The organism is Rhizobium sp. ERR 1071 (assembly GCF_007828675.1).
In the GTDB taxonomy this organism is placed as follows: Bacteria; Pseudomonadota; Alphaproteobacteria; order Rhizobiales; family Rhizobiaceae; genus Rhizobium; species Rhizobium dioscoreae.
On record NZ_VITM01000002.1, the window covers coordinates 279,100 to 975,805 of the forward strand.

At 59.5% G+C, this 696,706-nt stretch carries 666 protein-coding genes, 3 tRNA genes, 2 other RNA genes, 4 pseudogenes and 4 riboswitches (1 of these 679 cut by a window edge); of the genes and pseudogenes, 366 read left to right on the plus strand and 309 right to left on the minus strand.

Annotated features, from left to right (window positions below):
• Positions 1-490, plus strand: the final stretch of a protein-coding gene (locus tag FBZ99_RS06675; RefSeq protein ID WP_113330311.1) for an adenylate/guanylate cyclase domain-containing protein. 722 nt of this gene lie to the left of the window's left edge; only the last 490 of its 1,212 coding nucleotides appear in the window; its start codon lies off the left edge, out of view; its stop codon occupies positions 488-490.
• Between the two features lie 20 nt (positions 491-510).
• Here the strand turns inward: FBZ99_RS06675 and FBZ99_RS06680 are convergent, their stop codons facing one another.
• Genes FBZ99_RS06680 through FBZ99_RS06715 form a run of 8 tightly spaced genes read right to left on the minus strand, consistent with a single transcriptional unit; the run spans position 511 to position 9,651 of the window.
• Positions 511-2,478: a 3-hydroxyacyl-CoA dehydrogenase NAD-binding domain-containing protein gene (locus tag FBZ99_RS06680; RefSeq protein WP_145632064.1), complete on the minus strand. Its 1,968-nt coding sequence runs from the start codon at positions 2,476-2,478 to the stop codon at positions 511-513.
• A 17-nt stretch (positions 2,479-2,495) separates the two neighbouring features.
• Positions 2,496-2,891, minus strand: a complete 396-nt coding sequence (locus FBZ99_RS06685) for a RidA family protein (RefSeq protein WP_069611780.1) — start codon at positions 2,889-2,891, stop codon at positions 2,496-2,498.
• Positions 2,869-3,300 carry an acyl-CoA thioesterase gene (locus FBZ99_RS06690; protein WP_145632066.1) on the minus strand — a complete coding sequence of 144 codons (432 nt, stop codon included), beginning with the start codon at positions 3,298-3,300 and terminating at the stop codon, positions 2,869-2,871. The genes FBZ99_RS06685 and FBZ99_RS06690 overlap by 23 nt, the downstream gene beginning before the upstream one ends.
• Positions 3,301-3,308: 8 nt before the next feature.
• Positions 3,309-4,490 (minus strand): acyl-CoA dehydrogenase, encoded by a 1,182-nt coding sequence (locus FBZ99_RS06695; RefSeq protein WP_113351660.1) that lies wholly within the window; start codon positions 4,488-4,490, stop codon positions 3,309-3,311.
• Between the two features lie 14 nt (positions 4,491-4,504).
• A complete protein-coding gene (locus tag FBZ99_RS06700; protein ID WP_145632068.1) occupies positions 4,505-5,686 on the minus strand; it encodes an acyl-CoA dehydrogenase family protein in 1,182 nt (393 codons plus the stop codon).
• A gap of 4 nt (positions 5,687-5,690) precedes the next feature.
• Positions 5,691-6,542 carry an enoyl-CoA hydratase family protein gene (locus tag FBZ99_RS06705; RefSeq protein ID WP_145632070.1) on the minus strand — a complete coding sequence of 284 codons (852 nt, stop codon included), beginning with the start codon at positions 6,540-6,542 and terminating at the stop codon, positions 5,691-5,693.
• Between the two features lie 3 nt (positions 6,543-6,545).
• Entirely contained in the window at positions 6,546-7,325 is a 780-nt protein-coding gene (locus tag FBZ99_RS06710; protein WP_145632073.1) for an SDR family NAD(P)-dependent oxidoreductase, read from the minus strand.
• A gap of 7 nt (positions 7,326-7,332) precedes the next feature.
• Positions 7,333-9,651: a bifunctional salicylyl-CoA 5-hydroxylase/oxidoreductase gene (locus FBZ99_RS06715; protein WP_145632075.1), complete on the minus strand. Its 2,319-nt coding sequence runs from the start codon at positions 9,649-9,651 to the stop codon at positions 7,333-7,335.
• A 297-nt stretch (positions 9,652-9,948) separates the two neighbouring features.
• Between FBZ99_RS06715 and FBZ99_RS06720 the strand changes: the two genes are divergently transcribed.
• The gene (locus FBZ99_RS06720; protein ID WP_145632077.1) at positions 9,949-11,562 is read left to right on the plus strand and encodes an AMP-binding protein; all 1,614 of its coding nucleotides are present in this window, start codon (positions 9,949-9,951) and stop codon (positions 11,560-11,562) included.
• Between the two features lie 15 nt (positions 11,563-11,577).
• On the opposite strand, the gene FBZ99_RS06725 is transcribed toward FBZ99_RS06720, so the two are convergent.
• From FBZ99_RS06725 to FBZ99_RS06745, 5 genes are all read right to left on the minus strand, one after another.
• Positions 11,578-12,426: an ATP-binding cassette domain-containing protein gene (locus FBZ99_RS06725; protein ID WP_145316222.1), complete on the minus strand. Its 849-nt coding sequence runs from the start codon at positions 12,424-12,426 to the stop codon at positions 11,578-11,580.
• The gene (locus FBZ99_RS06730) at positions 12,423-13,295 is read right to left on the minus strand and encodes an ABC transporter ATP-binding protein (RefSeq protein WP_145316224.1); all 873 of its coding nucleotides are present in this window, start codon (positions 13,293-13,295) and stop codon (positions 12,423-12,425) included. Before FBZ99_RS06730 ends, FBZ99_RS06725 begins: the two co-directional genes overlap by 4 nt.
• Entirely contained in the window at positions 13,292-14,185 is an 894-nt protein-coding gene (locus FBZ99_RS06735; RefSeq protein ID WP_145632079.1) for an ABC transporter permease, read from the minus strand. Before FBZ99_RS06735 ends, FBZ99_RS06730 begins: the two co-directional genes overlap by 4 nt.
• Entirely contained in the window at positions 14,178-15,185 is a 1,008-nt protein-coding gene (locus FBZ99_RS06740) for an ABC transporter permease (RefSeq protein ID WP_145632081.1), read from the minus strand. Before FBZ99_RS06740 ends, FBZ99_RS06735 begins: the two co-directional genes overlap by 8 nt.
• Before the next feature lie 258 nt (positions 15,186-15,443).
• A complete protein-coding gene (locus FBZ99_RS06745) occupies positions 15,444-16,979 on the minus strand; it encodes an ABC transporter substrate-binding protein (RefSeq protein WP_113330299.1) in 1,536 nt (511 codons plus the stop codon).
• 378 nt (positions 16,980-17,357) lie between these two features.
• Between FBZ99_RS06745 and FBZ99_RS06750 the strand changes: the two genes are divergently transcribed.
• The 3 genes from FBZ99_RS06750 (at position 17,358) to FBZ99_RS06760 (ending at position 22,454) form a co-directional block, all read left to right on the plus strand.
• A complete protein-coding gene (locus FBZ99_RS06750; RefSeq protein WP_145632083.1) occupies positions 17,358-19,511 on the plus strand; it encodes a thiamine pyrophosphate-dependent enzyme in 2,154 nt (717 codons plus the stop codon).
• Positions 19,512-19,520: 9 nt separating this feature from the next.
• Positions 19,521-21,080, plus strand: a complete 1,560-nt coding sequence (locus FBZ99_RS06755; protein WP_145632087.1) for an indolepyruvate oxidoreductase subunit beta family protein — start codon at positions 19,521-19,523, stop codon at positions 21,078-21,080.
• A gap of 63 nt (positions 21,081-21,143) precedes the next feature.
• Positions 21,144-22,454 carry an MFS transporter gene (locus FBZ99_RS06760; RefSeq protein WP_145632089.1) on the plus strand — a complete coding sequence of 437 codons (1,311 nt, stop codon included), beginning with the start codon at positions 21,144-21,146 and terminating at the stop codon, positions 22,452-22,454.
• Positions 22,455-22,484: 30 nt separating this feature from the next.
• Here FBZ99_RS06760 and FBZ99_RS06765 read toward each other — a convergent pair whose 3' ends face one another.
• The 3 genes from FBZ99_RS06765 to FBZ99_RS06775 all read right to left on the minus strand — a co-directional run bounded on the left by FBZ99_RS06765 (position 22,485) and on the right by FBZ99_RS06775 (position 25,462).
• Positions 22,485-22,991: a MarR family winged helix-turn-helix transcriptional regulator gene (locus FBZ99_RS06765; protein WP_113231756.1), complete on the minus strand. Its 507-nt coding sequence runs from the start codon at positions 22,989-22,991 to the stop codon at positions 22,485-22,487.
• 27 nt (positions 22,992-23,018) lie between these two features.
• Positions 23,019-24,608 (minus strand): phytoene desaturase family protein, encoded by a 1,590-nt coding sequence (locus FBZ99_RS06770; protein ID WP_145632091.1) that lies wholly within the window; start codon positions 24,606-24,608, stop codon positions 23,019-23,021.
• Between the two features lie 71 nt (positions 24,609-24,679).
• Complete coding sequence (locus tag FBZ99_RS06775) at positions 24,680-25,462, minus strand: cyclase family protein (protein ID WP_113330294.1); 783 nt, start codon at positions 25,460-25,462, stop codon at positions 24,680-24,682.
• Positions 25,463-25,855: 393 nt separating this feature from the next.
• Between FBZ99_RS06775 and FBZ99_RS06780 the strand changes: the two genes are divergently transcribed.
• On the plus strand, positions 25,856-27,427 hold the full coding sequence (locus tag FBZ99_RS06780) for a phytoene desaturase family protein (protein WP_113330293.1): 1,572 nt from the start codon (positions 25,856-25,858) through the stop codon (positions 27,425-27,427).
• Positions 27,428-27,524: 97 nt separating this feature from the next.
• On the plus strand, positions 27,525-28,040 hold the full coding sequence (locus tag FBZ99_RS06785; protein WP_145632093.1) for a MarR family winged helix-turn-helix transcriptional regulator: 516 nt from the start codon (positions 27,525-27,527) through the stop codon (positions 28,038-28,040).
• 9 nt (positions 28,041-28,049) lie between these two features.
• Here FBZ99_RS06785 and FBZ99_RS06790 read toward each other — a convergent pair whose 3' ends face one another.
• The 7 genes from FBZ99_RS06790 to FBZ99_RS06820 all read right to left on the minus strand — a co-directional run bounded on the left by FBZ99_RS06790 (position 28,050) and on the right by FBZ99_RS06820 (position 35,169).
• Positions 28,050-28,724 carry an amino acid ABC transporter permease gene (locus FBZ99_RS06790; protein WP_113330292.1) on the minus strand — a complete coding sequence of 225 codons (675 nt, stop codon included), beginning with the start codon at positions 28,722-28,724 and terminating at the stop codon, positions 28,050-28,052.
• A gap of 93 nt (positions 28,725-28,817) precedes the next feature.
• A complete protein-coding gene (locus FBZ99_RS06795) occupies positions 28,818-29,615 on the minus strand; it encodes an ABC transporter substrate-binding protein (protein ID WP_145632095.1) in 798 nt (265 codons plus the stop codon).
• Positions 29,616-29,696: 81 nt separating this feature from the next.
• Complete coding sequence (locus tag FBZ99_RS06800; RefSeq protein WP_246661082.1) at positions 29,697-30,902, minus strand: pyridoxal phosphate-dependent aminotransferase; 1,206 nt, start codon at positions 30,900-30,902, stop codon at positions 29,697-29,699.
• A gap of 188 nt (positions 30,903-31,090) precedes the next feature.
• Positions 31,091-31,873 carry an HpcH/HpaI aldolase family protein gene (locus FBZ99_RS06805; RefSeq protein ID WP_145632791.1) on the minus strand — a complete coding sequence of 261 codons (783 nt, stop codon included), beginning with the start codon at positions 31,871-31,873 and terminating at the stop codon, positions 31,091-31,093.
• A gap of 168 nt (positions 31,874-32,041) precedes the next feature.
• Positions 32,042-33,322: a cysteine desulfurase-like protein gene (locus tag FBZ99_RS06810; RefSeq protein ID WP_145632097.1), complete on the minus strand. Its 1,281-nt coding sequence runs from the start codon at positions 33,320-33,322 to the stop codon at positions 32,042-32,044.
• 101 nt (positions 33,323-33,423) lie between these two features.
• On the minus strand, positions 33,424-34,140 hold the full coding sequence (locus FBZ99_RS06815; protein WP_145632100.1) for a GntR family transcriptional regulator: 717 nt from the start codon (positions 34,138-34,140) through the stop codon (positions 33,424-33,426).
• Positions 34,141-34,221: 81 nt separating this feature from the next.
• Positions 34,222-35,169 carry a DMT family transporter gene (locus tag FBZ99_RS06820; protein ID WP_145632102.1) on the minus strand — a complete coding sequence of 316 codons (948 nt, stop codon included), beginning with the start codon at positions 35,167-35,169 and terminating at the stop codon, positions 34,222-34,224.
• A gap of 137 nt (positions 35,170-35,306) precedes the next feature.
• On the opposite strand from FBZ99_RS06820, the gene FBZ99_RS06825 reads away from it, so the two are divergent.
• Entirely contained in the window at positions 35,307-36,068 is a 762-nt protein-coding gene (locus tag FBZ99_RS06825) for an AraC family transcriptional regulator (protein WP_145632104.1), read from the plus strand.
• Positions 36,069-36,070: 2 nt separating this feature from the next.
• On the opposite strand, the gene FBZ99_RS06830 is transcribed toward FBZ99_RS06825, so the two are convergent.
• On the minus strand, positions 36,071-36,955 hold the full coding sequence (locus FBZ99_RS06830; protein ID WP_145632106.1) for a sigma-70 family RNA polymerase sigma factor: 885 nt from the start codon (positions 36,953-36,955) through the stop codon (positions 36,071-36,073).
• 134 nt (positions 36,956-37,089) lie between these two features.
• Here FBZ99_RS06830 and FBZ99_RS06835 point away from each other — a divergent pair, with 134 nt between their 5' ends.
• Positions 37,090-37,548 carry a carboxymuconolactone decarboxylase family protein gene (locus FBZ99_RS06835; protein ID WP_113330284.1) on the plus strand — a complete coding sequence of 153 codons (459 nt, stop codon included), beginning with the start codon at positions 37,090-37,092 and terminating at the stop codon, positions 37,546-37,548.
• Positions 37,549-37,603: 55 nt separating this feature from the next.
• On the opposite strand, the gene FBZ99_RS06840 is transcribed toward FBZ99_RS06835, so the two are convergent.
• Entirely contained in the window at positions 37,604-38,515 is a 912-nt protein-coding gene (locus tag FBZ99_RS06840; protein ID WP_095435644.1) for a LysR family transcriptional regulator, read from the minus strand.
• Between the two features lie 234 nt (positions 38,516-38,749).
• Here FBZ99_RS06840 and FBZ99_RS06845 point away from each other — a divergent pair, with 234 nt between their 5' ends.
• From FBZ99_RS06845 to FBZ99_RS06870, 6 genes are all read left to right on the plus strand, one after another.
• Positions 38,750-39,562 carry an alpha/beta hydrolase fold domain-containing protein gene (locus FBZ99_RS06845; protein ID WP_069611753.1) on the plus strand — a complete coding sequence of 271 codons (813 nt, stop codon included), beginning with the start codon at positions 38,750-38,752 and terminating at the stop codon, positions 39,560-39,562.
• A gap of 170 nt (positions 39,563-39,732) precedes the next feature.
• Complete coding sequence (locus FBZ99_RS06850) at positions 39,733-40,923, plus strand: efflux RND transporter periplasmic adaptor subunit (RefSeq protein WP_113330283.1); 1,191 nt, start codon at positions 39,733-39,735, stop codon at positions 40,921-40,923.
• A gap of 120 nt (positions 40,924-41,043) precedes the next feature.
• A complete protein-coding gene (locus FBZ99_RS06855) occupies positions 41,044-44,241 on the plus strand; it encodes an efflux RND transporter permease subunit (protein WP_113330282.1) in 3,198 nt (1,065 codons plus the stop codon).
• Between the two features lie 275 nt (positions 44,242-44,516).
• Entirely contained in the window at positions 44,517-45,401 is an 885-nt protein-coding gene (locus FBZ99_RS06860; RefSeq protein ID WP_145632108.1) for an NAD(P)-dependent oxidoreductase, read from the plus strand.
• A 7-nt stretch (positions 45,402-45,408) separates the two neighbouring features.
• Positions 45,409-47,193: an IlvD/Edd family dehydratase gene (locus FBZ99_RS06865; RefSeq protein ID WP_145632794.1), complete on the plus strand. Its 1,785-nt coding sequence runs from the start codon at positions 45,409-45,411 to the stop codon at positions 47,191-47,193.
• A gap of 145 nt (positions 47,194-47,338) precedes the next feature.
• On the plus strand, positions 47,339-49,171 hold the full coding sequence (locus FBZ99_RS06870; protein ID WP_145632110.1) for a bifunctional diguanylate cyclase/phosphodiesterase: 1,833 nt from the start codon (positions 47,339-47,341) through the stop codon (positions 49,169-49,171).
• On the opposite strand, the gene FBZ99_RS06875 is transcribed toward FBZ99_RS06870, so the two are convergent.
• Positions 49,134-50,156, minus strand: coding sequence for a YeiH family protein (locus tag FBZ99_RS06875; protein ID WP_145632112.1), 1,023 nt, complete (start codon positions 50,154-50,156; stop codon positions 49,134-49,136). The genes FBZ99_RS06870 and FBZ99_RS06875 overlap by 38 nt on opposite strands.
• A 115-nt stretch (positions 50,157-50,271) precedes the next feature.
• Here FBZ99_RS06875 and FBZ99_RS06880 point away from each other — a divergent pair, with 115 nt between their 5' ends.
• Positions 50,272-51,153: a LysR family transcriptional regulator gene (locus tag FBZ99_RS06880; RefSeq protein WP_145632115.1), complete on the plus strand. Its 882-nt coding sequence runs from the start codon at positions 50,272-50,274 to the stop codon at positions 51,151-51,153.
• A 110-nt stretch (positions 51,154-51,263) separates the two neighbouring features.
• Positions 51,264-52,889 (plus strand): Hint domain-containing protein, encoded by a 1,626-nt coding sequence (locus FBZ99_RS06885; protein ID WP_145632117.1) that lies wholly within the window; start codon positions 51,264-51,266, stop codon positions 52,887-52,889.
• A gap of 103 nt (positions 52,890-52,992) precedes the next feature.
• Here the strand turns inward: FBZ99_RS06885 and FBZ99_RS06890 are convergent, their stop codons facing one another.
• Positions 52,993-53,802: a DeoR/GlpR family DNA-binding transcription regulator gene (locus tag FBZ99_RS06890; protein ID WP_145316257.1), complete on the minus strand. Its 810-nt coding sequence runs from the start codon at positions 53,800-53,802 to the stop codon at positions 52,993-52,995.
• 311 nt (positions 53,803-54,113) lie between these two features.
• Between FBZ99_RS06890 and FBZ99_RS06895 the strand changes: the two genes are divergently transcribed.
• Entirely contained in the window at positions 54,114-54,992 is an 879-nt protein-coding gene (locus FBZ99_RS06895; protein WP_145632119.1) for a phosphotransferase, read from the plus strand.
• A gap of 9 nt (positions 54,993-55,001) precedes the next feature.
• Positions 55,002-57,449 (plus strand): GcvT family protein, encoded by a 2,448-nt coding sequence (locus FBZ99_RS06900; protein WP_145632121.1) that lies wholly within the window; start codon positions 55,002-55,004, stop codon positions 57,447-57,449.
• 12 nt (positions 57,450-57,461) lie between these two features.
• On the opposite strand, the gene FBZ99_RS06905 is transcribed toward FBZ99_RS06900, so the two are convergent.
• Entirely contained in the window at positions 57,462-58,001 is a 540-nt protein-coding gene (locus FBZ99_RS06905) for an AAA family ATPase (protein ID WP_113351625.1), read from the minus strand.
• Positions 58,002-58,229: 228 nt separating this feature from the next.
• Between FBZ99_RS06905 and ung the strand changes: the two genes are divergently transcribed.
• Positions 58,230-58,931 carry a uracil-DNA glycosylase gene (gene ung / locus FBZ99_RS06910; protein ID WP_113351624.1) on the plus strand — a complete coding sequence of 234 codons (702 nt, stop codon included), beginning with the start codon at positions 58,230-58,232 and terminating at the stop codon, positions 58,929-58,931.
• Here ung and FBZ99_RS06915 read toward each other — a convergent pair.
• Positions 58,925-59,335: a type II toxin-antitoxin system VapC family toxin gene (locus FBZ99_RS06915; protein WP_113351623.1), complete on the minus strand. Its 411-nt coding sequence runs from the start codon at positions 59,333-59,335 to the stop codon at positions 58,925-58,927. The genes ung and FBZ99_RS06915 overlap by 7 nt on opposite strands.
• Entirely contained in the window at positions 59,335-59,589 is a 255-nt protein-coding gene (locus tag FBZ99_RS06920; RefSeq protein WP_113351622.1) for a type II toxin-antitoxin system Phd/YefM family antitoxin, read from the minus strand. Before FBZ99_RS06920 ends, FBZ99_RS06915 begins: the two co-directional genes overlap by 1 nt.
• Before the next feature lie 223 nt (positions 59,590-59,812).
• Between FBZ99_RS06920 and FBZ99_RS06925 the strand changes: the two genes are divergently transcribed.
• Positions 59,813-60,745, plus strand: coding sequence for a VOC family protein (locus tag FBZ99_RS06925; protein WP_145632123.1), 933 nt, complete (start codon positions 59,813-59,815; stop codon positions 60,743-60,745).
• Positions 60,746-60,760: 15 nt separating this feature from the next.
• Complete coding sequence (locus FBZ99_RS06930; protein WP_145632126.1) at positions 60,761-61,372, plus strand: alpha/beta hydrolase; 612 nt, start codon at positions 60,761-60,763, stop codon at positions 61,370-61,372.
• A 50-nt stretch (positions 61,373-61,422) separates the two neighbouring features.
• Here FBZ99_RS06930 and FBZ99_RS06935 read toward each other — a convergent pair whose 3' ends face one another.
• Positions 61,423-61,986 (minus strand): hypothetical protein, encoded by a 564-nt coding sequence (locus tag FBZ99_RS06935; protein ID WP_233788678.1) that lies wholly within the window; start codon positions 61,984-61,986, stop codon positions 61,423-61,425.
• Between the two features lie 106 nt (positions 61,987-62,092).
• On the opposite strand from FBZ99_RS06935, the gene FBZ99_RS06940 reads away from it, so the two are divergent.
• The 5 genes from FBZ99_RS06940 (at position 62,093) to rutF (ending at position 65,516) form a co-directional block, all read left to right on the plus strand.
• On the plus strand, positions 62,093-62,989 hold the full coding sequence (locus tag FBZ99_RS06940) for a DMT family transporter (protein ID WP_113330429.1): 897 nt from the start codon (positions 62,093-62,095) through the stop codon (positions 62,987-62,989).
• Positions 62,990-63,050: 61 nt separating this feature from the next.
• Positions 63,051-63,440 (plus strand): RidA family protein, encoded by a 390-nt coding sequence (locus FBZ99_RS06945; protein WP_113330270.1) that lies wholly within the window; start codon positions 63,051-63,053, stop codon positions 63,438-63,440.
• Entirely contained in the window at positions 63,440-63,946 is a 507-nt protein-coding gene (locus tag FBZ99_RS06950) for a VOC family protein (RefSeq protein ID WP_113330269.1), read from the plus strand. The genes FBZ99_RS06945 and FBZ99_RS06950 overlap by 1 nt, the downstream gene beginning before the upstream one ends.
• A 120-nt stretch (positions 63,947-64,066) precedes the next feature.
• Positions 64,067-64,795 (plus strand): class I SAM-dependent methyltransferase, encoded by a 729-nt coding sequence (locus FBZ99_RS06955; protein WP_113351619.1) that lies wholly within the window; start codon positions 64,067-64,069, stop codon positions 64,793-64,795.
• A 181-nt stretch (positions 64,796-64,976) separates the two neighbouring features.
• Positions 64,977-65,516, plus strand: coding sequence for an NADH-dependent FMN reductase RutF (gene rutF, locus FBZ99_RS06960; protein ID WP_113395480.1), 540 nt, complete (start codon positions 64,977-64,979; stop codon positions 65,514-65,516).
• Positions 65,517-65,590: 74 nt separating this feature from the next.
• On the opposite strand, the gene FBZ99_RS06965 is transcribed toward rutF, so the two are convergent.
• The 3 genes from FBZ99_RS06965 to FBZ99_RS06975 are packed head-to-tail and all read right to left on the minus strand — an operon-like array spanning position 65,591 to position 68,710.
• Positions 65,591-66,364, minus strand: coding sequence for an alpha/beta fold hydrolase (locus FBZ99_RS06965; RefSeq protein WP_145632128.1), 774 nt, complete (start codon positions 66,362-66,364; stop codon positions 65,591-65,593).
• Positions 66,365-66,368: 4 nt separating this feature from the next.
• Complete coding sequence (locus tag FBZ99_RS06970) at positions 66,369-67,373, minus strand: NAD-dependent epimerase (RefSeq protein WP_113395478.1); 1,005 nt, start codon at positions 67,371-67,373, stop codon at positions 66,369-66,371.
• 14 nt (positions 67,374-67,387) lie between these two features.
• Positions 67,388-68,710, minus strand: coding sequence for a UDP-glucose dehydrogenase family protein (locus FBZ99_RS06975; protein WP_113395477.1), 1,323 nt, complete (start codon positions 68,708-68,710; stop codon positions 67,388-67,390).
• Positions 68,711-69,037: 327 nt separating this feature from the next.
• Here FBZ99_RS06975 and FBZ99_RS06980 point away from each other — a divergent pair, with 327 nt between their 5' ends.
• The 4 genes from FBZ99_RS06980 to FBZ99_RS06995 all read left to right on the plus strand — a co-directional run bounded on the left by FBZ99_RS06980 (position 69,038) and on the right by FBZ99_RS06995 (position 74,808).
• Positions 69,038-69,895 carry a GNAT family N-acetyltransferase gene (locus FBZ99_RS06980; RefSeq protein ID WP_145632130.1) on the plus strand — a complete coding sequence of 286 codons (858 nt, stop codon included), beginning with the start codon at positions 69,038-69,040 and terminating at the stop codon, positions 69,893-69,895.
• A 151-nt stretch (positions 69,896-70,046) separates the two neighbouring features.
• Complete coding sequence (locus tag FBZ99_RS06985) at positions 70,047-70,883, plus strand: class I SAM-dependent methyltransferase (protein WP_246661083.1); 837 nt, start codon at positions 70,047-70,049, stop codon at positions 70,881-70,883.
• A gap of 204 nt (positions 70,884-71,087) precedes the next feature.
• Entirely contained in the window at positions 71,088-72,383 is a 1,296-nt protein-coding gene (locus tag FBZ99_RS06990; RefSeq protein ID WP_069611728.1) for an adenylosuccinate synthase, read from the plus strand.
• Positions 72,384-72,444: 61 nt separating this feature from the next.
• Positions 72,445-74,808, plus strand: a complete 2,364-nt coding sequence (locus tag FBZ99_RS06995) for a hypothetical protein (protein WP_145632132.1) — start codon at positions 72,445-72,447, stop codon at positions 74,806-74,808.
• 81 nt (positions 74,809-74,889) lie between these two features.
• Here the strand turns inward: FBZ99_RS06995 and rpoH are convergent, their stop codons facing one another.
• Together rpoH and FBZ99_RS07005 are read right to left on the minus strand one after the other, a co-directional pair.
• Positions 74,890-75,798: an RNA polymerase sigma factor RpoH gene (rpoH, locus tag FBZ99_RS07000; protein ID WP_069611726.1), complete on the minus strand. Its 909-nt coding sequence runs from the start codon at positions 75,796-75,798 to the stop codon at positions 74,890-74,892.
• A gap of 366 nt (positions 75,799-76,164) precedes the next feature.
• Entirely contained in the window at positions 76,165-77,190 is a 1,026-nt protein-coding gene (locus FBZ99_RS07005) for an RluA family pseudouridine synthase (RefSeq protein ID WP_145316287.1), read from the minus strand.
• Between the two features lie 49 nt (positions 77,191-77,239).
• Here FBZ99_RS07005 and FBZ99_RS07010 point away from each other — a divergent pair, with 49 nt between their 5' ends.
• Together FBZ99_RS07010 and FBZ99_RS07015 are read left to right on the plus strand one after the other, a co-directional pair.
• A complete protein-coding gene (locus tag FBZ99_RS07010; RefSeq protein ID WP_069611724.1) occupies positions 77,240-77,617 on the plus strand; it encodes a hypothetical protein in 378 nt (125 codons plus the stop codon).
• A gap of 10 nt (positions 77,618-77,627) precedes the next feature.
• Complete coding sequence (locus FBZ99_RS07015; protein WP_145632800.1) at positions 77,628-78,458, plus strand: TrmH family RNA methyltransferase; 831 nt, start codon at positions 77,628-77,630, stop codon at positions 78,456-78,458.
• A gap of 19 nt (positions 78,459-78,477) precedes the next feature.
• Here the strand turns inward: FBZ99_RS07015 and FBZ99_RS07020 are convergent, their stop codons facing one another.
• Together FBZ99_RS07020 and FBZ99_RS07025 are read right to left on the minus strand one after the other, a co-directional pair.
• Positions 78,478-79,689: a hypothetical protein gene (locus FBZ99_RS07020; protein ID WP_145632134.1), complete on the minus strand. Its 1,212-nt coding sequence runs from the start codon at positions 79,687-79,689 to the stop codon at positions 78,478-78,480.
• Positions 79,690-79,876: 187 nt separating this feature from the next.
• Positions 79,877-80,488, minus strand: coding sequence for a DUF1134 domain-containing protein (locus FBZ99_RS07025; protein ID WP_113330258.1), 612 nt, complete (start codon positions 80,486-80,488; stop codon positions 79,877-79,879).
• 303 nt (positions 80,489-80,791) lie between these two features.
• Between FBZ99_RS07025 and chpT the strand changes: the two genes are divergently transcribed.
• Both chpT and FBZ99_RS07035 read left to right on the plus strand, forming a co-directional pair.
• The gene (gene chpT / locus FBZ99_RS07030) at positions 80,792-81,448 is read left to right on the plus strand and encodes a histidine phosphotransferase ChpT (RefSeq protein WP_113351612.1); all 657 of its coding nucleotides are present in this window, start codon (positions 80,792-80,794) and stop codon (positions 81,446-81,448) included.
• Positions 81,449-81,648: 200 nt separating this feature from the next.
• On the plus strand, positions 81,649-82,011 hold the full coding sequence (locus FBZ99_RS07035; RefSeq protein ID WP_112334930.1) for a response regulator: 363 nt from the start codon (positions 81,649-81,651) through the stop codon (positions 82,009-82,011).
• Positions 82,012-82,147: 136 nt separating this feature from the next.
• Here FBZ99_RS07035 and ctrA read toward each other — a convergent pair whose 3' ends face one another.
• Positions 82,148-82,849, minus strand: coding sequence for a response regulator transcription factor CtrA (gene ctrA, locus FBZ99_RS07040; protein ID WP_069611718.1), 702 nt, complete (start codon positions 82,847-82,849; stop codon positions 82,148-82,150).
• A gap of 441 nt (positions 82,850-83,290) precedes the next feature.
• On the opposite strand from ctrA, the gene FBZ99_RS07045 reads away from it, so the two are divergent.
• A complete protein-coding gene (locus FBZ99_RS07045; protein ID WP_075851407.1) occupies positions 83,291-83,647 on the plus strand; it encodes a flagellar export protein FliJ in 357 nt (118 codons plus the stop codon).
• A gap of 242 nt (positions 83,648-83,889) precedes the next feature.
• Here FBZ99_RS07045 and FBZ99_RS07050 read toward each other — a convergent pair whose 3' ends face one another.
• The 3 genes from FBZ99_RS07050 to cysQ form a co-directional block, all read right to left on the minus strand.
• On the minus strand, positions 83,890-84,171 hold the full coding sequence (locus tag FBZ99_RS07050) for a GNAT family N-acetyltransferase (RefSeq protein WP_145632136.1): 282 nt from the start codon (positions 84,169-84,171) through the stop codon (positions 83,890-83,892).
• Between the two features lie 243 nt (positions 84,172-84,414).
• Positions 84,415-84,690: a CtrA inhibitor SciP gene (sciP, locus tag FBZ99_RS07055; protein ID WP_004107124.1), complete on the minus strand. Its 276-nt coding sequence runs from the start codon at positions 84,688-84,690 to the stop codon at positions 84,415-84,417.
• A 301-nt stretch (positions 84,691-84,991) separates the two neighbouring features.
• Complete coding sequence (gene cysQ / locus FBZ99_RS07060; RefSeq protein WP_145632138.1) at positions 84,992-85,786, minus strand: 3'(2'),5'-bisphosphate nucleotidase CysQ; 795 nt, start codon at positions 85,784-85,786, stop codon at positions 84,992-84,994.
• 326 nt (positions 85,787-86,112) lie between these two features.
• Here cysQ and FBZ99_RS07065 point away from each other — a divergent pair, with 326 nt between their 5' ends.
• The 23 genes from FBZ99_RS07065 (at position 86,113) to ureG (ending at position 108,763) form a co-directional block, all read left to right on the plus strand.
• Complete coding sequence (locus FBZ99_RS07065) at positions 86,113-87,366, plus strand: sarcosine oxidase subunit beta family protein (protein WP_113330426.1); 1,254 nt, start codon at positions 86,113-86,115, stop codon at positions 87,364-87,366.
• A gap of 13 nt (positions 87,367-87,379) precedes the next feature.
• Positions 87,380-87,658, plus strand: a complete 279-nt coding sequence (locus FBZ99_RS07070) for a sarcosine oxidase subunit delta (RefSeq protein WP_145632140.1) — start codon at positions 87,380-87,382, stop codon at positions 87,656-87,658.
• Positions 87,655-90,612 (plus strand): sarcosine oxidase subunit alpha family protein, encoded by a 2,958-nt coding sequence (locus FBZ99_RS07075; protein ID WP_145632142.1) that lies wholly within the window; start codon positions 87,655-87,657, stop codon positions 90,610-90,612. The genes FBZ99_RS07070 and FBZ99_RS07075 overlap by 4 nt, the downstream gene beginning before the upstream one ends.
• Positions 90,613-90,619: 7 nt before the next feature.
• Positions 90,620-91,174: a sarcosine oxidase subunit gamma gene (locus FBZ99_RS07080; protein ID WP_113330253.1), complete on the plus strand. Its 555-nt coding sequence runs from the start codon at positions 90,620-90,622 to the stop codon at positions 91,172-91,174.
• A 218-nt stretch (positions 91,175-91,392) separates the two neighbouring features.
• Complete coding sequence (locus tag FBZ99_RS07085; RefSeq protein ID WP_145632144.1) at positions 91,393-93,819, plus strand: GcvT family protein; 2,427 nt, start codon at positions 91,393-91,395, stop codon at positions 93,817-93,819.
• A 307-nt stretch (positions 93,820-94,126) separates the two neighbouring features.
• Entirely contained in the window at positions 94,127-95,029 is a 903-nt protein-coding gene (locus FBZ99_RS07090) for a branched-chain amino acid ABC transporter permease (RefSeq protein WP_069611711.1), read from the plus strand.
• Positions 95,030-95,033: 4 nt separating this feature from the next.
• The gene (gene livM / locus FBZ99_RS07095) at positions 95,034-96,458 is read left to right on the plus strand and encodes a high-affinity branched-chain amino acid ABC transporter permease LivM (RefSeq protein WP_145632146.1); all 1,425 of its coding nucleotides are present in this window, start codon (positions 95,034-95,036) and stop codon (positions 96,456-96,458) included.
• Complete coding sequence (locus tag FBZ99_RS07100) at positions 96,458-97,330, plus strand: ABC transporter ATP-binding protein (protein ID WP_069611709.1); 873 nt, start codon at positions 96,458-96,460, stop codon at positions 97,328-97,330. The genes livM and FBZ99_RS07100 overlap by 1 nt, the downstream gene beginning before the upstream one ends.
• Positions 97,330-98,058, plus strand: coding sequence for an ABC transporter ATP-binding protein (locus FBZ99_RS07105; RefSeq protein ID WP_069611708.1), 729 nt, complete (start codon positions 97,330-97,332; stop codon positions 98,056-98,058). The genes FBZ99_RS07100 and FBZ99_RS07105 overlap by 1 nt, the downstream gene beginning before the upstream one ends.
• Before the next feature lie 24 nt (positions 98,059-98,082).
• Complete coding sequence (locus FBZ99_RS07110) at positions 98,083-98,436, plus strand: DUF6867 family protein (RefSeq protein ID WP_095435603.1); 354 nt, start codon at positions 98,083-98,085, stop codon at positions 98,434-98,436.
• Positions 98,437-98,622: 186 nt separating this feature from the next.
• A complete protein-coding gene (locus FBZ99_RS07115; protein WP_095435602.1) occupies positions 98,623-99,744 on the plus strand; it encodes a branched-chain amino acid ABC transporter substrate-binding protein in 1,122 nt (373 codons plus the stop codon).
• Between the two features lie 146 nt (positions 99,745-99,890).
• On the plus strand, positions 99,891-100,859 hold the full coding sequence (locus FBZ99_RS07120) for a 2-hydroxyacid dehydrogenase (RefSeq protein WP_145632148.1): 969 nt from the start codon (positions 99,891-99,893) through the stop codon (positions 100,857-100,859).
• Positions 100,860-101,078: 219 nt separating this feature from the next.
• Positions 101,079-101,900, plus strand: a complete 822-nt coding sequence (locus FBZ99_RS07125) for an urease accessory protein UreD (protein WP_145632152.1) — start codon at positions 101,079-101,081, stop codon at positions 101,898-101,900.
• A 31-nt stretch (positions 101,901-101,931) separates the two neighbouring features.
• The gene (locus tag FBZ99_RS07130) at positions 101,932-102,234 is read left to right on the plus strand and encodes an urease subunit gamma (RefSeq protein ID WP_092712060.1); all 303 of its coding nucleotides are present in this window, start codon (positions 101,932-101,934) and stop codon (positions 102,232-102,234) included.
• Positions 102,235-102,241: 7 nt separating this feature from the next.
• Positions 102,242-102,496 (plus strand): DUF1272 domain-containing protein, encoded by a 255-nt coding sequence (locus FBZ99_RS07135; RefSeq protein WP_145632153.1) that lies wholly within the window; start codon positions 102,242-102,244, stop codon positions 102,494-102,496.
• A 10-nt stretch (positions 102,497-102,506) separates the two neighbouring features.
• The gene (locus tag FBZ99_RS07140) at positions 102,507-102,812 is read left to right on the plus strand and encodes an urease subunit beta (RefSeq protein WP_112503616.1); all 306 of its coding nucleotides are present in this window, start codon (positions 102,507-102,509) and stop codon (positions 102,810-102,812) included.
• Positions 102,813-102,830: 18 nt separating this feature from the next.
• A complete protein-coding gene (locus FBZ99_RS07145; RefSeq protein WP_173002431.1) occupies positions 102,831-103,268 on the plus strand; it encodes a lysozyme inhibitor LprI family protein in 438 nt (145 codons plus the stop codon).
• Positions 103,269-103,285: 17 nt separating this feature from the next.
• A complete protein-coding gene (locus tag FBZ99_RS07150; protein ID WP_113389056.1) occupies positions 103,286-103,909 on the plus strand; it encodes a Urease operon accessory protein in 624 nt (207 codons plus the stop codon).
• A gap of 3 nt (positions 103,910-103,912) precedes the next feature.
• Positions 103,913-105,625, plus strand: a complete 1,713-nt coding sequence (gene ureC, locus FBZ99_RS07155; protein WP_113389055.1) for an urease subunit alpha — start codon at positions 103,913-103,915, stop codon at positions 105,623-105,625.
• 272 nt (positions 105,626-105,897) lie between these two features.
• Entirely contained in the window at positions 105,898-106,758 is an 861-nt protein-coding gene (locus FBZ99_RS07160; RefSeq protein WP_113395461.1) for a GGDEF domain-containing protein, read from the plus strand.
• Positions 106,759-106,836: 78 nt separating this feature from the next.
• A complete protein-coding gene (ureE, locus tag FBZ99_RS07165; protein ID WP_113389054.1) occupies positions 106,837-107,352 on the plus strand; it encodes an urease accessory protein UreE in 516 nt (171 codons plus the stop codon).
• Between the two features lie 6 nt (positions 107,353-107,358).
• A complete protein-coding gene (locus FBZ99_RS07170) occupies positions 107,359-108,045 on the plus strand; it encodes an urease accessory protein UreF (protein WP_145632155.1) in 687 nt (228 codons plus the stop codon).
• Positions 108,046-108,151: 106 nt separating this feature from the next.
• On the plus strand, positions 108,152-108,763 hold the full coding sequence (ureG, locus tag FBZ99_RS07175; RefSeq protein ID WP_095435593.1) for an urease accessory protein UreG: 612 nt from the start codon (positions 108,152-108,154) through the stop codon (positions 108,761-108,763).
• A gap of 38 nt (positions 108,764-108,801) precedes the next feature.
• Here the strand turns inward: ureG and FBZ99_RS07180 are convergent, their stop codons facing one another.
• From FBZ99_RS07180 to FBZ99_RS07210, 7 genes are all read right to left on the minus strand, one after another.
• Positions 108,802-112,146, minus strand: coding sequence for an efflux RND transporter permease subunit (locus FBZ99_RS07180; RefSeq protein WP_145316313.1), 3,345 nt, complete (start codon positions 112,144-112,146; stop codon positions 108,802-108,804).
• A gap of 14 nt (positions 112,147-112,160) precedes the next feature.
• A complete protein-coding gene (locus tag FBZ99_RS07185) occupies positions 112,161-113,351 on the minus strand; it encodes an efflux RND transporter periplasmic adaptor subunit (RefSeq protein WP_145632157.1) in 1,191 nt (396 codons plus the stop codon).
• Between the two features lie 392 nt (positions 113,352-113,743).
• The gene (locus FBZ99_RS07190; protein ID WP_145632158.1) at positions 113,744-114,712 is read right to left on the minus strand and encodes an ABC transporter substrate-binding protein; all 969 of its coding nucleotides are present in this window, start codon (positions 114,710-114,712) and stop codon (positions 113,744-113,746) included.
• Between the two features lie 55 nt (positions 114,713-114,767).
• Entirely contained in the window at positions 114,768-115,901 is a 1,134-nt protein-coding gene (locus FBZ99_RS07195) for an ABC transporter permease (RefSeq protein ID WP_113389051.1), read from the minus strand.
• On the minus strand, positions 115,898-116,785 hold the full coding sequence (locus FBZ99_RS07200) for an ABC transporter permease (RefSeq protein WP_113330235.1): 888 nt from the start codon (positions 116,783-116,785) through the stop codon (positions 115,898-115,900). The genes FBZ99_RS07195 and FBZ99_RS07200 overlap by 4 nt, the downstream gene beginning before the upstream one ends.
• A 2-nt stretch (positions 116,786-116,787) precedes the next feature.
• On the minus strand, positions 116,788-117,123 hold the full coding sequence (locus FBZ99_RS07205; RefSeq protein WP_113330234.1) for a hypothetical protein: 336 nt from the start codon (positions 117,121-117,123) through the stop codon (positions 116,788-116,790).
• Between the two features lie 306 nt (positions 117,124-117,429).
• Complete coding sequence (locus FBZ99_RS07210; protein ID WP_113389050.1) at positions 117,430-118,221, minus strand: ABC transporter ATP-binding protein; 792 nt, start codon at positions 118,219-118,221, stop codon at positions 117,430-117,432.
• A 124-nt stretch (positions 118,222-118,345) separates the two neighbouring features.
• Here FBZ99_RS07210 and FBZ99_RS07215 point away from each other — a divergent pair, with 124 nt between their 5' ends.
• Positions 118,346-118,759, plus strand: a complete 414-nt coding sequence (locus FBZ99_RS07215; RefSeq protein ID WP_145632160.1) for a cupin domain-containing protein — start codon at positions 118,346-118,348, stop codon at positions 118,757-118,759.
• Between the two features lie 135 nt (positions 118,760-118,894).
• On the opposite strand, the gene hydA is transcribed toward FBZ99_RS07215, so the two are convergent.
• Both hydA and FBZ99_RS07225 read right to left on the minus strand, forming a co-directional pair.
• Positions 118,895-120,349, minus strand: a complete 1,455-nt coding sequence (hydA, locus tag FBZ99_RS07220; RefSeq protein ID WP_145632162.1) for a dihydropyrimidinase — start codon at positions 120,347-120,349, stop codon at positions 118,895-118,897.
• Positions 120,350-120,397: 48 nt separating this feature from the next.
• Positions 120,398-121,651, minus strand: a complete 1,254-nt coding sequence (locus FBZ99_RS07225; RefSeq protein WP_145632165.1) for a Zn-dependent hydrolase — start codon at positions 121,649-121,651, stop codon at positions 120,398-120,400.
• Between the two features lie 307 nt (positions 121,652-121,958).
• On the opposite strand from FBZ99_RS07225, the gene FBZ99_RS07230 reads away from it, so the two are divergent.
• Positions 121,959-122,603: a TetR family transcriptional regulator C-terminal domain-containing protein gene (locus FBZ99_RS07230; RefSeq protein ID WP_113330229.1), complete on the plus strand. Its 645-nt coding sequence runs from the start codon at positions 121,959-121,961 to the stop codon at positions 122,601-122,603.
• A 92-nt stretch (positions 122,604-122,695) separates the two neighbouring features.
• Here FBZ99_RS07230 and preA read toward each other — a convergent pair whose 3' ends face one another.
• The 4 genes from preA to FBZ99_RS07250 form a co-directional block, all read right to left on the minus strand.
• On the minus strand, positions 122,696-124,009 hold the full coding sequence (preA, locus tag FBZ99_RS07235) for an NAD-dependent dihydropyrimidine dehydrogenase subunit PreA (protein ID WP_113330228.1): 1,314 nt from the start codon (positions 124,007-124,009) through the stop codon (positions 122,696-122,698).
• 13 nt (positions 124,010-124,022) lie between these two features.
• On the minus strand, positions 124,023-125,381 hold the full coding sequence (locus FBZ99_RS07240) for an NAD(P)-dependent oxidoreductase (protein WP_145632167.1): 1,359 nt from the start codon (positions 125,379-125,381) through the stop codon (positions 124,023-124,025).
• A 478-nt stretch (positions 125,382-125,859) separates the two neighbouring features.
• Entirely contained in the window at positions 125,860-126,891 is a 1,032-nt protein-coding gene (locus FBZ99_RS07245) for a sensor histidine kinase (RefSeq protein WP_145632169.1), read from the minus strand.
• Between the two features lie 147 nt (positions 126,892-127,038).
• Entirely contained in the window at positions 127,039-127,833 is a 795-nt protein-coding gene (locus tag FBZ99_RS07250; RefSeq protein WP_069611680.1) for a response regulator, read from the minus strand.
• 261 nt (positions 127,834-128,094) lie between these two features.
• Between FBZ99_RS07250 and FBZ99_RS07255 the strand changes: the two genes are divergently transcribed.
• Positions 128,095-128,301, plus strand: a complete 207-nt coding sequence (locus FBZ99_RS07255; RefSeq protein ID WP_113395451.1) for a NepR family anti-sigma factor — start codon at positions 128,095-128,097, stop codon at positions 128,299-128,301.
• Positions 128,302-128,312: 11 nt separating this feature from the next.
• Positions 128,313-128,864, plus strand: coding sequence for an RNA polymerase sigma factor (locus FBZ99_RS07260; RefSeq protein ID WP_004107036.1), 552 nt, complete (start codon positions 128,313-128,315; stop codon positions 128,862-128,864).
• Between the two features lie 139 nt (positions 128,865-129,003).
• Here the strand turns inward: FBZ99_RS07260 and FBZ99_RS07265 are convergent, their stop codons facing one another.
• The 7 genes from FBZ99_RS07265 to hemP all read right to left on the minus strand — a co-directional run bounded on the left by FBZ99_RS07265 (position 129,004) and on the right by hemP (position 134,018).
• On the minus strand, positions 129,004-129,408 hold the full coding sequence (locus FBZ99_RS07265; RefSeq protein WP_145632171.1) for a hypothetical protein: 405 nt from the start codon (positions 129,406-129,408) through the stop codon (positions 129,004-129,006).
• A 9-nt stretch (positions 129,409-129,417) separates the two neighbouring features.
• Positions 129,418-129,768 carry a glycine zipper domain-containing protein gene (locus FBZ99_RS07270; protein ID WP_113330223.1) on the minus strand — a complete coding sequence of 117 codons (351 nt, stop codon included), beginning with the start codon at positions 129,766-129,768 and terminating at the stop codon, positions 129,418-129,420.
• A 157-nt stretch (positions 129,769-129,925) separates the two neighbouring features.
• Entirely contained in the window at positions 129,926-130,717 is a 792-nt protein-coding gene (locus FBZ99_RS07275; RefSeq protein ID WP_145632173.1) for a heme ABC transporter ATP-binding protein, read from the minus strand.
• A gap of 7 nt (positions 130,718-130,724) precedes the next feature.
• Positions 130,725-131,816 (minus strand): FecCD family ABC transporter permease, encoded by a 1,092-nt coding sequence (locus FBZ99_RS07280; protein WP_442966449.1) that lies wholly within the window; start codon positions 131,814-131,816, stop codon positions 130,725-130,727.
• 19 nt (positions 131,817-131,835) lie between these two features.
• Complete coding sequence (locus FBZ99_RS07285) at positions 131,836-132,771, minus strand: heme/hemin ABC transporter substrate-binding protein (protein WP_145632178.1); 936 nt, start codon at positions 132,769-132,771, stop codon at positions 131,836-131,838.
• A gap of 8 nt (positions 132,772-132,779) precedes the next feature.
• The gene (locus FBZ99_RS07290; RefSeq protein ID WP_145632180.1) at positions 132,780-133,835 is read right to left on the minus strand and encodes a hemin-degrading factor; all 1,056 of its coding nucleotides are present in this window, start codon (positions 133,833-133,835) and stop codon (positions 132,780-132,782) included.
• A 9-nt stretch (positions 133,836-133,844) separates the two neighbouring features.
• Entirely contained in the window at positions 133,845-134,018 is a 174-nt protein-coding gene (gene hemP / locus FBZ99_RS07295; protein WP_047629363.1) for a hemin uptake protein HemP, read from the minus strand.
• Between the two features lie 192 nt (positions 134,019-134,210).
• Between hemP and FBZ99_RS07300 the strand changes: the two genes are divergently transcribed.
• The 5 genes from FBZ99_RS07300 to FBZ99_RS07320 all read left to right on the plus strand — a co-directional run bounded on the left by FBZ99_RS07300 (position 134,211) and on the right by FBZ99_RS07320 (position 137,126).
• Positions 134,211-134,666: a hypothetical protein gene (locus tag FBZ99_RS07300; RefSeq protein WP_113420525.1), complete on the plus strand. Its 456-nt coding sequence runs from the start codon at positions 134,211-134,213 to the stop codon at positions 134,664-134,666.
• A 4-nt stretch (positions 134,667-134,670) separates the two neighbouring features.
• A complete protein-coding gene (locus FBZ99_RS07305) occupies positions 134,671-135,921 on the plus strand; it encodes a cell envelope integrity protein TolA (protein ID WP_145632182.1) in 1,251 nt (416 codons plus the stop codon).
• Positions 135,922-136,119: 198 nt separating this feature from the next.
• Positions 136,120-136,518, plus strand: a complete 399-nt coding sequence (locus tag FBZ99_RS07310) for a DUF2325 domain-containing protein (RefSeq protein WP_113330217.1) — start codon at positions 136,120-136,122, stop codon at positions 136,516-136,518.
• Complete coding sequence (locus tag FBZ99_RS07315) at positions 136,515-136,793, plus strand: hypothetical protein (protein WP_113420458.1); 279 nt, start codon at positions 136,515-136,517, stop codon at positions 136,791-136,793. Before FBZ99_RS07310 ends, FBZ99_RS07315 begins: the two co-directional genes overlap by 4 nt.
• Before the next feature lie 18 nt (positions 136,794-136,811).
• Positions 136,812-137,126 (plus strand): antibiotic biosynthesis monooxygenase family protein, encoded by a 315-nt coding sequence (locus FBZ99_RS07320; protein WP_113395443.1) that lies wholly within the window; start codon positions 136,812-136,814, stop codon positions 137,124-137,126.
• Between the two features lie 34 nt (positions 137,127-137,160).
• Here FBZ99_RS07320 and FBZ99_RS07325 read toward each other — a convergent pair whose 3' ends face one another.
• The 3 genes from FBZ99_RS07325 to FBZ99_RS07335 all read right to left on the minus strand — a co-directional run bounded on the left by FBZ99_RS07325 (position 137,161) and on the right by FBZ99_RS07335 (position 139,068).
• Positions 137,161-137,538, minus strand: a complete 378-nt coding sequence (locus tag FBZ99_RS07325; RefSeq protein WP_113351720.1) for a DUF423 domain-containing protein — start codon at positions 137,536-137,538, stop codon at positions 137,161-137,163.
• Between the two features lie 7 nt (positions 137,539-137,545).
• A complete protein-coding gene (locus FBZ99_RS07330; protein ID WP_145632184.1) occupies positions 137,546-137,935 on the minus strand; it encodes a group II truncated hemoglobin in 390 nt (129 codons plus the stop codon).
• A gap of 89 nt (positions 137,936-138,024) precedes the next feature.
• Complete coding sequence (locus FBZ99_RS07335) at positions 138,025-139,068, minus strand: substrate-binding domain-containing protein (RefSeq protein ID WP_145632186.1); 1,044 nt, start codon at positions 139,066-139,068, stop codon at positions 138,025-138,027.
• A 135-nt stretch (positions 139,069-139,203) separates the two neighbouring features.
• Between FBZ99_RS07335 and FBZ99_RS07340 the strand changes: the two genes are divergently transcribed.
• From FBZ99_RS07340 to FBZ99_RS07400, 13 genes are all read left to right on the plus strand, one after another.
• A complete protein-coding gene (locus FBZ99_RS07340; RefSeq protein ID WP_145632189.1) occupies positions 139,204-140,247 on the plus strand; it encodes a Gfo/Idh/MocA family protein in 1,044 nt (347 codons plus the stop codon).
• 4 nt (positions 140,248-140,251) lie between these two features.
• Positions 140,252-141,145: a sugar phosphate isomerase/epimerase family protein gene (locus FBZ99_RS07345; protein ID WP_145316328.1), complete on the plus strand. Its 894-nt coding sequence runs from the start codon at positions 140,252-140,254 to the stop codon at positions 141,143-141,145.
• A gap of 236 nt (positions 141,146-141,381) precedes the next feature.
• Positions 141,382-142,650, plus strand: coding sequence for an ABC transporter substrate-binding protein (locus FBZ99_RS07350; RefSeq protein WP_113420461.1), 1,269 nt, complete (start codon positions 141,382-141,384; stop codon positions 142,648-142,650).
• A 71-nt stretch (positions 142,651-142,721) separates the two neighbouring features.
• Positions 142,722-143,627 carry a carbohydrate ABC transporter permease gene (locus FBZ99_RS07355; RefSeq protein ID WP_113330209.1) on the plus strand — a complete coding sequence of 302 codons (906 nt, stop codon included), beginning with the start codon at positions 142,722-142,724 and terminating at the stop codon, positions 143,625-143,627.
• 1 nt (position 143,628) lies between these two features.
• Positions 143,629-144,504: a carbohydrate ABC transporter permease gene (locus FBZ99_RS07360; RefSeq protein WP_113330208.1), complete on the plus strand. Its 876-nt coding sequence runs from the start codon at positions 143,629-143,631 to the stop codon at positions 144,502-144,504.
• A gap of 90 nt (positions 144,505-144,594) precedes the next feature.
• Positions 144,595-145,683: an ABC transporter ATP-binding protein gene (locus tag FBZ99_RS07365; RefSeq protein WP_113330207.1), complete on the plus strand. Its 1,089-nt coding sequence runs from the start codon at positions 144,595-144,597 to the stop codon at positions 145,681-145,683.
• Between the two features lie 95 nt (positions 145,684-145,778).
• A complete protein-coding gene (locus FBZ99_RS07370) occupies positions 145,779-146,342 on the plus strand; it encodes a TetR/AcrR family transcriptional regulator (RefSeq protein ID WP_113330206.1) in 564 nt (187 codons plus the stop codon).
• Between the two features lie 19 nt (positions 146,343-146,361).
• Positions 146,362-146,703 (plus strand): DMT family transporter, encoded by a 342-nt coding sequence (locus FBZ99_RS07375; RefSeq protein ID WP_113330205.1) that lies wholly within the window; start codon positions 146,362-146,364, stop codon positions 146,701-146,703.
• Between the two features lie 164 nt (positions 146,704-146,867).
• Positions 146,868-147,653, plus strand: coding sequence for a ThuA domain-containing protein (locus FBZ99_RS07380; protein ID WP_113330204.1), 786 nt, complete (start codon positions 146,868-146,870; stop codon positions 147,651-147,653).
• A gap of 8 nt (positions 147,654-147,661) precedes the next feature.
• Complete coding sequence (locus FBZ99_RS07385) at positions 147,662-148,705, plus strand: Gfo/Idh/MocA family protein (RefSeq protein ID WP_113330203.1); 1,044 nt, start codon at positions 147,662-147,664, stop codon at positions 148,703-148,705.
• 41 nt (positions 148,706-148,746) lie between these two features.
• The gene (locus FBZ99_RS07390; RefSeq protein WP_113389032.1) at positions 148,747-149,574 is read left to right on the plus strand and encodes a class I SAM-dependent methyltransferase; all 828 of its coding nucleotides are present in this window, start codon (positions 148,747-148,749) and stop codon (positions 149,572-149,574) included.
• 43 nt (positions 149,575-149,617) lie between these two features.
• A riboswitch (Fluoride riboswitch) is annotated at positions 149,618-149,706 on the plus strand.
• A gap of 212 nt (positions 149,707-149,918) precedes the next feature.
• The gene (gene crcB / locus FBZ99_RS07395) at positions 149,919-150,308 is read left to right on the plus strand and encodes a fluoride efflux transporter CrcB (RefSeq protein ID WP_113389031.1); all 390 of its coding nucleotides are present in this window, start codon (positions 149,919-149,921) and stop codon (positions 150,306-150,308) included.
• A gap of 300 nt (positions 150,309-150,608) precedes the next feature.
• Complete coding sequence (locus FBZ99_RS07400) at positions 150,609-151,454, plus strand: aspartyl/asparaginyl beta-hydroxylase domain-containing protein (RefSeq protein ID WP_113330200.1); 846 nt, start codon at positions 150,609-150,611, stop codon at positions 151,452-151,454.
• A gap of 80 nt (positions 151,455-151,534) precedes the next feature.
• Here FBZ99_RS07400 and FBZ99_RS07405 read toward each other — a convergent pair whose 3' ends face one another.
• The 5 genes from FBZ99_RS07405 to FBZ99_RS07425 all read right to left on the minus strand — a co-directional run bounded on the left by FBZ99_RS07405 (position 151,535) and on the right by FBZ99_RS07425 (position 159,841).
• Positions 151,535-153,253, minus strand: a complete 1,719-nt coding sequence (locus tag FBZ99_RS07405) for a flotillin family protein (RefSeq protein WP_145632192.1) — start codon at positions 153,251-153,253, stop codon at positions 151,535-151,537.
• Positions 153,250-153,903, minus strand: a complete 654-nt coding sequence (locus tag FBZ99_RS07410; RefSeq protein WP_113330198.1) for an OB-fold-containig protein — start codon at positions 153,901-153,903, stop codon at positions 153,250-153,252. Before FBZ99_RS07410 ends, FBZ99_RS07405 begins: the two co-directional genes overlap by 4 nt.
• Before the next feature lie 3 nt (positions 153,904-153,906).
• On the minus strand, positions 153,907-155,052 hold the full coding sequence (locus tag FBZ99_RS07415; protein WP_113420464.1) for a PspA/IM30 family protein: 1,146 nt from the start codon (positions 155,050-155,052) through the stop codon (positions 153,907-153,909).
• Between the two features lie 248 nt (positions 155,053-155,300).
• A complete protein-coding gene (locus FBZ99_RS07420; protein WP_145632195.1) occupies positions 155,301-158,624 on the minus strand; it encodes a thiamine pyrophosphate-dependent enzyme in 3,324 nt (1,107 codons plus the stop codon).
• Positions 158,625-158,845: 221 nt separating this feature from the next.
• Positions 158,846-159,841 (minus strand): sterol desaturase family protein, encoded by a 996-nt coding sequence (locus FBZ99_RS07425; RefSeq protein WP_145316346.1) that lies wholly within the window; start codon positions 159,839-159,841, stop codon positions 158,846-158,848.
• 133 nt (positions 159,842-159,974) lie between these two features.
• Between FBZ99_RS07425 and aac(6') the strand changes: the two genes are divergently transcribed.
• Entirely contained in the window at positions 159,975-160,415 is a 441-nt protein-coding gene (gene aac(6') / locus FBZ99_RS07430; RefSeq protein ID WP_145632198.1) for an aminoglycoside 6'-N-acetyltransferase, read from the plus strand.
• Positions 160,416-160,436: 21 nt separating this feature from the next.
• On the opposite strand, the gene FBZ99_RS07435 is transcribed toward aac(6'), so the two are convergent.
• Together FBZ99_RS07435 and FBZ99_RS07440 are read right to left on the minus strand one after the other, a co-directional pair.
• Positions 160,437-161,099: a GNAT family N-acetyltransferase gene (locus FBZ99_RS07435; RefSeq protein WP_113330422.1), complete on the minus strand. Its 663-nt coding sequence runs from the start codon at positions 161,097-161,099 to the stop codon at positions 160,437-160,439.
• Positions 161,100-161,128: 29 nt separating this feature from the next.
• On the minus strand, positions 161,129-161,812 hold the full coding sequence (locus FBZ99_RS07440; RefSeq protein ID WP_145632201.1) for a pyridoxamine 5'-phosphate oxidase family protein: 684 nt from the start codon (positions 161,810-161,812) through the stop codon (positions 161,129-161,131).
• 94 nt (positions 161,813-161,906) lie between these two features.
• Between FBZ99_RS07440 and pdxR the strand changes: the two genes are divergently transcribed.
• A complete protein-coding gene (gene pdxR / locus FBZ99_RS07445) occupies positions 161,907-163,331 on the plus strand; it encodes a MocR-like pyridoxine biosynthesis transcription factor PdxR (protein ID WP_145632204.1) in 1,425 nt (474 codons plus the stop codon).
• Here the strand turns inward: pdxR and FBZ99_RS07450 are convergent.
• On the minus strand, positions 163,321-164,184 hold the full coding sequence (locus FBZ99_RS07450) for a helix-turn-helix domain-containing protein (RefSeq protein WP_145632207.1): 864 nt from the start codon (positions 164,182-164,184) through the stop codon (positions 163,321-163,323). The two genes, pdxR and FBZ99_RS07450, sit on opposite strands and share 11 nt — an antisense overlap.
• Before the next feature lie 134 nt (positions 164,185-164,318).
• Between FBZ99_RS07450 and FBZ99_RS07455 the strand changes: the two genes are divergently transcribed.
• Positions 164,319-165,254 (plus strand): phytanoyl-CoA dioxygenase family protein, encoded by a 936-nt coding sequence (locus FBZ99_RS07455; protein ID WP_145632210.1) that lies wholly within the window; start codon positions 164,319-164,321, stop codon positions 165,252-165,254.
• A gap of 87 nt (positions 165,255-165,341) precedes the next feature.
• On the opposite strand, the gene FBZ99_RS07460 is transcribed toward FBZ99_RS07455, so the two are convergent.
• The 5 genes from FBZ99_RS07460 to FBZ99_RS07480 all read right to left on the minus strand — a co-directional run bounded on the left by FBZ99_RS07460 (position 165,342) and on the right by FBZ99_RS07480 (position 169,208).
• The gene (locus FBZ99_RS07460) at positions 165,342-165,923 is read right to left on the minus strand and encodes a histidine phosphatase family protein (RefSeq protein ID WP_113351740.1); all 582 of its coding nucleotides are present in this window, start codon (positions 165,921-165,923) and stop codon (positions 165,342-165,344) included.
• A 131-nt stretch (positions 165,924-166,054) separates the two neighbouring features.
• On the minus strand, positions 166,055-166,261 hold the full coding sequence (locus tag FBZ99_RS07465; protein WP_113330188.1) for a hypothetical protein: 207 nt from the start codon (positions 166,259-166,261) through the stop codon (positions 166,055-166,057).
• Positions 166,258-167,004 carry a COG4280 domain-containing protein gene (locus tag FBZ99_RS07470; protein WP_145632214.1) on the minus strand — a complete coding sequence of 249 codons (747 nt, stop codon included), beginning with the start codon at positions 167,002-167,004 and terminating at the stop codon, positions 166,258-166,260. The genes FBZ99_RS07465 and FBZ99_RS07470 overlap by 4 nt, the downstream gene beginning before the upstream one ends.
• Before the next feature lie 121 nt (positions 167,005-167,125).
• Positions 167,126-168,025, minus strand: a complete 900-nt coding sequence (locus FBZ99_RS07475; RefSeq protein WP_145632217.1) for a MurR/RpiR family transcriptional regulator — start codon at positions 168,023-168,025, stop codon at positions 167,126-167,128.
• A gap of 145 nt (positions 168,026-168,170) precedes the next feature.
• Positions 168,171-169,208, minus strand: coding sequence for an LLM class flavin-dependent oxidoreductase (locus FBZ99_RS07480; protein ID WP_145632220.1), 1,038 nt, complete (start codon positions 169,206-169,208; stop codon positions 168,171-168,173).
• A gap of 214 nt (positions 169,209-169,422) precedes the next feature.
• On the opposite strand from FBZ99_RS07480, the gene FBZ99_RS07485 reads away from it, so the two are divergent.
• Positions 169,423-169,800, plus strand: coding sequence for a cupin domain-containing protein (locus FBZ99_RS07485; protein WP_113330184.1), 378 nt, complete (start codon positions 169,423-169,425; stop codon positions 169,798-169,800).
• Between the two features lie 57 nt (positions 169,801-169,857).
• Here the strand turns inward: FBZ99_RS07485 and FBZ99_RS07490 are convergent, their stop codons facing one another.
• Positions 169,858-171,519, minus strand: a complete 1,662-nt coding sequence (locus FBZ99_RS07490) for a phosphoethanolamine transferase (RefSeq protein WP_145632223.1) — start codon at positions 171,517-171,519, stop codon at positions 169,858-169,860.
• Between the two features lie 249 nt (positions 171,520-171,768).
• Between FBZ99_RS07490 and FBZ99_RS07495 the strand changes: the two genes are divergently transcribed.
• Positions 171,769-172,155 carry a response regulator gene (locus tag FBZ99_RS07495; RefSeq protein WP_113330421.1) on the plus strand — a complete coding sequence of 129 codons (387 nt, stop codon included), beginning with the start codon at positions 171,769-171,771 and terminating at the stop codon, positions 172,153-172,155.
• A gap of 11 nt (positions 172,156-172,166) precedes the next feature.
• Here FBZ99_RS07495 and FBZ99_RS07500 read toward each other — a convergent pair whose 3' ends face one another.
• Positions 172,167-172,874 (minus strand): phosphatase PAP2 family protein, encoded by a 708-nt coding sequence (locus FBZ99_RS07500; RefSeq protein ID WP_233788759.1) that lies wholly within the window; start codon positions 172,872-172,874, stop codon positions 172,167-172,169.
• 269 nt (positions 172,875-173,143) lie between these two features.
• Positions 173,144-173,521, minus strand: coding sequence for a VOC family protein (locus tag FBZ99_RS07505; protein ID WP_113330181.1), 378 nt, complete (start codon positions 173,519-173,521; stop codon positions 173,144-173,146).
• A 359-nt stretch (positions 173,522-173,880) separates the two neighbouring features.
• Here FBZ99_RS07505 and FBZ99_RS07510 point away from each other — a divergent pair, with 359 nt between their 5' ends.
• Positions 173,881-174,273 (plus strand): YciI family protein, encoded by a 393-nt coding sequence (locus tag FBZ99_RS07510; protein WP_145632229.1) that lies wholly within the window; start codon positions 173,881-173,883, stop codon positions 174,271-174,273.
• 31 nt (positions 174,274-174,304) lie between these two features.
• Positions 174,305-175,585: an RNA polymerase sigma factor gene (locus FBZ99_RS07515; RefSeq protein ID WP_145632232.1), complete on the plus strand. Its 1,281-nt coding sequence runs from the start codon at positions 174,305-174,307 to the stop codon at positions 175,583-175,585.
• 32 nt (positions 175,586-175,617) lie between these two features.
• Here FBZ99_RS07515 and FBZ99_RS07520 read toward each other — a convergent pair whose 3' ends face one another.
• The gene (locus FBZ99_RS07520; RefSeq protein WP_145632235.1) at positions 175,618-177,018 is read right to left on the minus strand and encodes an MFS transporter; all 1,401 of its coding nucleotides are present in this window, start codon (positions 177,016-177,018) and stop codon (positions 175,618-175,620) included.
• Between the two features lie 121 nt (positions 177,019-177,139).
• On the opposite strand from FBZ99_RS07520, the gene FBZ99_RS07525 reads away from it, so the two are divergent.
• Both FBZ99_RS07525 and FBZ99_RS07530 read left to right on the plus strand, forming a co-directional pair.
• On the plus strand, positions 177,140-178,135 hold the full coding sequence (locus tag FBZ99_RS07525; protein WP_113330178.1) for a LysR family transcriptional regulator: 996 nt from the start codon (positions 177,140-177,142) through the stop codon (positions 178,133-178,135).
• A 19-nt stretch (positions 178,136-178,154) separates the two neighbouring features.
• Complete coding sequence (locus FBZ99_RS07530) at positions 178,155-178,673, plus strand: GNAT family N-acetyltransferase (protein ID WP_145632237.1); 519 nt, start codon at positions 178,155-178,157, stop codon at positions 178,671-178,673.
• Here FBZ99_RS07530 and FBZ99_RS07535 read toward each other — a convergent pair.
• Complete coding sequence (locus FBZ99_RS07535; RefSeq protein ID WP_145316380.1) at positions 178,670-179,131, minus strand: cupin domain-containing protein; 462 nt, start codon at positions 179,129-179,131, stop codon at positions 178,670-178,672. The two genes, FBZ99_RS07530 and FBZ99_RS07535, sit on opposite strands and share 4 nt — an antisense overlap.
• Positions 179,132-179,507: 376 nt before the next feature.
• On the opposite strand from FBZ99_RS07535, the gene FBZ99_RS07540 reads away from it, so the two are divergent.
• The 3 genes from FBZ99_RS07540 to FBZ99_RS07550 all read left to right on the plus strand — a co-directional run bounded on the left by FBZ99_RS07540 (position 179,508) and on the right by FBZ99_RS07550 (position 182,659).
• On the plus strand, positions 179,508-180,608 hold the full coding sequence (locus FBZ99_RS07540; protein ID WP_145632239.1) for a porin: 1,101 nt from the start codon (positions 179,508-179,510) through the stop codon (positions 180,606-180,608).
• Between the two features lie 300 nt (positions 180,609-180,908).
• Positions 180,909-181,220: a hypothetical protein gene (locus FBZ99_RS07545; RefSeq protein WP_145632243.1), complete on the plus strand. Its 312-nt coding sequence runs from the start codon at positions 180,909-180,911 to the stop codon at positions 181,218-181,220.
• Between the two features lie 251 nt (positions 181,221-181,471).
• The gene (locus tag FBZ99_RS07550; RefSeq protein WP_145632246.1) at positions 181,472-182,659 is read left to right on the plus strand and encodes an IS481 family transposase; all 1,188 of its coding nucleotides are present in this window, start codon (positions 181,472-181,474) and stop codon (positions 182,657-182,659) included.
• Positions 182,660-182,702: 43 nt separating this feature from the next.
• Here the strand turns inward: FBZ99_RS07550 and FBZ99_RS07555 are convergent.
• The 4 genes from FBZ99_RS07555 to xylF form a co-directional block, all read right to left on the minus strand.
• Positions 182,703-182,779: transfer RNA gene (locus FBZ99_RS07555), tRNA-Arg, on the minus strand.
• Positions 182,780-182,940: 161 nt separating this feature from the next.
• Positions 182,941-183,723, minus strand: a complete 783-nt coding sequence (locus FBZ99_RS07560; protein ID WP_069612788.1) for an ATP-binding cassette domain-containing protein — start codon at positions 183,721-183,723, stop codon at positions 182,941-182,943.
• Positions 183,724-183,738: 15 nt separating this feature from the next.
• Positions 183,739-185,052, minus strand: a complete 1,314-nt coding sequence (locus FBZ99_RS07565; RefSeq protein ID WP_145632249.1) for a sugar ABC transporter permease — start codon at positions 185,050-185,052, stop codon at positions 183,739-183,741.
• 291 nt (positions 185,053-185,343) lie between these two features.
• Complete coding sequence (gene xylF / locus FBZ99_RS07570; protein WP_113332140.1) at positions 185,344-186,384, minus strand: D-xylose ABC transporter substrate-binding protein; 1,041 nt, start codon at positions 186,382-186,384, stop codon at positions 185,344-185,346.
• 223 nt (positions 186,385-186,607) lie between these two features.
• On the opposite strand from xylF, the gene FBZ99_RS07575 reads away from it, so the two are divergent.
• The gene (locus FBZ99_RS07575; RefSeq protein ID WP_113332141.1) at positions 186,608-187,849 is read left to right on the plus strand and encodes an ROK family transcriptional regulator; all 1,242 of its coding nucleotides are present in this window, start codon (positions 186,608-186,610) and stop codon (positions 187,847-187,849) included.
• 57 nt (positions 187,850-187,906) lie between these two features.
• Here FBZ99_RS07575 and FBZ99_RS07580 read toward each other — a convergent pair whose 3' ends face one another.
• The 4 genes from FBZ99_RS07580 to iolG form a co-directional block, all read right to left on the minus strand.
• Positions 187,907-188,530, minus strand: a complete 624-nt coding sequence (locus FBZ99_RS07580) for an ATP-dependent Clp protease proteolytic subunit (protein ID WP_145632252.1) — start codon at positions 188,528-188,530, stop codon at positions 187,907-187,909.
• Positions 188,531-188,574: 44 nt separating this feature from the next.
• Positions 188,575-188,934: an SRPBCC family protein gene (locus FBZ99_RS07585; protein ID WP_113351776.1), complete on the minus strand. Its 360-nt coding sequence runs from the start codon at positions 188,932-188,934 to the stop codon at positions 188,575-188,577.
• Positions 188,931-189,245 (minus strand): ArsR/SmtB family transcription factor, encoded by a 315-nt coding sequence (locus FBZ99_RS07590; protein ID WP_145632258.1) that lies wholly within the window; start codon positions 189,243-189,245, stop codon positions 188,931-188,933. Before FBZ99_RS07590 ends, FBZ99_RS07585 begins: the two co-directional genes overlap by 4 nt.
• A gap of 152 nt (positions 189,246-189,397) precedes the next feature.
• Positions 189,398-190,390, minus strand: a complete 993-nt coding sequence (gene iolG / locus FBZ99_RS07595) for an inositol 2-dehydrogenase (RefSeq protein WP_113389302.1) — start codon at positions 190,388-190,390, stop codon at positions 189,398-189,400.
• 231 nt (positions 190,391-190,621) lie between these two features.
• Here iolG and FBZ99_RS07600 point away from each other — a divergent pair, with 231 nt between their 5' ends.
• On the plus strand, positions 190,622-190,882 hold the full coding sequence (locus tag FBZ99_RS07600) for a hypothetical protein (protein ID WP_113332145.1): 261 nt from the start codon (positions 190,622-190,624) through the stop codon (positions 190,880-190,882).
• On the opposite strand, the gene FBZ99_RS07605 is transcribed toward FBZ99_RS07600, so the two are convergent.
• Together FBZ99_RS07605 and FBZ99_RS07610 are read right to left on the minus strand one after the other, a co-directional pair.
• Complete coding sequence (locus FBZ99_RS07605; RefSeq protein ID WP_113351777.1) at positions 190,883-191,356, minus strand: hypothetical protein; 474 nt, start codon at positions 191,354-191,356, stop codon at positions 190,883-190,885.
• Between the two features lie 61 nt (positions 191,357-191,417).
• Positions 191,418-192,425, minus strand: a complete 1,008-nt coding sequence (locus FBZ99_RS07610) for a LysR family transcriptional regulator (protein ID WP_113332147.1) — start codon at positions 192,423-192,425, stop codon at positions 191,418-191,420.
• Positions 192,426-192,699: 274 nt separating this feature from the next.
• Here FBZ99_RS07610 and chvE point away from each other — a divergent pair, with 274 nt between their 5' ends.
• The 8 genes from chvE (at position 192,700) to FBZ99_RS07650 (ending at position 201,826) form a co-directional block, all read left to right on the plus strand.
• The gene (gene chvE, locus FBZ99_RS07615; protein ID WP_069612777.1) at positions 192,700-193,764 is read left to right on the plus strand and encodes a multiple monosaccharide ABC transporter substrate-binding protein; all 1,065 of its coding nucleotides are present in this window, start codon (positions 192,700-192,702) and stop codon (positions 193,762-193,764) included.
• Between the two features lie 105 nt (positions 193,765-193,869).
• Positions 193,870-195,408: a multiple monosaccharide ABC transporter ATP-binding protein gene (mmsA, locus tag FBZ99_RS07620; protein ID WP_113332148.1), complete on the plus strand. Its 1,539-nt coding sequence runs from the start codon at positions 193,870-193,872 to the stop codon at positions 195,406-195,408.
• On the plus strand, positions 195,405-196,613 hold the full coding sequence (gene mmsB / locus FBZ99_RS07625) for a multiple monosaccharide ABC transporter permease (protein ID WP_113332149.1): 1,209 nt from the start codon (positions 195,405-195,407) through the stop codon (positions 196,611-196,613). Before mmsA ends, mmsB begins: the two co-directional genes overlap by 4 nt.
• Positions 196,614-196,729: 116 nt before the next feature.
• Complete coding sequence (gene araD1, locus FBZ99_RS07630; RefSeq protein WP_145632806.1) at positions 196,730-197,728, plus strand: AraD1 family protein; 999 nt, start codon at positions 196,730-196,732, stop codon at positions 197,726-197,728.
• Between the two features lie 66 nt (positions 197,729-197,794).
• Positions 197,795-199,228, plus strand: coding sequence for an aldehyde dehydrogenase family protein (locus tag FBZ99_RS07635; RefSeq protein ID WP_145632261.1), 1,434 nt, complete (start codon positions 197,795-197,797; stop codon positions 199,226-199,228).
• 62 nt (positions 199,229-199,290) lie between these two features.
• A complete protein-coding gene (araD, locus tag FBZ99_RS07640) occupies positions 199,291-201,036 on the plus strand; it encodes an L-arabinonate dehydratase (RefSeq protein WP_112340591.1) in 1,746 nt (581 codons plus the stop codon).
• Positions 201,037-201,173: 137 nt separating this feature from the next.
• Positions 201,174-201,419, plus strand: a complete 246-nt coding sequence (locus tag FBZ99_RS07645) for a type II toxin-antitoxin system Phd/YefM family antitoxin (RefSeq protein ID WP_113332151.1) — start codon at positions 201,174-201,176, stop codon at positions 201,417-201,419.
• Entirely contained in the window at positions 201,416-201,826 is a 411-nt protein-coding gene (locus tag FBZ99_RS07650) for a type II toxin-antitoxin system VapC family toxin (RefSeq protein WP_145632264.1), read from the plus strand. Before FBZ99_RS07645 ends, FBZ99_RS07650 begins: the two co-directional genes overlap by 4 nt.
• A gap of 9 nt (positions 201,827-201,835) precedes the next feature.
• Here the strand turns inward: FBZ99_RS07650 and FBZ99_RS07655 are convergent, their stop codons facing one another.
• From FBZ99_RS07655 to FBZ99_RS07665, 3 genes are read right to left on the minus strand one after another with little or no spacing between them, the layout of a single operon-like run.
• A complete protein-coding gene (locus tag FBZ99_RS07655) occupies positions 201,836-202,660 on the minus strand; it encodes a transglutaminase family protein (RefSeq protein ID WP_145632267.1) in 825 nt (274 codons plus the stop codon).
• A gap of 12 nt (positions 202,661-202,672) precedes the next feature.
• Positions 202,673-203,614 (minus strand): alpha-E domain-containing protein, encoded by a 942-nt coding sequence (locus FBZ99_RS07660; protein ID WP_113389007.1) that lies wholly within the window; start codon positions 203,612-203,614, stop codon positions 202,673-202,675.
• Positions 203,615-203,620: 6 nt separating this feature from the next.
• Positions 203,621-205,030: a circularly permuted type 2 ATP-grasp protein gene (locus FBZ99_RS07665; protein WP_113332154.1), complete on the minus strand. Its 1,410-nt coding sequence runs from the start codon at positions 205,028-205,030 to the stop codon at positions 203,621-203,623.
• A 397-nt stretch (positions 205,031-205,427) separates the two neighbouring features.
• Here FBZ99_RS07665 and FBZ99_RS07670 point away from each other — a divergent pair, with 397 nt between their 5' ends.
• Positions 205,428-206,321, plus strand: a complete 894-nt coding sequence (locus FBZ99_RS07670) for a DMT family transporter (RefSeq protein WP_145316402.1) — start codon at positions 205,428-205,430, stop codon at positions 206,319-206,321.
• 3 nt (positions 206,322-206,324) lie between these two features.
• Here FBZ99_RS07670 and FBZ99_RS07675 read toward each other — a convergent pair whose 3' ends face one another.
• Entirely contained in the window at positions 206,325-207,233 is a 909-nt protein-coding gene (locus FBZ99_RS07675; RefSeq protein WP_113351785.1) for a DMT family transporter, read from the minus strand.
• Between the two features lie 209 nt (positions 207,234-207,442).
• On the opposite strand from FBZ99_RS07675, the gene FBZ99_RS07680 reads away from it, so the two are divergent.
• Entirely contained in the window at positions 207,443-207,985 is a 543-nt protein-coding gene (locus FBZ99_RS07680) for a GNAT family N-acetyltransferase (RefSeq protein WP_233788761.1), read from the plus strand.
• A 37-nt stretch (positions 207,986-208,022) separates the two neighbouring features.
• Here the strand turns inward: FBZ99_RS07680 and FBZ99_RS07685 are convergent, their stop codons facing one another.
• From FBZ99_RS07685 to FBZ99_RS07695, 3 genes are all read right to left on the minus strand, one after another.
• Complete coding sequence (locus tag FBZ99_RS07685) at positions 208,023-209,684, minus strand: DEAD/DEAH box helicase (RefSeq protein WP_145632273.1); 1,662 nt, start codon at positions 209,682-209,684, stop codon at positions 208,023-208,025.
• Positions 209,685-210,059: 375 nt separating this feature from the next.
• On the minus strand, positions 210,060-210,374 hold the full coding sequence (locus FBZ99_RS07690; protein WP_113389003.1) for a hypothetical protein: 315 nt from the start codon (positions 210,372-210,374) through the stop codon (positions 210,060-210,062).
• Positions 210,375-210,521: 147 nt separating this feature from the next.
• Positions 210,522-212,108, minus strand: coding sequence for a trimethylamine methyltransferase family protein (locus FBZ99_RS07695; RefSeq protein ID WP_113389002.1), 1,587 nt, complete (start codon positions 212,106-212,108; stop codon positions 210,522-210,524).
• A gap of 216 nt (positions 212,109-212,324) precedes the next feature.
• Here FBZ99_RS07695 and FBZ99_RS07700 point away from each other — a divergent pair, with 216 nt between their 5' ends.
• Positions 212,325-215,138, plus strand: a complete 2,814-nt coding sequence (locus FBZ99_RS07700; protein WP_145632276.1) for a response regulator — start codon at positions 212,325-212,327, stop codon at positions 215,136-215,138.
• A 66-nt stretch (positions 215,139-215,204) separates the two neighbouring features.
• Here the strand turns inward: FBZ99_RS07700 and FBZ99_RS07705 are convergent, their stop codons facing one another.
• On the minus strand, positions 215,205-216,032 hold the full coding sequence (locus FBZ99_RS07705; RefSeq protein WP_145632279.1) for an oxidoreductase: 828 nt from the start codon (positions 216,030-216,032) through the stop codon (positions 215,205-215,207).
• 83 nt (positions 216,033-216,115) lie between these two features.
• Here FBZ99_RS07705 and FBZ99_RS07710 point away from each other — a divergent pair, with 83 nt between their 5' ends.
• Positions 216,116-217,045, plus strand: coding sequence for an AraC family transcriptional regulator (locus tag FBZ99_RS07710; protein WP_145632809.1), 930 nt, complete (start codon positions 216,116-216,118; stop codon positions 217,043-217,045).
• Positions 217,046-217,088: 43 nt separating this feature from the next.
• On the opposite strand, the gene mnmD is transcribed toward FBZ99_RS07710, so the two are convergent.
• A complete protein-coding gene (gene mnmD / locus FBZ99_RS07715; protein WP_145632282.1) occupies positions 217,089-217,823 on the minus strand; it encodes a tRNA (5-methylaminomethyl-2-thiouridine)(34)-methyltransferase MnmD in 735 nt (244 codons plus the stop codon).
• On the opposite strand from mnmD, the gene FBZ99_RS07720 reads away from it, so the two are divergent.
• From FBZ99_RS07720 to FBZ99_RS07755, 8 genes are all read left to right on the plus strand, one after another.
• Positions 217,822-219,006, plus strand: a complete 1,185-nt coding sequence (locus FBZ99_RS07720) for an NAD(P)/FAD-dependent oxidoreductase (protein ID WP_145632285.1) — start codon at positions 217,822-217,824, stop codon at positions 219,004-219,006. The genes mnmD and FBZ99_RS07720 overlap by 2 nt on opposite strands.
• 103 nt (positions 219,007-219,109) lie before the next feature.
• Positions 219,110-219,817 (plus strand): DUF1045 domain-containing protein, encoded by a 708-nt coding sequence (locus FBZ99_RS07725; protein ID WP_145632288.1) that lies wholly within the window; start codon positions 219,110-219,112, stop codon positions 219,815-219,817.
• Between the two features lie 116 nt (positions 219,818-219,933).
• Complete coding sequence (gene puuE, locus FBZ99_RS07730; RefSeq protein WP_113332165.1) at positions 219,934-220,857, plus strand: allantoinase PuuE; 924 nt, start codon at positions 219,934-219,936, stop codon at positions 220,855-220,857.
• A 1-nt stretch (position 220,858) separates the two neighbouring features.
• Positions 220,859-221,356: a 2-oxo-4-hydroxy-4-carboxy-5-ureidoimidazoline decarboxylase gene (uraD, locus tag FBZ99_RS07735; RefSeq protein ID WP_113388997.1), complete on the plus strand. Its 498-nt coding sequence runs from the start codon at positions 220,859-220,861 to the stop codon at positions 221,354-221,356.
• A 228-nt stretch (positions 221,357-221,584) separates the two neighbouring features.
• Complete coding sequence (locus FBZ99_RS07740; protein WP_113388996.1) at positions 221,585-221,947, plus strand: HepT-like ribonuclease domain-containing protein; 363 nt, start codon at positions 221,585-221,587, stop codon at positions 221,945-221,947.
• A gap of 7 nt (positions 221,948-221,954) precedes the next feature.
• Positions 221,955-222,455: an ureidoglycolate lyase gene (locus FBZ99_RS07745; protein ID WP_113332168.1), complete on the plus strand. Its 501-nt coding sequence runs from the start codon at positions 221,955-221,957 to the stop codon at positions 222,453-222,455.
• On the plus strand, positions 222,452-222,808 hold the full coding sequence (gene uraH, locus FBZ99_RS07750; protein WP_113332169.1) for a hydroxyisourate hydrolase: 357 nt from the start codon (positions 222,452-222,454) through the stop codon (positions 222,806-222,808). The genes FBZ99_RS07745 and uraH overlap by 4 nt, the downstream gene beginning before the upstream one ends.
• 3 nt (positions 222,809-222,811) lie before the next feature.
• Positions 222,812-223,552 (plus strand): metallophosphoesterase family protein, encoded by a 741-nt coding sequence (locus FBZ99_RS07755; protein WP_145632291.1) that lies wholly within the window; start codon positions 222,812-222,814, stop codon positions 223,550-223,552.
• Positions 223,553-223,602: 50 nt separating this feature from the next.
• On the opposite strand, the gene FBZ99_RS07760 is transcribed toward FBZ99_RS07755, so the two are convergent.
• The 3 genes from FBZ99_RS07760 to FBZ99_RS07770 are packed head-to-tail and all read right to left on the minus strand — an operon-like array spanning position 223,603 to position 227,332.
• Positions 223,603-224,742 (minus strand): alpha-hydroxy acid oxidase, encoded by a 1,140-nt coding sequence (locus FBZ99_RS07760; protein WP_113351800.1) that lies wholly within the window; start codon positions 224,740-224,742, stop codon positions 223,603-223,605.
• Between the two features lie 47 nt (positions 224,743-224,789).
• A complete protein-coding gene (gene guaD, locus FBZ99_RS07765) occupies positions 224,790-226,097 on the minus strand; it encodes a guanine deaminase (RefSeq protein ID WP_145632294.1) in 1,308 nt (435 codons plus the stop codon).
• Positions 226,094-227,332 (minus strand): urate hydroxylase PuuD, encoded by a 1,239-nt coding sequence (locus FBZ99_RS07770; RefSeq protein WP_145632297.1) that lies wholly within the window; start codon positions 227,330-227,332, stop codon positions 226,094-226,096. The genes guaD and FBZ99_RS07770 overlap by 4 nt, the downstream gene beginning before the upstream one ends.
• Positions 227,333-227,547: 215 nt before the next feature.
• On the opposite strand from FBZ99_RS07770, the gene FBZ99_RS07775 reads away from it, so the two are divergent.
• A complete protein-coding gene (locus tag FBZ99_RS07775) occupies positions 227,548-227,883 on the plus strand; it encodes a hypothetical protein (protein WP_113332307.1) in 336 nt (111 codons plus the stop codon).
• 3 nt (positions 227,884-227,886) lie between these two features.
• Here FBZ99_RS07775 and FBZ99_RS07780 read toward each other — a convergent pair whose 3' ends face one another.
• Positions 227,887-228,783: a LysR substrate-binding domain-containing protein gene (locus FBZ99_RS07780; RefSeq protein WP_113332174.1), complete on the minus strand. Its 897-nt coding sequence runs from the start codon at positions 228,781-228,783 to the stop codon at positions 227,887-227,889.
• Positions 228,784-228,885: 102 nt separating this feature from the next.
• Here FBZ99_RS07780 and FBZ99_RS07785 point away from each other — a divergent pair, with 102 nt between their 5' ends.
• Positions 228,886-229,089, plus strand: coding sequence for a hypothetical protein (locus tag FBZ99_RS07785; RefSeq protein ID WP_069612746.1), 204 nt, complete (start codon positions 228,886-228,888; stop codon positions 229,087-229,089).
• A 289-nt stretch (positions 229,090-229,378) separates the two neighbouring features.
• Here FBZ99_RS07785 and xdhB read toward each other — a convergent pair whose 3' ends face one another.
• From xdhB to FBZ99_RS07800, 3 genes are all read right to left on the minus strand, one after another.
• Complete coding sequence (xdhB, locus tag FBZ99_RS07790) at positions 229,379-231,718, minus strand: xanthine dehydrogenase molybdopterin binding subunit (protein WP_145632300.1); 2,340 nt, start codon at positions 231,716-231,718, stop codon at positions 229,379-229,381.
• 3 nt (positions 231,719-231,721) lie between these two features.
• On the minus strand, positions 231,722-233,191 hold the full coding sequence (xdhA, locus tag FBZ99_RS07795; protein WP_145632303.1) for a xanthine dehydrogenase small subunit: 1,470 nt from the start codon (positions 233,189-233,191) through the stop codon (positions 231,722-231,724).
• A 69-nt stretch (positions 233,192-233,260) separates the two neighbouring features.
• Positions 233,261-234,037, minus strand: a complete 777-nt coding sequence (locus FBZ99_RS07800; RefSeq protein ID WP_113351804.1) for a 3-hydroxybutyrate dehydrogenase — start codon at positions 234,035-234,037, stop codon at positions 233,261-233,263.
• A gap of 222 nt (positions 234,038-234,259) precedes the next feature.
• On the opposite strand from FBZ99_RS07800, the gene glpK reads away from it, so the two are divergent.
• The 9 genes from glpK (at position 234,260) to map (ending at position 241,949) form a co-directional block, all read left to right on the plus strand.
• The gene (gene glpK, locus FBZ99_RS07805; RefSeq protein ID WP_145632306.1) at positions 234,260-235,762 is read left to right on the plus strand and encodes a glycerol kinase GlpK; all 1,503 of its coding nucleotides are present in this window, start codon (positions 234,260-234,262) and stop codon (positions 235,760-235,762) included.
• Between the two features lie 178 nt (positions 235,763-235,940).
• Positions 235,941-236,744 carry a membrane-anchored protein gene (locus FBZ99_RS07810; RefSeq protein ID WP_145316440.1) on the plus strand — a complete coding sequence of 268 codons (804 nt, stop codon included), beginning with the start codon at positions 235,941-235,943 and terminating at the stop codon, positions 236,742-236,744.
• Between the two features lie 117 nt (positions 236,745-236,861).
• On the plus strand, positions 236,862-237,758 hold the full coding sequence (locus FBZ99_RS07815) for a S66 peptidase family protein (RefSeq protein WP_246661084.1): 897 nt from the start codon (positions 236,862-236,864) through the stop codon (positions 237,756-237,758).
• Between the two features lie 79 nt (positions 237,759-237,837).
• A complete protein-coding gene (locus FBZ99_RS07820; protein WP_145632310.1) occupies positions 237,838-238,212 on the plus strand; it encodes a YciI family protein in 375 nt (124 codons plus the stop codon).
• Entirely contained in the window at positions 238,209-239,465 is a 1,257-nt protein-coding gene (locus tag FBZ99_RS07825; protein ID WP_145632313.1) for an RNA polymerase sigma factor, read from the plus strand. The genes FBZ99_RS07820 and FBZ99_RS07825 overlap by 4 nt, the downstream gene beginning before the upstream one ends.
• 99 nt (positions 239,466-239,564) lie before the next feature.
• A complete protein-coding gene (locus FBZ99_RS07830) occupies positions 239,565-240,035 on the plus strand; it encodes an SRPBCC family protein (protein ID WP_145632316.1) in 471 nt (156 codons plus the stop codon).
• A 30-nt stretch (positions 240,036-240,065) separates the two neighbouring features.
• Positions 240,066-240,494 (plus strand): DoxX family protein, encoded by a 429-nt coding sequence (locus FBZ99_RS07835; protein ID WP_113332180.1) that lies wholly within the window; start codon positions 240,066-240,068, stop codon positions 240,492-240,494.
• A 51-nt stretch (positions 240,495-240,545) separates the two neighbouring features.
• Positions 240,546-241,058, plus strand: a complete 513-nt coding sequence (locus tag FBZ99_RS07840) for a GNAT family N-acetyltransferase (protein WP_113388984.1) — start codon at positions 240,546-240,548, stop codon at positions 241,056-241,058.
• Between the two features lie 138 nt (positions 241,059-241,196).
• Positions 241,197-241,949, plus strand: a complete 753-nt coding sequence (map, locus tag FBZ99_RS07845) for a type I methionyl aminopeptidase (RefSeq protein ID WP_112720880.1) — start codon at positions 241,197-241,199, stop codon at positions 241,947-241,949.
• A gap of 52 nt (positions 241,950-242,001) precedes the next feature.
• Here map and FBZ99_RS07850 read toward each other — a convergent pair whose 3' ends face one another.
• Complete coding sequence (locus FBZ99_RS07850; protein WP_113388982.1) at positions 242,002-242,586, minus strand: PadR family transcriptional regulator; 585 nt, start codon at positions 242,584-242,586, stop codon at positions 242,002-242,004.
• Between the two features lie 432 nt (positions 242,587-243,018).
• On the opposite strand from FBZ99_RS07850, the gene sbmA reads away from it, so the two are divergent.
• Positions 243,019-244,284: a peptide antibiotic transporter SbmA gene (gene sbmA / locus FBZ99_RS07855; RefSeq protein ID WP_113388981.1), complete on the plus strand. Its 1,266-nt coding sequence runs from the start codon at positions 243,019-243,021 to the stop codon at positions 244,282-244,284.
• A gap of 191 nt (positions 244,285-244,475) precedes the next feature.
• Here the strand turns inward: sbmA and FBZ99_RS07860 are convergent, their stop codons facing one another.
• The gene (locus FBZ99_RS07860) at positions 244,476-245,456 is read right to left on the minus strand and encodes a polysaccharide deacetylase family protein (RefSeq protein ID WP_145632319.1); all 981 of its coding nucleotides are present in this window, start codon (positions 245,454-245,456) and stop codon (positions 244,476-244,478) included.
• Positions 245,457-245,635: 179 nt separating this feature from the next.
• On the opposite strand from FBZ99_RS07860, the gene FBZ99_RS07865 reads away from it, so the two are divergent.
• From FBZ99_RS07865 to der, 3 genes are all read left to right on the plus strand, one after another.
• Positions 245,636-246,217 carry an NnrU family protein gene (locus FBZ99_RS07865; protein WP_113388980.1) on the plus strand — a complete coding sequence of 194 codons (582 nt, stop codon included), beginning with the start codon at positions 245,636-245,638 and terminating at the stop codon, positions 246,215-246,217.
• A gap of 97 nt (positions 246,218-246,314) precedes the next feature.
• Positions 246,315-246,998: a tetratricopeptide repeat protein gene (locus tag FBZ99_RS07870; protein WP_095435471.1), complete on the plus strand. Its 684-nt coding sequence runs from the start codon at positions 246,315-246,317 to the stop codon at positions 246,996-246,998.
• Positions 246,999-247,009: 11 nt separating this feature from the next.
• A complete protein-coding gene (der, locus tag FBZ99_RS07875) occupies positions 247,010-248,437 on the plus strand; it encodes a ribosome biogenesis GTPase Der (RefSeq protein WP_145632322.1) in 1,428 nt (475 codons plus the stop codon).
• A gap of 40 nt (positions 248,438-248,477) precedes the next feature.
• Here der and FBZ99_RS07880 read toward each other — a convergent pair whose 3' ends face one another.
• The 8 genes from FBZ99_RS07880 to FBZ99_RS07920 form a co-directional block, all read right to left on the minus strand.
• Positions 248,478-248,918: a MarR family winged helix-turn-helix transcriptional regulator gene (locus FBZ99_RS07880; RefSeq protein ID WP_145632325.1), complete on the minus strand. Its 441-nt coding sequence runs from the start codon at positions 248,916-248,918 to the stop codon at positions 248,478-248,480.
• Between the two features lie 359 nt (positions 248,919-249,277).
• Positions 249,278-250,387, minus strand: coding sequence for a glycosyltransferase family 4 protein (locus FBZ99_RS07890; protein ID WP_145316460.1), 1,110 nt, complete (start codon positions 250,385-250,387; stop codon positions 249,278-249,280).
• Between the two features lie 123 nt (positions 250,388-250,510).
• A complete protein-coding gene (locus tag FBZ99_RS07895) occupies positions 250,511-251,428 on the minus strand; it encodes a sugar kinase (RefSeq protein ID WP_145632328.1) in 918 nt (305 codons plus the stop codon).
• 99 nt (positions 251,429-251,527) lie between these two features.
• The gene (locus FBZ99_RS07900) at positions 251,528-252,514 is read right to left on the minus strand and encodes an ABC transporter ATP-binding protein (protein ID WP_113332187.1); all 987 of its coding nucleotides are present in this window, start codon (positions 252,512-252,514) and stop codon (positions 251,528-251,530) included.
• Positions 252,507-253,502: an ABC transporter ATP-binding protein gene (locus tag FBZ99_RS07905; protein ID WP_113332188.1), complete on the minus strand. Its 996-nt coding sequence runs from the start codon at positions 253,500-253,502 to the stop codon at positions 252,507-252,509. The genes FBZ99_RS07900 and FBZ99_RS07905 overlap by 8 nt, the downstream gene beginning before the upstream one ends.
• 1 nt (position 253,503) lies before the next feature.
• The gene (locus FBZ99_RS07910; RefSeq protein WP_112411575.1) at positions 253,504-254,421 is read right to left on the minus strand and encodes an ABC transporter permease subunit; all 918 of its coding nucleotides are present in this window, start codon (positions 254,419-254,421) and stop codon (positions 253,504-253,506) included.
• The gene (locus FBZ99_RS07915) at positions 254,418-255,341 is read right to left on the minus strand and encodes an ABC transporter permease subunit (protein WP_113332189.1); all 924 of its coding nucleotides are present in this window, start codon (positions 255,339-255,341) and stop codon (positions 254,418-254,420) included. Before FBZ99_RS07915 ends, FBZ99_RS07910 begins: the two co-directional genes overlap by 4 nt.
• Before the next feature lie 51 nt (positions 255,342-255,392).
• On the minus strand, positions 255,393-256,973 hold the full coding sequence (locus FBZ99_RS07920; RefSeq protein ID WP_113332190.1) for a peptide ABC transporter substrate-binding protein: 1,581 nt from the start codon (positions 256,971-256,973) through the stop codon (positions 255,393-255,395).
• Between the two features lie 293 nt (positions 256,974-257,266).
• Between FBZ99_RS07920 and bglA the strand changes: the two genes are divergently transcribed.
• The gene (gene bglA / locus FBZ99_RS07925; RefSeq protein ID WP_145632332.1) at positions 257,267-258,913 is read left to right on the plus strand and encodes a beta-galactosidase BglA; all 1,647 of its coding nucleotides are present in this window, start codon (positions 257,267-257,269) and stop codon (positions 258,911-258,913) included.
• Here bglA and ade read toward each other — a convergent pair whose 3' ends face one another.
• The 7 genes from ade to FBZ99_RS07960 form a co-directional block, all read right to left on the minus strand.
• Positions 258,914-260,611 (minus strand): adenine deaminase, encoded by a 1,698-nt coding sequence (gene ade, locus FBZ99_RS07930; protein ID WP_145632335.1) that lies wholly within the window; start codon positions 260,609-260,611, stop codon positions 258,914-258,916. It abuts the gene before it with no gap.
• A gap of 91 nt (positions 260,612-260,702) precedes the next feature.
• On the minus strand, positions 260,703-262,031 hold the full coding sequence (locus FBZ99_RS07935) for an aspartate aminotransferase family protein (protein WP_145632338.1): 1,329 nt from the start codon (positions 262,029-262,031) through the stop codon (positions 260,703-260,705).
• Between the two features lie 353 nt (positions 262,032-262,384).
• Positions 262,385-262,702: an ArsR/SmtB family transcription factor gene (locus FBZ99_RS07940; RefSeq protein WP_015340680.1), complete on the minus strand. Its 318-nt coding sequence runs from the start codon at positions 262,700-262,702 to the stop codon at positions 262,385-262,387.
• Positions 262,703-263,069: 367 nt separating this feature from the next.
• Positions 263,070-263,561, minus strand: coding sequence for a HugZ family pyridoxamine 5'-phosphate oxidase (locus tag FBZ99_RS07945; RefSeq protein WP_145632341.1), 492 nt, complete (start codon positions 263,559-263,561; stop codon positions 263,070-263,072).
• Positions 263,562-263,597: 36 nt separating this feature from the next.
• Positions 263,598-264,647: a choline ABC transporter ATP-binding protein gene (gene choV / locus FBZ99_RS07950; RefSeq protein ID WP_113332194.1), complete on the minus strand. Its 1,050-nt coding sequence runs from the start codon at positions 264,645-264,647 to the stop codon at positions 263,598-263,600.
• A complete protein-coding gene (gene choW / locus FBZ99_RS07955; RefSeq protein ID WP_069612714.1) occupies positions 264,644-265,501 on the minus strand; it encodes a choline ABC transporter permease subunit in 858 nt (285 codons plus the stop codon). Before choW ends, choV begins: the two co-directional genes overlap by 4 nt.
• A gap of 170 nt (positions 265,502-265,671) precedes the next feature.
• Positions 265,672-266,628, minus strand: coding sequence for a choline ABC transporter substrate-binding protein (locus tag FBZ99_RS07960; RefSeq protein ID WP_145316474.1), 957 nt, complete (start codon positions 266,626-266,628; stop codon positions 265,672-265,674).
• Positions 266,629-266,862: 234 nt separating this feature from the next.
• Here FBZ99_RS07960 and FBZ99_RS07965 point away from each other — a divergent pair, with 234 nt between their 5' ends.
• The 4 genes from FBZ99_RS07965 to FBZ99_RS07980 all read left to right on the plus strand — a co-directional run bounded on the left by FBZ99_RS07965 (position 266,863) and on the right by FBZ99_RS07980 (position 270,346).
• Positions 266,863-267,444 (plus strand): thymidine kinase, encoded by a 582-nt coding sequence (locus FBZ99_RS07965; protein ID WP_075851140.1) that lies wholly within the window; start codon positions 266,863-266,865, stop codon positions 267,442-267,444.
• Positions 267,445-267,529: 85 nt separating this feature from the next.
• A complete protein-coding gene (locus FBZ99_RS07970) occupies positions 267,530-267,916 on the plus strand; it encodes a c-type cytochrome (protein WP_145632816.1) in 387 nt (128 codons plus the stop codon).
• 69 nt (positions 267,917-267,985) lie between these two features.
• A complete protein-coding gene (locus tag FBZ99_RS07975; protein WP_145632344.1) occupies positions 267,986-269,008 on the plus strand; it encodes a hypothetical protein in 1,023 nt (340 codons plus the stop codon).
• A gap of 198 nt (positions 269,009-269,206) precedes the next feature.
• Positions 269,207-270,346, plus strand: coding sequence for a DUF2333 family protein (locus FBZ99_RS07980; protein WP_145632347.1), 1,140 nt, complete (start codon positions 269,207-269,209; stop codon positions 270,344-270,346).
• Positions 270,347-270,445: 99 nt separating this feature from the next.
• Here FBZ99_RS07980 and FBZ99_RS07985 read toward each other — a convergent pair whose 3' ends face one another.
• The gene (locus FBZ99_RS07985) at positions 270,446-271,177 is read right to left on the minus strand and encodes a helix-turn-helix transcriptional regulator (RefSeq protein ID WP_145632350.1); all 732 of its coding nucleotides are present in this window, start codon (positions 271,175-271,177) and stop codon (positions 270,446-270,448) included.
• Positions 271,178-271,742: 565 nt separating this feature from the next.
• On the opposite strand from FBZ99_RS07985, the gene FBZ99_RS07990 reads away from it, so the two are divergent.
• Complete coding sequence (locus tag FBZ99_RS07990) at positions 271,743-272,708, plus strand: hypothetical protein (protein ID WP_145632353.1); 966 nt, start codon at positions 271,743-271,745, stop codon at positions 272,706-272,708.
• A gap of 12 nt (positions 272,709-272,720) precedes the next feature.
• Here the strand turns inward: FBZ99_RS07990 and FBZ99_RS07995 are convergent, their stop codons facing one another.
• Positions 272,721-273,230, minus strand: a complete 510-nt coding sequence (locus FBZ99_RS07995; protein ID WP_083258168.1) for a TIGR00645 family protein — start codon at positions 273,228-273,230, stop codon at positions 272,721-272,723.
• 166 nt (positions 273,231-273,396) lie between these two features.
• On the opposite strand from FBZ99_RS07995, the gene FBZ99_RS08000 reads away from it, so the two are divergent.
• Together FBZ99_RS08000 and FBZ99_RS08005 are read left to right on the plus strand one after the other, a co-directional pair.
• Positions 273,397-275,079 (plus strand): formate--tetrahydrofolate ligase, encoded by a 1,683-nt coding sequence (locus FBZ99_RS08000; RefSeq protein WP_113332202.1) that lies wholly within the window; start codon positions 273,397-273,399, stop codon positions 275,077-275,079.
• A 177-nt stretch (positions 275,080-275,256) separates the two neighbouring features.
• Entirely contained in the window at positions 275,257-276,102 is an 846-nt protein-coding gene (locus FBZ99_RS08005; protein ID WP_145632357.1) for a protein-L-isoaspartate O-methyltransferase family protein, read from the plus strand.
• Between the two features lie 43 nt (positions 276,103-276,145).
• On the opposite strand, the gene FBZ99_RS08010 is transcribed toward FBZ99_RS08005, so the two are convergent.
• The gene (locus tag FBZ99_RS08010; protein WP_145632359.1) at positions 276,146-276,946 is read right to left on the minus strand and encodes an extensin-like domain-containing protein; all 801 of its coding nucleotides are present in this window, start codon (positions 276,944-276,946) and stop codon (positions 276,146-276,148) included.
• 319 nt (positions 276,947-277,265) lie between these two features.
• Between FBZ99_RS08010 and FBZ99_RS08015 the strand changes: the two genes are divergently transcribed.
• Positions 277,266-279,521, plus strand: a complete 2,256-nt coding sequence (locus FBZ99_RS08015) for a TonB-dependent hemoglobin/transferrin/lactoferrin family receptor (protein WP_145632362.1) — start codon at positions 277,266-277,268, stop codon at positions 279,519-279,521.
• 421 nt (positions 279,522-279,942) lie between these two features.
• A complete protein-coding gene (locus tag FBZ99_RS08020) occupies positions 279,943-281,466 on the plus strand; it encodes an ABC-F family ATP-binding cassette domain-containing protein (RefSeq protein ID WP_145632364.1) in 1,524 nt (507 codons plus the stop codon).
• A 14-nt stretch (positions 281,467-281,480) separates the two neighbouring features.
• On the opposite strand, the gene FBZ99_RS08025 is transcribed toward FBZ99_RS08020, so the two are convergent.
• Positions 281,481-282,380, minus strand: coding sequence for a LysR family transcriptional regulator (locus tag FBZ99_RS08025; RefSeq protein ID WP_145632367.1), 900 nt, complete (start codon positions 282,378-282,380; stop codon positions 281,481-281,483).
• A gap of 125 nt (positions 282,381-282,505) precedes the next feature.
• Between FBZ99_RS08025 and FBZ99_RS08030 the strand changes: the two genes are divergently transcribed.
• The 4 genes and pseudogenes from FBZ99_RS08030 (at position 282,506) to FBZ99_RS08045 (ending at position 286,921) form a co-directional block, all read left to right on the plus strand.
• On the plus strand, positions 282,506-282,871 hold the full coding sequence (locus tag FBZ99_RS08030; RefSeq protein ID WP_145316494.1) for an antibiotic biosynthesis monooxygenase: 366 nt from the start codon (positions 282,506-282,508) through the stop codon (positions 282,869-282,871).
• A gap of 267 nt (positions 282,872-283,138) precedes the next feature.
• On the plus strand, positions 283,139-285,328 hold the full coding sequence (locus FBZ99_RS08035; protein WP_113351827.1) for an anthranilate synthase: 2,190 nt from the start codon (positions 283,139-283,141) through the stop codon (positions 285,326-285,328).
• Between the two features lie 267 nt (positions 285,329-285,595).
• Positions 285,596-286,167 (plus strand): annotated as a pseudogene (locus FBZ99_RS08040) (TIGR02117 family protein).
• Between the two features lie 118 nt (positions 286,168-286,285).
• Positions 286,286-286,921 carry a glyoxalase superfamily protein gene (locus FBZ99_RS08045; protein ID WP_145632369.1) on the plus strand — a complete coding sequence of 212 codons (636 nt, stop codon included), beginning with the start codon at positions 286,286-286,288 and terminating at the stop codon, positions 286,919-286,921.
• Positions 286,922-286,959: 38 nt separating this feature from the next.
• Here FBZ99_RS08045 and bluB read toward each other — a convergent pair whose 3' ends face one another.
• Positions 286,960-287,700, minus strand: a complete 741-nt coding sequence (bluB, locus tag FBZ99_RS08050) for a 5,6-dimethylbenzimidazole synthase (protein WP_246661085.1) — start codon at positions 287,698-287,700, stop codon at positions 286,960-286,962.
• Between the two features lie 410 nt (positions 287,701-288,110).
• Here bluB and FBZ99_RS08055 point away from each other — a divergent pair, with 410 nt between their 5' ends.
• Entirely contained in the window at positions 288,111-289,025 is a 915-nt protein-coding gene (locus tag FBZ99_RS08055; RefSeq protein ID WP_145632372.1) for a cation diffusion facilitator family transporter, read from the plus strand.
• A 1-nt stretch (position 289,026) separates the two neighbouring features.
• Complete coding sequence (gene queF / locus FBZ99_RS08060) at positions 289,027-289,491, plus strand: preQ(1) synthase (RefSeq protein ID WP_015340658.1); 465 nt, start codon at positions 289,027-289,029, stop codon at positions 289,489-289,491.
• A 60-nt stretch (positions 289,492-289,551) separates the two neighbouring features.
• Here the strand turns inward: queF and FBZ99_RS08065 are convergent, their stop codons facing one another.
• Positions 289,552-290,364, minus strand: a complete 813-nt coding sequence (locus tag FBZ99_RS08065) for a DUF2076 domain-containing protein (RefSeq protein WP_145632375.1) — start codon at positions 290,362-290,364, stop codon at positions 289,552-289,554.
• A 232-nt stretch (positions 290,365-290,596) separates the two neighbouring features.
• Here FBZ99_RS08065 and FBZ99_RS08070 point away from each other — a divergent pair, with 232 nt between their 5' ends.
• A complete protein-coding gene (locus tag FBZ99_RS08070; RefSeq protein WP_047632158.1) occupies positions 290,597-291,184 on the plus strand; it encodes an ATP-dependent Clp protease proteolytic subunit in 588 nt (195 codons plus the stop codon).
• A gap of 196 nt (positions 291,185-291,380) precedes the next feature.
• Here FBZ99_RS08070 and FBZ99_RS08075 read toward each other — a convergent pair whose 3' ends face one another.
• Genes FBZ99_RS08075 through FBZ99_RS08085 form a run of 3 tightly spaced genes read right to left on the minus strand, consistent with a single transcriptional unit; the run spans position 291,381 to position 293,728 of the window.
• Positions 291,381-291,764, minus strand: a complete 384-nt coding sequence (locus FBZ99_RS08075; protein ID WP_113388961.1) for a VOC family protein — start codon at positions 291,762-291,764, stop codon at positions 291,381-291,383.
• Complete coding sequence (locus FBZ99_RS08080; RefSeq protein WP_145632822.1) at positions 291,730-292,920, minus strand: MFS transporter; 1,191 nt, start codon at positions 292,918-292,920, stop codon at positions 291,730-291,732. Before FBZ99_RS08080 ends, FBZ99_RS08075 begins: the two co-directional genes overlap by 35 nt.
• Positions 292,921-292,942: 22 nt before the next feature.
• Positions 292,943-293,728 (minus strand): DeoR/GlpR family DNA-binding transcription regulator, encoded by a 786-nt coding sequence (locus tag FBZ99_RS08085; RefSeq protein WP_145632377.1) that lies wholly within the window; start codon positions 293,726-293,728, stop codon positions 292,943-292,945.
• 198 nt (positions 293,729-293,926) lie between these two features.
• Between FBZ99_RS08085 and FBZ99_RS08090 the strand changes: the two genes are divergently transcribed.
• Both FBZ99_RS08090 and leuA read left to right on the plus strand, forming a co-directional pair.
• Positions 293,927-295,111: a benzoate/H(+) symporter BenE family transporter gene (locus FBZ99_RS08090; protein WP_113388959.1), complete on the plus strand. Its 1,185-nt coding sequence runs from the start codon at positions 293,927-293,929 to the stop codon at positions 295,109-295,111.
• 328 nt (positions 295,112-295,439) lie between these two features.
• Positions 295,440-297,146 (plus strand): 2-isopropylmalate synthase, encoded by a 1,707-nt coding sequence (leuA, locus tag FBZ99_RS08095; RefSeq protein WP_145632380.1) that lies wholly within the window; start codon positions 295,440-295,442, stop codon positions 297,144-297,146.
• A 70-nt stretch (positions 297,147-297,216) separates the two neighbouring features.
• Here the strand turns inward: leuA and FBZ99_RS08100 are convergent, their stop codons facing one another.
• The 5 genes from FBZ99_RS08100 to FBZ99_RS08120 form a co-directional block, all read right to left on the minus strand.
• Complete coding sequence (locus FBZ99_RS08100; protein ID WP_145632384.1) at positions 297,217-299,061, minus strand: ABC transporter ATP-binding protein; 1,845 nt, start codon at positions 299,059-299,061, stop codon at positions 297,217-297,219.
• 270 nt (positions 299,062-299,331) lie between these two features.
• Positions 299,332-299,535 (minus strand): hypothetical protein, encoded by a 204-nt coding sequence (locus tag FBZ99_RS08105; protein WP_113332216.1) that lies wholly within the window; start codon positions 299,533-299,535, stop codon positions 299,332-299,334.
• Positions 299,536-299,635: 100 nt separating this feature from the next.
• Positions 299,636-300,475, minus strand: a complete 840-nt coding sequence (locus FBZ99_RS08110; RefSeq protein ID WP_186450292.1) for an anti-sigma factor family protein — start codon at positions 300,473-300,475, stop codon at positions 299,636-299,638.
• A 3-nt stretch (positions 300,476-300,478) separates the two neighbouring features.
• Complete coding sequence (locus tag FBZ99_RS08115) at positions 300,479-300,991, minus strand: RNA polymerase sigma factor (protein WP_112720912.1); 513 nt, start codon at positions 300,989-300,991, stop codon at positions 300,479-300,481.
• 396 nt (positions 300,992-301,387) lie between these two features.
• Positions 301,388-302,329 (minus strand): metallophosphoesterase family protein, encoded by a 942-nt coding sequence (locus tag FBZ99_RS08120; protein ID WP_113332219.1) that lies wholly within the window; start codon positions 302,327-302,329, stop codon positions 301,388-301,390.
• Positions 302,330-302,379: 50 nt separating this feature from the next.
• On the opposite strand from FBZ99_RS08120, the gene FBZ99_RS08125 reads away from it, so the two are divergent.
• On the plus strand, positions 302,380-302,871 hold the full coding sequence (locus FBZ99_RS08125; RefSeq protein ID WP_113332220.1) for an NUDIX domain-containing protein: 492 nt from the start codon (positions 302,380-302,382) through the stop codon (positions 302,869-302,871).
• Positions 302,872-302,886: 15 nt separating this feature from the next.
• Here the strand turns inward: FBZ99_RS08125 and FBZ99_RS08130 are convergent, their stop codons facing one another.
• Positions 302,887-303,876, minus strand: coding sequence for a glutathione S-transferase family protein (locus FBZ99_RS08130; protein WP_145632390.1), 990 nt, complete (start codon positions 303,874-303,876; stop codon positions 302,887-302,889).
• Between the two features lie 348 nt (positions 303,877-304,224).
• Between FBZ99_RS08130 and FBZ99_RS08135 the strand changes: the two genes are divergently transcribed.
• A complete protein-coding gene (locus FBZ99_RS08135) occupies positions 304,225-304,794 on the plus strand; it encodes a GNAT family N-acetyltransferase (RefSeq protein ID WP_145632395.1) in 570 nt (189 codons plus the stop codon).
• 33 nt (positions 304,795-304,827) lie between these two features.
• On the opposite strand, the gene FBZ99_RS08140 is transcribed toward FBZ99_RS08135, so the two are convergent.
• The 5 genes from FBZ99_RS08140 to FBZ99_RS08160 are packed head-to-tail and all read right to left on the minus strand — an operon-like array spanning position 304,828 to position 312,109.
• Positions 304,828-305,250 carry a GNAT family N-acetyltransferase gene (locus FBZ99_RS08140; protein ID WP_145316515.1) on the minus strand — a complete coding sequence of 141 codons (423 nt, stop codon included), beginning with the start codon at positions 305,248-305,250 and terminating at the stop codon, positions 304,828-304,830.
• A gap of 2 nt (positions 305,251-305,252) precedes the next feature.
• Positions 305,253-307,325, minus strand: a complete 2,073-nt coding sequence (locus FBZ99_RS08145) for a hypothetical protein (protein ID WP_145632398.1) — start codon at positions 307,323-307,325, stop codon at positions 305,253-305,255.
• A 1-nt stretch (position 307,326) separates the two neighbouring features.
• Positions 307,327-310,152, minus strand: coding sequence for a DUF4159 domain-containing protein (locus FBZ99_RS08150; RefSeq protein ID WP_145632401.1), 2,826 nt, complete (start codon positions 310,150-310,152; stop codon positions 307,327-307,329).
• Positions 310,149-311,069, minus strand: coding sequence for a DUF58 domain-containing protein (locus tag FBZ99_RS08155; RefSeq protein ID WP_145632404.1), 921 nt, complete (start codon positions 311,067-311,069; stop codon positions 310,149-310,151). The genes FBZ99_RS08150 and FBZ99_RS08155 overlap by 4 nt, the downstream gene beginning before the upstream one ends.
• Before the next feature lie 26 nt (positions 311,070-311,095).
• Complete coding sequence (locus tag FBZ99_RS08160) at positions 311,096-312,109, minus strand: AAA family ATPase (protein ID WP_113420497.1); 1,014 nt, start codon at positions 312,107-312,109, stop codon at positions 311,096-311,098.
• A gap of 167 nt (positions 312,110-312,276) precedes the next feature.
• Here FBZ99_RS08160 and FBZ99_RS08165 point away from each other — a divergent pair, with 167 nt between their 5' ends.
• The 3 genes from FBZ99_RS08165 to FBZ99_RS08175 are packed head-to-tail and all read left to right on the plus strand — an operon-like array spanning position 312,277 to position 314,785.
• A complete protein-coding gene (locus FBZ99_RS08165) occupies positions 312,277-312,900 on the plus strand; it encodes a DUF1285 domain-containing protein (protein ID WP_113351841.1) in 624 nt (207 codons plus the stop codon).
• A complete protein-coding gene (locus FBZ99_RS08170) occupies positions 312,897-313,532 on the plus strand; it encodes a CoA pyrophosphatase (protein ID WP_113332228.1) in 636 nt (211 codons plus the stop codon). The genes FBZ99_RS08165 and FBZ99_RS08170 overlap by 4 nt, the downstream gene beginning before the upstream one ends.
• Complete coding sequence (locus FBZ99_RS08175) at positions 313,529-314,785, plus strand: CCA tRNA nucleotidyltransferase (RefSeq protein WP_145632406.1); 1,257 nt, start codon at positions 313,529-313,531, stop codon at positions 314,783-314,785. Before FBZ99_RS08170 ends, FBZ99_RS08175 begins: the two co-directional genes overlap by 4 nt.
• A 42-nt stretch (positions 314,786-314,827) precedes the next feature.
• Here the strand turns inward: FBZ99_RS08175 and FBZ99_RS08180 are convergent, their stop codons facing one another.
• The 3 genes from FBZ99_RS08180 to hemF form a co-directional block, all read right to left on the minus strand.
• The gene (locus tag FBZ99_RS08180; protein WP_075851104.1) at positions 314,828-315,013 is read right to left on the minus strand and encodes a DUF1059 domain-containing protein; all 186 of its coding nucleotides are present in this window, start codon (positions 315,011-315,013) and stop codon (positions 314,828-314,830) included.
• Between the two features lie 123 nt (positions 315,014-315,136).
• Positions 315,137-315,415: a hypothetical protein gene (locus FBZ99_RS08185; protein WP_113332230.1), complete on the minus strand. Its 279-nt coding sequence runs from the start codon at positions 315,413-315,415 to the stop codon at positions 315,137-315,139.
• A 194-nt stretch (positions 315,416-315,609) separates the two neighbouring features.
• Entirely contained in the window at positions 315,610-316,521 is a 912-nt protein-coding gene (hemF, locus tag FBZ99_RS08190; RefSeq protein ID WP_145632409.1) for an oxygen-dependent coproporphyrinogen oxidase, read from the minus strand.
• A 171-nt stretch (positions 316,522-316,692) separates the two neighbouring features.
• Here hemF and FBZ99_RS08195 point away from each other — a divergent pair, with 171 nt between their 5' ends.
• Positions 316,693-316,953: a hypothetical protein gene (locus tag FBZ99_RS08195; RefSeq protein WP_041677939.1), complete on the plus strand. Its 261-nt coding sequence runs from the start codon at positions 316,693-316,695 to the stop codon at positions 316,951-316,953.
• A gap of 89 nt (positions 316,954-317,042) precedes the next feature.
• Here the strand turns inward: FBZ99_RS08195 and FBZ99_RS08200 are convergent, their stop codons facing one another.
• Both FBZ99_RS08200 and FBZ99_RS08205 read right to left on the minus strand, forming a co-directional pair.
• Positions 317,043-318,194: a hypothetical protein gene (locus tag FBZ99_RS08200; protein ID WP_113395371.1), complete on the minus strand. Its 1,152-nt coding sequence runs from the start codon at positions 318,192-318,194 to the stop codon at positions 317,043-317,045.
• A 94-nt stretch (positions 318,195-318,288) separates the two neighbouring features.
• The gene (locus FBZ99_RS08205) at positions 318,289-318,780 is read right to left on the minus strand and encodes a tRNA (cytidine(34)-2'-O)-methyltransferase (RefSeq protein ID WP_113395370.1); all 492 of its coding nucleotides are present in this window, start codon (positions 318,778-318,780) and stop codon (positions 318,289-318,291) included.
• A 393-nt stretch (positions 318,781-319,173) separates the two neighbouring features.
• Here FBZ99_RS08205 and FBZ99_RS08210 point away from each other — a divergent pair, with 393 nt between their 5' ends.
• Positions 319,174-321,027, plus strand: a complete 1,854-nt coding sequence (locus tag FBZ99_RS08210) for an ABC transporter ATP-binding protein (RefSeq protein WP_145632412.1) — start codon at positions 319,174-319,176, stop codon at positions 321,025-321,027.
• Positions 321,028-321,067: 40 nt separating this feature from the next.
• Here the strand turns inward: FBZ99_RS08210 and FBZ99_RS08215 are convergent, their stop codons facing one another.
• Positions 321,068-321,343 (minus strand): type II toxin-antitoxin system RelE/ParE family toxin, encoded by a 276-nt coding sequence (locus FBZ99_RS08215; protein WP_112721478.1) that lies wholly within the window; start codon positions 321,341-321,343, stop codon positions 321,068-321,070.
• Entirely contained in the window at positions 321,343-321,618 is a 276-nt protein-coding gene (locus tag FBZ99_RS08220) for a CopG family ribbon-helix-helix protein (RefSeq protein WP_113332235.1), read from the minus strand. The genes FBZ99_RS08215 and FBZ99_RS08220 overlap by 1 nt, the downstream gene beginning before the upstream one ends.
• A gap of 206 nt (positions 321,619-321,824) precedes the next feature.
• Here FBZ99_RS08220 and FBZ99_RS08225 point away from each other — a divergent pair, with 206 nt between their 5' ends.
• On the plus strand, positions 321,825-323,687 hold the full coding sequence (locus tag FBZ99_RS08225; protein WP_113332236.1) for an ABC transporter ATP-binding protein: 1,863 nt from the start codon (positions 321,825-321,827) through the stop codon (positions 323,685-323,687).
• 21 nt (positions 323,688-323,708) lie between these two features.
• On the opposite strand, the gene FBZ99_RS08230 is transcribed toward FBZ99_RS08225, so the two are convergent.
• The gene (locus tag FBZ99_RS08230) at positions 323,709-324,656 is read right to left on the minus strand and encodes an endonuclease/exonuclease/phosphatase family protein (RefSeq protein ID WP_113332237.1); all 948 of its coding nucleotides are present in this window, start codon (positions 324,654-324,656) and stop codon (positions 323,709-323,711) included.
• A 467-nt stretch (positions 324,657-325,123) separates the two neighbouring features.
• Between FBZ99_RS08230 and petA the strand changes: the two genes are divergently transcribed.
• From petA to FBZ99_RS08250, 4 genes are all read left to right on the plus strand, one after another.
• On the plus strand, positions 325,124-325,702 hold the full coding sequence (petA, locus tag FBZ99_RS08235; protein WP_113351847.1) for a ubiquinol-cytochrome c reductase iron-sulfur subunit: 579 nt from the start codon (positions 325,124-325,126) through the stop codon (positions 325,700-325,702).
• Between the two features lie 14 nt (positions 325,703-325,716).
• A complete protein-coding gene (locus FBZ99_RS08240) occupies positions 325,717-326,991 on the plus strand; it encodes a cytochrome b (RefSeq protein WP_112413580.1) in 1,275 nt (424 codons plus the stop codon).
• A gap of 22 nt (positions 326,992-327,013) precedes the next feature.
• Positions 327,014-327,880 (plus strand): cytochrome c1, encoded by an 867-nt coding sequence (locus tag FBZ99_RS08245; protein ID WP_069612669.1) that lies wholly within the window; start codon positions 327,014-327,016, stop codon positions 327,878-327,880.
• Between the two features lie 117 nt (positions 327,881-327,997).
• Positions 327,998-328,540: an adenine phosphoribosyltransferase gene (locus tag FBZ99_RS08250; RefSeq protein ID WP_113351848.1), complete on the plus strand. Its 543-nt coding sequence runs from the start codon at positions 327,998-328,000 to the stop codon at positions 328,538-328,540.
• Positions 328,541-328,589: 49 nt separating this feature from the next.
• On the opposite strand, the gene FBZ99_RS08255 is transcribed toward FBZ99_RS08250, so the two are convergent.
• Positions 328,590-329,057, minus strand: a complete 468-nt coding sequence (locus FBZ99_RS08255) for a MaoC family dehydratase (RefSeq protein WP_113351849.1) — start codon at positions 329,055-329,057, stop codon at positions 328,590-328,592.
• A complete protein-coding gene (locus FBZ99_RS08260; RefSeq protein ID WP_113332239.1) occupies positions 329,054-329,518 on the minus strand; it encodes a MaoC family dehydratase in 465 nt (154 codons plus the stop codon). The genes FBZ99_RS08255 and FBZ99_RS08260 overlap by 4 nt, the downstream gene beginning before the upstream one ends.
• A gap of 184 nt (positions 329,519-329,702) precedes the next feature.
• Between FBZ99_RS08260 and FBZ99_RS08265 the strand changes: the two genes are divergently transcribed.
• On the plus strand, positions 329,703-330,827 hold the full coding sequence (locus FBZ99_RS08265; RefSeq protein ID WP_113351850.1) for a hypothetical protein: 1,125 nt from the start codon (positions 329,703-329,705) through the stop codon (positions 330,825-330,827).
• 235 nt (positions 330,828-331,062) lie between these two features.
• Here the strand turns inward: FBZ99_RS08265 and ychF are convergent, their stop codons facing one another.
• Positions 331,063-332,166 (minus strand): redox-regulated ATPase YchF, encoded by a 1,104-nt coding sequence (ychF, locus tag FBZ99_RS08270; RefSeq protein WP_113351851.1) that lies wholly within the window; start codon positions 332,164-332,166, stop codon positions 331,063-331,065.
• Positions 332,167-332,399: 233 nt separating this feature from the next.
• Here ychF and clpS point away from each other — a divergent pair, with 233 nt between their 5' ends.
• Positions 332,400-332,711, plus strand: coding sequence for an ATP-dependent Clp protease adapter ClpS (clpS, locus tag FBZ99_RS08275; protein WP_113332322.1), 312 nt, complete (start codon positions 332,400-332,402; stop codon positions 332,709-332,711).
• 12 nt (positions 332,712-332,723) lie between these two features.
• Here clpS and FBZ99_RS08280 read toward each other — a convergent pair whose 3' ends face one another.
• From FBZ99_RS08280 to FBZ99_RS08300, 5 genes are all read right to left on the minus strand, one after another.
• Positions 332,724-333,146: a GNAT family N-acetyltransferase gene (locus FBZ99_RS08280; protein WP_113352038.1), complete on the minus strand. Its 423-nt coding sequence runs from the start codon at positions 333,144-333,146 to the stop codon at positions 332,724-332,726.
• Positions 333,147-333,201: 55 nt separating this feature from the next.
• Positions 333,202-333,918: an aminoacyl-tRNA hydrolase gene (gene pth, locus FBZ99_RS08285; RefSeq protein ID WP_113352039.1), complete on the minus strand. Its 717-nt coding sequence runs from the start codon at positions 333,916-333,918 to the stop codon at positions 333,202-333,204.
• A gap of 73 nt (positions 333,919-333,991) precedes the next feature.
• A complete protein-coding gene (locus FBZ99_RS08290) occupies positions 333,992-334,723 on the minus strand; it encodes a substrate-binding periplasmic protein (RefSeq protein ID WP_145632416.1) in 732 nt (243 codons plus the stop codon).
• A 14-nt stretch (positions 334,724-334,737) separates the two neighbouring features.
• Positions 334,738-337,104 carry an EAL domain-containing protein gene (locus tag FBZ99_RS08295; protein WP_113332244.1) on the minus strand — a complete coding sequence of 789 codons (2,367 nt, stop codon included), beginning with the start codon at positions 337,102-337,104 and terminating at the stop codon, positions 334,738-334,740.
• A 245-nt stretch (positions 337,105-337,349) separates the two neighbouring features.
• Entirely contained in the window at positions 337,350-337,967 is a 618-nt protein-coding gene (locus FBZ99_RS08300) for a 50S ribosomal protein L25/general stress protein Ctc (protein ID WP_113332245.1), read from the minus strand.
• 301 nt (positions 337,968-338,268) lie between these two features.
• Here FBZ99_RS08300 and FBZ99_RS08305 point away from each other — a divergent pair, with 301 nt between their 5' ends.
• The 3 genes from FBZ99_RS08305 to FBZ99_RS08315 all read left to right on the plus strand — a co-directional run bounded on the left by FBZ99_RS08305 (position 338,269) and on the right by FBZ99_RS08315 (position 342,543).
• The gene (locus FBZ99_RS08305) at positions 338,269-339,711 is read left to right on the plus strand and encodes a hypothetical protein (protein ID WP_145632419.1); all 1,443 of its coding nucleotides are present in this window, start codon (positions 338,269-338,271) and stop codon (positions 339,709-339,711) included.
• A 110-nt stretch (positions 339,712-339,821) separates the two neighbouring features.
• The gene (locus FBZ99_RS08310; RefSeq protein WP_145632424.1) at positions 339,822-341,282 is read left to right on the plus strand and encodes a hypothetical protein; all 1,461 of its coding nucleotides are present in this window, start codon (positions 339,822-339,824) and stop codon (positions 341,280-341,282) included.
• 25 nt (positions 341,283-341,307) lie between these two features.
• Positions 341,308-342,543 (plus strand): MFS transporter, encoded by a 1,236-nt coding sequence (locus FBZ99_RS08315; RefSeq protein WP_113332248.1) that lies wholly within the window; start codon positions 341,308-341,310, stop codon positions 342,541-342,543.
• A 12-nt stretch (positions 342,544-342,555) separates the two neighbouring features.
• Here FBZ99_RS08315 and FBZ99_RS08320 read toward each other — a convergent pair whose 3' ends face one another.
• From FBZ99_RS08320 to lgt, 6 genes are all read right to left on the minus strand, one after another.
• Positions 342,556-343,488 carry a ribose-phosphate pyrophosphokinase gene (locus FBZ99_RS08320; RefSeq protein ID WP_069612657.1) on the minus strand — a complete coding sequence of 311 codons (933 nt, stop codon included), beginning with the start codon at positions 343,486-343,488 and terminating at the stop codon, positions 342,556-342,558.
• A 104-nt stretch (positions 343,489-343,592) separates the two neighbouring features.
• A complete protein-coding gene (locus tag FBZ99_RS08325) occupies positions 343,593-344,471 on the minus strand; it encodes a hypothetical protein (protein WP_113351857.1) in 879 nt (292 codons plus the stop codon).
• A gap of 55 nt (positions 344,472-344,526) precedes the next feature.
• Positions 344,527-345,678, minus strand: a complete 1,152-nt coding sequence (locus tag FBZ99_RS08330) for a M24 family metallopeptidase (RefSeq protein ID WP_113351858.1) — start codon at positions 345,676-345,678, stop codon at positions 344,527-344,529.
• A 1-nt stretch (position 345,679) separates the two neighbouring features.
• Entirely contained in the window at positions 345,680-346,462 is a 783-nt protein-coding gene (gene pgeF / locus FBZ99_RS08335) for a peptidoglycan editing factor PgeF (protein ID WP_113351859.1), read from the minus strand.
• A gap of 136 nt (positions 346,463-346,598) precedes the next feature.
• Positions 346,599-347,696 carry a class I SAM-dependent methyltransferase gene (locus FBZ99_RS08340; RefSeq protein ID WP_113332252.1) on the minus strand — a complete coding sequence of 366 codons (1,098 nt, stop codon included), beginning with the start codon at positions 347,694-347,696 and terminating at the stop codon, positions 346,599-346,601.
• 77 nt (positions 347,697-347,773) lie between these two features.
• Positions 347,774-348,661, minus strand: a complete 888-nt coding sequence (gene lgt, locus FBZ99_RS08345) for a prolipoprotein diacylglyceryl transferase (RefSeq protein ID WP_113352040.1) — start codon at positions 348,659-348,661, stop codon at positions 347,774-347,776.
• Positions 348,662-348,925: 264 nt separating this feature from the next.
• On the opposite strand from lgt, the gene FBZ99_RS08350 reads away from it, so the two are divergent.
• The 4 genes from FBZ99_RS08350 to FBZ99_RS08365 all read left to right on the plus strand — a co-directional run bounded on the left by FBZ99_RS08350 (position 348,926) and on the right by FBZ99_RS08365 (position 351,275).
• Entirely contained in the window at positions 348,926-349,186 is a 261-nt protein-coding gene (locus FBZ99_RS08350; RefSeq protein WP_069612652.1) for an accessory factor UbiK family protein, read from the plus strand.
• A 390-nt stretch (positions 349,187-349,576) separates the two neighbouring features.
• A complete protein-coding gene (locus tag FBZ99_RS08355; protein ID WP_145632428.1) occupies positions 349,577-350,077 on the plus strand; it encodes a YbjN domain-containing protein in 501 nt (166 codons plus the stop codon).
• 1 nt (position 350,078) lies between these two features.
• Positions 350,079-350,918 carry a pyrroline-5-carboxylate reductase gene (gene proC, locus FBZ99_RS08360; RefSeq protein ID WP_113351860.1) on the plus strand — a complete coding sequence of 280 codons (840 nt, stop codon included), beginning with the start codon at positions 350,079-350,081 and terminating at the stop codon, positions 350,916-350,918.
• A gap of 15 nt (positions 350,919-350,933) precedes the next feature.
• Positions 350,934-351,275 (plus strand): tRNA-binding protein, encoded by a 342-nt coding sequence (locus FBZ99_RS08365; RefSeq protein ID WP_069612649.1) that lies wholly within the window; start codon positions 350,934-350,936, stop codon positions 351,273-351,275.
• Between the two features lie 34 nt (positions 351,276-351,309).
• Here FBZ99_RS08365 and FBZ99_RS08370 read toward each other — a convergent pair whose 3' ends face one another.
• From FBZ99_RS08370 to FBZ99_RS08395, 6 genes are all read right to left on the minus strand, one after another.
• Entirely contained in the window at positions 351,310-351,891 is a 582-nt protein-coding gene (locus FBZ99_RS08370) for a DUF1349 domain-containing protein (RefSeq protein WP_113351861.1), read from the minus strand.
• A gap of 11 nt (positions 351,892-351,902) precedes the next feature.
• Complete coding sequence (locus tag FBZ99_RS08375) at positions 351,903-353,285, minus strand: ATP-binding protein (RefSeq protein ID WP_069612647.1); 1,383 nt, start codon at positions 353,283-353,285, stop codon at positions 351,903-351,905.
• Positions 353,286-353,308: 23 nt separating this feature from the next.
• Positions 353,309-354,010 carry a response regulator gene (locus FBZ99_RS08380; RefSeq protein WP_069612646.1) on the minus strand — a complete coding sequence of 234 codons (702 nt, stop codon included), beginning with the start codon at positions 354,008-354,010 and terminating at the stop codon, positions 353,309-353,311.
• A 76-nt stretch (positions 354,011-354,086) separates the two neighbouring features.
• Entirely contained in the window at positions 354,087-354,557 is a 471-nt protein-coding gene (locus FBZ99_RS08385) for a MarR family winged helix-turn-helix transcriptional regulator (protein ID WP_173004631.1), read from the minus strand.
• 457 nt (positions 354,558-355,014) lie between these two features.
• The gene (locus FBZ99_RS08390) at positions 355,015-355,278 is read right to left on the minus strand and encodes a hypothetical protein (protein ID WP_092711633.1); all 264 of its coding nucleotides are present in this window, start codon (positions 355,276-355,278) and stop codon (positions 355,015-355,017) included.
• A gap of 250 nt (positions 355,279-355,528) precedes the next feature.
• Positions 355,529-356,167, minus strand: coding sequence for a DUF1236 domain-containing protein (locus FBZ99_RS08395; RefSeq protein ID WP_145316556.1), 639 nt, complete (start codon positions 356,165-356,167; stop codon positions 355,529-355,531).
• 244 nt (positions 356,168-356,411) lie between these two features.
• Between FBZ99_RS08395 and FBZ99_RS08400 the strand changes: the two genes are divergently transcribed.
• Entirely contained in the window at positions 356,412-357,056 is a 645-nt protein-coding gene (locus tag FBZ99_RS08400; protein WP_145632431.1) for an MBL fold metallo-hydrolase, read from the plus strand.
• An 11-nt stretch (positions 357,057-357,067) separates the two neighbouring features.
• Here FBZ99_RS08400 and FBZ99_RS08405 read toward each other — a convergent pair whose 3' ends face one another.
• From FBZ99_RS08405 to FBZ99_RS08425, 5 genes are all read right to left on the minus strand, one after another.
• On the minus strand, positions 357,068-357,613 hold the full coding sequence (locus FBZ99_RS08405; protein ID WP_145632436.1) for a nucleoside kinase: 546 nt from the start codon (positions 357,611-357,613) through the stop codon (positions 357,068-357,070).
• Between the two features lie 320 nt (positions 357,614-357,933).
• On the minus strand, positions 357,934-358,371 hold the full coding sequence (locus tag FBZ99_RS08410) for a BA14K family protein (protein ID WP_145632439.1): 438 nt from the start codon (positions 358,369-358,371) through the stop codon (positions 357,934-357,936).
• 147 nt (positions 358,372-358,518) lie between these two features.
• Positions 358,519-358,734 carry a cold-shock protein gene (locus tag FBZ99_RS08415; protein WP_004116423.1) on the minus strand — a complete coding sequence of 72 codons (216 nt, stop codon included), beginning with the start codon at positions 358,732-358,734 and terminating at the stop codon, positions 358,519-358,521.
• 498 nt (positions 358,735-359,232) lie between these two features.
• On the minus strand, positions 359,233-360,123 hold the full coding sequence (locus FBZ99_RS08420) for a DMT family transporter (RefSeq protein WP_145632442.1): 891 nt from the start codon (positions 360,121-360,123) through the stop codon (positions 359,233-359,235).
• A gap of 99 nt (positions 360,124-360,222) precedes the next feature.
• Positions 360,223-361,383 carry a PQQ-dependent sugar dehydrogenase gene (locus FBZ99_RS08425; RefSeq protein WP_145632445.1) on the minus strand — a complete coding sequence of 387 codons (1,161 nt, stop codon included), beginning with the start codon at positions 361,381-361,383 and terminating at the stop codon, positions 360,223-360,225.
• Positions 361,384-361,900: 517 nt separating this feature from the next.
• Between FBZ99_RS08425 and FBZ99_RS08430 the strand changes: the two genes are divergently transcribed.
• The gene (locus FBZ99_RS08430) at positions 361,901-363,103 is read left to right on the plus strand and encodes a pyridoxal phosphate-dependent aminotransferase (protein WP_113351865.1); all 1,203 of its coding nucleotides are present in this window, start codon (positions 361,901-361,903) and stop codon (positions 363,101-363,103) included.
• 140 nt (positions 363,104-363,243) lie between these two features.
• Here FBZ99_RS08430 and FBZ99_RS08435 read toward each other — a convergent pair whose 3' ends face one another.
• A complete protein-coding gene (locus FBZ99_RS08435) occupies positions 363,244-364,305 on the minus strand; it encodes a calcium:proton antiporter (RefSeq protein WP_371864925.1) in 1,062 nt (353 codons plus the stop codon).
• Positions 364,306-364,576: 271 nt separating this feature from the next.
• On the opposite strand from FBZ99_RS08435, the gene FBZ99_RS08440 reads away from it, so the two are divergent.
• Complete coding sequence (locus tag FBZ99_RS08440) at positions 364,577-364,858, plus strand: DUF2188 domain-containing protein (protein WP_092711617.1); 282 nt, start codon at positions 364,577-364,579, stop codon at positions 364,856-364,858.
• Here the strand turns inward: FBZ99_RS08440 and FBZ99_RS08445 are convergent.
• Both FBZ99_RS08445 and FBZ99_RS08450 read right to left on the minus strand, forming a co-directional pair.
• The gene (locus tag FBZ99_RS08445) at positions 364,855-365,370 is read right to left on the minus strand and encodes a GrpB family protein (RefSeq protein ID WP_145632825.1); all 516 of its coding nucleotides are present in this window, start codon (positions 365,368-365,370) and stop codon (positions 364,855-364,857) included. The genes FBZ99_RS08440 and FBZ99_RS08445 overlap by 4 nt on opposite strands.
• 2 nt (positions 365,371-365,372) lie before the next feature.
• Positions 365,373-366,287, minus strand: a complete 915-nt coding sequence (locus FBZ99_RS08450; protein WP_145632449.1) for a LysR family transcriptional regulator — start codon at positions 366,285-366,287, stop codon at positions 365,373-365,375.
• A gap of 92 nt (positions 366,288-366,379) precedes the next feature.
• Here FBZ99_RS08450 and FBZ99_RS08455 point away from each other — a divergent pair, with 92 nt between their 5' ends.
• Entirely contained in the window at positions 366,380-367,357 is a 978-nt protein-coding gene (locus tag FBZ99_RS08455) for an SDR family oxidoreductase (protein WP_246661086.1), read from the plus strand.
• A 137-nt stretch (positions 367,358-367,494) separates the two neighbouring features.
• Here FBZ99_RS08455 and FBZ99_RS08460 read toward each other — a convergent pair whose 3' ends face one another.
• From FBZ99_RS08460 to trxB, 4 genes are all read right to left on the minus strand, one after another.
• Entirely contained in the window at positions 367,495-368,607 is a 1,113-nt protein-coding gene (locus FBZ99_RS08460) for an alkene reductase (protein WP_145632456.1), read from the minus strand.
• A gap of 150 nt (positions 368,608-368,757) precedes the next feature.
• Positions 368,758-369,051, minus strand: a complete 294-nt coding sequence (locus tag FBZ99_RS08465; RefSeq protein ID WP_069612851.1) for an ArsR/SmtB family transcription factor — start codon at positions 369,049-369,051, stop codon at positions 368,758-368,760.
• Positions 369,052-369,615: 564 nt separating this feature from the next.
• Entirely contained in the window at positions 369,616-370,512 is an 897-nt protein-coding gene (locus FBZ99_RS08470; RefSeq protein WP_092711607.1) for a LysR family transcriptional regulator VtlR, read from the minus strand.
• A gap of 23 nt (positions 370,513-370,535) precedes the next feature.
• A complete protein-coding gene (trxB, locus tag FBZ99_RS08475; protein WP_095435379.1) occupies positions 370,536-371,510 on the minus strand; it encodes a thioredoxin-disulfide reductase in 975 nt (324 codons plus the stop codon).
• Between the two features lie 238 nt (positions 371,511-371,748).
• On the opposite strand from trxB, the gene FBZ99_RS08480 reads away from it, so the two are divergent.
• The 3 genes from FBZ99_RS08480 to FBZ99_RS08490 are packed head-to-tail and all read left to right on the plus strand — an operon-like array spanning position 371,749 to position 374,099.
• Positions 371,749-372,216, plus strand: a complete 468-nt coding sequence (locus FBZ99_RS08480) for an Lrp/AsnC family transcriptional regulator (RefSeq protein ID WP_015340578.1) — start codon at positions 371,749-371,751, stop codon at positions 372,214-372,216.
• A 4-nt stretch (positions 372,217-372,220) separates the two neighbouring features.
• Positions 372,221-373,129, plus strand: coding sequence for a glycosyl transferase (locus tag FBZ99_RS08485; RefSeq protein WP_145632459.1), 909 nt, complete (start codon positions 372,221-372,223; stop codon positions 373,127-373,129).
• Positions 373,130-373,184: 55 nt separating this feature from the next.
• On the plus strand, positions 373,185-374,099 hold the full coding sequence (locus FBZ99_RS08490) for a glycosyltransferase family 92 protein (protein ID WP_145632828.1): 915 nt from the start codon (positions 373,185-373,187) through the stop codon (positions 374,097-374,099).
• Between the two features lie 9 nt (positions 374,100-374,108).
• On the opposite strand, the gene FBZ99_RS08495 is transcribed toward FBZ99_RS08490, so the two are convergent.
• From FBZ99_RS08495 to FBZ99_RS08520, 6 genes and pseudogenes are all read right to left on the minus strand, one after another.
• A complete protein-coding gene (locus tag FBZ99_RS08495; protein WP_113351871.1) occupies positions 374,109-375,188 on the minus strand; it encodes a glycosyltransferase family 4 protein in 1,080 nt (359 codons plus the stop codon).
• Positions 375,189-375,194: 6 nt separating this feature from the next.
• Positions 375,195-375,671, minus strand: a complete 477-nt coding sequence (greA, locus tag FBZ99_RS08500; RefSeq protein WP_069612629.1) for a transcription elongation factor GreA — start codon at positions 375,669-375,671, stop codon at positions 375,195-375,197.
• 254 nt (positions 375,672-375,925) lie between these two features.
• Positions 375,926-379,411: a carbamoyl-phosphate synthase large subunit gene (gene carB / locus FBZ99_RS08505; RefSeq protein WP_145632463.1), complete on the minus strand. Its 3,486-nt coding sequence runs from the start codon at positions 379,409-379,411 to the stop codon at positions 375,926-375,928.
• A gap of 221 nt (positions 379,412-379,632) precedes the next feature.
• Positions 379,633-380,789: pseudogene (locus tag FBZ99_RS08510) on the minus strand (glutathionylspermidine synthase family protein).
• An 11-nt stretch (positions 380,790-380,800) separates the two neighbouring features.
• The gene (locus FBZ99_RS08515) at positions 380,801-381,373 is read right to left on the minus strand and encodes a DUF1190 domain-containing protein (RefSeq protein ID WP_186450293.1); all 573 of its coding nucleotides are present in this window, start codon (positions 381,371-381,373) and stop codon (positions 380,801-380,803) included.
• Positions 381,374-381,738: 365 nt separating this feature from the next.
• Positions 381,739-382,560, minus strand: a complete 822-nt coding sequence (locus FBZ99_RS08520) for a LytTR family DNA-binding domain-containing protein (RefSeq protein WP_145632472.1) — start codon at positions 382,558-382,560, stop codon at positions 381,739-381,741.
• A gap of 86 nt (positions 382,561-382,646) precedes the next feature.
• On the opposite strand from FBZ99_RS08520, the gene FBZ99_RS08525 reads away from it, so the two are divergent.
• A complete protein-coding gene (locus FBZ99_RS08525) occupies positions 382,647-383,138 on the plus strand; it encodes a DUF2306 domain-containing protein (RefSeq protein ID WP_186450294.1) in 492 nt (163 codons plus the stop codon).
• Positions 383,139-383,232: 94 nt separating this feature from the next.
• Positions 383,233-384,156: a KPN_02809 family neutral zinc metallopeptidase gene (ypfJ, locus tag FBZ99_RS08530; RefSeq protein ID WP_113332271.1), complete on the plus strand. Its 924-nt coding sequence runs from the start codon at positions 383,233-383,235 to the stop codon at positions 384,154-384,156.
• 51 nt (positions 384,157-384,207) lie between these two features.
• Here the strand turns inward: ypfJ and FBZ99_RS08535 are convergent, their stop codons facing one another.
• The gene (locus tag FBZ99_RS08535) at positions 384,208-385,200 is read right to left on the minus strand and encodes an aldo/keto reductase (RefSeq protein WP_145632477.1); all 993 of its coding nucleotides are present in this window, start codon (positions 385,198-385,200) and stop codon (positions 384,208-384,210) included.
• Positions 385,201-385,321: 121 nt separating this feature from the next.
• Here FBZ99_RS08535 and FBZ99_RS08540 point away from each other — a divergent pair, with 121 nt between their 5' ends.
• The 4 genes from FBZ99_RS08540 (at position 385,322) to FBZ99_RS08555 (ending at position 389,860) form a co-directional block, all read left to right on the plus strand.
• Positions 385,322-386,233, plus strand: coding sequence for a LysR family transcriptional regulator (locus FBZ99_RS08540; RefSeq protein ID WP_145632480.1), 912 nt, complete (start codon positions 385,322-385,324; stop codon positions 386,231-386,233).
• A gap of 159 nt (positions 386,234-386,392) precedes the next feature.
• Positions 386,393-387,649 (plus strand): TCR/Tet family MFS transporter, encoded by a 1,257-nt coding sequence (locus FBZ99_RS08545; protein WP_113332327.1) that lies wholly within the window; start codon positions 386,393-386,395, stop codon positions 387,647-387,649.
• Positions 387,650-387,797: 148 nt separating this feature from the next.
• Positions 387,798-389,195 carry an MATE family efflux transporter gene (locus FBZ99_RS08550; protein WP_113332274.1) on the plus strand — a complete coding sequence of 466 codons (1,398 nt, stop codon included), beginning with the start codon at positions 387,798-387,800 and terminating at the stop codon, positions 389,193-389,195.
• A gap of 92 nt (positions 389,196-389,287) precedes the next feature.
• Entirely contained in the window at positions 389,288-389,860 is a 573-nt protein-coding gene (locus FBZ99_RS08555) for an EVE domain-containing protein (RefSeq protein ID WP_145632483.1), read from the plus strand.
• Between the two features lie 115 nt (positions 389,861-389,975).
• Here the strand turns inward: FBZ99_RS08555 and carA are convergent, their stop codons facing one another.
• Positions 389,976-391,184, minus strand: coding sequence for a glutamine-hydrolyzing carbamoyl-phosphate synthase small subunit (gene carA / locus FBZ99_RS08560; protein WP_145317573.1), 1,209 nt, complete (start codon positions 391,182-391,184; stop codon positions 389,976-389,978).
• Positions 391,185-391,483: 299 nt separating this feature from the next.
• Between carA and FBZ99_RS08565 the strand changes: the two genes are divergently transcribed.
• Positions 391,484-391,936, plus strand: coding sequence for a GatB/YqeY domain-containing protein (locus FBZ99_RS08565; protein ID WP_095435367.1), 453 nt, complete (start codon positions 391,484-391,486; stop codon positions 391,934-391,936).
• Here the strand turns inward: FBZ99_RS08565 and FBZ99_RS33420 are convergent.
• Positions 391,917-392,459, minus strand: a complete 543-nt coding sequence (locus FBZ99_RS33420; protein WP_233788718.1) for a hypothetical protein — start codon at positions 392,457-392,459, stop codon at positions 391,917-391,919. The two genes, FBZ99_RS08565 and FBZ99_RS33420, sit on opposite strands and share 20 nt — an antisense overlap.
• A gap of 126 nt (positions 392,460-392,585) precedes the next feature.
• Between FBZ99_RS33420 and FBZ99_RS33425 the strand changes: the two genes are divergently transcribed.
• Positions 392,586-392,813 (plus strand): hypothetical protein, encoded by a 228-nt coding sequence (locus tag FBZ99_RS33425; RefSeq protein WP_233788719.1) that lies wholly within the window; start codon positions 392,586-392,588, stop codon positions 392,811-392,813.
• 355 nt (positions 392,814-393,168) lie between these two features.
• On the opposite strand, the gene FBZ99_RS08575 is transcribed toward FBZ99_RS33425, so the two are convergent.
• Positions 393,169-393,402: a hypothetical protein gene (locus tag FBZ99_RS08575; RefSeq protein WP_092711581.1), complete on the minus strand. Its 234-nt coding sequence runs from the start codon at positions 393,400-393,402 to the stop codon at positions 393,169-393,171.
• A gap of 569 nt (positions 393,403-393,971) precedes the next feature.
• On the opposite strand from FBZ99_RS08575, the gene dnaG reads away from it, so the two are divergent.
• Together dnaG and recQ are read left to right on the plus strand one after the other, a co-directional pair.
• Positions 393,972-395,957 (plus strand): DNA primase, encoded by a 1,986-nt coding sequence (dnaG, locus tag FBZ99_RS08580; RefSeq protein ID WP_145632486.1) that lies wholly within the window; start codon positions 393,972-393,974, stop codon positions 395,955-395,957.
• Positions 395,958-395,964: 7 nt separating this feature from the next.
• Complete coding sequence (gene recQ, locus FBZ99_RS08585; protein WP_145632489.1) at positions 395,965-397,845, plus strand: DNA helicase RecQ; 1,881 nt, start codon at positions 395,965-395,967, stop codon at positions 397,843-397,845.
• 39 nt (positions 397,846-397,884) lie between these two features.
• Here the strand turns inward: recQ and FBZ99_RS08590 are convergent, their stop codons facing one another.
• A complete protein-coding gene (locus FBZ99_RS08590) occupies positions 397,885-398,655 on the minus strand; it encodes an SDR family oxidoreductase (RefSeq protein ID WP_145632492.1) in 771 nt (256 codons plus the stop codon).
• 262 nt (positions 398,656-398,917) lie between these two features.
• Between FBZ99_RS08590 and FBZ99_RS08595 the strand changes: the two genes are divergently transcribed.
• Both FBZ99_RS08595 and tdh read left to right on the plus strand, forming a co-directional pair.
• On the plus strand, positions 398,918-400,105 hold the full coding sequence (locus tag FBZ99_RS08595) for a glycine C-acetyltransferase (RefSeq protein ID WP_113332281.1): 1,188 nt from the start codon (positions 398,918-398,920) through the stop codon (positions 400,103-400,105).
• A gap of 21 nt (positions 400,106-400,126) precedes the next feature.
• Positions 400,127-401,164 carry an L-threonine 3-dehydrogenase gene (gene tdh / locus FBZ99_RS08600; RefSeq protein ID WP_113332282.1) on the plus strand — a complete coding sequence of 346 codons (1,038 nt, stop codon included), beginning with the start codon at positions 400,127-400,129 and terminating at the stop codon, positions 401,162-401,164.
• Between the two features lie 111 nt (positions 401,165-401,275).
• Here tdh and FBZ99_RS08605 read toward each other — a convergent pair whose 3' ends face one another.
• Positions 401,276-401,506: a hypothetical protein gene (locus FBZ99_RS08605; RefSeq protein WP_145316595.1), complete on the minus strand. Its 231-nt coding sequence runs from the start codon at positions 401,504-401,506 to the stop codon at positions 401,276-401,278.
• Positions 401,507-401,614: 108 nt separating this feature from the next.
• On the opposite strand from FBZ99_RS08605, the gene rpoD reads away from it, so the two are divergent.
• The 8 genes from rpoD (at position 401,615) to FBZ99_RS08645 (ending at position 411,637) form a co-directional block, all read left to right on the plus strand.
• A complete protein-coding gene (rpoD, locus tag FBZ99_RS08610; protein ID WP_113332283.1) occupies positions 401,615-403,675 on the plus strand; it encodes an RNA polymerase sigma factor RpoD in 2,061 nt (686 codons plus the stop codon).
• 101 nt (positions 403,676-403,776) lie between these two features.
• Positions 403,777-404,577 (plus strand): APH(3')-II family aminoglycoside O-phosphotransferase, encoded by an 801-nt coding sequence (locus FBZ99_RS08615; protein ID WP_186450295.1) that lies wholly within the window; start codon positions 403,777-403,779, stop codon positions 404,575-404,577.
• Positions 404,578-404,812: 235 nt separating this feature from the next.
• Positions 404,813-406,270: a DUF930 domain-containing protein gene (locus FBZ99_RS08620; RefSeq protein WP_145632495.1), complete on the plus strand. Its 1,458-nt coding sequence runs from the start codon at positions 404,813-404,815 to the stop codon at positions 406,268-406,270.
• A 138-nt stretch (positions 406,271-406,408) separates the two neighbouring features.
• On the plus strand, positions 406,409-407,386 hold the full coding sequence (locus FBZ99_RS08625) for a DMT family transporter (RefSeq protein WP_145632498.1): 978 nt from the start codon (positions 406,409-406,411) through the stop codon (positions 407,384-407,386).
• Positions 407,387-407,478: 92 nt separating this feature from the next.
• Complete coding sequence (locus FBZ99_RS08630; protein WP_145632501.1) at positions 407,479-408,285, plus strand: AraC family transcriptional regulator; 807 nt, start codon at positions 407,479-407,481, stop codon at positions 408,283-408,285.
• Between the two features lie 81 nt (positions 408,286-408,366).
• Entirely contained in the window at positions 408,367-409,098 is a 732-nt protein-coding gene (locus FBZ99_RS08635; RefSeq protein WP_145632504.1) for a B3/B4 domain-containing protein, read from the plus strand.
• Between the two features lie 94 nt (positions 409,099-409,192).
• Positions 409,193-410,422, plus strand: coding sequence for an MFS transporter (locus FBZ99_RS08640; protein ID WP_113351887.1), 1,230 nt, complete (start codon positions 409,193-409,195; stop codon positions 410,420-410,422).
• 288 nt (positions 410,423-410,710) lie between these two features.
• Positions 410,711-411,637 (plus strand): LysR substrate-binding domain-containing protein, encoded by a 927-nt coding sequence (locus FBZ99_RS08645; RefSeq protein WP_113351888.1) that lies wholly within the window; start codon positions 410,711-410,713, stop codon positions 411,635-411,637.
• A 14-nt stretch (positions 411,638-411,651) separates the two neighbouring features.
• Here FBZ99_RS08645 and FBZ99_RS08650 read toward each other — a convergent pair whose 3' ends face one another.
• Positions 411,652-412,044, minus strand: coding sequence for a GNAT family N-acetyltransferase (locus FBZ99_RS08650; protein WP_113352045.1), 393 nt, complete (start codon positions 412,042-412,044; stop codon positions 411,652-411,654).
• 144 nt (positions 412,045-412,188) lie between these two features.
• Here FBZ99_RS08650 and FBZ99_RS08655 point away from each other — a divergent pair, with 144 nt between their 5' ends.
• The 4 genes from FBZ99_RS08655 (at position 412,189) to FBZ99_RS08670 (ending at position 414,123) form a co-directional block, all read left to right on the plus strand.
• Positions 412,189-412,542 carry a DUF1428 domain-containing protein gene (locus FBZ99_RS08655; RefSeq protein ID WP_145632507.1) on the plus strand — a complete coding sequence of 118 codons (354 nt, stop codon included), beginning with the start codon at positions 412,189-412,191 and terminating at the stop codon, positions 412,540-412,542.
• Positions 412,543-412,624: 82 nt separating this feature from the next.
• Positions 412,625-413,050: a secondary thiamine-phosphate synthase enzyme YjbQ gene (locus FBZ99_RS08660; protein WP_113351890.1), complete on the plus strand. Its 426-nt coding sequence runs from the start codon at positions 412,625-412,627 to the stop codon at positions 413,048-413,050.
• 178 nt (positions 413,051-413,228) lie between these two features.
• On the plus strand, positions 413,229-413,534 hold the full coding sequence (locus FBZ99_RS08665; protein ID WP_069612602.1) for a hypothetical protein: 306 nt from the start codon (positions 413,229-413,231) through the stop codon (positions 413,532-413,534).
• A gap of 247 nt (positions 413,535-413,781) precedes the next feature.
• A complete protein-coding gene (locus tag FBZ99_RS08670; RefSeq protein WP_095435347.1) occupies positions 413,782-414,123 on the plus strand; it encodes a hypothetical protein in 342 nt (113 codons plus the stop codon).
• Between the two features lie 125 nt (positions 414,124-414,248).
• Here FBZ99_RS08670 and FBZ99_RS08675 read toward each other — a convergent pair whose 3' ends face one another.
• Positions 414,249-414,992: an SIMPL domain-containing protein gene (locus tag FBZ99_RS08675; RefSeq protein WP_113351891.1), complete on the minus strand. Its 744-nt coding sequence runs from the start codon at positions 414,990-414,992 to the stop codon at positions 414,249-414,251.
• A 163-nt stretch (positions 414,993-415,155) separates the two neighbouring features.
• Here FBZ99_RS08675 and FBZ99_RS08680 point away from each other — a divergent pair.
• Positions 415,156-415,231: transfer RNA gene (locus tag FBZ99_RS08680), tRNA-Ile, on the plus strand.
• A gap of 194 nt (positions 415,232-415,425) precedes the next feature.
• Here the strand turns inward: FBZ99_RS08680 and FBZ99_RS08685 are convergent.
• Complete coding sequence (locus FBZ99_RS08685) at positions 415,426-415,938, minus strand: GNAT family N-acetyltransferase (protein WP_145632510.1); 513 nt, start codon at positions 415,936-415,938, stop codon at positions 415,426-415,428.
• Entirely contained in the window at positions 415,939-416,901 is a 963-nt protein-coding gene (locus FBZ99_RS08690) for a hypothetical protein (protein ID WP_145632539.1), read from the minus strand.
• Positions 416,902-417,036: 135 nt separating this feature from the next.
• On the opposite strand from FBZ99_RS08690, the gene FBZ99_RS08695 reads away from it, so the two are divergent.
• The 7 genes from FBZ99_RS08695 (at position 417,037) to FBZ99_RS08725 (ending at position 423,991) form a co-directional block, all read left to right on the plus strand.
• Positions 417,037-417,372 (plus strand): hypothetical protein, encoded by a 336-nt coding sequence (locus FBZ99_RS08695; protein WP_145632542.1) that lies wholly within the window; start codon positions 417,037-417,039, stop codon positions 417,370-417,372.
• 709 nt (positions 417,373-418,081) lie between these two features.
• Positions 418,082-418,408 carry a hypothetical protein gene (locus tag FBZ99_RS08700; protein ID WP_145316617.1) on the plus strand — a complete coding sequence of 109 codons (327 nt, stop codon included), beginning with the start codon at positions 418,082-418,084 and terminating at the stop codon, positions 418,406-418,408.
• Position 418,409: 1 nt separating this feature from the next.
• Positions 418,410-420,170: an ABC transporter permease gene (locus FBZ99_RS08705; protein WP_145632545.1), complete on the plus strand. Its 1,761-nt coding sequence runs from the start codon at positions 418,410-418,412 to the stop codon at positions 420,168-420,170.
• A 21-nt stretch (positions 420,171-420,191) separates the two neighbouring features.
• Entirely contained in the window at positions 420,192-421,523 is a 1,332-nt protein-coding gene (locus tag FBZ99_RS08710; RefSeq protein WP_145316621.1) for an ABC transporter ATP-binding protein, read from the plus strand.
• Positions 421,524-421,698: 175 nt separating this feature from the next.
• Positions 421,699-422,064, plus strand: coding sequence for a hypothetical protein (locus tag FBZ99_RS08715; RefSeq protein WP_145632548.1), 366 nt, complete (start codon positions 421,699-421,701; stop codon positions 422,062-422,064).
• Positions 422,065-422,272: 208 nt separating this feature from the next.
• Positions 422,273-423,337 (plus strand): sensor histidine kinase, encoded by a 1,065-nt coding sequence (locus FBZ99_RS08720; protein WP_145632551.1) that lies wholly within the window; start codon positions 422,273-422,275, stop codon positions 423,335-423,337.
• A gap of 3 nt (positions 423,338-423,340) precedes the next feature.
• Positions 423,341-423,991: a response regulator transcription factor gene (locus FBZ99_RS08725; protein ID WP_145632557.1), complete on the plus strand. Its 651-nt coding sequence runs from the start codon at positions 423,341-423,343 to the stop codon at positions 423,989-423,991.
• 68 nt (positions 423,992-424,059) lie between these two features.
• Here the strand turns inward: FBZ99_RS08725 and FBZ99_RS08730 are convergent, their stop codons facing one another.
• The 3 genes from FBZ99_RS08730 to FBZ99_RS08740 form a co-directional block, all read right to left on the minus strand.
• Entirely contained in the window at positions 424,060-424,455 is a 396-nt protein-coding gene (locus tag FBZ99_RS08730; RefSeq protein ID WP_162748793.1) for a nuclear transport factor 2 family protein, read from the minus strand.
• Between the two features lie 47 nt (positions 424,456-424,502).
• Entirely contained in the window at positions 424,503-424,790 is a 288-nt protein-coding gene (locus FBZ99_RS08735; RefSeq protein WP_246661087.1) for a hypothetical protein, read from the minus strand.
• Between the two features lie 422 nt (positions 424,791-425,212).
• The gene (locus FBZ99_RS08740; RefSeq protein WP_145632560.1) at positions 425,213-426,001 is read right to left on the minus strand and encodes an XRE family transcriptional regulator; all 789 of its coding nucleotides are present in this window, start codon (positions 425,999-426,001) and stop codon (positions 425,213-425,215) included.
• 361 nt (positions 426,002-426,362) lie between these two features.
• Between FBZ99_RS08740 and FBZ99_RS08750 the strand changes: the two genes are divergently transcribed.
• From FBZ99_RS08750 to FBZ99_RS08765, 4 genes are all read left to right on the plus strand, one after another.
• Entirely contained in the window at positions 426,363-426,587 is a 225-nt protein-coding gene (locus tag FBZ99_RS08750; protein WP_145632564.1) for a hypothetical protein, read from the plus strand.
• A gap of 75 nt (positions 426,588-426,662) precedes the next feature.
• A complete protein-coding gene (locus FBZ99_RS08755; RefSeq protein WP_113351921.1) occupies positions 426,663-426,947 on the plus strand; it encodes a hypothetical protein in 285 nt (94 codons plus the stop codon).
• Positions 426,948-427,002: 55 nt separating this feature from the next.
• Positions 427,003-427,419: a hypothetical protein gene (locus tag FBZ99_RS08760; protein WP_069612591.1), complete on the plus strand. Its 417-nt coding sequence runs from the start codon at positions 427,003-427,005 to the stop codon at positions 427,417-427,419.
• Positions 427,394-428,059, plus strand: coding sequence for a DUF6362 family protein (locus FBZ99_RS08765; RefSeq protein WP_145632567.1), 666 nt, complete (start codon positions 427,394-427,396; stop codon positions 428,057-428,059). Before FBZ99_RS08760 ends, FBZ99_RS08765 begins: the two co-directional genes overlap by 26 nt.
• 70 nt (positions 428,060-428,129) lie before the next feature.
• Here FBZ99_RS08765 and FBZ99_RS08770 read toward each other — a convergent pair whose 3' ends face one another.
• Complete coding sequence (locus tag FBZ99_RS08770; RefSeq protein WP_145632570.1) at positions 428,130-428,768, minus strand: class I SAM-dependent methyltransferase; 639 nt, start codon at positions 428,766-428,768, stop codon at positions 428,130-428,132.
• Positions 428,769-429,122: 354 nt separating this feature from the next.
• On the opposite strand from FBZ99_RS08770, the gene FBZ99_RS08775 reads away from it, so the two are divergent.
• Genes FBZ99_RS08775 through FBZ99_RS33870 form a run of 4 tightly spaced genes read left to right on the plus strand, consistent with a single transcriptional unit; the run spans position 429,123 to position 432,283 of the window.
• Positions 429,123-429,470, plus strand: coding sequence for a hypothetical protein (locus FBZ99_RS08775; protein ID WP_145632572.1), 348 nt, complete (start codon positions 429,123-429,125; stop codon positions 429,468-429,470).
• Positions 429,427-430,911, plus strand: a complete 1,485-nt coding sequence (terL, locus tag FBZ99_RS08780; RefSeq protein ID WP_186450298.1) for a phage terminase large subunit — start codon at positions 429,427-429,429, stop codon at positions 430,909-430,911. The genes FBZ99_RS08775 and terL overlap by 44 nt, the downstream gene beginning before the upstream one ends.
• Before the next feature lie 47 nt (positions 430,912-430,958).
• Positions 430,959-432,071, plus strand: coding sequence for a DUF1073 domain-containing protein (locus tag FBZ99_RS08785; RefSeq protein ID WP_371865484.1), 1,113 nt, complete (start codon positions 430,959-430,961; stop codon positions 432,069-432,071).
• Complete coding sequence (locus FBZ99_RS33870; protein WP_371865485.1) at positions 432,068-432,283, plus strand: hypothetical protein; 216 nt, start codon at positions 432,068-432,070, stop codon at positions 432,281-432,283. Before FBZ99_RS08785 ends, FBZ99_RS33870 begins: the two co-directional genes overlap by 4 nt.
• Before the next feature lie 92 nt (positions 432,284-432,375).
• On the opposite strand, the gene FBZ99_RS08795 is transcribed toward FBZ99_RS33870, so the two are convergent.
• The 3 genes from FBZ99_RS08795 to FBZ99_RS08805 all read right to left on the minus strand — a co-directional run bounded on the left by FBZ99_RS08795 (position 432,376) and on the right by FBZ99_RS08805 (position 434,287).
• Complete coding sequence (locus FBZ99_RS08795; protein WP_145632577.1) at positions 432,376-432,582, minus strand: hypothetical protein; 207 nt, start codon at positions 432,580-432,582, stop codon at positions 432,376-432,378.
• Between the two features lie 308 nt (positions 432,583-432,890).
• A complete protein-coding gene (locus FBZ99_RS08800) occupies positions 432,891-433,187 on the minus strand; it encodes a hypothetical protein (RefSeq protein ID WP_069612587.1) in 297 nt (98 codons plus the stop codon).
• Between the two features lie 131 nt (positions 433,188-433,318).
• Entirely contained in the window at positions 433,319-434,287 is a 969-nt protein-coding gene (locus FBZ99_RS08805; RefSeq protein ID WP_113351925.1) for a polysaccharide lyase, read from the minus strand.
• A gap of 334 nt (positions 434,288-434,621) precedes the next feature.
• Here FBZ99_RS08805 and FBZ99_RS08810 point away from each other — a divergent pair, with 334 nt between their 5' ends.
• Positions 434,622-435,782 (plus strand): GumK N-terminal domain-containing glycosyltransferase, encoded by a 1,161-nt coding sequence (locus FBZ99_RS08810; protein WP_186450296.1) that lies wholly within the window; start codon positions 434,622-434,624, stop codon positions 435,780-435,782.
• 4 nt (positions 435,783-435,786) lie between these two features.
• Here FBZ99_RS08810 and FBZ99_RS08815 read toward each other — a convergent pair whose 3' ends face one another.
• Positions 435,787-437,295, minus strand: a complete 1,509-nt coding sequence (locus FBZ99_RS08815; protein ID WP_113332858.1) for an oligosaccharide flippase family protein — start codon at positions 437,293-437,295, stop codon at positions 435,787-435,789.
• 93 nt (positions 437,296-437,388) lie between these two features.
• On the opposite strand from FBZ99_RS08815, the gene FBZ99_RS08820 reads away from it, so the two are divergent.
• Positions 437,389-438,327 (plus strand): ATP-grasp fold amidoligase family protein, encoded by a 939-nt coding sequence (locus FBZ99_RS08820; RefSeq protein WP_145632582.1) that lies wholly within the window; start codon positions 437,389-437,391, stop codon positions 438,325-438,327.
• A gap of 59 nt (positions 438,328-438,386) precedes the next feature.
• Complete coding sequence (locus FBZ99_RS08825; protein WP_113332860.1) at positions 438,387-438,875, plus strand: heme-degrading domain-containing protein; 489 nt, start codon at positions 438,387-438,389, stop codon at positions 438,873-438,875.
• Positions 438,876-438,917: 42 nt separating this feature from the next.
• On the opposite strand, the gene FBZ99_RS08830 is transcribed toward FBZ99_RS08825, so the two are convergent.
• A complete protein-coding gene (locus FBZ99_RS08830) occupies positions 438,918-440,174 on the minus strand; it encodes an AGE family epimerase/isomerase (protein WP_145632585.1) in 1,257 nt (418 codons plus the stop codon).
• Between the two features lie 268 nt (positions 440,175-440,442).
• Between FBZ99_RS08830 and metH the strand changes: the two genes are divergently transcribed.
• Positions 440,443-444,219 (plus strand): methionine synthase, encoded by a 3,777-nt coding sequence (metH, locus tag FBZ99_RS08835; RefSeq protein WP_145632588.1) that lies wholly within the window; start codon positions 440,443-440,445, stop codon positions 444,217-444,219.
• A 130-nt stretch (positions 444,220-444,349) separates the two neighbouring features.
• On the opposite strand, the gene FBZ99_RS08840 is transcribed toward metH, so the two are convergent.
• Together FBZ99_RS08840 and FBZ99_RS08845 are read right to left on the minus strand one after the other, a co-directional pair.
• Entirely contained in the window at positions 444,350-445,114 is a 765-nt protein-coding gene (locus FBZ99_RS08840) for a GntR family transcriptional regulator (protein ID WP_145632591.1), read from the minus strand.
• The gene (locus FBZ99_RS08845) at positions 445,111-445,995 is read right to left on the minus strand and encodes a BadF/BadG/BcrA/BcrD ATPase family protein (protein ID WP_113351929.1); all 885 of its coding nucleotides are present in this window, start codon (positions 445,993-445,995) and stop codon (positions 445,111-445,113) included. The genes FBZ99_RS08840 and FBZ99_RS08845 overlap by 4 nt, the downstream gene beginning before the upstream one ends.
• Before the next feature lie 545 nt (positions 445,996-446,540).
• On the opposite strand from FBZ99_RS08845, the gene FBZ99_RS08850 reads away from it, so the two are divergent.
• From FBZ99_RS08850 to FBZ99_RS08870, 5 genes are all read left to right on the plus strand, one after another.
• Positions 446,541-447,800, plus strand: coding sequence for an ABC transporter substrate-binding protein (locus FBZ99_RS08850; RefSeq protein ID WP_145632593.1), 1,260 nt, complete (start codon positions 446,541-446,543; stop codon positions 447,798-447,800).
• Between the two features lie 196 nt (positions 447,801-447,996).
• Positions 447,997-448,950: a carbohydrate ABC transporter permease gene (locus FBZ99_RS08855; RefSeq protein WP_113351931.1), complete on the plus strand. Its 954-nt coding sequence runs from the start codon at positions 447,997-447,999 to the stop codon at positions 448,948-448,950.
• Between the two features lie 12 nt (positions 448,951-448,962).
• Positions 448,963-449,802 (plus strand): carbohydrate ABC transporter permease, encoded by an 840-nt coding sequence (locus FBZ99_RS08860; RefSeq protein WP_113332865.1) that lies wholly within the window; start codon positions 448,963-448,965, stop codon positions 449,800-449,802.
• The gene (locus FBZ99_RS08865; RefSeq protein WP_113351932.1) at positions 449,799-450,863 is read left to right on the plus strand and encodes a Gfo/Idh/MocA family protein; all 1,065 of its coding nucleotides are present in this window, start codon (positions 449,799-449,801) and stop codon (positions 450,861-450,863) included. The genes FBZ99_RS08860 and FBZ99_RS08865 overlap by 4 nt, the downstream gene beginning before the upstream one ends.
• Positions 450,864-450,875: 12 nt before the next feature.
• Positions 450,876-451,880 carry an ABC transporter ATP-binding protein gene (locus FBZ99_RS08870; RefSeq protein ID WP_145632596.1) on the plus strand — a complete coding sequence of 335 codons (1,005 nt, stop codon included), beginning with the start codon at positions 450,876-450,878 and terminating at the stop codon, positions 451,878-451,880.
• Positions 451,881-451,946: 66 nt separating this feature from the next.
• Here FBZ99_RS08870 and FBZ99_RS08875 read toward each other — a convergent pair whose 3' ends face one another.
• Positions 451,947-452,552 (minus strand): TetR/AcrR family transcriptional regulator, encoded by a 606-nt coding sequence (locus tag FBZ99_RS08875; RefSeq protein WP_145632598.1) that lies wholly within the window; start codon positions 452,550-452,552, stop codon positions 451,947-451,949.
• Between the two features lie 120 nt (positions 452,553-452,672).
• Between FBZ99_RS08875 and FBZ99_RS08880 the strand changes: the two genes are divergently transcribed.
• From FBZ99_RS08880 to phnF, 4 genes are all read left to right on the plus strand, one after another.
• The gene (locus FBZ99_RS08880; RefSeq protein ID WP_145632601.1) at positions 452,673-453,119 is read left to right on the plus strand and encodes a tautomerase family protein; all 447 of its coding nucleotides are present in this window, start codon (positions 452,673-452,675) and stop codon (positions 453,117-453,119) included.
• Between the two features lie 69 nt (positions 453,120-453,188).
• The gene (locus FBZ99_RS08885; RefSeq protein WP_113390575.1) at positions 453,189-453,584 is read left to right on the plus strand and encodes a VOC family protein; all 396 of its coding nucleotides are present in this window, start codon (positions 453,189-453,191) and stop codon (positions 453,582-453,584) included.
• A 119-nt stretch (positions 453,585-453,703) separates the two neighbouring features.
• Positions 453,704-454,390, plus strand: a complete 687-nt coding sequence (locus FBZ99_RS08890) for a class I SAM-dependent methyltransferase (protein WP_145632842.1) — start codon at positions 453,704-453,706, stop codon at positions 454,388-454,390.
• A 1-nt stretch (position 454,391) separates the two neighbouring features.
• Positions 454,392-455,120 (plus strand): phosphonate metabolism transcriptional regulator PhnF, encoded by a 729-nt coding sequence (gene phnF / locus FBZ99_RS08895; RefSeq protein ID WP_113351937.1) that lies wholly within the window; start codon positions 454,392-454,394, stop codon positions 455,118-455,120.
• A 39-nt stretch (positions 455,121-455,159) separates the two neighbouring features.
• On the opposite strand, the gene FBZ99_RS08900 is transcribed toward phnF, so the two are convergent.
• From FBZ99_RS08900 to FBZ99_RS08930, 7 genes are all read right to left on the minus strand, one after another.
• A complete protein-coding gene (locus FBZ99_RS08900) occupies positions 455,160-455,510 on the minus strand; it encodes a VOC family protein (protein ID WP_113332873.1) in 351 nt (116 codons plus the stop codon).
• Between the two features lie 58 nt (positions 455,511-455,568).
• Positions 455,569-456,045 (minus strand): 6,7-dimethyl-8-ribityllumazine synthase, encoded by a 477-nt coding sequence (locus FBZ99_RS08905; protein WP_145632603.1) that lies wholly within the window; start codon positions 456,043-456,045, stop codon positions 455,569-455,571.
• 89 nt (positions 456,046-456,134) lie between these two features.
• Positions 456,135-456,281, minus strand: a riboswitch (FMN riboswitch).
• A gap of 106 nt (positions 456,282-456,387) precedes the next feature.
• Complete coding sequence (locus FBZ99_RS08910; RefSeq protein WP_069612572.1) at positions 456,388-457,449, minus strand: ABC transporter ATP-binding protein; 1,062 nt, start codon at positions 457,447-457,449, stop codon at positions 456,388-456,390.
• Positions 457,450-457,460: 11 nt separating this feature from the next.
• Positions 457,461-458,249, minus strand: a complete 789-nt coding sequence (locus tag FBZ99_RS08915) for an ABC transporter permease (RefSeq protein ID WP_113351938.1) — start codon at positions 458,247-458,249, stop codon at positions 457,461-457,463.
• Entirely contained in the window at positions 458,246-459,139 is an 894-nt protein-coding gene (locus tag FBZ99_RS08920; RefSeq protein WP_113351939.1) for an ABC transporter permease, read from the minus strand. Before FBZ99_RS08920 ends, FBZ99_RS08915 begins: the two co-directional genes overlap by 4 nt.
• A 72-nt stretch (positions 459,140-459,211) precedes the next feature.
• Complete coding sequence (locus FBZ99_RS08925; protein WP_113332877.1) at positions 459,212-460,315, minus strand: ABC transporter substrate-binding protein; 1,104 nt, start codon at positions 460,313-460,315, stop codon at positions 459,212-459,214.
• A gap of 187 nt (positions 460,316-460,502) precedes the next feature.
• Complete coding sequence (locus FBZ99_RS08930) at positions 460,503-461,375, minus strand: MurR/RpiR family transcriptional regulator (RefSeq protein WP_095435308.1); 873 nt, start codon at positions 461,373-461,375, stop codon at positions 460,503-460,505.
• A 180-nt stretch (positions 461,376-461,555) separates the two neighbouring features.
• Between FBZ99_RS08930 and FBZ99_RS08935 the strand changes: the two genes are divergently transcribed.
• The 5 genes from FBZ99_RS08935 to FBZ99_RS08955 all read left to right on the plus strand — a co-directional run bounded on the left by FBZ99_RS08935 (position 461,556) and on the right by FBZ99_RS08955 (position 468,223).
• Complete coding sequence (locus FBZ99_RS08935; RefSeq protein ID WP_145632605.1) at positions 461,556-462,323, plus strand: N-formylglutamate amidohydrolase; 768 nt, start codon at positions 461,556-461,558, stop codon at positions 462,321-462,323.
• A gap of 126 nt (positions 462,324-462,449) precedes the next feature.
• The gene (locus FBZ99_RS08940; protein ID WP_113332878.1) at positions 462,450-464,021 is read left to right on the plus strand and encodes an amino acid permease; all 1,572 of its coding nucleotides are present in this window, start codon (positions 462,450-462,452) and stop codon (positions 464,019-464,021) included.
• 146 nt (positions 464,022-464,167) lie between these two features.
• Positions 464,168-465,538 (plus strand): glutamine synthetase family protein, encoded by a 1,371-nt coding sequence (locus FBZ99_RS08945; protein WP_145316668.1) that lies wholly within the window; start codon positions 464,168-464,170, stop codon positions 465,536-465,538.
• Positions 465,539-465,692: 154 nt separating this feature from the next.
• A complete protein-coding gene (locus FBZ99_RS08950; RefSeq protein WP_145632608.1) occupies positions 465,693-467,078 on the plus strand; it encodes an aldehyde dehydrogenase family protein in 1,386 nt (461 codons plus the stop codon).
• Positions 467,075-468,223 carry an iron-containing alcohol dehydrogenase gene (locus FBZ99_RS08955; RefSeq protein ID WP_145632611.1) on the plus strand — a complete coding sequence of 383 codons (1,149 nt, stop codon included), beginning with the start codon at positions 467,075-467,077 and terminating at the stop codon, positions 468,221-468,223. The genes FBZ99_RS08950 and FBZ99_RS08955 overlap by 4 nt, the downstream gene beginning before the upstream one ends.
• 118 nt (positions 468,224-468,341) lie before the next feature.
• Here FBZ99_RS08955 and FBZ99_RS08960 read toward each other — a convergent pair whose 3' ends face one another.
• Positions 468,342-469,802: a L,D-transpeptidase gene (locus FBZ99_RS08960; RefSeq protein WP_113351942.1), complete on the minus strand. Its 1,461-nt coding sequence runs from the start codon at positions 469,800-469,802 to the stop codon at positions 468,342-468,344.
• Positions 469,803-470,018: 216 nt separating this feature from the next.
• Here FBZ99_RS08960 and FBZ99_RS08965 point away from each other — a divergent pair, with 216 nt between their 5' ends.
• From FBZ99_RS08965 to FBZ99_RS08975, 3 genes are all read left to right on the plus strand, one after another.
• On the plus strand, positions 470,019-470,858 hold the full coding sequence (locus tag FBZ99_RS08965; protein ID WP_113351943.1) for a DUF4432 family protein: 840 nt from the start codon (positions 470,019-470,021) through the stop codon (positions 470,856-470,858).
• 72 nt (positions 470,859-470,930) lie between these two features.
• On the plus strand, positions 470,931-471,269 hold the full coding sequence (locus tag FBZ99_RS08970) for a TIGR01244 family sulfur transferase (protein WP_113351944.1): 339 nt from the start codon (positions 470,931-470,933) through the stop codon (positions 471,267-471,269).
• 84 nt (positions 471,270-471,353) lie between these two features.
• Positions 471,354-471,698, plus strand: coding sequence for a RidA family protein (locus FBZ99_RS08975; protein WP_113332882.1), 345 nt, complete (start codon positions 471,354-471,356; stop codon positions 471,696-471,698).
• Positions 471,699-471,738: 40 nt separating this feature from the next.
• On the opposite strand, the gene FBZ99_RS08980 is transcribed toward FBZ99_RS08975, so the two are convergent.
• From FBZ99_RS08980 to FBZ99_RS08995, 4 genes are read right to left on the minus strand one after another with little or no spacing between them, the layout of a single operon-like run.
• Entirely contained in the window at positions 471,739-473,397 is a 1,659-nt protein-coding gene (locus FBZ99_RS08980) for a thiamine pyrophosphate-binding protein (RefSeq protein ID WP_113351945.1), read from the minus strand.
• Entirely contained in the window at positions 473,394-474,596 is a 1,203-nt protein-coding gene (locus tag FBZ99_RS08985; RefSeq protein WP_113351946.1) for a CaiB/BaiF CoA transferase family protein, read from the minus strand. Before FBZ99_RS08985 ends, FBZ99_RS08980 begins: the two co-directional genes overlap by 4 nt.
• 18 nt (positions 474,597-474,614) lie before the next feature.
• Positions 474,615-475,574: a DMT family transporter gene (locus FBZ99_RS08990; protein ID WP_113351947.1), complete on the minus strand. Its 960-nt coding sequence runs from the start codon at positions 475,572-475,574 to the stop codon at positions 474,615-474,617.
• A 19-nt stretch (positions 475,575-475,593) separates the two neighbouring features.
• The gene (locus tag FBZ99_RS08995; protein ID WP_113351948.1) at positions 475,594-476,526 is read right to left on the minus strand and encodes an alpha/beta hydrolase; all 933 of its coding nucleotides are present in this window, start codon (positions 476,524-476,526) and stop codon (positions 475,594-475,596) included.
• Positions 476,527-476,691: 165 nt separating this feature from the next.
• On the opposite strand from FBZ99_RS08995, the gene FBZ99_RS09000 reads away from it, so the two are divergent.
• From FBZ99_RS09000 to metF, 4 genes are all read left to right on the plus strand, one after another.
• Entirely contained in the window at positions 476,692-477,438 is a 747-nt protein-coding gene (locus FBZ99_RS09000) for a ribonuclease T2 family protein (protein ID WP_113351949.1), read from the plus strand.
• Between the two features lie 125 nt (positions 477,439-477,563).
• Positions 477,564-479,213, plus strand: a complete 1,650-nt coding sequence (gene ettA / locus FBZ99_RS09005; RefSeq protein WP_069612556.1) for an energy-dependent translational throttle protein EttA — start codon at positions 477,564-477,566, stop codon at positions 479,211-479,213.
• Between the two features lie 193 nt (positions 479,214-479,406).
• Positions 479,407-480,432, plus strand: a complete 1,026-nt coding sequence (locus FBZ99_RS09010) for an ArsR/SmtB family transcription factor (protein WP_113351950.1) — start codon at positions 479,407-479,409, stop codon at positions 480,430-480,432.
• Between the two features lies 1 nt (position 480,433).
• Positions 480,434-481,336 carry a methylenetetrahydrofolate reductase [NAD(P)H] gene (metF, locus tag FBZ99_RS09015; RefSeq protein WP_113351951.1) on the plus strand — a complete coding sequence of 301 codons (903 nt, stop codon included), beginning with the start codon at positions 480,434-480,436 and terminating at the stop codon, positions 481,334-481,336.
• A 413-nt stretch (positions 481,337-481,749) separates the two neighbouring features.
• On the opposite strand, the gene FBZ99_RS09020 is transcribed toward metF, so the two are convergent.
• From FBZ99_RS09020 to FBZ99_RS09040, 5 genes are all read right to left on the minus strand, one after another.
• On the minus strand, positions 481,750-482,676 hold the full coding sequence (locus FBZ99_RS09020; RefSeq protein WP_113351952.1) for a DMT family transporter: 927 nt from the start codon (positions 482,674-482,676) through the stop codon (positions 481,750-481,752).
• 143 nt (positions 482,677-482,819) lie between these two features.
• Complete coding sequence (locus tag FBZ99_RS09025; RefSeq protein ID WP_069612552.1) at positions 482,820-484,064, minus strand: lytic murein transglycosylase; 1,245 nt, start codon at positions 484,062-484,064, stop codon at positions 482,820-482,822.
• Between the two features lie 79 nt (positions 484,065-484,143).
• Positions 484,144-484,935: a glycoside hydrolase family 25 protein gene (locus FBZ99_RS09030; RefSeq protein WP_113230490.1), complete on the minus strand. Its 792-nt coding sequence runs from the start codon at positions 484,933-484,935 to the stop codon at positions 484,144-484,146.
• A 214-nt stretch (positions 484,936-485,149) separates the two neighbouring features.
• Entirely contained in the window at positions 485,150-485,824 is a 675-nt protein-coding gene (locus tag FBZ99_RS09035; RefSeq protein WP_113351953.1) for a class I SAM-dependent methyltransferase, read from the minus strand.
• Positions 485,821-487,068, minus strand: a complete 1,248-nt coding sequence (locus FBZ99_RS09040; protein WP_113351954.1) for a DUF3419 family protein — start codon at positions 487,066-487,068, stop codon at positions 485,821-485,823. Before FBZ99_RS09040 ends, FBZ99_RS09035 begins: the two co-directional genes overlap by 4 nt.
• Before the next feature lie 194 nt (positions 487,069-487,262).
• On the opposite strand from FBZ99_RS09040, the gene FBZ99_RS09045 reads away from it, so the two are divergent.
• Complete coding sequence (locus FBZ99_RS09045) at positions 487,263-488,651, plus strand: serine hydrolase domain-containing protein (protein WP_113351955.1); 1,389 nt, start codon at positions 487,263-487,265, stop codon at positions 488,649-488,651.
• Between the two features lie 28 nt (positions 488,652-488,679).
• On the opposite strand, the gene FBZ99_RS09050 is transcribed toward FBZ99_RS09045, so the two are convergent.
• The 3 genes from FBZ99_RS09050 to FBZ99_RS09060 form a co-directional block, all read right to left on the minus strand.
• The gene (locus tag FBZ99_RS09050; protein ID WP_113351956.1) at positions 488,680-489,843 is read right to left on the minus strand and encodes a lytic transglycosylase domain-containing protein; all 1,164 of its coding nucleotides are present in this window, start codon (positions 489,841-489,843) and stop codon (positions 488,680-488,682) included.
• A 134-nt stretch (positions 489,844-489,977) separates the two neighbouring features.
• Positions 489,978-490,613, minus strand: coding sequence for a LysE family translocator (locus tag FBZ99_RS09055; protein ID WP_069612548.1), 636 nt, complete (start codon positions 490,611-490,613; stop codon positions 489,978-489,980).
• Between the two features lie 120 nt (positions 490,614-490,733).
• Positions 490,734-491,945 carry a pyrophosphate--fructose-6-phosphate 1-phosphotransferase gene (locus FBZ99_RS09060; RefSeq protein WP_113332897.1) on the minus strand — a complete coding sequence of 404 codons (1,212 nt, stop codon included), beginning with the start codon at positions 491,943-491,945 and terminating at the stop codon, positions 490,734-490,736.
• 273 nt (positions 491,946-492,218) lie between these two features.
• Between FBZ99_RS09060 and FBZ99_RS09065 the strand changes: the two genes are divergently transcribed.
• The 17 genes from FBZ99_RS09065 to murB all read left to right on the plus strand — a co-directional run bounded on the left by FBZ99_RS09065 (position 492,219) and on the right by murB (position 510,821).
• Positions 492,219-492,929 (plus strand): J domain-containing protein, encoded by a 711-nt coding sequence (locus tag FBZ99_RS09065; RefSeq protein WP_113332898.1) that lies wholly within the window; start codon positions 492,219-492,221, stop codon positions 492,927-492,929.
• The gene (locus FBZ99_RS09070) at positions 492,926-493,687 is read left to right on the plus strand and encodes an N-acetylmuramoyl-L-alanine amidase (protein WP_113351957.1); all 762 of its coding nucleotides are present in this window, start codon (positions 492,926-492,928) and stop codon (positions 493,685-493,687) included. The genes FBZ99_RS09065 and FBZ99_RS09070 overlap by 4 nt, the downstream gene beginning before the upstream one ends.
• Before the next feature lie 267 nt (positions 493,688-493,954).
• Positions 493,955-494,512, plus strand: a complete 558-nt coding sequence (locus tag FBZ99_RS09075; protein WP_069612544.1) for a lytic transglycosylase domain-containing protein — start codon at positions 493,955-493,957, stop codon at positions 494,510-494,512.
• Between the two features lie 78 nt (positions 494,513-494,590).
• Positions 494,591-495,784, plus strand: a complete 1,194-nt coding sequence (locus tag FBZ99_RS09080; protein WP_113352052.1) for an NAD(P)/FAD-dependent oxidoreductase — start codon at positions 494,591-494,593, stop codon at positions 495,782-495,784.
• Positions 495,785-495,851: 67 nt separating this feature from the next.
• Positions 495,852-496,251, plus strand: an RNA gene (gene rnpB, locus FBZ99_RS09085) — RNase P RNA component class A.
• A gap of 430 nt (positions 496,252-496,681) precedes the next feature.
• Positions 496,682-497,122 carry a division/cell wall cluster transcriptional repressor MraZ gene (mraZ, locus tag FBZ99_RS09090; RefSeq protein WP_233788704.1) on the plus strand — a complete coding sequence of 147 codons (441 nt, stop codon included), beginning with the start codon at positions 496,682-496,684 and terminating at the stop codon, positions 497,120-497,122.
• Positions 497,123-497,136: 14 nt separating this feature from the next.
• Positions 497,137-498,162, plus strand: coding sequence for a 16S rRNA (cytosine(1402)-N(4))-methyltransferase RsmH (gene rsmH, locus FBZ99_RS09095; protein ID WP_113351959.1), 1,026 nt, complete (start codon positions 497,137-497,139; stop codon positions 498,160-498,162).
• 1 nt (position 498,163) lies between these two features.
• Complete coding sequence (ftsL, locus tag FBZ99_RS09100; RefSeq protein ID WP_113332903.1) at positions 498,164-498,685, plus strand: cell division protein FtsL; 522 nt, start codon at positions 498,164-498,166, stop codon at positions 498,683-498,685.
• Entirely contained in the window at positions 498,685-500,439 is a 1,755-nt protein-coding gene (locus FBZ99_RS09105) for a peptidoglycan D,D-transpeptidase FtsI family protein (protein WP_113351960.1), read from the plus strand. The genes ftsL and FBZ99_RS09105 overlap by 1 nt, the downstream gene beginning before the upstream one ends.
• A gap of 66 nt (positions 500,440-500,505) precedes the next feature.
• Positions 500,506-501,969: a UDP-N-acetylmuramoyl-L-alanyl-D-glutamate--2,6-diaminopimelate ligase gene (locus FBZ99_RS09110; protein ID WP_113351961.1), complete on the plus strand. Its 1,464-nt coding sequence runs from the start codon at positions 500,506-500,508 to the stop codon at positions 501,967-501,969.
• Positions 501,966-503,426 carry a UDP-N-acetylmuramoylalanyl-D-glutamyl-2,6-diaminopimelate--D-alanyl-D-alanine ligase gene (locus tag FBZ99_RS09115; protein ID WP_113351962.1) on the plus strand — a complete coding sequence of 487 codons (1,461 nt, stop codon included), beginning with the start codon at positions 501,966-501,968 and terminating at the stop codon, positions 503,424-503,426. Before FBZ99_RS09110 ends, FBZ99_RS09115 begins: the two co-directional genes overlap by 4 nt.
• An 11-nt stretch (positions 503,427-503,437) precedes the next feature.
• The gene (gene mraY / locus FBZ99_RS09120; RefSeq protein ID WP_113351963.1) at positions 503,438-504,559 is read left to right on the plus strand and encodes a phospho-N-acetylmuramoyl-pentapeptide-transferase; all 1,122 of its coding nucleotides are present in this window, start codon (positions 503,438-503,440) and stop codon (positions 504,557-504,559) included.
• 7 nt (positions 504,560-504,566) lie between these two features.
• Positions 504,567-505,979: a UDP-N-acetylmuramoyl-L-alanine--D-glutamate ligase gene (gene murD, locus FBZ99_RS09125; RefSeq protein ID WP_113351964.1), complete on the plus strand. Its 1,413-nt coding sequence runs from the start codon at positions 504,567-504,569 to the stop codon at positions 505,977-505,979.
• A gap of 1 nt (position 505,980) precedes the next feature.
• A complete protein-coding gene (gene ftsW / locus FBZ99_RS09130; protein WP_069612536.1) occupies positions 505,981-507,135 on the plus strand; it encodes a putative lipid II flippase FtsW in 1,155 nt (384 codons plus the stop codon).
• A gap of 181 nt (positions 507,136-507,316) precedes the next feature.
• A complete protein-coding gene (murG, locus tag FBZ99_RS09135) occupies positions 507,317-508,438 on the plus strand; it encodes an undecaprenyldiphospho-muramoylpentapeptide beta-N-acetylglucosaminyltransferase (protein ID WP_113351965.1) in 1,122 nt (373 codons plus the stop codon).
• Positions 508,435-509,850, plus strand: a complete 1,416-nt coding sequence (murC, locus tag FBZ99_RS09140; protein WP_113351966.1) for a UDP-N-acetylmuramate--L-alanine ligase — start codon at positions 508,435-508,437, stop codon at positions 509,848-509,850. The genes murG and murC overlap by 4 nt, the downstream gene beginning before the upstream one ends.
• Positions 509,847-510,821 (plus strand): UDP-N-acetylmuramate dehydrogenase, encoded by a 975-nt coding sequence (gene murB, locus FBZ99_RS09145; protein ID WP_113332909.1) that lies wholly within the window; start codon positions 509,847-509,849, stop codon positions 510,819-510,821. The genes murC and murB overlap by 4 nt, the downstream gene beginning before the upstream one ends.
• Positions 510,822-510,913: 92 nt before the next feature.
• On the opposite strand, the gene FBZ99_RS09150 is transcribed toward murB, so the two are convergent.
• Positions 510,914-512,245 (minus strand): MFS transporter, encoded by a 1,332-nt coding sequence (locus tag FBZ99_RS09150; RefSeq protein ID WP_106998269.1) that lies wholly within the window; start codon positions 512,243-512,245, stop codon positions 510,914-510,916.
• A 255-nt stretch (positions 512,246-512,500) separates the two neighbouring features.
• On the opposite strand from FBZ99_RS09150, the gene aqpZ reads away from it, so the two are divergent.
• The 9 genes from aqpZ to FBZ99_RS09195 all read left to right on the plus strand — a co-directional run bounded on the left by aqpZ (position 512,501) and on the right by FBZ99_RS09195 (position 523,465).
• Entirely contained in the window at positions 512,501-513,187 is a 687-nt protein-coding gene (gene aqpZ / locus FBZ99_RS09155) for an aquaporin Z (protein ID WP_113332911.1), read from the plus strand.
• Positions 513,188-513,487: 300 nt separating this feature from the next.
• Positions 513,488-514,414, plus strand: a complete 927-nt coding sequence (locus FBZ99_RS09160; RefSeq protein ID WP_113351967.1) for a D-alanine--D-alanine ligase — start codon at positions 513,488-513,490, stop codon at positions 514,412-514,414.
• On the plus strand, positions 514,402-515,334 hold the full coding sequence (locus FBZ99_RS09165; RefSeq protein ID WP_069612529.1) for a cell division protein FtsQ/DivIB: 933 nt from the start codon (positions 514,402-514,404) through the stop codon (positions 515,332-515,334). The genes FBZ99_RS09160 and FBZ99_RS09165 overlap by 13 nt, the downstream gene beginning before the upstream one ends.
• Entirely contained in the window at positions 515,331-516,662 is a 1,332-nt protein-coding gene (gene ftsA, locus FBZ99_RS09170; RefSeq protein WP_069612528.1) for a cell division protein FtsA, read from the plus strand. The genes FBZ99_RS09165 and ftsA overlap by 4 nt, the downstream gene beginning before the upstream one ends.
• A gap of 102 nt (positions 516,663-516,764) precedes the next feature.
• Positions 516,765-518,501 (plus strand): cell division protein FtsZ, encoded by a 1,737-nt coding sequence (gene ftsZ, locus FBZ99_RS09175; RefSeq protein WP_113351968.1) that lies wholly within the window; start codon positions 516,765-516,767, stop codon positions 518,499-518,501.
• A gap of 329 nt (positions 518,502-518,830) precedes the next feature.
• On the plus strand, positions 518,831-519,787 hold the full coding sequence (gene lpxC, locus FBZ99_RS09180) for a UDP-3-O-acyl-N-acetylglucosamine deacetylase (RefSeq protein WP_069612526.1): 957 nt from the start codon (positions 518,831-518,833) through the stop codon (positions 519,785-519,787).
• Positions 519,788-520,075: 288 nt separating this feature from the next.
• Positions 520,076-520,945 (plus strand): outer membrane protein assembly factor BamD, encoded by an 870-nt coding sequence (locus tag FBZ99_RS09185; RefSeq protein ID WP_173002438.1) that lies wholly within the window; start codon positions 520,076-520,078, stop codon positions 520,943-520,945.
• Between the two features lie 12 nt (positions 520,946-520,957).
• Complete coding sequence (gene recN / locus FBZ99_RS09190) at positions 520,958-522,631, plus strand: DNA repair protein RecN (RefSeq protein ID WP_145632613.1); 1,674 nt, start codon at positions 520,958-520,960, stop codon at positions 522,629-522,631.
• A 201-nt stretch (positions 522,632-522,832) separates the two neighbouring features.
• The gene (locus tag FBZ99_RS09195) at positions 522,833-523,465 is read left to right on the plus strand and encodes a DapH/DapD/GlmU-related protein (protein ID WP_113351970.1); all 633 of its coding nucleotides are present in this window, start codon (positions 522,833-522,835) and stop codon (positions 523,463-523,465) included.
• A 108-nt stretch (positions 523,466-523,573) separates the two neighbouring features.
• Here FBZ99_RS09195 and FBZ99_RS09200 read toward each other — a convergent pair whose 3' ends face one another.
• Positions 523,574-524,233: a CDP-diacylglycerol diphosphatase gene (locus tag FBZ99_RS09200; RefSeq protein ID WP_246661088.1), complete on the minus strand. Its 660-nt coding sequence runs from the start codon at positions 524,231-524,233 to the stop codon at positions 523,574-523,576.
• A gap of 427 nt (positions 524,234-524,660) precedes the next feature.
• Between FBZ99_RS09200 and ligA the strand changes: the two genes are divergently transcribed.
• Positions 524,661-526,811 carry an NAD-dependent DNA ligase LigA gene (gene ligA, locus FBZ99_RS09205; protein ID WP_113351972.1) on the plus strand — a complete coding sequence of 717 codons (2,151 nt, stop codon included), beginning with the start codon at positions 524,661-524,663 and terminating at the stop codon, positions 526,809-526,811.
• Positions 526,812-526,853: 42 nt separating this feature from the next.
• On the opposite strand, the gene FBZ99_RS09210 is transcribed toward ligA, so the two are convergent.
• Positions 526,854-527,390: a GNAT family N-acetyltransferase gene (locus FBZ99_RS09210; protein ID WP_113332920.1), complete on the minus strand. Its 537-nt coding sequence runs from the start codon at positions 527,388-527,390 to the stop codon at positions 526,854-526,856.
• 332 nt (positions 527,391-527,722) lie between these two features.
• Between FBZ99_RS09210 and FBZ99_RS09215 the strand changes: the two genes are divergently transcribed.
• Positions 527,723-528,055, plus strand: a complete 333-nt coding sequence (locus FBZ99_RS09215) for an ArsR/SmtB family transcription factor (protein ID WP_113351974.1) — start codon at positions 527,723-527,725, stop codon at positions 528,053-528,055.
• A 38-nt stretch (positions 528,056-528,093) separates the two neighbouring features.
• Complete coding sequence (locus FBZ99_RS09220; RefSeq protein WP_113351975.1) at positions 528,094-528,537, plus strand: SRPBCC family protein; 444 nt, start codon at positions 528,094-528,096, stop codon at positions 528,535-528,537.
• Here FBZ99_RS09220 and FBZ99_RS33060 read toward each other — a convergent pair.
• Entirely contained in the window at positions 528,524-528,664 is a 141-nt protein-coding gene (locus FBZ99_RS33060) for a hypothetical protein (RefSeq protein ID WP_162748794.1), read from the minus strand. The two genes, FBZ99_RS09220 and FBZ99_RS33060, sit on opposite strands and share 14 nt — an antisense overlap.
• A 61-nt stretch (positions 528,665-528,725) precedes the next feature.
• On the opposite strand from FBZ99_RS33060, the gene FBZ99_RS09225 reads away from it, so the two are divergent.
• Positions 528,726-529,220 (plus strand): CreA family protein, encoded by a 495-nt coding sequence (locus FBZ99_RS09225; protein ID WP_113332922.1) that lies wholly within the window; start codon positions 528,726-528,728, stop codon positions 529,218-529,220.
• A gap of 269 nt (positions 529,221-529,489) precedes the next feature.
• On the opposite strand, the gene FBZ99_RS09230 is transcribed toward FBZ99_RS09225, so the two are convergent.
• A complete protein-coding gene (locus FBZ99_RS09230; protein WP_069612836.1) occupies positions 529,490-529,954 on the minus strand; it encodes a chemotaxis protein CheW in 465 nt (154 codons plus the stop codon).
• Positions 529,955-530,408: 454 nt separating this feature from the next.
• Here FBZ99_RS09230 and FBZ99_RS09235 point away from each other — a divergent pair, with 454 nt between their 5' ends.
• The 3 genes from FBZ99_RS09235 to FBZ99_RS09245 are packed head-to-tail and all read left to right on the plus strand — an operon-like array spanning position 530,409 to position 533,066.
• On the plus strand, positions 530,409-531,011 hold the full coding sequence (locus tag FBZ99_RS09235) for an SCO family protein (protein ID WP_113332923.1): 603 nt from the start codon (positions 530,409-530,411) through the stop codon (positions 531,009-531,011).
• 7 nt (positions 531,012-531,018) lie between these two features.
• Positions 531,019-532,167, plus strand: a complete 1,149-nt coding sequence (locus FBZ99_RS09240) for an FAD-dependent oxidoreductase (protein WP_113351976.1) — start codon at positions 531,019-531,021, stop codon at positions 532,165-532,167.
• Positions 532,168-532,187: 20 nt separating this feature from the next.
• The gene (locus FBZ99_RS09245; protein ID WP_113351977.1) at positions 532,188-533,066 is read left to right on the plus strand and encodes a 50S ribosomal protein L11 methyltransferase; all 879 of its coding nucleotides are present in this window, start codon (positions 532,188-532,190) and stop codon (positions 533,064-533,066) included.
• 200 nt (positions 533,067-533,266) lie between these two features.
• Here the strand turns inward: FBZ99_RS09245 and FBZ99_RS33065 are convergent, their stop codons facing one another.
• Complete coding sequence (locus tag FBZ99_RS33065) at positions 533,267-533,407, minus strand: hypothetical protein (RefSeq protein ID WP_162711788.1); 141 nt, start codon at positions 533,405-533,407, stop codon at positions 533,267-533,269.
• 343 nt (positions 533,408-533,750) lie between these two features.
• Between FBZ99_RS33065 and FBZ99_RS09250 the strand changes: the two genes are divergently transcribed.
• Positions 533,751-535,586 (plus strand): aminopeptidase P family protein, encoded by a 1,836-nt coding sequence (locus FBZ99_RS09250; protein WP_113351978.1) that lies wholly within the window; start codon positions 533,751-533,753, stop codon positions 535,584-535,586.
• Between the two features lie 43 nt (positions 535,587-535,629).
• Here FBZ99_RS09250 and FBZ99_RS09255 read toward each other — a convergent pair whose 3' ends face one another.
• Entirely contained in the window at positions 535,630-535,941 is a 312-nt protein-coding gene (locus FBZ99_RS09255) for an AzlD family protein (RefSeq protein WP_113351979.1), read from the minus strand.
• Positions 535,942-535,943: 2 nt separating this feature from the next.
• Positions 535,944-536,666, minus strand: a complete 723-nt coding sequence (locus FBZ99_RS09260) for an AzlC family ABC transporter permease (protein WP_113351980.1) — start codon at positions 536,664-536,666, stop codon at positions 535,944-535,946.
• Between the two features lie 234 nt (positions 536,667-536,900).
• On the opposite strand from FBZ99_RS09260, the gene FBZ99_RS09265 reads away from it, so the two are divergent.
• The gene (locus FBZ99_RS09265; RefSeq protein ID WP_113352053.1) at positions 536,901-537,152 is read left to right on the plus strand and encodes a DUF2164 domain-containing protein; all 252 of its coding nucleotides are present in this window, start codon (positions 536,901-536,903) and stop codon (positions 537,150-537,152) included.
• A gap of 7 nt (positions 537,153-537,159) precedes the next feature.
• On the opposite strand, the gene panB is transcribed toward FBZ99_RS09265, so the two are convergent.
• From panB to FBZ99_RS09280, 3 genes are all read right to left on the minus strand, one after another.
• Complete coding sequence (panB, locus tag FBZ99_RS09270) at positions 537,160-537,981, minus strand: 3-methyl-2-oxobutanoate hydroxymethyltransferase (protein WP_113351981.1); 822 nt, start codon at positions 537,979-537,981, stop codon at positions 537,160-537,162.
• A 1-nt stretch (position 537,982) separates the two neighbouring features.
• Positions 537,983-538,858 carry a pantoate--beta-alanine ligase gene (panC, locus tag FBZ99_RS09275; RefSeq protein WP_113351982.1) on the minus strand — a complete coding sequence of 292 codons (876 nt, stop codon included), beginning with the start codon at positions 538,856-538,858 and terminating at the stop codon, positions 537,983-537,985.
• 212 nt (positions 538,859-539,070) lie between these two features.
• Positions 539,071-539,775, minus strand: a complete 705-nt coding sequence (locus FBZ99_RS09280; RefSeq protein ID WP_113351983.1) for an SDR family oxidoreductase — start codon at positions 539,773-539,775, stop codon at positions 539,071-539,073.
• 124 nt (positions 539,776-539,899) lie between these two features.
• Between FBZ99_RS09280 and gcvA the strand changes: the two genes are divergently transcribed.
• Both gcvA and FBZ99_RS09290 read left to right on the plus strand, forming a co-directional pair.
• A complete protein-coding gene (gene gcvA / locus FBZ99_RS09285) occupies positions 539,900-540,787 on the plus strand; it encodes a transcriptional regulator GcvA (protein WP_145632619.1) in 888 nt (295 codons plus the stop codon).
• A 168-nt stretch (positions 540,788-540,955) separates the two neighbouring features.
• Positions 540,956-542,341 carry a hypothetical protein gene (locus tag FBZ99_RS09290; protein WP_246661089.1) on the plus strand — a complete coding sequence of 462 codons (1,386 nt, stop codon included), beginning with the start codon at positions 540,956-540,958 and terminating at the stop codon, positions 542,339-542,341.
• 6 nt (positions 542,342-542,347) lie between these two features.
• Here the strand turns inward: FBZ99_RS09290 and FBZ99_RS09295 are convergent, their stop codons facing one another.
• From FBZ99_RS09295 to FBZ99_RS09310, 4 genes are all read right to left on the minus strand, one after another.
• Positions 542,348-543,433 (minus strand): glycosyltransferase family 4 protein, encoded by a 1,086-nt coding sequence (locus FBZ99_RS09295; protein ID WP_145632625.1) that lies wholly within the window; start codon positions 543,431-543,433, stop codon positions 542,348-542,350.
• An 81-nt stretch (positions 543,434-543,514) separates the two neighbouring features.
• Positions 543,515-544,138, minus strand: a complete 624-nt coding sequence (pncA, locus tag FBZ99_RS09300) for a bifunctional nicotinamidase/pyrazinamidase (protein WP_145632628.1) — start codon at positions 544,136-544,138, stop codon at positions 543,515-543,517.
• 111 nt (positions 544,139-544,249) lie between these two features.
• Positions 544,250-545,533: a sugar MFS transporter gene (locus tag FBZ99_RS09305; RefSeq protein WP_113332935.1), complete on the minus strand. Its 1,284-nt coding sequence runs from the start codon at positions 545,531-545,533 to the stop codon at positions 544,250-544,252.
• Between the two features lie 234 nt (positions 545,534-545,767).
• Positions 545,768-546,298 carry a TetR/AcrR family transcriptional regulator gene (locus FBZ99_RS09310; RefSeq protein WP_233788703.1) on the minus strand — a complete coding sequence of 177 codons (531 nt, stop codon included), beginning with the start codon at positions 546,296-546,298 and terminating at the stop codon, positions 545,768-545,770.
• Between the two features lie 229 nt (positions 546,299-546,527).
• Between FBZ99_RS09310 and FBZ99_RS09315 the strand changes: the two genes are divergently transcribed.
• Together FBZ99_RS09315 and FBZ99_RS09320 are read left to right on the plus strand one after the other, a co-directional pair.
• Complete coding sequence (locus FBZ99_RS09315; protein ID WP_113351988.1) at positions 546,528-547,265, plus strand: SDR family oxidoreductase; 738 nt, start codon at positions 546,528-546,530, stop codon at positions 547,263-547,265.
• 179 nt (positions 547,266-547,444) lie between these two features.
• Positions 547,445-547,733: pseudogene (locus FBZ99_RS09320) on the plus strand (winged helix-turn-helix transcriptional regulator).
• Positions 547,734-547,746: 13 nt separating this feature from the next.
• On the opposite strand, the pseudogene FBZ99_RS33430 reads toward FBZ99_RS09320, so the two are convergent.
• The 4 genes and pseudogenes from FBZ99_RS33430 to FBZ99_RS09340 form a co-directional block, all read right to left on the minus strand.
• Positions 547,747-547,924: pseudogene (locus FBZ99_RS33430) on the minus strand (GIY-YIG nuclease family protein); the annotation flags it as partial.
• Positions 547,924-548,643: a type VI toxin-antitoxin system SocB family DNA replication inhibitor toxin gene (socB, locus tag FBZ99_RS09330; RefSeq protein ID WP_113351989.1), complete on the minus strand. Its 720-nt coding sequence runs from the start codon at positions 548,641-548,643 to the stop codon at positions 547,924-547,926. The pseudogene FBZ99_RS33430 and the gene socB, both read right to left, overlap by 1 nt.
• Complete coding sequence (socA, locus tag FBZ99_RS09335; protein ID WP_113351990.1) at positions 548,621-549,160, minus strand: type VI toxin-antitoxin system SocA family antitoxin; 540 nt, start codon at positions 549,158-549,160, stop codon at positions 548,621-548,623. Before socA ends, socB begins: the two co-directional genes overlap by 23 nt.
• 42 nt (positions 549,161-549,202) lie before the next feature.
• The gene (locus FBZ99_RS09340) at positions 549,203-551,668 is read right to left on the minus strand and encodes an ATP-dependent helicase (protein WP_113352055.1); all 2,466 of its coding nucleotides are present in this window, start codon (positions 551,666-551,668) and stop codon (positions 549,203-549,205) included.
• A gap of 363 nt (positions 551,669-552,031) precedes the next feature.
• Between FBZ99_RS09340 and FBZ99_RS09345 the strand changes: the two genes are divergently transcribed.
• The 4 genes from FBZ99_RS09345 (at position 552,032) to FBZ99_RS09360 (ending at position 558,468) form a co-directional block, all read left to right on the plus strand.
• Positions 552,032-553,198, plus strand: coding sequence for an efflux RND transporter periplasmic adaptor subunit (locus FBZ99_RS09345; RefSeq protein ID WP_113351991.1), 1,167 nt, complete (start codon positions 552,032-552,034; stop codon positions 553,196-553,198).
• Positions 553,195-556,350, plus strand: coding sequence for an efflux RND transporter permease subunit (locus tag FBZ99_RS09350; protein WP_442966446.1), 3,156 nt, complete (start codon positions 553,195-553,197; stop codon positions 556,348-556,350). The genes FBZ99_RS09345 and FBZ99_RS09350 overlap by 4 nt, the downstream gene beginning before the upstream one ends.
• 245 nt (positions 556,351-556,595) lie before the next feature.
• Positions 556,596-557,609 (plus strand): flagellin N-terminal helical domain-containing protein, encoded by a 1,014-nt coding sequence (locus FBZ99_RS09355; RefSeq protein ID WP_113351992.1) that lies wholly within the window; start codon positions 556,596-556,598, stop codon positions 557,607-557,609.
• Positions 557,610-557,799: 190 nt separating this feature from the next.
• Positions 557,800-558,468, plus strand: coding sequence for an OmpA family protein (locus FBZ99_RS09360; RefSeq protein WP_069612829.1), 669 nt, complete (start codon positions 557,800-557,802; stop codon positions 558,466-558,468).
• A 59-nt stretch (positions 558,469-558,527) separates the two neighbouring features.
• Here FBZ99_RS09360 and FBZ99_RS09365 read toward each other — a convergent pair whose 3' ends face one another.
• Positions 558,528-558,935: a DUF2000 family protein gene (locus tag FBZ99_RS09365; RefSeq protein WP_113351993.1), complete on the minus strand. Its 408-nt coding sequence runs from the start codon at positions 558,933-558,935 to the stop codon at positions 558,528-558,530.
• Positions 558,936-558,949: 14 nt separating this feature from the next.
• Here FBZ99_RS09365 and FBZ99_RS09370 point away from each other — a divergent pair, with 14 nt between their 5' ends.
• Entirely contained in the window at positions 558,950-559,837 is an 888-nt protein-coding gene (locus tag FBZ99_RS09370) for an AraC family transcriptional regulator (RefSeq protein WP_371864913.1), read from the plus strand.
• Positions 559,838-559,853: 16 nt separating this feature from the next.
• Here the strand turns inward: FBZ99_RS09370 and FBZ99_RS09375 are convergent, their stop codons facing one another.
• From FBZ99_RS09375 to FBZ99_RS09390, 4 genes are all read right to left on the minus strand, one after another.
• Positions 559,854-560,579, minus strand: coding sequence for an amino acid ABC transporter ATP-binding protein (locus FBZ99_RS09375; RefSeq protein ID WP_113230542.1), 726 nt, complete (start codon positions 560,577-560,579; stop codon positions 559,854-559,856).
• Entirely contained in the window at positions 560,557-561,216 is a 660-nt protein-coding gene (locus FBZ99_RS09380) for an amino acid ABC transporter permease (protein WP_113390627.1), read from the minus strand. Before FBZ99_RS09380 ends, FBZ99_RS09375 begins: the two co-directional genes overlap by 23 nt.
• A complete protein-coding gene (locus FBZ99_RS09385) occupies positions 561,213-561,884 on the minus strand; it encodes an amino acid ABC transporter permease (RefSeq protein ID WP_145632634.1) in 672 nt (223 codons plus the stop codon). The genes FBZ99_RS09380 and FBZ99_RS09385 overlap by 4 nt, the downstream gene beginning before the upstream one ends.
• A 63-nt stretch (positions 561,885-561,947) precedes the next feature.
• Complete coding sequence (locus tag FBZ99_RS09390; protein WP_246661092.1) at positions 561,948-562,727, minus strand: transporter substrate-binding domain-containing protein; 780 nt, start codon at positions 562,725-562,727, stop codon at positions 561,948-561,950.
• A gap of 345 nt (positions 562,728-563,072) precedes the next feature.
• On the opposite strand from FBZ99_RS09390, the gene FBZ99_RS09395 reads away from it, so the two are divergent.
• Positions 563,073-564,485 (plus strand): FAD-binding oxidoreductase, encoded by a 1,413-nt coding sequence (locus FBZ99_RS09395; protein ID WP_145632642.1) that lies wholly within the window; start codon positions 563,073-563,075, stop codon positions 564,483-564,485.
• Between the two features lie 226 nt (positions 564,486-564,711).
• Complete coding sequence (locus FBZ99_RS09400; RefSeq protein WP_145632645.1) at positions 564,712-568,422, plus strand: AsmA family protein; 3,711 nt, start codon at positions 564,712-564,714, stop codon at positions 568,420-568,422.
• A gap of 81 nt (positions 568,423-568,503) precedes the next feature.
• On the opposite strand, the gene FBZ99_RS09405 is transcribed toward FBZ99_RS09400, so the two are convergent.
• The 4 genes from FBZ99_RS09405 to ssrA all read right to left on the minus strand — a co-directional run bounded on the left by FBZ99_RS09405 (position 568,504) and on the right by ssrA (position 570,072).
• Complete coding sequence (locus tag FBZ99_RS09405; RefSeq protein ID WP_069612828.1) at positions 568,504-568,716, minus strand: ribbon-helix-helix domain-containing protein; 213 nt, start codon at positions 568,714-568,716, stop codon at positions 568,504-568,506.
• Positions 568,717-568,820: 104 nt separating this feature from the next.
• Positions 568,821-569,015, minus strand: coding sequence for a DUF4169 family protein (locus FBZ99_RS09410; RefSeq protein WP_113332950.1), 195 nt, complete (start codon positions 569,013-569,015; stop codon positions 568,821-568,823).
• A 55-nt stretch (positions 569,016-569,070) separates the two neighbouring features.
• Positions 569,071-569,583 (minus strand): SspB family protein, encoded by a 513-nt coding sequence (locus tag FBZ99_RS09415; RefSeq protein ID WP_113333137.1) that lies wholly within the window; start codon positions 569,581-569,583, stop codon positions 569,071-569,073.
• A 118-nt stretch (positions 569,584-569,701) separates the two neighbouring features.
• Positions 569,702-570,072, minus strand: a transfer-messenger RNA (tmRNA) gene (ssrA, locus tag FBZ99_RS09420).
• A 183-nt stretch (positions 570,073-570,255) separates the two neighbouring features.
• Here ssrA and FBZ99_RS09425 point away from each other — a divergent pair.
• The gene (locus FBZ99_RS09425; RefSeq protein ID WP_145632648.1) at positions 570,256-571,176 is read left to right on the plus strand and encodes a thymidylate synthase; all 921 of its coding nucleotides are present in this window, start codon (positions 570,256-570,258) and stop codon (positions 571,174-571,176) included.
• 71 nt (positions 571,177-571,247) lie between these two features.
• On the opposite strand, the gene FBZ99_RS09430 is transcribed toward FBZ99_RS09425, so the two are convergent.
• Entirely contained in the window at positions 571,248-571,769 is a 522-nt protein-coding gene (locus FBZ99_RS09430) for a GNAT family N-acetyltransferase (protein WP_113352058.1), read from the minus strand.
• A 277-nt stretch (positions 571,770-572,046) separates the two neighbouring features.
• On the opposite strand from FBZ99_RS09430, the gene FBZ99_RS09435 reads away from it, so the two are divergent.
• From FBZ99_RS09435 to FBZ99_RS09460, 6 genes are all read left to right on the plus strand, one after another.
• On the plus strand, positions 572,047-572,613 hold the full coding sequence (locus FBZ99_RS09435) for a helix-turn-helix domain-containing protein (RefSeq protein ID WP_113352001.1): 567 nt from the start codon (positions 572,047-572,049) through the stop codon (positions 572,611-572,613).
• 101 nt (positions 572,614-572,714) lie between these two features.
• A complete protein-coding gene (locus FBZ99_RS09440; protein WP_113352059.1) occupies positions 572,715-573,551 on the plus strand; it encodes an NAD(P)-dependent oxidoreductase in 837 nt (278 codons plus the stop codon).
• A gap of 105 nt (positions 573,552-573,656) precedes the next feature.
• Positions 573,657-574,175, plus strand: a complete 519-nt coding sequence (locus FBZ99_RS09445) for a dihydrofolate reductase (protein ID WP_113352002.1) — start codon at positions 573,657-573,659, stop codon at positions 574,173-574,175.
• Positions 574,176-574,338: 163 nt separating this feature from the next.
• The gene (gene hflK, locus FBZ99_RS09450) at positions 574,339-575,457 is read left to right on the plus strand and encodes an FtsH protease activity modulator HflK (protein WP_113352003.1); all 1,119 of its coding nucleotides are present in this window, start codon (positions 574,339-574,341) and stop codon (positions 575,455-575,457) included.
• Positions 575,457-576,395 (plus strand): protease modulator HflC, encoded by a 939-nt coding sequence (gene hflC, locus FBZ99_RS09455; protein ID WP_069612488.1) that lies wholly within the window; start codon positions 575,457-575,459, stop codon positions 576,393-576,395. Before hflK ends, hflC begins: the two co-directional genes overlap by 1 nt.
• Before the next feature lie 192 nt (positions 576,396-576,587).
• Positions 576,588-578,300 carry a DegQ family serine endoprotease gene (locus tag FBZ99_RS09460; protein ID WP_113352004.1) on the plus strand — a complete coding sequence of 571 codons (1,713 nt, stop codon included), beginning with the start codon at positions 576,588-576,590 and terminating at the stop codon, positions 578,298-578,300.
• Positions 578,301-578,303: 3 nt separating this feature from the next.
• Here FBZ99_RS09460 and FBZ99_RS09465 read toward each other — a convergent pair whose 3' ends face one another.
• From FBZ99_RS09465 to serB, 3 genes are read right to left on the minus strand one after another with little or no spacing between them, the layout of a single operon-like run.
• The gene (locus FBZ99_RS09465; protein ID WP_113352005.1) at positions 578,304-578,882 is read right to left on the minus strand and encodes a GNAT family N-acetyltransferase; all 579 of its coding nucleotides are present in this window, start codon (positions 578,880-578,882) and stop codon (positions 578,304-578,306) included.
• Positions 578,879-579,442, minus strand: coding sequence for a GNAT family N-acetyltransferase (locus FBZ99_RS09470; protein WP_113352006.1), 564 nt, complete (start codon positions 579,440-579,442; stop codon positions 578,879-578,881). Before FBZ99_RS09470 ends, FBZ99_RS09465 begins: the two co-directional genes overlap by 4 nt.
• A gap of 33 nt (positions 579,443-579,475) precedes the next feature.
• Positions 579,476-580,366 carry a phosphoserine phosphatase SerB gene (serB, locus tag FBZ99_RS09475; protein ID WP_113352007.1) on the minus strand — a complete coding sequence of 297 codons (891 nt, stop codon included), beginning with the start codon at positions 580,364-580,366 and terminating at the stop codon, positions 579,476-579,478.
• Between serB and miaA the strand changes: the two genes are divergently transcribed.
• Positions 580,365-581,261, plus strand: a complete 897-nt coding sequence (gene miaA / locus FBZ99_RS09480; protein WP_145632651.1) for a tRNA (adenosine(37)-N6)-dimethylallyltransferase MiaA — start codon at positions 580,365-580,367, stop codon at positions 581,259-581,261. The two genes, serB and miaA, sit on opposite strands and share 2 nt — an antisense overlap.
• 8 nt (positions 581,262-581,269) lie before the next feature.
• Here the strand turns inward: miaA and FBZ99_RS09485 are convergent, their stop codons facing one another.
• Positions 581,270-583,291, minus strand: a complete 2,022-nt coding sequence (locus FBZ99_RS09485) for an ATP-binding protein (protein ID WP_113352009.1) — start codon at positions 583,289-583,291, stop codon at positions 581,270-581,272.
• Between the two features lie 328 nt (positions 583,292-583,619).
• Here FBZ99_RS09485 and FBZ99_RS09490 point away from each other — a divergent pair, with 328 nt between their 5' ends.
• The 3 genes from FBZ99_RS09490 (at position 583,620) to FBZ99_RS09500 (ending at position 587,284) form a co-directional block, all read left to right on the plus strand.
• Positions 583,620-585,413 (plus strand): acetolactate synthase 3 large subunit, encoded by a 1,794-nt coding sequence (locus FBZ99_RS09490; protein ID WP_113352010.1) that lies wholly within the window; start codon positions 583,620-583,622, stop codon positions 585,411-585,413.
• Positions 585,414-585,498: 85 nt separating this feature from the next.
• A complete protein-coding gene (gene ilvN / locus FBZ99_RS09495; RefSeq protein ID WP_113332962.1) occupies positions 585,499-586,071 on the plus strand; it encodes an acetolactate synthase small subunit in 573 nt (190 codons plus the stop codon).
• 205 nt (positions 586,072-586,276) lie between these two features.
• A complete protein-coding gene (locus tag FBZ99_RS09500) occupies positions 586,277-587,284 on the plus strand; it encodes a capsular polysaccharide export protein, LipB/KpsS family (protein ID WP_233788702.1) in 1,008 nt (335 codons plus the stop codon).
• 2 nt (positions 587,285-587,286) lie between these two features.
• On the opposite strand, the gene FBZ99_RS09505 is transcribed toward FBZ99_RS09500, so the two are convergent.
• The gene (locus FBZ99_RS09505; RefSeq protein ID WP_113352011.1) at positions 587,287-588,132 is read right to left on the minus strand and encodes an aldo/keto reductase; all 846 of its coding nucleotides are present in this window, start codon (positions 588,130-588,132) and stop codon (positions 587,287-587,289) included.
• 205 nt (positions 588,133-588,337) lie between these two features.
• Between FBZ99_RS09505 and FBZ99_RS09510 the strand changes: the two genes are divergently transcribed.
• From FBZ99_RS09510 to FBZ99_RS09535, 6 genes are all read left to right on the plus strand, one after another.
• Positions 588,338-588,931 (plus strand): LysE family translocator, encoded by a 594-nt coding sequence (locus FBZ99_RS09510; RefSeq protein WP_113352061.1) that lies wholly within the window; start codon positions 588,338-588,340, stop codon positions 588,929-588,931.
• A gap of 23 nt (positions 588,932-588,954) precedes the next feature.
• The gene (nthA, locus tag FBZ99_RS09515) at positions 588,955-589,599 is read left to right on the plus strand and encodes a nitrile hydratase subunit alpha (protein WP_113352012.1); all 645 of its coding nucleotides are present in this window, start codon (positions 588,955-588,957) and stop codon (positions 589,597-589,599) included.
• Positions 589,596-590,255, plus strand: a complete 660-nt coding sequence (gene nthB, locus FBZ99_RS09520) for a nitrile hydratase subunit beta (RefSeq protein ID WP_113332967.1) — start codon at positions 589,596-589,598, stop codon at positions 590,253-590,255. The genes nthA and nthB overlap by 4 nt, the downstream gene beginning before the upstream one ends.
• Positions 590,242-590,619 carry a nitrile hydratase accessory protein gene (locus tag FBZ99_RS09525; protein ID WP_113332968.1) on the plus strand — a complete coding sequence of 126 codons (378 nt, stop codon included), beginning with the start codon at positions 590,242-590,244 and terminating at the stop codon, positions 590,617-590,619. Before nthB ends, FBZ99_RS09525 begins: the two co-directional genes overlap by 14 nt.
• A gap of 66 nt (positions 590,620-590,685) precedes the next feature.
• Positions 590,686-591,813 carry an ATP-dependent DNA helicase gene (locus FBZ99_RS09530; RefSeq protein WP_095435208.1) on the plus strand — a complete coding sequence of 376 codons (1,128 nt, stop codon included), beginning with the start codon at positions 590,686-590,688 and terminating at the stop codon, positions 591,811-591,813.
• A gap of 166 nt (positions 591,814-591,979) precedes the next feature.
• A complete protein-coding gene (locus FBZ99_RS09535) occupies positions 591,980-592,732 on the plus strand; it encodes a pyridoxine 5'-phosphate synthase (protein ID WP_113352013.1) in 753 nt (250 codons plus the stop codon).
• A 470-nt stretch (positions 592,733-593,202) separates the two neighbouring features.
• Here FBZ99_RS09535 and FBZ99_RS09540 read toward each other — a convergent pair whose 3' ends face one another.
• Positions 593,203-594,090, minus strand: a complete 888-nt coding sequence (locus tag FBZ99_RS09540; protein WP_113354505.1) for an SDR family oxidoreductase — start codon at positions 594,088-594,090, stop codon at positions 593,203-593,205.
• Positions 594,091-594,227: 137 nt separating this feature from the next.
• Here FBZ99_RS09540 and FBZ99_RS09545 point away from each other — a divergent pair, with 137 nt between their 5' ends.
• Together FBZ99_RS09545 and FBZ99_RS09550 are read left to right on the plus strand one after the other, a co-directional pair.
• Positions 594,228-594,644: a winged helix-turn-helix transcriptional regulator gene (locus FBZ99_RS09545; protein WP_113354506.1), complete on the plus strand. Its 417-nt coding sequence runs from the start codon at positions 594,228-594,230 to the stop codon at positions 594,642-594,644.
• A gap of 10 nt (positions 594,645-594,654) precedes the next feature.
• Positions 594,655-595,902 carry an FAD-dependent oxidoreductase gene (locus tag FBZ99_RS09550; protein ID WP_113354507.1) on the plus strand — a complete coding sequence of 416 codons (1,248 nt, stop codon included), beginning with the start codon at positions 594,655-594,657 and terminating at the stop codon, positions 595,900-595,902.
• Between the two features lie 90 nt (positions 595,903-595,992).
• Here FBZ99_RS09550 and FBZ99_RS09555 read toward each other — a convergent pair whose 3' ends face one another.
• From FBZ99_RS09555 to FBZ99_RS09575, 5 genes are all read right to left on the minus strand, one after another.
• On the minus strand, positions 595,993-597,219 hold the full coding sequence (locus FBZ99_RS09555) for an MFS transporter (protein ID WP_113354509.1): 1,227 nt from the start codon (positions 597,217-597,219) through the stop codon (positions 595,993-595,995).
• Positions 597,220-597,272: 53 nt separating this feature from the next.
• Complete coding sequence (locus tag FBZ99_RS09560) at positions 597,273-597,890, minus strand: TetR/AcrR family transcriptional regulator (RefSeq protein WP_113354510.1); 618 nt, start codon at positions 597,888-597,890, stop codon at positions 597,273-597,275.
• A gap of 88 nt (positions 597,891-597,978) precedes the next feature.
• Positions 597,979-598,485, minus strand: a complete 507-nt coding sequence (locus tag FBZ99_RS09565; protein WP_145632654.1) for a GNAT family N-acetyltransferase — start codon at positions 598,483-598,485, stop codon at positions 597,979-597,981.
• Between the two features lie 87 nt (positions 598,486-598,572).
• Positions 598,573-599,502: a bifunctional helix-turn-helix transcriptional regulator/GNAT family N-acetyltransferase gene (locus FBZ99_RS09570; protein ID WP_145632656.1), complete on the minus strand. Its 930-nt coding sequence runs from the start codon at positions 599,500-599,502 to the stop codon at positions 598,573-598,575.
• 71 nt (positions 599,503-599,573) lie between these two features.
• On the minus strand, positions 599,574-600,293 hold the full coding sequence (locus FBZ99_RS09575; protein WP_145632659.1) for an aspartate/glutamate racemase family protein: 720 nt from the start codon (positions 600,291-600,293) through the stop codon (positions 599,574-599,576).
• A gap of 162 nt (positions 600,294-600,455) precedes the next feature.
• Here FBZ99_RS09575 and FBZ99_RS09580 point away from each other — a divergent pair, with 162 nt between their 5' ends.
• Together FBZ99_RS09580 and FBZ99_RS09585 are read left to right on the plus strand one after the other, a co-directional pair.
• Positions 600,456-600,920, plus strand: a complete 465-nt coding sequence (locus FBZ99_RS09580; RefSeq protein WP_112721097.1) for an Lrp/AsnC family transcriptional regulator — start codon at positions 600,456-600,458, stop codon at positions 600,918-600,920.
• 109 nt (positions 600,921-601,029) lie between these two features.
• Positions 601,030-602,292, plus strand: a complete 1,263-nt coding sequence (locus tag FBZ99_RS09585; RefSeq protein WP_113354514.1) for an NAD(P)/FAD-dependent oxidoreductase — start codon at positions 601,030-601,032, stop codon at positions 602,290-602,292.
• Between the two features lie 39 nt (positions 602,293-602,331).
• Here the strand turns inward: FBZ99_RS09585 and FBZ99_RS09590 are convergent, their stop codons facing one another.
• Positions 602,332-603,375, minus strand: a complete 1,044-nt coding sequence (locus tag FBZ99_RS09590) for an NAD(P)-dependent alcohol dehydrogenase (protein ID WP_145632662.1) — start codon at positions 603,373-603,375, stop codon at positions 602,332-602,334.
• Positions 603,376-603,573: 198 nt separating this feature from the next.
• Between FBZ99_RS09590 and FBZ99_RS09595 the strand changes: the two genes are divergently transcribed.
• From FBZ99_RS09595 to ilvC, 3 genes are all read left to right on the plus strand, one after another.
• Complete coding sequence (locus FBZ99_RS09595) at positions 603,574-604,485, plus strand: AraC family transcriptional regulator (protein ID WP_145632666.1); 912 nt, start codon at positions 603,574-603,576, stop codon at positions 604,483-604,485.
• 199 nt (positions 604,486-604,684) lie between these two features.
• Positions 604,685-605,335, plus strand: a complete 651-nt coding sequence (locus FBZ99_RS09600) for a TetR/AcrR family transcriptional regulator C-terminal domain-containing protein (protein ID WP_069612824.1) — start codon at positions 604,685-604,687, stop codon at positions 605,333-605,335.
• A gap of 42 nt (positions 605,336-605,377) precedes the next feature.
• Complete coding sequence (ilvC, locus tag FBZ99_RS09605; protein ID WP_069612460.1) at positions 605,378-606,397, plus strand: ketol-acid reductoisomerase; 1,020 nt, start codon at positions 605,378-605,380, stop codon at positions 606,395-606,397.
• Positions 606,398-606,446: 49 nt separating this feature from the next.
• Here the strand turns inward: ilvC and FBZ99_RS09610 are convergent, their stop codons facing one another.
• From FBZ99_RS09610 to FBZ99_RS09620, 3 genes are read right to left on the minus strand one after another with little or no spacing between them, the layout of a single operon-like run.
• The gene (locus FBZ99_RS09610; protein WP_145632668.1) at positions 606,447-607,034 is read right to left on the minus strand and encodes a class I SAM-dependent methyltransferase; all 588 of its coding nucleotides are present in this window, start codon (positions 607,032-607,034) and stop codon (positions 606,447-606,449) included.
• A gap of 56 nt (positions 607,035-607,090) precedes the next feature.
• Complete coding sequence (locus FBZ99_RS09615; RefSeq protein ID WP_145632671.1) at positions 607,091-607,468, minus strand: type II toxin-antitoxin system VapC family toxin; 378 nt, start codon at positions 607,466-607,468, stop codon at positions 607,091-607,093.
• Positions 607,468-607,677: an AbrB/MazE/SpoVT family DNA-binding domain-containing protein gene (locus FBZ99_RS09620; protein WP_145632674.1), complete on the minus strand. Its 210-nt coding sequence runs from the start codon at positions 607,675-607,677 to the stop codon at positions 607,468-607,470. Before FBZ99_RS09620 ends, FBZ99_RS09615 begins: the two co-directional genes overlap by 1 nt.
• Positions 607,678-607,896: 219 nt before the next feature.
• Here FBZ99_RS09620 and FBZ99_RS09625 point away from each other — a divergent pair, with 219 nt between their 5' ends.
• The gene (locus tag FBZ99_RS09625) at positions 607,897-609,126 is read left to right on the plus strand and encodes an aminotransferase-like domain-containing protein (protein ID WP_145632677.1); all 1,230 of its coding nucleotides are present in this window, start codon (positions 607,897-607,899) and stop codon (positions 609,124-609,126) included.
• A gap of 16 nt (positions 609,127-609,142) precedes the next feature.
• Here FBZ99_RS09625 and FBZ99_RS09630 read toward each other — a convergent pair whose 3' ends face one another.
• Positions 609,143-610,201 (minus strand): aldo/keto reductase, encoded by a 1,059-nt coding sequence (locus FBZ99_RS09630; protein WP_145632680.1) that lies wholly within the window; start codon positions 610,199-610,201, stop codon positions 609,143-609,145.
• Positions 610,202-610,373: 172 nt separating this feature from the next.
• On the opposite strand from FBZ99_RS09630, the gene FBZ99_RS09635 reads away from it, so the two are divergent.
• The 8 genes from FBZ99_RS09635 to FBZ99_RS09670 all read left to right on the plus strand — a co-directional run bounded on the left by FBZ99_RS09635 (position 610,374) and on the right by FBZ99_RS09670 (position 618,241).
• Positions 610,374-611,354 carry an ABC transporter substrate-binding protein gene (locus FBZ99_RS09635; RefSeq protein WP_145632687.1) on the plus strand — a complete coding sequence of 327 codons (981 nt, stop codon included), beginning with the start codon at positions 610,374-610,376 and terminating at the stop codon, positions 611,352-611,354.
• A 17-nt stretch (positions 611,355-611,371) separates the two neighbouring features.
• Positions 611,372-613,066: an ABC transporter permease gene (locus FBZ99_RS09640; RefSeq protein ID WP_145632690.1), complete on the plus strand. Its 1,695-nt coding sequence runs from the start codon at positions 611,372-611,374 to the stop codon at positions 613,064-613,066.
• On the plus strand, positions 613,054-614,085 hold the full coding sequence (locus tag FBZ99_RS09645) for an ABC transporter ATP-binding protein (RefSeq protein WP_145632693.1): 1,032 nt from the start codon (positions 613,054-613,056) through the stop codon (positions 614,083-614,085). The genes FBZ99_RS09640 and FBZ99_RS09645 overlap by 13 nt, the downstream gene beginning before the upstream one ends.
• A 77-nt stretch (positions 614,086-614,162) precedes the next feature.
• Positions 614,163-615,158 carry an isopenicillin N synthase family dioxygenase gene (locus FBZ99_RS09650; RefSeq protein ID WP_113332990.1) on the plus strand — a complete coding sequence of 332 codons (996 nt, stop codon included), beginning with the start codon at positions 614,163-614,165 and terminating at the stop codon, positions 615,156-615,158.
• 48 nt (positions 615,159-615,206) lie between these two features.
• Complete coding sequence (locus FBZ99_RS09655) at positions 615,207-616,322, plus strand: endonuclease/exonuclease/phosphatase family protein (RefSeq protein ID WP_145632696.1); 1,116 nt, start codon at positions 615,207-615,209, stop codon at positions 616,320-616,322.
• Positions 616,319-617,056, plus strand: coding sequence for an NUDIX hydrolase (locus FBZ99_RS09660; RefSeq protein WP_145632699.1), 738 nt, complete (start codon positions 616,319-616,321; stop codon positions 617,054-617,056). The genes FBZ99_RS09655 and FBZ99_RS09660 overlap by 4 nt, the downstream gene beginning before the upstream one ends.
• 67 nt (positions 617,057-617,123) lie before the next feature.
• Complete coding sequence (locus FBZ99_RS09665; RefSeq protein ID WP_173004625.1) at positions 617,124-618,041, plus strand: PhzF family phenazine biosynthesis protein; 918 nt, start codon at positions 617,124-617,126, stop codon at positions 618,039-618,041.
• A gap of 124 nt (positions 618,042-618,165) precedes the next feature.
• Positions 618,166-618,241: transfer RNA gene (locus tag FBZ99_RS09670), tRNA-Lys, on the plus strand.
• A 65-nt stretch (positions 618,242-618,306) separates the two neighbouring features.
• Here the strand turns inward: FBZ99_RS09670 and FBZ99_RS09675 are convergent.
• On the minus strand, positions 618,307-618,603 hold the full coding sequence (locus FBZ99_RS09675) for a hypothetical protein (RefSeq protein ID WP_145632702.1): 297 nt from the start codon (positions 618,601-618,603) through the stop codon (positions 618,307-618,309).
• Positions 618,604-619,196: 593 nt separating this feature from the next.
• Between FBZ99_RS09675 and FBZ99_RS09680 the strand changes: the two genes are divergently transcribed.
• From FBZ99_RS09680 to FBZ99_RS09690, 3 genes are all read left to right on the plus strand, one after another.
• The gene (locus FBZ99_RS09680) at positions 619,197-619,979 is read left to right on the plus strand and encodes an aminoglycoside adenylyltransferase family protein (RefSeq protein ID WP_145632844.1); all 783 of its coding nucleotides are present in this window, start codon (positions 619,197-619,199) and stop codon (positions 619,977-619,979) included.
• Between the two features lie 532 nt (positions 619,980-620,511).
• Positions 620,512-621,972, plus strand: coding sequence for an FAD/NAD(P)-binding protein (locus FBZ99_RS09685; protein ID WP_113354528.1), 1,461 nt, complete (start codon positions 620,512-620,514; stop codon positions 621,970-621,972).
• 206 nt (positions 621,973-622,178) lie between these two features.
• Complete coding sequence (locus FBZ99_RS09690) at positions 622,179-622,646, plus strand: RrF2 family transcriptional regulator (RefSeq protein WP_069613185.1); 468 nt, start codon at positions 622,179-622,181, stop codon at positions 622,644-622,646.
• A gap of 23 nt (positions 622,647-622,669) precedes the next feature.
• Here FBZ99_RS09690 and FBZ99_RS09695 read toward each other — a convergent pair whose 3' ends face one another.
• Positions 622,670-623,881, minus strand: coding sequence for an SfnB family sulfur acquisition oxidoreductase (locus FBZ99_RS09695; RefSeq protein WP_145632705.1), 1,212 nt, complete (start codon positions 623,879-623,881; stop codon positions 622,670-622,672).
• Between the two features lie 375 nt (positions 623,882-624,256).
• A complete protein-coding gene (locus tag FBZ99_RS09700; protein ID WP_145632708.1) occupies positions 624,257-624,574 on the minus strand; it encodes a hypothetical protein in 318 nt (105 codons plus the stop codon).
• 20 nt (positions 624,575-624,594) lie between these two features.
• Here FBZ99_RS09700 and FBZ99_RS09705 point away from each other — a divergent pair, with 20 nt between their 5' ends.
• The 8 genes from FBZ99_RS09705 to FBZ99_RS09740 all read left to right on the plus strand — a co-directional run bounded on the left by FBZ99_RS09705 (position 624,595) and on the right by FBZ99_RS09740 (position 635,339).
• Positions 624,595-626,010 (plus strand): FAD/NAD(P)-binding protein, encoded by a 1,416-nt coding sequence (locus tag FBZ99_RS09705; protein ID WP_113332998.1) that lies wholly within the window; start codon positions 624,595-624,597, stop codon positions 626,008-626,010.
• 192 nt (positions 626,011-626,202) lie between these two features.
• Positions 626,203-626,419: riboswitch (cobalamin riboswitch) on the plus strand.
• 108 nt (positions 626,420-626,527) lie between these two features.
• Entirely contained in the window at positions 626,528-626,941 is a 414-nt protein-coding gene (locus FBZ99_RS09710; RefSeq protein ID WP_145632711.1) for a DUF1636 family protein, read from the plus strand.
• Between the two features lie 10 nt (positions 626,942-626,951).
• Positions 626,952-627,731 (plus strand): ABC transporter ATP-binding protein, encoded by a 780-nt coding sequence (locus tag FBZ99_RS09715; protein WP_113333000.1) that lies wholly within the window; start codon positions 626,952-626,954, stop codon positions 627,729-627,731.
• A gap of 20 nt (positions 627,732-627,751) precedes the next feature.
• A complete protein-coding gene (locus FBZ99_RS09720; RefSeq protein WP_145632716.1) occupies positions 627,752-628,711 on the plus strand; it encodes an ABC transporter substrate-binding protein in 960 nt (319 codons plus the stop codon).
• A 63-nt stretch (positions 628,712-628,774) separates the two neighbouring features.
• Entirely contained in the window at positions 628,775-629,791 is a 1,017-nt protein-coding gene (locus tag FBZ99_RS09725) for a FecCD family ABC transporter permease (RefSeq protein WP_145632719.1), read from the plus strand.
• A gap of 283 nt (positions 629,792-630,074) precedes the next feature.
• Entirely contained in the window at positions 630,075-632,666 is a 2,592-nt protein-coding gene (locus FBZ99_RS09730; protein ID WP_145632722.1) for a mechanosensitive ion channel family protein, read from the plus strand.
• A gap of 326 nt (positions 632,667-632,992) precedes the next feature.
• Entirely contained in the window at positions 632,993-633,832 is an 840-nt protein-coding gene (locus tag FBZ99_RS09735) for a response regulator (protein ID WP_113354536.1), read from the plus strand.
• A 175-nt stretch (positions 633,833-634,007) separates the two neighbouring features.
• Positions 634,008-635,339 (plus strand): diguanylate cyclase, encoded by a 1,332-nt coding sequence (locus FBZ99_RS09740; RefSeq protein WP_145632724.1) that lies wholly within the window; start codon positions 634,008-634,010, stop codon positions 635,337-635,339.
• 39 nt (positions 635,340-635,378) lie between these two features.
• Here FBZ99_RS09740 and FBZ99_RS09745 read toward each other — a convergent pair whose 3' ends face one another.
• The 3 genes from FBZ99_RS09745 to FBZ99_RS09755 all read right to left on the minus strand — a co-directional run bounded on the left by FBZ99_RS09745 (position 635,379) and on the right by FBZ99_RS09755 (position 637,147).
• Complete coding sequence (locus FBZ99_RS09745) at positions 635,379-636,398, minus strand: GlxA family transcriptional regulator (protein ID WP_442966447.1); 1,020 nt, start codon at positions 636,396-636,398, stop codon at positions 635,379-635,381.
• Positions 636,399-636,700: 302 nt separating this feature from the next.
• Positions 636,701-636,904 carry a DUF1127 domain-containing protein gene (locus FBZ99_RS09750; RefSeq protein WP_113333005.1) on the minus strand — a complete coding sequence of 68 codons (204 nt, stop codon included), beginning with the start codon at positions 636,902-636,904 and terminating at the stop codon, positions 636,701-636,703.
• A gap of 66 nt (positions 636,905-636,970) precedes the next feature.
• Positions 636,971-637,147, minus strand: coding sequence for a hypothetical protein (locus FBZ99_RS09755; protein ID WP_246661091.1), 177 nt, complete (start codon positions 637,145-637,147; stop codon positions 636,971-636,973).
• Positions 637,148-637,339: 192 nt separating this feature from the next.
• Here FBZ99_RS09755 and FBZ99_RS09760 point away from each other — a divergent pair, with 192 nt between their 5' ends.
• Positions 637,340-638,239: a LysR family transcriptional regulator gene (locus tag FBZ99_RS09760; protein WP_145632733.1), complete on the plus strand. Its 900-nt coding sequence runs from the start codon at positions 637,340-637,342 to the stop codon at positions 638,237-638,239.
• A gap of 35 nt (positions 638,240-638,274) precedes the next feature.
• On the opposite strand, the gene FBZ99_RS09765 is transcribed toward FBZ99_RS09760, so the two are convergent.
• The 7 genes from FBZ99_RS09765 to FBZ99_RS09795 form a co-directional block, all read right to left on the minus strand.
• Positions 638,275-640,275: an ASKHA domain-containing protein gene (locus FBZ99_RS09765; RefSeq protein WP_113354624.1), complete on the minus strand. Its 2,001-nt coding sequence runs from the start codon at positions 640,273-640,275 to the stop codon at positions 638,275-638,277.
• 54 nt (positions 640,276-640,329) lie between these two features.
• A complete protein-coding gene (locus FBZ99_RS09770; RefSeq protein ID WP_113354539.1) occupies positions 640,330-640,659 on the minus strand; it encodes a hypothetical protein in 330 nt (109 codons plus the stop codon).
• A 1-nt stretch (position 640,660) separates the two neighbouring features.
• Complete coding sequence (locus tag FBZ99_RS09775; protein WP_113354540.1) at positions 640,661-641,626, minus strand: methyltetrahydrofolate cobalamin methyltransferase; 966 nt, start codon at positions 641,624-641,626, stop codon at positions 640,661-640,663.
• Positions 641,627-641,729: 103 nt separating this feature from the next.
• The gene (locus FBZ99_RS09780) at positions 641,730-642,836 is read right to left on the minus strand and encodes a methylenetetrahydrofolate reductase (protein WP_113354541.1); all 1,107 of its coding nucleotides are present in this window, start codon (positions 642,834-642,836) and stop codon (positions 641,730-641,732) included.
• Positions 642,837-642,839: 3 nt separating this feature from the next.
• Positions 642,840-643,418 carry a methylenetetrahydrofolate reductase C-terminal domain-containing protein gene (locus FBZ99_RS09785; RefSeq protein WP_113354542.1) on the minus strand — a complete coding sequence of 193 codons (579 nt, stop codon included), beginning with the start codon at positions 643,416-643,418 and terminating at the stop codon, positions 642,840-642,842.
• Positions 643,411-643,713, minus strand: a complete 303-nt coding sequence (locus FBZ99_RS09790) for a virulence factor (RefSeq protein WP_113354543.1) — start codon at positions 643,711-643,713, stop codon at positions 643,411-643,413. The genes FBZ99_RS09785 and FBZ99_RS09790 overlap by 8 nt, the downstream gene beginning before the upstream one ends.
• Positions 643,714-643,950: 237 nt before the next feature.
• The gene (locus tag FBZ99_RS09795; protein ID WP_162748864.1) at positions 643,951-644,589 is read right to left on the minus strand and encodes a DUF1638 domain-containing protein; all 639 of its coding nucleotides are present in this window, start codon (positions 644,587-644,589) and stop codon (positions 643,951-643,953) included.
• A gap of 19 nt (positions 644,590-644,608) precedes the next feature.
• On the opposite strand from FBZ99_RS09795, the gene FBZ99_RS09800 reads away from it, so the two are divergent.
• Positions 644,609-644,767: an entericidin A/B family lipoprotein gene (locus FBZ99_RS09800; RefSeq protein ID WP_047632875.1), complete on the plus strand. Its 159-nt coding sequence runs from the start codon at positions 644,609-644,611 to the stop codon at positions 644,765-644,767.
• Between the two features lie 66 nt (positions 644,768-644,833).
• Here FBZ99_RS09800 and FBZ99_RS09805 read toward each other — a convergent pair whose 3' ends face one another.
• The gene (locus tag FBZ99_RS09805) at positions 644,834-645,535 is read right to left on the minus strand and encodes a corrinoid protein (RefSeq protein WP_069613213.1); all 702 of its coding nucleotides are present in this window, start codon (positions 645,533-645,535) and stop codon (positions 644,834-644,836) included.
• Between the two features lie 257 nt (positions 645,536-645,792).
• Here FBZ99_RS09805 and FBZ99_RS09810 point away from each other — a divergent pair, with 257 nt between their 5' ends.
• From FBZ99_RS09810 to FBZ99_RS09820, 3 genes are all read left to right on the plus strand, one after another.
• Positions 645,793-647,373 carry a trimethylamine methyltransferase family protein gene (locus FBZ99_RS09810; protein WP_069613167.1) on the plus strand — a complete coding sequence of 527 codons (1,581 nt, stop codon included), beginning with the start codon at positions 645,793-645,795 and terminating at the stop codon, positions 647,371-647,373.
• Positions 647,374-647,474: 101 nt separating this feature from the next.
• Positions 647,475-648,167, plus strand: coding sequence for a 4Fe-4S dicluster domain-containing protein (locus tag FBZ99_RS09815; RefSeq protein WP_113354544.1), 693 nt, complete (start codon positions 647,475-647,477; stop codon positions 648,165-648,167).
• 85 nt (positions 648,168-648,252) lie between these two features.
• Entirely contained in the window at positions 648,253-648,981 is a 729-nt protein-coding gene (locus tag FBZ99_RS09820; protein ID WP_173002454.1) for a phosphodiester glycosidase family protein, read from the plus strand.
• A gap of 65 nt (positions 648,982-649,046) precedes the next feature.
• Here the strand turns inward: FBZ99_RS09820 and FBZ99_RS09825 are convergent, their stop codons facing one another.
• A complete protein-coding gene (locus tag FBZ99_RS09825) occupies positions 649,047-650,261 on the minus strand; it encodes a glycosyltransferase family 2 protein (protein WP_145632735.1) in 1,215 nt (404 codons plus the stop codon).
• Between the two features lie 297 nt (positions 650,262-650,558).
• Here FBZ99_RS09825 and FBZ99_RS09830 point away from each other — a divergent pair, with 297 nt between their 5' ends.
• Entirely contained in the window at positions 650,559-651,548 is a 990-nt protein-coding gene (locus FBZ99_RS09830) for a glycosyltransferase family 2 protein (protein WP_162748865.1), read from the plus strand.
• Positions 651,549-651,641: 93 nt separating this feature from the next.
• Here FBZ99_RS09830 and FBZ99_RS09835 read toward each other — a convergent pair whose 3' ends face one another.
• Positions 651,642-653,528 (minus strand): glycosyltransferase, encoded by a 1,887-nt coding sequence (locus FBZ99_RS09835; protein ID WP_145632738.1) that lies wholly within the window; start codon positions 653,526-653,528, stop codon positions 651,642-651,644.
• Positions 653,529-653,903: 375 nt separating this feature from the next.
• On the opposite strand from FBZ99_RS09835, the gene FBZ99_RS09840 reads away from it, so the two are divergent.
• Entirely contained in the window at positions 653,904-655,043 is a 1,140-nt protein-coding gene (locus FBZ99_RS09840; protein WP_113390291.1) for a DUF707 domain-containing protein, read from the plus strand.
• Between the two features lie 126 nt (positions 655,044-655,169).
• A complete protein-coding gene (glf, locus tag FBZ99_RS09845; protein WP_145632742.1) occupies positions 655,170-656,345 on the plus strand; it encodes a UDP-galactopyranose mutase in 1,176 nt (391 codons plus the stop codon).
• Between the two features lie 115 nt (positions 656,346-656,460).
• Here the strand turns inward: glf and bmt are convergent, their stop codons facing one another.
• From bmt to FBZ99_RS33070, 5 genes are all read right to left on the minus strand, one after another.
• Complete coding sequence (bmt, locus tag FBZ99_RS09850; RefSeq protein ID WP_145632745.1) at positions 656,461-657,474, minus strand: betaine--homocysteine S-methyltransferase; 1,014 nt, start codon at positions 657,472-657,474, stop codon at positions 656,461-656,463.
• Between the two features lie 165 nt (positions 657,475-657,639).
• On the minus strand, positions 657,640-658,692 hold the full coding sequence (locus tag FBZ99_RS09855) for a quaternary amine ABC transporter ATP-binding protein (RefSeq protein WP_145632748.1): 1,053 nt from the start codon (positions 658,690-658,692) through the stop codon (positions 657,640-657,642).
• Complete coding sequence (locus tag FBZ99_RS09860) at positions 658,685-659,596, minus strand: ABC transporter permease (RefSeq protein ID WP_113333022.1); 912 nt, start codon at positions 659,594-659,596, stop codon at positions 658,685-658,687. Before FBZ99_RS09860 ends, FBZ99_RS09855 begins: the two co-directional genes overlap by 8 nt.
• A 247-nt stretch (positions 659,597-659,843) precedes the next feature.
• A complete protein-coding gene (locus FBZ99_RS09865) occupies positions 659,844-660,842 on the minus strand; it encodes an ABC transporter substrate-binding protein (RefSeq protein WP_069613157.1) in 999 nt (332 codons plus the stop codon).
• Between the two features lie 811 nt (positions 660,843-661,653).
• Positions 661,654-661,797 carry a hypothetical protein gene (locus tag FBZ99_RS33070; RefSeq protein ID WP_173002442.1) on the minus strand — a complete coding sequence of 48 codons (144 nt, stop codon included), beginning with the start codon at positions 661,795-661,797 and terminating at the stop codon, positions 661,654-661,656.
• A gap of 235 nt (positions 661,798-662,032) precedes the next feature.
• Between FBZ99_RS33070 and FBZ99_RS09870 the strand changes: the two genes are divergently transcribed.
• Positions 662,033-663,487, plus strand: a complete 1,455-nt coding sequence (locus FBZ99_RS09870; protein WP_113354550.1) for a cobyric acid synthase — start codon at positions 662,033-662,035, stop codon at positions 663,485-663,487.
• On the opposite strand, the gene FBZ99_RS09875 is transcribed toward FBZ99_RS09870, so the two are convergent.
• Positions 663,484-665,280 (minus strand): chloride channel protein, encoded by a 1,797-nt coding sequence (locus FBZ99_RS09875; protein ID WP_145632751.1) that lies wholly within the window; start codon positions 665,278-665,280, stop codon positions 663,484-663,486. The genes FBZ99_RS09870 and FBZ99_RS09875 overlap by 4 nt on opposite strands.
• 179 nt (positions 665,281-665,459) lie before the next feature.
• Positions 665,460-665,857, plus strand: a riboswitch (cobalamin riboswitch).
• 141 nt (positions 665,858-665,998) lie between these two features.
• Here FBZ99_RS09875 and cobU point away from each other — a divergent pair.
• From cobU to cobO, 5 genes are read left to right on the plus strand one after another with little or no spacing between them, the layout of a single operon-like run.
• Positions 665,999-666,523 carry a bifunctional adenosylcobinamide kinase/adenosylcobinamide-phosphate guanylyltransferase gene (cobU, locus tag FBZ99_RS09880; RefSeq protein WP_113354552.1) on the plus strand — a complete coding sequence of 175 codons (525 nt, stop codon included), beginning with the start codon at positions 665,999-666,001 and terminating at the stop codon, positions 666,521-666,523.
• Positions 666,524-666,528: 5 nt separating this feature from the next.
• Positions 666,529-667,578 carry a cobalamin biosynthesis protein CobW gene (gene cobW, locus FBZ99_RS09885; RefSeq protein ID WP_113354627.1) on the plus strand — a complete coding sequence of 350 codons (1,050 nt, stop codon included), beginning with the start codon at positions 666,529-666,531 and terminating at the stop codon, positions 667,576-667,578.
• Positions 667,579-667,587: 9 nt separating this feature from the next.
• The gene (cobN, locus tag FBZ99_RS09890) at positions 667,588-671,568 is read left to right on the plus strand and encodes a cobaltochelatase subunit CobN (RefSeq protein ID WP_113354553.1); all 3,981 of its coding nucleotides are present in this window, start codon (positions 667,588-667,590) and stop codon (positions 671,566-671,568) included.
• Entirely contained in the window at positions 671,565-672,164 is a 600-nt protein-coding gene (locus tag FBZ99_RS09895; RefSeq protein ID WP_113354554.1) for a dimethylsulfonioproprionate lyase family protein, read from the plus strand. Before cobN ends, FBZ99_RS09895 begins: the two co-directional genes overlap by 4 nt.
• Entirely contained in the window at positions 672,161-672,805 is a 645-nt protein-coding gene (gene cobO / locus FBZ99_RS09900) for a cob(I)yrinic acid a,c-diamide adenosyltransferase (RefSeq protein WP_113333029.1), read from the plus strand. The genes FBZ99_RS09895 and cobO overlap by 4 nt, the downstream gene beginning before the upstream one ends.
• A 13-nt stretch (positions 672,806-672,818) precedes the next feature.
• On the opposite strand, the gene FBZ99_RS09905 is transcribed toward cobO, so the two are convergent.
• From FBZ99_RS09905 to FBZ99_RS09915, 3 genes are all read right to left on the minus strand, one after another.
• Complete coding sequence (locus FBZ99_RS09905) at positions 672,819-673,622, minus strand: helix-turn-helix domain-containing protein (RefSeq protein WP_113354555.1); 804 nt, start codon at positions 673,620-673,622, stop codon at positions 672,819-672,821.
• The gene (locus tag FBZ99_RS09910; protein WP_113354556.1) at positions 673,619-673,984 is read right to left on the minus strand and encodes a nuclear transport factor 2 family protein; all 366 of its coding nucleotides are present in this window, start codon (positions 673,982-673,984) and stop codon (positions 673,619-673,621) included. Before FBZ99_RS09910 ends, FBZ99_RS09905 begins: the two co-directional genes overlap by 4 nt.
• Positions 673,985-674,085: 101 nt before the next feature.
• Entirely contained in the window at positions 674,086-674,871 is a 786-nt protein-coding gene (locus tag FBZ99_RS09915; RefSeq protein WP_113354557.1) for a TSUP family transporter, read from the minus strand.
• Between the two features lie 148 nt (positions 674,872-675,019).
• Between FBZ99_RS09915 and FBZ99_RS09920 the strand changes: the two genes are divergently transcribed.
• From FBZ99_RS09920 to FBZ99_RS09985, 14 genes are all read left to right on the plus strand, one after another.
• Positions 675,020-675,424 (plus strand): cobalamin biosynthesis protein, encoded by a 405-nt coding sequence (locus FBZ99_RS09920; RefSeq protein WP_113354558.1) that lies wholly within the window; start codon positions 675,020-675,022, stop codon positions 675,422-675,424.
• Positions 675,425-675,587: 163 nt separating this feature from the next.
• Complete coding sequence (locus FBZ99_RS09925) at positions 675,588-676,547, plus strand: nucleoside hydrolase (protein WP_113333034.1); 960 nt, start codon at positions 675,588-675,590, stop codon at positions 676,545-676,547.
• Positions 676,548-676,831: 284 nt separating this feature from the next.
• Complete coding sequence (cobA, locus tag FBZ99_RS09930; protein ID WP_113354559.1) at positions 676,832-677,680, plus strand: uroporphyrinogen-III C-methyltransferase; 849 nt, start codon at positions 676,832-676,834, stop codon at positions 677,678-677,680.
• Positions 677,677-678,984: a cobyrinate a,c-diamide synthase gene (locus FBZ99_RS09935; RefSeq protein ID WP_113354560.1), complete on the plus strand. Its 1,308-nt coding sequence runs from the start codon at positions 677,677-677,679 to the stop codon at positions 678,982-678,984. Before cobA ends, FBZ99_RS09935 begins: the two co-directional genes overlap by 4 nt.
• On the plus strand, positions 678,981-679,979 hold the full coding sequence (cobD, locus tag FBZ99_RS09940; protein ID WP_145632753.1) for a threonine-phosphate decarboxylase CobD: 999 nt from the start codon (positions 678,981-678,983) through the stop codon (positions 679,977-679,979). The genes FBZ99_RS09935 and cobD overlap by 4 nt, the downstream gene beginning before the upstream one ends.
• Positions 679,976-680,956, plus strand: a complete 981-nt coding sequence (gene cbiB / locus FBZ99_RS09945) for an adenosylcobinamide-phosphate synthase CbiB (RefSeq protein ID WP_113333038.1) — start codon at positions 679,976-679,978, stop codon at positions 680,954-680,956. The genes cobD and cbiB overlap by 4 nt, the downstream gene beginning before the upstream one ends.
• Positions 680,957-681,074: 118 nt before the next feature.
• Complete coding sequence (locus tag FBZ99_RS09950; protein WP_069613140.1) at positions 681,075-681,503, plus strand: L,D-transpeptidase; 429 nt, start codon at positions 681,075-681,077, stop codon at positions 681,501-681,503.
• A gap of 218 nt (positions 681,504-681,721) precedes the next feature.
• Positions 681,722-682,000, plus strand: coding sequence for an acyl carrier protein (locus tag FBZ99_RS09955; RefSeq protein WP_069613139.1), 279 nt, complete (start codon positions 681,722-681,724; stop codon positions 681,998-682,000).
• A gap of 122 nt (positions 682,001-682,122) precedes the next feature.
• Entirely contained in the window at positions 682,123-682,596 is a 474-nt protein-coding gene (locus tag FBZ99_RS09960; RefSeq protein WP_095435134.1) for a 3-hydroxyacyl-ACP dehydratase FabZ family protein, read from the plus strand.
• Positions 682,597-682,639: 43 nt separating this feature from the next.
• Positions 682,640-683,845, plus strand: a complete 1,206-nt coding sequence (locus tag FBZ99_RS09965; protein WP_113354562.1) for a beta-ketoacyl-ACP synthase — start codon at positions 682,640-682,642, stop codon at positions 683,843-683,845.
• A 10-nt stretch (positions 683,846-683,855) separates the two neighbouring features.
• Positions 683,856-685,136 carry a beta-ketoacyl-ACP synthase gene (locus tag FBZ99_RS09970; RefSeq protein WP_113333042.1) on the plus strand — a complete coding sequence of 427 codons (1,281 nt, stop codon included), beginning with the start codon at positions 683,856-683,858 and terminating at the stop codon, positions 685,134-685,136.
• Between the two features lie 54 nt (positions 685,137-685,190).
• On the plus strand, positions 685,191-686,219 hold the full coding sequence (locus FBZ99_RS09975) for a zinc-binding dehydrogenase (protein WP_113354563.1): 1,029 nt from the start codon (positions 685,191-685,193) through the stop codon (positions 686,217-686,219).
• Positions 686,220-686,224: 5 nt separating this feature from the next.
• Positions 686,225-687,157, plus strand: coding sequence for a lipid A biosynthesis lauroyl acyltransferase (locus FBZ99_RS09980; RefSeq protein WP_113354564.1), 933 nt, complete (start codon positions 686,225-686,227; stop codon positions 687,155-687,157).
• Positions 687,158-687,430: 273 nt separating this feature from the next.
• Positions 687,431-688,153, plus strand: coding sequence for a PAS domain-containing protein (locus tag FBZ99_RS09985; RefSeq protein WP_113333045.1), 723 nt, complete (start codon positions 687,431-687,433; stop codon positions 688,151-688,153).
• 187 nt (positions 688,154-688,340) lie between these two features.
• On the opposite strand, the gene zigA is transcribed toward FBZ99_RS09985, so the two are convergent.
• Together zigA and znuA are read right to left on the minus strand one after the other, a co-directional pair.
• Positions 688,341-689,546, minus strand: coding sequence for a zinc metallochaperone GTPase ZigA (gene zigA / locus FBZ99_RS09990; protein WP_113354566.1), 1,206 nt, complete (start codon positions 689,544-689,546; stop codon positions 688,341-688,343).
• An 82-nt stretch (positions 689,547-689,628) separates the two neighbouring features.
• Entirely contained in the window at positions 689,629-690,603 is a 975-nt protein-coding gene (znuA, locus tag FBZ99_RS09995) for a zinc ABC transporter substrate-binding protein ZnuA (protein ID WP_145632756.1), read from the minus strand.
• A 100-nt stretch (positions 690,604-690,703) separates the two neighbouring features.
• Between znuA and FBZ99_RS10000 the strand changes: the two genes are divergently transcribed.
• From FBZ99_RS10000 to FBZ99_RS10010, 3 genes are read left to right on the plus strand one after another with little or no spacing between them, the layout of a single operon-like run.
• Positions 690,704-691,573: an ATP-binding cassette domain-containing protein gene (locus tag FBZ99_RS10000; RefSeq protein ID WP_113354567.1), complete on the plus strand. Its 870-nt coding sequence runs from the start codon at positions 690,704-690,706 to the stop codon at positions 691,571-691,573.
• Positions 691,566-692,393, plus strand: a complete 828-nt coding sequence (gene znuB / locus FBZ99_RS10005; RefSeq protein ID WP_112721157.1) for a zinc ABC transporter permease subunit ZnuB — start codon at positions 691,566-691,568, stop codon at positions 692,391-692,393. Before FBZ99_RS10000 ends, znuB begins: the two co-directional genes overlap by 8 nt.
• Positions 692,390-692,788, plus strand: coding sequence for a Fur family transcriptional regulator (locus FBZ99_RS10010; protein WP_112334637.1), 399 nt, complete (start codon positions 692,390-692,392; stop codon positions 692,786-692,788). Before znuB ends, FBZ99_RS10010 begins: the two co-directional genes overlap by 4 nt.
• A gap of 51 nt (positions 692,789-692,839) precedes the next feature.
• Here FBZ99_RS10010 and FBZ99_RS10015 read toward each other — a convergent pair whose 3' ends face one another.
• Both FBZ99_RS10015 and FBZ99_RS10020 read right to left on the minus strand, forming a co-directional pair.
• Positions 692,840-693,370 (minus strand): gamma carbonic anhydrase family protein, encoded by a 531-nt coding sequence (locus FBZ99_RS10015; RefSeq protein WP_113354568.1) that lies wholly within the window; start codon positions 693,368-693,370, stop codon positions 692,840-692,842.
• Between the two features lie 16 nt (positions 693,371-693,386).
• Positions 693,387-694,082, minus strand: a complete 696-nt coding sequence (locus FBZ99_RS10020) for a fumarylacetoacetate hydrolase family protein (protein ID WP_113354569.1) — start codon at positions 694,080-694,082, stop codon at positions 693,387-693,389.
• A 139-nt stretch (positions 694,083-694,221) separates the two neighbouring features.
• Between FBZ99_RS10020 and dusA the strand changes: the two genes are divergently transcribed.
• Positions 694,222-695,235 carry a tRNA dihydrouridine(20/20a) synthase DusA gene (gene dusA, locus FBZ99_RS10025; protein WP_113354570.1) on the plus strand — a complete coding sequence of 338 codons (1,014 nt, stop codon included), beginning with the start codon at positions 694,222-694,224 and terminating at the stop codon, positions 695,233-695,235.
• A gap of 363 nt (positions 695,236-695,598) precedes the next feature.
• Here dusA and FBZ99_RS10030 read toward each other — a convergent pair whose 3' ends face one another.
• Positions 695,599-695,811 (minus strand): cold-shock protein, encoded by a 213-nt coding sequence (locus tag FBZ99_RS10030; RefSeq protein WP_069613123.1) that lies wholly within the window; start codon positions 695,809-695,811, stop codon positions 695,599-695,601.
• A 504-nt stretch (positions 695,812-696,315) separates the two neighbouring features.
• Between FBZ99_RS10030 and FBZ99_RS10035 the strand changes: the two genes are divergently transcribed.
• Positions 696,316-696,648 (plus strand): hypothetical protein, encoded by a 333-nt coding sequence (locus FBZ99_RS10035; protein WP_145632759.1) that lies wholly within the window; start codon positions 696,316-696,318, stop codon positions 696,646-696,648.
• The last annotated feature ends 58 nt before the right edge of the window (positions 696,649-696,706 follow it).

The window sequence follows — 696,706 nt, forward strand, 5'->3', positions numbered from 1 at the left end:
CCCGATGCTGAATGCCTATGCCGATGCGGTCATCTCCTCGATCCATGAGGCGGGCGGCAACGTGCTGAAGCTGATCGGCGACGGCACGCTGGCGATCTTCAAGGCTCGCAATTCCGCTGACGCCTGCACCGCCGCGCTGATGGCGGAATCGCTGCTGCGCCAGCGGCTGCGTGACCTCAATTCGCAGCGGCAGATCGAGGGCCGGCCGGTCACGGACGTCTATCTCGGCTTGCATATCGGGGACGTGTTCTATGGCAATATCGGCAGCATGGACCGGCTGGACTTCACGGTCATCGGGCCGGCCGTCAACGAAGTCAGCCGTATCGCTTCGATGTGCCGATCGGCTGACCGTAACATCCTGATGTCGTCGAATTTCGTCGAGGCGCTGGCAGGCCAGCAAAGCAACGATCTCGTTTCCGTCGGCCGTTATGCACTGCGCGGCGTCAAGCGGCCGCAGGAATTGTTCACGCTGCTCTCTTCGGCGGCCTGATCCCTCTGCCGTGACTGCTTTCAGCGGCGGTCGGCCGCAAACATCGGGCCGCCCTTGCTTGCAGGGAAGCCATAGCCGTTGATCATCACGAGATCGATATCGCTGGCGCGGGCGGCGATGCCTTCCGCAAGCAACACCTCGCCTTCGGTGGCCATGGCTTTCAGCAGGCGCCCGACGATCTCTTCAGCGGTGAAGCTCCTCGGTACAATGCCTTTTTCGGCGCGAGCGGCTTCGATCATGGCCGCTACCTCGGGATCAACAGTCCGTTTGCCGTTGGGATAGGCATACCAGCCGCGGCCGGTCTTCTGGCCGAAACGGCCGGCTTCGCAGAGCCGGTCGGCGATGACGACGTAGCGCTCCGAGGGATCGCGTGTTGCGGCCTGCCGCTTGCGGCGCGCCCAGGCGATTTCCAAACCTGCCATATCGAACACAGCAAAAGGCCCCATCGGAAAGCCGTAGGCCTCCAGTGCTGCGTCGATCTCCTGCGGCGACGCGCCATCCTCGATCATATATTCCGCTTCGCGGCGATAGGAGGAAAAGATGCGGTTGCCGATGAAGCCTTCGGTGACGCCCGATACGACAGGCAGTTTGCCGAGCCCCTTTGCCAGGGCAAGGGCTGTCGCCAGCACGTCAGGCGCCGTCTGCTTGCAGTGCACGACTTCGAGGAGCCGCATGATATTGGCGGGCGAGAAGAAGTGCAGGCCGACGACACGCTCTGGTCGTTGCGTTGCGGCGGCGATTACGTCTGGATTCAGATAGCTTGTATTGGTCGCAAGGATCGCATCGGCACGAACGATCGCATCGAGGCGCTGGAAGAGCTCGGTCTTGACGGTGAGATCATCGAAAACGGCTTCGATGACGATATCGGCTTTTGCGAGCTCTTGAATCTCCGCCGTCACGGTCAGCCGGCTGAGGCGATCTTCGCGGCCAGCTGTATCGAGGCGACCGGATTGCACGGCCTTGTCGAGTAGGCCGGCGATGCGCTCGCGCCCTTTGTCAGCCGCTTCGGCATTTTGCTCGACGCCGATGACGCGGTAGCCGCCGTTGAGAGCGGAGACCGCGATGCCCGAACCCATCAGGCCGGTGCCGACGATGCCGATGGTTTCGATCTTGCGAGCAGCGACGCCCTCCAGTCCCTCGACCTTGCCAGCGGCACGCTCCGCGAAGAAGACATGCCGCAACGCCGCGGCCTCTTCGCTGTCGCGGAGGGTAATAAAGGTGCGGCGTTCCTCGGCAAGCCCTTCCGATAAAGGCATCGTCGCCGCCAAACGCACGAGACGGACGGCTTCGGCCGGTGCACACTGGCCGCGCGCCTTGCGCAATGCGTCCGATGCCGCCTTGTCGATCGCATCTGCAGCTTCCGGGGGAACGGTCAGCGATCCCGAGCGGCGTAACGATGCGACGTTGGCCGCCTTGGCGTCGGCGACAGCTTCGGCGATTAATTCATCTTTGGCCACGCCGTCGACGATACCGAGCTTGAGTGCTTCGGCAGCCGATATAATGCGTGCATTGGCGATCATGTCGATGGCGGCAGCGATGCCGGTGAGGCGCGGCAGGCGCTGCGTGCCGCCGGCGCCGGGTATGATGCCGAGCTTGACTTCCGGCAGGCCGAGCTTCGCGGTCGGCGCGGCAAGGCGGTGATGGCAGGCGAGCGCCACTTCCAGCCCGCCGCCGAGGGCCACGCCATTGATCGCGGCGACAACGGGTTTGGCAAAGGCTTCGATGCGGGCGATGACATCAGGTAGATGCGGCTCGACCGGCGGCTTGCCGAATTCCTTGATATCGGCGCCGCCGATGAAGCTGTTGCCTGCACCGGTGAGCACGATGCCGGCAATATTGCCATCCTTCTCCGCATGGTCGAATGCAGCCATCAGGCCGACCCGGACATCGGCAGAGAGCGCGTTGACGGGCGCATTGTTGATGGTGACGACGAGAATCCCGTCGGTCAGCGCCGCTGAGATGGTGTCCGAAAAGCGCAATGCCGACATGATCTTGACCGCCTATATTATTCCGGAATGACTGCCGTTGCCTGGATCTCGATCTTGGCACGATCTTCGACGAGGGCGACGACCTGCACAGCGGCCATGGCCGGGAAATGCCGGCCGATGATCTCGCGATAGGCCTGTCCGATCCCCTTCAGATTGCCGAGATATTCCTGCTTGTCGGTGAAATACCAGGTCATCGAGGTGATGTGCTTCGGCTCGGCGCCGCCTTCTGCAAGAATTGCAACGACATTCTTCAGCGTTTGGCGCACCTGCTCGACGAAATCGTCGCTTTCGAATTCGCAGGCGGCATTCCAGCCGACTTGGCCGCCGACGAACACCATGCGGCCCGTGGCCGCCATGCCATTGGCATAGCCGATCGGCTTGGCCCAGCCCTCAGGTTGCAGGATGGTGTGCATCGGTCGTCTCCAGATGAGAGGTCAGTACGGCGCGGATATCCTCCGGCCATTCAAGGGATTTATGCGTATCGAGCGAAGTGGCGACGACGCGGTGCTTGGCCGTCCACAGCACATGGCCGTTTGCCGAAACCTGGTGTTCGAGATCGAGCGAGGAACGGCCGACACCACGGACTGCAAGGACGAATTCGAGATCGTCACCCTGCAGGCCCGGCTTGATGAAGGTCAGATCGAGCCGCACGGTGGGGACACCAATGCGGCGGTCGTCGATCAACTTTCGCCAGGAGAAGCCGATCGAGGCGAAATAGTCTTCCAGCACCCCGACAAGGATGTTCAGATAGGATGGGAAATAGGCGATCCCCGAGGGATCGCAATCTCCGAAGCGCAGAGGTCTGGTGGTCTTGAATGCCACGGCGGGCCTCAGTTCGAAAAGGCGGCGATGCCGGTGATGGCGCGGCCGAGAATGAGGGCGTGAATGTCGTGGGTGCCCTCATAGGTGTTGACCACTTCGAGGTTAACGAGGTGGCGCGCGATGCCGAATTCGTCCGAGATGCCGTTACCTCCCAGCATGTCGCGGGCGGCGCGGGCGATATCCAGCGCCTTTCCGCAGCTGTTGCGCTTGAGGATGGAGGTCAGCTCGACAGGCGGATGGCCTTCCTCCTTCATGCGGCCGAGGCGCAGGCAACCCTGTAGGCCGAGCGTGATTTCCGTCACCATGTCGGCAAGCTTCTTTTGGATCAGCTGGTTGGCGGCGAGGGGACGGCCGAACTGTTTGCGGTCGAGCACATATTGGCGTGCCCTGGCATAGCAATCCTCGGCGGCGCCGAGCGCACCCCAGGCGATGCCGAAGCGTGCGGAGTTGAGGCAGGTGAAGGGACCCTTGAGGCCGGATACATTCGGCATCAGGTTTTCCTCGGGCACGAAGACATTATCCATGACGACTTCACCCGTTATGGAGGCGCGCAGGCCCACCTTGCCGTGGATGGCAGGTGCGGAGAGGCCCTTCCAGCCCTTTTCAAGGATGAAGCCGCGGATAAGACCATCCTCGGTCTTCGCCCAGACGACGAAAACATCGGCGATCGGCGCGTTCGAAATCCAGGTCTTGGCGCCGGTCAGGCTATAGCCGCCATCGACCTTCTTTGCGCGTGTGACCATCGAGCCGGGATCGGAGCCATGGTTCGGTTCGGTGAGGCCGAAGCAGCCGATCCATTCGCCGGTCGCCAGCTTCGGCAGGTACTTCTGCTTCTGCGCTTCCGAACCAAAGGTCTCGATCGGCACCATGACGAGCGAGGACTGCACGCTCATCATCGAGCGGTAGCCGCTGTCGACGCGCTCGACCTCGCGAGCAATAAGGCCGTAGGCGACATAGCTGAGGCCGGCGCCGCCATATTCGGGAGAAATGGTCGGACCAAGCAGGCCGAGCTCGCCCATTTCGCGGAAGATCGCCGGATCGGTCTTTTCATGGCGGAAGGCTTCGAGGACGCGGGGCGCGAGCTTTTCCTGCGCGTAGGAATGCGCGGTATCCAGCACCATCCTTTCGTCGTCGCTCAGCTGCTCCGTCAGCCGGAACGGATCGGCCCAGTCGAAAATCTCGCGGCTCATGCTGGTATCTCCCATTAATTGGTCTTCAAAAGTTCGCGCGCGATGATGAGTTTCTGAACTTCTGTTGCACCTTCATAGATGCGAAGCGCGCGGATCTCCCGATAGAGTTTTTCCGTTATCTCGCCCGATTTCACGCCGCGCCCGCCAAAAAGCTGGACGGCGCGGTCGATGACATTTTGCGCGGTTTCCGTCGCAGTCATCTTGGCCATGGCGGCTTCGCGCGTCGTCGGTAAGCGCTGCACGTCGCGGCGCCAGGCCGCCCGGTAGGTGAGCAGTGCCGCCGCGTCGATGCCGGTCGCCATATCGCCGAGGGCGGCCTGCGTCAACTGAAGGTCGGCCAACGCCGCGCCGAACATCGGACGTGACCGCGCATGGGCAAGCGATTCATCGAGCGCGCGACGGGCAAAGCCGAGGCCGGCAGCGGCGACAGAGGCGCGGAAGATATCGAGCGTGCGCATGGCGATCTTGAAGCCTTCGCCTGACGCGCCGAGGCGGCGCGATGCGGGAATGCGGCAATTATGAAAACGGATCGTCGCCAGTGGATGCGGCGCGATCACTTCGATGCGCTCGGCAATCGAGAAGCCGGGATCGTCGGCAAAGACGACGAAGGCCGAGATGCCTCGGGTTCCCGGCGCTTCGCCGGTGCGCGCGAAGACGGTGTAAACGTCGGCAATGCCTCCATTGGAAATCCAGGTCTTCTCGCCGTCGAGGACATAGTGATCGCCATCGGGGCGGGCAGCGCAGCTCATCGCGGCCACATCGGAGCCGGCATCCTTTTCCGACAGCGCAAAGGCGGCGAGCCATTCGCCGGAGCGCACCTTGGGCAGGACGGTCGAGCGCAATTCGGGCGAGCCGGAAAGGCCGATGGCGCCGGTGCCGAGCCCCTGCATGGCAAAGGCGAAATCGGCAAGGCCGTCATGCCAGGCCAGGGTTTCGCGGGCGAGGCAGACCATGCGGGAATCGATCAGCGGTTCGCTATCGGACGCGCCTGTCGCGGCCGCTAGAAGCCCGGCTTCGCCCAGCACCTTGACCAGCGTGCGGCATGCGCCATCGACATCGGCGTGATCGATGGAAGCCATGATGCCCGACCTCGCGAAGGCGTCGACCTCGGCGGCAAAACGGTGATGGCGCTCCTCGAAGAAGGGCCAATCCAGATGATCGCGGGTCGGGCCGGGGAGGCTGCTTGCCGTGGACATCAGCTCAATCCCCCTGGAATTCAGGCCGGCGCTTGGCCGCGAAGGCTTCGAAAGCGCGGCGGAAATCTTGCGTCGCCATACAGATCGCCTGCGCCTGCGCTTCGGATTCGATCATTTCGTCAATGCCCATCGCCCATTCCTGGTTCAGCATGGTCTTGGTCATGCCGTGCGCGAACCATGGGCCGTCGGCCAGCGAGCGGGCGAGTTTGAGCGCTTCGTTTTCGAGCTCGGCGCTGGCGTGCAGGCTGTTATAGAAGCCCCAGGCCTGTCCTTCCGCAGATGTCATCGAGCGGCCGGTAAAGAGAAGCTCGGCGGCGCGGCTCTGGCCGATGATGCGGGGCAGGATGCCGCAGGCGCCCATGTCCGCGCCGGCAAGGCCGACGCGGGTGAAGAGGAAGGCAGTCTTGGCTTCGGGCGTTGCCAGCCTCAGGTCAGAGGCCATGGCAAGGATGGCGCCGGCGCCGGCGCAAATGCCGTCCACCGCCGAGATGATCGGTTGCGGGCATTTGCGCATCGCCTTGACGAGATCGCCGGTCATGCGTGTGAAGGCCAGAAGCTCGGGCATCGCCATGCGCGTCAGCGGCTCGATGATCTCGAAGACGTCGCCGCCGGAGGAGAAATTGCCACCCGCGCCCGTCAGCACGATGGCGCGGATATCCGAAGCGTAAACGAGGTCGCGGAACAGATCGCGCAGTTCGGCATAGCTATCGAAGGTCAGCGGGTTCTTACGTTCCGGACGGTTCAGGCGGATGGTGGCGACACGGCCATCTTCGCTGACATCCCAGAGGAAATGATCAGGCTTATAATCCTTGAAGGGCTTCAAATGTCCCTTCATCGTCATGTCCCGATCGCTCATCCCTCAAACCTCCCCACCGGCAACCGCGATTGCCTGTCCATTGATCGATGCCGCAGCCGGCGAGGCCAGCCACAGCACGGTATCGGCAACTTCTTCCGACGTGACGAGCCGTCCCTGCGGATTGGATTTCGTGAATTCGGCAAGCGCCTGTTCCGCTGTTCGACCGGTCTTGGCGACAATCGTCTCAATCGAGCGCTGGATGATCGGCGTGTCGGTAAAGCCGGGGCAGACGGCATTGACCGTGATGCCGGTCTTCGCCAGTTCCAGTGCGAGCGAGCGCGTCAGGCCGACGACGCCATGCTTGGCGGCGACGTAAGCCGAAACGTAACCGTATCCCTTCAAGCCGGCCGTCGAGGCTATGTTGATGATGCGCGCGCCGGGACCGTAAGCCTTTAGGTCGGTAAGGGCTGCCTGCGTCACCACGAAGACGCCTGTCAGGTCAACCGAGAGGACGTGGTTCCAGGCCTCGAGGCTCGTCTTCTCGAAGGCTGCGCTCGGTGCCTCACCGGCATTGTTGACGAGGATATCGACGGAGCCGAACTTCTGACGTGCCTTGGCAAGGCCCTGGGAGACGGCTTCAGGGCTGGTGACATCGAAGCCATCGACCACGAATGCCTGGGCGCCGATTTCGGCGGCAACTGCTTGCAGCGGCTCGCGGCGGCGACCCGCGAGGCTGACGTGCGCGCCCTCGGCGGCAAGCGCCTTGGCGATCGCGGCACCGATGCCGCTGCCGGCCCCGGTGACGAGGGCGTGATGGCCGGCGAGCTTGCCCGAAATCGTCATTTCATCCTCATTTCGCCGGGGCTGCCGTGGCCGCACGGGCAAGGTTGGTTTCATACTGCGTCTTGCCGGAAAGATATTGCTTCGGCCAGGGAATGGAAGTCAGCCCGATCTTGGCAGCTTCATGCAGTGCCCAGGCCGGATCGGCCAGATGCGGGCGGGCGATGGCGCAGAGATCGGCGCGGCCGGCGGCGATGATCGAATTGGCGTGGTCAGCTTCCGAGATCGCGCCGACGGCGATCGTCGGGATGCCGATCTCGTTACGGATCTTGTCGGAGAAGGGCGTCTGGAACAGGCGGCCATAGACGGGCTTTTCCTGCTTCGACACCTGGCCCGAAGAGCAGTCGATCAGGTCGGCACCGGCCTCCTTGAACATGCGGGCGAAGATCGCCGCATCTTCCGGCGTGTTGCCTCCGTCAGTCCAGTCGTGGCAGGAGAGACGAACGGAGATCGGCTTGTCCGCCGGCCAGATGGCGCGCATTGCCCTAAAGACCTCCAGGGGATAGCGAGCGCGATTCTCATGGCTGCCGCCATATTCGTCGTCGCGCAGATTGGTGAGCGGCGACAGGAAGCTCGAAAGCAGATAGCCGTGGGCGCAATGCAGTTCCAGCCAGTCCGCGCCGGTCTCAATGGCGAGCTCGGTCGAGCGGATGAAGTCGGCCTTGACGCGATCCATGTCGGCGCGGTCCATGGCCTTCGGCACTTGGCTGTTCTTGAGGTAGGGGATTGCTGATGCCGAGATTAGCGGCCAGTCGCCTTCGGAGAGCGGCTGGTCGATGCCCTCCCACGCGAGCTTCGTCGCGCCCTTGCGGCCGGCATGGCCGAGCTGGATGCCGACTTTGGCGGCGCTGTTCGTGTGCACGAAATCGGCGAGGCGCTTCCACTGCGCCACCTGCTCGTTATTCCAGAGACCGAGGCAGCCGGGGGTGATGCGGGCGTCTGGGGTAACGCAGGTCATTTCCGCGAAGATCAGCCCTGCACCTCCAAGCGCGCGAGAGCCGAGATGGACGATGTGGAAATCGTTCATCACGCCATTGTCAGCTGAGTACATCGCCATAGGCGACATGACGATACGGTTGATAAGTTGGACATCGCGCAGTCGGTAGGGCGTGAACATCGGCGGCAGGCAGCGATCATTGCCGACGTCGAGGCCGGATTTTTCGGCGAACCAGCGCTCATAGCCTTCGAGCCAGGTCTTGTCGCGCAGCCGGAGATTTTCGTGGCTGATGCGCTGCGAGCGAGTCAGCATCGAATACATGAACTGCGGCGGCTCGAGCGTATCGGCATAGCGGCGGCCGACGACTTCGAACCATTCCATCGCATTGCGCGCGGCGTTCTGAATGCGGGCGACATCGACGCGGCGGATTTCCTCGTAGGTTTCGAGGACGGCCGGTATCTTGTCTTTGCCGTGCCCATGAATCTGGAACTGCCGGGTTAGCTCGATGGCATCGTCGATGGCGAGCTTCGTGCCGGAGCCGATGGCGAAATGCGCGGTGTGGGCGGCATCCCCCATCAGAACGACGTGGGAATTGCCGTTGAAATGGCTCCACTTGCCGCAGATCAGGCGGTTGAAATTCAGCCAGGCCGAGCCGCGGATATGGCGGGCATTGGTCATCAGCGAAGCGCCTTCGAGCACTTCGGCGAACAGGTTTTCGCAGAAGGCGATGGAGCCGTCCTGATCCATCCTGTCGAGGCCATGGGCAAGATAGGCCTCTTCCGTCGTCTCAACGATGAAGGTCGAGGTCTTGTCGTCAAACTTGTAGATATGCGCCTGGAACCAGCCGTGATCGGTGCGGCGGAAATCGAAGGTGAAGGCGTCGAAAAGCTTGTTGGTGCCGAGCCAGATATAGCGGTTCGGCCGGGTGATCATGTCAGGCTGGAAGACTTCCGGATAATGATTGCGGATCTTGGAATTGAGGCCGTCCGAGCCGATGATCAGATCGGCATCGGGATAGTCGAGATCGGAGTTGACCTCCGTCTCGAAGATGAGCTCGACTCCGAGCACTTCGCAGCGGCGCTGCAGAATATTGAGCAGCTTCTTTCGCCCGATGCCGACAAAGCCGTGGCCGGACGTGCGCTGGCGGGTGCCCTTAAACAGGACCTCGATATCGTCCCAATGGTTGAAGGCATCCTCGATCTCGGCAGCACTTTCCGGATCCCATTCCCGCATCGAAACCATAGTCGCGTCGGAGAAGACGACGCCCCAGCCGAAGGTGTCATAGGGACGGTTGCGCTCGACGACGCGGATGGAGTGTTCAGGATGGAGCTTCTTCATTAGAAGCGCGAAGTAGAGCCCTGCGGGGCCGCCGCCGATACAGACGATGCGCATCGCTTTCCCTCCTTATTCGGCTGGAGCCGACCTCAAAATAATTTAAGTTTAAAATATCTTGTTGGAGCCACTCGTCAAGGCTTTTCCTGCTCCAATATGCAGCCTGTGGGCACTCATAATAGCAGGAAAATCGAAAATAGCCTTTTTGAATCAATCAGAAGCCAAAAATATTTTAGGCTTAAAATTTCTTGCTTGAACATTGCAGCCTTCGGTGCGATCTTTTTTTAGCAATGCCACATGCGCCGAGGGGAAACGGCTGTCGTGGCGATCGATCGATAAGAATGTGGGAGCAAGGCAATGCTGGGACCGACCGGTCATACCGATACATTCACGCGAGACAATCTGCCCCCTTTCGACCAATGGCCGGAACTGCGGATGGAGGGTTTCGATTATCCGGAATGGCTGAATGCCGGCTTCGAACTCAGTGACCGGATGGTCGAAAAGGGTTTCGCCGATCACGTGGCCCTGATCGGTAATGGCCGTCGTCGCACCTACAAGGAACTGGCGGACTGGACCAATCGCATCGCCCACGCGCTTGTCGAGGATTTCGGCGTCAAGCCGGGCAATCGCGTTCTCATCCGCTCCGGCAACAACCCAGCCATGATTGCTTGCTGGCTGGCGGTGACGAAGGTCGGTGCCGTCGCCGTCAATACCATGCCGATGCTGCGGGCCGGAGAGCTTTCGAAGATCATCGACAAGGCGGAGATCTCCTTTGCGCTTTGCGATACGAGGCTACTGGAGGAACTCGTCACAGCCGCCAAAGACAGTCGGTTCCTGAAGCAGGTCGTCGGTTTCGACGGCACCGCCAACCATGATGCCGAACTCGACCGGATCGCGCTCAACAAGCCCGTTCGCTTCGAGCCGGTCAAAACCGGGCGTGACGATGTGGCGCTGCTCGGCTTCACCTCGGGCTCGACGGGTGTGCCGAAGGCCACCATGCACTTTCATCGAGATATCCTGATCATTGCCGACGCCTATGCCAAGGAAGTCCTGCAGGTGACGCCGGATGACGTCTTCATCGGCTCGCCGCCGATCGCCTTTACCTTCGGTCTCGGCGGTCTGGTCGTCTTCCCCTTGCGCTTCGGCGCATCGACGGCGCTGCTCGAAAACGCCTCGCCGAAGAATATGGTCGAGATCATCCAGGAGTACGGCGCGACCATCAGCTTCACGGCGCCGACGGCCTATCGCGCCATGCTGGCGGCGATGGAAGAGGGGGCGGATCTGTCTTCACTTCGTATCGCCGTTTCGGCCGGCGAGACGCTGCCAGGCCCGATTTTCGAGGAATGGACGCGCAAGACCGGCAAGCCCATCCTCGATGGCATCGGCTCGACCGAGATGCTGCATATCTTCATTTCCAACCGCCTGTCCGACGCCAAGCCGAACTGCACGGGCAAGCCGCTGACGGGCTATGAGGCCCGCGTTGTCGATGACGATATGAACGAGGTTCCGCGTGGGGTTATCGGCAAACTCGTCGTTCGCGGGCCGATCGGCTGCCGTTATCTCGCCGACCACAGACAGGCCGACTACGTGCGAGATGGCTGGAATCTGACGGGCGACAGCTTCATTCAGGATGAGGACGGCTATTTCCATTTTGCCGCCCGTTCCGACGACATCATTCTTTCGGCCGGTTACAATATTGCCGGACCGGAAGTAGAAGCAGCCCTTCTTTCGCATGCCGATGTGCTGGAATGTGGCGTCGTCGGTAAGCCCGACGAAGAAAGGGGCCATATCGTGCAGGCGCATGTGGTGCTGGCACCCGGCATCGTTGCCTCGGATCTGCAGGTTCGCAAGCTGCAGGATCATGTGAAGGCGGTCATCGCGCCCTACAAATATCCGCGTTCCATTATCTTCGTCGAAGCTCTGCCGAAGACGGAATCGGGCAAGATACAGCGTTTCCGCCTGCGCAACTGAACGTCCGAGTGCTTATCAGGCAGCGTTTTCCTGGCCCGTCTCGCGACCGAGCCAATGCGGATCGATTTCCGGCAGGGGAATGGCGTCGAGCAGCATTCGCGTATAGGCGGAAGCCGGCGCCGTGAAGACGCGCTCGCAATCGCCTTCCTCCTCGACACGGCCATGGCGCAGGACATAGACGCGGTCGCAGACGGCGCGGATGACGGAGAGATCGTGGCTGATGAACGCCATTGAGAGGCCGAGATCGCGCGAAAGCTCCTTCAGTAGATTCAGAACCTGGGCCTGGGTCGACACGTCGAGGCCGGAGACGATCTCGTCGGCGAGTACGAAATCCGGCTTCAGCAGAGCGGCACGCGCGATGCCGATGCGCTGGCGCTGGCCACCAGAGAGTTCATGCGGATTGCGGTCGAGGCATGCCTGAGGCAGCGTCACGCGTTCGAGAATTGCGGCAACCTGCCGCTCAGCTTCTTTCCGGTCCGAAGCCAGCCGATGTAGCAGTAACGGCTCGACGAGGATGCGGCGGATCGTGTGGCGCGGATTGAGCGAGGCCATCGGATCTTGAAAGATCATCTGCATGCGGCGGCGTAGCGGCCGCATCTCTGAATCGGGCAGATGCGCGATGTCTCGGCCATCGAAATGAATGCTGCCTGCCGTCACATCGACCAGCCGCAGCAGAGCGCGGCCGAGCGTTGTTTTGCCCGAACCGCTTTCGCCGACGATGCCGACGGTTTCGCCACGGCGGATATCGACATCGACGCCGTGCAGCACCTTGATGCCAAGGCCTGGCGGTCCGAAAAGATGTTTCTTGGCACCATAGGTGACCTCGATACCTTTGGCCGACAGCAGATGCTCGGAAACACTCATCGACTTCCCTCCGGAATGCCGATCTCGCGGCGCAATTGTTCGAAAACGGCTTGCGGCACCGGCGTCAGCCCGGCATCCGGCCGGTCGTAGCGCGGCCCGGCCGATAGCAATGATTTCGTGTAGATATGCTTGGGATGCGTCAGCACGTCGCTCGTGCGTCCGTCTTCGATCACCTTGCCTGCGTAGAGCAGCGTCACGCTGTCGCAGATCTGGGCGACGACGCCGAGATCGTGGGTGACGAAGATGACGGCAGTGCCATGCGCTTCCTGCAGGCCGCGGATCAGCCGCAGGATCTGCTTCTGCACGGTGACGTCGAGCGCGGTGGTCGGCTCGTCGGCGACCACCAGTTTCGGCTCCAGCGCGAAGGCGGCGGCGATCAGGATGCGCTGCCGCATCCCTCCGGACAATTCGTGGGGATAGGCGCGCAGTACACGCTCGGGATCGCGGATATGCACTTCCTCCAACAGCTTTAGTGCCCGCAGTCGGGCGTCGCCCGATGATAGGCCCCGCTTCAACCGCAGGCCGTCGGTCAGTTGCGCCTCGATGCGCCGGCCGGGATTGAGGGCGGTTTGCGGGTCCTGCGGGATCAGCGAGATTTCGCTGCCCATGATATCTCGCAATTCCCTGGCGGAGAGCGTGAGCAGGTCGCGGTTCTCGAACAATATCGAGCCGTTTGTGATGCGGACGCTGCGCGGCAGTATGCCGAGCAGGGCCTTGGCGATGGTGGATTTTCCGGCGCCGCTTTCGCCCACAAGACCGCGCACTTCGCCGCGCGTGAGCGTCAGGGAAACATCACGCAGGATCAGTGCGCTGCCGTCGCGGTCGGATATGGCGCTGAGGCCCGTCATGGAGAGAAGCGGAGATGTCATCGGCGCATCACCGGATCGAGGGCGCGGCGCAGACCGTCACCGAGTTGATTGAAGGCAAGCACCGTCGCGAAGAGCGCGATCAGCGGTACGACCAGTACCCACCAGCCCTGATAGATCATCTGCCGCCCCTCGGCGATCATGCCGCCCCAGGTCGGCGTATCGGAAGCGACCGACAGGCCGACGAAGGACAGGATAGCTTCGACGATGACGGCAATGCCCATTTCCAGGCTGACGAGGGCGATCAGCACCGGCGTCACATTGGGCAGGATTTCGCTGAAGAGGATTCTGGCCCGCGAAAAGCCGATCGTGTGGGCGGCGGTCACATAATCCATCCGCGCCTGCGCCTGCGTTTCCGAGCGCACGACACGGCAGAAGCGCGTCCAGTCGATGATGACGATGGCCGCGATGACCGAGTGCACGCCGGAACCGAAGACCGCAACCAGCAGAATCGACAGCAGCACCGGCGGGAAGGCCATCCAGATATCGACGAGGCGGGAGATCGCCTTGTCGATCCAGCCGCCATACCAGCCGGCGAGAAGGCCGAGCAGCGTGCCGATCAGGGCCGCAAGCCCGGCCGCGACGAAGGCGACCGTGAGAGCGATGCGTGTGCCGAAGATGGCGCGCGACAGCACGTCGCGGCCGAGATCGTCGGTGCCGAATAGGAAGCCCGGATCGGAACCCTCGATCCATGCCGGCGGTAAGGTGCCGGACATCAGATCCTGCTCCAGCGGGTCCTTCGGTGCGATGTAAGGAGCAAAGATCGCAAGGATGATTAGGATGAGGATGAAGCCGCCGCCGAAGATTACTTTCGGCTCGGCGAGCAGCGCGCGAATGCGTTTCGTCATTCTGGAAGGCGAGCGCGATATGGCGGGCGAGGTGACGTCAGCCATGGGCGAGCCTCGGATTGAAGGCCGCGACCAGCAGATCGACCGCCAGATTGACGAGAATGAAAAGAGCGCCGAAGACCAGCACCAGCCCCTGGATCAGCGGCAGGTCGCGGTTGATGACGGCATCGATCGCCATGTTGCCGATGCCGGGATAGGCGAAGATGCGTTCGACGATAACGGTGCCGCCGATCAGGAAGGTAAATTGCACGCCGGTCAGCGCGATGGTCGGGCCGACGGCATTGCGCAGCGCCTCCTGCAGCACCAGCCGCAGCTCGGACATGCCCTTAAGTTTGGCAAGCAGAATATAGTCCTGCACCATGGCCTCGGAGAGAGCGGCCTTCAACACGCGGGCGATGATGGCCGCCAGCGGCAGGCCGAGCGCCAGGACCGGCATGACCATATGGGCGCAGATGTCCGTGAAGATACCGAAGCGAAACGTTACAAGGCTTTCAATGAGGTAGAAGGGGGTCGTGAACTGCGCGTCGATACTCGGATCGATGCGGCCGGAGAGTGGGAAAAGCGGAAAAAGAACGCCGAGGACAAGGACCAGCGCCAGCGCCCAGACAAAATCCGGAACAGCCAGCAAAAGGCCGTTCAGGCTGTCGATCACAGGTTCGAAAATCGTGCGGCGGGCGAGCGTGCCAACGACGGCAACCGTGCCACCGAGAAGAACCGCCAGGACCAGCGCAGCAAAGGCAAGCTCCAGCGTTGCGGGAAGGCGCTCGCCGAGCAGGGAGAGCACATCGCGCTTCAGGGAGATCGATGTCCCGAAATCGCCTATCAGGACCGATTTCAGCCAGAGCCAGAATTGCGTAGTCAGGCTCGCATCGAGCCCATAGTGGACGCGCAGCGCGGCGATGTCGGCAGGGCTTGCGCCCGGCGAGATCATCATCGCGATCGGATCGCCCGGTACGACGCGCAGCAGGACGAAGACGATCACCGCCACTCCGAAGAGGGTGATCGCGGCCATGATCAGCCGGTTGAGAATGGAGACTGCTATCATGCGTTATGAGTTCCGATGGCACGGCTGTGGCGCTGAAGAGTCCTAAGCCCCTCATCCGCCCTCCTGAGCCTGTCGAAGGGCGGGCCCCTTCTCCCCGTTTTGACGGGGAGAAGGGGAAAGAGGCACCTGCAGCCTACCCCTAACAACGTGCTCCGGCGAGGATACAAAGGTCGTCCCCTCTCCCCGCCTCTTCGACAAGCTCAGGACGGGGAGAGGGCTAGGGTGTGGGGCAAGGCTGCACGATCAAAGCTCGACGCATCAAGCCTTCGACACCAGCGTCGGCTGCAGGGCGCCGGAAACGTTCGGCGTAACCTTCAGGCTCGATTTATAAACGATCGGCTGGGCATATTGCAGCAACGGGATCACGTAGCCCTGCTCGGCGATATATTTGATCGCCGCTTTCCAGCCGGCGATGCGCTTGGACTCGTCCTTTTCCACCCAGAGCGGCCCCAGCATGTCGTCGACATCCTTGGTTTTCCAGGCTGAGTGCGGCGAGGGGCCGAACATGGCGAAGCCGGTCGAGGTCGTCGGATCGCCGATGGCGTTGCCCCAGTTGTAGAAGGCGGCTGGGCCGAGTTGATGGGCGGCGCGCAGCTCATAATGCTTGGCGATTTCGTAAACTTCGATCTCAGCCTCGATACCGACCTTGCGCCACATGCCGACGATCGCCTGGATCATCTCGTAATCCTTCGGCTTGAAGCCGCGGGTCGTCTTGATGGTGAATTTCACCGGCTTGTCCGGCGAATAGCCGCTGGCGGCCAGGAGCTTTTTGGCCTGTTCCGGATCGTAAGGGATTTTGACTGACGCGTCGTAGGCTTCGTACTCCGGCGCCTCCAGTGTCGATAGCGGCTTGCCGTAGCCGCGCAGCAGCCGCTTGATGATCGCTTCCTTGTCGATCGCCATATTCGCGGCGAGGCGGACATTCTTGTCGAGCATCGGATCGACATTGCTGATGAAGATCATGCCGATATCGGAGATTGGGGTGGCGACGCCCGCAAGACCGGATTTCTTCTTCAGCCGGTCGAAATCCTCATAGGGGATTTCCAGCGTCACGTCGGACGAACCGGACTCGATTTCGGCGACACGGCTCGTCGTGTCCGGCACGAACTTGAAGATGACGGTATCGAAGGCGGGCTTGCCGCCGAAATAGTTCGGGTTTGCCTTCAGGCGCAGATAGGAATTGCCCTCATAGGCATCGACCATATAGGGGCCCGTGCCGATCGGCTTCTTTTCGAAGCCCTGCGCGCCCGCCTTGGTGTAATAGTCCTTGGGCAGGACATAGCCGGTGAGAAAGGCCATCCATTTGAAATAGGTCGGCTCGAAACGGACGACATCGCCGGTGATGCGGTTGCCTTCCACCTTGTAATTGTTGGCGGTCGACCAGATGAACTGGATCGGGTTGCCGGTGTCCTGCTTGGCGGCGCGCTCCAGCGACCAGACGACGTCATCCGGTGTAAACTTGGAGCCGTCGTGCCAGGTCACACCTTCGCGAACGTCCATCCAGACTTTTGTCTTGTCATCGTTCCAGCCCCAGGCCGTCAAAAGGCCCGGCTGGAACTTCAGGTCCGGTCCCTGGCCGATATACTGGTCGAAGATCGAGCGATAGATCGCCTGGATCGTCGGATTAACGGCCGACGGGCCTGTCGTCGGATCGAAAGAGGGCAAATTGACGTTGAAAGCGATGGTCAGTGTGCCGGCTTCCGCTGCTTCCACAGGCGTTCTGCCGGCTAAAATCCCAGTCATGAATGCGGCTGCGCCGAGGCTCAGGGCCTCGCGCCGAGTAAGCGTTGTCATGGTCACTCCGTTCCCCTGTTAAGCGACAGAAAAGCATGACGCCCAACTGCCGCTGGCGATTTATTGTCGGAATGTTTTAATCTTAAAATACATATTTTGGAGCGGCAAGCGCTTTCTCTGGTGCTTCCGTAAAATCCCGGTCCGCAATTCTTACTCGGCTTCACATGTTCGCATAAATTTTATGCATACGCATACATTTGAGTGCAACGGAGATATCCGAGTCAACAATAACGGCTGGCGTCAGCATATTGCTGCCCAGCCGATATCGCAAAATGATGCGGCGATATCGCATAATTGTTCGTTGACAGTTCAAGGAAGTTCAAAATATGATTTTGCAAATGATTTAAAACAAGCCCGCAAGGGTAAAGGGGTAACGTCATGGCCGAGCGATCGTTTGCGCGCGAGGTCGAGGATCTGAAGCTCGGGGAAGGCGATATCTTCCGCGGCGAGGGTATTCTCGCGATCACCAAGGCACTTCTGCAATCCGGTGTCTCCTATGTCGGCGGCTATCAGGGCTCGCCGATCTCCCATCTCATGGACGTGCTGGCTGACGCCAAGGATGTGATGCAGGATCTGGGCGTCCATTTCGAGACCTCGGCCTCGGAGGCCGCCGCCGCCGCCATGCTCTCCGCCTCCGTCATGTATCCGGTGCGCGGCGCCGTCACCTGGAAATCAACGGCGGGCACCAATGTCGCCTCCGATGCGCTTTCCAATCTGTCTTCGGGCGGGGTGACTGGCGGCGCGCTCATCATTATCGGCGAGGATTACGGCGAGGGTTCCTCGATCATGCAGGAGCGCAGCCATGCCTATGCAATGAAATCGCAGATGTGGCTGCTCAATCCGCGCCCTAACCTGCCGTCGATCGTGCAGGCGGTGGAAGAGGGCTTCGAGCTTTCGGAAGTGTCGAACACGCCCGTCATGCTGCAGGTCGGGATCCGTAGCTGTCATGTCCATGGCCAGTTCGTCGCCAAGGACAACAAGCGGCCGGCCTATACGCTGAAGCAGGCGCTGGAAAATCCGGTTCGCGACGTCAACCGTATCGTCCTGCCGCCGGCCTCCTTCCTGCATGAGAAGGAAAAGCTGGAGAAGCGCTGGCCGGCTGCCGTTGACTTCATCAAGAAACGCCAGCTCAACGAGTATTTCGGCCCCTCGGAGGGCGATGTCGGCATCATCCTGCTTGGCGGCATGTATAATGGCGTGCTGCGCGCGCTGCAGCAGCTCGGCCTTGCCGATGTCTACGGCAACTCCGCCGTGCCGCTTTATGTCTTGAATGTCGCCTATCCGCTTGTGGATGACCAGATCGCTGAGTTCTGCGCCAGCAAGAAGGCGGTGCTGATGGTGGAGGAGGGGGCGCCCGAATATATCGAGCAATCCCTAAATACCATCCTGCGCCGCCGCGATATCCAGACCAAGGTCGCTGGCAAGGACGTGCTGCCGATGGGCGGCGAATATACCGCGCCGGTGCTGATGAAGGGCATCAAGAACTTTCTGGAAGTTCACCAGCGTGTGCTGCTCGGCAACCAGCCACCGCTGCCGGATCCGACGCTTGTTCTCAACGACCCGAAGATCAAGGCGCTAGCCGAAGTCGTGCCGCCGCGGCCGCCCGGTTTCTGCATCGGCTGTCCGGAGCGGCCGATCTTCGCTGCCATGAAGATGGTCGAGGGCGAACTCGGCCAGCATCATATCTCCGGCGACATCGGCTGCCACCTCTTCTCGATCCTGCCGCCCTTCAATATCGGCAGCACGACCATGGGTTACGGGCTGGGACCGGCCGCGGCCTCAGCCTTCAATGTCGAAGCCGACAAGCGCGTGATCTCCGTCATGGGCGACGGAGGCTTCTGGCACAACGGGCTTGCGACCTCGGTCGGCAATGCCGTCTTCAACAAGCAGGATGGCGTCATCCTCGTCGTCGACAACTATTACTCGGCGGCGACCGGCGGGCAGGACATACCCTCTTCGCGCGCTCTCAATCCGCGCCGCAAAACCAACAATTCCATCGTCAATGCCGTCAAGGGCATCGGCGCGACCTGGGTGCGTCAGATCGATCGGACCTATGATGTCGCGAAGATGCGCGATACGCTGCGCGAGGCTCTGACCTCGAAGGAGCCGGGGCCGAAGATCATCGTTGCCTCCTCGGAATGCATGCTCAACAAGCAGCGCCGCGTGAAGCCGCAATTCGCGAAGGCTGTCAAGGACGGCAAGCGCATGGTCAAGGAACGCTTCGGCGTGGACGAGGATGTCTGCACCGGCGATCACGCCTGCATCCGCCTTTCCGGCTGTCCTTCGCTGTCGGTCAAGCATACCGATGATCCGCTGAAGGACGATCCGGTGGCGGCGATCGACAATAATTGCGTGGGATGCGGCAATTGCGGCGAGGTCTCGGAGGCGGCGGTGCTCTGTCCCTCCTTCTACCGGGCCGACATCATTCACAACCCGACGGGTTGGGATCGGTTCGTCGCCCGCATGCGTTCCAGCATCATCGGCTGGCTGCAGGCGCGTCGCCGCGCTGGCCGCATCGTCTTTTCAGATTGAGAGGGCGAGATGAACGAACATGTGAGCATGAATGATCTCGGCGCTGCCAGGCTTTCTACGGATAAGCCGCTGTCGCTCGCCATTCTCGCCATGGGCGGGCAGGGTGGCGGTGTCCTGGCCGACTGGATCGTCGGCCTTGCCGAAGCCGAAGGCTGGATGGCGCAGACGACCTCTGTGCCCGGCGTTGCCCAGCGGACGGGCGCGACGATCTATTATATTGAAATGCTGCCGGCGAAGGATGGCCACGCGCCGATCTTCTCTCTGATGCCGACGCCGGGCGATGTCGATGTCGTCATGGCGGCCGAGTTGATGGAAGCCGGCCGCTCCGTGCTGCGCGGCTTAGTCACGCCGGACAAGACGCTACTGATCGCCTCGACGCATCGCTCCTTTGCGGTTGCCGAAAAGGAAAAGCCGGGCGATGGCATCGGCAATGCCGAGGTGGTGGTCGATGCCACGGATTTCGCCGCCAAGCGCACCATCGCCTTCGATATGGAAACGATGGCCGTCAGGAACGGCAGCGTGATTTCCGCTTCCATGTTCGGCGCTTTGGCTGCCTCCGGTGCGCTGCCCTTCGGCAAGCAGGCTTTCGAGGCGATGATCCGCGCCGGCGGCAAGGGTATCGAGCCCAGCCTCAAAGCGTTCAATGCCGCCTTCGACCGGGTCAAGGAGAAGCCGCGCGATGCGGTTTCCGCAACGCCGCCGAAGCATTTCGATGCGCTGCCTGAGACGGCGGGTCATCCGGCCCTGGATCGCCTCGTCAACCGCATCCGCTCCGAATTTCCGGAGGTTGCCTGGCCGCTATTGTTTGCAGGCGTCAAGAAGCTGACCGATTATCAGGATCCGGCCTATGCCGATGAGTATCTGAGCCGCGTCGCGGCACTTCATGCGCTGGATCGCAAGGGCGGCGGTGCGAACAAGGATTTCGCCTTCACCGTGCAGGCGGCGAAATATGTCGCAGTCGCCATGGCTTATGACGACGTCATACGCGTTGCCGATCTGAAGGTGCGTGGCTCGCGCTTCGAGCGCGTGCGCAAGGAAGTCGGCGCCAAGGACGACCAGATCGTCTACATGACCGAATACATGCATCCGCGCATGGATGAGGTCTGCGGCACGATGCCGAAGGGTATGGGACTCTGGATTGAAAGCCGGCCGCGCCTGTTTGCCCGGTTCGACCGCTTCATCAACAAGGGACGCCGGGTTCAGACCGCTACGCTGTTTTGGTTCCTCGGCCTCTACTTGGTCTCGGCGCTGCGGCGCTTCCGTCGCGGCACGCTGCGGCATGCGCGCGAGGTGGAGCATCGCGAGGCCTGGCTGGCAGCCGCATCCAATCTGCTGGCTGCGAATTACGATCTTGCCGTCGAGGTGCTCGGCAATCGCCGCCTCGTCAAAGGCTATTCCGATACGCATGCACGCGGTCTTTCCAAGTTCGATCGCGTCATGTCGGCGCTGCCGCTCCTGCGCGAGCGCGAGGATGGAGCCGCGTGGATGCGACGGCTGCGGCAGGCTGCACTTCTGGACGAAAAGGGTACGGCGCTCGACGGAGCGCTCAAAACGGTCGGGACGCTCTGACACGACCACGCCGGACGCAAATAATATCGGCCAAGACCGACAATTCCAAAAGGGAACAGTCGCATGGACACTCTTCGAAATGGCGCTGCGAAGGACCTTTCAAGTCCTCGCGGCGGTGAGATCTCGCATGCCAGAAGCCTCGTCGTCGTGCTCATCTGCTGGCTGGCGATCTTTGCGGAGGGCTACGATGTCGGCGTTCTCGGCGCCATTCTGCCGGCGCTGTCCACCGACAATGTCTGGCACCTCACGCCGCTCCAGCTCGGGGCCATGGGCAGCTACACCGTCTTCGGCATGCTTGTCGGTGGCATTGTCGTCGGTACGCTCAGCGATCTCTACGGCCGCAAGCCGATGTTTCTCGCCTGCCTTTCGCTTTTTGCCGTCTGCACGGCTGTCACCGCATGGTCACCGACGCCAACATGGTTCGGTGTCAGCCGTTTTGCCGCCGGTCTTGGCCTCGGCGGCATCATTCCGTTGGCGGCGGCGCTAACCATCGAATATTCGCCGACCGCGAAGAAGAATCTCAATTACGGCATCATGTATTCCGGCTATTCGCTGGGCCTGTTTGCCGCTGCGCTCGTCGGTAGATGGTTATTGCCGGATTATGGATGGCGGCCGGTCGTTCTTATCGGCGCGCTCCCGGTATTGTTCGTGCCTATTATGGCATGGTTGCTGCCCGAGTCGCTTGATTTCCTCGTTGCGAAGGGGCGAGGCGAGAATGCGAGGCGGCTTGCTGCCCGGCTTGGCGTTCCCGTCCCTGCGGGAAGCGCGCCCAGGGAAACTGGCCTCGGCTGGCGCGTAGTGTTGGGCGAGATCTTTTCGCCGAGAAACGCCTTCGCCACCGCCTGCTTCTGGATCGCACTGTTCATGGGGTTGCTCCTCGTCTACGGGCTGGCCCAGTGGCTGCCGCAGATCATGCGCAAGAGTGGTTATGATCTCGGCGACAGCCTGCTCTTCCTCGCCGTCTTCAGCTTCACCTCGGCGATCGGCGGCATCGTGCTTGGCCAATGGGCGGATCGTTTTGGCGTGCGGTTGACCGTGACGCTATCCTATCTGCTTGGCGCCGTCGGTATAGCGCTTCTCGCTTTCAAGGGATCCATCTGGCTGAACTACACGGTCGTCGCCATTGCCGGTTTCGGCACGGTTTCGGGATCGCTGATCCTCACCGGCTATCTTGCCGCTTATCTGCAGCCTTTCGTGCGGGCAGCCGGCACCGGCTGGGCGCTGAGCTTTTCGCGCATCGGCGCGCTTTCCGGCCCCTTGATGGGTGGATACATCGCCAGCCTGAATGTCGGCCCGGAATGGAATTTCTATATTTTCGCCATTGTTGCCGCCATCGCGGCATTGGCAACGGCGTTGATACCGAACAGGCGGTGATCCGAACCGGAGCGGAATCTATCAGGCCGCTCAGATCTCGTGCTTCCTGATATTGTGCAGCACCTTATGCAGGGTCGAGATGAAGGTGCGGTATTCTGCTTCATCGACGCCGTCGAACATCTGCAGGAAGAGGTCGTACATGGTCGGCCACACCTTTTCGAAGGCGGCGCGGCCCTCCTCGGTGATGGAGACATCGCGGATGCGCATGTCTTCGGCCCGCGGCTGGCGGCGGATGTAACCCTGCTGCTCCAGCGAATCCAGGGTGCGGCTCATCGTCGATTGCTCGGTCACGGCGAAGACGGAAAGCTCGTTGATGGTGACGCTGGACGAGACGCTGAGGACGGCGAGCGCCCGCATCTTGGCGGTCGTCATATCGTATTCGCGCAGCTCTTCCGAAAGATTGGCGTTCCAGCGCGCCATCAGCCTGTTCATGAGATAGGGCGCGAAGTGATTGAGGCCGATTTCGCCCATGGTCGGGCGCTTCGCGTTCTCATCCCGCTTGCGCCTCAAAATGGTGCCTGAAAACCGTTCCTCCATCGACGAAATTCCTCCTCCGGAAACGTGTTACTTCAGCGATGATGCGAGCAGGAAGCCGGAGCCCCCACCAAGGCCTGCACCGGGATGCGCCGAAGCGCCGATGTGGTAGAGGCCCGATATGTGGGTGCGGTGGTTAACAGATGACTTGAAAGGACGCCAGATGAAAAGCTGGTCGATGCCGCAATAGCCGCCGTAGGGATCGCCGCCGACAAGGTTCATGTTCATCGCCTCCAGATCGCCAGGAGAATAGGCGCGGCGCGCGAGTTTTATGCCGGAGAAGTTCTCGATATGGCTGGATAGAAGCGCCTCAATACGGTCGGCATAGCGCTCGCGCACCTCTTCCGTCCAGCGGCCGTCCCTTGGCGTTTCGATCTCGCCGGCGGCATCTCCTTTGATATGGCGCGGCGCTTCGGGAAGCTGCAGCCAGAGGATCGATTTTCCTTCTGGTGCGCGGCTGGGATCAAGCGCGACAGGCTGCCCGACGCAGACCGTCGGTTCGGCCGGCAGAAGCCCGCGCTCACATTCGTTGGCGGCGCGCGAGACGCCGTCGAGGCCGGGGGTGAGGTGCAGCAGTGCCACCTTGCCGAGTTCGGCATTGGCCTTCCAGCGCGGCGGCTCGGAAAGCGCATAGTGGATCTGCATATCGCCCTTGCCGTAGCGGTAACTGGCAACGCCTGATTTGACCTCCGGCGGCAGCGGATCCGGCCAATCCTTCATCAGCCGCTCGTAAAGCTGATTGGGTGTGACCGAGCAGATTACGCCGGCCTTTGCTCTCAAGGTTTCGCCGTTCGCAAGACGTATGCCATCGGCACTGCGATTGGCGTCCGGAATGATGGCCTCGACATCGGCACTCACGCGAATCTCGCCGCCATTGTCGGTGATCAACCGTTCGAAGGCCGTCAGCAGTTTTTCGGCGCCACCCTTGACGATCGGCGCGCCGCCCAATTCCAATGCGAAGCCGATCACCTTCAGCATTTCGGCGGAATAGGAGCTTTCGGGCCCAAGGCCGCAATGAAGCACCCACGGCGCCCAGAGCGCATGGATATCCTCGGACCTGTAGCTGGTTTCGAGATAGCCGCGTGCCGGCGTCAAAGCATCGCCAAACCAGGCAGCGAGCTTGCGCAGGCCACGGTTCCAGCCCTGCTTGCCGATGGTCTTGAGCATCGATCCCGACCACAATGCACCGCCGAGCAGCGAAAACAGGAATGGCGCATCTGCGGCCAGCGCATCCATTTCGCGCGCGAAGGTTTGCCCATCGCCGAGCGACAGTTCATCGAAGGTGGCGATATTGCGCCGCCGGTCCTTGGAAAAGATCACATGCGAACCGCCAGGTCTCAGCACGCCCGTGGGGAGGTCGGCATGGACGAATTCCAGGCCTCGTGCCTCGAGATCCTTGCCGATGGCGCCATAGGCCGGCGAAGTGAGGAAAAGCACCATGGTCGTTGCCATGACGTCGTGGATGAAGCCGGGCTCGGTGATCTCCTCGGTGCGCAGGCAGCCGCCGATGCGGTCGTTGCGCTCAAGGACAAGAACCTTGTGCCCCTTTTTGCCGAGCATGGCGGCTGCGACGAGCGCATTTATGCCGCTGCCGACGATGATGTAGTCATGATCGCCCATTGCTGCCGCCCCTCACTGGCAAGATGAACAGAAAGGAGGAGCCTGCCCCAGGCTCCTGCCTCTCCAGCCTATCATGCAATCAATGCCAGTGCGCGAACCGGCGAGCCGGTGCCCTTGACGAACTTCAACGGCGCAGCGATGAGAACAGCGCCCTTGGCCGGAAGCTGGTCGAGGTTCGAGAGGCTGGCGAGGCCATAGCGATTGGCCTTGTGCATGAGGTTGTGCGCCGGGAAAGGCGGGTTCATGCCGCCGGCGGAACCGGCATCGGTGCCGATGGTCTCCTGGCCCCAACCGATAATGCCCTTGGTGAGCAGATATTCGATCGCTTCGGCCGTCGGGCCGGGGGAATGCGGGCCGTTTTCATCGGCATTCAGGAAGGTCTCGGTCGAGCCGTTACGCTTGTACCAGTCGGTACGCAGCAGTACCCAGCTGCCGGCTTCGATCGCGCCGTTCTGGGCTTCCCATTCCTTGATGCTGTCGACCGTCAGCAAATAATCGGGGTTGGCGGCGGCTTCCTTGGAGCGGTCGATGACGTTGACCGGCGCCACAAAATTCTGCGGCGGAATGGTGTCCGTCGTGTTGTTCGGATGGTCCTTGCCGGTGATCCAGTGACAGGGCGCGTCGAAATGCGTGCCGGTATGCTCGCCGAGCTCCAGCCAGTTCCAGGCCCAGAAGGGGCCGTCCTGATTGTATTCCGAGATCGTATGGACCTTGACGTTCGGCGTGTTCTTGCCGAACTGTGGCGGCAGGTAGAGCACCGGAGTATCCGGACCGAGCGGCGCGGTGAGATCGACGACCTTGACGGAGCCCGAAAGAAGGGCCGAGGCGAGGCTGGCGAGTGTGGTGGCTGTCATATTTTGCGTTCCCCTTGTTGTTGCATGATCCATGCAAAGAGCCTTTTTGTGGGTCTTTTGTTCAGGATCAGGCATGAAGTTGGTATCGCCAGGCGTGGGGTGCCTTTCCTCCTGGCACCGGCTCCGCGCGGCGGCGGAATAAGGGGAGCCTATGTCACAATATATGATATTGCAAGCATTCCGCTGGGGTTCGCGGAGCCAATTTTGGCCTGAGATCAGCGGCCGTCATGAGTTTGTAAACTGCTGAAGTAAAACGGAATTCTTCTAGGTAATTCGGCAAAACACCATCATTGGTTGCTTTTGCCTCTTGTGACTCGCGCCAACAGATACTTGAAGCTTAAAACTCAAAATGTATGCATGTGATAATAATAATCACAAACCAAAAAGGGGCAGATGATGAGCTACGATGCGATCATAGTCGGGGCCGGCCACAATGGCCTGGCGGCGGCGGTGCATTTGGCCGCCAAGGGCTGGAAGGTTGCCGTCATCGAGGGAAATGCAGAGCCTGGCGGTGCCGTCAAGACTCGTGAGGTGACGCTGCCCGGCTTCCGGCATGATCTTTGTGCCATGAATCTCTCCATGTTTGCCGGCTCGGCCTTCTTTGCGCAATATAAGAACGAGCTTTCGGCCGAAGGGCTGGACTTCATACCTGCAGCGGATTGTTTCGCTAGCGTGTTTCGCGACAACACCTATCTCGGCGTCAGCACCGATCTGGAAAAGACCGCTGGCGCCATCGCCGATATCTCACCGCAGGATGCTGCAGCCTGGCGCAATATGCTCTCTACGTTCGGTGCGGATGCCCCGCATATTTTCGGCCTGCTCGGCTCGCCCATGCCATCCCTGGCCGCCGCCAGGGTTGTCTGGAAGGCTTGGCGCGAAAAGGGAATGGGCTGGATTTATGACACCGCGCGTATGCTCTTTGCCTCGCCGCGCGATTTTCTCGATGCCCGTTTCCAGAATACCAAGCTCAAGACGATGATGGCCGCCTGGGGGCTGCATCTCGACTTTGCGCCCGATGTCGCCGGCGGTGCGCTGTTTCCCTATCTCGAATCCATGGCCAATCAGGCCTTCGGCATGGTGATCGGCAAGGGCGGAGCCGATACGATCATCAAGGCAATGGCGGCCGTGCTGACGAGCAAGGGCGGTGAGCTGATGCTGGGTACGCGCGTCGACAAGATCGTCACGTCGGGCGGCAGGGCAACCGGTGTTGTTCTCGCCGACGGGCGCCGGTACGAGGCGAAGCGGGCCGTTATCGCCAATGTCCATCCGCAGATCCTGTTCGGTAAGCTTCTGGACCAGGACCCGTCACGCCGGGAGTTCGACGGCAAGGTGTCCCGCTTCCGGGCCGGACCCGGCACGATGATGATCCATCTGGCGCTGTCTGGCCTTCCGCATTGGACGGCAGGCCAGGCGCTGCAGAATTTCGCCTATGTGCATATCGCGCCGGATCTCGAAATGATGTCGCGCGTCTATGCCGAGGCGATGGGCGGGCTTCTGCCGGCGGAGCCTGCGCTCGTGATCGGGCAGCCGACGGCCATCGACCCGTCGCGCGCGCCGGCCGGACAGCATGTGCTCTGGATACAGGTGCGTGTCCTGCCGGCGGAATTCCGCGGCGATGCCGCCGGCGAGATCACCGGCACAAGCTGGGACGAGATCAAGGATGCCTATGCCGAGCGTGTCCTCGATATCATCGAGCGCTATGCCCCAGGCTTGCATGGCAAGATACTTGGCCGTTCAGTCTTTTCGCCCGTCGATCTCGAACGCGAGAACCCGAACCTCGTCGGCGGCGACAATCTCTCGGGCAGTCATCATCTCGACCAGAATTTCCTGTTCCGCCCCGTTGCCGGCTATTCGCGATACAGGACGCCCGTGGCATCGCTTTACATGTGCGGGGCTTCGACATGGCCGGGCGCCGGAACCGGCGCCGGCTCCGGCTTCATGCTGGGGAAAATGCTGGCAAAGTGACAGTTATGCGACTTGACGGCCAAACCTTTGACATTTCAAATATCGTCCCCTAGATCGCTTAGATTGATGATGCGGAATGATAGGCCGAGGCGACGTCATGACAGAGTCCGAGAGTGCAACCGTTGACCTGGAGATCATTGTTCAGGGAGCGCAGGAAGGCAAAAAACTGGAGCTGCGGCTCTGGCTGCGCATGCTTTCGACGACGAAGCTGATCTCGCAGGAAATTCGTCGCCGGCTGCGCAACGAGTTCGGCGCGACCTTGCCGCAATTCGACCTGATGGCGCAGCTTTATCGCGAGCGGGAGGGTCTGCGGCTCGGGGAGCTTTCGAAGCGCACCATGGTCACCAACGGCAATGTCACCGGACTGGTCGAACGGCTGGAAGCGGATGGCCTCGTGCAGCGCGTGACGCCCGATGGCGACCGGCGCGTGACGGTCGCCAAGCTCACGGCGAAGGGCGAGACCCAATTCAGCGCCATGGCTGCCGCTCATGAAGGCTGGCTGCGCGACATGATGGCAGATGTGGAGCCCGCAATCGTTAGCGAGCTGTGGCAGGATATCGGTGCGGTGAAATCATCCGTCAGCAATCATCTTTCAGGTGTCGATTTCGATTGATGCTGGCCCTTATCTGGCACGTTCGCTCTTGAACTTCTTTTCAAGCACGCTGACGAGGCGGACCATCGGCCAGAGCAGGATGATGTAGATCAGCGCGGCCATGATCAGCGGCGATGGGTTGGCGTAGAAGCCTTGGGCGTTCTGCCCTTCTTTCAGCAGTTCCGGCAAAGCCACGGTCGAAGCAAGCGACGTATCCTTGAACATCGATACGCAATTGCTCGTCGTCGGTGGGATGACGATGCGGACCGCTTGCGGCAGCACGACCTTGTAGAGCGTGATCAGGAAGGGAATGCCGAGAGCGGCGGCCGCCTCGAACTGGCCGCGCGGCACGCTTTCGATTCCTGAGCGGAAGACTTCGGCCGAGTAGGCGGCCAGCACGATCGAGAAGCCGAGGATCGCCGACCACCATGCGGAAAAGCTGATGCCGACGAAGGGTAGCGCGTAATAGATCAGGATCAGCACGACCAGCATCGGCATGGCGCGCATGATGTCGATATAGGCGATCATCAGGAGCTGCAGCGGCTTGGGGGCATAGAGGCGCACCAGGCTGACGACGAGGCCGCCGGTGACGCCGATCAGGATGCTGACCACGCCGAGGGCGATGGTCATCCAAAGCCCGCGTAGCAGCTGCGGGAAGGCCGAGATCATGACGTCGGAATTGAAGAAGGTATCGACGAAAGACATTGGCACTCCCGCGTGCGAAACGAAGACGAGGTTTCCTGCATCCACGCCGGTCGTCGCGACCGGCGCAGTCTCATTTCAATAATGATCTTTTGATCACGCTTTGGGGATCGGCAGTTCGGTCACGGTGGAGGAGCCCGCAGGCGCTTTGCTGCCGAACCACTTCTCGTGGATCTTATCCAGCGTGCCGTCCTTCTTCATCGCGGTGATCGCATCGTTGATCTTGGCGACGAGTGGCGAATCCTTGGTCATCATCAGGCCGTATTGTTCGCCGGTCTTGATGCGATCCTTGATGGCGAAGCCCTTGGTCTTGACGAAGAGATACTGCATGCCCGGGATGTCGCTGACGACGGCGTCGATGCGGCCTGCGCCGAGATCAAGGAACATGTCCTGCTGCGAGTTGTAGCCCTTGACGTCGGCAAAACCCTGCGCGGCCTTGTTGTCGTTGGCCCATTTTTCACCCGTGGAACCCGAAAGTACGCCGATAGTTTTGCCCTTGAGATCGGCAAGCGCCTTGATCGCGCTGCCATCCTTGGCGGCGACGCCCATATCGGAGTCGTAATAGGGCTGGGTGAAGGACTGCGACTTCAGGCGTTCCGGCGTAATCGTGATGGACGAGATCGCCACGTCGATGCGCTTGGAACTGGTTGCCGCAAACAGGGCCTGAAAGCCGTAGTCGGCGATATTAGTGGTCATGCCGGCGCGCTTGGCCGCTTCGTTGACGATGTCGACCTCGAAGCCTTCGAAGCTGCCATTCGCGGTCTTGTATTCGAAGGGCGGGTTGTTGGGATAGGAGCCGACGTTCAGCACATCGGCGGCATAGGCGAAGTGGCTTCCGCCGGCCAGGCCGACGGCGGTCGCGAGGACCAGCAGACTGCGACGAGTAATGGGCATTTTCTTGGTCTCCCTCTGGTTATGGCTGCGGGCTTTTCCTCTCACCCGCGGGGTATTCCGTCCGCCCGACCGGCGGCCGTATCATGTCATGGTGTTGACCATGCGATCGAGCGCGATGCGCATCTGTTCGGTGTCGCGGAATGTGCACATGCGCAGGAACGCGCGTGATGCCTCGCCAAAGTGATATCCAGGCGCCAGGCCGACGCGGGCCGTTTCAAGAATGCGCTCGCACAGCGCCGTTGCGTCGGGCTCGCCCTGCAGTGCGAAGAAGGCATACATGCCGCCGCGCGGCTTTTCCGGCAGGATAATGCCGGGTATTTTCGGCAGCTTCTCATAGGCTAGATCGAGGCCCGTCTTGATGCGCCCGCGGATTTCTGAAACCAGCGGCTCGCCTTCACGAAGGGCGGCGGCGGCACCGGCCTGAACCATGGCCGAGGTGCCGCTGTTGATATACTGCGTCATGGCGCCAAGCTGGTCGGCAACGGCAGATGGGTGTGTCAGCCAGCCGACGCGCCAGCCGGTCATCGCCCAGGCTTTCGAGAAGCTGTTGATCGCGATGACGCGATCGCCATCCTCGGCCACTTGCAGGATCGAAGGGGCAATGTCGCCATCGAAATAGAGGCGGGCATAGACCTCATCGGAAATGATCCAGATGCCGGTGCGGCGGCTGAAATCCAGCAGTGCCTGCATTTCCTCGCGCGACGCTGTCCAGCCCGTGGGGTTGGAGGGCGTCGACAGGAAGATGGCGCGGGTGCGGGCATCGCAACGGGCAAAAAGCTTGTCGAGATCGAGGCGCCAATCGGTATCGAAATCGAGTGACACAGCGCGGGGCTCGCCGCCGATCAGATGGATGGCGTTATGGATGTTCGGCCATTGCGGCGCGACATAGACGACATTGGTGCCGACATCGACGAGCAGTTCAAGCGCCATGTAGAGCGCCTGCATGCCGCCGGGGGCGACCGTCGTGCGTTCGATCGGGATGGGGCGGCCGTGCCAATGCGTCTGATAGTCGGATAAGGCTTCGTTCAGCGTCGCCAACCCGCGCATATTCGGAACGTAGAAAGTTGCGCCGTCGTCGAGCGCTTTCTTCGCAGCATCGCGGATGAACTCCGGCGTCACGATATCGCCTTCGCCGAACCAGAGCGGAATGACGCCGCCGAGTTCGCGGGCGCGCTTGGCGAGCACGGCGATATTGTCGGTGCGCATGTCGCGGATCTGGGCGCGAATGCCTTCAAGAGCATCGCGGCCCGTCATCGCGTTCGGCAGGTTATGCTGCGGTAGAGACAAGAAATTTCCCCTGGGAATTCTGTATTGGAGGGTTCAAACGGCTGCGGCAGCTTTCACTTGAGCAACCCCTCAATTTCGAATGGTTATCCAAAAGCCGTCGTATTTCAAGGACAAATTTTAAGCTTAAAAAGTCTGGCGTCTTGCTCGATTTTCTATTGCCCCTCGAAGTGGTAACACTCTGAAAGAGATCATCTTTCTTTCGTCTCCTTCATATGCTTGACCTGTTTCGCGGCATCGACACCGGCGGCCAGACTGGCGCCGAGAAACATCGTGTCGCTCGCGAGAATGAAGAAGCTGATACCGGCTTCGAACCATGCGCCGATATCATCGGGCGAGGGGCGGAAGATGCCGACTGCGCGGCCGGCGGCCAAAGTGGTTTCGGTGATGGTTCTGATCGCCGCATCGAGCCTGTCCTTGCCGGTTGGTCCCATGGCGTCGATCGAAACGGAGAGATCGCCGGGGCCGATGAAGATGAGGTCGACGCCGTCAACGGCGACGATCTCGGCTATATTGGCAAGCCCCTCGGCCGTCTCGACCTGGATCGCAAGCAGCAGTTCTTCATTGGCTTTCGCGAGATAGTCCGGAATGCGGTAGCCATAGGCGGCTGCACGACCCGGGCCGACGCCACGGGCACCGAGCGGGGGATAGCGGGTGGCCTTGACGGCGGCGCGCGCCTGTTCCGCCGTTGAAACGCGCGGCACGAGAACGCCTGCAGCGCCGGCATCCAGGACGGTTGCGATATCCTCAGCCGTATGGCCGGGCACGCGGACCATGGCGGGAACGCGATGGACATCGGCGGCGCGGATCAGATCCTCGATGCGTTCGCGGCTGATCTGCGAATGCTCCCAGTCGATGCAGAGGAAATCGATGCCGGAGGCTGCCGTGACTTCGATGGCGACCGGATGCGGAATAGCCGCAAACGTACCAATCAGCAGCTTCTGCTCGATACAGTTCCGGCGGAAATCGCTCATCGTCATCCTCATTTTAGCGGTCTCCCGACGAGGGATAGACCGAAAGATACAACTGCGAAACGGCAATCTGTTCTGCGTTCAGAACAGCTTTTCGTGCCATCAAGCAGCGGCACGGAAGCATTGCGGTGGCGGAGTTGTTCGGGCGCCGCCACCGCTCTGAGGCACGGCTTACTTGCGACGCGCCATGATCTCGGTCAGGACCGCGTCGAACCGCGCGATCTCTTCGACCTTGTTATAATGCACCAGCGACACGCGGATGGCACCCGTTTCCATGGACAAGCCAAGGCGCTTCATCAGGCGTGGTGCGAACATGTGGCCGTCACGCAGGCCGATGCGCTGCTTGCCCATCTCGTCTGCGAATTCCTGCGGCGTGATGCCCGGCATGTTGAAGCAGATCGTGGGAACGCGTTGCTCCAGGCGGTTCTCGTCGGAGATGCCGTAGATGGTGGCACCGTGGCGCTTCAACACGGCAATCATCTCGCGCGACAGCATCTGTTCGTATTGGCGGATTGCGCCCATGGCGGCGGCGAGCGCCTCGCGACGGCTGTGGTTGCCATCAGGCAGGAACCGACGGCCGAGCGCTTCGAGATATTTGACCGCCGCGTTCATGCCAGCGACGTTCTCATAGGTGAAGGTGCCGACCTCGATCTTATAGGGCGGGACGTCCGGAATGAAGTCTTCCTTGAATGTGGGAAGCTTGACCAGCGCGTCGTAGCGGCCCCAGAGGAAGCCCATATGCGGCGAGAAATTCTTGTAGCCGGAGCAGACGAGATAGTCGCAACCCCAGGCCTGCACGTCGATCAGGCCATGCGGGCCGTAATGGACGCAATCGAGGAAGGTTTCGGCGCCGGCTGCCTGTGCCAGTTTGCAGACGGCTGCGACATCGACGATCGTGCCGATGGAATGCGCGGTGACGGTACAGGCGACGAGGCGGGTCTTGTCGTTCAGCAGCGGCTTCAGATCTTCCACATGCAGTGTGCCGTCCTCGCGCATGCGCCACCAGACGATCTTGGCGCCATCGGCCTCCAGCGCCATCCAGGTTGCGATGTTGGCATCGTGATCCATGTCGGTGACGACGATCTCGTTGCGTTCGCCGAGCAGCTTGGCAATGCCGAGGCTGACAAGACGGATGAAGGAGGTGGCGTTCTGGCCGAAGGAGATTTCTTCCGGGCGATAGGCATTGACCAGCATGGCGACGCTTTCGCGGGCTTCTTCCAGATTGCGGTCGACACCCTGGCTGTGCTGGTATTTCGCCATGCGCTGGACGTTGAAATCGATGAGGTGATTGGCAACAGCATCGACGACAGACTGCGGCACCTGCGCGCCGCCCGCATTATCGAGAAAGACGAAATCGCCCGCCTTCCGGATGGCGGGGAACATGGCACGAACCTCGTCGACCGGGAAGCTGTTGTGAGCGGCGAATTGCGATGCGGAAGCGGCGGAGCTCATGGGATCTCGCTCTGGATGTTGGGATTGGAACCTCAATTTTGATCATTTGATCACAAAATACTTTAAGGTTCAACCAAATTTCTGATTCTCTTCTAGCAAGCTTAGCGGCGGCCGGAGCCTTTGCGCGGCTCGTCCTGCGTGGTCGGGCAATAATCCTGCAGGATTTCGTGGGTGCGTCTAATATCGGCGACGACGCCGTCGCGAGCTGCGGCGAAGTCTCCCGCCTTCAACGCCTTGACGATGGCAACATGCTCGCCGGCAGGGTCAAGCTCGCCGCTGCGCATCAAAGGTTCGACGGAGGCTGAGAGCATGCGCATATAGGGGCCGAAACGCAGCCATAAGGTCTCGATCAGCTGCAGCAGTACCTCGGAGCCAGAGGCGCGGTAGATGGTGAAGTGGAACTGCTGGTTCTTGGCCATCAGGTCGTAGATGTTGGCGCCGAGGCCGATCACATGCTGCTCGCCGGCGATGCGTTCCAGTGCGGCGATATCTGTAGGGGTCAGGTTCGGGATGCCGAGCTCGGCGGCGAGCCCTTCCACGGCGATGCGGGCGCGGCAGAGATCGTCCAGGCGGGCAAGCGTGACGATAGGGATGCGGGCCGAGCCATTGGCGGCAATCTCAAGCGCATTTTCGGCCGCCAGCCGGCGCAGGGCTTCGCGCACCGGCATATTGCTGGTGCCGAAGGTTTCGGCGAGCGAGGCGATGGTCAGCGTCTGGCCGGGATCGAAATTGCCTGCCATCAGCGCGTTTCGCAGCTGCTGATAGACGCTCTCCTGGATCGTCGTTCTGGAGGACACCGGTTCCAGGGCTATGCGCACGCTTGTTTCCTCTCCGTCTTTCGGGACTCGTTCATGGTAGAACGAAGGGTGGGCGGAAGGAAAGGGTTCTCTGAGCGGCGGTCAGGCTTCCTCGGTCTCCCAGCCTTCGTCATCGGCCGGGCCATTCTTCGTCCGAGGCTTGTGTAAGCCGAGCCCAACGCCGATGAGGGCGAGTGCCCCGCCGATAGCGTGATAGGAATACAGTTGTTCTCCAAGCAGCGCCCAGGCCAGCACTGCAACGACGATTGGCAGGAGATTGATCAGCAGCGACGTCCGGCCTGCTCCGAGCCTCTGAATGCCGATCATCCAGCAGAGGGGCGCGAGGAGAGAGGTCGGGATCGCGGCATAGAGGATCAGCGGCAGGTTGGCCGTGGTGATCGGCGAGATATCGCCCATCAGGAAGATCGGGATCAGCAACAGGGTTGAAAAGCCGATCTGCCAGAAAAGCTGCTGCCACATCGGAAACGGCATCGCCCACCGTCTCAGCATCACGCCATAAAGCGCATTCGAAAGGACGGCAACGATCATCAGGCCATCGCCGATATGGAATCCGCCATTCGCAAGACGCATCGGATCGCCCTGCGATGTCAAATAGACGAGTCCGATCAATGAAATGCTGCCGCCCATAAGGCTTGTCGCAGTCAGTTTTTCAGCGGCCAGCAGGCTTGCGAAAAACGTCGACAGCAACGGCATCAGAGCAACAATGACGCCCATGTTGACGGCGGAAGTCGTCTTAGCTGCCTCATAGGCAAGGCTCTGGTAGATCACCATGCCGAGTGCGCCGAGAACGGCAAGCTTTAGCCAGTACTCGCGTATCAGCGCGCGGTTGCGCCATGCCGCCCGGCCGACGAAGGGCAGGAGGACGATGAATGCGAGCAGCCAGCGGTAGAAAGAGATGGAACCTGGAGATATCACGCCGGCGGATGCCTTGGTGACAACGGTATTGCCGGACCAGATGAGCACCGTCAGCAGGGGCGCGAGCCCGGCGGTGCTTATTATGGATGCGGAAGCATTCTGCTCGGTGCTCATATGAATAGTCTCTGCGTCTTCTGGCTTCTGGCGAAACAAAGGAAGGCGGATAGGGCTCGCCGTCCCGAAGGTCTTGTACCGCTTGTCCGAATTCCGGTATATAACGAGATTAAGACAAGTGGTAGTGAAATGAGGACATGTCCAGCAGGCCTCCACGCATCGAGGGCGATCCGCCGAACCCGGTTTCCTTCCGAACCGAGAACTATCGGGCGGGTACGGTCTTTCCAAAAAAGAGCCAGCCCTGGGGCGAGCTCAATTATGCGCTTATCGGCGTCTGCGACTTCGATATTCAAGGCAGACGCTATTTGTCGCCGCCACATTATGCCATCTGGCTGCCGCCGGATACGATGCACGGTGCTTATAACCAGCACGATCTGCGCTATGTGACCGTCTATATCGAACGCGCCCTTTGCGCCGACCTGCCGGACAAACCTTCCACGCTCAGCATCAGCTCGCTGTTGAAGGCGATTCTGGCGGATTTCGCGGCCCGCGAGGTCACCATACCGGAAACGGCCGAAGATCTCAGGCTTGCACAGGTTCTGGTCGATCAGATTCGCCTGGCGCCGCGCTGCGAGAGCTATCTGCCGCTTTCCGACGATCCGCTGCTCGGTCCAGTCCTGAGCGCATTGCAGGCCGATCCCGGCGACCGGCATTCCCTGACGGAATGGGCGCGCCGGATGGGGACGACCGAGCGTACGCTGTCGCGCCGGTGCCAGGTGGATCTAGGCCTTTCCTTCAACGAGTGGCGGCAGCGATTGAAGCTCGTTGCCGCGCTGTCGATGATCGAGGCCGGTGAGCCCGTGTATCGGATTGCAGCGCAGTTGGGTTACGGCAATGCGTCGGCCTTCATCGCCATGTTTCGCAGACTGACTGGCACAAGCCCGACACAGATGCGCTAATTTCAGGTTTCAATCAAAACGATCTCCAGCTTGCGCAGTTCTTCCGGATCGGCCATCGCGTCGATGACGGTAATCATGCCATCTGCATTGAAGGTGCAACGAAGAGCGATGCGCAGCTGTCCGTCGATGACAACGATGGCACCCACCGCGCCGTTGATGACCGCCAGCCGCGCTCCCCGCGCACGGCCCTGGAAGGTCTTGGCGACATCCACGCGCCCGCGGATTTCGCCGGCCGCCCCCGTGCGGGCGGCAACCACATCCGGCCTGAAGATGGCTTGGGGATCGAGGACGGCGAGCAGCGCCTGCAGGTCGCCGTCACGCGAGGCTGTGAAGAAGGCATCGACGACGTGGCGCTGGCGGGTAAGGTCAGCCTCCGTTGTTGATGGCGTATTCTGCACACGGCGGCGGGCGCGGCTCGCAAGCTGGCGTGTCGCGACCGTCGTGCGCCCCAGAATCGGGGCAATGTCATCGAAAGGGACGTCGAACATATCGTGCAGGACGAAGGCGAGCCGCTCGGCCGGGTTCAGTTTTTCCAAGACGACCAGAAGAGCGAGGCCGACGGAGTCTGCCAGCAAGGCATCCTGTTCCGGGTCGATGCCGTTTCCTGCCTCAGGCGCCACCATCGGCTCGGGAGCATGGATCGTCAGCTGCTCCTCGCGGCGGGATTTGCGAGCTCGCAGCAGATCGAGGCAGATACGCGCCGTGACTGTTGTCAGCCAGCCGCTCAGATTTTCGACGTCAGACCTATCGCTCCTCATCAGGCGCAGCCATGCTTCCTGCACTGCATCTTCGGCCTCCGTGCGCGAGCCGAGCATGCGGTAAGCGACGGCGCGCAGATGCGGCCGGTTCGCTTCGAATTTTTCGGCCTGCCACTTTTTTTCGTCCATCGGTCACATCTCCTCATTCTGCTCCGTCAAACCCATGACGAACGAAATCCCGCCGGTGTGACATCGGATCGGCGGGAAAATGCATCGTCGGAAGATGAGCCGCAACAGGGCTCTCACAATCAGAGGAAAGAATTATGCAAGCTCGTATGAAGAACCCAGTCCTCGTTCTGCCCGAAACCTTGCAGGCGCTCTTGGCCGTCAGCAATTCGATTAAAGATCGCGGCTTGTCGGAAAACATCATGGATCTCGTGCATCTGCGGGTCAGCCAGATCAATGGCTGCAGCGTCTGCACCGACATGGGCTTTCGCAAGCTGCAGAAAGATGGCGAGACCATGGAGCGCATCGTCGGTGTCTCCGCGTGGCGCGAAATGCCTTATTTTTCCGATGCCGAACGCGCGGCTCTGGCGCTCGGAGAAGCGGTCACCCGACTTGCCGACCGGCCGGATGCCGTCACCGATGAAATCTGGAACGAGGCCGCAAGACACTACGACGAAAAGGCGCTCTCTGCCCTCATCGTCGCGATTGCGATCGACAACGTCTGGAATCGCTTGAACTCAACGGTCCGCCAGCAGGCTGGTGCTTCCTGGAACTGATTGTTCGCAATCGGCGCCACCTTCTTCCGAAAGAGTGAAGAAGGTGGTCTGCCTCTCAAGCTTCGCCGACCCGCGAGGTTGCCAGCAATTTCGCCAGCCAGTCGACGAAAACGCGCACCTTGTTGCTCAGATGCCGGTTGGGCGGATAAACGATGTGCATGGGCAATGTCGGCCGAGTCCAGCCGGAGAGGACCGGCACGAGGTCGCCCTTGGCAAGGGCGTCCCGCGCCATGAAGCTTGGAACCTGCGCGATGCCGAGACCGGTCATGGCTGCTTGCAAATAGCTGCGGCTGTCATTGACCGAGAGGATGTAGCGCGGAGTGATTTCCAACGACTCGTTGCCGCGCTCGAAGAGGAAAGGAATCGTGCGGCCGGTTTGCGCACGGAAATAGCTGACCGCGTAGTGACTGGTTTCCAACTCCTCCGGCCGTTCCGGGATGCCGTGCTTCTCGATGTAAAGCGGAGCGGCGCAGGTGACGAGATGGATCTCGCCGACACGACGGGCGATCAGCGACTGGTCGCTCGGCATGCCGGCTCGCAATGCGCAATCGACATTCTCGGCCAGATAGTCGACCAATCGGTCGCCGACGCCGAGGTCTATATGAATATCCGGATATCGCTGGTGGAAATCGCAAAGCGCCGGCATGACGATCTTTTCGGCGAAGGCGCCGGCCATTTCCACGCGCAGGCGGCCGCTTGGCAGGCTCTGCGAATTGCTGATGCTGCCGTCCAGTTCCTCAATCTCGGAGAGGATCTGAATCGCCCGCTCGTAATAGAGTGCGCCATCCGTCGTCACCATGACGCGTCGGGTCGTACGGTTGAGGAGTTTCGCGTGCAAATGCGCCTCCAGCGACTGGATGAGCGTCGTCACCGTCGCTTTCGGCATGGAGAGGGCGGCTGCGGCGCGGGTAAAATTGCCCGTCTCCACCACACGCGCGAATGCCCGCATTGCTGATAACTGGTCCATTCCATGATGTCCCTCGACCCGATGAAAAAGAGGTCGATTGTTTGTAATGGTGAATAGTCTGATCGAATATAGGCTACTTATTCTCGAAGCGGAATAACAATATGTTGTTTCGTAAGTTGTTGCAATGCGGCATGGGGGCGCCAAAGACCGCATTTCGAGAATATGGTCGCAAAGCGTGGTAAACCGCTTTTTGGATTGGAACATATTCGCTCGAGCAGACAGGGATTTGGGTCGATGAGTGCGCCGTGGAAAGATGTTGTGCTGGAAAACGTGCCAACGGGGCCGGTGGAAGCGCGGATCTACAACGGTGAAGGTTTGAAGAAGGCGGCACCCCTTGTGCTCTATCTGCACGGCGGCGCTTTTCTTGATACCTGTCACGCGACCAACAGGCCGGTGGCGGCAAGCCTCGCTGAGGCTGGGGCCATCGTGGTTGCGGCGGATTATACCAGCTGCAATCAGAATGCTTTTCCGAAGGTGCTGGAATGCGCCTACGGGCTTCTCGCCTACCTCAGCAACAAGCGGAACATGCTTGCGCTGGGCGGAGCGAAAAAATCGCTGCTGTTTGTCGCCGGAGAGGAATCGGGTGGCAATGTTGCAGCGGGCGTCGCTTTAAAGGCGCGCGATCAAATACCGGGTTCGTTGGACGGACAGGTTTTGATATCGCCTTTGCTTGATCCCTTCATGGGGTCGAAATCTTTCCTCCAGGCGGAGGAAAGCGGCATGCGCGAGCGCTGGACGGAGGGTTGGAACCGTTACCTGGGTTTCCTGGGCGGTGTCTGTCACCCCTATGCAGCGCCTCGATACTGTTCGCGGCTTTCGGGCCTCGCGCCGGCATTGGTGCTCACGGCCGAGGACGACCCGCTCCGCGACGAGAGCATGGAATACGGCAGTCGGCTGAAAGCGGCTGGCGTCCGTGTTCGCCAGCAAGTCCTTCCCGCCGGGACAGGCTGGCCCACTCTCTATGGCGGGCAGTCGAAGGACAAGCCTTCATGGCAGCAGGATATCTGCTGTTGTTTCAAGGGTTTTGTCGAAGACGTGCAGGCTTGATCGACTAGGGTATGCGGTCCGCGAGGGATGAGCGCGGATTGGACTGATGTCGAAGGCATGAGACCGGAGCGATGGTCACGCGGATGCGCGGTGCTTCGGCCCCTGATTTTATTGAGACGATAGGAATTTGTGGTCCCGTGTCCCAAGCCGGGGCCAAAGGAGAGACTAACATGAAGTCCAACGGTAAGAGCTGGGCCCTGTGGGGCGCCGGCATGGGTGTTGCTGCGGCTGTTGCAGGCGCAGCCTTCTATCTGGAGCTGCCGCGCGGCGCTCAGGCAACCGAGGCGGCGAGCCAGGCGGCACCGCCGGCTATCCCCGTTACGGTTGCTGCCGTCGAGCCGCGCGACGTCACATCCTGGCAGGAATTCTCCGGCCGGCTCGAAGCCATTGACCGCGTCGAGATCCGGCCGCGCGTGGCTGGGGCGATCCAGTCCGTGCATTTCCGCGAGGGCGCCTTGGTCAAGCAGGGTGACCTGCTTGTCACGATCGATCCCGCACCTTATGAGGCGGCCGTCGCCCAGGCTCAGGCGCAGGTCGGCGCGGCGAAAGCCACTCTCAACCTGACGAAAGTCGAGGTCGACCGTGGCCAGAAGCTCTTCGACAACAAGACGATCTCGCAGAGCGATATGGACACGCGCGCCAGCAACTATGCTGCGGCGGAAGCCAATCTGAAGGCCGCGCAAGCAACCTTGCAGACAGCGCAGCTCAATCTCGACTACACGCAGGTCCGCGCCCCGATCGCTGGCCGCGTCGGCAAGATCGCCGTCACCGTCGGCAACCTCGTTGCAGCCGGCGCGTCCTCTTCAGTACTGACGACGCTCGTTTCGGTCGACCCGATCTATGCGAGCTTCAGTGCCAACGAACAGACCGTGACCCAGGCGCTGTCCGAACTGCCGGCTACCGGCGGCATCGTTCCGCCAGTCGAGCAGATCCCGGTTCAGATCGGTACGGCAAGCGACAACGGCACGCCGATCAAGGGCAAGTTGCAGTTGATCGACAACGAGGTCGATGCGGCGAGCGGCACCGTCAGCGTTCGAGCCGTCTTCGACAATCCGGGCGGCCGTCTCATCCCCGGCCAGTTCGTGCGGGTTCGCATGGGCCAACCGAAGGCCGAGAACAAGATCGTCATCGACGACCGTGCAGTCGGCACCGACCAGGATAAGAAGTTCGTCTTCGTCGTGGATGGCGAGAACAAGGTCAATTACCGGCAGGTCCAGCTCGGATCGGTGGTCGACGGTCAGCGAGTGATCGAGAACGGCCTGAAAGCCGGCGAAAAGATCGTCGTCAACGGGCTGCAGCGCATCCGTCCCGGTGCGGTCGTCGCGCCGCAGTTGGCAGAGAAGGTCGCGACCGCTCAGTAAGACTTCGCCTTCTGCCCGTGGGCAGAAGGCCGACATTCCAAAATCACATGATCCGCCGGCGGCTCTCAAATCGTCGGACGGGAATTTTGCATCCGTTCTTACCCCAGAGGGGGCTTTGATATGAACATCTCCAGATTCTTTGTCGACCGTCCGGTCTTTGCCGGTGTTCTTTCGGTCCTCATCGTGGTCGCCGGCCTGATCGGCCTCAGAGCGCTGCCGATCTCCGAATATCCAGAGGTCGTGCCCCCGTCGATTGTCGTGCGTGCCACCTATCCCGGTGCTAACCCGACCGTCATCGCCGAAACGGTGGCGACGCCGCTTGAAGAGCAGATCAACGGCGTCGAGGGCATGCTCTACATGTCCAGCCAAGCGACATCGGACGGCGTTCTTAATGTGACCGTCACCTTCAAGCTCGGCACCGATCCGGACAAGGCGCAGCAGCTCGTGCAGAATCGCGTTTCGCAGGCCGAGCCGCGCCTACCCACGGAAGTCCGTGCTCTCGGCATCACGACCGTCAAGAGCTCGCCCGACTTCATCATGGTCGTCAACCTCGTCTCGGACGGGGCCGACCACGACATCACCTATCTGCGAAATTATGCGACCCTGAACATCAAGGATCGGCTCGCCCGGATCGAGGGCGTCGGGCAGGTGCAGGTCTTCGGCGCCGGCGATTATTCCATGCGCGTGTGGATCGATCCGCAGAAGGCGGCCGAGCATAATCTTGCCGCCGGCGACATCAGCAATGCGATCAGCTCCCAGAACGTCCAGGCTGCGGCCGGCATCATCGGTGCCTCACCCAGCCGGCCGGGCGTGGATCTGCAGCTCAACGTCAATGCCCAGGGCCGCCTGCGCACGCCCGAGGAGTTCGGCAACATCATCGTCAAGACGGGCGCCAATGGCGAGATCACCCGCCTTCGCGACGTCGCTCGCGTCGAGCTGGGTGCGGAAGACTATACGCTGCGTTCGCTGCTCGACGGCAAGCCGGCGGTCGCCGTCGCGGTTCTCCAGGCGCCCGGTTCGAACGCGATCGAGATCGCGAACAACGTGCGCTCGACCATGGACGTGCTGCAGCAGGCCATGCCGGCGGGCGTCAAGTATGAGATCGTCTACGACACGACGAAATTCGTCCGCGCCTCGATCGAGAAGGTTATCGACACGCTGCTCGAAGCCATCGCGCTCGTTGTCCTGGTGGTCATTCTGTTCCTGCAGACATGGCGCGCCTCGATCATCCCGCTGATCGCCGTTCCGGTGTCGATCATCGGCACCTTTGCCGTGATGTATGTCTTCGGCTTCTCGATCAACGCGCTCAGCCTCTTCGGCCTGGTGCTGGCGATCGGTATCGTCGTGGACGACGCGATCGTGGTGGTGGAGAACGTCGAACGCAATATCGAGGCCGGGCTCAATCCGCGAGACGCCACCTACAAGGCCATGAAGGAAGTCTCCGGTCCGATCATCGCGATCGCGCTGGTCCTCGTCGCGGTTTTCGTGCCGCTCGCCTTCATCTCCGGCCTCTCCGGCCAGTTCTACCGCCAGTTCGCGCTGACGATCGCCATCTCGACCGTCATCTCGGCCTTCAACTCGCTCACCCTGTCTCCTGCGCTGGCATCCCTGCTCCTGAAGGGCCACCATGCGCCGAAGGATCGGTTGACGCGGATCATGGACGCGGTCTTCGGCTGGTTCTTCCGCGGCTTCAACCGGGCGTTCGGAGCCGGTTCGAAATATTACGGCAAGGGCGTCGGCCGCCTGGTGTCGCGCAAGAGCATCGTCATGGTGGTCTATCTCGCGCTGGTGGGCGCGACCTATAGCCTGTTTACAACGGTTCCAGGCGGTTTCGTGCCGTCGCAGGATAAGCAGTATCTGATCGGCTTTGCACAGTTGCCGGATGCCGCAAGCCTTGACCGTACGGAAAGCGTGATTAAGCGCATGACGGATATCGCGTTGAAGCAGCCTGGCGTTGCCAATGCGATCGCCTTCCCGGGTCTGTCGATCAACGGCTTCACCAATTCCTCGAATGCGGGCATCGTTTTCGTAACGCTGAAGGACTTCGACGAGCGCAAGACGCCGGACCTTTCGGGCGGGGCGATCGCCATGGCACTGAATCACAAGTTCGGCGCCATCCAGGATGCCTTCATCGCCATGTTCCCGCCGCCGCCGGTGAACGGCCTCGGTACGACAGGCGGCTTCAAGCTGCAGATCGAAGATCGCGCCGGCCTCGGCAACCAGGTGCTCGATCAGGCGGCCAAGGCAGTGATCGCCAAAGCCTACCAGACACCGGAACTCACCGGCATTTTCTCGAGCTTCCAGATCAACGTGCCGCAGCTCTTTGCTGATCTCGACCGCGCCAAGGCCGAGCAGCTCGGGGTCTCCGTCACCGACGTCTTCCAGGCACTGCAGATTTATCTCGGTTCGCTCTATGTGAACGACTTCAACGCCTTCGGCCGCACCTACAGCGTCCGTGTGCAGGCCGATGCCAAGTTCCGCGCACAGCCGGAAGATATCGGCCAGTTGAAGGTTCGTTCGGCATCGGGTCAGATGATTCCGCTTTCAGCCCTGCTGAAGGTGGATGCCACGACCGGTCCGGAACGCACGAACCGCTATAACGGCTTCCTGGCAGCCGACATCAATGGTGGTCCGGCGCCCGGTTTCTCGTCGGGCCAGGCACAGGCGGCGATCGAGAAGATCCTGCACGAGACGCTGCCGCCCGGCATCGACTTCGAATGGACTGATTTGACCTACCAGCAGATCCTGGCGGGCAATTCCAGCGTCGTCGTCTTCCCGCTGGCGCTGCTCCTGGTCTTCCTCGTATTGGCTGCCCAATATGAGAGCCTGACCTTGCCGCTCGCCATCATCATGATCGTGCCGATGGGCGTCTTGGCGGCGCTGACCGGCGTCTGGCTCACGGGTGGAGACAACAATATCTTCACCCAGATCGGCCTGGTGGTGCTGGTCGGCCTGTCGGCAAAGAACGCCATCCTGATCGTGGAATTCGCCCGCGAGCTGGAATTCGAGGGCCGCACGCCGGTCCAGGCCGCGATCGAAGCCAGTCGCCTGCGCCTGCGCCCGATCCTGATGACCTCCATGGCCTTCATCATGGGTGTCGTGCCGCTGGTCACCTCGACCGGTGCCGGTGCCGAAATGCGCGCTGCCATGGGTGTCGCGGTGTTTGCCGGCATGATCGGCGTGACCTTCTTCGGCATCTTCATGACGCCCGTGTTCTACGTGCTGACCCGTCGACTGACGGGCAACCGTCCGCTGAAGCAGCATCCGCACAATGACAACGAGCATTCGGCGGAGGTACTCCCGATCGCCGCCGAATAGGGGCCGTGCCGAACCGACCTCCAGTCCTCGACAGGCCAGGGGCGGGACCTTAAGGTCCCGCCTTTTCTTATCTACCGGCCTATTGCGAATTCAGTGCCGAAGAATTTTCGGTCGGGCCACCGATTTTCTTTGCATGCTGGCACCATAGGTTTATCAAGCTCTTGGATGATTTGATTGACGTACATCGGGCATGAGGAGCGGCCCGTCGGCGCAAAAACCCAAAGGGCGATAGCATATAGCCTCGGGGCTCGTGCGCCGCATTCGGAGGATAGTCTATGAGCGGCAGGAAGATCGCTTTTCTCGGCACGGGATTGATGGGGGCGCCGATGGCGCGGCGTCTGCTGGCGGCCGGGTTTGCCGTGACCGTCTGGAATCGCGATCGCAGCAAGGCGGAACCTCTGGCTGCCGACGGTGCAACCGTCGCAGATACGGCGGTGGAGGCGGCGCGAGGCGCCGCGGTGCTTTTCACAATGCTGACGAATGGCGGAGCTGTCGGCGAAGTCCTGTTCGGCAGCGGCGTGGCCGATGTGCTGGAGGCTGGCGCGATCGTTATCGACAACAGCTCGATATCGCCGGCCGTTGCCCGCGAACATGCCTTCAAACTCGCCGAGCGCGGTATCCGACACATCGATGCGCCGGTCTCCGGTGGCGTGGTCGGGGCGGCCGCCGGAACGCTCGCGATCATGGCTGGTGGCGATGCCGGCGTCATCGACAGCGTGCGCGATATCATGGCGCCTCTCGGGCGCGTAACCCGTGTCGGTCCGAGCGGGACAGGCCAGCTCGCAAAACTCGGCAATCAGCAGATCGTTGCCGTGACCATCGGGGCCGTCGCGGAAGCGATGCTACTGGTCGAGGCCGGCGGCGGTTCGCGCGAGGCGTTTCGTGACGCTATTCGCGGTGGGTTCGCCGAAAGCCGGATTCTGGAGCTGCATGGCCAGCGCATGATCGAGCGCAACTTCGAGCCTGGCGGCACCGCCCGCAACCAGCTGAAGGACCTCGATACGGTGCTGGCGGCGGCGCAGAACCTGTCGCTTCATCTGCCGCTGACCGAAGCCGTTCGAGCGGAGTTTGCCGAATTCGTCGAAAACGGCGGTGGCGAGCAGGATCACAGCGGCCTGCTGCAGCATCTGGAAGACAAGAATGCCCGAGGAAAGGCTTGAGGAAGAGATGAGCGATAAGGGTGCATCCAAGCGTCGTCTGCGTTCGCAGGACTGGTTCGACAATCCGGATCGTATCGATATGACGGCGCTCTATCTCGAGCGCTTCATGAATTACGGCATCACGCCGGAGGAATTGCGGTCCGGCAAGCCGATCATCGGCATTGCCCAGAGCGGCAGCGATCTGACGCCCTGCAACCGCCATCACCTCGATCTTGCCAAGCGCGTGCGCGACGGGATTCGCGATGCCGGCGGTATTCCGATCGAATTTCCGACCCATCCGATCTTCGAGAACTGCAAGCGGCCGACGGCTGCGCTCGACCGCAATCTCGCCTATCTCGGCCTTGTCGAAGTGCTCTATGGCTATCCGCTCGATGGCGTCGTGCTGACGACCGGCTGCGACAAGACCACGCCATCGGCATTGATGGCGGCCTCGACAGTCAATATTCCGGCGATCGTTCTCTCCGGCGGTCCGATGCTCGATGGCTGGCATGAGGGTGAACTTGCCGGCTCCGGCACGGTGATCTGGCGTTCGCGCCGCAAACTGGCGGCAGGCGAGATCAACGAGGAGGAATTCATGGAAGCCTCGCTCGCCTCGGCGCCCTCGATCGGCCATTGCAACACCATGGGGACTGCCTCGACCATGAACGCCATGGCGGAAGCGCTTGGCATGTCGCTGACCGGCTGTGCCGCCATTCCCGGCGCCTATCGCGAGCGCGGCCAGATGGCCTATCGCACAGGCCGGCGGGCGGTCGAGCTGGTGCTGGAGGATATCAAGCCTTCGGACGTGCTGACGCGTGAGGCTTTCCTCAATGCCATAAGGGTCAATTCCGCCATCGGCGGCTCGACCAATGCGCAGCCGCATCTCGCCGCTATGGCCAAGCATGCCGGCGTCGAGCTTTACCCCGACGACTGGCAAGTACACGGCTTCGACATTCCGCTGCTCGCCAATGTCCAGCCGGCGGGCGCCTATCTCGGCGAGCGCTTCCATCGCGCCGGCGGTGTTCCGGCCATCATGTGGGAGCTGCTGCAGGCCGGCAAGCTGGATGGTAGCTGTCCGACGGTGACAGGCAGGACGATGGCGGAGAATTTGAAGGGCCGGGAGGCGACGGATCGCGAGGTCATCCGTCCCTTCGGCGAGCCGCTGAAGGAGCGCGCCGGCTTCCTGGTGCTCAAAGGCAATCTGTTCGATTTCGCCATCATGAAGATTAGCGTCGTCTCAGAGGAGTTCCGCAGCCGCTATTTGCAGGAGCCGGGCCACGAAGGCGTGTTCGAGGGCAGGGCAGTCGTTTTCGACGGCTCCGAGGATTATCACAAGCGCATCAACGATCCCGCTCTCGGCATCGACGAAAAGACCATTCTCGTCATTCGCGGCGCCGGGCCGATCGGCTGGCCGGGATCGGCCGAAGTTGTCAACATGCAGCCGCCAGATCATCTTCTAAAAAGGGGCATCAAGAGCTTGCCGACGATCGGCGACGGGCGTCAATCTGGCACGGCCGACAGCCCCTCCATTTTGAATGCCTCGCCGGAAAGTGCGGCCGGTGGCGGGCTTGCCTGGCTCAGGACCGGCGATATCATCCGCATCGATTTCAATCAGGGGCGCTGCGACATGCTGGTGGACGAGGCGGAGATTGCGCGTCGTAAAGGCGATGGCATTCCGGTGGTACCGCCGGATGCGACGCCGTGGCAGCGCATCTATCGTCGTTCGGTCACGCAGCTTTCCGACGGAGCCGTGCTGGATGGCGCCGCCGATTTTCGCGACATCGCTGCCAATCCGCCGCGGCATAACCATTGACAGGCGCCGGCCGCTGGCAAGGATTGCAGTGCTGCTGTTAATTTGGGTAGCTTGCGCAGCCATTAAAGTTCGCGAAAGGGAGTAGTGCAACTATAATTGGCTGCGGTTAGTTAGTCTCTTCAGTTTCCGAACGGGGTGGTGCTCTTTGGCAGAGACGACATCAGGACGAAGCGAAGAAGAGTTCCAGGACCTTTTAAGGAGGCTGGAGCTGGCGCTCGAGGCGTCTCAAATCGGTGTCTGGCAGCATAATGTCAACGAGCAGGAACTGCTCTGGGACTCGCAGATGCACAAGCTCTACGGGACCGGACTTCACGAGCATAGGGTTTCCTCCGACGTCTGGATGAACGCGCTGCATCCGGAGGATATCGAAGGGGCCGTCCACGACTTCGATGTCGCGCTGGCCAGGAAGGGTTTCTATAATTCTCAGTTCCGCATCATCCTGCCCGGAGGCGAGGTGCGTCATCTGCGCTCGCGCGCGCATTATTATGAGGATGCCGAAGGGGCGCCTTCTTTCATCGGCGCGGAATGGGACGTCACCGCCGACGTCCTGCTCAATCGCGAGCTGAGCGGTCAAAAAGCTATCGCCGAAGCGCGTGCCGTTGCATTGGAGCACAGCCGGGCGCGAATAGAACATGCCGCCGATCACGATTATCTCACGGGCCTTCCGAACCGCCGGTATTTCGACCGGCGTCTGGCCGAATTGCGCAACGATGCGTCTATCGGCACTCTTGCAATCCTCCATATCGATCTCGATGGATTCAAGGAGATCAACGACAAATGGGGCCATGCGGCCGGTGATGCCACATTGCAAAGCGCCGCCGCCCGCATTTCCGGAGCGATAACTGCCAACGACATTGTTGCCCGCATCGGCGGTGACGAGTTCGTGGCCGTGCTGGTCAATATCGCCAGTGTCGAAAGGCTTCAGGCGATCGCCGGCGATATTCTATCGCGATTGCGCCGCGAAGTGCGTTTCGGCAACGAGATGCTGAAGATCGGCGCGTCCATCGGCGTGGCGATGGGCCAGACGAGTGGCGCAGGCAATCTTCTGGCAGAATCCGATGTCGCCCTTTTTCAAGCCAAGAAACTCGGCCGCAACCGGGTGGAGTTCTTCACGCCACAGCTCCAGTCCGATCTGCATGCAGAACGCCGCCTGGCCGATGAGTTGCGATTGGCGCCGGTGCTGCGGCAGATCGAGCCCTTCTATCAGATTCAAGTGGATGCGCAGAGCCGCCGCATCGTCGGATTGGAGGCGCTGGCACGCTGGCGGCATCCGGGAAGGGGATTGCTAAGCCCCGTAGCCTTCCTCAAGGTCGCCGATGAATATGGATTTACCGCGGAGATCGATGCGGCCGTGCTGAAGCGCGCACTGGCGGATCGGGCAGCCTGGGTTTCGCAGGGTCTTTCACCGCCGCGCATCGCTGTCAATATCTCCGGTCGCCGGCTTGCCGATCCCGACCTGATCGACGGATTGAGGGCGCTCAGAATACCGCGCCACGCCATCGCCTTCGAGCTGGTGGAGACCATTTTCCTGGATGAACCCGACGAGGCGGTGCTTGCCAATATCGCCGGCATCAAGGAGATGGGAATCGATATCGAGATCGACGATTTCGGTTCCGGTCATGCCTCGCTGATTGGCCTCGTCAAACTCAAACCGAAGCGGCTGAAGATAGATCGGCAATTGGTGACTGCGGTTACGGTGTCCGAGGAGCAGCGTCGTCTTGTCGGCTCTATCATCGAAATCGCACGCACATTGAATGTCGAGGTGGTCGCCGAAGGGGTCGAGACCGAGGATCACGCGCTCGTTCTGGCCGAGGTCGGCTGCGATGAACTTCAGGGCTATGCTATCGGCTATCCTTCTTCCGAAAGCGAGACTGCAGCATTGCTGAAATCGGCCGAGGCGTCGAGCTCGGGGCGGTCTTCAGTCAGCGTTGCCGCACATGCTACTGAAGCTGCAGGGCGAGGATCAGACCATAGCTGATGGCGCCCAGCGTCAACAGCGATAGTGTCGCTGCCGCGATCACGCGGCCGCCGGCATGGGCGACGGAGCGGATGCTAACCGACAGGCCGAGCGCTGCCATGGCGATGACGGTCAGAATACCCGAAACAGTTTCCATCGGTGTCACCAGCATATCCGGGATCAGCCCGAAGGAGCGTAGCGTCATCAATCCCAGGAAGCCGCAGATGAACCAGGGGACCAGAGAATGGTGATGGCCGCTGCTTTCATCGCTGCCTGAGGCTTCAGCCTTGGTGAGGATGCCGAGCAGGAAGATAACCGGGCCGAGCATCAGGACACGGACGAGCTTGACGAGCGTGCCGGTCTGTACAGCGAGCAGGCCGACGGGCGCGGTCGCCGCCAAGACCTGCGGCACGGCATAAACCGTCAGTCCAGCAAGTGTCCCGTATTGCGGTACGCTCATGCCGAAGTGGAAATAGAAAAGCGGCAGCAGGAACACGGCGACAATGCCGAGGACGGCGGTGAAGGCAAGCGCTGCGGCAATCTCCTGCGAGTCGGCCTCGATCACGGGCGCTACGGCCACGATCGCCGAATTGCCGCAGATCGAGTTGCCGCAGGCGATCAAGGTTGCGAGCTTCGGCGGCAGGCCGAGCGCCCGACCGATGAGATAGGTGGCGGCGATCGACAGCACGACGACAATGGCGATCCCGGCGATCAGCCAGACGCCGGCGCCGCGGATCGCCGAAAGGCTGATGGACGCGCCGAGAAGGACGATGGCGATTTCCAGAAGGAACTTGGCGCTGAAATCGACGCCCGGCTTCATGGCCGGCTTCAGCGGCTTGATCGTGCAGACGGCGATGCCGAAGGCGATAGCAAGCACCAGGCTTTCGATCCACCGTCCGCCGAGGAGGCCTACTTCAACATGATCCGCAGCATAGGCCACAAGGGCTACAGCCGAGGTGAGGGCCAAGCCGGGAAGGATCTCGTTTGCGCGTTGAGCGATGGACATGGGTGCCGTCATTCGTGTCTTGTGATTTGGTGACGGCTGGAAAGTCTCATCTGTCGATGTCGACATCCATCGAATATTATCCTATGTTTTATTCGATAAATTAGAATGATTTCCCATGACCTTCGAACAGCTCGCCATTTTCGTCGCCGTCGCGGAGCGAGAGCATCTGACCAATGCCGCCGAAGCGATCCATCTGACGCCATCCGCCGTCAGCTCCGCGATCAAGAACCTTGAGGCCTATTACGGAGTGGAGCTGTTTCATCGCGTCGGCCGTCGGATCGAGCTGACGGAGACGGGACGATCCTTCCTCGGAGAAGCCAAGGCGACGCTCGCACGCGTACGTTCGGCGGAACTGATGCTGTCCGAACTCGGCGGATTGCAGCGCGGTAGGCTCAGTCTCTGCGCAAGCCAGACCATCGCCAGCTATTGGCTACCGCCCTTGCTGATGCGGTTTCGCCGCGATTATCCCGGTATCGAGCTGGATCTGACGATAGGCAATACCCGTACCGTCACCGAAGCGGTTATCGATGGTGCGGCCGAGCTCGGTTTCATCGAGGGGGAAGTGGATGCGCCGGCGCTGTCGATGAAGATCGTCGCACAGGATGCGCTTGTGATCGTCGTGCCGCCACACCATCCCTGGGCGGATGGACGGCAACGGACCACCGCCGACCTTATCAGCGGCACGTCCTGGGTGATGCGCGAGGAGGGCTCGGGCACGCGTTCGGAATTCGAGAACGCGATTGCCAGGCTTGGTGCAAACCCGCGAGATCTCGATGTGGCGCTCGTCCTTCCTTCGAATGAGGCCGTACTGTCGGCGGTTTGTGCCGGGGAAAGCGCCGCGGCTGTTTCCAGTGCTGCGGCTAAGGCCTACCTCGGGCAGGGTTTGCTGGTTCAAGCAACCTTCGATCTGCCCGTCCGCAGCTTCCGGCTGCTGCGCCATAAGGAGCGTCATGCCAGCAAGGCAGCCCAGGCGCTGGAGGCGATGTGCCGGGGTTGACGGTGACGAATCTGTATATTCGACTCGACTAATAAGAGAGTTGAATGCTAGCGTGATGCTCGGTAACCGATAGGCGCACTCGGCCGGCGTCAGGATCCGAGGATGTATCGATGGCAACCTATACCTGGACAGGCAATATCTCCAAAGATGTGTGGATTGATCCTGGGAACTGGTCTCCCAATGGGGTTCCCGGCGATGGAGATTCCGTTATCATCGCCAATGGTGATACAATCGGCCCCCATTGGGGAAATCACCCTGATCTCGCCGGTGTTTTTGTTTCGCCCACTAGTACGCTCTCCGCGTATGGCGGTGTTCATCCGTCCTGGTTCAAGATAGATGGGCCGATTGCCGGCGGCGGGACCCTCTACATTGGCCCCTCGTCTGAAATAGAAGCAGGTAGTGGCGTTACTTCTGCCGTCGGTACGGTGATTGTTGACGGCTTCTATCAATGGGGAGGGTCTGGCTCTTCTCAATTGGTCCAATTGAATCCTGGCGCGCACTTTAATTTTTCCACGCAATTTGACGGGACTGTCGATACGCTCAACAATTACGCGGCAACCATTACATATAACGGTCCAGGAGCGGTCTCGAATATCTCGGTCGATGGTCAGACAGCGACCTTCGTCACGACCGCTGGCAACTATACGCTCAACTTCGCTGGTGACCTTGACCCCTCCAGGTTCATACTGGACGCGGCTACAGGAACGATCGTCGTTTGCTTTGTCACGGGGACTCTCATCCGCACGACACGGGGAGATATTCCGGTCGAGGATTTGCGGATTGGCGATGTTGCTATTACGGCATCATCGCAACTTCGCCCCATCCGCTGGATCGGAAGCACGGAGCTCGATTGCGCCAGTGCCAATGATCCTCGGGCATGCTGGCCGGTTCGTATTGCCGCGGGGGCTCTAGGGCCCAATAAGCCTTCGCATGACCTCATCGTCTCTCCGGCTCATGGAATTTGCGTCACTGTCGTAACCGATGTTCTGATGCCTGCTTCAGTGCTCGTGAATGGAGCAACGATCGACCATGTCGAATGCGCAAAAGTCACATACTGGCATGTCGAACTGGATGAGCATGACATTCTCGTGACGAACGGATTGCCGACTGAAAGCTACGTCGATCATGGCAATCGAAGCTTCTTTTCTCAAACGATGGGCGCTTCGATCCAGCTGGTGAACGATCACGAACAAAGATGCCTGACCTATGTCTCAGATGGACCGCTGATCGAGGCTGTGCGAATGCAAATCCATGCACGCGCTCTGGATATGGGCTGGACCTTGAGTGACGATCCTTTCGCCGACATACATCTCATTGCCGACGGGCAACGCATTGATCCCATGATCGACGAGGGCAGGGCAGAGTTCCGCGTCCGGTCGTCAGTATCGGAACTATGGCTTGCCTCGGAATGGGGGGCGCCAAATCTCGTCAGTTCTTCAGGCGATGGCCGCCGGCTCGGCGTCTGCTTTTCGAGATTGGTCATTGAGGATGGCGTAGCGGAGCCCAGGCATATTTTCGCTGACGACAATAGGCTGAATGATGGTTTCCATTATGTCGAGGATGGCCGTCGGCGCTGGACTGCCGGCCGCGCGCACCTGCCTTCTTCGTTATGGGAAGGTTACGGTGGGATTCTTCGGCTAACTTTCGAATTTGCAGGTCCGGCGGTGCCGCATTGGATCCCACCACAGTCTTCCGAAGAACCTGCAATCGAGCGAGACCAAGAGCAAGCTGCCTGATCGTTCATGCTAGGATCGATTAGGAGGCTCCTCCTCTTGCCTGACTGAAGCCTTATCGATGCAGTCGCGTCAGGATTACCTCAGAAAACTGATGCATCTCAGTTCAACGTCGCTCATCCCGTTGCCGGTTGGCGATGACGAGTTCGATCTCGTTGCGCTCCAGCATGGCGCGAATGTCTGCCGGTGGCTGTTCGTCCGTAACCAGAACGTTGAAGTTTTCCGGTTCACTCAGAACGATCGGCGCGCTGCGCCCGAACTTGGCGCTGTCGGCAACGACGATGCGGTTTTCGGCGCGGCTAGCTGCCTCCCGCGAATATTCCGCTTCTTCCAGATCGTGCAGCATGAAGCCCGAGGCGGCGTTGATGGCGCCGACCGAAAGGATCGCGTGGCGTACATTGAAGCGGCGCAGGAAATTGGCGGCCTCCATGCCGAAGGCGCCGCCATCATGGCCGCGCAGCTCGCCGCCGGCGAAGAAGACGCGATTGCCGTTGCGGGTCGCGAGCGCATGGGCGACAGCGACCGCATTGGTGACGACGAAGAGGTTCTGATGCTTCTGCAGCGCGACGGCGATGAAGGCGGTGGTCGAGCCGACATCGAGGAAGAGCGCATCGCCATCCTCGATCATCGCGGCGACCGAGGCGGCTATCATCCGCTTGGCTTCGGCATTCTCGTTCATGCGCAGATGCAGCGGCGGCTCGATCATCGAGTCCTTGATATGGACCCCGCCATGCACCTTGGTCACAAGGCCGTTGGCCTCCAGGCTGCGGATGTTGCGGCGGATGGTTTCCTCTGAAACGCCGAGCCGTTCGGCCAGAAACTGGATGCGGCTTGCGCCGCCTGCCAGACGCAGCTCTTCCAGTATTTCGCGCTCGCGATGATTGGAGTGAAGCGGTGGCTGGGATATGCCCGACATGGTTCCTGATCCTGTTATGGGTATTGATCCCAAACTTGCGTGGCTTTCGACTGGCCGGTTCCGTTGCCGCCGGAGGCGTTAATGCACGCAACCTCAATCTGGTTGCTTCGCGCCTGAGTTTTTAAGACAAATCTCACCTACGGTGAAGCGCAGTCTTTGGGATATCCATAGCTCATCCGATTGGAGATGGCGCCTCAATTCCACAAAAAGCCAAATATTCGTTTCATTTTGTGGGGAAGTTCTTGACAGCTTTACGTTTGTGAGGAACTTTTCAGATCGGAAAGATGCTCAGCAGCAGGACCGGAGGGGGAATGACTGCGACGGCGGAAGACAGGATACATTCTCTCAGCATCTGGCGCGGGCCGATCGACATCGAACCGCTGGTGGGCGGCATTACCAATCGCAACTATCTGGTTGGCGATAATGGTCGCCGCTTCGTCGTGCGGCTTGGATCGGACATTCCGGTTCATCACATCAGCCGCACCAACGAGGTGGCCGCAAGCAGGGCGGCCCATGCAGCCGGTCTTTCACCTGCTGTGATCCATCATGAGCCCGGCATACTGGTGCTGGACTATATCGACGCAAGCCCGCTATCGGCCGATGATATAAGAAAGCCGGCCATGATGAGCCGGGTCGTGCCGCTCGTCCGGTCCTGCCATCGGGACGTCGCCAGGCATTTTCGCGGACCGGCGGCCATCTTCTGGGTCTTTCACGTGGTCAGGGACTATGCGGCTCTCCTGGAGGCTGGCGGCAGTCGCCACAAGCCGAGGCTGCGTTCCTTTCTTGAGATCGCGGAGCGGCTCGAGCGTGAAGCCGGTCCTTTCGAAATCGCCTTCGGACACAACGATCTGCTGGCGGCGAATTTCCTCGATGATGGCAAGCGGCTCTGGCTGATCGATTGGGATTATGCCGGCTTCAACACGCCGCTTTTCGATCTGGGTGGCCTTGCCTCCAACAATGAATTCTCCGAGACGCAGGAAGAGGCGATGCTGGAGGCCTATTTCGATGCTTCTGTCAGCGATGATCTGCGCCGGCGCTATCAGGCGATGAAATGCGCCTCACTCCTGCGCGAGACGATGTGGAGCATGGTTTCGGAAATCCATTCCGACATCGAATTCGATTATTCTTCCTATACAGCTGAAAACCTGCGGCGGTTCGAGAGCGCCTGGCAGGATTTTTGCAATTCTTGAGGTGACGTCATGAAGGAACTGCCGACTACAGCAAAGATCGTCGTCATCGGCGGCGGCATCATCGGCTGCTCGACCGCCTACCATCTCGGCAAGCTCGGCTTCACCGATACCGTACTGCTGGAGCGCAAGAAGCTGACCTCGGGCACGACCTTCCACGCCGCCGGCCTCGTCGGCCAGCTGCGCACCAGCGCCAATATCACGCAGATGCTCGGCTATTCCGTCGATCTCTACAAGAAGCTCGAGGCGGAGACGGGGCTTGCCACCGGCTGGAAGATGAATGGCGGGTTGCGGCTTGCCTGCAATGAGGAGCGCTGGACGGAGGTGAAGCGGCAGGCGACGACGGCGCAATCCTTCGGCCTGCAGATGCACCTGCTGACGCCGCAGGAAGCGCGCGATCTCTGGCCGCTGATGGATGTCGACGATCTCGTCGGCGCCGCCTTCCTGCCGACGGACGGACAGGCCAATCCTTCCGATATCACCCAGGCGCTGGCAAAGGGCGCCCGCATGAGCGGCGTGTCGATCTTCGAGGATACCGAAGTTCTCGATCTGGAGATCGACAAGGGCCGGATCCGTGCCGTCATCACCGAGAAAGGCCGTATCGAATGCGAGCGCGTCGTCGTCTGCGCCGGGCAATGGACTCGGACCTTTGCCGGCCGCTTCGGCGTCAACGTGCCGCTCGTCTCCGTCGAGCATCAATATCTCATCACCGAATCCTTCGGCGTGCCTTCCAACCTGCCGACGCTGCGCGATCCGGACCGGCTGACCTACTATAAGGAGGAGGTCGGCGGGCTTGTCATGGGCGGCTATGAGCCCAATCCCATCCCCTGGGCGCTCGACGGTATTCCGAAAGATTTCCACTACACGCTGCTCGACAGCAATTTCGACCATTTCGAGCAGATCATGGAGCAGGCGCTGGTGCGCGTGCCGGCGCTGCAGACGGCCGGCGTCAAGCAGCTGCTTTGTGGGCCGGAGAGCTTTACGCCCGATGGCAATTTTATTCTCGGCGAGGCGCCGGAACTGAAGAATTTCTTCGTCGGTGCCGGCTTCAACGCCTTCGGCATCGCCTCTGCCGGCGGGGCGGGCATGGCGCTCGCCGAATGGATCGCCAAGGGCGAGCCGCCTTACGACCTCTGGCCGGTCGATATCAGACGCTTCGGTCGCCCGCATTTCGATACGGACTGGGTGCGAACCCGCACGCTGGAAGCCTATGGCAAGCACTACACCATGGCATGGCCTTTCGAGGAGCATTCGAGCGGCCGCCCCTGCCGCAAGTCGCCGCTCTACGATCGGCTGAAGGCGCAGGGTGCCTGCTTCGGCGAAAAGCTCGGCTGGGAGCGGCCGAACTGGTTTGCCGATCTCTTTGCCGGCGAGGAGCCGAAGGACGAGTACACGTATGGACGGCAGAACTGGTTCGATGCGGTCGGCCGCGAACATAGGGCTGCGCGCGAAGCGGCCGTGATCTTCGACCAGACCTCCTTCGCCAAATTCGTGCTGAAGGGCAGGGATGCCGAGGCGGCGATCTCATGGATCGCTTCCAATGATGTCGCCAAGCCTGTCGGCGCCCTGACCTACACCCAGATGCTCAATGATCGCGGCGGCATCGAATGCGATGTCACCGTTGCCCGCATTGCCGAGAACGAATTCTACATCACCACCGGCACCGGCTTCGCCACGCACGACTTCGATTGGATCGCCCGCAATATTCCATCCGAGATGCATGCGGAGCTGGTGGATGTCACCTCCGCCTATTCAGTGCTGTCGCTGATGGGGCCGAAGTCGCGCGAGATATTGCAGGCCGTGACCTCGGCCGACGTTTCGAACGCCGCGTTCCCCTTCGGCAAGGTGAAGACCGTCGGCATCGCCGGCTGCCCCGTCCGGGCGCTGCGCATCACCTATGTCGGCGAACTCGGCTATGAGCTGCATGTGCCGGTGGAATATGCCACGACCGTTTATGACGTGCTGATGGCCGCCGGCCGCGAGCACGGCCTCGTCAATGCCGGCTATCGCGCCATCGAGAGCTGCAGGCTGGAGAAGGGCTATCGCGCCTGGGGCTCGGATATTGGGCCGGATCACACGCCCGTTGAAGCCGGGCTTGCCTGGGCGGTGAAGACGAAGAAGGACATCGCATTCCGTGGGCGCGAGGCGATCGAGCGGCAGTTAGCCTCTGGCGTCAAGAAGATGCTTGCCTGCTTCGTACCCGACGATCCCGAAATCGTGCTTCTCGGCCGCGAGACGATCTATCGCGACGGCCAGCGCGTCGGCTGGCTATCGAGTGGCGGCTATGGCTACACGATCGGCAAGGCGATCGGCTACGGCTATGTCCGCGATCCCATAGGGGTGACCGAGGATTTCGTGCTTTCGGGGCGCTATGAGCTCGATGTCGCGCAGAGCCGCGTGCCGTGCCGGGTGTCGCTGAAGCCGCTTTATGATCCGCAGATGGTACGGATCAAGGGGTGATTGATATGAGGTCTATCGCCTGCTCGGCAGATCCCACGCCTGATAAAGGTTATTCAGAGCCTCCGCCGTATGGCATTCTACCGTTGGCAACCCGGATTCCTGTAGGATTTTTGCGTATTTGGCGCCGCTGTTGCGGGTCTTCACGAGTATCCAGTGAATCATCTCCCATTTGATGCTGTCCTTGGCGCCTTCGAGATGCCCTGCTCGATCTGAGCGGTTGATCAGGGTCCGCTTGAGATAGCGGGAAAAGCGCAGCCAATGATTGGAGGTGATGAGGATGGCGCCGGTAGCGCGGGCCAAACGTTGCGGCATCAGGCGCGTATAATTGCCTTCCATAATCCATTGTTCGCCCAAAATCGCCGCGTCGTGAAGCGCAGCGAATTCCGCTTCAGGGCGCTGTTGCCAATCGGTATGAGGCAGATGATGGAGCTGATCCAGATGTACCGCCGGAAAACCCAACTTTTTGGAAAGGGAGACCGCCAGGGTTGATTTGCCGGCATTGGAAGGGCCGAGCACAACGATGCGCTCGCCAAGGGAATGCAAGGGAAGCATGAGACACCGGTCGGAAAATTGGGATGGCTTCCATTGGCGGAAGTGAGCGGCCTTGTCAACGCTTGCGTGTCCTGCTGCTATCATACGTCATTTACGAGATAAGCCCGGAGGCAGGCTGCGCTATCTCCAAAACCTGTGATCTCTCCACCGCGGCGTCCGCCATTTTCTTGACACGCCGGCTCTTTCATCCTCAATCGATATGCTGACAACAGACGGAGGCCGGAAACGATGGCTGAGGCGAACATCAAGCTTGAGGAGAGCTGGAAAGAGGCGCTGTCGCAGGAGTTCGAAAGCCCCTACATGCAGCAGCTCAAATCTTTTCTTGTCGAGGAAAAGCAGCGCGGCAAGGTGATCTTTCCGCGCGGCAGCGAGTATTTCCGCGCGCTGGATCTGACCCCGCTTGATGAGGTGCAGGTGGTCATTCTCGGACAGGATCCGTATCACGGCTTCGGTCAGGCGCATGGGCTCTGCTTCAGCGTGCGCCCCGGCGTGCGCATTCCGCCGTCGCTGGTCAATATCTATAAGGAACTGGAAACCGATCTCGGCATTCCGCCGGCCCGCCACGGCTTTCTGGAAAGCTGGGCGAAGCAGGGCGTCTTGCTGCTGAACAGCGTACTGACGGTGGAGGAATCCCAGGCCGCATCACATCAAGGCAAGGGGTGGGAGCGCTTCACCGATGCGGTCATCCGCAGAGTCAACGACGAATGCGACGGCGTCGTCTTCATGCTCTGGGGCTCCTACGCGCAGAAGAAGGCTGCTTTTGTCGATACCGAGCGCCATCTGGTGCTGAAGGCGGCCCATCCGTCGCCGCTCTCGGCCCATAACGGCTTCCTCGGCTGCCGGCATTTCTCCAAGGCCAATGCCTATCTGGTCGCGCATGGCCGGGATCCGATCGATTGGGCGCTGCCGAGCAATCCGGATGCTCAGTAAGGCGTTTGATCCCAGGGATTGACGATTGAAGCGCCGGTGTCGTCGAAATCGCCGATGTTGCGAGTAACGACGATAAGGTCATGAACGATCGCCGTTGCTGCGATGAGCCCATCGGCGTCACCACGCGGTCGTTGTGCTGCGATACGTCCCCATTCGACCGCAATCTGATCGGTAATGGGAAGAATGCGATTGCGGTGGTCGTGCCGGAGCTTGCGCAACCATTCCTCCAGATGAGTTGCGGTACGCGGGTCTGATCTTCGCTTGAGCGCAATCCCGCGCATGATCTCTCCAAGTGTGATGACACTCAGATAAATGGTGGAGGGATCGACTGAGCGCAGCCACGCAATCGCTTGGGAATTACCGCGCCGGATTTCCGAGACGACATTGGTATCCACGAGATACATCAGAAAAGAACATCCCGGCTTGGCGTTTTATCTCGCTTAGATACGGCTTCGGCCATTTCGTCGTCCCAAACCGGCCCTGACAGCAAGTCATCGGCAAGGCTCGGTTTGCCAGCCAGAAGTGCATCGTAGTCTTCGGCAGACAGAACGACCGCCGCGGGCTCGCCGCGCAAGGTGACGATTTGCGGCCCTTCGCTGCGTGCTTTCTGTACGACTTTGGAAAACTGGTTCTTTGCATCCTGCAATGGCCAATTCATCGAAATCCCCGCTAGCTAGACTGTCTAGCTTAAAAGGTAATGCTGCTCGTATTTAGAATCAAGAGATGAGGCGAGACGGGTCTTGGTGTGAACGATTCAAAATTATCGTTCACTCATTGAAGACAATCCGTTTGGCTATTGAGGGCTATCGAAACGCCGCCGACAAGACCATCTTCTGCCCATGAGAAACGCCTGCGGGTGCAGGCGAGACAAGGGGTTTAAGATGCTTAACCAGATCAAAGGTCTTCACCACGTTACCTCGATGGCGGAAGACGCCCGCACCAACAACAAGTTCTTCACCGACACGCTCGGCCTTCGCCGGGTCAAGAAGACGGTGAATTTCGACGCTCCCGATGTCTATCATCTCTACTATGGTGACGAGATCGGCACGCCCGGTACGATCATGACCTACTTCCCGTTCCCGAAGATGGCGCGCGGTCGCCCCGGTACCGGCGAAGTCGGGAATACGGTCTATTCCGTTCCCGAAGGTTCCATCGGCTACTGGACCGAACGGCTTAGCCAGCGCGGTGTCGAGGGCCTGAAGACCGACGAATCCTTCGGCCAGAAGCGCCTGCATTTTGCCGGTCCAGATGGCGATGGCTTCGCGCTTGTCGAGGTCAAGGACGATAAGCGTCAGCCCTGGACGCATGGTGGCGTCGATGCCGAGCATGCCATCAGAGGCTTCCACTCCGTGGCCATGCGGCTCAGGGACGAAGGCGCGACGGCCGAGTTGTTGAAGTACATGGGTTACGAGGTGGTCGATACGCATGACGGCATCAAGCGGCTTGCCATTCCCGGCGGCAACGGTGCCGATTATGTCGACCTCGAAACTATGCCGAACATCAACCGGGCGCTGCCGGGCGCCGGCTCCGTCCACCATGTCGCCTTCGCGGTCGAAAACCGCGCAAAGCAGCTCGAAGTACGCAAGGCGCTGATGGATACGGGTTATCAGGTGACGCCGGTCATCGACCGTGACTACTTCTGGGCGATCTATTTCCGCACACCGGGCGGCGTGCTGTTCGAAGTCGCCACCAATGAACCTGGCTTCGATCGTGACGAGGATACGGCCCATCTCGGCGAAGCGCTGAGGCTGCCGGAACAGCATGCGCATCTGCGTGGGCTGATCGAACAGCATCTCGAACCGCTGGAAGGCTAAGCCAGGAGAGATATCATGACCGATACGACTTATGTGCACCGGCTGAAGGCCGGTGCACCCGGAAAGCCTATCTTCTTTACCTTCCATGGTACCGGCGGCGACGAGAACCAGTTCTTCGATTTCGCCACCCGCCTATTGCCGGACGCTACCATCGTCTCGCCACGCGGCGATGTCTCGGAATATGGCGCAGCGCGCTTCTTTCGCCGAACGGGCGAGGGCGTCTATGACATGGCCGATCTTGCCCGCGCCACGGAAAAAATGGTCGCCTATGTCTCGGAGCTGGCGGCGGAATACGGAGCATCGCAGGTACTTGGTCTGGGCTTTTCCAACGGTGCGAACATCCTTGCCAATGTGCTGATCGAGCATGGCGATCTCTTCGATGCGGCCGTGCTGATGCATCCGCTGATCCCGTTCCAGCCGCAGGACAATGCAAGGCTGGAGGGCAAGCGCGTGCTGATTACGGCAGGCGAGCGCGATCCGATCGCACCCGCTCCAGTCACCAAGGCACTCGCCGATTACTTTACGCGGCAGAATGCCGAGGTCACTCTGGATTGGCATCCAGGCGGCCACGATATCAGGCCCAACGAAATCGAGGCAATCCGCAGTTTCCTAGCGCCCTACGCTTAGGGCCTGCGCAAAACACCGGTTGCGCGGCAGAGATTTTGCTGCGCAGCCTGCTATTTGCCGATCAGGCGCATCATCGCCTTCGCTTGAGAGGCTGCCGCGAGTTTTCCCTTCTGGTCAATATAGTCCGTTCCGCAGAAGCGGTTGAGATTGGCAAAATCCATACTGTCCGGTAGCGCATGCCTTGTCTCGACAATGACCATGCGCCAGGCGCAGCCGAGCATCCTGTCGGGTTGGATTGCCTGATCGCAGCCTGTGCTCAGGCATAAAGCGACATGTTTCTGCGCTCGATACCCGCCCGCTATGGCTTCCTCGTAATCGGCCTTCCAGCTATCGCGTGTATGTTCGCAGCGGGAGGGATTGCTGCTCTGGCTGCATTGCACCGTCTTGTCGACATAGGTTTGCGCCGGCGGCCATAGCGGACCGTCGACCAGGCTGACGCAGCCGCACGCAAACAAGGTGGCCGACAGCAGGCGCAATTGATTCTCCTTCGACGCGGACCGCCAGAACCGTAGAGCGATCACAAATATGTTCAAGATCAATATGATCCAGCCAATACCAATGGGTAGGTAGGCGTCTCCTGGTTGCCAGCGGGAAGGGGCGTGGCCTTCCTGCAACCCTTGCCATCTTCCGGCGTCCGCGACACGCAGCGACGCAAGCTTTGCTTGTGGGGATCCTTGCCGCCCGCTAATGCTCTGCCGCTATAGGGCGGAGGATTTCATCGTGACGCTGGCGGAACAGCAGCAATACAGGCTGGGCGTGGCCTATGTGGCGCTTTCGGCGCTCGCCTGGTCGACCTCCGGCCTGTTCGTGCGGGCGATCCATGCCGATCTGATGACCATTCTGTTCTGCCGTGGCATCGTCTCTGGCCTCGGCGTCTTCGCGCTGTTTTTCTATATCGAGCGCCGCAACGCTTTTCGCATCCTGCGTTCCATGGGTGGTCCTTCGCTGGCGGCGACGATCTTTTCCACCGCATCCATGATCAGCGGCATCGGCTCGATCTATTACACGTCGGTCGCCGATGCCATGGTCATCTATGCAACCGTGCCCTTTGTAACCGCGGGCGTCGCCTTCCTCTTCATCCGCGAGCGTCCAAATTTGCGGACGCTGATTGCGAGTGGCATTGCTTTTATCGGCGTGCTCGTCATGCTTTCCGGCCATGCGAGCGATGGCGGCAGCTGGCTCGGCAAGGGGCTTGCTGCCATCATGACGCTGACCGTCGCCTGCCTTGCCGTCGTCATGCGCCAGCATCGCGATGTGCCGATGCTACCGGCCATGGCGCTTTCCGCCTGGCTGTGTTCCTCCATTACCTTCTGGTTCGCCTCGCCGCTTTCGATCTCCGGCCAGGATCTTGGCCTGATCATCGCCTTCGGCATCATCCAGAACGCCATGGGTCTCAGCCTCTACACCTTCGGCTCGCGGCTGGTGCCGGCCTCGGATGCGGCGCTGCTGACGGCGCTCGAAGTGCCGCTGACGCCACTTTGGGTCTGGATGGTGTTCGCCGAGCGTCCTTCGACGGCGACACTCATCGGCGGGCCGATCGTGCTTGCCGCATTGTTCGGACATATCCTGTTGGAAATACGGCGAAATCGGGTGGTGACATCAACACGGACGCACTGACCGTCTTGCCCCTTTCGTCTCAAAATGCTGAAATCGGTTCAGTCATCAGGAGTCGGAATCGATGAAAAAGGTCTTCAACCCCGCATCCGTCCGCCGCCCTTTCGGCAATTACAATCACGGCCTGCTGGTGCCGCCAGGCGCCAGCCTGCTGGTCACATCCGGCCAGCTCGGCATCGGTGCCGACGATCGCATTCCGCCTGACGTCACCGGTCAGGCCGAGCTGTGTTTCAAGGCGATTGGCGCTATCCTCGAGGAGGCGGGCATGGGGTTTGCCGACGTCATCCGCGTCGGTGGTTTCGTGACCACGCGCGAGGATTTTCCCGCCTACATGGCCGTGCGTGATCGCTATGTCCAAAATCCCGCGCCGGTCTCTACGCTGCTGATCGTCGGCGGATTTACGCGGTCCGAGTTCCTGGTCGAGGTCGAGGTCACGGCAGCCAAGGTGATGTGATGACGATCGGTCATCTCGAGCATTCGGCCGATCCATCAATCCCCCGCATTCTGGGACTTTACGAGACGCATCTAACGGTTGCCGATCTCCAGCGCTCCATCGCCTTCTATCGCGACGTTCTGAAGCTGGAGGTCGGGACCGTCATCGAGAGCAGGAATGTCGCCTTCCTTTGGATCGACGATAAACGCATGGGCATGTTGGGCCTTTGGGAAACGGGCTGCTCCCCGCTCAAGATGCGCCTTCATATTGCCTTCAGAACCTCTCTCGCCGATGTACTCGGCTCCGCAGCCGCATTGAAGGCTCGTGGCATTCAGCCGAAGGGGTTCAATGGCGAGCCGCTCGATGAACCCGTTGTTCTAGGTTGGATGCCGGCCGTCTCGCAATATTTTTCGGATCCCGACGGGCATTCGATCGAATTCATCCATGTGCTTGAGGAGGCCGCCGAACCAGATTTCGGTGTAAAGCCCTATTCGGAATGGTTGTCGCGACCGAAACCGTTAGCATGACAGGCGCTGAACGAGGCTTCCTCATCATCGGCTTCTGCCGGCTCCCTTGTTGTCTATGTGAAGAAATGCCATCGATATTGCCGATCCAATGCATGTTGCGGAGAGGCATGGAAGACAAATATGACACAAAATATCTACGACGATCCGGGCTTCTTCGAGGGCTATAGCCGCCTTCAGCGTTCCATCAACGGGTTGGCGGGTGCGGCCGAATGGCCGGCGATCCGTGCCTTGATGCCGGACATGAAGGGCCTCGACGTCGTGGATCTCGGCTGTGGTTTCGGATGGTTCTGCCGTTGGACGGCCGAGCAGGGAGCGGCCAGCGTATTGGGGCTCGACGTCTCGGAAAAAATGCTGGAACGCGCGCGAACGGAAACGGCGGATGCGCGGGTTCGCTACGATCGGGCCGATCTTGAAAGGCTAGAGCTTCCCAAGGCGAGCTTCGATCTGGTCTACAGCTCGCTCGCCTTCCACTATATCGAGGATTTCGCCGGCCTTTTGGCGACCATCCGCCAAGCACTCAAACCGGACGGGCGTCTGATCTTTTCGATCGAGCATCCAATCTATATGGCGCCGCGACGGCCGGAATGGCTCGATGATGCCGAGGGTGGCAAGATCTGGCCGCTCAATGCCTATCAGATCGAGGGACCGCGGGTGACGAACTGGCTCGCCGAGGGCGTCATCAAGCAGCATCGCACGATGGGCACGACGCTTAACCTCCTGATCAAGTCCGGTTTCATCATCGCCCATGTCGAAGAGTGGTCGCCGAGTGATGACGACCTCGCCGCGCATCCCGATTGGGCAATCGAGCGCGAGCGGCCGATGTTTCTCCTGATCTCCACCCGGACCTGAGGCATGCTTCAGCATGCCGTGACGGCCTAGAAGGCTGAGCCGATCTATTTTTCTTTTTGTTGATAGATTTTATAGAAAATTAATTGCTCGCAGAGGACTGCTTCCGCAAAATGTCGTTTCTTGAGGCGCATCCTCCCCATCGATAATGTGAGGCTGTCGGCGCGATTTAGGGAAGAGTGCGATGAACATGAAAACGTCCGTGGCAATCGAGAAGGCGGTGCCTGTCGCCGATCCCGACATTGCGCGCACCGAGTTTCGCAATGCCATGGCGCGGATGGCGGCGGCGGTGAACATCGTCACGACCAATGGTCCGGCCGGGCTTGCCGGCTTCGCGGCGACCGCCGTCTGCAGCGTCACGGACAGCCCGCCGACCCTGCTCGTCTGCCTCAATCGCGGCGCTTCCGTTCATCCTGCCGTCACGCAAAACGGCGTGCTCTGTGTCAATGTCCTGTCGGAAGCACATCAGGATCTGTCGCGGCTTTTCGGCGGCAAGACCCCGGTTGCCGAACGCTTTGCTGCGGCCGCATGGTCGGAACTCTCGACCGGCGCTCCGGTGCTGGAAGATGCTCTTGTCTCGTTCGATTGTCGCATCGTCCGTCAGGCCGATGGCGGCACGCATGACATCCTGCTCTGCGAAGTCGATGCTATTCGTCAACGTGACGAGGGACAGGGGCTTATCTATTTCGACCGGGCCTATCATCCTGCGGGTTCGGCTGAATAGGCTAGTTGTCCAAGCCTTTTCCGAAATTATCCACGCCGCCAAGGTCTTCGTCGTCTTGCGGCGAACAGGACCGTTCATGCCAGAAAGTCTTCGATCGCCTTTAAGACCAGAGCAGGATGCTCTCGGTGCGGCACATGCCCGGTATCCGGCATGATATAGACCGGACCACGCCCGGCCGCGATGCGACGCGGATGGGCTTCGGAGCCATATTCGTCGCGGTCTCCATGAATGGCGAGCACCGGACAATGAAGCTTTTCAAGGGCCGGATCGAGGACCCAACCGGCGCGTTCGGGAGCAAGCCAGGTGTCGATCCAGGCGTGCAGCACCCACTCGGCCTTGCTGCCGTGATATTTGGCAAGCCGGGCGAAGGTTTCCGCCGATTTGAATTCCTGCTGCGCGATCCGGATACCCTGAAGGGTCTTTTCCTCCACGAAAGCCTGGGCGGCAATGGTGATCACGGCGTGGCAGCTTTCGCCAAATCTTGCCCCCGTCTCCACCGCCATGCCGCCCCCGACGCTGTGCCCGCAGGCGACGAAGTCTCGAATGGACAACTGCTCGCAAAGAAGCGGTACGAAACGCTCGGCCTCCGATGCAATAAAATCCTGCGTCAGAAGATCGTCGCGAGCATCGGACCGGCCAAAGCCCAGCCGATCATAGGCGATGACCCGGCGACTAAGGGAATGGGCGAGTTGTTCCGGGAAATCCCGCCAGAGCGTGATGCATCCGAGGGAATCGTGAAACAGGATGATCGGTTGCTGCGATCTCAGGACGGTTGGCGTCCATGATTTGGCATAGAGGCGCTCGCCGGAGCTCTCGATCCAATGGTCCGTTTCAGCGATCTCTGCCATTTGGTCAGTAATTTTCCTGATACCACTCAACGAAGCGCTTTACGCCTTCATCGACTTCGATCTGCGGCTTGAATCCCGTCAGCGCCACCAGGAGATCCGGCACGGCATAGGTGTTGTGGACGTCTCCGGGCTGCATGGGCAGCATCTTGCGGATCGCCTTCTTGCTGAGCATCGTCTCGATCGTCTCGACGAATGTCATCAGCCCGACGGGCTGGCCGCCGCCGATATTGACGATCCGGAAAGGGGCATTCTTCGACAGGGTGTCGATGACCGTTTCCGACACGATCCGGTTTTCCTCTGACGGCACGACACCGATGAGACGCACGATGCCTTCGACGAGATCGTCGATATAGGTGAAATCACGGCTCATCTTGCCTTCGCCGTAGATCTCGATCGGCCTGTCGTTCCTGATGGCATCGACGAACTTGAACAGCGCCATGTCCGGGCGACCCCAGGGGCCGTAGACGGTGAAGAAGCGGAAAGCGGTCGTGGGCACGTTGAAGAGATGGGCGTAGCTGTGCGCCATCAGCTCCATGCTCTTCTTGGTCGCCGCATAGATCGTCATCTGCTCGTCGGCCTTGTCGCTTTCGGCAAAGGGGATCTTCTCGTTGGCGCCGTAGACGGAAGAGGTCGATGCCAACAGCAGGTGCTTCGGCTGCAGGTTTCTTGCCAGTTCCAGAATGTTGAACGAACCGACAAGATTGGAATCGACGTAGGAACGCGGATTTTCGAGGCTGTAGCGGACACCCGCCTGGGCGGCGAGGTGGACGATCACGTCGGGCTCGGCGAGTTCGGCGGCATGATCCAGCGCTGCCTTGTCCTCCAACATGCCTGTTACGGCCTTGAAACCGTTGGAACGCGCGAGGATGGCGGTGCGCTTCTCCTTGAGCCGAACATCGTAATAGGGTGTCATCCCGTCGAAGCCGACGACAAAATGGCCCTCGTCGAGCAGGCGCTTGGCAAGGTGGAATCCGATGAAGCCGGCAGTGCCGGTGATGAGATAACGCATAATCCCGCCCTTACTTACAATGTTGCGTCACTGGAAGGTCTGCCGACGCTCGTATAGGCAAAGCCGTGCTTTGTGACCTCGTCATGGCGGTAGATGTTTCTGAGGTCGACGAGAACAGGCGCCTTCATGACGGATTTGAGCCGGGCAAAATCCAGCGCGCGGAACTGGTTCCATTCCGTCACGATGACGAGCGCGTCGGCATCGCGCGCGGCGCTGTAGGCATCCTCGGCATAGGCAATGTTGTCGATGACCAGGCGTGCGTTGTCCATGCCTTCGGGGTCGTAACCGGTGACCGTGGCGCCGGCATCCTGCAGCGTCTGGATGATCGAGATCGCCGGGCTGTCGCGCATATCGTCGGTGTTCGGCTTGAAGGTCAGGCCGAGGACCGCGATCGCTTTGCCCCTGATATCGCCGCCCATGGCCGCGATTACCTTGCGGCCCATAGCGCGCTTGCGGTTGTCGTTGATCGACACGGTGGTTTCGATCAGGCGCACGGGGCTATCGTAATCCTGCGCCGTCTTGGCAAGCGCCAGCGTATCCTTCGGGAAACACGAGCCGCCATAGCCGGGGCCGGCGTGCAGGAACTTCGAGCCGATGCGGCCATCGAGGCCGATGCCGCGCGAGACCTCTTGCACATTGGCGCCGACCTTTTCGCAGAGGTCGGCCATCTCGTTGATGAAGGTGATCTTCATGGCGAGAAAGGCGTTGGCCGCGTATTTGATCAGCTCGGACGTGCGGCGGGAGGTGAAGAGCAGCGGCGCCTGGTTGAGGTAGAGCGGCCGGTAGACTTCGGTCATGACGCCGCGGGCGCGCTCGTCATTGAGGCCGATGACAATGCGGTCGGGACGCTTGAAGTCCTCGATGGCGGCACCTTCGCGCAGAAATTCCGGATTGGAGACAATGGCGACATCTGCTTGCGGATTGGTTTCGCGCACGATGCGCTCCACTTCGTCGCCGGTGCCGACCGGTACGGTCGATTTGGTGACGATGACCGTGAAGCCCTTCACGTGCTCGGCGATCTCGCGGGCGGCGGCATAGACGTAGGAGAGGTCGGCATGGCCGTCGCCGCGCCGCGAAGGGGTGCCGACTGCGATGAAGACGACGTCGCTTGCAGCAACGCTCGCCTCCACTTCCGTCGTGAAGGAGAGACGTCCGGCGCGGACATTGTCTGCCACGAGCTGCTCCAGGCCCGGCTCGAAAATCGGTATTTCGCCGCGCCGCAATGCCTCGATCTTGCTCGTGTCCTTGTCGACGCAAATGACATCATGGCCGAAATCGGCAAAGCAAACACCTGACACAAGCCCCACATAACCCGAGCCGATCATCGTGATGCGCATGAAATTTCAATCCTTTTGCTGGCGCCGGGCTTCGCATGAAAACGCAAAGGCGGCATGGGCGATTGTCTGCGCTTATACACAGGATCGCAGGTGACGCCTATATGCGATGCTGGGTTTAGGAGGATTGCGACAGAAGTGTCACAAAAGCTTGGTTGATTTCCTGCCGCCCTATTCGCGTGATCGCCTTGTTTTCCAAGTGAAACGAAGCCTTTGCACTTTAAGCTTATCCTCCCATTGCTTGTGATTGGCAGCATGTTGTCACATGATGAATTTGGGCGCGGTCGTTCCATAGGGGCGGCGGTGTAGTGGGCGGTTCGGGACTATTGCATGAAATCGACTTTTGCCGTGCGGACAATGCGGGCTGGCGAGCTGGAGCTTGCTCTGGAATGGGCACGGCAAGAAGGCTGGAATCCCGGTATTGACGATGCGCCCGCTTTCTGGGAGGCAGACCCTGCCGGTTTTCTGATCGGCGCCATCGGCGAGGTGCCTGTCGGTTGTATATCGGTCGTTCGTTATGGTGAGGCCTTCGCTTTTCTTGGTCTTTACATACTGCATCCGGAGTTGCGTGGGCGGGGATACGGCAAGCAGCTCTGGAACAAGGGCATGATGCTTGCCGGCAATCGCATTGTCGGGCTGGATGGGGTCGTCGCGCAGCAGGAAAACTACCGGCGGCACGGTTTCGAGACGGCCTATCGGACACTGAGGTATGGCGGCATTCCCAAAGTGCCTGAGGTGGACGAACAGCAGGCAAGGCAGGTGATGCCGGTCGTGGACGGCAAGCTCGAAGCGCTGGTGCATTATGATGCGGAAATCTTCCCCGGGCTGCGTCATTCCTTCATCCGGGCCTGGTGCGGTGCTCCCGAAAGGCGTGCATCCTTCATCGTCGGTGGTGGCAGCCGGGTTCGCGGCTACGGCACGATCCGCCGCTGTTTCGAGGGTTACAAGATCGGTCCGCTTTTCGCCAACAAGCCGGAGGTTGCGCTTGCGTTGATGAGCAAGCTGCTTGCCAAGACCAATGGGCAGCCCGTGTATCTTGATGTGCCGGTCGATAATGCCCAGGCGATCATGCTTGCGGAAGATTGCGGTCTTTCTCCGGTGTTCGAGACGGCGCGCATGTATCGCGGCAAGGCACCGGAAATCCCGCTCGATCGCGTGTTCGGTGTCACCACGCTCGAGCTCGGCTAGATCTGGCTCGTCCGACTGCTGGGAGCAGGCGGCAACATTAACGTTAACAAACGAATAACGGTCCCGCCGGAGGTTTAATCAACCTTAACGGCTGCTTCTTCGACCCAGCCGCTATATAAGTCCTGCGGGGGCGCCAAGGGGAAGTTGAACAATGATTGTTCATTTTCTGTTGGAGTCGGCTATCCATGTCATGGAAAGTATTAACCGGCAGACTTGGCGTAATCCCTGGGCCTTGCGCGACTATCGCCGCAGCAGCGGCTATCTCAACGAAGGCGAGCGTGCCGCCTTTGCTATCGCTGCCCCGCAGACGGGCAGGGGACGCATTCTTGATATCGGTGTCGGCGGGGGCCGCACCGCGCAGCTCTTGCGGGATGTCGCCAGCGACTACATAGGCATCGATTACACGCCGGAGATGGTCGCGCTCTGCCGAAAGAACCATCCAGACCTTCGGTTCGAGCATAGGGATGCACGCGATCTCTCGGCATTCCGAGATGCCAGTTTCGATATGGTCGTCTTCAGCTATAACGGCATCGATTCCGTCGATGCGGCAGGGAGGCTAGCCATCCTGAAGGAGGTGGCGCGCGTTCTTGTTTCCGGCGGTGCTTTCGTCTTTTCGACGTTCCATCGCGGCTGGGGCGGCTTTGATCATCGCATCGACTATCGCCGGCTGGAATGGACATCCAATCCGGTGCGGCTCGGTCTGCGAACCCTGCGCTATGTCGAAGGCCGCATTTCCGGCACGCTGCGCCAGCGTCGGCTCAGGCCGCTCGAAGAGCGAGATGGCGAACATGCGATCCTGCTGCATGGCGCCGATGATTTCGGTGTCATGGTCTATGCGACGACGCCGGCGCAGGTCCAGTCGCAACTGGCCGATGCCGGTTTTGCCATGCCGGGGCTGCTCCTCGATCTCGATGGCAAACCGATAGGTGCGGTGGCGTCGTCAGAGCATGAATATTTCCATGTCGTCGCTCACAAGCCGGGCCTTTGACAGGCAAGGCAATCGGCCAGATAAGGGTAATCTGGAGGCCCTGTCTGGCCGATGGCCGGGAAAATTCCTGTTGGAGGCGCTGATTCGTCATGCAAAAAGCCGAATCTCCTGAGACAACAGGGTCGCTTTCCCAAAAACAAAGCTTTATAGATGCGCGGGTTTGAGCAAGGCGCGCCGCCGCGCGCAGGAAGCGGGAATGGATAAATGACGAATGTTGTAGTGATCGGCTCGCAATGGGGTGACGAAGGCAAGGGCAAGATTGTCGACTGGCTTTCGGAACGCGCCGATGTGATTGTACGCTTTCAGGGCGGCCATAATGCCGGTCATACGCTTGTCGTCGATGGCGTCAGCTACAAGCTCGCGCTTTTGCCTTCCGGCCTCGTGCGCGGCAAGCTCAGCGTCATCGGCAACGGCGTCGTGGTCGATCCCCATCACTTCGTCGCCGAAGTGGAAAAGCTGCGCGCCCAGGGCGTTGCCGTTACGCCTGACGTGCTTCGCATCGCCGAGAATGCGCCCTTGATCCTGTCGCTGCATCGCGATCTGGATGCCATGCGCGAAGATGCCGCTTCCAATAGCGGTACGAAGATCGGCACCACGCGCCGCGGCATCGGCCCGGCCTATGAGGACAAGGTCGGTCGCCGCGCCATTCGCGTCATCGACCTTGCCGAGCCGGAAACGCTGCCGGCCAAGATCGACCGGCTGCTGACGCATCACAATGCGCTGCGCCGCGGCATGGGCGTCGATGAAATCTCCTTCGATGCCTTGCACAACGAGCTGAGCTCTGTTGCTGAGCATATACTTCCCTATATCGACCAGGTTTGGCGCCTGCTCGACGAGCAGCGCAAGGCCGGCGCCCGCATCCTCTTCGAAGGTGCGCAGGGTGCATTGCTGGACAATGACCACGGCACTTATCCGTTCGTGACCTCGTCCAACACGGTTGCCGGCCAGGCGGCCGCCGGTTCGGGCCTCGGTCCGACGGCGCTCGGCTATGTGCTTGGCATCACCAAGGCCTATACGACCCGCGTCGGCGAGGGGCCGTTCCCCTGCGAACTGCATGACGAGATCGGCAAGCACCTGTCGACCGTCGGCCGCGAAGTGGGCGTCAATACCGGCCGTCCGCGCCGTTGCGGTTGGTTCGACGCCGTGCTGGTGCGCCAGACGGTGAAGACCTCGGGGATCACGGGGATTGCGCTCACCAAGCTCGACGTTCTCGATGGCTTGGACGAGCTGAAGATCTGCGTCGGCTACAAGCTCGACGGCAAGGAAATCGATTACCTGCCGGCAAGCCAGGCAGCGCAGGCCCGCGTTGAGCCGATCTACATCACGCTCGAAGGCTGGAAAGAATCGACTGTCGGCGCTCGTAAGTGGGCCGATCTGCCGGCGCAGGCGATCAAATATGTGCGTCAGGTGGAAGAGCTGATCGGTGCGCCCGTGGCGCTGCTTTCGACCAGCCCGGAGCGCGAGGACACCATACTTGTGACTGACCCCTTTGAGGGCTAAAGTTGCGTATCTATGACGAATCCCGGCCCGGCTGCACACCGGGCATCATGAGAAAGTACTGATGGCGGATTTTGTAGCAGTTATTCGACGGGCCGTTGACGGCCTGACGGACAATACTCCCGAGATGCGGGTCAAGGTTTACGATCGAGCTCGTGGTGCCGTGCAACGGCAGCTCGAGAGCATGAAGCCGCGCCCGCCCGAGGAAATGCTGCGCCGCCAGCTCGACAAGCTTGAGGCAGCGATTGTCGAGGTCGAGGCCGAACATGCAGAGGCCCTGCCGGGCGGCGAGGAGCCGCCGGTTGCCGAAGCGCCCGTGCCGCACGAAGAGACCGCTGCGGAGTCCGCTCAGGACCACCATGCGACCGAGGAAGTACATGCGGAAGAGCCTGCGCCGGCTCCCGCCGAGGCGCACGCCCCTGAAGAACCCGGCGTCGCGCAAGCCGAGCACGGGCAGCATGCCTATGAGGAGCCGGCCGCACCTGCCGAGCCGGATCATGCGCATGAGCACCAGCCGGCAGAGGAATGGCGGGAACCGCATCACGAAGAGGAGCCCTATGCTCCGGCCGCTGAACATGCCGGCGTCGAACACCATGCCGAAGTTCACGAGGAGCCGGCTCCTAAGCCGGTTTATCATGAAGAGCCGAAGGGGCATGGCAACGAGCCCCAGCCAGAAGAGGCACCGGCAGTCACTGCCGAGCCTGCCCCTGCGCCGCGCGTGCCGCTGCCGGCTGACGATGTCATAAGCCAGGTTGAGCAGATCTGGGCGGAGGTGGATGCTCCGGCTTCCCATGCTGCGTCCCAGCCGTCCGCCTCCCGCTACAACGAGCCGGTCATGCCGGCCGCAGCCTTTGCGGAAGCACCCTTCGGTCAGCCCGTCGAGGGACCTGTCAATGCGAAGGCGGCAGCCACCAATACCGGCTTTGCCTGGGACGCGGATGTTTTCGAGGAAATGCAGCCCGCACCGGCTGCTCCCAAGCCGGCGCAGCAGTCGGCTCGGCAGATGCCGGAAAATGCCTTCGACGATGTCGATCTCTTTGCGGATGTGCATCCGTCCAGGAAGCCGGCGTCCGAGGCCGATGCCGCCAATGACGGCTGGCGCGAGCTCAAGGAGCTTGCGGGTTTCGACAAGCGTGCTGAAGACGAACGAGGCGGCGGTGCTGCTGTTTCGCCCGATCTCGATCAGGCGATGGCAGCGAAGCTACAGGGCCGCAGCTTCCGCATGGAGCCGAAGCGCCGTCGTATCAATGTCACCGGCATCATCGTCACGCTCGTCGGCCTCGCAGTCGTCGGAGGTGGCGGTTATGCAGCCTGGCTGAATCGCGATGCGCTCAACAACATGGTGACGAAGCTCGTCAGTTCCGCTCCGAAGAATGCGACACCTGCGACTTCGGATACGGCAAGCAGCAATGCACCGAGCAACGGCAAAGCTGCAGCTCCCGCCCAGCAGGCGGCTGCGCCGCAGCAGACCAACACGGCCGCTCAGCAGCCGGCAGGCGCCGGCAATACGGATGTTGCGGCTTTGGGCAGCGACCCGAATACGGTCAATACGAAGTTCACGCAGCGTCTTCTGGCCAATGGCACGGAAGAGGACGAAGGGCCGGCTCCGAACGGGCAGCCCGGCGTCGTGGAAGGCAAGTCCGTAGCCGAGCAGAATGTTGCCTCTGCAGCACCTGCCACCGCGGCAACGCAGCCGGCCGCCAACAATGCCGGCACCGCTGCTCCGCAGACCCAGGCACCCGCAACTGCGGCGCCGAATACGCCATCCGCCTCGACGGATCAGCAGGCACCTGCTGCCAACCAGCAGCAACAGGCGACTGCCAACCAGCCGCCGCCCGTGACGCAGCAGACCGCTCCGGCAACCGATGGGCAGAAGGTTTTCCTTTATGAGGAGCGCCTCGGCCAGACGTCGCCCACGGCTTTCCAGGGCACGGTCATCTGGTCGCTGCAGGAAGGCAAGGGGTCTGACGGCCGGCCTGAGCCTTCGGTGCAGGGCCTCATCACAGTCCCGGATCGCGGCCTGACCGCGACGATCACGGTATCGCGGAATTCGGACTCCTCGCTTCCGGCGAGCCATCTGATCGAGCTTGCCTTCCAGGTGCCGCCGAATTTCGAAGGCGGGGCGATCGATAACGTCCAGCGCGTCGCATTGAAGGCGACCGAGCAGGATCGCGGCGATGCGTTGATCGCGGTACCGGCCAAAGTGACCGACGATGTCTACATGGTCGCGCTCAATGATTTCCCGGATGCACGCAAGACCAATCTCGATCTTTTGAAGAGCCGCAACTGGATCGATATTCCGGTGGTCTATCGCAATGGCCGTCGCGCGCTTCTGACCATGGAAAAGGGGCCGACCGGTACGGATGCCTTCAACAAGGCGATTGCGGAGTGGCAGGCTCTCGGCGGCGTTGCCTCAAGCGGCCAGTAAACCAACCGGACATCGATGATATGCAAAAGGCGGGCTCCAGGCCCGCCTTTTTTATCCGTCAAATCTTCTGAGCGGCAGCTGTTAAGCGGTCGCCTCGACGACACGCAACGCCTTGGCGCGTTCCAGCGCATCCTTCTGAACGGCTTCCTGCACCTTTTCGAAGGCGCGAACCTCGATCTGTCGCACGCGTTCGCGGCTGATGTCGAATTCGGACGACAGGTCCTCCAGCGTCACCGGCTCGTCGGCGAGGCGGCGTGCCTCGAAGATGCGGCGTTCGCGGTCGTTCAGGACGCCCATGGCGCGCGCCAGCATGCGGCGGCGCGTGTCGAGCTCATCCTGTTCGATCAGCACGTCTTCCTGGCTATCGTGGTCATCGACGAGCCAATCCTGCCACTGGCCGGAATCGCCTTCGGAAGCCTTGATCGGCGCGTTCAGCGAAGCGTCGCCGGAAAGGCGGCGGTTCATCGAAACGACTTCTTCTTCCGAAACGTTCAGCTTGGTGGCGATCTCGGTGACATGCTCGGGCTTCAGGTCGCCGTCGTCGATGGCCTGGATGCGGCCCTTCAGGCGGCGCAGGTTGAAGAACAAGCGCTTCTGGTTGGCGGTCGTGCCCATCTTTACGAGCGACCACGAGCGCAGGATATATTCCTGGATCGAGGCCTTGATCCACCACATGGCATATGTTGCTAAACGGAAACCACGTTCCGGGTCGAACTTCTTTACAGCCTGCATGAGGCCGACATTGCCTTCCGAGACGACTTCGCCGATCGGCAGGCCATAGCCGCGGTAACCCATGGCGATCTTCGCCACGAGGCGCAGATGGCTGGTAACGAGCTTGTGGGCCGCCTGACGGTCGGCATGTTCCGCATAGCGCTTGGCGAGCATGTACTCTTCCTGCGGTTCCAGCATGGGGAACTTGCGGATCTCGTCGAGATAACGATTGAGGCCGGCTTCTCCGGCAGCGATGGACGGTAAGGTATTACGGGCCATGATTGTGCACCCTCCTATTCGAGATTTGGTTCCTTCTGGGGGCGTATTTTGCGCGCCTTCTGCGAAGCGGACCAAGGCGTACGGGTCCTGCGACCCCGCACTTAACCAATGTAAAGATAAGTACGGCGAAACGGTGATTCAAGGATGCGGTCACGCAAGTGTTATATCGGCGTGACCGCAGGTCTCGCCGGAATATTGCCCTTGGGATTACCCTCCCGAATTGTCCGGTGCCATGTGGCGCGGCCATATCGACCTCCCAAACGCGGTCGCGTTTTCGGCCAGCACAGGCGCTCGGACTTCGGTCCTTCATACACGATATTATAGGGCGGGAGGCGGCAGGCGTCCAGTCATTGTGATGTTCGGCGCCTATTCCCTGAGCGCCGCCGCCAATTCTTCCATATCCTCAGGCAAAGGCGCCTCGAAACGCATGATTTCGCCGGTGCGGGGATGCTCGAATTGCAGCATATAGGCATGCAGTGCCTGGCGCGTGAAACGATGGACGGCCTGTTTTGCGGCTTCCGGCAGGAGATTGGCCTTGGTCTTGAAGCCGCCGCCGTAAACGGCGTCGCCCAGCAGCGGGTGGCCGATATGCGCCATGTGCACGCGGATCTGATGCGTTCGGCCGGTTTCCAGATGGCATTCGATCAGAGAGGCGAGGGCGGTTGCGTCCGGTGTCTCGTGAAAACGCTCCAGCACCTCGTAATGCGTGATTGCCTCGTCGGCATCCTGCGAATCCGGACGCTTGACGGCGCGGCGCGTGCGGTCGCTGCTCGATCGGCCGAGAGGGGCATCGATCGTGCCGACAAGCTGGCGGGGACGCCCCCAGACGATCGCCTGATAGGCGCGCTCCAGAGAGGTCGTGCGGCCATGATCGGCAAATTGCAGGGAGAGATGCCGGTGAGCCACATCGTTCTTGGCGACGACCATGACACCGGTCGTATCCTTGTCCAGCCGGTGCACGATGCCTGGGCGGCGAACGCCGCCGATACCGGAAAGGCTGTTGCCGCAATGGTGGATCAGGGCATTGACCAGGGTTCCGGTCCAATTGCCGGCGGCGGGATGAACGACCAGTCCGGCCGGCTTGGAGATGACGATGACATCGTCGTCCTCGTAAAGCACGTCGAGCGGAATATCCTCGCCCTGAGGCGTCGGATCTTCCGGTTCGGGCAACATGATCTCATAGACGTCGCCGGGGCGCACCTTGCGCTTGGCGTCTGTTACCGCTGCGCCCTTCAGCGTAACGGCGCCATCCTTGATGAGTCCTTGCACGCGGCTGCGGGAAAATTCCTCGCCGATCTCGGCCGTCAGCCATGAATCCAGCCGTCCTTCGGCATTTTCATCGGCGGTTAGGACTTTTCTATTGTCCGCGGCTTCTTTAAAGGGGTCGCTCAAACATATTCTCCGGCGCACAAAGCGCTCTACTGGAAGCAAGGACGCATCGATGACGAATCTCGAGCCAGACGATCAAGAGGAAAAGCCCCTCGATCCGGCCCTGGAGAAAGTCCGACGCAAGATGATCCGCCTGCAGATCGTCTCCGCGGCCGTCATGGTGGTGAGCCTTATGGCCGTGTTCGGCGCCGTTGTCTACAAGACGATGAAGCCAGCGGCCAAGCCCGCAGGTCAGACGGCTTCCAGCATTCCGTCCGATGCCCCGGTCGCCGTGACGGCATTGCTGCCCGCGGGATTTACCGTCCAATCCACGGCGCTCTCGGGCAATCAGGTGCTGTTCTATGGCACGCTTGCCGGCGGCCAGCGTCAGGCTATCGTCTTCGATTACGGTATCGGCCGCATCGTGGCGACCATATCGCTGTCCAACTGACGGCATGACGATGACGAGCGCGCGGCTCATCGAGATAACGCATCCCGACGATCCGCGCATCGCCGAATTCCGCAATATCCGCGAACGCGATCTGACAGGTCGGGAGAACCGGTTCATAGCGGAAGGGACCGTCGTGCTGCGGCTTCTCGCCGCTGCGCATGCGGCAGCCGGGGATTTCCTCGCTGAGAAAGTGCTGCTGCTCAAAAACCGCGTGGCCGGGTTGAGCGACATCATCGACACCTTCCCATCGGATGTTCCGATCTACGTCGCCGAAGCCGAGGTGCTCGATGGCATTGTCGGCTTCCATCTCCATCGCGGTGTTCTGGCGCTGGGGCGAAGAACAGCTGAAGACGGGACGAGCGGCCTATTCGACCGCCTCCCAAAGCAGTCGCTGGTGCTCGTCGGCTGCGGCATTTCCAATCATGACAATATGGGTTCGATGTTCCGCAATGCTGCGGCCTTCGGCGCGGCTGCGGTGCTGCTCGACGAAAGCTGTTGCGATCCGCTTTATCGCAAGGCGCTGCGGGTTTCGGTCGGATCGATCCTGACCGTGCCCTATCGCCGGCAATCAAGCGGCGTTCAGCTGCTTGCGGGGCTTGCCGAGCATGGCTTTGCGATCTGGAGTCTGTCGCCGCGAGGTGCGGTCGATATTCGCGATGTCCCGGTTTCGGAGCGCATGGCGCTCGTGGTCGGCACGGAAGGGGACGGCCTGCCCCAAAGCATTCTTTCCGCCTTCGGCAGCGTGCGGATTCCGCAGGCGCCGGGATTGGATAGCCTCAATGTCGCGACGGCGAGCGGCATCGCCCTTTTCGAGATGGCCGCGAAGAACGGGCGCATCTGAGCGGGTTGCTCCCTGGAGCTTACGGATGCTTCGGCAGTATGGCGGCGACGCGGTCGGCGAGGCTGATGCGCGCGCCGGGTTCGGCGGGCTCCTGATCTTTCGGCAGGAGATCGAAGATCGGCGAGCCGTCGCCTTCCTTGAGTGCCGTCAGCGCCACCATGCTGGCGGCGATCTTGGCAATCTCCTCGCGCATGGCATCGTCATGCGCTGGCGTGCGGGCCTTCAGCAGGCGGTCCGATAGGGCCGCTGCCCGATTGCGAACCTCTTCCGTCATCTGGGCGATTTCATCTTCCACTTTTCGTTCCGGTTCCGCCATCTGCGGCGGCTCGCTTATGGTTCCTTGCTCACTGGCGCTGCCCGCAATTATCGATGCGGCAGCGAGTTTCGGCGTTCTTGTGGCCCTCTTCGGCGGTGTGAGGCCAGCGGCGCGCAGCGCCTTGCCGGCTTCCTTCGATTCCTTGATGGCAGCCTCCAGCCGCTCCCTCAGGCGAACGACATCCTGGGCGTGGCGTTCAATCGCGGTTTCCTTGTCGGCGCTGCCGGCAATCTCGCGGTTGAGGCGTTCCTCAAGCCGCTTGTTCTTGTCGCTTTCCTGGCGTAGCGATTGCTCGGCATCCGCGGCGCGCAGGCTTGCCGCATTCAGCTCCTGGCGCAGCGTATCGCGCTCGTCGCGTAATGTGTTGATGCGCAGCTTCAGACTCTCGATCTCGGTTTCGCGGGCTGCCAGATCGATCCTGAGATTGTCGGCATCGGCACCCATTTTCGTCATCCGTTTGCGCAGGCTGTCAATATCCGCCTCTTTCTCGGCGCTGGCCTGCTCGGCGGCGTGGATGCTCGATTTCAGCTGGCTGATATAGCTCTCTTCCTGGCGCAGACGCGAGCGCAGTTCGCCTGCCTCCACCTCCAGATCGTCGATGCGCGTCTGCAGCTCCCCGCTTGCGGCGGAGAGCCGGCTCGCTTCCTGCTGAAGTTTGCCATTCTGAATCTGCAGCGCAACGGTCTTGTCACGCTCCTGCGTCAGGGCATGTTCGGTCCGCGCGTTTTCGGCTGCGAAGAGCGCGCGCGCCATGTCTTTCTGCGCGCGCACTTCCTGCGGGCTCAAGGGCATAGTCGCCTTCAAGCGTTTCTCGGTGAACCAGACGATGCGACGATGGATTGCCGGCGCGATGAGAAAGACCAGTAGAGCGGCCGTCAGAAAGCCCAATCCGAACAAGAGAGCAAATTGAATCACGACGCAGCCAGTATTCTGGAGTTATGTTCGATATCGATAAAATGATTAATCATGGGTTAGCCATGCGGGCAAGCGTTTAACGCGGATATGGTTTATCGGCGCGGAGCCGGTTTGGCGGAAAGAAAAGGCCCGCAACTGAAGCGGGCCAAGGCGTGCGCTGCTAGGGAGATCGTATCAGAGGATTGGTTCAGAAAGGATTCCAGGTCGGGTTCGGCGTGACTTTGAGATAGCCCATGTTGATGCCAAGGCGTGCGCCAAGGCCGGTGCGGATCGGAACGAGCACGATGTTGTTGTTCTTCAGGACAGTCATGCCGAAGCCGGCAACCACGAATGCCTGGCCGCTGACGCCGCCGAAGCGGGTGTAGACGCTGTTGATGCTCGGCAGATCATAGACCAGCATCATGACGCGGGTGCCCTGGCCGCCGTAGTCGAAGCCGAGCGATGGTCCCTGCCAGTAGAGCGGATGCTCGCCGGCATTCTTGGTGTTGAGCTGGCCTTCGCCGTAGGTCAGGCCTGCGAGGAACGCGCCGGAACCTTCCTGACCGAGGATGTAGCCATTCGGCAGGCCATACTGCTGGAAGGCGCGCTCGACCACCTTGGCAAGGCCGCCGCTGGTGGAGCCGAAGAAGGAGTGGCCGGCATCGACGATTTCCTGAGCCGAATATTGATTGGTGGGCGCGGCAGCGGCCTGACGGGCCGGCAACGCGAAACTCACAAATGCGACAATGGCCAGAATCAGGCCGAGGCCGAGCGTTCTGGTGCCGGGGCTTGGCATTCTCTTCAGGAATTCATAGCGCATGGAAGTCTTCCGTTCATCATGGTCGGTGCAACAGGGACGAATAGGCGACGCATTCGCCTGAATGCGCCATGCATGGCACGCCCCCATTTTTTCAGACCATTTCGCCCATCTCTCGCAGGACGAATCGCGTGCGAAAAAGTCTGATGGTGATGAATGCATTTTGCGTCGATGGTCTTAACAATCGGTTTACCAAATATGGTGTCATTATGGCGCGCGGTACACTGGCTGCGAAACCCTCGAGCAACCTTACCGTGGCAAGGTGGAACTACTCGCTTTGCCCTGTCAGCATTCAGGAGACAATGAATGTCGAAAAATCCCAATCTCACTCTGACCGGACCGGATCTGGCCGCGCTGCTGTGCAGCCGCGTCTGCCATGACGTGATCTCGCCGGTCGGGGCGATCAACAATGGCCTGGAGCTGCTCGACGAGGGTGGTGCCGACGCCGACGCGATGGATCTGATCCGCACCAGTGCGCTCAACGCTTCCGTCCGCCTCAAATTCGCGCGTCTTGCCTTTGGCGCGTCCGGTTCGGTCGGCGCGTCGATCGACACCGGCGAGGCGGAGCGGGCCGCCAAGGATTTCGCCGCCGCCGAGAAGAAGACCGAGGTTAGCTGGGTCGGTCCGCGCGCGATCATCGCCAAGAACCGCGTGAAGCTGCTGCTCAATCTCTTCCTCGTTGCCTATGGCGCCATTCCGCGCGGCGGCAATATCGAGGTGACACTCGAAAATCCCGAATTCGAGGCAAAGTTCACGATCACCGCCAAGGGTCGGCTGATGCGAATACCACCGAAGTTCGCCGAGATTTGCTCCGGCACGCTGGAGGAAGCCATCGATGCTCACTCGATCCAGCCCTATTACACGGTGCTGCTGGCCGAGGAGAGCGGCATGGAGCTCTCCTACAATGCGACTCCGGAGGAATTAACCTTCGTAGCGACCATGGCTGCCCAAGCCGCGGAGTAAGCGGGTCGATCCATTGATGTTTAGCCCGCAGTCGGTCATCGGCTGCGGGCTTATCTTTTCGTGTATCGAAAATTCTGTGCAATCTTGGAGTTGTCCGCTCAATTGATAATGTAGCGGTAACGAATCCTTAGCTTGCTGCTCCTATCGTTTCAATTTGAAGCCGGCATCGATGATGGCGGCTGATGCCAGGGAGCTCACACATGCAGCGGTTCATGATAACGGATACATCGGATGTCGTACGCAAGGTCGGCAAACGAATCCTGTCCGAGCTGGATTTTCTCGTGAGCGAAGCCGGAGATGCGCGCGAAGCGCTGATGCGCTGCCAGGCCGAAATGCCAGATTATCTGATCGTCGATGCCGGCATGGAAGGGGCACTCGAGCTCATCGCCAGCATCCGCGCCATGCCCGATGGCAAGGACGTGAAGATCTATTACTGCGTTATCGAGGCCGACCTTCGCAAGCTGATGGCCGGAAAGCGCGCGGGCGCAACGGATTTTCTGCTGAAGCCATTCGATCGCAAGATCCTGACGGCCATCTTCGGCAATCGTGCCGCCGCCGCCTGATTTCAATGAGATACATCGAAACAAGGATAGCCGCCCTTCGAGGCGGCTATTATTTTGCGCTGCATTGAGGCCAACAAAAAATCCCGCCTCGAAAGACGGGATTTCTGTGTGTCGGCGGTAAAGGCGGGGAGGCGGCTCAGGCGCTTTCGGCGAAATCGCTGCTGTCGGGCTCGCGCAACACATAGCCGCGGCCCCAGACCGTTTCGATGTAGTTGGCGCCGCCGGCGGCATTTGCCAGCTTCTTGCGGAGCTTGCAGATGAAGACGTCGATGATCTTCAGTTCCGGCTCGTCCATGCCGCCATAGAGGTGGTTGAGGAACATTTCCTTGGTGAGCGTCGTGCCCTTGCGCAGCGAGAGCAGCTCCAGCATCTGATATTCCTTGCCGGTCAGATGCACGCGCTGTCCGCCGACTTCGACGGTCTTGGCGTCGAGGTTGACGATGAGCTCGCCGGTCATGATGACAGACTGGGCATGGCCCTTGGAACGGCGGACGATGGCGTGGATGCGGGCGACCAGCTCATCCTTGTGGAAAGGCTTGGTCATATAGTCGTCGGCGCCGAAGCCGAGGCCGCGAACCTTGTCCTCGATGCCGGCCATGCCGGAGAGGATGAGGATCGGTGTCTTGACCTTCGAGAGGCGCAGCGTGCGCAGCACTTCGTAGCCGGACATGTCGGGAAGGTTGAGATCGAGAAGGATGATGTCGTAGTCGTAGAGCTTTCCGAGATCGACGCCTTCTTCACCGAGATCGGTTGTATAGACGTTGAAACTTTCGGATTTGAGCATCAGCTCGATGCTCTGCGCTGTCGCGCTATCGTCTTCAATGAGTAGAACCCGCATAATTGTCCCCTTTACCGCCGCCGAAAGGTCGTCAGCCCCTTAACGCGATACCGATCAAATCACTGCTTGATTTGGAAGCTGCCATGCAATGGTTAACAAATTCTGATTCACTCTGGCAAGTCGTATCGAATTTATTAAATAATTTTTCCATTGCACTGTTTTCCAACGACAATCAGTAAAATCGACTCCTAAAGTATTGCATTAACAACCAACGCCAAGTGATTCATCTGACTCACCAATGCCGACATGTCGAATTCCGACCACAACATTTACCGAGCCTTAAATCATTGCGCCTATCATTAACGATGCCCGTAAACGAAAGGTTACCAGCGGTAGGCTTTTATTAAGATCGCTGGAAATTTTTTTAACCAAGCCGTCTCAAAGCGGTTCGGCGAACGGGAATATCGAGAGCCGGGGTCTCGCATCACGGGAGTAATGCGTATGAAGTCACGTGAGAGCCTTGTTCGCCTGAAAGAGTTTCAGGTGAACGAAAAACGCCGTCAGTTGCAGCAGCTGCAGATGATGATGGCGGAATTTGACCGCATGACGAAGGAACTGGAAAGCCAGATCGTCGTCGAGGAGAAGAAGTCCGGCATTTCCGATCCGAGCCATTTTGCCTACCCGACCTTTGCCAAGGCTGCCCGCCAGCGTGCGGACAATCTGCAGGTGTCGATCCGGGAGCTGCAGGTTCAGGAAGAGGCGCTGGAAAATTCGCTTGAGGAAATGCAGGCCGAATATGCCAAGGCCGCAGCGCTTGAAGAGCGTGATGGTTCGGGTCCGGCGCGGGCACGCGCCTGAGATCGCAATTCCGTCTTCTCCTTCGGATCAAGCATGATTGCGTTCCGGTACGGAGCTTATCTTCGGAATGCGAAGAGTATGATGGAAGCGCATGAAGGCTGCGCATGACTGGCCGTGACGGGGCCGGCCATGCGCAGCTTTTGCGTTTTCGGAGATAATCCGACCGATTGGACGGATTTTGTCCCGCTTGGTCATGCGATGCGCGCGTGCGACGCGTGCTGCCGTGCTTAAAGCACCGCGTTTTAGAGATTAACGACGTCGCGCCAGTCATCATGACGTTGCGCCTGAGCCTTCAAGAAGGGACAGAGCGGGATGATTTTCCAGCCGCCACAGCGCGCCTCTTCGACGGCGTGAAGCGCCAGCGCCTGGCCGACTCCCTTGCCACGCAGGGCATCCGGCACGCCGGTATGATCGACGATGATCAGCTTGGGAGACGTGCGGGAAAAGGTCATCTCCGCCTCGTAGCCTTCGACCGTTGCAACATAACGGCCGCCGGATGCATTGTTTTCGTTGCGGATATCCATGATTTTCTCCCTTGTCGCATCTGATGCAATGAGGATTGCATGTGCTCCGGCGTCTGCCAACCGTCGAGATTGTTAACGGATCGTCTCCGTTTAGGTTGATGTCAAAAATACGGACCGGCCAAGCCCTTTAGCGTAGGCGAGGCGAGCAATGCGCGGGCGCCCTTCAATAAAATAATTCGGGCCTCTTTCGCAAGAAAAGAGGCCCGAACACAAAATAGAATAAAGGTGGTGCTGTCGCTGCTGTCAGTGGCGATACTGCTGTATGCGGGTCGTCCGGAGGCCGGCAAGGCCATGGGTATTGATGGACGACTGCCAGGAGAGGAACTCTTCGACGGTCAACGTATAACGTTCGCAGGCTTCTTCCAAGCTGAGCAGACCACCACGCACGGCGGCGACAACCTCAGCTTTACGACGAATGACCCAGCGGCGCGTATTCGGCGGCGGAAGGTCTGCTATCGTCAGCGGGCTGCCATCGGGGCCGATGACATACTTCACTCGGGGACGTATCATTTCGGTCATTGGACTCTCTACACACACTCAAGACCACGTGTGGCACTCTAGCTTGCCACATTTAAAAATTGCCTAAGCACATGGTAAGACTTTGCTAATAATTTTAATCAATGTGGCGAAGTGCTGATTTGCATATGTTTCGCCTGAGAAAAATGCGCCAAAGCCCCTGTTATTTCAGGGAAAATCGCATTCATTCTATGATTTTTTGTCAGTGAAAACTTACGCTTTCGGGCCGAAATTAGCCGCTCCGTTCGGCTACTCGCGCGTTCGAGAAAAGCTGCAGAAGTTGTTTTTACTTGCAAAAATAAACTTACGCCGAGACGCCGTGCTTCTGTCCGCCCCAGCAGATGAAGTGCGGATTGGCGAAGTCGACGTCCGCGTACTGGTCGGTCTTGCCGTAGGTCAGAAGGCCACCCTCGACCGTGACAGTCTTGCCGCCCGCCGCCCGCAACACGGCATCGCCGGCTGCCGTGTCCCATTCCATGGTCCGGCCAAAACGCGGATAGACATCTGCCTTGCCCTCAGCGAGCAGGCAGAATTTCAGCGACGAACCGATCGATGTACAGCCGGAGACCGCATTGTCGGTGAGAAAGCCTTCGGTTTTCGCATTGCTATTGCAGCGGCTGGCAAGCGCCGTCAGCTTGGCCGGCGGTTCACGCACCGCAATATTGACGCGGCTAGTAATGGCAAAATACTTGTCCACCATCAGCTTGCGCGCCCTGCCGGGCTCGCCAGTAAAGGCGACGCCGAGCGCCGGTGCGTAGACGATGCCGATGAGGGGAATACCGTCTTCGATATAGGCGATGTTGACGGTGAATTCATCGCGATGCTCGATGAACTCTCGGGTGCCATCGAGCGGGTCCACGAGAAAGAAGGCGCGGCCACGCACATCCGGAATCTTGCCGGCTGAAACCTGCTCTTCGGCAATGGCCGGGATATACGGAAAATCGCGCTCGAGGTGTCTGAGAATGATGTGTTCGGCCCGCTCGTCGGCCAGTGTGACGGGGCTCATGTCCTGCTTCAAGGCAACGGAATAGCCGGCACGATAGACCTCCAGGATGGCCTTTCCTGCCTCAAGCGCCGCCTTTTCAAATGTTGCAAGCATGTGCTTCTTCGTCTTCCGCGCGCTGTCTGCGCCTGAACTCTCCAGACATTATATATAAGAATATATAAGAAGTTGCGATTGCGAAGTTTAGACTTCCGATGCCCGGCTTTCCTGGCCATAGCGCTTGCGCGAGGGTTTAGCAACAGCGGCCCGGAAGGCAGGTCTTTTGGCAGGCCGGCCATGTATCCCTTCCGCAGCAGATACCGTCCATCACTGCGCATTCGGAAAAGATCATGTTCTGTTTGCGAAGCTTTTTCGCTCTTTCGGGACTTGTCGTTTTTATTGCATATGCGAATGTGCGGCCGGGTAGTGATCAGGATGAATGCATGCGTTATTCGGCTTATCAGCTTTTAAAACAGGCGTTTTCAGGCAATCGCCATTGGCAGCCGGTGTGGCGGACGCCGGAGCCGAAACCACATTATGACGTGATCATCGTCGGCGGCGGCGGACATGGCCTGGCAACTGCCTATTACCTCGCCAAGGAATTCGGCATTACCAATGTCGCAGTGCTGGAAAAGAGCTATATCGGCTCCGGCAATGTCGGCCGCAACACGACGATCATCCGTTCCAATTATTTGCTGCCCGGCAACGAACCCTTCTACGAATTCTCGATGAAGCTGTGGGAAGGGCTTGAGCAGGATTTCAATTATAACGCCATGGTGTCCCAGCGCGGCATCGTCAATCTGTTCCATTCCGATGGCCAGCGCGATGCCTATGCCCGGCGCGGCAATGCCATGCGCATGCACGGCGTCGATGCGGAACTGCTCAATCGCGAGCAGGTCCGCCGGATGATGCCCTATCTGAATTTCGATCATGCCCGCTTTCCGATCCTCGGCGGCCTTTTGCAGCGCCGCGGTGGCACGGCGCGGCACGATGCGGTTGCCTGGGGCTATGCGCGCGGCGCCGACAGCCGCGGGGTCGATCTCATCCAGCAATGCGAGGTGATCGGCATTCGCCGCGACGAGGGCGGTGCTGTGACGGGGGTCGAAACCAACCGCGGCTTCATCGGCTGCAACAAGCTGGCGCTTGCGGCCGCAGGTCATACGTCGATTCTCGGCAATATGGCTGACCTGGAGCTGCCGATCGAAACGCATGTGCTGCAGGCTTTCGTTTCCGAAGGGCTGAAGCCTGTTATCGACAATGTCATCACCTATGGCGCGGGACACTTCTATATATCCCAATCCGACAAGGGCGGCTTGGTCTTCGGCGCCGATATCGATTACTACAGCTCCTATGCGCAGCGCGGCAATCTCGCCACCGTCGAGCATACGATGGAGGAGGGGGTGGCGCTTATCCCCGGCCTGTCGCGGGTGCGCGTGCTGCGCACCTGGGGCGGCGTCATGGATATGAGCATGGACGGCTCGCCGATCATCGATCGCACGCCCATCGAAAATCTCTATCTGAACTGCGGCTGGAACTATGGTGGCTTCAAAGCGACGCCCGCCTCCGGCTTCTGCTTCGCGCATCTGATCGCCAGGGGCGAGAGCCACGATGTCAGCCGCCTTCTGAGGCTTGACCGTTTCGAGCGCGGCTTTGCGATCGACGAAGGCGGCAAGGGTCCGCAGCCGAACCTGCATTGAGGGCACAATACCAATGGCAAGCTTGATCAACTGCCCGCATTGCGGCGTGCGACCCAAGGAAGAATTCTCCATTCGCGGCTCAGCCTCCGTTGTCCGGCCGGCGCCGACCGCGCCGGATGAGGACTGGAACCGCTACGTCTTCATCCGAGACAACGAGCGCGGCCGGATTGAGGAATATTGGCATCATAGCGCCGGATGCCGCCGCTGGCTGGTCGTCGAGCGCAGCAATGTCACGCACGAGGTCTTTTCCGTTACCGATGCCGAGGACAAGGCAAAGGAGGCGACGCGATGACCTCTTATCGTCTGTCGAGCGGCGGTCTCGTCAATCGCAGCCGCCCACTGTCCTTCCAGTTCGACGGCAAGGAAATGAAGGGTCTGGAAGGCGACACACTCGCCGCCGCCCTGCTTGCCAATGACCAGATACTGGTTGGCCGCAGCTTCAAATATCATCGGCCGCGCGGCATCCTGACGGCCGGTTCGGCGGAGCCCAACGCGCTCGTCACCATCGGCAAGGATGGCCGCACCGAGCCGAATACGCGTGCTACCGTCGCCGAGCTCTATCAGGGCATGAGTGCGGTGAGCCAGAACCGCTGGCCGTCGCTGAAGTATGATTTTGGCTCGATTAATGGGGTATTCTCCCCCTTCCTCGGGGCTGGCTTTTACTACAAGACTTTCATGTGGCCGGCTGCCTTCTGGGAAAAGGTCTATGAGCCGCTGATCCGGCGCGCTGCCGGCCTCGGCAAGGCGGTCATGCAGGCCGATCCGGACCGGTACGAAAAGGCCTGGGCGCATTGCGACCTGCTCGTGATCGGCTCCGGTCCGGCGGGGCTAATGGCGGCTCTGACCGCCGCCCGCGCGGGCTTGCGTGTCGTATTGGCCGACGAAGGCTTTAGACTTGGCGGCTCGCTATTGTCGGAAAAGCTGACGATCGGCGGCGCTTCCGCTGATGTTTTCGTGCAGGCAACGCTTGAGGAATTGCAGAGCTTCGAGAACGTCACTTTGATGCCGCGTACCACCGTATTCGGTTGGTATGATGGCAATGTTTTCGGTGCCGTCGAGAAGGTGCAGAAGCATGTGGCGATGCCATTGGCCGACCTGCCGGTGGAGCGGCTCTGGCGCATCGCCGCCAAGCGCGCCATCCTTGCCTCGGGCGCCGAAGAGCGACCGCTGGTGTTCGGCGGCAATGATCGCCCGGGCGTGATGATGGCCAGTGCCATGCGCAGCTATCTCAATCGCTATGGCGTCGTTGCCGGGCAGAAGGTTACCGTCTTCACCAATGGCGGCTCCGGATACCGAACTGCCGCCGATCTCGCCGCTGCAGGCGTGGAGATTTCGGCAATCCTCGACACGCGAGCCGCGTCGGCCGATGTTGCTCCGCAAGGCGTGCGCGTGGTTCATGCGGCAAGCGTCCACGCGACCAAAGGCAAATATCGCATCAGTGGCGTCATTGCAGACCGCGGCGGGCTGGATGAGCTGATCGCCTGCGATGCGCTGGCCATGTCGGGTGGCTGGTCACCGATCATCCATCTTGCCTGCCAGCGGGGTGCCAAGCCGGTCTGGTCCGACGAGAAGCAGGCCTTCATCGCACCGATCGTCTCTGGCGAGCTGGAGATTGCCGGTTCGGCTGCGGGTATCGAGAGCGTTTCCGGCTGCCTCGCCGATGGCGCGCAGAAGGCGCGAGGGGTCATCGAAAGCCTGGGCCGCACGGCTCATGCGGAAGATTTGCTTGAAGTTGATGGCGAGTACGATCCATCCTTCGCGGCGATCTGGCATGTGCCGGGCGCGAAAGACAAGGCATTCGTCGACTTCCAGAACGACGTCCATACCAAGGATCTTGGCCTCGCGCTGCGCGAAGGCTTCGGCCATGTGGAGCATGCCAAGCGCTATACGACAAGCGGCATGGCGACGGACCAGGGCAAGCTTGGCAATGTCAACGCCGCCGGCATCATCGCCGGCATGCGCGGCATCAGCCCGGCCGCCGTCGGCACCACGACATTCAGGCCCTTCTACACGCCAGTGTCCTTCGGTGCGCTGGCGGGAACCGCACGCGACAAGCATGCGCAGCCGGTTCGGGAATCGCCGCTGCATGGATGGGCGAAGAAGAATGGCGCGAGCTTCGTCGAGGCCGGCCTCTGGTATCGTTCGTCTTGGTTTGCCCGACCGGGCGAGAAGGGCTGGCGCGACAGTGTGGACCGCGAAGTCCTCAACGTCCGCAACAATGTTGGGATCTGCGACGTGTCGACTCTCGGCAAGATCGAGATTTTCGGCAAGGATGCGGCTGAGTTCCTCAATCGTCTCTATTCCAACGCCTTCCTGAAACTACCGATCGGCAAGGCGCGCTATGGCTTGATGCTGCGCGAAGACGGCATGGTTTTCGATGACGGCACGACGAGCCGGCTGACGCCTGACCATTTCTTCATGACGACCACGACGGCGATGGCCGGCGAAGTGATGACGCATATGGAATTTTGCGCGCAGACGCTTTGGCCGCAACTCGACGTTCGCTTCGTGTCCTCGTCCGATCAATGGGCGCAGATGGCGATTGCCGGCCCGAAGGCGCGGCTGGTGCTGGAGCAGATCGTGGAAGACGATATCTCCGACGCGTTCTTCCCCTTCCTTGCTGCAGCCGAAATCATGCTGAAGGGTGGGCTCAGGGCACGCCTGTTCCGCATCTCTTTCTCGGGCGAGCTCGCCTATGAACTCGCGGTGCCGGCCGGCTATGGCGAGGCGGTGGCTGATGCCATCATGGAGGCCGGCAAGGCGCATGGCGTCTGCCCCTATGGCGTCGAAGCGCTCAACGTGCTGCGTATCGAGAAGGGACATGTCACCCATAACGAACTCGATGGCCGCACCACGCCTGACGATGTCGGGCTTGGTCGCATGATGTCGACGCAGAAGCCGGATTTCATTGGCAAGCGGCTATCTACCCGCTTCGGCCTGACTGCTGCCGACCGCGGCCAGCTTGTGGGCCTGAAGCCGATCGATACGGCCAAGGAAATTCACGCCGGCGCGCATATTTTGAAGGAAGGCGCGAGACCTTCGACGGTGAACGATCAGGGGCATGTTTCCTCAGCGTGCTTCTCGCCGACGCTCGGCCATTCCATCGCGCTCGCTTTCCTGAAGTCGGGCCGGGAACGCATCGGCGAGCGCGTGGTCGTCTGGGACGGATTGCGGGGTGAGGAAGTGGCAGCAGAGGTTTGCAGCCCGGTCTTCGTCGATCCCGACAACAAGAAGCTTTTGGGGTGATGGATTGATGAGCGTCGCGTTTCAGAACAGGCATGTGCTGGAAGATCATATTTCCGGCTTCGAAGCTGCCGCCAATCCGAATCATCTCGCCGTCGTGCGTCATCCGGCCATCTTCTCTGTGCTCGCCAGGGCCGGCGATCAAGACGGTATTCTGGCCAGCCTGAAGGCATTGAAGGATGTATCGGTTCGCGATGTCGGACCGAGGGAATGGTTCGTGGTATCGGAGACGCTCAGCGCCGATAGCGTCGCGCGGGATCTCTTCACGCTCGATCCCGCCCGGGCCTCTTTCTTCGAGCAGAGTGACGGTCGCGTCATGCTTCGCATTTCTGGTCCCAGCGTTCGCCGTATCCTTGCCAAATGCGTGGCGGTCGACTTGCATCCGCAGGTTTTTGCCGAGGGGCAGTCGGCCAACATGCTGTGCTGTCACGTCAGCGCCAATGTTGCCCGCACCGGTCCGGATCATTTCGAAATCATCGTGCCGCGCTCCTATGCCGGCAGTGTCTTCGAAGAGATTATGGAGATGGGGCGGGAGTTCGCGCTCACGGCCGGTTTCGCCGACTGAAAAGCCTCGTGGCGGCGGAGGTCGAGCGCCTTGCCGACCGGCCTTTGCCGTCGATAGCCGATGGCGCGATCCGAACAATTGCGATGGCGCAAACAGACATATTGGTTTCGCAGTTCGGGCTATTTGGCCTGTCGGATAGTCTCTAGGTTTCCTCTCAAATACGGTCGGTCGCGCGGGAAGACACCCGGCGGCTTCGTGCCGAAAACAGGGGATTCCCAATGAAAAGCCATGCCAAGGTCGTCGTCATCGGTGGCGGTGTCGTCGGATGTTCGGTGCTCTATCACCTGACGAAATTCGGCTGGACCGATGTCGTTCTGCTGGAGCGCTCCGAGCTGACATCCGGCTCGACCTGGCATGCGGCCGGCGGCATGCATACGATCAATGGCGATCCGAACGTTGCTAAGCTGCAGAAATATACGGTCGAGCTCTATAAGGAGATCGAGGAATATTCCGGCCAGGACATCGGCCTGCACCTCACCTCCGGCCTGATGCTGGCGGCCACCCCGCAGCGCTTCGACTGGCTGAAATCCATTCTCGCCAAGGGGCGCTACAATGGCCTGGAAGCGACGCTGCTGACGCCAAAGGAAGCGCATGAAATGATGCCGCTTCTCGATCCTGATCAGTTTGTCGGCGCGCTTTACGACCCCGTCGAAGGCCATCTCGACCCCTATGGCACCACGCATGCCTATGCTCGCTCGGCCAAGAAGAACGGTGCGGAAATCTACCTGCATACCAAGGTGGAAGAGCTGGTACAGCGCGAGGATGGTTCCTGGCGTGTCATCACCAACCAGGGCGAGATCATCGCCGAGCATGTCGTCAACGCCGCCGGTCTCTGGGCGCGCGAAGTCGGCCGTATGGTCGGGCTGGAGCTGCCGGTGCTCGCGATGGAGCATATGTATCTGATCACCGAGGACATGCCCGAGGTCATCGACTTCAACAAGACGACGGGCAAGGAGCTGATGCACTGCGTCGACTTCGATGGCGAGATCTATCTGCGCCAGGAGCGGCAGGGCATGCTGATGGGCACCTATGAAAAGGCCTGCCGTCCATGGTCGCCGGTGACGACGCCCTGGGATTTCGGTCACGAGCTGCTGGCCGAGGATATCGAGCGGATCACGCCGGAACTGGAAGTCGGCTTCCGCCATTTCCCGGCCTTCAACAATGCCGGCATCAAGAAGATCATCAACGGCCCCTTCACCTTTTCGCCTGATGGCAATCCGCTCGTCGGCCCCGTGCGCGGCTTGAGGAACTATTGGTCCGCCTGCGCCGTCATGGCCGGCTTCAGCCAGGGCGGCGGTGTGGGGCTCGCACTCGCCAACTGGATGATTTACGGCGATCCGGGCTTCGACGTCTTCGCCATGGACGTTTCGCGCTATGGCGACTACGCGACGCTCGCCTATACGAATGCCAAGGTACGCGAGAACTATGCTCGCCGCTTCTCGATCCGCTATCCCAACGAGGAGCTGCCGGCAGCACGTCCGCTGCTGACAACGCCGATCTACGACAAGCTGAAGCAGGCCGGCGGCGTATTCGGCGCTTATTATGGTCTCGAGCAAGCCCTGTGGTTCGCGCCGCAGGGCGAGGTCGACCAATTCTCCTGGCGCCGCTCCAACGACTTCGATGTCGTCGGCGCCGAAGCCAGGGCGGTGCGCGAGAGCGTCGGCCTAATGGAGACCTCCGGCTTTGCCAAATATTCGATTAAGGGACCGGGGGCGGAAGCTTTCCTCGATCGGCTGTTGAGCTGCCGCATTCCGGCCATTGGCCGGATGACGCTGGCACCGATGCTGAAGCACGACGGCAAGCTGATAGGCGATTTCACGCTGGCGAAGCTGGGCGAGGGGGATTTCCTTCTCATCGGCTCCGGCATTGCCGAAGCCTATCACATGCGCTGGTTTGAAGGACTGCTGCCGAAGGACGGCTCGGTTCGGCTCGAAGCACTCGGTCTTTCGCTCCTCGGCCTGTCGATCGCCGGTCCGAACGCCCGCAAGCTGCTGCAGAAGCTGACCCATCAGGATCTCTCGACCGCCGCCTTCCCGTTCATGTCCATTTGCCGCATGGATATCGGCATGGCGCCTGCGATCGTCGGCCGCGTTTCCTATACGGGCGACCTCGGCTATGAAATCTGGATGAAGCCGGAGCATCAGCGCTATATCTTTGACCTTCTGATGCAGGAAGGTGCCGAGTTCGGCATCCGGCTCTTTGGGCTGAGAGCGCTGAATGCGCTGCGCCTCGACAAATCCTATGGCAGCTGGGCGCGTGAATACCGACCACTCTATGGGCCGTTCGAGGCCGGCCTCAACCGATTCGTGGCGCTGTCCAAGGAGGCCGATTTCATCGGCAAGGCGGCCGCCGCCAAGGAAAAGGCGGAGGGCGGCACGTTGCGCCTGCGGACCTTCATCCTCTCGGCCAGGGATGCCGATGTCATCGGCGATGAGCCGATCTATCACAACGGGGCGGTCTGTGGCTGGGTGACGTCAGGCGGCTATGCTCATGCTTCCGGTCTTTCCGTCGCTGTGGGTTACGTGCCGAAGGAAATCGCCGACGAGGTGCAAGGCTGGTCGATCGAACTGCTCGGCGAACTCTTGCCGGCAAGGCTGCAGGCCGAGCCGCTGTACGATGCGGATGGTGCCAGGATGCGGGCGTAAAGTCGCGGTTCAGGCGATCACTGTGGCGGGCCTGACGAGGCCTGCCTCTGACAAGAGCTCTTCAGAGTGCAGGCGCCGCTTCACGGTTTTGGCTAATTTTGAGCCATGGCCTGCCGCTTTCGTGTCATTTTTGGTCGGATTCGCATCAGCGCACAGCGATTTGAAAAGAATTTGTCAATTTCTCGCCTTTTTGGCTTCACATTTCCTTCGAAACCAGTATGGAATCGCGCCCATAGGCCTCTAGAAGGAACCTAAAAAAGCAATAAGAGATGCGGTCGTATGACGCCGCATCCAGGGGAAATGATATATGGATTATTTTATCCAGCAGCTCTTAAACGGGCTGACTCTCGGGTCGATCTACGGCCTGATCGCCATTGGTTACACCATGGTTTATGGCATCATCGGCATGATCAACTTTGCCCACGGTGATGTGTTCATGCTCGGCGGTTTCGCCGCTCTTATCACCTATCTCGTTCTCATTTCGCTCTTCGCCGGCCTGCCGGTCGCGATCATGCTGCTTGTCATGCTGATCGTCGCCATGCTGATGACGAGCCTGTGGAACTGGGTGATCGAGCGGGTGGCTTATCGGCCGCTGCGCGGATCGTTCCGCCTCGCGCCGCTCATCACGGCAATCGGCATGTCGATCGTTCTGTCGAACTTCATCCAGGTTGCACAGGGCCCGCGCAACAAGCCGATCCCGACGCTGGTGGGCGATGTCTACAATTTCGGTGGCGTCTCGCTGTCTCTGAAGCAGATAATCATCTTCATCATCACCGTCGTGCTGCTGGCCGCCTTCTGGTACATCGTCAACAAGACGGCGCTTGGGCGTGCCCAGCGGGCGACCGAGCAGGATCGCAAGATGGCGGCGCTGCTCGGCATCAATGTCGACCGCACCATCTCCATCACTTTCATCATGGGTGCGGCGCTCGCTGCTGTCGCCGGCACGATGTATCTGATGTATTATGGTGTCGCCAACTTCACAGACGGTTTCGTGCCGGGCGTCAAGGCTTTCACGGCGGCGGTTCTGGGCGGCATCGGCTCGCTTCCGGGCGCTGTTCTCGGCGGCCTGATGATCGGCTTCATCGAGTCCTTCTGGTCTGGCAATTTTCCCATCGCGTATAAGGATGTCGCCACGTACGGCATCCTTGCCTACGTGCTGATCTTCAAGCCGACGGGCATTCTCGGTCGGCCGGAAGTCGAAAAGGTATAACGCCATGGCAAATTCAAACTTCGTTGCAGGCAAGACCGCGCCCGGTCTTGTCCAGAAGGGGATTACGGACGCCCTCTGGACCGCTGTCATATCCTTCGGCATGTTCGTCCTCTATATCGGTCTCAAGACCGATCAGAATATGGACAACAAGCTGATTATCGTGCAGCGCTGGGGTCTTCTGGCGATCATCGTCGCGATCGCTACCGTCGGCCGCTTCATCATGACGATCTTCGTCCAGCCTTATCTGGCGGCGCGAAAGGCAGCCAAGGCCAAGGTCGTGCAGGTAGAGGGCGAACAAAGCTTCGTCTCCAAGCATTTCAACAAGATCGCCCTTGTGTTTCTGCTGATCTATCCGATAGCGGCGGTGGCTATCCTTGGGCCGCAAGGTGCGCTGACCTATGTCGACAATTTCGGCATCCAGATCCTCATCTATGTGATGCTTGCCTGGGGTCTGAACATCGTCGTCGGCCTCGCCGGTCTGCTCGACCTGGGATATGTCGCCTTCTATGCGGTCGGCGCCTATTCCTATGCTCTGCTGTCGATGCATTTCGGCCTATCCTTCTGGCTGCTTCTGCCGATTTCGGGCATTCTGGCAGCGCTTTGGGGGATGGTCCTGGGCTTTCCGGTGCTGCGCCTCAGGGGTGATTACCTGGCGATCGTGACGCTTGCCTTCGGTGAAATCATCCGCATCGTGCTGACCAACTGGACCGATGTGACGCAGGGAAGCTTCGGCATCTCCAACATCACCAAGGCATCGCTTTTTGGCCTGTATACCTTCGATATGAAGGATCCGCACAACTTCGTCCGCAGTTTCGGTCTGCCGATCTCGTCGGCCTGGTACAAGGTTTTCCTGTTCTACGTGATCCTGCTGCTCTGCATGCTGACCGCCTATGTCACCATCAGGCTGCGCCGCATGCCGATCGGACGTGCGTGGGAAGCGTTGCGTGAGGATGAAATCGCCTGCCGTTCGCTCGGCATCAATACGGTGACGACGAAGCTGACGGCTTTTGCCACCGGCGCCATGTTCGGCGGCTTTGCCGGCTCCTTCTTCGCGGCACGTCAGGGTTTCGTCTCGCCGGAATCCTTCGTGTTCCTCGAATCCGCTGTGATCCTCGCTATCGTCGTTCTCGGCGGCATGGGGTCGCTGAAGGGCATCGCGATTGCCGCGATCGCCATGGTTGGCGGCACCGAATTGCTGCGCAACATGAGCTTTCTCAAGACCGGGCTGGTCTTCGGCGATACGACGATCATTCCCGGTTTCGGCCCGGACTTTACACCGGAACTCTACCGCATGCTGATCTTCGGCCTCGCTATGGTGGTCGTTATGATCTTCAAGCCGCGCGGCTTTGTCGGCACGCGCGAGCCGACCGCTTTCCTCAAGGAGCGAAAAGCGGTTTCAGGCAGCTTTACCAAGGAGGGCCACGGCTGATGAACGCTGTGACCGCAAACCCCAGCGACGTCCTCTTGAAGGTCGACCATCTGTCAATGAAGTTCGGCGGCCTGATGGCGATCAACGACTTCTCGTTCGAGGCCAAGCGTGGCGATATCACCGCGCTGATCGGGCCGAACGGCGCCGGCAAGACGACCGTGTTCAACTGCATCACCGGCTTCTACAAACCGACGATGGGCATGCTGACGCTGCAGCAGAAGAGCGGCAAGGAATATCTCCTGGAGCGGCTGCCGGATTTCCGGATCACGCGCGAAGCCAAGGTGGCGCGTACCTTCCAGAATATCCGTCTGTTTTCGGGCCTCACCGTGCTCGAAAACCTGCTGGTGGCGCAGCACAACAAGCTGATGCGTGCCTCCGGCTACACGATCCTCGGCCTGCTCGGCATCGGTCCCTATCGAGCCGAAGCGAAGAATGCGATCGAATTGGCGCGCTTCTGGCTCGAAAAGGCCGATCTCATCGATCGCGCCGACGATCCTGCAGGCGACCTTCCCTACGGCGCGCAACGCCGCCTGGAAATCGCTCGTGCCATGTGTACGGGGCCGGAACTGCTTTGCCTGGACGAGCCGGCTGCCGGTCTCAATCCTCGCGAATCTCTGGTTCTCAACGAATTCCTTCGCAGCATCCGCAAGGACACCGGCACATCGATCCTGCTGATCGAACACGACATGTCCGTGGTCATGGAAATTTCCGACCATGTCATCGTGCTCGAATATGGGCAGAAGATCGCCGATGGCACGCCGGATGAGGTCAAGAATGATCCTCGCGTGATTGCCGCCTATCTGGGCGTCGAGGATGAGGAAGTGGAAGAGGTGATTGCCGAAGTCGAGCACCTCCAAGAGGGTGAACATTGATGGCGGGGCAACCACTTCTCAAAGTTGCGGGTGTCGAAACCTATTACGGCAATATCCGCGCCCTTGCCGGCGTCGATATCGAAGTCAATAGCGGCGAGATCGTCAGCCTGATCGGCGCCAACGGCGCCGGCAAATCGACGCTGATGATGACGATCTGCGGCAGCCCGCAGGCGCGCACCGGCTCGGTCACCTTCGACGGCCGCGATATCACGCGCATGCCGACGCATGAGATCGCGCGGCTTCGCATCGCGCAGTCGCCCGAGGGTCGGCGCATCTTTCCGCGCATGACCGTCTATGAAAACCTGCAGATGGGCGCGAGTCTCGACAAGCTCAAATATTTCAACGAGGACGTCGAGAAGATCTTCACGCTCTTCCCGCGTCTGAAGGAGCGCCAGTCGCAGCGCGGCGGAACGCTTTCGGGCGGCGAGCAGCAGATGCTGTCGATCGGCCGCGCACTGATGGCGCGTCCCAAGCTGCTGCTGCTGGACGAACCCTCGCTTGGCCTGGCGCCGCTGATCGTCAAGGGCATCTTCGAGGCGATCAAGGTTCTGAACCAGACCCAGGGGCTGACTGTGTTCCTCGTCGAGCAGAACGCCTTTGCGGCGCTCAAGCTTTCCGACCGCGCCTATGTGATGGTCAACGGCCGGGTGACGATGAGCGGTTCCGGCAAGGAACTACTCGCCAATCCGGAGGTGCGTGCCGCCTATCTCGAAGGCGGTCACCATTGAGTTTCGTTTCGCGGAGAATTTAAGATGCAGGGACTTCTCTTCGACACCGATACCGGCGGGCGCATGGTCATCCGCGCTGTTATCGTCATTCTCGGTTTCTGGACCGCATGGCGTGCTGGCCGCGCCGTTGCATCCAGCTGGGAAACCTATCCGCTTGTCGTCATCTACAGCTTTCTGATCGGCCTTGGCCTGCAGTTTCTGCACCATGCGCTGTTCAATGGCCCGGTTTTCGACGTCACCATCTACATCATCGATGTCGTGCTTCTGCTTGTTTTTGCGACGGCGGGATACCGGTATCGACGTACCGATCAGATGGTGAATAATTATTACTGGCTCTATGAAAAGACCTCGGCCTTTTCGTGGAAGAAGAAGAATTGACAGTGCGCCTAAACTAGGCACAGTCTGCGTACAACCAAGAGCGTCACCCAGCCCCATAAAAACAGACGGGAACGGGCAGGGGTCATGCTTCCAGAGTTCGGAATGCAAGCGTTACCGGCGTGATGATTGGTGGGTATCGCGCAGGGCAGATCAAACGGAACCCGCTTAAAAATTGGGAGTAATAATATGAAGAAGTATCTTCTGTCGGCGGTGGCCTTGTCGGCGATGATCGCTTTCGGCGGCGTTGCGAAGGCCGACATTATTGTTGGCGTCGGTGGTCCGTTGACGGGCCCGAATGCTGCGTTTGGCGCGCAGCTTCAGAAGGGTGCAGAGCAGGCGGCTGCGGACATCAATGCGGCCGGCGGTATCAATGGCGAAAAGATCAAGATCGAACTCGGCGACGACGTCTCCGATGCCAAGCAGGGCGTTTCGGTCGCAAACAAGTTCGTCGCTGACGGCGTGAAGTTCGTTGTCGGTCACTTCAACTCGGGCGTTTCCATCCCGGCTTCGGAAGTCTACGCCGAAAACGGCATCCTGCAGATCACGCCCGCTTCGACGAACCCGAAGTTCACCGAGCGCGGCTTGTGGAACACGTTCCGTACTTGCGGTCGTGACGACCAGCAGGGCGAAGTTGCCGGCAAGTATATCGCCGACAATTTCAAGGGTGCCAAGGTTGCCGTCGTTCACGACAAGACCCCGTATGGTCAGGGCCTGGCTGACGAGACCAAGAAGAACCTCAACGCCGCCGGCGTGACGGAAGTTCTTTATGAAGGCATCACCCCCGGCGACAAGGACTACTCGGCCCTGATCGCGAAGATGAAGCAGGCTGGCGTCGACTTCGTCTACTACGGCGGTCTGCACACGGAAGCTGGCCTCATCATGCGTCAGATGGCTGACCAGGGCGTGAAGGCTCACTTCATGTCGGGTGACGGTATCGTCTCGAACGAGCTGGCATCGATCGCCGGCGACGCCGTCGACGGCACGCTGATGACCTTCGCGCCGGATCCGCGCAAGAACCCGGCTTCCGCCGATCTCGTCGCCAAGTTCCGCGCTGCCGGCTACGAGCCGGAAGGCTACACGCTGTACTCCTACTCGGCTCTGCAGGTTATCGCTGCCGCCGCCAAGGCTGCCGGTTCCAATGATCCGATGGCTGTTGCCGACGCGCTGAAGGCAAAGGGTCCGTTCAAGACTGCAATCGGCGACCTCGGCTTCAACGCCAAGGGCGACATCACCCGTCCGGACTACGTCATGTACAAGTGGTCCAAGGGCTCCGACGGCAAGTACAACTACGCCGAAATTTCGAAGTAAACTTTGCGACGCCGGTTTCCGGCATCAGCAAGATTTGGGAAGCCCGGCCACAGGTCGGGCTTTTTCATATCTGCGATATCGGTTCGCCATTTCCTTCATGCCGAAGCTGCTTTAAGTCTCCCCTGTATCGGCAGGAGGATCACAGCATGAGCAAACCCCGTATTCTCGTGACCCGGCGCTGGCCGGCTGCGGTCGAGGCGGTGCTTTCGGAGCGTTTCGACACCACTTTGAACAGGGATGACGCAGCACTCGATGCGGGGCAGCTGCGCGAGGCGCTGCTCACTTATGATGCCGTCCTGCCGACGGTTTCCGACAAGCTTCCGGCCGCGCTTTTCGAGGGGGCGATCCGCTCAAAGATCCTTGGCAATTTCGGTGTCGGCTTCAACCACATCGATATCGCTGCTGCCAAGAAGAAAGGCGTAACCGTCACCAACACGCCGGGCGTGCTGACGGATTGCACGGCTGATATCGCCATGTTGCTGCTCCTTTCCGTTGCCCGACGCGGCGGCGAAGGCGAGCGCGAGGTTAGGGCTGGCACCTGGACCGGCTGGCGGCCGACGCATCTCGTCGGCACGAAGGTGACGGGCAAGACTGTCGGCATCATCGGCTTCGGCCGTATCGGTCGTGCCTTCGCGCAGCGCTGTCACTTCGGCTTCGGCATGGATGTTGTTTTCTATAATCGCTCGGCAATAGATCCGATGGAAGCTTCGCGCTATGGCGCCATGCAATTGCAAACCGTCGAAGATGTTCTGGAAGTCTCCGACTTCGTCTCGCTGCACTGTCCGGGCGGCGCCGAGAACCGCCATCTGATGAATGCGGCTCGTCTCGCAGCCATGAAGCCCGGCTCTTTCCTGATCAACACGGCAAGGGGCAATGTGGTCGACGAGGCGGCGCTGATATCGGCATTGGAGCAGGGAACGATCCGCGGTGCCGGTCTTGATGTCTATGAAGCGGAGCCGCATGTTCCCGAACGGCTGCGGGAGTTGGAGAATGTCGTGCTTCTGCCACATCTCGGCAGTGCCACTGAAGAGACGCGCACGGCCATGGGCATGAAAGTCGTCGACAATATCACCGCTTTCTTTGCAGGGCGGGAGCCGCCGGACCGCGTGGTCTAGGCTGACACGCATGGCCTTACAGTCTCGGGGATAAAACAGATCCGTTTAAGATGGATGTATTTGCCTTTCTTTTGAGCGTTTGATGAAGAATCCAGCTCATATGGGTGGTGTAGGATCGATATCGCGCCGCGTCGAATAAGGCACAGGAATTGCTTGCATTTATTCCTTGCCGGGCTTGAATGGCCGGACTTTGGCATGACGTGATGTGTGGAGAGGCTGATGGCAATGATGGCGGCAGGCACGAGACCGCAGCGGGCGCGGGGTCGCGGCCATCTTGCGGCGAAGTCGCTTGGCGGCCGTACGCGTCTTGCCGAGCTTTTCCAGGAAGGGGCGGCCAAGATCAGGCTGCCGGAAACTTTCGATCATTCGATGGAGGCGGTCATCATCAACACCGCCGGCGGTCTCACCGGCGGCGACCGGATGGATTGGAGTGTCGTTGCCGGACCGGGCACGCGCATCGACGTGACGACACAGGCTTGCGAGAAGATCTACAAGGCTTCGATGGGCACGGCCGAGGTTGAAACCTCGATCAAGATCGGTAGTGGCGCTCGGGTCGATTGGCTGCCACAGGAAACCATCCTGTTCGATCGCGCATCGCTTTCACGTGCATTGAATGTCGAGCTTGACGAAACGGCCGAATTCCTTGCTGTCGAGGCGATCCTGCTCGGGCGGAAAGCCATGGGCGAGGCGATGGAGCAGGGGCTGTTTCGCGACCGCTGGCGCATCCGCCGCGGTGGTCGTCTGGTTCACGCCGAGGAGTTGCGGCTGGACGGCGATGTGGCTGCATTGACGGCGAAAATGGCGATGCTTGACGATCAGGTGGCCTTTGCGACCTTGCTCTATGTCGGCCCACTGGCCGAGACCTATCTCGGCCGGATCAGGCCGCTCCTCGAAAACCATATGGCAGGCGCCAGCCACTGGGGCGAGAAGCTCGTCGTGCGGCTCGCCGCCGCCGATGGGTTCGCGCTCAGAAAAATTCTCATTCCGATCATTTCCGCCTTGCGCGACGGAGCGCCCGTGCCGAAAGTCTGGAATCTGTAAATTGAGCAAACAGCAATCACATAGGTAGGCGATGAACCTCACTCCGAGAGAAAAAGACAAGCTGCTGATTTCCATGGCGGCGATGGTGGCGCGGCGGCGGCTGGAGCGTGGCGTCAAGCTCAATCATCCCGAAGCCATTGCGCTGATCACCGATTTCGTGGTCGAAGGCGCGCGCGACGGCCGCCCGGTCGCTGAGCTGATGGAGGCTGGTGCCCATGTCATCACCCGTGATCAAGTGATGGAGGGAGTGGCCGAGATGATCCATGATGTTCAGGTCGAGGCGACGTTCCCCGACGGCACCAAGCTCGTGACCGTCCACGAGCCCATCCGGTGAGGCTGAAATGCTGGAACTGAGACCCAATTGCGAATGCTGTGACAAGAATTTACCGCCGGAAAGCAAGGAGGCGATGATCTGCACGTTCGAGTGCACCTTCTGCGTCGATTGCGTCGATACCGTATTGGGTGGCGCCTGTCCGAATTGCGGCGGCGATTTCGCGCCGCGTCCTATCCGCCCGGCGGCGTTGCTCGCCAAATATCCCGCTTCGACCAAGCGTGTTCTGAAAGCTGAGGGATGCGCGCCCGTCCGGGCCGCATGAGGAGAGAACCATGATCCCAGGTGAAATCATTGCCGCAAGCGGCGACATCGAACTCAATGCCGGGGCGCCGACCGTGACGCTTGAGGTTTCGAATACAGGCGATCGGCCGGTGCAGGTCGGGAGCCATTATCATTTTGCCGAGACCAATGCCGGGCTTTCTTTCGATCGCGACAAGGCAAGGGGCATGCGGCTCGACATTCCCGCCGGAACAGCCGTGCGCTTCGAGCCGGGGCAGACACGCTCGGTAACGCTGATCCCGCTGTCGGGCAAGCGCGAGGTCTACGGCTTCCGTCAGCAGGTCATGGGCAAGCTGTAGAGTCTCTGGGGAAGCGCAATGTCGATGAAATTGCTTGCATCCGCTGCCGCTCTTGTCGCCGTTCTGGTTTGCGGCCCGGTCTTTGCGCAGAAAACCGCGAAGAAATCTGGGGCCGATTGCGCCAATGCACAGACGCAGACGGACATGAATATCTGTGCTGTGCTCGAATTCGGTGAGGCCGACAAGGCGTTGAATGCGCAATACAAGAAGACGCGCGCCGCGATGGTCGCCATCGACGCGGATCTCGACAACAACATGAAGGGCGCGGAAAAGGCGCTTATCAATGCGCAGCGAGCCTGGGTGGATTATCGCGACGCCGAATGCGAGGCCCAAGGGTTCCAGGCGCGTGGCGGCTCCATGGAGCCCATGCTCGTCTCCGGCTGCAAGGCGGACCTGACGAAGAAGCGGACCAAGGAATTGAAGGACCTCGCCGATGGACCGGAGGGCAACCAGTGAGTTCCAGGCGTAGCGTAATGATTGTCGGTAATGGTGAGGTTGCGGCAGGTGCCGCAGCCGTCATCGATGCCGCCGATCTTGTGATCCGTTTCAACGATTGCCGCTCGATGGGGGCCGGCGGCAGCCGGACCGACGTCGTTGCGGTGTGCAATACCGGCCGGCCAGCGCGCGCCATGCTCGGCTCGGCCGAATGGCGCAAGAGCCCTGCCGTTGCTTCCGCATCCGAGATCTGGAGCGTGCGCGATCCGGTCAAATTCGCGGCGCTGCGTGCGCCGCTGGCGATCTCGCACCCGGAACTCGACGATTTCTGCGACGACTATACCGACCAGTTCACCGCCTTCTGTCAGGCAACCGGCAAGCGGCATGTCGTGATCGGTCAATCCATTCACGAAGGCGTCGATGCGGCACTCGCAGAGCATGATCCCGGCTCCTACGTTGTGCCGAGCAGCGGCATGATCGTGATTGCCGATGTGATGGCGCGTTATTCCGACGACGATATCGCCATTACCGGTTTCAGCCACACGGGCTGGGAGGAACATCCCTTCGCCGCCGAGAAACGGCTGGTGGACGCCTACATATCCCTCGGCCGCCTGAGGCGACTTGCCGACACGAACCTCCTCTCTGCCTCCCAAGGAGATTGATTGATGCCCTACAGGATTTCCCGCGCCGCCTATGCCAACATGTTCGGACCGACCGTCGGCGACAAGGTGCGTCTGGCCGACACCGAATTGTTCATCGAAGTGGAGAAGGATTTCACCACCTATGGCGAGGAGGTGAAGTTCGGCGGCGGCAAGGTCATTCGCGACGGCATGGGGCAAAGCCAGGTGACGCGAGCAAATGGCGCGGTCGATACCGTCATCACCAATGCGCTGATCCTCGACCATTGGGGGATCGTCAAGGCAGATATCGGTTTGAAGGACGGCCGCATTGTCGCGATCGGCAAGGCCGGCAATCCGGACATGCAGCCTGGTGTCAACATCATCGTCGGACCGGGCACGGAAGCAATCGCCGGCGAGGGCAAGATCGTCACTGCCGGCGGTATGGACAGCCATATCCATTTCATCTGCCCGCAGCAGATCGAGGAAGCGCTGATGTCGGGTATCACCACCATGCTTGGCGGCGGCACCGGGCCGGCCCATGGAACGCTGGCAACAACTTGCACGCCCGGTCCCTGGCATCTGGCGCGCATGATCGAATCCTTCGACGCTTTTCCGATGAATATCGGCCTTTCGGGCAAAGGCAATGCGTCTTTGCCCGCTGCCTTGGAAGAGATGGTGCTCGGCGGTGCCTGCTCACTCAAGCTGCATGAGGACTGGGGCACGACGCCGGCGGCTATCGACTGCTGCCTCAGCGTTGCCGACGAATACGATGTGCAGGTGATGATCCACACGGATACGTTGAATGAAAGCGGCTTCGTGGAAGATACGATCGGTGCCATCAAGGGTCGCACCATTCACGCCTTCCACACGGAAGGCGCGGGCGGTGGCCATGCGCCCGATATCATCAAGATCTGCGGCCAGTCGAACGTCATTCCGTCTTCGACCAATCCGACGCGGCCCTATACGGTTAATACGATCGCAGAGCATCTGGACATGCTGATGGTCTGCCATCACCTATCGCCGTCGATTCCTGAGGACATTGCCTTTGCCGAAAGCCGTATCCGTAAGGAGACGATCGCCGCGGAGGATATTCTCCACGATATCGGCGCCTTCTCGATCATTTCATCCGACAGCCAGGCCATGGGCCGCGTCGGCGAAGTGGCGATCCGCACCTGGCAGACCGCCGACAAGATGAAGCGCCAGCGCGGCCGCCTGGCGCAGGAGACCGGAGACAACGACAATTTCCGTGCGAAGCGCTACATCGCCAAATATACGATCAATCCGGCGATCGCGCATGGCGTCAGCCACGAGGTCGGTTCGATCGAGGTCGGAAAGCGTGCCGATCTGGTACTCTGGAATCCAGCCTTCTTCGGCGTGAAGCCGGAGATGGTATTGATCGGCGGCTCCATCGCGGCTGCTCCCATGGGCGATCCGAATGCCTCGATCCCGACGCCGCAGCCGATGCATTATCGGCCGATGTTCGGCGCTTATGGCAAGAACCGGACGAATTCCTCTGTGACCTTCGTTTCGCAGGCGGCGTTCGATGCCGGGCTTGCCGGCAAGCTCGGCGTTGCCAAGGCGCTGCTGCCCGTCAAGAACACGCGCGGCGGCATTTCCAAGGCATCGATGATCCACAACAGCCTGACGCCGCATATCGAGGTGGACCCGGAAACCTATGAAGTGCGGGCCGATGGCGAGCTTCTGACCTGCGAGCCGGCAACCGTGCTGCCGATGGCGCAGCGCTATTTCCTTTTCTGAGGATATTTCGGACGCAGATTATCGGCAGATATGAAAACCCCGGTTTTCCGGGGTTTTCATATGCTGCGCACTGGGCGCAGCAATATCAATGACATGGCATGGTGGCTTGCCATTGCGCATTTCTGCCGGCAAACCGGATTTGGTGGATGTACCTTCCCGTCTGTTCACAACTTGGGAAATGCGCCGCATTTTAATCATTCCATTAAAGACCTGGAAGCGTCTTCACCCCTATCTCACATGATTGAAATAGTGGGCTGAGGAAGGTGAATCGCATGAAGCAATGGATTTCGCTGCAGGCCGAACTCGGTAATTTTCAGCAGCGACGTGCGATTTTTATTTTCGCGCTTAAGATGAGTTTCGTCGCCGTCATCATGTCGCTTGCCATCATCCTGGTGCTGCTTTTTGTGATGCAATGGCTTGATCTTCTGCCATTGCCGATCTTCGAGGCGATGCGTTTTGGTGTCTTGCTGGCATGGATCATCGGGGGCACCGTGTCCGGCGCGCTTGCGGTGCTGGCAGGCTTTTCCATCCACAGGCTCGCGGTCTCCCGTGCTGAGTTCGAGCGGTTGAGCCGCACCGATATGCTGTCCGGCCTGCTCAACCGCCGTGCTTTTACCGAGGCGTTGAGTATGGCCGGAGACGGCGCTTCTCTGGCGATTTTCGATCTGGATCGGTTCAAGGCGATCAACGATCGTTTCGGGCATGCATCCGGTGATGCCGTGATCGTTGCAGTGTCGCGGCTATTTTCCGATGCCTTCACCGGAGAAGACGTGATTGCACGGCTTGGCGGTGAGGAATTCGGCGTCATCATTCATGGCGGCGATACGGCCGAGCGTATCGCGCGCGTTGAGGAGATCAAGGAGCAGATCGCCGAACATTCGATCGCCATTGAAGGCGGGTCGGTGAAGATCACCATTTCCGCCGGGATTGCCGATATCGGCGCGGATCGCAAGACGGAGACCGTCTACGCCGCCGCCGACAAGGCGCTTTATCTTGCCAAGACACTCGGCCGCAACCGTGTCATGCACGAGCGCGAGCGTCTGTCGCAGGTCTGGCATCGCTGCGCCACGGAGCAGGAACAGGAGGCAACGACGGATGTCAGGGAACTGCAGCGCTATGTGCAGCGGATGTGAGGCTTCCATGCGCCATTGATGCTTGCGCGGGAGGCGACTATTTTGCATGGTCTGATAAAGTATTAAACTGGAACAGTCATGCTACGCGTCACTTCCTATCTGCCGGCCGGCACTCCTTCCTCCAATCCGATCGATCGTGTCGTCCTGCCGCATGATCTCAGGCATCTGCGCCGCAAACTGCTGCATCTCGAAAATGGCGAGATGGTCATGCTCGATCTTAAGGAGCCGGTTCTGTTTGCCAGCGGCGATCTGCTGGTGCGCGAGGATGGCGAGCTGATCGAGATCGTTGCAGCTGATGAAAAACTTTTCGAGATCCGCCCGCGCGATCGCAGGCATCTGATCGAGCTTGCCTGGCATCTCGGCAACCGCCATCTTCCCGCGCAGATCGAGGAGGAGCGTATCCTGATCTTGCGTGACCATGTGATCCGGTCCATGCTTGAGGGGCTGGGGGCTGTCGTGACCGAAGTCAGCGAGCCTTTCCAGCCCGCGCGAGGCGCCTACCACGCCCATGGAGGCCATTCGCACGGCCACGACCATCATCATGGTCACGGGCATGACCACGGACACGATCATCACAACCATTCGCATGATTGAACCGTGATGACCAACGCGGTGGTTTCGGACGATGGCGACCTGCAGGCGCTGCTGCGGCTGATGGCGTGGCTATCCCCGGCGTTTCCTGTGGGATCGTTTGCCTATTCCGGCGGTTTGGAGCGTGCGGTGCATGACGGCCTGGTGCGCGACAGCACCGGCCTCAGCAATTGGATTTCTGCAATCATTGAGCATGGTTCCGCGTGGAATGATGCAGTGCTGCTTGTGGAGGCGCACGGGGCGGGCACAGATGTGCAGCGGCTTGCGACCGTTGCGGAACTTGCCGAGGCGCTGGCTGGCTCGAAGGAGCGGCATAACGAGACCATGCTGCTTGGAGATGCCTTTCTCTCGGCCGCTGCCGCCTGGCCACATGCGATCTTTTCCATGCTCCCGGCAAGGACGGCCTATCCGGTTGCGGTTGGCGCCGTCGCAGGTGCGCATGGCATTGCCGCCGAGAAGGCGGCTGCCGCCTTCCTGCATGCGCTGGCCTCGCAGATGGTATCCGCCGGCATCCGGCTTGGCGTCGGCGGCCAGAAAGATGGTGTCGCCGTTCTGGCGCGGCTGGAAGGTCTGTTTGCAGATGTCGCGCGCCGCGCTGCTCAATCCAGCCTAGACGATCTTGGCGCTGCGACCGTACAGGCCGATATTGCGAGCCTGCGGCATGAGACCCAGGGCACGAGGCTCTTCAGGTCATGATGGGCGTTACAAAGAAGATATTGAAATTGAGGCATCGCCTACGTCATTCGCCTCTGTGCGGCCGCCCGACGCTTAGCTATGCTATCACTTTATCGGAGTTGCGAGCATGAAATCGAGACATGGACCCTTGCGCGTTGGGATCGGTGGCCCGGTCGGTTCCGGCAAGACGGCGCTGACGGAGAAGCTGTGCAAGGCGATGCGCGAGGACTATTCCGTCGCCGTCGTCACCAATGACATCTACACGACCGAGGATGCGGAAGCGCTGGTGCGGATGCAGGCATTGCCATCTGACCGTATCGTCGGCGTCGAAACCGGCGGCTGCCCGCACACGGCCATCCGTGAAGATGCGACGATCAATCTGCAGGCCATTGCCGGCCTGAACGAGCGGCTTCCTGACCTCGATGTCGTTTTCATCGAATCCGGCGGCGACAATCTGGCGGCAACCTTTTCGCCCGATCTCGCCGATATCACCATCTACGTGATCTCGGTATGCCAGGGCGAGGAAATCCCGCGCAAGGGCGGCCCCGGCATTACCAAATCCGACCTTCTCGTCATTAACAAGAAGGATCTGGCGCCTTTCGTCGAGGTCGATCTCGAGGTGATGGATCGCGATGCCACCCGCATGCGCCAGGCACGCCCCTTCGTCTTTTCCGACATGAAGCGCGGCGAGGGCGTCAGCAGGATCGTCGACTTTCTAAAGGAACAGGGCGGCCTTTGAGCCGCCCTGTCATCATCCAGACATCTGCTGAGGCTGTTCTATTCTGCCGCGAAGGGCGGCAGCTTTAGCACATTGGTGCCCACCGACCTGTTTCTTCCATCCTTGTTTTCGATGGCCTCCAGGCGCTCTTCCAGATTGGTGAGCGACTGGCGGTTTTCGTTGACGGCGACGGCCAGACCTTCTTTAGTCACGACCTCGTCGTCCGCATCTTTCTTGCCGACAAGCCTGCCGAAGAGGTAGCCGAGCAGGCGCGACAGGTCGTCCATGATCAGGAAGAAGGACGGCACGACCACAAGGCTGAGTACCGTCGAGACAATGATGCCGCCGATCACGGCTATCGCCATCGGTGCGCGGAAGGAGCCGCCTTCGCCGACGCCGAGAGCGGACGGTAGCATGCCGGCCGACATGGCAATCGAGGTCATGATGATCGGGCGGGCACGCTTCCGGCCGGCTTCGACGACCGCTTCCAGCCGCGGCATGCCCTGATGCATCATCTCGATCGCGAAATCGACCAGCAGGATGGCGTTCTTCGTCACGATACCCATCAGCATCAGAATGCCGATCATGACGGGCATGGACAGCGCATTGCCGGTCATGATCAAGGCCAGCGCCACGCCGCCGATCGCCAACGGCAGCGACAGCAGAATGGTGAAGGGCTGGATCACATCCTTGAACAGCAGGATCAGCACAGTCAAAACGAGCATGAGGCCGAGAAGCATGGCATTGCCGAAGCTCTGCTGCATTTCCTTCTGGACCTTGGTATCGCCGCTTTCTGCCAGATGCACGGTTGCCGGGATCTTGGCGTTGTTGACGATATTGAGGAAGTGTTCCGATGCCGTATCCAGCGCCACGCCTTGCGGCAGGTCGGCCCCGATCGCGACGACGCGGAAACGGTTGTTGCGCTTGATGGAGGAGAGGCCCTCCGAATAGTCGATGTCGGCCACGCTCGATAGCGGCACGGTGGTGCCGGTGGATGCCTGTCCGGTGGTGCCCATCGATGTCTTGATGCGCAACGCACGGATCGCGGCCAGATCTCGGCGCATGCCGAGTGAGGCCTGAACGCGGATTGGGATCTGGCGATCATCGAGCGAGATCTTCGCAAGTGAAGCGTCGATATCGCCGATGGTCGCCACGCGAATCGTATCCGAAATCATCTGCGGCGTGATGCCAAGGCGTGCCGCCTCGTCCTTGCGCGGGAAGATCTGCAACTCGGGCCGCGGCAGGGCGCCGTCGGCGCTGACATTGGCAAGCGCCGGATCGGCGCGCAGCTTGGCTTCCAGAATACCGACAGCCTGATTGAGGTCCTTTTCGTTGCGCGAGAGGAAGTTATAGGTCAGGTCGCGGTCGCCGCGATCGTTCAGCTTGGTGATGCGGACGTCGGGTATCGAGCGCAGCTTGGCAAAGACTTCCTTTTCGATCTCCCATTGCGGGCGCACGCGGCCATGGACGGTAACCTTCGGCAGGTGGGGGCCGATGACAGGCAGCGAGCCGAGAACGTCGTTCACGACCTTCTTTGTCAGCGACTGATCGAGCTTGCCGAGTGTCAGCGTCACCGTGGCGCGGCGCAGTTCCAGATCGCCCTTCGGCGAGGCGCCGCCGAGTACGAAGACGCTTTCAACGCCATCGATACCCTTCACGCGCCGATAGATCTCGTTGGTTGCCTGTTCCGTATCATCGAGCCGGGCGTTCGGCGGCAGTTCCGCCGACAGAACGATGCGCGAGGAGTCTTCCGGCGGGATGAAGCTGCCGGGGACGAACATGATGAGAGCGAAGACCGAAGCGATCGAGAAAGCGAAAGCGGCAAGCAGCGTCGGATAACGCGTGTACCACTTCTTCGTCGTCAGCCGCACCAGCCAGCTATAGCCCCGCATGAAGCGGCCGTCATTGTCGTGATGGTCATCGACGCCGTCTTCGGCGCGCATCAGATAGGCGGCCATCATCGGCGTGATCAGACGCGCCACCAGCAGCGAGAAGAACACCGAGAAGGCGACCGTCAGGCCGAACTGGATGAAGTACTGCCCCGGAATACCCGGCATGAAGGAGACGGGCACGAAGACCGCGATGATGGTGAAGGTCGTCGCAATGACGGCCAGACCGATTTCGTCTGCAGCGTCGATGGCGGCGCGATAGGGCGTCTTGCCCATCTTGATGTGGCGCGCGATGTTCTCGATTTCGACGATGGCATCATCGACGAGAATACCGGTCGCCAGCGTCAGCGCCAGGAAGCTGACGAGGTTCAGCGAGAAGCCGATCTGGTTCATGATCCAGAATGTCGGGATCGCGGAGAGCGGCAAGGCAACCGCCGATATCAGCGTCGCGCGCCAGTTCCGCAGGAACAGGAAGACGACGATGACGGCCAGTATGGCGCCTTCGATCAGCGTATGCATCGCGGATTCGTAGTTGCCATAGGTGTAGTAGACGGAGTCGTCGATCATCTCGATCGAGACGTTCGGGTTCTCCGCGCGCACCTTGTCGAGCGTGTCGGCAACCGTCTTGGCGACGGTCACCTCGCTGGCGCCCTTGGCGCGGAATACGCCGAAGGTGACGACAGGGGCACTGTTGAACCGCGAAAAGGACTTCGGCTCCTGATAGGTGTCCTTGATGGCGCCGAGATCGGAGAGTTTTACGAAGCGCCCGTTGGTGAGCGCGATCGTCGTATCGGCGAGCTGGGCGACATTGCGGGCGTCGCCGAGCACGCGGATCGCCTGCTCGCTGCCGGCAACCTGGCCGCGGCCGGAACCAAGATCGATATTGGTGCTGCGGAGCTGCTGGCTCACCGAAAGCGCTGTTATGCCATAGGCGTTCAGCTTGTTGGGATCGAGCTCGATGCGCACTTCTCGATCGGCGCCGCCATAGCGGTCCACTCGGCCGATGCCCGCCTTGCCCTGCAGCGCGCGCTTGACCGTATCGTCCACGTACCAGGACAGCTCTTCGAGCGTCATGTTCGGCGAGGACACGGCGAAGCTCTGGATCGCTTGGCCGACGACATCGACCTTGGAGACGATCGGCTCATCGATGGTCGATGGCAGGTTGCCGCGGATGCGGTCGATGGCGTCCTTGGTGTCCTGAACGGCCTGCTCTGTCGGCACCTCCAATCGGAAGACGACGACGGTCTGCGATTGGCCGTCGGTGATCGTCGATTGTATCTCGTCGATGCCGTTGATGCTGGCAACGGCGTCTTCGATCTCCTTCGTCACCTGCATTTCGAGCTCGGCCGGCGAGGCGCCGCTTTGCGTCACGGTGACATTGACAATAGGGACGTCAATGTTCGGGAAGCGGGTGATGGGCAGATTGAAGAAGGCATGCGCGCCCACGACCATCAGCAGGAAGAAGCCGAGGAGCGGGGCGACCGGATTTCGGATGGACCAGGCGGAGAAGTTCATCTTGTCGTTCTCGCTCAGTTGGAGGCTTGCGACGTATCGCGAACCGGCGTGATGTGGTCGCCGTCGCGAACATAGGCACCGGCCTTGGCGACGACATCATCACCGGCTTTCAGGCCCTTGACGATCTCGACATAGCCTGAATCCTGGATGCCGGTTTCGACGCTCACGAACTTGACCACGCCGTTTTCGACCTTGCGGGCGGAAGAACCGTTTTCCTCGCTGTTGACTGCCGTCAGCGGCAGCGCAACGCCATCTTCCTGGCGAATGATGATCTCGGCGCTACCATACATGCCGGCGCGGGCCTTCTCGCCTTCGTCGATCGTGATATGCACCGCGCCGAGGCGGGTGACGGGATCGACGATTGGAGCAACGAGACGGACCGTTCCGGCAAGCTTTTCGCGACGGCCTGAAAGCGCGATCAAGGCCTTCTGTCCGCTCGTGATCTTGGTGATATCGCTCTCGGACACATCGACCACCAATTCGAGCTGGCTGTCGCGGATGATGGTGAAAAGCGGATCGCCATTGCCGTTGGCGATGGCGCCGACGCGGGCATTGCGCGACGCGACGGTGCCGGCGACGGGGGTCCTAATGCCTGTTCTGGCAAGCTTGAGATCGGTATCGGCGATCTGGCTGTCGGTAACTTTCAGATCGGCCTCTGCAACGGCGATCGCCTGCTCGGCGGAAACGACGCGCGCCTTGTTGGCGGCGGCGGCGGCATTCGCCTGTTCCACCGAGGAGGTCGACATCGTGCCCTTGGCGCCCATCGTGACGGCGCGAACACGCTGCAATTCTGCCTCTTCGGCATTGGCGCGGGCTTCGGTGAGCTGGGCGTGCAATTGCGCAAGGCTTGCTTCGCCTTTGGCCCGCGTCGCCTGCATCTGGCTCTTCTGCAGAATAAGAGCATCATCGTTCAGCGTGGCAAGCGTGCTGTTCGCGCTGACCTTGTCGCCGACATCTGCGTTGAGAGAGCGGATGGAGAGGCCATCCACCTGCGGCTGGATGTAAACCTCCTCGACAGCCTTCACCGTGCCGGTCGCGACCACCTTGTCGGTCAGGTGGCGCATCGTGGCTGTGGTGATGACGATTGCGGGCAGGTTCTGTTTCGGCGTGGTAACCGGGGGCTCTTCCGCCAGGGCGGCAGACACGCCCAGCAGGGAAAGCAGGATTGCGGTCGTGCTCAGAAGTCTAAACGGCGTAAGGGCCATGCGTCCGGTTCCAGTTCGGCGTTTGATAAAATGGGATTTCGCTGATTTCCGTCGCGAACACGGGGATGCGATGCATGCGGGCCGGCTTCTCCGGCGGATCAATATCCGTCTGTCATGCCTTGCAGTTCCCTCATCCTAAAATCGCAGTGTAGATGGGATCGGTTTTCAATTCTCGCAAGATCACGAGAAAATGATTTCGCGGGCATTTCTATCGTCTACAACCTTGCGAAGCAATCACGGCATTGTGATGTCAGCATTCGAATAGTTGATGGCTGAGGGCTTTTCAGCCAGACGGAGCGACAAAGCCAGCATTTTGTTGCTACTGTTACAAAATGAAAAAAACGCGCGGGGCGGTAACCTCGCGCGTTTTAGCCTCTGTGAGTGCTCCGAGCTTATTTCAGAGCAGCGTCCGTGATCTCATGCGTATAGGCGCCATCCGGCTTCTTGTTGATGATTTTCTGATCGAGCAAGGCTTCGACCGTGCGGTTATAGGTCTTCATGTCGAGCTTGCCGTTGCCGATCAGCTTGGCGACTTCGCCCGCCATGCGCTTCTGGTGGTTTTCATCCTGGCCACCATTGTCCATGACGATCTCGGCGGCTTCATCCGGATGCTCGACGGCATATTTCCAGCCCTTCATCGAAGCGCGGACGAATTTCACCATATCGGCCTTGAACTTCGCGTCCTTCAGCTTGTCTTCTTTGACGTAGAGGCCGTCTTCCAGAAGGTCGTTGCCGAGCTTCGTATAGTTGAAGACGGTCAGGTCTTCGGCCTTGAAGCCGGCATCGATCGCCTGCCAATATTCGTTATAGGTCATGACGGAGATGCAGTCGGCCTGCTTCTGGACGAGGGGCTGCACGTCGAAGCTCTGCTTCAGAACGTTGACGCCATCCTTGCCGCCGTCGGTCTTGAGGCCGAGCTTATGCATCCAGGCGAAGAAGGGATATTCGTTGCCGTAGAACCAGACGCCGAGGGTGTGTCCCTTGAAATCCTTCTCCGTCTTGACCGGTCCATCCTTAGGGCAGATCAGCTCCAGACCGGATTTTTCGAAGGGCTGGGCGATATTGATGAGTGGCACGCCCTTTTCGCGGGCAACCAGTGCGCCGCCCATCCAGTCGACGATCACATCGGCACCGCCGCCGGCGATTACCTGCTCCGGAGCGATATCAGGCCCGCCCGCCTTGATATCGACATCGAGGCCTTCTTCCTTGTAGAAGCCCTTGTCCTTGGCGACGAAGTAGCCGCCGAACTGAGCCTGGGCCACCCATTTCAGCTGCAAGGTCAACTTATCCGCCGCCATCGCGCCCTGGGTGGCGGCAAGCGTCATGGCACTTGCCATCAATGCAAACATTATTTTTTTCATGTCTTCACCCTTTCCCTCTGAAGTTATGCCTTGATCCCTTGGAGGGGATCCTGGATTACGTCTGCCCACCACGGATAGACGGATGCCAGAACGTCACCATTCGTTCGATGATGGCGACGATACCGTAGAAGACCGAGCCGGCAATCGCGGCAACCGCGATCTCAGCCCAGACCATATCGAGGTTCAACCGGCCATTTTCGGTTGAGATGCGGAAACCCATGCCCGACATGGGCGTGCCGAAGAACTCCGCCACGATGGCACCAATCATCGCCAGGGTCGAGTTGATCTTCAGCGCATTGAAAATAAAGGGGGCGGCGGCGGGCAGGCGCAGCTTGAAGAGCGTCTGCCAGTAGCTCGATGCGTAGGTGCGCATCAGGTCGCGTTCCATATTGCCGGCGGCGGCAAGGCCTGTCACCGTGTTCACCAGCATTGGGAAGAAGGTCATGATGACGACGACGGCGGCTTTCGACTGCCAATCGAAACCGAACCACATGACCATGATCGGTGCGACGCCGATGATCGGCAGGGCCGAGACGAAATTGCCGATCGGCAGCAGGCCGCGCCGCAGGAAGGCAAAGCGGTCCGCAAGAATGGCGACGATGAAGCCGCTGGCGCAGCCGATGATATAGCCGATCAGGACGGCGGTGAGGATCGTCTGGCGGACATCGATCCACAATGTCGGAATCGAATTGGCGATCCTGGCACCGATGGCGCTCGGCGGCGGCAGAAGGACCAGGGAGACGCCTGCGCCGCGAGTGACGGCTTCCCAGATGATCAGTATCCATATGCCAAAGATCGCCGGGATCAGCAGCCGCAGCGTATAGTTGCCGGCGGTCGAGTGCGAACGCATCGACGACAGGACGGAAACGCAGCGCCAGGCCAGCAGCCATGAAGCGGCAATCAGAATGAAGAAGGATAGCTGTGCCTTGCCTTCATTGCCGGAAATTCCCGCAAGCAGCAGCCATGCCGCCGCATGCGCGCCGAAGAAGAGGACCGCCGCGCTCAAGTCTGCAGATAGGCGCATGAAGGAAAGGGCGGCCGCCGCAGCAATCAGAATGAAGATGACGAAGGTCGTTCCGCTGCTGACGGGTGCAGCGGCATCCGCTGCGAGCAACGGCAATGCGGGGATTGCTGCAAGACACAAAAGAAGTGCAAGAATGCCCTGCCAGGAGAAAAGAAAGGATCTCATGCCGTTCTGCCTCCCATCGAACGGTCGACGATGCGCGCCGCGATGCTGACGATGCCGACGAGAACGGCAGCGAGGACGGAACCGGCGACCAAGGCCGCCCATATATCGATCGTCTGGCTGTAATAGGAGCCTGCCAGCAGCTTCGCGCCGATGCCGGCGACCGCGCCCGTCGGCAGCTCGCCGACGATCGTTCCGACCAGGCTTGCGGCGATCGCGACCTTCATGGAGGTGAAGAGGAAGGGGACTGAAGCCGGCACGCGCAGTTTCCAGAAGGTCTGCCAGCTGCTGGCATTGTAGGTGCGCATCAGATCGAGATGCATGATTTCCGGAGAGCGCAGGCCCTTCGTCATGCCGACCGTGACCGGGAAGAACGACAGATAGGTGGAAATCAGCGCCTTCGGGATCAGCCCGTCTATGCCAAGAGCGCTGAAGACAACGATGATCGTCGGAGCGATGGCAAGGATCGGGATCGTCTGGGACGCGATGATCCACGGCATGAGGCTGCGGTCGAGCGCGACGAGATGAACGATACCAACGGCAAAGAGGACGCCGAGAATCGTGCCAAAGGCAAAGCCGACCGCTGTTGGCGCCAGCGTTATCCAGGCATTGTAGACGAGGCTGCGATTGCTTGTCGGCACCCGCAGGAAAGTGTTTTCAAAGACATTCTGCGCTACCTGGTGCGGCGCGGGCAGGGTCGGCTTCGGCTGCGACAGCGTCTTGCCGATGAATTCTACCATCGTCGGTGTTACGTTGCCGCGCCGGTCGAGATCGCGCTGGAATGGCGCATTGAGAATGACGGCGAAGACATACCAGAGCAGGACGATCGCCAGGATGATCGTCGTGACCGGCAGGAACTTGTGCTTGAAGAACTGTTCCTTTTCCATGTTCATGCCCTTCCTTGCGCGGGAAGCAGCATGAGGATCATGGCGATGATGCCAAGACCCACGCCGGCAAGTTGCTGCAGGCTCAGCCGTTCGCCAAAAACGATGAAGGCGATGACATTGACGACGACGAGCTGCGCGATGGAGGAAGCGGAGATCGCCAGGCCAAGTCCGCCCTCGCGCATCAACCGCACCATCATCAGATTGCCGACACAATAGAGCGCGAGCGACAGGATCAAGACCAACATGTTGTTGTTGGCGATATAGGCGCGCGAAGCTGTGGCACCGCCGATGAAGATCGCCATCGCGCCGACAAGCCAGAGGAGGAATTGCGGGTTCATGATATTCCTCCGATTGCGGAGCGGCGTTGTTTTCCCGGCTCCGACAGTACGGCAATTGAATGAGAATGAGGCTGCTTCGGCGCACCTCCTTTTCCCCTCGGGGAGAAGGTGCCGCCAGGCGGATGAGGGGGCTTGCCAAGAAAGCGGAAGCCGTTGGCTTTGAAGCGGTTAACCCCCTCATCCGACCCTTCGGGCCACCTTCTCCCCGAGGGGAGAAGGTAAAGACCGCACCGACCTGCTCTTATATGCGATTGCCTTGGGCTCGGTACGGTGAGGGGCCGTCGCGCAACGGAGCCGTCCATCATCCTATTCCTCATAGCTATGCCCTGCTCTCAGCCCTTCCCGGACGCGGTGGGCGATTTCCAGGAATTCCGGCGTTTCGCGAATGTCGAGCGGCCGCTCCGTCGGTAGCGTCGATTCGATGACGTCGGTGACGCGGCCCGGACGCGGTGACATGACCACGATCTTCGTCGAGAGATAGACTGCTTCCGGGATGGAGTGGGTTACGAAGCAGATGGTCTTGTTCGTCTGTTTCCAGAGTTTCAGAAGCTGTTCGTTCAAATGATCGCGGACGATTTCGTCCAGTGCGCCGAAGGGCTCGTCCATCAGCAGCAGATCGGCATCGAAAGCCAAGGCGCGGGCAATGGAGGCGCGTTGCTGCATGCCGCCGGACAGCTGCCAGGGAAACTTGTGTTCGAAGCCGTTGAGATTGACGAGTTCCAGCGTCCGGGCGATGCGCTTGGCCTGCTCTTGCTTGTCATAGCCCATGATTTCGAGCGGCAGGGCGATATTCTTCTCGATCGTCCGCCAGGGATAAAGGGCTGCGGCCTGGAAGACATAGCCATAGGCGCGATTTTTTCGGGCATCTTCCGGCGACATGCCGTTGACGCTGATATCGCCCGATGTCTTACGCTCGAGGTCGGCGATGACACGCAGGAAGGTGGTCTTGCCGCAGCCCGAAGGGCCGATGAAGGAGACGAAATCGCCCTTACGAACATCGAGATCGACATTGCTCAGCGCATGCACCGGCCCGTCATTTGTATTGTAGGTGAGACAGAGATTCCGCGCAGAGACGACGGAGGAAGCGGATGACGTCATTAACACCTACCAGTCCTGTTTTCGCCGCATGTTTGAGGCGGATTGCGTGTTATCCTGTTTGGCATTGCCGCAGTCCGGAGAGGCGCGAAGGCCTTGGGGCTGCTGAACAGAGGGGAGCAATGCCGTGAGTGTCTCATCGAAGCCCACCTGCCATATCGTGCGGCCCGGCAGTACCTATGCCGGAAAACAAGGTCTCAATTATTTCGAAGGGATTGCCGCCGAGACAGTGGGCTCGACGGGGATTTGCATGCATCTTCTGACCATCCCGCCGGGTGCCCGCGCCAAGGCGCATCTTCACGCCTCGCATGAGACGGCGATCTACGCGATTTCCGGAGAGACGCATTGCTGGTTCGGCGACCAGCTGGAAGAGCATGTCATCGTGCGCGAGGGCGAGATGTTTTATATTCCGGCCGGCGTCCCCCATCTTCCCGCGAACTTGAGCGACCGGCCGGCGACAGCGGTCATCGCCCGCACCGATCCGAACGAGCAGGAAAGCGTCGTCCTGCTGCCGGATCTGGAACGGTATGTGCTGTGCTAGAGCCGTCTCGCTTTTCTTTGAATCGCGAAAATGCTCTATCTCCTTGTTTCTACGCAATTCCGGACGGAAAACTGCTGCGCACTTTTCCTGGAATTGCTCTAGATGGCCGATGAGCCGAAGCGCCGTGCCCAAGCGTCATACCCCGCTTGCCGGGATGCCGCTGCGCTGCACCTTGCGCGGCGCGGTGATTTCTTTCCAGGTGGAAAGTGCCCGGTTGACGGCGGTGAAGGGCTCGCGCTTGACGAACTCGCCGTGGCCTTCCCTGGTCTTGACCGTGCCTTCCTCGATGGCGACGATGCCGCGCGTCAGCGTATAGCGCGGCAGGCCGGTCACTTCCTTGCCCTCGAAGACGTTGTAGTCGATCGCCGACTGCTGGGTCTTGGCGGCGATAGTTTTCGAGCGCTTCGGGTCCCATACGACGATATCGGCATCGGCGCCCACAAGGATCGCGCCCTTCTTCGGATAGACGTTGAGAATCTTGGCGATGTTGGTCGACGTGACCGCGACGAACTCGTTCATCGTCAGCCGGCCGGTGTTGACGCCGTAGGTCCAGAGCATGGGCATACGATCCTCAAGGCCGCCGGTTCCGTTCGGGATCTTGGTGAAGTCGTTGAGGCCGAAGCGTTTCTGCTCGGTCGTAAAGGCGCAGTGGTCGGTCGCGACCACCTGCAGAGAGCCGGAGGCGAGACCGGCCCAGAGGCTATCCTGATGCTGCTTGTTGCGGAAGGGGGGTGACATCACACGGCGGGCGGCATGGTCCCAATCTGCATTGGCATATTCGCTTTCGTCTAGTGTCAGGTGCTGGATCAGCGGTTCGCCATAGACGCGCATGCCCTTCTGGCGGGCGCGGCGGATGGCTTCATGCGCCTGTTCGCAGGAGGTATGGACGATATAGACGGGCGAGCCCGCCATATCGGCGATCATGATGGCGCGGTTCGTTGCCTCGCCTTCGACTTCCGCCGGGCGGGAATAGGCATGCGCTTCCGGGCCGTTATTGCCTTCGGCCAGCAGCTTTGCCTGCATCTGCGCGACCACATCGCCGTTTTCGGCGTGGACGAGCGGCAAAGCGCCAAGCTCGGCGCAGCGCTGGAAGGAAGAGAACATCTCGTCGTCATCCACCATAAGCGCGCCCTTATAGGCCATGAAATGCTTGAATGTGTTGATGCCCTTCTCGCGGACGACGGTTTCCATCTCGTTGAAGACCTGTTCGCCCCACCAGGTGATTGCCATGTGGAAGGAATAGTCGCAGGTTGCGCGGGTGGACTTGTTGTCCCACATGGTCAGCGCCTCGAGCAGCGACTGGCCGGGCGAGGGGAGCGCAAAATCCACCACCATCGTCGTGCCGCCGGCAAGGGCAGCGCGGGTACCGCTCTCGAAATCGTCGGAGGAATAAGTGCCCATGAACGGCATTTCGAGATGGGTGTGCGGATCGATGCCGCCAGGCATGACATAACAGCCGGACGCATCCAGCACTTCATTACCCGAGAGATTCGGCCCGATTTCGACGATCTTACCGCCTTCGATCTTCACATCCGCCTTATAGGTCAGATCGGCCGTGACGATGGTTCCACCCTTGATGACTGTGCTCATGGTGCATGCTCCAGATGTGTTAGGTTCCGATGCTGGGAGACGCGGCAGTCAAGCCACGATCTCCGCCGTCTCAACGACTGCGTGGAACAGCACATCCGCGCCGGCGGTCGCCCATTCCTTGGAGATTTCTTCGGCCTCATTGTGGGAGAGGCCGCCGACGCAGGGGCACATGACCATGGTGGCGGGGGCAACCTTGGCGGCCCAGCAGGCATCGTGACCGGCGCCGGAGATGATGTTCATATGGCTGTAGCCGAGTTTCTCAGCCGCGTTACGCACGGAAGTCACGAGCTTGGGATCGAAGGTGACCGGTTCGAAATGGCCGATGGCTTCCACAGAGCAGCCGACGCCGAGGGCATCGGCGATCTTCTTGCCTTCGGTTTCGATCTTGGTGCGCATGCGATCGAGCTTTTCCTTGTCCGGCGTGCGGATGTCGACGGTGAAGACCACCTTGCCAGGCAGGACATTGCGCGAATTCGGCGAGAAGAAAACCTGGCCGACACCGCCGACGGCCCCCGGCTGGTTTTCCATGGCGACGCTCTGCACCATCTCGATGATCCGCGACATAGCAAGGCCGGCATTGACGCGCATGGCCATCGGCGTCGAGCCTGTATGCGCTTCCTTGCCGGTCAGCGTGAATTCCAGCCACCAAAGGCCCTGACAGTGCGTGACGACGCCGATCGTCTTGTTTTCGGCCTCCAGGATCGGGCCCTGTTCGATATGATATTCGAAATAGGCATGCATCCTGCGAGCACCGACCTCTTCGTCGCCGAGCCAGCCGATGCGCTTCAGCTCCTCGCCATAGGTCTTGCCGTCGGGATCCTTGCGGCCATAGGCATAATCAAGTGTGTGCACGCCGGCAAAGACGCCGGAGGCGAGCATGGCGGGCGCGAAGCGCGCGCCTTCCTCGTTGGCCCAGTTGGTGACCACGATGGGATGTTTGGTCTTGATGCCGAGGTCATTCATCGTGCGCACAACCTCCAGCGCGGCAAGCACGCCGAGCACGCCGTCATACTTGCCGCCGGTCGGCTGGGTATCGAGATGCGAGCCGACATAGACGGGCAGCGCATCTGGATCGGTACCGGCGCGGGTCGCGAACATCGTGCCCATCTTGTCGACGCCGACGGTCATGCCGGCCTTGTCGCACCAGCTCTTGAAAAGGCTGCGTCCCTCGGCGTCCGCATCGGTCAGCGTTTGACGATTATTGCCGCCGGCAATGCCGGGGCCGATTTTCGCCATGTCCATCAGCGTATCCCAAAGGCGATCGCCATTGATACGCATGTTTTCTCCTGGCGCTGCCACCATGATGCAATCCTCACCTGTTTGTCCTGGGGCACGCAAGGCGCATGCCCGAAATTGTTCCCGTTGGTCTTATTTCAAATTCCGGAGTGCCGTCTTGTTTTTCTTGCCCGGAAATCGCCAGTTGCCTTTAGGAGACATCTGACAGATAATTTGACCGATTGGTAAACATTACAACTTCCGTGGCGCGGCTCAAGACGAAAAGCACGAAAAATTCCGATAAAATTTCAGGCGATTGCCAGATCCGATGCATCGACAGGGTGAATGAGGGAACGGCCGAAAGGCTTGGATTTCAAGGAGAAACAGAGCAGATATGGCCATCCCCAGAGCCGCCAGGACGCAGCGCCGTACCCGTATCCAGGAAGAGAAAGAGGAAATCATATTGGAAGCCGCGCTGGACGTATTTTCCGTCAGCGGTTTTCGTGGCTCGACCATCGACCAGATCGCCGAAGTAGCGGGCATGTCGAAGCCCAATCTGCTTTACTATTTCCGCACCAAGGAGGCGATGCATCGGGCCTTGATCGACCGGGTGCTGTTTACCTGGCTGGAGCCGCTGCGCGCTTTCGATGCCAATGGCAACCCCGAAAGCGAGATCCGTTCCTATATCCGCCGCAAGCTCGAGATGGCCCGTGATTTTCCTCGCGAAAGCCGGCTTTTTGCCAATGAAATGCTGCAGGGCGCGCCGCATGTTGAGGACGAGCTGCGTGGGCCGCTGAAGGCGCTTGTGGACGAGAAGGCCGAGGTCATCCGCGCCTGGGCAAAAGCCGGCAAGATCGCTAAATGCGATCCTTATCACCTGATCTTTTCGATCTGGTCGACCACACAGCATTATGCGGATTTCGACGTACAAGTGCGCGCGGTGCTTGGCGACGAGCATTCTGGCGAGGGACGTTTCGAGGATGCTGCCCGCTATCTGGAACAGCTTTTCGTCGACGGGCTTCGGATTCGTCAGGGCTGAGCCGCGGCTCGATCCTTCGGAGGATTGCGCCTAAAATAATAGGCGACCGCAGCAAGCTGTGGTCGCCTTTTGAATGATTGCGGACTTTACCGTTATTCCGCCGCCTGGCGTGCCATCGGATTGTTCGGATGCGTCGTCCAGTTGGCATAGTTCGGATCGACGATCTTGCCGGTGCGCTTGTCGAGGGCGCCGGCCGGCAGTTCTTCCATGGTGATGCAGTTCTCGACCGGGCAGACGTTGACGCACAGATTGCAGCCGACGCATTCCTCTTCCATCACCTCGAAGCGCCTGACGCCATCGACCATGTTGGTGATCGCCTGATGCGAGGTGTCCTCGCAGGCGATGTGACAGCGGCCGCACTTGATGCAGGCATCCTGGTCGATCTTCGCTTTGGCGATGTAGTTGAGGTTCAGATACTGCCAGTCGGAGACATTCGGCACGGCGCGGGCGATAACATCGTCCAGAGTACGATGTCCCTTCTCGTCCATCCAGTCGGAAAGGCCGGTAATCATCTCCTCGACGATCTTGAAGCCATAGGTCATGGCTGCCGTGCAGACCTGCACGTTGCCGGCGCCGAGCGCGAGGAATTCCGCTGCATCGCGCCAGGTGGTGATGCCGCCGATGCCCGATATCGGCAGGCCATAGGTTTCAGGATCGCGGGCTATCTCGGCCACCATGTTGAGCGCGATCGGCTTCACCGCCGGGCCGCAATAGCCGCCATGGCTGCCCTTGCCGCCGACAGTCGGGTTCGGAGCGAAATTGTCGAGATCGACCGAGACGATCGAGTTGATCGTATTGATCAGCGACACGGCATCGGTGCCGCCGGCCTTGGCGGCTCGGGCAGGTTTGCGGATATCGGTGATATTGGGCGTCAGCTTGGTGATGACGGGCATGCGCGTGTACTGCTTACACCAGCGCACGACCATTTCGATATATTCCGGCACCTGTCCGACTGCGGAACCCATGCCGCGCTCGGACATGCCGTGGGGACAGCCGAAATTGAGCTCGATGCCGTCGGCTTCCGTTTCCTCGACCAGCGGCAGGATCGCCTTCCAGGCATCCTCGACGCAGGGGACCATGATCGAGGCGATCAGCGCGCGATCCGGCCAGTTCTTCTTCACCTGCTTCATTTCGCGCAGGTTGGTATAGAGGTCGCGGTCGGTGATCAGCTCGATGTTGTTGAGACCGAGCAGACGTCGGTCGGCGCCCCAGATCGCGCCGTAGCGCGGGCCGTTGACGTTGACGACTGGTGGACCTTCTTCACCGAGCGTCTTCCAGACGACGCCGCCCCAGCCCGCCTTGAACGCGCGCTCGACGTTATAGGCCTTGTCGGTCGGCGGCGCGGAGGCCAGCCAGAACGGGTTCGGAGACTTGATGCCAACGAAATTATTGCGGAGATCAGCCATATCGGTTCTCCTTTCAGGCGACTGCAGCGGCCGGCGTGGCGGCAGCGAGCGCACGATTGATGGATTCGGCCGCGTCGCGACCCTGTGCTACGGCCGAGACCGTCAGGTCGTCGCCGCCAGCCACGCAGTCGCCACCGGCCCATACGCCTTCGATCGAGGTCCGGCCTTCGCCATCGATGGCGATACGGCCGGATTCCATGCGCAGCGCGCCGAGGCCTGAGGCTTCGAACGTCTGGCCGATCGCCTTGAAGATCTGGTCGGCGGCAATGACGCCGACATCGCCGGTGCCAACGAGCTTGCCGTCACGCAGTTCGGTATATTCGACCTCGATGCCAGCGACCTTGCCGTCCTTGTCAAGGATGCGCTTCGGCGCGAGCCAATGGCGGATGATGACGCCCTTGGAGGCGGCCAGATCCTGCTCGAATTCCGAGGCGTTCATGTGTTCCTTGCCGCGGCGATAACAGATCGTCACCTCTTCGGCGCCAAGCAGTTTTGCCTGCACGGCTGCGTCGATCGCGGTCATGCCACCGCCGAGAACGACGACGCGGCGGCCGATGGCGATATCGGCCTTGTTGCTGGCCTGGCGCAGTTCGGCGATGTAGGCGACGGCATCAGCTACGCCCTCGAGATCCTCGCCTTCGGCGCGCAGCGCGTTGACGCCGGCTAGGCCGAGGCCGAGGAAGACGGCGTCATATTGCTGAGAGAGGTCGGAAAGGCTGAAATCGCGGCCGAGTGCCTGGCCGTTTTTCACCTCGATACCGCCGATGGCGAGCACATAGTCGACTTCCTTTTGCGCGAAGTCGTCGACGGCCTTATAGGTTGCGATGCCATATTCATTCAGGCCGCCGGCCTTCTCGCGGGCATCGAAGATGGTAACGTCATGACCCTTGACCGCAAGACGGTGTGCGCAGGCAAGACCGGCCGGACCGGCGCCGATGACGGCGATCTTCTTGCCGGTGGATTCGGCGCGCGTATAGAACTGCTTGTTCTCAGCCATCGCCGTATCGGTTGCATAGCGCTGCAGACGGCCAATCTCGACCGGGCGCTCCTCGGCAGTATTGCGCACGCAAGCCTGCTCACAGAGCTGTTCGGTGGGACAGACGCGGGCGCACATGCCGCCGAGGATGTTCTGATCGAAGATCGTTTTCGCCGAGCCGATGGGATTGCCCGTGGAGATCTGGCGGATGAACATCGGAATGTCGATGGAGGTGGGACAGGCCGTCATGCACGGCGCGTCGTAGCAGAAATAGCAGCGGTCGGATGCGACCAGCGCCTCATGCTTGGTGAGGCGCGGGTGAAGATCGGAAAAGTTTGCATCATATTCGGCGGGCGTGAGCCTGCCTTTATGAATCCCAGTTTCCAGTCGTCCCATTGAAGTTCCCTCTTATAGTAAACGGCTAGTACTGGAACGGTAACTCAGCTTAAAAAATTTATCAAACGGTAAAATTTTGATCGCAAAGCGTGCCTCGATACGCCTTCCTGTGGGAGAACGAGAACGTTTTCGATCACTGGAGCTTTTATCTTAAAGATATGATTTAAATAGTTTTTCTTCTTTTCCGCACGCGGTTCGGAAAGATTTGAGGCACGACAATGACTGCGAGCGCCTGTCTGCAATTGGAGGGACGCCATGTCAGAGGCTGTGCTGAAATGTAAAAAGTTGATGAATTTTTTTGGATCTGGGTGGAACCAAGGCTTTGCAGCATCGTTATGTCGATGTCCTGATGATGATCGCATCTCCTGATGCACGCCCAATACGTCTCAGGACTCTACTCACGGTCCCCTCCCGATGAGTGCAAAGCAGCCAGTGCGCCGCCCTCGCACTGGCTGTTTTATTGTGCTCCCGCCGGCCGCTAGCGGCGTCTTAGGATTTCATATTCAGTTTCGGGAATGGTGAGCCGATAGCCGATGCTGCCGTCGTCAATGGCGAAGTCTGCGCGGCCATTCATGGACGTCGGCACGACGCGTTCAAGCACCGTGCGGCTGAAGCTATTGTCCTCGAATTCATGGTCAGCGGGCGCGTAGAAACGCTCAGACCAGGCGACCTCAATCGCCTTCTTGCCGTCGAGCTCGGCTTCCTTGCAATTTAACGTGATGCCGGTGGCGCCGGTCGAGATGGCGCCATGCGAGGCGGAATTGACGATGAGCTCGTGCAGAGCAAGCCCCAGATGCACGGCGGCATTGGGCGTCAGATGTGCGTTGATGCCGTAGATCGGCATGGGCACGCCTGCATCGGGCCAATAGGGGGCGAACTGCTTTTCCGCCAGTTCGAACAAATATGCACCGCGCCAGCTGGAATCCGTGATGAGATCCTGCGAATTCGACAGGGATTGCAGACGGCCGCGGAATTTGATGAGGAAATTGTCGACGGAAAGCGTGTGGCGGGCGGTCTGCGTGGCGATACCCTGAATGATGGCGAGCAGGTTCTTGGAGCGATGCGACAGTTCGCGCAGCAGCGACTTCAGCACTTTTTCGCGGTGGCGGCTCTCGGTGATTTCGGAGATGACAGACAGCACGCCTTGCGGCTTGCGCCCGCCGATGCGTTCCATTTTCAGCTCGTAGATCCGTGCGCCGTCGCCGCTGGCGATCTCAACCTCGGCGGTTGCTGGCTTGCCGCTTTCGAGCACGCCCCGTTTCAAACGCAAGAGGTGCTCGCCATCCTTTTCTCCAAAGAGATGCGAGTCATTACCGCCCATGACGACAGACGATTGCAGATGGTCCGGCAGATTGTCGGCATAACGGATCGAAAGATTTACATCCTGGAACAGGATGGACAAACTGGCGCTCGCAAGCGCCCGCTCCATCAGAGCGGCTTTGCCTTCCAAGCTCAAAGGCGCGCCGGGTAATGGTTCAGACGTATTCACCGGCTTGCCTTTCACACGCATTTCGAGAACCCCGCCGATAGGGCATTCTCACTCGTAACAACTTGAACCGACCTATAGAACCGCCCCGGATAACAGTCGGTAAACCGGCCGTTTCGAACCCAAACGCCCGGTTATGGTCTTTGTTCCGCCATGGGGTTTTCACTTGGATCAGGCGGCCACCTTTGTGGTTTCGTTAAAGAAGAGTGCCTGGCTGATGAGGGCCTTCACCATGTCTGGATTGAAAGGCTTGGTCACGAGGAAAGTCGGCTCCGGCCGCTCGCCGGTCAGCAGCCGCTCGGGGAAAGCCGTGATGAAGATGACCGGGATGCTGGCGGTCTTGAGGATGTCGTTGACTGCATCGATGCCCGAACTGCCGTCGGCGAGCTGGATGTCGGCAAGCACCATGCTCGGCTTCGTCGCATTATAAAGAGCGACGGCTTCGGCGTGGGTGCGGGCAATGCCGGTGACGCGGTGTCCGAGGCTCTCCACCATCTGCTCGATGTCCATTGCGATCAGCGGCTCATCCTCGATGATCATGATATCCGTTGCCACCTGGCGCGAGATTTCCTGGGAGGCGGTATCGAGCAGGTGCATGGCATCGCTTTCAGAGACATCGAGAATATCGGCGATCTCGCCGAGGCGGAAACTTTCGACAGATGCGAGCAGGAAAGCCTGACGCGCAAGTGGCGAGACCTTGGAAAGGTTTACGGATGCGCGCTGTTCCCAGGCGAAAGGTGAGGCCGGTTCAGGAATCTGAAGTGTCACGGAACCGAACAGCTTCGTGAACAGTTTATAGAGTGCGACGCGGTCGCTGTCGGTGTCCGGAAAGATGGATATGTCGGCGATGATGGCTTCCAAAACCGCAGCAACATAGGCGTCCCCCGACGTCTGTGTTCCGGTCAAAGCACGTGAATAACGCCGCAAATACGGAAGATGCGGCGCAATGCGTGTGGAAAGTGTCATCAATGGCTCCCGCCTCTATCAAATTCTAATTAAATACAGCCCGGAGGCCGCAATGACTAACAAACGTCAGTTGAGTAAAAAAGTTCCTCTTTGTCGGAACTTTTTTTAGGCAGTCGCATTACAATGCTTACAATCGGACGACCTCAACCTTTACGATTCGTTAGGCAACTGTTTTGAATGAGGTCAACCGCTCTCCCAAACGGGGAGGCAAGGGCGCGCCTTATCCATGAACGCGAGACAATTGAGAAGCGAGCAGGCCAAATGACCATCCAGAATCATGAGGACGCAGATAAGAAGGCATCGGACCTGCGTGCGATGGATATCCTCGACCCCAACAATCAGATCGGCAACCGGCTCCGTTCGTTCTATTCCGCCATGCAGGACGAAGCCATTCCTGATCGCTTCCTGGATCTTTTGGAGAAGCTCGATCAAGCCGAACGCTTGGCCTCCGCAAAGGTCTCCGAATAGGAGGTGGCGCCATGGAAACGCAAACGAGCTTCAAGCGCGAACTTCTCGCCGCCCTCCCGAGCCTCCGAGCCTTTGCCATTTCTCTGACCGGCCGCCACGATCGAGCCGACGATCTTGTTCAGGACACGATCATGAAGGCCTGGGCGAAGCAGGACCATTTCGAGATGGGCACCAATATGAAGGCCTGGCTCTTCACCATCCTGCGCAACGAGCTCTACAGCCAGATGCGCAAGAGCGGCCGTGAAGTGCAGGACAGCGACGGCGTATTCACCGAATCGATGGCGACGCATCCCTCGCAATATGGCGCCGTAGACCTGCAGGATTTCCGCAAGGCATTGGACCAGCTGCCGCCCGATCAGCGCGAAGCCATCATCCTGGTGGGCGCATCCGGATTTTCCTATGAGGAGGCAGCCGAGATTTGCGGCTGCGCAGTCGGCACCATCAAGAGCCGCGTCAACCGCGCGCGCCAGCGGCTGCAGGAATTGTTGGATATTTCCGGTGAGGCCGATTTCGGCCCGGATGCCACGTCTGCACCGCTGACGTCCAAAGCATTCGCTTTCTAAGAAAAGGCCCGGTGCTATCGACCGAGCCTTTTCTCGTTCCGACCGATTTCTACGGTTTTCATGCCTTTTGCGGCAGCCCGTCAGTGAAGAGCGGATTCAACTCCGCCTTGTCGGCCCTTTTACGCTCATGAATGCCGGTTCAATCGTCCTCGTCGCGCGTACCGAACAGATTGCCGAAGAGAAGAGCGGCGGCAATGGCCGCAGTCATCAGCGGTTGCTTGCGTACGAGGCCGAGCGCTGCGGCCGCTACAGATTCCATCGCCAGCACACGCTCTCTGGCCTGCCGTTTCTCCTGCTGGTTGATGATGGCCATAATGACGAGGACGATCAGCCCGAGCAGCAGAGCGCCTGCCGCTATCAGCAGCGCCGAAACCGCAGCATCGTAGATCGTCGCAAGCCAGATGGCAGCCGCGATCAGGGCGAAGGCATAGGCCGTCAGCAGCAGGAGGACGGCAATGGCAATGAAAATACCGTTGCGCTTGGTCCGCGCAACGGTACGGTTGAACGTGCCTGAGAGAAGTAGGCCGAGGATCGGAGCGATCATCCCGCCACCCTAGCGGCGAGACAAAAGCAGGGCGACGGCAAGGCCGAAGGCGGCAGCCGCGCCGATGGTGGCGACGGGATGCTGGCGTACAGTTCTGCGCACTTCACGCGAGCCCCTTGCATAGCCGCGCTGCAAATCGTGCAGCAATTCTTCACCGCGGACAGCGAGATCATCAAGTCCCGACTCGGCATTTGCGCGCCATTTCTTGCTTTGCTTTGCGCCATTCTCGCCGATCAGCTTGGCAAAGGCCGCAACTTCTTCGCGCAGCGAGTCGATCTGTTCTTCGATGGTTGCTTCGACATCATGCAGGCTGCTGCCATTGCGCTTGCCGCGCGTCGAATGGAGGAAGGATGTGGCCATGTTCAGCTCCCTTTCGCTTTGGGCGCCCCTTGGGGCACCTGTTTTCGTGATGATCGGGATTTTTCCGACACACCAGAATATTCCACGCTCGGAACATCGATTCCGACCGCGTCATCTCAACGCGCGGATGCAACAAAAAGTTCCGGATGTGCGGGCGTCAATCGGCCAGTGCGCTATGGGCGAGAACGAAGGGAGCACCGTCGGAGGGAACGCGGTTGACGCGCAGGTTGCAGCCGAAGACATGCTGCAGGTGCTGGTCCGTCAACACGTCCTTGATCGATCCCGTGGCCTGCAGCCGACCGTTCTTGAGCAGGACCATCCGGTCGGCGAAAAGCGCGGTCAGGTTGAGATCGTGCATGACGGCGATGACGCCGCCGCCACGCCGGCAGAATTGCCGTGCAAGCGTCATGATGGTGAGCTGATGGCTGATGTCGAGGCTGGAAACAGGTTCGTCGAGCAGCAGCCAGCAAGGCTTGCCATCAATGACGGGCTCGGAAATCTGGCAGAGCACGCGCGCGAGCTGGACACGCTGCTGTTCGCCGCCGGAAAGCTCCTGATAGAAGCGGCCTTCGAAGCCGCCGAGATCGACGGCGGCAAGCGCCTCCGTCGCGATACGATCGGCTTGCTCCGGATGGCTATTGCGGCCGCTGGTCAGGCCCATGCGCACGATCTCGCGGACGGTGAAGGGGAAGGATATCGAGCTTGCTTGGGGCAGGACGCCGCGCATTTCAGCAAGCTGCCATGGCTCCAGGGCCTTGATTTCAACACCGTTCATATGGATGCCGCCGCTATAGGCGAGCTCGCCTGAGATGGCTTTCATCGTCGTGGTTTTGCCGGAGCCGTTCGGCCCGCAAATGGCGGTCAGCGTGCCGGCCTCGGCCGTGAAGGATATATCCTGCACGACCGGTTTGCCGGCAAGCCGGATGCTCAAATTGGAGACATCGATCATCGCGAACTCACAGGTTGAGACGCGAGCGCTGCCTGAGCAGCATCCACAGGAAGAAGGGACCGCCAACGCCAGCCGTCAGAATGCCGATCGGCAGCTCGGCCGGAGAAACGATGGTGCGGGCGACCACATCGGCAGCGACCAGCAACGAGCCGCCCAGCAGTGCCGAGGCCGGCAGCAGGAAACGATGGTCGGGGCCGATGACCATGCGCAGGATATGCGGGACGACGATGCCGACAAAGCCTATACCGCCGCTGACGGCGACGGAGGCGCCGACCGCCGCAGCGACGCTGACGATGGCGATATTCTTCAGCCGCTGCACAGATATCCCCATGTGGAAAGCGGCCGCCTCGCCGAGCGTCAGCGCATTCAGCCCGCGCGCCATGAAGGGAAGGGGCAGAAGCGAAAGGACGATGATCGGGCCGGCACCTGCGACCTTGCTCCAGGTCGAGCCCGCCAGCGATCCCATGCTCCAGAAGGTCAGGTCGCGCAACTGCCGGTCGTCGGCCATGTAGATGAGGATTCCCGTTGCCGCCAGCGCCAGCGAACCGAGCGCGATGCCGGCCAGCAGCATGGTCGCGATGGAGGTCTGCCCGTACCGGGTTGCGACTTTATAAAGCAATATCGTCGTTGCCAGACCGCTGATGAAGGCGGCGATGGAAAGAGCGAAGACGCCGAGGATATGCGCAACCGGGGCAAGCACGCCGCCGCCGAGGACGATCATGGCAACCGCACCGAGGCTGGAACCGGCAGATACGCCGATCAGGCCGGGATCGGCCAGCGGATTGCGGAAAAGGCCCTGCATGACAGCACCCGAAACCGCCAGCCCGCCGCCGATCAGGAAGCCGAGGACGGCGCGAGGCAGGCGGATCTCGAAAATGACGATGCGGTCGCGGATGCTAAGCGTGCTTTCCGTGCTGCCGGTCAGTATGCCCGTTACGATATCGATGACCGAAGCATTCGATGCGCCTGTCGTGATCGAAAACAGAAAGGCGGCTGCCGAAATCACCAAGAGGCTGGCGACAACGAAGATTGCAAGCGTGCTGCGATCTCCCTCGCGTCGGCGTGCCGGGTTTTGCGACATCTGCTTCAGTCCGGCCATGGCATCGTTGAACGCCACGTCAGCCTCCGTAGATCGCCGCGTTCAGCTCGCGAATGGCGCTGGCCGTGCGTGGTCCGAAGCCGAGGAGGTGCAGGCCGTCCATGCGCACGATCGCCTTGTGGCTCGCGGCCGGCGTCAGCGAAATGGCCGGCTGCTTCAGGAGGTCTTCGTTCGACATCGACAGCGGCCCTTCGCGATCCATGATCAGGATCACGTCCGGCTTGGCTTCGATGATGGCTTCATCCGTCACCGATTTGTAGCCGGAGAAGCCGCTGATCGCGTTGGTGGCGCCGGTAAGCTTGATGATGCCGTCGGCGGCCGTATTGGTGCCCGAGGCCATGATCTTGCCGTTCTGGTTGCTGAGCACGAAAAGGACGCGCTTACGCTCGGCCTCCGGGCGCTTGGCTGATTCATTGATGGCCGCATCGAGATCGGCGGCGACCTTGGCTTCCAGGGCCTTGGCCTTGTCCGGCACGCCAAGCAGCGCGCCGACGACTTCGATCTTCTTCAGGATGCCGTCGCGATCGTAGTGTTGCGGCACGGTCTCGAAAGGCAGGCTGGCATTGCGCAACACGGCCAGCGCTTCCGGCGGCCCGGAGCCTTCGACGGCAATGATGGCGGTCGGATTGACGGCCAGAATGCCTTCCGGCGACAGCGCGCGCATATAGCCGACATCGGGAAGCTTGGTCGCTTCCTTCGGATAAAGGCTGGTGGAATCGCGGGCGATGAGCCGCTTTTCCTCGCCGAGCGCATAGACGATCTCTGTCACATCGCCGCCGATGGAGACGAGGCGCGAGGTATCCGGCATCTTGGCCGTTTCGGTGGCGTGCGCGTGGCGCACGAAACTGCCAAGGCCCGCGATCGGGTTGGCCGGCACGAGCGGCAGGGCCATTACCATCACGGTCAGAGCGACTTCCCACGGCCTGATGCGCTTCAAGTTCTTGAACATCGTCATGACCATCCTCATGCGGCAACGTTGGTACCGGCCCTTGTCAGGCTTTCGATGATGGCGCGCCAATCGGGGCGCTCATCGAAGCCTTCTTTTCGCTTGCCGAAGAACTGGATAATCATCTCGCCTTGGGCGTTGTAGGCTTCGAGCGAGGTGACATGGCCGTCCTTGGTCGGCTTGCGCACGACCCATGCCTCGGCGATGTGATCCAGCCGCAGGTGCAGATGGAAGGTCGGGTCCATGACATTGATCCAGGGACCCATGGCCTGCACGTTGTAGATCGGGCCGGAGTGGATCTGCACCGTTCCTTCATTGGCGACGAAGCACATGATCGGGAGGCCCTCGCGCACGCAGGCATGCATCATTTCCGCGACGGCACCCGCATCCAGCTTCCACGCATAATCGTCGCCGACGGTGCGGATCGCATCCTGGCGGCCGATTTTCAGCTTCTTCAGCATGCCGAAGAATTCGTGCGTATCGGTCATGCGGCTCCAATGGTCGCGCAGCTCGTCGCGGCTGACGTCGCCATCGGTTGCGCCATTGTCATAGCCGGAACGGTCTTCGATAAATTCCTGTGACTGGTCTTCGATGCGCAGCTCGGCGACCATGGCGTGATAGGCCTCGACATTCGATTCTGGGCGCAGATGCACCTTGTGGACGGCATCGCCGGCCTTGTCGAAGAACTGCAGGCTGAGCCTCTTCTGATCGCCATCGGTCTTAGTGACGGCAAAGCCATGAACCCAGCGCTTCGGAAAGATGCGCAGGTCGATATTCTCGCCAAGCACGATCGCCGCCTGCGCGCCGAATTTCATGTTCTCATAGACGCCGATTTTCTCATGCACGGCGCTTTCGTTGCGCGACAGCGCCATGATTTCGCCGAGCGAGGCGATCCGCTCCAGGAAGCGATCGACGCTGGCATCGATGCGGATGGCCGAAATGCAGACCTCGGCGGCCACGAGCGCCGCTTCGGAAATCTCGAGGCGGGCAGCGATGTCGCGCTCGCGCATCTTCGGGTTCTCGGCGCGGAAAGCGCGAATTTCGGCAGGGGTCGGGCGAGTCGTCTTATTCATCTGTCATGCCTATTTGTTGAGTATCAGCTTGCCTTGGCGCGTAATCTTCATGCGGTAGATGACGCCCTCGTGCTTGATCATGATTTCGGTCTGGCCCCGGAAAATATCCGTGCTCTCGACAATTCTTACCTGCGGTGCGGCCGTGCACTGCACCGGCGGCGTAGGGGTCTTCTCAGCAATCATCCTGTTTAGTTTTGCCTGAAAATTCATCGGGGGCCGAACCGTCGTGCGGCCAAATTTATCTTGACTCTCATACTCATGGTTTCATAAAGACGCAATAGGAGACTGCTAAAGTCAAGTTTAAAAATTTCGATGCTACACGCTAGGGCCGTTGGCCGAGCGGACACGCGTCAAACATATTCAGGAGAGATGTCGATGCCGACGAAAACCATCTTGGCGCTCGCTGCTGCGAGTGTGTTCGCCGCGGCATCTTCCGCTCCTGCTTTCGCCCAGGATGCGACAGCGGCGGCGCCTGCTCCAACGGCGTCTCATAAGCTTGATGTCGAGTTGAATGCGCTGGCTCCCTCGCAGAAGGGATGCATGATGACCTTTGTTGCCGAAAACGACATGGCAACCCCGATCAACAAGATCTCCTTCGAACTGGCTTTCTTCAACGACAAAAATGCCGTCGACCGGGTTACCGTGCTTGATTTCCGCGACCTGCCGCTCGGCAAGAAGCGAGTGCGGCAATTCGACATGCCGGGCGTCAAGTGCGAAACGGTCTCCCGCATCATCATCAATGACACGCCGGTCTGTGATGGTCCGGCGGCCGGCGAATGCAAGGCCGCTCTAATCACGCGCTCGCAGACATCTGTTCCTTTCGAAGGCTGAAGCCATGACGATGCGCTCGGCGAAAGTTTCCATCGCACGCCGCGCGGATGGCGGCATGAATGACAACTATCCGAGCGTGCTGCCCGGCCATGAATTGGCGGGCCTCGAGGGCGTGCCGCGACAGCCGGCTGCCGAAGCCGTGGCGCATTACAGCCGTTTCACGCAGATCAGTTCCTATCCGGAGCATCCGAGCGAGGCTGCCCCGGTTGAGATGGCGGAGCATCTGCCGATCGACGCGCTGCCTGAGAGGGCGCGAGAAACAGTTGCCGGGCGCAAGACGTCGCTGGTCTTCTCCGGTGTGGGATCCTGCCTGTTTCATGCCGTTATCGTTGTCGTGCTGCTTTTTACCTTCGTCGCCACGCCCGAGGACGCGCAGGAAGAGGCGGGCGATACCGTCAGCGTCATCATGATCGGCAATTCCGATGCCGATCAGATGGCTACGGGCGAGGAAAACCCGCAGACGGAGCCGGAGCAAGTGACCGCCGAGGCCGTGCAGCCGCAGATGGTGCAGCCGACTGAAATGGCGCCGGAACAGACGCAGCCGCTGCAGCCTGACGTCGTCCAGCCGCAGACAGAGGAAACGCAACAGGTGCAAACAGCCGAGCCCGTTGAACCCGTGGAGCAGACCCAGCCAATGGCAGTCGCACCCGAGCAGCCGCAGATTTTGGCGACGCAGGTACCGGCCGAGACGATGGTCATCCAGCCCGTCGAACCGGTGCAGCCTGTTGATAGCCAGGTTGCCGAAGTTCAGCCGACAGAGCCTCCGCCGGAGGTTGTGACGCCGGTGGAGAAGCCGAAGCCAGTTGAACGAGCAAAGGAAGTGAAGAAGCCTGCCGCAAAGGTCGCGAAGGTGAAGTCGGGATCGCGCGGCGAGAGCGAGCAGGATTCCAAGCGCGGGTCTGTCGATGGTACCGAGGCAGCGCAGTCCGATACCAATTCACAGGTAAATGCTCGTCGGACCGGTGCGGGTAGTGCAGCTGTTGCCAATTATCCTGGTAAGGTGCAATCGCGCATCCGGCGAGCTGTGCGCCTCTCATCCAAGTACGAGCCCGGCATTACTGTGCGTATCCGCCTCACGATTGGTTCGAGCGGTGATCTGACCTCCCTGTCAATCGCGCGGAGCTCGGGCTTCCCGGAGTTGGACGAAGCAGTTACCAGCGGTATCCGCCGGGCGGCACCGTTCCCGCCGTTGCCTTCGGAATGGGGCAAGCCGAGTTGGTCTTTCACGCAAGAAGTGCAAGTGACGGGACGATAGGTCCTGGGCCTGTCGGTTAGGTGTAACCAGATGCCGTTTACCGGTTCTGGAAGGGGCAAATCCCGAACATCCGCCAAGTGCCTTAAAATATGATAAAAATCATCAACTTTATACTTTACTCCAAAACTCATGTTTACTAAGGTCGCCTCACGCTTGGTGGAATCAAGCGTGGACGAGCAACCAGCAAACGGGTGATGTATGGCGCGTAAGGGGAAGAGGGATTCTGGCCGTGAGAGCCGTGAGACGCAGACAACGGCGCAGGTTTCCGGGAAATCCACTCTCGATGGGCGCAGCTTCCTCTATGTGGGCGGCCGTGATTGCCAGGTGGCGCATCTTCGCCAGATCGCCAGCAATTTCGGTGCCGAACTGATCCACCATGATGGCGGCCTGCGCGAGGCGGTCTCGCGTATCGATACCGTGCTGCCGTCGGTCGACTGTGTGTTCTGCCCGATCGATTGCATCAGCCATGATGCCTGCCTGCGGGTGAAGACGGGCTGTAAGAAGTTTGGCAAGGCCTTCATTCCCTTGCGCAACGGTAGCAAATCCAGCCTCGAGCGGGCGTTGCAGACCATGAAAGAACGAGACGCATCAAGATGATCGATAACGGCCCTGACGGGTTTATGCTGATCGGCCTGCATAAGCTGGCCGCACAGAACGGCGATGGGTTGGTGCCCGAACTTTATGAATTGCTGATGCGTCGCAGCGAGGAACAACGGCGCGCCGCCAATGTCGCGACATTTCCGGCCTGGAGGACGCGGCAGCCGGGAGACGTGCCGGAGCAGCCGCTCGATGAAGCAAGCCGCAATGGCGCAAATGTCGTTGCCTTTGCGCCTGCCGTAGATAAGACTGTTGCCCATCGCAAGAAGGTCTGATCGTCGAACGAGGTTGCCATGTACATCGCCATGAACCGCTTCAAGGTCGTCATCGGTTTGGAGGGCGAATTCGAAGAGGTCTGGAGAGGCCGCGATTCTCGCCTATCGGAAGTGCCTGGTTTTCTCGAGTTCCGTCTCCTGCGCGGGAAATCGAGCTTGGAGGAGGGCTATACGCTATTTTCCTCGCACACGACCTGGCACAGCGAAGAAGCTTTCATCAACTGGACGAAATCCGAGCATTTTCGCATGGCGCACCGCAATGCGGCCGATAACAAGCGCCTCTATTGGGGGCCGCCGCAATTCGAAGGCTTCGCTGTCGTTCCGGGGATTTGAGACAGCGTCACCTACCTCGGTAAAATAGCTTCTTTCAGGCCTTGGTCGCACCGGTTCTGAAGAAAGCGCCGAGCGCTATCGCCGCCCAGCCGGCGATCATGCCCATTCCGCCCGTCGGAGCGGCCATCGGAAACAGCGAGCTGCCGCCGAAATGCCTGTTGATGAGATCACCGGCGAAGATCAGTGTCCCCAATCCTAGCAAGACAGCCGCAATCGGTGCGGTGCGGATGCGGTCATAGCCGGCATAAAGCGCCAGGAGGGCAGGGGCGTGGGCAAGGCTCATGGTGGAGGCCGCGCCGAGGAAATGCGTGTCGCCGCCATGAGTCGCTGCTGCGGCCAGCGCCACACCGCCGCCCCCGAGGATGCCGGCGATAAACAGGGTAGCCGGACGGATTATGGCGCCGATGCTCATGTTTTCCTCATTGCCTGTTCTGCATGTGAAAAGCCAGGCGCTCGATCGGCTCCCAGATGATCGCCCGCAGCTTTTCATTCTCGATGGCTTCATCCATGGCTCGGCGGAAGCATAGCAGCCATTCATCGCGCTCTTTCGGGCCGATGGCGGCAACGAAGTGGCGACTGCGCAGGCGAGGATGCCCGCGCTTCTCGATATAGAGCTGCGGCCCGCCGAGATAGCCGGTCAGATATTCGTAGAATTTCTCTTGCGAGCCTTCGAGGCTCGGCGGATGCACGGCACGGCAATTGGCGGCCTCCGGCAGCGTATCCATCAGTTCGTAAAAGCGCGCCGCCAGCGCCCGCACGGTTCGGCCGCCGCCGATCGCTTCGTAAAGTGTGATCGTTTCTTCGCTCAAGCCCAGGCCTCTGTTTGCGATGTCCTAGATGGCAACTCAGAGACGCTGCCGCAACTGTGGAAGCGGTCGGTGCGGCGTTTCGGCGCTGGTTATTTTACTGTTGTCAGCTGGAACGCGTCGCTTTCGCCGGGAATGAGTTCGAGAGGCCACACCGTCTGGCGTGCCTTCCCGGAGTATTCCTGACTATAGGCGGGCATACTGGAAAGCAGGATTTCCGCCAGCTCGACGCCAAGATCATGCACCGAGGTGCGAAAGCAAGTTAGCGCCGGCTGCAGGAATTTGGCGCGCGGCGCCTCGCGGAAGCTGACGACGGCGATGTCGCGGCCCGGAACGATGCCGGCTTCCATGAGGCGACGATAGAGGCCGATCGCCATCAATTCGTAGATCAGGATCACTGCGGTCGGCCTGTCATGCAGCTTCAGCAGTTCGTCGCCAACCTGGTAACCACCCTGTTCGCTCGATTTGGCGCGAAGGACCAGCGCAGGATCATAAGCGATGCCGTGCCGCTCCAGCGCCCGGCGATAGCCTTCCACGAAGATGAAGCCGAGATTGATCTCGCTTGCCGGCGCGCTGATGGCGATGCGACGATGTCCGTGTGCGACGAGCCGGTCGACGGCGGCATTGGCGACGCCGTCGAAATCGAGGTCGGCCCAGGCATGCTGCGCGCCGGAAAGACTGCGGCCAAGCGCTGCAAACGGGATCTTTGCCTTGGCGAGCAGATCGAAGCGCTTGTCGACACGCTGCGTCTCCGAAATGATCATCGCATCGGCAATACGCCGCGCTACCATGCGCTTCAGATATTCATAAGGGTCTTCGTCATGCGGGCAGGGGAGCATGATCAAATCGAGATTGTGTCGCGAGAAGACGCTCTGCAGCCCGCCCGTCACGGTCAGAAAGAAATTGTCGCTGTTCTCGACCGTTTCCCGGCTGGACTGGATCATCAGGCCGATGACATTTGTTGTGCCCTGTCGCAGGCTTCGTCCCGATTGATTGGCGACATAACCCAGTTGCTCAGCGGCGGCGAGAACGCGCTTGCGGGTTTCCTCGTTGACATCAGGCTTGCCGTTCAACGCGCGTGATACTGTGCCGATCGAGATATCGAGATGCTCGGCAAGCTGACGAATTCCCTTCATCGGCCGCGGTTTTCCTCCATGCGCCATTTTCCATAGTCCTCCTCTATTGACACAGGAAAATCTTTTCGCATAGTATCGTAAACGTTTACGGAGCGCGTGTCATGAGGGGTAATGCACGGCCCGCAGGAGGAAATCGTGAAATTTAATGCCATTTTGTGCGGGTGCGGAGCTATGTCCAAGGGCTGGCTCAGGGCTATCACCTCGACGCCGGCGCTTGCCGAATCCATTCAGATTGTCGGTCTGGTCGATCTCGATCGGGCGACCGCCGAAAGCCTTGCGAAAGAGTTTTCTCTCGACGGTGCCGTCATCGGCTCCGACCTCGCGGAGGTCATTGCCGCGACCAAGGCGGATCTGGTCTTTGATATCGTTATTCCGGCTGCGCGTTTCGGCGTGGTTTCGACAGCGTTGAAGGCCGGCTGCCATGTGCTGAGCGAAAAGCCGATGGCGACGTCGCTCGCCGAGGGCGCAGCGCTGATCGATCTGGCCGCTGAAGCTGGCAAGATCCATGCCATCATCCAGAACCGCCGCTTCATCTCCGGCATCCGTCGCATGCGACGCTTTGTGGAGGAGGGGGCGATCGGCGAGCTGACGGGCGTCCATTGCGATTTCTTCCTCGGCCCGCATTTCGGCGGTTTCCGCGAGGAAATGGACAATGTACTGCTGCTCGACATGGCGATCCATACCTTCGATGCCGCCCGCTTCGTCTCAGGTAAGGTGCCGCTCTCAGTCTATTGCATCGAAAAGAATCCGGTGGGCTCCTGGTACAAACATGGCGCCTCGGCGCATGCGCTCTTCGATTTTTCCGATGATGTCGTCTTCAGCTATCGGGGGTCCTGGTGTGCCGAGGGCCGGCGTACGAGCTGGGAGAGCCAATGGCGGCTCACCGGCAGCAAGGGCATGCTGACCTGGGACGGCGAAGAGAGTTTCGAAGCCGCTGTTGCCGGCAACGAGCCGGGTCTGCTGCATGGCTTCACGCCGATCGAGGTTCCCGGACCGAAGCATGAGGAGGAGACGCATGGCCATGCCAGCGTTATCGCCTCCTTCATCGAAGCGATCAAAACGGGCAAGCCGCCGGAAACGGCGAGCTCTGACAACATTCGCAGCCTCGCCATGGTCTTAGGCGCGATAGAGAGCGCCAAGACTGGCCGCCGCGTCGACATTTCAGCACAAGGACAATGACATCATGACAAATCCGGCAAAGGCCATCCGCATCGGCACGATGATCAGGGCGACGAACGAGGATGCCGCAGAGAATATCGCCAAGATCGCTGATCTCGGCTTCGAGAGCTTCGAGCCCTTCTTCTGGCAGACGACCAACGGCCAGAACCTTGCGGATCTCGGCAAGCGCTGCCGCGAGGCCATCGGCGACCGCGACATCACGATCTCGACTCTCGGCATGTTCGGCAATCCGCTCGAAGAGCGCGAGATGGACCTGCAGACGCTGCAAGGCTGGAAGGATTGCATCGACAATGCCCATCATTTCGGCGCAACCTGCGTTGCCGGCTTCACCGGCCGCATCCGCAACCAGCCGCTCACCGACAGCCTGCCGCGCTATAAGCAGATCTGGAGCGAGCTTGCCAAGCGTGCCGCCGACAAGGGCATCAAGATCGCCTTCGAAAACTGCGCCATGGACGGCAACTGGGCGACCGGCGATTGGAACATCGCGCATAATCCGGATGCTTGGGAACTGATGTTCAACGAGACTCCGGACGATAATCTCGGCCTGGAATGGGAGCCTTGCCATCAGATGGTCTATCTGATCGAGCCGCTGCCGCAGATCCGCAAATGGGCGAAAAAGATTTTCCACGTCCATGGCAAGGACGCGACGATCCGTTGGGATGTCATCAAGGAACACGGCATCTTCGGCAAGGAGAAGTTCGTGTTCATGCGCACGCCGGGCTTTGGTGACAGCAACTGGACCGACATCATCTCCGAGCTGCGCTTGGCCGGCTGGTCCGGTTCCATCGATATCGAGGGCTGGCATGACCCGGTTTATCGCGATGCGCTCGAAATGACTGGCCAGGTTCACGGCCTGAACTATCTCAAGAGAAGCCGGGGTGGGGATTTCGTCGAGTAAAGCGCGCATTTGCGAATCTGCATCGATTTAGGAGGCGAGTTGTGCGTTAATGAAGTGCCCGGAGCGTCTGATGTTTCGGGCAGGACGGGTACCCAAACGGAGGAACTGCCGAGCGTCCGCTCCTTGTCCCAAGTGACAGGCGGGCGCTTGGTGCAGATAAGAGGAAAACGCCGATGGCAGCGCGGGCCATGTCATCGGACAGATACCGTCACGGTTCGCATGGTGGAGGAGAATATATGAATATTTTTTCGAAGCTGGCGATCACAGCCGGCATGTCGCTTCTGTTGGCTGCCGGTGTAGCGCAAGCCCAGAGCAAGACATTTAATGTCTGGTGGTTCGAACTGCCGGACACTTCGCAGGCCAAGGCCTGGACCAAGGCGCTCGAAGAGCTGAAAGCCAAGCATCCCGACGTCACGATCAATTTCGAACAGAAGACATTCGAGCAATTGCAAAAGGCTGGCAGCCTCATCCTCAATTCGGATCAGGCGCCGGATGTGCTTGAATACAACAAGGGTAATGCCACTGCAGGTCTCGTTGCCTCGCAGGGGCTGCTGACGCCGCTCGACGATCAATTCAAATCGCGCGGCTGGGACAAGATCCTCAATGAAACCAATAGCCAGCTCAGCAAATACGACGGCAACGGCATCTACGGTTCCGGTCCGATTATCGGCATCCCCGTCTATGGCGAATTCGTTTCGGTTTTCTACAATATCGACATGTTCCAGGCCAACGGCGTGAAAGTGCCGACCACGCTGGACGAGTTCGAAGTTGCGCTGGACACTTTCAAGAAGAAGGGCATTACGCCGCTTGCCTATGGTACGGTGGATTCCAACGCACAGCACCTCGTCTATACGCTTGCTCTGACGCAGGCTGACGACACCTGGGTCAAGAACTATCAGGGGCTCAAGGCACCGCTCGATACCAAACCCTTCCTGTTTGCCGCTCAGAAGATCGCCGACTGGGTGAGCAAGGGTTACATTTCGAAGGATTCGACCGGCCTCAAGGGTACCGGCGGCGCCGACAATCTCTTCTCGTCCGGCACAGCTCCAATGTTTGTCAGCGGCACCTGGAACAACGGCAATTTCGCGAGCTCGATCAAGACCTTCAAGTGGAGCCAGTTCATCTTCCCGACTCCGAAGTACAGCGTGGGTTCGACTGGTAACCTGTTCATGGTGCCGAAGAGCGCCAAGAACAAAGACCTTTCCTACGAGTTCATCGATCTCGTCCTGAGCAAGGAAAACCAGAACATGCAGGCCAATCTCGGTGGCGTTGCCATCGCTGCCGATCCGGCCTCGGTTACCGATGAGGTCGGCAAGCGCAACGTCGAGCTCTTCAACCAGATCTCCAGCAAGGGCGGCCTCGGCTTCTACCCGGACTGGCCGGTGCCCGGCTATTACGAACTGCTCATCCAGGCCACGACCGGCCTGGTCAACGGTTCGACCACGCCTGATCAGTTCGTGGCGCGCCTGAAGAAGGCCTATGACGACGTGCAGGCAGCGCAGTAACACCATCGGCGACAATCACAACGGCAAGACGGCTTTCCTGCCGCCTTGCCGTATCGGACTGGAGGATTTCGATGGATAAGTCGAAGAGCGCCGGCAGGGCGGGGTACTATCTCTATATGATCCCCGGCGTGCTGGGGTTTGTTCTTATCGTGCTTGTTCCGCTGATTGCCAATTTCGCGATCAGCTTCACCACGTGGAAGGGCGGCGTCATCCCGCCGCGTTATGTCGGTCTGGAAAACTATGCCAGGCTGCTTCAGGATACCGCTTTCTGGGGCTCCATCCAGCATACGCTTCTGTTCATCATCTCGATGACGATCGTGCCCATCCTTTTGGGGCTGCTGCTGGCGGCAGTGCTGTTCGATTATATCAGCGCGCAATTCGGCGAGACATGGTCGAGCTTCTTTCGGGCAGGCTTCTATCTGCCGCAGATCCTGCCGCTCACCGCTGCCGGCGTGTTGTGGGCCTGGATTCTCAACCCCATCGGCATCATCAATGCCGTGCTGAAGGCGATGGGCCTCGATTTCATGGCGAAGAACTGGCTGGGGGATGCAAGCTATGCGCTCTGGGCGGTTTCGGCCGTCATCGTCTGGGTCCAGGTCGGCTATTGCCTTGTCGTGTTCATGTCCGGATTGGCACGCGTCGATCCTTCGCTCTACGAGGCCGCCGAGCTCGACAATGCGAGCTGGTTCGCGCGTTTCCGCGCCATCACCATCCCGATGCTGATGCCAGAAATTTTCGTCGTCGCGCTGACGACGCTGATTGCGGCGCTAAAGGTCTTCGCACCGATCTATGTTCTGACGTCAGGCGGACCGGACAATGCGACGACGGTTCCATCCTATCTGTCATATTACCATTTCTTTACGACGAACCGCGTCGGATACGCGGCAGCCATCGCGACGTTGCAGACGGTCATGACCATCATACTCGGCATCGTTTTCCTGCGTATGCAGTCGAAGCAGGCCGAAGGAGGGCATTGAGATGGCAACGGCATCCTCGATTTCCACGCATGTCGCTTCGGCGGAACATCGCGTAAGAAGGGGCTTCGGCCGCTGGGTCGTTCTGGGTATCCTGCTGGTTTTCCTGGCGGGCACCCTCTTTCCGTTCTTTCTTGCGGCAGTCAACGCCATCAAGACGCCCTCCGACTATGCCGCCAATGGTCCGCTTGCACTTCCGCACAGCTTCGATCTGACGGCGCTCAAGAACTTCTGGGCGACCGTCGATTTCCCCCGGAAGCTCTTCAACAGCGTTCTCATCAGCGGATGCACCGCCATTCTGGCCGTCGTCCTCAGTCTGCTGAATGCCTATGCCATCGGCATAGGGCGCGTACGAGGCGGGCAAGGGGTTCTCGTCCTGCTGCTGATTTCAATCATGGCGCCGCAGGAGGCATTGGTCTATCCGCTCTACTATATGTCAAAGCAGGTCGGACTGTTCGACTCGATGCTCTCGGTTATCCTGATCATCGGTGTGCTGCACACCGCATTCGGGACCTATCTTCTGTCTTCGGTGCTGGCGACCTTCCCGCGAGAGATCATCGAGGCGGCGCAGATCGACAATGCCAGCCGCTGGCAGATCCTCTGGATGGTGATCGTGCCGGTGCTCAGGCCGACGCTTGCGGTGCTTGCGACCTTCTTCTTCATCTGGACCTGGAACGAGTTTCTGATCCCGCTGGTATTCCTCGTTTCCAATAACAACCAGACGGTCTCCGTCGCCATGGGCGTGCTGTCGGGCGCCAATACACAGGACCCGACGGCAATTGCCGCGGCTTCACTGCTCGGCATAACTCCTACGATCATCTTCTTCCTGATTTTCCAGCGGACCCTGACGCGCGGTGTCGCGGTAGGTGCCGTCAAATAACCAATGCGGAAGCCCCGTTCGGCGACAGCGGCCGGGCGGCGCGATGAATGGCAAGTTCGATGAATTCGATTTTTCCGCAGGAGGCGTAAAGTGGCAGGTATCAATATCAAATCCCTCACCAAGCATTTCGGTGCCGTGCAGGTTCTGAACGACATCGATCTGACGATCGAGCGCGGCGAGTTCGTTGTCTTCCTCGGCGGTTCGGGCTGCGGCAAGTCGACCTTGCTGCGCATGATCGCTGGTCTGGAGACGATCACCAGCGGCGAAATCTGGATCGGCGGAAAGCGGGTCGACCAACTGCCGCCCGGCGAGCGCGGCGTATCGATGGTCTTTCAGTCCTACGCGCTCTATCCGCACATGACGGTTCGCGAGAACATGTCCTTCGGCTTAAAAAATATCAAAACGCCCAAGCACGAGATTGCAAGGCGCATTGAAGAGGCTGCGAAGATCCTGGAAATGCCGCATCTATTGGATCGCAAACCCTCGGCACTCTCCGGCGGTCAGCGCCAGCGCGTCGCGATCGGCCGCGCCATCGTGCGCGAGCCTGACGTCTTCCTTTTCGACGAGCCGCTTTCCAACCTCGATGCCGGCCTACGCACACGTACGCGCGTGGAACTGGCGCAGCTGCATGAGCGGTTGGGCGCGACGATGGTGTTCGTGACGCACGACCAGGTGGAAGCGATGACACTCGCCGACCGTATCGTGTTGCTCAACAACAAGAAGATCGAGCAGGTGGCAACCCCCGTCGAGATCTACACGCGCCCGGCGACGCGCTATGTCGCCCAGTTCGTCGGCTCGCCCGGCATGAACTTTATCAACATAGCCGGCCTGGATGAAGCGGGCGGGCTGGCAACGGCGACCTTGCCGGATGGCTCTGTCATCAAAACGGCTGTCGCGCTTAACGGCCTTGCTAATTCCGGACTGACGCTTGGCATCCGCCCGGAGCATCTGGTCGTGACGACGGCGGAGAAGGGTGATATCGGCGGCCAGGTCGAGACTGTGGAGCGCCTGGGCGACCGTTCGCTCGTTCATGTCCGGCTCAAGGATGGATCGAAGATCATCGGTACCGATCCCGGCATGACGACGATTACGACCGGCTCGCCGATCGCCTTCGCCGTGGAGGCAACCAAGGTCAGCATCTTCGACGAGAAGGATGCGGCACATCATTCCGTAAACTGAGGAGGAAACAACACAAGATCATCCACAAGCAATTAGGCCTAGACACTACCGATTAGAGCGTTGACGAAACCGTCCAACTGGTATGTTATGTCGCCATGTCCACCGCCCACCATAGAAAGAAGCAGCCCTTGTTCGTCCGCCAGCAGTTGCTGGAGGTGGCGGCGCGGCTTGCTTCCGAAAAGGGGATGACGGCGGTGACGCTGGATGCCGTTTCCGGCGCCTCCGGTGTCAGCAAGGGCGGCTTGCTGCATCACTTCCCCAGCAAGAACATGCTTCTGGAAGCACTGTTCGACAGCCTGCTTGAGCGGCTGGATGCGGCGATCGAGGAAGCGATGCGTGCCGATCCGTTGCCGCATGGCCGCTTTACCCGCGCTTATCTGCATGCCTGTCTGGCGCTGCGCGATCAGCCGCAGGGTACGAAGGACTGGGCACAGGTGACGATGGTGTTGCTCACCGAACCGCAATTGCGGCAGCGATGGCATCAGTGGGTGCGCGAGCGCAGCGAGGAATATGTCGGCACGGACTCCTCGGTGGATGCGGCAATCGTCAGATTGGCGGCCGATGGGATCTGGCTTGCCGACCTGCTCGGCAGTCACGACATGGACGAGAGTGCCCGTCAAAGGCTGATCGACCGGCTGATCGAGCTCACGCAGCTCTAGCCCTATCGGAGATAATGGAATGGCGAACGCATCGGTCTATGCAATGCTGCTGGTCGCGATCGTGCTTGAAGTGATCGGCACGACGGCATTGCAGATGTCGCAGCAGTTTACGCGTCTCGGCCCGACGGTCGTTCTCGTGGTCTGCTACGCGGCAGCGTTCTATTGCCTTTCGGTAACGTTGCGGGTCATCCCGGTGGGCATCGCCTACGCCATCTGGAGCGCGCTTGGCATCGTGCTGATTTCGATGGTGGGCGTGGTGCTTTTCCGGCAGAAACTCGATCTCGCCGCGATCATCGGTCTCGCATTGATCATCGTCGGTGTGCTCGTCGTGAACCTCTTTTCAAAATCCGTGTCGCACTGAAAACAGAGGTGTTGTTCATGGTTGTTTTTGGCTTTGTCAAATCGCTTTGAACGCATTATGTCTTGCGCTGGATAGGCTGATGGAGGCTTGAAATACGGCGCTTTTCCAAAGCGCTTTGGATCGCATAACCTATTCAATCCTAATGGTATTAGAGGAGTGCCGTAATGACTATTCGTGCCGTCGTTTGGGGCGAGAACATTCATGAGCAAACAAACAAGGTCGTCGCCGAGATCTATCCGGAAGGCATGCATAACACCATCGCCAAGGCGCTGAATGCCGATGCAGGCATCGAGGCTACCACTGCAACGTTGCAGGAGCCGGAGCATGGTCTCAGCGAAGCCCGCCTGAAAGACACCGACGTCCTTCTGTGGTGGGGGCACAAGGACCACGGCGCCGTCAAGGACGAAATCGTCGAGCGCGTGGCAAAGCGGGTGTGGGAAGGCATGGGCCTCATCGTACTGCATTCGGGCCATTTCTCCAAGGTCTTCAAGCGCCTGATGGGTACGCCCTGCGCGCTGAAGTGGCGCGAAGCCGGTGAGCGTGAGCGCCTCTGGGTCATCAATCCCCGCCACCCGATCGCAGCTGGCCTCGGTGAGCATTTCGAGCTGGAGAATGAGGAAATGTACGGCGAACAGTTCTCCGTTCCGGAGCCCCTGGAAACCGTGTTCATCTCCTGGTTCCAGGGCGGCGAAGTCTTCCGCTCGGGCATGACCTGGCGCCGCGGCGCCGGCAACATCTTCTATTTCCGTCCCGGTCACGAGACCTATCCGACCTATCACAACGGTACGGTTCAGAAGGTTCTGATCAATTCCGTGAAATGGGCTCATAACCCGCTCGGCACCCAGGCCAGCATCCATGATGCGCCAAATGTGCCGGTCGAAAAGGCACTGGAGCCGATCGTCGAACGCGGCCCGAAACTGCACCAGGCCGGCGAAGCCGGTTATCGCTGAGGTATCAGATGCGTCTCATAGTAGTTGGCACGGGCGGCATGGCGAAGAACCATGTGGAGCATTTCGCCCGCATTCCTGGCGTCGAAATCGTCGGCGCCGTCGATACGGATGCGACGAGGCTCACCGCCTTCTGCGATACGTTCGATATCAAGAAGCGCTTTTTGTCTTTGGACGAGGCGCTGGCCTGGGGTGAGTTTGATTCGGTGACCAACGTCACGCCGGACAAGGCTCATAATCCGACGACGCTTCCGCTGCTCGCCGCCGGCAAGCATGTTCTCTGCGAGAAGCCTCTCGCGGAGAATTATGAAAAGGCTCTGGAGATGACGGAAGCTGCCGAAAGGGCAGGGGTCGTCAACATGGTCAATCTGACCTACCGCAATGTCGCGCAGCTGCAGAAGGCGCGCGAGATGGTGATTTCGGGCGAGATCGGCACGGTCAAGCATGTGGAGGCGTCCTACCTCCAGAGTTGGCTCGTGTCCAAGGCCTGGGGCGACTGGCGCAGCGAGTCCAAGTGGCTTTGGCGCCTGTCGACCGGTCATGGCTCGAACGGCGTTCTCGGCGATATCGGCATTCACATCCTCGACTTCGCCGCCTATGGCGCCGCGACCGATATCGATCATGTCTTTGCCCGTCTCAAGACTTTCGCAAAAGCGCCGGGCGAGCGCATCGGCGAATATACGCTCGATGCCAATGACAGCTTCTCGATGTCGGTCGACTTCGCCAACGGCGCGCTCGGCGTCGTGCATGCGAGCCGGTGGGCGACAGGACATCTGAACGAGCTGAAGCTCCGCATCTATGGCGAGCGCGGTGGCCTGGAGGTGTCCCATAGTCCGAACGGTTCGGAACTGCGGGGTTGCCTTGGCGATGACACGGAAACAGCGACGTGGAGGGTGCTTGAAGTACCGCCGGTTCCGACCAACTATCAGCGTTTCGCCGAAGCTGTCATGAACGGCAGCAGCCAGGACCCAAGCTTCCGCCATGCAGCCAACTTGCAGCGCGTGCTGGATCTTGCCATGGTGACTGAAGTTGAACGGCGCGAACTGAAGGTCTGATATCATAGTCAGCCTTCGGGCAACGCCTTGGGAGTGCACGCATGTCTACCGAGGAAAAAGTTGCCAGCCACTATACGCATGGATCGCTGGAAACGGCGATCCTGCAAACGCTTGCTGCGGGCGGCAAGGATATCGATAACTTGCGCATCCGCGACTTGGCTGACGTCGATGAATTCCATTTGGGGCGACATGCCGCAACGGTGGATTTCGCGAGGGATCTCGATCTTTCTGCCGGCCTGCGTCTTGCCGATATCGGTTCCGGCCTCGGCGGGCCGGCCCGCCATTTTGCCGACTCCTACGGATGCATCGTATCGGGCATCGATCTCACCCAGGAATTCGTTCAGGTCGCCAACTCGCTGACGCTTCGCTGCGGCCTGGCGGAGCAGGTCTCCTTCCGGCAGGGAAGTGCTTTGGCATTGCCCTTCGAGAGCGGCAGCTTCGATCGCGTCACGCTCATTCACGTCGGCATGAACATAGAGGACAAGGCGAGACTGTTTGCGGAGGTCCGGCGCATTCTCAAATCGGACGGCCGTTTCGGCCTCTATGAAATCATGCAGATGCGCGACGGCACGCTCCCTTTTCCCATGCCCTGGGCGATGGAGCTGGAAACCAGCTTCGTCCGTAGCCCGGATGTCTATCGTCAGCTGCTGGAGGAAGCCGGTTTCGCGGTGGAGCTGGAACAGGATCGCAGCGCTCTCGCGATCCGGCTCGCGCATGAGGCGCGCGCCAAGGCGGCCGCGGGCGAGCCGCGAGACCAGGGTTTCCGGACGTTGATGGGGCCACGGGCTGGTGAGCGCATGAGCAACGTCAACGTGTCGGTCGAGGGCGGCCTGCTTGCACCGATCGAGATGATTGCCCGGGCGGTGTGACGGCTGCTGCCCGTTGACAGCGATGGGCCTGTTTCTATATTGAAAATCCAACGGTAATGGATTTCTGCCGGGCCTTGGTGGCCGAACCGCTGCTCTGATTTTCCCAGGGAAGCTGATGACTCCTACTCAACACGCCCGAAAGGCGAAGGAGTAGAGTTATGTCTTTTTTCTTGCCGTTATTCCATTCAGCTTTCGTAGTCACCGTCTCGATTGGCCTATGGCCGTGTTGGCGGGCGGATCTTGGCGCCGGCATTTTCGATAGCCGATATCGCAATGCCGCTAATTTGGGTCCTTCGATCGGGAATGTTGCGGATGATGACCAATAAACACAGCGGGAGATTGCCGTGATCTATCTTATTGTTTTTATGGGGGCCGGACTCGGCGGTGCATTCCGTCTTGGCGTGAATGAACTCGCCGCACGCGCGGTCGGTGTCGAGTTCCCGTTTGGTACCCTCATCATCAATATTCTCGGGGCCTTCATCATGGGGCTGCTGACGGAGTATTTCGCCTTTCGCGGCGGTATGTCGCAGGAGATGCGGTTGTTTCTGACAACAGGCCTTCTGGGTGGGTTTACGACGTTTTCGACCTTTGCGCTGGAAAGCGTCGTGCTCTGGGAGCGCGGCCAATGGATGCCGGCTATTGCCTATGTCGCCTTGTCCGTTTTTCTCTCGATTGCAGCCCTGATAGCAGGTCTTGCAATTGTCCGGCTAATAATTCAGGCTCAAACGGTATAGTGATGAAGGGTCGGCAAATTTCGCCGCATTTTTGCCGATTCTGAGGTGAATGCCTCTCGAGAATCGCTGGAGTTTCTGTCCACGACATCCACCGCTCGTTGCGAACGGACTCTCTTGCGAAATTCGACTAATCAACTCATATAATCGCCTATTACGATCACCGTATAACAGAGGAGTCGGGCGTCAATCAGGAAGTGCCGGGCGAATATCCCAAGTTTTTAGCCCGTTGCCACTTCGGGAATTGCATGCAGCTTCCCCCCAGCAAAGACTTCCTCCCTGGACGGCCCTTAATAGATAGACATGACGGAGAGTCCCTTGAGCGCACCTGCTCCCACTTCCAACCAATCTCCTGCTCCGGAACAGACTTTCGGCACGGCTGGCATCGCACCGATGGATCGCCCCAGCGCCATGACGCGCTTTTTCATGGGCATCGTCGCCTGGGCGGAAGGCCTCAATCTGAAATACGCCAAGCTCGGCAATCCGCCGGTCTATGACACCAAGACTTTCCCCTGGGCCGCAGAGATAGAAAAGGATTTTCCGGCCATCCGAGCCGAGCTGGAAAAGGTGCTGCTGCGCCAGAGCGAGCTGCCGACCTTCCAGGACATCTCGACCGACGTGAAGACCATTTCGACCGATACGCGCTGGAAGACCTTCTTCCTCCTCGGTTTCGGTGTGAAGTCGGAGCAGAACATCAAGGCGTGCCCGAACACCTGGGCGGCCGTACAGAAGATCCCCGGCCTGACGACGGCCATGTTCTCGATCTTCGAACCGGGCAAGCATCTTCCGGCTCATCGCGGCCCCTATAACGGCGTGCTGCGCCTGCATCTCGGCCTTATTGTGCCGGAGCCGAACGAGAAGCTCGCCATCCGCGTCGACAAGCAGGTTTGCCATTGGCAGGAAGGCAAGGCGCTGATCTTCGACGACGCCTATGAGCACGAAGCGTGGAACCATTCCGACAAGACGCGCGTCGTGCTCTTCGTCGACTTCGTCAAGCCGCTGAAATTCCCGGCTCGTTTCGTCAACTGGGCCTTGATGAACCTGGCGATCTTCACGCCCTTCATCAAGGAAGGTCTCGACAACCACAAGGAATGGGAAAAGAAGTTCTACGCCGAAGCCGAGGCGTTCAGAAATCGCCCGAAGCCCTGACCCAATCAGCCAGTAAATTCAACAAAACCCCGGAATCCTTGCAGATTCCGGGGTTATGTTTTGAACGATCAGCCTAACGCTCAGGCAGGCTTATCCGTCTCTTCCGTGTCATCATAGTATTCCTCTTCCACAGGCTGCGTGGCATTGGTCTTGCCATCCAGATTGCCAAGCAGTGCCGAGATGGCATTGTCGCCGTCGAAGCCGGCTTCCTTCAGCAGGCGGTCGAGGATCGGCTTGTTGGCCTGGTAGGAGAGAAGCTGGCCGGCAAGCCCTTCGCCGAGGCCGACGCCGCTGCTGCTATTGGTCCCGTTGCCGTTGCGGCCGAGCATGCCGCCGGTGTCGAAGATACGGATATCCGAGATTTTCTCGATCGGCTTGACCGCTTCGGCAAGGGCGGCGGGCACGATGCGGATGCGCTCGCGGGTAATCTCGAATTCGATGATGGCGGGGCTGAGCTTGTTGCGCGCTTCGTTCAGCAGCGCTTCGCTTTCAGCCGTTGCTTTACCGGTTTCGAGAATACCCTTGGCCTTGATGATCGCAGCGTCGGCTTCTGCCGTTGCCAGTGTCTTGATGGCTTCGGCCTGGTCGGTCGCGGCCTGCTTTTCGGCTTCTGCCGCAATGGTGACCGCGGTTGCCTGGGTCTGTGCGCGCTTCTGTGCGTCGATCACGGCGATCTGCTTCTCACGTTCGGCGATCTCGACCGCCTTGGCGGTGCCGACCTTTTCCTCGGCTGCTATGGCAAGTGCGCGAGCGGCTTCTGCCTTTGCCTTGGCCTCCGACTCCTCGCGGCTCTTGTTGGCGACCGCGATGGCGCTTTCCTGTGCGACGATCTGGATATCGCGGCGGGCTTCGGTATCGCGCTGCTGCACGGCACGGGCCGAGTCGATGTTGGCGGATTCGCGAGCCTGTTTCGCAGCTGCCTCGCGTTCGGCGATCGCCTGTTCGGCGGCGATGCGGGCTTCCTCTTCCGCACGCTTGGCCGCCTGTTCCTGCTGTGCGGTCTCGGCGCGGGTGGCGGCGGACTTGTTGGCGATGTCGCGCTGTTGGTTCAGTTCGGCCTCGCGCTTCGTCCGCTCAATGGCGAGCGACTGCTGGCGGGCTTCCAGGTCCTTCTGGGCGATCGCGACTTCGGTATCGCGAACGACTTCGTTGCGCTCCTTCTTGCGCGCCTCGGTGACGCGGGTCAGAGCAGCCAGACCATGGGCGTCGAAGAAGTTGTTGGCGTTGAAGTGTTTGATATCGGTCTGGTCGAGGCGCGTCAGTGACACGGATTCCAGTTCGAGACCGTTCGACTGCAGGTCGGAACCGACTGCATCCTGCACCGCCTTGACGAAATCCATGCGTTGTTCCTGCAGGGCATCGAGGCTCATCGTGGCCGCCACTGAGCGCAGGCTGTCCACGAACTTAGCTTCGATCAGCTGACGCAACTGTTCGCTGTCGTTGGTGCGGTTGCCGAGCGTCTGGGCGGCGAGAGCGATCGAGGAGCTGTCCGGCTTGACGCGAACATAGAACTCGGCGCCGATATCGACGCGCATGCGGTCCTTGGTGATCAGCGCGTCGTTCTCGCCGCGCTGGACTTCCAGGCGCAGCGTCTTGAGGTTGACGCGGGCGATCGAGTGGAAAATCGGCAGCACGACGGAACCGCCGTCGAGCACGACTTTCTGGCCGCCGAGGCCGGTGCGAACGTAGGCCTCATCGCGGCTCGAGCGCACATAGAGCGAGGCAAGGACGAAGCCGATCCCGAGGATCAGGACGAGACCTATGCCTGCGGGAAGAATAAGGTCGTAAAGGCCGTTCATGAAGGTTGCTCCGTAGAGGATTTGTCATCGGACCTCACAAGGTCCGAGGGGGCGGAAACTGCGATGAAGATGTCGGCCTTGCGGTCGACAAGCAGAACTTGGGCGCCGATCGGCAAGGGGCTTTCATCCTTGGCGGCGCTGGCGCGCAACTGATGCCAGTTGCCGTGCGCATCTTTGACGCTGACGCGGCCGGGCAGACCCTGATCCAGAGGACCGATGGAAACCGTGCCGGTACGGCCGACAAAGTCGTCGGCCTCGACGGCATAGGTCTCGTCGCGCGGCACGATCCTGGCGATCATTCGCGTCGAGCCGCGGACGAGAGGGATCGTGACGGCGAGGGCCGGCACGGCGGCAACGATCGCCGGCAGCGGCGCCCGGATCACGTCGGCCACGGTCTGGATGGCAAAGCCCGTCACGGCGAAGATGCCGAGGGCCAGCATGATGAGGATCAACAGCGGCACACCGCCGATATTGATCCAGGACAGCAGGCCGGCGAGCACTCCGTCATGACCTTCGAAATGCGGCTTGCCGATGAGTTCGCTCAGAGAAAAGCCGAGCAGCATCGAAAGGATTTCGATTGCCGTCAGTCCGATCAGGATCATTGCCGCGATGGCAAAGGGCGCACATTCGGGTGCGAGAAACAGGTGCATCGGTTACTGGCCGTTGGCCTTGAAGCGGGCAAGGCGTGCTTCGATAGCCTGCTCCCGGTGCAGGCGATCGAGCTCATCGAGCTCGGCGCTGGTTGCGGGCTCACCCGAGGGTACGCCGGTCAAGCGGGAAACGGCGGCTGCCGCGCGCGCGGCACCGGCGGCCGGTGTCGGCCGTGGATTTCCGCCCGTTGCTTCTTCGGGAGCATGGCGGGCGATGCTACGCTTGAAATCGACAAGCCGCGCTTCCGCCTCGCGACGCGCGGCAAGAACAGCCTGAAGCGCCTTCTGACCCTCGTCGATCCGTGCGTTCGCATCCGCAAGCGCCTTGTCGAGGGCCGCAGTCTGGGCTTCGAGGTCGATCTGGCGCGAGACGCCGGCCTTGGCGAGATCTTCGCGGTCGGCAGAGATCGCAAGCCGGATCTTGGCGTCGAGCGCGTCGAGATCGGCGACGATCTCGCTGCGGCGGCTCTGGATGCGGTATTCCTCGGCGCGCGCCTTGCCGAGATCGGCACGTGCTTCATCGGCGGCGGCGTCGATCTCGCGCAGCGCCTGCTCGATGACGGCAACCTTGCTGGCGCCTTCTACGGCGTCGACTGCGGCATTGGCGAGGCCTGCAATCAGTCGCCCCATGCGGGAAAGAATGCCTTCATGCATCGTCATGTTATCCTCCGTTCGGGGAGAGTTTGGTGTTACCCCGATGTGAATCGCGTAGTGGCCGCCATCGGCGATCAGATAGGCGGGGATATTGCTCTCCCAGCCTTTGAAATAGCCGGCCACGTCGAAGGGCACGGCAACACGACCGCGCACCGTCGAGATTGTCAGGTCTGACGGACCCTTGATGGCAAAGAGCTTTTCGTCGAGCGGCAGCCGGTTCCAATCGGCAAGCCCGCCTCGATTGGCCGCAAAATCACGCAAGCCCAGCGTCACGAGGCGCGCGGGTAAAGCAGTGCGTTCGCGGATGGTCTCATAGGCAAGATCATGAAGCGTGACGAGATTTGCTCCGGCTCTGTCCGGAACGATTTCGCCCAAGAGTTTCATCATCTGCCCGTATGCGGCAAAGGTCTCGTCCAGAGCCTGCCGCGCTTCGTCATCGGGAGCGAGATCATATCGCAGACGAGAGCGGTGCGTTGGTACATGTATCTTTGCCATGGCCTTCAAGTAAAGCACCGCTACGGTGCTTTTCAAGGGAGCATGACGTCAAACATGAATGAATTGTAATGAATAATGGGTCGCATAGGTTGCAAAAATTTGATGCTTCTCTCCGCCTATGGGCGATCGCATACCCTGCAAGCTCGCGTATATGTAGTGATTGGATGTAAAAAAACCATATGCAAAGCGCGGCCAATCGGCCGCGATGCATTGGAATTATCAGTGGAACGTTGGGGGCGGAACCGTGATTATTTCACGGTTCGCACGATTGCGGCACCTGCCGTCATGCCGCCGCCGAAGGCCACGAGACCGAGGTTGAGCGGTTCGGAACGCTCATTGGCGACATGCAGCATGGCGAGCGGAATGCTCGACGAGCTGGTGTTGCCATAGGTCTCGATGACGCTGAGAGCCGGGCGGCCGCTGCGCTTGGCAATCGTGTCGATGATGCGCTGGTTGGCCTGGTGCGGTACGAGCAGATCGAGATTGGCAAGCTCGATGCCGGCGTCGACGCAGGCGTTTTCGATCGAGCGGGTCATCGAATGCACGGCCTCGGTGAAGACCGAGCGGCCGTTCATGGCAATGACTCCATCATCCGGCAGCGGAACATAGAGTAGATCGCCCGGTTCCGGCCGGCCGCTGACGATCGGACGGCTTGCGGTGAAGAGCGGGTTGCGCGCCATGTCGCGGCTGGTCACCAGGCTGGCCGTGGCTGCATCGCCGAACAGGATTGCGGTGGAGAAATCGTTCATGTCGAGCAGCGGCGACAGAACTTCCGAGGTAATGATGAGCACCTTGGCATCGTTCTGCTGGGCGATGAAATCATAGGCCTGCTGCAGGGCATAGAGATAGCCGGAGCAGGCGGCACCCATGTCATAGGCGGCCAGCGATGGCCGCACGCCATCTTCGGCGACGGCAACCGCGACGCGGCTTGCGAGCGACGGCGTGGCGATGTCAGGCGTTCCGGTGGCGGCGATCACCAGATCGACATCGTGGATCGACATCTGGTTCTGCTTGAGAAGATCGCGCGTCGCCTTGGCGGCAAGGCTCAGCGTGCCCTCTTCAGGGCCGACCCAGAAGCGGCTCTTGATGCCCGTCAGCGCCAGGATCTCGTCGGCGCGGCGGTTCGGCCAATTATGGATGATCTCTTCGTTGGTGACGCGGCGGGCGCCGGTCGCGATGCCAATGCCGTTGATGACGACTTCCGAGAAGCTGCCGGTATGGCGGCGCAGCGTCGGGATGACATGAGACTTCAGCCGGCGCAGCACGAACTTGTTCTGAATCTCGGACGCCAGCGCAAAATTCTGTTCGCTGAGATCACGGTTGGCGTCGACGGTCAGAAGGGGGCTGTCGGTAGCTATCTGGTCGCCGATCTTGGCGAAGACCTCCTGCACGACACCGCCGATATTGGCGCAGATTTCGACGGAGGCTTTCGTCGCCTCGACAACGGCGACGAGCTGGCCGACCTCGATCTTGTCGCCGGGCTTGACGAGCATATCGGTCACGAGGACGTTCTCGTCGGCAGGGCCGGAGCCGATTGCCTTGATCGCCGCCGTCGGGCCGCTGTCATCCTCTTCGTGCCAGGTCACCTCGCATTCGAGGACTTCGGCCATCAGATCGACCAGCTTGCGATAGGAGGGCAGTGTCTCGAGCTGATTGCGGAAGTTAAAGGGAATGTGAGCGTCCGAGCGGGCCAGCCTGCGCACGACGACCGGCACATCGGTCTTTTCGGTGACGGTCGCGATGATTTCCGCGCCCATACCGACGGTGCGGTTATCTTCATGGACGACGATCAGGCGGCGGGTGCGCCGTGCGCTCGCCAGCACTTCCTTCTCGTCCCAGGGTGAGATCGAGCGCAGATCGATCACCTCGACGGAGAAGCCCTGTGCCTCGAAGGCGCTTGCAGCATTGGCGCAGAGCGAAACCGTGTTGCCGTAGCTGACGAGCGTGATGTCGCGGCCACGGGCGACATGGCGCGACAGGCCGGGATGGACGAAATGCTTGTCGATATCCTCGGAGGTGCGGCCGTCGGAATTATTGAGCACGGCCTTCGGATAAAGGAAAACCGTGGGGCGCCGCGACTCGAAGGCAGCATTCAGCAGACCGGCCGCATCGCCGGCGCTGGAGGGCATGACGACGTCGATGCCCGGTGTGTGCGCCAGCATCCCCTCGAAGCTCTGGGCGTGGAACGGGCCAAGGCCGGGCTTATAGCCGCCGCAGCTCACCATCAGGATGACGGGTGCTTCCCAGGCGCCATTGCTGCGCCAGAACATGCTGCCCATTTCCGAGACGATCTGATTATAGGCCAGCGGCAGGAAATCGGCGAACTGCAGGAAGGCGACGGGGCGCTGGCCGGCCAGCGCGCGGCCAACGGCGGTGCCGACGATTGTCGATTCGGTGAGGGCGGCGTTGCGAACGCGGTCGGGATATCTCGTGCTGAGGCCGCGGGTGACGCCGAAGACATCGCCTTTCGGATCTTCAATATCCTGCCCGAATAGGACAACTTCGGGGTTGGCGGCCAGCTGCTTGTCGAGAACGACATTAAGCGCCTCGCGCATCGTCAGCGTCGAGGCGGTCTCGTTGCCGCGATATTCTGCCTTCTTGCCGAAGGAAGCAGGGTAAGGAGCTTTGGCTTCCGGCTCGACCTTCGGGGCGTCTTCCTTGCGGGCAAGGGCGGCTTCCGCCTGCACTTCCGCAATCAATTCCCGTTCGATCTCTCGCAGAGCATCGGCATCGATGCCGGCCTTCTGCAGCATCGCCCGCAGATTTGGCAGCGGGTCGCGCGAGGAGCCCGCCTCGATTTCGAGCAGGGTGCGATAGGTCTTCTGATCGTCGGCATTGGTGTGGTCGGAAAGGCGCTCGACATTCAAAAGCACGATGCTTGGCGTGCGGTTGTTGCGGCTATGACGGACGGCCTTGCGGAAAGCGTCGCGCGATGCGGTGAGATCGTCGCCATCCGTGCGGATGATATCGATGCCGTAGAAAGAGGAGGCCGGGCCGGCGGGCAGATCGAAGAAGGTCTGTTTGCTTGTGCGCGTCGAGATGGAGAAGCTGTTGTCCTCGATGACGAAGACGACCGGATATTGGCTGCGCACGGCTTCGGCGACCGCTTCGAGGAATTCGCCCTGCTGCGTGGTGCCATCGCCGACGCAACAGATGGCGATCGGCATGCCGGGCTTATGCTTCAAGGATGCCGCGACGCCGACAGCGTGCAGGGCATTGTTGCCGACGGGGCCGACGATCGATGTGATGTTGAGAGCGCGGGAGGATAGATGCGCGCTCATCTGCCGGCCGGCGGAATGGGAATTGGCTGTCGCAAGCAGACTGGAAAAGAACTCACGAATGGGCATGCCACGCGCCAGCATCAGGGCTTTGTCGCGATAATGCAGATGCAGCCAGTCGTCGTCCTGAAGGAATTCGTTGAGAAGCGCCGTGGACTCGTGGCCGGCGCCGGAAACATGGAAATGTGCTATGCCCTGCTTGATGAATTCTCGCTCAAGGCGATCTATTTCTCTGGAAATGAAAAATATTCTGTGAAGTTGCTTAAGGTATTCTGTTGCAAACCTCCCTTCCATCTCAATGATTTTCCTGATCTTTCGTCTCAAATAAATGCTGGGAGTTAGGTAAACCCCCAGCCTGCCTTTTTCAATACACGTTAAATGACAAGATCTTCTCGGTTTGAAACCGAAATACGTATATTGCGGGGCTGCAATTTTTCACGATGTTTCTGTCCACAAGGCATGCGCGACAATGCCCCCGCCCAAACGCGAAACGGGTGCGCCTTTCGTGCATCTCGTCAGCCCGATTTGCGCATCGAGGCGGCGGCACGTTGTCTTTCGGCGGCGGCCTTTGCGGCCTGTTCTTCCTTGAGAATCAGCTCTTTGGGCTTCTTGCCGATAATTTCCTTGCGGCCTTTTCGGGAGAAGGGTTGGATGAGCTGAGCGAGGAAACCCTTGGCTACCTTACCTGTGATGCCGATATCGGTCGAGGACGGACGCGGCGGGTTGTAGAAAGTGCCGAGAAGCTGATCCCAGATCACGAGGTTTTCCCCATAATTCGTATTTCCCTCGGCAAGAATCTTGGAATGATGCCAGCGATGGAGGCGTGGAGTCGAAAATATGAGGTCGAGCGGGCCGGTGCGCATGTCGACGTTACAATGCGTGAGCAGACCGATGAAAGCCGTAACCGCGCCGATCCAGAGGAAGACAGGCAACGGTGCGCCCAGCAGATAGAGCGGAATCTGACCGAGCGCGATCTTGAACAGCGTATCGATGACGTGAAAACGGCCTGTGTTGATGACCCATAGCCGTTCGACGCTGTGATGTAGCGCATGAAAGCGCCAGAGCGACAGATGCTCATGCGCCAGGCGATGCGCCATATAGAGGCCGAACTCCGCAATGACGAGGCCTAGCACGACTTGGAACGCCATGGGCCATTGATCCGGCCAGAAATGCGAATGGTAGCTCAACGCCGGCTGCGCGACCGTCGCGACCGCCATCGGGAAGGAGGTGCCGATCGCAGCGGCGATCTGTACGCCCCCCTTGTTCAGCAGCGTGTGGGCAATATCGTTGAACGTCTCACCATCGCGCTTCTGCCAGGTCTTCTCGTAAGGCATCAGTCGCTCGAAGAGGGCAATCACCGCCACTGTCGACAGATAGACGACGTTGAACCAGAGCAGATGCATATTCGATTCGAAGGCGAAATATGCACCGGTCAATCCGGCACAGAAGATGGCGGGCCACAGCAGGGAGGAAACAGCAGCGTAAAGACGCGAACTGCTTTGAAATGTCATTCCATCATCCTCAGATTCTGATCAGCGAAAAATTTACGCGTGAGTATGCGGGATATGTAGCGCGATGATTGTGGAGTCGAAAGCGAAATTTTTCCGTTCGCCAGCAACAGGTAGTTGGTCAGGAGATCGAAACATGCGGATAGAGCAGGCAGCAGACGAATATCTGGAGGAGTGGACGCGATTGCGCGCCGAGCTTTGGCCAGATAGTTCGTACGAACATCATCGCGCGGAGCTGGCACAATTTCGCGCCAATGAAAATGCTGTTGCGTATCTCGCGATCGATTCTGCCGGTCATGTCGCCGGTTTTGCTGAAGCGACATTGCGGCACGATTACGTCAATGGCTGCAAGACGTCACCGGTTCTCTTCCTCGAAGGCATCTATGTGCGCCCTGAACATCGACGCGGAGGGGTGGCGCGGGCGCTCTGCGATGCAGTTGGTACGTGGGATCGGGCCGCCGGCTGCACGGAGTTCGCCTCGGATGCGCTGATCGACAATCTTGCGAGCCATGCCTTCCATGCGGCGCTCGGCTTTATCGAAACCAGGCGCGTGGTTTATTTTCGCAAGCTTCTATAGCCGGGGTTGGCACAGGCTGCTTTATGCGAACGTCAGCTTGGTCTTCTGCTGGCCAGCCTCATCGAAGTTCTCCAAGGCCAGCCAGCGTTCGTAACCGGCCTTCAGCCGCGGCCAGTCGGCGTCGATCATGGCAAACCAGGCGGTGTCACGGTTCTTGCCCTTCGCGACCATGTGCTGGCGGAAGATGCCTTCGAAAACGAAACCAAAGCGTTCCGCTGCTCGCTTCGACGGCTCATTGAGATTATTGCACTTCCATTCGAAGCGACGATAGCCAAGGGTATCGAAAACGTATGATGCAAACAGATAGAGCGTTTCGGTCGTCACGCGGCTGCGCGCGATGGCGGGTCCCCAGAGGATACTGCCGATCTCGATAACGCCATGCGTGTTGTCGATGCGCATCAGAGCCTGCCGGCCCTCGGCGCGTCCCGTGCGCTTGTCGATCGTCGCGAAGAAGAGCGGATCGGTGCCGGAAGCGGCTTTCTCGAGCCAGGGAGAGAAGGCGGCGTGATTGGCCGGCGCGTCTTCGAAAAGGTAGCGGAAACGATCTTCGGCGCCGGGGGCTCGAGCTGAAGCGTAAAGGTCCTCGCCGTGTCTGGCCGGCTCGAGCGGCTCGATCCGGGTGTAGCGGCCTTCAAGGGTAATGCGCTCGGGGCGGGCGACGCCCTTCCAGTTCGTGAGATCCATATCAAAGTCCTTTGGTCATCAAATGCGGTTCAGCGAAGCCGGCCCGATTGTATCAGGTCTGCGAGGGATTGTGGCAGCTCTATCCCGTCTGGCATGCCCGGCGCCGGTTGCGGCGGCACAAGGTGGCTTTCGATGGGCAGGATGCCGGCCCAGACGGGATGATCTGCCTCGTCCATGTCGCCGGGCGGGCCGTTGCGGATTTTAGCCGAGGCCTCGTCGATTTTCATTCGCATCACCGAAGTCGCCTTGACCTCCTGCTTTGTCATCGGCCTGAGGCTGTCCCAGCGGCCGGGGAACAGGTCTTCGACGAAGCGACGCAGTGCATCCGTCTTTTCCTCGATGTCGTCGACCAGCCGAGCCGTGCCGAAGACCATGGCTGAGCGATAGTTGACGGAATGGTTAAAAGCCGAGCGGGCGAGCACATAGCCATCGATCATGCTGCAGGTCAGGCAGACCGGCATGTCCTCAGCAGCGCGCAGGAAGCGGCTGGCAGAGGAGCCGTGCCAATAGACGTAGTCGTCCTCGCGCCAATGCAGGGTCGGTGTCACATAGGGGGCGCCGTTGATGACATAGCCGACGTGACAGAGCGGCGCGGCATCCAGAATCGCGTGGACGTCGGCATGAGCGTGGCTGCCACGCTTCGGGCTGCGCCGCACGCGGGTACGCTCGGTGGTCGGGTAGGTGCCGGTATTAGGTGGATAGTGATCGGCCATGTCTTCCTCACAGATCGGGCGTTGATCTGTGTCAGCAAAGAGGTAGGCTATAAACGGCCAGTTTTTTGATTTTTAGCAGACCAGTTGAGGTTTCATGACAGAGGTGGCGCAGTGGCCGGCACTGGACCGGATTTCGGGCGATCTGGAAGGGCAAGTCTATCGCCTGATGCGCGACCGCATTCTTCGTGGTCAGATGCCCGCAGGGCAGCGCGTGCCGTCGACACGGGCGATGGCCGTCTCGCTCGGCGTTGCGCGGTCGACCGTGGTCAATGCCTATGATCGGCTCAAGGCTGAAGGCTACCTGCGCTCGGCATCGGGTGCGGCGACACGCGTTGCAGCGTTCCCGACGACGCCATTGCCGGGTCAGGTCGCACCGCCGCCGCCAAATCTGCCACGGGTTACGGAATTCAAAAGGGGAGGCTTGTTCGAGCCGGGAGTGCCCGATGTCTCGAGTTTTCCCCATGCCGCCTGGGCGCGTTGTCTCGGCGCCCGCGGTCGTTCATTGCGGGTACATGATCTCGGCTACAGCGATCATGGTGGCGTTCACGAATTGCGCGAGGCGATCCTTGAGCATATCTCGGCGACGCGCGGCGTGGTTGCCCGTCCCGAGCAGATCGTGATCGTGCCATCGACGGGGGCGGCGATCGGGCTGCTTGCGAGTGTGTTGCTTCAGCCGGATCATCCGGGTGATGTCGTCTGGATGGAGGACCCCGGCTATGCCAGCGCGCAAGCAATTCTGCGCATGGCCGGGGCGAGCCTCGTGCCGGTGCCCTGCGATGCCGAGGGCATCGATATCGCGCAAGGGGCCGGGCCATCGCCGCGGCTGATCTATGTCACGCCCTCGCATCAATATCCGACCGGCGCCACCATGAGCCTGCCGCGCCGTCTCGCTTTGCTGGAATTTGCCCGCGCTAATGGTGCGATCGTGCTGGAAGACGATTATGACAGCGAATTTCAATATGCGTCGCGCCCGATTGCCGCCCTGCAAGGCATCGATCACGGCGAGGTGGTCGCTTATATCGGCACCTTCTCGAAGACGCTCGCGCCTGGTCTGCGCGTCGCTTATGCCGTCATTCCCTCACGGCTTCTGGCGGCGACCGAAGCGGCTCAACGGCTGAGAGGCGCCATCGTGCCCGTCCACATCCAGGCCGCCCTTGCCGATTTCATGCGTGAGGGGCGGTTTCGTGCGCATCTGAGGCAGATGAACGGTATTTATGCGGAGCGCATGGCAGCAACCGTCGAGGCGCTTCGTCGCCATTGCGGCGCTGAACTCCAAGTCGGAGCTGGTGGCGGCGGGTTGCAGCTGGCCAGCTGGTTCCGCGATGCAGAGACCGATGATATCGCCGTCGCCCGGATCATCAATGCCAATGGCTTTGCTGTGCGGCCGATATCGGCGCTGTATCTCGGCTCCGCGCGACCCGGGCTGCTGCTCGGCATTGCCCGCATGGAGGCGTCCGCGGCGGATGCGGCGGCGGCGAAAATTGCGAGGCTGCTCGAAGTGGTGCTTCTCAGCGCCTGAGGAACATCGCCCGATATTCGCGCGGTGTCATGCCTTTCAGCGCCCTGAACTGCCTGTTGAAATTGGCAAGCGAGGCATAGCCGACGGCATCGCTGATGTGGTGCACGGCTTGATCCGTGGAAGAGAGGCGGGCACAGGCATCGCCGATGCGCATGCGCGTGAGATAATCGGATATCGTTCCGCCGGTATGGCGGCGAAACATGCGGTGTAGGCCGGAGACGCTGAGCGCCGCGATATCGGCCAGCTCATCGAGGCTGATTGCGCGGGCATAGTGAAGATGCATATGCGTCAGCACGCGGTCGATGCGCTCGCGGCTTTCCTTGATATCCGGTGCCTGCGCCGGTGCGCTGGCGAGCGGCGTCGCTTGCCGATCTTCCGCGACCGTCACTAGGACGCCTAGCAGAGCCAGAAGGCGCTCGACGGGCGGCTTTTCGAAAATGGTTTCGAATGCAGGGCGGACGGCGGCGGAGGTCACCTCGGAAAAGTGCAGGCCGTTGTCTCCACTCCGCAGCATAGCTTCGATCGATCGGAATTCGACCGCGCCGCCCGTCATCTGCAAGAGCCAGTCGCGATTGAACCAGAGCACCAGTGCGATATGCGGCTTTTCTTCCTCGATCTTGGCGCGCGAAACCCAGCTGTGCGGCAGGTTGGGGCCGACGAGAACGAGATCGCCGTCTTCATAGTCGCCGCTATGGTCGCCGATAAAACGCTGGCCGATGGAATTCAGCGTCAGCGTCAGTTCGAATTCCGGATGGTGATGCCACTGGAACGGAATGCAGTCGTCAAGCCTGCGGTTCAGCATGCTCCAGGATGCTTCCGGCGAACGCGGCAAAACTTCGAGATAGGGCTTCATGGGGCGTCCATAACACAATGGAGGCCAGAATAGTATCAGAATTGGCCAGAGCCGGGCAACATCGCCGCGCCAATTGAAGCTACATCTTTCCCGTCACCCGAAGTCAAAAGGGGTAGCCAAGATGGAGGAAACCGATGCAGCCTGCCTTGAAGAGAGACGCGCACCCGACCGCATCCGCGGTCACGACGCAATTGAAGGATATCCAGAAGACCTTGCCGCTCAGAGTGCTGTCGAAGGACGATTGGCAGCACTGGATCACGAAAGGCTATGTGATCGTGCGGCAGGCTGTGCCGGCTGCGAATGTCAAGCGGCTTGTCGAGCTTTTGTGGCGTTTTGACGAGAAGGATCCGAACGACCCCTCCACCTGGTATGCGCCACAGCGGCGCGAGCACAAGATGAAGGAGCTCAACAATACCGGCATGCTGGAGATCTATAATCACCAGTATCTCTGGGATAACCGAATGGAAAAGCGGATCTACGATGTCTTCGTCGACATCTGGGATCGCGAGGACCTTTGGGTCACCATCGATCGCGCCAATCTCAACCCGCCGAAGAAGGTGAAAGGCAACCCGAACGGCTTCATCCATTGGGATGTCGATACTTCGATCCGGCCGCTGCCGATCGGCGTTCAGGGTGTCCTGAGTCTGAAGAAACAGGATGGCGATGTCGGCGGATTCCAGTGCGTGCCGGAACTCTTCGAGCATTTCGAGGAATGGGAAAAGACGCAGCCGGCGGATCGCGATCCTATGCATCCTGACATGACGGGTCTCTCGGTCGCCAATATCGACATGGAGCCCGGCGACCTGATGATCTTCAACTCGCTGCTCGCGCACGGCGTTCGTCCGAACCATTCGGAGAACCGCGTTCGCATGGCGCAATATATCTCCATGCATCCGGCGGAATACGACAATATCGCCGAGCGCGAGGAACGGATCCGCCTGTGGAGGGAACTGGATTCCCCGAAGCGCGACGCCTTTCCGGGCGATCCTCGCGAATGGGAAAAGCACAATGCGACGACGGCCAAATTGACGCCGCTCGGTGAAAAGCTGTTGGGCCTCAAGCCTTGGTAAGCAGCGGAAGGCTGATTTTCTGAAAGACATCGAGCGGCCTTGGGCCGCTCGAAGCGTTTGTGGAGATTGGCGGGCAGGCGCAGGCCGTCAGATTTCGTTCCAGCGGCGGATGACCGGCTCGGTCAGATCATGCTCGTAGCCGAGCACGCTGATACTCGTGGTGTCGAGGATGAAATGCTCACCGCCCTCCGGCGGCAGGCCAACCCAGCGGGCGGCGAAGACCCGCAGGAAATGGGCGCTGGAAAAGATCAGGATAGAGCCTTCAATACCCCGAAGTTCCCCGATGATCCGATCGGCACGCGCGCCGACATCGGCGGCTGTTTCTCCATTCGGGCAGCCGTCGCGGAAGACTTGCCAGCCGGGACGTTCGGCAAGGATCGCCTTGGTGGTGATACCCTCATAGGCGCCGTAATCCCACTCCGCCAGATCCTCCTTGACGACGCGACGGTCGCCGAAGCCGGCCAGCGCGCAGGTGTTTTGTGCGCGCTGCGACGGGCTGGACCAGACGGCGGCGAAATCGATCTGGGGTAGGCGAGCGGCGAGCTTGCGGGCAGCTTCCTCGCCGGCAGCGGTCAGGGGAATATCGGTACGGCCGGTATGCCGGCCGGAGAGGCTCCACTCCGTCTGTCCGTGGCGTACCAAATAGACTTCGGGATAGGCGCTGCTCATGCCGTTTCTCCTTTGCATTTGCCGTGCGAAATTCTTCGCATCTGCGAAAGCGTCTGTCGAGAGCTAAAGCGGATTGGCAGCTGACCCGACAACCCTCTGCGAATCCAAGCTCTTGCAGGAAGTTGTGAATCTCATCGTTTCACGGCGCGGCGAACGCTATAGAGCAGAATGGCGAGGCAGCCAACCAGCAGGAGAATCCCACCTGCGAGCGGCGGCATGGCGAGAAACTCCACCGCTCCGGCAATCACGAGAATGAGGATGAGGCAGAGTGTCGCGAGGCTGCCGTCATCGATGAACATGCCGATAAGCTCGGACAGGGCGATACGCAGGACATTCATTGGGCTGCCTTTGCTGTTGGATTGCCGCGCAGGCCGCGGATGATGGCGTAGGAGGCAAGCGAGACGATCGCGAAGATGGCGATCAAGGCGAGATCCTCGCCCGGCCAATGCGCGCCAATGCCTTCACCGGTCCAGAAGATGCCGAAGCTTGTCAGCATGAGGCCGACGACGAATTTGAGGGTGTTTTCTGGCACGGTGGCGAGCGGACGGTGGACCAACAACCCGATCAGCATGACGAGCACGAAGGCGGCGAGCGCACCGAGGCCGGCATAGAGTGTCAGGCCATGCGCGCCGCCGACGGCGATGACGATGAAGACCACTTCGACACCTTCGAGCAGCACCGCCTTGAAGGCGGCAAGGCCGGCGAGATAATCGGCGCGGCGATCGGCGGACTGCGCCTCTAATGCCGCCGTCTCCTTAGAGAAGGCCGCCTCCTCGTCGTGCAGGGCGATGACGCCGAGCGAGCGGAGAATGGCTTTGCGCAGCCAGCGCATGCCGAACAGAATGAGGAGAACGCCGACGACGAATTGCAAGATTTCGATCGGGATCAGCGCCAGCAGTGGTCCGAAGATGAGAACGAGAGCTGCCAGCACCGCAAGGGCAAGCGTGGCACCCGTGAGCGCCGGGCGCCAGCTTCGTGTGACGCCGACAGCAAGGACGATGGTGAAGGCTTCGACGACTTCGACGAATGAGCCGAGGAACGACGCCGTCACCGTAGATAGAATGGGTGTGAGGCTGTTCATGAGATGATTCCCAAAATTCGGTTAGGGCTTTGAGTGCACACGGTATTTTCCGGACTGCTGTTCCTCATGTGTCGAATGAACTCGCACGTGAGACACTCCGGCTTGGCGATCTGGTTACCATTCACTTGCGTTTCCTCGTGCCGCGTTTGCTCCATGATTTATCAAGCGCGCCACGCAGCTGGCTGAGCTGATCGAGGCTATCGATGGCGGCGTCCTTCCTCTTGGCGGCTAGCGCGACGATCAGGGATTCAATCAGCACCATAGTACCACCATGCATGGCGAGGTGGCCGGCATTGCCGCGCGGCACGGGTAGGATTTCAGTCACCTTGTCGGCAATCTGTAAGCCGAGATCATCGCTGATGAGGATGACCGGCACCTCATACTTGCCGGCGTATTCCAGCAGCACTTCGACCTCACGATAGAGCGGGGCATAAGCCATCATCAGCACGACGTCGCCTTTGCTCATCCCAAGCAGACGGTCCGCCAGAGCAATGCCCGCCGCCGAGAGCGCATGGGTCGCCAGGCCGATGCGGTTGATCTGCAGGCTGGCATAATCCGCCATGGCGCCCGACGGGCCGATGCCGAAGACATGACGTCGGGCTGCCTTGGCAAGAATATCGACACAGCGTTCGAAGCTTGCGGCAAATTCCTCGCGTCGCAGAACATCCAAAGCCTGCTCGTGCATACCGATGACATGGTGAAGCGCATCGCCGGCCTGGCTGCCGGTTTCAGCCAGCGTGCGTTGCATCCGCATTCCGGGTGACGGCGTTCCCGTCAGCTCTTCAAGCAGGGCGGCCCGCAACATCGACAGGCTTTCGAAGCCGAGCGCGCGAGCGGTGCGGACGACCGTCGCGTCGCTGCTGCCGGCGAGCTGCGCGATCTGGGCGGCCGAATTCAACAGTGCGACCTGCTTCTGATCGACGAAGAAACGGGCGATGCGTTGCTCGGCCGGTGCCAGCGTTTCCATCACATCGAGAACGCGGTCTTCGAAAGTGCGAGGTTTCCGTGTCGCTTCTGCCATCGGATACTTTGTAGTGAATGCTACCAATTACATTATCTGTAGCATTTACTGCAAAAGAATGACAGCGCAAAACAAAGGGCGCTTCGCACCGTTGCAAAGCGCCCTTTTTGATCGCGTAGAAAGGCAAGCGCGGAGCAGGCTGCAACTATTCCGCCAAGGCCGCGCGCACCGCCGGGATCACCTTCTGGCCGTAGAGTTCGATACAACGCAGCATCTTGTCATGGCCGAGTGCGCCGGCGCTGTATTTCAGCTGGAAGCGGCTGATGCCGAGCGTCTTGACGACCGGGGCGAGCTTGGCGGCGACGGTTTCCGGCGAGCCGACATAGAGCGAACCCTTTTCGATCTCGTTGTCGAATTCCGCACGCGTCATGGGCGGCCAGCCGCGCTCGCGGCCGATGCGGTCGCGCATCGCCTTGAAGCAGGGCCACAGCTCCTCGCGCGCCTGCTCGTCCGTCTCGGCGACATAGCCGGGCGAGTGGATGCCGATCGGCTTGACGGGTTTGCCGAGCTGCTTGTAGGCGCGGTGATAGAGGTCGACATAGGGCTGGAAGCGATAGGGGCTGCCACCGATGATCGCCAGCATCAGCGGCAGATCGTAGTGAGCGGCGCGCACCACCGATTCCGGGCTGCCGCCGACGCCGATCCAGGTCTTCAGCTGGCCGCTCTCGATGGTCGGGAAGACCTTCTGGTTGCGCAACGGCGGGCGGATGCTGCCCTGCCAGTTCACCGGCTCATTTTTAAGAAGAGCCGCGAACAGATCGAGCTTTTCCTCGAAGAGCTGCTCGTATTGCGACAGCTCGAAACCGAACAGCGGGAAGGACTCCGTAAACGAGCCACGGCCTAGGATGACCTCGGCACGGCCGTCCGAAACCGCGTTCAGGCTGGAGAAGCGCTGGAACACGCGGATCGGATCGTCCGAGCTTAGCACCGTCACGGCGGATCCCAGATGAATTTTCGATGTGCGGCTGGCGATGGCGGCCAGGATCGTTTCGGGCGAGGAGACCGCAAAATCTTCGCGGTGATGCTCGCCGATGCCGAAGAAGTCGATGCCGAGCTGATCGGCAAGGACGCCTTCTTCGACGACATTGCGCAGCACCTGCGCATGCGGCAGCGGTGCACCCTTATCGTCGAAGGTCACATCGCCGAAAGTATCCAGGCCGAATTCGACATTGTTTGTCGTCATGATTTTTCCTGTCATGTGTCGAAATGATAATGTTGAGACAGCATGTAGTGCCGCTCCCGACCATCCACTACCCGGAAAGTTTCGGCTGAAATCTTCGAAGAATTCGATATGCCGATGGTAATAGGCGATATTCGGCAATACCGGCGTTGCGATCGGTGGCAGTCACGCCAATATTAGCTTCGACCTGAGCGCAGTTGGATTAAGGAGGAAACATATGGTCGCACTGAAAAAGGTGAACCTTACCAAAGCCTTTGCAGCCTTCGATGAGACTTGGAGTCCGCGCATCGGCGGTGATATCAACGATTTCCAGGTCAAGCTCACCAAGCTGGAAGGTGCATTCCATTGGCACCATCATGAGGAAGAGGATGAGCTCTTTCTGGTCGTCAAAGGCACGCTGCGCATGAAGCTGCGCGAGGAAAACGGCGGCGATATCGTCCTTGGCCCTGGCGAATACATCATCGTTCCGCATGGGGTGGAGCATTGTCCGGTCGCCGAGCCGACCTGCGAAGTCGTGCTGTTCGAGCGCAATACGACGCTCAATACCGGCAATGTCGAAAACGAGCGGACGATCCGCGCGCCCAAGCATCTTTAAACGATCCCGATGGTCCGGCCGCCCGTCAAAAAGGGCTGCCGGACATTGCCCAGTCCATCAGTTCAGCGCCAGCTTGTTCGACGGCGTGCGACAGGCCGCGAAAACATCCAGCTTCGGATCATAGACCTTCGTCGAGACGTCCGTCATGCCGAGAACGCTGTGGAAGATGTTGTCCTGAGAGTAGGTGCCCTCGGCGGCCTGCTTGGCTAGGCAGGCCATGTCGAAACCGGCGGTCTTGGCGAGATCGTCGGCCATCCATACCAGCATCGGCACATGCGTCTGCTGTGAAGGAGCGATGAAATAGGGCGTGCCGTGCAGATAGATGCCATTTTCACCGAGCGACTCGCCGTGATCGGAGAAATAGAGCACGGAGCCGGATATCGAGTCGGAGCGCTGCTTCAGCTTGTCGATCACCATGGCGACGATGTGATCCGTATAGAGGATCGTATTGTCATAGGCGTTGGTGATTTCCTCCTGTGAGCAGGAGCTGAAGTCGTTGGAGCGGCAATCCGGCCGGAACCGGCGGAATTCTTCCGTGTAGCGCTGATAGTAGGCGGGGCCGTGACTGCCGAGCTGGTGCAGCACCAGCACGCTGTCGCCCTTCACCTTGTCCAGCCAGCCGTCGACCTTGTCGACGAGGATCTCGTCCTTGCATTCGCCGTCCTGGCAGAAGCGCGGATCCGCAGAGTGCGGCAGAAAGGTGTAGGAAACGCGATCGGTGACGTTGTAGCTGCCCGTGTCATTGTCGAGCCAGGTTACGTCGACCTTGGCATGGGTCAGGACATCGAGCAGGTTTTCCGTCTCTAGCCCCTTGCGATGGCTGTATTGTTGGCGCGTGTAGACCGAGAAGAGGCAGGGTATGGAGGTTGCTGTCGCCGTACCGCAGCTGGTGGTATTGGGGAAGTAGACGACATTGCGCTTTGCCAGTTCCGGATTGGTCATCTTGGCATAGCCGCCGAGCGAGAAGTTCTGCGCACGCGCCGTTTCCCCGGCCACGATGATCGTGACGCGCGGCTTGCCCTTGTCGACGACGCCGATCCTATGGGCGTCCGTGCCCAATGGCTGTGCGACGACGTTTGCGTTTCTTTGCGTATCTATGACGTAACGCACCGCGCTTGTGATCGGCATCACCGGATTGAGGGTATCCATCAGGTCGCGATGAGCGCGGCCGACGCCAGCATAAGTCTTATAGAAGGTCGTCCCGGCGATGACGAAGATCGCCGAGCAGGCGAGGATGACGGCGGTATTGTAGGCGAGTTTCTTGAAGATCGGGCGATGGACGATCCGGACCCATGCGACGACAAGCGACGGCAAGATGCCTGTCAGCAAAACATAGGTGATGAAGCGCGTCGTAATCAGATGGCCGCTTTCCGCGCCTGTCGAAACAGCCGCATTGCGGATCATCTCCTTGTCGATGATGACGCCGAACTGGTCGTTGAACCAGGACGATACCGATGCCACCAGAATGAAGAAGATCAGGACCGGCTTCGTGACGTATTTGGCGGAGAAGAGCGTGAAGAGCGCCATGATGGCTGCGGAAATACCGATGACGAAGGCGGCAAAAGCGGCCGGGTCAGCGATAAAATAGCCATAGGACTTCGTCCAGAACATCTTGTTTGTCACAAGAAGTACATAAAGCGTGGCTATAAGGCACAGTGTGACACTGCCGATTGCTGGCCGGAATATCTGTCGGCCAGATGATGCGTTTTCGCTGGTCAATGGTTGTCTCCGAGGCGTGGGCTATCGGCGGGGTGCCTGTAAACCCATCACTGCAGGATGGCGCTTTGGCTGTTGAAGCCGGCCACCATGGTTACCAATCCTGACATTTACCTGAATGACAAGCTTTTGTGCAGGGCTATTTCGGACCTGATTCCGATTGTCGTCTTTTTTGCCGGCTTCATATCCGGAGTTCAGGTCGCCGTCAGAAATAGGCATCATAGCTGCTTGATTGCAACTGGGGATGCAATCGTGCGGCTTCTATTGGTCGAAGACAATATACTCATAGGCAATGCCGTACAGGATCATCTGCGTGCGGAGGGGTGGTCGGTCGACTGGTCCATGGATTTGGAATCCGCCAGGGGGGCCGTCGCGGCCGAAGCCCACGACGTGATGCTACTTGATCTTCGCTTGCCCGATGGCAGCGGCCTCGATCTGCTCAAGCTCATGGAAGCGCGCGGGGAAACGACCCCAGTCATTGTCATGTCGGCCTATGATCAGCTGTCGGACCAGATGACGGCCATGAATATCGGTGCCGTCGACTATCTCGTGAAGCCTTTTGCGCTAAGCGAGATGGCGGTTCGCGTACGCAAGGCGGCAAGACGCCGCCGCTTGATCCGCATGCGCAACGCTGGCTGAGCCGACGGCTTTCAGGGCCGGGCTGTCGTTCCCGACCGCAGGAGATCGAGCACAGCGATGGTTGCGGCAAAGACCACCAACGACAAGAGCCAGCCCAGGACCGCGTCGGACAGATAGTGGGCTCCGGTCATCACGCGCATGATCGGCATCATGATCGAGACGGCAGCCAGGGGAATGCCGAGCGGAAAACGCAGGCGCGGCGGCAGCAGCAAGACGAGGCAAAGCAGCCAGCCGGCAGACGACGCCTCGCCGGAGACGAAAGAGCAATTTCCAAGACACCGGCCGGCAAACGAGCCTGCCTGGACAAAATCCAGCGAGCCGCCGAAAAGATCCGTGCTGCGCGGTCTCGGCCTGCCGCTGTAGCTCTTAAGCAGCGTGTTGACGATGAGGCCGCAGCCGATGACAAGCGATATCAGTGCAGCGATGTACCGATCCGTTTTCAGCGTCCGCCAGCCTGCACCGAATTTGCGCCAGGACGAGATTAGGTTGGCAATCAGGACGACGACGGCGATATAGGGCAGGGTGAGCGTCACATCTCGCACGATCTCGAAGATACGGTTCTTGGCCAGCGCAAAGGCGCCGCAGACTTCACCCGGAATGACGGCGGATGCGCAGGGCGTAGCAGTGAAGACACTCTTCGCGACGACGAGATCGATATTGGGAAATCGATAGAAGACGAACAGCAGCACCCACCAGAGCGCGAAGAGCGCGAGAAACACAAAAAAGGATCTGCTGACAGGAGCGGTCCGTTTTGTGTAAGCAATGGAGTTGTCGTACATCGTAGACGCTGGCCACTGTCTGAACAGGTTCAAAACAAGTGCCCGTTCGCGTTGTGCAAACGCCCAAAGGCCACTATCGGGCGTCTTTTATGACAGAAGCCTGACAGTAACCTGAAAGATCAAACGGTTAAGAAAGTCTCTTGAGGCTCGGTAGCCCGCTAAAGCGACTGCAGCGGTTGACGGTGCCTTTCTCTATTGTGTGCGGTGAGTTATTCGCCGGTCTTGAAATAGGCTTCCAGCCGGTAACCATCGGGATCGATAACGAAGGCGGCATAGTAGAACTGGCTGTAGTCGGGCCGGATGCCCGGCTTGCCATTGTCTTCGCCGCCATTGGCGATGCCGGCGGCATGAAAGGCGTCGACGGCTGCCTGGCTTGGCGCCACGAAACAGAAATGCAGGCCGGAACCGCGATCGGCGGGAACGGGACGTTCCACCTCACTGACCCAGAACTGGGCACGCTCCGCCCCATATCCAACCGTGCCATCGAAGTTGGTGACGCGCTCGTAGCCAAGCGGAGAAAGGGCTGCGTCATAAAATTTCTGCGCCCGCGTCAGGTCTTTGACGCCGATCGAAATATGGTCGAACATGAAAACGAGCTCCTGCCGTGTTGTCTGCAGAGCTTTGCGGAAGGTACGCCCTGGAGAAGCGCCGGCTTTCGAAAGTCCGCAGGTCGAATTCGTCTCACCATCTTGCAACGGTCATGGGAAGTCAACAAAACGAAGCGATGGGCCGTCCAGTCGCTTGCCCCGGGTGTTTCGTCTATAAATGGTCGAAGGATGCCGCTCCCGGTGAGATCAGCGGATTGGGAGGGGGATTTTTCGATGCTCGGCCGCGATGCGAATTTTTCAAAACGACTGTCGATTTCCGGAGAGCAGCTTCGTCGTCAATATGAGCGAGTTTATTGAGCGGCAATGGTGCCGGCGCCTCGCTTCCGGAGGACATTTCCATGCGTTTCATGTCTATCGTCACATCCACCGATTTCATGCATCCGACGCCGGAGCTTGCCGAGGCCATGCACAAGCTCGCCGATCGGGAAATCAAGGCCGGCCGCATGATCGATACGGCGGGACTGATGCCTCTTGCGACGGGCGCCCGCGTCACGATCAAGGATTGCAAGCTGAGTGTCGTCGACGGTCCCTTCGTGGAGGCCAAGGAGGTCATCGGCGGTTATGCCATCTTCGAACTGCAGAGCAAGGAGGAGGCCGTGGCACTGGCAGTCGAGTTCATGCAATTGCACAGGGATTTTATGCCCGGTTGGGAAGGCACATGTGAGGTGCGCGCCTACTTCGAGCCAAATGCCGAAGGTGTATGTGACCCGCTCGCCGAAGCAACGGCATGATGCTTTCGGTTCGTGACCGGGGCGGGCGGCCTTGACAGCCGCCGGCACCCACCGAGCGATCCTTGCCGTCTGGCGGATCGAACAACCGCGGCTCATCACCAGCTTGGCGCGATTGTTGCGCGACGTGCCGCTGGCTGAGGATCTGACACAGGAAGCGCTTGTTGTCGCCTTGGAGCGATGGCCGGAAACGGGCATCCCCGAGCGCCCCGGCGCTTGGCTTATGACCACTGCCAGGCGTCGGGCGCTGGACCATTTGCGTCGCCGGCGAATGCTCGACCAGAAGCACGAGATGATCGTTCGAGAGATGGAGGAGGAAGAGCAGATCATGCCCGACCTAGACACCCCTCTCGATGACGACATCGGCGATGAAATGCTGCGCTTGATCTTCACGGCATGCCATCCGCTGATCTCGCGCGAGGCGCGGGTGGCGCTTGCCTTGCGGATGATCTGCGGTCTGACGACCGAGGAAATCGCCAGGGCGTTTCTCGCGTCGGAGGCAACGATCGCGCAGCGCATCGTCCGCGCCAAGAAGACATTGTCGGAATCGGGACTTTCCTATGAAACGCCACACGGCGAGGAGCTGTCGCAGCGTCTCGCCTCGGTGCTGGAGGTGGTTTATCTGATCTTCAACGAGGGATATACGGCCGCGCGCGGCGAGAATTGGATGCGGCTGCAATTGTGCAGCGAAGCGCTGCGGCTCGGGCGAATATTGACGTCCGTCGCGCCGCAGGAGCCGGAGGCACATGCGTTGCTGGCCCTGATGGAGCTGAATGCGTCCCGTTCGGCGGCCAGGACGGATGCCAACGGCAATCCGATTTTGCTGCTCGATCAAAATCGCGACTGCTGGGATCGGCTGCAGATCCAGCGAGGTCTGCAGGCCTTGCGACGGGTACAGGAACTTGGCGGCGCCGGCGGGGTTTATGCCTTGCAAGCCGCGATCGTCGCCTGTCACGCGAGAGCGAGGACAGCTGATGAAACCGACTGGAGGCGGATTGCCGATCTCTATGCGAAACTTGCCGAGCTTGTTCCTTCCCCGATCGTCGAACTCAATCGCGCTGTCGCCGTGGGCATGGCCGAGGGTCCCGAGGTGGCGTTAGACATCATCGACGGTCTCCGCGATGAACCTGCACTGAAGGACTATCATCTTTTGTCGAGCGTTCGCGGCGATCTTCTCCGCAAGCTTGGCCGATGCGATGAAGCGCGGCAAGCCTTTGAGGCGGCGGCCGCACTTGCTGAAAATCGGAGAGAGCGTGATTTCCTGATGCGCCGTGCTGCCGAAGCCGCCGACGCCGCCGACACAAGGAAGAATTGACCCGCCGGAGAGGCGGGTCATCTTGCTTTGAACTATTCTGCAGCCTGATAATTCGTGGCCCTTGCCGCGGATGAGCGCGGGCCGACGGCGGCGAGCAGCGTGATGGCGGCAGCGAGGATCGTCACGAAACCGATGCCGGCAATATAGGGGTTCCAGCCGAAGCTCGGAGCCGCACTGAAGACGGCCGATGCCGCCGCCAGAATGATGCCGCCGCCGATCTGGAAGGAGGCAAACAGCATGCCCGAAGCCAGGCCGGATTCATCGTCGCCGACGTCTGAGAGGGCTGCAACCTGGATCGAAGGATAGGTCATGGCGTAGCCGACGCCGAGCAGGAGCTGCGAAATGGCGACGAGTACCATCGTATCGATATGCTCGGCCGACAGCACCCAGAAGAGATAGCTGATGGCCTGCAATCCCACGCCGAAGGTCATCAGCAAGGTCGTACCGCGGTTCTGGCCTATCGTTGCAAAGCGCGGTGCCAGGAACATCACGCAAGTGCCGCCGATGGCGAAAGCGAAGCCGGTGGCGAAGGCCGACCAGCCGACGACGGTCTGGTAGTAGAGCGTCGCAATGAACTGGAAGCCGACATAGGCTCCCTGGTACAGCGCGGCGACGGCATTGGCATGGCTGAGCTTGGTGCGACGGAACATGGCAAGCGGCACCATCGGATCATGATGGCGCGACTCTACGACCAGGAACAGCAGGATCAGGATCAATGCGGCAAGGAGCGAGCCCCAGGTCGCGAAGGCCTGCCAGCCATCGGCGGCGGCATTGGTGACGCCGAAGACGAAGAGCAGCAGGCCGGGGGTGATCGTCAGCGCACCGGCCCAGTCGAAGCGGGCGCGCGGGCCGCTGCGTTTGTGATCGGCTGGCAGGACGAGCGGAGCAATGATTAGCGCCAGGATGGCGATGGGAGCCCCCATGACGAGGGTCGCGCGCCAGCTGATGAGGGTTGCCGCTCCACCCAGTACCATGCCGAGCACGAAGCCGGCAGCACCGGTGGAGGAGAAGACGCCGAGCGCCTTGGCACGGGCATTGCCGTCTCCGAAGACGGAGAGAAGAAGGGCCAGTGCTGCCGGTGCGGTGAAAGCGGCCGCAATGCCCTTGATTAGGCGAGCGGCAATGAGCGTCGGCGCGCTGTCGACGAAGCCGCCGGCAATGCTGGCGGCGGCGAAGATGCCGAGCGACCACAGGAAGACGCGGCGGTGGCCGAAGAGATCGGCAACGCGGCCGCCGAGCAGCAGAAAGCCGCCGTATCCGAGCACATAGGCACTAACGGCCCATTGCAGCGAGGTCGCCTGCATGCCGAGCTCTTTCTGGATTGCGGGCAGGGCCACCCCAATGGTGGAGACGTCCATGGCGTCGAGGAAATTGGCGGCGCATAGCAGCAGCAACGCCAATCCCGCCCCGCTTCGGGTTTGGGAAGAAGTCATCGGGATCGTTCCTTTCTGTGCTGCCGCCTTTTTGGGAGGTTGAAAACGGCAGGGAACGAGAAAATGTACATCTTCAAACCCTATTGCAAATTGATAGTAACCATGTCAGGTATTACTCATAATGATGAATGATGCCACGCTTCGAAAGATCGATCTCAATCTGCTGCTCGCCTTCTCCGTGCTGATGCAGGAGCGGAACGTGAGCCGCGCGGCCGAGCGGCTGCTGCTCGGCCAGCCTGGTCTTTCCGCAGCCCTTCGCCGGCTGCGCGAGACGCTGGATGATGAATTGTTCGTGCGCGTCGGGCGCGGTTTGCAGCCGACGCCGCGGGCGCTGGCGATTGCGCCGGCGATCGAGGATGCGCTCTCCGGCATCGAACGCGCCATTCGTCCGCCGGCAGCCTTCGATCCCGAAAACTGGCATGGCGAGTTCCGCATCGGGCTTTGCGACAATCTCGAATCCTCCTTCTTCGGACCGCTGGTGGCGCGGTTGCGCCGGCTTGCGCCGAATGCGCGACTGACCAGCGTGGCGTTCGACCGGCGCGACGCTGTGCGCCTGCTGGACGAAGGCGCCTTTGACTTCAGCATCTCGGTGCATGACGAGCCGGCCTCCTGGCATGTACGCGCGCCGCTGTTCGAGCAGGCTTCGCTCTGCATCTATGATGGCCGGCATCTCAAATGCGCGACACCGCTGAGTCTGAAGCATTTCGCCAGCGCGCCGCACGTGACCGTTTCGCTGGAAGGTGCCACATCTACCGGCGTCGACGTCGCTCTCGCGCGCCTGGGCCATCGCCGGCAGGTTGTCGCGACGGTTCCCCGCTTTTCCGCACTGCCGTCGACGCTCCGGGCTATCCCAGCCATTGCGACGGTTCCAGAAGCCATTGCCCGCTGCATGGCACAATTGCACGACCTGACGATTTCAGAGCCGCCGTTCGAGCTGCCGGCCGATCCGGTGACGATGCTCTATCGCCGCGTCGATCAGGCTGACAGCCGTTCGGTATGGTTCCGCCGCCTTTTTGTCGAGGTCGTCAAGGAAGCGCTCGAGGCCAGCGGGTGCCGCATGGGCGTCTCCACGGATGCCTGCTGCTACGATCCGCCTGAACTTGCCGAGGCGGTATGATGCTTCGAGGAGAGGGACGATGATCCGGCATACGCCGCGCCTGTCCCTGCGCGTGCCGGAGGAGCGGGATCTCGACTTCGTCACGGCTTTGTTTGCGCGGCCGGAGCTGGTCGCCCATCGGCCCGATCCAACGCCGGATTCGCCTGCGGAAAGTGCCCGGCGGCTCGCTCGGGATCAGGCGCACTGGCGCGTGAACGGCTTCGGGCGCTGGGCGATCGAAACGGAAGGGCGGCTGATCGGCTTTGGCGGCGTTACCGTCTCTACGGAATTCGAGGGGCTCAATCTCTCCTATCACCTGCACCCCGATTATTGGGGAAGCGGCTACGCAACGGAACTGGTGACGGAGGCATTGGCCTTCGCCGGACATGATCTGCGGGCGACACGCGTTATCGGGCTGGTTCGGCCCGTCAATGTTGCCTCTCGGCGCGTTCTGGAAAAATGCGGCTTCGGTTTCGAGCGGGAGGTCATGCTGCATGGAGCGCCGACTCATCTCCTGTCCTTCAAGTTGCCGGTGGCGAGCGCCGGCGAACAGGACTAGCCGTCCGGATAGGGCATGCCATCCTTATGCACGAAACGGCCGTCCGTGCTGGAGCTCATCATGTCGACGTCCGAGCAGGTGATGAGATCGGTCGGTGAGCGCGTACCGACCTCGAGATAGATGGCCGTGCTATTCGATTTGTTGATCATATGATGGCCGTTGCCGGAGCCCTTCGGGAAGGCCGCGCAATCGCCGGCGCGCAGCACCGTCTCGCCATCATCCTCGATCAGCGTCAGCTCGCCTTCCAGCACATAGACGAATTCATCCTCCTCTGAATGCCAATGCCGCTGGCTCGACCAGTTGCCTGGCGGCAGCCGCATCAGATTGACGCCGAAATCCCTGAGGCCGCCGGCATCGCCCAGTCGCTGCCTGACGCGCTCGGTGGAGTGATCATTGAAGGGAGCGGGATAGCGCGTGCCCTTGATTTCCGGCACGGCTGCAACATCGATCTTCGGCATGATGATCCTGCCTGCGATTTGCCAAGGGTGGACATGCTGTCTGTGCGGTTTCAAGTCTAACAAGACTCATCGCTGCCAGTCCAGCAATGCATCTCGGTAGAGCATGGCAAATCAGGCTTGGTTGCCTGTATTTGTCATCTGGTTGTTACCTGGTTGTCATCGTTCATACACATGTGCGTCGTTTGAGCAACACGCCGTATGTAGGTGCTGTCACATATGTGGGGAGCCTTCTTAAATCCTTGTAAAAGCAAAATAGTAAATGCAGCTTACTATATGGAAGCGAGGCCTTGTGCTTCGAGTTAGCCACTGAAACTTGATGTCGGACGGCCCCCCAGGTTCGTATCTCGCGCAAGTTCGTTTGAAGAATGGAGTTACAATGAACATCAAGAGCTTGCTTATCGGCTCGGCTGCGGCTCTCTGCGTCGTATCCGGCGCTCATGCGGCTGACGCTATCGTCGCCGCCGAACCGGAGCCGCTGGAATATGTGCGCATCTGTGACGCGTTCGGCGCCGGCTATTTCTTCATACCCGGCACGGAAACCTGCTTGCGCGTTGGCGGCAAGGTCCGCACCGAAGGCCAGTGGAAAGATCCTTACAATCGCGACAGCAACTTCGGCACCAAGTGGCATACCCGCGCCGAACTCAACCTCAATACCGCGACGGACACCGAATATGGTCCGCTGAAGACCGAAACCATCGTTCGCTGGGATTGGAACGACGGCGGCTCGACCTCCACCAACCTGCTGTGGGCCTACATCACCCTCGGCGGCTTCACCGTCGGTAAGACTGACTCGCAGTACAACCAGTTCGTCGGCTATGCTGGCGACGTGATCCAGGACGACGTCATCTATGACGGTCCGTATGAATTGAACCAGCTGACCTATAATTACGACAGCGGCACGGGCTTCACGGGCGTCATCTCGCTCGAAGACAGCAATTCCGGCACGACCACAAGCGCCTATGGCGGCAGCTGGCAGCTTTCGAAGGCTGATCACTACGCTCCGAACGTTGTCGCCGGTCTCGGCTACAAGGCTGGTATGTTCGGCTTCAAGGTCGTCGGCGGCTACGACTCGATCGTCGAGGAGGGCGCCATCAAGGCTCGTGTCGACGCCGACTTCGGTTTCCTCACGGCCTTCCTGATGGGCGGCTGGAACACCGATGGTGACAAGCTCAACCAGTATGCCGGCTCGAACCAGAACGTCTCGGCCTGCACGACCTCCGACGGCGTCGTTCACGGTGCAAAGTGCGGCTGGGGTGACTGGGCAGTCTGGGGCGGTGTCGGCGTTCCGATCAACGACAAGCTGAAGTGGAACGTTCAGCTCGCCTATACCGGTTCCAAGATTTTCGAGGCAACGACCAACGTCAAGTTCAACCCGGTCAAGAACCTGCTGGTCGAGCCGGAGTTCACCTACGTTCACTATGATCTGCCGAGCGATGATACCTTCTCGGGTATCCTGCGCTTCGAGCGGACCTTCTGAGGTCGGTCGACTTGGCTTGACCTTCATCCGAAATGGGGCCTGGTATTCGCATCAGGCCCTGCCTGCCTCATTCGAGGTGATTGGAAAACCTAGTTCGCCGACATGATGCCAATCGGCATGATGCAAGGCGAAGCGGCTTTCAGCTCGAGAGTATCCGAACCACGAGCTTGCCGAGCGATCGCTCACGATCGCGACCCATACAGCTGATAAAGGGAAGTCGGCTCACTGTCATAAATGTAAAGCTAATGAAGGGATATCTCATCCTTTCTAGCGCTATTTGGTGCCACCAAAGGAAGCCCCATGAAGACGATTATCATACTTGCGGCAATCGGACTGATGTCCACCAACGCTATGGCCATGTCGGCCTATAATTCCAAGTCGATGACCTGTGCAGCCGTGCATGAGAAGATGGCACAGGAAGGTTCGATCGTGCTGAGGTACCCGTCTCATCATCCGGGCCTGATGATGTACAACCGCACCGTCTCGAACTCGATGGCATGCCTCGGCCAGGGCGCGATGAGCAGCGCCAGCGTTCCGACGAGCGACGATCCCAGCTGCAAGATCAAGACCTGCAGCTTTGCGACCGGCAAGGGGCCGAATAAGAATCATTGAGGTGGTAGCATAAGGCGGACCAGCTCTTAAAGGCAGAATATCGGCCTGGCAGGATACCCTCCTGCCAGGCCGATTTGATGTTTCTCGGTGAGTCGTTCGCTCGATCGCTTCCTGAACACGCTTGCAAACAAGATCGTGATCACGAAAGTGGCGGCCGCCTTGATCTTTTGAATAGTGTCCTTCCTGAGCGATAGGTGACGTTTTGTACCGGAGACATGGGTAACACTTTTCGCTTTTGGCGGGAGATGTTGATGCCGTGGAGAGAGACTTCGGTGATGGAGGAACGTCTACGATTTGCCGCCCGCCTGCCGGAGGGCGAAGGGATGAGCGATGTGTGCCGGGAGTTCGGCATCTCGCGCAAGACCGGCTACAAAATCTTCAATCGCTACAAGGACGACGGCCTGGAGGCGCCGACGGATCGGTCTCGACGGCCGGTGCGGTATGCCAACCAGTTGCCCGAGCCGGTGGAGGCAATGATCGTGCGGCTCAGACAAGAGAAGCCGCATTGGGGTGCCAGGAAGATCAGAGAACTGCTGGTCAGGAGGCTTGCCGGCGATGTGCGCGTGCCGTCGAAGAGCACGGTGCATGCCGTTCTTGACCGGCACGGGCTGGTCGCCCATGCCCGTAAGCGGCAACGCCATCGGGCCGAGGGAACGGAATTGTCTCAGGCATTGCTGCCGAACGATCTGTGGTGCGCCGACTTCAAGGGCGAGTTCAAACTCGGCGATGGCCGATACTGTTACCCGCTGACGGTAACCGACCAGGCGTCACGCTACCTGCTTGCCTGTGAAGCCTTCGAATCGACAAAGGAGGTGGGGGTGTTCGAGGCGTTCCGCCGATTGTTTGCCGAACATGGCCTGCCAAGCGCGATCCGCAGTGACAACGGCCCGCCGTTTTCCAGCCCCAACGGCCTCTACAATCTGTCGAAGCTGTCAGTCTGGTGGCTGCGGCTCGGCATCGCGCTCGAGCGCATCAGGCCGGGCCATCCGCAAGAGAATGGCCGGCATGAGCGCATGCATTTAACGCTGAAGAAAGAGGCGACTAGGCCACCTGGCAGAAATATCCTGCAGCACCAGGCCCGCTTCGACGCGTTCGTCAGCGAATTCAATACCGAGCGGCCGCATGAAGCCCTGGCGATGAAGGTGCCGGTCGATCTCTACGCGCCATCGGCGCGCCGATATAACGGGCTGCCGGAGATCGATTATCCGTTCCACGACCGTGACGCACTGGTGACCCATTGCGGCCGCATCTGCATCTACCGCAAGAAGATCAATATCTCGACCGTGCTGACCGGACAGAAACTGGGAATCAAGGAGGTCGACGACGGTATTTGGCTCGTCAGCTTCATGCACTATGATCTGGGATATATCGACCTGGAGCAGAGGACTTTGCAAACCATCGACAACCCGTTCGGCACGAGGTTGTCACCCATGTGTTAGGTACGATCCGTTACCTATGTCTCCGGGCTGGACATAGAGGAAGTGGCGCACCCGACAGGATTCGAACCTGTGACCTTTGGAATCGGAATCCAACACTCTATCCAGCTGAGCTACGGGTGCATGCCGTGGCGGTTTGAATCGCCTGTCCGATGGCTGGTTCTTAGCCTAGGAAGCGCTTGGCTTCAATCGGGAAAATTCAGGAAAGCGTGAGATCGGACGTTTTGGTGAGATGAGGCCGCGGGCTTTGGGCGCGCGGCCTTGCTGTCATGGGCGGTCTCGGATCATTCCTTCATCGCGCCGGGGCCGGGGGTGGCCTTTGGCGGCACCTTGCCGAGGATGATCATGCCCAGCACTTCGTCCTTGGTGACGTCTTCGGTGCGGGCGTGGCCGACGACCTGGCCGTTCTTCATGACCGAGACGCGGTCGGCGAGGTCGAAGACGTCGTGGATGTCGTGGCTGATCAGGAAGATGCCGATGCCTTCCTTTTTCAGCTGCTTGATGAGCTCGCCGACCTGCGCCGTCTCCTGCGGGCCGAGCGCCGCAGTCGGCTCGTCCATGATCAGGATACGGGCATCGAAGAGGATGGCACGGGCGATCGCGACCGACTGGCGCTGGCCGCCGGACAGCGCCTTCACCGGCTCCTTGAAGCGCTTGAAGTTGGGGTTGAGGCGCCCCATCACTTCGCGGGCCTTGGCTTCCATCGCGACGTCGTCGAGCGTGCCCCAGCGGGTCTGCAGCTCGCGGCCGAGATAGAGGTTGGCGGCCGCATCGACGTTGTCGGCGACGGCAAGCGTCTGATAGATCGTCTCGATGCCGTATTTCTTGGCGTCGCGCGGGCTGCGGATATCGGCAGGCTCGCCGTTGATCAGGATATCGCCGCTGTCGCGCTTGTAGGCGCCCGAGAGGATCTTGATCAGCGTCGACTTGCCGGCGCCGTTATGGCCGAGGAGCGCTACGACTTCGCCGGGGTAGAGATCGACCGAGGCGTTGTCGACCGCGTGGATGCCGCCGAAGGAGATGGAAATGTTCTTCATTTCCACAAGCGGAGTGGTTTGATCCGTCATGGTTCAGAATTCCTTTTACTTGGCGCGCGAGCGATAGACGATGTCGAGCCAGACGGCGATGACGAGCACGACGCCGACGACGACGTTCTGGATCGGCGTATCGACATTGGCGAGCCCCATGCCCGATTGCAGCGACTGCATGACGAGGGCGCCGAGCATGGCGCCGGCGATGGTACCGCTGCCGCCGGCAAGCGACGTGCCGCCGATGACGGCTGCGGCGATGGTGAAGAGTTCGTAGGTCGTCCCTTGCGAATTGGCGGCGGCATTCAGACGGGCGGTGGAGATAGCCGCGGCGACCGCCGCAAGCAAGCCCATCAGCGCGAAGATGCGCACCGTTACCCAGCGCGTCTTGATGCCGGCGAGTTCCGCTGCTTCCGGGTTGCCGCCGATCGCGAAGACGTAGCGGCCGAAGCGCAGGCGGGTGGCGATGAAGGTCATGATGATACCGATGCCGACGGCGATCAGCACGGGCACGGCGATGCCGTAGGGGATATCGAGCCCCGTTTCCGGCCAGGGGATGTTATGCTCGGTCGCGTATTTCTTCGCGATGCCGGTTGGCCAGTAATAGATGTTGAAGACGTAGATCGTGACGAGGACGAGAGCGGAGCCGAGGATGGCGAGGAAATATTCCGCCCAGAGCGGCCGGCGCGGGAAGTTGAAGCGCTTGCGCTGATGGCGCCCGCCGATAATGCCGAGAACGATGAACACGCAGGCGAGTACGCCAAGGATCCAGCTCCATGTCGCACCGATCGAACCTTCGGCGCCGCCGCCCATGATGCGGAAGGTGGCGTCGAGCGGGGCAACCGTCTGGCCGCTGGTGACGTACCAGGCAAGGCCGCGCCAGGCGAGAAGGCCGCCAAGGGTGACGATGAAGGAGGGGACATTTAGAAAAGCGATGATGACGCCTTGGAAGGTGCCGAGCAGCGTACCGATGACGAGGCCGCAGATCAGCGTGATGACCCAGGTCCAGGAACTGTCGAAGCCGAGATAGGCGGGCAGGTATTTTGCCTGGATGACGCCCATGATCATGGCGATGAAGCCGAGCATGGAACCGACGGAAAGGTCGATATTGCGGGTGACGATGACCAGCACCATGCCCGTCGCCAGCACGGCGATCTCGCAGGTCTGAACGGAAAGGTTCCAGAGGTTTCTGGGGGTCAGGAAAAGGCCGCCGGTATAGACGTCGAAGCCGATCCAGATGATCAGCAGTGCGCCGATCATGCCGAGCAGGCGGGTATCGATTTCCGTTGCACGCAGGAAGCGCGTGATGGCGCCTTCTTCCGCCTTGCGCGGACCGCTCGATGTTGTGGAATGTGTCATGTCGGCCATCGCTTTGCCGTTCTCCCACTTGTTGGGCGCAGGCCCGCGAATGCTCTTTCTTGATCGCTGGGCAGTATCCGCGCTGGTCACAATAGACGTCATCGCTCGCCCATCCGGTTGTCCCGGGTCCACGACCGCCATCCGGCAGGCCGATCGGATATGCGATGACGCAACACATGCGGGAGGCCTTCATTCCCATTCTGGGTTTGGTTGCGGGCCTCTTATCCGCATTCGACGCCGCAATGGAGAGCCCCTTGCGGCGTCGGCATTATCTTCGGGTCAGCTCGTCAAGCCGGGTGCTTATTTGCAGGCAGCGACGCTGCCGGCCTTCACGCCCTGGCAGGCTTCAGCCTTGGAGATCCAGCCTGCGTCGATGACGACGTTCAGGTTGTCCTTGGTGATCGGGATCGGGGTCAGGAAGACCGACTTCATGGCGACGTGCTTCGGGCCGCCGTTGAAGGTCTGAACGCCTTCGATCTGGTCCTGGGTCTTGCCGCCGGCGAGAGCGAGGGCGATTTCAGCGGCGCGCTTGCCGAGTTCGCGCGAGTCCTTCCAGACCGAAACGGTCTGCGTGCCGAGCGCGATGCGGTTCAGAGCGGCCTTGTCGGCGTCCTGGCCGGAAACCGGAACGGAACCTGCGAGGCCCTGGGCGTCGAGAGCGGCAACGGCGCCGCCGGCGGTGCCGTCGTTGGAGGCGACGACCGCGTCAACCTTGTTGTTGTTGGCGGTCAGGAACTGCTCCATGTTGCGCTGCGCGTTCTGCGGCAGCCAGCCGTCCGTGTAGGCTTCACCGACATTCTTGATCTTGCCGGCGTCGATGGCGGACTTCAGCACTTCGATCTGACCGGAGAACAGGAAGTCGGCGTTCGGGTCGGACGACGAACCCTTGATGAAGACGTAGTTGCCTTCCGGCTTTGCCTTCAGGACTTCGCGAGCCTGCATGCGGCCCACTTCCTTGTTGTCGAAGGTGATGTAGAAGGCTGCCGGATTTTCGATCAGACGGTCATAGCCAACAACCGGAATGCCTTCGTCGGCGGCCTTTTCAACGGCCGGGCCGATGGCATCGGAATCCTGAGCGAGAATGATGAGGGCATTAGCACCCTGCGAAATCAGCGACTCGACATCGGTCAGCTGCTTGGAAGCGGACGACTGGGCGTCGGCGGAAATGTACTTGGCGCCGGCGGCTGCCAGAGCCTTCTTGATGGCTGCTTCATCGGTCTTCCAACGCTCTTCCTGGAAATTCGACCAGGAAACGCCGACGACGAGATCCTTGGCGAAGGCGGCCGTCTGCATGGTCAAAACGATGGCCGCGCCCGCAGCCAGCTTGATGAAAGCTTTCATGTGATCCTCCCGAGTGAATGCGACCGCACGTATCCTGAACTCCCGTCGGCCGCGGCGAAAATGCTGACAAGAAAAGCTTTGGACTTTTTTCTCGACAGTCGAGAAATTTAGTGTCAGAGATTTTTTCAGCTGTCAACACCCGCGCCGCCAGGTTTCATCGGTCGTCCGAAAAAGCTATCAGGGGCTGCGGAGGAGGAGGGTTGAATGAGCAGGGAGTTTGCCGATGCTGGCCAAATCGAGCACCGAATTGGTCCGTCAAAAGAACAGCGCCTTGGTCTTGTCGGCGCTGCGCCGGCACGGCCCGCTCGCCCATACCGAGCTCTCTGATTTCACCAGGCTCTCTTCTGCGACCGTATCGGTCATCACGGCCGATCTCGAGCGGGCGCAGATCATTGAAAAGGCCGAGCAGCAGGCGGCCAGCGGCCGCGGGCGTCCGCGCGTTTTGTTTTCGCAGCGGCGTGACTGCGGCTATCTGATCGTCGTCGTCATTTCATCGGATGCCGTGCAATATTCGCTCGTCGATTATACCGGTCGACTGATCGACCGCTTTACCGAGGACAGGCAGCAGAACGCTACGGGTGTCGAGCGCTTCGTGGCCGGATTGCGTGATGCCCTGAACCGGATTGTCACCCGCTCGCAATTGCCGCGCGACAAGGTGCTGATGATCTCGATCAGCAGCAAGGGGCTTGTCGATACTTCGGCGCCGGTGCTGCGCTGGTCGCCGATCTTCGGGCGCGAGGAAATCGATTTCGCCGCCGTGCTTCGCGACGAATGGTCGGCGCAAATCATTCTCGGCAACGAAACCCTGCTTGTGGCTGCGGCCCTTGGGCGGCAGGAGGAAATCAGCACGCGCGGCGATTTCCGCTCGCTGGCGGCGCTATCGCTTGGCCATAGTATCGGGCTCGGCATCGTGCGCCGGGAACATGAAGGCGACCATCATATATCGGCGCCGAATTTCGGGCATATGATGCATGTGCCGGGCGGCGCTCTTTGCCGCTGTGGCGCGCGTGGATGCATCGAGGCCTATGCCGGTTTCTACGCCATGCTGCGGACGGCCTTCGACGTGCCGCTCGACACGATCCCGGCGAAGTTCGTGCCGATCGCCGAACTCGACAAGATCGCCGCGAGCGCGCGTCACGGCGGGCGCCGCAATGTGCTAGCCTTTCGCCAGGCCGGCCTGGCGCTCGGCAACGGCCTTTCGCGCGTCCTGAGCCTGCACGAGCGGATGCCGATTGTCATCACCGGGCCTGGTGTACGCTACTATGATTTGCTGATCGAGGGCATAACCGAGGGCTTGGCGGAATCGCACGTCGTGCGCATGGAGGGCATGCCGGAGCTGCGTGTTATCGCCGACGAGCCGACGCTCGTCTTCGAAGGGCATCTGAACCGCGCATTTTCGATCATCGACAATGATATCGTGAAGAGGGGAGCCTCGGTCGTCGAGCTGCGCGATCAGGCGGGTTGAGAGGTGAGGGCGGCGCAAGGCTTGGCAATGCGCTTGGCCGCAGGGTCGTCATCCCGATCAATCTGTCAGGCCCAAAGGCTGTTCATCTTCGCGGACCTGAAGAATACGGTCGATCAGCCCCCATTCCAGAGCCTCTTCCGCTGTCATGAAGTGGTCGCGGTCCATGGCGCGTTCGAATTCTTCGTAGGAGCGGCCGCAATGTTCGGCGTAAAGCCGCGTCATGCGATGCTTCGTTCGCCTCATTTCTTCCGCGTGGATAAAGATGTCCGATGCCTGTCCCTGGAAACCGCCCAATGGCTGGTGAATATGGATGCTGGCATTTGGAAGCGCGAAGCGCTCACCCGGCTGGCCCGACATCAAGAGGAAGGAGCCCATCGAACGAGCGGTTCCCATGCATAGCGTATGCACCGGCGCGCGGATGTAACGCATGGTGTCGTACATTGCCAGACCGCTGGTCACGACACCGCCGGGCGAATTGATATAGAGATGGATCGGTCTCTTGGGATTTTCGGCCTCGAGAAACAGCAGTTGCGCGCAGACGAGGGCCGAGACATCGTCGTTTACCTCACCATTCAGGAAGATAATTCTCTCGCGCAGCAGGCGGGAATAGATGTCGAAAGACCGCTCCCCTCTGCTGGACTGCTCGACGACCATAGGAACGAGTTGCATCGCTTCGCGCATCGGCGAACTCCAATGTTATTGAAATTGTTGATCTATTCAGAACGTCAGGCGGCGCGCATGACGGTCAGGCTGTTATTGTTTGCCGCAGCCTTTTCAGTCTCACGAAGCCGAACGTCATCGAGCTCGTGGATGATCCGCAGGCAGGTGCCGCCGTTTGCGTTCGAAGATATCTTGAAAGTCACGATGCTTTCGAGGAAGGGCGGTGTGTCGTCCCGCAGCCTATAGCTGACTTCTTTGCCCGGCGTGACTGATATCGACTCGGGACTGGCCAAGGCCTCCTGCGGCAGCCAGTTTTGGCGAAGCTCAGGGGTGCTGATTGCACGCCAGACTTTTTGCGGCGGTTCGCTGAGCTGGTATTCCAGCGCGATGCCGTTCTTTCGCTCAGGGATCTTGAGATTGTTCATTGATCCATATCCTTCAGCAACAGCTTGAGAGCTTCGATGCGGGTGGGCCAGTATGCGCGGTATTTCGCCAGCCACTGGGCGATGAGGGCAAGTCCCTCCGGATCGACCTCGTAATTCACGAAACGCCCCTGTCGTTCTTCCCTGACCAGCCCGGCACTCCGCAGAACCGCTAAGTGCTGCGACATCGCCGGCTGGCTGATGTCGATACCTTCGCGCAGAGTGCTGGCATTCATGCCGCCCGTCGCCAGCTTTTCGAAGATGGCGCGGCGGGTCGGATCGGCCAAAGCCCGGAATATCTCATTCTCTATCATGCCAACAGATAAGCATAGGCTTATGTGATTCGCAAGAGATTTCCATCGAAGCCTCTCGGGAGCTCCAGATCGCGCCAAAGAAAAAGTCCGCCGCGAATGGAGATCGCGGCGGACTTTTGGGAGGATCACATTCCTTGAGGAATGGAGGCGGCTTAGTCGATCTTTACCAGGCGGCCTTCCTTGACGGACTGCAGTGCGGCATCCGCCAGCTTCAGTGCGGCAAGGCCATCGGCGCCCGATGGTGTGATGGCCGCGCCCTTTTCGACAGCGGCGATGAAGCTCGCGATCTCGTTGGCATAGGCTTCGGTGTAGCGTGTCATGAAGAAATCATGCAGCGGCGGGCGGGTGTAGCCATCGCCGTTGGCGACTTCGATGGAGAAGGGGCGCTGGTTTTCAGCGGAAACCAAGCCCTTCGAGCCATGGATCTCGATCCGCTGGTCGTAGCCGTAGGTGGCCCGGCGCGAGTTGGAGATAACAGCCTGCTTGCCCGACGCCGTCTGAAGAATGACGGAAACGCTGTCGTAATCGCCGGCTTCGCCGATTGCCTTGTCAACCAGAACGGCGGCAGTTGCAGTGACGGCGACCGGCTCTTCGCCGAGCAGGAAGCGGGCCATGTCGAAATCGTGGATGGTCATGTCGCGGAAAATGCCGCCGGAGCGCTTGATATAATCGACAGGCGGGGCGCCCGGATCGCGCGAGGTGATCGTCACCATCTCCACGGTGCCGATGCGGCCTTCGTCGATCGCCTTCTTCACGGCCATGAAATGCGGGTCGAAGCGGCGGTTGAAGCCGACCATCAGCTTGCCCTTGGTTTCCTCGACAACCTTGATGCAAGCCTTGACGCGTGCGACGTCGAGATCGATCGGCTTTTCGCAGAAGACGGCCTTGCCGGCACGTGAAAAGCGCTCGATCAGGTCGGCGTGGGTATCGGTCGGCGTGCAGATGACGACGGCATCGATATCCTTGGCGGCCTCGATCGCTTCGATAGTGCGGACTTCGCAGCCATAGGCGGCGGATATGGCTTCCGCAGCCGCGGGAAACGCATCCGCAACGGCGACGAGCTTGGCGTTGGCATCGCCGCTGACGGCCTTCGCATGCACTTTGCCAATGCGTCCTGCACCGAGCAGACCAAATCTGACAGTCATTTCTACCTCCCTGAATTCGGAATAAATGGACCGAATATAAATCTCTATGGAATTTTCATTCCATTTTCCGATGGCGGCGTCAAGCCGCTTGAACTTCACAATTCTCAAAATCACCGTTCGATGCCGGCTTAGCCGAAATCCGCTCAAGGAGTCTTATTTTATCCGGACGGCTTCACAATTTTCCCGATGATGCGCTAAAGACATGTCTTCTTGAATAGGCAAAAGAGACCCATGCAACTGATCGATCCCAGCCATCCGCTCTACAAGCCGCTTTGGGTGCGCATCCTCATCGTGGCCGTCTGCTTTGGCTGGGCAGCCGTCGAAACGCTCGGCTCGCAGCCGTTTTGGGCGATGCTGTCGGGTGCGCTCGGCGCCTATTCGGCCTGGATGTTGCTTCTGAATTTCAAACCACAACCACCCGAAGCGACCAGTGCTGCGCCCACGCAAGACGAGCCCGCCGAGGATGACGAACCGGCAGACGACAAGAAATAATCACCGCCTGAGGCGGCGTATGGCTTCGTCGATCAGCTGATTGGCGAGTGTCATGCGGGTCGTCGCCTGTTCGCGGAAGAGGGTGGCGACGCTGTCTGGATGATTGGCCTTGGCGAAGTTACGGCGCTTTTCCTGCAGAGTTTCGCGTGTGAGGTCGGAGGTGATTGCGAGTTCGGCTGCAACCTCTTCCCGTGACGTTCGGCTGAGATGCTCGGGCATGACCGGCGGCTCCGGTTCTTGCGGCGCGGGTTCGGGCTTTGGTTCCAATTCAGGCAGGATGACGGGATCGCCAAGATTGTCGCGATAGGCTTCATCGGGCCGTTGCGCCCCGGGGGTCTCGCCGCCCAGAACCGTTGCTGCAAAGCTGACGTTCAGGCCGCGGACGCGATGCGCGGCCTCTTCCTTTTCTGAGCCGTCCTCTTCGCTATCGAGACGGTCGAGCACGGATTGAAACAATGATTGCTTGAACAGCATGTGTGATCTCCACGCCAAGCTTCATAGGAGTGGAAGTTGGCGCGGAGCTTATGGCTTGCACTTATGTCAGCGAGAGATGCCGGCTCTCTTCCAGGATCATGTCATGCAGCAGACGTGCGCTCGGTGGCATGGCGCGTTCGCGCGCGGTGATAAGGCTATAGGGCCTGACGTCGATATCGAAATCGATCGGCAGGATAGAGGATTCGCCGGCCTGAGATGTCTGCCCGCAGATGAATTGCGCCATGTCGAGCGCGATCGGCGCAATCGCATCCGTCTTGCAGACGACCGCAAGCGTCAGAAGCAGAGACGAAGTGTTGACGACGTTTTCCGGCAAGGGCACGCCTGCGGCAAGGAAGATGTCCTCCACCTTGCGGCGAAGCAACGTGCCCGGAGGCTGGAATACCCAATCGTAACCGGCCAGATCATGCAGGCCGGCAACGCCCTTCTCAAGCAGCGGATGCCCATTGCGGACCACCAGGCAGGCTTTCTCGACGCCGATCTCATGGGCGGTGAACAGACGCGGATCGAGATCATCCGGGATGCGGCTGATAATGAAGTCGTGGCGGGCGGCGAGCAGCTCGCGCGCGAGCACATTACTGTTCTCGACCTCGATATTGATCTCTATGCCAGGATAGGTGCGTGTCACGCGCTGGATCGCCGGGACGACAAGGCTGATCGCCGGCGCGGTCACAGCCCCCAGAAAGACCGAGCCGCCCTTGCCGGTCCGTAAGGCACCAAGCTCCCGGCCTGCCTCGCGCAGCTCCAGCAGGATCTTGCGCGCCCGCTTGGCGAGAGCGAGGCCGAAAGGGGTCAACACGACGCCTCTGGCGACACGCTCGTAAAGCGGGCTTTTGACAATCGACTCCATTTCTGAGAGCATGCGTGAAGCTGCAGGTTGTGACATATTCATGGACTCAGCGGCCGCAGAAATTTGCCCGTGATCCTCGATCGTGACGATCATGCGCAGGTGATTGAGCTTCAAACCGGCTTTCAACAACGCATCGTCGCGAAAATTGTCGGAATGAATCTCAATGCCATCGCTCACATAATCGTTATATATTTTCTCCATAACGGCCAATTTTCCCCTTCATCGGCAAAAAAGTACTATTTTTTAACATTATACCAAACTTGGTATATGTTTAGCCAGTTATTCTATTTGACAGTTATACGAAATCGTACGAGTTTGCCGATTGTGCGCTGGGTACAGCTCATAAACCGTGAGAGCGTGGAGGAGACCTACTTCGTTTCTCACAATTAGAAGTAAATCATTCCTTCTACGGAACCTGCCGCAGTTTCGGGCGGGCATTTTTTGTCCGCCGCATTTATCAACAAGGGAGAGAGTAATGAAATCCATTATCTCATTGATGGCCGGCGCTGCGTTCGGCGTCGCTACGCTGGTGGTACCTGCCTTCGCGGCGGACAAGGGCACGGTAGGCATCGCCATGCCGACCAAGGCTTCGGCTCGCTGGATCGATGACGGCAACAACATCGTCAAGCAGCTCCAGGCTGCCGGTTACGGCACCGACCTGCAGTATGGCGACGACGACATTCCGAACCAGCTCTCGCAGATCGAGAACATGGTCACCAAGGGCGACAAGGTCCTCGTCATCGCTTCGATCGACGGCACCACGCTGTCCGACGTTCTGCAGAAGGCTCACGATGCCGGCATCAAGGTCATCGCCTATGACCGTCTGATCCGCAACAGCCCGAATGTCGACTATTATGCGACCTTCGACAACTTCAAGGTCGGCGTCCTGCAGGCAAACTCGATCGTCGACGCTCTCGGCCTCAAGGATGGCAAGGGTCCGTTCAACATCGAGCTGTTCGGCGGTTCTCCGGACGACAACAACGCCTTCTTCTTCTATGACGGCGCTATGTCGGTCCTGAAGCCGTACATCGACAGCGGCAAGCTGGTCGTAAAGTCCGGCCAGATGGGTATGGACAAGGTCGGTACGCTGCGTTGGGACCCGGCAACGGCCCAGGCCCGTATGGACAACCTGCTGTCGGCTTACTACACCGACGCTCATGTCGATGCCGTCCTGTCTCCGTATGACGGTCTCTCGATCGGTATCCTCTCCGCGCTCAAGGGCGTCGGCTACGGTTCCGGCGGCGTGAAGCTGCCGATCGTTACCGGTCAGGACTCCGAAATCCCGTCGGTCAAGTCGATCATTGCCGGCGAACAGCATTCGACGATCTTCAAGGATACCCGTGACCTTGCCAAGGTTACCGTCAACATGGTCAACGCCCTGATGGAAGGCAAGACGCCTGAAGTCAACGACACCAAGACCTACGACAATGGTGTCAAGGTTGTTCCGTCCTACCTGCTGACCCCGGTCGCAGTCGACAAGACCAACTACGAGAAGGTCCTCGTTGAGGGCGGCTACTACAAGGCTGACCAGCTGAAGTAATTTTTCAATAGACCGGTCAGGGCTCGCTGAAAGGCGGGCCCTGGCTTTCATATTTAAGACGATCGCGCGGTCTGCTATGTTCAGTCGCGGCGTTGGATTTGGACAATGGACAATACCATTCTCGAAATGCGGAACATCACCAAGTCGTTCCCCGGTGTGAACGCCTTGGAAAATGTCAATCTGAAAGTCCGTCAGGGCGAGATCCATGCCTTAGTTGGCGAAAACGGAGCCGGCAAATCCACCCTGATGAAGGTGCTTTCAGGCGTTTATCCGGCCGGCACCTATGAAGGCGACATCTACTACGATGGCGGGGTCCGCCAATTCAAGACGATCAGGGATTCCGAAGACATCGGCATCATCATCATCCATCAGGAGCTGGCGCTCGTTCCGCTTCTGTCGATCGCCGAGAACATTTTCCTGGGCAATGAGGTCGTCGCCAATGGCATGATCAATTGGCAGGAGACTTTCAGCCGGACCAAACAGCTTCTTTCCAAAGTGGGCCTCAAGGAATCTCCGAACACGCTCGTGACCGACATCGGCGTCGGCAAGCAGCAGCTCGTCGAGATCGCCAAGGCCCTGTCGAAGAGCGTCAAGCTGCTCATTCTCGACGAGCCGACGGCATCGCTGAACGAAAACGATTCCGATGCGCTCCTCAATCTCCTCATGGAGTTCCGCAAGCAAGGCATCACCTCGATCATCATCACGCACAAGCTCAACGAAGTGCGCAAGGTGGCCGACCAGATCACTGTGTTGCGCGACGGCATGACGGTGAAGGCGCTGGACTGTCACGAAGAAGAGATCAGCGAAGACATCATCATTCGCAACATGGTGGGGCGCGAGCTTGCCGACCGCTATCCGCCGCGTTCGGTGCCGATCGGCGAAACGATCTTCGAAGTGAAGAACTGGAATGCCTTCCACCAGCAGCATCGCGATCGCCAGGTTCTGCACAATATCAACATCAATGTGCGCAAGGGCGAAGTGGTCGGCATTGCCGGCCTGATGGGCGCGGGCCGTACCGAATTCGCCATGAGCGTCTTCGGCAAGTCCTATGGCCACAAGATCAGCGGCGAAGTCTTCCTGGACGGCAAGCTGGTCGACACCAGCACGGTGCGCAAGGCGATCGATGCCGGTCTTGCCTATGTGACCGAAGACCGCAAGCAGCTCGGCCTGGTTCTGACCAACAGCATCCTGCACAACACGACGCTTGCCAATCTGCTTGGCGTTTCCAAGGCGACCGTCATTGACGACGTGCGCGAGCTGCAGGTGGCGACGAACTATCGCTCCAAGCTGCGTATCCGTTCGGCCGGCGTCTTCCAGGAAGCGGGCAACCTCTCCGGCGGCAACCAGCAGAAAGTGGTGCTGTCGAAATGGCTGTTCTCGGACCCGGACGTCCTGATCCTCGATGAGCCCACACGCGGCATCGACGTCGGCGCCAAATACGAAATCTATTCCATCATCAACCAGCTTGCCGCCGACGGAAAGGGTGTTCTGATGATTTCATCGGAAATGCCCGAGCTTCTCGGTACCTGCGACCGCATCTACGTCATGAACGAGGGTCGAATTGTTGCCGAACTGCCGAAGGCAGAGGCAAGCCAGGAGAGTATCATGCGCGCTATTATGCGCTCAGGGGAGAAGCATCAATGAGTTCGGCCAACCCAGCCACGGAAAGCAGCCACGTCGTTTCAATCGGCGACCATATCCGCAACAACATCCGCGAATACGGCATGTTGATCGCGCTCGTCGTCATCATGCTGCTGTTTCAGTACTTGACGAACGGCGTTCTCTTCAGGCCGCAGAACCTGACCAACATCGTCCTGCAGAATTCGTTCATCGTCATCATGGCGCTCGGCATGCTGTTGGTTATCGTGGCCGGCCATATCGACCTTTCGGTCGGTTCCGTCGTCGGCTTCGTCGGGGCGGTTGCGGGCGTTCTGGTCGTGCAGATGCATATGAATCTTGCGCTCGCGACGGTCATTTGTCTGCTGATGGGGGCTGCGGTCGGCGCCTGGCATGGGTATTTCATTGCCTACCACCGCATTCCATCATTCATCGTGACGCTGTCAGGCATGCTGGTTTTCCGTGGCCTGACCTACACGATCATCAACACAACCGGTAACGGCAGCAGCATCGGTCCGTTCCCGCCGGCATTCCAGATCGTTGCGACGGGCTTCATTCCGGATTTCGCCGATATGGGCGGTATCCACTCGACATCGATCTTACTGACCGTCGCCATCCCGATCGTCATGTTCCTGCTGTCATGGCGGCGCCGTACCGTTAACGAGAAGCACGGTATCGATGTCGAGCCGTTCAGCTTCTTCCTTGCCCAGAATCTGGTGGTTGCCGCTGCGACCATCTTCATCGGCTATCAGATCTCTTCCTACAGAGGCTTGCCGAACGTTCTGGTTCTCATGCTGCTTTTGATCGCGCTCTACAGCTTCGCAACACAGCGCACGACGATCGGCCGCCGCATCTATGCCATGGGCGGCAATGAAAAGGCGACGAAGCTCTCGGGTATCGATACCCGCCGCCTGACCTTCTACACCTTCATCAACATGGGCATCCTGGCGAGCATCGCCGGCATCATCATCGCGACACGTCTGAATTCGGCAACCGCAAAGGGCGGTGACGGTCTCGAGCTTGACGTCATCGCGGCCTGCTTCATCGGCGGCGCTTCGGCCTCCGGCGGCGTCGGCAAGGTAACGGGTGCGGTCATCGGTGCCTTGATCATGGGTGTCTTGAACCAGGGCATGTCGATCCTCGGCTACCAGACGGACTCGCAGAAGATGATCAAGGGTGCGGTCCTGCTCGCTGCCGTGTTCATCGACGTCTACAACAAGAACAAGGGTTGATCGTTTAGCGATCAACCCAGCTTTTAAAACCAAATCCATGACAGAGTCCGGCTCTCGCTGAGAGCCGGAACGGTAGAACGCATCCGATCTCTGTCTGTTAGGAAAGGATGAAAGACATGCTCATCTCGCAGATCAATGGTTCGAACGGCGAGATCGTCGTTGCGGTCCGCAATGGGCCGGGCGAAGCTGCCAAGGCCGTCGTCAATGGCGGCAGCGTCTACAAGCTTGCAATGGAGGCCGCCGATAGCGGCAAGTCGTTGGCATCGGTGATCGAGGCACATGGTCTCGGTGAGGCGATCGATCTCGAAAAAGCCTATGCAGAGGGCCGTTTCCTGCCGCCGATCACGCATCCGGATGCTGCTCATCTGCACCTGACCGGCACCGGTCTGACGCATCTCGGTTCTGCCGCGACACGTGATTCCATGCACAAGAAGACGACGGAAGCCGCTGAGGAGACGCTGACCGACTCCATGAAGATGTTCAAGATGGGCATCGAGGGCGGCAAGCCGAAGGCAGGCGAGAAGGGCGTGCAGCCCGAGTGGTTCTACAAGGGCAATGGCTATGGCGCTGCGGCCCCGGGTGCGGCACTTGTATCTCCATCCTTCGCGCTCGATGGTGGCGAGGAGCCGGAAATGGCCGGCGTCTATGTCATCTCCAAGGACGGCACGCCGTTCCGCATCGGATTTGCCCTGTCGAACGAATTTTCCGATCACGTCACCGAGCGGATCAACTATCTCTATCTCGCCCATTCCAAGCTGCGTCCGGCAAGTTTCGGCCCGGAAATCCGCATCGGAGTGGCGCCGGAAGATATTCGCGGCACGTCCCGCATCAAGCGCGGCGACAAGGTGATTTTCGAGAAGCCTTTCCTCTCCGGCGAGGCGAACATGTCGCATACCTTCGCGAACCTTGAATATCACCACTTCAAATACGGCATCTTCCGCGTTCCGGGCGACGTGCATGTGCACATGTTCGGCACGGCTACGCTTTCCTTTGCGGAAGGCATCAAGCCGGAAGTCGGCGATGTCTTCGAAATCGAAGTTGGCGAGTTCGGCCTGCCGCTGCGCAATCCGCTGGCGATCGATGCCGAGGAGAATGTGGCTGTTCGCCAGTTGTAATGCATCGAGCCCGGCTGCAAGGGATCGGCCGGGCGTCTTCAATACGATCCAGGAAGGCATGACGCCATGACCATTCATCAGAACTTGATCGCCGGGGAGTGGACGGGGACGAACGGCACCGAGAACATCAACCCGTCGGATACGAACGAGATCGTCGGCCTCTATGCGAGCGCAAGCGCGCAGGACGTCACGGATGCGATCGCTGCTGCGAAGGCTGCTTTTCCGGCCTGGTCGCGCTCCGGCATTCTAGAGCGCCACACGATCCTGAAGAAGGCCGGCGAGGAGATCCTGGCGCGCAAGGACGAACTCGGCGCGCTGCTTGCTCGCGAAGAAGGCAAGACGTTGCCCGAGGCGATCGGCGAAACGATCCGCGCCGCCCAGATCTTCGAATTCTTTGCCGGCGAGGCGTTGCGCCTGGCAGGCGAGGTGCTTCCTTCGGTGCGTCCGAACATCGGCGTCGAGATCACGCGCGAGCCGCTCGGCGTCATCGGCGTCATCACGCCCTGGAACTTCCCGATCGCTATTCCCGCCTGGAAGATCGCGCCGGCGCTCTGCTACGGCAACACCATCGTCTTCAAGCCAGCCGATCTGGTGCCCGGCTGCTCCTGGGCGATCGTTGATATCCTGAACCGCGCCGGTCTGCCGAAGGGTGTGCTGAACCTCGTTATGGGCAAGGGTTCGGTCGTCGGCCAGGCGATGCTCGACAGCCCGCTTCTTTCGGGCATCACCTTCACCGGCTCGGTCGGCACCGGCAAGCGCGTGGCATTGTCTTCTGTCGAGCATGGCCGCAAGTATCAGCTCGAAATGGGCGGCAAGAACCCGATGGTGGTGCTTGACGATGCCGATCTGACGGTTGCCGTCGAGGCGGCCGCCAATTCTGCCTTCTTCTCGACCGGCCAGCGCTGCACGGCTTCGTCGCGTCTCATCGTCACCGAAGGCATTCACGACAGGTTCGTGGCGGCGCTGACGGAGAAGCTGAAGACGCTCAACGTCGACAATGCCATGAAGTCGGGCACGCATATCGGCCCGGTCGTCGATGCCAAGCAGCTGAAGACGGATACGGACTATATTGAGATCGGTAAACAGGAAGGCGCCAAGCTTGCCTTCGGCGGCGAGCTCGTCAGCCGCGACACGCCCGGCTTCTATCTGCAGCCGACGCTCTTCACGGAAGCGACGAACCAGATGCGCATCAGCCGCGAAGAGATTTTCGGGCCGGTCGCTTCCGTCATCCGGGTGAAGGATTACGAAGAGGCGCTGGCCACGGCCAACGACACGCCGTTCGGCCTGTCCTCGGGCATTGCCACGACAAGCCTGAAGCATGCGACGCATTTCAAGCGCAATGCGGAAGCGGGCATGGTGATGGTCAACCTGCCGACGGCGGGCGTCGATTTCCACGTGCCGTTCGGAGGCCGCAAGGGCTCGTCCTTCGGCCCGCGCGAGCAGGGAAAATATGCCGCCGAATTCTTCACCACCGTCAAGACGGCTTACACGCTCGCCTGATCATCGATTTTAAAGCCCAGGCGCGAACGAGGCTGTCTGGGCGACGCAAAGGGTACTGAGACATGAAAAAGAAAGCTGAATGGCCGCGCAAGCTGCGCTCTTACGACTGGTTTGGCGGCACCGGCAAAAATGCGATCATGCATCGCTCCTGGATGAAGAACCAGGGCCTGCCGGCCGATACATTCGACGGTCGTCCGATCATCGGCATCTGTAACACCTGGTCGGAGCTGACGCCCTGCAACGCACATCTGCGCGATCTCGCAGAGCGCGTGAAGCGTGGCGTCTACGAAGCGGGCGGCTTCCCCGTCGAATTCCCGGTTTTCTCCGTTGGCGAAAGCACGCTGCGCCCGACGGCGATGATGTTCCGCAACCTGGCGGCCATGGACGTGGAAGAAGCGATCCGTGGTAATCCGGTCGATGGTGTGGTGCTGCTCGGCGGCTGCGACAAGACCACGCCGAGCCTGTTGATGGGGGCTGCCTCCGTCGACATCCCGGTGATCCTCGTTTCCGGTGGCCCGATGCTGAACGGCAAGTGGCGCGGCAAGGATGTCGGTTCCGGCACGGCGATCTGGCAATTCTCCGAAATGGTGAAATCCGGCGAGATGTCGCTGGATGAATTCATGGATGCGGAGCAGGGCATGGCCCGTTCGGCCGGTAGCTGCATGACCATGGGTACGGCCTCGACCATGGCATCGATGGCCGAAGCGCTCGGCATGACGCTGCCCGGCAATGCCGCCATCCCTGCGGTCGATGCGCGTCGCCGCGTCATCTCGCAGCTTTCTGGTCGTCGTATCGTCGACATGGTCAAGGAAGACCTGAAACCATCAGACATTCTGACCAAGGAAGCTTTCGAAAACGCCATCCGTGTCAATGGCGCCGTCGGCGGTTCGACCAATGCCGTTCTGCATCTTTTGGCGCTTGCCGGCCGCGTTGGCGTCGATCTGTCGCTGGATGATTGGGATCGTCTCGGCCGCGAAGTGCCGACGATCGTCAACCTGCAGCCGTCGGGCAAGCACCTGATGGAAGAGTTCTACTATGCCGGCGGTCTGCCCGTCGTCATCAAGGCGGTTGGCGAGATGGGCCTGCTTCACAAGGATGCCATCACGGTCACGGGCGATACGATCTGGGCCGGCGTCAAGGATGTGGTCAACTACAATGACGACGTCATCGTCCCGAAGGAAAAGGCGCTGACGCAGTCGGGCGGTATCGCCGTTCTGCGCGGCAATCTTGCGCCGAAGGGTGCTGTCCTGAAGCCGTCGGCTGCATCGCCGCATCTGATGCAGCACAAGGGTCGCGCTGTCGTCTTCGAAAGCATCGAGGACTATCACGCCCGTATCAACCGCGATGATCTCGATATCGACGAGAACTGTATCATGGTGCTGAAGTATTGCGGCCCGAAGGGTTATCCGGGCATGGCCGAAGTCGGTAACATGGGCCTGCCGCCGAAAGTGCTGAAGAAGGGCATCACCGACATGATCCGCATTTCCGATGCGCGCATGTCCGGTACGGCCTACGGCACCGTCATCCTGCACACCGCGCCGGAAGCTGCCGACGGTGGCCCGCTGGCGCTGGTGCAGAACGGCGACATCATCGCCGTTGACGTTCCCGCCCGCACCATCCAGCTCGAAGTATCGGATGAGGAGCTGGCCAAGCGCCGCGCTGCATGGGTTTCTCCGGTCAAGCCGCTCACCGGCGGTTACGGCGGTCTCTATGTCAAGTCGGTCATGCAGGCAGACACCGGCGCCGACCTCGACTTCCTCGTAGGCCCGCGCGGCTCGGAAATCCCGAACAATCGCGATAGCCATTAAAGGCTTATCTTCTGGAATTGGAAAAAGGGGCGGGACGAGGGTTCGGCCCCTTTTTCGTTACTGGGACTTCGAGGCGGCATTGACTATTTTGCAAGAAATGACCATGTTTTATGTACATCTGTACGGGAATAGTGTCCATGTCTGTCAAATCTGTCGGTGCAGCCGAATTCAAGGCAAAATGTCTTCATCTGATCGATCAAATGGGCGATGATGGAGAGCCTATTATCATTACGAAGCGTGGAAAGCCGGTCGCTCTGCTGACTCCTGCGTCGGAGAAAACAGATCGCCCCAGCATTATCGGCGCGATGAAGGGTACTGTTCTCCACTATGACGATCCGTTCCTGCCCGCTATCGATGCTGAAGAATGGGACGCGACGCGTTGATCGTCATCGATACGCATATTCTGATCTGGGCTATGCACGACGATTCTAGGCTGAGTGCTCGGGCTCGTAAGCTTATCGATGAAACGACGGCGCGCAGTCGCATTTTGGTCTCCGCGATCACTCCTTGGGAAGTCGCCATGCTTGCAGAGAAAGGGCGCATCGCACTTGGTGATGACGTTGGCCGTTGGCTCGCCACGGCACTGGCTTTGCCTGGTTTGGAGCTAGCTCCCATAGAGCCACAGATCGCGGTGGACAGCGTTCGGCTGCCGGGTGAATTCCATGCCGATCCGGCAGACCGAATTATCGTGGCGACAGCACGCTTTCACCGTATTCCGCTGCTGACAGCCGATGATGCAATCCTTCGCTATGGCGGCAAAGGCCATGTCGAGGTTTTTTCGGCAGGATGAATTTGCCTATCAGTTCTGGCTTTGGCTCTGACTTTGCCCCTGGCTCGCGACCGTCACCTTGACCATAAGGGTTTCGCCCGGCGTGCCGATGCGCATGCCCGAGACAGGTGCCGCATCCCGATAGCATAGGCCGGTCGCGATGCGGACATAACGGGCATCGGGGCAGACGTTGTTGGCCGGGTCGAAGCCGACCCAGCCGAGGCCGGGAACGTGTGCTTCGGCCCAGGCATGCGTCGCAGCCTGCTCGTTCTTGCCTTCCATCATCAGATAGCCGGAGACGTAACGGGCAGGGATCTGCAACGCACGGGCGCCAGCCAGGAAGATATGGGCGTGGTCCTGGCAGACGCCGCTCTTTGCCTCCAGTGCCTGCTCCGCCGTTGTCTCCGTATTGCTGGTGCCCGGCTTGTATTCCACGGTCTCGTGGATCGCTTTCATCAGCGCATGCATCTTACCGAGCTCGTTGTCGCCTGAAACGCTACGCAACAGCTCCCTCGTCAGCTTGCCTGCCTTGGTGCGTGGTGATTCCCGCAGAAAGAGCCAGAGGGGGCTGAAGCCCACATGTGGGCCAATCACGCCGTTCAGATCCTGTGTCTCGACTTCGCCTGAGGCAATGATCTTCGTTGCGTCCTGCTGCCCATCGAGCGACACCAGCGTGGCGCGATTGCCGAACTGGTCGTCGTATTCCACCTCGGGCTTGGCGCCCTCAACCGAGAGCTTCCAGTCGATGACTGTCTGTCCCACGCCGGTCAGTGGCGTCAAGTGCAGCCGCTGCAGCGAGAATTGCGCCGGCTCGTCGTAGCGATATTCCGTGATATGGCTGATCGTCAGTCTCATGATACCGCCCGCCTATTCGTAGAACCGGTAGCCGTCGGAGATTTCGGCGCCCAACTGATTGTTGCGTGCGACGAAATCCTCGAGGAACTCATGCAGGCCCTGATCCATGATGCGCTTGATCGTCAGCTTTTGCAGCGACTTGCGGATGGCTTCCGCGGTATCGTGCGCCGGCAGCTTTTTTTCATATTCGGCGCTGAGATAGCCGATATTGCTGACGATCTTCTCATAGCAATAGGCGAGCGAACGCGGCATCTGCCCATTGAGGATCAGGAAGTCGGCAATGTTCGCCGGCTTGTATTCCGGATCATAGGCCCATTTATAGGCCCGGTGCGCGGAGACTGATCTCAGGATCGATTCCCATTGCGCGTTGTCGAGCGAGGAGCCGACATGCGAGACCGACGGCAGCAGGACGTAATATTTAACGTCGAGAATACGAGCCGTATTGTCCGCCCGCTCGATGAAAGTGCCAATGCGGGCGAAGTTATAAAGCTCGTTGCGCAGCATCGAGCCGTGGAAGGCGCCGCGGATGAGGCCCGCTCGCTGCTTGATGACGTCGATCGTCTCAGGCAGCTCGGCCGTCTTCAGCTTCTTGCCGAGCAGCGACTTCAGCTCGATCCAGCATTCGTTGGTCGCCTCCCACGTGTCGCGGGTCAGCGCCGTGCGCACCATGCGGGCATTGTTGCGGCCATATTCGATGCAGGACATGACGCTCGACGGATTGGAGCGGTCGCGCATCAGATAATCGATCGCGTCGGCGCCGGTCAGTTTGTTATGCACCTCATCGTAGGCTTCGCGCACGCCGGCGCTTTGCAGGACTCCGTCCCAGTCGTCATCGACGGCGTCGCTGCGGGTCAGCGACATGCGCTGGCCGGCGTCGACAAGGCGGGCTATGTTTTCGGCGCGCTCGATGTAACGGAACATCCAGTAGAGGCCATTCGCGGTTCTTCCCAGCATGTCCGATCAGTCCTCCAGAACCCAGGTATCTTTGGTGCCGCCGCCCTGGCTGGAATTGACCACCAGCGAGCCTTCCTTCAGCGCCACGCGGGTCAGCCCGCCGGGGATGATCCGCACCTTGTCGGAGACGAGGACGTAGGGCCGCAGATCGACGTGCCGCGGCGCAATACCCTTGTTGACGAGGATAGGCACGGTCGAGAGCGAAAGGGTTGGCTGCGCGATGTAGTTGTTCGGCTTGCTCTTGAGCTTTTCGGCAAAGGCCGCCCGCTCCTTTTTCGTGGCCGTCGGCCCCACAAGCATGCCGTAGCCGCCAGAACCGTGGACTTCCTTGACTACGAGATCGGCGAGGTTATCGAGCACATATTGCAAGCTGCTGGGTTCCGAACAGCGCCAGGTCGGCACGTTCTCGAGGATCGGCTTACGGCCCGTGTAAAATTCGACGATCTCAGGCATGTAGGAATAGATCGCCTTGTCGTCGGAAATGCCCGTGCCGGGTGCATTGGCGATGGTGATGTTGCCGGCGCGGTAGACATCCATGATGCCGGGAATGCCGAGTGCGGAATCCGGGCGGAAGGTGAGGGGATCGAGGAAATCGTCGTCGACGCGGCGGTAGAGCACGTCGATCGCCTCATAGCCGCGCGTCGTACGCATCTTCACCTTGCCGTCGATGACGCGCAGATCCGAGCCTTCCACCAGTTCCACGCCCATCATGTCGGCCAGGAAAGAATGTTCGTAATAGGCCGAGTTGTAGATGCCGGGCGTGAGCACTGCGACGCGCGGCTTGCCAGTGCAGCCGGGAGGCGCGAGCGATGCCAGGCTCTGGCGCAGCAGCAGTGGATAGTCCTCGACGCGCTGCACCTTGTTCTGGTGAAACAGCTCGGGGAACATCTGCATCATCGTTTCGCGGTTTTCCAGCATGTAGCTGACGCCGGAAGGGGTGCGGGCATTATCCTCGAGCACATAGAACTGGTCTTCGCCGGTGCGCACGATATCGGTGCCGACGATATGGGTGTAGACGCCGCCCGGCGGGCGGAAGCCGATCATTTCAGGCAGGAAGGCGTCGTTCTTCTCGATCAGTTCGCGCGGGATGCGGCCGGCGCGGATGATTTCCTGCTTGTGGTAGATGTCGTCGAGGAAGGCGTTGAGGGCGACGACCCGTTGTTCGATGCCCTGGGCGAGCTTGCGCCATTCGCGGCCTGATATGATGCGGGGGATGATGTCGAAGGGAATGAGCTTTTCGGAGGAGTCTGCATGTCCGTAGACCGCGAAGGTAATGCCCGTCTTTCGGAAGATGGTTTCCGCATCGCGGGATTTGGCAATGAGGTGGCCCCTGTCCTGGCCTGAGTACCACTCGAAGTATTTCTCGTAAGGCGCGCGCGGACTTTCATCCGCAGTAATCATTTCATCAAATGCCAAAGGTGCGGTCCCCGTGTTTTTACCCATTTGAATACAACGGTTTTTACAATGCAAGAACTATGCGCAGTTGCCATCGCGAATTTCTGAATGTCGGAAAATGCCGGATTTACAGGCATTTAAGAGTAATCAGGTTGTTGCCTGCCAGCTCTTGTCGCAATGTTTGGATCAAAATTTGAGCATCTGCTTCTTTTGCGGACTGAGTGCCTGGGTGGTGGCTGAGGTTTCTGAAACCACGGCGGTGGTTGGCCGGACGTGAAGAAAAATTGATCGCTGTTTTCAGCAGATCGATTTTGACCGCACAGCCGCTATCGGCTATCAGCCTTCAACCCCTCCGCGCGACACCCCGAGTCGACCAGGATTCCGGATCCCAAGCGCCACATATATCGGTCCGATTCCCATGTCCCTCGATAGGCTTGCGCCCGCGATTTTTGTCCTTCTCTGGTCCACTGGCTGGATCGTCGCCAAATATGCTTCGCTGCATGCGGGTCCCTTTACCTTCCTGATGATCCGCTACAGCCTTTCGGCGCTTGCTTTCGTGCTGCTCTGTTCGATCGTCCGCGCCCGATGGCCACGCGACTGGACGAGCGTGTTTCGGGCTGTCTATTCAGGGATTTTCCTGCACGGCATCTATCTCGCGGGCCTTTGGTGGGCGATTGCCGAGGGCGTGCCGGCCGGCATTTCCGGCATCATTGCGGCACTGCAGCCGCTGATGACCGCCATGGCTGCGCCGCTTCTTGTCGGCGAGCGGCTGCGGCCGATCCAGAAGGTCGGTCTGCTTCTCGGTTTCCTTGGCATTGCAATCGCGATCTCGCCCAAACTCCTGGCGACGGATACGGCCAACCTCTGGCAATCGGCGGTGCCGCTTGTTGTCAATCTGCTGGCTATGGTCTCGGTGACTTATGGCACGCTCTATCAGAAGCGGCACCTTCAGACAGGCGACCTCAGAACCATTGCGACCCTGCAATATGTCGGCGCGCTGATCGTGACCGTTCCCTTGGCCTTCATCTTCGAAGATTTGCACTTTGACGGCACGCAGACAGCGATTTTGTCGCTGCTCTGGTCGGTCTTCGGCCTGTCCATGGGCGCCGTCGGCCTGCTGCTCTATCTCATCCGCCGCGGGCAGGTGTCGCGCGCCGCATCGCTGATCTACCTGATGCCGCCGGCCGTCGCCATCGAGGCCGCCATCGCATTCGGCGAGCCGCTGACGCTGCCGATTATCGTCGGCACGGTGATTGTGGTGATCGGTGTCTACCTCACCAATCGGCGTCAGGCGGAAGTCGTGCCGGAATAGGCTCTACGACTTCTTCAGGGCATCGCTCCGTTGCCGCCATCGTAAGAGCCTGCCATCGACAACTACCAGGCTGGAGACGATCAGAGCCAATCCGAGGAATTCGTAAGGTTCCAGACGCTCTCCAAGGAATGCGGCGCTCAAGATGATCGCGCTCGCCGGCACGAGCAGCGTCACCAGCGACGCATTTGTCGCCCCGGCGGAGGCGATGAGATTGAAATAGAGAATGAAGGCGAAGGCAGTCGTTACGATTGCAAGAGTCCCAATGGCCAGCCAGATCGAGATATTCGTACTTATGATTTCGCCCGGATCGTAGAGAAGAAGGACGATCGGTATCATAACGATGGTGGAGGCGGTCAACTGGCCGGCGGCAACAACGACCGGCTTGATATCCCGAAATCGCTTCGCGAAAACGGCCGCGAATGCATAGGAAATTGCCGCTCCGATGACCGCAAGCTTTGCCCATGTCGGTCCGCCCAAATTGGCGAAGAGCCCTGGACCGATCATAATGGCAGCGCCGCCAATCCCCAGAGCCACGCCGGCGAGCTTGCTGGCGGAGAGCTTTTCGTCAGCCGTCAGCAGATTTGCGACCAGGACTGTCCAGAGGGGCGTTGTCGCGTAGAGCACCGAGGCAAGGCCTGCTCCGATCTCCGTTTGGCCGCTGAATATCAGAGAAAACGGGATGACGTTGTTGAGCAGTGCGAGACCCAGGAACGAAGCTGATCTGGCAATAGCGGGAGCAAAGGAAATGTTACGCAGGCGCAACCAGACATGCAGAACAAGCGCGGCAATCGAAACCCGATAGAGCACCAGCGCCAGCGGCGGGATTTCTGCCACCGCTATACGGGCAAAGAAAAATGATCCGCCCCACAACGCGCCGAGAAGCAGGAGCTGCCCCCAGTCGTTTGCCGACATCGGCCGCGTTGCCGTCTTTTGCAATGCACCGCCTCCCAATCCTCCAAACATGCTCTAGACTATGCCGGGAAGCGTCTGCAGGCAGGAAACAGTCATCCAAACATTGTTCGCCAAGAGAAATGAGAAAGCCGGGTTGCTTCGAAGTTTCGAATTTACTCTCATGACTGCGTCCGCAGTCTTCATGCAGGCCGTCAACGGAGGAACTATTGATGGCGATTGAGATTCGGCCTGCTGTCGACGGCGATTTGTCGGGCATTGCCCGTGTCGTGGTCGATGTCTGGAGGGCGACTTTTGCCGGGCTGTTGCCGGAGGATTTCCTAAAGGGCATGTCCTATAGACATCAGGAGCAGCGCCATCGCCGCTATCTGGGTCATGCCGGCATTGCTTATTACGCGGCGGAAGACGAGAAAGGCGAGGTTGTCGGATTTGCGAGCGGAGGGTCAAGCCGGCATTCGGGCTTCCCTCAGGAAGCTGAAGTTTACGCGCTTTATCTTCTGCCTGGCTATCAGCGCCGCAAGATCGGTTCGGCTCTCTTTACTAAAGTGGCGCGAGCTCTCAAAGATATGGAACATAAAGGATTGCTGGCGTTGGCATTGGAGAACAATCCAAACAAGGGTTTCTACGAGCGCCTGCGCGGTCGACCAGTGGCGACGGGGTCGCTTACATTCGGCGAAACTGCAATCGGTCAGATCGCATATGTTTGGGATGATCTCCCGGCTTTAATCGAAAGCCTGCAAAGCCAAGCGGAATAACCAAAGAAAAAGGGGCCAATCGGCCCCCTTAACTCCATCAGGCACGTTCGCGGCGCTGGCCGCCATTGCCGCGGCGGCGCATGCGGCCGTTGCCGCCATTGCGCTGTTCGCCCTGGGCGCCACGCTCTTCGTTGTGGCGACCGGCGGGACGGCCATGGGAATGGCGCTGGCCGCGATGGGCACCGCCCTCATGCGCGGCACCGTTACCGTTGGATTGGCTGTTGTGCTGCTTGCGAGCGGGACGGAAATCCGAGGTGGAGGCGAGGTCGTTGTCGATCTCCGGGCGTGGCGTCGGTTCGTTGCGGCGCTGGCCACGGAAATCGGCGTTGCGATTGTTTTCGCGCTGCGGACGATCGTCGCGTGAACGGCGTTCCTGGCGTTCGCCGTTCTGGCTGCGGGCTTCACCGTTTTCGTTGTCGAAGAACGGGCGACGGGCCGGACGTTGCGGGCGGCCTTCGCCGCGCTCGCGTCCCTGGCCATTCTGGCCTCTGCCCTGGCCGCCATTGCCGTGATTACCATTACCTTGACCGCCGCGGCCCTTGCCGCGAACGGGACGGCCGCGATCGGCCGGAGCTTCGCCGCTCGCAACGGCGATCTCGATACCCATCAGGCGCTCGATGTCACGCAACAGGCGGATTTCGTCGGGCGAGCAGAAGGCGATAGCGATGCCATCGCGGCCGGCGCGCGCGGTGCGGCCGATGCGGTGGACGTAAGCATCCGGTACTTCCGGCAGGTCGTAATTATAGACATGCGAAACGCCGGGAATGTCGATACCGCGTGCGGCGACGTCAGTTGCAACGAGAACGCGGACGTCGCCATCACGGAAGCCCTTCAGAGCGCGCTCGCGCTGGCCCTGGCTCTTGTTGCCATGAATGGAGGCGGCGGCATAGCCGACGTGGTCGAGATGCTTCGTCAGCTTCTCGGCGCCGTGCTTGGTACGCAGGAAGACGATCGAGCGGCCATTCGGGTTGGCGTTCAGCGTTTCCTTGAGGATTTCGGTCTTGTGGTTCTGGCCGGCGACGAAATGCACATACTGTTCCACCTTGTCGGCAGCCTTACCGGGCGGGGTGACTTCCACCTTGACCGGATTGGTCAGGTAATCGGAAGCGAGGTCGGCAATCGCCTTCGGCATGGTCGCCGAGAAGAGCAGGGTCTGGCGCTTGGCCGGGACGAGCTTGGCGATCTTGCGGAGATCGTGGATGAAGCCGAGATCGAGCATCTGGTCGGCTTCGTCGAGGACGAGGTGCGTGACGTGGCCGAGCGAGATGGCACGGCGGTTGATGAGGTCTAGCAGGCGGCCCGGCGTCGCGACGAGAATGTCGGTGCCGCGCTCCAGCTGAAGCTGCTGCTTGTTGATCGAAACACCACCGACGACGATGTTAATGCGCAGCGGCGTCTTGCGAACGAAGAGCTTCAGATTGTCGGCGATCTGGTTGACGAGTTCGCGGGTGGGGGCAAGGATTAGGGTGCGCGTCGTGCGGTTATCCGGGCGCTTGCCTTCCTTGGTCAGCATTTCGATGATCGGCAGGCCGAATGCGGCCGTCTTGCCGGTGCCGGTCTGGGCGAGGCCGATAAGATCGCGGCCCTGGAGAACGAGCGGGATGGCCTGAGCCTGGATCGGCGTCGGCGTAGCGAAGTTGTTCTGCGACAGCGTATCTACGATCTGCTTGGAGAGACCAAGCGAGTGAAAATCGGTCAATTCAATACCTTTCGGGGCGCCACAGAAAATAGGCCGGGTCGCACCATGCGGTCCGGTCTGTCTCTGGCGTCAAGAACCCCGCGTGAAGTGGGAACTTGTAAGTTGGAAATAGCTTTCCCAGCGCATTGGCCGCAGCGCTTGGCGCGGCCTCATTCATAAAAGCGCTTTTATCCTTCTCTTGCGTACAGATTGTCCCGCAGGGCACGCTCACGCGGCGGCCGGAAGGTGAAAGCTGAGGCGCATTTGGTCTTAAATCCGGGGAATGTCAAGAGCTGTAAGCGAAAGCTTTTCATCACGCATACAAAAATGCCGCCGAAATCCGGCGGCATCCCAAATCTGACAAGGGCGCATGCGCTCAATCAACGATTGCTGATCCTAGCGGCAGACCTCGACACGATAGGGCCGACCCCACCCGTCGTGGCGCCACGCCCAATAGCAGCTGGGATAGGGGCGCACATAGACGCGCTCGTAGACCGGGCCGTCATAGTAGGCCGGATAGGCCGGATAATAAGCCGGATAGGCGGGTCGCGCAGCCCCGGCTACCAAGGCGCCGCCGACGACACCCGCGGCAAGACCGCCGAAGAAGGCGCCGCGGTCGGAGGCGCTGGCAGTGGTGGTGGTTACGGCCGTGGCGCTGCCAAGCGTCAGCGCGATCAAACCGGCCGTCGTTAAAGTGCGAAGCACAGACATTGACATCCCTTTCCCAAAACACAGGCTGGCTCCTAGCCAAAGCCGAGTTTGACGTTGCGCAGAAAAGGGGGCGAAGTCGCGGCCGAAAAGTGGGGCGCGAGATTAAATTTCGTTCATGATTTCAGGCATAAAACCTCTGATTTTAAATCAAAAATCGGTAGGGACGCCACCCTCTGCCTTGCGCTTAGCGACAAAGGCATCGAGCTCTTCCTCGATTGCCGGATCGAGCGGGGGCCGTTCATAACGCTCGAGCGTTTCCTTATAGACGCGATTGGCGTGATCGTAAGTCGTGGGCCTCCCGGCTTCCGTCCAGGTTTCATTGTTTCGCCAGTCGGACAGGATCGGCGAATAGAAGGCGGTTTCGTAGCGGGCGAGCGTGTGCGCCGTGCCGAAATAATGGCCGCCAGGGCCAACGTCGCGTACGGCATCCAGCGCCAGGGCATCGGCGCTGACATCAAGCGGCTTGAGGAATTCCGCGACCATCTGCAGCATGTCGACATCCAGGATGAATTTCTCGAAGGAGGCGGTTAGCCCGCCTTCGCTCCAGCCGGCTGCATGCAGGACGAAATTGCCGCCGCCCTGGGTCAGCGCCCAGAGCGACAGCGCTGATTCGTAGGCCGCCTGCGCATCGAGCGTATTGGAAGCGTTCGTGTTGGAGGTGCGGTAGGGGATGCCGTATCGGCGGGCGAGCTGGCCGCCCGCAATGACCGCCTTCATATATTCCGGTGTGCCGAAGGCGGGCGCGCCCGTCTTCATGTCCACGTTCGAGGTGAAGCCGCCATACATGACCGGCGCGCCCTTGCGCACCATCTGGGTGAAGGCGAGGCCGCAGAGCGCCTCGGCATTCTGCTGCACCAGCGCGCCGGCGATCGTCACCGGCGCCATGGCACCCGCTAGCGTGAACGGTGTCACCACGACTACCTGGCCGCGTGAGGACATTTCGATGATCCCCTGCAGCATCGGTCCGTCGAGGCGCAGCGGCGAGGAGGAGTTGATGATGGTGAAGAGTGAGGGCTCGCGCTCCATCTGCTCCATGCTGATGCCGCGGCCGATACGGGCGATTTCGATCGCGTCGAGATTGCGCTGCTTGCCGAGCGAATAGCAATGGAAGGCTTTGTCGGTGAGCTTCACGATGTCGGAGAGGCAATCGAGATGGCGCACCGAGGCATGGATGTCGATGGGTTCGACCGGATAGCCGCCGGTCATATGGATGACGTCGAAGGACTGCGCAAGCTTGATAAGCTTGCGGAAGTCCTCCTGGTTGCCGGCTCTCCTGCCGCCATCGCGGTCGGCGACGAAGGGGGCGGAGGCAACCTGCGCGAAGACGAGATTGCGGCCGCCGATCTCAACGTTTCTAAGGGGATTGCGGGCGTGCAGCGTGAAGTTCGGGGGGATCGAAGCGATCAGCTCCATGATCATGTTGCGATCGAAGCGTACACGTTCCTTGCCGGGCGTGACGTCCGCGCCGGCAGCCTTCATGCGCTCGCGCGCTTCCGGCAAGATGATATCCATGCCGATCTCTTCGAGGATGGTCAGCGATGCCTCATGAATATCGTCAAGCGCTTCAGGCGACAGGAGTTCCGTGTGCGCGAGATTGTTGACGAGGTTCAGATATTTCGTGCCGCTCGGCTTGCGGCTGCGTTCGGCGCCACGCCCTCCGGCCCGCCGCCGCCGTTCGCCCGTAGCTGTTGCGATCTGCGCTTCGTTCAAGGTCAGGCTTTCTTCGTCGCTCATGGCGCTCGCTCCCAATGATCCGTTGACGGATTCTTGGCAGAGTTTCCCTCGATGTGCCGCCGTCGTTTGCGACCAAGGCATGACCGTTATAGAACAGTGCATGGTCTGAACGCGACGTCGCCGCGATGGTTAAACATGGTTAACGCCTTGTTAAAGGCATTCATGTTAGAGCGTCGTTTCATGAACTATCATGCGCGGTGAAAAGAGAGGCTCCGTTTGACCTTGGACGGTGAACTGCTCGACATAGCGTGCCGTCGGATCGCCAGTCTGGACCGGCCCGCCTACATCAAGAATAGCGAGCTTCGTTACGTCGCCGTCAATGATGCCTATGCGCGGTTTTTCGGGCGCGATATTTCCGATTTCATAGGCAATCGCAGTCACGATCTTCTCGATGCGAGCGAGAGCGCCGACAGAGAAGACAGGGAGCGCCGTGCGCTGGTCTTCGGCTCCGAAGAAGTGGCGCTGTGCTTCGATGGATCGGGTCGTGAGCGCTCGCGCATCCAGATCGAAAGTTTTTCCCCTGCGGAAGACCGCCTCTATATTTTCGGTGTATTTCTTGAAGCGCCTGCCAGGGGACTGCATCAGGATCTCGACAATATTCTTCGCTCGATGCCGATCGGTGTCTTGATCCACGACAGCGACTACGTCGTCGAATACGTGAATGATGCCTTCTACGACATTTTCGAATTCTCGAAGGATGAGCGCTTCGAAGGCCGCCCCTATCGGGATCTCATCGCCAAACATTACGAACTCGCGCGCTTCGACACCGACGGCCGCAGTATCGACGACATTTATCAGGCGCGCCTGGCAGCACTGCGCAAGGCAGGCGAGCATCTGCAGACGGAAGTGAATTTTGCCGACGGCAAATCCGTTATCATCGATGCGCGCCGCATTGCCAACGGGCGGACGCTGATGTCCTACACGGATATTTCCGCCGTCAAGCAGCAATTCCGCGAGATCACCGAGGCTCGGCTGGCGCTGGAACGCCTCGGCGAGCTGATGGCCGATGCCATGCAAGCCATGTCCCAAGGCCTGCTGATCGTTCAAGACGGTACGATCATACTAGCCAACGACCGGCTGAAGGATATGCTGAAGCTGCCGCCCGAGCTCCTCGAGGTCGGTAAAAACTGGTCTGCGGCGTTCGATTATTGTGCGCAACGCGGAGACTTCGGCGAGGACGCCGAGGCTATGCGGGCATCTTGGGGAGAAAGCGTCGCTGCCGGCAAGCCGATCTCTTGTGTGTTCCAGATTGAAGGCGATCGCTGGATGCAGCTCGAAGCCGCGCTCGGCGAGCATCGCCGCTGGACGGTGGTGCTGACCGACGTTACCGAGATGAAGGAGCGCGAGGCGGATTTGCAGCTGCTCCTGGCGCGCAGCAATGCCGCGGATCGGGCGAAATCCGAATTCCTCACTCATATGAGTCATGAAATCCGCACACCGATGAATGGCGTTCTCGGTATGGCGGAACTGCTTGGCAAGACCGATCTCGATGCGCGCCAGAAGACCTTCGTCGACATCATCGTCAAATCGGGCAACGCGCTGCTGACCATCATCAACGACATTCTCGATTTTTCCCGCATCGATACCGGCGAAATGCATCTGCGCAAGATGGCATTCGATCCCGCCGAGGCCGTCGAGGATATCGCGACCCTGTTGGCTGCCGCCGCATCGGAAAAGAATATCGAGCTGATGGTGCGCATCGCTCCCGGCGTACCGGCGGCGATCCTCGGCGATGCCGGTCGTTTTCGGCAGATCGTGACCAATCTTGTCGGCAATGCGATCAAGTTCACCGAGCGCGGTCATGTGCTGGTGGAGTTGGACAGCCAGCCTGCACCGGGCGACACCATATTGCTTGTCCTCCGTATCGAAGATACAGGCATCGGCATTCCCGAAGAAAAGCTCGATACGATCTTCGACAAATTCTCACTGGCGGATTCATCCTTTGCGCGGCGGCTCGAGGGATCGGGCCTTGGTCTTACGATTACTGCCGGTCTTGTCGATCTTTTCGGCGGTTCGCTGTCGGTGGAGAGCGAATGGGGCAAGGGATCGGTCTTCACGGTCCATCTGCCGATGCCGCTGGTTGCCGCGCGCGGCAAAGTCGCGGAACTGCCGGCCAATGTCAGGGATGCCCGCGTCCTGATCGTGGAAGACGACGCGATCTATCGGCGAATCTTGACCGAGCAGCTGGCGCAATGGGGTTTTGACGGGCATGTCGCCGAGGATGGCAGGACCGCGCTCGCTATTCTGGATGCTGCCTTCGATATGGGCGTATCGGTCGATGCTGTTATCGTCGATTACAGCATGCCCGGCATGAATGGCTATCAGGTCGCGACCGCCGTGCGCGCCGATCCGCGTTTCGACACGCTGCCGATCGTGTTCCTGACGTCGATGGGTGTCGCCGGTTGCGACAGGGAATTCGCCGCCGTCAACGGCCAGGCGCATCTGATGAAGCCTGTGCGCGCCAATGTGCTGCGCAGTACGATCATCGATGTCGTGCGTGCATCGCGGCGGAAAAAGCTGGGTGAGCGATTGGCCTCCGTTGAACGTCGGCTGCCGATAGAGATGGAAGCCGCAGCCGCGATCGAGGCCACGGACGGGATGACGTCGGCCAAATCAGGCAATGCCATCGACGTCCTCGTGGCGGAGGACAACGAGGTGAACCAGATCGTCTTCACGCAGATCCTGCAGGCGACCGGCCTGCGGTTTCTCGTCGTGGAGAACGGCCAGGCTGCCGTGGACGCATGGCGCCAGCTGCGGCCGTCGGTGATTCTCATGGATGTGTCCATGCCGGTCATGAATGGTCATCAGGCAACCCGCATGATCCGGCAGTTCGAGACACAGGCCGGGCAGGGATGGCATGTGCCCATCGTCGGGGTGACGGCGCAGGCACTGGATGTCGATCGCATCATGTGCATGCAGTCTGGCATGGATGATTGCATGTCCAAGCCGATTAGCCCCGAACTTCTCGAGACGAAGATCCGGCGCTATCTTGGCGATACCGCTCTCATGGCCGATCGCTCGAACAACTAGGGTTCGGATCCAGACTTGCTCGCAGGGCTGGATGGCGGCTTCCCGCCATCGCAACCGTCGCGGCCATCAGCCATCGGTGGAAACGGTAACGGCTTTCCAGGCTTCGATCTCCTGTTTGAGGCGCTCAATCCTATCCGATACAAGTGCAAGGGCATCGCTGCCGAGCAGGAGCTGCGGCGGAGGGGCGTCGGATTCGATCAGGTCCAGGACGGCTGTGGCGAGCTTGTCGGGATCGCCGAGCTGCTTGCCGCTTTTGGATTGCCGCGCCTGCCGGATCGGATCGAACAGCGTGTCATAATCCGCGATTGATCGTTCGGTCCGGACCATCGAGCGTCCGGCCCAGTCTGTCCGGAAGGAGCCGGGGCAGAGGGCGGTGACCCGAACGCCGAAGGGCGCCATCTCTGCTCGCATGACCTCCGAGATGCCCTGAAGCGCAAATTTGCTTCCGCAATAATAGGCGATGCCGGGCATGGTGATCATGCCGCCCATGGAAGTGACGTTGACGATGAAGCCGCGGCACCTTTCGCGGAAGCGCGGCAGGAAGGCCTTGGCGACCGCAACTGCGCCGAAGACATTCACGTCGAACTGGCGGCGCATTTCTTCAAGAGGCGACTCTTCAAGAATTCCCTCGTGACCGTAGCCAGCATTGTTGATCAGCACGTCGACTGGTCCATGGTCTTCTTCCGCCTGTCGAACAACGTCGCCTATGCGGTCAAATTCCGTCACGTCGCATAGGATGGGCCGCACTGCCGGCAAGCGTTCTGTCAGGGCCGTCCGCGATTGTTCCGAGCGGATGGTGCCGATAACCTTGTGGCCGTTCCGGATCGCGGCGGCTGCGATTGCGAAACCGAAGCCGGAATTCGCTCCGGTGATGAAGAAGGTCTTCTGTGACATGATAGATGTTCTCTTCTTGATTGGTCGATGCTCATGACTGATAATCTTCCAAACTGTTGTCAGCGATCGCGAAAACTATGAATATCTTGCCAAATCCTATGAATGCGAAAGACGAATGTTCGAGGCGTCGGGAGTTGGTGGAGCTGGCGGTCCTTCTTGCTCCCAGCCAAGGATACAATCCAACCGCACTTGCCGGTGTTCGGATTCTCAGGACCGAGGCGGTTCTTCACGATGTCCCGGTGCTCTACAAGCCCGGTGCGGTATTCGTCCTGCAAGGCCGAAAGCAGGGTATGCTGGAAGGCGAGGTCTATCTCTACGATGAAGAGCATTATCTGGCCGTGTCGGTGCCCGTTCCGTTTCGGATGGAATCGTCAGCCAGCGCAGAACGCCCTTTGCTTGCTGTCTATGTCGAGTTCGACATGCTTCTGGCTGCCGAGATCGCCTCGGAGGTGGGGGCGAGACGGTCCGTAACAACGATGGGCAAAGTGAGAAGCCTGATATCGAGCAGGATGGAGCCGATGATCGAGGATGTCGTGCTGCGCCTGCTGCGGGCATTGCGTGATCCCATCGAGCTTGCGGTTCTGGGAGCAGGCATACTGCGCGAGCTGCACTACCGGGTCCTTGTGGGTCCGCAGGGCGGAGCGATGATCTCGGCGCTTCAGCAGCAGGGCATTTCCGGTAAGATCATGCGAAGCCTGGCCCAATTGCGTGAAACCTATAATTCCGAGATTTCGGTTGCCGCGCTGGCGCGTGAGGTGGGGATGAGCGTTCCCTCTTATCACGTCCATTTCAAAGCCCTGACGGGAAGCAGTCCGATACAATATGTGAAGGCAATGCGGCTCCACGAGGCGCGGTTGATGATCGCGCGTCAAAATGGGACGATTGCGGAGGTAGCGGCATCGGTCGGCTATGCCAGCGCTGCGCAGTTCAGCCGGGATTTCAAACGGCACTTCCGGCGGACGGCCTCGGAAGAGGCCAAGTGGGTTCGCCAGCATCTTGGCGAACTCATCTGAGCCCTCGATATGGTTGCCGCCTGACCCGGCATCGGCCCCGGCCTCAGGCCGGCTTGATGCCGCAGAGCATTTCACGCTTGCCGGCGAAGCCCTTGCGCCGTTCCACGATAAATCCGGCCGCCTGCAGGTTTCGCCTCACGAAGCCGGCGGCTGCATAGGTGGCGAAGGTGCCGTTCGGAACCGTCTTGTCGTGGAGCGTCTGCATCAGCTCCGGCGACCACATGTCGGCGTTGCGCGAGGGTGCGAAACCGTCGAGATACCAGGCATCAAAACCCGGTTCGGCACGGCTGACGCCTTCGAGAGCCGGGCCGCAGACGACGCTGAGGCGCGTATTTGCATCTAGCCGCAGCGACACGACCTCCTGCGGGTGGTTCGGCCACGCTGCGGCAAGCGCCTGGCGCTCCCCATCGATTTCCGGCCAGTGCGAAAGCGCGCGGTCGATCTCCTCCGCTCTCATGGGATAGAGTTCGAAGGATATGAAGTGCAGGTTCGAACCGGGGATGGTCTGCTGCCGCCATTGGCGCCAGGTCTCGCAGAAGTTCAAGCCGGTGCCGAAGCCGAGTTCGCCGACGCGGAAGTCCTGTCGTCCCTGCCAGCGGTCGGGAAGGCCATTGCCGGCCAGGAAGACATGGCCGCATTCCAGCCTGCCGTCGGTCTGGCAATAAAAATGGTCGCCAAATGCCGTCGAATAGGGCATATCGCCGTCGCGCCATTCGAGCTCCGGGCTTGCCGCATTGGTTTCGGACGCCTTGGTCCGATCGGAAACTGGATCTGTCATGGAAAAAGCCGATAATCCTCCAAGACCTGCCGGTCAATCGCCCGTCGATCTGCTGATCGTCGGTGGCGGGATCATGGGGCTATGGGCAGCTGTTCATGCCGAGCGCCTTGGTATCCGGACGTTGCTTGTCGAAGCCGGCCGTTTTGGGCAGGGGGCAAGCGGTGGTCTGCTCGGCGCGCTGATGCCGCACATGCCGGACAAATGGTCCGAGAAGAAGCAGTTTCAGTTCGATGCGCTTGTCGCGCTGGAAGAGGAAATTGCAACCCTGGAAGCGGAGACCGGGCTTTCGGCTGGCTATCGCCGCGCCGGTCGCTTGATCCCGCTGCCGAAGCCGCATCTGAGGCAGATCGCGTTAGGCCATTCCCGAGATGCGGAGGTACATTGGCGGCATGGGGAGCGCCAGTTTCATTGGCGTGTGCTCGATGCGGCGCCCGTCGAGGGCTGGATCGAATCTTCAGCCGGCGAGGGCGGCTTTGTCCACGATACATTGGCGGCCCGCGTCGCACCGCGCGCGTTTCTGGAGGTCCTGCAGAGGTTCCTGGCGACGGCACGACATGTCCGGCTTTGCGAGGGCGTTACCGTCGGGAGTATCGATCCAGAGCGGGGCCTTGCGCGTTCAAGCGATGGCGACATTCGCTTCGGTCGCTGTATCCTTTCTGCCGGTTACTGCTCGTTTCCGATCCTTGATGAATTGACGGAAGGACGCAAAGCCTCACTCGGTCAACCGGTCAAGGGACAGGCGGCCATGTTGAAAGCCGATGTCGACGGCGGCTTGCCCGTCATCTTCCGCGACGGGCTCTATATCGTTCCGCATGAGAATGGATTGGTCGCGGTCGGCAGCACGAGCGAGAACCGATTTGACGATCCTTTATCGACGGATGGGCAGCTCGACGATCTGCTTGCAGCGGCGCGTGCCATGGCGCCGGTGCTCGCCGCCGCGGAAGTCGTCGAGCGTTGGGCGGGCTTGCGCCCGAAGGCCGTGGATCGTGATCCGATGGTGGGTGCCCATCCAGATCACCCCGCGTTGATTGCGCTCACAGGCGGCTTTAAGGTGAGCTTCGGGCTGGCGCATAGGCTGGCGGAGGCGGCGGTACGTGAGGCGGTGGGCGCGCCCGGTCGCTTCAACTTGCCGCAGAGTTTCACTTTAGCGAGTCATATTTCAGTCATATCACATAAAACGTGAATTCACGCCTCTTTCGGGTCGTCAATCTGTCACGCAAATCACCTATCTCCTTGGCCATCGGTGCCGGTTCGGTCTGCCTGACGTTACGCCCTGGAGGAATTTTATGCGGTATGCCATTTGCTTCACACCGTCTGCGAGCGATCCGCTGACGTTTGTGGCGGCGAATTGGCTCGGCCGCAATGTCTATTCCGGCGAGATGGTTGATCCGCCCGCAGTCCGTGGGCTCGGCATTCACGAGATCGCTTTCTACACCGCCGTTCCGCGCCGCTATGGTTTCATGGGAATTCTGAAGGCGCCGTTCCGGTTGGCCGAAGACATGTCCGAAGCCGGGTTACTGCGCGATCTGATGCGGTTCTCTGGCACCGTGGCGCCCTTCGAAATCCCGAGGCTCGAGGTCGCGCGGCTTGGCGGCGCGCTGGGCCTCGTTCCCTCCGCACCAAGCCAGCAGATGCATTTCCTCGCGGCATCGCTGGTGCAGACCTTCGATCAATATCGGGCTCCTTTGAGCGAAGCCGAGATCGAACGGATCGATCCGGATGGGCTTTCTGCGACGCAGTTCGCCAATCTGCATCGCTGGGGGCATCCGCACGTCATGGACGAGTTTCGCTTCCAGATGATGCTGACGGGCACCGTGAGCCCTGCCGATATGGCGCGCATCGAGCGTGCGCTGCGCGATTTCTTTGAGCCTGCCTTGGCTGCGCCCATCCCCGTTTCCAACATTGCGCTTATGATGGAAGAAGGCGCTGGCGGTCCCTTCCGCGTGCACTCGCTGCATCCGATGGGAAAGGTCAGCGCCCGCAAGATCGCCTAGATTAGCGGCTGGCGTTCACGCCAATACCCCGCTTTGAAGCGAAAGTGATTTTCCACTTTCCGTCTCGACTTTCGCGGCGTGGATGCTACCGTTCCGGGATCAGAGAAGGTGCTTCAATGTCGGAAATCTATCCCCGTAATCTCATCGGCTACGGCCGCAACACACCGGATCCAAAATGGCCCGGCGATGCCCGCATCGCGGTGCAGTTCGTGATCAACTATGAAGAGGGCGGAGAAAGCTGCATTCTCGACGGTGATCCGGGGTCGGAAAACCTGCTTTCGGAGATCGTCGGCGCGGCCTCTTGGCCGAATCAACGCAACCTCAACATGGAATCGATCTACGAATATGGTTCACGCGCCGGCTTCTGGCGGCTGTGGCGCATGTTCACCGAACTCAAGGTTCAAGCGACGGTCTATGGGGTGACGCTTGCCATGGCGCGCAATCCGGAAGCAGTTGCCGCCATGAAGGAAGCGGGCTGGGAAATCGCCAGCCACGGCTATCGCTGGCTGGAATATAAGGATTTCTCCGAGGATTTGGAGCGCAAGCACATTCTCGAAGCCGTTCGGCTGCATACCGAACTCACCGGCGAGCGGCCCTACGGCATGTATCAGGGCAAGCCGTCGGACAATACGCTGCGGCTCGTCATGGAGGAGGGCGGTTTCCTCTATTCCTCCGATTCCTATGCCGACGATCTGCCTTTCTGGGTCGATGGTCTGAACGGCAAGCCGTTTCTGATCATTCCCTACACGCTCGAAACCAACGACATGCGCTTTGCGACACCACAGGGCTTCAATTCCGGCGACCAGTTCTTCACCTACCTCAAGGATGCTTTCGACACGCTCTATGAAGAGGGCAAGGACGGTAGCCCGAAGATGATGTCTGTCGGTCTGCATTGCCGTCTCGTCGGCCGCCCCGGCCGCGCTGCCGCGTTGCGGCGGTTCATCGAATATGTGCAGAAGCACGACAAGGTCTGGATCCCGAAACGAATCGAAATCGCCAAACACTGGTATGAAAATCACCTCCCCGGGGGCGAGCGCTGATATGATCTCGCGGGATGATTTTGTCGGCCGCTTCGGCGGCGTCTTCGAACATTCGCCCTTCGTTGCCGAGCGCGCCTACGATCAGGGCGCCATTGCCGAGCCGTTGACCTCCGGCGGCGTGCATGCCGCGCTGGTACGGGTCTTCCGCTCTGCCAGCGAGGCGGAGCGACTTGGCGTGCTGCGGGCACACCCCGATCTCGCCGGCCGGCTGGCGATTGCCGGCCAGCTGACCGAGGATAGCCGTAAGGAGCAGGCCGGTGCAGGGCTCGATCGGTTAAGCCCCGAGGAGCATGCTCGGTTTACCGAGCTCAATGCCGCCTATGTGACGAAATTTGGCTTTCCTTTCATTATCGCGGTGAAGGGGCTCGGCAAGGACGATATCCTTGCCGCCTTCGAAACCCGAATTGGCAACGGCCGGGACACAGAATTTGCGACGGCTGCCGCTCAGGTCGAGAAGATCGCGCTGCTGCGTCTGCAATCCATGCTCCCTGAAGCCTGAGGTTTGGCCTCAGGGCTGTGATCCTCCAACCCATGTCCCTGGGCTGATTTCTCGTTGAGGTACGCGCTATTTTTCGGTCTACTCATGGCTTAGTATCCGCTTGGCAGGATACTAAGCCATGGGGCCACGGAAAGCATTGAACAGAGATAGAAGCGGATGGATGATTGGCGACGCCAGGAGGCGCGTCATCGCACCGGAATCAGGCATTGCCGGCGGAGGAAAGCCGGCATGAGCCTGGATCGACTGATTACCTACCTCGAACGCATGCAGCAGGCTGCATCCGAAATCGGTCAATTCCTCCGTGACGTCGATCAAGCCGCCTTTTTCAAGAGTGTCGAGAAACAGCGCGCCGTCAGCATGAACCTTCTGCTGATCGGCGAGGCTACCATACGCATTGCCGAGGAATATCCGGAGTTTGTCGTTGACCATCCGGAGCTGCCTTGGCATGTGATGCAGGACTTTCGGAATCGGATTGCGCAAGGATATGTCAACATCGAGTTGGCGGCCCTGTGGGACATCGCGCGCAAATCTCTTCCGGAGTTGCTCCTGCAACTGGACTCCATTCGCCATTGGCGAGCGGAAGGCGAATAATCAGTCAATGACACAGCATCTAGACATCAATCCTTTGACAAAGGCCGCGTTTGAGCCATTCGGCGATGTGATCGAGGCCGATCCTGCGACTATGCGGTACATCAACGGTGGCACAACCGAACGTTTCCATGCGTTGTCGAATGCCGAAGCTCTCGGTGACGGGGCGCGGGTTATCCTGAACCTCTTTCGCGGCCAGCCGCGTGCCTTTCCCTTCTCGATCGACATGATGGAGCGTCACCCCTTCGGCAGCCAGTGTTTCGTGCCGCTGAATGGTCGGCCGTTCCTCGTCGTCGTTGCAGAAGATGAGGGCGGCAAGCCGGGCCGGCCGCAAGTCTTCCTTGCGCGCGGCGACCAGGGCGTGAACTATCGGATCAATGTCTGGCATTATCCCCTGATGGCCCTCGACGAACAGAGTGATTTCCTTATCGTGGATCGTGACGGGTCGGAGAACAACCTCGAGGAATATTTCTTCGACACGCCCTTCATCATCGGAGCCCCGACGCTATGACCGGACTGACGACCCATGTGCTCGATACCGCCTTCGGCAAGCCTGCCGAAGGCCTGGTGATCGATCTCTTCAGGATCGAGGGTGATGCTCGCACACATCTGAAGACGGTAACGACCAATGCCGACGGGCGCGTGGATGGCGGTCCCATCCTGATCGGCGACAGCTTCGTTGCCGGCACCTATGAATTGCTGTTTCGCGCCGGAGACTATCTGCGTGCCAGTGGAACCAAGCTGCCGGAGCCGGCTTTCCTCGATCTGGTGCCGATCCGTTTCGGCATTGCCGATACCACGGCGCATTATCATGTGCCGCTGCTGATCTCACCCTATGGTTATTCCACCTACCGCGGGAGCTGAGACATGCGATTTGCCGCTATCGCAGACATCCACGGCAATCACCTCGCGCTTGAGGTGGTGCTTGCCGATATCCGCAGGCAGGGCATCAACGACATCGTCAATCTCGGCGATTGCTTCAGCGGGCCGCTGACGGCGGGAAGGACGGCTGACCTGTTGCTGGAACTGAATGCGCCGACGGTGCGCGGCAATCACGACCGCTATCTGATCGAACAGGCACCCGAGACGATGCATGTTTCAGATCGGGCCGCGCATTCTGAACTGACGGAACGCCATCTCGAATGGCTGCGCACCCTGCCCGTCAGTGAGGTCCATCTGGATGAGGCCTATCTCTGCCACGCGACGCCAGCCGATGATAATGTCTATTGGCTCGAATCCGTCTCGCCAGAGGGTCATGTCTATCTAAAGCCGCTGGAAGAGATCGAGGCGCTGGCTGCCGGCATCGATTTTCCGCTGATCCTGTGCGGGCATAGCCATATTCCGCGCGCCGTTCGTCTTTCCGACGGGCGCCTGATCGTCAATCCCGGGAGCGTCGGCTGCCCCGCCTACGACGATGACCTGCCTTATTATCACAAGGTGGAGGCGGGCCATCCCTTTGCTTCTTACGCCATTCTGGAAAAGATCGGCGATACCTGGCTGCCAGTCTTCCGGCAGGTGGCCTATGACCACATTGCGATGGCCGCACTCGCGGCGCAGAACGGCCGCGAGGAGTGGGCGAGCGGTCTGGCGACAGGCTGGCTGCGCTAGAGCATGCCGCGCAAATGTGTGCAGCGGTTTTGCGGCAACGACATGCGCTATTAAAGGTCAGCGAGTATCGACCGATCTACCGCCTTGATATCGCGCTTGCCGCAGAGTGCCATGGAAATATCCAGCTCCTTGCGGATGATTTCGAGCGCCAGCGTGACACCTTCCTTGCCCATGGCGCCGAGGCCATAGAGGAAGGGCCGGCCGATGAAGGTGCCCTTGGCACCGAGGGCTATGGCTTTCAGTACGTCTTGGCCGGAGCGGATGCCTCCGTCCATATGCACCTCGATCCTGTCGCCGACGGCATCGACGATTCTCGGTAGCATGCTGATGGAAGAATGGGCGCCGTCGAGCTGCCGGCCGCCGTGATTGGAGACGATGATGGCGTCGGCGCCGACATCGACGGCCGCTTTTGCATCCTCGACGTCGAGAATGCCTTTGATGATCAACGGGCCGCCCCATTGCTCCTTGATCCAGGCGACATCGCTCCAGGAGAGTTTGGGGTCGAACTGTGAATGCGTCCAGTGTGACAGCGTCGTCATGTCGGAAATATCCTTGGCATGACCGATGATATTGCCGAAGGAGCGGCGCTTGGTCTTCAGCATACCCATGCACCAGCCTGGCCGCGTCGCCATCTGCCAGAGATTTTTCGCCGTCATTTTCGGCGGTGCCGACAATCCGTTGCGGATATCGTTGTGGCGCTGCCCGAGGATCTGCAGGTCGGCCGTCAGCACCAGCGCCGAGCATTTCGCTGCCTTGGCACGCTGGATCAGATTGAGGACGAAATCGCGGTCCTTCATCACATAGAGCTGAAACCAGAAGGGCTGCTTCGTCACCGAGGCGATGTCCTCGATCGAGCAGATGCTCATGGTCGAGAGTGTGAAGGGGATACCGAATTCTTCCGCCGCCCGCGCCGCCAGCATCTCGCCATCGGCGTGCTGCATGCCGGTGAGGCCCGTGGGTGCCAGCGCCACCGGCATCGAGGCTTTCTGACCGACCATGGTGGTTGCCAGCGACCGATCAGACATGTCGACGAGCACGCGCTGACGCAGCTTGATCTTGGCGAAATCAGCCTCGTTTGCGCGGTAGGTCGACTCCGTCCACGATCCGGAATCGGCATATTGGAAGAACATTTTCGGCACGCGCCGCTGCGCAAGCGTTTTCAGTTCGGCGATGGTCAGCGGCGCGGTCATGGCTCTTTGCCTTCTGGATGGTTACATGGAGGTGGGCTGGGATTGCCTCATTGCAGGATCGATTTCATCGACTTTCCAGCAACATAGGTTTCGACGACCGCCCGGTCGTCGCCCATGGTCTGAAGCAGGAACAGCTCTTCGGTAAGGCTCTTCGTCACTTCCATCTTCAGTGCCATGGCTGGCGTTGCCGCTGCATTCAGCACGATGAGGTCGGCTTCCGTGCCAGCATCGAGCGTGCCGATCTTATCGACGAGGGAGAGCGCCTCGGCATTGCCGCGCGTCATGTAATAATAGCTTTCCAGCGGGTTCAGGCGTTCGCCGAGCAGCTGCTGGATCTTGTAAGCCTCGTCCATCGTGCGCAGCATGGAATAGCTGGAGCCGCCGCCGATATCGGTGGCGACACCGATGCGAACGGGTTTCTCGCGGCGGGCCAGCGCCTTCAGCGGGAAGAGGCCGGAGCCGAGGAACAGGTTCGATGTCGGACAATGCACCGCAACCGCGCCAGCCTCGCTCATGGCATCGGCTTCGCGCTCGGAAAGGTGGATCGCATGGCCGAACAGGCTCTTTGGCCCAAGCAGCCCGTAACGCGCATAGATATCGGTATAGTCGATCGCTTCCGGATAGAGCTCGCAGGTAAACGCGATCTCCTCGTGGTTTTCGGAAAGATGCGTCTGAATGTGCAGATCCGGAAACTCGCGAGCAAGCGCCGCGGTCGCTTCCATCTGCGCCGGTGTCGAGGTGATGGCGAAGCGCGGGGTGATCGCGACATGGTTGCGGCCCTTGCCGTGCCAGTCTGCGATCACCTGGCGCGTCTCGTCATAGCCCATTTCGGGCGTATCGAGCAGACCCTGTGGGGCGTGGCGATCCATCATCACCTTGCCGCCGACCATGCGCATGTTGCGACGCATGGCTTCGGCAAAATAGGCGTCGGCGGAGGTCTTGTGCACAGAACAGTAGGCGACGGCCGTCGTTGTGCCGTGGCGGATCATCTCGTCGTAGAAATGCGTGGCGATGCGCTCGGCATGCGCGCTTTCGACGAAGCGGCATTCCTCGGGGAATGTATAGGTGTTCAGCCATTCCAAGAGGTTGGCGGCATAGGAGGCGATCACCTGCATCTGCGGGAAATGCAGGTGCATGTCGATGAAACCCGGCAGGATCAGATGCGGGCGGTGGTCGACTTCGGCGACATCTTCCGGTGCCTGCGCCTTGATATCGGCATAAGGCCCGGTCGCGACGATCATGCCGTTCTCGATCAGCAGGCCGCCGTCGCTTTCGTAAGCGTAGCTGCCCGTATCATCGAGGCTTTGCGGCAGGTGCTTGAAGGAAAGCAGTCGGCCGCGCAGAAGGGTGGTCATTGGCTTTTTTCTCCGATGGAGCTTTCGAACCAGGCGACCAGCAATTTGCGTTCCTCGGGCGTCACTTCGGTGACATTGCCCGGAGGCATGGCATGGCTGCGGCCGGCCTGAATATAGATCTCCCGGGCATGCATAGCGATTTGCTCGTCATTTTCCAGCATTACGCCCTTTGGCGGTCGAACAATCCCCTCATAGACGGGTTCGGCCGAATGACACATGGTGCAGCGCGTCGAAACTATCTCTTTGACGGACGAGAAATGTATATCCGAGGCATATTGCTGGAATGCGGGAGGAATCGCATTGGCCTCCTTCTCCTCGGTCAGCACCTTCGGAACGGTCGAAAGCCACATGATGATAATGAAGAGGACGACGGTAACGATCCAGGTCCAGGTTGGATGACCTTTGCGGGCATGTGTCGTGTTGAACCAGTGACGGATGGTGACCCCCATGAGGAAAACCAGCGCCGCGATCACCCAATTATAGGCCGTGCCGAAAGCCAGCGGATAGTGGTTGGACAGCATGAAGAAGATGACAGGCAGCGTCAGGTAGTTGTTGTGCAGCGAGCGCTGCTTGGCGATACGGCCATATTTAGGGTCGGGCGTGCGGCCGGCAATGAGGTCGGCGACAACGATCTTCTGATTGGGAATGATGATCATGAAGACGTTCGCCGACATGATCGTCGCGGTGAAGGCGCCGAGATGCAGGAAGGCGGCGCGGCCGGTGAAGAGATGCGTGTAGCCCCAGGCCATGAAGACCAGGACGGCATAAAGCACGATCATCAGGCCCCAGGTGTTGTTGCCGAGCGGGGACTTGCAAAGCAGGTCGTAGACGATCCAGCCGCCGGCAAGCGAAGCGAGTGAAAACAGGATCGCGACGGGGACGCTGACATCGAGCACATGCCGGTCGATGAGGAAGAGGTTGGCGCCGCCGTAATAGACGATGCACAGCATCAGGAAGCCGGAAATCCAGGTGAAATAGCTTTCGTATTTGAACCAGGTCAGATGCTCCGGCATCTGCGCGGGAGCCACGAGATATTTCTGGATATGATAAAAGCCGCCGCCGTGGACCTGCCATTCTTCGCCATAGGCGCCGGGCGGAAGATGCGGGCGCTTCACCAGCCCGAGATCGAGCGCGATGAAGTAGAAAGACGAACCGATCCAGGCAATGGCGGTTATGACGTGGAACCAGCGGGCGGCAAAGGCCAGCCATTCCCACGCTATGGCGTATTCATACATTCAGTTCCCCTTTTCTTCCTCCGACTCCGCACCTTGCAAAATGTTGGCGACGGAGGGAAGGGGAGAGTTTACCGCGTTAGCAAAAAGCCACGCTCTTGTCTGGCGTCCGGGGCGCATTAGATCAGATTATGGCAGTTTTTTAATAAAATGCCCTTGGCTGCTTGGAGCGGGCCGTGTCCGCGGTAGCCGTCTATTTTTTCGACGGAGAATTGCCCATGCGAGGTATTCTGGCGTTCGTATTTTTTCTTCTCTCCACAGCCTTCGCCTTTGGGCATGAGGCGCCCTCCGGCTGGTCCTACGACCCCTATTGCTGCAATGGTGACAGCAAGACGGGCGATTGCGAGATGATCCCCTCGCGTACCGTCACCATTGTCCCCGGTGGCTATCGGGTGACGCTCAATCCGGGCGATCATCGCTACATAACCCACGCGCATATCTTCAATCTGCCGCAGCAGAAAACGATGCGTTCTCCCGACGGAGCCTATCATCTCTGTTTGTTTCCGGACGAGAATACGCCGCGCTGTTTTTATGCGCCCGACATGGATTATTGAGCGCTATTCCAGCGGCATGCCGAATTCGCGGAGGAGCCAATCCCTGAAGGCGCGGATTCGCGGCGTATGACGTCTGTTTTCGGGATAAGCGATCCAGTAGTCCGTATTGTCGGACGAAAGAATATCAAAGGGCTGGATCAGCCGGCCGGAAGCCAGATCGTCCGCATAGAACTCCGGGGTCAGGATGGCGACGCCCTGGCCGGCCAATGCTGCGCTCGCCTCGAAGGACTGGGCACCGAGCCTGCTTCGCGGCCGGCCCTGAAGGCCGGGATCGGGAACGCCGGCCTCTTTGAACCATTGCGCCCACCACGGGTCGCCTGCGTCGATAATACGGAGCTTCAGGAGATCGGCCGGTTCATGTATGCCGCCGATAGATTCGGCAAGTGCCGGGCTCAGCATCGGCGTGAAATAGACCTTCATCAAAAGATGGGCGCGCAGTCCCGGCCATTGGCCACGCCCGGCGCGGATGGCGATATCGGAGGGCTCCCGGGCGAAGTCGATGATCGAGCCGGAGGTATCCAGCCGGACCGCGATATTGGGATGCTTGAGCTGAAACGACCCGACATGACGAGCCAGCCATTGCGAGGCGAAGGTGGGCGTCGAGTGAATGCGCAGGGTCGTTTCGGCATCGCCACTGATCGAGGCCATGGCCTCCTGCAACAGGGCAAAGGCTTCAGCCACTTTCGGCGCGAGCTGTTCTCCGGCTTCGGTCAATAGGATCTGCCGCGGACGACGCAGGAATAGCGGCTCCCCCACCGTCTCCTCCAGTAGCTTGATCTGATAGCTGACCGCCGTCTGCGTCATGCCAAGCTCTTCGCCGGCGCGGGTGAAACTGCCGAGCCGGGCGGCGGCTTCGAAAACGCGCAAGGCATTCAGCGGGAAGCGCTTGGACTGCTTCATGGATAAGTTCTCTTTATGTATGCAGACGATAGTTCGATTGGAATTTCAGCATTTTTCGCGCCAGACTGCAATTTACATCGTTGATGGAATTGAGGTGTTGTCATGGACTGTTATGTGATCGAGCCGGTGGAGGCAGCCAAGCCCGCGCTTGTGGCGCGTCTTCTGGAGCCGCTGATGCAGGTCTTCCTGAAGCACGGCGAACCGTCACCGCATCTAGACCTCGATGAGATGCCGGACCGGCTGAAGCGCGACCTTGGATTTCTGGATGGGCGTGAGCCGCGTTATGACGATAGGTCGCTGCTGTAGGTGGTGAGAACCGTCGAGGGGTTGGGTCATGAATTGAGACCCTTCATGTATGTGGAGAATGAGTGCTCCCCTCTGTCCTTGTCGGGACATCTCCCTCACAAGGGAGAGATGGGTAACCCGCAGCTTTCTTCGGATATCAAACGAAGATAGTATCTGTGGAAACGACAGTGGCATGTTCTGTTAGGTGGAGCGACAACCCCCCAACAATCTCCCCCCTTGTGGGAGAGATGTCAGCGAAGCTGACAGGGAGCTTCGTCAAATGCAGTCCTCTCGTTTGGCAGGACGACAATCACATCTCCTTCAGCCGCTCCACCGCCATCAGTACCCGTTCCGGTGTTGCCGGCGCATCGAGGCGGGGGCAGACGCGGTAATCCGCGACGCTGGCGACCGCCATCGATAGGGCCTCGAGCACGGATATGCTCAGCATGAAGGGCGGCTCGCCCACGGCCTTCGAGCGGCCGATGGTCGCCTCCGTGTTTTCCGACCATTCCGCAAGGCGGACGTTGAAGATTTTCGGGCGGTCGGAGGCGAGGGGGATCTTGTAGGTGGAGGGCGCATGGGTGCGCAGTCGGCCCTTGGCATCCCACCAGAGCTCCTCGGTCGTCAGCCAGCCCATGCCCTGCACGAAGGCACCTTCGACCTGGCCGATGTCGATCGCCGGATTAAGTGAGCGACCCACGTCGTGAAGGATGTCGGTGCGGTCGATCAGATATTCGCCCGTCAGCGTATCGATCGACACTTCCGAGCAGGCGGCGCCATAGGAAAAGTAGTAGAATGGCGTGCCGCGGCCGGCCTTGCGGTCCCAATGGATCTTTGGCGTCTTGTAGAAGCCGGCGGCCGAGAGCTGGACGCGGGCGAAATAGGCCTGCTTGACGAAATCGGGGAAGGGGATTTCTACCTCGCCGACGCGTATGCGGTTGGGAAGGAACTGCACTTCTTCCGCGCCCACGCCCCATTTCTCGGCTGCGAAGGTGATGAGCCTTTCCTTGATTTGGCGAGCAGCGTCATAGGCTGCCATGCCGTTCAGGTCGGAGCCGGATGAGGCGGCCGTCGCCGATGTATTCGGCACCTTGCCTGTTGTTGTCGCTGTGATCTTCACCCGGTCGATATCGACCTGGAAACTGTCGGCCAGAACCTGCGCCACCTTCGTATAGAGGCCTTGGCCCATTTCGGTGCCGCCATGGTTCAGGTGAATGGAGCCATCCTGATAGATGTGCACCAGCGCGCCGGCCTGGTTGAAGGCGGTCATGGTGAAGGAGATGCCGAATTTCACCGGCGTCAGCGCGATGCCCTTGCGGATGAACCGGCTGGAGCGGTTGAATTCGATGATCGCCTTGCGCCGCGCCTGGTAGTCGGAGCTCTGTTCGAGCTCGTCGACGACGCGGTTGATGATGTTATCCGTGACCTCCTGATGATAGGGGGTCAGTGTCCGGCCGGAGCCCGGCTGGCCGTAGAAATTGGCACGGCGGATTTCGAGTGGATCCTTGCCGAGCGCGTAGGCGATCTCCTCGATTATGCGCTCGCCACCAACCATGCCCTGTGGGCCTCCAAAGCCACGGAAGGCGGTGTTGGAGACGGTATGCGTCTTCAGCGGCTTCGAGACCAGATGCACATGCGGGTAGAAATAGCTGGAATCCGCATGGAACAGCGCGCGGTCGGTCACCGGGCCGGAAAGATCGGAGGAGAAGCCGCAGCGCGCGGCATAGGTGGCGTCGACGGCGTGGATGCGGCCTTCGTCGTCGAAGCCGACCTCGTAATCCACGAGGAAGTCGTGCCGCTTGCCGGTCGCGCTCATGTCTTCGTCGCGGTCGGGCCGGAATTTAACGGCGCGGCCGAGCTTCTTGGCCGCGACGGCGGCAAGAGCCGCAAACTGGTTGCCCTGCGTTTCCTTGCCGCCGAAGCCGCCGCCCATGCGGCGCACATTGACGGTGACGGCATTGGACGGGATGCCGAGAACGTGGCCGACGATATGCTGGATTTCGCTCGGATGCTGCGTCGAAGACCAGACGGCGACTTCGTCGTCCTCACCGGGGATCGCCATAGCGATGTGGCTTTCGAGATAGAAGTGCTCCTGTCCGCCGATGCGCATCTGCGCCTTGATGCGGTGCTTGGCGTTGGCCATTTCGGTTTCCGGCTCGCCGCGCTTCAGCGTCATCGGTTCGTAGACGAGCGGTGCGCCATTGGCGAGCGCGCCGTCGATATCGCTCCAATGCGGCAGGTCGCGATAGTCGATCTTGGCAAGGCGGGCAGCACGGCGGGCGGCATCGCGGGTTTCGGCGATGACGGCGAAGATCGGCTGCCGGTGGAATTCGACTTTCGTCTCGGCAAGCAGCGGTTCGTCATGCATGCCGTTGGAGCTGGTGTCGTTGACGCCGGGAATGTCGGCGCCGGTGAAGACCCAGACGACACCCGGATAGGCTTTGACGGCCGAGAGATCGATGCCGGTGATCTCGGCATGCGCGCGATCGGAAAGGCCCAGCGCGCCATGCAGCAGCCCGGCCGGTTCGGGAATGTCATCAATATAATCGGCGGCTCCGGTGACGTGCTTATGTGCGGAGTCATGGCGTAACGAGCCGTGCATCGAGCCGTTGATGAGGACCTTGGCTTCTTCGAACGTAGACTTGTCCATAGCTCAGACCTCCGCCGTCGCGAAACGCTTCAATTCCTGCGGTGCGCCTGATGTCTCAAGATAGAAGCGGATGAGAAGATTCTTGGCGGTCAGCTGGCGGTATTCGGCGGAGGCACGCCAATCGGTGAGCGGCGTGTAGTCGCTGTCGAAGGCATCGCGTGCGGCCATGACGGTTGCCTCACTCCAGGGTTTGCCGATCAATTCCGCCTCGACCGTGCGAGCGCGCTTCGGCGTACCGGCCATGCCGCCGAAGGCGATACGGATATCTTCGACATTGCCGGCGGCGTCCAGTGACAGATGGAAGGCGCCGCAGGCAGCCGAAATATCCTCGTCGCGGCGCTTGGAGATCTTGTAGACGACGAAATGCGTACCCTTGGCCGGATAGGGTACGAAGATGCTCTCGACGAACTCACCGGGATGCCGGTCCTGCTTGCCGTAATCGATGAAGAAATCTTCGAGCGGCAGGCTGCGTGTGCCCGCTGTCGAGCGGAGTTTCACCGTTGCGCCGAGCGCGATCAGCGGCGGCGGCGTGTCGCCGATCGGCGAGCCGTTGGCGATATTGCCGCCGATGGTGCCCATGTTGCGCACTTGCTCGCCGCCGATGCGGTTGATGAGGTTGGCAAAGGCCGGGATCTTTTCGCCGATCACAGCAAAAGCGCGGCTGTAGGTGACGCCGGCGCCGATACCAAGCCCATCGTCTTCGACGACGATTTTCTGCAGATCGGTCAGATGATTGATAAAGACGACCGGGTTCAGCCGGCGCATCTGCTTGGTGACCCATAGGCCGACATCGGTTGAGCCGGCGACGACGGTCGCCGTCGGCTCGTCGGCAAGCACCTGTGCCAGCGCCGAGACGGAGCCGGGCACGATGAGGCGATCCTCACCATCGGCAATCTCGATGGTATCGCCACCCTGCATCGCCCAGAGGCGGGCGATGATATCGGCCCTGGTCTTTTCGAGTGGATCGAAGAGAGCGCTCGGCCGCTTCTGGCTGACCTGTTCGGCCGCCTTGACGATCGGCTCGTAGCCCGTACACCGACAGAGGTTGCCCTGCAGCGATTTTTCGATCTGCTCCCGGCTCGGTTTTTCCGTCGTCAGCCAGAGACCATAGAGCGACATGACGAAACCCGGCGTGCAGAAGCCGCATTGCGAGCCGTGGCAATCGACCATGGCCTGCTGGACCGGGTGAAGCGTGCCGTTCTGGGCGGCGAGATGTTCGACGGTGACGACGTGGGTCGCATGCAGCGAGCCGACGAAGCGGATGCAGGCGTTGACGGATTCATAGTGCAGCCCGCCATCGATCAAACGTCCCACAAGCACCGTGCAGGCGCCGCAGTCGCCTTCCGCACATCCTTCCTTCGTGCCCGTCAGTCTCCAGTTGAGACGCAGGAAGTCGAGCAGCGTCTCGGTAGGGCGCAGGCTGGATAGAATGATATCCTCGCCGTTGAGGATAAAGCGGATGCTGTCGCTCATGTCGTTCCCGTTTATGATGTCTTGGCCGGGGCCGGATGCGCGAACGAATCCGGCCCTAACCGCAAATGGTTATTCCGCGGTCCAGCCACCGTCAATCGAGACGTGTGTGCCGGTGACCTGACGTGCCTCGTCGCTGGCAAGGTAGAGCGACAGGGCGCCGATCTCCTCGGCCTTGACGAATTCGTGCGTCGGCTGGGCCTTGAGGATGACTTCGTTCTTGACCTGCTCCTCGGTCATGCCGCGGGCCTTGGCGGTGTCCGGGATCTGCTTCTCGACAAGCGGGGTCAGGACGTAGCCGGGGCAAATGGCGTTCACCGTCACGCCGAACTCGGCAAGCTCGAGCGCTGCGGTCTTGGTCAAGCCCAATATACCATGTTTTGCCGCGACATAGGCGGATTTGAAGGGTGAGGCGACTAAGCCATGCGCCGAAGCGATGTTGATGATGCGACCGTATTTCCTAGCCTTCATCAGCGGAATGGCGGCGCGGATGGTGTGGAAGGAGCTGGAGAGATTGATCGCGATGATCTGATCCCACTTCTCGATCGGGAAATCCTCGATCTTCTCGACGTGCTGGATGCCGGCATTGTTGACGAGAACATCGACGCTGCCGAAGGTGGAGTTGGCAGTCGCGATGAGATCGGCGATCTCGGCAGGCTTCGTCATGTCGGCCGGATGATAGATCACCTTGCCGCCGCCGGAGGCTTCGAGCTTCGTCTTGATCGCATCGATTTCTTCGGGCTTTCCGAAGCCGTTGATGACGACGTTATCGCCCTTGGCGGCGAAGGCGGCCGCGATGGCGAGGCCGATACCGCTTGTGGAACCGGTGACGACAACTGTTCTTGCCATGATCATCTCCTTGGACAGCGCAGCTTCCTGCTGCAGTGCAAAACGATCTCAGCCTAGTCCCAAACCTCCGGATATGGCAATCGCAATGCTGGTGGCCCTTCGGCCATGATGCTGTGAATCGAAAAGTATATCCTTTAGCGAAAAAATTTCGTTTTGCTTTCTTTTCACATTCGTTTTGCTCGCGTATCTGTTGTTTCGGGACGCAACAGGCGGGAGGAGTGCATGAGCGGTTATGTCTTGGCGATCGATCAGGGAACGACGTCGACACGGGCTATCGTTTTCGACGGCAAGATGAAGGTTGCCGGTGTCGGGCAGAAGGAATTCACTCAGCATTATCCGAAGCCGGGCTGGGTAGAGCACGATCCGGAGGAAATCTGGTCCTCTGTCCTCGTCACCGTCCGCAAGGCGATCGAGGCTGCCGGCATCACCGCCAAGGATATTGCAGCCCTCGGCATCACAAATCAGCGCGAGACGGTCGTCGTGTGGGATCGCGAGACCGACAAGCCGATCCACAATGCCATTGTCTGGCAGGATCGTCGCACGGCGAGCTATTGCGAGAAACTGAAGCGGCAGGACCTGGAAAAGCTCTTCAGGCGTCGCACCGGCCTGCTGCTCGATCCCTATTTTTCCGGCACCAAACTCTCCTGGCTGCTCTCCAACGTGAAAGATGCGCGTGCCCTTGCCGCCAAAGGCAAGCTGTGCTTCGGCACCATCGATAGCTTCCTGATCTGGCGGCTGACTGGCGGCAAGAGCTTCGTCACCGATGCGACCAATGCCTCGCGGACGCTGATGTACAATATCGGTGCGAACGAATGGGACGAGGAGCTATTGGATATCCTGCGCGTTCCCGCAGCCATGCTGCCTGAAGTGAAGGACTGTGCCGCCGATTTCGGCGTCACGGATGCCACGCATTTCGGCGCGGAGATCCCGATCCTCGGCGTTGCCGGCGACCAACAGGCGGCGACGATCGGCCAGGCCTGCTTCGAACGCGGCATGATGAAATCCACCTACGGCACCGGCTGCTTCGCACTGCTCAACACCGGCGCTGACATGGTGCGGTCGAAAAACCGCCTGCTGACCACCATCGCCTATCGGCTGAATGGCGAGACGACCTATGCGCTCGAAGGCTCGATCTTCATTGCGGGCGCTGCGGTACAATGGCTGCGCGATGGTCTGAAGGCCATCCAGCGCGCTTCGGATTCCGGCGAGCTGGCGGCCAAGGCCGATCCGCTGCAGGAGGTTTATCTGGTGCCGGCCTTCACCGGCCTCGGGGCGCCGCATTGGGATCCGGATGCACGTGGAGCGATTTTCGGACTGACGCGCAATACCGGACCTGAGGAGATCGTTCGGGCGGCGCTGGAAGCCGTCTGCTATCAGTCGCGCGACCTACTGGATGCTATGCATAAGGATTGGCGCAATGGCAACGGGCAGGAGACGGTGCTGCGCGTCGATGGCGGCATGGTCGCTTCCGACTGGACGATGCAGCGGCTTGCCGATCTCCTGAATGCACCGGTCGACCGCCCGACGATCCTCGAAACGACCGCACTGGGCGCTGCCTGGCTTGCTGGCAGCCGGGCCGAGGTCTGGCCGGATCGCGCCGGCTTCGCCAAGGCCTGGGCACGCGACAGGCGTTTCGAGCCCAGCATGGATGACAAGACCCGAAACGCGAAGCTCAAAGGCTGGAAGAACGCGGTCTCGCGCACCTTGAGTACACGGCAGGGGTGATCGGCCCTCATCGGCTGCTCACCCCAGGTTATGTCGTGTAAGATTTCTTTATTTTGCTTATATAAGTGCGCGCAGCGATACTCGCCTTGTTCGTGGCGCGGGGAGGATTCCGGGCCGCATTTCGCCGGACCGCGCCTTTTGAGGGCGGACGCCTTCTCAAGAGACGATAAAGCGAATAATGGCTGCTCAATTTTCTGAACTGAAAAAACATTACTACCGGCAGATCAAATATCATCTGACCCGGCCGAAGCCACCGATGCTGGCCGAGCGGTTCGATGGGCCTGTTCTCGTCGTCGGCTCGGCGCCGATTTCGAACAGGCCGGTGGATTTCGATGAGAGCTTCAAGGTCATCACCATCAACGGTTCGCAGACTGTGACGAAGGGCTGGGGGATCGAGGCGCCCGATGTGACGCTCGTCCAGTTCAACCAGATCGAAGGCACCAACACCAATGCCGTCGAGGTGCGACGGGTTCTGAACGGCGAACGGACCAAGATGCTCTACGTTCTGCTCTGGCGGAAAGAGCGCGAGCGGCTGGAAGAGGGTCTGCGGAGGTTCAACTATAGCTACGACAAGCTGGAGATCGTCGATCGCTACAAGCGCATGGCACTGCTCGACCGGGTCGGCGGGGTGAAGTGCAGCGAACTCGGCGCCGACGACAAATGCTCGAACGGCATCAATGCCGTGCTCTTCGCGATCTATAACGGCGCCACCGAAGTGATCATCACCGGCATCAATCCCGATTCAGGCGGGCATGTCTATAATCAGGAAAATCTCGCCCGGCTGCACGTCCGCAAGGACCGCGAGGTTCTCGAACGGCTTTTGGAACGCGGCTATCCGGTGTTCACAAGTGATCCGGTCGTGTCGCAATCCATCGGCCTGCCGTTATGGGCAGGCAAGGCGAAGGCCGGCCGGACAGTTGAAGCCGATGCCAAGGGCAAGCGACCGGCACCGATAACGGCTGAGGCCGTCATCAATTCTTGAGCTAAGGATCCGCCAACGGTCAATCTGCGGCTGACGCTGGTCGTGATTCCGTGCCAAGATCGCTCCATGGAATCACGCAGCCATTCAGACGCCGATCTGATACCGATGCCGCCGCCCTTGCGGCCGGGCGACAAGGTGCGCTTTGTATCCCCAGCAAGCCCGCCCGACAGGGATATGGTTCTGAGAAACGCCGAAATCCTGAAGGGTTGGGGGCTCACCGTCGATTTCGGTGAGTATGCCTTCCGCAAGTGGAATTATCTTGCTGGCACGGACGAAGAGCGGCTGTCGGATCTCAACGCCGCACTTCGCGATCCCAATGTGCGGGCGATCTTCACCACTCGCGGCGGCAAGGGATCTTATCGCATCGCCGATCAACTGGATTTTGCCGCAGCGCGGCGTGATCCGAAATTTCTTATCGGCTTCAGTGACATCACCGCATTGCATTTGAGCCTGCTGAGACATTGCCACCAGGTCGGTATTCACGGCGCATTTTCCATCGGGCCGAGCGAAGATGGTGTCAGCTCTTATACGCGCGAATCGATGCGTCGAGCGCTGATGACAACCGAGGACATCGTTATCGGCTCGCGCCCGGAAGAGCCGACCTCGAGGCTAACAACAGACGGTATGGCTAAGGGCCGGCTGATCGGCGGCAACCTCGATATGGTGGCAGCATCGGCCGGCTGGGCGCTGCCGGATATGCACGGTGCCATCCTGCTGCTTGAGGCCATCGGTCTGTATCCTGGTCAGGTGGACCGGCAGATGACCATGCTGCGCAAGGCGGGGCATCTGGATGGTTTGGCAGGGGTCGCTATTGGCCAGTTTACTGACTTCGAGTTCGACCGCCCTTATTCGGTGATCGACATCCTGCGTGAACATCTGACCGAACTGAAAGTGCCGATCCTCGGCGGCCTGCCGCTCGGGCATGGCGATAGCCCGGCAAGCGTTTTTATCGGCGCTATGGCGGAGCTTGATGCGAAGGCCGGTATGCTGGCGATCCGGCGTGGGAACATCTGAGGTCATCTTCGATATTTTTTGACGCAGCCTGTCGGAGCAGGTGATATTCCTTCGTCTTTAAAGGGTGAAGGGAATCTCAATGCTTTACGCGATCCTATGCTACAACGACGAAGACACCGTGTTTGCCTGGTCCAAGGAGCAGGAAGACGCCACGATGGCACGGTTGATTGCCGTACAGGAACCACTGCGGGAGGCTGGAAAGCTCGGCCCCGTAGCACGGTTGATGCCGACGACGGCGGCAACGACCCTGCGCAAGGGCAAGAACGAACCGATCGTGATCGACGGTCCCTTCGCGGAAACGAAGGAGCAGTTGCTCGGTTTCTACGTCGTCGATTTCGAAACTTTAGACGAAGCCATCGGTTTTTCGAAGGAGCTTGCCGCGGCCAATCCCGGCGTCGGCTCCTATGAAATCCGTCCGCTTTACGTCTTCCGGCCGGGAGCCGTTACAACATGACCGACATTGCCTGGATCGACATTGCGCTTACCAACGCCCGACCCCAGGTGATGGGCGCGCTTTTGCGCTATTTCCGCAATCTCGACACCGCCGAGGAGGCCTTTCAGGAGGCCTGCCTCAGGGCCTTGAAAACCTGGCCCGACAAGGGGCCGCCGCGCGACCCCGTCGCCTGGCTGATCTTCGTCGGCCGCAACAGCGGCATAGATACGGTGCGCAAGCAGGCGAAATTGCAGAGCCTGCCGGACGAGGAGGCGATCTCCGATACGAGCGATGTGGAGAGCGATCTGGCGGAGCGGCTCGATGGGTCGGGCTATCGTGATGACATCCTTCGGCTGCTGTTCATCTGCTGCCATCCGGATTTGCCGGCGACGCAACAGATCGCGCTGGCATTGCGCATCGTTTCCGGCCTTTCGGTGCAGCAGATCGCTCGCGCCTTCCTGGTCAGCGAGAGCGCGATGGAGCAGCGCATTACAAGAGCCAAGGCGCGTGTCGCTGCGGCTGGCGTTCCCTTCGAAACACCGGGTGCGGTCGAGCGGAGCGAGAGGCTGGCGCTCGTCAGCGCCATGATCTACCTGATCTACAACGAAGGCTATTCGGCCGGCGGAACCCATCGCGAGGCGGCCGCTTTTGCCGACGAAGCGATCCGGCTTGGCCGGTTGCTGTTGCGAATCTTTCCCTCCGAGCCGGAAACCATGGCGCTACTGGCACTGATGCTCCTGCAGCAATCGCGGAAGGATGCCCGGTTCGATGCCAATGGACAGATCATCCTTCTGGAAGATCAGGATCGTTCGCTCTGGGATCGGACGCTGATCGACGAGGCGCTGGCGCTGCTGGACAAAGCGATCCGCCATCGGCGGCCCGGCCCCTACCAAGTGCAGGCGGCGATCGCAGCGCTGCACTCGAGAGCGAAGCGCGCGGCCGATACGGATTGGGAGGAGATCGACCTTCTCTATCAGATGCTGGAGCGGCTGACGCCGTCACCCGTCGTCACACTCAACCGCTCGGTCGCGCTCTCGAAGCTCAAGGGGCCGGAGGCGGCTCTGGCATTGATTGCGACGCTGGAAGCACAGCTCGACAGCTATTTCTATTTTCATGGTGTGAGAGGTGGTCTGCTTGCGCAGCTCGGTCGCGCGCAAGAGGCTCGTGTCGCTTTCGACAGAGCCATAGCGCTCGCCCGCTCCCCCGCCGAAGCAGCCCATATTCGTTATCAGCTCGATCGTCTGAGCGCGGATGCTTTTGCGACTGCAAAATAATCGAAAAACCTGTGTCTTCGCTGTCGGGAAATGACCATCTCGAACGTCATTCGTGTATGGGCCGAGCAGGCCGCGTCAAACAATAAAGAGGAGCAAGATATGACTGAACAGAGCCAACGCCACGAGCTTTCCCTGACCCGCGTCATCGACGCACCACGAGACAAGATCTTCCGTTGCTGGACCGAAGTGGAGCTCTTGAAACAATGGTTCGCACCGCTGCCATGGACGATATCGGCAGCCAGCGTCGACGCTCGTGCCGGAGGCTCAAGCTCGATCACCATGCGCAGCCCAGAAGGCGAGGATTATCCGGGCAACGGCGTCTATCTGGAAGTGGTGCCGAATGAGCGGCTCGTCTTCACAGATGCCTTCACCAGCGCCTGGGTGCCGTCGGCCAAGCCTTTCATGGTGGTGACGATCCAGCTCGACGAGCTCGACAGTGGTAAGACCCGTTATACCGCCACGGTGCGGCATTGGTCCGCGGAGGATCGCGAGGCGCATGAGAAGATGGGCTTTCATCAGGGATGGGGTCAGTGCGCCGAGCAGCTCGCAGCACTGGCAGCCAAGATCTGAATTTCCGATAGAATTCCGGGGGATGTGACAATGTCTTATGCTGCTGATTCATCTTTGCCTTCGGTCACGCGCGCGCAGCGCGTGACCGGTATGATCCTGAGCGGACTGGTCATCGCCTTCCTGCTGTTCGATGGCGCGATCAAGCTTGTTCCGCTTTCGGTCGTCACCGAGACGATGGCGGGGCTTGGTTATTCTGCCGATCCGGCACTTGCGCGGCTGCTCGGCATCATCACGCTCGGCTGCGCCATTCTCTATGCGATCCCGAGGACGTCCGTCCTCGGCGCCATCCTGCTGACGGGTCTGCTCGGTGGGGCGATCGCGACGCATCTGAGAGTCGGCAGCCCGATCTTCTCGCATCTGCTGTTCGGCGTTTATCTTGGAGTGATCGCCTGGGGCGGACTTTATCTTCGTTATGAAGCGGTTCGGAAAATGATTCCGTTCTTTCAGCGAAGCTTTTGATTTTGGATTCGATTTGATAAGGCTCGCTCCTCAATAAGGACGGAGCGAGCCATGCCGCAAGTGATCATCGCGCCGGTCAGGCAATCGGATGCGGACGAGCTGATCGCCGCCAATATCGCGAGCCGCGCGCACCATGTGCCCTGGGCCTATCCCTTCCTTGATCGTGACGGTTTCGACGCGTGGTTCGGTCAGACGGTGACGGGGCCGAACATCGGGCTGGTGGCGCGCGACCCCGGTTCGGGCGGCATCGTCGGTGTCGTCAATATCAGCCAGATGGTCTGGGGAGGTTTTCGCAGCGCCTTTCTCGGCTATCACGGCATGGTGGGTTTCGCCGGTCAGGGGTTCATGACTGAAGCGGTTCGTCTGGCCGTCGCGCACGCCTTCGATGCCGTGGGCCTGCATCGCGTGGAGGCCAATATCCAGCCGGGCAACCATGCGTCCATTGCGCTGGTCAAACGGCTCGGCTTCCGCAAGGAAGGGTTCTCGCCCAAATATTTGAAAATCGGCGGCGTCTGGTGCGATCATGAACGCTGGGCATTGCTCGCGGACGATCCTCGTTCCTGACCCTTTCGGATTTCGAAAGCTGCGCTATCTGGCGGAAAACCTCACAAAGACATTGACTGTGCGGAGGGAAGGGGCGAAAGCGACCTTGAGCCTCTCGCCGCACGTTGCCGAGAGTGCGAGGGGTGCCGGAAGCCGTAGATGATCGTTTCGACCGAAGAAGAACTGACCAAACTAAAAGATATCGGCCGCATCTGCGCCAACGCGCTGCAGGCCATGGCCGCGGCACTGGAGCCGGGTATTACGACGCTGGAACTCGACGCGATCGGCCGCAAGGTGCTGGAAGATGCCGGCGCGCAATCGGCGCCGGAACTGGTCTACAAGTTCCCCGGCGCGACCTGCATCAGCGTCAACGAGGAAGTGGCTCATGGCATTCCAGGCCCACGTGTTATCAAGGCGGGAGATCTGGTCAATCTCGATGTATCGGCCGAGAAGGATGGTTTCTTCTCCGATACCGGCGCTTCCTTTACCGTGCCGCCGGTCAAGCCGAAGATCGAGCGCCTCTGCCGCGACGGCAAGAGGGCGCTTTGGGTCGGTCTCAACCAGGTGAAAAGCGGCGCGCCGCTTGCGAAGATCGGGCAGGCCGTCGGCGCCTTCGCGCAGAAGAACCGCTATACTTTGATTGCCAATCTCGCCAGTCATGGCATCGGTCGCTCGCTGCACGAAGAGCCCGCCGAGGTTTCCACCTGGGCGGACCCTTCCGAGACCCGGATCATGGAGGATGGCCTGGTTTTTACGGTCGAGCCATTTCTGTCGCTCGGTGCAACCTGGGCAGAGGGCGGCGACGACGCCTGGACGCTCTATGCCGATCCCCAGGCTCCCACCGTCCAGTACGAACACACGATCATCGCTACCCGCAACGGGCCGGTCATCCTGACATTGCCGGACGCATGAAGCATGTCGTTATCGCAAAACCGCTACGCAGTTTTGCGCGACATGCCGTAGCTCAATCGCCAGCCTTTGGGCTGTCCTCGTCCTTCGTTTCGCCGCGGATGATATCGGCGGCGGCGCGCTCGAGGATTGCCGCGATGCGTGCGCCTTCGGCCTTGCTCCATGGGAACTTCGAGCGAAGCGCGGAACGCAGTAGGTGGCGGGCGCGATGCACATCGCCGCTGCCATGGCGGTCGAACGGATTGTCACGGCCATCCTCGTCTTCACCGCCGAAAACCTCGCGGACGCGGGCCATTTTCTCGCCGATGGACGTGAGCTTGGCGAGCGTCACTTCGACCAGATCACGGTTGTCGTCGACGCGCTTCTGGCCGCTTTCGGTGATGCGGTAGAGCTTTTTCGTGCCGCTCACCTCGACTTCGGCCTGGCCGGTCTCTTCGAGATAAGTCAGCGCCGGGTAGATGACGCCCGGGCTCGGTACATAAAAGCCTCCGGAGCGCTCCTCGAAGGTCTTGATCAGCTCATAGCCGTGACGCGGCTGCTCGGAGAGCAAAGCGAGGATGATGAGCTGCAGGTCGGCCGCATCGAACTTGCGGCCGGTGCGAAACCCGCCGCCGAACATGCCGCCCTTGAAGCCTCTCATGAAGTCTCTCCTGTGCTCGCCGCGCGATTCACGGCCTCGACCGTGTCGTAGGATATATGCCTCGACGATGTCAAAGCCATCTCCGAACATGTGACGATCTCTAAAACCTCTCATATCGTTTCTCCTTGAAGGGTGAGAGTTTATATCGTTAGTCATGTCGTAAGATATATATCGTAAGATAGTTTTCTGCAAGAGGCGAGCTGCGAGATGGGACGATCGCTTGCTGGTTATCATTCAAAAGCGGGAGAGAGTTCATCCAATGGGTGAAAATCCGTTGCTGAACAACTGCATCACGATCGTGGGATAAGCGATTACATCTATGTAAGAATATGTCTTGGCCGGTTGCCGCTCTTGGCGAACTGTCCTAGGCTCGCCACAAATTAACGTCATTTGCGGTTCCAGTCTGAACCCGATCAAGGAAGCCTATCCACCGTGTTCCACTCCTTCTTTCCGCAGCCGAAACCTTTCTTCACGTCAATGGTGGTCTGGACGCTTGCCTGCATTGCGGCCTGGTATCTGTTCTTTTCGGACCTGGGGACACGGCTAGGTTTCGTGTTGCCTGGTGAAGGAAAGGAGCCATACGATCTCAGCTATTTTCTGCTGTGGGGAAATCTCTGGTTTTACGGATTCTTTCTTGCCTGCATCGTTATCTTCTGTGGTGCTTGGCACATTCGCGCCTGGAGCCACCCCTGGAAGATTTGGTCGCTTTGGGGTTCTGCGCTCATCATCCTGGTTACCTATTTCGGTGTTCAGGTCACCGTAGTTATCAACAATTTTCGCCGCCCCTTCGGCGATCTGCTACAGGCTGCACTCACGAAGCAGCCGGGTGTGACGACTGACAGTTTCTATTCGTTGATGATCATCTTTGCGCAGATCGCGTTCCTCAGCATGTTCGTCTCGATTCTGACGGATTTCTTTACGAGCCACTACATCTTCCGCTGGCGGACGGCGATGAACGACTTCTACATGTCGAAGTGGGAGAAGCTTCGCCATATCGAGGGTGCCTCGCAGCGTGTGCAGGAAGACACAATGCGCTTTTCCAGTGTGCTGGAAGGCCTCGGCATCAGTCTCATCAATTCCGTTATGACGCTGATTGTGTTCCTGCCAATTCTGCTTGCGCTTTCGACCTACGTAACGGAGCTGCCGATTATTGGCAAAATTCCGCATTCACTTTTCTGGCTGGCGCTTTTCTGGTCGATCTTTGGCACCGTTCTACTGGCGGTCGCTGGCATCAAGCTTCCTGGGCTGAATTTCAAGAACCAGCGCGTAGAGGCGGCTTATCGCAAGGAGCTTGTCTATGGTGAGGATCACGAAGAGCGGGCACAGCCCACGACGGTGAAGGAGCTTTTCGCCAACGTTCGGCGCAATTATTTCCGCATCTACTTCCACTACGTTTATTTCAACGTCGCGCGCTATTTCTATCTGCAGGCCGATACGATGTTCGTATTGTTCATGCTGGTGCCGACCTTCGTTGCCGGTGCGATCACATACGGTATATATCAGCAGATCGCGACTGCCTTCGGTCAGGTCAGCAATTCCTTCCAATACCTCGTCAATTCTTGGACGACGATCATCGAGCTTCTGTCGATTCACAAGCGTCTGAAGGCTTTCGAGGCAGCGATCGACGATGAGCCGTTACCGAAGATCGATCAAACCTATCTGGAACGCGAAGCGGGCGTCATCCACGCCGACGGCTGATGAGAAGGCTCCGTAGACTTTTCGTTGGTTAGAATATTCGGGCCATCCTCGCCTCCGACAAGCTCAGGGTGAGGATGGAGCGCATTGTTGCGTGAAGCCAATTCAATATTCAGCCTTCTGCAGGAGGCGTCCTCATGGTGAGGCCGCCTGAAAGGCCGTCTCGAACCACGAGGGCTTCGTTCGACCGCTCCTCACCCCTGCTGCGGCTTGCCACGCGCCGCAATCAATGGAATCGCTTCGGAATAGCTGACGCAGGCAACATCCTGCTTGTGGCAGACATCGCTGACGAAGCGGTCGAGGGCGCGCCAATAGGCGCCGTCATTCATTTCGACGAAATGGAAACCGAGCTGCAGCGGAATGCGCTCACCGTCATATTGCTTGTTGAAGGCGGCTTCGAAGGCATCGAAGGTGCGGTCTTCATAGGTCTTGGCATTGGCCTTGTCTTCTACGCCCTTGGAGTGGCGGACATAGAGATTGTAGTCCATGCCGATGACCAGGCGATGTTCGGGACCTTCGGGGATCAATGGCAGACCGAAGCGATAGATGCCGTCGACCACCTGTGGCAGGGCAGGTCCCTTGGTGACCAGGCTTGCATCATAGTGGAAACCCATCTCCTTTTCCGCTGGCACGAGGCCATCGCTGGTGGAGAGATAGGGCGCGCGAAATCCCTTGACGTCGTTCGTCGCGAAATCTTCCCAACCCTGGGGCTCCTTGTCGGCAAGGCCGACATTCTTCCAGGCGTCGCGAAGCGCGATCCGCGCATTCATGAATTCCTGTTTCCAATCGGCAGCGCTCCAGCCTTTGCCGTCAAAATGGCCGCAGGCATGACTTGAGATGTCGTGGCCTTCCTGATGCGCCCCCCAGATATTGGCGATGCGCGTGCGGACATCATCCTCGCTCTTGGCGAAGCCGACATTCGATTTGCCCGGCCGCTGCTTTGGCCCCTGATAGGCCTTGGCCTGCGTCTTGTTCATCAGGAAAGTGCAGGACAGAAAGTAGGTGAAATGCGCGCCATTGCGCGAAGCGATCTCGCGGCTCTTGGTCCAGAGCGCATTGTCATGAGCACCATCGAAGGAGATCATGACGAGTTGCTTGGGCTTGTCATCGGCCTGGGCGGCGACGGGGAGCCCTAAGGAAATGGCGACGGAGAGACAGGTAGCAAAGCGAAACATGGGTACCGAATATTGATTGCGTCGAGCACGGCTTGCCAGGAATCGTCCAGCGATATCGGATAGCGCGCTCAGGATCGCTTCCTTCCTTTCGCGCAATTGCGGCGAAGCTGCGGTGATGCTGGCATTTTTTTGCGGCAGCCGATAAGGATGTGACTACAAGACCATAAAGGATTTCATCCATGGCATTGCTCGTTCTCGGCATTGTTCTCTTTCTCGGCCTCCATCTGGTCCGTGTTGTTGCCCCCGGCCTCAGAAGCTCGATGATCGCGCGTTTGGGTGAGGGCGGTTGGAAGGGTGCCTATTCGATTGCCAGCATCGTGGCGCTGGTCATTCTGATCTACGGTTTCGGTCAGGCGCGCGACATGACCCCGATCTGGACGCCGCCGTTCTGGATGAGCCACATCACCATCCTGCTGATGCTCTTCGCCCTGATCTGTCTTGTCGCCTCGCTGCTGCCGGCGGGGCATATCGCGGTCAGGACCAAGCATCCGATGGTGCTGTCGGTGAAGATCTGGGCGTTGGCGCATCTCCTGTCGAATGGCGATGGAGCGGCGATATTGCTCTTTGCCGCCTTCCTCGCCTGGGGCGTAATTCTGCGCATTTCGCTGAAACGGCGCGAGCGGGCCGGCGAAATCACCCTGCGTCCGTTCGTTTCGGCGAAATATGATCTTTATGCGATCGTCATCGGCGTCATTGTCTGGGCCTTGATCATTTGGAAGCTTCATGCGTGGATTATCGGGGTTTCGCCGCTCGTTATGTGACGATTTCTGCCATTCCCCCTTACATCAGCCGCAAAATGGAGTAGAAGGCCCCACTAAACCTAAGCTTTGAACTATTTGGCCTGGGCCGGAGACAAGAATGGCATTCAATGACGATAGCTTCATCCGCGAGGTGAACGAGGAACTGCGCTCGGACCAGCTGCGGTTCATATGGCGTCGTTTCGGCAAGCTCATCATCGGTGCTGCCGTGCTCGTCGTCCTTGGCACCGCAGCCTATAGCGGCTATCGCTATTGGGCCGGCAATCAGGCCGGCAGCGGTGGCGATCAGTTCATTGCCGCACTGACGCTTGCCGATCAAAACAAGACGGATGAAGCGCTGGCCGCATTCGCCGCCATCGAAAAGAGCGGCCCCGGCTCCTATCCGGTGCTGGCCCGCCTGCGCGCCGCGACGCTGCAGGCACAGAAGGGGGACAAGGCCGCTGCCATCGCCACCTTCTCGGCAGTCGGCAAGCAGACGGACCTTCCGGTCGTTATCCGTAATGCGGCCCGCCTGCGTGCTGCCTACCTTCTCGTCGATACCGGCACCTACGATCAGGTCGCCGCCGAAGCCCAGGAACTGGCCGTCCCCGCTGATGCCTTCCGCCATTCGGCGCGCGACGTTCTCGGCCTTGCCGCTTACAAGGCCGGCGATTTCGCCAAGGCCCGGCAGTGGTTCCAGGCGATCGTCGACGATCCGCAGAGCCCGCGCAATGTTGCCAACCGTGCCCAGATGCTGCTCGATCTCATCACTGCATCCGGCAAGGCTCCGGTCGCAAAAGGCTGAAGGATCGCTCAATGAGTTTTACGGTCGCGATCGTCGGTCGCCCGAATGTCGGCAAGTCCACGCTGTTCAACCGGCTGGTTGGCAAGAAGCTGGCGCTCGTCGACGATACGCCGGGCGTCACGCGTGACCGTCGTCCCGGTGATGCCAAGCTGATCGATCTCCGTTTTCGCATCGTTGACACCGCCGGTCTTGAAGAGGCTCAGGATGAATCGCTTCAGGGCCGTATGCGCGCCCAGACGGAGGCGGCGATCGACGAAGCCGACCTGACGCTGTTCGTCGTCGATGCCAAGATGGGCCTGACCCATGTCGACAAGACGCTTGCCGAAATGCTGCGCAAGCGTGGCCGGCCCGTGGTGCTCGTTGCCAACAAATCCGAAGCGCGCGGCTCCGATAGCGGTTTCTACGATGCCTATACGCTCGGTCTCGGCGAACCTTGCCCGATCTCGGCCGAACATGGCCAGGGCATGATGGATCTGCGCGACGCGATCGTCGAGGCGATCGGGCCTGAGCGCGCCTTCGGGGAAGAGGAAGATGAGGCGGAGACGAATGTCAGCATTCCACGTCCTTCCGTCGGCGAAGATGGCGAAGAGATCGACGAAGAGCCCGCCTATGACGAGACGCGCCCGTTGCGCGTGGCGATCGTCGGTCGCCCGAATGCCGGAAAGTCGACGCTCATCAACCGCTTCCTTGGCGAAGACAGGCTGTTGACCGGCCCGGAAGCCGGCATCACCCGCGATTCCATCTCCGTCGACTGGAACTGGCGGGGCCGTACCGTCAAAATGTTCGATACTGCCGGAATGCGCCGCAAGGCGAAGGTCACGGAGAAACTGGAGAAGCTCTCGGTTGCCGACACGCTGCGCGCCATCCGTTTCGCCGAAACCGTCGTTATCGTCTTTGATGCGACCATTCCCTTCGAGAAGCAGGATCTGCAGATCGTCGATCTCGTGATCCGCGAGGGGCGTGCCGCCGTGCTCGCTTTCAACAAGTGGGACATGATCGAGGATCGCCAGGCCGTGCTCGCCGATCTGCGCGAAAAGACCGACCGGTTATTGCCGCAGGCGCGAGGCATTCGCGCCATTCCGATTGCCGGCCAGACGGGCGAGGGGCTGGACCGCCTCATGCAGGCGATCGTCGATACGGACAAGGTCTGGAACAAGCGCGTCTCGACCGCGCGCCTCAACCGCTGGCTCGAGACGCAGCAGGTTCAGCATCCGCCACCGGCCGTTTCCGGCCGCCGCATCAAGCTGAAATACATGACGCAGGTAAAGGCGCGGCCGCCGGCCTTCATGATTTCCTGCACCCGTTCGGATGCGCTGCCGGAATCCTATGTGCGCTATCTGATCAATGGCCTTCGTCAGGACTTCTCCATGCCGGGCGTGCCCATCCGCATTCATTTCCGCTCGTCGGAAAATCCCTACGAAAACAAAAAGAAGCGGTAACTCGCCGAAGCGCCCCATCGGGAGATGGGTGCGCTTCAAATCAGGCGACATTCCTGCTGAGCGCCTCGCGCAACGTCGTGATTTCCGCCTTCAGCCGTGCCAGTTCGTCCACTGTCTGCTCGGTGGCGTCGAGAATGCAAGGGGGAACGGTTGCGGCCTTCTTCTTGAGGGCCTTGCCTTCACTGGTCAGTTGAATCAGCACCTGGCGCTCATCTTCCTTGCTGCGGATACGCTGGATGAAGCCGGCTGCTTCCAGGCGCTTCAAGAGCGGTGTCAGCGTGCTTGATTCCAGAAACAGCTTTTCACCGATGCCGCCAACGGTCTGGCCGTCTTCCTCCCATAGTGTCACCATGACGAGATATTGCGGATAGGTAAGATTGAGCGCGTCCAGCATCGGCTTATAGAGACGATTCATCGCATGGTTGGCCGAATAGAGCGCGAAGCAGATGAAGTTATCCAGCTTTAACGGGTCGTCGGTCATCTCAAGTACTCCCCGAGGGGTCTAATGTAGATCGTGCGATAAATAATTGTACACCCAAATTTATGCCTGGGCTACGGGTTTCTTCCGTTTTTGGAAAGGCAGCTGCTGAGGCTCTGGCGAGGCACGGTCTTTTCGGGTCGATCAATGCCGTGGTGATCGAGTGCCATAAATGGTGGTCCAAAGATAAGAATCAAATGACATTCTTCGCGCCATTGCTCAATGCGGGCTTCATCGTGCTGGATAAGACACGGCTATCTAATCCTCATGCAGGGCTATACTATGCCGTCAGGGCAGCGCGGTGATCGTTGACGGCATGGCCGGAGCTGCAACTTCACTGATGGTGCCGATCGTCCGCGGACTCAATGCTTGTTGTGGACGTGCAGCCGGCCTCGGTGATTGGCAATCCTGACATTGCCGATGAATTGCGCCGTCGCCGCCTCCCAGGAATAGTTGAGTGCCAGCGTGCGTGCGGCATCGCGGGAGCAAGAGAGTGCGGCGAGGCAGGCCGTTGCTAGATCGGCATCTACAACGCCGGCAGCCCTGTTTCCTCCCAAAATATCCGCGGGGCCGGTGACGGGGTAGGCGGCGACCGGAACGCCGCTTGCGAGCGCTTCCAGAATGGCGTTGCCAAAGGTGTCGGTCTTGGACGGGAAGACGAAGACGTCGGCCTGCGAATAGGCATGCGCCAGTTCCTCGCCGAATTTCGCGCCAAGAAAATGGACATCAGGGTAGAGCTTCTGCAGTTCGGCCCGGGCGGGGCCATCGCCCACCACCACTTTCGATCCAGGCAGGTCGAGATCGAGGAAGGCGGGCAGGTTCTTCTCCAGCGCGACGCGGCCGACAGTCATGAAGATGGGACGGGGCAGGCCGAAGGGGTTGTCGTCAAGTGGTTGGGGACGGAAGAGGCGGGAATCTATGCCACGGCTCCAGGGCAGCAGATTGCGAATGCCGCGCAGTTTAAGCTCGCTCGCAAGACTTGGTGTCGCCACCATGCAGCCGTAGCCGGCATTGTGAAACCATTTGATGAAGGCGTAGAGCCAACTCTCCGGTATCGGCAAACGCGCGGCCACATATTCAGGAAAGCGGGTGTGGTAGCTGGTCGAAAATGGCATACCGTTTCTCAGGCACCAGCGCCTGGCCGTAAGCCCGAGGGGACCCTCCGTAGCGATGTGGACATAAGTCGGCCGGAGTGCTTCTATTCTTGCGGCGATCTTGCGGTAGCTGGCGATCGAAAGCCGGATTTCCGGGTAGGTCGGGCAGGGGATATTACGGAAGCCATCCGGCGTGATCATCGAAACCTCGACGCCCATTCGCGTCAGTTCCCGATTGGTGTTCTCGATGGAGCGGACGACGCCGTTGACCTGTGGATGCCAGGCATCGCTGACGATGAGCAGCCGTTCGGGTACTGCGACAGGTGTCGCCGCCTGCGTCCAGGTGGTTTGATCGATGTCTGACAAGCGTTGCAACATGCCCAAAACAGTCCATCCGCACCGTATCCTCATGATGACGGTGCCAGCGATTGCGGTGTTTCAAACATGATTCCCGCGCCCACTCTATTGTGGGGGGTGTCCATGATGGAAATATTACAGCGTTTAGCGGATGGACTTCAGCTTCTCGGGCGAGACGAGCGCACCGTATTCCTGAATGACCTTTGCCGCGATCTTGGCTGCGAAGCCGACGGCAGCGACCGCATCCTGATGCTGCAGATAGTGAGCCAGAAATGCGCCATTGAAGCTGTCGCCGGCGCTGGTGGTGTCGACGACCTTGGCGACCTTGACCGCCGGGACGAGGGTCTCATCGGTACCATCGCCGATGGTCGCGCCCTCGGCGCCGTTCTTGACGACGATCATCTGGGCTCCGTACTGCCGGTAACGGCGGATGGTGGCGGGAATCGAATCGTCGCCGAAATGCACGGCTTCATCATCGAAGCTCGGCATGACGAGCGTTGCGGCGCGCGCACCTTCCGAAATCATGGTGTGCATGGCGTCGAGGCTGGACCACAGACGAGGGCGCAGGTTCGGATCGAAGGCAACCAGCTTGCCGGCAGCCTTGGCGCGACGCAGTTCTGCGAGCAGCGTGAAGGCGTCTTCGCGCGGCAGGATCGCCAGCGTGATGCCTGAGAAATAAAGGACATCGGAGGCTTCGATTGCAGCGCGCAGGGCATCGCCATCGGCTGCAAGCTGGCGGGCGGCGGAGCTATCGCGCCAGTAACTGAAGGAGCGTTCGCCATCCTTCAAATTGATCATGTAGAGGCCGGGAGTCTTGCCGCGCAGGCGGCGGATGCTCGCCGTGCCGATGCCGGCGCTGCCCATGAAGGCGACCATTTCGTCGGACATGGCATCGTCGCCGAGTGCGGTGAAATAATCGATCGACCAGTCGGCCGGCAAGCAGGCGCGGGCATACCAGGCGGTGTTGAAGGTGTCGCCGGCAAAGCCCTTGCGCAGGTGCCCGTCATCGGCCTGCGACAATTCCACCATGCATTCGCCGATCGATAGAAAACGCCCGCCCAAGACTGCCTCCTGCATTTTGTCTTGGTGCTGCATACGCGCAAGCGGCGGCTGGGGCAAGGTGGACGGCGGCTGCCGCCGTCCACTTTCGCTGGATCTGCTTTACGGCCGATCCATGTGATAGCAGGCCGCCGTCTGACCCGGACGGACGTGCTCGGTTGGCGGCATTTTCGTGCGGCAGATATCTGTCGCCTTCCAGCAGCGGGGCGAGAAGACGCAGCCCGGCGGCGGATTAAGCGGCGAGGGCGGATCGCCCTGCAGGCGGATGCGCTCGCGGCCACGAGCGAGCTTCGGATCGGGGATTGGCGCGGCGGAGAACAGCGCCTGCGTGTACGGATGAGCCGGATGATCGAAGACTGTCGCGGCTTCGCCTGCTTCCACCACCTTGCCGAGGTAGAGCACCAGCACGTCGTCCGAGATCAGGCGCACGACAGAGAGGTCGTGGCTGATGAAGATCAAGGTGAGGCCGAACTCCTTGCGCAGGCGACGCAGAAGGGTGATGACCTGTCCCTGGATTGAGACGTCGAGGGCCGAAACGGGCTCGTCGCAGATGATGAGTTTCGGCCGGGTGATAACGGCGCGGGCGATGCCGATGCGCTGCGCCTGGCCGCCCGAGAATTCGTGCGGGTAACGGTTGATCATCTCCGGAACGAGGCCGACGGCAGCCATGATCTCGCGAACGCGATCTTGCCGCTGCGCCCGAGTCAGTTTCGGTTCGAAGACCGTGAGCGGCTCGGCGATGATGTCGCCGACGGTCATGCGCGGATCGAGCGAGGCGATCGGATCCTGGAAGATGATCTGCATGTCGCGGCGGGCGGCACGCATTTCCTCTTCGGTGAGATCGAGCAGATTGCCGCCTTGCCAGAGAATGCGGCCTTTCTGCGCCTTGATCAGCCGCAGGATGGAGCGGCCAAGCGTGGACTTGCCGCAGCCGGATTCGCCGACGATGCCGAGAGTGCGGCCGGTTTTCAGTTCGAAGCTGACATCGTTAACAGCCGTGAGGATCATCGGCGGCTTGAAAAAGGATTTCGACGGCAGTTCGAATTCGGTCGTCAGATGCTCGACCTTCAGAAGCGTTTGCTCAGCCATGGACGAGGCTCCGTTCCTGATTAGCCGAAAGGGGATGGAAGCAGGCCGCACAGCGTCGCGATGAAAGCTGGTCGAGCGGAGGCGCGGCGTCGAGGCAGTCGTCCTGCACATGGGCGCAGCGCGGCGAGAAGGCGCAGCCGCGCGGCAGATGCATCAGGTTCGGCGGTCGTCCAGGGATGACGGTGAGGTCGTCGACATCCTGGTCCGGCCTCGGGATCGCCGAGTGAAGCGCCGCCGTATAGGGATGGGCCGGGCTTTCGAACAGCTCCTCGACCGGCGCCTCCTCGACGATGCGGCCGGCATACATGACGGCAACGCGGTCGGCGAGGCCGGCAACGACGCCGAGATCATGGGTGATCATAACGAGAGCCGTATGCATTTCCGCCGTCAACTCGTTGAAGAGATCGAGGATCTGCGCCTGGATCGTTACGTCGAGCGCCGTCGTCGGCTCGTCGGCGATCAAGAGCTTCGGCTTGGTCAGCAGCGCCATGGCGATGACGATGCGCTGGCGCATGCCGCCCGAAAGCTCGTGCGGGTAGAGGTTGAAGCGGCGAGTCGGGTCAGGGATGCCGACACGCTTCAGCATATCGAGCGCCGCTGCCGAGGCGGCACGCGCCGAAAGCCCGCCATGAACTTCGAGCTGTTCCGTCAACTGCCGCGAGATGCGAAGCGACGGATTGAGGGCGGTCATAGGGTCCTGGAAGACCATGGCCATGTCCTTGCCACGCACATGGTCGAGTTCACGCGGCTTCAGCGTCAGCAGGTCCTTGCCGTCGAGCAGCGCCTGGCCGCTGGTGCGGCCGTTCTTGGCGAGCAGGCCCATCAGGCCGAGAAAAGTCTGGCTCTTGCCGGAGCCGGATTCACCGACGATAGCGATGCGTTCGCCGCGGCCGATTTTGAGGTTCATCTTGGAGACTGCCGCGACTTCGCCCTCGGGCGTGCGGAAGGTGATCGAGTAGTCTTTGAGTTCGAGAAGTGTGTCTGTCATGTCAGCGATCCTTCGGATCGAATGCGTCGCGCAGACCGTCGCCGATGAAGAGCAGGCTCATCAGCAGCGCGACCAGGAAACCGGCAGGGAAGAACAGCAGCCAGGGCGTCGTCTCCATGCCCGCCGAGCCTTCGGCTATCAGCGTGCCGAGAGACGTCAGCGGCTCCTGGACACCGAAGCCCAGATAGGAGAGGAAGCTCTCCGTCGCGATGATTTCCGGGATGGTCAGCGTCGCGTAGATGACGACCGGGCCGACGAGGTTCGGCACGATATGTTTCAGGATGATCTTGAACGATCGCTGCCCCGAGGCGCGTGCGGCCTCGATGAATTCCCGCTGCTTGATCGACAGTGTCTGGCCGCGCACGATACGGGCCATGGTGAGCCATTCCAGCGCACCGATCGCCGCAAACAGCAGGTAGACGTTACGGCCGAAGATCACCATCAGCAGGATGACGAAGAGGACGTAGGGCAGGGCGTACATGATATCGACGAAGCGCATCATGATCGCATCGACGCGACCGCCGAAATAACCGGCAACGGCGCCATAGAGCACGCCGATGATGACCGAGACGAGGGTTGCGACGAGAGCGACCGTCAGCGAGACGCGGGTGCCGTAGAGCGTGCGCGCCAGCAGGTCGCGGCCATTGCCGTCGGTACCGAAATAGTGGCCGGCGGCGAAGTCGGGAGCGCCGCGGAACGACGTCCAGTCCGGATCCTCATAGTTGAAGGGCAGGAAATACGGGCCGAATATGGCGACCAGAACCAGCACGGCCAGTATGACCAGCGAAAGTGCCGCCGCCTTGTTGCGCAGGAGACGACGCATCGCGTCGCCTGTGAGGGAACGCCCCTTGGGTGCGAGCCCTTCTGCCGAAAGCAATTCCGCTTCCAGCAATTCTCTCTTGGCGGAATTGAGGATCATCGCATTCTTACTTTCGGGTCGAGCCAGGCATAGGCGATGTCGACAAGCAGGTTGAGGACCACGATCAGGACCATGTAGAAAATGACCGTGCCGAGGACCATGCCGTAATCGCGGTTCAGCGCCGCGCCGACGAAGTAGCGGCCGACACCGGGGAGGCCGAAAATGCTTTCGACGACCAGCGAGCCGGTGAGCAGATAGCTTGCCGCCGGTCCAAGATAGGAGACGACAGGCATCATGGCCGGCTTCAGCGCGTGGCGCATGATCGTCAGCCGCGGACCGATGCCCTTGGCCTTGGCGGTCCGGATGAAGTTCTGGCCCATCACTTCGATCATCGAGCCGCGCATCAGGCGCGAGATGCGTGCCGCGTGCGGCAGCGTCAGGACGATGATGGGCAGGATGAGGAATTTGACGGAGCCGTCACCCCAGCCACCGACCGGCAGCCAGCCGAGCGTGTTGCCGAAGATGAGCTGCAGGATCGGCGCGATGAGGAAGCTCGGCATGACCAGGCCGATGAGGAGACCGCCGCCCAGCCAGTAATCGGCCGCGCGGTTTTGATAAAGCGCCCCGAGACAGCCTATGAAGATGCCGACGACAGTTGCGAGCACGAAAGCGGCGCCGCCAATGGTCAACGTATAGGGGAAGCCGGACATGATCTGCTGGGTGACGGTGAAGTCCTGATTGGCGAAGGAGGGGCCAAGGTCGCCCTTCATAACGTCGCCGACATAGATCAGGTATTGCTCAACCAGGGGCTTGTCGAGGTTGTAGTGAGCCGCGAGGTTGGCTTTGACTTCCGGCGGCAATGGCCTTTCGCCATCGAAGGGGCCGCCGGGAGCGAGGCGCAGAATGAAAAAACACACTGTCACGGCAATCCACAGAACCGGGATTGTCGACAGCAAACGACGGAGAGCGTAGCCAAACATGGTCTTAGACGGCTCCCTCCCGATCGTGTCCGGGAGGGAGCCTGTTCCCAATTATTCTTTGATCGACAGCCAGCGCGTGCGGTGGATGTCCTGGATGTTGTCGACGAAGCCCTGGACCTTCGGGGCGACGATGTTCTGGGAAACGTAGTAGTAGATCGGGATAGCCGCGCTGTCGTCGAGGGCCAGTTGCTCAGCCTTCTTGTAGATTTCGGCGCGCTTCTTGAGATCGGTTTCTTCATTGCCCTGCTTGATCAGAGCATCATAGTCCTTGTTGCTCCAGCGGCCGTAGTTCATTTCGACGCCGGTGGAGAGCAGGTTCAGGAAGTTGATTGGGTCGTTGTAGTCGGCCAACCAGCCAGCGCGACCGATCTGCACCTCACCGCGCTGCATTTCATCGTAATGCACCTTGGTTTCGGTGTTGTAGAGCTCGATATCGACACCAAGCGGCTTCCACATGGCGGCAATCGCAACGGCAATGCGCTTGTGGTTGTCGTTGGTATTATAGCGCAGCTGAGCCTTCAACGGATGGTCAGGGCCAAAGCCGGCGTCCTTCAGAAGCTTCTTTGCTTCTTCGACCTTCTGCTTGTAAGGCTCGTCCTTCCAGCTGACATAAGCTGGCTCACCGTAATTGGCGGTACCAGGCGGTACCCAGGAATAGGACGGCAGTTCGCCGGTGCCGAGAATCTTCGGCCCGATGACTTCGCGATTGACGGCCATGGAGAGAGCCTGGCGAACGCGCTTGTCGTTGAATGGCGGCTTGGTGGAGTTCAGGACGTAGTAGTAGGTGCCAAGGAACGGCACCACATGCGCCTGGCCGGGCAGGTTCTTCTGGATCCAGTCATATTGATCGGCCGGGAACGATGTAAGAATGTCGAATTCGCCGGCGCGATAACGTTTCAGGGCAGCGGCCTGGTCTTCCAGCGTATAGTAGTTGACCTTGTCGATCTTGATGTCCTTGGCGTCGTAATATTGGTCGCTCTTGACCATGCTGACATGCGAACCAGGCACCCACTCCACTGGCTTGTAGGGACCGTTGGTGACGATGTTGCCGATCTTGACCCACTCATCACCCTTTGCTTCCACGACGTGCTTCGGCAGCGGATAGGCCGTATAGTGCATCAGAGCGTTGAGGAAATAAGGGGTGGGGTTCTCAAGCGTGATTTCGAGGGTCTTGTCGTCGATCGCCTTGACGCCGAGCTGGGTCGGATCCTTGATCTCCCCCTTGTTGATCTTTTCCGCGTTCAGGATCGTGTACTGCAGATAGGCGTATTGAGCAGCGGTCTTCGGGTCCATCAGGCGCTGGAAGGCGAAGACGAAGTCCTGAGCCGTCACCGGTTGTCCATCGGACCACTTGATGCCGTCACGCAGCTTGAAGGTATAGACCTTCTGGTCGGGCGAAATCGTCCAGCTTGCAGCCTGGCCTGGAATTGGGTTGTCCTTGGGGTCCTCGGTCACCAGCCCTTCGAAGATATCGCCGTCGATGCGGTTCTCCCAATCGCCGGAAATTTTTTGCGGATCGAGCGAAGTCGGGTCGCCGCCGTTGTGGATATTGAGGGTCGCGGCATGCGCCGAAACGCTCAATATCGTGCTGACGAAAGCCGCAGCGATAAATTTTCGGGTGATATGCGCCATATGTTTTCCCACCTTTCTGGAGTTATTGTCCTTGTTTTACAAGGGTATTCTTGATCCCGCAGGTAACCTTCACGTACAGGTCAATGCGCGAAATTATCGAAAGCGACGTCGCTTTCAAGTTAAAAAAAGTCGGGCATGCTTAGCATGTGAACTTTCATATTCACAAATCTCTAAAATTGATACAGCGAATTTATCCGCCCGATGGTTGAGTTTCTCAGGCAGCCGATTTGCAGCTTGCCGCCTGCGCCCGACTGTGCAAACTGGTAGGCCTTGTGCGATATCGAGGCGGTTTGATGAAATCGACGAATAAAGCGGCGGGAGCCGATTGGTGGCGCGGGGCAGTGATCTATCAGGTCTATCCGCGGTCGTTTCAGGACACGGATGCCAACGGGCTCGGAGATATCAAGGGGATCACCCGACGCCTGCCTCACATTGCCGCACTCGGGGTCGACGCAATCTGGCTGGCGCCGTTCTTTACCTCGCCGATGGCCGATATGGGCTATGACGTCGCCGATTACTGCGATGTTGATCCGATCTTCGGCACGCTTGCCGATTTCGACGAGATGATGGCGGCAGCACATGAGCTCGGCCTCAAAGTCATCATCGACCAGGTCATCTCGCACACCTCCGACCGGCATCCCTGGTTTGTTGAAAGCCGCGCAAGCCGCGACAATCCTAAGGCGGATTGGTATGTCTGGGCCGATCCGAAACCGGATGGAACGGCGCCGAACAACTGGCTGTCGATCTTCGGCGGCCCCGGCTGGGAATGGGATGGCGTGCGCCGGCAATATTACCAGCACAACTTCCTGACATCGCAGCCGGATTTGAACTTCCACAATCCGGACGTTCAGGATGCGGTATTGGCGGCCGTCAAATTCTGGCTCGATCGCGGCGTCGATGGTTTCCGCCTGGATACGGTCAACTACTATTTCTGCGACAAGAAGCTTCGCGACAATCCGCCGGCGCTCGTCGCGACCGGCGGGCTCGACGCGCCCGAAACCAACCCCTATGGGATGCAGAACCATCTTTACGACAAGACGCAGCCTGAAAATATCGGCTTCCTGAAGCGGTTGCGTGCATTGCTCGATCAATACGAAAACCGCACGACAGTCGGCGAAGTCGGTGACGGCGTGCGCTCGCTGGAGACGGTTGCGGCATATACCAGCGGCGGCGACAAGCTGCACATGTGCTACACGTTCGATCTTTTAGGCCCCGATTTTACGCCGGCGCATTTCCGGCGCTGCGTCAGCGATTTCCAGGATAATGTCGTTGATGGCTGGGTCTGCTGGGCCTTTTCCAACCATGACGTTCAGCGACATGTCAGCCGCTTCGCCAAAACGGAAGAAGAGCAGCCGCGCTTTGCGAAGCTCGCGATCTCTCTGCTCTCGGCGTTACGCGGCTCCATTTGCCTGTATCAAGGGGAAGAGCTCGGCCTGCCTGAGGCAGAGCTTGCCTTCGAGGATCTGCGCGATCCCTACGGCATTCGCTTCTGGCCGGCCTTCAAGGGGCGTGACGGATGCCGTACGCCCATGCCCTGGGAAGCGAGCCGCGCCCATGCCGGCTTCACCACCGCCGACAAATCCTGGCTGCCGGTTCCCTATCAGCATGCGGCGCGTGCCGTCGACAAGCAGGAGACGGACGCGGATTCGGTGCTGCATCATTATCAGCGCACGCTGGCCTTCCGTGCAGAACATGCCGCCCTGCGTGACGGCGACATGATCTTTCTTGATACAAAAGAGGACGTTCTCGCCTTCACGCGCTCCAAGGGTGAGGAGACGCTGCTGTTTGTCTTCAATCTCTCCCGCAAGCCTGTGAAGGTTGCCTTGCCGGAGGATATCAAGCTTGGCAAGACGATCGCCATGCCGGGGTTTGACACGGCGGATGCCGGGGCAACGCTAACGCTTGCTGCTCTGGATGTTTATTGCGGCAAGCTCGCCTGATCAGCCGATCAGCATGAATTTGTCGACATCGACCAGGCCTTTATCCGATATCTTAAGATGCGGGATCACGGGCAGGGGCAGGAACGCAAGCTGCAGGAAGGGCTCTTCCAGGGTCGCGCCAAGGGCGTAGGCCGCCTGGCGCAGGTGGTGCAGCGTGTCGCGCACGCTTTCATAAGGCTCGAGGCTCATCAGGCCAGCGACAGGCAGGGCGATTTCACCGGTCACGACGCCGTCCTCGACGACGACGAAACCGCCATTGATGTCGCTCAAGCGATTGGCGGCGAGCGCCATGTCATCCTCGCTGACGCCGACGACGCAGATATTGTGGCTGTCATGGCCGACGGTCGAGGCGATCGCGCCTTTCTTCAAGCCAAAGCCTTGGACGAAGCCGTTGGCATGGTTGCCGTTCTTGCCGTGCCGCTCGATGACGGCGACCTTGATGATATCGTTGCCGAGGTCGATATCGGTCTGGTTGCCCTTGGCCGGCAGGCGATAGCGGCGATGTTGGGTGATGATCTTGCCAGGCGTCACGCCAATGACGGAGCTTTCGCCCTCCGTCATTGGCACGCCAAAATCGGCTGCGTTGATCGGGCGGGCCTTGACGCTGTCGAGGCCGACCGGCTCGACCGAACCGCGGGTCGCGAAGAGTTCGGCGGTGACACGGCGGCCTGCGGAGAAGACGATCTCGGCCTTGCAGCTTTCCAGGCTGTCGACGACGACGAGATCGGCGCGCCATCCGGGTGCCACGAGACCGCGATCACGCAGACCGAAGGCGCGGGCTGCCGAGATCGAGGCGGCGCGGTAGATCGCCAGGGGTTCGACGCCATGGGCGATCGCCGTGCGGATCATATAATCGAGGTGGCCCTGTTCGGCGATGTCGAGCGGGTTGCGGTCATCGGTGCAGAGCGCCAGATGAGGCGACAGGCGCTCGGTAATAACAGGCATCAGCGCGTGCAGATCCTTGGAGACGGAGCCCTCACGCACGAGGATATGCATGCCCTTGCGGATCTTCTCCAGCGCCTCTTCGGCGGTTGTCGATTCATGCTCCGTGCGAATGCCAGCCGCGAGATACCCGTTGAGGTCATTGCCGCGTAAAAGCGGCGCATGGCCATCGATATGGCCGCCCTGGAAGGCTTCGAGTTTCGCCATGCAGACGGGGTCCTTGTGGACCACGCCGGGGAAATTCATGAATTCGGCAAGGCCAATCACCTGCGGGTGATTGCGGAAGGGCAAGAGCGTCTCGATCGGCAGATCGGCGCCCGAGGTTTCCAGATGCGTTGCCGGCACGCAGGACGAGAGCTGGACGCGGATATCCATGATGGTTTCCAGCGAACAGTCGAGGAAATAACGTATGCCTTCGGTGCCGAGCACGTTGGCGATTTCATGCGGATCGCAGATGGCGGTGGTCACGCCATAGGGCAGCACGCAGCGATCGAATTCGAGCGGGGTTACCAGCGAGGATTCGATGTGAAGATGCGTGTCGATGAAGCCCGGTACAACGACGCGGCCGGCAATATCGATCTCTTCGCGCCCCTGATACTCGCCGCATGTGCCGACGATGCGATCGCCGCAGATGGCGATATCCGAAGCGACCAGCTCGCCCGTCACCAGATCGAAGAACCGGCCGTTCTTCAACACGATATCGGCGGGTTCCCGGCCGACGCCCTGGTCGATGTAGCGTTCGAGTTTGGTGGTCATTTCGTCCCTCGCATATGGATCGCCCCTCATGCCGGCTCTCTTGTTCATACAAGAGGAGGCGTGAGGGGCGGAGATTGTTTGAGATTATGCCTTAGATATTATTCTGCAAGATCTCGCGGAGCTTGCCGAACAGCTCGTCGATGTGATGCTTTTCGATGATCAGCGGCGGCGATAGCGCGATGATGTCGCCGGTGGTGCGGATGAGGAGGCCCTTTTCATAGGCCTTGAGGAAAGCGGTGAAGGCGCGCTTGGTGGGCTCGCCGGCGATCGGATCAAGCTCGATGGCGCCGATCAGGCCGGTGTTTCTGATATCGATGACGTTCGGGCAGTCCTTCAGGGAATGCAGGGCATCGGCCCAGTAGTCTGAAAGTTCTGCTGCGCGCGTGAGGAGGCCTTCTTCCTTATAGGTGTCGAGCGTTGCCAGCGCCGCGGCAGAGGCGATCGGATTGCCGGAATAGGTATAGCCGTGGAAGAACTCGATCATATGCTCGGGTCCCTGCATGAAGGCGTCATGGATCTCCGACGTGACGAAGACTGCACCCATTGGAATGACGCCGTTGGTCAGGCCTTTGGCGGTCGTGATGATATCCGGCTTCACATCGTAATATTGCGCGGCAAAGGGCGCACCAAGGCGGCCGAAGCCGGTGATGACCTCGTCGAAGATCAGCAGGATGCCGTGCTTGGTGCAGATGTCGCGCAGCTTCTGCAGATAGCCCTTCGGCGGGATGAGCACGCCGGTGGAGCCGGCAATCGGCTCGACAATGACAGCAGCGATTGTCGATGCGTCGTGCAGCGTGACGATGCGCTCAAGCTCGGTGGCGATATCGCCGCCATGCTCTGGCTCGCCGCGCATGAAGGCGTTCTTACCGGGAATATGCGTGTGCGGCATATGATCGACGCCGGTCAGCAGCGTGCCGAACATCTTGCGGTTGGTGACGATGCCGCCGACGGAGATGCCGCCGAAATTGACGCCGTGATAGCCACGCTCGCGGCCGATGAGACGGAAGCGCGAGCCATTGCCCTTCACGCGATGATAGGCAAGCGCGACCTTGAGCGCGGTTTCGACCGATTCCGAACCGGAATTGGTATAAAGAACGTGGTCCATACCCTCGGGTGCAATATCGACCAGCCTGTTCGCCAGCTCGAAAGCCTTGGGGTGGCCGAGCTGGAAGGCCGGGGCATAGTCGAGTTCGCCTGCCTGCTGGCGGATCGCCTCGGTGATCTTGGGGCGGCAGTGTCCCGCGTTCACGCACCACAGACCCGCAGTTCCGTCCAGTACCTGCCGACCGTCATGGGTGGTGTAGTACATATCCTTGGCGCTGACGAAGAGGCGCGGTTCCTTCTTGAATTGGCGGTTGGCCGTAAACGGCATCCAGAAGGCGCGCAAATCGTTGGGGGTGGCATTCAAACGGTCCGACATGCTGTTCTCCAATGGCCATTCGGGGGCCTGTTACCCGACCGCGGCGCCGCGCCGCGCGATTATATTTACTGCTTGGTCAAATTATCAGCCGGCCTATTTGCGTCAAGGCAAAGATGGGTCGGGAAAGGAGGCTGGTGTACGGCAGGAATTGGATCGCGGCAGGTCGGCGGTGCCGGGCGCGGAATTGTCTGCAGACGTGATGCGAGCTCGTCCAGACATGAAAAAACTGGCAAATTTGAAGATTTGCCAGTTAAAGCAGTAAAACACCTGGTGATGAAAGCAAGTCGATCTTTCAGGGTCTAAAGTGTTCCCCGGAGATCGTCTGTCGACAGGCCTTGAGCTATTGCAAGCTCTTAAGCAGCCGATCTACTTTTTTCCGGCTCGCAATAAATGTCTTCCAGCGTTTCAAGAACACGGATCACGGATTCTGATGTGCTGGAGTAGTAAATCGTTTGAGCATCACGACGCGTCTTGACCAGCTTCTGAGCGCGAAGCTTCGAAAGATGCTGAGAAAGTGCTGATTGGCTCAGTCCGACCTGATTGGCAAGAACGCCAACAGGAACTTCACCCTTAACGAGACTGCAAAGGATCAAAAGACGCTTTGGGTTCGCCATTGCTGATAATAATGCTGCCGCGACATTAGAATGTTCGGCCAAATCTCTTGTCTTCATCTGTTAATCTTCCCAATGCGGAGCGTACATCAGAAACTGTGCTATTTCCAAGCCGGTCCAAACCGATATCTAACAATACCAAGAGGGGTCGAAGATTGTATATACCTAAATTTAAGGTATCGAGTATGCTGTTTTAGGTATGTACGTATGATGCCTCAGCGATAATGCTGAGGTCTCCAGCGTCCCATCCAGGGGCTAAATTAGACCAAAATAGGTCGATTCTTATCGTTTCGGAGCCGCAAACATGCCAATTTTGGTCACTGCGGATTTGCAACCTGAGAATATTGGCTGGTTCTACGTCAGGCTGTCCACCTACTAATTCTCGCACTATTGTATGATTTTATTGCCGTCGGATTTTGTTTTCGGTTTAAAGCATCATCAGGTCTTTTGAGGACAAGATGTAAGCCCTTCCAAAGCCGCCGTTCAGGCTGGCATCGAGCGGAACGAGGCGGAAGAAGCAGAAATCCGGAAAGTCGATATAGAGCTTGGATTTCGGGTGGCGATCGAGAAAAAGCGCTCGGATGCGATCGTGCGCCTGGCTTTGCCGATCGATGCGCTCCGCGCTGCAGCGTAAGGTCAGGCGGGGATGAGCGAGAGGGTCGCCCTTGCCGGGCTCGCCAAAGAGCGCCGAAGCGCGGCTGTCCCTCATCAGAGCCTTGGTATGTGAGGAGAGGCCGGAGACCAGGATGACCGGAGCGCCATCGGCATCCGTGGCGATCAGGACGCGGCTGACGAAGGGAAAGCCGGTTTCGGGGTCGATGACGGCCAAGGCCGCATGTGCGGCTTTGTGCATGAGGTCGCGCGCCTGACTGCGCGCATCCTCATCCGTTTCCCTGATCACCGATGGTTTGTCGTTCATTAACGGCTCCATGAATTGAGGAGCAGTCGCGAACGACTACTCCTTTCGCCGGTGGCTGGTGAGACCCGACACAACGTCTTGCGCCGAGATCGTTCCAATAATCGTGCCATTGTCAACAACGCCGATATTGCCTGGCTGGCGTGTCAGGGCGTCAAGGATATCGATGAGCGGTGTCGCGGCGGTTGCCGTGGCGGTGACGGAACCGGCATTGGCCGAATGTCCGACGCCCTGTTGCATGACGTCCCGTGCCGTCAGCATGCTGATCGGATTCATGTGCTGCACGAAGTCGGCCACATATTGGTCGGCTGGGTTCTTGACGATCTCCTGTGGCGTTCCGCACTGGATGATGTGGCCGCTTTCCATGATGGCGATGCGGTTGCCGATGCGGAATGCCTCGTCCAGATCGTGGCTGACGAAGAGGATCGTCCGCTTCAGGCGGCGCTGGAACTCCAGAAGCTCGTCCTGCAGGCGGGTGCGGATCAGCGGGTCCAGCGCCGAGAATGGCTCGTCCATCAGCAGGATCGGCGCGCCGGTTGCAAAGGCGCGGGCGAGACCGACGCGCTGCTGCATGCCGCCGGAGAGTTCGTTGACCTTGCGATTGGCCCATTGCGTCAGGTTGACGAGCTGGAGCTGTTCGTCGACGCGCTTCTTGCGTTCGGCGTCCGGCACGCCGGCAAGCTCAAGCCCGAAGCCGACATTGTCGGCCACCGTTCGCCAGGGCAGAAGCGCGAACTGCTGGAAGACCATGGAGACAGTGTGCATGCGCAGGTCGCGCAGGGCTTTTGGGCTGCAGGAGTAGGGGCTGACGGCGCCGTTCTTGGTGTTGACGGAGACCTCGCCGCGCACTACCGGCGCCAGGCCGTTGACGGCGCGCAGCAGCGTCGATTTGCCGGAGCCGGACAGGCCCATCAGCACGAGGATTTCACCCTCTTCGATTTGCAGCGAGGCATTGGCGACTCCGAGCACCATGCCCGTCGACTTGCCGATGTCGTCGCGCGACTTGCCTTCGTCGACAAGTTTCAGCGCGGCATCGGGACGATCGCCGAAGATGATGCTGACATTTTTGAAATCAACGGCGACGGTCATGAGCGGTCTCCTTCGCCGGGCGCGCGGAACATACGGTCGAGAATGATCGCCAGGATGACGATGCAGGCGCCGGAATCGAAGCTCTTGGCGACGTTGACGCTATTCAGCGCGCGCAGAACCGGCACGCCGAGACCGGGGGCGCCGACAAGGGCAGCGATCGAGACCATCGAGAGCGACAGCATGATGGTCTGTGTCAGGCCGGCCATGATCTGCGGCGTGGCAAAGGGAAGCTCGACCTTGCGCAGAACCTGGCGTGGCGTCGCGCCGAAAGATTCGGCCGCTTCCACCAGCGAAGGGGGAGTGGAAATGATGCCAAGGCGCGTCATGCGGATCGGTGCGGGAAGAGCAAAGACGACGGTGGCGACCAGACCGGGGACCATGCCGAGGCCGAGCAGGATCATTGCCGGCACCAGATACACGAAGGTCGGGATGGTCTGCATCAGATCGAGGATCGGCCGCATGATGGCGTAGAGCCAGGGACGTCGGGCAGCCGCGATACCGAGGGGGACGCCGACCAGCATACAGACGAAGGTGGAAGCCAGCACCAGCGCCAGCGTCTCGGTCGTCTCTTTCCAGTAGCCCTGGTTGATGGTGATCAGCAGGCCGATCAGGGTGAGGACCGTGATCGTGACGCTCCGGCGCATCCAGTAGGCGATTGCCGTGAAGACAACGACGACGATCAGCGGATGCGGTGCCTGCAAGACGAACAACAGTCCGTTGATTCCATGCGCGACAACGAAGGAAAGGCCGTCGAAGAACCATGTGACATTGCTCGTCAGCCAGTCGACGACGGCTTTGGCCCATGGCCCGATGGGGATGCGGTAATCGGTTAACCAGTTCACGTCTTTGCCCATGATTGGGGGCGGCGTTTCCGATTGTAGCGTATGAAGCCGGAGGTGCCGCCGAAGAATAACGGTCTGTCACGCCACATGGCCCTTCTCGGGTCGTAGCGGGACGCGAAAGCAAGCAGTCCGTTCAAGGAAGAGAAAGGGGCGGTTTGGCCGCCCCTCCATCCATCCTCGCATTACAGGCCGAGCTTGGCCTTGACCGCCGCCAGGCCGTCACCGCCGTCCTTGGTGGTGACGCCGGCGAGCCACGGCGTGATTGCTGCGGGGTTGGCCTTCAGCCATTCCGTCGCTGCGACTTCCGGATCCTTGCCGTCATTCAGGATCTTGCCCATGATTTCGTTTTCCATCGGCAGCGAGAAGACGAGATTTTTAACGAAGGTGCCGACATTCGGGCATTCCTGCAAGTAGCCGGCCCGGACGTTGGTATAGACGGTCGCACCACCGAAATTGGGTCCGAACACGTCGTCACCGCCGGTGAGATAGGTCATCTTGTAGGTGGTGTTCATCGGATGCGGGGCCCAGCCGAGGAAGATGATCGGCTTGCCTTCCTTATCGGCGCGGGAGACCTGAGCTAGCATGCCCTGTTCGGAGGATTCGACCACTTCGAAGCCCTTGAGGCCGAAGGTGTTCTTGTCGACCATGTCGATCACCAGCCGGTTGCCGTCATTGCCCGGCTCGATGCCATAGATCTTGCCGTCAAGCTCATCCTTGTGGGCGGCGATGTCCTTGAAGTCCTTGATGCCGAGATCCGCGCCTTTTTGATTGGTTGCCAGGGTGTACTTGGCGCCTTCCAGATTGGCACGCACGGTTTCGACCGATTTGTCCGCAGCGAAGGGTTTGATGTTCTCGGCCATGGAGGGCATCCAGTTGCCGAGGAAGACATCGATGTCCTTGTTCTTCAGCGACTGGTAGGTCACCGGCACGGCGAGCACCTTGACGTCGGTGTCGTAGCCAAGAGCCTTCAGGAGGATGGAGGCGGTGGCCGTGGTGGAAGTGATATCGGTCCAGCCTACATCGGCGAAATGTACGGTGCTACAGCTTGCCGGCTCGGCTGCGGAAGCCGCGGTGGCGCCCAATGTCAGTGCGGAGAGAGTTGAGGCGAAAGCGAATGCAGTAAGGGTCATTTTTATCATTGCGTGACTCCCAGTCTAACGTTCCCAAGCAACCACCAATAACTGACATTTTCAAGCGACCACAGTGTATTTGCGGCGGTTTGAGGGGGCTGAATGCGACGCCCGTCTTTTTCTGTCCGCCTGTGGCCAAGGCTTTTGCGCCCTAAGCGAAGCACGCCTGAATCCTGTGGTTTTCGCCGCGACCATCTTTCCTTATCGTCCTGCAGCACCCATGAAGCATTCAAGGAGAATGTCATGGCCAAGCTCTACTTCCATTATTCGACTATGAATGCCGGCAAATCGACGATGCTGCTGCAGGCTGCCTACAATTATCAGGAGCGCGGCATGCGCACCGCAGCCTTCATCGCAGCCCTCGACGATCGCGCCGGCCGCGGCACGATCGCCTCGCGCATCGGACTGACGATGGATGCTTTGCCGTTCGAAACGAGCGACGATCTCTATGCGATGGTCGATGAAATGCATGCAAGCGAGCCGCTTGCCTGCGTTTTCGTCGATGAGGCGCAATTTCTGACGCGCGAGCAGGTTTGGCAGCTTGCCCATATCGTCGACCGCCTCGGCCTTCCGGTCATGACTTACGGGCTGCGCACGGATTTCCACGGACGCTTGTTTCCGGGGTCACAGGAACTGCTGACCATCGCCGACGAATTGCGCGAGGTGCGCACCATTTGCCATTGCGGGCGAAAGGCGACGATGGTCGTGCGCCTGGATGCCGCCGGCAAGGTCGTTCACGAAGGGGCACAGATCGAGATCGGCGGCAGCGACAAATATGTCTCGCTCTGTCGTCGTCATTGGGAAGAGGCGATCACCTGCGAGTGAAGCGCCGCCCGCGGGCTTTCAGTAGCGTTGCGGACTTTGCTCGGCATATGACCGTTGGTCGGGATTGAGCTGATCGGGAGGGATGATGAAACTGCTTTGCCTGCTGTCGGCCGCCATCGTGCTTGCCTCGACCTCTTGTGCGCTTGCAGACGGCGATGCGGTCGCTGGCGCCGTCGTTTTCAAGAAATGCGGTGCCTGTCACACGGCGACCGGGCCTGACAATCGGGTTGGCCCCTCGTTGATGGGGGTCGTCGGACGAGCCGTCGCAAGCAAGCCCGATTATGTCTACTCACCGGCGATGCGGGCATTCGGCGCCGACGGCAAGGTCTGGGATGAAGCGTTGCTGCGGAAATATCTGCCGGCGCCGCAATCTCTGGTCACAGGCACTCGGATGGCGTTCCCGGGTCTGAAAAGCGACAGGGACCTCGACAATCTCATCGCCTATCTGAAGAACCCCGCCGCTGCCCAATAGTTTTCGTGCATTTCCTTCGCCTCTGGAAGCGGCTAGTCTTGCGCCAAAGGCAGGGGAGGGAATGCTTTCATGCTCAGGCCTCATTCCTTCGACGGTATGCTCGATAAGGCACGCACGACGCTCGAAGACGCTATGAATGACGCGAATTCGGCGGTGGCGACGCTTGCCGGTCACGCCAGGGACAGCGAGCGCATCGCAGCCGTCAATTTTCCCGTCGAAGAAGCGTTTGTCCGCGAAGCGATCGAACTGCTGGACCGTTGGAAATCGGTCGCCCTGTCGCTGGTCAAAGAGTTGGATCATGCGACGGACGAAGCTGATCTGCAGCATCAGCGATTGTTCAATGAGAAGATCGGGCTTGAAAATGCAGGCTTGCTTGGTCGGATGCTGGCACGCAGACCGATGAGGCCGGATGAGATCATCCTCAATGTCGACGCGGCCCTTGCGGCATCGGCCGAACTCGATCTTCTTTTCAAGCAGGCAAAACCCGTATTCTCCCGGTGCTTTCGTGACTGCGAACTTCAGCTCGAAGGCGTGATCGAGCGGCGGCGGAAGCTCGATTTCGAGATTGAGGAGGTGCAGCGCCGTGCCGACGCGCTGGCGGAAAAACTGATGTATCAGCGGCGCAACCGACCATCTTCGCGCCATGCCGATCTGCAGTCCGAACTCGAGGCGGATTATCGTGCTTTGGTGGCCGAGCAGGATGATATTCGGCGACAGGAGCAGGAGCTTCAATCCCGCAGAACCGTGCGGCAGCGCCTGATAGACATTTACGAAAGGCTGGCGGTTGCCCTGAACAATCAGATCGCCGCCATCGGTGCGATGGCGGCCAAGCTGACCGTCGATATCGAGCAGCGGATCGCCTTGCTCAAGGCATTGGCGACGGAAGCGGAGCCGGGATCGGCTGCGGTTTCGCGAACGGCGGCGGTCGAGAACCTGATCCAGGCGTTCGAGCCGAATGTGCTGGCGGGATATGATCTTGCCGCGCGCAAGGCTCATGTCGACGCCGTCTTCAAGAGACGGCTGGAGCCGCATCCGCTGCCCGAATCCGCAGGCTCGAGCGAAGTGGCGGAAGAGGTGCAACCGGAGGGTTGATTGTCGTCCGTCATGGAAAATTCCAAGCGGACGGTTGTTGTTTTTCCCAAGAACACATATTTGCTGGAACGTGAATGGCGATAAGGACTTAATGATCCGAGGGCCGCGGGGATTTTCGCGACGTCCATTGCGCAGGTTTGGTGTGGTGCGTCCTTTGCGTGTCGGCGGGATGCGCGGTACGGTTTAGGAGGCGTGTCCATGCTTGACTCGATCACGGCGTTCTTCAAGCGGATCTGGGCCGCTATCGCACGCTGGCTAGGATTGGTTTTTGTCGGGCTTAGCTGGCCATTTCTTGCAGCGCATGGCTGGTATCGGCAGCGCAACTGGCTGATCAAGCTGCCGGTCGCCGCCTTCGTGACGCTGATGGCGCTGCTCTATATCTATTTCGTTTGGCAGACGCAGGTCTGGACAGGGTTCAATCCGGCCTATCCGGATGTCTATAAATTTTCCGAGCGCAAATATTCGGCCGGGCAAGAACTGCCTGCAACAGACGGCCAGCAGGCCGCGGCAACGGCGGCCAAGGCCTGCCAAACCTCGGCTGTCGTCGACGTTGCCACCGATATGATCGATTTCAACGTCAACCAGAATGCCTGGATTTCCTCGATGCTGCTCTACAAGCTCGGCTTCTTCGGCATTTCGTGGGATGACACGCCCTTCCTCGACAACAAGGCTTCCTTCCAGCGGGGCATCAATTCTGTCGTTCGCCGTACCTCGGCGGAGCTGGTCGACACACTCGGCCGCGTGCGCGGGACATCCGGCATCAACAGCGATCTGCAGAAGGCGCGCGGCAACCTGCAATTCGATGAGTCCAGCTGGTATTTCGGCCTGCATCCCTTCGGGCCGAAGACGCCGAGCCCAAGCTATTATCGCGCCGCAATGAGCAATCTGCGCAGCTTTAATAGTGACCTGGGCAACTGCAAGGCGATTTTCGACGGACGCGCCGACAATCTCCTGCAGTTCGTCGACCACATTGCCAACGATCTCGGTAGTACGGCGGATATATTGGCCAAGAGAGCAGGGGATCACAGCTACGGCTGGCTGGATACGCGGGCTGACGATCGTTTCTGGTTTGCTTACGGGCAGCTCTACGCGAGCTACGGTATCCTGATGGCGGCTCGTTCGGATTTCCAGCAGGTGATCGCCGAGCGTAATGTCAGCGCGCTTTGGGCCGACGTCACGACGCAATTGCAGACTGCTTTGCGCATTCAGCCCTTCATCATTTCCAATGGACCCGAAGATAGCTCCTTCATGCCGAGCCATCTCGCGACCATGGGCTTCCATATTCTGCGGGTGCGTTCGAGCCTCGTTGAAATCCGTACGGTTCTGGGCGGTCGCTAAAGAAGAAGTGAACTGCCGTCCGTTCCCGCGCGGCAGGCGCACATAGACGCTTGGCCCGGTCGTCGGGCTCCGTACGGAGGTGCTTGAGTGAGGGCTCGCCTAGCTGATCAGCTTCAGGCGGATGGCTTTTGCGACAAGCTGTGTGCGGTTGACGCAATCGAGCTTCTTGATCGCATTCATCATATAGGCGTTGACCGTATGGTCGGAGAGGGTGAGGATCTGGCCGATCTCTACCGAAGTCTTCCCCTGAGCCGTCCAGCGAACCACTTCCAGCTCACGTGCCGAAAGCGAGTGCGGCGCGGCACTGTCGTTGCGCTTGAGGCAATTATAAGCATCGAGCGCCTGCAGCATGATCAGGGTGAGTTCGTTGATCTCGCTCTGGCTGAGACTGTTGCGATTGCCCATGAACCAGAAGACAAGGCGTTGACCATCCGGGGCGTTGACCGGAATGATGACGCTCATCGGGCAATTGTAGTTGATCAGGAGCGCGCGAAGTTCGCGCGGCAAATCCGCGTCGGGTTCGGCGTCCTTTTCCAGCAGATGCCAGGAGCGCGGCATGACCGAATCGCGCGTGCGCAACAGCATTGGACAACGGCGAACGAGCTGATGGCGATCGAATTCACGTACGAATTGAGCCGGCATCGTGCCTTCGATGAGCAACGGCGTCATCATCGTGTCGTCGGGAACCGGGGCGTTCATGAGAGCCATATGGCTGAAGCCAAAAGCTGACGCGGTCCGTTCCAAGGCCAGTGCAAAGGCCGCTTGTGTCCGAGCAGCAGCCAACTCGGCAGAAAGCAGCAATTGTCTCTCGGCAGTAATGATATAGGACATATGAGTTGAAGCGCCCACAGCGTGTTATCGTTATCAAATACCGGATTTAGGAGTGAATGCTAGACGCAAAAATACCACAGGACCAGAAATAATTTCATTTTCATATATTTTAATATTCAGGCATGCAAAACTACGCAAATCTTCGCCCAAAATGGTCATTAAGCGTAAAAATAGCGTTTCTGTTAGCCTAATTTCGACGGGGCCATACATTTTGCGTCGACCTCGGCAGTTGGGGAGCAACCCGGCGAAGCGCATTTGCCAGGTCAAAATGAGGTCTGAATGTGCGTTTTGAACAGGGCGGTCTGAGCTGGCAAGCAGCCGCGGCTTGATCCAAAACTGTCCCATGCTTCATGTTAGGATTAACCGTTTGTCACAGCATCAGTTCGGTTCCATCTCTCGTTCCTGAGGTCCGCCGGTGCTCAATTTTCTCGTCGCCAGCTCTTGGATGGGTGCAAGCGGCCGGGAGTTTCATCAAATGATGCGTTGCCGCATCGGCGCGCCTTGCGAAGGCCCAAAGCGGTTGCTATCGGTCTTGCCAAGGTAATCGCTTGCAGGCGTATGACTCATGAATTTTCGCTTCTTCCCGCAGCTTGCGGCGCGCTGCTGTCAAACGCTGTTGTGGTTCGTCACCGGCATTTCGTTTCTGCTTGTTTCGCCTGCGCTTGCCGAAGCGGCTGGCGTTGCCGGCGGCACGCCGATGCGGTTCTTGCTCGTTCACGGCGAGATGGGCCAGTGCCGTGCCGATAATACATGTCCGGACTGGATCTCCGCCGAAGGGCAGATCATGGCAGATACGCCGCGGAAGCTGCAGAAAATCCTGAAACAGGTCGGCGATCGCAAGTTGCCCATAATCGTCAGTTCGCCAGGTGGCGATGTCAAAGCAGCCATGGAGATGGCTCGTATCATTCGGAAGCAGAAGCTTTCGATCGCAGTCGGGCGTACTCGCTCGCGGGCATGCCCCTATGCCGAGCCGATCTGCTCGGCAGCTTTTGCCAAGGCCGGCTCGATAACAGGACAGCCATTCTCGGACGGCGCAATCTGCTTTTCGGCCTGCCCGCTGTTTTTTGCAGGCGGTGTCCAGCGCGTTTCCAGCCCCTTCGCGCTACTGGGCGTTCATCAGATCACAACGACCTACAGCGAGGTGCGCGTCCAGTACCGCACCGAATATGAGATGGTGGATGGCAAGCGTAAGGTCATCTCCAAGAAAGAGATCGGCCGTAAATTCGTCGGCAAGTACGATACGACCAAGCTCGACAAGGCGCAGAGGGCGAGGCTGGTCAGCTTCCTCGACAAGATGGGCGTGGACCGGGGACTTGTCGATCTGATGCTTGGAACCGACCCGAACGGCATTCATCTGATTTCGCAGATGGACGCGTTGAGGCTGAGGCTGACGACGGAGCTCGCCGATGCCGATGCGCTGGTCTCGGCGCGCAACTGCAGGGACAATCAATCGATTTCCGATTGTGCCGCGCCGGCACCGTCGGCAGCTCCTGCGCCGATGACCAGCGCATCGGCAATGGCCGGCAAGTAGTCACTCCCGGCCTTAGCTATCCTTGGCTTTGGCTTTCGCCATGATTTTTTCCAGGAAGCCCAGCAATAGCGCGGACACGACGAAGGCCAGATGGATGATGGTGAACCACATCAGCTTGGCGTTGTCGTATTGAGTGGCGTTCAGGAAGATCTGCAGCAGGTGGATCGAGGAAATGGCGACGATCGAGGACGCGACCTTGATCTTGAGGCTGCCTGAATCGAGCTTGCCGAGGAAGGAAACCTCACCCTCGGCCTCGTCGAAGCGGCTGACGAAATTCTCGTAGCCGGAAATCATCACCATGACGATCAGGCTTGCCACCAGGGCGGCATCGATGAGGCCGAGAATGGCGAGGATCATGTCCGCTTCGTCATAGACTAAGACATTGATCGCCACCTTATAGAACTTATAGGCGAACGAAACGGCGTAGACGGCGAGTGAGGCGGCAAGACCGAGATAGAAGATCACCAGAAGCCAGCGACTGGAGAGAATGATGCGCTCGACCAGCAATTCCAGGGACTTCATATCTTTTCCTTCTTCCGCGGTTTGATTGGACGCCGAAAATAGGCATGCCGGCATCGTGAGACAAGGCGGCGCGTTTCGATAGGGAGGGGCTTCGCCAACTATTCACACCCGAAACATATTGGTTTATCCCGACAGGGAAATGACCGTATGTTTGGGGGCGAGACTTATGGCGACGACAGTGGCATCCGATATCGAGATTGCGCGCGCGGCGAAGAAGCTGCCGATTATGGAGATCGGTGCCAAGCTCGGTATTCCGGCGGAAGATCTCGCACCTTACGGTTACGACAAGGCAAAGATCGGTGCAGCGTTCATTGCAGCACAGGCTGGCAAGAAGGACGGCAAACTGATCCTCGTCACGGCGATCAACCCGACGCCTGCGGGTGAGGGCAAGACCACCACGACGGTTGGCCTTGGCGACGGTCTGAACCGCATCGGTAAGAAGGCCGTGGTCTGCGTACGCGAGGCGTCGCTCGGCCCATGCTTCGGCGTGAAGGGCGGGGCGGCCGGCGGCGGCTATGCGCAGGTTATCCCGATGGAAGATATCAACCTCCATTTCACCGGCGATTTCCATGCGATCACCTCTGCCCATAATCTGCTTGCCGCGCTGATCGACAACCATATCTATTGGGGCAACGAGCAGAATATCGATATCAGGCGCATCACCTGGCGCCGCGCAATGGATATGAACGACCGCGCATTGCGCGATATCGTCTCCTCGCTCGGCGGCGTTGCGAACGGCTTTCCGCGCGAAGGTGGCTTCGATATCACCGTCGCCTCCGAGGTGATGGCCATCCTTTGTCTGGCATCCGATCTCAAGGATCTGGAAAAGCGGCTCGGCAACATCATCATCGGCTATCGCCGCGACCGTACGCCCGTTTATGCCCGCGACCTGAAGGCCGACGGCGCCATGGCCGTGCTCCTGAAGGACGCCATGCAGCCGAACCTTGTGCAGACGTTGGAGAACAATCCGGCACTGGTGCATGGCGGTCCCTTCGCCAATATCGCCCATGGCTGCAACTCGGTGATTGCGACGCGCACGGCACTGAAGCTTGCCGATTACGTCGTGACGGAAGCCGGCTTCGGCGCCGATCTGGGTGCGGAGAAATTCTTCGATATCAAATGCCGCAAGTCCGGGCTCTCGCCGGATGCCGCCGTCATCGTCGCGACCGTGCGGGCCTTGAAGATGAATGGCGGCGTCAAGAAGGACGATCTCGGCAGGGAGAATGTCGAGGCTTTGGTGAAGGGCTGCGCCAATCTCGGCCGGCATGTCGCCAATGTCCGCAAGTTCGGCGTGCCTGTCGTCGTCGCAATCAATCATTTCGTTTCGGACACGGAAGCCGAAATCGAGGCGCTGAAGAATTATGTCGCCCGTCTCGGCGCCGAGGCCATCCTTTGCCGGCACTGGGCCGAGGGCTCTGCCGGGATCACCGACCTCGCGCACAAGGTGGTGGAGCTAGCCGAATCCGGCCAGGCGAAATTCCAGCCGCTCTATCCCGATAATCTTCCTTTGCTGGAGAAGATCGAGATCGTGGCCTCCAAGATCTACCATGCCGGTGAGGTGACGGCTGACAAGGCCGTGCGAGATCAGCTCAGGTCCTGGGAGGATCAGGGTTATGGGCATCTGCCGGTCTGCATGGCGAAGACGCAATATTCCTTCTCGACCGATCCGAATGTTCGGGGGGCACCCGAAGGCCATATCGTACCCGTTCGCGAGGTGCGCCTTTCAGCCGGGGCCGGCTTCGTCGTCGTCATCACCGGCGAGATCATGACCATGCCCGGACTGCCGAAATCGCCGGCAGCCGAGAGGATTTTCCTCAATGATCAGGGCTACATCGAAGGACTGTTTTAAGTTCAGAATCCGATTCAACCGAGGCCGTTTGAACTCAGAATCTCTGCCGGTTCGGCTCCACCTGCAGCAGAGTGCGATGCGGTTCAAGGGAGAAAAACTGCCAGTTCGCTTGACGCCACCGGCAACAGGATCGACAACGGACACCGACATCATCGGATGGAAGAGTGGAGGCAGATCGTGACTGCAGACAGCCGTGCCAGCTTGGACGATATACGCGCCTTCCATGCGAAAATGATGGCTGCCGCCAGCAACTCGGTGGATGAAAGGCTAGAGCGGGCCTTCCGCCAGGTGCCGCGCGAAGCCTTCATGGGACCCGGGCCTTGGCAGATCGTGGTCAAGGGACGCTATCTCGAAACGCCAAGCAGCGATCCTGCCTTTCTCTATCAGAATGTTCTGGTCTCCCTGGACAGATCGAAGGGCATCAACAATGGCGAGCCGTTTCTCCATGCCGCTTTCCTGGGCGCCGTTGCGCCCAAGCCCGGCGAAACCGTCGTTCAGATCGGCACGGGGACGGGATACTACACTGCCATTCTCTCAACGCTGGTGACACCGGGTGGGCATGTCCATGCCATCGAGATCGATGAGGTATTGGCCGGCCGCACGCGAGACAATCTCACCTCCTATAAAGACGTTTCCGTCATCTGTGCCGATGCGACTTCGTTCGAGCTTCCGGATGCCGATCTGATCTATGTGAGTGCCGGCGTGGTGGCGCCGCCGAAGTCATGGCTGCAGGCGTTGCGACCCGGAGGCCGGCTCATCGTGCCCTGGCAGGCGAACGAGAGAGTCGGACTTGCCGTCATAATTACCCGCGAGGATACCGGATTCAGCGCTCGTGCTTTGATGCCCGCCTATTTCATCCCCTGCATCGGGGCCTCCGATCCCATGCAATCCGCGAAAATTCCGAATGGCGGCGAGGCTCGCTCCATTCAGTCGGTTTGGCTCACTCAGGAGCGAGCGCCGGACGAAACGGCGGTGGCGATCTATAGAGACCTATGGTTCTCGAATGCAGGCCTCGGGATATGAAGAGATTCAAAGATCATCGTGGGACCAAGCCCACGACGCGTTTCTAGTGGCAGTAACGAAAGCCGCCATTCCTTTCGATGACGTCGAGATGAAAATGGGTCTCGTGGGCAGCGTCGCTTTCCGGGTCTAGAACCGTCGTGAAATAGAGGCAGGCAGACGCACTGGCCGCACGCTGGAATGCGCCTGTCAGCGTCGGATCTTCGCGGCGTGGCTCGATTGCGATGGTCTTGCCGTTTTCGAAGGTAAAGCTCGCGACATCTATGGCGTTGCCGCGGGCATGCTCGGAGATCTTGCCGGTGGAAGCATTGTTGCGCAGCCGGCAGACATAGGTCGATGCCTGATTGATCGTGACGATCTTGCCATTGTCCAATGCCGTCGCTGATGGAATGACGCTTTCCTTCATCCATTGAGCCAAAGCTAGAGCGGCTTCGCAGCGCATTTTCCCTTCGGGCTTGAATTCTATGCCCGGCAGCGGAGAGCTAAGCGCGATCGGCTTGTCGATGCCGCAGCCATTGCCATCGTCGATGCGGGCGATCTCTTTGAAAGTCGCTCCGATGGCGGTCAGCGCCTTCAGGCAGGCCTGGTGCTGATCATCCGGTTCGGAAGCGATGGTCAGGGGCGGACGGGGAGGGCCTTGCATCTGTTGGCCGTTTGTCTGTTCCTCCGGCTGTGGCGCCGGCTTTTCTTCCGGTTGAGCCGTCGGCTTTTCCGCCGGAACGACAGGGCCGTCCGGTGATGCCGAGGGTTTTTCTGCCGGGATCGGCGCTTTGCCATCCGGCTGAACTTGTTCCTGATCCGGTTTTTGCTCGGGTATCGGGCCGGTCTGCGGGAGAGAGGCGGCCATGAAAAGGACGGCGGCGGAGACTAATGAAACAATTCTAAACAGCATCAAGTAATTCAGCCAATTCTAATGATGATGCCGATAGAACGCGCGAGGCTGTCATTTCGTTGCAATTCAGCAACGTTCGCCTCTTGTCTTAAAAGGTGAAAATTTTATTCATGATTAAGCGTGCCGAATATATTGACAATAATACTCATGTTTTTTATGCGGCAGAAAGAAGGCGGAATATTTCCGCCCGTTAACAAGATAACCTAGCCAGCCCCTTGCCTGCTTTCGACGCAGCAACCAGCCAGCCCGGTGAAGCAATTCGAAAGGAATGGTTATGGTTGTCCGGCGCTCACGCTCGGCCCTCTTGGCATGCACCGCGTTTCTCGCTCTCGGGCTGGCGACGACGTCTTTTGCGCAAACAGCCGCTCAAAATGAAGAGGCGACAGGCGAGGCCGCCAAGGGCGATCGAGTCACCAATCTGAAACCGATCGTCGTGAAGGGCAAAGGCAAGGCGAACAAGGATGTGCTTGCCGACTCTCCGACCACAAGCGAGACGACGGCCAAGGACATCGACGACCAGCAAATCACACGTATCGAGGATCTCGGCCGCAGCACCGAAGTCGGCGTCGGCTTCAACCGTACGACCGGCGGCGTCAATATTCGCGGCCTTGGCGACGACCGCGTTTTGACCACCGTCGACGGTATCCAAATTCCTTTCCTTCTTGATGCTTCACGCGGCAACGCTAGCGGCGCCAATAATGGTGGCAATGGCGGCGTCAACAGCTTCGATTTCAATGCGCTTTCGAGCGTCGATATCGTGCGCGGTGCAGATTCAAGCCGTGCCGGCTCAGGCGCTCTCGGTGGTGCCTTCGTGCTTCGCACTCTGGAGCCGGAAGATCTCATTGCGCCCGGCTCTACCTGGGGCGGCGTCTTCAAGTTCGGCTATAATGGCGACGACCGGAGCATTGGCGGTTCGGCCGCTGTTGCCAAGCGCATCGACAATACCGCCGTTCTCTTCCAGGGCGGCTACACGCATGGTCATGAGCTTGAGAACAATGGCGATGTCGGCGGCTACTCAACCAAGCGTACCCAGGCAAATCCGGCCGACTACAATCAGAGAAGCGGCCTGTTCAAGATCCGTCAATATACCGACGTCGGTACCTTCGGCATCACGGCCGAGCACTACAACAAGGATAAAACCACCGATCTGATGACCCTGCAGAGCCCGACCGGAAACTTCCGGCCTGGCAATTACAACGGGACAGACAATGTCGAGCGCAATCGCGTGTCGCTCGATTACAAATATGAAGCCGAGAGTGCCGATTCGCTGCTTGATACCGCAAATGCCGTTTTCTACTGGCAGAATCTTCTGCGTGAAGGCGGTGTTGAGGGCTATCGCTATACATCCGTCATTGGCGACTATTGGCGCCGTAATGAAATGGAAGACCGCAGCATCGGCTTCGCCGGCAACGCATCGAAGTCTTTCGATACCGGCAGCCTGCATCATCAGGTCACGTTCGGTCTCGACGTCGCTTTCGACGAAGTTCACCAGTACTCGGCCGGCAAAGATAGCTGCGACAATCCGCGTTGGCGTGCTTCCTGCGCCTTCCTGCACACCAACCAGTCCGACATGCCCGATGTCGATGGCAAGCGCGTCGGCGCCTTCATCGACGACAAGATCGAGTTGGGCTCCAGCAATTTCTATCTGACGCCGGGTCTGCGCTTCGATTGGTATGACTACTCGCCGAAGAACACCGCTGCCTATCGTGATAGCGCCAACTATGATGGCCTGCCCCCCGGACAATCCGACAGCCGCTTCTCGCCGAAGCTGCGCGCATCCTATCAGCCGCAGGACAATGTCGAACTTTATGCGCAGTGGGCGATGGCCTTCCGTGCACCTAACGTCAGCGAACTCTATGTGAACTACGGCGTACCTGGCGGCTACGTCAACATCGGCAATCCGAACCTGAAGCCCGAGACCAGCAACGGCATCGAAATCGGCACCAACCTCGGCGATGACGATTTCGGCGGCCATATCGGCGCCTTCTATAACAAGTACAAGAACTTCATCGACACGCTGAATTATCGCGATCCTACGGGCACCTATCCGCTCGGGATCACTGAATACTTCAACCGCGCCAATGTCCGCATGTTTGGTGTCGAGGTCAACGCGCACAAGACGTTCGACAATGGCATCCACGTCAAGGGCTCGTTTGCCTATGTCCACGGCAAGGATTCCGATACCGGCCAGTGGATCAACTCCGTCGCTCCGGCCAAGGCGGCCTTCACTGTCGGCTATGCGACCGAAGTCTGGGGAACGGACCTGACTTTCATCACCGCGGCGCGCGAGGCGAAGAAGACAGGCGATACGCTGCAAACCCCTGCCTACGGTATCTTCGATCTCACAGCCTGGTGGGAACCGGAGCAGGTGAAGGGCCTTAGCATTCGCGGCGGCGTCTACAACATCTTCAACAAGACCTATTACGACGCTCTCAACGCACCGTCCTATAGCGGCACGCTGACCCAGCCTGCTTCCTATTATTCCGAACCCGGCCGGACCTTCAAGCTGACGCTGACGCAACGGTTCTAAGCCGTTACATCGATGCAGCAAACTTGGGCGATGCTTCGGCATCGCCTCTTTTTTGCTCTCCCGCGTGGCATCGGGCGATCTGCGCAATTGTAAATGGCAGCGTTCGATGCTATTTGAACAACGCAGTCTTTAACCGTCGAGAAAAGAAGAGAGGAGGACCGTATGACCAAGATAGTCTGGCATATTCGCCAGTTCGGTCCGACTCGTGCCCTGCAGATGCGTTTGCAGGGCTGATCAGAGGCTGTTTTCTCACTCAATCCTTCTGGTCTGCCCTTTGGGCGACGCGAGCTCGCGCATCTGCGTGGCCGCGTCATGACATGTTTTCGAGCATTGGCCTGCTTGGGCCATCGGCATCGGCGTAGCGCGGCAAAAGGAGCCGCCGGCGATGTCTTGAGATGCTCGATCGAGACCGGAAAAGATCATGACTCTCATCAATCTCCGCAATCTGGGCGTCACCATGAGTGCGCCGCTGTTTTCCAATCTTAACTTCACCGTCGATTCCGGCGATCGCGTCGGCATCGTCGCCGCGAATGGACGCGGGAAGACCACGCTGCTCAACTGCATCACGGGCAGGCAAGAGCCGACCACAGGTGAGATCACCCGCGCCCGGGGCTTGCGCGTCGGCTATGTCGAACAGAACGTGCCGGCGAACCTGCTGGAAGTCTCCTTCTATGATGCCGTTATGCGCGCTTTGCCTCAGGAGCAAGTCGCGAGCGAGAGCTGGCGTGTCGACGTCACTCTCGATTCGCTTGATGTACCTGATGCGATGCGGGAGAGGACGTTGGCGCAGCTCAGCGGCGGCTGGCAGCGGCTTGCCATGCTTGCCCGGGTCTGGGTGACGGAACCCGACGTGCTGCTGCTCGACGAGCCGACCAACCATCTCGATCTCGCCAAGATCGCACTGCTGGAGGATTGGCTGAATGCCTTGCCGCGCGATGTGCCCGTCATCATCGCCAGCCACGACCGCGCCTTCCTCGATGCCGTCTGCAATCGAACCCTGTTCCTGCGCCAGGATCAGTCGCAAACCTATGCGCTGCCGTATAGCAGGGCGCGTGCGGCGCTGGACGAGGTCGATGCCTCGGATGAGCGCCGTTACCAAAAAGAGATGAAGACGGCGCAGCAGCTGCGCAAGCAGGCGGCCAAGCTCTACAATCTGGGCGTCAATTCCGGCAGCGATCTCCTGACGGTGAAGACGAAGCAATTGAAGGCGCGGGCCGAGAAGCTGGAGGACAGCGCGAGACCGGGCTACCGTGAGCGTTCCTCCGGCTCGATCAAGCTCGCCAATCGTGGCATCCACGCCAAGGTCCTGCTGACGCTGGAGGATGCCTCGGTGACGACGCCTGATGGTACGTTGTTATTCAAGACCGGCCAGCAGTGGATTTGTCAGGGCGACCGCATCATGTTGCTCGGGCAGAATGGTGCCGGCAAGACGCGGTTTGTCGAGATGATCCGTAGGGCGATCGCCGATCCGTCTGCCGGCGGCCCAATCAAGCCGACGCCGTCTCTAGTGTTGGGTTACAGTGATCAGGCGCTCTCCCATCTCGGTGAAAAGGATACGCCGCTCGGCATGATCACGCGCTTGTTCGAGCTCGGCGAACAACGCGCCCGCACGCTGCTGGTCGGTGTTGGCATCGGTATCGACATGCAGGGGAAGGAGATCGGCCGTCTGTCTGGCGGGCAGAAGGCGCGGCTCGCCATGCTGGCGCTGCGGCTGACCAATCCAAACTTCTACCTGCTGGACGAGCCGACAAACCATCTGGATATCGACGGCCAGGAGGCGCTGGAGGGCGAACTGACGGCAAATGAGGCGAGCTGCCTTCTCGTCTCGCACGATCGCAGTTTCGTGCGATCGATCGGCAATCGCTTCTGGCTGATCGACCGGAAGCGATTGGTCGAAGTGGATGGGCCGGAGGAGTTCTTCGAGGCGGCGAGAGGGCAGGCGTGAGGAGGGCGGAATCTTCAGGCGGCCGATGGGTGCGAAAACAGATTGGCCGCCATGAAATCCACAAAGGCACGTATCTTCGGGGACAGGTAGCGGCTCGTGGGCCACAATACACGAAAGATGCCTGTCTTCGCGATATGGTCGTCGAGCAGCGGCACAAGCCGGCCGTCGGCGATTTGCGTGCTGACGGCAAAGGGCGGCAGGCATGTGATGCCGAAGCCGTTTTCGGCTAGGTGGATGAGCGGTTCGATGGCGCTGGCGATCGTCGTCGTCGGCAAAGCGAGCCGCAACTCCTCCCCATTGCGCACCAGAGGCCACGGCTCCAGCTTGCCCGTGCTGGGATAGCGATGATGCAGGCATTTGTGCTGAAGCAGGTCTTCAGGTGCAAGCGGGATTCCTTCCGCTTTCAGATAGTTGGGTGCGGCGACGATTTGAAAGCGGAATGTACCGAGCTTGCGGCTCATCAGCCTCGTATCCCTGACATCGCCGGTCCGGATGACCGCATCGAATCCCTCCTCGATCACATCGACCAGCCGATCGGTAAAATCCAGATCCAGCGTGATATCGGGACAGGTGCGCATGAAGGCCGATATCGCCGGCATCAACAGCATTCCGGCCAGGGGGAGGCTGACGCGAAGGTGGCCGCGGGGAGCCGCATGCGATTTCGAAAGCTCCGCCTGAGCCGTATCCAGCTCTGAGATGATGCGCCGACAGGTGTCGAGAAAGAAGCTGCCTTCTTCGGTCAAGGTCATGCTGCGGGTCGAGCGGTGAAAGAGGCGAACGCCCATCTCTCGCTCCAGGCGGGCGATTGCCTTGCCGACGGCAGAGCTCGAAAGGCCGAGCCGCCGCGCGCCCCCAACGAAGCTACCGCCTTCCGCCGTCTGTACGAAGATCCCAAGCGTTCCAAGCCTATCCATCACGGCTCCCGATTGCGGAATATAATTCCGATCTTATGTGAATACCGGATCATTTATCCGCTATCTCACTCTCGATATCCAGTGCCGGTGCGGCACATGAAGCCGCTTTTTCGAAAGGAACCGCAATGGATACGATTTCCGCCCATTTCACCGCCCAGCCGCAGCCGACCACCTTCATCGTCAATGTCATCCACGTTCATCCCGGCAAGCAGGAAGAAGCCTTCCGCGTGATCCAGGATGTTGTTCACTATGTCGCCGAACGGAAAGAAGAATTCCTCTGGAGCAATCTTGCCAAGAGCACGGACGGCCTGACGGTTGTGAATATCGAAGCCATCAAGGGCGCCGGCAATGTCGACGAATTCTTCTCCGATCCAGTTTTTGTCGAGAAATTCCGCAGGCTCGATGACGTTTCGACAAGTGAATTCCACACCTACACTGTTGGCGATCTGGTTTTGCCGAAGCTCGGCGGCGGTGAAGGCGCCAGTGTCTAAGGCGTTGTAATCGATAGCAAGCAGATGCCGCCTCTTCGTTGCCGGAAACTTTCCTTCCATCTTCCGCTTGCGCATCGCGGCATCTCACGCTAACAATTCCCGCCATGAACACGTCCTTGAACAACATTGCAGTTTGGTGGTGGGCACGCTGAGGCGGCCTCGACCAATCGTGTTCAAAGACGACGAGTGAGCCGCCCGAGATTTCGAGGCGGCTTTTTTGTTATATTGGCCGCCTGTCATCCGGGCCCGACAACGGAGTGAGGAACAATGGTAACGATCCTTCGGGATGATGGTGCGGAAATCTACGAGACGAAGGGCGGTATCACTGTCACTCGGCAGCGCCGGCCGACGCCCTATGCGGATGCGGTTTCATCCTATATCGACAAGCTCGATGAGCGCCGCGGCGCCGTCTTCTCCTCCAACTACGAATATCCGGGCCGCTATACGCGTTGGGATACCGCCATCGTCGATCCGCCGCTCGGCCTGTCCTGCAACGGGCGCGATGTCTGGATCGAAGCCTATAACGAGCGCGGCGAAGTCATTCTCGGCTTCATCGCGGAGAAGCTGAAGACCGTTTCCGAGGTGGTGCTTGGCGCCTCGGCGCCGCGCCGGCTCGATCTCACGGTCAAGACGCCGGATCGTGTTTTCACCGAGGAAGAGCGCTCGAAGATGCCGACGGTCTTCACCGTACTGCGTGCCGTGACCGATCTCTTCTACTCGCAGGCGGATGCCAGCATCGGCTTCTACGGCGCCTTCGGCTACGATCTGGCCTTCCAGTTCGATGCGATCGATCTGAAGCTCAAGCGCCCGGATGACCAGCGCGACATGGTGCTCTACCTGCCGGACGAAATCCTGGTGGTGGACAACTATTCCGCCAAGGCATGGATCGATCGCTACGACTTCGCCAAGGGCGGCGTGTCGACAGAAGGCAAGTCGGGCGAGATCGCGCCCGAGCCGTTCCGCCATACCGATGCCATTCCGCCGAAGAGCGATCATCGCCCTGGCGAATATGCCGAACTGGTGGTCAAGGCGAAGGAGAGCTTCCGCAAGGGCGATCTTTTCGAGGTCGTGCCCGGCCAGAAGTTCATGGAGCGCTGCGAGAGCAAGCCGTCCGATATTTCCAAGCGCCTGAAGGCGATCAATCCGTCGCCCTATTCCTTCTTCATCAATCTCGGCAATCAGGAATATCTCGTCGGCGCTTCGCCGGAAATGTTCGTGCGTGTATCGGGCCGCCGCATCGAAACCTGCCCGATTTCGGGGACGATCAAGCGCGGCGACGATCCGATCGCCGATAGCGAGCAGATCCTGAAGCTTCTGAATTCCAAGAAAGACGAGTCGGAACTCACCATGTGCTCCGACGTCGACCGCAACGACAAGAGCCGCGTCTGCGAGCCGGGTTCGGTCAAGGTCATCGGCCGCCGGCAGATCGAGATGTATTCGCGCCTGATCCACACGGTCGACCATATCGAGGGACGCCTGCGCGACGACATGGACGCTTTCGACGGCTTCCTCAGCCACGCCTGGGCCGTCACCGTCACCGGCGCGCCGAAGCTCTGGGCCATGCGCTTCATCGAGAATCATGAGAAGAGCCCGCGTGCCTGGTATGGCGGCGCGATCGGCATGGTCGGTTTTAATGGCGACATGAACACCGGCCTGACGCTGCGTACCGTTCGCATCAAGGACGGCATTGCCGAGGTGCGCGCCGGCGCGACGCTGCTCAACGACTCGATCCCCGAGGAAGAAGAAGCTGAAACCGAACTGAAGGCCTCCGCCATGCTTTCCGCCATCCGTGACGCCAAGACCGGCAATTCCGGCAAACAGCAACGCGACGTCGCCTCCGTCGGCAAGGGCGTGAAGATCCTTCTCGTCGACCACGAGGACAGCTTCGTCCACACGCTTGCCAATTACTTCCGCCAGACGGGCGCGACGGTATCTACCGTGCGTACGCCGGTGCCGGAAGAGGTCTTTGACCGGCTCGATCCGGATCTCGTCGTCTTGTCGCCGGGTCCCGGCAATCCGAAGGATTTCGATTGCAAGGCGACGATCAAGAAGGCGAGGGCGCGCAACCTGCCGATCTTCGGCGTCTGCCTGGGCCTGCAGGCGTTGGCCGAAGCCTATGGCGGCGAGCTGCGCCACCTGGCGATCCCGATGCATGGCAAGCCCTCGCGCATCCGTGTGCTGGAGCCCGGCCTGGTCTTCTCCGGTCTCGGCCGCGAAGTGACCGTTGGCCGCTACCACTCGATCTTTGCCGATCCGTCGAGCCTGCCGCGCGACTTCATGATCACCGCCGAGAGCGAAGACGGCACGATCATGGGCATCGAGCATGTGAAGGAGCCGATCGCGGCCGTGCAGTTCCACCCGGAATCGATCATGACGCTCGGCGGCGATGCCGGCATGCGGATGATCGAGAATGTCGTGGCGCATCTGGCGCGGCGGGTGAAGACGAAGGCCGCCTGAGGCGAGCATTTAGAATTCTGAAGGTTGATAGCCCCATGCACTCGGAAAAAGCGCATGGGGTTATTTTTATGCCTTGAAAGAGCCAACAAACCGCTGAAGAGATTGATTTGTGGTGGGGGCTTTCAGTCGGTGATCCCAAGAATATTCAAGGGCGTTTTCTTCGCCTTCCTTGCCGTCATGCTCCTCGTCGGTCTCGGCATCGTCGTGCCGCGTCCGCTCTGGCAGGAGGCACAGGCTGCGCGCAGCGAGCGTTCACAACAAATCCTCATGCTCAGCAACCCCATCCATACGGATATCGCCATTCCCGTCGATGGCGATCTCCTCACGCGGTTCGCCTTCCTGCGGACGGCCGGGCTGGATATCGGCAATCCCAACCTGCGCTATCTCATTTTTGGCTGGGGCGGCCGGAGTTTCTATACGGAGACGCGGACATGGGCGATTTGAAAGCGGGTCCCGTCTTGAAGAGCTTTGCGCTCGATCGTTCCGTCATTCATGCGGAGCTCGCGGGCGATATTCCGCTGGACGCGCCTGCGGTGACGGTCATCGACATCGATGCCGAAGGTCTTGAGCGGCTCAAGCAATTCGTTCTCGCCAGCTTTGATCGCTCCGACAGTGGTCCGATACCCCTGCCTGGCAGCAACTATGGGCCGAACGACGCGTTCTTCGAAGCGCGGGGTTATTTCAACGCGCTGATGGGATGCAATACCTGGACGGCAGCTGCGCTGAGGCAGGCGGGATTGACCTCCGGCCTCTGGACGTCATTGCCCTGGATGCTGCGAATGTCCTTGCGGCTGCATAATGACGATGAAGGCTTTGGGGCAGGCCATACCTTGCCTTGAGGCGGTTTGACTTGCTTCAGGTTGTATCCTAATCTTTACGTCGTTCCTGTGGGGCACATCGGCATCGGGCCGAAAGGGCTAGGCCTGCCCGCTGATATCACTCAGCAGGAGTCTGCCCATGCCAACCCTCGATACCTATCGTAAGCAAGCCAAGCTCTTGATGCGCTGGCACCGCGAGCGCGACTATTCCCTTGGCGGAAGAGTCCGAATGCTCGATCGTTTCAAGGCGCTGACGGATCGCGAGATCCTGGCGATGAAGTTTCCCCTAACGCTGGCGCAGGAGATCGTTGCGGTGGAAGCGGGCCACAGGAACTGGGCGGAATTGAAGTCCGTCGCAGCGGACGCGCCGAAGATGCCCGCCGTTACAGCGGAGCCGCCGGTTTTAAAGAGCATTGTTCCCATCCTTTTCGTGCGGGATGTGGCTGCGAGTGCAGCCTTCTTCAGGGAGAAGCTCGGTTTCTCCGAGGATTTCCTGCATGGGTCGCCGCCGTTCTATGGGGCGGTGTCGCGTGACGGTATCTGGATTCACCTGCGGCTCGTCTATGAGCCCTATTTTGCCGCCGCTGCGGCGAAGGAGAAATCGCTCATCCTCGCCTCTATCGAGGTCTCGAATGTCCAGGGATTGTTCGAGGAGTTCAAGCAGAGGGGTGCTGAGTTCGCACAGCCGCTGATGAAGCAAGCCTGGGGTGGCACCGATTTTCATGTGCGCGATCCGGATGGCAATGTGATCTCGTTTGTCACGTTTAGATCATAACTCTTTGATCCACCGAGGTTGCTGCCGAGGGATGACCCTCACAGATCCTCGCAGTTTTGCCAGGCTTCTTCGAAAATGAGCTTGTCTAGCGGCAGTCGCTCGCGCCATCCCTTCACGGCGAGCTCCGGCATGTCGTAGAGCTCGTCGACATAGCCGACGCAGAGCCAGGCGACGATCTTCACATGCTCGGGTATGCCGAGGATCGCCTTGATGGCATCCTCGTGGAAGATGCTGACCCAGCCGATGCCGACGCCCTCGGCCCTTGCGGCAAGCCAGAGATTCTGGACGGCGCAGACGGTCGAATAAACATCGGTATCCGGATTGTGCGTTCGGCCGAGCACGACCGGTCCGCCACGCTTTGTGTCGCAGGTGATGCAGATACTGAGCGGCGCCTTGCGGATGCCTTCCAGTTTTAGCCGCTGATACTGCGCGCGACGATCACCCTCGAACATCGCGCAGGCTTCCTCATTGGCCTGATGGAAGGCCTGCCATACGCGCTCACGCGTTTCTGGCTGACGGATCAGGATGAAGTTCCATGGCTGCATGAAACCAACCGACGGTGCCGAATGGGCAGCCTCGAGCAAGCGCCGGACGAGATCGTCAGAAAGGGGATCGGGCCGGAACTGGTCGCGCACGTCGCGCCGGGTCTCGATGGCGCGATAGACGGCGTTGCGTTCCAACTCCGAAAATGCGCCGGCTGCGACCAGATGATCCGACACACTCGCGCGGGCGTCGGCGATGGAAGGTGTAGCATCGGCAGTCTTTTCAGGAGCGGGCATGTTCAACCGTGATTTTCATTAGGAGGCGGCGGCGCGTCGGCCGGTGTCGCCGACCCTTGCACATCAGGCTGAAGCACAGCTTAGTGCTGGATGGCAAGTCAAACTACCAGCGCGATTTTCCACAGGCGTGCGCATTATCGGCTTCCAACTGTCGCGGAACGGCGATTTAGGAAACGTCTTCCTCATGTTTCGCGAACGGACTGGCCAGACGGCGCTCCTTTCAATTCGCACATCGGCAACGAATTGTCGTGTGAAAAGGGTGTCTGCCTTTGACAAACGCTAAGTCCTGGCCCATATGGACCGACAATGAGCCGCCTGCGCGAAAATTCGCGCGGGCGGTTTTGCATTTCAACGGCGCCTTTTTTGCAATTCATTCGCATAAGCAGGCGTGGGGACATTTGGAGACGGGCATGAACAGTCAGGGAAACGATACGATCAGGCGGCTTGCCCTCTGGGGCATTCCGCTGTCGCTCGGCGTCATGGGGCTGAAGATGCTGGCCTGGTGGCTGACTGGCTCGGTGGCGCTTCTGTCCGATGGACTTGAATCGCTCGTCAATGTTGTTGCCGCCTTCATCGCCTTCTTCGTCATCCGTTACGCGCAGAAGCCGGCCGATCATGATCATCCCTTCGGGCATCACAAGGCGGAATATCTTTCCGCCGTTACCGAGGGCGTGATGATCGTCGTTGCAGCGCTGATGATCGTGCAGGAGGCGATCGGCCATCTCGCCGATCCGCAGCCCATGCAGGCGCCGGTGCTCGGTCTCGCGATCAACTTTGTCGCCGGCGTCATCAACGGTATCTGGGCTCTGACGCTGATCCGGGCCGGCCGGACATATCGCTCGCCGGCATTGACGGCGGACGGCCAGCACATCATGTCGGATGTCTATACCTCGATCGGTGTCCTTATCGGGCTGTTGCTGGCGCTTGGCACCGGGCATCCGATCTTCGACCCCGTGCTTGCCATTCTCGTTGCCATCAACATTCTCTACCAGGGCTGGAAGGTCATCTCCACTTCGATCGACGGGCTTATGGATAAGGCCGTTCTGCCGGAAGAGGAGAATGTCATCAAGGATGCGATTGCCAGAAATGCCGAGGGTTCGCTCGGCGTGCATGATCTGAAGACGCGCAGGGCAGGGGCCGTGACCTTCGTCGATTTCCATATGGTGGTACCCGCCGCCATGCCGGTGCGGGAGGCACATCGAATCTGCGACCGCCTTGAAGATGCCATACGGGCGATCCATGCGGGCGCCGAAATAACCATTCACGTGGAGCCGGAGGGCGAAAAAGCCCATGGTATCCGCGTCAAAGTGATCAAGGAGACCTGAGATGCCAAAGACCGATGTGTCCGGCCTGTCGATGCTCGGCAACCAGACGGAAACCGCCAGCAATCCGGAAGAGGCGGTTCTGGAGAAAGTGCCGTCCGGCCATGCCGGTACCGATTATGTCGTCCGCTTCACCGCGCCCGAATTCACCTCGCTGTGCCCGATGACCGGACAACCGGATTTCGCCCATATCGTCATCGACTACATTCCCAATGAATGGCTAGTGGAATCGAAGTCGCTGAAGCTCTTCCTGCATTCCTTCCGCAATCACGGCGCATTCCACGAGGATTGCTCGATCTATATCGCCAAGCGCCTGGTGGATCTGCTGCAGCCGAAGTGGCTGCGCATCGGCGCGTATTGGTATCCGCGCGGCGGCATTCCGATCGACGTCTTCTGGCAGACCGGCAAGCCGCCGGAAGGTGTTTGGCTGCCGGATCAGGGTGTGCAGCCCTATCGTGGCCGAGGCTGAATGAAAAAAGCCGCCATCGGGGGATGGCGGCTTTTCAGCTAGATTCGATGCGGCTGCTGCTCAGGCGAATGAGTTGTCGTCGCCATCGTCATAGGACGAGTCGTCATAATCATCGTCCTGAGCGTCTTGGGCAGCGTCCTGGGCGTAATCGGCCGCGCTCTGATCATTCTGATCGCTATTGTCGTCATTGCCGAAATAGTTGTTATTGATGATCGTTTCCTGCACCGGCTGTTCGGCTGCATTGGCTGCCGTGCCTCCGAAAAGGCCACTGCCGGCATTGCCGCCGAAGAGGCCTCCGCCAGTTCCGCCAAGATGTGGGCTGAAGAGGCTGGAGAGCGATTCCGCCAGCATCACGCCACCGGCAACGCCGGCCGCCGTGCCGAGGGCGCCGCGCAGAAAGCTGCCGCCGGCCGAAGGCGCGGCTGCCTGCTGGCTCCAGGGGCCGGATGGCTGTGGTTGCGGCTGGCCGGCCCAAGGGCCGGGCTGAGGCGCATTGCGGGCATAGTCGTCATAGAGACGACCCTGCTGCTGCGGGCTGGTTGCCTGCGGCGCCGGCGCACGCTGCTGCTGGCCGCCGCCGAAGAGCGAGCCGATTCCGCCGAGGAAACCGCCGGTCTGGCCCTGCGGGTGATTGTCGGCGCCCTGCTGCTCGAGCTCGTGCACACGGGCTTCGAGCTGCTGGATGCGATCGGCAGCCGCCTTCATGCCCTGTTCCTGCATGATGACGGCCTGCGCCAGGAAATAAGGCGCATAAGGCTGGTCGCGGACCGCCTGGTTGATGAAGGCCTCCGCATCGGCGTCGCGCTGCGTGCTGGCCGCGCCGCGCACGCGATCGAAGAGAGAGGCGAGCAATTGACGTTCTTCTGGCGACATGATGGCCTCCTTGGCTATCTGTGCTGCAAATTCGGGGGCGCGATCTCTAACCGCGCTGACCTGACGTAGGATCAAATCTCGGCTTTTCAAAGCCATTCAAGTTACATTTCGGTAATCCGCAACCATAACACCATGTTGTCAGTCGCTATTCCCGCCTTGTCTTTTTCCGGCATTGTTTTACGCATTGAGTCGCACTATGTGCGGTGAACGACGCATCATGCTGGAGAGTTGAATGAACGACGAAGACGAACAGGAAGACAAGAAGACCGAGCAGCCCTTGGGCAAGGACGCGGAGGCGAATCTTTTCAAGTCGCGTTCGATCTTCATCTATGGCGGCATCACGCAGGAACTGGCGCAGAAGGTCTGCTCCCAGCTCGTGGCGCTTTCCGCCGCCAGCGACGATGACATCCGCATCTATGTGAATTCGCCCGGCGGTCACGTCGAGTCAGGCGATTCCATTCATGACATGATCAAGTTCATTAAGCCAAAGGTCTGGATGATCGGTACGGGCTGGGTCGCCTCCGCCGGAGCGCTGATTTACGTCTCCGCTCCCAAGGAGCGCCGTATTTGCCTGCCCAACACGCGCTTCCTGCTGCACCAACCGTCCGGCGGTACGCGCGGCATGGCCTCCGACATCGAGATCCAGGCACGCGAAATCATCAAGATGAACGAGCGCCTGAACAAGATCTTCTCGGAAGCCACCGGTCAGCCGGTCGAGCGCATCGCCAAGGATACGGATCGCGATTACTGGCTCTCCGCAGAGGAAGCCAAGGCTTACGGCCTGGTCTCGCGCATCGTGACCTCGCAGGCGGAAATCTGATCTGGCCGGTTTTTCCGATTGAATTGAGCGCCCTCGCTTGCCGGAAGGCTGGCGGGGGCGTTTTCGATGAAAAAGCTTTGATCAAAAGCCAAAAGCTGGCGGCAGAAATCTCTGCCGCCAGCCTTCACCGCTCGGGAGGTTGCAACGTTTCCGGGAGCGGCGAACTCGAAAGCGCAAACTACAGACCGAGCGTGTCCTATATGGTAATCTCCACCGGCGTTCCGTCCGGCATGGTGATGACAGCCTCATAGAAGCCGTCGCCGGTGGTGCGTGGTGCGGATTTCAGGCGATCATCCGCCTTGCATCGTTCAGCCAGCGCATCGACGGCAGCTTTGCTGCCGAGGGATATGGCAATATGGTCCCAGCCGATGCGTTCGCTGTGCGGGTCGGGAGAAAGCCAGGGGCCGGTCATCAGTTCGATCTGGTCGTCGCTTTCCGGCAAGGAAATGAAGCGGGAGACGAAGCCAGGCCGTCGCTGGCTTCGATAGGGTTCGCCGACGGTTGCGCCGAAATAAGTCTCCCAGAAATTCGCGGCGGCATCGAGATCATGCGTCCATAGAGCGGTATGAGCGATCCGCATCTGTCTCTCCCTGTGTCTGTTCGTGATTGCGGGTAACGATGCTGGCGCAGAGAGGTGCGACGCAGAGGAGTGCGGCGAGCATCCAGAAGGCGCCGGGCAGGCCGAGATGATCCGCCGCGAAACCGACGCCGGCGGGGCCGACGAGCACGCCCGCATATCCGGTCATGGTGATGGCCGCGACGGCCAGGCCGGCCGGCATGACCTTCTGCGAACCGCCTTTGCGGAAGAGCACCGGGACGATGTTGGAGGCGCCAAGCCCGATCAGGAGGAAACCGCTCATGGCGAGGATCGCGATCGGGCTGAGAAGGAGGACGCCAAAGCCTACGACCGCAATCGCGCCACCCCATAGCATGATTGCCCTGTCACCGACCCTTGCAGTAATGGCATCGCCGCTCAGGCGGCCCACCGTCATCGCAATGGCAAACAGCATGTAGCCGAGGCCGCCATGACTGGTATCGACCTGGCCCTGCGTGGTAAGCAGCAGAGCACTCCAATCGAGGATCGCGCCTTCGACGAGGAAGGTGATTGCTGCCAGCGCGGCCAGCAGCAACACGACGCCGCGTGGCATGACGAAAAGCGGCGCGTCCTCCGCGGGGACGGTTCGCAGCAGACGGGGCCATGCGACGATCACGGCGATCACCATCACAGCCGAGCTTAGAAGCGTTGCGGCAAGGGGACCGGCCTTCACGGATAGGAGCAGGGTGACGAGCAGGGAGCCGATGAAGCCGCCTATGCTGAATAAGGCATGGAAGCCGGACATCAGTGGCCGGTCCGCGCCTTTCTCCACTTCGACGGCATGAATGTTCATGGCGACATCGAGCGATCCAAGGCAGGCGCCGAACGCCGCCAGCGCAAGACCGAGGGTGAACGGCGTGCTGGCTACGGCCAAGGTCGGCAAGAGAAGTGCGAGACCGAGACCGCCCGTGATGATGATCGGCTTGCTGCCATATCGCGCGCTCAACATGCCGGCCGCAAGCATTGCGGCCACCGAACCGAGGCCAAGGCAAAGCAATAGCATGCCCAGCACGCCGTCATCGACGCCGAGGCGATCCTTGGCGAAGGGGACGAGGGGAGCCCAGCAGGCGAGGGCAAAACCTCCAACCAGAAAAGCAAGTCGTGTTGCCAGCCGGGTTTCCGGCCGATCCGTGGATTGCATGGTCATTTCTTATCTTTCGAAATCAGGAGGATGACGTGACGTCGCTTGCCTTCACCAGCGAGAAGCCGGCGTCGGCGGCCGCCTTTTCGTCAGCGACAGGCAGGTCATCCTCGACAACAAGCCAATCGATATCGTCGGCGCCGCCGATGCGGTGCGGCGCGCGTTCGTGAAACTTCTCCGAGGTAATCAACGCGATCCGTGCTGCGCTTTTCTTGAGCAGCGTCCGCTTGAAGATCGCATCTGCATGTTCGTACACGCTGATGCCGTTTCTTGCCGTAATGGCGCAGACGCCCAGGAAGCAGCGATCGATGTTCATGGCTTCGATGGCCACGATCGCGGATGCATCGACGCTGCCGCCGACGACGGGATCGACCGCGCCACCGATCAGGATGAGCGGGATATCGCCGCGCTTCATGACCGCGCTGGCGATATCGATGGAGTTCGTTGCGATCGTCACGTCCATGTTCTTCTGCAGAAGATCGACCATTGCGAGATTGGTGCTGCCGCTGTCGAAAAACAGGAATTCGCCCGGTTCGATCATTGCGACGGCCGCCTTGGCCAGGGCTCTCTTGCGACCGGATTCCTGGCCGACACGTACGGCCATCGGCTGCGACGGCGTCAGGAGAGGGAGAGCGCCGCCGTAGACGCGGCGGCATTTGCCCTCTGCGGCAAGTGCCCGCAGATCGCGGCGCACGGCATCTTCGGACACGTTGAATTCGGCGGCCAGAGATGCGGCAACGATCTGCCGGCCCTCTGCAAGCCGCGCTTCGATGACGTCCCGGCGGGACAATGGGAGTGAATTGCTCATAAATTTGCATTAATGTGCATAAATAAGAGAGTCAATATGCACGTTTATACACGATGTGACTCGCCGACGATATATTCCGCGAGTGATTTGCTGAGCGATACTGTCATTTCGCGCGAAAACAGCACTTGCACGCCCGATGCTTGTAATGCTCCATGCGCGTTCCATCGATCCTCATGCGCTCTTCGAGTCTCTATCGCCATGCTCAAAGATTTCTCCGTTCAAAGCCTGTTCATGGGCTGCCTCACGGCCTTCGTCGGCTTTGCCAGTTCCTTCGCTGTCGTCTTTCATGGCCTGCAGGTGGTCGGCGCCTCGGATGCGCAGGCGGCCTCCGGTCTGACGGCGCTTTCGGTTGCGATGGGTCTCTGCGCGATCGTGCTCAGCATGGTGACGAGGCTGCCGATAAGCATTGCCTGGTCGACGCCGGGAGCCGCGCTGCTGGCGAGCGCCGGAGCCATCGAGGGCGGCTTCCCGGTGGCTGTCGGTGCATTTTTCATTTGCGGCATATTGATCGTCATTGCCGGGCTTTTTCGGCCTTTTGGCCGGGCGGTCGCATCCATCCCGGCGCCGCTTGCAAATGCCATGCTGGCCGGCGTGCTGCTCGGCCTCTGCTTTGCGCCCGTCAAGGCGATCGCCTTCAATCCTGCCTTCGGTTTGCCGATCATTCTTGCCTGGATCGTCGTTGGGTCGTTCAAGCGGCTATGGGCGGTACCGGCGGCGCTTGCGGCCTTTGCCCTGGTGCTGGCCTTCGGCGTGAAGATACCGGATGGTGCCTTCGCCTCGCTCGAGCATTCGCTGTTGCCTACCGTCGAATTCGTGAAGCCGGTCTTTACGCTTGCCGGTATCGTGTCCATCGCGCTGCCGCTGTTCATCGTGACGATGGCATCGCAGAACATTCCCGGCATCGCCGTGTTGAAGGTGCACGATTACGAGCCGAAGCCCGGCCCGCTATTTGCCGTGACCGGCGTGTTTTCACTGCTTGCCGTTCCTTTCGGCGGCCATGCCGTCAATCTTGCGGCAATCACCGCGGCGATGTGTGCCGGGCAGGACGCTCATGCCGATCCACGGAGGCGCTACTGGGCGGCGATTGTCGCCGGGATCGGCTATGTGATCCTCGGATTGCTGGCGAGTGCCGTGACGGCTTTCGTGGCGCTGGCGCCGCCGATCCTCATCGAGGCGGTGGCCGGCTTGGCGCTGGTCGGCGCGCTCTCCAATTCCGCCTTGAACGCTTTCCAGCAGCCGGAATCGCGCGAGGCGGCCGCCATCACGTTTCTCGTGACGGCATCGGGCGTTTCCTTCGGCGGCATTTCCGGCGCCTTCTGGGGGCTCATCGCCGGCGGGCTGATGCTGGCGCTGTCGCGCGGTGTGCAAATGCTGAAGAAGTAGGCGAGGGGTTGCTTCTTTCTGATCCGGCAGCTATAAGCGCGGCCATGAAGTTGACTGGCGCAAAGATTTCCGAACAGATTGCACGTGGGCGCGTCGCCCTGCGTGACAATACGCGCGCCCTTACCTCGCTTCTCCTCCTCGGCCTTACGCGCGGTTGCCGGGTCCTTTGAGGAGCGCCCGGCGGCCGAAAAGCCCGCTGGCCATCGCTCCTCGCGACTTACCCTAAAATCGACAGCTTACCCGCAAAGGGTCCGCATTTGTCATCGCCAAGCCGCATCCGATCGGCTAAGACGCGGGATAAAATGACGGGAAAGGAAGAGACGAGACCATGGACGCGAACAGCCATTCCCCCAAAGGCATGCCCGAAGCAGCGGTGAAATACCGCGCCTATCCGCAAATCAATATTCCCGACCGGACCTGGCCGTCCAAGGTGATCACCAAGGCGCCGATCTGGTGTTCGGTCGATCTGCGCGACGGCAATCAGGCGCTTGTCGATCCGATGGGTCACGACCGCAAGGCACGCATGTTCCAGCTGTTGCTGGATATGGGTTTCAAGGAAATCGAGATCGGCTTCCCCTCGGCTTCGCAGACCGACTTCGACTTTGCCCGCTGGTGCATCGAACAGGGCAGTGTGCCTGCCGATGTATCGCTGCAGGTTCTCGTCCAGTGCCGCCCGGAATTGATTACCCGCACCTTCGAAGCGCTGGAAGGCGCCAACAAGCCGATCGTGCATTTCTATAATTCCACCAGCGAATTGCAGCGCCGCGTCGTATTTGCCAAGGACGTGCAGGGCATCAAGCAGATCGCCGTCGATGCGGCCAAGATGATCACCGACATGGCGGCCAAGGCCGGCGGCGGCTATCGCTTCGAATATTCGCCGGAGAGCTTCACCGGCACCGAGCTGGATGTGGCGCTGGAAATCTGCAATGCCGTTATCGACGTCGTGAAGCCGACGCCGGATAACAAGCTGATCATCAATCTGCCGTCGACCGTCGAAATGGCGACGCCGAATATCTATGCCGACCAGATCGAATGGATGTGCCGCAATCTCGATAACAGAGAAAACCTGATCATTTCGCTGCATCCGCATAATGACCGCGGCACGGGCATCGCTGCCGCCGAGCTGGCGCTGATGGCCGGCGCCGACCGCGTCGAAGGTACGCTCTTCGGCAATGGCGAACGCACCGGCAATGTCGATGTCGTGACCATGGCGTTGAACATGTTCACACAGGGCGTCGATCCGGAGCTGGATTGCTCCAACATCGAGCGCATGAAGGAAGTTTACGAATATTCCAACCAGATGGCGATCGGCGAGCGTCATCCTTATGTCGGCGAGCTGGTCTATACCGCCTTCTCCGGTTCGCATCAGGATGCGATCAACAAGGGGATGAAGGCCGCCAAGGTCGCCAACGATCCGGTTTGGGAAGTGCCCTATCTGCCGATCGATCCGCAGGATGTCGGCCGTACCTATGAGGCGATCATCCGCATCAACTCGCAATCTGGCAAGGGCGGCATCGCCTATATCATGCAGCAGGATTACGGGCTGAATCTGCCGCGCAACCTGCAGGTGGAATATCGCGAGGAAATCCAGCGCATCACCGACGAGGAAGGCAAGGAATTGCCCTCCAAGCGCATCTACGAGCATTTTATCGAACGCTATGTGACGCAGCCCGAAGCACGGCTCCGCTTCGTCGACCACCACACCTTCGCCGATCCCGAGCACAAGGGACAGCGTATCGTCGCGGCCGAAATCACCGATAAGGGCGAGGTAAAGCGTATCGAAGGGCGCGGCAACGGCCCGATCGATGGCTTCATCAACGCGCTTTCCATCTATCTCGGCATTCCGATGTCGGTCGAGGATTACTCCGAGCATTCGCTCCAGCACGGCTCGAACGCCTCGGCGATCTCCTATGTCGAGATCTCCTATCCGGGCGGCAAGCTCTTCGGTGCTGGCATCAACACCAATATCGTCGCTGCGTCCCTCGAGGCGATCGTCTCGGCGGCGAACCGCGTGCTCGCCATCAAGTCCGCATAAGGCTCAAGCCTGGTTGCAGCTCTGATTTGAAAGGCCCCCTCGTTTTCGAGGGGGCCACTTTTATTGCACATCAGTCGGCTGGCGGTTCGTCGCCTTCGATGAAGCCGCCGGATTGGTGCGACCACAGCGTTGCGTAGATGCCGTTCCGGGCGATCAGCTCCGCATGCGTGCCATCCTCGATGATGCGGCCGTGGTCGAGCACGACGATGCGGTCCATGCGCGCGATGGTCGACAGGCGATGGGCGATGGCGATCACGGTCTTGTCTTCCATGATGCCGTAGAGCGTATCCTGGATTTCGGCTTCGACTTCCGAATCGAGGGCAGATGTTGCCTCGTCGAGCACCAGGATCGGGGCGTCCTTCAGGATAGCGCGCGCAATCGCGACGCGCTGCCGTTGACCGCCGGAAAGCTGGACGCCACGTTCGCCGGCATGCGCATCGAAACCGATTCTTCCTTCCTGATCCCTGAGGCCTGCGATGAAATCGCTGGCCGCAGCCTTCTCTGCCGCGGCGAGAACCGCATCCTCCGAAAAGCTGGGATTGCCATGGGCGATGTTATCACGGATGGAGCGGTGAAGGAGCGACGCTTCCTGGCCGACCACCGCAATCTGCCGGCGCAAGCTATCCTGCGTCACCTGCCGAATATCCTGCCCGTCGATTTCGATAGTGCCGGCTTCCGGATCGAAGAAGCGCAGTAGCAGGTTGACCAAGGTCGATTTGCCGGTGCCGGAGCGGCCGACAAGGCCGACTTTTTGGCCTGCCTCAATTCGAAGCAAAATGGCGTCGAGCCCGCCATCTTCCTTGCCGTAGCGATGGGTGACCTCCCTGAAGGCGATCTCGCCCTTGGTGATGGCAAGCGGCTTGGCGTCCGGCGCATCGGTAATGGCAAGCGGCTGCGAGACGGTCAGCAGCGATTGCCGCATGGCGCCGAGATGGGCAAAGAGCGAGGAAACGGCATCCAGCATCCATTCGGCCATGCCGGTTATACGGAAGCTCAGCGCCAGGGATGCGGCGATCAGCCCGAGTGGTGCGCCGCCGGACTGCCAGAGGACGACCGCATAGCCGACGAGCGCGACGATGAGGAAGCTGCCGAGAAACAGCATGCTCGAATTGACCTGTACTTCGAGCCTCTGCACCCGGACGAATGTTTCGCGGGCTTGAGAGAAGCGGCGCCGAGCCTCCTTGTCTTCCGCCGTTGCATCGGCAAAAAGCTTGATGAGGTCGATATTGGCATAGCTGTCCACCAGCATGCCCGTCAGCTCGGCATAGGCTCCCTGATATTGCGCGGAGGCCTTCTGCAGGCGAGGGATGACATAGGCCATCAGTGCGAGATAGCAGAACAGCCACACCGCCAGGGGCCAGATGAGGCGCGGGTCGATCGAGGCCATCAGCCAGAGCGAGCCGGCCACATAGATCGTGACAAAGGAGAGCGTATGCAGGACCTGATAGGCCGCGCCCGTTGCTGCCGTGCCAATGTCGCGCACCTGGCTGGCGATTCGACCGGAAAAGTCCTGACGGAACCAGCCGACCGATTGCCGAAGGACATGACGGTGAGCCCGCCAGCGGAACAGCGTCTCGGCATTCGGCCGAAACGCGATGTCATCCAGGCTTTCGCGGAGATAGCCGGCAAGAGGCCGTCCGATCAGGACGAGGGCGGCCGCGGCGAGCAGGCCGAATCCTTCGGATGCCCAGAAATCCTCGCGCCGGGCGGCGGCGAGATCGTCCATCAGCCGGCTCGAATAGCCGATGAGCCAGATCTCGATGATGGCGCCGATCACGGTCAGTCCAAGGCTGATTGCCATGACCGTGCGAAACGGGCGAAGATTGGTTAGAAGATAGCGCCAGGCCTTGGGTGATGGCTGCAGCTCGTCATGATCCTGAAACGGATCGACAAGCTCTTCGAAGCGACGAAACATGAGTGCCCTCCACGGGCGAAAGATAGCAATCTGATGGTCGGGCCGATAAAGCAGCCCTTCACGGCACTGCCTTTCAGCGGTGCTTTCCTGTGCCGTGATTTTTCATCAGAGTGCTCTCCTCATTGGTCGCTGCAACCTCTATAGCGTGTATCAGCGCCGATGTCAGCAGCAATTGTATCGTGATCGTCCGACATAGAAGGGCGAGTGCCGTTCTTTCCACGCCTCGCGTCGAACTCGTCTGAGCATATGTGCTTCAATGGTGAGTTTTGCTCAGGCCTTGCCTTTGGCAAGCTCATCGCGCTGCTTCGTCAGACGCTCGAGCTCTTCTTCCTGCTCGGCTATCCGCTCAGATGTCCGTTCTTCGTCGGCGGCGCCGGAAAAGGCTGCTGCCTGCTCGATCAGTTCGCGAAGGTTTTCCTTTATCGCCGCGATACGCCTGTCGATTTCAGGAATGGTCAGCAGAACGTCGGACATGTCGAAACTCCAGCAAGACTATCGGGCTCATGCGGTTGTCGCCGCCCATTATCCATCGGCCGGCCGGCAGCCGCAAGGCGCAAAACGGATGGGATATCAGTCAGATTTCCGAGGATACCCGATTGGCGATCTGATCGAGCATTGCATCCGAGGAGGGACCGACGACCGCATAGGTGGTGCCGTTGCGGTGCCAGGACACGATGCTGATATCGTCCTTGATGGTTTCGCTGAAATCGTCGTCGGCAACGCCGTCCGTCTTGGTAAAGCAGATGGCGACGACATCACCATCGAGGTTCTTGTAGATCAGCTGGCCGACTGGCTTGCCGGCTGCGATGGACATGCGCGCGCCTTGGAAGACGAGACCATCGGCAGCAAGGTCCGGAAAATTGAATTTGACGCCGACCGTGCTCGCCAACCACTTGGCGATCTCGTCCAGCTGGCTTGCCTGCAGCTCGACCATACGCTGCGGCTGGCGCGAATAGATGCGGTGATAGGCGGCGATATCATCCAGCCAGCTGCGTGTCATAGCCTGTGTCGGGGTCGGCGGAGGACTCGCCGGGACATCAGCGGGCTGCATGCCGAAAAGATAACCGATGCCGCCGCCGACGGCGAACAGGATGAGAGCCGCGGCCAGCGATTGCTTGCCCGTGGGCGCCAATTTCAACGATTGCCGGGTGAGGCGGGGAGAGGGATCTCGGGTCTTCGGAGGCTGGGCGCTCTTGATGGAGCGAACGAGCGCCAGCGGCACCGGCTCCTTCAAAACCTCGTCAAAAGCCTTGCGGCCAACATCGGAGCCATGCTTCAGCTCATCGAAAATACGCCGCGCGTTCGGATCCGAGGCGATGAGCTTTTCCAACTCTTCTTTTTCTTCGCGGCTCGTCTCGCCATCCATGAAGGCGGACAAGCGGATTTCGAGCGGCGTTTTCTTCATGTCCTGCAATGCTTAAAACCTTCGAGGCGAGCGACTATGACCCTGGGAGGCAAGGTAAAGGCGTGCGCTGGATAGCCTTGACATCACTGCCGACAAAGGGATGCCGAGGACGTCGGCAGCCTGCTTGTAGCTGTGCCCTTCGACGTCGACCAGCAGGAAGACACTGGCAAGTCCTTCTGGCAAAGATGTGACGAGACGATGCGCTTCGCCGGCTTCTACAAGATTTAAATGGGTGCCGGATATCGGCTCGCCCTGTTCCAGTGCACTGCCCTTTGCGGCGGGGCGTAGTTTGTGGCGTCGCGCTTCATCGACCCATTGATGCCGGGCCATCGTATAGAGCCAGCTTTCCAGCTTGCCGCCGCTGTTCCAGAGATGGAACTTGGCTATGCCGCGCTGACAGACGTTTTGAACAAGCTCGTCCGCCTCGGCGAGATCGCCGGTCAGCGTCACCGCAAAGCGGCGAAGCTTCGGAAGAAGGCCGACCAAATCGCGTCTGATATCAGTGGCTGCTACCGGCGTTGGCATGATCGTTCCAGGAAGGCGTTGGAGGTTGTTACATCGACAATCTGCTTCCGCGATGGACAGCCTTCCCCGTAAGAAAGGTGATGCGAGCGGAATAATTGTCCTGTGCTGGTATGAACCATTTCCGTGCCGTTTCGCAAGTCTTCAAAAGCACCCGCGCGTTTGACTGTCATTCTTACCGCAGTAATCCCACAATGTGTCAGCCGGTCTTTGTCCCGGCGCTGCCCGGGCCCTCCAAGAAGCCGCAACCCACGGGATACAGGCTCCGAAAACCGGCATGCGGTGCGCCTTGTCACGACCTCAAAATCCATCCCGCATTTCAGGATTCCAATGCTTCGATTGTAGCTCCGTATCTTAGAAAACGCTATCGAAACGATGCGCACGATGACGCCAAAAGGCTCACCATGTCGCGAGAATATCGAAGCCTTCGGGGTCAACGCCGCTGCCGTTGTCGCTGAGGCTGTAACGCTCCGCCTTCAGTTCCCAGGCGCCCGGCCGGCCGGCGATGGTGAAGAGATTATAGGCCGCGCGCGGCTTCAATCCGCCGACCCCTTGCGATGCTGAGGCGATCCCGACGACCGGGACCGGGCCCATGTGGCCGCGCAGCCAATGCAAGGTGTTGAGATGTGTGTGGCCATGCAGGACAAGTTCGGCGCCGCCGGTCGAGATGACGGCGGCAAAACGGCGAATGCCGATCATCCGCTTGTAGAAACTGGTTGCACCGCGAATGGGCGGGTGATGGATCATGACGACGCGAAAGAGCCCGGCATCTCCGGCTGCGCGCAGGATATTGACCGTCTCGCGCGCCTGGCGCGAGGAGTAGAAGCCGCTTGCAGCAAAGGGCGGGGTGGCAACGGCTGTGGAGCAGCCCACAAGCGCGACCTGACCGCGGATACGCAGATAGGGGAAAATGCGCTGCTCTTCCTGCCATTCGGCAGGAGCATTGTCGCCGCGGACATAGGGATACCAGGAGCGCATGGCCTTTTCGTAGGCGCCGGGCACATAGGCATCGTGATTGCCGGGAACAACTGAGGTGTGGAGAGGATCGCCGACAGTCTTCAGCCAGGCGGCTGCTGTCTGGATCTCCATGCCGCTCGCAAGGTTGACGAGATCGCCGGTTACGGCCAGATGATCGGCCTGTTTCGCCTTGATGTCGTCAAGAAGAAGATCGAGCGTATCGCCAAAAAGATGCTTGCGCCGGTTCCGGTGCCAGTTCACAAATCCGGTAATGCGTTTGGAGGCGAGTTCTCTGATCGAAAGACGTGGCAGTGGACCAAGGTGAACATCGGAAATATGCGCGAGCTTGAACATGGGATGAGACATAGCCCACTCTATTGTCAAAACAAATACATCCCCAATCCAATTGTAGATCGCGACGCCGGGGTTCAGGCATGAGCGAAGACAATCGACGCGACGAAAGGCAGAGTTTGGCTGTGCGTCTGTTCGGCCGCGCGCTGCATGTCTATTTCGTGCTGACCCGCAGCATGACCATCGGCGTGCGCGCCGCTTGCTTCGATCGTGAAGGGCGGATTTTTCTGGTTCGGCATTCCTATATCGCCGGATGGCATATGCCCGGCGGCGGCGTCGAACGCCATGAGACTGTGGAGCAGGCGCTTGAGAAGGAGCTGCGCGAGGAAGGCAATCTGGCGATCTCAGGCAAGCCACAGCTCTTCCACGTCTATTTCAACAATCACACCAGCAAACGCGACCACGTCGTCTTCTATCGCGTCGAGGTTACCCAGACCTCGCCGCGCAAGCCGGACCGCGAGATCGTCGAATGCGGCTTCTTTCCGGTCGATGCGCTGCCGCCAGGCACGACGAAGGCAACCTATCGCCGGCTGAAGGAATTGGAAGGAGCGGAAGCTCCCTCCAGCTATTGGTAGTCTCCGACGCTTGGATCAGGCAGCCTTTGCCAGCCGCTTACGCCCATGCGGGCGATCGAAATCCAGTTCCGGCCCGATCGGCACGATGCCTGTCGGGTTGATGGTCTTGTGGCTGCGATAATAGTGGTTCTTGATGTGCCCGATGTTCACCGTCTCGGCAACGCCGCCGATCTGATAGAGATCCCGGAGATAGGCCGAGAGGTTGGCATAGTCGGCAATGCGCCGGATATTGCATTTGAAATGTCCGACATAGACGGCGTCGAAACGAACCAATGTCGTGAACAGCCGCCAATCGGCCTCCGTCAAGCGATCGCCGAATAGATAGCGCTGTGTCGCCAGCCGCTCATCGAGCATGTCGAGGGTTTCGAAGAGGCGGAGTGCGTTTTCCTGATAGGCTTCCTGCGTCGTCGCAAAGCCGGCGTTGTAGACGCCGTTGTTGACCGTATCGTAGACGCGCTCGTTCAATGCATCGATATCGGCCTGCAGATCGGTGGGATAGAAATCCGCAGTGGAGCCGGTCAGGCCATCGAAGGCCGTATTGAACATGCGGATGATTTCCGCGGACTCATTGTTGACGATTGTGCCGGTCTGCTTGTCCCAGAGAACGGGAACAGTCACGCGGCCGGAATAATGCGGATCGGCCTTGACATAGACCTCCCAGAGCTTCGTCGCGCCGAAGAGATGGTCGACAGTGCCGCCATCCTGTCCTTTGAATTCCCAGCCATTTTCCAGCATCAGCGGATCGACGATCGAGACGGAGATCAGTTTTTCCAGCTTTTTCAGTTTGCGAAAGATCAGGGTTCGATGCGCCCAGGGGCAGGCGAGCGAGACGTAGAGATGATAGCGTCCGGCCTCTGCCTTGAAGCCGCCGGTGCCGGTGGGGCCGGCGCTGCCATCCACGGTGATCCAGTTTCGAAACTGCGACGCGGCGCGCTTAAAATGGCCTTTCGTCTCCTTGGTATCGTACCAGACGTCATGCCAGACGCCGTCCACCAACATGCCCATTGCTTGATCCTTTCGGGAAACTGCCGAAACTATATACCTAGAGATACGGCATGCGCGCCGGATTTCGAGACGGCAAATGATGAACACTGCGTCATAGGTGCTGTCGGCGAGCTCATGTGGCGGCGTGAAGCTTCAGAAAAAGAACGATGGCGGCACGATCCTGCATGAATGAACGGCGGGATGCATTTTGCATTGGACGCGCCGAATATTTCCTGCTATCCGGCTCTTCACACTTTAAGGACCCTTGTCATGAAAGTAACCAGAAGCCTGCGACGACGCCGATGATCTTGAACGCTCCATGAGCGCTTTCGGGAACAATATCGTCCGTCTATCTGGTTTTCTGGGCTAATGTACAAGCACGATCTGGTCTACCTCACTGAGGATGCGTCGCACGACGCTGCTATCGAACTCATCAACGAAGAAGCTTTCGGTCCGGGACGGTTTACACGCGCCGCTGCTCGCATTCGCGAGCAGGGACCGCATGACCGGTTGCTGTCCTTCATCTGCGCCGATGATGGCGAGACAATCGCTTCCGTGCGGATGACGCCGGTGTTGGCCGGATCGGTCAAGGGACATCTGCTCGGCCCGCTTGCGGTGCGTCCTTCGCACAAGAATAAGGGTATAGGTCGCGAGCTCGTGCGGATTGCAGTGGCCGCTGCTCAGCGCAAGGGATCGGAAGCTGTTATCCTGATCGGCGATCCGCCCTATTATTGCCCGCTCGGTTTCGAGAAGGTCGCCTACAACGCACTGACCTTCCCGGGGCCTGTCGATCCCAACCGGGTGCTCGTCGTGCCGATCGCCGCAGACACGCATGCGCGGCTGCATGGCACGATTGTCTGGCGCGATGATTCCGTTCCGGCTATCGAAGCCGAAGACGATCTGGATGATGTCGTGCAGTTCACGGCGATCGCTGTCTAAGGCGCCATCAACGAAAAATCGCCCTGCTTGATGTCAGCGGGGCGATAACGTCTTCTTCAGAAAGAATCGGCTGCGACCGGCCGGGAAATCTGGCAGTTCGCCGAAGATGGCATAGCCCTGCCGTTGATAGGCTTTCAGCGCCTGTGGATTGAAGGTATCGATCCATGCGCCGAAGCAACCGCGGGCGCTTGCCTCCGCTTCCGCCGCCTCCAGCAGCTTTCCGGCCATGCCCTGGCCGCGCAGGCTTTCCGGTACGAAAAGCCATTGGGTGAACAGCCATCCCCAGGCGGTATAGCCCGAGATGCCACCGATGGTCTTGCCGGCATCATCGCGGATCAGAACGGCCAGGGATTGCCGGCCGGACGGGCCGACGTCGATGGTGTTGAACGCCGTCAATCCCTCGCTGATGGCCGCGAGTTCGCCTTCGGATGGCGTATCGGTCACTTCGATCTTCATAGTCATCGTCCTTCGCGCCACCATGTGGCAGAGAAAGCGAAGAGGAGAGCGGCGAGACCGGCAAAGCCTGCAAAGAGCGGCAGGGTATTGATCCCCTTCAGCACGGTTTCGTCGGTCATGCGGATGGTCAGGCGCTGACCGTCGGCGACGCGAACGGTGCCGCGCACCGGCAGAACCTGCGGCACCGTCACGCCGCCATTTGCGGCGGCAACGCGGGTGACGAGACCCTTCGTTTTTTGTGCCAGCGGTTTCAGTGTCTCGGTGGTCGAGATCATCGCCTTGAATTCCGGAGCATCGATTGCGCCGATATGAACGAGTGTCGATAGATTGCCGTTGGCGATCTGGTAGAGCCCGATTTCGTTCATATGCTTCTCGGCTTGATAGAGACCCGGCTGGGTCTGCCTCAGCGGCAAGGTTTCCGTCTGGCCGGAAGGCAATTTGATCGTAGCGGGGCCGGGATCGTTGCCGATCGTCTGGCGCGTTACCTGCAGCGTGCGCCCCGCGGCATTGGCCGTCAGCGCTTCTTCTTCCAGCGCTGGCTCTTTCAGCAGCCAATGGGCAATGCGGCGATAGAGCGAGACATGTGGGCCGCCGCCTTCGAAGCCGCGTGCCCAGAGCCAGCCCTCGTCGGAGAGCAGCATGGCGACACGCCCCTGGCCGACGCGGTTCAGCACCAGCAAGGGACTATTGTCAGCGCCGACCATCACGGTCTGCCCTTGCGGCCTCTCCACATCGACGCTGCGGAACCAGCGGCCCCAATGCGGCGGCTCAGTTTCGGAACCATCCAGCCCGCGCGTGACGGGGTGCTTTTTGCCCTGGTCCGACAGGCGCGGATAGAAGGCTTTCTCGATCATCTGGCCCGTCGGCTCGGCCGGCAGCACCGAGGCGAGCGGCGTCAGCGCAATCGAACTGCCGCCGGCATGCTCGGGGCCGGCTGCAACCAGCAATGCGCCGCCGTTTTCCACATATTGTGCCATGTAATCATAATAGATCGTCGGTAGGACGTTCTGGCGGTCCTGATAGCGGTCAAAGATGATCAGGTCGAAAGAGTTGATCTTGTCGACGAAAAGCTCGCGGGTTGGGAAGGCGATCAGCGACAATTCGTTGATCGGCGTGCCGTCCTGCTTGTCCGGCGGACGCAGAATGGTGAAGTGCACAAGATCGACCGAGGCGTCCGATTTCAACAGGTTGCGCCAGGCGCGCTCGCCGGCATGCGGCTCGCCCGAGACGAGCAGGACGCGCATGTTCTGGCGGATGCCTTCGATCAGCTGGACCGTCTGATTGTTGATGCCGGTGACTTCGCCAGGCACTTCGGCGACTGCGAATTCGAGGACATTGTTGCCGGCGCGGGGCACCTTGAAGCTAAAGGGCGTGTCCTGGCCGGGCGTCGCCTGCAGGGTGGCGATCTCGTCGCCATTCATCTTGACCGTCACTGCTGCCGTGCCGCCGGGGCTCTTGCCATCGTCGACGACACGGAAGACGAGCTGCTGCTCTTCGTTGACAAGACCGAAGCGAGGTGCACGCACGATCTCGATGCGGCGATCGAATTCGTCCGGTTTGCCCGTGATCAGCCCGTGGACGGGTGCGTCAAAGCCGAGCTGCTGATTGACGCCGGGGATATCGTGGATCTGGCCATCCGTCAGGAAGATGGCACCGCCGATACGGGCGGGCGGGACGTCGGCGATTGCCGAGGAGAGGGCAGAGAAAAGCCGTGTCGACGGAGATTCCGACTCCGCCGGATCGCGGAATTCCACGATCCTGGGCTCGATGCGGGGGAATTGCGCCAGCCGATCCTTGAGCATCGCCAGGGCTTCGTCCGTCATCTTGGCACGTTCCGGCGTCTGCTGGCTCAGGCTGTGGTCGACGACGACGGGCACGATCGTCGTCAGTTGATCGCGATCCTCCTGCATCAGCACCGGGTTGGCGAGTGCCGCCAGCAAGGCAATACCTGCGAAGCCACGAATCCAGCCGCCGCGCAGGCGCCTGTAGATGGCAAGCGCCCAGATGGCGAGCGTCAGCACCGCCAGAGCGGCAAGGATAGGCCAGGGGAGGAAGGGGGCAAAACCGATATTCATACTATTGCCCCAAGCGCTGCAGGATATCGGGAACGTGGACCTGATCGGACTTATAGTTTCCGGTCAGCATGTACATCATGATGTTGACGCCGGTGCGGTAGGCATATTCCCGCTGCGTTTCATCCGGGGGGACGGTCGGCAGCAGCGGCGAGCCATTGTCGCCGATAGCCCAGGCGCCGGCAAAATCATTGCCCGTAATCATGATCGGCGTCACCCCGTCGGAGGTCGCGACGGCGTTCGCATCGCGGCGCGCATCCTGACGCGCTTCCACCCAGAGCGGGCTGTCTGCATAGCGGCCGGGGAAGCTCGACAGCAGGTAGAAGGACTTGGTCAGCACATGGCCGGCGGGCACGGGCTCGAGGGGAGGAATATCGAGGTTGGCAAGGATCTGCTGCAGTCGCTGGCCGTTGGGGCTCGGTGACGAAGTGTCGCCCATCGTGTCGATGGCGTCACGCGTGTCGAAGAGCACGGTGCCGCCGTTGCGCATATAGGCGTCGATGCGGTTGATGGCGTCGTTGGACGGCATCGGCGCGGTTGCTGAAATCGGCCAGTAGATCAGCGGGTAAAAGGCGAGTTCATCCTTGGCAGGATCCACCCCTACCGGCGGGCCTGGTTCGAGCGTCGTACGATAGGTGAGATAGTCGGAGAGGCCGGCAAGCCCGCGCTCCGAAATGTGATCCACGTCCGTTTCGCCTGTCACGACATAGGCAAGATGCGTCTTGTCGAGCCGCGAGAAGATGGCGTCGTCGCCCGGTTTGGAATCGTCGGCCAGAGCGTTTGCCGGATGCAGGAATATGGCGAGCGATGCAGCCAGCAGCAGCATTGCCGTGCCGCCCGCAATCGTCTTGGCCGATCTGCCCAGGCGTGGAAAGGCACCGTTCATGAACAGTACGATGATGCTGTCGGCGAGCAGCAGGAGGAAGGCGAGGGTAAAGAGGATCGGCTTTGCCGACCAGGCCTCGCCCCCGATAAGGCCTTCGCGCGCGACAGCGCCGGCCGCTGAGGTATCCAGCGGCTTGAGCACTGCGCCGCTCGGCAGGGTGTTGAGCGCGCTGAAGCCCTCTTCGGAACCATAGAGGCCGGGCGGGTTGTCGAAACTTGCGACTGCAGCCCCCTTGTTGTTTGGTTCCAGCGGGCGGGCGCTGCCGATCTCGCTCGTCAGCACGCCCTTGGCGGTCAGAAGCCGGTAGGGTGGCATTGCTTCACTTGCCTTGGAAGCAGCTGCTTGCCCCGAGGCGACGCCGCCGGCACGCGATAGCTGGACGATACGGCGCAGCATCTCGACGAAATCGCCTGATATCGGCAGATCCGACCATTGTGGCTCGGCGCTGACGTGGAAGAGCACGATACGGCCGGCCTGCATCTGCTTTTCGGTTACCAGCGGCGTGCCGTCGGCAAGGCTTGCCCAGGTGCGCTCGGCGAGATCCGGTGTCGGCTCGGCCAGAACCTGGCGCTTTATCAGGACATCATTCGGCTTCGGCATGCCGGCGAAGGGGCCGAAAGAGGGGAAATCGGCAAGCGGCTGCGGCTCGGCCCAGGAAAGAGCGCCGCCGAAGGTGCGCTCGCCCTGCCGCAACGTGACGGGAACGAGAGGATCGTCAGCGGGTGCCGCGGCAAGCCGTGGTCCGGCGAAGCGGACGAGCGTACCGCCATTTTCGATCCATTTTTGCAGCGGTGCGTAGGTTTCCTGCGGCAGGCGGCCGACATCAGCCATGATGATGACGGAGGGATTGCCCGCGAGCAATTGGGGGATCGATTTTGCCAGATCGGCGCTGTTGGGCTGAGTGAGATCGGCATAGGGCTGAAGGGCGCGCTGGATATAATAGAGTGGCGACAGGATCGGCTGGAATTCGTCGGCGGCCTGTCCGGAGAGGAGCGCCACGCGTCGGCGGCGAAAACCGTCGTCCAGCAGATAGACGCTGCCGGCGCTTGCATGTCGGTCGATGCTGATGCGGGCGAAATCGTTGCGCATTTCGAAGGGCGCTGCAATGGAGCCGGTCGCAACCGTCTGCCCGCCTGCGAAGTCAAGCGAGCCAGCGGCGATTGGCCGTCCCTGATTGTCTTGCGCCGTCAGTCCGAGGCGCATCGGGCCACTGCCGTTCAGCCGTGTGGCCGTGACGGTCATGTTGCTGGCGGTATTGGCTGCGCCGGTGAGCGCGACGATATCGCGGCCGTCGCCCTCGATCAGCCGCAGCTCACTCGGCTGCAGCGCGGCAAGGCGGCTGACGATATCGTCCTTGTCCTTGCTCTCGATGCCATCGGAGATGAAGGCGATAGTACCGGGCTTCATGCCGTTGAGCGCCGCCTTGACTGCGTCGGCGGTGCGCCGGCGATCTGGCACCAACGGTTGCGGGTTCATGGCATGCAGCTTGTCGCGAGCTGATGTCGCCGCACCGGGCGTTGCATCGTTGCTCTGCTCGGCGGTGAAGGCGATCGAAACGGGAATGCCCTTGGCGTCGGCGTCGTCGATCAGCGCGTCGGCTGTACGTACGCGGCGTTCCCAGTCGGAGACGCTTGCCCAGCTATTGTCGATTATCAGCACCAATGGACCGCTGCTCGAGAGCGTGTTGGTGCGCGGATTGAACATGGGATTGGCGATGGCAAGAATGACCAGGGCGGCAAGCAGCATGCGCAGCAGCGTCAGCCACCACGGGCTGCGCGCCGGCGTTTCCTCACGTTTGAGGATGCTCGCCAGAATGCGCAGCGGCGGGAACACTTCGGTGCGCGGCTGCGGCGGGGTCAGGCGCAGCAGCCACCAGATCGCAGGAAGCAGAATGAGCGCTGCCAAGATGGCCGGCGAAGCGAATGCAAAGGAGAGACCGCTCATGGCTGGCCTCCAGACGCGACCCTCGCGGGCATGCCTGAGAGATACATGTGCACGGCGACCAGCGCTTCGGAAGCCAGGCGGTCGGTGCGGTGGCTGACGAAGGTCCAGCCGAGATGGCGCAGCGATTGGCCGAGATTTTCGCGCCGCGCGAGATAGGCGCGCTGATAATCTTCACGCAAGTTTTCCGCGCGGCCGGCGATCAGCTTCGAGCCCGTTTCGGGATCGCTGAATTCGGTGCGCCCGCTATAGGGAAATAGTTCTTCGGCGGGGTCGGCAACCTCGATCACATGACCGCGTAAGCCACGGCGGGCCAGCGGTCCGATCCTGCCCATCACGCAATCGGCATCGTCGAGAAAATCGCCGATCAGCACGATATCGCTCCAGCCGCGGATCATTGATGTCTGCGGAAGGCCGCCTTCGAGCGGCGTATGCATCAGCGCTGCGGCCAGGCGTTCGGCAGCGTTGCGGGTCGAAACCGGCTCCATGATGCCGGGGCAGCCGATGCGCTCACCGGAGCGGGACAGGATTTCCGCCAGCGCCAGCATCAGGACGAGCGCGCGGCCTTCCTTGGACACATGGCCATAGGTCGATTTATACATCATGGATGGGGAGAGATCGGCCCAGAGCCAGATCGTGTGAGCGGCTTCCCATTCATGATCGCGGATATAGGTATGATCGTCGCGGGCCGAGCGTCGCCAGTCGATGCGCGACAGGCTTTCGCCTTCGGTATAGGGGCGGAACTGCCAGAAATTCTCGCCGATGCCGCGCTTGCGCCGGCCGTGCCATCCGGCGATGACGGTATTGGCGATGCGCTTGGCTTCGACAAGGCAGTCCGGCACGAGTGCGGCGCGACTACGGGCTCGGGAGAGGGCATCGTTGCCTGAGGTCGGTCTGACGGTCTGTCCGATGGATGCCACGCGCTATACTCTCCTCGACATCCGGGTCACGACTTCGACTGCTTGACCAGCCCTGAAATGACATCGCGTACGGACATGCCTTCGGCGCGGGCTGCGAAAGTCAGCGCCATGCGGTGTTCCAACACTGGCTCGGCGAGTGCATGAATGTCGTCGATCGACGGTGCAAGCCGGCCTTCGTAAAGGGCGCGGGCGCGGGCGCAGAGCATCATCGCTTGGCCGGCACGCGGACCTGGACCCCAGGCGACATGCTTGTCCGTCGAGGCATTGCCCTGGCCTGGGCGGGCCGAGCGCACGAGCGACAGGATCGCATCGACGACGCCGTCACTGACGGGCATCTGGCGGATGAGCTGCTGAATTTCCAGCAAGCGTTCGGCGTCGATGACCGCCTGTGGCGTCGCTTCGCTTAAGCCAGTGGTTTCGAGCAGGATGCGGCGTTCATCCGCAAGCTCGGGATAATCGACATCGACCTGCAGCAGGAAACGGTCGAGCTGGGCTTCCGGCAGCGGGTAAGTGCCTTCCTGCTCCAACGGATTCTGTGTTGCGAGAACGTGGAAGGGAGCAGGAAGGTCATAACGTTGGCCGGCGATGGTGACGTGATATTCCTGCATGGACTGCAGCAGGGCGGACTGCGTGCGCGGCGAGGCGCGGTTGATTTCGTCGGCCATCAGCAATTGCGCGAAGACCGGACCCTTGACGAAACGGAAGGAACGGCGGCCGGTTTCGTCCTGGTCCATGACCTCGGAACCGAGAATATCCGAGGGCATGAGGTCCGGCGTGAACTGCACGCGGTTGGAGGCAAGGCCGAGAACGGCGCCGAGTGTCGTCACCAGCTTCGTCTTGGCGAGACCCGGTACGCCCACCAGCAAGGCATGACCACCGGCGAGCACGGCCAGAAGCGTGTTTTCCACGACGCTTTCCTGACCGAAAATGACCTTCGACACCTCCTGGCGAACGGCGGCGATATCGCCCAGTGCCTTTTCGGCTGAGGCAATGATGGCCTGCTCGTCGAGGCTCGTTTCGGTCGATTTGATCATGCCCATTTGCGTCTCCAATGGCAGAAAAACGGTGCGCGTGATTCGCAGACGTTACACATTTGCCTCATAATCAATACAACTTATCGCCAGCAAGACCGCTGACAAGCACGTTTCAAATGACTATCTCGTGAGAACTGTCATATTCCTGACTAACGACCAACCGGGACAGAAGAATGGCAACCGAGGAAATCAGGACAACGGGCGATGCCGCAAGCCTCGCGGCGCTGATTTCGCGTGCGGCTGGCGATAGCGGCGGCTCCAAGAAGGGTTTGCCGCCCGTCGATCGCTGGAATCCGCCCTTCTGCGGCGACATCGACATGGAGATCCGCGCCGACGGCACCTGGTTCTATTTCGGCACGCCGATCGGTCGCGCGCCGCTGGTGCGGCTGTTTTCCACAGTTCTGCGCAAAGACGAGGATGGGAAGACCTATCTCGTGACGCCTGTGGAAAAGGTGGGTATTCGCGTGGTCGACGCGCCGTTCGTGGCCGTCGAGATGAGCGTAACGGAACGTGAGGGCAGACGGGTGCTGACCTTCCGCACCAATGTCGGCGATGTCGTCGAGGCTGGCAGGGATCATCCAATCCGCTTCGTCATCAGCGGTGAGAACGATGAATTGAAGCCTTATCTGCATGTCCGGGGGCGCCTGGAGGCTCTGGTGACGCGTGCGGTCATGTACGATCTCATCGAGCTTGGTGAGCCCGTCGTGATTGCCGGGCGAGAGATCTTCTGCGTGCGTTCCGGCAGCTCCATATTTCCCGTCATGCCGGTTGCCGAACTGGATGCACTGACTCGATGAATGAATTTCCCCTTTATTCCGCGGATGAATTCCGCCGTCGCGCCCTCCATCAGAGTGGCGGACCGGTGGAGCTTGCCTGGCGCGATCACGGCGATCATCTTCTCAATCCCGAGACCATTTCACAGGTCGCGGACCTGAAGCTCAAGGATGCCGCCGTGCTTGTGCCCGTCGTTGACAGCGGCGACGATGCCAAGGTGATCTTCACGCTTAGAACTTCGACGCTGCGCAAGCATTCGGGCCAGATCGCCTTTCCGGGCGGAGCTATCGATCCGGAGGACGCCTCGCCGGAAATGGCGGCGGTGCGCGAAGCGGGGGAGGAAATCGGGCTGGCCGACATCTTCATCGAGCCGGTGGCGCGCCTGCCGCATTATCTGGCAGCGACCGGCTTTCGCATCACGCCCATTCTCGCCGTGGTGAAGCCGGGCTTTCACCTGGCTCTCAATCCGACCGAAGTGGAGGATGTCTTCGAGGTGCCGCTCTCTTTCCTGATGGACCCCGGCCACCACGTGACCGACACGATGCTCTGGCAGGGGACGGAACGCCATTTCTACCGCATGCCCTATGGGCAGCGAATGATCTGGGGCATTACCGCGGGCATCGTCCGCACGCTTTATGAAAGGCTTTATACATGACGTCCGTTGCCGATGAGGCCTGGTTTCGCGATGAGGCATTGCAGCGGGTGCTGGCGCTGCTCGATGCCGATGGCGGCGAGGGGCGCGTGGTCGGTGGTGCCGTCCGCAACAGCCTGATGGGGCTGCCCGTCGCCGATATCGATATAGCCACAACTCTTTTGCCGGAAACGGTTGTGGAACGAGCAGAGGCGGCCGGAATCAAGGCGGTACCAACAGGCATTGCGCATGGTACGGTCACTCTGGTCATCGACGGAAAGCCGTTCGAAATCACCACCCTGCGACGCGATGTGGAGACGGATGGGCGGCGCGCCGTAGTGGCCTTCAGCCAGGATTGGCAGGCCGATGCCGAGCGGCGGGACCTGACGATCAATGCGCTCTATGCATCCGCTGATGGCGAGGTCGTGGATCTCGTCGGCGGGCTTGCCGATCTGGAGCGCCGCAACATTCGCTTCATCGGTGATGCGGCGACGCGGATTGCCGAGGATCACTTGCGCATCCTGCGCTTCTTCCGCTTCTTCGCCTATTATGGCAGCGGCCGTCCCGATGCCGATGGCTTGCGCGCCTGTGCCGCCGCAAAGTCGAAGATATCAACACTCTCGGCCGAGCGTGTCTGGTCCGAGATGAAGAAGCTGCTGGCAGCCCCGGACCCGGGCAGGGCGCTGCTCTGGATGCGCCAGATCGGCATTTTGACTGAAGTGCTGCCGGAAACCGAGAAATGGGGCATCGACGCCATTCCTGGGCTGATCGCCGCCGAAGAGGCTCTCGGCTGGCCGTCGGAGGCTCTACTTCGTCTTGCAGCCATTGTGCCGCCCGATGCGGCAAGGCTTGCCAAGCTTGCCGAGCGACTGCGCCTCTCGAAAGCGGAAGGCTCCTATCTGCAGGCCTGGGCGAATGCGCCCATCGTCAAGGACGATATTTCAGAGGCGGCCTTCGATCGCCTGCTTTATCGCCATGATCCGACCTGCGTCGCGGTTCGCCTTAAGTTGGCGCTGGCCGTTGCGCGGAGCAAGGCGGAAGGCGATTTCGAGGAAATGGCCCGCGTGGCGCGGCTCGGGAAATTGTTGGAACGGACGGCAAAATGGAAGAAGCCGGCTTTTCCGCTCAATGGCGCTGATGCGCTTGCCGCGGGCGTCAATGCGGGTCCGCGCGTGGGCGAGCTTCTTGGCAAGATCGAGCAGGAATGGCTCGATGGGAATTTTGCGATGAACCGGGCGAGCCTTCTCGCCCGACTCAAGGACTTAGCCCACGCCTGATAATGAGACCTGCATAGCGGGACTGACTGGCCAGCCTGCCGATCAGGCTGCGTTTGCCTCGTCGCGAATTCGGGCCTTGATATTGTCGACCATGTTTTCGCGGATGATGGTTTCGCCATGCGCTTCGCGCATGTGCTCGACCGCGCGACGAACCACCTCGGCGTCATCCTTGGCGCGAGTATGCCAGGCGCAACCGGGCACGAGCGTACCACATTCGAACAGTCGCATATCTTCCTCCTCATCTTTCAGCGGATTCTCGCCCTACAAAGGACCTGAAGACCTAAACGCAACGAACGAGAAAAGGTTTCTGCCGTCCGGCAAGTCTCCAGCTTGCCGGCGGCTTTCCGGACATTAATCCGGCATCGCCCAGGATTTGAAGCAATCCGACGATTGATAGCGAGTGATAGGCACTTGCTTGGCCGAACGATCGGCCGCGAAGCGGGCGATATCGCTCGGTGATTTGCCCGCCAGCTGCATCCTCACCTGCTCTATGAAGCAGGAAAGGGGCAGATCGGATCCACTGCGGATCCGCATATCCTCCGCCAGTCGGATGATGAACTCCGGACTATCGACTGTGCGCGAAAGTTTCCGTTCTTTCGAAGCTTCCGTGACTTGTTTCTCTGCTGCCATTACAACCTCCTCCGATTGAAACGAGCATTAGATCACTTAGGCACTCCTCCCGCCGATTTCAGGACACCGTCCGATCATTTCATGTTGAACGTCTCAGCGCATCGCGATCTTTCGGATTCGTTCGCTGCGCTTGAAGTTCGAAGCTTTCCCTGCGTCGTTATCGCAAATCGCCGCCTGCTTTTGCGCGACGTGTCTTAGGGCCAGCGCACCACCGGCGGCAGAGACGATAGGATCGACTCCACGTTGCCGCCTGTCTTCAGTCCGAATATTGTACCCCTATCGTACAGCAAATTGAACTCCACATAACGTCCGCGACGAATTAATTGCTCGTCGCGATCTTCTTCCGTCCATGTTTCGTTGAAATTCGAGCGGACAATGCGCGGGTAAACCATCGCGAAGGCGCGGCCGACGTCGCGCGTGAAGGCGAAATCGGCATTCCAGCCGCCGGCGTCTTCCGAAGAATGCAGCCAATCGAAGAAGATGCCGCCGATGCCACGCGGCTCGTTGCGGTGCTTCAGGAAGAAATATTCGTCGCACCAGCTCTTGTAGCGTTGGTAGTCGGCGACGGCATGGCGGTCGCAGACGATCTGCATGGCGCGGTGGAAGAGGGCGCTGTCGGGATCTTCCTGGGTGCGTCGGCGATTGAGTACCGGCGTCAGGTCGGCGCCGCCGCCGAACCACTGGCTCGTCGTCACCACCATGCGCGTGTTCATATGCACGGCCGGCACGTTAGGATTGACGGGGTGGGCGATCAGCGAGAGCCCCGAGGCCCAGAAGCGGGGATCTTCCTCGGCGCCCGGAATCTGGCTGCGAAAGTCGGGAGAGAATTCGCCATAGACAGTCGAGGTGTGGACGCCGACCTTCTCGAAGACGCGCCCCTCCATCATCGACATGCGGCCGCCGCCGCCCTGGCCCTTGTCCCTCTGCCAGTCCTTGGCGACGAAGCGGCCTGGTTCCTGGTCGGAAAGGGGGCCGGTCAGCTCGTTCTCCAGCTGCTCGAACTCAGCGCAGATCGTGTCGCGCAGGCCCTCGAACCAGTGTCGCGCTGCCTCTTTCTTTTCTTCAATATCCTCGGGTAATCCCTTGGGAAGATTGGGTCGTTCCATTCATGCTCTCCGACGGTGCGAGCAGCCGGCGGCCCGCGATTCGCACCGTATGTATCGTGAGTTGGAATATCAGCAAGATTGCGGCGCAGCCAGTGCAGCAACGTCGCAGGAGAATCGACTCGCAAATTTCACAATGCGGTATTATGTTCCCTCTCTCAAAGGCGAGGTTTTATCATGAAGATACCCGGACCGCCGCCCCTGGATGGGTTGAGAAACAGAATATTCCGTTATCGGCAGGACCATCCCGCCGGTGGAAAGAGTGAATTCGTTCGCGAGACCTTTTGTCTCAGTCGCCCCGAAGCGCGCGAAAAGGCGCGTGAATGGTTCAACGAGTTCCCGAAAGCCGCCTATTGGACCGAGGTCGAAAGCTGGCGTCAGGTCGACGGCGATCGCATCGAATTCACCATGCGGCGCTTGCCGTCGGCGGACTGAACTGAACGATACGGCGCTCGCATCGACGGGTGATGGCTCTCGAAGTGTGTTCCCGTTCCTCCGAGGCTGGCTGGCGATTGGTCGTCAGCTCAATGCGGCATGGTCGGTGACGGATCATCCGACGGGCCGAACGCGGCCGGCTGAGCGCTTGGCATAGGCCTCGCGGAGAAAGCTTTCTTGACCTTCTCGATCGCAGTCGTATTACCGCCGGCCGAAGGCGGCGGAGACTTTGTCTCCTGTATTGCCGCCGGTTCGGCCGCGGCACCGAGCTTTGCAGCTTGGTGTTCTTCAGCTTTCTGATCTTCGGCAATGGGTGATGCCGCGAGAATCTCCATCAGCGTGATGGTCACCGGCAGGTGGCCGCCCAAATCGGTGTTCGTGTGATGCCATGCATGCGCGACGCGCTGATCGGCGTGGATGAACCGTCGGGAATTGATCTCTCCAAACCAGTCCCACTCGCCCATGACATCGATGACATCGTTGAATACCGGAGGCATTGCGATGCGCGCGCCGATCGTCACGATCTTCGTATGCCGCGCCAGCTCAGCAACTCGTCCTTCATCCTGCTTCGAGAGGTTATGCAGGGCGGCAGAAAGGACGAGATTGCCTTTGGAGTGTCCCGCCAGTAGAGGGAAGGAGAGTCGGGGATCGGCGAGAAGCGCCTGTACCGTTCTGGTGTCCAGGCTGGTGCGGGCAGCCGTTTCATTGCGCTGCGCTCCAACCTTGGGCCGGCCGGCAAGATCATCCAGCCTTTCAAGCAACGGCCGCAGCCCCCTCAAATGACCGAAGAAAAACGATCCGCCAAAGGCTTCAGTGATGGCGTCGGCGATGCCGTAGCCTGAGACGACAACGGCGACTGGTGCGTCGATCGCATCGGCCACGTTGCGGGCAAAGGCGGCGGCACCGAGCGCGGAACCGCCGATGCCGGCGACTGCGAGCGCCCGGGCATTGCCGCCGCCGCGCAAGACAAATTCATCGATGGTTTCGCAGAGGGTGAGCGCCCCAAGGCCGCTCGGCGGCACGATCAGGATCGCGCCTTCGGCGGCGAGCGAGTCACTGATGTAGAAAGCTTCCTCGGGTGTAATGACCTTGACGTCGTAGAACAGCGCATCGAGAGCGAGGTTGCGCTGGCGAAGGCCCTCAAGCGCAAGGTTGCGCAAAGGGGAGTGCTGGAGCCGTTCGGGGAGGCTCAATGTACGTGCGAACTGCGTCAGGGAAAGCGTGAATGCCGTCTGGAACATGGGTCACCTCGCCAAGGCTGCCTGAGTTAGAGCATTCCAGAGCGAAGCTTCTCACACTTTATCCGGCGTGCCAACGCCTATTCGGGTGCGACATTCAGGCCCGGTGCAGCCCCAGTGCGGTAAGCGGCGGCCATTGCGTTTGCCGCAAGGCTTCCCCCGATATCATGGCGGCCGACATCGCAACATTGATGGAGCGTTGGCCCTCCACCATGGGGATCAGGACGCGGCCATCGGCCTTTTCATGCACATGCTCCGGCACGCCGGCGCTTTCGCGGCCGAAGAGGAGGATATCGTCGTCGCGATAAGCAAAATCCGTGTAGCGCTGGGCCGCCTTCGTTGAAGCCAGCACCAGCCGCCGCCCGCTTTCCTGCCTCCACGTCTCGAAGCGCTCCCAATTGACGTGCCTGGTCAGGGTGACGGCGGCAAGATAATCCATGCCGGCGCGCTTCAGATTGCGGTCCGATATGTCGAAGCCGGCCGGCTCGATAATGTCGACGCCGAGGCCGAGGCAGGCGGCGAGCCGCAGGATCGTGCCGGTGTTGCCGGGAATGTCGGGTTGGTAAAGGGCGATGCGCAGTTTTGTCATATGCTGCAACTAGCGAAATCGCCTGGATTTGTCTCAGATTTTTCGCGCGCCCTTCATTTCCGTGATGTCTCCTATAAAGAGAATTGAAGGATTCAGCCCATTTTTCAGGCATATTTCGCTTTTCAAACAGAAAAAGTCGCGCTAAAAGACGAGCGCTCTACAACTTGCGAAAGAAGGAGGCACAGATGGATATCTTGTTTGTGATAATGCGCCTCCAGGCCGTGAACTCACGGATTTGACTGGCGCTACAAGGCGCGTATTCGCAAGTACCCCCCTTCTTTAAGTCATTGCGCGGCCGGCATGGCCTCGTTGTTTTATCACCCGGCCACCATATGAGTCTGCGATCTTTCAGCGCAGTGGGTGGTCGAAGGGTCGAGTCTTTGGAGCATTTCAATGTTTAGCTGGTTCGAACGCCGACTAAATCCATTTCCGAGCGAGGTGCCGGACACTCCGCCGCGCGGCCTTTTCGCCTTCTGTTGGCATTATTCCAAGCCGGCTCTGCCATGGCTGATCGCTATGAGCATCCTCACCATGTCGATCGCGATCGGTGAGGTGGCGCTGTTCCAGTTCCTCGGCGATATCGTCGACTGGCTGACACATGTGGATAAGGCGACCTTCCTGCAGACGGAATGGCACAAGCTGTTCTGGATGGGCGCGATGGTGCTGATCGGCTTGCCGGCTGCGGCGATCCTCGACAGCTTCATCATGCACCAGGTGCTGCTCGGCAACTATCCGATGATCGCGCGCTGGCAGATGCACCGCTTCCTGCTGCGCCACAGCATGACCTTTTTCGCCAATGAGTTCGCCGGCCGCGTCGCCACCAAGGTGATGCAGACCTCGCTTGCCGTGCGCGAGACGGTCATGAAGATCCTCGACGTCTTCGTCTACGTGTTCACGTACTTCCTGTCGATGATCCTTGTCATCGCGGCGGCTGACTGGCGGCTGATGATTCCGATCCTGGCCTGGCTTGGCGTCTATGTCGCCATTGTCGCCTATTTCGTGCCGGTGCTACGCAAGATCGCTGCGCAGCAGGCCGATGCGCGTTCGATGATGACGGGCCGTGTGGTCGACAGCTATACCAACATCGCCACGGTGAAGCTGTTCTCGCACGCTGGCCGCGAAGAGAAGTATGCGAGGGCCGGCATGGAGGAATTCCTCGATACCGTGCACAAGCAGATGCGCAAGGTGACGCTGTTCCACGCATCGGTCTATTTCAACAACTGCGCGGCGCTGTTCATCGTCTCGTCTCTGTCGATCTGGTTCTGGCTCAGCGGCTCGATCTCCGTCGGCTCCATCGCCATTGCCATCGGCCTTGCCATGCGTGTCAACGGCATGTCGCAATGGGTGATGTGGGAAGTCTCGGCGCTCTTCGAAAATATCGGCACCGTCTATGACGGCATGGAGATGATGACGAAGCCGCACGATATCGTCGACAAGCCGGCAGCATCGCCGATCGTGGCCAAGCAAGGTGCGATCCGCTTCGACCACATTCGCTTCCATTACGGCAAGGCGAAGGGTGTCATGGAGGATCTGACCCTCGATATCCGCGCCGGCGAAAAGGTCGGCCTTGTCGGCCGCTCCGGTGCCGGCAAGACGACACTGATGAACCTGCTGCTGCGCTTCTACGATCTGGAGGGCGGCCGCATCACCATCGACGGCCACGATATCGCGGGCGTCACGCAGGACAGCCTTCGCTCGATGATCGGTGTGGTGACGCAGGACACGTCGCTGCTGCACCGATCCATCCGCGACAACATCGCCTACGGCCGTCCGGACGCGACCGACGAGGAAATCATCCAGGCGGCCAAGCGCGCCAATGCCTGGGACTTCATCGAGGGGCTGGTGGATATGCATGGCCGCACCGGGCTCGACGCGCAGGTCGGCGAGCGGGGTGTCAAACTGTCAGGCGGCCAGCGCCAGCGTATTGCGATCGCCCGCGTCTTCCTGAAGGACGCGCCGATCCTGGTGCTCGACGAGGCAACCTCGGCGCTCGATTCCGAAGTGGAAGCAGCGATCCAGGAAAACCTCTTCGCGCTGATGCACGGCAAGACGGTGATTGCCATTGCCCATCGCCTGTCGACGCTGACCGAGATGGACCGCCTCGTCGTTCTCGACAAGGGTCGGATCATCGAGATGGGCACACATCAGGAACTGGTCGAGGAGGGCGGCATCTATGCCGAACTCTGGAGCCGGCAATCGGGTGGGTTTTTGGCGGATCACGAGGAGGCCGAGGCGGCGGCGGAGTGATGAAGGGAAAATTGGGGTGCTTCGGCACCCCATCATTGTTTCAGCGATCTTCTCGTCCGTGCCATATGCGCAGAATGAAAACAGTCGAGCCTGCAATTTCGTAGCGCATTTCATAAGCGCCTACCAGGATGCGCCTGACGTCGCGAGGCTCGAATTCTTCAAGTCTTTCCCCGATGCGCGGATGCTGAAGGAGCTGCAGCGGAGCGGATGAAAGAGTTTGTGCGGCTCTGATTGCCGCAGGCCTGTTGACCGGTGCCAGAAAGTCGTAGACGCGGATCAAATCGGATTGTGCTTTCGCAGTCCACTTGATTTCGATCAACGGGATTGAGCCTCGTCTTCCGACGTGCCCAAGTCGCGCACCCAATCCCAAATAAGCTGATGGTCGACAACATTCCCGGCATCCACATCGGCCAGTGCTTCAAGTGTCAGCCTGTGACGCTCTTCCTGCAGAGCGACCCAATCATTGAGTGCTTGCTTCACGATCCATCCCCGGGAGCGCTCCAGCCGAGCGGCTATCTGGTCAACTTTTTCCGCCAACGACAGCGGAACATGTGTCGTCAGAACTTTCGTGTCGGCCGTCTTGTTGTTCATTTCGATCGCGTCCTATTCCTTGCTATAAAATAGGCGAATGATGGATTTTGTATAGATTTATCGGATTCAATCTTTCTGATTAAGTTTGATTAAATCACCGATGAAGAACGGAACTTCAAGTGCGCGGCTGAACATGAAGAAAATATAACCTCTTCTGCGGCACGCCGTGAGTTTGCGCGTGTCTCAAAATTCCCTATATCGCTGGCATGTTCATCCGTTCCGTGTTCCGTCTGTTCGAGACCTGGATTGATCCTTACTATCGCAGCGGCGATCTTCGGCCGCCGCGGTCGCTCGGTGCCTTCATCTGGTACTATGTCGGTCAGGCCAAGGGGCCTTTCCTGGCGATGGCGGCACTCGGCGGTGCCGTCGCGATGCTCGAGGCGGCGCTGTTCTGGTTCGTCGGGCATCTCGTCGATATCCTTGACAAGGTGAAGCCGGGCGAGGGGTGGTCGGGGCTGCTTGCCGGCCATGGCGCGGCGCTGCTCGGCATGGTTTTCGTCGTGCTCGTGGTGCGCTTCGTTGTCGTCAGCCTCGGCGCATTGGTCGAGGAACAGGTGGTCGTGCCAGGGTTTCTCAATCTCGTGCGCTGGCAGGCTTATCGCCATGTGGCGAGGCAGTCCGTCGAATTCTTCCAGAACGATTTCTCCGGCCGTGTCGTCACCAAGGTCTGGTCGGCGGGGCAGGCGACGGGCGATCTCGTTGTGTCGCTGCTGCAGGTCGTTTGGTTCATCATCATCTATGCCGCATCGACCATCGCGCTGGTCGGCGGGCTGGACTGGCGGCTGGCGCTGGTCATCGCGGTCTGGATCGGCGTCTTCTCCCTGCTTGCGCGATATTTCGTGCCACGCATCCGCCGGCATGCGCGCAACGCGGCCGAAGCGTCCTCGATGCTGAACGGCCGCATGGTCGATGCCTACGCCAATATTCAGACGTTGAAGCTCTTTGGCCGGGAGGAGCAGAACGACCACTACATCCGCAATGGTTTCGACCGCTTCCAGGCCGCCGTCATGCCGTTCACACGATTGTTGACCGGCGTGCGCTCATCGCTGGCGCTGCTGTCAGGCGTCATGATCACCATGATCGGCGCGCTCGCCGTCCATCTCTGGCTGGCGGGTGAAATCTCGACCGGAGGCGTCGCCTTCACGCTCAGCATGGTGCTGCGCCTGAACATGCTCTTCGGCCGGATGATGTCGCAGTTCAATGCCATCATGCGCAATCTCGGCACCATTCAGAATTCGGCCGAGATGATCTCCGAGCCCGTCGGTCTGGTCGATCGGCCTGATGCCAAGGATCTGGTCGTCACCGGGCCGGAAATTCGTTTCGACGATGTGACGTTTCACTATGGGCGCGGCGGCGGCATCATCGACAATTTCTCTCTCAACGTACGCGCGGGCGAAAAGGTCGGCATCGTCGGCCGCTCGGGAGCGGGCAAGACGACGCTCGTCAATCTGCTGTTGCGTTTCTACGATCTTGAGGGTGGGCGTATCCTGATCGACGGACAGGATATTGCCGCCGTCAGGCAGGAGTCGCTGCGTAGCGCGATCGGCATGGTGACGCAGGACACCGCTCTCCTCAATCGCTCCATCCGCGATAATATCCTCTTCGGTCGGCCTGACGCTACCGACGAGCAGATGGTGGAGGCGGCCCAGCGGGCGGAGGCGGATCGCTTTATCACCGCCCTCGAAGATCAGAAGGGGCGCACCGCTTATGCCGCCCATGTCGGCGAGCGCGGTGTCAAGCTTTCAGGCGGCCAACGCCAGCGCATTGCGATCGCGCGCGTCATGCTGAAGGACGCGCCCATTCTCGTGCTCGACGAGGCGACGTCCGCGCTGGATTCGGAAGCCGAAGCCGTACTGCAGTCCAATCTGGATGGGCTGATGCAGGGCAAGACCGTGCTTGTGATCGCGCATCGGCTGTCGACCATCGCTAAGCTCGACCGGTTGATCGTCATCGACAAGGGCGAGGTCATCGAAGAGGGGACGCATGACGAGCTGATCGCTCGGGGTGGCCTTTATTCCGAACTCTGGGCACGTCAGTCCGGCGGTTTCATTGCGGCGGATGCAGATTGAGCCACTCTGAAACTCGCCGGATCATTTCTGCCGAGGCACGCTGAACTCCGTCATCAGGCCGAAATGGTTCGAGCCCATGGCGTCGCGGATCTGCTTTACGGATATCAGCCGCAACGGCGCGCGAGCGAAGACGTGATCGATGGTGATGCCATAGGCGCCCGCAGCAATCGGCCATGTGGCGGGCTCGGGAAAGGCATGGCGAAGGCCGGTTGCCGCCAGGAAGTCGCGCATATCGGGCGTGATGACCGAGGCGTTGAAATCTCCTGCGAGAATCAACGGCCCTTTCACGTCATTAAGGACCGGAGCGAGGAGGCCAAGCTCGATCTGGTGGAACGCATCGAAATAAGGCTTGCTCAGATGAACGGAGGCGAAGTTCACGGGCTGGCCGTCCATGTCGATGGTGGCGAGAATGAAGCGATTGTCCCAGAGGCTGCCGAGGCTGCGCATGAGTTGGGTTTGGAACGGTCTCTTCGACAGCAGCAGGGAATCGCAATCGGTGGTCATCACGCCGCAGCCGATGCGGTTGGGATAGACTTTCAAGATGCGGTCCATCTCGGAAAAGATCGGTCCTGCCTCGAAGATTTCGACGACGTCGGCTTTCGAGGCGATGATGAGATCGGCGATGCGAGGGCCGTTTTCGAAATTGCTGTCCTCTATGTTGAAGGAGAGCAACCTGAAATGCTCGCCGCTCGCCTCAGCCGAAGCGACGAGCGAAGACGTGGTGTATTGCTGCAGCATGAGGACGGAGTGAACCAGCAGGATGATCCCTGCGGCAGTCAGGAAGAGCGCATACCAGTGACGCTTGAAGGCGAATGCGATCAAGGCGAGCAGGATCGCGAACAGGCTTATATGGGTCTGCAGACTTTCGAAAAAGGCCAGCAGCCAGGAATCGGCGACGTAACGCGCGGCTAGGATGCCGACCGCCAGTGTGGCGAGAACGCATAGGACGCAATAAATCGTGTGTCTCATGAGAAGTTCTCGTGCTTCGTTTTGCTGCTTCGTATGCGCAAGATAGCAAGTGCAATCCTCCATAAATCCCGGGGGAAATCCATTTGGATTTAAGTGGTAAAGCGCAGGTCACACTGAGTGGCGAAAGTGGTGATACCGCAGTGCCTTCCGCAATGCAGCATTGAAATCATTGTCTATTTTGCCTTGCAATATAAGAAGATACTACAGAAATCCCCAGATTTTTCATGGGTTTAACTTTTCGCATCGGTACAGAAAGAGTTCAGGCTCCAGCCTTGCGACGCAATAGCGCAGTTTTGCCGCGACATTGTGCCCTGACCCCTTGCCAAGACTGGACATAATTTGCGATCAAGCTTAGAACGCAGCGGGTTACGGAGGAATCTATGGCGGAATTATGGTCGCATTGATTCGCCGTTAGTGAGAGGGGTACCGCGGTTTTGCCGTGGTTTGCGGGAAGAGGATGTGCAGCTTTGAGCGAGCATAGTACGACAGTTGAGTCCAGCGGCGAGCCGACTCGTCGCGATTTCCTTTATTTGACGACAGGTATGGCCGGTGCGGTGGGTGCAGTTGCCGTCGCATGGCCGTTTATCGACCAGATGCGTCCGGACGCATCGACACTTGCTCTTGCATCCATCGAAGTCGATGTGTCGAGCCTTGAGCCCGGCATGTCGTTGACGGTGAAGTGGCGCGGTAAACCCGTCTTCATCCGTAACCGCACGCAGAAAGAAATCGACGATGCCAAGGGTGCGCAGCTTTCGGACTTGAAGGATCCAATCGCCCGCAACGCCAATCTTCCGTCCGATGCACAAGCAACCGACGTTGCCCGTTCGGCCGGGGAGGGCAAGGAAAACTGGCTCGTCATGATCGGCGTCTGCACCCATCTGGGTTGCATTCCACTCGGCCAGGCAGGTGAATATGGCGGGTGGTTCTGTCCCTGCCATGGTTCGGTCTACGATACCGCCGGTCGCATCCGTCACGGGCCTGCGCCGCAGAACCTCTTCATCCCGCAATATGCGTTTACGTCGGAAAAGAAGATCAAGGTCGGTTGAGGGGGAGCTGAATCATGAGTGGTCATTCGTCCTACGAGCCATCGACAGGGCTCGAAAAATGGGTAGACGCGCGGCTTCCGCTGCCGCGTATGGTCTACGATAGTTTCATCGCCTATCCGGTTCCCCGCAACTTGAACTATGCCTATACGTTCGGCGCCATGCTGGCGGTCATGCTGGTCCTGCAGATCCTGACCGGCGTCGTGCTGGCGATGCATTACGCGGCCAACACGGCGATTGCGTTCAACTCGGTCGAAAAGATCGTCCGCGACGTCAATCACGGCTGGCTGTTGCGGTACATGCACGCCAATGGCGCATCTTTCTTCTTCGTGGCCGTCTACCTGCACATTGCCCGCGGCCTCTACTACGGCTCCTACAAGGCGCCGCGCGAAATCCTCTGGATTCTCGGCGTGATCATCTACCTCCTGATGATGGCGACCGCCTTCATGGGCTACGTTCTGCCCTGGGGTCAGATGTCTTTCTGGGGTGCGACCGTTATCACCGGTTTCTTCTCGGCCTTCCCATGGGTCGGCGACTGGATCCAGACCTTCCTGCTCGGCGGCTTCGCCGTCGATGATCCGACGCTCAACCGCTTCTTCTCGTTGCACTATCTGCTGCCGTTCATGATTGCAGGTGTCGTCATCCTGCATATCTGGGCGCTGCATGTGACCGGCCAGACGAACCCGACCGGCGTCGAAGTGAAGCTGAAGACCGACACTGTCGCCTTCACGCCCTATGCGACGCTGAAGGATGCGCTTGGTGTCTCCATCTTCCTGCTGGTCTTCGCCTATTTCGTCTTCTACCTGCCGAACTTCCTCGGTCATGCCGATAACTACATCCCGGCCAACCCGCTGAAGACGCCGGCTCATATCGTTCCGGAATGGTACTTCCTGCCGTTCTACGCGATGCTGCGCTCGATCACCTTCAACATCGGCCCGATCGACTCCAAGCTCGGTGGCGTTCTGACGATGTTCGGCGCGATCATCGTGCTGTTCTTCCTGCCCTGGCTCGATACGTCGAAGATCCGCTCGGCCGTCTATCGTCCCTGGTACAAGCTGTTCTTCTGGCTGTTCATCGCCGATGCCATCCTGCTCGGCTGGCTGGGCTCGCAGCCCGCGGAAGGCATCTACACCACGGCTGCGCAGTTTGCGACGCTGTTCTACTTCCTCTTCTTCCTCGTCATCATGCCTGTGCTCGGCATTGTCGAGACACCGAGGCGCATTCCAAATTCGATTACGGAAGCGGTTCTTGAGAAACAGGGCGGTAAAGTTGCCGCTTCGGTTCAAGCATAACCGGCGATAGAGGAAGAAAACGATGAAAAAACTTGTTGTCGGCCTTCTATCCTTGACGCTCATCGGCGGCCTCTCGACCGCTGCCGTGATCGCTGCGGAAACGAAGCCTGCCGCGGAAGCAGAGACGCCGCACTATCCGCTGAAGGAGCCGCGCGAGCAGCATTGGACCTTCTCCGGCCCGTTCGGCTATTATGACAAGGCGCAGCTGCAGCGTGGCCTGAAGGTCTACACGGAAGTCTGTTCCGCCTGCCATTCGATGAAGCTGGTGGCTTACCGCACGCTGGAAGACCTCGGCTATACGGAAGCACAGGTGAAGGCCTTCGCTGCCAATTACGAAGTGCAGGACGGCCCGAACCCTCAGGGTGAAATGTTCAGCCGCAAGGCGCTTCCGTCTGACCATTTCAACTCGCCGTTCCCGAATGACGAGGCTGCTGCGGCCTCCAACAACGGGGCCGTGCCGCCCGATATGTCGCTGCTTGCCAAGGCACGCGAAATCGAGCGCGGCTTCCCGCAGTTCATCTTCGACATCTTCACGCAGTATCAGGAAGGTGGGCCGGACTATATCTACTCGCTGCTGACCGGCTACGAAGAGCCGCCGGCCGGGTTCAAGGTGCCGCAGAACTCGCACTATAATCCGTATTTCGATGCGGCTGCGACCTTTGCGATGCCGAAGCCGCTTTCCGACGGCCAAGTGACCTATGACGATGGCTCGCCGCAGACTGTGGACCAGTATGCGCGCGACGTGGCGGCGTTTCTGATGTGGACCTCCGAACCGCATCTGGAAGATCGCAAGCACCTTGGCTTCATGGTCATGGTATTCCTGCTGATCTTCTCAATCTTGATCTATCTCACCAAGCGTTCCGTCTATGCAAAGGCCGGCGCTCACTGAGCATCGCGACAATGATCGAGAAAAGGCGGCCCGGCGAGGTCGCCTTTTTTGTTGGTATAGCGCCCTGGTATTGATAGGGTGCAACCGGCCCTATCACAGCCTGAGAGACTATATTTGATGAACACTATTGCTTCGGAGCTTGCCGCCAGCATCCGCTCCATTCCGGATTACCCCAAGCCCGGCATCATCTTTCGCGATATCACGACGATGCTTGGCGACGCCAGGGCATTCCGCCGTGCTGTCGATGCGCTGGTGCAGCCTTACGCCGGCACGAAGATCGACAAAGTCGCCGGAATGGAAGCACGCGGCTTCATTCTCGGAGGGGCGGTGGCCCACCAGCTTTCGTCCGGCTTCGTGCCGATCCGCAAGAAGGGCAAGCTGCCGCACGACATCGTCCGCATCGCCTACAGCCTGGAATATGGTGTCGACGAAATGGAGATGCACCGTGATGCGGTCAATCCGGGTGAGAGGGTCATCCTCGTCGACGACCTGATCGCGACGGGCGGAACCGCCGTCGGCGCGACGAAGCTTCTACGCCAGATCGGCGCCGAAGTGGTTGCCGCCTGCTTCGTCGTCGACCTGCCTGACCTTGGTGGCCGCAGGAAGCTCGAGGAGCTTGACGTGCCGGTTCACACACTGGTGGAATTTTCCGGTCACTGACCGCGTTCGGAAGATTGGCGAGGGCCGTTATGAACGGCCCCGCAGCTCGCTATTCAGAGGCAAGCACCGTGCTTTCGAACCGTAGGGCCGGCAAGCCGTCCTGGTTTATTCCGTCACAAGCGAGTGTGTAGAGCGTCCAGCCCAGGCGCGAGGCCAAAGCGCGGCTACCAAGGATCGCAACGCCATAACTGATGGTATCGCCGGCAAAGACGGGCCGCAGCCATTGCAGCTTCGTAAAGCCGGGCGAGGGGCCGAGAACGGGCGGCGTCTTGCCCTCGGCGGTCAGTCTTGCCGTTTCGGATTTCCAGTAATCGACGAAGCTGCGCATCCACATGGAGCAGCTATGCCATCCCGAGGCACAGAGGCCGCCGAACAAGGAATGCTTGGCTGCTTCCGCATCCATATGGAAGATTTGCGGGTCGAAGCGCGAGGCAAAATGGACGATGCCCTCAGGCGTGAAGGTATGGCTGCCGATGTCGATGCGTTCGCCGACAGCGTAGAGGTCGCTCATCTTCATGCCGAAACCTCCGCGACGCTGCGCATGCGGATCATGACCGCATTCTCTCCGAGGCAGACCAGTTCGCCGCGTTGATTTTCGACCTCGTGGCGAAACTTGACGATGCCGATGCCGGGGCGAGAACGCATGGCGCGTATCTCCACGACGATGGACCGGCCAGAGAGTGTATCTCCGGCCAGAACGGGCTTTTTCCACTCCATGAAATCGATGCCGGGCGCGCCTTCGGCATCGGTGGCAAGGAGATAGGAGTCGCACATCATGCGCATGAACATGGACGATGTATGCCAGCCGGAAGCGGCAAGGCCGCCGAGAATGCTGGCACGGCCGGCTTCCTCGTCCAGATGCATCGGTTGTGGGTCGAATTCGCTAGCGAACTCGATGATCTCCGCCGCCGTTACATGCTTTGGGCCGAGCGGAAATTCTCGTCCCGGCAGGAAGTCTTCGTAGACGAATTTCGTCATATCTTCTGTCGTCCTCCACGTCTCGTTTATCGGCAATCGCATGGCCCGCGGTGCTGGCGCAAGCATTTTCACGGTCAATACAAAGAAGGGACGACGATGACTGTCTATTGGCCGCCGACAGCCCTTGATTGTATGCCGGCGATATGTTGAGGCTTGGTCGTGGCAAGATGATGTGAGAGCTGGAATGAGCGAACTCAAAGTCGCATTGGAAGAGGCAGCCGGCGCGGGGATCATTTCCTCCAGTCAGGCCGAGAGATTGCTGCCCTATCTGGCGGACAAGAACATCGGTGCGTTGCCGACCGGACAGGGTCTCTCTGCACCGCGTTTTCCAGATGATCCCAACCCTCTGGAGGATACGGAAGCGCCGCGTTTCGTGCGGGGCTTTCACGATGTGCTCATCACTATCGGTCTCGTCGTTTTGCTCATCGGGCTTTGGGGGCTGGCGAACCGTTATGCGCCCTTGCTGGCAATCGTCGTCCTGGCCGAGATCCTGGTGCGCCGACAGCGGTTGGCGCTTCCGGCCGTGGTCTTGACCGTCGCGCTCGTTGTCTGGATTTTTTACATGGTGGTCAGCTATGTGAGTTCCACACCGACGCTGAGCGATAATTTCACGGTCGGCGCAATCGTGCTGGTGGCGCCATTTCCGCTGTCGCTGGCCTTGTTTTACTGGCGCTACCGCGTCCCGCTGTCGCTGGCCTTGTTCCTGTTTTCGCTGTTTGGCCTGTTTCTCGCCGCAGTTTTCTATGTCGCCGGCACGGTAACTGGCTCTTCGAATGTGCCAGCGGATTACCCCATCCAGACGATGATGATCCTGCTGGTGACCGCGCTTGGCAGCTTTGCATTGGCAATGCGCTATGATCTCAGCGATCCGCAGAGAGTTACGCGCCGGTCCGACGTTGCCTTCTGGCTGCATCTCGCAACGGCGCCGGCTCTGCTTTATTCGACGATCCTCTTGGCCTTGCGCCTCGAGCTCGCCAGTAGCGGCATGGTCTTCACCAATCTCACCGATGCCCTCTTCGGGGGCTATCTGCAGGCGGTGACCGTCCTCGTTGCGGTGCTGGTGATGATGCTGATCGGGCTCGTCATCGATCGCCGCGCCTTTGTGACTGCCGGCCTCGTGTCGCTGGGCTTGGCGACGGCAGCCATCCTCAGGCACAATAATGCCGAGCTCGACAAAGTCGGATTCCTGGTGCTGATGATTGTCGGTCTGGTCGTGCTCGTTATCGGCATCGGCTGGGCCGATCTGCGGCGCATCGTCGTGCGACGCCTGCCTGCCGGTCTGCAGGCGAGATTGCCGGCGCTGAGATAGAGCTTTTCCGCTTTTCTTCGAATCGCGAAAACGCTCTATCCTTTTGTTTTAGAGCGGGATGCCGAAAAGTGTGCGCGGTTTTCGGACGACATCCCCCTCTAACTTTTTAATTTAGAGACGGATTCAGATTTCAGGTCGAACAGACCTGAAATCATCCGGCTCTAATGCATTTCCGGACGGAAAACCGCTTCGCACTTTTCCTGAAATTGCTTAGGCGCCGGCAAGATAAAAGCGATCAGGTGTTGAAGCGGAAGTGGATGACGTCGCCGTCCTGGACGACGTATTCTTTGCCTTCGTCGCGTGCCTTGCCGGCTTCCTTGGCACCGGTTTCGCCGTTGTAGGCGATGTAATCGTCATAGGCGATCGTGTTGGCGCGAATGAAGCCGCGCTCGAAATCCGAGTGAATAACGCCGGCGGCCTGCGGAGCCTTCGTGCCCTGTTCGATGGTCCAGGCGCGCGTTTCCTTCGGGCCTACCGTGAAATAGGTGATGAGGTGCAGGAGCTTGTAGCCTGCGCGGATCAGGCGATCGAGGCCGGCTTCGTCAAGGCCGAGCGCGGAGAGGAATTCCTTCGCCTCCTCATCGGGCAACTGCGCCACTTCCGCCTCGATAGCTGCGGAGATGATGACGACCTCCGAATTCTGCTCCTTGGCCATGGTAGCCACGGCCGCCGTATGCTCGTTGCCGGTCGCGGCATCGCCTTCGGCGACGTTGCAGACGTAGAGCACCGGATGCGAGGTCAGCAGGTTCAGGCTCTTGAGGATGCGGATCTCTTCGGCATCGAGCTTCGAGAGCAGCGTGCGAACCGGCTTGCCTTCCTGCAGCAGCTTCAGCGAGGCTTCCATGATCGGCAGCATCGCCATGGATTCCTTGTCCTTCCCGGTGGCGCGCTTGCGCGTCTGCTCGGTGCGGCGCTCAAGGCTCTCGAGATCGGCGAGCATCAGCTCGGTCTCGATCGTCTCGGCATCGGCGACGGGATTGATGCGGCCTTCGACATGGGTGATGTCGCTATCTTCGAAGCAGCGCAGCACATGCACGATGGCATCGACTTCGCGGATGTTGGCGAGGAACTGGTTACCGAGACCTTCACCCTTCGATGCGCCGCGCACGAGGCCGGCGATATCGACGAAGGAGATGCGCGTCGGGATCAGCTCCTTCGACTTGGCGACGTCGGCAAGCTTGCGCATGCGCGGATCCGGCACCGCGACTTCACCCGTGTTCGGCTCGATCGTGCAGAACGGATAGTTGGCCGCCTGTGCCGCCGCCGTCTTGGTCAGCGCATTGAACAGAGTGGACTTGCCGACATTCGGCAGCCCGACGATACCGCATTTGAAACCCATGGCACCTTGTCCATATCTTGAAAATCTTTGCTGTGCCTATGGGGGAAGGGCCGTTGCGGGTCAAGTCTTGTGCGGGCAAGGAGGCTTTTTTCTGCCGAAAGAGAGGCAGAAGTCGCGCGAATACTCCTTTGTATTACCTGAGAGGCGCTGTCGTCCTTGAACCGTGTAGTGCGCTGCACTATAATTTCCCTATTAGCCCAAAGCCTCTTTCCCTGTCGTCAACGGTGATGCCGATGAGTGACAATGATGTTGTCCTGAAACCGAAGACTAAAACGAAGCCGAAGGTCGAACGGCCGAAGCTCTACAAGATTATTCTCGTGAACGACGATTATACGCCGCGGGAATTCGTCATCATGGTGTTGAAGGCTGTCTTCCGCATGAGCGAGGAGACCGGCTATCGGGTGATGATGACGGCACATAAGCTCGGCACTTGCGTCGTCATGGTCTGTGCGCGCGATATTGCCGAGACGAAGGCGCAGGAGGCGGTCGATCTTGCCAAGGGCGCCGGCTTCCCGCTGATGTTTACGACCGAGCCGGAAGAATAGGAACGGCCGCTCTCACTGCGCGGGCCGGCGGATATGGAAGCCGGTCTTGTCCTGCTTGAAGCCGCAATTGGCGTAGAAACGCAGCGTAGCCGGATTTTTCGAGCCGGTCAGCAGCATGACCTTGTAGCAGTTCCTCTCCCAGGCGCTTGCGAACGCCTTATGGATGAGCGTGCCGGCAAGACCGCGCCGACGGTAGTCGGCATGGGTCACCACATTCTCGATCAGGGCATAGGGCGCGCCGCCCCGCGTGAGATTCGGGATAACAGTCAGCGTCACCGAGGAGACGGCCTGGTCTCCGTCAAAGGCGGCGAGGATCGTCATGCCGGGATGGGCGAGGATTTCCGCAAGGCGGCTCTCCGCCAGCCCTAGCTCGAGTATCGGATCTTCCGTGTTCAGGTGGCGATACAGTGCGAGCAACGTGGGGAGGTCCGCCATCGCGACCGAACGGATGGGGAGATTTGCCGCGCCTGCGATTGCTGCTTCCTGCACTTCAATCGTCCTTTTTGCCGAACATCCTCTTCAGCATTTCTGCCATAGGCCCGGTTTCCGGAACTTTCGGCTTGATCTGGTTGCGCGCCTGATGGATGTGGGACTTGGCGGGCGCCTTCTTTTCCGGCTTGGGCGCGTCGTCTTCCGCCTTGCCGCCAAGGGCAAGCGCGATCTTGTTCATTAACTGCGAATCTTCACCGCGCACCAGCATGTCGGCATTGTCGGCGAGCGCGTCGAACAGCGGCTCCAGCCAGTCCCTGTCCACTTTGGCGAAATCGCCGAGAACGTGATTGTGCACCAGTTCCTTGGCGCCGGGATGACCGATGCCGAGCCGGAGACGACGATAGTCCTTGCCGCAATGGGCGTCGATGGATTTGATACCGTTATGGCCGCCATGGCCGCCGCCGGTCTTCAGCCGCGCCTTGCCGGCTGGCAGATCGAGTTCGTCATAGATGACGACGAGATCGGACGGCTGCAGCTTATAGAAGCGCATGGCTTCGCCGATGGCTTCGCCCGAGAGGTTCATGAAGGTCTGCGGCTTGATGAGCAGCACCTTCTGGCCGCCGAGTTCGCCTTCGGCAATCTCCGCCTTGAATTTCTTCGACCAGGGCGAAAAGCTGTGGCGGCGATGGATCGCATCCACGGCCATGAAGCCGATATTGTGGCGGTTGCCCTGATATTTGGCGCCCGGATTGCCGAGGCCCGCGATGAGAAGCATACGCTTCACCCCTTCGAAAATGCCGATGTCCTTCACCACAGCGATTTGACGGCAAAGTCAAGGCGGGATGCGGTCAGTCGCCGAGGTGCAGGCCGTACTTCAGGAAAATCCGCCTTTGCGTTCCGTCGGCAATCAGCGCATTCAGAGCTACCTGCATCCTGTTCAGGAGATCGGTCGGGAAATCCTTGTGGCAGGCGATCCCCATGGGCTGTTGCGAGAGAAGGGTCACCTTCTCCACGGCGTTGCCCTCTTTCTGCAACTTGTCGAAATAGAATTCCGAGATCGGCATCAGGTCGATACGGTCGCTCATCAGCTTCTTGAGCGCGGCCTTGAAGTCGCTGCCGACGTCGATGCGCGGGAAATCGTTCCGGCGCAAGAGCGCTTCCGTATAATCTTCTCGCCAGGTGCCGACGAGATATTTCCTGGCTTCGGCGATGTTGCCGGCGGTAACGCTGGAGCCGCTATGCTTGATCAAAACATTACGGTCGATCAGCACCGGCTGCACCCATTTGAAGAGCTTGTCGCGTTCTTCGTTGTGAGCTGCGACGAATACGCAGGTCATGGGTTCCATCAGCGCCTGATTGTAGGCTCGCGCCCAAGGCATGATGTCGATCGTATAGTTGACGCCGACATCGGTCATCACCTTCCGCACCTGGTCGGTGGTCGCTCCGACTACGGTCTTACCCTCACGATAGTTGAAGGGCGGATATTCCTCGGTGGTGAAATGGATCGTCTCGGCGTGGACGGAGGAGAAGAGCGTGAGCGAAAACAGGCTGGTAGCAATCATAAGCAGCGGTTTTCGCATGCGGTTCCTCATCGCTATGACGCTTGTGCTACGGGGGAAGGGTGATGTTGGTGCGAGCCGACCAGCGTCCTTACCAGATTGTCCGGATGCAGCGGCCGGTAGAATAGATAGCCCTGGCCATAGTCGATACCCATGGCGCGCAGGGTTGCGCATTCCTCCTCGGTCTCCACGCCCTCGGCAATGACCGTGCAGTTCATCTTGTGCGACAGCGTGGTAATGCTTTCGACCAGCATGCGGCTCTTCGCGCTGACATCGGACGCAGTATCGTTGATCGCCCGGATGAAGGATTGATCGATCTTGATAATGTCGACGGGGAAGCGATTGATATAGCTCAGCGAGGAATAGCCCGTGCCGAAATCGTCGAGCGCGATGCGGCAGCCGTAGCGGCAGATCTCGTTGATGACCATGCGCGTCTCCGGATTGTCATCCATGAGGACGGCCTCGGTGATTTCCACGACGATGCGCTGGGGTGCGATTTCGTAGCGCGCCAGCAGGGCCGCAATGCGCAGTGGCAATTCCTGCTCGAATTGCAGCGGCGAGAAGTTGATGGCGAGATAGGTGTCCTGCATGCCCTCGATCCGAGAGAGGCGAGCAAAATCGGCGATAGCCTTCTCCATGATGCGGTTGCCGATGCGAATGATGGAACCCGTCTCCTCCGCGACCTCGATGATGCGGCCGGGCGGCAGGATGCCTTTCTGCGGGTGATGCAGGCGCATCAGCGCCTCGAAACCGGCGATCGAGCGGTCGTCTATATTCACGACGGGCTGCAGATAAGCTTCGAACCAGTCTTCGCTGAGGCCGGTTTCGATATAGTTCTCCAGTTCGGCCCGGCGGCGGGAATCGTCCAGCATGCCGTTGTCGAAAATTTGTGCGCCGTTCTTGCCATCGCGTTTCTTGGCATACATGGCGATATCGGATTTCAGCAGCAGTTCGGCCGCGTTGGCTGCCTGACGCGGGTAGATCGCAATGCCGATGCTGGCGCTGAGGCGCGCATCGCCGATGAAGGGTGCCTCGAAGGCCTCGGCGATAAGGGCCGCCATGTCGATCGCTCTTGCTTCCGCATTCTCGGCCAGCAGCAGCATGGCAAATTCGTCGCCGCCGAGGCGCGCGGCGATATCGCCCGGCGCCAGGCATTTCTGCAGGCGCGATACCAGTTCGCGCAGTGCCGCATCACCGGCGGCATGGCCCATATTGTCGTTGATCCACTTGAAGCGATCGAGATCGATGAAGAGGCAGGCGAGCTCACGTCTGCGCAGATCGGCTTCATTGATCTTTGCGTCCAGCGCGCTCTCGAAGCCCTGGCGGTTGAGAAGACCGGTCAGATGGTCGGTAATCGCCTGCCGCAGATTACGGTCTTCCGACTGCTTGAGTTCGGTGACGTCGGTCATGACGGAGAGCGACAGACCGTCCTGGATCGCAGTTGTTTCGAGGATCAGGACATCCATGATCCGCCCATCCTGGCAAAGGAATTTCACTGTCACGGCGAGGCGGGCGGCACTGTCGGGGTTGCCGCGTTTGCGTTCGATATATTGCATGCGCGAATCCGGCAGGATCAGGCTTGCAAACTCGCGGCCGATCACCTCGGCGCGATCATAGCCTGTCGCCGCGAGCCAGTAGTCGCTGACGGCAGCGATGCAATCATTCTTGTCGAGCGAGAAAAGCATGGCGGGCGTCAGATTATAGGTGTCCGTCGCCCGGCGATGGGCCAGCTTCAGTTCGTTTTCCTCGCGCTGGAGTTTGCTCTGCATATCGTTGAAGCTGCTGGCAAGCCGGCCCATTTCGTCGTTCGACTGCCAGTCGACATGATGACGCGAGCCGAGCCGCCGTGTGGCCTCGATGGCATGCGTCAGCCGCATCAGGGGCTGGATGACAAAGATACGATTGCCGATCAGCGCCGCGCCGAAGACCGTCAACACAGCGAAGATGAAGATGGAGATGAAGACGATCTCTTCGCTCTTCAGACCGTCGAATAGGCCGAGCTGAGGATAATAGACCGTGATGGTGCCAAGCCGCTTCGCACCGTCGACGCCGTTGTAGATGATTGGCCGGTCAACGGACTCCAGATTGCCCTTGTAAGATTTCGGGATGGTCGATTGCGTGACGTCGAGCTGGCCGGAAAGATCGCGGACGTTGACACGGACGATCGCGCCTTCGGCAACGGTGGTCGCGCTGATCTGGGTGACGCTGTCTTCGTCGAGGTCCCATAGCGGCTTTGCGAGGGCCTGGGCATTAGCGACGAGGAGAACCGTTATGTGATCCTTGATTTCCTTTTCGGCGCGTTCGGACGACAGAAAAAGGAAAAGGACGAAGAGCGGCGCTACGAAAACCAGCAGCGCACCGCAAACGATCGCGAAAAACCTGTTTTCGACCGAATGGCTCATAGTTCCGTTAGCTCCCCGGTCATAGACCAGCGGATTTTGGGCGCGCCGCTTTCTACAACTCTTTCGCGTAGATTTTCATGAATCCGTTAAATGTTGCTGAAACTGTGGGGTTAATGGAAATCAACGATAGTATAGATCCAAGACGTTCTTATTTTTACTTTCTCTAATATTTATTCCCGGGCATGAAAAGACCCGCCGTCCCAAAAGGGAGGCGGGTCTCAAATGCTTCAGGTCGAAGATGCCAATCAGGCGCTGGCTTCTTCGCCGCCTTCTGCTTCGTCTTCAGCAAGGCCGGCTGCCGGAGCAACGATCGTTGCGATCGTGAAGTCGCGGTCAGCGATGACCGGGGTCACGTTCTTCGGCAGCTTGACAGCCGAGATGTGGATGCTGTCGCCGCTCTTCAGACCGGAGAGGTCAACGGTGAAGAACTCCGGGATCGCATCGGCCGGGCAATGAACTTCGACTTCGTGGCGAACGATGTTCAGCACGCCGCCAGCCTTGAGGCCCGGGGACTTCTCGTGGTTTTCGAAGTGAACCGGGATTTCGACGGTGACCGCCGTGTTGCCGGAAACGCGCAGGAAGTCGACGTGAACCGTGAAGTCACGGACCGGATCGAGCTGGTAGTCCTTCGGCAGAACCTTGATCTTCTTGCCGTCGACGTCGATCGTTGCGATCGTCGTGAGGAAGCCGCCGGCGTGGATGCGCTTCGTCACCTCATTGGTGTTGAGAGCGATAGAAATGGGGGCCTGCTTGTCACCATAGATGACAGCGGGAATGAGACCATTGCGGCGAAGTTCACGGGCGGACCCCTTACCAACCCGTTCGCGCGCCTCGGCCTTGAGCTCGTAGCTTTCGTGGCTCATAGCTATTCCTTTCGAGGTTATTTGGAGAGTTCATTCGCTCGGTCATGCGCCGTATCGATTGAACTGGAGGAGGGCGTACCCTGCCTCATCCGCGTTGCCTCCAAGGGTGTCTACGCGGACGCGTGGCGTATAATACAAAGCGGCCAAAGGTGCAAGCACCCCCGGAATGCGAAGCCTTGTGGTGACATTGCAACTGCCGCGAACAAGCCTGAGGTGGCATGTCTATCAACGCCTTGACATATACCCTCGGCCCCATCAACAGTCGAATCCAATCGATTGGCGTCAGAAGGAGAGGTCGGGCATGCGTTCCAGAGCAATCGCCGCCGCGGTTTTTTCCATGGGTCTTGCTGGCGCATCACAGGCTGCCGACGTCAATGAGCAAGGTGCCAAGGAACTCCGCAACATCCTGACCTATTCGCTTTCGCAGGACCTTGCCCGCAGCGATTTCGTGACCGTCAAGCCGGCCGGCGATCAATATGAGATTACCTACGATCTCGCGAAATTCTTCGACAAGATCAATTCGAATGCGTTTTCGGTCACGGGTTTCAAGCCGCTCTCCCTCTTCGCACAGCCTGTCGAGCAGGGAAGGTGGCATCTGACGGGCGACAACAGCCTCGATGTCGCCCTGCATTCGCCGACCTCGGACATTGCCTATTCGATCGTTTCCAGCTCTTTCGACGGCATTTTTGACCCTACCATCGAAATGATGCGGTCGATGGGTATCAAGAGCAGTGGCGTGAAATTTTCGAGTGCCGGCAGCGGCCCGAAAAGCGGGCGCAAGATCGATGCGACAATCGACAGCGCCTCCTTTGCCCATACGGTTACCGACAGCAGCGAAGCCGGCAAGGTCGACCTGCAATTGCAAGGAACGCTGCAGCGCTTGCGTGAGCAGTTCACCGTGCGTCCGGACGCTTCGCCCATCATTTTTAGCGCCGATAGCGTCGATACCAATGTCACAGCGACAAGCCTGCCGGTGAAGGATCTGCGCGCGCTCATCCGTTTCTTCGTTCAGCACGTAAAGGCTAAGCAGCTGTCGCAAAGCGGCAGCGAGAAGTTCGAGCAGCTGGTCCATCAGGCCCTGCCGGTTTTCGGTTCGCTCGGCAAGACCGTGACCGTGAACAATGCGCTGGTGGCAACGGAGAGGGGCAAGGTCGGCGTCAAGCGCATCGACTATAGTTTCAAGATGGACGGTCTAACCAAGGCTTCGAACGTCAATCTCGAGCTTAGGGCCGAGCAGTTCACCCCCGATGCTGATCTCGTGCCGGCTGCCTTTACGCCCTTCCTGCCTGCGGCGCTGGACGTTCAGCTCGGCGTGCCCAATATCAACTTTGCCGGTCTCATCGATGCCGGGCTCGATTCGATTGCAACACGGGCGACGCCGGTTTCCGGCGAGGCTCTGAAACGCACGATGTTCCCGAGCGGCTACGGAACGCTGGAGTTCCCGAAGATCAGCGCAAAGTCTGACGTCTATGACGTCGAGGTTTCCGGCGCGCTGAAGGGCTCGACCAAGCCGCATTCCGGCATTTCGCTGCAGGCGACGATCCTGGCGCGCGACTTCGACAAGACGGTTGCAGCACTTCAGGAGGCCGCCAAGGCTCAGCCTCGTTTGAATAGCGTTTCTTTCAGCCTGCTGGCCGCCAAGGGTTTTGCCAAGACCGACCCGGACGGCCGTCTCCGCTGGGATATCACCATGGATGAAGACCGGACGGTGACGGTCAACGGACAGGTGATGAAGAAGCCTTGAGGTTTGAGGACAAGCCCATGTATCAGGGCGATGATAAAGTTCCATGCGAAAGGCCGCTCGGATCTTTCCAGATTTCCACGTTTCTTTTCCATCATATTTGGGGGTGAATTATGCGTTTCAAAGCGGTTGCCACGGCGGCTTTTCTCGCTGCCGGCGTGGCCGGCCTTGTGCAGGCGGCTGACGTCAGCGAGCAAGGTGCCAAGGATCTCTACGGCAATCTGACCTATTTCCTGCCTGATGATATCGCCAAGAGCGGTGCGATTTCGGTCAAGCCGGTCAGCACGCACTATGAAGTCACCTATGATGTGCAGAAGCTGCTCGACAAGTTGAACGTGAGCGATTTCGCCATCAGCGGCCTCAAGCCATTGATGATGCTGGCGACGCCGCTCGATAGCGGCCTCTGGAACATCGAAGGCAACAATGCCTTCGATATCACGGCGAAGTCCAAGCCCGGCAGCGGTCCCGACACCGAATTTCGCTATGCCCTGGCGTCATCGACCTTCCAGGGCGTGTTCGACCCTGCGCTTCACTATCTGCGTTCCATGGATATGAAGGGCAACGGCATCACCATCGCGACAAAGACCACCGACGCAGATAAGAGCGTCCAGAAGAATGACGCGACGGCCGACAGTATCGTCTATACCCTGTCATCGGCAGACAGCGGTGAGCCGGGCAGGCTCGATCTCAAGATGAACGGCAGCCTGCAATCGCTCTACGACAAGATTTCGGCCGACGATGCGACGCTCGGAGAAATCAAGATCGCGGCGATCGACTTCAACGCTGGCGCGACCAGGCTGCCGCTGAAGGCGGTGAATTCCCTGTTGCAATTCGTCTCCGAACACAAGGATGAGAAGACGCTTTCCGATGCCGACAGCAAGGCGGTCAAGGCCCTGCTGATGGATGCGATGCCGATTGTCGGCTCCTTCGAGGAGTCCGTCGCGATCAAGGACATTGCGGTCACGACGCCATTCGGCAACGGCGGCCTGCAGAAGATGGGCTATTTCTTCAAGGTAGCCGGGCCAGCCAATGCCATGAACGCCGATTTCGGCCTGAATGCCGAGAAGCTTGCCCTGGAAACGGGCCTGATCCCTGAAGACTATGTCGCCTTCATTCCCGATACGGCCGATATACAGGTACAGGTGCCGAACCTGAATTTCTCCGCTCTGGCGGATGTGTTCCAGCAAGCCGATTTGAAGAACCCGGAGAGCGATAAAGCCCTGGACGAGAAGCTGCAGAAGGCCATGTTCCCCGACGGGACGATGACCATCAACTTCCCGAAGATCAGCGCCGTCTCGGGTCTTTATGATGTCGAGGCGTCTGGCAGTATGCGCGGCAGGCTGACCGAAAAGGACCGCGTCGCCATGAAGATGACGGTTCTTGCCCGAGATCTCGATAAGACGATCGCCGCCATCCAGGAGGCCGCAAAGACCAAGGAGGATCTGTCTCAGCTCTCCTTCGGCCTGATGATGGCCAAGGGCTTTGCCAAGACGGATGCCGATGGACGCTCGCGCTGGGATATCGATCTTTCCGACGACGGTCACGTGACGGTCAACGGGCAGGTCATGAAATAAGCCACTCCGAAATCAGAATGCGATCATGTTCGTCCTGAAGCCGCTGAGCCAGCGCTCGATCTCTCTCTTATGGGCCGGCCAGGTGCTGGCGGCTACAGGTTCCGAATTCTACATGGTCGCAGTCGTCTGGATTGCGGCCGACTTCATCGGCCGCGATGCGGGATATGTCTCCGCATTGCAGTCCGGCGCGCTGCTGTTCGGCAGCCTGTTCGGCGGCATCGTCACGGATCGCTGGCGGCACAGCACGACGATGATTACTGCCGATCTGCTGCGTGCGGCTCTATTGCTGATGCTGTCCCTGGCAGGTCTTCTGCATCTGATGAGCCTGCCGCTGTTGATCGTGCTTGCCGGAAGCATCGCGTTGTTGACGTCGACGTTCGATCCGTCGCTGCAGGCGACTCTGCCGGTGATTGCCGTCGATGCCGAAGTCCGGCATGCGACCAACGGCTTGTTCGATGCCACCCGCCGCATGGCGCGTATTCTCGGCCCGAGCCTGATCGCGCTTGTGAATGGGCTCCTGCCGAAATCTCAGTTCTTCACGGTCACGGCTGCTACCTTCATATTGTCGGCGCTTGCCGTGTGGCTGGCGGTGGCGAAACTTCCAACGCTGTCGCGGCGCCGGGATTTCTCCGGAATGGCGGCTGTGGTGGACGGCGTTCTCGGTGGCTGGCGCGCAGCGCGGGGCCATGCGGCAATCCTCTATGGCCTCTTCACCAACCTGATGGGAAACGTTGCCTGGGCGATGGGCATCCTGCTCGGCATGATCCTGCATTTGCGCGAAACCAGCGCCAACCCGTTGACCGACTATAGCCTGATGATGACGGCCTACGGCGTCGGCAACCTGACTACCAACCTGATCCTCGGCAGCGTCAAGCCGCGCCGGCCGGTGGTCTGGATCATCGTGGCGAAGCTCATTTTCGGATCTGGCGTTTTCCTGCTGCCGCTGATGCATGATCGGATCGGGTTGATGATCGTTGCCTGCTTTGCGGCGATCAACGGTCCCTTCGAGAACCTTGCCACGCTGCACCTGATGCAGACGCGCTGCGAGCCGCATCGTTTGGCGCAGGTCTATCGTCTATTGATGTGCGCGATATTCACCGGCCTGCTTCTGGCCTACCTGATGTCGCCAACCCTGTTTGCGTGGTTCGGCATCGGGCCTTCGATTATGGGATCGGGCGCGGCCGTCTTCATCTCGGGGCTGTTGGGCATTGGTCTGCTCGCATGGAAACAGGCGCATCCTGCGGGAGCAAAGGCCACCTGAGGCGCCTCAGGCTCAGTCGAACAGGCTTGAAACCGATTCTTCCTGGCTGGTGCGGTTGATGGCTTCACCGATGAGGGTCGCCGTCGTGATAACGCGGATATTCGGCGCCGAAAGTACGGCGGTCGTCGGCTGGATGGAATCGGTAATTACCAGTTCCTTCAATTTCGAGTTTGCCACGCGGGTCACCGCGCCGCCGGAGAGAACGCCATGAGTGATATAGGCGGTAACGCTTGCCGCACCTTGTGCGAGCAGTGCTTCGGCAGCATTGCAAAGCGTGCCGCCGGAATCGACGATATCGTCGATCAGGATGCAATCCTTCCCGGCCACTTCGCCGATGATGTTCATCACTTCGGACTCACCCGGGCGGTCGCGGCGCTTGTCCACGATCGCCAACAGACAGTCAAGACGTTTTGCCAGGGCGCGGGCGCGCACGACACCGCCGACATCGGGCGAGACAACCATCACGTTGCCAATATCGTAATTCGCCTTGATATCGCGCGTCAGGATCGGAACCGCATAGAGATTGTCCGTGGGAATATCGAAGAAACCCTGGATCTGGCCGGCGTGCAGGTCGAGGGTCAGTACGCGGTCAGCGCCGGCCTCGGTGATCAGATTGGCCACCAGCTTGGCCGAGATCGGGGTGCGCCCCGAGGCGCGACGATCCTGGCGGGCATAGCCGAAATAGGGGATAACCGCGGTTATGCGCCGCGCCGACGAGCGGCGCATCGCATCGATCATGATCAGCAGTTCCATAAGATGATCGTTGGTCGGAAACGACGTCGGCTGCACGAGGAACACATCCTCGCCACGTACATTTTCCTGGATCTCTACGAAAATCTCTTGGTCGGCGAACCGACGGACGCTAGCTCTTCCCAAGGGAACGTTGAGATAATTGCAGATCGCTTCGGCAAGATGCCGGTTCGAATTGCCTGCGAAAACCTTCATTGTGGCCCGCCTATTACCAACCTGATAGCCGCGCTTTTAACCGCCTTGCTCTCGAATGCAAGAGGGAGAGACACGTTAGCTTCATATTTCTGAAAAGCTTTTAGCTATCCACCGTTGGATTCGCGCCAGGAATTGAATTCCGACATGGTTTTGGTGGCAATTTTCTGCATGACCGTTGGAGGAACGGCCGACCAAGGGTCGCCACGCTTCAGAGGCGCGCTTTCTGAACCCTGGATGCGGTGGACACGGTTGCCGTTGCTATCAAGCACATCCCAAACGTAGGTCACGGAAATCTGCGGCCCGTCTTCAAAGGCGGAAAGATAGCCTTTGAGAATATAGGCGGCACTGGAATCGCTTGAGCTCTTGATCGTCAGGCCAAGCGAACGGGCGTCGGCACCAAGCTGGCGCGACAGCGGAGTGACGGCTTCCACGGGAGCGCCGATGATCGGCAGGAAGCGGACGCTGTTGCCGCCGGCCGCGGCCGTGGGCGGCAGCGACGCCTGTTGATCCGGCTGCTGCTGTTCCGGTTGAGGATCGTCTGCACTCTGTTGCTGCTGCTGTGACGGTGGGTCGTCCGACAGGCGCCGGTCGGCCTCGCGCTGCTCGTCGGCCTCCGAAAACTGATTGTTAGACGGAGCGATGGAGGCGGTCCGGGAGCCGTCGAGCGGGCGGGAGGCATATGGATTGCTGCCGCTCGACCTCAGCGCCGAGGCCTGCTCGTCGAGCGTGCCGCTCCCGCCGTAACTTTGCGGCTGATAGGCTTGCTGGGAGGTCTGCTGCCGATAACCGTAACTGTCCTGCGTGTCCTGATAGACCTGGCGGCGCTGGGGCGCTGAAGCCATGCGCTCGACGTCGCGCTGCGTGACCGGGCTGGAGCTGACATCACCGATGGCTTCGGGCGGCGTCAGGGCGTCCGTGGTATTGCAGGCGGAGAGCGCGAGGCAAAAGCCGGCGACAGTCAACGTTATCCTGACCAGTCCCATAGACGCGATCCTTTCTCCTGACGGTCTTACCGTCCAGGATCGCTATCTTACGCCCCTAACGGTTAAGAAATTCGAGAGGGTGGCGAGAAAGGGCTTTTGGCGCCTGTGAGGTCGTCAAATAGGTTTGTCCGAGGGTCATGGCGGTGCCGCTGTCGGAATCCATGATGATCATATGGACGAAGAGCGACATGTTCTCCTGGATCTCCAAGGGATTGCCCATATGGAACATTTCGTGCTCCATCCATGACGGCGAGAAGCGGGCGCCGAGAGAGTAGCCGCAGGCGTTCAGCCGGTGGCGGGCAAGGCCGCGCTCGTCCATGATCTTCGCATGAATGTCGAAGATGTCGCCGAAAGTATGCCCCGGCATCAGGATCGTTTCGATCGCCTGCAGGGTTTCCAGGCAGGCGCTGTAGAGCTCACGATGGCGATGGCTGGGAGTGCCGATGACGACCGTGCGCATCATGGCAGCGTGATAATGCGCATCCACACCGGCCCATTCGAGCGTCAACTGGTCATTGGCGTCGAGCTTGCGGCGGCCGGACTTATAGCGGCAGAGCAGGGCTTCCGCACCCGAGCCGATGATGAATGCGTTGGCGGGATAATCGCCTCCACCCGAAAAGACGGCGCCCTGCATGGCCGCGAGAATATCCGACTCGTCCGCGCCGGCCTTGACCACAGACAGGGCTGCGTCGAGGGCATCGTCGGCCAGTGCGGCGGCCCGTTCGACATGGGCGATTTCCGCCGGGCTCTTCGTCAGACGCAGACGACTGATAAGATAAGAGGCATCGATGATCTGTCCAAAGCTTGCAAGCTGATGATCGAGCAGGCGAGCGATGCGACCCGTCATGCCGTGAGTGTCGTATTCGACGCCGATACGGGCACCGAGCAGATCGAGATCGGACAAGAGCTCCTTGAGATCGAGCGTCGGATCGGCGTTGACGCGGTCGACCCATATGCGGATGTCGCTGATGACGGAGGTCAGCTGCGCCTGACGCAGATCGGCCGAGCGCGTCAGGAGCGTCAGCGACCCATCCGCCTTGACAACCAGCGTCTGGAAAAAGCAAAAGCCGAACGTGTCGTAGCCCGTCAGCCAATACATGCTCTCCTGTGCGAAGAGCAGCATGGCATCGAGCTTTTCTTCCTGCATTCTCGCCAGCAACCGTGCCAGACGAGCATCGAATTCGCTGCGTTCGAAATGCACGGCCATATCAAGCTGCCTTTCCGATGGCGATGGCGGAAATCTGCCGTCCGTAATCCGGCTCCTTCGCATGCGTCGTGCGCCGATAGGAGAAGAAGCGCTCAGGATCCGGATAGGTGCACAGGTTCAGGCTTTCGGCGGTGACGCCCGCCTTGCGCAGCCGATCGACCGTGAGGGACGGCAGATCGAACATGGCATGACCGTCGCGTTCCGAAGGGGCGAAATATTTGGCATAATCGGGATCATGAGTGATGAAGCGCTCGACGAATTCGGGACCTACCTCATAGCTCGCCTGGCTGATCGACGGGCCGAGGCAGGCAAGGATCGCTTCACGTCGCGCGCCAAGCGCTTCCATCGCATCGATGGTATTTTCCAGCACGCCGGTCAGCGCGCCCTTCCACCCCGCATGAGCGGCGCCAATCACCCGATTTTCCGGATCGGCAAAAAGGATGGGGCCACAATCGGCGGCGAGGACGCCGATTGCGATGCCCGGTGTCGCCGTGACCATCGCATCGGCCTGCGGCCGGCTGCCATCGTAAGATGTGCCGATTGTCACGACATCGGGTGAATGGATCTGATGCACGGTAGCGAGCCGTTCGACGGGCAGACCGAACCAGCCGGCCACGCGGCGGCGGTTTTCCTGCACGTGCTCGCGATCGTCATGCGAACCCAAGCCCACGTTCAGCCCGCGATAAAGGCCTTCGGAAACGCCGCCGGCGCGGGTGAAATAGCCATGGCGAATGCCGGCAGCCTCGGCGGCGCTCAGCAGCGTGCTTGCAAGTGGTGTCGGCAACTGCAGTGTCCCTTGATGTCTTGGTTCAGCCTGTCGTGCGATGAATAACGCAGCCGCGGCGAAGCAGTTCGATTTGACTGGGATGTTGGCCCAGTCCGGCGCGCACTGTCAATGCGTAGGGATCGATGGTCACGTTTCAGCCGACGGGACGAAAGGGCAGGAGATCGATCGCCGGGCTGGAGACCGCCAGCACCTTGAAGAGCTCTCCCATCTTGCCTTCGCCGGCGCCTGCCAGCCTTTCCACGGCGACACGGATATTCTCCTGGGTCGCCGCATCCTGGTCTCTGCCAAGGGCTGCCGCCCGCTCCAGCAGGCCGAGACCGACGAGGAAATCGCCCTGATGACAGCAGCCGTTGATGTGCATGCCGGAGGCGAGGGCGGTTTGCGCCAGATGCTGGAAATCGACATGGCTGGTGAGATCCGCTTCGCCCGGATGTTCCAGCGGCGGATCGTATTCGTGCATGCGCACGGCCTGCAGCGTATCGCCGAAGCCTGTCGCCATGTGGCCGTAGTCGATGGCAAGCGCCGTGCCGCCATGAGCGGCAAGCCTATCGCAGATCGTCGTCATAACGGCCTGACGGGCGGGTGCGATTTCGAAAATCGTACCGATCGGCGGCAGTCCGCCCTCTGGAAGAAGTGCAGGATCGAGCGTGGCGACGCCCGCCGTGAAGCTCAGCTCGTCGTTGGCGTCGAGGCCGACCGTGCGCTCGCGGAAGCCGTTGGCGGTGCGAACAAACTGGCGGATGGGAATGGCGTCGAAGAGTTCGTTGGCAGCGAGCAGGGTGAAACCTTCAGGCACCTCGCCGAAATCCGTATGCCAGGAGATTTTTGCGCCGTAGGCATCAAGGGTCTGGCGCTGGAAGCCCTGCAGGCGCTCGCTGGTTTCGACGAGATGGACCGTCATGGCATCATAGAGCGGCGGGGCCAGCTTGCCGATGACGCGCAGCATGTCGGACATCATCGTGCCACGGCCCGGACCGATTTCGACAAGACGCACCTCGGCAGGAGTTCCATGTCGCTGCCAAGCATGCACCATGAAGACGCCGATCATCTCACCGAATAGCTGACTGACTTCGGGCGCGGTGACAAAGTCGCCGGATTGCCCGAAAGGTTCGCGCGTCTTGTAGTAACCATGCACCGGATCGGCGAGACACAGCGAAAAATAATCGGTGATGCTCAATGGTCCGTTGGTGCGGATGATGGCTTTGATTTTTTCCCCGAGCGCCGTCGTCATTCTATGCTTTCGCTAATGCGTGGCCCAGACAGACTGGGAGTGTCTTTCAAGAAGACCACGCGATATTGAACTCCACCTCAAGCTATCTGCCTTGCCGCTGCCTGACGGGCGCGGATAACGGCCCAAAGGCCTATCGCCACCATCGGAAGCGAAAGCACCATCCCCATCGTCAGCCAGTTCGTGCCGAGCAGATAACCGAGCTGCTCGTCAGGCTGACGGAAGAATTCGACAAAAATGCGCGAGAAAGCGTAGCCGATGACAAAAATGCCGCTGGCCGTGCCCGGTTTCTTCAGCGTCAGCGCCCAGCGCGTAAGCACAAAGAGAATAAGGAAGAGGATGATGCCTTCGATGCCGGCTTCATAAAGCTGACTCGGGTGCCGCGGGTCTGGGCCTGCAGGGCACACGCCGTTATGGGCGGCGATCACATGTGGGCTGCAGAAGACCATCGCCCAGGGAACATCTGTGACGCGACCCCAGAGCTCGCCATTGATGAAATTGGCGATACGGCCGAAGAAAAGCCCGATCGGGGCGACGGCGGCGACGATATCGAACAGGCTCCAGACGGGAATCTTGTTTCGCCTTGCGAACAAAATCATAGCGATGGTGGTGCCTATTAATCCGCCGTGGAAAGACATGCCGCCGTTCCAGACTTCGATGGCACGGATCGGATTGGCCAGGACCGGATCGAGATCGTAGAAAAGGATATAGCCGATGCGGCCGCCGAGAACGATGCCGAAGGCTACCCAGAGAATGAAGTCATCCAGATGCTGGCGCGTCATCGGTGCTGTATCGTTCAGCCAGAGCCTGCCGTTATCGACCAGCCGCCTGGCATAGAACCAGCCGAGCAGAATGCCAGCGACATAGGCAAGTCCGTACCAATGGACTGAAACCGGGCCGAGAGAAACGGCGACCGGATCGATATCCGGAAAAGGCAGGATGGCGGCGAGATTGGCGGATGTCAGCAAGATCGTCAGGCCCGTTGCAGCATGTTCCCGAAAGCACCGTGCCATTTCGGGGCAGGATCATGCTAAATATCCAAAATGTGCGCGGAACATGGCGTTCGCTGTCGAAACGGTCAAGTCGATTGTTGATCTCGCCGAGATGGCAGCTCCGGTTGTCCAGTCCTATCTCAATTTGCTTGCATCGGCCCCTTGGAAATCCTACCTCAGCACTATCTGGCCCATATCGATGCCTGACCGTTGAGGGCCGACGGCTGCAAGGAGATTGCCATGAGCACTGGACCGAACCGAATCTTGGATGAATTCGCCAAGCTGATGACCGATGCCGCCGGTGCTGCCCAGGGCGTGCGCCGCGAAATCGAGACCGCCTTCAATGCCCATGCCGAGCGCTGGCTGAACAGCATGGATATCGTCAAGCGCGAGGAATTCGAGGCCGTTCGAGAAATGGCGATCAAGGCGCGCGACGAAAACGAGGCACTGCTGGCGAGAATCGAAGCGCTCGAAGCCAAGCTCGCTTCAAAGGGCAAATAAGCCTGGACTTCTGTTTGCTGATCGGCGCGGCACCCGTTTGCCGTGCCTTTTTCCTCTGAAAATTTCCGTCAGTTTTTCCACCTGTGGACATAGGCAAAAAAGCCAATCGCCAGAGTCGGTTATGACTCCCTTCTGAATAGGCGTCCGAAGAGCTTTCCACAGTGCCGTTTCCAAAATCACCGTTCAGGGGCTGGCATGCCGGGCATGCCACTATACACTGATTTTAAATGATGATTCGAAACGGACTTGGTAAGCCCCGGGCATGGTGGAAGCGTTAGTCTGGCAGCCGTTCAACATCATCCCGAGGATGTTTCCGGAGTAAAATTGTTTGCGTTCTTTCAGTGTCGAGCCACGGGAAAACTGCAACCGATCCGGTCAAGAAGGTGCTGCATGAGCCTTATGGAAATGGAAGCCGAACGACAATCGAATCCGGTCGACATGATCGAATTCGTTGCTGCCAACAACGACTGGTCGTTCGAACGGTCGGGCGAAGACGAAATCGCCATGACCGTCGAAGGACGATGGACCGACTATCACGTCTCGTTCTCCTGGATGGAGGAACTCGAGGCGCTGCACATAGCCTGCGCATTCGATGTCAAGGTTCCGGACTCGCGCGTCAACGAGGTGATCAAGCTCTTGTCCTGCATCAACGGGCAGGTGCTGATGGGCCACTTCGATCTGTGGCGTCAGGAAGACATCGTCATCTTCCGTCAATCGCTGCTCTTGTCGGGTGGGGCGGAGCCCACGAACAGGCAGGTGGAAGTGCTGCTTTCCAACGCGCTTGACACATGCGAGGCTTACTATCAGGCTTTCCAATTTGTCGTATGGTCCGGGCTCGATGCAAACCGCGCCATGGAAGCCGTACTCTTTGAAACGGTAGGCGAAGCGTGATATGACAGGTGAACAATCCGCCAATGCATTTGCGTCCTCCGGGCCGATCGTTCTGATCGGCGCGGGTAATATGGGTGGCGCATTGCTGACGGGGTGGCTGAAAAACGGCGTGCCGGGCTCTTCGGTCGTTGTCGTTGATCCCAATCCGGCCGAAGCGATGCGGAAAATGATTGCGGATGCGGGCGCAAGCCATGTCACCGAAGTTCCGAAAGGCTTGACGGCGGGCGTTCTCTTCATCGCCGTCAAGCCGCAACTCATGGACGCGGTTCTGCCGCCGTTCAAACCGCTCGTCGGAGAGACGACCGTCGTCGTCTCCATCGCGGCCGGTAAGACGCTCTCTGCGCTTGAGAGGCATCTGGGAGACGCGGCCATGGTGCGCGCCATGCCGAATACGCCCGCCATGGTCGGGCGCGGCGTGACCGGCGCTTTTGCCAATGCGCGCGTAAGCGATCGCCAGCGACAGCTGGTCCAGAACCTGTTGAAGGTATCCGGTCCGGTCGAATGGGTGCCTGGCGAAGCCGATATCGATTCGGTGACTGCGGTTTCGGGCAGCGGGCCTGCCTATGTTTTTTATCTCGTGGAATGCATGGCGGAGGCGGGCCGAAAGCTTGGCCTGCAGGCGGACCTCGCCATGCGGCTCGCACGGGAAACCGTCGCGGGGGCTGGTGAATTGTTGCACCAGTCTCCCGACGACGCTTCGCGCCTGCGCCAGAATGTGACATCTCCCGGCGGGACGACCGCGGCGGCACTCGGCGTTCTGATGGCAGAGGACGGCATGCAGCCCCTGTTCGATGCGGCCCTCGAAGCGGCGCGCAAGCGGGCGCAGGAACTGGCCGGCTGAATTTAAAGGTAAGAGATGACGGAAGAGATCACTTATGGCGATTTCGAGCGGGTGGATATCCGCGTCGGAACGATCATCGAAGCGGAGACTTTTCCGGAAGCACGCAAGCCTGCTTATAAGCTCAGAATCGATTTCGGGCCGGAGATCGGCATCAAGCGCTCCTCCGCACAGATCACCGTACATTATACGCCGGAAACTCTTATCGGCCGGCAGGTGTTGGCGGTGGTCAATTTCCCGCCACGCCAGATCGGACCGGTGCGTTCCGAAGTGCTAACGCTCGGTTTCGAGGATGAGTCCGGCGCGATCGTTCTCGCTGCGGTGACCCAGCCGGTGCCGAACGGCAAGAAGATGATGTGAGCGGTACCCCTTTCGCAATCGAAGGGAAGTGCCCTCAGTGAATGTCCTTCGATAGCGGATCGCTCAGGCTGAAATCGAGAAATTCCGCTTCGAAGCCTTCGCGTTGCGGCGAACAGAAGGCGGGACCGACAGACACTTCCTCCAGCATTGGATCGAACCAGGCGAGCCTCGCCATGCGCCACTCGCTCATGCGGTCGGTGCGATACTGGATGAAGAGGGCATCGCCGTTGCGCGTGACCCGTGCCGACATGGCATCGAATTCATGATCGAGCCGGAAGGCCGACCAATCGGAATTGCCATTGGTGACGACGACGCTGAAATGCCTGGCGCCGTCGGTATATTCGATCCCGCATTTCATCCAGCGCCTGGCATCGTGGCGGATCATCAGGCCGGCCTGATCGTAAAGCTCGCGATAGTGGCCGACAAAGGTGACTGCTGCGGTGAAATCGCCACGGCGCGGCGTGCCGAGAAAATGACCGTTGTCGCGATGGAAGCCGTAATAGGTCTCCTGCCAGAAATCGGTCTTGTCGCCGGAACGGACAAACAATCGTCCTTGGTTCACCTCCCACATCGGCGGCGCATTCAGCCAGTGCATGCCATCGATATCGATCGCCATGTGACGCCTCCTCAGGCAGGAATGCGGATAGTGGCGCGCAGGCCGCCGAGCGGGCTGTCGCCAAGCGTGACGTTGCCGCCATGGCTGCGGGCGATGTCGCGCGCGATGGCAAGGCCGAGGCCTGTGCCCGACTTGTCGAGATTGCGGGCCGAATCCAGCCGGAAGAACGGTTTGAAGACGTCATCGCGCGCCGCGGCTGGAATGCCGGGGCCATCATCATCGAAGATGATCGTCAGCCATTTGGCGCTGTGCCTTGCTTCGATGCGAAGGCTGTTGGCATAGCGCCGGGCGTTCGTGGCAAGGTTCGTCACCAGGCGGGTAAAGGCATTCGGCCGGACGGAGATTTGATCGTCACCGTCGATGGAGAAGCTCATGGATTTACCGTGCAGCGTGAAGTCCTGCTGGATCTTCTCGAAGATATCGCTGAGCTTGAACTGACCGACATCTTCTTCTGCCTCGCCGCGTGCGAAGGCCATATAGCCCTCTAGCATGCTTTGCATGTCCTCCACATCTTCGCTAAGGCCGGCAAGATCCGGATTTTCACCGACAAGGGCAAGCTGCAGCTTGAAGCGGGTCAGAACGGTTCGCAGGTCATGGCTGACGCCGGAGAGCATCGCCGTGCGCTGCTCGATCTGTCGTTCGATGCGCTCGCGCATCAGGATGAAGGCGAGACCGGCGCGGCGTATTTCGTCGGCGCCCCGCGGGGAATAGTTTTCCAGTCGCTGTCCTTTGCCGAAGCTTTCCGCCGCCTGGGCGAGAGCCAGGATCGGACGGATCTGGCCGCGCAGGAACAGGACGGCGATACCGATCAGGACCAGAGACGTGCCGACCATCCACAGAATGAAGATATGGGTATTGGACGCATAAGTCTGGCTGCGCTTGGCGAAGACGCGCAGCACCTTGTCGGGCAGTTTGATGCGGATTTCGACCAGGCTGGAGTTGCCGACCGTATCGATCCAGAAGGGCAGGTTGATCTGATCGCGGATCTCGTCGCTCAGAATGCCGTCCAGGATCGAAAAGAACGGTTTTTCGGCGGGCGGCGGCAGCTCGCCACCCGGTTCGATCGAAATGGCGAGATCGAGCTTCTGGCGCGCCATCTGGGTGATGGCGGAATAGTCGGCATCTTGCGGATAGGTCTGGATGATGGTGATGATGGCGGCGATGTCGCGCGTTGTCGCCATCGACAGGCGCTGAGTCACCATCTGCCAGTGGCGCTCCATGAAGACGACGGTAACCACCGCCTGCAGGATGATCATCGGCAGAATGAAGATCAGCAATGAGCGGGCATAGAGGCCGGTCGGCAGGATATAGCGACGCATCCAGCGCGAAAGCCACCGCAATCCGTTGGACGGCGTGTGATCCTGGTCGCGTCTGATCGAATCGAATGTCACCATCACCTGGTCCCGCGGAGCCGATCTCAGTCTATGCTAAGGCGGTAGCCGATGCCACGCACCGTCTGCAGCCAGATAGGGTTGGCCGGGTCGTCTTCAATCTTTCGGCGCAGCCGGTTGATCTGCACATCGATCGTTCGTTCGCCCACCTCCGCGTCATTGCCGATGAGCTCGTGACGCGGGATCGTCTCGCCGGCACGCTTGGCAAACAACAGCATGATTTCCTGCTCGCGGTCGGTAAGCCGGATGAGTTCCGCCGCCTTCTTCAGCTCCTTGCGGGTGAGCGAAAACGTGTAAGGTCCGAACATCACAAGCTCGATCTTCGGGGAATCGGCGGGCGCGTTGCGGCGAAGGATATTGTTGACGCGCAATACCAGCTCACGCGGGTCAAAGGGCTTTGGCAGATAGTCGTCCGCGCCGGCCTCAAGGCCTGCTATACGGGAATCGGCTTCAGCCAGTGCCGTCAACATGATGATCGGAATGTTTTTGATCGCCCGCAGGCTCGATGTCAGCGCGATGCCGGATTCGCCGGGCATCATCACATCCATGATGATGAGGTCGAAGTCGAGCCCTTCCAGCTTGCGGCGGGCTTCGGCGCCATCGGCGGCAGACGTGACGCGAAAACCTTTCTCCATGAGGTAACGATTGAGGAGGGCACGGATACGTGTGTCGTCGTCCACCACCAAAAGATGTGCTGCGTCATCCGAGATTGCTGCTTTTGTCGTCATTCGGTCCGTCTCGATCCTGTCCTACCCATCGATTGCATTGAGGCACTCCGCACCGGCACCGCGGGCTGAATCGCCGTCATTTCCCCGTCTGCATTCCCCTCAGGAAACGCTTCACGCTTTCGCGCGTCGCTTCCGACGCGCCTTCGAATGCCCTTTCAATGCGGCGCGATTGCGGCTCGGCCAGCGCCAGCGCCAGATCGCGGCCGGCTTGCGTCGGATACAGCTTGCGCTGCCGCCGGTCCTCCGGACCTGCGACCTGGCGAATATAACCCGAATCGATCAATTGTTTGAGAACCCGCGCCAAACTCTGTTTGGTGATCTGCAATGTTTCCAGAAGGTCCGCAACCGTCATGCCGGGTTCGCGGTTAACGAAATGGACGACACGATGATGGGCCCGGCCGAAACCGCTCTTGACGAGGATCTGGTCCGGATCGGAGACAAAATCACGGTAGGCGAAGAAAAGCAGCTCGATAATCTCGAAATCGATGCTTCCCGCGTTCTGCATCGGTGTGCCCAGCAGCTCCGTTTTTGCCGCATTCTGGCTCATCTGTCGTGGCACCGTGACATTTCCTTTCCTATTATGGAGCATCCGGGAAATTTCCGCAAAAATATGTCAGCTCTATTGACGCATTTCTACGTCGTTGCCCGCTTTCGCACAATGCCGTGCGGCCCGAACGGGCTGCCCTATCGGGAAATTAAGCGCGGTCCCGCAAAAACTCCAACATATCCTGTATATTAATCTGTCGCCACAGGGGCAGAATATGGCCGATAGCAATCGTGCCTTGAGGTGGCGAGATTGTTCGAGAGCAATGGGGCGAGAGGCAGGCGCCCTTGCTGAAGGTCGCGCATGCCCCGCCGTCGAGCGGCAACCATCGCGAAAGCGGGTATCTTTTCCGCGCCATCCGCTTCAAGGCAGGGGCGAGATACGCCTGTTGCCAAACGGAATTGATGTTGATCCGCACAAGCCGGGTGTTTGTCGGCCCGGCTTGTGCGATCCGATCTAGTTACGACTTACGGCCGAGAACGGCACCGACGATCGCGGAGAGCACGCCGCCGGCGACCAATGAGGATATGCCTTGCGCGATGAGGCCGGTGAGAGCTTCGCTGCCGATCAGGTTCAGGATCAGGCCGCCGCCAAGGCCACCCACGGCTCCGGCAATCGTTCTCGCAATGAGATTGATCCCATCCTGCTTCAAAACGGCGCTCGCGGCGTTGCCACCGATCGCACCGGCAATCAATTGCGTAATGATAGGCCCTAGACTTTCCATGACTGCCCTTCTCCCATAGTTCCGGAGACGCTTCCGGATGCCCTCTCGCGGCGTCCCCCCGGATCGATGCCAGGGAGCGGCGATAATCCTTCATCGATATTAGGATTACATCATGCACGGATCGCTGGAAATAGAAGAGCAACTCAAACGGGAGAATTCCCTAATAATTTCAGGGGAGATCCTCGGTTTGGACATGCGGCCGACCCGCCGCATGTCAATTTCGCCATCTTATGCGGTCCTGCGAGGCGAATCAGCGGTAGACGTAGACGATGCGGCGTGTACCCGGATCGACCAATACGGGTTGGTGGTTTACCTCGACGTAGCTGTATTGGTAGTCTGGAATACGGTGTACTTCCACGCTTTGCGGAACGGTGGCGCCAACCACCAGATCTCCACGCAACTGAACAGTATCGACCGGATTGTCGTCGATATAGGTCCGGACTTCCTCAGGCGGGGTGATTGCGACTACATCGCCACCGCTCTGATCGACGGGCCCCAGCAATTCGTCGCTCGGATCGGGCTGAACGCGCTGGACGCTGCCGGTCTGGATCGGATCGGTCTGTTCATAGGTGATGGTGGGAATGCCCAGATCATCCCGGTGGTCCTGAACGACGACCGAGGTGCCATTCTGTTCGACGCTCAGATATTGCGCATAGACCCAGCCGCGCATGCCATTGACGTCGACCCGGCACCAGCGGCTACCTTCGACGCAGCCGTCGAGTGTTGCTTCGGACCCGCGAGTGGCGACACCAACGGTCGGGAATTCCGCACCGGGCCCGGAACGAACTTCTATATCCGTGGCGGTGGTTGCGGCCATCTCGGCCTGGGCGAGACCCGCGCTGCCGAGAAGGACAAAGCCGGTCAGCAACAGGTTTCTCTTCAAGGACATTGGTTTTCTCCTTCTGTCTTGAAAGACCTATCTTCAACGTTTCGAGTGCCTGAGTGTTCCGGTTTGCCGGACACCAATAGGTCATCGTTCGATGGGAGGATCAAATAAGTGTTTGAAAACATGGGTATTATCGAATCTTGAGGTTCGGTTGCCGCGTTTGGACCACTTTGAAGCTTCGGGGGCTGCTTTGTCTGATGTTTGCCGTTATACCGGCAGTACGACGATCAAACAGACGAGGCGCTCCATGGGCATGCTCCAGGCCGGCATCATTCCGGTGACCCCTTTCGAACAGAACTGCACCATCCTGTTCGATCCGGAGACCAAGGAAGGCGTGGTGGTCGACCCGGGCGGCGATGTCGATATCATCCTGCAGACGGTGCGCGAGAACGGCATTACCCTCAAGGCCATCTGGCTGACACACGGCCATATCGATCATGCCGGCGGTGCCGACGAGGTGCGTGAGGCACTCGGCATCGAGGTGATCGGCCCGCATGAGGACGATCGCTTCCTGCTGGAGGATATCGAAGCCAAAGGCAAGATGTTCAACATCAGCGGCGTGCGTAACGTTACGCCGGACCGCTTCCTGAAGGAGGGCGACAAGGTTTCCTTCGGCGAGCATGAATTCGAGGTTTTCCATTGCCCCGGCCATGCGCCCGGCCATGTCATCTATGTCAATCGGAAGCAGGGCTTTGCCCATCTCGGCGACGTGCTGTTCAACGGCTCGATCGGCAGAACCGATCTGCCCGGCGGCAATCATCAGCAGCTTTTGGAATCGATCCGCGACAAGGTTTTCCCGCTTGGCGATGAAGTCGGCTTCATCTGTGGTCACGGGCCGGGGAGCAAGATCGGCGACGAGCGCCGCACCAATCCCTTCCTGCGTGAGCTGTAGGCAAAGCGTTATCAGCGGGCCTTTTGCCCCGCATTCCCGTGGCATCTGGAAAGAATATCGTCGACAACATTGGCGAGCGGCACTGTTGCGTCGATGCTTATCGCGTTCTTCGGAATGTCCTCCTGCGTCGCGTGTAATCGCACGATGATGTCTCGCTCGGCGGGCTTGCCGCCAAACTCATCTTCCGGTCTGGCGGCAAGCCGGCGGCTTAGTGTGTCCAGATCGACGTTGAGCACGAAGACCTCATCGAACAGATCGATAAAGCAATGAAAATTCCTTGAGCCGCCGCAGAAGAAGGTGGTCGGATTGCTTCGATCGGCGACTAGGGGTTTGACCTTGCCGACATCCCAAAGGTGATGTCTGTGCCCGAAGGCCACATCGCCAATGTGCTCCCGAAGGACAGAGGCATCCAGCGGTTCACCCGTTTTCGGATCGCCCTTATAGGCCAACTCCCGATCGCCATGGATGACATGGTAGCCGCGCCGCTGCAGTTCGGTGGCGACAGAGGTCTTGCCAGCTCCAGAAACGCCGTCGATCAAGTAATTCCTGACGCCCATTCTCCAACCTCTGAAAAGCTTCTTCGCGCAGCCAGAAATGATGGCAACACGCATAAAATGCCAGTGTGACCATGGCAGGACATTATCACAGAGTGTCTGGATGAGAGTTTTGGGCGCAATGGGGCCGGCGTTCTTATCAGAGACGTTGTTTCAGAGAAGGCGTGGAGCGTTCAGTGTGCGAGAGACGGCAATGCGGGGACGCTGCCGCAAATCCAGGCGGAAAGACGAACGCTTCCCGATGGAGCTATTCCGCATCAATCAGGCGCCGCTCGGAAGCGGCGCCTTGGTTCCTCGCATTGTCATTAGGAGCACGTCTGGAATCAATCGGCCGTGCAGAAATGGCGCATGCCGTCAAAGCCGACATAGGTGCCGGTGCGGCCATCGAAGCTTCTGTAGCGGTCGTAGCAATAGCGCATCCATGCGGACGACCAAGGACGCAGACCGTATGCCGGCGCTGGCGCATAATAGCTGACGTCGCGTTCGACATAGACGCGGCGCGGTGCTGGGCGATAGTAGTAGCCAGGGGGAGGAGCGTCGTAGCCTGGGTCGACATAGGCCGGGGCCGGTTCGACGTAGCGCGGCTGGCTGGCAATGGCGGAGCCGACGATCAGGCCGGTTGCGAGCCCGGCGGCGCCGAATGCCCAGCCGTCTCGGTTATGATGGCGCCAGTATTCGTCGGCGGAAACGGCGCTCATGGAAGTGATCGTCAATGCCGCCGCGACGGCGGACATGACAAGCGTTTTGCCGAGTATGGTCATTGGCCTATCCTCTAACGGAAGCAGACAAAAGTCATTCCCGCCCTTTCATGGGAGGCAAATTATACGTGGCAAACTGAATGCAGACTGAATGACAAAACCCGGCATTGCTGCCGGGCCTCAACTCGAATTTGAAAGCCGTAAGGTGTCTTAGCCAGCAATCTGCAGATTGACGGCCTTCGGCCCCTTGCCGCGGCGATCCGGTTCCGTGTCGAAGCTTACCTTCTGGTTTTCCGACAATCCTGCCAGACCAGAAGCCTGAACTGCAGAAATGTGTACAAAGATGTCCGCGCCACCCTTGTCCGGTTTGATGAAACCGAAGCCCTTATCGGTATTGAAAAACTTTACAGTGCCAGTCTCGGCCATGCCTCAGGTCCTTTTCTCTCTGCCCACCATCCACACGGGCAGCATTACTTCAGTTGCCCTTGCGGGCGCTTGCAGGCAGTTCTCGAAATTTGAAGGAAAAGGTCCCCGTAACTCGGCATGATCTCGATGCGATGTTTGCCACCCCGCTTCTCGACCAAGCTGACCGGAATATTAGCGTTTCCGGCTCGCAATTCTATTAGGACTTCCCATGCTCTAAAAATGCCCGAACACTGTTGAGAGTGCTGTGTTTATGGGAAATTGGCAAGCAAAAGTTTTTTAACGTGGCACAACAGGCACAATACCGTAACGCGAATATGTTAAGGCGATTCGCAAATTTTCCCACTTTGAAACAAGTTTCTAAGGGTTTTGCATCGCTCGCGATATAGTTTTGGCGAAATTTCCCCAAATCCGCTGGTGTGAACAGCCGTTTTCGATTGTTCGAAAAATTTTGGCGTGCCATGCCGTCAAGCGCCTAAAAGCGCGCATTTCCGGCGTTTTTTATGCTGTGGCGTCGCGCCGCCGAGTCAATTCCGGCACCAATTCCACGGCCAGCATCGCCGTAAACATCAAGGCGCAGCCGGCATAGCCGAGAGGGCCGATGGTTTCGCCGAGCAGCAAGGCGCCGAGTGAAGCCCCGAACAGTGCCTCCGAAGACAGGAAGATCGCGGCTTGGGGAGCGGTCGTATAACGCTGGCCGATGATCTGCAGCGCGAAAGCCAGGCCTGAGGAAAAGATGCCGACATAGAGGATCTCGCCGAGTGCGGCGCTAATATCGGCGATGCTGATTGGTTCGATGGCGGCGGCAACCGCGAGAGCGAGAACGGCGGTGACGGCAAATTGCGTGGCGGAGATGCCAAGCGGCCGGCCGGTGTCGTTGACGGCGGAGCCGGCGAGCGTGATTTGCGCTGCCCAGAAGAGTGCGCAGATCACGGTCAGGAAATCGCCGACGGTGAGGCGCGAGAAGGAGCCACCCGACAGCAGGTAGATGCCGCAAAGCGCCATCAATGCCGCGGGCCAGATGACCCAATGCGGCGAGCGGCGCAGGAAGATAACGGCGATCAGCGGCACGAAGACCACGTAGAGACCGGTGATGAAGCTAGAATTCGTGACCGTCGTTGTCAGCAGGCCGAGCTGCTGCGTTGCCGCTCCGCCGAAGAGAGCGAGGCCGATCAGCAGAAAGGAGAGCCAGTTGCGAGGCGTCAGCGGCTTGGCGGCCTTCCTGTTTTCCATCCACACGAAAGGCAGGACGACCATGGTGGCCACGGCGAATCTGAGGCCGATGAACCAGAAGGGTCCGATCGCCTTCATCGCTGTCGATTGCGCAACGAAACCGCCGCCCCAGATCGCGGCGGCAAGCAACAACAACAAATTCGCCTGTATGCGAGACATCTGCATCCTGCGGGAAGGGGAGGAAAGAATGAGGCCGACCGTTAGCAGCTGCTTTTGCTTGCGGCAAGGCCGAAAGATGCCCCAGGCGGCGCGTTGAGCCTAGCTTGCTGCTCTCGAAACCCTCAGAAGCGCTCCGTTATCTTCATCGGTCGTTATCAGCAACGCACCGTCGGGCGCGACCGTTATGTCGCGCAAGCGGCCGAATTTTCCCTCAAACATGCGTTCCCGCTCGGTGATTTTGCCTTTGCCGTTCTGGCTTAGCCGTGAGAGCAGCTCGAACTTCAGCGCCGTGACGAGGAAATCGCCGTTCCATTCGGGAAACATCTTGCCGCGATAGACGGCAATAGCGCCGGGCGCAATCGAAGGGTCCCAATAGAAGCGGGGCTGTTCCATGCCGGCCTTTGCCGTGCCGATACCGATCTTGGTACCATTGTAATTGACGCCATAGGAAATGACCGGCCAGCCATAGTTCTTGCCGGCTTCGGGCGTGTTGATCTCATCGCCGCCCCGCGCGCCGTGCTCTGCCGTATAGAGTTTGTTCGTCTGGCTGTCGAAGGTGATGCCCTGAGGATTGCGATGGCCCTTCGTCCAGATTTCGGGAAGGGCACGCTTTCCGTCTCTGAACGGATTATCGGCAGGAATGCTGCCATCGGCGCCGATATGGATGATGGAGCCGGCATCGTCCTGAAAGCTCTGGGCGCGGTCCTGTTGGCCACGGTCGCCGAGGCTGACGAAGAGGCTGCCGTCGCGGGCGATTGCGATGCGCGAGCCGTACTGGATATTGCCGCGCGAGAGCTTGTTCATCAGGAAGATGCGCTTCACATCCGTCAGCCGAGTTTCGTCCGGCGATAGTCTGGCGCGAAAGACGGCCGTGCCGCTTCCGCCATCGCCTGCCACGGAGGTCGTGAAATAGAGGGTGCGGTTGCTGGCGAATTTCGGATCAAGGGCTATATCGAGGAGGCCGCCCTGGCCATGCGCGTAAACTTCAGGCACGTCTGATATCGGGGCCGAGACCTTGCCGTCGCGGATGAGGCGCAAGCGGCCGGGCCGCTCGGTCACAAGGTAGGCACCGTCCGATAGCACTTGGACCGCCCAAGGATGTTCAAGCCCCGTCGCAACCGTCTCGACCTTGACATCAACCTTCTGCGTCTTGAAAGTCTGCACCGGTTCGGCAAGCACCGATGTTGCCGTGAGCAGGGCGCACGCCATCACGACGACCGCAAATCCGCTTCTGCCTGATCCTGTTTTGGCCCCGCGCATCCGTCCGACCTCCCAATAGCCTTGCTTTCGCAAGGTGGGGCCGTTCAGTTGCCATTCAAGGCTGGTTGTGGAGCCGATAACGTCTTTGTGTTCTCGCTTTTGACTGATGGATGCTTTTCGGCTCATTCACGCCTGCTTGCGAGGGAGGCGTTTTGCACGCGAGAGGCATCCGGCCGGCCCCGTGGGAAGCTGATATCGGGGGAAGTATTTGATCTCTATTAGAAATTTCCAGCGTCCTCAGAATCCGATTCAGGCGCTTCGCGTAATGATTCAAGTTTGGATCGAGCGGCGATGCCTGGCTACGATCCATGCGGTCCGGGCAAAACCGGCAAGCGCGCTCGCGGTCAGGCTTCTAGCCGGGTAAGGAAAGCTTATGCACATGGCCCGGAAACCCATGAAATAAAGCCACTGTGACGCCTTTGTGCTTGAAACGTCGGCCCATATTCGACATAGAGCTTAGCGCAGAAATCTGGTCCACAGGCTTTCTGCCATTTTCAACCGAATAGGACCGATCACCATGGCCTTTCTTGCCGACGCTCTTTCCCGTGTAAAGCCTTCTGCCACCATCGCCGTTTCCCAGAAAGCGCGCGAGCTGAAAGCAAAAGGACGCGACGTGATCGGCCTCGGCGCCGGTGAGCCGGATTTCGATACGCCCGATAATATCAAGATGGCGGCCATCGACGCGATCAATCGCGGCGAGACGAAGTACACGCCGGTTGCCGGCATTCCGGAACTGCGCAAGGCGATCGCCGCCAAGTTCAAGCGCGAGAACAATCTGGAATACGCTCCCGAGCAGACCATCGTCGGCACGGGCGGCAAGCAGATCCTGTTCAACGCCTTTATGGCGACGCTGAACCCCGGCGATGAAGTCATCATCCCGACGCCTTACTGGGTTTCCTACCCGGAAATGGTGTCGCTGTGCGGTGGCACGCCGGTTTTCGTTGCCACGACACAGGCCAACAACTTCAAGCTTCAGCCGGCCGATCTTGAGAAGGCGATCACGCCGAAGACCAAGTGGTTCATGTTCAACTCGCCGTCCAACCCGTCGGGCGCGGCCTATTCGCATGCTGAGCTGAAGGCGTTGACGGACGTGCTGGTCAAGCATCCGCATGTCTGGATCCTGACCGACGACATGTACGAGCACCTGACCTATGGCGAGTTCAAGTTTGCCACTCCGGTCGAGGTCGAGCCGAGCCTCTACGACCGCACGCTGACGATGAACGGCGTGTCGAAGGCCTATGCGATGACCGGCTGGCGTATCGGCTATGCTGCCGGCCCGCTGCAGCTCATCAAGGCGATGGACATGATCCAGGGTCAGCAGACCTCGGGTGCGACCTCAATCGCCCAGTGGGCTGCCGTCGAAGCGCTGAACGGGCCGCAGGACTTCATTCCGCGCAACAAGAAGATCTTCGAAGGTCGCCGCGATCTCGTAGTCTCGATGCTGAACCAGGCGAAGGGCATTTCCTGCCCGGTTCCGGAAGGCGCCTTCTACGTCTATCCGTCCTGCGCCGGCCTGATCGGCAAGACGGCTCCGACCGGCAAGGTCATTGAGACGGACGAGGATTTCGTCTCCGAACTGCTGGAATCGGAAGGTGTGGCCGTCGTCCACGGTTCCGCTTTCGGCCTCGGCCCGAACTTCCGCATCTCCTACGCGACTTCGGAGGAGCTGCTCGAGGAAGCTTGCCGCCGCATCCAGCGCTTCTGCGGCGCCTGCAAGTAAGCGGCCATAATCGTTCAATTGAAAAGCCCGCCAGAGATGGCAGGCTTTTTGCATTCAGCTTGCCGGTTTCATCTTCATCAACTGATTCAAGCGTTTCGCAATTTGAATCCGCCAGTCGGCGCAAGTCTTTGAAATCGGAATCAAAGACCGAGCGCTGTCAGCATGATGAAAGTGGCGAAGAGAATGAAATGGGTCATGCCCTCAATGGCGTTGGTTTCGCCGTCGTTGAGGTTGATGGCGGCGACGATCAGGGTGATCATTACCATGACCGTCTGCACTGGCGACATGGCCATCATGAAGGGCTGGCCGGTATAGAGCGCAATCGCCTCCATGACCGGCACCGTCAGGATGACGGTCGAAAGAGAGGCGCCTAAAGCGATATTGACTGTCGCCTGCATGCGATTTCTGAGCGCCGCCCGCAGAGCAGTCAGAATTTCCGGTGCGGCGGAGATGGCGGCAACGACGATCGCGGCGATGGCGGGCGGAGCGCCCGTGCCCTTGAGGCCGGTATCCATGAAGGCCGACATGAATTCCGCCAGCACGCCGATCAGCACGACGCCGATCAAGATCGTGACGATCGAAGTTGTCGTGGATTCTTCTTCATGATGCTCTTCAGCCTCTCCGGCAGCGAGTTTCTTCTCCGAGCGCGGATAGCTGTAGCTGAAGAAATAGCTGTGCCGGCCGACCTGCATGCGCAGGAACAGCGCATAGAGGGCGATCATCGCGACGATGGTGAAGGCCGAATAGTAGTGCCATTTCGCATCCGGGATGAACTCGGGCACGATCATCGAAATGCCCATAGCGGTCAAGATCATAACGCCATAGGTCCGGCTGGAATCGTCATTATAGGGCTGTTCGCCATGTTTCAGACCGCCGAGAAGAGCAGCAAGACCGAGGATGCCGTTGATATCGAGCATGACGGCGGCATAGATGGTATCGCGCACCAGCGTCGGCGAACTCTCGCCGCTCATCATGATGGCGAGGATGATGACTTCGACCGCAACGGCCGAAAGAGTGAGGATCATCGTGCCGTAGGGATCGCCGACCTTGACGGCGAGGGTCTCTGCGTGGTGGGCGACGCGCATGGATGCTAATACAATCGTCGCGATCAATGCCACGGCGGCGACCATCGCAGTGCCTTGGCCCATTTCCAGTATGGAATGCTCGCCGACATAGGCGACGACAGCAATCGCCAGTGCCACTAGCAGGTTTTTCTCCTGCTTAAACCATTTCGTTATGATCACTTTCCCCACCTTTGCGCCGATTCACGGTTGCACTCTAAAGCAAGGATTTCGCACATCAAGCTTGCGGGGAGGAGGGCGAAATTTGCAGTTAACGCGGTTTAATGGAATACTATGCGGACAGGTCTGCCCAATCACAATGTCGCGGCATCCTCGAACCCGTCTCAGATGCACGCGATTCTGCCGGCAACGTCCGGTTCGAAGGTCTTGGCAGATGAGAAGGAGGGTCTGAATGGTCAAGGTCGTTTACGAAATCGTGCCGCATGACGGTGGGTGGGCTTATCGCTTCCGCGACGTTTATTCGGAAGCGTTTCCAACACATTCCGAGGCGGTGGAGGCCGCGAGGATCGTGGCGGCGGAACAGCAAATCGGGGGAGATTCAGCCGAAATCAGCTGGCAGGACGAGAGCGGCAAATGGCATGAGGAATATGCCGATGGCGGTGACCGACCGGAAACGGAAGTCATCGACGGCCAGATGCATTTTCCGCCGGTGGATACCGCTCCAGGCGCCTAGATCTGCCGCTGGCCGACTGCCTTTTCGATAACCGCGTCGACGAAATGACGTTTCTCGGCAGTGTAGCGATCGCCATCATGTCGATGCATTCCGGCGAGCTCCAATTTCAGCGCGGCATAGGCTGCCGCTTCTGCAGGATGCGCTCGAAGATAATCGCGAAAGATCACCCGGCGCTCGTGGGTCCGGTTGTTCGGCGGGCAGAGATAGACGCGCTCCGGCGGCCTGCCGTCGCGCCGCATGAAGGCCCAGACATCGTCGTCATAGCGATTGCCACGCGGTTCGTAATTCTCCCGCAGAAGAATCTGGGTCGCCGCAGGCACATCGGCTGAGCTGTGCAAGATGATATCGATGTCGATGAGCGGTTTTGCGGCGATCCCGGGAATGGATGTGCTGCCGATATGTTCGATCGTCACGACATAGGGCGCCAGCAATCGTTCGAGCTTTTCGCGGATGCGTTCGAAATCCCCTGGCCAGCATGGGTCGTACGGCACAAGTTCCACCGCTGTTCCCATGGTCAAAATCCATTCTCCACGTTGTTTTCCTTGATGTAATCAAGCAAACCCGCAACGAGGGCATCGAACGTCACGCGGCAGCGTGGCGACGTCTTCAGGTTTTCATGCATGACGATCCAGGTGTCGATCTCCACCTTTATCTCGGACAATATCTGCACGAGGTTTGGATCGCGGCTTGCCAAGGGGATCTGATAGAAACCGATGCCGATGCCGGCGCGCAGCGCATTGTGGAGCGCGATGCTGTGATCGGAACGAAAGCTGAAGGAAGCGCCTTCGAGCATCGGATAACGCTTCAGCATCATGCGTATATAGGCAGTCTGGCGATCGAAGCCGATGAGCTTGTGCCGACGCAGTTCCTCGAGGGTTTCGGGCTTGCCGTACCGCTCGATATAATCGCGATGGGCGAAGAGGCCGAGAGAGATGATGCCGATATGCCGGGCGAGTAGTGCTTCTTGCGCCGGTGCGACCATGCGCACGGCGATATCGGCCTCACGTTGCAGCAGATCTTCCACCGTATCGGAGGCTGAAAGCTCGACGATCAGGTCGGGATAGATTGCCTGCAATTTGGCAAGGATCGGCGGCAGCACTTCCGTGCCGATGACTTCGCTCGCGCTGACGCGCACTGTTCCACGGACCTTGTCCTTCGAGCCGGAGGCCGCGCGCAACAGTGCGGCGGTCGTGCTCGCTAAAGTCTCGGCATAAGGTTTCAGAACGAGGGCGGTGTCGGTCGGCAACAGCCCCTGTTGCGAACGAGTGAACAGCTCCGCACCCACCGATTGTTCCAAGGCGTCGATATGACGGCCGACCGTCGGCTGTGTCAGGCCGAGTTCGCGGGCAGCGGCCGACAGCGAGCCATGCTCCAGCACGGCAAGAAAGGTGCGATAGAAATCCCAGCTTGGTTCAGATAGCGACGCCATACATTTATGTATATCATCTGCAGATTTTTCAGCAATTTCGTTTATCGCCGATACCAAGCATAGTCAGCCCATCGAAACCGATGGAGATGACGATGAGCAACAATAAGGAAAGCACGAAGACGGCACTGATACTCGGCGCGACCGGTGGCATTGGCGGTTCTGTCGCGGAAGGGCTTGCCCTTCGTGGCTGGCGCATCCGGGCGCTGAACCGCAATGCGGCCGAGGCGGCTCGCCGCCAGCCGAAGTTCGACTGGTTCCAGGGCGATGCCATGCAGGCGGATGATGTTCTGAAGGCGGCGCAAGGTGCGGATGTCATCGTGCATGCGGTCAACCCGCCCGGCTATCGCAATTGGGGCAAGGTCGTCCTGCCGATGCTCGACAATACCATTGCCGCCGCCAAGGCGGTTGGTGCACGGATCGTGCTGCCCGGTACGGTTTATAATTTCGGTCCCGATGTTTTCCCGAATGTCACGGAAGATAGCGCGCAACGGCCGAAGACCCGCAAAGGCGCTATCCGCGTGCAGATGGAACGGCGCCTGCGGGCGGCGGCAGAGCAGGGCGGTACGCCTGTTATCATCGTTCGCGCCGGCGATTTCTTCGGCGGCTCTCGGGCCAATAGCTGGTTTTCGCAGGCCATAGTGACGCCGGGTAAGGCGATCAGCACCGTGACCTATCCAGGCAAGCGCGGTGTCGGCCATCAATGGGCCTATCTGCCTGATGTAGCAGAGACCATGATCCGGCTGATAGAGAAAGGCGATAAGCTGCCGGCTTTCGCCGTCTATCATATGCGTGGTCACTGGGATGGAGACGGCAGACAGATGATCGAAGCCGTGCAGCGCGTCGTTGGACGCAAGGTAAAGGTGAAATCATTTCCCTGGTGGATCGTACCGCTAGCCTCTCCCTTCGTAACATTCATGCGGGAACTGCGCGAGATGAGCTATCTCTGGGATGTGCCGTTGGAGATGCGGAACGACAGGCTGGTGGCTGTTCTTGGCGAGGAGCCGCATACGCCGATCGATGAGGCGGTGAGGGCAAGCCTTGCCTCTATCGGCTGTCTTCCGGCAGCTTGAGCCGCCGGTCAGGCATTCTGTCCAAGGGCACTGGTTACAACAGCGAGTGGAAAAGCCCCGCAACATCTTGGTGCGGGGCTCATCGTTAGCTTTATGCCAGCCTTGCCACTGGGGTAGAGGCCGGTCCGTCAGAGAGGTTATGCTGCTTCGTCCAGGGTCGGATAGTCGTCGTAGCCCTTGGCGCCGCCGCCGTAGAGCGTTGCCTGGTCCCATTGGGCGAGCGGTGCGTTTTCCTTCAGGCGGCGGACGAGATCCGGATTGGAGATGAACGGCTTGCCGAAGGCAACGACATCGGCCTTGCCGCTGTCGACGGCTTCGATCGCCATCTCGCGGGTATAGGCATTGTTGACCATCCAGCCGGCCTTGCCGCCTGCAGCCTTGTAGGCCGAGTGGAGAGCGTCATAGTCGAAGGGCAGGAAGTCGCGCTTACCGCCGGTCTGGCCTTCGATGACGTGGATATAGGCGAGGCCATATTTCGCCAGACCTTCGACGACGTAGGTGAAGAGCTGTTGCGGCGCCGGATCGCTGGCATCGCCGGATGGCGTGACAGGCGAGATGCGGATCGCCGTGCGGCCGGCACCGACTTCCTTGGTGACGGCATCGACCACTTCGAACAGGAAACGCGCGCGGTTCTCGATTGCGCCGCCATACTGGTCGGTGCGGTCGTTGACATTGCCGCGCAGGAACTGGTCGATCAGGTAGCCGTTGGCGCCATGAATCTCGACACCGTCAAAGCCGGCATCGATCGCGGCGCGGGCCGCTTTGCGATAATCCTCGATGATGCCCGGGATTTCCGAGGTTTCGAGCGCACGCGGTTCGGAAACATCGGCAAAGCCGCCGGTGCCGTCGCTGTTGACCAGATAGGTCTTCGAATTCTCAGCGCGCTTGGAGGTCGACGAGACCGGCTTGCCACCATTCGGCTGCAGGGTCGTATGGGAGATACGACCGACATGCCACATCTGCACGACGATCTTGCCGCCGTTGGCATGCACGGCATCCGTCACCTTCTTCCAGCCATCGAGCGCTTCCTTGCTGTAGAGGCCGGGAACGTTGGCGTAGCCCTGACCCTGATGGGTAATCGCTGTTGCTTCGGTGATGATCAGGCCGGCAGTGGCGCGCTGGGCGTAGTATTTGACGTTCAGTTCATTCGGCACTGCATTCGGCGAGCGATTGCGCGTCAGAGGTGCCATGACGATGCGATTGGCGATGGAAATATCACCCAGCTTCGTCGGTTCGAATAATTTGGTCATGGATCGTCCTTTCTATTGGGGGCAGGGAAATCAGGACGAGGCGATCGCCAGGTCCGAAGAACTATGGTGGTTAAGGCAGCAGCTTCTTGGGGAAGATTGCGTCGGTGATGGGGGACATGGGCGCAAATACAGGGAGCGCAGCAGACATTTTCAGAGTTCCTTCTGCATGGCCGCGAGGAATTCGGCGATCGTTTCCTCGTTGCGCTTGTAGAAAATCCACTGGCCAAGGCGCCGCGTCGTCACCAGGCCGGCGCGATGCAGCGTGCCGAGATGCGCTGAGACGGTCGATTGCGACAGGCCACAGCGCTCGAACTGGCTAGCGCAGACGCCGAGCTCCAACGGGTGCTCCTGGGTCGGGAAATGGGTGTGCGGATCTTTGAGGTGATTGAGGATTTCGAGCCGGGCCGGGTGGGCCAGAGCCTTCAATATCTCGTTCTTGTCCATGGCGTTCACCATATGAATATCGAATAATTGCGATTTATGTATCGACGATTTTCGATATATCAAGGGCGACGCTGAAGATTATTTTCGGCAAGGCCGTCGACGTGCGTGCTTAGAAATTAGGCAAAAAAAGAGGGCCACCGGAATGAACCAGGGCCCTTATAGGTGTGAAGGTCAAAACCTCCAGAGGGGAACAGCCAATGCGGTGGAACTGGGAGGAAAAGCCACCGTGTGCATCAGCTGAGTGCGTTATGATGCTAATTTGTGCAGTGCGCAATGCTTTTTTGTGCATGGCAGTTATGCGTTTGCTACGTCGGCGGCAAAAGGGCAAAAAAAAGGGCCTCCGGAGTGAACCAGGGCCCTATAGGTATGAAGGTCAAAAACCTCCAGAGGGGAACAGCCAATGCGGTGGAACTGGGAGGAAAAGCCACCTTGTGCATCAGCTATGTGCGATATGGTAGTTAAATGGGCAGGCTTCAACTCTCATTTGTGCATATCAGCTATGCATCATATGCGTGGCTGATATACTAGCCGTAAAAAGAGTTCGTTATCAGTGACTTACCTTCGTCAGAAGTTCCAGTTACGAGCCTTCGCGACAATAAAATCACGAAAAACCTTGAGCTTGGCCGCGTTCTTCATCTCGTCGGGATAGCAGAAATAGGTGTCGAAGGACGGCACGTCGGCATTGATGGCAAGCTGAATGAGGCCGGGGTCGCGGCCGACGATATAGTCAGGCAATACCGCGATGCCGATACCAAGCAGGCAGGCGCGCTTGATCGACGTCTGGCTGTTGATCTGCAGGTGCGGCACGCGTTTGTTGTCCGAAGACCGGCCGGCGATCTCCAGCCAGTTGACGTCGAGCAGGTAGTTTGGTGCCGGCTCGCCGAAGCTGATGATGCGATGTTCGTCTAGATCCTCCACCGACTGCGGCTCGCCGTAGCGGTTGATGTAGGAGGGGGCCGCATAGACGTGCATGTGCACGGTGAAGAGCTTGCGCTGGATGAGATCCGATTGCTGCGGCTGGCGCAGACGGATGGCGCAGTCCGCATGGCGCATGTTCACATCCAGCTCCTCGTTGTCGAGGATCAGCTGGATCTGCATGTCCGGATAGAGCTGCAGGAATTCCTGGATCTTGTCGGTGAGCCAGCCCTGGCCGAGACCGACTGTGGTCGTCACGCGCAGCTTGCCGCTTGGCTTGTCGGTCGTTTCGGTCAATTGCATCTTGACCGTTTCGAGCTTCAGCAAAACGTCATGGGCCGTGCGATAGAGCAGCTCACCCTGTTCGGTCAGGATGAGGCCGCGCGCATGGCGGTGGAAAAGCTTGATGCCAACGTCTTGCTCGAGAGCGCTGACCTGCCGGCTAATGGCGGATTGAGACAAGTGCAACTTGTCGGCCGCATGCGTGAATGAACCCGCTTCGGCAGCCGCGTGAAAGATACGCAGCTTATCCCAATCCAATGGCATGCCGTTTCCCCTCATCGGCTGCATCACTCCGCAGCCACGGCGACGGGCATGTGCCCGGTCAAATAGCGTTCCGCCTCAAGCGCGGCCATGCAGCCCATCCCGGCTGCCGTGATCGCCTGGCGGAATGTATCATCGGTCACATCACCCGCGGCATAGATGCCTTCGACGCTGGTCGCGGTCGAATCAGGAGCGGTCCAGAGATAGCCATTGTCCTTGAGTTTCAATTTGCCCTTGAAGAGCTCGGTCGCCGGCGCATGGCCGATGGCAACGAAGACACCGTCGATCGGCATTTCCGTGATGGCGCCGGTACGCGCATCGCGCAGGCGTGCGCCCGTGACCGATGGCGGCATCGGCGGCTTGGCGGGCGTGCCGGTGATTTCGGCAACCTCAGTATTCCAGAGGATCTTGACGTTTGCCTTGGCGAACAGGCGCTCCTGCAGGATCTTTTCCGAACGGAAAGTATCGCGGCGATGCACCACGGTCACCGATTTGGCGATGTTGGAGAGATAGAGCGCCTCTTCAACGGCGCTGTTACCGCCGCCGACCACGATCACGTCCTTGTTGCGGTAGAAGAAGCCATCGCAGGTGGCGCAGGCGGAGACGCCGAAGCCCTGGAAATGCTGTTCGCTCTCGATACCCAGCCATTTCGCCTTGGCGCCGGTGGCAATGATGAGCGTGTCGGCGGTCCAGACTTGGCCGCTATCTGTATGGGCAACGAAAGGACGCTTGCTGGTATCGACTTCGGTCACGAGGTCGTTGACGATTTCGGCGCCGACATGCTGTGCCTGCTGAAGCATCTGCTCCATCAGCCATGGTCCCTGGATAGGATCGGCAAAGCCCGGATAGTTCTCGACATCGGTCGTGATCATCAGCTGGCCGCCCTGTTCGAGACCAGCGATCAGAACCGGCTGCAGCATCGCACGCGCGGCGTAAACCGCGGCGGTGTAACCGGCTGGGCCGGAACCGATGATGAGCACCTTTGTGTGGCGGGCAGGCATAGTCAGTCCTTTCAATTTCGGCGATTGGGAAACCGCGGCTTCAAGCGCGCAAAGCAGGCGATTTCGCGATCCGCGGCTTCATTTATGATTGCCTTATGCATTTATTCAAGGGCAGCCTTGCATTACACACAGAGCAAATCTGCTTTGTGTAAGAATCAACTACGCGAGAGAAACTTTCTTGCGTATTTTCCTGCCTTATATAGAAGCTGGCGAGGGGGAATTAAAGAAAGGCAAGAAAGTGCTTCGCGCCGAGCTCGATGCCATCGATATCAAGATTCTGCGGGAACTCCAGCGGGACGGACGCATGACCAACGTCGAGCTCGCGGACAGGGTCGGCATTTCGGCGCCGCCATGTCTGCGCCGCGTGCGCAAATTGGAAGAAGCCGGCGTTATCGAAGGCTATCACGCCATGTTGAACAGCCCTAAATTAGGCTTCGATCTCGTGGCTTTTTGCATGGTCGGCCTCAAGCATCAGTCGGAAGCGAACCTCAAGGCTTTTGCCAGCGCAACCTCGGCATGGCCGCTGGTTCGGCAGGCTTGGATGGTGTCCGGCGACAGCGATTTCCTGCTGCACTGCGTTGCGGAAAATCTCACTCGTTTCCAGGATTTCGTCATCGAAGTTCTGACGGCGAATGAACATGTCGACACCGTGCGCACCATGCTGACCATTCGGCAAGTCAAGAAGCTCGGCCTGGTGGAGCTCTAGGCGAATGGCGGATCGCCCCTGGCATCGGTCGGTGATTAAGTCTGGCGTGCGCCTCTTTCTAGGCGGTTCCCGGGCTCATGTGCAGGACTGGTTTCCGGGGCTCAGCATCGTTCGCAGCCAGAATGTCAGCGAGGTGCTTTACCGCGGCGCCAAGGTTGCAAGCCTTGCCGGCATGGATCGTCTGCGCGAACGTTGCGGCGATGCGGTCTACATCGTCGGCTCGGGTCCATCAATTCGCGATTGCGATCTGAGTGGTCTGGAATTCCGCAGTGCCATTCTTTTGAACGGTGCCATCGGCCTGTCTGGCGACCGGATCGGCGAGCCTTTGGCAATTTCCGTCGAGGATGAGCGTTTTGTCTGGCGACATCTCGACATGCTGCGCGAGAAGGTGGCTCCCGGTTCGCTTTGCCTGTTTTCCGTGGCGGTGCTGCGTGCGCTGTGCGAGATCGACAAAAGCTGGCTGGTGGACAAGACCATCATCCTGATCGACGATATCCGCAAGCCCTATGGTGCTCGCCGCCGTTCGGTCGACGACCTCAAGAAACTGCAATATGTACGATTGAATACCGAGGGGTCGGCGGGTTTTTCGCTTTCGCCGGACCGAGGAGTGTTTCTGGGTGGGTCCGTCGCCGTCTCGGCCCTGCAATTTGCCCTTTACTGCGCAAAGCAGCAGGTCGGCTTCCTGGGGATCGATATATCCAATGCCGGCGAGCCGCGGTTTTATGAGACTCCCAGCGACATGGCGTTCTCCGGCATTGCGCGGGCAGAGAGTCGTATCATCGAGCATCTGGTGCTTGCGCGGCAGATCGCAGCCGAGCGCGGCGTCTCTTTCGTCAACTACTCCCGCATTTCGGCATTGCTCAAATATGATTTTGGTTACGACGACAGGTTTGCATTGAAGCCGCGGGCGTGATCTTCGATGGAGTCGGCGAGGCTGCTTTGAAATTAGGGTCGATGGAATGAAGCTTATGCGCTGGCTGAAACCCAAGGCGTCCGACGCCAAGAAGCTGTTCATCGATCCGCCGGAGCCAAGGGCAGGGCGCCATGGCATTGCCATTGCCGCCTGCGTGAAGAACGAAGCCCGTTACATCGAGGAATGGGTGCGCTTCCATCAGGCAGTCGGCATTCGCCACTTCTATATTTATGACAATGGCTCGACGGACGAGACCTGCTTGCTTCTTCGAAGCCTGCTCTCTGAAGATGCTTTGACGATTATTCCCTGGGCTGGGCGCATGCGCGATGCGGCGACATCAGCGGTACTGAACGGCCAGGTCATCACCTTCGCCCATGCGATCCTGAATTTTGGCGGCGATTATCGTTGGATGGCGTTCATCGATGTCGACGAATTCCTGCTGCCGAAGGACGCCGCGACGGTCGAGCAGGCGCTGGAGGTCGTCGGCGATTTCCCGAATGTCTCGCTGCCCTGGCATATGTTTGCGACCAGCGGCCATGAGACACCGCCGGACGGACCTTTGACGTTGAATTATACGATGCGCGGCGCCGATCCGATGACAGCAAAGGAAAATGTCAGCAATTTCAAATGCATCGTTGATCCATGCGAAGTCACCGAAGTCAGTGTGCACCAGTTCCAGACGCGTGCCTATGGCGATCTGACAGCCAATGACGCCGGCAAGCGGTTTACTCGGCGTGCACGCAAGTCCCCTGAGTTCTATTCAAACCGATTTCTGCAGCTGAACCACTACTATACAAAATCCCGGCAGGAGCTGATGGAGAAGCTGGCGCGGGGTTGGACCTATGACAGCAGTGTGACCAAATATCGGGACAAGGTCTTGTCCATCGTCAAAAGCATCGAGGAAGACATGATGGAGGATCGTTCGATGATCGAATTCATCGAGCGCAACCATATTGATCTTAGCCGCTGATCGGTCCGTTCACTTGTTGGCGCCAAGCAGCCGCTTGTAGACCTCGCCGATAGCGGTCGCTTCCTTTTCCAAAGCGAACTCGCTGCGCACATGGCGCACGGCATTTTCGCCCTGGCGAAGGGTTTCCTCTGGATTGGCAAGATAGAAGGCGATCGCTCTAGTCAGGGCCTCGCCATCGCCCGCCGGCACCACGGCGCCTGTTTCGCCCGGTACGATCATTTCGGCATAGGCGCCGGCATCAGAGGCGACGACAGCGGTGCGGGAGGCCATGGCTTCCAACGGTGTCAGGCCAAAACCCTCGTTGCGGGAAGGGGCGACATAGAGGGTGGCGCGGCGATACCAGGGTTTGATATCGTCGACTTCGCCCATGAAGCGGATACGATCGGTGAGACCTGCATCGGCCACCATCTTTTCCAGCTGCTCGCCAAAACTGCGGTGCTCAGCTGTCACGCGGCCGCAGACGACGGCGGTCCAGTCCGGATGGCGCGGCAACAGCTCGATCATCGCCTTGACGAAGAGATCCGTGCCCTTCTGATGGCGGACGCGGCCGAAGCAGCCGATCAGATAGGTGCCGGGCAGGCCGGTTGCGGCCATGCGGTCGTCAGGCTTTTCCGGCGGATGGAAGCTGTTGAGGTCGACGCCGTGCTGGATGACGGTGTGCGGCACTTCGAGAAAGCTGCCCGAGCGCGTGCTGGTGGCGATCACGGCATCCATGCGGCGGATCAACCAGCGTGTGTAGCCAGTGTGGCGGCGCTGGGCTGCGGAGGTGAAGACAAGTTTCAGGCGCATGCGCAGAACGGAGCGCAGCAGCAAACCCACAAGCATTTCGTTGTTGCGGCGGGCATGCCAAACGCGGAGGCGATAGCGGCGCGGCTTCATCCAGAGACCGGGCAGGCGGAGCCAACCGAGCCTTGGCAGGTTTTCCGGCAGGCCAGGGCCGAGTGTGGCGATATGATAGCCGAGCTCGACCTGCTTGGGGATGAGCTGCACGATCGTAGACGTAACGCCGGAAAGCCGGCGTTTGAAATTCGTTGCTATGATTTCGATCTCACGGAGATCGCTCGCATGCGCTGTCTCGCGATCGCGCACGGGCGATCAGCCCCAGGAGACGGAGAGGATTTCGTAAGCCTTGGCGCCACCGGGTGCATTGACCTCGATGGAATCGCCGACTTCCTTACCGATCAGGGCGCGGGCGATCGGGGAGGAGATGGAGATGCGGCCGGCCTTCACATCGGCTTCCTGATCGCCGACGATCTGGTAGATCTTTTCTTCCTCGGTGTCTTCGTCGACGAGCTTGACCTTGGCGCCGAACTTGATCTTCGAGCCGGACATCTTGGTGAGATCGATGACTTCGGCACGCGCCGTGAGATCTTCCAGCTCTGTGATGCGGCCTTCATTATGGCTCTGAGCTTCCTTGGCGGCATGGTACTCGGCATTTTCAGAGAGATCGCCGTGGGCGCGCGCTTCTGCAATTGCCTCGATGATTCGCGGGCGCTCTTCCTGCTGACGCCAGCGCAGCTCTTCCTGCAGCTTGACGAACCCGTTCTGCGTCATCGGTACCTTTTCAACCATTTTTCTTGTCCTTCACTCCCTGTGTTGCTCTGCTGCAGACACAAAAGAAAACAGGTCCCGAAGGGGTACTTCGGAACCATCCAGAGCCGTTATTCTGTCATCTATAGCAGATTGCGACAGACGAATGCCAGAAAATTCGAAGGTTTAAGGAAAAGCTCCTGTTGAAGCTCCCTCACCATTCGATCGGCTGTCGGGGCCGCAACGAACGTGAGCCGGCTATCTTGCTCACGCTCCCCACGGTCGAATTAGCTGCGTCAGAAATAGCTCTGCAGCGGCTGTACCTCGAGGTTTCCGGCCTTCAGCGCCTTGATTGCCATGGCGGCTGCTTCGGCGCCGGCCATGGTCGTGTAGTAGGGCACCTTCTGCATCAGCGTCGCCCGGCGCAGCGACTTCGAATCCGAGATCGCCTTGTTGCTATCGGTCGTATTGATGACAAGCTGGACCTGGCGGTTGCGGATCGCGTCCTCGATATGCGGGCGTCCCTCAAGGACCTTGTTGATCTTCGTCGCTTCGATGCCGTTTTCAGCAAGGAAACGCTGCGTTCCGCCGGTTGCGAGCACCTTGAAGCCCTGTTCGGCCAGCATGCGGATGGCCGGCAGCACGCGCGGTTTGTCGTCATCGCGAACCGAGACGAACACCGTTCCGTCACGCGGCAGTTCCACGCCGGCGCCGAGCTGGGACTTGGCGAAGGCGAGCGCGAAATCCGTATCGAGGCCGATGACTTCGCCGGTCGAGCGCATTTCCGGCCCGAGGAGAGTGTCGACGCCGGGGAAACGCGCGAAGGGGAAGACGGCTTCCTTGACGGCGATATGCTTCAGCTTGCGCGGATCGGGCTTTTCGCCATAGGCGGCAAAGGTCGCATCCAGCTTCTCGCCGGCCATGACGCGCGCGGCGATCTTGGCGATCGGCGCGCCGATGGTCTTGGCGACGAAGGGCACCGTGCGCGAGGCGCGCGGGTTGACTTCGAGCACGTAGACCGTGTCGTCCTTGATGGCGAACTGAACGTTCATCAAGCCGCCGACATTGAGAGCCTTGGCCATTGCTTTCGCCTGGCGCTCGAGTTCGTCGATCATGGCTGCGGAGAGCGTGCGAGGGGGCAGCGAGCAGGCGGAGTCGCCCGAATGGATGCCGGCCTCTTCGATATGTTCCATGATGCCGGCGACGTAGACGTCCGTGCCATCGGACAGGCAATCGACGTCGACTTCGATGGCGTTGGTCAGATAGCTGTCGAAAAGCAGCGGGTTCTTGCCGAGCAGCGTGTTGATCTGGCCGGTCTTGTCATTGGGATAGCGCTGCTTGATGTCTTCCGGCACTAGTTCTGGAACCGTGTCGAGCAGGTAGCCCTGCAGCTGGCCTTCCGAGTGGATGATCTGCATGGCGCGGCCGCCGAGAACGTAGGACGGGCGCACGACCAGCGGAAAGCCGATTTCGGAGGCGACCAGGCGTGCCTGCTCGACCGAGTAGGCAATGCCATTGTTCGGCTGGTTGAGATCGAGCTTCATCAAGAGCTTCTGGAAGCGGTCGCGGTCTTCGGCAAGGTCGATCGCGTCAGGAGCGGTGCCGAGGATCGGGATACCATTCTTTTCCAGGGCTTCGGCGAGCTTCAGCGGGGTCTGGCCGCCGAACTGGACGATGACGCCGACGACTTCGCCCTTTTCCTGCTCCGCGCGCAAGATTTCGATAACATCTTCCGCGGTCAGCGGCTCGAAATAGAGACGATCCGACGTATCGTAATCGGTCGAAACCGTTTCCGGGTTGCAGTTGATCATGATCGCTTCATAGCCGGCATCCTTCAGCGCGAAGGCGGCATGGCAGCAGCAATAATCGAACTCGATACCTTGTCCGATACGGTTCGGGCCGCCGCCGAGGATGACGACCTTCTTGCGGTCGGAAACCTGCGCTTCGGAACGAGCGGTGCCGACAAAGGGCGTTTCATAGGTCGAGTACATATAGGCCGTCGGCGAGGCGAATTCGGCGGCGCAGGTATCGATGCGCTTGAAGACCGGGCGGACGTTCAGCGAATTGCGCAGTTCGGCTACTTCCTTCGGGCGCTTGCCGGTCAGCGTCGCCAGACGTGCGTCGGAGAAGCCCATGGCTTTCAGCATGCGCAGATTGGTGGCATCCTGCGGCAGGCCGTGCTCGCGGATGCGCTCTTCGATATCGACGATGTTCTTCAGCTGCTCGAGGAACCATGGGTCGATCTTGCAGCCTTCATGCACCTCTTCGATGCTCATGCCCTGGCGCAGCGCCTGGGCAACCATACGCAGACGGTCCGGCGTCGGCGTGCCGATGGCGGCGCGAATGGCGTTCTGGCTGCCTTCGCCTTCCTCGATGCCGGGGATTTCGATCTCGTCCAGACCGGTCAGGCCGGTTTCGAGGCCGCGTAGCGCCTTCTGCAGCGATTCCGCGAAGGTACGGCCGATTGCCATGACTTCGCCGACCGACTTCATCGCCGTGGTCAGAACCGGGGAGGCGCCGGGGAATTTTTCAAAGGCGAAGCGCGGGATCTTGGTGACAACGTAGTCGATCGACGGCTCGAAGGATGCCGGGGTTGCACCGCCGGTGATATCGTTTTCGAGTTCGTCCAGCGTGTAGCCGACAGCGAGCTTGGCGGCGACCTTGGCGATCGGGAAGCCGGTTGCCTTCGAGGCAAGCGCAGAGGAGCGCGACACGCGCGGATTCATTTCGATGACGACGAGGCGACCGTCCTTCGGATTGACCGCGAACTGTACGTTCGAACCGCCGGTTTCGACGCCGATCTCGCGCAGAACCGCGATCGAGGCGTTGCGCATGATCTGGTATTCTTTGTCCGTCAGCGTCAGCGCCGGAGCGACCGTGATCGAGTCGCCGGTGTGAACGCCCATCGGGTCGATGTTTTCGATCGAGCAGATGATGATGCAGTTGTCCGCCTTGTCGCGGACGACTTCCATCTCATACTCTTTCCAGCCGAGGACCGATTCTTCGATCAGCACCTCCGTAGTCGGCGAGGCGTCGAGGCCACCGCCGACGATCTCGAAGAATTCCGAGCGGTTGTATGCAATACCGCCGCCGGTGCCGCCGAGTGTGAAGGACGGACGGATAATGGCGGGCAAGCCGACATGATCGAGCGCCTGCGCGGCAATTGCCATTGCGTGGCTCATATAGCGCTGCTTGCGATCGCTTTCGCCGAGGTTCCACTGGTTTTCCAGTTCGTCGAGCGCCTTGTCGAGCTCAGGACCAGAAAGAGATGCCTTCAGCTTGCTCCGCTCGGCCTCATGCGTCTTGCGGTCGGCGTCCTTGATATCGGTGGCGTTTGCCAACATGGAACGCGGCGTTTCGAGGCCGATGCGAGCCATGGCTTCGCGGAAGAGAGCGCGGTCTTCGGCCATGTCGATGGCGGCTGGCTTGGCGCCGATCATCTCGACATTGTAGCGGTCGAGTACGCCCATGCGCTTCAGCGAAAGCGCGGTATTGAGTGCAGTCTGGCCGCCCATGGTCGGCAACAGCGCGTCCGGACGCTCCTTGGCAATGATCTTGGCGACGACTTCGGGCGTGATGGGTTCGACATAGGTCGCATCCGCCAGACCCGGATCGGTCATGATCGTTGCCGGGTTGGAGTTGACGAGGATGACGCGGTAGCCCTCCTCCCGGAGTGCCTTGCAGGCCTGCGTGCCCGAATAGTCGAATTCGCAAGCCTGTCCGATAACAATCGGTCCTGCACCGATAATGAGGATCGATTTGATATCTTGGCGCTTCGGCATGGGCTCACATCCGTTTTTTCGTTGCGCCAAAAACCGGCCAGGGTGGGAGGTCACCGGCCGGGGGCGCTATGGGCAATATTTTCAGGCTAGAAGCGGCTTATAGGCAAATGTATTTGCAAACGGAACCCCATAAATGGCGGAATCGACATGAATTCTGCCGAGATCGTCATGGAGCGGCCAAACGCCGGGTAAGGGCAACCCATACTGATGCTATCGATCAACTAGCTCTCGATATAATGGGGTACGAAGCGTGAGGTGTCGCGCGTGACGGGAGTATCGTCCTCGCGGATGCCGATACCCGCCGGCTGACCGGCAACGATCCAGGATCCGATGACGGTCCAATCATCGCCAAAGCGGGGAAGAAGGTGTAATGCCTGTCTGATATATCCTTCTTCACCATAGGGTCCCTCGACGTGATATGTACCGACGCCGGCTTCGTGATTGACGAGCGTCACATTCGCGCCTTCGCGCGAAAGCAACGGTTTACGGACATAACGATCGCCGAGATTGCCGATACGCGGATCGTCCTCGAAATAGGCAGGCAATAGATTTTCATGGCCGGGAAACATTGCCCACAATACCGGCAGCAATCCTTTGTTGGACAGTGTCAGTTTCCATAGCGGTTCGATGACCCGCGTGGGAGTTGAGGGCAGATGGCGGCCGAAGGGCTCGCGCACCATATCTTCGAGCGGATAGAGCTTGAACAGGCAGTCGATGGGCTCGTCTTGAAGATCGATCAGCCGGTGGCCGTCGTCGACGCCGATATCGGGCATGGCGATCAGCTTCGTCTCGCAGCCGGCCTGTGCGGCGCAATCGACAAGATAGTTCAGCGTCACAAGGTCTTCTTCCGATTCCAGCATACCGGCAAAGTGCATGCGACCCGACGGCGCAGCGCGTCGATCAGGCGTTCATGAATGGAATTGAACTGGTCTGCCGAGGAGGGGAGTTCGCCGCGCCGCTTCATGTCTTCCAGCCATCGCCACTGGAAAACAGCGCTTTCGAACAGGCTGGTCTGCGTGTCGGCGTTGAACTCAAGAAGCTTTGCCGGACCGTTCCCATCATAGGCGAGGTCGAAACGGCCGTAGAGGTCACGTTCCCGATTGTGCCAGGAACGCAGTACGGCGTCATGATAGGCCGGCGGAATGGCCAGCCGGCGCATCAATTCATCGTCCGAAGCGATCCGTTCGACCGCCGCATAGCACATGTCCAGCAACTCGGCGGAGGGTTCTTCGAGTTTCGTCTCTACTTCCTCAAGGGTAAACGCGTAGGCGTGTCTCTCATCCCAATAGCGTTGACCGTACATGGAATGGATGGTGAAGCCACAGGCTTCGGCGTCGGCCTTCCAATCCGGCCGCTCATTCATGATAATACGTTTCATCCGTTCACCCGTCAGCTCGAAAGGTGGAAGCCGCGAGAGCCCCAGCCGCCGCGTTCCACCGTGCTGGCTGAGCGCGTCGATCGTTCGGAAGACTTCCCCCAGGAACCACCGCCACCACCGCCGCCACTGGAGGAAGACGATTGCGTATTGTCGTCCTTTCTTTCCGCATAGACTGTTTTTCCAAGCAACATGCCATTCGCAAGGCTTCGTCCGGCGGCCGTTCGGAAGTCGCTGCTCCCACGCGGTTGGTAAAGTGCTTTGGCGTCAAACGATCTGGCGGCGCTGCCGACGAGATAGCCGGCCAACAAGGGAATAAAGTGACCCGTTCCGGCCTGATGAGCGCTGGTTGCCGGCTGACATCTGCCAACGCCGTAATCCTTTTCGCAATTAGCCGCTGTTTCGTAGGCGGGCGCATTTCGCTGGCGCTCCTCTTCGGCTGCGGCAAATTGGGTTCGGCATTCGTCGGCGGAAAAGACATCCCCCGCGATGCACGCGTCGACGTCCTTATATATCTGGACGGTGTCTTGCTTTTGCCCGCAGCCCGCCAATGCCGCTGTTCCCATGAGCAGCAGAGACACACTCATCGATCGCTTCATAAAACCCCCTGCGCATTGCGCGTTCATGCGCCCGCATATTCAAGGATACCACCGGTCTAGGTCGATCAGCCGCAAACACGCAGGCGCGGTATCGCGGTTGTCCACATATGTAAGGGATACAACGTAAAGAATATAGGCGCGAAGAAAGAGTTAGGTGCCGATCGGCCGCATTTAAAGAACGTAGACGTGCGCTCGGTTGATTTTTTTAAGGCCAACGGTTGTGCTCGTAAAGAATGGCTTTACGGCTTTCGTAAGCCGTGGGGGCATTTGAAAAAAGCGTCTCTCTTCCTGGGCCTGAATTACCGGGAGGCGCACTACGGGTTGGAATGGGCCTGTCGGCCGCGGTGCCGTCTTCAGCCGAAACGGTGCCGGACGGCTTCGGTATAAGAGCGGCTGACAGGCACTTCCACGCCGTCGCGCGTGATGACGAAAAGCTTGCCGTTGTCGCGTTTCAGCCGGTCGACGTGGTCCGTCGCGATCCAATGGGATCGGTGGAGGCGTATGCCCTCCGTATTGCCGAGTTCCGTAAGCGCATCGCCAAAGCGCAGCAGGATGAGTTCGCGCCCACGGCTTGTGACGACCTCGGTGTAGTGATCGCGAACGGTAAGCCTTATCAGGGCTCCCCGATTTTCCGGCTTTAGGCGCAGGAGAATCGGCGGCTGCGATGCCGGCGGTTGATGCTCAGTCGCGACGGATCGTGTTTTTGTCTCCTCGAGCTCTGCTCCTCCAGCTGCGATCGCTATCTGCCGATGCATGGTCATATAGGCGAGAATACAGAAGAGGGCGCAGAGGGGTATCGATCCGAGGGACTGGTGCAGGCCGCCGACTACCGTGGGCATGGTGCCGAAGAATGCGAAATCGACGAGTGTGATGCCGAAGCCGATCGGCAATGCGGCGGCGATGGAACCGATCATCATTCTTGCGAACATGCTTGCTATTTGCCCGCGCAGCAGAATTTCGGCGACGATGGAGAAGACGATCGCGATCGACCACGCCATGGCATGCAACGCAAGCCAGTAACACAGTCTGGCTCCCGGCATCAGCCTTTCAAGGGTGCCATACGGTCCGGTCAAGGCAAAGATCAGGACGATCGTAACGAAGGTCGCCCAGAAGCGCGGTGAACGCTGGATGACCTGCAATTCGCGAAGCGTGGATTGCAGAAGGGTGTGATCCACGAAGATTTCCCGTTCTTTCGCGCAATTTCGGTTGAGAGAACAGCACTATCGCGGAAAGGCTCGATAAACTCAACCGGATAGAGATCATGACGTTCGAGCCGCTTTTTGATGCCCCAATCGCGATCCAGATCCATGTCGCGGCGGTCGTTCCGGCCGCCTTGCTTGGAGCCTATCTTTTTGTCAGGCCCAAGGGAACGCCAAGACATCGCCTGCTGGGCAAGATTTGGCTGGTCCTGATGGTGGTGACCGCGCTATCGAGCTTTTTCATCCATCAGATCAACATGTTCTACGGCTTCAGTCCCATCCACCTGCTCTCCATATTCGTTCTCTTCGGTTGCTGGGGAGCGATCGCCAATGCCCGCAAGCACAATATTGACGCGCATAAGCGCATCGTCAGAGGCCTTTACTTCGGCGGCATCGTGGGTGCCGGAGCTTTTACCTTTCTTCCGGGGCGGATAATCAACAAGGTGGCCTTCGATGGAAATGAAACAGCGCCATTTCTGGTCGCGGCAGGTATAGCCATCGCGCTTTTATGGCTGATGTCCAAAGAAATAAGGCAGCGGCGGCGTTTAAGCTGATGTTCTGTCGATAGCCAACTGGCTTTGTTGCACATCCTGGATATATAAATGCCTCAAGGGACTTTGAATTTTAGGCATCGCCAGGAGGTGCACTATGGATTGGAAGGGGCGTCGGCAATCCGACAATATCGAAGACGAACGCGGCTCATCGCCGATGGGCGGCGGGATAGGTGGCGGCGGCTTCCGGTTTCCGGGCGGAGGGATCGGTGGCGGTGGCTTGAGCTTCCGCACCATTATCGTGCTTATCGTGATCTTCCTGATCCTGAGGGCCATGGGCGTCGATGTCATCGGCCTGCTGCAGCAGAGCGGCATGCTGGAAGGTGGCGGCTCCGGATATCAGCAGAGCACCTCCAACAGCGGTGGAGGCGGGCAGCCGGCCAACGACGAGATGAAGCAGTTCGTCGCGACCGTTCTTGCCGATACGGAAGACACCTGGACCGGCATCTTCAAATCAATGGGTCAGACCTATACCGATCCGAAGCTCGTGCTGTTTTCCGGCAGTTTCCCTTCGGCCTGCGGTCAGGCTTCCGCGGCTACCGGTCCGTTCTACTGCCCGAGCGATCAGAAGGTCTATCTCGACATGGCTTTCTTTCAGCAGATGAAGGATCAGTTCGGCGCGTCCGGCGATTTCGCGCAGGCCTATGTGATCGCACATGAGGTCGGCCACCATGTGCAGGACCTGCTCGGAATCCTGCCGAAATTCAATCAGGCCCGCCGCAACATGAGCGAAGTGGACGCCAACAAGATGTCGGTGCGCATCGAGCTGCAGGCCGACTGCTTCGCCGGCATCTGGGGCAAGTTCACCCAGCAGAAGGGCATCCTGCAAGCCGGCGATCTCGAAGAGGCGCTGAATGCGGCGCAGCAGATCGGCGATGACACACTGCAGAAGCGCACGCAAGGCTATGTCGTTCCCGACAGTTTCAACCACGGCACGTCGGCGCAACGCGTAAAGTGGTTCAAGCAGGGCTTTGAATCCGGCAAGCTCTCGGATTGCGATACGCTGAATAATCCGGTCTGATCTTGCTTGCCCGCTCCCGTGATACCGGCGAGCGGGCAAGCCTTTGGCGCATTATTTCTCGCTGTCGAGATGCGTCAGCTGTGCTTCCGGATAACGGCCGCCGGCGGCAGCGTCTTTCGGGATCGCGCATTCGATTGCTGCCATATCGGCTTGCGACAATTCAACCGAGAGCGCTCCCAGGGCTTCCGTCAGGCGATCGCGACGGCGGGCGCCTATGACCGGGACGATGTCTTTGCCCTGAGCTGCGACCCAGGCGATTGCGATCTGTGCAACGCTGGCGCCTTTCGCCTCGGCGATCCCGCGCAAAGCTTCGACCAGTTCCAGGTTCTTTTCGACGTTTCCGGCCTGAAAGCGCGGACTTATCGTGCGGAAATCGCCCTTTTGGACATTATCTTTCTGCCAGTGGCCACTGATGAGACCGCGCGACAGCACGCCGTAAGCGGTGATGCCGATCCCTAATTCACGGCAGGTCGGCAGGATCTTGTCTTCTATGCCGCGCGATATCAGCGAGTATTCGATCTGCAGGTCAACGATCGGATGGATGGCAGCGGCACGGCGGATGGTGTCGGCGCCGACTTCCGACAGGCCGATATGCCTGATGTAGCCTGCCTTGATGAGATCCGATATCGCGCCGATCTGATCTTCGATTGGCACGTTCGGGTCGAGACGGGCCGGGCGGTAGATATCGATGTGATCGACCCCGAGCCGCTGCAGCGAATAGGCGACGAAATTCCGGATCGCCGCCGGCCGGGCATCGTAACCGAGCCAAGCGCCGGAGGGATCGCGGAGTGCACCGAACTTGACGCTCAGCAGGAAATCGTCCCGCTTCAATCCCTTGATGGCTTCGCCGATCAGCATCTCATTGTGGCCCATGCCGTAGAAATCACCCGTATCCAGCAGGTTGATCCCGGCGTCGAGCGCGGCATGGATGGTGGCTATGCTTTCTGTGCGATCGGACGGGCCATACATGCCGGACATGCCCATGCAGCCGAGGCCCAGAGCCGATACCTGCGGGCCGGCCCTACCCAGTTGAGTTTTTTCCATCCTGCTTCTCCTTGGCTAAGGCGTGCGCCATCTCACGATGGCTTCTATTGTCATATTTACTCCATCAATCCCTGTGCGATAATCCAGGTAAATCGAAACGGGTTGTTTGGAATTTCGTACAATGGATGATTTGCCGCTGGCCGATCTGGTCGCCTTTACCGCCGTCGCCCGCGAGCGCAGCTTTCGTGAGGCAGCGCGCAGGCGCGGCGTTTCCGCCTCCTCGTTGAGCGAAGCGGTTCGCCGGCTGGAGGAGCGGCTGGCGGTCCGCCTGCTCAATCGTACGACGAGAAGCGTCACGCCGACGGAGGCGGGAGAGCGGCTGATGGAGCGCCTGACGCCGGCCATGAGCGAGATCGCCGTCGCGCTCGATGACATCAACAGCTTTCGCGACAGCGTCGGCGGAACGTTGCGGCTGAATGTTCCGACGGTTGCTGCCATGGTCGTCATGCCCGATATCATCAGCCGTTTCCTGAGGGAATATCCGGCGATCTCGGTCGAAATCGTTGCCGAGGATAGTTTCATCGACGTCGTGGCGGCTGGCTATGATGCCGGTATTCGCTATGATGAGCGGCTGGAAAAGGACATGATCGCCGTGCCGATCGGGCCGCGGCAACAGTATTATGTTACGGCTGCGGCACCGGCCTACCTCGCGGCAAATGGCACGCCGAGGCATCCGCGCGATATATTGGAGCATCGCTGCATCCGTCATCGCTTTCTGAGCGGATCCGTCGTTCCCTGGGAGTTCGAAAGAAACGGCGAGACGATCTTCATCGCCCCGCCGATGGTCGTTGCGACGAATTCGATCGATATCGAACGCAGCGCGGCCGCGGCTGGCTTGGGTATCATCCGAACATTCAAGGAATTTCTTGAGCCGCAGATTGCCCGCGGGGAGCTGGTGCCGATCCTCGAAGAGTGGGACACGGTCTTTTCCGGTCCGTTTCTCTATTACGCCAGCAGGCGGCACATGCCGACGCCACTCAGAGCCTTCGTCGATTTCCTGAATCGCGAGCACAAACGCAGTCGCGACAGATAGTCGCTTTGCGCCGAAGATCAAAGAAACCGGTCAATAAATCAATAAGATTGAAGCGTTCACGGATTGTTTCCGCCAAAATCTTTATGTATGGGGGACGCTCCGGTTTTTCGTTCACGTTCTGTCTCTTTCATCGAGACGGAGCCGCCAGAAGGCACCTCCATGATCGATCAGAAATTCGCCCGTCGGGGCCTGTTCCTCGTCTTCCTCATTCTCTTCCTCGACGTCATCGGCATCGCGATCATCATGCCGGTCATGCCGAAATATCTTGAGGAATTGACGGGTGCCTCGGTCAGTACGGCGGCGACCGAGGGTGGCTGGCTGCTGCTGGCCTATGCCGCCATGCAGTTCCTGTTTTCGCCGTTGATCGGCAATCTGAGCGATCGTTTCGGCCGCCGCCCGCTTCTGCTTGCTTCGGTACTGACATTCGCCATCGACAATTTCATCTGCGCGATTGCCGGCTCCTACTGGATGCTGTTCGTTGGCCGCATTCTTGCCGGCATCAGCGGCGCAAGCTTCTCGACCTGCTCGGCCTATATCGCCGATATCAGCAATGACGAAAACCGCGCGAAGAATTTCGGCCTGATCGGCATGGCTTTCGGCGTCGGCTTCGTGCTCGGGCCTGTTATCGGCGGCTTCCTCGGCGAGTTCGGGCCGCGCGTGCCTTTCTACGGCGCGGCGGCTCTGGCCTTCCTGAATTTCGTCGGCGCCTATTTCCTCTTGCCGGAAACGCTGGATGCCAAGCATCGCCGGCCCTTCGAGATCACACGCGCCAATCCGTTCGGCGCACTCAGACAGATGCGCCGCTACCAGGGCATCGGCTGGGTCTGCGTCGTGATGTTCCTGAACTGGCTGGCGCACGGCGTCTATCCGGCCGTATGGGCTTTCGTCACCTCCTATCGCTATGACTGGAGCGAAGGGCAGATCGGCTTCTCGCTCGCCGTTTATGGGATCGGTGCCGCCATCGCCATGGGTCTGGTACTGCCGCGGCTCGTGCCTGTGCTCGGGGAGTGGAAGACCGCAGTGCTCGGGATGGTGTTTTCCTGTCTCGGTCTGATCGGTTACGCCTTTTCATGGCAAGGATGGATGGTTTACGCGGTTATCGTCCTGACTGTCATCGAAAACGTGGCGGATGCGCCTTTGCGATCGATTGCAGCCAGCAAGGTTCCGCCTTCCGCACAGGGTGAATTGCAGGGGGCGCTCGGTAGCCTGACGAGTATTACTGCCATCATCGGGCCGGTGCTGTTTCCCTATCTGTTTCAGTATTATACCGCGCCGACCGCACCCGTCGTTTTTGCCGGTGCTCCCTTCATCATGAGCGCAATTCTGGTGGTCGGCGGGCTTGTCGTACTTGTGATGAAGGTTCGCAAGACGGAACCGAAGGCGGTCGCGCAATCGCAAGCGGGCGAGGCGGCCTAAAAAATCATCAGATATTTTGATGCTCCGATGAATTCTTTAGCATCATGGGCTTGTCTGCTGGCTTTTTAAGCTAAGTTGCGTTAATGCGGCAGGCTCGCGCACGCATGGGTAGGGCGGTCCGCGCGATTCTAAAGATCGAGTCTTCGCTATGGATATGCCGGTACCTGCGCGCCCGCACGCGCATGACAATGATAATTCGTGGTCTGCACATGTTCGCGCAACGCTTGCGCTGGGCATTCCGCTGATCGGCGCGCAATTGGCGCAGCTCGGCATCAATACCACTGATGTGATGATCGTCGGCCGGCTCGGCGCCGAGCAGCTGGCTGCAATGGTACTTTCCGCGCAGTTTCTGTTCACGATCCTGGTTTTCGGTTCGGGCTTTTCCATCGCGGTCATGCCGCTGGTGGCACAGGCCTATGGCAGAGGCGACGTTACCTCGGTGCGCCGTGCACTGCGTATGGGCCTGTGGGTCGTAACGGCCTATTGGCTGTTGGTGCAGCCGGCATTTTTCTATTCCGAACAGATTCTGCTGGCGGCCGGACAAAAGCCTGACGTCGCGAAATTGGCGAGCGGCTATATCGACATCGGCCACTTCGCCGTGTTGCCGGGGCTGCTCTACAATGTCATCCGGGCGCTGGTCAGCGCCATCGGCCGTGCCGGCATCATCCTCAAGGTCACCATCGCCATGCTGGTCATGAATGCCGTGCTGGCCTATATCCTGGTGCTCGGACATTTCGGCTTGCCGGCGATGGGGCTGCATGGCGCGGCCATTGTCTCCGTCGCCGTGCAGACGGCCGGATTTCTCTTCATCGTCGGTTACGTGCAGGCCCACCAGGAAACGCGGCGCTACGAGATCTTCGCTCGATTCTGGCGGCCCGACTGGCATGCTTTGTGGGATGTCATCCGGCTTGGTTTTCCGATCGGTGTGACGGTTCTGGCTGAGGTCAGCCTGTTCACCGCGGCATCGCTGCTGATGGGGCAGATCGGCACGATCGAGCTTGCTGCCCACGGTATCGCGCTGCAGTGGGCTTCGATCGCCTTCATGATCCCGCTCGGCCTCAGCCAGGCTGCGACCGTGCGCGTCGGCGTCGCGCACGGCCAGGGCGATCATTTCGGCCTGAAGCGCGCGGCCATCGTGGTGCTCATCGTTTCGAGCTGCATTGCGGTTTGCGGCAGCATCCTGTTTGCAACCGTGCCATCCTGGCTGGCAAGCTGGTTCCTGGACGTCCATTCGGCCGAGGCCTCGCAGGTGCTTGCCTTTGCCGCGCCGCTGATTGTCGTCGCCGGCTTCTTCCAGCTCGTCGATGGGCTGCAGGCGATTGCGAGCGGCCTGCTGCGTGGTCTGAAGGATGCGCGCGTGCCTATGATCCTGGCGCTGATCGCCTATTGGCCGATCGGCTTCTTCCTCGCCTGGCTGCTGGCGTTTCCGCTCGGCTTCGGCGGCATCGGCATCTGGTTCGGCTTCCTGCTCGGCCTTGCCTCTGCGGCGGCGATGCTGTGCGCCCGGTTCTACATTCTCGTACGGGCTGAGAAGGCTGCCGCCTGATAGCGACGGTCTTCGTTGCGTTGCGAGACTACTGACAAAACTTGACAGCATGGTCGTCTATATTGGTGACATACCAAAGACGGGAGACGACCATGTTATTCAAGGCAAGTAATCGTAACGATGTCGCGCTTTTCCCGCGGGACGACCAGATCAATCGGGGGGCGGCTGTACGCCTCCTGCCGCACGCCAACACTTCGTCCCGGCGACCGGAGCCGGAGCAGAAGTCCTATTGGTTGGCTGTGGCCAGTGCTGAGCATGTACGCATTGGGCGCGAACATGGCTTCATGCAAGTGAATCATGGCAAGCGGGCCCCCTTGAAGCGCATCAAGCCGGGCGACGGCATCGTCTACTACTCCCCATCCGTCAAGATGGGCGAGAGGGACGGCTTTCAGAGTTTCACTGCTATCGGCTTTGTCCGTGAGGGTGAGCCTTATCTCGCCGAGATGGGTTGCCGAAAAGCTTATCGCAAGGATGTGGATTGGCTTGATGCGCCCGAACAGCCGCTCCGTCCTCTCCTGGGCTGGCTTGATTTCACCCAGGACAAGAATTGGGGTTACAAGCTGAGATTCGGCTTCGTTGAATTCGGACAATCGGATTTCGAGTTCCTCGAAGAAATCCTGATGAGCGAGCTCGAAGTGGTCAAGCAGCGCCGCCTGCAAGCCTGAGCTCGGGCAAGCATGAACATATGCGACGAAAGACCTCCCAAGTTGACGCACAAAAAGAAAGCCTCGGATTGGTACCAATCCGAGGCTTTCTCATGCGATTGGATGGTCGGCTTTATCAGGCGCGTTCGGCCAGGGCTTCTTCGCCCTTCTTCTCGCGCACCAGGTTGATGAAGCGGCGGAAAAGATAGTGGCTATCCTGCGGGCCGGGTGACGCTTCAGGGTGATGCTGCACCGAGAAGACCGGCTTGCCCGATACGCGCAGGCCGCAATTGCTGCCGTCGAAGAGCGAAATATGAGTCTCCTCAACACCTTCCGGCAGCGAGTTGGAGTCGACTGCGAAGCCGTGGTTCATCGAAACGATTTCGACCTTGCCCGTCGTGTGGTCCTTCACCGGATGGTTGGCGCCGTGATGGCCCTGATGCATCTTCGCCGTCTTGGCGCCGAGCGCCAGACCGAGCATCTGGTGGCCGAGGCAGATGCCGAAGAGCGGGATTTCGGTCTTCAGCAGGTCCTTGATGACGGGCACGGCATATTCGCCCGTCGCAGCCGGGTCGCCGGGACCGTTGGACAGGAAGATGCCGTCCGGCTTGAGACCAAGCACGTCATCCGTCGAAGCCGTCGCTGGCAGGACCGTGACCTTGCAATCGAGGCCGGCAAACAGGCGCAGAATGTTACGCTTGACGCCGTAGTCGAGGCAGACGACATGGTACTTGGCGTCGTCGGCGCCGAGTTCACCATAGCCTTCGTTCCAGACCCAGGGCGTCTGCGACCATTGCGACGACTGACCCGAGGAAGCGACCTTGGCGAGATCGAGACCTTCGAGACCGCTCCACGCCTTGGCGTCCGCCTTCAGCTGCTCGATGTCGAAGACGCCGTTCGGATCGTGAGCGATCACGCCATTCGGCATGCCGTTCTCGCGGATCCAGGCGGTCAGCGCACGGGTGTCGATGCCGCAGAGACCGATGATACCGCGCGCCTTCAGCCACTGGTCGAGGTGCTTGGCGGCACGGTAGTTCGAGGGATCGGTGATATCAGCCTTGAAGATGACGCCGACAGCGCCGTGACGGGCGGCTGGTGTCAAGTCTTCGATATCTTCATCGTTGGTGCCGACATTGCCGATATGAGGGAAGGTGAAGGTGACGATCTGGCCGAGATAGGAGGGGTCGGTGAGGATCTCTTCATAACCCGTCAGCGCCGTGTTGAAGCAGACTTCGGCCTGGACCTTGCCGGTCGCGCCGATACCCTTGCCTTCGATCACGGTGCCATCCGCGAGAACGAGGAGGGCGGTCGGCTTTTCAGTGGTCCATGGGGCTGTGGCGGTCATAGTCATCCCGTTTCCGGCGTCGGGCGCGGCCTTGAAGAGACCGGCGGTTCCGCCATGTTTGTAGCAAGGTGCAGCCGTCGACCGAGGTCGCGGCTTGAGATCTTCCTATCGATCTAATGTGCAGGTGATGGACATAGCTAAACAAGGCGAGCCGGTCAATGCGCGCTTTCGCTTTCCTGATAGGGAATTCGGGCTTCCGGGCGCAATTGCGTTGATCGGCACTGTTGGTTTAAGAGACAGCAACATGACATAAGTGGCCGGGGCGATCGTCGCCGGCCTGCTTCAAGGAGTTTAGAGACATGATCCGCGAAACCCTTTCCAATGCCCAGAAGGACGCCATGAAGGCAAAGGACACGGCGAGGCTTTCGACCGTCCGTCTCATCCTTGCTGCGATCAAGGACAAGGACATTGCCAATCGCGGTCTCGGCAAGGAACAGGCGAGCGAGGATGAGATCCTGCAGTTGCTCGCCAAGATGATCAAGCAGCGCGAGGAATCGGTGAAGATCTACATCGACGGCGGCCGCCCGGAGCTCGCCGACAAGGAGCGCGAAGAGATCGCCGTCATCCAGGGCTTCATGCCCGAGCAGCTTTCCGAAGAAAAGGTGCGTGAGATCTGCGTTGCGATTGTCGCAGAACTCGGCGCGCAGAGCCTGAAGGATATGGGCAAGTGTGTGGCCGCCCTGCGCGAGCGCTATGCCGGCCAGATGGATTTCGCAAAAGCCTCGGCCATCCTTAAGGAACTGCTGAAGTAAAACTCTGTTTCACCCTCGGCATGCGGACCGGCCGCGTGCCGAGGACAGTTTGCCAGGCGGCGTCTATGATGGCGAGCTTCCCCGCCTGATAATTCCGATATTCCTCAATGAAAGCGGTGGAGAGCCAAAGCTGGCTCCGCCCCGGCGATCCCGTCCATCCGACGCTTTGCATCTTTATGGCCTTGTTCATGAGTCGCTTTGCATTGGTCCTGGAGATGAGAAACCGGTTGCAGATATCCGTAAAGGCCACCGGCCCGATGACCGCTTTCTGAGTCGTCGTGTTGATCGTGACGATGCGGGAGATCAGATAATCCATGATGATGCCGCCTGAATTTGCCCAGGTGAACAGATCGAACGTTTCTCCCGGATTGCGCAGGTCGTCATTTTCTATGATGCCGACCGAGATCGGGGGCTGTAGCAGACCAATGAGCTCCGGTTTTTTGCTGAACAGGGCGTTGCGCTTGCCGCCATCCAATCGATCCAGCACGGAAAGATGGATGCTCATCCATTTCGCAAGCTGCATTGCTGCCTCTTCCGTGGGCTGCATCGGCCGCGCGCGCCTGTCGCTCGTGACCGGCAGATAGCGCAGAAAACCGAGAGCCAGCATCTCCTGAATGAAGCTGAGCGCGGTGTTGTGGCTGGCGATTTCATGTTCGACGATATAGTTGGCGAAGCGATTGGCATGAATGCCGGGCGGTTCTCCATCGATGCCGCCGCAATAAAGGGCGAAGCCGGCGAGCGCCATCAGCCAGCGTTGCTGCGAAGCAAAGACAGAGCATACGCGCTGATTCTCATCATAAGTGGATATAATCTCTCGTGTATAATCGAGGATTTCCGTGAAAAATTTGGGGTCTTGAACAAGTTCCTTCGCGGATAAAGACATGCAACCGTCTCCGATCAGCTGAACAAAGTTTCAAATTGTCTGACGAGATAATTACTAAGATCGCATATACGTAGATAATAAAAGATATCGATCGAGGTCGTTGCGTCAAGATACTTGCGCCGACGAACCAAAGATGGTCCGCAGCCTATGTTCAATGCTCGTGTTGTCGCGAAATTGAGATGGCCCAAAATTAGAGAAGGCAGGAGCTGGGGGAGCTCCTGCCTTCTTGCGCTTTGCTGACGTTCGATGACGCAGGGTGGGGCCCAAAAATCAAACGTCTTTTGCAAAGGCACTCAGGTGGGGCGGCGCCGGGGGTAGGGATGGTGCCCCACCTGAGTATCTGCTGAACTTATCTGAAGATCCTAATCTGCTGGGGCAAAGCCAATGCCTGCGGCGGCAGTTCGGACATTTGAACCTTTACGCCTGCCGTAAGGGCAGGAACTTTCATATTCGCCGGCAACTGATATCCCGCACCGGCATAGAGCACATTCTTTTCGCTGGCGCCGCTGTCCATCGTGGCCGAGCTGTAGGTCGCTGTGGCGAAGATGGCCGCTGCTGCCAAGGGTACGATCAGAATGCGCATTTCCCTCTCCTAAACTGAAAGCCCGTACCTGGTGGCTTCCGGTTCGTCAGGGCGTCTCGGCATGTCGCGTCGCAAAGAAGTTTCTTCGCCGGCTTGTCTCGCCCTGTGAGAAGAACGCTATTGCGGCGCACACGAACAATCAAATTACAAAAAAATAATGTTTGGCTTACAAACCTTGCCGCAAATGCGCCGTCAGAGAGTGTCCCGCGGGCGTCATTGCTTTGCAGCCATTGATTGTCTATTGCAGTGCTCTTATTCGCGTTTATCGACAATAGGCTGCGCAAGTCTTTGCTTTTTGGCGGATTTTCGCGGACGAAATAGTTACTCCTATGGACATAACCCTACCAGTTCCGGTCACGCCGAGGCGATTTTTGAGCGTTTCAGGCCTGTCGAACGCAGCCGTGGATTTCGACACGAATGCGGATAAATGTGTCGCCGTGTTCACGGAGTTGTGATCGAATGGTGAGAATGCGATCGCCGACAAAGGGCTGTGAATAGCGTGGGAGGCGGTCGGGTCATCGTGGCAATGCCCGGTATTCCTGTTTATATGGGATGAGCCAGAGGTAGCCATGCGATTTTCCAATACGTTTCTCGACGAGATTCGCGACCGCGTCTTGATTTCGGACGTGATCGGTCGTCGTGTGACCTGGGACAGGCGCAAGACAAATGTGCCGCGCGGCGATTACTGGGCCTGCTGCCCCTTTCATGGCGAGAAATCGCCAAGCTTCCACTGTGAGGACCGAAAGGGGCGTTACCATTGTTTCGGTTGCGGCGTGACGGGCGATCATTTCCGCTTTTTGACCGAGCTGGAGGGGCTGAGCTTTCCAGAAGCGGTGCAGCAGATCGCCGATATGGCCGGCGTTCCCATGCCTGTTGCGGATCCGATGGAGGCCAAGAAAGAGAAGGAACGCACCTCGCTGCTCGATGTCATGGAGATGGCGACGCAGTTCTTTCAGGATCAGTTACAGACGGCCAACGGCGCACGAGCGCGGGCCTATCTGCGCGATCGCGGCCTCAGCGGCCGCACGATCGAAACCTTCCGCCTCGGATATTCGCCCGATAGCCGCAACGCGCTGAAAGAGCATCTTGCCAGCAAGGGTGTGCTGAAGGAACAGATGGAGGCCTGTGGCCTTGTCGTGCACGAGAATGTGCCGGTTTCCTATGACCGGTTTCGTGACCGCATCATGTTTCCGATTCTCTCTTCCAGGGAAAAGGTGATCGCCTTTGGTGGCCGCGCCATGTCGCCGGATGCACCAGCGAAATATCTGAATTCCAACGAGACAGAGCTCTTTCACAAGGGCAACGTGCTCTACAATTTCACTCGCGCCCGCCGCGCTGCTCAGGGTGCCGACGGCGCTGGCACGATTATAGCAGTCGAAGGTTATATGGATGTCATCGCGCTGCATCAGGCCGGCGTCGAGAATGCGGTTGCGCCGCTCGGCACGGCACTGACGGAGAGCCAGCTCGATCTCCTGTGGAAGATGACGCCGGAGCCGGTGCTCTGCTTCGATGGCGATGGTGCCGGCATCCGTGCCGCCAATCGTGCTGCCGATCTGGCGCTGCCGCACATCAAACCGAACCGCACCGTGCGCTTTGCGCTATTGCCCGATGGCAAGGACCCTGACGATCTCGTGCGGCAGGATGGGCGTGCGCCGTTCGACAAGGTGCTGGCGCAGGCAAAGCCGCTTGCTGAGCTCATCTGGACGAGGGAGGCCGGCAGCGGCACCTTCGAGACGCCGGAGGCGCGTGCGGAGCTGGAAGCGCGATTGCGGCGCATTGTTTCGGTCATCGGCGATGAAGATGTGCGCCGCCATTATCAGCAGAATATGCGCGAGCGGCTGAACGGGCTGTTCCAGCCGCAGTTCCAGCGGGGCGGCCAGCGGGGGCGTGGTTTTTCCCGTGACGGCAATGGCCGCAACTTCGCAGGTCGCAGCGGGCAGGCACGTGTTGGGGCCGCAATGACAACGACGGCATCCGACCGCCTGCAGCGCTCGGCCATGATCAAGGGACATCAGGATATTCCGAGCCTTCGCGAAAGCGTGCTGGCTTTGACCATCGTCAACCATCCGGCGCTGCTGCAGGACGAATATGACGAGATTGCCGCGATCGATTATGACAGCCGTGAGTTGCAGCGGCTCTGGTCCGCGGTTCTCGGGGCAGCCGCAACTCTTGTCGGGCCTCAGCTCGTCCGCGAGCGACTGGTCGAGCAATTAGAAGAACAGGATTTCGGCGCCTTGCTGAAGGGTCTGGAGCAGCAGATTCGCAATGCCCGTCTGTGGACGGCGACCGAGGAGGCCGCCATGGAGGATGCGCGCGAGGGGTATCGCCAGGCGCTCGCGCTCCATAAGCGCTCGAAAGCATTGCGCTGGCATAAGATCGAGCTGGAGGGTGCTATTGCCGAGGCGACGGAAGAAGGCGACGGTGAAGCGATCGAGCCATTGATTCGCGCCTTGCAGGAAGTACAGCTCGAGGCACTGCGGCTGGAAAACCAGGAAGCGATCATCGATGGCTTCGGCGTGCTCTCCGGTCGCGTCAAAGGTGCTGCTGGAAAATAGGGAATAGATGCCTCAGCCTGAACGACAAGAGCCGCGATTTTCCGCAGACGACGCATTGTTTGGTGAGGGCACACCTGCGCCCACGCCGCTCGATGTGCTGAAACGCGTCTACGGCTATTCCGCCTTTCGCGGCAAGCAGCAGCAGGTTATCGAGCATGTCGTTTCCGGCGGCGATGCGGTCGTGCTGTTTCCGACCGGTGCCGGTAAGTCGCTGTGCTTCCAGATACCCGCGCTCTGCCGCGATGGTATCGGCATCGTCGTCTCGCCGCTGATTGCGCTGATGCGCGATCAGGTGGAGGCGATGAAGCAGCTCGGCATTCGGGCGGCCGCCTTGAATTCGTCGCTGTCGCGCGAGGAGGCCAGTGATGTCTATCGCGCTATTTCCGCCGGCAAGCTCGATCTGCTTTATGTGACGCCGGAACGTATCGCGACGGAAGGCTTCTGCCAGATGCTCGGCAGAGCGAAGATCGCGCTTTTCGCGATCGACGAGGCGCATTGCGTCTCGCAATGGGGGCATGATTTCAGGCCGGAATATCGCGATCTCGGCAGGCTTGCCGAGCTCTTTCCCGGCGTCCCGCGCATCGCCCTGACGGCAACGGCCGATCCGCACACGCGCGACGACATCATCGAACGGCTGTCGCTCGACAATGCCAAGGTCTTCACCACCAGCTTCGACCGTCCGAACATTACCTATGAGATTGTCGAGCGCGATCAGCCGCGCCAGCAATTGCTGCGTTTTCTCGATGAGCATCGTGGCGATAGCGGCATTGTTTATTGCCTCTCGCGCGCAAAGGTCGAGGATACGGCAGAATGGCTGAACGGGCAGGGCATCCGCGCACTTCCCTATCATGCCGGCATGGATCGAGCGCTTCGCGATGCCAATCAGGATGCCTTCTTGAAAGAGGAAGACCTGTGCCTCGTGGCGACGGTTGCCTTCGGCATGGGCATCGACAAGCCGAATGTGCGCTATGTCGCCCATCTCGATCTGCCGGGTTCAGTGGAAGCCTATTATCAGGAGACGGGACGAGCCGGGCGTGATGGCCTTTCCTCGAATGTCTGGATGGCCTATGGCATGGCCGACGTCATCCAGCGTCGGCGGATGATCGATGAAGGCGGGGCATCCGAGGAGATCAAGCGTGTCGAGCGGGCAAAGCTCAATGCGCTGCTCGCCATTTGTGAAACGGCAGGATGCCGGCGGCAGTCCATCCTCGCGCATTTCGGTGAGGCACACGGCGGCGGCTGCGGCAATTGCGATACCTGCCTCAAGCCTGTCGAGACTTGGGACGGGACGGAAGCGGCGATCAAGGCGCTCGCCGCCGTCTATCGCACCGGCGAGCGTTTCGGCACCGGCCATGTCATCGATGTGCTGATGGGCACCGTCAACGAGAAGACCGAGCGCTTCGGCCATGTCGACATGCCGGTTTTCGGCGCGGGAAAGGATATTCCCGCCCGCACCTGGCAATCGATCTTCCGGCAGTTGCTGGCGAGCGGTTTCATCAGCATCGACCACACGGCCTTCGGTGCCATGAAGCTCGGGGAGCAGGCAAGGGCTGTCTTCAAGCGCGAACGGCAGATCTTCTTCCGCAAGGATCGGCCCGAAACGGGCCGTCGCGGCAAGAAGGCGGGACGACCGGAGAAGCAGGCTCACGGTCTTACCGGCGAAGACCAGCTTCTCTTCGATACGCTACGGGCCGAGCGTACCCGGATCGCCAGGGAATTGGGCGTGCCGCCTTATGTCGTTTTTCCGGATACGACCCTTATCGCCTTTGCGACGGAGCGGCCGAAAAACCATAAGGCGCTTCTGAGGATTTCCGGCGTCGGTCAGTCAAAACTCGAACGCTACGGAGATGCGTTCCTTGCTGTCATCTCGGATTTCGTCAGTCGTTGATCTCTGGCGGCGGAGCGTGCAGGCCAGGCGGTTTGGCGGCTACATGCGCACCGTCATGCCCCCATCCACGGTCAGGACATGGCCGTTGACGAAGGATGCGGCGTCGCTGGCGAGGAACAGTGCGGCGCCCGCAATCTCGTCCGGACGTCCCCAGCGCTGAGCGGGTATGCGCTGGCGCACGATGGGGATCAGGTCTTCGTTCGCGACCATGGCCGCGTTGGTTTCCGTGGCGAACCAGCCTGGTGCGATGGCGTTGCTTGTGATGCCGTGAGGGCCAAATTCCACAGCCATGCTGCGCATGAGGCCCGTCAGGCCCTGCTTGGCGGCGGGATAGACACAGTCACCCGGCATGACGACCTGACCGCTGATCGAAGTGACCGAGATCAGCCGCCCATGATTGTTTCGTTTCATCAAACGCGCGGCATCGCGGGAGAGCATGATCGAGGCGGCGAGATCCGTGTTGAGCAAGGCGAGAATCGCCTCGTCGTCGAAGTCGGCCAGCGGGCGCCTGTCGCGCGCACCGACGTTGTTGATCAATATGTCGAGCCGGCCATGATTTTTCTCGATGTCACTTATTGCTGCGTGCTGAGCGTCGCGATCGGAAATGTCGAAGGCGGCGGTTTCTGCCGAGCCACCTCTCGCCTGGATGATCCCGACGGCCGTATTCAATGTCGCTGCGGTCCGCCCATTGACGATGACGTGAGCGCCGGCATCGGCAAGAGCCTTCGCCATTTCGAATCCGAGCCCGCGTCCGCCTCCGGTGATGAGGGCAACCCGTCTTGCGAGGGAGAATCTATGGAATATGCTCATGGCTCTCCCTTATTTTCAGAGTAACGCTAATCTGCTGTGAAATATTGGACTGAGTCAAGTAATTTTTGAGATAGTGAGCAATGAGGGCTAGCTGGAAAGTTGCGTGTATTAAGTCCGCTTTGACAGATAATATCGAAACTGCCGCCTATCGCGCAGACGTCACGGCGTTGCGCATTTTTGCCGCTGTCGGATGCAGCAACGGGCCAGATCCTATGTTATTCCTTCATGAATTAGGCCCTTTGACCAGCATCGGAATGCGACCATGACTTCAGCGTTCATATCCCATTTGCGCAACGAGCTTCTCGGCCTGAAAGAAGCCGGCCTCTATAAGGCCGAGCGCGTCATCACATCCAAGCAGGCCGGCGAAATCGCCGTGCTTGGGGGTGCGCGCGTCCTTAATTTCTGCGCGAACAACTATCTTGGACTTGCCGATAATGAGGAGCTCGCGGAAGCAGCGAAGAAGGCGCTAGATCGCTATGGCTACGGCATGGCCTCGGTACGTTTTATCTGCGGCACGCAGGAGGAGCACAAGCAGCTCGAGGCACGGATCTCAGCCTTTCTCGGCATGGAGGCGACGATCCTCTATTCTTCCTGCTTCGATGCCAATGGCGGGTTGTTCGAGACGCTGCTATCGGAAGAAGATGCCATCATCTCGGATGCCCTTAATCATGCCTCCATTATTGATGGCGTCCGGCTCTCCAAAGCCAAACGCTTCCGTTACGCCAACAACGACATGGCAGCGCTTGAGGAGGAACTGAAGAAGGCCGAAGGCAGCCGCTTCAAGCTGATCGCGACCGACGGCGTCTTTTCGATGGACGGCATCATTGCCAATCTCGGCGGCGTCTGCGATCTGGCGGAAAAATATGGCGCGATGGTCATGGTCGACGATAGCCACGCGGTCGGCTTCGTCGGCGAGCATGGTCGGGGCTCGGCGGAATATTGCGGCGTCGAAGGCCGGATCGACATCATCACCGGCACACTCGGCAAGGCGCTTGGCGGGGCGTCCGGGGGCTATACGTCGGCCAGAGGTGAAATCGTCGAGTGGCTGCGGCAGCGCTCGCGTCCCTATCTTTTCTCGAACACCTTGGCGCCTGTCATCGCCGCGGCCTCGTTGAAGGTGTTCGATCTTATCGAAAACGGCTCCGACCTGCGTGCACGGCTTCAAGGCAATGCCGAACTCTTCCGCCGTGAAATGACCAAGCTCGGCTTCACGCTGGCGGGGGCGGATCACCCGATCATTCCCGTCATGCTCGGCGATGCGAAGCTCGCGCAGGACATGGCGGCGCTCATGCTGCAGAAGGGCGTCTATGTCATCGGCTTTTCCTTCCCCGTGGTGCCGAAGGGTCAGGCGCGCATCCGAACGCAGATGTCGGCCGCCCACTCGAAGGCCGATGTCGAAAAGGCGATCGCAGCCTTTGCCGAAGCCGGAAAAGAACTTGGAATCATTTGAATTGGTTGGAGAGAACCGATCATGTCGAACATGATGAAAGCGTTGGTCAAATCCAAGCCGGAGGTCGGGCTGTGGATGGAGCATGTGCCGGTTCCCGAAGTCGGGCCGAACGATGTTCTGATTCGGGTCAAGAAGTCAGCGATCTGCGGCACCGATGTCCATATTTGGAACTGGGATCAATGGGCGCAAAAGACCATTCCCGTGCCGATGGTCGTCGGTCACGAATTCTGCGGTGAGATCGCCGAGATCGGTTCCGCCGTGACGAAATATCATGTCGGTGAGCGCGTCTCGGGTGAAGGTCATATCGTTTGCGGCAAATGTCGCAACTGCCGGGCGGGCAGGGGCCATCTCTGCCGCAACACGCTCGGCGTCGGCGTCAACCGTCCCGGCTCCTTCGGTGAGTTCGTCTGTATTCCCGAATCCAATGTCGTGCCGATCCCCGACGATATCCCGGATGAAATTGCCGCGATTTTCGATCCCTTCGGCAATGCCGTGCATACGGCACTCTCCTTCGATCTGGTCGGCGAGGATGTACTGGTGACCGGCGCGGGGCCGATCGGCATAATGGGGGCCATGGTCGCCAAGCGCTCCGGTGCGCGCAAGGTCGTCATTACCGATATCAATCCCACCCGGTTGGCACTTGCCCGCAAGGTCGGCATCGATCATGTCGTCGACGCATCTAAGGAAAATCTTGCCGATGTGATGAAGTCCATTGGCATGACCGAGGGGTTTGACGTCGGTCTGGAAATGTCGGGCGCGGCTCCCGCCTTCCGCGACATGATCGACAAGATGAACAATGGCGGCAAGATCGCCATTCTCGGCATTGCGCCGGCAGGCTTCGAGATCGACTGGAACAAGGTCATCTTCAAGATGCTGAACCTCAAGGGCATTTACGGCCGCGAGATGTTCGAGACCTGGTACAAGATGATTGCCTTCGTGCAAGGCGGTCTCGATGTATCGCCCGTCATCACGCATCGTATCGGCATCGATGCTTTCCGCGATGGTTTCGAAGCAATGCGCTCGGGCAATTCCGGCAAGGTCGTCATGGACTGGAATTGATGCCATTCGGACACACTTCCGGCCTCGGTAATACCTGCCGATGCTGGAAATGTGAGGCTTTGCTCAGAATGCTCTTGTCATCGCGTGGGGACTTCCTAAATACGGGAGACATTAAATCGCTGCGTGCGGAGCCTGTGGATAAGGCTTTTTCGCGCATTTAACGGGCTTTTTTGCTGGAAAAGCTTGACGAGAACTAAAATTCTGGGAATCACCGTTTGACTTCGGAAAGAACGGTAAAACTGGATCAAGCGGATCACCTGATATCATGGCCGGAAATCCAAACGCAATCCAGCTTTGCACTCCGGTGGCGGTGATCGTGGTTAATTGGGCATTAAAGGTCATTCCGTTAGGTGTTCGTCGGTGAGTCGCGGCTGGTGCAGGGCGCGCCAGTCAGTGTGATTGTTTCACCGCGTGTAAGTTTGCAGCGTCAGGGAAAGCGACGATATAAAGATGGCAACAAAGGTCAAAGAGAACGAAGAAGCTGAAGTCGAGCGCGACGGCACCTCCGACGGCCCACTTCTCGATCTTTCCGACGACGCGGTCAAGAAGATGATCAAGGCCGCGAAGAAGCGCGGCTATGTGACGATGGACGAGCTCAACGCCGTTCTTCCGTCCGAGGAAGTGACGTCCGAACAGATCGAAGATACGATGGCCATGCTTTCGGACATGGGCATCAACGTCATTGAGGACGAAGACGTCGAAGAGGCTGGCGCTGCGGCCAGCGACGACGACGATGCCGGCGGCGATGACGACAGTGAAGGCGGCGAATTGGCCCCCTCCACCGGTTCCGCGCTCGCGACCGCAAAGAAGAAAGAACCGACCGACCGCACGGACGACCCGGTACGCATGTATCTGCGCGAAATGGGCTCCGTCGAGCTTCTGTCGCGCGAAGGCGAAATCGCGATTGCCAAGCGCATCGAAGCCGGTCGCGAAACCATGATCGGCGGCCTCTGTGAGAGCCCGCTGACGTTCCAGGCGCTGATTATTTGGCGCGACGAACTCAACGAAGGCACGACGCTGCTGCGCGAGATCATCGATCTCGAAACCACCTATTCCGGTCCCGAGGCCAAGGCTGCCCCGCAGTTCCAGAGCCCGGAGAAGATCGAGGCTGACCGCAAGGCGGCCGAAGAGAAGGAAAAGGCACGTCGCGGCCGTGCTCCTTCCGGCGACGACGACATCACCAATGTTGGCGGTGAAGGTCTACCGATCGAGGAGGAGGAAGAGGACGAGGACGAGTCCAACCTCTCCCTCGCTGCGATGGAAGCCGAGCTTCGTCCACAGGTCATGACGACGCTCGACATCATCGCCGAAACATACAAGAAGCTGCGCAAGCTGCAGGACCAGCAGGTCGAGCAGCGCCTGTCGGCCTCCGGCACGCTGTCCTCCGCCCAGGAACGCCGCTACAAGGAACTCAAGGATGAGCTGGTCAAGTCGGTCAAGTCTCTGTCGCTGAACCAGAACCGCATCGACGCGCTCGTTGAGCAGCTCTACGACATCAACAAGCGTCTCGTTCAGAACGAAGGCCGCCTGCTGCGTCTTGCCGAATCCTACGGTGTCAAGCGCGACAGCTTCCTGGAGCAGTATCAGGGCGCCGAACTCGACCCGAACTGGATGAAGTCGATCGGCAATCTGGCTGCCCGCGGTTGGAAGGAATTCGCCAAGAGCGAAAACACGACGATCCGCGATATCCGTCAGGAAATTCAGAACCTTGCGACCGAAACCGGTATCTCGATCTCGGAATTCCGCCGCATCGTTCACATGGTTCAGAAGGGCGAGCGCGAAGCCCGCATCGCCAAGAAGGAAATGGTCGAAGCCAACCTGCGCCTCGTCATCTCCATCGCCAAGAAGTACACGAACCGCGGCCTGCAGTTCCTCGACCTCATTCAGGAAGGCAATATCGGCCTGATGAAGGCAGTCGATAAGTTCGAATATCGTCGTGGTTACAAGTTCTCGACTTACGCCACCTGGTGGATTCGCCAGGCGATCACCCGTTCGATCGCCGACCAGGCGCGCACCATCCGTATTCCGGTGCACATGATCGAAACGATCAACAAGATCGTCCGCACGTCGCGCCAGATGCTGCACGAAATCGGCCGTGAGCCGACGCCGGAAGAACTGGCCGAAAAGCTCGCCATGCCGCTCGAAAAGGTGCGCAAGGTTCTGAAGATCGCCAAGGAGCCGATCTCGCTCGAAACCCCGGTGGGTGACGAAGAAGATTCGCATCTCGGCGATTTCATCGAGGACAAGAACGCGCTTCTGCCGATTGACGCCGCCATCCAGGCGAACCTGCGCGAAACGACGACCCGCGTTCTGGCATCGCTGACCCCACGCGAAGAGCGCGTACTGCGCATGCGCTTTGGCATCGGCATGAACACCGACCACACGCTCGAAGAAGTCGGCCAGCAGTTCTCGGTCACGCGCGAACGTATCCGTCAGATCGAGGCGAAGGCGCTGCGTAAGCTCAAGCATCCCAGCCGCAGCCGCAAGCTCCGGAGCTTCCTCGACAGTTGAGGTCTGGCGCAAGCCGACATCGGTAGTTTACAAAGCCAGGCCCGGTTCGCGAAAGCGAGCCGGGCTTTTCATTGGCGATATCGGACTCAAAGAGGGTGATCATGGCGAGCAAGCCGCAATTCATGGAAACAGACATCCCAATGCGGCTACGCGATGCATTGGCTGGATATGAATGGCGGCAGGATGCGCTCGGGCGTTCTTCGGCCCATGTGTTCCGGCTTGAAGCTGATGGACGCGTGCCTGTTTATCTCAAGACTGAGGTGACCGACACCTTGGGTGAATTGGCCGGCGAGGTTGTCAGGCTGCGATGGCTGGCCTCGCAGGGCCTTGCGTGCCCTGATATCATTGCCCATGAGAAGGACGGCGAACGCGAATGGCTTTTGATGAGTGCTCTTCCCGACAGCGATTTCGTCAGCGCCGAGTGGTTACAGCCGCTTGAGCGGGTGCGGCTTTTTGCGGGTGCCTTGCGGCGATTGCACGCCATCGATATTGCAGCCTGCCCCTTCGATCATCGGCTGGAGAATAGAATTGCTGCGGCAAGGGCACACTTGCTTGCCGGCCGCGTCGATGAGGACGACTTTGATGAGGCCCGGCTCGGAAGGTCGGCGGCGGATCTTTTCCGCGAACTTCAGGCCACGAGACCGACGACGGAGGATCTTGTCGTCACCCATGGCGATGCCTGCCTTCCGAATTTCGTAGTCGATGGCGATAGATTCAGCGGTTATATCGATTGCGGCCGCCTCGGCGTGGCTGATCGCCATCAGGATATCGCGCTGGCCTGCGGTAGCGTCGAGCACAATTTCGGACAGGAATTGGTTGGCGAGTTTTTGAAAGCCTATGGCGATTTTGAACCGCAGGCCGAAAAGATGGCCTATTATCGGCTACTGGATGAGTTCTTCTAGCGGGAGATGCGGCTATCCCGCGCTGCGCGATCACGCAGGTTTGTTTTTGCGCCATTGCAGATCGCGCAGATGCCTGACAAGTTCGATTTCGGCCGATACCTCTTTCCCGGCGTGTGGTCGGGTACCATATGTCAGCGACCGAAAAGTCTTCTGATCTGTTTGCCAGCAAGGATCGAATGAATCGATGCGCAATTTCCTCTTGATTGCTTTCTCTGCGCGAGTCCTCGGCTGAACGATGGAAAAGGGCGCGGAAAAACGGGATAGGGAGATAAGGCCGGGCTTTGTCCTGTCGATCCTTCTGCACGTCCTGTTTGTCGCGCTCTTTTTGCTGCCGCTATTTCCCGCGCCGCCAGAGGCGAAGCCCGAGCAGAGCGTCAATGTCGAGCTGGTGCCGCAGCAGGAGGAAAAACAGGAACTGGCGACGAAGGCGAATGAGAAGCCCGACCAGCCTCCCAAACCGACGCCAAGACCTGACGAGAAGCCGGCAGAACAGACGGCGGACGCTCAACAGGAGCCGCAGCAGCCGGAGGGAAAGAAGGCGGATGAACAGCCGCCAAAGCAATCCAACCCTGAGGGCAAGAAGCAGGCAGAGAAGCCCGCATCCAGGCCTGACGAGGCCAAGGCTGATAAGCCGGTAGAGCAGGCGAAGTCTGAGCCCAAACCTGATGATCCCGGCGCTGAGAAGCCTGTTGAGAAAGCGGAACAGCAGCCTTCTGCGACCGAAACGTCGCTTCCGGACATGAAGGGCGATCAGAAGGACGCAAATACCACGCAGCAGGCAGACGCGTCGGAACAGTCGAAGGACGATAACCCCCCAACGCCTCCGAACGATGCTGCGGCTGAACAACAAGCGGATGCTCAGGCGGCTGCGCAAGCCGAGGCTCAGGCACAGGCGGCGCGGCAGGAAGCGCAGGAAGCGCAGCAGCCAGCTGACGCTAAGGATCCGCAGACAAATGCGGCCCAACCGCCGGCAAGCGACTCGTCCGCGAAAGCCTCGTCGACCGCACCAGACGTCCTGGCGACCAACGAACCTTCGGATTCGCAAGTGCAGCCACCGCAGACCCCAGCGGCAGATCAGAATGATCCGCAAGCACAAGCTCCCGCCCCAGCACCATCATCCGATCCGCAGCAGCAGTCTCCTGCCGAGCAGGCCACGGACGAAGCGAAAGACCCGCCGCAGATTGTTGTTCCGGCGGTGAAGCCATCTCCTTCACAGCAGAGTGCTCAAAGCCAGTCTGCTTCGGGAGGCCAAAGTAACCCGGCTGAAGGCGGCACTGCATTGGTTACCGAGCCGCAAGCTCCCAAATCGGTTGCGCCGAAGCGAGCTATTCAGGCCAAGAAGCTTTATTCAAGTGCCGAGATAGCGCGTCTGTCCAAAAGCGAATACGACGCTTGGAAGAAGCTGCCACGGCGCCAACGCGTGGCCTATCTCTGCAATTCGGAGGAAAAACTTCAATACCGCCACGATTTGCAGGCTATTGGCTATGTGAATTCCGCGCTATCGCAGGCGATGGTTTCCGATGCTGCTCTGTTTGGAGACGGCGTCGCCGTGCAGACTCCCAATGGCTGGCAGAGAGTAGCATTCACCTGCGAAGTCGATAGTGATGCATTGAAGGTTACCGCTTTTTCCTACACCGTCAGGGGGCGCGTTTCTCCTAGCCAACTCGACAAGCTGGGCTTTCTTGGAAATTGATTTGGCTGGGTCGCCTCAAGCGTCTGGCTGAAACAATAGTTTATTCCCAACCCGATCGAAATTCAGTCCATTTCATCATACAATTGCCTGCATCTCACTGATTCAGTGTTCTTCCATCGCCCTTTTCTCAAGATTCCAATGTCCTCGATTACAGCCGATTCCAGTTCTGCGGCAGCGGGCCGCTCCGCCCTGCGTGGTGTCCTCGTGGCATTCGCGTCCTATGCAGTCTTCGCCTTCAGCGATGCGTCGATCAAGATCCTTCACGGGACGATCCCTTCCTATCAGGTCGCGTTCATCGGTGCGCTGTTCGGCTTTGCCGCCATACCTTTCCTGAAGAAGCGGGAAGACGAGTGGCTCGATATGGTGCGGACGTCAAACCGTCCCTTGTGGCTGCTGCGCTTCGTCTGCGGCGCGGCGGGCGCCATCTGCTCCGTCGTTGCCTTCACCAAACTGCCAATGGCGGAAGCCTTTGCGCTGCTGTTTCTGCTGCCGTCCTTTGTCACCATTCTCTCTGTGATTTTTCTCAAGGAGGATGTGCGCTGGCAGCGCTGGACGGCGGTCATTCTCGGTTTCGTCGGCGTGTTGATCGTCCTGCGTCCGGGTTTTCGCGAGCTCTCGGTCGGGCACCTTTGCGCGGCAATCGGTGGCCTTGCGGCGGCCATCTCCATCGTCATCAACCGCGCGCTCGGTTCAAAGGAGAAGCGCATCTCGCTCTATGGGGCAGGCCTTTTCGGAACGCTTATCGTCAGCGGCCTCCTCATGCTCTCCGAAGTCACCATGCCCACGCCGACGCAATGGATATTCCTCGCGAGCTACGGCCTGCTTGGCGCGTGCGGCAGTGTCCTGCTCTTGACGGCTGCGCAGATGGCGCCTGCCAATCTGGTTGCGCCGCCGCAATATAGTCAGATGCTCTGGGCGATCGCCTTTGGCTACCTGTTGTTCAACGACAGCATCGATATGCCGATGGCCGTCGGCATCGTCCTCATCATCTTTTCCGGCCTGCTGACATTGGCGCGGGAGCGCAAGCGCGGCACGCCGCTGCCGACGGCGGTTGCCGGCAATACGCAGGCCGCATTGGTGACGGCGGAGGAAGACAAGGCTGCAGGCGGCGTTTAAGTCTTGTGTCCCGATTGCGGGTACGCGACATTGTCGCTCATATGGGACGCCTTAGCTGATAGAGCGAATAGGCGGGATGAGAGGCACCAGCGATGAAGTCCGGTCAATTCAGGATATACCGCTCTCGCCTTGCCGGCATCGAGGCAGTCCGAGCCGAAACCGGCCATAGCTTCCCTAAGCACACGCATGACCAATTCGGCATCGGTGTCATCGAGGCCGGTGCGCAGAGGTCGCTTAGCGGGCGAGGGGTGGTGCAGGCAGAGGCCGGCGACGTCATCAGCGTCAACCCGAACGAGGTGCATGACGGCATGCCCATCGGCCAAAGCCGCGCGTGGTCCATGCTCTATTTCGATCCCCGGCTGATCGGCGATCTGTTGCGCGATGTCGGCGAGGGTAGGTTCGGTGTGGTGGAATTCCCGTCGCCTGTCATCCGCGACGGGGAGATGGCTGGGCATTTCAGAAGCCTGTTTTCGCTTCTGGTCAAGGATGCGGCTGAAAATGTTCTCCTGCGGGATGGCCTGCTGCTGTCGCTCATCGCCGCTGTGATGCGTGAGGGATCCGGTGCCTTGCGTGAAGATGCCATTTCCACTGATATCAAAAAGGCGCGCGAGCTGATCGATGACGATCCAGCCGCTCCCCTGACCCTTGCCGAGCTTGCGGAGTTGTGCGGTCTAAGCCAATTTCGTTTCCTGCGGGCCTTCACCAAGGCGACGGGGCTGACGCCGCATGCTTACCTCATGCAGCGCCGGATTCATAAAGCGCGCCGACTGATTGCGGTGGGCATGTCCTTAGCCGAAGCGACCTTTGCCAGCGGTTTTTCCGATCAGAGCCATATGACGCGCCTCTTCGTCCGCAATTTCGGCGTCTCGCCCGGCGCCTATGCGGCGGCGATCGGCTGAAGCTTCTGCAATTTTATTCAAGACCGGAGGACAGCGGCGAGGTTTCCTGCTGCGCCAAGCAGATGCCTATCAGGAGGTGCCATGTTTTTCCGCCATTCGAACGAGATTTGGAGTGAGTTTCCCGAGCTGGTTCCCGGCGTGTTGTTTGCCGAAGGGATCACCTCGACTGTCGATGTCGAAGATCGGATTGCCAAATATCATGCGATTGCTGCAGACCGGCTAAAGCAAGGTCCAGAGGGCGAGATGGCTGAAATCCAGGCCTGGCGTCGTGCCTTCTCGAAAATGGGTTTGAAGCCGACACAATATCGTTGCGCATCCGAAGCGCTGCTGCGCCGATTTCGCCAGGAAGGGTCGTTGCCGCGGCTGCACCCGCTCGTCGATCTTTGCAATGCCATCTCGATCGCTTTCGCAATTCCCGTCGCCGTGTTCAATCTTGCGAAAATCTCTGGCGATCTCGAAGTGCGGCATGCGAGCGGCAGCGAAACCTATTTGACCTTTTCCGGCGAAATAGAGCATCCGGCAGTCAGAGAAGTGATCTTTGCCGATGGAGCAGGACGGGCGCATGCCCGGCGCTGGACCAATCGCCAGAGTGGTTTGTCCGCCGTGCGCAATGATACACATGCGGTGTTGATTGTCGCGGAGGCGCTGCACGAATCGGCAGGCAGCGATGTTCCGAAGCTGATCGATGCGATTGCGTCGGAGTTGACCGCCATCTGGTCGATCGAGGCCACGCAGGGCCTCCTCAGCCTGTCATCACCGCGATTTGATCTGTCGGCCGCAATGAATTTGCAACTGCAGCAAAAACGAGATTGACAGAAGGCGCGTTCAGGCAGAGCAGGGACTGTAGAATTTCCGACTGTCGAGAAGCATGTCTGCAAGCGTCCGTGGCGGCAGACTAAGAAGGCTCATGGATACCCTGCAGACTCAAGACCGGCCAAGCGTGCTCGGTCACCCCGGCTATCGTTCATTCGCTGCGTCGCGTGTCTTTTCCTCGATAGGCTTTCAGTCTGTCACGGTCGCCATGGGCTGGATGATCTACGATCAGACCCATAGCGCTTTTTTCCTCGGCCTCGTCGGCTTCTGCCAGTTTCTGCCGATGGTCATCCTGACCTTCGTCGTCGGGCATGTCGCCGATCGGTTCGACCGCCGCCGCATCGGCCTTGCCTGCCAGATCATCGAGGCGCTGACCGCAATGGTTCTTGCCATAGCTGTCTGGTTTCATTGGATAGGACCTGCCGGTATTCTAGCCGCCGTTGCCATCATGGGTGCGGCGACGGCCTTCGAACGTCCGACCATGGCGGCGCTTTTGCCCAATATTGTGCCGTCGTCGCTGCTGCAGGTTGCCATCGCGACCTCCACCTCGATGATGCAGACCGCCTTTATCATCGGGCCGTCGCTCGGCGGTCTGCTTTATGGCGTCAGCCCCGTTGCGCCGTTTGCCGTTTCGGCTGCGCTGTATGTCATCGCCAGCATCAACGTTATCTCGATCCGGGTCGAACGCGAGCAGCCGTCGTCGCGCGAGCCGGTGACGCTGAGCTCCGTCTTTGCCGGCGTCTCCTTCATCAAGAGCCGGCCGGTCATGCTGGGGACGATCTCGCTCGATCTCTTCGCGGTGCTGCTTGGGGGCGCGACGGCGCTGCTGCCGATGTTTGCGCGGGATATTCTGCATGCCGGGCCATGGGGACTTGGCCTGCTGCGCGCCGCGCCGGCCATCGGTGCGCTCATTATGTCGATCTGGCTGGCACGCCGGCCGCTGCAGAGCGATGTCGGCAAGAAGATGCTGTTTGCCGTGCTCGTCTTTGGGGTCGCCACCATCGTCTTTTCGCTGTCGAGCAATATCATCCTTTCGGTCGCAGCGCTCTTCGTCGTCGGCGCTTCGGATACGGTCAGCGTCGTCGTGCGCAGCTCGCTCGTGCAGCTCCTGACGCCGGATGCCATGCGCGGCCGCGTCAATGCCGTGAATTCGCTTTTTATCGGCACCTCCAATCAGCTCGGTGAATTCGAGTCCGGCATGCTTGCCACTGCGCTTGGGCCTGTCCTCACCGGCATCGTCGGTGGCGTCGGGACCATTGTGGTGGTTGTGCTCTGGATGCGCCTCTTTCCGGACCTGACCAGAGTGAAGACGCTCAAAGGCTAGCGACGTCCATCATTGGATTGCTTTTCCGCAAGGTCGCTTAGCCCGATATCCCGCAATAGATGTTGGTTTGCCTGAGGTAGCATATCTCGCTTCCGGGCATTTTCCTTATACGATCGCCATTCCATGCCCCCTCGTCGGGTCAGGAGTTGGACGGCGCATACTCTCCAGCTTATAATATGAAGAATGTTCATATATCTACGACCTCGAAGTGCCTAGCCAATAGATAGATGCGCTTAGAATATAGTGATGTATAATGAATCCTCAGGCTGTAAAGCATGAGGAATTTTCATGGGAAAGAGGCCGCTGCCACCGCTGTCGGTACTCCAGACATTCTGTGCCATTGCCGAGACCGGCGGCTTCGGCCGAGCCGCGGAGCGTATAGGGCAGACACAGACCGCCGTCAGCCATCAGCTTGCACAGCTGGAAGGATGGATCGGCGGGCGCCTGTTCGACCGAGGCCGAAATGGGGCGCGGCTGACGCCGTTGGGTGCGCGCCTGCACGCCGCAATTTCAAGCGTGATCGTCGAGCTGGAAACCGCCTTGTACCAGGCGCGCGCAAGTATTTCGGTTCGCAGCGTCGCGATATCCGTCTCGCCGGAGTTTTCCAGCCAGTGGCTGGCGGCGCGGCTGCCGGATTTCTGCCAGCGCTATCCGGACATCGAGGTGAAGCTGGCCGTCGGCTACCAGCGCCCGGATTTTCAGCCTGATGGCACCGATCTTGCCGTCTGGCTCGGCCGTGCCGATGCCGGTCTTACGCATGAAGAACTGTTGACTGACGAGGAGTTCGTCGTCAGTTCGCCGGAACTGTCCAAACGACTGCCGCCGCGCTGGGCTATAAGGGCCGCTCCGCTTTTGCGTTACTCCGGCATGCGGCACACAATTCTGGATTGGCAGCGTTGGCACGAGCAAATTACCAGCGGGTTGGATGATGAGGCAAAACCGCATTTCGACATCGCTCGGGCGGTCGAGGAGGCTCTCCTGTTCGATTCTTTCGCCGAAATGCTGGAGGCCTGCCGGCGGGGCCGCGGCTTCGCCCTGGTGCGAAGCTCGCTGGTGGCACGCGACCTCGCCGAAAAAAAGCTAGTCAGATGCTTCGTCGAGGTGCAGCCGGCTGCTGTCAGCTATAGTCTGGTCTATCCGCCGAATGCCCTGGTGAATCCGGCTGCGGCCCTGTTTCGCAACTGGCTGCTCTCGCAAGCTCATTCGCCGGGCTAGCGGGTGATGGTCTGTTAATCGCGCAGCCGAATGAGGCCGGCCTCAGTGGGAACAAAACCGAGCCCTCGATAAAAGCCGGTGAGATGCGGTTCGAAATCGACATGCAGCCATTCCGCGCCACGTTCGCCGGCCAGGGTTTTCGCCCGCTCGACCAGAGCGCTTGCGATACCTCTTCGCCGAAATTCCGGATCGACGCAGGTGTCGAGAATGAAGGCATGAATGCCGCCATCCCACGCGACATTGACGAAGCCCACCAGTCTTGCAGCCGCGAATGCGCCTACATGCGCGAGGTTTCTGGCGAGAATGGGCTGGAAATCCCGAGGGGAGGAGCTGCCCCATGCGGTTGCCCATAGGGCATTGAGCACCTCATTTTTGAGCTTGGGATCATTCTGGTATTCTATCGTCATAGGCGTCCCTCCGCGGGATCGTTCAGCGAATTCGCGGCCGTTTCCGACCAACCGGCAGGCGTGCGAAAAATATCTGCCGCCAATGTCGGATCTGATTGCCGTCAACCGTCTTTCAAAGGTGAACATAGAACAGAGGAGGCAGAAATGTCCTATGTCGATGGCTTCATCCTTGCCGTGCCGAAAGACAAGATTGAAGCATACAAGGCGCAGGCGGGCAGGGCCGGCGATGTCTGGCGGGAGCATGGCGCGCTCAGCTATGTCGAGGCCATAGGCGACGACGTACCGTATGGCGAACTTACTTCTTTCCCGCGTGCCGTGCAGGCGAAGGAAGACGAGGTCGTTGTGTTCTCATGGATCACCTACGAATCGCGAGAGAGCCGCGACACAGTATTGGCGAAGGTCATGGCCGACCCGCGTTTGAAGGATGACATGCAAAACATGCCCTTTGACGGCAAACGCCTGATCTATGATGGTTTCAACATCATCATCTCGCTATAGGCTCAACGCGGTGGCCGGGCTTGACATTCCGGCCACTCGCCCGACCTGATGCGGATCGCTATCGCCATGCCCGGAGGATGCCATGCCGCAAACAGTGATCACGCTTTCGACTCATGGCCAGGGGCTCTATGAATTTACCGATCAGGTGGCGGAATTCGTCCGCACCGCTGCAGGCGGCGGTGAGGGGCTTCTGACCGTCTTCGTCCGCCACACCTCCTGTTCCCTCCTGATCCAGGAAAATGCCGATCCCGATGTGAAGACCGATCTCAAGGCCTTCTTCAGCCGGCTCGTGCCGCCATCCTCGGATCCTTCGATGCGCTGGATCGTGCACACGATGGAGGGGCCGGACGATATGCCGGCGCATATCAAAGCCGCACTGATGCAGGTCTCGATCGGCATTCCGGTGACGCACGGTCGGCTGGCGCTCGGCACCTGGCAGGGCATCTACCTTTTCGAGCATCGCGACCGGCCGCATCGGCGCGAAATCGTGCTGCATTTTTCCGCCTGAGCCGCGCTCCTTATTGCGTCAATAGATTGTTAACCGTCGTGAATACAATCTGAACGGCCAATTCGTGTTCGGTTCAGCTTGGCTGACCTAACGTGGCCCCAATCCCGAGGCATTGCCGATGGCGAGGCCAATAATGGGATTGCAACGATCCGCAGCAAGGATTTGAAGGAGAAACACCATGACCAATCTTTTCGCCAAGGCAGGTATTGCAGCTCTCATCGCGCTCGGCGCCATGTCCGCAACGGTCGTCACGGCCTCCGCCAACGACTTCCATCCCGGTATTCAGCAGGCTCGCTATGACCACCCGCGCGGTCGCATGTGCTCGCCGCGCCTCGCCGTCGAGAAAGCACGGGACATGGGTCTGCGCCGCGCCCGCATCGACAATGTCACGCCGCGCCGCGTCGTTGTTGAAGGTTTCGGCCGCCGTGGTCCGGATCGGGTTGTCTTCGCCAACGCACCGGGTTGCCCGCTGATCCGTCGCTAATCGCAGCGCTCTCAAGTTTTCCACATCTATTCGATGGATTCGAAGTCGCCTCCGAAGGGGAGGCGGCTTTATTTTTTATGTTGTGCTATTATCGGCCATCTGGTTTCCCTTTAGCGTTCAATGTAGCTGAATAATGGATGAATGGCTGATTCTGAGCTCATTCAGCATAGCGCCGTTACCTCTTGGGCACTCGCTCAGCAAATATTGCAGGCGTGAGAAAGAAGCCCTCTGCTTCATGGAGAATATAATGAAACAAATGCTGGCAAAATTGGGAGTCGCCGCCTGCGTCGCAGTGACCGCCCTGTCGGGCACGGCGGATTTTGCCTCCGCACAGGGTGTGGATATCTATGTCAATCCGGGCCGTCATCGCCCGCCACCGCCGGATTATGACCGTCCGCCGCCGCCGCGTTTTGACCGCCGTGGCTGCGATCCTCGCCAGGCCGTGGACGTTGCCCGCAGCTATGGCCTGCGTCGCGCCCGTGTCGTGGATGTGACGCCGCGTCGCGTCGTCGTCGACGGTTTCGGCCGCCGCGGTCCGGATACGATGATGTTTGCCAATGTTCGCGGCTGCCCGCTCCTGGGCCGCTGACAAGCAAAACGGGCGCACGAGGCGCCCGTTTTCACTCTCTAACCTTTTCGCCTTTTTGGCGGGGGCCGCGGAACCGCCCTTTGCTCGCTCCGATCGGATCTGAGCGAAGGGCGGTTTTGTTTTGATTACTGCTGGATCGCGTAGGTGATGCTCACCGATGCGTTGTATTCGTTTTCTCCGGTGGCGACGGGAACTGCCTTGTCCATCGGAGCCGCCGCGGCCATGCTGCGCATATAGGGCTGCGGCGGGGCTGCAATGTCGCCTTCGTGGATCGCGATAACGCGGCCGAGCTTGACACCGGCGGCATCCGTCAAGGTCTTTGCTTTGGCGGCAGCGTCGGCGACTGCCTTCTTGCGGGCCTCTTCGATCGTGGCGTCGGGCTTGTCGTTGGTGAACTGGATATCGCCGCCCTGATTGATGCCGAGCTTGACCGCCTGGTCGAGCAGCCCGCCGAGCTTGGAGAGATCGCGCACGCGAACGGTCAAGCCGTTCGTCACCTGATAGCCGTTCAGAACCGGCGGCTGGTTGTGGCCGTCCTTGTCGTTCGGATAGGTATATTGCGGCTGAATGGAAAAGCCGGAGGTCTGCAGATCACGCTCTGCAATGCCGCTTTCCTTCAGCGTTGCCAGCACGGCGCCCATGGCCTTGTTGTTCTGATCGAGTGCATCCTGGGCCGCCTTGGCCTGCTGAACGACTGCGAGCGTTACGACAGCCATATCCGGCGCGACGGAAGCATGTCCCTCACCGGTGACGGTGATGACAGCCTCGCGCGGCTTGGCATCTTCGGCAAAGGCTGCAGCCGCAGGCACGAAGAAAGTGGCGCTGACAAGAGCGGCAAGAGCAAAATCTCTGGTTTTCGTCAGAAGCATGATTCGTTCCTTGGTTGATGATCCCTCGAGATCCGCTTTTGCGGATTGATTGTGAAGGTATTACGGCAGTCCCTTGTCGGAAAACAGAAATTGGGTTAGAGCCAAGTCGTCTTCGGGGAACCATTGCTCCGGAGTCGCGAGCGCGGAGTCTCAATCTTGCGCTGGGCCTGTAGCTCAATGGTTAGAGCCGGCGGCTCATAACCGCTTGGTTGGGGGTTCGAGTCCCTCCGGGCCCACCATTTGTTCCAGCTTGCAAAACTACGATGATCTCTCCGATGCGACTGTCCAAGCGATGCAAGATCGCTTCAACAACCTGTCAACACTATTCCGGCTAGTCCCTGGTCGCGTTAGGTCTTCCCCGCTTCCGTGCCTGCGGCGGTTGCCAATAGACTGCCGAATCCGGAGCCGCATCTCTTCTGAAGGCTCGGTTCTCCTACGCTACGTCGAAGCCCGCGTGGAACACAACCGTCCCTTTTGGGGTTGGTCCCTTGAACATGATCCGCTGAAAATACTCGACCGGTACGTCAGCGTAATGAAGGGTTCCGTCGCTCGTGAAGCCGAAACGGCTGTAGTAGCGGGGATTACCCAGAACCACGCAGCCATTGGCGCCGCGCTCTCTCAGCTGCGCCAGTCCGTTTTCAATCAGAGCCTTTCCGATGCCTTTGCCCTGTCGGTCGGGGCGGACGGATACCGGGCCAAGGCCGAACCACTCTTCGGCTCCGGATTCGATTGTCACGGGCGAGAAGGCCACGTGACCGACGATCTCATCGTTCTCCACGGCGACGAGGGAAAGGGTCAGCGCACCGGCCGTTCGCAGCGCATCGATGATTGCCGCCTCGGTGCCGGAACTATAGTTCTTTCCTTCAAAGGCAGCAGAGGTGATTGCATGAATAGTGTCGATATCTTTGGCTTCTTCTGCGCGAATGTGGGTCAACGATATTGCCATTCAAACCCCCGACTTTTTCAGACCTTCGCGATATGGATCCCTGTGTCGTTGCTCTTTGCTCGGGATGAGTGACGGCCATCTATCCACATCGAAATCGGGATTGGCCTCGCGCACGCGTTGTGCGAGCGTGCGCGCCTCGTCCTGATGTCTCAGCATCGCCAAGCTTGCCGCGGCGAGCCTGTCTGCGAGGCTGGGATCGATCATTCGGCTGATATAGTCGAGCGCACCGACGAGATATTGATGGTCGGCGACGGGGTTGTCCTCAAAATAGGCACGCGCCGTCTCGTGCCGCTCGACTTCCGCGGCGGCGGCGAGCACGATCTGCCTTGAGATTTCGCGCTTATTGCGCGCAAGATCAAGCGTGCCGAAATTGAAGCGCTCTGCCCACAGGATCTCGCTACCCGGCAGGGAGACGAGTTGTGTGAGGAGCGAAAGGTCGTCATCCGGCCCGCTCAATCGGGTTTCCAGGACATAGTTGATGTCATATCGCTCGAAAAGCGCGCCTTTATCCTCGGCTTGGCGGCCGATCTGGATAGCGGAGTAGGGGGCAACCACTCGCAGGCTGTGCAAGGCGCAAAAGCCGAGAGTGATGTCTTCTATGAGCGAGGAGGCGATCATGGTCGCGATACCATCGGAGCCGTCGTTGTCTGGCGGCAGCAAGGCGAGGCGAGGGATGGGCAAGACAGGCTGCGTGGCAGTATCCTGTTCGGATATGGCCGGCGAATGCGCCGGAGCAACTGGTGTCGGAGAGCGGGGCGATGCCGCCAGGGTTGCCAGCCAAGGCGAGACAAGATCCTTGCTACGCGCGAATATGCGCTTTAGCTGGTCGACGCCGCCTTCGGCGTCAAACGCCTTCAGCAATATACGGCGTGTGGTCTCGTCTTGCGGTTCGGCTTCAAAAAGAAGGAGGGCGGCCTCCTTGATAAGCGCGATATCGCCGGACGACGCGATTGAAGTCGTCACCGCAGCATCCAGCGCTTCCTTTAACATGGCGAGGTGTCGCCTTCTTTCGCTCTCTCGCCAATCGATGAACGCTCGGGTTTGGCAGTTGGCTCTTTCCAGGAATTTTAACTGCGAGCGCTCCATCAAGGTGCGGAGATGCTCGGCTGGATTCCCAGTGGTGCTTACCCGCGTCAAGACAATATCGCTCGTGAACGAGCCATTTGCGATGTGAATGTCGGTATCATCAAAGGTCAGAAGTTCGACGTTCAAGTCCCATTGCCGGCTCTTGATACGGGAAACGAGCTTGCGAAGGTTTGTCAGCGAATTCGCCAAGTCACCTTCACCCCAAAGAAATCGCGCCATGTTTGTTCTGCTGACGGACTTGCTGTCACTCGCGAGCAAATAGGCAATAATCAGAAGCGCCTTCTTCGGAAACGCTATTTGGTGTTCGTCGCTATCCAGAAGAGCGATTTCACCAAAAGTTCTGAGTAAAAATTTCATCGCGCCTTCTATATTGTCTCAGATATATAATGGCCGTCGTCCTTCGGCGACCCGACCGGATAAACGCCGAAACGACAGTGGAGTCGCTTATATATTTCTGATGCAAGGCATGAATATTTGCAAATTAACTATTCTATTGCCTCTATTTTGAAAGTTATTGTTGCACAAAAGCTTGGTTTTCGGCTCCATTTCCGTGGAGCGCCGTAAGGCCGTTTCACATCGGGCCCGCGGAGAGACGCTTCAGCTCGGTTGAGCGATATCTTCCTCGGTGAGGGCTGGGCGATCGGAGAATGGATCGCTGCTGCAAGGCTCGGAGATTTGCGGATTTTCACGTGCTCGCTCGCGGCAGGACCGTTGAATACAGGCTTGCATTGTTGCCGCCGTGCTGTCCGTCATCGAGATCGTGCGCCATATACTTTGGTATAATGGCGGTGCACCATCGCCTGATTGACCGCTCTCGGTGGCTGTGACAATACGGCCATGTCTTCGCAACGCAATGCGAAGGCTAACGAAACCAACAGATCAAGAAACCAATGGACAGCTACCCTAGTCGCTGTCCGGTTGCGGCGTCATGCTGCACCCGGACGGTCATCGCAACAACCTGGACCGCTGCCGGCATTCGCCGGGCGAGCGTCGGTCGGGCCTAGCCTGTCCGGCTCGCCCTTCGGATCTGCCGTCAGGTGGGCCGAAGAGGTGAGCCATGAACAACATCGTTCTTTTCCGCGAACGCAGGTTCGCAGCCAAGTTTTCCGCCCCGAACACTTTCGCGATGTCGGCCGGCAGCCGTCCGGCTGAGCGCTCCGTGCCGCCGCAGCGTCCGCGCCTGATTGCCATCTGGCACATCAATTCCCTTACGGGAAAGCTCGAGTGCTTCTGGACGACAGAAGGCGAGCCGGTCCTCGACGAGGATGGCAGCCGTCACGCGGCCTACGTCTCCTTTCTTAAACAAGCGCACCGGTGGCGTCGCGAATGCGGCGCCATACCGACCGCGCCCTGGCCGATGACATCCTGTTTCAAAGGGTTATGACATGGTTTTTCTTGCAAACGACCGACGCGAGCGTAGCGCCGTTGCTGCGTTGGCCGGTTCGCGTATTCTGCCGAATGGCTATGATCTCGCCGCATTCGCCTTCATTGCCGCTGCCGCCTATCTCACACTTCACGGTGTAGCCGAGATGCGCGCACCGTTGGCGAGCCTGTCCACGGCACCGCTGTCGCTCGACCCGGCCTATCTGCCTGAATATGCGTTGCGGACGACCTTGCGGATGATGGCGGCAATCGTTGCCTCCCTCATCTTCACCTTCGTCGTCGCAACGCTAGCCGCAAAGAGCCGCCGCGCCGAGAAGATCATCATTCCGGCTCTCGACATTCTGCAATCCGTCCCAGTGCTCGGCTTTCTGACCTTCACCGTCACCTTCTTCATGGGACTTTTCCCCGGAAGCCAGCTTGGTGCGGAATGTGCTTCGATCTTTGCGATCTTTACCAGCCAGGCGTGGAACATGGCCTTCTCCTTTTATCAGTCGCTGCGGACGGTTCCGCGCGATCTCGATGAGGTCAGCCGCGGTTTCGGCCTGTCGAGCTGGCAGCGCTTCTGGCGGCTGGAGGCTCCCTTTGCTGCGCCTGGCCTCGTCTGGAACACGATGATGTCGATGTCCGGCGGCTGGTTCTTCGTGGTTGCTTCCGAAGCGATCACGGTCGGCGATACTACCGTGCAGCTTCCCGGGCTCGGCTCATGGCTGGCGGTTGCCATCGACAAGCAGGATTTCGCCGCCGTAAGCTGGGCTGTACTTGCCATGGCGGTCGTCATCCTTCTTTACGATCAGCTGCTTTTCCGCCCGATCGTCGCCTGGGCAGACAAGTTTCGCTTCGAGCAGACAGCCGGGCAGCAGAAGCCGCGCTCCTGGGTCTATTCGCTGATCCGCCGCACGCGTCTCCTGAAGTACGTGATCACACCTTTGGCCGCTGCATGGGGTAGGCTGATGCTCGTGCGGCTGCTGCCGACGTCGCGTACGGTTGCAAAAGAGCGAGGCGGGCAGCAAGCCGTCGGCTGGGCCATCGATATCGCCTGGTATGCGCTGATCGCCGTCGTCGGTGCCTGGAGTATCTGGGATGCGGTTTCCTATCTCAGCCAGACGCTCTCCTGGGGCGATGTCTGGATTGTTTTTGCCGGCGGGTTTGTAACGCTCGTTCGCGTTGTCGTTCTTATTGCGGTCGCCAGTGTCATCTGGGTTCCGATCGGAGTCTGGATCGGCCTGCGGCCCGCGGTTGCTGAGCGGGTTCAGCCTCTGGCACAGTTCCTGGCGGCGTTTCCGGCAAACGTGCTCTTTCCTGTGGCGGTCGTTGCGATCGTTGCGACGCGTGCTAGCCCGAACGTCTGGCTGTCGCCGCTGATGGTCCTCGGCACACAATGGTACATCCTGTTCAACGTGATCGCCGGCGCGAGTGCATTTCCTACCGATCTGCGGGAGGCATCCTCGGTCTATCGGCTGCGCTCATGGACATGGTGGCGGCGCGTGATGCTGCCGGGAATATTCCCTTACTACGTCACGGGAGCGCTGACGGCGTCCGGCGGTTCATGGAACGCCAGCATCGTCGCTGAACTAGCAAGCTGGGGCAACACGAAACTCGAAGCCTTCGGACTTGGATCATACATCGCGAAGGCGACAGAAGCAGGCGATTTTCCGCGGGTCATCCTCGGCATCGTTGTCATGTCGATCTTTGTGACACTCTTCAACAGAACGCTCTGGCGGCCGCTCTACGTTTTCGCCGAACGCCGCATGCGCCTCGATTAATTCAAGATCGGAGAACCGAATATGGAAAACGCTGTCATCTCCAGGAAGATCGATATTGTAAAGAATGCGCCGTTGGTTCTCGCCAAGCAGGTGTGCCAGGCCTACGACAAGGGAGCGTCCGGCTCGCTCGTCGTACTCGAAAATGTCGATCTTCAGCTCTATCCCAATGAAATCGTTGGATTGCTCGGCCGTTCCGGCTCCGGCAAGTCCACGCTGCTGCGTGCGATTGCCGGCCTGATCCGCCCGAGCAGAGGGGACATTACCTTCGAAGGCCGGCCGGTCGTCGGCCCCAACTCCGATGTTGCCGTGGTCTTCCAGAGCTTCGCGCTCTTTCCCTGGCTGACCGTGCTGCAAAACGTTGAGCTAGGTCTGGAAGCGCAAGGTGTTGCGTCGTCCGAGCGGCGCAAGCGAGCGCTCGCTGCCATCGATCTCATCGGCCTCGACGGTTTCGAAAGCGCCTATCCGAAGGAGCTGTCGGGCGGCATGCGCCAGCGTGTCGGTCTTGCGCGGGCACTCGTCGTCCGGCCAAAGGTTCTGCTGATGGACGAACCCTTTTCGGCGCTCGACGTGCTGACGGCGGAAACGCTTCGCACGGATCTGCTCGATCTGTGGTGCGAGGGTCGGATGCCGATCGAGTCGGTTCTGATGGTGACCCACAACATCGAAGAAGCGGTGCTGATGTGCGACCGCATCCTGATCTTCGGATCGAATCCCGGCCGTGTGATTGCGGAGATCCATGTCGATCTGCCGCAGCCGCGCAACCGTCTCGATCCTGCCTTCCGCATGCTGGTCGAAGACATTTATGCGCGGATGACGGTGAAGACCGGTGCACCGACGCGCGAGGGCCTTTTTCCCGGCACCGGCATTGCCATGGCTCTGCCGCGCGTGTCGACCAACCTTATGTCCGGTCTGATCGAAACGGTCGCCGCTGAGCCCTATCGAGGGCAGGCCGATCTGCCGCCGCTGGCCACCCATCTGCATCTCGGCATCGATGACCTCTTTCCGGTCGCGGAAACGCTTCAACTGCTGCGTTTTGCCGATCTGGAAGGGGGCGACATCAAGCTGACGGCGCCGGGCTTGCGCTTCTTCGATAGCGATGTCGACGAACGCAAGAAACTCTTCGAACAGCATCTGGCGACCTATGTGCCGCTGGCTGCACATATTCGCCGCGTGCTCGACGAGCGGCCGACCCACCGCGCGCCTGCCCGGCGCTTCCGCGATGAGCTGGAGGATTACATGTCCGAGGATTATGCCGACACCACCCTCAAGGCTGTTACGAACTGGGCCCGCTATGCGGAATATTTCGCCTATGACGAAAATGCCGATCTGTTCACGCTGGAAAACCCAAGTTGAAACCTTCAGCCGAAGCGAATGTGAAAGGGTTGCCGCCGGCTGAGGCGGTGGCCGGTCCCCTTATATTTCTGGATTTGATAGGCCGCCACGGCAGAGCTTAGCGCATGAGATCCGGCAGATCGCCGCTTTGGCGGTCTGAGGTCGCGCGGCCTGTCTGGCTGCGGGACGGATTGACGTGCGCAGAGACAACGAAGAACTCGGCCGTTTCCTGGAAGCGCTCAACAGGAACAAGCCAAATAGGCCGGGCAAGGAAAAGCGCCGCCTATCCCACATTTTCAAGCGCTTCGGCGGGCGGGTAGCACGGCTGAAGGATTTTATCGGTCTCCTATATATGATGGCGCTTCTCTGGGGTGCGCATTGGCTTATGCGGATGGCTACACGCTTGTTCTTCAATGGATTTTTGTCTGCCAGCAGGACGCGCACGCTTCTCCGCTGGGCAGCGGGTCTCAACAGGGCGAGCCTTGTCGTTCTTCGGCGCAGCCAGCGCCGGCGTCTCGTCAGCCGCTATGCCGGAAACGATAACAATGACCGCCGCGCTTGATCAGGCCGCCGTCTCCTCGAGTGCGGCACCGGTATCTGACGCTGTTTGCAACGGGCGAACATGTGCGGGCCCAAGCTCTCGTCAGCTGCGGGGAATGTCATGCGAGACGAAAGTCAAAGAGTGCGGCTGTTGTCTTGGCGCTTCGGGTCAGGCAGTTTGCAGCTTCCGCACGCAATGCTGCGGAAATGGTGATGCAGGGATGCAAGGGATGAGGCGCGAATTTCTGAAATACCTCTTCGAAATGCCCTTTCTTTGGCTCGGCATTATGATCCTCGCCGGTCTCATTTTCATCGGCGATACCATCACGGATCTGGAGATCGCCTTTGCCGTTCTTTATGTCTCGGTAATCTTGCTGGCGGTCTATTCCGGTCGACCCGGAGCTATCGCGATGGTCGGGATTGCATGTGCCGCCCTGACCGTCATCAGCTATTTTTTGACGAGCCATGGCGCCTCTCAGGCCGGCCTGATCAACAGTACGCTTAGTCTGGTCGCGATCGGTGCGACCACTTACCTGGCAATCAGGATCGAAATGCTCGATGCCAGGGCGAGGCAGGCACAATCGGAGCTCGCGCGCATGTCGCGTCTCATGATCGTCGGTGAGTTGGGTACGTCGATAGCCCATGAGGTCAGCCAGCCGATCACTGCAATTGCCGCCAACGGCAATGCCGCGCTTCGATGGCTTTCGGCAACACCCGCCAATCACGACGAAGCCCGCCGCGCCATCGAGCGAATTGTCGCGGATGCAGGGCGAGCAGGCGATGTTATTGGCCGTGTCCGTGGACTGGTGGCGCGCTCGTCGCCGTCTAGCGACACGATCGATCTGGTCGAAGCCATCAATGATGTGCTGGAACTCGTCCGCAGCGAAATCCGTCGGAATCAGATCCTGTTCCGTTCGGAATTGGCGGGCGATCTGCCGTTGATGGTTGGCGATCGTGTCCAGCTTCAACAGGTGATCCTCAATCTCGTCATGAATGCGATCGAAGCTCTGGCTGAGGTCGATGCGGGAACGCGCGAGTTGCTCGTCAGCGCCGCCGCGGATGAACGGAAGGTGACCATCAGCGTACGCGATACCGGTGGCGGCATGCCGGCCGAAATGCTCGACAGGATATTCGAAGCCTTCTACACGACGAAGCCGAAAGGCATGGGGATGGGGCTTGCTATCAGCCGGTCCATCATCGAGGCGCATGGCGGGGCTATCTATGCCGCGCCGAATTTTCCACGCGGAGCTGTCTTCGGTTTCACTTTGCCGGTCCGCGAAAAGGCGAAGGGGTAGGAAATGCAGGGACGGCAGCCTACCATTTACGTCATCGACGATGATCCATCCGTACGCGAGGGGCTGGACAGTCTGTTGCGCTCTGTCGGTTACGATACGCATGGCTTTGCGTCGCCGCGGGACTTCTTGGCGTCTTCGCGGTCCGAGGGGCCTGCCTGCATCGTCCTGGATGTCAGGATGCCGGATGCGAGCGGGCTTGACTTTCAGGATGAACTTGCCCGGAGGGGTTATGCTATCCCGATCATTTTTCTCACCGGGCACGGCGATGTGCCGATGTCCGTCAGGGCGATGAAAGCCGGCGCGGTTGAGTTTCTTCTAAAGCCGTTCCGGGAACAGGATCTGCTCGACGCCATCAGGCAAGCGCTCGAAATCGATCGCGCCCGCCTGCGCAAGCAGGCGGCGGAGGTTGATCTTCACGAGCGGTTTTCAACGCTCACGCGACGCGAACGTGAGGTGATGGCGCTTGTTGCGCGAGGCCTCCTGAACAAGCAGATCGCCGCCGAGATCGGCCTCAGCGAAATCACCGTAAAGGTCCATCGCGGTCAGGTCATGCGCAAGATGCGGGCCGACTCCGTTGCCGATCTCATTCGGATGGCAGACAACCTCGGCCTCACAGACGGTAAAGCCAACGATACAGCGCCTGGGCTCCGCTAAACTCAGCGCATTTACCCCAGTCGCAAGGATTTCATGGCTTGCAAACGCGGTGGCACCGGGTTGTGGATTCAATCCTGCGAAACCGTGGGCGTTCCCTGGTGAAAGATCATCTGCCATCGCCCATCGATGCGCTGCCAGATCGAGCTCCGTAAAGTATGCCGCTCCTGGCCATTCTCTCGAGCCTCTCGGATGCTTCGATAAGTGACGAGGACGGCATCCGGTGAGATCGATCGAAAGACATAGTCGCGGGAAATAATGGGCGGAGCGGCTTCTTCCGATTTTTCTGCGGCCAGACAGGCGATTAGTTCATCTCTATCGTCATAGACCGTTCCGGAGCTGCCGAATTCAACGAAGCCTTCCGCCAATAGTTCCGCCACGATCGCCGGCGATTGCCGGATTTGAGGGAGATGCAGCTTCTGCTCCAGTAGGCGGATCTCTTCAAGCTCGTGTTGGGAGACGTCCATGGTCTCGGCAACCTCCATTGGGTGTTGATGCTCGGCTGCAATGGGCCTCAATGTGTTGGTGCAAGCATCTGCAGGTTTCTTTCCCGTCTGATCTTATGGTTTTGATCATAGTCGGTTTGCCGGGATTGCTCCAATTCGATGGCAAAAAGTTCGGCGGCGTGACGGCCTGCCTGTGTTCTGTCGTCTTCGATGACGGCAGCTATCCGCCGAAACAATTCGGACTCGAAGCCGCCTGCATTGTTCAAGGCATTCGGCCGCGCAAGCCTTGCACCGCCATCCAATCTGATTGCCGAAACGTAGAACTCATCCTCGTAATCGGCACCTGCCGACGTCAATTCAGCGCACCCATATAATAGCAATCCGGTTTCCCAGCGATCGCATAGGCGGATGTTGAGCTCATCAAACGAATATTCGCAGGAAAATTCCCGAGCGTACACCGTCATTCTCCCGTCTTGGCGATCGGCGATATCCCGGCAATACCGGTTCCCCTCAACGCATTGGTCGGTGCGATGATGAAAGCATTCGGCCTTTTCGGCATGAATGGCACTCTCCTTCGATGGCCTTGTAGCCTTTTCAATCGTAGCGCTTGGTACGTCCGGTTTCGCTGACTTCGGGCTAGATCCTACGCTTGCCCGGGCTCATTCCATTCAGGACCAATGGCTCTTATCGGTGAAGTTGCCATTCAACATGATATATGTCAACATATTTTATGTTTATTGTGTAGCTCAAACAAAAAATGGCTGTAGCTAAATTGATTTTATTTGCGTGCGATATGACCGCAGATGCGGCCGATGATCGTCAAGCGGTCCAATTCGACGGTGAAAGTTTCCAGTGCCGGATTGTCGGAAATGATCTTGACTTCGCTTGGCCGGCTAAAGGGAACTCGCTGGAGGCGCTTGATCTGGGGTTCCGTATAGCCGTCGCTGATCGCGTAGACCGTATCGGTGGTCATCTGGTTCTGCGAGAGATCGACGATCACGCGATCGCCAGGCATATAGGTCGGCTGCATGGAATCGCCGACAACTTCCATGATAATTGTGTGGTTCGGTGAGGCCTTTGCCTCGTTTCGCAGATATCCGGTGGGGATAAGCCATTCCGCGACGATCTTATGCCCGGCAACATTGCCCGAACCGACGGGAAGGTTGATGACTTCGCCGACGATGCCGCTACCGGCGCCGAGCTTGACGTCCACCTCCGGTGTTGCGCCTTCGATCTGTGGCTTCCAGTGTTCCCGGCTGTAGCTGAGTTCGTCGCTGCTTTCGGCAAATCCATCGTGATCCTGCTCGTCGGGATCGAAGGACATGACGATGTTCGGTGCCAGGCGTGCGGCTTTGCGCGAGCCTTCGCCAGTCAGCAGGTAGGCCGCGGTCGTGCCGAATTTCTTGGCATAGCGATTGGCGACTTCGGCGCTGAATTCGTTCTGGCCGTTTTCATGCGCGCGATAGGTGGACAGGCTGACGCCCAGCGCTTCTGCCGCCTTCGTCGCTGAAGGATAATTCGCGGCTTCGCGCGCCGCTCTCAGTCGTTCGCCCATGGATTTCTGCATCTTTCGACCCTTGCAAAATTTCCGACATAAATCATGTTGACATCTCCATTATTATCAACATAATTTGTGTTTATCAAGATGCCCGTGGTGCAAAACGCTAATTGGCACGTGAGTAGCCTGACGCGGCACGCGGCAGATAATATTTTAGAGGTGAAGTGATGATCATGGGCAGTGGGAGCAGGAGGGCAGCGCCGCGGGCTGGATATTTCGATCGTTTCTGGGGGTGCCCCGGATGCCTTCGAATTTTGTCGATCGCGGAGATCATCGAGCTGCATTGTGAGAGTTGTGATGAAGCTGTCCAGCCTGCGGAGATGACGGAGGCCAAGTCTTTTTCCGAGGCAGTGGGCCAGGAGGTGCTGCCATGATCGAAATGCTTCAGGGCCTTCTCGCTTGCATCGGCGCGGCGTTGTTTTTCGCCGCTATGGTGATTGCGATGAAGTCGGCCATTTGGAATTCGCCAATGCCATCCCTCAAGGATGAAGACTCCGGTGCCCCGGAAGGAGACCAAATTCACTTCCGCATTGTCGAAGACTCCACGCTTGAGCCCAGAAAGCCGGCGCAGGCAGCAAAGCTGCGCAGGCGGTAGACGGGCACCAGAACGTTAAAACTCAATCGGAAACCCTAGAGATAGACCTGGCCAAGCGAGCCGGGGGAGGTTGCTATGAACGAATTTCAAATCGGAACAGAGGCCGTTGCCGGTGGCCACCTCGGCTGGATTCGCAAGGTTCACCGAGCCACAAATGAGATTCTTCGAGATAGTCGGGGCGAACCGATCGTCTTCGAAACGCAGGATGCCGCCAAGGCTGCAGCCGGCGAGGCGATGGTCGCTTATCTCAACACGCCTATGCTGCGTGATGGGGCGAGGGTGGAGGCAATTTCCAAGGCGGAGGCCTTCTTCAAACCCAAATCGCACAGCCCTATCGCCGTCGCTGGAAGCGCTTCATGAGCGGTCCATGGATAAAAAAAGGATCAAATTCACCGACGAAAGGAGTTGAACTGTCATGACCAAAGGCAGGCTAGACCTTCTTCTCGATGGACTCGGCATCAAGCTGGTTCCTGTCCATCGGCGCCGTGCGCCTGCGGAGAGCCATGCGCGCGGTACGATGCAGGAAATCCGAGGCCGCTACGGCGATGGCCATCTGGTCTTCGTTCTACGATGCATCCGGCAAACCGGGAGCAATCGCGATGAACTCTGGTCGGACACAATCGGCGCCGTATCCGATGTTCTGGCGCAACGGCAGGATTGGGCGCTGCAGCGACCCGGCGATCTTCTGGGCGCCTTTGATGATATCGCGCTTGCCACATTGCGCACGGATGCGGTGGCGCGGCGGCCGTGGCCAGTTCGGGCGACATTGCGAACGCTGATTTATCAGGAATTGGAGAAACGACTTGATGCACCGGTCCGCCTTGCAGTTTGATGACCTGTCCCTTCGCGCGGCCGAGATCGCCGATCTGAGCCTGATCATCCGTGCACGTTTCGTCGAAGCTGCCGATACGATGGTTCATCTCGACGTACGCGGCATCCGGCCCGACAGGATGCGGACGCTCTGGCCGGAGGTTTTGCCCGAACCGATGGATCAGGCCGATATCCGCGTTCGCTATCGTCCGAGCGCTGCGGCAATCAGCCGGGCAGAAGAGGTCTTGCAGGAATGGCTGCGCGTTCATGTCGGGGACGAGGAGCGGCGCATCCTGCTTTCGCGATGGTCCATTTGCCTTGCCGCCCCCTATATCGCCGGTTCATTTCGGGATTTTTGTGCGCGGACAGGGCGCGTACGGCGCACGGCCGAACGACGTATTCAAAGCGAATTTCAGAGTCTTGCAGGTGCGCTCCTTGTCATCTCTCCGATCTTGCAAGAGCCTGATTGGTCGCGCATTGCACCGATGATGCCCAACTCGCCGGGCGGTATCGAACGAGTGAAACCAGCGGCACCCAGGCATGAGACGCACTGGTTGCCGGATGATGCGCGGCCTGTCTTCGATGCGGCAAGTCCCGAACTTGCCGAACTGGCCAAGCGATTGGAGCGGGAAAACCGCAGGCGTGCCAAGATGAAAGCCTGAGCCGTCGCAATGATGCGGTCCGAACCCGCAATCATTGTGATGCGCTAATGTCTCCGATCGGTGACTCTGCTTAGCTGAAGACAAAGACGCCGGCTGGACGGGTCTTTGTGGTCACCTCGCCGAAATCTGGGACCGTGTATTCTGCCAGGAGCCGAAGACGCGATGTCGGCAAATGAGCTCGCCATGGATCACCGATCAGAACCATAATTTCCCGAGCCAGGCAGCGATCCAGAAATGCGATGACGTTTCCCGCAAGCGCTGCTTCATAGAAAAGATCTCCGACGCATATGATGTCGACGTCAGGCGGCTCGCTTTGCGTCAAGTCGGCGAGTACCGTATCGATCATCACGTCATTGAGTGCGGCATTGAGCTCGATAGCTGCAATTGCATAGGGATCGACATCGGCGGCATAGACTTTTGCTGCGCCTGCCTTTGCAGCGGCAATCCCGACAATTCCCGAGCCGGCACCGAGATCTAATACGCGGTGACCAGCCACGCTTTCGGGCCTGTCGAGAAGATGACGAGCCAGAACCAGACCTCCTCCCCAATAATGCGCCCAGTAAGGTGAGCCGAATTGCGGATCGCGCTCGGCGAGGCGCCGCAGTCCGCTTTGTGGGCCTGCTTTATGCAGGCGAATTTCGGGCATGCCGGGAACAGGCAGCACCGGGAGATTAGTAGCAATGAACTGCCGAACCGAATCCAGGTTCACGGAACCATCCGGATCGTCATCTGGTGGAGATCTGCTCAAGAGCTTCCCTTGACTGAATTTGATTGCACATGTCTCGGATATTTCGATGCCAATGGGTAAGCGTTGACGGGTATATCGTTCAATTTGTCGGACCGCAAAGTCTAATATTCCCCTGAAATTTCAATAGGTTATTTTCTGCCTCCGTCAAAGTCCTCATTCCTTGCGCGGCGATCGGCCTTCAAGGGTGTCGCCAACTGCGCCGAAATGCGGTATCTATTTTGGCATGATGAGAACAGTTGCAGCGACGCACTGTCGACCGCAAGCGTTGTTTTGAACCGCTTGTTTTCTTTCAAAATCCCATCGGAAATCTGAAGCATGACCAATGCCGACAAGCCGGTCGCGCCGCGCAAACCGCGTGCGCGCCGTCGCAAGGCCGTTTCCGCCGACGACACGCCGCTTGATTACATGCTGAAAGTAATGCGCGACGACGAGGCGGATCAGAAGCGGCGCGATGAAATGGCAAAGATAGCAGCCTCCTATGTTCATCAGAAACCTAGCGAGCGCTCTGGCGCCGGGACCAAAGGAGGCCGCGGCGTCACCATCGACCTAACCAATGCCACGGATGAGCAGCTTGCGATACTCGAATCCCTCTTCAGTCCGCTTGCCGGATCCGGCGATGATGATGGCGGCGATCCAGGAGGAGAGGGCAAAACGGAGAACTGAGCGCGAACAGGCCGAGGTCGCCACCCGGCTTGCCTTGGATGCTGAACGAATTCGAGCCAACTGCCAATCGCTGACGGGGTTCGTTCGGGAGGCCTGGCACGTCGTCGAGCCCTCGGTTGACTATGTTCATGGCTGGCATATCGATGCCATCTGCCAACATCTCGAAGCAGTAACTTCGGGCGAGATTACCCGGCTGCTGATCAACGTGCCGCCAGGTACGATGAAGTCGCTTCTTTGCGGCGTGTTCTGGCCGGCTTGGGAATGGGGGCCGAAAGGCAAGCCGCAGCTGCGCTATCTCGGCGCCTCCTATTCGGAACATTACGCCAAGCGCGACAACAGGCGTATGCGCGACCTCGTTGCCTCCGAATGGTATCAGGCGCTTTGGGGTGATGTCGTCAAGCTGACGAGAACGGGCGAGATGGCTTTCGCCAACACCCGTACTGGTTCGCGCCAGGGGGTGCCGTTTTCGAGGTTGACCGGTGGTCGCGGCGATCGTGTCATCATCGACGATCCACATTCGGTCGATGGTGCGGAATCCGAAGCAGAACGTTTGTCCACGGTTCGCACATTTCGCGAATCCGTGCCGACGCGGCTCAACGATCCTCAACGCTCGGCGATCGTCGTTGTGATGCAGCGGCTGCATGAGGCGGATGTCTCCGGCACTATCCTAGCGCTCGGGCTCGGTTACGAACATCTCATGCTGCCGATGGAATTCGAGCCGGAGCGCCGATGCCGGACCTCGATCGGATTTGTCGATCCCAGGACTGAGGAGGGCGAACTGCTTTTTCCGCAGCGCTTTCCTCGTTCGGTGGTCGAGCGGGACAAGGTCCCGCTTGGCTCCTATGCGGTGGCAGGCCAGTTTCAGCAGCGGCCTGCGCCTCGCTCGGGCGGTTTATTTCAGCGCAACGATTTCGAGATCGTCGAAGCGCTGCCTGCAGGCGCAAAGCGTTGCCGCGCCTGGGATTTCGCGGCTTCGAAAGCGCGTCCCGGTCGCAAGCCGGACTGGACAGTCGGTCTGCGCATGGCTTTGATCGGCGGTGTTTTCTATGTCGAAACCATCGCGCGCGGACGCTGGTCACCCGCCGAGGTGGAGCGCAATCTCAAGAATACTGCATCGCAGGACGGGCCGACGGTGACGATCCGCATGCCGCAAGATCCCGGTGCGGCCGGCAAGGCCGATGCGGAAACCAAGATCAAGCTGCTCGCCGGCTTTCCTGTAAAAACCATGTCGCCAACCGGTGACAAGGCGACGCGCGCCAAGCCGGCCTCGGCGCAGGCTGAAGCAGGAAATGTCAAGCTTTTGCGCGGGGACTGGAACGAAGCATTTCTGGATGAGGTCTGCGCCTTTCCGAATGGGCAGTTTGACGATCAGGTCGATGCCTTCGCCGACGCTTTGAACGAACTCGCGCTGAGTTCGTCCTTCAGCTTCAGCAACTTCTAGGCTCGCCTCGTGCGTGCCTCTTCATCCATCATATCAAAGGACAATCCATGGGGCAGGTATTCTCGATGGTTCGCGACGGATTGGTGAGCCTTGCATCCCGCATGGGCACCGAACGCGACAAGGCGGCATCTGTTTTCTATACGCAGCCGATCCTGACGGACGAGCAGATCATTGCTGCCTATCGCGGCTCCTGGCTGCCGCGCAAGATCGTCGACATTCCGGCGCTGGATAGCTGCCGGAAATGGCGAAACTGGCAGGCGGCGAGCGATCAGATCGGCTTGCTCGATGCGGAGGAACGCCGTCTCAATCTACGCGGCAAAGTGCTGGAAGCAGCGACGAAAGCACGGCTTTTCGGTGGCGCTGCCCTGTTCATTGGCGCGGAAGATGCCGATCCTGCGTTGCCGCTTGAGGCGGAGCGAATCGGGAAGGGCGGCCTTAAACACCTGACGGTGCTGACGCGCCGTCAGGTGGCTGCCGGGGACATCGAGAGCGATCCGACCTCGGAATGGTATGGCACGCCGAAATTCTACACGCTGACCGGTGCTAACGGCATTCAGGTGACCATCCATCCGTCTCGGCTCGTCATCTTCAAGGGGGTGATGGCGACCAATGAGGATTTTGGTGGCATGGGTAATCATGCTTGGGGCGAAAGCGTGCTGGCCGCGACCTTCGACGTGATCAAGAATGCCGACAGTACGGCGGCCAACATTGCGAGCCTCGTCTTCGAGGCGAAGATCGACATCATCAAGGTTCCGCAGTTCTCGGCGAATATCGGCAATCAGGCCTATGAGGATGCGGTGCTGCGTCGCTACGCGCTCGCCAACACCATCAAGGGGGTCAACGGCACCCTGATTCTCGACGCCGAGGAGGAATACGACAGCAAGAGCGCACCGCTCTCTGGTCTTACGGATATTCTGATGGCCTTCCTGCAGATCGTTGCCGGCGCGGCCGATATTCCGGTCACCCGATTGCTCGGCCAATCGCCTGCCGGCATGAATGCTACGGGCATGGCCGACATGAAGAAAACTGGTTCAACCTGTTACCCGGACCGACGGAGGTCAATCGGATTCTCGATGCTTTGCACGGCAAAGTCGGCCTCAACGGTGATTTCGGCAACTGGGAGCGGGACGGCAAATACGAGGATCTCGCAAAGATCATGAGCCGGGCCGAACTTTGTCATGCAAAGGGGCGTTATTCAGCAACGGGTCTTGATGCAGAGGATTATGTCCGCTGCATTAGGCTTTCCAACGCGGCGGGCTATCAAGGTCCTTTCACGCTGATCTACGACTCTACATATTATCAGGATGAATGGTCCGGAATTCTCGAAGAGCGAGACTGTATCGCTAATGCCTTCAAAGAGAATGCGGCATAAAACAGTGGTCACTACCGCCGCATTTTTCGATACGTTCCCTGGAGAAATTGTGCTCGGGTTTTAGATGCAAAGCTGGATGTCCGGGCGAGGCATCAATGAAAATCGTAGTCATGCAATGCGCCAAGCAACTGATCTTGTGTTTGATAGCCGGCATTATAGAGTTCTATGGCCAGATTGGCTGCCGACAGACCTTCCTGACTTTGTAATTTAATACTGCGTTCGGCACACCATGCAAAAAGTGCGCCTGCGAGAACATCGATGTCATCGGGGTAAAGCGGCGCATTGACCATCATAGACATTCGCTACACCATTCATTGCTGGAGCTTGGCATCGGGTGAGTGAAGCGAACACTGCTTGGGTTTTGGAAATTTGCAACCGAGTTCATCGCGCGACGTTAACGGCAGCCTGATATGGGACAGGCTGCGTGTGTCTTAACGTGACACAGGTCTATTCTCGGGCACATTATTGCCGATTTTGATGTCCGCCGAGCGGCGCAACGGGAGGGACAATCTTCACCGCTGTATCGTGGGTGCAACAAACAAGAGGACGCCGAGCGTAATCGCCAGCGCCACTAAGAGGGACAAAACCAGCCTTGGCCGAGAAGGCATCATTGATGGATTGGGTGCGACGCCTTAACCGCGGCCTCAATCAATTCCTCGGCGTATAAAAGTGCCGATGCCGTATCGTCGCCGTCAAGTTTCAAGTCCTTGCATTTGCGATGCATCGCTCTGCGGATCTGGGCCAGCAAGGCCGCATCGATATCGACTTCACCTTCGTCGAACACATGTGTCAGCGCAGACTGGGCGACAATTTCCAGGACCGCAACTCGCCCTTCAATTTCACCTAGTGAGGGTATTGCATTCCTCTTCACATGCTGTTTGCAATCGCGATGGGTAGTAAGCATTTCGGTCACCTCCTTCACGAAGGAAGATAACTATCGAGAAAGGAAAAAGTTCGGCCATTTCTCAAAAAAAGCGCACGCTCGGGATGTGGGTCGCTCAATTGATCTAGAGGCACGCATCCTTGGCAACCTTGTCACTTGATAGGGCAAAGGCTGGGATCCGATAATACATCGGCGCAGTGGGGTGAGCGGCGAAAATCATCATAGTAAAGCGTCCATACTGTTGTATCGGCGGCGCGATAAGGGCCGAATTTGAAGTATTGATTCTTTCCTAATCCGTGATCGGCATGTCCTATGTGACCTGTAACTGTAACGATCCATTTGTTGTTAGCGAATATCTCAATATGGCCAGAACCATCGGGGCCGGGTTTGCTGTAAATGGCAAAATCGATCCAGCCTGATGTCGGCGCTGGTAGCTTGTTTCCACGATTTATTACTTTTATGGCATCTGTGCAGCCTGTAAATTCTTGTCCGTCGGATACGCCCCAGTTGTCGTCGGTGGCCACCAATGCGCGCATTTGATTGGTGTCGGGACGGAACCAGACCGGCGCTTCGTCATCGCTGCAGGCTTTGCCGTTGCTTTCGGGCTTGTGTTTCTTGATGGGAGCAACGTAGTTGGTTTCAACGGTTGCGAAGAGTTTGCCATTATTGAGCCGCAGTGCGAGGAAGGGGCTGAAATCCCCTTTGGCGTTCGGCCCGATTTCTCGCTTCCATTGCGCGATAAGGTAGCGATGGTCGCCTGAGGGTACGGGATCGGCGAATTTTACGGCAAAACCGTACCAAACCCCCTGGTCGTATGGAACGCGATACTTTGTGCGCTCCCATATTTCGGCTCTCTCGCTGCAGTTCGCCTTACCCGGCGGGCAGAATGGTCTGACGCTCAATTTCAATGCGCCGGTTCCAGAATGCTTGACTTCCGATTGAAATTCGATCGTTCCGGCCCTTTGCTCGAAGTTGTCGCGATAATAAAGATGGCCAGAGGGGGCGAAATCTGTGCCGTCGAAACCATCACGCAGCACCATTTGTGAGGGGCTATCGGCCAGAACCGGTGTTGCGGCGCAGGTGCAGGCCAGTATGGCGGGCAGTGCGTACTTTGCATTCATGCTGGGCTATTCCTGTGGCGAGACATTCGTAAAGCTTTATCAATGACCTGTTCGCTTCCCACAGGCAAGCGAGAGCCGTGTTACTTTAAAAGGCCGGGTTGATGACCCACTGTTCAATTCTGATCAATTCCATGCGAGCTGCAGCCTATGAATGTGATGATTGATGATACAACTTTAACCGCATGTTAGGCGCTTGCGGTTCATATCCCGCGGAATTGGGCTTTGGTTGCGGCTATCAATGCCCCGGACATGACTGTTCGTCGCTGCGACCTCATCGATGTTTGAATGTCGGTCATGACATAAACCGGCTGAGGGTCGCTGTTGGGGATCGCCTTTGGCAAATGGTGAACTAGAGCTGGGCAGCCGAGAGGCGCAGCTACGACGAAAAATCGTGATCTTGACGTCGCATGCGTTTTTGCGCGGCTACCGCAAGGCGTCAATTCACTTCATTGCATCCCGCTGGGCCGAGCAGGGGCATGAAGTCCATTTTCTCACTATCGGCCACAGCTGGCTCACTTTGCTTAAGGATCGCCGGCGCTTTCGTGCTTTGTCCCAAGATCAGGCAAACCGGTTTCAGACCATCGCTGCTAATTTGAGAGCCGGCGCATGTCTCCCTCCACTACATGCTTTCAGTTCCGGTAACCGTTTTATCAATGCAGTTAGCCCCGCGCTATTTTGGCTCTATGGCAGCTTTTTCCCTCCCTTTGCGCGCCGTGCTATAGCCGACGCAGATCTAGTGCTGATTGAGAGCGGTTCCGCTCTGGCTTTCTTGTCCAAGGTCAAGAAAATAAATCCAAGGGCGCGGATTTTGTATTTTTGTCGCGATCTACTGAGAACCATCGGGGCTGCCTCGGCGCTACAGGATATCGAAGTTCGGCAGATCGCCCACTTTGATGCGATTTGCGTTCCTTCACAGCGGCTGGGTGCCATGCTCCCCCCTGGCGGGCGTGTGCGTACTATCCCGCAAGGCGTTGATGCGACTCTGTTCGATCGCGAACTGCCATCCCCCTATACCCCCGGTAGCCGCAATGCAATTTCCATCGGCAATATGCTTTTTGACCAAACTTCCGTCGCCGCGATGGCTGCTGCCGCGCCGGATGTGAATTTTCATGTTTTTGGTGCCACATGGAATGGCTGGGCCCGACCGAATGTCACCATCTACGGCGAAAGGGACTTTGAGAGCATCATCCCTTACGTGCAACATGCTGATTTCGGTATTGCTCCCTATCGCTTGACCGCGGATGAGGTCTATCTCGCGGAATCGAGCCTGAAACTCGCCCAATACAGCTATTGTGGTCTGCCGATCCTGTTACCTGACCTCGTACCCTTTACCCGCACCAACGGGATTGCCTATCGATTGGATGGCGAGGTCGCCTGGCGAGAAAAGATCGACGCAGCGCTGGCGATGCAGCGTTCGGCGGCTTTCCGCGATGGAATAATGACCTGGGACGAGGTTGCGCGGCAAACTCTGGCTGCCGCATACGAAGCCCAATAATCGCTCAGCCGGGTACAAGGAAGCTTAGCAATCTGCCAGCGAAAAGACGTGATACGCTCGGCAATCTTCCACCAGCCGTCGTCATCAGAATTTGTACGTCTTCGGTCGTAATCAAGCGTAAGAAACGAATAGCCAACAGATAGGTAATTGCTCCAGCGGGAATGGCGCTTAAAAGTGCCGGTAGCCCATCGAGACTGTAAATGCCGAGGCTTGCTGCACCCGCACAGAGAGCTGCCGCAAGAACCGTTTTCGCCAACGCAGTCAAAGGGACTGTGACGCCGACATATTTCCGGGCCATCCAGCAAAGCAACACAAACGTCAATGTCACGGTCATCGCGCGAGCTAGAGCCGCGCCTTCCAGGCCGAGGGATGGCACGAAAGCGATTAGCAAGAGTATCGTTGCTACAGCGCTTGTAATCTGCACGCGTAGCACAATGGCGCTTCGTCCAGCTGCACTGATGATACCCCAGGGGACCACGGACATGCCGGCAAGCCATACGAAGGCTAGCAGTGTGGTTGCAGCCGGCACGGCGGGCTCGAAAACATCGCCGAAGATCGTCGGCAAAAGCTCAGGCATGATGGCTGCGCCACCCATGCTGATCGGCAGCATGACCAGGGCGACTATGCGGATGACGCGCCTGTAAGCTGCATTGAGAGACTGCGGATCGCTTCTTGCGTGAGCTTCGGTGAAGTTGACGATTAATGCCGGCGATATCTGGAGCATGATCTGTTCGATGAGACCGGCCAGACCGAGTCCGGCAGCGAAGTAGCCGATACTGGTGGGAGAAAGAAAGATGCCGAGAAAAAGGAATTCAATGCGGGAGAGGATGAGGATCTCGATGAGATCGCTGAACCAGATGTACCGGCCATAGCGCAACAGTTCCGGCGATAGATTTTTCCGCGAGTGTCTTGCGGTGGGGTGGACATAGTCGCGCAATTTCAAGGCTTGCGGTAGGTAGCGGGCGATATAGCCGATTAAAGCTCCCGTCGGGCCTAGCAACCAGGCTCCGATGAATACAAGTGGGACCTGCATAGCCCCACCGAGCAGGGTAGTGCGGGCGGTCTGCCCGAACCGGTTTCTTCCGCGTGCCACGGCTGTGGAAAATGCGTAGAACGCATAACTAAGAAAGAGGAGCCCGGTGACCAGCCAGAAGCACGCATGCCATGCATCGCGATAAGCATAGGTGATCGCGGCAAAGAGAAGAATCCCTATACTGACCATGCTGACCGATATAAGGAAACTGCGGAGCGCAGTGACGACCAACGCCTTCCATGCATCACCATCGTCCGCGTGACCGCCCGCATTGCGCAGCAGGGTCTGAGGCAGGCCCATGTCGGCCAATGCTGCAGCTGACGTTGCAATCCATAATGCGTAGGCGACGTTGCCAGACCCCGCAGGACCGAGCAGGCGGGCTGCGATGATGCTGCTCGCAAAGCCCGCGGCAAGCGAGATAAGCGTCGCCGCCAAGCTAATCAACGAGCTTTTTAGGAGATTGGGTACGAACGCGCTCATGGCTATCTATCTTGAAGGCTTACGCATAACCTTGTGTTAAAGGGCGGCTGATAGTTTTCACTTGCTTTCTAGTTGAAATTCGAGACCGTCACCATGATAGATCGAGCCGCCGATCAAGATGGATTTCTCATCCCGGGATATCTGCAGAAGGGATTGCGCGAGCGCGCGCATAACCTTCTCTGGCGGCTCATGTCGCCTTTGCCCGATAAGACCTATTGTGCGCTTAAGTATCGCGCCATTCGCGGCAAATTCCCTAATTTGTCATCTCCTCAAACCTTTACCGAGAAGGTACAGGCGCGCAAATTATACGATCGCAACCCTCTCTTTCCGCGCCTCGTAGACAAGGCCGATGCGAAAGGGTTGATTGGAGAAAGGGTTGGCAGCCAATATGTTATCCCGACGCTTTGGGTTGGGAACGATCTAGCCTCCGTGGATTGGTCAGGGATTTCATTGCCGGCAGTTGTGAAGCCAACCCATGCGAGCGGTGTGGGGCGATTTCTCTACGGTGAAGCCGACGTCGATCGTCTCCTTAAGAACGATCCGTCCGGCGAGTGGCTGGCAATCAATCATTCCCGTTACAACAGAGAGTGGGCTTACAGCCAATTAAAGCCTCGCATTCTTATTGAAAGCATGCTGCTCATCGATGGGCGAGTTCCGTGGGACTACCGGTTCTTCACATTTGGCGGGAAGGTCTCGCATATCGAGATCGACATACGCGAAAATGGTCGAGGCTATTCGTGCAACTACACTCCCGACTGGCAGAAGCTGCCGTTCTATGACCGGGATTATCTCGGTCTCTATCCAGGCGAAGTAGCCCGCCCGTCGCGGCTCGAGGAGATGATTCACGTCGCTGAAACGGTCGCTCGCGATATCGACTTCGTTCGTGTCGATCTCTATGCGTCGGCAGAGTGGGTCAGCGTCGGGGAGCTGACCTTCTATCCAGGCGGAGGTTTCGAGGCATTCGAGCCGGATGAATATGACTTCTCAATCGGTCAGAAGTGGCAGCTTGGCTTCGAAATACCGAAGAGATAGGTGGACAAATCATTCTCTGCGCGTTTGATAGGCCGATCTATTTTTAAAGAAGGTTTTCCATGACGATCGACCAGGACCTTGCTCGAATCGAGTTGCAAGAGGAAACGCTGCGTTTCGATGCTTTTGACCTTTCGACCGCTTGGGTGCTCGGCAAGCTGTTGCGCGACCTCGCCAGCGAGCGCAACATGGGTGTTGCTATCGATATCACGCTTCATTCCATGCCGGTTTTCTACATAGCTTTGCCCGGTTCGACGCCCGACAACTCCAACTGGATCCGTCGGAAGCGCAACATGGTGCTGCGTTACTTCCGAAGCAGCTACGCCAGCACGTTGCGGCTGCAGCAGCAGGGCAAAACGATCGAAGACAACGGGCTTTCCAGCACCGAATATGCTGCGTCTGGTGGCAGCTTTCCGATCTTCGTCAACGGCACGGGCTGCATCGGCGCCGTCACCGTTTCTGGGCTGCCGCAGCGGGAAGACCATAATCTCGTTGTCGAAGCCTTGGCTCTCACTCTCGGCCACGAGCTTCACAATCTCAGCCTCGCATAGAGCGGCGAGGCGGCGCACGTCGATCGGGCGCCGCCGCCGATTTTAGATCTTGCCGCCAGCCTCGGCGATGACTTTGGTCAAGCTTCCCGTTGCCGGGAAGAGGGGGATGAGGCATGCCTGCAGGGCGTGATAGATGTCGCCCTTGCCCGGGAACAGCGTGTGAGCAGGAACGAGATCTTCCGTCAGTTCCTCATGCCAGCCGCCATTGGCACGATCGATAAAGGCCTGGCCGATTACGCTCCAGATCTTGCGGTAGCTTTCTTCGTGGAAATCGCTCGGGACGTGTTCATTCAGATAGTGGGCCGCACCGGCACCCTCGCATGCAGGCCACCAAAGCTTGTTGCGCTTTGCCGGCACATCTTCCCAGTCGAGCGTATAGAAGAATCCATTCTTCTTATTGTCCCAGCCGAGTGACATGGATTGGGAGAAGAGACCCTTGGCTGCTTCCGGCATCCAGTCATGACGCTTTTCCCCCAGCGTCCAGAGTTGCAGGATGAGACGCGCCCATTCCAGCCAGTGCCCTGGCGTCGTTCCCGATGGACGGAACATCTCGTTGCCGCGGTAATTCTTGTCGAGCACCCAATCGGCGTTGAAGTGTTCGGCAACGCGCCAGCCGACGGATCCAGCCGAGCGGCGAATGACGAGATCGGCGATACTTTCTGCTTTTTCGAGATATGTCTTGTCGCTGGTCGCTTCGAATGCGGCCATCAGGGCTTCCGTCAGGTGCATGTTGGAGTTCTGGCCGCGATAGGTGCCTCCGTCGATCAACGACCAATCTCGATTGAATTCCTCGGCAATCGCTCCGTGCTTCGCTTCCCAGAACTTAGTATTCAGAATTTCCGTGACATCTGCCAACATGCCATCGGCCAGTGGATGGCCGATCGTCTTTGCGGATGAGGCAGCAAGCAGCACAAAAGCGTGGCCGTAGCCCTGCTTGCTGGAATCGACGGGGCCGTCATTGTTCAGCGACCAAAAGTAGCCACCATGCTCCGTGTCGCGATGATGATTCCATAGATAGTTCATGCCGTGGTCGACAATTTCGTTTGCGCCGGGACGACCGAGCAACGACCCGATCGAGAAGCAGTGCACCATGCGGGCGGTCGAATGAATGCCGCGCACGGGATTTGCCTTATCCAACGGCTTGCCGGCATCGTCCATGTCGTAGAAGCCGCCTTTGGGATTGACGGCGCGGTATTGGAAGAAATCGAAAAGCGCGTCCGCTTGATCAAGCAGCCAACGCCGATGGTAGGCGCGCGTGCTCCAGTTTCCGAGCGCTGCGGGTTCAACCTGTATGTTCATGCCGTCCTCCATGGATTCTTTTCCTGACGCCGTATAGCGCCGCCCGAAAGCGCTGTCATGGCGTTATGGACGAAACTGTGTCGTCGGCACTGCGTTGTCCATGGTCGGATCGGCAATTAGCCCATGGTGCGGTTATTTTCCTGAAACGGCCGGAAGGATGGACGCATCGTTCTTGCTATCGAGTGGTTGAAAGCATACATATGTTGACATAAAGATATCTTTATGTGATCTGATTGTGAAGTCGCAATCTGGCCCGAGGAGTTCGCTTATGTTTGACAATCTTTTTGGTTCGGGAACGGCGAAGCGCGACGGCAGCGAGGTGTTTGAGGCCTTGCGAAAGGCTGCGAGCGAGCGAATCCTCGTGCTTGATGGCGCCATGGGCACGCAGATTCAAGGCCTTGGCTTTGACGAAGATCAGTTTCGCGGTCATCGTTTCGTCGGCTGTGCCTGCCACCAGAAGGGCAACAACGACCTTCTCATTTTGACCCAGCCCGGTGCGATTGAAGAGATACATTATCGCTACGCCAAGGCGGGCGCCGATATTCTGGAGACCAACACCTTCTCATCCACCAGCATCGCGCAGGCGGACTACCAGATGGAAGGTGCGGTCTACGACCTCAACAAGGAGGGCGCGGAAATTGTGCGCCGAGCGGCGATCCGCGCAGAGCGTGAGGATGGCAAGCGCCGCTTCGTTGCGGGCGCCATCGGTCCGACCAATCGGACCGCCTCCATCTCTCCCGATGTCAACAATCCTGGCTATCGTGCGGTTACCTTTGATGATTTGCGTCTTGCCTATGGCGAACAGATCGATGGCCTGATCGATGGTGGTGCCGATATCATTCTGATCGAGACGATTTTCGATACGTTGAACGCAAAAGCGGCGATCTTTGCCTGCGAAGAGCGTTTCGACGCCAAGGGCATCCGTTTGCCCGTCATGATTTCAGGCACCATCACCGATCTTTCCGGGCGCACGCTGTCCGGTCAAACGCCGTCAGCCTTCTGGAATTCCGTGCGCCACGCCAGCCCCTTCACGATCGGCCTCAATTGTGCGCTTGGAGCCAATGCCATGCGACCGCATCTGCAGGAGCTTTCCGCGGCCGCGGACACCTTCATTTGCGCCTATCCTAATGCCGGATTGCCGAACGAATTCGGTCAGTATGACGAGACGCCCGAGATGATGGCCGCTCAGGTCGAGGAATTCGCCCGCGAAGGTCTGGTCAATATCGTTGGTGGCTGCTGTGGCTCCACGCCCGAGCATATTGCGGCGATCGCTCAGGCGGTTTCGAAATATCCGCCGCGCCAGCTTGCCGAACATCGGCCGTTCATGTCGCTCTCCGGTCTCGAGCCGTTCGAGTTGACCAAGGACATCCCGTTCGTCAACGTCGGCGAGCGCACGAATGTCACCGGTTCGGCGAAATTCCGCAAGCTGATCACCAATGCCGATTATACGGCGGCGCTTGCCGTTGCTCGCGACCAGGTCGAGAATGGTGCGCAGGTCATTGACATCAACATGGACGAGGGCCTGATCGATTCTGAAAAGGCGATGGTAGAGTTTCTCAACCTCATCGCCGCCGAACCGGATATTGCCCGCGTTCCGGTCATGATCGACAGTTCGAAGTTCTCGATTATCGAGGCCGGCCTGAAATGCGTTCAAGGCAAGCCGATCGTCAACTCCATTTCGCTGAAGGAAGGCGAGGAGAATTTTCTCAAGCAGGCTCGATTGATGCGCATGTACGGCGCAGCGGTCGTCGTCATGGCCTTCGATGAGACAGGTCAAGCTGATAGCTACGAGCGCAAGGTCGAGATCTGCTCGCGTGCCTATAAACTGTTGACGGAAGTGGCGGGCCTGTCGCCGGAAGACATCATCTTCGATCCGAATATCTTCGCCGTTGCGACGGGTATCGAAGAGCACAACAACTACGGTGTCGACTTCATCGAAGCGACGAGGACGATCCGCCAGACGATGCCGCTCGTTCATATTTCCGGCGGTGTCTCAAACCTGTCCTTCTCGTTCCGCGGCAACGAACCCGTTCGCGAGGCGATGCATGCCGTGTTCCTCTATCACGCCATTCAAGCGGGTATGGACATGGGCATCGTCAATGCCGGGCAGCTTGCCGTCTATGACAATATCGATCCGGAACTGCGGGAAGCCTGCGAGGACGTCGTGCTCAACCGCCGTCCGGACAGCACAGAGCGTCTGCTTGAGATTGCCGAACGCTTCCGCGGTTCCGGCAGTAAGGAGGCCAAGGCACAGGATCTTTCCTGGCGCGAATGGCCGGTGGAGAAGCGGCTCGAACATGCGTTGGTCAACGGCATTACCGAATATATCGAGGCCGATACAGAGGAAGCGCGCCAGGCTGCTGAACGGCCGTTGCATGTCATCGAAGGCCCGCTGATGGCCGGCATGAATGTCGTTGGCGATCTCTTCGGTTCGGGCAAGATGTTCCTGCCACAGGTGGTGAAGTCCGCCCGTGTGATGAAGCAAGCAGTTGCCGTGCTGCTTCCCTACATGGAGGCCGAGAAGCTCGCCAATGGCGGCGACGGAGAGAGGAAGTCGGCCGGTAAGGTGCTGATGGCGACCGTCAAGGGTGATGTCCACGACATCGGCAAGAATATCGTCGGGGTCGTACTCGCCTGCAACAATTATGAGATCATTGATCTTGGCGTCATGGTGCCGGCGACGAAGATTCTCGAAACTGCGATCGCAGAGAAGGTCGATATTATCGGTCTGTCGGGGCTCATCACGCCGTCTCTGGACGAAATGGTGCATGTCGCTTCCGAGATGGAGCGGCAGGGCTTCGATATACCATTGTTGATCGGTGGCGCTACGACGAGCCGCGTCCATACCGCGGTGAAGATCCATCCCGGCTATCACCGCGGGCAAACCGTCTATGTTACGGATGCGAGCCGTGCCGTTGGTGTCGTATCCGCTCTGCTATCGCAGGATGCGCGGCAGGGCTATATCGATACCGTTCGGGCTGAGTATTCCAAGGTCGCGGCCGCCCACGCGCGCAGCGAGGCGGAGAAGGTGCGCCTGTCGATCGCAAGGGCGCGCGAGAATGCCGAGAAGGTGGAGTGGTCTGATTACAAGCCGGTCAGACCGCAGTTCTTCGGAACCAAGGTGTTCGAGAGCTACGATCTTGCCGAATTGGCGAAATATATCGACTGGACCCCATTCTTCCAGACCTGGGAGCTCAAGGGACGTTTTCCGGCAATTCTCGAAGACGAGAAGCAAGGCGAGGCCGCACGCCAGCTTTACAGCGATGCGCAGGCGATGCTGGAAAAGATCATCGCGGAAAACTGGTTCCGCCCACGCGCCGTCATCGGTTTCTGGCCGGCGGGCGCGGTCGGCGACGATATCAGGCTGTTCACCGACGAAAGCCGCAACGAGGAGCTTGCAACCTTCTATACGCTGCGGCAGCAGCTGTCGAAGCGGGACGGTCGTCCGAATGTCGCGTTGTCGGATTTTGTGGCGCCGGTTTCCAGTGGTGTCGGCGATTACGTCGGCGGTTTCGTTGTTACGGCCGGTATCGAGGAGGTGGCCATTGCCGAACGCTTCGAGCGCGCCAATGACGATTATTCATCGATCCTCGTCAAGGCACTGGCCGACCGCTTTGCCGAAGCGTTCGCCGAGCGGATGCATGAGCGGGTGCGTCGAGAGTTCTGGGGCTATGCCGCGGATGAGAATTTCACGAGCGAGGAGCTCGTTCAAGAAGCCTACACGGGCATCCGTCCAGCACCGGGCTATCCGGCGCAGCCTGACCATACCGAGAAGGATACGCTTTTCCGCCTGCTGGATGCCGAAGCGGCAACGGGCGTAAAGCTCACGGAAAGCTATGCGATGTGGCCCGGTTCTTCCGTCTCGGGCATTTATATCGCTCACCCGTCTTCCTACTATTTCGGTGTCGCCAAGATCGAGCGCGATCAGGTCGAGGACTACGCTGCCCGCAAGGGCATGCCCGTGGGCGAGGTGGAGCGCTGGTTGGGTCCGGTTCTCAATTACGTGTCGGAGAAGCGCGAGGCCGCAGTCGACGACGCAGCCTGACCGCGAGTCATGTCAAAGACTTGCCGAGTTTAGCTTAGAATTTGATTCTATATAAAAGCGCCACCTCAGCCATTCGGTTGGGGTGGCGCTTTTTTTGATTCTGGGATTTTTACGGTCTTGCAGACGTAAGCTAATTTGCGCCAATCGTCAGTTCCGCGACGAAATCATAGGCGTCGCCGCGATAGAGCGACCGGGTGAATTCCACTGCGCGGCCGGAACCGAGATAGGAGATGCGCTCGATCGAAAGGCCGGCAGCGCCGACGGGAACGCCGAGCAAGCCCGCATCGGCCTCCTTCATGTTGGTCGCGGATATGCGCTGCACCGCGCGAACAGGGCGCACCTGACGCTTTTCCAGCTCTGCGTAGAGCGATGTGGTCACGACAGACGGATCCGGCAGGAATTCGCCGGAGACGCTGGCATGCTCGATCGCCAGTGGCTGGTCGTCGGCAATGCGGAGACGGCTCAGCCGCGATACCTTCGTGTCGGCGGCAAGGCCGAGGATCATCATCTCATCCGGGGAGGGCGTGTGGATGCCCTTATGCAGCCATTCGGAGCGAGCTGTCATCCCGCGCCGCGCCATGTCCTCGGTAAAGGATGTCAGCTGCGACAGCCGCTGCTCCACCTTTGAAACGGGTTTTGCGACGAATGTGCCCGAGCCGTGGCGGCGGACGAGTACGCCTTCGGCGACGAGGTCGTCGATTGCCTTGCGGACAGTGACGCGGCTGACCGCAGCAAATTCGGCAATGTCACGTTCCGGCGGCAGTGCATCCCCATGCTTCAGCCTCCCGACCTTCACTGCCTCCTCAAGCGTGCGGCGCAGCTTGACGTAGAGCGGGCCTGTGCCGCCCACGGAAAGGCGCTCCGGCGAGAAGATTGCACTCAAATCTTCGGTCATGCCCTGTTTTCCTCTCCGCCCCGCAGCAGTTTTGCTGCCAGTTCCACGGCGCCGCGCAAGACATCGCCCTTGGGTTCGGCGAGAATCGCCTTGTGACGTTCGTCGAGCCAGGGACGATAAGCCTGAGCGACGCCGCCGAGAAGGCAGATCGAAGGGCATTCCGGCCAAAGCAGCGCATCCAGGCTTTCGGTTATCGATTTCGCTGCAGTTCTCACGATGTCGATGGCGACTGCATCCTCCATGCCGGCATATTCGAAGATAACAGGCGCATAGCGGGCAAAATCCTTGGGCTTGGAGGCGTGCGCAAATTCGACGATCCGTTCGGGATCATTGCCGTATTCCGCCATGATCGATGCCGTCAGCGCTGAGCCGGGTGTCACCCGGTCATGAGCCAGAAGCGCTTTTTCGAGCAGATCGCGACCAAGGCGTGCGCCGCTTGCCTGATCGCCGACGACAAACCCCCAGCCGCCGATGCCCCAGCTTTTGCCGCCGCGGCGGGCATTGTAGACAGAGCCGGTGCCAAAGGCGCCGATAACGCCATCGGCGTCGCCAAGCGCGCCTTGAAGGGCAATGGTTGCATCGGTGACAACACGCGTGCTCGCAAAGGGCAGGGCGCCTTCGACCTGCTTACCATAATTGCCGACATTGGCCCCGGCGGTTCCGATAATGGCAGGCAATTCCCGCAGCAGTTCAGGGGCGAGGTTCGCATCGATCAAGGCCTGCTTTGCCGAGGCGACGATATGTATCAGCGAGTTTTCCAGATCGGAGAGGATGTTCGCCGCGCCGGCTTTGCCGGTGCCGAGCACCTTTCCCGCAGCGTCTATGACAGCCGCCCTGCAACTCGTGCCACCGCCATCGATACCAATTGCAAACTGCCCCATCACGCCTCCGGATGCCGCCTGTTCCCCGTTTTTCCATACAATACCAAAAAAATACCATTTACCAATAGGCAAGGCAGGCATTTTTGATTGTTTTTATCCCATTGAATTGCCTTGTTAAATTAATGAGCTCCAATCTTTTTGTATCCGAAAGTTAAATTCGGCTGGACAATTGGTATTTTTTTGGACTTAATTCGGTCCAAGGGAACAGTGCGAACGGACATCGGCAAAGCCGGCAGAAAAACAACAGCCGGTAAGTGAGGCGGAAGGGCGCGCATCTCGTCGTTGCGCCAGGCCGTTAGGGATCAGGAGGATCCCGTTTTGACGTTCGTCATAATTTTCCCGCGTGGTTCTTGCTGTGTCTCCGTCTAGTGGCGGCGACGGCAATTGATTGGGCTGATCAGGCGCAAAGCCTCTGAAGCCTTTTGCATGGAGGGGTCGGCAATATTGGCGGTCCCTATGGAGCGCTGACCGTCTCCTCGGACAGGCCAGCGGATTTTCAGATCGAGAACAGCGCCTTGCTATGGCGCGGAAAACAGGAGAGGGAAATGAAAACCAATGTTCTGAAAGGCTTGCTTCTCGCATCGAGCCTGCTGACTTCTGTCAGCCTGGCGCATGCGGCCGATGTGACGCTGACGGTTGAAAGCTGGCGTAACGACGACCTGCAGATCTGGCAGGAAAAGATCATCCCGGCTTTCGAGGCGAAGAACCCGGGGATCAAGATTGTCTTCTCGCCGACGGCTCCAACCGAATACAACGCATCGCTGAACGCCAAGCTCGATGCCGGTTCCGCGGGCGATATCATCACCTGCCGTCCGTTCGACGCCTCGCTTGACCTCTTCAACAAGAAGCATCTTGTCGATCTGACCAAGCTGAAGGGCATGGAAAACTTCTCGGCTGTTGCCAAGGCTGCCTGGTCGACCGATGATGGCAAGTCGACCTTCTGCGTGCCGATGGCTTCGGTCATCCACGGGTTCATCTACAACAAGGACGCTTTCGACAAGCTCGGCCTGAAGGTACCGATGACGCGTGACGAGTTCTTCGCCGTTCTCGACAAGATCAAGGCTGATGGCACCTACATTCCGATGGCGATGGGCACGAAGGACCTCTGGGAGGCCGCTACCATGGGCTACCAGAACATCGGCCCGAACTACTGGAAGGGTGAGGAAGGCCGCAAGGCCCTGATCGCGGGCAAGGAAAAGCTGACGGATGCTCCGTGGGTCGATCCCTACAAGGAACTGGCCAAGTGGAAGCCCTATCTCGGCGACGGCTTCGAAGCGCAGGGCTATGCCGACAGCCAGAACCTCTTCACGCTCGGCAAGGCTGCGATCTATCCGGCCGGCTCCTGGGAAATTGCTCTCTTCAACACCCAGGCGCAATTCAAGATGGGCGCCTTCCCGCCGCCGGTCGCAAAGGCTGGCGACACCGCCTACATCTCCGACCATCCGGATATCGGTGTCGGCCTGAATACGAAGAGCAAGCACCAGGAAGAAGCCAAGAAGTTCCTCGACTGGGTCGCTTCCGACGAGTTTGCAACCATCTATGCCAACTCGCTGCCGGGCTTCTTCAGCCTGAACTCGCATCCGGTGAAGATGAGCGATGCGCTCGCCCAGGAATTCGTTTCCTGGCGTGACAATCACAAGTCGACGGTTCGTTCCACCTATCAGATCCTGTCGCGCGGCACGCCGAACCTGGAAAATGAGACCTGGACCGAATCTGCAAACGTGATCAACGGCACGGACACTCCGGAACAGGCTGCCGAGAAGCTCCAAAAGGGCCTCGACAGCTGGTACAAACCAGGCAAGTAAGCATCGCATGATGTGGGCGAGGGGCCTTTCAGGCGCCTCGCCCTTTTCATTATCTTGAGTAATTGGCGATTATTTCGCCGTTACATTCGACACGCCTGATGTCGCTTCCATCCGGCCAGAGAGCCGGGGCAACGGGCGGATTTGAACCTTTGCACTGCCGTCTCATCAGGCAGCCAAGAAAAACAGGCAGAAAGCCATGAGCGACGCCGCGACATCAGACGCCCTTGACGTAACGCCGATCAGGCGCTCCAAGCGCTGGCACATCCTCGTTTTCCTTTTCCCGGCCTTTGTCGTCTATACGGCGGTCATGATCCTGCCGCTGATCGAGACCTTGCGGCTGTCGCTTTACAATGTCGTCGACAATCAATCCGTCTTCGTCGGCCTGAACAATTTCAAGGTCCTGTTCGGCGACGATCGCTGGTCGCATGATTTCTGGAGTGCGCTGCGCAACAACCTGATCTTCTTCGCCATTCATATGTGCGTGCAGAATCCGATCGGTATTGCGCTGGCGGCACTCCTGTCGCTACCGAAGCTGCGCTTCGTCGCCTTCTATCGCACGGCCATCTTTCTGCCGACGCTGCTGTCTTTCGTCGTCGTCGGCTTTATTTGGAAACTGATCCTTTCGCCGCTTTGGGGCGTAGCGCCCGAGCTGCTGAATGTGATCGGCCTGAAGTCATTTTTCGCGCCTTGGCTCGGCAGGCCGAGCACTGCCCTGATTACCGTGGCTCTTATTTCGGTCTGGCAATATGTCGGCATTCCGATGATGCTGATCTATGCCGCGCTGCTGAATATTCCCGAAGAGGTTATCGAGGCGGCCGAATGCGACGGCGTCACCGGCTGGAGCCAGTTCTGGAAGATCAAGCTGCCGCTGGTGTTGCCGGCGATCGGCATCATCTCGATCCTCACCTTTGTCGGCAATTTCAATGCGTTCGACCTGGTTTATACCGTACAAGGCGCCCTGGCGGGGCCGGATGGCTCGACCGATATCCTGGGTACGCTGCTTTATCGCGTTTTCTTCGGCTTCCAGCTGCAGCTCGGTGACCGCTCGATGGGCGCGACGATCGCGACGGTGATGTTCCTCATCATCCTGGCCGGCGTTTCCTTCTATCTTTTCATCGTACAGCGGCGCATCCGTCGCTACCAGTTCTGAGGAGCGCGACCCATGTCCAAGGCACGCACTTCCACCCTTCGCACCGGCCTCGTGCATCTGGCGCTCATCGCCTATACGCTCGTAGCCATCTTTCCGGTGTTCCTGACCGTCATCAATTCGTTCAAGGATCGCGCCTCGATTTTTCGCGCGCCCTTGAGCGTCCCGACGCCATCCTCCTTCAGCATGATCGGCTATGACACCGTTCTGAAGCAGGGGGACTTCCTCACCTATTTCCAGAACAGCTTTATTGTCACGATCGTCTCGATCATCCTGACGCTGCTGTTCGGCGCGATGGCCGCCTTCGCGCTGTCGGAGTACCGCTTCCGTGGCAATACGGTCATGGGCCTTTATCTGGCGATCGGCATCATGATCCCGATCCGCCTCGGCACCGTTGCGATCCTGCAGGGCATGGTGGCCGCCGGCCTCGTCAACACGCTGACGGCGCTGATCCTTGTCTATACGGCACAGGGTCTGCCTCTCGCGATCTTCATCCTGTCCGAGTTCATGCGGACGGTTTCTGACGACCTGAAGAATGCCGGCCGCATCGACGGCCTCAGCGAATATGCGATCTTCTTCCGCCTCGTCCTGCCGCTGGTTCGCCCGGCGATGGCGACGGTTGCCGTCTTCACCATGATCCCGATCTGGAACGATCTTTGGTTCCCGTTGATCCTGGCGCCGAGCGAGGCGACAAAGACGGTGACGCTCGGATCGCAAATCTTCATCGGCCAGTTCGTCACCAACTGGAATGCGGTGCTGGCGGCGCTGACGCTCGCTATCCTGCCGATCCTCATCCTATACGTCATCTTTTCGCGTCAACTCATTCGCGGCATTACCTCCGGAGCAGTCAAGTGAGCCTATCTGAAAAGCCGATCCGCGTTCTCGTTGCCGGCCTTGGCAATATGGGCCGCAGCCATGCGCTGGCCTATCACAACAATCCGGGCTTCGAGATCGTCGGCCTCGTCAACCGCTCCAAGCGGGAGCTGCCCGAGGAGTTGCGGGGATATACGGTCCATCCGGATTTCGAGACGGCGTTGAAGGAGCTGAAGCCGGACCTCTGCTCTATCAATACCTATTCCGACAGCCATGCCGATTTCGCCGTCATGGCCTTCGAAGCCGGCTGCCACGTCTTCGTCGAGAAGCCGCTGGCCACGACGGTCGAAGATGCCGAGCGTGTGGTCGCGGCGGCAAAGAAAGCCGGCAAGAAGCTGACGATCGGCTATATCCTGCGCCATCATCCCTCGTGGATGCGGTTGATTGCCGAAGCGCGCAAGCTCGGCGGCCCCTATGTCTTCCGCATGAATCTCAATCAGCAATCGAGCGGTCCGACCTGGGCGACGCACAAGGCGCTGATGCAGATGACGTCGCCGATCGTCGATTGCGGCGTGCATTATGTCGACGTCATGTGTCAGATCACCGATGCCAAGCCCGTCGAGGTGCGCGGCATGGGCCTGCGGCTGACGCAGGAGATCAAGCCGGACATGTATAATTACGGCCATCTGCAGGTGATCTTCGAAGACGGTTCCGTCGGCTGGTACGAGGCCGCCTGGGGTCCCATGATCTCGGAGACGGCCTTCTTCGTGAAGGATGTCATGTCGCCGAACGGCTCGGTTTCGATCGCCATGGATCAGAACGCCAAGTCCGACGATATCGACATGCATACGAAGACATCCGTCATCCGGCTGCATAGCGCTGAAACGGGACCCGACGGCCAGTTCATCCGGCCGGATCAGGACTTGCATATGGACGGCGAACCGGGTCACCAGGAACTGTGCAACTTCGAGCAGGCCTTCATGCTGAAGGCCATCCGCGAGGATCTCGACCTCAATCGTCATATGACTGATGCCGTTCAATCTTTGCGCATATGCCTCGCTGCCGATGAGAGCGTGCGCACCGGCAAGCCCGTTTATCTATAAGGACAAAAGACTGTGGGATCGCTTCAACTGAAATCCATCCGCAAGGCCTATGGTACGCATGACGTGCTGAAGGGCATCGACCTCGAGGTGAAGGATGGTGAGTTCGTCATCTTCGTCGGTCCTTCCGGCTGCGGCAAGTCGACCCTGCTGCGCAGTATCGCAGGTCTCGAAGACGTGACCTCCGGTGCCGTGCTGATCAACGGCCAGGATGTGACTGTGACGCCACCCGCCAAGCGTGGCATCTCGATGGTCTTCCAGTCCTATGCGCTCTATCCGCATCTGACCGTCAAGGACAATATGGGCCTGGGCCTCAAGCAGGCCGGCACGCCGAAGGCTGAGATCGACACCCGTGTCGAAAAGGCCTCTGGCATGCTCTCACTTGCGCCCTATCTCGCCCGCAGGCCATCGGAGCTTTCCGGAGGCCAGCGCCAGCGCGTCGCCATCGGCCGCGCGATCGTGCGCGAACCGGAGCTTTTCCTCTTCGACGAGCCGCTGTCGAATCTCGATGCGGCGCTGCGTGTGCAGACGCGCCTCGAAATCGCCCGGCTGCATCGCAGCCTGCAGGCAACGATGATCTACGTGACCCACGATCAGGTCGAAGCGATGACGCTTGCCGACAAGATCGTCGTGCTCAATGCCGGTGCGATCGAGCAGATCGGCTCGCCGATGGAGCTTTATAACCGCCCGGCCAATATTTTCGTTGCCGGCTTCATCGGCTCGCCGCAGATGAATTTCATCGCGGCCGAGCGTCTCGGCGAAAGCAGCGCCAAGACCGTCGGCATCCGCCCCGAGCATATCACGCTATCACGCGATCAGGGCACATGGGCCGCCAAAGTCATCCACGTCGAGCATCTCGGTGCGGACACCATCATCTATCTGGAGTCGGAGGCCACCGGTCTACTCACCGCGCGTCTCTTCGGTGAACACAAATACGAGCCGGACGAAATGGTTTATGCGACGCCGGATGCGAACCAGATGCATCGTTTCGATGTGAACGACAAGGCGATCCGGGCGTGAATGGCCCCACCGAGACGAGGCAATAGGCTCCGTCTCGGCTGCATCTCGTCCGCTTGAGTTGCATCGTCATTCGCTTTGCGGCCGCGGAGGATCGCCCGCTGTCAGAGCAGCCCGCTCAATGACTTCGGCTATGTGGACGGAAAGGGCGGGATCGGAGACGGCGCGGGCAAGCGTCAGACCACCGCTCAGCGTAGCGAGAAGAACGATGGCACGATCCTCTGCCGTCGTTTCACCAGAGCTTGTGCTCCCCGGCAGGCCGGCGGCGACATCGGCGATGAGTTTTTTCAATTCCACCGTATAGGCGCGGCGCGTTTCCTCATCGGCACGCATGACATCGGGGGAAAGGCTTGGCAGTGTGCAGCTGTCACCGAGATCGCAAGTCCGCTTGTAGCCGAGGTAAAAGCTGGCGAGCTCCTTCAACCAGTCTTTCGGCTGGTTTTGCCTGAGCGTCAGGATCGCTTGGCGCAATTCTTCCAATCCTTCCACGACTGCAGTGCGAAACGCTTCGCTCTTGGACTTGAAGTGTCCGTAGAAGGCGCCGTTGGTAACGCCGGCCGCTTTCGTCAGTGCATCGATGCCTGCGCCGCCATAGCCTTCTCTGCGAAAGACTTGCCCTGCAGCAGCGACCACCCGCGTCCGGGTCTCTTCCTTATGTTCGGCGCTGTAGCGCATTGCTATCTCCATTGAGAGCGATCTCTCTTTATTGCTTGCATAGAGAGCGATCGGTATGTATCGTTAAAGAGTGATCGGTATATATCAATTGCCGTCATAGGTCCAACAAGGAGATACCCCATGCCCATTACACTTACCGTGTCCGAAGGACTGCTTTCATCCGAAGCGCAGGCAAAAGCTTTTGCCGGACTTACGGGTGCAGTCCTCGATGTTGCCGGCCTGACCGGGAATGAATTTATGACGGTCAATGTCATCGGCTCGATCAATGTGCTTCCGGCCGCACATGTGCTGGCAGCCGGAAAGCCCGTCGCTGCGGCCTTCATCGAACTCAAGTTGCCCGAAATCGCGCTTGCGACCACCGAAGCCAAGCGCGCTTTCATTGCAAGGGCGACTGATGTCGTCGAGCAGGCGGCCGAAGGGCGGATCAAGCGTGAGCATATCTGGTCGAACATCGTCTATGCGCCTGAGGGTGCTTGGGGCATTGCGGGACAAAGCTACAGCAATGCCGATCTGGTTGGCGCTATTGCGAGCGCCGCAGCGCCTGAGGTTGAAGCTCATCGCGCGTGAGATGAGATAATTGGCATTGATACCGGGCGGCTGCGTGGGCCGCTCGTCCGACAACAAGGGAGGCAGGAGATGCAACTCGCCAATTATCTGTTTTTCACGACGCATTGCGAGGAAGCGCTTGCCTTCTATACAGTCTGCGGGCTCGGCGAAGTGACGCTGTTGGTTCGTCATGGTGCTGATGGGGTGCCGCTTGCCAACGAAGCGATGCGGGGCAGGGTTATGCACGCTCGCTTTGAGGGGCCAGGCGTCTCGTTCTTCGCTTCCGACAATCACGATGCCGAGCCGATGAGAGGTTCCGCTCATATGCTCATGATGGATGACCGAGAGAGCACCGAGAGGATTTTTGCTCGATTGGCTGAGGGCGGCGCGGTGACGACGCCACTCGCCGTTCAGCCTTGGGGCAGCTACTACGGCAAGCTGACGGACCGGTTCGGCGTGCAATGGATGGTAGACTGCCTGCAATAGGAGCTAACTGATCACGCGCGAAAGAATATCATTATTAGTCCAGTCGTCCGGACGAATTCATGCGACTGTCATTAGGTGGAGTTATAAAGGGTTCAGTTCACTCCAACAGCGAGAGCATGATGACAAGCGCAGCAACGACTTACGCGACATGGCACAAGGAACCGCAGGGCGACGCCGCCATGGCAGAATCGCATAGCCCTTATTGGCGCCACTTCATTGAGACGGTGCCGGAGCGGGATTTCTCCTCGAAGACCGTCCTGGATTTCGGCTGCAACCGTGGCGGCTTTCTACGGCTGCTTTATGCCATGCGGCCGTTCCGACGCGGTGTCGGCATCGATATCGCTTCGGAATCGGTGGCTGCCGCTGTCGAAGCCGCAGGCAACATGCCGCTCCAGTTTCAAGTCACGACCGACCTGGCGCCCTTTGCCGACAGCTTCGACGTGGCTTTCAGCTATGAGGTGATCTATCTGCTGCCGGAGTTGAGAGAGCATGCCGAGGGGATGTTCCGGGTCCTGCGCAATGGGGGCGTCTATTACGCGGTGACCGGGTGCCACAATGAAATGCCGCTTTGGCCGAAGTGGCTCGAGCTGATAGGCAACAACAGCAACGCGCCCATGCAGGATCGCTCGCCACAGGACTATATCGAAGCCTTCACGGCAGCAGGCTTCGATGTTTCCGTCAGGCGCTTCGGCTATGATGGTTTTGTGCGTGCCACCAAGGATCGGAAATATTATCCGAGCATTCTCGATGCGTTGAGCTATCCAGCCGAATACAAGCTGCTGTTCCGGCTGGAGAAGCGTATCTGATATGGAGACGATCGACCGAAAGGGCGGCAGCGCGCTCTGGCATCAGATCGGCGAGATCCTGGCGGCCGATATTGCCGCTGGGACTTTCGCGCCCGGAGAGAAATTGCCGACCGAGCCCGAGCTGATGCGGCGGTTCGGCGTCAGCCGTTTCACCGTGCGGCAGGCGCTGGGGCACTTGGAGCAGCGTGGATTGGTCCGCGCCGAACAGGGGCGGGGAACCTTCGTTCATAGGGGCGTGCTCGACTATACGCTGTCGAAACGCACCCGCTTCCACAAAAATCTGATCGAGCAAGGTTTCGAACCGGGCGGCGAGCTGCTCGTTCACGAGATCGTGCCGGCGACCGAACGCGTCGCGGCCCATTTAAAGATCGCAATCGGCGCGTCGGTCATCCATCGTCGCGGTGTCATGACGGCCGACGGTATTCCAGTGGAATTGGGGGATTCCTATTATCCGGCCGAACGTTTTCCCGATTTCGATCAGGCTAGATTGAGGCATCCGACAATCTCGGCAGCGCTCGCCAGCTATGGCGTCACCGACTATGAGCGCTTGTCGACGGAGATCGAGGCGCGCATGCCGACGGCCGACGAGGCGCGGATCCTGCGCCAGCCGAAATCCGCGCCGTTGCTGGTGACGCGCAAGGTGGATGCGGATACCGACGGAGTGCCGATCACCTATTCGGAATCGGTCTGGCCGGCCGAGCGCACCACATTCAATCTCGATCTGCGGTGAGAGCGCCGGAGAGCCCTTGAGGCTCTTCGCGAGCTTGAACTAGCGGTGGGAGAGGATATTGACCACCTTGCCGAAGGGGTCGCGGACGTAGAAGCGGCGGACACCCCACGGCTCGTCCGTCAGGTCATACAATATGCCGAAGCCCATGGAGGTGGCGCGCTGATAAAGCGTATCGACATCGTCGACTTCGATGGAAAGGTCGGGGACGAGCGTTCCCGAACCGCCCTCGCTGGCGACGCTGATCTGCGGCACTGTTGCCGCTTCAGAGGCGAAGGTCAGGATCCAGCCGTGATCCATGACGATGTCGAGGCCGAGCAGGTCGTGGTAGAAAAGACGGGCCGTGGCGGGATCGGCGGCGGACAGGTTCGGGATGATGCGTAGGACGGTCACTGACGTTTCTCCCTTGTGATGTGGAGGCGAGCTCTAGCCGCGCCTCCACGATGCTGGTTCAGACCGTGACGGCCGGCAGCAGCTTGGCGCGCTCCGCCAGGATGTGGCGGCAGGCGCTGGCGACTTCCCGGCCCTTGATGATGAAATGTTCCTTGAAGAACTGGATGTGGGCTTCCGACTCCTGGAAGTGATGCGGGGTCAGGACTGCCGACAGGATCGGCACGCCGGTGTCCAGCTGGACGCGCATAATAGCATCAAGAACCGTATTGGCGACAAATTCATGGCGATAGATGCCACCGTCGACAACGAAAGCGGTGGCAACGATTGCGGAATAACGGCCGTTGCGGGCGAGCGTCTGAGCATGCAGCGGAATTTCCAAGGCGCCGGGCACGTCGAAGATATCGATCGGCGATGCACCTTCCGTCGTCTGCCATTCGGCAACGAAGGAGTCGACCGAGCGATCGACGATATCGGCATGCCAGCGAGCCCGAATGATCGCGACGCGGCTCGGCTGGGTAGAAATCGAAATGGTCATGAATTTTGCCTTTCAAGGGTTGTTGTCAAATATCCCTTGGGCGAACACGCAACATCGCGGCATCCCTCGCGCGGAGGAGGTGCGATCCTGCTTGCTCTCTTCCATCCGGACTATACCGTCGGCTCCGGCATCTCACCGGATCTGCTGACCCTTCCGAAGGCTCGGAAGGCGCTCGCGGGCTCGAGGAAACTCCCCATACCGCCGGTGGGGAATTGCACCCCGCCCTGAGAACGTCCGGACTATAAATGCTTTCTCTCATGAAAATCAAAGAAAAACGCCGGGCTTCTGACCCGGCGTCCGCGAATAATTTTCCAAAATGACCCTGCGACGCAGGGTGCTTTCTCAATCCTGAATCACGAGCAGATCGGAGGAGGCGAAGCGCAGCGTCACCTTCTCGCCGACGCTCGGAGGCATCATCCCGGGGCTGTTGAACATGTCGAAGGAAATCGTGTTGCCAGCAACGTTCATGCGGGTGCGAATGACCGAACCCAGGAAGTGTGCCGAAGAGACTTCGCCCGTGAGAGCCGTATCGCCTTTGGCCGATTCCGCCAGCGAACCGGCTTCCGGACGCAGGGCGAGTGATACGGTGTCGCCCGGTTTATAGGCCGTCACCGACTGCTTCAGGGTCACACCCTGATCGCCGATCATGATGCGGTTGCTATCGGGATCGACGACCTTGCCTTCGATCAGGTTTAGCGTACCGACGAAGGAAGCGACGAAGCGGGTTGCCGGCGTGTTGTAAATCTCGAAAGGCGTGCCGATCTGATCGGCGCGACCGGCATTCATGACGACGATGCGATCGGAGATCGACAGGGCTTCTTCCTGGTCGTGGGTCACGAAAACGGTGGTGATGCCGAGCTGCTGCTGGATGGCGCGGATTTCTTCGCGCAGCGAAATGCGGATCTTGGCATCAAGGGCCGAAAGCGGCTCGTCGAGCAGGAGCACTTGCGGCTTGACGGCGATAGCGCGGGCGAGCGCCACGCGCTGCTGCTGGCCGCCGGACATCTGATAGGGATAGCGGCCGGCGAGATGGTCGAGCTTGATGAGAGCCAGCATCTCCTTGACGCGCTTATCGATGTCGGGCTTTGCCATGCCGGCCACTTTGAGGCCGAAAGCGACGTTGTCGTGCACCGTCATGTTCGGGAACAGCGCGTAGGCCTGGAACACCATGCCGATATTCCGCTGGTTCGGTTTTAACGCCCGCTGATCCTTGCCGTTGATCGACAGGGTGCCGGCGGTCGGCGTTTCGAAACCGGCGATCATGCGCAGCACGGTCGTCTTGCCGCAGCCCGATGGTCCAAGGAAGGAGATGAATTCTCCCTTCTCGATTTGCATATTGAAATCGTGAACGACCTGAACTTCGCCGAATGATTTCTTGATGTGGGTGAGTTCGAGAAAAGCCATGGTGAGAAGCCTTACGCCTTAACCGGAGCCAGTTTTGAGAAGCGGGAAACGAGCTGCAGCAGACCCATGCTAAGCCAGGTGACAGCAAGCGCAATGATGGCGAGCGCCGAGGATTGATAAGCCTGGTTGGCGCCGACGAGCTGCATGTAAGGGCCGAAAGCCGGACGATTGAGCAGCGAGGCCATCGTGAATTCGCCCATGACGATCGCCAGCGTGATGAATGCGCCGGAGAGCACGCCGCTCATGACATTGGGGAAAATGCAGCGGAGCATGATGGTTGTCCACTTCGCGCCAAGGCTTTCTGCGGCTTCCGTCAGGGTGCCGACATCGATCGTGCGCATCGCCGTGTCGACTGAACGATACATATAGGGGAGCGCCAAGACAATATAGGAGCAGACAAGAAGGAAGTTCGTCGTCTGCTCGAAGCCTGTCAAAGGCAGGATCGATGACGAATTGTAGAGGCGCAGATAGCCGAAGACGATGACGATGGCGGGGATGACCAGCGGCATCAGCGTGATGAACTCGACGATCGGGCGTATTTGGGGCAAACGGAGGCGCACCCAATAAGCCGTAGGCACCACGATCAACATGCCGAAGATGATGGTCAGCAAGGCCATGAGCATCGAATAGCCGAACGCATACAGGAAGTGAGCGTCCGAAAAGACTGATGCATAGGCGTCAAAACTATAGGCGTCGCGACGCATGCGCAGTGAGAATTCCAGCGTACCGATGAGCGGAACGATGAAATAGATAGCGCCGATGACAACAGCGATCCAGGCAAAGAATTTTTGCAGCTTCATTTCTGCCACCGTTCCGCGCGAATACGCATGATGATGTAGATCACATTGGAAATGCCAGTGATGACGATCATGCCGAGCGCCATTGCATAGCCGAGATTGGCGTTGTGCAGCACGTCGCCGCGGATTTGCGCGTAGAGCTGGATCGGGATGATGTTCAGCGAGCTGCCCGTCAGCGCGATGGCCGTTGCGATGGCGCCGAAGGCGTTGGCAAACAGCAGCAGCGTCGTGCCAAGCAGGCTCGGCCAGAGAATGGGGAGCGCCACCATGAGCCAATATTGTCTCGTGGTCGCCCCGAGGATGGATGCGGCTTCACGCCATTCCTTTTTCATGCCGTCCAGCGCCGGCGTGATAATCAGCACCATCAGCGGAATCTGGAAGTACATATAGGTGATGGTCAAGCCGACGAAGCTGTAGAGATTGAAGCCTGTGGAATAGAGATTGAAACCCAACCAATCCCTCATCAGCAGCGTGACGAGGCCCAGGCGACCGATCGTGGCGATGAACGCAAAAGCCAGTGGTACGCCGGCGAAATTTGAGGCGACACCGGAAAAGGTAAGGAAGGCATGGCGCACCCAGGCCGGAAGTCCGCCCATGACCAGCGCCCAGGCCAGATAAAAGCCGATCAACGCGCCGCCGAGCGCCGAGGCGACCGAAACCCTGATGCTGATCCAATAGGAGTCCAAGATGGATTTCGTGAACAGATCGCCGATGTTCTTCAGCGTCAGGCCGCCGTCCGGCGTCAGAAAAGCGCCAGCGATCAGATAGATTGTCGGCAAAATCAGAAACAGCAGCGCGAAGATCAGGAAGGGCGCTATGCCCAGCCAGTCAACGACCACGCGTTTGTTGATCAAGGGCGTGGTGCTGATCGTCGATGTTGTCACGGTGCTCATGATTGGCCCAATCCGCGGCGTCAAAAAACGGAAAACCTCCCCGCCGAAGCGGGGAGGCCAAGTTAGTTGTGATTACTGCACGTTCGAACCGACGACGGAATCCCACTTCGTGGTGATGGCGGTCTTGCCGGCATCCTGTTCTTCTAGCGTCGGGAAGACGGCCTTTTCGTAAGCGGCGGCCGGCGGCAGCTTGTCGAGAAGTTCCTGCGGAACCTTCTTGTTCTTCGCCAGGTCGTTGAAGCGGATCGGGTGGCAATAGCCCTTCAGCCAGCCGATCTGGCCTTCGTCGGAATAGAGGAATTCCATCCAGAGCTTGGCAGCGTTCGGATGCGGAGCGAAAGCCGAGATCGCCTGGACGTAGACACCAGCGATAACGCCGGAAGCCGGAACAGTGACGTCGACCGGCGGGTTGCCGTTCAGGCTGTCGCGCCAGGAGAGACCGTTGTAGTCCCAGGCGACGACGATCGGGGTTGCACCCTGAGCCAGCGAGGCGGACTTGCCGATGACCGGAACGAAGTTGCCGGCCTTGTTGAGCTTCGCGAAGTAATCGAGACCGGCGGCGCCGATCTTGGCGGCGTCCTTTTCGCCGGCTGCGAGGCCGGCGGCGTAGACGGCCTGAACTGCCTGGTTCGACGTGCGCGGGTCACCGGCGAGCGAAACGGTGTTGGCATATTCCGGCTTCAGGAGGTCAGCCCAGTCCTTCGGCGGGTTCTTCACGACGTCCTTATTGGTGACGAAAGAGAGAACACCGTAGTAGTCGCCGTACCAGTAGCCTTCGGCATCCTTGGCGCTGTCCGGAATGGAATCCCAGGTGGAAACCTTGTACGGCTGCAGCAGGCCTTCCTTCTTGGCCGTCGGGCCGAAAGAGAGACCGACGTCGATCACGTCGGGAGCTTGCGGGCCGGTGTTGCCCTTGTTGGCGCGGATTGCTTCGACTTCATCGCCCGAACCGGCATCCGGATTCAGTTCGTTGACTTCGATGCCGTATTTCGCCTTGAACGCAGCGATCAGGTCGCCATAACCGCACCAGTTGTGGGGCAGGGCGATCGTGGTCAGCGTGCCTTCCTTCTTAGCGGCAGCGATGAGATCGGCGCTCGGTTCTGCGGCCGCGATAGCCGTCGAAGCGACGAGCATCGCCGTAGAAATTGTCAGAAGACGATGAATTTTCGAGATCACTGCATTTCCTCCTTTTGGGTTTTCAGTGTCTGGCGTTGCTGTTAATGACGTTACATGAAGGTTGTGTGACGACTTCAAAGTGTTGCGTTTGCTGAAAACGCAGTCGATTTTTGCTTCTAATCGACAAGTATGACAGCCGCTGTATTTCACACCCTTCACGAACCGTTATTTTCTGTTTCATTCCCCTTCAACTTAGCTTGCGAAACAGCTTGGTTTGCTCGAAAAGACCTTCCAGTGTCTTCATACGCTCGCTTGTCTCGTCCCATGTCGAGCTTTGTACAGCTTCGATCAGGGCTTCGACGATGAAGAGGGTGACAACCGATGAATCCCAGGCGGACGGCGCCTCGATCTGCACGCGGAACGTGTATTTCGCATGCTTGGCGGCGGGCGTTGCCCACTGGTCGGTGAAGACGATGATTTCCGCGCCACGCCGGCGGGCGGCGGCGGCCAGATTGACCATTTCCTGCTCGTAACGCCTGATATCGAATATGACGAGCAGATCGCCCGGATTCATGTTCAGGACATATTGCGGCCAGGTGCTGGAATTGGAGGAGAGCAGCGTCGTGTTGGGGCGGATGACCTGCATATGGGTGAAGAAATACTCGGCAAGCGCCCCTGTAATGCGCCCGCCCACGAAATAAAGGCCGCGTTTTCTTTCCGACAGCAGCGCGGCAACGCCATCGAAGGTCGCCACGTCGATATCCGACAGGGTCTGCCGCAGGTTGCCCATGATGGCGTCGGCGAAACGATTGAGGATATGCGTGCCTGGCGCGTTGGATGCCCAGCGATCGTGCTTTGTCAGGGGGTTGGAGATCGTTGCCTCGACCTCTTGATGAAGATGGGCCTGGAAGTCCGGATAGCCTTTGTATCCGAGTTTCTGCACCATGCGTGCAACTGTCGGGGTCGAAACCCGCGCATTCTCGGCGACGGTGGTAATGCTGCCCAACCCGGAAACGGGATAATTGTCGAGCAGGCTCTTGGCGAGCTGCTTTTCGGCGCGCGTCAGCGTGTCAAAGCGCGCATTGATTACGTCTGAAACTGTTTTCGACGCATTGTTCACTCGATTTTAGCTCCCCGGAACGGTCTGATGCCGCTTTCCTTGCAGGATATAACAACGCTGTCACATTTCGAGTCAATGTCACAAATGAAGAAATAATTTCAGTTTCCAGTTGACAGCGGCGAAAACCTGAAGAATTCTTTTCTTATAAACATTTTGTTAATCGGCAATGGGGCGTCTCCGATGCTCGCGCAGCAAGGTATTTTGACGAAGGCAGACGGCGATTGCGTTGCGGTCGAAAGACCGGACGGAAGCAGTGCGGTTTTGCTCGTCTGTGAGCATGCCTCCCGCGCGCTTCCAGAACGGTTCGGCGACCTCGGGCTTTCCGTCGAGGCGCTTTCGAGCCATATCGCGTGGGATCCGGGCGCACTCGCGGTTGCAAGAGGAATTTCCGCCGGCTTGAATGCCACCTTGGTTTTTCAGCGCTTCTCCCGGCTGATCTATGATTGCAACAGGCCCCCCGAAAGCGCAGGTGCCATGCCAGAGACGAGCGAGATCTATACGATCCCTGGAAATCAGCACCTGGGCGAGGCGGATAGAAAAGCGCGTACGGAAGGGCTCTACATCCCGTTTCACGATCGTATCCGGTCGCTTTTGAGGGAGAGGGCAGCGCGCGGACAAAAAACCGTGATCGTGACAATCCATAGCTTCACGCCGGTCTATAATGGCAAGCCACGGGCGGTGGAGCTTGGCATTCTGCATGATGAAGACCGTTGGCTGGCCGATCGCATGCTCGATGCAGCAGCTGAGGCGCCGCTCTATCAGACAGAGCGCAACCAGCCTTACGGTCCTCAAGACGGTGTCACCCATACGTTGAAGCTGCATGGGCTCGCCAATGGTCTGCATAACGTAATGATCGAGGTCCGCAACGACCTCATTCGAGATGACGTCGGTCAAGGGGTCATGGCCGATTATCTGACGGGGCTTCTCCAGAGCAGTCTGGAAGCCTGAGCATAAAAGAAAAAGACCCCGGGGAGCAGTTCAACTGCGATCGGGCCGCATGGCGAAATGTCAGCGGTCAATGTGACACATGGTTCTCCGCAATCCCGCGGACGACCGGGCTTTAGGGGGAATGGCATGGCTGATTATACAGAGTCAGACAAGAAGCAGGATGTCCAGATCCTGCACTCCATGGGCTACGCTCAGGAGTTGGAACGGCGGATGAGTTCATTCTCGAATTTCGCCGTGTCCTTCTCGATCATCTGCATTCTATCCGGCGGCATCAATTCGCTGGCTCAAGCGACATCGGGTGCGGGCGGTGCCGCTATTGGTATCGGCTGGCCTGTCGGCTGCTTCATATCGCTCGTCTTCGCTGTGGCGATGGCCCAGATCAGTTCGGCCTATCCGACGGCCGGCGGTCTCTACCACTGGGGCTCGATCCTCGGCAATCGCTTCACCGGCTGGCTGACGGCCTGGTTCAACCTGCTCGGCCTCGTCACCGTCCTCGGCGCCATCAATGTCGGCACCTATTACTTCTTCGTCGGCGCATTCGGCGGCTACTTCAACATGACCGACACCACGCTGGTGCGCATCGTGTTCCTGGTGGTCATCACAGGTCTGCAGGCGCTGGTCAATCACATGGGTATCGGCTTGACGGCGAAGCTGACCGACTTCTCCGGTTATCTAATCTTCGCAACCTCGATCCTTCTGGCGGCTGTTTGCCTGATCGCTGCGCCGTCCTATGATTTTGCGCGGCTTTTCACCTTCACCAACTATTCCGGCCTGGCGACGATTGCTGCCGACGGCTCGGCAACCGGTGCCCCGGTCTGGCCGCAGGTTTCGACTTTCTGGGTCTTCGCGCTCGGCCTTCTGCTGCCGATCTACACGATCACCGGCTACGATGCCTCGGCCCATACGTCGGAAGAGACAGTGAAAGCCGCCCATTCCGTTCCGCGCGGCATGGTGTCGTCGGTTCTGTGGTCGGCGCTCTTCGGCTACATCATGCTTTGCTCGTTCGTGCTGATGCTGCCGAATATGGACGATGCCGCCAAGCAGGGCTGGAACGTGTTCTTCTGGGCAATGGACGCACAGGTCAATCCCATCGTGAAGGACATTCTCTATCTGCTGATCTTCATCAGCCAGTGGCTGTGCGGTCTCGCAACGGTAACCTCGGTTTCGCGCATGATCTTCGCCTTCTCGCGTGACGGCGGTCTGCCGGGATCTAAGGCTCTGTCTCGGGTCAGCCCGAAATACCGCACGCCGGTTTCGGCGATCTGGACTGGGTCGATCCTTTCCGTCCTGTTCGTCTGGGGTTCGTCGCTGGTATCGATCGGCGATACGCCGGTTTACACCATCGTCGTCTCATGCACCGTCATCTTCTTGTTCTTCTCCTTTGCGATCCCGATCACGCTCGGCCTTTTCGCATGGGGTACGGCGAAGTGGGACAAGATGGGCCCTTGGAACCTCGGGGAAGGGCTGTTCAAGCTGTTTGCCGTGCTGTCGATCATCGCGATGATCATCATCTTCGTTCTCGGCATTCAGCCGCCGAACGACTGGGCGGGCATTATCACCGTCGGCTTCCTGGTTCTGACGGCCATCGTCTGGTTCGGCTTCGAGCGCCGTCGCTTCAAGGGCCCGCCCATCGGCGATGCCATTGCCAAGCGCAAGGCTGAGATCGCGGCAGCGGAAGCCGCCGTCGGCGAGACGTAAGCGAAGTCCAATCTTTGCAAACAATGGGGTCGCAAACCTGCGACCCTTTTCACCGGTAGCGACACGGCGGCACGCGCGGATTATCCCGCAAGGGGGTATCGTTCGGCAGGCCGACGTTTCAATTCATTGTTCAGGCGGACCAAATTATGAGCAGCAGCTATACGTTCGACGACCTCAAGCGAGATGTGGCCGAAGGGCTCATCGATACGGTTCTGGCATGTCAGGTCGACATGCAGGGCCGGTTGATGGGCAAACGCTTCCAGGCGGAATTTTTCATCGAAAGCGCCTGGAAGGAAACGCATAGCTGCAATTATCTGCAGGCGACCGACATCGAGATGGAAACCGTCTCCGGCTACAAGTCGACGAGCTGGGAGAAGGGCTATGGCGACTATACCATGAAGCCGGACCTTGCCACGCTGCGCCGCATCCCGTGGCTGGAAGGCACGGCGCTCGTCCTTTGCGATGTGCTTGACCATCATACACATGAGGAAGTCGCGCATTCTCCGCGCGCCATCCTGAAGAAGCAGGTGAAGCGATTGGAAGCCATGGGGCTCAAGGCCTACATGGCTTCTGAGCTCGAATTCTTCCTGTTCGACCAGAGCTATGACAGCGCGCGCGAAGCTGGCTATCGCAACATGAAGCTCGCCAGCGGCTATAACGAGGACTACCACATCTTCCAGACCACCAAGGAGGAAGAGGTGATGCGGGCGATCCGCACCGGCCTTCAGGGCGCAGGCATCCCGGTGGAGAATTCGAAGGGCGAGGCTTCGGCGGGGCAAGAGGAAATCAACGTCCGCTATGCTGACGCCCTGACCATGGCCGACCGCCATGCCATCATCAAGAATGGTTGCAAGGAGATCGCCTGGTCGAAGGGCAAGGCAATCACCTTCCTCGCGAAGTGGAATTACGGTGCCGCCGGAAGCTCCTCGCACATCCATCAGTCGCTTTGGAGCCTCGACGGAAAGAGCCCGAAGTTCTTCGAAGAAGGCGGCAAATACGGCATGTCGCCGATGATGAAGCACTATGTCGCCGGACTTCTGACCCATGCCAGCGAGATCACCTATTTCCTTGCGCCCTATATCAATTCCTACAAGCGCTTCATGGCCGGCACCTTCGCGCCGACCAAGGCGATCTGGAGCAAGGATAACCGTACCGCCGGTTATCGCCTTTGCGGCGAGGATACGAAATCGATCCGCATCGAATGCCGTGTCGGGGGTTCGGACCTCAATCCGTACCTGGCTTTTGCGGCTCTGATCGCCGCCGGTATCGATGGTATCGAAAACAAGCTTGAACTCGAGGCGCCGTTTGTCGGCGACGCCTATGGTGCGCGCGAAGTTCGCGAGATACCGCGCACGCTGCGCGATGCCACGACTGCCTTGACGACGTCGAAGATGCTGCGTGCCGCCTTCGGGGATGATGTCATCGATCACTACACCCGCGCCGCCGAATGGGAGCAGGAGGAATACGATCGTCGTGTGACCGATTGGGAAGTGGCGCGCGGATTCGAAAGAGCGTAAGGCTTTTGCGATCTGCCTCCTGCCCGATTTTCATTTTATGATCGGGCAGGGCGCTGGGATGTTATGTCGGTCCGCCGTTTCTCCTTTGAATGCGGCTGCTGCTTGCGCAACATCCGGGCAATCAATGGATGACCAGGAAAACAGGAATTCGATCATGACCATGATCACATGCGTCTCCCCGGTGAACGGAGAGGTTTATGCCGAGCGTCCGGCGCTGTCGCTGGAAGCTGGCAAGGAAGTCGTCGCACGCGCCCGCAAGGCGCAGAAGGATTGGGCGCGTCGTCCGCTGGAGGATCGTGTCCAGCTCGTGCTAAAAGGGGTGGCTCGGCTCAATGAGATGGCCGATGTCGTCGTGCCGGAGCTTGCCTGGCAGATGGGCCGTCCGATCAAGTATGGCGGCGAATATCGCGGCTTCAACGAGCGCTCGAACTATGTAGCCTCGATCGCGGCCGACGCACTGGCACCCTTGGTCGTCGAGGATAGTGCCAATTTCGCCCGCAGCATCGAGCGCGAACCGCATGGCGTGGTCTTTGTCATCGCTCCGTGGAATTATCCCTACATGACGGCCATCAACACGGTCGCCCCGGCGCTGATGGCCGGCAATACCGTCATTCTCAAGCACGCAAGCCAGACGCTGCTCGTTGGCGAGCGGCTGGTGCAGGCTTTCGTCGAGGCCGGCGTTCCCACCGATGTCTTCCAGAATGTCTTCCTGGATCATGAAACCACCTCGGCGCTGATTGCCGCCGGCAGCTTCAACTTCGTCAATTTCACCGGCTCCGTCGAAGGCGGCCGGTCGATCGAGCGTGCGGCCGCCGGCACCTTTACCAGCCTTGGCCTCGAGCTTGGCGGCAAGGATCCGGGCTATGTCATGGAAGACGCCGATCTGGACGCCGCCGTCGACACGCTGATGGATGGCGCGACCTATAATTCCGGCCAGTGCTGCTGCGGCATCGAGCGCATCTACGTGCATGAATCGCTCTACGACAATTTTGTCGAGAAGTCGGTTGCCTGGGTTTCGAACTATAAGCTCGGTAATCCCCTCGATCCTGAGACGTCGCTCGGGCCGATGGCGCATAAGCGCTTTGCCAAGGTCGTGCGTGAACAGATCGCCGATGCGGTTGCCAAGGGCGCCGAGGCGCTGGTCGATCCGAAGCTGTTCCCGGCCGATGACGGCGGCGCCTATCTTGCGCCGCAGGTCCTCGTCAATGTCGATCATTCCATGGCCTTCATGCGCGAAGAAACCTTCGGTCCAGCGGTCGGCATCATGAAGGTGAAGAGCGATGCGGAAGCGCTGGAACTGATGAACGACAGTCCCTACGGTCTGACGGCTTCGCTCTGGACCAAGGATGTCGAGCGCGCCTCAGGTATCGGCCGCGAAATCGAAACCGGCACCGTCTTCATGAACCGCGCCGATTATCTCGATCCGGCTCTGTGCTGGACCGGCGTCAAGGAAACCGGCCGTGGCGGCTCGCTGTCGATCATCGGCTTCCACAATCTGACGCGCCCGAAATCCTATCATCTGAAGAAAGTAACAGCATGAGCACTATCTCAGCCAATTGGAGCTATCCGAACGCCTTCAAGCTCGGTCGTGGCCGTATCAAGGAGCTCGCGGACGCCTGCAAGAGCCTGGGCATGAAGAAGCCGCTCCTGATCACCGACCGGGGACTTGCCTCGATGGCGATCACGGCGACGGCCTTGGATATTCTGGAGGATGCAGGTCTCGGTCGCGCCATCTTCGCTGACGTCGATCCGAATCCGAACGAGAAGAACCTCGAAGCTGGCGTAAAAGCGTTTAAGGAGGGCGGCCATGATGGTGTCGTCGCCTTCGGCGGCGGTTCCGGCCTCGATCTCGGCAAGTGCGTTGCCTTCATGGTCGGGCAGACACGCCCGGTCTGGGATTTCGAAGATATTGGCGACTGGTGGACCCGCGCCAGCGTCGAAGGCATTGCGCCGATCGTCGCTGTACCGACGACCGCTGGCACCGGCTCGGAAGTCGGCCGCGCCAGCGTCATCACCAATTCCGCGACGCATGTGAAGAAGATCATCTTCCATCCGAAGTTCCTCCCGGGTGTCGTCATTGCCGATCCGGAGCTGACCGTCGGCATGCCGAAGATCATCACCGCCGGCACTGGCATGGATGCCTTTGCGCATTGCCTGGAAGCCTATTCCTCACCCTTCTACCATCCGATGTCGGCCGGCATCGCGCTGGAAGGCATGCGCCTGGTCAAGGAATTCCTGCCGCGCGCCTATCGTGAGGGAACAGATCTCGAAGCCCGGGCCAACATGATGAGTGCTGCCGCCATGGGCGCCGTCGCCTTCCAGAAGGGGCTCGGCGCCATCCACGCGTTGTCGCATCCGATTGGCGCCGTCTACAACACGCATCACGGCATGACCAATGCTGTCGTCATGCCAGCTGTCCTGCGCTTCAACCGCAAAGCCATCGAAGAAAAGATTGCGCGCGCCGCCGCCTATCTTGGCATTTCGGGTGGTTTCGACGGCTTCTATGATTATGTGCTGAAGCTACGCTCGGAACTTGGCGTGCCGGAAAGCCTCTCGGCTATGGGCATTGCACCTGACCGGATCGACGAACTCTCCGCCATGGCAATCGAAGATCCGAGTGCCGGCGGCAATCCGGTGCCGATGACGCTCGAAAACACGAAGGCTTTGTTCCGCGACTGCTTCTGATACGCCGCCGAACTACCTGACGCGCCGGATGAAAAATAGCGGTGCGTTTGATATTTCAAGACAAAGAAAAAGCCGCCGAGTTTTCCCGGCGGCTTTTTTGTGTAAGCATGTCTGGCAATCAGTCTACGAATTCGACGACGACGCCGGGCTTGACCATTTTCGCGAGCTCAGTCGCATCCCAATTGGTGAGACGGACACAGCCGTGGCTCTGCGACTTGCCGATCCGCGAGGGATCCGGCGTGCCGTGGATGCCATAGGTCGGTTTCGACAGGGCCATCCAGACCGTACCGACCGGGCCGTTCGGGCCAGGCGGAATGTTCAGAACCTTGTCGTTGGCGCCCTGCTGGAAGTTGATCTTTGGATTGTAGGTATAGCCAGGATTGAAGGCGACGCGCTCGACTGTGACAGTGCCTGACGGCGAGGGCGTGTCTGCGGAACCAATGCTGGCCGGGTAGGCTGCGATCAGCGTGCCGTTGGCATCATAGGCGAAAACCTGCTTGCGGCCCTTATCAGCCAGGATCTTGGCAACTGTGCCGGTCTTGCCGGGGCCTGTATTGACGACCTTGATGATGCTGCCGGGCACGGTGAAATCGACGCCGGGGTTGAGCGCCTTCAGGTAGCCTTCATCCATATGAAAGCGCTCCGCCAGCATTTCGGTCGTCGACGTGTAGCCGAGGGAAGGCATCTGGGACTTCGCGGCATAGTCCTCAGGGATCGAAGCGACGTAGGGGCCTGCGGCGTCGGCAGCGGTGATCGTATAGTTGACGATCGGCATGCCGCCGGACATGCGCAGCTGTTCGAGGATCGCGTCGGTATTGTTGGGGTCGAGCGTTTGCCCGGTCATCTGCTGATAGGCATAGATCGCCTTGGTGACGTTTGCGCCCATGCGGCCGTCGATCGCACCAGGCGAAATACCCTGCCGCGCGAGGAAGACCTCCAGCGCGGTAATCTCCATCTTCGACTTGCCCTTGAGCGTGATGACGGGTTCGGCCGGTGGTGGCTTGTTGACGATATCAGGTGCGCCCTGTTGCGGATCGATTGACGCGTAATCACTGCCGTTCTGGTTCGCCTGGCCCCGGTTCTGGCCTGGTAAGGGCTGATTGTCGAGCGGCTGGCGCTGGATATCGCTGTCACGCGGAATGCCGCCGGTGATCACGCTACGATCCTGCTGACCGTAACCATTATCGGGAGCGCCGTCGTAATTTCCGTAGCTGTCGGTACGATACTGACGATAGTCCTGGTAGTTGCCGTTGTTGGAAAGCTGCGTATCGCCATAGCGGCTGCCGTTATCAGCGTAGCTGTCGCGAGCGGGCGCGCGGGGATAATAGGTGCTGGCCTTCATCTCCGTGGCGACGATATTGCCATAGGCATCGATCAGAACCCGGCGGCCGCGTCCGTCGCGCGCCATGGAATATCCACCACCATAAGGATACTGATCAAGAATCCGACCGTCGGGAGTGACGAGAACCGTGTTGCCGTTGCTGCTGCGATAATATTGCGCCTGCGCATCGGTGAGGGCGAGCGCAGATACAGCGGCAGTCGTTGCCAGGGCAAAACTCAATTTTACGAACCGGTTCACGTCTGTCGAATCCTCGGGATAGTCGTTCGGCTGACACACACATGGCAATTTTGACGCCAGTATGGAGATTTAGATTATCATGCTGAATAAAATATAAAAATTTATGTGATCAAGGCTTCAAGTTAAGATTTGGTAAGCCAAATAACCGTTTATTTCAGTCGCGCGCCACCTTGGGACAGCACCTGCGCTCGGCGCCGATCAGGGAGGATTTTAGGGATGATGGATTTTTCTGCGGCCAAGGGGCCGAAATTGACGCTGGACGAGGGTTCTGTGCTGGATATCGGCGCCTGCATCGTCGAGGGCAACAATCTCGCGCCCGGAAGTGCCGTTCCCGACGATGGCGATCCGCGTATCAGTCATTCCGTGGAAGGCTTCCTCTTCACCTGCGGGCCGGATCATATCCGCCATCCAGAGCCGATGTCCGGCGCCTATGAAGGCAAGCGCTATCCGCTGCATGGTTCCTTCTCGTCTCATCCAGCCAAAATTCTCTGGACCAAATTCGAGAATGGTAACGCGGAATGCCGCGCCGATATCGATGTCATCACAGCCGAACGCCGCACCGCAAGGCTGGAACGTCTTTGGCGGATCGATGGCGCAACCGGCGAAGTCTCGCTTGCCGACCGCATCGTCAATACGAGTACCGAGGCGATGCCGGTCTTTTTGATGTACCATATGAATATCGGCGGCAAATGGTTCGATAGCGGCACGCGCCTTGCCGGACAGATGCTGGAGAATGGCGGCTTTCCCTGGACCTTCGGCGAAGAGGGCGGTGATATCTTCTGCGTGCCGGCGCAGGAAAAGGGCGAGGATTGGGCAGAGATCAGCCTCGGACCCATCGCGGCCATTGGTGGGAAGACTCTGAGGGTGCGGTTCGGAACGGACACGCTGCCGTTTCTGCAGGTCTGGCGCAATCAGCGCGCGCCTGCCCATGTGCTTGGCATCGAGCCGGTTTCGCATCGGTGGGTCTCTCGCGAGGAGCTCGAGGAAGCAGGCGAATTCAATATTCTCCAGCCCGGCGAAGCCCGCAATTTCATGCTCAATTTTGCCTTCGTTTGAGAGCGCCCCGCGGTTGACGCTTGGCCTGTGGCGGCGTAGATCAAGGCCACAGTTTTAGAGAGGACATGAACCATGGATATCCGCCCGATCGACGATGAATACTCGGTATCCGGCCAGATTACCGTTGAGGATCTCGACCAGATCAAGGCTCTGGGGTTCAAGTCCATCGTTTGCCATCGCCCCGATGGCGAAAGCCCGGATCAGACGTCGTTCGGCGTCATCGAGGCCCGTGCCAAGGAACTCGGCCTGGAGATTACCCATGTACCCGTCGGCCCGATGGGCGTGACCGAAGAGGCCGTGCAGGGCATGGTCGATGCGCTGGACGAGTTTCCGCGCCCGATGCTTGGCTACTGCCGCTCGGGCGCACGCTCGACGGCGATCTATCAGAAGACGCATCACATTCGCGGCTGAACGGGTCCTTCCCCGGCCTTTTGATTGAGGGCAGACCCTGGGTCATGCCTTTTACCTATCGAAGAACAACACCAGGAGAAAACCATGAGCATCAAGCGCATCGACGTTGGCGCCCGCATGAGCGGCGCTGTCATCCATGGCAACACCGTCTATCTCGCCGGTCAGGTTGGTGAAGGCGAAAGCGTCACCGATCAGTGCAAGTCGGCACTCGCCGAAGTCGACCGCCTGCTGGGTGCTGCCGGCACCAACAAGTCGAAGATCCTGCAGACGCTCATCTACCTCTCCGACATTTCCTACTTCGCCGAAATGAACGCCGCCTGGGAAGCATGGGTCGATCCGGCCAACACGCCGGCCCGTGCGACCAGCGAAGCTAAGCTCGCAGCGCCGAAGTACAAGGTCGAATTCATCGTAACGGCAGCACTCGACTAAGTCGGGCCGGCGTATTTTTGAAAGGCCGGTGGGCTCGCGCTCATCGGCCTTTTGTTTGCGCAATTTCCGTCAGGGTGCGGGAGGGCGTGATCGCTTCCGGGTCGAGCGCGATCTCGATGATGGCCGGTTTGCCGCTGGCGCGCGCCCGCTCGAAGGCCGGGCCAAACTCTTCCGTCGCTTTCACCGTCTCGCCGTGGCCGCCATAGGCGCGGGCAAGGGCCGCGAAATCAGGATTGTCGAGTGTCGTGGCGCTGACACGGCCGGGATATTCCCGCTCTTGATGCATGCGGATGGTGCCGTACATGCCATTATTGATGACCAGGGCGATCAGTGGGAGGCCGTATTGAACGGCGGTCGCAAATTCCTGGCCATGCATCATGAAACAGCCGTCGCCGGCAAAGCAGATCACTTCGCGCTCGGGAAAGAGCTGTTTCGCGGCAACCGCAGCCGGCAGGCCATAGCCCATCGAGCCGGAGGTAGGCGCTGCCTGCGTGTTGAAACGGCGGAAGCGATGGAAGCGGTGCAGCCAGGTCGCGTAGTTGCCGGCACCGTTGGTGAAGATCGCATCATCGGCCGTATTTGCTTCGATCCAGTCCATGATGCGGCCCATATGGACGGCGCCGGGGCACTGTTGCGGTGTCTTTGACCAGGCAAGATAGGCCGCGTGCATGTGTTCCGTACGCTCGGCCCATGGTGTCGCGGTTGGCGCATCGAGCTCCGCGAGAGCCTCAACGAAATCCGCCGGGCTGGCACAGATCGCCAGGTCCGGACGATAGACGCGGCCAAGTTCCGAGGGATCGGCATGGACGTGGACAAGCTGCTGGCGCGGGTAGGGGATATCGACCAGTGTGTAGCCGGAGGACGGCATTTCGGAGAGGCGGCCGCCGAGAAGAATCAGTAGGTCCGCTTCCTTGATTTCCCTTGCCAGCGCTGGATTGATGCCGATGCCGACATCCCCGGCATAATTGGGATGCAGATGATCGAACAGCATCTGCCGCCGGAAGGAGCAACCGACCGGCAGTTTGAAACGCTCCGCGAATTGCTTGATGCCGGCAACCGCTTCCTCGTTCCAGCGCGTGCCGCCGAGAATGACCATCGGTCGCTGCGCAGTCGCAAGGCGCTGGCGGAGATCGGCAAGCTGGTGGCGGCCCGGATGAGCGGCAACAGGGGCATAGGGCAGCGCTTGCGGCGCGTCGACCTCATCGCGCAGCATGTCCTCGGGCAGGGTCAGCACCACGGGACCGGGGCGACCCGATGTTGCTACAGCGAAGGCGCGGGTGACGAATTCCGGGATGCGGGCGGCATCGTCGATCTCTCCGACCCATTTGGCGAATTCGGTAAAGGCCCTGCGAAACTCCACCTCCTGAAAGGCTTCGCGTTCGCGGGCATCACGCTGGACCTGACCGATGAACAGGATCATCGGGATCGAATCCTGCCGTGCAATATGAAGGCCGGCGGAGGCGTTTGTGGCACCTGGGCCGCGGGTGACCATGCAGATGCCGGGTTCGCCGGTCAATTGGCCCCAAGTATCCGCCATCATTGCCGCGCCGCCCTCCTGGCGGCAAACGAGCACCTTGATATCGCTGTCATGCAGGGCATCGAGCACGGCGAGAAAGCTCTCGCCCGGTACGCAGGAAATGCGCTGCACGCCATTGGCCTTCAAAGCCTCGACGATGAGTTGCCCGCCCGTTCGCTTCATGTCCCCGCCTTTCCCTCCAGTTCGGCCAATTCAGCCAGAACTTCCTCCTGATGTTCGCCGAGGCGCGGGCTTGGCCGCGTATAGACCAACGGCGTTTCCGACAGCACGATCGGCGTGCGCACGCTCGGAATGACGGTGCCGGCGCTATCCTCCAGATCGATCCTCAGGCCGCGTGCCACAATCTGCGGATCGGCGAACATGTCCTCGATCGTATTGATGGCACCGGCCGGAACGGCGTTGGCCGCGCAGGCTTTCAGCAGCTCCGCCTTGTTCCACTTCAGCGTCTCCGCCGAGATGAAAACCCGAACCTCGTTGCGGTTGGCAACGCGGGCCTTGTTCGTCGCATAGCGCTCGTCGTTGGCATGGGTTTCCACTCCGAGAATGGCGCACAGGCGCCGGAACTGTCCATCATTGCCGACAGCAAGGATGAGATAGCCATCGGCGGTGGGCACGACTTCATAGGGTGAGATATTCGGATGAGCGTTGCCGAGCCGTACGGGCGGCTTGCCGGAGATCAGATAGTTCATGTTCTGGTTGGCGAGCACGGCCGATTGCACATCGAGCAGCGCCATGTCGATGAGTTGTCCTTCCCCTGTCTTCAGAGCGTGGATCAGGGCGGCTTCGATTGCCGAGACGGCATAGATGCCGGTAAAGATATCCGCGATCGCAACACCGGCTTTCATCGGCTGTCCGTCCGGTTCGCCTGTGATCGACATGAAGCCGGACATGCCCTGGACGATATAGTCATAGCCGGCGAGACTGGCATAGGGTCCGGTCTGGCCGAAGCCGGTAATCGAACAATAGACGATCCGGGGATTGATCTTCTTCAGGCTTTCATAATCCAGCCCGTACTTTACCAAGCCGCCGAGCTTGAAATTCTCGATCACCACATCCGCCGTCTTCACCAGCCGGCGTACCAGCTCTTGGCCTTCCTGGGTCTTGAGATCGGCGATTACCGAGCGCTTGCCGCGATTGGCGGAGTGATAATAGGCAGCGGAGAGATTTTCGCCATCCTTGCCCTCGACGAAGGGCGGCCCCCATTGGCGGGTGTCGTCGCCGCCGTCGGGATTTTCCACCTTGATGACATCGGCGCCGAGATCGGCCAGCATCTGCCCCGCCCAGGGACCGGCAAGCACGCGGGCAAGCTCAATGACACGAATACCGGAAAGGGGAGGTTTCTTGGTTTTCTGGTCTGTCATGTCTGTCCGCTCTCCCGCTTAGGGCGTGAATGCTGTTTCAGATGTATCGGATACGGGTTTGGAAGCAAAGCGCCGCTCGCGCCAGAGAATATAAAGCCCCGAGCCGATGATGATGAGGATGCCGAGCCATTTGATCGCATCCGGGAAATTGTCGAAGACGAGCCAGCCGAAGATCGTTGCCGAAACGATCTCGAAATACTGCAGCGGCGCGAGCGTCGAAGCTTGTACTGCGCGATAGGCATAGACTGTTAGGATGCCGGAGGCGGCCGCAGTCGCGCCGACGCCGAGCAAATAGAGCATTGCTGTCAGATCTGGAATAACCGGATAAAGGATTACAGATCCCGTCGCCTTGCCGATGCCAAGCAAGATCAGACTGAAGCCTATACCCCATAGTCCCGTTTGGAACTGCAGCGGCCACGCATCTTCGGTGTGGGAGACGACGCGCGTGATCATCACATAAACCGCAACGCAGAGTGCCGTGACGACGGGCAGCAGGGCAACGAAACCGACTTCCTGAAAGCTCGGCTGGATGATCAGCATGGCACCAAGAAAGCCGACTGCGCAGGCCGTGTAACGACGCCAGCCAATGGTTTCCTTGAGGAATATACTGCTGAGGATGGTGAGCATCATCGGCTCGACGAAAAAGATGGCAATGGCATCGGCCACTTCCATGACTTGCAGCGCGGTCACGAACGAGACCATGGACAGCGTTAAAAGGGCGGCGCGGATCGCGTGCACGCCGCTATGGCGCCACGACCATACGCCCCACTGTCCGCGCAAGGCCATCATGGGCAGGGCAAAGAGCGACTGAAAGATGAAGCGTGCAGCGGTGACTTCCGCCGGCGGAATGGTGGTTGCCGCGAGTTTGGAGAAGATATCCATGACCGGCGAGAGGACGACGGATAAAAACATCATCGACAGGCCGAAGGTCAGCTCAGATTGCTGCAATCGGACCGAGGAGCCGCTGGGGGTGTTCATTGCAGAATTTCCTTGAGAATCAGGTCTTTGCTACCGCCGTTCTGCACCAGTCGGCAAAGCGGGAGATAGCTTCCTCGGCACCGATTTCGTTAAGCGTCTCGTGCCGCATGTCGGGATAGATCTCGGTGGTGATACGAGAGAAGCCGGCTTTTTTCAAATGCTTTGCCAGCCAGGAAATCGCTTTCGCATTGTCGGTTGCCGGATCCTTGCCGCCGCCGACGAGATGAATCGGCATATCGCGGCGGAGACGATCGAGATGCGCCTTCTGTGGTGCGCGGAAGGTAAGTTCGAACAGGTCGAGCCAGAGCGAGACCGAGGCATCGAAGCCGCAAAGCGGATCAGCGATATATTTGTCCACCTGCCCAGGAATACGCGAGAGCCAGTCGAAATCCGTGCGACGGTTGCTGATCGATTTACCCCAGGTGCCGAAGGTCAGTTTCGGCAGCGGCCCGCTCGGGACGTCCGATCCCTTGAACATGCGCTCCGTTTTCAAGATGAGCTGGGCGGCGCGGCCGGCGAGTCCCGGATTAAAATTGGAATTCCAGACGGTGACCGCATCGAACTTGTCCGAATGCGTGACGACGGTGTTCAGGCTGATCAATCCACCCATGGAATGCCCGAAAAGGATGATCGGCAGGCCGGGATGGGTACTTGCGGCAAGCTCGCGCATGGCGAGCACATCGGTGATCACCTGTTCGACACCATTTCTCCGGGCAAAGCGGCCGATCGGCGCGTCAGGGGCGGTGGTCTCGCCATGGCCGCGATGATCGTGGGCATAGACATGGAAGCCTTGGCCCGCCATCGCATCGGCAAAGGCCCCGTATCGGCGGGAATGCTCGGCAAGACCGTGCGATATCAGCAGGACGCCGCGAGCATCGGTTGCCGCCGGCAAATGATGGTAGGCAAGGGTAGCGCCCGTCGGACTTTTCAGGCGCTTCGTCTCGGCGAACATATATTCGTTCCTCCCCAGTTGGACGAAAGGTTATCATCCGCCCGATTGCAATGGATAGGTAGTAAAGCTCACAGAAATAAATCTTTCCGAGCGCTGCGATTCAGGATTGCGCCCGCTCGCTCAAACTGCTTATTTGTTCCTATAATGTTCTAGTTGGAGGTACGCATGAAGCAGTGGCTTCGGGTATTTACGGTTGTGCTCGTTTCGGTCGGGGCGGCGGCAAGCGCTATGGCGCAGGAGCATAGCCGTGGACGGACGCGCTTTATCCTGGCGGCAAGCTGGGAGCCGGCATTTTGTCAGACGAACCAGAAGAAGGCGGAATGCCGAAACCAGTCGTCGAACAATCATGACGCGACGAATTTCTCCCTGCATGGTCTCTGGCCGATGCGGCAGGAATATTGCGATGTTTCCGAGGATCTGAAACAGGCGGATCGTGGCCGTGACTGGAAGGACCTGCCGGCGGTACAGCTTTCCCAAGACGTGAAGGTAAAGCTTGACAAGGTAATGCCGGGCACACAGTCGGGCCTGGAAAGGCATGAATGGATCAAGCACGGCACCTGCACGAAGCTGAGTGCGGATCAATATTTCTCCATCGCCGCTGGCCTGATCGCCGAGCTCAATACATCTGCTGTGCGCGATCTCTTCGCGCAAAATATCGGCAAGGAGCTGGATGCCGAGAGCATCAAGGCTGCTTTTGACCAGAGTTTCGGCGAGGGCGCCAATGCCCGCATCAAGATGAGCTGCCGCCGTGTTGGCGATGTCAGGATGATTTCAGAGCTGACCATCGGCCTCTCGGAGGATGCGATCGATCCGCAACAAGGCAGTGAGCTGCGGCTCGCCAAACTGATCCAAGGTGCCGGCAGCACCTCCTTCGGCTGCGACCGGGGCGTGGTGGACGCGGCCGGCTTCTGAGAAAATACGGCTTTTCTGACGCGGATAATGCCCTCGGACGAGGTTTCGCCGTTGCCCGAGGGCAGGGTTTCCCCTACATAGCGGCACAACTCGCAACGCTATTCGTCCGTGGAGCAACCCAAGCTATGGCACGTCAGTTCATTTATCATATGGCCGGTCTGAATAAGTCCTATGGCGCCAAGAAAATTCTCGAGAATATCCATCTCTCCTTCTACCCCGATGCCAAGATCGGTATTCTCGGTCCGAACGGTGCAGGTAAGTCGACCGTGCTACGCATCATGGCCGGCCTCGACAAGGAATATACCGGCGAAGCCTGGCTCGCGGAAGGCGCCACCATCGGCTATCTGCCGCAGGAGCCGCAGCTCGATCCCAACAAGACGGTTTTCGAAAACGTCATGGAAGGCGTTGCCAAGAAAACCGAAATCCTCAATCGCTACAACGAATTGATGATGAACTATTCCGACGAGACGGCGGAAGAGGGCGCTAAGCTCCAGGACATCATCGACAGCCAGAACCTCTGGGATCTGGAAAGCCAGGTGGAAATGGCGATGGACGCATTGCGCTGCCCGCCGCGCGATGCCGAAGTCACCAGCCTTTCCGGCGGTGAGCGCCGCCGTATCGCACTTTGCCGCCTGCTTCTCTCGCAGCCGGACCTGCTGCTGCTCGACGAACCGACCAACCATCTCGACGCTGAGACCATTGCCTGGCTGGAAAAGCACCTGCGCGACTATCCGGGTGCAGTGATGATGATCACCCACGACCGCTACTTCCTCGACAATGTTACCGGCTGGATTCTCGAACTCGACCGCGGCCGCGGCATTCCATACGAAGGCAACTACTCCGCCTATCTGCAGGCCAAGGCCAAGCGCATGCTGCAGGAAGCCCGCGAAGAAGCTGGCCGCCAGAAGGCGATCAGCCGCGAACAGGAATGGATCGCCTCCAGCCCCAAGGCCCGTCAGGCCAAGTCCAAGGCGCGTATCAACGCTTACGAACAGCTGGTCGATGCTGCTGAAAATCAGCGTCCCGGTGATGCGCAGATCATCATTCCGGTCAGCGAGCGTCTCGGCCAGGTGGTGATCGAGATGGAGGGCATCACCAAGGGCTTCGAAGGCCGTACGCTGATCAACGATCTGTCGATCAAGCTGCCGCCCGGCGGCATCGTCGGCATCATCGGCCCGAACGGCGCCGGCAAGACGACCCTGTTCAAGATGATCACCGGCCAGGAAAAGCCGGATTCCGGCTCGATCCGCATCGGCGAGACGGTGCATCTCAGCTATGTCGACCAGAGCCGCGACGCGCTTGATGGCAATAAGACGGTATGGGAGGAAATCTCCGGCGGCGCCGAAATCATCAAGCTCGGCAAGTTCGACATGAACTCGCGCGCCTATTGCGGCGCCTTTAACTTCAAGGGCGGCGACCAGCAGCAGAAGGTCGGCAGTCTCTCTGGCGGCCAGCGCAACCGCGTGCACCTGGCCAAGATGCTGAAGTCCGGCGGCAACGTGCTTCTGCTCGACGAACCGACCAACGACCTCGATACGGAAACGCTGGGGGCGCTGGAAAGCGCGCTCGAAAACTTCGCCGGCTGCGCGATCATCATCAGCCACGATCGCATGTTCCTCGACCGCCTGGCCACGCATATCCTAGCCTTTGAAGGTGACGGCCATGTCGAATGGTTCGAAGGCAATTTCGAAGATTACGAACAGGACAAGGTCCGCCGCCTCGGTCCCGATGCTCTCAATCCGGGCAGCCAAGCACACAAGCGCCTGACACGATAAGTTTGCTGTCTTTCCGTCATGGGGAACCCCGGCACGTCCGGGGTTTTTCTTTGCCTTGGGATAGGGCGCAGATATTCCCCAGCCGACAAAAACTAACAGATTTCCGACGCCCGGCCGGCGTCTTCGGTGATTAGCCCTTGCAGAGTTCATTCAAATCACATAAAGATATCTTTATATCTTGATTGGGTGCGAAATGACGGATCTGGTTAAACTCGGCTTGGATGACGTAGTAGACGTGCTGAAGGCGGTCGGCGAGCCGACTAGGCTGCGTCTTCTGGCGCTTCTCGCTGCCGGCGATCTCACGGTGACTGATCTTACCGAAATACTTGGCCAGTCGCAGCCGCGCATTTCCCGGCATTTGAAGCTGCTCGGTGAAGCCGGTCTGATTGATCGTTATCAGGAAGGCGCCTGGGCTTACTTCCGGCTGAAGCAGGAGGGCAAGGCCGTGACGCTGGCCCGCAGCCTGCTGCGCCATACCGCCGAAAAGGATACGGTGCTGCTGCGTGACGGGGAACGTCTCGCCTCCGTAAAGCGTGTTCGCGCCGAGCGCGCCCAGGCCTATTTCAGCCGGAATGCCGCCGAGTGGGATGAGTTGCGTCGCCTCCATGTCGCCGACGAGGATGTCGACAAGGCGCTGATCGATCTCATCGGTCCGCAGCCGATCGACTCCTTCCTCGATCTCGGCACGGGTACGGGCCGGATGCTGCAGCTCCTGGCCGGCCACTATCGCCGCGCCGTCGGCATCGATGCCAGCCGGGACATGCTGGCCGTTGCCCGCGCCAATCTCGACCGGGCCAATATCACCGCCGCCTCGGTGCGGCATGGCGATATTTTCAACCTGCCGCTCGAGCAGCAGGATTTCGATCTCATTACCATCCATCAGGTGCTGCACTTCCTTGATCAGCCGGAGGTTGCCATTAATGAGGCGGCGCGAATGCTGCGGCCCGGCGGCCGGCTTGTCATCATCGACCTCGCGCCGCACGGGCTTGAATATCTGCGTGACGAGCATGCGCATCTGCGTCTCGGCTTCTCGCATCAGACCATGTCGGATTGGCTGAAACTGGCGGGGCTGGATGTGGAGCGCGTGCAGGATCTTCATTCGGGGAGGGAAGGCGGTCAAGCGCTGACCGTGACCATCTGGCTGGCGCGCGACCCGCGGTTGCTGATTGCGTCCGACCAGGGCCACCAGTCATCCCCCATCTTTGCCGGGAGAGTATGATATGTCTTCGAGCTCAGAAAGCCATAACGCGGGTATCCGCATCTCCTTTGAGTTCTTTCCTCCGAAGTCGGAGGAGGCCGAGCAGCAGCTGTGGAACACCGTCGAGGAGCTCAGCGATTGGGACGTTGAGTTTGTTTCGGTTACGTATGGGGCAGGCGGTTCGACCAAAGCGCCGACGCTTTCTGCCGTGCGTAAGATGATCCATGAGACGCCGTTCACGACCGCATCGCATCTGACCTGCGTCGGTGCCACGCGTGAGGACACGCATCGGGTGATCGACGAGTTTCTGGCTACCGGCGTTCGCCGTTTCGTCGCGCTGCGCGGCGATCCGCCGGGTGGTGTCGGCGCGGCCTATCAGCCTCATCCGGGCGGCTATGCCAATGCTGCGGAACTGGTGCAGGCTTTGCGCGAGCGCGGCGATTTTGATATTTCCGTCTCTGCCTATCCTGAAAAGCATCCGGAAAGCCGCGATACGGCAGCCGATATCGATATGCTGAAGCGCAAGGCGGACAATGGTGCCGACCGGGCCCTGACGCAGTTCTTCTTCGATAATGATGCCTTCGAGCGTTATCACGATCGCGTTCGCGCCGCCGGCATCAAGATTCCCGTTGTGCCGGGCATCATGCCGATCCAGAACCTGACGCAACTCAAGCGCTTCGCCGGCGCCTGCGGCACGAATATTCCGACCTGGCTGGACGAGCGTTTTGATGGTTTGGACGAGGATGTCGAGGAGCGCGCCAAGGTCGCAGCTGATGTCGCCGCCGAGCAGATCCAGGATCTGGTGCGCCGTGGTATTCACGAGTTTCATCTTTATACAATGAACCGTTCGGCACTGGTTTCCGCCGTGCTTGAACGGCTGGGCCTTGAGCGCAAGGTGGATGCGCGGGCCGGGGCGGCCGCCTAAAGTACGTCGCGCGAACTCATGAAAAAGCGCATGTCCGGCGGGGCATGCGCTTTTCTAATGAAACAGAGGTTTTGTTAGCTTTTCGGAGTTTGGTCGTTTGCGTATTTCGCCGAAGCCGTCAGATGAAGAGCATCGTCACGACGAAAGCGAAGGCCGCACCGACCACTAGGACGTTGATGGATCGCGTTAATCCCATGTCTTCCTCCTCAGTCAGCCGTTAAATTTTATGTCGAAAATGTGTTGCTTGGAAAGAACATTCGATGCTGCGACGCGGTATCGAATTCGCGGTGTGATTCACGAGCTTTCGGCAACATTTTGATATTGCGTCATAAATGTCGATTGCTGGCTCGATGACGGGCTGTGAATAAATATTAATATGTTGTGACTGCGGACCATCTGAATGGAGCAGGAGATCATATTTCCCGCGTTTTGACGCCGCGTTTCATCCACATGAAAAGCCGCCCATCGAGGACGAGCAGACCTGCGGCGATGAGCAGCATGCCAGCGATTTCGGTCGGCCCCATTCGCTCGCCGAGAAAGAGGAAGCCGAGCAATAACGCGCTCGGCGGCACGAGCAGAGTGACGAGGGAGGTGTTGGTGGCGCCTGCAAGTTCGATGATGCGAAAATAGAGGATGTAGGCGAAAGCAGTCGACAGCAGCGCCAGGCCGAGAATGGCTGCAATTGCCGTCATCGGCGGGGTGGCGAGCGCCCAAGGCTGGTCGATCATCAGCGCAACCGGCAGCATGATGAGCGAGGAACCTGTCAACTGGCCCGCTGCCACAACCGGCGGCGCGATGCCCTTGAAGCGTTTGGCATAAATCGCTGCGAATCCGTAGGAGATTGCTGCCAAGATCGGCAATATGAGTGCCCAGAAGGGTACCGAGCCGCCGCTGGTAACGCTCGGTCCGAGCAACACGATCGTTCCGAGAAGGCCGGTGAGGCAGCCGACTAGCTTGGCCGATGTCAGGCGCTCATCCGTTGTCAGTTGATTGCCGATCAACACGGTCCACATCGGCGTCGTCGCGTTCATGATGGATGCGAGCCCGGCACCCATTTGCGTCTGGCCGCAGAAGATCAGCGTATGCGGTATCGCATTGTTGATTAAGCCCAGCAGCAAAAATTGCGGCCAATAGCGGCGCAGGGACTGATAGATGTTGAGGCGACCAGCCAGATAGAGATGCAATGCCACGGCTGCCAGCGAAAGGCGCAGAAAGACGAGCGTGAAGGGCGGCACATGATGAACGGCGATACGGGCGAAGAAGAACGAACCACCCCAGATCAATCCGAGCAATAGCAGCAGGCCCCAGGTCGAGGCGTTCATTCGATGTTGGCCGTTCATGGCATTCTCCTCTTTCGATGCATCTAAACCGGAAGAGTGCGGGTTCTCCACCCGTTTCTTGCTATTTTGCTCATGGGCGTGAGGGGAGCAGATACAAAAAAGGCGGCCTGGAGCCGCCTTTTTCGATCGATATATGGAGGAAATCAGAGTGCGTTGAGCAGTGCTGTCGTTGCCCAGCCATCGGCCGGCATACCCAGGCGGAACTGTTCCTTCTGGATCGCGACACGCGTGCCGGAGCCGAGGATGCCATCAATCTTGCCGACGTCGTAGCCGCGGGCCACGAGCTTAGTCTGAAGCGCCTTCATGTCTACATCGTTCAGGCCCGGCTCGGGATTGCCCTTGTTATAGGGCGGGGCGCCGGCAAAGCGCGTCGCGAAATAGGCGGCCGAGGTCGTGTAGATAAACGACTGGTTCCAGCCGAGATAGGTATTGTAGTTCGGATAGGTCAGGAAGGCAGGCCCCTTGCGACCCTGTGGCAGGATGAGAGCAGCCGGCAGGGAGCCGAAGCTCGTATTGCCGTCGCGGGGGGTGACGCCGAGCTTGAACCAATCGCCCGCGGTCAGCGGGCCGCCGATGCCGGATTTTTCCCAGGGAAGATTGTCCGGAACCGTCACCTCCTGCAGCCAGGGCTGACCGCGCTGGAAGCCGAGATGCTGGAGGAATCGCGCTGTCGTCAGAATGACGTCAGGTGCGCTGGTCTTGAGGTTGACATGGCCGTCGCCATCGCCATCCGTGCCATAAGCGATGATATCGGGCGGCAGCATTTGTGTCTGGCCGATTTCGCCGGCCCACGCACCCGTCGTCGTTGCCGGGTCGACATCGCCGCGCTGGACGAGCTCGATCAGCGCGATCAGGCGCGGGCGGAAGAAGTCCGGCCGGCGGCAATCATGCGAGAGAGTGACCAGCGCGTTGCGGGTGTTGAAATTGCCCTGGACGGCGCCGAAATCGGTTTCCATCGCCCAGAAGGCGGTGATGACGCCGGGAGGCACGCCATAGTCCTGTTCGGCCTTGGCGAAGACGTCGGCATATTGCTTCATCTTCTGGCGGCCGATGTCGAGGCGACCCTGGCTGACGGTGCGCTGGGAGAATTCGAGGAAGGTTTGACGGAAGACGCCCTGGCTGCGGTCCATTGCAAGAACCTTCTGGTCGATCTGGGCGCCGGCGAGCGTCTTGTCGGCGGCTGCAGCATCCGCGCCATCCGCAATCGCTTCGGCCTTTACGCCGGCCAGAAATGTCGTGAGATCGCCGCCGCAGGCTACTTTTGGAGTGGCATCGCTACTCGCGGGCGGCACTGTTGCAGGAGCCGCGCTTTGAGCCAATGCCGTACCGGTCATGGCTGAGGCGAAGAGCAACGCGAGAGCGCCGCGTCGAATGGTGTGACGATCCATGAGCGATCCTTCCTAGTGATAGAATAGGGTCGCTTTCACAGAAGATTGTGACATAAGCAAGAGTGAAATGGGCTCAGTATTAAGAATTTCCCTGCTTCTCTACTGCGGCCACCCAGTTTTGCCAGTTCTGCTCAGAACCGCCGAAAACATTGATGTCTGTCGGGCCTTTGATCCCCGGAATGACCCCCGTAGATGTGTATTGCCAGAAAGCCCAGTTGCGACCTGCGTAAGTCTCTTTCGGATGCTTGGCGACGGATCGGACCCAGAAATGATAGTCCTGGAAATAGCCGACTAGATTTTCACGATGGAAGTCGACCGAAGTATAGATGATCGGGCGCTTGCCGTAATAGGCCTGCAGGCGATCCATAAAGCGCTTGATCTCGCTACGTACCGTCTCGGGAGCTGGTCTGGTCTTGCAGGTGGGGGAGCCAGGATTCCATTCGACGTCGACGACGGGCGGAAGCGCCATGGCATCCTTCGGCACGTTGCGGATGAACCAATCGGCCTGCTCATCGGCCGTCGAGCAGAAATAGAAGAAATGATAGGGTGCATGCAGAAGTCCCGCGGCGCTCGCTTCATTCCAATATTCGGTGAAGCGAGGGTCGATCCGGTCCTTGCCCTCCGTCGCCTTGATGAAGACGAAGGCGACACCGGAGCCCTTAACCGCTTTCCAATCGATATCGCCCTGCCACTTGGAAATATCGATGCCATGGATGGGATGGCGCTGCGGGTGATCGCGGCCGAAATCCTGTGGCTTCGTATCGGCGAACCTGGTCTTGGGGAGAGCCGCCGTCGACAGGGCGTCGTAGCCCGTCGTGCAGCCGGTCAAGGCAAGAGCGAGCGGCAGTAGGCATGCCAGAAGCCGGCGCATAGATATCCTGTTATGGCGCGAGTGATCTTGCTGCCCCAAGACTTGGCTTCCGTAATATGGTCCCCGAGAATCCGAAAGAGCGGCAGACCATACCGTTGCCAGCTGGTCTTGCCACTTTATTCACCATATCAACGTAAAAAATGCGTTATCTTCAAGCAAATTCTTATGCTTGGTGTCTTACGAGGCCGGATTTTGCGCTGGAATCCATCGGCACTTAGGCGGCGTGCCGTGCCGCCACGGCTCGCCAGGCGTAACCGCGGCCGATTCTTTCGGTTTTCACCGACATGCCTCGCGCTGCAGCCTTCTCTTCGAGCACCGTCAGAAGATCGGCGCGCGGAGTGACGTGGAATTTCTTCAGCCAGCCTTTGAGCATGGCGCGGAACCAGCCCGGCAATCCCTCCTGCTGGCCGAAATCGACGATGTGAAGCTCGCCGCCCTGCGCGACTGCGTCGAGCGACGCGTCGATAGCCCTTGTCCAGTCGGGGATCATCGAGAGCGCGTAGGAGATCATCACACGGTCGAAGCCATCGGTGCCGAAATCGGCGGGTGAAAAGGCTGTAGCGTCGGCGACGCGAAAATCCGGCATCTGTTTCAGGCCACGGAAGTTACTGCGTGCCGAGATCAGCATTTCCTGCGAGATATCGAGGCCATAGAGGTGAGCGGACGGGAAGCGCCGATAGGCGAGCAGCATATTGCGGCCTGTGCCGCAGCCCACTTCCAGGAGGGAGCCACCGACGGGCACATTCAGCTGTTCGATGGTCCGATCGCGGCCGAACAGGTAATATTTGCGGGTCAGATCATAGATGTGACGCTGATAGCGGTACATGCCGTCCATCAGCTTGGCGTGGTTGTTCGCGCTGGTTTCTATGCCTGTATCCGCCTGGCTCACGCTTTTTTTCCGTAGATATGGAAGCCGCCGTAGATGGCCGAACGGTCACGGGTGTTGAGTTCCTGTGAGCGTTCTTCGAAATAGACCCACTGATCGCGGATCGCTGGAGAGAGGCGGCCCTCAATGATGCTCTTTTCGGCGGCGGTGCGGAAGATGACGCGGGCGTCTTCGCGCGCCGTGCGGGTAATCTCCGCCCAGAGGCCATTGAGCTGCTCATCGGTCATCCAGTCCTGCGCATCGAGCAGGACATAGCGATCGCGCGAGGCTGCCGGCTTCGAAGCGAGAAGCTCGGTGAAATTGGCGTGATGGACGCTCACACGATCGGCATTGGCGCGAATCGCCGCATAGTGCTCCGGCTTGAGATAGGTGGGCAGGGGGCCTTGGTGCTGGGCAGCGTAGCGTCGCGAGAATGCCTGCCAGGCGAAGTAGTTGTCACGCATCGGGAAGTGACAGGCTAGCTTTTCCAGGCGGTGTTTCAGCACGGCGGAAATGGAATCGTCACCGGCCAGGCTTGCAAGTTCGTCATATTGCTGTGGCGGGATGCCGAGGCCGAAGAGCGAGCTCTTGCGGCCGAGCAGCCAGCGGACCGCTCGCTTGTCAAAGATCGGAGCGATCTCCTCTTCAAAGAACTGACGCTGCTCGCGCATCGTGCGGGCTTCCGTCATCTTGTCGAGGCGGACGCCGTGCAGGCGTGCCAGTATATGGGCGGCGCCAATGAACCGGCCGAGAAGACCGGTCTTGTAGATATTGCGATTGAAGACCGTGATGCGGCGGCGGCCATAGAGATCGCGACCATTCCAGTAGTCCGCCGTTGCCGCGTCGAGGCGAGGCGCGATGAACTTATCGTAGGCCTGGCTATTGGCCGCAATGCCGGGCGTTCCGAAGAAGCGCACCAGGTCCGCATGGCCGGGAAGCAGGCGGAAGGCTGCAAGCTTCAGCTTGTTCAGGGCAATGTGGTGGCGATTGAGATCGACGACATCGATGGATGCGGGATTTTGCGAGAGGTAGGCGAGCATGTTGCAGCCGCCCGAACCGATGGTGACGATGCGATGATGCGCCTGCAGCTCCATCGCCTCCATATCGATATCCGGATCCTCCCAGATCTGCGGATAGACAAGGCCAGAAAACAGCATTCCGAACAAGCGCTCGGAGAGACCCGCTTTGGACAATGCCTTGTGCTGCAGCAGAGCGTCCTTGAGTTTCCGGTTCTTTTGGAGACCGGCATCCGGGGCGAATTCCGTCATCTGAGTCTTGTCACCGATTTGTGAAGATCAGGGCGTTTAACCCGGCAATGCTACAGTCTGATGACGCGGACTGTTGGCAGATCCGGCGGAAAAGCATCCTTGCACATATTTAAGGAGCCCTGACACCATCATAGGTCTTTCATCTTGCTGCGTTTCCTGATTGTCTCCGCCTACCTTTCTGGAGGGTATGTAATATGCGTTTGATATCGAGAGTGATCGCGGCTCTGGTTGTTCTGCTGCTGATCATTGTCGCCGGCGGGGCCGTCTGGCTCTCTCTTTACCCGCCGGAATTACTGAAGGTTGGCGATGGCTACGCGGCAAAGATCGTCTGCTCCAATACATTCGTGGCCAAACGGGACCCGGACAAGGTGATGGAGGAGGATGTGCAGGCTCCCGGCAATCCGGCATTGAAGCTCATTCGCGTCTATGTCGACCGGGACGAGGGCGTGGTCACGGCCCGCTTCCTTGGACTGTTTGCGCCGAACCGTGCGCTCTATCGGGGGGCGCTCGGCTGCGCGCTGGTGCCGGACGGTGATCTGCAGGCGGCCCGCAGCGCCGTCTTCCTCAACAAGGTCAAGGCGCCGAAGAGCGACGCTGAGTGGCCGGATGGGGATACGGTAAACCTCGGTCAGGGCGATGTCGGGAAGAAGCTCGCCGATATCGTATCGAATCTGGATCTCGCCGGGCCTGCCATGCGCGCGATCGTTGTCGTCAAGGACGGGCGCATTGTCGCCGAGTCCTATGGCGATGGCTTCAGCAAGGCAACGCCGCTGATCGGCTGGTCGATGACCAAGACGGTCAATGCCGCCATCATCGGCCGGCTCATGCTGGCCGGGCGTATGTCCTTCGACGATCAGAATCTTCTGCCGCAATGGAGCGTGGACCCACGCAAGGATATCAAGCTCAGCGATCTTCTTGCCATGGAGAGCGGCCTTGCCTTCAACGAATCCTATGGCACTGTATCAGACGTTACACGCATGCTCTATCTCGATCCGGACGTGACCAGTATCGCAGCCAACGCGCATCAGTTGGCTGCGCCCGGCGAGCGTTTCAGCTATTCCAGCGGTACGGCAGCGCTGCTTTCGCGCCTCTGGATGAACCGGCTGCCCAATCTGAGCGCTGCCATCTCCTATCCGCGCGAGGCGCTTTTCGGGCCGCTCGGCATGTACAGCGCCGTTTTCGAGGCCGATGAGCGCGGCACCTTCGTCGGCAGCTCCTATCTCTATGCCAATGCCCGGGACTGGGCGCGCTTTGGTCTCTTTCTGCTGCAGGATGGGGTCTGGAATGGGCATCGCCTGCTGCCGGAAGGCTTTGTCGGCGCCATGCGCACGCCGACAAAGGCTTCCGAGGGCGTTTACTCGCAGGTTCAGGCCTGGCTTGCAGGCCCCGGCGGCTCCAATGCGCAATTTGGCCTGCCTGCGGATACCTTCTGGATGACCGGTCACGACGGCCAAACGATCGCAATCGTCCCGTCGGCCAATCTCGTTGTCGTGCGGATGGGGTTGACGCCGACCTGGGCGTATTATCGACCGCAAATCCTGGTGAAGCGGATCATGGATATAATAAAGCCGGCCACGAACTAGGCCGGCTTCTCATAAGGTTTTGGTAAAATCAGTAATTGCCGTTGGCGACGTCCGTCAGGCCCTTGCGCTTGGCGTCGTAATAATAGCCACGGGCATAGAGCTGCACGGCATTGGCTTCCTTGTTCTGAGCCTTGCTGTCCGCCGTCATCCAGGCACCGCGCAGATATTTGGCGGCGTATTTGATGTTGGTTTCGGCGTCGAGGAGACCGGACGGCGGGCCTTCGTAGCCCATGGACTTGGCCGTATTGTACTTGATCTGCATCAGGCCGAAATATCCGGCGCGATTATAGGCTTTCGGATTGTAACGGCTTTCGCGGTGAACGACGCGATGGATCAGGGATTCCGGAATTTCGTAAAGCTTGGCGTATTTCTGAATGAGCTTCGAAACGTAGCCCTTCTCCGCCGCCGGGACATCGGAATCGTAATTGGGAGTGTTGGTGGTGGTCATGACAGCAGGAACGACCGTCGGGCCGCTGCTGTCGAAATTGAAGTCATAATGCATGCGGTTGTCCGCATAGCGCGGAATGCCCATCTGGGCGGGCGTGGCGAAGGCGACCTCTGCCTGTGCCATCGAATCCGGACGCGGCGTCGGCACGGCAACCTGAATGGCTGCCACATCCGATGTCATCGGAATGGTCGGCTCGCTCTGAGCCACGGAGGCGGAAACTGGCGTGAGGGCAGCATCGCCGGGACGTGCCGGATTGGGCATGGGGATCGCGACCACGGAAGGCACCAGCGGCACGTCGGATGCTGCATAGGCCGCTGCGGCTGACGTGCTGCCGGCGGGCGCGCCCGTTGCTGCAGCAATTGCGGCGGTTCCCTGATTGGCAGCGTTCGCCACAGGCGCGCCGAAGCGTCCCTGTGCGGCATCCATCTGCTGCTGGCTTACCGTTGCTGCTGCCACGTTTGCAGTGCCCGGAACAAAGCGGCCGGACTTTGCCATTGCCATTTGTTGCGGTTGCTGCGGGCCGATGAAGCCCGGTGCTGCTGCGACCATTGCGGCGCCTGCAGGTGCTGCTGCGCCAGTTGCGGTCAGGGTCGTATTCGGATGCGGCACGTTGGCGTGTGCCGACGGGAGTTCTGCCTGAGACGTCTGCTGCTGCTGAGTGCTTGCGCACCCGGCGAGAGCGCCGCACATCATTGCCGATAAGGCAACGCTGCGCTTCAGGCTGGGAAATCCGATCGTTACCATTCTGTCACTTTCGAAAAAACCAAACCTAATTTCGATGCAATTCGGCCACAGGACCGCCAAATTCGGTCGCAGGATCGATAAAATTATGAATCCCCATTAACCTATCCGTGATCGCCTCGCAACCCTGCACCGGCTCAGGCGGCCATCCGGCGGTATCCGGCGGTCACTGCGCCGGCTGCAATCAACAGGGTTCCGCCCGTTCTGTTAACGGCGCGCTGCACGCTTGCCTTGCGAATGAAGCCGCGCGCCAGGTCGGCGACGAACACGTAAATGAGTGAGTTCAGCGCCGCCAAAGTGAGGAAAGTTGCCTCCAGAATAAGCGTTTGCTGAAGAAATGGCTTCGACATGTCGAGAAATTGCGGAACGAATGCAATGAAAAAGACGATGCTCTTCGGGTTGAGAGCCGTTACAACATATGCGTGTAAGAGAATTTTTAACGGTTTTTCCTCTGGGAGATTGTCATTGTCGCCCAGAGGACCCGTCACGATCGGGGCTCTCCAGAGCTTAATTCCGAGGAAAACGAGGTAGGCTGCGCCGATCAGCTTAAGAATCGTGAATAGTGTCGCTGAAGTGGCGAGGAGGGCGCCGAGACCGGCTAGCGATGCGGTCATCGCGGTGAAATCGCCAAGCGTCACGCCCGTCACCGTTGCCAGGGCCGTCTTGCGGCCGTGGCCGAGCGCATAGGATATGACAAGAAGAATGGTCGGACCCGGTATGGCCAGCATGATGCAGGATGCGGCGGCGAAAGCGAGCCAGGTTTCGATGGACATAGAATCCTCCTCTATTCCTCTTCCGCCGTCAGCAAAGACATTGGATTTGCGATCCGTCAATCCGCCTGATTGCCAATCAGGCGGATTGACCACCGATTAAGCCGATTGATCGCCGATCGGTCAGGCTTGTGAATACTTCTGCCCGATATGGTCCATGACTTCGGCGAACCAGGGAGTGGCGATATCGAAGGCCTTGCCGCCCTTGATGCGCGGGAATTCGATGACGCGCAGCTTACCGCCCTGACCTTCATCATGTCCCGTGACGCCGGACACCTTGTTGAGGGCACTTTCCACCGCGAGGTCGACCATGCCCTGAATCAGGCGCAGGTCCTCGCCGTTTGCGGGGGCGGAGCGTGCGAAATAGCCCGACTTCTGTACCATGGAGCGTTCGGCGCCGATGATCGCTGCGAACTGTTTCTGGAACCAGCCGCCGACATTGATCGTGTCGATCTTTACGTGGCCGAAGGCATCGCGCTTGACGGTTTCGCCGGAGGCTTCCCGTTCGGCAACGATGGCGTCGAGGCCGGCACCTTCCGATACGAAGAGCGTCACCTGGCCGGTCTTCTCCATGATATTGCGCAGGCGTTCGCCTTCCACCTCGATATCGAATGCCATTTCCGGCAGATAGAGGCCGTCGATGCCCTTCATCTCGGCGTTCATCATGAAGCCTTCGACATATTCGTTCGCGCTGCTCTTCTGGATATAGGCGCGCGCGGTTGCCGCCGTCAGCCAGCCACAGTGGCGGCCCATCACTTCATGAATAACGAGCGTTTTCGGCGCTGCGGTCTGTTCGTTGCTGACATTGTCGAAGAAGTGAGCGCCGACTTCGGCGGCCGTCCAGGCCCCGAGGGACTGACGGATCGGCACGATGTCGTTATCAACAGTCTTCGGCAGGCCGACGACGGTCAGATCATAGCCGTTGGCGCCAAGATAGGCAGCAAGATCGGCCGCCGTCGTATTGGTGTCGTCGCCGCCGATCGTGTGAAGGATGGTCACACCGTCGGACGCCAGTCGCTCGGCTGCGACGCGCAGCGGGTTTTCGCCTTCCTTGACCAGGCCGCGCTTGACGCAGTCTGCGATGTTGGTGAGCTTGACGCGGCTGTTGCCGATCGGCGAGCCGCCATAGCGATGCAGCAGATAGGCGCGCTCGCGCATGGCCTGCGTCACCTCGATGCTGTCACCCAGCAGAACCCCTTGATAGCCGGAACGATAGGCGATGATGTCGAGATCGGGCGCCACATCGCTATAGCGCTGGATCAGCCCGCCAACGGCAGACGAAAGGCAGGGCGCCAATCCACCGGCAGTGAGCATTGCGACTTTCTGTTTGGCCATGGGATCCTCCTTGCAGACAAGCTGCTTCATTTCAATGGTTGCGGTGGAATGGATGCGACAGGCAGGCAAGGGTGTAAAGTAAAGAATTTAAGAAAGCGGCGGTTTGTTTCGTCTTCAAAAGCGGGGCGGGGCGATTGGACGATAGTTCGCATTTGCAGCATCATTACCAAATTGTGAAAAGTGTTTTCGGGCTTGCGACGAATGGACTGCTTGCAATGGCAACCATTATTTGATCAAGGTGTTCTACTGTTTCAGTAGGATATAGAGACCGGCATGTCGTTCTGGGAAAAATTGCTGAATGCTATCGGTAGCACTGCCGGCAATGCCCTGTCGGCGGTGGTCGAGGCTATTCGCACCGTCTTTGAAGGCGATCCGGAAACGCGCCGCAAGGTGGCATTTTCCGTCGCCATAATCGCTCTTTCCGCCAAAATGGCGAAAGCAGACGGTGTGGTGACGGAAAACGAGGTCAACGCGTTCCGCGAGATCTTCGAATTTCCGCCCGATCAGGCGAAAAACGTCGCCCGTCTCTATAATCTGGCGCGCCAGGACGTGGCCGGTTACGAAGCCTATGCGGAGCGGCTGTCCTCCCTTTGCGCGACCTGCACGAAGAATTGCCCCGTGCTGGAAGATGTACTCGACGGTCTCTTCCATATCGCCAAGGCAGATGGCCTGATCCATGAGAAGGAAATGGATTTCCTTCAGCATGTGGCCGAAATCTTCCATATGAGCGAAGAGCGGTTCGAGCAGATCATGGCGCGCCATGTGAATGTTGGCGGCCGCGATCCCTACAAGGTGCTCGGCGTCTCGCGCCAGGACGATTTCCCGACGATCCGCCGCCGCTACCATGGCCTCGTCTACGAGAACCATCCGGATCGCCTCGTGTCGCGTGGGGTGCCGGAAGAGTTCCATGCCATCGCAAACGAACGCATGGCGGCTCTGAATGCGGCTTATGCCGAGATCGAGAAAGAACGCCGCGCAGCATGAGTGCATTCCAGGCCGATTTCGCTCGCGCCCATGTGCAGCCTTCGCCGAACCATGGCGAGAGGCGGGATGGACGTCGGCCTGATATCATCCTTCTGCACTATACTGGTATGGGCACGGCTGAGGGCGCTCTCGATTGGCTCTGTCGTCCGGAGAGCCAAGTGTCGAGCCATTATTTCGTCTTCGAGGACGGGCGGATCATGCAGCTTGTTCCCGAAGAGCGCCGAGCGTGGCATGCGGGCAAGAGTTCGTGGCATGGCGAGACCGATATCAATTCATCGTCGATCGGCATCGAGATCGCCAATGCCGGCCATCCCGGCGGACTGCCTGAATTCCCCGATGCGCAGATCGAAGCGGTGATCGAACTGTGTCGCGATTGCGGCCAACGCTGGGCAATCGCGCCTGAACGGGTGCTTGGACACTCCGATGTTGCCCCTGTGCGTAAGGTCGATCCGGGCGAGAAATTCCCCTGGGCGCGGCTGGCTGCGGCCGGTGTCGGGCACTGGGTTGAGCCGGCTTCGATCACCGGCGGTCGCTTCTTCCAGAAGGGCGATGTCGGTCAGCCGATCGAGGCCTTGCAGTCGATGCTCTCGCTCTATGGCTACAGCACTGAAATAAATGGCGAATTCTCGGAAAAACTGAAGGGCGACGTTGAAGCCTTCCAGCGCCATTTCCGGCAGGAGCGAGTGGACGGCATTGCCGATTTTTCGACGATCGATACGCTGCATCGCCTGCTGGCCGCGCTGCCGCGCTATTCCTGAATTCGTTCCGTTCTGTCATCGGTGTTTATAGCCGGCTATAGATGCGAAAACGCGTAACGCCCTGCTGCGCCACAGCTTTTCCCTATTATCTCCGCATTGCATTGGTCTAACGACGCTCGCTGAACGGCGGTCGCGCCGTCTGGGTTTGTGTGTCGCGCGACCGTAGACGACTAATGGGGACTGTGCATTCCGGCGGCTCTTTTTGCCTCCAGCCGGACGTGATGGCTTGCGCTATCCGCGGTCCCGCCCCTGGAGACAAAAGACTACATGAAAAATTTGATTGTTGCGGCTGTGGCATGCGTGGGCGTGCTGCTGGCGGGATATGATTCTGCCTCTGCAGGCGAGCGCCATGCGAAGCAGAAAACGGTTCCTCTTAAGATCGTCAGCCGCACCACCGGCTTTCCGGTTCCCAATGTTCCCGCCGAATTGCGCGACGCCGAGACCTCCTTCGCACGGCAAAATCGCTATTCCGCACTGATTGCCAAATATGCCAAGCAGAACGGCGTTGCAGTTGAACTCGCCACTGCTGTCATTCAGATCGAAAGCAATTTCAATCCGAAAACTCGTGGAAGTGCAGGCGAAATCGGCCTGATGCAGATCAAGCCGGCGACCGCCAAGCTGATGGGCTATACCGGCCGCACCAAGGGTCTCTACGATCCCGAAACGAACATCAAGTTCGGCATGAAATATCTTGCCATGGCGCAGGACCTTGGCGGCGGACCGACCTGCAACACCATCCTCAAATACAATGCCGGCCACGGCGCCACGCGCATGAACCCGATCTCGAAGCGTTATTGCGGCAAGGTGCTTGCCCTTCTGGACTGACATTCATGCCAGGATTTCGGATAGGGCGGAATCGTTTTCCGTGCTATCGAAATCGCGACTATGGATGAGGGTTACAGCATGGCAGCGGATTTCAGGTTCATCGTCGTTGGCCGGGGCATGATGGGGGCAGCCGCTGCCCGTCACCTGGCAAACCAAACGGACGGCGTTGCCGTCATCGGGCCGGATGAACCTGAAGATCGCGCCAGCCATCAGGGTGTTTTCGGCAGTCATTACGACGAGGGCCGCATCACCCGCACGATCGATCCGGACACGAACTGGGCCCGTCTCGCAAACCGTTCGATCAGCCGCTATGCGGATATCGAACGGGATAGCGGCATTCAATTCTATGCTCCGGTCGGCTGCCTTGTTGTCGGGCCGGAGCGGGGCGGTGAAATAGCTTATGTCGGCGATGTCGTGGAAGCGGCCAGGCGGCTCGGCGTGCAAACCGATATCCTCGATGATGCCGAGCTCAAGGTGAAGTTCCCCTTCTTCTCCTTCGCATCGGGAAGCGAAGGGGTCTTCGAACCGCATGGGGCCGGCCATATCAGCCCGCGCCGGCTGGTCAAGGCACAATCCCTGCTGGCGGAAAAGGCAGGCGCGCGTGTCATCAAGCAGACGGCGGTGTCGATCCGCGATGAGGGTGGCCTTGCTGTCGTCACGACGGCGGAAGGCGATACATTCAGCGCCGAAAAGATATTGCTCGCCGCCGGCGGTTTCTCCATTGCCGAGAATCTCTTGCCGCGACCTGTTGAGATGAAGGTTTATGGCCGCACGATCACTTTCTTCGAGGTGAGCGAGGCGGAAGCCCAAGCCCTCTCCGGCATGCCATCGCTGATATCGAAGGCGGCTGATGATTTGGACAGCATCTATATGCTGCCGCCGATCCGCTATCCGGACGGCAAATATTACATGAAGATCGGTGGCGATCCCGATGATTTGCAATTCACGACCGAGGCGGAGCTACGTGCCTGGTTCCGCACCGCCGGCCGCGACAAGGCTCGCGAGCATCTGGTGCGGATATTCCATGGGCTCGTTCCCGGCCTGAGGCGGCCACCGGCTTTCACCAATTCCTGTGCCGTCTCCTATTCGCCAACGGGCTATCCCATGATCGGCTATACCTCTTCGCTGCGTGTTGCGGTTCTGACGGGTGGCTGCGGTACGGCCGCCAAGAGTTCCGATGAAATCGGACGGCTTGGGGCGGAACTGCTGCTTACAGGCCGAATCAACGACGAAGGCTACAGCACGGATTTCTCAGCGCATTTCCGCAACTGACATCCGCTCTTCACAAACCAGCATATTTCGGTGGCAATTGCGGGCGGTCTCGGTTAATGAGCCTGTGCCAGTTGGCCGGGCAGCCGCGCTTCATCAATGCCGAAAGGCGATGGGGTGAGGAAAGTCCGGGCTCCACGGAAACACGGTGCCGGATAACGTCCGGCGGGGGCAACCTCAGGGAAAGTGCCACAGAAAGCAAACCGCCCGATCTCCGGATCGGGTAAGGGTGAAAGGGTGGGGTAAGAGCCCACCGCGTCTCTGGCAACAGCGACGGCACGGAAAACCCCACCGGGAGCAAAACCGAATAGGGATGACACGGAGTGCGCAAGCGCTCCAGCCTGTTTCCGGGCCGGTCATCCGGGTGGGTTGCACGAGGCGTCGCGCAAGCGGCGTCCCAGATGAATGGCTGCCACGTTCCGGTCTTGGCCGGAGCCATACAGAACCCGGCTTACAGGCCAACTGGCAAATCATCGCGCTACTTCGGGCGGTGCGTTCAACGCTTCCGCCAAATAATTTTTGAAGCTGCCGAATGCCCTGCATTTCAAGGCTTTCAGCCCTCGATAGACGAGGGTTTTAACCTGTGAAAACAATCCGTTTCGGGACGTATCCTGAAGCCGATCCTAACCTTTCGTTAAACTTAACGTCTTATGAATATTCAGGCTGCGGCCACGTCTGACGTGGCTTCATCCCATTGACGCCCATATGGTCCCATGGTATCCCAAAAGAACACTGCACAAGGGCAAATCAGAGCCCAATTATCGCAAAGCCATGATTGCTCCCGTTCTGGGAGTGTCGAAGGGGTGTCGGCTCTTTCGGCTTGCGAAGCTGTGTCCGATTTTGGCTGTGCCTGTAAGCGAGTAGCGGTTTGCGGGTCATGGGGGACGGGTGTTTCGCGTCATGAACCGCTTCCTGTCAAATGCGACCAACCGGATCGATTCCAAGGGGCGGGTTTCCGTGCCGGCGGCGTTTCGTTCTGTGTTGGCCGAGCGCAATATCCAGGAGCTGTACTGCTTTCAGGATTTTGTGTTTCCGGCGATCAGCGTCGGTGGTCTCGATCTGCTCGATCGCTTCGAGCGGCAGATTGCGGCGGACGATCCGTTTTCGTCGACGGCAAACCAGATGTCGCTCCTCATTCACGGGGGCGGGGTCTTCATGAAGCTCGATGCGGAAGGGCGGCTGATGGTCACGGATTTCATTCGCGACTTCACCGGGATCGCAAGCGAAGTAACCTTCGTCGGTCGGGCGGATCATTTTCAATTGTGGCGACCGGAGGCCTTCTTGGCCTTGCAGTCGCAGGCACGAGAGGAGCGCAGGCTGGCGGGCGGGCGCTCGGAATAAAGCGGGGAAACGGAATGGCGGCGAATTCAGGCGGAGGTTCTTCTGATGCCGGTGGCGGACCGGTTCGTCACATTCCGGTTCTTCTTCGCGAGGTGTTGGAGGCGCTGGCTCCGGCGCCTGGCAAGGTCATCCTCGATGGAACGTTCGGGGCTGGCGGCTATACCTCAGCCATCCTCAAGGCTGGCGCCAATGTGATCGCGCTCGATCGCGATCCGACAGCGATTGCTGCAGGGCAGGCGCTGGTTTCTGCTCATGACGGCCATCTCAAGCTCATTCAATCGCAGTTTTCTCAGCTGGCTGAGCACGCTCCTGAAGGCGGTCTCGATGGCGTCGTGCTCGATATCGGCGTCTCCTCCATGCAGCTTGACGAGGCCGAGCGCGGTTTTTCCTTCAGCAAAAACGGCCCGCTTGACATGCGTATGTCGGCGAGCGGTGTCTCGGCCGCCGATGTCGTCAATCGCGCCAAGCTTGCTGATCTCATTCGCATCTTCGTGTTTCTGGGCGAGGAAAAGCAGGCGCCGCGCATCGCTCACGCGATCGAGAAACGGCGCGCGGAAGCGCCTTTCGTGACGACGCGCGATCTGGCCGGGTTGATCGAGGTCGTGACACCGAGAAAGGCGAAGGACAAGATTCATCCGGCGACGCGGGTCTTTCAGGCCCTGCGGATTTTCGTCAATGACGAGCTCGGTGAGCTGGCTCAGGCATTGTTTGCAGCCGAGCGCGCGCTCAAGCCGGGCGGGCGCCTCGTTGTCGTGACCTTCCATTCGCTGGAGGATCGCATCGTCAAGAAGTTCTTCGCCGACCGTTCGGGTCGTGCTGCCGGATCGCGTCACATGCCGATCGTGAATGAGCGGCCCGCCACTTTCGAGCCGGTCGGCAAATCGATGATTTCTGCGAGCGATGCCGAAGCGGAAGCCAATCCGCGCGCTCGTTCGGCCAAGTTGCGTGCGGGGGTTCGCACCTTGGCTCCGGCAGGGGCGACAGATCTTTCGATCTTCGATCTGCCCAGTCTCGCCAGTCTTGGAAAGCTTGGGGGCTAAAATGCTGAAGACTTTTGACATTGTGCTGATCGGCGTCATGACGGCCATGGCCAGCGTGACCTATACGATCAAGCATCGTGCCGAGCTGAAGCTGGAAGAGGTTCGCCGCCTCGAATCCGAAATCAAGCTAGAGAGGGATACGATCGATCTCCTCAAGGCGGACTGGGCACTGGTTTCTCAGCCGAACCGGCTCGAACGCCTCGTCAACACCTACAACAGCGAACTTCAGCTGCAGCCGACGCTCTCGACGGCGATCGTTCAGCCGAGCGAATTGCCGATGTTGCGCTCGCAGCTTCCGCCGCCGACGGTAACGGCCTCCAACGATCCGAAGAGCGGCAAGGCAGGCGGTGCCAAGAGCGGCGCATCGGTGGCCTCGAGCAACGGCGATACGACGGATGCTCAGATCAGGAAGGCCATCGCCGATGTCGCAGCCGCTCCGGCGCCGCGACCGAAACCGCCTGCTCTTGCCAAGCGCAAGAAGCCGGATGTCGACAACATGGCAACGGGATCGGTGAGGGACTGATGTCTTTTCTTTCGCGCATCATGGTCCTGAAGAGCAAGGCCCATTTCTCCACTGACGGCAATAACCGCCCAAGCGACGGCTTTTCTCGTTCGAGCTTTGAGGGTGCGCGCAAGCGCAAGTCCAGTCAGGCAAAGAGCCGCGTCGTCCTTTTGGTCGCAAGCTTCGTCGCCGTCTATTGCGTGATCGGCGGCCGGCTTGTCCAATTCGCCATGACATTGCCTGAGATGACGTCAAGCATTCTGCCTCCGGATCGTCTGATGGCCTCGCGTCCTGATATCGTCGACCGTAATGGCGCCCTGCTGGCAACCGACATCCGCACGGTCTCGCTGTTTGCCGAGCCGAACAAGATCATCGACGCGGACGAAGCCGTCGAGGAATTGCGCAAGGTTCTGCCGGATCTCGATACCAAATCCACCTACAAAAAGCTTTCGGCGAAATCCTCGCACTTTGCCTGGCTCCGTCGGCAGCTGACGCCGAAGCAGCAGAACCAGATTTTGGCGCTCGGCATTCCGGGCATCGGCTTTCGTCCGGAGAAGCGCCGCTTTTATCCGGGCGGTACGACTGCCCCCCATATTCTCGGCTATGTCAACATCGACAATCGCGGCGTTGCGGGCATGGAGAAATATATCGACGACCAGGGGCTCGCCGACCTCGCTGCTGCGGGAATGACCAACGATCAGCCGCTGCAGCCGGTGAAGCTTTCGATCGATCTGCGCGTACAAGGCATCGTTCGCGATGCGGTCGTTAATGCCGTCAAGAATTTCCAGGCCAAGGGCGCAGGTGCCGCAGTCCTCGACGTCCACACCGGCGAGGTTCTCGGTATGGCCTCGGCTCCGGACTTCGATCCGAACTATCCGAACGAGGGCGCCACGGAAGGCTGGCTCAATCGCATGACGAATGGCACGTTCGAAATGGGGTCGACCTTCAAGACCTTCACTATGGCCATGGCGCTGGATGATGGCAAGGTGACGTTGCGTGATGCCTTCGATGCCACCAATCCGATTCGCATCGGTGGCTTTACCATCAAGGATTTCCACGGTCAGCGGCGCGTTTTGACGGTTCCCGAAATTTTCCAGTACTCCTCGAACATCGGCACGGCCAAGATCGCCGATCTTGTCGGGATCGAGGGGCATAAGGAGTTCCTTACCCGTATCGGCCTGCTCACGAAGATGCAGACCGAGTTGCCCGAAGTGAAGATGCCGTCGCAGCCACGGGTCTGGAAGAAGATCAATTCTATAACAATCTCTTTCGGCCACGGCGTCTCGACGACGCCCTTGCAGACAGCCGTTGCGGGAGCAGCGCTCGTCAATGGCGGCAAGCTGATAGAACCGACCTTCCTGCCGCGCACGCGCGACCAGGCCGATGCCATCGCCAAGATGGTCGTCAAGAAGAGTACCAGTGATGACGTGCGCTTCCTGCTCGAGTTCAACGGCACCAGGGGCTCGGGTCGCAACGCCCGCGTTCCCGGCTACAATGTCGGCAGCAAGACCGGCACGGCCGATAAGGTGGTCAACGGCCGGTATTCCAATACGCTGAACTTCAATACCTTCATGGCCGTGTTTCCGATCGACAATCCGCAATATATCGTCATGACGTTCATCGATGAGCCGAAGAGCGGCGAGCGCGGCGGTGGGACGATTTCGGCCTTCACGGCATTGCCGATCGCGCGTGACATCGTCGCTCGCGCGGCGCCAATTCTCGGGGTACAGCCCAGTTTTGGAAAAGATGACTCGGCCTTGCTGGCGTCTTATTAAGCGTGAAAGAATACACACGTCGATTCGCGAGGGGCGGACTGATCGAGAAGGCGAAAAGTACATTCGATGAACTTGCGGGATATTGCCGGAAATGAGTTTCCGGAACTCAACACACATATTGGCGGAGCGCTTGGCGATCTTGAGATAAGCGGGATCTCCGCCGACAGCCGTAAAGTGGCGCCAGGCATGGCCTTTGTTGCCGTTGCCGGCACGAAGGCGGATGGAGCAAGTTTCATTGCCGATGCCGTTTCGCGCGGTGCTTCCGTTATCGTTGCGGGTCACTTGGCTGATGCCGGTAATGTGCCGCTGCTGCAGGTTGACGAGCCGCGCCGGTTCCTCGCTGTCGCCGCTTCCCGTTTTTACGGGCGCCAGCCGGAAACCATGGTGGCGGTGACGGGAACTGCGGGCAAGACCTCCGTTGCTTCTTTCACGCGCCAGATCTGGGCATATGCCGGCCATCCGGCCGCCATGATCGGCACGACGGGCGTCGTTTCACCGACCCGCAACGAATATGGCGCGCTGACGACGCCCGATCCGGTGTCGTTGCACAAGTTGCTGGCCGAACTGGCGGACGAGGGCGTTACCCATGCGGCGATGGAAGCATCCAGCCACGGCCTCGACCAGTTCCGGCTCGACGGCGTGAAGCTTGCTGCTGCTGCCTTCACCAATCTCGGCCGCGATCACATGGATTACCATCCGACGGTCGAGGACTATATGGCGGCCAAGATGCGGCTGTTCCGCGATTTGCTGCCGAAGGGTTCGCCAGCTGTTATCTTTGCCGATGACGCCTGGTCTGCGCAGGCGATTGCCGCCGCCAGAGACGCTGGGCATGATGTCCGCACCGTCGGGCGCAAGGGCGATTTCCTGACGCTGAAGCGCGTCGAGCATTTTCGCCACAAGCAGATCGCCGAGGTCCATGTTGGCGACGATATCTTCGAAGTTCATATCCCGCTTGCCGGAGATTTCCAGATCGCCAATGCGCTGGTCGCGGCCGGCCTCGCCATTTCGACGGGTGTTGCCGCACCGGTTGCCATGGCAGCGCTCGAAAAGCTCGTCGGTGCGTCCGGCCGCCTGGAGCTGGTCGGTCATACGCATGACGGCGCGCTCGCCTATGTCGACTATGCTCACAAGCCGGATGCGCTGGAAAACGTCCTGAATTCGGTGCGGCCGTTTACGACGGGCCGGGTCATCGTCCTCTTCGGCTGTGGCGGCGACCGCGATCGCGGCAAGCGTCCGATCATGGGTGAGATCGCCTGCCGTCTGGCCGATGTCGTCATTGTCACCGACGACAACCCGCGCTCTGAGGATCCGGCGGCGATCCGCTCGGAGATCATGGCGGCTGCCGCTTGCGCGACGGAGATCGGCGATCGCGCCGAAGCGATCCGCAAGGCTGTCGGCCTACTGAAATCCGGCGACACGCTGATCGTTGCCGGCAAGGGGCATGAGGAAGGTCAGACGATCGGCAGTGTAACGCTGCCGTTCTCCGATCATGCCGAATTGCGCAAAGCATTGGAGGATTTGAAGTCTTGAGCTGGCTATGGACAACTGAGGATCTGATCGCTGCAATCTCCGGCCGCTCTTTCGGAGTGCTGCCTGAGGGCATTACGGGCATTTCCATAGACAGTCGTTCCATCAAGCCGGGCGAAGCCTTTTTCGCCATCAAGGGCGATCGCGTCGATGGTCATGACTATGCCAATATCGCTATGGCGAACGGCGCCGCTTTCATCGTGATCAGTGAGGCACGCTTGCCTGCGATGGGCGGCCTGGCCGTGCCGAAGGTGGTCGTCGATGACGTCTTGGCGGCGCTTGCGCGGCTCGGTGTTGCCGCCCGCAAGCGCACGCAGGCGAAGATTATCGCCGTCACCGGTTCGGTCGGCAAGACGACGACTAAAGAGATGCTGCGCCGCGCGCTGACGCCTTCGGGCAAGGTGCATGCCTCCGTTGCTTCCTTCAACAATCATTGGGGCGTGCCGCTGACATTGGCTCGCATGCCTGAGGATACCGATTTCGGCGTTTTCGAGATCGGTATGAACCATCCCGAAGAGATTAGGCCGCTGGTCAAGATGGTGCAGCCGCATGTCGCGATCATCACCACAATTGCGCCGGCCCATCTCGGCAATTTCAACAGCATCACCGAGATTGCTGCCGCAAAGGCGGAGATATTCGACGGTGTCGTGCCGGGCGGTCATGCCATTCTCAATCACGACAACGATCAGTTCGAGATGCTGGAGAAGGCTGCCATGGCGGCCGGCATCGAGCACATCCATAGCTTCGGCCAGCATGCGAAGGCCGATGTGCGCCTCGCCGAATTCAATGCTTCGGAAGAGAATTCGACGCTTTGGCTGACGATCGGCGGCGAGACCATGGAAGTGGCGCTTGGCGCCCCTGGTCGTCATATCGCGGAAAACGCGCTTGCCGTGCTGGGCGCCGTCATGCTCGTGGAGGCCGATCTCGATCAAGCGGTCGATGCGCTGGCCGACCTGCAGCCGGAAAAGGGCAGGGGCCAACGCCACAAGCGCGCGATCGGCAACGGCTACTTCACGCTGATCGACGAAAGCTACAACGCCAATCCTGCCTCCATGCGCGCGGCCATCGCGTTGCTGGCGACGACATCGCCGCATGCCGGACCAGGCGGACGGGTGGGCAGGCGGATCGCTATGCTCGGCGACATGTTGGAAATGGGGGATTATGCCCAGCGCGTGCATGCCAACCTTGCCGGGCCGCTGCTTGCGGCTGGCATCGAGCATGTCTGGCTGGCTGGTCCGGAGATGGCGGCTTTGCGGGATGAGCTGCCGGAAAGTGTTCATGTCGAATATCACGAGACGACTGAGGAGCTCTCGGAATTCGCGCTCAATTCTGTCGCCCCCGGCGATGTCTTGATGGTGAAATCGTCGCTTGGAATGGGGTTCGGAAAGATCGTCGCGGGCTTGCTTGACAAATTTCCCGCATTTTCCGACACGGGCCCCCACACCCATCAGGGGCTTTAGAAAGGGCTCTTATGCTGATCTGGCTTGCCGAACTGTCGGACCATATTCATTTTTTCAGTACCCACTTCAGATTCCTCAATCTGTTCAGATACATCACGTTCCGTACCGGCGGTGCCCTGTTCACGTCAGCGTTGATCGTTTTTCTCTTCGGGCCGCGAATCATCTCCTCCCTGCGCGTGCGTCAAGGCAAAGGGCAGCCGATCCGCGCTGATGGTCCGCAGACCCATTTCAAGAAGGCCGGCACCCCGACCATGGGCGGCCTGATGATCCTGGCGGGTATCGTAGTCTCGTCGCTGCTGTGGGCTGATCTTGCCAATGTCTACGTCGTCGCCACCTTGCTTGTGACGCTCGGTTTCGGTGCCATTGGCTTCTACGACGATTATCTCAAGGTCACGAAGCAGAGCGACAAGGGCTTTTCCGGCCGCGCACGACTCGGCATCGAATTCGTGATTGCCGCGATTGCCGTCTATTTCATGATGACGACGGCGCTGTCCTCCGGTCCTGCCGGCTCCACCTTCGGCTCGTCGGTCGCCTTCCCCTTCTTCAAGAACTTGCTGCTGAATCTCGGCATGTTCTTTGTATTTTTTGGCGCTTTCGTCATTGTTGCCGCCGGTAACGCCGTCAACCTGACGGACGGCCTGGATGGGCTGGCGATCGTGCCTGTGATGATTGCCGCGGCCTCCTTCGGCATCATCGCCTACCTCGCCGGCAACTTCGTCTTTGCAGACTATCTCGCGATCAATTTCGTGCCTGGAACGGGCGAACTGGCTGTCGTCCTTGGTGCTGTCATCGGCGCCGGCCTCGGTTTCCTCTGGTTCAACGCGCCGCCAGCCGCAATCTTCATGGGCGATACTGGTTCGCTGGCTCTCGGCGGCATGATCGGCTCCGTTGCCGTCGCCACCAAACACGAGATCGTCATGGCGATCATCGGCGGTCTCTTCGTGCTTGAGGCGCTTTCCGTCATCATTCAAGTCGGCTTCTTCAAGATGACGAAGCGTCGCGTCTTCCTGATGGCGCCGATCCACCATCACTTCGAAAAGAAGGGCTGGACGGAGAGCCAGGTCGTCGTGCGTTTCTGGATCGTCGCCGTCATTCTCGCGATGATCGGCCTTTCCACCCTGAAGCTGCGGTGAGGCGTCGATGATTCCGGTCTCCACGCTGAACGGAAAGAAGGTCGCTCTCTTCGGCCTTGGCGGCTCCGGTTTTGCCACGGCACACGCGCTCGTTGCCGGCGGCGCCGATGTCACGGCCTGGGACGACAATCCGGACAGCGTGGCTAAGGCGGCTGCCGAGGGAATAGCGGTTGCCGATCTCAGGACGATCGACTGGAACAGCCTGTCGGTTTTCGTGCTGTCGCCCGGCGTGCCACTGACGCACCCGAAGCCGCACTGGACCGTCGATCTTGCCCATGCCGCCAGTGTTGAGATTATCGGCGATGTCGAGCTTTTCGTCAGGGAGCGGCGGGCACATGCCCCGGATTGCCCTTTCATCGCGATCACCGGCACGAATGGCAAATCGACGACGACGGCGCTGATCGCCCATATCCTGCAATCGAGCGGGCGGGACACGCAGCTCGGCGGCAATATCGGTACGGCGGTGCTGACGCTCGATCCGCCGAAATCCGGACGTTTCTACGTCGTCGAATGCTCCTCCTATCAGATCGATCTGGCGCCGACGCTCAACCCGTCCGCCGGCATCCTGCTAAACCTGACGCCCGATCATCTCGATCGCCATGGCACGATGCAACATTACGCTGACATCAAGGAGCGGCTTGTCGCGGGCAGCGATGTCGCCGTCGTCGGCGTCGATGACAGCTATTCCTCCCTGATCGCCGACCGTATCGAGCGAGCCGGCGGCAAGGTCACGCGAATTTCGCGCCGGCATGCCCTAGCGGATGGCCTCTATGCCGAGGGCAGCCGTATCCTGCAGGCATCGAACGGTGCGGCAAGCGAGATCACCGATCTCGATGGTATCCAGACCTTGCGCGGCGGCCATAACGCACAGAACGCAGCCGCGGCGATTGCCGCCTGCCTCGCCGTCGGCATTTCTGCCGAGGAGATCCGGGCCGGACTGAAATCCTTCCCCGGCCTCAAGCATCGCATGCAGCCGGTGGGAAGGCGCGGCCGGATCGTCTTCGTCAACGATTCCAAGGCGACCAATGCGGATGCGGCAGCCCCCGCGCTTTCGAGCTACGAAAATATCTACTGGATCGCGGGCGGTCTGCCGAAGGAGGGTGGCATCACCAGTCTGGCGCCGCTCTTTCCGCGTATCGCCAAGGCCTATCTGATCGGTGAGGCGGCACCCGCCTTTGCGGCAACACTTGGCGATCAGGTTCCTTATGAGATTTCCGGCACGCTGGAACGCGCCGTGGCACATGCTGCCGCGGACGCGGACAGGGATGAACGGGAGTCCGCAGCGGTGATGCTGTCACCGGCTTGCGCAAGCTTCGATCAGTACAAGAATTTCGAGGTCAGAGGCGACGCCTTCGTCAGCCATGTCGCGGCGATCGACGGCGTCACCATGCTGATCGGTTCAGCAACTGGAGGCAAGTGATATGGTAAGCCGCGTTGAACGTGGGGCCTTGGCCGAATGGTTCTGGACCATCGACCGCGTGTTTCTCGCCCTTTTCATCCTCTTGATCGGCATCGGCTTCATGCTGTCCTTCGCGGCTTCACCGGCGGTGGCGGAGCGTATCGGGCTTGAGCCGTTCCATTTCGTCAAGCGCCACGCCCTGTTCCTCATACCGGCGATCGCGGCGATGATCGGCATTTCCTTCATGACGCCCCGACAGGTGCGACGGACCGCCGTCATCCTGCTGATCGTATCGCTGGCGATGATGCTTTTCGCGCTTTTCTTCGGCATCGAGGTCAAGGGCTCGCGGCGCTGGGTGAATATCGCGGCCTTGTCGATCCAGCCTTCGGAATTCATGAAGCCGGCTTTCGTCGTCGTCTGCGCCTGGCTGTTTTCCGAACATGCACGTCAGCCGGAAATTCCGGGTAATCTCTTCGCCATCATCCTCTTTGGCATCGTCGTCGCTTTGCTCGTCGCGCAGCCTGACCTTGGCCAGACGATCCTGACGACCGCCGTCTGGGGCGGCATGTTCTTCATGGCCGGCATGCCCTGGCTGTGGATCATCGTGCTCGGCGGCCTCGGCGCGGGCGGTTTCGTCACGGCCTATTATGTCTTCGATCACGTGGCGCAACGCGTGAACAAGTTTCTGACGGGCGAGGGCGATACGTTCCAGGTCGACACCGCCAAGGAAGCGATCGTCCATGGCAACTGGTTCGGCGTCGGTCCTGGCGAGGGCATCGTCAAGCGTATCATTCCGGACGCCCATACCGACTTCATCTTCTCGGTGGCGGCCGAAGAGTTCGGTGCCATCTTCTGCATCGTGCTCGTGCTGATCTTCGCCTTCCTCGTGTTGCGCGGCCTGTCGCATGCCTACAAGGAGAAGAACGACTTCAACCGTTTTGCCGTCGCCGGTCTGGTGCTGCAGATCGGCATCCAATCGATCATCAACATCGGCGTGAACCTGCAGCTGCTGCCGGCCAAGGGCATGACGCTGCCGCTGATTTCCTACGGCGGTTCGTCGATGACCGCGATCTGCGTGACGGCAGGCTTCATTCTGGCGCTGACGCGTCACAGGCCGGAAAAGCGTGCGCAGGACCGGACCATGTTCCGCGTGACGCACGGATTGCCGGCGGAGTGATCGTCTTGGGACTACCGGCCATCCGCTCCTCATATCTCCTGCCCGCTGTTCATTCTCTGGTCGCTTTTCCCGAAACGCCGGTCTATGAGGGGGGCTTGGCCCGCGCCGATGACGCGGTCGGGGCGGCTTCCTATATCAGGGAGATGCCCCGAGTAGTGGGGTATTCGCGGGAGCGAAAATCATGAGTAAAGGCATTGTCCTTCTTGCCGCCGGCGGTACCGGCGGTCACGTATTTCCGGCCGAAGCACTGGCCTACAAGCTGAAGGAGCGCGGCTATTCCGTGCACCTCGTCACCGACAGCCGTGCCGAACGCTATGCCGGCAAATTTCCGGCAGACGATATCCATGTCGTGCCCTCGGCAACGATCGGCTCGAAGAACCCGTTAAAGGTTGCGCAGGCCCTCTGGACGCTATGGACCGGCATGCGTGCAGCGCGCAAGCTGATCCAGCGCATCAAGCCCGTCTGTGTCGTCGGCTTCGGTGGCTATCCGACGGTTCCGCCGCTTCTGGCCGCGACGCGCATGGGCGTGCCGTCCATGCTGCACGAGCAGAACGCGGTCATGGGCCGCGCCAACAAGATGCTGGCGACGCGCGTTCGCGCTATTGCCGGCGGTTTCCTCACCGAAAACGGCGCGTTTGCCGAGAAGACGGTGACCACGGGCAATCCCGTGCGCCCGGCCGTCATCGAAGCGGCAAAACGCCCTTATGTGCCATCTGGTCCGGAAGATCCGTTCAATCTTGTCGTCTTCGGCGGCAGCCAGGGGGCGCAATATTTCTCCAAGGCCGTTCCTACGGCGATCAGCCTGCTTGAGGAACCGCTGCGAAAGCGGCTGCGGATCACGCAGCAGGTGCGTCCTGAGGATATGGAGACGGTCAACAGCTGCACGAGAAAGCTTGACATGGGCGCCGATGTCGCGCCGTTCTTCAACGATATGGCGGAGCGCATCGGCGCTGCGCATCTGGTTCTCTGCCGCTCCGGCGCCTCCACGGTCTCCGAGCTTGCGGTTATTGGGCGCCCCGCGATCCTGGTTCCCTATCCGCATGCGCTCGATCACGATCAGGCGGCCAATGCGGCTGCACTGGCGGCAACCGGCGGCGTCAAGGTCATCGTGCAGTCGGAACTGACGCCGGAGAAACTTTCCACCATTCTGCGCGGCGCCATGACCATGCCGGAAAAGCTCGCAAAGATGGCTGCATCAGCCAAGCAGGCGGGCAAACCGGATGCGGCAAACTTGCTTGCCGACATGGTTGAGGCTATTGCCGCGGGACGTTCAATTCAGCAATTCAAGGGGGCAGGCGCATGAAGCTGCCGAAGGCAATCGGCCTTGTGCATTTTATCGGTATCGGTGGCATCGGGATGAGCGGCATTGCCGAGGTTCTGCATAACCTCGGCCATCGCGTGCAGGGTTCCGATCAATCGGAAAGTGCCAATGTGCAGCGGCTGCGCGACAAGGGTATTCCGGTCCATATCGGTCACAAGGCTGAAAACCTCGGCGATGCCGAAGTCGTCGTTGTCTCCACCGCCATCAAGAAGAGCAATCCGGAGCTGGTCGCGGCGCGTGAAAAGCTGCTGCCGGTCGTGCGCCGTGCCGAAATGCTTGCCGAATTGATGCGCTTCCGCAATGCGATTGCCATCGGCGGTACGCATGGCAAGACGACGACGACCTCGCTCGTCGCGACGCTGCTAGAAGCCGGCGGCCTTGATCCCACGGTCATCAATGGCGGTATCATCAATGCCTATGGCACCAATGCGCGCATGGGTGAAGGCGAGTGGATGGTGGTCGAGGCAGACGAGTCGGATGGCACCTTCCTGAAACTGCCGGCGGATGTTGCCGTCGTCACCAATATCGATCCGGAACATCTCGATCATTACGGCAATTTCGATGCCGTGCGCGCCGCTTTCCGGCAGTTCGTGGAGAATGTGCCGTTCTACGGCTTCGGCGTCATGTGCATCGACCATCCGGAAGTGCAGTCACTGGTTAGCCGCATCGAGGACCGCAAGGTCATCACCTATGGCGAGAACCCGCAGGCCGACGTGCGTTTCTCGAATGTGCGGATCGATGGCACGCGTTCGCTGTTCGATATCGAAATCCGCAGACGCCGCACCGGCAAGGTGATCCAGATCAAGGATCTCATCATGCCAATGCCGGGCCGCCACAATATTTCCAATGCGACCGCCGCCGTTGCGGTTGCCAACCGGCTGGGGATTTCCAATGAGGCGATCGCCAAGGGCCTTGCATCCTTCGGCGGCGTCAAGCGCCGCTTCACGCTGACCGGCGAATGGAACGGGGTCAAAGTCTTCGACGACTACGGCCATCATCCCGTCGAAATCAAGGCGGTGCTGAAGGCAGCACGCGAAGCCTGCAAGGGCCGCATCATCGCCGTTCATCAACCACATCGCTACACGCGCCTTTCGAGCCTCTTCGAGGAATTCGCGGCTTGCTTCAACGATGCCGACAGTATCTTCCTGGCGCCCGTCTATGCCGCCGGGGAAGATCCGATCGAGGGCGTTGATTCGCAGACGCTGGTTTCGCGCATCAAGGCAGGCGGTCATCGCGATGCACGCTATCTGCCTTCACAGGAAGATCTTGCCGCCATGGTTGCAGAGATTGCGCGACCTGGTGATTTTGTGGTTCTGTTGGGGGCTGGTAGCATCACATATTGGGCAGCATCATTGCCAAAGGAATTGGAAGGCCTCTCGGGTAAGTCCGCATGAAACAAGTAGATGGGGAAAAGCTTCTGGCGTCGCTCGGCGACGGTGTAAAGGACATCAGGGGACGGCTGACGCCGGATGCCCCGATGGATCGTGTGACGTGGTTCCGCGCCGGCGGGCTGGCGGAACTGATGTTCCAGCCGCACGATACGGACGATCTCATCACGTTCCTGAAGATCCTGCCGGAAGAGGTGCCGCTGACGGTCGTCGGCGTGGGTTCGAACATATTGGTGCGGGATGGCGGCATTCCGGGCGTTGTCCTCAGGCTTTCGGCCAAGGGTTTCGGTTCTGTCGAGCTTGCCGGTGAAAACCGCATCCTGGCCGGCGCGATCTGCCCGGACAAGCATGTCGCAGCCATGGCAATGGACAATAGCATCGGCGGTTTCCATTTCTATTACGGCATTCCCGGGAGCATCGGTGGTGCCGCGCGGATGAATGCAGGCGCCAATGGTGCCGAAACCCGTGAGCGCGTCATTGAGGTGCATGCCGTCGACCGCAAGGGCGACAAGCACGTGCTGACCAATGCCGAAATGGGATACAGCTACCGCCATTCCGATGCGTCTGAAGATCTGATCTTCACGCATGTCCTTTTCGAGGGATATCCGGAGGATCGCGCCAAGATCCGCACCGAGATGGATGCCGTGCGCGCTCATCGCGAAACGGTGCAGCCGGTACGCGAGAAGACGGGTGGCTCAACCTTCAAGAACCCGGATGGTTTCTCCGCCTGGAAGCTGATCGACGAGGCGGGTTGCCGCGGTCTGGTTATCGGTGGCGCGCAGATGTCATCGCTGCATTGCAACTTCATGATCAACATGGAGCAGGCGACGGGCTACGATCTGGAATATCTCGGCGAGCAGGTCCGTCGCGAGGTTTTCGAAAAGTCCGGCATCAAGCTGGAGTGGGAAATCAAGCGCCTCGGAAACTTCATGCCGGGCCGTGAAGTCCGCCCGTTCCAGGGTGTGACCACGGAGTAGGTCCCGACTGCAATCGGTGTCATCTTCATAAAATGATTCAACAAAAAGGCCGGGTTTTCACCCGGCCTTTTCAATTGCTTATGCTTGTTTTCTCAGACTTCGTCGTTGCCCGAGAGCAGGATGCCGATCAGCGAGAGCACTGCTGCGCCGGCGAGGTAATAGCCGACATAGACCAGACCGTAATTGGTCGCGAGCGAAGTGGCGATGTAGGGCGCCAGGGACGCGCCGACGATGCCGCCGAGATTGAACGTCATGGACGCCCCGGTATAGCGCACGCTGGTCGGGAAGGGGGCGGCCAGAGCCGCGCCGATCGGGCCATAGGTAAAGCCCATCAGGGCAAGACCGATGATCGAGCAGGCGAAGGCACCGGCAAGGCCAGCCGTCAGCAGCGACGAGTAGAACAGGCCGAAGATCAGGATGCCGATCGTCGTCAGGATAAGAACCAGACGGCGCGAATAGCGGTCGGACAAGAGGCCGGAGACCGGGATCATCAGGCCGAAGAAGACGACGCCGACGAGCTGAACGACGAGGAACTGGCCCTGGGAGTAGCCGAGGCCGGCCGGAAGCGGCCCGTTGCCCGGGGGGCGAGTGCCCCAGCTCAGTGTGAACGCCGTCATCAGATAGAACAGCACGAAGGTCGCGACCGCGATAATGGTGCCGAGGATCAGGCTGCGGAAATGCGAGCGGAAGATGACGGCGATCGGAACGGAAACGCGTTCTTCCTTCTCGATGGCCCGCTGGAATTCCGGGGTTTCGGTGATCTTCAGGCGGACATACAACCCGACCGCGACCAGCACGATGCTGATCAGGAACGGAACGCGCCAGCCGTAGTTGAGGAAATCCGCATCCGCCATGCTCTCGCGCAGAATCAGGAACAGACCCGCCGAAAGGATGAAGCCGATCGGTGCGCCGAGCTGCGGGAACATGGCATACCAGCTGCGCTTGCCTTCCGGTGCATTTTCCGTCGCAAGCAAGACAGCGCCGCCCCATTCCCCGCCGAGGCCAAGACCCTGGCCGAGACGGCAAAGTGCCAGCAGAATCGGTGCGAGAACGCCGATCGACTCATAAGTCGGCAGCATGCCGATCACGACGGTCGAGAGGCCCATGGTCATCAGAGCCGCGACCAGTGTCGCCTTGCGGCCGATCCGGTCTCCAAAATGGCCGAAGATCATCGCGCCGATCGGGCGTGCGAAGAAGGCAATGGAGAAGGTCGCGAAGGACTGCAGAGTTGCCGAAGTCGGATCGCTTGCCGGGAAGAACAGCTTCGGGAAGACGATAACCGCCGCCGTTGCATAAACATAGAAATCGAAAAATTCGATCGTTGTGCCGATGAGGCTCGCGATCAGAACACGTGCCGGGGAATTCGCAACAGCATTGTTCGATGACGAGGGGGTCGGCGATAAAGGAGATATCGCGTCAGTCATGTTCCCACCAATTCAGAGGATGCTAAGGAGCGCTTAGCGGATAAAAATTGTCCTTAGCGTAATTTTTGTTCAACGCAAACGTTAACTGCGCAAGAAATCAGCGGTTGCGTGCTATTATTTTGCCGTAATTGTTGATTCGTGAGCAATCAGGCGGGTGTTTGTTGTTGGAGAGGCGTGCTCCGGCGAGTCCTTACCGGAATCTTTTTCACCAATGGCCGATTCTCGCTTGGATTGCGGGCTGAGGAGAAAGGTTTCATGCAGAAAAAACTCATCGCTGAGTTTCTTGGGACGTTTTGGCTCGTATTCGGCGGCTGCGGCAGTGCGATCTTCGCAGCAGCCTTTCCGAGCCTCGGTATCGGTTTTCTAGGCGTTGCTTTTGCGTTCGGTCTGACTGTGCTGACTATGGCTTTTGCCGTCGGCGGCATATCAGGAGGGCACTTCAATCCGGCTGTCTCGGTCGGCCTGACGGTGGCTGGCCGCTTTCCCGGCGGGCAGCTCATTCCCTATATTATCGCACAGGTCATCGGCGCCGTTGTCGCCGCGGCCGTGCTCTATCTGATCGCAAGCGGCAAGGCTGATTTCCAGCTCGGTGGCTTTGCGGCGAACGGCTATGGGGAACATTCTCCCGGCGGCTATTCCATGGTGTCGGCACTGGTGGCCGAGATCGTGCTGACGCTGTTCTTCCTGGTCGTGATTCTGGGCTCGACGAGCAGCAAGGTGCCGGCCGGCTTCGCGCCGATCGCCATCGGCTTGGCGCTGACGCTGATCCATCTGATCTCGATCCCGATCACCAACACGTCGGTCAATCCGGCTCGTTCGACAGGGCAGGCTCTCTTCGTCGGCGGCTGGGCTCTGCAGCAGCTTTGGCTGTTCTGGGTTGCGCCCATCGTTGGCGGAGCGTTGGGCGGACTCGTCTGGAAACTGGTCGACGACAGCGAGTGATCTCGGCCTCAATTTAATGCCTGCGGCCCCGCATCGAGTGCTCGATGCGGGGCTTATTGTTTAAAAAAATCTAAATGTAGTGATTTCAAAAGTAGCAACTCCATGATTCCAATGGCAGAATTCTTTAAGTCGGTTTGATTCGAAGCATGCGGCCCTCGCCAGGTCGGGGGAAAGTTAACGAAAGTAAACGCTTCATTAACCTTAATGTCGTTCTAATCGGCCTATTGAAAGCGGGGCGAGAATCGCGGTTAGGCGAGGCCCTGCAAACGCAAAGTAGAGACCGTGAAGTCGGGGGTATTGATGGGTGGCAAGCATGTGGCTGTCCTTTTGGGCGGATTTTCCTCGGAGAGGCCGGTCAGCCTTTCCTCGGGGAAGGCATGCGCCGATGCCCTCGAAGTAGAAGGCTTCCAGGTTACCCGGGTCGATGTTGATCATGATGTCGCCAGCCGCTTGGCTGAGCTGAAGCCCGATGTCGTCTTCAATGCGTTGCATGGTCCTTTCGGCGAAGACGGTACAATCCAGGGCATTCTGGAATATCTGCAAATTCCCTATACACATTCCGGCGTGCTTGCCTCGGCTCTTGCGATGGACAAGTCACGCGCGAAGACGGTGGCTGCTGCCGCGGGCATCCCGGTTGCCAGCTCGATCGTGATGGATCGTTTCGCCATTGTTGGCGAGCATCCGATGAAGCCGCCCTATGTCGTCAAGCCGGTACGCGAGGGCTCGAGCTTCGGTGTCGTGATCGTCAAGGAAGATCAGGCGCATCCGCCGCAGATCGTTACCTCTGCCGAATGGCGCTATGGCGATGAGGTTCTGGTCGAGCGTTATATCTACGGGCGCGAGCTGACCTGTGGCGTCATGAACGGCAAAGTCCTCGGCGTGACTGAGATCGTGCCGCTCGGTCACAGCTTCTATGATTATGACGCCAAGTACGCCAAGGGTGGCTCAAAACATGTCTTGCCGGCGGAAATTTCACCGAATCTTTACCAAAAGATACAAACATTATCGTTAAGGGCGCATGAAGCTATCGGCTGCCGCGGTGTTAGTCGATCTGACTTCCGTTTTGACGATCGCTTTTCCGAAGAGGGCGAACTTGTCTGGTTGGAGATCAATACCCAGCCGGGCATGACTCCTACCTCCCTGGTGCCTGAAATGGCCGCTCATGCCGGCTACTCTTTTGGTGAATTTCTCCGGTGGATGGTGGAGGACGCGTCTTGTTTGCGCTGACGGTCAAAAATATGAGGCGGTCCCGTCATCGCGTCCCGCTCGCCATCGACGAGGTTGAGGACGCATTCGTTCTGCCGCGTCCGCTGCGCCGCACTGTTCGTTTCCTGGTCAGCCTCGGTTCGGGTCGCATCAATATTCCGGCTCATACGGGTACTGTTTCGACCCTCGTTCTTCTTGCTGCGACCGGCCTTTATGGCATGTCGGTTGGTGGTCATACCCAGGCGGTCGCGGAAGCGACGACTTCTGCCGCTGGTTTTGCGATCGAGGATGTAAAGGTCTCCGGCAATGACGAGACCTCGGAAATCGAGATCCTGCAGCTGCTCGGCCTCGACGGTACGACGTCGCTCGTTGCCCTTAATGCCGATGCCGCCCGCCAGAAGATTGCCAACTTGCCCTGGGTTCAGAATGTCGAGGTTCGTAAGGTCTATCCGCGGACTGTCGAGGTGAAGCTCAAGGAGCGTAAGGCCTATGCGATCTGGCAGCACGGTTCCGAGCTTTCTCTAATCCAGAAGGACGGCAGCGTGATTGCACCGCTGCGCGACAACAAGTTTGCAAAGCTACCGCTCTTCGTCGGTCGTGATGCCGAAACCGCAGCCGCCTCCATCGACGACCAGTTTGCCAAGTGGCCCGATGTTCGCAGCCATGTGAAGGCTTTCGTGCGTGTCGCCGGTCGTCGCTGGGATCTCTATCTGGACAACGGCGTGATCATCAAATTGCCGGAAGACAATATCGATGATGCGCTCGCGCGGCTGACCAAGCTCGACAAGGAGCAAAATCTTTTGCAGCGCGATATTGCTGCCGTCGATCTCCGTATCGATGATCGTACCGCCATTGAGTTAACTCCGGATGCCGCAATTCGTCGCCAGGCCGCAGTCGATGCAAGAAACAAGGCTTTGAAGAAAGCAGGTCAGGATACATGAGCTTATTTGGTTCGTCCCATTTCGGCCTGCCTCGGTTGAAGCCTTTGTCTTCGAAGCGGTCGCATATCGTGTCGGTCCTTGACATCGGCTCGACGAAGGTCGTTTGCATGATCGGTCGTCTGACGCCGCGCGAGGAGAGCCAAGTTCTCCCGAATCGCACCCACAACATAGAGATCATTGGTATCGGTCATCAGCGTTCCCGCGGCATCAAGACTGGCGTGATCGCCGATCTCGATGCGCTGGAAGGAGTTGTCCGGCTTGCGGTCGATGCCGCCGAGCGTATGGCGGGCCTGACCGTCGATAGCCTAATCGTCAACGTTTCGGCCGGTCGTCTCGGCAGCGATATTTACACCGCGACCATCGATCTCGGTGGTCAGGAAGTCGAGGCCAACGATCTCAAGAAGGTTCTGGCCGCAGCCTGCCAGCAGTCGATCCGTCAGGAGCGTGCCGTGCTGCACTCGCTGGCGACGGGCTACTCCCTTGATGGCGAGCGCGGCATTCGCGATCCGCTGGCCATGTTCGGCGACGCTCTTGGTGTCGACATGCATGTGGTGACGGCCGAGCGCGCGGCGCTTCGCAACCTCGAGCTCTGCATCAACCGTGCGCATCTCTCGGTCGAAGGCATGGTGGCGACACCTTATGCCAGCGGCCTTGCAGCCCTCGTTGACGATGAAGTCGAGCTTGGCTGCGCTGCGATCGACATGGGCGGCGGCACGACGACGATTTCGGTCTTTGCCGAGGGAAAGCTGGTGCATACCGATGCCGTCAGCCTTGGCGGCCATCATGTCACCACCGATCTTGCACGCGGCCTTTCCACCCGCATCGAGGATGCGGAGCGGCTGAAGGTCGTTCATGCTTCCGCTCTCGCGAATTCTTCGGAAGAGCGCGAACTGATTTCCATCCCGCCGATCGGCGAAGACGAGCGTGACCAGCCGACACAGGTGCCGAAGGCGCTCGTGTCGCGCATCGTCAAGGCTCGCATCGAGGAAACTCTCGAGCTCATTCGCGATCGCATCCAGCGTTCGGGCTTCAGCCCGATCGTCGGCAAGCGCGTCGTCCTGACCGGCGGTGCCAGCCAGCTGACCGGTCTGCCCGATGTGGCGCGCCGGGTACTTGCCCGCAATGTCCGCATCGGTCGTCCGATGGGCGTGTCTGGTTTGCCGACGGCAGCCAAGGGGCCGGCTTTTTCGACCGCTGTGGGACTGATGATCTATCCGCAGGTCGCAGACATGGAAACACATGCGCCGAGCAGCGGTCTGCTCTCGTCGTTTGGAGGTAACAACAGCCGGATCGGCCGCGTTGGCCAATGGCTGAAAGAGAGTTTTTGAGTGCCTGATCCCGGAAATCAGTCCGGGGCAAGCGTCAGGCAAGTGAAATCGAGTGAATTGGCCGGCGTGGCGATGCGGCCATAAAGAGAAGGAACGGGTACAATGACTATCAAGCTGCATAAGCCAGATATCACCGAGCTTAAGCCGCGAATCACCGTGTTCGGTGTTGGTGGCGGTGGCGGCAATGCCGTCAACAACATGATCACGGCAGGCCTGCAGGGCGTCGATTTCGTCGTCGCCAACACGGATGCCCAGGCGCTGACCATGACGAAGGCAGAGCGGATCATCCAGCTCGGCGTCAACGTCACGGAAGGTCTCGGCGCCGGCTCGCAGCCGGAAGTTGGCCGTGCAGCTGCCGAAGAGTGCATCGATGAAATCATCGATCATCTGAACGGTACGCATATGTGCTTCGTCACCGCCGGCATGGGCGGTGGTACGGGTACGGGTGCCGCTCCGGTCGTCGCGCAGGCCGCTCGCAATAAGGGCATCCTGACCGTCGGCGTCGTTACCAAGCCGTTCCACTTCGAAGGCGGCCGCCGTATGCGTCTCGCCGAGATGGGCATCCAGGAACTGCAGAAGTCGGTCGACACCCTGATCGTCATTCCGAACCAGAATCTGTTCCGCATCGCCAACGACAAGACGACTTTCGCCGACGCGTTCTCGATGGCCGACCAGGTTCTCTATTCGGGCGTTGCCTGCATCACCGACTTGATGGTGAAGGAAGGTCTCATCAACCTCGACTTCGCCGACGTGCGTTCGGTCATGCGCGAAATGGGCCGCGCGATGATGGGTACCGGCGAGGCTTCCGGCCAGGGCCGTGCAATGCAGGCTGCTGAAGCTGCCATTGCCAACCCGCTGCTCGACGAAACCTCGATGAAGGGCGCACAGGGCCTGCTGATCTCGATCACCGGCGGCCGTGACCTGACCCTGTTCGAAGTCGACGAAGCTGCAACCCGCATCCGCGAAGAAGTCGATCCCGACGCCAATATCATCCTCGGCGCCACCTTCGACGAATCGCTTGAGGGCATCATTCGCGTTTCCGTCGTCGCAACGGGCATCGACCGCGCGATGAACGAGGCTTCCGACAGGGGCATGGAATTCCGCCCCGCCGCAAAGCCTGCTATGCGTCCTTCCGCGGCCGCCGCTCCGGCAGCGGCCGCAGTTCAGCCTGCCCACGTCTCGCAGGCCCAAACCGCACAGGCTGCCGCTCCGGCTCCTCGTACCGTGGATCCGGTCGCCCAGACCATTCGTGCAGCAGAGGCCGATCTGGAGCGCGAACTGGAATTCCAGATGAGCCGGCAGACTCAGGTGCCGCAGCAGCCGGTTATGCAGCAGGCCGCTGCGCCGGAAGATAACTTCCGTCCGCAGAGCCGCATCTTCGCAGCAGCCCCGGAAGCCCAGCCGGTCCGTCAAGCTCCGGTTCAGCCTCAGCAGCAGGCGCCGGTCATGCATCAGCAGCCGGTCATCCGTCAGGCTCCTGAGCAGGTCCGCATGCCGAAGGTCGAGGATTTCCCACCGGTCGTTAAGGCCGAGATGGAACACCGCGCCCAGCCGGCAGCCGCCCAGGCGACCGAAGAGCGTGGCCCAATGGGTCTTCTGAAGCGAATCACCAATTCGCTCGGCCGCCGCGAAGAAGATCCGGCTTTCGACGACATGATGGCTCCGACGAACAACGCCGCTCCGCAGCAGCGTCGTGCGCCGTCGCCGGAAGCGAGCCTCTATGCTCCGCGCCGTGGCAATCTCGACGATCACGGCCGCCAGGCTCCGCAGGCACGCATGGCAAACCATGAGGACGATCAGCTCGAGATTCCGGCCTTCCTGCGCCGCCAGTCGAACTGACCCGCAACAGGCAGCCCTTTAATAGGTTGCTAACCATATTGGAGAAATCCGGGGCCGAAAGGCTCCGGATTTTCTTATTTTATAACCATTGTCTTATTTAAAATTATCCAACGAATTCAATTGGCTGCTTTCGTAACAAAACGAAAGAAACAGTGATTTGGAATGCGATGCCCTGGCGCGTATGTAGATATCAAGCAAGCCCGCTGAATCACATTCGGAGACGAATGTATGTGAGGTGCGTGGCATAGTTAACAGACTGAACCGGCGATAAGGGTAAGCGTCCGAAGATGACCGCCCGGCCTGGATCAGATAGACGAAGGCAGAATTACATGGCAATTGGATTGCTTGGTTTTCAGACCACCATTGCAAACCCTGTGACACTTTCCGGTATTGGCGTTCATTCCGGTGCCAATGTGTCGATCACCTTCTACCCCGCCGAAGCCGGCACCGGTGTCGTTTTTCAGCGTCTGCACGATAATGGCGATGTGACCGAACTGCGCGCCGTTTCCTCGCAGGTCGGCAACACGGATCTCTGCACGGTTCTCGGCTTTTCTCCGGCGCGCTCTGTCGCGACGGTCGAGCACGTCATGGCTGCGATCTACGCGATCGGCCTCGATAACGTCGTCGTCGAGGTGTCCGGTGCGGAAATGCCGATCATGGACGGCAGCTCCTATCCCTTCATCGAGGCGATCGAGCAGGCGGGTGTTGTTTCGCTCGGTGTCAAGCGCCGCTATATCCGCGTTATCAAGCCGGTGCGGATCGAAGCTGGCGGTTCCTGGTGCGAGTTCCGCCCCTATGATGGCACGCGCTTCGAAGTCGAGATCGACTTTGAATGCCCGCTGATCGGCCGTCAGAAGTGGGAAGGCGATCTGACCGCTGAGACCTTCAAGACGGAACTGTCGCGCGCGCGTACCTTCGGCTTCATGCGTGATGTCGAGCCCCTCTGGGCTTCGGGCCATGCGCTGGGTTCGTCGCTGGAGAATTCGGTCGTCATTTCGGACGACAATACCGTCATCAACGTCGAAGGCCTGCGTTATCCCAAGGACGAGTTCGTCCGCCACAAGACGCTCGATGCCGTTGGCGATCTGGCTCTCGCCGGTGCACAATTCATTGGTTGCTATCGCTCCTATCGCGGCGGCCATCGCATGAATGCGAATGCCCTGAAGGCATTGCTCAGCGACGCTTCGGCTTACGAGGTCGTCGAAACCTCGGCACCTCGCCAGCGCGGTCACGGCCGCGAGTTCATTGCGGTCAACGCGCCTGAATTCGCTCCTTGGTCGGCGTGATTTTTTCGGGATCGAAATGAGACAAAGCTGCCGCTCTGATGAAGGGCGGCTCTTTTTTTGACGGACGACTCATCGGGTTTGTCTTCGGTCGCGAAGCGGCGGCAGGATGGTGCGGGCCGATATGAGAAATCCCTGTCAAAACAGTGATTAAAGGCTGCGGATATGCGGTCTTTGCCACAAAAATGCGTTAATGCACCATCAATGCGTTGCCCTGATGGTGTTTTTGCGGCTAGAAACGCCAGCGAGAGAACGCCGTCTCCGCAACGACGGCTATGGGACAGTCATCCGATGGGTTTTGCAAGGTCTGAACGCATGAATATCACAGCACGGGCTTTGCTCGTATCGCTCCTTCTGGCCGGTACCGGTGCGGTGGTGACGGGGTGTAATACGAAAAAGGATATCGACATCACCAAGCTCGGTGTCGAGACCGATCCACCGGAGATGCTCTACAATCAGGGCCTTGCCAACATCAAGGCCGGCAACATGACGGAAGCCGGCAAGAAGTTCGATGCCATCAACCAGCAGCAGCCCTTCTCCGAATGGGCACGCAAGGCATTGGTGATGAGCACCTTCGTGAAGTATCGCACGGGCCGTTATGATGAGGCGGTACAGACCGGCAATACCTATCTCAAGCAATATCCGGGCTCGGAAGATGCCGACTATGTGCAATATCTGGTCGGTTCGTCCTATGCCAAACAGATCGTCGACGTGACGCAGGACCAGCGTGCAGCACAGCAGACGATCGAGGCGATGACCAAGCTCGTCAATACCTATCCGAAGTCGCAATATGTCAGCGACGCTCAGGAAAAGATCCGCTTTGCCCGCGACCAGCTCGCCGGCAAGGAAATGCAGATCGGCCGTTATTATCTGGAGCGCAAGGATTATCTGGCTGCCATCTCCCGCTTCCGCGTGGTGGTGGAGCAGTATCCGACGACGAACCAGATCGAAGAAGCCCTGGCGCGACTCGTCGAAGCTTATTATGCGATGGGTATCGTACCCGAAGCGCAAACGGCAGCTGCCGTTCTCGGCCACAACTATCCGGACAGCCGCTGGTACAAGGATTCCTATCAGCTGCTGCAGAAGGGTGGCGTGGAGCCGAGCGAAAATTCGGGCTCCTGGATTTCCAGAGCGGGCAAGAAACTTCTTCTTGGGACGTGAGATTGAGCGCAGATGCTGATCCAGCTTTCGATCCGCGATATCGTTTTGATCGAGCGGCTGGATCTTGCCTTCGAGTCCGGACTTTCGGTGCTGACCGGCGAGACGGGTGCGGGCAAATCCATCCTGCTTGACAGTCTGTCGCTGGCCCTTGGCGGGCGCGGCGATGGCGGGCTCGTGCGCCATGGCGAGGATCGCGGCCAGGTGACTGCGGTTTTCGATGTCGGTACACAGCATCCGGCCCGCAAGCTCCTGCGCGAAAATGGCATCGACGATGACGGCGATCTGATTTTCCGCCGTGTGCAGTCCGCCGATGGCCGCACCAAGGCCTTTGTCAACGACCAGGCGCTCAGCGTGCAGCTCATGCGCCAGATCGGCCACCTTCTCGTCGAAATTCACGGTCAGCATGATGACCGAGCGCTCATCGATACCGACGCGCACCGCACCTTGCTGGATGCCTTTGCCGGCCTCGCCGAAGAGACGCAGGAGGTCGGCAGGCTGCACAAAATCTGGCGCGATACCGAGCGCACCTTGAAGAAGCATCGCGAGCAGGTCGAGAAGGCAGCGCGTGAAGCGGACTATCTTCGCGCCTCCGTCGAGGAGCTGGAGAAGCTCTCGCCGCAGGATGGCGAGGAGGATGAGCTGGCTGAGAAGCGCTCGCGGATGATGAAAGCCGAGCGCATCGCCGGCGATATCGCCGAGGCTTCCGAATTCCTCAATGGCAACGCATCGCCCGTGCCGCATATCGCATCGCTGGTGCGCCGATTGGAGCGCAAGAGCCACGAAGCGCCGGGCTTGCTTGAAGATACCGTGGCGCTGCTGGATGCCGCTCTCGATCAGCTGTCCAACGCGCAAATGGAAGTGGAGGCAGCACTCCGCAAAACGGAATATGATCCGCGCGAACTTGAGCGTGTCGAAGAGCGCCTCTTCGCGTTGCGGGGTGCCTCGCGCAAATATTCCGTGCCGGTAACGGAACTGCCAGCCCTGGCCGCACGCATGATTTCGGATCTAGCCGATCTCGACGCCGGCGAAGAGCGACTGGCGCGCCTTGCTGCCGAGCTTTCCGCCGCCAAGGCGGATTATGATGTCGCCGCACGCAATCTGTCGGAGAAACGTCACCATGCCGGCGAGGCTCTGGCCGCAGCCGTCATGGCCGAACTGCCGGCCTTGAAGCTCGAGCGTGCGCGTTTCATGGTGGAGATATCAAGCGATCCAGAAGCTGGGACAGCCGAGGGTATCGACGTTGTCGAATTTCATGTGCAGACCAACCCTGGCACGCGGCCGGGACCGATCACCAAGGTCGCCTCTGGCGGCGAGCTGTCGCGCTTCCTTCTGGCATTGAAGGTTGCGCTTGCCGATCGCGGCTCTGCGCCGACCCTCGTGTTCGACGAAATCGACACTGGTGTCGGCGGCGCGGTCGCGGATGCGATCGGCCAGCGGCTGAAGCGCCTGTCCGATCGCGTGCAGGTGCTGTCGGTCACCCATGCACCGCAGGTCGCTGCCCGCGCTGCAACCCATCTCCTGATCTCCAAGGGACCCGTCGCGGACGGCTCGGAAAAAATTTCCACACGCGTCGCCACCATGGAGCCGAAGGATCGCACCGAGGAAATCGCCCGCATGCTCGCGGGTGCTTCGGTAACCGAAGAGGCGAGGGCGGCTGCCAAGCGCTTGCTGGCCGGTAACGGGTGATCTCTCCTGTGATGTTGTCGGAGCAGATGCCGGTGGCGACTTGCCCGAAGCGGGCATAGCAGCAAGCTCAGCGACTATAGCGCTGAAACGCGCCTGAACCCGTCATCTGCCGTCGGCATCTTGCTTCGGTTTTTCGACGGTCTTGCGTCATATATCCTTCATCGTCCCCGGCTAGGCAGGCCCGGAATCCGGAGACCGTCAATGCACTCAACCACACAACCCAATCGCCCAAAAATCGCAGAAACCGTCATCCACCCGACGGCGAACATAAGGGATTCGAGCATCGGCAGATGCTGTGAGATTTTGGCGGACACATCTCTGCACACTGCCGAACTCGGAGATTTCTCTTACTTGGGGCCGCGCTGCATTGTCGGTGACGCAACGATTGGAAAGTTCTGCGCCATTGCGGCAGAGGTCAGAATTGGCGCTCCCAATCATCCGATGGACCGACCATCCATGCATCGTTTCACCTATTGTCCGGAATATTACGCGGCGAGCGCCGTGCGGGACCACGCCTTTTTCGATCGGCGAAAGGAAGACCGCGCCGTCATCGGCAACGATGTCTGGATTGGTCATGGCGTGATTGTTTTGCCGGGCGTACAGGTTGGAGACGGCGCCGTGCTTGCAGCAGGCGCGGTCGTCAGCAAAGATGTTCAACCATATACTGTCGTCGGTGGTATTCCCGCCAAGTTCATTCGAGAGCGCTTCACTCGAACCATCGCAGAAAGACTGACGTCCATCGCCTGGTGGGATTGGCCTTTCGAAACCATCATGGAGCGGCTTGCCGATTTTCAATCAAGCGACATCGAAGCCTTTTGCGAGCGCTGGTCCTGATCCGCTTTTGACGACTTGGGCGGCCAGCCTTGGCCGTGTCATCTTACGAAATCGGACGGTAGGTTGTGAATGAGTTCCGCCGACGTACGAACTTCTGAGCGACATGCATCAGAGCCGGCATTTGGGATCGATCATGTCCTCCGCGGAGCCGCGGGATTTGTGGGCCTCGTTTATTCTTGCCAGAATATAGAAGCCATGCTGCCCGTTGGGCAATGCAGCGCCAAAGACGCCGACGACCACATTTTCCATATTTGAACGGGCGCCATCGACGCCATCTGCGACGAGCTGCAGCGGGTTCAAATTCGAAAGGTCATCGGCCGTATGGAAAGTTGCCCACCAACCAGCTCGGGTCTTCAAGTCCGTAAACCGGCCGCTTTCAATTTCCGTCGCATGGGCTTTCAAGAGCGCGCGAAAGCGAGGCGTCTCGCACCCCATGTGGATATGAAGCCGATCTTGTGTGCGCCAGCTGGCGGCGTTTATCGCCAGAGCAAAATTCTGTCTCGAAGCCTTCGTTGAGCGCGGATCGATTGCCGATAGCTCTTTCCACGCTTCCTCAAAATAGTTCGGCGCACCCGCGGTCAGAAGGCGTGGGTCTTCGATGCCGGGTACATCGGCGAGCGGTGCAAGGATGGTGCGCTCCTTGTCAGCAGGCTCACGAAGAACAACGTATGAAGACAAAGGGTCCTGCGACTGGACGATCTTGAGGCACGGATATGGCGACCCTGTCAGGGTGGAGTTGATTTCACAGGCTCTGACGACCAGCCCCAAAGCGGAGCGGCTGACGAATGAGCTCATGATCAAGACTGCAACGACGAGGAAAATAGAGAGAACGGTAAGACGGTGCTTCATGCGTGATTTCGAATTTCTGCCAATGATCCAATCACTTCCAGAGATGTGGTTCTCATAATATAGCCTACCTTAAATCCTCTGCGATAGACGCGGAAGAGCCGCTGCCCCAGGAATTGGATAGGGAATTCCATCGGGGCTAACTGGACGCTGATACTTCCCGCATCTGTAACACCAAGGACGACAGATCACGGCGTAAAGTTGTCGTGAGCAGCGCCGCCACCTTTATCGGTCCGGCAATTGAATTGCAGATTTTTCCCTTTGTTTTTACGTGCCCCGAGCTGAAAACCGCTTCGCACTTTTCGCGGAAGTGCTCTAAAACATCTTCGAAATCGGGGAGTGTAGATTCATGAGCACCGAACAGAAGCCCGTCGAGGATTTGACCGAGGAGGAAGCGGCCGCGGCGCTTGCCTATTTGGCTGCGGAGATCGCGCGCAACGACGCGCTTTATCATGGCAAGGATGCGCCGGAGATTTCGGATGCCGAGTATGATGCGCTGAAGCGGCGCAACGACGCGATCGAGGCGCGGTTTCCCGCATTGATTCGCGCCGACAGCCCGTCGCGACGGGTCGGCGCCCCGCCATCTGAGACGTTTGCTCCTGTTGTCCATGCAAGGCCGATGCTCTCGCTCGACAACACGTTCTCACAGGAGGATGTCGAGGATTTCGTCGCCAGCGTCTATCGTTTCCTCGGTCGCTTGCCGGATAATTCGATCGCCTTTACTGCCGAGCCGAAGATCGACGGCCTTTCAATGTCGATCCGTTACGAGAATGGCCGGATGGTCAGTGCGGCGACGCGTGGCGATGGTACGACAGGCGAGAATGTTACGGCCAATATCAGGACCATCAAGGAAATCCCTCAGACTTTGCCGGCAGGCGCTCCCTCCGTCGTCGAAGTGCGGGGTGAGGTCTATATGGCCAAGAGCGATTTCCTGGCGCTCAATGCACAGATGGAGGCCGAGGGCAAGCAGACCTATGTCAATCCCCGCAATACGGCGGCCGGATCGCTGCGTCAGCTCGACGCGAAGGTGACGGCGAGCCGCAAGCTGAAATTCTTCGCCTATGCCTGGGGCGAGATGTCCGACATGCCGGCCGACACACAATACGGCATGGTGCAGACCTTCAAATCCTGGGGCTTTCCCGTCAATCCGCTGATGGAGCGGCTGAGTTCGGTCGCCGACATTCTCGGCCACTACGAGGAGATCGGCCTGCAGCGGCCGGATCTCGATTATGATATCGACGGTGTCGTCTATAAGGTTGATAGCCTGGAATTGCAGGCCCGCCTTGGTTTCCGCTCGCGCTCGCCGCGCTGGGCGACTGCGCATAAATTCCCGGCGGAACAGGCCTTCACGCGTCTGGTCGGCATCGACATCCAGGTCGGCCGCACTGGTGCGCTGACGCCGGTTGCGCGACTGGAGCCGATCACGGTTGGCGGTGTTGTCGTAACCAATGCGACTCTGCACAATGCCGATTACATCAAGGGCATCGGCAACAAGGGCGAGCCGATCCGCGATGGCCGCGATATCCGCGTCGGCGACATGGTAATCGTACAGCGGGCGGGCGATGTCATCCCGCAGATCGTCGACGTTGTGCTCGAGAAGCGGGAGGCGTCGAGCGCGCCTTACGAGTTCCCCAAAGTCTGTCCGGTCTGCGGCAGCCACGCGGTGCGCGATATCAATGAGAAGACCGGGAAGGTCGATGCCGTCACCCGCTGTACCGGCGGCTTTATCTGCCGCGCGCAGGCGACCGAACATCTCAAGCATTTCGTCTCGCGCAACGCCTTCGATATCGAGGGCCTCGGCTCCAAGCAGATCGATTTCTTTTTCGAGAGCGAGGATCCGGCGCTGCAAATAAAGACCGCGCCTGACATCTTCACCCTGGAAAAGCGTCAGCAGGCGTCACTGACGAAGCTTGAGAATATCGAAGGTTTCGGCAAGGTCAGTGTCGGCAAACTTTACGCCGCGATCAACGAGCGGCGCCAGATCGCCCTGCATCGCTTTATCTTCGCGCTTGGCATCCGCCACGTCGGCGAGACGACGGCCAAGCTTCTGGCACGCTCCTACGGCACCTACGAAGCCTTCGAAACAGCGATGAAGGAAGCCGCGCCGCTTGCCGGCGACGCGTGGAACGATCTTAACAATATCGAGGGCATCGGCGAGGTGGTGGCGCGAGCCATCGTTGAATTCTACAAGGAACCGCGCAATACGCAGGTAATCGCGAAGCTTTTGGAGGAGGTTCAGCCTCAAGAAGCGGAGCAGCCGGTGACCTCAGGCAGTCCCGTCGCCGGCAAGACCGTCGTCTTTACCGGTTCGCTGGAAAAGTTCACCCGCGACGAGGCCAAGGCGAAGGCTGAGAGCCTGGGAGCCAAGGTTTCCGGCTCGGTGTCGAAGAAGACCGATATCGTCGTGGCCGGACCGGGTGCCGGCTCCAAGCTCGACAAAGCGCGCGAGTTCAATGTCCAGGTCATGACCGAGGACGAGTGGCTGGATTTGATCGGCTGATGATAGTCGGCGGCGGAATCATATTCGCCGCCGTGTGATTGCTTAGAATCTCAGCCGCGCCATCGTGAACGCATCCACGTATTCGCCATTGCGGAAACCGAAGGCACGTAGACGCCCCTCGGTTTCGAACCCGAATTTCTCGTAGAGGCCGATCGCCCGCGCATTGTCGACATAGACGGTCAATTCCAGACGCTTGATGGCGAGCCAGTTATCGGCGGTATCGATGAGAGCGCCCAACAGCGCGGAACCGACGCCGCAGCCGGTGAAATCGTCGTGCACGCCCATGCCAATGCTAGCGCTGTGAGCCCGCCGGCCGGCAAGGCGGTTCATGCCGGCATTGCCGACGACCTTTCCGTCCACCTCCGCGACGAGGCGTGTGGCGCTGGGATCGTGCTTGTCCAGCCATCGCTGCGTGTCTTCGACGCTTTGAAACGGCAGGCGAAGCGTGCCGGCGCGGAAACCCGGAAGATTGGCGATGATTGCGATTGCCTCGGCATCGGATGGGCGGGTTGCACGGACCGTTACCGGGCCGACCTTGCCTGATCGTCGTTTGGCGGGTTCTTGCTCTTCGAAAGACATGGGCTCTCCTTGATATTGACGAGGAGAGCAAGGAGGCTTCAACCCTGCTCGCCTCGGCAGGGTTGAGATGGATCGCGGTCAGCTCAGCGCAACACGGCTTCCACTCGCCCTGCAAAGGGAGAGGTGGTGTGAAGGTGCATCACGATGGTGCGGTTTGCGATCATGGGCGGATGATCTGACGCGACGCGGAGGTTGTCAATCGCTCCCCGGATAAATCCCTAGATGAAACCGCCGCCGCCCCGCGGCGCGATGGGGTTATTTCGTTTCACATATTACTTGACAGGCAACCATTTGGTTGCCTATAAGCAAAAGAAAGGCAACCAAATGGTTTCATGTCCGTGGATGATGATGATGCAGTCTTCAAGGCGTTGGCGGATGCCAGCCGGCGGCAATTGCTCGACAGGCTCCATGAGCGCAATGGACAGACTCTGAACGCGCTCTGCGAGGATCTGAACATGAGCCGCCAGGCGGTTGCCAAGCATCTCGCCATTCTGGAGGAGGCCAATCTGATCTCCACCGAGAAGCATGGACGCGAGAAGCTGCATTTCATCAACGCCGTCCCGATCAACGGCATCGCTGAACGCTGGATCAACAAGTTCGAACAGCGGCATCTGAATACGCTTTCGGCCTTGAAAAAGGCGCTGGAAGGCGAGGGTGGGCCCTGAGCTCAAGAAGCAATAAAATTCAAACAAGGAGAAATGGCATGACTGGAAGCAAATTCGTCTACGTCACCTTCATCCGCACCACGCCGGAAAAGCTCTGGTCGGCGCTGACCAGGCCGGAATTCATCAAGCAATATTGGTTCGATATGGTCCACGACACCGAGTGGAAGGTTGGATCGCCGTGGAAAATGCTCTTTCCGGATGGCCGGGTTGCCGATGCGGGAGAGATTGCCGAGTTCGATCCGCCTCGGCGGCTCGCGATCAACTGGCGCAACGAGTGGCGCCCGGATCTGAAGGCCGAAGGCTGGTCGCGCTGCGTGATGGAGCTGGAGCCGTCGGACGGTGTGGTGAAGCTGACCGTTGCCCACACGATCGAGGTTGAAAACTCCAAGCTTATCGAGGCGGTCTCCGGTGGCTGGCCGAAGATCCTGTCCAACCTCAAGTCGCTGCTGGAAACCGGAACGGTCGCAATCAACCAGAAGTGAGATGACGCACTGCCTGCATGTGTTCGGACGCCGTTGCTTTGGCGGCGGCGTCCATTGTGTGGATCGCCGCCGTATCGATCGTGAAGCGTTGCACGCGGATATAGGCGTCCCATCTTGCATCGCTCACGGACCATCTTACCTTAGCCAAGCCGCTCTCGCTCCCGGCGGCTGTTGTTAGAGGATGATCGATGCGTTCACCCAAACTCTTTGCCGCCATTGCCGCGTCATTTCTGGCCGTGACCCCAATTTCCGCTTCCGCCGAAATTGTCGGCAAGGTCGGGGTGGACTGGACGGGCAATGATATTCTGGTCGATGCCGTTCCGGACCCCGAAGTCTCGGGCATCACTTGCCATGTGACCTATTTCGATCGCAGCGTGATCGACCGGTTGCGCAAGGGCAACTGGTTCGAAGATCCTTCCAATAATTCCATCGCTTGCCGTCAAACCGGTCCGATCGAGATCGGTGATATCAACCTGTCTCAGAGCGGTGAGGAGGTATTTCGCGCCGGGCTTTCGCTCATCTGGAAGAAGCTGGTTGTCACCCGCATTTACGATAAGAAGAATGACACGCTCGTCTATCTTATCCATTCGCGCCAGCTGACGGATGGCTCTGCCAAGATGGCCATTTCGACGATCCCCTTGTTCGGCCAGCAGGTTACGTGGAAGAATGGCAAGCCGAAATAACGGTATCGACGTACCTCAAAAATAACCCGTAGAAAGATAATACCAAAAAAAGTCATACTCTTGGGTTGTCGAATTCCTTCTAGTTGCTTTCGGTTTGCACCTTTTTGATGCAATTTCGAAGGCGAACAGAGAGGCGACTCTCGCCCCTGTTCACGGCCTGCAAGACCGTGTGATTGGCTACACCCCTGCCAAAACCGGTTGTATAAAAAGCGATCGCCCTGGAGCTTGGCTCCAGGGCGATCTTCTTTGGGTAAGCTAACTTATTGAAATCAGGCTGCCTGTGCCAACTGATCCGCAATGACCGTATCGAGGTTGAGGAAGCAGACCATGGTCTTTTCTAATGCCACGATACCGCGGCAAAAGGCGCGCTGTGCTTCGGGGATGATTTCCGGAGCTGGCTGCAGATCTTCACTTTTGATCGACATCATATCCGAGACCTGTTCGACCAGCAGGCCGACCAGCTTGCCGGCAATATCCGTGACGATGATTGCGGAACGCTCCGAAGGTTCCGTCATCTTCATGCCGAGGCGGCAGGCCATGTCGATGACCGGGATCACGGCGCCGCGCAGGTTGATGAGGCCGAGCACGTAAGGCGGCGTATGCGGCATCGGCGTCACAGGAGCCCAGCCACGGATTTCGCGGATGGCCATGATGTCGATGCAGAACTCCTGATCGCCAAGGTGAAAGGAGACGATTTCCAGATAGGTGCCCGATTGCTTGATGGCGTTCGTCATATTCGAGAACTTCCCGTTTGGCATCGCCGCGCAAGCGACGCTCGCGATTGAAGAGAGAGATCGGCTGGAGCGGCTTGGGCAGCGGCAGCGTCCGGTGCTTCGGCGAAAGATACGCCTGGCGTTCCGGCGGGCGTCATGCCCTTCTGGAATAAAGAGGTTTGCCGCGCTTTCGGGCGGCGAGTGAGGTCGAATTCGGCCTTTGCTGCAGATGTTGGCGCGGACTGGTTAGGATTGGTTTAACATGAAAACAGATTTTGTTTCTCCGGCCCAAGAAGAGCGGCGAAATGGAGCGATCAAGGCTTGGAAAACCCCGGAACCACATACTGCGACGATTTCGGCCTCCTCTGAACATCTTCTTGAATTGCGTCCTCCACTTCGAGCCGTTACATCGGCTAGCAGGTCGATTGCACCGTGCTTTCGGCGCAATTGTCCGTATCGGTGAGGAATAGCATTCATGAGAAGCGTGCGGATTGCAGTTTGGGTGGCCGTATTGATCGTGGCCGGACTATTGGGCTGGTTTAGCTTTGGCGGCGGCAAGTCGCCGGAAGTCACGTCATCTGGGCCTTATGGCGTGCCCTTTACCCTCGTTTCGCAGAGCGGCCAGCCGATCAGCGAGCAGGCGTTCCGCGGCAAGCCGTCAGCTGTTTTCTTCGGCTATACCCATTGCCCCGATGTCTGCCCGACGACGCTGTTCGAGCTGAATGCCTGGCTGCAGAAAGTGGATCCCGACGGGAGCAAACTCAATGCCTATTTCGTGACTGTTGATCCCGAGCGCGATACGCCCGCCATCATGGACCAATATGTCTCCAACGTATCGAAGCGCATCACCGGAATTTCTGGAGACCCCGCCAAGGTGATGGATATGGTCAAGGGCTTCCGTGTCTATGCCAAGAAAGTGCCGGTCGACGATAAGCAACCGAATGGCGACTATACGATGGATCACACCGCTTCCGTCTTCCTGCTGGATTCGCAGGGCCGCTTTGCCGGAACCATCGCTTATGAGGAGGATCCGGACGTGGCGGTGAAGAAGCTGGAGAACCTGGTCAAGAAGGGATAGGACCTGCATGGGCGAGGGGACTGGTGGACAGGGAAAATCCAGATCCATCCTGATCGCAGGAGCTGGGCCGGTCGGCCTTGCCGCCGCCCTTGAGCTCGCCCGTCGCGGCTTCTCGCCGCGTATCGTCGATGACGGCATAGGTCCGACGCCGCTGCAGGAAAGCCGGGCGCTCGGCGTCAACGCCCGCACGCTGACGCTGCTATCTCCTTCCGGTGTTGCGGAGCGCATCATCGCCGCCGCGCAGCCGATCGAGCAGTTTCGGGTCCGCTCGAATAGGAAGATTCTGATCCGGCTAGATACACGAGAGGTGAAAGGTCGCTTCAGCGCTGTTTGTGCCTTGCCGCAGGGAAGTACGGAGCGTGAGCTGATGGAGGCGCTTTCGGCCTACGGCATCGCGCCTGAATGGCAGACGACAGTGATTGCGGAGGTCATATCGGACCCTCAAAAGCCGGAGCTCACGCTGCGGAGTGCAGATGGCACGTCGGAAACGGTGCGGCCTGACATATTGATCGGCGCCGACGGCGCCCATTCGGCAGTGCGCAAGGCATTAGGTGCCGGCTTCCCGGGCGAGGCGCTGGAGGCTTATTTCTATCTTGCCGATTTTCGCTATGCGGAGCCGGTCGACACGCATTTTGCCGAGATATCGCTCTTCGATCCTGGCATGGTCGGGCGCCTGCCTGTTACGACCGACATCATTCGCTATATCTCGACGCTGGAGGATTTCGAAAGCCGCATCGCTCATCCGGCCGCCATTGCCGAAAAGACATGGGCCTCGCAGTTTCGCATCCACTTTCGGCATGTCGAGCCGATGGCCAAGGGCAATGTCTTTCTTGCCGGCGACGCCGCGCATATCCATTCGCCGGCCGGCGCTCGCGGTATGAATCTCGGCATCGAAGATGCCTGCTGGCTTGCCTGGCTCATTGCGGAAGGCCGCGAACAGGAGTATTCGGCCTTGAGAGTTCCCGCCGTGAAGCAGGTTTTGAAACAGACCTATGGCTTGACGCGATTGGTGACGATGCAAAGCCCGCTGGCAGTTGCGGCGCGTAATTTCCTTGCGCCGCTATTGCTGCGCTTTGGCCCGGTCCGCCGGCAATTGCTTTGGGGTGTGGCCGGCTATGACACGCCGAAACCGCCCTGGATCGACTGGGCTGAATAAGAACGAGAAAGAGCGACGAGTTGAGTGAAATCCGCCTTTATGTGACGACGACCGAGAAGAAGGCCGGTCAGGTTCTGGACCTGATGACGCCGGTGTTCGAAGACGAAGAATTGCCGATCGCAACGACGGAGATCGATGAAAAGAACGATGTCTGGGAAGCGTCGATCTATCTCTATGCCGCAGATGAGGATGGGGTCCGCGGACGTTTCGAAGCGCTCCTGAAGCCTGCCTTTGCTGATCTCGTCATTCAAAAGGAAGTGCTTCCCGATATCGATTGGATCGCCAAGTCGCTGGAAGGATTGAAGCCGGTGCGTGCAGGCCGTTTCCTCGTGCACGGTTCGCATGATCGCGACAAGGTCGGGCCTAGTGACATCGCCATCGAAATCGAAGCCGGGCAGGCCTTCGGCACCGGTCACCATGGGACGACTGCGGGCTGCCTGGAGACGATCGGAAAGGTTGTTGCGAGCCGCCGCGTGCGCAATGCGCTCGATCTCGGTACGGGCAGCGGGGTGCTGGCGATCGCCGTGCGCAAGCTGCGCAACATTCCGGTTCTGGCAACTGATATCGACCCGATCGCCGTCCGCGTCGCGAAGGAAAATGTCCGCAGCAACGGCATCGCCTCGGGTGTCACGCTGGAGACGGCGCCGGGATTCCATTCCACGGCCTTTTCCCGCCATGGGCCGTTCGACCTGATCATCGCCAATATTCTGGCGCGCCCGCTCATCAAGATGGCGCCGCAGCTCGTGGCGCATCTGACACCGGGCGGTTCGGTCATCCTGTCGGGTATCCTTGCCGAGCAGCGGTGGAAGGTTCTCGCCGCCTATAACGGCGCCCACCTGCGCCATGTGCGCACGATCTGGCGCAACGGCTGGGTCACCATCCATCTCGACCGGCCCTAAGCCGGTCACTTCCCGCATCAACAATCGCAAATAAAAAAGGCGGTGCCGAGGCACCGCCTTCAGATCGGTTTTCACCGATCTTGCCCGCGAGCGTGTGGAGGAGGAGTGCTCAAGCGGGCTCTAAGCGTTCTGATCACAATCCGAGAGGGAGGAGGAGAACCGGATTGCGATCGACTTCGAACGCGTAGATCGTAAACTTCTTAACGGCGACCGCCGCGGCTGGCGCCGATTGCCTTTGCGGTTTCGACTTCGAGCTGACGAAGCGAGCCGACGGAGTGGCGTACGGTGCGACGCTCGCCAGCCAGCGCCGGGCTAACATATGCGGAGCGAGAGATAGGCATTGTCATAAGTCCTTGGTTTTGAGCTGGTTCTTCGTGAACCCGTTTGATGCGGCGGATATAGCGACTCGCCCGCCGACGTGGCAGGGGGGAAGCTTCATGGGAGCTATGCATGATATGCATGTTTCGTGCCGTGAAGTTGTCATATTCGAACTGGCATGCTCACGAAATGGGCGGATTCGTTAACGGCCGCAGTTGGGATAGACTGCTCTTATGTGGTGAGATGTGCCTGTAATCACGCATATCGTCCCAGGGATCGAAAATCACGTCGCACTTCCGATTGTGATGCTCTAACATACTGGCAATATTCAGTTTCACGGAATCTCCACCAGTCTCGGATCAGCTCATGTTTCAGTCTTTCGACGTCACTTCCACCCCGCAATTCGGTCGCGAGCGTGTCGCCGGTTTGCGCGCTGCCTTTGGCGATCTCGGCATTGACGGCTTCCTGGTGCCGCGGGCCGACGAGTATCAAGGCGAGTATGTGCCTAAATGCTCAGAGCGTCTCGCATGGCTTACGGGCTTCACAGGATCGGCGGGTGTTGCGCTTATCACACACTCCCAGGCCGTGGTCTTTGTGGATGGCCGGTATGTGACGCAGCTTGCCGAACAGGTGGACCGCAGCGTTTTCACCGGTGGCGATCTGGTGAATGAGCCGCCGCATGTCTGGCTGCCGCGTCATGCGAAGAAGGGCTTCCGGCTCGGTATCGATCCATGGCTGCATACGGGTGCGGAAGTGCGCCGGCTGGAAAAGGCGCTGGCTGAGATCGACGGCAAGCTCGTCTTCCTGCCCCATAATCCGCTCGACAGGCTCTGGACGGACCGGCCGGCCGAGCCGCTGGGCAATGTGATCATTCAGGACATCGCTCAGGCCGGCATCCTCGCCAAGGACAAGCTTGCAACGATTGCAAGCGGCCTGAAGGAAAAGAATCTCAAGGCGGCGCTGATTACCGACCCGTCTTCCGTCGCATGGATCTTCAATATCCGCGGCAGCGACGTGCCGCATACGCCGCATCCTCTGGCTCGCGCCATCATCTATGCCGAAGGAGAAGCGGCGCTCTTCCTCGACAAGCGCAAGACCAAGGTCGAGGCCGAAGCCTATCTCACGCAGATCTGCAAGCAGCTGCCGCCTTCCGAACTTACCAAGCGCCTGGCCGCTGCGGCTGCGAATGGCGGGCGCATACTGGTGGACCCGGATCTCGCTTCCTATGCCTTGACCGATATCATTCGTCGTGAAGGTGGAGAGGTCGTCGAGGGCAGTGATCCCGCCAAGCTGCCACGTGCCTGCAAGAATGCCGCCGAAATCAACGGATCGGCCGCGGCGCACCTGCAGGATGGGGCTGCGATGGTCGAATTCCTTTATTGGCTGGAGACGAGCAAGCCGGGAACGGTAACCGAAATCGCCGCGGCAGAAAGGCTGGAAGCCTGCCGTACCCGCGTCGGCGAAAGCATGCAGAACCCGCTCAAGGACATCTCCTTCGATACGATCTCCGGTGCCGGCGAGCACGCGGCCATCATGCATTACCGCGTGACCACGGCGAGTGACCGGCTGATCCAGGCTGGAGAGCTGTTCCTCATCGATTCAGGCGCGCAATATATCAACGGCACCACCGACATCACCCGCACCGTTGGCATCGGTGCCGTTTCCGAAGAGCAGAAACGTCTCTTCACGCTGGTCCTGAAGGGAATGATCGCCATCAGCACGGCGCGTTTCCCGAAGGGTACGCGCGGCTGCGATCTCGATCCGCTGGCGCGGATCGCGCTCTGGAAGGCAGGCGTCGATTTCGCGCATGGCACGGGCCACGGCGTCGGTTCCTATCTCTCCGTCCATGAAGGCCCGCAGCGCATTGCGCGCCTCGCCGTGCAGGAGTTGCTTCCCGGCATGATCCTGTCCAATGAACCCGGCTATTATCGTCCTGGTCACTTCGGCATTCGCATCGAAAACCTGATCTATATTCGTGAGCCGGAGGAGATCGAGGGTGGTGACATGCCGATGTTGGGCTTCGAGACTTTGACCTTCTGCCCCATCGATCGCAGTCTGGTGCTGGTGGAACTGCTGACACACGAGGAGCTGCATTGGCTGAACGAGTATCACGCCCGGACGCGCGAAGCGCTGATGCCGCTGATCCATGATCATGACGTACGGGCGTGGCTGGAAAATGCCACGCTCGCGCTCAGCCATTGAGAAATATGGACCTCATCCGATCTCGAAAGGGATGGGGTCCGTCTCAAGCGCCTATGGAATGGCGCCATGCCATGACAACGATCCATCCGGCGACCAGCATATAGGTCGATGGATAGCGCAGGCCGACAAGAAGGGCGGCAAACATTGCCACCTTCGTGTCCCAGCCACCGACGAAAAAAGCGGGTGCGACGAGGGTCGTGAGTACGGCGGCGGGCACGGCATTGAGCGCGGCTTCGACGCGTGGCGGAATGCGGGTCATCTTGACGATCAGGATATAGCCGCCGATGCGCGTCAGGAAGGTCACCACGGCTGCGGCCGCAATCAGCAGAACCATATGCGAATTGAAATCGAACATGGTCAGACCTCGTGACTTTCGTGCGCGAGATCGGGTTTGCGATTCGCTTTGACCGGCGGCAGCAAGGCCGCAAGCGTGACGCCTGCCAATGCGCCGATGCTGACATGCCAGGGCGAGCCGACATAGCGATGGGCGATGGCTGATGCCACGGCACTGACGGCCACGACAGGCAGGAAGTTGTCGCGCGTGCGGAAGCCCATGACAATGCCGAGGAAATAGACCGGCAGCAGAATATCGAGGCCGATGGCCTTGGGATCGCCGATGAAACTGCCGAGAAGACCGCCGATCAGGCTCACAACCACCCAAGGGATATAGATCACCGCCGCAAAACCAATGTACCAGGCGAAGGTTACGGGCTTGCCGCTTTCATGGCGCTTGATCGTCTCGGCGAATTGCGGGTCGACCAGCAGGAAGAAGGTGAAGAATTTCTCCACTGCGGAAAAGTGCCTGATGTAGCGAGCGATCGCCGCCGAATAGAGCACATGGCGGAAGTTCACCGCCAGGATCGACAGCACGATGAGCCAAGCCTGAACATTGTGGCCGAAGAGGTCGATGCCCACCATTTGGCTGGCGCCGGCATAGACGGTGCTGCTCATCAGAGTTAGTTCGCCGAGCGACATGCCCTCATCGCGCGCCAGCGCGCCGAAAAGGGCGCCAAAGGGTGCAGCAGCGAGGCCGACGGGAATGCCGCCCTTCAAGCCTTCAAGAAATTCCGCGCGACTCATGGTCCGCTTTGTCCTTTGTGGGAAATCCGGCGCTCTCGCCAAGATGTCGTGTCGAGGGCGGGCATTCCGCATGGAAGCAACGATGGTTGCACCCTTGCGCATTTGCTGCCGCGCTGTTCAATGGCCGGAGGTGTAAGCCGTGCCTTTAGAGCCAGCAATTGAATTTCCTTGATGGATCAATTGATTTCCTTGATCCAGCACTTGGAGCCGCTCGCAAAAATGGGAGATGGAAAGATGAAGAAGATCACTTTTGCGAAGGAGGAGAAGGCAGCCATGGTCGCCCGCCTTCAGCGCTATTTCGCCGACGAGCTGGATCAGACGCTCGGCTCGTTGCCAGCCGAATTCCTGCTCGATTTCTTCACCGCAGAGATCGGGCCTTACTACTACAATCAGGGCTTGCGGGATGCCCATGCGGCATTGATGAGCAAAATGGAGGATTTCGGCGAAGCGATCTATCTTTTGGAGAAGGAGTCGGCCAAGAGCTGAGGGCGGTTCACTTTTTTGGCTGAAACGTATGCTCAATAGCCGGGAAAGTGCGGGCCTTCACTTCCTCGGCATATGCTTCAGCCGCTTTCGAGATCATGGGCGCCAGCTCTGCGAAATGCTTGACGAAGCGCGGCTTGAAATCGTTGAACAGGCCGAGCATGTCGTCGGAAACGAGGATCTGGCCATCGCAGGCGGCAGATGCACCTATGCCGATGGTGGGAATGGCAACGGCGGCGGTAATCTCGCGGGCGAGCGGCTCGATCGTGCCTTCGATCACCATTGCGAAGGCGCCGGCCTCCGAGATCGCCTTGGCGTCACGCCGGATCTTGTCTGCTTCCTTGTCCGAGCGTCCAAGCGAGCGATAACCGCCGGTCGTATTCACCTGCTGCGGCATCAGGCCGACATGGCCGAAGACCGGAATACCGCGAGAGGTCAGGAAGGCCACGGTTTCAGCCATTTCCTCGCCACCCTCCAGCTTCACGCCATCGCAGCCGGTTTCCTTCAGGATGCGCGCGGCACTGCGGAATGCCTGCTCCTTCGATTCCTGATAGGAGCCGAAAGGCAGGTCGACGGTAACGCAGGCATGATTGGCGCCACGCATGACAGCCTTGCCGTGGGCGATCATCATCTCCAGCGTGACGCCGACGGTCGTTTCCATGCCGTAGAGTACCATGCCGAGGGAATCGCCCACGAGAAGCAGGTCGCAATGCGGATCGAGCAGACGGGCGATCGGTGTCGTATAGGCCGTCAGGCTGACGATCGGGCGCGTGCCCTTCATCGCCTCGATGGCGGCGGGCGTTATGCGCTTGGCATGTCCGACAGTGCTCATCTCAGGCGGCCTTTTCGTTGTTTGATGGCTTGCGGCCGATGACCCGGTTGTCTAGCAGACGAGTGGTACCGATGCGGACGAACAAGGCAATGAGGATTGGCTGCCCCTGCAGTTTGCTCAATGGTTCCAGCGTTTCAGGATGGCGAACGGCGGCGACTTCCACGGTCGCGAGCGGCTCCTTTTCGATGAAAGCGCGCAGCGCCTCTTCGAGTGCGGCGGGGTCATTCACCCCGAGATCATATAGTCGCTCGGCTTCCGCCAATGCCTTGGGAACGATAACCGCGGCGGCACGCTCTTCCTTCGACAGGTAGACATTGCGCGAGGAGAGGGCCAGGCCATCCGCATCGCGAACGGTCGGCACCGGTACGACCCGGACGGGCTGGGCCAGATCCTCGACCATGCGGCGGATGATCGTCACCTGCTGATAGTCCTTCTCGCCGAAATAGGCGCTGTCGGGCTGGACGATGTTGAAGAGCTTGGTGACGACGGTGGCAACCCCGGCGAAATGGCCCGGGCGAACCGCGCCTTCCAGCTCCGCGCCAAGTTTCGGCACATCGACCACCGTTTGCATTGGACGCGGATACATATCCGTGACGCCAGGTGCGAAGAGATAGTCGACACCGGCATCGCGCAACATGGCGCTGTCGCGTTCGAGATCGCGCGGATATTTCGCCAGATCCTCATTGGCGCCGAACTGCAGCGGATTGACGAAAATGGAGGTGACGACGACGTCGTTCTCGGCCTTAGCGCGGGAGACGAGTTCCATGTGGCCGGCATGCAGGTAGCCCATGGTAGGCACCAGGCCGATGCGCCTGCCGGCTTTGCGGTGTTCGCCAAGCCGTTCGCGTAGAGCGGCTATCGTGTGAACGATCTCCATCGTGGCACTCCTCCCCAAGCAATTCGTTTCCGCATTGCCCGTTTCCATCCCTAAAAATTGCCGGGACTTCTAACGTGTGCAGTGCAGAAAGGCAATTCGCCCGCGCCCGGCCAACCAAGGCGATTTAATCTCCGCTATCGCGCTCCAAACAAAATCGCTCTCCCAAGCAGTGCCTGAGAGAGCGAAGGCGAGATAATGCTGTCTTGGGTAGGCTAGACGGAGCGCATCAGGCCGCCGTCGACCTTGAGGTTTTGGCCGGTGATGTAACCAGCACCATCCGAGGCCAGGAAGGCGACGGTGGCGGCGATCTCTGCGCTGGTGCCATAGCGTCGCATCGGCACGCTGTCGCGGCGTTCTTCGGTTGCCGGCAGGCTGTCGATCCAGCCGGGCAGGACGTTATTCATCCGCACATTGTCGGCGGCGTAGGTGTCGGCAAAAATCTTCGTATAGGAGGCAAGGCCAGCCCGGAATACCCCCGAGGTCGGGAACATTGGCGACGGCTCGAATGCCCATGCCGTGGAGATGTTGATGATCGCGCCGGATTTCTGCTTCTGCATGATGGGGGCGATGAGGCGTGTCGGACGGATGACGTTCATGAGATAGACATCGAGGCCGGTGTGCCATTGCTCGTCGGTAATCTCGAGGAGCGGGGCGCGCGGGCCGTGGCCGGCGCTGTTGACGAGCACATCGATGCGCGCCCATTTTTCCATCGTCGCATCGACCAGGCGCTTGAGATCGTCGTTAGATTGGTTGGAGCCGGTAACGCCGATACCGCCAAGCTCCTGAGCCAGCGCCTCACCCTTTCCGGAGGAGGAGAGGATGGCGACATGGAAGCCATCGGCCGCAAGGCGCCTAGCGCTTGCAGCGCCCATGCCGCTGCCGCCGGCAGTGATCACAGCCACTTTTTCTATCGACATGGGTCCTTCCTCCTTCATCTCGTTCCACTGGAACCGATTGCTTCGAAACTACCGATGAAATATCATTACCCTCGCGCGAGAGCGAAGCAGATAAATTCCCGTTTGCCAGTAGAAAAACTATCGCATGAATGGTTCGCCCGGTAAACTTCCCTCTCTGAATGGCCTAAAGGCATTCGAAGTGGCTGCACGCCATCACAGCTTCAAGCTGGCGGCCGAGGAGCTGGGGGTTACGCAAGGAGCGGTGGCTCAACAGGTGAGAGGGCTGGAAGCCGAGCTGGGCGTAAAGCTGTTCGAGCGGATGCCGCGGTCTTTGGTGCTAACGGGCGAGGGGCGGGGCTATATCGCCGATATCAGGCGCGCTTTCGAAATCATCGCTCAAGCGACCAGCGACCTCGAGCCGCAACCCGTAAGGCTAACCATCAGCACCACGCCGACATTCGCATCGAAATGGCTGATCCCACGCCTGCCGGATTTTACGGCTCGTCATCCCGATCTCGATCTTCATATCCTCGCCACGGACCGTATGTCGGGCTTTCAAGCGGATGGAGTGGATCTTGCCGTTCGATATGGGCGACCGCCTTTCGGGCCGGGGTTGGCGACCGAACTGCTTTTCGAGCAAGAGATCATCGCCGTTTGCAGCCCGACGCTGCTGCATCACCGAAAGTCACCGAAGACGGCGGAAGAACTCGCCGACTACGCGCTTCTCCATGACGCCCATAATTCCTGGCCAGAATTTATCGACAAGCATTTCGGGCGGGCAGTCCACGCCTCCTATAAAGGGATCAGCTTCAACCAGACATCGCATGCGATCGAAGCGGCCATTGCGGGGCAGGGAATCGTCCTCGCCAACCGCGATTTCGTGGCGCGAGATATGGTGGAAGGCCGTCTGACGCAGGTTATCCAGGGGTCGCTAAGCGGTCCATCCGACTTCTATCTCGTCTGGCCGCGCTATCGCAAATCCGCAGCGCTTGAGACGGTGATCGACTGGATGAGGGGAGAAGCGAGCAGGTAATAGTGGATACTGCTCGGTGGTGCGACCGTGGAAGTTTTCATCGCTGGAAGGCCGCCGGCTGGCAACGTGGCGCATCAAGCGCGATCGCGCTGCCGAATGCTGCAATTGCCTTCCGGGGTTAGCGCTTTCCTCAATCTTTTCCTGTTAGCTGCCACCATGGCAAAGATCGTGGCGTTGGCTGCATATTTCTATCAGGCTGCAGTGGCTTTCGGGCTGCTGATCGTGGTGGCACATCTGCTGGCTCCGGCGGACTATGCGGCCTATTCGCTGTTCATCTCGATCAGCCAGTTTGCGGCGATCCTCTGCTTCGAGTGGGTTCGCTTTGCCTGCAGTCGCTTCTATCCGGGGCAGGGGCCAGGGAGCGAGGCACTGGAGCGCAAGGCGCTGACGGTAGAATTCGCGGCATGCTCGGCAATCTGCCTGATCGCCGCTTCCGTCTCGATCCTCTTTTCGGTCTCGGCAGAGATTGCCGTGCTTGGCGGCCTGGTTGCGATCTTCCAGGGCGGGAGCGACCTGCATCTCACCATGCTGCGCTTCCGTCAGGAATTTCGCGTCTTTTCGCGGCTGCAGGGGTCGCGCGCGACGATTCTGGCAATCGGTACGCTTGCGGGCACCGCCGTTGCTCCGACTTTCACATGCACCGTCATCGGTCTGATGGCCGGCTATCTTGCCTATGGGCTCCTTGCCGCTTTTCTGAGCCGCAACAGTCTTCACGAGGCGGCTTCGTTCGAGAAGGCGCTGGTACGTAAGCATTTCGTCTATGGCAGCGTTGCCGCGAGCGCCTCCATTATCGGCATGTTGACGCCGTTGGGATTGAAATCGATCCTCACGGCCTCGCTGGGAGCGGGTGGCGCTGCCGGCGCACTTCTGGCGCTTGATCTGCTGCAGAGACCCTTCGTCCTGATCGTCTCTGCGCTGCAGGCCATTCAATATCCCGATGTCGTCACGACCTATGATCGCGATGGGCGAACCCCTGCCTTTGCCAAGCAGCTTGGGGAATATTACTCGCTGCTGACCGGTTTGACGCTGATAACCGCCGCCGGCATTTTCGCGCTGCTGCAGCCGGTCGGGCAATTGGTCATTGCCGCCGGTTTGCGCAAGGAGTTTCTTGCCGTCGCCCCCTTTGTCATCGGCCTTGCGACATGCCGCGCGCTGACGGCCAACATGATGCCCACCCCGGCGCATCTGCAGCATCGGCTATTGACGATCTTCCTGCTCGCGGCGCTGGATTGCGCGCTGCTGAATGCGGGCACGCTCATCGGAGGCTATCTCGGTTCCTTCGGCGATGCTGCCCTCATGGCCGGCGGCATGATTGGCGCGCTTTGTGCCATGACGATCGGCGTCAAGGTGATGATGTCTCTTGCCTTCGATTTCGTCTGGCCGCCCGTCGTTCTGTCGGGCATCGGGCTGGCCCTGCCGGTGCTGGCAACTGCCGGTTTTGGCTATTCGCTCTGGACATCTGTGGCTATCGGCGTTGTCGGGGGTGCGCTCTTCTGCCTGCTCGGCCTCTACAGCTATTTTGTCACCATGTTCCGGCCGCAGTCCCGGTCCTGAAATCTCTTAGAGATCTTCCAAAATGGACAGGACGCGATCTGCGCTGCCATCCCAGGAGAAGCGCGTAACGTTCTCATGGCCGCGTCGACGCAGATCCTGGCGCAATGTCTCGTCCGTCGCGATCCGCCGCATGGCGGAGACAAGTTCGTCCTGTCGGAAGGGATCGAAGTAGAGCGCGGCATCGCCCGACGCCTCACGCACGGCAGGAATATCGGCCGCGAGCACCGGGCAGCCCTGGGTCATCGCCTCCAGCGGCGGGATACCGAAACCTTCGTAAAGGCTCGGGAAAACGAAAGCTGTGGCATGGCGCTCCAGGGCGGCGATTTCTGCATCGGCGAGCCTGCCGGGGAAGAGCATGCTGTCGCTCGATTGCTGGTTGTCCGATTTGAACACGGTCGGTGCGGAGCCGCCGACGACCACGAGCTTCTGATTGATATCCTTGAGCGCCTCGAAAGCGCGAATGGCGAAATCGAGGTTCTTGTTCGGCTTCATCGTGCCGACGAGTAGGAAGAAGCCGTTGGTTTTCAGACCAAGCCGCTGCATGACGGCCTCATCCGGCTCGATGGCGGCATAATGATCGACGGCATTGTAGACGACATCGATACCAGTCGATGGCACCCGGAATACCGAGGCGAGCTCCTGCCGCGAGAATTCGGAGACGGTACCGATCTTAGCGGTGCGCGTCAGCACGGTTCCAAGGGCGCCATGCAGCAGGCGGTAGCTGCGCTTGAAGGACTGCGGATGGCGGAAGATCGTCACGTCATGGATGACGACGGCCTGGCGGCGATGCAGAAGTGGGCCGCTGCCGCCAAAGCCGATGAGCCGACTGCCGCGCGAGTGTGAAAGCAGCGCTGTTTGCTCCCAGAGATGGCCGGGGCCGGAACCGAAACTATCGATTTCTATCGCCGAAAGCCTCATATCGACAGGCGTATTGCGCGGCACCGCCAAACGCCAGCGCACCCCTTTCAGGGAGGCAGGCAGTGCGCCTGAGGAGATCTTGCGATCGAGCGCCAGGGTCAATTCGCGCGCAAAGCGCTGTACACCGGACAGAGGCTGGCCGAGAAAACGCCCGTTGATGACAATCGACTGCACGCTAAAGATCCCGATATCTTACTGACAGGGAATAGCTTGCACCATTTTATTTAGAGAAGGTTTAGCTTGCTTCGCGCGATTTTACGCAAGCGCGTCCTTGCTGCTGGCAATGGTGACGCCGCGGGCTCGCATCTCGTCGATTGCCGATTTTACGCCGGCGGGATCGATGCCTCGGCTGGCGTCTTCGATGAAGCGGACTGTGACGCCGGGCAGCATTTCAACGGCATCGAGCGCCGAGAACTTGACGCAATAATCGGTTGCCAGCCCGCAAAGGTCGAGTTCGGTGACGCCTTTGTTGCGTAGATAGGCGGCCAGTCCGGTGAGGGCAGCCTGATCGTTGTCGCGGAAGGCGGAGTAGCTGTCGACGGCGGGATTCTGGCCTTTTTGCTGGATGAAATCGACGGCGGCCATATGGAGATCGGGACGGAACTCGGCATCTTTGCTGTTCTGAACGCAGTGGTCGGGCCACATCATTTGCGGCTTGCCCGAAAGCATGCCGATTTCAAAGGGTTTCTTGCCGGGATGGGAGGAGGCGAAGCTGCCGTGACCAGGCGGGTGCCAATCCTGTGACGCGACGATGAGATCGTATTTGCCGCTATCAATGAGCTGGTTGGCGACGGGCACCACCTGGTCTCCCTCTGGAACTGGAAGGTTACCGCCAGGGCAGAAGCCGTTCTGGATGTCGATGAGCAGCAGCGCTTTCATGAGACCTGTCCTTCCGTTTTGTTGCGCTGCACGATGCCAAGTGGCGCGCTTCGGATCAAGCCCTTTGCGCCCCGCCGATGAAGGCGGCGAGGCGCGATGGTTTGTGAAGGCTTATGCCGGCTTGTGGCCCTTGAGCCCATAGAAGGCAATGTAGATGTAGCAGATAATCGGCATCAGGAAGGCCAGGTGGATGCCGATCGTATCGGCAAGGCCGCCCTGGATAACAGGCAGGATCGCGCCGCCGACAATGGCAAGGCACAGAATGCCCGAGCCCTGGCTCGTATATTTGCCGAGACCGTGCAGCGCGAGGCTGAAGATCGTCGGGAACATGATCGAGTTGAAGAGGCCGATCGCCAGCACGGCCCACATGGCGACATGGCCTGTCGTCAGCACCGTCACCAGCAGGAGGATGATCGCGGCGACAGCATTGAAGGCAAGCGCCTTGCCGTCATCGATGTGGCGCATGATTGCCGAGCCGACGAAGCGTCCGACCATCGCGCCGCCCCAGAAATAGGAGACGTAATGGGCGGCGTCCGCTTCGGAAAGATGCGCGATATCGGGCTGGCTGAGGAAATTCACCAGGAAGCTGCCGACGCTGACTTCGGCTCCGACATAAACAAAGATGCCGAGAGCGCCGAGCACGAGATGGCGGTATTGCCAGGCAGAGCCGCCGCCGCGCATCGGCTCGATAGTCTCCTCATCCTCGACTTGCGGGAGTTTCAGCGCCGCAAAGACGGCCGCGAGCACTAGGAAAGCGGCGGCAAGGAGCAGATAGGGGAATTTGACCGCGCCGGCTTCCGCAAGCCGCATGGCGTCGAGCTGTTCCGGTGTCGCGTTGGTGGCTGCAACAGTCGCGGCAGACAGGATCAACATCGCGCCGAAGTAGGGGGCAATCGTCGTGCCGAGCGAGTTGAAGGCCTGCGTCAGGTTCAGGCGGCTGGCGGCCGTATCCGGAGGTCCCAATACGGTGACATAGGGGTTTGCGGCAACCTGCAGGATCGTGATGCCGGTGGCGAGCACGAAAAGTGCGCCCAAGAAAAGGGCGTAGACGCGATACGTGGCGGCAGGAATGAACAGGGCGCAGCCGACAGCCGCGATCGCAAGGCCGACGACGATGCCCCATTTATAGGTGATGCGCTTCACGAGTGTGCCGGCAGGCAGCGATATGATGGAGTATGCGCCGAAAAAGCAAAGCTGGATGAGCATTGCCTGCGTGTAATTGAGCTGAAAGACGCTTTTCAGGTGCGGGACCAGAATATCGTTCAAGCAAGTAATGAAGCCCCACATGAAAAAGAGTGAGGTGAGTGCGATAAGCGCGAATTGGTAATTGCCCTGGCCTTGGTGTGCGGATGCACGCGCGCTGGTGGGCGCAGAGCTTGTTGCTGAGCCAGCCACTTTTTTATCCTCGGTTTTTGTTGTTGCCAGGCTTCGAGATTCGAGCCGGACGAAAGCCCGAACGGGCCGAAAGAAGAAACTGGCGGCGGCTTACCGAGATACCGCGGGAAACGCAGAATCCCGAAGCCGCTTCAATCGATATAATCGATTGGTCCGCTATTGGTAGCTTGCTAGGCATGCGGATTTTGCAATGCTGCAATGCAATCACTTGCAAGGGCGGAATGTCTGCCGACGTCAGTCGAGGCTGTGCAAATAGCCAAGAACGGCGCGTTTCACGCGCAGAGCCAGCTGGTATCTATCCTGGTCGCCATGCTCCCCGGCGGCATCGACTATTCCCTTGATGATGGCGACCACGTCGCGACTCGCCACATCGATATCGGCCTGCGGCGGCAAATCTGGCCGCAGCAGGGTTGCGCGCGTGAGCTCGAAGAAGCGCCTTTTGACCGCTTCGGTGGCGGCATCAAGCGGAAGGCGCGCTTCCTCGAAATCGAGCAAGCGGGCTAGCGCCGGCCGGCGAAGTTGCTGCTCGACGCAAGGGAGGATGAGCGCCGACAAGGCCTCGCTGCCCGTGGGCTTGTCGGCGGCAATTTCCGCCTCTGCGACGAGACGCGAAGTCTCGCGCAGGATCAAGGCTCCGATCAACGCATCCTTGCGCGGAAAATATTGATAGAGCGAGCCGACACTGACGCCGGCCTTTTCCGCAACGGCATTGGTGGAGAAGGCCTCATGGCCGTGCTCCTCCAAAATGCGAGCTGCAGCCTCCACGATCGCCTCGACTGTTGCGAGCGAGCGGGCTTGTCTTGGCGCTTTTCTCGGCGCGGCACGGCTATGGAGAGGGCCTTCGGACATGTTCCTGGAATGCGAGTAGCAAAAAGCGAATTATCGCTCATATTACAGTTCGCAACCCAACGAAACAAGCGTTTAAGCGACATGCCGGGATTGAGTTCCCAGGCATGCTCGAGAGCGCGTGTGCGAACGACAAGGAGATTGACGCATGTCCAACGAAATTAGAACGGCGATCGTAACCGGCGCATCCAAAGGGATTGGGGCAGCCATTGCGAGGCAGCTTGCCGAAGACGGCTTTCAGACCGTCGTCAATTACGCATCGAGTTCCGGAGAGGCCTCCGATGTTGTTGCCGGCATCACGGCGGCAGGCGGCCGCGCGATTGCAATCCGTGCCGATGTTAGCGACGCTGCGGCAATAACGGCATTGTTCGATCGCACCGAAGCAGAGTTCGGCAGGGTCGATGTGCTCGTCAACAATGCAGGTATCAGCAAATTTTCGCCGCTGGCTGAGGTCTCGGATGAGGATTTTCAGCAGCAAATCGCCGTCAATCTGACAGGCACTTTCAACGGGATGCGAGAAGGGGCGAAGCGGGTGCGCGATGGTGGCCGCATCATCAATCTTTCCACGAGCATCATCGGTCACTATTCCCCCGGCAATGGCGTCTATGCGGCGACCAAAGCGGCGGTGGAGGCGATGACGCATATTCTTGCTAAGGAACTCGGCCCGCGCGGCGTCACCGTCAATGCGGTCGCGCCAGGGCCGATCGCTACCGAATTGCTGTTCAAGGGGCGGTCCGAGGCGCTGATCCAGCGGCTGATAAACGACATTCCGCTCGGGCGCCTCGGGATTCCTGACGACATCGCCCAGATCGTATCGTTTCTGGCCGGCCCGCGGAGCGGCTGGGTCAACGGCCAGATCATCAGGGCAAATGGCGGACGCAACTGAGATCGAGTAGCGCGAGGTGCAGAAGCCTTTGCGGCAGAAGGATCGTTTCTTGCCACAAATCGCGACACCGAATGATGCCGCTGCGAGACCGGGACTGTCTCGTACAAAAATTATACCGCCATGCACATGAGGTAGGTGCGATGAAAAAGACCGTAACTGGCTGCTCCGTCGAGGAAGCGATGCATTTGCTGGGCGGCCGCTGGCGGCTGCTGATTGTGTCTTATCTGGTCGATGGACCCCAGCGTTTCAACGAGCTGAGGCGGCTGATGCCTGGCATTTCGCAGAGGATGCTGACGCTTGATCTGCGCGCTGGAGGAGGCGGGTCTGATCCGGCGGACGGTCTATCCGACGGTTCCAGTGAAGGTGGAATATTCGCTGACGGAGGATGGGCGGCGGTTGGAGAAGGTGGTGGCCGTGGTCAAGGAGTTTGGGCTGTGGCTCAAGGATCAGGATGCGCGGGGGAATTGAAGAGCGTGCGGCTTCACCAGAGCTCGTGGTATAAATCCCGCCAATCCGGATTTGTCTTTTCAACCAGCTCGATTTTCCACTGGCGATACCAGCGTTTCAGCGATTTTTCGCGTTGTATTGAAATGATGTCGGCGTGGTCTTCATACCAGACGAGCCGTGTGCATCCCATATTTCCAAGCAAAGCTCGGTGTCAGAAACCCATTGGGTTGCTGTTACTATTCGCCGCTCTTCTATTATCTTCTTCTCTCTCGACAAGTACCTGTTCCCATATGCGATACGTCGTCGAGATCATTTCGTTAAGCTGATCGAAGCTAAATAATTCCAATCCATCATCGGTACGGCGCTGTAATATCCGGGTTCCATCATCCAATTTTCTAAACTGATAAATGGCCAGGGCTACATTCTGCAAGTCTGGATCAAGGGCCCGCGTGCGCTCATGCATAACGGAAAAGGCAAAGCGTCTAGCTTCTTTATTCAAACGCTTGGTAAGGCGATAATCGTGAAAACTAACTTCCGGCTGCTCGCCCACAATTGAGATGTAATCCGGCCAAAAACGTACGGTCTGTCCGAAACCAATCGCCCAGTTGGGCATCAAGCGGTCGCGCGAGTATATCTGTTCATGCTGAGCAAAATCGTAGAGGGCCTTTGCGACACTTAGATTGTGCTCATATTCAGCAATATGACGGGAGTGCTTTTGAACAATCTCGCAAACCTTCTGCCAAGGCGTCGGCTCGGCTTTGCCAAACAGAGGTATTTGGCGATTGAGAATATCCGGCTGCGCCCTTCGAACGGGATCGTAAGTATGAGGAGGGCGTCCAAACTTATGTTTCCGCAAGAGAATCCATTGGTCGGAAATCGGTAAAACAGCGATTCGCGCAAGATCAGTCTCAGCCAAACGGCGTGTCTTCATCGGGTTCCCTTTGTCTCGACGATTTTCCAATTGCCAATTTTAAGAACTTGAATCTTTCTTTTGTAACATCGTCGGTGATTCGTAACCCAAGATTTGCATTAATTTTTGAGTTCTCCACAGTATAATGCCAAGGGCCATTTGGTGCGTGTGATAGATCGACCAATTGCCCTGCTGATAAACTAGAGAAATTCACCATTACCGATCTAATTACTCTTCGAGCAGATTTGTCAGAAATTGGCTCGATCACAAAGCTGGCACCAGAGATAACGTCATACCTGGAAGCTCTGCCTCTAATTGGATTAGCACCGAACTCTTTGAAGGATTTGTACAAAGCCGGGTGAACCGGGCCATAAGTCCAAGCTTCAAAGTAACCGCTTACCAGCGGTTTCTCATGTTCAAGCAAGAAGAATGCATGACAGAAATATATTAGCTTCTGCAGAACAATGTTTGTCACCGGGCGCGCATCTTCTTCTGCGAGCTCTAGGACGTAGTTAGCGATAGCTCTCGGATCATGCATTTTCTATATCTTGCGGCAGTCAGCTAAAAAGAACTCGTTCCCTTATACCCGCTCGACAAACCCGTCCAGCACGCGCTTCTGCCCAGCGCGATCAAATTCGATCGTCAGCTTGTTGCCCTCGATCTCCGAAACATTGCCGTTGCCAAACTTGATATGGAAGACGCGGTCGCCGATGGCGAATTTGGAGGGTTCGGAGGAGGTGGATTTGGCCACCAGCTCGCCGTCGATGGTGCGCACTTTCGGACCGCTTTCGCCGTAACCGATGCGTTCGACGGCGTGGCCGGAGCGGCTGCCCCAGTTGTCGCGGGTCGCATCGTTGCGGTTGGCCTGGGCGCGCTTCCAGCCGGGGGTGGAATAGGTGTTGGCGAAGGGATCGGCCTTGTCGAAGCGGGATTGGCCGTAGCCGCCGCGGCCATATCCGCCATAGGACTGCTCTACTTCGGCGACCTGAACATGCGTTTCCGGCAGTTCGTCAAGGAAGCGGGAGGGGATCGTCGATTGCCATAGGCCGTGGATGCGGCGGTTGGAGACGAACCAGATGTGGCAGCGGCGCTTGGCGCGCGTGATGCCGACATAGGCGAGGCGGCGCTCTTCCTCGAGGCCGGCGCGCCCGCTTTCGTCGAGCGAGCGCTGATGCGGAAACAAGCCTTCCTCCCAGCCGGGCAGGAACACCGTGTCGAATTCCAGACCCTTGGCAGAGTGCAGCGTCATGATGGAGACGGCGTCGAGATTTTCGTTCTGCTCGGCATCCATAACAAGGGCGACGTGTTCAAGGAAGCCGCGCATGGATTCGAAGCTGTCCATGGAGCGGATGAGTTCCTTGAGGTTTTCAAGCCGCCCCGGCGCTTCTGCCGATTTGTCGTTCTTCCACATGTCCGTATAGCCGGACTCTTCGAGAATCTGCTCGGCAAGCTCAGTATGCGGCGTGTTTTCGAGCAGGCCCTGCCAGCGGCGGAAGGATTGCACGACGTCGAACAGCGCCTTGCGCGCCTTCGGCTTCATCTCATCCGTCTCGATGATGTCGACCGCTGCCGCCAGCATCGGGATATCGCGCACGCGGGCGTAATCATGCAGCGCACGGACAGTGGTGTCGCCGAGACCGCGTTTTGGCGTATTGATGATGCGTTCGAAGGCGAGATCGTCGGCCGGCTGGCAGACGAGGCGGAAATAGGCCATGGCGTCGCGGATTTCGAGGCGCTCGTAGAAGCGCGGGCCGCCGACGACGCGATAGTTCAGGCCGAGCGTCACGAAACGGTCTTCGAACTCGCGCATCTGGAAGGAGGCGCGCACGAGGATGGCGATGTCGTTGAGATTGTGCTTGTTGCGCTGGAGCTGCTCGATCTCTTCGCCGATGGCGCGCGCTTCTTCCTCGGAATCCCAGGAAGCGTGCACCTGCACCTTGATGTCGTCCGGATCGGAGCGGTCGGTGAACAGCGTCTTGCCGAGCCGGCCCTCATTATGGGCGATGAGATGCGCGGCAGCACCGAGAATATGTTCGGTGGAGCGATAGTTGCGCTCGAGCTTGATGACCTTGGCGCCCGGAAAATCCTTCTCGAAGCGGAGGATGTTGTCCACCTCCGCGCCGCGCCAGCCATAGATCGACTGGTCGTCGTCACCGACGCAGCAGACATTCTGCGGCTCGCCCTTCTGTCTCTGCGCCAGCAGGCGTAGCCACATATATTGCGCCGTATTGGTGTCCTGATACTCGTCGACGAGGATGTAGCGGAAGCGCTGGTGATAATCCTTGAGGATATCAGGATTCTGCCGGAACATATTGATCGGATGCAGCAAAAGGTCCCCGAAGTCGCAGGCGTTCAGCGTCTTCAGGCGGTTCTGGTAGGCGGCATAGAGTTCGCGGCCCTTGCCATTGGCAAAAGCGCGGGCATCACCTTCCGGAATATCGGCGGGGCTCAGGCCCTTGTTCTTCCATGTGTCGATCATGCCGGCAAATTGCTTGGCCGGCCAGCGCTTGTCGTCGAGCCCTTCGGCCTGGATCAGTTGCTTGATCAGGCGGACGACATCGTCGGTATCGAGAATGGTGAAGCTCGAGGTGAGGCCGACCAGCTCGGCATGGCGGCGCAACAGCTTGACACCGATCGAGTGGAAGGTGCCGAGCCAGGGCATGCCTTCGACCGCGCCGCCGACCAGCAGCGCGATACGCTCCTTCATCTCGCGGGCTGCCTTGTTGGTGAAGGTGACGGCGAGGATCTGGCTGGGGAAGGCGCGGTTGGTGGACAGGATATGCGCGATGCGCGTCGTGAGCACTCGCGTCTTGCCTGTGCCGGCGCCGGCAAGCACCAGAACGGGGCCGTCGAGCGTTTCCACGGCTTCCGCCTGTTCTGCATTGAGGCCTGAGAGATAATCGGGCCGGCGGCCGCTGTCGCGTGCTGCCATGGCGCGGGCCGCAATGCCGCCGCCAATGCTGCCGGCAGCCGGCGCGGAACGGCGCGGCGCCACGTGCTCCGGCTCCTCGTCAAAGAAGGGAATATCGTCATGTCCAATGGTCATGCCGCCCAATGTAATGATTCTACCCCGAAAGGCAAAAGAAACGGGCCGAAACTAGAACAAAAAGTGCACATTCACAGGGCATAAGACTCGATCGACGGCTGTTTTCATGTGGAAATGGGTCGGCCCATTCACCGGGTAAAACGTCTCGTTGTCCGCACTAAGATTACAACTTTGTCATAATCTGTGGCGAAACTTGCGGCATATGCTCAAAAACACGATATTGCAGCAAATCGGGCACAATCTTGCTTTATGGAGCCGTCCGAGCCGAAATTGACCCCCGGTTAAGTGCGCTGGGTGGATGAGGGGTCACAAAAACCAACGACGCGATTTCATCGCCTCTGACACAACGAGCCGGAGACGTGCATGACCGCCTGGAAGCAGCTTTCCTTGTCTTTTTTCTTGCTGGCAGCTGGCATCGCCGCTGTCGTGGCCTTCATGCCCAGCGCAGCGGGCCTGCTGCAGAAGGTCGGCGTTCCCGAGACTGTCGTGGCCTGGATTGCTCCGCGCGATGGCGCGGCGGACGGAAAGTCGGAGACGCAGGCAAGCTCCGGTGGACGGCGCGGTCAGAACATACCGCTTGTCGTCACCGAGCCTGTGGTCAGCGGTGTTGTTAACGATCGCCTGAGCGCGATCGGTACCGGCGACGCCATCCGTTCGGTCGTCGTCATGCCGCAAGCGGCGGGTACGATCCGGGAAATTCTCATCAAGTCAGGCGACAGAGTGAAGCAGGGGCAGGTGCTGGCGCGTCTCGACGACGACGAGCAGATCATCGCTCGCGGCCAGGCGGAAGTGGCGCTGAAGAGTGCTGTCGAAAAATCCCAGCTCTACCGCAATATCAAATCCACAGTCTCGCGCATGGATGTTTTCGATGCCGAGATCGTGGAGCAGGGCGCAAAGCTAGCGCTGCAATCGGCCGAGCTGGCGCTGAAGCGCCGCGATGTGGTCGCACCGATCGACGGGATTGTCGGTATCGTGCCCGTGGTCGTCGGCGACAATGTGACGACAACGACCAATATCGTGATGCTAGACGACCGCTCGGAAATCCTGGTGGATTACTGGGTGCCGGAGCGCTTCGCCAACACAGTCAAGGTCGACCAGCCGGTGGAAGCGACGTCGGTGGCATTGCCGGGGCGCGTATTTTCGGGCGTTGTCGAGGCAGTCGACAATCGTGTTGACGGCGCAAGCCGGACGCTGCGCGTGCGCGCCCGCATCGATAATGCTTCCGATGTTCTGCGCGCCGGTATGTCCTTCAATGTCGGCATGCGCTTTGCCGGCGAATCCTATCCCTCCGTCGATCCGCTCGCCGTCCAATGGGATGGGGCGGGTGCGCATGTCTGGCGCGTCGTTGACGGCAAGTCCTCGAAGGTGCGCGTCAGCATCGTGCAGCGCAATCCGGATGCGGTGCTGGTCCGTGGCGATCTCCGCAATGGCGATCTCATCGTCATCGAAGGATTGCAGCGCGTGACCGAAGGTGGCGAGGTTCGCTTTGCCCGCGATGTCGCCCAGGCCAAGGAGGTCATCACCCAATGATGACCGATGGCAACGATGTGGCGGATGCCGGCTCGGCAGCGGCCAAGCAATCCTTTACCGCACTCTTCGTGCGCCGGCCGATCCTGGCGCTGGTCTTCAACACGCTGATGGTCGTCGCCGGTCTTGCCGCCTATTTCGGCGTCGAAGTGCGAGAACTGCCCGATGTCGACCGTCCCGTCGTGACCGTCAGGACCGTATTCGATGGCGCATCGCCGCAGACGGTGGATCAGGAGCTGACGAAGATCATCGAAGGGGCGGTTGCCCGCGTCAGCGGCCTGAAGTCGGTTTCCTCCAGTTCCTCCTTCGGTCAGAGCCGGGTAACGCTTGAATTTTCCGACGCGACCGATCTTTCGGTTGCCGCCAATGATGTCCGCGACGCCATCGGTCGCATCACCGAACAATTGCCCGATCAGGCGGATGCGCCTCAGATCGTCAAGGCGGATTCGGATTCGCAGCCGATCATGCGGCTTGCCGTCACCTCGACCACGTTGACGATGGATGACCTGACACAGCTCGTCGACAAGGAGATCACCGACCGGCTGGCTTCGGTCGAGGGCGTCGCCGATGTCGAGCTTTACGGCGATCAGGAGAAGATCTTCCGCATCGATGTCGATCAGGCCGCCCTTGCGAGCCGAGGTCTCACCATCGGCGACCTGACGACGGCGCTTGCGACCGCAGCACTCGATGTACCGGCCGGATCGCTGAAGAGTGCGCGGCAGGATATCGTCGTGCGCGCCACGGCGGCACTACAGACGCCGGAGGATTTCTCCCGGCTGATCATCAAGAACCGCGTGCGGCTTTCCGATGTCGCCACCGTGACGCTCGGACCGAGGGACGGCACGACCGCGCTGCGTTCGAACGGTGTGCAGGGCGTTGGTCTCGGCATCATCCGTCAGGCGCAGTCGAATACCTTGAATATTTCCGAAGGCGTGAAGGCCGTCGTCGCGCAGCTGTCTAAATCGCTGCCCGAGGGTACGCGCATCGTCATCACCAGCGACGATGCCCTGTTCATTCAGGGGGCGATCCACGAGGTCGTGCTGGCGCTCGTCCTGTCGGCGTTGATCGTCACCGCAGTCATCTATCTCTTCCTGCGCGACTGGCGGGCGACGCTGATACCGGTCGTCACCATGCCGGTGGCGCTGATCGGCACGCTTGCCGCGCTCTACATGGTCGGTTTCTCGGTCAATATCCTGACGCTGCTGGCAATCGTGCTTGCGACCGGCCTCGTGGTCGATGACGCCATCGTCGTGCTCGAGAATATCGTGCGGCGCAGGGCGGAGAAGATCGGGCCTCGCGCTGCCGCCGTGCTTGGCACGCGCGAAGTTTTCTTCGCCGTCATTGCGACGACGGCCACGCTTGCTGCCGTGTTCATTCCGCTCTCCTTCCTGCCGGGGCAGGTGGGCGGTCTGTTCCGCGAATTCGGCTTCGTGCTTGCCTTCTCCGTCGGCCTGTCGTCGATCGTGGCGCTGACGCTCTGCCCCATGCTTGCCTCGCGCATGCTGACCAAGGAGATGCGCGAGGAGCATGGCGCGCTCGGGCGTTTCGGCGAGCTTTTCTCCGGTGTCTATCGTCGTACCCTCAAGGCTTGTCTCAATGCGCCTTTCGTCGTCATCGTCTTCTGCGCCGTGTTTTCGGCTGCAGCCGTCCTGGCGTTCATAAACGTCAAGAGCGAGCTGACGCCGAGCGAGGATAGGGCGATGGTCATGCTGCGTCTCACCACGCCGCAAGGCGCAGGCCTCGATTATACCAAGGATCAATTACAGCGCGTCGAAGAGCGGCTGCAGCCGCTGATGGACAGCGGCGACATACGAAATATCTACGCGATTTCAGGCATGAACACCCAGAAGAACAGCGGCTTCATGGTGCTGACGCTGGCCCCCTGGAGCGAGCGCCATCGTACGCAGCAGGATATTGTCACCGATATCAACAAGGCCATGGCAGGCGTGCCGGCTCTTCGCGGCAATGTCATCCAGGCCAACAGCCTGCGCATTCGTGGCGCCGGCAGCGGCGTGCAGATGGCGCTCATCGGCAACAATCACGAAGCGCTGACCGATGCAGCGCTGAAACTCGTGCAGGAACTCGACAAAACCGGCCAATTCGATACGCCGCGGCTGAACAACGAGCCGACACAGGCTCAGGTCTCCGTCACCATCGATCGTGAGCGCGCTTCCGATCTCGGGGTCGACATTTCAGGCCTTTCAGTGGCCTTGCAGTCGCTACTTGAGGGCCGCTCCGTCGTCGACGTATTCGTCGCCGGCGAATCCTATCCGGTGCTTCTGACGTCGACGATGCGGCCGATCGATGATCCCACGGATCTTGAAAACGTCTTCCTGAAGACCGGCGACGGCAAGATCGTGCCGATGTCTGTCATCGCGTCGCTGAAGGAGAATGCGGTTGCGCCGCAGCTGACCCGCGAGCAGCAGCTGGCTTCGGTTGCGATCACCGCCGGGCTCAAGAACGGCATGTCGCTCGGGCAGGCGGTCGAGGAGATCACACGGATCGCGACGCCACTCCTGCCGCCTGGTTCGCGGTTGATGCCGCTCGCCGAAGCGGCGACACTGGAGGAAAATTCCAGCGGCATGGCCCTGACCTTCGGTTTTGCCATCGTCATCATCTTCCTGGTGCTTGCCGCGCAGTTCGAAAGCGTGCTGTCGTCGGTCATCATCATGTCGACGGTGCCGCTCGGCCTTGCCTGTGCCGTCTTTGCGCTCGTCATCACCGGATCGAGCCTCAACATCTACAGCCAGATCGGCCTGGTGCTGCTTGTCGGTGTCATGGCCAAGAACGGCATCCTGATCGTCGAGTTCGCCAATCAGCTTCGCGACAAGGGCGAAAGCGTGCGCGAGGCGATCGAAAAGGCCTGCGCACTGCGTCTGCGCCCGGTCATGATGACGATGATCGCGACCATCCTTGGCGGCGTACCGCTTGTCTTTGCCGAGGGGGCCGGCGCAGAAGCGCGCGTTGCTCTCGGTTGGGTCATTGTGGGCGGCCTTGGGTTTGCGACCCTGGTCACGCTTTACATCACACCCGTCGCCTATCTGCTGATCGCCCGCTTTGCGAAGCCACAGACGCATGAGGAGCAGCGCCTGCATGACGAGATGTCGGATGCGGCGCTGCGCGCGAAGCTCGCCAATCTTCGCGCGGCGGAGTAGGTCGGCACCGGCAGGTTGGTCCGTTGCAGGCGTTGCGCTTATTTATGGTAAATCAGGGGTATCGTTTAGCGCTTTTTTAAGCATGTTTGCTAATCATGTCGGTATGTAACCGCTGGAGCGCAGGTGTTGTTTTGCCTCGCTCCCCGTTCGCCGACACGCTCGGCCCGCGCGCATGAGCGCCCGCGGCAAGGTTCCGATGTCTCCTTGTATTTGTTGCGTATTGTTGCGTCCGGAGTTCATGTGCCGTGAGTATTTTTTCGACCTTCATCAGGGTCAGTCCCTCTGTGAATACAGCACTGGAAGTGCTGAGGGACACCCAGACCAAACTGGGTAATGCCGAGCGACAGATGTCGTCAGGCCTGCGGGTTCAGTCGGCCAGAGACAATGCCACCTACTGGAAAATCTCGACTTTGACGCATACCGACATCGGCGCGATTTCGTCGGTTCAGGATGCGCTCGGTCTCGCCGCCTCGACCGTCAGCACCGCTTCCACGGGTGTCGGTAGCGCGATCGATGTCGTGACCGAGATCAGGACGAAGCTCGTCAGCGCCTATGAGACCAGCGTCGACAAAACGACACTCAACGACGAGATCACCGAGCTCAAGCAGCAGTTGCGCAGCGTTGGGGAGTCGGCGACCTTCAACGGCGTCAACTGGACCGTGCTGCAAGATGGCGCGGACCCGACTGACCCCCATGAGATTCCAGGCTCCCTTATCCGGGGTACCAACGGCACCGTAACGATCGGCATGCTGAGCTATGCGGGCGTCAGCTCGACGACGGGGCCAATCACCTCGGCCGATGCGCGTTATCTGATCGACGATCAGTCAAGCGGCACCGGCGGATATGGCGTGCTGACGTCGACATCTTTCGCCACCGAAGCCGGAGCGGCCAAGAATTATGTGCTCATCAGCAGCAAAAACGGCAATACGAGCGGCCAGGTGGAGATTTCGCTCGATGCGAATACGAGTCGGGGCGCTATTGTCGACATGGTCAACACCGTGACGGGAATGCTGAACCAGCTCAAGACGATCGGATCCGCCTTCGGCTCCCTCGAGGCGCGTATCAATCTTCAGACCGAGTTTGCCAGGAATCTCAATGATTCGCTGACCAGCGGGGTCGGCAAACTCGTGGATGCCGATATGGAACAGCAGTCGAGCAAGGTTCTGGCGCTGCAGGCTCAGCAACAACTCGGGTTGCAATCTCTGTCGATTGCCAACGCGAGCTACAATACGGTTCTGCAACTCTTCCAGAACCATTGATTGCAGCGAACGGCTGAAATTGACAGGCTGGCGGGTGAATGGCTCCGCACGTCCGCATGCGCCGGCTTCTGCAAAAGCTCTGCTGACGCTCTATGCACAGGGGACAAGGGTCTGGATAAGATTTCTCTTCATGATATTGCCGCAATGCTTCATATCTGCTGCGGCCATCGAACCGGAGAGCGACGATTCTATGATCAAGAAAATTGCCATTCTTGCCCTTGCGGCAGCCTTTTTGAACGCATGCACCACCACCGACCCCTATACGGGTGAGCAGAAGGTATCGAATACCGCAGGCGGTGCGGCGATCGGTGCCGGCGTCGGTGCCGTTGCCGGTCTTCTGATCGGTCATTCGCCGGCCTCGCGCCGCAATGCCGCGCTGATCGGCGCCGGCGTCGGTGCGCTCGCGGGTGCCGGTATCGGCAACTACATGGACCAGCAGGAGTCCGAACTGCGTGCACAGCTGCAGGGCACTGGCGTTTCGGTTACCCGCGTCGGCGACCGCATCATCCTGAACATGCCTTCGGCGATCACCTTCGATATCGACCAGGATGCGATCAAGCCGGAATTCTTCCCGACGCTCAATTCCGTCGCGATCGTTCTGCGCAAGTTCAACCGCACGCTGATCGACGTCAACGGCCATACGGATTCGACCGGCAGCCTGCAGCATAACCAGGATCTGTCCGAGCGCCGCGCCGGATCGGTCGCGTCCTACCTCGGCAGCCAGGGCATCGATCAGCGCCGCATGTCGGCCATCGGCTTCGGTCCGTCGCAGCCGGTCGCAACCAATGCCACCGAGGCTGGCCGCGCGCAGAACCGCCGCGTCGAGATCCAGATCGCACCGATCACGCAGAACGGCTAAGCCTTTCTGGACAAAAATGGCCGGGTCTCGCGATCCGGCCGTTTTCTTTGCGCGTCCGATCACGCATGCATGCTTGCGCCCTTGGTGATCTTGTCGACGATTTTCTTGTCGGCGCGCAAGGCGATGCCGACGACCTTGGCATCTTCCGGCGTAAATTCGGCAAAGACGGCGCGGTTGGCCGCGTCATGCCCGGTTGAGAACATTTCTTCTATAAAGATGGAAGAGGTGACGCCTCGCTCCAGCGAGCGGCGGTGGATGGCGGCAATGCTCTCCTTGTCAGCCGAGAGCACGATGATGGGCTGGATCGATAAAGCGTTGTAGACGTTGCCGGTGCGATCGCGATAGGCTTCGCCGATGATATCGGGATGTTGTCCGGCTATGCCTGTGGATAGGAAGGCCGTTACATTCAGCTTTTGCCAGGATTGAAGGTCGTTTCGCAGAACGATCGCGATTTTGGTATCGAACATCGATGGTCACTTTCATGCAGTCTGGAAATGGGACATTGCACGAGGATGTAGCCGGACAGATCTTCGAGGGTCTTGAACATTTGTGCGTGACACCGGAGGCCAACCGCATCCTGTCTGCGCCTGCCTATCCGGGCATCGAACGCATCCAGGCGCAGTTTCGTGGCGATGCCTTCGAACTGCATCGGCACGATACCTATGCGCTTGGCGTCACCATGCGCGGCGTGCAGACATTCCGTTATCGTGGCGAACAGCGCTACAGCCTGCCGGGGCGGGTGATCATTCTTCATCCGGACGAACTGCATGACGGCGGGGCAGCGACCGAGGACGGCCTCGTGTACCGGATGCTGTATCTGGAACCGTCGGTGCTGTTTCAATGCCTTGAGGCGGCGCGTGTCGGCCTGCCTTTCGTCGATGATCCCGTGGTGGAAGACAATCGTCTTGCCGGCCTGTTGCTGGCGGCGCTTGGCGAGCTCGATCGTGAGCTGGATGAGCTCTTCGTCGACGATTTCGTTTCGCGGCTCACCGACGGACTTGTCCAGCATGCCCGTTTGCCGCAACGGCGCTTGGGCAGCATTGCGTGGGGGCAGGTGAAGATTGCGCGAGACTATCTCGAGGCGCATGTCACACGAGGTGTGCGCTCGCAGGAATTGGAGCGCATCACCGGTCTCGATCGCTTTGCGCTTGCGCGGCATTTCCGCGCCGCCTTTGCAACAAGCCCGCATCGGTTCCTGCTGATGCGGCGGCTGCAGCAGGCGAAGGCGATGATCGGCGCGGGAGAGTCGATCGCGGAGGTGGCAGCCGTAACCGGCTTTGCCGATCAGAGCCATCTGACCCGGCATTTCAAGAAGGCGTTCGGCATTGCTCCAGGTGCTTGGAACAACATGGTTCAAAGAACCGGTTAGCGGGACTTGTCGGCTCTCAATGAATGCCGAGGAACTGCTTGAGCTCTGGGGTTTGCGGATTGGCGAAAACTTCGCCGGGCGGTCCGATTTCGTGCACGCGGCCCTGGTGCATGAAGACGACGCGCGAGCAGACGTCGCGGGCGAATTTCATCTCATGGGTCACCATCAGCAGCGTCATGCCTTCGCTTGCCAGCTCGCGCACGACGGCGAGAACTTCCGCGACCAGTTCCGGGTCCAGTGCGGAGGTGATTTCATCGCAGAGCAGCGCGATCGGCTGCATGGCAAGTGCCCTGGCGATGGCGACGCGCTGCTGCTGGCCGCCGGAGAGCTCATCCGGATAGGCGTCGAACTTGTGCCCGAGGCCGACACGGTCGAGCATGCGCCGCGCCATGGCCTCGGCTTCGGCCTTGGCGGTCTTCTTGACGACCATCTGGGACAGCATGACATTGCGTCCCGCGCTCAGGTGCGGGAAAAGATTGAATTGCTGGAAGATCATGCCGACCTTCAGTCGGAGGGCCTTCAAATGCAGATCGTCGGGCAGGAGCTGTGCGCCCGCGACGGAGATCGAGCCGTCATTGATCGTTTCCAGGCCGTTGATGCAGCGCAGCAGCGTTGACTTTCCCGAACCGCTCTTGCCGATGATGGCGATGACTTCGCCGGGCTCGACATCGAGGTTGATGCCCTTCAGGACTTCGTTGGTGCCGAAGCTCTTGCGGACTTCAGTGATTTCGATGAGCGACATTGAGCTTCCTCTCCAGGATCTGGCTGCTTTTTGACAGCGGCCAGCACAGGGCGAAATAGATGAGCGCGACAAAGCCGTAGACGGTGAACGGCTGGAAGGTCGCATTGGTGATGACGGTGCCGGCCTTCGATAGCTCGACGAAGCCGATGATGGAGGTCAGGGCCGTGCCCTTGACGACCTGCACGGAGAAGCCGACGGTCGGCGGCACGGCGATGCGCAGCGCCTGGGGCAGGATGACGTAACGCATCTGCTGCAGATAGCCCATCCCCAGACTGGCCGAAGCCTCCCATTGCCCCTTGGCAACAGCCTCGACGCAGCCGCGCCAGATTTCGGTCAGGAAGGCTGATGACCAGAGGGTGAGCGCGACGCCGGCAGCCAGCCAGGCCGGCACGTCGATCCCGAAAAGCCCGAGACCGAAGAAGGCCAGGAAGAGCTGCATCAGCAACGGAGTGCCCTGGAACAGCTCGACGAAATATCTGACCGCAATGCGGCCGGCCTTTGCCTTACCGATCCGCAGGAACAGCAAGATTGCGCCGACGATGGCACCGCCGGCGAACGAGACGAGCGACAGCAATACCGTCCAGCGCGCGGCCAGCAGCAGGCCGCGCAGGATATCCCATGTGGTGAATTGGATCATTGGCGGACCCTGCGTGGAAAGATCATCTTGCCCACGACCGCGAGTACCTGTCGAAGCAGGATCGCCAGCGCGAGGTAGATCGCCGTGGAGACGAAATAGGCTTCGAAGGCGCGGAAAGAACGCGATTGAATGAAGTTTGCCGCGAAGGTCAGATCTTCGGCGGCGATCTGCGAGACGACCGAAGAGCCGAGCATAACGATGACTACCTGCGATGACAGGGCCGGCCAGATGCGCTGCAGGGACGGAACGAGGACGACATGCCGGAAGGTTTCGAACCGGGTCATGGCCAGGCTGGCGCCGGCTTCGAATTGCCCGCGCGGCGTTGCCTGTATGCCGGCGCGGATGATCTCGCAGCTATAGGCGCCGAGATTGATGATCATCGCGAGATTGGCAGCCGTCATCTCGTTCATCTGCACGCCGATGCCGGGCAGGCCAAAGAAGATAAAGAAGAGCTGGATCAGAAACGGCGTATTGCGGATGAGCTCGACATAGGCAGCGACGAAGGGTTTGAGCCACCCTGGACCCAGTGCTCGCGCCCAGGCGCAGGCGATCCCAAGGAGAATGCCAAGCACAGCGCCGATAAGGGTCAACTCCACCGTGACGAGAACGCCCTTGATCAGCGTGGGATAGTATTCGGCCAGCCAGCCGAAATCGAAATGATAGCGCATGGGAGAAAGCCCTGCTCGGACCGATCACGCCGCCGAATGACGGTACGATCGGTCCTGCGTTGATCAGAAGCCGGTCGGCAGGTCGGCGCCCAGCCACTTCTGCGACATCTTGTTCAGCGTCCCGTCCGCCTTGGCGGCGGCAACGATGTCGTTGACCTTCTTCTGCAGCGCCGGCTCGTTCTTGTTCAGGCCGATGAAGCAGGGGGAGTTGGTGATGAGGAATTTCATCTCGGGCTTCTTCGGAGGGTTCTTGGCGAGAATGGCCGCCGCGACAACGTTGCCGGTCGCAACCAGCTGGACCTGTCCGGACAAGAAGGCGGAGATGGTGCCGTTATTGTCCTCGTAGCGCTTGATCGTCGCGTCCTGCGGCGCGATCTTGGTCAATGCCAGATCCTCGATCGCGCCGCGGGTGACGCCGATCGTCTTGCCGGAAAGGTCTTCCGCCTTTGTTGCCGCGACATCGCCGGGGCCGAAGACGCCGTTGAAGAAGGGCGCGTAGGCTTCAGAGAAATCGATGACCTTTTCACGATCCGGATTCTTGCCGAGGCTTGAGATCACCAGATCGACCTTGTTCGTCTGCAGATAGGGAATGCGGTTGGCGCTGGTGACGGGAACGAGTTCCGTTTTCACGCCGAGTTTTTCGCCGATCAGATTGGCCATATCGATGTCATAGCCCATGGGTGCCATGTCCGTGCCGACGCTGCCAAAGGGCGGAAAGTCCTGGGGGACGGCGACGCGGAGTGTGCCGCGCGAGGCTATGTCGCTCAAGGCATCCGCCCGAGCTGCGTCAGGGGCGGAAACCGACCCCATTGCGAGCATCGCAATTCCGAGTGCCATGAGCATTTGTCTGCGCTTCATCGAATGTCCTTCCAATCGTGGCTATGTGAAAGCTGAAAGGCGATAGGCAAGACATATGCCAGTCGACGGAAAACTGCGTCGCGGTGTTATGATCTGGATGAAAGTGAATGCTCGGTGATCGTTGAGTTGGTGTTCTGATTAAAATATAGGCAAAACTCTGCCGCGATGCTTTTTCCTACCAACCGATTGTCGTACCTTTGATCAATCGCACAAAACTTGAACTTATGCGCGATAGCGGTTCACTTTCATCACTGGACAGCGCCGCCCCAAATGCCCCATAGAACCGGGAGGGGTTAACGCCCTGGACGACCGCGATGGGAGATTCGGACTATGGTTTTGGCTGATGCAAAGGCGGGAACACGCAACGAGGCCGGCATATCCGCCGTTCTCGGTATTCTGAAGCAGGCCTTCGGCGAGCGGTTCCAGACCGGCGAAAGTTTTCGCGCCCAGCACGCCCACACGACCACTTATATCCCATCGCAGCTGCCGGACGGCGTGGTCTTTGCCGAAACGAGCGAGGATGTGCGGACTGTTGTCAAGGCATGTGCCGAACATAAGGTTCCGGTCATTCCTTTTGGCACTGGATCTTCGCTGGAGGGACAGGTGAATGCGCCGCAGGGCGGCATTTCCATCGATTTCAGCCGCATGAACCGCATTCTCGAAGTCAATGCCGAGGATCTGGATTGCACGGTCGAGCCCGGCGTCACCCGCGAGCAGCTTAATACCTACTTGCGCGACACCGGCTTATTCTTTCCGATCGATCCCGGCGCCAATGCCTCGATCGGCGGCATGGCATCGACGCGCGCGTCGGGCACCAATGCCGTGCGCTATGGTACGATGAAGGACAATGTTCTGTCCGTGACCGTAGTGACCGCCAATGGCGAGGAAATCCGCACCGCCCGACGCGCCAAGAAATCATCCGCCGGTTACGATCTGACGCGGCTTTTCGTCGGCGCCGAAGGCACGCTCGGCGTGCTGACCTCGATCACGTTGCGCCTCCAGGGCATTCCGCAGAAGATCGCCGGCGGCGCCTGCGCTTTTCCGGATATCAAGGCTGCGTGCGATGCGGTCATCATGACCATCCAGATGGGTGTTCCGGTCGCGCGCATCGAACTGCTCGATGCCATGCAGATGCGGGCCTGCAATCGCTATTCTGGTCTGACCTATGACGAGAAGCCGACGCTCTTCCTCGAATTTCATGGCACCGACGAAACTGTTGCGCTGCAGTCGGCGCAATTTGCCGAGATCGCAGCCGAATGCGGCGGCGGCGAATTCCTTTGGACAAGCAATGCGGAAGAGCGCAACAAGCTCTGGAAAGCTCGACATGACGCCTATTGGGCCTGCCGGGCGCTGGCGCCGGAGTTGGCTGCGCTATCGACCGATGTCTGCGTGCCCATCTCGCGGCTTGCCGAATGCGTCGCAGAAACCCAGGCCGATATCGAGGCGCACGGCCTGCTGGCACCCATCGTCGGCCATGCCGGCGACGGCAATTTCCATGTGCTCGTCTTGTTCGACGACAAGACGCCGGCAGGTATCGCCGTTGTCGAGGAATTCGTCGCGCGCCTCAACGCGCGTGCGCTCGCCATGGATGGCACCTGCACGGGCGAGCACGGCATAGGGCAGGGGAAGATGGCGTTTCTGGAGCAGGAACTCGGCGATGCGGTCGATCTGATGCGTCAGATCAAGGAGTCGCTCGATCCGGATGCCATTTTCAATCCAGGGAAGATATTCCGCAGGCACTGAAAGATGGAATATTTTCATGATGTTGGCTTGCTACGGCCGCGAATGGCGCTAGGCTGCATCCGCACTTTTCCGGTTTTTGCCATGAAAAGCCACCGATATGCGCTAGATGGGGCATATCTCCCGAAAAGAGCTGCTGTAACAGGCGGAGATCGGGTAGAACCATGCATATGCGCTCTGACAAGCGACGCCTGCATGTGTTGGGAATGAAGATTGGAGACGATACGCGTTGTTAGGTAGGGTCCTGGTTTTTCTGGGTGGATTGCTCGTGGTGGTGCTGTTCGTGGCGCTGCTCGCTCCGCTCTTCATAGACTGGACCGATTTTCGCAAGAACTTCGAGGATCAGGCGAGCCGCATCATCGGCAAGAAGGTGACCGTTCACGGCACGGTCGATGCCCGCCTTCTGCCGTTTCCGTCGGTAACGCTGCACGATGTCCGTGTCGGCCAGGAGGCTGATGGCACACCGCTGGTGCAGGTGGCTGAATTCTCAATGGATGCGGAACTTGCGCCTTTCCTTTCCGGGGAAGCGTTGATCTTTGATATGCGGGTGTCCAAGCCCAAGGTACGGCTGCGGCTGCTGAAGGATGGCACGCTTGACTGGATGCGCGGCAGTCAGCCGGAAATTCCCGCAAAGTCCGTCGTGCTCGAAAACGTTCATGTCGAAGACGGCGACATTCTCTTCATTGACGAGCAGACGGGCAGGGCCCGGCATGTCACGGGCCTGAATGCCCAGATGTCGGCCAGATCGCTTGCCGGCCCCTGGCGTATCGAGGGCGATGCGGCACTCGACAACGAGCATGGCAATTTCACTGTTTCCAGCAGCCAGCCTGACGACAACGGCGTCCTGCGTGTCCGCACCCGGCTGATGCCGGATCGCCATCCGCTGAATGTCGATCTCGACGGCGAATTGAAACTCGTCAACAGCAAGCCCGATTACATGGGCTCCTTCACAGCCGGGATCAACGATAAGCAGACGCGCGATTCCGCCGACCAGAAGGCGCAGCCCCGCATCAAGGGCCGTTTCGAGCTGACGAATGACCGCATTCGCGTTCCCGAATACCGTCTCGAAGTCGGCGCCGATGACGATCCCTATGTCGTCACTGGCGAGGCGACGCTGGATACGGGGTCCAAGCCGGAATTCCTGCTGACGGCCGACGGCCAGCAGATCGACGTCAATCGTCTCGGCAACAATAAGGGCACCAATGGCAAGACCAATCGCAACCCTGCAATCTCGGCGCGTCAGCGCCTCAACACTCTGATTGCGATCGCGGCTGAAATCCCGGTGCCACAGGTTCCCGGCAAGGCGACCTTCCGCCTGCCGGCGATCGTCGCGGGCGACACGACCATACGCGACGTGCAGCTCGATCTCGAACCGGCGGGAACGGGATGGAAGATCGATCATGCGATCGGCACGATGCCCGGTCGCACGCAGGTCGAAGCGCGCGGCAATCTGATGCTGATGGGCGAGCCGAATTTCATCGGCAATCTGGTTGTCGCATCCAACCAGCCGTCGGGATTGGCCTCGTGGCTTGTAGGGTCCGTCGACCCGGCGATACGCCAGCTGCGTCAGGCCGGCTTCTCTGCCGATGTCAGCCTGAAGCATGATGAACAGCGCTTCGAAAATCTTGAGATTGCAATCGGTTCGGCCACGCTGAAAGGCCGGATCGATCGTCAGAGCGGGACAGACAAGGCCCCGCCAAAGCTTGCGGTCGACCTGATCGGCGATGCCCTCGACCTAGACGCACTGAGGGCGCTCACGGGGCTCTTCACAGGTCAGGATACGGGGGAATCCCTCTTTGATCATCGGATCACGGCGCATCTCCAGGCCGGAAAATTCATGGCATTCGGCGTGCCGGCGGAGAATGTTGATACGTCCTTCTCCGTTGCCAACGGCGCTCTGACGATCGATAAGCTCTCGGTGCACAATGTCGCCGGCGCCGAAATTACCGCAACCGGCCGCGCCGACGGCTCGCCTTCCGACTACAAGGGATCGGGCGAGATCACCTTCAAGGCTGCCGATCCCGGGCCGTTCTTCGAAATGCTGCGCCAGCATTTGCCGCATCATCCCGTCATGGACCGGTTGGTGCGCAATGCCGCATGGTATGGAAACACTGCTCTTCGCGGGGCGGTGACGCTCGGCGGGGATCAGGACAATGCGCTGACGGTGACGCTTGCCGGCGTTTCCAACGGTAGCCGCGTCAATTTCGATTATCGCATGTCCGATCTTTCGGCGTTCACGGGCAAGGGCACCACGACGCTCGAGGGAACGCTGGAAAATTCGGTGACGTCGATCCTGTTCGGCCAGGCGGGTCTCGATCCGTTGCCTGTCGAAGCCGATGCCAACGGTCGTCTGACGCTGAAAGTGTCCGCAAGCGGCACCGATCCGGCGGATGCCGCACTCACCTTTGCGACCGACAAGACATCGTTTACCGCAAACGGCAAGGTGGATGTCCGTCCCGCCACCTTCCTCAATGGCAACATAACGCTGTCGCTCGAAAGTGCTGATATCGATCCTTATTTCGTGATGAACGGCATCGGCGTTCCACAGATGGGTGCCGGCTTGCCGGTGAAGTTCCAGGCCAATGCCGCACTGAACCCGGACAAGATCGTGTTTTCGGACATGAAAGGGTTGTTCGCCGACAACAACATGTCCGGCACGCTGACCGTTGATCGGAAGGCGCCGAATCTCAAGGCGTCGGGCGAATTGTCGCTCGACAAGGCGGATCTCGACTGGCTGGCGGAAGCCATCTACGGGCCGATAAGCGATCCGAAAACAGGCACTCTGAACCAGGATAAACTTGGGCTGCCTGCCTTCACCGGAATGGATATCGGCGTCAAGCTTTCCGCAAAGCAGGTATGGCCCGGCATATTCGGTCCCATTTCGAATTTCGCCGCCAATGCGACCTACAAGGGCGAAGAATTGCGGCTTAACGATCTGACGGGTGGCTGGAACGGCGGCACGCTGACCGGCAGCGCAATGTTCGCCAATTCCGACGGTACCGGCCTGCTGCAGACGAAGCTTAGCCTGGCCAACGGCGATCTCGCCGCTGTCGCCTGGCAACGTGACGGTGCGCCGCTTGCCACCGGTCGCTTCGGCCTTGCGATGAATGCCGAAGCGAGCGGCAAGAGCATTGCCGACCTTGCGGCCAATGCCAGCGGTTCGGGTGAAATGAAGCTCGGCGAGACGCATGTGCGTGGCCTCAATCTCTCCGTCATGCCGCCGCTCCTCTCGGCGACGGATCAGATTCAGGGTGATATCACTGCCGCCAAGGTGCTGCCGATCGTGCAGACGCTGCTCAACAATGGCGAAGCGGTCCTTCCGGCGACGAGCATTCCTTTCAACATTTCCGCCGGTGTGATGCGGGCGACCAATATTGCCGCCGGCAACGATCTGGCAAAGCTTTCGGGCAATGCCGAAATCAGTCTGCCGGATGAGCGTATGCGCGGCTCTCTTGGCATCGATTTCAACGCCGGCTCAGAAGCCCAGAGCGGGGCGGAACCGGCCTTGCGCCTCGATTTCGCCGGCCCGCTAGCCTCCCCGGGCCGGACAATGGACGTGACGGATGTGACCAGCTTCCTGTCGGTTCGGGCATTCGAGCGTGAACGCCGGCGTGTCGAGCGCCTGCAGGCCAATGTGCTTGAAAAGCAGAGGCTGCGGCGTGAAGTGGCGCTGTACAAGTATGTTGCAGGCATGCGCGAGGCTCAGCGCCAGCGCGATGCCGCTATCGAGCAGCAGCGTCGTGCAGAAGAAGAACGGTTACGCAATTTAGCCCAGCAAGCGGCCACCCAGAAGCAGGCGGAGGAAGAGGCGCGCGCCAAGCAGGCGGCGGAGGAAGCGGCCAAGGCCAAGGCGGCGGCCGAAGCTCGAGCCAAGGCCGAAGCGCAGCATCCGCCGGCGGGACCTCTGAATTTCAATGAACTGCCGGGAGTTGCCCAGTAAACAGGGCGGTTGTGGATCGATCCACATCTGGTAGGTGAGGCGCAGCGCTCACGATATCGTCGTGAACTCCTCTGCAGCCATTCAGTTGCGATCCTTCAGCCATCTGAGGACATAGAGGCGAAGTGCCGAGGAGAGATTGCTGCCGGCTTCGCGCCCGTCGTCGATCTCGGAAATCAGTGCTGCGAGCGACATGCCGCGCGCGCTGGCGATAGCCTTCAGTTCTGTCCAGAAGGCATCTTCAAGGGAAAAGCTTGTGCGATGGCCATGCAGCGTCGCGGAATGTTTGCGGATCATCGGCGGATCGATCAAAAATCGGAAATGGCGGGATATTTCTGAAAGTGATTCAAAATGCGGAAGTAAGCAACTGATTTCTGAAGTTTTTTATCTCGGGGTCTAAACTAGTCTTCGGTCTTCTTGGTTTCGATTCGCCCGGCCTCGTGCGTCTTCTCGGCCTTTTCGTTAAGCGCCGACGTCAGCTTCTTCTCTGCCTTGGTTCGCCCGAAGGCGATGCGGTTCTGCTCCGCTTGCTTTTCCTTGTCCGAGCGGGCCTGCTTTTTGCGAAACTGGCGCAGATTGACGATTTCGGCGCTCATCGATCTCTTCCGTTACCGATACGAAAAAAGGAAGCGAATGCTTCCCCTCCAATGCCTACTGCTTCTTGCGGAATGCGTCGAGGGAGACGACCGATCCCGGCTTTTTTTCTTCGCCTTCCTTGGCTGCCGCCGCCGGCGCTTCCTCGCCTTCGGCCGGTACCGGATAGGCCGTAATCTCGCTGGAGGAGGTTTCCTCTTCCTCGTCAGCCAGCGGCACGTCGAACTCCAGCTCGAAATTCACCGATGGGTCATAGAAGCCGCGGATTGCGTTGAAGGGGACGACCAGTTTTTCCGGAACGTCGGAGAAGGAAAGGCCGATCTCGAATTGGCTTTCGCTGATCTTCAGGTCCCAGAACTGGTGCTGGATGACGATGGTCATCTGCTCGGGATACTTCGCCTTCAGGTGCTGCGAAATGCGCACACCCGGAGCGCCGGTCAGAAAAGTGATGAAGAAGTGGTGATCACCGGGCAGGCGGCCTGTAGCGGCGACCTCGGTCAGCACCTTGCGGATCACTCCACGCAGGGCGTCCTGTGCCAAAATGTCGTAGCGGATATGATCCTGCCCCATGCTTTCCTGTCTTTCGTTGGCCATGTTTTTTATAGGCTTATGCCACGCTGAACGCCGCCGGAAAAGCCCTATGCGCGAGTCACCGCCTGTCGATCTATAATATAGCACTGGAGAAGAAGGTGAAGGCTTCTGTTGCCAGGTGCCTTCGAACCCCGCCTAAGAGTGCGACCCCTTAGGACTTTATTTGAAGTGTCACACCGCGATTAAGCAGCGAGACGAGCTTCCGCATAGTTGTCGTTTGCAACTACAATTTTAGCCCGATAACGGCGGTACAATGCCGAGCGAAAAGTCGATCTTTACACCCTTGTCGATCCTGTTTCGCCCCCATCAAAAGCCGGTCTGACGCCAGTCTTGCCGGCCGGTTTTTGGTGGAGGCGCCGGGTACCGCCCCCGGGTCCAATAGGTTTATTACACCGCTCATTTATCGCCATAGCCGGCCCGAAGACCGGCAAAGCTGATATAGTGTTTTCCGCCGGCGAAGGGAAGGGCAATTGTCATAATTACGTCGCGGAAACATCGGTTTGTCCGCGAAGCTCAGAGATTTACCTGAATTACGTTTCCCTGCGGTTGGTTTCACAGCGGCTTGTCATTAAAATTGCGAAAAAGGAATCGGCGGGCTGCCGTTCGGGCAAGCCTTACGGCTGGAAATTTCAAGCGATTTCGGAGCAGAAGATGGCTCGTCACCCAGAGTATCAATATCTCGACCTGATGGCGCACCTGCTCGAGCACGGCGATCGCCGGATCGATCGCACCGGCGTCGGCACCTTGAGCGGCCTCGGCGCGATGATGCGATTCGATCTTTCGAAAGGGCAGATCCCGATCTTCACGACGAAACGCGTCTACTGGAAGCTCGCCGTCAAGGAGATGCTCTGGTTCCTGACCGGCGACACCAATATCCGCAATCTGCTGAAGGAAAATGTGCGGATCTGGACCGACTGGCCGCTCGCCAAATATCGCAAGGCCACGGGCGAAGAGATCGATCAGGTTGCTTTTGAAAAGCGTATCCTTGAGGACGAGGCCTTTGCTCTGCAATGGGGCGATCTCGGCCCGGTCTATGGTAAGCAGTGGCGGCAATGGCGCGATGCCGAAGGCCGGGTGCATGACCAGCTCGCCGCTGTTATCAAGGATCTCAAGACCAATCCCAGCAGCCGCCGCATGATCTTCCACGCCTGGAATGTCGGCGAGCTTGCCGATATGGCGCTGCATCCTTGCCACATGGTCTATCAGTTCCACGTATCAAACATCTCGGCTGAAGGGGGCAAGCGCCCGCGTCTCAGCCTGATGGTCTTCCAGCGTTCGTGCGATTTGTTCCTCGGCAATCCCTTCAACATCTGCCAGCAGGCGGTTTTGCTCGCCATGGTCGCGCAGCAGGTCGATATGGACATGGGCGAGCTGGTCTGGTCAGGTGGCGATGTTCACCTCTATCTCAATCATCTGGATGCCATTCGCGAGCAGCTCAGCCGTGAGCCGAAGCCATTCCCGACCTTGCGCCTGCTGCGCCATCCGGACAGCATCGATGATTATCATATCGAGGATTTCGAGGTTCTCGGATATGAGCCGCACGCGGCGATCGCGGCTGAAGTTGCGGTTTAGGCGTTTCGGCCGGCAACGCCGGCGAGAATGAGTTTTGGCACCGTAATCGGCATTATCCCCATGCCTGCAGGTTATGGTTTGGGATCGGGATCGACGCGTTCGTCCAGCAGCAGCTGCAGGAAGGCGAGATCCAACCACCGCCCGAACTTCGTGCCGACCTGCGGGAGGAGGCCGACCTGCTGGAAGCCGAGTTTTTCGTGCAGCCGAATGGAGGCGACGTTGCCGGCCTCGATGCCTGCGACCATCGCATGTTTGCCGATCGCCCGGGCACGCTCGATCAGCTCCATCATCAGCGCCTTGCCGATGCCGCCGCGATATTGATCGTTGCGCACGTAGACTGAATGCTCGACCGTGTGCCGATAGCCGTCAAAGGCACGCCAGTCGCCGAAGGAGGCATAGCCGACTACTTCCCCATGCTCATCGGTTGCGACCAGCACGGGATAGCCGAGCTTATGCCGGTCCTGCAGCCATTGTCTGCGGTTGGCAATATCGACCTGCGTCTCGTTCCAGATTGCGGCGGTATTGGCGACGGCGTCGTTATAGATCGCGGTTATGCCCGCGAGATCTTCGTCCCCCGCATCGCGAATTTGCATCGGCAGCTCCATAGGGCATCCACTAAATCGGATAGATGTCTTTGTTACTCTATCCTGTCATACATCGATTTCCATATCTGTCTATTATATTATTACAAATATCAGGCGGATAAAAAGCGCCGGGCCGGCTCGCGATGAATGCCGGAATTCTCAAGGTTACACGGCTTTGAGGAATGTTCGACTGTTCTTCCGTGCTATGAAGGCTCGTATGAGGTCAGGTTTCGGATGTGCAGGGCGCTAATTGTCAGCTCTGTGGAAGTCCACTATATTAAAACGCATGCCTCACCTTGATGATATCGACAGGCGCATAGGCGCACGCATTCGCATCGAACGGGAAAGCCGCGGCTGGTCGCTGACGGAGCTGGCGGACCGCTCTACCGTATCCCGTGCCATGATCCATAAGATAGAGCGCGGCGAAAGCAGCCCGACGGCGACGTTGCTCGGCAAGCTTTCCGGTGCCTTCAGCCTGAGCATGTCGACCCTGATGGCGCGTGCGGAGATGCAGCAGGGCCGGTTTCTCCGGAAGGAAGAGCAGCCCGTCTGGATTGATCCGCAGACGGGTTATGAGCGCAGGCACGTTTCCCCGAAGTCGGACCTGCCGCTCGATCTCGTCCGCATCGAATTGCCTGCGGGCGCGGTGGTTCCAATGCCCGCGTCGGCTTATGCCTTCATGCGGCAGCTTATCTGGGTGCTGGCGGGACGGCTAACGTTTCTCGAGGGAGATACGAAGCACTCGATGTCGGCGGGCGATTGCCTCGAACTCGGTCCGCCGACGGATTGCGTCTTCAAGAATGAGAGCTGCGAGCCCTGTATTTATGCCGTCCTCGTGCTTCGTAACGCCTGAGGGGCAGCGCTAAACTTAGCGTTACCACAAGGCATTATGCTCGTCCGGCCGGACGATAGGCGATATGCTGCCGTCTTCCTCGATCGGAGAAGGAGTTGGCCGTGGAGATCGCAGTCATCGGAGCTGGCGCAATGGGAAGTGCCATTGGCCGGCGTTTGGTCGAAAACGGGGCGAGGGTGCTCACCTATCTCGAAGGACGTTCGGCTTCGACTGTCGAGCGGGCGAAAGCAGCCGGCATGCAACCGGTCGATCTGGCCGATGTTGCCGCATCGCGTCTCATTCTTTCTATCGTTCCGCCTGCTGAAGCAGTGGCCGTCGCCAGGCACATTGCCGGCGAGCTTCGGCGGAGCGGAAGCAAGACCACATTCATGGATTGCAACGCGATCTCGCCGAAGACGATGGCGGAGGTTGCGGCGATCTTCGGCGGCGATTGTGGCGTAGTTCTCGACGGCTCCATCATCGGCGGTCCGCCGAAACCGGGCCAGAAGGGACCGAAACTCTATGTAAGCGGCGATACAGCGAACGACAGCAGCGTGCTTGCGGATCATGGGCTTCAGGTCCGCCGCATCGATGGGGCAATCGGCGCGGCCTCGGCATTGAAGATGTGCTACGCCGGCATCAACAAGGGTGTGACGGGCCTTGGCACGGCCATGCTGCTTGCGGCGATCCGTTCGGGTGCCGATGCCGCCCTGAAACGCGAACTTCAGGAAAGCTTGCCGGATCTCGATGCGAAATTCGTCCAGGGAATTCCGGATATGTATCCGAAAGCCTATCGCTGGGTCGCGGAGATGGAGGAGATTTCCGAATTCCTCGGCGAGGACGATCCAGCTGCCTTGATATTCAAAGGTATGGCCGGGCTCTATCGGAGGATGGCCAATGATCGAGAAGGCGGGGCCGTTTTGGCCGACCAACTCGATAAATTGAATAGTGGCGCCTGATACCGGGCCGTGGCAGGTGCGTTCCATCTGCCGTTGCGGCCATGATGATATAAAGTCGTCGGACCGACTCGCATTGGCGTCGGTGAGGCAGACTGAGGGAGACGCATGACCCAGCCGATCAAAACCATCGTCGTTGCCGTATCGCGCAACGGCATCATCGGGCGCGAAGGCGATATGCCCTGGCGGCTGTCATCCGATCTCAAGCGCTTCAAGGCGATGACGCTCGGCAAACCCGTAATCATGGGTCGCAAGACGTTCCAGTCGATCGGCAAGCCGCTGCCGGGCCGGCCGAATGTCGTTATTACTCGGGATACCGATTTTGTGGCCGAGGGAATAATGGTGGCGCACTCGCTCGATGAAGCGATCTCGGTTGCGTCGCATCTGGCGAATGAGAGCAATGTCGACGAAATCTGTATCCTCGGCGGTGGCGAAATCTATCGGCAGGCGATCGGTCTGGCAGACCGGCTGCTGATCACCCATGTCGAGGCGGACGTAGAGGGCGATACGTCCTTTCCAAAGATCGATCCCGGCATCTGGCAGGCGGACAGCGAGCTTGCCGTTCCGGCTGGAGAAAAGGACACTTATCCGACGCGTTTCGTTCGCTATTTCAGACGAAAAGCATAAGAGCTGCCCCCAAAAAGCAAATATTTTCCAATGAATCCGACGAACTTCCTGAAGTCGCGTTGAAAGCAGGTGCTTCGATACCTATAACGGGAAACAATCGCTGCCACCCGCGAATTTCGTGGGCGTGGCGCGATATCGGGAGTCAACAAACAAAGAGGTTTTGATGCCTTGGAGCAATCAGAATGGCGGCGGCGGTGGCCCATGGGGCGGCGGTGGCGGCGGAAATAATCAGGGACCCTGGGGGCAGGGACCGAACCGGCCGCGAGGCAGCGGCGGGCCACCCGACCTTGAGGATATTATTCGCCGCGGTCAGGACCGATTGAAAGGTTTCGTACCTGGTGGCTTCAATGCGGGCGTCGTACTCATCATCATCGCAGTGATTGCCGTTTTCTGGCTGATCCAGTGCATCTATACCGTGCAGCCGGACGAACGTGGCGTTGAGCTGCGCTTCGGCAAGCCGCGCGAGGAAGTCTCCATGCCCGGCCTGCATTTCCATTTCTGGCCGATGGACCGCATCGAATTCGTGAAGGTCACCGAACAGCAGCGCAATATCGGCGGCCGCTCCTCGGCCGGTTCGAATGCTGGTCTGATGCTGACGGGCGATCAGAACATCGTCAACGTGCAGTTCTCGATCCTCTATACTGTGACCAACCCGCAATCCTACCTGTTCAATCTCGAGACCCCCGACGAGACTTTGCAGCAGGTTGCGGAGAGCGCTATGCGTGAGGTCGTTGGCCGCCGTCCGGCTCAGGACATCTATCGCGACAAGCGTCAGGAAATCGCGACCGAGGTCAGAAGCATCATCCAGGATACAATGGATCGCTACGGCTCCGGTATCTCCATCAACGCTGTTCCGATCGAGGATGTCTCGCCGCCGCGCGAAGTAGCTGATGCATTCGAAGAAGTGCAGCGTGCGGAGCAGAACGAAGACCAGCAGGTGGAAGAGGCCAATCAATACGCCAACCAGAAGCTCGGTCAGGCCCGCGGTCGCGCGGCTCAGATCCGCGAAGAAGCGGCTGCCTACAAGGACCGTATCGTGAAGGAAGCGCAGGGCGAGGCGCAGCGCTTCATCTCAATCTACGACGAATACGTCAAGGCGCCCGAAGTCACGCGCAAGCGTCTGTTCCTGGAAACCATGGAGTCCGTCATCGGCAATTCCAACAGCATCATCATCGACGACAAGCAGGGCGTCGTGCCTTACCTGCCGCTGAACGAAGTCGGCAAACAGTCCACGATGCCGGCGGGCAAGCCCGCTGCTGCAACTCAGCCGGAGGCCAAATAATGACATCCAGCCGTTTGCCAGCCATTCTTATCGCGCTCGCGGTAGTGCTGCTGCTTATTTATTCGTCGGTGTTCGTGGTCAACGCGCGTGAACAGGCGATCGTCCTGCGCTTCGGCCAGATTCGTGACGTGAAGACGGAGCCCGGCATCTACTTCAAGCTGCCTTTCGCCTTCATGGATGCCGATCGCGTCCAGTATGTGCAACTACAGGAACTCCGCTTCGATCTGGACAACATCCGTGTCCAGGTCTCCGGCGGCAAGTTCTACGAAGTCGATGCCTTCGTGGTCTACAAGATCATGGATGCGCGCAAGTTCCGCGAGACCGTCTCGGGTGATCGCGATGCGGCTGAATCGCGTCTCAGGACCCGCCTCGACGCTGCTCTGCGTCGCGTCTATGGTCTGCGTGGTTTCGAAGCGGCGCTTTCCAACGAACGTGCTGCGATGATGACGGAAGTACGCAACGATCTGCATCGCGATGCGGAATCACTCGGCCTTAACATTGAGGACGTCCGGATACGCCGCACGGACCTGTCTCAGGAAGTGTCGCAGAACACTTACGACCGTATGAAGGCCGAGCGTCTGGCGGAAGCCGAGCTGATCCGCGCGCGCGGTAACGAAGAGGGCCAGCGCCGCCGGGCAGTTGCTGACCGTCAGGTCGTCGAGATCGTTGCCGATGCGCAGAAGGATTCGGAAGTGCTGCGTGGTGAAGGCGAAGCTGAGCGCAACGCCATCTTCGCGGATGCCTCGAAGCGCGATCCGAACTTCTACGAGTTCTATCGCTCGATGGCGGCTTACAATAAGGCGCTCGCCTCGGGTGGCAAGACGCTTGTCCTGCCGCCGAACCAGTCTGACTTCTTCAAATATTTTGACAGTCCTGCCGGTTCCGCACCCAATTCCGGGGCGCCGGCACTCGCCAATCCGACGCCGCCTGCGAACTGAGGCGTCATACATTGAAACGAAAGGGCTGCCTCAGGGCGGCCCTTTCTTTATGACGGATTGTATCACCTTTCGCCTGCAAGCATCGGCAGCGAGGAGCTTCGGGGATTTCTCAAAAAGGTGATTTCACGCTTCATCATTCCGCCTTATGTTGATGCTTATACGAGTTTTCCCCTATCGTGATGAGGATGCCTGATGGCTTCGACCAATCGCCTGCCTTTCAGCCGTTCGTTTGCCTTGCTTGCAAGCATCGCATTGATTGCCGGCCCCGTTGCGGGCGTCACCGAACAGGCTTATGCGCAGACGCAGAACAGCGGTGCAGCCGCAGGTGCCCAGCCGCCGACCGCGACCAACAATCAGACGCCGCCGGCAGCATCTCCAACGGTCACGACGAACCCGGCCATGAATGCCGGCCCGGCATCGGTTGCCGATCTCGCTTCCGGATTGCTCGATGCGGTCGTCAATATTTCCACGTCGCAGAAGGTCAAGGATGAGGGGAATGGGCCGGCGACGCCGAAGGTGCCGGACAATTCGCCCTGGCAGGATGAGTTCAACGATTTCTTCAATAACAAGAAAGACGACGACAGCAATCGCAAGGTGAGCTCACTCGGCTCCGGCTTCGTCATCGATCCCTCAGGCTATATTGTCACCAACAATCACGTCATTGAAGGGGCCGACGATATCGAGGCAATCTTCCCGAACGGCACGAAGCTGAAGGCCAAGCTGATCGGAACGGATACGAAGACCGACCTTTCAGTTCTCAAGGTAGAACCCAAGCATCCGCTGACGTCCGTCAAGTTCGGCGATTCCTCGAAGATGCGGATCGGCGACTGGGTGATGGCAATCGGCAATCCCTTCGGCCTCGGCGGCTCGGTGACCGTCGGCATCGTCTCGGCGCGTGGCCGCAACATCAACGCCGGCCCCTACGACAATTTCATTCAGACGGATGCGGCGATCAACAAAGGCAATTCCGGCGGTCCGCTCTTCAACATGAAGGGCGAGGTGATCGGCATCAACACCGCTATCATCTCCCCGAGCGGCGGCTCGATCGGTATCGGCTTTGCCGTCCCGTCCGAACTGGCTGAGGGCGTCGTCAATCAGCTCCGTGACTTCGGCGAGACGCGCCGCGGCTGGCTCGGCGTGCGCATCCAACCGGTCACGGACGATGTCGCCAATAGTCTCGGTCTTTCAGAAGCCAAGGGAGCCCTTGTGGCTGGTGTCATCAAGGGCGGCCCTGTCGATAACGGCTCGATCAAGGCGGGCGATGTCATCCTGAAGTTCGACGGCAAGGATGTGGACGAGATGCGCGATTTGCCGCGTGTTGTCGCGGAAAGCCCCGTCGGTAAGGAAGTCGATGTCGTCGTCTATCGCGATGGCAAGCAGCAAACCATCAAGGTGACGCTCGGTCGGCTGGAGGACAGTGATCAAGCGGCAGCGGCAAGCGCCGACAAGAACAAGAAGCCGCAGCTTGCGCCTGACGATAAGGGCAACAGTGACGGCGTCATCAATCCCGACCAGGGAGACGATGGTGACGACGACGGTATGGATGGACAGGATCAGGGCGGCGACCCGCAGCAATCGCCGCAGGCTCAGCCGCCGGTTCAGGCGACCTCGAATATTCTCGGAATGAAGCTCTCGACGCTGACTGCCGAAAACCGCAAGAGCTTCGGCATCGCCGACAGTGTCGATGGCGTCGTCATCACCGAAGTGGCGCCAGGTTCGGCAGCCGCGGAGAAGGGGCTGAAGCCCGGCGATGTCGTCGTCGAGGTCGCGCAGGAATTCGTCCAGACTCCGAGTGCCGCCTCGGAGAAAGTGGCCTCACTGAAGCGGGAAGGCCGCCGCAATGCGCAGATGATGATTGCGTCTCCGAACGGTGACTTGCGCTTTATCGCCGTCGCGCTGGAGTAGAATTCAGCTCCCGGTCTGCATCGCCTGCTGCGCCCGCCACTTTGCGGCGCTCAGGCGGTAGACAGCATGACGCTTCAGGTGCGGATGCGTCTCCGGAATTTGCGGATGGTCGAAATCGAAGGCCGGATCTGGATGCATGCCGATCTTGCGCATTACCGCGAGGACGCGGCTGTTGTCATGGACGGCAACCGACAGGATCTCGCGGAGATTCAGGACGGTGAAAGCATGACGCACAAGAGCTATACCGGCCTCGGTTGCGTAGCCCTTTCCCCAATGGCACGCTGATATCCGCCAGCCGATTTCCACGGCATCCCTCGGTAAATGCGGTTCAAGCTGCACTCTCGACAGGCTGCAGAAACCGACTGCCGTGCCATCACCCTTCAAGACAGTGGTGAGAAGCTCGAAGCCGGGTTCCGGCGTTACGTTCCGGATCATGGAAAAGATGGTGTCGGCATCTTCGCGGCTGCGGGCAAAGGGGAAGAATTCGAGGACGGCTGGGTCCGAGCTGAGTTCATAAAACAACCCACGATCCTCTTCCGCGCAGGGGCGCAGGATCAGTCGAGCCGTTTCGATCGGGGTCATTGCCGGGAGCGCCACTGAGCTGCCGTCAGTCGGTAGAGGACGTGGCGCTGCAGATGTGGATGGGTATCGGGCACATTGGGGTGGTTGAAATCGCCGCCCTCGACGCGATGCATGCCGATCCGCTCCATGACAGCGGTCGACCTGACATTGTTATGCACGGCGAAGGAAACGATCTCGTCGAGGCCGCGCGTTTCGAAGCCGTGGGCAAGAAGCGCCCGCGCCGCCTCGCTGACCAATCCCTTGCCCCAGTGCCGCGCCACCAGCCGCCAGCCGATCTCGACGGTTCCGATCGCGACGAACGGTTCCAGATGATCGGTGCGCACCAGTCCGCAATAACCGATTGCCTCGCCGCTGGCTTTGAGCTCCAGCACATAGAGACCGAGCCCGGTTTCCGCGATCATCGACTGGACGCGATCGAAGAAGGCGTCCGCTTCCGCGCGATTGCGGCGAAACGGGAAGAATTCCATGACCGCCTCGTCGGAATTGATCTCCAAGGCCAGGTCGCGATCCCCTTCGCGCCAATTGCGAATGATGAGGCGTTCGGTTTCGGTAATGATCATCTGCGGTCCTCGAGCTCGGCGATTTGCGCTGCTCTATGGTTTGACGAAGTCCGTCTTGCGGTAGCCCTGGATATAGAGCAGGGCAGTCAGGTCACCGTGGTCGATGCGCATCCTGGCCTGCGCCGAAACAGTTGGCTTGGCATGGAGCGCGACGCCGGAACCGGCAAGCTGCAGCATACCGAGGTCATTGGCGCCGTCGCCGACGGCCATGGCGTCATCGGTGGATATACCGAGCTTTTCGGCGATATCGTTCAGCGCGTCCACCTTGGCCTGCTTACCGAGGATGGGCTCTTCGACGAGGCCGGTCAGGATACCCTTTTCTTCCAGCAGGACATTTGCCCGATTCTCGTCGAAGCCGAGGGTGGCGCCGATCCTGCTGGTGAAGACGGTGAAGCCGCCGGAAACAAGGGCGGCGTAATAACCCTTCGCCTTCATGGTGGCGATGAGTTCGGGGCCGCCTGGCGTCAGAGTGATGCGCTTGGCGATGACATCGTCGACAACGGAGAGCGGCAGTCCCTTCAAGAGAGCGACGCGCTCGCGTAGCGCCGGCTCGAAGGCGATTTCCCCATTCATGGCGCGGGCGGTGATATCAGCTACTTTATCCTTGAGGCCGACTTCGGCGGCGAGTTCGTCGATGCATTCCTGGCCGATCATCGTGGAATCCATGTCGGCGATCAGCAATTTCTTGCGGCGGGTCTCGGCTTGCTGGATGACGAGATCGATAGGTTCGCTGCCGATCACCGCCAGTATATTGGCCTCTGCTGCCTCGATATCGGTGTCGTCGCGAAGCGCGATATCGCAGGCAATGCCGTCGGCAAGCCAATAGAGCCCGGACGCTTTGACAGCATCAGCCGCCTGTTCGGCGATAGCCGGAACGAGAACGGGGTTTGACGGATTGGCAATAAGCGTGGCAACGAAGGCCATGAGCAGAAACCCTATAAGCAATATCGACGCGATCCTGATAACCGGGCCAACCGCCAGCGGCAAGTCCGCACTGGCGGTAGAATTGGCCCGTTCGCATGATGGTGTCGTCATCAATGCCGACAGCATGCAGGTCTATGATACCCTGCGCGTGCTGACCGCACGGCCCTCCGAGGCCGATATGGAGGGCATTCCACACCATCTTTACGGCCACGTCCCGGCGGGACAGGCGTATTCGACTGGCGTCTGGCTGCGCGAGGCAGACGCTTTGGTCGAGCGCCTGCGCGTCGAGGGCAGAATGCCTGTCTTCGTCGGCGGTACGGGTCTTTATTTCAAGGCGCTGACGGGCGGACTGTCCGACATGCCGGAAATTCCGCCTGGTATCCGCAATCGTCTCCGCAGCCGGCTGGTGGCGGAAGGGGCGGAAGCGCTGCATCGTGAGCTTGCGGAGCGCGACGCCGCCGTCGCGGAAACGCTGAACTCGCAGGACGGGCAGCGTATCGTTCGCGCCCTGGAGGTGATCGAAGCAACGGGCCGGTCCATCGCCGCTTTTCAGGGGAAGAACGAGCCAATGGTCATTGATCCCGATCGTGCACGAAAGATCGTGGTTCTGCCTGAGCGCGCTATTCTGCACGAACGCATCAACAGCCGTTTCGAGAAAATGCTGGCGATGGGAGCGGAAGAGGAGGTGAAGGCTCTGTTGGCATTGGATCTTCCACCGGAAATGCCCGTCATGAAGGCGATCGGGGTCGCGCAGATTGCCGGGATGCTGAAGGGGGAGATGACACGTGCCGAGGTCATCGAAACCGGATCTGCGGCGACGCGGCAATATGCCAAGCGGCAGATGACCTGGTTCCGCAATCAGATGGACGAGAGTTGGGAGCGTTTGAGCCCGTAGTTCGGGAGTCAGTCCTTGTCGTAAAGGCTGCTGAGTGGCTTTTTCAGAATGCTGTCCCGCAAGGACAAGCCGGATTCTCGCCGCAGAGATGGCGCGGCCTCTCTTGGCACCGAGCGCGTGCCTCCTTCATCGCTCCGGAATTCGCGGCGCAGTTCCGCAAGCTTGCTGTCGATCGATGTTTGCGAGGCGGCCGCAGGTTGCGGTGCGGCGGTGCGCGGCAGCATGTCCGGACGATAAGGTTCGATCGGCGGTGGGTTCGGTTCCGCCTGATGAGGAATTGTTTGCGGGACTGGCACGTCGTCGAAATCATCTCTGATATCGGTCATCGGCACAGCATTGTAGCTCTGCTGCAGAGGACTGATATCGGGACCTGTAATCGAGCGCATGCGGCCGATGATCGTGCGCAAATCGACCGTATCCGGCGAATCCTCACTGGTTTTCGCGACGCTGCCGCTGGCTTTTGGCAGCAAATGCCGTTCGACCTGGGAAAAGCGCATCCGCATCGGTACTGCGATGGCCTCGCCGAAGGCGATGGCTTCGCCATTGCCAATCGACGACAGGAAGCTTGTCGTCGAGATCGAGGAGTTCGGGATGGCCGAACGGATGATTTCCTGGTCGCGATCATTGGCAAGGCGCATGGCAAAGAGCGTCGAGCACTGCGACAGGATCGTCTGATCCAGTTCGCCCGGCCGCTGCGTGATGATGCCAAGCGATACGCCGTATTTGCGTCCTTCCTTGGCGATGCGGGCGATCGCCTGGCGCGTGGGGAAGAAGCCGAGCGTCGGGTCGGCGGGAATATAGCGGTGGGCTTCCTCGCAGACGACGAGCATGTGGATTGCGCCGTCGCTCCAGAGTGCCAGTTCGAAGGCCATGCGGCAAAGCACTGAAGCGACAGAATTGATGACTTCCGAAGGGATGCCGGCGAGCTGGAAGGTGCAGATCGGCTTGCCGTCACCGGGAATGCGGAAGATCTTGGCGATGGTCTCCATGATCGTATCGGTGATCGTGTTGTTGGAGAACATGAAGTGATAACGGGGATCGTTGATCGCCGAGATGATGCGCATCTTTAGGGAGCGCAGATGGGGCTTTTCCTGACGGCCTTCGAGGCGGCCAATGCGCTCGTCTATTAATGCTAGCAGATCGGCCATGCGGTAGGGAACCGGCGTGTCCGCTGTCACCGAAGCCTTTTCCGTCTGGCGACGCATCAGGGCGGAATCGCTGCCGCGGAAGGCGCGTCTCGCTTCGGGGATAAGGTCACGCAGCGCATCGAGCTCTTCCGGCACTGCAGGACGGCCGCGGAAAACGACTTCGCTGAACTCCTCCAGCCGCATCAGCCAGAAGGGCAGGTCTAGGGTATCGGTGTCGATGACGACGGCGTGCCTCGGGAAGGCGGCGGCGAATTCATTGTGCGGATCGAGGATCAGCACGCGCAATTTTGGATCGGCTGCGATCGCTTTGTGCAGCAGCAGCGAGACCGCAGTGGATTTGCCGACGCCTGTGGAGCCGACGACAGCGAAGTGTTTCGAGAGCATTGAGGGAATATGGATGGCAGCATCGATGCTTTCGTCCTGTGTCAGTTTGCCGATGACGCAGCTGCTGCCCTTGCCGGCATCGAAAATGCGCATCAGATCGGCCGCACGGATGCGGTGCGCGATCGCTCCGAGATAGGGATAGGCCGATATGCCGCTGGAAAACTCCTCGCGGCCATCCGGTCCGACGCGGACTTCGCCGAGCAGTTCCACCTCGATGCGGAAGAGATTGTCCTGCCCTTCGCCCCAGCCGACGCTTTGCGTATTCATGGAATAGACGAGGGCTGCGACGCGGTTCTTCCCGACGCTGATGGAAATCAGTCGGCCGACCGACCAGAGTTCGGTCAGGTCCGTGCCGCCGGCCTCGGCCACGGCGGCGATCGTCGCTCTGGAACCGTTGCACGCGACAACGCGGCCAAGGAAGCGATTTCCCGGCTTCAGCTTGTCGCGGCGATCAAAATCTCCAGCGTTGCCTGATGTCTGCAGGTCTTTATTCAGCAAACAGTTACCCCAACTAATAGATGCCGGAGCATAGAGACGTGGGCTTAACAAAACCCTGTCTGTTACCCATGCTTTTTATAGGGTTATGATGCGGTCGCGATTTTTTATTGCTTCACGCGTTGACGCTTCGAAATTTTCTGTCTATCACTTCGGCCCATGAAAAACTCGATCGTTCTTATCGTGGTGGGAAGGCGCATGGGCAGGATGGTGTAACCATCCGGCGACAGCCACCCATGCGCTAGATGACAGGCTCCCGAAGGGGCCTTTTTTTATGCCCGAAATCGAGATTTCATCTTTCCAAACCTCCAGCAGACAGCGGAACAAACGTATGACCGGCACAGATAATCAGGCGAGCGGCAATCGAATGACAGGCGCGGAGATCGTGTTGCGGGCGCTCAAGGACAACGGCGTCGAGCACATCTTCGGTTATCCGGGCGGCGCTGTGCTTCCGATCTATGACGAAATCTTCCAGCAGGACGACATCAAGCACATTCTCGTCCGCCACGAACAGGGCGCCGGTCATGCGGCCGAAGGCTATGCCCGCTCCACCGGTAAGGTCGGCGTCATGCTGGTTACCTCGGGTCCTGGTGCTACCAATGCGGTTACGCCGCTGCAGGATGCCTTGATGGATTCCATACCGCTCGTTTGTCTCAGCGGTCAGGTCCCGACCACGCTGATCGGCTCTGACGCCTTCCAGGAATGCGATACGGTCGGAATCACGCGGCCCTGCACCAAGCACAACTGGCTGGTCAAGGACGTCAATGAGCTGGCAGCGGTCATTCATGAAGCCTTCCGCATCGCCCAGTCGGGTCGTCCAGGTCCCGTCGTCGTCGACATTCCGAAGGACATCCAATTCGCAACCGGCACCTACACGCCGCCGGAAGCGCATCACGTCCAGAAGAGCTATCAGCCGAAGATGCAGGGCGATCTCAACAAGATCACGCAGGCGATCGAGCTGATGAAAAATGCTCGTCGTCCGGTCATCTATTCCGGTGGCGGCGTCGTCAATTCCGGTCCGGAAGCCTGCAAACTGCTGCGCGAGCTGGTCGAGCTGACCGATTTCCCGATCACTTCGACGCTGATGGGCCTCGGCGCTTATCCGGCTTCCGGCAAGAACTGGCTCGGCATGCTCGGCATGCATGGTTCCTACGAGGCCAACATGGCGATGCATGATTGCGACGTCATGGTCTGCATCGGTGCACGCTTCGACGACCGCATTACCGGCCGCCTGAATGCTTTTTCGCCGAATTCGAAGAAGATCCATATCGATATCGATCCGTCCTCGATCAACAAGAATGTCCGCGTCGATGTCGGCATTCTCGGCGATGTCGGCAATGTTCTGGAAGATATGGTTCGCCTGTGGCGTGCACTGCCGCAGAAGCCTGCCGCAGAGCGTTTGGGCGATTGGTGGGCTGATGTTGCCCGCTGGCGCGCGCGCAACTCGTTCGCCTACAAGCCGAGCGACGATGTCATCATGCCGCAATATGCGATCCAGCGTCTCTATGAGCTGACGAAGCATCGCGATACCTACATCACCACAGAAGTCGGTCAGCATCAGATGTGGGCGGCGCAGTTCTACGGCTTCGAACAGCCGAACCGCTGGATGACTTCGGGCGGCCTCGGCACCATGGGCTATGGTTTGCCGGCAGCGCTCGGCGTTCAGATCGCCCATCCCGAGAGCCTGGTCATCGATATTGCCGGCGATGCCTCGATCCAGATGTGCATTCAGGAAATGTCGGCTGCGATCCAGCACAATGCGCCGATCAAGATCTTCATCCTGAACAACCAGTACATGGGCATGGTTCGCCAGTGGCAGCAGCTGCTGCACGGCAATCGTCTCTCCAATTCCTACACGGAAGCGATGCCCGATTTCGTCAAGCTTGCGGAAGCCTATGGCGCTGTCGGCCTGCGTTGCGAAAAGCCGGGTGATCTCGATGCCGCCATTCAGGAGATGATCGACGTCAAGAAGCCGGTCATCTTCGATTGCCGCGTCGCCAATCTCGCCAACTGCTTCCCGATGATCCCCTCGGGCAAGGCGCATAATGAAATGCTGCTGCCTGATGAGGCGACCGACGAGGCCGTCGCCAACGCCATCGACGCCAAGGGTCGCCAGCTGGTTTGATCGATAGCTTGGGTGCAGCAGGAGCCGCGCCCCAACGGATCTCGCTGGCATACCGAATAAGAACCGAGGAAACGGAACAAGGATCATGAACGCACACCTTCAACCCACGGGCTCCGCCTATTTCATTTCGCCGGAAACCGCGGCGGCCGAGAGCCATACGCTTTCGGTGCTCGTCGATAACGAGCCAGGCGTTCTCGCCCGCGTCATCGGCCTCTTTTCCGGCCGAGGCTACAACATCGAGAGCCTCACGGTTTCCGAGACGGAACATCAGGCGCATCTGTCGCGTATCACCATCGTGACGCGCGGCACGCCGCAGGTGCTGGAGCAGATCAAGGCGCAGCTTGAGCGCATCGTTCCCGTTCACCGCGTCGTCGACCTGACGGTGCGCGCCCGCGAACTCGGCCAGGAGCGGCCGATCGAGCGCGAAGTGGCGCTGCTGAAGGTGACCGGAAGCGGCGAGACTCGTGCCGAGACGCTGCGGCTGGCCGACGCCTTCCACGCCAAGGTCGTGGATGCGACCGTCGAGCACTTCATTTTCGAGATCACCGGCAAGTCCTCGAAAATCGATCAGTTCATCGCCATCGTCAAGCCGCTCGGCCTTATCGAAGTCTGCCGCACCGGCATCGCTGCGATGAACCGCGGCTCGCAGGGAATGTAAGGGCCTGCAGTGTTGAGGGGGTACTCGCATATGAGGCAAATCGGCGCTGCAAATTCCTTCTCCCTTCGGGGAGAAGGTGGCCCGAAGGGTCGGATGAGGGGGGCTTTCCGATTTGAATTCGCGGGTTTTCGCACTCCTGGCAGGCACCCCCTCATCCGCCTGACGGCACCTTCTCCCCGAGGGGAGAAGAGGAAACGCGGCAACAATGGCTGAGATCGGCGACAAGCCGTGGCATCCGCCAGCCGGCATGCGTCTCGGCGCGGCGCCCTTCGTGCGCGGTGACTTTCCTTGGCTTGGGCATTATTTCGGCTCGCAGAAACTGGCATCGATCCTTTCTCCCGGAATCGGCGGCATTGTTTCCTGGGGCGGCCGTGCGCCGGCCAAGGTGGCGGACGGGATTGCGCGGTTTCGCGGATTGCGCCACTGGCACCTCGAGGACGGCTTCTTGCGGTCGATGGGGCTTGGCAAGTCCGGCGCCATTCCGCTGTCCATCGTTATCGACGATCTCGGTCTGCCCGTCGATGTAAGCAGGTCCTCGCGGCTTGAGCGGCTAATTGAGGGAGCGGAAGAGGCTGAAGAGCTTGGCCGCACCATCCGCGAGCAGATCGTTCTGAACAAGCTCTCGAAGTATAATCATCTCCCTCATCGATCGCCCAGCGTTGAGCGGACGATCAAGCGGCGCATTCTGCTGGTCGATCAGGTCGTTGGCGACGTTTCCGTCGGTCGGGCGCTCGGCTCAAAAGTCTCCTTCGAGAAGATGCTTGCCGATGCGCTGGCAACCGATGCACAATGCCTCATTCGTACTCATCCGGATGTCATGGCCGGTCTTCGTAAGGGGTATCTTACCGGATCGACTTCCAAGGGTGATGTGGTCATGATTGGCGATGCCGTGTCGGTGGCCTCCATCCTCGAAGTCATGGACGAAGTCTGGACTGTTTCCAGCCAGTTTGGCTTTGATGCGCTTCTGCGCGGCATTCCGGTTCGCTGCTATGCCGCACCCTTTTATGCGGGCTGGGGAGTGACCGAGGATCATTTTGGCGTTTACACCAAGGCCGCGCTTGCCGGGCGTCGAACGAAGCGGAGGACGGTCGATCAGATCGCCGCCGCCGCATTTTCACTTTATCCGACCTACCGCGATCCGGCCGACTGGCGAGAGATCGATGTCTTTCGGGCGATCGAGCTGATCGTCGCGCAGCAGAAGGCGGCTGCCTGAACCTACAGCATGTCCAATGACTTCTTTCGCGACGGCGGCGGGAAGGCGGCGTCGAGCACGGCCCAATCCTCGTCGGTGATATCAATATCGACAGAATCACGGTTTTCCTCGATGCGCTGAGGGTTCGAGGACTTCGGGATTGCTATCACGCCGTCGCGTTCCAGCAGAAAGGCAAGCGCGACCTGCGCCGGTGTCGCCTGATAGGTCTTGGCGACGCGGATCAACTCGGGATGGTGGAGCAGGCGGCCTTGCTCGATCGGAGAATAGGCCATGATCGGAATGCTGCGCTCCTGGCACCAGGGCAAGAGGTCGTATTCGATGCCGCGTCGGGAGAGATTGTAGAGTACCTGGTTGGCGGCGACATTGCCGCCGTTCGGCACGGAAAGCAGCTCGTCCATATCCGCGACATCGAAGTTCGACACGCCCCAAGCCTCGATCTTGCCCGCCGCCTTGAGGCCTTCGAAGGCTTCCACTGTTTCTTCCAGCGGATAGTTACCGCGCCAATGCAGCAGATAGAGATCGATGCGATCGGTATTCAGGCGCTTCAGGCTGCGTTCGCAGGCCGCAACCGCGCCCTTGCGGCTCGCATTGGCGGGATAGACCTTGCTGACGAGGAAAACCTCGTCGCGGCGGCCTTCGATCGCCTTGGCGACGATCTCCTCCGAGCCGCCATCGGCATACATCTCAGCCGTATCGATCAGCGTCATGCCGAGATCGAGACCGGTTTTCAAGCTGGCGATTTCATCCCTGGCGGTTGCTGCATTCTCGCCCATATTCCAGGTGCCCTGGCCAAGCGCCGGAACCTGAATGCCGGAGGGAAGGGCGACAGTTGGAATGGGCTCGCGCATGGTTTTTCCTCGCTACAGAAAACCGAAGGATAGGGGCATTCGACCGGATTTCAATCGGCATCCGTCCTGTCACGGTGACAATCATCCTATGGCTTTCGTATGGCCGGCGAACTAATGTCGCACCGTCATGCGCCGTCGCATTTTTGCGCGCGCGAAAAGAATTTTGGATGCCGCCTTGTCACAATACGGTGTCCTGGGAGGCATCATGGCGCTGGATACATTTCTGGCTCTTCTACTTTTTGCATTCACGACCTCGATCACGCCAGGACCGAACAACATGATGTTGTTTACCTCCGGTGTGAACTTCGGTTTCCGGCGCACCATTCCACACATGCTCGGCATCGGCGTCGGCTTTTTTGTGCTGCTGATTGCAGTGGGATTGGGGTTGGGTGCGCTTCTGCACACGGTGCCCGTGCTTTACACCACGCTGAAATTTGCCGGCGGGGCCTATCTCCTCTGGATTGCCTGGAAGATCGGCACCTCGCGCAGCCTGAGCGAGGCGGAAAGCGATGCAAAGCCGATGAGTTTCATCAGCGCTGCTGCGTTCCAATGGGTCAATCCCAAGGCGTGGGTGATGGCTGTCACCGCTATGGCCACTTACACCAACGAACAACTCTATCTCTTCACGGTCCTTGTCGTCGGATTGGCATTTGCCGCTGTGAACGTCCCGAGCGTATCGACCTGGGCCGGCTTCGGCTCCGTCCTGCGCGATTGGCTCTCCGATCCCATCAGGCTGAAATGGTTCAATATAACCATGGCCATTCTGCTGGTGCTCAGTCTCTGGCCGATGCTAAAGTAGGTGCAAAGAGACAGGAGACGGCCATGTCCCACGGGCACTCGCATGATGATGACGATCATCATCACCATCACCACGACAACCACTATTCGGATATGCAGGCGCGCGTGAAGGCGCTGGAGACGCTGCTGACCGAAAAGGGGCTGATCGACCCGGCGGCGATCGACCGCATCGTCGAGACCTACGAGACGAAGGTCGGGCCGCGCAATGGGGCGCAGGTGGTGGCGAAAGCCTGGAGCGACCCCGACTTTGCCGATTGGCTGCGGCGTGACGCGACGGCGGCGATTGCGAGCCTCGGTTTTACAGGCCGCCAGGGCGAGCATATGCGCGCGGTGTTCAATACGCAGGAAACGCATAACCTGATCGTCTGCACGCTTTGCTCCTGCTATCCGTGGGCCGTACTCGGGCTGCCGCCGGTCTGGTATAAGGCACCGGCCTATCGCTCCCGCGCGGTGATCGATCCGCGTGGCGTGCTCGCCGAATTCGGCCTGACATTGCCGCAGGAGACGAAGATCCGCGTCTGGGATTCGACGGCCGAACTTCGCTACCTGGTAATCCCCGAGCGGCCGGCCGGTTCCGAAGGCATGGACGAGGCGGCGCTTGCGGATCTCGTCAGCCGCGACGCCATGATCGGAACCGCGCTCGCCAAGGCGCCGGAGGCAACGCTATGAATGGTCCACACGATCTCGGCGGTCAGATGGGGTTCGGCCCGGTCGCCCCGGAGCCGAATGAGCCCTATTTCCATGCCGAATGGGAAAAGCGGGCGCTCGGTATCACGCTTTCCTGCGGCGCCTTCGGTGCCTGGAGCATTGATGAAAGCCGACATGCACGCGAGAATATTCCGCCCGCCGATTATCTTGCCGCCAGCTATTACGAGATCTGGACACGGGGTATCGACATGCTGTTGGAGCGACATGGTTTTGCGACGGCGGAAGAGTTGCGCACCGGTCGTTCGCTGGGACAGGGCAGAGCGCCGAAGCGGATTTTAAAGGCTGAAATGGTTGATGGCGTCTTAGCCAAGGGCGGCCCTTGCGACCGACCGGTCGACACTGCACCGCTCTTTGCCGTCGGCGATCATGTCCGCACCAAGAACTTCAACCCGACCGGCCACACCAGATTGCCGCGCTATGCCCGAGCAAAGACGGGTGTCATCGAAGCGGTGCAGGGTTCCTTCGTTTTCCCCGACGACAATGCCCATGGTCGCGGCGAAAATCCGCAATGGGTTTATACGGTCGTCTTCGACGGTGCCGAGATCTGGGGCGAGGGCGCCGATCCCTCGTTGACCGTTTCGATCGACGCTTGGGAGAGCTATCTTGAGCGCGTGTGAGGTGACGTCGCCTCTGGCGCAATCGCCCGGACTGCCGAAGTCTGTCGATGGCGAGCCGGTCTTTCCGGAACCTTGGGCGGCAGAGGCTTTCGCCATGACAGTTCATTTGCATGAGAAGGGCCTGTTTGACTGGAGCGAATGGGCGGAACGGCTGTCCGGCGAGTTGCACAAGCCCGGCCGCGCGATTGACGGCAGCGACTATTTCGATTGCTGGGTGGCGGCTCTGTCCGGCTTGCTGGTGTCAAAGGGTATCGCGGATGCCAACGCGATCTTGGCCCTGCAACAAAGCTGGCAGCGTGCGGCGGAGGCCACGCCGCATGGTAAGCCGATTGTGCTTGAAAACGATCCTCAATACACGACATAAGCGCGTGGTGGCGGCGACGGCTTTTTACCGCTTGCTTCCATCAACCGAATCCTGCCAAGTCGAACCATGCAATTCGCGCCGCAACAAGATGAAGCGCTCAAGGCCGTCGCAAACTGGCTGAAAGAGGGGCGCTCGCCGTTGTTCCGTCTGTTCGGCTATGCCGGCACGGGCAAGACGACACTTGCGCGGCATTTCGCCGAGCATGTGGATGGCGAAGTGCTGTTCGCTGCCTTTACCGGCAAAGCGGCGCAGGTGCTGCGTTCGCGTGGCGCCTCGAACGCCAAGACCATTCATTCGTTGATCTACCGGCCGCGCGGCGAGGAAGCCGTTGAGGACGAAGAGACAGGCAAGACATCGATTGCCCCGATGTTCACGATCAACCGTCAGAGCCCGGTTGCCAAGGCCGCGCTGATCATCGTCGACGAATGCTCGATGGTGGACGAAGCGCTCGGCAAGGATTTGATGAGCTTCGGCACGCCCATTCTGGTGCTCGGCGATCCCGGGCAGCTGCCGCCGGTGTCCGGCGGCGGTTTCTTCACGAATGAGGAGCCGGATTATCTTCTGACGGACATTCACCGCCAGGCACGCGACAATCCTATCATCCAGCTCGCCATGCAGGTGCGTGAGGGCAAGGAAATCATGCATGGCGACTATGGCACCGCACAGGTGATCTCGAAGAACGAGGTCACGCAGCCGCTGGTGCTGGAGGCCGATCAGGTGCTTGTCGGCACCAACAGGACGCGCCGGCGCTACAATCAGCGCCTGCGTGAGCTCAAGGGTTTTACAGCCGATTATCCGCAATCCGGCGATAAGCTGGTCTGTCTGCGCAACGACCCCGCCAAGGGGCTGCTCAACGGCTCCCTCTGGCAGGTGATGACCTCTTCCAGGGAAACGACGAAGCCGGGCATCAATCTGCTGGTGCGTCCGGAAGATGACGACATGGATCGCGGGGCAGCGAAGATCAAGCTCTTGAAGCAGGCCTTCGAGGATGTCGAGGGCGAGATCCCGTGGTCGACGCGCAAGCGCTACGACGAATTCGATTACGGCTATGCGCTGACGGTGCACAAGGCGCAGGGCTCGCAGTGGAACAATGTCGTGCTGTTCGATGAGAGCTGGGCGTTCCGCGATACCCGCGAGCGCTGGCTCTATACGGCCATTACCCGCGCCGCCGAGACGCTGACGATCGTCCGTTAACAGGACATCCTGGGTCTTGCCTGAGAGATGTCGCGCCCCGGTGACTTGGCCCGATCTTCCCCATCAAAGTTTTGCATGGAACGATGTCGGAATCTCGTTGGTTTTGTTGGCCATAATGGCATAAAACGACACTACCCATCCGCTTTGAAAATCAGGGATTTCGATCATGCCCGCCAAGCTTTCCGTGAACCTCAACGCTATCGCGATGCTGCGCAACCGGCGTGATCTTCCCTGGCCAAGCGTCACGGGTTTGGGCCGTATCGCGCTGGCGGCCGGTGCAAGCGGTCTGACCGTTCATCCGCGTCCCGATCAGCGGCATGTCCGCTTTTCCGACCTGCCCGATATCCGCGCGCTAATCGATGACGAGTTTCCGGAAGCGGAGTTCAATATCGAGGGCTATCCGAGCGACGAATTCTTCGATCTCTGTGCTTCCGCGGAACCTGAACAAGTGACGCTCGTGCCCGATGATCCCTCTCAGGCAACCTCGGATCACGGCTGGGATTTTCGCAAGAACCGCGAGCTGCTGGTCGACGTCGTCGCTAAATACAAGACGATCGGCTGCCGCGTGTCCCTGTTTGCCGATGGCGATGGTGATACCGAGGCGGTGAAGATCGCCAGGGAAGTCGGTGCGGATCGTATCGAGCTTTATACCGGCCCTTACGGCGGCTGCTACGACGATCCGCAGAAGGCCGCCATCATCCTCGAAGCGCTGGGCAAGACCGCCGATGCCGCCTTCGCCAATGGCCTCGACGTCAATGCCGGTCACGACCTGACAGTCGCCAATCTGCCGGCGCTGTTGAAGCGCATTCCTAAGCTTGCGGAGACTTCGATTGGTCATGGGCTGACTGCCGACGCGCTGGAATATGGCATGGCCGAAACAGTGCGGCGTTTTCGCCGGGCTTGCGGTCAGGTGGTTTGATGGGGATGGCTTTGGGCTGGTCAGGCAAGTTTGTTGTTGCCGCGCCTTCTGGCGTGGCCCCTCATCCTAGCCTTCTCCTCGCTTGCGGGGAGAAGGGACGACAGCGCAAAATGGCGGCGGCATCACTCGATTAGAGCTTGCGCGCGAAGCACCAAAACTCCCTCGCCCCGCTTGCGGCAGGGGTATCGCATATGAGCGGAGATCGCCGCTGTCCCCCTTCTCCCCAGCGGGGAGAAGGTGCCGCCAGGCGGATGAGGGGGTGCCTGCAAAGACCACCAAAATCCATGAATTCAAAGGGATAACCACCTCATCCGACCCTTCGGGCCACCTTCTCCCCAAGGGGAGAAGGAGCTTATGGTGCTCGTCCGCCTCCATATGCGATAGCCCTGCCGCTTGCGGGGAGAGGGCTGGGGTGAGGGGCCATGCGCAAGGGTGAGGCAAACGAAGCCTCACCTGACCTCTTCGTAAACTCAGCCAGCCAACGCTGCCTTGTGCTCTTCGAAGAAGCTGCGCAGCGTCTGCGGCTCCTTGCCTGTGAGCTTGTTGAAATCGTTGGTAAGAATGTCGAACTTGCCGGCGCGGGTGTTGGCGTCGGCGGAGACGAGCATGTCGACGACGAAGGGCGGCAGGCCGGCGCCGGCAAGACCGGCGGCGAACTGTTCGTCCGTGACTTGCACAACCTCAAGCGGACGGCCGGTGATCCGGCTGACGACGCTTGCGACGTCCTCAATGGTGACGGCGGTCGAGCCCGTCAGCGTATAGGTGGCGCTTTCTGTGTTGTCGGAAGCCAGGGCGGCGGCGATGGCGAGTGCGCAATCTTCGCGGCTGATGTTGCTGATACGGCCGCCGCCGGTTGCTGTATACCATTTGCCGGTTTCGAGGCTGTGCGGCAGGCCCATTAGGTAGTTGTCGAAGTACCAGGCGTCGCGCAGGATCGTGTAGCCGATGCCGCTTGCCTTGATGGCGTTTTCGGTGCCGAGATGGTCAGGTGCGAAGGTGACGAGCGAACCGTCCGGGGCTGGCATTGAGGTATAGAGAACATGCTTCACGCCCGCCTTCTTCGCGGCTTCGACGGCAGCCGTGTGCTGCTTCAGGCGCAGGCCGGGGACGGCGAGCGCATCGGTGCTGATGATCAGCAGCCGGTCGATACCGGCAAAAGCAGCAGGCAAACCAGCGGTATCATCGAAATCGGCCTTACGGGTGACGACGCCCTTGGCGGCGAGATCGGCAAGCTTTTCGGGGCTGCGCGTTGCGGCGACGATGCGGCCGGGAGCGACCTTGTATGTCTCCAGCAGGTGATGAATGACGCGCTGGCCAAGCTTACCGGCGGCGCCGGTGACGAGAAGAGTGCTGCTCATATGTTTTCCCTTGTTGGACCGCCGCACATTAACAGCGGTTTGTTGCTCTCAAAAAGAGACTAGCACTAGAATAGGAATTGACTTCATGGTGTAAAGGAGGCAGTTTTTGGGCTCCAAGTTACCAAAAGGGAACCGGCATGGCAGCCAGCGCCGTCGTCAATCTGCGCAGCAAAAATCCGCCGCTGCGCGACTTCGATCTCAGCAATCTTGATTTCGGCAATTGCCCCGTCCGGGACCTGATCTCGCAGATCGGCGGAAAATGGTCGGTGCTATTGCTGGAAACACTGGCCAAGCGACCGTATCGTTTCGGCGAACTGCGTCGGCTGGTGCCCGATATTTCCCAGCGCATGCTGACGCAGACGCTGCGTGACCTGCAGCGCGACGGCTATATCGACCGGGAGGTATTTCCCACCAAGCCGCCGAGCGTCGAATATCGGATGACAGAACTCGGCCATTCGCTGTACGAGCCGCTGGCTCATCTCCTGAATTGGGCAGAAGCCAATCACGAGGCCGTCAAGGCCGCCCGCGCCCGTTTCGATCAATCGCCGGACTGAGCCGCCCATCGTGAAGCCTTTGAAGATTGCTATCGTCGGCGCCGGACCTGCCGGCCTTGCCGCCTCTCTCTTTCTCACTCGCGCTGGTCATACCACCGATATCATCGAACGGTTCGATAGCCCGGCACCCGTCGGTTCGGCGCTAATGCTGCAGCCGACCGGATTGACGGTGCTTGAGTCGCTTGGGCTTGGTCCGGCGATCCATGCGGCCGGCAATCGCATCGATCGATTGTTCGGCACGGAGACCACTCGCGGCCGCATCGTCCTCGATGTGCGCTACAACGCGCTGCCGGGCGGGCGCTATGGGCTTGGCGTTCATCGTGCGGCGCTGTTCGATACGCTTTACGATGAAGTCTCTGCACGGCGACATCCGATCCATACGGGACAGCGTGTTATCGGTGTGACGGAGGAGGGTGGTGAATGCTTTCTCTCCGTCGAAGGGGATGGGCGCCTCGGGCCTTACGATCTCGTCATCGACGCCAGCGGGGCGCGCTCGGAACTGGTCGCGGCCTCGCCCGTCGCGCCGCGTGCCCGCAACCTCGTTTACGGCGCTTTCTGGGCGACGCTCGATTGCCCCGAAGGGTTGGTGGATCGAGCGGCGCTGACGCAGCGTTATGACAAGGCCAGCGTGATGATCGGCGTCTTACCGATCGGCAGTAGAAGGCCGGATTTGCCGAAGCAGGCGGCTCTGTTCTGGAGCTTGAAAGTCGCTGACGCCGATGAGGTACGCAAGCGTGGGCTTGAGCGCTGGAAGCAGACGATCCGCGGCTACTGGCCGGAATGCGAGCCCTTACTGGAGCAGATCATCGATTGGGACCAACTGACCCTGGCGCGCTATGCCCACCGCACTGTGATGACGCCCTACAGCGGGCGGACTGTCTTCGTCGGCGATGCGGCCCATTCCACCAGCCCGCAATTAGGGCAGGGTGCCAACATGGCGTTGCTCGATGTTGCGGCTCTGGCGCATGCTCTGGCAGGACATGAAACCATCGAAGCCGCTCTTGCTGCCTATGCCAAGGCGCGGCGGGTGCATGTGCGGCTGTTCCAGCTGCTGTCTGCCGCCTTTACGCCTTTCTATCAATCGGACTCTGCAGCATTGGCCTGGATCAGGGACCGGCTGGTTGCCACCATCGCCAAGGTGCCTCCCGCGCCTCAGATCCTGGCGGGCATCGTTTCCGGTACGCTGGTCGATCCGTTCCACGGCGCCGGCTTGCGGGAATGTGACTGGCTGCGGCTGGCTCTACCGCAGCCATCGTAATCATTTCTTGCGCTCGAGCTTTTCCGCTTTTCTCCGCATAGCGAAAAGGCTCTATCCCTTTATTTCCAAGCAATTCCGGACGCAAAGCCGCTACGCACTTTTCCTGGAATTGCTTTCGGTCAGGAAGGCAAGCAGCGCAATGACCGGGAAGGCGACACCGATCCAGGAGGCTAGGTTCCAGCCGCCGGTCGCATAGGCCCAGCCGCCAAGCGCCGAGCCGAGGGCGCCGCCGGCGAAGAAGGTCGCCATGTAGAGGCCGTTGAGGCGGCTGCGATGTTCGGCGCTGAGCGCAAAAATGGCGCGTTGGCCGAGCACGAGGTTCGTCTGGACGCCGAAGTCCAGCATGATCCCTGACAGCGTCAAGGTGATGAGTGCCAGCAACGAGCCGCTGCCGGAAAAATGGCCGATCAGGAAGGCGACGATGGCGATCGTCAGAGCGAAGGCGGTGGCAAGCTTCGTCCAGCCGCGATCGGCAACACGTCCGGCAATCGGCGAGGCGACTGCCCCCGCCGCGCCGGCAAGCGCGAAAAGGGCGATACCATTTTGCGTCAGACCGAAGGCCGGGCTCGCCAGCAAGAGCGGTGTCGTCGTCCAGAACAGGCTGAAGGCGCCGAACATGCAGGCCTGGTACAGCGCACGACGCTGCAGGACCGGTGTGCGAAGCGCGAGGTGGCCCATGGAGGACAGCAGCTGCCCATAATGCAGCCTCGTATGGGGCACGCGGGTCGGCAGAACAAGGCGCAGGATGACGATCAGGCCGACCATGACGCCGGCCGAGATGATATAAACGGCGTGCCAGGAGAGAAGCTCAGACAGGAAGCTCGCAGCCGGGCGGGCGAGCATGATGCCGACGAGCAGGCCGCTCATGACATTGCCGACCACAGCGCCGCGGCTGGCGTCCGGCGCCATATGCGCGGCGAAAGGGACAAGGACCTGCACCGCGACGGAAGCCAGGCCGATGCAGAGCGAGGCGAGCAGGAACAGCGACGGCGAGGAGGCAAAAGCTGCGCCTATGAGCGCGATAGCAGATAGCGCTACCAGCGTCAGTACCAGTTTCCGGTTCTCAAGAAGGTCGCCGAGTGGGACGATCAGCAACAAGCCGAGGCCGTAGCCGATCTGCGTCAGGGTGACGATAAGGCCGGTCGCCGCCGGGCTGAAGCCGAGCGACTGGCTGATGGGACCGGCGAGCGGCTGACCATAATAGAGATTGGCGGCTACCAACCCACAGGCGGCGGCGAACATGAATGTGAGAAGCGGCGAAATGGTCTTTTCGGGGAGCGGCGTGCTCTCCCGTCGGGCAGCGGCAGTTGCGGGCATGTTTCGTCCTCGATGCGGGCAGGGAAGCGTGTTCCCCGAAATTTCGATGGAAATCAGTTCAGCAGTTTCATGGCCGTTTCGGCGACGGCGAGCATATGTTCGGCCTTGCGGCCGGTCTTGCCAATCACGCGCATACCCTTGGTCAGGGCAAGCAGAGCGCAAGCGGTACTTTCGGGATCGACATGCTTCGGTATGGAGCCATCCTCATGTCCGAGGCGGATCAGATTGAGGATGCGCCTTTCGTCGAAATCGAAGGCGACGCCGACACGACCGGCGACTTCTTCGTCGAAAAGGGCGAGTTCTGTCGCACTTCCAACCACGAGGCAGCCGCGGCGGCCGATCTCGCCGCACGAGGCCTCCGCGAAGAACCTCACCAAAGTCCGCAGCTTTTCATGAGCATTCGGCGCCTCGGCAAGCGCGTCGTCGATAAGCTGCTGACGGACTTGGCGATACCTGTTGAATGCGGCGAGGAAGACGCCGCGCTTGTCGCCGAAAGCCTTGTAGACGCTGCCTGCGGTCAGCCCCATGGCTTCGGTCAATTCGCTGATCGAGGCTGCATAATAGCCGCGCTCGGAAAAGACGCGCAGTGCTTCATCGAGCGCGGAATCCATGTCGAATTCACGCGGGCGTCCACGAAGCTTCGGTGCAGTATCGAGAGTGTCTATCGTCATGCCACTCTTTTAGGAAATGATCGTTTCCAAATCAAGCGATTTTTTGCGACGCAGCAAGACATTGCGAGAATGGCGGTGGCTGGTTTCGTTATTCGTGGAAAAACGCCATATGGATCGCGTCTTTATAACGTCCGTCTATGCGGACGGAATTGCGTGCGAGGCCCTCGCGGACGAAGCCGACTTTTTCGTAGAGCGCGATGGCTCTGTCATTGTCCGCATGGACGCTGAGTTCGATGCATTCTATTTCTGCATCACGCGCGGCGCGCAGCGTTGCCTCTAACAATCGACGCCCCAATCCCCGGCCGCGATAAGCGGGGATGATGCCCATACCGAGCCTGCCAGCGTGGGCGTGGGAAGGAAAGCCATGGCGGCTGATGTCGCACCAGCCGACCACTTTCCCATCGGCTAAGGCGACGAATTGCGGATTGCCCTTTTCGATCATACCAAGCACGAAAATGCGCGTTTCTTCCAAGGGAAAGGCTTCGAGCAGCGACAGATATTCCCGCTCGCGCGCGACCGTATCAAGCGCCTTGTGAAAGCCTTCGATATGATCGGCTGATATGGGCAGTATCCAGATTTCGCTACTTGCGGTCATCACTTGTATCTCAATGCAAATCAGGGAAGCATCGAAGATAAGGGCGAAGCCACAGTGTGTCTATCCGCGCAGACGGTCAGCGATGTCTTACAGATCGAGCACCCAAGTCTGGCCGTTCAATTCCGGGCCGAACATCCGATGCCGTTCCTCCGCCACAAGCCTGAAGCCCGCCTTGATGTAGATCGCCCGCGCCGTGTCGAGGATATCATTGGTCCAGAGCGAGAGTGTTCTGTAGCCGGCGTCGCGCGAGAAGCGGATGCACTCGTCGACCAGTATCTTACCGAGACCGAGGCCGCGTGCGGTCTTGTCGACATAGAGCAGCCGAAGCTTCGCCATGTCGTCACCGCCATCGGTAATCATGACGGAGCCCACGTTCAGGCCGCTTCGCTCGGCAATCCAGCATCGGTCCTTCTGCGGATTGAAATTGGACAGGAATTTACCGGCGACTTCGGCCACCAATCCCTCGAAGCGGTCGTCCCAGCCGAATTCTTCGGTGTAAAAATGTGCTTGGCTTTGTACGATCCAGCCGATGTCCCCCGCTCGATGGTTGCGGATGATGGTGGGGGGCGCTGCGGTTCGATCAGGGCCCAGCGTGTCCTGGATCGTCCGCATTGCCGCCACGATACGCTCTGGTTCTCCGATCGCGAGCTTTTCGAAATATCCGGCGATCTGCGCGCGTGAGCGGCGGACGAATTCCTCGAATTGCGCCTGTCCCTTATCGGTGACCTTTATGACCTGGCTGCGCGCATCGGTCGGATCGGGCGTCGTCTCGACCAACCCATCCTCGCGGAAGCGCTTGACGATACGGCTGAGATAGGCGGGGTCGAGATGGAGATCGCGCGTCAGCGCCGAGGCGGCGACGCCGCCGCGGAAGCCGACTTCGAATAGCACGCGCACATCCGTGAGGGTATAGGGGCTGTCGAGATAGGCCTTGTTCAGGACGCCGAGAAAATTCGTGTAGGAGCGGTTGAAGTCGCGAACGGCATCGATGGTCGCGAATTCGGCAGCAGGACTCATGGCATCGTCTCCTCAGATACAGGAGACGATGTTGGCTATTTATTGGACTCAGTCAAGTAAATTGATTGGACTCAGGCCGCGCAGCTGCTGCGAGCTTTTTCATTCGCGAGAGCAAAATCCACAGCCGCTTCCGCATGGATCGTCGTCGTATCGAAGCCCGGCAGGATCAGCGCCTTCGGATCGAGGATGAGGCAGATCTCGGTGCAGCCGAGAATAACGCTGTCGGCGCCTTCGGCCTTGGCGCGTTCGATGATGGCGTTCAGCTTCCGGCGCGACTCGTCCTTGATGATGCCGGCGCAGAGTTCGTTGAAGATAATATCGTGCGTGACGGTGCGATCCTCGGAACCGGGGACCATGATGGAGACGCCGTTTTCAGCCATGCGCTCGGCATAGAAGCCATGTTCCATCGTGTAGCGCGTGGCGAGCAGTAGCGGCTTCACGCGGCCTGCTGTCTTCAAGGCGGCGGCAGTCTCATCGATGATATGGATGAGCGGCGCGGAAACGCGTTCGGCAACCTGAGGTGCGATCAGGTGCATGGTGTTGGTGCAGATGAGCACGCATTCGGCACCGGCCGACTGCAGGCGCTGCGCGGCATCGGCGAGCCGGTTGGCGGCATCGTTCCAGCGCCCCGCCTTCTGTAGCGCGACGATTTCTTCGAAATTGACGGAGTACATCACCAGTTCGGCGGAGGAGAGGCCGCCGAGGCGCTCGCGGACCATTTCGTTGATCAGGCGATAATAAACTGCAGAACTCTCGAAACTCATACCGCCGATCAGGCCAATGGTGCGCATAATGCTGTTCTCCGCTCGTGGATGTTGAATGGAGGAATAGTGCGGTGATTCATCCGCCGTATGTTTGCGTTTTTTGAAGCTTATCAGGATCTCTCTGCAAAAGTTTGCGCATTTTTCGATTTATGTGCAAAATAACGGCGCATACATAGGGAATTACCGCACATGCTGGACGAACGTGACCGAAAGATTCTCGAATTTCTGCAGGCGGATGCCGGCATCTCCGTCACCGAACTTGCCGATCGTGTGGCCTTATCGGTCTCGGCCTGCTCGCGGCGCATACAGCGGCTCGAGGAGAGCGGGCATATAGCCCGGCGCATCGTTGTGCTCGACCGCGAAAAAATGGGGGTGCCGACTACGGTCTATGCGATGATCAAGACGGCGCATCACGCCGACGAGTGGATCGAATCCTTCCGCAGGGTTATCGGTGACATCCCCGAAATCGTCGAGGCGCATCGGCTTACCGGCAATTATGATTATATCCTGAAGATCGTATTGCCGCGTGTCGAGCATTACGATGTCATCTACAAGCAGCTCGTGCGTAAGGTCGAGCTCTTCGACGTCTCCGCATCGATCTCGATGGAGGAACTTAAAAGCGGCGCCTCCGTTCCTGTCGGGTATGCGCAATAGGCGCCTTGCCGTATCGTAGCCGTGCAGAGGTGCCATGCATAAAAGACGGTTGCTGCATATCCTTCTCAACCCTACGTTTTTGAGCAGCTTAGTCGCGAGGTGTTGCCATATGCAGGATCATCATGTTGTTGTGGTCGGAGGTGGTTTTGGCGGGGTACAGCTCGCCAACGATCTGAAGGGTGCCCCCGTCCGCATCACGATGATCGATCGGCGCAATCATCACCTCTTTCAGCCACTCCTCTATCAGGTTGCGACCACTCTGCTTGCGACTTCCGAGATCGCCTGGCCGATCCGCAACTTTTTCCGCGATCGGCCTGAAGTGACGACGCTGCTTGCCGAGGTCGTCGGCGTCGATAGCGCGGCGCATGAGGTGCTCCTGAAGAATGGCCAAAAGGTCCATTACGACACGCTGGTGCTGGCAACCGGCGCTACTCATGCCTATTTCGGCCATGACGAGTGGGAGCCGGTGGCGCCGGGATTGAAGACGCTGGAGGATGCGACCACCATCCGCCGGCGCCTGTTGCTGGCCTTCGAGCAGGCGGAAATGGAAAGCGACCCAGCTGCCCGCGAGGCGCTCTTGACCTTCGTGATCGTCGGCGCGGGTCCTACCGGCGTCGAGCTCGCCGGCATCATCTCCGAGCTGGCAAGGACGACACTGCCGAAGGAGTTCCGCAATATCGATACCCGCAAGGCGAAGATCATCCTTGTCGAGGCCGGCCCACGGGTGTTGCCGGCTTTTGCGCAAGAGCTCTCCGACTATGCGCACAAGGAACTGGAACTGCTGGGTGTCGATGTTCGCTTCGGCAGACCCGTCACCTCATGCACCGCGGAGGGCGTGACGATCGGCGATGCATTCGTGCCATGCCGCACCATCGTCTGGGCGGCGGGCGTCGAGGCATCGCCGGCGGCAAAATGGCTTGGCATTCCAGCCGATCGTGCCGGCCGAGCCATTGTCGATAAGGATCTGAGGGCGCCAGGCAAAGACGATGTTTTCGTCATCGGCGATACGGCAGCCGTCATGCGGGACGATGGCAGTCCGGTGCCCGGGATCGCTCCAGCTGCAAAACAGCAGGGCTCTTACGTTGCCAAGGTGATCAAGGCGAAGCTTGCGGGCCGACCAGCGCCGGGGCCATTTCACTATCGCCATCAAGGCAGCCTGGCGACGATCGGTAAAAGTGCCGCGATCATCGATTTCGGCTGGATCAAGCTTAAGGGCTGGCTCGCCTGGTGGGTCTGGGGCCTCGCCCATATCTATTTCCTGATCGGCGTTCGCTGGCGCATCGCGGTCGCCTGGAGCTGGCTGTGGATCTATATCAGCCGGCAGCACAGTGCCCGGCTGATCACGCAGCGGGAAAGCATGCGCGAAGAATAAGGGAGGGCGGCGTCCGGATCGGACGCCGCCCTTTTCGGCTTATGCCAGCGAGGCGATGTCGATCACGAAGCGATAGCGGACATCGCTCTTCAGCACGCGCTCGTAAGCTTCGTTGATGTCCTGGATGCTGATCTTCTCGATTTCCGAAACGATATTGTGCTCGCCGCAGAAGTCGAGCATTTCCTGAGTTTCCTTGATCGAGCCGATCATGGAGCCGGAAAGGCTGCGGCGGCCCGGAATGAGCGAGAAGGCATGAACCGGAACGGCATGTTCGGGAACGCCGAGCAACACCATGCTGCCGTCATACTTCAACAGGTTGAGATATGCGTTCCAGTCGATGGCGGTTCCAACCGTATTGAGGATAAGGTCGAAGCTGCCGGCGAGCTTGGTGAAGGTCTCGGCATCGCTGGTCGCATAATAATGGTCGGCGCCGAGCTTGAGGCCATCTTCCTTCTTCGACAGCGTCTGGCTCAAGACGGTCACATCGGCGCCCATGGCGTGCGCCAGCTTGACGCCCATATGGCCGAGGCCGCCCATGCCGACGATAGCGACCTTCTTGCCCGGTCCGGCTTTCCAGTGGCGCAGCGGCGAATAGAGCGTAATGCCGGCGCAAAGCAGCGGAGCACCTGCGTCGAGCGGAATGTTGTCGGGGAAGGAGAGGACATAGCCTTCCTTGACGACGATCGAGTCGGAATAGCCGCCGTAAGTCGGTGTCTCGCCGTCCGCTTCGACGTCGTTGTAGGTCTGAACGAGGCCCGGCATGTAATGCTCGTAGTCCGGGTCGCGCGTGGCGCAGGTCGTGCAGGAATCGACGAAGCAGCCGACGCCGACGCGATCGCCGACCTTGAACTTCGAAACCTTGGAGCCGACGGCGGTCACGATGCCGGCGACTTCATGGCCGGGAACCATCGGATATTTCGAGAAACCCCATTCGTTGCGGGCCTGGTGGATGTCGGAGTGGCAGACACCGCAATATTGAACGGAGATGACGACGTCGTCCTCGTTCGGATCGCGGCGTTCGAAGGTGAAGGGGGTGAGCGGTTTGGACGCGTCGGTCGCGGCATAACCCTTTGCGATAGGCATGGGGAGTTCCTTGATTTTGGAGAGGGTGGGAGTGGAATTGAGATGCTGGACTATGCACCGAGATCGGGCATCGGCGTTAGAGCGATCCTGCAAGCTTTATGTACGATCCTGCGAATCTAAATGCGCGGTGCATTTTTCGCGATCGAACGGTGTTACCTAGATAGGTATCGATATCTGCTCGAAAACAGTTGGTTGCGCATGACATTGCCTTTCAATCCCAATCAGGAACTCGCATCGATCGTTGCACGTTTCGCTCCGGGGGACGGCGAACACCGCACGCCGATAGGCAGTCTTAATCTCTATCGGCAGTCGGCCGCGACCGTGTGGCAGCATGGGGCTTACCGGCCCTGTTTTGCAATCGTGGTCCAGGGACGCAAGCATCTGACAATCGGCGCCGAGACCTACAGTTACGGAGTCGGCGAGTATATTTTGACTGCGCTCGACCTGCCTGTATCGACGCAGGTCACCAATGTCGGCAGCGATACGCCTTATCTTTGCTTCGGCATGGCGCTCGACAGCGAACGCTTGAAGGAGCTGCTGTCGCGCGTCAGCATTCCGCGTCAGGCACTGACTGCCGAGCCTGTGCGCGGAATTGCGGTCAATGCCGCCTCGCCGGAACTGCTCGATGCCTCGCTGCGCCTGCTTCGATTGCTTGATCGGCCCGAAGATATTCCGGCCATGGCGCCTTTGATCGAGCAGGAAATCCTCTATCGCCTGCTGATCGGCCCGAACGGACCTCGTTTGCTGCAGATAGCCATGGCAGAAAGCCAGACCAACCGAGTGGCGCGTGCCGTCGCGTGGCTCCGCAACAACTATACACAGCCGTTGCGCATCGAAGAGCTCGCCGAGCGTGTCGGCATGAGCGTTTCCTCGCTGCATCACCATTTCAAGACCGTTACGGCCCTCTCGCCGATGCAGTATCAAAAGCAGCTTCGGCTGCATGAGGCGCGGCGGCTGATGATCGTCGAACAGCTCGACGTCGGATCGGCCGGCCACCGCGTCGGCTATCAGAGTCCCTCGCAGTTCAGCCGGGAATATAGCCGCCTTTACGGCCTGCCGCCGCTGAAGGATGTCGAGGCCATGCGCAATAGCGTTGTCGCGGCCGAGTAGGTGATGTTTCCGACCAATCATTTGCGTCAAGTTCTCTTGATCGACTGGCCGGCTCGTGGCAACCGCTACCGTTTAGCAACCTGACAAGCACTCTCTTTTTAACGCAGTGCAGCAACGAATTCCGCTTGACGATTGCATCGGTGTCCTGCATAAAGCGCCACGAACCGTACCGTACGGTACGCATTTGGGAGTGGCCATCGTGCTGAGCGAAGTAGGACAGTCGAGCGAGTTTTCGCCGCGCCAGAACGCGGTTCTGGAACAGGCGCTGCGTCTGCTCGTCGACGGCGGCGAGAAGGCGCTGACGACCTCGGGTGTCGCGCGCGCCGCCAATTGCTCCAAGGAAAGTTTGTATAAGTGGTTTGGTGACCGCGACGGCCTGCTGTCTGCGATGATCACCTACCAGGCCAGCAAGGTTCGCACCTTCGAGCGCAATGGCGAACGGCTGAATACGGCAAGCCTGCATGACCATCTCGTCATTTTCGCCCGCGATCTGCTCGAGGTTCTGGCCGGGGACGTTTCACTTGCGTTGAACCGTCTGGCGATCGGCCAGTCGAACCGCGATGGCTCGAAGCTCGGCAAGCTGCTCCTGGAGCGCGGACGCCGGCAGATCGACCGCCGCGCCATCGGTCTCATCGATGCCGGCAAGCGGGCAGGGCTGCTACGCTTTACCGATGCAGACGAGGCATATCATACGCTTTATGGGCTCATCGTCTCCGATTTGCATGTGCGCATGCTGCTCGGTGAGCCCGGTTTGAAGGATACGAGCCGTCAGGCTGAGAAAGCGGTCACCGCTTTCCTCCGGCTTTACGGCACGGAAAAGGTATTGGCGGAAGCGGCAGCGACCGTCTGAGACTTAGAAGTTTACCCAGACAAGCAAAGGGAAGGACAAACAATGCGCGTCTATTACGATCGTGATGCCGATCTCAACCTCATCAAGTCGAAGAAGGTCGCCGTCATCGGCTACGGTTCTCAGGGCCGCGCGCACGCGCTGAACCTGAAGGACAGCGGCGCACAGAACGTTGTGATCGCGCTCAAGGCCGGTTCCCCGACCGTCAAGAAGGCCGAAGCCGACGGCTTCAAGGTCATGACCGTTGCCGAAGCTGCCGCCTGGGCCGACCTGATGATGATGGCGACCCCGGACGAGCTGCAGGCCGACATCTACAAGTCCGAAATCGCTCCGAACATCCGTGACGGCGCTGCGATCGCTTTCGCCCACGGTCTCAACGTTCACTTCGGCCTCATCGAGCCGAAGGCTTCGGTCGACGTCGTCATGATCGCTCCGAAGGGCCCGGGCCACACGGTTCGCGGCGAATACCAGAAGGGCGGCGGCGTTCCCTGCCTCGTTGCCGTTCACCAGAACGCTTCCGGCAACGCCCTTGAACTCGCTCTCTCCTACGCCTGCGGCGTCGGTGGCGGCCGTTCGGGCATCATCGAAACCAACTTCCGCGAAGAGTGCGAAACCGACCTCTTCGGCGAACAGGTCGTTCTCTGCGGCGGTCTCGTCGAGCTCATCCGCGCCGGCTTTGAAACGCTTGTTGAGGCCGGTTACGCTCCGGAAATGGCCTATTTCGAGTGCCTGCACGAAGTGAAGCTGATCGTCGACCTGATCTATGAAGGCGGCATCGCCAACATGAACTATTCGATCTCGAACACGGCCGAGTGGGGCGAATACGTCACCGGTCCGCGCATCATCACCGAAGAAACCAAGGCTGAGATGAAGCGCGTCCTCAAGGACATTCAGACCGGCAAGTTCACCTCCGAGTGGATGCAGGAATACCGTTCGGGCGCTGCCCGCTTCAAGGGTATCCGCCGCAACAACGACAGCCACCAGATCGAAGAAGTCGGCGCCAAGCTGCGCGGCATGATGCCCTGGATCGGCAAGAACAAGCTGGTCGACAAGAGCGTCAACTAAGCTTTCGGCGAGAGCCGCATAGGAGGCCGGGGCGTAAGCTCCGGCCTTTCTATTTATGGGCCGCGACGTAAAGCCATCTTGTCGGCTCGCCGTCGAAACCGCCTCCGTCGGCTTCGGTCATGATGATGTTCTTCCATCCTCCGGCGCTCAACATAGCCTCAAGCCATCCGGGGGAAGGATAGTTGTAATAGCGTCCGAACTTGTCATGCCCATCCGCTTCTCCTGCCTTGAAGCTGGCGTGGAAGATGCCGCCCGATTTCAAGGCACACAAAATGCGATCGAAGATATCCGGCAGGGCAGATCGCGGAACATGCAGGAGGCTGGCCTCCGCCCATATGCCGTCGAAGATTTCGGTGGCATCCAAGTCTTCGAAACGCATGACTCGAACGGGCTTGCCAAGACGCTTTTCCGCTTCCCTGGCAAGCTCTGCTGAACCGTCCGTGGGCGTAACGTCGAAGCCGCGCGAGAGCATATAGGCGGCATCCTGACCAGCGCCGCAACCCAGTTCGAGAATGGCTGCGCCCGTCGGCAGGGCGGCCAGAAAGGCATCCAGCCTCTGGCGCGGCAGCCTGCGTTCACGCGCCGCGTAGACGGCGGCGTTGTCGGTATAGAAGGACGATGTCGGATCGGTGCTCATGCCTGGTTGGTGCCTTTTTCGAGATGTATCGCGTTTAAGCGGAAAAGGACAAATATCTATTGTGCTTTGCCAAAATAGACCACGCGATCCAGGTCCTTGAAATGGGCGTCCAGCGTCAGAATGTCGGCGTCGTGCAGTTCGGCCGTGGCGTAGATGATTGCGTCGGCGAGTGCGAGTTTGTGTTTCGCCGAGACTTCGGCAGCGCGACGGGCGAGGGCGGTATCGAGGGGAGCTATGATGCAGGTGGCGGTATAGGCGAAAAAGGAATCGACTGCGTCCTCGCCGCGCTCGCGCTCCAGCCATTTGGCGAGTTCGAGCTGGACGATGGTGGGGACGATGCATTCGGTTCGCGCAGGTATTTCGCCCTGGAGCCGATCTGCAGCCGGACCTTGGGTTAGCCATTCGATCCACGCCGAGCTATCAACGACGCGCATTAGAACCGGTCTTTCCGGTCGCGGTAATTGCCGGGGTTGGCACCCTTCGCCATGCCCTTAAGGTCGGCAAGTTCGGGTACGGGGATAAGCAGCACGCCCTTGCCCTTGGGAATGAAGATGAACTCCTGACCCGCAGTCCAGTGCTGCTGGTCGCGAACTTCTTTCGGGATCGATATCTGAAATTTCGTGGAGAGGGTTGCTGTGGCCATTCTTACGTTTTTCCGATCGATGGATTGAGCGTAAGAATAGCACCTAGAGAGAGAAATGTGTAGGTCATTTCAGACGCGATCTAGCATCGATGACCGGCAAGGCTGCGATCGTTTCGAGAGTTGTTTGTCACCGTCACAAACAAAATAGGTCAGCATTATTGACTTATCTTTTGTTGCGTGATCTTGTGTCAGAAAGACCAAAAATTGCGAGGAAGCCCCATGTTGAATTGGGAAAATATATTTGCGACGCGTTCGAGCCGTATGCGTGCCTCCGAAATCCGCGAGCTGCTGAAACTCTTGGAGCGGCCGGATATCATCTCTTTCGCAGGCGGCATTCCCGATCCGGCCTTGTTTCCGGACGCCGAATTCAAGCAGGCCTATGCCGATATCTTTTCCGGCTCGACTGTCAATGCAGCGCTGCAGTATTCGGTCAGCGAGGGCTACAAACCGCTGCGCGAATGGCTTGTCGGCCAGATGGGCGCACTCGGTATTCCCTGCGAGCTCGAAAACGTCTTCATCGTTTCCGGCTCGCAGCAGGGTCTCGATTATCTCGGCAAGCTCTTCCTGTCGCCGAAGGATACGGCGCTGGTGACAGCGCCGACCTATCTCGGCGCGCTGCAGGCCTTCAATGCCTATGAGCCGACCTACGACCAGCTGACGCCGAATGGCAATCGCACGCCGGATTCCTATCGCGCCGCGGCTTCACAGGCCGGCGGCAGGGTGAAATTTGCCTATCTCTCGGCCGATTTTGCCAACCCGACGGGTGAGACGGTCGATCTCTCCGGTCGCGAGAAGCTGCTCGGCCTTGCCGAAGAGCTCGATATCGCCGTCATCGAAGACGCTGCGTATCAGTCGCTGCGCTATGACGGCGAGCCGGTTGCGCCCATCCTGGCCCTGGAAATCGCGCGCAAGGGCAGCATCAACGACACGCGCACGATCTATTGCGGCAGCTTCTCGAAGACGCTGGCGCCGGGCCTTCGCGTCGGCTTCATCGTCGCCAACGCGCCCGTCATCCGCAAGCTGGTGCTGATGAAGCAGGCGGCAGACCTTCATTCATCGACCATCAACCAGATCGCCATCCACCAGGTCGCCGAGCGTGGGTTCGAAGCGCAGGTCGCCAAGATTCGCAAGGCCTATAGCCATCGCCGCGACTGCATGTTGGCCGCGCTTGCGAAATACATGCCTGATGGTACGAGCTGGACGAAGCCGCAAGGCGGCATGTTCGTCTGGATCACCCTGCCGAAGGGTATGGACGGCGCCAAGCTGCTTGCACGGTCTCTCGAAACGGCGAAGGTCGCCTTCGTGCCCGGTCAGGCCTTCTTTGCCGACGGTAGCGGCGCGAATACCTTCCGCGTCAGCTTCTCCTGCGCCAATGACGAGATGATCGAAGAGGGCATCTCGCGGCTCGGTAAGCTGATTGCCGGTGAGATCGGAGCGATGGCGGCCTAGCCGCCATTGCAGTTTTTTACTTGGCCAGATGCGGGCCGATCAGAGCCAGATCGGCCTCGCTCAGCCGATCGCTGGCGGTATTGCGCTGGTGCCAATAGGGATACATCAGCGGCTGCAGGCTGACGTCGTCGAGCCGCTTGCGCTCCTCGTCCGTCAGCTTCAGCTCGGCGCTGGCAAGATTATCCTTGAACTGCGCCTTGGTGCGGCCGCCGATGATGACCGAGGTCACGCCCTTGCGACCGATGAGCCAGGCAAGCGCCACCTGGGCCGCCGACACGCCGCGACTGTCGGCGATCTCGACAAGCGTATCAACGATATTCCACAGGCGGTTTTCATCGCGGATCGGTGGTTCCGTCCAGCCGGCGAACTGGCGCGTACCCTCGGGCGTCGCCTGATTGCGGCGATGCTTGCCTGAGAGTAGGCCGCCGGCAATCGGGCTCCAGACGAGAATGCCGAGACCCTGGTCGATACTGATGGGCACCAGCTCGTTTTCCGCGTCGCGTGCTTCGAGCGTGTAATGGATCTGCTGGCTGACGAAGCGTTCGCGCTTGTTGCGCTCGCTGACGCCGAGTGCCTTCATGATGTGCCAGCCGGAAAAGTTCGAGCAGCCGATGTAGCGGACCTTCCCCTGGCGAACCAGAGTGTCGAGCGCCTCCATCGTCTCTTCCAGCGGCGTCTGTCCGTCCCACTCATGCAGCTGGTAGAGATCGATCACATCGGTCTTCATGCGCCTCAGGCTTGCCTCGCAAGCCTGGATAAGATGCTGGCGGGATGAGCCGACATCGTTGACGCCCGGCCCCATTGGGAAGCGCGCCTTGGTGGCGATGAGCACGCCGTTTTTGCGCGGGCCGCCGATGATCTCGCCGAGAATTTCTTCCGATGCGCCTTGCGAGTAGACGTCGGCCGTATCGAGCAGATTGACGCCGGCATCCACACACATGTCGACGAGCTTCTTTGCTTCCTTGACGCCAAGATCGCCAACGGTTTTTGCCCAGCCGACTCCACCGAACGTCATGGTGCCCATGGTGATGGTGGAAACTTTAAGGCCGGAGCGGCCAAGCAGGCGATATTCCATAGATCTATCCTCCTCGATCCCGTCTGAAATACGTGCCTCAGCAAATAGCGCCGGAGTGCCGCGGTCAAGATTCAATCATCATACGAACGGCAATCTATTCAAATTCAACTGTCACAATCATGTTAAGCCCTGCGTCTAGACAACCTCCTAGAACCTAGTTGAGGACGTTTTCATGAAGACCTTTGTTTCCGCCTTTGCCGGCCTGTTGGCCATTGCCCTTTTCTCCGGCAGCGCCAATGCCGCCGATCTCGTCCTCTATACCAGCCAGCCGAATGCCGATGCGCAGACGACGGTTGATGGCTTCATGGCCGCCAATCCCGGCATCAAGGTCGATTGGGTACGCGACGGCACGCCGCAGATCATCGCCAAACTGCAGGCCGAAATGCAGGCCGGCGCTCCGGTTGCCGATGTCCTGCTGATCGCCGATACGGTGACCCTGGAGCGCCTGAAGGAAGCCGGCAAACTGCTCGCCTACAAGTCACCGGAAGCCAAGAACTACGATGCCTCGCTCTATGACGCCGATGGTTATTACTACTCCACCAAGCTGATCACGACCGGCATCGTCTACAACACGGCGGCCGCAATGAAGCCGGCAAGCTGGCAGGATCTGGTGAAGCCCGAAGCAAAAGGCTTGGTCGCCATGCCGAGCCCGCTTGCCTCGGGCGCCGCTCTCATCCACGCACAGACGCTTGCCGGCGTCAGCAGCCTCGGTTGGGATTACTACAAGAACCTGGCCGACAACGGTGCGATCGCCTCGGGCGGCAATGGTGCCGTGCTCAAGTCGGTTGCTTCTGGCGAGAAGGCCTATGGCATGATTGTCGACTACATGCCGATCCGTGAAAAGGCCAAGGGCGCTCCGCTGGAGTTCGTTTTCCCGAAGGAAGGCGTTTCGGCCGTCACCGAGCCGGTCGGCATTCTTGCCAGCACGCAGCACGCCGATGCGGCCAAGAAGTTTGTCGATTACGTCCTCTCCGAAAAAGGCCAGGAAGGCTTCTTGAAGCTTGGGTATATTCCGGCCCGCAATGGCACGCCGCTGCCGGAAGGTTTTCCGGCACGTGACAGCATCAAGGTTTTGCCGTTGAATGCAGCCGATGCTCTCAAGAACACGGATCAGGACCTGAAGACCTTCTCCACCTACTTCAAGTCGAAGTAATCCGGCCCGGATCTGGAATGTACTCATATGTGCGTCGAGGAAACAGCCAGCCGGCCTGGCTGTTTCCTTTTGTTGTTGCCGTCGTGCTTTTGCTCAGCGTCCTGCCGCTGGCGCGGCTGGCGTTCGTCGGCATCGAGGCGCTGCTCAAAGGCGACACCTATGAACTCGTCACCGATCCCTCGCTCTGGCGCTCGGCCTGGTACACGATAGAAACAGCTGTGCTCGGCACCGTCGTTTCCGTCTTGCTCGGCTGCCTCTTCGCATTCCTGCTGACATTGACAGATTTGTCAGGCAGGAGATTGCTCGGTTTCCTCTTCGTGCTGCCGATGATGATCCCGCCGCAGGTGACGGCGCTCGCCTGGGTACAGATGTCAGGACCGTCGAGTCCCTTGCTGAAAGCGCTGCATATCGCGCCGCCGCTCGGCTCGCCGCAGCCGCTCTATTCCGTTGGCGGTATTGCGCTTCTCTACGGCGTCCAGCATGCGCCGCTCGTCTATCTCGCGTTGCGCGCTGGCCTGATGGCGCTGCCGCGTGATGGTGTCGAGGCCGCGAGGCTTTCTGGCGCGTCCGGCCTGCGTGTCTTTCGTGATATAATCCTGCCCTTGTCTCTGCCCGGTGTCATTGCAGGCGCCGCGATCGCCTTCGTCTCGTCTATCGGCAATTTCGGCATTCCCGCGATCCTCGGCATTCCCGCGTCGATCTACACTCTGTCGACGCTGATCTTCACCAAGTTTTCCAATTTCGGGCCGCGTACATTCGGCGATATCGCGGTGCTGTCGACGATGATCGCGGTCATCGCCGTTGCCGGCCTTGCGGTACAGGGCAGGGCCTTGAAGGGCCGTGACTATCGCGTCATCGGCATTTCCGGCGCGACGGCCACCTTTTCGCTCGGTCGCTGGCGCTTTCTGGCGCTACCGGTGCTTTACGCCGTCCTGTTCGTCATGCTTGTCGCGCCCTTCCTGGCGCTGGTTGCCGGCGCGCTGGTGCCGGCCTATGGCGTGCCTTTGACCTTCAAGACGGCATCGCTGAACGCCTTCACCGAAATACTGTTTCGGCAGAGCATAACGCGCACAGCCTTTTCCAATTCGCTGTTTCTAGCTGGCATGACAGCTTTTGGTCTCCTGCTGGTGACAGTGCTCGCGGCCTATGCGCTGACGCGGCGCAAGGATGCGCTCAGCCGCATCGTTGGCGGCATGATCGAGATCCCCTATGCGCTTCCCGGCATCATCATCGCGGTCTGCTTCATCCTGGTGTTTGCCGCCCCTTTGCCGGTCCTCGATGTCACGCTGTACGGCACGATCTGGATCATTCTGCTTGCCTATTTCTCCGCCTATTTCGCCGTTAGCCTGAAGCCGGTCATGAGTGCCTTCCTGCAACTCGATCCGGCATTGGAGGAGGCGGCGCGTCTTTCCGGGGCTGGCTTCTTCCGCCGACTTATGGATATCATCGTGCCACTGATTGCGCCGGCGGCGGGCGCGTCGGTGATCCTGGTCTTCCTTATCGCCTGCAACGAACTCACTGTTTCGGCGCTCTTGTGGTCCGCCGGCACACAGACGCTCGGCGTCGTCATTTACAATCTCGACGATGGCGGCAGTGCCGACCTTGCCTCGGCCATGTCGGTTATCGTCATCGCCATGGTCGTCATCATGATGGTGCTTCTGGAAATCATGGCCAAGCGCCTGCCGAAGGGAGTGGTGCCTTGGCGAAGCTGATCCTCAATCATGTCAGCAAGGATTTCGGCACGGGCGGGCGCTCTGCCGTCAACGCCTTGTCGCTCGATGTGCGTGAAGGCGGCTTCCTGGCGCTGCTTGGCCCCTCGGGCTGCGGCAAGACGACCGTACTCAGAATGATCGCCGGTTTCGAACAGCCAACGGATGGCTCCATTCATCTCGGAGAGCGGCTGCTGGCGGATGCTGCAAATATGTTGCCGCCGGAGCGGCGCAACATGGCGATGGTGTTTCAATCCTATGCGCTCTGGCCGCATATGAACGTATCAGACAATGTCGGTTATCCGCTGAAGGTGCGCGGCATTTCCGGCGAGCGTTACCGAGAGAAGGTGCGCGAGGCCTTGGCGACCGTGCGGCTTGACGATTATGCCGAGCGCCGGCCAGCCGATCTCTCCGGTGGTCAGAGGCAGCGCGTGGCGCTTGCTCGCTGCCTAGTGACATCGCCCGATGTCGTGCTGCTCGACGAGCCTCTTGCCAATCTCGATCGCCATCTAAAGAAGGAGATGGAGGAGACGTTTCGCGAGTTTCACCAGCGCTCAGGTGCCACCATGGTTTATGTCACGCACGACCAGAGCGAAGCGATGGCGCTTGCGACCGATGTCGCCGTCATGTCCGAAGGGCGGCTCCTGCAGGTGGCGCCGCCGGCGGAGATCTATGCTCGCCCTGAAGGGAAACTGGTCGGCGGCTTGGTCGGGCAGGGCGCCATCCTGTCGCTTGCTTTTCCCGATGGCGGTCCGCGCCGCATCGACTGGCCGTCCTTCCTAGGCCTGTGGGAAAATCGGATAGGCGGCTCGGCCAGCGCGGATATTCTCGTGCGGCCTGAAGACGTGGTTGTCGACGGGGAGGGCATTTCATGCCGCGTCGATTCCGTTCTCTATGAGGGCGAGCGCTATGCGCTGAGATTGTCTATGCCGGATGGACAGGTACTGCGTGCCTATAGCCGCGATGCCGTCATCGCTGGCGACGACTACCGGGTCGCCATCCGCTCGGCCTGGCGGCTTTGATCGGGCAAGGGACAAGATGGTTGTTCCCTGTCGCCTCCTATGCTTGATTTGCTCCACGTCACGAAGGGGAGTCGCGCATGTCCGATCATAGCTTTCCGATTTTCGACCTCGGCGCTTTCGAAAAAGCCGGTCACGACGAGAAAAAGCGGCTCGGCGCGGAGGTGGATCGGATATGCCGCTCGACCGGCTTTCTGGCAATTGCCAACCACGGCGTTGCGGATGGTGTCATCACCGAGGTTTGGAAGAAAACGCAGACCTTCTTCGATCTGCCACCCGAGGTGAAGCAGAGGGCGAAAACGCTCTATCCCGGTTATCCCTACGGCTATCTCGGGCCGGGAACGGAGGCGCTGGCAAAATCGCGTAATGTCGACACGCCGCCGGATCTGAAGGAAAGCTTCAATGGCGGCCCGCTTTCCATTCCCGCAGGCATGAGCGATCCGGAAGCGCTCGGCTTCTGCTATGCCGCCACCATCTGGCCGGAGGCGCCAGAAGGGTTCGTGGAGGCTTGGAAGGCTTATTATCGGGCGATGGAGGATCTGGCGGCGCGCATCATGCGCGTGTTCGCGACGGCGCTCGGCCTCGATGAGCACTTCTTCGATCCTCACGTCGATGCGCCGATCAGTGCGCTAAGGGCGCTGAATTATCCCGAGCAGCATGTGCCACCGCAGCCGGGCCAGCTTCGCGCCGGCGCGCATACCGATTACGGCAGCCTGACGATCCTCCTGCCGCAACCCGGCTCGAAAGGGCTCGAGATCATCGCTCCTGATGGCAACTGGACGCCGGTGCCGCCGGTGGAGGGTGCTTTCGTCATCAACATCGGCGACCTGATGGCGCTCTGGACCAACGATCGCTGGGTCTCGACCGTGCATCGCGTCGTCAATCCGCCGCCGGAGGAGGGCGGCATGCAGCGGCGGCAATCCCTTGCCTTCTTTCATCAGCCGAACTGGTTTGCCGAGATCGCCTGCCTGCCGTCATGCCTCAAGGAAGGCGAGGAGCCGAAATATGCGCCTGTTCTGTCCGGACCGTATCTGATGGGTAAGTTCAAATCGACTGTAACAGCCAAAGCTGGATGATGTGAGTATAATAAGCCGGCTCATATTCTTCTTAAATCGGAATGCTTCATGTCCCTGCGCCTTGCGACCTTCAATGTCGAAAACCTTCTGACCCGTTTTGACTACACTGGTTTTCGCAATCAGTTGCGCCAGGATCGCGTGTTGCAGCTCTTCGATGTTCGCAATGAAGAGGTCTATCAGCAGCTGGAGGCAGCCCGGGTGGTTGCCGCCACCGATGACACAAGGCAGATGACGGCGCTTGCGATCGCGGATGCTGATGCCGACATCATCTGCCTGCAGGAGGTCGACAACATGGCGGCGCTGCAGGCTTTCGAATATGGTTATCTCTACCGCATGGTCGGCAACGGCTATCGTCAGAAATTCCTGATCGAAGGCAACGACAGTCGCGGCATCGATGTTGCCGTCATGATGCGCGAGGAGACGCGCGACGGCCAGCCGATCGTCCTGAATGATATCAAGAGTCACGCCATGGTGACCTATGGCAATTTCGGCCTTTTCAACGACGAGCTTGCGGAGCTCGGCCTTCATTCGGAGGACAAGATCTTCAAGCGCGATTGCCTGGAGCTGCATCTCCATATCGGTGGCGTACCGTTCTCGCTCTACGTCATCCATTTGAAATCGATGGGACCGGCGCGTGAAGGCCTGGATGGACGTCATGCGACCATGCCGATCCGCCGGGCGGAGACCATGGCGGTTCGCCGCATCATCGAAGATCGTTTCGGGGTCGGCAACACGGCGACGAAGAATTTCGCCATCTGCGGCGATATGAACGACTATCAGGAATGGGTTGATGTCATCGGCACGCGCCGCACCGGCTATCGCTTCGAACCGCGCGGCGAGGAGAAGGGGAGCGCACTCGATGTCTTCAGCCATGATGGTTTCGCCGAAAACGTCATGCAGCGGCGCGACGAACTTGACCGCTGGACGCTTTACCACGCCCGCGGACCACAGGAGCAGCGCCTTTGCCAGCTCGATTATATCTGGCTCTCTCCGGCTCTGGCGCGGGCCAATGCGACGCGCATGCCCGATATCATCCGTTCGGGCCAGCCTTTCCGTACGATTTTTCCACCGGGGCAGGAGGTGGAGCGCTATCCGCGCGTCGGCTGGGACAGGCCGAAGGCCTCCGACCATTGCCCCGTCGTCATGACATTGGATTTGATATGACCCTCTCAGAACAGAAGGACATGGCCGGCTGGCCGCCGGAAAGCACCGTGTTCCCCGTCTCCAGCATCGACCTTACGGTGTTTCGCGGCGAACATCCGTTTCACATGCACGCGCAAGAGGCGGCGCGGGAAAATTGGGCAAGGGAAATTGCCGCCAATCCATCACTCTATGACGGTCGCATGATCTTGCAGCACAGGCTGTCGCTTACAGGCGGTGCAGTGAAGGGGGAGGCCTATGTAGCACCCTTCTCGACATTTCTCTTTTGGCGAAAGCAGCGGCAGCCGGGAGCGTTTCACCTTTTTGCCTTTCCCGTCATCGTATCGTCGGATGGAGCGATCATCGCGATACGCATGGCCGCCCATACCGCAAATCCCGGTCAGGTCTATTGTGCCTCCGGATCGATGGATGAGAACGATATCGTCGACGGGCGTGCCGATGTCGAAGGCAATATGCGGCGCGAGGTGTTGGAGGAGACTGGTCTCGATCTAAATGATGCCGCGCCGGTATCCGGATATCACGCAATGCATATAAGGCGTTCGATCACGCTTCTTCGAGTCTTCCGTTTTCCATGGACGGCCGAGGACATGCTTCGGCGGATCGAGGCGCATATGCTCGTTTCCGAAGAGGACGAGGTCGATGGCGTGGTCGCTATTCGATCGGCCGACCCAACGGCGCATCCCTACAATATTGCGATGCTTCCTATTCTCGCCTGGTTCTTTGGCAGCGACAAATAGCTTGGGCTTGCACTGGAGTCGCTTGCAGTTATGAATATTCAAGTCTGGAAGCATGATGGAGGCCGGATTGGCGCGCAGCTACAGTGTCTATGATGTGTTCACCGACAGCAAACTGGCGGGCAATCCACTCGCGATCATCTTCGATGCCGAAGGGTTGAGCGACGAGGCGATGCAGGCGATCGCCAGGGAAATGAACCTTTCAGAGACCGTATTCGTGCTACCGCCGCAAAATCCCGCCCATACGGCAAACCTGCGGATATTCACGCCTGGTCGCGAACTGCCTTTTGCCGGGCATCCGACCGTCGGCACGGCGATCGCCTTGGCGGAGAAGGCCCATGCCAATCATGGCGGAGATCTCGATCTCGTTTCCGTTCTCGACGAGCGCGTCGGGCCGGTGCGCTGCGCCATCAAGCTGCGACAGAACAAGGCGAGCTTTGCAGAGTTCGACCTGCCGAAAAAGTCGCAAGAGATCCTGCTGCCGCTCGACAGGGCCGATATCGCCAATGCACTCAGCCTGAAGATCACCGAAATCGGCTTCGAGAATCATGTGCCCTCGATCTGGAGTGCCGGAGTACCGTTTCTTCTGGTGCCGGTTCACGACGTCGGCGCGGCGGAAAGGCTGGAATTCGATCAGCAGCTCTGGGAAAAGACGGTGCCGTTCGTCGACGGCGCGCTTGCCTCGGCTTTCATCTATTGTCGCGGCGGCGTCAATCACGTTGCCAAATTCCATGCGCGCATGTTCCCCGTGGGAATGGGTATCGTCGAGGACCCTGCGACAGGTGCTGCGGTGGCGGCGCTATCCGGTGCGATCAATCAGTTCGACGCCCTGCCGGATGGACATCATCCGGTCATCATAGAGCAGGGCATCGAGATGGGGCGGCCGTCGCTGATTCATCTTCACCTCGACATCGATGGCGGCCTGATCGCCAATGCACGTATCGGCGGCCAGGCGGTGCGTGTTGCATCAGGAATTCTTGAGCTTTGATTTTATTGAGTTTTCGGCGGCCTCTGAAATTTTTTTGACAAAAAAACAAAGAAAATTCGTCTGGCCGCTGGACAATCAAACCGATCCTATTTATATGCCCGGTCACGCCGCCAGCAAGCGGTACGGGTGATTAGCTCAGTTGGTAGAGCAGCTGACTCTTAATCAGCGGGTCGTAGGTTCGAGCCCTACATCACCCACCAAAAACTCCTTGAAATCGTTAGGCAATTTGCAGCGCGTTAGGGTTTTCGGCTGTTGAGGCCGTCGGTCAATCGGAGAGCCTGCCCAGCAGAAGGCCGGTAAATAGACCGAGTAGCGCCGTCACGATCAGGACCGAGCCCGTGGCTGTCGGATTTTCCCTTGCGGCCTGCACCACGTTCCGGCCCTCGGAGCGGGCATGGTCCGCGATGCTTGCAACTTTTCCCCTTGTCGAAGAAAGAGCCTCGTCGGCGCGATCCGAGGCGCTGTCGATGCGCCTTGCCAATTCGGTGGAGAGCTTATCGATCTGGCCGCGAAGCTCGTTGATCTGAGTGTTGATATCCTTGTCCAGCGAGACGTCGGCCATGATGTTCTCCTTGATAGGGGGAAGTGCCCTTAGGAACGAACGGAGGCTTGCTTTGGTTCCCGTCCGCCATGGATTGATGTCTGGATGCTGGAGTCTGTTAAACGGGAATGGAATTGATGATCCGCTGCCGGAAGAGAAGGCTCGGTTCAGCGCAGATGCAACAGAAATGCCGCTGGCGCGGTTAGCGACATCGTGAAGAGAAATAGGGACAGCCCATATTTCAACCTTCTCATGCGGCGTGTCTTTATGCCCTCCCAATCGTAACTCATAAGTATATCCTCTTTGCTTCATGTCTTATCGACGTCGAGAAATATCCCAGGAATTGTTTGCGCGAAGCTTGCGGAACATTTTTCTTAGATCGATGAATAGACGTGTCGGATTATACAATCCAGCGCTGCATATTTTCTTTGATTTTTGTAAGTATAATCAAGAAATCTCACTCTCAAAGCAACCGGACTTTGATCCGGCTCTTTTGGGATGTCTTGTTAGATCCATGCACTTTGGTTTGACGATTACGAAGATGAAGAGCTTGAGTTGGGCTGTAAAAGCGGCTCTTCGATCGCTATATCCGGATGATCGCGATCGGAGATTGCATGCGGACTGCAACATCGGAAATTCCGGCAGAAGCCCGAGCGGCTTTGGCAATTGCCAAGGAAGTTTTCGGCGATCACCTTCAAGCCGTCTATCTGCACGGATCGGCGGTCGCAGGTGGACTGCGTCCGCAAAGCGATGTGGATGTTTTGGCAATCATCGATCTCCCGATGACCGATTCCATGCGCAAACGCCTGCTTGCTCGTCTTCTGGCGACTTCGGGTCGTCACCCAGTCCGGCCCGGTGCTTCACGCTGCATCGAGCTCATGGTGTTTCTGAAGGATCATCTTTCCGCACCACTTTTTCCGGCATGTAGTGAGTTTGTCTATGGTGAATGGTTGCGCGACGACTTCGAGGCCGGCGGAATCCCTGAGCCTCTTTGTGATCCGGACATCACGCTCGTCCTGGCTCAGGCGCGGCAGCAGGCCCTAACGCTATTTGGCCCGGCCCTTGATGATCTTCTTGTTGAAATTCCGCCTGGAGATATAGGGGGCGCTATACGGGAGGCGCTGCCGGCCTTGCTTGCCAATCTATATGGAGACGAGCGGAATGTTCTGCTGACACTGGCCCGTATGTGGAGAACGGCGGCGACTGGGGAATTCGTCAGCAAGGACCTCGCCGCCGAATGGGTCATGCCGCGCCTGTCTGAACACGTAGCCCGGACGACCATGCAGCTCGCTCGCGATGCCTATTTGGGGGAAATACAGGATGATTGGAGGTTTCGACGGGGAGAGGCTCGCCACGCGGCGACCTGTCTGCATCGGCAGACCCTGTCGCTGCTATAGGCGGCTGCCCCTATGAGCCGACCACGTCGGATTGATGGCTTTGCCAGCTGGTTCAGCTGCGCGCTTTAAGCCACATCAGACATGTTCGCCTGACGGCAATGGCGATCGCTTTCGACCGTATGCGGTCAGTGCTTCTTATGAACGCCTTCCATGACGCTAAATACAAAGATCGCGGCCAGAATGAGCATCAACGTATAGTCGAACGCGGTGAGCAGACGAAGTAGTTCCATGATGTTTCTCCTCCCACAGAGAACACGAACCAGAACAACCGCGAGTATGTTCCTCGAACGGGTGTATGCCAAGTTTTTTACATCTTGCGATGCAAAAACAATGTTGTGCGGGGCACAAATAACCGTTTGTTTGCAAAGGCATATCAGCACTGTATTGACTGCCGTTGGTTGCAGAGAGGGCAGGCACGCGCTGCAATCGTATTGTCAACAAATTTTATAGAGTATATCACTACCTCACTGATAATTGCCGTTGCCGGCGGATGTAGAATTCGTGTGGCGATCGATCTGGAGGAAGTTGGCTATTGACCATCGGCTCGGACCACCAGGCGCCTGATTTGCCTGTTATCGTCATAGTTGGCGGCGGCGTTTCCGGGACGGCGGTTGCCTTCCATTTGCTACAGAATCAGTCGGGGCGGGGCTGTCAGCTTTTTATATTCGAGCCAAGGGAGCGTTTGGGGGCAGGGCTTGCCTACGACACGCAAGATCCTGCCCACCGCATCAATGTGCCGGCAGCGAAAATGAGCCTGTTGCCCGACGACATCGAGCATTTTCAGCGCTGGCTGCTGGAGAATGACGCACTTGCCAATGATGATGCGGCGGTCGCCGTGAATGGCGGTTTTTTTCCGCGACGCTCCGTTTTTGGAAACTATATCAATAGCATGATCCGTCCTTTCGTCGAGAATGGGCGGCTCCTCCATGTCAGGCAAAGTGTCAAGCGTATTCAAAGGACGGGCAACCGCTGGACGGTCACCGGTACTGATGGACAGCGCGTGGATGCTGACATTCTCGTCATCGCCACCAGTCATCCGTCGCCCTTGCCGCCGCAAGTGCTGCAGGATGCGCTTGCCGATCACCCGCGCTTCATTCCCGATCCGACACGACCGGATGCGCTTGCGGCCATTCGCTCCGAGGATCGCGTTCTGATCGTCGGCAATGGTTTGACCTCGGCCGACGTCATTGCCTCGCTCGGGCTCAGAGGCCATAAGGGGCCGATTACTGCCATATCCCGACGCGGCCTGCGCTCGCGCGGCCATGCGGCAGTCAGGCAGGAGCCATTCGGCGATTTCGCCACTCAGCCGTCGAAGACGGCAGTCGAGCTGCTGCGCAACGTACGTACCGCCATCCGCAAGGCGCAGGACGAAGGCCGCAGCTGGCATGCTGTCATCGACCAGGTGAGGGCGCAAGGCCGGCATGTCTGGCACGCGCTGCCGATCGCGGAACGGCGACGTCTCGTCCGGCATTTGAGGCCATTCTGGGATGTGCATCGGTTTCGCGTTGCGCCGCAGGTGGAGGCTGTCAGTGAAGGGGCGCTTGCAAGCGGCCGGCTGGAAATACTGGCGGCTTCGGTCGCGGCGGTCGGCGTTGCAGATGACGTGGTCGACTGCACCCTACGCCTCAGCCGTTCGGAGCGATCCGTTGAAAGGCAATTCGATGCGGTCGTGGTCACCACCGGACCAGGGCACCGCGGGATCCTGCAATCGCAGGGCTGGATCGACGAGCTATCGAAGGCCGGATATCTCGCAATGGATCCCGCACGGCTCGGGTTTTCCTGCGATATGCGATCACGGGCGCTTGCCGGCGATGGAACGGTGGTTCCATCCTTGTTTATCTCCGGACCGCTTGCGCGCGGAACCTTCGGCGAATTGATGGGATTGCCCGAGGTGGTCGAGCATGCCGTTCTGGTGGCTGACCAGGTGGCGGGTGCGGTTGCCGACTTCAGGCGTGGGCAAGAGAAGGCATATTTGGACAGTAGCGCCGCCTAAATCCAAGAAAAGCCGCAAATTCGTTGCTTAGGCGATACAATTGCCTAAATTTACTCATATAAACTATACAATTTGTGAGTTACTGTCTTGTTCGTAAGGGGCTGCGGGGTTACTTCCGCAATCTGTGCTGACAGGACCGGCCCGTTGAGTCTCTTTTGAGCCACGCCGGGTTTTCAACAATCGACTTTGCAGTAAAGCGGACGGCGATGCTTACGAAAAAAGGAAAATACGGACTGAAGGCGCTGGTGGATCTCGCACGCCTTGGTCCGGGTGAAACCGCGTTCATCAACGATATCGCGTTACGCAACAATATTCCGAAGAAGTTTCTCGATACCATTCTCCTCGAATTGCGAAATGCCGGCGTGTTGCGTTCGAAGAAAGGCCCAGGCGGCGGTTATTCGCTGTCGCGCCCCGCATCGGAAATCCGCATCGGCCATGTCATTCGTACCCTGGACGGCCCGTTGGCGCCTATCCGTTGCGCCAGCCGTACTGCTTACGAAGCCTGCGACGACTGTTCCGATCCGGAACGCTGTCAGGTTCGGCGCTCGATGACCGAGGTGCGTGACGCGATTGCCGAGATTCTCGACAACATGTCGCTGGAGGAATTCGTTGCCGGTGGCGCTGACGCCGATATCCCGGAACGGGAAAACCACCGGGCCTCACACATCGGCTGACCTTGTCGATTCTCCTGCGCCCATCAAGGCAATGAGGTCTTCGATGGCTTTACGCCGTTGAGATGGTAGTTGCCGACGATGTGGTATTTCCGGCGGGCCGGTTCATGCAGGGTGTGAATGCGGGCGTTGCGCCAGTGGCGGTCAAGGTTGAGTCCGATGCGCGCAGACTCCGTGCCCGCAAGCTCAAACAGCGCGTCGGCTGCTTCCATCGCGATATCGGCAGTAATCGTCTGGGCCGCCGCAACGGAGAGTGCGGCGTCGATAACATGATCTTCGGTGAGATTGATCTGTGCGGCATCGATCCTGCCGCCGGCGCGCTCCACCATCGCCGTCGCCGCCTCAATGCGGATGGCAATCTCGCCGATCCTTGTCACGACCAGCGGATCGTTGACGGCTCGCTCATCCCCGTTGCCTGAGTGAGAGCGGGTCCGCACGAATTCCATCGTCGCCGTCAGCGTGGAGCGGGCAATGCCGAGATTGATGCCGGCGCCGGTGAGCTGGTTCACACTATCGATCACTGTAGGCTCAGCCAGCTTTTCTCGGTGCAGAAGAAGGGCGTCGGCATTGAGATAGACATTATGCAATATGATCGTGCCGTTTCCGGAGGTGCGCTGACCAAAGCCATCCCAGTCGTCGATGATCTGGATGCCCTCCATATCTCTGGACACGACAGCGGCGATCAGCCCCTTGCGTTTGTCGGTCGTGAATAGCGCAATCCAGTCCGAAAACAGAATGCTGGCGGAAGGCTGGCTCCGTCCGCTGAGGCGGAAGCCGAGCCCGTCCGCTGTCAGATGCCAGGGATGCTGGTCGGTGCCGCTTGCACCGGATTGGGAAAAGATGCCGCCGAAACGATCGCCGATAATGGCGCGGTCGAAAAGGGATGCCCGTTGGTCCTCGCCGCCCCCAATTCTTACCGCTTCCAGCACATGAAAATGGGTTTGCAATATCTGTGCTATGGAAGGATCTGCCTCGGCGAGGATCGCAACGACCTCGGCAAGAACGCAGTTCGAAATGTCGATACCGCCATGTTCCGAAGGAACGGAAATCCCCAGCAGGCCTGACTGCGACAGGGCTTCGACCTCGTCATAGGGCAGGATGCGATTGATATCGCGATCGCTTGCATGCTGAGCAAAACCGGCGGCGAGCGAACGTGCGATCTCGAGCGCTTCCTCTTCGCTCTGGACGCGATGGGCGGGCGGCCTGACACGTTCGTGCAACTGCGAAACAGTCCCCATTCACCACTCCTCGGCCAGCGCCAAGTCGGTTTCTCAGGCGCAGCAAATCCCTGCGATCTTAATTTCGATAGCTGGAGTGTACAACGGATTTTCCTGGCGCATTCATGTTGCGCCCTCGGGCACGATAGGCGCCGACCACGAAAATTGTAAGCGAGCGGCCCGATATAATGCGTTGAGGATGGCGGGTTGCGAACCCTCTTCTCTGGGACCAACGAATAGCGAAAGCTGCTTCATAAGCTGGTCCTAGGGCTTGGAATTGCTTTCCCTTTTTGCCGGTCGACGCAGGTGCCGGATACGAAGGGAGTGTCCGGTCGCCCGCCGTTTTCTGTACCGCAGCTTCGTCGACCCTATTCCGCCCGGACAAGAAAGCACTTGCTAGCGGAGCGTTTTCGCGCTTTCATATACGACTAAATAAGTAGACAATGGCAATAATTCTGCTGCCTGATGGCTTTTGACGAAGTAATCATATGGCGGCTGATTGCAGGCATCTGGTGTTGGATCAGAGTTGGACCTGCCTGTCGCATCTTTCATTTTGGAAGGGTCCTGATTGAAGAAGCGCGACGCGTATTGAGAACGGAAGCGGCTTTCGTGCGTTCTGTCGGCCGCAGTCCCAAGGTTGCCGAGGCCCGGATATCGGCTCTGTGTTTCCGGACCTGTGAAGTCAGCAAGCCCAAGAAAGGCATGATCGACCACCTCTCGCCCCAGGAGTTGATATGACGGTTCAGGGATTCTTTTCCGCCAGGACGAACGCGACAGCGCGGCCTTATGCGATGCCTCGCATTGCCGTGATCGGGCGCGGTTTTTCCGGCATGATGATGGCGATCGCCCTGATGAAGACGGTTCGCTTTCCCTTCCATCTGCAGCTTTTCGATCCTAATTCCACCGTCAGCGGCGGACAGGCGCTCGCCTCCGGACATAGCAGTGAAATTCTCAACAGCCGTGTTCGCGATCTTTCCGTTTCCGCGGGAGATCCCGACGACTTCAATCAATGGCTTTGCGGTAATGCGCCTTTCCGCAGCGCCGTCCCCGCCGCCATACCCGGTTTTTTGCAGATCTTCGTACCGAAGAGCATTTTCAGCGACTACGTCTATCAGCGCTTTTCGGAAGCCTTCTCGTCACGGCGGGATGTGGCGGTGCAGGTCAGCAGCGAGACGGTCTTCGGGCTTCGGCGTGTTCGGGGCGGCCGTTTCGTAGTGGAAAGCGATGGCGCCGCCAATGCGCCTTTCGACATGGTGGTGCTGGCGACAGGCTATGGCATTAGCGATCACGAATTCCAGGCCAGCGATCTCGTGACCGTGCCGACGACGGTGCGGGCGCGCCGTCTCGTGTCGCGACCGCATACGATCCTGCTCGGAAGCGGCCTGCGCGTCGTCGATCGGCTGCTGCAGATGCGTGAGAACGGCTATACGGGGCAGATCACCATTGTTTCGCGGCGAGGCTTTCTGCCGCAGAGCCACACACGCAACAATGCCGATCCGGTTTTCCCTGCCGACGAGATGCCCGGCAAGCTCAGCGAGATCGTCCGCTTCGTCCGCAAGGCTTGCGTCGAGGCGGAGGCGAACGGCCAGAGCTGGCAATCCGTCATGAACGGCTTGCGCAAGCATGCGCGCTCGCTTTGGCGATCTCTGCCAGCCGGGCAGAAGCAGCAGTTCAACCGCCATTTGCGGGCGCTTTATGACAGCCATCGCAATCGGCTTCCCGAGGCGCTGCATGTACGCCTCAATCAGGAGCTTGCCGAGGGCAATACGCTGCTGCGGCGCGGTCATTTTATCCGCCGCACGCCGACCGGGCTGGTTTTGAAGCCGGCTGGCCGGCAGGAGACCGAGCAGCTCTATGCCGACGACGTAATCGATTGTCGGTGCCAGGCGCCGGATTTGAATGCACCCTTGCTGCGTAGCCTCATCGATGCCGGTCTCGCGGTGCCGGACGAGCTTGGCCTCGGTCTCGCCGTGGACGCGACAGGCTCGCTTGAGGTCAACGGGCGTACGACAGACGGGCTTTTTGCGATTGGTCCCCTGGGACTTGGAAGTCTCCCCGACATCGATCTGGTGCCTGAGATCGTGACGCAGGCCTATGCGGCGGCAGAGAGCGTCGCGGAGCGTTTTCATCCTCAGTGCAAGGCGGTCTGACAGCCCTGCGGTTTCTTTCATTCTGGATCGCGATTGAGTGCTGCCGCATATGCATATCGCAGTTGCGGCCTCGAGCGGAGATAATGGCTTGTCATTTGTTATGTAATAACGTAACGATTGCCTACTCAGGCCGAAGCTCCAGGACAAATGAAAGCGCATATGACATCCCCGTTGCCCGCATCCGCTTTCTATGACATGAATACCGCCGATGGTGCTGCTTTCGGATCGATCCGGATGGCGGCTGAAAAGGGAACACGGTGCGGATTACCCATCAGGGGCCAAGACCGTGGCTGCCCCCGCAACTGTAAGCGGAGAGCGCGTTCGCAATATGCCACTGGCGTCAAGCCGGGAAGGCGCGAACGAGTTGTGACCCGCGAGCCAGGAGACCTGCCATCGACGATATCAACCGCAACGGACGGGGTGTTCCGATGGAAAATCAGTGGTTGGGCGAGGGCGCCGCTGCGTCCGCTGGCCCCATCTTGACTGTGCCTCCGGCGAAATCTCCGGGAGGCATCTCATGGATAATACAAAAGAGGCGACGCACCGGATCACCGTGTGCACCAACTGCCGTCATGTCGGCAAACCGTGCCGGCCGGGCCTCGAACTCCTGAAACATCTGCAGATGGCGATCTCCCAGGCTGACGCCGCACTCGCAGATGATTTCAGCCTGGAGGGCAGCGTCTGTATGGCGGGCTGCGAACGGCCGTGCACGGTCGCTTTCCAGGCCACGCCAAAGTCGACGTACCTCTTCGGTGACATCGAGGATGCGAGCGATATCGGTGCGCTCGTCTCCTTCGCGAAGCTTTATCGGGATCGCCCCGATGGGCTGACCCGCGAAAGCGAACGCCCGAGAGCGCTGGCAGGCAAGACCCTCGCGCGCATTCCCGCCGCCATCGTATCAGCCGAACGCCAGCTGGTCGTATTGCAATAGGAGCCGGGTCATGTCCGAACGAAGCGCACGACTGGAAGCAGACGGCATCAGCTGGGGTCCCCAGAAGGGAATGCCGATCATCAGTGGCATCACGCTATCAGTCGAGGCCGGCGCCCGGCTTGCGATCATCGGTCCGAATGGAGCCGGCAAGTCGACCTTGCTGCGCTGCCTCTATCGCGGCCTCAAGCCGCAGCGAGGTTCGGTGCGTCTCGACGGCATCGATCTTTGGTCCATAGGTCCGCGGGAGGCGGCGCAGCGCATCGCCGTCGTGCCGCAGGAGACGCCAGGTGATTTTCCCTTCAGCGTGCGGGACGTGGTGTTGATGGGCCGCATCCCGCACCGCAAGGGCATGGCACGCTGGAGCGATCGCGACCATGAGGTCACGACCAAGGCGCTTGCCCGTCTGGAACTGGAGTCTTTGGCACAGCGGCAATTCGCGTCGCTGTCGGGTGGTGAGAAGCAACGGACGCTGATCGCCCGCGCCTTGGCACAGGAGCCGGAACTCATCATCCTCGACGAGCCGACCAATCACCTCGACATCCGCCATCAGCTCGAGATTCTTGAGCTACTCAAGAGACTCGGCCCGACGATCATCACGACGCTGCACGATATCAATCTCGCTGCTGATTTTGCGACGCAGATCGCCGTCATGGATTGCGGGCGGCTTATGGGCCACGGCGAACCTGCCGAAGTCCTGACTGTGGAGCATGTCTCGAACGCTTTCAGGGTTGGTACGCGGCTGCATCACACCGACGGCGGCCCGCAGCGCTTTTCCTTTTCCCTTCGATAATACGATCATTGGAGTTATTCATGTTTTCTCGCATGTCCCTGTCTGCCGCGGCCTTGCTTATCGGAAGCCTGTTTGCGGGCACGACGCTCGCCGAGCCTGTCACCGTGCGCAGCTGCAATCGCGATGTGACCTTCGACAAAGCGCCGGAGCGGGCCGTTTCCAACGACGTCAACCTGACCGAGATGATGTTGGCGCTGAAGCTACAGGACCGCATGGTCGGCTATACCGGCATTTCCGGCTGGAAGACGCTGGATGAGAAGCTGCGTGACGGCGTGAGGGAACTGCCGGAGCTGTCGCCGAAATATCCGAGCAAAGAGGTGCTGCTCGGCGCCAATGCGGATTTCTTCTTTGCCGGCTGGAACTACGGCATGAAGGTCGGCGGCGAGGTAACTCCGGAAACGCTCGCCCCCTTCGGCATCAAGGTCTATGAGCTGACCGAATCTTGCATCTTCGTCATGCAGAAGAACAAGCCGACCATGGACGACATGTTCGTGGATCTCCTCAATCTCGGCAGGATCTTCCGCGTCGAGGACAGGGCGGAAGCGCTGGTCGCCGGCTATCGCAAGCAGCTTGGCGAGGTCCAGGCGAGGATCGGTCATGTCGCCAAGCCGACCAGCGTTTTCGTCTATGACTCCGGTGAGGAAAAGCCGTTCACATCGGGGCGCTACGGCATTCCGACTGCCTTGATCGAGGCTGCCGGCGGCGTCAATGTGATGGACGACGTCGAGAAGAGCTGGACTGAAGTGTCCTGGGAGCCGGTCATCGAGAAGAACCCTGAAGTGATCGTCATCGTCGATTACGGCCAGGTCACTGCCGCCCAGAAGATCGCCTTTCTCAAGGGCAATCCGGCCTTCAGGAATATCGATGCCGTGAAGAATGACCGCTTCGTCGTGCTGCCCTATGTGGAGGCGACGCCGGGGCCGCGCAACATCGAGGCCATCGCCACGCTGGCCAGGGCCTTTCACCCGAGCGCCATGTAATCGTCTGCAATGCCGATCCGCACCAGTCGATCATGGGGCGGATCCCTTCCTCAAGTTTCAAGCATGCGCCTCAATCTCTCCATCCTCATCCCCTTGCTCGCCATAGGCTTCATTCTGTCGATCACCGCCGGTGTTTCGCTCGGTTCGGCATCCATTCCGTTCTCCACCGTCTGGTCGATTGTCGGCAACAGACTGCATGTTGGTGCCTTTCCGGCCACCTGGTCCAGCGGGCAGGAAAGCATCGTCTGGGACGTCCGTTTTCCGCGCGTCGTTCTGGCGGCGCTCGTCGGGGCGGGGCTTGCCATCACCGGCGCCGTCCTGCAGGCGCTGACGCGAAATCCATTGGCGGACCCGCATCTCCTCGGCGTCTCCTCCGGGGCGGCATTCGGCGCCATTCTGGCGCTATTGCATACCGGGCTGATCCTCGGCCTGTTGACGGTGCCGTTGTTCGCTTTTGCCGGCGCCTTGCTCGCAACCGCGGCCGTCGGGCTGACGACGCGGCTGACGCGCTCGCATTCGGCCGATCGGCTCGTCCTGTCGGGCGTGGCGGTAGCCTTCGTGTTCACGGCGCTTGGCAACCTCCTGATCTTTCTGGGCGATCCGAGAGCCGCCAACACCGTTGTCTTCTGGATGCTGGGCGGGTTAGGACTGGCGCAATGGCAACATCTTATCTATCCCGCCGGCATCCTGCTGTTCTGCCTCGTTTCACTTCTTCCGAAGACGAGGGAGCTCAATGCACTTGCGATGGGCGATGAAACGGCCGTCACGCTTGGCATTGCCGTTGCACGATTTCGCTTGCTACTCTTCGTCATCACGGCGCTGCTGACCGGCGTGATGGTCGCCTTTTCAGGCGCAATCGGTTTCGTCGGGTTGATGGTGCCGCATTTCGTGCGGCTGATCGTGGGCGGCGACAATGTGCGCGTGGTGCCGCTGAGCGCCGCTTTCGGCGCACTGACGTTGATCTGGGCTGATGTCATCGCGCGCCTGGTGATGGCTCCGGAGGACATGCCGATCGGCGTGGTCACCGGGCTTACCGGAGGCGTCGCCTTCATCTTGATATTGCGGAGCAGGCGCGCATAGATCGACCCATTGCCAAGGTGTTTTCCTGGCCTATTTCCGGGCGGGCGATGATCGGCGCGGCAGGTCGTCGTCAAGATGAGAGCGGCCGATATCCGGTTTTGAAGGAGAGTCCGGATAGGATAACGGCATGGAATGCCTTCGTGTCGCCTTTCTTTGTCTTACAAGGCGTACGCGTAAAGACTATGGAATTCGCAATCCTACTATAGGACGACTCGGGTCTCCATTTTTGCGGCGATTTCGGTCATCCACTGCCTGCGACTTCATGTGCAACGAGGAGCTCTGCTTGCGCCCGCTGAAATCTCGTCTTTTTCTATTGTCCCTTTTGTTGCTGGGATTGGGTGTGTTTACCGCCATCATCCCGCTGGCGGGGGCTGCCCTTGCGCAGGATCAGCAGCCGGCCCAAGCGTCGCAGCAAACGGACCAACAGCCCGGGCAGCTCGCCAATGGGCTGCTGGACGCAGCTGTTACCGATCTTGGCAAAGCGAAGAAGACTTATGCATCGCTTCAGGACGCGGCGAAACAGGCAACATCGGATGACGAGACGCTCGTGGCGCTGTCCAGCCAGGTCGACGAACTCAACCGCACCACAGCTGCTATTTCCGCACGCCTGAAACCCCGTACCGCCGAAATCGATGCACGCCTGACCCAACTCGGTGCTGCGCCCAAGGAAGGCCAGCCGCCTGAGGCTCCGATCGTCGCGCAGGAGCGCGATCGGCTCAATGCCGAACGCTCCCAGATCAGCGCCGCGATTCTCGATGCCGACAATCTGACCGCAGAGACCAATCGGCTTGCGATGCAGTTCATGGAGATGCGCCGAAGGCTGTTTGCCGAGACGCTATTCAAGCGGACGGAGATTTCCACGGCGACATTCGACGATGCAGGGGCGGCTCTGGTCGACGAGGGCGTCAAGTTCAGTACCGCCGTGACGAGCTGGATCGGCTTCGTGCTCAAGGCAAAGCTTGCTTCATTCCTGGCCGCTGTCTGCCTGTCGATTGGCGCTGCTCTGATCTTTCTTTTCGGTGGTTATCGGCTATTCCGCCGCTATTACGTGCAGGACGAGGCCGTCGAGAATCCGCCCTATATCAGCCGGCTCTCCGTCGCCTTCTGGTCGACCTTGATCCGCACGCTGTCGCTGGCTGCCTTTCTCGTTACGTCTTTCTTCTTCCTCTCGAATTTCAATGTGCTGCGGCCTGACATCGCGCCGATACTGGCTGCGGTTTTCGCTTTTATCGGACTCGTCTATTTTGTCGGTCGCTTGAGCAATGCTGTCTTCGCGCCCTTCCGGCCCCATTGGCGGCTGGTCAAGCTGTCGAACAAGGGGGCACATTCGCTGACCTGGTGCCTGCAGGCCATGGCTGTGGTCAACGGGCTGGATTACGTCTTCGACCGCATCAGCGAGTCCATGGGATCGCCGGTCGTCGTTACCGTGGCCAAGAGCTTTCTGGCGGCACTGCTGATCGGCCTCATTCTGATTGCAGCCTCCTTCGGCTCGCCGATGCTTGCCAAAAACGGCGATCCGGATGCGCCAGGCCGCCATTGGCCGCATGGCATGGCCATCATTCTTCGCGTTCTCGGCATATTGGTGATCTTCACCTCGTTCATCGGCTATGTCGGGTTGGCCCGCTTCATGGCAACGCAGATGATCGTGACGAGCGCCGTCATCGCGACCATGTATCTCGGCTTCCAGCTCGGCAAGGCCGTATCCAAGCAGGGCGTCTTTGCCGAAACGATCATCGGACGCTTTCTGGAAAATCGCCTGAAGCTGCGTGAAGTGGCGCTCGATCAGGCCGGTCTTGCAGCTGGGCTTGCGACCTACGCCGTCGCGCTGCTGACCGGCATTCCGCTGATCCTGCTCTCCTGGGGCTTTCACATTCAGGATCTGGAAACCTTTGCCTACAGGCTCTTTACCGAGATCAAGATCGGCAACATGTCGATCTCGCTGCTCGGCATTTTCGTCGGCATCCTGCTGTTTGCGGGCGGCTATCTGGTCACGCGCTGGTTCCAGCGCTGGCTTGACAGCAATGTCATGGCGCGCGGGCAGGTGGATCTGGGTGTCCGCAACTCGGTGAGAACCGGTATCGGCTATCTGGGCATAGCGTTGGCGGCGATCTTTGCCATTTCCGCTGCCGGCATCGATTTATCCAGCCTGGCCCTCGTCGCCAGTGCCCTCTCGGTCGGTATCGGTTTCGGCCTGCAAAACATCGTGTCGAACTTCGTGTCCGGCCTGATCCTGCTGGTCGAGCGGCCTTTCAAGGTCGGCGACTGGATCGTCTCGGGCACTTCGGAAGGCATCGTCAAGCGCATCTCGGTGCGTGCGACAGAGATCGAGACCTTTCGCAAGCAGTCGATCATCGTGCCGAATTCCGAACTTATCAATGCGTCCGTCGGCAACTGGACGCATCGCAACAGGCTCGCCCGCTCCGAAATCCCGGTATCCGTCAGCTATGATGCCGATCCGCGCAAGGTGATGGATATCCTGCTGGAGCTGGTACGCTCGATTCCGAAGGTGCTCAGGAATCCGGAGCCGCATGTAGAGTTCCTGCGTTTTGGTCCATCATCGCTCGATTTCGAGATGCGCTTTTATTTGTCGGATCTCTCCGATGGCATGGAGATCCGCAACAATCTGCGCATCGAAATCCTGAAGCGCTTCAAGGAGGAGGGGATTTCCATTCCCTATCCGCATCAGGAGTTGCATATCGTTCGCGAGGGCAGACGAGGCAGGCAGTCGGATATCGCAGCCGATGCCTTGACGGATTTTGCAGACGGGCCTGAAGCTGAGGATGACGTAAAAGAAGATTCCGCTTTGTCGGCCGAAGGCAAGGTATCGGAAGCGAAGAGCACTGGCCGGCGCCGTGGCAGGACCGCGGCGGAGTGATCCGATTACCGGCAGAGCCCGCTGAAACAGAGCCATGTTGTCGCCGGTGGGAATGATGCGGTCATCGTTTCCGCCGGTTCTGCTCGGAAGTTCGCGGTTTGCGTTCCTCGAGGGGAGCGTGTCGCGCTCTTTAGGATTGTTTCTCTCGGTCTGGTTAGGGATCTCGCGCATGTCGTTGCCGCGAGAACTCTGGCGATAGCATGCCTGGAAAGCCGCGAATGGGGCAATTTTCTTCACCTCCGGGAAACCAGTCGGCTTAACAAATCCGCAAAGGCTTTGTTCTAAAAAAATACAGAGGGGATCATTTTCAAAAACAGGTTTTCATTATGCCATTTCTGGGTGTTTCGGGGATGCAATACTCCGGTGCGTCTCTTGCCGGCTCGCGCATTCTTCTCGTCGAGGATTCCAATCTTTTTACATCAATGGTCAGGGCCAAGCTGAAGGAGCTTCTGGATATCGACGTCGAAATCTGTCGCAATTTCGAAGAGCTTCAGCTTGCCTATGACAAGTCGTCGGAGCCGATCAAGCTGGCGATCTCCAATATGAATCTCCCAGGCGCCGAGAAGGGCGAAGCCCTGGCCTATCTTCTCGATCTCAGCATTCCGACGATCGCCTTCACGGGTACTTTTCTCGAAGGCACGCGCGACGAGTTGATCGCCAAGGATGTGGTGGATTACATTCTCAAGGACAATGTCTTCGCAGTGGACATGCTGGCGGAATCGATCTGCCGTTTTCTGACCAACCATCGTCACCATGTTCTCATCGTCGATGACAGCGCGACGGCGCGCGCTTTGCTGTCCAGCCGGCTGAAGCGCTATAATTTCCGCGTCAGCGTTGCTGAGAATGGTGCCAAGGCGCTCCAAATCCTCAAGGCCAGCCCGGATATCGGCCTTATGGTCACGGACTATAATATGCCCGACATGGACGGATTCGAGCTGACACGGCGTATCCGTGCGACGACCGGCTCCCATGAGCTGCGCATCATCGGTGTCTCCTCATCCAACAACCGGCTGCTTTCGGCCCGCTTTCTCAAGGCGGGGGGCAATGATTTCATTCTGCGGCCATTCATCGATGAGGAGTTCTACTGTCGCGTGAATCAGAATCTCGACACGCTGTTGCAGATTCAGTCGGCTCAGCCGCCCGCCAGGGAGATACGGGCTGGATAAATCGGCTAAAATAATCCCAAGAAAAGTGAGGAAAAATCACTTTTATGTAAATCTCCGCAATCAGCAGTTCCAAATTTTTCACGAATCCTGTTCAGGATACGTGCAACACGGTTTGGCAGACCTGCAATTGACTGACTATTCATACACCTGACGGTGTGGGAGGAATTGACGGGAAATGGTACTGCATGCGGGAAACATTGGCGGCGGCATCGGTCACCGCGATGGCAGCCAGAAAATACTTCTGGTTGAGGATTCGCGCATGTTTTCCGCGGTGCTATCGCATCGGTTCGAAACCGAGCTCGGTCTTGCTGTCATCCATTGCTCTTCATTGAAAGTGCTGAACGAGGTGCTGGCAGAGGCGGATCGCAGTTTCACGATGGCGGTGATCGACCTGAACCTTCCGGACGCTGCCCATGGAGAAGCCCTGGACGTTGCCGTTGCCCATGACATTCCCACCATCGTCTTCACGGCGTCTTTCGACATGGCGACGCGCCATCGCATCATGGAGCGCAATGTCGTCGACTATGTGCTCAAGGATGGCGAGTTCGCCCTCGACAATCTCGTCTCCTCCGTCCGGCGCGCCATCGCCAATCGGTCTGCCCGCGTTATGGTTGTCGACGATGTGCCTTCGGCACGGAAAATGCTGACGGATTTGCTGCACGCTCAGCAATTCAAGGTCGCCGAAGCCGGCACGGGTGTCGAAGCCCTGGCAATGCTTGAGACATTCGACGACATCGAAATCGTCGTCACCGACTACAATATGCCCGACATGAACGGCCATGAACTGACCCGCCGCATCCGCCACCGCTATGGCTCGGATCGGATGCGGATTATCGGCATTTCGTCTTCGAACGATCGTTTGCTGTCTGCGACCTTCCTGAAGGCGGGCGCCAGCGATTTCATCTACCGCCCCTTCGTTCAGGAGGAGCTGCAATGCCGTATCGCGTTGAATGTCGAGACACTGTCGCAGCTGAAGCAATTGCGAGCGGCAGCGGCGAGCGATTATCTGACCGGGCTCTATAACAGGCGCTATTTTTATGACCACGGCCCACGGCTGGTCAATGAATGCCTGCGGCGCCAGCGCCCAAGCTCGGTTGCCATTCTCGACATCGATCACTTCAAGCATCTGAACGATACTTATGGTCACGAGATCGGAGACCAGGTGCTAAAGGCGGTGGCCGGCAGGCTTCACGGGCTCTTGGAAGGCACCGACAATCTGCTCTCCCGCCTTGGCGGGGAAGAGTTTGCCATTCTGTTTGCGGAAATGAACTCGCGCGCGGCGACCGCGCTATGCGACGAGGTCCGCCTCAGCTTGGCGGGCCTGAAGGTTCATGCCGACGACGAAGAGCTTTCGGTCACTGTTTCCATCGGCGTAGCGGAGATTGCCGGCTACGAGTCCTTCGACAACTATCTCAATGCTGCCGACCAGTTTCTCTACATGGCGAAGCACAATGGCCGAAATCAGGTCTATTCCGATTTCAAAATGGCCCAAGAGGCGGCCCAGTAAGCCGCCTGCCTGATCCGCTTGCTTTGAGTTCCACCACCCTCAGATGACAATACCGGTCCGGTTGGTCGACATGGTCAGCTTGCGCTCCGCGCGCTCCTGTTGTGGCGAGCGATTATAGAGTTCGCGATAACACTTGGAGAAGTGCGAGGCGGAGACGAAGCCGCATGCGACTGCCACTTCGACAACAGGCATGGAGGATTGCACGAGCAAATGCCGGGCGCGATCCAGGCGGATCTCGAGATAGTAACGAGCCGGTGAGCGGCCCATTTCCTGGCGGAACAGGCGCTCGATCTGCCGGCGCGACAGACCGGCATCGTCGGCGATTTCCAGCAACGACAGCGGCTCGGCGAGGTTGCTTTCCATCAGCTCGATGATCGACAGGACCTTGGAGTTCTGCACGCCGAGACGCGCACGCAGCGGCAGGCGCTGCCGGTCGTGCGGGCTGCGCACCCGATCAGTCAGCTGCTGCTCGCAGACGCGGTTGACGAGGTTCTCGCCGAAATCCTGGCCGATGAGGTTCAGCATCATGTCGAGCGAGGCGGTGCCGCCGGCGCAGGTGTAGAGATTGCTGTCGACCTCATAGAGATCGGCATAGACTTCCGCCTGCGGGAAAGTTTCCGAAAAGCCAGGCAGGTTCTCCCAGTGGATCGCGCAGCGCTTGCCGTTCAACAGGCCCGCCTGGGCAAGCACATGGGCGCCCGTACAGAGGCTGCCGACGGCGACGCCGCGATTGTACGTCTCGCGCAGCCAGGCATTGACCGACTTGTTGTGGAATTCCTCGACATAGATGCCGGAACAGACCAGCACCATGTTCGGGCGGTTCTCTCCGCCAAGATAGCGACGCTCGTCGGTAAGGGAGGAATTGACCTCCAGCCCGATGCCGCTGGAGGAATAGACTTTCTGCCCGTCCGTCGAGGCAAGCCGCCATGTGTAAGCGGGATAGCCCAGCATGCGATTGGCAATCCGCAGCGTCTCGATCGCAGCGGAAAACGGCAGCATGGTGAAATGCGGAACAAGGAAGAAAACCAGGGAACGCGTCTTGATCGGGGTCTTGCTCATGTCGTGAAAATCCATGCTCCAGGGCCGTTACGTATTCCTTGCGTCAAATACGTCGGCCCGATGGTCTATAAGCGACATTGGCATGGATAATCGCGGCCGCAAAGGGATATTTGCGTCTACCATGAAAAATAGGGGAGCTGTAGGAGGGAAGCGAAGCGGAGCCGAGCGATATGCTCAAGGGGCAAAATATATTTGCGGGTAATTCTCAAGATTAAAGTGCGGTTCGCATCTGGATGCGCAAATGTTCAAAAGGCGACGCGTTCGGGTTAAGCGTCGCCTTTAGTTGTTATGCTCTTTCATTATCATCGGGTGGCTTTCGGCTTCTTGATTTCGTTTGCGGCCGGCCAGCCTAAGTCCTTGCGCATGTCATCGGATAGAGATTCGAGCTCGCGAAGGGAGCGCCACTGCTGCCAACGATTAGCAAGGCGAGAAAAGAAGGGCATATAACTTCCGCCTGACGGAAACGGGTTCCGCGCGCCGGTCTGTCTATAGCTGATGGTCGTCATTTTCAGGGTCCTTTCAGTGTCAACCGTTCAAAATGTCACGGGTTTAATATGGGCTCGGCAGACCCATCAATCAAACGAATAGATCTTATAGCTGCCATTAGTATTCTTGAACGAACGGAGCTTGCTGGGTTTGCGCTCCAGCACGGACAACGTACGATCCGGCGGGAGGCCGCGCGCATTGACGTCATCGATCAGATGAGCGGGAAAGCGGGCGGCAATCTCGTCGAGTGTGTGCTGTGCCATCCGCTGAATTTTGCGGAGGCGTATGAGAGAGAGAAGGCGAGAGGCCTCGTCCAATGCCGTGCCAGCCATGATTTTACTCCTTCGAGGCTGTCTGCGATGAATTTCCATTAGGTCTAATATGGTGCTTCGTTGACATTCAGACAAATGAAATGATATGGTGTTTATGATCAGAAAAATTGAAAGGTAATCGATATGACCGTACCGTTCCGCCGGCCCATACCGTTGCTTGACAATGAAGTTCTGCGTACCTTTGTCGCGATTGCGGAAACGGGGAATTTTTCGACTGCGGCCGATGCTGTCTTTCGCACGCCGTCAGCTGTTTCGATGCAGATCAAGAAGCTGGAAGAGCAGCTCGGCGTGACGCTGTTCCTGCGCGATGCGCGCTCGGTCAGTCTGACGCAGCACGGCGAGATGCTGCTTTCCTATGCGCGCAATATACTGGCACTCTCCAACGAGGCGGTTTCGCGCTTCATCATGCCCGAGCTCAGCGGTGTGGTGCGGCTTGGCGCACCTGACGATATTGGCGAGCGCTTGCTGCCGACCATCCTTAAGAGCTTTTCCGAGACTTATCCTGGCATCATGGTCGATGTCGTTGTCGATATGAGCATCCAGCTGAAGAAGCGCATCGAGGAGCAGCGGCTGGACCTCGCGCTGATCAATTGCGCCACGCGGCCTTTCCCAACCGAAGGGGAGGTTATCTTTACGGAGCGCCTCGTCTGGGCCGGCGCCAAGTGCGGCACGGCCTACCGCCGCGATCCGCTGCCGATTTCCATCTGGGAGGAAGGCTGCATCTGGCGTTCGGAAGCCCTGGCGCAGCTGGAGCGGCAGAAACGCGCCTATCGCGTTTCCTATCTCAGTGCCCATACGATGGCGCAGCGCGCCGCAATCGTCTCCGATCTTGCCGTCGCGCCATTCCCGCGCTCCTACATCACGGATGATATGGAAATCCTCGGGCCGAATGAAGGACTGCCGGAACTGACGTCCTTCGACATTCGTCTGCTGACTGCTTCACAGATGACCGGGCCCATGAAGGCGGTGGCAGACAGCATTCGCCAGGCCTTTGTCGAGATCGGACGCAAAATGGCCGCGTAGCGCGCGGCCAATCATCTCTTGGACAAATTGCTTTCTTACTCGCGGCTGCGGCGACGCCTGCGGCCGCCGCCTTCTCCGCCATCGTCGGAGATCTGCTTGCGCTTCGGCAAGGTCACGACCTTCGAGAGTTCCGGGAAGCTATCGACCTTGTTCGGCAGCGCCATGGCGTAGACGAAGTGCTCCTGAAATTTTGATTCAAGCGCCGTCTCTATCTTCTCGATTTTCCTGACAGTTTCCTCGATCTCACGGCGATGGCCGCGGTTGAGCAGAGCCATGCGCGCGCCCGTGCCGGCGGCGTTGCCGACGGCCTTGACCTTGTCGAGTTCACAATCGGGAATAAGCCCCAGCACCATCGCATATTTCGGATCGATAAAAGTGCCGAAGGCGCCGGCAAGGCCGATGCGATCGACATGATCGATGCCTTGCTTGTCCATCAACAGCTTGACGCCGGCATAAAGCGCTGCCTTGGCAAGCTGGATAGCGCGAATATCGTTTTGGGTGACCGTGATGCGCGGTTCGCCGTCCCGCAGCAGGTAGGAGTAGGTGCGGCCGTTCTGCAGGATGCGCGGCGAGCGTGCAGCCATGGCGCCGTCGACGACGCCATCTTCCGAGATGATGCCGGTGAGGAACATTTCAGCGACAACCTCGATGATCGCGGAGCCGCAGATGCCGGTGACCCCGACCTTGGCGGCGGCTTCTTCGAAGCCTGGCTCGTCCGACCAAGGTTCAATGCCGATGACGCGGTAGCGCGGCTCCAGCGTGACGGGATCGATGCGCACGCGTTCGATGGCGCCGGGTGCGGCGCGCTGACCGCTGGAAATTTCGGCGCCTTCGAAGGCCGGGCCGGTTGGCGAGGAGGCGGCGACGACGCGGTGACGGTTGCCGAGCACGATTTCAGCATTGGTGCCGATGTCGACCAGCAGCATCATCTCATCCTGGCGATGCGGCCCTTCGGCAAGTGTCGCGGCGGCCGCATCGGCGCCGACATGGCCGGCGATGCAGGGCAGCATGTAGATGCGCGTGCCGGCATTCATCGGCAGGCCGATCTCGGCCGATTTCAGATGCACGGCCCCGGATACGGCAAGCGCAAAGGGCGCGCCACCAAGCTCTGTCGGATCGATGCCGAGGAAAAGGTGATGCATGATCGGGTTGCCGACGAAGACGGCGTTCAGAATATCCTGTCGCGACACGCCGCCATCGGCGCAGACCTTGTCGATCAAGCCGTTCAAGGCTTCGCGAACGGCATTGGTCATGGCCTCGCGGCCGTCAGGATTCATCATCACATAAGAGACGCGGCTCATCAGATCCTCGCCGAAGCGGATCTGCGGGTTGGAGGCGCCGGCTGATGCCACGGTTCTGCCCGACAGCAGCGAGGACAGATGCATGGCGATCGTCGTCGAGCCGATATCACAGGCAATGCCGTAGGCTTCGTTCTTCAGGCCGGGATAGAGCGCGATAAGGCGAGGGCGCTCGCTGTCCTGATCGCGATGAATGGCGGCCGTCACCTTCCATTCGCCCTTGCGCAGGATCGACTGCACTTGCGGGATGAGGTGAAAATCCACTTCGAGATTGTCGTATTTCCAATCCGCCGTGATTGCCGCCTTCAGGCGATCCAGATCGCCAAGCGGCTTGTGCATGTCGGGTTCCTCGACCTCGACGTAGCACATATGCACGGCCGCGTCGCGAGCAATGACGCGTTCGTCGGCCGCCTTGCGCACCACCTGCGCGTTGATGACGGTATCCTGCGGTACGTCGATGACCAGATCGCCCTGGATCAAAGCGGAGCAGGAAAGCCGGCGGCCTTCAGGCAATTCGCGCACCTCTGCATAGCGCTTTTCCTTCGGCCCGATCGGCGAAAGATGGTCGTTGGACGAGACGATCTTGTGCTTCGCGAAATTGCCTTCCTGCACGGAGACCTGGCAACGCCCGCAGGTCGCACGGCCACCACAGACGCTCTCGACATAGACGCCGAGCTGACGGGCTGCCTCCAGCACGGGCGTTCCCACGGGGAAGTGGCCGCGCTTGCCGGATGGCATGAAAAGGACAAGAGGTTTGGCGCTGTCGCTGGCTTCGGCCACGGATCAGCCTTTCTATTTGCTAAGGCGGCGCACGTTCGAGCGAACACGCCTGCTATAGGGTTTTATCGCGGCGTGAGCGACCGCATCGGCGATGCTGCGCTGGCTTGTCGCGCCTGCGGCCGTCAGAGCGGCGAAACCCTGTTGCACCATTGCTGCGTTTACGGCAACGGCGCTTTCCGCCGCTGCCATCATCTTCTCCGAGATCATCCGGTTCATTTCGGCCGCGTTCACGCTGCCGGCCAGCGCGTCCATCCACATCTGCTGCAGCCGTATGCCGATCACGACGGGCGCCTGCAGCCAGAGCGTGGCAAGATCATTGGAGAGGCCGCGACCGGATGCCATCTTATTCCCTCGCTGCTCCCGCACCGGCGCGCGCGGCACGGCCGCCACGGCGCCCACCGCCGGCTGGGGCAGCCGTTGCTGCGGCGGCTGCGACGCCGCCTTCTGCAGGCTTGTAGTCACGATAGGTCATGATCCAGTTGGTGCAATTGGCATCCGTGCCGTTCAGCACGTTGGCGGCGCGCACGGCTTCCATTTCCTGCGGGCGGCAGGGGTTCATGATGGCGGAGGTCATGCCTGCACCGATGACCATCGGGATGAAGCCGGCATTGATGCCATGGCGATGCGGCAGGCCGAAGGAGATATTGGAGAGGCCGCAGGTGGTGTTGACCTTCAGCTCGTTGCGCAGCCGGTGCAGCAGCGCGAAAACCTGACGGCCAGCATCGCCAAGCGCGCCGATCGGCATGACGAGCGGGTCGACGACGATGTCCTCAGGCTTGATGCCGTGATCCATGGCGCGCTCGACGATCTTCTTGGCGACGGCGAAACGAACGTCAGGGTCCATGGAAATCCCGGTCTCGTCGTTCGAGATGGCGACGACGGGCACGTCGTATTTCTTGACCAGCGGCAGGATGGCTTCGAGCTTTTCCTCTTCGCCCGTCACCGAATTGACCAGCGGCCGGCCCTTGGCAACCTTGAGGGCCGCTTCGATTGCCGCCGTGACCGAGCTGTCGATCGAAAGCGGTACGTCGACCAGACCCTGCACGATTTCAAGCGTCTGCACCAGCAGGCCCGGTTCGGTCTCGTTCGGGTTGACCGAAGTAACGCCTGCGTTGACGTCGAGCATGGTCGCACCGGCGGCGACCTGTTCCAGCGCATCCTTGATGACGGTGTCGAAATTGCCTTCGATCATCTCGGCGGCGAGCTTCTTGCGCCCCGTCGGGTTGATGCGTTCGCCGATCACGCAGAAAGGCTGGTCGAAGCCTATGATGATCTCGCGGGTGGCGGAGGCAACGATGGTACGCGTCATGTCTGATCCTCTGGTCAGTTGGCCCGATAGCTGGTCTATCGTGCGGTGATCTGGGTTACAAGCCGACCGGTTCCTCTCCCGGCCTGCTGCTATCGTCTCGAATTCAATGTGCCTGCGGCGGCGTATGGTGGGCTGCAATCTCCGCCATCGCCTGCTGGTTTTCTTCCCTGCCTTCGCTGATCTGGTGCAGCCGCTCGGCGACAAGCGCATCGGTGCGGCTTGCCTCGCGTTTCCATGGCTGACGGCCCTTCAGCACGCCGGAATCATGAACCATTTCGGCAACATATTCTTCCTGGCGGTAGGCCATGACGTGAATACCGGAAACGCCCTCGATCTCCTTCACCTCGTTGATGATGTCGATGCAGAGCTGCTTGCCTTCCTTCTTCTGATCCTGTGCGCCTTCGATGCGCTTGATCACTGCGTCGGGAATATGGACGCCTGGTACGTTGGAGCGCATCCAGCGGGCGGTCTTTGCCGATGCCAGCGGGCCGACGCCGACGAGAATGAAGCATTTTTCGGTCAGGCCGAGATCGCGCACCTTCTTCATATATTCCCGGAACATCGGCACGTCGTAGCAATACTGGCTCTGGACGAACTGCGCTCCGGCTTCGATCTTCTTCGCAAGCCGGTAGGGGCGGAAGTCGTAGGGCGGCGCGAAGGGATTGATGGCGGCGCCGAGAAAGACTTTCGGCGGCGAGGTCAGCTTGCGGCCGGACAGGAATTTCGCGTTGTCGCGCATGATGCGCACGGTTTCGAGCAGCGACATGCAATCGAGATCGAAGACTGGTTTGGCGCCCGGCTGATCGCCCGCCTGCACGCCGTCACCGGTCAGGCACATGATGTTGCACACGCCCATGGCGGCAGCACCCAGCACGTCGCCCTGGATGGCGATGCGGTTCTTGTCGCGGCAGGCGATTTGCATGATCGGCGCATAGCCCATGCGCGTCAGCAGCGCGCAGATCCCGACCGAGGACATATGGCAATTGGCGCCGGAGGCGTCGACGGCGTTGATGCCGTCTACCCAGCCCTCGAAAATGGCGGCGCGCTCGTAGACATCCTCGGCATTGGCGCTGTCGGGCGGGTTCAGCTCGGCGGTGACGGCGAATTCGCCACGGCGAAGCACCCGCTCCAGCCGCCCGAGCGAAGAATGGCCGGGCAGGGGATCGAGCGGCAGATGCGCGCCAAGCGGATTTTCATCGATATGCGACATCGCTCAGGCTTCCTTTTTCGCCGCTTCTCGGGCTGCGGCCGCCTCTGCCGTGACGCGAAGCCACGATGACGTCTCGCGCAGCGACTGATTGACGGGCTTCTGCACCTTCAAGATTGCATCGCCCTGGATCATGTTCCGCGAGCCGTTCCAGGCCTGCACCCAGACGCAGGGCATGTCGGGCTCGACTTCGCAATTGCCGTTGGCGCGAACGCCGCCGCAGGGGCCGTTGCGCAGCTGCTTGGGACAGTTCATCGGGCAGGACATGCCCGTCGACGACAGCGCGCACTGGCCGCACATGCGGCAATCGAACAGGAAGCCCTTCACATTGCGTTCGATGAAGGTAATCGGGCGCTCCACGCGCTCATAGCCGAACGCTTTCCACAGCGGATGAAGCAGCAGGAATGTGTCGGCGAAACGACGGTAGAACCATTCGAGAAAACGCGAATGACGCACGGCCCAGAGACGGACCGTATATTTGCGTCGGGCGCGGCGGTTAGGGGAGACGCCGGCCGGCGTGTAGGCGCCGCTGGCCGCCTTTGCGCCCGCGGCGGCATTGCCAGGCTTCTGGACGGCATCAGCCATTGTCGCGGCCTCCGGCCTTCACCAGCGCCACCAGCCGCTCGCGATCATAGGCAGCCTCGATCTCGCCGGCTGCCTTGTCTGCTTCGGCCTCGAGATCGTCGGAGACCGGTACGGGATCCGCCTTGCGCCATTCAGCCAGATAGTCGTCGGTTTCGGCCGCGCCGGTGCGCATGGCGCACATGTCGATCGCTTCGGTAAAGCGCAGCGAAAGCTCGCGTTTTGCCGTCTGCCTGCCCTTCTTGATGATGACCTGGGCCGGAATGTCCCGCCAGTAAACGACAATGCGATCTGCCATGCGCAAAATCTCCTCTTCACGCCAGAATGCACGCCGGCAGACCTCGGGACTGCGCTCGCCACGACGCGGCACATGCCGAAAAGCGACGCGATATCGAAACCTCGCCTGCAAGCATCCCCCAAGCTTATTATCCTTTGAAACGGACGGGTTCGAACTGTGATTGAATGTCTTTGACTCGTCCAGCATGTCGGTCTCGGCAAAGAAGAGGAAGATCGAAAACCGACGCAGATGTCGTAATCAGACGGCCAATAATTCGCGGGCAAGATCGCCGTAGCCGGTATAGCGATATTCGTATTCCAGGCCGAGAAAGGCGGCAGCGTCCCTTGCCTTTGCCTGTAGCGCCGGATCTTCTTCCTGCGAGAGATAGACGACCTTGCGGTAGTTGCCGAAATAAATGTCCCGCAGCTCCGGATGGCGGTCGAGGCCGAGCGGAACCACGACAAAGGCTTCGAACTGGCGGGCGAGAAAATCTGTCAGGAAAAACGATGTGATGTCATCGTCGCGCGCGGCGAAAGCCTCGTTGCCGGTGAAGAAGGAATAACAGTGCGGACCGGAAAGGCGCTCTATTCCTTCAAGCTGGCAGATCCTGTCGATATCGCCGCCTGTGCCGCAATCGGCATAGCCGATAAAGATCTTTTCGAAGCCGCGCGCGCGCGCATCGGCAATAGCCTCTTCCAGGGCTGGTGCGATCTTCTGCGGATAGGAATGATAGATTGCGGGAAGACAGTGAAGGTCGATGTGATCGAGCCCGTTTATTCTGGTGACCGCTAGTATTTCGCGCGCGATTGCCCCGCACGCAATCACATGAACTTTTTGGGTTTGTGCGCGTTTATCGCGCGGAGGGTTCTTCTCCGCATTTTTTTGATCGATATCCACTCAGAGGGGGTTCCCAATCATGACTGCACCGACACTCACGAAAATTGCCACCGCCTGCGTCGTTCTCATGGTGCTTGCCTCTTGCGCCAATACTATACGTGGCATGGGCAGAGATACCGCAAATGCGGTGAACGCAACCGAGGACGCCGGTCATACCGTCAAGAAGGCGGCTCAATAGCTAATTTGGGATACCAATGTGCCGGCGGCAACCCGTTGATTGTCGCCGGCACTCAGTTTCTTGCAATCAGGCGCCCGCAGCCAGGCTGTTGTGCTTGCGCTTCATGAATTCCTTGGCAGTCTCCACCGCCACGGCAGCGTCACGGCAATAGGCGTCAGCACCCACGGCCTTGCCGAATTCCTCGTTCAGTGGCGCGCCGCCGACCAGTACGACATAGTCGTCACGCAGGCCCTTTTCCTTCAGCGTATCGATAACGACCTTCATGTAGGGCATGGTCGTGGTCAGCAGTGCCGACATGCCAAGAATATCGGGCTGCTCGCGCTCGATGGCGTCGAGGTAGTTTTCGACCGGATTGTTGATCCCGAGGTCGATGACGTCGAAACCGGCGCCCTCCATCATCATGCCGACGAGGTTCTTGCCGATGTCGTGAATGTCGCCCTTGACGGTGCCGATCACCATCTTGCCGAGCTTGGGTGCACCGGTCTGTGCCAGCAGCGGCCGCAGGATCGCCATGCCGGCCTTCATCGCATTGGCCGAAAGCAGCACCTCCGGAACGAAGAGAATGCCGTCGCGGAAGTCGATGCCGACAATACGCATGCCCTCGACCAGCGCCTGGGTCAGAACATCGTAAGGAGCCCAGCCGCGCTCCAAGAGGATATTGGTCGCTTCCTCGATTTCTTCCTTCAAGCCGTCATACAGGTCGTCATGCATCTGCTGCACGAGCTCTTCATCAGAAAGTTCCGAGAGAATGATTTCGTCGTCAGACATGCGCTCCATCCCATTTTCGTGCAGCATCAGAGACTTGTATAAAACACTGCCGCCATTACGGATAGACCGGAAGGCCGCCAAAACTCTTTTTGAATGCGACGTCGCACGGAACAATCGCGACGGACGAAGAACAGTTGATATTGTCAGCCGATGTCTGTCCTATGCTAATTGCTGGCGCATTAAGGAACGTCCGCTTGTCGGAATCAGGTAGCATGGGGCCTGATAGACGCATCCATGCGCAGGAGTGAGGAAACATCATGGACGATATGATTGAGCAACCGGCTGCAGGCAATGATGGCGGCGGACGGCGTTCGCGCAGTGAGGGCAGGGGTGCGGCAGCGCGGCGCGCTTCGCGCAGCGGCGGCGGGCCGGGTCCTTCGCTCCCCTATATCACCCGTAAGATCGGCGTCTATGAAGTGCTTGACGAAGAGGGCCTGCAGCTCATCGAACGCAATGCCGACACGGTTCTGGAGGAAATCGGCATCGAATTTCGCGATGACGCGGAAGCTCTGGCGCTCTGGAAGGAAGCCGGTGCCGACGTACGCGGCCAGCGCGTGCATTTTCCGAAGGGACTTTGCCGCGAACTTCTGAAGACCGCGCCGAAGGAATTCACCTGGCATGCGCGCAACAGCGCCCGCAATGCCCATGTCGGCGGCAAGGCGACGATTTTCGCGCCGGTCTACGGCCCGCCTTTCGTGCGTGATCTTGAGGGCAACCGCCGCTATGCGACGATCGAGGATTTCCGTAATTTCGTGAAGCTCGCCTATATGGCACCGTCGATGCATTCGTCCGGCGGCACGGTCTGCGAGCCTGTCGATATCCCGGTCAACAAGCGCCATCTCGATATGGTCTATAGCCATATCAAATATTCCGATAAGCCGTTCATGGGCTCAGTCACCGCGCCGGAGCGTGCAGAAGATACGATCGCTATGGCAAAGATCGTGTTCGGCGACGATTTCGTTGAAAACAATTGTGTAACGCTGAACCTCATCAATGCCAATTCGCCGATGGTGTTCGACGAAACGATGCTCGGCGCCTTGAAGGTCTATGCGCGGCACAATCAGGCTTCGGTGGTTTCTCCCTTCATTCTCTCGGGCGCGATGAGCCCCGTGACGGTCGCAGGCACGCTGACGCAGATTCTGGCCGAGGTGCTGGCCGGCGCTTCCTTCACGCAGCTGATCCGCAAGGGCTCGCCTGTTCTGTTCGGCACCTTCGCCGCATCCATTTCGATGCAGTCGGGCGCCCCGACGTTCGGCACGCCGGAGCCATCGCTTGTCTCCTATGGCGCAGCACAGCTCGCGCGTCGCCTCGGTCTGCCGTTCCGCACCGGCGGCTCGCTCTGCGCTTCCAAGGTGCCGGATGCGCAAGCCGCGCACGAATCCGCCAATACTCTGAACATGACACTGCTGGCCGGCACGAATTTCGTGCTGCACGCGGCCGGATGGCTGGAAGGCGGTCTCGTCTCCTCCTACGAGAAATTCATGATCGACCAGGACCAGCTCGGCATGATGCAGAAGATGGCTGAAGGCGTGGATCTCTCGGAAAATGGCCAGGCGCTCGATGCCATCCGTGAAGTCGGACCGGGTAGCCACTATCTCGGCTGCGGCCATACGCAGGCGAATTTCCAGTCCGCCTTCTATCGCTCGCCGCTCGCCGACAACAACTCCTTCGAGCAGTGGGAGATCGAAGGTCAGAAACGCATCGAGCAGCGGGCCAACGCGCTTTGCCGTTCCTGGCTCGATCATTACGAAGCGCCGCCGCTCGATCCGGCCATCGACGAGGCTCTTCTCGCCTATATCCAGAAGCGCAAGGACTCGATGCCGGACGCCTTCACCTGAAGAGAGCCCGAGGCCGCCAGGGAGCAAGGCGGTGCGACACGCGTTGCCGATCTCATCCAGAAGGAAGTCTGGCGGCCGCACTATGAATATAAGGGGCCGCGGTGAGCCGCGGCCCTGCCATCTTCGAACAGCTCCGTGCGACGCTCGGCGTTCACGGAGTTTTCGTTCGTGGCAGCTTGTCCTTCCATGAAGGCGAGGGGCCGTTGCTGACGGATGGCACGCCTGCACGCGGTGTCGTGCTGCTGGGCAATATCGGCGGCTCGATCTGGCCGGCGTTTTCGAAATGGCTGGATATGCCCGTCAACAGGACGCGCAAGAATCCCCTTGATGACTGGTCGAAGGCGATTATCCGGCCGGTTGCAAGCGGGCTAGCGGCCACTACCTATTTTCCTTCGGATCCTCCCTGGCAACCGTTCCAGCGATGGGCCATGCAGGCCGAGGGCTTGAAAGCGTCACCGCTCGGCATCTTGATCCATCCGGACTATGGTTTGTGGCACGGATATCGCGGCGCATTGGGATTTGCCGATGCGCTGGAAGGAACGGAGGTGCCGCCGTTTTCTCCGCATCCATGCGATCTATGCATGGAGAAACCTTGTCTTGCCGCCTGTCCCGTTGGGGCGATAACGGCAGCCGGCTTTGATCTTCCAGGCTGCCGGTCGCGTTTGCGCACATCACAAGGGCAAGCCGGCTGCATGGCCGGTGGCTGTCTTGCACGCAATGCCTGCCCGGTCGGGGCAGGCTATCGTTACCCCGCCGAACAGCTTGCATTCCATATGGCTGCACTCCAGCTTTAGGTCTCACGCCTTCCTTGTTTCGCCGCATTGCGATGCGTTCTGAAGCCTGTGTTATTCATGCGGGGCTATGCGCTTGATTCGATTGATGGTCATTCTTGCCGTTCTTGCCTTTGCCGCCACCGCATCGGCCGGCGAAGCCTGTCGCAAGGTCCAGCATCTTGGGGACGGCTATACGGTCTGCACTTTCGATGCGGTCAGCGACGACATTCAGATTTTTCAGAACGATCGCAACGGCAAACCTTATGGCTCTTTCCGTGCCCTGGAAAATGATCTGCGTCAGGATCGCATCTATGTGCGCTTCGCCATGAATGGCGGCATGTATCTCGACGACCAGTCTCCCGTGGGTCTCTTCGTCGAGAATGGACGTGAGGTGAAGGCGATCAACACCAACAAGGGCTGGGGTAACTTTCATCTCCTGCCGAACGGGGTCTTCTATCTCGGGGCGGGCAAGGCCGGGATCATGGAAAGCAAGGCCTTCGCAGCTTCCGGCATCAAACCTTTTTATGCGACGCAGTCCGGCCCGATGCTGGTCATCAGCGGCAGGCTTCATCCGTCATTTCTGGCGGATAGTCCGAGCTTGAAGACACGAAACGGCGTGGGTGTTACCTCAGACGGCAAGGTCGTCTTCGCCATTTCCGATGGCGCGGTGCGTTTCCACGACTTTGCGACGCTATTTCGCGACGAGTTGAAATGTCCGAATGCGCTGTTTCTCGATGGCAGCATCTCCAGCCTCGATATCCCGGAATGGCAAAGGCGCGACAGCCTGTTTCCGCTCGGGCCGATCATCGCAGTGACGGAAATGCTGCCGGGTTGACGAGCACTTGAAACGCGAAGAGCTCCGCATTGCATCGCGGAGCCCTCGGCTATAGCCACCAAATTTCAGACGAACTGATCGATATAGGTCATGATGCTGAACAGGCCGTCCTTCGGACCCGGATTGGCCGGGAAATCCTCGGTGAAGCGGAGAAAGGCCCTTGGACTGCCGCCATAGCTGCCGGTCTGCGGCGCTTCCCTCGAGAGATGCTGCCGGATCGACTGCGGGAGAAGGTTGATCGTGGCATCGTCGATGATCGGTTCGATGATGACGGGTTCGCCATTGAAGGCGATCGCTTCCGTCGCGGCGGTGGAGATGCCTGCCAGCTTGCGGATTTGATCATAGGATTCCGGCGGTAATGGCGTCGGCAGGTAGGCCGCCATGCGGTGATACATGATATAGGCTTCGACCCAGTTCTGCGCGTTGACATGCAGGCGCATGGCGACCGCCTGACGCTGCAGCATGAATTCGGTGATGCGAGGCATCAGCGAGCCGCGATAGTCAGGCGGATAGCGGTTATCGCGCAGCGCCTGCGAGGCGAGGTATTCGAGGCCGCCTCTATAGGTATCCCACTGGAACATGCATTCCTTGTTGCCCTGCTGCAGGCGCGGATCGTCTGAAACGGCGGTCACGCGCGCGAAAGGCTCCGGCATGAACAGCACGTCGGCCTTGTCCAATGCACGGGTCGTATAGAGGAATGCCCAGAAGATGAACGGCGTCGGGCTGGAAATTGATTTCAACAGAACGTCGCGCCGGATGATCATGAATTCGGGGAAGATGTGACGGTCGAGAATGAATTCCAGCATCGAGCGGAAATCACCCTTGGCGTGACGCGTCGGATAGGAGAGGTGATAGAAGGGTTCCATATCGCCGCCGCCAGGCCTGCCATCGACGAGGAGCCACGGCGCCTGGATCATGCCGATATTCTTGTCGTCCACCATGATACGAAGATATTCGACGACTTTTTCCGGGATCAGCAAATCGTCGTCGCCGAGGAAAACCGCGTAATGGCCGCGGGCTCTCTGCATCGCAAAAGCGTAGTTGCTGATGAAACCGGAATTGCGCGCCCGGCGATAGGCGCTGATTTCCGGATGATGCGAGATCGACTGAATGTAGGCTGCGGTCTCATCCGTCGAACAATCGTCGACAATGACGATTTCGAAAGGGAGGCCCAGTCGGCGAAACTCTTCCAGGTGGAAATTGACGTTCCGCTCGAGCATGAACTGACGGTTATAGGTCGGAACGCAGACCGAAAGGACGGGGACTTGGGCAGAAGACATCGATATTCTCCACGAGGCATCAGCGCGATTCTATGCGCGGACTTTGATCCATGAATAAGCGGGATTGCTTTCGCGGGGCTGGAGAGTTTTGAGCGATCCGATTGGGGGAATTGCCCATGCTCCAGTTCAGTGCAAGTTCCGCTCTTTATGCTCCGGTCAGCGCATCCCGTAATCCCGGCGGGAAGCGATTGCCGTTTTCGAGGTTGCCTCTTCCTCGAAGATGGCCGGATAGCCCGAGGCACATGGATCAACCAATACCTCCAGGGTTTGGCGTCCATGTCAGTATCAGGAGACCCTGTGAGCAAAGTCAGTGTCATCATTCCCGCCTATAAGGCGCAGGAATCCATCGGTGAAACGATTGCCGCGGTTCTGGAAAATCGTGACGTCCTGGAGGTGATCGTCGTCGACGACATGTCTCCCGATGCCACCGCGATGATTGTCGAGCGACATGCTCAGCGTGATCAGCGGGTGCGCCTGCTGCGCAATCCACAAAATGGCGGGGCGGGATACAGCCGGAATGCCGGCATGGCCGCCGCCCACGGCGACTATTATTACTTTCTCGACGCCGACGACATGGTAGCGCATCGCTCGATCGATGAAGTCGTGTATCACATGGAAGCCAATGCCTGCGATGTGATGGTGTTTCGCTATCGCTACGTCACCGAGAGGAACGGTCGTCTCGATCCGATGCTGCCGATCGACAATGATGCCTGGCGGGAGCTGGTCGGCGATACCGACATAGGCGTTTTTACGCTCGACCAGTGCGGGCGATTGCTGTTCACCGTGAATTTCCCCTGGAACAAGATCGTGAGCGCCAGGCTATGTCGGGAAACGGGTCTCCGCTTCTCGGAGACCCGCGTCCATAACGATATCTATGCTCACTGGCATATCTATCTGCACGCGCGGAAGATCGGCATGATGAATCGTTATCTCATCGGCCACCGCGTCTATCAGGACAGGGCGCAGCTGACTAATGTCTTCACCGAAAAGCGGTTCGAGGTCTTCAAGGCGTTTGCGGAGGTGGAAGCGCTGTTTGCGCGCCTGCCGCGGATGAAAGAGGCCTATTACCAGTGGTTCCTTCGCAGCAAGTTCGATTTGCTCGATTGGATCTACCCGCAATTGCCGTTCGATCTCAGGGAGCGCTTCTTCGCTCTGGTTCGGCAATGCTATGAAGAGTATGGCCAGGCTGACTATGAGAACGTGCGCAGGCAGTCGTTCGAGACTGCGGATATCGCGCTCAGGCTGAAACAGGCCCCTCATTTGATACTCGGCAAGACGCCGAGATAGCGGCTAAGATAACGTTCCTCGCCTGCCGTATTCGCAATAAAAAGAGAGAGGCGCCGCGGTACGACCGCGGCGCCTCTTCCATTTCAGGCTGGTTCATCTGATGGCGTCGAGTTCGCTCAGATCCAGCGCGTTCTCGAATTCGTCGCGACTGTAGATAGCAAAATCCGCTTCAGTTGATTCCTTGAACTTGTATGGGTTCTCCACCAGCTTCAGCAGGCTCCATTGCGGGAACCGGTTTGCGATGTCCGTCGTGAATTTGCGGTGCCGGACATGCGACGCGCCGCGAATATCCGGGCCGTCGAAATTGGAGGCGTAGATAATCACATAGCGCTGCGGCAGAGAGAAAAGCTGGTCGAGGTAATTGACGTAAATATTGTCGTCAACCAAATGGTAGAGGACGTCGAGCGACAAGGCGCAGTCATAGGCGTCCTCGTGCATTTCCCAGTCAAGCGACTGATCGCCCAGCCAGACGAAATTGTAGTTCGGCTTATCCCTGTACATCATCATCGTGCGTTCGATGACCGTCTTGGAGACGTCGAAGCCGGTATAGCGGTCGAACGAGAAGTATTTCAGTTGATTGCCGTCGCCGGAGCCCATCTCCGCGAAGGATTTCAGCCCTTTCTTCCGGGCGAAGCTATTTAGAAACTGCCCCTTGTATTTGGCGAGCACATCATAAGAGCCGGCACCCGAATTGCCGCCACTGCGGTAACGGCCTTCCCAATAGCCGGTGGAGTCAAAGGAAGGCGCAGCTTCCGATCGACGCATCGGCTGTTCCATCGGTGTAACGGGAGCAAGTCGCTCCACAGATGGCGTCGGGATGGGCCGCGGCTGTGTCGGATAGGGCTGCTGCATCGGCTGCATCGCCACCTCGGCAACCGGCACGGCTTCGCGAACCTGCTGCACCGATATGGCCTGCGGAATAGGTGCGGGTTGCTGGGCCTGATGTGTGGCAGCCGGCCGCTGCGCCAGCCAGAGTGGAACGGGCCGCTTCATAGGCGAGCCGGCCTGCTGTTCCAGGGATGCCCAATTCAAGATTTTGGGTGCTTCGGCCACCCGGTCGCCCATGACGATATCGAGTTCGCGCAGCTGCTTGGCGAGCGGGAATTTGTCGTGGACATATTGCGTCCATTGATGGGTCTGACCGGCAATGATCTTTTCGACGGCTTCATCCACCGACGAGAAGCGGATTTCGTCGGGCCAGAATTCTTCCGCACCGGGATAGTCATGGATCACCGGCAGGGCGCCGACAGCCATGGCTTCGGCGATGTTATAACCAAAGCTCTCGTGCACCGAGGTCGACAGTATCACGCCCTTGTCCGCGAGGAACGCCGGCATGTTGCGCTGCCAGCCATGGAAGAAGACGTTGCGGGTAAGGCCGAGCTTTTCCGTCGTGCGCTTCAGGTACGGCATCATGACGTACTCTTCCTGTTCGCCGGCCACATGCAGCGTGTAGGAAGGATCGCGCTTCACCAGCGAGTGCATGATTTGCAGGAACAGCGGCTGGTTCTTGCGCATGAAGGGCTTGGCGGCCCAGGCGATTTTCTTCTTATCGAGCGAAGGGATCGGCTTAAACTTGTCGAGATTGAGGCCGTTCCACACGACGTGGGTGCGGGTTTTCTGGGTGACCTGAGGTGCCCTGAGTTTCAGGACACGCAGCATGTCATGGGACACCAGAATCAGATCATCGATGGCGCCGAAATCGATACGATCGGGAAAATTCGATTCGACGATCTCGAAGCGATGCCAGCGCGCGATGACACGCTTGCCGCGCCGCTTGATGTTCTGGTTGATCGCGTGGACGAAGAGCTCGTTGCAGAATTCGAACCAGACGATGTCGGCCCATTCCACAGCCGTCTCGATCTCCTTGAAAGCCTTCGGCTGTATGGCCATGACTTCGTAGGTCTTCGACAGATGTTGGAATATGTCGCCGATGAAGCTATCGACTTCGATGATTATGGCCAGCTTTTTCTTCTGATGCATCTTCTGCTACCGTAAAAGAGACGAGTGGTTCTTAGTCTCGACCTGACGGACGACACGACCGACCTTCGTGTCCGCCGAGCACCGACGTTCTTGGCAATATTCTGAACGCGCGATTGTCCCCCGCACAGAAATCCCAGCTCCGAGATTATGCCGACCAACTTTCGCGAGGCTGGATTGCTCGAAATGCGTTCTGGGCGACGGTGTTCCGGGCGGCAGGCGGCCTTTGATTTCCTGCACAAGCTTCGCAAAAGGAATGGTGGCCAAAGTGCCGATCAAACGAGCTCGATCGCGAGCGAATCTCCGGGAGCCATGTCGTCTGACTGCTTTCCTCGGATCTGGCCGTTACCTGGGGTTCGGAATTAGGGAACAGTCCACATGTCATTGGCAGCGAACAGCTTGCATAAGCCCGCCTACGAAGTGCATCCGGCGAGCCAGATACAATGGTCCGATGCGCCGCCGCTGACCCAGGACATGTTGAACGGCACATTTTGGAGCCTTGGCGACGTCAACCGCGGGATGTTCTCTCGCTTCATGGTTTTGGCACCTGAGGGCATGATCGGCAATTATTTCGATCCCGCCGTCGATTTCTGGCATGTGATGGCCGGCCGGCTTTGCCTGATCGACAGAGATGGGCTGCCGTCGGTCATTTTCGATTCTGCCCATATCGAGGACGGCAATCTCATGGCATTGGCGGGCCGGGGCGTTATTGGAGGTGTCGATAGCACCTATCTGCTGGTGCCGGCCGATCACCCACCGCATCCGCTGTTTTCAACGCCCGTAGGTGTCGAGCGCAAGGCCAAGTTCCTCGTGCAGCCGCAGGAAGGGCTTAGGCGTCCCAATCTCGTTGTCGTGCCCGCCGGTTCGAAGTCGCTCCATCCGCGCTGGTTCGAGAAGATCGATGATGCCTCGCGCAACTGGGATCTCTGCATCGGCTATTATGGTGCCGAGACGCCGGAAGTATCCAATAGCCCCTACGAATATCTGGCGCATCTGCCGAAGACCAAGAAGTTCAAGATCATCTACGACCTCTTCCATCAAGGCAGCCCGCTTTGGAATTATGAGCGAATCTGGCTGCCGGATGACGATCTGCTGTGCGACGGCGAGGACATCAACAGGATGTTCCACCTGTCGCACAAGCATGGTCTGGATCTGGCGCAGCCGTCCCTCAAAAAAGGACCAGGCTCTTATCCCAATCATCCTTTGACGGTTCAGCGACCCAACAGCGTCGTGCGTTTCGAGGGTTTCGTCGAAATCATGTGCCCGGTCTTCTCGCGGCGTGCGCTGCAAATCTGCATCGAGTCCATGAAGGATGTCGAATCCGGATACGGTCTCGATCATCTTTGGCCGTCATTCCTCGGGCGGCCGGCGGCGCGCATGGCGATTATCGATGCCATTTCCGTCGCTCACACGCGGCCGCTGGGCGCGACCTACAACGTCAATGCAGCGGTGGAAGAACAGGCTGCACTCTTCAGGACGTATCAATATACGCCGCTGAAATATGCTGGCGTCTGGTAGCGTGCCTGGATTTTTCCAAGTGCTGCCGACAGATCCGCGCCGCCGTCACCCTGATATATCCCATTCCGTTTGGCACCTTCGATTGCAGCCGCGACCGAGATTTGGTGGTAGCGAGAGTTTTAGAGCATGATCGATTTTTCCAAGGTAGATTTATTGATCGTCGGTGCCGGCTTCTACGGCGCGACGATCGCGGAGCGGGTCGCGAACGAGCTCCAGAAGAACGTGCTTCTGATCGACCGGCGCAGCCATATCGGTGGCAATGCCTATAGCGAGTTCGATGGCGAGACCGGGATCGAGGTTCACCGCTATGGTGCGCATCTCTTCCATACACCGAACGAAGTGGTCTGGACCTATCTCAACAGATTTACGGCCTTCACCGACTATAAGCATCGCGTCTATTCGACCTACCGCGATCAGGTCTATTCAATGCCGATCAATCTCGGAACGATCTCGCAGTTCTTCAACCGGCGCCTTTCGCCCGACCAGGCGAAGACCCTGATTGCGGATCAGGCGGCAGAAATGGCCGGCCGTCATCCGGCCAATCTGGAAGAGAAGGCGATTTCGCTGATCGGCCGGCCCTTGTACGAGGCGTTCATTCGTGGCTATACGGCCAAGCAGTGGCAGACGGATCCGCGCGACCTGCCCGAACATATCATCACGCGCCTGCCGGTCCGTTACACTTTCGACAACCGCTACTTCAACGACAAATATGAAGGCTTGCCGGTCGACGGCTATACCGCGATCTTCGAGAGGATGCTGAAGCATCCGAAAATCCAGATCGCCCTCGATGTCGATTTCTTTTCGTTGAAATCCTCGTTGCCGGCCGATCTGCCGATCGTCTATACCGGCCCGATCGATCGCTACTTCGACTATTCCGAGGGTGAGTTGGGCTGGCGTACCATCGACTTCGAAAAGGAGACGCTGAATACCGGCGATTTCCAGGGGATGGCGGTCATGAATTATGCCGACGAGACGATCCCCTACACCCGTATCCTGGAGTTTCGCCACTTCAATCCGGAGCGCAGCTATCAGAATGAGAAGACGGTCGTGGTGCGGGAATATTCGCGCTCGGCCAAGCGCGCCGACGAGCCTTACTATCCGATCGATACACGTCAGGACAAGGAGGTCTTCCTGCGCTATCGCGACCGCGCCGAGGCAGAGACCAATGTCCATTTCGGCGGGCGGCTCGGCACCTACCGTTATCTAGACATGCACCAGGCGATTGGCGCGGCCTTGAAGGCGTTCGAAAGCCGCATCGTCCCGCATTTCACCGAGGGGCGTGCTATCGGTGGTGAGAAATAGAGGGCTGCAGGCGCCGGCTCACTTTCGGCATGCTTTGAAGACGCGGCCGAGGGAAGATCCCTGTGGAAGCACTTGAATGATAAAAGAAAGCCCGGCAACCGGGCTTTCTTTTTCCTTAGGATCGTCGACGACGTTCGCGAGCCGGGGCCGCGCCGCCTTCGTTGGCGGTCTTATTGCGCAGGGGACCGATCCGTTCGATGATCGTCTCCAGCGTCGGGCGAGGCCCGGCTACGTAGCTGTCCAGCGCCTCCCGCATGGCGGCGAGATGGCCGCAGGAGGTGCCGCAGCAGCCGCCGATGATCTTGGCGCCGGCATCGCGGGCAAGGCGGGCATAATCGGCCATCAGCGGCGGCGTGCCGGAATAATGGATTTCGGCGCCACGATATTCGGGAATGCCACAATTGCCCTTGACGATGACGATCGCGGAAGCATCCGCTTCAGTCATGTCGAGAAGGCTGGAGAGGATGTCGGAAGCGCCGACGCCGCAATTGGCGCCGACGGCGAGCGGGCCCGCGCCGATATCGGTGGCGACGGCATGAATATCCTTCGGATGCAGGCCCATCATGGTCTTGCCGGCCGTGTCGAACGAGCCGGTATAGGTATAGGGCAGGCCGACTTTGGCGGCGGCTTCTGCTGCAGCTCGGATTTCTTCCGGCGATGACATGGTTTCGATCCAGGCGACATCTGCACCACCCGCCTGTAGGCCTTCCATCTGCTCGACGAAAGCGGCGACGGCATCTTCATAGGTCAGGGCGCCGAGCGGCATGAGCAACTCGCCGGTCGGCCCGACGGATCCGCCGACGATGACCTTGCGGTCGGCCTTGTCGGCAACGGCGCGGGCGATCTCGGCGGCCGTCTTGTTGAGGCTATGCACGCGATCCTGCGCATGATGGAGCTTCAAGCGATGACGGGTGCCACCGAAGGTATTGGTGAGGATGATGTCAGCGCCGGCATCGACGAAATCCTGATGCAGCTTCGTGATCCGGTCGGGATGCTGTTCGTTCCAGAGCTCGGGCGCTTCACCCGCCTCAAGGCCCATGGCGAAGAGGTTGGTGCCGGTTGCGCCGTCGGCAAGCAGTACGCCCTTTTCGGCGAGAAGATCGGTCAGCGGATTGGTGGCGACGGTCATAGTGCGTCCTCGGATACGTCGGATGTTCGGATATCAAATGCAGATATAAACATTTCTTTATGTGAATACAACGACAAGATGGCTACCCATATGTCGACACGGCCATGGCGGCAGAAAAAAGCGCCCCGGTGAGGGCGCTCTATCGTTTGGGATGAAGATCAGCCGCTAGGCTGCCGCCATCTCTGCCGTCTCGTGCGATGTCGGCGTGACCATGGCGGCGATGATGCTTTGCAGATCGATCGTGCCGATAGGCTTGCCGCCCGCATCCATGACGATGGCTCCGGTTTGGCCCGCCTCGGTGATCTGCTTGGCGGCGACTTCCAGTGTCATGTCGCCGGGCACACGTGCACCGCCCGGCTCGCCGGCAAGCGGCTTCATGATGGTCTGGGCTTGGATGACGCGACCGCGGTTCACCTCCTTCACGAAGGCTGTGATATAGTCGTCGGCCGGCTGCAGCACGATCTCCTGACCAGTGCCCTGCTGCACGACCTTGCCGTCGCGCAGGATCGCGATCTTGTCGCCAAGGCGCAGCGCCTCGTCGAGATCGTGGGTAATGAAGACGACGGTCTTTTTCAGCTCCTTCTGCAGATCGAGGAGGACGGTCTGCATGTCGACGCGGATCAACGGATCGAGCGCCGAATAAGCTTCGTCCATCAGAAGGATATCGGCATCGTTCGTCAGTGCGCGGGCAAGTCCGACGCGCTGCTGCATGCCGCCGGAAAGCTGGTTCGGAAAGTGCCTTTCGAAGCCCTTGAGCCCGACGCGCTCGATCCAGTACTGGCCCTTCTTCTCGCTCTCGGAGCGCGGTACGCCCTGGATATCCAGGCCGTAGATCGTGTTCTCGATGACGGTGCGGTGCGGCAGTAGCGCGAATTTCTGGAACACCATAGCCGTTTTGTGGCGGCGGAATTCGCGCAGGTCGTTTTCGCTCATCTTGCAGACATCCACGCCGTCATAGAGCACTTCGCCGACCGTCGGCTCGATCAGGCGGTTGATATGGCGGATCAGCGTCGACTTGCCCGAGCCGGACAGGCCCATGACGACGGTGATGGCGCCGGCGGGCATATCGATGTTGATATCCTGCAGGCCGAGCACATGGCCATGCGTTTCATTGAGCTCGGCCTTGCCCAAGCCGTTCTTGACCTGATCGATATAATCGCGTCCGCGAGGACCGAAAATCTTATAGAGGCTTTTGATCTGGATCGCGTGACTAGCCATGGATGACCTCCGAGTGCTTCTGGAGCCTTCTGCCATAGGCCTGGCTCGTACGGTCGAAAATGATGGCAATGGCGACCAGCGCGAAACCGTTGAGGAAGCCGACGGTGAAGAACTGATTGTTGATCGCCTGCAGCGTGTTCTTGCCGAGACCGCCGACCCCAACCATGGAGGCGACGACGACCATGGCCAGCGACATCATGATGGTCTGATTGATGCCGGCCATGATGGTGGGCAGCGCGAGTGGTATCTGCACGTTGAAGAGTTTCTGGCGGTGCGATGAGCCGAAAGCGTCGGCGGCTTCCAGCACCTCCTTGTCCACGAGGCGGATGCCGAGATTGGTCAGGCGGATCATGGGCGGCACGGCATAGATGACGACGGCGATGAGGCCTGGCACCTTGCCGATGCCGAAGATGACGACGACAGGAATGAGATAGACGAAGCTCGGCATGGTCTGCATGACGTCGAGGATTGGATTGACGATCGACTGCAGGCGGTCCGAACGCGCCATCAGGATGCCGATCGGCAGGCCGATGACGATGGCGATGAGCGTACAGACGGTGACCATGGCAAGCGTGACCATCGTGTCGGTCCAGAGGCCGAAGACACCGATGAGGATCATGGAGATCGCAGTGCCGGCGACAATTCTGAGATTGCGGCTCGCGGCATAGACGACGAGCATCATGACGATGAGCACGATGAACCAGGGCGTATTGGTGAAGGCCCATTCGAGATAGTTCAGAAACCATTGCAGCGGCTGCACGATGGCGTCGATGAGCGTGCCGTAGGCGCGTACGGACGCCCTGAAGCCGTCATCGATATTCTTGCGTGCGAGGCGGATGATTGACTCGTCTATTGCCGGAAAGTTGCAGAGCACATTCGGCAGGATCGTACACTGGATAGCCATGTATTTCCCCTTCTTAGTCCGGTTTTGTCCCGCTCCACGCATGTGGCCTTCACGCGTGGATGGCTTGCAGCGCTGCGACCGGTTCTTCAGGCTGCCCCTGCATTCTTACTATATTCGCCACCATCAATCTGCACTCGTTGCGACCTTGCGCCATGTCACTCTGTCGGTATGAGGGTCATTCGGGTTGCACTGTGCGAATGTAAAATCGGCGGCAGGCACAAGGCCGCCGCCGATTCCGCAGCATGGATTAGAGCGAAGCCTTGATCTTGGTGGCAACGTCCGGGGCAACCCACTTGGTCCACATATCGGGGTAGGTCTTGAGGAAGTACTTGGCGCCGTCCTCGTTCGTGCCCTGATTGTCGGTCATCCAGGCGAGAACCTTGCCAACCGTGGCATTATCCCATTTGCGGGTCTTCATATAGTCCATGGCAATGCCGGCCTTGGCCGCAAAGTCCTTGGTGACGACGGTGTAGACATCCGAAACCGGATAGGAGTTCACCTTCGGATTGGCGCAGTCCTGCTGCGACGTGCAGGCATCCCATTCCTTCTTGTCGTGCGGCACGTTGAAGCTCAGACGAACCATGTCGTACTTGCCGAGGATCGCGGTCGGGGCCCAGTAGTAGCCGAGCCAGCCGGTCTTCTTTTCGAAGGCGTTGGCGATCGAACCGTCCAAACCTGCGGCCGAGCCGGTGTCGACGAGAGTAAAGCCGAGCTTGTCGGCGCCGAGAGCCTTGTAAAGGTTGGTCGTGGAGATCTGGCAGTTCCAGCCTGCCGGGCAGTCATAGACGGCGCCCTTGGATGGATCTTCCGGGGCCGGGAAAAGTTCAGGATGCTTCAGCGCGTCCTGAACGGTCTTGATGTCGGGATGCGCGTCGGCGACGAACTTCGGAATCCACCAGCCTTCGACGCCGCCATCGCTCAAAAGCGGTGCAGCCACGATCAGACGGCCTTCCGATACGGCCTTGTCGAGCGCGGTGCGCACGGCATTGACCCAAAGCTCGGGTGCGACGTCAGGCTGACCTTTTTCGTTCATGGAGGTAAAGGTCGGCTGTGTATCGCCGGTTACCAGGGTGACATTGCAGCCGTAACCGTTCTGCAGGATGATCTTGTCGACCTGCGCGGCAACGCCTGCGGATGCCCAGTTCATTTCAGCGATGGATACGCTGCCGCAATCTGCGGCCTGCGCCGAGCCAGCCAAAGCATAGGCGCCGAATGCAAAAATGGCTGAAGCGAGAAGCTTCTTCATTGATATCGTCTCCCAATTTTTCGTTACGTTGCGGAAATCGACTCCAACGCGTTCGATTTCTGTCGATCCCCTGTCAGCGCGGTCTGATTGCAACCGTTCATACGCCGCTGACGACGCCCGTACGGTCCCCTTTGCTGCTGTCGTGCATTTGGTCTTTTTGCGACCGCCGAATTCTGTCGCGGCCGGGCATTCTTTGCATCGACATCAATCAGCGTAAGGATTTGGATGAAGAAATCAACAGCCCATCGGGTAATGGACGTTATCGTGCCTCTTGGAGAAGCTTAAATAAGCGCCTGAATTAGCCTGTTTTCTGCCATTCGTGGCTGCAAAACGTCCATTACATGGCTTCCTCAAAGCTCTGTTGCTCAGACGGATTTGAATGGCGCTTAAATCTCGCGTCCCTGGAAGACGTTTTATATCTTATTTGCGCCGTTTACGCTTTCTCAACGCAAAGAGGAAAATTTTCAAAAAATTTTCAGATTCACTCTAATTTAAGCACTTAATAACCCTCCAGTAACGATGTCCGTTTATCAATCGATGCGTGGCGGGGGACATACCGCTGCTTCCCTGGATCAGGTATTGCGTACCGGGGAAAGCGAACCTTGCGGTGTATGTGCAGGGAAGCCGGCGTTTTTGGCAAACCGCGTCGATCTCCGGATCGCGCGGTTTTCGCGCTTGAGAGGGTGCCTTTACGAGGCAGTTTGATCTGCCCGAAGCGGCACCCGTTCCATCTCGATAACGATCAAAAATAAAGCCGCCGATGCTATCGCATGGCGGCTTCTCATGTGTCGGCTAGCGGCTTGACGCGCTATTAGCCAACATTATAGGTGCGGATGAAGCCAACCGTACCGAAGCGCGTATCGAGCTGCTGCAGGCGGCTCTCCGGGCGGCGAACCGGAAGCTTGCCATTCCAGGCGATCTGGATGGAATTCTGTCTGTTGAAGATGAAGAGCATTGGGGTATCCTCCGACCCGGACCGGCCGGTTTCGTTGTTTGTTTTCGCGATGGAGATAATCCTCTTCCGCGGAACTCACAATGGATGAAATCGTCATCCAATGTCGCAAACAGAGCATGTTTGAGGGTGGTGCATTTTTGTATCGTGCTCGCTCTTTCCGGAGGCCCGGGATCGCGGCAGAATCAAGGCGGAATCTAGCGTTTTCAGTGGCTGTGGCGCATCGAGGTGGTGGGGAATGACAAGAGCGATCATGCTGCAGGGAACCGGCTCCGATGTCGGAAAAACGGTATTAGTCGCAGGTCTGTGTCGGCTGTTCGCGAACAGAGGCGTGAGGGTGCGCCCGTTCAAGCCGCAGAATATGTCCAACAATGCCGCCGTTGCGGAGGATGGCGGCGAGATCGGGCGCGCCCAATGGCTGCAGTCGCTTGCGGCGCGGGTGCCATCATCGGTTCACATGAATCCGGTGCTGTTGAAGCCGCAATCGGAAACCGGCAGCCAGATCATCGTACAGGGCAAGGTCTGGGGCCATGCCAAGGGCAGGGACTATCAGGCGCTGAAGCCGCAGCTGCTTGGTGCCGTACTCGAAAGCTTCGCCACGATGCGGGCAGGAACCGATCTCGTTGTCGTCGAGGGAGCTGGTTCGCCTGCCGAGATCAATCTTCGACGCGGCGATATCGCCAATATGGGCTTTGCGACACGCGCCAATGTCCCCGTCGTGCTGGTCGGTGACATAGACCGCGGCGGCGTAATCGCGTCACTGGTCGGCACGTATCATATATTGCCGGAGGAAGACCGGCGAATGATCCGTGGCTACCTGATCAACAAGTTTCGTGGCGATGTCTCCTTGTTCGGTGAGGGCATAGCGGCCATCGGCGGCTTCACTGGCTGGCAATGCCATGGCGTCGTGCCGTGGCTGAAGGCGGCGGCGCGTCTGCCGGCGGAGGATTCCGTTGTGCTGGAGCGGCTTGCTCGTGGCTCGTCCGGCGCGCTCAAGGTCGCCGTGCCGGTGCTGTCGCGGATTGCCAATTTCGACGATCTTGACCCGCTGCGAGCCGAGCCCGATGTCGATCTGGTTTTCGTTCGCGCTGGAGAGCGTTTGCCCGCCGATGCAGGGCTTGTGGTGCTACCTGGCTCGAAGTCTACGATCGGTGACCTTCTCGATCTGCGTGAGCATGGGTGGGATCGCGATATTGCTGCCCATGTGCGCCGCGGCGGTCGCGTCATCGGCATTTGCGGCGGCTATCAGATGCTCGGCCATACCGTTTACGATCCGCTCGGTATCGAGGGATCGGTGACCGAGACGCCCGGATTGGGTCTTTTGGATATCGAGACGGAAATGGCTCCAGAAAAGACGGTACGGAATAGCACTGCCGTTTCCAAGGAATATGATGTGCCGCTATCGGGCTATGAAATCCATCTTGGCGTCACGCGGGGTCCGGACTGCGAGCGGCCATCGACCATGATCGACGGGCGGCCCGATGGAGCCATATCGCCGGATGGCCGTGTTATGGGCACATACCTGCATGGTCTTTTCGGCAGCGATGCTTACCGGGCGAAGCTGCTGGCAAGCTTCGGTCTTTCCGGCGAGCGCATGAACTATCGCGCCAGCGTCGATGCGGCGCTGGACGAAGTTGCGGCAGAGCTGGAAAGTGTACTCGATCCCGCCTGGCTCGACGGTCTGGTCGCCTAAAGTTCCCCCGACACTTCCCGCCGCCGGCGGTCGAGTTCTTCGCTGTAGCGGCGCAGCGTATAGCTCTCCGTCAGCAGACCGATGACTTTACGCTCGATCAAATCGTTGACCACAACGAGCGCTTCGCTCTTCGTCTGCTCGAACATGGCGGCTGCCTGCTTGGCGTTCATCTGCGGCTGCAGGAATTCGTTACGCAGCCGGATGAAATCGGAAAGGCCGTGCTCCTCGTCGTCTTTTTCGATCGGGCTCGCATAGACGTCGGGCACGAGAACCATTCCGGAATATTTCTCGTTCTTGTCGATCAGGATGACGCGCTGCGCCGAGCCGATCGGAAAATTCTTGCGGAATTCCTCGATGCTCATGTCGATGCTGCCCGTGTGCACGTCGGGGCGCATCATGCGGGCGACCGTCAGATTGCGGATCCAGCCGACATCGTGGGCGCTGCGGATGCTCTCGCCGCGCAAATGGAAGCGCCATGTGGCGAAGGAGTAGCCGAAGGTCGTGCGCACCACCAGCGATGAGGTGATGACGGCAGCCAGCACCAGGGCAGTGATCGGAAAGTCCCCGGTGATTTCAAGCGCCAGGAAGGTCATGGTCAGCGGGCCGCCGATGATGGCAACGGCCAGCGAGCTCATGCCGACGACGGCATAGACGACCGGCGTCAGCGTGGCATGATCGAAATAGGGTGCACAATAGGCGAAGATCTTGCCGAGCAGTGCGCCCATGAACAGCGAAGCGAAGAAGAGGCCGCCTCTGAAGCCGGAGCCGATCGATATTGCGGAGGCGAGCGATTTCAGCAGGAATAGACCCAGCAAGGCGCCCAGCGTCACGTCCGTAGACAGATTGAGATGCAGCGCGCCATGGCCGGCAGATAGGACCTGCGGCGAAATCAACGCCAGTGTTCCGACGACCAGGCCGCCGAGCGCGGGCCGGAAAGGCGGCGCGATGGAACTCTTGCGTGCCAATTCTTCGACCCAGGCGACGCCCTGCATGATCAGGATGCCGATACCGGCGCAGAAGGCACCAAGCAGGATAGCTGGAAGATAATCCGCCGGAACGATCGCCCCGAAATGATCGATATCGATGGCGAAGTCATCGCCGGCAAGCAGTCTTGCAATCATCGTCGATATCAGTGCCGAGACGACGACAGGGGTTAGCGTCAGGATCGAATAGCTGCCGATGATGAGCTCAAAGGCATAGAAGGCACCGGTGAGCGGCGCATTGAATGCTGAGGCAATAGCACCCGCAGCACCGCAGCCGACGAGCATGCGCAGGTCTGCGCGGCGCATCTGCATCTTATAGCCGAATTTGGAGGCAATGCCGGCCGCGAGCTGCGTGTAACCCGCTTCAAGCCCGACGGACGCGCCGAATCCATTCGAGATCAGGTTCTGCACGGCGACGATGATGCTGTCGGTAAGCGACATCCGGCCGCCATGCAGCGCATTGGCTTCGATCGGGTCGACCATCGGCTTCTTGCGCGTGCGCGACAATATGTAGAGCAATATGCCGAGAATGATGCCGCCTGCGATCGGTGCGATGAACAACACCGATTTGTCGGGAATCGCCATTGCTGCCGAACTCAAGCGTTCGTAGTCGGTTATACCGTAGATGACGCTGTGAAGCTTGCGCGAGATATAGCTCATCGCGGTGACGGCACAGCCGGACGCTATTCCCACCAGCGCGCCGGCAAAAACAAGTCCCAGCTCGCCACGGCGCAGCAATGCCCTGAAGCGACCGAGATCGAATAGGACCGAGAAGACGCCGAGACGTCGCGGTTGGAATTTCTGCAGCATTGGAAGCGGACGATACGTTTTGCTCGAATGTGAGGGGTTACCCTCTATAAACTCCTAACATCAAAGAAATACGGCAAAAAAGCCGCTGGTTTTATGGGAATTTTCAACCGAATTCGCAATCAGGATGGCGCAGGTCGCATCCATGCCGTTGATTGACTTGAACTCAGTGAAAGCCTAATCATTGCGGCATAACGAATGGTTCCTGAGCGGCGATCTGCCGCATGGGATGAAAAGGGAATGTGAAGGGGCGGACCCAATCCGGGCGTTCTCATCACAGCCGACCCCGCGACTGTAGAGCGGTCAGGGTCTTTCGTTCGGTTTGAAGTCTATTTCGTCGATGGTTCGCATGGGGCGAACGGGGCGGGGCAGGCGCAAATCGAAAAAGCCACTGGTGTGGCATCATGATTAACCGGGGCTGGACGCCTCTTATTCTACGAATCGTCCGCCTTTTCATGATGCATTGCCGGGAAGGTGAGAAAGATCCGCTGGCGCACGATCGGGGGCGACCGGTTTCGGTCCGCCCCCTTGCGGCGCCTCATCCGCGAGCCAGGAGACCTGCCATGCGTGCCGGGCGCAGAGCCTGTTTTGGGACGCGAGTTCCGCTGCCAGCACGGAGGTTGTCATGGCGCAAGACGAGTTTTCGGCGTGTGAGCGCCTGTTTCCCGGTTCCAGCGACGTGCTGCCGACCCTCGCTTTTGCTCGAGAGCGGGCATAACGCATGTCGTCTTCGATTTCCCAAGCGGTCTTCGTTCTTGGCGGCGCGCGCTCCGGCAAATCCAGGTTTGCAGAATCGCTGGTGTCGGATACCGGCCTCGAATGTCACTATGTGGCGACAGGGCGGGCGTGGGATGACGAGATGCGCGAGCGCATCGCCAAGCATCGTGCCGATCGCGGCGATCTATGGCAGACGCATGAGGAGCCTATGGATCTCGTCGGGCAGCTTGCCGCTATCGACGCGGAGGGGCGGGCGGTGCTTATCGACTGCCTGACGCTCTGGGTGACCAATCTGATGATGGCCGAGCGGGATATGGCGGCAGAATTTGCCGCTCTCACTGCATTTCTGCCGACTGCGCGATCAAGGCTCGTTCTCGTCTCCAACGAGGTGGGCTTGGGAATCGTACCAGAAAATCGCATGGCGCGCGAATTTCGCGATCATGCCGGCCGCCTGCACCAGATGGTCGCGGCGGCGAGTGCTGAAGTTTATTTTATCGCAGCGGGCCTGCCGCTGAAAATGAAGGGTTGATGCATATGAATCAGGAAAAGATTCCAGCCACCGTCATCACCGGCTTCCTGGGGGCCGGCAAGACGACGATGATCCGCAACCTCCTGCAAAATGCCGGCGGCAAGAAGATCGCGCTGATCATCAACGAGTTCGGCGACCTCGGCGTTGATGGCGACGTGCTGAAGGGCTGCGGTGCGGAGAACTGCACGGAAGATGACATCATCGAGCTGACCAATGGTTGCATCTGCTGCACCGTTGCCGACGATTTCATCCCGACTATGACGAAGCTTTTGGAGCGTGATGCGCGCCCGGACCACATCGTCATCGAGACGTCAGGCCTTGCCCTGCCGCAGCCGCTGGTCGCCGCCTTCAACTGGCCTGATATTCGCACCCATGTCACCGTCGACGGCGTCATCACGGTGGTCGACAGCGCGGCTGTTGCCGCCGGCCGTTTCGCCGACGATCACGACGCCGTAGAGGCTGCTCGCGTCGAGGACGACTCGCTTGATCACGAAAGCCCGATCGAGGAACTTTTCGAGGATCAGCTGACCTGCGCCGATCTGATCGTGCTCAACAAGACCGATCTGATCGACACTGATGGTCTCGGCCGCGTCCGCGCCGAAGTAGCCTCGCGCACCGCCCGCAAGCCGACAATCATCGAGGCCAAGAACGGCGATGTGCCTGCCACTGTCCTGCTCGGCCTCGGGATCGGCACGGAAGACGATATCGTCAACCGCAAATCTCACCACGAGTTGGAGCACGAGGATGGCACGCCGCATGACCACGACGAGTTCGACAGCTTCGTCGTCGAACTCGGCCCGATTGCCGATCCGGCCGCCTTCGTCGATGCGCTGAAGGGCGTGATTGCGGAGCATGATGTGCTGCGCCTCAAGGGCTTCGTCGATGTCCCCGGCAAGCCCATGCGCCTGCAGCTTCAGGCCGTCGGCAGCCGCATCGACACCTATTTCGATCGCGCCTGGACGCCGGGTGAAGCCCGCGCGACCCGGCTTGTCGTGATCGGCCTGCACGAGATGGACGAGACGATCGTTCGCAAGGCGATCGAAGCATTGGTCTAAGGGAAATCCATGCACCTTCTCCTGGCTCAAAAGGGAACCATCAGCGACGGAGAGGAGGCGATCGATCTCGGGCAGTCGCCCGGCGATATCCTCTTTCTGTCGGCTGCCGATACCGAGCTTGCGGCGATTGCCGCGGCCCACGGAGAGGGCGGCTGTTCCCTTCGGCTTGCAAGCCTGATGAGCCTCAAGCATCCGATGTCCGTCGATACCTATATCGAGAGAACGGCGCGGCATGCGAAGCTCATCATCGTGCGGGCGCTGGGAGGAGCAAGCTACTTCCACTATGCGCTGGAGGCGCTGCATGCCAGTGCAGCGCGCCAGGGTGCCTTGATCGCGGTGCTGCCGGGTGATTCGAAACCTGATCCCGGGCTGACACCTTTTTCCAACGTCGCGCTCGATGACCTCAATGCGCTCTGGTCCTATCTGATCGAGGGCGGGGAGGCGAATTCGCGGGCGTTTCTCGCCTATGCCGAGGCGATGCTCTCAGGCGCCGAGAAGCCGATGCCCGCCGTACCCTTGATGAAGGCCGGGATCTGGTGGCCGGGGCGGGGCGTGATCGGCGTCGAGGAGTGGCGGAGAGTCTCCAAAGCGGAGATGGCGATCCCTGCAGGATTCGAACCTCCGACCGTCGCGATTTCCTTCTATCGGGCGTTGGTTCAGAGCGGTGAAACCGGACCTGTCGAAGGCATGATAGAGGCGCTTATCGCTGAGGGCATGCGGCCGTTGCCGGTCTTTGCCTATAGCCTCAAAGACGCCGTGTCGGTCGGTATTCTCGAAAGTGTCTTTACCGAGCTGAAGCCAGGCGTGGTCATCAATGCCACTGGCTTTGCCGTTTCGGCGCCCGGTGCAGATCGTCAGGCGACGGTACTGGAAACGGGCGATGCCGTTGTTCTGCAAGCCATCTTCTCGGCGTCGTCGAAGGAGGCGTGGGAGGCATCTTCGCAGGGGCTTTCGGCGCGCGATCTCGGCATGAACGTGGCGCTCCCCGAGGTCGACGGCCGTGTTCTTGCCCGCGCCGTGTCCTTCAAGGCTGCGGCCCGCTATGACGAGAGAGTCGAGGCCAATATCGTCGCCAGCGAGCCGCTTCAGGATCGCATGCGCTATACGGCGCGGCTTGCAGCCAATTGGGCGCGGCTGCGCAATACGCTGCCCGGCGATCGCCGCGTCGCGCTTGTTATGGCGAACTATCCCAATCGTGATGGACGTCTCGGCAATGGTGTCGGGCTCGATACGCCGGCCGGCACGATCGAAGTGCTGAAGGCGATGCGGGCGGCCGGCTACGGCGTTGCCGATCTGCCTGCCGACGGCGATGCGCTGATGCGGCACTTGGCGGAAGGGCCGACAAATTCGGGGTACGATGGCCGCGTGGTCGGCGAGACGCTTTCCTTCAGCGACTACAAGCATTTCTTCTCGTCGCTTCCCAAACCGATTCAAGATGAGATTACCGCGCGCTGGGGGGAGCCTGAGGCCGATCCCTATGCGTTGGATGACGGCTTTGCCCTGCCGTTCGCCCGCTTCGGGGATGTGCTCGTTGGTATCCAGCCGGCGCGCGGCTACAATATCGATCCGAAGGAGAGCTACCATTCTCCCGATCTCGTGCCGCCGCACGGCTATCTTGCCTTCTATGCCTTCCTGCGCCGCTCTTTCGATGCGCATGCGGTCATTCACATGGGCAAGCACGGCAATCTCGAATGGCTGCCGGGCAAGGCGTTGGCGCTGTCGGAAAATTGTTATCCGGAAGCAATCCTCGGACCACTGCCGAACCTCTATCCCTTCATCGTCAACGATCCCGGCGAGGGCACGCAGGCCAAGCGCCGCACGAGCGCCGTCATCATCGATCACCTGACGCCGCCGCTGACGCGTGCCGAAAGCTATGGCCCGCTGAAGGATCTGGAAGCGCTGGTCGACGAATATTACGAGGCTTCCGGCGGCGATCCCCGCCGCATCCGTCTGCTGCGTAAACAGATCCTCGATCTCGTCGCCGATATCGGGCTAGATCAGGATGCCGGCATCGCCAAGGGCGAGGGCGAAGACGAGGCCTTGCGCAAGCTCGATGCCTATCTCTGCGACCTCAAGGAAATGCAGATCCGCGATGGGTTGCACATTTTCGGCGTCTCGCCCGCTGGGCGGTTGTTGACGGATTTGACGGTGGCGCTGGCAAGGGTGCCGCGCGGGCTGGGCGAGGGTGGCGATCAGAGTCTGCAGCGGGCGATTGCTCGGGATGCGTTCGAGGATGTGGGGAGTGCGATACCCCCCTCTGTCGCCTTCGCGACATCTCCCCCACAAGGGGGGAGATTGGTTGCTCGTGCTGCCCCATCGCCTCAAGTGACTGTCGAATCCGCAGATGCTGTTGGTAATAAATCGGGAGAACGAAGCGGCACACTCCAATCAATCTCCCCCCTTGTGGGGGAGATGTCAGCGAAGCTGACAGAGGGGGGTATCCCTCCGAACAAGCCATTCGACCCGCTAGACTGTGACATGGCCGCCGAATGGACCGGCCCGCGCCCCACAATTCTCCAAGACATCTCCGACGCCTCCTGGCGTACCCAAGGCGATACCGTCGAACGCATCGAACTCCTGGCCGCAAAGCTCGTGAATGGCGAAACGGCCTGCCCGGAGAACTGGCCCAACACTCGCATGGTTCTCGGCGAGATTGGCTCGAAGCTCCAGCCTTCCATCCTCGCTTGCGGCGACGCGGAAATCGCAGCTCTGCTCAAAGGCCTCGACGGTCGTTTCGTACCTCCCGGCCCATCCGGCGCACCGACCCGTGGCCGGCCGGATGTTCTGCCGACGGGGCGCAATTTCTATTCGGTCGACAGCCGTGCGGTTCCGACGCCGGCTGCCTATGAGCTTGGCAGGAAGTCGGCCGAATTGCTCATCCGCCGCTATGTGCAGGATCATGGCGAATGGCCCGTTTCCTTCGGCATGACAGCCTGGGGCACATCGAACATGCGCACGGGTGGCGACGATATCGCGCAGGCGCTGGCGTTGATTGGTGTTAAGCCCGTATGGGACATGACTTCACGCCGCGTCACCGGCTATGAGATCATCCCGCCGGCCATGCTCCGGCGGCCGCGAGTCGATGTCACGCTGCGCATCTCCGGCTTTTTCCGTGATGCGTTTCCCGAGCAGATCGCCTTGTTCGATAGGGCAGTCCGCGCGGTCGGCATGCTCGATGAGGATGCAACGGATAATCCGATTGCGGCGCGTATGCGCGGCGAGATCGCGCGGCTTGAGGTCGCCGGGTTGGACACCGCGTCTGCCAGTCGTCGTGCGGGCTATCGCATCTTCGGGTCGAAACCCGGCGCTTATGGAGCTGGTCTGCAGGCGCTGATCGATGAGAAAGGCTGGGAGCGGCGCGCGGATCTGGCGGAGGCCTATCTCGTCTGGGGCAGCTATGCCTATGGCGCCGGCGAGGAGGGCAGGGCGGAGCGGGGCGTCTTTGAAGAGCGTTTGCGTTCGATCCAGGCGGTCGTGCAGAACCAGGACAATCGCGAGCACGATCTGCTCGACAGCGACGATTATTATCAGTTCGAGGGCGGCATGGCAGCCGCGGCCGAGCAGCTTGGCGGCGCGCGTCCCTCGATCTATCATAACGACCATTCGAGGCCGGAAAAGCCTGTAATCCGCTCGCTTGAAGAGGAGATCGGTCGGGTCGTGCGCGGGCGCGTCGTCAACCCCAAGTGGATCGAGGGCATCATGCGCCATGGCTACAAGGGCGCCTTCGAAATTGCGGCAACGGTAGATTATCTCTTTGCCTTCGCAGCGACGACCGGTGCGGTCCGCAATCATCATTTCGAGGCCGTCTATCAGGCCTTCGTTATCGATCAGCGCGTGCGTGATTTCATGGCAGAGAAGAATCCGGCTGCACTCAGGGAGATGCGAGAACGTCTGCTCGAGGCGATCGATCGCCAACTCTGGACGCCGAGGAGCAATTCTGCGCGGTTCGACCTGGAAAGCCTGAAGGAGGGCGAGGAGGCGGCGGCATGAGTACGGTCGACGAGCTTCTGGCCGCCTTTCGGGATTATCTGCAATCGCGCAGTGATCCAGTGCTACGGCATTTCATTGAAGGCTTCGACTGGTCGATGAAGAAGCGCTTGCTCGTGCCGCAGGACTTGCCCGTCGTCGATTATCTTCGAAAACATGATCGGTCTCGCGATGGGGCGGAAGGCGTACTGCTTGGCAGGCTCCTTCAAGCCGTGGACGAACTGCATTGGGCCCAGACCTACAGCATCACCGATTTCGGCGCGGATTTCCTCGAGAGATACGGCTGGGTCGAGCTTTTTGGCACGCGCGGGCATTTCACAAACAAAGAAATGGCCGGCGGTTTTCTCTTGCTTGGTCCCGGTGTGCACTATCCGGATCATCATCACGAGGCGGAGGAAATCTATATTCCTCTGACCGACGGCTCGCTGTGGAGCAAGGATGCCCAACCGTTCCTGCCGCGCTGGTCGGGTGAGATCATCCATCACCCCTCGAATATCCGCCACGCGATGCGCACGGAAGATCAGCCGCTTGTCGCGCTCTACATCTGGCGTGGCGGGCCGCTGGCACAGAAATCGATCATATCAGGGAGAATGCAATGAGCGACGAATTGGCCGAAACCGGTGCGGGCGTGCCGAAGAACGACGATGCCCGTCACGCCGACAAGATGGCCAAGAAGAAGGCCGCGCGCGACAAAATCATGGCGACCAAGACCGACGAGAAGGGCTTGATCATTGTCCATACAGGCAAGGGCAAGGGAAAATCCTCCTCCGCCTTCGGTATGATCTTCCGCCACATCGCCCATGGAAAGCCGAGTGCGGTGGTGCAGTTCATCAAGGGCGCCATGTGGACCGGCGAGCGCGACCTGATCGAAAAGCATTTCTCCGACCTCTGCCAGTTCCATACGATGGGTGAAGGCTTTACCTGGGAGACGCAGGATCGCGCCCGCGACGTTGCGGCGGCCACGGCTGCCTGGGAAAAGGCCAAGGAACTGATCCGCGATGAGCGCAACTCCATGGTGCTGCTGGATGAGATCAATATCGCGCTTCGTTACGATTACCTCGACATCAACGAGGTGCTGGAGTTCCTCAAGAACGAAAAGCCGTACATGACCCATGTCGTCTTGACGGGCCGCAACGCCAAGGAAGAGCTGATCGAGATTGCCGATCTCGTGACCGAGATGGAATTGATCAAGCATCCTTTCCGCTCGGGTATCAAAGGGCAGCCGGGCGTCGAGTTCTGATCGCGGGCGGCTGTCAACCGCCCGGCAGCATCGTCTTCAGTTTTTCCGCCGTCTGCGGGTTTGCGGGAAAGAAGGATTCGATCGCCAGCTCCGACAGGGTGACATCGACAGGCGTTCCGAAGACGGTCGTTGTGGACAGAAACGAGAGATGTCCCGTATCGGTGACAAGCTCCAGCGGCACGACAATGCCGGCGAAATCCCGTTCCGGAGCCGTCGATTTTGGCGCAGCCGGTGCGGGATAGGCGGATAATTCCGCCAGCAGTTTTGTCAACACGGGATCGCCGGTTGCCGATATCTGCTGGCGCAGGCGCTCCAGCAGATGCGCACGCCATTCGGAGAGATTGGCGATCCGCGGCGCCAAGCCATGTGGATGCAGGCTCAGCCGCAGGACATTGATCGGCCCTTCGGTCAGCGAGGCATCCGTCACGCCGGCAAGCAATGGTGCCACGGCGGCATTGGCAGCGATCAGCGTCCAATGCCGGTCGACGGCCAGAGCTGGGAAGGGCTCGTGCCCCTTCAGCAGCATGTCGATGGCATGGCGTGCCGGAGCAAGCGCCGGGTCGTCCAGTTTGCGCTCCGGAAAGACCGGCGCAAATCCAGCCGCCAGGAGCATCGGATTGCGTTCGCGCAAGGGAACGCCGAGCCGTTCGGCGAGATGCATCAGCATCTCGCGGCTTGGAAGCGCCCGCCCGCTCTCGATGAAGCTCAGATGCCGTTGCGATATATCGGCTTCAAGGGCGAATTCGAGCTGGCTCAGGTGGCGGCGCTGCCGCCATTCGCGCAGGTGGTCGCCGAGAGAGCGGGCCGGGTTCATCATGCGGCGGCCGGCAGCTGATCGATAAAGCCGTGAACGGACTTCAGCTGTTTGCCTTCTAGAATTGCGAAATCCGTGCCCTTAATGAGCGGTTCCGCATCGGCCGGGCCGAAACCCCAGGAGAAGCGGAGATTATCGCCGTGGCGCTCGCCTTCGCCGATGAGGGTGAAACGGAAGCCGGGGAAGCGCTCGTGCGCCGCCGTGACCAGCGCGTGGATCTCTTCGCGATTGCGCGCGCGCATCATCGGGTCGACATAGCTGCAGTCTTCCGTCCATACCTCGGCGATGAGCGCACGCCGGCGGTCGGTATCGGCCTCATTCCAGATGGCGATATAGCGGTCTGCGATGGTGTTCGCATCAGTCATCGGTCAACTCCTTTGGATCGCCTGAACCGTTCAGGCAGGGCGATCATCGGCGCGTACCGAAGCACTATCAATTACGTCGGAGGTAATCAAAGGTGCGGTTCTTACATTCCCAGCCAGATCCTGACGGGATGGGTGGGATCCGCCAGCAGCTTGATCGCAAAGGCTATGCAGACGATCACGAGCAGCGGCTTGATCAGTTTCGCACCGATGCGCATGGCGAGCCGCGAACCGAGCTGGGCGCCGAGGAATTGGCCGAGCCCCATCGTCAGCCCCACTTTCCAAAGGATAGCGCCGGAGGAGATGAAGACGATCAGGCCGCCGAGATTCGAGCCGAAATTGAGCAGCTTCGTATGCGCCGTCGCCTTCAAGAGGCCGAAGCCGGCGAGGGTTACGAAGGCGAGCATCAGGAACGAGCCGGTTCCGGGGCCGAAGGCGCCGTCATAGAAGCCGATCAGCGGCACGAACGTTACGCCGAAAAGCCCGGCGCTCATGCGCCGATGCTTTTCGAGATCGCCGAGATTGGGTTTCAGGGCGAAATAGAGCGCAATTGCGATCAGCAGGAAGGGCAGGATGATGCGCAGAACCTGGCTCGGCATGATGGTCGCCAGCAATGCACCGAGCATGCCTCCGATCACAGCCATCGCCGCCATCGGAAGCTGTTCGCGAAGTTGCACGTGTCCTTGCCGGGCATAGGCGATCGTTGCGGAGGCTGCGCCGCAGATGGACTGCACCTTGTTCGTGCCGAGGGTCTGCAGCGGCGGAATACCGGCCAGCAGCATGGCAGGCACGGTAATCAGCCCACCGCCGCCGGCGATCGAATCGACGAAACCAGCGAAGAACGCGGCGGCAAAGAGCAAAAGCAGCAGTTGAAATGTGATGTCTGGCAAGGTGGGGAACTCTGAGGCGGGAATTAAACGGCCTTCTGGCACTTCGATCGCCGCAAGGCAATTGCTATCAGGGCATATCAGGCGAAATTGACGCGTCGAAACGTGCCCGCTACAGCTGTCATCTCGGTCGATGCTGTTGGGAGCGACTATGACGATCTACGCCAATTCCACCCGCCGCTATCTTCTGGGTCTTGGCTGCGAGCGCGGCACGGACTGGAATGAGGTGCGGATGCTTGCAGAAAGAGCCTTTCAGGAGGCCGGGATCGGGAGGGATCAGGTTCTGGCCGTTGTATCGATCGACACGCGCATGGATGAACCGGCGATCCTGGAGACCGCCACGCATTTTCGCCTCCCGGCGCGCTTCTTCAAGGCAGCTGCACTGGAGCGGGAGACACCCAGGCTGAAGAACCCGTCCGAGATTGTTTTTGCGCATGTCGGTTGCCACGGTGTTGCCGAGGCTGCTGCGCTTGCGGCCGCCGGCTCGGATTCGGAGCTGGTGCTGCCCAAGATCAAGTCCAGCTTCGCCACGGCAGCGATCGCCAGGATCGCTTGAAGAGCGAATTCGCCACGCAAATCTCACAAATGCTCCATAGGGACATCGTCATGGCATTCCGCCACCGGCGGTTCTCGTGTATGCCGATGGGTCAAGCATGATCCGCGACGGGAGGAAATTTCCGGAAGATCAAGCTTATTCAGTATGTTGATAAGGAAAAATCATGCAAAAGGTCATTTATGATACGGATCCGGGCGTTGACGACGCCATGGCGCTTCTCTTCCTGCATCGTCACCCGAATATCGACCTTCTTGGCGTGACGACGGTTTTCGGCAATGCTTCGGTCGACACGACGACCCGCAACGCGCTGTTCCTGAAGCGCGAGTGGAATATTCCGTGCCCGGTTGCGCGCGGCGCCAGCGTCACTTTCGATCCTTCGCGGCATGAGCGGCCATGGCCGACAATGGTTCACGGCCATAACGGTCTCGGCGACATCGACGTGCCTGACACGATCGATCTGCCGACCGATCCCCGGCCAGCCTATCAGTTCATCATCGACACGGTTCGCGCGCATCCGGGGGAGGTTACCCTAGTTGCCGTCGGCCGCATGACCAATCTGGCTCTGGCGCTGAAGCATGATCCAGATATCGCCAAGCTCGTGAAAGGTGTCGTCATCATGGGCGGCAATTTTTACGTACCAGGCAATGTCTCTCCGGTCGCGGAGGCCAATATTCACGGCGATCCGGAAGCGGCCGATTTCGTCATGACAGCGGCCTGGAAAGTCGTCGTGGTCGGTCTGGACGTGACCTCGGTGACGACCATGAGCCGCGGCTATCTGGCAGACATGGCCAAGGCAGGCGGCCCTTCGGTGCAGCTTTTGGCCGACCTCTCGCAGTCCTACATCGATTTCTACAAGCATGCGGTCGAAGACGGCATGATGGTCCATGATAGCTGCGCTTGCGTCTACGTCGTGGCACCAGAGCTGTTCGACACGATCGAGGGATCGATCCGCGTCGTCTGCGGCGGTATTGCCGACGGCCAGACGATTATCAAGCAGGACGGCCGCCGCTTCCCGCCCGGCGATTGGGACAATCTGCCGAGCCAGATCGCCTGCACCGGCATCCGCTCGCAGCAGGTTCTCGATCTGATCCGCGACGTGATTCTGGGCAAGGTGAAGCATTAAACCCCGTGAAGGGGGCATGGCGCCCCCTTCACAATTCGCTGAAGACCATTCTCTAGCCCTATCAAGAACCTATCTGAGTGTCCGGATATATCGAGTCCGGGACGCAGTGATCGATCGACGTGTTTTCCGTGTCCTGTCGCCGTTGGAAAAGCTCATAGCGTGCTGTCGCTCATGTCGAAGAGATGCATGACGTAATGTCCGCAATGGGAGCGATGTCGAACGGAGATCGCCTTATCCCGTTCTCAACATTGCAATTTCGCCCATCCGGGCATAGGACACATGGGATGAACGATACCGCCTTTTCCAATCTGCCGGCCCTGGAGCCGGGGTCCGTCTGGCTCGTCGGTGCCGGGCCGGGCGATCCGGGGCTTTTGACCCTGCTGGCCGCCAAGGGATTGGCCGAGGCTGACATCATCGTGCATGATGCGCTCGTCAATGAAGATTGCCTCAAACTAGCCCGATCGGGCGCGGTGCTGGAATATGCCGGCAAGCGCGGCGGCAAGCCTTCCGCCAAGCAGCGGGATATCTCGCTGCGCCTAGTGGAATTGGCGCGGGCCGGCAAGCGCGTTCTGCGTTTGAAAGGGGGCGATCCCTTCGTTTTCGGGCGCGGCGGCGAGGAAGCGCTGACGCTTGTCCAGCACGGCATTCCCTTCCGCATCGTGCCCGGCATCACGGCTGGGATCGGTGGTCTGGCCTATGCCGGCATTCCCGTTACCCATCGCGACGTCAACCATGCCGTCACCTTCCTGACTGGTCATGACTCCTCCGGCGTCGTACCGGACGCGATCGATTGGGACGCGATCGGCAAGGGATCGCCCGTTATCGTCATGTATATGGCGATGAAGCACATTGCTCAGATCAGCGCGAATCTTATTGCCGCCGGCCGATCGGCGGACGAACCTGTTGCCTTCGTCTGCAATGCCGCGACATCCTCGCAGCAGGTTTTGGAGACGACGCTCGGGCGCGCGCCCGACGATGTCGAAGCCTCGGGCCTCGAGCCGCCCGCCATAGTCGTCGTCGGCGAGGTGGTGAAATTGCGGCCGTCGCTCGATTGGCTGGGCGCGCTTTCCGGCCGCATATTGCTGCCGGCGACAGAAAGTCCGGGGGAAAGCGGACGCAAGGTGTCGGCATGAGCGGGCTTCTGATCGCGGCACCCTCGTCAGGCTCCGGCAAGACCACATTCACGCTCGGTCTGCTGCGGGCACTGCGAAACAGGGGCGTTGCGGTCGCGTCCGGCAAGGCCGGGCCGGATTATATCGATCCTGCCTTTCACGCTGCAGCGCTCGGATCCTCCTGTCTCAACTTCGATCCCTGGGCCATGCGCGCCGAACTGATTTCCGCCAATGCCGCGCTTCATCGTGCCGGCGGACGGATGCTCGTGATCGAGGGGATGATGGGCCTGTTCGACGGTGCTGCCGATGGCACTGGAACTCCGGCCGATCTTGCGGCCCTGCTTGGCCTTTCCGTCGTGCTCGTCGTCGACTGCTCGCGCATGTCGCAATCGGTTGCAGCGGTCGTCAGCGGCTTTGCCAATTTCCGGGCCGATATCCGCATTGCCGGCGTCGTGCTGAATCGCGTCGCCAGTGACAGGCATGAGAGAATGCTGCGCCAGGCGTTGGACGCCGTGCGCATGCCTGTTGTCGCCGTTATCCGCAGTGATGCCAGCCTGGCATTGCCGGAGAGGCATCTCGGTCTGGTGCAGGCTGGAGAGCATGGAGCGCTCGAGCAGTTTATCGAGGCGGCTGCCGAGGTCGTCTCGAAAGCCTGCGATTTCGATCTGCTCTTGCGCGCAGCACACCAGCATCTCGTTCGCACGTCAGCGGCCAATATCGCGCGGCTTATGCCGTTCGGCCAGCGCATTGCCGTGGCGCGGGATATCGCCTTCGCCTTCTGCTACGAACATATGCTGCTTGGCTGGAAGCGGCGCGGCGCCGAAATCTCCTTCTTCTCCCCACTTGCGGACGAGGCGCCGTCGGTCGATGCCGACGCCGTCTATCTGCCTGGCGGCTATCCGGAATTACACGCCGGAAAGCTTGCCGTTGCCCAGCGGTTCCAAGAGGGCGTAAAGACTGCCGCGGCGCGCGGGGTGCGCATCTATGGCGAGTGCGGCGGCTATATGGTGCTCGGTGAGGGGCTTGTCGATGCGGCAGGTGCGCGCCATGAAATGCTAGGCCTCTTGCCCGTTGTTACCAGCTACGAGAAACGACAGCGCCATCTTGGCTATCGGCGGGTGGTGCCGCTTGCCGGCTCCTTCTTCGACAAGCCGATGACGGCGCATGAGTTTCATTATTCGACCATCGTATCGGAAGGTGAGGCGGACCGTCTGTTTGCGGTGAGGGATGCGCTCAATAACGATCTTGGTGCCGCTGGCTTGCAGCGTGCCAATGTTGCCGGCTCCTACATGCATTTGATCGATCTCGCCGGTGACGCCGTATGACCAGCAGGATTGTCCATGGAGGCGGCATCACGGCTGCGGCACGCCAATATGGCGGGCGTCCGGAGGAATGGCTGGATCTGTCGACCGGCATCAATCCCAATCCGGTGACGCTGCCGGAAATCCCCGTTGCGGCATGGCATAGGCTGCCTGACCAGCATTTGCAGGAGCGGGCGCGGGAAGCGGCGAGGAACTATTACCGGAGCGGCGATATTCTGCCCTTGCCGGTTCCCGGCACGCAGTCCGTCATTCAATTGCTTCCGAGGCTGGTGCCCGGTGGCAGCGCCGCAATCCTCTCGCCGACCTATGGCGAATATGCAAGAGCCTTCACGCTGGCGGGGCTGCAGGTCCGCCAGGTTTCGACGCCTGCCGAACTTACCGCCGACGACAGGCTCGTGGTTGCCGTCAATCCCAACAATCCTGATGGGCGGAGGTTACCCATTGAGCAGTTGCGGGACTTGCACGACAGGTTACGGAGCCAAGGTGGGATCCTTCTTGTCGACGAGGCCTTTGGCGATATGGAGCCGGCAGCGAGCGTGGCGCCCTTTGCCGCCTCGATGCCCAACCTCGTCATCTTCCGTTCGTTCGGAAAGTTTTTCGGACTGGCTGGCCTTCGGCTTGGGTTCGTGATTGCTGAGGCCGCGATCCTAACCCGTTTCGAGGATTGGCTCGGTCCATGGGCGGTTTCCGGACCGGCTCTCTCGATTGCCGCGTCGCTCATGGAAGGCGACACAAGCGCCATCCGAAACCGCATTCTTCAACGACATTCGGCGCTGCAGACGGTTCTTCGCCGCTCGAGGCTGCATATTGCGGGAGGCACGGCCCTGTTTGCACTGGTTGCGGACGACCGCGCCGAGGGCATATATACGCAACTCTGCCGTCATCATATTCTGGTCCGCAAGTTCGATTACGCCCGCAATTGGCTGCGCGTCGGGCTCGCTCCAGATGAAGAAGCGGATCAAAGACTCGCCGGGGTATTAGAGGATTATTCGACATGACCGCCGACGAACATTTGCTCATTCTGGTCCTGGCCTTGTTGCTTGACCGCCTCGTCGGCGATCCCGACTGGTTGTGGCAGCGCTTTCCGCATCCGGTCGTGCTGTTCGGCAAGGCGATTTCATCCTTCGACCAGCGGTTCAATGCAAAACATTTGCCGGGCGTCCTTCGCCGCCGCAACGGACTGATGTCGATCGTCGCGCTGCTCATGGGCGCCGTTATCGCCGGCTGGGCCATTCATGGATTTCTCGCCTTCTTCGGCTGGCTCGGTATCCTGGTCGAGGCGGGGCTTGTGGCGGTTTTCATGGCGCAGAAGAGCCTGGCCGATCATGTCGAGCAAGTTTCGCGGGCATTGCGTGCCGATGGTCTGGAAGGCGGGCGTCTCGCCGTGTCGCGCATCGTCGGCCGGGATCCCGAGACGCTGGATGAGCCGGGTATCTGCCGTGCCGCCATCGAAAGCCTTGCCGAGAATTTTTCCGACGGTGTCGTCGCACCGGCGCTGTGGTACGGCGTTTTCGGCCTGCCGGGCCTCTTCTTCTACAAGATGCTCAACACTGCCGATTCGATGATCGGCCATAAATCCGAGACCTATGTCGATTTTGGCCGCGCTGCCGCGCGCCTCGACGATATCGCCAATTGGCCGGCGGCAAGACTCTCCATCCTGTTGATTGCTGCCGGCGCTCTGATCAAACGTGGCATCTCCGCGCTTGGAAATGCGATCCGCATCGCCGTCCGCGATGGCGGGCTGCATCGTTCACCCAACTCCGGCCGGCCCGAGGCGGCTATGGCCGGCGCGCTCGATATCCAGCTCGCAGGTCCGCGAATCTATGGCGGTGAGCTCGTGCGCGAGCCGATGATCAACGGCTCCGGCCGCGACACTGCTACGGTCAACGACATCGAAGCCGGCATTTCCATATTCTATTCCGCCTGCACGATGCTGACGCTTCTCGCTTTCCTGGGTTTTCTGCTGCTCTTGTGAGCGTTCCGAAATTAAGCAATCGCTCACTATATGTATTAATTTGGTATAATCAGCATAGCGATAGACTCTCCCATCGTCTGAATTGCTTCATAAGGAAGCAAACAGTCGGAGGGGCAAGATGAGGCGTATCGCGTTCGCAGTAACGGCATGCCTGTGCATGCAATTCCACACCGTTTCGGCCCATGCCGGGACTGTTCTTGCAGTGGTCGATCTTCGATCGCAAACAATGACCGTTTCGGAGGATGGAGCTCTGAAGTATCGCTGGCGAGTGTCGACGGCGCGCAGGGGGTATGTGACGCCGACCGGCTCCTACACGGCCAAATGGCTGTCCAGGGATCACCGCTCGAAAAAATATGACGATGCGCCGATGCCTTACGCCGTGTTCTTCAACGGCGGCTATGCCATTCACGGCACCTATGAGGTGCGGCGGCTCGGCCGGCCGGCGTCGCATGGCTGCGTGCGGCTCGATACCCGCAATGCCGCCACTTTCTTTGCGATGACATCGGATGCCGGGCTCCACAACACCCGCATCGTGATCAGCGAGTGATCTTTCGCCAACAAGCGCTTTGTCATGCGGTTCGGCCGCAATGCTGCCGCATCTCGCGTCCATGTCGCGCGTGATTTCACAGGTATGACGCGGCAGTCATTTTGCTGTTTGCGCAACACTGTCTTGCCAAATTGCCGGGGTTTCTGGTGGAAACCATTGGCTTTTGGAATGGATTTCCCTATGAGGGGGATGAATTATTATTTCAAGAGGTATGGGCAGTGACTGCTACATTTGACAAAGTTGCCGACATCATCGCTGAAACCAGCGAAATCGACCGTGACACCATCACCCCGGATAGCCACACGATCGACGACCTCGGCATCGACAGCCTGGACTTCCTGGATATCGTTTTCGCGATCGACAAGGAATTCGGCATCAAGATCCCGCTCGAGCAATGGACGCAGGAAGTCAACGAAGGCAAGGTCTCGACCGAAGAATACTTCGTCCTGAAGAATCTCTGTGCCAAGATCGATGAGTTGCGCGCTGCCAAGGGCTGAGCGACATCCTTGCATTTTTTGACGCCCAGCCGCCTTTGAATATGGCGGCCGGGCGGTTTCATTCTTAAATAGCGTATCCCGCCCGGCGCGTCCTGCATTGCCGGGTTGGATCGGAGGCGTTGATGCTGCTGGAATATTTCCAGATGATCGACAGGGTCGAGTCCGTCGATCTGTCCAAGGGCCAGTTGAAGGCTCATTCCGTCGTTCCGGCGAAAAGCCCTGTTTTCGAAGGCCATTTCCCGGGCATGCCCCTGGTGCCTGGCGTTCTTCTTATCGAGACGATGGCGCAGGCCTCGGGCATGCTGGTGCTTGCTGCGACGAATTTTGCCTACATGCCGTTCCTGATGTCGGTCGATGGCGCGAAGATGCGAACCTTCGTCGAGCCGGAAGCTGAACTCGATATCGAAGCAGATTTGGAACACGAGGGTTCGGGCTTCGCCGTCACCAAGGCGCGTATTACCATTGCCGGAAAGAAGGTTTGCGATGCGCAGTTGAAGCTGCGCACCATGCCGTTTAATGAGGTGCCGCTCGGCGATATCGTGCGCAAGCGGGCAGGCGAGGTCGGGCTTCTCGACGCCATCGCCGCCAACGGTTGATGCTGCCGACTTGTTCGGCGCCGCATTCGAAGAGGATTGATGAATGAGCAAGGCTCAGAATGATGTGGTGATCACAGGTATCGGCATCGTTACCTGCCAGGGCGTTGGCAAGGACGCGCATGTCGCCTTGCTGACCGCGGACAAGGCGCCGGCGACCATCGTCGAAACCGAGAAGTTCAAGCCCTATCCCGTGCATCCACTGCCCGAAATAGACTGGTCGCAACAGATCCCGAAGCGTGGTGATCAGCGCCAGATGGAAAACTGGCAGCGCATCGGCGTGTTCACCGCCGGTTTGGCGCTCGACGATGCCGGCTTCAAGGATGATCTGGAAGCCTGCGGCACCATGGACATGATCGTGGCGGCCGGCGGCGGCGAGCGCGACATCAATGTCGATACGCTGATTGTCAATGAGGGCCTGAAGCGCAACGACCGCGAGCTGCTGCTGAACGAGAAGCTGACGACCGAATTGCGGCCGACGCTGTTCCTGGCGCAGCTTTCGAACCTGCTCGCCGGCAACATCTCGATCGTGCATAAGGTCACGGGCTCGTCGCGCACTTTCATGGGCGAAGAGGCCTCCGGCATTTCGGCAGTGGAGACCGCGTTCCACCGCATCAAGTCCGGTGAATCGAGCCATGCTCTCGTAGGCGGCGCATTTTCCGCCGAGCGGCTCGACATGATCCTGCTGATCGAATCGATCAACGCGCATGCCACTGGTGACTGGCATCCCATCTGGTCGCGCAAGCCAGAAGACGGCGGCGGCATGATCATGGGTTCGCTCAGCGCCTTCCTCGTTCTTGAATCGCGTGCGCATGCCGAAGGTCGCGGCGCCCGTATCTATGCGACCATCGATGCCGTCGAGGGCGATCGCGGCCGGCGCGACGAGGGCAAGTTCGAGACGCGACTGGAGCGCATGCTCGCGCCAGCCAAGCAGACGTCCGGCGATGCGACCGTCGTCTTTTCCGGCACGACAGCGATCCCCGATCTTGCCCAGCGAGAAAAGGCAGTGCTCGATGCCCAGCTTCCGGGCTCGGCCATTCGCGCCTATTCCGGTGTTTCTGGCCATGGGCTGGAAAGCCAATTTCCGCTCGGGCTCGCCTTCGCGGCATTGGCCGTCGCCAACCAGGCCAAGGTGCCGCCGTTTGATGCTGCGCATGAAAAGCCGATGACGGCGGGTGCCCGCAAGGCTGTGGTCACGACCGTCGGCCATGTGCGCGGCGAAGGCATTGCCGTATTGTCAGCTGAAGCGTGAGGAGCAGGATATGACCGCTTACAAGGATCATCTCGGACGCCCGATCGTTGCCGTTACCGGCATGGGGATCATCACGTCGCTGGGGCAGGGCCTGCAGGACAATTGGAATGCATTGTCGTCTGGCACTTCCGGCATTCACGGCATTACCCGCTTCCCGACGGACGGCCTTTCGACGCGCATTGCCGGCACCGTGGATTTCATCGATATTCCGGCTCCGAACGCTGTCGAGCGCTCCTATGCTTTCGCCCGCGAAACAACCATTGAAGCTCTGGCTCAAGCCGGGATTTCTGGCGATTTCGACGCGCCGCTGTTCCTGGCTGCGCCGCCGATCGAACCCGAATGGAGCGCCCGTTTCGAACTGGCCGACCGCTCTCCTCCGGCAGATCATGAGGGCGATGCATATGAACGCTTTCTCGCCGCCATGCGCCAGCGTCCCGATCCGGCCTTCCATGAAGCGGCTCTCTTCGGCGCCATTTCCGAGCGCCTTGCCGACCGCTTCGGTACGCGCGGCTTGCCGGTAACGCTGTCGACGGCCTGTGCATCGGGCGTGACGGCAATACAGCTCGGTATTGAGGCGATCCGTCAGGGACGCACCACGCGAGCACTGACTGTTGCTACCGACGGTTCGCTTAGCGCCGAGGCGCTGATCCGCTTCTCGCTGTTGTCAGCGCTGTCGACTCAGAACGATCCGCCGACCAAGGCTTCCAAGCCCTTCAGCAAGGATCGTGACGGCTTCGTCATCGCAGAAGGCGCTGCGACACTGGTGCTGGAATCGCTGGAGGCAGCGGTCGCGCGCGGCGCCAAGATCCTCGGCATCATGAAGGGTGCGGGCGACAAGGCCGATTCCTTCCATCGCACTCGGTCGTCACCGGATGGCGGCCCGGCGATCGCGACGATCCGCGCGGCACTGGCCGATGCCGGCATGGCCGAGACCGATATCGGCTATATCAATGCGCACGGCACCTCGACGCCGGAAAACGACAAGATGGAATATGGCGCGATGTCGGCCGTCTTCGGCGAGCGGCTTCCGACCATTCCGGTTTCCTCGAACAAGTCGATGATCGGCCATACGCTGACGGCTGCGGGTGCGGTCGAAGCGGTGTTCTCGCTGCAGACGATGCTGACCGGCACGCTGCCGCCGACCATCAACTACAACAATCCCGATCCGTCGATCATCCTCGACGTGGTGCCGAACAAGAAGCGTGAAAAGCAGGTAAGTGCCGTTCTTTCGAACTCTTTCGGGTTCGGCGGCCAGAATGCCAGCCTTGTCATGGCGCTTGAACCGGCTTAATCGGACTTCTGAAAAACAGGATACAACTGCGCCCGAGAGGCGAGGGACTTTGCCATGCGTGCTTTGCAACTGATCGACGACCGCAAACTTGAGATCACCGATCTGCCGGAGCCGGATGCGCCGGGCGCGGGTGAGGTGACCTTGCGCGTCAAGGCCGTCGCTCTCAATCACATCGATGTGTGGGGCTGGCGCGGCATGGCCTTTGCCAAGCGCAAGATGCCGCTGGTCATCGGTGCTGAGGCTGCCGGCGTGGTCGAAGCGATCGGCCCGGGTGTTGCCAATGTCCTGCCGGGTCAGCTCGTATCGATCTACGGCGCGCGCACCTGCGGTCTTTGCCGCCATTGCCGCGAAGGACGTGACAATCTGTGCGAACATGTCGGTGGCGTCCACGGTTTCCATCTCGATGGTTTCGCGCAGGAGAAGGTCAATCTTCCGGCTCGCCTGCTCGTTCCGGCGCCTCCCGGCGTCGATGCGGTGGGTGCCGCGCTTGCTCCGGTGACTTTCGGTACCGTCGAGCACATGCTGTTCGACAATGCCAAGCTTGAACCGGGCGAAACGATCCTCGTTCACGCGGGCGGCTCGGGTATCGGTACCGCCGCGATCCAGCTTGCCAAGAAGATCGGCTGCACCGTGATCACGACGGTCGGTTCCGACGACAAGATCGAGAAGGCGAAGGCGCTCGGCGCCGATCACGTCATCAATTATCGCACCGACCGCTTCGAGGGCGTTGTGCGCAAGCTGACGAAGAAAAAGGGTGTCGACGTGGTTTTCGAGCATGTCGGCAAGGACACCTGGGCCGGCTCCATGCTCTGCATGAAGCGCGGCGGCCGTCTCGTCACCTGCGGTTCGACTTCGGGCGTTTCGACCGAAATGAACCTGATGATGCTGTTCCAGCAGCAGTTGAAGCTGCTTGGCTCCTTCGGCTGCCGCATGGAGAACATGGCCGATGCGATGCAGAAGATGGCGCGCGGACTGGTTCATCCCGTGATCGATACCGAAGTCGGCTTCAATGACATCGACCGGGCGCTGGAGCGGATGGAATCGCGCCAGATCTTCGGCAAGATCATCCTGAAGATGGACTGAGCAGCGTGAAGCTCTTCATCACCCGGATCGTCCTTGCGCTCAGAAATTTCCGGCAGTGGCTGGTGGCGCAGGTCATTTTCGGCTTCCTGAATTTCCTGAAGCTGTTTCCGGCGGATGCAGGCATCAACTTCGCCGATTGGCTAACCCGCAAGATCGGTCCGCGCATGCGCCGGCATCAATTGATGCTGACCAATCTGCGCAATGCCTTTCCCGAAAAGAGCGAGGCGGAGATCGAGGAAATTGCGCGTGCAAGCTGGGGCAATATGGGGCGCCTGGCAGCAGAATATGTGTTTCTCGACCGGCTTTTCGATTTCGATCCCTTCAGCGACAAGCCTGGCCGCATCGAAGTTTCCGGTATTCCGATCTTTCTCGATCTGAGGGACAATCCGCGCCCGTTCATCGTTTTTACCGGACATACCGGCAATTTCGAACTACTGCCGGTCGCGGGGGCGGCCTTTGGCCTGACCGTGACCGTACTCTTCCGACCGCCGAACAATCCCTATGTCGCTCAGAAGGTTTTCGACTTCCGGGCTAAACGTATGGGCAACCTCGTTCCCTCCCACGCCGGCTCCTCGTTCAGCCTTGCGCGGGAGCTGGAAGCGGGTCGCGGCGTCGGCGTGCTGGTCGACCAGAAATTTCGCAAGGGTTTGAAGACGTCGTTCTTCGGCAGGGACGTAAAGACGAATCCGCTGCTGCCGAAGCTGGTGCGCCAGTTCAATTGCGAGGTCTATCCGGCCCGCTGCATCCGCCTGCCCGGCAATCGCTACCGGCTGGAGATCGAGCCGAAGCTCGAGATGCCGCGCAACGAAGCCGGCGGTCTCGATCTGACCGCAACGGCGCAGATGCTGAACGACAAGGTTGAGAGCTGGGTGCGGGAAAACCCTGAGCAATGGCTGTGGTATCATGATCGCTGGAATATCAAGAAGAGCGTTTTCTAGGCATCCATTCCGGCCCGTTAGCGACAGTTTTGCATTGTATATTCGCATCCGGTCTTCATGCAGTCATTACGCCAGGTAAGCCTTGCATTTCAGAAAGTTCTCCTTTCCCGAGAACTTCCGCTCATCCGGATTGAAAGTAGGGATAAGTCATGTTAATTCACAATGCAGAAAGTTTGGTGAGAATGCGGACACCAAGCTGAATATCCTTGGGCATGGTAACGCCGGGAAACGAGGCCCCTGCGTCCTGCTGTGTGCGGGGACAGGAGGGCAATTTTGCTGGCACTCTTTCATGCCTTCTCCACGAAATGTAACCAGATTCAGCGTGCGATAAAACTTGGCGATGACGAGCTTGTAGCGTCACTCGATCGCGAATTGGAGCCACTTATCGCGGCTATCCTGGCCTATAAGGCTACGAGCCTGCTTGAAATTTACATGCAGCTCCAGTTTATGAACAATCTCATCCGAGAAGAATCGGACGATCGCTCGCGCGTCATGCGCAACTCCGCATCGCTGTCGGTATTGATCGATCGCTACTTCGGCGGTGCAAGCGAAGCAGCAGGCGAAGTTCTTCGGGCATTTTCAAGCGAGAAGATCGATCGGGACGATGCGTTCGGCTTCGAAGAAAGCAGCGTTCTCAATGATGTCATTCTGGACAGCCTGCCGGATCGCGTTGCCGTCGTGACGCGGGACTATCGCTACCTCTACAGCAACGCCGCCAATTCGGAGTTTCTGAAGTCGAAGCCGATGGAACTCGTGGGACGTCATATCTCGGAATTTGTCGGTGCGGAAGATTTCGAAAACAGCCTCAAGGCGAAGCTTGATGCCTGCTTTACCGGGGAGAAGGTGGAGTGCCTTTATCCCTCCTATCGCCAGATCGAACCTGGCAAGGTATTCCACTGCACGATGACGCCGTTGCGGGCAAAGGCGGAAGTGATCGGCGCATTGCTCGTCATGCACGAGATCATCGCCGTTCCCGCAGGCATGCTGGTGGCCTGAACTCGCGTTCAGGCCCCAAACAGCAGTTTTCCAATCATGTCCGGTATCAGGCGAAGATTGTGTTCGCTTGATTTAGTGCTGTCTCGATCCGCTTTGACCGTATCGGACCGCGATCGATCGCTCGTCTCTTCGTTATCGCCGCTGCATTCGAAGCAGTAGCAGCGGAACCGGATCACTTTCGGCTGTTTCATGCCGGTAACCTGTTCCAGCTTGCAAAGGGATCGGGCAGATTGCGCCAACGCTCGGGCGTGAAGCGGTCCGCCTTGACGAGGCAGGCATCCAGTTCGGCGGTAATCTGTTTTTCGCTCATCGGGTCGGCGCCGATGAACACCAGCTCCTGGCGGCGGTCGCCCCAGATCGGATCGAGATAGGGTGCCAGCGCCCGCTGGAAGCCGGGATCGCGCGGCCATTGATCCTGCGGCACGGCAGCCCACCAGAGGCCCATTTTGCCCGTGCGGACGAGCGCACCCGCCTGGCTCATTTCGCCGACATAATAGGGCCGCGTCGCCAACCAGAAGAAGCCCTTGGCTCTGACAACGCCCGGCCACGAGCGATTGAGGAAGGCTTGGAATTTCGCGGGGTCGAATGGTTTCTTCGCGCGGTAGACGAAGGAGCGAATGCCATATTCTTCCGTTTCGGGAACATGATCCTTGAAACCGTGCAATTCCTTGTACCAGAGCGGATGCGTTTCGGCGCGATCGATATCGAAGCGTCCGGTGCCGAGAACCTCCACCGGTTCGACTGCACCGAAATCCGCTTCGATGAGACGCGCATCGGGGTTGAGGCCGACGATGATCTTGCGGGCGGCGTCGCGTTGTTCAACCGTTGCCGAACCGACCTTGTTGAGAATGACGACATCGGCAAATTCGATCTGCTCGACCAGCAGGTCGACAATGGTCCGGTTATCGCCTTCACCTGTGGTTTCACCGCGATCGGCGAGGAAATCCGTCGATCCATAGTCGGCAAGAAGATTGGCCGCATCGACGACCGTCACCATCGTATCTAGCCGGGCAACGTCGGAAAGACTGCGTCCGTCTTCGTCACGGAATTCAAAGGTGGTTGCAACGGGCAGGGGCTCGGCAATGCCTGTGGATTCGATTAGGAGGTAATCGAAGCGATCCTGCTCCGCGAGCTGACGGACTTCCTTCAGCAGGTCGTCGCGCAGCGTGCAACAGATGCAGCCATTGGTCATCTCGACGAGCTGTTCCTCTGTGCGGGAGAGATTAGCGCCGCCATCGCGCACCAGAGCCGCATCGATATTCACCTCGCTCATGTCGTTGACGATGACAGCGACCCGCAGGCCCTCGCGATTGTTGAGGATATGATTGAGCAGCGTCGTCTTGCCGGCGCCGAGAAAACCGGAGAGGACGGTAACCGGGAGCTTCTTGTTCATGACAACCTCTTTTGTAATGTAATATCATTACATTTACTGTGGTGAAAAAAGCGAGCCATGCGCTCGCTTCCTTCGGCGATGTTCAGCCTTGTGCTGAAAGGCAGGTTTTCAGGGAGCTTGCGATGCCGCGCATCAGGTCGAAATAGAGATCCGGTCCTTGCGGCAGCGTTGCGGCTTCCGGGTCCAGAACACCAGATTTTGCCGCCGTGCCTTCCAGGACCACATTGACCAGCTTCGGTTCGAATTGCGGCTCGGCGAAGACGCAGGTCGCGCCGAGATCGGCGACCTTGCTACGGATCTCGGCGACGCGCTGCGCGCCCGGGATGGTTTCCGGGCTGACCGTGATCGAGCCTGAGACACGCACGCCATAGCGATGCTCAAAATACTGGTAGGCATCATGAAAGACGATGAAAGGCTTGTCCTTCACGGGGGCGAGCGTCGAAGCGATTTCCGCATCAAGCGCATCGAGCTTGTCGTCCAAGGTCTTCTGATTTGCCTCGTAGGTGAGGGCGTTGGCGGGATCGGCCGCGACCAGCGACGTCGTGATTTCGGCGACCATCGCCTTGGCATTGTGCGGATCGAGCCAAAGGTGAGTGTCGAACTCGCCATGATCGTGGTCGTGATCATGTGCATGATCATCGCTGGCTTCGTGTTCGTCGCCATCGTCATGCGGTTCGAAGGCGCCGCCTTCGCGGAACTTCAGTTTGGCGATGCCGGGTGCGTCGTCAAGCTCGACGACGGTGGCATTGGTACCAAGTGCGGCAAGCGGCTTCTGCAGAAAAGCTTCCATGCCCGGCCCAACCCAGAAGACTACTTTCGCCTCCTGAAGGCTGCGCGCATTCGACGGCTTGAGCGCATAGGTATGCGGCGAAGCAGCACCATCGACGATCAGATCCGGGGTGCCGACGCCCTGCATGACAGCTGCGACCAGCGAGTGGATCGGCTTGATGGAGACGACGACTTTCGGCGCATCGGCTGCAGTTGCGGTTGTGCTGACGAGCAGGCCGGAAAGGAGAAGGGAGGCGGCGAGGGGAAGAAGAGTTTTTGCTGCGTTCATGCCAGAAATGCCCTTGAATGGGTCTGTTATGTTATTACATCAATTGCGTTATGCTATAACGTGTGCGATAGCATGGCGCAATAGTGCAATTGGAAATTTCATGCTTTCTTCCATCGACAGCAAGAGCCGGCCGCTGGTGTCGCTTCATGATGTCGGCGTCCGCCGCGACGGACGCTGGCTGGTGCGTGGCGTGGATTTCTCCGTCAGTCGCGGCGAGATCGTCACCCTGATCGGCCCGAACGGTTCCGGTAAATCGACCAGCGCCAAGACGGCGATCGGCGTGCTGAAGCCGGACGAAGGACGTGTCGACCGCATAGCCAATCTGAAGGTCGGCTACGTGCCGCAGAAGCTTGCGATCGACTGGACCTTGCCGCTTAGCGTGCAGCGATTGATGACGCTGACCGGGCCTTTGCCGGAGCGCGAGCTGGTTGCTGCTCTTGAAGCCGTCGGCATCGCGCATCTCGCGAAAGCCGAGGTGCAGCATCTTTCCGGCGGCGAATTCCAGCGGGCGCTGCTGGCGCGCGCCATCGCCCGCAAGCCCGATCTGCTTGTGCTGGACGAGCCCGTGCAGGGGGTCGATTTCAGCGGTGAGATCGCGCTTTACGATCTCATCAAGTCGATCCGCAATTCGCAGGGCTGCGGTATCCTGCTGATCTCGCATGATCTGCATGTCGTGATGGCGGCGACGGATACTGTGGTCTGCCTGAATGGCCACGTCTGCTGCCGCGGCACGCCACAGACCGTCAGCCAGAGCCCGGAATATGTGAAGCTGTTCGGTACGCGGGCGGCACAATCCCTGGCGATCTACAGCCACCATCACGATCATACGCATCTGCCTGACGGTCGCGTGCAGCATGCGGACGGTTCGATTACGGACCATTGCCATGCCGATGATGGCCATCATCATGGCCACGATCACGATGATCATCATCACGGCCATGACCATGCCGAGGGGGAGCGCCATGTTTGACGATTTCTTCCTGCGCGCCGTCGTCGCCGGCGTCGGGCTGGCGCTGACGACCGGGCCGCTCGGCTGCTTCATCATCTGGCGACGTATGGCCTATTTCGGCGACACGATCTCGCATTCGGCATTGCTCGGCGTGGCCCTCTCGCTACTTTTTCAGCTCAATCTGACGCTCTCCGTCTTCGCGGTTGCAGCTCTCGTATCGATCCTGCTTCTGTTCCTGCAGCGGCGGCAGGCGCTGTCGGCGGATGCGCTGCTCGGCATTCTCTCGCATGCGACACTGGCCATCGGCCTTGTCATCGTCGCCTTCATGAGCTGGGTGCGGATCGATCTCATCGCCTTCCTCTTCGGCGACATTTTGGCCGTCAGCCAGTCCGATATCGCGGTGATCTGGGGCGGCGGCATCCTCGTTCTGGCGGCGATTGCCTGGCTCTGGCGGCCGCTGCTGGCCTCGACTGTCAATCCCGAGCTTGCCGAGGCAGAAGGATTGCGGCCGGAGCGCGCGCGGCTTCTCTTCATGCTGCTGATGGCCGTGGTGATCGCGATCGCTATGAAAATCGTCGGTATCCTGCTTATCACCGCGTTGCTGATCATTCCCGCGGCCACCGCACGCCGCTTTGCCTCAACGCCGGAAACAATGGCGATCTTTGCTTCGCTGCTTGGCGCCATCGCCGTTGTCGGCGGGCTTTTCGGATCGCTGCGCTATGATACGCCGTCCGGCCCGTCGATCGTGGTTGCGGCGCTCGTTCTATTTATCATCAGTCTGCTGCCCCTCGTTCGCAGGAGCGGCACGCCAGCGGCGCAACAGAGAGGACAGTCATCATGACCACTCCGATGCTCACCAAGAACCAGTCTCTCGTTTTCGATATTCTGACCAAGGCGGAAGCGCCGCTCAGCGCCTATACCATCCTGGACAAGCTGCGCGATCAAGGTTTTCGGGCGCCGCTGCAGGTCTATCGGGCGCTCGACAAGCTGCTGGAATATGGCGTCGTGCATCGGCTCGAGAGCATCAACTCCTTCGTCGCTTGCGCGCATCCGCACGAAGATTGCCATAGCCATGGCCTCGTTGCCTTTGCCATCTGCGAAAGCTGCGGCCAGGTGATCGAGTTTCACGATCACGAAGTGGATCATCGGCTGATGGACTGGCTGAAATCGCAGAAGTTCAAGGCGGAGAAGTCGACCATCGAAATTCGCGGTCATTGCGCCAATTGCGCGGCTTGAGCTACGGGCGGCAACGTATTCAGCGTTCCATCAATTACTTATAAGAAAATTCTAATCCAATCTTTTAAGGTCACGCGCGAAGCGCTGCCAGTTGGCGACATAATGCTGAGCTGAGCGGCGCAGGCCTTCTATCGTAGCTTCGTCCAGGGTGCGGATGGCTCTTGCCGGTGCGCCGACGATCAGCGAGTCATCCGGAAATTCCTTGCCTTCCGTGACGAGCGCATTGGCGCCGACGAGGCAATTATTGCCGATCTTCGCGCCGTTCAGCACGGTGGCGCCCATGCCGATCAGCGAATTGTTGCCGATGGTGCAGCCATGGATGATGGCGTGATGACCAATGGTGCAGCCTTCGCCGATCGAAACCGGAAAGGCCGGATCGGTGTGGATCATCGTGCCTTCCTGAATATTCGTCGCCTTGCCTATGGCGATCAGCTCATTGTCGCCGCGCAGGACCGAGCCGAACCAGATGCCGACATCCTCGCCGATCTCGACCTTGCCGATCACGCTTGCGTCTGGCGCGATCCAGTATCGGTCGGGGCCTGGCGTTTTCGGTGTGAGGCCGGCAAGGGCGTAGAGCGGCATGGTCGATCCTCCTCGATCAGACGACGTTCAGTACCAGGTTTGCGACGCCATCGACGGCGCAGCTGATCCGGTCGCCGCGGACAACGGGACCGACGCCGGCGGGCGTACCTGTCATGATGATATCGCCCGGGGCCAGCGTGAATAGCTTAGAGAGTTCGGCGATGATTTCCGGCACCTTCCAGATCATCTGAGAGAGATCGCCTCTCTGGGCGGACTCGCCATTGCGCATCAGCCAGATGCCGCCCTTGTCGGGATGGCCGACGCGGGTGGCTGGAACCAATGCGGAAACCGGAGCCGAGTGATCGAAGGCCTTGCCGATTTCCCAGGGGCGGCCGAGCTTCTTGGCTTCACCCTGCAGGTCACGGCGGGTGAAATCGATGCCGACGCCGTAACCATAGACGCAATCCAGTGCCTGTTCGACCGGGATGTCCGCGCCACCGCCGCGCAGCGCCACGACTAGCTCCACTTCGTGATGCACGTCCGCTGACAGCGAAGGATAGGGGAAATCGCTCGAGACAAGCAGATTGTCCGGGTTCTTCTGAAAGAAGAAAGGCGGTTCGCGGGTGGGGTCATGACCCATCTCTATGGCGTGGTCGGCATAGTTGCGGCCGACGCAATAGACGCGACGCACAGGAAAAAACTCGGTCTCACCTTCGATCGGCAGAAGGACAGGGGCAGGTAGTGGAATGACTGTCGTTAGTGGGGCGTTCATATGCGCTTTCGAAACTCTCATCTTTTTCAGAGGGCTGCTGCCGTCCGACTCCTTCGGGCAAGCTAGCATTATTGTTACAGCCGCGAAAACTGGCGTTTTTGAGGGATTTGGTGTAGAGCGCGGATCAGAAAGGTTTCCCATGTATAGCGACGCACTGAAAACTGGCCGCAAGATCTTTGCGGTTGCCCCCATGATCGACTGGACGGATCGCCATTGCAGATACCTGCATCGGCAGATCAGCCGGCATGCGCTTCTCTATACCGAGATGGTGGTGGCGGATGCGATCATTCACGGGCCGCGCGACCGGCTGCTGGGGCATGATGCTGCCGAACATCCCGTCGCGCTGCAGCTTGGCGGCTCCGATCCGGCCAAGCTTGCCGAGGCGCTGCGGATTGCCGAAGCGTATCATTATGACGAGATCAATCTCAATGTCGGCTGCCCCTCGGATCGCGTGCAGTCCGGCACCTTCGGCGCCTGCCTGATGCTGACGCCGGAGACGGTCGCATCCTGCATTGCGGCGATGAAGGCGATCTCGAAGGCACCCGTCACGGTGAAATGCCGCATCGGCGTCGATGAGCAGGAACCCGAAGAGGCGCTGCCCGAACTGATGACGCGCGTGCTCGATGCCGGCGCCGATGCGATCTGGATTCATGCCCGCAAGGCCTGGCTGAAAGGTCTATCACCGAAGGAAAACCGCGAAATACCGCCGCTGGACTACGATATCGTCTACCGCATGAAGCAGCGCTGGCCCGAGGTCTTCATCGGCATCAATGGCGGCATCCAGACGCTGGATCAGGCTGAGGCGCATTTGGCCCACGTCGATGGCGTGATGCTCGGCCGCGCCGCCTATCAGAATGCCGCCATTCTCGCCGACGTTGACCATCGCTTCTTTGGCGAACCGGCCGCCGAGGCTGACTGGAACGGGCTGCGCGACCGGATGATGGATTATGCGGAGCGCCACATCGAAAATGGCGGCCGCCTGCAGCATGTCGCGCGCCACATGGTCGGCCTCTTCACCGGCTTGCCGGGCTCGCGCCGTTACCGCCAGATCCTTTCGACCGACGCCAACAAACCGGGGGCGGGGCCGGAAGTGATTGCCGCCGCCTTCGCGGCGGTGGACTTTGCGGGTGAACGTGAGCGGGTGAGCGCTTGAGGGGATACTGATCCCCACTACCTTCTTCCTTCGAGCGCAGCTTTCGCTACCACCTCACACCCGTCATCCTCGGGCTTGACCCGAGGATCCACGCCCAAGCACATTGGTGCGTTTAAATCGACAAGAGTGCTGGTTTCGCTTTGGCAGCGTATCCCTTTTCGCCAGAGGAGGCGATGGGGCCTGTGCCTGGATCCTCGGGTCAAGCCCGAGGATGACGGAATGTTAGGATGTTCCGGGGCAGACAACGGACTTGCGGTGAGGGGCATAGCCAAGCTTGCTTCAGGACGAGGGTGCTCTCCTCACAAAAAACGGCGCGGTTTTCACCGCGCCGTTCGAAACCTTGTTCAGGCAGTCACCAGAGGCTTAAGCAGCCTGGATGTTGACAGCCTTCGGGCCCTTGCCCATGCGATCCGGCTCGGTGTCGAAGGTGACCTGCTGGCCTTCGCGCAGCGACTGGATGCCGGAAGCCTGAAGAGCGGAGATGTGGACGAAAACGTCCTTTGCGCCGCCGTCAGGAGTGATGAAACCAAAACCCTTGTCCTGGTTGAAGAATTTTACGGTGCCCTTGGTGGCCATGGGGGATAGTCCTTTACCCATCAGTCTTAGTTTATCCGGATAGACCGGACGGCTTTGCTTCCGCAACATGCGAAAGCCAGTCGAGAAGTCACGTACGGGGAAAGAACGTCTGCGCGGGTCAAAAGACCCAACCACTGCCTGTCGCAAGCGGATCACCAAATCAGTCCAGTCACCGGCATGCAAATGCCCGAGCATGCATATGGGTGACAGGGTTTGTGGAAAAAGGCAAGGGGCAATATCAGGGCAGGGTGGGAAACGGGTAGGATTGGGTGGGAATTTCAAGGGGTTGGAGCTAGGCAAGCTTACGAAAAGCATTTCCTTTGATTGTAAAGTTATGCCCACTTTTCAACTTTGCGGATACGATATAATATTCGTGTAGCTGGAGTCGCGGCAGCCAGAGAGACGTAATTGTGACGCTAGTTACCGCATTAATGCACAAATCGAGAAGAGTTATCTTAATTGCGCAAGTGTGATGATATATTTGGATCGTTCGCCTGCGGAATCTTGTCTGGTTCTATATTATCACTTTTTATTTTTGCTGAACACATCAGACCTAATGAAAATATAGAAAGTCCATCTATGCAATACGCTGATGTAGTGACGATAGTATTAACGTGTGTAACTGTTGTTATCACATGTGTCAGTATTGTTCTTGCTATATTGGGTATTTTTGGCTTCCAACAATTGAAGCAAAATGCGGCGGAAGCCGCTATTAGGCATGTGGAAAAGGAGCTTGCAACCGGAGGAAACTTAAGATCGCTTCTGGAAAGAAGAGTTGATGCAATGGTCGCAAACTATGCTGAACTGCACCCCGTTCTGACCGGACAGTCGGCATAAGCAGAAAGGCTCAAGCACAGGCTTGAGGACATGCTTATGTCTAACGAGTATCGACACG

Coding starts and splice junctions, on each gene's coding strand:
- FBZ99_RS08490 (WP_145632828.1), top strand. CDS start 373,185: ATGCGCTGGCTGAAACCCAAGGCGTCCGACGCCAAGAAGCTGTTCATC.
- cobD (WP_145632753.1), top strand. CDS start 678,981: ATGACCAGCAGGATTGTCCATGGAGGCGGCATCACGGCTGCGGCACGC.
- FBZ99_RS08410 (WP_145632439.1), bottom strand. CDS start 358,371: ATGACCATACTCGGCAAAACGCTTGTCATGTCCGCCGTCGCGGCGGCA.
- FBZ99_RS08825 (WP_113332860.1), top strand. CDS start 438,387: ATGACGATCGACCAGGACCTTGCTCGAATCGAGTTGCAAGAGGAAACG.
- FBZ99_RS09950 (WP_069613140.1), top strand. CDS start 681,075: ATGAGGCGTATCGCGTTCGCAGTAACGGCATGCCTGTGCATGCAATTC.
- FBZ99_RS09715 (WP_113333000.1), top strand. CDS start 626,952: ATGTCCGAACGAAGCGCACGACTGGAAGCAGACGGCATCAGCTGGGGT.
- FBZ99_RS08055 (WP_145632372.1), top strand. CDS start 288,111: ATGAACAGTCAGGGAAACGATACGATCAGGCGGCTTGCCCTCTGGGGC.
- FBZ99_RS08875 (WP_145632598.1), bottom strand. CDS start 452,552: ATGCGCTACAGCGCCGAACATAAGGAAGAGACCCGGACGCGGGTGGTC.
- FBZ99_RS07745 (WP_113332168.1), top strand. CDS start 221,955: ATGACACAGCATCTAGACATCAATCCTTTGACAAAGGCCGCGTTTGAG.
- FBZ99_RS09855 (WP_145632748.1), bottom strand. CDS start 658,692: ATGGCTAGTCACGCGATCCAGATCAAAAGCCTCTATAAGATTTTCGGT.
- FBZ99_RS07425 (WP_145316346.1), bottom strand. CDS start 159,841: ATGACATTTCAAAGCAGTTCGCGTCTTTACGCTGCTGTTTCCTCCCTG.
- FBZ99_RS07370 (WP_113330206.1), top strand. CDS start 145,779: ATGTCCACCGCCCACCATAGAAAGAAGCAGCCCTTGTTCGTCCGCCAG.
- FBZ99_RS08240 (WP_112413580.1), top strand. CDS start 325,717: ATGAGTGGTCATTCGTCCTACGAGCCATCGACAGGGCTCGAAAAATGG.
- FBZ99_RS07525 (WP_113330178.1), top strand. CDS start 177,140: ATGATGAATGATGCCACGCTTCGAAAGATCGATCTCAATCTGCTGCTC.
- FBZ99_RS08995 (WP_113351948.1), bottom strand. CDS start 476,526: ATGTTCGCCGAGACGAAGCGCCTGAAAAGTCCGACGGGCGCTACCCTT.
- FBZ99_RS06740 (WP_145632081.1), bottom strand. CDS start 15,185: ATGATAGCAGTCTCCATTCTCAACCGGCTGATCATGGCCGCGATCACC.
- uraH (WP_113332169.1), top strand. CDS start 222,452: ATGACCGGACTGACGACCCATGTGCTCGATACCGCCTTCGGCAAGCCT.
- FBZ99_RS07775 (WP_113332307.1), top strand. CDS start 227,548: ATGCGAGGTATTCTGGCGTTCGTATTTTTTCTTCTCTCCACAGCCTTC.
- FBZ99_RS08165 (WP_113351841.1), top strand. CDS start 312,277: ATGGCAACCGAGGAAATCAGGACAACGGGCGATGCCGCAAGCCTCGCG.
- FBZ99_RS08045 (WP_145632369.1), top strand. CDS start 286,286: ATGCCAACCCTCGATACCTATCGTAAGCAAGCCAAGCTCTTGATGCGC.
- FBZ99_RS07480 (WP_145632220.1), bottom strand. CDS start 169,208: ATGACGACAAACAATGTCGAATTCGGCCTGGATACTTTCGGCGATGTG.
- FBZ99_RS08830 (WP_145632585.1), bottom strand. CDS start 440,174: ATGAACATACAGGTTGAACCCGCAGCGCTCGGAAACTGGAGCACGCGC.
- FBZ99_RS09840 (WP_113390291.1), top strand. CDS start 653,904: ATGTCATTGGCAGCGAACAGCTTGCATAAGCCCGCCTACGAAGTGCAT.
- FBZ99_RS07540 (WP_145632239.1), top strand. CDS start 179,508: ATGAACATCAAGAGCTTGCTTATCGGCTCGGCTGCGGCTCTCTGCGTC.
- FBZ99_RS09350 (WP_442966446.1), top strand. CDS start 553,195: ATGATGACCGATGGCAACGATGTGGCGGATGCCGGCTCGGCAGCGGCC.
- FBZ99_RS08385 (WP_173004631.1), bottom strand. CDS start 354,557: ATGAGCCAGAATGCGGCAAAAACGGAGCTGCTGGGCACACCGATGCAG.
- FBZ99_RS08550 (WP_113332274.1), top strand. CDS start 387,798: ATGGATATGCCGGTACCTGCGCGCCCGCACGCGCATGACAATGATAAT.
- FBZ99_RS07410 (WP_113330198.1), bottom strand. CDS start 153,903: ATGCACCTGTTTCTCGCACCCGAATGTGCGCCCTTTGCCATCGCGGCA.
- FBZ99_RS08080 (WP_145632822.1), bottom strand. CDS start 292,920: ATGCAATCCACGGATCGGCCGGAAACCCGGCTGGCAACACGACTTGCT.
- FBZ99_RS07810 (WP_145316440.1), top strand. CDS start 235,941: ATGGCTGCTCAATTTTCTGAACTGAAAAAACATTACTACCGGCAGATC.
- FBZ99_RS08010 (WP_145632359.1), bottom strand. CDS start 276,946: ATGGCCGCCTCTCTCCCGCAGACCGGCCCGATACCCGAGCAAAAACCG.
- mraY (WP_113351963.1), top strand. CDS start 503,438: ATGCTGATCTGGCTTGCCGAACTGTCGGACCATATTCATTTTTTCAGT.
- FBZ99_RS09365 (WP_113351993.1), bottom strand. CDS start 558,935: ATGTTCGATACCAAAATCGCGATCGTTCTGCGAAACGACCTTCAATCC.
- FBZ99_RS06945 (WP_113330270.1), top strand. CDS start 63,051: ATGAAAAAGGTCTTCAACCCCGCATCCGTCCGCCGCCCTTTCGGCAAT.
- FBZ99_RS07585 (WP_113351776.1), bottom strand. CDS start 188,934: ATGAACAATCTCAAGATCCCTGAGCGAAAGAACGGCATCGCGCTGGAA.
- FBZ99_RS08280 (WP_113352038.1), bottom strand. CDS start 333,146: ATGGCGGACCTCCCCACGTTGCTCGCACTGTATCGCCACCTGAACACG.
- FBZ99_RS09345 (WP_113351991.1), top strand. CDS start 552,032: ATGACCGCCTGGAAGCAGCTTTCCTTGTCTTTTTTCTTGCTGGCAGCT.
- FBZ99_RS08170 (WP_113332228.1), top strand. CDS start 312,897: ATGAATGAATTTCCCCTTTATTCCGCGGATGAATTCCGCCGTCGCGCC.
- FBZ99_RS07690 (WP_113389003.1), bottom strand. CDS start 210,374: ATGTCTGTGCTTCGCACTTTAACGACGGCCGGTTTGATCGCGCTGACG.
- FBZ99_RS08885 (WP_113390575.1), top strand. CDS start 453,189: ATGCAACTCGCCAATTATCTGTTTTTCACGACGCATTGCGAGGAAGCG.
- FBZ99_RS06900 (WP_145632121.1), top strand. CDS start 55,002: ATGAAGGAACTGCCGACTACAGCAAAGATCGTCGTCATCGGCGGCGGC.
- FBZ99_RS08175 (WP_145632406.1), top strand. CDS start 313,529: ATGACGTCCGTTGCCGATGAGGCCTGGTTTCGCGATGAGGCATTGCAG.
- ftsA (WP_069612528.1), top strand. CDS start 515,331: ATGAGCTTATTTGGTTCGTCCCATTTCGGCCTGCCTCGGTTGAAGCCT.
- FBZ99_RS09195 (WP_113351970.1), top strand. CDS start 522,833: ATGCACTCAACCACACAACCCAATCGCCCAAAAATCGCAGAAACCGTC.
- murD (WP_113351964.1), top strand. CDS start 504,567: ATGATTCCGGTCTCCACGCTGAACGGAAAGAAGGTCGCTCTCTTCGGC.
- FBZ99_RS09260 (WP_113351980.1), bottom strand. CDS start 536,666: ATGAGTCGCGCGGAATTTCTTGAAGGCTTGAAGGGCGGCATTCCCGTC.
- FBZ99_RS08625 (WP_145632498.1), top strand. CDS start 406,409: ATGTCCTCGATTACAGCCGATTCCAGTTCTGCGGCAGCGGGCCGCTCC.
- FBZ99_RS07900 (WP_113332187.1), bottom strand. CDS start 252,514: ATGGCTGAGCAAACGCTTCTGAAGGTCGAGCATCTGACGACCGAATTC.
- FBZ99_RS07405 (WP_145632192.1), bottom strand. CDS start 153,253: ATGAACGGCCTTTACGACCTTATTCTTCCCGCAGGCATAGGTCTCGTC.
- FBZ99_RS07635 (WP_145632261.1), top strand. CDS start 197,795: ATGACCATTCATCAGAACTTGATCGCCGGGGAGTGGACGGGGACGAAC.
- FBZ99_RS07185 (WP_145632157.1), bottom strand. CDS start 113,351: ATGGCCCTTACGCCGTTTAGACTTCTGAGCACGACCGCAATCCTGCTT.
- FBZ99_RS07975 (WP_145632344.1), top strand. CDS start 267,986: ATGCTCAGGCCTCATTCCTTCGACGGTATGCTCGATAAGGCACGCACG.
- pth (WP_113352039.1), bottom strand. CDS start 333,918: ATGCTTCTCATCGCGGGCCTCGGCAATCCGGGCGCCAAATATCAGGGC.
- xdhA (WP_145632303.1), bottom strand. CDS start 233,191: ATGAGCGACAGCATCCGCTTTATCCTCAACGGCGAGGATATCATTCTA.
- FBZ99_RS07350 (WP_113420461.1), top strand. CDS start 141,382: ATGAATATTTTTTCGAAGCTGGCGATCACAGCCGGCATGTCGCTTCTG.
- FBZ99_RS06995 (WP_145632132.1), top strand. CDS start 72,445: ATGGCGGATTTTGTAGCAGTTATTCGACGGGCCGTTGACGGCCTGACG.
- FBZ99_RS09385 (WP_145632634.1), bottom strand. CDS start 561,884: ATGCGCTATCATTTCGATTTCGGCTGGCTGGCCGAATACTATCCCACG.
- FBZ99_RS07990 (WP_145632353.1), top strand. CDS start 271,743: ATGAATTTTCGCTTCTTCCCGCAGCTTGCGGCGCGCTGCTGTCAAACG.
- FBZ99_RS08470 (WP_092711607.1), bottom strand. CDS start 370,512: ATGCCATTGGATTGGGATAAGCTGCGTATCTTTCACGCGGCTGCCGAA.
- FBZ99_RS06685 (WP_069611780.1), bottom strand. CDS start 2,891: ATGCACACCATCCTGCAACCTGAGGGCTGGGCCAAGCCGATCGGCTAT.
- FBZ99_RS07085 (WP_145632144.1), top strand. CDS start 91,393: ATGAAAAGCCATGCCAAGGTCGTCGTCATCGGTGGCGGTGTCGTCGGA.
- FBZ99_RS09210 (WP_113332920.1), bottom strand. CDS start 527,390: ATGTCTTTCGAAGAGCAAGAACCCGCCAAACGACGATCAGGCAAGGTC.
- FBZ99_RS06765 (WP_113231756.1), bottom strand. CDS start 22,991: ATGGAGGAACGGTTTTCAGGCACCATTTTGAGGCGCAAGCGGGATGAG.
- glf (WP_145632742.1), top strand. CDS start 655,170: ATGATCGATTTTTCCAAGGTAGATTTATTGATCGTCGGTGCCGGCTTC.
- FBZ99_RS06975 (WP_113395477.1), bottom strand. CDS start 68,710: ATGCGCATCACGATGATCGGCTCGGGTTATGTGGGGCTTGTGTCAGGT.
- FBZ99_RS08255 (WP_113351849.1), bottom strand. CDS start 329,057: ATGAAGATGAGCGACCTCTACGCTGTCGGCGAACGCATCGACATCGGC.
- mmsA (WP_113332148.1), top strand. CDS start 193,870: ATGGACAATACCATTCTCGAAATGCGGAACATCACCAAGTCGTTCCCC.
- FBZ99_RS07160 (WP_113395461.1), top strand. CDS start 105,898: ATGAAGCAATGGATTTCGCTGCAGGCCGAACTCGGTAATTTTCAGCAG.
- FBZ99_RS07335 (WP_145632186.1), bottom strand. CDS start 139,068: ATGAAGGGAATTCGTCAGCTTGCCGAGCATCTCGATATCTCGATCGGC.
- dusA (WP_113354570.1), top strand. CDS start 694,222: ATGTATAGCGACGCACTGAAAACTGGCCGCAAGATCTTTGCGGTTGCC.
- FBZ99_RS10000 (WP_113354567.1), top strand. CDS start 690,704: ATGCTTTCTTCCATCGACAGCAAGAGCCGGCCGCTGGTGTCGCTTCAT.
- FBZ99_RS07535 (WP_145316380.1), bottom strand. CDS start 179,131: ATGCCGAAGATCGATGTTGCAGCCGTGCCGGAAATCAAGGGCACGCGC.
- tdh (WP_113332282.1), top strand. CDS start 400,127: ATGTCGAACATGATGAAAGCGTTGGTCAAATCCAAGCCGGAGGTCGGG.
- trxB (WP_095435379.1), bottom strand. CDS start 371,510: ATGCCTGCCCGCCACACAAAGGTGCTCATCATCGGTTCCGGCCCAGCC.
- FBZ99_RS07180 (WP_145316313.1), bottom strand. CDS start 112,146: ATGAACTTCTCCGCCTGGTCCATCCGAAATCCGGTCGCCCCGCTCCTC.
- murB (WP_113332909.1), top strand. CDS start 509,847: ATGAAACAAGTAGATGGGGAAAAGCTTCTGGCGTCGCTCGGCGACGGT.
- FBZ99_RS07460 (WP_113351740.1), bottom strand. CDS start 165,923: ATGAGCAGCGCCTATCCCGAAGTCTATTTGGTACGCCACGGACAGACG.
- FBZ99_RS06830 (WP_145632106.1), bottom strand. CDS start 36,955: ATGGACGAAAAAAAGTGGCAGGCCGAAAAATTCGAAGCGAACCGGCCG.
- FBZ99_RS09610 (WP_145632668.1), bottom strand. CDS start 607,034: ATGAGCACCGATCCGACATCGTCCTTCTATACCGACAACGCCGCCGTC.
- clpS (WP_113332322.1), top strand. CDS start 332,400: ATGAGTGACAATGATGTTGTCCTGAAACCGAAGACTAAAACGAAGCCG.
- FBZ99_RS06915 (WP_113351623.1), bottom strand. CDS start 59,335: ATGTATCTCGTGGATACCAATGTCGTCTCGGAAATCCGGCGCGGTAAT.
- FBZ99_RS08145 (WP_145632398.1), bottom strand. CDS start 307,325: ATGAATATCGGTTTTGCCCCCTTCCTCCCCTGGCCTATCCTTGCCGCT.
- FBZ99_RS07320 (WP_113395443.1), top strand. CDS start 136,812: ATGTACATCGCCATGAACCGCTTCAAGGTCGTCATCGGTTTGGAGGGC.
- FBZ99_RS06805 (WP_145632791.1), bottom strand. CDS start 31,873: ATGAGCGATTTCCGCCGGAACTGTATCGAGCAGAAGCTGCTGATTGGT.
- phnF (WP_113351937.1), top strand. CDS start 454,392: ATGGAGACGATCGACCGAAAGGGCGGCAGCGCGCTCTGGCATCAGATC.
- FBZ99_RS06890 (WP_145316257.1), bottom strand. CDS start 53,802: ATGTCGGGCATATCCCAGCCACCGCTTCACTCCAATCATCGCGAGCGC.
- cbiB (WP_113333038.1), top strand. CDS start 679,976: ATGACCGCCGACGAACATTTGCTCATTCTGGTCCTGGCCTTGTTGCTT.
- FBZ99_RS09695 (WP_145632705.1), bottom strand. CDS start 623,881: ATGGGGACTGTTTCGCAGTTGCACGAACGTGTCAGGCCGCCCGCCCAT.
- FBZ99_RS08805 (WP_113351925.1), bottom strand. CDS start 434,287: ATGAATGCAAAGTACGCACTGCCCGCCATACTGGCCTGCACCTGCGCC.
- FBZ99_RS08305 (WP_145632419.1), top strand. CDS start 338,269: ATGCGTTCCAGAGCAATCGCCGCCGCGGTTTTTTCCATGGGTCTTGCT.
- FBZ99_RS09395 (WP_145632642.1), top strand. CDS start 563,073: ATGGTTTTGGCTGATGCAAAGGCGGGAACACGCAACGAGGCCGGCATA.
- FBZ99_RS07590 (WP_145632258.1), bottom strand. CDS start 189,245: ATGATAGAGAATGAGATATTCCGGGCTTTGGCCGATCCGACCCGCCGC.
- FBZ99_RS06925 (WP_145632123.1), top strand. CDS start 59,813: ATGCTTAACCAGATCAAAGGTCTTCACCACGTTACCTCGATGGCGGAA.
- FBZ99_RS07230 (WP_113330229.1), top strand. CDS start 121,959: ATGGCCATCCCCAGAGCCGCCAGGACGCAGCGCCGTACCCGTATCCAG.
- FBZ99_RS09025 (WP_069612552.1), bottom strand. CDS start 484,064: ATGGATCGTCACACCATTCGACGCGGCGCTCTCGCGTTGCTCTTCGCC.
- glpK (WP_145632306.1), top strand. CDS start 234,260: ATGAGCGGTTATGTCTTGGCGATCGATCAGGGAACGACGTCGACACGG.
- terL (WP_186450298.1), top strand. CDS start 429,427: ATGATGGCGGCGATCCAGGAGGAGAGGGCAAAACGGAGAACTGAGCGC.
- FBZ99_RS07890 (WP_145316460.1), bottom strand. CDS start 250,387: ATGTTGCAACGCTTGTCAGACATCGATCAAACCACCTGGACGCAGGCG.
- FBZ99_RS06840 (WP_095435644.1), bottom strand. CDS start 38,515: ATGGACCAGTTATCAGCAATGCGGGCATTCGCGCGTGTGGTGGAGACG.
- FBZ99_RS09240 (WP_113351976.1), top strand. CDS start 531,019: ATGGGCGAGGGGACTGGTGGACAGGGAAAATCCAGATCCATCCTGATC.
- FBZ99_RS09870 (WP_113354550.1), top strand. CDS start 662,033: ATGACAAGAGCGATCATGCTGCAGGGAACCGGCTCCGATGTCGGAAAA.
- ftsW (WP_069612536.1), top strand. CDS start 505,981: ATGGTAAGCCGCGTTGAACGTGGGGCCTTGGCCGAATGGTTCTGGACC.
- FBZ99_RS09010 (WP_113351950.1), top strand. CDS start 479,407: ATGACGGATCTGGTTAAACTCGGCTTGGATGACGTAGTAGACGTGCTG.
- FBZ99_RS08935 (WP_145632605.1), top strand. CDS start 461,556: ATGCTCGCGCAGCAAGGTATTTTGACGAAGGCAGACGGCGATTGCGTT.
- FBZ99_RS07980 (WP_145632347.1), top strand. CDS start 269,207: ATGCTTGACTCGATCACGGCGTTCTTCAAGCGGATCTGGGCCGCTATC.
- FBZ99_RS06790 (WP_113330292.1), bottom strand. CDS start 28,724: ATGTCTTTCGTCGATACCTTCTTCAATTCCGACGTCATGATCTCGGCC.
- FBZ99_RS09740 (WP_145632724.1), top strand. CDS start 634,008: ATGGTACTGCATGCGGGAAACATTGGCGGCGGCATCGGTCACCGCGAT.
- FBZ99_RS08815 (WP_113332858.1), bottom strand. CDS start 437,295: ATGAGCGCGTTCGTACCCAATCTCCTAAAAAGCTCGTTGATTAGCTTG.
- FBZ99_RS09625 (WP_145632677.1), top strand. CDS start 607,897: ATGTTGAATTGGGAAAATATATTTGCGACGCGTTCGAGCCGTATGCGT.
- FBZ99_RS07390 (WP_113389032.1), top strand. CDS start 148,747: ATGTCTACCGAGGAAAAAGTTGCCAGCCACTATACGCATGGATCGCTG.
- FBZ99_RS09050 (WP_113351956.1), bottom strand. CDS start 489,843: ATGGTAACGATCGGATTTCCCAGCCTGAAGCGCAGCGTTGCCTTATCG.
- FBZ99_RS09045 (WP_113351955.1), top strand. CDS start 487,263: ATGCGTTTGATATCGAGAGTGATCGCGGCTCTGGTTGTTCTGCTGCTG.
- FBZ99_RS07600 (WP_113332145.1), top strand. CDS start 190,622: ATGCAACTGATCGATCCCAGCCATCCGCTCTACAAGCCGCTTTGGGTG.
- FBZ99_RS07435 (WP_113330422.1), bottom strand. CDS start 161,099: ATGGATCTCACGAACTGGAAGGGCGTCGCCCGCCCCGAGCGCATTACC.
- FBZ99_RS07850 (WP_113388982.1), bottom strand. CDS start 242,586: ATGAGAGGCTTCAAGGGCGGCATGTTCGGCGGCGGGTTTCGCACCGGC.
- FBZ99_RS09925 (WP_113333034.1), top strand. CDS start 675,588: ATGCAAAAGGTCATTTATGATACGGATCCGGGCGTTGACGACGCCATG.
- FBZ99_RS09235 (WP_113332923.1), top strand. CDS start 530,409: ATGAGAAGCGTGCGGATTGCAGTTTGGGTGGCCGTATTGATCGTGGCC.
- ung (WP_113351624.1), top strand. CDS start 58,230: ATGGCTGAGGCGAACATCAAGCTTGAGGAGAGCTGGAAAGAGGCGCTG.
- FBZ99_RS07290 (WP_145632180.1), bottom strand. CDS start 133,835: ATGAATAAGACGACTCGCCCGACCCCTGCCGAAATTCGCGCTTTCCGC.
- FBZ99_RS09785 (WP_113354542.1), bottom strand. CDS start 643,418: ATGGCTGATGCCGTCCAGAAGCCTGGCAATGCCGCCGCGGGCGCAAAG.
- FBZ99_RS07960 (WP_145316474.1), bottom strand. CDS start 266,628: ATGATAAAAATGACCCTTACTGCATTCGCTTTCGCCTCAACTCTCTCC.
- FBZ99_RS08655 (WP_145632507.1), top strand. CDS start 412,189: ATGTCCTATGTCGATGGCTTCATCCTTGCCGTGCCGAAAGACAAGATT.
- panB (WP_113351981.1), bottom strand. CDS start 537,981: ATGAGCACTGTCGGACATGCCAAGCGCATAACGCCCGCCGCCATCGAG.
- FBZ99_RS10020 (WP_113354569.1), bottom strand. CDS start 694,082: ATGAACGCCCCACTAACGACAGTCATTCCACTACCTGCCCCTGTCCTT.
- FBZ99_RS09705 (WP_113332998.1), top strand. CDS start 624,595: ATGACGGTTCAGGGATTCTTTTCCGCCAGGACGAACGCGACAGCGCGG.
- FBZ99_RS08950 (WP_145632608.1), top strand. CDS start 465,693: ATGACCATGATCACATGCGTCTCCCCGGTGAACGGAGAGGTTTATGCC.
- livM (WP_145632146.1), top strand. CDS start 95,034: ATGGCAAATTCAAACTTCGTTGCAGGCAAGACCGCGCCCGGTCTTGTC.
- FBZ99_RS08315 (WP_113332248.1), top strand. CDS start 341,308: ATGTTCGTCCTGAAGCCGCTGAGCCAGCGCTCGATCTCTCTCTTATGG.
- FBZ99_RS09825 (WP_145632735.1), bottom strand. CDS start 650,261: ATGTCTTCTGCCCAAGTCCCCGTCCTTTCGGTCTGCGTTCCGACCTAT.
- FBZ99_RS07655 (WP_145632267.1), bottom strand. CDS start 202,660: ATGAGACTGACGATCAGCCATATCACGGAATATCGCTACGACGAGCCG.
- FBZ99_RS08635 (WP_145632504.1), top strand. CDS start 408,367: ATGTTTTTCCGCCATTCGAACGAGATTTGGAGTGAGTTTCCCGAGCTG.
- choW (WP_069612714.1), bottom strand. CDS start 265,501: ATGGGCAAAGACGTGAACTGGTTAACCGATTACCGCATCCCCATCGGG.
- FBZ99_RS06950 (WP_113330269.1), top strand. CDS start 63,440: ATGACGATCGGTCATCTCGAGCATTCGGCCGATCCATCAATCCCCCGC.
- pncA (WP_145632628.1), bottom strand. CDS start 544,138: ATGAAAGCGCTGCTGCTCATCGACATCCAGAACGGCTTCTGCCCTGGC.
- FBZ99_RS08265 (WP_113351850.1), top strand. CDS start 329,703: ATGAGCGAACTCAAAGTCGCATTGGAAGAGGCAGCCGGCGCGGGGATC.
- ade (WP_145632335.1), bottom strand. CDS start 260,611: ATGACCACCAAACTCGAACGCTACATCGACCAGGGCGTCGGCCGGGAA.
- FBZ99_RS09770 (WP_113354539.1), bottom strand. CDS start 640,659: ATGGCATCCGGTCGCGGCCTCTCCAATGATCTTGCCACGCTCTGGCTG.
- FBZ99_RS09895 (WP_113354554.1), top strand. CDS start 671,565: ATGAGTACGGTCGACGAGCTTCTGGCCGCCTTTCGGGATTATCTGCAA.
- hemP (WP_047629363.1), bottom strand. CDS start 134,018: ATGATTGCTGAGAAGACCCCTACGCCGCCGGTGCAGTGCACGGCCGCA.
- FBZ99_RS08905 (WP_145632603.1), bottom strand. CDS start 456,045: ATGACCATTTCGATTTCTACCCAGCCGAGCCGCGTCGCGATCATTCGG.
- FBZ99_RS08015 (WP_145632362.1), top strand. CDS start 277,266: ATGGTTGTCCGGCGCTCACGCTCGGCCCTCTTGGCATGCACCGCGTTT.
- FBZ99_RS08710 (WP_145316621.1), top strand. CDS start 420,192: ATGGAAAACGCTGTCATCTCCAGGAAGATCGATATTGTAAAGAATGCG.
- FBZ99_RS06705 (WP_145632070.1), bottom strand. CDS start 6,542: ATGAGCGATCGGGACATGACGATGAAGGGACATTTGAAGCCCTTCAAG.
- FBZ99_RS33420 (WP_233788718.1), bottom strand. CDS start 392,459: ATGCAGCTTGCGAAATGGATGAGCATCCATCTTTCCGTGCTGGATCGA.
- carA (WP_145317573.1), bottom strand. CDS start 391,184: ATGACCGCCACAGCCCCATGGACCACTGAAAAGCCGACCGCCCTCCTC.
- FBZ99_RS07355 (WP_113330209.1), top strand. CDS start 142,722: ATGGATAAGTCGAAGAGCGCCGGCAGGGCGGGGTACTATCTCTATATG.
- FBZ99_RS07985 (WP_145632350.1), bottom strand. CDS start 271,177: ATGTCCTATATCATTACTGCCGAGAGACAATTGCTGCTTTCTGCCGAG.
- FBZ99_RS08260 (WP_113332239.1), bottom strand. CDS start 329,518: ATGACGAAATTCGTCTACGAAGACTTCCTGCCGGGACGAGAATTTCCG.
- FBZ99_RS09735 (WP_113354536.1), top strand. CDS start 632,993: ATGCCATTTCTGGGTGTTTCGGGGATGCAATACTCCGGTGCGTCTCTT.
- rutF (WP_113395480.1), top strand. CDS start 64,977: ATGAACATGAAAACGTCCGTGGCAATCGAGAAGGCGGTGCCTGTCGCC.
- cobW (WP_113354627.1), top strand. CDS start 666,529: ATGAATCAGGAAAAGATTCCAGCCACCGTCATCACCGGCTTCCTGGGG.
- FBZ99_RS08450 (WP_145632449.1), bottom strand. CDS start 366,287: ATGGCGTCGCTATCTGAACCAAGCTGGGATTTCTATCGCACCTTTCTT.
- FBZ99_RS07545 (WP_145632243.1), top strand. CDS start 180,909: ATGAAGACGATTATCATACTTGCGGCAATCGGACTGATGTCCACCAAC.
- FBZ99_RS07245 (WP_145632169.1), bottom strand. CDS start 126,891: ATGCGTGTGAAAGGCAAGCCGGTGAATACGTCTGAACCATTACCCGGC.
- FBZ99_RS08955 (WP_145632611.1), top strand. CDS start 467,075: ATGAGCACTATCTCAGCCAATTGGAGCTATCCGAACGCCTTCAAGCTC.
- FBZ99_RS07915 (WP_113332189.1), bottom strand. CDS start 255,341: ATGTTTGGCTACGCTCTCCGTCGTTTGCTGTCGACAATCCCGGTTCTG.
- FBZ99_RS08845 (WP_113351929.1), bottom strand. CDS start 445,995: ATGGGGCAGTTTGCAATTGGTATCGATGGCGGTGGCACGAGTTGCAGG.
- FBZ99_RS07420 (WP_145632195.1), bottom strand. CDS start 158,624: ATGGAAGGGAGGTTTGCAACAGAATACCTTAAGCAACTTCACAGAATA.
- FBZ99_RS08890 (WP_145632842.1), top strand. CDS start 453,704: ATGACAAGCGCAGCAACGACTTACGCGACATGGCACAAGGAACCGCAG.
- FBZ99_RS09375 (WP_113230542.1), bottom strand. CDS start 560,579: ATGTCGCTCATCGAAATCACTGAAGTCCGCAAGAGCTTCGGCACCAAC.
- FBZ99_RS07860 (WP_145632319.1), bottom strand. CDS start 245,456: ATGTTTCGCTTTGCTACCTGTCTCTCCGTCGCCATTTCCTTAGGGCTC.
- FBZ99_RS07190 (WP_145632158.1), bottom strand. CDS start 114,712: ATGAAAAAAATAATGTTTGCATTGATGGCAAGTGCCATGACGCTTGCC.
- FBZ99_RS07740 (WP_113388996.1), top strand. CDS start 221,585: ATGAGCCTGGATCGACTGATTACCTACCTCGAACGCATGCAGCAGGCT.
- FBZ99_RS09490 (WP_113352010.1), top strand. CDS start 583,620: ATGACCGGCACAGATAATCAGGCGAGCGGCAATCGAATGACAGGCGCG.
- FBZ99_RS07065 (WP_113330426.1), top strand. CDS start 86,113: ATGCGTTATTCGGCTTATCAGCTTTTAAAACAGGCGTTTTCAGGCAAT.
- panC (WP_113351982.1), bottom strand. CDS start 538,858: ATGGAGATCGTTCACACGATAGCCGCTCTACGCGAACGGCTTGGCGAA.
- ychF (WP_113351851.1), bottom strand. CDS start 332,166: ATGGGTTTCAAATGCGGTATCGTCGGGCTGCCGAATGTCGGCAAGTCC.
- miaA (WP_145632651.1), top strand. CDS start 580,365: ATGAGCAGAAACCCTATAAGCAATATCGACGCGATCCTGATAACCGGG.
- FBZ99_RS09790 (WP_113354543.1), bottom strand. CDS start 643,713: ATGGCAGATCGCATTGTCGTTTACTGGCGGGACATTCCGGCCCAGGTC.
- FBZ99_RS08130 (WP_145632390.1), bottom strand. CDS start 303,876: ATGGGCATGTTGGTGGACGGCGTCTGGCATGACGTCTGGTACGATACC.
- FBZ99_RS07240 (WP_145632167.1), bottom strand. CDS start 125,381: ATGGGACGACTGGAAACTGGGATTCATAAAGGCAGGCTCACGCCCGCC.
- FBZ99_RS09415 (WP_113333137.1), bottom strand. CDS start 569,583: ATGGGGCAGGATCATATCCGCTACGACATTTTGGCACAGGACGCCCTG.
- FBZ99_RS07660 (WP_113389007.1), bottom strand. CDS start 203,614: ATGCTGGGAAGAACCGCGAATGGCCTCTACTGGATGTTCCGTTACATC.
- FBZ99_RS07300 (WP_113420525.1), top strand. CDS start 134,211: ATGCCGACGAAAACCATCTTGGCGCTCGCTGCTGCGAGTGTGTTCGCC.
- FBZ99_RS07130 (WP_092712060.1), top strand. CDS start 101,932: ATGAACCTCACTCCGAGAGAAAAAGACAAGCTGCTGATTTCCATGGCG.
- cobU (WP_113354552.1), top strand. CDS start 665,999: ATGTCGTCTTCGATTTCCCAAGCGGTCTTCGTTCTTGGCGGCGCGCGC.
- FBZ99_RS08085 (WP_145632377.1), bottom strand. CDS start 293,728: ATGAGCAATTCACTCCCATTGTCCCGCCGGGACGTCATCGAAGCGCGG.
- FBZ99_RS09540 (WP_113354505.1), bottom strand. CDS start 594,090: ATGAGCAGCACTCTTCTCGTCACCGGCGCCGCCGGTAAGCTTGGCCAG.
- FBZ99_RS08990 (WP_113351947.1), bottom strand. CDS start 475,574: ATGAACACCCCCAGCGGCTCCTCGGTCCGATTGCAGCAATCTGAGCTG.
- FBZ99_RS09215 (WP_113351974.1), top strand. CDS start 527,723: ATGTCCGTGGATGATGATGATGCAGTCTTCAAGGCGTTGGCGGATGCC.
- xylF (WP_113332140.1), bottom strand. CDS start 186,384: ATGAAAGCTTTCATCAAGCTGGCTGCGGGCGCGGCCATCGTTTTGACC.
- FBZ99_RS09960 (WP_095435134.1), top strand. CDS start 682,123: ATGCTGCTGGAATATTTCCAGATGATCGACAGGGTCGAGTCCGTCGAT.
- FBZ99_RS07575 (WP_113332141.1), top strand. CDS start 186,608: ATGCTGGCCAAATCGAGCACCGAATTGGTCCGTCAAAAGAACAGCGCC.
- FBZ99_RS06810 (WP_145632097.1), bottom strand. CDS start 33,322: ATGAGCTCCGCCGCTTCCGCATCGCAATTCGCCGCTCACAACAGCTTC.
- FBZ99_RS08245 (WP_069612669.1), top strand. CDS start 327,014: ATGAAAAAACTTGTTGTCGGCCTTCTATCCTTGACGCTCATCGGCGGC.
- leuA (WP_145632380.1), top strand. CDS start 295,440: ATGGACGCGAACAGCCATTCCCCCAAAGGCATGCCCGAAGCAGCGGTG.
- FBZ99_RS09160 (WP_113351967.1), top strand. CDS start 513,488: ATGGGTGGCAAGCATGTGGCTGTCCTTTTGGGCGGATTTTCCTCGGAG.
- FBZ99_RS09340 (WP_113352055.1), bottom strand. CDS start 551,668: ATGACCATTGGACATGACGATATTCCCTTCTTTGACGAGGAGCCGGAG.
- FBZ99_RS08405 (WP_145632436.1), bottom strand. CDS start 357,613: ATGGGCGTCAGGAATTACTTGATCGACGGCGTTTCTGGAGCTGGCAAG.
- FBZ99_RS06930 (WP_145632126.1), top strand. CDS start 60,761: ATGACCGATACGACTTATGTGCACCGGCTGAAGGCCGGTGCACCCGGA.
- FBZ99_RS08660 (WP_113351890.1), top strand. CDS start 412,625: ATGCCGCAAACAGTGATCACGCTTTCGACTCATGGCCAGGGGCTCTAT.
- FBZ99_RS09760 (WP_145632733.1), top strand. CDS start 637,340: ATGACCGTACCGTTCCGCCGGCCCATACCGTTGCTTGACAATGAAGTT.
- FBZ99_RS06785 (WP_145632093.1), top strand. CDS start 27,525: ATGACAGAGTCCGAGAGTGCAACCGTTGACCTGGAGATCATTGTTCAG.
- lpxC (WP_069612526.1), top strand. CDS start 518,831: ATGGCAATTGGATTGCTTGGTTTTCAGACCACCATTGCAAACCCTGTG.
- FBZ99_RS09075 (WP_069612544.1), top strand. CDS start 493,955: ATGAAAAATTTGATTGTTGCGGCTGTGGCATGCGTGGGCGTGCTGCTG.
- FBZ99_RS06770 (WP_145632091.1), bottom strand. CDS start 24,608: ATGGGCGATCATGACTACATCATCGTCGGCAGCGGCATAAATGCGCTC.
- FBZ99_RS09225 (WP_113332922.1), top strand. CDS start 528,726: ATGCGTTCACCCAAACTCTTTGCCGCCATTGCCGCGTCATTTCTGGCC.
- FBZ99_RS09530 (WP_095435208.1), top strand. CDS start 590,686: ATGCAATTCGCGCCGCAACAAGATGAAGCGCTCAAGGCCGTCGCAAAC.
- FBZ99_RS09265 (WP_113352053.1), top strand. CDS start 536,901: ATGAAGAAGATCACTTTTGCGAAGGAGGAGAAGGCAGCCATGGTCGCC.
- FBZ99_RS09660 (WP_145632699.1), top strand. CDS start 616,319: ATGACCCTCTCAGAACAGAAGGACATGGCCGGCTGGCCGCCGGAAAGC.
- FBZ99_RS09460 (WP_113352004.1), top strand. CDS start 576,588: ATGGCTTCGACCAATCGCCTGCCTTTCAGCCGTTCGTTTGCCTTGCTT.
- FBZ99_RS09650 (WP_113332990.1), top strand. CDS start 614,163: ATGTCCGATCATAGCTTTCCGATTTTCGACCTCGGCGCTTTCGAAAAA.
- FBZ99_RS33065 (WP_162711788.1), bottom strand. CDS start 533,407: ATGCCTATCTCTCGCTCCGCATATGTTAGCCCGGCGCTGGCTGGCGAG.
- FBZ99_RS09860 (WP_113333022.1), bottom strand. CDS start 659,596: ATGGCTATCCAGTGTACGATCCTGCCGAATGTGCTCTGCAACTTTCCG.
- FBZ99_RS07200 (WP_113330235.1), bottom strand. CDS start 116,785: ATGGAAAAGGAACAGTTCTTCAAGCACAAGTTCCTGCCGGTCACGACG.
- FBZ99_RS08395 (WP_145316556.1), bottom strand. CDS start 356,167: ATGTCCTTGAAGAGAAACCTGTTGCTGACCGGCTTTGTCCTTCTCGGC.
- nthA (WP_113352012.1), top strand. CDS start 588,955: ATGTCCCACGGGCACTCGCATGATGATGACGATCATCATCACCATCAC.
- FBZ99_RS07800 (WP_113351804.1), bottom strand. CDS start 234,037: ATGGCAAGAACAGTTGTCGTCACCGGTTCCACAAGCGGTATCGGCCTC.
- FBZ99_RS08720 (WP_145632551.1), top strand. CDS start 422,273: ATGAGGCGCGAATTTCTGAAATACCTCTTCGAAATGCCCTTTCTTTGG.
- FBZ99_RS09630 (WP_145632680.1), bottom strand. CDS start 610,201: ATGGAATATCGCCTGCTTGGCCGCTCCGGCCTTAAAGTTTCCACCATC.
- chpT (WP_113351612.1), top strand. CDS start 80,792: ATGTCGAAAAATCCCAATCTCACTCTGACCGGACCGGATCTGGCCGCG.
- FBZ99_RS07450 (WP_145632207.1), bottom strand. CDS start 164,184: ATGAAGCCCTATCTCGAAGTTTTGCCGCGTTCGCCGGAAGCATCCTGG.
- hflC (WP_069612488.1), top strand. CDS start 575,457: ATGACATCCAGCCGTTTGCCAGCCATTCTTATCGCGCTCGCGGTAGTG.
- araD (WP_112340591.1), top strand. CDS start 199,291: ATGAAAAAGAAAGCTGAATGGCCGCGCAAGCTGCGCTCTTACGACTGG.
- FBZ99_RS07135 (WP_145632153.1), top strand. CDS start 102,242: ATGCTGGAACTGAGACCCAATTGCGAATGCTGTGACAAGAATTTACCG.
- FBZ99_RS06710 (WP_145632073.1), bottom strand. CDS start 7,325: ATGACGATTTCGGGCAAGCTCGCCGGCCATCACGCCCTCGTCACCGGG.
- FBZ99_RS09755 (WP_246661091.1), bottom strand. CDS start 637,147: ATGGCACAGCACACACTCGACGAGATTGCCGCCCGCTTTCCCGCTCAT.
- FBZ99_RS07755 (WP_145632291.1), top strand. CDS start 222,812: ATGCGATTTGCCGCTATCGCAGACATCCACGGCAATCACCTCGCGCTT.
- FBZ99_RS06820 (WP_145632102.1), bottom strand. CDS start 35,169: ATGAGCACCGAGCAGAATGCTTCCGCATCCATAATAAGCACCGCCGGG.
- FBZ99_RS06895 (WP_145632119.1), top strand. CDS start 54,114: ATGACTGCGACGGCGGAAGACAGGATACATTCTCTCAGCATCTGGCGC.
- FBZ99_RS08700 (WP_145316617.1), top strand. CDS start 418,082: ATGAACAACATCGTTCTTTTCCGCGAACGCAGGTTCGCAGCCAAGTTT.
- FBZ99_RS06715 (WP_145632075.1), bottom strand. CDS start 9,651: ATGCGCATCGTCTGTATCGGCGGCGGCCCCGCAGGGCTCTACTTCGCG.
- FBZ99_RS07475 (WP_145632217.1), bottom strand. CDS start 168,025: ATGGCAGAAGCGACACGGAAACCTCGCACTTTCGAAGACCGCGTTCTC.
- rsmH (WP_113351959.1), top strand. CDS start 497,137: ATGGCGGCGAATTCAGGCGGAGGTTCTTCTGATGCCGGTGGCGGACCG.
- FBZ99_RS07560 (WP_069612788.1), bottom strand. CDS start 183,723: ATGACGGATCAAACCACTCCGCTTGTGGAAATGAAGAACATTTCCATC.
- FBZ99_RS08800 (WP_069612587.1), bottom strand. CDS start 433,187: ATGCTTACTACCCATCGCGATTGCAAACAGCATGTGAAGAGGAATGCA.
- FBZ99_RS08685 (WP_145632510.1), bottom strand. CDS start 415,938: ATGGCAATATCGTTGACCCACATTCGCGCAGAAGAAGCCAAAGATATC.
- FBZ99_RS07195 (WP_113389051.1), bottom strand. CDS start 115,901: ATGAGATCCTTTCTTTTCTCCTGGCAGGGCATTCTTGCACTTCTTTTG.
- FBZ99_RS08415 (WP_004116423.1), bottom strand. CDS start 358,734: ATGGCCGAGACTGGCACTGTAAAGTTTTTCAATACCGATAAGGGCTTC.
- FBZ99_RS09810 (WP_069613167.1), top strand. CDS start 645,793: ATGGACGATATGATTGAGCAACCGGCTGCAGGCAATGATGGCGGCGGA.
- ureG (WP_095435593.1), top strand. CDS start 108,152: ATGAAATCGAGACATGGACCCTTGCGCGTTGGGATCGGTGGCCCGGTC.
- FBZ99_RS07695 (WP_113389002.1), bottom strand. CDS start 212,108: ATGAGCGACGAAGAAAGCCTGACCTTGAACGAAGCGCAGATCGCAACA.
- FBZ99_RS08140 (WP_145316515.1), bottom strand. CDS start 305,250: ATGAAGATCGAAGTGACCGATACGCCATCCGAAGGCGAACTCGCGGCC.
- FBZ99_RS07520 (WP_145632235.1), bottom strand. CDS start 177,018: ATGACTTCTTCCCAAACCCGAAGCGGGGCGGGATTGGCGTTGCTGCTG.
- FBZ99_RS09040 (WP_113351954.1), bottom strand. CDS start 487,068: ATGACGGAATTCGCCCCGGATGCCGGTCTCCAAAAGAACCGGAAACTC.
- FBZ99_RS09280 (WP_113351983.1), bottom strand. CDS start 539,775: ATGTCGATAGAAAAAGTGGCTGTGATCACTGCCGGCGGCAGCGGCATG.
- FBZ99_RS09220 (WP_113351975.1), top strand. CDS start 528,094: ATGACTGGAAGCAAATTCGTCTACGTCACCTTCATCCGCACCACGCCG.
- FBZ99_RS09500 (WP_233788702.1), top strand. CDS start 586,277: ATGGCTGAGATCGGCGACAAGCCGTGGCATCCGCCAGCCGGCATGCGT.
- FBZ99_RS09720 (WP_145632716.1), top strand. CDS start 627,752: ATGTTTTCTCGCATGTCCCTGTCTGCCGCGGCCTTGCTTATCGGAAGC.
- FBZ99_RS07090 (WP_069611711.1), top strand. CDS start 94,127: ATGGATTATTTTATCCAGCAGCTCTTAAACGGGCTGACTCTCGGGTCG.
- chvE (WP_069612777.1), top strand. CDS start 192,700: ATGAAATCCATTATCTCATTGATGGCCGGCGCTGCGTTCGGCGTCGCT.
- FBZ99_RS07945 (WP_145632341.1), bottom strand. CDS start 263,561: ATGAACGACAAACCATCGGTGATCAGGGAAACGGATGAGGATGCGCGC.
- FBZ99_RS08730 (WP_162748793.1), bottom strand. CDS start 424,455: ATGGACGTCTCCCAACACGAGCTTGAAGAGATCCGCCTACTGGAGCAG.
- FBZ99_RS06880 (WP_145632115.1), top strand. CDS start 50,272: ATGACCTTCGAACAGCTCGCCATTTTCGTCGCCGTCGCGGAGCGAGAG.
- FBZ99_RS08065 (WP_145632375.1), bottom strand. CDS start 290,364: ATGTCGCCAGAAGAACGTCAATTGCTCGCCTCTCTCTTCGATCGCGTG.
- FBZ99_RS07125 (WP_145632152.1), top strand. CDS start 101,079: ATGGCAATGATGGCGGCAGGCACGAGACCGCAGCGGGCGCGGGGTCGC.
- mnmD (WP_145632282.1), bottom strand. CDS start 217,823: ATGACAGATCCAGTTTCCGATCGGACCAAGGCGTCCGAAACCAATGCG.
- FBZ99_RS08675 (WP_113351891.1), bottom strand. CDS start 414,992: ATGCTTCTGACGAAAACCAGAGATTTTGCTCTTGCCGCTCTTGTCAGC.
- FBZ99_RS06985 (WP_246661083.1), top strand. CDS start 70,047: ATGATTGTTCATTTTCTGTTGGAGTCGGCTATCCATGTCATGGAAAGT.
- cobO (WP_113333029.1), top strand. CDS start 672,161: ATGAGCGACGAATTGGCCGAAACCGGTGCGGGCGTGCCGAAGAACGAC.
- FBZ99_RS09585 (WP_113354514.1), top strand. CDS start 601,030: ATGCAGGATCATCATGTTGTTGTGGTCGGAGGTGGTTTTGGCGGGGTA.
- FBZ99_RS09055 (WP_069612548.1), bottom strand. CDS start 490,613: ATGTCCATCGAAACCTGGCTCGCTTTCGCCGCCGCATCCTGCATCATG.
- FBZ99_RS09805 (WP_069613213.1), bottom strand. CDS start 645,535: ATGTCTGACGACGAAATCATTCTCTCGGAACTTTCTGATGAAGAGCTC.
- FBZ99_RS07720 (WP_145632285.1), top strand. CDS start 217,822: ATGGAAAAAGCCGATAATCCTCCAAGACCTGCCGGTCAATCGCCCGTC.
- FBZ99_RS08100 (WP_145632384.1), bottom strand. CDS start 299,061: ATGTTTCGTCGCTTCGAAGAGCTTGTCGATCCGTTTCAGGATCATGAC.
- FBZ99_RS07325 (WP_113351720.1), bottom strand. CDS start 137,538: ATGAGCATCGGCGCCATAATCCGTCCGGCTACCCTGTTTATCGCCGGC.
- FBZ99_RS33070 (WP_173002442.1), bottom strand. CDS start 661,797: ATGCTCTTCATCTTCAACAGACAGAATTCCATCCAGATCGCCTGGAAT.
- FBZ99_RS08775 (WP_145632572.1), top strand. CDS start 429,123: ATGACCAATGCCGACAAGCCGGTCGCGCCGCGCAAACCGCGTGCGCGC.
- FBZ99_RS08250 (WP_113351848.1), top strand. CDS start 327,998: ATGAACACTATTGCTTCGGAGCTTGCCGCCAGCATCCGCTCCATTCCG.
- hemF (WP_145632409.1), bottom strand. CDS start 316,521: ATGGAACGACCCAATCTTCCCAAGGGATTACCCGAGGATATTGAAGAA.
- FBZ99_RS09975 (WP_113354563.1), top strand. CDS start 685,191: ATGCGTGCTTTGCAACTGATCGACGACCGCAAACTTGAGATCACCGAT.
- FBZ99_RS08820 (WP_145632582.1), top strand. CDS start 437,389: ATGATAGATCGAGCCGCCGATCAAGATGGATTTCTCATCCCGGGATAT.
- FBZ99_RS06695 (WP_113351660.1), bottom strand. CDS start 4,490: ATGAGCCGCGAGATTTTCGACTGGGCCGATCCGTTCCGGCTGACGGAG.
- FBZ99_RS08880 (WP_145632601.1), top strand. CDS start 452,673: ATGCCCATTACACTTACCGTGTCCGAAGGACTGCTTTCATCCGAAGCG.
- FBZ99_RS06865 (WP_145632794.1), top strand. CDS start 45,409: ATGAGCGATAAGGGTGCATCCAAGCGTCGTCTGCGTTCGCAGGACTGG.
- FBZ99_RS08225 (WP_113332236.1), top strand. CDS start 321,825: ATGTTCATCCGTTCCGTGTTCCGTCTGTTCGAGACCTGGATTGATCCT.
- FBZ99_RS08980 (WP_113351945.1), bottom strand. CDS start 473,397: ATGAAGCGAACGGGCGGGCAACTCATCGTCGAGGCTTTGAAGGCCAAT.
- ureE (WP_113389054.1), top strand. CDS start 106,837: ATGCTACGCGTCACTTCCTATCTGCCGGCCGGCACTCCTTCCTCCAAT.
- FBZ99_RS07725 (WP_145632288.1), top strand. CDS start 219,110: ATGCGGTATGCCATTTGCTTCACACCGTCTGCGAGCGATCCGCTGACG.
- FBZ99_RS09380 (WP_113390627.1), bottom strand. CDS start 561,216: ATGATCCAATTCACCACATGGGATATCCTGCGCGGCCTGCTGCTGGCC.
- FBZ99_RS08400 (WP_145632431.1), top strand. CDS start 356,412: ATGGGCATGCTCCAGGCCGGCATCATTCCGGTGACCCCTTTCGAACAG.
- FBZ99_RS07455 (WP_145632210.1), top strand. CDS start 164,319: ATGCAGCCTGCCTTGAAGAGAGACGCGCACCCGACCGCATCCGCGGTC.
- ureC (WP_113389055.1), top strand. CDS start 103,913: ATGCCCTACAGGATTTCCCGCGCCGCCTATGCCAACATGTTCGGACCG.
- FBZ99_RS09750 (WP_113333005.1), bottom strand. CDS start 636,904: ATGACGACCATCAGCTATAGACAGACCGGCGCGCGGAACCCGTTTCCG.
- FBZ99_RS08455 (WP_246661086.1), top strand. CDS start 366,380: ATGAGCAACAATAAGGAAAGCACGAAGACGGCACTGATACTCGGCGCG.
- FBZ99_RS07840 (WP_113388984.1), top strand. CDS start 240,546: ATGCCGCAAGTGATCATCGCGCCGGTCAGGCAATCGGATGCGGACGAG.
- FBZ99_RS07470 (WP_145632214.1), bottom strand. CDS start 167,004: ATGAACAGCCTCACACCCATTCTATCTACGGTGACGGCGTCGTTCCTC.
- FBZ99_RS06955 (WP_113351619.1), top strand. CDS start 64,067: ATGACACAAAATATCTACGACGATCCGGGCTTCTTCGAGGGCTATAGC.
- FBZ99_RS06905 (WP_113351625.1), bottom strand. CDS start 58,001: ATGCTTCCCTTGCATTCCCTTGGCGAGCGCATCGTTGTGCTCGGCCCT.
- mmsB (WP_113332149.1), top strand. CDS start 195,405: ATGAGTTCGGCCAACCCAGCCACGGAAAGCAGCCACGTCGTTTCAATC.
- FBZ99_RS10015 (WP_113354568.1), bottom strand. CDS start 693,370: ATGCCGCTCTACGCCCTTGCCGGCCTCACACCGAAAACGCCAGGCCCC.
- FBZ99_RS07080 (WP_113330253.1), top strand. CDS start 90,620: ATGAGCGTCGCGTTTCAGAACAGGCATGTGCTGGAAGATCATATTTCC.
- FBZ99_RS08515 (WP_186450293.1), bottom strand. CDS start 381,373: ATGAGTGTGTCTCTGCTGCTCATGGGAACAGCGGCATTGGCGGGCTGC.
- FBZ99_RS07260 (WP_004107036.1), top strand. CDS start 128,313: ATGGAAACGCAAACGAGCTTCAAGCGCGAACTTCTCGCCGCCCTCCCG.
- FBZ99_RS06680 (WP_145632064.1), bottom strand. CDS start 2,478: ATGTCGGCATTGCGCTTTTCGGACACCATCTCAGCGGCGCTGACCGAC.
- FBZ99_RS08205 (WP_113395370.1), bottom strand. CDS start 318,780: ATGACAAAACTGCGCATCGCCCTTTACCAACCCGACATTCCCGGCAAC.
- FBZ99_RS07375 (WP_113330205.1), top strand. CDS start 146,362: ATGGCGAACGCATCGGTCTATGCAATGCTGCTGGTCGCGATCGTGCTT.
- FBZ99_RS33870 (WP_371865485.1), top strand. CDS start 432,068: ATGAGCCGGGCCGAACTTTGTCATGCAAAGGGGCGTTATTCAGCAACG.
- hydA (WP_145632162.1), bottom strand. CDS start 120,349: ATGAGCACAGTCATCAAGGGTGGAACCATCGTCACGGCCGATCTGACC.
- rpoD (WP_113332283.1), top strand. CDS start 401,615: ATGGCAACAAAGGTCAAAGAGAACGAAGAAGCTGAAGTCGAGCGCGAC.
- FBZ99_RS09230 (WP_069612836.1), bottom strand. CDS start 529,954: ATGACGAACGCCATCAAGCAATCGGGCACCTATCTGGAAATCGTCTCC.
- FBZ99_RS08330 (WP_113351858.1), bottom strand. CDS start 345,678: ATGGCCGTGCATTTCGAACGCAGCGAATTCGATGCTCGTCTGGCACGG.
- FBZ99_RS08180 (WP_075851104.1), bottom strand. CDS start 315,013: ATGCGACTGTTCGAATGTGGTACGCTCGTGCCCGGTTGCGCCTGGCAT.
- FBZ99_RS09445 (WP_113352002.1), top strand. CDS start 573,657: ATGACCCAGCCGATCAAAACCATCGTCGTTGCCGTATCGCGCAACGGC.
- proC (WP_113351860.1), top strand. CDS start 350,079: ATGACAGGTGAACAATCCGCCAATGCATTTGCGTCCTCCGGGCCGATC.
- FBZ99_RS07485 (WP_113330184.1), top strand. CDS start 169,423: ATGGTCGCACTGAAAAAGGTGAACCTTACCAAAGCCTTTGCAGCCTTC.
- bglA (WP_145632332.1), top strand. CDS start 257,267: ATGAAATCGACGAATAAAGCGGCGGGAGCCGATTGGTGGCGCGGGGCA.
- FBZ99_RS08030 (WP_145316494.1), top strand. CDS start 282,506: ATGGATACGATTTCCGCCCATTTCACCGCCCAGCCGCAGCCGACCACC.
- FBZ99_RS09920 (WP_113354558.1), top strand. CDS start 675,020: ATGACGATCTACGCCAATTCCACCCGCCGCTATCTTCTGGGTCTTGGC.
- xdhB (WP_145632300.1), bottom strand. CDS start 231,718: ATGGACAAGTCTACGTTCGAAGAAGCCAAGGTCCTCATCAACGGCTCG.
- FBZ99_RS06735 (WP_145632079.1), bottom strand. CDS start 14,185: ATGGCTGACGTCACCTCGCCCGCCATATCGCGCTCGCCTTCCAGAATG.
- FBZ99_RS08970 (WP_113351944.1), top strand. CDS start 470,931: ATGGATATCCGCCCGATCGACGATGAATACTCGGTATCCGGCCAGATT.
- FBZ99_RS08920 (WP_113351939.1), bottom strand. CDS start 459,139: ATGAGCACCGTGACAACATCGACGATCAGCACCACGCCCTTGATCAAC.
- FBZ99_RS08755 (WP_113351921.1), top strand. CDS start 426,663: ATGAACGAATTTCAAATCGGAACAGAGGCCGTTGCCGGTGGCCACCTC.
- FBZ99_RS08945 (WP_145316668.1), top strand. CDS start 464,168: ATGAGCAGCAGCTATACGTTCGACGACCTCAAGCGAGATGTGGCCGAA.
- FBZ99_RS09675 (WP_145632702.1), bottom strand. CDS start 618,603: ATGGCCGACGTCTCGCTGGACAAGGATATCAACACTCAGATCAACGAG.
- FBZ99_RS08985 (WP_113351946.1), bottom strand. CDS start 474,596: ATGACAGACCAGAAAACCAAGAAACCTCCCCTTTCCGGTATTCGTGTC.
- FBZ99_RS08020 (WP_145632364.1), top strand. CDS start 279,943: ATGACTCTCATCAATCTCCGCAATCTGGGCGTCACCATGAGTGCGCCG.
- FBZ99_RS08575 (WP_092711581.1), bottom strand. CDS start 393,402: ATGCGCATTCTGATCGTACCCTTGGCAGCAGCGGCCATCTTCGCCACA.
- FBZ99_RS09635 (WP_145632687.1), top strand. CDS start 610,374: ATGAAGACCTTTGTTTCCGCCTTTGCCGGCCTGTTGGCCATTGCCCTT.
- FBZ99_RS09435 (WP_113352001.1), top strand. CDS start 572,047: ATGCCTCACCTTGATGATATCGACAGGCGCATAGGCGCACGCATTCGC.
- FBZ99_RS08355 (WP_145632428.1), top strand. CDS start 349,577: ATGAGCCTTATGGAAATGGAAGCCGAACGACAATCGAATCCGGTCGAC.
- FBZ99_RS06700 (WP_145632068.1), bottom strand. CDS start 5,686: ATGTCCACGGCAAGCAGCCTCCCCGGCCCGACCCGCGATCATCTGGAT.
- FBZ99_RS07940 (WP_015340680.1), bottom strand. CDS start 262,702: ATGAAGACAAGAGATTTGGCCGAACATTCTAATGTCGCGGCAGCATTA.
- gcvA (WP_145632619.1), top strand. CDS start 539,900: ATGAATGGTTCGCCCGGTAAACTTCCCTCTCTGAATGGCCTAAAGGCA.
- FBZ99_RS09970 (WP_113333042.1), top strand. CDS start 683,856: ATGACCGCTTACAAGGATCATCTCGGACGCCCGATCGTTGCCGTTACC.
- FBZ99_RS07285 (WP_145632178.1), bottom strand. CDS start 132,771: ATGACGATGTTCAAGAACTTGAAGCGCATCAGGCCGTGGGAAGTCGCT.
- FBZ99_RS09470 (WP_113352006.1), bottom strand. CDS start 579,442: ATGATCATTACCGAAACCGAACGCCTCATCATTCGCAATTGGCGCGAA.
- guaD (WP_145632294.1), bottom strand. CDS start 226,097: ATGACCACCCTTCTGCGCGGCCGACTGCTTTCCTTCAAGCACCTGCCG.
- FBZ99_RS08325 (WP_113351857.1), bottom strand. CDS start 344,471: ATGGGACTGGTCAGGATAACGTTGACTGTCGCCGGCTTTTGCCTCGCG.
- FBZ99_RS09745 (WP_442966447.1), bottom strand. CDS start 636,398: ATGAGCAAGACCCCGATCAAGACGCGTTCCCTGGTTTTCTTCCTTGTT.
- FBZ99_RS07970 (WP_145632816.1), top strand. CDS start 267,530: ATGAAACTGCTTTGCCTGCTGTCGGCCGCCATCGTGCTTGCCTCGACC.
- FBZ99_RS09835 (WP_145632738.1), bottom strand. CDS start 653,528: ATGCATCAGAAGAAAAAGCTGGCCATAATCATCGAAGTCGATAGCTTC.
- FBZ99_RS08540 (WP_145632480.1), top strand. CDS start 385,322: ATGGATGATTTGCCGCTGGCCGATCTGGTCGCCTTTACCGCCGTCGCC.
- FBZ99_RS09620 (WP_145632674.1), bottom strand. CDS start 607,677: ATGGCCACAGCAACCCTCTCCACGAAATTTCAGATATCGATCCCGAAA.
- FBZ99_RS09545 (WP_113354506.1), top strand. CDS start 594,228: ATGGCAGCCAGCGCCGTCGTCAATCTGCGCAGCAAAAATCCGCCGCTG.
- FBZ99_RS08000 (WP_113332202.1), top strand. CDS start 273,397: ATGGCGACGACAGTGGCATCCGATATCGAGATTGCGCGCGCGGCGAAG.
- FBZ99_RS08185 (WP_113332230.1), bottom strand. CDS start 315,415: ATGGCAGCAGAGAAACAAGTCACGGAAGCTTCGAAAGAACGGAAACTT.
- map (WP_112720880.1), top strand. CDS start 241,197: ATGATCGTTTCGACCGAAGAAGAACTGACCAAACTAAAAGATATCGGC.
- pdxR (WP_145632204.1), top strand. CDS start 161,907: ATGACAGAGGTGGCGCAGTGGCCGGCACTGGACCGGATTTCGGGCGAT.
- FBZ99_RS09905 (WP_113354555.1), bottom strand. CDS start 673,622: ATGATGAACCCGGCCCGCTCTCTCGGCGACCACCTGCGCGAATGGCGG.
- FBZ99_RS08485 (WP_145632459.1), top strand. CDS start 372,221: ATGGCGGATCGCCCCTGGCATCGGTCGGTGATTAAGTCTGGCGTGCGC.
- FBZ99_RS09775 (WP_113354540.1), bottom strand. CDS start 641,626: ATGACGCGTACCATCGTTGCCTCCGCCACCCGCGAGATCATCATAGGC.
- FBZ99_RS07400 (WP_113330200.1), top strand. CDS start 150,609: ATGACGGAGAGTCCCTTGAGCGCACCTGCTCCCACTTCCAACCAATCT.
- FBZ99_RS08425 (WP_145632445.1), bottom strand. CDS start 361,383: ATGCGCGGGGCCAAAACAGGATCAGGCAGAAGCGGATTTGCGGTCGTC.
- FBZ99_RS08565 (WP_095435367.1), top strand. CDS start 391,484: ATGATCCGCGAAACCCTTTCCAATGCCCAGAAGGACGCCATGAAGGCA.
- FBZ99_RS08380 (WP_069612646.1), bottom strand. CDS start 354,010: ATGACGACAAAAGCAGCAATCTCGGATGACGCAGCACATCTTTTGGTG.
- recQ (WP_145632489.1), top strand. CDS start 395,965: ATGCCTCAGCCTGAACGACAAGAGCCGCGATTTTCCGCAGACGACGCA.
- FBZ99_RS06720 (WP_145632077.1), top strand. CDS start 9,949: ATGCTGGGACCGACCGGTCATACCGATACATTCACGCGAGACAATCTG.
- FBZ99_RS07050 (WP_145632136.1), bottom strand. CDS start 84,171: ATGGATATCCGCAACGAAAACAATGCATCCGGCGGCCGTTATGTTGCA.
- puuE (WP_113332165.1), top strand. CDS start 219,934: ATGTCGGAAATCTATCCCCGTAATCTCATCGGCTACGGCCGCAACACA.
- FBZ99_RS07145 (WP_173002431.1), top strand. CDS start 102,831: ATGTCGATGAAATTGCTTGCATCCGCTGCCGCTCTTGTCGCCGTTCTG.
- FBZ99_RS09910 (WP_113354556.1), bottom strand. CDS start 673,984: ATGACTGATGCGAACACCATCGCAGACCGCTATATCGCCATCTGGAAT.
- FBZ99_RS07225 (WP_145632165.1), bottom strand. CDS start 121,651: ATGGTGGCAGCGCCAGGAGAAAACATGCGTATCAATGGCGATCGCCTT.
- serB (WP_113352007.1), bottom strand. CDS start 580,366: ATGGCCTTCGTTGCCACGCTTATTGCCAATCCGTCAAACCCCGTTCTC.
- FBZ99_RS06780 (WP_113330293.1), top strand. CDS start 25,856: ATGATGAGCTACGATGCGATCATAGTCGGGGCCGGCCACAATGGCCTG.
- cysQ (WP_145632138.1), bottom strand. CDS start 85,786: ATGCTTGCAACATTTGAAAAGGCGGCGCTTGAGGCAGGAAAGGCCATC.
- FBZ99_RS09370 (WP_371864913.1), top strand. CDS start 558,950: ATGCAGTCTGGAAATGGGACATTGCACGAGGATGTAGCCGGACAGATC.
- FBZ99_RS08200 (WP_113395371.1), bottom strand. CDS start 318,194: ATGTTCCAGACGGCATTCACGCTTTCCCTGACGCAGTTCGCACGTACA.
- ettA (WP_069612556.1), top strand. CDS start 477,564: ATGGCACGTCAGTTCATTTATCATATGGCCGGTCTGAATAAGTCCTAT.
- FBZ99_RS09405 (WP_069612828.1), bottom strand. CDS start 568,716: ATGATCCGCAAACATTCCGCGACGCTGCATGGCCATCGCACAAGCTTT.
- FBZ99_RS07670 (WP_145316402.1), top strand. CDS start 205,428: ATGTCCCTCGATAGGCTTGCGCCCGCGATTTTTGTCCTTCTCTGGTCC.
- FBZ99_RS08295 (WP_113332244.1), bottom strand. CDS start 337,104: ATGAGCCATTCGGTCGAAAACAGGTTTTTCGCGATCGTTTGCGGTGCG.
- FBZ99_RS07205 (WP_113330234.1), bottom strand. CDS start 117,123: ATGAACCCGCAATTCCTCCTCTGGCTTGTCGGCGCGATGGCGATCTTC.
- FBZ99_RS10030 (WP_069613123.1), bottom strand. CDS start 695,811: ATGGCCACCAAGGGCACCGTAAAATTCTTCAACCAGGACAAGGGTTTT.
- FBZ99_RS07935 (WP_145632338.1), bottom strand. CDS start 262,031: ATGTCGGACCGTTTGAATGCCACCCCCAACGATTTGCGCGCCTTCTGG.
- FBZ99_RS06755 (WP_145632087.1), top strand. CDS start 19,521: ATGAACGAACATGTGAGCATGAATGATCTCGGCGCTGCCAGGCTTTCT.
- zigA (WP_113354566.1), bottom strand. CDS start 689,546: ATGAACAAGAAGCTCCCGGTTACCGTCCTCTCCGGTTTTCTCGGCGCC.
- FBZ99_RS08975 (WP_113332882.1), top strand. CDS start 471,354: ATGAGCATCAAGCGCATCGACGTTGGCGCCCGCATGAGCGGCGCTGTC.
- FBZ99_RS08430 (WP_113351865.1), top strand. CDS start 361,901: ATGGCCTTTCTTGCCGACGCTCTTTCCCGTGTAAAGCCTTCTGCCACC.
- FBZ99_RS08555 (WP_145632483.1), top strand. CDS start 389,288: ATGTTATTCAAGGCAAGTAATCGTAACGATGTCGCGCTTTTCCCGCGG.
- FBZ99_RS09555 (WP_113354509.1), bottom strand. CDS start 597,219: ATGCCCGCAACTGCCGCTGCCCGACGGGAGAGCACGCCGCTCCCCGAA.
- FBZ99_RS07310 (WP_113330217.1), top strand. CDS start 136,120: ATGGCGCGTAAGGGGAAGAGGGATTCTGGCCGTGAGAGCCGTGAGACG.
- FBZ99_RS09000 (WP_113351949.1), top strand. CDS start 476,692: ATGAAGCAGTGGCTTCGGGTATTTACGGTTGTGCTCGTTTCGGTCGGG.
- FBZ99_RS07010 (WP_069611724.1), top strand. CDS start 77,240: ATGACGAATCTCGAGCCAGACGATCAAGAGGAAAAGCCCCTCGATCCG.
- FBZ99_RS07250 (WP_069611680.1), bottom strand. CDS start 127,833: ATGACACTTTCCACACGCATTGCGCCGCATCTTCCGTATTTGCGGCGT.
- FBZ99_RS07870 (WP_095435471.1), top strand. CDS start 246,315: ATGGCATTCAATGACGATAGCTTCATCCGCGAGGTGAACGAGGAACTG.
- FBZ99_RS08795 (WP_145632577.1), bottom strand. CDS start 432,582: ATGTCTATGATGGTCAATGCGCCGCTTTACCCCGATGACATCGATGTT.
- FBZ99_RS07360 (WP_113330208.1), top strand. CDS start 143,629: ATGGCAACGGCATCCTCGATTTCCACGCATGTCGCTTCGGCGGAACAT.
- FBZ99_RS06760 (WP_145632089.1), top strand. CDS start 21,144: ATGGACACTCTTCGAAATGGCGCTGCGAAGGACCTTTCAAGTCCTCGC.
- FBZ99_RS09430 (WP_113352058.1), bottom strand. CDS start 571,769: ATGCAAATTCGCGATGCGGGGGACGAAGATCTCGCGGGCATAACCGCG.
- choV (WP_113332194.1), bottom strand. CDS start 264,647: ATGACCGTCGCCGTTGATTTCAAAAATGTCAGCATCATCTTCGGCGAT.
- FBZ99_RS09060 (WP_113332897.1), bottom strand. CDS start 491,945: ATGGCCAAACAGAAAGTCGCAATGCTCACTGCCGGTGGATTGGCGCCC.
- FBZ99_RS07680 (WP_233788761.1), top strand. CDS start 207,443: ATGGCGATTGAGATTCGGCCTGCTGTCGACGGCGATTTGTCGGGCATT.
- FBZ99_RS07275 (WP_145632173.1), bottom strand. CDS start 130,717: ATGATCGATGTCTCCAATTTGAGCATCCGGCTTGCCGGCAAACCGGTC.
- FBZ99_RS09640 (WP_145632690.1), top strand. CDS start 611,372: ATGTACTCATATGTGCGTCGAGGAAACAGCCAGCCGGCCTGGCTGTTT.
- FBZ99_RS09465 (WP_113352005.1), bottom strand. CDS start 578,882: ATGACCCCGATCGAAACGGCTCGACTGATCCTGCGCCCCTGCGCGGAA.
- FBZ99_RS07580 (WP_145632252.1), bottom strand. CDS start 188,530: ATGCGCGAAGCGATGCAACTCGTTCCTATGGTCGTCGAGCAGTCCAGC.
- FBZ99_RS07705 (WP_145632279.1), bottom strand. CDS start 216,032: ATGTCACAGAAGACCTTCTTCATCACCGGAGCGAATTCCGGCTTCGGT.
- FBZ99_RS06835 (WP_113330284.1), top strand. CDS start 37,090: ATGCAAGCTCGTATGAAGAACCCAGTCCTCGTTCTGCCCGAAACCTTG.
- FBZ99_RS06750 (WP_145632083.1), top strand. CDS start 17,358: ATGGCCGAGCGATCGTTTGCGCGCGAGGTCGAGGATCTGAAGCTCGGG.
- FBZ99_RS09590 (WP_145632662.1), bottom strand. CDS start 603,375: ATGCCTATCGCAAAGGGTTATGCCGCGACCGACGCGTCCAAACCGCTC.
- FBZ99_RS08765 (WP_145632567.1), top strand. CDS start 427,394: ATGCACCGGTCCGCCTTGCAGTTTGATGACCTGTCCCTTCGCGCGGCC.
- FBZ99_RS08115 (WP_112720912.1), bottom strand. CDS start 300,991: ATGCCAACGCCGGTAGCAGCCACTGATATCAGACGCGATTTGGTCGGC.
- FBZ99_RS07965 (WP_075851140.1), top strand. CDS start 266,863: ATGGCCAAGCTCTACTTCCATTATTCGACTATGAATGCCGGCAAATCG.
- murC (WP_113351966.1), top strand. CDS start 508,435: ATGAAGCTGCCGAAGGCAATCGGCCTTGTGCATTTTATCGGTATCGGT.
- iolG (WP_113389302.1), bottom strand. CDS start 190,390: ATGACTGTCAGATTTGGTCTGCTCGGTGCAGGACGCATTGGCAAAGTG.
- FBZ99_RS07530 (WP_145632237.1), top strand. CDS start 178,155: ATGATCCGGCATACGCCGCGCCTGTCCCTGCGCGTGCCGGAGGAGCGG.
- murG (WP_113351965.1), top strand. CDS start 507,317: ATGAGTAAAGGCATTGTCCTTCTTGCCGCCGGCGGTACCGGCGGTCAC.
- FBZ99_RS09390 (WP_246661092.1), bottom strand. CDS start 562,727: ATGCTCATGGCACTCGGAATTGCGATGCTCGCAATGGGGTCGGTTTCC.
- rpoH (WP_069611726.1), bottom strand. CDS start 75,798: ATGGCCCGTAATACCTTACCGTCCATCGCTGCCGGAGAAGCCGGCCTC.
- FBZ99_RS09725 (WP_145632719.1), top strand. CDS start 628,775: ATGCGCCTCAATCTCTCCATCCTCATCCCCTTGCTCGCCATAGGCTTC.
- FBZ99_RS09680 (WP_145632844.1), top strand. CDS start 619,197: ATGCGGACTGCAACATCGGAAATTCCGGCAGAAGCCCGAGCGGCTTTG.
- bmt (WP_145632745.1), bottom strand. CDS start 657,474: ATGACCGTCGCCACCAATCCGCTGACCGATCTTCTCGCCGAAAAGGGC.
- FBZ99_RS07210 (WP_113389050.1), bottom strand. CDS start 118,221: ATGACGTCATCCGCTTCCTCCGTCGTCTCTGCGCGGAATCTCTGTCTC.
- FBZ99_RS08605 (WP_145316595.1), bottom strand. CDS start 401,506: ATGACCTTTAATGCCCAATTAACCACGATCACCGCCACCGGAGTGCAA.
- FBZ99_RS06885 (WP_145632117.1), top strand. CDS start 51,264: ATGGCAACCTATACCTGGACAGGCAATATCTCCAAAGATGTGTGGATT.
- FBZ99_RS06860 (WP_145632108.1), top strand. CDS start 44,517: ATGAGCGGCAGGAAGATCGCTTTTCTCGGCACGGGATTGATGGGGGCG.
- ftsL (WP_113332903.1), top strand. CDS start 498,164: ATGCTGAAGACTTTTGACATTGTGCTGATCGGCGTCATGACGGCCATG.
- znuA (WP_145632756.1), bottom strand. CDS start 690,603: ATGAACGCAGCAAAAACTCTTCTTCCCCTCGCCGCCTCCCTTCTCCTT.
- FBZ99_RS07830 (WP_145632316.1), top strand. CDS start 239,565: ATGACTGAACAGAGCCAACGCCACGAGCTTTCCCTGACCCGCGTCATC.
- FBZ99_RS07070 (WP_145632140.1), top strand. CDS start 87,380: ATGGCAAGCTTGATCAACTGCCCGCATTGCGGCGTGCGACCCAAGGAA.
- FBZ99_RS08290 (WP_145632416.1), bottom strand. CDS start 334,723: ATGCGAAAACCGCTGCTTATGATTGCTACCAGCCTGTTTTCGCTCACG.
- FBZ99_RS07280 (WP_442966449.1), bottom strand. CDS start 131,816: ATGGCCGGACTGAAGCAGATGTCGCAAAACCCGGCACGCCGACGCGAG.
- FBZ99_RS06990 (WP_069611728.1), top strand. CDS start 71,088: ATGACGAATGTTGTAGTGATCGGCTCGCAATGGGGTGACGAAGGCAAG.
- FBZ99_RS07150 (WP_113389056.1), top strand. CDS start 103,286: ATGATTGTCGGTAATGGTGAGGTTGCGGCAGGTGCCGCAGCCGTCATC.
- preA (WP_113330228.1), bottom strand. CDS start 124,009: ATGGCTGATCTCCGCAATAATTTCGTTGGCATCAAGTCTCCGAACCCG.
- FBZ99_RS07100 (WP_069611709.1), top strand. CDS start 96,458: ATGAACGCTGTGACCGCAAACCCCAGCGACGTCCTCTTGAAGGTCGAC.
- FBZ99_RS08340 (WP_113332252.1), bottom strand. CDS start 347,696: ATGACGACGGCGCTCGGGGAAAAAATCAAAGCCATCATCCGCACCAAC.
- FBZ99_RS09565 (WP_145632654.1), bottom strand. CDS start 598,485: ATGACCGCAAGTAGCGAAATCTGGATACTGCCCATATCAGCCGATCAT.
- FBZ99_RS08465 (WP_069612851.1), bottom strand. CDS start 369,051: ATGGACAAGAACGAGATATTGAAGGCTCTGGCCCACCCGGCCCGGCTC.
- FBZ99_RS08965 (WP_113351943.1), top strand. CDS start 470,019: ATGATGGATTTTTCTGCGGCCAAGGGGCCGAAATTGACGCTGGACGAG.
- ypfJ (WP_113332271.1), top strand. CDS start 383,233: ATGGATTGGAAGGGGCGTCGGCAATCCGACAATATCGAAGACGAACGC.
- FBZ99_RS09865 (WP_069613157.1), bottom strand. CDS start 660,842: ATGAAGAAGCTTCTCGCTTCAGCCATTTTTGCATTCGGCGCCTATGCT.
- FBZ99_RS07270 (WP_113330223.1), bottom strand. CDS start 129,768: ATGGCCACATCCTTCCTCCATTCGACGCGCGGCAAGCGCAATGGCAGC.
- FBZ99_RS07770 (WP_145632297.1), bottom strand. CDS start 227,332: ATGTATGAATACGCCATAGCGTGGGAATGGCTGGCCTTTGCCGCCCGC.
- metF (WP_113351951.1), top strand. CDS start 480,434: ATGTCTTCGAGCTCAGAAAGCCATAACGCGGGTATCCGCATCTCCTTT.
- FBZ99_RS08640 (WP_113351887.1), top strand. CDS start 409,193: ATGGATACCCTGCAGACTCAAGACCGGCCAAGCGTGCTCGGTCACCCC.
- bluB (WP_246661085.1), bottom strand. CDS start 287,700: ATGCCCGCTCCTGAAAAGACTGCCGATGCTACACCTTCCATCGCCGAC.
- FBZ99_RS09570 (WP_145632656.1), bottom strand. CDS start 599,502: ATGAGTCCTGCTGCCGAATTCGCGACCATCGATGCCGTTCGCGACTTC.
- FBZ99_RS09020 (WP_113351952.1), bottom strand. CDS start 482,676: ATGAACGGCCAACATCGAATGAACGCCTCGACCTGGGGCCTGCTGCTA.
- FBZ99_RS09505 (WP_113352011.1), bottom strand. CDS start 588,132: ATGCGCGAGCCCATTCCAACTGTCGCCCTTCCCTCCGGCATTCAGGTT.
- FBZ99_RS08725 (WP_145632557.1), top strand. CDS start 423,341: ATGCAGGGACGGCAGCCTACCATTTACGTCATCGACGATGATCCATCC.
- FBZ99_RS09935 (WP_113354560.1), top strand. CDS start 677,677: ATGAGCGGGCTTCTGATCGCGGCACCCTCGTCAGGCTCCGGCAAGACC.
- FBZ99_RS09580 (WP_112721097.1), top strand. CDS start 600,456: ATGCTGGACGAACGTGACCGAAAGATTCTCGAATTTCTGCAGGCGGAT.
- FBZ99_RS07610 (WP_113332147.1), bottom strand. CDS start 192,425: ATGGAGAAAATATATAACGATTATGTGAGCGATGGCATTGAGATTCAT.
- FBZ99_RS07265 (WP_145632171.1), bottom strand. CDS start 129,408: ATGATCGCTCCGATCCTCGGCCTACTTCTCTCAGGCACGTTCAACCGT.
- ilvC (WP_069612460.1), top strand. CDS start 605,378: ATGCGCGTCTATTACGATCGTGATGCCGATCTCAACCTCATCAAGTCG.
- FBZ99_RS08230 (WP_113332237.1), bottom strand. CDS start 324,656: ATGAGACACACGATTTATTGCGTCCTATGCGTTCTCGCCACACTGGCG.
- hflK (WP_113352003.1), top strand. CDS start 574,339: ATGCCTTGGAGCAATCAGAATGGCGGCGGCGGTGGCCCATGGGGCGGC.
- recN (WP_145632613.1), top strand. CDS start 520,958: ATGCTGATCCAGCTTTCGATCCGCGATATCGTTTTGATCGAGCGGCTG.
- FBZ99_RS07015 (WP_145632800.1), top strand. CDS start 77,628: ATGACGAGCGCGCGGCTCATCGAGATAACGCATCCCGACGATCCGCGC.
- FBZ99_RS08910 (WP_069612572.1), bottom strand. CDS start 457,449: ATGGCTTTTCTCGAACTCACCCACATCAAGAAATCATTCGGCGAAGTT.
- FBZ99_RS06965 (WP_145632128.1), bottom strand. CDS start 66,364: ATGGCAGAGATCGCTGAAACGGACCATTGGATCGAGAGCTCCGGCGAG.
- aqpZ (WP_113332911.1), top strand. CDS start 512,501: ATGCAGAAAAAACTCATCGCTGAGTTTCTTGGGACGTTTTGGCTCGTA.
- FBZ99_RS07385 (WP_113330203.1), top strand. CDS start 147,662: ATGCGTCTCATAGTAGTTGGCACGGGCGGCATGGCGAAGAACCATGTG.
- FBZ99_RS08850 (WP_145632593.1), top strand. CDS start 446,541: ATGAAAACCAATGTTCTGAAAGGCTTGCTTCTCGCATCGAGCCTGCTG.
- FBZ99_RS08300 (WP_113332245.1), bottom strand. CDS start 337,967: ATGAGCCACGAAAGCTACGAGCTCAAGGCCGAGGCGCGCGAACGGGTT.
- FBZ99_RS07170 (WP_145632155.1), top strand. CDS start 107,359: ATGACCAACGCGGTGGTTTCGGACGATGGCGACCTGCAGGCGCTGCTG.
- FBZ99_RS08025 (WP_145632367.1), bottom strand. CDS start 282,380: ATGGATAGGCTTGGAACGCTTGGGATCTTCGTACAGACGGCGGAAGGC.
- der (WP_145632322.1), top strand. CDS start 247,010: ATGAGTTTTACGGTCGCGATCGTCGGTCGCCCGAATGTCGGCAAGTCC.
- FBZ99_RS07255 (WP_113395451.1), top strand. CDS start 128,095: ATGACCATCCAGAATCATGAGGACGCAGATAAGAAGGCATCGGACCTG.
- FBZ99_RS09780 (WP_113354541.1), bottom strand. CDS start 642,836: ATGTCGCATATCGATGAAAATCCGCTTGGCGCGCATCTGCCGCTCGAT.
- FBZ99_RS09080 (WP_113352052.1), top strand. CDS start 494,591: ATGGCAGCGGATTTCAGGTTCATCGTCGTTGGCCGGGGCATGATGGGG.
- FBZ99_RS09105 (WP_113351960.1), top strand. CDS start 498,685: ATGTCTTTTCTTTCGCGCATCATGGTCCTGAAGAGCAAGGCCCATTTC.
- FBZ99_RS08760 (WP_069612591.1), top strand. CDS start 427,003: ATGACCAAAGGCAGGCTAGACCTTCTTCTCGATGGACTCGGCATCAAG.
- FBZ99_RS08445 (WP_145632825.1), bottom strand. CDS start 365,370: ATGGGAACAGCGGTGGAACTTGTGCCGTACGACCCATGCTGGCCAGGG.
- FBZ99_RS09150 (WP_106998269.1), bottom strand. CDS start 512,245: ATGACTGACGCGATATCTCCTTTATCGCCGACCCCCTCGTCATCGAAC.
- FBZ99_RS07645 (WP_113332151.1), top strand. CDS start 201,174: ATGTCTGTCAAATCTGTCGGTGCAGCCGAATTCAAGGCAAAATGTCTT.
- sciP (WP_004107124.1), bottom strand. CDS start 84,690: ATGACCGAAATGATACGTCCCCGAGTGAAGTATGTCATCGGCCCCGAT.
- FBZ99_RS09655 (WP_145632696.1), top strand. CDS start 615,207: ATGTCCCTGCGCCTTGCGACCTTCAATGTCGAAAACCTTCTGACCCGT.
- socA (WP_113351990.1), bottom strand. CDS start 549,160: ATGCATGATCCGAGAGCTATCGCTAACTACGTCCTAGAGCTCGCAGAA.
- FBZ99_RS08940 (WP_113332878.1), top strand. CDS start 462,450: ATGGCTGATTATACAGAGTCAGACAAGAAGCAGGATGTCCAGATCCTG.
- FBZ99_RS08350 (WP_069612652.1), top strand. CDS start 348,926: ATGAGCACTGGACCGAACCGAATCTTGGATGAATTCGCCAAGCTGATG.
- FBZ99_RS08705 (WP_145632545.1), top strand. CDS start 418,410: ATGGTTTTTCTTGCAAACGACCGACGCGAGCGTAGCGCCGTTGCTGCG.
- FBZ99_RS08310 (WP_145632424.1), top strand. CDS start 339,822: ATGCGTTTCAAAGCGGTTGCCACGGCGGCTTTTCTCGCTGCCGGCGTG.
- ctrA (WP_069611718.1), bottom strand. CDS start 82,849: ATGCGGGTTCTACTCATTGAAGACGATAGCGCGACAGCGCAGAGCATC.
- FBZ99_RS07910 (WP_112411575.1), bottom strand. CDS start 254,421: ATGATCCTCAATTCCGCCAAGAGAGAATTGCTGGAAGCGGAATTGCTT.
- FBZ99_RS09185 (WP_173002438.1), top strand. CDS start 520,076: ATGGGTTTTGCAAGGTCTGAACGCATGAATATCACAGCACGGGCTTTG.
- FBZ99_RS09710 (WP_145632711.1), top strand. CDS start 626,528: ATGGATAATACAAAAGAGGCGACGCACCGGATCACCGTGTGCACCAAC.
- FBZ99_RS06920 (WP_113351622.1), bottom strand. CDS start 59,589: ATGAATTGGCCATTGCAGGATGCAAAGAACCAGTTTTCCAAAGTCGTA.
- FBZ99_RS09595 (WP_145632666.1), top strand. CDS start 603,574: ATGACATTGCCTTTCAATCCCAATCAGGAACTCGCATCGATCGTTGCA.
- FBZ99_RS08620 (WP_145632495.1), top strand. CDS start 404,813: ATGGAAAAGGGCGCGGAAAAACGGGATAGGGAGATAAGGCCGGGCTTT.
- FBZ99_RS09065 (WP_113332898.1), top strand. CDS start 492,219: ATGTCGTTCTGGGAAAAATTGCTGAATGCTATCGGTAGCACTGCCGGC.
- greA (WP_069612629.1), bottom strand. CDS start 375,671: ATGGTTGAAAAGGTACCGATGACGCAGAACGGGTTCGTCAAGCTGCAG.
- ligA (WP_113351972.1), top strand. CDS start 524,661: ATGAGCACCGAACAGAAGCCCGTCGAGGATTTGACCGAGGAGGAAGCG.
- FBZ99_RS07865 (WP_113388980.1), top strand. CDS start 245,636: ATGGCATTGCTCGTTCTCGGCATTGTTCTCTTTCTCGGCCTCCATCTG.
- FBZ99_RS08370 (WP_113351861.1), bottom strand. CDS start 351,891: ATGGCGATCGATATCGATGGCATGCACTGGCTGAATGCGCCGCCGATG.
- FBZ99_RS07110 (WP_095435603.1), top strand. CDS start 98,083: ATGCAGGGACTTCTCTTCGACACCGATACCGGCGGGCGCATGGTCATC.
- FBZ99_RS06775 (WP_113330294.1), bottom strand. CDS start 25,462: ATGACAGCCACCACACTCGCCAGCCTCGCCTCGGCCCTTCTTTCGGGC.
- FBZ99_RS09360 (WP_069612829.1), top strand. CDS start 557,800: ATGATCAAGAAAATTGCCATTCTTGCCCTTGCGGCAGCCTTTTTGAAC.
- FBZ99_RS08645 (WP_113351888.1), top strand. CDS start 410,711: ATGGGAAAGAGGCCGCTGCCACCGCTGTCGGTACTCCAGACATTCTGT.
- FBZ99_RS08105 (WP_113332216.1), bottom strand. CDS start 299,535: ATGTCCGACGTTCTGCTGACCATTCCTGAAATCGACAGGCGTATCGCG.
- FBZ99_RS08545 (WP_113332327.1), top strand. CDS start 386,393: ATGATCGATCAGAAATTCGCCCGTCGGGGCCTGTTCCTCGTCTTCCTC.
- FBZ99_RS09410 (WP_113332950.1), bottom strand. CDS start 569,015: ATGAGCGCCGAAATCGTCAATCTGCGCCAGTTTCGCAAAAAGCAGGCC.
- FBZ99_RS06850 (WP_113330283.1), top strand. CDS start 39,733: ATGAAGTCCAACGGTAAGAGCTGGGCCCTGTGGGGCGCCGGCATGGGT.
- nthB (WP_113332967.1), top strand. CDS start 589,596: ATGAATGGTCCACACGATCTCGGCGGTCAGATGGGGTTCGGCCCGGTC.
- FBZ99_RS08855 (WP_113351931.1), top strand. CDS start 447,997: ATGAGCGACGCCGCGACATCAGACGCCCTTGACGTAACGCCGATCAGG.
- FBZ99_RS09535 (WP_113352013.1), top strand. CDS start 591,980: ATGCCCGCCAAGCTTTCCGTGAACCTCAACGCTATCGCGATGCTGCGC.
- FBZ99_RS08320 (WP_069612657.1), bottom strand. CDS start 343,488: ATGAAGGTTTTCGCAGGCAATTCGAACCGGCATCTTGCCGAAGCGATC.
- FBZ99_RS07380 (WP_113330204.1), top strand. CDS start 146,868: ATGACTATTCGTGCCGTCGTTTGGGGCGAGAACATTCATGAGCAAACA.
- uraD (WP_113388997.1), top strand. CDS start 220,859: ATGATCTCGCGGGATGATTTTGTCGGCCGCTTCGGCGGCGTCTTCGAA.
- FBZ99_RS08420 (WP_145632442.1), bottom strand. CDS start 360,123: ATGTCTCGCATACAGGCGAATTTGTTGTTGTTGCTTGCCGCCGCGATC.
- FBZ99_RS07780 (WP_113332174.1), bottom strand. CDS start 228,783: ATGAAGCAGTCCAAGCGCTTCCCGCTGAATGCCTTGCGCGTTTTCGAA.
- cobA (WP_113354559.1), top strand. CDS start 676,832: ATGAACGATACCGCCTTTTCCAATCTGCCGGCCCTGGAGCCGGGGTCC.
- FBZ99_RS09965 (WP_113354562.1), top strand. CDS start 682,640: ATGAGCAAGGCTCAGAATGATGTGGTGATCACAGGTATCGGCATCGTT.
- FBZ99_RS06970 (WP_113395478.1), bottom strand. CDS start 67,373: ATGCGTTATCTCATCACCGGCACTGCCGGCTTCATCGGATTCCACCTT.
- dnaG (WP_145632486.1), top strand. CDS start 393,972: ATGCGATTTTCCAATACGTTTCTCGACGAGATTCGCGACCGCGTCTTG.
- FBZ99_RS07505 (WP_113330181.1), bottom strand. CDS start 173,521: ATGTTCGACCATATTTCGATCGGCGTCAAAGACCTGACGCGGGCGCAG.
- FBZ99_RS09560 (WP_113354510.1), bottom strand. CDS start 597,890: ATGACGATAGACACTCTCGATACTGCACCGAAGCTTCGTGGACGCCCG.
- FBZ99_RS07785 (WP_069612746.1), top strand. CDS start 228,886: ATGGACTGTTATGTGATCGAGCCGGTGGAGGCAGCCAAGCCCGCGCTT.
- FBZ99_RS07345 (WP_145316328.1), top strand. CDS start 140,252: ATGACAAATCCGGCAAAGGCCATCCGCATCGGCACGATGATCAGGGCG.
- FBZ99_RS09690 (WP_069613185.1), top strand. CDS start 622,179: ATGCTTACGAAAAAAGGAAAATACGGACTGAAGGCGCTGGTGGATCTC.
- FBZ99_RS07140 (WP_112503616.1), top strand. CDS start 102,507: ATGATCCCAGGTGAAATCATTGCCGCAAGCGGCGACATCGAACTCAAT.
- FBZ99_RS09575 (WP_145632659.1), bottom strand. CDS start 600,293: ATGCGCACCATTGGCCTGATCGGCGGTATGAGTTTCGAGAGTTCTGCA.
- FBZ99_RS08665 (WP_069612602.1), top strand. CDS start 413,229: ATGACCAATCTTTTCGCCAAGGCAGGTATTGCAGCTCTCATCGCGCTC.
- FBZ99_RS07415 (WP_113420464.1), bottom strand. CDS start 155,052: ATGGCAAAGATACATGTACCAACGCACCGCTCTCGTCTGCGATATGAT.
- FBZ99_RS07305 (WP_145632182.1), top strand. CDS start 134,671: ATGACGATGCGCTCGGCGAAAGTTTCCATCGCACGCCGCGCGGATGGC.
- FBZ99_RS07550 (WP_145632246.1), top strand. CDS start 181,472: ATGCCGTGGAGAGAGACTTCGGTGATGGAGGAACGTCTACGATTTGCC.
- FBZ99_RS06725 (WP_145316222.1), bottom strand. CDS start 12,426: ATGAGTGTTTCCGAGCATCTGCTGTCGGCCAAAGGTATCGAGGTCACC.
- FBZ99_RS07920 (WP_113332190.1), bottom strand. CDS start 256,973: ATGGCGCATATCACCCGAAAATTTATCGCTGCGGCTTTCGTCAGCACG.
- socB (WP_113351989.1), bottom strand. CDS start 548,643: ATGAAGACACGCCGTTTGGCTGAGACTGATCTTGCGCGAATCGCTGTT.
- FBZ99_RS08160 (WP_113420497.1), bottom strand. CDS start 312,109: ATGGGCATGATCAAATCGACCGAAACGAGCCTCGACGAGCAGGCCATC.
- FBZ99_RS07115 (WP_095435602.1), top strand. CDS start 98,623: ATGAAGAAGTATCTTCTGTCGGCGGTGGCCTTGTCGGCGATGATCGCT.
- FBZ99_RS07880 (WP_145632325.1), bottom strand. CDS start 248,918: ATGACCGACGACCCGTTAAAGCTGGATAACTTCATCTGCTTCGCGCTC.
- FBZ99_RS07825 (WP_145632313.1), top strand. CDS start 238,209: ATGACCGACATTGCCTGGATCGACATTGCGCTTACCAACGCCCGACCC.
- FBZ99_RS06825 (WP_145632104.1), top strand. CDS start 35,307: ATGTCCAGCAGGCCTCCACGCATCGAGGGCGATCCGCCGAACCCGGTT.
- ftsZ (WP_113351968.1), top strand. CDS start 516,765: ATGACTATCAAGCTGCATAAGCCAGATATCACCGAGCTTAAGCCGCGA.
- FBZ99_RS07440 (WP_145632201.1), bottom strand. CDS start 161,812: ATGGCCGATCACTATCCACCTAATACCGGCACCTACCCGACCACCGAG.
- FBZ99_RS09875 (WP_145632751.1), bottom strand. CDS start 665,280: ATGCTGCAGAAATTCCAACCGCGACGTCTCGGCGTCTTCTCGGTCCTA.
- FBZ99_RS10010 (WP_112334637.1), top strand. CDS start 692,390: ATGACCACTCCGATGCTCACCAAGAACCAGTCTCTCGTTTTCGATATT.
- FBZ99_RS07045 (WP_075851407.1), top strand. CDS start 83,291: ATGAAGTCACGTGAGAGCCTTGTTCGCCTGAAAGAGTTTCAGGTGAAC.
- FBZ99_RS07605 (WP_113351777.1), bottom strand. CDS start 191,356: ATGCTGTTCAAGCAATCATTGTTTCAATCCGTGCTCGACCGTCTCGAT.
- FBZ99_RS07035 (WP_112334930.1), top strand. CDS start 81,649: ATGCAGCGGTTCATGATAACGGATACATCGGATGTCGTACGCAAGGTC.
- FBZ99_RS08630 (WP_145632501.1), top strand. CDS start 407,479: ATGAAGTCCGGTCAATTCAGGATATACCGCTCTCGCCTTGCCGGCATC.
- FBZ99_RS07835 (WP_113332180.1), top strand. CDS start 240,066: ATGTCTTATGCTGCTGATTCATCTTTGCCTTCGGTCACGCGCGCGCAG.
- FBZ99_RS09510 (WP_113352061.1), top strand. CDS start 588,338: ATGGCGCTGGATACATTTCTGGCTCTTCTACTTTTTGCATTCACGACC.
- FBZ99_RS09110 (WP_113351961.1), top strand. CDS start 500,506: ATGAACTTGCGGGATATTGCCGGAAATGAGTTTCCGGAACTCAACACA.
- FBZ99_RS07315 (WP_113420458.1), top strand. CDS start 136,515: ATGATCGATAACGGCCCTGACGGGTTTATGCTGATCGGCCTGCATAAG.
- FBZ99_RS08440 (WP_092711617.1), top strand. CDS start 364,577: ATGGTCAAGGTCGTTTACGAAATCGTGCCGCATGACGGTGGGTGGGCT.
- FBZ99_RS07025 (WP_113330258.1), bottom strand. CDS start 80,488: ATGCGCTATGAATTCCTGAAGAGAATGCCAAGCCCCGGCACCAGAACG.
- metH (WP_145632588.1), top strand. CDS start 440,443: ATGTTTGACAATCTTTTTGGTTCGGGAACGGCGAAGCGCGACGGCAGC.
- queF (WP_015340658.1), top strand. CDS start 289,027: ATGCCAAAGACCGATGTGTCCGGCCTGTCGATGCTCGGCAACCAGACG.
- FBZ99_RS08750 (WP_145632564.1), top strand. CDS start 426,363: ATGATCGAAATGCTTCAGGGCCTTCTCGCTTGCATCGGCGCGGCGTTG.
- FBZ99_RS08860 (WP_113332865.1), top strand. CDS start 448,963: ATGTCCAAGGCACGCACTTCCACCCTTCGCACCGGCCTCGTGCATCTG.
- FBZ99_RS08460 (WP_145632456.1), bottom strand. CDS start 368,607: ATGACCAAATTATTCGAACCGACGAAGCTGGGTGATATTTCCATCGCC.
- FBZ99_RS08365 (WP_069612649.1), top strand. CDS start 350,934: ATGACGGAAGAGATCACTTATGGCGATTTCGAGCGGGTGGATATCCGC.
- FBZ99_RS08785 (WP_371865484.1), top strand. CDS start 430,959: ATGGGGCAGGTATTCTCGATGGTTCGCGACGGATTGGTGAGCCTTGCA.
- FBZ99_RS08375 (WP_069612647.1), bottom strand. CDS start 353,285: ATGGTGACATTCGATTCGATCAGACGCGACCAGGATCACACGCCGTCC.
- FBZ99_RS07675 (WP_113351785.1), bottom strand. CDS start 207,233: ATGTCGGCAAACGACTGGGGGCAGCTCCTGCTTCTCGGCGCGTTGTGG.
- FBZ99_RS06730 (WP_145316224.1), bottom strand. CDS start 13,295: ATGACATCTCCGCTTCTCTCCATGACGGGCCTCAGCGCCATATCCGAC.
- FBZ99_RS08525 (WP_186450294.1), top strand. CDS start 382,647: ATGACGTTCGAGCCGCTTTTTGATGCCCCAATCGCGATCCAGATCCAT.
- FBZ99_RS09765 (WP_113354624.1), bottom strand. CDS start 640,275: ATGCCATCCGGCAAGCGCGGCCACTTCCCCGTGGGAACGCCCGTGCTG.
- FBZ99_RS09615 (WP_145632671.1), bottom strand. CDS start 607,468: ATGCGCGTCGTTGATAGCTCGGCGTGGATCGAATGGCTAACCCAAGGT.
- FBZ99_RS09030 (WP_113230490.1), bottom strand. CDS start 484,935: ATGCGCCGGCTTCTGGCATGCCTACTGCCGCTCGCTCTTGCCTTGACC.
- znuB (WP_112721157.1), top strand. CDS start 691,566: ATGTTTGACGATTTCTTCCTGCGCGCCGTCGTCGCCGGCGTCGGGCTG.
- FBZ99_RS06875 (WP_145632112.1), bottom strand. CDS start 50,156: ATGTCCATCGCTCAACGCGCAAACGAGATCCTTCCCGGCTTGGCCCTC.
- FBZ99_RS06745 (WP_113330299.1), bottom strand. CDS start 16,979: ATGACAACGCTTACTCGGCGCGAGGCCCTGAGCCTCGGCGCAGCCGCA.
- FBZ99_RS08135 (WP_145632395.1), top strand. CDS start 304,225: ATGTACAAGCACGATCTGGTCTACCTCACTGAGGATGCGTCGCACGAC.
- FBZ99_RS07820 (WP_145632310.1), top strand. CDS start 237,838: ATGCTTTACGCGATCCTATGCTACAACGACGAAGACACCGTGTTTGCC.
- FBZ99_RS07565 (WP_145632249.1), bottom strand. CDS start 185,052: ATGGCCGACATGACACATTCCACAACATCGAGCGGTCCGCGCAAGGCG.
- FBZ99_RS08090 (WP_113388959.1), top strand. CDS start 293,927: ATGCTCAAAGATTTCTCCGTTCAAAGCCTGTTCATGGGCTGCCTCACG.
- carB (WP_145632463.1), bottom strand. CDS start 379,411: ATGCCGAAGCGCCAAGATATCAAATCGATCCTCATTATCGGTGCAGGA.
- FBZ99_RS08740 (WP_145632560.1), bottom strand. CDS start 426,001: ATGCAGAAATCCATGGGCGAACGACTGAGAGCGGCGCGCGAAGCCGCG.
- FBZ99_RS08210 (WP_145632412.1), top strand. CDS start 319,174: ATGTTTAGCTGGTTCGAACGCCGACTAAATCCATTTCCGAGCGAGGTG.
- FBZ99_RS09800 (WP_047632875.1), top strand. CDS start 644,609: ATGACTGCACCGACACTCACGAAAATTGCCACCGCCTGCGTCGTTCTC.
- FBZ99_RS07905 (WP_113332188.1), bottom strand. CDS start 253,502: ATGACAGACACACTTCTCGAACTCAAAGACTACTCGATCACCTTCCGC.
- FBZ99_RS08070 (WP_047632158.1), top strand. CDS start 290,597: ATGAACGACGAAGACGAACAGGAAGACAAGAAGACCGAGCAGCCCTTG.
- FBZ99_RS33425 (WP_233788719.1), top strand. CDS start 392,586: ATGTTCGACGATATAGTTGGCGAAGCGATTGGCATGAATGCCGGGCGG.
- FBZ99_RS08125 (WP_113332220.1), top strand. CDS start 302,380: ATGAGCGAAGACAATCGACGCGACGAAAGGCAGAGTTTGGCTGTGCGT.
- FBZ99_RS08670 (WP_095435347.1), top strand. CDS start 413,782: ATGAAACAAATGCTGGCAAAATTGGGAGTCGCCGCCTGCGTCGCAGTG.
- cobN (WP_113354553.1), top strand. CDS start 667,588: ATGCACCTTCTCCTGGCTCAAAAGGGAACCATCAGCGACGGAGAGGAG.
- FBZ99_RS07075 (WP_145632142.1), top strand. CDS start 87,655: ATGACCTCTTATCGTCTGTCGAGCGGCGGTCTCGTCAATCGCAGCCGC.
- mraZ (WP_233788704.1), top strand. CDS start 496,682: ATGAACCGCTTCCTGTCAAATGCGACCAACCGGATCGATTCCAAGGGG.
- FBZ99_RS08390 (WP_092711633.1), bottom strand. CDS start 355,278: ATGGAAAGTCTAGGGCCTATCATTACGCAATTGATTGCCGGTGCGATC.
- FBZ99_RS07760 (WP_113351800.1), bottom strand. CDS start 224,742: ATGACCGCGCCGCTGACCATCGCCGAACTGAAAACGCTTGCGCAGCGG.
- FBZ99_RS09425 (WP_145632648.1), top strand. CDS start 570,256: ATGGCTCGTCACCCAGAGTATCAATATCTCGACCTGATGGCGCACCTG.
- FBZ99_RS08650 (WP_113352045.1), bottom strand. CDS start 412,044: ATGACGATAGAATACCAGAATGATCCCAAGCTCAAAAATGAGGTGCTC.
- FBZ99_RS07465 (WP_113330188.1), bottom strand. CDS start 166,261: ATGAATGTCCTGCGTATCGCCCTGTCCGAGCTTATCGGCATGTTCATC.
- FBZ99_RS08840 (WP_145632591.1), bottom strand. CDS start 445,114: ATGACCGAAGATTTGAGTGCAATCTTCTCGCCGGAGCGCCTTTCCGTG.
- FBZ99_RS09255 (WP_113351979.1), bottom strand. CDS start 535,941: ATGTTCGATTTCAATTCGCATATGGTTCTGCTGATTGCGGCCGCAGCC.
- FBZ99_RS06795 (WP_145632095.1), bottom strand. CDS start 29,615: ATGCCCATTACTCGTCGCAGTCTGCTGGTCCTCGCGACCGCCGTCGGC.
- FBZ99_RS07995 (WP_083258168.1), bottom strand. CDS start 273,230: ATGAAGTCCCTGGAATTGCTGGTCGAGCGCATCATTCTCTCCAGTCGC.
- FBZ99_RS08075 (WP_113388961.1), bottom strand. CDS start 291,764: ATGCGGATCGCTCATACCGCTCTATGGACGCATGATCTCGATGCCGCC.
- FBZ99_RS08035 (WP_113351827.1), top strand. CDS start 283,139: ATGGTAACGATCCTTCGGGATGATGGTGCGGAAATCTACGAGACGAAG.
- FBZ99_RS08595 (WP_113332281.1), top strand. CDS start 398,918: ATGACTTCAGCGTTCATATCCCATTTGCGCAACGAGCTTCTCGGCCTG.
- FBZ99_RS08695 (WP_145632542.1), top strand. CDS start 417,037: ATGCTCGGCTGGATTCCCAGTGGTGCTTACCCGCGTCAAGACAATATC.
- FBZ99_RS06845 (WP_069611753.1), top strand. CDS start 38,750: ATGAGTGCGCCGTGGAAAGATGTTGTGCTGGAAAACGTGCCAACGGGG.
- FBZ99_RS08615 (WP_186450295.1), top strand. CDS start 403,777: ATGGCGAGCAAGCCGCAATTCATGGAAACAGACATCCCAATGCGGCTA.
- ilvN (WP_113332962.1), top strand. CDS start 585,499: ATGAACGCACACCTTCAACCCACGGGCTCCGCCTATTTCATTTCGCCG.
- FBZ99_RS07105 (WP_069611708.1), top strand. CDS start 97,330: ATGGCGGGGCAACCACTTCTCAAAGTTGCGGGTGTCGAAACCTATTAC.
- FBZ99_RS08220 (WP_113332235.1), bottom strand. CDS start 321,618: ATGAACAACAAGACGGCCGACACGAAAGTTCTGACGACACATGTTCCG.
- araD1 (WP_145632806.1), top strand. CDS start 196,730: ATGCTCATCTCGCAGATCAATGGTTCGAACGGCGAGATCGTCGTTGCG.
- FBZ99_RS06855 (WP_113330282.1), top strand. CDS start 41,044: ATGAACATCTCCAGATTCTTTGTCGACCGTCCGGTCTTTGCCGGTGTT.
- FBZ99_RS08915 (WP_113351938.1), bottom strand. CDS start 458,249: ATGAAGCTGCAAAAATTCTTTGCCTGGATCGCTGTTGTCATCGGCGCT.
- FBZ99_RS08535 (WP_145632477.1), bottom strand. CDS start 385,200: ATGGAAAAAACTCAACTGGGTAGGGCCGGCCCGCAGGTATCGGCTCTG.
- FBZ99_RS08590 (WP_145632492.1), bottom strand. CDS start 398,655: ATGAGCATATTCCATAGATTCTCCCTCGCAAGACGGGTTGCCCTCATC.
- FBZ99_RS09070 (WP_113351957.1), top strand. CDS start 492,926: ATGAGTGCATTCCAGGCCGATTTCGCTCGCGCCCATGTGCAGCCTTCG.
- FBZ99_RS09820 (WP_173002454.1), top strand. CDS start 648,253: ATGGTCATTCTTGCCGTTCTTGCCTTTGCCGCCACCGCATCGGCCGGC.
- FBZ99_RS07120 (WP_145632148.1), top strand. CDS start 99,891: ATGAGCAAACCCCGTATTCTCGTGACCCGGCGCTGGCCGGCTGCGGTC.
- FBZ99_RS09315 (WP_113351988.1), top strand. CDS start 546,528: ATGTCCAACGAAATTAGAACGGCGATCGTAACCGGCGCATCCAAAGGG.
- FBZ99_RS09250 (WP_113351978.1), top strand. CDS start 533,751: ATGTTTCAGTCTTTCGACGTCACTTCCACCCCGCAATTCGGTCGCGAG.
- FBZ99_RS06980 (WP_145632130.1), top strand. CDS start 69,038: ATGAAATCGACTTTTGCCGTGCGGACAATGCGGGCTGGCGAGCTGGAG.
- FBZ99_RS07510 (WP_145632229.1), top strand. CDS start 173,881: ATGCGTTTCATGTCTATCGTCACATCCACCGATTTCATGCATCCGACG.
- FBZ99_RS08150 (WP_145632401.1), bottom strand. CDS start 310,152: ATGAGCGGTCTCTCCTTTGCATTCGCTTCGCCGGCCATCTTGGCAGCG.